This window comes from Streptomyces sp. Xyl84 (assembly GCF_059731885.1).
In genome coordinates, this window is sequence record NZ_AP029182.1 from 3,860,256 (window position 1) to 4,776,837 (window position 916,582).

The following is a 916,582-nucleotide window of genomic DNA, read 5'->3' on the forward strand; positions in this document are numbered from 1 at the left end:
CGGGCGGCACGGCGTACGCGACGGCCGCGCTGCCGCTGGCCGACCTCGTCGAGGCCAACCTCGACTTCGGGCACCTCGCCGCCCTGCTCGCCGCCCCCGACGTCCCGGCCGCGCTGGACGACTCCACGCCGTACGAGGCCGTACGGCGCATTCCGCCGGGGCACGCGCTGATCCTGCGCGCCGGGGCGCGCGAGGTCGCGGGCTACGAGCCGGTCGCCTCCCTCGCCGTGGCCGCGCCCCCGGCGGACCCCGACAGCGCGGTCGGCGCCGTACGGGACGCCCTGGTCGAAGCCGTCCGCGCCCGCCTCTCCGCGCCCCGGCACGTACCGGAGATCGACCCCGGCCCGGTCCCGGGCATGGGCCCCGCCGAGCGCCGCGCGGCCCGTGGCATGCCGGTGCCCGGCATCGGCGCCGACCTGTCCGGCGGACCCGCCTCGGGCACCCTCGCCCTGCTGGCGGCGGGCCTGCCCGGCAACCCCGGCACCCTCCTGGGCCACGGCACCGGCGCCGGCGAGCGCCTGCTGGCCGTCACCTTCAACGACCTCGCCGTCGGCGGGCGCGAGGCCGAGCTGGAGCGGGCCGGAACCCTCGCGGCCAACCCCCGCCTGCACCACGTGGTGGTGGCCGGCGGTGACGAGGTACTGCCCTACGCCGACCTGGAGGGCCCGCTGACCGACGAGCCCGGCCCCTCGCTGGTGACCGCGGCACGGCACCGGGCCCGCCTGGCGTCGGGCAGCGCGGACCACTTCACCGGCCACGGCGCCCGCGAGGTCCTGGACGCGCACCCGGCCCGCCTGGCCGACCTCCTGATGGACCGCAAACGGCGCCACCTCGTCCGGCCGGTCGCCGCGCTCGCCAGGGCCGACGGGTCGGTGATGGTCCCCGCGCGCGTGTACAGCGCGGCGCGGCGGCTCGCGCGCACGCCGTACCGGGCCGGTCTGGAAGAGCTGGCCGAGCGGCTGCTCCAGCGCCGGTTCGAGGAGCCGGGCGGCGCGGTGGGCGCCTCGCTGGCCGCGCTCACCTGGGCCAGACCCGGTCCCGCGGCCCGCTGGCTGACCGGTGAGGCACTGGCTGAAGTATCGGTTCGCCTCCAAGGTGCGACGAACCGCTCGGGGGTCGGTCCCGGGCAGCGGCCGGGCGACTACCGCGCGCGGGCCGCCCTCGCCCGGCACGCCGCGGACCTGCGCGTCCTGGAGCAGGCCGCGGAGATCCGCTCCCAGCGGCTGCACACCCCCTTCCTCGACAACCAGGTCGTACGGGCCTGCCGCGCGCTGCCCGAGGCGCTGCGCGTGCGGCCGGGAGCCCGCGCGGCCATCCTGCGCACCGTCCTGGAGGGCGCCGGGGTGGGCGAGCTGCCCTCCGGCTGGGGCGCGCCCTCGCACGCCCCCGCCGCGTCCGCCGCGCGCGCGGGCCTGCGCGTGGCCGTGGACGACCTGATGGCCCTGTTCGCCACCCCCCTGCTCGCCGAGGCGGGCCTGGTGGAGGCGCGGGTGGTCCGCAAGGCCCTGCGCGCGGCGGCCCAGGGCGAACCGCTGCCCCTGGACGGCCTGGCGGACCTGGTCTCCCTGGAGATGTGGCTGCGCCGCCTGCTGGCCCGCCGCGGCACCTGCTGGACGGGCACCCCCGCCCGCTCGCGCGCGGTACCGGCGGGCATCGTCCCCCAGCGCGGAGCACTGGCGTCCGGGGCGTGAGGCGGCGACCGGGGCGGTGCGGGGCCCGGGTGCGACGCGCGGGTGGTGTCCGTGGGGGTCGGGTGGTGGCCCTGGTGCGTTGTGCGGGTGCGTGCCGTGGTGGTGCGGTGGCCCTGGTGCGTTGTGCGGGTGCGTGCCGTGGTGGTGCGGTGGCCCTGGTGCGTTGTACGGGTGCGTGCCGTGGTGGTGCGGTGGCCCTGGTGCGTTGTGCGGGTGCGCGCAAGGGTGGTGTGGTGGCCGGGGTGCGATGTGCCGGTGTGTGCCGTGGCGGTGCGGTGGGCGGCGGCCGCGGCGCGGGCGGGCTCGGCGGGCAGCCGGTGGTGCCGGGCGCGTAGCCGCCGAGCGCGGCCGGCCGTGCCGGGCCGCCCGGGGACAAACCCGGTGCCCCACTTCCCGCCCCCGGCGACAATGGGCCGGTGCAGTACAGAATTCTCGGTGTCACCCGGGCGGAGGACGGCCGGGGTGTCGCCGTACCCGTGGGCGGTCCCCGGCTGCGGGCCCTGCTCACCGCCCTCGCCCTGCGGCCCGGCCGGGTCACCGGCCCGGACGTCCTGATCGACGAGGTGTGGGGTGAGGCCCCGCCGCAGAACGCCCCCGCCGCGCTCCAGGCCCTGGTGGGCCGCCTGCGCCGCGCCCTCGGCAAGGACGCCGTCCGCTCCGAGCCGGGCGGCTACCGGCTCGCCGTGGCACCGGAGGACGTCGACCTCTTCGCCTTCGAACGGCTCGTACGGCAGGGCACCGCCGCCCTCGCCCGCCACGACGCGTCCGCCGCGGACCGTCACCTGGACGACGCCCTCGCCCTGTGGCACGGCCCCGCCCTGGCCGACCTGCCCGACCGGACGGCCGCCGCCCGCCCGGAGAGCCTGCGCCTGGAGGCGCTGCGGGCCCGCGCGGACGCGCGGCTGCGCCTGGGCCGCGCCGTGGACGTCGTCCCGGAACTCACGGAACTGACCACCGCGCACCCGTACGACGAGACGCTGCACGCCCTTCTCGTCCGCGCCCTGCGCGACAGCGGCCGCGGCGCCGACGCCCTCGCCGCCTACGAGCGGGTCCGCCGCGCCCTCGCCGACGGCCTGGGCACCGATCCGGGGCCTGAACTGCGCGCCCTGCACGCCGATCTGCTCACCCCGGCGACCGCGACCGCCTCCCCCGGCCCGGCGGCAGAACCGTTTCCGGGCCCGCCCCGGATCCCGCCCCAGGAACCGCCCCGAGACGCGCGGCCGGCCCCGTACCACGCCCACCGGCCGCCCGGACGGACCGGCAACCTCCGTCCGCGTCTCACCTCTTTCGTGGGCCGGGAACCCGAACTCGCCGCCATCCGTTCCGATCTGCGCAGGGCCCGCCTCGTCACCCTCACCGGACCGGGCGGCTCCGGCAAGACCCGCCTCGCCGAGGAAGCCGCCGCCGGGCTTCCCCAGGCCTGGCTGGTCGAGCTGGCGCCGCTGGACCGCCCCGAGGCGGTGCCGGGCGCGGTGGTCAGCGCCCTCGGTCTGCGCGAGACCGTACTGATGACCAACGAGCTGGTCACCCCGCAGAGCGACCCGGTGGCCCTGCTCGTCGAGTACTGCGCACCGCGCAGCGAACTCCTGATCCTCGACAACTGCGAACACCTCATCGACGAGACGGCCCGCCTCGTCGAAGTCCTTCTCACCCGCTGTCCCGGGCTCACGGTCCTCGCCACCAGCCGGGAACCGCTGGGTGTGCCGGGCGAGCTGGTGCGTCCGGTCGAGCCCCTGGTCCCCGACCAGGCGCACCGCCTCTTCGCCGAGCGTGCCGCCGCCGCCCGCCCCGACGCGGCCGAGGTGCTCGGCGACAAGGAGGCCGTCGCCGAGATCTGCCGCCGTCTCGACGGCCTGCCCCTGGCCATCGAGCTGGCCGCCGCCCGGCTGCGGATGCTCACCCCCCGGCAGATCGCCGACCGGCTCGACGACCGCTTCCGGCTGCTCACCGCCGGCAGCCGCACAGCCCTGCCCCGCCAGCAGACGCTGCGGGCCGTCGTCGACTGGTCGTGGGACCTGCTCGACGAGGGGGAGCGGACCATGCTGCGCGAGGCGTCCGTCTTCGCGGGCGGCTGGGACCTCGCCGCCGCCGAGGCGGTGTGCGGCGGCCCCGCCGCCGACCTCGTCGGCGCGCTCGTCGACAAGTCCCTGGTCGTCGCCGCCCCGGCCGCCGACGGCGGCATGCGGTACCGGATGCTGGAGACCATCCACGAGTACGCCACCGAGCGTGCCGCGGAGGTGCCCGGCCTGCGTGCGGCCGCCGAGCGGCGGCACGGCGCGTGGGCGCACGCCCTGGTCCGGGCGGCCGAGCCGCAGCTCCGCTCGGCCAGGCAACTGCCCTGGATCGCCCGTCTGGAGACCGAGCTGGACAACATCAGGGCGGCCCTGGACCGCGCGCTCGCCGCCGGGGACGAGCAGCGGGCGGGCGAGATCGCCCTCGGCATGGGCTGGTTCTGGTGGCTGCGCAACTACCGCCGCGAGGCCATGCAGTGGTTCCGCCGCGTGCTGTGCCTGGGCGCCGCCCTCGACGCCGCCGCCCGCCGGGCGGACGGCGGCGGGCAGACCGACGGCACCGCCCCCCCGCCCGGGGCCGACGGCTTCGACCCCTTCGACGCCCTCCTGGCCGCCCCGGACGGTGAGGTGAACCACCCGCTGCACGAGCTGCGCATGGACCTGCGGATGCTCCACCTGTTCCTGGCCTCGGAGACGGAGCCGGGGGACGTGGCGCGCGACGAGCGGACCCTGCGCTACGTCTCCCTGGTCCGTGCCTCCTTCGAGGGCGGCGGACCCCGGGCGGCCCGGATGCCCGGCCTCATCTGGCCGCTGACCGCCTACCTGTACAGCAGTGCCGACGACATCCGCCCCACCATGGACACGGCCGTCGCCAACTGCCGGGCGTACGGCGGTGACTGGGAGGTCGGCGTCGCCCTGATGTTCCGTACGCACATGGTCGTCGACTCGCCCGGCAACCTGCGCGGCGTCGACGAAGACCTGGTGCAGCTGCGGCGGATCAGCCGCAGCGTGGGCGACCGCTGGATGCGGGCGCAGGTGTGCAGCGCGGCCGGGGAGGCGGCCATGGCCCGCGGCCGGCTGCGGGAGGCACACGCCGAGTACGAGGAGGCGCTGCGGCTCGCCCACGAGGTGGGCGCCTACGCCGAGACACCGTTCCTGGTCGCCCGGCTCGCCGAGATCGCCTACCGCTCGGGTGACCGGGCCGGTGCCCTGAAAGCCCTGGACGAGGCGAGCGAGGCGGCCGAGCAGTACCGGGTCGCGGACTCCCAGGCCTTCGTCCTGCTCCTGCGCGCCCATCTCGCCCTGGACGACGGGGACCTGGCCGCCGCGCGGGTCCTGTGCGACGGGGCACGCGAGGAGAGCCGGCGCGGCAGTCCGCCCCCGCAGTTCGAGGCACTGCTGAACGCGATGGACGCTCTCGTCACGGCGGGCGAGCACGGTCCGCGGCACGGGCTTCCGCCGCTGACCGAGGCACTGCGCACAGCCGTCGGGCAGCGCTGTTCGGAGGTGGTGACGGCCGCGCTCGTGTACGGCGCGGCCGACCTGCTCGCCCGGCTCGGCGAGGTGACGTGCGCGATGCGGCTGCTGGCCGCCGCGGACCACTGGCGTGACGGCCATCCCCGTCCGTTGCCCGAGCGCGCGGCGGCGGAGCGCGCCGAGGCCGCCGCCCGAGCGGCGCTGCCCGCCGACCGGCTGGCCGCGGAGCGCGCCCGGGGCGCCTCGCTCACCCCGGACGGTGTCCTGGCCGAACTCGACCGGGCCGTCCGGGCCCACCCGGCTCCTCGTGGGTGAACCGGCTCCTCACGGATGAGCCCGCTACCCGCAGGTGAACCGTGACTCGGCCCAGTCAGCGAGGGTGACCGCGTCGAAGGCGCTGCGCGGCTGGACGACCAGCTGCACGGTCCGCCGTCCGGTGAGACCCACATGGACCGGGACGGCGGTCTCCCCGCCGGCGACCGTGCCGGAGTCCCACAGCCGGACCCCGTCCGCGTACACGGAGAAGGTGACCGCGCCCAGCCCGGCCGCCAGGTCGTCGACCCCGGCCACGGCGTCGTAGGCGGAGCACGCGCGGTTGAGGTCGACGGTGACCGAGGACTCGCCGTGGACGCTCACCCCGTGCGGGTACCGCCTGCCCGCGATCGACACACCGTCGCGCTGCCACACCCAGCTGCTCCGGCCGATCCGCATCTCCGGGCCGGTGCCGTCGCCGGTGAGGTCGTAGTCCAGCTCGCTCCACCGGTAGACGGACGGAGCGGGCGGCGGGGTCGGCGTGGGCGTCGGGGCCGGTGGGGGAGTCGGGGCCGGGGTGGGTTCCGGAGTGGGCCGCGGTGACGGCTCGGGTGTCCGGGTGGGCGTGGGAGTGGGGGACGGCCGGGGGGCGGGACGGGCCGCGGTGGCCCGCACCGGCGGTTTCCGGCTGGGCGTGGGACGGGGCGCCGGCCGCGGTGGTGGGGGCGTCGGCGGCTGCGGTTCGACGACCGGGGCCGGCGGCGGGGCCGCCGCGGGTTTCCCGGCCGGGGCGTCCTGCCCCGTCAGGGCCAAGGCGAGCGCCGCGGCGGCCACGGCGACGACCCCGGCCGCGATGCCGGCCTTCACCGGCGCGCCGAGTCCCTCGGAGACCGCCGCGCCCCCCGCGGCGCCCGCGCTTCCGGCGGAGCCGCCCCCGGCCGCGCCGGCCGACGCGCCTCCCGCGCCCCCGGCGGCCGCGGCCGCCCCCGCGGCACCCGCCGCTCCCGCGCCGCCCGCCAGGAGACCGAGCGCCTTGGCGTACCCGGCGGCGCCGAACCAGCCGATGACGGCGACCGGGACGACCGCGGGGATACCGCTCGCGACCTCCTCGATCTGCACGGCCGCCAGCCGGCACCGGGCACACTCCTCCAGGTGCTTGCGCAGCCCCCGTTCGGCACGGGTACGCAGCTTGCGCCGGGCGTAGCCGCCGAGCTGGTCGGCGTAGCGGGCGCACTCCTCGTCGTCGGTCAGGGCCGTGCTCACATGGGCCTGGAGATAGGCCTGCTTCAGACCCTCGCGGGCCCGGCTGGCCAGGACCCGGGTGCCGTTGGCGTCCAGGCCGAACAGCGTGGCGACCTCGCTCGGCGACTCGTCCTCGACCTCGGTGTGCCACAGCACGGCCTGCCACCGTTCGGGCAGCGAGCGGAAGGCCCGCATGGCCATCGACTGATCGGCCTCCCGCATCGCCCGTACGTCCGCGCCCAGGTCCAGGCCCGCCCCGAAGGAGCCGAGGGAGGCCGGGTCGTCGGACGCCTCGGAGGTCCGGGCCGCCTGCGCGGCGAACACGGCGAAGTCGTCCACCAGCTGCTCGCGCCGGGCCGTCTTCGTCCAGCGCGCGGCGACCCGCCGGACGCTGGTGAGCAGGTAGGCGCGTACGGCGTGTCCGGGCCCGGAGCCGCCGCGCACGGCCTGGAGCATCGCGGCGAACACCTCGGCGGTGAGGTCGTCGGCGGTGTCGGCGTCCCGGCAGCAGGTGCGGGCGTAGCGGCGTACGGCATCGGCGTGGCGCCGGTACAGGTCCTCGTACGCCGTGTCGTCACCCGCGCGCATCCGGGCGATCAGCTCGGCGTCGGACGGCGGCACCTCCCGCGGCGGCGGAAGCACGCTGTCCTCACGCCACTCGCGCTGCGCCGGCACCCCGGTCTCGGCCGCACCCTCCCACAGCCCCGCCGCTCCGCTCCCCACGGCCCGCGGTCCGGCCGGGCCGCCCGCGTCGGCCCGGCCGCCCGCCGGTCCGCCCCCGGCCGGGGCGTCCCGCGGCCCCGCAGCGCCGTCCACGCCCGCCGGATCGTCCGCCTCCTCCGGACCCGCCGAGCCCGCCCCGGACGGCGCCTCGTCACACAGGACGGCATCGGGCAGCGCTCCGTCGGTCAGTACCGCGTCGGCCGGAACCGTCTCGGCCGGAACGCCGTAGGTCGCAGCCCCCTCGGTCGGAGCCCCCTCGGCCGGGAGTCCATCGAACGGAGCCTCCCCGCGCGGACCCTCGCCATCCCGAGCCTCGTCGTACCGGCCCTCACCACCCCGGCCCTCACCACCCCGCGCCTCGCCGCAGCGAACTTCATCGCACGGGACTCCATCCCAGGGGACGTCCTCGCACGGGATGCCGTCGCCCGGGACGTCGGCCGGTCCGCCCTGGCGCGGTACCTGGGGCGGGCGCGGCCCCCCGGCGCCCGCCCCGTCGTCACCGACCGACTCACCACGTCCGTCAACGCCCATCGCCGATAGCCCCCGCCGCCAGCTCAGCCGACCCGATCATCGGGTCAGCGTGCCACAACGGTTCCCCGCCGGGACTCCGCGGAAAGGATCCTCCACCCGTCCGTGGGGACTTGCCGCCACGGGGAATCGGCGTCACTCGTACGGGGCATGCTCCACGGAATCGCCCCGGCGCGCGCCCCGGCTCACGCCGGCCGCGAGCGCAACCCCTCCAGCAGAATGTCCAGCAGCCGCGCCGAGGCCGCCGCCTGCTGCGCCGGGTCCGGGAGCGAGGGCGCCGCCGTGGCGATGACGAGCAGGACGTCCGACACCGACACGTCGGTCCGCAGCTCGCCCGCCGCCCGCGCCCGTTCCACGAGCCGGCCCACGACCTCCAGCAGCTCCGCCGCCCCGGTGTCGTCCACCACCTCCGGTGCGGGCGCGGGAGCCTGGTCGGGCACCAGCCGCAGCTCACCGGCGCCCGGCTCGGTCCGCTGCTGCGGCACCCGCCTGCCGTCCGCCCCGGCCCCGTCCTGCTCCTCGGCGACCCCCACCCGCAGCACCTGCGGCGGCAGCAGCCGCCCGGCGCCGGACGCCACCGACGTCCGCAGGAAGCGGGAGAGCGCCGACCACGGCTCGTCCTCCTGGCCCAGCGCGGCCCGGGCCTGGTCGGTCAGCCGGGACGTCTCCTCCTCGGCTATCCGCCGTACCAGGACGTCCTTGCTCGGGAAGCGCCGGTACACCGTGCCGACCCCGACCCGGGCGCGCCGCGCCACGTCCTCCATCGGCGCGCCGTAGCCCAGCTCGCCGAAGACCTCGCGTGCCGCCCGCAGCACGTGCTCCAGGTTGCGCTGCGCGTCCACCCGCAGCGGTGTGGTCCGCACCGACCGGGACTCCTCCCCGCGCCCGCCGACCGCCGCCGTGCCCGTCGCCCCGCCACCGGCTGCGACGGCGGACGCGGTGGACCAATGAGTGTCCTGAATGTGCATAGCTGATCCCCCGGTGATGACGTCTCCCCCCGGAGACTTTCCCCGCCACTGAATGCGGTGTGCACCCAACGGGGATCGCGCACGACCGAGCCCGCCCTGCGAGATCCGGTGGGACCCGCGGACCCGTTCGACCACATCCCCTACACCCCGTCGACACACGAACATAGTTGAGAGGGAGTCAATTCAGAAGGGGCAGTTCCGCACGGAACGCCCCCCGATCGGAGTACGAGCCCTCCAGGTACGCGCCACGGCCCTCCCCGGGCCCCCGATCATCCCCGCTGACCTGCGTGCCTGCCCTCGCCCCCGGCGATCCGGCCAATCCCGCCCCGCACCGCCCGGCGGTCACACAAATCGCCGGGGCTGTGGACAAACGAGAGTCACGGGTGCGTCATGGGATGGTGAAGGAACGTGCGCGCATTCTCGTTGTCGGCGGCGGCTACGTCGGGATGTACACGGCCCTGCGTCTGCAGCGGCGGATGAAACAGGAGCTGAGGCGCGGCGAGGTGGAGATCACCGTCGTCACCCCCGATCCCTATATGACGTACCAGCCGTTCCTGCCCGAGGCGGCGGCCGGCGCGATCTCCCCGCGACACGTCGTCGTACCGCTGCGCCGCGTCCTGGACCGGTGCCGTGTCATCGCCGGCGAGGTCAAGGCCGTCGACCACGCGCACCGCGCCGTCACCCTCACCACCCTCGCCACCGAGGAGAGCGGCGGCACCGAACGCCTCACCTACGACGAACTCGTCCTCGCGCCCGGCTCCGTCTCGCGCACCCTGCCCATCCCCGGCCTCCTCGACCACGGCATCGGCTTCAAGACCGTCGAGGAGGCCATCGGCCTGCGCAACCACGTCATCGAACAGATGGACATCGCCTCCTCCACCCGCGACCCCGCGATCCGGGACGCCGCCCTGACCTTCGTCTTCGTCGGCGGCGGGTACGCCGGGGTGGAAGCGCTCGGCGAACTGGAGGACATGGCCCGCTACGCCGCCCGCTACTACCACAACATCCGGCCCGAGGACATGAAGTGGATCCTCGTCGAGGCCTCCGACCGGATCCTGCCCGAGGTCGGTGAGGAGATGGGCGGCTACACCGTCACCGAACTGCGCCGCCGCAACATCCAGGTGCTCCTGCGCACCCGCCTGGAGTCGTGCGCCGGCCGCGTCGCGGTCCTCAGCGACGGCCAGCGCTTCCCCACCCGCACGGTCGTGTGGACCGCCGGCGTCAAACCGCACCCCCTGCTGGCCAACACCGACCTGCCGCTAGACGGCCGCGGCCGCCTGAAGTGCACCGCCGAACTGACCGTCGACGGCGTCGCGCACGCCTGGGCCGCCGGAGACGCCGCCGCCGTCCCCGACCTCACCGCCGCCGAACCCGGCAAGGAGACCGCGCCCAACGCCCAGCACGCCGTGCGCCAGGCCAAGGTCCTCGGCGACAACCTCGCCCGCTCCCTGCGCGGCGAACCCCTGCGAACCTACGAGCACGCCTACGCCGGCTCCGTCGCCTCCCTCGGACTGCACAAGGGCGTCGCCCAGGTCTACGGACGCAGACTGAAGGGCTACCCGGCCTGGTTCATGCACCGTGCCTACCACCTCAGCAGGGTCCCCACCTTCAACCGCAAGGCCAAGGTCCTCGCGGAGTGGACCCTGGCCGGACTCTTCAAACGGGAGATCGTCTCCCTCGGCTCGCTGGAACATCCCCGCGCCGAGTTCGAACTCGCGGCCGGTGGAAAGCATCCTCTCGACCCGAACATCAACCCGAAAGGGTCGTCCTGACCGGAGAGGGGAACTCCGCCGGACGCCCCGGCGTCCCACGGATGCCGGTACGCGGCGGCCGCACTGCCAGACTGGTCCACGACCGGAGGCGGACAGCCGCCCGCCCCGGCCGCCGACGACGCCCGGACACCGTGCCGCACCCCGGCACCCGAGGGAAAGGTGCGGCCACCACCGCGCGGCCCCGCACCCCGGCCGGGCCCGGAGCCGGCCCGACACGACTGACACGAGGCAAGGATTCGTGAACTTCACGCGCTGGAGCGCCCGGCTCCCCCCGATCCCCGGAACGCAGCGCCGCGCCGCAGCGCGGACCGACCTCGCGACCGCTGCGGACCGGCGGGGCGACGGCTCCGTCCCCGCCGCCCGCGCCGAACAACTGGCCGACGGCAGGGCGCCCGTACCCGCCGTGGACGCACTCCCCGCCCGCGAGGTCCTCGACCGCGTCCCGGCCCTCGTCGCCCTGGTCCACGGCGGCGACCACCGCCTCGCCTACCTCAACGACGCCTACACCGCGGCCTTCGGCGCCCGCCCGCTCGGCGAACCCGCCCGCGACGCCCTGCCCGAACTGCGCGAACTGGGCCTGCTCCCCCTCCTCGACCAGGTGCTGCGCAGCGGCAGACCCCGCACCCTGAAGTCCCGCAAGGCCCCCGACGGCCGGTCCTACACCTTCACCTGCACCCCGGTCACCGAACCCGAGCGCGGCGAGGCCGCCGCCGGCCAGGGCCGCGCGGGCGTGCTCGTCTTCGCCACCGACGTCACCGACCACGCCGAGGCCGCCGACCGCCTGCGCGCCAGCGAACGCCGCCAGCGCGAGACCGCCGTCACCCTCCAGCGCTCCCTCCTCCCCCAGGTCCTCGAACAACCCGACGACCTGCGCATCGCCGCCACCTACCAGCCCGGCGGCACCGAAGCCGCCGTCGGCGGCGACTGGTACGACGTCATCACCCTCGGCGGCGGACGCACCGCCCTCGTCATCGGCGACGTCATGGGCCGCGGGGTCCGCGCCGCCGCGGTCATGGGCCAGCTCCGCACCGCGGTGCGCGCCTACGCCCGCATGGACCTCCCGCCCCACGAGATCCTCCAGCTCCTCGACGGCCTCGCCGCAGAGATCGACGCCAACCAGATCGCCACCTGCGTGTACGCCGTCCACGACCCCAACGAGGGCCGGCTCGTGTACTCCTCCGCCGGGCACCTGCCGATCCTGGTCCGCGACGAGACGGGCACCGTCGTCCGCGCCGACGAACCCACCGGCCCGCCCCTGGGCACCGGCGGCTGGATGCACGCCTCCGGCTCGGTCCCCCTGACCCCCGGATCCACCGCGGTCCTCTACACCGACGGCCTGGTCGAGCGCCGCGACCAGGACCTCGACGAGGGCATCGCCGCCCTGGAACGCGCCCTGGCCGGAGCCACCGGCACCCCCCAGGTCGTCTGCGACCGCCTGGTCCGCTCCGCCGGCGTCCAGGCCGACCACTACGACGACGTGGCCGTCCTCGTCCTCCAGCACCCCGCCCGCACCGGCCCCGAGGGCGAACTCTTCCGCAACGCCGCCCTGGAACTCCTCGGCGGTGTGGAAGCCGCCCCCCGCGCGCGTGCCTTCGCCTCGGGCGTCCTCACCAGCTGGCGCTTCCCGCCCGAACTGCACGACGCGGGCGTCCTCGCGGCCAGCGAACTCGTCGCCAACTCCCTCCAGCACGGCACACCCCCGATGCGCCTGCGCCTGCGCCGCACCGACCGCCGCCTCATCGTCGAGGTCACCGACGGCGACGACCACCTGCCCAGACGCCGCCGCGCCGAACCCGCCGACGAATCGGGCCGGGGCATCGCCATCGTCGCCACCATCGCCGCCCACTGGGGCGCCCGCCGCACCCCGGACGGCGGAAAGGCCGTCTGGTGCGAGTTCACCCTGCCCCCCGGACGGCCGTAGCCGCACCCCGGCCGTCGACCCGCCGCGGCGCAGCGGTACGACGAGGCGGCCGTCGCCCGAAGACGACGGCCGCCCCGCACCCGGTCACGCCTTGGCGGTCACCGGCTCGTGAGCGGACCCGCCACGCGCCACCACCCGGCTGCGCGCACCCCAGGGATGATCCTGGACGGCGCTGAGCCCACGCCCCAGCCGCAGCGCGAGCACGCTGATCCCCAGCGAGAACAGCAGGAACGTCACCACGTACGGCCCCGGCAGCGACGCCGCCAGCGGACCGCCCACCGCCGGACCGACCGCCAGCGCGAGCTGCTTCACCAGAGCGAAGGCCGAGTTGTACTGCCCCGCCATCCCCTCCGGAGCCAGGTCGGCCACCAGCGGCGCCAGCGTCGGCGACAGCATCGCCTCACCCAGACCGAACAGGGCGTACGTCGACACGAACGCCGCCGTCGCCATGGTCTGGCTGCCGTGCCCGAGGCCCGCGTACGCCGCCGCGGCCCAGGCCACCGCCCAGATCACGCCGACCGCCGCGATCACCCGGGAGCGCCGCCGCCGCTCCACGAACTTCAGCACGGCGAACTGCGCCACCACGATCATCAGCGTGTTCGCCGCCAGCGCCGTGCCCAGAGCAGACGTCGAGATCCCGGCGGCCTCCACGCCGTACGCGCTCAGGCCCGACTCGAACTGCCCGTAGCACGCGAAGAAGAGCACGAAGCCCAGGACGCACAGCTGCACCATCGCCCGGTTGGCGAGCAACTGCCGCCAGCCGCTCCGGCCCGCCGCCGCCCCGGCCGCCTGCCGAGCCCCCGCCACGCGCGGGGCACGCGGCATCCGCACGGTCGCCATCAGCGCGACGAGCAGCAGGAAGACCGCCGCCTCGATCGCGAACAGCAGGGTGAAGGAGGAGACCCGCGAGGTGTCGACGAGGTGCCCGCCTATGAGGCCGCCGACACCGAGCCCCAGGTTCTGCAGGAAGAACTGCATCGCGAAGGCCCGCGACCGCGTCTCCGTCTCCGAGCAGTCCACGATCATCGTCGCCAGCGCGGGCTGCATCACCGCCTGCCCGGCCCCCAGCGCCGCGGCCGACAGCAGGACGGCCGCCGCCCTGCCCGCCAGCCCGAGGCTCAGCGCCCCGAGGGCGGCCGTGACCAGGGCGGCGAGCAGGACCGGCAGCGGGCCGCGCCGCACGATCGCCCGGCCGGCGAACGGCAGCACGATCAGCGCGGCCACGGCGAAGACGGCGAGTACGAGCCCCGCCGTCATGGCCCCCAGACCCCGCACCTGCGCCACATAGACGTACAGGTAGGGGACGGTGAAGCCGAGCCCGAACGCGCTGAGTGCGTTGCCCACGTGGATCCGGCGCATCGCTGCGCCCATCGCCCTGGTCACGTTCACCTCTCTCAAACAGAAGGACGGTCATCGAGTCCTTGAAGCGATCAGTAGTTAGATCTGAAGACTTCGACTCTAAAGTTCGAAGCTAAAGAGTACACCTGGAAGGACTTCAACGCCAAGGCGGTCCGTGCGATACTGCGGACATGGGCGACACCCCCGGCATCGGCAGCGAGCCGACCCTCGAAGAGCAGATCGCCGCCTACCAGCGCGAGTTCCAGGACCTCGACCCCCAGGTCGAGAAGATCGTCTCGGCGCTGTCCCGCCTCAACCGCAGGATGAACGTCGCGTACGGCCGGCAGACCGCTGAGCTGGGTATCAGCAACGCCGAGTGGGAGGTGCTCAAGGCCCTGGTCCTGTCCGGGGCGCCCTACCGCCTGGGCCCGAGCGACCTCGCCAAGCGACTCGGCCTCACCCCGGCCGCGATGACCCACCGGATCGACCGCATGGTCGGTGAGGGCCTGGTCACCCGTGAGCGCGACGAGAACAACAGGGTCCGCGTGATCGTGGAGCTGACACCCGAGGGCCGGGAGAAGTGGATGGAGGCCATGCGCCTCGCCACCGTCTTCGAGGGCGACCTCCTCCAGGACCTCACCCCGGCCGAGCGAGCGGTCCTCGGCGAGGTCCTGACCCGCCTGCTGCGCAGGGTGGAGCACGCCCAGCCGGACGCCGGCGGACGTCTCAGCGACCTCGACTAAAAGATCTTGACAGAGGGTCCTTGACACGCTTCTGCCGGATCCGTAAGGTTCTTCGGGTTGCCACGGAGCCGTGACGGTTCCCCGGCAGCACCTCCGCCGCATCTGCGGCACTCACACCATCAGCACGATCTCCCGTCCGGGTTGATTTCGGCGTGCCCGAATTCAATTCGAATGGAACTCGTCGACTCCCGCCGGATCCGCCAAGGGACCGATTGGGAATCACGACGAGGATCCGCTAAGGTTTGAGACGTCGGAACGGCCCAAGGGCCGGGAAGACGAACCCCGCTGACTGGGGGTCAGGCCGAAAAGGATCTGATAGAGTCGGAACCGCCGGAAAGGGAAACGCGAAGCGAAAGCGGAGCGGGAACCTGGAAAGCACCGAGGAAATCGGATCGGAAAGATCTGATAGAGTCGGAAACGCAAGACCGAAGGGAAGCGCCCGGAGGAAAGCCCGAGAGGGTGAGTACAAAGGAAGCGTCCGTTCCTTGAGAACTCAACAGCGTGCCAAAAGTCAACGCCAGATATGTTGATACCCCGTCCGTCGGAATCATCCGATGGTCGAGGTTCCTTTGAAAAAACACAGCGAGGACGCTGTGAACCGGGAGAACATTCCTTCTCCTGGTTCCGCTCTCGTGGTGTTGCACCGGATTACCGGTAAACATTCACGGAGAGTTTGATCCTGGCTCAGGACGAACGCTGGCGGCGTGCTTAACACATGCAAGTCGAACGATGAACCACTTCGGTGGGGATTAGTGGCGAACGGGTGAGTAACACGTGGGCAATCTGCCCTGCACTCTGGGACAAGCCCTGGAAACGGGGTCTAATACCGGATATGAGTCTCCAAGGCATCTTGGAGGCTGTAAAGCTCCGGCGGTGCAGGATGAGCCCGCGGCCTATCAGCTTGTTGGTGAGGTAACGGCTCACCAAGGCGACGACGGGTAGCCGGCCTGAGAGGGCGACCGGCCACACTGGGACTGAGACACGGCCCAGACTCCTACGGGAGGCAGCAGTGGGGAATATTGCACAATGGGCGAAAGCCTGATGCAGCGACGCCGCGTGAGGGATGACGGCCTTCGGGTTGTAAACCTCTTTCAGCAGGGAAGAAGCGAAAGTGACGGTACCTGCAGAAGAAGCGCCGGCTAACTACGTGCCAGCAGCCGCGGTAATACGTAGGGCGCAAGCGTTGTCCGGAATTATTGGGCGTAAAGAGCTCGTAGGCGGCTTGTCACGTCGGTTGTGAAAGCCCGGGGCTTAACCCCGGGTCTGCAGTCGATACGGGCAGGCTAGAGTTCGGTAGGGGAGATCGGAATTCCTGGTGTAGCGGTGAAATGCGCAGATATCAGGAGGAACACCGGTGGCGAAGGCGGATCTCTGGGCCGATACTGACGCTGAGGAGCGAAAGCGTGGGGAGCGAACAGGATTAGATACCCTGGTAGTCCACGCCGTAAACGGTGGGCACTAGGTGTGGGCGACATTCCACGTCGTCCGTGCCGCAGCTAACGCATTAAGTGCCCCGCCTGGGGAGTACGGCCGCAAGGCTAAAACTCAAAGGAATTGACGGGGGCCCGCACAAGCGGCGGAGCATGTGGCTTAATTCGACGCAACGCGAAGAACCTTACCAAGGCTTGACATACACCGGAAAACCCTGGAGACAGGGTCCCCCTTGTGGTCGGTGTACAGGTGGTGCATGGCTGTCGTCAGCTCGTGTCGTGAGATGTTGGGTTAAGTCCCGCAACGAGCGCAACCCTTGTCCCGTGTTGCCAGCAGGCCCTTGTGGTGCTGGGGACTCACGGGAGACCGCCGGGGTCAACTCGGAGGAAGGTGGGGACGACGTCAAGTCATCATGCCCCTTATGTCTTGGGCTGCACACGTGCTACAATGGCCGGTACAATGAGCTGCGATACCGTGAGGTGGAGCGAATCTCAAAAAGCCGGTCTCAGTTCGGATTGGGGTCTGCAACTCGACCCCATGAAGTCGGAGTCGCTAGTAATCGCAGATCAGCATTGCTGCGGTGAATACGTTCCCGGGCCTTGTACACACCGCCCGTCACGTCACGAAAGTCGGTAACACCCGAAGCCGGTGGCCCAACCCCTTGTGGGAGGGAGCTGTCGAAGGTGGGACTGGCGATTGGGACGAAGTCGTAACAAGGTAGCCGTACCGGAAGGTGCGGCTGGATCACCTCCTTTCTAAGGAGCACTTCTAGGCCGCTTCGGCGGTCCAGGGGCCAGTACATCAGCGAATGTCTGATGCTGGTTGCTCATGGGTGGAACGTTGACTACTCGGCACACTTGATCATCTCTTCTTCCTAGTACTGCTTCGGCGTGGAACGGATCGGGGAGTGGCGAGGGTGTCGGGCACGCTGTTGGGTGTCTGAGGGTGCGAGCGTTGCTCGTCCTTCGGGATGCCGGCCCCAGTGCACTCGGGATGTTGTTCCCGGGGTGATGGGTGGTTGGTCGTTGTTTGAGAACTGCACAGTGGACGCGAGCATCTGTGGCCAAGTTTTTAAGGGCGCACGGTGGATGCCTTGGCACCAGGAACCGATGAAGGACGTGGGAGGCCACGATAGTCCCCGGGGAGTCGTCAACCAGGCTTTGATCCGGGGGTTTCCGAATGGGGAAACCCGGCAGTCGTCATGGGCTGTCACCCGCTGCTGAACACATAGGCAGTGTGGAGGGAACGCGGGGAAGTGAAACATCTCAGTACCCGCAGGAAGAGAAAACAACCGTGATTCCGGGAGTAGTGGCGAGCGAAACCGGATGAGGCCAAACCGTATGCGTGTGAGACCCGGCAGGGGGTGCGTATACGGGGTTGTGGGATCTCTCTTCTGTCGTCTGCCGGCGACAGGACGAGTCAGAAACCGTTGATGTAGGCGAAGGACATGCGAAAGGTCCGGCGTAGAGGGTAAGACCCCCGTAGTCGAAACGTCAGCGGCTCGTTTGAGAGACACCCAAGTAGCACGGGGCCCGAGAAATCCCGTGTGAATCTGGCGGGACCACCCGCTAAGCCTAAATATTCCCTGGTGACCGATAGCGGATAGTACCGTGAGGGAATGGTGAAAAGTACCCCGGGAGGGGAGTGAAATAGTACCTGAAACCGTGTGCCTACAAGCCGTGGGAGCGTCGGAATGTGCTTGCACATTCTCGTGACTGCGTGCCTTTTGAAGAATGAGCCTGCGAGTTTGCGGTGTGTTGCGAGGTTAACCCGGGTGGGGTAGCCGTAGCGAAAGCGAGTCCGAACAGGGCGTTTCAGTAGCACGCTCAAGACCCGAAGCGGAGTGATCTAGCCATGGGCAGGTTGAAGCGGAGGTAAGACTTCGTGGAGGACCGAACCCACCAGGGTTGAAAACCTGGGGGATGACCTGTGGTTAGGGGTGAAAGGCCAATCAAACTCCGTGATAGCTGGTTCTCCCCGAAATGCATTTAGGTGCAGCGTCGTGTGTTTCTTGCCGGAGGTAGAGCACTGGATAGGCGATGGGCCCTACCGGGTTACTGACCTTAGCCAAACTCCGAATGCCGGTAAGTGAGAGCGCGGCAGTGAGACTGTGGGGGATAAGCTCCATGGTCGAGAGGGAAACAGCCCAGAGCATCGACTAAGGCCCCTAAGCGTACGCTAAGTGGGAAAGGATGTGGAGTCGCAGAGACAACCAGGAGGTTGGCTTAGAAGCAGCCACCCTTGAAAGAGTGCGTAATAGCTCACTGGTCTAGTGATTCCGCGCCGACAATGTAGCGGGGCTCAAGCGTACCGCCGAAGTCGTGTCATTGCAGCATATACGCCCAACGGCGGCTGTGATGGGTAGGGGAGCGTCGTCTGCCGGGTGAAGCAGCACCGGAAGGTAGTTGTGGACGGTTGACGAGTGAGAATGCAGGCATGAGTAGCGATTCACACGTGAGAAACGTGTGCGCCGATTGACTAAGGGTTCCTGGGTCAAGCTGATCTGCCCAGGGTAAGTCGGGACCTAAGGCGAGGCCGACAGGCGTAGTCGATGGATAACCGGTTGATATTCCGGTACCCGCTGTGAAGCGTCAAACATCGAGCATCGTGATGCTAAGGCCGTGAAGCCGCCCTGATCTCTTCGGAGTTGAGGGGAGTGGTGGAGCCGCCGGCCCAAGCGGTTAGTAGGTGAGTGATGGGGTGACGCAGGAAGGTAGTCCATCCCGGGCGGTGGTTGTCCCGGGGTAAGGGTGTAGGCCGTGCGATAGGTAAATCCGTCGTACTTGTGGCTGAGACCTGATGCCGAGCCGATTGTGGTGAAGTGGATGATCCTATGCTGTCGAGAAAAGCCTCTAGCGAGTTTCATGGCGGCCCGTACCCTAAACCGACTCAGGTGGTCAGGTAGAGAATACCGAGGCGTTCGGGTGAACTATGGTTAAGGAACTCGGCAAAATGCCCCCGTAACTTCGGGAGAAGGGGGGCCACGCTCGGTGATCGGATTTACTCCGTGAGCTGGGGGTGGCCGCAGAGACCAGCGAGAAGCGACTGTTTACTAAAAACACAGGTCCGTGCGAAGCCGTAAGGCGATGTATACGGACTGACGCCTGCCCGGTGCTGGAACGTTAAGGGGACCGGTTAGCTCCATTTCGGTGGGGCGAAGCTGAGAACTTAAGCGCCAGTAAACGGCGGTGGTAACTATAACCATCCTAAGGTAGCGAAATTCCTTGTCGGGTAAGTTCCGACCTGCACGAATGGCGTAACGACTTCTCGACTGTCTCAACCATAGGCCCGGTGAAATTGCACTACGAGTAAAGATGCTCGTTTCGCGCAGCAGGACGGAAAGACCCCGGGACCTTTACTACAGTTTGATATTGGTGTTCGGTTCGGCTTGTGTAGGATAGCTGGGAGACTTTGAAGCATGCACGCCAGTGTGTGTGGAGTCGTCGTTGAAATACCAGTCTGGTCGTGCTGGATGTCTAACCTGGGTCCGTGATCCGGATCAGGGACAGTGTCTGATGGGTAGTTTAACTGGGGCGGTTGCCTCCTAAAGGGTAACGGAGGCGCCCAAAGGTTCCCTCAGCCTGGTTGGCAATCAGGTGTTGAGTGTAAGTGCACAAGGGAGCTTGACTGTGAGACCGACGGGTCGAGCAGGGACGAAAGTCGGGACTAGTGATCCGGCGGTGGCTTGTGGAAGCGCCGTCGCTCAACGGATAAAAGGTACCCCGGGGATAACAGGCTGATCTTCCCCAAGAGTCCATATCGACGGGATGGTTTGGCACCTCGATGTCGGCTCGTCGCATCCTGGGGCTGGAGTCGGTCCCAAGGGTTGGGCTGTTCGCCCATTAAAGCGGTACGCGAGCTGGGTTTAGAACGTCGTGAGACAGTTCGGTCCCTATCCGCTGTGCGCGTAGGAGTCTTGAGAAGGGCTGTCCCTAGTACGAGAGGACCGGGACGGACGAACCTCTGGTGTGCCAGTTGTTCTGCCAAGGGCATGGCTGGTTGGCTACGTTCGGGAGGGATAACCGCTGAAAGCATCTAAGCGGGAAGCCTGCTTCGAGATGAGGACTCCCACCCACTTGATGGGGTAAGGCTCCCAGTAGACGACTGGGTTGATAGGCCGGATCTGGAAGCACGGTAACGTGTGGAGGTGACCGGTACTAATAGGCCGAGGGCTTGTCCTCAGTTGCTCGCGTCCACTGTGTTGGTTCTGAAACCACGAACAACCCCATGCCAGGTTATGGTGTGGTGCGGTTGACAGTTTCATAGTGTTTCGGTGGTCATAGCGTGAGGGAAACGCCCGGTTACATTCCGAACCCGGAAGCTAAGCCTTACAGCGCCGATGGTACTGCAGGGGGGACCCTGTGGGAGAGTAGGACACCGCCGAACAATCGTTCAGAAAAGGCCCACACCGAAATGGTGTGGGCCTTTTCTTTTGCCTGCATTACCGTAGCCCCCATGAGCAGCCCCGACAGCGTCGCGCAGCACGACGAGAAGTACCTGGTCCGCGCCATACGCGCCGACGAGTGGCCGGCCGTGAAGGCGCTGCGGCTTGAGGCCCTCCAGGACCCGGTCGCCCACCTCGCCTTCCTGGAGACGTATGCGGACGCCGCCGCCCGGCCCGACTCCTTCTGGCAGGACCGGGCGGCCGGCGCCGCCGAAGGATCCACCGAAGTACGGCAGTTCATCGCCGAGGGCCCGGACGGAGAATGGGTCGGGACCGTCACCCTGCTCATGGAGGAAGCCGGTACGACCGACTGGGCCGGATTCCCCGTCGAGCAGCGGCAGGGGCATGTCGTCGGCGTGTACGTGCGGCCCGAGCACCGGGGGTGCGGGCTCACGGAGGTGCTGTTCGACGAGGCCCTGCGATGGGCTTGGGAGAGCGGTGCGGAGCGGGTGCGGCTCATCGTCCACGAGGACAACGGCCGGGCACAGCGCTTCTACCGCCGGGTCGGCTTCCTGCCGAGCGGCCGGACCGTGCCCCTGGCCTCCGCCCCCGGGGCGGACGAACTGGAGTATGTCCTCACACGCCCGTGACGGCGACGGTCAGGCCGGGAGGTCGTCGTGCGGCCAGCGGGCGCGGGCCTGCTCCCGGGAGCGCAGCAGCGCCAGTGTCGGCAGGCCCCAGTCCGCTCCCCCGGCCAGCAGCTCGGGGAGCTGGGGGAGCGGGGCCACGGCCGCCACGTCCTCGAGGACGAGGGTGAGTGGTGGGTCGAGCCGACCGGAGGATGACCGTTCGGCCATGCGCCGGCCGCGCTCGACCACGCTTGCGGCGAGTGCCGTCAGGAGGGGCATCGCGCCCGGGTGGGTGCGGGGATCCTCGATGGATTCCCCCACCACGTAAAGCGTTCCCCCTTCCTCCACGAAGGAATCCAAGGCGACCGCATCATTTCGGTGAGGAGTGCAGGCCTCCCGGATGTTGACCGTGAAGAGGGAGGCCAGTGCGCGGGCCGTCAGTTCCTGCGCGATGTCCCGGCGTTCGGGGTGCGCGGTGAGCGCGGCCTCCAGTTCGCCCGCGGAGCCCGGCGCCGCCTTGGGGTTGGTCCGCAGGGTCCGTACGGCCTCCTGGAGCTGGGTGCCCTGCGACCAGCGGTGGACGTGCCGGATCGTGCGGCCGTCGATCGCCGCGGCGTGCAGGTAGCTGCGCAGGAGCGTCTGCGCGGTGTCGTTCACCGCCTGGTCGATTTTGGCAGCGGGCCGGACGGGGGCGAGCAGGGCGGTGGCTCGGGCCACCGCCGTCTCCTTGTCCGCGCAGCCCGCGACGGGGGACCAGTGCAGCCGGGCCGGTGTGTCGCACAGGTGACCGGGATCGTAGAGGTGGACGGGGCCCAGCTTCGAGCGGGCGTCCTTGGTGTCCTGCCAGAGGGCGGGCTCGGAGGTGACGACGAGCACGGGGCCGGCGGCGTCGAGGACCGCCTGGGCGGCGGTCGTGCGACGGCTCTCCCTGGGGCCGACGACGAGCGTGGGCCGTGGGCTGTCCGTGCCCGGCCGCGGCTCCTGGGGGCCGGCCAGGGCGGTGACGGGGCCTGGGGGCGCGGCCAGGGCGGCCGGGGATTCCCCCTCGGGCACGGGCTGCGACGGTGGCGTGGCGGCGGGCTGCTGCCACGCTGTCCCGGAGGGCGTGCGCTGGCCGGGCACCTCGTGAGGGGCCGGTCCGTCCTGGGGGACGGGGGCTGCCGCCCCGGCCGGGACACCGTGGCCGGCGGGGGGCTGGGGAGAGGCGGGCACGTCGTGGCGGGGTGAGGAGGGTGTGGCCGGCGGCCCGGAGTGCGCGGCGCGGGCCGCCGCGGCCGCCTCCCGCCGCCTGGCCCGGCCCGCGCGCCACCGCGCCGTCGTCCCCATGACGAACACGGTCAGCACGAACAGCACCATCAGCTGGCCGATGAACAGGCCCCAGAACAGCCCGTAGCCGGAGAGGCCGGCCGGCTCGGTGGCGGGCCAGGCGCCCGGGATGTCGTGCGGTTCGGTGATGAGGTGACGCATCGCCAGGGGCGTACGGGTGAAGGTGACGCCGGACGGCCAGGAGCCGTGCGCGAACAGGCCGGCCAGGCCGGTCGCCGTCCACACCAGCACGGTCATGCCGAGGAGGAAGGCGAGCAGGCCGATCAGCAGGCCGTCCGGGATGCCGCCCTGCCCCCGGGCCCTTCCCCGGTCGTGGTCGTCGGGTCGCACCGTGCCCGCCTCTCCTAGGCCACCGTCGACTCGGAGGAGCCGCCCAGGTCGGGGACGTGCTGTTCCACGAAGGCGGCCGCCCGCTGTTCCGCCTCGAGTTCTGCGGCGCGCAGGGCGTCGTCCGCGGCGAGGTGGTCGTGGGAGGACTCGGTCATCGCGCGGTCGGTGAAGACCAGCGGGCGTTCGGTCTCGGTGATGAGGTGCTTGACGACCTGGACGTTGCCGTTGACGTCCCACACGGCGATGCCCGGGGTGAGGGTGGGGATGATCTCCACCGCCCACCGGGGCAGGCCGAGCACACGCCCCGTCGCCCTGGCCTCGTCGGCCTTCTGGGCGTAGATCGTCCTGGTGGAGGCCATCTTCAGGATCGCGGCGGCCTCCTTCGCCGCCGCGCCGTCGACCACGTCCGACAGGTGGTGCACGACGGCGACGAAGGAGAGGCCGAGCCGGCGCCCGAACTTCAGCAGTCGCTGGAACAGCTGTGCGACGAACGGGCTGTTGATGATGTGCCAGGCCTCTTCGACCAGGAAGATGCGCTTCTTGCGGTCGGGGCGGATCCAGGTGTGCTCCAGCCACACGCCGACGATCGCCATGAGGATGGGCATGGCGATGGAGTTGCGGTCGATGTGGGACAGGTCGAAGACGATCAGGGGAGCGTCGAGGTCGATGCCGACCGTGGTGGGGCCGTCGAACATGCCGCGCAGATCGCCGTCGACCAGGCGGTCCAGGACCAGGGCGACGTCCAGGCCCCAGGCGCGGACGTCGTCTATGGCGACGTTCATCGCCTCGGCCGACTCCGGTTCGGGGTGGCGGAGCTGCTCGACGATGTCGGACAGGACCGGCTGGCGCTGGACGATCGTCTCGTTGACGTAGGCGTGCGCGACCTTGAGGGCGAAGCCGGAGCGTTCGTCCAGGCCGTGGCCCATGGCGACTTCGATGATGGTGCGCAGCAGCGCGAGCTGGCCGGTCGTGGTGATCGACGGGTCCAGGGGGTTGAGGCGGATGCCGTGGTTGAGGGCGGCCGTCGGGTCGAGGCGGATGGGAGTTATCCCCAGCTCCTCGGCGATCAGGTTCCACTCGCCGACGCCGTCCTCGCCCTGGGCGTCCAGGACGACGACCTGGCGGTCGCGGAAGCGGAGCTGGCGCAGGACATACGTCTTCTCCAGGGCCGACTTGCCGTTGCCCGACTCGCCGAGGACCAGCCAGTGCGGGGCGGGGAGCTGCTGGCCGTACAGCTGGAAGGGGTCGTAGATGTAGCCCTTCCCGGAGTACACCTCGCGGCCGATGATGACGCCCGAGTCGCCGAGGCCGGGCGCGGCCGTGGGCAGGTAGACCGCCTGGGCCTGGCCCGTGGAGGTGCGCACCGGGAGCCGGGTCGTCTCGACCTTCCCGAAGAGGAAGGACGTGAAGGCGTCCGTGAGTGCGGTCAGCGGGTCCCGCATCAGAGCATCAGCCCCTACCGTCGGATTCCGGTGGCGAACGGGAGCGTGTTCACGAAGGCGCGGTGGTGCTCGCGGTCGCACCACTCCAGTTTCAGGTACGACTTTCCGGCCGAGGCGCGGATGGTGCGCTTGTCGCGGGCCAGGGCCTCGGGGGTGCGGGAGGAGACGGTGATGTAACCGACGAGGTTGACGCCGGCGGCGCCGCTGGCGAGGTCCTCGCCGCGCTGGTCGAGGCGGTGGTGGGCCTGGACGTCGCGGGGGTCCACGGTGCGGTTCATCTTGGCGGCGCGGCTGGCGTCGGCGACGTCGTTGGTCTTCTCGGTCAGCATGCGTTCGATGGCGACCTCGGTGGGTTCGAGGTCCATGGTGACGGCGACCGTGCGGATGACGTCCGGGGTGTGGACGAGGAGCGGCGCCAGGAAGTTGACGCCGACCGGGGTCATCGGCCACTCCTTGACCCAGGCGGTGGCGTGGCACCACGGTTCGCGGGTGGCGGACTCGCGGGTCTTGGCCTGGAGGAACGTCGGCTCCATGGCGTCCAGCTCGGCCGGCCAGGCGTTGCGCTGGGTCATCGCCTGGATGTGGTCGATCGGGTGGTCCGGGTCGTACATGGAGTGGATCAGCGAGGCGAGCCGGCCCTGGCCGAGCGGCTGCCGTACGCGGATGTCGGCCTCCTGGAGGCGGGAGCAGATGTCGGTCAGCTCGCGGGCCATGACGACGGCGAGTCCGGCGTCCCGGTCGAGCTTGCGGCCGGACCGGGGGCGGGCGGCGCGAGCCATCGCGTGCGCCTCGGCGGCCAGTTCGCGGGTGAAGTGCATGCAGGCGACGAGGTAGGCGCGGTGCTGCTCGCTGCTGGTGGACACCATGGACTGGAGCTGGTCGTAGGACTGCTGGAGCCACTGCGGTGCGCGGGTGTCCCCGCGCTGGGCGACGTCCTTGGCGTGGGCGTCGGGGTCCGCGGGCAGCGTGCGGGCGAGCATCTGCAGGCGGGTGACGAAGCCGTCGCCGTTGGCCACGTGTTTGAGCAGGGTGCCGAACCGGTCGACCAGGGCCTCCTGGTCCTCGGAGTCGCGCAGGCCGACGCCGGGTCCCTCGATCTCGATGGCGGCGGTGACGGTCTTGCGGTCGGCGTGCAGCAGGACGGCGATCTCGTCCGGCCCGAACGGCGCGGCCAGCCAGGTGATCCGGCCGATGCCGGGCGGCGGGCCGATCTCGATCTCGCGGCCGTCGGCGCGGGTGCCGGCCTCCATGACGCCGGAGCGGTAGACGGCGCCGCGCTTGACGGTGCGCTTGAAGCTGCGGTTGATCTCGAACCACTTGTAGAACGTCCGGTGCCGGTAGGGCACGTAGACGGCGGCCAGGGCCAGCAGCGGGAAGCCGGCCAGCAGGACGATGCGCAGGGACAGCACGGGGACGAGAAGCCCGCACATCATGCCGATGGCGGCGCCGGCGATGATCAGCGCGATCTCGCCGGTCTCGCGGTTGCGGCCGACGATGGCGTTCGGCCGGGCCCGGCCGATCAGATATGTACGGCGGGGCGTGACCGTGGGGGACACGTGGGACTCGGTCGTCAACGCCCTTCACCTCCCGTGCGGTTGGTACTGCTGTTGCGGGTGCTGCTGGCGTGGGGGGTGTTCACCGGGCTGGGTGCCCGGGGAGCGGGGGCGGCGGAGGGGACGGATCCGCCGCTGTCCGCGGCGCGCGCGCTGTGCGCGGCGACGCCGCCGGAGGCGGGGTTGGCGGGGCGGGGGGCGGAGGCGCCGCCCGCCGAGCCGTTGCTGTCGGCTCGGGTGCTGTGGGTCTTGATGCCCTGGGCGACCAGCGTGGCCGGGGAGCTGATGACGGCCGCGGCCTTGCCCTCGGCGCCCTGCATGATGCGGTTGTTGCGGCCGGCGGCGATCTCGTCGCCGAAGCCGGGCACGAAGCGGTAGATCATGGCGCTGGCGAAGATCGCGAGCAGGATGATGGCGAGGCCGGAGACGACGGCGGCGAGCGCGTCGGGGCCGTCGTCCGAGGAGAGCGCGCTGGCGAGGCCGAGCACGATCACGATCACCGGCTTGACCAGGATCACGGAGATCATGATGCCCGCCCAGCGGCGGACGTGGCCCCACAGGTTCTTGTCGACGAGCCCGGAGTAGACGACGACGCCGAGCAGGGCGCCGACGTAGAGCAGGATCGCCCGGAGGAACAGCTCCAGGTAGAGCACGCCGGCGGCGAGGATCGAGACGAGCGACACCAGGATCAGCATGATCGGGCCGCCGCCGATGTCCGTGCCCTTGTCCAGCGCGCCGGCGAACGTGCCGAAGAACGTGCCGGTCTGGTCGCCGGTGGCCTTGGCGAGGACGTCGCTGACGCTGTCGGTCGCGGAGACGACCGTGTAGAGGATCAGCGGGGTGAAGGCGGAGGCGAGCACCGTCAGCCAGAGGAAGCCGACGGCCTCCGAGAGCGCGGTGGACAGCGGCACGCCGCGCACGGCCCGCTTGGCGACCGCCAGCAGCCACAGCAGGAGGGTGAGGATGGCGGAGGCGGCGAAGACGATGGCGTACTGCTGGAGGAACTTCTGGTTGGTGAAGTCGACCGTGGCGGTCTCCTGCACCGCCTTGCTGAGCTGCTTGACGGTCCAGGAGGCGGCGTCGGCGCAGCCCTTGGCGAGGGAGGAGAGGGGGTCGAGGGTGGAGGTGGGGTCGGTGGGAGCGGCCCCGCCGCTGTTGCTGCTCGCGTTGCCGCGTTCGCAGTACTGCCTGGCCCGCCCGACGATCAGGTCACACCTGCGGTCGTGCGCGGGCTGCGAGGGTGTCGGGCTCGGTGAGGGCGCGGCGGTGGCACGAGCGGCCAGCAGTACGACCGAGGTCTGTACGGCCGCCACGGCTCCGGTGAGCTTGAGCGCGCGCTGCCTGCTACCGGGCATACGTGAACCCTCCGTACTCTTCGATGGCCTTGCGGATCTGGTCGGAGGTGGCGGCCTTGTCATCGCCGGGGACCGGGGCCGGACCGTTCTGCTGCGTGTCGGAGGCGATCTTCCAGTCGCCCTGGTTCCACTGCAGTTCGAACGTCCACGTCTTCCAGGACGAGGTGATCGGGTCCGTCGTGGACTGCCTGGACATGCCGATGAGTCCCACGTACCAGACCGAGACCCGGGCGCTCGTGTCGCTGTACCGCTGGACGGTGGTGCCGACCGGTGCCACGCGGGACACGAAGGTACTGCCTGCCGGCGCGTTGCCGTTGGCGTCCAGGCCCATTCTGGCGAGGAAGTCGGCCGAGTAGGCCTGGTCCATCGGACCCTGGAGCTTGGCCGCGGCTTCCGGGGTGTAGAGGAGACCCACGATGGTGTGACGGCTGTCCTTCTTGAACATGCCGGTCGAGCCCAGCGTCACGGCGTAGTTCGCCGCCGCGCTCTGGGCCCCCTGTTGGTCGTGGGCGAAGCCAGAGGGGAGGCCTGCGGTTCTGGTGGTCACGGGCTGTCTGCCGGTGGGGGCGGTGGCTGCCGCCTTCGCTCCGCCGCTCTTGCCGGGGGAGTCCGCGGCGGAGGAACCGCCGCTGCCGCCGCGGTTCGCGAAGGCGATGGCGGCGATCAGGAGGACGACCACGGCGACGACCGTGACCAGGCCCCGTGAGGAGGAGCGGGCGCCGCGCCGGGCGCCGCCGTAGGGGTCGGGGAGCCGGGTGCGGGTCTGCCCGCCGCCGTAGGCGTCGGTGCCGGAGCGCGCCGGGTCGCCGTGTCCGTGCTCGTCTCCCAGACTCATGCCCGGTACGCCCCCTCGACGTTGACCTCGGCCTCGTGGCGGAACGCGTGGAAGTACGACGGTAGCCGTGCTGGTTCCCGCGTGGGCGCGGTGTGGTGACTCGACATCAGGGAAACGCAACCTCGGCCGGTGGGCACGGTGGACGGGTGGGGGCAGCGGGGGCACCGGCCGCGCCCCTGGGGGCGGGCCGGCGGCGGGGACGGGGCACCGTGCGCGGTGTGCGCGGGGGTGCGCCGGTCACACGGGTCGCACGGTCTACACCGCCATGCCGTACACGATGGTGAACAACGTGCCGAGGGAGCCGATGATGAAGACTCCGGTGAGGCCGGCGATGATCAGGCCCTTGCCCTGTTCCGCGCTGAAGGTGTCGCGCAGGGCGGTCGCGCCGATCCGCTGCTTGGCCGCGCCCCACACGGCGATGCCGAGGCAGAGCAGGATGGCCACCGCCATCACGACCTCGATCATCACCTTCGCCTCGTTGCCCAGGCTGCCGAAGGGGCCCCAGTCCGGAGCGATCCCGCCGATGATGGTGTTGATGTCTCCCTTGTCGGCCGCAAAGAGCATGTAAGTCACCGCCCCTGGTGGGTAGTTCCACGACCCCCGCGGGCACGCGGAGGTCAGGCCTCATTGTCCCTGACAATGCCGCCCGCGGATGTCGACTTGGCGCCATTGGCTGGCGGGTTTCGTACGTTTGGTTACTCTGTGTATCACAGCAGGTCACGCCGGGCAATGAGGTCGGACCGGAACCTGTGGTGCGGTTCCGTCGTTGTCACTTTTCGGCCCCGGTACGGTTCCTGACGGCCAGTCGGGTGAGTGGCCGGTTCGATGGTCTCACGCCGCGCGGGGATTCCTCCTCCGCGGACGCGCGCGTGCACGGAGGGGCGGGCGATGGACCGGCGAGGGGATAAGCCGGGCGATGCGGGGCACAGTGTGCGGTGAACGGGGGTTTCACGGGAAAATCTCAGTGAAGTCAGGATCCTTTTCTCACCTTCTTGGGACACAGTGGGCCGTGATGATGCGCATCCCAGGTACCCCGAGCCCCGCACGTCACGGACGCCCGCGTGCCCGCGCCCGGCACCAGGCGTTGTTCGTCGGCCTGATGCTGATCGCCGTGACCTCTGCCTCCGTGGCGGCCGCCGACGACGGCCCCGGCCCCCTGGGGGTGACCGCTGTCGCCTCCGTGACCCCGCTGAGCGCGCGGGTCGGCGCGCTGTTCGGCGCCGACAAGGCGGACCGGCTCAGCGGCAACCACTTCTGCTCCGCGTCGGTGGTGCACAGCGCCCGGCGCAATCTCATCCTCACCGCGGCCCACTGCCTGGCCGACGACACGGACGTCGTCTTCGTGCCGGGGTACCGGGACGGCAAGGCCCCGTACGGGACGTGGACGGTCAAGAAGCGCTTCCTGCCCGACGGATGGTCCAGGAGCGAGGACGAGGACAGCGACCTGGCCTTCGCCGTGGTCGTCCCGCGGGACGGCACGGGCGGCGGCGACGGGAAGAACGTCGAGGACGTCGTCGGCGGCAACCGCTTCGTGGCGGGGGCGGCGACCGGGGCGACGGCCGTGACGGTCACCGGGTACCCCGACTCCCGGGAGCAGCCCATCAGCTGCACCAACAGACCCAGCTCGCACAGCCGTACCCAGCAGCGCATCGACTGCCCGGAGTTCACCAGCGGCACCAGCGGCAGCCCGTGGGTCAACGGTGACCGGGAGGTCGTCGGGGTGCTCGGCGGTCACGAGATGGGCGGGTCCACGCCGGACACGTCGTACAGCGTCGCCTTCCGTGCCGAGGCCGCCGAGTTGTACAAGGACGCCGCCGCGGAGCCGTGAAGGGCGCGCCGCGGCCCGTGGCCGCTGGGGCGGCCCAGGTAGCGGGCCGGGGCGGCGGCCGCGAAGTGCGGTGGTCCCACGAGGGAGGCCGCTGTCCGCGGAGGGCGGTCCGTGGTCTGTTTTCGGCCTGATTCCGGCGCGTGTGATCACCCCGAGGGCGCGGGGTGCGACCCTAAACTGTCCGAGGTGGACTGCCGGGCGGCGAGGGGTGGTTGACGGTGCGCAGGGCATGGGTCGTGGGGATCGCCGCCATCGGTTCCGGGCTCGCCTTCGTGCTGCTGCTCGTCGTCGGCGTGTACCTGCTCGCCGGGAACCTGGCGGGCGGTGTCGGCAGGGGTGCCGTCGGGCTCGCCAAGGGCGCCGTGCCGGCCGCCTACAGCACGCTCGTGCAGAAGTGGGGCAACCTCTGCCCGGCGATCAACCCGGCGCTGCTGGCCGCCCAGTTGTACCAGGAGAGCGGCTTCAACCCGAACGCGCGGAGCGCGGCGGCGGCCGAGGGGATAGCGCAGTTCATCCCGGGCACCTGGGCCACCCACGGCGTCGACGGCAACGGCGACGGCAAGCGGGACGTCTGGGATCCGAACGACGCGATCCCGTCGGCCGCGTCCTACGACTGCGAACTCGCCCAGTACGTCCGCAGCGTGCCCGGTGACGCCACGCACAACATGCTCGCCGCCTACAACGCGGGCGCGGACGCCGTGATCAGGTACGGGGGCGTACCGCCGTACGCCGAGACGCAGAACTACGTGAAGACGATCACGACGCTGGCGCAGAGCTTCGCCGCGCCCGTCAGCCGGCTCGATCCGTCCAAGCAGGCGGCGGGGGCCATCTCCTACGCGCAGAGCAAGCTCGGCACGCCCTATCTGTGGGGTGGTGAGGGCACCGCCGAGCAGGGCGGGCGGTTCGACTGCTCGGGGCTGACGCAGGCCGCGTACCGCAGTGTGGGGATCACCCTGCCGCGCGTCGCCAACGACCAGTACAACGCCGGGCCGCACCCGCAGCGGGACGAACTGCTCCCGGGCGACCTGGTGTTCTTCTCGCACGACCTCAGCGATTCGCGGGCCATCCACCACGTGGGCATCTACGTCGGCGGCGGCTACATGATCGACGCGCCCTACACCGGGGCAGTGATCCGGTTCGACCCGATCGACGGGTCGGACTACTTCGGTGCGACCCGGGTCACCGAAGATGGCGCGAAAGCGCTCCCCGCGCGGGCGTGAACTGAGCGTGAACCTGCCCCCTGAGCTGCGGTGATGAGTCTCTCTTCGGTAACGTCTGCGTGATCTTTCGGTGGAGTGTGGAACGTATGAAACGGGGCCGTGCGTTCCTGTTGACGTAGCCAAGCGGACGTCGGACGGAGCGCGCGTCGTGCACGCGTGCCGGCAGCGGACCTACGACCACGGGGGTGGCAGGAGCGGCGCACGCAGGGTGCGTCCGCAACGACACGACGAAGGGGCCGCAGCACGATGGCTGGACTCGCCGAATCCGGGTCGAACCCCGACGTCGACCTGCTCTACGACATCAACGGCCTGGCCAGGCAGGCGCCGCACTGGTTCGACCGGCTCATGGAGTTCGTCGGTGAGTACGGGCTGCTGCTCGCCATGGTGCTGCTGGTGGTGTGGTGCTGGTGGTCCGTGCGGCGGCGCGGCGGGGAGGACGCCGCCTCGTCGGTGGCCGCGCTGGTCTGGGCGCCGCTGGCGGCCGGTGTCGCGGTCCTGGTGAACGTGCCGATCCGGGGGTTCGTGGAGCGGCGCAGGCCCTTCCTGGACCACCAGGGCCTGGACGTCCTGGTGCCGGGGAAGACCGACTTCTCCTTCGTGAGCGACCACGCGACGCTCACCATGGCGGTGGCGGCCGCGCTGTTCGTGGCCGACCGGCGGTTCGGGCTCGCGGGGATCGGGCTGGCGCTGCTGGAGGGCTTCTGCCGGGTGTACATGGGGGTGCACTACCCGACCGACGTGGTCGGCGGGTTCGCCCTGGGCACGGCGGTCGCGCTGCTGCTGTCGCCGGTGGCGACGGCGCTGCTCACGCCCGTGCTCCGGGCGGTCGAGGGGACGCGCTGGGGCGGCTGGCTGGTCCGTGACCGGCGGGCCGCCGGGGTGAGCCGGGTGCTGTCGGGCACGCGGGGCGAGGAGCGGGCCTCGGCCGAGGAGCGCGACCTGGCGGCCTGAGCGCGCCGCGGCCGCGGGACCACCGGCCCGGGACGGGAGTCCGGGCACCGGTGGTCGCGGGCAGGGGCCCGGCGCAGGAGGGCAGGGGCAGGGGCGGGGTTCGCCGTCCGTGGCTACACGCCCTGGGGGTAGGAGAAGAACCGCTCCGGGTCGTACTGCTGCTTCACCTTCGCCAGGCGGCCGGCCGCGTCGCCGTAGTAGGCCGTGCGCCAGTCCGTCAGGGTGGCGTCCGTGTAGTTCTGGTACGCCGCTCCGGACGCGTACGGCCGCAGGGCGGCGTGGGCCGTGCTGAGCCAGGACTGGGCCGCCGTGCCCGGGGTGCCGGGGGTCCAGGAGGCGATGTACTGGGCGAGCATGCGTGAGCGGCGGTGGACGAAGGCGGTCGCGGTGGGGGAGACCCGGTTGACCGCGCCGCCGAGCGCGGTGAACGCGATACTGCCGGCGCCGCCGCGCACCGCCCGCAGCTGGGCCAGCAGCGTCTGGACGCCGTCCGGGGGCAGGGAGCGGTCGAAGAAGTCCGAGCGGGCCGCGTAGGTCTCGCGGCCGAGCGCGCCCTGCGGGGAGCGGCCCGGCGTGGCACCGGGCAGGTGGCACTGGGGTTCCGCCGGGAACGACGAGCAGCCCGCGTAGGCCTCCATCGCGCCTTCGTAGGAGTGGCGTTTGAGGGAGACGCTCGACGCGCGGGCCCCGGTCCGTGCGGCCAGCCGGTCCACCGCGTTCTGCAACTCGCCGTAGGTGCCCAGGGAGAAGGCGGCCACGGAGACCCTGGGGGTGCCGCCGGGGGTGTTCTCCAGGTGCAGGGAGGACCAGATCTCGTCGGGCTGGTCCGGGCCCCACTCCTGCCAGGCCGCCACCACCGCCGCCGCCCGTGCCCACGGCCAGGTCAGGTAGGCCGAGACCGCCTGGGGCGCGGGGCGGGTGCGGAAGCGCAGTTCGGTGACGACGCCGAAGTTGCCGTTGCCGGCGCCGCGCAGCGCCCAGAACAGGTCCGCGTTCTCGGTGGCGTTCGCCGTGAGCAGGCGGCCGTCGGCGGTGACGAGGCTGGCCTGGGTCAGGCTGTCGCAGGTCAGGCCGTAGGCGCGGGAGACGACGCCGTGGCCGCCGCCGAGGACCAGGCCGGAGACGCCGACGGTCGGGCAGGAACCCGCGGGTATGGTCACGCCCTTCGCGGCGAGCGCGCGGTAGACGTCGATGAGCTTGGCGCCCGCGCCGACCACAGCGGAGGTGCCGCTCGCCCGGACCGTGGCGAGTGCCGACACGTCGACGATCAGGCGGCCGTCGCCGGAGGACCAGCCCGCGTAGGAGTGGCCGCCGTTGCGGACGGCCACGCGTAGGCGGTGGGCGCGGGCGTAGGAGAGGGCCGTACGGATGTCGTCGGCGTGCGCCACGTAGGCGACGGCGGCGGGCCGCAGGCCGTCGAAGCGGGTGTTGTACAGCCGGCGGGCGGTGGTCCAGTGGGCGTCGCCGGGGCGGAGCAGGGTGCCGTCGAGGGAGCGGGCGAGCGCGGTCCAGTCGGCGGGGGCGGCGGTCCGGGTGCCGGTGGCGGGCGCCGCCGTGCTCCGTCCGGTGCCGCCGGTGCCGGACGCCCGTGTCGCCGTCCCGGGCCCGCCGCCACTGCCGCTGCCGCCGTTGCCGCCGCAGGCCGTGGCGAGGGCCGCGACCGCGACCGTGCCGCCCGCCATGAACGCACGCCGTTCCATGTTCCGCGCCTCCTGTCGCCCCCTTGGACCGAGACGTCGACGGGGCCCGGGGGGTTCCCGCCAGGAAGACGCAATGCCTCCGGGCGCCCGCTGCCCTGCCGTCTGCGCACTGGGGGCCGCCGGCGCGCTCCGCCCCACCGGGTTGCCGCCCCGAGGCCCCCGCCGTCCGCGCGACTCCTGCGGCCAGGGCGGTGGACGGTGGGCGCGGGCGGTGGTCCGGGCCGTGACGAGGGCGGGGCGCGCGTGCCGCTCGGGGCGGGACCCAGACGGCGACCGGGGCCGAACGGTGGCCGCGGGGCGGGCGGAGGGCGGGGGCCGGCGCGTGGCGGTGCCGCGGAGCGGGGGGTTCCGGGATCTCGGCGTGTTCTCCCCGTGAGCATTCCGTGATCTCACCGCACCGACGGCAGGGGTTCACCCCTCGTTCACTTCCGGCCATCGGCGGCTTCACCTGTTCTGCCTAATTTCGGCCTTACCGGTGCTGACGCGCCTCTCGCCGCGTCGGTGCCAGTCACTCTTCGCACGCCGCCGATCAGGACGGCGGCTCCTGGAAGGAACTCCCTCAAGTGAAGCTTCAGCGCAAGAACCGGCGGGCACTCGCTCTCGGCGTCCTCGCCGTCTCCGGCGCCCTGGCCCTCACGGCGTGCGGTTCGGACGACACCGGCAAGGGCGACGCCGGCGGAGGAAGCAGCACGGCGGCCTCGAACAGCTCCGTCAAGTGCGACGGCGCAAAGGGCCAGCTGCTGGCGACCGGCTCTTCCGCCCAGAAGAACGCGATCGACGCCTGGGTCAAGCAGTTCAGCCAGGCCTGCGGCACGCAGATCAACTACAACGGTGCCGGCTCGGGCGCCGGTGTCACGGCGTTCAGCCAGGGCCAGGTCGCCTTCGCCGGTTCCGACTCCGCGCTGAAGCCCGAAGAGGTCGAGGCCTCGAAGAAGGTCTGCACCGGCGGTCAGGGCATCGACCTGCCGATGGTGGGCGGCCCGATCGCGGTCGGTTACAACGTCCCGGGCGTGGAGGACCTCGTCCTGGACGCCCCGACCCTCGCCAAGATCTTCGACAGCAAGATCAAGACCTGGGACGCCCCGGAGATCAAGAAGCTGAACCCCAAGGCGAAGCTGCCCGGCCTGAAGATCCAGGCGTTCCACCGCTCGGACGAGTCCGGCACCACCGACAACTTCACCAAGTACCTGAAGGCCGCCGCGCCCGCCGACTGGAAGTACTCGGGCGGCAAGGCCTGGCAGGCGCAGGGCGGCCAGGCCGCTCCGCAGTCCTCCGGTGTGGCCCAGCAGGTCAAGCAGACCAACGGCGCGATCGGCTACTTCGAGCTGTCGTACGCCAAGGACGTGCACACCGTCGCCATCGACACCGGTGCCTCCGCCCCGGTCAAGGCCACCGTCGAGAACGCCAGCAAGGCCATCGGCGACGCCAAGGTCGTCGGCACCGGCAAGGACCTGTCGCTGCAGCTGAACTACAACACCAAGGCCGAGGGTGCCTACCCGATGGTCCTGGTCACCTACGAGATCGTCTGCGACAAGGGCAACAAGGCCGCCACCCTGCCGGCCACCAAGGCGTTCCTGCGCTACATCGCCAGCGCGGACGGCCAGAACGTCCTCACCCAGAAGGACTACGCGCCGATCCCCGACGCGATCATCAGCAAGGTCCGCACCACCATCGAGGGCCTGAGCTGACCCGCGTGCGGTCCGGTCCCCGCCCCGGGACCGGGCCGCACCGTCCGGTGCACCGCCGCCACGAGCCCTCCACCGCGCAGGGCTCCGCAGACCGGAGAACCCGATGGACATATCCACACAGCAGACAGACGCAGACGCTCCGCCTCTTCCCCCCCGGCCCGTCCCGGCCGAGCACAAACGTGCCGGCCGCGGCGCCACCCGCCCCGGAGACCGGATCTTCCTCGGGCTCTCCCGCGGATCGGGCATCCTGCTCCTCGCGATCATGGCCGCGATCGCGGTCTTCCTGACCTACCGCGCGTCCCTGGCCATCAGCAAGGACCACGGCAACTTCCTGACCGCCTTCGAGTGGAACACCGGCGTTGAGCCGCCGGTCTTCGGCATCGCCGTGCTGGCCTTCGGCACGGTGGTCTCCTCGGTGATCGCGATGGTCGTCGCGGTCCCGGTCGCGGTCGCCATCGCGCTCTTCCTCACGCACTACGCCCCGCGCAGGCTGAGCGGTCCCATCTCGTACGTGATCGACCTGCTCGCCGCCGTGCCGTCCATCGTGTACGGCCTGTGGGGCGCCCTGGTCCTCGTACCGAACCTGGACGGCCTGTTCAGCTGGCTGAACGACTACCTGGGCTGGACCGGCATCTTCTCCTGGGAGGGCGGCGCCCCCCGCTCGATGCTCACCGTGGGCATCCTGCTCGCCATCATGATCCTGCCGATCGTGACCAACGTCAGCCGTGAGGTCTTCCGGCAGGCACCCCGGATGCACGAGGAGGCCGCGCTCGCCCTGGGGGCCACCCGCTGGGAGGTCATCCGCATGGCGGTGCTGCCCTTCGGCCGCTCCGGGGTGATCTCCGCCTCGATGCTCGGCCTCGGACGCGCGCTCGGCGAGACGATCGCCGTCGCCACCGTGCTCTCGCCGACCTTCGACATCAAGGCCAGCCTGCTCGACCCGGGCGGCGGCACCTTCGCCCAGAACATCGCCAGCAAGTTCAGCGAGGCGACCGAGTTCGGCCGTGACGCGCTGATCGCCTCCGGCCTGGTCCTGTTCGTCATCACCCTGCTGGTCAACGGCGCGGCCCGGCTGATCATCGCCCGCCGCAAGGAGTACTCGGGGGCCAACGCATGAGCACCGCAGCCATCGCCGACCAGCGTTCCAGCAGCCTGCGCGGCGCCAGCCTGCCGCGGTGGGCCCCGTGGGCCGTCGCGGCCGGCTCGATCGCCGTCGCCGTCGTCATCGGTCTGGCCTGCGGCCTGCACAGCCGCGTCCAGTGGGGTCTGATCGCCGCGCTCCTCTTCGTGCTGGGCACGTACGGCGTCACCGCCCGGGTGGAGGGCCGCCGCCAGGCCAAGGACCGGGTGGTCACCAGCTTCGTCTGGGTCGCCTTCCTGCTCGCCCTGGTGCCGCTGGTCTCCCTGGTCTGGACGACCGTGCGGCGCGGTGTGAAGGTCCTGGACTTCTACTTCCTGTCCCACTCCATGGGGGTCGTCGCCGACACCGAGCCGGGCGGCGGCATCTACCACGCCATCGTCGGAAGCCTGGAGCAGGTCGGTCTCGCCACCGTGATCGGCGCGCCGATCGGTGTGCTCACCGCGATCTACCTGGTCGAGTACGGGCGCGGCAACCTCGCCCGCGCGGTGACCTTCTTCGTCGACGTGATGACCGGCATCCCCTCGATCGTCGCGGGCCTGTTCATCCTCAGCCTGATGCTGATCTTCAAGATGCAGCCGTTCGGTTTCGCCGGCTCGCTGGCGCTGGCCATCCTGATGATGCCGGTCGTGGTCCGTTCCACCGAGGAGATGCTCAAGCTCGTACCGAACGAGCTGCGGGAGGCGTCGCTCGCCCTCGGTGTGCCGAAGTGGCGCACGATCCTGAAGGTCGTCCTGCCGACCGCGGTCGGCGGCATCACCACCGGCGTCGTGCTGGCCGTCGCCCGGATCGCCGGTGAGACCGCCCCCGTGCTGCTGCTGGTGTTCGGCAACCCGTTCATCAACACCGACCCCTTCGAGGGGGCGCAGTCCTCGCTGCCGCTGTACATCTACCAGCAGTACACGAACAGCTCGGGCTCCGGTGCGGCCTACGACCGTGCGTGGGCGGCCTCGCTCACCCTGATCGCCGCGGTGATGATCCTCAACCTGGCGGCCCGCGGCATCGCCCGCTGGAAGGCCCCTCGTTGACCGGGCCCCTCGTTGCAAACTGCGGCTCCCGCCGCGTGGCCGGTCGCTGGGCGACCCCTCAGCCGACTGAGACGGAAGTGAAGAAGTAGTCATGGCCAAGCGAATCGACGTGAGCGGACTCACCGCCTACTACGGCTCCCACAAGGCGATCGAGGACATCTCGATGACGGTCGAGCCGCGTTCGGTGACGGCCTTCATCGGCCCCTCCGGCTGCGGCAAGTCGACGTTCCTGCGGACCCTGAACCGGATGCACGAGGTCACCCCCGGCGGCCGGGTCGAGGGCAAGGTGATGCTGGACACCGAGGACCTGTACGGCGCGGGGATCGACCCGGTCTCCGTCCGCCGCGAGGTGGGCATGGTCTTCCAGCGGCCCAACCCCTTCCCCACCATGTCGATCTTCGACAACGTGGCGGCGGGCCTGCGGCTGAACGGCAGCTACAAGAAGAGCGAGCTGAACGACGTCGTCGAGAAGTCGCTCAAGGGCGCCAACCTCTGGAACGAGGTCAAGGACCGCCTGAACAAGCCGGGCGCGGGGCTGTCCGGCGGTCAGCAGCAGCGGCTGTGCATCGCCCGCGCCATCGCGGTGGAGCCGAAGGTGCTGCTGATGGACGAGCCCTGCTCCGCGCTGGACCCGATCTCCACCCTCGCCATCGAGGACCTGATCGGCGAGCTGAAGGAACGCTTCACGATCGTCATCGTGACGCACAACATGCAGCAGGCGGCGCGCGTCTCGGACCGTACGGCGTTCTTCAACCTGGCGGGCGTGGGCCAGCCGGGCCGGCTGATCGAGATCGACGACACCGAGCGGATCTTCTCCAACCCGTCGGTGCAGGCCACGGAGGACTACATCTCCGGCCGCTTCGGCTGATCCCCCAAGACCCCTCGCGGTGCTGCATGGCGGTGCCACCGCGAGGACGCAGAAGGGCCCGCCCCCGGCTCACGGGGGCGGGCCCTGTGCGTGTGCACGCGGTGGTGCCTACAGGAACGCGAGGTCGATCAGCCAGAACGCGACGGCCGAGACGATCGCGGCGGCGGGCATGGTGATGAACCAGCCGAGGACGATGTTCTTGGCCACCCCCCAGCGCACCGCGTTGACCCGCTTCGTCGCGCCCACGCCCATGATCGCCGAGGTGATCACGTGGGTGGTGGAGATCGGGGCCTTGAAGAGGAAGGCGGTGCCGAACATGATCGAGGCGCCGGTCGCCTCGGCGGCGAAGCCCTGCGGCGGGTCCAGCTCGATGATCTTGCGGCCCAGGGTGCGCATGATGCGCCAGCCGCCCGCGTAGGTGCCCAGGGACAGCATCAGCGCGGAGACCAGCTTCACCCACACCGGGATCGGGTCGCCGTAGGTCTCGACGCCGCCGATGACCAGCGCCATGACGACGACGCCCATGGTCTTCTGCGCGTCCTGCAGACCGTGGCCGAGGGCCATGCCCGCCGCTGAGACCGTCTGCGCTATCCGGAAGCCGCGCTTGGCCTTGTGCGGGTTGGTCCGGCGGAAGATCCACATGATGGCCGTCATGACCAGGTAGCCGACGATCAGGCCGACCACCGGGGACAGGAACATCGGAGTGACGATCTTGTCCAGCACCCCGGACCAGTACACCGTCGTGCCGCCCGCGAGCGCCGCGCCGACCAGCCCGCCGAACAGGGCGTGCGAGGAGGACGAGGGCAGGCCGAAGTACCAGGTGACCAGGTTCCAGACGATGGCGCCCAGCAGCGCCGAGAAGAGGATCCCCATCCCCTTGCTGCCGGTGGGGGTGTCGATCAGTCCCTCGCTGACCGTCTTGGCGATGCCGCTGCCCAGGAAGGCGCCGGCGAGGTTCATCACCGCGGCCATCGCCAGCGCGGCGCGCGGGGTGAGCGCGCGGGTGGAGACGGAGGTGGCGATGGCGTTGGCGGAGTCGTGGAAGCCGTTGGTGTACGCGAAGCCGAGCGCGACCATGATGGTCAGAACCAGAGCGAAGGTGTCCATGGACGCCTCAGGACTCCTTGACCGCGATGGTCTCCACCGTGTTCGCCACGTGCTCGAAGGCGTCCGCCGCCTCCTCCAGTACGTCCACGATCTGCTTGAGCTTCAGCACCTCGATCGCGTCGTACTTGCCGTTGAACAGGTGGGCGAGCAGCTTGCGGTGGATCTGGTCCGCCTGGTTCTCCAGGCGGTTCACCTCGATCCAGTACTCGGTGAGGTTGTCCATGGTCCGCAGGTGCGGCATGGCCTCGGCGGTCAGCTCGGCGGCCCGCGCCAGGACCTCGATCTGCTGCTCGACGCCCTTGGGCAGTTCCTCGACGTTGTAGAGGACGACCAGGTCGACGGCCTCCTCCATGAAGTCCATGATGTCGTCCAGGGACGACGCGAGGGAGTAGATGTCCTCGCGGTCGAAGGGCGTGATGAACGAGGAGTTCAGCTGGTGGAAGATCGCATGCGTGGCGTCGTCACCTGCGTGTTCCGCGGCCCGCATACGCTCTGCGATCTCGGCCCGGGCGGATGCGTCCGCCCCGAGCAGTTCCATCAGGAGTTTCGAGCCCGTGACGATGTTGTCCGCGGACGCGGCGAACATGTCGTAGAAGCTCGTCTCCCTGGGGGTCAGACGAAAGCGCACAAGGGGTCCTCGGGGTGCATCGGTTTCGGACAGGGTGATGCTAAGCGCATCATCCGGCCACGGCTAAGGGGCCGTCCCCCAGTGTCGCCCATCAGGCACAGTGGTCGGCACGGGGGCGGTCCTGGGCGGTCGAAGGGCCCTTGTACCCGGGGAAATTCGGTAGAGTATACCCGGCAGGGGTATGTCTCCTGGTTTCCGTTTGTTTTCCGTTCCGAGCGGGAGGACGCGATGACGACCACCGAGGCCGGCGCCACGGCGCCCTCCGGGAGCGCCGGGGTGCAGGACACCGCACCGCCCCAGAACGGGGCTGACGGGCACGCCACGTACGGCTACCACCACCAGAAGGACGAGCACCTCAAGCGGCTGCGCCGCATCGAGGGGCAGATCCGCGGGCTGCAGCGCATGGTCGACGAGGACACGTACTGCATCGACATACTCACCCAGGTGTCCGCCTCCACCAAGGCGCTGCAGTCCTTCGCCCTGCAACTGCTGGAGGAGCACCTGCGGCACTGCGTCGCCGACGCGGCCGTCAAGGGCGGCGCGGAGGTCGACGCGAAGGTCGAGGAGGCCACCAAGGCCATCGGGCGGCTGCTGCGCACGTGAGGCGGTGCGCCGGGGATGTGACGGGGATCACCTGCTCGGGGTGGTCCGCCGCTCCTCGGTCACCCTCAGCACCTCGTCGATGTACTCCAGGCTGAGCCGCTCCCGGGCCGCCGAGGCGGCGATGATCAGCTCGCCGCACAGTTCGATCTCGGCGAGGGCCACGTGGTCCTGCACCGCCGTACCGCCGACCGGAGCCACGTGCATCACCTCGTCTCTGCGTCACCGGCTTCGGCGACAACAGACCTAGAGTAGGGAGCCGCCCACGGCCCGCGCATGGCACGGAAGGGCTAGTTCCCCGGTCATTTCGGGCCCCCGGGCCGGCCGTGCCCCCGGGTCACCTCTCGGCCACCCGGCCCGTGTAGATGTCCCGCGCGCGCGGCAGCGTCACGGTCACCGGCGTCCCGAAGGCGTACAGCAGCGTGGTGGAGAACACCTCCACCGTGCCCTTCTGCCGGGCGTTGACGAAGGCGAAGCTCTGCCGGAGCTTGCGGATGCGGCCCTGGTCGTCGAGGTAGGCGTCGAACGGGACGGCGGGCGTGGCGAACCCTTTCGCCGCCGCCCGCAGCGCGCCCCCGCCGGCCGCCGACGCCTCGCCGGCCGCCGACGCCTCGCCGGCCGCCACCGCGAGGTCGGCGGTGCCCCGGTAGTGCCGCACGGCCACACCCGCGACCTGTGTGCGGCCCACGTACGTCGCCGTCCGCGTCCCGCGCAGCACCTCGGCGGCGGCGAACGGGTCGGTGGCCCCGCCGGTGACCAGGTTGCCGTCGGACAGCGTCGCCGTCTCCACCCGCACCCACTTGTCGGCGGGCACGCCCGCGCCCCGGTTCTTCATGAACAGCGCGCCCGGAGCGAGGAGTTCCACGATCGGCGGGTGCTCAAAGTTCCCGGCCGGGTCCTGCGGCAGGATCACGGTCAGCTGCCCGCGCTGCGCCCGGAAGTCGTAGGCGCCCTCGCCGCGGATCGTCACCCGGGTCCCGCCGGCGGCCATCTCCATCGACGTGCGGGTCTGCGAACTGCCCGCCCGCAGCAGGGCGTCCGGGGCCTGCCGCAGGGTGCGCACCGGGTCGTCGGCGGCGCGCGCGTCCTCGGCGGCCACCCCACTGGCGGAGCACCCCGTGGCGCCCGCGCAGAGCAGGAGCCCCACCACGAGCACCGCCGCCCCGCCCGTCTGCCGCCGCTCCGTCATCGCCTGCCTACCCCCAGCTGCCGCGTCCGTACCGGGCCCCTGTCGTCCGGTTAACGACGGGTAGGGGACCCCGTCACGCGCCGGGCCGCCCGGTGGCAAGCCGCCACCGGCCGTTCACCCGGGATGGGTAGCGTGGGCGCCGTGGCGCAGGACGAACCCGGGCAGCGGGAGCATCGCACGACGACCGTCGAACAGGGCCGTTTCTGTCTGGCCCGCTGCACCTGCGGGTGGCGCGGCCCGGCCCGCCGGGCACGCAGCCTGGCCCGTACGGACGCGGAGGCGCACGCGCGGGACGCGTGAGGGGTGCGGTGGGCCTCCTGTCGCGGCGCGAGCCGCAGGCTTCCGGCCGGTCCGTGCCCGGTCTCCTCCGCGACCGCGCGCGGCGCGGCGGCGAGACGGCCCCGCCGTGCGCGGGCCCGGCCCCGGGTCAGGGGCGGCCCCCGTGCCCGGCCGGTGCGCCGGGCGGGGCACTGGCCGGGGGCCGGGCGGGCCGTCGTGCGGCGAGCGGCTCCGCAGGGCGCGGCCGGCCGCCCGGACGGCGGTGACCGCCGCGGAGGTCACCGCGCTCCGCCCCCGCTCGTGCCCCTCCCCGGTCTCGCCGGTCCCGTCCTTCCCGCCGGGCGTGCCCTTCCGGTCCTTGTCACCCTTCCCGGCCGGCGCCCACGGTCTGCTTCAGCCAGGTCTGCTGGAAGGCGAACCTGGCCGCCTCCACCTCGTGCCGCTGGTCGGCGTGGAGCACGCCGAGCGCGTACGCCGTCGCCGGGGCGATGCGGGGGGTACGGGCCGCCGAGGACGCGGCCGCCGCCGCCTCCGAGGCGTCCCGGTGCCGGTCCAGGGCCCGGCCCGCCGCCGGCAGCCGTCCGTCGGCGGCCGTGCGCGGGGCCTCCGGGGTGCCGTGCAGGGCCTCCTGGGCGTAGCGGTGCAGGCGCAGCAGCAGGCGGACCTGGTGCCAGGGGGCGTCCTGCGGGTGCGGGGCCGGGTCCGCGGACAGGCCGTGGATCAGGGCCTCCGCGTTGTAGGGGCTGCCCGCGGTGACCAGCGGCAGGGCGGCGACCGCGTCCGCGAGGCGCTCCTCGGCCGCGGCGGCGAGGGCGCGCAGGTCCGTGGCGTGCGCGGCGGGGGTGAGCGGGACGTCGCTGGCGAGGACGGCGACCTTGTCGGCGACGGCGTGGAAGCGGCTCGACCCCAGGGCCTGCAGGGCGGTGGAGTGGGCGCGGGTGCGGGCCAGGGTGAGCTGGCGGTCCAGCAGGGCGCCCGCCTTGGCGGCCCCCACGGTGAGGTTGCCGCGGTCCGGTGCGGCCGGCCGCGGCAGGTGGCCCGCGGCCCGGCCGCCCGCGACCGCGTGCGCCGGCGCGGGAGAGGCCGCGGGCGCGGGGAAGCCGGCCGCTCCCGAGAGCCTGTTCAGGGCCGCGAGGAGCCGGTCGAGCCGGGCCTGGCAGGCGTGTTCGCGGGCCAGGGTGCCCGAGAGCCAGGCGAGTTCGGGCCGCAGTTCCTCGGCCCAGGCCTCGTCGAGGACGCCCCGGAAGGTGTGCAGGCTGCCGCTGATGCGGCGGGCCGAGCGGCGCAGGGCGCGCGCCGCGTCGGCGGCCTCCTCGCCGGCGCCCGCGGCGGGGCCGGTCTCGCGGTGCAGGCGCAGTGCCCGGAGGAACTCCGTGGCCTGTGCCCGCAGATAGGCCGCGAGGCCGTCCGCGGTGGGCGTGCCGCCCTGCGGGCGGGGTGCGGGGGGCGGCCCGGCGGTGGTGCGGTTCTGCGTCGGGTCAAGGTGTTGCTGTGCCACGCCGGCGCCTCCGGGCGTCTATGAGCGTCTCCTGGATGTTGCGCAGCGGCTGGCCGTCCGCGTCGGTCGCGTGCCGGGTCCACTCGCCGTCCGGGCCGAGGTGCCAGGAGGCTGTGGTGTCGGCCATGCCGGTTTCGAGCAGCCGGTTGAGGGCGGCCCGGTGGGCGGGGTCGGTGACCCGGACCAGGGCCTCGATACGGCGGTCGAGGTTGCGGTGCATCATGTCGGCGCTGCCGATCCACACCTCGGGCTCGCCGCCCCCGCCGAAGGCGAAGACGCGCGAGTGCTCCAGGAAGCGGCCGAGGACGGAGCGGACGCGGATGTTCTCCGACAGGCCCGGTACGCCGGGGCGCAGGGCGCAGATGCCGCGTACCCAGACGTCGACGGGGACGCCCGCCTGGGAGGCGCTGTACAGCGCGTCGACGACGGCCTCGTCCACCATGGAGTTGACCTTGATCCGGATGAACGCGGGCCGTCCGGCGCGGTGGTGCTGGGTCTCCTTGTGGATGCGGGAGACCAGGCCGTCGCGCAGGGACTTGGGGGCGACGAGCAGGCGCCGGTAGGTCTCCCGGCGGGAGTAGCCGGAGAGCCGGTTGAACAGGTCGGAGAGGTCCGCGCCGACCTGCGGGTCGGCGGTGAGCAGTCCGAGGTCCTCGTACAGCCGGGCGGTCTTGGGGTGGTAGTTGCCGGTGCCGACGTGGCTGTAGCGGCGCAGGGTGTCGTCGCCCTCCTGACGGACCACCAGCGACAGCTTGCAGTGGGTCTTCAGGCCGACGAGCCCGTAGACGACGTGGCAGCCGGCCTCTTCGAGCTTGCGGGCCCACTTGATGTTGGCGTGCTCGTCGAAGCGGGCCTTGATCTCGACCAGGACGAGGACCTGTTTGCCGGACTCGGCGGCGTCGATGAGGGCGTCGACTATGGGGGAGTCGCCCGAGGTCCGGTACAGGGTCTGCTTGATGGCGAGGACGTCGGGGTCGGCGGCGGCCTGCTCCAGGAAGGCCTGCACGGAGGTGGAGAACGAGTCGTAGGGGTGGTGCAGGAGCACGTCCCGGCTGCGCAGCGCGGCGAAGATGTCCGGCGGGGAGGCCGACTCGACCTCGGCGAGGTCGCGGTGGGTGCCGGCGACGAACTTGGGGTACTTCAGCTCGGACCGGTCCAGGCTGTGGATGCGGAAGAGGCCGGTGAGGTCGAGCGGGCCGGGCAGCGGGTAGACCTCGGCCTCGCTGATCTTCAGCTCGCGCACCAGCAGGTCGAGCACCTCGCGGTCGATGGACTCCTCGACCTCCAGGCGCACCGGCGGCCCGAAGCGGCGCCGCATCAGTTCCTTCTCCAGAGCCTGGAGGAGGTTCTCGGTGTCGTCCTCCTCCACCTCCAGGTCCTCGTTGCGGGTGAGCCGGAAGGCGTGGTGCTCCAGGACCTCCATGCCCGGGAACAGCTCCTCCAGGTGGGCGGCGATGACGTCCTCCAGGGGGACGTAGCGGCCCGGGGAGCTCTCCAGGAAGCGGTTGAGCAGCGGCGGCACCTTGACGCGGGCGAAGTGGCGGTGGCCGGTGACCGGGTTGCGCACGACGACGGCCAGGTTGAGGGAGAGGCCGGAGATGTACGGGAAGGGGTGCGCGGGGTCGACGGCCAGCGGGGTCAGCACGGGGAAGATGCGCTGCCGGAAGAGGGTGAACAGGCGGGCCTGCTCCTTCTCGGTCAGCTCGCTCCAGCGGACCAGTTCGATGCCCTCCTCCGCGAGGGCGGGGGCGATGTCCTCCTGGTAGCAGGCGGCGTGCCGGGCCATGAGCTCGCGCGAGCGGGCCCAGATCATCTCCAGCACCTCGCGGGGCTGCAGGCCGGAGGCGGAGCGGGTGGCGACGCCGGTGGCGATGCGGCGCTTGAGTCCGGCGACGCGGACCATGAAGAACTCGTCCAGGTTGCTGGCGAAGATCGCGAGGAAGTTGGCGCGCTCCAGCAGGGGCGTGTCCGGGTCCTCGGCCAGTTCCAGGACGCGTTCGTTGAAGGCGAGCCAGCTGCGTTCGCGGTCGAGGAAGCGGCCCTGCGGCAGCTGGTCCTCGCCGTCCCGTGCCTCCTCGTAGGCGTCGAGGTCGGCGTCGAGGTCGGGGTCCAGATCGGAGACGGCCGCGGCCACGGTGTGCGGGCGGTGGGCCGCGAGGGAGCCCACGGAGGGCTGGTGGTGCGGGACCTGCTGCGCTGCTGCCTGGGTGTCTGGCTGGCTCATGAATCCATTCTTCCGCGCGGCGGGGAAGGCAGGCGCGTCGGAAGGCACGGGCGGGAGCGCGGCTGCGGACCCCTCGGGGGGCGGCGAAGGCTCGGGCACGGCGGGTCTCATTGAGCGAGCGTCGCAAGCTTGTCTGAATCACCGGTTACGGAGACATGACGTGCGGGATAGCGGGGGGCGGCTCGCGGGGGGTGCGGGGCGCTCCGCGGCGGGCCCCGGCGGCCGGGCGGGCGGGCGTCTGCCCCTGCCCGCCCCCGCCGTGGTGTTCAGGCCGTGCGGCGGCGCAGGACCGTGAACGCGGTGGCGGTGACCGCGGTGGCGACGGCGAGGACGATGCCGGTCTCCAGCAGGTGCAGCGGCCAGAAGTGGGACCGCGGGTGGTACGTCGCGACGTACCGTTCTCCGTTCCCGCCCTCCCGCAGGAGGTAGGCGTCGCGCGGCAGCACGACCGGGGCCGCCGAGGTCCGGGTGACGGCGGGCCACAGGTGCGGCCGGACGGCCTCCAGGACGAAGTGGAGCAGCCACATCGCGGCGAAGGAGAGGCCGAGGGCGGGCAGGGTGCGGCCGACGAGCAGCGCGGTGAGCGCGCCGACGGCCAGGGCGCACAGGGCGTAGGCCACGGTGGCGGGACCGCGGGCCACGAAGACGTCGGCGTAGGACCAGTTGTCGTGCATCAGGTCGCGGTGGGCCGCCCAGCCCCAGCGGTAGGCCAGGACCAGGGCGCCGGCGCCGAGGGTGAGGGCCGCGGCGGGCACGGCGAGCTTGGCCGTCAGCCAGCGGGTGGGGCTCACGCCCTGGGTCCAGGCGAGGCGGGCGGTGCCCGACTCCAGTTCGCGGCCGACCAGGGAGGCGCCCGCGAACGCGGCCACGGCGAGGAAGCTGTAGCAGACGAACGTGGCGATCCAGCCGGTCGGGTCGCTGTAGTCGAGGGCGGCGAACGGCGAGGCGGAGGCGTGCGCCCGCTCGGCGGTGACCTCGTTCAGCCACACCAGCCAGCCGATCGTGCCGGCCACGAACGCGCCCCACACCAGCAGCGCGGCGCGGTGCACGGTGAGGACCGCGCGGGGCAGTCCCTGGACGAGTGCGGTGCTCACGCGCCGGCCCCCTTGCGGACGGGCGCCGCCAGGCGCGTGCCGCGCCGCAGGACGGTGAACGCGGCCCAGGCGAGCAGGCCGGCGAGGACCAGGAGGAGGGCGCTGGTGGTGAGGTGCAGCGGCCAGAAGTGGGAGAACGGCTGGCTCTGCGTGTAGAAGCCGGTGGCGTGCAGCTTCGCGTAGGTCCCGGCGCACGCGGCCGGGTCCGGGGAGGCGCAGCCGGGGTCGGGGACGTGCGCGCCGGTGGCGGTGACCAGGCCGTGGCCGAGCTGGATCCCGTCGCCGGCGTAGCCCTGCTCCAAGGTGGTGACGCGGGTGACGGCGGGCCACAGGTGGGGCAGGACCAGGCCGGCGACGCCGCGCAGGGCGGCGGCCGCGCACAGGCCGGTGACCAGCGCGGGCAGGGTGCGCCGCCACAGCAGGGCGGCCAGCGCGCCCGCGGCGAGGGCGGCCAGGGCGACGGCGACGGTGGTGGGCCCGTTGGCGTGCAGGGTCCAGGTGTCGGTCCAGCTCGTGGCGGTGTCGACCCGGCCGCGCGCCGCCGACCAGGCCCGGTTGTGCAGCAGCACCAGCAGGCCGGTGCCCACGGCGACCAGTGCGGCCGGGACGGCCAGGCGGGTCGCCAGCCAGCGGGCGGGGGTGACGCCCTGGGCCCAGGCGAGCCGCGCGGTGCCGCTCTCCAGCTCGCGCCCGAACAGCGAGCCGCCGGCCCAGGCGCCGACCAGGAGCGGGAGGGCGTTGAGGGCGAGGGTGGTGTAGTTGTAGACGTCCTTGTAGCGCACGATCGCGTCCTGGTCGTACGAGCAGCGCGGGGACATGCCGCAGGCGTCGTACTGCCGCCAGGCGCTCGCCGAGGCGTCGGCGAGCGGGCCCCACAGCCACAGCAGTCCGGCCGCGAGGACGAGGACGAGCCCGGCCCACACGTACAGCGCGGGGCGGTGCAGGCGCAGCAGCCAGCGCACCAGGTGCGGCCGGCCGGCGCGGGACCCGGCGGGGGCCGGGCCGGTCGGGGCGGTCAGGGTGGTCATGCGCGGGTCTCCTGGGTCGTGCGGTGGTCCTGGGGCGCGGGGCTGTCGCCGGACCCGTCCAGGGCGGGGGCCGAGGGGTTGCGCAGGTGGGCGAGGACGAGTTCCTCCAGGCTGGGCGCGCCGGTGCGCCAGTCCTCGGGGAGGGCGCCCGAGGGCCGGATCAGCGCGGTGACCTGGCGGCCGGTGGTGCGGGACTCGACCACGGTGTGCCGGGCCAGTCCGTCGGTGCCGGCGGGCGCGGTCACGCGGGTGTGGGCGGCCAGCAGGTCGTCGATCTCGCCGGCCAGCCGGATCCGGCCGGCGCCGACGAGCAGCAGGTGGTCGCAGGAGTCCTCCAGCTCGGCCACCACGTGCGAGGACAGCATGATCGTCGTGCCGTGCCGGGCGGCCTCGCCCATCAGGACGCCCATGAGGTCGTGCCGGGCCAGCGGGTCCAGGTCGGCCATCGGCTCGTCGAGCAGCAGCAGTCCGGGCCGCTTGCCCAGGGCGAGGGCGAGGGCGACCCGGGTGCGCTGGCCGCCGGACAGGGCGCGGACGCGGGCCTTCGGGTCGAGGTCGCCGGCGGCCACGATCCGTTCGGCGCCGGCCGCGTCCCAGCGCCCGGGGTTAAGGTCGGCGCCCATGCGCAGGGTCTCGGCGACGGTGAGCTGCGGGTAGAGCGGCTTGTCCTGGGCGACGTAGCCGACGCGGGTGCGGGCGCTCGCCGGGTCGGTGCCGAGGACGGTGACCCGGCCCTCGGTGGGGGCGGCCAGACCGGCGGCGAGGGTGAGCAGGGTGGACTTGCCCGCCCCGTTGGGGCCGACCAGGGCGCAGACGCGGCCGGCGGGCAGCCGGAAGGTGCACTCGCGCAGCGCCCAGCCCTTGGCGCGCCGGGCGTACCGCTTGCCCAGCGCGGCTGCCTCGAGTGCCGTGCCGGTGTCGGTCATGAGGGGTCTCCCTGGAGGTGCTCTTCGCGCGGGGCGAAGTGTCGGTCGAGTACGGCGGTGAAGAGTGCGGCCACGTCGTCGCGGTCCAGGCCGGCCATGCGGGCCCGCGCGGCCCAGCCGTCCAGCTCCGCGCGCAGCGGGGAGTCGTCGGCGGGCGCGGTGCCCAGGGAGCGGCGTACGAAGGTGCCGAGGCCGCGGCGGGCCTCCACCAGTCCTTCGCGTTCCAGCTCGCGGTAGGCCTTGAGTACGGTGTTGGGATTGATGGCGGTGGCCTCGACGACCTCGCGGGCCGTGGGCAGCCGGTCGCCGGGCCGCAGGGCGCCCAGGCGCAGGGCCTGTTTGGTCTGCTGGACGATCTGCATGTAGGTGGCCACCCCGCTGTGCCGGTCGATGCGGTATTCGAGCACCCCCGTGCACCACCCTTTCACTAATTGAGTAGTGAAAGGGTGGTGCAAGATGGCCGGGAAAGTCAAACGCCCCGGCCGGCGGCCCGGCCCGCCCCTGCGCCGGATCCGTGAGCCGGGGCGTGAACCGGATCGCGGGGTCCGTGCGAAGAGGAGACGTGAGCGGAACGAGAAGCGACGGGGACCTGCTGCGGGCGATCGCGGCGGACCGGGACCGGCGCGCCTTCGAAGAGCTGTACCGGCGGTACGCGCCGTGGCTGACCGCGCGGCTGCGCGGCCGCTGCGCCGACCCCGCGATGGTCGACGACATCGTCCAGGAGACCTTCCTCGCCGTCTGGCGCGGCAAGGCCCGCTACCGCGAGGAGGCCGCCGCCCAGGACGCGGCCGGATGGCTGTGGCGGATCGGCTCGCGCCGCCTGATCGACGCCCTGCGCGGCGACGGCGCGCGCGGCCGGCTGCGCCAGGCGCTGGCCCGGCTGCGCCACCGCGACGAGGTGTCCGCCGAGGAGCGCGTGCTCGCGGGGGTCGAGCACGGGGACCTCGCCGGCGCCCTCACCCGGCTCTCACCGGAACTGCGGGCCGTCCTGCAGGCCACCGTCGTCGACGGACTCACCACCCGGGAGGCGGCCGTCCTGCTCGGCATCCCGCCCGGCACGGTCAAGACGCGGGCCCTGCGCGCCCGCAAGCAACTGCGGGAGGCGCTGGCATGAGCGGCGGAACGACACCCCGGAAGACCTGGCACGTCGCCGACGAACACCTGCGTGCCTACGACCGCGGCGAACTCGCCCCGCCGCTGCTGTGGTCCGCCGACACCCACCTCGCCGGCTGCGCCCGGTGCCGGGCCCGGCTCGCCGCGCTCGCCGACCCGCTGGCGCTGGAGGAGGGCTGGGCCCGGCTGGACGCCGAACTGGACGCGCCGCGCCCCGGACCGCTGGAGGCGCTGCTGCTGCGCTGCGGCGTCCCCGGCCACACCGCGCGGCTGCTGGCCGCCACCCCGGTGCTGCGCCGCTCGTGGCTGATCGCGGTCGCCGCGGTGCTGGTGATGACCGCGGCGCTGTCCGACACGGTGCGCGCGCCCGACTCGCCGGTCCTGTTCCTCGCGCTCGCGCCGCTGCTGCCGCTCGCGGGCGTGGCGCTCGCCTACGGACCCGCGTTCGACCCGGCGTACGAGACGGCCGTGGTCGCCCCGCTGCACGGGTTCCGGCTGGTGATGGTGCGCACCGTCGCGGTCCTGGCCACCGGCCTCGTCGTCGACGGCCTCGCCACCCTCGCCCTGCCCGGCTACGGGCTGCGCGCCCTGGGCTGGCTGCTGCCCGCGCTCGCCCTCACCTCGACCGGCCTCGCCCTCACCCCCCGGCTCGGCCCGGTCCTCGCCCCCGCCCTGACCGGCGGCGCCTGGACCGCCCTCCTGCTGGTGGCGCAGGCGACCCGGCACGGGGAGGCGCCCCTGCCGCCGTTCACGGCCGCCGGACAGGGCACGGCCGCCGCCGTCGCCGCCCTCGCCGCCGTCCTCCTCTACCGCCTGCGGGACCGCTTCGACCTGTCCCCGGCGCGCGCCCCGCACGGCGGCCTGCCCTACGGGGACCCGTCGTGACCTGCGTACGGGGACCCGTCGTGACCCCCGTACGGGAGGCCGGCTCCGCCCCCGCCGTGTCCGCCCAGCCCGCCCACGTGAACCGCACCGATCCTTCGCACGGGAGTGCCTCGTGACCGTCACCGTCTCCGCCTCCGGGCTCACCCTCCGCTACGGCGGCACCGCCGTCCTCGACGACGTGTCCCTGCGTCTGGAGGAGGGCATCACCGGGCTGCTCGGCCCCAACGGGGCCGGGAAGACCACGCTGCTGCGGGTGCTCGCCACCGCCGCGCCCGCAGACCGGGGCGCCTTCACCGTGCTCGGCCACGACCCCGGCACCACCGACGGCCGCCTCGCGGTGCGCCGCCTGCTCGGCTACCTGCCGCAGAACCCCGGCTTCCACCCGGACTTCACCGCGTTCGCGTTCGTCGACTACGTCGCGATCCTCAAGGAACTCACCGACCGCGGCGCCCGCCACCAGGAGGTGCGGCGCGTCCTGGAGGAGGCCGGCCTCGGCGACGTCCGCGGCCGGCGCATCAAGAAGCTCTCCGGCGGCATGCGCCAGCGCGTCGCCCTCGCCGCCGCGCTCGTCGGCGGCCCCCGCTTCCTCGTCCTGGACGAACCCACCGTCGGTCTCGACCCCGAGCAGCGGATGCGGTTCAGGGACCTGGTCACCCGCACCGCCGAGGGCCGCACCGTGCTGCTCTCCACCCACCAGACCGAGGACGTCGGGATGCTCTGCAACCGGGTGATCGTCATGGCCGGCGGCCGGATCCGCTTCGAGGGCACCCCCGCCGAACTGACCGCACGGGCCGCGGGCCGGGTGTGGAGCAGCACCGAACGCGATCCGGCCGCCCGCGCCGGATGGCGCACCGGCACCGGCGACTTCCGCAACGTCGGCGACCCGCCCGAGGGCGCCCGCCTGCTCGAACCCACCCTGGAGGACGGCTACTTGCTCACCCTCGACGACTCCGGCACGAAGGCGGCGGCCCGATGACCACCACCACCGCATCCCCACCCGCCGCCTCCGTGGCCGCCGCCGGCGGAGCACCCGGGGCCCCGCGCGCCCGTGCCGTCCTGACCCTGGCCCGCGCCGAGACGCGCCTCCTGGCCCGCCGGCCCTTCGTGCTGCTCTTCTTCGCGGTGTACGTCCTCGCCACCGCCTGGCAGACGTACTCCGGCCACGCCGGCTGGCACGAGCTGACCGGCCGTGAGGGCATGGCCGACCACCCCGCCCTCCAGGACGCCGACCGGGCCACCCAGAGCGGTGCCCTGCTGCTGGGACTCGCCCTGTTCGTCTGCGCCGACCGGGCCGTGCTGCGCTCACGGCACCGGGGCACCGACGAGCACTTCACCACCCTGGTCATGGAACCGTGGCGGCGCACCCTCGCCCACGCCCTGTCCGTCGTCCCGTTCGCGCTGTTCACCGGCCTCGTCGTCGCAGTCCGCTTCACCTGCGACGCGCTCGCGCCGGGCGCGGTCGGCCACGGCTCGGCCGCCGAACTCGCCGTGGCCCCGCTGGTCGTGCTGCTCGCCGGTGTCGCGGGCGTGCTCCTGGCCCGGCTGGTCCCCTCCCCGTTCGCCGCACCGCTCGTCGCCGTCGGCGGCTTCCTGGCCGCCACCCTCTTCACCACGGGCGCGGACGGAACCCACTGGCGGCGATGGCTGTTCCCGGTCGTCACCGAGGAGGGCGCCGACCCGTTCCCGTCCGCCCTGGTGGGCCGCCCGGCCGCCTGGCACGCCCTCTACCTGGCCGGTCTGGCGGGCCTCCTGCTGGGTGCCGCGCTGCTGCGCTCGGGCGGCCGCTCGCCGCGCGTCAACGCGTTCGCCGTCCTCGCGCTCGCGGCCACCGCCGCCGGGATCGCCGGACAGTCCCCGGGCCCGTCCGCCGCGCTCCTGGCGGCCCGCGCCCGGGTGTCCGAGCACCCGGAGACGGTGGAGACCTGCGTGACGCGCGGGGCGACGACGTACTGCGCGCTGCCCGAGTGGGCCGGCCGCACCGGCGACTGGGCGACGGCCGTCGACCGCGTCCGCTCCCTCGCCGGCCCCGGCGCCGCGACCCGGCCGCTGACGGTGCGCCAGCGCGTCGAGGCACGCTACGGCCTGGAGGGCAGCAGCGCCTACGACCCGCTCACCGCACCCGGTACGGCCACGGTCCGCACCCGCTGGGGCGGCAACCGCGTCCCGGAGTTCTCCGTGGGCCTGGCCTCCGTCCTGGTCGCCGGTGACGAACGGGCGGGCGCCGAGGTGTGCGACGGCCGCGTCGTCACCGTCATGTGGCTCGCGCTGGGCGCCTCCGCCGACCCGCTCGAAGCCCTGCGCGACGTCCGGCTCGACGACAGCACCGAGGGCAGCGCCTCCGTGCTGACGCCCACGGGCGGCCTGCGGATGAGTGCCGCCCAGACCACCGTCGTACGGGCGTTGCTGGAGCGCCCGCGCGCGAAGGCGGCCTCGGCCGTGAAGGCGCACTGGGCCGAACTGACCGCGCCCGGCACCTCGACGGCCCGCGTCGCCGACCTGCTGGGTGTGCCCGGCGTGGGCCACGGGAAGGGGGCGGGGAACTCGTGCGAGGAGTGAGGCACGGCGGCGGCACGCCCCGGCCGGCCGGCGCCCCGCCGGCCCGCGGCGGCACCGCCTCGGTGGCCGGCGCCCTGCTGGAGCCGGTGTGGCGGTCCCTGCCCCGGCGGGTGCTCGCCGCGGCGGCCGGACTGGGACTGCTGAGCGCCGGGAGCCTTCGGCTGCTGTCCGGCGCGGGAGAGGGCCCGGCCGAGGGGACGGCGGTGCTGCGCATGGTCGCGCTGGTCGGCGGGCTCGGGCTGGCGTTCCTGCTCGACGACCCCGCCCGCGACACCACCTCGGCGGTCCCGGTACGGCGGCCCGTACGCACCGGGCTGCGCCTGGCGCTCATCGCCCCGCTCGCCGCGCTCTGGTGGGGCGCCGCACTGCTCCTCGTGCCGGAACCCGCCCGCCCGCCGGCCGGCGCCCTCACCCTGGAGGCGGCGGCCGTCGCGGCGGCGGCGCTCGCTCTCGCGGCGCTCTCGGTGCGCTGGTCCGCGCAGCCGGGGCCGGGGGCCGCGACCGCGCTCACCCTGCTCGTCCTCGCGGTCGCCGCGCTGCTGGCACCGCACCGGTGGAGCCTGCTGCCGGACCCGGCCGACCCGAACTGGGCGGTGGCGCACCGCTGGTGGGCGGGTGTCCTGGGCCTGGCGGCGGCGACCTGGGCGGCGTGTCAGCCGGAACCCCTGGCGCGCCGCCGCCGGCGCCGTGACCGGACCGGTCCACCGGCCCGCGGCGCCCTCAGATCTCCGTCCGGTACATGAGGTCCGTCTCGTACGTGGTGAAGCCCAGCCGCTCGTAGACCGCGACCGCCGCCTTGTTGTCGGCGTCGACGTACAGCATCGCGGTCGGCAGGCCCCGCGCGGCCAGGTGGCGCAGGCCGGTCACGGTGAGCGCCTTGCCGAGGCCGCCGCCCTGCGCGCCGGGCCGCACGCCGAGGACGTACACCTCGCCCAGGCCCTCCTCGGCGTGCACCTTGGTCCAGTGGAAGCCGACCAGCCGGCCCGCGCGCTCCGCCAGGAAGAACCCGCTCGGGTCGAACCACGGTTCGGCCTTGCGGGCGTCCAGGTCCCGCTGGGTGAGGGAACCCTGCTCGGGGTGGTGGGCGAACGCCTCCGCGTTCACGGCGAGCCACGCGGCGTCGTCCTGGCCGGGGACGAACGCCCGCACGGTGACGTCCTGCGGGAGCGCCGGCTCGGGCAGCTCGAAACCGGCGAGCGGCCTGCGCATCTGCCGCAGTTCGCGGAAGAGGGTCAGCCCGAGGACCTGCGCCAGGTGCCGGGCGGCGGAGTGCCCGCCGTGCGCCCACACCCGCAGCCGCTTGCCGGAGGCGGCGAGCAGCGCCGAGCCGAGCGCCCGGCCGTGCCCGTGCCCGCGGTGCGCCGGGTGCACGACCAGCTCGGCCGCGGGCGCCTCCACCGGGTCGGTGTCCTCCAGTTGCGCGTAGCCGACCAGGTCGCCGTCGACCCGCAGCAGCAGGTGCGACACGCCCTCGCGGGCACCGCCGCGCAGGTGCAGCCTGCCCTGTTCGGACACCGCCTGCTGACCGTCGTCATGGGCCGCCGCGGACAGCAGGGCGAGCACGGCGTCGGCCTGGTCCGGGGAGAGTTCGCAGAGCGTCTCCAGTGAGCGGGCGATCGGTGCGGTCTCGTCGCTGGTCATGCCTTCGAGAGTACAGAGCGGGCGCCCCGACACGGCGGTGTCGCCCCGGTCCGCTCCCCTGATCGGGACACGTCCTCCGACGGGCGGGCCGTCCGGAGCGACCGGGCTGCCGGATGCCGCGAGCCGGACGCCGCGGCCGTCCGGGCGGTGCCGTGGCCGTCAGCAGGGCAGTTCGGGGGGCGGGGTGGGCGCGCCCGGGAGGCGGACCGTCACCAAGGTGCCGCCGTTCTCGGCCCGGGTCAGGGTCACCTCGCCGCCGGACTGGCGGACCGTGCGGGCGACGATGGACAGGCCGAGGCCCGAGCCGGGCAGGGCGCGGGCGCTGGGGGAGCGCCAGAAGCGGTCGAAGACGTGCGGGAGTTCGTCGGCGGGGATGCCGGGGCCGTGGTCGCGGACCGTGAGGACGCCGTCCGTGAGCCGCACCTCCACGGTGCCGCCCTCGGGACTGAACTTCACCGCGTTGTCCAGGATGTTGACGATCGCGCGTTCCATGGCGGCCGGTTCGGCCCGGACGAACCAGGGCTCGAGGTCCGCCGTGAGGGACAGCTCCGGGCCGCGCAGCCGGGCGCGGCGCAGTGCCGCCTCCACGGTGTCCTGGAGCGCGATCACCTGGATCCGCTCGCCGCGCTGCCCCTCCGAACGGGATAGCTCCTGGAGGTCGCCGATCAGCGCGGCCAACTCCGTCACCTGCGCCTTCACCGACGCCAGCAGCGCCTTGCGGTCCGCCTCGGGCAGCGGGCGGCCGGTCTCCTCGCTGCGGGTGAGCAGTTCGATGTTGGTGCGCAGGGAGGTGAGGGGCGTCCGCAGTTCGTGGCCCGCGTCGGCGATCAGCTGCTGCTGCAGGTCGTGGGAGGACGCCAGGGACGCGGTCATCGAGTTGAAGGAGCGCGAGAGCCGTGCGACCTCGTCCTCGCTGTCGTCCTCGACGGGGATGCGGATGGTCAGGTCCTCGGTGCGGGCCACGTGCTCGACGGCCTCGGTGAGCTTGTCGACCGGACGCAGACCGGCGCGGGCCACCGCGAGCCCGGCGGCACCGGCTCCGACGACTCCTATCCCGGAGACGAGCAGGAGCAGGAGCGCCAGGTCGTTGAGGGTCTTGTCGGTGTCCTTCAGCGGCGTGGCGATCAGGAGCGCGTGCCCGGGGTACAGCTGGGGGCCCGCAGGGGAGGCGATGAGCAGCGGGGAGGTCAGCACGCGTACGGGGTTGCCGTCGGTGTCCGTGCCGTCGTGCAGCCGCTCGATGCCCTGCCCGGCGTTCCGGGCGATCCCGGCGTCCGCGCCGGTGACCCGGACGGTGCCGACGGAGTTGGTGAAGACGCAGGTCCCGCCGGTCGCGCTGATCACCTGGACGTAGTAGTCGGCGGAGCCGGGGCCGCGGTCGTCCGAGGGGCGGGGCGTGGTGGTGCAGTCGGCCAGCAGGTTCGCCACGCTCTGCGAGCTGACCGGCCTGCTGGTCGCCTTCAGGTCCTCGTCGATCTGCTGGATCAGCTTGCCCTGGACGATGAACCAGCACGTCACCGACACCGCGGCCACGCCGAAGGCCACCGCCGCCGCCACCAGCAGGGCGAGCCGGGAGCGGATCGGCAGGGAGCGGAACCGGCGCACCGCCTTGTTCACTCCGCGCCGCCCTGCCGCAGGACGTACCCGACCCCGCGCACGGTGTGCACCAGGCGCGGCTCGCCGCCCGCCTCGGTCTTGCGGCGCAGGTACATCACGTAGACGTCGAGGGAGTTCGACGACGGTTCGAAGTCGAAGCCCCACACCGCCTTGAGGATCTGCTCCCGGGTGAGCACCTGGCGCGGGTGCGCCATGAACATCTCCAGGAGCGTGAACTCGGTCCGGGTCAGCTCCACCTGGCGTCCGGCGCGCGTCACCTCACGGGTCGCGAGGTCCATGCGCAGGTCGGCGAAGGCCAGTACGTCCCCCTCGTCGACCGTGTCGTCCACGGCCGCCGCGTACGAGCTGCGGCGCAGCAGCGCGCGGATCCGGGCGAACAGCTCGTCCAGCTCGAACGGCTTGACGAGGTAGTCGTCCGCCCCGGCGTCCAGGCCGGTCACCCGGTCGCCGACCGTGTCGCGGGCGGTCAGCATGAGGATGGGGGTGGTGTCGCCGGCGCCGCGGATCCGGCGGGCGGCGGTCAGGCCGTCCATGCGGGGCATCTGGATGTCGAGGACGACCAGGTCGGGCCGGTAGGCGCCCGCCTTCTCCAGCGCGTCCGCGCCGTCCACGGCGACCTCGGTGCCGTACCCCTCGAAGGCGAGGCTGCGCTGCAGGGCCTCGCGCACCGCGGGCTCGTCGTCGACGATCAGGATGCGCTGGGCGGCACGGTCGCGGTCGTCACGGTCGCCGTCGGCGGGGCTCATCGGTCGTGGTTCCTCGGGTTCCTCGGGGCCGGCCGGGCCCGGCGGGACGACCTGTGGGTCGCTCTCCAGGCCCGTGAGGGGATGCTCCCAGATTCGCATGTCCGACACCCGCCGTGCGGCGCGCGGCCGCTCAGGCCGCCACGGCCGTCAGCCGTCCCAGGGGCACCTTGTGGCGGTGCGGGCGGGTGGCGGGCATCCGCAGGCCCATCAGGTGGGGGACGGCCGCCGCGGCGGGGGCGGGGGCGGGCCGGGGGGCGCGGCTGACGGGGATGTCCGCGCGGGCGCTCTCGTCGGGGGTGCCGGTCGTCTGGGGCGTGAGCTGCTGGATCATGACGTGCTCCTTGTCGTGGGGGGCGTTCTCGTCCTGCGGGTCCTCTTTCGTCCTGCCGGTCGTCAGGTGGCGTCCGTGGGTTGTCAGTTGCCCGTTGCCGGTCGCCGGACACCCTCGTGGGGCGGGGCGGCCGGGGTGGAGCGGGTCAGTTCTGTGCGCCGGAGCGCAGCTTGGCCAGGTCGGCCTTGACGGTGTTGACCGGGATGGCGAAGCCGAGGCCGACGCTGCCCGCGCTGGACGAGTCCGACGCGGCCGCCGCCGAGTACATCGCCGAGTTGATGCCGATGATGTTGCCGTTGGCGTCGATCAGCGCACCGCCGGAGTTGCCCGGGTTCAGGGACGCGTCCGTCTGGATCGCCTTGTAGGTGGTGGTCGAGGAGCCGGTGTCGCCGTTGAAGTGCCGGCCGCCGAACTCGAACGGCCACTGGCCGTCGCCCTGCTGCTGGCTCTGTCCCTCCTCGGTGGACACGGTCACATCCCGGTTGAGCGAGGAGACGATCCCGCTGGTGACGGTGCCGGTCAGGCCCTCGGGGGACCCGATGGCGACGACCTGGTCGCCGACCGCCACCCCGTCGGAGTTGCCGAGGGCCGCGGGCTTCAGGCCGGAGGCGCCCTCCAGCTTGATCAGCGCGAGGTCCTTGGAGCTGTCGGTGCCGACCACCTTCGCGGTGTACGTGTCACCGTCGCTGGTCCGCGCCTTGACCGTCGAGGCGCCCGCTATCACGTGGTTGTTGGTGACGACCTCGCCGCCGCTGCTGATGACCACACCGGAGCCGGTGGAGGTGCCGTTGTCCAGCGTGGCCGTGATCTCGACGACGCTCGGGCTGACCGCCTTGGCGATCGCCGCGATGCTGCCGCGCTGGCTGGAGGGCACCACGTTGGTGCTGGTGCTGCTGGAGGCGACGGTGTCCTTGCCGGTCAGCTGCTGGAAGGCGTAGGCGGTGCCGCCGCCGACGGCCGCCGCCGCGATGGCCACGGCGGCGAGCAGCGCGAGCGGTCCCCGGGTGCGCTTCCTGGGCCCGGGGGCGGAGCCGGCCGGAGCGGCGGGCAGGAGAGCGGTGCCGCCGTCGTTCCCGCCACCATGCGCGCCGTACGCGCCGTGCATGCCGGGCGCACCGGGAGTTCCGTACGCGTCGTACGCGCCGTGTGCGCCGGGAGTGCCGTACGCGCCCGGCCCGGCGGTGGGGGACTGCGCGGGAGCGTGCGCCGGGGGGTAGGCCGGCGGGGGCGGCCACTCCGGGTTCACGGGCGAGGCGGAGCCGGTCGGGGCCTGTCCGTCACCCTGGGGGTACTCGTGCTCGCCGCTGCGGCGGATGCTCTCGGTCATGTCATTGAGAGTGACCCGCGTTCATGAGAGCTTCCTGAATCCACGCTGAAAAGCCCGACAGAACCTCGTATGCCCGATATAAAGATGCGGGCCGTGAGGGGCGGGCCGCACCGGGTGGCCGCGGCGCGGGGCGCGTCCGGCGCGGGGCGCGGCAGCGCGGCGTGCGGCCCGGAGGTCAGCCGCAGCCGCAGGAACCGCGGACCACCAGCCGCGACGGGAAGACCTTCAGCCGCTCCCGCCGTGACCCGGCGACCCGCAGCCCGTCGTCCAGCACCAGGTCCACGGCCGCGCGGGCCATGGCGGACCGGTCGGACGCGACCGTCGTGAGCGGCGGGTCCGCGAGCGGGGCCTCCTTGATGTCGTCGAACCCGGCCACCGCCAGCTCGCCCGGCACGTCGATGCGCAGCTCCCGCGCGGCCCGCAGCAGACCGATCGCCTGGTCGTCGGTGGAGCAGAAGATCGCCGGCGGGCGGTCGGGACCGGCGAGGATCTCCAGCCCGACCCGGTAGGCGTCGTAGCGGTTGTAGGGCGCCTCGAACAGCCGCCCCTCGGTGGTGAGCCCGGCCTCCGCCATCGCGCGCCGCCAGCCCTCGACGTGGTCGGAGACGGGGTCGCCCACGGCGGGCGTGTCCGCGGTGCCGCCCATGCAGGCGACGTAGTCGTGACCGTGCTCCAGGAGGTGGCGCACGGCGAGCTGGGCGCCGCCCAGGTCGTCGGTGACCACGGCGACGTCGTCGATGGCCTCGGGCCGCTCGTGCAGCAGCACCACGCGGGCGTCCCAGGCGTCGATCTCGGCGGCGGCCAGGTCGTTCAGCGCGTGGGAGACGAGGATGAGTCCCGAGACGCGCATCCCGAGGAAGGCGCGCAGGTAGTGGACCTCGCGCTCGGCGACGTAGTCGGAGTTGCCGACGAGGACCATCTTGCCGCGCTCGGCCGCCGCCCACTCGACCGCGTGCGCCATCTCCCCGAAGAAGGGCTGGCGGGCGTCCGGGACGATCAGGCCTATCAGGTCGGTGCGCCGCGAGGCCATGGCCTGGGCGACCCGGTCGGGGCGGTACCCCAGTTCCTTGATCGCGGCGAGGACACGCTCGCGCGTGGCCGGGGCGACCGGCCGGGGTCCGTTGTTGATGACATAACTGACCACGGCGGTGGAAGTCCCCGCCAGTCTCGCCACGTCGTCCCGAGTCACCTTGGCCACGCGCGGAGTCTACGCGGATGGACACCCCCCGGGCAGGGAGTATCAGTGCGTGGATGCGCGGCCCCGGCGCGCGGCCCGCACGGTGCGCCCGCGGCCCCGTGACCTCCCGCGCCCGCCGGCACCTCCGAGCGCACCTCTCCCAGGGGCCGCTCGCGCCCCGCACGCCTCGCGCGCGAGGCCGCCGCGCTCACACCGCCGCGCGGCCCCTGCGGCGCCCGCTCACGCCTCCTTGCCGCCCGCACGCCCCACGCGCCCGCTCACGCCTCCGCACGCCCCGCGCCCTCACGCGGGCAGCGCGCCGGGCGCCGATGCGCGGGCCGGCGCGCGGGCCTGCCGCGCCCGCTCACGCCTCCGCGCGGGCCGGGGCGCCGGTGGCGGCGCCGTCGCCGGCCTCGCCGGTTCCGCGCCCGGTGCGGCCGGCCGTCCTCGTCCCGCCCTTGTTCTCGTCCGCGGCCCGGTCCGCCTTCTCGGGCTTCTCCGGGGTGACGAACCGGTATCCCACGTTGCGCACGGTGCCGATCAGGGACTCGTGCTCGGGGCCGAGCTTGGCCCGCAGCCGCCGTACGTGCACGTCGACGGTCCGCGTGCCCCCGAAGTAGTCGTAGCCCCAGACCTCCTGGAGCAGCTGGGCACGGGTGAAGACGCGGCCCGGGTGCTGCGCGAGGTACTTGAGCAGCTCGAACTCCTTGAAGGTGAGGTCCAGCACCCGGCCCTTCAGCTTGGCGCTGTAGGTGGCCTCGTCCACGGACAGGTCGCCGTTGCGGATCTCCATGGGCGAGTCGTCGTCGACCATCTGCCGGCGGCCCATCGCCAGCCGGATCCGGGCCTCCACCTCGGCGGGGCCCGCCGTGTCGAGCAGCACGTCGTCGACGCCCCAGTCCGCGGTGACGGCCGCCAGGCCGCCCTCCGTGACGACGAGGAGCAGCGGACAGCCCGGTCCGGTGGAGCGCAGCAGCTGGCACAGGCTGCGCACCTGCGGCAGGTCGCGCCGCCCGTCGATCAGGATGACGTCGGCGCCCGGGGTGTCGACGAGCGCGGGCCCCTCGGCCGGGGCCACCCGCACGTTGTGCAGCAGCAGGCCGAGGGCGGGGAGCACCTCCGCCGACGGCTGGAGTGCGTTGGTCAGGAGCAGCAGGGAACTCATCGCGACCCCCCTGTCCGGGTCGTCGGATGGTCGTGCACGGTTCGCTCGTCCATGGCGTCTGGTTCCTCCTCGGGTCCACTGCGAGGACGTGTGCGGCACTGTTCGTCGCTTCGTCTGTGGTGCGGATCCCGCGCCCCGGGACCCGCCGCGGATCCCGGGCCTTGCACGAACCCAAGAGCCACTGTGCTCCCGAAGGCCCCGTACACCTGCGGTTTCCCGCGTCGTATACAACGCCCGCCGAAAGCACAAAAGGACCCGGGGGCTTCACTGCCCGAGTCCTCTTCGCAGCAGAATAGCCGACATGAGCTCGGATTCGGCAGGTCATGTGGCGCGTTCGACGATCGTCCCGGAGTCCGAGACGGCGCCGCCCGCACGGGTCAGGAGGTTCCTGCGCACGTCGGACGGGGTGGCGGTGGACGCGCTGTACGAGCCGGGGACGGTGGCGGGGGCGGCATCCGGGACACCGCCCGTCGTGTTCGTGATCGCCCACGGATTCACGGGCGACCTGGACCGGCCGCACGTGCGCCGGGTGGCGGAGGCGTTCGCGCACCACGGCGCCGTGGTCACGTTCTCCTTCCGCGGCCACGGCGCCTCCACGGGGCGCTCGACCGTCGGCGACCGGGAGGTGCTCGACCTCGCGGCGGCGGTGGGGTGGGCGCGGAGCCTCGGGCACGCGCGCGTGGTGACCGTCGGCTTCTCCATGGGCGGCTCGGTGGTGCTGCGGCACGCGGCGCTGTACCGGCCGGAGAGCGGCACCGGCTCCGCAGCCAGGACCGGCACCGGAGCCCGCCCCGGCACCGGAGCCCGCCCCGGCACCGGAGCCCGCCCCGGCGCCGCGGCCCGCGCGGGCGCCGAGGGGCGCACGGCGGCGCGCGAAGTGGCGCATCCGGAGCACTCCGAGCATCCGGAGCACCCGGACGCCGTGGTGTCCGTGAGCGCCCCAGCGCGCTGGTACTACCGGGGCACGGCCCCCATGCGCCGGTTGCACTGGATGGTCATGCGCCCCGAGGGCCGCCTGGTCGGCCGGTACGCGTTCCGCACCCGGATCCACCACCGCGACTGGGACCCCGTCCCGCTCTCCCCGGTGGAGGCGGCGGCCCGCATCGCGCCCGCCCCGCTGCTGATCGTGCACGGCGACCGGGACGCGTACTTCCCCCTCGACCACCCCCGGATGCTGGCCGCGGCAGCCGGTGACCAGGGCGAACTCTGGCTGGAGCCCGGCATGGGGCACGCCGAGAACGCCGCCCCCGAGGCCCTCCTGCACCGCATCGCACACTGGGCCATCTCTCGGGAGGGCCTAACCTGACCATGTCCATTACCGAGTGACTCGAGGAACGGCATGGCAAAGGTCACGGTGCGCTACTGGGCGGCGGCGAAGTCCGCGGCCCAGGTCGCCGAGGAGCCGTACGAGGCGGAGACGCTCGCCGGAGCGCTCGACGCGGTGCGCGAGCGGCACCCCGGCGAACTCGTCCGCGTCCTGCGGCGCTGCTCGTTCCTCATCGACGGTGACCCCGTGGGAACGCGCGATCACGAGACGGTACGGCTGACCGAGGGCGGCACGGTCGAGGTGCTCCCCCCGTTCGCAGGAGGGTGAGCATGACCGACCAGCCGTATGAGGGCTCCGGGTACGACGGCTCCGGGCAGGGCGCGTACGAGGGCTACGACCCCTACGCCGCCCAGCACCAGCAGCACCAGGCGCATCACCAGCACCACCCCGGGCAGCCACAGCACCACCAGCCACACCAGCAGCAGTACGGGCAGCAGGCCGCCCACCCGCAGGCGCCCGCCCCCCAGCAGCAGTACCCGCACGCCGAGCCGCAGCAGTACCCGCACGCCCAGCCGCAGCAGTACCCGTACGGCCAGCCGCAGCCCCAGCCCCAGGCCTGGCCCGGCCGGCAGCAGGCGTACGACGATCCGTACGCCGGTCCCGCCCAGCAGTGGCAGGGCCAGACCTGGGACACCCAGACCCACGGGCAGCCGGTCGTCGCGACCCCGGAACCCGCGGCACAGACGGCCTACCTGCCCCAGCTGGACCACCAGCCGCAGCCGCAGGCCCACCCCGCGCCGCACGCCCGGCCGCAGCCGCACCCGGCGGCGGCCCACGCGGCGCCGGCCCCCACCGGCCCCGCCCCCGCGGCCCCCGCGGCCCCCTCCGCCCCGGAGGACCCGGCCTCCGAAGAGCCCGCGTACGGTCCCGCCACCGTCGGCGGCAACACCCGGGTGACCGACGCCCAGCGGGCCCGCGCGGAGGGCCGCTCGCCGATCATCGACCCGGGCATGCAGCCCGCCGCGCTGACGGCGCTGCTCGGGCTGCTGCTGGCCGGTGCGGCCGAGGCCGGGACGTACGCGCTGCTCGTACCGCTGGTGGTGCTCCAGGCGGTGACGGCGGCCGGCTGGTTCCGGCTCAACGGCATGTGGCCCGCCCGGCAGGGCATCGCCCTCGCCTTCGCGGGCGCGCTCGTCAGCGACGCGGCGGTGCTCGGCGCGGGCCGCGAGCACGCGCCCGCGGCGATCCTCGGCACGCTCGGCGTCTGGGTGCTGCTCTCCCTCGTCCTCCAGCTGCGCTCCCACGCCGACCCGGACGAGCGGATGTACGGCCTGATGGCCACCGTCGCCTCGGCGGCGCTGTCGATCCTGGCGACCGGCTATCTGGCGGGCGGTGCGGACGCGGTCGCGGTGGGCGCGGCGGCGGTCGCGGTGGCCGTCCTGGCGCGTGCGCTGCCGCTGCCCGCCGCGGCGTCGGCGGTCGTCGCGCTGCTCGCGGCGGCGGGCGCGGGCATCGCCGTCGGCGGCATGACGGGCCTGGGCGCCAAGGGCGCGCTGCTCGGGGCGTGCGCCGCGGTGTGTGCCCTGATCGGGCACCGTGTGGCCGCCTACGACTACCCCTCCCGCTTCGTGCACTTCACGGCCGGGGTCGCCCTGCCGCTGTCGGCGGCGGCGCCGGTGGTGTGGGTGCTGGGGCGCGCGCTGGGCTGAGCCGTCCGGTGCTGTCACAGGTGATCGACAATCCCGCGGTCCCCCATCCGGGCGGGGTTACGCTCGCGAAGGACGGCCGCCCGGTCGTCGCGGACGGATGAGGTGGGGGAACACCGGATGCGTGCCCTGCGAGTGCTGCTGATCGTCGTCGTGGTCCTGGGCGTGCTGTTCGTGGTGGTCGACCGCGTCGCGGTGCACTTCGCCGAGGGCCAGGTCGCCGACCGGCTGCGCAGCGCGGAGCACCTGGCGAGCAGTCCCGACGTGTCCATCCACGGCTTCCCGTTCCTCACCCAGCTGGCGGGCGGTGAGCTGGACGACGTCGAGGTCGGCATCAAGGACTACGAGGCGGCCACCGGCGAGGGCGACAGGATCCGTATCGACGACCTGAAGGCCGACATGAGGGGCGTGGAGTTCTCCGGCGACTACCGCTCGGCCACCGCCGCCCGCGCCACCGGCACCGCGACCATCGCCTACGACGAGCTGCTGAAGGCCGCCAGGCCGACGCCGACCGACATCGGCTTCGGCCTCAAGGCGCAGGTGGTGGGCCTCTCGGACGGGGGCGGCGGCAAGATCAGGCTGGCCGTGCGGATCGCGTCGTTCCCGGTGGTCCACGTGCTGGGTTCGATCGAGGTCGAGGGCGACAGGATGCGCGTCACGGCCGACGGGATGCCCAAGCTGGCCGGCCTCGCGCTCGCCGAGAGCCGGATGCGGGCCATCACCGACTTCCAGCAGGCGCTGGACCAGCTGCCGGGAGGCATCAGACTCGACTCGGTGCGGGCGGCGAAGGACGGAGTCGAGATCACGGTGAAGGGGTCGCACGTCAAGCTCACGCAGTGACGTCCGAGGAGCGAGACACCCCGTCCGCACCGCAGTCGCACCGCCGGGAACGGGCAGTCCCGGGCGGCCCGGGCCCTGGCCCGTTTCCTCCCGTGTCCCACATCACGGACGATCCCGTCTCATGATGCGACACGCCGGTGACATGGCCGCCTGTCCCTCCCTACGATCGACGGCATGAGGCGACAGGCGGATCTCACGAAGCGGCGGGCAGTGGACCTGTGCCGCGTTGCCGCCATGCTCTGTCGCCCCTTCTGAGCGGAAGCCCTCCCGAGGCTCCGCGTCTCCCAGCCGCCCTGCTCGAAGGGCATCCGTGCGCCGCTCGCACCCCGAGCGCGCAGCCACGCACCCGCACGCCCCGCCGTAACTGCCCCGGAGGAGATTGAGCATGAGCCGTAGTGACGTCCTGGTCGACGCCGACTGGGTCCAGGAGCACCTGGACGACCCGAGCATCGCCATCGTCGAGGTGGACGAGGACACGTCCGCGTACGACAAGAACCACATCAAGAACGCCATCCGGATCGACTGGACCGACGACCTCCAGGACCCGGTCCGCCGTGACTTCATCGACCAGGCCGGCTTCGAGAAGCTGCTGTCGGAGAAGGGCATCTCGAACGACCACACGGTGGTCCTCTACGGCGGCAACAACAACTGGTTCGCCTCCTACGCCTACTGGTACTTCAAGCTCTACGGCCACGACAACGTCAAGCTCCTCGACGGCGGCCGCAAGAAGTGGGAGCTGGACGCCCGCGAGCTGGTCGACGGCACCGACGTGCCCGAGCGCCCGAAGACCGACTACAAGGCCAAGCCGCAGGACACCTCCATCCGCGCCTTCCGCGACGACGTGGTGAAGGCCATCGGCGCGCAGAACCTGGTCGACGTGCGCTCGCCCGACGAGTTCTCCGGCAAGCTGCTCGCCCCGGCCCACCTGCCGCAGGAGCAGTCGCAGCGTCCGGGCCACGTCCCGTCCGCGAAGAACATCCCGTGGTCGAAGAACGCCAACGACGACGGCACCTTCAAGTCGGACGAGGAGCTGAAGGCCCTCTACGCCGACGAGGACGTGGACCTCGCCAAGGACACCATCGCCTACTGCCGCATCGGTGAGCGCTCCGCCCTGACCTGGTTCGTCCTGCACGAGCTGCTGGGCGTGGAGAACGTCAAGAACTACGACGGCTCCTGGACCGAGTACGGCTCCCTGGTGGGCGTGCCGATCGAGCTGGGCTCCGGCAAGTAAGACGGACCCGACCGTACCGACCTCTCAAGACCTCTCTTCAGGAGTACGCCATGTGTGGAGCGAAGGCCGGCGGCCCCGACGCCTCGACGATCAAGCCCGGTGAGACGACGATCCAGGGGCAGGTGACGCGTGACGGCGAGCCGGTGACGGGCTACGTCCGCCTGCTGGACTCGACCGGCGAGTTCACCGCGGAGGTCCCGACCTCCGCCACCGGCCAGTTCCGCTTCTACGCCGCGGAGGGCACCTGGACCGTGCGCGCGCTGGTCCCCGGCGGCAGCGCGGACCGTACGGTGGTCGCCCAGCAGGGCGGGCTCGCGGAGGTCGCGATCGCGGTCTGAGGCCGCCGAGCACGCGGAGGGCCGTACCCCGGGGTTGGACGCCAGGGGTGCGGCCCTCCGGCCTGTCCGCGCACCCGCCGCGCAGGGGGGCGCCGAACTACCCTGAAGGTATGTACGCACGGCGCCGCCACGCCTACTTCGCCATGATGGGCACCTGCATCACGCTGTTCGTCCTGGCGTGGGGGGTCGTGCGCATCTGGTCGGTGCCGGCCGCCGTCGGCATGTGTCTGTTCGCCATGGTCATCCCGCCGGTCGCCGCCATGGTCGCCAACCGGCGCGGCCCGGACGACCGCTGGTGGGACGACCCGTCCGGCGACCCGAAGTCCGACGAGTGGTGGGACGAGCTGGACGGCAAGAAACGCCGGTGACGGCGACCGCCGCGGTACGGCGCGGTGCCGTCGCTCAGTAGACGAGGGCCTGCGCCCCGTCGGCCAGCGCCTCCTGCACGAAGACCTGCGCACCCGCGATCCGCACGCCCTCGACGACGTCCTCCTCCGTGATGTCCCGGCGGGCCGCGCACTGCGTGCACAGGGTGACGCGGCCGGCCGCGAGGATCGAATCGAGCAGATCGGGCAGCGGGGCGGCGTGCGGAAGCTCGAACTCGGCCGCCCGGCCGGGCAGCGCGAACCAGGAGGACTCCCCGGTCAGCCACAGGGACACGTCCACACCGCTGGCCACGGCCACCGCCGCGACCGTGAACGCCTGCGAGCACCGCTCGGGGGAGTCCGCACCGGCCGTCACCTTGATCACGAGCTTCTTCGCCATGCCCGAATCGTAATCAACCCCCTTGCAACTACGGGCCCTGCCCAGGGGTCTCCTGTGCAGCGCGCATACGGAAGGCGCGCTTCATGTTCTGTGGGGGCACGTCTTGGAAGTACCGGAAAGACCGATTTCCGCGCCCGAAGGGGGTGCGGAAGCACAGAAGGGTCCGGAAGCGCAGGGGACTCTGGGGGTTCCGGGGGCGCAGGGGGGTCCGCAAGCACCGCCGAGGCGGTTAGGGCGCACTGCGCTGCTCGTCGCCGCCGCGGCCGTGCTCGGCGTGGTCGCCGGCACCTGCACGGGGTACGTCGTCCAGGCGGACCGCGAGCCCACCCCGCTCCCGCCGCTCTCCCAGCCGGTGGTCGAGCAGGCCGAGGGCGAGGCGGAACCGCTGCCGGCCGCGCAGGACCGCCGGGTGAAGACCGACGGCGACCTGCGCAAACTGCTGGTCGACCGGCCGAAGGGGGCCCGGGACGATCCGTACGGCGCGAACGGCGACGGCTGGATGAGCCTCACGGAGTACGCGCACGAGTTCACCAAACCGGACAAGGCGTTCGGCAACGACCTCTCGGACGATTTCCGGCGGGCGGTCGGCACCAGGTGGGAGACGGGCGACACCCATGAGGTCGAGATCCGTCTCGCGCAGTACCGCCAGGAAGAGGAACTGACCGCCGCGGGCCAGGCCGCCGGCGCGATGTACTGGGCGGAGCGGGAGATCCACGGCCACCACTGGCCGATCCCGGGCACCGGCTCCGGCATGGCGTACACGGCCACCGAGCCCCACCGGAAGCCGGGATACCTGCCGATGTACGAGGCGGAGGCCCACGCCTGGCGCGGCGACATCGTGATGGAGATCTACGTCTACGACACCAAGCCGATCACCAAGAAGGAGATCATGAGTCTGGCCCAGCGGCAGATGGGACGGCTGTGAACGAGAACCAGTCGGACCAGCCGGTCCAGTCGTCCGTGCCGGCCCCCGCTCCCGCTCCCGATTCCGCAGCCGTGCCCGCCCCGCGCCGCCGCTGCTCGGGCGTCGTCGCCGGGTGCGTCGTGCTGCTCGTCGCGCTCGTCGGCGGCACCGGTTACACCGTCACCACCGTGCGCGCCGCCGACCGCGGCCCCGGCTCTCCGATCTGGCGCCTGCCGAAGTCCGCCGCCGAGCAGCATCAGGCCCCGGCCACCGGTCTGAAGGCGATGCTGCTGCCCTACGGGAGCCAGGAATTCGTACGCGGCCCCGACATGGGTGAGTTCGGGAACGACGCCGAGCTGAGCGGCGCGCAGGCCACCCAGCTGCGAAAGGACGCGCTGCGCAACCTGCCCAGCTCCCAGCGGCGGCAGCTGGCGAGGGAGATCGACAAGCAGCACGTCAAGGGCATGGTGATGCGCAGCTACATCAACGACGGTGCCGCGGTCGGCGTCAGTTCCTACGCGGAAAAGGCCTACACCGTCCAGATCGTGCTCTCCCGGATGGGCAGCAGCAGGACCGTGCGTTCCATCGCCGGCTACCAGCAGCAGTTCTTCGAGACGCTGAGGATCTTCCGCGCCGGTCCGAAGATCGAGGGGCACAAGAACGCCCGGTGCTTCCTGCCGCCCGCGGACTCCGAGGAGAAGCTCGACGCGATGATCTGCTCCGGGTACGAGGACGACGTCCTGGTCAGCGCGACCATGCAGGCGGTCAAACCGCTCGACACCGAGGACGCGGCCCGGATGTTCCGCAAGCAGCTCGACCGCATCAAGGGATCGGGGCAGGCGGTATGACCGAGCAGACCACCCAAGCGACCGCCGGGCAGAGCGCGAAGGGCACTCTTCCCGAACCACCGGCCGCGACCCCGCCGCCGGCCACGGACCCCGCGCCCGCGCTCACCGCACCCGCCCCGCCCGCCGGGCGGGACCGCCCCCGGCTGCGCGCACTGCTCCGGTGGACCGCCGCCGTAGTCGTGTTCGCGGTGGCCGGGGCCGGGACGGCGTACGGCATCACCCGCGCGGACCGTACGGACCTCCCCGGTCTCGCCACCGCGTCCGACGGCCGCTGGGACTACCCGCCGATCGTCAGGCCGCCGCTGCCGTCCGGCAGTCTCAGCCGGGACGACTCGAACAACACCGCCGGCGCGCACTACGCCGACCTGCGCGCCCTGGTGCTGCCCGCGCCGCACGGCGCCCGCGAGGACGCGGCGCTGCGGGGCACCGGCGGCTGGCTGGCGCCGAAGGACTTCCTCGCCGCGTACGCGCGTTCGCAGGACCGCGAGAAGTTCGGGCAGCAGCTGACCGACCACGGCCTGCGGCACGTCACCGCCCGCGGCTGGACCACGCCGGACGGCACGCGGACGCGGATCTACCTGCTGCAGTTCGACACCGCGGCCGTCGTGCAGCACCTGTACGACAGCGGGCTCTCCCAGTCCGGCGGCCCCGGGTACGAGCTGGCGGGTGTCGAGCGGTCCGTCTTCGACAACGGTTTCCCGACCGCTTCCCGGGTGGACGGCGTCGACCGCGTCGCCTACGTGGAGACCAAGCCCTACGGCGCCGAGCAGGTCCGGCAGGCCTACCTCCGCGCGGGGGACGTCCTCGCCCTGGTCGTCCAGTCCCGCAAGGGCTCCGCGGCCGCCGTGCCGTTCCAGCAGACGGTGACGCTGCAGAGCGAACTGCTCGGCTGAGCGGGTGAGGGAGCACCTCACCAAGAGGGCCGGGCCCGGGCCGACTAAGCTGGGGCCCGGCCCTGTGTACGTACGTACCGCACCGCGCTCGACAAGGAGCACCCCGTGGAGATCTTCTTCGAAACCCTGCTGGTCCTGGTCTGCGTCGGCGTCCTCGCCTTCGCCTACCTGACCGTGAAGAAGCTGTACCAGGGCCAGCGCTGACGACGTCCGGGAGCCACCGCTCATGATCGAGATCCCGTCCGACCTCCACAAGGACCTGGTCCCCCTCGCCTTCCTGCTCGGCAACTGGGCCGGTGCCGGTGTGCACGACTTCCCCGGCGCGGAGAAGTGCAACTTCGGCCAGGAGGTCACCTTCACCCACGACGGCCGGGACTTCCTGGAGTACCACTCGCACACCTGGGTGCTGGACAACGACGGCAACAAGGTACGGCCGCTGGAGTCCGAGTCCGGCTTCTGGCGGATCGACGGCAGCCGCAAGGTCGAGGTCACGATGGTCCGCGACGACGGCGTCATCGAGGTCTGGTACGGCGAGCTGGCCGACAAGAAGCCGCAGATCGACCTGGCCACGGACACCGTGGCCCGCACCGCCGCCTCCGCCCCCTACTCCGGCGGCAAGCGGCTGTACGGCTACGTCAAGAGCGACCTGATGTGGGTCGGCGAGAAGCAGACCCCCGAGGTCGAGCTGCGCCCCTACATGTCGGCCCACCTGAAGAAGGTCGTCACCCCGGAGGAGGTCGAGCGCTGGGCCAAGGCCCTGCCGGACGACCTGCCCGACGACGGCATCGCCTTCTTCAAGTAGTCCCGGGCACGCCCGGGCGGCCTAGACTCTCCGGTGTGGTGAGCACCGACTGGAAGAGCGATCTCAGGCAGCGCGGCTACCGGCTGACGCCGCAGCGTCAGCTCGTGCTCGAAGCCGTGGACACCCTGGAGCACGCGACCCCCGACGACATCCTCGGCGAGGTGAGGAAGACGGCGTCGGGGGTCAACATCTCCACCGTCTACCGGACGCTGGAGCTGCTGGAGGAGCTGGGCCTGGTCAGCCATGCCCACCTCGGCCACGGCGCCCCCACCTACCACCTGGCCGACCGCCACCACCACCTCCACCTCGTCTGCCGCGACTGCGACAACGTCATCGAGGCCGACGTCGAGGTGGCGGCCGAGTTCACGGCCAAGCTGCGCCGGCAGTTCGGGTTCGACACCGACATGAAGCACTTCGCCATCTTCGGCCGGTGCAAGGACTGTTCCGGCCGGGACCGTTCCCCGGGGAGTACACCGGGCACGTCGTAGGCTTGCCGTATGAAGAGCCCCCTGCTGTCGCTGCCCGGTGCCGTCCCCGGCGAGGGCGTGGACGAAGGCGTCGCCGCACACTACGGCGACCTGTTCCGTGAGCAGCGCGCGCTCGCGGACGGCACCGGTTTCGTCGACCTGTCGCACCGCGGTGTCGTCACCGTCTCCGGCGAGGACCGGCTGAGCTGGCTGCACCTGCTGCTCACTCAGCACGTCAGCGACCTGCCGGCCGGCCGGGCCACCGAGGCGCTGATCCTCTCCGCGAACGGCCACATCGAACACGCGCTCTATCTGGTCGACGACGGTGAGACGGTCTGGGCCCATGTGGAGCCCGGCACCCAGGAGGCGCTGATCGCCTACCTGGAGTCGATGAAGTTCTTCTACCGGGTCGAGGTCGCCGACCGCACCGCCGACGTCGCCGTGGTGCACCTGCCGGCCGGCTCGATCGCCGAGGTGCCCGAGGGCGCCGTCGTCCGCGAGACCGCCTACGGCCGCGACCTGTTCCTGCCCCGCGCCGAGCTGGAGTCGTACGCCGCCCGCAGCGGCCCGCCCGCCGGGCTCCTCGCCCACGAGGCGCTGCGCGTCGAGCAGCACCGGCCGCGGCTCGGCTTCGAGACCGACCACCGCACCATCCCGCACGAGCTGGGCTGGATCGGCACCGCCGTCCACCTGCAGAAGGGCTGCTACCGCGGTCAGGAGACCGTGGCCCGGGTGCAGAACCTGGGCAAGCCGCCGCGCCGCCTGGTCTTCCTGCACCTGGACGGCAGCGAGGTGCACCTGCCGGCGCACGGCACGGAGATCCGCCTCGCCGACGAGGGCCCCGACGGCCGCCGGATCGGCGTGATCACCACGTCCGCACGCCACCACGAACTGGGCCCGGTCGCCCTGGCCCTGGTCAAGCGGAACGTCCCCGTGGACGCCCGGCTCATGGCCGGGGACACGGCGGCGGCGCAGGAAGTGGTCGTGGAGCCGTAGCCGGCCGGCCGCACCCGCGGTTCAGATCTCCAGCAGGACGGTGAACGGGCCGTCGTTCGTCAGCGACACCCGCATCCGCGCGCCGAAACGGCCCGTCTCCACCGTCGCGCCCAGCGAGCGGAGCTGCGCGACCACCTCGTCCACCAGCGGTTCGGCGACCTCGCCGGGCGCGGCGGCGTTCCAGGTGGGACGGCGGCCCTTGCGGGCGTCGCCGTAGAGCGTGAACTGGCTGATCACCAGCAGCGGGGCGCCCGTGTCGCTGCACGACCTCTCGTCCTGCAGCATGCGGATCGTCCACAGCTTGCGGGCGAGCTGCGCCGCCTTCTCCTTGGTGTCCTCGTGGGTGACCCCGACGAGGACGCACAGACCCTCGCCCTCGATGGCCCCCACCGTCCGGTCCTCCACGACGACGCTCGCGCCGTCCACTCTCTGCACCACTGCACGCATGCCGACCATGATGCCGGGCGCCGCCGCGGCCTCCGGACCGACGTCCATATCGTGCTTCTTTATGCTTCGTAACCCCCCATCCGGGGCTGATCGGGGGCACTCGGTCACATACCGGCGACTCAGGGTGGCACGATGCTTCCGTACGCGCCGGTCGAGGGGACGGTTGAGGCGCATGAGCACATCGAGTACCGAGCCGCAACCGCAGCCCGGGGCGGTCCCGCCCCTCGGCACGGCGGTCGCGGAGACCATCGCCCACCGGCCGCCGGTGCAGCGTACCGACAGCCCGCCGTTGCCGTCGGATCCGCCGCCCGCCGCGGACCGGCCCGCGAGCACCGAGGGGCTACCGGAGGCACCCGTGGCGGACCCACTGCTGGCCATGGAGCCGGCCGAGCCCGACCTGACGGTGCTGAGCCTGCCGGAACTGCGCGCCCTGCGCCGCAGGGCCCAACGGGACGAGGCGGACCTGAGTTACGTACGGCGGCTGCTCCAGGGACGGATCGACATCCTGCGCGCGGAGCTGGCCCGGCGGGGCGGCGCGGCGCGGACGGCGTCCGGCGGGGACGGCGCCGGGCCCGCCCCGGCCGTGGAGGACGGCGGGGCGTCCGTCGTCGAACGGCTCGCGGAGATCCTCCGGGACGCGCCCGCCCCCCAGCGTTCCTCGGCCCGGCACCTGACGCTGGGCACCCCGCAGGGCGAGGAGTACCGGCGGCTGTCCGCACAGATGCTCGCCGAAGTGGAGCTGTCGGACCTCGACGCCCGCACCGACCTCGAACTGGGCGCGGCGATGGGCCGGCTCGTCCGGTACGAGCAGCAGGTCTCCCGCCGCCGCCACCAGCTCCAGCACACGGCCGACGGCTGCAGCGCGGAGATCGCCCGCCGCTACCGCGAGGGCGAGGCCCAGGTGGACGACCTCCTCATCTGAAAGGGGCGGCGGCCCGATGGGCCCGATGGGCCCGGGCCGCCATGGCGCGCAGCACCCAGCGGGCCCGCGGGGTTCGCCGAGGCCGGCCGGTTCGGCTGGGCCGGCCGGCCCCACCCGTCGGCCCGACCCGCCGGACCGCCGGGCCCGGCTGGAACCCGCCGAGTGGGGCGGCCCGGGCGGAGGCCACCGGCCGGGCGAGGCGGACCGGGCGGAGGTCACCGGCCGCGTGCCCGGCAGGCGGGGCGCTGCCGGGAAAAGCCCGCGACACGTCCCCCTGGGCCCCCTACCGTCGAGCCATGACCGGCGACCACGACCCCACCGCCACCGACCGCCTCCCCACCGGCACCCGCCCGCACCCCACCGACGGCCACCGGCTCCCCGCCGACCCCGACCGCCACTCCACCGGCATCGACATCCGCCGAGTCGAGGAGGCCGACGTTCCCGACTGGATCCGTGCCCTGAGCACCGGGTTCCTGCGCAGTCCGGTCGTCTCCGACGACGAGGTCGCCGAACGCACTCCGCACTACCTCGCGTCGCGGACGCTCGGCGCCTTCGACCGGGGCCGGTGCGTGGCGACGTTCCGCTCCTTCGACCAGGAACTCACCGCCGTCGGCGGCGCGGCCGTCCCCGCCGACGCCATCTCCGGCGTCACCGTGACCGCCACCCACCGCCGCCGCGGCCTGCTCACCCGCATGATGACGCGGGACCTCGCGGCGGCGAAGGAACGCGGGGACGTCGTCGCCACCCTGGTCGCCGCCGAGTACCCGATCTACGGCCGCTACGGCTTCGGCCCCGCCACCTGGGCCACCGAGTGGACGATCGACGTGCCGCGGGCGGGCCTGGACCCCCGCCGGCCGGTCCCGGACGGCGGGGGCCGGATCGACCTCGTCGACGGCGACGACGTACGCGCGCTCGGCCCCGCACTGCACGAGCGGCTGCGCCGCGTCCAGCCCGGCGCGATCGACCGCCCGGAGCGCTGGTGGCAGGTCAACACGGGAGCGGTGCGCCTGGAGCACAGCCCGTGGACCGAGCCGTTCTACGCCGTGTACCGCGCGGCGGACGGCACGGTCGAGGGCCTGGCCGCCTACGTCTGCGACGACACCTGGACGGACGCCAAGCAGCCGCTGAACACCGCCGCCGTGAAGAACCTGATCGCGGTGTCCCCGGCCGCCGAACGCGCGCTGTGGCTCCATGTGTGCTCGACGGACTGGGTGACGAAGGTGAAGAGCGGCTGGCGGGCCCCGGACGACCTGCTGCCCCTCCTCCTGCCCGATCCGCGCGCGGCCGTGATCACCACACAGGCCGACTGGCTGTGGGTGCGGATCCTGGACGTCGTCCGGGCGCTGGAGGCGCGGACCTACGCCGGGTCCGGGACGCTGGTGCTGGAGGTCGCCGACGAGAGCGGATGGGCGCGCGGCCGCTGGCGGCTGGAGGCCTCACCCACCGGTGCGTCCTGCACACCGACGACGCGGAGCGCCGATCTGACGCTGCACGTCAGGGAGCTGGCGCCGCTGTGGCTGGGGGACGAGTCGGCGGTCCGGCTCGCGGCGCTCGGCCGCGTCCGGGAAGAACGAGCGGGCGCCGCCGAGGTGGCCGACGCCCTGCTGCGTACGTCCAGGCGACCGTGGTGCCCGGACCTGTTCTGAACGCTCCTTCCTGCCGGTGACCGTGACGGGGGTGACGATCCGTAGCGTGCTGTTCTGTTGTGGCTGTGCCATGGGGACGGTCTTCAGTTGTGGCGGTGCTGCGAGACGCTCTTCGGTTGTGGCTGTGCGGTGTCGCCGACCGGGCCCCCGGCTCCCCTCCGGAGGGGAGCGCGGTCCGACGTAACCCCCTGTGTCACCGTGGAACCAACCGGCCAGAGGTTCGACCATGTCCGGCAAGTTGGCCACCAACTTCTCTCTACTTATCTCCGCTTGGAAGCGGCTCATAACCACCTTTCCCTGAACTGCCCAAAGATGGCGAGAAGTTGTACCGTTCAGTGGTGGACCCGGAACACGCCTTGGCCAGTGGGCGGAAGAGGACACGGCGGCCACAGAGGTCACACCACGAGGTGGCCGACGAACTGCGGCAGCGGATCAGGACCGGTGTGCTGCGCCCGGGTGAGCGCATGCCCACGCAGGCCGTGCTGGCCGCCGAGTTCGGCGTCGAGCGCGGGGCCGTCCGGCAGGCCCTGCGCATCCTCCAGTCGGAGCATCTGCTCACTCATGTGACCAAAGGGAGCCCGGCGACCGTGGCGGCCCTCCCGGAACGGGCCCTCACCGGCCCCGCCGCCCCGCCGCTGCCCACCACGGCAGCGCTCGCGCCCCGTATCGCCGCCGCCTTCACCGCCTCCCACGTGGAGATCGACGCGCTGTGCCTGACCGCCGTCTCGCTGACCCTGGCCATGGGCGAGCCGCTGCGGCAGATCCACGCGGGGCGGCTGAAACCGGCCAAGGTCGACGTGCGGGTGCTGCTGCCCAGCCGGGACATCGAACTGGCCTTCCCCGCGCCGGTGGACCCCTCCGCGCGGGACCACCGCCTGCGCACGCGGTGGCTGGCCGTGCGCAACGCGCAGGGCCAGGTGCTGCGGCACAACCTGATGTCGCTGCGCGCCACCCACGGCATCGACGTGCGGGTGACCTTCCGCGCGCTGCCCTTCACCCCGCCGGTCAAGCTCTACCTGCTCAACGGCACGGAGGCGCTGTTCGCGTACTACAGGGTGCGGCGCCGTGAGGAGGAGATCGACCACGAGCCCTTCCAGCTCTACGACGCGCAGGGCACCCGTTCGATGCTCTTCTCCTTCGCGGAGGGCGCCGGGCCGAGCGACACGGCGTTCGTCGAGCAGTCGCACGTCTGGTTCGACGCGCTGTGGGAGACGATCAGCTCGGAGCTGGTGCTCACGAGCTGAGGTGCTCCCCGGCGGGGCCGCTCACAGGGCCGGGCCCGCCACCAGCATCGCCAGGACGACCGCGCCGGCGGAGCTGAGGGCGGGGCTCTTGGCCTTGATGCCGACGGTGAGCAGCAGCAGGCCCACGAGGCCCGTCGCGCCGTACTTCCACTGGACGATCTGCTCGAAGCCGACGACGAAGAGGGCGGACAGGAGGGCGAGGACAGGCACGGCGATTCCCCCTTCTATCGCCAACTCGCTCAAGTTGGCAGCCAACTTATTCTCAGTTGTCCCCACTTGGCGATAGTTCGAAACAGATCTAGAACAACTCCCGCCAAGTGAATCGAAGTTGTAGCGTTTGGTTGTGACCCAAGAGAACCTGGCCGTGGACGGCAGCCGGAGGAACTCTCCGCAGGAGATCGCCGACGCCCTGCGCGAGCGGATCCGCGCGGGCGAGCTGAAACCCGGCGACCGCCTGCCCACCCAGGCCGAACTCGCCGAGGAGTTCGGGGTGGAGCGCGGCACCGTGCGCCAGGCGCTGCGGGCCCTGCAGGGCGACGGGCTGCTCAGCAACGTCAGCAAGGGCAGCCCGCCCAGGATCGCCGACGCCGCCCCCGCGCGGGAGGAACCGCAGCCGACCATGGTCGCGCTCGCCCCCCGGCTGACCGAGGCGTTCACGAACCGCCGGGTGCGCATAGACGTCGTCTCCCACACCGCGGAGACGCTGATGCTGGCCATGGGCGAGCCGCTCCGGCTGATCCACGAGGGCCGCATACGCCCCGAGGTCGTCGACGTCCGGGTCCTGGTGCCGTCCAGGAACATCGCGCTGGCCTTCCCGGTGCCCGTGGCGGGCCGCGGCGAGGACGACGTGGTCCACCAGCGCTGGCTCGCCATGCGCAACGCGCAGGGCCAGGTGCTGCGGCACAACCTGATGTCGCTGCGCGCCACCCACGGCATCGACGTGCGGGTGACCTTCCGCGCGCTGCCCTTCACCCCGCCGGTCAAGCTCTACCTGCTGGGCGAGGAGGAAGCCCTCATGGGCTACTACACGCTCACCCGGCGCGAGGAGGACTGGGGCGACGAGACCCTGGACATGTACGACGTCCTCGGCTCCCAGTCCCTGCTCTTCTCCTTCCTCAAACGGGCCGGACAGCGCGACGCCGCGTTCGTCACCGAATCCCAGAAGTGGTTCGACGCCCTCTGGGAAACCATCACCACGGACCTGACACTCTCCTAGTGACTTCTGACACGACGCAGCCGGGGATGCGGGCGCTGCGGGACCTGGTCTCCCGCACGCAGGTGGTCCTCTGGGACTTCGACGGCCCGATCTGCCGCCTCTTCGCGGGCCACTCCGCGAAGCGGGTGGCGCACGGCCTGCTCGACTGGCTCGGACAGCAGGGCCTGCACGGGCTGCTGAGCGACGACGAGCGGGAGCCGCTGGACCCGCACGCGCTCCTGCGCGCCGTGGACCGCCGGCGCCCGCGCAGCGACCTGGTGACGGAGCTGGAGGAGCGCCTCACCCAGGAGGAGCTGAAGGCGGCGGTCACGGCCATGCCGACCCCGTACGCCGACCCGCTGATCCGCACCTGGACCGCCGTCGGCGCCCGGCCGGCCGTCACCAGCAACAACTCACCGGCCGTGGTGCGCGCCTACCTCCAGGGGCGCGGCCTGCTGCCCTGCTTCCAGCCGCACCTGTACGGCCGGACCGGCGAGCTGCGGCACCTCAAGCCCGACCCGCACTGCCTGCACCGCGCGCTCAGCGCCATGGGGGCGGCCCCCTCCACCGCCCTGATGATCGGGGACACCCCCACCGACCTGGAGGCCGCCCGGCGGGCGGGCGTGCACTTCCTCGGCTACGCCCGCAACGAGCACAAGGCGCGCCTGCTGGAGGAGGCCGGCGCGAGGACGGTCGTACGGTCCCTGAGCGACCTGCTGGCGGCCCTGCGCCCCGCCTGAGACCCCGGCGCACCGTCCCGGCCGTGGTCCCGCGCCGGTGCGACGCGTGGTGAGGCCCGAGAGGTTCGGGTCACCCTCCGTGGCGAGGTGGGAGTAACGTGTTCCCACTTCAGCACCCTTCGGCGGGGTCCGCCCCCGCGGCCGGGTGCGACCCTCCCGGGGGGCTCAAGGCGAAAGAAACGGGCCATGCCGCTCGAACTTGCTTCACTCGGACTGGACGCACCCGAACCCGGTCCGTCCGAACCCGGTCCGTCCGGGACCGGTTCACCCTCACTCGTTCCGCCCGTGCCCGGGTCCCCTCCACCGGCTTCACGCGCCCGGCTGCGTGCCCTCGCGGCGAGCGGTGACCCGAGCCGGGTCGAAGGGCCCCTTCAGGGGTACCACCACGAGACGTACGCCTTCCCGCTGGCGGGCGAGCTGGGCGCGCTGCGTCCGGGGCGGTGGAAGTGCCGGGAGCCGCGCAGCGACCTGCTCTGGTTCGACCGGCGCTGCTTCGCCTCCGAGGAGCAGCTGCTGGCGGCCCTGCGGGGCCGGATCGGCCGGATCCCGGAGCTTCTCGAAGCCGGCGGCATCGGTCTGCAGCGGTTCATCGAGGGCCGCACCCTCGGCGCGCTGTGCGCGTCCGAAAACGCCGTGCCGGGCGGGCTGTTCGGCCAGATCGTCGAACTGTTCGGCCAGCTGATCGCGGTGACGCCCGGCATGCTCACCGTCGAGCGCCGCTGCGAGGCCGCCGACCGGCCGGCCGACGGGGACACCGCCGCGTTCCTCGAACGGCTCGTGCACTTCGCCGAGGAGCGCGTCTACGCCCGCAACCTCGCGGACTTCGGGGAACTCTTCGCGGACCTGGGGATCGACGGCGAGGCGTTCAGACGGCTGCGCAAGCACCTGAAGGGGCTGCGCGAGCGCCCTTTCTGCCTGCTGCACGCCGATCTGCACCGGGAGAACTTCATCGTCGACGCGGAAAGCCGGCTGTGGACGATCGACTGGGAACTGGCCATGCTCGGCGATCCGCTCTACGACCTCGCCACTCACCTCTACCTGATGCGGTACCCGCGGTGGCAGGCGCGCCGGATGACGCAGGCCTGGTGCCGGACCGCGGAGACCGTCCGGCCCGGCAGCTCCCGCGGCTGGGAGCACGACCTGGAACTGCTCGTCGGCTTCAAGAAGGCGCAGTCGGTCTTCACCGACGTCATCCGGACGGCGCTGGCCCTGGGCACGGGTCCCGGGCCCGACCGGCGCACCCTCACCGCGCTGGGCGGGAAGCTGCACCGCGTCCTGGTGGCCGCCGCGCACCCGCTGGCCCTGGAGTCGGTACCCGCCCCGGCCGCCGTCGCGGCCGCCCTCGCCCGCTGGCACCGCATCCACGGCCCCCGGCGGGGCGAACCGGCGGGGCGGGGCGACCCGGCCCCCTGACCCGCCCGTGACCGGGCAGGGGGCCGGACGGGATCCCGTGGGGCGGGACGGGTCAGGCGGTGCCGGCGGCGGCGTCGAGGAGCGGGACCAACTGCTCCTCCTCGCGGTCCAGGTGGGCCTCCAGCTCCTCCGTCAGACGGACCGCCTCGGCGCGGGCACCCTCCGCCGTCCCGCCGGCGGAGACCGCCCGCCGCAGCCGTTCCACCAGGACGGCGATCCGCTCGTGCTCCTCGCGGTGTCTGCTTTCTCTGGGCGGGCTTCTGGCACGGAGCGCGGTGGGCGCTGCGGTGCGTGGGCTGTGCGGAAGGCGCAGAGAAAAAGGCGGGAGTCCGGTGACCTGGACCACGCCCTCGCCGGCGGCAACGTGTGCGCCGTCGCGCAGCGCCGGGGCGTCGCCGCGTTCGTCGCCGACGGCCTGATCCGCGACCTCGCGGAGGTGCGCGCGCTGGGCTTCCCCGTCTTCGCCCGCGGCGTCGTCCCGGTTCCCGGCGGCAAGTCCGCCGTGCGGCCGCTGAACGAGCGGGTGCGCTGCGGCGGGGTCCACGTCGCGGCGCGGGACGTGGTCGTCGCCGACGAGGAGGGCGTGGTGATCGTCCCGGCCGCCCGCGCCGGGGAGATCCTGCCGGCCGCCCGCGCGAAGCTCGCCGAGGAGGCCGCCCGGTCCCTGGACGACTGGGAAGCGGCCCACCGCTCCCGCATCGACGCGATCCTCGAGGAGCAGGGGTACGAGGAGGCGGGACCGGTCGGCTGAGGGCGACACGGGGGCGCACTCTTGCAAGCAGTGTGCTTGCAATTGTTAGCGAAGGTGGTGCATGGTGGAGACATGGCATCGCTCAACGTCGGCAATCTCGGTGAGTACCTGCGCGAGCAGCGGCGCAACGCGCAGTTGTCGCTCAGGCAGCTCGCCGATGCCGCCGGGGTGTCCAATCCGTACCTGAGCCAGATCGAGCGCGGGCTGCGCAAGCCCAGCGCGGAGGTGCTGCAGCAGGTCGCCAAGGCGCTGCGGATCTCCGCCGAGACGCTGTACGTGCGGGCCGGCATCCTCGACGCCGAGCGAGACCGCGACGAAGTCGAGACACGCGCCGTCATCCTGGCCGACCCCACGCTCGACGAGCGGCAGAAGCAGGTGCTGCTCCAGATCTACGAGTCCTTCCGCAAGGAGAACGGGTTCGGGCCCGGCAGGACGGGCAGCAGGGACGAGACCGGCGGCACCGACGGCGCCGGGGACACGGACGGTGCCGGGGATCCAGGCGGTGCCGGCGGCCCCGGTGACGGTCACGGCGGCGACGGCGCCGGCAACGGCACCATACGGTCCGCCGCCGCTCCCGCACGGGACGGCGGCCGCCCCGGCCCCGCCGAGCGCCCCAGCTCCGCGTCCGGCGGCAGCGACACCGGTCCGCGGGAGGCGGCCGGCTGATACCGGGGCCCGCAAGGGCCCGGCGGCCGGTGCACCGCGGCACACCACAACCCTCAGCCGAAAGCGATCCGGGAGGATCATCACCATGGCCATCGCCGACGACCTGCGCAAGACCCTCAGCGACCCCACCCCGCTCTACTTCGCCGCGGGCACCGCGGACCTGGCCCTGCGTCAGGCCAGGAAGGTGCCCGCCCTGGTGGAGCAGCTCGCCGCCGAGGCCCCGGCCCGCATCGACGCCGTGCGCAACACCGACCCGAAGGCCGTCCAGGAGCGGGCCGCCGCCCGCGCCAAGGAGGCCGGCGCCCGCGTCAAGGAGACGCAGGCGACCGTCCAGTCCCGGGTCGGCGAGTTCCTGAACTCGCTCGACTCCGACCTGAAGAAGCTCAGCACGAACTTCGACGCCGACCTGAAGAAGCTCGGTGAGAGCGCCCAGGACCTCGCCCTGCGCGGGGTCGGCGTCGCCGCCGAGTACGCCGTGAAGGCCCGCGAGACCTACGAGAAGGTCGCCGAGCACGGCGAGCACGCGGTACGGACCTGGCGCGGCCAGGCCGCCGAGGGCATCGAGGACATCGCCGAGGACGTCGAGGAACTCGCCGTCGCGGTCGAGCCCAAGGCCGCCCCCCGCAAGGCGCAGCCCAGGACCGAGCCGGTCGTGGTCAGCGAGGAGAAGTCCGCCGGGGCCAAGGCCGCGCCGGCGGCCAGGAAGGCGCCCGTCAAGAAGGCCCCGGCCACGCGCCGGACCACCGCCACCGCCCCCGCGGCCAAGAAGACCACGCCGCCCGCCAAGTGAGGACCGCACGCCGGACGGGCCGGGCACCCTTGGGGTGCCCGGCCCGTTCTCCGGGTACGGTGGCGGCGTAGGCGTCGGAGAGAACGGGCGGTGGACGGCATGCTGATGTTGGGCTTCGCGGGGTTCCTGGGGATCCTCAAGATCCTGCTCATGGTCCTGGCCGCGTTCGGGCTGTGCGACGCCGCGATCCGGCGCGAGGACGCGTTCCGCGCCGCCGACAAGCAGAACAAGGTGTTCTGGCTGATCGTCCTCGGCCTGGCGCTCGTGGTGAGCTACCTGTTCTCGATCCTGTCGTTCCTGCCGATCATCGGCGTGATCGCGAGCATCGTCTACATCGTGGACGTACGGCCCGCGCTCAAGCAGGTCTCCGGTGGCGGTGGCGGCTGGGGCCGTCGTCGCGGCGGCAGCAGCAGCGACGGTCCGTACGGGCCGTACAACGGCGGCCGGTAGCACCCGCCTTCGGCCGCGGCGACCGTATCGCGCGTACGACCGTGGCGCGCGGGAAGCCGGGGTCCGGCGGCCCGCGCCCACGACTGCCTTCGGCGTACGACGCCCACGACCGCTCCCGCGGCCGACGCCCGAGGCTTCCCGGGTGCCCGCCGCTCCTGCCGCTTCCGGGCGCCGCGCCTACGGCTTCCCGGGCGCCCGCCGCCCCTGCTGCTCCCGGGTGAGCGCGCCCGCGATCCCTGGCGGCGCCGTACGGACGCCCGCGCCGTGCCGCTGCTAAGGCTCCCGGTCGAGCAGGACGACCGCGACGTCGTCCGTGAGTTCACCGCCGTTGAGCGCGCGGACCTCGTTGACCGCCTCCCGCAGCAGGTCCTCGCCGCGCAGCCCCTGGCCGAGCTGGCGACGGACCAGTTCCAGCATCCCGTCCTGGCCGAGCCGTTCGCCGTCCTGGCCCGTCCGGCCCTCGATCAGGCCGTCGGTGTAGAGCATCAGGCTCCACTCGGCGCCCAGCTCCACCTGTGTGCGGGGCCAGCGGGCGCCGGGCAGCAGACCGAGCGCGGGGCCGTTGTTGTCGTACGGCAGCAGCCTGGCCGGCAGGCCCGGCGTGATGACCAGCGGCGAGGGGTGGCCCGCCAGGCACAGGCCCGCGCGGCGCCCGTCCGGCGCGATGTCCACCGTGCACAGCGTCGCGAAGATCTCGTCGTCGGCCCGCTCGTGCTCCAGCACCTGCTGGAGCGTGTTCAGCAGCTCGTCGCCGCACAGCCCGGCGAGCGTCAGGGCCCGCCAGGCGATGCGCAGCTCCACGCCGAGCGCCGCCTCGTCCGGGCCGTGCCCGCAGACGTCGCCGATCATGGCGTGCACGGTGCCGTCGGGGGTGCGGACGGCGTCGTAGAAGTCGCCGCCGAGCAGGGCGCGCGAGCGCCCGGGACGGTAGCGGGCGGCGAACCGCAGCGTCGAACCGTCCAGCAGGGGCGTCGGCAGCAGGCCGCGCTCCAGACGGCGGTTCTCCTGCGCGCGCAGCCGGCCCTCGGCGAGCCGGCGCTCGGCCGTGTCGGAGCGCTTGCGCTCGACCGCGTACCGGATGGCCCGGCTCAGCAGCGGCCCGTCCAGCTCGTCGCGGAGCAGGTAGTCCTGGGCGCCGAAGCGCACCGCCTGGGCGCCGCGCTCGGCGTCTCCGGACGCGGTGAGCGCGAGCACGGCGTGCCGGGGCGCGAGCTCCAGCACCTGCTTGAGGACGGCCAGCTCGTCGTCGTCACCGGCCGGTCCGGCGCCGGAACCCGCGCCGGACCGGCCGGGGGCCGGGAGCGCGAGGTCCAGCAGGATGCAGTGGACGTCGTCGGTGAGCAGCCGCGAGGCCTCGGTGAGGTTGCGGGCCGTGCGGACGCGGATCGGCTTGCCGGCCGCGTCGAGCAGTTCGGGCACGATCGGGGAGCCGCCGGGATCGTCCTCGATCAGCAGCAGCGTGAGGTTCGTGCCGTGGGCGGCGTGGCCGGCGGTGCGGTCGTCCTTCTCGACCGTGGTGTCCTTCGCGTTCTCCTCCGGGGCTTTCGTGGCTTTTGCGGCTCGGGTGGCTTCCCCGTGCGGGGCCTGTGCTGCGGAGGGGCCGCCGCCGTGGGTCACGGTCTGCGCCAGGCCGCTCTCCGCGGCCGGTGTCTCTCGCTGCCGCGGTACGGGCACGGGCATCGTTTCGGGTTCCTTCCCTCCCCCCGCGGGCATGGCGGCACGAGGGACCTCGTTCCACCGACGGGGACCATAGCGGTAGTCGGCGCCGCGGGGGAATGGTGTGAGGCGCGTCGCTCGCGCTTCGGCCACTGTCATATGCCGCGATCCGCAACGGAGTTGGGCACCGTGCCGCGCGCTGTGGAATGACGAAGGTCACGTCAGGAGAGGTTTGGCGCCGACCGGGCGTGCGATGGGTCACATGGTCCAGGTCACCGGGCGGACGGAGCGGTCCTCCGCGCGGCGCCCGGGAGGGGGGAGGAGAGTCCTCGGGGCGGCGCCCGGGGTGGGGGAGGAGGCGCATGCGCCCCCTCGGCCGCGTCCGGGCCCAAGGGCGTGGGCCCAGCCCCCTTCGGTCCGTGTCCGCGCGCAGGGACGCGGGCCCCCTCGGGCCGTGTCCGCGCGCAGGGGCGCGGGAGGCCCGTCGCCCTCAGTCCGCGTCCGGCCGTACGACGCCCAGGATGGGCATCGTGCCCGCGCCCGCCAGCGTGACCGTGCGGCCGGGGCGCGGGGCGTGGACGATCCTGCCCTCGCCGACGTACATCGCGACGTGGCTGGCGTCGCCGAAGTAGATGATCAGATCGCCGGGGCGCATGTCCTTCACGGACACGTGCTCGAGCTGCCTCCACTGCTCCTGCGAGGTGCGGGGCACGGGGTGTCCGGCCGCCGCCCAGGCCTGCGAGGTCAGACCGGAGCAGTCGTACGTCCTGGGGCCCTCCGCGCCCCATTCGTACGGCTTGCCGATCTGGGCCGTGGCGTACGCCACCGCCTTCTTGTCCGCCTCGGTCGCGCCGCCGCTGACCTCCTTGAGGATGCCGGTGTCCAGCCATGCCGCCTGAGCCTGCTGGGCGGCCTGCCGTTCCAGCTGCGCCAGCCGCTCCTGCTGCCGCTTCTCCAGCGTGGCCTGGAGCTGCTCCGCCTCCTTGATCCGCTGCTGGATCCGCTTCTTCGCCGCGGCCTTGGCCTTCCGGTTGTCCTCCAGCTTCCGCAGGCGGTCGGCGGCGTCGGAGGCGTACTGCTCCAAGTCCTGCTGGGTGTGGGTCATGTCCTGGAGCAGCCCGCTGGTCGCCCGTTCGCCCTCCAGGAGCCGTCCGGCCCCGTCGAGGAACTGCTGCGGGTCGTTGCTGAGCAGCAGCTGGGCCTGGGGCGGCAGCCCGCCCGTGCGGTACTGGGCGCGGGCGGCGGCGCCGGCCCGGTCCTTCAGCTCGTCCAGCTTCCGCTGCTGCTCGACGATCTTCCGGGACAGGTCGGTGACCTGGGCGGACTGCTGCTCGGCCCGCTCCTCGGCGGCGTTGTACGCGTCGGTGGCCACGGCCGCGTCGTGGTAGAGCTGGTCCAGCTTCGTGCGGACCGCCTCCAGGTCCTTGTCCGGCGGGACCGTGACGGAGGGCGTGGACGAGGGGGAGGAGGACGGGGAGGGGGCGGCGGGCGGCTTCGTCGCGGGGGACGTCGGTTCCCGGTCGGGTCCCGCGCTCGCGAACGCCGTGCCGGACGCCCCCAGCAGGGTGACCGCGCAGACCACGGTCACGGCCGCCGCGAGCACACTGCGCCTGCCCCGTCCCATAACCCCGCCCCCAAGCTGATTTACCGTCAGTAACATGTCTCGTCCGGGGGATACTGCCACGACTGCGCCCGGAACGACAGGGCCCGGCCCCCGGTGCTCCGCCCGCACCGGCCCCCGTCTGTGGGACGTGCGGTCGGCAGAGATCGTTCCCCGCCGGTCCCTCCCGTCAGCCGCGCGGCGCCAACGCCCCCCAGGCCACCGTGACTTCGCCCTGCCGCCAGCGCGCGGGCCCGTCCGTCACCGGCCAGGCCGCCGCCAGGTCGCGCACGGCGCGGATCCACCGCTGCCGGGCCCCGTAGGAGGCGTAGGGCGCGGCGGCCGCCCAGGCGCGGTCGAAGTCGCGCAGGAACGCGTGCACCGGCTCGCCCGGGACGTTGCGGTGGATGAGTGCCTTCGGGAGGCGTTCGGCGAGGTCCGAGGGGCGGTGCAGGGAGCCGAGGCGGGTGGCGAAGGTGACCGTCCGGGGTCCTTCCGGGCCCAGGGCGACCCACACGTGCCGGCGGCCGATCTCGTCGCAGGTGCCCTCCACGAGCAGGCCCCCGCGCGTGTGCCCGTCCGCCGGGGCGAGCCGCGCGCACAGCCGCTCCCAGACGCCCGCGACCTCGGACTCGTCGTACTGCCGCAGCACGTTCGCCGCGCGGATGAGCTGCGGGCGCTGCGGCAGGGGCACCTCGAAGCCGCCGTGCCGGAAGACCAGGCCCTCGCGCTCGTAGGGGAGCGCTGCGGCGACCCGGGCCGGTTCGATCTCGACGCCGACCACGCGCGCGCGGGGAGCCGCGGTGCGCAGCCGCTGGAGCAGTTCGACGGCCGTCCAGGGCGCGGCGCCGTAACCGAGGTCGACGGCCACGGGATCGGCGGCGCGGCGCAGCTCGGCGCCGTGCACGGCCGTGATCCAGCGGTCCATGCGGCGCAGCCGGTTGGGATTGGTCGTCCCGCGCGTCACCGTGCCCACCACGGCGCTCCCGCCGCTCGGGCGGAGCCGGGAGGGCGGGCGGGTCGCTGCGCGGGATGTCATGGATACGAGGGTATGGGGGCACTCGCACTCCGACGGACGCCGCATTCCCCCCGGGCTCTGCGGAGGCTGCCCCGGGATTCCGCAGCATCCCCCGGGAGCCGGGCTTCCGCCGGGCCTTGGGGGGTGGTCCGACGGCGGGCGCCCGCCCGGTACGCACCCCGCCATCGAACGGTTGAGCGAGATTCGGTAATGATTGAGCAAAGAGCCCGGCGGTGGAAATGGCGGCGCCGCTCACGGCGTTGCCCCCTGAAGGGCGCACCGCGTCCCGGGTCCGGCATGCCCGCAGCAAGGAGGAACGCCACGTGAGCCAGTACGTCGGCAGGCTCGGGCGCCGCTCTTCACCGGCTCCCGCGCGGCTGCGGCTGTCCCGCAGGCCCCGGCGCGTCGCGATGCTCTCCGTGCACACCTCGCCGCTCCACCAGCCCGGCACGGGCGACGCGGGCGGCATGAACGTCTACATCGTCGAGCTGGCCCAGCGCCTGGCCGACCAGGGCGTCGAGGTGGAGATCTTCACCCGGGCCACCGCCGGCGGCCTGCCGCCCCGCGTCGACCTCGCGCCCGGAGTCCTCGTCCGCCATGTCGACGCCGGCCCCTACGAGGGCCTGGCCAAGGAGGACCTCCCGGCCCAGCTGTGCGCCTTCACCCACGGCGTGATGCAGGCCTGGGCCGGTCACCGCCCCGGCTACTACGACCTGGTGCACTCGCACTACTGGCTCTCCGGGCACGTCGGCTGGCTCGCCGCCCAGCGCTGGGGCGTGCCCCTGGTGCACGCCATGCACACCATGGCCAAGGTCAAGAACGCCAACCTGGCCGAGGGGGACACGCCCGAGCCCGCCGCCCGGGTCATCGGGGAGACCCAGATCGTCGCGGCCTCCGACCGGCTGATCGCCAACACCGACGACGAGGCCGAGGAACTGGTACGGCACTACACCGCCGACCCGGCCAAGGTCGCCGTGGTCCACCCCGGGGTGAACCTCGACCGTTTCCGCCCCGCCGACGGCCGCGCCGCCGCCCGCGCCCGCCTCGGCCTCCCGCAGGACGCCCTGATCCCGCTCTTCGCCGGCCGCATCCAGCCCCTCAAGGCCCCCGACGTGCTGCTCAGGGCCGTGGGCGTGCTCCTCGGCGAGCGTCCCGACCTGCGCTCGCGCATCGTCGTCCCGATAGTGGGCGGCCCCAGCGGCAGCGGCCTCGCCAAGCCCGAGGGCCTGCAGAAGCTGGCGGCCCGCCTGGGCATCGCCGACGTCGTACGGTTCCGCCCGCCCGTGGGGCAGGAGCAGCTCGCCGACTGGTTCCGGGCCGCCTCCGTGCTGGTCATGCCCTCCTACAGCGAGTCCTTCGGGCTGGTCGCGATAGAGGCGCAGGCGGCCGGCACACCGGTGCTCGCGGCGGCGGTCGGCGGCCTGCCGGTGGCCGTCCGCGACGGCGAGACCGGCTTCCTCGTCCAGGGCCACGACCCCGCGGCCTACGCGCGCGTACTGGGCGACTTCGCCGACCACCCGCACCTCGCGGACCGGATGGGCGCCGCCGCGGCCCGGCACGCGCGGTCCTTCGGCTGGGACGCCTCGGCGGCGGCCACCGCCGACGTGTACACGGCAGCGCTGCAGTCCCACCGCCGTCGCGTACGCTCCCACCATGGGTGACACGGACAAGGCAGGCCAGGCCCGGCAGGTTCTCGAAGCCGTCTTCGAGGACACCGAGCTGGAGTGGGAGTCCCCCGAGCCCGGCAGTTACGTCGTCAAGCTCCCCGGCACCCGCAAACTCTCCACGACCGTCTCCTTCCTGGTCGGCCGTCACTCCCTCTCCCTCAACGCCTTCGTCGTCCGCCACCCCGACGAGAACGAGGCGGGCGTCCACCGCTGGCTCCTGGAACGCAACCTGCGGATGTACGGCGTCAGTTACGCCGTCGACCGGCTCGGCGACGTCTACGTCACCGCCCGCCTCTCCCTCGCCTCCGTCACCGCCGACGAGATCGACCGGCTGCTCGGGCAGGTCCTGGAGGCGGCCGACGGCGCCTTCAACACCCTGCTGGAGCTGGGCTTCGCCTCCGCGATCCGCAAGGAGTACGCGTGGCGGGTCTCGCGCGGCGAGCCGACGCGGAACCTGGAGGCCTTCACGCACCTGATCCAGCGTCCGGCCGACTGAGGACCGGGCCGGCCGGCCGCATGGCGCTCAGCGTGCGCCGCGCCCCCGGTAGCGCCCGGGGGTGACCCCGACCAGCTTCTTGAAGTGCCGGGTGAGGTGCGCCTGGTCGTAGAACCCGGTCACCGACGCCACCTCGCCGGGCGGCAGCCCGTCCAGCAGCAGCCGGCGCGCCCGCCCGACCCGGCGGGACATCAGGTACTGGTGCGGGGCGATGCCGAACGCGCCGCTGAACGCCCTTACCAGGTGCGCGGGATGGGCGTGCAGCAGCCGCGCGGCCTCCTCCAGCGGGACGCCGTCCACCACCCGCGCGTCGAGCAGTTCGCGCAGCCGCCGGGCGAGCGCGGGGTCCGGCCGCTGCCGCTGCCCCGGGTCCGCCGGCCGGCGCCGCAGATGGTCCCGCAGCCGCTCCCCGACCAGCGCGAGCCTGCTCTCCGCCTCCAGTTCGTCACCACGGCGCCCGAGCGCGGAGTGCAGCCGGCCGACGCGCCGCCGCAGTACCGGGTCGCGCAGGTCCGGTCCGTCCACGGCCGCCCCGATCAGTTCCTCGCCCAGGTGGCTGCTGTCGAGGTACACGACCCGCTTGCGGAAGCCGCCGGGGACCGCCGGGGAGCCGTTGTGCGGCACGTGCGGCGGCAGCAGGGAGACCGTGTCGTGCGGGGTGCCGTGCTCGTGCCGGTCCAGGTCGTAGCGCACCGCGCCGTCGTCGACGATCAGCAGCGTCCACGCGTCATGCACGTGCATCGGGTAGGAGTACGCGGGGAAATGGGCGTGGAAGACCTCCACGACGCCCGCGACCCGGGGTCGCCAGGCGGAGACTTCGGCCTGTCCGGCCAGTTCGGCGGCCACGCAAAGAACGTACAAGACCCGGTGCCGGGGTGCCCGGCAGTCTCACTCCATGAACTCCGAGCCGAACCCCGAACCGAACTCCCGGCCGAACCCCTCTGAACCGACGTCCCGGCCGGCCTCCGGGCCTGCGTCCGAGCCGGTACCGGACGCGCCGGTCCGCTTCGACACCAAGATCGCCGTCCTGCTCCGCGAGGACCTGGAGACGTGGCAGCGCCTGAACGTGACCGCCTTCCTGGTCAGCGGCCTCGGCACCACGGTCCCGGAGGTGATCGGGCAGCCGTACCAGGACGCCGACGACGTCTCCTACCAGCCGATGTTCCGCCAGCCCGTGCTGGTCTTCGAGGGCACCAAGGAGACGCTGACGGCAGCCCACGCCAGGACCCTGTCCCGGGCCCTGCCGCGCGCGGTGTTCACCTCGGACCTCTTCGCCACGGGCAACGACCGCGACAACCGCGCGGCGGTACGGGCGGTGCGGACCGCCGGCCTGGACCTGGTGGGACTGGCGGTGTACGGCCCGCGGAACGCGGTCGACAAGGTGCTCAAGGGGGCGCGGATGCACCCGTGAGGCGGGCCGGGCTCAGCGGGCGGCCGCCCCCGGCCCCTGGTTCCTCACGCCGTACTGACCTCGGAGGACCGCTCCCCGGCAGCCGCGCCGGCCCCCGCCGTCCCCTCCGCGAACGCGACGGGTTCCTCCTTCGGCAGGCTCCGCATCAGCGCCCCGTAGCCGACGGCGGCGACCATGCCCACGGCCGCGCACATCCCCCACAGCCACTGCGCGCCGAGCCGGTCGATGACCGCGCCGGACATCAGCGGGGCCACGAGGGCGGCGAGCGACCAGGACAGGGAGTAGACCCCCTGGTAGCGGCCGCGCCCGTGCACGGGGGAGAGGCGGACGACGAGTCCCGTCTGCGTGGGGGCGTTGATCATCTCGCCCAGCGTCCAGACGCACACCGTCAGGGCGAACACGCCGACCGACCCGGCGAAGGCGGTCAGCCCGAACCCGTACCCGGCCAGCAGGGACGAGACGACGAGCAGCCGCTTGGCGTCCCGGTGCTCGATGAACCGGGTGACCGGGATCTGGAGGGCGACGATGAGGATGCCGTTGACGGCGATGGCCACACCGTAGTCGGCGGGCGTGAACCCGGCCCGGCCCATGGCCACCGGCAGACCGACCGACCCCTGCTGGAAGACGAGCGCGACCAGGAAGGACAGCCCGACCACACCCATGAAGCGCCGGTCGCGCAGCACGGCGGCCAGCCCGACGGACGCCTCCGCGCCGTCCTTGCCGCCCTGCGTGCCACCGGCGGGCCGGGACTCGGGCAGCTTCAGGAACACGACGACCGCGCAGGCCATGGTCATCCCGGCCTCGATGAGGAACCCGGCGAGATAGCTGAACTCGGCGATGAAGCCGGCGGCCATGGAGGAGACGGCGAAACCGAGGTTGATCGCCCAGTAGTTCAGGGAGAACGCCCGGACCCGGTCCTCGGGCCGCACGATGTCCGCCATCATCGCCTGCACGGCGGGCCGCGAGGCGTTGGAGGCCATGCCGACGAGGAAGGCGACGGCGGCGATGGCGACCGGATCGTGCACGAAGCCGAGCAGCGCGACGAAGACGGCCGTCGCGGCCTGCGCGACGAGCAGGGTGGGCCGCCGCCCCAGCCGGTCGGCCATCACGCCGCCACCGAGGGAGGAGACGACCCCGCCGAGCCCGTGCAGCGAGGCGACGAGACCGGCGTAGGAGGCGGAGTACCCGCGGTCGAGCGTGAGGTACAGCGCCATGAACGTGGCGACGAAGGCACCGAGCCGGTTGACCAGGGTGCTCGTCCACAGCCACCAGAACTCGCGGGGCAGCCCGGAGACGGTCTCGCGGGCGGCGCGTCTGAGACTGGTGACGGACATGGACGACCCCCGATGTAAGTGCCTGGTGCGGAAAGCGCGACTTACGCGCTGCCGTACGCACAACTTACGAGCACAGCCGGACGGCCAACCAGTCAATTAACAGAAGCAGTCAACTGTCGCCGTACGGCGGTCCGTCCCACCGTCTGCCTCGCGGTGCGTCTGTCCGCCTGCCGGGCGCACGGGCGGCGCGCCGAATGCGTGGATTAGGCTCGGATGCATGGCCGACGCACCGTACAAGCTGATCCTCCTCCGCCACGGCGAGAGCGAGTGGAACGCGAAGAACCTGTTCACCGGCTGGGTGGACGTCAACCTCAACGAGAAGGGCGAGAAGGAGGCGGTCCGCGGCGGTGAGCTGCTCAAGGACGCCGGCCTGCTGCCCGACGTGGTCCACACGTCCGTCCAGAAGCGCGCGATCCGCACGGCCCAGCTCGCCCTGGAGGCCGCCGACCGCCACTGGATCCCCGTCCACCGCTCCTGGCGCCTGAACGAGCGCCACTACGGCGCCCTGCAGGGCAAGGACAAGGCCCAGACCCTGGAGGAGTTCGGCGAGGAGCAGTTCATGCTCTGGCGCCGCTCCTACGACACCCCGCCGCCCCCGCTGGCCCGTGACGCGGAGTTCTCCCAGTTCTCCGACCCGCGCTACTCGACCCTCCCGCCGGAGCTGCGCCCCCAGACGGAGTGCCTGAAGGACGTCGTCGTCCGCATGCTGCCGTACTGGTTCGACAGCATCGTCCCCGACCTCCTCACCGGCCGCACGGTTCTGGTCGCCGCCCACGGCAACAGCCTGCGCGCCCTGGTCAAGCACCTCGACCAGATCTCCGACGCCGACATCGCCGGCCTCAACATCCCCACGGGCATCCCCCTCTCCTACGAACTCGACGCGGACTTCCGCCCCGTCACCCCGGGCGGCACCTACCTCGACCCGGACGCGGCAGCGGCAGCGATCGAGGCCGTGAAGAACCAGGGCAAGAAGAAGTAAGCGCCCACGAGTAAGCCCCCTGCCCGCGGGTTTTCCGCTGGGAGGGGGCTTTTCGCTACCTCTGGGCCGTCGCCGGGCCGTGTTCGGTCACGAGCGAGGCTTCGTGAGGACCTCGGCCTTCACCTGGAAAGCCACCAGGAACGCCGTCGCGGCAGCGGCCGCCACCGGTGCTGCGGACCAGACGCCGAGAGAGCCGATCGCGCCGCCCACGAGGATGAACGGGAGCTCTCGGGGCGCCAGGTAGAGCGCAAGGCCAGGGCGTGACAACATATCCTTCTCCAGTTGTGCGTTTCGGCATCCTGCTACGGATCTTGCAATGCGCCGAAGGAGACGAGAGCCACCCCATGCCCGGGGTGGCTCTCACCATTCGGCAAGCAGGACGCTACCCCCTGTCGAGGGATCTCCACAAATTCCCTGCCAAGGGTCTTCCTTGGGTTTCACTCTGTCCTTCTTCGGGGGTTCGAGGGCCCTTCTCGGGTGGCGCGGCCAGCTTCCTTCCGCGGAAGGGGCAGGTCTTCCGTGGAGGGGTCATCATCCCAGGTCAGCGGGCTAATGCATCAGAATACTGATCACGGGCAACCGGCTCGGCAGCTACTCGTGACGAAGTACTCTCGATGACTTATCTATCTGCCGTGAAAGATAGCTAACGGGCCTGTTATTTTCAGGGCTGACAGCTATCCCGGATAGTTGCTTCGCTAAATGGTGAAGCGGAATTAGAAGCGGACTACGTCTAATCTGACCAGCTTTCGCTGTAGAACGCTCGTGCACGGCGATGACGCCGGCTGCGCCGAGCGCCGGTATCCACGCCTCCCTCGGGCCATCCAACCTGACATCACCAACTGACGTAAGCGAGGTTGGACGCAGACGGCCTTGAGCGACCATGCGCGCCATACCGGTAGGAGCGCGAGGGACCGTATCCCAGTCTGCTGGAGCACCAGCACTTGGTCGAACAGGTGTACGCGCGACGTGATGTACCGACTCGCGCGCACGGAGCCTCCACACCGCTGGCTCTGCGCCCTACCCAGCGATTGCACGGCGCCGCACGCTGGGTGTCGGCCGAGTCTTCGAGCGAACTACCAGAAGGGGCTCGGAGCGGATCGCCAGGATGCGGCGAGTGCGTCGACCAGGAGGAGACCCCGTCCGTGCGGGTCGTCGGTGTCCGGCCGGCGGAGGCGCACGCTCGCCGGGAGTCCCGGATTGTGCACCACCACCCGGAGCGAGGGCCCTGCCCGGAACCACTCGACCCGTACGAGCCACGCCGCGTCGGACCGTCCGTGAAGAACGGCGTCGGTCACCAGCTCCGAGACCATCAGCACGCAGTCGTCGATCGAGCAGAGCGGCCGGTAGGGGGCGATGAACCTCCGGAACCAGCGTCGCGCTCGGGGGGCGGACTCGGGAGTCGGCCGTAAGAGCATCATGCCGAGCCGCGGTGACTCCTCACAGGGAGACCGGTCGATGACAAAGGTCATCCGCACTCACCCCTTGCCGTTGCCGTCGTGACCACGACAGCGCTGTTCCGGCCGTCGAAGCGTCTCGATCGGCACCTACAGATTTCGATGACGGCCCGGCCGCCTCTTGGCGGGTGCAGATGCCGAACGACGGCACGCAGCCCCCTTCGAGCAGAGAGTTCGGACGCGGCATCTCTAGACATCTACCCTCCCAGTATGTGTCTAGAGATGTCAATCGGCGGGCCGGGTGGGACCTTTCAAGGGGCTGGGCCTCGCGGCTGTGATTACGCCCAGCAAGCGATCCCCCGGACCTATGGCCTAGGGTGTCTAGAGAGGCGAGGAGGGTTCCGGAATGGCGACTACCGACGACGACCGTCAGCCCAAGTACCAACGGATCGCGGACTTTCTGCGCGAGGCGATCCGGTCGGGCGAGTACGGTCCCGGTGATCGGCTTCCGGGAGAGAACGACCTCATGACCAGGTACGGGGTGGCTCGCATGACCGCCCGCCAAGCTCTCGGCGTCCTGCGGGACGAAGGCGTCGCCGAAGCCCGCAAGGGCGCCGGCGTGTTCGTCCGGGCCTTCCGCCCGATCCGGCGCCGGAGCATCGACCGGCTGAACCGCGAACAGTGGGGCAGCGGCCGTTCCATCTGGTCAGCGGACATCGACGACCGGGCTCTTGAGGTCGACCAGGTCACCGTGTCCGAGGAGGCGGCGCCCGACCGCATCAGGACAGTCCTGAGCCTCTCCGACGACGCGACGGCATGTGTGAGGCGCCGGCGCTTCGTCCTGGACGACAAGCCCGTCCTGCTGGTGACGAGTTATCTCCCCATGGCGCTGGTGGCCGGATCCGCGATCACCCAGGAGGACACCGGTCCGGGCGGAACCTACGCCAGGCTCGCCGAACTCGGATACGGACCGGTGCACTTCCGCGAAGAGATCCGCTCCCGCATGCCGTCGAAGGACGAGGCCGCGCAGCTGAGCATGTCCACGGGCATCCCGGTCATCCTCATCTGCCGCACCGCCTTCACGGCCGAGGGCGACCCCGTCGAGGTCAACGAGATGATCCTGGACGCGGCCTCGTACGTCCTGGAGTACGACTTCGACGCGACCCCGTGAACTGTCCGTGTAGACGTGCGGAACCCCGCTCGATGCCCGGCGGTTCAGCGTCAGATGATGCTTGACGCCTGACCCGGGCAGCGTGACTTACTGTCTGTCATGGCCGACCGTTTCTCTGAGATCACCTCCGTGGAGGAGTTCATCCGGCTCCGACGCAGCGAGGATCCGGCGGAGTCCAACCGCTCGGCCTGGGCGCCCTTGCCGCCGGCGGTCTGGTGGGATCTGGTGCGCAACCATCCCGACATGCGTTTTTGGGTCGCGCACAACAGGACGGCCCCGCCGGAGATCCTGGCCGAGCTGATCGAGGATGCCGACTGGCGGGTCCGCAACCGGGTGGCGAGCAAGCGCAACTGCCCGTCTGAGCTGTTGGAACGGTTGGCCGGCGATGCGCATGACTCGGTGCGAAGGCTCGTCGCAGGTCATCCCCGCTCACCGCGCTCGGCAGTCGCGCGTCTTGCTGACGACCCGTGGCCGGTCATCGCGCAGGAAGCCCGTGCTCGCCTGGCCGAGTGGCCGCCCGGGGAGTCGCCCGAGCCTTCCTGACTCGGCCGTCGGACGCGCGCAGCCGAGCCGAGGCGAGCGGTCTCCCGTACCAGGCGAAGCCACAAGGCCGAGCAGCAACCCGTTCGAGGCAGCCGGATGACGGCACCGGGCGCGGACCTCAGTGATCGAAGTGGTCGAGGCGGAGACCCTGGATCAGAGCGTCACCGGCAGATCCCGTCTGGGGCTGTCACCCCCGTGAGCAGGGGGTTATCCCCACCGTGGACCGGGCAGGCCGCCGGATGGTTCGGGGGAGGGATACAGCGGAGGCTGGAGGTGTTCACAGCCTCCAGGGAAGGGATCCTTCGTGTTCAGCTTGAAGTGGGCGGCGCGCCGTCGTACCGCGCGGGCCGCCGCTGTCGTCGCTCTCGCCGCCGCGGCGTGTGCCGCCACCATGAACGGCAGTGCCCAGGCGATCGTCAACGGGACGGATTCCACCGAGCGTTACCCGTTCATGGCGACGATCCCGGAGACCGCCCCGTCGGCGGGGCTGGACGACGGCATCTGCGGGGCGTCCCTGATCGACCGGCAGTGGGTGCTGACGGCGGCCCACTGCGTGGCCGAGCCGGAGATCGAGCTGAAGGGGATCGTCCGGATCGGCAGTGCGCACCGTCAGTCCGGCGGCACCGTGCGGAAGATCGGGAAGATCGTGGTGCACCCCGGGTACGTGAACGGCCAGGGAGCGGCACCGAACAAGGACGACGTCGCGTTGATCCGGCTCGACCGGCCGGTCGGTGAGAAGCCCGTCCGGATCGCGGGGCGGGCCGGGGAGCCCGGCACCCCGACCCGGCTCCTGGGCTTCGGCACTGTCAAGGACATCACGCAGCTGCCCGACGCGGTCTTCCCGGACCGGTTGCAGGAACTGGAGACCCGGCTGGGAACCACGGCCGAGTGCGCCCCCGGGTACGCGAACGACTCGCGGCTGTGCACCATCAGCCGGGTCCCGCACGCCATGGCCTGCTTCGGGGACTCCGGCGGGCCGCAGCTCCAGCGTGGCCGGAGCGGGCGCTGGGAACTCGTGGGCGTGACATCGGGTCCCGGTGCCCCGGGCGTCGCCTGCTCCGACGGACCCGGGCTCTACACCAGCGCTCCGGCCTACGCGGACTGGGTGCGGAAGGTCCTCAAGGACAAGGCCTGACCGGGGAAGCGGCCCCGCCGGATCCGCTCAGGCACCCACGTACCGCGCCAGATGCTCCCCCGTCACAGTGGAGCGCGCGGTGACCAGGTCCGCCGGTGTGCCCTCGAAGACGACCCGGCCGCCGTCGTGGCCCGCGCCCGGGCCGAGGTCGATGAGCCAGTCGGCGTGGGCCATGACCGCCTGGTGGTGTTCGACGACGATCACCGACTTGCCGGCGTCGACGAGGCGGTCGAGCAGGCCGAGGAGCTGTTCGACGTCGGCCAGGTGGAGGCCGGCGGTCGGCTCGTCGAGGACGTAGACGCCGCCCTTGTCGCCCATGTGGGTGGCGAGTTTGAGGCGCTGGCGCTCGCCGCCGGACAGGGTGGTGAGGGGCTGGCCGAGGGTGAGGTAGCCGAGGCCCACGTCGGACATCCGCTGGAGGATCCGGTGAGCGGCGGGGGTGCGGGCCTCGCCCGCGGCGAAGAACTCCTCGGCCTCCTCGACCGGCATCGCGAGCACCTCGCTGATGTCACGGCCGCCGAGGCGGTGGCCGAGGACGGACGCCTCGAAGCGCTTGCCCTCGCACTCCTCGCAAGTGGTGGCGACCCCGGCCATCACGGCGAGGTCGGTGTAGATGACGCCGGCGCCGTTGCAGGTGGGGCAGGCACCCTCGGAGTTCGCGCTGAACAGGGCGGGCTTGACGCCGTTGGCCTTGGCGAACGCCTTGCGGATCGGGTCGAGCAGTCCGGTGTACGTCGCCGGGTTGCTGCGGCGCGAGCCGCGGATCGGGGTCTGGTCGACCGAGATCACGCCCGCCCCGGCCGGGATCGATCCGTGCACGAGCGAGCTTTTCCCGGACCCGGCCACGCCGGTGACCACGCAGAGCACACCGAGCGGGATGTCCACGTCGACGTCGCGCAGGTTGTGCGCGTGCGCGCCGCGGATCTCCAGCGTGCCGGTGGGCTCGCGCACCGTCTTCTTCAGCGCGGCCCGGTCGTCGAGGTGGCGTCCGGTGACGGTGCCGGCCGCCCGCAGCCCCTCGACCGAGCCCTCGAAGCAGACCGCACCGCCCGCCGCGCCCGCGCCGGGACCGAGGTCGACGACGTGGTCGGCGATCGCGATCACCTCCGGCTTGTGCTCCACTACCAGCACCGTGTTGCCCTTGTCCCGCAGCCGGAGCAGCAGGTTGTTCATCCGCTGGATGTCGTGCGGGTGCAGGCCGGTGGTGGGCTCGTCGAAGACGTACGTGACGTCGGTGAGCGAGGAGCCGAGGTGGCGGATCATCTTGACGCGCTGGGCCTCACCGCCGGAGAGGGTGCCCGCCGGGCGGTCCAGCGAGAGGTAGCCGAGGCCGATCTCCACGAACGAGTCCAGGGTCTGCCGGAGCGCGGCCAGCAGCGGCGCCACCGTCGGCTCGCTCAGGCCGCGGACCCAGGCGGCCAGGTCGCTGATCTGCATCGCGCAGGCGTCCGCGATGTTCACCCCGGCGATCCGCGAGGAGCGGGCCGCCTCGCTGAGCCGGGTGCCCTCGCACTCGGGGCAGGCGGTGAAGGTGACCGCGCGGTCCACGAACTCCCGGATGTGCGGCTGCATGCCCTCCTTGTCCTTGGCGAGCATCGACTTCTGGATCCGCGGGATCAGACCTTCGTAGGTCATGTTGATGCCCGCGATCTTCATCCTGGTCGGCTCGCGGTGCAGGAAGTCGTGCAGCTCGGTCTCGGTGAAGTCGCGGATCGGCTTGTCGGCGTCGTAGAAGCCCGACTCGCTGTAGAGGCGGTGGTTCCAGCCGCCCGACTTGTAGCCGGGGACGGTGAGCGCGCCGCCGGAGAGCGACTTGGAGTCGTCGTAGAGCTGGGTGAGGTCGAGGTCGGAGACGGTGCCCCGGCCCTCGCAGCGCGGACACATGCCGCCGGTGATGCTGAAGCTGCGGCGCTCCTTCACCGTCTGACCGCCGCGCTGGACGGTGACCGCGCCCGCCCCGCTGATCGAGGCCACGTTGAAGGAGAACGCCTTGGGCGAGCCGAGGTGCGGCTCGCCGAGCCGGCTGAAGAGGATGCGCAGCATGGCGTTGGCGTCCGTCGCGGTGCCGACCGTGGAGCGGGGGTCGGCGCCCATCCGCTGCTGGTCGACGATGATCGCGGTCGTCAGCCCGTCGAGCACGTCGACCTCGGGCCGGGCGAGCGTCGGCATGAAGCCCTGGACGAACGTGCTGTACGTCTCGTTGATGAGGCGCTGCGACTCCGCGGCGATGGTGCCGAACACCAGGGAACTCTTGCCCGACCCGGAGACGCCGGTGAAGACCGTCAGCCGGCGCTTGGGGATCTCGACGCTCACGTCCTTGAGGTTGTTCTCTCGCGCGCCGTGCACGCGGATCAGGTCGTGGCTGTCGGCGGTGTGCGGCGCGGACGGCCGGGCGGAGGGGGCGGACCCGGAGGAGGGGGAGCGCCGGCCGCCGGTGTCGCCGTCCGTCCTCGTGACCGTGCTCATCGTGTCTCCGTCCGTTGCCGTCCGCCGGCGCGTCCCGCCGTGGTGTCCGTCGCCGCCACGGTAACCGCGGGCCGCGCGGGCGCGCTTCTCGATTCCTGACCGGTTGGAGCCGGTCGGGGCCGGTCGGAGACGGCCAGGATCGGTCGGGGTCGGGGTCGGGGTCGGGGTCGGGGCCGGGGGCGGCCGGGCGGTGCGGGCCGTCAGGTGCCGGGTGGGGGCACGGGCCCCGGTGCGGCGGCCCTGGCCCCACCAGGAGGTTCCGCGTGCCCAGGCCGAACGCGGTGCCGGCGTAGAGCGAGGCGGCGCCGAGGACCCCCGTGTGGGTCGTGCGGTCTCCCTGCCAATTCCCCCCGGGTGCCGGACGCGGTCCGCCTCCTTCGCCGCGTTCCCTCGTCCGCCGTTTCCCTTGTGGCGCGTCCGTCTTCCCCGGACCCGCCCCCCGGGTCGCACGGACGCGGAGGAGCCCCCTCTCCGTGCTTCCCGGGTTCCCGGTGGAGGAGAGGGGGCTCAGGACCGGCCGCGTGCCGTCCGGATCAGCGGCGGTGGTCCCCGCGGTGCCGGCCGTCGCGGTGCTGGTCGCCGTGGCGGTCGCCGCCCCAGCTGACGGAGTCGACGAAGCGGTGGTGGTCGTTGCGCAGGGTGGCCGTGTCGCGCCGGTCCCAGACGGAGACGCGGCGGTCCTGGTAGAGGTCACGGCTGGTGTCGTGGCCGTAGCCGGTGTGGACGCGGACCGTGGCGCGGCCGTCGAGACGGTAGTGGCGGAAGGTGTAGGTGTGGCCGTGCTCGTCGGCCAGCGTCCATCCGTCGAGGTCGACGTCGCGGCGGCTGTTGTTGGTGATCTCCACCCACTCCGTGTTCAGCGCACGGGCGAAGTGGTGGGCGCGGTCCCTGTTGTCGAGGTGGACGCCGCTGATCATCACGCCCTGGCGGTGCGTGTGGTGCGGGGCGTGGTCGGCCGCGGACGCGGGCAGTGCCGCCATCCCGATCAAGGCACCGGCCGCGACGGCGGCCGCGGTCAGGCGGCGGGCGGTCCAGGAGACGGAAACGGACACGGACACAGGCTCTCCCTGCTGGTACGAGCACCCGCCGGGCGCGGAACCGGGCCGCGCGGAGCGGTGTGCGGTGTGCGGTGGCGGCCGGGCCGGCCGCGCCCCCACACTTTGTCCGGTCTGCAACGACATGCGGGCAGTGCGCGCACTGTGTTACCGATTGACCATATTTCTGTGACTCTCGGGTGTATTGCCCATCCAGGTGTCCTCTGTTGTTTCTGACGCCCCGACGGGTGCGAAGTCCCCGCGCGCGCCGGGGGCGTCACCCCAAAGTGGGTAACGGAGAGGGGGCCGGGCGCCGCCCCCTCGGGAACGGACCCACACGTGACGCGGGGCCCCGGCGGCATCGCCGGGGCCCCGCGTCGAGTCGTCCTGTCAGCCGCACTGGCAGGGGCCGCCCGACTGGCAGCCGCAGCCGCAGCCCGAGCCGCAGCCGCAGGCTGCGAGGAGCGGGAGGCGCCTGGGCTCGGCGGGCTGCTCGGTCTCACGGTTCCGGGCGGGGTCGGGGGCAGTGCTGGGGGATTCGGCCATGGGTCCTCCTAGAGGCTGGTGCCTTCGCCCATTCCATGCCCGTTCCGCCGGGCGCATCAACGGCGCACAGTGGCTCGTTCCCCCGCCCCCGGACCCTGGCCCCCGGGACCGCGGCTCACCATCCGCCGCCCGGGTCCGCCGGCTGCCCCAGGTCATCGCCCGCCGCCCGGGACCGACGCCGCCCGGGTCCGCCGCCCGCCGCCGGCCGTCCGCTCAGGCCCCGTCGACCTTCGTCACCGGCTGGATGTCCTGCTGGAGATCGTCGGCGTGCTCGCCCGTGACGAGGTAGACCACGCGCTTGGCCACCGCCACCGCGTGGTCGGCGTACCGCTCGTAGTAGCGGCCGAGCAGGGTGACGTCCACGGCGGTCTCGATGCCGTGCTTCCAGCGGTCGTCGATCAGGTGCTGGAAGAGGGTGCGGTGCAGCAGGTCCATCTCGTCGTCGTCCTGCTCCAGCTGGAGGGCCAGGTCGACGTCCTTGGTGACGATCACCTCGGCGGCCTTCGCCATCAGACGCTGGGCGAGCTGCCCCATCTCCAGGATGGTGGCGTGCAGGTCCTGCGGGACCGCCCGCTCCGGGAAGCGCAGCCGCGCCAGCTTCGCCACGTGCTGGGCCAGATCGCCGGAGCGCTCCAGGTCCGCGGACATCCGCAGCGAGGTGACGACGATCCGCAGGTCCGTCGCCACCGGCTGCTGCCGGGCCAGCAGGGCTATGGCCCGGGCCTCCAGGTCGTGGTGGAGTTCGTCGACCTTCTGGTCGGCCTCGATCACGCTCTCGGCCAGCTTCAGATCGGCGTCGAGGATGGCGGTCGTGGCGCGCCCGATGGCCGACCCGACCAGCCGGGCCATCTCCACCAGTCCGTCGCCGATCGAGTCCAGTTCCTCGTGGTACGCGTCCCGCATCGTCGGTTCCCTCTCGTACGTCTTCGTTCGTGCCGGCCAGGGGTGCCAGTCGGGGGTGCGATCCCCACGCTCCCACGTTCCGGCCCGTACGCGTCCGTTTCCGTCACCTCAAGTGAACCGTCGCTGGCTCCAAGGTGAACTCTGGGCGACGAGTGTTCGAGGTCGCACCCGGACGGGTGCGGGCAGGACGTACCCCATGCCTAACCTGGTCGCATGGACGTGAACGCGGCGGTCGCCGCAGCGGCAGCGATCGCCGGAGTGCTCACCGGTGTGATCGCCATGCTGGCGTTCCGCTTCAGTGAACGGGAGCAGAAGCGTCCGACGCGTACCTCGCTGCACACCGACGCGGTGCTGCCGCCCGGCGTGGACACGGTCCTGTCCGTGCTGCGCTCCTCCGCCGTCGTCCTCGACGAGGCCGACGCCGTCGTCAAGGCCAGCTCCGCCGCGTACGCCCTCGGGCTGGTCCGCGGCGGCAAGCTGGCCGTGGAGCCCATGCTCCAGATGGCCCGCGACACCCGGCGGGACGGGGAGATACGGCAGGTCGAACTGGACCTGCCGCGGCGCGGCACCGGGCGCGGCGAGGCCCTCGCGGTCTCCGCCCGCGTGGCGCCGCTGGGGTCGCGTCTGGTGCTGCTGCTCGTCGAGGACCTGACCGAGGCCCGCCGGATCGAGGCCGTACGACGCGACTTCGTCGCCAACGTGAGCCACGAGCTGAAGACGCCCGTCGGCGCGCTCTCCCTCCTCTCCGAGGCCGTCATGGACGCCTCGGACGAGCCCGAGGCCGTGCAGCGCTTCGCCGGACGCATGCAGATCGAGGCGACCCGCCTGACCAACCTGGTCCAGGAGCTGATCGACCTCTCCCGGGTGCAGAACGACGACCCCCTGGAGGACGCCGAGCCGGTCCGCGTCGACGAACTCGTCGCCGAGGCCATCGACCGCTGCCGCCACCAGGCCGGCACCAAGCAGATCACCATGGCCACCGGTGGCACCGCCGACCTGCGGGTCTGGGGCAACCGAGGCCAGCTCGCCGCGGCCCTCGGCAACCTCGTCGAGAACGCCGTCAACTACTCCCCGGCCCGCACCCGCGTCGGCATCGCCGCCCGCAGGATCACCGTGCCGGGCGGGGACCTCGTCGAGATCGCCGTCACCGACCAGGGCATCGGCATCTCCGACAAGGACAAGGAGCGCATCTTCGAGCGCTTCTACCGCGTGGACCCGGCCCGCTCACGGGCGACCGGCGGCACCGGCCTGGGCCTCGCGATCGTCAAACACGTGGTCGCCTCGCACGGCGGGGAGGTCACGGTGTGGAGCGCCGAGGGACAGGGGTCCACCTTCACGCTGCGGCTGCCGGAGGCCGCGGCGGGCCGCCAGGCACGCGACCGGGACCGCGCGCAGGAACACCCGGCTCTCGACGAGGAGGCCGCAACCGGACGGCCCCGCACGGCGTCCTCCCCGTCCTCCCCGTCGTCATCATCACGGTCCTCCCGGACCTCACCGTCCTCCCGGACCGCGCAGTCCGCCCGGACCGCACCGCCGGCACAGCACGCACAGCCCTCGAAGGCGCCGTCAGCGCAGACATCGCCGTCATCACAGTCGTCACCGTACGAACCGTTTACCGCCCCGGAGGTCCTTTCGTGACCCGAGTGCTCGTCGTCGAGGACGAGGAGTCCTTCTCCGACGCCCTGTCGTACATGCTCCGCAAGGAGGGCTTCGAGGTCGCCGTCGCGGCCACCGGGCCCGACGGACTCGACGAGTTCGAGCGCAACGGCGCCGACCTCGTCCTCCTCGACCTGATGCTGCCGGGGCTGCCCGGTACGGAGGTGTGCCGCCAGCTGCGGGGCCGCTCCAACGTCCCGGTGATCATGGTGACCGCCAAGGACAGCGAGATCGACAAGGTCGTCGGCCTGGAGATAGGCGCCGACGACTACGTCACCAAGCCCTTCTCCTCCCGCGAGCTGGTCGCCCGGATCCGCGCGGTGCTGCGCCGGCGCGGCGAGCCGGAGGAGGTCACCCCGGCGGCGCTGGAGGCCGGTCCGGTCCGCATGGACGTGGACCGGCACGTCGTCACCGTCTCCGGCACCAAGGTCGACCTGCCGCTCAAGGAGTTCGACCTGCTGGAGATGCTGCTGCGCAACGCCGGCCGGGTGCTGACCCGGATGCAGCTCATCGACCGGGTCTGGGGCGCCGACTACGTGGGCGACACCAAGACGCTCGACGTGCACGTCAAGCGGCTGCGCGCCAAGATCGAGCCCGACCCGGGCGCCCCGCGTTACCTGGTGACGGTCCGCGGCCTCGGGTACAAGTTCGAGCCGTAAGCCGCGCGCCGTCGACCGTGATCCGTAGGCCGCGGGCCGGCCGCCGCGGTCCGCGGAGGTACGACGAAGGGCGGCACCCCTGCGAGGGGTGCCGCCCTTCGTCGTCTGCCGTGCGGTACCGCGCCAGAGTCACCGACCGGCGACCCGCGACCTGCGGGTGGTGACCGGTGACCGGTGACCAGCGGCCGGGATCGGTTACTGCGCCGAGCCGCCCTGGTTCACCGAGTCGCCCGCGCCGGTGCCCGTACCCGTGCCGGTGCCCGTACCCGTGCCCGCCTCGCCGGTCGAGGCCGAACCCGTCGGCGTACCGCCGGCCGGGGTCTTCGGGCTCTGCGACGTCTTGGGCGACTTCGGCGTCCCGGACGTCCCCGGCTTGCCCGTGGCGGACGCGCTCGGGGCGCCCGGGGCGCCCGGCGCGGCCGGGATGCTGCTCGGGCCCCACTTGTCGAAGTAGCTGGAGGCCGGCACGACGAAGGCCCGCAGGCTCACGTCACCGGCCTTGCTGAAGGAGAAGGTGATCTTCTGGGCGTTGCCGTCCTTGACCACCGGGCCGGGGTCGGCCAGCGCCGCGGAGGCGTTGCCCTTGCCGCCGACGATGACGGAGCCGTGGGGCGGGACGGTCAGCTTGCCCTTGCCCTGGGCGGGGGTGATCTGGGCGGTGCCGCCGCCGTCGACGCGGACCGCGTCCAGCGTCTGGGGCGTGCTGCCGTTGTTGAAGACGGTCACCGAGACGACGGCCGGGCCCTTGGTCTGGAAGCCGGGCTGCGTGATGATCAGCGCGTTCTGGACCTCGATGTCCCCGACGGTGGTGGCCGCGTTGTCCGGCTTCACCTCGAGCGTCTGGGCGTTGTTGCCGGCGCCGCAGGCGGCGAGCGAGGCGATCGAGAACGCGATGGCGGCGGCGGCGAGGGCGCCGCGTCGAAGGCTGCTGCTCACGGCGGCGGCAACTCCTTGAACGTGGGCGGTACAGGACGACTCCCTTATAAAGCCGCCCTAAGTGTCTGTCAGCGGGCTTAGGTTACCGAGCCGTTCCCGGGGCCTCGCACCCGACCCGCCCCTGGACGCCCCCGGGCACCCGGACACCGCTGCCCGTACGGCCGCCGGGAAGCGTTCCCGGCGCCCCCGCCCGGCCCTCTCCGGGCGCTGTCCGCCCGGTCCCGCCGGACGCCCCACGGCGCCCGGCCCGTGACGCCGCCTCTCCTTCACCCGGGCGGCCGCCCGCCGGACGCCTCCCCTTACGACACGCCAGACGCACACCACGCCATACGGGTCAGACGTCACGACGCCCGGGACATGGGCGCGGGCATAGGGGTCGGCAAACGCCCGCATACCCGCCGGCTCACGCCATGGCTTACGCGCCGTCTTACGCCCCCTCTAACCTCCGCGTTTCGCTTCGGGTGGCTGAGCTGGTGTGATGGCCGTGAAATGGGGGTTCTGGTTGTTGGCAGCCGGGCGGGCATGGTCGAGGCCCGACGCGCGGGTCGGGTTCTCCAGGGTTCCTCGGTCGTGGGTGTGCAGGGACGGTGCCGAGGTTCAGGTGGCTGGCCGTGGCAGCGCCGCTAGGCGGGCGAATGCGCTGGTCAGCTCGTTTCGCCAGGGCCAGGTCGCGGCGATCCGCAGGTGCATGCGGCGTCCGCCGCGAGTGATGCGGGCAGCGGCGTGCAGCAGCCGGTAGCGGAGCTTCTTCGGCTCGGCGGCTGCCAGTTCGCCTTCCAGTAGCAGGATGCGTGTCCAGGCGAGCAGGTCGAGGGCGGTCAGGGACAGCTCCAGCCACGCTTGGTTGACCTGGAAGTGTCGGGAGGGGAAGCGGCCGAAGCCGGTGGTCTTGCCGCAGCGGATGCGGTCCTCGACGCGGGCGTGCGCGCGGTGGCGAACTTCCAGGTGCTGCAATGAGCCTTCGCCGTAGGCGGTGTCGGTGAGGAAGACCTGGTGGCGCATGCCCTCGTCGAGATCGAACAGGGAGAGCTGGGCGCCGGGATGCGGGCGCTCGCGGCGGACGATGACCCGAGTGTCCTCGGGCAGGCCCGGCAGGTCGACCAGGCCGGTGAGCTCGGCGACGTGGGCGCCTTGTCGCAGGGTGCCGTCCTGTTCGAGGGCGGGGTGCCAGACCTGGTCGGGCAGCTGGCGTATCGCTCGGCGGACCGGTTCGGTGATGGACCATCCGACGGAGAAGGAGGTGTGGATTCCGCGCGAGCGGAGGCCGCGGATGTGGGCCAGGAACGCTTTGGCGGATCCGGCGCTGTCCGCACGGATGAGGATGTCGGTGCCGTGGCGGTGGACATCGGGGAGCTGGGCGAGCGCGGCGTCGAGCACGGTGATGTGGTCCTCGGCGGTGTTGGCCGCGGCGTTTCCGGGCCGCAGCAGGCCGGCCAGGGCCTCGCCGGTGTTGTCGAGGAAGCACAGCAGCGGGTGGTAGCCGAAGCCGTGTTTGTAGGTCGGCGCCGCGTTCTCCTTCTCGGAGTGGCAGGTGACCAGGGTGGCGTCGATGTCCAGCACCAGGCCCGGCAGTTCGCGGCCGCCTGCGCGGGAGGCCGGTATTGCCTCCCGTCTCTCGCCGGCTTGCAGCCAGGCGGCTTGCAGCCAGGCGACCTCGCGGGCGGTGGCACGGGCCGCGCGCAGAGCGCCGAGTGCGGCCGGATCGATGCCCGCCAGCAGGCGCCATGCGGTGGGATTGGAAGCGACCGGGCCGAACACCTCGGCCTGATCGCGCAGCAGGGCCAGGTCGGCGATCGCCTCGCCGCCGTCGGCCAGCATCACCGCCAAGTCCACGGCGATCCGGCCGGGGGCGTGTCCGGTGCCACGCGGCCGTAGTTGGCGCAGCGCGTCGGTGAAGGCCGTGGTCAGGCCGGTGGCATCGGCGAGATCGGCCAGCAGCCGGGACCCGGCATGACTGACCACCCCGCGCCCGTCGGCTGATACGACGAGCTTGGGACGCGACCCGGTAGTGTGCACGCAGAAAGTGCCTTCCTGCTGTGGTGACAGAAGCCCTAGACAAGCCTCATCATCCCAGCTCAGAAGGCACTTTCGCGTTCCCGCTCAAGATCCGGACGCCACCGCAAGTGAAACGCGGAGGCTAACGCGCCGCCATAGCCACTGCCCGACGCGCCGGATCAACCGGATCTTCACCCCGGATCTTCACCCCGGATCTTCGTGCTGGATCTCCGTCGCGGATCTCCATGCCGGATCTCCGTCGCGGATCTCCGTGCCGGATCTTCATGGCGGATCTTCATGCAGGGATCGAGGTGTCGTCTTCGTGGATTTCCGGCCCCGGAATGCGCGTCGGGGGCTGAAATTGATCACCGGTCGCGGCGGGCGTCGATCGGGGGCCGTGATCAATTCCGGATTCGCCCCGACCGGGCCCCGGCGCACCGAACGGAGTAGCGGAAGTCGTGCATCTGGAACGGGACAAAACGGTCTGTTCGGCCGCTTGGACGGACGGCCGGATGTGTGTAACGTACGCGTTTCACCCCGTGCGAAGAGCCCCTCCGACCTGCGGATACCTGTCCGCCGCCGGCTCGTGCGCCCCTTCCGAAGCACGTCCCGGTTGCTGTTGTCAAGCCCCGAGATATGCCCTGACCTGCGAAAACGCCATTCAGAAGACGCCGTATCCGTGTTACCCTGGATAGCCACGGAAGGGGTACCTGTCACATGACGTTCAAGGTTGGCGACACCGTGGTCTATCCCCATCACGGGGCCGCGCTGATCGAGGCTATCGAAACTCGCCAGATCAAAGGCGTGGACAAGACCTACTTGGTGCTGAAGGTCGCCCAGGGTGACCTGACGGTACGTGTGCCAGCGGACAATGCGGAGTTCGTCGGCGTGCGTGATGTGGTCGGTCAGGACGGGCTGGACCGGGTCTTCGAGGTGCTGCGCGCTCCGTACGCCGAGGAGCCCACGAACTGGTCGCGTCGCTACAAGGCAAACCTGGAGAAGCTCGCCTCCGGCGATGTCATCAAGGTCGCGGAAGTCGTGCGTGACCTGTGGCGTCGTGAGCGCGAGCGCGGACTCTCCGCCGGTGAGAAGCGCATGCTCGCCAAGGCCCGCCAGATCCTGGTGAGCGAGCTGGCGCTCGCGGAGAACACCAACGAGGACAAGGCCGAGGCTCTGCTCGACGAGGTCCTCGCGTCCTGACGCGAGGCTTTCCGGTACGGAGCTTCCTGACCGATACGGACCGGTACGGGACACACCGACATCCTGACGCGAGGCGCCAGCCGCGACGTCCATGTCGCCTCTGTTCGGTTTCAGCACGGTAAGTGACATGCCGCGGCATCCGAGGGCGCGAATCCGCCGCCGGGTGCTGCGGCATGGTCGTACCCGCAGACGGATCCGGGACACGCGCGTACCCGCCTCGCGGCGACGACCCGCGTCCTCACGGGTGCACCCGACGGTGACACCCGTACCCACGACGGCGCGGCACAGTCCTGCCCGCGCGGACACCGTGGCCCCCCGGGGGGAAGATCCCCCGATACTGTGTGCCAGCCCGGGCGGTCGGCTCGACCGAGGTCACGGAAGGGTCCGGTCAAGGCGTCGCGCCCGGCACGGTGTGGCCATACCCACGCCGAGCCGGAACACAAACCTGACAGGAACCGATGTCTGACGAACCGCGACCCGCGCCCGCACAGGCCCGGTCCCAGACCCCCGTCGCCGTCGTGATCCCGGCCGCCGGCCGGGGCGTGCGCCTCGGTCCCGGCGCCCCCAAGGCGCTGCGCACGCTGAACGGCACCCCCATGCTCATCCACGCGGTGCGCGCCATGGCCGCCTCCCGCGCGGTCGCCCTGGTGATCGTGGTCGCCCCGCCCGACGGTGCCGCCGAGGTCACCTCGCTCCTCGACTCCCACGCGCTGCCCGAGCGGACCCGCTTCCTCGTCGTGCCCGGCGGCGAGTCCCGCCAGGAGTCCGTCAGGCTCGGGCTCGACGCGCTGCCGCCCGGCCACGACATCGTCCTCGTGCACGACGCGGCGCGCCCGCTGGTCCCCGTGGACACCGTGGACGCGGTGATCGACGCCGTGCGCGAGGGCGCCGCCGCCGTCGTACCGGCGCTGCCGCTCGCGGACACCGTCAAGGAGGTCGAACCGGCCGCGGCCGCGGGCGACCCGGAGCCGGTGCTGGCGACCCCGGACCGGTCGCGGCTGCGGGCCGTGCAGACCCCGCAGGGCTTCGACCGGGCGACGCTGGTCCGCGCCCACGAGACCGTCACCGACAACGTCACCGACGACGCGAGCATGGTCGAACAGCTCGGCGAGCGGGTCGTGGCCGTGCCCGGCCACGAGGAGGCCTTCAAGGTCACCCGCCCGCTCGACCTCGTGCTCGCCGAAGCGGTCCTGGCCCGCCGGAGGCTCAACGATGGCTTCTGAGACCGCCCCCGCGACCCCCGGGCAGCCGCTGCCCCAGGTCGGCATCGGCACCGACATCCACGCCTTCGAGGACGGCCGTGAGCTGTGGTGCGCCGGCCTGAAGTGGGAGGGGCAGGGCCCCGGGCTGGCCGGGCACTCCGACGCGGACGTCGTCGCGCACGCCGCGTGCAACGCGCTGTTCTCGGCCGCGGGCCTCGGCGACCTCGGGCAGCACTTCGGCACCGGGCGGCCCGAGTGGTCGGGCGCCTCCGGCGTCACGCTGCTGACGGAGGCGGCGCGGATCGTACGGGCGGCCGGCTTCCGGATCGGGAACGTGGCCGTGCAGGTCGTCGGCCCCCGCCCGAAGATCGGCAAGCGCCGCGAGGAGGCCCAGAAGATCCTCTCCGAGGCGGCCGGCGCGCCGGTGTCCGTCTCCGGTGCCACCACCGACGGACTCGGCTTCCCGGGGCGGGACGAGGGACTGATGGCGGTGGCCACGGCGCTCGTGGTGCGGGTGGGCTGAGCGCGTGCGAGGGTACCCGCAGAGTCACCGTCGGGTCAGCACCGAGCCTTCGCTGAGCCGTCCGTGAACCGCCAGTGACCGAGGTCCCGGAGGGTGCCCCCATGTCCGCCGTACTGTCCGACCGTCTCAAGAACCTCCTCGACGGCCCCGTCTTCGTCGTCGTCGGCACCGTCCAGCCCGACGGCAGCCCCCAGCTGTCGCCGGTCTGGGTCAAGCGGGACGGCGACGACCTCCTCGTCTCCACCACCGTCGGCCGCCGCAAGACGAAGAACCTGGAGCGCGACGCCCGCGTCAGCGTCGTCGTCCAGGACCCGGCCTCGCCCTACGAGTACGCCGAGATCCGCGGCACCGCCGAGATGACCACCGAGGGCGGCCGGGACCTCATCGACGAGCTGTCCGTGAAGTACACCGGGAAGAAGTACGCCGAGTTCAACCCGGCCTCCGCCCAGGACTCCGAACGCGTGGTCGTCCGGATCCGGGCGCGCAAGGTCGTCGGCGTCCTGTGACCGCCGCGCACCGGCGCGGCCGTGCCCGGCCACGAAAGGGGCGCCGCTTGCGGGAAGGGGCGTGAGGCACTGCCCCCGGCCCACTACCCTGGAGTGGTGACTATTCGCCTGTACGACACCAGCGCCCGGCAGATCCGTGACTTCACCCCGCTCGAGCAGGGCTGTGTCTCGATCTACCTGTGTGGTGCCACCGTGCAGGCGGCCCCGCACATCGGGCACATCCGCTCGGGGCTGAACTTCGACATCATGCGCCGCTGGTTCACGTACCGCGGCTACGAGGTCACGTTCATCCGCAACGTCACCGACATCGACGACAAGATCATCGCCAAGTCGCACGAGCAGCACCGCCCCTGGTGGTCGATCGGCTACGGCAACGAGCGGGCGTTCAACGACGGTTACACCGCGCTCGGCTGCCTGCCGCCCACCTACGAGCCGCGCGCCACCGGCCACGTGCCGGAGATGATCGAGATGATGCGGACGCTCATCGAGCGCGGGCACGCCTACGCCGCAGACGGCAACGTCTACTTCGACGTGCGCTCCTTCCCCGGCTACCTCCAGCTGTCCCGGCAGGAGCTGGACAACCTGCGCCAGCCCGCCGCCGACAGCGAGACCGGCAAGCGGGACGCGCGGGACTTCGCCATGTGGAAGGCGGCCAAGCCCGGCGAGCCGACCTGGCCCACGCCGTGGGGCGAGGGGCGGCCGGGCTGGCACCTGGAGTGCTCGGCCATGGCGCACAAGTACCTGGGCAGCGCCTTCGACATCCACGGCGGCGGCCTCGACCTGATCTTCCCGCACCACGAGAACGAGATCGCCCAGTCCAAGGCCTACGGCGACGAGTTCGCCCGGTACTGGGTGCACAACGCGTGGGTGACCATGAGCGGCGAGAAGATGTCGAAGTCGCTCGGCAACTCCGTGCTGGTCTCGGAGATGGTCAAGCAGTGGCGGCCGATCGTCCTGCGCTACTACCTGGGCACCCCGCACTACCGCTCGACCATCGAGTACAGCGAGGAGGCCCTGCGCGAGGCCGAGTCCGCGTTCGCGCGGATCGAGGGCTTCATCCAGCGCGTGGTGGAGAAGGCCGGCCCGGTGGAGCCCTCCGCCGAGGTGCCGCCCGCCTTCGCCGAGGCGATGGACGACGACCTCGGCGTCCCGCAGGCGCTGGCCGTCGTCCACACCACCGTCCGGCAGGGCAACAGCGCGCTGGCGGCGGACGACAAGGAGGCCGCCGTGGCCCGGCTCGCCGAGGTGCGGGCCATGCTCGGCGTCCTCGGTCTGGACCCGCTGGACGAGCACTGGGCGGGTGAGGCCGCCGACCGCGGCGAGGACCTGCACGGAGTGGTGGACACCCTGGTCCGGATGGTCCTCGACCAGCGCGAGGCCGCCCGCGCCCGCAAGGACTGGGCCACCGCGGACGCCCTGCGCGACCAGCTCGGCCAGTCCGGCCTGGTCGTCGAGGACAGCCCCCAGGGCCCGCGCTGGAGCCTCGGCCCCCGCTGACCCGCCCCCCGGGCGGCCCGGACGAGACCGCGGTCACCGGGGGCCCGCTGTGCCGTCCGGCCGCCCGGGCGGCACACTGCATAGACGTACCGCACAGACGTACTTCTCGTGGAAGTACCTTCATAGACGCAGGAGACGTACGCGGCAGGCGTACGCCGACGCTCCCGACAGAACAGACAGGTAGGTCATGGCCGCTAACAACCGCCGCATGTCCGGCAAGAAGGGCGCGCAGGTCGGCAGCGGCGGCAAGCGGCGCCGCAGCCTGGAGGGCAAGGGCCCCACGCCCCCCGCCGAGATGCGCAAGGGACACGCCAAGCAGCGCGCCGCGCAGGCGAAGGTGCGCCGCACCCAGGGCCGTCCGCCGCAGCGCCGCGGCTCGGGCCGCTCGGCCTCCGAGATGGTCGTCGGCCGCAACCCGGTCGTCGAGGCGCTGCGCGGGGGCGTGCCCGCCACCACGCTCTACGTCCAGCAGTTCATCGACAACGACGAGCGGGTGCGCGAGGCGCTCCAGCTCGCCGCCGAGCGCGGTGGCATCAACCTCATGGAGGCGCCGCGCCCCGAGCTGGACCGCATGACCAACGGCCTCAACCACCAGGGCCTCGTCCTCCAGGTCCCGCCGTACGAGTACGCGCACCCCGAGGACCTGGCCGACGCCGCCGCCGACGCGGGCGAGGACCCGCTGATCGTCGCGCTCGACGGGGTCACCGACCCGCGCAACCTCGGCGCCGTCGTCCGTTCCGTCTCCGCCTTCGGCGGGCACGGCGTGGTCGTCCCCGAGCGGCGCGCGGCGGGCATGACCGCCGGTGCCTGGAAGACGTCCGCGGGGACGGCCGCCCGTACGCCGGTCGCCCGCGCCACCAACCTGACGCGCGCCCTGGAGTCGTACCAGAAGGCGGGCATCACGGTCGTCGGCCTGGCCGCGGACGGCGAGGTCGAAGTGGGCGAACTGGAGGCCCTGGAAGGGCCGGTCGTCATCGTCGTCGGCAGCGAGGGCAAGGGCCTGTCCCGGCTCGTCGGGGAGACCTGCGACTTCCGGGTGCGGATCCCGATGCCCGGCGGCGCGGAGTCGCTGAACGCCGGTGTCGCGGCCGGGATCGTCCTCTACGAGGCGGCGCGCAGGCGCGGCTGACCGCGGTGCCCGGCCGGGCGGCAGCGCCCGGCCGGGGCCCGCACCCGGACGCCTCCCGGAAACATCCGAACGGGTGTTCGTGCGTACACCCGGCCGGGTAAATCCCCCCATCCGGTGCATGTTTGACGCGGTCCGGACAGATCCGGCGGGTCAAGGCAGTGTCCTAACTCCCCATCACTCGGTTAGATGAGTGTGGACACCAGAACACCCCGCACACCCACGGGGGACCGCTCGTCGGGATACGACGACGCTCCCGCGCTGAGCATGGTGAAGGTGCCGAGCGATCCGGCGCAGGTCATCGTCACTCACGCGAGCTTCCGCGTGCAGTTGGGCGCCGCCTCGCGGCGCACCCTGTCCCCGCGGGTCGCCCGGCACCCGAGCGTCACCGACCCCACCGTCCGCGTCCCCGCCGCCGGCACGGCGGGCCGGGCCGGGGCCGCCCACCGCCGGCCGCTCGTCTGGAGCGGCCGGTCCGCCCCCGACGACACCGGCGCCCACCGCCTCCTCCAGGCCGTCCGCAGCGGCAGCGTGCGCCACACCGAGGAGCCGTCCGGCGACGCCGGAGCGACCCAGGTCATCCCGCGCGTCGACGCCGCCCCGGGGTACCGCCCGGCCGGCTACGACGACCTCGACCGGACCGTCGAGACCCCCGTCGTCGGAGCCCAGCGCGGCCCGGAGCCCGGCGAGACCCGGCTGCTGCCGCAGATGCGCACCGCGGGCAGCGCCTACGAGGAGACCGCGTACGGCGACCCCGGGTACGGCGGCCACCCGCCCTACGGCCACCCCCGGCCGGCCCACGGCTACGGCGGCTACGCCTACGACGACCCCGACGGCCACGCCTACGACGACGACCCGGACGCCCGCGAGGCCACCGCCCCCGGCGCCCGGCGCCGCCGGGGCAGGCGGCACGGCGACGACCCGGCCCGCCACGCCTACTACCCGGGCCGCCGGATGAACCTCGGCGTCGTCCTCCTCCCGCTGCGCATCTTCCTCGGCTTCATCTCCGTCTACGCCGGGATGGGCAAGCTGTGCGACCCGCTCTACTTCGACGGCGGCAAGCGCGGCTCCATGGTCAAGTGGCTCACCGCGCTGCACCCCTGGGAAGTGGCCGAACCGCTGCGCCAGTTCGCCCTCCAGCACCCGGTCGGCTCCGGTCTCGTCATCGCCTTCCTCCAGGTCATCGTCGGTGTCCTGACGGTCCTGGGCTGCTGGCAGCGGGTCGCGGCGGTGGTCGGCGGACTGCTGTCGGCCGCGCTCATCGTCACCGTCAGCTGGCGCACCGTCCCGGTCTACGACGCCCCGGACATCATCTACCTCGCCGCCTGGTCCCCGCTGGTCATCGCCGGCGCCCCCGTCTACTCCGTCGACGGCCGGCTCGCGGCCTCCGCCTGGCGGCGGCTCGGTCCCCGCTCCGACATCTGGGACCTGCGCCGGTACGTGCTGCGGCGCGGCGCGCTGCTCACCGTCGTCGTCACCGGGCTCACCCTGCTCATCGGCTCGCTGCTCGGCGGGGCGGTGCGCGGCGCCGGCAGCGTGGTCGTGCCGGGGCCCGGCGAGGCCCCGCGCAACCAGCTGCCCGGCTCGCCGCTCCCGCAGCGGTCCGGCACCGGCACGGGCACGGGTCCCGCGCACCGCGGGTCCCCGTCGGCCTCCACCTCGCCCAGCCACCACGGCACAGCCGGCCCGACCGGCGGCCCCGCCACCGCGCCGGGCGCCGCCCGTGAGAGCGGCGCGGCCACGGGCGGGTCGCCCAGCCAGACCCAGGGCACGGGCGGCTGGGTCCCGCCGCGCCACTCCGCCCCGGCCCAGCACGCGCCCAGCACCAGCTCGGGACCGGCCTCCGGCGGCTCCGCCACCGGCGGTACGGGCTCGGGCGGCTCGGGCGGCTCCGGCGGCGACACCCAGCCCTCCGGCTCCGCCGGCGGCAGCTCCTCCACCGGTCAGCCCGGCCTGGTGGGGGGCCTGCTGGGCTGAATCCCGGGGCAGCGGCCCCTGTGCTGCCGCGCACAGGGGCCCGCACCACAACGGGACCCGCCTGCGCGCAAGGGCCCCGCACCCGGCACGATCCGTGCACGGTGCGGGGCCCTCGCCGTCCTTCGGCACGTCACCCGCGCCGACGTCACCTGCGCGGCGCGGAAAGCTCCTTGGCGGCCTCGGTGAGGTCCTTGGCGGTGTCGATGGCACGCCAGTAGGCGCCCTGCGGGATCGGGAAGCCGGCCAGCCGCCGCTCGCGGGCCAGCCGGGGGAACGTGGTGCGCTCGTGGTCGCCGCGCTCCGGGAGCAGTGAGGCGAACTCGGGCGAGAAGACGTAGACGCCCGCGTTGATCTCGAAGGTCGACGGGGGAGCCTCGATGAAGTCCGTGATGTGACCGAAGCCGTCCGTCTGCACGGCGCCCCACGGGATGCGCGGCCGGGCCAGCGCGAGGGTCGCGACCGCGTCCCGCTCGGTGTGGAAGTCCGCCATGTCGCGCAGCGAGAAGCGGGTCCAGATGTCGCCGTTGGTGGCGTACCAGGAGCGCTCGGGGTGGGGGAGGTGCGCGGCGGCGAACTTGAGGCCGCCGCCCCGGCCGAGGGGTTCCGACTCCACGACCGTGGTCACCTTGACGGGCAGCTGTGCCGTCTTCAGCCACTCCTGCAGCACTTCGGCGAGGTGGCCGCAGGAGACCACCACGTCGGTGACGCCCTCCTCGGCGAGCCAGGCGAGCTGGTGACCGATGATCGGGGTGCCCGTGCCGGGGATCTCGACCATCGGCTTGGGCCGGTCGTCGGTGTAGGGGCGCAGCCGGGAGCCCTGGCCACCGGCCAGCACGACGGCTTGTGTGGGGCGGGACGCCGCATTCGGATGGGTCATGCCCGAACTGTACGTGGCACCCCGGCGGGGACCGCGCGGCTGCCCCGGCGGGGGCGGGAGTCCTCCCGGACGGCCCGCGGGAGGCGCTGCGCCGGGTCGGCGGGAGGCATGCGCGGAACGGGTGCGAGAGCCTGTGGGAGGTCCGGCGTGAGGCCTGAGCGGGGTCCGCGTGAGGCCCGAGCTGCGTCCGCGCGCCGCGCGAGCCGCGTCCGCGTGAGGCACGGGCGGGCGTCCGGAGGGGGGCTGAGCGCAGTCCGGCCCCCGGCCCGGGAACCCGGGCCTCGGCCTCGGACCTCGGCCCGGGACCTCGGATGTCGGTCCAGGAACCCGGGCCCCGATCCCGGGCCCGGGTCCTCCACCCTCCCGGGCCGGTGCGCTCAGCTGTGGGCGGCGAGGACCCCGGAGGCGTAGGAGGTGTCGCAGACGGGCCGGGCGTAGGACTGGGCGCGGGCGGGCCCGTAGATGCGGACCGCGGCGCGGCCGAGGGTGCGGGCGATCGAGGCGCAGTGCCCGGCCAGCGAGGGGCGTTCGTCGACCGCCTCCTGGAGGTGGGTGAGCGCGACGCCCGGGTCCTTCTCCTGCAACTCCGTCAGCAGGTGGTCCCGGAGGACGTCCTGCGGGGCCCGGGGGTGGGCCGCGGTGCCGGGCGCGGACAGGTCGGACGCGGTGAGCACCGAGTTCGAGGGGTTCCCCGACCAGTTGACTCGGGTGACCGCGAGGGTCCCGGAGAGCACCAGGACGACGGGCAGGACGAGGGCGAGGGAGCGGCCGATCCGGCGGGCGGGGCCCCGGCCGCGTCGCGTGGGTTGCGTGGTGGAGTGCTTCACGCGAGTGAGGGTAGCGCCCGGTGATGATTTGGCGACATTTAGTCACCTGTTCGGGGGACGGTGTGCTGCCCTTCTCCGGGTGGTGTGTTGACGCACACTGCTCGAAACGTCCCCTGTGTCCGGGTGATGCGCGACGGGGCCGGAGACGGCGAGAAGGGCCCCGCAGCAGTTCGCGGGGCCCTTCTCGTCAACTCGGGTGAATCCCCCGGGTCATTCCCGGGGTTTCAGCCGTAAGGCGTCAGTGCGCCGGTGCGTCGTCGCACCGGGCGCGGTGCCTCAGTCCGTCAGGCGGTCGCCGGTCGAGGTGGAGAACACGTGGGTCTCGCCCGGCCGCGGCACGACGTGCACGGTGGCGCCCTTCTCCGGGACCGAACGGCTGCTGACGCGGACGACGAGGTCCTTCTGCTCGCCGCCGACCTCGACGGTGCCGTAGATGTACCCGTCCGCGCCGGTCTCCTCGACCACGTTGACGGAGACGGCGAGACCGGCCGGGGCGTCGGCGCTGTCCTTGGTCAGGGCGGCCGCGGCGCCGCCGTTGTGCTCGACCACGTCGAAGTGCTCGGGGCGCACGCCCACGGTGACCGTACGGTCGCCCTTGTCGGCGGCGGCCTTGAGCGCGTCCCGGTTGACGGGCACGACGCTGTTGCCGAACTTCACACCGCCGTCGGTGATCGGCACCTCGACCAGGTTCATGGCGGGCGAGCCGATGAAGCCGGCGACGAAGAGGTTGGCGGGCTTGTCGTACATGTTGCGCGGCGAGTCGACCTGCTGGAGCAGACCGTCCTTGAGGACCGCGACCCGGTCGCCCATGGTCATGGCCTCGACCTGGTCGTGGGTGACGTAGACGGTGGTGATGCCGAGGCGGCGCTGCAGGGAGGCGATCTGCGTACGGGTGGACACACGCAGCTTGGCGTCCAGGTTGGACAGCGGCTCGTCCATGAGGAACACCTGCGGCTCACGCACGATCGCGCGGCCCATGGCGACACGCTGGCGCTGACCGCCGGAGAGCGCCTTCGGCTTGCGGTCCAGGTACTCGCTCAGGTCGAGGATCTTCGCGGCCTCCTCGACCTTCTGCCGGATCTCCGCCTTGTTGACACCGGCGATCTTGAGCGCGAAGCCCATGTTGTCGGCGACCGTCATGTGCGGGTAGAGGGCGTAGTTCTGGAACACCATGGCGATGTCCCGGTCCTTCGGCGGCAGATGGGTGACGTCACGGTCACCGATGCGGATGGCACCGCCGTTGACGTCCTCGAGCCCCGCGAGCATGCGCAGCGAGGTGGACTTGCCGCAGCCGGACGGGCCGACCAGGACGAGGAACTCGCCGTCCGCGATGTCGATCTCCAGGGCGTCGACGGCGGGCTTCTCGGAACCCGGGTAGATCCGGGTCGCCTTGTCGAACTGCACAGTGGCCATGGTGAATGGGCCCCCTTCTACCGGCAGGAACGTGCCGGACGATCCGAGTAGGAAGGCGGTTGCCACGACGGATGCTCCGGGGAATGCCCCGCCGGATGGTCCGTCCTGGTGCTCGCGTGGTCCACAAGAGTGAACTGGCACAGGACGGTACCTGGCGTTCACCTGCTCTGTCAGTAGGTGGAGGGGTGTGAACTTCGCGGAAATTTTCGAGGGGGCGCGGCGGCGACCTGGGTACACTGCACGGGCACGACCCAGCACGCCTCCTTAGCTCAGCTGGCCAGAGCAACGCACTTGTAATGCGTAGGTCGTCGGTTCGAATCCGACAGGGGGCTCGCGAAAGGCCAGGTCAGACTCTGTCTGACCTGGCCTTTTCCGTGCGGCGTGAGCGGCTGGGGTCAGGTGGTCCGCAGCAGGGCCGCGAGGACCTCCCGGAGCACTCCCTCCGGGTCCGGCACGGGGCCGGGGGCGCGCCAGGCGACGAAACCGTCGGGGCGGACGAGGACGGCGCCGTCGGCGGTGGTGCCGTGCGTGCCGGCCCAGTCGCAGGGCGGGGAGTCCGGGCCGCTCTGCTCGGCACAGGTGAGGTCGGCACCGAAGCGGTAGGAGTTCAGGGGGATCCCGGACTGCGCGATGCGCTGGGCCGCCGTGTGCCAGTCGGTCCTGGACCCGGCGTCGCTGAGCAGCACGAGGGTGCGTTCGTACAGGTCGAGGGTGGAGACGCGGGTGCCGGAGCGGTGCACCCACAGGTGGGGTGCGCGGGTGCCGGGTTCGCCGGTCAGGCGCATCGTGTCGGGGACGGCGTCCTGGCCGGGGTCGGCGCCGACGACGGCGCCGTCGGGGTAGCGGTAGCCGAGGACGACGTTGAGGATGCCGCCGCGTTTGCCGCCGCCGATGCCGGGTGCGGGCGCGAAGCCGGGGTGGCTGTGTTCGACGGAGCGGGCGGAGGCGCGGGCGCTGGTGGCGGTGGCGACGGGCCGGCGTTCGCTGTCGTAGGTGTCCAGCAGGCCGGGCCCGGCCCAGCCCTGCAGGACGGCGGCGAGTTTCCAGGCCAGGTTGTGCGCGTCCTGGATGCCGGTGTTGGAGCCGAAGGCGCCGGTGGGGGACATCTCGTGGGCGGAGTCGCCGGCGAGGAAGACGCGGCCGGCGCCGTAGTGCTCGGCGACGCGTTCGGCGGCGCGCCAGGAGGCCTTGCCGGTGATCTCGACGTCGAGGTCGGGGACGCCGACGGCGCGCCGGATGTGCCGCTGGAGGCGTTCCTCGGTGAACTCGTCGAGGGTCTCGCCGTGCTCGGGGTGCCAGGGGGCGTGGAAGACCCAGTGCTCCTTGTTGTCGACGGGCAGCAGGGCGCCGTCCGCCTCGGGGTCGGTGAGGTAACAGCAGATGAAGCGGCGCTCGCCCACGACGTCGGCGAGGAGTTTGGAGCGGAAGGTGACGCTGACGTTGGCGAAGAGGTCGCCGGGCCCGGACTGGCCGATGCCCAGGTGGCGGCGGACGGGGCTGCGGGGGCCGTCGGCGGCGACGAGGTAGTCGGCGCGGACCGTGTACCGCTCGTCGGTGGCGCGGTCGCGGACGGTGGCGGTGACGCCGTCGGCGTCCTGCCCGAAGGTCTCCATCTCGTGGGAGTAGCGCAGGTCGCCGCCGAGGGCGCGGGCGCCTTCCAGGAGGACGGGTTCGAGGTCGTTCTGGCTGCACAGGCACCAGCCGGTGGGGCTGAACCTCGCCATGCCGCCGCCCGGGTCGATGTGCTTGAAGAGCCATTCGCCGGCGTCGCCGACGAGGGTGGGGGTCTGGAGGATGCCGTGGTTGCCGGCGAGGAGCGCCGCCGCGTCCTTGATGGCGTCCTCGATGCCGGCCACCCGGAACAGCTCCATGGTGCGCACGTTGTTGCCGCGTCCGCGGGGGTGGATGGAGGTGCCGGAGTGCCGCTCGACGAGCAGGTGCGGCACGCCGAGGCGGCCCAGGAACAGCGAGGTGGACAGGCCCACCAGGGAGCCGCCGACGATGAGGACGGGTACCCGGTGGTCGGCTTCTTGGTGCATCGATGCCTCCTGGGGCGGTGTGCGGTGTGGGGGCGCGCGGGGCGCGGGCGGGTCGGTGTCCGTCGGTGTCTCCATGCCCGGCGCGGGGCCGGTCCGCGTGCGTTCGCGGGGGCAATCACCCGTGTGATCACCCGCGTGGTTCATACGAGTCGCGCACTGATCGCGGGCGGCTCAGGATCGAGATCAGGCTGACGTCGTGTCATGCGTGGCAGGCCGTCAGTTCCGCGCACCCCCCTAGAGCCCGTCACCGAGTCCCGTCAAGGAGACGTACGCAGATGACCGCCATCTCTGAGCGTGTTTCAGAACCCACCGAGCAGCAGGCCTCGAAACGTGTCTCCCAGTCCGTGTTCGACGGCTCCCGGCTCCGGGTCGTCCTGCTGGTGGACGTCTACGACGGCGCCCAGCAGCAGTTCCTGGAGGCGTACGAGGAGATGGGCAAGCAGGTCTCGTCCGTTCCCGGGCACGTCAGCGACCAGCTGTGCCAGTCGATCGAGAACCCTTCCCAGTGGCTGATCACGAGCGAGTGGGAGAGCGCGCCGCCGTTCCTCGCGTGGGTGAACAGCGAGGAGCACGTGCGGATGGTGCAGCCGATGCACAGCTGCATCCGGGACACCCGGTCGCTGCGTTTCCACATCGTCCGGGAGACCGGCGGGGAGGCGGCCCGCGCCGTGTCGGGTGAGCGGCAGCTGCAGACGTCGCCGCGGATCGGTGACGGTGTGATCCGGCACGCGCTGACGTTCACGGTGAAGCCGGGCAGCGAGAAGAAGGTCGCCGAGCTGCTGGCGAACTACGAGTCGCCGCAGGCGCGGGTGGACGACACGACCCGGCTGTGCCGTACGTCGCTGTTCATGCACGGCAACCGTGTGGTGCGCGCCATCGAGGTGCGCGGTGACCTGCTGGCGGCGCTCCGGCACGTGGCGCGGCAGCCGGAGATCCGGGCGGTGGAGGAGGCCATCAACCCGTACCTGGAGCAGGAGCGGGACTTCGCCGACCAGGAGTCGGTGCGGGTGTTCTTCACCCGGGCGGCGCTGCCGGCCGTGCACCACGTGACGAGCGGCCAGGACGACGAGCGGGCGCAGCGGCACGCGCTGTACTACCCGGCGCGGCCGGGCATGGGCATGCGCCTGGCGGAGCTGCTGGCCCAGCACGACGAGCGGGCGGCGGACGACCCGGCCAGCCCGGTGCTGCGCAGCACGGTCTTCGAGCGGGACGACGTGGTCGTACGCCTGATCGATGTGCGGGACGGTCTGGACGCGGACCCGGCCTCGGCGCTGGGGCTGGCGGACTCCGCGCAGGTCTCTGAGCTGACGACGCTGCTCGACGAGGGCGCGGCGAAGAAGGACGGCGACCTGGCGCGGCTGCTCGACCTCGCCCGGATGGACCTCGTCACCGACCGCCGGTCCGCGCCGGACGCCTGACGTTTCCCTTCAGCCGACGTACACACCACCGGAGGAACGACGTGATCAAAGCCAGGCCCAAGATCGTGGATCTCAGCGACACCGAGCCCAACACCAGGCGCGGAGGCGATCTGCGCGCCATGCTCACCCCGGCCACGGTGGGCTCCACCAGCGGTTTCATGGGGGTGGCCATCGTGCAGCCCGGTGACCGCATCGGGGAGCACTACCACCCGTACTCCGAGGAGTTCGTGTACGTCGTCTGCGGCGACCTGGAGGTGGACCTGGACGGCGAGCCGCACCCGCTCAGGCCCGAGCAGGGGCTGATGATCCCGGCCTACATGCGCCACCGTTTCCGCAACGTGGGCAAGGTGGAGGCGCGGATCGTCTTCCACCTCGGACCGCTGGCGCCGCGCCCGCAGCTCGGGCACGTGGACACCGAGGGCACGGAGGCGGTGCCGGCCGGGGCCGGGGAGCCGGTGGCGGTGCAGGCCGACGCGGCCGAGGTCCGCTCATGACCAGGCGGGTGGCGGTCACCGGCATAGGCATCGTGGCGCCGGGCGGGATCGGCGCGCCGGCGTTCTGGGACCTGCTGGCCAACGGGCGGACGGCGACGCGGGGCATCACGTTCTTCGACCCGTCCGGCCTGCGGTCGCAGATCGCCGCGGAGTGCGACTTCGACCCGGTGGCCGCGGGGCTGTCCGAGGACCAGGTGGCGCGCTGCGACCGCTACATCCAGTTCGCGCTCGCCGCCGGGCAGGAAGCGGTACGGGACTCCGGACTCGACTTCGCCGCGGAGAACCCGTGGCGGGTCGGGGTCTCGCTGGGCACCGCGGTGGGCGGCACCACCCGGCTGGAGAGCGACTACGTCCTGGTCAGCCATGGCGGTGAGCGCTGGGACGTGGACCACGAGCGGGCGCAGCCGTATCTGGAGCGGGCGTTCACGCCGAGCACGCTGGCCTCGACGGTGGCGGAGCGGTTCGGGGCGCGCGGGCCGGTGCAGACCGTCTCGACGGGCTGCACCTCCGGTCTCGACGCGGTCGGGTACGCGCTGCACACCGTGGAGGAGGGCCGGGCCGACATCTGCATAGCCGGTGCGTCGGACTCGCCGATATCGCCGATCACGATGGCGTGCTTCGACGCGATCAAGGCCACGTCGCCGAACAACGACGACCCGGCGCACGCCTCGCGGCCCTTCGACAACGACCGTGACGGGTTCGTCATGGGCGAGGGCGGCGCGGTGCTGGTCCTGGAGGAGCTGGAGCACGCCCGGGCGCGCGGTGCGCACGTGTACTGCGAGCTGAGCGGCTACGCGACGTTCGGCAACGCGTACCACATGACGGGTCTGACCAGTGAGGGCCTGGAGATGGCGCGGGCCATCGAGACGGCGCTGGACCACGCCCGGCTGGACGCCACCGCGATCGGCTACGTGAACGCGCACGGTTCCGGCACCCGGCAGAACGACCGGCACGAGACGGCCGCGGTGAAGCGGGCGCTGGGCCACCACGCCTACGACACGCCGATGAGTTCCATCAAGTCGATGGTGGGTCACTCGCTGGGCGCGATCGGGGCGATCGAGGTGGTGGCCTGCGTGCTGGCGCTGGCCCACCAGGTGGTCCCGCCGACGGCGAACTACACGACCCCGGACCCCGAGTGCGACCTGGACTACGTCCCGCGGGTCGCCCGGGAACGGAAGCTGGACAGCGTGCTCTCCGTGGGCAGCGGGTTCGGCGGTTTCCAGTCCGCGGTGATCCTGACCCGGCAGAGGGAGAGGACGCTATGAGCGCACCCGCGAAACGGCGGGCGGCCGTCACCGGCATCGGTGTCGTGGCGCCCAACGGAAACAGCACCGAGACCTTCTGGAAGTCCACGCAGGAGGGTGTGAGCGTCCTCGGCCGGGTCACGCGCGAGGGCTGCGAGCGGCTGCCGCTGAAGGTGGCGGGCGAGGTGCGGTCCTTCGACCCGTCGGAGACGGTCGAGGAGCGCTACCTCGTGCAGACCGACCGGTTCACGCACTTCGCGATGGCGGCGGCCGACGCGGCGCTGGAGGACGCCCGGCTGGGCCGGGCCGACACTGACGAGGCGCCGTTCTCGGCGGGCGTGGTGACGGCGGCCGGGTCGGGCGGCGGCGAGTTCGGCCAGCGGGAGCTGCAGAAGCTGTGGGGCAAGGGCAGGCGGTACGTCGGCCCGTGGCAGTCGATCGCCTGGTTCTACGCGGCCAGCACGGGCCAGATCTCCATCCGGCGCGGGTTCAAGGGGCCGTGCTCGGTGGTGGCCGCCGACGAGGCCGGCGGTCTCGACGCCCTCGCGCACGCGGCGCGTGCCGTGCGGCGCGGTACGGACGTGATCGTGGCCGGCTCGACGGAGGCGCCGCTGGCCCCGTACTCGGTGGTGTGCCAGCTCGGCTACCGCGAACTGAGCCCGGTGGCCGATCCGGAGCGGGCGTACCGGCCGTTCACCGAGGCGGCGTGCGGGTTCGTGCCCGCCGAGGGCGGCGCGATGCTCGTCGTGGAGGCGGCGCAGTCGGCCCGGGAGCGGGGCGTGCCGGTACGGGCGACCGTGGCCGGGCACGCGGCCACCTTCACGGGCGCCTCCCGCTGGGAGCTGTCCCGGCAGGGGCTGGCGGAGGCGATCCGTGCGGCCCTGGTGGACGCGGACTGCGCCCCGGAGGAGGTCGACGTGGTCTTCGCGGACGCGCTCGGTGTGCCCGAGGCGGACCGGGCGGAGGCGCTGGCGATCGCCGACGCGCTCGGCGCGCACGGACGGCGGGTGCCGGTGACGGCGCCCAAGACCGGTACCGGACGGGCGTACTGCGCGGCCCCGGTGCTGGACGCGGCGGCGGCGGTGCTCTCGATGGAGCACGGTCTGATCCCGCCCACCCCCAATGTCTTCGACATCTGCCATGACCTCGATCTGGTGACCGGCCGTGCGCGTGCCGCACAGGTGCGCACGGCACTGGTCCTGGGCCGGGGGCTCATGGGCTCGAACTCGGCGCTGGTGCTGCGGCACGGCACCGCCGACGCCCCCTAGGTCCTGACGCCAGGGTCTGGTGGCGCCGGGAGCTTCACGCCGGGAGCAACAAGGAGAGGAACCCGCATGAGTGACCGAATCACCGTGGAAGAACTGTCCGAACTCATGAAGAAGGCCGCCGGCATCACCGTCAGCCCCGAGGAACTGACGGACCGGGCCGACACCGGCTTCGACGAGCTCGGCATCGACTCGCTCGGCCTGCTCGGCATCGTGGGCGAACTGGAGAACCGGCACGGCATGCCGATGCCGGCCGACGCGGAGCGCTGCAAGACGCCCCGGAAGTTCCTCGACCTCGTCAACAGCACCCTTCTGGCAGGAGCCTGAAATGGCGGGACACACGCAGAACGAGATCACCATCGCCGCACCGGTGGACCTGGTGTGGGAGATGACCAACGACGTGGAGAAGTGGCCGCAGCTGTTCAGCGAGTACGCCTCCGCGGAGATCCTGAAGCAGGAGGGCGCCAAGTGCACCTTCCGGCTGACCATGCACCCCGACGAGAACGGCACCGTGTGGAGCTGGGTCTCCGAGCGTGAGCCGGACCGGGCCACGCTCACCGTGAAGGCGCGCCGGGTGGAGACCGGGCCGTTCGCCCACATGGACATCCACTGGGCCTACGAGGAGGTCCCGGGCGGCACCCGGATGGTGTGGACCCAGGACTTCGCGATGAAGCCGGAGGCGCCGGTGGACGACGACTGGATGACCGACAACATCAACAAGAACTCCAAGGTCCAGATGGCGCTCATCCGGGACAAGGTCGAGCAGGCCGCGGCGGCCGGGCGGCGGCCCGAGCCGGTCCTGAGCACCGACTGAGCCGGACCGGACGACAGGAGCGGATCATGCACCAGGCCCTGATCGTGGCCCGGATGGCCCCGGGCTCGGCCCCGGACATCGCCAAGATCTTCGAGGAGTCCGACCGGGGGGAGCTGCCGCACCTCGTGGGCGTCACCCGGCGCAGCCTCTTCCAGTTCGGCGATGTGTACATGCACCTCGTGGAGGCCGACCGGGACCCGGGCCCGGCCATCGCCAAGGTGGCGGGACACCCCGAGTTCCGGGGCATCAGCGAGCGGCTGTCGTCGTACGTGAGCGCGTACGACCCCGAGACGTGGCGTTCGCCGAAGGACGCGATGGCGCGGCGCTTCTACCTCTGGGAGCGCGACGGCCGCGGCTGACGCGGCCGGGACGACACCAGGAGTCCCGTACGGGAGGCCGTACGGGGACGTCGTACGGGAGGCCGTACGGGGACGTCGTGCGACGGACGGACAACGGCCGCCGAGCCCGCGAGGTCGCGGGCCCGGCGGCCGTCGTCGCAGGGGTGCCGGGGTGGGTCAGGCGGGGACGGTGCAGTCGAAGGCGTGCAGGTAGGGGTTGACCGGGCTGATGTCGTCGATGACCAGGCCGGCCGCCTCCAGGCGGGTCACCATGGACCGCGTGGTGTGCTTGGCGCCGCCGACGTTGAGCAGCAGCAGCAGGTCCATGGCGGTGCTGAACCGCATCGAGGGCGTGTCGTCGACGAGGTTCTCGATGACGACGACCCGTGCCTTGGCGCCGCCGGCCTGCATGACGTTGCGCAGGCAGCGGGCGGTGGAGTCGTCGTCCCACTCCAGGATGTTCTTGATGATGTAGACGTCGGCGTGGACCGGGACGGCCTCGCGGCAGTCGCCGGGCACGATGCTCACGCGGTCCGCGAGCGCGCCGCCCTCGCGCAGCCGCGGGTCGGCGTTGTCGACGACGCGCGGCAGGTCCATCAGGGTGCCGTGCATCCGCGGGTACTTCTCCAGCAGGCTGGCCACCACATGGCCCTGGCCGCCGCCGATGTCGGCGACCGAGGCGGCGCCGGACAGGTCGAGGAGTTCGGCGACGTCGCGGGCGGACTGCTTGCTGGAGGTCGTCATGGCCCGGTTGAAGACGTCCGCCGACTCGGGGGCGTCCTCGTTGAGGTAGACGAAGAACTCCTTGCCGTACAGGTCCTCGACGACGTTGCGGCCGGTGCGCACGGCCTCGTCGAGCTTCGGCCAGGCGTCCCAGGTCCACGGTTCGGTGCACCACAGGGAGATGTTGCGCAGGCTGCCCGGGTCGTCCTCGCGCAGCAGCCGGGACATGTCGGTGTGCGCGAAGGTGCCGTCGGGGCGCTCTTCGAAGACGCCGTAGCAGGTCAGGGCTCGCAGCAGGCGGCCCAGCGGCTTGGGTTCGGTCTTCACCGCGGCGGCGAGGTCCTCGGCGGTCAGGGGGGTCTCGCCGAGTGCGTCGGCGACGCCGAGGCGGGCCGCGGCGCGCAGGGCGGCGGCACATGCCGCCCCGAACACGAGCTCCCTGAGCCGCATGGACGGCGGTGGGGCGGTCTGAGCGGTCGTCATGTGCCGCCTTCCTTCCATCGGGGGTGTGCTGGTGGCGCTGGTGGCGTTGGTGGTGCGGATCGGAGTGCGGCGGTTCAGCACAGCCCCGCGGGCCTGGAGGCCCGGCAGGAGTTGCGCTGGAAGGTGTTGCCGCGCTTGGTGCTCTCCTGGTTGACCAGGTCGGCGGGGGCGTTGCCGGTCACCGAATTGCCGGTGATCCGGTTGTCGTCGTTGGTGGCGCCGACGAAGCTCTTGAACAGGACGATGCCGCCGGACAGCGGGGACGTGCCCGAGTTCCCGGTGACCAGGTTCCCGGTGACCTCGCTCTTCTCCGCGCCGGTCAGGACGATGCCGGAGCCCTGCAGGAAGGGCAGCCGGTCGGTCTTGGCGCAGTACTTGTTGTTCCGCAGGACGCGGTTGTCGCGCACGGTCAGCGCGCCGGCCTTCGGCTTGTTCTCGTCGCCGACGACGAAGACGCCCGCGCAGTTGCCGGTGACCTCGTTGGCGGCGACGGTGAGGTTGCGCAGCCGGCGGACGGTGACCCCGATCCGGTTGCCCGCCAGCAGGTTGTGCGCGACCAGCGTCTCCTTGGAGTCGGCGGCGCCCTGTTCGGCGGTGATGGTGTTGGCGAGGAAGATGCCCGCGTCGCCGTTGTCCCGGGCGACGTCCCGCTCGTAGGTGCTGTGCTCGGAGCGTTCCTCGGCGAAGCCCCAGACGCCGTTCCTGTCGGAGGTCACGTGCCGGACGGTCAGTCCGTCGGCGCCCACGGAGACCAGGCCGGCGCGGGAGTAGCCGGTCAGGATCAGGTGGGAGACGGTGACACCCATGAGGCGCTTGGACTTGGTGCCCGCCACGCAGATGCCGTTGCCGCGCTTGCCGCAGTCGTCCGTGGCCTTCGCGGCCGGCTTCAGGACGGTGGAGCGGCCGGTGCCGCGCAGGGTCAGGCCGGGCGTCGTGATCTTGACGCTCTGGTGGTAGGTGCCGGGCATCACCAGCACGGTGTCGCCGGGCCGCGAGGCGTCCACCGCCTTCTGGATCGATTCCCCGGGGTGGACCAGGTGCGTCGCCGGCACCGAGACCGGCGCGGCGGCGGCCACGCCGGAGCCGACGAGTGCCGCGGCGCATACCAGCAGGGAGATGTGGCGTTTCGTCATATTCTGTACGCTATGACCTGATGACCCGCTGGACTGCCCGATGGGCCATCCGGCGGCGTGTCACCCCCGCGCGACGGCGCCCCGCGCCCGCGAACCCCTCCCGCACGTCGCCCGCTCCAGGCACGCAGGGCCTCGCTGGGACCGGCGCCCGCTCCAGGTGCGCAGGGCGTCCGCTCGTCCACGTGCGGGGTGCCCGGCCCGGGGGTGCGGCGCGACCGCTTCCCCGGCGCCCGTCTCAGACGCGCAGCGCCCGGCCGATCTCCAGTTGCGCGGCCTCCAGGGGACGGCCGTCCTCGATCTCCCACAGGCAGTTCTGGAGCACGCGTCCGAGCGTCCAGGCGCGCGCCCGCTCCCTGTCCAGGCCGAGCCGCGCGGTCAGCGCGTCGAAGCGCCACAGGGTCTCGGCGGGGTCGTAGCGGTTGCCGAGCGCGGGCATCAGGTCGAAGCCGGGATCGCCGGCGAGCGGCTTGGGGTCGATGGCGAGCCAGGGCTCGCGGTCGGCGGCGAGCACGTTGTCGTAGTGCAGGTCCCAGTGCAGCAGCCGGTCGCCGGGGGCGCCGGCGACCTCGCGCACGGCCGCCGCGCAGTCGGCGAGCAGCCGCCGGTCGGCGGTGTCCGGCACGCGCGGCAGCGCCCACGGCGCCTGCTCCAGCATCGCCTGCGCGATGTCACCCAGCCGCCGCACTCCCGCCGGGGCGGCCACGGAGGTGAGCCGCGCGAGGAGCGCGCCGATCACCTCGACGGCCGCGCGGCTGTCCGGCAGCGCCGAGAGCATCCGGGATTCGTCCAGCCGTTCGAGGAGCAGGGTGCAGGTGGGCGGGTCGTGTTCCAGCAGCCGTACGGCCCCGTCGCCGTCCCAGGCGCGCAGCGCGACCGGCTCGCCCGCGCTCTCCTCGTCCAGCGGCTGGAGCTTGAGCGCGGCCGGCGTCCCTCCCCCGGGCTCCGGCGAGCAGGGGGTGCCCCCGGCCCGTACCACCGGAAGGACCAGCGCGCACACCCCGTGCATCGGCGGGCCGTCCAGGCGCAGGTCCCAGTGCGCGAGGAAGCGCTCCGCCCGCTCGGGCAGTCCGGCGACGAAGGCCCGGCCCGCCGCGCCGTTGAACTTCTCCTGCGCAGCGGCCAGCTCGGCGGGCACCTCGATCACGGGGCCGACCATACTGGCCGGTGTGAGCGGGGTCATCCGGTTTCGGCGCGGGCTCGGGGCGGTGGCGGCGTACGTGCGCGCCGCCCCGGGGACGTACGTCTGGCTGCTGGTCCTGTTCGTCACCACCGTCGCCCTGCACCGCATGTCGCCGGATTTCGAGGAGGACTTCCTGCGGCAGCGGTCGACGAACATCCACGAGCTGTCGGACAACCCGGTGCGGGTGCTCTTCGCCAGCGCGATGTGGATCCCGAGCGGGCGCTGGCTGCCCTACGCCGCCCTCTACTCGCTCTTCCACGCGCAGGCCGAGCGCTGGCTGGGCACCCTGCGCTGGCTGCTGGTGTGCGTGGCCGCGCACGTGCTGGCCACGCTGATCAGCGAGGGCGCGCTGCTGTGGGCGATCGGCCGCCAGATGGCACCCGCGTCGGCGGTCGACACCCTGGACGTGGGCGTCAGTTACGCGCTCGCCGGGGTGGCCGGCGTGCTGACCTACCGGATCCGCAGGCCCTGGCGGTATCCGTACGCCGCCGCCGTGCTCGTCTTCTTCGGGGTGCCGCTGCTGGCCGGGCGCACCTTCACCGATCTCGGGCATTTCACCGCCGTGCTGATCGGCCTGGGGTGCCGGCCGCTGGCCAAGGGCGCCGGAAAAGCACGGAATCCGAAGGAGACACCGGCGCCCACCAGGCGTTAGCGTCCGGCCATGAGCAGCTCGGCGAGGAATGCCGCTGGCGGCGGCACAGGCAACGGCGGCGTCGTGAACGGCGGCATCTCCTTCTGGTTCGCGGACGACGGCATCCCCGCCGTGCGCGAGCCGCTGACCGGGGACGCGAGCGCCGACGTGGTGATCGTCGGCGGCGGCTACACGGGACTGTGGACGGCGTACTACCTGAAGAAGGCCGATCCGTCCCTGCGGATCACCGTGCTGGAGCAGAAGTTCTGCGGCTACGGCGCCTCCGGGCGCAACGGCGGCTGGCTCTACAACGGCGTCGCCGGCCGCGACCGGTACGCGGCACTGCACGGCCACGAGGCCGCCGTACGGCTCCAGCGGGCGATGAACGACACCGTGGACGAGGTGATCCGCGTCGCCACCGAGGAGGGCATCGCGGCCGACGTCCACAAGGGCGGCGTCCTGGAGGTCGCCCGCACCCCCGCCCAGCTCGCCCGCCTGAAGGCCTTCCACGAGCACGAACTGTCCTACGGCGAGAAGGACCGCGAGCTGTACGGCGCCCGGCAGACGGCCGAGCGGATCCGGGTCGCCGACGCGGTCGGCTCCACCTGGACCCCGCACGGCGCCCGACTGAACCCGGCCAAACTGGTCAAGGGCCTGGCCGCGGTGGTGGAGGCGCTGGGCGTGACGATCCACGAGGCGACGCCGGTCACCGAGATCCTCCCCCGCCGCGCCCTCACCCCGTACGGCACCGTCCGCGCCCCCTACGTGCTGCGCTGCACCGAGGGCTTCACCGCCTCCCTCAAGGGCCAGCGGCGCACCTGGCTGCCGATGAACTCCTCGATGATCGCCACCGAGCCGCTGAGCGAGGCGCAGTGGGCGGCGCTCGGCTGGGACGGCCGCGAGACCCTCGGCGACATGGCGCACGCCTACATGTACGCCCAGCGCACCGCCGACGGCCGTATCGCGCTCGGCGGCCGCGGAGTGCCGTACCGCTTCGGCTCGCGCACCGACAACGACGGCCGCACCCAGCGGGAGACCGTCCGCGACCTGCGCGACATCCTCGTCGGCTTCTTCCCCTCCCTGGCCGGGCTGCGGATCACGCACGCCTGGTCCGGTGTCCTCGGCGTCCCGCGCGACTGGTGCGCTACCGTCACCCTGGACCGCGGCAGCGGCCTCGGCTGGGCGGGCGGCTACGTCGGCTCGGGCGTCGCCACCACCAACCTGGCCGCCCGCACCCTGGCCGACCTGGTCCGGCTCGACTCCGGCGCGGCGGGCGCGACCGCGCTCACCGCACTGCCCTGGGTCGGGCACAAGGTCCGCAGGTGGGAACCGGAGCCGCTGCGCTGGCTGGGCGTGCAGGGCATGTACGCCACCTACCGCACGGCGGACCGCCGCGAGGCCCTCACCCACAGCGCCCGCTCCTCCCGTCTGGCCCGCCTCGCGGACCGGGTGGCGGGACGGCACTGAGGCGCGCCCGCCGCGGGCCCCGCGCCGCACCTCCTCGCGGGCACGCCCCTCGCGGGCACGCGTCCGTCCGGCGAGCGTGCGCAGGAGGAGGGTTCCGGGTGCGAACTCGGAACCCTCCCTGCCCCTCGCGGGTTCATGGGACCACCGACTCCGGTACCGCCTCCGCAGCCGTGGTGTGCTTGGGCGCGCGGGCCGTCACCATCAGGCCGGCGGCCAGCCCGGCCAGGAGCATGACGGCCGCCGCCCACCAGATCGCGACCGTGTAGCCGTGCACGACGCCCTCCGGGACCACCCGGGCCCGGTCCGCCGGGGCGCGCAGGTGCGCGGTGATGTACGCGGTGCTGCTGGAGATGGCGACCGTGTTGAGCAGCGCGGTGCCGATCGAACCGCCCACCTGCTGCGCGGTGTTCACGGTCGCCGAGGTCACGCCCGCGTCCCGCGCGGCGACGCCCGCGGTGGCGGTGGCGAACACCGGCATGAAGGTCAGGCCCATGCCGAGGCCCATCAGCAGCAGCGCGGGCAGCACCTCGCTGGTGTACCGCGAGGCCACCGTGAGCCGGGTCAGCAGCAGCAGGCCGCCGGCCGCCAGCAGCATCCCCGGGACCATGAGCGCACGGGGCGCCACGTGGTGCAGCAGCCGGGCCGAGATCTGGGTGGAGCCGGTGACGATCGCGGCGGTCAGCGGCAGGAAGGCGAGCCCGGTCCGCAGCGGCGAGTAGCCGAGGATCTCCTGCAGGTAGTAGGTCATGAACAGGAACAGCCCGAACATGCCGATCACGGCCAGCAGCATGGTCAGGAAGCAGCCGGCCCGGTTGCGCTCGCGCAGGACGTGCAGCGGCAGCAGCGGCACCGGGGCCCTCGTCTGCCACCACACGAACGCCGCCAGCATCGCCGCGCCCGCCGCGAACAGGGCCAGCACCAGCGCGTCCGTCCAGCCGCGCGGCTGCGCCTCGCTGAAGCCGTAGACGACGGCCACCAGACCGCCGCAGCCCAGCACCGCGCCCGGCACGTCCAGCCGGGCACCGGCGTGCCCCGGCCGCTCGTGCAGCAGCGCGAACGCGCCGAGCACGGCGACGACGGCGATGGGCACGTTGACGTACAGGCACCAGCGCCAGTCCAGGTACTCGGTCAGCAGGCCGCCGAGGATGAAACCGATCGCCGAGCCGCTGCCCGCGAGCGCGCCGTAGATCCCGAACGCCTTCCCCCGCTCGCGCGGATCGGTGAAGGTCGTGGTCAGCAGGGAGAGCGCGGAGGGCGCCAGGACGGCGGCGAAGGCGCCCTGCAGGGCCCGCGCGCCGAAGAGCAGGCCCGAGGACGTGGCCGCGCCGCCGAACGCGGAGGCGGCGGCGAAGCCGACGAGCCCGATGACGAACGTGCGTTTGCGCCCGGCCAGGTCGGCGATGCGTCCGCCCAGCAGGAGCAGCCCGCCGAACGCGAGGGTGTAGGCGGTGATCACCCACTGGCGGTTGGCGTCCGACATGTGCAGGTCGCGCTGGGCGGAGGGCAGGGCGATGTTCACGATGGTCGCGTCCAGCACCACCATCAGCTGCGCGATGGCGATCACCACCAGCGCCCACCAGCGGTGCGCGTCCGAGGGGCGCGCGTGGCGGGGCTGGTGCCGGGGACGGGGGTGCCGGTGCAGGACGGAGGATTCACCTTTTCGGGTGATACTCATCCCGTCAGAACAGCATGAATCGGCACATGTCGCATCCCGGGGTCGGCGGAACCGGCCGGGGCGGGCTCCCCGGTCAGGGGGAGCCGGGGGCCGGGTGCCCGGCCGGGTCAGCGGGCCGAGGGGCCGGGACGCGGCCGGGTCAGCGGGCCGGGGCGGGGCTGGGCCGGCCCAGGGCCAGGGAGACCGCGGTGAGAGCGCTGGTGAAGGACACCTCCGAGAGCACGCCGGGCGCCGCGACCTGGTCGCCGGCCAGGTACACGCCGTCGCCCCGGTCGACGGCGGGCCGGTCGCGCCAGGTGGTGCCGGGCGGGTCCACCGCCCCGGTGCGGCCGCTCGCGACCGCCTCCCGCCGCCAGGTGACCCGCTCGCGCCAGCCGGGGAACCCCAGGTCGAGCAGTTCCCCGGCCCGCGCCGAGCCGTCGGCCCGGGACTCGTGCGGGGCGACCGGGACCTGCCCCTGGATCAGCTGCTCACCGGCGGGCGCCAGGGTGGGGTCGGCCGCGCTGAACCGCTCGATCCAGCCGGGCGCGTCCAGGTCGGACACGGCGAACGCGTCCCCGCGCCGGGTGCGCACCGCCAGGTCGACCAGCACCGTGCGGCCGCTCGGCCAGGTCAGCGAGTCGTCGCCGAGCAGCCGGCGGGCGGCCTCCAGCGAGGTGGCGACGACGACGGGGCCGCCGGCGGGCAGGGTGTCGACCCGTGACAGCGTCTCGATGCGGACGCCGAGGTCCCAGGCGCGCGCCGCCATCCGGTCCACCACGCCCGCCCAGCCGCCGCGCGGGTAGTGCGCCTCGGGCGGCAGCTTGGCGGCACGCCGCAGCCGCTCCTGCACGAACGCGGCGGACAGCGCGCCCGGGTCGTGGTGGAACAGGGCGACGGCCGCGTAGTGCGCGGCGGCACGGGCGCCCTCCTCGCCCGCGATCCCGGTCGCCCAGGTCAGGAAGTCGGTGTCCACCGGGGCCCGTGAGGCGCCGCGCAACAGCAGCCTGAGCATCGCCCGCGGCGGGGTGCGGCGCAGCTTCCCGCGGTGGCGCAGCCGCAGCCGGGCGGCCTCCAGGGGGCGCAGCGGGGCGAGCGGTCCGATCAGGTCGCGCTGCCTGAGCCAGGCCCAGTGCGGGCCGCCGTCGTAGAGCGCGTGCGGGCCCTCGTTGGTGCGGTAGGGGGCGTCCGCCGTCCGGGCCCGTCCGCCGAGTGCGGGGTGGGCCTCGTGCAGGGTGACCTCGGCGCCTGCCTCGGCCGCGGTGACGGCGGCGGCCAGCCCGGCCACCCCGCCGCCGATGACGGTGATGCGGTGCATGGGTACGGCTTCTCCCTCTGTCGTTCCCGGCGCCCCCGTGGTGTCCTCGGGTGGCTTTCCCGGTACGACCGTCCGAGGGCCGCGGTTTGTGACATCGCCGGTGTCCGCGCAGGTCGGGCGGGGTGCGCAGGGCGTTGTCAGTGGCGGGGTGCACGATGGGGGCATGGCGAGGAGAGCGGCGGACGGCACGGGCGGCGGCGGGCGGGTGAAGGCGGCGCGGCGGCCCGAGGTGCGGCTGCCCGCGCTGGAGCGGTACGAGGGCGCGGGCCTGGCCCCGGACGGCGACTACGACGGGCTGGAGTTCCAGGAGACCGACTTCGCCGGACAGGACGGCGCGGGCGCCCGGTTCATGGACTGCGCGCTGCGGGGCTGCGTCCTGGACGACGCGTCGCTGCGCCGCGCGCGCCTGTTCGACACGGTCCTCACCGGCGTACGGGGCGTCGGCACGGACCTCGCCGAGGCGACGCTGCGCGACGTCGAGCTGACCGACGCCCGGCTCGGCGGGGTGCAGTCGCACGGCGCGGTGCTGGAGCGGGTGCGGATCCGCGGCGGCAAGATCGACTACCTGAACCTGCGCAAGGCCAGGCTGCGGGACGTGGTCTTCGAGGGCTGCGTCCTGGTCGAGCCGGACTTCGGGGGAGCCCGGCTGGAGCGGGTCGAGTTCGTGGACTGCGTGCTCAAGGGCGTCGACTTCGGCGGGGCGGCGCTCACCGACGTCGACCTGCGCGGGGCCGCCCGTCTGGAGATCGCGCGGGGCGTGGACCGGCTGGCGGGGGCAGTGATCAGCACGGGGCAACTGCTCGACCTGGCGCCGGTGCTGGCGGCGGAGCTGGGGGTGAGGGTGGAGGACTGAGGGGCGTGGGCGCGGTGCCGGACGGCGGCGCGCCGGGCAGGAGTCCGGCGGCGGGCGGAGGCGCGCCGCCGGGGGCGCGGCGCGCGGGCGGTCGCAACGGCGGGAGCCGCCGGCCGGGCGGTTCACGACGGCCCGGGCCCGCCGGCCGGGCGGTCGCACCGGTGAGGACGGCGACACCGTGGCCCGGGCGGGCGGGGTCAGGGCAGGCGGGGGAAGCGGGCCTGGAGGGTCCACAGCGCGGGGTTCTCCGCGAGGTCCTCGTGCAGATCGCACAGGTCGGCGATCAGGTCGTGCAGGAAGTCGCGTGCCTCCCGGCGCAGTTCGGCGTGGGAGAAGGACAGCGGGGGCTCCTCGGCCGGCATCCAGTCGGCCTCGATGTCCACCCAGCCGAAGCGGCGCTCGAAGAGCATGCGGTCGGTGGACTCGGTGAAGTCCAGTTCGGCCCGCTGGGGGCGGGCCGCCCGGGAACCGGCCGGGTCCCGGTCCACCTGTTCCACGATGTCGCACAGCGCCCACGCGAAGTCGAGCACCGGCACCCAGCCCCAGGCCGTGGCCAGCTCCCGGTCCGACCTGGTGTCCGCCAGATAGACGTCGCCGCAGAACAGGTCGTGGCGCAGGGTGCGGACGTCCGCCCGGCGGTAGTCCGTCTGCGGGGGGTCGGGGAAGCGGTTGGAGAGGGCGTAGCCGATGTCGAGCACGAAGGGATGGTGTCACGGCCGCCGCATAAGATCGCACTCGTGTCCCGAACCGCTCTGTTTGTCCGAGCCACCGGCGCGTTACTGCTGTGCGCCCTCCCGCTGACCGCCTGCGACGGCGGCGTCCACGGCCGGCCGGGCGGGTACGGCCTGCGCGACCCGTACTTCCCGCGGGCGGGCAACGGCGGGTACGACGTGAGCCACTACGGCCTCACGCTCGCCTACGACCCGGACCACCGCCGCCTCACCGGCACGGCTGTGATCACCGCCCGCGCCACCGAGGACCTGTCCGCCTTCGACCTCGATCTCCAGGGGATGGAGGTGGGGAGCGTGACCGTCGAGGGGCGGGGCGCCCGTTTCCACCGGGCGGGGCAGGAACTGACCGTCCGGCCGCACGACGACCTGGCCGAGGGAAAGACCTTCAGCACCACGGTCCGCTACTCCGGCACCCCGCGCACCCTCACCGACCCCGGCGGGTCCAAGGAGGGCTGGCTGCCCACGGCCGACGGCGCCCTCGCCCTCGGACAGCCGGTCGGCTCGATGGCGTGGTTCCCGGGCAACGACCACCCCTCGGACAAGGCCACGTACGACATCTCCGTCAGCGTGCCCGCGGGCCGGAGGCTGACGGCCGTCTCCAACGGTGAACTGAAGAGCACGACGACCGGCGGGGGCCGTACGACGTACCGCTGGCACACCGGCGAGCCGATGGCGACCTATCTCGCCACGGTCGCGATCGGCGACTTCAAGGTGAGCCGGTCCACTCTCGGCAACGGCCTGCCGGTGTACACGGCGGTCGATCCCGCGCTGGCCGCGGCGAGCGAGCCGGTGCTCGCGCAGATCCCCGAGATCATGGACTGGGCGGAGTACAACTTCGGTCCGTACCCCTTCTCCTCCACCGGGGCGATCGTCGACCGCGTCGCCGGTGTCGGCTACGCGCTGGAGACCCAGAACCGTCCCGCCTTTCCCAGCGCCCCCGACACCACCACCCTCGTCCACGAACTCGTCCACCAGTGGTACGGCGATTCCGTCACCCCGAAGAGCTGGCGGGACATGTGGCTCAACGAGTCGTTCGCCACGTACGGGGAGTGGCTGTGGGCGGAGGACCACGACGGCCCCAGCGCGCAGGAGACCTTCGACACCGTCTACCGCGGCGAGGGCGACAACGGCACGGACGTCTGGGCCTATCCGCCCGGCCGGCCGAGCAGCGCCGCGGTCATCTCCGACGCGCCCGTGTACGACCGCGGCGCGATGGTCCTGCACAAGATCCGCCAGACGGTCGGTGACGACGCCTTCTACGGCATCGTCCAGGGCTGGGCCGCCGCCCACCGCCACAGCAACGCCTCCACCGCCGACTTCACGGCGTACGTCGAGAAGAAGGCACCCGGCAAGGACTTCAGCGCGATCTGGCGGGACTGGCTGTACGGCGAGGGCAGGCCCGCACACCCGTGAGTGGCCTGCCGGGTCCGGCGGATCCGGCCCTGCGGGGTGTCGTCCGCGGGGCGCCGCTCCTCAGACCAGTTCCTTGCGCAGCACCGCGCAGGGGCGGCCCCGGTCACGGTCCGCGCGGTGGTCGAGGACGCCGTAGCCGAGGGCGGTCCAGAAGGCGAGGCCGGCCTGGTTGCCGTCGAGGACGGCCAGGCGCACGGCGGTGCGGCCCGCCGCGCGGAAGCGGTCCTCGACCAGGGCCGCCAGCCGTCTGCCGTGGCCCCGGCGGCCGGCCGCCGCGTCCACCATCAGCAGGCCGATCCACGGGTCGGGGTCGGCCGGGTCGGGATGGTGGTCCAGGGTGACGGCGATGCCCACCAGCGTGCCCTCGCTGCGGGCGAGCAGCACCTGCGTGCCCGGGTGGGCCAGCTCGTCCGCGAGTGCGGTGGCGACCTGCTCGGGGCGGATGTCGTCCGGGTCGGGGAAGTCGCCGCTGAGGGCGTGGAAGTCGCGCTGGGAGGCATAGAGCGCGGTGAGTTCGGCCAGCAGCCCGGGCGGCAGGCCGTGGTCGGGAGAGAACGGCAGGGGCTGGAGGATCATGCGCGCAACGTATCGCGGTGCCCGGGGCGTCCGGGGTCTCCCGCGGCACGGGCAGGCGGCGGAGCCCGGAACCGCGACGGCGGGTCCGGGCTCCGGGGCCGGGGTGCGGCGGTCCGTCAGACGTTCACACCGAAGTCCTGGGCGATGCCCACCAGGCCCGAGGCGTAGCCCTGGCCGACCGCGCGGAACTTCCACTCCGCGCCGTTGCGGTACAGCTCGCCGAAGACCATGGCGGTCTCGGTGGCGGCGTCCTCCGACAGGTCGTAGCGGGCGATCTCCGCGCCGCCGGCCTGGTTGACGATGCGGATGTAGGCGTTGCGGACCTGGCCGAAGTTCTGGCTGCGGTTCTCGGCGTCGTAGATGGAGACCGGGAAGACGATCTTGTCGACGTCGGCCGGGAGCCCGGCGAGGTTGACGTTGATCGCCTCGTCGTCGCCCGCGCCCTCGCCGGTGCGGTTGTCACCGGTGTGGACGATGGTGCTGTCCGGGGTCTGCTTGTTGTTGAAGAAGACGAAGTGGGCGTCGGAGTACACCTTGCCCTGCGCGTTGACCGCGATGGCGGAGGCGTCCAGGTCGAAGTCCGTGCCGGTCGTGGTGCGGACGTCCCAGCCGAGGCCCACGGTGACGGCGGTCAGGCCCGGCGCTTCCTTGGTGAGCGAGACGTTGCCGCCCTTGGAGAGGCTTACAGCCATTGTTGGGAGTCCCTTCCCTCGTTGCGTGTGCGGACGAAGCTACCGCCACCTCTAGGAACGCCGAGAGGGGTCCCCATGGTTCCGGATGTCTTTACCTTTTTTACCAAGCCCGGCCCGAACGGCCCGGACCGGCGGCGGGACGGCGCGCCGCGCCGGGTGTCCGGGAAAACCCGGTGACGTGACCCGGACAGGCGCGGGACCATGGAGGGCATGTCCGGTCCCTATGTCATCCGCGGCTCCGTCGCGCTCCCCGAGGCCGAGCTGGCCTGGCGCTTCTCGCGGTCCTCGGGGCCCGGCGGCCAGCACGTCAACACCACCGACAGCCAGGTGGAACTGCGCTTCGACCTGGCGCGCACCGAGGCGCTGCCCGAGGTGTGGAAGGAGCGCGCCCTGCGGCGGCTGGCGGGCCGGCTCGTCGACGGCGTCGTCACCGTCCGCGCCTCCGAGCACCGCTCCCAGTGGCGCAACCGCGAGACCGCCGCGGTCCGCCTCGCCTCCCTCCTGGCCGAGGCCACCGCACCCCCGCCCCAGCCCCGCAGGCCCACCCGCATCCCCCGCGGCATCAACGAGCGCCGCCTGCGCGAGAAGAAACAGCGCTCGCAGACGAAACGGGGGCGGTCGGGGCGGGACTGGGGGTAGGGCGTGTTCCGGCAGTACCGCCGCCGTCCGTCCGGAGGGCGGGGCGGGCGAGGCTCCCGGAACACGCCCTGGGCCAGGCCCGCCTGGCTCCTGCCGTCAGGCGCTCGGCGCGGTGCCGGGTGCTTCCGGATCGGCCGGTTCCCCGGTCAGGTCCAGGACGCCCACCGTCTGGCCGCCGCTCGTCTCGCCGTTCGGGCGGAAGCCGAGCCGCAGGTAGAAGCGCTCCGGGCCGTCCGGGCCCGGGTGCCAGGTGACGTACATCCGGGTGGCGCCCCGGCGGCGGAGCTCGGCGGCGACGGCGTGCACCGCGAACCGGCCGTAACCGCGGCCCTGTTCCCCGGCCGCGATGTTCAGCCGCCACAGGCCGGAGCGGATCACGCTGCCGTCCAGGTGCCAGTCGATGTCGAGGAAGGCCATCAGGAAGCCCACGGGCCGCCCGCCGTCGGTGATCAGCCGCGGCCACGCGGTGCCCGGGTGGACGTAGGCCTCGGCGAGGGACTTCACCACCGGTGCGACCGCGTGCTCCTGAGCCGGGCGGACCCGGATGCCGAGCGCGGCGTCGAGGTTCCCGGGGGTGATCTCCTCCAGGCGGGGCGAGGGCGCGGGGACGGAGGCCGGGGAAGCGGAGGGAGTCGGAGCGGTGGCGGGCGCGGGAGGCGTCGTCATGCGCGCACGGTAGGCGGCCCGCGCGCCGCACGGCCACCGGATTACGGAGGCCCGGCGGCCCGCCTGCCGCACGGCCACCGCAGCACGGGCGTCCGGCGGCCGGTGTCCCGCACGGCCACCGGATCACGGGCCTCCAACGGCCCGCGCCGCGCGCGGTCACCGCGCCCCGCGGCCCCGGTCGCGGCGTCAGCCCAGGTGCCGGTAGCGGCCGCGGAAGTACATCAGCGGGCCGCCCTGTGCGCTCGGCAGCCGGGCGGACAGGACCCGGCCGACGACCAGCGTGTGGTCGCCCGCCGGGACCCGCTGCTCGGTGCGCAGCTCCAGGGTGGCCAGGGCGCCGCCCACCAGCGGGGCGCCGGACACCTCGCCGCGGACGTAGGGGATGTCCGCGAAGAGCAGGCGGTCGCTGATGCGGCCCTTCATGGCGAAGCGGCCGGCGATGTGCCGCTGGCTCTCGGCAAGGACGGACACGGCCCACAGCGGCTGCTCGGCGAGCAGGTCGTCCATGCGGGAGCCCTCGCGCAGGCTGACCAGGGCCAGCGGCGGGTCGAGGGAGACCGACAGGAACGCCGTCGCGGTCATCCCCACGTCCTCCCCGCCCGGCGCCAGCGGGTCCTCCGGGTCGAGCGGCGGCTCCTGCGCGGTCACCAGGACCACGCCCGCGGCCAGGCGGGACATCGCGGCACGGAACTCGTCGTCGGTCACCCCCTCAGCATGCCCGGGGGAGGCGGGGACGAGGGCGCGGGACGGGGCGGGGGAAGTGTTCAGCACACATCAACGCTAATGACCGGCCCGTGCCCCGCGCATCGGCCCCTGGCCCGAACCCGGTCCTAGGTCCGCGGACCCACCGTCCCGCTCGTCGCGGCTCATCGGAACCAGCGATTCCAGCCCGTTCCCGCGATCTCTCGTGCATCATGGCCGCACAGCACAAGTTTGCGTTCAGTGAACACTTCGGAAAAAAGCAGAAACTCCACTCAATTGCTCACGTTCAGTTGTGACTTGAGTCACAAGGGGCGGGAATTGTTGACCCTGTGTACCGAGTGGGCTTCGCGCTGTGATTCAGTGGCGTGGACCGCACGGCACGATACGCCGAAGAGAACCCTTTGATTCACTGCGAGGTCTCGGGGGGAGGGCGAGCATGGAGACCGAGTCGGAGCCCTATGTCCGTCTTGCGACCCTGCGGCAACTGCACCAGGTCATGGCGGACATGAACACCGCGCGCAGCCTGGCCGACACACTGCAGACCGTGGCCGACGGCGTCGTGACCGGCCTCGGCTACGAACTGGCCTGCGTCAACCTCGTACGCCCCGACGGCGACCTCGTCGTGGCCGCCTTCTCCGGCAATCCCGCCGCCGAGGCCCTCATCACCGGCCGGGTCGGCTCCCGTGAGTCCTGGGACCGCCGCCTGGCCATGGGCGAGGCCTGGGGCGACCTGGTCTTCATCCCGCACACCGAGGGCTGGGTCCTCGACGACGACGACGTCCCGCAGTGGTACACCGACGGGCCCGCTCCCCGCTTCGAGGACGAGTGGCACCCCTCCGACCGCCTCTTCGCCCCCATGTACGCGCCCGGCGCACCCGCCGGCTCCCCGGGCGAGCTGCTCGGCGTGCTTTCCGTGGACCGGCCGCGGGGCGGCCGCCGCCCCGGCGCCTGGGGCCGCGAGGCTTTGCAGGTGTACGCGTTCCAGGCGGCCATCGCGATCAGCAACGCCCGGCTGCGCGCCAACATGCAGCGCGCCCTGGTCCGGCTGGAACGCGACCAGCAGGCCCTGCGCGCCAGCGAGGAGAGCTTCCGGCAGGCCTTCGAGTACGCCCCCTCCGGCATGGCCATCGCCGAGATGGGCGGCGACCAGCACGGCCGGATCCTGCGCACCAACGACGCCCTGTGCCGCCTGCTGGGCCGCCCCGCCTCCGCGATGCGCCGCTACTCCTTCTCCGACCTCGTCCACCCCGAGGACATAGGCACCCTGCTGCGCACCTCCGCCGAGGGCGGCCGGGCGGAGCTGCGCCTGGGCCGCCGCGACGGCACCTACGTCTGGGTGTCCCTGCGCAACTCCGTCGTCGCGGACGCCGCCGACGGCCCCCGCTTCCTGCTCACCCACGTCGAGGACATAGAGGAGCGCAAGCGCCGCGAGCTGCACCTCGCCCACCGCGCCTCCCACGACTCCCTCACCGGCCTGCCGAACTCCGCCGAACTGCGCTCCCGGCTCTCCGCGCGCCTGTGCCGCCGCTCGCACTCAGCGCTCCCCGGCGACCTGGAGTCCCTGGACGCCGCGTACGGCCACCCGGCGTACGCCACCGCCGGCGCCGGACACGACCACGGCTTCGACTTCGACGCCGGCCCGCAGGCCTACGACGCCTACGACCACCACGTGCACACCGTCGCCCCCGAGGGCGACCGGGACGACGGCACCAAGGGGCTCGCCGTCCTCTTCTGCGACCTCGACGGTTTCAAGTCGATCAACGACCGGTTCGGGCACAACGCGGGCGACGCCGTCCTCATCGAGGTGGCCCGGCGCCTGTCCAACGGCGTGCGGGACGGCGACACCGTGGCCCGGCTCGGCGGCGACGAGTTCGTGATCCTCGCCGACGGCCTCGGCCGCGCCGACGCCGAGGACCTCGCCGTGCGCCTGCGCAACGAGATCATCCAGCCCATCCGCGCCGAGGGCCGGGCCGTCCGGGTCGGTGCCAGCTTCGGCATCGGATGGGCACATTGCGGGATGACGGCGGACGAAGTGCTGAAGTCCGCGGACGAACGGATGTACGTCGAGAAACGATCTCGTCCCAAACAGCACAGGCGCGCCGGGTAAAGCGCTGGTCAGCGGGAGGGTGCGGGGTGAGTCACCCGTTCGGCCCCAGGGGAGCGGGTAGGCTCGGTCCAATCTCACGACGTACTGCACCCGACCCGCACTGTTGAGGAGACCAAGGGATGACGCCCGGCGAAAACGGCCCGAGCACGCCCGAGGACGACGACCCGTTCGGCTACCTGTACGCCGACGGGCAGGCCAACGGAGCCCAGCCGCCCTCCGGCGGTTACGGCTACCCCGGCTCGGTCAACCGGGTCCGCGCCGTCGGCCAGCGTCAGTACGGCCAGCAGACGCAGCAGACGCCGCAGGCCCCCACGGCGGCCTACGGCCAGGTCCCGCAGCAGGGCGGTTACGGCCAGCCGAACGCCCACTACGCCGCGCCGGAGACCCTGCCGGGCGGCGCGCAGCCGCCCCGGCAGCAGCCGGGCCGGGGCAGCGGCGGTGGCGGTGGCCGCCGGGGTCCCAACACCAAGGGCCTGCTGATCGGCGCCGTCGCGGTGGTCGCCGCCGTCGTCATCGGCATCAGCGTCGCCATGATCGGCGACAAGTCCGACGAGAAGGGCGACGCCACGGCGGGCGGCTCGACCCCCACGGCTGCCCAGAGCAGCGGTCCGGCCCCGTCACCGAGCAGCAGCGTGGCCGCCGACGGCGAACTCCCGAAGATCGACGCGAAGGCCCTGCTGCTGGGCGGCGGCGCGACCACCGCCTCCGACGTCAAGGGCGCCCAGGCGGCCGACGGCGTCTACGTCAACAACTTCGACAAGCCCGGCGCCTCCGTCACCTGGACGGTCAACGGCATACCGGAGGACGGCAAGTACAGCGTTTACATCGGCTACAGCGTGCCCGGCAAGGACGGCAAGGCCACCCTCACGGTCAACGGCACCCCGTCCACCACGGCCGTGAAGCTGAAGAACTGGGCGGGCGCGGGCGACGGGGACTACGAGAAGGGCTGGACGAAGACCTACAACTGGCTCCAGCTCAACAAGGGCACGAACACCCTCAAGATCTCGTGCGAGCAGGGCGACCAGTGCGACGCCTACCTCGACCAGCTGTGGCTGGTGAAGGGCTGGGTCGGGGGCTCCTGAGCCTGGCGGGCGGTCCTCACGCCGCGCTGACCTGCCCCGTCACCGCCACCCGCCCCAGCAGCTTCTCGTAGGCCGCGCGGTCGAACTCGCCGGCCGTCGGGGACAGCACCGTCGCCGCGGACAGGGCGACCGCGCGGGCCAGGCGGTCCGGCCAGGGCAGCTTCTCCACCAGGCCGGAGAGCAGGCCCGCGACCGCCGAGTCGCCCGCGCCGGTCGGGTTGCCGTGGACGCGGGCGGGCGGGGCGGCCCGCCACATGCCCTCGGGGGTGTGCGCGAGCAGGCCCTCGGCGCCGAGGGAGGCGATGACCGTGCGGGCGCCGCGCCTGCGGGCGTCCTGCGTGGCGCGCAGCGGCTCGTGGGAGCCGGTCAGCTCGGCCAGTTCGTCGGCGTTCGGCTTGATGATGTCGGGGCGGGCGGCCAGGCCGCGGCGCAGCGCCTCCCCGCTGGTGTCCAGCAGGACGGGCACGCCCGCCGAGCGCGCGGCGCGCACCAGTCCCGCGTACGCGCCCACCGGCAGTCCCGGCGGCAGGCTGCCGCACAGCGCCACCGCAGCCACGGAGGGCAGCAGGCCCTCGTAGGCGTCCTGGAAGGCGGACCACTCGGCGGCGGTGACGAGCGGGCCCGGCTCGTTGAGCTGGGTGGTGTCGCCGGTGTGCTCGTCGACCACCGCCACCGTGCGCCGGGTCGCGCCGGCCACCGGGACCAGTGCGTCCGTCACCCCGGGCTCGGCAGCGAGCCCGGCGTGCACCTCGCGCCCGGTGGCACCGCCGGCGAAGCCGGTGACCGTCACCTGGTGGCCGAGGGCCGCCAGGACCCGGGCCACGTTGATGCCCTTGCCGCCGGGCCGCTCGGTCACCTCCGACACGCGGTGCGAGGTGTGGGGCCGCAGGGACGGCACCCGGTAGGTGATGTCGAGAGCGGTGTTCAGCGTGACCGTGAGGATCACGTGGGCCGGCCTCCCCCGAGTAAGTGCGCTCGTCACGCACGTGCGCCTGTCACGATGGTCCGGCGGTCCGCCGGAGCTTCGATCATGCCAAACGGACGGCGAACCGCCCACCCCCCGTACGGTCACGGCGTCCGGGGCGGACGGCCGCGTACCGCACGGAGCGCCACGGCGGTGCGGGACGGAGCACCGTACGAGCACCGCGCGCGTGCTGTACGAGCGCCGCGCGAGCGCCGCACGGAGCGCCGCCCCGGGGCCGGGCGGATCAGCCCAGCCGGGGGTCGACCACCCATTCACCGCGCCGCATGACGCCCTTGAGGACGAAGTCCTCGTCGAGCAGCACCAGGTCGGCGTCCTTGCCGGGCTCCAGGGAGCCGACGCGGTCGTCCATGCCGAGCAGCCGGGCCGGGTTGGCGGACAGCGCGGCCACCACGTCCTCGACCGGCAGCCGGTCGACGGTGACCGCGCGCCGCAGCGCCCGGTCCAGGGTGAGCGTGGAGCCCGCGATCGAGCCGCCCTCGACCAGCCGGGCCACGCCGTCGGTGACCTGGACCTCCAGGGGGCCGAGCAGGTAGCGGCCGTCGCCGGAGCCGGCGGCGTCCATGGCGTCGGTGATGAAGGCGACCCGGGCGGCGCCCGCGTGGTGGAAGGCCAGTTCCAGGGCGGCGGGGTGCAGGTGGACGCCGTCGTTGATCAGCTCGACGGTGACCCGCTCGTCCTCCAGCAGAGCGGTGATCGGGCCCGGCGCGCGGTGGCCGAGCGGCGGCATCGCGTTGAACAGGTGGGTGGCGACGGTGGCTCCGGCGTCGATCGCCTCGACCGTCTGCTCGTAGGTGGCGTCGGTGTGCCCGATCGCCGCGATCACGCCGTGCTCGGCGAGCAGCCGGACGGAGTCCAGGCCGCCGGGCAGCTCGGTGGCGAGCGTGACCATCTTGGCGTGGCCGCGGGCCGCGTCGACCAGCTTGCGCACGTCGGCCGGGTCCGGGTGGCGCAGCAGCGCCTCGGAGTGGGCGCCCTTGCGGCACGGGGAGATGAACGGACCCTCGAAGTGGATGCCCGCGATCTCGCCCTGCTCGGCCAGCTCGGACAGGAGCCCGGCCTGGTGGGTGAGCAGGTCCATCTCGTCGGTGACGGTGGAGGCGACGAGGGTGGTGGTGCCGTGCGCGCGGTGGGCGCGGACGGCGGTCATGACGTCCTCGGCCGAACCGGAGAAGGCCGCGCCGCCGCCGCCGTGGTTGTGGAGGTCGACGAAGCCGGGGACCAGCCAGTGGCCGGTGACGTCGACGGTCTCGGCGCCGCGCGGGGCGTCCGCGGCGATCCGCGTGCCGTCGACGACCACACGGCCGCCGTCCGCGATCCCGGTGGGCAGCACCACCCGGGCTCCGTCGAGAACCTTGCTGGGGGCCATCTGGTGGCTACCTCCGGTCAGTCGTGGAAGGGGAAGAGGGGGCCGGCGCGGCGGTGCCGAGGAGGTCCCAGGCGAGCAGGCCCGCGCCCAGGCATCCGGCGGTGTCGCCGAGGGCCGCGGGGACGATGGTGGGGAGTTTCTGGAAGGTGACCCGCTGCCGGACGGCGTCCCGCAGCGGCGCGAAGAGCGTCTCGCCGGCCTCGGCGAGACCGCCGCCGATGATGAGCGTGCGCGGGTCGAGCAGGGTGAGCGCGGTGACCAGGCCGTCGGCGAGCGCGTCCACGGCCTCCTGCCACACCGCGCGGGCCCGCGCGTCGCCGGACTCCACGGCCTTGGCGCAGTCCGCCGCGTCCGCGTCCGGATCGCCGCACGCCGTCGCCCAGGCCAGGCTGACCGCGGAGGCGGAGGCGAACCGCTCCAGGCAGCCGCGCTGGCCGCAGGGGCAGGGGGTGCCGCCGGGCCGGACGACGATGTGCCCGATCTCGCCGGCGAAGCCGTGCGCGCCCGCCTCCACCCGGCCGTCGATGCCGATGGCGCCCGCGATGCCGGTGCCCAGCGGGACGAACAGGAACCGGTCGGCGCCCTTGCCCGCGCCGATCCGGCCCTCGCCGAGGCCGCCGGTGCGCACGTCGTGGCCGAGGGCGACGGGGGTGCCGAGCCGTTCGGCGAGCAGGTCGCGCAGGGGTACGTCGTGCCAGCCGAGGTTGGCCGAGTAGGCGGCGACGCCCCGCACCTCGTCGACGATGCCGGGGACGGCGACGCCCGCCGCGGCGGCCGGCCGGCCGAAACGCTCGGCGCCGAGGGCGCGCAGTTCGGCGGCGAAGCCGAGGATGCCCTCGACGACGGCGTCGGGGCCGCGCTCGCGGCCGGTGGGCCGGCGCGCCTGGTGGAGCAGCCCGCCGTTCTCGTCGACCAGTGCGGCCTTCATGCCGGTGCCGCCCACATCGAGCGCGATGACGTGTCTCACGCGGAACAGTGTGGCCCTTGGACCCGCGAGAGGTCTAGTCCACTGGCCTGGTGTAGACCTATCGTGTCCACATGGTGAACGCGAGACGGTTGGGGCGGGAACGCAGTGCAGCGGCGTAGGGCAGGAATGATCGCGGCGGTGTCCGCGCTGGGCATGACCTCGGTCCTCGGCGGCTGCGGGAGCACCGGATCCTCCGACGTCACCCTCAAGCTGGTCGCCGCCGACTACGGCGACTCCTCGGCCAACGGTTCCCAGAAGTACTGGGACAGGCTGGCCCGTGACTACGAGTCCCAGCACTCCGGGGTGAAGGTCGACGTCAAGGTCTACTCCTGGACCGACGTCGACCGCAAGGTCAAGGAGATGGTCGACGCCGGGGACCCGCCGGACATGGCCCAGATCGGCGCGTACGCCGACTACGCCTCCCAGGACCTGCTCTACAAGGCGGACGACCTGCTCTCCATAGCCGTGCAGGCCGACTTCCTCGACCAGCTCTCCGAGGCCGGGCAGGTGCGCCACCTGCAGTACGGCATCCCGTTCGCCGCCTCCACCCGCGTGCTCTTCTACAACAAGACGCTCTTCTCCCAGGCGGACCTCACCCCGCCCAGGACCTGGGACCAGCTCGCCGCCGACGCCGAGGCGCTGAAGGCCAAGGGCGTGAAGTACCCCTACGCGCTGCCGCTCGGCCCCGAGGAGGCGCAGGCCGAGACGATGCAGTGGCTGCTGAGCGGCGGCGCCGGCTACACCGACGACATCGGCACGTACACCATCAACTCCCCGCAGAACGCCGAGACGTTCACCTGGCTCAAGGACGAACTGGTCGGCAAGGGCCTGACCGGTCCCGTCGCGCCCGGCAAGCTCAACCGCGCCGACGCCTTCGACGCCTTCGCCAAGGGCCAGGTCGGCATGCTCAACGGCCACCCCACGCTGATGAAGAAGGCCACGCAGGCGGGCGTGAAGTTCGGCATGGTGCCGGTGCCGGGCAGGGACGGCACGCCCAAGGCGACCATGGGCGTCACCGACTGGATGATGGCCTTCAAGAAGGGCGGCCACAAGAAGGAGATCGGGGACTTCCTCGACTTCGTCTACAGCGAGAAGAACGTCCTGGACTTCTCCCGCGAGTACGACCTGCTGCCCGTCACCACCTCCGCCTCCGAGGCGATGGCCGCGGCCCCGCAGGACAAGAACCTGTGGCCGTTCCTCCAGGAACTGTCCCTCGCCCAGCTCTACCCGGCGGGCAAGACGTCCTGGGCGCAGGTCAGCGCCGAGGTCAAGAAGCGCATCGGCGGCACGGTCACCCCCGGCGGCGACCCGACGGGCGTCCTCAACCAGCTCCAGACCCTCGCCTCGGAGGCCGAGGCCAGGGAGAACGCGGGCTGAGCCGGCCGGGTCCGGGCTCCGCCCGCCGCGTTGTCGGTGGCCGGGGTTACCGTGCCCGTATGGACGTGGACGACGACGCGGGCGGCGAGCGGGAGCCGGGTCTCGGGCTGCGGGAGCGGGAGATCCTCGCCCTGGAGCGGCGGGGCTTCACCGGCCCCGGCCTGAAGGAGCGCGCGATACGCGAGGAACTCGGGCTCTCCCCGGTCCGCTACTACCAGCTCCTCAACGCCCTGCTCGACGACACGCGCGCCCTGGCGCACGACCCGGTGACCGTCAACCGGCTGCGCCGTGTGCGTCAGGCGCGACGGTCGGAGCGCTGAGCCGCGGCCGCCGAGGAGTGGGCCCGGCCGTGTGTGGATAGGTTCGGCGTATGGGCCACGACACCGACTCGACCAACCCCGCCCCCGACGCCCCCGCCCTGCCGACACCCGTCACGCGGGCCGGACGGGACGGGCTCGCCGCGCTGCTCGCGCGGCCGGAGCGCGCGGTGATCGCGCTCGACTTCGACGGCACGCTCGCACCGATCGTGCCCGACCCGGACCAGGCCAGGGCGCAGCCGGGCGCGGTGCCCGCCCTGGCCGCGCTCGCCCCGAAGGTGGCCGCCGTGGTGGTGGTCACCGGCCGCCCCGCCGGGGTGGCGGTGCGGCACGGCGGCTTCGCCGGCGTCCCCGGCCTGGACCACCTCGTCGTCCTCGGCCACTACGGCGCCGAACGCTGGGACGCGGCCACCGGCACCGTCACCGCCCCGGCCCCGCACCCCGGCGTCGCCGCCGTCCGCGCCGAGCTGCCCGGCTTCCTGGACCGGATCGGTGCCTGGCAGGGCACCTGGGTCGAGGAGAAGGGCCGCTCCCTGGCCGTGCACACCCGCCGCGCCGAGGACCCCCAGGCCGCCTTCGACGCCCTGCGCGAACCCCTCGCCGGCCTGGCCGCCCGCCACGGCCTGATCGTCGAACCCGGCCGGATGGTCCTCGAACTGCGCCCGCCGGGCATGGACAAGGGCGTCGCCCTCCTGGACCTCGTCCGCGGCCTCGGCGCGGGCTCCGTCCTCTACGCCGGGGACGACCTCGGCGACCTGCCCGCCTTCACCGCCCTCGACAAGCTCCGCTCCGACGGTCTGCCGGGCGTCCTGGTGTGCAGCGGCAGCACGGAGGTGACCGAACTGTCCGAGCGGGCCGACCTGGTGGTCCCGGGCCCGGCGGGAGTGGTGGAACTCCTCGGCGCCCTGGCGGCGCACGCCTGAGCCCCGGGGCCGGCGCGGGCGCCCGGGGCGGTGGAGGACCGGGTCAGCCCGCGTTCAGCTCGTGCAGCTGGTCCAGGAACCACTGGGCCGGCGGGAGCGCGGTGGCCGCCGCGGCCAGGCGGCCCGTGCGTTCGGACCGTTCCGTGCCGGGCATGCTCAGCGCCTCGTGCAGCGCCGCCGCCGTGCCCGCCACGTCGTACGGGTTGACCACCAGCGCGTCCTCGCCCAGCTCGGCGTAGGCGCCCGCCTCCCGGGACAGCACCAGCGCGCACCCCGAGTCGGAGATCACCGGGACCTCCTTGGCGACCAGGTTCATCCCGTCCCGGATGGGGTTGACCAGCGCCACGTCCGCGATCCGGTAGGCCGCGAGCGAGCGGGCGAAGTCGTCCTTGACGTGCAGGACGACCGGCGTCCACCCGGGCGTGCCGAACCGCTCGTTGATCTCCTCCGCCAGCCGCCGCACCTCGGCCGTGTACTCCCGGTAGACGGCGAGGTCCTGCCGTGAGGGGTAGGCGAAGGCGACGTGCACCACCCGTTCGCGCCACTCGGGGCGGTCCTGGAGCAGCTGCCGGTACGCCAGCAGCCCGCGCACGATGTTCTTCGACAGCTCGGTGCGGTCCACCCGGACGATCGTCCGGCGGGCCCCGCCGTCCGGGGCGGCGCCGATCTCCTCGCGCAGCGCCGCCATCCGCTCCTTGACGTCGGCCCGGTGCGAGCGTTCGCGCAGGAACTCCGCGTCCGCGCCGAGTCCGTGCACCCCGACGCGGGTGCCGCCGAGCCCGCCGGCCAGTGTCTCGCAGCACTGCGCGAAGGCGTCCGCCCACCGCTGGGTGAGGAAGCCGAGCCGGTCCGCGCCCAGCATGCCGCGCAGCACCTGCTCGGCGATGTCGTCGGGGAGCATCCGGAAGTAGTCCACGGGCGCCCACGGCGTGTGCGAGAAGTGCCCGATCCGCAGATCCGGCCGGAAATCGCGCAGCATGCCCGGGACCAGCGTGAGGTGGTAGTCCTGCACGAGCACGGCCGCGCCCTCGGCGGCCTCCTCGGCCAGCGCCTCGGCGAACGCCCGGTTGTAGGCCTCGTACGAGGCCCACTTGCGCCGGAACTCCGCGTCGAAGACGGGCTCCAGCGGGGTCTGGTAGAGCATGTGGTGGACGAACCACAGCACCGAGTTGGCGATGCCGTTGTAGGCGTCGGAGAAGACGTCCGGGGCGATGTCGAGCATCCGCACCCGCTGGCCGCCGGTGTCCTCGGCCGGCAGCCGCCGGCCGTCCTCGAAGCGCCGTACGGCCTCCCGGTCGGCGTCGCCGAGCGCGGCGCACACCCAGACCGCGCCCGCGTCCGGGCCGATCGCGGAGAGACCGGAGACCAGCCCTCCGCCGCCGCGTTTCGCGTGCAGGGAGCCGTCCTCGCGCAGATCGTACGAAACCGGCCCGCGATTGGACGCGACCAGCACTTCGGCACCGTGCGTTGCAGCCATGGTCCTCAACCTAGCCCGGCTTTCGAACGCTCAAACGTACGCGGCGGCGGCCCGCCCCCGCCGCGGGCCCGGTCCCGGCCACCCGTCCGGTCGCGGCCCGCACCCGGGTCCGGTCACCCGCGCGAAGGCCCGCACCAGGGCCCGGGCACCCGCCCCGCGGCCCCCTCCGGTGAGGCCACCCGTCCGGGGGCCCGGTGCAGGTGCGGACCGCCCGCCCCGCGGCGCGCACCAGGTACCGGCCATCGCCGCACGGCGGTCCTCGGCCCTGGCCCGCTTCGGGTTCAGGTCACCCCGCCCGGCGGCCCGCATCAGCTCCCGGCCGCGTCCGGCGGCCCGGCACCGGGTCCCGCCCCCGTCCGGCGGCCGGGCGCGGGTTCAGGTCACCCGTCCGGCGGCCCGCATCAGCTCCCGGCCGCGTCCGGCGGCCCGGCACCGGGTCCCGCCCCCGTCCGGCGGCCGGGCGCGGGTTCAGGTCACCCGTCCGGCGGCCCGCGCCGGGTCCTGGCGATGCGCCCCCGGCCCGCTTCGGGTCAGGCCACCCGGCGGGCCGCGTACTCCGCGATCTCCGTCATCGGGGGGCGTTCCTCGGTGTCCACCGAGTACGTACGCGGCTCGAAGCCGTCCGCGCCCCGCTCGAACTGCGTGAGCGAGGGGCGGAGCAGGTGGCCGCGGGCCAGGCGGAGCTGGGCGGTGCGGTAGATCGCGGCGGACATCCGGCCGAGCGCCTGCCCGTCCTGGTGGCGGTGGATGCGCTCGCCGACGTCCACCTGGGCGAGCGCGTCCAGGCCGACCAGGTGCAGCGCGTCGACGAGCATGCCCAGCTCGACGCCGTACCCGACGGGGAACGGCAGTTGCTCCAGCAGCGAGCGGCGGGCCGCGTACTCACCGCCGAGCGGCTGCACGAATCCGGCCAGCTGCGGCCAGTGCATGTTGAGCAGCGGCCGGGCCATCAGCTCGGTGACCCGGCCGCCCTGCCCGGCGGCGGTGCCCAGCGGGCGGTCGTACATCGCCTTGACCAGCTGCACCTCCGGATCGGTGAGCAGCGGCCCGACGATGCCGGTGACGAAGTCGGCGGAGAACTCCCGCAGGTCGGCGTCGACGAAGCAGACGACGTCCCCGCGGGTCACCAGCAGCGAGCGCCACAGCACCTCGCCCTTGCCGGGCACCGCGGGGATGCGGGGGAGGATCGCGTCGCGGTGCACCACCCGGGCGCCCGCCGCGGCGGCCACCGCCGAGGTGCGGTCGGTGGAGCCGGAGTCGACCACGACGAGTTCGTCGACCAGCGGGGTCCGCGCCATCAGGTCGCGGCGGATCACGGAGACGATGTCGCCGACCGTCTCCTCCTCGTTCAGCGCGGGCAGCACGACGCTGACCGAGGAGCCGCTCGCGCGTTTGGCGGCCAGCACGCCGTCGAGCGGCCGATCGGCGACGGACCAGGACCGTGTCCTCAGCCAGCGCTCGACTTCTTCCAGCACGGTCGGTGACTCCTCACTCCTGCTCGGCTCGCCGCGGCCCGCTGCCCGGCCCGGATCACATCATCGTGTGATCTGTCTCGCGGTTCGGACGACCGTCTCGCCCCGTCCTGGCCGTCGGTTACAGTCTTGAACAACGCGGACGACGCTCGCATGCCGGGGTCGCCGCGACCTGCCACCGCGTGATCGCGCAGCGGGACACAACAGCAGGACCTCAACCGAATACCGCTCATCCAGAGGGGCAGAGGGACACGGCCCGATGAAGCCCCGGCAACCCTCCAGCCGGTCTCGTACCGACGGATCGCTGTACGTCAGCCGTCCGCTCGCCACCGCGGGGCTCCCGGCTAGGGAAGGTGCCAAATCCGTCTCACGGCGAGATGCGTCGTGAGGAAGATGAGGAGAAAGGGCCTCGCCTCCATGGCTGTGCAGACAGTTGCCACCAGCACCGACACCCCCTCCGTCGACCTCGGCCCCGCCGCGGCGCTCAGCTGCCGCGAGTGCGGTCACCGCGTCCCGCTGGGCCCGGTCTTCGCCTGCGAGGAGTGTTTCGGCCCGCTGGAGATCGCCTACGACTTCTCGGGCTACGACACCGAGGAACTGCGCAAGAGGATCGAGGCCGGTCCGGCGAACATCTGGCGCTACGCCCCGCTGCTGCCCGTCCCCGCCGACGTGGCCGGCAAGCCGAACCTCAACCCCGGCTGGACCAAGCTCGTCCAGGCCGACCACCTCGCCGCCGAACTCGGCGTCGACGCCGGCAAGCTCTTCGTCAAGGACGACTCCGGCAACCCGACGCACTCCTTCAAGGACCGCGTCGTCGCCCAGGCCCTGGAGGCCGCCCGTGCCTTCGGCTTCACCACCCTGTCCTGCTCCTCCACCGGCAACCTGGCCGGTGCCGTCGGCGCCGCCGCCGCCCGCGCCGGCCTGCGCTCGTGCGTGTTCATCCCGCACGACCTGGAGCAGGGCAAGGTCGTCATGGCCGCGGTCTACGGCGGCGAGCTCGTCGGCATCGAGGGCAACTACGATGACGTGAACCGTTTCTGCTCCGAGCTGATCGGCGACCCGGCCGGCGAGGGCTGGGGCTTTGTCAACGTCAACCTGCGGCCGTACTACGCCGAGGGCTCCAAGACGCTGGCGTACGAGATCTGCGAGCAGCTCGGCTGGCGGCTGCCGGACCAGATCGTCGTCCCGATCGCCTCCGGCTCGCAGCTCACCAAGGTCGACAAGGGCCTGCGCGAGCTGATCGCGCTCGGGCTGGTCGAGGACAAGCCGTACAAGATCTTCGGCGCGCAGGCCGAGGGCTGCTCGCCGGTGTCCACCGCCTTCAAGGCCGGGCACGACGTCGTCCGGCCGCAGAAGCCGGACACCATCGCCAAGTCCCTCGCCATCGGCAACCCCGCCGACGGGCCGTACGTGCTGGACATCGCGCGCCGCACCGGCGGAGCGGTGGAGGATGTGACGGACGCGCAGATCGTCGACGCGATCAAGCTGCTCGCCCGCACCGAGGGCATCTTCGCGGAGACCGCGGGCGGTGTGACGGTCGGTGTCACGAAGAAGCTGATCGAGGCCGGCGTCCTCGACCCGACGAAGACCACCGTCGTCCTGAACACGGGTGACGGCCTGAAGACCCTGGACGCGGTGGCCGGCACCGGTCTGACCGCCACCATCCGCCCGACCCTGGACTCCTTCCGAGAGGCTGGCCTCGCATCATGAGCGTGACCGTTCGCATCCCCACCATCCTGCGCACCTACACCGGCGGGCAGGCCGAGGTGAGCGCCGAGGGCGCCACGCTCGCCGATGTCATCTCCGACCTGGAGAAGAACCACACGGGCATCGCCGCGCGCGTGCTGGACGACCAGGGCAAGCTGCGCCGCTTCGTCAACGTCTACGTCAACGACGACGACGTGCGTTTCGAGCAGGGCCTCCAGACGGCGACCCCGGACGGCGCCGGCGTCTCGATCATCCCGGCGGTCGCCGGCGGCTGACCATTACCGTAGGTAATGGCGCTCACCGAGCGTGCCGTGAATTGCCCCCTCCGCGAGAGAAGCGGAGGGGGCAATTCCATGTGATTGAGCGCGGTAGAGTTGGGGAACGCGCCCCTGATCTTCGGGATGAGCGCCTGTTGATTCCTGCCGCCCGCCGATGAGAAGCAGCCAAAATGCGCGGGTATTCTGCGGCATTTGTCGTGCTTTGTGGGGCCCGACTTGCCCGGGGATCGACTGAATTCTCGTCACATTCCGGACCGCTCCCGCCCGGAATTCTCGTCCGATTGACCTGTTGCAGACGGCAGTTGGACAGATACATTCAGCCGCGGTCGACGCGTTCCGGCGCACGCCCCCGATCCACGGGGGGTGAGGTCTGACCCGGATCCGCGAAGTGCGGATCTGTGCAAGGGCCAGTAATAGGGGAGTTAGGCATGGCTCAGGGCACCGTCAAGTGGTTCAACGCGGAGAAGGGGTACGGCTTCATCGCGGTCGACGGTGGTGCGGACGTCTTCGTCCACTACAGCGCGATCCAGATGGACGGCTACCGCACGCTGGAAGAGGGCCAGCGGGTCGAGTTCGAGATCTCGCAGGGTCAGAAGGGCCCGCAGGCCGACATGGTTCGCGTCACCGCCTGAACGTACGTCACACGAAGGGCCCACACCCCCACGGGGGTGTGGGCCCTTCGTCCGTTCCCGCCCGGCCGCCCCGCCCGGCCGCCCCGCCCGACCGGCACGGCCCCCGTTCGTCCCCGGCTGATCCGGTACGCGCGCACCCCCGGCGCGCGCGCCCTCCCGTCACCCGACCACCACCCCTCATCGAGCCCGCTTCGCGGGCGGACCTTGCACTCGGGCATGCCGAGTGCTAATCATTGGCGTTAGCACTCTGAAGGTGAGAGTGACAACGAAGGACCGGGTCGGTGAGGCCCGCAGGCCGTGTGGGGCAAGGAACCACAAGGCCGGCGAGCCGTCCGTCGCGGGCGCGGGCGCGGTCCGAAGGAATCACCCCCAGTCCTGGAGGGACCACTTCACATGGCCAAGATCATCGCGTTCGACGAGGAGGCGCGGCGCGGCCTCGAGCGCGGCATGAACCAGCTCGCGGACGCCGTCAAGGTGACGCTCGGCCCCAAGGGTCGCAACGTCGTCCTCGAGAAGAAGTGGGGCGCGCCCACGATCACCAACGATGGTGTCTCCATCGCCAAGGAGATCGAGCTCGAGGACCCGTACGAGAAGATCGGCGCCGAGCTGGTCAAGGAAGTCGCCAAGAAGACGGACGACGTCGCCGGTGACGGTACGACCACCGCGACCGTGCTCGCCCAGGCCCTGGTCCGCGAGGGCCTGCGCAACGTGGCCGCCGGTGCCAACCCGATGGCCCTGAAGCGCGGTATCGAGAAGGCCGTCGAGGCCGTCTCCGCCGCCCTGCTCGACCAGGCCAAGGAGGTCGAGACCAAGGAGCAGATCGCCTCCACCGCCTCCATCTCCGCTGCCGACACCCAGATCGGCGAGCTGATCGCCGAGGCCATGGACAAGGTCGGCAAGGAAGGCGTCATCACCGTCGAGGAGTCGCAGACCTTCGGTCTGGAGCTCGAGCTCACCGAGGGCATGCGCTTCGACAAGGGCTACATCTCCGCCTACTTCGCGACCGACATGGAGCGCATGGAGGCGGTGCTCGAGGACCCGTACATCCTCATCGCCAACTCCAAGATCTCCTCGGTCAAGGACCTGCTCCCGCTCCTGGAGAAGGTCATGCAGTCGGGCAAGCCGCTGCTGATCATCGCCGAGGACGTCGAGGGCGAGGCCCTGTCGACCCTGGTCGTCAACAAGATCCGCGGCACCTTCAAGTCCGTCGCCGTCAAGGCCCCGGGCTTCGGCGACCGCCGCAAGGCCATGCTCGGCGACATCGCCATCCTCACGGGCGGCGAGGTCATCTCCGAGGAGGTCGGCCTCAAGCTGGAGAACGCCACCCTCGACCTGCTGGGCAAGGCCCGCAAGGTCGTCATCACCAAGGACGAGACCACCATCGTCGACGGTGCCGGCTCCTCGGAGCAGGTGGGCGGCCGTGTCAACCAGATCCGCGCCGAGATCGAGAACAGCGACTCCGACTACGACCGCGAGAAGCTCCAGGAGCGCCTGGCGAAGCTCGCGGGCGGCGTGGCCGTCATCAAGGCCGGTGCCGCCACCGAGGTGGAGCTGAAGGAGCGCAAGCACCGCATCGAGGACGCCGTGCGCAACGCCAAGGCGGCCGTCGAGGAGGGCATCGTCGCCGGTGGTGGCGTGGCCCTGCTGCAGGCCTCCCAGGTGTTCGAGAAGCTGGAGCTGGAGGGCGACGAGGCCACCGGTGCCGCCGCCGTCAAGCTGGCGCTCGAGGCCCCGCTGAAGCAGATCGCCGTCAACGCCGGCCTCGAGGGCGGTGTCGTGGTGGAGAAGGTGCGCAACCTGACCCCGGGCCACGGCCTGAACGCCGCGACCGGCGAGTACGTCGACCTGGTCGCCGAGGGCATCATCGACCCGGCCAAGGTGACGCGCTCCGCGCTGCAGAACGCCGCGTCGATCGCCGCGCTGTTCCTCACCACCGAGGCCGTCATCGCCGACAAGCCGGAGAAGGCCGCCGCGGCCGCTCCGGGCGGCATGCCGGGCGGTGACATGGACTTCTGATCCCGCGCGGATCAGGCTCGTCCTTGCCGAGGGCGGCACTCCCTGGAGACAGGGGGTGCCGCCCTCGGGCGTGTCCGGGGCGGCGGCCCGCCCGGAAGACGGAGGCGGTGACTCCTTCCCATACCATTCGGTATGCATACCGCCCGGTATGCAGCCGGCAGGTCTTCACCGTCCTTCCGAGGAGCCCCCCGTATGACCCCCACCCCCACCCCCACCCCCACCCCCGGCCCCGTCCCCGGACCCACGTCCGCCTCGCGGGCGGCCCGCGTCCTCTCCCGTCCCGTCACCCTGAACGGCCTGACCGTCCCCAACCGGATAGTCATGGCCCCGATGACCCGCCGGTTCTCGCCGGGCGGTGTCCCGGGCGAGGACGTGCACTCCTACTACGCCCGCCGGGCCGCCGCCGGGGTGGGCCTCATCGTCACCGAGGGCACGTACGTCGGGCACCCCTCGGCGGGGGAGAGCAGCAGGGTGCCGCGCTTCCACGGGGAGGAGCAGCTCGCGGCCTGGGAGAAGGTCGCCGGGGCCGTGCACGCGCAGGGCGGCACGATCGTCCCCCAGCTGTGGCACGTCGGCATGGTCCGCCAGGAGGGACGGCCGCCCTTCCCGGACGCGCCCCCGGTCGGCCCGTCCGGGCTGCGTCTGGACGGTACCGAGGGCGGCCGGGCGATGACGCGGTCCGACCTGGACGACGTGATCGGGGCCTTCGCCGAGGCGGCGGGCGCGGCGCAGCGCCTCGGCTTCGACGGCGTGGAGATCCACGGCGCCCACGGCTACCTGCTGGACCAGTTCCTGTGGGCCGGCACCAACCGACGTACGGACGGCTACGGCGGTGATCCGGTGGCCCGGACCAAGTTCGCGGCGGAGGTCGTCGAGGCGGTCCGCGCGGCCGTCTCGCCCGCCTTCCCGGTCCTCTTCCGCTACTCGCAGTGGAAGCAGGAGGCCTACGATGCCCGGCTCGCCGCGACGCCGCAGGAGCTGGAGGCGATCCTGGCCCCGCTGGCGGCGGCCGGGGTGGACGCCTTCCACGCCTCCACCCGCCGGTACTGGCTCCCCGAGTTCGAGGGCTCCGACCTCAACCTGGCGGGCTGGACGAAGAAGCTCACCGGCAGGCCGGTCATCACCGTCGGCTCGGTCGGCCTCCAGGGCGGCGACTTCCTCCGGGGCCTGCGGGGGGAGGGCGCCGCGGTCGGCGGCATCGACAACCTGCTGGACCGGCTGGAGCGCGAAGAGTTCGACATGGTCGCCGTGGGCCGGGCGCTGCTCCAGGACCCCGAGTGGGCCGCGAAGGTGCTCACCGACCGCACCGCGGACCTGAAGCCGTTCGACGCGGCGGCACTGACCACCCTGAGCTGACCCCCGCGGGACCCGTCCCGCCTCCACGGCAGGCCCGGCAGCGGGCCCCCGGGGAGACGGGGCGGGGTCCGGGCGCGCTGCCGGACGGAGGGCGGATTTCGCTTGCTTAAGTCAATCAAATCGAATTATGGTTGCTTGAGTCAAGTACCCCTGCGCTCCCCGGAGACCTCTTCCATGTCCGACGGACCTGCCCGGCCCACCGCGGCCGGGGCCCTGCCCAGACCCAACGCCATCGTGGCCGTCCTGGCCTTCGGCGGCATCGTGGTCTCGCTGATGCAGACCCTGGTGATCCCGATCGTCTCGGAGCTGCCGAAGCTGCTGCACGCCTCCGCGTCGGACGCCGCCTGGGTCGTCACCGCCACCCTGCTCGCCGCCGCCGTCGCCACCCCGGTGACGGGCCGCCTCGGTGACATGTACGGCAAGCGCCGCATGCTGCTGGTCAGCCTGGCCATGCTGGTGACCGGCTCGGTCACCGCCGCGCTCAGCGACTCCCTGGCCCCGATGGTCGTCGGGCGCGCCCTGCAGGGTCTGGCCTCCGGTGTGATCCCGCTCGGCATCAGCATCATGCGCGACGAACTGCCCGCCGAGCGGCTCGGTTCGGCGACCGCGATGATGAGCGCCTCGCTCGGTGTCGGCGGCGCCCTCGGTCTGCCCGCCGCCGCGGTCATCGCCGAGAACTTCGACTGGCACGTCCTGTTCTGGGCCTCGGCGGCCCTGGGCGCCGTCGCGGCGGTCCTCGTGCTGCTGCTCGTACCCGAGTCGCAGGTGCGCTCCGGCGGCCGCTTCGACGCCGTGGGCGCCATCGGCATGGCGGCGGGGCTGATGTGTCTGCTCCTGGGGGTCTCCAAGGGGGCCGACTGGGGCTGGGGCAGCGGCCGGACGCTGGGCCTGTTCGCCGCGGCCGTCGTGATCCTGCTCGCCTGGGGAGCCTTCGAGCTGCGCGTCCCGGCCCCGCTGGTGGACCTGCGCACCACGGCCCGCCGCCAGGTGCTGATGACCAACCTGGCCTCCATCGCGATCGGCTTCGCGATGTTCTCCATGTCCCTGGTCATCCCGCAGCTGCTCCAGCTGCCCGCGCAGACCGGTTACGGCCTCGGCAAGTCGCTGCTCACCACCGGCCTGGTCATGGCCCCGTCCGGGCTGGTGATGATGGCGGTGGCCCCCTTCTCGGCCTCCCTGTCCCGGGCCCGCGGGCCCAAGGTGACCCTGATGACCGGCGCTCTCATCGTGGCCGCCGGGTACGGCCTGAACATCGTCCTCATGGACCAGGTGTGGCACTTCGTGCTGGCGCCCTGCGTCATCAGCGCGGGCATCGGCTTCACCTACGGGGCGATGCCCACGCTCATCATGGGCGCCGTGCCCGCCTCCGAGACGGGCGCGGCCAACAGCCTCAACACGCTGATGCGGTCCATCGGCACGTCGACCGCCAGCGCGGTCGCCGGTGTGGTCCTCGCCCACCTCACCACGCGCTTCGGCCCCTACGCGCTGCCCTCGGAGAACGGTTTCCGCACCGTCCTGGCGCTGGGCGCGGGCGCCGCCCTGCTCGGCTTCCTCATCGCCGCCTTCATCCCGGGCCGGGGCGCGGCCGCGGCGGTGACGCCGGTGGCGGCGGCCGGGGAGTCCAAGGCGTCCGAGGTGAAGGCCTGAACCGGGAGTGAAGCCGGGCGCCGGGGTGAGGGCGCGGGCCGGGAGTGGAGGAGTGGGCCGCCGGACCAGTGTCCAGGCCCGCCCCTCACCCCGCCCCGCGACCTACAGGTTGCCCATCGGCTCGATGTCCGCCCGTACCGGGGTGCCCCAGACGCGTACCACCTCGTAGTCGGTGAACTCGTGCACCAGCCGGTAGGCCGTCGCCGCGCGGGGGGAGCGCTGCTGGGCCGAGAGGAACAGCTCCGCCTCGCGCCGTTCCCGGCGCGGGGTGCCGCACAGCTGCCACTCCCGGCCGTTCCACAGCTCCGGCAGCCAGCGCTGCTGGGCCTGGGGACGGTCCTCGCGCACGCCGTAGCGGGTGGGGGCGCTCTCGCCGGACGCCGAGGCGGCCGATCGGCGGGGGCCGCCCTCGTACTGGGCCCGGCGGGCGGCGCGGCGCCGGGTCTCGCACAGCAGGCACAGGTCGGGCGCGTCCTGGTCGACGGGCCCGCCGGGATGCTCGGCGCACCGGGTGGCGGGCCTGTCCTGCGAGACGCTCTCCTCCAGCAGGTCGAGCGCCCGCCGCAGATCCGCCTTGATCTCGTGCAGCCGGGCGTCCGGGGTCTCGGCGTTCAGCTCCTCGCCGTGCTCCCCGACCACCCGCAGGGCCCGCCCGAGCGCCGTCAGCTGTGCGTGGTTCATACCGGCCAGCGTCGCACACGGCACCGCCCGGGCGGCGGCCCCCCGGGGGTGGTCAGCCCATGCTCTTCGCGCCGTCCAGCGCCTCGCGGACGATGTCGGCGTGACCGGCGTGCTGCGCGGTCTCGGCGATGATGTGCAGCAGCACCCGGCGGGCCGACCAGTGGGTGTCGGGCTCGAACCAGGGGGTCTTGGGCAGCGGCTGCTCGGCGTCCAGGTCGGGCAGGGAGGCGACCAGCTCGTCGGTGATGCGGGCCGCCTCCGCGTAGGCCGCCCGCAGCCCGTCCAGGGTGTCACCGGGCAGCATGCGGAAGTCGTCCGCGCGCCGGGCGAAGTCCTCCTCGGTCATGGCGGAGAAGTCGGGCATCGCGGAGGGACCCTTCACGATGAACGCCGCCCACGCCCGCTCCACCGACGTGACGTGCTTGATCAGGCCGCCCAGGCACAGCTCGCTGGTGGTGGTGCGCCGGCCGGCCTGCTCGTCGGTGAGGTCACGGGTGGTGAAGGTCAGGAAGTGACGCTGCTTGGCCAGCGCCTGCAGCAGGTCCGCGCGCTCACCGGTGACGGCCGGCGCGGCGGGGCTCACGGTGCCGGCGTTCTGCGTCGTCTCGCTCATGGTCTCGGCCTTCCGCCAGAGTGGTGTTCCCTCGGTCGACGACCACGGTACGGACGATCTAGGTCAGGTCGTGTCCTACACCACGCCGGCGCTCCTGCCGTTCTCCGGCCGCGGCTCGGCCGCGCCGGCCGCCAGCGCGGCCCGCAGATGACCGCCCGACCGGGCGAGCAGGCGGGCCGCGGCCGGGCCGTCCACCCCGGAGAGCAGGACCAGGATGGCGTCCTTCACCTCGCCGTCCGTGGCCGTCAGCGCCCGCTCGATCTCCTCGTCCGGCGCGCCCGTGGCCAGGGCGACGATCCGCCGGGAGCGGGCGCGCAGTTTGTCGTTGGAGGCGCGTACGTCGACCATCAGGTTCCCGTACGTCTTGCCCAGGCGGATCATCGTGATCGTCGAGAGCATGTTCAGGACGAGCTTCTGGGCCGTGCCCGCCTTCAGCCGGGTGGAGCCGGTGAGGAGTTCGGGTCCGGTGACGATCTCGATGCCGTGCTCGGCGGCGGCGGCCAGCGCGCTGTGCGCGTTGCAGGCCAGGCCGATGGTCAGCGCGCCCAGCGCGCGGGCGTGCTCGACCGCGCCGATCGCGTACGGGGTGCGGCCGGAGGCCGAGATGCCGACCACCGTGTCGTCGGGGCCGAGACCGAGGGCGTCGAGTGCCTCCACGGCCAGCTCCCGGGAGTCCTCCGCTCCCTCGACGGAGGTCACCATCGCCTCCGGACCGCCCGCGATCAGACCGACGACCTGCCCCGGGTCGGTGTTGAAGGTCGGCGGGCACTCGGAGGCGTCCAGCACCCCGAGCCGCCCGGCGGTGCCCGCGCCCGCGTAGATCAGCCGGCCGCCGCGCGCCATCCGCTCGGCGACCGCGTCGATCGCGGCGGCGATCTGCGGCAGCCGCTCGGCGACGGCGGCGGGCACGGCCGCGTCCTCGGCGTTCATCAGCCGCGCGATCTCCAGCGTGGGCAGCCGGTCGATCTCGGACAGTTCAGGACGGAACGCCTCGGTCGTCAGCGACTCCAGCTCGGCGCGCAGCTGACGGTAGGGGGAGGGGGAGGTCATGGGGGTGGCTCTCTCCGTGCGGTACGGGTGCGGTGGGGCCGGCGGTGCCGGGGCGGGCGGTGGTCACGAACGCTGGGGGCCGCCCCGCGGACTGTGGCGGTGCGCCAGCGCCTCGTACGACGCCGCCAGCGCCGGTGCCGCCGTCTCGTACGTCCGCTGGGCCACCCCGACGAACAGGCAGTCCACGACGAGCAGTTGACTGGTCCGGGAGGACATCGCGGCCGGGCGCAGCTCGCTCTCCCGGGAGGTGGCGGTGGTCAGCACGTGGTCGGCGTACTGGGTGACGGGCGCGTCGGGGCGGCCGGTGATGGCGACGGTGGTCGCGCCGCGCTCGAAGGCCGCCCGCAGCGGTTCGATCACGTCCCCGGTCGAACCCGAGTGGGTGATCGCGATGGCGACGTCGCCCGTGCGCAGTTGCACCGCGTTGGTGACGGCCAGGTGCGGGTCGCTGTGCCCGTGCGCTATCAGCCCTATGCGCAGCAGCTTCTGGGTGAGGTCCTGGGCGACCAGGCCGGAGGCCCCGATGCCGTACACGTCCGTACGGCGGGCGGCGGCCAGGGCGGCGACGGCCGCGCCGAGCTGGACCGTGTCCAGTCCGGCGGCCGTGTCGGCGAGGGTCTGCTGCTCCTCGTAGGCGAGTTTGGCGACGACGTCCGCGATGGGGTCGTCGACGGCGATGTCGGTGGTGATGGCGGGGGCGCGGCCGGACTGCTGCTGGGCGGCGAGGCCCGCGAGCGCGAGGCGCAGGTCGCGGTAGCCGGGGTAGCCGAGCAGCCGGGCGGTCCGTACGACCGTCGCCTCGCTGGTGCCGGTCAGTTCGGCGAGGCCGGTGACGGTCAGGGCCGCGCAGCCGGCCGGGTCGTGGGCCACGGCTTCGGCGACGCGCTGCATGGAGCGGGTCATGGACGGCGCGAGGGTGCGTACCTTGGCCGCGAGGGCGGCGGGAGCGGGAGGCGTGAGGCCTGCGGCGGCGCCCGAACCTGCGAAAATTTCCTTCACGTCCTGGGTCACGTATGAAAGATATTTTCTGTCCGGGTGTGCGGTCAAGGGTGCGCACGCGCGCACCGCGGCGGCCCCGTGCGCACAATGGAGCCATGGAACCCATCAGCCCGCTGGAGCAGGCCCTGCACGCCGCCCGTGCCCTCGTGCTCGCCGATCTCGTCGCCGGCCAGGTCGCCGAGGCGGACGTGGTCTCGCTCGTGGAGGACTCCGTCGTCCAGCGCCGCTGGTGGGTGGAGCAGTGGCCGGACGGGGCGCGGTACGTGGCCGGTCTGGTCGCCCAGGACGTCCAGGACGCCCTGCTGGAGCGGTACGGCCGCTGGCCGCTGTGCCCGGTGTGCGGGTACGGCGACCCGCACGCCCTCGACGTCGAACCCGAACTCGGCCCCGATCCGCACTGGGTGTGCGCGCAGGCGGGTGTGAAGGTCGCGCCGGTGGGCGCGCTGGCGCAGGCGATCGGCGGGAAGACGTCGTCGTGAGCCCCGCGCGTGGCACGGTGGCGCCGTGACCGTCTACATCGACCCGCCGGCCTGGCCCGGGCACGGCCGCCTGTGGTCCCACCTCGTCAGCGACGACTCCTACGACGAACTGCACGGGTTCGCCGCCGCGTTGGGCGTACCGGCGCGGGCCTTCGAACGCGACCACTACGACCTGCCCGCCCACCGCTACCGGGACGCGGTGGCGGCCGGCGCGGTCGAGGTCAGCAGCCGCGAGGTGGTGCGGCTGCTGCACGCGGCGGGGCTGCGCCGCCGCAAACGCCGCCTTCAGGAGCCGAGTTCGTAGGTGAACTGCTCGGCGTCCTCGCCCACCCGGACGTACCCGGCGCGGGTGACCACCCGCTGGGAGGGCACGTTGGCCCGGTCCACCGTCGCCAGCAGCCGCCGTACGTCGTCGCGGGCCAGCGCCCACGCCGACAGGGCGCGCAGCGCTTCGGTGGCGTAACCGTGGCCGCGGGCGGAAGGGGCCAGGTCGTAGCCGACCTCCGCGCACCCGTCCTCGTCGGGCGGGCCGTGGAAGCCCATGCCGCCGACCGCGCGCCCGTCCTCGCGCCGCACCAGCACGAACATCCCGGACTCGGGCCGGTGCGCCCCGCTCTCGTACGCCTTCGCGACCATCCCGGCGGCCGCCCGGGTACCGTCGAACGGCCCGTCCGCCACCCACCGGAGCCCGCCGTCCCCGCCCGCGTGCAGGTCACGTGCCGCGGCCGGCGTGACGCCCTCCAGGACGAGCCGTCCGGCGGGGAGCACGAGCGGGTTGCTCCACCGCCACTCGGTGACCGGCGCCCGGTCGGGCAGATCGCCGCGCCCGGTGGCCCACAGCAGGGTCGGCCAGGCGGCGGCGCCCGGCCGGACGTGCGGGAAGAGCCGCGTCAGCACGTCCTCGCACAGCTCGGCCCGGGGCTCGTAGGCCAGCCCCAGGCCCTGGGCGATGTCGTGCGTGTGCAGCAGCACCTCGGCGACGCCCATCGCGGCGAAGCCCTCGCGGTTCGCGCTGCGGAACGGGTACGGATGGAACGCGCGCACCTCGCGGGGCGTGGTCCGTACGGCCGCGGAGAGCAGCCTGCCGGTCGTCTCGATCACCTCCAGGGCGCCCGTGTTGTCCGTGCCCTCGTCGAGGGTGATCTCGAACGGCACGTACGCGTTCTGCGCCCGGCCCGCCAACTGCCCGGCGTAGGAGATGAGATCGCCCGCGACATGCTCGGCCGTCCGCAGGCAGTTCCACTCCAGGCGCCCGGCCCGCACCCCCTCCCAGTCCCGGTCCGCCGCCGTCCGCAGCACCGCCACGGCGCCCGCGACGGCCTGCTCCACCTCGTCCCCGCCCCATGCCTTCATACGGCGCAGCGTAGGTGCCGCGGCCGTCTCACGACGACAGCATTTCCAGCTCCGAGGAGAGGTTGTAGCGCGCCGTCGCCTCCCAGTGGCGCTGGCCGTAGGGGGTGCGGAACAGCAGGGGCCGGCCGAGCAGCCGGCGCAGGATCTCCGCGCGGCCCTCGCGGAACGCGTCGCCGGGGACGAAGTGGTACTCCGCGCGGACCGCGGCCGTGTAGGCGGCGTACGCCGACGGGGGCGCGGCCAGGATCGCCAGGTCGGCGTCGCACAGGACCTGGCCGTCGCTGTCGTCGCCGGCCGGGTCGTGGCAGACGGTGAGGCGGACCAGCCGGGCCGCCTCGGCCGTCTTGTGCGCCGGGACGCCGGCCTCGGCCAGCGCCCGCTCGGCCAGCCGCGCCGACCGCTCCTCGTTCTCGGAGCGTTCGGGCAGGTAGACGGCGTCGTGGAACCAGGCGGCCAGCCGGACGGTGTCCGGATCGTCGGCGTACTCCTCCAGTACGTCGACGTGGTCGAGGACCGCGGTGAGGTGGGTGAGCGTGTGGTAGTGCCGCTGCGGCTCCCGCCAGCGGCCGAGCAGGTTGTCGGCGTACGGCACCGGGTCCGGTCCGCCACCGGGGCCACGGGCGCCGTCGAGGGCGCGGGTCCATCGGATGCGCAGGGCTTCGATGTCGACGTGATCGGCCATGGCGCCATTGTCCTGCGCGATCGGCCCCGCCGAAGGGGGAGCCGGACATCTTCGGGCGACGGTTCTGCGCCCGGGGGCCCGTTCGGCGTACCCTGATATTGGACTAGACCTGTCAAGCCCCACGGCATCCGAGGAAAGGGGTCCTATGAGCATGCGTGCAGTCCTGGAGGTGATCGCCCTCGACGCCGAGGACGCGGTCGCCGCCCAGGCCGGAGGCGCGGACCGCCTGGAGCTGGTCACCGACATGGCGGCCGACGGGCTGACCCCGCCGGTGGCGACCGTCGCCGCGATCCGCGCCGCCGTCGACATCCCGCTGCGCGTGATGGTGCGGCTCGCGGACGGGTTCGCCGCGGGCGGTGACGGGGGCGTGGACAGGCTGGCAGGGGTCGTGCGCGACATGCGGGCCGCGGGCGCCGAGGAGTTCGTGCTCGGGTTCCTCGGCGCGGACGGCCTGGTGGACATGGCGGCCGTGGAAGCCGTGGTCGGCGCCCTGGACGGATGCCCGTGGACCTTCCACCGGGCGATCGACAACTCCGCCGACCGGGACGCCGTGCGCAAGCAGCTGGACGGGCTGCCGGGCCTGGACACGTACCTGACCGCGGGCGCGGCGGGCGGCGTGGACGCCGGGCTGCCCACCCTGGTCGCCGAGGCGGCCCGCGCCGGCCGGCCCGGCTACGAACAGCGGATCATGGTCGGCGGCGGCCTGCGCCTGGAGCACCTGCCGCCGCTGCGCGCCGCCGGGATCGACGCCTTCCACATCGGCGGCGCGGCCCGGTCCGGCGGGTGGGCCGGTGCGGTGTGCGCGGACGCGGTCGCGCAGTGGCGGCAGGTGCTGGACGGGCAGAACGCCGAGCAACTGGCGGTGTGAGCCCGCCGGGCCGGCGGTGACCCGGCCGGGCGGGTGACCCGGCCGTGCGGCGGGTGCCGTGCCCGGGGTGGCGGGGCCGGGCGTCCGGCGCGGGCGGTGGTGGCCGGGGGCCGGCGTCCGGTCCGGGCGGTGGCGGCTCGGCCGGGCGTCCCGGGCTGCCGGTGGTGTCCGGGGTCGCCGTGCGGCCGGCGGCGCGGGGCGTCGGCCGCCGGCTCGCGGCGGCGCGCCGGCGGTGCCTGCCCGGGGTCCGGACACCGGTGGTGCCTGCCGGGGGTCGGACACCGGTGGTGCCTGCCCGGCGGTCCGGACACCGCCGGCCGGTTCAGGTCAGCTGGGGCGGGAGCGGGGCCGTGTGGGTCACGATCAGGCCCGACACCGCACGGGTGAGGGCCACGTACAGGCGGCGCAGACCGGTCCGTTCGTCAGGTTCGCCGTCGACCACCGCCTGCGGGTCGTCGAGGACCACGTAGTCGTACTCCAGGCCCTTGGCGAGGGAGGCCGGGACCAGGGTCAGCCGGGTCTCGGCCGTCGTCTCCTCGCCGGGGGAGAGGTGGGCCAGGCCCGCCGCGGCCAGGGCGCCGGCCAGGGCCGGGATCCGGGCGTCGGCGGCGATCAGGCCGGTCGAGCCCTCGTGCCGCAGCAGTTCCTCGCAGGCGGCGACCACGTCGGCGTCCCTCTCGGCGGCCCGGATCCGGAAGAAGCCCGGGTTCTCCCGGACCGAGGCGACCGGCGTCAGCCCCGGCGCGATGTGCGGCAGCAGCCGGGAGGCGTAGGTGATGACGTCCGTCGGCACGCGGAAACCGGCGGTCAGCTCCTCGATGACCCCCTCGGACTTGCCCAGGTGGGCCAGCGCCTCCTCCCAGGTGCGGGTCGCCCACGGCGTGGTGCCCTGCGCCAGGTCGCCGAGGACGGTCGCGGAGCCGGTGGTGCAGCGCCGGCCGACCGCGCGGTACTGCATCGGGGACAGGTCCTGCGCCTCGTCCAGGACCACGTGTCCCAGGGAGTGGGTGCGCTCCACCAGGTCGGCGGCCTCGTCGATCAGCACCGTGTCGGCCGCCGACCACTTCGCGGACTTCACCGACCGCACCGGCTTCGCCCACAGGATCGTCTTCTGCTCCTCCTCGCCGAGGATCCCCTCGGCGTGCTCGGCGAGGAAGTCCGCGTCCGTGAGCAGCCGCAGCACCAGCCGGGCCGGGTCGACCGGCGGCCAGACGGCCTTGACGGCGGCCTTCACCGCGGAGTTGCGGGCCACGGTGTCCTGGACCCGGTCGTCGGGGGCCTCGCCCGCCCGCTCCATCTGCACCAGCACGGCGTGCGCGATGCGCTGCGGCAGGGCCTCGCGGGCGGCTCCGTAACGGATCCCGCGCTCCAGCAACTCCCGGACCAGCTCCTCCAGTTCGTACGCGGGGACGCGCCAGCGGCGCGAACCGCGCACCACCACGACCGGCTCGGTGGGCATCGTGACGTGCGAGTACAGCGCCCTGCGCAGCACCTGAGCCATGCGCGCGTCGCCCTTGACCAGCGCCGCCGCCGCGTCGTCCGTGCCGCGCACCTCGGCGTGGGCGACCAGGTCGTCGACGGTCGCCTGCTGCACGGCCAGCTCGCCGAGGGCCGGGAGCACCTGTTCGATGTAGTGCAGGAAGGACCGGTTCGGGCCGATCACGAGGGTGCCGGTGCGGGCCAGGCGCTCGCGGTGGGCGTAGAGGAGGTAGGCGACCCGGTGCAGGCCGACGGCGGTCTTCCCGGTGCCGGGGCCGCCCTGGACGCAGACGGTGCCGCCCAGGCCGGAGCGGACGATCTCGTCCTGCTCGGGCTGGATGGTCGCCACGATGTCGCGCATCGGGCCGACGCGCGGGCGCTCGATCTCCTGCTGGAGCAGCTTGCTGGTGGTGGCCGCCTCGTCCGGGTCGGACAGGTGCTCGTCCTCGTACGCCGTCAGGTCGCCGCCGGTGTAGCCGAAGCGGCGGCGCAGCCCGACGTCCATCGGGTCCTTCTTCGACGCCCGGTAGAACGGCTGGGAGACCGGCGCGCGCCAGTCGATGACCATGGGGTCGCCGTCGGCGTCGTGCACGTGCCGACGCCCGATGTAGAAGCGCTCGCCGTCGGCGCCCTCCGCCCGCTCGGCGCCGGGGGCGCGCAGGTAGTCGAGGCGGCCGAAGAACAGCGGGGTGTCGCTCAGGTCGGCCAGCGCCTTGATGCGCTCGTCGATCTGCCGGGCGAGCACCTCGGCGTTGACCCAGTTCGCGCTGACGTCGCGGATGTCGAGCGACTGGACGTCCTCGCGCATGGCGCGCAGGGCGGCGCGGGAGGCGGCCAGGTGGGAGCGCTCACGGGCGAGCGGGTCGTCGGCGGGGGGCTCGGCGGCCGCTGCCGCGGCCGTCCGGGGTGCCGCGGGACGTGCTTCGGAGTCGGTGGGCGTGGACGACGACAAGAGGGTGCCTCCGGAAGACCTACGGGACAGTCGGCGCGGCGCGGAGCCGCGCGCGGCGGCGGGTGACGCGGTGCCGTGCGGCGCGGGCGCGCGGGAAACTGCCGGCCGGTTTCCGTCCGGTCGGCGGCACTCCGGGGGGAGGCGGGCAGGAGCGGAGATTGTAGAGGGCCGGGGGCGGTGAGGGCCAACCGTTTTCCGGCGGCCGGGCGGGCGGGGCGGTGGCCCGGCGGGGCCGGGCGGACCGGTGACACCCGGCGGCTCGGCGGCTCGGCGGTTGGGCGACCACGTGGTCCGGCGGCTCGGCGGTGGTCCGGCGGCCCGAGGGGCTGGCGGCCTGATGGTGCGGTGGTCCGAGGGCGCGGTGGGCCGGCGGACGGGCGGGGCGGTGGGTCCCGGGGCGGCGGGTGGGCCGGCCGGTGCTGCCGGGGGAGCCGGCCGGGGCGTCCCCTAGGAGAAATCGCCCGGTCGGTGTAGGGGACGGTCTCCCTCCGGAGGGGTACGCGGACGGCGGGAGGATTGGCTCCGCAGACCGATGCCGACCAGGCGTCCCGAGAGCCACCCTTGAGTCATGAGTGCAGCGACCATCCATCCGGCACCCGCCGCTCGCCCGGCCGGTGCCACGGCTGTCAGGGGCAGCCACCACCACCGCCTGGGCGACGCCCTGCACGCCGTCAAGGTGTTCGCGGGTGCGGCGTTCGACGTGATCATCCTCGGGGAGTACGGCGAGGAAGCAGGCATACGCCACAAGTAACCCTTTAGGGTCGGTCCGTGACAGAACGGATGGTGGCCCTCCGGTCACGCGCGGCGGCCCACCCGGCCCTCCTGGCGGTCTCCTTCCTCGCCCTGGGGGCCGTGTTCGCCTCCCTGCGCCTGCCGATGCCCGACGCCCTGGTGTACCGGGCCGAGGGCGCCGCCGTCCTCCACGGCCGTGACCTGTACGGCTTCGAGGTCACGGAGGGCCACCTCCCGGCCACCTACCCCCCGTTCGCGGCAGTGCTGTTCGTGCCGACGGCGCTGCTGCCCGACCCGCTGCTGAAGTCGGCCTTCCTCGCGGGCAACGCGCTCCTGCTCGCCTGGCTCGTCCACCTGTCCGCACGCCTGGCGGGCCGCCCGGCCGGCCTCGCCGCGCTGTGCACCGCGACGGCTCTGGCCCTGTGGTGCGAACCCGTCTTCCAGACGTTCCGGTACGGGCAGATCAACCTCGCCCTGGCCTGCCTGGTGCTGTGGGACCTCACCCGGCCGCCCGGCGCGCGCGGCAGGGGCGCGGCGATCGGTCTCGCGGCCGGCGTCAAGCTCACGCCGGGACTCTTCGCCGTCTACCTGCTGCTGCGCGGGCGCGGACGTGAGGCGGCCACCGCGGCGGCCGCCTTCGCCGGGACCGTCGCCGTGGGCTTGCTCGCCGAGCCGGCGGCGAGCGTCGCGTACTGGACCCGTCACGTCTTCGAGACCGACCGGGTGGGGAAACTGTGGATCGTCGACAACCAGTCCCTCCAGGGCCTGATCGCCCGCGTGCTGCGCGACCCCGGTCCCGGGCTCGCCTGGCTGCTGCCGGACCTCGCGGTCGCCGCCGCCGGCCTCTGGCTGGCCCGCCGGGCGCCCGGCGAGCGGTGGGGCGTCCTGCTGACCGCCTTCACCGCGCTGCTGGTCTCCCCGATCAGCTGGTCCCACCACTGGGTGTGGTGCGTGCCGCTGACCGCCGTGCTCCTGGCCGAGGGCCACCGCGCCTGGGCGGCGCTCACCGCGGCCGTCTTCACCGCCCGCACCCTGTGGCTGGTCCCGCACGCCGGCGACCTGGACCTGCGCCTGCCGTGGTGGCAGGAACCGCTCGCCGCGCCCTACGCCCTGCTGGGCATCGCCCTGCTGGCGGCGAGCGCCCTGGGGTGTGTGGGACGCGGCGGCGACGGCGCGGCCCCGGTCAGCCTTCCCCGGCCAGCAGTTCGTCCGCGTCCATGATCCGGTAGGCGTAACCCTGTTCGGCCAGGAAGCGCTGGCGGTGCGCGGCGAAGTCCTGGTCGATCGTGTCGCGGGCCACCACCGAGTAGAAGTGGGCCTGGTGCCCGTCGGCCTTGGGGCGCAGTACGCGGCCCAGCCGCTGGGCCTCCTCCTGGCGGGAGCCGAAGGTGCCCGAGACCTGGATCGCGACCGTGGCCTCCGGCAGGTCGATGGAGAAGTTCGCCACCTTCGAGACCACGAGCACGTTGATCTCGCCCTCGCGGAAGGCGTCGAAGAGCTTCTCCCGCTGGGCGTTGGACGTCTCACCCTTGATGACCGGGGCGTTCAGGTGCTCGCCGAGCTCGTCGAGCTGGTCGATGTACTGGCCGATCACGAGGATCTGCTGCCCGGCGAAGCGGCGCACGATCGCCTCCGTGACCTTCCGCTTGGTCGCGGTGGTGGCACAGAAGCGGTACTTCTCCTCGGTCTCGGCGGTGGCGTAGGCGAGCCGCTCGGAGTCGGTCAGGTTCACCCGGACCTCGACGCAGTCCGCGGGCGCGATGTAGCCCTGCGCCTCGATCTCCTTCCAGGGCGCGTCGAACCGCTTCGGGCCGATCAGGGAGAACACGTCGGACTCGCGGCCGTCCTCGCGCACCAGCGTCGCGGTCAGCCCGAGCCGCCGCCGGGCCTGGAGATCGGCGGTGAACTTGAAGACCGGCGCGGGCAGCAGGTGCACCTCGTCGTAGACGATCAGCCCCCAGTCCCGGGAGTCGAACAGCTCCAGGTGCGGGTAGACGCCCTTCCGCCGGGTGGTGAGGACCTGGTAGGTGGCGATGGTGACCGGCCGGATCTCCTTGCGGGTCCCGCTGTACTCGCCGATCTCGTCCTCGGTCAGCGAGGTCCGCTTCACCAGCTCGTGCTTCCACTGCCGGGCGGAGACGGTGTTGGTGACGAGGATCAGCGTGGTGGACTTGGCCTGTGCCATCGAACCCGCGCCGACCAGGGTCTTGCCGGCCCCGCAGGGCAGGACGACCACACCGCTGCCGCCGTGCCAGAAGTTCTCCACGGCCTGCTTCTGGTAGGGCCGCAGCGCCCAGCCGTCCTCGGCCAGCTCGATCGGGTGCGCCTCGCCGTCGACGTACCCGGCCAGGTCCTCGGCGGGCCAGCCCAGTTTCAGCAGCGTCTGCTTGATCTGCCCGCGCTCGGAGGGGTGCACGGCCACGGTGTCCGCGTCGATGCGGGTCCCGACCAGCGGGGCGATCCGCTTGGACTTCAGGACCTCCTCCAGCACCGGCCGGTCCGTCGTCGTCAGCACCAGGCCGTGGGCGGGGTGCTTGCTGAGGGTGAGCCGTCCGTACCGGTCCATCGTCTCGGCGATGTCGACGAGCAGCGCGTGCGGCACCGGGTAGCGGCTGTACTGCACGAGGGCGTCCACGACCTGCTCGGCGTCGTGGCCGGCCGCCCGCGCGTTCCACAGGCCCAGCGGGGTCACCCGGTAGGTGTGGATGTGCTCGGGCGCCCGTTCCAGCTCGGCGAAGGGGGCGATGGCGCGGCGGCAGTCGTCGGCCTGCTCGTGGTCGACCTCCAGGAGCAGGGTCTTGTCGGACTGGACGATCAACGGACCATTCACGCGCGGCACCCTTTCGCTGACGCGGCCGGACGGCTCGGCCAAAACTCCAGTGTGCACCACCGGCCGCACGGGCCGGACCCTCACGACGGGCGGGCGGCCGGAGGGAGGGCCGGACCGCAGCCGGACCGTAGCCGGACCCCGGCCGGACCGCAGGCGGAGCGACGACCGACCGCAGGTGGAGCGACGGCCGACCGCAGCCGGAGTGCCGGGCGGGCGCCGGGCGGGCCGCGCCGGGGCCGCGGGAGGTCCTGGCGTCGCTCAGCCGGCGTCCGGCTCCAGCTCGGCCACCCCGGTGATCCGGTGCAGGGGGTAGGTGCGCACCTCGTCCGCCGTGTGGTCGTACGCCGTCACGAAGCCGCCCTCGACCCGGATGGGGGCGATGACGTGCTGGCCGGCGGTGCCCTCGGCGTTGACGTAGCCGATCCACAGGGCCTCGCCGGTGAGGACGGCGGCCTGCATGGTGGCCAGCGTCTCGGCGGAGCCGGTGCGGGGCAGGTCGCCGTCGGCCGCGGCCGACGCGGTCGCCTTGCGCGGCGCGGTGGAGGCCAGGTCGCCCGCCCGGATCGCGCGCACGGCCGCCGACAGCAGCGTGGCGTCGGGGACGGGCGGGCCGTCCGGGACCGGTTCGGGGGCGGTGCGCGGCGGGGTGCGGTGGGAGTCGGCCCGGGCGATCAGGACGTCCCCCTCGGCGGACTCCGCCGCCGGGGCGTACCCCATCGCGCGCAGGCCCTCCAGGAGGGTGGCCGGGTCGGCGGGCGTGGCCAGCACGGTCGGGGCGAGACGGCGCAGGCGCAGTCCGGCCGAGCGCTTGTCGGCGAGGATCTCGTTCAGCAGCGCGTCGTCGTCGCAGCGCACGTAGGCGGACGCGGCGCCCACCCGCAGGTGCCCGTGGCGCCGGGCCACGTCGTCGATCAGGTACGCGAGCGGCTGCGGGACCGGCGTACGGGAGTGCTGGGCGAGGAAGGCGTGCAGGTCGGCGGCGGTGCGGCCGGCGTCCAGGGCGCGCCGCACCGAGGCCGGGGTGAACCGGTAGACCGTCGCGCCGCCCTTGGACTCCACGTTCGCGAGCACGCCCAGCACATCGGCCAGCGGCCGTTGCAGCGGGCCGGGTGCCACCGCCGTCAGGTCCGCCTGGAGCAGGACGTGGTCCAGCGGCTCGGGCAGCAGCGGCGCGAGCAGGCGTGCGGCGGCGGCCGCGGAGGCCGCCTGCTCGGCGGCGGACGGAACAGCGGGGGCGGGGGAGACGGACGGGACGGCGCCCGGGGCGCCGGCCGCACCGGGCCGGTGGTGGTGGACGGGCAGCTTGTCGCCCGGCCCGGCGGGCTCGGCCGCCCGGGCCGGGGCCGCCGCGGGCGGAGCCCCCAGCAGCGCCCTGCCGTGCGCGGACAGCGCGCCCCGCCCGGTGACGCCCAGCAGCTCGGCCTCGGACAGCGTCCACCGGGCGAGGCGCTCCCGCAGGTCGTGGTCGTGGTCGCGCTGCGGCCCGCGCAGCGGACGCTCCCAGCGCAGCCGGGCGAGGACCGACTCGGGGTCCGGGGCGGCGCCCTCGGGCAGACCGGCCAGCAGGGACAGCACGCGGCGCCGTACCTCCGGGGCGGCCGAGCGGTCCAGACCCGGGCCGAGCGCGGACAGCGTGCGGTCCTTCGCGTCCCGCCCGCCGACCACACCCGGCGTCCGCGTCGCCGACAGCCACGCCCCGGCCAGGTGCGCCCAGCGGTCGGCCGGGGGCCGCTCCAGCCACTCGTCGTGGGCGGGGGTCGCCGCGTACCGCTCCTCGACGTCGCCGTCGGAGGCCAGCAGCCCGGCCGCGTAGGCGAGTTCGAGCCAGAATGCGGCGACCGGCTCGGACACGTCCAGCGCGACGGCGGTGCGCTTGAGGTCGCGCACGCTCAGGCCGCCCGCGCGCAGCACGTTCGGACCGCCCTCGTCCCAGTCCTTCAGCAGCTCCTCGACGGTGGCCAGCGCCGTGTACGCCTGCCCGGCCGCCGTCGCGTCCACGATCTGCGGGCGGTGCGTGGCCGCCGCGGTGACGGCGGGCGGCACCGGCTCGGGCGTGCGGTGCGCCCGGCCCGCGCGCAGGTGCAGTGCCGCCTCGCGGGGCAGCACGACCGTGCCGGGCGCCGTGGGCAGCAGCAGCCCGCGGTCCATCAGCAGCCGCAGCCGAGGCGCGGGATCGGCGGTGACCTGCCCGTACGGCGGCCCCCACACGAGGCGGTCGAGGACGTCGAGTGAGTCGTCCGGCACCGTTGCCAGCAGCGCGGCCATCCGCTTCCGGTCGGTGAACAGCGCGGTGAGCGCGGCGACCGCGGAGACGGAGTCGTGGGTGGAGGGCAGCCCGGCGGCGGTCACGATCTCCTGGATGCGGCCCGGCGACATGCCCGCCGTGGCCTCCTGCACCGTCGGCCCGAGCCCGGTGGGGGAGGGGTGCTGCGCGGAGGGGGCGAGCAGTTCGCGGGCGGTGCGCACCAGGCGCAGCCGGTCGTCGCCGCCCCAGACCAGGGCCTGCTCGCGCAGCGTGCCGAGCGCGCGGGGCAGCGCGGCGGCGACGGCGGCGTCCCCTTCGTCCCCGGCCATCAGGCCGAGCAGTTCGCCGTACGTCGCCGGGTCGCCCGCCACGGCCAGCGCCTCCGCCGTCTGGAGGGCGAACCGGTCCAGCCGCTCCAGGGCCCGCACCACCGAGGCGCGGGTGCCGGCGCGGGTGGCGAGCTGGGTGAGGTCGGCGGGGACCGGCGTGATGAGGTCCGGGCGGCTGCGCAGCAGCGCGGTCAGGGAGGCGTCGTCCCGCGCCCGGAGCGCCTCCGCGAGCGAGCGGGGGGCTGCCGCCGGTTTCTCATCGCTGCTCATCCGACCCACGGTAGCGGGTGCCCGCCGCAGCCCGGCAGGCGCGCGGCGGCGACGGGGCCGGCGACGGCACCCGGGCACGCGGGCGGCGGCCTCCCGGGGGTGCGGGCGGGGGCCCGGTGGCGGTCGCCCCGGGGGTGCGGGCGGTGGCGGGCAGCCGGGTGCGGGCGCGACGGCGGGTGCCGGGCGTGCGGGCGTGCACGCGGTGGGCGGGATCCGGCTGTCCGGGTGGCGGCGGGTTCCCGGGCGTGCGGGCGGCGATGCTCCTTGCTGTGCCGACGGTGGCCGAACTCCGGGTGCGCCGGGTGGTGGTGGCTCCCGGGTGTGCCGGCGGCGACCGGCTCCCGGCTGTTCCGGCGGTGGCCGGGTCCCCGGCGTGCGGGCGGCGTCCGGGACCCGGCCGTGCGGTCGCCGCCGGCCACGGTCGCCGGTGGCTACGGCGGGCGCCGCGCACGCGGTACCGTCGTGCCACGGGGTCATCGGCCAGCCGCCCCGGAGGGGTTCGTGGGGATCGAGAGCGACCAGGTCGTCTACGAGTATCTGAGCCGCGTCGGGGACGTCGCGCAGCAGCGCCAGCTGTCCTCGGCCACCCGGATGCGGCTCGTGTCGGAGCTGCGCGACGAGATCGACCGGTGCCGGGCGAAGGCGGCCGTCGACAGTCCCGCCGCCGTCCGCCGCATCCTGGACCGCCTGGGCAGCCCCGACGACATCGTCGCGGCGGCGGGCGGCACCGCCGGTCCGGGCACCCCCGGCGCAGGCGGCTCCGGAACCGTGTGGCCGCAGGGCCCCGCCGTCCCCGTGCAGCGCGAACCGGGCCCCGCCCCCGGCGGACCCGCCGCGGATCCGGAACCGGAGCGGGGCAAGCCGAGGGGGCTGCGCCGGGTCGTGCCCAGGCCGCGTCCGGCCCGCCCGGAGGCGGACCCCGCGCCGCCGGCCGGCGGCTCCGTCCCGCCGCACCTGGCGACCGCGGACGACCTGGCCGCCGCGCTGCCCCGCGACGGCTGGTGGCGCACGCAGGGCAGCCCGTTCGGGCTCGGGGACGACGTCCCGCCCGGTTTCGTCGGCGGTGTGGAGATCCCCGACCTGCTCAAGGCCCCGCCGTCCAAGGAGCCTGCGGCGGCGGAGCCCGCGCCCGCGGCTGTTGCGCCGGAGGACGCGGCGGCCGCACCGGAATCCGTCCCCCGGCGCCGCTTCCTCCTGCTGCTCCGGCGCACGGGCAGGCAGGCGGGCCCCGCCGGGAGGTGGAGCAACCCGCTGCTCCTGCTCGCCGCCGCGCTGCTGGTGGGCGGTGCGGTGACCGGCAACCCGTTCGCGCTGCTGTTCGGCTGGGTCATCGCGTACGGATCCCGGCGGCTGACCCCCACGGAGTCCAAGTGGGCCGTCATGGGCATGCCCGCGCTGGCCCTGGCCGCGGGACTCCTGTGGCTGTGGGGCCGCCAGGACGGCCGCTGGGGCACTCCCATCGCCCAGGGCCAGATGAACGACGCGGTCGCCCACACCTGGCCGTGGGTGGTCCGGGCGGCGGCCGTGCTGTCGGCCCTGTTCCTGCTCTGGCGCTCCCAGCGCCGGCGGTAGCGCCGCCCCGAGGGGGTCCGGGATCCGGTCCGGCCGTACGCCCGCCCGGCCCCCTGGGCACAATGGCCCCCATGGCCCACACCACCTCGCGTCCGCTGACCGTCGGGTTCGACCTCGACATGACCCTCATCGACTCGCGTCCCGGCATCCACGCCTGCTACCTGGAGCTGTCCGCGCGGACCGGGACGCCCGTCGACGCCGACCTGGTGGTCACGCGGCTCGGGCCGCCGCTGGAGGACGAGCTGGTCAACTGGTTCCCGGCCGAGCGGGTGGCGGCCGTGGCGGACCTGTACCGGGAGATCTACCCGGCGACCGCCGTCACGCCCACGCTCGCGATGCCGGGCGCGCGGGAGGCGGTCGCGGCCGTGCGGCGGGCCGGGGGACGGGCGATCGTCGTGACCGCCAAGTACGAGCCGAACGCCAAGCTGCACCTGGAGCACCTGGGCATCGAGCCGGACGCGGTGATCGGCGGCCTGTGGGCCGAGCAGAAGGCGCAGGCACTGCGCGAGTACGGCGCCCGGGTGTACGTCGGCGACCACGTGGGCGACGTGCGCGGAGCCCGCGCGGCCGGCGCCCTGTCGGTGGCGGTGGCCACCGGGCCGTGCGACGCGGAGGAACTGCGCTCGGCCGGCGCGGACGTCGTCCTCACCGACCTGACCGCGTTCCCGGCCTGGCTCTCGGCGTACGCGCAGTCAGGTGAAGGGGCCGCTGAAGAGGCGGGCGCGGGATCCGGCGAAGGGGCCGGCGCGCGGTCCGGCCCGCGTTTTTCGGCCTAGGCACGCGACCGGTTTTTCGGCCTAGGCACGCGCCCGGCGGCCCCGCCTACCCGGCGGCCCCGCCTACCCGGCGTCGCCGCGAGCCTGCCGGCGGCCCGCGGCGATCGACTGGAACACGCCGCCGGCGGCGATCAGGAAGCCGACGGCCATGAGCATGCTCAGCCCGAACATGTAGGTGGGGAAGGGCTTCGCCCCGAAGAACAAAGGCGCCACCGTCACCATGGTGCAGAGCGCGCCGAGGAAGAAGACGAGGGCACCGGCCCTGATGAGCCGGTCGCCGGGGGCGGGATTCGCTGGGGTCTTGTCACGCACCCGCCCAGGGTAGTTCCCCGCGCCCCGGGCCGGGCGGGGGCCGGGGCGCGGGCGGCCTCCCGGTGACGCCCGCGGGCGGCCGCCGGCGTCACCGGGCAGGTGGAGCGGACGCGGTGCCGCGAGCGGTCCGCGCGGCCGTGCGCCTCTTTTGCGCCACCCGGGGCGCGCGGGCTCCCGGCCCCGTCACGGGGCGTGGTTAAGGGCGTGATCGGGTGGGGAGAGCCCCGGTAAGGTGGTTCGTCGGCAGTTCAACGGCGTCCGGGACCGATCGAGGGAGTGTGTGCTTTGCCGACTGGCAAGGTCAAGTGGTTCAACAGCGAGAAGGGCTTCGGCTTCCTCTCCCGCGACGACGGCGGTGACGTCTTCGTCCATTCCTCGGTCCTTCCCGCCGGAGTAGACACGCTCAAGCCGGGACAGCGGGTGGAGTTCGGAGTGGTCGCCGGCCAGCGCGGCGACCAGGCCCTGACCGTGACGCTCCTCGAACCGGCCCCCTCGGTCGCGGCGGCGCAGCGCAAGAAGCCCGACGAACTGCTCTCGATCGTCCAGGACCTGACGACGCTCCTGGAGAGCGTCGGCCAGACCCTGGAGCGCGGGCGCTACCCCGAGAAGGCCTCCGGCAAGAAGGTCGCCGGACTGCTGCGCGCGGTCGCCGACCAGCTGGACGTGTGACCCGGCCGGCCGGTCCGGGTCACGGCTCGGGCCGCGGTGCCGGTGCCGCCGTCGGAGCCGGTCACGGGAAGGACAGCGCGTCCGGGCCGAGGGGCGGTACGAGTCCCTCGGCCGCCGCACGGGTGAGCAGCCCGCGGACCGCCGCGTAGCCGTCCTCGCCCAGGTCGGCGGTGAACTCGTTGACGTACAGCCCGATGTGCTGGTCGGCGACGGCCGGGTCCATCTCCTGGGCGTGCTCCATGACGTACGGCCGCGACGCCTCGGGGTCGTCCCAGGCGGCGCGCACCGAGGCGCGGACCGACTCGGCCAGCCGGTTCAGCGTGTCCGCGCCCAGCGACCGCTTGGCGATGATCGCGCCGAGCGGGATGGGCAGCCCGGTGGTGGCCTCCCAGTGCTCGCCCATGTCGGCGAGCTTGTGCAGACCGTAGTTCTGGTAGGTGAAGCGCGCCTCGTGGATCACCAGACCGGCGTCGACCTTCCCGTCCCGCACGGCCGGCATGATCTCGTGGAACGGCATCACGACGATCTCGCCCACCCCGCCGGGCACGGTGTCCGCCGCCCACAGCCGGAACAGCAGGTACGCCGTCGACTTCTCGCTGGGCACCGCGACCGTGCGCCCCTGGAGGCCGGCTTCCGGCTCGCGGGTCAGCACCAGCGGCCCGCAGCCCCGGCCCAGCGCGCCGCCGCACGGCAGCAGCGCGTACTCGCCCAGCACGTACGGCAGCACCGCGTACGACACCTTCAGCACGTCCAGCTCGCCGCGCTCGGCCATGCCGTTGGTGAGGTCGATGTCGGCGAAGGTGACGTCGAGGGCGGGCGCGTCCGGGACGCGGCCGTGGGCGAGGGCGTCGAAGACGAAGGTGTCGTTGGGGCAGGGCGAGTAGGCGATCTGCAACTGCTCAGGATTCTGCGGGCTCATGTGGCTTCCAACTCTCCAGTACGGGGACGAGCTTCCCGAAGCCCTCGGTCAGGGCCGCGAGCGCGTCGCCGATGCGCCAGGCGGCGCGGTCGCGCGGCCCGACCGGGTTGGAGACCGCGCGCAGCTCCAGGACGGGGACGCCGTGCGCGCCGGCCGCCTCGGCGACGCCGAACCCCTCCATGGCCTCGGCCAGGGCGCGGGGGTGGCGGGCGCGCAGGGCGCCGGCGCGGGCGGCGGTGCCGGTCACCGTCGAGACGGTCAGCACCGTGCCGGTGGCCGCGCCGGTCGCGGCGGCGGCTGCCCGTACGAGTGATCCGGGGGGACGGTGGGTGACGGTGCCGAAACCGAGGTCGGTCACCGGCAGGAATCCGTCACCGGTCTCGGCGCCCAGGTCGGCCGCGGTGATCTCGTCGGCGAGGACGAGCGACCCGACGGGCGCGCCGGCAGCCGCGGCGGGCGGCGCGCCGCCGTCCGTGCCGCGGTCCGTTCCGGTGCGCGCGGCGGTGGTCGTCCGGGGTTCCGCGCCCGGCTCCCGGCCGGGCGTGAAGCCACCCGCGATGCCCGCGGAGACGACCAGGTCGTACGGGGTCCCGCCGAGCGCGGCGGCCGTGAGGGCGGTCGCGGTGGAGGCGGCGGCGAGGGCCGGGCCGACCCCGGCGGCGATCAGGTCGTACCCGCCGAAGCGGTGCACGGTCGTCGCGGGCAGCGGCAGTTCACGCCCCGGTTCCGTGAACGCCCGTGCCACCGCGTCCCGTTCGGCCGGGACGGCGGTGGCGACGAGTACGCGTACGGAGGACGTGTCAGGAGTCCTTCTGCAGCTTGAAGGACCACACGCCCGTCACGTCCTTGTCGCCCTCCTTGATGGCGATCCAGGTGGAGTTCCCGCTGGCGCCGTACTGGGGGTTGAAGAACACGCTGCCCGGAATGGTGGTGTACGTCTTCTTGCTGGTGTCGGTCAGCGGCTGACCGTTCATCAGGACGGCCCAGCCCTTGTCCGCGATGTCCGGGTCGACACCGAGGCGGACGGTCTCGTCGGGGTCGACCTTGATCGTCTTGTCCGACTTCAGGCACTTCGGCAGGTCGGCGGTCTTGATCGCCTTGCCGTCGTTGTAGCAGGTGGCCTCCGAGTGCACCGAGTCGTCGCCGACGGTGATCGTGGCCATCGGCGTCGGCTTGTCGCAGGCCGTCAGGAGAAGCAGTCCGGCGGAAACGGCGCCGGCGGCGGCGACGGCGCGGCGGCGTCGCACAGCGGATTGCAGCGAGGTCATGGCCGAAGGCTATCGGGCGCGTCCAGCCCTGTGGCCACGCGGGGGTACGGCGTGCCGCCCGACCGGCCCGGCAGGCGGGGCCGGGCCCCTCCGGGGCCGCCCCCGACGGGGTCAGGCCGCCCGGGGACGGCCGGTGTCCGCGCCGCGGCGGGCGGAGGCGAGCAGGCCGCGTGCCGTGGGCAGCCAGCCGGCCGCGACGATCGCCGCGCCCACCCACAGGCCCAGTACGCCGTTGAGCGGCAGGACGATGCCGATCGCGCCGCCCAGCACCCAGGCCATCTGCAGCAGCGTCTCGGAGCGGGCGAACGCGGAGGTGCGCACCACCTCCGGCACGTCCCGCTGGATCAGCGCGTCCAGCGACAGCTTGCCCAGCGCCTGACCGAACCCGGCGAACGCGGCCAGGCACGCCACCAGGAACGCGCCGAAGAACACGGCCGCGGTGACCGCCACCCCGAGCACGATCGCCACGACCGTCACGACGATCAGCTCCGGGGCGCGCGAGCGCAGCCACGCGCCGACCGCGGTGCCGAGCGCGTTGCCCGTGCCCGCGGCGACGCCCACTATCCCCAGCGACACCGCCGCGCTCTCGCCGGCCAGCGGGTGCTCGCGCAGCAGGAAGGCGAGGAAGAAGATCAGGAAGCCGGACAGGCAGCGCAGCGCCGCGTTCGCGGCCAGGGCGTGGGTGACGGCCGTGCCGACGCTGCGCAGGCCGGGGCGCTTGGGCGGCCTGCGGCGCGGCCCGTGCGGCCGTTCGGCGTCGGCGGCGAGCAGCGCCCGGTCCTCGCCCTTGGCCGAGTCGACCTTGCGGGGCAGCGAGAAGGAGAGGAACGTTCCCGCGACGAAGATCACAAAGGCGCCGTACAGCGGCCAGCGCGGCCCGACCAGGTGCAGTCCCGCCCCGATGGGCGCGGCCGCGCCGGTGGCGAGCAGCCCGCCCAGCGTCACCCGCGAGTTCGCCTTGACCAGGGAGAACGACGGGGGCAGCAGCCGCGGCACCACGGCACTCCTGACCACGCCGTACGCCTTCGAGGCGACCAGCACGCCGAGGGCCGCGGGGTACAGCTCCAGGCCGCCGCCGGCCGCGGCGCCCGCGATGATCAGGGCGAGCAGCGCGCGGGCCAGCATCGCGGCGGCCATCGCGGCGCGCCGTCCGTGCGGCAGGCGGTCCAGCAGGGGGCCGATGACCGGCGCGAGGACGGTGAACGGCGCCATGGTGATGGCCAGGTAGAGCGCGACCCGGCCGCGCGCCTCGTCGGTGGGGACCGAGAAGAAGACCGTGGAGGCGAGCGCCACGGTGATCATGACGTCGCCGGCGCCGTTCACCGCGTGCAGCTCGATCAGCTTGCCGAGCCCGGACTCGCCGGCGCCGTGCGCGTGCGTGGCGCGGCGGATGCCGCGGACCGTGGCGGTGAACGGCAGGCGCAGGGCACGGCCCACCGCGCGGACGGGCCCGCCGAACCGGCCCGAACCGCTGCCCCGGCTGCTGCCCTCCGCCAACCCCTCGGGCTCACCGAGCCCTGCGGTCTCCGGGGGCGTCCTCGCGGCTGCCACCCCGTCATAGTGCCCCGATACGACCGCCGCTAGCGCCATAACGGCCCGGATCGACGACGGACGGCCCCAACAGCCCCACCCCACCCCGCGCCCCCTACGAGCCCCCACGCACCCCCGCCCGCCCCCGCACGGTTCACGGTTCGGTCCCCGCACGGTTCACGGTTCGGTCCCCGCACGGCTCACCGTTCGGCCCCCGCACGGTTCACGGTTCGGTCCCGGCGCCGGTCCCGGTTCCGGCCCCGGTCCAGATCGCGGCCCCGATCCCGGACCAGCCCCGACGGGTCCGCGTCCGCCCCGGATCGACCTCGTCGGGTGCGACGGCGACCGGTGCGACGGCGATACCCGACGGGCCCGGCGCGGGGCGCGGCCCGTCCCGACCGGCCCCGGCCCGCCCCCGGCCCGCTCGCGGTTCGGTCCCGGGCCGGGTCGCGGGCTTCAAGCCCGGCCCGACCCCGACGGGTCCGCCTCCGCCCGGTGCGACACCGGGCGGTCCGCCCGGCGCGCCAAGGGCCGGGCGCTGCGCGGGTGCGCCTTCCGGCTGTCCGCCGGCCGTGTCCGCGCCCTGATCGGCCCCGACGGAGGTGGGCAAGTCCACGACGATCCCTGACGGGCCGGCGCGGGGCGCGGCCCCTCCCGACCGGCCCCGAGCCGGCCGTGGGGTGACCCCGGACCGTCCCGGCTCTCCCTGCCCGCCCCGGCCCACCGGGCGGGTATCCGGAGGCCCCCAGACCATCCGGGCGTCCCCGGCCGCCCCGGCCCACCGGGCGGGTATCCGAAGGCCCCCCAGACGTTCCAGGCGTCCCCGGCCGCGCCCGGTCCCGCCCCGGCCGTCCCGGGCGCGCCCTTGTGCCGTCCCCGGCCCACCTGGCCGGTGCACGGCGCGTCCCCCGGCGCCCACCGGCGGGTCCGGCCCGACCCCAGCCCTGCCCCGGCCCGCCTCCGGCCTGCCCCCGGCCCGGCCCAGGGCCACCCCGGCGGCTCCGGCCCGACCCCAGCTCGGCCGCGGGCCCCCAAATCCGCTCCGAGGCTGTCCGACCCGGCTTCCCCCTGGCCTGCCCCCCGGCCCCGGCCCAGGGCCGCCCCGGCGGCTCCGGCCCGACCCCAGCCCCGGCCCGGCCGCGGGCCCCCAGATCCGCTCCTGGGCTGTCCGACCCGGCTCCAGCCCCCCGGCCTGCCCCCGGCCCGGCCCAGGGCCACCCCGGCGGGTCCGGCCCGCCCCCGGCCCCCGGCCTGCCCGCGGCCGGGCCCCCAGATCCGTCCCTGGCCTGTCCGGACCGGCCCCGGAACCCGCCGGGGCCGTCCCGGATCGCCCCTTTCCCCTCCGCCCGGACCCCGCCGCGCGGGGTTGAACCCACCGTCGGTGTAGGCCCAGCGGCGGCGAGAAGGTAGCGTGCGTAGCGCGCCGTGGCGAACGTTCTCGGCCGCGCGCCTTACGTGCATACCGCAGAATGGATGACGTAGGTGCGCCCGAGCGCGATCGGGCGCGGACGTCGACGCGGTCCAGGGTCCGCTCCGTCCGCCCCGCCGCCTTCAGGCCGGCGCACCCGAGAGACGGCGTAGGAGAGAAGCGATACCTGTGAGCGCAGCGACCACGCGAAGCCGCACCCCCGACCGCCTGTGCGCCGAGGCGGTCGACCTCGCCCGGGCCGCAGCCGAGGAGGCGGCGGCCCCCGGCGTCGTCGGCGAGCACTCCGGCCTGGTGTCCGAGGGCGACCGCGTCGTCACGCACTTCTTCGAGTGCAAGGAGCCCGGCTACCGCGGCTGGCGCTGGGCGGTGACCGTGGTCCGCGCCTCGCGCGCCAAGATCGTCACCCTGGACGAGGCGGTCCTGCTGCCCGGCCCCGACGCCCTGCTCGCCCCCGAGTGGGTGCCCTGGAGCGAGCGGCTGCGCCCCGGCGACATGGGCCCCGGCGACCTGCTGCCCACCGACGCCGAGGACCTGCGGCTGGAGCCCGGTTTCTCCGGGGAGGACGAGCCCGCGCCGAATTCCGCGGTCTCCGAGGAGATGGCCCAGCTGGCGGAGGCCGAGGACGCCGACGTCACCGCGGGCCCCCCGCGCAATCTGCCCACGGCCCCCTCCCGCGGCTCGATCGCCGCGGTCGCCGAGGAACTGGGCATGCGCCGTGCCCGGGTCCTGTCCCGCTACGGCCTGCATGCCGCCGCCGACCGCTGGGAAGAGGCGTACGGCGCGAAGACCCCGATGGCCCAGGCGGCCCCGGCGTCCTGCGTGAGCTGCGGTTTCCTGACGCCGATCGGCGGCTCGCTGGGCCAGGCGTTCGGTGTCTGCGCCAACGAGTTCTCCCCGGCCGACGGGCGGGTCGTCTCCCTGGCGTACGGGTGCGGCGGCCACTCCGAGGCGGCCGTCATGCCCAAGCCCCCGCAGCCGGCCCCGCCGGTGGTCGACGAGACCCGCGTGGACCCGTTCCCGCTGCGCCCGGCGCGCGACTCGGGCTCGGTGCCGGACGCCTCCGACGAGGACACGGCGGAGCTGGGGCACTCGTAAAGCTGCGGTGGCGGCACGGGGCGGCCCGTGCCGCACAACTCCGGGACGGCTGCCTTCCCCTGGGCGAGCGCTCCGGCCTGGGGGCGGCACGAGGTTCGGCCCGGCTGGTCCTGCGAGGGAAGCGGTTCTGGGCGCCTCCCCCGCGCTTCGTGCGCGCGTTCATGTCACTCATCACTCGGGATCGCCGAGCGCGCTTACTGTGACGAGTGACTGAGTGATTGCGCATCCTGGCTGCCGCTGGGTTGTCCGCTGCTGTCCGGGCCGTCGGCGCGGGCCGCAGGAGCCGCTGGGGCTGCGAGAGCATGCCAGTGGCGGCGCAGTACAGCCGACTTGCCAAGGACGAGCGCCTGCGGCCGGTAGCCCGGGCCGATCAGGGAACGTTCCAGCGCGGGTAGATAGTTCCAGCGCACCGCCGGGTGCGCGGAGTGCGCGAAGTGGTACAGGTCCCCGTACGGCAGCCACGTACCGCGTGCCAGCAGGGCAAGCAGCATGTTGCGCGGGTACAGCCGCAGGCATCGTCCGGCTTCGACGGCCACCGGCGGCCCGATGACCTGCTCCGGATCGAACCAGCGGTGCTCCACCAGCAGCGACATCCAGGCGAGCTGCGGATACAGCAGCAGCCGGGGCAACAGGAAGACGAACAGCGCCGCCTGCCAGCCGAATCCCGCAGCAAGAGCCGCTGTCACTGCCACCGGACCGGCCGCCCGAAGGCGCCCGGCGCCCGGCTCTCGCCACAGATCGGCCAGGCTCCGCACGGTGCCGGATATCCCGGCCGGAGTAAGCGGATGGACCGTGCCGAGGGCGTAACGTGTCATTCCGGCCCCGGTCCGCAGGCCTGCCCGGTGCAGCTCCACCAGGTTGGGGTCGCTCCCGGAGACCGTCGCGTTCGGGTGGTGCTCGCGGACGTGTCGACGGCGGCGTACGGGCACGGGAACGAACCCGAGTGGGACATGGACGGCCGTCTCGGCGAGCAGCGTGTTCAGCCGGCCGGAGCGTGTCAGGACGCCGTGCACCGCGAAATGGCTGACCTCCTGCAGATGGCGGAATTTCACCGCGCTCGCGACTGCGGCGACCGCGCATCCCCACGCACCCCCGTGCACGGCCACCGCACACCATCCGGCGAACTCCAGCCAGTGGCCCAGGAGCAGGAGCACGGGCGTGACGTTGTTGAGCCGCTCACGCTGGAGCGACATCACTGCCCGAAGCGAGTCGGGCCCGCGCCGCCCTCGTGCCGCCCGTACCGGACTGAACCACCACCGGTCCGCCTGCCGCAGCACGATCCCCACCGCGATGACCAGCAGACCAGCCGACAGTGCCCCCACGCCGTTGCCCTCCCCGTCACTCCCGGTCCCGCACTCGGTCGGGGGACCAGCCGAGCAGACGCGGTACCGCGCTCCTCGCCGGCCAGGCCTAGGGAGACGGACGGTGGTCAGATCTCGGTCGGGTGGATTCCGGCCTCGTGCAACACCTTCATGTTTTCCCGGTTGAGCTCCGCGAACGCGCCGATTTCAGCCATGTGCGCGGAGCCCGCGTATCCCACCGGACCATCACCGAGGAGCATGGCCGGGTCCAGCTCGGCCTCGTACACGATGGTGGCGTTGCCCTCCAGAACGGGCTGCCACAGGTCACCGACCGGCTGGAGCATGCTCCGGGCGACTCCACCGGGGTTGCGTACGGTCACCGGCCGCTCGGGCTCCACCAGCCCGAGGCGGGACAGGACTGCGCGGGAGGCCGCGATGCCTGAACCGCATGACGGCGTCAGTCCCGCTCCCCGCTCGTAGGTGTGGATGAACACTTCGTCGTCCGAGAGCGGCAGCACGAAGGACAGATTGGCGCCGATGGGGAACACAGCCGGTGATGCGGCCACCCGCTGCCCCGTCTCGATCAGTTCCGCCTCGTCGTAGTTGTCGATCACCGTGATCAGGTGCGAGTTCGGCACCGCGACCGCCGTCACATGGCGCGACGGGTGGAAGGCGGGCAGCAGCCGGTCCACATATACGCCACCCGCACCCGCTTCCGCCACGATGGGCTGGACAGGGGCGAAGTCGACGGCGGGCAGCTCGACGGAGACCTGCCGCACCCCGTGCGGCGTACGGCCCCGGTCGCGGACGGTGAAGGAGTACGGTCCCTGGTCCACGACGACGGAATCCGCCTGGTGGCGGTCCAGCAGTATGCGGCCGGCGCACCGCATTCCGTTTCCGCACAGCAGTGCCTCGGATCCGTCCGGATTGTAGAACCAAGCCCGCGCGGTGCCGTCGCCATGATCGGCGACGAAGTACACGCCGTCACCACCCAGCCCGCGCTTGCGGTCGCACAGCAGGCCGACGGCCCTGGTGAGCTCGTCCGCTGTGGCGAAGTGATCGAGGGGCGCTCCGTCGACCACGAAGATGTCGTTCCGGGAACCGTGGGCCTTGGTGAGCGAGAGAGTGGACATCAGGTACTTTCCGTCGCGCTGTGACTTCGCGCGGTCCCGCCAGGTCCGGACCGGCTGTCCTTCCATGTTATCGAAGCGCATTCAAGCGATCGGTGTGCGACGGATCGGCGAGCGGCGCTCTGCGGCGCGCCGTGGGCGGCGCATCAGAGCCGCGCCGCCGTTTCCCGCACGATGTCCTCGTTCCACGTTCCGGCGTCGAGCATGGGCCGTGTGGTGGCCTCGTACGACTGGAGGGTGAAGGGCGCCGAGTCCGAGCCGTGACCCCAGACCGACTCAAAGCGCCCGGCCCAGCGCTCGACCTGCTTGAAGTAGACGGAACTGCGACCCCGCCGGTAGTCGGTGTCGCCTTGTTCTTCTTCCAGCAGGACCGCCGCCTTCGATATAACGACGAAGTCCACGGCCTGGTCGGCGCGCAACCGGTCCCGTACGGCGAGCGCGCACTGCACGCCCAGAGAACGGTGGTGGTCGATGAGCGCCAGCAGAGAGCGGGCGAACTCGTGCTTGACCAGATCGTCCTGCCAGCAGATGAACAGCCTCTGCACCGTCCCGCCGCCTTCGATCAGGCGCCGGTTGACGGCCAGGTAGTCCCGTCGCTGTGTCAGCAGGTTCGGATCAGTGGTGAGATCAGCCGCCAGAACACGCTTGGGCTCGGTACCGGAGTCGATGAGTGCCTGAAAGAGCAGCACGGACAGTCGGGGAACCTCGGAGGCATAGACCTGAAGGTGTCCGTCGGCGATCTCCCCGAAGCCCGCAATGAGTTCGCGCTCCAATTGCTGACGAACTAGGGCGAAGTACCGCGCGTCCGCCATGTGCCGGTCGTTGGCGCGACGTAACTGGATGTAGATGCGGCGCAACCACATGTGATTCGCCACCATGAGCAGCAGTAGAACGGTCTCCGCAGCGAGCAGGACGTCGCGTAGCAGACTCTTTTCGACGACCCACGCGGCGACCGGAATGGCGATGCCGGCGATTCCCACGGCCGCGTTCAACACCTGGGAGGACAGGGCTTCGGCCACTCGAGTGCCGAGGTCCTGACGCGGCGCTGTCGTCATGTGTCCGCCCTTTGGTCCGGGAGTCCGCTTGCTCCCTATGGTGCTGTTTCCGTCTGCGCACGAGCAAGTACGCCTTGTGATGAGGGACGACTCCTGGTCACGCGAACTTGATCCGGAGATAGCACGGGATAGCAGGGATTGCTTGATTCCTCCCCCTGGAGCAGCCATGTGAGCTTAGCGTGAAACGTGACCAGTCCTCTGCGCAATGTCACTGTCGGTGGCCTGTCTGGTGCTGTCCGGGCTGTCCGCAGGGTTGGTACGGGTAGGGCGCCGAGATAGGGCGCGAGACTACGGAGGGGCGCGTATGTCGGTGGACGGTGAGGCGGTACGGCTCAAGGACGAGGTGGACGACCCGGGTTGGGAGGTGGATCCGGACGACGAGTGGGGCGTCGCCGTCATCGCCACGGTGGGACGGCAGCTGAAGCTGCGTCGGGAGGCGTCCGGCCTGCGTGCCTCCGAGTTCGGCAAGGTCATTGGCTACGGCGAGGACATGGTCTACAAGGTCGAGGGCGGCAAGCGGATCCCCCGGCGGGACTATCTCGTCATGTCCGACCAGGTGTTGAACGCCGGTGGGCTCGTCACGGCGATGTGGGAGGACGTGAAGAAGGTCCGGTATCCGAAGACGATGCGGGATCTGGCGCGGATGGAGGCACTGGCTGTCGAACTGACTGCGTATGGGACGCACAACCTTCACGGGCTGCTCCAGACGCAGGACTACATGCGCGCGCTGTTCGAGATGCGGCGACCGGCGCATTCGCAGGACCAGGTGGAGCGACTGGTCGGTGCGCGCGTGGCCCGTAAGTCGATCTTCGAGCGCGACTCTGCCCCCGAACTGTGCTTTGTCCAGGAAGAGGCGACGCTCAGACGTCCACTCGGAGGCAAAATGGTGCTGCGACGCCAGTTGGAGCATCTCCTGGAGCTGGGGCAGATGCGGAACCTGGAGATCCAGGTGATGCCGATCGACCGCGCGGTCCATGCCGGTATGGGAGGCGAGATCCAGGTGCTCAAGTTCGCTGACGGTACGGCGGTCGGCCGGGCCGAGGGCGAGTTCGGGAGCCGTCCTGTCTCCGACCCGAAGCATCTCCGGATCATGGAACTGCGGTGTGGCATCATCCGAGCTCAGGCTCTCTCGCCAGAGGAGTCGCTGGCTTTCATCGAGCAGGTACTGGGAGAGACATGATCCGCAAGTCCTCTGCCGCCGACGGCTCGCCGCTGCAGTGGTTCAAGAGCAGTTACAGCGACAGCAGCAACAGCAACGAGTGCGTTGAAGTCGCCACCACGCTTGGCACGGTGCACGTCCGTGACTCCAAGAGCGTGGAAGGAGCCCAGTTGGGGTTTGCCCCGGACACGTGGGCACGGTTCGTGCCGTACGTGTCCGAGGGCTGATCGCGTTGTCTGGTCCGCCTGCTACTCCAGCAGCAGGCGGACCAGCTCGTCGAGCTCCTCGGCGTCCGGGGAGTCGGCGATGACGGAACGGATCACCTGGCGCAGCTTGACGAAGTTCTTGGACTCGTCGAGCTTCAGTGCGGCGATACGCCCGGCTTCTGCTGCACCGAGTTCGGCAAGCCGCTGGTGAATCGGGTTCGCCAGCAACTTGTCCAGGCTGGTCTGCGGTGCGGTGGTCATCCACTCCCCCTTGACGAGACCGCGGGCATCGGAGCGGTGACGCGCGGCGAACTGTGAAGCAGTGCCATTCTGTCGCAGGGCGCTGACAATGCCCTTGGCCAGTGAACCGCGTCACTCCACGGAAAGCCGCTGGATCCTGCTCACCCGGGAGTGGAACGTGACCAGGACCAAGGAGTTCACGCGGTACGACCGCACGGCCCGACCCGCGACTCGGGCTCGGTGCCGGACGCCTCAGACGAGAACACGGCGGAGCTGGGGCACTCGTAGGGCACACCACCGCCTGCCGCTGCCCCGCCGCCCGCCCCGCTCGCCCGCGCGGTACCTTCGTCCTCACCCTCCTCGTGAGGAGAATGAACGACTTGAACCCTCCCCGGCTGACGCAAGGGGCTTCCTGACTCAGGAAGCCCCTCAGGTCTGCGACCTGAGAGGTCTTACTCCCTCAACATCAGCCGGGACGGCACCTGCCCGGTTCGGTGCTGCACAATCGAAGTGGCTCGTGCTTGGTTCTCGCGACGAGCCGTTGCGCTGGCTTGGTTCTCGCTCAGCGTGCTGACCATCTTACTGTAAGTATGCGAGCGAGTGATCGCCGGAGGAACGACGTGAGCATGTTGGTGCAGCCCTCCGCCGGGGGAGACCCGTTCGGGACCGCGCGTCTGCGGCGCGGTGTGCTGGACGCGTGGGCGACCAGCCCGGCCAGGTTCCGTGAGGACGCCAACGCCGAGGAGGACCTGGTCCTCGGCGGCTACCGGGACCGGCTCGTCGTCGAGCTGGCGCAGAACGCCGCCGACGCCGCCGCCCGCGCGGGCGTGCCCGGCCGGCTGCGCCTGACCCTGCGCGACGGCGTCCTGGCCGCCGCCAACACCGGCGCCCCGCTGGACGCGTCCGGCGTGGAGTCGCTGTCCACGCTGCGCGCCTCCGCCAAGCGGGACACCGCGGCCTCGGACCTGCCCTCCGTGGGCCGGTTCGGCGTCGGCTTCGCCGCCGTGCTCGCCGTCACCGACGAGCCCGCCGTCGTCGGCCGGCACGGCGGGGTGCGCTGGTCGCTGGCCGAGGCCCGCGGCCTGGCCGAGGAGACCGCCCGGCACAGCCCCGGCCTCGGCGACGAGATCCGCCGCCGCGACGGCCATGTGCCGCTGCTGCGGCTCCCGTTCGCCGCCGAGGGCACCGCGCCCGACCCCTACGACACGGTCGTCATCCTGCCGCTGCGCGACACGGCCGCCGCCGGCCTCGCCGAACGGCTGCTGCACGCCGTCGACGACGCCCTGCTCCTCGCCCTGCCCGGCCTGGAGGAGGTCGTCGTCGAGATCGGTGACGCCGCCGCGCGCACCCTGCGCCGCCGCACCGAGGGCACGCTGACCGTCGTCGAGGACAGCGCGCACGGCACCACGCGGTGGCGCACGGCCGCCGCGCACGGCCCGCTGACCCCCGAACTCCTGGCCGACCGGCCGGTGGAGGAGCGGCTGCGGCCCCACTGGTCCCTCACCTGGGCCGTCCCCGTCGACGCCGACGGCGCTCCGCTCGCCCCGCGCACCAGCCCGGTCGTGCACGCGCCCACGCCGAGCGACGAACCGCTCGGCGTGCCCGCCCTGCTCATCGCGTCGTTCCCGCTGGACACCACCCGCCGGCACACCGCGCCCGGACCGCTCACCGACTTCCTCGCACAGCGCGCCGCCGACGCCTACGCCGGACTCCTCGCCGACTGGCGGCCGGTGACCGAGGCCCTCATCGCCCTGGTGCCCGGCCCGCTCGGCAAGGGCGAACTGGACGGCACGCTGCGGCAGGCCGTCCTGGAACGCCTGCCGCGCACCTCCTTCCTGCCGCCCGCCGCCGAGCCGGGCCAGGAGCAGGACGCGGACGACCTGCCCGTCTCGCTGCGGCCCCGCGACGCCGAGGTGGTGGAGGGCGCGGGCGCCGAGACCGTGCGGGTGCTCGCCGAGGTGCTGCCCACCCTGCTGCCCGCCGGACTCGAGCGGCGTGCGGAGCTGCGCACCCTGGGCGTGGCCCGGGTGCCGCTGACCGACGCCGTGGACCGGCTGGCCGGTCTGGAGAAGGACCCGCAGTGGTGGCGGCGGCTGTACGACAGCCTGGCCGGTGTCGACCCGGACCGGCTCTCCGGGCTGCCCGTGCCCTTGGCGGACGGCCGCACGACGATCGGGCCCCGGCAGGTGCTGCTGCCGGCCCCGGACGCCGCCGCCCCCGCCGATCCGGAGGTGCTGGCCCGGCTCGGCCTGAAGGTCGCCCACCCGGACGCCGCCCACCCGATCCTGGAGAAGCTGGGCGCGCTGCCCGCCACGCCGCGCGCGGTGCTCACCACCCCGCAGGTGCGGGCCGCGGTCGCCGCCTCCCTCGACGAGGACGCCGGCGCCTGGGACGAGGACACCCCGGACGCCGAGGAACTCGCCGACACCGTCCTCGCCCTGGTCCGTGACGCCCGGCTGGAACCGGGCGACGAGCCGTGGCTCGGCGCGCTCGCCCTGCCCGACGAGGACGGCGAACTCGCCCCGGCCGGCGAACTGGTCTTCCCCGGCGGCCCGTTCGCCGAGGTCATGCGCGAGGGCGAACTCGCCGCGGTGGACGCCGAACTGGCCGCCAGGTGGGGCGAGGAGCCGCTGGCCGCCTGCGGGGTGCTCGTGGACTTCGCGCTCGTCCGCGCCACCGACGTCGTCCTCGACCCGGACGAACTGGAGCCCCGCGAGGGGGACTTCCCCGAGGCCGACGACCCCGGGCTGCTCGACGCGGTCGACGTGTGGTGCGAGGACGTCCTCGACCGTTTCCCCGACTCCCCGGTCCCGCCGGTCGCCACCGAACTCGTCGCCGTGCGCGACCTGGACCTCGTCGATGACGACCAGTGGCCGCGGGCCCTGTCCCTGCTCGCCCGGCCGCCGCTGCGCGACGCGCTCACCCAGCCGGTGCGGATCCTGCTGCCGGACGGCACCCACGAGGTCGTACGCCCCTACACCGCCTGGTGGCTGCGCGGGCACCCGGTGCTCGGCGGACGCCGCCCGGCCGGTCTGCGCGCCGCAGGCTCCGACCCGCTGCTGCGCGGCCTGTACGACGAGGCCGACGCCACCGGCTTCGACGACGAACAGGTGCTGCGCGCGCTGGGCGTGCGCACCTCCGTCGCCGCCCTGCTGGACGAGCCGGGCGGCGCCGCCGAACTCCTCGACCGCCTGGCCGACCCCGAACGCCCGGTGAGCGCCGCCCAGTTGCACGCCCTGTACGGCGCGCTGGCCGAGCTGGACCCGGAGCGGGTGACCCTGCCCGACGAGGTGCGGGCGGTCGTCGACGGCCGGGTCGAGGTCGTCGACGCGGCCGACGCCGTGGTCTGCGACTCCCCGGACCTGCTGCCCTTCACGGCGGGCGTCCCGCTGCTGCCGGTGCGGCCCGCGCTCGCCGCCGGACTGGCCGACCTGTTCCAGGTGCGGCGGCTGAGCGAGTCGGTCCCCGGCTCGGTGGACTCCGAGGGCACCGAGCACGACGTACCGGAGCCGGTGGGCGTCCTGCTCGGTCCCCGTACGCCCGTCACCTACGTCGAGCACGAGGAACTCGTCGTCGACGGCACCGGACTGGACTGGCGCCTGACGCAGGACGGCGTGCTGCACGCGGCCACCCTGGAGGGCGTCGCCGCGGGCCTCGCCTGGGCGGCGGGCCAGTGGCCCCGCCGCTTCGAGGTCGCCGCCCTCCTGGAGGACCCGTCCCGCACGGAGGAACTGGCCCGCGACCGCTGGTTCGACTGACCCCGGGCCGCAGGGCCTACACCGGGAAGCGGCGCCCCACCCACTTCCACAGGAACTCCAGCACCACCGCCGCCACGACGGCGATGCCCACCGCCAGCCAGGGCATCGCCGTCCCCACCAGTCTCAGGGCGAAGAACCGCTGGAGCGCGGGCACGGCCAGCACGACGAGGAACGCCGCGCCCATGGCGGCCACCAGGAGGACCCGCCACCAGGTGTAGGGGCGGGCGATGATCGCCAGCACCCACATGGAGATCAGGAACAGGGTGAGGGTGGCCGCGCTGGTCTCCGCGTCCAGGGCGCTCGGGCCGGTGTAGTGGTGGCGGGCGACCAGGTAGGTCGCGAAGGTCGCGACGGCGGCCAGGATCCCGCCCGGGACGGCGTAGCGCATCACCCGGCGGACGAAGTGCGGCCGGGCCCGTTCCGTGTTGGGGGCGAGGGCGAGGAAGAAGGCGGGCACGCCGATGGTGAGCGTGGACAGCAGGGTCAGGTGCCGGGGCAGGAACGGGTACTCCACCTGCGAGCACACCACCAGCACGGCCAGCAGCACCGAGTAGACCGTCTTGACCAGGAACAGGGTCGCGACCCGCGTGATGTTCCCGATGACCCGCCTGCCCTCCGCGACCACCGAGGGCAGCACGGAGAAGCTGTTGTCCAGCAGGACGATCTGGGCGACCGCCCGGGTGGCCTCCGAGCCGGACCCCATGGCGACACCGATGTCGGCGTCCTTGAGGGCGAGGACGTCGTTGACGCCGTCCCCGGTCATGGCGACGGTGTGCCCGCGGGACTGGAGGGCGCCGACCATGTCCCGTTTCTGCTGCGGGGTGACCCGGCCGAACACGGCCGCCTCGTCCACCGCACCGGCCAGGCCGTCGCGCTCGGCGGGCAGCCGGCGCGCGTCGACGGCGGCGCCGGTGAGCCCGGCCTTGGCGGCCACCGCGCCCACCGAGACCGCGTTGTCCCCGGAGATGACCTTGGCGCGGACGTCCTGGTCGGCGAAGTAGCGCAGGGTGTCGGCGGCGTCGGGCCGCAGCCGCTGCTCCAGGACGACGAGCGCGGCGGGCGTGACGTCGCCGGCCACCTCCGGGTCGTCCAGCTCGCGCCCGGCGCGCGCCAGCAGCAGCACCCGCAGCCCCTGCTCGTTGAGCCGGCCGGTCTCGGCGAGGGCGGGGGAGCCGTCGGGCAGGAGCACGTCCGGGGCGCCCAGCAGCCACGTACTGGACTCGCCGTCACTCTCGCTGAAGCTGGCGCCGCTGTACTTGCGGGCGGAGGAGAAGGGCAGCGACTCCACGCAGCGCCACTCCTCGCTGTCCGGGCAGGCGTCGATGATCGCCTGGAGGGAGGCGTTGGGCCGCGGGTCGGACTCGCCGAGCGCGCCGAGCACCTGGCGGACGTACGGCTCGGCGTGGCCGTTCAGCATCCGCAGCCCGGTGACGTCCATGCCGCCCTCGGTGAGCGTGCCCGTCTTGTCCAGGCACACGGTGTCGACGCGGGCCAGGCCCTCGATGGCGGGCAGCTCCTGCACCAGGCACTGCTTGCGGCCCAGCCGGATGACGCCGATGGCGAAGGCGACCGAGGTGAGCAGCACCAGCCCCTCCGGGACCATCGGCACGATCCCGCCGATGGTCCGCGCGACGGAGTCCTTCAGGTCGTCGTTCTTCGCGACGAGCTGGCTGACGACCAGGCCGACCGCGGTCGGCACCATCATCCACGTGACGTACTTGAGGATCGTGGAGATGCCCGTGCGCAGCTCGGAGTGGACGAGGGTGAAGCGCGAGGCCTCCTCGGCGAGCTGGGCGGCGTAGGCCTCGCGGCCGACCCTGACCGCCTGGAAGGCGCCGCCGCCCGCGACGACGAAGCTGCCGGACATGACCTGGTCGCCGGGGTGCTTGACGACGGGGTCGGCCTCGCCGGTGAGCAGGGACTCGTCGACCTCCAGTCCGTCGGCCTCCACGCAGGTGCCGTCGACGACGACCTTGTCCCCCGGTCCGATCTCGATCACGTCGCCCAGGACGATCTGCGAGGTGCTGATCTCGGTGGCGGTGCCGTCGCGCCGGACGGTGGGCCGGGACTCCCCGATCACGGCGAGCGAGTCCAGGGTCTGCTTGGCCCGCCACTCCTGGATGATGCCGATACCGGTGTTGGCGATGATCACGAAGCCGAACAGGCTGTCCTGGATCGGCGCGACGAACAGGGTGACCAGCCAGAGCACGCCGATGATCGCGTTGAAGCGGGTGAAGACGTTCGCACGGACGATCTCGGCGAGGGAGCGGCTGCTGCGCACCGGTACGTCGTTGACCTCGCCGCGGGCGACGCGTTCGGCGACCTCGGCGCCGGTCAGACCGCTCGTGGCGGCCCGCGGGACGGGTATGGGGTGCACCGGGTCCAGTTCCGCGCCGGCGTCGGTGTGACTCATGCTTCCGACGGTACGTGCGGATGTGCGGCTTCACTCGTCGAGCGGGGCGAAGATCCGACCTGGGGACGAGGGGGCGTGCTGCGCGGGTTGCAGACGGGTGCCGCGGGGGCCGCTGCGCCGCTCCGCTACTCCGCCGATGCCGGGCGGCCCGCGGGGGCCGCCTCGTGGCGCGCCGCCGCGCGCTTGATCGCCGCGTCCCGCTTGCGCACGTACCAGATGCCGACCAGGCCGAGGCCGCCGCCGGCCAGGCAGGTCCACAGCCACCAGGTGTGGCCGTGGTCGTCGAACCAGCCGTAGAAGGGGATCTGGACCAGGAAGAGGACGAACCAGACGATCGTGCCGCCGGTGATGGTGGCGACCACGGGGCCCTCCAGGGGCTCCGGCGCCTCGTGCTTGGGGGTCCACTTCGCCATGGGCTCAGCTTACGGCCCGGCGCCCGCGGTCCGGGGCGCCGGTCGGCGGCCGTCCGCACGGGACCGCACGCCGGGCCCGCTCCCGAGAAGCCCGAGGTCTACGCGCGGTCTACGCGCGGAGATAGCCTTTTCCGCTTCATATGTTCATACTGAAACGGTCTGAGTCTGGCTACTTCTCTTCGTAGGAAACACCAACAGGGCGGCCGGGGGGAGCCTGCTGGTGAGGGAAGCGGCGGGACTCGTCCATGTTTGGTCCCCTTCCCGGCCCGGTACTCACGTACTTCCCGCATCCCACGAGGTCATCCGCATGTCCACCCCGGCCACCGCCAAGGTCCCCGCCCCCCAGAAGCCGGGAACACCGTCCGCCTACGGCGCTCTCGACCGCTACTTCAAGATCTCCGAGCGGGGCAGTTCCCTGGCCCGGGAGGTGCGCGGCGGCTTCGCCACCTTCTTCGCGATGGCCTACATCATCGTGCTGAACCCGATCATCCTGGGCAGCGCGACGGACATGTACGGCCACCACCTGGACCACGGCCAGCTGGTCACGGCCACCGCCCTGACCGCCGCGTTCACCACGCTGCTCATGGGCGTCATCGGCAACGTCCCGATCGCGCTCGCCGCCGGTCTCGGCGTCAACACCGTCGTCGCCCTCCAGCTCGCCCCGCGCATGTCCTGGCCCGACGCCATGGGCATGGTCGTCCTGGCCGGCTTCGTCGTGATGCTGCTGGTCGCGAGCGGGCTGCGCGAGCGCGTGATGGCGGCCGTGCCGTTCGGGCTGCGCAAGGGCATCGCCATCGGCATCGGCCTGTTCATCATGCTGATCGGCCTCGTCGACTCCGGCTTCGTCTCCCGCATTCCGAACGAGGCGCACACCACCGTCCCGCTCCAGCTCGGCGCCGACGGCCACCTCAACGGCTGGCCGGTCCTGGTCTTCGTCCTCGGCGTGCTGCTCACCCTCGCCCTGCTGGTGCGCAAGGTGCCCGGCGCCATCCTGATCTCGATCATCGCGATGACCGTGCTGGCCGTGATCGTCAACCTGGTCGCGCACGTGCCGTCCTGGGGCCTGACCGTCCCGAAGTGGCCCGGCAACCCCGTCGCCACCCCCGACTTCGGCCTGGTCGGCCAGGTCAGCCTGTTCGGCGGGTTCCACAAGGTCGGCGTGCTGAACGGCATCCTGTTCGTCTTCACCGTGCTGCTGTCGTCGTTCTTCGACGCGATGGGCACGATCATGGGCATCGGCGACGAGGCCAAGCTGACCAACGCCGAGGGCCAGATGCCCGGCATCAACAAGGTCCTCTTCGTCGACGGCATCGCCGTCGCGGCCGGCGGCGCGACCTCCTCCTCGGGCACCACCTGCTTCGTCGAGTCCACCGCGGGCGTCGGCGAGGGCGCGCGCACCGGGTTCGCGAACATCGTCACCGGCCTGCTGTTCGCCGCGGCGCTCTTCCTCACCCCGGTCGCCACCATGGTCCCGTCCCAGGCGGCCACCCCGGCGCTGCTCGCGGTCGGCTTCCTGATCCTCTCCGGCTCGATCCGGGAGATCGACTGGTCGGACTACACGATCGCCGTCCCGGCCTTCGTGACGATGCTGATGATGCCGTTCACGTACTCGATCACCAACGGCATCGGCATGGGCTTCATCACCTTCGTGGTGCTGCGCCTGGCCGTCGGCCGGGCCCGCGAGATCCCGGTGGCGATGTACGTGGTCTCGGCGGTCTTCGCCTTCTACTACCTGATGCCGGCCCTTGGCCTGACCTGATCCGCGGGGCCGCCGGCCCACGGCGGGCCCCGGCGGCCGGGGGCGGACGGCCGGGATCCGGTGGCGGGGCTCAGGTGACCCCGTAGAACCGTTCCGTCTCCTCGACGGCGGCCTGGAACCGTTCGTCGAAATCATTTCGGATGAGCGTCCGGACGACATAGTCCTGGACGCTCATTCCTCTTTTCGCGGCGTGGGACCGGAGCCGTTCGAGCAGCTCGCGGTCCATGCGCAGGCTGAGCACGCTGGTCCCCATGGAGACGAGGGTCGCGGCCCGGTTCCGCGCGAGGGGGCACGTTCCCCGCCCGTATCACCCATATGAGTGATACGGGCCTACGGGAGTGGCCGGAGTCACGGCGTGTGTGCGTGTCCCGAGTGGTCTTTAGCGAGAGTAATGACCTATCCTAAAGAACATGCCGGACCTTACCCATGGCGACGACGCGGCCGCCGTGAACTCCCTGCGATCCGCCGTGATGCGCCTGTCCCGTCGGCTCAAGCACCAGCGGGTCGACGAGTCGCTCAGCCCCACCGAGATGTCGGTGCTGGGCACCCTGTCGCGCTGCGGCAGCGCCACCCCCGGCGAGCTGGCCCGCAAGGAGCACGTGCAGCCCCCGTCGATGACCCGCATCGTCGCGCTGCTCGAGGCCAAGGGGCTGGTCCGCCTGGAGCCGCACCCCGAGGACCGGCGCCAGAAGGTCGTCACCCAGACCGAGCAGGCCGAGGCCATGCTCGAGGAGAGCCGCCGCAAGCGGAACGCCTTCCTGGCCCGTCTGGTCGACGGTCTCGACGAGGACGAGTGGGCGAAGCTGCGCGCTGCCGCCCCCGTGCTGGAGAAGCTCGCACATCTGTAACGCACGTCAGCCGCAAGGAGGCGAACCCTTTTGAGTACGGGATCCGGAGCAGCTTCCGCCCCCGCACCGACCGCCCACGACTCCCAGCCCGCCCCCGACACCCCCCGCAAGTCCTCGATGTTCAGCTCCCTGAAGGTCAGGAACTACCGCCTGTTCTTCCTGGGCCAGGTCGTCTCCAACACCGGCACCTGGATGCAGCGCATCGCCCAGGACTGGCTCGTGCTCAGCCTCACCGGCTCCTCCGCGGCCGTCGGCATCACCACGGCCCTGCAGTTCCTGCCGATGCTGCTCTTCGGCCTCTACGGCGGCGTCCTCGTCGACCGGCTGCCCAAGCGGCCCACGCTGCTGTGCACCCAGACCGCGATGGGCCTCACCGGCCTCGCGCTCGCCGCGCTCACGCTCACCGGGCACGTCCAGGTCTGGCACGTCTACGTCGCCGCCTTCGCCATGGGCCTGGCCACGGTCGTCGACAACCCGGCCCGCCAGTCCTTCGTCTCGGAGATGGTCGGACCCCGGCAGCTGCAGAACGCCGTCAGCCTGAACTCGGCGAACTTCCAGTCGGCCCGGCTGGTCGGCCCCGCGGTCGCGGGCGTCATGATCACCGGCGTCGGCACCGGCTGGGCCTTCCTCGCCAACGGCCTGTCTTTCGTCGCGCCCATCGCCGGACTGCTGCTGATGCGCGCCCGCGAGCTGCACGTCGTCGAGCGCGCACCGCGCGGCAAGGGCCAGCTCCGCGAGGGCCTGCGCTACGTCGCCGGCCGCCCCGACCTGATCTGGCCGATCGTCCTGGTCGGCTTCATCGGCACCTTCGGGTTCAACTTCCCGGTGTGGCTGTCGGCCTTCGCCGACGACGTCTTCCACGCGGGCGCCGGCGCCTACAGCCTCTTCAACACCGTCATGGCGGTCGGCTCCCTGGTCGGCGCGCTGCTCGCGGCCCGCCGCGGCACCGCCCGGCTGCGCGTGCTGGTCGGCGCCGCCGCCGTCTTCGGCGTGCTGGAGGTCGTGGCCGCGCTCGCCCCGTCGTACTGGCTGTTCGCGCTGCTGATGGCGCCGATCGGTGTCTTCGGCCTGACCGTCAACGTCACGGCCAACACCGCGGTCCAGATGGCCACCGACCCGGCCATGCGCGGCCGGGTCATGGCGCTGTTCATGATGGTCTTCGTGGGCGGCACCCCGCTCGGCGCGCCCGTGGTCGGCTGGGTCACCGACGCCTACGGCCCCCGGGTCGGCTTCGCCCTCGGCGGCCTGGTCTCGGTCACCGCGGCCGTCACCATCGGCCTGGTCCTGGCCCGGATGGGTGACCTGCGCCTGTCGGTGGGCTGGCACCGGGGCCACCCCCGGGTGGACTTCGTGCCGCGCGAACGCGGGAAGGAACTGGCCCCGGCCGCCTGAACCCCACTCCTGCCCCGGCCCGGAGCCCGGGCGGGGACACTGGCTCCATGAGACTCTTCGCCGCCGTGCTGCCCCCGGACGACGTCATGGACGCGCTGGCGGCCGAGGTGGAGGTGTTGCGGGACCTGCCCGGGGCCGAGCGGCTGCGCTGGACCGGGCGGCCCGGCTGGCACCTGACCCTCGCCTTCTACGGCGAGGTGGGCGAGGAGACCGTACCGGAGCTGGAGGCGCGCCTCGGGAAGGCGGCGCGCCGGACGGAGCCCTTCGCGCTGGCGCTGCGCGGCGGCGGGCAGTTCGGGCGGGGGAAGGCGCTGTGGACGGGCGCGGACGGCGACCTGCGGACGCTGGGGCTGCTCGCTGGGCGTGCCGAGGCGGCCGGGCGCAAGGCGGGTCTGGAGACGGAAGAGCACCGCCGCTACCGTCCCCACCTGACGGTGGCGCGCGGCAGGCAGGCGGTGGACGTGCGGCCGCACGTCGACGCCCTGCGCGCCTTCGGCAGCCGTACCTGGACCGTGGACGGGATCGTCCTCGTCCGCAGCTTCCTGCCGGCGTCGGGCGTACCGGGGGAGCAGCCCCGCTACGAGCCGGTCGGCCGCTGGCCGCTCGGGTCCGCCGGACAGGCTTCGGGCGCGGCCGGTTAGTCTCGAAGGCGTGGACCCGAAAACCCGGAACCGGATCATGGCCGGTGCGCTAGTGCTGATGTTGGCTGTCGTCGCCGTCGCGGCCGCGCTCGGCCGGTGACGGCAGGCGCGGCGGTGAGGACCGCCGCGCCCGCGTTCCCGTACGGCGCCCGCACGCGCTTCCTTCCGGCACCGGAGCCCCCGGTCAGGCCCCGTGGCCCCGATCAGGCACCCTGCGTGCGATCGGGCACTGTGCGTCCGGTCAGGCACCGAGCCATCACGGGCACTGTGCGTCCGGTCAGGCACCGGGCCCTCGGCCAGGGAACCTGCGTCCGGTCAGCCGCCGTGTGGCCGATCAGGCACCGGCACCCGATCAGGCCCCGTGCGGCCGGGCCGGGCAGCGTGCGGCCGGCCCGGTCCCGTTTGCCAGATCGCCCGTTTGCCCGATCACCTGTGACGCCCGATCGTCCGTGACGCCCGATCGGGGGCCGTGTCCCGGTGTTCACCAGGCGAAGGCCTCCGGGGAGGGGCCCGGGCCCGGGAAGATCCCGTCGAGTTCGGCCAGCAGCTCCGCGCCCAGCTCCAGCTCGACGGCGCGCACCGCGGACGCGAGCTGTCCGCGGGTGCGCGGGCCGACGATCGGGCCGGTCACACCGGGCCGGGTGAGCAGCCACGCCAGGGCGGTCTCGCCCGGTTCCAGGCCGTGCTTGTCGAGCAGGTCCTCGTACGCCTGGACCTTGCCGCGCAGCGCCGGGTCGGCGAGGGAGTCCACGGCCCGTCCGCCGGCGCGCCGGCCGCCCTCCGCCTGCTTCCTGAGCACGCCGCCCAGCAGTCCGCCGTGCAGCGGCGACCACGGGATCACGCCGAGCCCGTAGTCCTGCGCGGCCGGGATGACCTCCATCTCGGCGCGCCGCTCGACCAGGTTGTACAGGCACTGCTCGCTGACCAGACCGTACGAGCCCAGCCGGGCCGCCGTCTCGTTGGCCTGGGCGATCTTGTAGCCGGCGAAGTTGGACGAGCCGGCGTACAGGATCTTGCCCTGCCGGACGAGGACGTCCATGGCCTGCCAGATCTCCTCGAAGGGAGTGCTGCGGTCGACGTGGTGGAACTGGTACAGGTCGATGTGGTCGGTCCGCAGCCGCTTGAGGGAGGCGTCGACGGCCCGCCGGATGTTGAGCGCGGAGAGCTTGTCGTGGTTGGGCCAGGCCTCGCCGTCGGCGCCCATGTTGCCGTAGACCTTGGTGGCGAGGACGACCTTGTCCCGGCGGCCGCCGTCCTGGGCGAACCAGTTCCCGATGATCGACTCGGTGCGGCCCTTGTTCTCGCCCCAGCCGTACACGTTCGCGGTGTCGAAGAAGTTGATCCCGGCGTCCAGTGCCGCGTCCATGATCGCGTGACTGTCCGCCTCGTCGGTCTGCGGACCGAAGTTCATCGTGCCGAGGACCAGCCTGCTGACCTTGAGTCCGGTGCGTCCGAGCTGTGTGTACTCCATGGTCTCCAAGCCAACGACTTGGAGTGCGCTCCAGGCAAGGGCGGTGCGGCTCAGTCGCGGGGGAAGGCGTCGGTCTTGAGGGTGAGACCGAGAGGAGTGGTGGTCATGTCGACATCGCTTCCGTACTCGACGCGCAGCTCGCAGGCGTAGCGGTCCTCCTTGGGTTCCGTATACACATGGCACCTGCCCTGGTAGGGGTCCGCGATGAGGTACACCGGTACCCCGGCGAGCGCGTACGCGGCCTTCTTGGGGCCGTAGTCGTTGCGTGCCGCGCCCTTCGAGATGACCTCGGCGACGAACTCCACGTCCTGCCACCGCCAACGGCCTTCGTCGTCCTTGGCGGCGCCCTCGCGCAGCTTGGCCACGTCGGGGCAGAAGCCGTTCTCCGGCCCGGGGAAGTCGATGCGGACGTCCGTGAACATGCGCACGCGGCGCCTTCCGAAATGGTCCTCGAGCGCCCAGAGGATCTCGCGAATGGTTTCCCAGTGGATGTCCCGCTGCGGCGTCATGAAGACACTGCCCCCCACGATCTCTGCCTTGTAACCCTCGGGGACGGGCATCCGCTCCAGGCGCTCGAACCACTGGTCCAGACGCTCGGCGTTCTCGTCAGCCATCTCGATCTCGATCCTGTCGTCCAGGACGGTCATCGTGGCACTCCTCCCCGGCCATCCCATGGATGAGTACAGCCACGCGGTAAAACGATACGCACCGTGACGAGGAGACGCCGGAATCCGGTCAACCTGTTCCAGCCGCGTACGGCTGTCCGATTCCCCACTCCTGGTACATCGCCTCGGCGAACGCGCCCGCGATGGCGTGTTCGCCGCGCGCGTTGGGGTGGGTGCCGTCGTAGGTGTCGCGGTGGATGTCGTAGCCGTCCGGCGGGGCTGCCAGCAGCAGCGGCGAGCGCGGCTCGTCGAGGTCGGCGACGGTCTTGGCCAGCAGCTCGTTGAAGAGGGAGACCTGGGCGGCGAAGGGCGCGTCGGTGGCGGCGCGGACGTTGGGTATGACCGGGAGCAGGACCATCCGGACGCGGGGGTTCGCGGCGCGCGCGGCGGCGAGGAAGGCGCGTACGTTCGCCGCCGTCTGCCCGGCGTCGGTGTAGAAGCCGAGGTCGATCAGGCCGAGGGAGACGAGCAGCACGTCCGCCCGGTGTTCGCGGACCGCCTCGCCGATCAGCGGGGCCATGTGCGTCCAGCCCTCGCCCCAGCCGGCCAGGTGGGCGCGCGGGAAGTCCGGGTCGGCGTACGCGTGGGAGACGGGGGCGTCGGCCGCCTTGTCGTACAGCGTCTCGCGCGGGCCGACGAGGGCGAACGGCCCCCCGTACGTGGCGCGCAGGTGCTGCCAGAGCCGGTAGCGCCATGTGTGTTCGCCCGCGCTCCCGATCGTCATGGAGTCACCGACGGGCATGAACCTGAGCATCCGCTCATGATGGACGACGGGGGCGGCGGACGGTGCACGAGGGGCGGGGAGAGGTGCTGTGACGCCTGCCACCTGACGTGAACGGCCCCGGGGGATGGCAGGCTTGGGGCATGCGCCGACCGTCCGCCCTGCTCGCCGGGGCCCTGCTCGTGGGCGCGTTCGCCGTGCCCGCCGCCGCCCCGCCCGCCTCCGCCGCCGACGGGGACGGCGGGTTCACGATCAAGGACCCGAGGATCAAGGAGTCCAGCGGCCTGGCCGCCTCGCACCTGCACCCCGGCGTCTACTGGACGCACAACGACAGCGACGACGGCCCGTACATCTACGCGGTGGACAGCCGCACCGGCAGGACCGTCGCCACCGTCACCCTCCAGGGCATCGGCCGTCCCCGCGACGTCGAGGCGATCTCCATAGGCCCGGGCAACGAGATCTACGTCGGTGACATCGGCGACAACCTCGACGGCACCTGGCCGCACGTGTGGATCTACAAGCTGCCCGAGCCGAAGGTGCTCAAGGACCAGACGGTCCGGGCCACGCAGTACGTGGTGAAGTACGCGGACGGCGCCCGCAACGCCGAGTCGCTGGTCGTGCACCCGAAGACGGGGCGCGTGTACATCATCGACAAGAAGGAGGACGGCGGCCACCTGTTCGAGGGCCCGGCCCACCTGTCCGCCTCGGGGACCAACGTCTTCAGGCCCGTCACCCCCGTGGACCTGTGGGCCACCGACGCCGCGTTCTCCCCCGACGGCACCCGGCTCGCCGTCCGGGGCTACTTCGGCGGCATCTACTACGACTGGAACGGCGGCAGGATCAAGCGCCTCGGCCGCCTCGACGTACCGCTGCAGCGCCAGGGCGAGTCGGTCACGTACAGCGCCGACGGCACCAAGCTCCTGTACGGCAGCGAGGGCGCCGACAGCCCCGTACAGGCCGAGGACGCGCCCGACGCAGGGGGATCCTCCGCCAAGTCCCCCTCGCAGAAGGGTGGTTCCACCGCTCCGGGGGGAAGCGGCGGAACGTCGGGGAAAGTGACGACGGGTGCGGTGGCGGTCCTCGTGGCGGTCTTGCTGGTGTTCGGTCTGGGGCGGCTGCGGCGGCGCAGGTCCTGAACCGCGCGGCTTTACCCGGACGGGTCCGCGTGATCAGATTCTCCTGCCATGTCCGGACGGCCCTTGGGGAGGGGCCGCGGGGAGGGGAGAGCGGGACTTTCATGCCTGCCGCCGTGGGGGGAACGACCCAGCCGTGCCCGGAATGCGGGGCACAGATCCATGCGGACGACCGGTTCACCGTCTGGTGCGCCGCGTGCGACTGGAACGTCGACCCGAAGGGGCACCAGCAGGAGCGGGAGAAGGAGGAGGAGCGCGGGAGGCAGGGCAAGCGGGCCGGGCAGGACAGGCTGGAGGAGGCCCGGCGCGCGCTGGCCCGGCGGTACGGGGAGAGGCTCCACGCCGAGATGGCGTAAGAAGGCGCCGGACCGCGCGCGCGGTGGGACGGCGCCACGATGCTCGGGTACGCCATCGCCCTCGCCGTGCACGGCGTCACCGCGGCGCTGCTGGCGGCAGGCGTCTTCTGCCTCGTGTGGGGCTGGGGCGGCGGCCTCGTGCTGCTGGGCGCGGTGCTGCTGGCGATGGCCGTCGCGCTGCGGCCGCGGCTGCCCGGACCGTCCGACGACGGGACCGTGCTGCACCGTGCCGACGCGCCGGAGCTGTACGCGCTGGTCGACGAGGTCGCCCGGGTCGTCGGCACCCGCGGGGTGGACAGGATCACGGTCGGCAAGGAGATCAACGCGAGCGTCGTGTCCCAGGGGGTGCGCGGCCGCCGGGTCCTCTCCCTCGGCCTGCCCCTGTGGGAGGTGCTGTCCCCGCAGCAGCGCGTCGCCCTGCTCGGCCACGAGCTGGGCCACTACGGCAACGGCGACACACGGCGCGGCGTGGTGGTGGCCACGGCCCTGCGGTCACTGACCGTGTGGCGCTACTACTTCACGCCGATCGCGCGGCCGACCGCCGGCGAGATGGTCGTGAACGCGGTCTACGCCGTGCCCCTCCTGCTCGTCCAGGGCGTGCTGTCCCTCCTCGACCACCTGACGCTGCGGGCGACCCAGCGCGGCGAGTACCTGGCCGACCGGGAGGCCGCCCGGGCCGGCTCCACCGAGGCCGCGGCGGCCCTCACGGACCAACTCCTGACAGCGGAGTCCATCGACGTCTTCCTGCGGCGCGAGATCAGCAGCGCGGCGCTGACCGGGGCGCGTTCGGCCCGCAGGACCGCGGTGGCCTCCGCGGACACCCAGGACGCCGGGGGCGGCCTGTGGGCGCGGCTGGCCGCGCACATCGCCTCCGTCCCCGAGTACGAGTACGAGCGTCAGCGGCGTGCGGGGGCCCGGCGCGGCCACAGCGTCGACGCCACCCACCCGCCGACCCACCTCAGACGCGCCTGCCTGCTCGCGGCGCCGCCGTCGCAGGCGGCCGTCCTCCTGGACGACGACCGCTCGGGGCGGATCACCGCCGAACTCGCCGGGGCGCGCGCGGAGGTGGCCCGCAGGATCGTCCGCGACGGCATGGGATGAGGACGCGGACGCTCCGTTCAGCCCGTACGCCGGTGCGGCCGGCGGTGGTGCGGCCCGGGACGTCCAGCAGGTGACCGCCCGGGTCCGCCGCGGCATCAGGTTCTGGGGACGGCGGTCTGCGCGGCACGTCGGGCCCTGACGGTGGCGTACGCGCGAAAGGGCGCCCGGCGGAGACGGTGGCGTACTCCGCGGGGCGCCCTTCACCGGCGCGGGCCGGACGGCTACAGCTTCTCGATCACGTAGTCGACGCACTTCGTCAGCGCCTCGACGTCCGCCGGGTCGACCGCCGGGAACATCGCGATGCGCAGCTGGTTGCGGCCGAGCTTGCGGTACGGCTCGGTGTCGACGACGCCGTTGGCGCGCAGGGCCTTGGCGACGGCGGCGGCGTCGATCTCGTCGGCGAAGTCGATCGTGCCGATGACCTGCGAGCGCTTGGCCGGGTCGGTGACGAACGGCGTGGCGTACTTGGACTCCTCCGCCCAGCTGTACAGCCGCGTCGAGGAGTCCTTCGTGCGCGCCGTCGACCAGGCCAGACCGCCCTGGCCGTTGATCCACTCCAACTGCTCGTTCAGAAGGAAGAGGGTGGCCAGCGCCGGGGTGTTGTACGTCTGGTTCTTGCGGGAGTTGTCGATCGCCGTGGGCAGCGAGAAGAACTCCGGGACGTGGCGGCCGGAGGCGTGGACGCGCTCCGCGCGCTCGATCGCCGCCGGGGAGAACACGCCGATCCACAGGCCGCCGTCGGAGGCGAAGGACTTCTGCGGGGCGAAGTAGTAGACGTCGGTCTGCGAGACGTCGACCGGAAGGCCGCCGGCGCCGGACGTGGCGTCGACCAGGACGAGCGCACCCTCGTCGGCGCCCGCGACCCGCTCGATGGGCATGGCGACACCGGTGGAGGTCTCGTTGTGCGTGAAGGCGTAGACGTCGACGCCGGCCTCGGCGCGCGCCTCGGGGTGCGTGCCCGGGTCGGCGGAGACCAGGGTCGGCTCGGCCAGCCACGGCGCGAGCCGGGCGGCCTTGGCGAACTTCGAGCTGAACTCACCGAAGGTGAGGTGCTGCGACTTGTTCTCGATCAGACCGTGGGTCGCGATGTCCCAGAACGCGGTGGAGCCGCCGTTGCCGAGGACGACCTCGTACCCGTCGGGGAGCTGGAACAGCTCGCTGATGCCCTCGCGCACCTTGCCGACCAGGTTCTTGACGGGAGCCTGGCGGTGGGAGGTGCCCATGAGGGACGTACCGGTGGCGGCGAGGGCGTCCAGCGCCTCGGTGCGCACCTTGGAGGGGCCAGCGCCGAAACGTCCGTCGGCGGGCTTGATGTCAGCGGGGATCTGGATGTCGGCCACGAGTCGGAGGGTAGTCGCTGGGCGAAACGGGACGTAACCGTGTCCGTCCGATGAGACGAGATCGGCAAGTGGTGTGATGGTCGGTTCGTACGACGAGATCAGCGCCGCTGTGGACAACTCCCGGTGACGATCGGTGGCCGCATGCATTCTGGACCCATGACGGATCTCACGGCCCTCGAGGCGGAACTGCGGGGTGCCGTCCGGGGCGAGGTCGGCTTCGACGTCACCTCCCGGGCGCTGGTCACCATGGACGCCTCCAACTACCGCCGGGTCCCGCTGGGCGTGGTGGCCCCCCGGGACACCGACGACGTGGCGGCGGTGCTCCAGGTGTGCCGGGAGCGAGGCGTCCCCGTCGTGCCGCGCGGCGGCGGCACGTCCATCGCGGGGCAGGCGACCGGGACGGGAGTGGTCCTGGACTTCACCCGCCACATGAACCGGCTGCTGTCCCTCGACCCGCAGGCACGCACCGCCGTGGTCCAGCCCGGACTGGTGCTCGACCGGCTCCAGGAAGCCGCCGCCCCGCACGGACTGCGCTTCGGACCGGACCCCTCCACCCACAGCAGGTGCACGCTCGGCGGAATGATCGGCAACAACGCGTGCGGCTCCCACTCGGTGGCGTGGGGCACCACCGCGGACAACGTGCGGGAGCTGTCCGTCCTCACCGCACGCGGGCAGCGACTGCGGCCCGGACCGCGGTGGGCCGGTGCACCGGAAGGGCTGCGGGACCTGGCCGCAACCGAACTGGCCCGGCTGCGCACCGGCTTCCCCGACCTGCCCCGCCGCATCTCCGGATACGCGCTGGACGCCCTGCTGCCCGAGCGCGGCGCCGACGTCGCCCGCTCCTTCTGCGGCTCCGAGGGCACCCTCGGCATCCTCACCGAGGCGGTCGTGCGGCTGGTCGAGGCACCCCGCGCCCGAGCACTCGCCGTACTCGGGTACGCCGACGAGAGCGCCGCCGCCCAGGCGGCCGCCGGCCTGCTGCCGCACCGGCCGCTCACGGTGGAGGGCATGGCACGCGACCTCGTGCCCGCCGCGACCACCACCCACCTCCCCCGGGGCGACGCCTGGCTGTTCGTGGAGACCGGCGGCGACACACAGACACAGGCACGCGCGCGTGCCGAGACGATCGCGGGCGCGGCCGACGCCGTGGACACGCTGGTCCTCACCGACCCGGCCGCACAGCGCGCGCTGTGGCGCATCCGGGAGGACGCCGCCGGCACGGCCACCCGGATGCCGGACGGCACCGAGGCCTGGCCGGGCTGGGAGGACTGTGCCGTGCCGCCGGCCCGCCTCGGCGACTACCTCCGGGACTTCCGCACCCTGCTGGCCGCCCACGGGCTGCGCGGCACCCCCTACGGGCACTTCGGGGACGGCTGCATCCACGCCCGCATCGACTTCGACCTGCTGAGCACGGCCGGCGTCAGCCGCTTCCGCCGCTTCTCCGAGGAACTGGCCCACCTCGTCGTGGCCCACGGAGGCTCCCTGTCCGGGGAACACGGCGACGGACAGGCCCGCGCCGAACTGCTGCCGAAGATGTACGGCCCGCAGACCGTCGCCCTGTTCGAACGGGCCAAAGCCGTCTGGGACCCGGACGGCCTGCTCAACCCGGGGATCCTCGTCCGTCCGGCCCCGCTCGACACGAACCTCCGGTTCGCCGTGCTGCCGCGTGAACCCGTGGACGTCGCCTTCGGCTACCCGGCCGACGGCGGCGACTTCGCCGCCGCGGTCCGCAGGTGCGTCGGCGTCGCCGCATGCCGTACGACCCACGCGTCCGGCCCCGCCGTGATGTGCCCCTCGTTCCGGGCGACCGGCGCGGAGGAACATTCCACCCGCGGCCGCGCCCGGCTGCTGCACGAGATGCTCGCCGGCGAGCTGGTCACCGACGGCTGGCGGTCCACCGAGGTACGGGACGCGCTCGACCTGTGCCTGTCCTGCAAGGGCTGCCGCTCCGACTGCCCCGTCGGCGTCGACATGGCCACCTACAAGGCGGAGTTCCTGCACCACCACTACGCCGGCCGGCGCCGCCCCGCCGCCCACTACTCCCTGGGCCTGCTCCCGCTCTGGCTGCGTTGGGCGGCGGCCACCCGCACGGCACCCGCCCTCAACGCGCTCGCCGCCGTGGGCCCGCTCGCCGCCGTGGCGAAACGGCTCGCCGGGATCACACGCCGGCGGCCGATCCCGCGCCTGGCGGCGGAGCCGTTCACCCGCTGGTGGCGCAGACGCCGGCAGCCCGCCGGGGACGGCGGCGAACTGGTCGTCCTGTGGCCCGACACCTTCACCGAACACCTCTCGCCCACCGTGGGCAAGGCAGCCGTACGGGTGCTGGAGGCGGCCGGACTGCGGGTGGCACTGCCGCCGACCCTGCGGCTGCGCAGGCCCCCGGTCGGCGACGGAAGGTCGGTGACGGTGAACCCCGTCGCCGTCCTCCGCGGCCGGGGCCGGGTCTGCTGCGGCCTGACCTACGTCTCCACGGGCCAGCTGGAGCGCGCCCGCGCCGTGCTGCGCCGCACCCTCGACCTGATGGATCCCGTCCTGGAGACGGACGCCCCGGTCGTCGTCCTCGAACCGAGCTGCGCCGCCGCCCTCCGCACCGACCTGCCCGAACTGCTCCCCGACGACCCGCGCGCCCACCGCCTGGCCGGCCGCGTCCTGACCTTCGCCGAGGCACTGGAGCGGCACGCCCCCGGCTGGCGGCCACCCCGACTGGACCGTCCGGTGGCAGGTCAGACCCACTGCCACCAGCACGCCGTCCTCGGCGACGCCCCCGACCGCCGGCTGCGTACGGCGGCCGGCCTGACCGGCGACCTGGCGGGCGGCTGCTGCGGCCTGGCCGGCAACTTCGGCTTCGAGAAGGGCCACTTCGAGGTGTCCGCGGCCTGCGCCGAGGAACAGCTCCTGCCCTCGGTACGCACCGCCCCGGCCGGCACGGTGGTCCTGGCGGACGGCTACTCCTGCCGCACCCAGCTGGACCAACTGGCGGGGACCCGCGCCCGCCACCTGGCAGAAGTCCTGGCGGAGGCGTTGGGGGAGGGGGCGGGATAGGGGAGGGGAGATGGAGGGGGTGGGAGGGCGAGGGGGGGAGGGGGAGGGGCCCCGGAGAGCGGGAGGTGAAGCTGGGAAGCGGACCGGATGCCGGTACGCGCGCGGCGAACACCCCGTCCTCGCCGTCGGGTCCGCGCCCACGATGGGCCCATGCAGCCCACCCAGCCCGCCCAGTCCATGCAGCACGTGCAGTCCATGCAACTGAACCGTGTAGCCGTCCTCTCCGACATCCATGGCGTCCTCCCCGCGCTGGAGGCCGTGCTCGCCGAACCGGAGGTGGCCGCCGCCGACCGCATCGTGCTCACCGGTGACATCACGGCGGGCCCGCAGCCCGCCGAGGTGCTCGACCTGTTGCGTGCCCAGGGCGAGAGGGTGCTGTGGGTGGCGGGCAACGCGGACCGGGAACTGGTCGAGTTCCGGCGGGGGCGGCGGACGGAGATCCCCGACCCGATCGGCCCCTTCGCGGCCGGTGCGCTCCGCGCCGAGCAGGTCGACTTCCTCGCCGGTCTGCCGACGACGCTGACGCTCACCGTGAACGGGCTGGGCCAGGTGCTCTTCTGCCACGCCACACCGCGCGACGACGAGGAGATCGTCCTGGTCGACTCCGGCCCCGCGCGGTGGGCGGAGGTCTTCACCGGCCTGGCCGACGACATCCGCACGGTGGTCTGCGGTCACACCCACATGCCGTACCTGCGCCTCGCGCACGGCCGCCTGGTCGTCAATCCCGGCAGCGTCGGCATGCCCTACGGCCGCCCCGGTGCCCACTGGTGCCTGCTCGGCCCGGGCGTCGATCTGCGGGTCACGCCGTTCGACACCGAGGCGGCGGCCGCCCGGCTGGTCGCGGAGTGCGCCTACGAGGACATCGCCGCCTGGGCCGACTACTTCCTGCACGCCCGGGCGACCGACACGGAGGTGCTGGAGCTGTTCCACGGCCGGATTCCTCCGGAAATGACAGGGACGGGGGCGGGGGCGTAAGTTCCGATAGAGGTTCACACCCCTGACCTGGTCCACTACCGTGGACGTAGCAGTACACCGAGATGAACGAATCCCCGGTCTCGCCCCGAGCGCCCGGGCCCACCCTTGCACCAGCCCCAGGACCGCCCGTGAGCACCCCCGACGCCGCACCCACGACCTCGTCCCCGCCGTCCTCGTCGCCGCCGTCGACCGCGGCGTCCCCGGCGCCGTCGGCCTCGCCCGGCGCTCCCGGCGGTCCGGGCCGCCTCGGCTCGTTCGGTCCCGTGGGTCTGGTGCTCGGCGGATGCATCTCCGTGCAGTTCGGCGGCGCGCTGGCCGTGACACTGATGCCGAGGGCGGGCGCGCTCGGAGTGGTGAGCCTGCGGCTGCTGGTGGCTGCGATCGTGCTGCTGGTGGTGTGCCGGCCCCGGCTGCGCGGCCACTCGCGCGCCGACTGGGGCACGGTCGTCGCCTTCGGCGTCGCCATGGCCGCGATGAACGGCCTCTTCTACCAGGCCGTCGACCGCATCCCCCTCGGTCCCGCCGTCACCCTCGAAGTCCTCGGTCCGCTCGCCCTGTCCGTCGTGGTCTCACGCCGGGCGGTCAACGCCGTCTGGGCGGGCCTCGCCCTGGTCGGTGTCTTCCTCCTCGGCGGAGGGGGCTTCGGCGGTCTCGACGCGGCCGGGGCCGCGTTCGCGCTGGGCGCGGGTGCGATGTGGGCGGCGTACATCGTCTTCAGCGCCCGTACCGGCCGGCGCTTCCCACAGGCCGACGGGCTGGCCCTGGCGATGGCGGTGGGCGCGGTCCTGTTCCTGCCGCTGGGGATCGCCGAGTCGGGTACGAAGCTGGCCGACCCGACGACCTTCGGGCTGGGCGCGGCGGTGGCCGTGCTGTCCTCCGTCCTGCCCTACACCCTCGAACTGCTCGCCCTGCGCCGCCTGCCCGCCTCCACCTTCGCGGTTCTCATGAGCCTGGAACCGGCCATCGCCGTCCTGGCCGGTTTCCTCGTCCTGAGCCAGTCCCTCGCCCCGCTGGAGATCGTCGCGATCGCCCTGGTCATCGCGGCGAGCATGGGCGCGGTACGGACGCAGGTGGGGCGGGGCAAGGCTTCCGTGCCGCCCCGGGTGGACGCCTGACCGTGCGGCCGGACCGCCTTGCGGTGTGAAGGGGCCGGAGGGCACGTCACGTGACTCCGGCCCCTTCGTCCGCCGCCTGGCAGTGGGAAAAAATCATGCAAGCATGCTTGATTGTTTTTTGGGGCGCTGCCATGCTCCCACCCATGCCCGAACCGACACCCGCGTCCGCCGGGTCCCCCGTGCCCGCAGCGTCCGACGTGTTCGACGATCTGCGTGCGGAGAGCGAAGAACTCGACCGGCTGGTCGCCGGGCTGGCCGCCGAGGGGTGGCGTCGGGCGACGCCCGCGCCGGGGTGGAGCATCGCGCACCAGATCGCGCACCTCGCCTGGACCGACCGTTGCGCGCTGCTGGCCCTCACCGACGCGGACCGCTTCCGGGAGCTGGTGGAGGAGGCGCTCGCCGCACCCGGCGCGTTCGTCGACGAAGGGGCGGAGGAAGCGGCCGGTCTGCCGCCCGCCGAGTTGCTGGTCCGGTGGCGGGAGGGCCGGGTACGCCTCGACGCGGTGCTGCGAGCGGCGCCGCCGGGCGCGCGTTTCCCCTGGTACGGGCCGCCCATGCCGGCTCCGTCGATGGCCACCGGGCGGCTGATGGAGACGTGGGCGCACGGGCAGGACGTGGCGGACACGTTGGGTGTGGTGCGCGCACCCACGGACCGGCTTCGGCATGTGGTGCGCATCGGGGTGCGGGCGCGGGACTTCGCGTTCGGGGTGCGGGGGCTGCCCGTGCCGGGGGAGGAGTTCCGGGTGGAGGTCGTGGGCCCCGCCGGGCAGGTGTGGGCGTACGGTCCGGAGGATGCCGCCCAGCGGGTCACCGGCCCGGCCCTCGACTTCTGCCTGCTGGTCACCCAGCGCGCCCACCGCGCCGACCTCGCCGTACGCGCCGAGGGGCCGGACGCCGACCAGTGGCTGGACATCGCCCAGGCGTTCGCCGGGCCCCCCGGCACGGGGCGCGCCCGGAAGACGGGGGAGGAGCCGCCCGCATGACGGCAGCCCCCCGCCCCGAGGGCGGCAACCGCGCGCCCGGCGGCACCCCCGCCCCCCTCCGCATCGGCAACGCCTCCGGTTTCTACGGTGACCGCTTCGACGCCCTGCACGAGATGCTCACCGGCGGTGAGCTGGACGTCGTCACCGGGGACTACCTCGCCGAGCTGACCATGCTGATCCTGGGGCGGGACCGGCTGAAGGACCCGGGCGCCGGGTACGCCCGCACCTTCCTGCGGCAACTGGAGGAGTGCCTGGGGCTCGCGCACGAGCGGGGCGTGCGGATCGTGGCCAACGCGGGCGGCCTGAACCCGGCCGGGCTCGCCGAGCGGGTGCGGGAGCTGGCCGGGCGGCTCGGTCTGCCGGTGCGGGTGGCGCACGTCGAGGGCGACGACCTCACCGCCCGCCGTCCCGGAAGCCTCGCCGCCCATGCCTACCTCGGCGGCTTCGGCATCGCCGAGTGTCTGCGGGCCGGTGCGGACGTCGTCGTCACCGGGCGGGTCACCGACGCGTCCCTGGTCGTCGGGCCGGCCGCCGCGCACTTCGGCTGGCGGCCCGGGGAGTACGACCGGCTCGCGGGTGCCGTGGTCGCCGGGCACGTGCTGGAGTGCGGTGCGCAGGCCACCGGCGGGAACTACGCGTTCTTCACCGATCACGCCCTCGAGCGGCTGAGGCGTCCCGGCTTCCCGCTCGCCGAGGTCCACGCCGACGGAGGCTGCGTCATCACCAAGCACCCCGGTACCGGCGGTGTGGTCGACGTCGGCACGGTGACCGCCCAGCTCCTCTACGAGACCGGCGGTGCCCGTTACGCCGGTCCCGACGTCACCGCGCGGCTGGACACCGTGTGCCTGAGCCAGGACGGGCCGGACCGGGTGCGGGTCGAGGGGGTGCGCGGGGAGGCGCCGCCGCCGACGCTCAAGGTGGGCCTCAACCGGCTGGGCGGCTTCCGCAACGAGGTCACCTTCGTCCTCACGGGACTCGACATCGAACGCAAGGCCGACCTCGTGCGGCGGCAGATGGACGACGCGCTCGGCGCCGCGGAGTCCCGGCCCGCCGAAGTGCGCTGGGACCTCGTGCGCACCGACCGTCCCGATGCCGGCACCGAGGAGACGGCGAGCGCTCTGCTCCGGCTCGTCGTACGCGATACGGACCCGCAGGCGGTGGGGCGGGCGTTCAGCGGGGCCGCCGTGGAGCTTGCGCTCGCCGGGTACCCCGGCTTCCATGTGCTCGCGCCGCCCGGCAAGGGCGCCCCGTACGGCGTCTTCGAGGCCGCGTACGTCCCCCAGGACACCGTGGAGCATGTGGCCGTCCTCCATGACGGCCGGCGTGTGCCCGTGCCGCCGGCCCAGGACACCTGTGCTCTGCGGGAGGTGCCCGAGCCGCCCCTGCCGGAGCCGCTCCCCGCGGGTCCGCTGCGGCGGGCGCCGCTCGGGCTGGTCGCCGGGGCCCGCAGCGGCGACAAGGGCGGGGACGCCAACGTCGGGGTGTGGGTGCGCACGGACGACGCCTGGCGGTGGCTCGCGCACGAGCTGACCGCCGACCGGTTCCGGGAGCTGATCCCCGAGGCCCGCCCGCTGCCCGTCACCCGGCACGTGCTGCCGCGTCTGCGCGCGCTGAACTTCACCGTCGAGGGGATCCTCGGCGAGGGCGTCGCCGCCCGGCAGCGCTTCGATCCGCAGGCCAAGGCGCTCGGGGAATGGCTGCGCTCCCGCCGTCTGGACATACCGGAGGTTCTGCTGTGACCGTCCTGACCTCCGCACTGGACACCTCGTCCGCCGACCACCGGGCCCACCGCGAGGCCATGCTCGCCAAGCTCGCCGACCTGGAGGCCGAGCACGCCAAGGCGCTCGCGGGCGGCGGCCCCAAGTACGTCGAGCGGCACCGGCGGCGCGGCAAGCTGCTCGCCCGCGAACGCGTCGAGCTGCTGCTCGACCCCGACACGCCCTTCCTGGAGCTGTCGCCGCTGGCCGCCTGGGGCAGCGAGTACGCCGTCGGCGGCTCGCTCGTCACCGGGATCGGGGTCGTCGAGGGGGTGGAGTGCCTGATCACCGCGAACGATCCCACCGTGCGCGGCGGGGCCAGCAATCCGTGGAGCCTGAAGAAGGCGCTGCGGGCCAACGACATCGCGCTCGCCAACCGGCTGCCCTGCATCAGCCTGGTCGAGTCGGGCGGTGCCGATCTGCCGTCCCAGAAGGAGATCTTCATCCCGGGGGGCGCCGTCTTCCGTGATCTGACCCGGCTTTCGGCGGCCGGTGTCCCCACCGTCGCCGTCGTCTTCGGCAACTCCACCGCCGGGGGCGCCTACATCCCCGGCATGTCCGACCACGTGATCATGGTCAAGGAGCGGGCCAAGGTGTTCCTCGGCGGGCCGCCGCTGGTGAAGATGGCCACCGGCGAGGAGAGCGACGACGAGTCGCTGGGCGGCGCGGAGATGCACGCGCGCGTGTCAGGTCTCGCCGACCACTTCGCCGTCGACGAGCGGGACGCGATCCGGCAGGCGCGCCGCGTCGTGGCCCGCCTCAACCACCGCAAGGCCCATCCCGATCCCCCCTTCGCCGAGCCGCCCGAATACGACAACGAGGATCTTCTGGGCATCGTTCCCGGCGATCTGAAGGCCCCCTTCGACCCGCGCGAGGTCATCGCCCGGATCGTCGACGCCTCCGACTTCGACGAGTTCAAGCCGCTGTACGGGACGAGCCTGGTCACCGGCTGGGCGGCCCTGCACGGCTATCCCGTGGGCATCCTCGCCAACGCGCGGGGCGTGCTGTTCAGCGAGGAGTCGCAGAAGGCCGCCCAGTTCATCCAGCTCGCCAACCAGCGCGACATCCCGCTGCTGTTCCTGCACAACACCACCGGCTACATGGTGGGCCGCGAGTACGAGCAGGGCGGCATCATCAAACACGGCGCCATGATGATCAACGCCGTCTCCAACTCCCGTGTCCCGCACCTGTCGGTGCTCATGGGGGCCTCCTACGGCGCCGGGCACTACGGCATGTGCGGGCGGGCCTACGACCCGCGCTTCCTGTTCGCCTGGCCCAGCGCCAAGTCCGCCGTCATGGGGCCGCAGCAGCTCGCCGGCGTGCTGTCGATCGTCGCGCGGCAGTCGGCGGCGGCCAAGGGGCAGCCCTACGACGACGAGGCGGACGCCGCGCTGCGGGCGATGGTCGAGCAGCAGATCGAGTCCGAGTCGCTGCCGATGTTCCTGTCCGGGCGGCTGTACGACGACGGCGTCATCGACCCGCGCGACACCCGCACCGTTCTCGGCCTGTGCCTGTCGGCCGTCCACACCGCCCCCTACGAGGGCGCGCGCGGTGGCTTCGGCGTCTTCCGGATGTGAGGTGTGAGGGACCCCGTGATCAAGAACCTGCTCGTCGCCAACCGGGGCGAGATCGCCTGCCGTGTCTTCCGCACCTGCCGCACGCTGGGCATCGGCACGGTCGCCGTGCACTCGGACGCCGACGCGGACGCGCTGCACGCGCGCGTGGCCGACGCCGCCGTACGCCTGCCGGGTGACACGCCCGCCGAGACGTACCTGCGCGGCGACCTGATCGTGAAGGCGGCCGTCGCGGCCGGCGCGGACGCCGTGCACCCCGGTTACGGCTTCCTGTCGGAGAACGCCGGCTTCGCCCGTGCCGTCCTGGACGCGGGCCTGGTGTGGGTCGGCCCGCCGCCCGGCGCCATCGAGGCCATGGCGTCCAAGACCCGCGCCAAGCGGCTCATGGGCATCGCGCCCCTGGAGCACGTCACCGCGGCCGACCTGCCCGTCCTGGTGAAGGCGGCGGCGGGCGGCGGCGGGCGCGGGATGCGGATCGTACGGCGCCTGGAGGACCTGGAGGCCGCACTGGCCGCAGCGCGCGCGGAGGCGGCGAGCGCGTTCGGCGACGGAGAGGTGTTCGTCGAGCCGTACCTGGAGAACGGCCGCCACGTCGAGGTGCAGGTGCTCGCCGACACCCAGGGCACCGTGTGGGCGCTCGGGACCCGGGACTGCTCGCTCCAGCGGCGCCACCAGAAGGTCGTCGAGGAGGCCCCCGCGCCCGGCCTCACGGACGGTCTCGCACGGGAGCTGGCCGAACTGGCGGTGCGGGCGGCGCGCGCCGTCGGCTACACCGGCGCCGGGACCGTGGAGTTCCTGGTGGCCGGCGGCCGGGCGCACTTCCTGGAGATGAACACCCGCCTCCAGGTGGAACACCCGGTGACCGAGGCGGTGTTCGGCATCGACCTGGTCGCCGAGCAGATCCGGGTCGCCGAGGGCCACGCGCTGGAGGGCGGTCCCCCGCGCGCGCGGGGGCACGCGATCGAGGCCCGCCTCTACGCCGAGGACCCGGCGCGCGACTGGGCCCCGCAGACCGGCACCCTGCACCGCCTGGCCGTCCCGGACGGCGTCCGTCTGGACACCGGTTACACCGACGGCGACACCATCGGTGTGCACTACGACCCGATGCTCGCCAAGGTCGTCGCCCACGCCCCCACGCGCGCGGAGGCCGTCCGCAAGCTCGCGGGCGCGCTGGAGCGGGCCGCCGTCCACGGCCCGGTCACCAACCGGGACCTGCTCGTCCGCTCCCTGCGGCACGAGGAGTTCACGCGGGGCCGGATGGACACCGGCTTCTACGGCCGACACCTCGCCGCGCTCACCGAGCCCGCCCGCGACCCCTGCGCACCGCTGGCCGCCGCGCTCGCCGACGCCTGCGGCCGCTCCCGGTTCGGCGGCTGGCGCAACGTTCCCTCGCAGCCGCAGGCCAAGCGGTACCTGATGGCGGGCGAGGAGCACGAGGCGCGCTACCGGCACACCCGCGCGGGGCTCGCCGCCGAGGACGAGGGGGTGCGGGTCGTGCACGCGGACGCGTGCCGGGTCGTCCTGGAGGTGGACGGTGTGCGGCGCACGTACGACGTCGCGCGGTACGGGGACCGGGTGCACGTGGGCGCCATCGCGCTGACCGCCCTGCCCCGCTTCCCCGACCCGGCCCTCCAGCGCGCCCCCGGATCCCTGCTCGCCCCCATGCCCGGAACCGTCGTCCGCCTCGCCGACGCGGTGGCCGAGGGAGCGGCGGTACGGGCCGGCCAGCCCCTGCTGTGGCTGGAGGCCATGAAGATGGAACACAAGATCACCGCGCCCGTCACCGGGACGCTCACGGCCCTGCACGCGACCGCCGGGCAGCAGGTCGAGCCCGGCATGCTGCTGGCGGTGGTGCGACCGGCCCGGGAGCACGGGGAGCAGCGCGAGCAACCACCGTCACCTCGCACCCGGGAGACCCCATGAGCCCCGTCGTCGAATCCGAGGAACACAAGGACCTCCGCGCGGCCGTCGCCGCACTGGGCCGGCGCTACGGCCGCGCCTACCTCACCCGCACCGTCGCCGAAGGCCGCCACCCCACGGAACTGTGGGCGGAGGCCGGCAAGCTCGGCTACCTCGGGGTCAACCTGCCGGAGGAGTACGGCGGCGGGGGCGGCGGCGTCGCCGAACTCTCCATCGTCCTGGAGGAGCTGGGCGCGGCCGGGGCGCCGCTGCTGATGCTCGTCGTCTCGCCCGCCATCTGCGGCACCGTCATCGCCCGCTTCGGCACCGAGGAGCAGAAGCGGACCTGGCTGCCGGGGCTCGCCGACGGCAGCCGCACGATGGCCTTCGGCATCACCGAGCCCGACGCCGGTTCCAACTCCCACCGCATCACCACCACCGCGCGCCGCGACGGCGGGGGAGACTGGCTGCTCACCGGCCGCAAGGTGTTCATCTCCGGGGTGGACATCGCGGACGCGGTGCTGATCGTCGGCCGTACCGAGGACGCCCGCACCGGACGCCTCAAGCCGTGCCTGTTCATCGTCCCGCCGGACGCCGAGGGCTTCCAGCGGCGCCCCATCGACATGGAACTGAACGCGGCCGAGAAGCAGTTCGAGCTGGTCCTGGAGGACGTACGGCTGCCCGCCGGCGCGCTCGTCGGCGACGAGGACGCAGGCCTGCTCCAGCTCTTCGCCGGACTGAACCCCGAACGCGTCATGACGGCCGCCTTCGCGATCGGCATGGGCCGCTACGCGCTGGAGCGGGCCCTGGAGTACGCGCGGGAGCGCTCCGTGTGGAGGACGCCCATCGGCGCCCACCAGGCCATCGCCCACCCGCTCGCCCAGGCCCACATCGACCTCGAACTGGCCCGTCTGATGATGCAGAAGGCGGCCCACCTGTACGACGCCGGGGACGACGCCGGGGCCGGTGAGGCCGCCAACATGGCCAAGTACGCGGCCGGGGAGGCCTGTGTGAAGGCCGTCGACCAGGCCGTGCACACCCTCGGCGGCAACGGCCTCACCCGCGAGTTCGGGCTCGCCTCCCTGATCACGGCCGCGCGCGTGGCCCGTATCGCCCCGGTCAGCCGGGAGATGATCCTCAACTACGTCTCCCACCAGAGCCTGGGTCTGCCCAAGTCGTACTGAGCCGCACCGATCCGCAGCGACCCCGCGCCGGCGGGGCGAGGAGGAACCGTGTTCCGTAGCGCGTACGCAGACGTCCCGGCCGTAGAACTGCCCATCCACGAGGCCGTGCTGGGGCACGCCGCCGACTTCGGCGACACGCCCGCGCTGATCGACGGCACGGACGGCACCACCCTCACCTACGCCCAGGTGGACCGCTTCCACCGGCACCTCGCCGCCGCGCTCGCCGGGGCGGGCGTGCGCAAGGGCGACGTCCTCGCCCTGCACAGCCCGAACACGATCGCCTACCCGGTCGCCTTCTACGCGGCCACCCGCGCGGGCGCGTCGGTCACCACCGTGCACCCGCTCGCCACACCCGAGGAGTTCGCCAGGCAGCTGCGGGACTCGGCGGCCCGCTGGATCGTCACCGTCTCGCCGCTGCTGGAGGCGGCCCGCCGGGCGGCCGCGCTGGCGGGCGGCGTACGGGAGATATTCGTCTGCGACAGCGCACCCGGGCACCGGTCCCTGCTCGACATGCTGGAGAGCACCGCACCCGAACCGGCCGTGGCCGTCGACCCGGCCGAGGACGTCGCCGTGCTGCCGTACTCCTCGGGCACGACCGGCACCCCCAAGGGCGTGATGCTCACCCACCGGCAGATCGCCACCAACCTCGCGCAGCTCGAACCGGCGATCACCGTCGGCCCCGGCGACCGCATCCTCGCCGTGCTGCCGTTCTTCCACATCTACGGGCTCACCGCCCTGATGAACGCGCCGCTGCGCAAGGGCGCCACGGTCGTCGTCCTGCCCCGCTTCGAACTCGACGCCTTCCTCGCCGCCGTGCAGAACCACCGCATCGGCATCCTGTACGCCGCCCCGCCGATCGTGCTCGCCCTCGCCAAGCACCCGGCGGTCGACCACTACGACCTGTCCTCGCTGCGCTACGTCATCAGCGCGGCGGCCCCCCTGGACGCGCGGCTGGCCGAGGCCTGCTCCCGGCGCCTGGGCCTGCCGCCCCTCGGGCAGGCCTACGGCATGACGGAACTGTCCCCGGGCACCCACGTCGTCCCGCCCGCCGCCCTGCACGAGGCACCCGCCGGCACCGTCGGCAGACTCATCGCCGGCACCGAGATGCGGATCGTCGCCCTGGAGGACCCCGGCCGGGACCTCGGCCCCGGCGAGCCCGGCGAGATCCTCATCCGCGGTCCGCAGGTCATGAAGGGCTACCTGGGGCGGCCGGACGCCACCACCGCCCTGATCGACGGCGACGGCTGGCTGCACACCGGGGACGTCGGCCAGGTCGACGACGACGGCTGGCTGTTCGTCGTCGACCGCGTCAAGGAACTCATCAAGTACAAGGGCTTCCAGGTGGCCCCCGCCGAACTGGAGGCCCTGCTGCTCACCCACCCGGGCATCGCCGACGCCGCCGTCGTCGGCGCCCGCGACGACGACGGCAACGAGATCCCGCACGCCCACGTGGTGCGCCAGGCGTCGGCCGCGGACCTCAGCGCCCAAGAGGTCATGACGTACGTCGCCGAGCGCGTCGCCCCCTACAAGCGCGTCCGCCGCGTCACCTTCACCGACACCGTGCCGCGGGCCGCCTCCGGCAAGATCCTGCGGCGACAGCTCAGGGACCGCCCATGACCACCCCCGCCGCCCCGCTGATCGGCCGCGGCCGCACCCGCGGGATCGAGACCCTCAGCCTCGACTCCCCGGGCACCCGCAACGCCCTGTCCGCGGCCCTCGTCGCCGCACTGGCCGCCGCGCTCACCGAGTGCGGCGAGGACCCCGGCGTCCGCGCCGTCGTCCTCACCCACACCGGCAACACCTTCAGCGCGGGCGCCGACCTGCGCGACCCGCCCCCTCCGGACGCGCTGACCGGCCTGCTGCGGCAGGTCGTCGCCCTGCCCAAGCCGGTCCTCGCCCGGGTCACCGGGCACGTCCGCGCGGGCGGCCTCGGGCTGCTCGCGGCCTGCGACATCGCCGTCGCCTCGCACCGGGCGACCTTCGCGTTCACGGAGGTGCGCATCGGGGTGGCGCCCGCCGTCATCTCCCTGCCGCTGCTGCCGCGCACCGACCCGCGCGCCCTGGCCCGCCACTACCTCACCGGCGAACGCTTCGACACGGCCGAGGCGGTGCGCACCGGTCTGCTCACCGCGACCGGGGACGACGCCGACGCCGTCCTCGAACCCATGCTCGACGGCCTGCGCCGGTCGGCCCCCGAAGCCCTGGCCGCGACGAAAGCGCTGCTCACGGCTAAGGTGCTGGAGACCTTCGACCGGGACGCGGCCGGCCTGACCGCGCTCTCGGCCCGGCTGTTCGCCTCCGCCCAGGCCAGGGAGGGGATGACGGCCTTCCTCGAACGACGGGATGCCGAATGGGTGCTGTGAGAGCGGCGGTGAGCACGCCATGGGCGTGACGGCGGCGGACCGCGCCCCCAAACAGGACCGCAGCCGGGCCACCCGGCAGCGTCTCCTGCAGGCGGCCGTCGCCTGCCTCGCGGAACGCGGCTGGGCGGGCTCCACGGTCTCCGTCGTCGCCGAGCGCGCCGGTGTCTCCCGCGGCGCGGCCCAGCACCACTTCCCCACCCGCGAGGACCTGTTCACCGCCGCCGTCGAGTACGTCGCCGAGGAACGCTCCACCGCCCTGCGCGCCCTCTTCCCCGAAGGCGCGCAGGGCGACCGGCGCGCCGTCGTGCGGGCCCTCGTCGACCTCTACACCGGCCCCCTCTTCCGCGCCGCCCTCCACCTGTGGGTCGCCGCCTCCAACGAGGACCAGCTCGGCGCGCGCGTCACCGAGCTGGAGGCCCGCGTCGGCCGCGAGACCCACCGCATCGCCGTGGACCTGCTCGGCGCCGACGAGAGCCGCCCCGGCACCCGCGAGACCGTGCAGGGCTTCCTCGACATGGCCCGCGGCCTGGGCCTGGCCAACCTGCTCACCGACGACGCGGCCCGCCGCGAGCGCGTGGTCGCCCAGTGGGCGGTCGTCCTCGACCGGGCACTGGGCTGAGGGCCGCGGACAAAGGGGGAGCCGGGCGCCCGTTCCGTCCGCGGCTGCGAGGACGACCGCCGCCACGCCGTGTCCCGGAAGCCCCGCCCGCCCCACGGCGCCGGGGCCAGGGCCTCAGTGCGCGATGGCGTCGTACCCCTCGACCTCGCGCGGGCTGCGAGGGCCGGGGCCGATGTAGCGGGCGGAGGGGCGCACCAGGCGGCCGGTCCGCTTCTGCTCCAGGATGTGCGCCGACCAGCCCGCCGTACGCGCGCAGGTGAACATCGACGTGAACATGTGCGCCGGCACCTCGGCGAAGTCCAGCATGATCGCCGCCCAGAACTCGACGTTCGTGGCCAGCACCCGGTCCGGACGGCGGTTGTGCAGCTCCTCCAGCGCGGCCTTCTCCAGCGCCTCGGCCACCTCGTAGCGGGGGGCGCCCAGTTCCCGGGCGGTGCGGCGCAGCACCCGCGCGCGCGGGTCCTCGGCCCGGTAGACCCGGTGGCCGAAGCCCATCAGCCGCTCGCCGCGGTCCAGGGTGCGCTTCACGTACCCGGCCGCGTCCCCGGTCCGCTCGATCTCCTCGATCATGCCGAGCACCCGGGAGGGGGCGCCGCCGTGCAGCGGGCCGGACATCGCGCCCACCGCGCCCGAGAGGGCGGCGGCCACGTCCGCGCCGGTGGAGGCGATGACGCGGGCGGTGAAGGTGGAGGCGTTCATGCCGTGCTCGGCGGCGGAGGACCAGTAGGCGTCCACGGCCGCCACGTGCCGCGGGTCGGGCTCGCCCCGCCAGCGGATCATGAAGCGCTCGGTGATGGAGTTCGCCTTGTCGATCTCGCTCTGCGGGACCATGGGCAGGCCCTGGCCGCGCGCCGACTGGGCGACGTAGGAGAGTGCCATGACGGCCGCTCGCGCGAGGTCCTCACGGGCCTGCCCGGCGTCGATGTCCAGCAGCGGTTTCAGGCCCCACACCGGCGCGAGCATGGCCAGCGCGGACTGGACGTCCACCCGGATGTCACCCGAGTGCACGGGGATGGGGAACGGCTCGGCGGGCGGCAGGCCGGGGTTGAAGGCGCCGTCGACGAGGAGCCCCCAGACGTTGCCGAAGGAGACGTGACCGACGAGGTCCTCGATGTCGACGCCCCGGTACCGCAGCGCGCCGCCCTCCTTGTCGGGTTCGGCGATCTCCGTCTCGAACGCGACGACTCCCTCGAGTCCGGGTACGAAGTCGGACATCAGGCGGCTCCTCGTGGTCTGTGCGACAGATGGTGCGACAAAGACGACGACCAGGTGTCGGAGGTCGGAAGTGGGGCGCCGTACGGATCCGCGGTCGCGTGGCGATGACTCGCGGTCCGGGGCGGTCATCCCTGTCATGCCCCGTGCGGTCCGCGGCCACCCCACCGGGTCGGCAACAGCACGATATCCCTGAGTGCCACCTTTGGGGAGAGAGTGCGGCACTGAGTGCCACGTCGTGACGAAGGACACTTCGCCGGTGCCGGTCACCCATACGGCAAGATGACCGCGTGACCGACCGAGAAGCCGGAGAAACCGCGCCGTTCGACCTCGCCGCCATGCGCAAGCACTACCGCGCCGAGGGACTGACAGAGGCCGACCTGGCCGACACGCCCGTGGCGCAGTTCGCCCGCTGGTTCCGGCAGGCCGCGGCCGAGGGACACCTCTTCGAGCCCAACGCCATGATCGTCTCCACGGCGGACGCCGACGGCCGCCCCAGCTCCCGCACGGTCCTGCTCAAGGGCTTCGACGAACAGGGCTTCGTCTTCTACACCAACTACGACTCCCGCAAGGCCCGCGACCTCGCCGAGAACCCGTACGTCTCCCTGCTGTTCCCCTGGCACCCCATGGCCCGGCAGGTCATCGTCCAGGGCGTCGCCCGCCGCACCGGGCGCGACGAGACCGCCGCCTACTTCCGCACCCGCCCGCACGGCTCCCAGCTCGGCGCCTGGGCCAGCGCCCAGTCCACGGTCATCGCCACCCGGGGCGTCCTCGACGCCTCCTGGGCCGAACTCGCCGCGCGCTACCCGGAGGGCGAGCAGGTCCCCGTCCCGCCCCACTGGGGCGGCTTCCGCGTCGCCCCGCGGTCCGTGGAGTTCTGGCAGGGCCGCGAGAACCGCCTCCACGACCGCCTGCGCTACGTCGCCGAGGCGGACGGCGGGTGGCGGGTGGAGCGGCTGAGTCCCTGAACGCAGGGGGCCGGCGGCCCCGCGACCGGCAGGGCGACGTGCCCGGCGATGCCGTATTGACACCGCTGTGGTTCAGACCTCACCGTGATCCGCGACACGCAGCCACCCCGAAGGGACGGACCTCGCATGAGCGACCGCACGCTGGCAGGCCAGTACTTCGACGCCGCCATCGGCCTCCTCCAGCGGGTCCGCGACGAAGAGGCCGACGCCGTCACGGCCGCCGGCACCCTGCTCGCCGACACGGTGGCCGACGGCGGGCGCCTGTTCGCCTTCGGCGCCGGCCACTCCTCCCTCGCCGCCCAGGACCTCGTCTACCGGGCCGGCGGTCTGGCCCTGGTGAACCTCCTGGCCGTCCCCGGCGCCGTCGGCGTCGACGTCGTGCCCGCCACCCTCGGCTCCGCGCTCGAACGCGTCGACGGCCTCGCCACCGCCGTCCTCGACACCTCCCCGCTGCGCGCGGGCGACGCCCTGGTGATCGTCTCCCTGTCCGGGCGCAACGCCCTCCCCGTCGAGATGGCCCTGCACGCGCGCGCGCTGGGTGTGCGCGTCATCGGCGTCACCTCGGTCGCCTACGCCACCAGGACCACCTCGCGGCACACCTCGGGAACCTTCCTGAAGGACCACTGCGACCTCGTCCTCGACTCCAAGATCGCCGTCGGCGACGCCGAACTCACCCTCGACACCGTCCCGGCGCCCTTCGCCCCCGCCTCCACCGTCGTCACCTCCGCGCTCCTGCAGGCGGTCGTCGCCACCGCCGCCGGCGTCCTCGCCGACCGCGGCGTCGAACCCCCGCTGCTGCGCTCCGGGAACGTCGACGGCGGCCACGAGTGGAACGGCCGGATCTTCGACCGGTACGCGGACCGGATCTTCTACCGGCGCTGACGGCGGCGCCCGACGCGAGGCGGTTGACCCGCGCGCGTGCCCGGCGCCCGGAGCGTGGAGACCGTCGTCCTGGCCGCCGGCGACGACGGCGTACGCTTCGCCGCCGCCCGCGGCTTCACCGAGACCGACCGGTACGTGCTGCCCGGCGAGACGGACGAGCGGGTCACCCTGCGGCTGACACCGGCGCCGGCGCCGTGACCGGCAGGGCCCCGGGATCTCCGCGGTGCAACGATTCCTTCAATCTTCGGGAACATGATGTGTGCTGCATCACGTTCAAGTTGAATGAATGATGGTCAGTGAGCGAACCGACGCGCCGTACGTGCGGACGCAGCCTGCAGGGGGTTCAGGTGAGTGCTTCCCGGCGTAGAGGAACCACCGACGAGCTGGGGCCGGACGAGCCCGAGCCACGCCGGGACGGTCCCGGGGGACAGGACGTCCCCGACGGACCCGACGGCTCGGACCTGCTCGCCGCCCTGCTCGACGGCATGGACGCCGCCCTGTGCGCCTTCGACGCGGAGGGCGTGGTCACCCACTGGAACCGTGAGGCCGAGCGCATCCTCGGCTGGAGCGCCGCCGAGGCCGTCGGCCGGCACGGCTTCGCCGGGTGGGCCGTGCGCAGCGCCGACGCCGAGGAGGTCGAACGGCGCCTCATGTCCGCCATGCACGCCCCCGGCCGGCAGGTCCACGAGTTCGCCCTGCTCACCAAGGACGGCGGCCGTGTCCTCGTCCGCACCCAGTCCGCCGCCGTCCGCGGACCCGACGGATCGCCGGCGGGCCTGTACTGCGCCTTCAGCGAGGTGCACGCGCAGATCGACCTGGAACGCTCCATCGCCCTGAGCGAGGCGCTCTTCGAGGACGCCTCCTGGGGGGTCGTCCTGGTCGACGCCGACCTGCGCCCCGCCATCGTCAACGCGCACGCCGCCCGCGCCCTCGGCACCGGCCGCACCGCCCCGCTCGGCCGCCCCCTGGGCGAACTCCTCTCCCAGGGCGTGGAGGAACTGGAGAGCGTCCTCACCCACGTCCTGGCCGAGGGGGCGCCGCCCGCGCCCGCCGAGATCTGGGTGGGTGTGCGCACCCCGGAGGGCGAGCGGCGGCGCTGCTGGCGCAGCGGGTTCGTGCGGCTCGCCTCGCCCCTCGCCGAGGAACCGGTGCCCCTCGGTGTGGCCTGGCTCTTCGTCGACGTCACCGACTCCCGGCACACCGAGCAGGAGGCCTCGCTGCTGCGGTTCCGCACCAACCAGCTGCACCGCGCGGCCCGCGCCGCCGCGGAGTGCGACAGCCCCCTGGAAGCGGCCACCGTCCACCTCGACTTCGCGCTCGCCGGGTTCGCCGACCACGCCCTCGTCGACCGGGTGTGCCCCCCGGCGGGCGGTGGACCGGCCGGCGCGGGGCAGGAGCCGGCCACCGCGGGCGGGGACGGTCCGCCGGCACCGCTGCGGCTGGTCCGCGTCACCGCCACTCCCACCGCGGGCCCCGGCCCCAGCCTGCCCGCCGCAGGCGCCGGGATCCCCGTCCGCTACGGCGAGGGGCACCCCGCCCTGCAGTGCATGGAGCGGACCGGGTCCGTACGGGCCACCGCCGGCCCGGCACCGGCCGAGCAGGCCCGCGAATGGGCCCTCGCGCGGCAGTGGCCGGCGGACACCGTGCACGCCCTGTGCGCGGTGCTGCGCAGCCGGGGCCGCACCCTGGGCGTGGTCACGTTCCTGCGCTCCCTGGGGCGCGCCCCCTTCGAGCGCGCCGACGCGGCCCACGCCGAGGACGTCGCCGTGCGCATCGCGACCGCGCTGGACCTGGCGGACCTGCTGGAACCGGGGTCCGGGCAGTCCTGAAAAAAAGCGGTTGATCGAGGGCGGGACGGTTCTTAGTGTGTGGGGTACACGAGAAGGGAGGTGGTTCGGCAGATGTATGGAAACCGGACGCGTGAGGTGGCTGCGGGCTAGCGGCCCGTCACCACACCCAGTGCGGTGCCGGATCAGCACGTGAGACGTGTGCGGCCGGCCCAATCCCAAGCAGTCACCCGACCCGCGAGCTGCCGGTACGTCCGGCCGGCTTCTCCGCCGTCAGGCGGAGGGACCCAGCTCGCGGGTCGTCTGCGTGCGGGGGGACGCGCCGCCCCGCTTCCCGTGACGACGGCAGCGGGTCTCCGCTCCGGCGGGGTCCCGCGTGCGCTTCGGCCGAGCCCGGGGGCCGTGCCGGCGGCGCGCCGCGCCCGCTTCGGCGCGGGCCGTCGCGCGGAGCACTCCGGTTGTCAGTGGTATGCGTCAGAATTGAGTTCAGGGCCAGCGCACGCGCCGCGGAGTCGCAGGGCTTCCGGCAGAGGTAATCGAGGGGCACGTATGTCCGGACTGATCGACACCACGGAGATGTATCTCCGCACCATCCTCGAGCTGGAGGAGGAAGGCGTCGTCCCCATGCGCGCCCGGATCGCGGAGCGACTGGACCAGAGCGGGCCGACGGTGAGCCAGACGGTCGCGCGGATGGAGCGCGACGGACTCGTCTCGGTCGCCGCGGACCGGCACCTGGAGCTGACGGACGAGGGCCGCCGGCTGGCCACGCGCGTGATGCGCAAGCACCGGCTGGCCGAGTGTCTGCTCGTCGACGTGATCGGCCTGGAGTGGGAGCAGGTGCACGCCGAGGCGTGCCGCTGGGAGCACGTGATGAGCGAGGCGGTGGAGCGCCGGGTGCTGGAGCTGCTGCGGCATCCCACCGAGTCGCCGTACGGCAATCCGATCCCGGGCCTCGAGGAGCTGGGCGAGAAGGACGGCGCGGACCCGTTCCTGGACGCGGGGCTGGTGTCGCTGGCGGACCTGGATCCGGGTGCCGACGGGAAGACGGTCGTCGTGCGCCGGATCGGTGAGCCGATCCAGACGGACGCCCAGCTGATGTACACGCTGCGCCGGGCGGGTGTGCAGCCCGGCTCGGTGGTGAGCGTGACGGAGTCGGCGGGCGGTGTCCTGGTGGGCAGCGGCGGTGAGGCGGCGGAGCTGGAGTCGGAGGTCGCCTCGCACGTCTTCGTCGCCAAGCGCTGACCCCGGACGGCGGCTGCCCGGCGGCGGACCGGCCGGACGAGGCCGGGCCGGACAGGCGGGACCGGCCTCTGGTGCGCCGGCGGTGGCCGGTTCTCCCCTTGTTCTCTCCCCCGGTCCCCCCGGCGTTTTTCAGCGCGTCGCAGCGGAGCGCTCGCGCGCCGCGCGTGCGACGCTGGGACGGCAGTCCTCCAGGCATATGACGCTCAGGGGTGGGGGAGGATGTGCCGCAGACAGGGAGAGGGCCCCGGCGCCGCACGGCGCCGGGGCCTGTCCTCCCCTGTGCGACCCGGAGCCCCGAGCTCTCAGGGTCGTCCCCCTCGGACCGCTTTTCCCCGAGTGGTCCGCCTCCCGTTGAAGATCTCCCCTCGGCGGCGGCGATCATTCCTTGTGGGGGGTCACTCGAACGAGGGGTGTTCGTGATGCAAGCGGCTTTTTCGAATGAGCATTCGATAATCTGGTGAGCGCCACACGGCTCCGGCAATGGCCGGGAACGGCCGGGAGCAGTGGCTGGGGCGGAGCCAGGTCAGAGCTAGGGGGTGCCGGGATCACATGGCGCGACGCATCGACGTGACCGGGGCGGGCGGCGTACGGCTGGCCGCCTGGGAGTTCGCCGAGCCCCCGAAGGGGCCGCCGTTCGTACCGGCCCAGGCCGGGGCGTACCGGCAGGACCTGCCGCAGCAGCTGCCGGGGCCGCCCGATCCGCCCGCCCCGGCGGACGAGGGCGCGGCCGGGCGGGGTGCCGGGGTGCTCTTACTCCACGGCCTCATGGGCCGGGCCTCGCACTGGGCGCCGACGGCCCGCTGGCTCTCCGAGCGGCACCGGGCCGTCGCCCTCGACCAGCGCGGCCACGGCCAGAGCGAGAAGCCCCCGCGGGCCGCCCACACCCGGCAGGCCTACGTCGAGGACGCCGAGGCGGCCGTGGAACAGCTCGGCCTCGGACCGGTCGTCCTCGTGGGGCACGCCATGGGGGCGCTGACCGCCTGGCAGCTCGCCGCACACCGCCCCGACCTGGTGCGCGGCCTGGTCATCTGCGACATGCGGGCCTCCGCGCTGGGCGCGTCCTCCCAGCGCGAGTGGGAGGACTGGTTCAAGACCTGGCCGACGCCCTTCGCCACCCTCGCCGACGTCCGCAAGTGGTTCGGCGAGGACGATCCGTGGGTGGAGCGGCCGAACCCGGCGCGCGGCGCGTTCTACGCCGAGATCATGCAGGAGTGCGCCGACGGCTGGCGCCCCGTGTGCGAACCGGAGCAGATGCTCGCCTCCCGCGAGACCTGGGTCTACGACGCGCACTGGGAGGAGCTGGCCCAGGTGCGCTGCCCGGCCCTCGTCGTGCGCGGCCTCGACGGCGAACTCGGCCGGGCGGAGGCCCAGGAGATGGTCCGCGTCCTGCCGCACGGCCAGTACGCGGAGGTCGCCGACGCCGGCCACCTCGTCCACTACGACCGGCCCGACGCCTGGCGGGCGGCCGTCACACCCTTCCTGGAGGCGGTCCTCACCCCATGAACACGCCGGCCCCCGCGGCACCGGCCGTCTCCCACGGCCGGGCGCCGGGCGGGCGGTCCGGTCACGAGGCCCGCGCCTTTCGGCAGCCGTCCGGCCGGGCGGCCGGCTGCCGAAGCGGCCGGGTTCTTGGCGCACGGGCGCCCGGGGCGGGTCAGCCCTTGCTGACCGCTGCGAGGATCTCCGGGAGCCGCGTGGCCGCGCGGGGGGCGGCCAGGCGCAGGCCCAGGAGGGTGATCGCGGCGCCGTAGACCGCGCCCACCGGCAGGAGCAGCCAGCCGAGGCCGTCGCCGGTCGCGCTGACGTTCGTCCAGATCGCCAGGGCGATGACGGGGGAGCACAGCAGGGCAGCGGCGAGCATGCCGCCGACGATGGCGGTCCAGGCCAGCCCGGCCTGGCCCGGGGCCACGTTCTTGTAGCCCTCCTGGGGGATGGAGTACGGGAAGCGGACCGATGCCCAGGCCCCGGTCGCCAGCATCGCGCCGAGCAGCGCGAAGGAGAGCCCGAGCACCTCGGGCAGCCGTGCCCAGTCGCCGACCAGCGCGGCCGTCAGCACCGTGACGAGGGTGGCGTAGGGCAGGGTCACGACCAGCAGGGCCAGGGCCCGGCCGCGCAGCTCCATGCAGGCGTCGCGCGGGGAGGAGATCGTCAGCGCGACCATCCAGAACGCGGAGGTGTCCTGGCCGAACTGGTTGTACATCTGGACGCCGAGCATGCCGGCGGCGAAGCACGCCAGGTAGACCGAGCCGGTGCCCTGGAGGGCGTTGAGGACCGGCACGATCAGGCCGATGGCCAGTGACGTCACCCAGGCCGCCTTCGTCTTCGGGTCGCGCAGGACGTAGCGCAGCGAGCGTTCCGCCGCGGTGCCCGTGCGGCCGTCCGGGAACAGCCGGGCCGGGCCGCCGCTCCGGGAGCGTCTCCGGGTGGCGTCGGGGGCCTGGACGGTGGAGGAGTCGGGGGTCGTCATCAGCCGGGTCAGGCTGCGCGACCACAGGCCCACGAGGGCGGCCACAGCGAGGGCCGTCAGGGCGAGCCGGGCGGCGGCGACACCGTAGGACCCCTCGCTCGCCGAGTCCACCGCGCCCACCGCCGACGCGGGCGGCACCCAGCGCAGGACGTCCGTCACCGGGTCGAGCCGGCCGAGCCCCGAGGAACCCAGGTGCTGCGCGCCGAAGTTGACCAACTGGGTCCCGATCGCGACGACGAGTCCGCTGAGCACGGCCAGGTCGCGCCCCTTGCGGCTGGTCAGCAGCCGGGTGTTGGCGGCGGCCACGGCCCGGGCGAGCGCCACGCACACCAGCAGCGCCAGGGCGACGGCGAGGACCGCGACGGCGTACGCCGCCGCGCCGTGCGCCACCGAGATCACGCAGCCCACCAGCAGCAGCGCCGTGAACAGCGGTCCCACGCCGACCAGGGAGGCCGCCAGCAGCCCCCGCACGAGCGGTCGGGGGCGCAGCGGCAGCATGACCAGACGGGTCGGGTCCAGGGTCTCGTCGCCGCTGGGGAAGAACAGGGGCATCACCGCCCAGCCGAGGGCGAGCACGGCCGCGCTCAGCACGGCCACGGAGACGGCGTGCGGGTGGCCGCGCAGCACCGCGAACCCGATCAGCTGCAGGGCGCCGAAGAGCAGCGCGAGGACGGCCGAGGCGAGATACGCCGCGCGCCGCCCGCCGGACTGCCGCAGCCCGTTGCGCAGCAGGGACAGCTTCAGCCGCACCAGGACGGGCGTGAGGCCCTCCGGTGCGCTCTGCCCGCTCATCGGGTACCGCCGCCCAGCCAGTCGAGGTCCGAACCGGTGTCGCGGCCCTGCGCGCCGACGAGTTCGAGGAAGGCCTGCTGGAGGGTCGGTGCGTCGCCGCGCACCTCGGCGAGCGGTCCGTGCGCGCGGATGCGGCCGGCGGCGAGCACGGCCACCCAGTCGCACAGCGACTCGACCAGTTCCATGACGTGCGAGGAGAACACGACGGTCGCGCCGGAGGCGGTGTACCGCTCCAGCACGCCCCGGACGGTCTGCGCGGAGACCGGGTCGACGCCCTCGAACGGCTCGTCCAGGAACAGCACTTCGGGATTGTGCAGCAGCGCCGCGGCGAGCCCGATCTTCTTGCGCATGCCGGTCGAGTAGTCGACGACCAGCTTGTGCTGGGCGCCGGCCAGGTCGAGCACGTCGAGCAGCTGCGTCGCCCGGCGCTCCACCTCCGCGGCGGGCAGCCCGCGCAACCGGCCCGAATAAGAGAGCAGTTCGCGGCCCGAGAGCCGTTCGAAGAGCCGCAGCCCCTCGGGCAGGACACCGATCCGGGCCTTCACGGCGACCGGGTCCCGCCACACGTCGTGCCCGGCGACCTCGACGGTGCCCTGGTCGGGCCGCAGCAGCCCGGTCACCATGGACAGCGTGGTGGTCTTCCCGGCTCCGTTCGGCCCGACGAGTCCGATGAACCGCCCGGCCGGCAACTCCAGATCGATCCCGGCCACGGCGACCTGCTGTCCGAACCGCTTCCACAGTCCCTGAACCCGTACGGCGCTGGTACTCACCACTGCTGCTCCCTCCGTCAGGACGAACCCTATGGGGGAGCGGTGTTCCTTCTCCTGCCGCTACCTGTCCCTGCCGCACGCGTACGCCAGCGCCGACGCCAGCTCCTCCACGTCCGGCAGCCACCGGTTGGCCGGGGTGGGACGGCAGGCCCACTGCACGGCTCCCCGCGATCCGTACCGGGTGGGCGGTGCGGCGATGTAGGCGCCCTCGCCGAGTGCGGTCAGGTCCAGCGAGCCGGGCGACCAGCCCAGCTTGCGCACCAGGTCCGGGAGTTTGGCGCAGGCGCCGGGCAGCACGAGGAACTGCATCCGGCGCTCGGGGGTCAGGGTGACCGGCCCGAGGGTCAGCTCCATCCGTTCCAGCCGGGCCAGGGCGAGGAACCCGGCGGTCTCGGGGACGCAGAGTGCGTCGAAGGCGCGGCCGGTGGGCAGCAGGATCGACGCGGCCGGCTGCTTCTGCCACATACGGCGCGCCACGGTGGCGCTGCCGGTGGCCTGGGCCGCCCAGTCCTCGCGCGCGGGGTGTGCGCCGGGCGCGGAGCAGGCGGCGTCGCCGCAGGAGCAGCGCTGGGTGCCGTCCACGGCTTCCAGCCAGGTGCCGGGGAACACGTCCCAGTGACGCTCCTCGGCGTAGCGAACGGCCGTCTCCAGCAGTGAGTCTCCGCGCTGCTGGGGAATCTGACCGGCAGTCTGTGCGGCTTCGGTGCCCGGGATCGTCTTTTCCACGTTCCACTCAACTTCCGCGCCCACCTGGAGTTACGGGCGCGGCGGCCCGGTCCGCGGCGGCCCCGCGCGCGGGGAGGAGCACCCGGTCCCCGCCCGGGGCGCACGGGTGCATCCACGGGGGCGCGCGGGAGGGGCACCGGCAGGCGCGGGGTAGGGCTGTGTGGGGGGGTGTTCAGCGGGCACTCGCGGCGGGGACGTTCGGCGGGAGCGTCCACCGAGGGCGTCCGCGCGGGGTGTTAGGGCGGGGCGCTGCCGGCGACGCCCGGGCGGGAATGCCCGTGCGGGGACGTTCGTGCCGGGATGTCCTCACGGAAGGTCCGTGCGGAGATCTCCGCACGGTGGTGTCCGTGCGGAACGTCCGTGCGGGGAACGGCCCCGCGGGGGTGTCCGGGAGGGGGGATCGAGGGGGTCCGCTGCGCTTTTCGCTCCGTTATTCCGGCAATCTTCGCATGTCCCGCATTTTCGTTATGTCCGTGGGGCATTGATCTTCACGGCAGGACAACTCCGCCGGAACACGGCGGGATCCGGCCGCGCAGGACACGTCAACGTCGGTGCGTGGGCAGGGCACCGCAGCCACGCGAGCCGCCAGAAAGCAGGGGGTTTACGCCATGGCCGCCAGGCCTCTCGTCGCGCGGCAGCCGAACGAACGGCTGCAGGCGCTCATTCAGGAAGCGGGCTGCTCCAACGCCGGGCTGGCCCGCCGGGTCAACATGTGCGGCGCCGAGCACGGCCTCGACCTGCGGTACGACAAGACCTCCGTGGCGCGCTGGCTGCGCGGGCAGCAGCCGCGGGGGCGGGCCCCGGCGGTCATCGCCGAGGCACTGGGCCGCAAACTCGGCCGTACGGTCACGATCGACGAGATCGGCATGGCCAACGGCAAGAACCTAGCCTCGGGCGTGGGCCTCCAGTTCTCGCCGACGGTGGTGGGGGCCATCGAGCAGGTCTGCGAGCTGTGGCGCAGCGACGTGGGCCGCCGTGACTTCCTGTCCGGCTCCTCCGTCGCCGCCTCGGCGCTGGTGGAGCCGAGCCGCGACTGGCTGATCACCGCGCCGGACGGGCAGGTCGCGCGCTCGGCGGGTCCCCGCGTGGGGCAGTCGGACGTGGCGGCGGTACGGGCCATGACCCAGGCGCTGGTCGACCTGGACCACACATACGGCAGCGGGCACGTGCGCCCGGTGGTGGTGCACTACCTCAACAGCGTCGTCTCCGGCCTGCTGGCCGGGTCCTACCGGGAGGCGGTGGGCCGCGATCTCTTCGCCGCGGTGGCGCGGTTGACGGAGCTGGCCGGCTACATGGCCGTGGACACGGGGCAACCCGGCCTCGCCCAGCGGTACTACATCCAGGCGCTGCGGCTCGCCCAGGCGGCCGGGGACCGCGGTTACGGCGGCTATGTGCTGGCCGCCTCCATGAGTCACCTCGCCGCCCAGCTCGGAAACCCGCGCGAGATCGCCCAGTTGGCGCGGGCGGCGCAGGAGGGGGCGCGCGGGCGTGTGACCCCGCGCGCGGAGGCGATGTTCCACGCCGCGGAGGCGCGCGGGCACGCGCTGCTGGGGGACGCGCGGGCGGCGCAGGTGTCGTCCGGGCGCGCGGTGGGCGCGCTGGAGCGGGCCGCGGCGGACTCCGGGGACGACCCCGCCTGGATCGCGCACTTCGACGAGGCCTACCTGGCCGACGAGTTGGCGCACTGCCACCGGGACCTGGGGCAGGCGGAGACCGCCGCGCGGTACGCGGAACAGGCGCTGGCGAACCATCCGGTGACGCGGGCCAGGCGCCGGGCCATCGGGTACGTGCTCCTCGCCACGGCGCAGGTGCAGCAGCGCGAGATCGAGCAGGCCTGCACCACCGGTCTGAAGGCGGTCGACCTGCTGGAGACGCTGCGGTCGAACCGGGGTGCGGAGTACCTGGAGGACTTCCAGCAGCGCCTCGATCCGTACCGGGACGAGGCGGTCGTCAGGGAGTTCGGGGCCAGGCTGGAGGTGCAGATGGCGGCCTGAGCCGCGTGCGGTGAGCCGGACCACAGCGCGCCGCGGCGGGTTTCGTCACCGGAGGGGCGGGGAAGGAGGTCGCGTCCTGTGCTGCGTAGCACCGGGCTCCAGGGACCCGGTAGCGTGAGCCGACGATTCCGCAAGTCCCCCATTCGTAGGAGTCCCGGTGACGCAGAGTGGACAGGGCGAGGAGCCCTCGGCGCGGCCCGCGCGCGAAGGCATCGTGCTGCCTTCCGACGGTGGGCAGCCCCTGCTGCCGGGCACCACGGGCGGGCCGGGCGGTCTGACACCCGCGCCGCCCGCCGGACAGGGCCCGGCCCACGCGCCCGCCGGTGGCCAGGCCTGGGGCCAGCCGTGGGGTCCGGGTGCGGACCAGGCGCCGCAGCAGCAGCCCGGACAGGACTGGCAGGCGCCGCCCGCCCAGGCCTGGGGCGCCGCCCCGTCCCACCCGCAGACTCCGCCGGCCCGGTGGGACGCCCAGGGACAGCCCGGCGGCCCCGGCGCGGCGGGCGCGGGCCCGCTCCCCCCGGAGGGCGCCCCGGCCCCGGCGTACGGCACCCAGGGGGGCGGCGCTCAGCCGCCGTACCAGCACACCCAGGGGTTCCAGGGGGCGGACCACGGGTTCCCGCCGCAACAGCAGCCGCATCAACCCCATCAGTACCAGCCGCAGCAGCAGGGTGCCGCCGGGCAGGCCGCGCCGCTGCCCCCGGCGGGCCCGGGCCCGTACGGCGCCCCGCAGTCCGGCGGCGCCCCGCTGCCGCCCGCGGGCCCGGCGCCCTACGGTCTTCCGGCCGCCGGACAGGGCGGCCACGGGGCGCCCGCCGACGAGGGCGCGACCCAGTTCCTGCCGCCCGTCGCCGCCGCACCGGCGGACGAGGGGGCCACGCAGTTCCTGCCGCCGGTCGCCGCCGCGCCCGCGGACGAAGGCGCGACGCAGTACATTCCGCCGGTGCCGGCGGGCGCCATGCCGCCGGAGACGTCCGGTGACCCCTCGACCCGGTTCCTGGGCCACGTGCCGCAGGGCGGCGGCGCGCCCGGTGCCGGGCCGGACGCCGAGGCCACCCAGTTCATCGCGCCGGTGGACGCCCAGGCGGGCGGGCCGGCGACGCCGTACGGCGCGGGCCCCGGCGGCCCCGGCGGGCGGCAGACGCCCGCCGAGTTCGACAACCTCTTCCGCGACGGAGCGGGCGGCGGGGCGCCGGCCACCCAGCAGATACCGCGCTTCCAGCAGCCGTACGACGGCCGTCCGGGTCCCGGCGTCCGGGCCGGCACCCCGCCCGTCCAGCCCGGCCCGGGGGGTCCCGGCGGTCCGGGTCAGCCGCAGTTCGCCGGGCAGCCGGCCACCGGGGGCGGGGACGGCGGCGGTCGCCGGACGCGCTCGCGGGTTCCGCTGATCGCGGCCGTCGGCGTCGGCATCATCGCCCTCGGCGTGGGCGCCGGTGCGCTGCTCAGCGGCGGCGGTGGCGGTGACAGCGGCCAGCACACCGACAAGGCCGCCAGCGTCTCCTCGGCCGCTCCCTCCACCGGCGGTGCCAGTTCGGCGCCCGCCGCGGACCCGGCCCGGCAGCAGGCCGCCGCGCTGGACAAGCTGCTGGCCGACAGCGGCAGCAGCCGCGCGTCCGTGATCAAGGCGGTGGCCGACGTCAAGGGGTGCGACAACCTCGGCGGGGCGGCCTCCGACCTGCGCGCCGCCGCCAAGCAGCGCGGCGAGCTGGTGACGCGGCTGGGCTCGCTGCCCGTGGACAAGCTGCCCGACCACGCCGCGCTGACCAGCGCGCTCACCAGCGCCTGGAAGGCGTCCCAGTCGGCCGACCAGCACTACGCGGCCTGGGCCGACCAGACGCACGGCAAGAAGGGGTGCCAGAAGGGCCACGCGCGCATCACCAGCCACGCCAAGGCCGGCAACCAGCAGAGCGGCGTGGCCAGCGCGCAGAAGGCCAAGGCCGCGCGGCTGTGGAACGTCATCGCGAAGAAGTACGGCCTCACCGAACGCCAGCCGACCCAGCTCTGAGCCCGGCCGCGTGCTGGGGCCGGCCCTGCGCCGGGCCCGCACCGACTCCGGTTCCGGCCCGGCGCTGAGCCCGGCCCGGCTGCGGGATCCGGCCCTGCGACGGGCCCGACCTGGCTCCGAGCCCGGCCCGGCTCTGGACCCGGCCGGCCCGGCTCTGGACCCGGCCCGGCTCCGAGCCGGGTGCTGCTCAGCGTCCGGACCGGCCGCGGCGGCTGTTCACCGCTGTTCAGTCCGTGTCCGCGTCCTGGAGGGTCTTCGTCACGTCGACGAACCCCTTGGTGGCCGACACCAGGCGGCCCCGGCGCACCACCTGGAGGGTCACGTCGGCGTTGGCCAGGCGGGCGAAGCCGGTGGAGGCGAAGGGGCCCGACAGGGGCCACCGCAGCCGCGGGGTCAGCCCGCCCGTGCCGACGGCCAGTCCGGAGTCGAGGGTGCGCCGCACGGTGCCGGCGTTCACGGGCCCGGAGCCGATCCGCTCCAGGACGGCGCGCAGGACGGTGTACGCGATCCACGTGGTCTGCACCCCGGCGTCCGCGGGGTCCACCCGGTTGTCACCGAAGGCCTGCGCGTTGATCACCTTCTTCATCGCGTCCCAGCGGGGGTCGTCCGCGACCGGGTACCAGCCGGTGATGGACGCCCCCTCGTAGGGCCCCGCGGCCCCGCCGCTCGCGTCGATCACGGTCTGGTCCACGCTGCCGAGGACGGCGGCGGTGCGTACCGCGGGGTACTCCGGGCGGGCCCGGCGGAAGGAGTCCATGAAGATGTTGGTGCGCTCGCCCAGGGCCGGGACCACGCAGCCCTTCCTCCCCGGCACGGCGGACGCCTGCGCCAGGGCCTTCGCCGCCTCCCCGGAGTACTCGGTGGCGTCCTCGGCGGCCAGTTGGTCGCGGGCCCGGCCGTGGCCGCCGGCCTTCAGCCCGGCGTCGAGCAGGCCGGGCAGCTCGTCGCCCACGATGCTGTCGGGCCGGACCAGGGCGACCGGGCCGCAGCGCGGGGCGAGCACCCGGCCGAGGCCGACCAGCAGGGCGGGCTGCCCGCCGTTGACGGGATAGGACAGGGCGCGGGTGAACTCCGCGGTGGTGACGCCGTACCCGCCGATGTAGGGGATGCCCGCGCTCTCCAGCGGCGGGAAGAAGGAGTCGCTGTACTGGCTGTAGGAGCCGACGACGGCGGCGACGTCCTCCTTGACGGCGAGCCGGGCGCACTTGGCCGCGGCCACGCTGTCGTTGCTGTCGTTGCAGGTCACGACCTTGAGCTTGTGCCCGGCGATGCCGCCCGCGGCGTTGACCCAGCGGGCGTAGGCGCGGGCCATGGCGGGCATGCCGGGTTTGTTGGTCGCCGGGGTGCCGTCCGGCGCCCAGGTCATCACGGTGACGGTGCCGTCCCCGGAGCCCCCCGTGGCACCGGGGACGACGCCGCAGCCGGCGAAGAGCGACGCGCACGCCGCCAGGGCGCCCGCGGTGAGCAGGTGCCGCCTCGGTCCGGCGGTCCGGGCGGGTGCGGGGACGGATGCGTTGCGCCTGAGTCGCCTGCCGGTCATGCAACGGCACGATTCCGGCACATCCCTAACCCGGCAGTGACCCATGGCCGACAATGGGTGACGCGAAGGTGAATTGCGGGGGGCGGCGGGGACGCCGGTGAGGAGAACGTACGATCGATGACCGTGCAAGGTTCGGAGAACTCTTCCCGTCGCGGCCGCCGCTCCTCCACCATGGGCGGCATGCCACTCAACGACATGCCGTGGTGGCGCTGGCGCAGCAATGTGCGCTCCGCGCTGCACATGCTCTCCGACCCGGTGTTCCAGCGGGACGTCTGGCTGGCGGGCGTCGAGGGGTACGGCGACGTCACCGACGCCGTCTACCGCCTGGTCGAGGACACCTGGCTGGACAACTGGTCCGCCGAGAAGTACGTCGGCACGATCTTCCGGGACTCGCAGGAGGCGGCGCTCGTCGACACGGCCGTGCTGCGGGTGCTGCGGATCATGCACCAGGTCGGGCCGGACGCGCCGGTGGCCGCGTACCTGGAACACCACGGCTGGCCCGAGGCGGTGCGGGCGGCGCGCGACGCGCACCTGCGCCTCGCGGCCAGTGACGGCGACGACCCGGACACCCCGCCGCGCAGCCTGGAGGCCCTGCGCATCATGACCCGCGCCGCGTAGCCGGCGCGGCACCCGCGTACGGCGCGGCACCCGCGCCACGCGGCTTTTCGGTCCGCTCGCCGCGCGGGTCTCGTCTCCCGCCGCGCGGTCTTCGGCCCGCTCGTCGCAGGGCGTCCGGCCGGCGCCTCGCACGGCGTCCGGGCCGCTCGGCGCACGGCCGCCGGCCGCCGGGTCGCGTCCGCGGCACCGTCCCGTCCTGCGGACGGGCGTCCGCGGCGGGGCGCCCGTGTGGGACCCTGTCCTGCATGACTGAGCAGTCCCCCCGATCCGCGACGGCCCCGGCCGACCAGTACCTGCTGACCCTTTCCTGCCCGGACAAAAAGGGCATCGTGCACGCCGTGTCGAGCTACCTGTTCATGACCGGCTGCAACATCGTGGACAGCCAGCAGTTCGGTGACCAGGACACGGGACTGTTCTTCATGCGGGTCCACTTCTCCGCCGAGTCCTCGGTGACCCTGGACAAGCTGCGCGCCAGCTTCGCGGCGGTCGGCGACTCCTTCGGCATGGACTGGCAGCTGCACCCGGCCGAGACGAAGATGCGGATCGTGCTGATGGTGAGCAAGTTCGGGCACTGCCTGAACGACCTGCTCTTCCGCGCGCGGACCGGCGCGCTGCCGGTGGAGATCGCCGCGGTGGTGTCGAACCATACGGACTTCGCCGAGCTGGTGGGGTCGTACAACATCCCGTTCCATCACATTCCGGTGACCCGGGACACCAAGGGCGAGGCCGAGGCGCGGCTGCTGGAGATCGTGCGCGAGGAGAACGTCGAACTGGTGGTCCTCGCCCGCTACATGCAGGTCCTCTCCGACGACCTGTGCAAGCAGCTCAGCGGCCGGATCATCAACATCCACCACTCCTTCCTGCCGAGCTTCAAGGGCGCCAAGCCGTACCACCAGGCGCACGCCCGGGGCGTGAAGCTGATCGGCGCGACCGCGCACTACGTCACCGCCGACCTCGACGAGGGCCCGATCATCGAGCAGGAGGTCGAACGGGTCGGCCACGGCGTCACCCCCGACCAGCTCGTCGCGATCGGCCGGGACGTGGAGTGCCAGGCCCTGGCCCGCGCGGTCAAGTGGCACGCCGAGCACCGCATCCTGCTCAACGGCCGGCGCACGGTGGTCTTCGCTTAGAGGATCAGACGCTCTCCAGCGGACAGAAGTGGGCCCCGGCGGGCGCCACCTCTGTCCGCAGCTCTCAGGCCTTGCCCGGCGGATCATGCCGTGGACGTGGGGCCGGTACGCCCGTCCGCGGCGTCGTCCGTCCGGCGCCGTCACAGCCGGCTCAGGGACGCCGCCGCGTGCAGCACGTCGCTGATCGCGTCGGCGTCGCCGACCTGGCCGGCCGCCGCCTCGCGTGGCGCGACGTGGCCGGCCGCCAGCCGGCAGAACTCGACGCCGTCCAGCGCGACATGGGCCACCTGGTGCTCCGCGGAGCCCACCGCGCCCGGTGAGTCGAGCGGGATCAGCCACTCGCCGCCGCCCCTCCCCTCGATCTCCAGCCGCAGGCTGCGCCCCGGCCGGCCCGCCGGCACCAGGTGCCGGGTGCGGGCGGGCGCCGCGAGGCCCGCCCGGCGCCGGGCGGCGAGCATGCCGGGCAGGGTCCGGGCCGCGAGGTCGATCATCGCGTGCAGATGCCGCGGGGCGGGCGGGTCGTACGGATAGTCCACCGCCTCCGCGACGTCCTCCGCGTGGATCCAGCACTCGAAGGCCCGGTCGAGCAGCGCGTCCCGCAACGGCAGCGCGAAACCGCCGCCGTACGGCACCGCGGGCGGCCCGCAGGAAGTCGCGGCCGCGCCCGCCCCGCCGGCCGCGCCCGCCCCCGTGCCCCCTCCGGCGCAGGACGCCGTGCGGACGATCGCGTGGGTCTGGTCCCGCCAGGGTCCGCGGACGGTGCGGGTCGGCGGCGGGTGCGCCGCCCCCCAGTACGCCTCGGTGCGGGCCGAGGGCGTCGGTCCGGCCGCGGGCAGGCCCCCGAGCGGGTCCTCCAGCCCGAGCGCGCCCGCGACGAGCCCGTCGACGCTCATCAGGTGCGCGATGACCCCGGCCACCGTCGTACGGCGGCTCACCGGCCGTCCGCCCTCGAACCACCGCAGCCGCACCGGCGCGTGCCACTCGGCGTCCCCGAAGTCCTGCAGCAGCGCGTCCAGGCGCGCGGTCTCCGCGTCGTAGGGCGCCGCCCACCCGGGGACCGGCACGTGCGCCGGTCTCCGCTCCAGGCAGGCGTCCAGGACCCGGGCGCGCAGCCCGGGATCCAGGTCGAGGCTGTCGGGCCGGTGCAGCAGACCGACCGCGTCCCGCAGCCGCAGCGCCTCGTCCGCGCAGTCGCCGCAGCCGCCCAGGTGCTCCTCGACGGCCGTCGTCTCCTGCGGTGAGCAGGCGGCCAGTGCCCAGGCCCCGAGGAGCGACTTCAGGACGTGATGCTCCGGCACGGCCGGGTCCTTCCGCTCGGCCGGTCCTTCCCGGGCGGACGGCGCCGGCCCGCCGGTCCCGCTCATGCCGCACCCCCGGGCCCGGGCGGTGCGCCGGGGCCGCCGGTGTCGCGCCCGGCGTCGTGGGCGGTGGACAGCAGTTGCAGGCCCAGGCGCAGGCGCCGGCGGGCCTCGTCCTCGCCGACGCCGAGGTCCGCGGCGGTCTGCCGGTAGTCGCGGCGCTGGAAGTAGGCCAGTTCGAGGGCGGCGCGCAGCGGGGCCGGCATGGAGTGGACGATGTAGTCGGCGCGGGCGGCCACGGCGGCCCGGCGCACCTTGTGCTCCAGTTCCTCCGGTGAACCCGTGCCGCCGGCGGCCGGCGCGGCGGTCTCGGTGACGCGCAGGCGCTGTACGGCGAGCCGGTGGGCCAGCGCGGCCACCCAGGAGCGCAGCGGGCCCTGGGCGGGGTCGTAGGCGTCGGGGTGCTGCCAGACCTGTGCGAAGACCTCGCGGGTGATGCTGTCGGCTGCCTGTTCGTCCCCGAGCACGCGGCGGGCGAGCCCGTGCACGAGCGAGGCGAACCGGTCGTACAGCTCGCCGAGTGCGGCGGCCTCTCCGTGCGCCAGCCGCTGCTGCATCCTGCGGTCCCAGCGGGGCGGTGCGTCCGTCCTCGCCATGCGGCCCCCTTCACGCCCGGCCGTGCCGTGCCGCTGCCCCGGCCGGTCCCTGGTCCAGCGTGTCTGCCTGATCTCCTCGAATGTAGTCGGCACGTTCGCCCGCGCACGCCCCTTTGTGGCGATGTGCGCCCCCTGAAGAGCCCCAGGTGGTAAAGGGGCGCGTGGAAGGGGGCACGGGGGGCGCGGACGGGTGGTTAGCCCTTATACCCTTCCGTTTCGGATCAACTCTGATCGAACGCGACGGAAGATGACCGAAACGAGTCCTTCAAGGAACCGCGGTCGTTTGCTGTGCGGTGTTTGGGGGAACGGCCGCTGGGCAGCCGCGCGGAAAGAAGCGTAGGAACTGCTTCCGTTTCCGGGCGGTTCCGGGGAAGATCCGGCGAGCGGAGGGCAGGCCGTGGTGTTGAACGTGACCGGCGACGGGCAGGGCGGGTGGAGCGTGCTCAGGGTCGCGGGCGAACTGGACCTGGTGACCTCCCCGGTGCTGCGGCAGCGCATCCACGCGGTGGTGGCCGAGGGCCGGCACGACCTCGTGCTGGACCTCTCGGACGTCTTCTTCTGCGACTCCAGCGGCGTCGGCGTGCTCATCGCCGCCCGCCGCCTGATCCGTTCCTGTCAGGGCCGGCTGCGGCTGATCCTGCCCGCCGGCGGCGCGGTCGAGGGGTCCCACGTCAACCGGGTGCTCGGCGCCCTCGGCGTCCGCCGCCTCTTCGACGTCTACCCCGACCTGGCGTCCGCCGTCGACGAGGAACCCCTGTCCGCCTGAGCCTCCCGTCGCACGGCCGTGTCCCGGAATTCACCCGGTCCTGGCACAACCGTGGCTTTCCCGTCCCCGGACGGCCGCCCGCGTCGTACGCTCCGTGCCAAGTGCACCCCCAGACGTGAGGCGGCCCGAGAAGACATGGTCAGCAGCGAGTACGAGCGCAGGATCGGGGCCCGGTTCGCCACCTTCGACCAGGACGGCAACGGCTACATCGACCGCGAGGACTTCAGCATGGCGGCCAAGGCGCTGCTCGCCGAGTTCCACACCGCCGCCCGCTCCGACAAGGGCCAGTCCCTCTACGCCGGTGCGGAGGCCTTCTGGCAGGGCATGGCGGGGATCGCCGACCGGGACGGCGACCAGCGCATCACCCGCGAGGAGTTCGTCACCGGCGCGGTCAAACGGCTGCGCGACAACCCCGGGCGGTTCGCGGAGATCGCGCGCCCCTTCCTGCACGCGGCCCTGGCCGTCGCGGACACCGACGGCGACGGCGCCGCGAGCGTCGAGGACACCGTGCGGGTGCTCAGGGCGCTCGGGGTGCCCGAGGAGGTGGCGCGGGCGACCGCCGCCGTGCTCGACACCGACGCCGACGGCCAGGTGCGCGAACAGGAGATCGTGCCCGCGTTCGCCCGCTACTTCACCGTCACCGAGTAGCACCGGGCCGGGGCCGCCCGGGGAGACCCGGCCCCGCCTCCCCGCTGCGCACGGCCGCAGGTGACCGAACGTCCGTGGACCGAGCGTCCGTGGACCGCACGCCCGCAGACCCCACATCCGTGGACCGTACGGCCGTACGGTCGAACCGGCGCCCTGGGTCGCGCGGGTGTGCGAGCGGGGAGGGCAACACGCCCGGCCGCGCGAGGAGTTCGCAGCGGCCCGCGCGGGCTCAGCGGTGGTGCGGCGGGCGTGCGCGGGACCGTGCGCCGGGGTCCGGCGCGGCCCCCGCCGGCGGGTGAGCGCGGCGCGCCGCCCTCGGCGCCGGCGGCCGGACCACCCCGGCGGGAGCCGAGGCGGTCCGTACGGCGCGCGGCGGACCCGCCGGTGCGCCCCGCCCGTTCCCGCTGCGGGGTCACCGCGCCGCTCGCACCGGTCTCACCAGGCAGTCCTCCGCCCCGGCCGCCGCTCCCGGCGGGCGGGGCGGCCGGTCCCGCCCCGGCGCACCCGCCACGCAGAGTGAGGGGCACCCGGAGCCGGTCCCGCTGCCGGGATGCCGCGCGTCTGCGCGCCCACCGTGCCGTGCGGCCGCTCACGTTCCGGTCCTCGCGGACCCGCGGCCCACCTTGATCACGGAGAGTCGCCTCCGGACGGCGGTCCCGGACAGGTCTCGTCACGTCCCGGAGTCGCCGCCCCGCTCGGGTACCTTGTGTGGGATGCGAGTGGTTCCGATGGCCGGTGGTCGCGGTGTTGCCCGAACGGCGACTCCGGATCCGGCGGTGCGTGCCGCTGTTCGCGAGGTCGGGCGGCCCGTCCCGCCCACTTGTGCGACTCCCCGCGGCGGGCGTCGCACAGTATGCCGCACGGGTACTCCTTCGCGCGGGAATATGCCCGAAGCGCTTGTTGCGGTGACGGTACGTCAACCATGCTGGCTCGCAAGGGAGTCACAGTCCGTGACCCTTGCTCTGGCCGTTGTTCTGGCCATGCAGAGAATGGCTGTGATCGTGGCCCCGTCTGGCGCGGGGTCACGGGTCCGCCGGTTCGGATGGTGTGAGCGGTGCAGGTGCTTCAAGTGCAGCTGGAGATCCGGCCCGACCCCGCGGAGGTGGGGCGGGCCCGCGAGTGGGCCCGTTCGCGTCTGGCCCGGTCGGGGATAGCGGCCGACGAGCCGCTCGCCGAGACGCTGGTCCTGCTCGTCTCCGAGCTGGTCACCAACGCGGTGGTGCACACCGGTTGTCCGGCCGTCCTCAGACTGTCGCTGCCCGGCGTGGCGGCCGATGCGGCCACCGTGCGCCTGGAGGTCGCCGACGCCAGCACCTGCGCGCCGCAGCCGCGGTGCGCGGGCGACGAGGCCACGAACGGCCGCGGACTCGCCCTGGTCGACGGGCTGGCCGACCGCTGGGGCTGGAGCGCCGAGGGCGCGGGCAAGCGCATCTGGTGCGAACTGGACCGCTGTCCGCCGCCGCCCCCGGCGGTGACGGCGGTGCCCGCGACGGTGACCGCGGTGCCCGCGGCCTGCGGGGGCCAGGCGCCGGTGTGCGGCGGAACCGGGCTGGAGGCGGCGGCCTACCGGGGCGTGGGCCTCACCGGTCAGCCCGGCACGGGTCTCACCGGCCACTGGGGCATGGGTCTCGTCTGGTTCCTGGGTGAGGGTCTCACCGCCGGTCCGGGCGCGGTCCGCGGAGGGCTGCGGTACGAGGTGGTGTGAGCCCCGGTGCGGACACGGCCGACGGGGACGGTTCCGTCACCGGCCCCGGGCCGGCCGGGAGGCCGTGCGCCGGGGGTGCTTCCGTGCGCGCCCGTTGCGATCCCGGCACAACGGGCAAATCGCCAGACGGCTGTTGACGGGTCGTGTCCGTTTGATCACGCTTGGGGCAGCGATTCGCCGTGAGGGGACGTCGAGGGTGCCCGGAACCGGAGCCCTCGACGAGTGTGAGTCGCGAGGCCGGCGCCGGCCGGTCCCGTCAGGAACGAGGGGGGTGGGGCCGGGGCGCCGGAGCCGGATGGCGGCGCGCGGTGCCGTGCTCGGGGCGGGCATGGGCGCGCCGCCACCCGGAACCCGCCGTCCACAGCCTGTGGACGGCGCACGGCGCACGGCTCGGACCGTACGGCGTCAGTGTCCGGACACCGTCGACGAGACGGCGGCGCGCGCCGTCCGCTGGACCAGGGAGACGCCCTCGCCCATCGAGGCGTTGCCGTCGGAGAGGACCGCCACCAGGTAGCGGTGCCCGTCCACCGTGATGCGGCCGACACTGTTGACGTCCCACAGGCCGGAGGTGCTGCGCTGGAGCCACCCGTTCTTCAGTGCCGTGGCCGACGGCGTCCCGGCCGCCGAGACACCCCAGGCCTGCTCCGGTTCGACCGTGTTCATCAGGGACCGGATGTAGGCGCGGGAGCCGGCGTTCAGTGCACCGCCGGTACCGGCGCGCGCGGCTGTCCCATCGGCGGCGCCCGTGTCGAACACCGCGCGCAGCAGCCGGATCTGGTCGCTGGCCGTCGTCCGGGTCAGGCCCCACTTGGCGCCCGGTCCGCCCTTCGTCGCGGTCAGCCCGAGCCGCTTGTTGGCCGCCTCCAGCCCCGGCGCCCGGCCGATCCGGCGCCACAGCGCGTTCGCCGCCGCGTTGTCGCTGTGCCGGATCATGGGCTCGGCGCAGGCGCGCTCCTGCGCGGTCAGGGTCCGTCCCGCGTCCTGCGCCTGGAGCAGCGCCGTCGCGAGGATGTCGACCTTGATGATGCTGGCGGTGTCGTAGGGGACGTCGTCGCCGTACACGGCGGGTTCGCGTCCGGAGCCGTCCAGGGGGAGCACCGCCGCCGTCACGCGGGACTGGTCCGGGGCCCGGTCCTGCGCCTGCGCCGGTGCGGCGGCGCCCAGGGCGCCGGCGGACACCAGGGCCGCGGCGGAAGCGAGGAGGGCGCCGGTCCGCGAGGGGCGCGGCAGGGAGCGCAAGCGTTTCAGCATGGCCGAAACATAGACAGAACACCCGCCGCCGGTCGGTGACTCCCGTCACCGAAATCCCCTTTTCGCCTGAATTGTGAGAAGGGCCATAGAAGGGGGAGGGGCTAGGCGGGCCGGCCGGTGCCCCGGACCCGGAAGGTGCGCCGGTAGGCGGTCGGGGTCACGCCGAGGGCCGCCTGGAGGTGCTGCCGCATCGACTGCGCCGTACCGAAGCCCGCCTGCTGGGCCACCTGGTCCACGGACAGGTCCGTGGACTCCAGCAGGTGCCGGGCCCGTTCGACGCGCTGCTGGGTGAGCCACTGCCCCGGGCTGATCCCGGTTTCCTCGCGGAAGCGGCGGGTGAAGGTCCGCACCGACATCGCTTCCTGCTCGGCCATGTCGCGCAACTGGATCGGCTCCTGCAGCCGTCCCAGCGCCCAGGCGCGGGCGTTGGTCGTGGTGGCCAGCTGCGGGTCCGGCAGCGGCCGGTGGATGTACTGCGCCTGCCCGCCGTCGCGGTGCGGCGGCACGACCGTGCGGCGGGCCACGTCGTTGGCGACCGCGGTGCCGTGGTCGCGGCGCACCATGTGCAGGCACAGGTCGATCCCGGCGGCGACCCCCGCGGAGGTCAGGACGTCGCCGTCGTCGATGAAGAGCACGTCCGCGTCGACGTCGACGTGCGGGAAGAGCCGCTGGAAGCGCTCGGCGTCGGCCCAGTGGGTGGTCGCGGGGCGGCCGTCCAGGTAGCCGGCGGCGGCCAGCACGTACACGCCGGTGCAGATGGAGGCGAGCCGGGTGCCGGGCCGGATGTGCGCGAGCGCGGCGGCCAGGTCCTCGGGCAGCGTGCCCTGCTCGTAGAGCCGGCCCCGCTCGTAGGAGGCCGGGACGATCACGGTGTCGGCGCCGGCCAGGGCCTCCGGTCCGTGTGCGACGACGATCGAGAAGTCGGCGTCCGTCCGCACCGGGCCGGGCGGCCGGACGGAGCAGGTGACGACCTCGTACAGCGGCCGGCCCGCGGCGTCCTTGGGGCGCCCGAAGATCCGGTGCGGGATCCCCAGCTCGAACGGGAGCAGCCCGTCGAGCGCGAGGACGACCACGCGGTGCGGAGAGAACTGCCCGGACGGAGGGACGGGGGCGGGGGAGGGGGCCGGGCCGGGGGTCGGGGGCGCACCGGCGGAGGGGCTCCCGCCGACGGGCGGCACGGGGGCGGTGTGCTGAGCCGGAGCCGGAGCCGTGTCGGAGTCCATGACCCGATCCTATGGCCCGATCCTAGCGAACGCTGGCCTTCGGGCCACTCGATGCGCGCGGGCCCGCCCGCGAAGCTGAGTGACGTGACCCAGACAACGGAATCTGCCCTCGACACCGAGGCCCGGACACCGCCCCGGCGCCGGGCGCGGGTGCACCGCGCGTGGTTCGTCGCCGCCGTCACCTTCGTGACCATCATCGGAGCGGCGGCGTTCCGGTCGCTGCCCGGACTGCTCATCGACCCGCTGCACCAGGAGTTCGGCTGGTCGCGCGGCACGATCGGGGCCGCCGTCTCGCTCAACCTCGCGCTGTACGGCCTCACCGCTCCCTTCGCCGCCGCCCTGATGGACCGCTTCGGCATCCGCAAGGTGGTCGCCGTCGCGCTGACCGTGATCGCGGTCGGCTCGGGCCTGACGGTGTGGATGACGGCCGCCTGGCAGCTGTGGCTGTGCTGGGGCCTGCTGGTCGGCCTCGGCTCCGGCTCGATGGCGCTGGCCTTCGCGGCCACCGTCACCAACCGCTGGTTCACCGAGCGGCGCGGCCTGGTCAGCGGCATCCTCACCGCCGCCTCCGCCTCCGGTCAGCTGATCTTCCTGCCCGTCCTGTCCTGGACGGTCCAGTCGCACGGCTGGCGTCCGGCGGCCGTGACCGTGGCGCTGGCGGCGCTCGCCGTCGTGCCGTTCGTCTGGCTGCTGCTGCGCGACCACCCGGCGGACGTGGGCGTACGCCCGTACGGCGCAGCGGAGTTCGTACCGAAGCCGGCCCCGGTGCCGGGAGCCGCGCGCCGCACGCTCGGCGTGCTGTCCTCGGCGGTGCGCACCGGGCCCTTCTGGCTGCTGGCCGGCTCCTTCGCGATCTGCGGCGCCTCCACGAACGGCCTGATCCAGACGCACTTCGTGCCCGCCGCCCACGACCACGGGATGCCCGTCACGACGGCGGCGTCGCTGCTCGCGGTCGTCGGCGTGTTCGATGTGGCCGGAACCATCGCCTCGGGCTGGTTCACCGACCGATTCGAGCCACGCCGGCTGCTCGCGGTCTACTACGCGCTGCGCGGTGTCGCCCTGCTCTTCCTGCCCATGCTGCTCGCGCCGGGCGTGCACCCGCCCATGATCTTCTTCATCGTCTTCTACGGCCTCGACTGGGTCGCCACGGTCCCGCCCACCCTGGCTCTGTGCCGGGAGCACTACGGCGAGGACAGCGCGATCGTCTTCGGCTGGGTCCTCGCCTCCCATCAGGTCGGCGCGGCACTCGTCGCCTACCTCGGCGGGGTCGCCCGCGACGTCTTCGGCTCGTACGACGTCGTCTGGTACGCCTCCGGGGCGCTGTGCGCGGCGGCCGCGCTGATGGCCCTGGTGATCCGGCGCCGGCCGCGCGCCCTCGCCGCGGCGGTCGCGTAGGGGGTGCCGGTGTCAGCGGTGGGCGCGGGCGACCGCCTTGGCGATCTTCTCCGCGTCCCGGGCCAGTTCGCGGAGCATGCCGCTGATGGGGTTGGTGAAGCCGGTGAAGTACAGGCCGGGCGCGTCCGGAGCGGTGCGGGCGCCCCGGACGACGGGCCTGCCGTTGGGGGCCAGCACGCCCAGGTGCCCCACCAGGGGCTCCAGGCCGCGTGCGTAGCCGGTGGCCGCGATGACGGCGTCCGGCTCGATGCGGTCGCCGTCGGCGAGGACGACCTTGCCGTCCTCGAAGCCGTCGACGGCCGCCACGATCTCGACCCGGCCGCCGCGCACGGCGTCGACGAGGCCGACGTCCTGGACGGGGATCGCGCCCTCCTTGACCCGTGAGTACAGGCCGGTGTCCGGGCGGGGCAGGCCGTGGGCCGACAGGTCGGGCATGCTCAGCCGCGTCAGCGGCCCGGCGAGCCGGTCGACGAGCGCGACGGGCAGGCGCGGGCACAGGACGCCCGTGTACTGCGAGGGCCACCCGGCGGTCGAGCGGCGCAGGATGTGCGGGACGGTGCGCACGGCCAGCCGTACCCGTGCGGCGCCGCCCTCGACGAGGTCGACGGCTATCTCGGCACCGGTGTTGCCGATGCCGACGACGAGCACGTCCCGGCCGGCGTACGGGCCGGGCGAGCGGTACTCGGCGGCGTGCAGCAGGGTGCCGGGGTAGCCGGCGCGGCCGGGCCAGTCCGGCAGGCGGGGGGTGTGGTTGTAACCGGTGGCCACGACCACGGCGGCGCCCGTCAGCTTGCGGCCGCCGGTGGCGTGCAGCAGCCAGCCGGTGCCGTCCGCGGCGCGCTCGACGCGGGAGACCTCGACGCCGGTCACGATCTCCAGTTCGTGGTGCTCGGCGTACTTCTCCAGGTACCGCACGAGGTCGTCGCGGGCCACCCACCGGCCGAACCGGCGCGGCATCGGCAGGCCGGGCAGCGCGGAGAGCCGGCGGGTGGTGTGCAGGTGCAGGCGGTCGTAGTGCCGCCGCCAGGACGCCCCGACGCGGTCGGACCGTTCCAGCACGACGGCGCGCACGCCCCGTGCGCGCAGCGCGTACGCGGCGGCCAGACCGCCGGGGCCGCCGCCGATGACGTAGACGGGGCGGTCGGTGCGCTCCGGGGCGGGGGCGGGGGCGGACGCGGCGGCGCCGGTGGACGGAGAGTCGGCCATGAGCGCGAGCGTAATCACGCCCCCGCTTGATGGGTCTCGGTCAAGACCGGAATTGGTTGCGGATCGGTCACGCATGACCGCGGCGGGCGTCGCGTCGGGGCCCCGGACGGTCCGGTGCCCCAGGGACGGCGTGCCGGCCCGGCCGGACCCCGACGGCCGGCCCGGCGGTGCGGTGGCCCGTCATTCCGGATGTGGCAGCCCGTGATCCGGATGTGGCGGCCCCGCTCATTCGGCCAGAATGGCCGGGTGGCCGAGATACGTGAGAAGTCCCTTGCCGATCCCGCCCCCGAGCTGCGGGGTCACGGCCTGCGGCTCCGTCTGTGGGACCCGGAGTCCGAGGCCGATCTGGAGAGCTGGCTGCGGGGGCGGTCCGACCCGGAGTTCCGGCGGTGGAACACACCGCTGATCCTGGAGCGGGACCTGGCCGACGCGCGCGAATCGCTCACCGCCCACGTGCAGAGCGCCGTCGACGGCACGGGCGTGCCGTTCTGCGTCACGGACGAGGCGACCGGCGAGAGGCTCGGCCACGTCAGTGTCGCCGTCATCAGCCGTCCCATGCGCTCCGGGCGCGTCGGCTACTGGGTGCTGCCGGAGGCGCGCGGGCGCGGTGTCGCCACGCTCGCCCTGCTCCTCGCCGGCCGCTGGGCCTTCACGGAGTTCGGCCTGCACCGCCTCGAACTGGACCACGCCGTCGGCCACGAGGCGTCCTGCCGCGTCGCCGAGCGCTGCGGCTACCTGTACGAGGGGACCGCGCGCGGCGCGATGTGGGAGGCGGGACGCCACGACGCCTTCCGGGACTGCCACTTGCACGCCCGGCTGGCCACGGACCCCGAGCCCGCGCCGCCCGCGCCGCGCTGACCGGGGCGGCACCGGCGTAATCCGGAGGCGGACCCGACGGCCGGGCGGAATCATGAAGCATGGCTTGCGACGACTGGTACCTCACCCGTGACCTCGACGAATTCCTCGCGCGTGCAGGGGAGTTCCTGCGCTCCCGGCCCGACCGGCACACCGTGCACCTGACCGTGACGGAGAACCTGCGCGCCCGCGGCGGACGCACGTACGGGGACGGCGCCCCCGAGTTCGGCGTGCTGGAAGGCGAGGCGGCGCGGACGGGCACGCGCGGCGTGCGGGCCTCCTTCTTCCGTACGCCCCCGCACCCGCTGGTGCTCACCTCGCTGACCGAGGCGGAGGCCGACGCCCTGGCGGCACACCTGGCCGGACGGGCGCGGGAGGGCACCGCGGGCGCCGGGGGACTCTCCGGTGTCAACGCCGACCAGGACACGGCCGCCGCCTTCGCCGCCGCCTGGCACCGCCACACCGGCGCCCGGACCTCCCTCCAGCGGCGGATGCGGCTGTACCGGCTCGGCGGGCTGACCGTGCCGCGGCCGGCCCCGCCGGGACGGGCGCGGGTGGCGGGCCCGGCGGACCGCGGCCTGCTGGCCCGCTGGTACACCGACTTCTGCGCCGCCGTCGGCGAGTCCGCCGTGCGGGACCCGGGGGACTGGGCCGACGAGCACGCCGGATCCGGCGCCGTGACGTTCTGGGAGACCCCGGACGGCACCCCGGTCTCCATGGCCGGCAGGTCCCCGGTGGTCGCCGGACAGGTGCGGGTGACCGCGGTCCACACCCCGGAGCACCTGCGCGGCCGGGGGTACGCGGGCGCCGTCACGGCGGAGGTGAGCCGCCTCGCCGTGGAGTCCGGAGCGGCCGAGGTGCTGCTCTTCACCGACCTGGCCAACCCCACCAGCAACGGCCTGTACCAGCGGATCGGCTACCGGCCGGTGTCCGACTTCGCGGTGTACGGATTCGAGCCGTCCGCCCCCGCCCCGTGACCACGGACGGGCGGCGCCGCCGTCACGGCCACAGCAGCTCCCTGACCCAGCCCTCCGGGCCCGTCCGCTCCCGTTCGGCACGGCGGTAGCGCAGGCGTACGTGGCGGCGGCGGGCGTCGCCCTGGAAGAACTCGACCTCGTCGGGGCGCAGGCGGTACAGGGTCCAGGACGGGACGTCCGCGTCCGGCTCGCGGCCGGCGCGGGCCCAGGCCGCCTGCGACGCCCGGCTCAGTTCACCGAGGGAGTCCAGGACCCGGCTCTGCGCGCCGGTGAGGGCGGCGGCCAGGGCGCCGGCCGAGCGGACGTGCAGGTCCGACCGGGCCTGCTCGTGGGGTGCGGTCGTGACCGGGCCCCGCACCCGCACCTGGCGTCCGAGGACGGGCCAGTAGAAGACGAGGGCCGCGTACGGGCGGCCGGACAGGTGGCGGCCCTTGCGGCTGTCCGCGTGGGTGGCGAAGGCCCAGCCCTCCGCGTCGGCGCCGTGCAGCATCACGATGCGGACGTCCGGGTCGCCGGCCTCGTCGGCCGTCGCCAGGGACATGGTGTGCGGCTCGCGCTCACCGGCCGCGACCGCCTGCGCGAACCACCGGGTGAACAGGGGGAGCGGGGCGGCGGGCGCCTCCTCCGGGTCGAACGCGGGCAGCTCGGTGACCTCCGGGTCCCACACGCGCAGCGACCTCAGCAGGGCGTCGAGTTCCGTGTTCATGCCCCGAGTATCACCCGGTGCCGTTCCCCCGGCGCCGTCCGGCTGCCCGTCCGCCGGGCGGGACGGGACCGCGCCTCCGCCCCCGCGCCTCCGCCCCCGCGCCTTCGCCCCCGCGCCTTCGCCCCCGCGCCTTCGCCCCCGCGCCTCCGCCCCCGCGCCTTCGCCCCCTCCCGCTCACGCACGCCGGTCACGCCCCCGGCACCGGGGCGTCCCCGCGCGCCCTCACCCCTCGCGCACACCGGGACGTACCCGCGCACCCTCTCCCGGGATGCCCCACAACGCGACAGGCGGCGGTCCACTCGGGTGAACCGCCGCCTGCCTGACAGGACTTGTGGCCTGGAGGTGCCGCACGGGCGCCCGGGGCCGGGGGACCGGCTATCTCGTCGGCTTCTTCCCGGTAACGCCCAGGTACACCAACAGCGCGAGGTTCGGCTTGAGTTCGGCCTGCTTCACACCCCAGGAGGTGAAACCCTTCTGGTGCGAGGCGACCGCGGCGAGCATGGCGACCAGTGAACCGGCGATCGCCGCCGGGTTCACGTCCTTGTCGATCTTGCCCTTGGACTGGAGTTCGGCAACCGAATCCGTGAGGGAGCCGTTCACCGCGTTGAGGATCTTCATACGGAGCTTGTAGAAGCGCTTGTCGCCCTCGGCGGCCCCGAGGTCGACCACGCGCAGGATCGCGTCGTTGCGGCGCCAGAAGTCCAGGAAGCCGTCGACGAGTTCCTGGGCAGTCTGCCAGCCGGCCTTGCCGACCCACGACCTGCCTTCGAGGAGCCCGGTCAAATCGGCGCTCTCGGCGGCCATTTGCTCGGCGATCTCCAGGACGGCGCCTTCGACGTCCGGGAAGTACTGGTAGAAGGTCGCGGGCGAAGTCCCCGCCTTCCGGGCGACATCGATGACTTTGACATCCCGGTAGGGCGAGGAGCTGAGCATCTCGCTGAGGCAGTCGAGCAGCTTCTGCCGGGTCGCCTGCCCTCGCCGGCCGGCCACGCGGCCGTCGACGGTACGCACTTGTCCTGTCATGTCGTCAGCTTACCGAGGGGTGATGGGAGCGCGATTCGGCCGACTGCAAATGGGGTGCGCGGGCGCCGAGAGGCTGGTGTGCCTGGTCTGCGGGCTGCGGGAGTCCCGGCTACTTTGACGGCATGGCCGAAAACAGGGCATCCGCGTACACGGAGGGCGTCCCCTGCTGGGTGGACGCGCAGCTCTCCGACACCGCCGCCGGCCGGCGGTTCTACGGTGAGCTTTTCGGGTGGACCTTCGAGGAGAAGGAGGCGTACGGCGGCTCGGTCCTGGCCCTGCTGGAGGGGCGGCCCGTCGCCGCGCTCGCCCCGAAGTCGGACGGCCGGATGCCCACCGTCTGGACGGTGTACTTCGCGGCCCCGGACATGGGGGCGCTGGCCGCGCGGATCCGGGCGGGCGGGGGGCAGATCGTCGGCGACGCCCGGCAGGTGGGCCACTACGGCACGGCCGCGCTGGCCGCCGACCCCGAGGGCGCCGTCTTCGGCCTGTGGCAGCCGGGCCGGCACGCGGGCTTCGGCGTGCGCCACCAGCCGGGCAGCTTCGACTGGGCCCAGCTCTACACCCGCGACACCGAGACGGCCAACGCCTTCTACGGCGGGCTCTTCCACGAGGCCCTGTTCGGCCGGGACACCCGCCCCGGCTTCGGCCGGGCCCCTGTCACGGACGTCTTCCCGCCCGAGATGCCGCCGCACTTCCTCGTCCACTTCCGGGTCGCGCGGGCCGAGGCCGCCCTCGGCACGGCCGCCCGGCTCGGCGGCCGCGTCCAGGTGCCCCCCTTCGAGACGTCCTACGGCACGGTCGCGGTCGTCGCCGACGACCAGGGCGCGTCCTTCGCCGTCCTGGAGCGGTGAGGAAGGCCGCGCGCGCCGCGGCGCAAGCGCCGCAGGGGCTGGAGCGGGGGTGCCGTACCGGCGGGGGTGCGAGCGTCGTACGAGCCGGCCCGCCGTACCGTCAGGGGCGGAATCCCGTTCGAGCCGGTGCGGAAGCCCGTACGAGCCGGGACGGAAGCCGTCGGTGGCGGCGCGGCCGGCCGGCCCGAAGCGGGGGAGCCGACGCACCCGGCGCGGGGAATGTCGCCGTACGCGAGCCGGTGAAATGGTCACCAGGCGGTCAAATCCGGCCGCTGATGCAGCACAGGCGGCGGGAATCCGCCGTTTTGCGTCGCAAAAGCACCAGAACATCCCGGTTCGTCGCCAGGTTCGCCACCGGTGCCGCGGCCAGGAAGAATCGGAGTGCGTGCCGCCGCGGCGGTGCGGTGGTGAGACGCTGCACGGGGGCCGCGTACACACGGAGGTGGCGCGGCTCGTACGGGGAGGTGGCAGGCAAGTGGTGGATCAGCTGACGCAGCACGATCCGCGGCGGATCGGTCCGTTCGAGGTGCTGGGACGGCTGGGCGCCGGCGGCATGGGGCTGGTCTATCTCGCGCGCTCGGCGTCAGGCCGGCGGGTGGCGATCAAGACGGTCCGCACCGAGCTGGCCGAGGACCAGCTCTTCCGGGTCCGCTTCACGCGCGAGGTCGAGGCCGCGCGGGCGGTCTCCGGCTTCTACACGGCCGCCGTGGTCGACGCCGACCCGCGCGCGGCGGTGCCGTGGCTGGCCACCGCCTACGTCCCCGCGCCCTCCCTCGAGGAGATAGTGACCGAGTGCGGTCCGCTGCCGGTGCAGGCGGTGCGCTGGCTGGCGGCGGGCGTCGCCGAGGCGCTGCAGTCCATCCACGGCGCCGGGCTGGTCCACCGTGACCTCAAGCCGTCCAACGTGCTCGTCGTCGAGGACGGACCGCGGGTGATCGACTTCGGCATCGCCTCCGGCGTTTCGAACACCCGTCTGACGATGACGAACGTCGCCGTCGGCACCCCCGCCTACATGTCACCCGAGCAGGCCAAGGACTCGCGCAGCGTCACGGGGGCCAGCGACGTGTTCTCGCTCGGCTCGATGCTGGTCTTCGCCGCCACCGGGCACCCGCCCTTCCACGGCGCCAACCCGGTCGAGACGGTCTTCATGCTGCTGCGCGAGGGCCCCGACCTCGAAGGCCTCCCCGACGAGCTGCGTCCGCTGATCGAGTCCTGCATGCAGATGGAGGTCGCGGGCCGCCCCACCCCCGCCGACCTCCAGGCCCAGCTCGCCCCGCACCTCTTCGGCTCGGGCACCGACGACAGCGGCACCGCGTCGGCCTGGCTGCCCGAGCAGGCGGTGGGCCTCATCGAGTCCCGGCGCGGCGGACGCCTCGTCCCGCCGCCCACCTCGGCCGGCCCGGTGGGCGGCGCCCGGCCCGCCGTACCGCCGCCGCCCCCGCCCTCCTACGACCCCGTCGTGCCGGCCCCGCCCGCGCCGCCGCTGCCCGCGATGCCCGCGCCGGTCGGCGCCCCCGGCACCGGTCCGGTGCGGCTGGCCGGCGCCCAGGTGCCCATCGGTCCCGGGCCGCGCGTCGCCGACGCCCGCGCCGCCGCCGTGAAGGCGCCGCCGCCGGAGGCGGGCCTGGCCGCCACCTGGTCCAGGTCCCGGCCCGGTGCCGCGCCCGTCGTCCCGGCGGTGACCGGCGTGCCGCCGGAGACCGCGCCCGGCTGGCGCCCCTGGCGCTTCCGCATGTCCAACGACGTGTGGGGCACCCCGTCCGTCGCCGGTGACCTGGTCTACGTCACCTCCTTCGAGGTGCACGCCCTGGACGTGGCCACCGGCCGGCGCCGCTTCAAGACCCGGGACGTCGCCTGGTCCATGGCGGTCGCCGACGGCCGCGTGCACGCCTCCGACGGGCCCACCCTGTTCGCCCTGGACGCCCGGGACGGCGCCGACCTGTGGCGGTTGCAGACCGACGCCTGGGTGTACTCCCTCAAGGCCGAGCGGGGCACCGTCGTCACCGGCACCCGCGGCGGCGGCGTCCAGGCCTGGGAGGCCACCGGCGGCCAGAAGCTGTGGGAGATCACCGGCTGCCAGACCGACTTCGAGTCCCCCGAGGCCGGTCCCGCCCTGCACGACGGCACCGTCTACGTCTGGCAGGACGCGCGCCTGCGCGCCCTGGAGGCCCGCACCGGCGACGAACGCTGGTCCTACCCCATCGGGGACGCGGCCTCCTGCGGCGGCGTGCCGGTCCGCCTCACGGCCGCCCCCGACGGCTACGTGTACGTCTCGGCCGGTACCCGTGTCGTCGCCCTCGACGTGGCGAGCGGCCATGTCCGCTGGCACTTCGAGGCACCGGCCGTCTTCCTCTCCCCGCCGGCCTTCGCCCCCGGCCCGGCGGTCACCGGCGGAGGTGTCTACCTGGCCGACTACCTCGGCACCGTGTACGCCCTGGACGCCACCGACGGCCGCGACCGCTGGCGCATCGCCACCGAGGCGCGGTCCTGCGTCGACCCGGTCCTGGTCGCCGCCGGACACGTGCACGTCGGCAGCGGCAAGGGCCTGTACACCCTGGACGCGGTGACCGGGACGCCCAAGTGGCGCTTCCAGTCCGGCGGGGAGATCGTGGGTTCCCCGGCGGTCGCCGAGGGCCGCATCCACTTCGGCTCCACCGACCACCTCCTGTACACGCTGAAGGCCGACGACGGCCGCCTGCGCTGGAAGCTGGCGACCGGCGGCGAGATCACCGGCTCCCCGGTCGTCCGGGACGGCGTCGTGTACGCGTGCAGCAAGGACCGCTGCGTGTACGCCCTGGACGCCGAGAAGGGCACGGGCACGGCCCGCACCACGGGATAGGGTGCCGCCCATGCGGATACGGGGGCGCGGACTCAGGTTCACTGCGGTACTGGCGGTCGTGGTGCTGGCCCTGACGGGCTTCTCCCGCGGCCACGGGCACGGCGGTCACGGCAGCGGCGGCTCGGGCGGGTGCAGCAGCTCCCGCCAGGACCACGACACCTCGTCGTCCTCGTCGTCCGGGGGCGGTACGTACGGCTCCGGAACCGACGGCACGTACGCCCCGGAGGACGACGACACGTACGGCTCCGGCGGCAGCGGCACGGGCACGACCGGCGGCAGCTCCTCCCACCGCCGTCGCCCCGACCTCGGTCCGACCGCCACCCCGTCCGGCGGCGGCACGGAGACGCGGCTCCAGGACGCGCGGGTGAGGCTGCTGAGCTGCGCCACCGAGAAGAAGCCCTACGCGACGGTCGAACTGACCAACCCCAACGACAGGCGCGGCACGTTCACCGCCACCGTCACCTTCCAGGACGCCCACGGCGGCACGATCCGCTCCGCGCTCCGGGAGACCGACGTGCCCGCGAACGGCAGGCGGACGGTACGCGTGGACGCCGGCGCGCCCGGCGATGGGGTCCGGCCGGCCCACTGCACCGTGGACCCGGCGGCCCCGGCGGCCGGCTGACGGCCCGCACCGGGCGCGCGGCCAGAGCGGCCCCCGGACACACGTCGGCCGCGACGGCTCCCCCTCCGCGCCGCCGCGGCCGATCCCCCGTGCCCCCCGTGTTCCCCCGTCCCCCCGTGATCCCCCCTCTGTGGTCCCCCCGGCTGATCCCCCGTGATCCCCCGTCCGGTCCCCCCGGGTACGCGGGCTTACTTCGTCGGCTTGAAGGGCTCCGACGTGGCGTGCATGTCCTTGACCGTGACAGGCTCGTCCGTGGCGTGCATGTCCTGCGTCGTCACGTCGCCGTCCCCGGGCTGGGCGACGGCTGCCGCGGCCTCGCCGTCCTTCGTGCCGGTGGCGTGCATGTCCTGGGGCTTGATGACCGGCTCGTCGCTCATGCTCTTCGCTCCACTCGGTGTGTTCCTCATCGGGCGCTGGAAGCCCGCCCGGTCACTCCCCCGAGTGTGCCCGGGCGGGCATTCCTGGGCCGCTCACACTAGTTCGCCAGTGCGGGGCCCCTCGCAGTGACCCGTCTGCCCCCCGACGCGACGGATCGACTGGGTCGAGCATGACGGGAGGCGATAAACGTTCGATGAACGCGCCGGTGCCGTCCCGGCGGACCTCACACGGCCTGGGCCGGGCGCAGCAGTTCGCTCACGGCGGCGGCCTCGGGCGCGCCCAGCTCCTCGTAGATGCGCAGGGCGTCGCGCCAGCACACCCGCGCGCGGTCCGTCTGCCCGATGCCCGTCAGGGCGTGGCCCAGAACGGTGAGCACGTTGCCGCGCCGCCACTCGCCGCCGATGCCGCGCAGCACCGTGAGGGCCAGCTCCGCGTTGGCGGCGGCCTGCGCGGGGCGCTGCGCGGCGATGTCCACCTCGGCCAGGCGGAACAGCGTCATTCCCTCCCAGAGCCGCTGCCGGCTGTCCCGGAAGACACCCAGCGCCTCGGTGAGGCTGTCGGCGGCGGCGTCGAGCCGGCCGCTCTGGGTGAGCGCCATGCCCAGGGCGTAGCGGGCGTTGGCGCCCCGCATCGAGTTCCCCATGGCGTCGTAGATGCCGATGCCCTGCTGCGCCAGGGCCACCGCGCTCCTGGTCCGGCCCGTCGCCAGGTGGATGCGGGAGAGGTTGCACAGCGCGCTGGCCTCGCCGGGCCGGTCCTGAAGGATGCGGAAGTGCCGGATGGCTTCGGAGAGATGCTGCTCGCCGTCCTCGTTGCGGCTCTGGTACAGCGCGATGATGCCGCGCGCGTTGCGCGCCCAGCACACCGGCAGGAGGTCGTCGGCGTCCATGGCGCGGCGGATCACCTGTTCCGCCTCCTGGTCGGCCATCTCGAAGCGGCCGGCGTCGACGTGCGCGTGAGCGAGCGTCATCAGTGCCCGCGCCTCCACCTGCGCCACACCGGCCCGCCGGGCCGCGTCGAGCAGTGCCTTCGCGGTGGCCTCGTACTCGCGGGAGTTGGCTCCCGACTCGGAGATGTCGAGCGCGGCCCACAGCAGGTCGGTGGCGCGCCGGAGCGAGGCCGAGCGCTCCGCGCTGCGGCGGGCGAGGGCGAGGAGGCAGTCCGCCTCGGTGTAGAGCCAGTCCCGGGCGGCCTTGCGGTCGGGGAAGACGAGTCCGGGGTACCCGGTGGCGGCGAGGTGGTCCACCAGCCGGTCCCCCGGCCGCTCGGTCGCGTACACGCCCGCCGCCGTGGCCAGGTAGAAGTCCAGCAGGCGCGACATCGCCGCGTCCCGTTCGCCCGGGGTGTGCTCGTCGCGTTCGGCGCAGGACCTGGCGTAGAGGCGGACGAGGTCGTGGAAGCGGTAGCGGCCCGGGGCGGCGGACTCCAGGAGGGAGGTGTCGACGAGGGATTCCAGCAGGTCCTCGGTGTCCTCGGCGGGCAGGTCGAGCACGGCCGCTGCCGCCGCCAGGGAGATGTCCGGACCGTCGGCGAGGCCCAGCAGGCGGAAGGCGCGGGCCTGGGCCGGCTCCAGCTGGCCGTAGCCGAGTTCGAAGGTGGCCTTCACGGCCAGGTCGCCCGCCTGGAGTTCGTCCAGGCGGCGCCGCTCGTCGGCCAGCTTGGCGGCCAGGACGGAGACCGTCCAGGTGCGGCGGGCCGCCAACCGGGAGGCGGCGATGCGGATGGCGAGGGGGAGGAAGCCGCAGGCGGCGACCACGTCGAGCGCCGCCTCCCGCTCCGAGGCGACCCGCTCCTCGCCGACGATCCGGATGAAGAGCTGGAGGGCCTCCTCCGGGCTCATCACGTCCAGGTCGACCAGGTGCGCGCCCGCCAGGTCGACCATCCGCACCCGTGAGGTGACCAGTGCGGCGCAGCCCTCCGTGCCCGGCAGCAGGGGTCTGACCTGGGCGGCGTCGCGCGCGTTGTCCAGCAGCACCAGGATCCGGCGGCCGTCCAGGACCGAGCGGTACAGGGCGGCCCGCTCCTCCAGGGAGTCGGGGATCGCGGACTCCGCCGTGCCGAGGGCGCGCAGGAAGGAGCCGAGGACCGTCTCCGGTTCCGCGGCGCGCTGCCCGGCGCCCTGGAGGTCGACGTAGAGCTGGCCGTCGGGGAAGGCGGCCCGGGCGTGGTGCGCGACGTGCACGGCGAGGGTCGTCTTGCCGACCCCGCCGATCCCGGCCAGCGCCGATACGGCCATCACCCGGCCCTCGGCCGAGGCCAGCATGCCGCTCAGCTCGCTGACGAAGGCCGCGCGACCGGTGAAGTCGGGGACGGTGGCGGGCAGTTGGGCGGGGCGGACCGGGGCCGCGGCGGGTTCCGTGGCGGGGGCGGAGGGCTCGGCGAGGGCCGGGTCGGCGCGGAGGATGCGCTGCTGGAGCGCGCGCAGCTCCGGGCGCGGGTCCACGCCGAGTTCGCCGGCGAGGAGGCGGCGGGTGTCCGCGTAGACGGCGAGCGCCTCCGCCTGCCGGCCGCTGCGGTACAGCGCGAGCATCAGCAGTTCGCGCAGGCGTTCGCGCAGCGGGTGGGCGGCGGTCAGCGCGGTCAGTTCCGAGACGGCCTCGCCGTGGCAGCCCTGCTCCAGGTCCATGTCGAGCCGCGACTCCAGGAGTTGCAGCCGCCACTCCTCCAGGCGCACCCGCTGCGCCTCGGCGTACGGGCCGGGCACCCCCGCCAGGGGCTCGCCGTCCCACAGGCGCAGCGCGCGGCCGAGCAGCGTCCGCGCCCGGTGCAGGTCCCCGGCGGCGCGGGCCTTGTCCGCCTGGGCGGAGAGGTCCTGTGCCGTCCCCGCGTCCAGCGCGCCCTCGCCCAGGCCGCGCACGGCGTACCCGCCGGACTCGCTGACCAGGACCCCAGGGTCCAGGACCTTGCGCAGCCGGGAGGCGTACGTCCGGACCGCCGCCAGCGCCTGCGAGGGCGGCTCCTCGCCCCACAGGGCGTCGATCAGCTCGGACGCCGTCGCCGTGCGCCCCTCGCGCAGCAGCAGCGCGGCGAGCAGGGCGCGCTGCTGGGGCGAGCCGGTGGGCAGCAGCTCCTCGCCGCGCCAGGCGCGCACCGGTCCGAGTACGCAGAAGCGCAGCGCGGCCGACCGCTCGGCACGCCGCTGCTCCGGTACTCGCGGTACACCGTCCATCGCTGCTCCCTGACCGCTGCCGAACTGTCCATCGCCGAGAGGCCAGTTTGCCTTGTTCATGGCAGATGCGTCAGCTCCGGGAGACAGCGATCACAGACCGTGGTGCCCTGTCTCACAAGGCTTGCACAAGCTCTCCCCTTGCGGAGGGCGCTCAGTCGGTGAGATCCACCCGCACCGTCAGCAGGTCCGTCCCGAAGGCCCGTACCGCCGCGCTGTTGAACCGGGGCAGGCGGCGCAGCCGGGCCACGGCGTCGTCGCCGGGCAGGAGGTGGGCGGTGCCGTGGTGCCAGCGGCCCCGGATGCGGACGCGGACGGCCGGGTCGGCCTGGATGTTGCGGACGTACTGGGATCTGAGGCCGAACTCGGAGACGAACCAGAAGGATCCGTCCGTGAGGCGTCCGCCCACGGGGGTGCGGCGGGGCAGCCGGGAGACGCGGCCGGTGGTCTCCAGCAGGGTCTGCGAGGGCAGACGCCGGTTGACCGGATTGGCGACGTACCGCTGGAAGCGGGTCACGATCCGGTGCTTCAGCTCACTGTGGCGGGTCATGGGCCGTCAGCCTAGGGGTGCGCCACCGGAAGCGTGCGCTCACCGGGGGAGCGAGCCGGCCGCCCGCGCCCTGGCCTCGTCCGCCCGCCCGTGTCCCCTCGTACCGCCCGCGCCGCCCCCGCCGGGCGGGGCGCCCGTGCGCGCGTCCCGGCCACGGCCGCCCGTGCTGATCAGCGCGATCGTATGCTCGGAGGATGACGACTTCCGCGACCTCCGGAACCGGCCCCACCGAGAACTCCCTGCGTCGCGCCCTCAAACGTGCGCGGGACGGCGTCGCCCTCGACGTCGCCGAGGCCGCGGTGCTGCTCCAGGCCCGCGGCGAGCACCTGCGGGACCTCGTCGCCTCCGCCGCCCGGGTGCGCGACGCCGGCCTGGAGGCCGCCGGGCGTCCCGGTGTCATCACCTACTCCAAGAGCGTCTTCGTCCCGCTGACCCGGCTGTGCCGGGACAAGTGCCACTACTGCACGTTCGTCACCGTCCCCGGCAAGCTGCGCCGCGCCGGACACGGGATGTTCATGTCCCCCGACGAGGTCCTGGACATCGCCCGCCGCGGTGCCGCACTCGGCTGCAAGGAAGCCCTCATCACCCTCGGCGACAAGCCCGAGGACCGCTGGCCCGAGGCCCGCGAATGGCTCGACGCGCACGGCTACGACGACACCATCGCCTACGTCCGCGCCGTCTCCATCCGCATCCTGGAGGAGACCGGCCTCCTGCCGCACCTCAACCCGGGCGTCCTGAGCTGGACGGACTTCCAGCGGCTCAAGCCCGTCGCGCCGTCCATGGGCATGATGCTGGAGACCACCGCGACCCGCCTGTGGTCCGAGCCCGGCGGCCCGCACCACGGCTCCCCGGACAAGGAACCCGCCGTGCGGCTGCGGGTCCTGGAGGACGCCGGACGTTCCTCCGTCCCCTTCACCTCCGGGATCCTGATCGGCATCGGCGAGACGTTCGAGGAGCGCGCCGAGTCCCTGTTCGCGCTGCGCAAGGTCGCCCGCGCCCACCACGGAATCCAGGAGCTGATCATCCAGAACTTCCGCGCCAAGCCGGACACGGCGATGCGCGGCATGCCGGACGCCGAACTGGACGACCTGGTCGCCACGGTCGCCGTCGCCCGGCACATCATGGGTCCCGCGGCCTGCCTCCAGGCCCCGCCCAACCTCGTCGACGGCGAGTACGAACGGCTCATCGCGGCCGGCATCGACGACTGGGGCGGTGTCTCCCCGCTCACCATCGACCACGTCAACCCCGAGCGCCCCTGGCCGCAGATCGACCAGTTGCGCGAGCGCTCCGCCGCCGCCGGGTTCGAACTGCGCGAACGGCTCTGCGTCTACCCGGAGTTCGTCACCCGGGGCGAGCCGTGGCTCGACCCGCGCCTCCTCCCGCACGTGAGCGCCCTCGCCGACCCGGCCACCGGCCTGGCCCGCGAGGACGCGACCGTCGAGGGCCGCCCCTGGCAGGAGCCGGACGAGGCGTTCACCGCCTCCGGCCGCACCGACCTGCACACCGCGATCGACGCCGAGGGCCGCACCGGGGACCGCCGCGGCGACTTCGACGAGGTCTACGGCGACTGGGACGCCCTGCGCGAGGCGGCGGCGCCCGGCATGGCACCCGAGCGCATCGACACCGACGTCCGCCAGGCCCTGCGCACCGCCGCCGACGACCCGACGCGGCTGACCGACGCCGAGGCGCTGGCGCTGCTGCACGCGGACGGCCCGGCGCTGGACGCCCTCGCCCGGATCGCGGACGACGTCCGCAGGGCGGCGGTCGGCGACGACGTGACGTACATCGTCACCCGCAACATCAACTTCACCAACGTCTGCTACACCGGCTGCCGCTTCTGCGCCTTCGCCCAGCGCCGCACGGACGCCGACGCCTACACCCTCTCCCTGGACCAGGTCGCCGACCGCGCCCAGCAGGCCTGGGAGGTGGGCGCGGTGGAGGTCTGCATGCAGGGCGGCATCCACCCGGACCTGCCCGGCACCGCCTACTTCGACATCGCCAGGGCGGTCAAGGAGCGCGTCCCCGGCATGCACGTGCACGCGTTCTCGCCGATGGAGGTGGTCAACGGCGCGGCCCGCACCAACCTGTCGATCCGCGAATGGCTGACCGCGGCCAAGGAGGCGGGCCTGGACACCATCCCCGGGACGGCCGCGGAGATCCTGGACGACGAGGTCCGCTGGGTCCTGACCAAGGGCAAGCTGCCCACCGCGACCTGGATCGAGGTCGTCAGGACCGCGCACGAGCTGGGCATCCGCTCCTCGTCGACGATGATGTACGGCCATGTCGACCAGCCCCGCCACTGGCTCGGCCACTTCCGCACCCTGGCCCGCATCCAGCAGGAGACCGGCGGCTTCACGGAGTTCGTCACCCTCCCCTTCATCCACACCAACGCCCCGGTCTACCTGGCCGGCATCGCCCGCCCCGGCCCCACGGCCCGCGACAACCGGGCGGTCACCGCCATGGCCCGCCTGCTGCTGCACCCCTGGATCCCCAACATCCAGACGAGCTGGGTCAAACTGGGCACGGACGGCGCCGCCGAGATGCTCCGCTCCGGCGCCAACGACCTGGGCGGCACCCTCATGGAGGAGACCATCTCCCGCATGGCGGGCTCCTCCTACGGCTCCTACAAGTCGGTCAAGGACCTGATCGCGGTCGCCGAGGCGGCGGGCCGCCCCGCCCGGCCGCGCACCACGGTCTACGGCGAGGTCCCCGAGGAGCGGCAGCGCACGGCGACCGCCTCCGACGGTCACCTGCCGCAGCTGCTGCCGGTGCTGGACTGAACCGCGCGCGCGGCGGCCCACAGTACGATGAGCCGACGGTTCCCGGGGCCGAACAGCTGAGTAGCCGAGGAGATGCGTGCCCATGCCTGCCCGAATACCTTCGTGGGCCTGGGTCAGCGGCCTGACCGCCGCGGCGGTCGTCGCGGTCGGGGCGCTGGCGGCCCAGGCGGACCAGGGCGGGCACCCCGTCGCCGCCTCCGCGCGCCCCAGCGCGTCGGCCCCGGCGGGCAGGCACTCCCCGGCGGCGCCCCCCAAGCACACGGCCCCGCCCGCGCCGCCGTCCGACTCCGGCACGGGCCGCCGCGTCGTCTACTCCCTGGGGCAGAAGCGCGTCTGGCTGATGGACGTGCGCGGCATGCCGACCCGCACCTTCGCCGTCTGGCCCGGCACGGTCAGCCCCGACCCGGGCGCCTACGCGATCTCCCAGCGGGTCGCCGACCCCACGAAGGGCTCGGACGGGGTGGAGATCGAGCACATCCTGTACTTCGCGGGCAAGTCCGGTGTCTTCGTCGCCTTCAGCAACGCCGTGGACGGCTCCTCGCCGCCGCCGGTCGCCGAGGGCATCAAGACGGGCGGCGTCCGCACCGGCAAGCAGGACGGCGCGGCCCTGTGGGCGTTCGCGGACAAGGGGACGCGCGTGGTCGTCGTCCCCTAGGGGAAGGACGGCAGAGGCTGGACCGGCCGCCGGCCGGACGAGGTGTTCGCCGGCCTGGACCGGGCGGCCCGCCTCGCCCCGACTCCGGCCCGGTCGCCTCCAGCCGGGTCGCCTCCGGGCGGGGTGACACCTGTCGGATCGCCGGCCGGTTCGAGGAGGCCGCCACCGAGCCGAGCCGGGCCGGGCCGTGGCGCTCGACCCTGCCACGCGTCGCCGCCGGCGAGCCGGGGCGCCGCCCTCGTCGAACCGGGCCGGGCCGAGGAGGCGCCGGCCGGCCTCACCCGGGCCGTGGCACCGGACCCCGTCCACACCTGGGCGCTGGTGCCGCGCTCCCGGGCCCCGCCCCGCCGATCACCCCCTGAACACACCGTTCCCGTTCGACTACAGTGCCGAGCGTCGTACGGACGGACGGTGCCGTGAGGGAGGTCTGGGTGGGTACGACGGCCGGGATCGTCTGGGGGCGTGCCGAGCAGCAGGACTTCCGCGGGCGGGTGCGGGGCACGCTGCTCGGCGTCGCGCTGGGGGACGCGCTCGGCGCGCCGGTGGACGGGCTGGGGTACGAGGCGGTCCGGGAGGCGCACGGGCCGGAGGGCGTCGTGGACCTCGTCGCGGCGCACGGCCGGCGCGGCACCGTCACGCACCTCACCCAGCTCACGCTGTTCTCCGTGGACGGGCTGATCCGGGCGCAGGTGCGGCGGGACACCGGGGCCTGGCACCCGCCGACCGACGTGCACCGGGCGTACCTGCGCTGGGCGGCGACCCAGCGGGACTGGGGGCCCGACGAGCGGCGCGAGGAGGACGGCTGGCTGGCCCGCGAGGAGTGGCTGTACGCCCGGCGGGAGCCGACGCGGGCGCTGCTCGGCGGCTTCGGGGACGAGACGATGGGGACGCTCCAGGCGCCGAAGAACCCGGGCGAGACGGGGCCCGAGGCCGCCGCGCGGTCGGCGCCGTTCGGGCTGCTGGTCGGCTGGGAGCCCCAGTTGGTGGTGCAGCTCGCCGTGGAGTGCGCGGCGCAGAGCCACGGGCATCCCACGGCGTGGCTCGCGGCCGGGGCCTACGCCGTGATCGTGCACGCGCTCGCCCGCGGGGACGGTCTCGACGCCGCCGTCCAGAAGGCGCTGGCGCTGCTCGCCGTACGGCCGGGCCACGAGCCGGTCTCGGACGCGCTGCAGCACGCGCTGGGCGCGGTGCGCCAGGGCATGCCGGGCCCGGCGCGGGTGGAGGAGCTGGCGGGGGAGGGGGCCGCGGAGGGCGTGCTGGCCGTCGCGGTGTACTGCGCGCTGGTCGGCGAGGACGTACGCCACGGGCTGTGCCTGGCGGTGAACCAGAGCGGCCCCTCGGGGGCGTCCGGGGCCCTCACCGGCGGTCTGCTCGGTGCCCTGCACGGCGAGACGGCCCTCCCGCCGGCCTGGCTGGCCGAGCTGGAGGGCCGTCCGACCCTGCTGGTCCTGGCGGACGACTTCGCGATGGAGATGACCCAGGGGCCCGCCCTGCACGGACCCGCCGGGTCGGCCCCGGGCTGGCTGGCCCGCTATCCGAGGGGCGCCTAGCCAGGCGCTGTCGTCACATTCCTGCCTGCCCCGCGATGCCTGGCACGCCCTCTCGCCGCACCGGGCGAGAGCCCGGGTACGCCCGGTACGAGGACTTCCGCCGGGCCCGCCGAGAGCACGCACCGGACGCCGCGGGCCCCGCGGGCGACGACGGGAATGTGGCGGCAGGGCCTGGAGGGGTCGGTCACGAGGAGGGCTGGGTGCCGACCACGTCGTCGCCCGCGCCCGCCGGGGCCGGTACCGCCGCTGCCGCCGCGGTGCCGCCCTCGCCGTCCCCGTCGGTGTTGACCCGCTCGATGATCGCGAGCCGCTCGGGGGTGTCCTCCGGCCTGACGTAACCGATGACGATGTACAGGACCAGGGAGACCGCGAGCGGGATCGACACCTGGTACTGGAGCGGGACGCCGCCGTCGACGTTCCAGTTGACCGGGTAGTTCACCAGCCAGAAGGCCAGCAGGCCCAGGCCCCAGCTGGTGAGCGCGGCCGTCGGGCCCGAGCGGCGGAACGGGCGGAGCAGGCCGAGCATCATCGGGATGGCGATCGGACCCATCAGGCCCGCGACCCACTTGATGACGACCGTGATGATGTCCTTGAACGTCGGTGAGTCGACCTGGGTGGCCACCGCCATGGACAGCCCCAGGAAGACGACGGTCGTCACGCGGGCGGCGACCAGCCCGCTGCGCGCGCCCCACGCCCGCGCCCGCCGCGACAGCACGGGCGCCACGTCCCGGGTGAAGACGGCGGCGATGGCGTTGGCGTCCGAGGAGCACATGGCCATCGTGTGCGAGAAGAAGCCGACGATGACCAGGCCCAGCAGACCGTGCGGCAGGAGCTGTTCGGTCATCAGGGCGTAGGAGTCGGAGCCGTCGGGCTTGTTCGCGTGGACCAGCAGCGGCGACATCCACATGGGGAAGAAGAGGACGACCGGCCAGACGAGCCACAGGACCGCCGACAGCCGCGCCGAGCGCTCGGCCTGGCGGGCGCTGCCCGTGGCCATGTAGCGCTGGGCCTGGTTGAGCATGCCGCCGTTGTACTCGAAGAGCTTGATGAAGAGGAACGCCAGCAGGAACACCGTGCCGTACGGGCCGACCAGCGGCTTTCCGTGGCCGTGCAGGGCGGGCTCGTCCCAGGCGCCGAGGAAGCCGATGCCCTTGTCGTTGAGCTTCAGGACGACGGCCACGAACATCGACACCCCGGCGAGCAACTGGATGACGAACTGCCCCAGTTCGGTGAGCGCGTCCGCCCACAGACCGCCGATCGTGCAGTAGACCGCGGTGATCGCGCCCGTGATCAGGATGCCCTGGTTGAGGCTCATCCCGGTGAAGACGGACAGCAGGGTCGCGATCGCCGCCCACTTCGCGCCCACGTCCACGATCTTCAGCAGCATGCCGGACCAGGCGAGCGCCTGCTGCGTGGAGAGGTTGTAGCGGTTCTTCAGGTACTCCAGCGGGGAGGCCACGTGCAGGCGGGAGCGGAGCCGGTTGATGCGCGGCGCGAACAGCTTCGATCCGATGGCGATGCCCAGGGCGATGGGGAACGACCAGGTGACGAAGGAGGTGACGCCGTAGGTGTAGGAGATGCCCGCGTACCCGGTGAACAGCACCGCGCTGTAGCCGGACATGTGGTGCGAGATGCCGGACAGCCACCAGGGCATCTTGCCGCCGGCGGTGAAGAAGTCGCTGACGTCGCCCACCCGTCTGTGCGACCAGACGCCGATCGCGACCATCACGCCGAAGTAGCCGATGAGCACGGCCCAGTCGAGACTGTTCATGTGCCCCCCTTCCAGGGTCCGCCTTGTGAACTCCGCTCATCCGGTTGGCACTTCGCCTGAGCGGGGTAGGGGCGAGGAAGGCCGCGAAGTGCCCGCTCATCGTGGGATCGGTCACGCGGGCGCGACAAGGAAGCGGAAGGTCAAGAGCGGGCAAAAATGTTCGGCTTACTGACCTTGGTTCACCTACATGAACGAGTGCGGGACAGGTGGCGGGCTGGGAGTGGGCTGGTCGGGAGGCCGGGCGTGCGGGCCGGGGGAGGGCGGGCCGCGTGCGGTGGTGAGACGGCCGGTAGGCAGGGGTGAGGCGGCCGGCAGGCGATGACGAGCCGACGGGCGGTGCGGGGCGGGCACGGCGGAGCCCCCTCGGCAAGGACGGCGAACTGGTCGAGGGGGCTCTGCGTGCGGCGCGCGCGGTCCTGCTGCTCGCGCCTGCGGTACTGCTCTTCAGTTGTGGGGCGGGGCGTCGCGGGAGGACCGGAGGACCTGTCCCTCTCAGGCCTTGACCGACGCCACGAAGGAGTTCCACGCGTCGGCGGGGAAGCCGAGCACCGGGCCCTCGTGGACCTTTGAGTCCCGGACCGCCATGGTGGCGACGACCGGTGACTTGACCTCGACGCACGCGCCGTTGCCCGTGGAGTACGAGGACTTGGTCCACGTCTCCGTGGCGCCCTGACGAATAGCCATTTCTGCTCCGGATTGCGAGTGAGGGGTGGAATTGCGGTCACCGCACGACGCGTTCGGGGAACCCACAGCGCGGTTTGCGCCAACGGTGTTGGTCGATGGCGTGATCGACGCTACCCGCCGGGCCCGACAGGTGAAGCGGCCCTTCACTCGACCGGATGGCATATTCCAACGGCTCTTCCGTCACCAGTGGTCGACGGTGTACCGTGCCCCGCTCTTCAGCGCGCGTAGTCCTTCGCGGCCTTCTCGATGAACTCGCGCGACTGCTCCACGTTCAGCGCCTGCGCCCGCAGGTGCTCGTACATCACGCTGTACTTCTGCACGTCGTTGGCCTTCTCCAGGTACAGGTCGCTGGTCACGCCCTCGATGTAGACGACGCTGGAGTCGGCCGTGTCGGGGAACTCCAGGATGGCGTACTGCCCGTTCAGGCCCGGGTGCGCGCCCATCTCGAAGGGGATCACCTGAACCGTCACGTGCGGCAGTTGCGACTGCTCGACCAGGTGCTCCAGCTGCTCCCGCATCAGCGAGCGGTTGCCGACGGCCCGGCGCAGCGCGGCCTCGTCGAGGACCGTCCACAGGCGCAACGGGTTCTCGGCGGCGGAGATTCGTTCCTGCCGCCGCATCCGCACCTGGACCCGCTTCTCGATGTCCGCGGGCGCGGTCTCCGGCAGCGCCCCGGCGATCAGCGCCTCCGCGTACTGCCGGGTCTGCAGCAGGCCCGGGACGACCTGCGGGTCGTACACCCGCAGACTGGCCGCGTCCGTCTCCAGGCCGATGTAGACGCTGTACGGGATGTCGCCGAAGGAGTGCCACCAGCCCTGCTGGCGCGAGTCCTTGGCCATCTGCATCAGCGAATCGACGACCCGGTGGTCCTCCACCTCGTAGACCCCGCACAGGTCGCGGACGTCGCGCTGGCTGATGCTGCGCCGGCCGTTCTCCAGGCGGCTGATCTTCGACTGCGACACCAGCAGCCGCTCCGCCACCTCCTCGGCCGTCATGCCTTTGAGCTCGCGGAGCCTGCGCAGCTCCTGGCCCAGCCGGCGCCGCCTGACGGTGGGATTGACATTGGACGCCACGGGACGTGCACCTCCGGCTGCATGCCTCTACTTTGCGTATCTGCTGCTGAGCAGATTGCCACCAAGGTGCTTGCCGCCGCTGGGAAACGCCGGATATGCGGCGCGATCCGCGCCGCCCGCGCGCCGGTTCGGTGCCGCGGTGAACGGCCGGGCGGGACACGGGACCTGACGGTCCCGCACCCCGCCCGGACCAGCGGCTCCCGGGCCGGTTCAGGGGACTGCGGTGCGGCGTTCTGAGTGTGTGCGGTGCTTGTGATGCTTGCCGTGCCTGTGATGCGTGCTGGTGCCGGTGTGGTGCTCACGGAGCTTGTGATGTCTGCGACTTGCGGCGTCTGCCGCTTGCGGTGCCCGGGTGTTCACGACTTGTGGTGCTCAGGATGCGGTGCGGTGCGGGACCGGCGTACCGGGCCCTGCGCGATCGTGCCGTGTGACGTTTCTGCCGCCGCGTCCGCCGCCGCGACGGCCCGGTGGCCGCTTCCGGCTCAGTGCGCCACCGCGCGCGCCATGGAGCCCGCGGCCCGCTGCGGCTGCATCGGGACGCCGTGGGCCGGTTCCGGCGCGGGCCTGCCGCCGGCCGTGGCCTGCCGTCCGCCGGCCGAGGCCGGTCCGCGGCGCGGCTGGGCCGCCACCCCGTTCTGCACGTCCATCACGGCGTGCGCCACGAGACCGCCCATCGGATCGTGCCGGATCAGGTCCCGCAGCCGGGAGCGGGACGAACGTCCCTCGTTGCCCGGATACAGGTGCTTGCCGAGACCGACCGCGTGGGCCAGCGCGGCGAGCGCCGCGGTCCGCGGGTCCGGCGGTACGCCGGTGCGGATCGCGGAGTCGAGCCGGGCCCTGATCTCCCGGCTGATCACATTGTCCGTCGCCTGATAGCGAGTCGTCGGCAGCACCCCGCACATCTGGCCGGCCACGGCATGCACCATGCCGCACCTCTCCAGGTGCGAGAGATAGGTCTGGCGGAGCCCGAGACGGGGCCCGCCGATCCAGTGGACGGCCCGTACCGGAGCGCCGCGCCTTCGCAGCAACTCCAACGCGCAGTCCAGAGTCGGATCTCCTGTCGGCCGTGGCACCACCACGGCGATACGATCCCCGTCCGGGGCTATCCGTCCGGCCAGCGCCAGCTCCACTAGCTGCGCTCCGGCCAGACCCAGGTCGAGCGACTGCGGCTGTGCAGTGGTACCCGTGGCCGGGTCCAGTGCCAGCAACAGAAGCTCCTCCGGAAGTGTTCTGCGGCTCCTGCCCATCCATGCCTCCCCGCGTGGATGAATGACAGGGTGACCCCTCTCACATTGGTCTGTCGAGGGTGCGTGACCGGTTCGTAGTGGAACCAGTAGGTATGTCGTTCTCGTCTTCCGCTTGGGTTTGGTCCGCACACAGGACACTGGTACATGGTTCGGACAGCGGTGCGACCGCGTGATACAGGCGGTCGTGGGGCCACTGCTCCGGCCGGTCGGTACGGCTGTCGTGCGGGCGGCGGTTCACGGTTCGTAGCGGCACGCGGGGCGTGCGGCACATGGAGGAGGCATCGGTGGCGGGCGAGTCCCCCGACAGGTCGAAGCAGCGCGAGTCGTCGGCAGAACCGACGTCGGGGAGCGCGGGTCCGGTTCCCGGGGCCAGGAGCGAGGCGCGTGATCCTCGCGATCCTCGCCTCGCGCCGGCGGCGGGGTCCGGGGAGTCCGGTACGACGTCCGGCGCCTCCGGGGAGTCCGGAGGGACCGGTACGGCGAAGAGCCGGGGTGGCGTGGACACGGCCACGCGGGTCCTCTCGATGCGGAACGTCGTCACGGACGCACAGGACGACCCGGAGTCCGAGGAGTCCGAGGAGTCCGGGGAGTCCGGGGCGTCCGGGGACGTGGCGGCGGAGGCGGTCCAGGCGGCCGGGAAGCCCGGGGGCTCCGGCACGGCGGGCTCCGGCGCGGAGGGCGCCGACGAGGACGAGGACGGGAAGGGGCGCGGCGACACGGAGGACGCGGAGAGCGCGGACGGGGCCGGAGGCGACCGTGCCGCCGCCTCGGGCGACGCGCGCCTGCGGGCGGCCGTGGCCGCGTGGGTGGACTCCGACGGAGCCGAGGAAGCCGGGGACCGCAAGGACTCCGCGGACCCCGAGGACTCCGACGACCGGAAGGACTCCGCCGGCCGCGAGGACGCCGGGAAGGCCGCGGAAGCGGACGAGGCGGAGAAGCCCGACGCGTCCGGCTCCAAGGGGGAGGCTGACTCCGAGGCCGAGAACGACGGCGCGGACCCCGAGCCCGAGCCCGCCCCCCAGCAGGCCGCGGACGGCAAGGGCGGCGAAGGCGACAAGGGCGGCAAGGACGACAAGGGCGGCAAGTCGAGCGAGGCCGGCAAGAAGGCAGAGCCCGGGACGCCGTCCAAGACGTCCGACTCCAAGGCGTCCGACTCCAAGGCGTCCGACTCCAAGGCCTCCGACGCCGAGAAGCCTGAGCCCGGAGCGGCGTCCGGGCCCGGGGCCGAGCCCCCCGTCGACACACCCACCGCCGTCTTCAAGGCGCCCAGGCCCGCCGTCGACCAGCCCACCACCATGCTGAAGCTGGGCGGCGCACAGAGGGGCGACGCGAAGGACGCGGCGAAGACCGGCGCGGACAACGCGGCGAGGACCGGCGCGAAGGACGGCACGGCGGCCGGGCGCGCCGCCGAGGGCCCCCGGCCGGCAGACGGCAGGCCCGCCCCGAAGCCCGCCCCCGGGGCCGGTGAGTCCGAGGCCGAGCGCACCAGCAGGTTCGTCGCGCTCAAGCCCCTCGACGACGCCCCGAAGACCGCGCCCACCGTGCCCGCGGCCCCCACCGCGCCCGCGACCCCCACCCCCACGGCCCGCAACCACCGGCCCGGCTTCGAGCCCACCACCCAGCAGCCGCTGCCGCCCAAGCCCCCGCTGGACCTGCTGGCCGAGCTGACGAACACGCCGCCGCCGCCGGAGACCCCGCTGCGCACCACCGTGCGCCGGGTGAAGATCTGGACCCCGCTGGTCCTGCTCCTCCTGGTCGTCTTCGCGATCGTGCAGGCGCTGCGCCCGCTGCCCGCGCCCGGCCTCGCGCTCACCGCGAAGGACAGCTACACCTTCGAGGGCAGCAAGCTGACCCTGCCGTGGCCGGGCGAGGGCCAGGGCTGGATGGACGTCGAGGGCGTCGGCACGATGGACCACTTCGGCGAGCAGACGCCGGCGCCCATCGGATCGGTCGCCAAGACCATGACGGCGTACATCATCCTGCGCGACCACCCGCTGAAGGTGGGCCAGGAGGGTCCGAAGATCAAGATCGACCCGCAGGCGGAGAAGGAGGGCGGCTACGACAAGACCGGTGACGAGTCCACGCTCAACACGGTCAAGGCCGGCCAGACCCTCACCGAGAAGCAGGCGCTGTCCGCCGTCATGATCCCGTCCGCGAACAACATCGCGCGGCTGCTCGCGCGCTGGGACGCGGGCTCCGAGGCGGCGTTCGTCAAGAAGATGAACGCCACCGCCAAGGAGCTGGGGATGGCCAACACGACGTACACCGACCCCTCGGGCCTGACGAAGACCACCGTCTCCACCGCCGAGGACCAGGTGAAGCTCGGCGACCAGGTCGTGAAGAACCCGGCGCTGGTGGCCATCACCAGCGCGGCGAGCTGGACGGACCCGTCCGGCAAGAACTGGCCCAACTGGAACGAACTGCCGTACCGGATGGGTGCTATCGGCATCAAGACCGGCAGCACCACCGCGGCCGGCGGCAACCTGCTCTTCGCCGCCCGCAAGAAGGTCGGCGGCGAGACGGTCACCGTCGTCGGCGCGATCCTGGGGCAGCGCAAGAGCCCGATCCTGACCACCGTCAACCAGGTCAGCAAGACCGCCCTGGAGGCCGCCAAGGGTGCGCTGACCTCGGCGAAGATCCTCAAGAAGGGTGACGTCGTCGGGTACGTCGACGACCGGCTCGGCGGTCACACCCCGGTCGTGGTCACCGAGGACGTCACCGCGGTCGGCTGGGCGGGGTCGAAGGTGAAGGTGTCCTTCGCCCCGGACCAGGTGCCGCACTCGGCGAAGGCCGGCACCAAGGTCGGCACGCTCACCGTCGGCGAAGGCGGCGCGGGCGGTGCGGTCAGGGTCCCGGTCGCCCTGCAGAAGGACCTCGGCGAGCCCGGCTTCACGGACAAGCTGACCCGCCTGGGCTGACGTGCTCCCGGCACCCCGGGTGCCGGGAGTTCCGCGAGCCTGCGCGCACCCCGTCGGGGAGCCCCGCCCGGGCGCTCCCCGGCGGGGTGCGTGCTAGCGTCACGAATCGGGCACGTCACCGGTCGTGGGACGAGGCCGGAACAGAGGACGGGACACGGGGAGTGCCTTCAGGTGGCCACTGCGGAGCCGACACGCGCCGACGACGCCGATCCGGGCCCGGGAGGCCCTCGAATAGGTTCGCACCCGACGGGCACGGACGGTGACCGGACGCGTCCTGACGGTGAGGCGGCCTCCGGTGCCGCCCGGTGGCCGCGCGCCCGGGCCGCCGTCATGGCGCTGCGCGAGCGGATGCTCGAACACCCCGTCCTCTCGATCACCGGCCTGGCCGGTGTGCTGCACATCGTGTGGTTCTTCACGTTCGCCAACAGCGGCGGCGACCTCGCCGCGCAGGACGCCTGGGCCGAGTTCGTCGGCCGGCACCCGGACTCGGCGTACAACCTCGCCTGGTACGGCGGTATGCACGCGGTCTCCTACAGCATGGTGTCGCCGTACCTGATGTCCGTGCTCGGCGTCCGGACGACGATGATGATCGCGGGCACGGTCTCCTCCGGCCTGCTCACCCTGATACTCCTGCGCAGCCGCGTGGTCAGGAACCCGCTGTGGGCGGCGCTGGCCGGGGTCTTCGGACTGCTGTGCAACGCGATCTCGGGCCGGGTGACGTTCGGCCTGGGCACGATGTTCGCGCTCGGCGCGGTCGCCGCCGTGTTCTGCTGGCCGCACCGCTGGCGCCGCAGACGCTGGGCGAAGGCGCTGGTCGCGGCCCCGCTGGCCGCGCTCGCCACCATGGGCTCACCGGTGGCGGGCCTGTTCGTGGGCCTGGTCGCGGTCGCCCTGTTCCTCCAGAAGCGCCGTCCCGGCGCCTGGGCGCTCGGCATCGCGCCGAGTGTCGTGGTGGCCGTCTCGGCGCTGCTGTTCCCCTTCTCCGGCACCCAGCCCATGGGCTTCGGCTCGGCGTCCCTGCCGCTGCTGTACGCCGTCCTCGCCGCCGTCCTCGTCCCGCGGGAGTGGAAGACGGTGCGGATCACCTCCTGGGTGTACGCGCTGTCGGTGGTCGGGGTCTGGGTGATCAGCTCCCAGATCGGTTCCAACATCACCAGGCTGGCGATGCTGTTCGCCGGGACGGCGCTGGTGGCGGCGCTCCCCTTCACGGTGCCGCGCTCGCGCAAGTGGTACACGGCCGTGCTGGCCCTGGTCGGCTTCGGCGTCTGGATCGGCGTCAAGACCGTGGACGACATCGTCCACACCGCGCCCGCCGCCTCCTGGTCGCGCGAGCTGGCACCGCTGGTCAACCAGTTGCAGAAGGCCGGCGCCGAGAAGGGCCGGGTCGAGGTGGTCCCGGCCAGCTCGCACCGTGAGGCCTCCGCGCTCGCGCCCTATGTCAACCTCGCCCGCGGCTGGAACCGCCAGGCCGACATGGAGCGCAACCCGCTCTTCTACGACGACACGCTCAACTCGGCCAACTACCACGAGTGGCTGCAGCGCTGGGCGGTCCACTACGTGGTGCTGCCCAAGGGCGAGCCCGACGGCGACGGCGGGCAGCGCGAGCGGGCGCTGGTGCAGCGGGGCATGCCGTACCTCAGCCAGGTCTGGGGCGACGCCAACTGGCAGCTGTTCAAGGTCACCGACCCGACGCCGCTGGCCGAGCCGAACGCGGTCGTCGACCGCGCCGAGCAGGGCGAGCTGACCATCGAGGTCCGCAAGCCCGGCCGCGTCCTCATCCGCATCCCGTACTCGCCGTGGCTGAGCCTCGTCGACGACCACGGCAAGAGCCTCAAGGCGCCGCAGGAGACCGAGGCGTCCAAGCACCGGACCAAGGGCACGCCGAAGACGTTCGACAACGTCAACGGGTGCCTGGCGGAGACACCGCAGGACGCCAGGGGCGACAAGTGGACGACGCTGCTCGCGCCGAAGACCGGCACGTACCGGCTGGCGGCGCCCTACCAGCTCCCCCGGGGCACCCCGTGCCCGGACGAGCTGAAGCCGGCGAAGTGAGGAGCGGGCCGCGGAGCCGGCACCCGGGCCCGGCCCGGCTCCCCCGGTCCCACCTCACGCGACGGGAAAGGCCGCGTCGCACACGGGGTCCTGCGGCCCCGCCGCGCCCCAGTCCGTGAAGTACACCTCCCGGCAGGGCCCCGCCTGCGTGAGTCCCCGCGCGGCGATCCACTGCTCCACCGCCCCGAAGGCGGCCATGATCTGCGGATAGGCCACCTGGGCCTTGGTGATCCGGGTGTACGCCAGCCGCCGGGCGGGCTCGATGCGCACCGCCGTCTCCCAGGACCGCCCCCCGGCCGCCGCCCAGGCGCGCGCGGCCCGCTCGTCGGCGACCGGCACGCAGCACTCCGCGGGACCGTCGCTCTCCATGGACACCTCGGAGTGGTAGACGACGTACGGCGCCGCCGTGACGCCCCCGCACGCGCGCGCCGCGCCCTCCAGGCGGGTCAGTGACGCCCCGATCCACGCGGGCAGCTCGCTGGCCAGCGTGTGCCGGGTCTCGGTGACCACCACCTGCTCGGGCACGTCGACCGTCTCGACCACGAACCTCCCGTACATGTCGCTGTCCCTCCCGGACAGCCGGGCACGGAGGTACTCGGCGAGGGTCCGCTGCCCGGCCACCCGGCTCTCGACGCCCGCCCAGTACGCGGCGAGCAGACCGGCCGCCCCGGCACCGTCCGTCTCCACCGCAGCGACCACCTCCGCCACCCGGGCCAGCGGCATGTCCAGCCGGCGCAGCTGCGCCACGAGCCGGGCCCGCTCGGTCTGGGCGGCGCGGTAGTAGCGGTAGCCGCTGGCCTCGTCGACGTGCGCCGGTGCCAGCAGCCCGAGGCGGTCGTACAGCCGCAGTGCCTTCGCCGACAGCCGGGAGCGCGCCGCGAACGCGCCGATGGTGAGCAGTTCTTCGTCGTCCCCGTCCACCGTGCCATCCTCCGTCACCGGACGGTCCGTCCCGCCCGGCGACCAGGAGGCCGGACCCTGTCCCAGGGGCGAGGCCGCCCCGGGCTCAGCCGAGCTGGGCCTCGACGGCCGCGACCAGTTCGGGCGCGTCCGGCTCGGTCTGCGGCGAGAACCGGGCGACGACCTCGCCGTCCCGCCCGATCAGGAACTTCTCGAAGTTCCAGCGGACGTCCCCGCTGTGCCCGCCGGCGTCCGCGAAGCCGGTCAGACGCGTGTAGAGCGGGTGCCGCCCCGCCCCGTTGACCTCGATCTTCTCGGTCATCGGGAAGGTGACGCCGTACGTCGCCGAGCAGAACTGCGCGATCTCGTCCGCGCTGCCCGGCTCCTGCCCCATGAACTGGTTGCAGGGCACCCCGAGCACGGTGAATCCCTGGTCCGCGTACCGCTCGTGGAGCTTTTCGAGTCCGGCGTACTGCGGGGTGAGCCCGCACCTGGACGCCACGTTCACGACGAGGACGGCCCGCCCCGCGTACTGCCCGAGGTCCGCGGAACCGCCCTGGAGGGCGCCGATCTCCACCTCGAGGGGAGAACCCTGGGGAGCCGCGCCGCCGTTGCTGCTGTCAGTGGTCATGTCCGGATGCTAAGGCCTCTCGTGACCCCGCTCCCTGACCCGGCCCGATCCGGACGGAAGACCCTGGCGCCGTGACCGGCTCCCCGCCGGACCCGGTGTCCCCGCCGGACCCGGTGTCCTCGGAGGCAGCCGCGAGGAGGACCTGGCCCGCGCCCGTGCGCGAGTACAGCACCGACCGCCCCGCCCGGCGCCGCTCCACCAGCCCCGCGTCCAGCAGCACCCGCAGATGGCGCCCCACGGACCCCAGCGCCTGCCCGGTCACGGCGCTCAGCTGGGTGGTGCTCAGCGGTGAGCCGAGCAGCACCAGCACCCGCGCCCGCGACCCGCCCAGCAGCGCCCCCAGCGCGGCGGGCACGGCCGGGCGCCGCTCGCCCGCACCGGCCGCCAGGACCCCCGCGCACGGGTAGACGACGGCGTACCGGTGCTCGGACTCGTCCCAGGCCACCCAGCCGTGCTGCGGCGTCACCGGCACGAACAGCAGCTGGGCACCGGAGATCTCGCGCGGCGGATACTCGTGCAGGTTGACCTGGAACCGGTTCTCGCCGAGCCAGCGCGTCCCCGGCCGCAGGGCGTCCAGCACGGCCGCCCAGCCGCCCCGGCTCATCTGCGCCGTCCGCGCCACGACATCGGCCTCCAGCACGCGCCGCCGCCGGTCCCAGGAGGGCCGCACGGCCCGGGTCCATACGTACTCCAGCAGCCCGGCCGCGCGCTCGGGCAGGTCGTCCCGCTCCAGTTCCGCCGGGACGGCTCCCGCGAGCGAGGTCCGCAGGTGCGCGCGGGCGGCGGCCGGGTCGGCCGCCCGCACCCGCGCCACCCCCTCGGCGAAGGACTCCCCGTCCCGCGGCGTGGGCGTGAGGAAGTCCGCGATCCACTCCCGGCCCAGCCCCGCCCGCACGAGCAGCGCGGTCACCGGGTCACGGGCCAGCAGCGCCCGGTAGGCGGGCAGGTGGGTCCGCAGCCAGGCCTGCTCGCCGGGGTGCCCGCCGGCGTACCCGCCCGCCCCCTTGTGCAGCAGGATCAGGCTCGCGAAGGCCTCGGCGAGCGGCGAGAGCACGAACCGGCTCCCGGCGAGCGTGTCCGCGTTCACCTTCCACCAGCCCACCTGCCGCCCGCCCTCCCGCCGGGTGCGGAGGTTTCGCACCCGCGCGAAACAATAACGAGCGCCCGCGCGCCCGCCGCAGACTCCGGCGCATGCGCAGTTACCAGGACCTGTTCCGCACCCCCGAGTTCACCCCGCTCTTCCTGTCCGCCGCCGCCCAGACCGCCGCCCAGACGATGAGCGGCCTGGCGCTGGGCACCCTCGTCTACCGGGCCACCGGCTCGCCGCTGCTGTCCGCGGTGAGCATGTTCGGCCAGTCCCTCGCGCAGGTGCTGGGCGCCACCCTGTTCCTGTCCGGCTCGGACCGGCTGCCGCCGCGCCGCGCCCTGACCGCTCTCGCGCTCGCCTTCACGGCCGGCACGGCGCTGCTCGCGCTGCCGGGCCTGCCGCTGGGGGCGCTGTTCGCCGTCGTCCTCGGCCAGGGCCTGGTCGCCTCGCTCGGCGGCGGAGTCCGCTGGGGTCTGCTGAACGAGATCCTCGCGGACGGCGGCGACAGCGGCTACCTGCTGGGGCGTTCGGTGTTCAACATGATGAGCGGCGTCATGCAGATCACCGGCTACGCCGTCGGCGGCGCCCTGGTCACGGTGGTCTCCCCGCGCCTGTCGCTGCTGCTGTCGGCCGCGCTGTACGCGGTGACCGCCGCGACCGTCCGCCTCGGTCTGAGCCGGCGCCCGCCCCGCTCCCAGGGCCGCCCGTCGGTCGCGGCGACCTGGCGCACCAACGCCCGCCTGTGGTCCGGCCGGCCGCGCCGCCTGACCTACCTGGGGCTGTGGCTGCCCAACGGCCTGGTCGTCGGCTGCGAGGCGCTGTACGTCTCCTACGCCCCCGGGTCCGCGGGCACCCTCTTCGCGTGCGCGGCCCTCGGCATGCTGGCCGGTGACCTCACGGTGGGCCGCCTGCTGCCGCCCGCCCCCCGCAGGCGGGCCGCCACGCCCCTGCTGCTGCTCCTGGCCGCCCCGTACCTGCTCTTCGCCCTGCACCCGCCCGTACCGGTGGCCGCCTGCCTGGTGACGGTCGCCTCGGTCGGGTTCGGCGCGAGCCTGGTCCAGCAGGAGCGGCTGATGACCCTGACCCCCGCGGAACTGAGCGGTCACGCCCTCGGGCTGCACTCGGCCGGGATGCTGACCCTGCAGGGCCTGAGCGCGTCCCTGGCGGGCTCGGTGGCCCAGGTCACCTCACCCGCGGCGGCGATGACGGTGCTGGCGGCGGCGTCGGCCGCGGTGACCCTGGCCCTGGCGGCGGCCGCCCGGCACACCCCGGCGACGGCGGAGACCGGGGCGGGGGAGCCCGGCGAGGCCGGTGGGGCGGGTGAGCGGCCCCGGCCGGCCCCGGCCCCCTGAAGGCCGCCGGAGACTCTCCCGACCGCGCGATGGCTCTGCCCGCCGCGGGATAGAGTCGCCTGGTGAACCGGCCGTGGGGGCGACCGGTGATTGCCTGGCTGTACCGGTGTCCTGGGGAGGGGGCCTGCGGAGCATGAGTCGTCGCTCTACTGGTTTGGTCGGTGTCTGGGCCGAGGCGCAGCGGCAGCAGCAGCGCCAGCGGGAGGCCGACGACAGGCGGCGCCGGGAACAGGTCCGGCAGGCGCAGGCCTACCAGCGGCGGGCCGCCCAGGACCACCGGCAGTACCGGCAGGCGGAGGCCCGGCGGCGGACCGAGGAACTGGACGCGCGGGTCGCGGCGTTGCAGGGCCTGCTGGCCGCCGGTGTCGGGGCACCCGCCTTCACGGCCGCCTCCCTGCGGCGCCCGGAAGAGGTGGAGCCGTTCGCGCCGGGGCCGCTCGCCCAGCCCGTGCCCATGCCGCAGCCCCACCAGTACCAGGCGCAGGGCGGCTGGACCGCGGGCCGGCGCGCCCAGGCGGAGGCCGACGCGCGCGCCCGGTTCGAACAGGACTGGTACGCGGCGCAGGCCGCGGAGGCCCGGCGCCGGGAACAACTGGCGGCCTACCGGCGCGAGTACGAGCAGTGGGCCGCCTCCCGGCTCGCCGAGGTGCGCCGGCACAACGCGGGCGTCACCGAGGTGACCGAGGGGGTACGGCGCCGCGACCCGGACTCCGTGGTCGAGTACTTCTCCGCCGCCCTGTACGCGTCGACGGCCTGGCCCGAGGACTTCCCCCGGCAGCTCTCGGCCGCCTACGACGCCCAGGCCGGCCAACTGGTGCTGGACTGGGAACTCCCGGGGTACGACGTCGTCCCCGCCGCCAAGTCCGTCCGCTACGTGGCCGCCTCGGACGAGGACAGGGAGAGCGCCCGTCCGGTGACGCAGTGCCGGGCGCTGTACCGCGAGGTCGTCGCCCAGTGCCTGCTGCTGGTGCTGCACGAACTCTTCGCCGCGGACGGCGCGTTCGGCGCGCTGGAGTCCGTGGCGCTGAACGGCTTCGTGGACGCCCACGACCCGGCGACGGGCCGGCAGGGCCGCATCCCGCTGGCGACCGTGATGGCGCCGCGCTCCACGTTCGGCGGGCTGCACCTGGAGCAGGTGGACCCGGTCAGCTGCCTCACCGACGCGCTCAGGGGCCAGTTGACGGCGAGGCCCGACCAGCTCGCCGCCGTACGCCCCGGCAGGCGACCGGAGGACGTCGGCGACGGCGGCCGGGTCGTCACCCACGGCGGCGAGGGCGACGAGGAGCCGGACCTGTACACGATGGACCCGCTCGTCTTCGAGTCCCTCGTCGCCGACCTCTTCCGCGCGATGGGGATGCAGGCGGTGACGACCCAGCGGTCGGGCGACGGCGGCGTGGACGTGGACGCGCTGGACCCCGCGCCGATCACGGGCGGCAGGATCGTCGTCCAGGTGAAGCGGTACCGCAACACCGTGCCGCCCACGGCCGTACGCGACCTGTACGGCACCGTCCAGGACCAGGGCGCCAACAAGGGTGTCCTGGTGACGACGTCGAAGTTCGGACCGGGCTCGCACACGTTCGCGGACGGCAAGCCGCTGGAACTGGTCTCCGGCACCGAACTCGTCGACCTGCTGCACCGGCACGGCCTGCGCGGCCGGCTGGGCGACCCGCGCCGGACGCCGGCACCGGCGCCGACGCTCCCGTCCGGCACCGCGGCCCCGGCCTGCGACGACTACAACGTCCTGGGCATGTCCTGGTCCGGCGGTGTCGCGCTGGACGTGTGCGCGCTGGTCTGCCGCGGCAACCGGGTCCTGGACGACGACCACTTCGTCTTCTACAACAACCCGCGCACCCCGGACGGCTCCGTCGGCACGGTCGCCGCCACGCCCCCGGACAAGGCGGCCCTGCGGGTCTCCTTCGACGCGCTCCCCGCCCATTCCGACCGGCTGGTCCTCGTCGCCGCCGTCGACCCGGAGGCGGACCCGGACGCCGACCTCTCAGGTTTCACCGACGCCCGCATCCGGCTGCTCGACCCGGCCCTGACGGAACTGGGCCGCCTGGAGGTCTCCGACGGCCGTCCCGGCGAAACCGCCCTGGTCCTGGGCTCCTTCCGCCGCAGGTCCACCAACGACTGGGACTTCGTCCTCGGCGGCAGGGGTTACGCCGGCGGCCTGCTCGAACTGGTCGAGGACCACGGCATAGAGGTGGAGTGACGGAGGCGTTTCCCTGGAGCCCTTCTCCCGGGGCTCCCTTGCCCTGGAGCCCTTCTCCCCGGCGCTCCTCCCCCCTCCCTCGTCTCTTCGGTGCGCCCGCCGGCCGTCCCCCTCTGGCTTGCCCGCCGGCCGTTCGCCCCGGCTTGCTGGCCGGCCGGCCCCGGCTGCTCACTGGCCGGCCCCGGCCTCCGATTCACCCGTCCGGCGGTCTCCCGCTGGTGGGACGCCCCGCCGCCGCGCACGGTGGACGCATCCGACCGCAGGGAGGACGACACCATGACGCAGCAGCCGGCAGCTCCGGGCCCGCACCCCGAGAACCACGCCGCGGACCGGGGCAGAACGAGTCCCTGGGCGGCGGGCGGCACCGTCTTCGCCGGCGTGGTGCTGCTGGTGGTCGGTCTGCTGGACATCCTCAAGGGCATCTCGGCCCTCGCCTCCGACACCATCTACGGGCGCATCGGCGACTACGTCTACCGCTTCGACCTGACGACCTGGGGCTGGGTCCTGCTGATCGTCGGCATCATCGCCGCCGCCACCGGCCTCGGCCTCCTCACGGACGCCCTGTGGGCCCGCGTGATGGGCGTCTTCATGGCCTGCATCAGCCTCATCGCCAACTTCCTCTGGCTGCCGTACCTGCCCCTGTGGGCGATCATCTCCATCGGCCTGGACGCCTGGGTCATCTGGGCCCTGACGGCCCACAGGGCGTCCCGCACCGCCGCGCTGTGAGCCGGCGCCGGACACCGTGAGGAGGAGCCGCCGGCAGGAACGGGAGGTCCGGCACCCCCAGGAGTGGACCGGTGCTTCTGCTCAGTGGCCGGCGGTGAGTTCGCCGCCGAGTCCGCCGTGGAGGCCGGCGCCGGGGCCGTTCAGTCCGATGATCTGGACCGTCTTGCCGGTATGCCCCCGCGCCGGCGGCCGAGGTTCCATGCGATGACGTCCAGAACACGCAGCACGCTCACGTCGTTCGGGGCGCACTCCGTCAGCATCTTCCATGTTCCTGGCTGCTCCACCAGGTCGCGCGCCATGGCTTCGCCGAGAAGTCGGAGGAACTCCGCCCAAGTGCGTCGGGACGACTCTTCGACCGGATACCGAGCACCGGGCCCGCAGTAGCAGGCGTAGACCCGCGTGTCATAGAGCGGCAGGAACAGCGGACGCTTGCGGTGCATGATCTTCATCAGAATCGTTCCGCCTACGCCTCGCAGCGGGGCCGGACCGTCGAGCAGCCCGCCGATACGGCGCAATGGCTCCGCGTGCACGCCGGAGGCGACTGCATCCTGAAGCGTGAGCGTGGGCGGGATCGCAGCGAGCACTGCCTCCAAGTCGGGGCGCACAGACTGGAGGTTCAAAACGGCGTGTGGCTTCGGCGCGACGTTCAGCAGCACCGGCGCCAGCAGGTCCCCGTCGTTGAGTTCGTTCGGCCCGCTTCCCGTGTCCATCCGGTCGTAGACAGGGAACGCGTACGGTTTGCCCTTCGGGGCGACCGCAGCCGCCCGGTTCGCCTCAGCGTCGAAGTACTGCCGTATCCACAGCGTGGCCTGGTCAGTGGCCACACTTCGGCCGCCGACACGCACGGTCGCTCCGTTCATGTCTCCTCCCCCTGCCTCTCGCGCGGCGGGGTGCAAGTTATCAGGCATGGACTCGCGCAAGGGGGGACCACGACATGCCGTCAGAGGACTGTCCCGGGCCCTCCGCGCTCGACCAGCGCGCGGGCGGCGGCGACGACCTCTTCCTTGATCTGCTCCAGCGGAATGTTCCAGTCGGCGTTCCAGTCACCCAGCTGGATGGCACACCCGACGATCGGCTGCAGACGGTCGGGATAGTCGAGTTCCATCGCTGCTTCGACCCAAATGAGGTCGGCGCCGGTCGCCGGGTCCAAGGAACCGTCAACGATCTGAGCGGCCAGCCAGTAGGCCAAGGCCCACCTGGCGGCGACCGGGTCCGCGGGCGCCTCGAAACCCAACCCCAGCTCGTCGACGACGTGGTCGAACAGCTCCTGTGCCTCGTGCTCCTCACGGCGACCCAGGCCGGCCAGGAGGGCGAGCGACGGGGAATCGACATCGGCCAGGAGAGCGTCGAGGCCGGCTCGGATCAGGCGGTCCGAGCCGACGTGACGTCCGAGTGCCCGAGCTCGTGCCAGCTGCCTCAACCGGTCCAGAGCCTCATCTCTCGTCATGCCGGATGCGCTCCGTCTCGTCTCCGCTGATGTCGGAAGGGAGGCCAAAGGCCCCGGACCATGATCGGTCCGGGGCCTTTGCGCTGGTGCCCCCGGCAGGATTCGAACCTGCGACACCCGCTTTAGGAGTTCGATCACCAGGCTTGGAGCTCCTGGCAGCCCGCAAGCGGGTAGGCCACGTACGGTCTCCTGGAGGTGCCCACGTCTGCTTCCGTTGATGTCAGACGTGGATGTCAGTCGGCACCGTCACCAACCCCCACCGAACAGCGGTTGCAACGTAGCGGCTATCCCTGACGTGATCGCCAGGATGCCGCCCACGCTGGCCAGGGTGGTGGTCGCGTTCTGGAACAGCTCCTGCCGGAGCCGTGCCCAGCGAGCGCTCCAGAAGAGCATCTTGAGCTTCTGCCACTTGTGCTGGCGAAGGTGGCAACCCATGAGGGCCCCGTAGCTGTTGTTCCGGCATGAACCGCCTCGACCCTCCGCGCCGCACCAGACGGGCACGTTGAAGAAGAAGTAGAAGGCACTGATCCCGGACAAGACGATGAGTGCGACTGGTCCGAAGTCGAAGGTCAGCCAGCCCGCAACGAGTACAGCGAAGACGATCCAACCCCAGTACTTCCCGAATCCGTTCATGCGAGGTCATGGTTCAGTGGCGTCACGGGCGTTGCAGTGGCGCGACCAGGGGCGCACGGAAGCACGGGGCGGCGCTGGCGGCAGGACCCTCAGCTTGGGAAGCTGGGGTGATCTACGGCCGGTCTCTGGGCTGACCTGCAGTGGAGTGGTGCCGTCGTCAGATCGGAGCGCTCAACTCGTACCCGGTGTTCCCCGTGGTTCCCCGCACGATCTGGCACGTGTCTGGCACGGCCCTCCGTCCCTGGACCCCTCGCTCGCAGACCTGGCCGGCATGCCGGGCCACGTCGCAGGGCGCACCACTGCTCAGGGCTCGCGGGGGGTTCGGGCATGGACGTTATCCCGATGGCGGCGACGTCTGAATAGCCCCAACGCGCTTTCCCACTGTCCGCGCGGCCGTACGGGGGCGTCCATGGGGGTTCGCGCGGCAGGTCAGACGAGGTGCGCGTGCGGGGGCGAACGGTGGCGACCCGTCAGCGCCCCCTTGCGGAAACAGACCCGTCGTGGGCCCCGTCGGCGACGGCCCGCCAAGCTCCACGCCGACAAGGGCTACGACTACGACCACCTGCGCCGATGGCTCCGGTCCCGAAACATCACTCCGCGCATCGCCCGCAAGGGCATCGAGTCCTCTCAGCGTCTGGGCCGCCACCGTTGGACCGTGGAGCGGACAGTTGCGTGGCTGTCCGGGTGTCGCCGCCTGCATCGTCGCTATGAACGCAAAGCGGAACACTTCCTGGCCTTCGCCGGGATCGCCGCGGCGCTCATGTGCTTCCGGCGCCTCTCGCAGCAGGCGTGAGGCAGCGGCACCGCCGCTACGGGACGTTCCAGGCGGCGATGAACGGCTGCCCATCCTCGGTGGCCAGAAAGCTGAGCGTGCCCGGATGCGGATGGCCGAGCAGCCGGCCGGCGGAGGCGTCGAGGCCGAGCCAGCGCACCGTGAGCACGCGGGCCAGATGACCATGCGCGACGACGGCGACATCGCCGTCCTCCAGCAGCGGCCGGATCCGGTCCAGCACCGCGTCCGTGCGCGCTGCCACCTGCTCAAGCTGCTCGCCAGGATGGTCGTCGTCGCCGGGAACGACGCCGTCCCGCCACAGGTCCCAACCCGGCTTCATCTCCTGGATCTGTGCCGCGGTCAGACCCTCGTAGCCGCCGTAGTCCCACTCCAGCAGATCGGGATCGGGCCGGACGCCGGCCAGGCCCGCCAGCTCGGCCGTCCGCATAGCGCGGCTCAGCGGGCTGCTGAAAACCGCCACCAGATGGCGTCGGGCCAGCCTCGGAGCGAGCTTCTTCGCCGCGGCCTCACCCGCGTCAGTCAGCGGAACGTCGGTACGGCCAGCGTGCTGGCCCGACAGGCTCCATTCGGTCTGGCCATGCCTGATCACTATCAGTTCACCCATGGCCGCGCACGATATCTGATCATGCGACACGGCCGACCACTCCCGCCTTCGCCGCCACTGCCAGCACCCTCATCTGCGACGGCTGAATCGCCAACTGAGATGACCTCTGAGGCACGTGCGGTCAGCTCAGCCGGGCATCGGCGTACACGGTCATCGCATCGCGCTGGTAGACGGCGAGACCTTCGGCGATCTTGTCGAAGTTGGCCCGCATCTGCGGGTCGTCGACATAGGTCTGGGCCACTCCCTTGTACGCGGCCGCGGTCGGGGTCCAGAACCGGCAGATCTGCTGGTAGTTGGCGTCCACCTCGGCCTGTACCGCGGGGTCGGAGACCGGCGTTCCGGCCACCATGAACTCCGCCATACGGATCATCTGCGCCGTCACCTCACGCTGCCAGCGCTCCGTGTCCTCGGGGGTCATCGCCTCGACTGCCTGCCGGGACTGCTCCCACGCCTGCGGCCACCGCTCCCGTACTTCGGCCTCGGCCTCGGAGGGGGCCTGGAACCCCTCGAACAGGTTCTCCGGCTTGTTGATCTTCGTCATCTTCCTGTTATCCCTACCTTCTTCCAGTTCGGCGATGGTGCGGCCGACCGTACGGGCCAGCGTCTCCAGCCGGTCCCGTTCCGCGAGTAGCCGTTGGTGGTGCTCGCGGAGCACGGCCACCTGGTCGAGCTGGCTGTCCAGGACTGCCTGGATCTCGCGCAGCCCCAGGTCCAGTTCCCGCATCAGCAGGATCTGCTGCAACCGCAGCAGATCGGCCTCCTCGTAGTAGCGGTGCCCGTTGCTCCCGATCCATGCGGGCGGCAGCAGGCCGATCTCGTCGTAGTGCCGCAGCGTCCGCGATGTCACCTTGGACATCCGCGCCACCTCCGCGATCGACCAGGCCATGCCGGTGCCTCCCTCGCCGGGCCGGTCTCTCCGGCCACACACATGACCGTAGAAGTTGCCGCAACGGAAAGCGCAAGCCCAAACCCTGTTGGACAGACACCACGGCCTGACCCGTCGGACAGGCGCTGCTAGGGGCGCGGACGGTTGGCGCCGGCCAGCGGGGTTGCTGTACTTCGCTGCTGTACTGCACAGCCCAGGACCGTAAGGAACGCCCCGGTCATCTGAGATCAGTTGTGAGTCGACGCTCCGCAGCAGCCGTCAGCTCCTTGAGACTCTGTCGAAGCAGGTTCAGGTCCGGGGAAAAGTCCCCCTGTGCCACCTGGCCCAAGACGGCAACGACTTGCTGATCGAGCCTAGCCATGGCCTGGCGGACCTCGTCACTGTCGATCCCCATGTGGGAAATATCCCAAGTTGTGTGGCAGTCGGTGCTGCGTCTGATTGCTTCATCCTGGATCTCCTGCCGACGCTCAGGTGAGTCAGACACGTTGATCGACTGCGGGAGGCGAGCCACCCAGTCCTTAGCTGCGTACGCACGCTTGAACTGCTTGCGCACGGCTTGTCGCTGAGCTTGCAGCCCCGTTTCCTGGTCCCTGCGACGCTCTCTTCGGATCGTGCACATGTGGTTGGCTGCGGCTCCAAGGAAGGCTCCCCCAAGGGCTCCGCCAAGGCCTACGAGCGCTGTTTCAAGTCCGGTCACACTTCCCAGTGAATGGCTTGCGGCAGTCCGTAAAGCGTTCCACGCCGAACGGATCACCCGTTGTGCCTGTAGGTAGCCACGCGGTCGGTGTAGCGGCTTTGGCCGGGAGCTGCTTTGGCGCGAGTGATCATGGCCCCTTACGCTGGCCCGCGGATCGGGCAGGCTTGTGGACCTGCCCGTTAGTGCCCGATGTGGGGCCATGATCTTCGAGGCTCGCGCCAAAGTGGCTGGCTAAAGCCGCGGAGCCGACCGCACCAGCCACGACGTGTTCTGACCTCATGCTCCGTGTGCCTGCCTTTTGGGCGGGAGTGGGCGGCCGGCGGTGCCGAGCGGGGCGGAGACATGAGCGCGGGCGCCGCCGGCCGCCCGCGCCCGCCCGGAGGAGCGAAGCGACGACGGGTGCTTGAACCAGTAGAGAAAGTTGTAACTCAGTCTCTGGGGCTGGAGTTGTCCGATCCCGGGTGATGCTTGACAGTTCGGTCCCAGCTGATGGTTGACAGTGGCCGTGATCGGCTTTTCTGTGCGCGTCGTTGCGGTGCGTGTGGGGAGGCCGGGATTGGCGCTGGTGGAGTTGTCGGTTGTCGAGCAGAGATACCGGGCTGTCCTGGCCGTGCTGGCGGGTGCGACGGTGACCGAGGTCGCGGCTTCGCTGGGGGTGTCACGGCAGACGGTCAGCGGGTGGAAGTCCCGGTATCAGGCCTCCGGCTTGGCGGGTCTGGCTGATCGTTCGCGTAGGCCGGCGTCGTGTCCGCATCAGGCCTCTGCCGAGGTGGAGACGGCCGTGTGCGAGCTGCGGCGCAAGCATCCGAAGTGGGGTCCGCGGCGGATCGCTCATGTCCTGGAGCGGTCCGGGACGGTGAGCCCGGTGCCGTCGCGGATGACCGTGTATCGGATCCTGGTCCGTCACGGGCTGGTGGAGCCGGGGGTGCGGCGGAGGAAGCGGTCGGATTACCGGCGCTGGCAGCGGGCTCGGCCGATGCAGCTGTGGCAGATGGACATCGTCGGCGGGGTGATGCTGGTCGACCCGGTGACGGGTGAGCTGACCGAGGCCAAGGTCGTGACCGGGGTGGATGACCATTCCCGGTACTGCGTGATCGCGTCGGTGGTCGAGAGGGCGACCGGGAGGGCGGTGTGTGCGGCCTTCGTCCGGGCCTTGCAGGCGTTCGGGGTGCCGGAGGAGGTGCTGACCGACAACGGCAAGCAGTTCACCGACCGGTTCGGGCAGGGCGGTGAGGTGTTGTTCGACCGGATCTGCCGGGAGAACGGGATCGCGCACCGGCTCACCCAGCCGGCATCCCCGACTACGACGGGCAAGGTCGAGCGGTTCCATCAGACGCTGCGGCGTGAACTCCTCGACGACTGCGGAGCGTTCGTGAGCATCGAGGCGGCTCAGGCGGCGCTGGATGCGTGGGTGCAGGAGTACAACTCCATGCGTCCGCATCAGGCGCTGGACATGCAGTCTCCGGGCGACCGGTTCACCCCGGTTCCCGAGCAGGAGCGGGACGTCTTGGGCCTGAAGATCCCCGGAGTGCTCGCGCTGGTGCCGCAACAGCGGACGGCCCCTGCGGTGACGTCGGACCCGGCCGAAGCGTCGCCTGCCCCTGCCCCTCTTCCCGAGGTGGTGCAGGTGGACGAGGGCGGGCCGGTGGAGTTCGAGCGGGTGGTGCCTGCGAGTGGGAATCTGCAGGTCGCGGGCAAGCAGTTCTGGCTCGGCCCGGCCCGCTCAGGCCTGACGGTGACCTTCTGGGCCGACACCTCCGTGATCCATCTGCTGATCGCCGGGACGCGGATCAAGAGTGTGCGTTCGCACCTGTCGGTGGCGGATCTGGGACGGCTGGCCGCCCGGGGCGGACGTCCGGCGGGGCCGGCCCCGCTTCCGGCCGGCGACGGGGCGGCGTTCGAGGTGGACCGGGTCGTGAACAACAGCGGCCTGGTCGGCCTGGGCGGGCACCAGGTGCTGGCGGCGGAGATCCTCGGAGGCCGCCAGGTGGGCATCCGCATCGACGAGGAGACGCTGTCGTTCTTCGATCCGTCCTCGCGGGAACTGCTGCGGGTGCGGCCCAACCCGCTGACCAGCGAGGAAGTCCGCAGGCTGCGGGGCCTGCGTCCGGCCGGGCCACCGCCGCGGCCTGGCGTCGAGCCGGTGCGTGTGCAGCTGCGGGTCAGCGCGGTGGGCACCGTCATGGTCTGCCGGCAGGTCGTCTCCCTTGGTCGGCCGTACGCGGGGCAGACCGTGACCGTGCACGTGTCGGACACGACGATCAGCGTCGAGCTGGATGGCCAGGTCCGGGTGATCCGGCGCACGACCGACGTCCCGGTCCGTAACGTGAAAGCGAACAAGCCCCACGGGGCTCCCTACGTTGTCTAGGCCCACTGTCAGGCATCACCCGGGATAGAAACGTCAGGCATCAGCTGGGATCCGACACTCTGGGGCTGGAGCTTTGATCAGGTTCCGAGCCCCGGGCTTCCGCGATGTGCCGGCCGTGTTCGGCAGCTCGTAGCAGTGACGCGGCGACCCGTTCTGCGTCGTTGGGGTGCAGGTAGATCTCTTGGGTCCAAAGCACGGACAGGCGGACGGTGCCGTTCAGCAGGTTCGTTGCCACGTCCACTTCGACGCCGTTGCCGGTGGCGTCGGTGACCTTCAGGTCCAAGTCGCTGCTGTAGGCACTCATGGTCCCCAGAATGCCTAAGGCCCGACTTCAGGTACGAGGCCGGGCCTTCCGAGTCAGCTGAGAGTGGACACCCTGGGCCTGGGCCTGAACTCGTACGCGCAGGGCGGGAGCTCTGTCCGGTCAGCTAGCGGCAGGTAGGTCACCGGCCGGATGGCCCAAGTGACGCGGGTGCCGGCGTGTGTGACTGACACCGGGCAGGACTCCGACCTCAGTAGGGCTCGTCGGGTCTCCGCGCGGCCGTCGTGCAGCCACTCCCACGCCTCGTCCGAAGCGTCCGGGTCCAAGGCCGGTGAGATGGTGCGCAGTGCGACCGCCACCCATCGGTCGGCCTGTGGCGCCGAGTAGGCATCGAAGGATGCCAGGAGTGCTGGCCTTCGCTGCTCGGTGAGGTCTTCAGTCCAGCACTCGCACCAGAAGCCGCGGCGGGTTTCCTGACTCAGCACGGATGACCTCCCCACAGTGCATCTGCGTAGAGCTCCGCGGTGACCGTGTGGCCCTGGTCGCTGTCGTGCACGACGACCCGGTGGGCGATCGCGCTGACCATGCCCAGTCCGCGGCCGTGCTCGGCGTCCTGGTCCTGGTGCTCGACCTTCGGGGCCGTTGCCGTGCCGCCGTCGTCCGTGACGGACACCGCGACCACCTGAGCCGAGACCGCGACCGCCAGGTGGAAGCTGCCGTACTCCCGGCCGCTGGCCGTGTGGAGGATCGCGTTCGCGCTCAGCTCGCTCACGATCAGTTCGGCGTCTTCGGCTAAGGGAGAGCCGCGCAGGATGTCACGGGTCCAGCGGCGGGCCCGGCTCACTTCTTCGGGGAATCCTGGGCAACTCAGTCCCCAGACCCGGGCTGTACTCATATACTCGTGCATACAAGTCCCTTCGTGCTGGTAGGCCGCCATGTGTAGCGGGTTCGGGCTAGACGAGTTTCACGCCGTCGTGGGCGCGGATGGCCGGCGGGGTCGTCGCGTTGAGTGCGTCCAGGACGCGGATCGCGTAGGCCTCGTCGGCAAGCTCGGTGACCTCTTCGCGGGTGGCCCAGCGCAGTGCGCGGGTCTCGTCACCGGTGGTGGGCACACCGTCGGCGGCTTCACAGCGGAAGACCAGCGAGACGATCAGGCCCTTCATGTTCTTGTAGACGCCGGTCAGGGTCGCCGGAAGGGCGATCTTGATTCCGGTCTCTTCGAGGACTTCGCGCTGGAGGGCTTCCGGAATGGTCTCCTCGCGTTCGAGGACGCCGCCCGGCGGCTCCCACTTGCCGTTGTCCCGGCGCTGGATCAGGAGGGCCCGGCCTTGGTCGTCCACGACGACCCCGGCGACGCTCACGGAGTGCGGGCGTTCAGTGCTCACGTTCCTCGGCCCTCTCGGCTGGCTAGGCTCTCCACCGTAGCAACAACACTCGCCCACTCGTCTAGATACCTAAAGGAGTACTCACGTGAGCCCTCTCCCTTCGGGCCTCCTCGGTGATCTCGACCCCACGAGCGATCGTGCGGTCTTCCGGCAGATCGCCGACCAGCTGCGCGAGGCCATCGACCGTGGGCGATTCCGCGAGGGCGAGAAGCTGCCCTCCGAAGCCGATCTTGTCGACCACTTCGGGGTGTCCCGGATGACGGTCCGCAACGCCTTCTCCATCCTCCAGGGTGAGGGCTTGGTGCACGCCGAACACGGCAGGGGAGTCTTCGTACGACCACGACCGCCCGTGCGGCGGCTCGCCTCCGACCGCTTCGCCCGGCGGCATAGGGAGCAGGGCAAGTCCGCGTTCATCGTGGAGGCCGATGCGGCGGGCAGTCATCCCCAGGTGGACAGCCTTGAGGTCAAGGAGGAGAAGGCCAGTCAGGACGTCTCCGCCCGGCTCGGGTCCGTGCGGCGCGTGCTGGCTCGTCGGCGCCGGTACCTGCTCGACGGGCGGCCGGTCGAGTTCGCCACCTCCTACCTCCCGCTTGACATCGCCCGCGGAACCCCGATCGCGGAACCCAACCCCGGCCCCGGTGGCATCTACGCCCGCCTGGAAGAGCTGGGCCACCGCCTCGACCACTTCGAGGAAGAGATCCGCGCCCGGATGCCCTCGCCCGCCGAGGTCAAGACGCTCCGGCTTGCCGCCGGCGTACCGGTCATCCACCTCATCCGGACCGCCTTCGACACGGAGGGGCGGGCCGTCGAGGTCTGCGACACGGTGATGGCGGCGGACGCCTACGTCCTCTCGTACCAGCTTCCGGCCACGTGATCAGGTGGGCGACGGCACAGCTCTAAGCGGTCTGCTCGTCCTCGCCGTCGGCAGCCAGCGCGAACAGGTGGCCGATGTTGGTCCACATGAAGCCCTCCCGCCAGCCGGGCTTGTCGAGCATCCAGCCGAGGAGAGCCTGCAACACCTTCTCCTGCGACACCGTTCGGGTCTGGTAGTGCTCCGCAGGGACACCGTCGCGGTATTCCAGCTGGTAGGTGTTGTTGTCGCGGAACCAGACCTGGATGTACCAGTCGCCCTCCCGTTCCTCATCCCGGCGCTCAAGGATCAAGTACTCGTTGCCGCGTCTCAGGTTGGCGAGCATGGTTCCTACTGCCGGCTTCGTGGGGCGCTTCAGCTCGTAGCCGCGGCCGTTGGTCGCTATCAACATGGGTGGATTCTGGCGGGTGGGTCTGACATCGGGCGTAGGACGCTTCTCCGAACTCGTACACCCCAACACGCTTACTCGTATAGACGAGTGGGCAAGTTGTGTGGCAAGGTGAGTACGTGATCCCGATCAAGGGACTCGCAGAACCTATCTTGTATAGACGAGTAGATGGGAGTGTGCCTTGCGCACCATCCGCGTGGAGACCTCCGGAGCGACGATCCTCCTCACCGAGGCCCCCGAGCCGAAGGTCCGCGACCGGCAGACCGGCGAGATCGCCAAGGACGCCAACAGCGGTGAGGCGCTGATGACCATCGGCGTCGTCTACATCGAGGACGGCGAGTCCTCGCTGATCAAGGTCACCGTTCCGGAAGGCGGCATCTCCGAGGGGCTGACCCTCGGGGCCCCGGTCTCGCTGCCGGGCCTCGTCGCCCGGCCGTGGGAGTCCGTCTTCAACGGCCAGCAGCGCCACGGCATCGCCTTCCGGGCCGCCGCCGTCACCCCGGCCGCCTTCCCGGCCGCTTCCGGGGCCGCTGCCTGATGTCCGACCTGACGACGCTTATCGAAGTGGGTGGTCCTGTCGCCGCGCTCGGCGGCGGGGCCGCCTACGCCCGGGCCAAGCACCCGGCGGCGTACTGGTCCACGGTCGGACTGCCGATATCCACGGTCCGGCTGCTCGGCTCGTACAGCTCGGTCATGGAGGCCTGCGGGCTGACCGTGGCGCCGTCCCGGCTGCGGATTCTCGCTGTGAAGGCGATGACTCGGCGCGAGGTGCGGCCCGTACCGCCGCGCCGGGGCCTCATCCGGCCCACCACGACCGGACTGCGGCTTCGCCTCCGTCTGGCACCGGGCCAGGAACCCGCCGACGTCGCCGCCTCCGCCGAACGCTTGCGGCACGCCTGGGGCGTTCACGCCGTGTACGTCACCACCATCAAGCCGGGCGTCGTCGAACTGCGGCTCGTCGGCTACGACGTCTTACGGCGGGTCCGCATGCCGCGCAAGGTCGCGGACGGCTTCCTCAAGGTGCCGGTCGCACTGCGAGAGGACGCCACACCCTTCGTACGCGACTACCGCACCATCCCCCACCAACTCACCCTCGGCGCCACCCTGTCCGGCAAGTCCATGTACCTGCGCCACCTCATCGCCGGACTCGCCCCTCAGCCCGTCGCCCTGGTCGGCATCGACTGCAAGCGCGGCGTAGAACTCGCCCCCTTCGCCGCCCGGCTCTCGGCGCTGGCCACCGACCCGGAACAGGCGGCCGAACTGCTGCCCGTGCTGGTCAAGGAAATGGAGGACCGATACGACCTGATCAAGACCCGACAAGGCATCGCCCCGGGCACGCCGGACGAAGAGATCACCTCCGACATCTGGGGCCTGCCCGACCACGAACGGCCGGTGCCCGTCGTGCTGTTCGTGGACGAGGTGGCCGAACTCTTCCTCGTCGCCACGAAGAAGGACGAGGAACGCCGGGACGAGATGGTCACCCAGCTCATCCGGCTCGCCCAGCTCGGCCGCGCCGCCGGCATCTACCTGGAGGTCTGCGGGCAGCGCTTCGGCGCCGAACTCGGCAAGGGCGCCACCATGCTCCGCGCCCAGCTCACCGGCCGCGTCTGCCACCGCGTCAACGACGAAGCCTCCGCAAAGATGGCCCTCGGCGACATCGCACCCGAAGCGGTCATGGCCGCCTGCTCCATAGCCCCCGAACGGCCCGGGCTGGCCGTAGCGGGCGACACCTTCGGCGGCTGGTCGCGCATCCGCACGCCGTACCTCTCCCTCGGGGACGCCGCCGAGACCTGCCGCGAGTCGGCCCACCTGGTGCCCGACCTGCCCGCACTGAAGCCCTTCCGGCCCGACGTGCCGGTACGCCCGGCCGAAAGCGCGGCCCCGGTCGTCCTGCCCCACCCGGTGACCGACTGACCTTCCCCTGCCCGACTCCGGAAGGAGCCGCATCATGCGTGTCCGTCTGGCCCGTGTCGACGCGGTGCTCGTCCAAGCGCTCATCGCTGCCGCGCTGTCTTTCGCCCACCTCCACGACGTCGCCGTGGCCGCCGGACAGGACGGATGGAAGGCGTGGGCCTACCCCGTCTCCGTCGACCTGCTGCTGGTCGCCGCCTGGCGTCGACTGCGCTCCGGGCACGGCAAAGCGGCGGCCTGGTGCTGGTTCGTCATCGCCCTCGCCGCCTCCCTGGGCGCCAACGTCGCCACCGCCGGCCTCCTGGACCTCGGCAACGTTCCTGCCTGGCTGCGCATCCTCGTCGCGGGCTGGCCCGCCATCGCCTTCCTCGGCGGAACCCTCCTCGCTCACACCGCGCCCAAGACGGACTCCGAAGCCGAGGTCATCGAGGACCAGGAGGACGAGCCCGAAACCGCGTCCGAGCCACCCGCCCAACCGGCCATCGAGGCACCACCGCAACCCTCGCCCGTACCCGTCCCGTCCGCCCTGGTCGACCACGCCCGCAAGGTCGCCGCCGAGCACCACGCCCGTGCCGGCGTCCCGATCGACACCCCCACTCTCCGCGCCCGCCTCGGCGTCCCGGCCCCGATGGCCGAAGCCATCGCCGCCCACCTCTGAGAGGAGACCCCGTGTCCGCCAACCGCAGCTTCCGCAACGTCACCCGCATCGGCCCCGTTCAGGTCGGCACCGCTTACGACAGCCGGGGCCGTGAGAAGCACACCGCGGCCTGCACCGCCCCGCGCTGCGGCTTCTCCGCCGACTACGACAGCCGCGCCGCCGCCGAACTGGCCGCCCGCACCCACCGCTGCCCCGTCCGCTGAAAGGACCCGGACAACCGTGACCGTCAGCCTGCCGCTCGTCGTCGTCCTCGGCTTCTTCGCCTGGGGAGCGATCAAGTTCCTCGGCGTCCGTACCTGGATCGTCGTCCTGATCGCCCTGTTCGGCTTCTGGCTCTCGCACACCTTCCTGGCTCCCGCCATCGAGTCCGGCACGCGCTCCGGCGTGAGCGTCGTAAACGGCTCACATGCCTAGACGAGTAGATAAGGAGAGGCCTGCCGTGTTCCTGCCCAAGTACCCGGACAGCCCCACCCCGCCGCCCGCCCACACCCACGCGCCGACCGACCCGGCTCCCCTCCGACGCGGCCTCCCGTCGCTCCCCGTGGATCAGAAGACGGTCGCGACGGTGCTCGTCGCCGGCGTGGTCCTCACCGCGCTCCTGGCCGCCGTCGCCGTCACGGCCATATCCGTGGCCGTCGCCGCTGTCGTCGTGCGCTCCCTGCTCCGCGACCAGTACCGGCGCTGACAAGCCGAACCGCACCCGGGGCGGCCACGACACGGCCAAGCATCCGGCCGCCCCGGGCCATCGCTCCTGACCGATCCAGTCAGAAGGAGATCGCCATCTTCACCCGCACCACCCCGCCCCCGCTCCCGGAACTCGCAAGGCTGGCCGAAGGCGGCACCCTGCCCGGTATCCTCCGGCAGCTCTCCGGGCTCGGCGGCTGCACCAACCCGATCCGCCTCGACGGCCACCGCAACGAGTACGACATCGACACCACCACCGGTGAGATCGGCCGCGTCGTCCACCACCTCGACTCGACCGCCCTCCCGGCCGGCCAACTCCTCGTGCGCTGCAACAACCGCCGCACCACTCGCTGCCCGGCCTGCGCCGAGGTCTACCGCCGCGACACCTTCCACCTGATCACCGCCGGACTGCGCGGCGGCAAAGGCACCCCGGAACACGTCGCCGCACACCCCCGCGTCTTCGCCACCTTCACCGCCCCCGGCTTCGGCCCGGTCCACAACCGCCGCACCGACGGCCGCCCCTGCCGCTGCGGCACCCACCACGACCAGGACGACGACGCCCTTGGCACCCCGCTCGACCCGGACACCTACGACTACGAAGCGGCCGTCCTGTGGAACGCCCACGCCGGGCAGCTCTGGCGGCGCTTCTCCGTCTACCTGCGCCGTGAGGTCGCCAAGCGGGCGGGCCTGTCCCAGCGCCGGTTCCGCGAGCACGCGCGCGTGTCCTTCGCCAAGGTCGCCGAGTACCAAAAGCGCGGAGCCGTCCACTTCCACGCGGTCATCCGCCTCGACGGCCCCAGCGGCGGAGACACCCCGCCCCCGGCCTGGGCAACGGCCGAACTCCTCACCGACGCCATCGAGGCCGCCGCAGGCAAGGTCCACGTCGACGGCCCGGTCATCGACGGCCGCGCCCACACCTTCACCTTCGGCCGCCAGCTCGACGTCCGCACCATCCGCTCCGCCGACTTCAACGACGGCCAGGAGCTGACCGAGCGAGCCGTAGCCGCGTACATCGCCAAGTACGCCACCAAAGGAGCCGAGACCGCGACCGGCGCCCTGGACCGCCCGCTGAAGTTCGCCGCCGAACTCGCCCAGCTCGACATCAGCGACCATGCCCGCCGCCTCATCCGAACCGCCTGGACCCTCGGCGCGCGGAAGGACCTCGAACACCTCCGCCTGCGCGCCTGGGCCCACATGCTCGGCTTCCGCGGCCACTTCTCCACCAAGTCCCGCCGCTACTCCACCACCCTCGGCGCCCTCCGCGACGCACGCGCCGAATGGCGCCGAGCACAGGCGGCAGCACTCAACGGCCCCGAGACCGAGACGACGTACGTCCTCGCCCACTGGGTGTTCGCCGGCACCGGCCTGTCCGACGCCGAAGCCTGGCTTGCCACATCCCTCGAGCCCGCCCCCGGAACGGAAGGAGAGCCGACCTGTGCGTGACGACGAGCTGTTGACGGTGCCGGACGTGATGGAGCGGCTGAAGGTCGGCCGTTCCACGGTCTACGACCTCATCCGCTCCCGGCGTCTTCCCTCGATCACCATCGGCCGCTGCCGTCGCATCCCCGCGCGGGCCGTCCGCGAGTACATCACCAACGAACTGGAGGCGGCCGCCTGATGGCCCAGCAGCGCAAGCGCAACCCGAACGGTGCCGGCACCATCACCAAGCGCAAGGACGGCCGCTTCCAGTGCGCGGTCTACGTGCTGCAGCCGGACGGCACCCGCGCCCGCAAGTTCGCCTACGGCAAGACCTGGGCCGAGTGCGACGCCAAGCGCCGGGAACTGCTCGACAAGGTCGACCAGGGCGTGCCCGTGCCGACCCGTTCGGCCAAGCTCTCCGAGTGGCTGCCGTACTGGCTGGAGAACGTCATCAAGCCCCGCCGCAAGCTCAGCACGTACGACAAGTATGAGGCGCACGTCCGGCTCTACCTGGTGCCGCTCCTCGGAGCGAAGCGGCTCGAATCGCTGGGCGTCGCCGACGTGCGCCGCTTCCTCGTCCGCCTGGAGAACGAGGCGACCGCAGCCACGGCCAAGGAGGCTCACCGCGTACTGCGGTCGGCGTTGTCCTCGGCCTGCCGAGAGGAACTGATCACCCGCAACGTCGCGAAGCTCGTCGAGCCGCCGCGGATCAAGGAGCGGGAGCTGAGCCCCTGGACCCTGGACGAAACCCTCGACTTCCTCACCGCAGCTCGCAAAGACCCGCTCTATGCGGCCTTCGTGCTCGCCATCGCCATGGGTCTCCGCCGGGGCGAGATCGTCGGTCTTCGCTGGTCTGACATCGACCTGGACAACCGGGTTCTCTACGTCCGGCAGCAGACGCAGCGCCGCCGGGGCGTGTTGTACGACGACGACCCCAAGAGCCGCCGTCGCCGTGCCGTCCCGCTGCCCGCCCTCTGCATCGCGCCCCTTCGCTGGCACCGCATGCGGCAGGCAGCTGCCCGCGCGAAGGCGGGGGAGAAGTGGCAGGAGTCCGCGTACGTCTTCACCACCCGGACCGGCCGCCCGGTCGAGCCGCGGAACCTCTACCGCTCCTTCACGCGCGTCGCCCAGTCCGCCGGCCTCCGCGTCATCCGGCTGCACGACGCACGGCACGGCACGGCCACCCTCCTCACGGCGGCCGGGGTCGCGCCACGTGTCGTGATGGAGATCCTCGGCCACTCGCAGATCAGCATCACGATGGACGTGTACACCCACGTCGTCCAGGACACGCAGCGCGAGGCCATGAGCCACATGGACCGGCTGCTCAGGAGGCGCACCGGTCGTCAGTGACCGCCCGCGTTGATGTCAAAAGTGGATGTCAAAGGCCCCGGACCAAGATCGGTCCGGGGCCTTTGCGCTGGTGCCCCCGGCAGGATTCGAACCTGCGACACCCGCTTTAGGAGAGCGGTGCTCTATCCCCTGAGCTACGAAGGCGGATCGTGGTGGTGTGCGCCACTGGCGTCAGCGTACCGGATCAGGGCGCCGGCGGTGGGGTCAGGTCAGGGGGACGTGGGTGAAGCGGGAGGCGGTGCGGAGGTCTGTTTCTATGCGGGACGCGGTGCGGCGGAGGGCGGGGAGGAGGGTCTCGGTGCACTCCTCGCGCGTGTGGCGGGCCGCGTGCATCGCGATGTTGACCGCCGCTACGGGGTGGCCCGCGCGGTCGTGGACGGGGACGGCGATCGCCCGCAGGCCTTCTTCGAGTTCCTCGTCGGCCAGGGCGTAGCCGAGCGGGTCGGGGTCCGTCAGGGCGCGGCCCAGGGCGGTGGCGTGGGCCGGGAGACGGGTGCCGACGGTGAAGTTGACGCTCATGATGCGGTGGGTGGCCGCGTGGGCCGTGTACTGGATCTCGTCGCCGGCCGGGGTCAGGACCGCCAGGGACGCCGACTCGTGCACCTGGGCCGCCAGGTCCTCCAGGTGGGGCTGGGCGATCCGGGGGAGTGAGGTGCGGGACAGGGGCGGGAAGCCGAGGGAGAGGACGCGGGGGGTGAGGGCGAAGGTGCGGTCGGGGCCGGGCGCCACCAGGCCCAGGTGCTCGTAGGTGATGAGGGCCCTGCGGGCCGTGGCCCTGGCCAGGCCGGTCGCCTGCGCCGCCTGCGTGAGGGTCAGCACCGGGGACTCCTCGCCGAAGGCGGTCAGGACCGTCAGGCCGCGGGCCAGGGATTCGATGAACTCCCTGCCCAGTTCCTGCTTCGACGCCGCAGTCCAGGTCGCCAGGCCGGAGACAGGGGCGGCCGGGTTCGCGGGGGGTGGCGCCGTCCGCAGGTCCGCCTCCATCGCCGTGACCGTTTCGCGCAGCCGGGGGAGCAGGGTGGCGCGCAGGCGCTCCGCGGAGTGGCGGCTGGTGTGGCTCACCACGCTCGCCACGCAGGCGATCCGGCCGGTGGCGGGGTCCCGTACCGGTACGGCGACGGCCACCAGACCCGGTTCGATCAACTGGTCGTCCCCTGCCCAGCCCTCCCGGGCCGCCCGGGCGGTGCGCTCCTCGAAGTCGCCTGCCGGGGCGGGGGGCGCCGGCGGGATCGCCGGGAAGGCCCGGTCCTCGGGGTCGGCCGTCCGGCGCTCGTGCCAGTGGTGCCAGTCCTCGGCCGTCCACTCCGTGGCGAAGAGCGGGCCCGGCGCGGTGCGTTCGGCCGGGAGCAGGTCGCCGATGCGGAAGCTCAGCGACATGGCGCGGCGCCGGGTCGCCTGGTGGATGAACCGGATGCCGTCCCGGTCGGCGACCGCCAGCGACACCGACTCGTCCAGCGCGTCGGCGAGGGCGTCCGCCCGCGCGCCCAGGAGCGCGGGCAGACGCAGGGCGGCCAGGTAGGCGTTGCCCAGTTCCATGAGGCGGGGGGTGAGGACGGCGTCCCGGCCGTCGAGGCGTACATACCCCATGCGGGCGAGGGTCGCGGTGATGCGGTCGACCGTGGAACGGGCGAGGCCCGTGGTGCGTTCCAGGGCGCTCGCGCTCAGGGTTCCGCCCGCCTCCGTCAGCGCCCGCAGCACCGCGACGCCCCGCAGCAGCGGCGTGACCGCCTCGGCGGGGACGGCCGGTGTGGTGGGTGTGGCTGATGTGATGCGGGCGACCGCTGTGGTGGTCCGTGCGTGCGTCGCGCCCGCCGCGGTGCCGGGCGCCGCCGTCCCGGGGACGTGCGGTGTCGGGTTCGCGGGCGTCGTCGCGGGCGTCGCGGGCATCGGTCGGTTCTCCCGTGCGGGGCGGTGGTCCCGGCGTGGTCGTGGAAGGGGGGCGGGCGGTGGCTGATGGGTGCGAGTGGGCGGGGGTGGGTGGGGCGTTGCGGGTGCAGGCCTACGGTAGTCCGGTCCGTGGGCGGTGGGGCGGGGCGGTCACGGGGGCGGCTGCGGGAGCGGCCACCCAGCCGGGGGCGGGGGAGGACGGGCCGACTCCTGTCCACACCTGGGCCTCGGGCTGTGCTTGAGGCTGGGCCACCTACCCGTGAACCCGTCCCACGCTCAGGCCCGTGACCCCGGCCCGCGCTCGGGCCAGGACCCCGGGCACGCCTGCGCCGCCTGGGGTGCTCTCACTGGCGCGTCACCCGTACCCGGTAGTTCCCGTCCAGGTCCGCCGCCGCCACGTCGATGCGGATCTTCGACTGGGGGTCCTTGAACGTCTCGCCGGGGGCGAAGGGGGCGTCGGAGAGTTCGGCCTGCACGTTGGGGCTGCGGGTGCAGCCGCCGGAGTTGCGGTGGGCGTCGTAGACGGTGACGGGGCCGCGGCCGGTGTCCACGCCGGCGTTCACCTTGTAGATGAGGATGCCCGGGCGGCACACCGTCTCGTCGTTGCCTTCGCGGGTGCGCAGTTCGAGGGCGTAACCGGTGCTGCCGTCGAGGGGGACGAAGACCAGTTTGGGGCCGCTCGCCCGCTCCAGCGGGGTCAGCGTGTACTCGGCCGAGCCGTGCCTGCTCGCGCAGCTCACCTGGTCGGCGTCCAGCCAGCCCAGCTTCCACTTGTGCCAGCCGAGCAGGTCGTTGTCGGCGCCCCAGTCCTCGCTCATGATGTCCCAGTGGCCGACCGCGCCGCCGCCCTCCTGGGTGTAGAGGTCGGGCAGGCCGAAGACGTGGCCGTTCTCGTGGGGCAGCACCCGGTAGCCGGTGCGGTCGTAGGTGCCGGAGCCGTCGTCCTGGCGGGAGTAGACGAAGGACGCGTTGGCGATGGGGACGCCATCGGCGACCGGTGCGTCCGGGTTGCCCGCGAAGGTGACGGACAGGACGGTGTCCAGGGCCGAGGGGCCGGCGTTCGGGGTCATCAGCACGTTCAGCAGGTCGTAGTCCCGGAAGTTCACCGTCGGGTCGGCCGCCGCCACGATGTCCTGGACGAGTTTGCGGTAGCCCGGGTCGAAGGGGGCGCCGCGCTCGATCCCGTACTCCTTGAACGGCTTCGGCATGCGCAGCCAGTGGGTGATCGGGGTCTCGGGGCGGTAGTCGAGGCGCCCGTAGGAGGCGGTGCGGAACCACTCCTGGGTCTGCGGGAAGAACTCGTGGAAGCGGTCGAGCGCGCTGCCGTCGCCGGGGGCGTCGGAGAAGTCGATCATCAGGGTCAGGGCGTGCACGGTGCCGGTGGAGCGGGCGTACCCGCCCGCGGTGGGGACGCCCTCCGTCATCTGCACGGTGCGGGCGCCGCTGATCAGGCAGGGGGCCAGCGCGGGGACGCGGGACAGGGCGGAAGCCCCGGCTCCGGGCGCCGTGACGCCGGCCGTGAGGTGTGCGGCCCCCGCGGTGCTGACGGCGAGGGTCAGTGCGGTGACGGAGGCGAAGGCGGCGGTACGGCGGGTGAGCCGGGGGCGCGTGCGTATGGGCCAGGCAGGTATGAGCCGGGTACGGGCGAGACGGGTGCGTATGCGACGAGTACGTATGCGGTGAGCGCGTGGGCGGGGAGCACGTATGCAGTTCGCGTCGGTGCGGGGTGCGGGCGTGGGCGTAGGAGCAGGAGCAGTAGGGCCGGACGGCGGGCCGGATATGGGGCTGGTCGTGCGGGGCGGTATGGGGCGGGTTTCGTCCCTGCCGTCCGCTGCGGCCTCCGCTGTGGCCTCCGGGGCGGCGGCGGTGGGCGCGCCCAGCGTACGGTTCGTTCCCCCCGCCGGGCCGGTGCCTGCCCCGCCGGTGCCCGTCCTCGCGGAGCCCGCCTTTGCGGTGCCCGTCCTCGCGCTGCCCGTAGCCGCGGCTGCTCCGGTGCCGGTGCCGGTGTCGCTGCCCGCCGCCGCGACCGCTCCTGTGCCGGGGCCCGCCGCGCCGGCGTTCGTCCCGCCGAGGTCCGCGCCGCGGGGCCGGTGCGTGCGGTCTGTCCGGCGGCGGGGCGGCTGCGGCTGCGGCGGCATGCGTGGACCTTTCGCTCCAGGCAGCCGCCGGTCTCGCGCCGCGCGGCACCGGCTCCGCACCGGTTCGCGCCAGGCGGTCACCGGTCTCGTCTCCGGCTGCACCCTTTCGATCACCCTGTGTCGGGGGCGCGGCGGGCGCGCGCTGGAGCGGGCCGGTCGTGGGACGCGCGGTCCCGTCGTGGGAAAGGACAGGGCCAGTTGGATGTGACCCAGGTCACGAAGAATCTTTTAGGGAGCGGGAAATATCCGGGGACCTCTTCCCCGTTTAGCCCTGTGTACGAGCGAAACGGGGATCCGCTCCCCGGATCGCCCCACTGACACCGACACCGACCACGACCGCCGGATCGACCGATCAGGCGGCCCGAGGACCAGAAGGAGAAGCCGTGCCTGCCGCGACGATCGCGAACCCCGCAGCGCGCAAGGCGACCAGGCCGCGCGCCGACGCCCTGCGCAACCGGGAGCGGATCGTCACCGCCGCCCGCGAGATGTTCGTCGAGGACGGCCCCGAGGTGCCGCTCGACGAGATCGCCCGCCGGGCCGGCGTCGGCAACGCCACGCTGTACCGCAACTTCCCGGACCGCGACGCCCTCGTCCGCGAGGTCGTCTGCTCCGTGATGGACCGTACGGCGGAGGCGGCCGAGCAGGCGCTCGCGGAGACCGGCGACGCCTTCGAGGCGCTGTCGCGCTTCGTGCACGCCGCCGCCGACGAGCGGATCAGCGCGCTCTGCCCGATGGTCTGCAGCACCTTCGACCAGAACCACCCCGATCTGGTGGCCTCGCGCCACCGGGTCGAACACCTCGTCGAGGAGGTCATGGACCGCGCCAAGGCGGCCGGGCAGTTGCGCGCCGATGTGGGCGTCGGTGACCTGATGGTCGCCGCGGCCCAGCTCAGCCGCCCGCCGGCCGGCACCGGCTGTCTCACCCACGACCGCTTCGTCCACCGCCATCTGCAGCTGTTCCTGGACGGGCTGCGGGCTCCCGCCCGTTCCGCCCTGCCGGGTACGCCCTTGACCATGGAGGCTCTCCGCCAGGCCTGACCGACCGGCACCGCCTCGTCCACCGTCCGGACCGGCACCGCCTCGCCCGACCGACCGCCGTTTTGTCCGGGGGCCGGGGACCTGCTCCCTGCCTCCGCCGGGCCTGCCGTTCCCGTTCCCGTTCCTCCGCGCCGCCCGCCGGCCTTCCTTCCTGCTCCCTCTCCTTCTCGCTTCTCCCTCAGAAGTCTGTTCCGTCTTCCTCCGAAGGCCTTCGGACACCCGAAGACCGTCGGTGCGCCTTTCGACACCCTTTTTCCGTCACGAAGTCCTGAAGTGGGTACACCCATGTCCGAAACAGCCGCAAAGGCTCCCGGCGTCCTGGAGAAGTCCGGTGACGCCAACCGCTGGAAGGCGCTCGTCTTCATAGCGCTCGCCCAGCTGATGGTCGTCCTCGACGCCACCATCGTGAACATCGCCCTTCCCTCGGCCCAGAAGGACCTGGGTATCTCCGACGGCAACCGTCAGTGGGTCGTCACGGCCTACGCCCTCGCCTTCGGCGGGCTCCTCCTCTTCGGTGGCCGTATCGCCGACCTGTGGGGCCGCAAGCGCGCCTTCGTGGTCGGTCTGACCGGTTTCGCCGCGGCCTCCGCGCTCGGCGGCGCGGCCACGAGCGGTGCCCTGCTGTTCGGTTCCCGTGCGCTGCAGGGTGCCTTCGGCGCGCTGCTCGCGCCGGCCGCGCTGTCCCTGCTCGCGGTGATGTTCACCGACGCCAAGGAACGCGCCAAGGCGTTCGGCATCTACGGTGCGATCGCCGGCGGTGGCGGTGCCGTCGGCCTGATCCTCGGCGGTTTCCTCACCGAGTACCTGGACTGGCGCTGGACGTTCTTCGTGAACATCCCGTTCGCCGTGGTCGCCGCGGCCGGTGCGTACTTCGTCATCCGTGAGCCGGCCGGCGGCCGCAACCGCTCGCCGCTGGACATCCCCGGTGTGATCCTCTCGACCCTCGGCCTGGTCGCGCTGGTCTACGGGTTCACCCGCGCCGAGTCCGCCGGCTGGAGCGACGCCCTGACCATCTCCATGTTCGTCGGTTCGGCCGTGCTGCTCGTCGCCTTCGTGCTCGTCGAGTCGCGGATGCGGGCCCCGCTGCTGCCGCTGCGCGTGGTCACCGAGCGCAACCGCGGCGGTGTCTACCTCTCGCTGGGCCTGGCGATCATCGGCATGTTCGGCCTGTTCCTCTTCCTGACCTACTACCTGCAGATCGTGAAGGGCTACTCGCCGGTCAAGACCGGTTTCGCCTTCCTCCCGATGATCGCGGGCATGATCACCGGCTCCACGCAGATCGGTGCCCGGCTGATGACCCGGGTCCCGGCCCGGCTCCTGATGGGCCCCGGCTTCCTGGTCGCCGCCGTCGGCATGCTGCTGCTGACCCAGCTGAAGACCGACACCTCCTACCCGGCCCTGCTGCTGCCCGCGATGCTGCTGCTCGGTCTCGGCATGGGTACGGCGTTCATGCCGGCCATGTCGCTGTCCGCCCAGGGCGTACAGCCGCGTGACGCCGGTGTCGCCTCGGCGATGGTCAACACCTCGCAGCAGGTGGGCGGCGCCATCGGTACGGCGCTGCTGAACACGATCGCCTCCTCCGCGACCGCGTCCTACATCAAGGACCACATGGCGGCCGCGGGCACCACCCGGCCGGGGCAGCAGCTGGTGCAGGTGCAGGGTCTGGTGCACGGGTACACCAGCGCCATCTGGTTCGCCGTCGGCATCCTCGTGCTGGCCGCGGTGATCGCGCTGACCTTCGTCAACGCGGGACGACCGGGCACCACCATGGTGACCGGCTCCGGTTCCGCCTCCGGTGAGGGCGCCGAGGAGCACGTGGCGGTGCCGGTCATCGCCCACTGACGCACCACCCCGCCTCCGGGTGCCTGTCCTGGCGCCTCAGCGCAGCCAGGGCAGGTCCGCGCCCGCTTCGTTCGGCTGGAGTCCCTCGGCGACGATCTGCATGATCTCGCCGAGGGACTTCTGCTGTTCGGGGCTGAGCCGCTCGAACAGGGCCTGCCGTACGGCGGCCACGTGGCCGGGGGCGGTGCGCCGCAGCACGTCGGCGCCCTCGTCGGTGAGGACCGCGAACTGGCCGCGCTTGTCGGAGGGACAGTCCTCGCGGCGGACCCAGCCGTTCTTCTCCAGGCGGGCGACGGCGTGCGAGAGGCGGGAACGGGTGATCTTGGCGTTCATGGCCAGCTCGGTCATGCGCAGCCGGCGGCGCGGCGCCTCGGCGAGCTGGACGAGGAGGCCGTAGTAGATGTGCGGCATGCCCGCGTCGCGCTGAAGCTGGCGGTCGAGGTGGTCCTCCAGGAGCGTCGTGGCGTGGAGGTAGGCGCGCCAGACGCGCTGTTCCCCCGCGGTGAGCCAGCGCTGGTCGTGGTCGGAGGCCTCCTGGGCGGAGCAGGGCGCGGAAACGGGTGCCGTGTTCATGTGGTCCACTGTACGAGGCCACTCATTGAAAGTTAAACAAAGTCGGGCGTAGAGTGGGCCGAGAGAGCTTTAAAGTTCAAGGAGTCAGCTTCCGGCTTCGGCGGCCCGGGCCCCTCGAGCCGCCGGCCGGCCCCCCTCCCGTCCGCGTCCGCCGCCACCAGAAAGCCGCCGCCATGACCACCGCCCCGGAGCGCATGCCCGCCCTCTACCTCAGCCACGGCGCCCCGCCGCTCGCCGACGACCCCGTGTGGCCCGGCCAGCTCGCCGCCTGGTCCGCCGCGCTGCCGCGCCCCCGGGCGATCCTCGTCGTCTCCGCCCACTGGGAGGAGGCCCCGCTCGCCCTCGGCGCCGTGGAGACGGTCCCTCTCGTCTACGACTTCTGGGGCTTCCCCGAGCACTACTACCGGGTGCGGTACGCCGCTCCCGGCGCCCCCGGACTCGCCGAACGGGTGCGCAAGCTGCTGCGCGGCCCCGGCCTGCCCGTGCAGGACGTGCCCGACCGGGGCCTGGACCACGGCGCGTACGTCCCGCTCGTCGAGATGTTTCCCGACGCCGACATCCCCGTCCTGCAGGTCTCCATGCCGACCCTCGACCCGGTGAAGCTCATGGACATCGGCCGCAGGCTGGCGCCCCTGCGCGACGAGGGCGTGCTGATCGTCGGCTCCGGCTTCTTCACCCACAACCTCGCCGCCCTGCGGTACACCGGCGAGGGTGTGCCGAGCTGGTCCTCCGAGTTCGACGACTGGGGCAGGCGCGCCCTGGAGGCCCGCGACTGGGACGCCCTGCTGGACTTCCTCGACAAGGCCCCGGCCGGACGGTACGCCCACCCGCGCACCGAGCACTTCGCCCCGCTGTTCGTGACCATGGGCGCGGCGGAGGCCGCGGGAGAGCTGGACGCGCAGCGGTCGGTGATCGACGGCTTCTGGATGGGAATGGCGAAGCGGTCGGTTCAGTTCGGCTGAGGTGTCCGGCCGGTGTCCGGCCGGTCGGGACGTCCGTTCGGTCGGCGTTCCCGCCCGGCAGGGTATCCGCCCGGCGGAGGCGCCCGTCGGGTCAGGGGTTCCGTCCGGCCTGGGTTTCCGTCCGGTCGGGGCGTCGGTCCGTCCGGTCGGGGCTTCCGTCCGGATGAAGTGTCCGCCGGGCCCGGGTGTCAGCCGGGTCCGGGCCGTGGCGGGCGGTGTCCGGGAATCTCCCGAGATCCGGGATTTGCGGCAACCTTCGGGCGGCGCCGCCCGTCCATGAGGGTGGAGGGGCGACCGAGGATGACGCTCTTCCGCTGCGGGGACTGCGATATCCGTGTGACGGGTGTCTCATGCGACGGGCCGCCGACGGGGGGTCGGGCGGTTCGGGGAGGGCGCGACTCCCACCCTGACCTGCGGCTCCGCGACCCCTGCCGCAGCGCGAGACCCGGCGTGGCGGGACAGGGTACTGCATGATCAGAAAAATCGGCGGGCGGGTTGGGAATTCTGTCCGGTTTCAAGTCGTTGTTCCCATCGGATGCGGGGCACCCGAGGAGAGTCCCCCCAGAGAGTGCCGAGCGTCCTGTGGACCACCCGCTGACACACCATCGCAAGGGAGCACGCATGGCAACCCGTGCCGTCGCCCGTCGAAAGTCCGCCACCGGCGAGACGGCCGACGCGGCACGCAGTGTTCGCGTCCATGGCGGCGAGATCGCCGACCGCGACCTGGTCGGCATGTACCTCGACGAGATCGCGCGCACACCGCTGCTCGACGCCGCCAAGGAGGTCGAGCTGTCCCAGGTCATCGAGGCGGGTGTGTTCGCGCGGCAGATCCTCGACGGGTACGAGGAGTCCCCGGCCGACGCCAGTCGTGAGGAGCTGGAGGCCCTGGTCGCCGACGGCGAGCGGGCCAAGGACGTGTTCATCCGCTCCAACCTGCGTCTGGTCGTCGCGGTCGCCCGCCGCTACCCGCGCAGCGGCCTGCCCCTGCTCGACCTGATCCAGGAGGGCAACGCGGGCCTGGTGCGTGCGGTGGAGAAGTTCGACTACCGCAAGGGCTTCAAGTTCTCGACGTACGCCACCTGGTGGATCCGCCAGGCGATCACGCGCTCGATAGCGGACCAGTCGCGCACGATCCGGCTGCCCGTCCACCTGGTGGAGGAGCTGGGCCGCATCCGCCGCGTCCAGCGCGAGTTCAACCGGGAGAACGGCCGCGACCCGGAGCCCGCGGAGATCGCCGCCGAGCTGGGTTCGACGCCCGAGCGCGTCTCGGACGTGCTCGACTGGGCCCGCGACCCGGTCTCGCTGAACATGTCGGTGGACGACGAGGGTGAGACGCAGTTCGGCGACCTGCTGGAGGACACCTCCGCGGTCTCGCCCGAGCAGTCGGTTCTGACCCTGCTGCGCAGCGAGGAGCTGGACGACCTGATCGGCCGCCTCGACCAGCGCACGGCGTCGATCATCAAGATGCGGTACGGCATCGAGGACGGCCGGGAGCGCACGCTGACCGAGGTCGGCAAGGAGCACGGCCTGACGCGCGAGCGCATCCGCCAGATCGAGAAGCACGCACTGCTGGAGCTGAAGAAGCTGGCCCGCGACACGGGCTTCGACGCCGCGGCGTGACACCCGGCCGGACGGGAGTGCCCCCGCGCGGGGCACCCCCGGCCGCGGCGGGAGCCGGGGTATGCCGGGCCCGCCGGGGCGCGTATGCCACCGGCCCACTCAGACCGCGTACGCCTGGTGGCGCAAGCCCGCGCAAACATGGCTGTGGAGCGTCGCTTCAAGGGGCGGCGCGCCGGGAACAACCCTTCCGGGCCCGGAGTCACGGCCCGAGCGGCACTCCACGACACGACATCGCATCGCACCGTGCGGCAGGCCGGGCGGTGCCCGCAGACCACGTCCCGACGCACTCCCCCCGGCGCCGGGACCTTCCCAGAGCCGGGCTTCGGCGCCTTCCCCCGGGCGCCGGAGCCCGGCTCCATTGCCCTCCGGAGGGGGGCCGAGGAAGGCTGGGGGCCGATCCGTACGACGGCGTGCGGCTGTCGTCAGTACGACGGGGCCGTACGGCTGGCTCCCCCGCGGCGGCCTCTGCCGGCCTCTCCCGCGGCGGCCTCTGCCGGCCTCTCCCGCGGCGGCCTCTGCCGGCCTCTCCCGCGGCGGCCTCTCGTACAGCGGCCTCGTGGACGACGGGAACGGCACGGGGTACGGGGTGGCCCGGTGGCCCCCGTACGGCAGCCAGGAAAACTCCCTGCGGAGCCCGGTCGGCGGGGCGTGCCGGGCAGGCCGGGGAGGCGGGGCACCCCGGACCTGAACCCCGGGGTGACCCGCCAGATGGCAGATTCTGCCACACCGGCATAATCTGCCGAGGTGACGAGTCCCACCCCCGCTGACCGCAAGTCCCTTTCCGGGCCCCTTCCCCAGCCTGCCTCCCCGGCCCTTTCGCTGACCGAGCGCCGCAAGGCCGCCACCCGTATGGAGATCGCCCTCGCGGCGGCCCGCCTCTTCATGACCCGGGGACTGCGTGCCACCCGCGCCGAGGACATCGCCCAGGCGGCGGGGGTCGCCCCACGGACCTTCTACCGTTACTTCGCCACCAAGGAAGAGGCCGTGGCGCCCTGTTACGCGGCGGGCGCCGAGCGGTGGAGGGACGCGGTCCGGGCAGCCCCCGCGCAGCTCACGGTCCCGGAGGCGCTGGCCCACGCGGTGCGGCACACCTTCACCCCCGGCTCGGGGGTCTCGGCGATCTCCTGGCAGTGGGCGCGCACGCTCATCCGCCTGGCCGGGAGCAGTCCGGCGGTGCGCAAGGTCTGGGCCGAGGTCTGCCAGGAGTCGGAACGCGAGCTGGCCCGGATCCTCGAACTCCGCTCGGCACCCGAACTCAGTTCGGCACCCGAAGGCCGGTCGGCACCGGAACACCGCACGGCCTCGGAACCTCCCGTCCCCGCGCCCGGACACCAGCCGACGCCGGCAGCGGAACCACCCCTCCCGGCTCCCGAGCCGCTCCTCCCGGCTCCCGGGCTCTCCCTGCCCGGGCCCGACCTCCGCTTCTCGGCGGCCGTGGCGAGTGCCGCCGTGCGCGTGGCCGTGGAAGCCTGGGCGACCGGTGAGGCGCCGCCCACCGGCCCGGACGGCCCGGCCGCTCTGGCCCTGCGCAATCTGGCGGCCCTGCGGGACTTCCCCTGGGGCACCCACCCCTGAGTCGCCCTGAGTGCCCCTGAGTCCGTCCGAGCCCGCCGGCCCCCGGCCCACCCGTCCCGGCCTACGCCCCGCCCTCCGCCGCTCCGCTCTCCGGCCCGGCCCCCGCCGCCCGCGTCATCCGCGCCCCCAACGTCCGTACGCACTCCACGAGTTCCTGTGGCTCGCGCACCGTGAACTCGAAGCCCAGCATGGCCAGCCGCACGGCGAGCCACTCCACCCGGTCGCCGACCGTCGCGCGGAGCCGGCAGCCGCCGTCCGGCAGGGGCTCCGGTGTGCCGAACCAGCCGGGCAGCCGTGCGGCGACCGTCTCGGCGGACTCGGGAAAGGTGACCGCGAAGGTGTACGTCTCCTGCCGCCGCTGCATCGAGCGGCGCAGGTACTCCGCCGCGCTCCCGGTGGGCAGCTCGCGTGGGGCGAAGCGGGCACCGGTGGGGAAGGGCTCGCTGACCCGGTCGACGCGGAACGTCCGCCAGTCGGCCCGGTCCAGGTCGTAGGCGACGAGGTACCAGCGGCGTCCGGTCGACACCAGCCGGTACGGCTCCGTCAGGCGCCGGGTGCCGGTGCCGTCACCGGCGCGGTAGGCGAAGCGCAGCCGCTCCCGCCCGGCGACCGCCGAGGCCATCACGGTCAGCGTCTCGGGCGTGACGGAGGCCCCGTCTCCGCTGGTGAGCGGTGTGGTGGCGGCCTGGAGCGTGGAGACGCGGTGGCGCAGCCGGGCCGGCAGCACCTGCTCCAGTTTCGCCAGCGCCCGCACCGACGCCTCGTCCATCCCCTCGATCGCGTGCCCGGCCCCGGCCCGCAGTCCGACCGCGATGGCCACGGCCTCCTCGTCCTCGAGCACGAGCGGCGGCATCGCCTTGCCCGCGACCAGCCGGTACCCGCCGTCGGAGCCCATGGTCGCCTGCACCGGGTAGCCCAGTTCGCGCAGCCGGTCGACGTCGCGCCGGACGGTCCGCCGGGACACCCCGAGCCGCTCGGCCAGTTCGCCGCCGGGCCACTCGCGGGGGGTCTGGAGCAGGGACAGGAGCTGGAGGAGCCGTGCCGGAGTGTCCGTCGTCATACGTCCGAGGATGCCGCACATCTAGGACACGATCTGACCTATTGTCCGATTAGCTTGTCGGCATGACCTCCAGCGAAACCCTCGTCAGCAGCGCGGTGCGGGCGGCAGACCGCCGCCGCTGGTTCGCGCTGGCGATCGTGATGACCGCGGCCTTCATGGACCTCGTGGACGTCACGATCGTCAACATCGCCATACCGTCCATCCAGAAGGACGCCGGTGCGTCCTTCAGCCAGATCCAGTGGATCACCGCCGGTTACGCCCTCGCCTTCGCGGCCGGGCTGATCACCGGCGGACGGCTCGGGGACATCCACGGCCGCAAGCGGCTGTTCCTCCTCGGCATCGGGGGCTTCACCCTCGCCTCCGCGCTGTGCGGCTTCGCGGTGAACCCCGAGATGCTGGTCGCCTCCCGCATCCTCCAGGGCGCCATGGCGGCGATGATGGTCCCGCAGGTGCTGTCGATCGTGCACGCCACCTTCCCGGCGCACGAACGCGGCAAGGTCTTCGGCCTGTTCGGCGCGATCGTCGGGCTGGGCGCGGTCTCCGGGCCGCTGCTCGGCGCGCTGCTGACGGAGTGGAACCTGTTCGGCCTCGAATGGCGGCCGATCTTCCTGATCAACCTTCCGGTGGGTGTGGCGGCCCTGCTGCTCGGCAGCCGGTTCATCACCGAGTCCAGGGCGCCGCGCGCGCTGAAACTGGACCTCGTCGGCGTCGCCCTCGTGACGCTCGGTCTGCTGATGCTGCTCTACCCGCTGACCCGGGGCCGTGAGCTGGGCTGGCCGCTGTGGGGGTACGCGTCGATGGCGGGCGCGCTGGTGGTGTTCGCGGCGCTCGTGGCGTACGAGCGGCGCAAGGCGGCGCGCGACGGCTCCCCGCTGGTCGAACTGTCGCTGTTCCGGGTGAAGAGCTTCGCGGCGGGCATCGCCGTGCAGACGGTCTTCGGGGTCGCGCTGGGCGTGTTCTTCCTGGTCTGGACGCTGTACATGCAGATCGGCCTGGGCTGGAGCCCGCTGCGGGCGGGGCTGACCGGTGTCCCGTTCTCCCTCGCGGTGTCCGTGGCGGCGGGCATGTCCGTGCAGAAGCTGGTCCCGCGCTTCGGCCGCAAGGTGCTCCAGGCGGGCGCCCTGCTCATGGCCGCCGGCGTGCTGCTCTACATCTGGGAGTCCGGCCGCTACGGCCTGCACATCACCCCCTGGCGGATGGCGCTTCCGCTGGTCGTCATGGGGGTGGGCATGGGCCTGATCGTGGCTCCGCTGACGGACGCGGTCCTCTCCGGCGTGCCGCGGGAGCACGCGGGGTCGGCCTCCGGTCTGATCAACACCGTGCAGCAGATGGGCAACGCGCTGGGGCTCGGTCTGGTGTCGGTCGTGTTCTTCGGCGTGATCGGTGACCGGCTGACCCCGGCGCAGGTGGGCCCGGCCTTCGTCGACGCCTTCCAGCACGCCCTGTGGTGGGTGGCCGCGGTCCTGGGCGTCATCTTCGTCCTCATGGCCGCGCTGCCCGGGCGGCCGGTCCAGCACGTGGAGGGCGCGGCGGGCGCCGAGGGGGCGGACGGGTCCGGCGGCGAGGGCGGCGAGGACCTCGCGTCCGGGACCCGGGAGCGGGAACTCGTCGGCTGAGCGGTGGGACGGTCTGCGGGGTCCGGTACCGGGGAAGGTACCGGGCCCTTCGCCGTACCCGGGAGAACGCGGTGCCCCCAAGGCCGTCCCCCGTGCCGCCCGAACGTGCCCACTTGCGCCCGAACCTGTTTACTTCGCGGACATCCCGGCGTAGCCTCCGAGAGAAACCACAAATTCGGGCATCGGTCGGAGGCAAACGGACATGTACGCAGCGGAGCGGCAGCAGGAGATCCTCCGGCTCGCCCGTGACGGCGGCCGGGTGGACGTCGTCTCGCTCGCCGAGGAGTTCCAGGTGACCGCGGAGACGATCCGCCGCGACCTGAAGGCCCTCGACCGGGCCGGCCTGCTGCGCCGGGTGCACGGCGGAGCCATCCCGGCCGGCCGCCTCGACTTCGAGCCGGACCTCACCGAGCGCGAGTCCACGGCGGCCGACGAGAAGGACCGCATCGCCAAGGCGGCCCTGGCCGAACTCCCCGCCGAGGGCACGCTGATCCTCGACGCCGGTACGACGGTGGCCCGCCTGGCCGCCGCCCTGCCCCTGGAGAGCGACCTCACCGTCGTCACGCACTCCCTGCCCATCGCCGCCCGTCTCGCCGACCACCCCGGCCTCCAGCTCCACCTCGTCGGCGGGCGCGTACGGCACCGTACGCGCGCCGCCGTGGACGCCTGGGCGCTGCGGGCCTACGGCGAGATCCGCGCCGACGTGCTGTTCGTCGCCGCCAACGGCTTCTCCGCCGAACACGGCCTGACCACCCCCGACCTCGCCGAGGCGGCGGTCAAGCGCGCGGCGGTCGCCGCGGCCCGCCGCGTGGTGCTGCTCGCCGACTCCACCAAGCACGGCCAGGAGCACTTCGCCCGCTTCGGCGGTCTGAGCGACGTGGACCTGCTGATCACCGACAGCGGGCTGAGCCCCGAGGACGCGGCCGCCATCGAGGGCGGCGGCACGGAAGTAGTACGCGCATGATCGTCACCGTCACCCCCAACCCGTCCCTGGACCGCACCTACGAGGTCCCCTCCCTGAGCCGCGGCGAGGTCGTCCGGGCCACCGGCGAGCGGGTGGACCCGGGCGGCAAGGGTGTCAACGTCTCGCGCGCCGTCGCCGCCACCGGACGGCGCACGGTCGCCGTCCTGCCCCTCGGTGGTGCGCCCGGCGCACTCGTCGCCGAACTGCTCGACGCACAGGGCATCGAGGTCGCGCCGGTCCCCGTCGCCGGGGCGACCCGTTCCAACATCGCCCTCGCGGAGGCGGACGGCGTCCTGACGAAGATCAACGCGCCCGGCCCCGAACTCACCCGCGCCGAGCAGGAGTCGCTGCTGGAGACCGTACGGGGCCGGTCGCGCGCCGCCGACTGGATCGCCTGCTGCGGCAGCCTGCCGCGGGGGCTCGCGCCCTCCTGGTACGCCGACCTGGTCGCGCGGGCGCACGCCGCCGGTGTACGGATCGCGCTGGACACCTCGGGACCCGCTCTCCTGGCGGCGCTGCGCGAGGGGCCGGACGTGGTCAAGCCCAACGCCGAGGAACTGGCGCAGGCCGTGGGACGTCCGCTGGCCACGGTGGGCGACGCGGTCAAGGCAGCCGAGGAGCTGCGCGGCCTGGGCGCCCGGACCGTACTGGCGAGCCTGGGCGCCGACGGGCAACTGCTCGTCGAGGACGCGGGCGTCTGGTACGGCAGCGCGCGCGTCGCCGCCGTCCGCAGCAACGTCGGTGCGGGCGACTCCTCGCTGGCCGGCTTCCTCATCGCCGGCGGCTCCGGCCCGCGGGCCCTGGCCTCGGCCGTCGCGCACGGCGCCGCCGCCGTCCGGCTGCCCGGCAGTGTGATGCCCGGCCCGGAAGACCTGGACCCGGCGGCGGTCACGGTCACCGCCGAGGTGCCCGTGGACCGCGCCCTCACGGAGCCCGTGTCATGACCGCCGCCACCGTGACCCCCGCTGACCTCGCCCCGCTCACCGCTCCCGCCCCCGGCGGCAGCACGCCCGCCCGCCGCGGCCGCACCCCCGCCCCCGCAGCGGCACCCTCGCCCCCGCCCCCCGTCCCCACCCCCGTCCGCGCCCATCCCGCCGCCCGGGCGATACGCGCGCTAAGGAGCCCGCGATGAGTGACATGATCACCGCGGACCTGGTCGACCTCGACCTGTCCGCCGACACCAAGGAGGCGGCGGCACGCGCCCTCGCCGAACGCATGGTGGCCCAGGGCCGGGTGACCGACCTGGACGGCTTCCTCGCGGACGTCGCCGCCCGCGAGGCGCAGATGCCGACCGGTCTCGACGGCGGCATCGGCATCCCGCACTGCCGCAGCGCGCACGTCACCGAGCCGACGCTCGCCTTCGGACGCAGCGCCTCCGGGATCGACTTCGGCGCACCGGACGGCCCCGCCGACCTGATCTTCCTGATCGCCGCTCCCGCGGGCGCCGACGACGCCCATCTGACCATCCTGTCCTCGCTGGCCCGGCAGCTGATGAACACCGGGTTCACCGACGCGCTGCGGTCGGCGGGCGACGCGGCAGCGGCGGCGGCGCTGATCCGCGGCGACGAGAGCCCGGCGGCCTCCGCCGGGACGGGCGTGAGCGCACGGAGCCGTACGGCTGCCGAGAGCCGTACCACCGACTCGGAGGCCTCGGATAACCCGGAGGTCTCGGAGAAGCCGCAGCCCCCCGGGACCTCCGGGGACACCAGAGACTCCGTCGCGGCGCCGGCGGCGGCCTCCGCCGGCGCCGCGACGGGCACCTCCGCCACCCCGTCCGCCCCCGGGGCCGAACCCGCGTCCCCGTCCGCGCCCGCGTTCCGGATCGTCGCCGTCACCTCCTGCCCCACCGGTATCGCGCACACCTACATGGCGGCCGAGTCGCTGGAGAACGCGGGCCGCGAGGCGGGCGTCGAAGTGGTCGTCGAGACGCAGGGCTCGGCCGGGTTCACCCGGCTCGACCCGGCCGTGATCGCGGCGGCCGACGGCGTGATCTTCGCCCACGACGTCCCCGTACGGGACAAGGACCGCTTCGCCGGGAAGCCGACCGTCGACGTCGGCGTCAAGGCGGGCATCAACCGGCCCGGCGAGCTGATCGGAGAGGTGCGCCGCAAGGCCGCGCGGGGCGAGGTGAGCGCGGCGGCGGCACCCGGCGGCACGCCGGTCGAACGGGCCGGTGAGGCGGGGGAGGGTTACGGCACGAAGCTGCGCAAGTGGCTGATGTCCGGCGTCAGTTACATGGTGCCCTTCGTCGCGGCGGGCGGCCTGCTGATCGCCCTCGGCTTCGCGATCGGCGGGTACCGGATCAACAAGGCGCCGTCGGTCATGGACCACTTCGTCTGGACCCAGGCCGACAGCTGGGCGGCACTGCTGTTCCAGATCGGAGGGGTGGCCTTCGCCTTCCTCGTCCCGGTGCTGGCGGGCTACATCGCCTACGGCATGGCCGACCGGCCCGGACTGGTCCCGGGCTTCGTCGGCGGCTCGATCGCCCTCACGATCAACGCGGGTTTCCTGGGCGGCCTGGCGGCCGGCCTGATCTCGGGCGGCGTGGTGATGGCCATCCAGAAGGTCCGCATCCCGGCGGCGCTGCGCGGCATCATGCCGGTGGTGGTGATCCCGCTGATCTCCTCGGCGGTCGTCGGGTTCCTGATGTTCGTGGTCATCGGCAAACCCATCGCCACCGCGCAGAAGGGCATGACCGACTGGCTGAACGGCCTCACCGGCAGCAACGCCGTCCTGCTCGGCGCGCTGCTTGGCCTGATGATGTGCTTCGACCTCGGCGGTCCCGTCAACAAGGTCGCCTACACCTTCGCCACCGCCGGGATCGCGGTCTCGGATCCGAGCGACTCCGCGATGAAGATCATGGCCGCGGTGATGGCGGCGGGCATGGTGCCGCCGCTGTCGATGGCCCTGGCCACGACCGTGCGCGGCCGGCTCTTCACGCACACCGAACGCGAGAACGGCAAGGCCGCCTGGGTGCTGGGCGCCTCCTTCATCTCCGAGGGCGCCATCCCGTTCGCGGCGGCCGACCCGCTGCGCGTGATCCCCGCCTCGATGGTCGGCGGCGCGCTCACCGGCGCCCTGTCGATGACCTTCGGCGCCACGCTGCGCGCCCCGCACGGCGGCATCTTCGTCGTCCCGCTGATCGGGAACCCGTTCTTCTACCTGATCGCCGTCGCGGCCGGCGTCTGCGCCACCACCGCGCTGGTGGTGGCCCTGAAGACGCTGCGGGCGTCCCGGCAGGGCGGTGCGGACGCGGGCGCGGCGGACGGCGACGAGGGCGGGCGGACCACGCCGGAACACGGCAAGCAGCCGGTGGCGGCCTGACCGCGCCGACCGCATCCTGTCCGTTTGGGGTGCTGTGAGTAGTTCACGTCACCTGCGAGATACGTCACGGTCCGGGGCCAACGTCCCGGACCGTGGTGTTCACTTGAGACATGCCTGAGCACGTCCCGTTCCTGGTCTGGTTCGGTGTGGTCCTGCCCGCCGTGCTGATCCTCCTGTGCGCCGTCGGCCTCGCCGGCTACCGCTTCGGTCTCCGGTTCGAGATCCGCCGCAGACCGCACCCGGCCGCTCTGCGCGCCCTGCCCGCCCAGCGCGCCTCCGGCCCCCACCGGGAGTACGTCGAACTGACCCCGGCGGAGCGGGACGCCTTCGCCGGTCTGGTACGCCGGCTCAGCGACGGCCGCTGACGGCCGCCCACTGCCCACCGGCCGGCGGCGCGGCGCCCAGGGCGACCGCGCCGCCGTCGTGCGCCCGTGCCGGCCGCCCCCGTCGTCCGCGCCGCGACCGCCCGGCGCCGTCGGCCGGGCCGTGCCGCCCGGCCGCTCAGGAGACCTGGGCCGCCCGCCGCTCCATCGCGTCCCGCGCCGCTTTCTGCGTGGTGTACACCTCGCACATGTGGCGGCCGTCGGGCGTCGCCGTGTGCTCCACCTCCCACAGCGAGACCTCCACGCCGTCCCGCAGCAGGAAGGCGTGCTCGTAGAGCGAGTAACCGAGGCCGGTACGTCCCGCGCGGCAAGGCCGGCCGAAGGCCTGCGTGATCCGGTGTCCGCACGCCGTCTCCAGCAGCGCGGCGGTCTCGTCGCCGGGCCGGTCCGCGTTCTCCGCCCGCCGCAGGAGCCGCCGGGCGTGGTCGGCCGCGTCGCCGGGGGCGTACGCGTGGCGGGACGCGGGCAGGGCCGAGAGCTGCACCAGCACCGGCTGCTCGAACCGCGGTGCGTCCGGCGGCAGCGGCAGCCGTCCGGTGGCCGTGCCCAGCTCCTCCTCGTCGAGGTACACCTCGTGCTGCGGCTCGCCGCCGGGGGCGGTGTTGTGCACCAGCTCCCAGAGGGTGAGCGCCGATCCGTCGGCGAGCAGCCAGGTGTGCCGGTACGTCTCGCGGTGCAGGCCCGCGCTGTGGTGCGCGGAGTGCAGCGAGCCGTCGTACGCCAGCGCGCAGTCCAGTGCGCGGATCGTCTCGTCGGGCAGCTCGAAGGAGTTCAGCGCGCGGCCGAGGAGCCGCGCGAGCTGCTCCTCCGGAGACTCGGGCGACCGGTGTGGCTCGTACGCGGTCGTCTCGTACGGAACGCTCAAGGTTTCTCCCGGCGTTGCTGCATGTCACCTTGTGGGTGCATACCGTAGCCCCTCGGCAGGACATCATGTCCGGGAACCGAGAAAACGTACGGCGGAAAAACGGCCGGGCCGCACGAGAAGTTCCCGTGCGGCCCGGCATTTCGTCAAAATCCGCTGCTCAGCGGCCCGTTGGCACACTCGGCGGCACCTTGCCGGACCAGTGTCCGGTGGGCCCTCCGGGGCCGTCACGGGTCGGGAGCGGTCAGGCGGCGCTTCCGGCGGTCCACTCGCTCCACGACATGTTCCAGCCGTTGAGGCCGTTGTCCGGGGCGACCGTCTTGTCGGGGGAGTGCTTCACGATCACGACGTCGCCGATGAGCGAGCTGTCGTAGAACCACTTGGCGGGGGTGTCGCCCTGCGCGCCTCGCGCGTCCCGCAGGCCGACGCAGCCGTGGCTGGTGCCGGAGTTGCCGAAGGGCGGGTTGCCCGGGTTGTACCAGTAGTTGCCGTGGATGAAGGTGCCGGACGTCGTCAGTCGCATCGCGTGCGGCACGTCCGGGATGTCGTACTCGCCGCCCAGGCCGACCGTCTGGCTGTTCATACGGGTCTGGATGAACTTCTCCGAGATCACCATCTGCCCGTTGTACGTGGTGTGCTCGGGGCTGCCCGTGGAGACCGGGATCGACTTGACGGTCTGTCCGTCGCGGACGACCGTCATGGTCTGCGTGTTGACGTCGACCGTGGAGACCTGCGAGCGGCCGACCGTGAAGCTCACGGTCTTCTTCTGCACGCCGTAGACGCCGTTCGCGCCCTGCACGCCGTCCAGGTCGATCTTCATCGTGACCTTGGAGCCGGCCTTCCAGTAGTCCTGGGGGCGGAAGTCGAGCCGCTGGGCACCGAACCAGTGGCCGACCACCTGCTGGCCGCTGCTGGAGGTCACCGTGATGTGCGACTGCACGGTCTTCTTGTCGGTGATCACCTTGTCGAAGTTGAACGACACCGGCATGCCGACGCCCACCGTCGTGCCGTTGTCCGGCGTGTACGTCCCGATGAAGCTGTTCTTCGTGGTGACCGTCGTGAAGATGGAGTTCGCGGCGGCGACGCGGCCGCCGTCGTCCTTCGCCGTCGCCGAGATCCGGTACTTCGTCCCGCGGTCCAACTGCTCCTTCGGCTTCCAGGTGGAGCCGTCGGACGAGATCGACCCCGGCACGTCCTTGCCCGAACCGGCGACGGTCATCTTCACCTCGGTCAGCTTCCCGTCGCTGACCTTCACACCGGTCGCGTTGATCGACGCTCCGGTCGAACCGTCCTTGGCCGAGATGTCGATCTTGGCCGTGGACGTCTTGACGGTGTCCTTGCCGCCGCCGCCCTTGCCGTCGTCGTCGGCCTTGGCGTCGCCGCCGCATCCGGTGAGGGTGAGGGTGCCGACCATCAGGGCGGCACAGGCCCCCAGTATGCGCCGCGCTGCTATGTCCGGCGTTGTCACGGGCTGCTCCAGGTCGTGTGAAGTGAGTGGTTGGCTGCAGTGCGTGGATAGAGAGGCGGCCGACCCCTCGCGGGGTTCCCGCGGGCTCGGCCGAAAGACCGTCACGTGACAGAACCGGGACAATCGACGCCCCCATGAGACCTCCGGCCGGCCCGACGGCCCGCCCGGCAGGCGTGGTTGCCCCGTATGTCCTGCACTGTCCCCCCTGTCGCCGGGCTCGTCTCACCGCGCCCGGATCACTGCCTCCCGTACAACTCCTGGTAGGCCGGCCATGTTCCGCCGGGTCCGTCCACCGACTCGGCGGCGCGTACCGCGCGTACGATCGCGCGGGTCACGACGTCCGCTCCGGCGGCGAGCACGTCGTTCAGGGCGAGGGCCCCTGCGCGGACGAGCGAGCCGGCCGAACCGGGGGCGGACGGGGCGGTGCCGGGCGAGGCGGGTCCGGATGAGCCGGTGCCGGGGCCGGCTGAGTCGCGTTCGGGGGAGCCGGGGTCGGGGGCGAGCGGGCGCGCGCCGGTGGCGAGCGCGAACACCGTGTCCCCGTCGTCGAGCAGGTGCACCGGCCGGACGGCGCGTGCGATGCCGTCGTGCGCGGTGCCGGCGAGTTTCTGCGCCTGGGCCTTCGTCAGGTCGGCGTCGGTCGCGACCACCGCGAGCGTCGTGTTCAGCGGTGGCGGAGCACTGCGGGCGGCGGCTTCGGCGAGCCGCCGACGCGCCGCCTCGTGCACCCGCGCGTCGGGATACTCCGCCCGCCCCTGGAACAACTCGCCGTACAGCACCCCGGTTTCGGGGTCCACGGCCGATCCCGCCGCGTTGGCCACGACGAGCGCCGCCACCGTGACACCCGAGGCGAGCACCGTGCTCGCGCTGCCCACCCCGCCCTTGACCGGCCCCACGGCCGCTCCCGTCCCCGCACCGACGCACCCCTGGGCCACCGGGGCACCCGGCGCGCTCGCGGCGGCGGCCTCGACCGCGGCACGTCCGGTGGCCGCGTCCGGCCGGGCCCGGAAGTCGCCTCCCCGGCCCAGGTCGAACACACAGGCCGCGGGCACCACCGGCACCACGTGGGTGGGGCCGGGCCCCACCCGCACCCCGCGCCCGCGCTCCTCCAGCCAGGCCATCACCCCCGAGGCGGCGTCCAGTCCGTACGCGCTGCCGCCGGTCAGGACGACCGCCTCCACCGTCCGCACCAGGTTGCGGGGGTCCAGGGCGTCGGTCTCCTTGGTGCCGGGTCCGCCGCCGCGCACGTCCACGGCGGCCACGGCACCGCCCTCCGGGGCCAGCACGACCGTCGTCCCGGTGAGCCACCCGCCGCCCGTGCGGGTCGCGTGGCCCACCCGCATCCCGGCGACATCCGTCAAAGCGTCCACTGTCATGCGCGTCAGTCTCCCCGTCGGCCGGCCCGGTCGCGGGCGCGGAACCCCGGGGACCGCCGAGGACGTCAGGCCGCCTGCTGCGCCGTCCGGTCCCCGCCAGAGCCGGCCCCGCCCGGCCCGGCGGCCATCCGCGCGGTCAGGACGACACCGGTCGTCACGGCGAGGGCGGAGACGAGACCTGCCGCGAGCACCGCCCACCGGCCCAGGAAGGTGCAGCAGATCACCAGCAGGGCGGTGGCCGGCAGGACGAGCTGCTGGGCGATGCCCACCTTGAAGTGCCGGGCGTGCAGCGCCCAGACGGCGATCAGGTAGAGCGCGGTCGGCAGGGTCACGGCGGCGGACGCCTCCAGAGCCGACAGGTGGCTCTTGCCGACGGCCTGCTCCACCGTCACCTCCAGCCCCGCGCCGATCGCCGCCGCCGAGGCGAAGATCAGGTAGTGGCCGTACCCCCACAGGAAGGACTCGTGGCTGGAGCGCAGATGGCCGTGGATCGGCACCACGAAGTAGATCCACCAGGCGGAGAAGACGATCAGCAGGCCGCCCGCCGCGATCGGCAGCAGCTCGCCCAGCGCGAAGTGCTCGTCCGCGGCCGACTTCACCGCGACCGTGGCCGCCGCGACCGTCTCGCCCAGCACGATGATCGTGAACAGTCCGTACCGTTCGGCGATGTGGTGGGGATGCCAGGAGGTGGCGTGCACCCTCTCCGCGTACACCGGCACCGACAGCTCCGCGAACACCATCACCAGGAACACCCACGGCCTGTCCGGTTCCGGCAGGAGCACCAGACCCGCCCAGCCGATCTGGCACAGCAGCACGCCGGTCGCGTAGCGGACCGCCATGCGGCGCTCCGCGCCCTCGGCGCACCGGGCCGCGCGCAGCCACTGGGAGGCCATCGCCACCCGCATGATCACGTAGCCGAGCCACATCAGGAAGAAGTCGTGCTGGGCGAAGGCGCGGGAGATGCCCGCCGCCAGCACCAGCACGCCCGCGATCTGCACCAGGGTGACGACCCGGTAGAGCACGTCGTCGTTGTCGTACGCCGAGGCGAACCAGGTGAAGTTCATCCACGCCCACCAGATGGCGAAGAACGCCATCGCGTAGTTCAGGATGCCCTGCCCGGCATGGCCCTCCGCCACGGCGTGGACCAGCTCGACGCCCGCCTGCGCGATCGCCACGACGAAGCACAGGTCGAAGAAGAGCTCGAGCGGTGAGGAGACCCGGTGGGACTCGTGTCGCCCGCGCGCGGTCAGCGGGCGCAGCGGCGGGGGGACGCGGGCGGGCTCCGGGGAGCCGGATTCCCGGGCGGAAGCGGAACTGGACGTCATGGCACCCAGCACACCAGACGGCCGCCGGAAAATCCCGCGGGGGGCGCGTTCGCCGGGGACCGTACCCTGGAGGCATGAGCACTGCCCCCGAGCCGCGTGACCCGAAGAGCGCGCTGGTCTTCGACGATCCGCTGAACCAGCAGTCCACCGACGACACCGACCGGGGCTGGGGCGAGCGTCCGGACGGCGACGCCGCCGCCGACCTCAAGCGCTTCCTCGACGAGAAGCCGCCGCACCACCTGTGACGCTGCGGCCCGCCGCACCGCCCGCGCCCCCGAGGGCCGCCGAACCACCCGAGACCGAGACCCCACCGGCTCCACCGGCCTGGTCGGCCCCGCCGGCCCGGTCCGCTCCGTCGGTGTGGTCCGTCCGACGGGCACGGTCCGTCCCACCGGTCCGGTCCGCCCGTGACCGCTACACCCGCTCGTGCCGGCCGCCGCGCTGCGCGACCAGTTCGTCGCGGATCTCCTTGAGGACCTGCAGTTCGGTCACCTCGACGACCGGCGTCCCCTGCGCGCTGTCCTTGGCCTTCTTCCGGGCCTCCTGGCGGGCCAGGAACTTGGCCATGGGCAGGACCATCAGGAAGTAGACCACCGCCGCGGTGATCACGAACTGCAGGGTGGCGCCGAGGACCGAGCCCCACATGATCTGGATGCCCTGGTCGCCCTTGCAGCTGGAACTCAGGCACGAGCTGTAGTGGTCGAGGTTCTTGGTGCCGATCGCCCCGACGACCGGGTTGATCACGCCCTTCACCACGGAATTGACGATGTTGCTGAAGGCGGCGCCGACGACCACCGCGACTGCCAGATCGACGACGTTCCCGCGCATCAGGAAGGCCTTGAAGCCCTGCCAGACGCTCGGGTCCTTCTCCGTACTCACTTCGGGACTCTCCTCTGCCACGCAGGTTGTACAACAAACAGCTCAGCAACCTATGGCTCACCAGAGGGTCACCGCCAATCGGGCCGTCGCGCCCGCCCCGGCCAGCTGCGCCGCCGTGGAACGCGGCACAGCCAGCGTGACCAGGGCACTGTCCGTGCCGCCTCCGTCGGCGGACCCCCCGCCGGTGCCCGTGGCCGAACCCATGTGCGCGGCCGCGCCGGGGCCGCCGAGGGACTCCGGAGCCCTCCTCACCCGTGCTCCGGAGGCCACCACCCGGGCCCGGCCGCCCGTGGCCGGGTCGGGGACGGCGATCACGTCCACACGGTCGCCGGGCCGCAGCAGCCGGACCGTCGCCGCGTCGGCGACGCGCACGGGCACGGTCACCGTCCGGTCCGTGTCCGTGGGGCGGCCGCCGTGGACGGAGGCGGCCGGCCCGGCCGACGGCCGTGGGTGCCCGCGGGCGGGGGCGCCGCGAGGGGCGTCCGCGTCCGGTGTCAGCCGCGGGCCCGCGGCCACCAGCGCGGCGGCCGTGACCGCCAGACCGGCCGCCACGGCCCGTCCGCGCTGCCGCAGCAGCCGGCGCAGCCGGTACCGGCCGCCCCGCACGCGCACGGGAGCGAAGTGCGGCACCTCGCACGGCTCCGGGGCTTCCGTGCCGGGCGGGTGGGAAGGCAGCGGGCAGGAGGAGAAGCGGTCAGCGGCCGCGAACCGGTCAGCCGTCGCCAACTGGCCGTCGGTCGCCCACCGGTCATCGGTCGCGGGGCGGCCGGCGCCGGGGGACGCGAGGGGGTCCGCTGTGCGGCAGGGGTCCGCTGCCGCAGCGCGGTCCGTGGTCGGCGCGCTGTCCGCGGCTGCCGAAAGGGACGCCGGGAGGGCCGACGAGAGAGACGCGGACGAGGACGGGAGGAACGCGGACGAGGGGCTCGTGGACGAGGACGAGAGGGGCGTGGACGAGAGGGACATGGGAGTCACCACCTGCGCTCGGGGCACCGGCGTGGAACCGGCTTGCGATGCCACGATGAGGCCTCGCGCCGAACGCCGCCGGAGCCCGTGCGTTACTCGCTGGTTGTGGACAACTCCCTCACCCGAAGGAGAGGTTCCGCCTGCTTCGGACGGAAGGCGGCCGTCCGGGCAGGCGCGGTGCGGTGCACGCCTTCGCTACGGCAGCGCGAAGCCCGGGTCCATCCCGCCCAGGGCGTTCGCGCACAGGCAGTCGCGCTCCCCGGCGGGCGGCAGCGCGGCGACCGTGTCGAACAGCACCCCGCGCAGCCGTTCCACATTGGCGGCGAACACGCGCAGCACCTCCTCGTGGGAGACGCCCTCACCGCTCGCCGCGCCCGCGTCGAGGTCCGTGACGAGGGTCAGCGAGGTGTAGCAGAGCTCCAGCTCCCGGGCGAGCGCGGCCTCGGGGTGGCCGGTCATGCCCACCACCGACCAGCCCTGCGCCTGGTGCCACAGCGACTCGGCGCGGGTCGAGAAGCGGGGGCCCTCCACGACGACGAGGGTGCCGCCGTCGACGGCCTCCCAGTTCCGGCCGTGCGCCGCCTTCAGCGCGGCGGCCCGGCCCGCGGGGCAGTAGGGGTCGGCGAGCGAGACGTGCACCACGTTCGGGAGGGTGCCGTCGGGCAGTGGCAGTCCGTCGAAGTAGGTCTGCTCCCGGGACTTCGTACGGTCGGCGAACTGGTCCGGCACGAGGAGCGTGCCCGGACCGTACTCCGGGCGCAGACCGCCCACCGCGCACGGGCCGAGCACCTGGCGCACGCCGACGGAGCGCAGCGCCCACAGGTTGGCCCGGTAGTTGATGCGGTGCGGGGGAAGATGGTGGCTGCGGCCGTGGCGGGGCAGGAAAGCGACCCGCCGGCCGGCGACCTCGCCGAGGAAGAGGGAGTCGCTGGGCGCCCCGTACGGCGTGTCGACGCGGACCTCGGTCACCTCGTCCAGGAACGAGTAGAAGCCGGAACCGCCGATGACACCGATCTCTGCGTTCACCATGCACCGCACACTAGTCGTCCACCCGGAACACCGGCCGCCCCCGGAACCTCAGCCGCCTGCTCGGGACCTCAGCCGTCGGGCCGCGACCTCAGCGGCCCACCTGCTGCCCGGAACACAGACAGCCCGGGCGAAGACGCAGGAGTTCGGCCGCGGCAGCGGGACGGCGGTGGAGACACCGAAGACCCCGCCGTCCGGTGACGGCAGGGTCCTGGAAGCGGTGCGTCAGGCGGCGGAGCTGCCCGCGGAACTCGTGGACGACGAGGACGCCGACGAACCGGAGCCGGACGACGACGAACCCGACGAGGACGAGGACGACGAGTCGGAGGACCCCGAGGACGACGTGGCCGACGACTTCGACGACGACGCGGGGCTGCTGCTCGACGAGGAGCCGCGGCTGTCGTTGCGGTAGAAGCCGGACCCCTTGAAGACAATGCCGACCGCGGAGAACACCTTCTTCAGGCGGCCACCGCAGTTGGGGCACTCGGTGAGTGCGTCGTCGGTGAACTTCTGCACCGCCTCGAGGCCCTCGCCGCACTCGGTGCACTGGTACTGATAGGTGGGCACTGTCTTCCTCCTGGCACTCTCACTCGATGAGTGCTAACGACGATCCATAGTGACGTATTCCTCGGCGTCAGTCCACTGCGACGGGTTCGCGGTGACCGACGCCACGTGCCACCAGGCGGCTGTCGGCCCGCGCGGTGAGCCGCGACCGCAGGGTGAGCAGGGTCAGCAGCGCGAGCACCGTACCGGCCATCGGGACCAGGAATCCGGCGCCGCCCCACAGGCGGTCCTCCAGTTGTCCGGCCACGGTGACCGCGGCGGCCTGGCCGAGCGCGACCGCGCCGGTGAGCCAGGTGAACGCCTCGGTCCTGGCGCCCGCCGGGACCAGGCCCTCGACCAGCGTGTAGCCGGTGATCAGCGCGGGCGCGATGCACATGCCGACCAGCAGGCCGAGCGCGGCGAGCAGCAGCACCGAGTGCGCGGTCCACAGCGCGGACGCGGCCAGCGCCAGGGCGGTGTAGCCGACGAGCAGGCGGCGCTGCGGGGCCATCTTCCAGGCGATGGCGCCGCAGACGATGCCGGAGAGCATGTTGCCGGCGGCGAAGGTCCCGTACAGGACGCCGTTGAGGCCGGGCTCGCCGATCGACTCGGTGAAGGCGGCCAGCGAGACCTGCATGCCGCCGAAGACGGAGCCGATGCCCAGGAAGGTCACGACCAGCACCCGCACACCGGGGACGCTGAGGGCCGGGGCGTGCCGCACGCGCGCGTGCCCGCCGCCGGAGACGGGCGGCTGGGTGCGCTTCTGCGCGGCGAACAGCAGACCGCCGACCAGGGTCAGCGCGGACTCCGTGAACAGACCGGCCGCCGGGGCGAGGGCCGTGCACAGGGCGGTGGCGAGCAGCGGGCCGAAGACGAAGGTCAGCTCGTCGGTGACCGACTCGAAGGCCGCCGCGGTGGTCATCAGCGGTGAGTCCTTGAGCGTCACGCCCCAGCGGGCGCGCACCATGGGCCCGACCTGCGGCACCGAGGCACCGGTCGGCACGGCTGCCACGAACAGCGCCCACAGGGGGGCGTGCGCCAGCGCGAGCGCGGTCAGCGTCAGGCCCGCCACGGCGTGGACCAGTACGCCGGGCAGCAGGACGGCACGCTGCCCGTGACGGTCGGCGAGCCGTCCGCTGTAGGGCGCGAACAGTGCCATGGAGACGCCGGTGACGGCCGCGGTGGCGCCCGCCGCGCCGTAGGAGCCGGTGGTGTGCTGCACGAGCAGCACGATGGAGATGGTGAGCATCGCGAACGGCTGGCGCGCGGCGAAACCGGGGAGCAGGAACGTCCAGGCACCGCGGGTGCGCAGCAGTTGCCCGTATCCGGGTCGGGAGGAAGCCGTCGAGGTCTTCGCGGGGTCGGTGGTGGTGACCGCGGATCCCACGGCCCGTGCCTTTCTGCCGCCTGGTAGCGCGGGCCCTTGGGTACGGGCGCGCCGAGAGCTGTCCTCTTGCGCGGACTGCGGTAGATGCCGGCGCCCACTCGGGAGCGTCCCGACCGCCATACGGTCGCGCCAGCTCTGCGTCAGGCAGAGTTGGTTCGATCAGGGTGCGCCTTCATCGTACAGGGACGGAAGGCTTGTGCCCCTGTGAAAGCGAGCACCAGGGGCGGCCTGCCCTGCGTTCGCACAGGGGGAGGAGTCGGAGGAGGGCCCCCTCACGGACCCGGTCCCCCGACCCCGGCGCGTCACCAGCCTCAGAGTCCAGGAACCCAGGAATCCCAGAGCCCTCACGAACCCTGCGGCCCGCGCACCCCCAGGCCCCTCACGGCCCCCCGCTCGCCGTGGCGCCGTTCGCGCCCAGCCAGCTCGCCAGCTTGCCGCCCCGGCCGACCGCGCGCAGCCGCCGTTCCGCCGCCTCGCGGACCGGGTCGGTGGCGACCACGAGGAGTTCGTCGCCGAGCCGCAGGACGGTCGTCGGCAGCGGGACAAACGATTTTCCCTCGCGGACGACCAGGGTGACCGCGGATCCGGCGGGCAGCCGCAGCTCGGCCACCTCCACGCCGTGCATCCGCGAGCCCTCCGGGATGGCGACGGACAGCAGGTGGCCGCGCAGCCGCTCCAGGGGCGCCGACTCGATGCCGAGGTCGGCGGCCTCCTGGCCCTGGCCGAGCCGGAGCTTGCGGGCCAGCCAGGGCAGCGTCGGGCCCTGCACCAGGGTGTAGACCACGACGAGCACGAAGACGATGTTGAAGATGCGGCCACTGGCGTCGACGCCGTTCACCATGGGGATGGTGGCCAGGATGATGGGGACGGCGCCGCGCAGTCCGGCCCAGGACATCAGGGCCTGCTCCGGCCAGGGCACCCGGAACGGCAGCAGGCTCAGCAGCACGCTCAGCGGCCGCGCGACCATGGTCAGGATCAGGCCGATGAGCAGGGCGGGCACGAAGTCGTCGAGGAGTTCGTGCGGCGTGACCAGCAGGCCGAGCAGGACGAACATGCCGATCTGGGCGATCCAGCCGAGTCCCTCGGCGAAGCCGCGGGTGGCGGGCCAGTGCGGCAGCTTGGCGTTGCCGAGGATCATGGACGCCAGGTAGACGGCGAGGAAGCCGCTGCCGTGGGCCAGCGCTCCGGCGGCGTAGGCGGTGACCGCGATCGCCATCACGGCGATCGGGTAGAGGCCGGAGGCGGGCAGGGCGACGTGCTTGAGCCCCCAGGAGCCGAGCCAGCCCACCGCGAGACCGATCGCGGCGCCGATGGCCAGCTCCAGAGCTATCTCGCCCACCAGGACGTACCAGTGCTCGACGGGGCCGGCCGTGGAGAAGGCGACGACCAGGATGACGACCGGGGCGTCGTTGAAGCCGGACTCGGCCTCCAGCGTGCCCGTCACGCGCGCGGGCAGGGGGACGCGCCGCAGGACGGAGAAGACGGCCGCCGCGTCCGTCGAGGAGACGACCGCACCGATGATGAGGGCCTGGCGCCATTCCAGCCCCGTCAGGTAGTGGGCGCCGGCGGCCGTGACGCCGACGCTGACCGCGACCCCGACCAGCGCCAGCACGGAGGCGGACGGGAGAACCGGCCGGATCTCCTTCCACTTCGTGCCGAGACCGCCCTCGGCGAGGATCACGACGAGGGCCGCGTACCCGATGACCTGGGTCATCTCGGCGTTGCTGAAGTGGACGTGACCGAGGCCGTCCTGCCCCATGAGGATGCCGATCCCCAGGTAGACGAGCAGGCTGGGGAGCCCGCTGCGCGAGGAGATCCGCACCGCCGCGACCGCGACGAGCAGGACGAGGGAGCAGGCGAGCAGGAGCTGGTTGAGGTGCTGGACAGTCAGTGGCGGTTCCTTCCCCGAGTTCTCCGCGTTCTCCGGTTACTTCGTTACCTTACCTAACTCTTGACGCTTTCTTGACGCTTCCGGCGGCCTGATCGAACGCCCGTGCCTGCCTGGACCCGACTCCGCGTCAAGGGGCACAGGGTCCTGCGCCTATGGTTGCTCCAGCACTCCAGTACCGCCTGCCGCTCGCGTTAGGACAGCAAGGACAGCGATGCCCCCCAACACCACCGCCACAACGGGTGACAAGCCCGGCAAGTCCGGCAGGAAGAAGGGGCGAAAAGCCCGACTGATCGTGCTTGTCCTGGTGCTGGCCATCATCGGAGGCATCGCCTACGGGGCCTACTGGTCCGTCAGCACCGTCCGCGCCTCCTTCCCGCAGACCAAGGGTTCGGTCACGCTCCAGGGCCTGTCGGGCCCCGTCGACGTGAAGCGGGACGGCTACGGCATCCCGCAGGTCTACGCCTCGTCCCCGCAGGACCTCTTCATGGCGCAGGGCTACGTCCAGGCGCAGGACCGGTTCTACGAGATGGACGTGCGCCGGCACATGACCTCCGGGCGCCTGTCGGAGATGTTCGGCAAGGGGCAGGTCCAGAACGACGAGTTCCTGCGCACCCTGGGCTGGGACCGGGTCGCCGGGCAGGAGTACGACAAGAAGCTGTCGGCCACCACCAAGAAGTACCTCCAGGCCTACGCCCAGGGTGTCAACGCCTACCTCAAGGGCCGCGACGCCAAGGACATCTCCCTGGAGTACGCGGCGCTCGGCTTCACCAACGACTACAAGCCCGCTCCGTGGACCCCCGTCGACTCGGTCTCCTGGCTGAAGGCGATGGCCTGGGACCTGCGCGGCAACATGCAGGACGAGATCGACCGCGCCCTGATGACCAGCCGTCTGGGTCCCAAGCAGATCAAGGACCTGTACCCGGACTACCCGTACGGCCGGAACAAGCCGATCGTCACGCAGGGCCAGTACGACGAACTCGCGCAGGCGTTCGAAGGCGGCGCGAGCGGGTCCGGCGGCTCCGGCGCGTCCGGCGGCTCCGGCAGCCCGCTCGGCGGCTCCGGCACCTCGGGGATCAGCGGCAGCGGAACCGGCACGGGCACCGGCACAGGGACGGGCACGGGCACCGGCACCGGCACCGGCACGTCGAGCGGTCTCACCGCCGGCACCACCGCGGGCGGCGGCTCGGACGGCGCCTCCGGCGGGTCGGGCGTGCAGAGCCAGCTCATGGGCCTGCGCGACGTCATGCAGAACCTGCCGGCGGCCGTCGGCGTGAACGGCGACGGCATCGGCTCCAACTCCTGGGTCGTGGCCGGGAAGTACACCATCACCGGCAAGCCGCTGCTCGCCAACGACCCGCACCTGGGCGCCTCGCTGCCGTCCGTCTGGTACCAGATGGGCCTGCACTGCCGCGCCGTGTCCGGCAAGTGCCCCTACGACGTCACCGGCTACACCTTCGCGGGCATGCCCGGCGTCGTCATCGGCCACAACCAGGACATCGCCTGGGGCATGACCAACTCCGGCGTCGACGTCACCGACCTCTACCTGGAGAAGCTCAGCGGCGACGGCTACCTGCGCGACGACAAGACGGTGCCGTTCCGGACCCGGCAGGAGACCATCAAGGTCGCCGGGGGCGCCTCCAAGACGATCGTCGTGCGCGAGACCGAGAACGGGCCGCTGCTGTCCGACCGCGACGACGAGCTGGTGCAGGTGGGCAAGAAGGCCCAGGTCACCACCGCCGCACCGGACCGTGGTGACGGGTACGCCATCGCCCTGCGGTGGACCGCGCTGGACGCGGGCACCACCATGGACGCCGTCTTCGCCCTCGACAAGGCCAAGGACTGGAGCGACTTCCGCTCGGCCGCCGCGCTGTTCGACGTGCCCTCGCAGAACCTGGTCTACGCCGACACCGACAACAACATCGGCTATACGCTGCCGGGCCGCATCCCCGAGCGCGCGAAGAACGACGACGGTTCGGTGCCCGCGCCCGGCTGGGACTCGAAGTACGACTGGAAGGGCTACCTCAAGCAGGCCGAGCTGCCCTACGAGTACAACCCGAAGCGGGGCTACATCGTCACCGCCAACCAGGCCGTGGTCTCCCCGGACAAGTACCCGTACACGCTCACCACGGACTGGGGGTACGGCACGCGCAGCCAGCGCATCGCCGACCTGATCCAGTCGAAGATCGACGGCGGCGGCAAGATCTCCACCGACGACATGCGCCAGATGCAGATGGACAACAGCAGCGAGATCGCCAAGCTGCTCGTGCCCATGCTGCTGAAGATCGACATCCGCGACAAGGACGTCCGGCAGGCGCAGAAGCTGCTGGAGGGCTGGGACTACACCCAGGACGCCGACTCGGCGGCGGCCGCGTACTTCAACGCGGTGTGGCGCAACATCCTCAAGCTGGCCTTCGGCAACAAGCTGCCCAAGGAGCTGCGGGTCAAGGGCCAGTGCCTGTGGGTGGAGCCGACCGGCAACACCGGGCCGGTCGACGAGACCACCAAGGTCCGCGAGTGCGGCGAGCGGTCGGCCGACCAGGCCCAGCCGGACGGCGGCGACCGCTGGTTCGAGGTGGTCCGCACCCTCGTGAACCAGCCGAACAGCGACTGGTGGAAGACGCCGGCCTCCGGCACCCGTCCCAAGGCCGGCAACCGCGACCAGCTCTTCGAGCGGGCCCTGATCGACGCCCGCTGGGAGCTGACCTCGAAGCTCGGCAAGGACATCGACACCTGGAACTGGGGCCGGCTGCACCGCCTGTTCCTGAAGAACCAGACCCTGGGCACCGAGGGACCCGGCTTCCTGAAGTACGTCCTCAACCGGGGCCCCTGGAAGCTCAGCGGCGGCGAGGCCGCGGTCAACGCCTCCGGGTGGAACGCCGCCGGCGGCTACGGGGTGGTGTGGGTGCCGTCCATGCGGATGGTGGTCAACCTCGCCGACCTCGACAAGTCGAAGTGGATCAACCTCACCGGCGCCTCCGGGCACGCCTTCAGCGCCCACTACACCGACCAGACGGACAAGTGGGCCAAGGGCGAGCTGCTGCCCTGGTCCTACTCGGCCGGCGCCGTCGACAAGAGCACGAGCGACACCCTGGTGCTCAAGCCGTGAGCCGCTGACCGGCGGCACGGCACCGCACCGGGCGACGGCCCTCCACGCGCGCGCGTGGAGGGCCGTCGCCGTACCCGGACTCTTTCGAGGGAAGGCGGGGCAGGTCAGGTGAAGCGCCGGACCGCCGACGGCGTGACCACCGCCTGCACCGGCCGGTCGTGCGGTTCGGCCGGGACGTGCTCGACGACCTCGCGGTCGTAGAGCAGGACGACGAGCGCGGGGTGCGCGTCCGCCCGCTCCAGACGCGCCAGGACGCGGTCGTAGGAACCGCCGCCGCGCCCCAGCCGCATCCCGCGCGCGTCGGCGGCCAGGCCGGGCAGCAGGACGACGTCGGCGGCCGTCACGGCGTCCGGGCCGAGCCGCCGGCCGACCGGTTCGAACAGCGTCATCCGCCCGCCGTGCCGCACGCGCGCGAGGGAGCCCTCACCGGCGTAGGCGCCCCAGTCCAGGTCGTTGTCCGGGAGCAGTACGGGCAGCAGGACCCGTGCACCCCGCGCGCGCAGCGCGTCGAGCAGCGCGAGGGTGCCCGGCTCGGCGCCCACGGAGACGTACGCGGCCACCGTGCGCGCCCCCGCCAGCTCGGGCAGCTCCAGCGCGCGCCGGGCCAGCGCGTCGGCGGCCTCCCGCACGTCGTCCACGGTCAGCCGGTCGCGCGCGGCGAGAACCTCCCGCCGCAGGGTCTGCTTGCCGGGCCCCGCTGTCCGTCCGATGTGACTCAAGGTCGCTCCCGTGCCCTTCCTCGAACAGTAAATGTGCTCATATGCGATCTAATGAACCGGAGGCGCGGACCCCCGCAAACGCAGCGGTTAAGGTGGCCGCCATGAGTCACGCGCACCCCAGGATCAGCAAGGCTGTCATTCCCGCGGCAGGCCTCGGCACCCGGTTCCTGCCGGCCACCAAGGCCACTCCCAAGGAGATGCTGCCGGTCGTGGACAAGCCGGCGATCCAGTACGTGGTCGAGGAGGCCGTCTCCGCCGGTCTCGACGACGTCCTCATGGTGACGGGCCGCAACAAGCGCCCGCTGGAGGACCACTTCGACCGCAACTACGAGCTGGAGTCGGCCCTGGAGAAGAAGGGCGACAGCGAACGGCTCGCCAAGGTGCAGGAGTCCAGCGACCTGGCGATGATCCACTACGTCCGCCAGGGCGACCCGAAGGGCCTGGGGCACGCGGTGCTCTGCGCGGCCCCGCACGTGGGCGAGGAGCCCTTCGCGGTGCTGCTCGGTGACGACCTGATCGACCCCCGCGACCCGCTGCTGCAGCGGATGATCGAGGTCCAGGCGCAGTACGGCGGCAGCGTCGTCGCCCTCATGGAGGTCGCGCCCGAGCAGATCCACCTCTACGGGTGCGCCGCCGTCGAGGCCACCGGCGACAGCGACGTCGTCCAGGTGACCGGCCTGGTCGAGAAGCCCGAGCCGGCCGACGCCCCGTCCAACTACGCGATCATCGGCCGCTACGTCCTCGACCCGCACATCTTCGAGATACTGCGCAAGACGGAGCCCGGCCGCGGCGGCGAGATCCAGCTCACCGACGCCCTGCAGCGCCTCGCCCAGGAGGAGACCGTCGGCGGCCCGGTGCACGGCGTGGTCTTCAAGGGCCGCCGCTATGACACCGGCGACCGCGGCGACTACCTCCGTGCCATTGTCAGACTCGCGTGCGAACGTGAAGACCTGGGCCCCGACTTCAGGACCTGGCTTCAGCGGTACGTAGCCGAGGAGATGTAACGACGTTGAGCAGCGCCGCGCACCACAACGCAGACCCGGACCGCCTGTGGTCGGTGGACGAGCACCTGGAGGACGTCCTCACCACCGTCCGCCCGCTCGAACCCATCGAGCTGCAACTGCTCGACGCCCAGGGGTGCGTCCTCGTCGAGGACGTCATGGTGCCGCTGTCGCTGCCCCCGTTCGACAACAGCTCCATGGACGGGTACGCGGTCCGGGTCGCGGACGTCGCCGGCGCGAGCGAGGAGTTCCCGGCCGCCCTGGAGGTCGTCGGGGACGTCGCCGCGGGCGCGGCCGACCCGGTGCGGGTCGGCCCCGGCCAGGCCGCCCGGATCATGACCGGCGCCCCGCTGCCGCCCGGCGCCGAGACCGTCGTCCCCGTGGAGTGGACCGACGGCGGGCTCGGTGAGGGACCGGTGAGCGGGATGCGCGCCCGCAGCCTGGCGCCGGAGGGCGCCGCCGGGCAGGTGCGCGTGTACCGGCCCGCGCAGGCACGCGCGCACGTGCGCGCGCGGGGCAGCGACGTGCAGGCGGGCGAGTGCGCCCTGAAGGCCGGTACGGTCCTCGGTCCGCCGCAGATCGGGCTGCTCGCCGCGATCGGCCGCGGCACGGTACGGGTGCGCCCGCGCCCGCGCGTGGTGGTGCTCTCCACCGGCAGTGAACTCGTCCAGCCCGGCGAACAGCTGGGGGGCGGCCAGATCCACGACTCCAACAGCTTCGCGCTGACCGCAGCGGCCCGGGACGCCGGCGCCATCGGCTACCGGGTGGGCGCCGTCGCCGACGACGCCGACACCCTGCGCTCCACCATCGAGGACCAGCTCGTCCGCGCCGACCTGATGGTCACCACCGGCGGGGTGAGCGTCGGCGCGTACGACGTGGTCAAGGAGGCTCTGTCGCACGTCGGGGACGAGGACGAGCCGGGCGGCGGCGTGGAGTTCCGCAAGCTGGCCATGCAGCCCGGCAAGCCCCAGGGCTTCGGCACCGTCGGCCCCGACCACGTCCCGCTGCTGGCGCTGCCCGGCAACCCGGTCTCGTCCTACGTCTCCTTCGAGCTGTTCGTCCGCCCGGCGATCCGCACCCTCATGGGCCTGGCGGACGTGCACCGGCCGACGGCCCGCGCGAAGCTGGCGGCGGACAAGGCGCTGACGTCGCCCCGCGGCCGCAGGCAGTTCCTGCGCGGGACGTACGCCGACGGCGAGGTGACCCCCGTCGGCGGCGCCGGTTCGCATCTGATCGCGGCGCTCGCGCAGGCCGACGCCCTGATCGTCGTCCCCGAGGACACCGAGTCCGTCGAGCCCGGCACCGAGGTCGAGGTGGTCCTGCTCGGCTGACCGCCCCCGGTTGGCGTAGCGTGTCGCGCACAGCAGGCCCGCGCGCCGCACCGCGCCGGGCCCGGACCGGGAGCGCCACAGAGCATGACCACACCTTCCCGGGGGGAGACCCCCGGACCCGTGCAGGACCGAGTGCAGGACGCGCAGCACCCGCAGCACCCGCAGGACAGCGCGCAGGACCGGCTGACCCACCTCGACGACGCGGGCGCCGCCCGGATGGTCGACGTGTCCGGCAAGGACGTGACCGCGCGCACCGCCCGCGCCAGCGGCCGCGTCCTCGTCTCGCCCCGCGTGGTGGAGCTGCTGCGCGGCGAGGGAGTGCCCAAGGGCGACGCCCTCGCCACCGCGCGGATCGCCGGGATCATGGGCGCCAAGCGCACCCCGGACCTCGTCCCGCTGTGCCACCCGTTGTCGGTGTCGGGTGTGAAACTGGACCTGTCGGTCGCGGACGACGCCGTGGAGATCACGGCCACCGTGAAGACGACGGACCGCACGGGCGTGGAGATGGAGGCGCTCACCGCGGTCTCCGTCGCCGCGCTCACCGTGATCGACATGGTCAAGGCTGTCGACAAGGGGGCGGTCATCACGGACGTCAGGGTCGAGGAGAAGACGGGCGGCAAGTCCGGCGACTGGAGCCGGGCATGACCTCCGGGGCGCCGGCCGGCGGCGCCCCGGCCGCGCCGTACCGCGCGCTCGTGGTCACCGCCTCCAACCGGGCCGCCGCCGGGGTCTACGAGGACAGGGGCGGCCCGCTGATCGCCGACGGCCTGGAGCGGTTCGGTTTCGCCGTCGACGGGCCGCGGGTCGTCCCCGACGGAGACCCGGTCCGGGCCGCGCTGCGCGCCGCCGTCGAGGCCGGGTACGACGTCGTGGTCACCACCGGCGGCACCGGCATCTCGCCCACCGACCGCACCCCCGAGGCGACCCGCGAGGTGATCGACCACGAGGTGCCCGGCATCGCGGAGGCCATCCGGGCGTACGGCCGGGAGAAGGTGCCGACCGCGGTGCTCTCGCGGGGACTGGCCGGGGTGGCCGGCCGCACCCTGATCGTCAACCTGCCGGGTTCCACCGGCGGGGTGAAGGACGGACTGGCCGTCCTGGAGCCCCTGTTGACGCACGCCGTTGACCAGCTGCGCGGCGGTGACCACCCCAGAGCAGCGGCAGGCCCCGGGGGTGCGAGCTGAACACCGCCTCCTGGCCCGTGGTGCTCGCGGAGGGCGATGTCGTCCTGCGGCCGATAAAGCTGCGCGACCAGCGGCTCTGGCGCGAGGTGAACCGGCGCAACCGGAACTGGCTCAGGCCCTGGGAGGCGACCATCCCGCCGCCCACGCCCAGCGGCCCGGTCACCCACCGGCCGACCTACCGCCAGATGGTGCGGCACCTGCGCGCGGAGGCCAGGGCGGGCCGGATGCTGCCGTTCGTCATCGAGTACCAGGGGCGGCTGGTGGGGCAGTTGACGGTGGCCGGGATCACCTGGGGTTCGATGTGCTCGGGCCACGTCGGCTACTGGGTGGACGAGGCGGTGGCGGGCCGCGGGGTGATGCCGACGGCCGTGGCGCTCGTCACGGACCACTGTTTCCGCACCGTGGGCCTGCACCGCCTGGAGGTCTGCATTCGCCCCGAGAACGGCCCGAGCCGCCGGGTCGTGGAGAAACTCGGATTCCGCGAGGAGGGGCTGCGGCCGCGATATCTGCACATCGACGGGGCCTGGCGCGATCACCTGGTCTTCGCGCTGACCGCGGAAGAGGTGCCCGACGGGCTGCTGAACCGCTGGCGGCGCACCCGCGCCGGCCGCACCGCCAAGGGAAACCCGGCCTGACCCTCCTGCCACTGCCCCGGCCCCTGCCCCGCCCTCGGTGCCGCGCCTGCCCCCTGCACGTCCTCGCCGCCGCGCCCCTGCGCCCGCCGCCTCGTTCCGCCGCACCGGGGCGAGTGATCGCGGTTAATTGAATAAGTGTTCGAATTTATTCAGGAACTGATCACTCTTCGACCGGCTCGTGCCGGGGAATTCCCCGGCTTGATGGTCCTCTGATCGCATCGGTCGCAAAAAAAGTTCGAAATATCAGCCAGATCGTGCGACACACCGGCCCAATTGGCCGATGGCCTCACGCGAACCCCTCTACGGTGTGAGGCGTGAGCAGCAGCGGCCTCATCTACGCAGTCATTGTCGGGGCCTGGGCCGCCTACTTGGTGCCTATGTGGCTCCGTAGGCAGGACGAGCTGAACGAGGCCCGTCCGACGGAACGCTTCAGCACCGCCATCCGGCTGCTGTCCGGACGGGCGGGCATGGAACGCCGTTACGCCAGGGACCTCCGGGCGCGCTCCGCCGACGAGGGGGAGTCCGGCGCCGTGGAACCGGACGTCGTCACCGACTCGGTGGACGTCCGGTCCTTCGCCCTGCCCCCGGACCGTGCGGAGGTTCCCGCGCCCGGAGCCGAGGCCGGGCGGACCGCCCGCCCCGCGGCATCGCCGGCGCCCCCGGCGCGGACGACGGCACCGGTGGTGCAGTCCACGCCGGAAGCCGGCCCCGAGCCGGAGGCCGCCCGTACGGACGAGACCGCCCCCGCGCGGGGACGGATCCCCGCGGCGCGGCGCGCGCCCGGCGCGGAGGCGGCGGCAGCACGCGCACGGCGCACGAAGGTGCTCGCACGTCGCAGGCGCACCACCGTCGTGCTCTTCCTCGCCTTCACCCTGGGCGCGATCGTCGCCGCCGTCGGCGGGCTCGCCTTCCTGTGGGCGCCCGCCGTGCCCGCCGTGCTGCTCAGCGCGTACATCGCCTATCTGCGCACCCAGGAGCGACGCCGCTTCGCCTACCAGATGGACCGCCGCCGCGCCGAGGCCGCGGCGCAGCGGCTGCGGGAGAGCCGCCGCCAGCCGCGCCGGCGCGCGGCCCTGGGCGGGGCCGGGGCGGCGGACACGGAGGAGCCCGACGCGGGCCCCGAGCCGGAGACGGACCCCGGCCTGTCGGCGCTCGCCGCGGACCGGCGCGCCCTGGTGGAGCAGACGGACCACGCGGAGTGGCTGGACCAGCAGCAGCGTGAGCGCCGGCGGCGCCCCGGCCGCGGGGACAGCTGGGACCCGGTGCCCGTGCCGCTGCCGACGTACGTGACCGCGCCGGTCGCCCCGCGGGCCACCTCCGACGTGGATCTGGGCGCCCCGGACACCTGGAGTTCGGCGCGTTCGTCCGCCGCCGTGCCCGAGCAGGAGGCCGCCCCCGCGGCCGAGGAGCCGCAGGCTCCCGCGACGGACGCGGAGGACCGTCCCGCCGACGGCCGCAGCGACGCCCGCCGCGCCGCCTCGGCCCGCCGGTCCCGCGAGCGGGGCCGTACTCCGCTCTTCGACCAGTACGAGGACGGCGACCGGCCGCGCGCGGCCAACGAGTAGCCCGCGAGCCGGGTGGTCCGGCGCGGCGTGACACCGCCTCAGACGCCGTGCGGGACCGCCGCCGCTGACCAGCCCGGGAACGGATTTCCAACCACCCGGATGAGGATGCTAGAGTTTCACTCGTTGCAAGGGCCTGTGGCGCAGTCCGGTAGCGCACCTCGTTCGCATCGAGGGGGCCAGGGGTTCAAATCCCCTCAGGTCCACGCAGCACGAGATCCCGATCAGACGGTCACCGTCGGATCGGGATCTCGTCGTTTCCGGGGCCGGTCCTTCATCCGGTGAGCCGCTGATTCGTTGCTCCAGTGATCCGGAGATCCGGAGACTCTGAGATATCCGGAGGCTCTGGGATCCGCGGATCCCTTCAGGGCGTAGCGGGAGGGAAGCGGCGCGGCTCCCTCCCGCCGGGGCGCCCCGCCGTCACCGCAGGGGCTTGGCGTAGCACAGGCTCGACTCGTACTCCCGGTAGTAGCCGAACTTGGCGCACGGCTCGTAGCCGCTGGAGGTGTACAGGGCGATGGCCTCCGGCTGCTGGTCGCCGGTCTCCAGGACCATGCGGACACGGCCGGCGGCGCGGGCGTCGTCCTCCAGGGCGGCGAGGATGCGGCGGGCCAGGCCCCGGCCGCGCATCGACTCGATGACGAACATCCGCTTCAGTTCCGCGTCGCCGTCCTCGTTGCCCTCCTCGTTCTTGTCCTGGCTGCGCCAGCCGCCCGTGGCGACGGGGGTGCCGTCCTCGTCGTAGGCGATGAGGTACACCCCGTTCGGCGGCCGGAAGTCGGCCGGGTCGAGGTGGGTGGCGTCGCCGCCGTCGCCGTAGCGCACGTGGTACTCGGCCTGGACCTCGTCGTTGAGCTTCACGGCGTCGGGGTGGTCGAAGGCAACCGGACGAATAAGCATGTTGTGTACCGTATATCAATGCAGTGAGAACGGAGAGGCTGGACCGGGTCTCTTGCGGGACCCCGTCCAGTGTGCCGGTAAAGTGCCCGGGTGCTCACTGTGACCTCCGCCAACGTCAACGGACTGCGTGCCGCCGCCAGGAAGGGCTTCGTCGAGTGGCTCGCCGGGACCGGTGCCGATGTGCTGTGCCTCCAGGAGGTGCGCGCCGAGCCGCAGCAGCTGCCCGAGCACGTGCGCACGCCGGACGGCTGGCACGCCGTGCACGCGCCCGCCGCCGCCAAAGGCCGCGCCGGCGTCTCCCTTTACACCCGCCGGGAGCCGGACCGGGTCCGCGTCGGCTTCGGGTCGGCGGAGTTCGACGGCAGCGGACGGTACGTCGAGGCCGACCTGCCGGGCGTGACGGTCGCCTCCCTCTACCTCCCCTCCGGAGAGGTCGGCACCGGGCGGCAGGACGAGAAGCTCCGCTTCATGGGCGAGTTCCACGCCTATCTGAAGGAGCTGCGCGAGCGCGCCGCCGCCGACGGGCGCGAGGTCCTGGTCTGCGGCGACTGGAACATCGCCCACCGCGAGGTTGACCTGAAGAACTGGCGCGCCAACCAGAAGAACTCCGGCTTCCTGCCCGAGGAGCGGGAGTGGCTGAGCCGGGTCCTGGACGCGGCGGACGGCGGGTACGTCGACGTCGTGCGCGCCCTGCACCCGGACACCGAGGGGCCGTACAGCTGGTGGTCCTACCGGGGGCGGGCCTTCGACAACGACTCCGGCTGGCGCATCGACTACCACGTGGCCACGCCCGGGCTCGCGGACCGGGCCGTCAAGGGTTTCGTGGAGCGCGCGGCCACGCACGCCGAGCGCTGGTCGGACCACGCGCCCGTGACGGTCGTGTACGACCTCTAGAGGCAACGCCGTTCAGTTAAGGGCGGAGGCTGTTCGTCAAGGCCGGTGAACGAGGCAGCGGAGCTGCTGTAGAAGAGGTTTGTCCTCCAAGACATCCTCACCACAGGAGCTCCGCTGTTGGAACAGGCTGCCATAACCAGGACGGTCGGGGTAGCGGCCGGGGTGTTCGCGCCGGGGCATATCGGTGAGCTGACCCGGATCATCCCGTTCGAGATGGTCGACGAGGTGCTGGCGGCGACCGGAACGGTCCAGCGCAGGATCCGTCTGCTGCCGGCGCGGGTCACGGTCTACCTGCTGCTGGCCGGAGCGCTCTTCAGCGGGCTGGGCTACCGGCAGGTCTTCGACCGGTTGCGTGCCGGGCTGTCGGGCCTGGCAACGGTTCGGCCCAGCGGCAGCGCTCTTCGCCAAGCGCGGCAGCGGCTGGGCCCGGCACCGATGAAGGCACTGTTTGACCTGGTGAGGGGACCCGCGGCCACGACCGCTGCCGCCGGGCGGTGGCGGGGTCTGAGAATCGTCGCGGTCGACGGCACCCTGCTGCCGGTCCCGGACTGTCCCGCCAGCCTTGCGGTGTTCGCCCGCCAGCGGCTCGGCAACGGGACCTCGGGCTATCCGCAACTGCGTCTGGCCGCGCTGGTGGCCTGCGGGACACGCTCGGTGACCGGGGCCGTATTCGGTTCAGCCGCGACCGGCGAGCTGGAGTACGCCCGCCGGCTGGCAGTGGACCTTCGGGCCGGGATGCTGCTGCTGGGTGACCGGAACTTCGCCGCCGCCGCACTGCTGAACCAGATGGCCGCCACCGGCGCCGATCTGCTCGTGCGCTGCAAGGCCAACCGGCGCCTGCCAACGGTGGCCCGCTGCCGCGACGGCTCGACACTGACCCGCATCGGAACACTGACCATGCGTGTCATCAACACCGAGATCACCATCCGCACCGCTCAGGGCACACGCACCGGCCACTACCGGCTCCTGACCACCCTCACCGACCCCGCCACCCACCCGGCCGGCGAACTCGTCCGGCTCTACCACGAGCGCTGGGAGATCGAGACGGCCTACGCGGAGCTGAAGTCCACGATCCTGGGCGGGCGGGTCCTGCGGGCCCGCACCCCGGCCGGTGTCGAGCAGGAGGTCTGGGCACTGCTGGTGGCCTACCAGGCACTGCGGACCGCGATGACGGACGCCACCGACAGCGTCCCGGGCACCGACCCGGACCGGGCCGGGTTCACCACCGCCCTCGCCGCCGCACGCGACCAACTCGTCCTGGCCGCCGGTGTGATCACCGACACCGTGACCGACCTGGTCGGAGCCATCGGCCGCCACGTGCTGACCCACCTCCTGCCCGCCCGGCGGATCCGCACCAAAGACCGCATCGTCAAACGAGCGATCTCCAAGTACAACGCACGCGGACCCGCCATCGACCGGACCACCTACAAGGCCACCATCAGCATCAACATGCTCACAACCGACCCTTGACACGGCCCAGACCGCCCTAACTGAACGGCGTTGCCTCTAGAGGGGGGCCGGCAGGTCTTTCCGGCCCTGGCGGCCGGCCGGGTCTACGGCTCCTTGCGCAGCCGCCGGTCCAGTGCCATCGACAGCTCCGCGTCCACCACGCTCTTGGCCAGCGGGCGCAGCCGCTGGAGGTCCTCCTCGGAGGCGTGGCGGGTGATCAGGTCGGTGAACAGGCCGGCCAGCGCCTCGGCGTGCCGGCGGACGCGGTGGCCGGCGTCCAGCACCTCGGCGAGCGGGATGCCCTCGCGGACCAGTGCGGCGGAGACGTCCAGCAGCCGGCGGCTGATGTGGACGATCTCGTCGCCGTCGGTGCCGAGGTAGCCCAGTTCCATGGCGGCGGCCAGGTTCTCGGCCGTGACCTCGCCCGCGAAGTGGTCGGCGAGTTCCTCCGGGGTGAGGCGGACCGGGGTCTCCTCGGTGGGGGCGCCCAGGCCCAGCAGGTCACCCACGTCGCGGCCGTGGTCGAAGGCCTCGGCGAGTTCGGCGATGCCGCTGAGCGTGTGGCCGCGTTCGAGGAGGGCCGAGATGGTGCGCAGGCGCGAGAGGTGGTGGTCGTCGTACCAGGCGATCCGGCCCTCGCGGCGGGGCGGCGGTATCAGCTTGCGCTCGCGGTAGAAGCGCAGGGTGCGCACGGTGATGCCGGCCAGCCGGGCCAGCTCCTCCATGCGGTACTCGCGCGGGCCGCCGCCCCGTCCGTCCTGCCGTCCAGCGTCTTCTGCCACACCGGAAGCCTATGTCGTACCGCCGGTAACTTTCGTCGGCGTACCCCTACCGATCGGTACGTCTCTCCTCTACCCTCCCGATTGTGCCAGTGTTCACTGGCGCAGTTGTTGGCGAGTCATGGAGGGGCGCTCAATGGCCGAGCACGAGTACGAGCACGTGCGGGTGGCGGTGATCGGGTCCGGGTTCGGCGGACTGGGCGCCGCGGTGCGACTGCGCCGGGAGGGGATCACCGACTTCGTCGTGCTGGAGCGCGCCGACAGCGTCGGCGGCACCTGGCGCGACAACAGCTACCCGGGGTGCGCCTGCGACGTGCCCTCCCACCTCTACTCCTTCTCCTTCGCCCCGAACCCCCTGTGGCCGCGCACCTTCTCCGGCCAGCGGCACATCCGCGCCTACCTGGAGCACGTCGCCGACACCTTCGGCCTGCGCCCGCACCTGCGCTTCGGCTCCGAGGTGAAGAAGGCGGCCTGGAACACCGAGCGGCTGTGCTGGGACATCGAGACCAGCGGCGGGAACCTCTCCGCCGACGTCGTGGTCTCCGCGACCGGCCCGCTGTCCGATCCCAAGATCCCCGACATCCCGGGCCTGGACGGCTTTCCCGGCAAGGTCTTCCACTCCGCCCGCTGGGACCACGACTACGACCTGGCGGGCAAGCGGGTCGCCATGATCGGCACCGGCGCCTCGGCCATCCAGATCGTGCCCGCCATCCAGCCCGAGGTGGCCCGCCTCACCCTCTTCCAGCGCACCCCGCCCTGGGTGATGCCCCGCGTCGACCGCGCCATCAGCGGCCTGGAGCGCTCCGTGCACCGGGCGGTGCCGGTGACCACCCGGCTGCGCCGCGGACTGCTGTGGGGCATCCGCGAACTCCAGGTGCAGGCGTTCACCAAACGGCCCGACGAACTCGGCTTCGTCGAGCAGATCGCCAAGCGCAACATGGCCCGCTCCGTCAAGGACCCGGCGCTGCGCGCCAGGCTCACCCCCGACTACCGCATCGGCTGCAAGCGGATCCTGCTGTCCAGCACCTATTACCCGGCGCTCGCGCAGGACAACGTGGACGTGGTGGCCGGCGGCCTCAGCGAGATCCGCGGCGCCACCCTGGTCGCCGCCGACGGCACCGAGGCCGAGGCCGACGCGATCATCTTCGGCACCGGCTTCCACGTCACCGACATGCCGATCGCCGAGCGCGTCGTCGGGGCGGACGGCCGCACCCTCGCCGAGACCTGGAAGGACGGCATGGCCGCGCTGCGCGGCGCCACCGCCGCCGGTTTCCCGAACTGGATGACGATCATCGGGCCCAACACCGGCCTCGGCAACTCCTCGATGATCCTCATGATCGAGTCCCAGCTGAACTACATGGCCGACTACCTGCGCCAGCTCGACGTCCTCGGAGGCAGGGCCGCCCTGGACGCCCGGCAGAGCGCGGTGGACGCCTGGAACCGCACGGTGCAGGAGCGCATGAAGCGCACCGTGTGGAACACCGGCGGGTGCACCAGCTGGTACCTGGACGCCCAGGGCCGCAACACCACGGTCTGGCCGGGCACGACCACCGAGTTCCGGCGCGCCACGCGGCGCGTGGACCTCGCGGAGTACGAGGTCGTCCGGCGGCCCCGGCCCGCGGCCGCCCCCGCGGCTGCCGCGTCCCGGCCCGCGGAGGTGGACGCGTGAGCCGTCCCGCGCGCACCCCCTTCCCCCTGTACGCCCCGCCCGCCCCCGACCGCGAACTCACCGTCGTCTCCGCCGACGGCGCCCGGCTGCACGTCGAGGTGCACGGGCCCGAGGGCGCCCCCGCGGTCGTCCTCGCCCACGGCTGGACCTGTTCCACCGCCTTCTGGGCCGCCCAGATCCGCGAACTCGCCACCGCTCACCGGGTCGTCACCTACGACCAGCGCGGCCACGGACGCAGCCCGGCGAGCCCGGTGTGCACCACGCGGGCGCTCGCCGACGATCTGGAGGCCGTGCTCGCCGCCACCCTCGCACCCGGTGAGAAGGCCGTGGTCGCGGGCCACTCCATGGGCGGGATGACGGTCATGGCGGCGGCCGGCCGGCCCGGATTCCGGGAGCACGCCGCCGCCGTCGTGCTGTGCAGCACCGGCAGTTCACGGCTGGTCGAGGAGGCGACCGTCGTCCCGGTCCGGCCGGGCCGGCTGCGCACCCGGCTGACCCGGGGGGTCCTCGGCTCCCGCGCCCCGCTCGGCCCCGTCACGCCGCTCGCCCTGCGGATCCTCAAGTACGGGACGCTCGGCCCCGGTTCGGCGGCCCACGTGACCGAGGCGTGCGCGCGGATCGTGCACGCCTGCCCGGCCCGGGTGCGCCACGCCTGGTCGCGGATCTTCGACGGGCTCGATCTCGGCGAGGGCGTGCGGCAGTTGAGGGTGCCGGCCGCGGTCGTCGTGGGCACGGCCGACCGGCTGACGCCGCCGGTGCACGCGCGGGCGCTGGCCGCCGCGCTGCCGCGGTGCGCGGGCCTGACCGAACTGCCCGGCATCGGGCACATGACCCCCATGGAAGCGCCCGAGCAGGTCACCGGGGCGATCCGGGACCTGGTGGACACGTACCTGCGCGCACACGGGCACGACAACGACAACGACGCCGCACGGATCGGAGAGGGCGCATGAGCAAGGTCAGCCTGGAGGGACAGGTCGCGGTCGTCACGGGCGCCGCACGGGGCGTCGGTGAACTGCTCGCCCGCAAGCTGTCCGCGCGCGGCGCGAAGGTCGCGCTCGTCGGACTGGAACCGGACGCGCTCAAGCAGGTGGCGGAGCGGCTGCACGGCGAGAGCGCCCACTGGTACGCCGACGTCACCGACCACGAGGCGATGGCCCGGGTCGCGGCCGAGGTGAAGGAACGGTTCGGCCGGGTCGACGTCGCGGTCGCCAACGCCGGTGTGGCGACCGGCGGTCCGTTCGCCGACTCCGACCCGGAGTCCTGGCGCCGCGTGATCGAGGTCAACCTCGTCGGATCGGCGGTCACCGGGCGGGCGTTCCTGCCGGCGCTGACCGAGAGCCGGGGCTATCTGCTCCAGATCGCCTCGCTCGCCGCGATCACCCCGGCGCCGATGATGACGGCGTACTGCGCCTCCAAGTCCGGTGTGGAGGCGTACGCGCACAGCCTGCGCGCCGAAGTCGGCCACCGGGGCGTGCGCGTGGGCGTGGCGTACCTGTCGTGGACCGACACCGACATGGTGCGCGGCGCCGACCAGGACGACGTCATGCGGGAGTTGAGGCAGCGGCTGCCGTGGCCGTCGAACAAGACGTATCCGCTGGGTCCGGCCGTGGACCGGATCGTGGACGGCATCGAGCGGCGCTCCAGCCACGTGTACGGGCAGTGGTGGCTGCGCGGGATGCAGGGGGTGCGCGGGTACCTGCCCGGGGTCATCGGGACCGTGGGGCAGCGGGAGATGCGGCGGTTCGCGGACCGGCTGACGGGCATGCGGACCGGGCTGGTCGGGGCGGGCGGAGCGGCCGACGAACAGCACCGGACGACCTCGGTCACGTCCCGTCACTGATCGACATGCACAGGGTCACCGCCCGTGTGAATCTGGTCGAGGCCGATCCCCTCACCCACTTGGGGATCCCCCTCACACGGGAGTGAAACAGCATGGGTATGAAGGACAAGTTCCAGGAGCAGTCCGAGCAGTGGAAGCAGCAGGGCAAGGAGCGCATGCAGGAGGGCCGCGAGAAGGCCGGCCAGCGTGCGGGCCAGCAGCGTGAGCAGGGCCGTCAGGGCGGTGAGCGTGGGCGTCAGGGCATCGAGGACGCGCACGACGAGATGGAGGACCGCCTCAACGAGGACTACGACCGGTAGCCGACGGGCCGCCAAGAGCTGTTGCTGAGACGTGGGGTGCCCTGTGTGCCGGGGCACCCCACGTCGACGGACGGACCGCCCCGGGGGTACGTCAGCCGGGGCGCGGGGGCAGCTTCGGGCGGGCCAGGTCGGGGACGCCGCCGTAGTCGGGCGGGGTCGCGGCCGGGTGGGAGTCCAGGAGCCGCAGGGCCAGTTCGATGGCGTCGTCCATCCCGACGTGCCGGCCCTCGGCCCAGTCCAGCGGGGTGCGCAGGGCCTCGACGTCGGGAGTGACGCCGCGGTTCTCCACGGACCAGCCGTACGCGTCGAACCAGGCCGCGTTCATCGGCACCGTGATGACCGTGCCGTCACCGAGGCGGTGCCTGCCGGTCATGCCGACCACGCCGCCCCAGGTGCGCTGGCCCACCACCGGTCCGAGCCCGAGCAGTTTGAAGGCGGCGGTGATCATGTCGCCGTCGGAGGAGGTCGCCTCGTCGGCGAGGGCCACGATGGGGCCCCGCGGCGCGTTGGAGGTGTACGACACCGGCTCGGCGTCCCGCGTCAGGTCCCAGCCCAGGATGGTCCGGGTCAGCTTCTCGATGACCAGTTCGCTGATGTTGCCGCCCGCGTTGCCGCGCACGTCGACGATGAGCGCGGGCCGGGACATCTCCATGCGCACGTCCCGGTTGAACTGCGCCCAGCCGGAGCCGCCCAGGTCCGGGATGTGCAGGTAGCCGCACTTGCCGTCGCTCAGCTCGCGGGTGACGGCACGGCGTTTGGCCACCCAGTCCTGGTAGCGCAGCGGCCGGTCGTCGATCAGCGGGACGAGCGCGACCCGGCGCGCGGGGCCCGTGCCCTGCGCGGGCGCGAAGGTCAGCTCCACGGTCGTGCCGCCGGACCCGGCCAGCAGCGGGTAGGGCCCGGCCACCGGGTCGACCGGGCGGCCGTCCACGTGGGTCAGCACGGAGCCCTCGCGGATGCCGGTGCCGGCCAGCGGCGAGCGGGCGCGCGAGTCGGAGGAGTCGCCGGGCAGGATCCGCCGGAGCACCCAGCCGGCGTCGCGGCGCACCAGGTCGGCGCCGAGCAGCCCCTGCCAGCGCTGGTAGTGCGCGGGGCCCTCGTTGCGGCGGGCGGCGGCGACGTAGGCGTGGGAGGTGCCCAGCTCGCCGAGGACCTCGCGCAGCAGGTCGGCGAACTCGTCGGGCGAGGCGACCCGTTCGACCAGCGGGCGGTACTGGGCGAGGACGCCGTCCCAGTCGATGCCGCACATCCGCGGCTCCCAGAAGTAGGCGCGGATCAGCCGCCCCGCCTCCTCGTACGCCTGGCGCCATTCCGCGCCCGGGTCGACGACGTGCATGATCCGGCGTACGTCGATCCAGGTGGTGGTGTCGCTGTCGCCCAGCTCGGTGGAGGGGACGGCGCGCAGGTCGCCCTCGTCGACGACGACGAGCCGGGTGCCGTCGCCGCTGACCGCGAACCAGTCGAGGTGGCCGACGAGTTCGGACTTCTTCGCCTTGCTGATGGTGAAGTACTCCAGGGTGGGCCTGCCCGTCATGTCGTCCGGGTTGGCGAACGTCTCCCCGAGCGCGCCGGAGATCGGCCAGCGCAGCCAGACCAGGCCGCCGCCGGCGACCGGGGCGAGCGCCGAGTACTTGGAGGCGATGACCGGGAAGGGCGTGACCCGGTTCTCCAGGCCCGCCACCTCCACCGTGACGGCGCCGGGCTCACCGCCCTCCTCGTCCTCCACCGGGTCCAGGCCGCCCGCGGCCGGCCGTCCCTCGGGGTTGAGCGCGAAGGGGGAGGGGGTCGCGGAGGAGAGCGGGACCAGGTAGGGCTTGCAGCCCAGCGGGAAGGACAGGTCGCCGGTGTGCACGTCGTACACCGGGTCGAAGCCGCGCCAGGACAGGAACGCCAGGTAGCGGCCGTCCCGGGTGAAGACCGGGTTCTCGTCCTCGAAACGGCCGTTGGTGACGTCGACGACCAGCCGGTCCTTGATCCGGGCCATCTTGATCTGCCGCAGCGTCCGGCCGATCCCGGGATGGGACCAGGTCAGCCAGGCGCCGTCCGGCGAGAAGGCCAGGTCGCGCACGGGTCCGTTGGCGGACCGCACGAGTTCGGTGACCGGCCCGGCCACGGACCCGGGACCGTCGGTGCCCGCGGGCGCCCCCGCGCCCCCGGCGGCGCTGCCGGCCTCCGGGGTGCCGGCCTCCGGGGTGCCGGCCTCCGGGGTTCCGGCATCTGCGCTCCCGGCCTCCGGGGTTCCGGCATCAGGGGTCCCGGCCGTTGGCGTCCTGCCGTCCGCCGTCCCGGCCGTTGGCGTCCCGGTCTCTGGCGTCCCGGTCTCCGGGATCCCGGCCGTCGGGGTTCCGGCCTCCGCGGTCCCGGCATCGGGGGTTCCGGCTGTTGGAGCCCCGGCCTCCGCTGTTCCGCCGTCCGTCGTCCCGGCCGTCGGGGGCCCGCCCTCCACGGTCCCGGGTTCCGCGGTTCCGGCTTCCGGGGTTCCGGCCTCCCGGGTGGCTTCTCCCGGAGGTCCGCCGGTGGCCGGTTCGGTCTGCTCCGCCGTCGTCGCGGGCGGCTCCTCGGATCCGTCCTCCTCCCGGACGTCGAGCAGCAGCAGCCGGCCGTCGTGCGAGGCCAGGGCGAGCCGTTCGCCGTCGGGGTCGGAGACCATCTCCAGCACCCGGCCCAGTTCACCGGAGGCGAGCCGGCGGGGCGGGCGGGCGCCGGAGGCACGGGGCAGGTGGGCGATCTCCACCGCGTCGGCGCCGTCGGCGTCGGTGACGTAGGCGATCCGGCCGCTCTCGCCGAGCATCTCCGGGAGCCGCACGCGGACCCCGGGGGTGTCGGTGAGGGTGCGCGCGGGGCCGTCGCGGTGGGTGAGCCAGTACAGCGAGCCGCGGACGACGACCGCGCTGGCCCGCCCGGTCTCGTCGACCGAGAGGCCGTCCAGGTTCTGGGCGGCGGGCACCGGGTAGCGGCGGCGGCCCGCGCGCGGCCCGCTGAGCCGCACGTCGAGCCGGTGCGGGACCGAGTCCGGGGACAGGTCGTCCACCATCCACAGGTCGCCCGCGCACTGGTACACCACCCGGGCACCGTCGCTGGAGGCGTGGCGGGCGTAGAAGGCGTCGTGGTCGGTGTGCCGGCGCAGGCCGGAGCCGTCGTAGGCGCAGGAGTACAGGTTGCCCACGCCCTCGTGGTCGGAGAGGAAGGCGATGCGGTCGCCGACGAACATGGGGCAGGCCAGGTGGCCGCCGATGTCGGGGAGCAGCCGCTGCCCGTGCAGCCAGAGCCGGCCCGTGGCACCGCCCCGGTAGCGCTTCCAGGAGGCGGGCTCGTGCGGCGGGGTGCCGGTCAGCAGCAGGCTCCTGCGCTCGCCGTCGATCTCACGGGCCTGGAGGTCGGAGACCGGGCCCCAGGGCAGTTTGCGGCCCGGGGAGCCGTCGGTGGCGACCTTGTAGGCCCAGGTGAAGTAGGAGAACGGTTCGCCGTGCGAGGTGACGGCGAGGATCTCGCTGTGTCCGTCCTCCTCCGGCGGCGTCCAGCCGCACACCTGCGTGTCGGAGCTGCCCCAGTACGTCAGCTGGCGGCCCGGTCCGCCGTCCACCGGGACGAGGTGGATCTCCGGGGCGAGGCTGCGCCAGCTGGTGCAGGCGATGTGGCGGCCGTCGGGGGAGAAGCGCGGGTGGCCGGTCTTGGTGCGGTCCACGGTGAGCCGCCAGGCCCGGCCCGCTCCGTCGAGCGGTGCCAGCCAGAGGTCGTCCTCGGCCACGAAGCACAGCAGATCGCCGCTGAGGTGCGGCAGGCGCAGATAGCTCACCTCCTCAATGCTTCGCCCGGGGACCGGCCCCAGCAACCGGAGCACCTGAGAGCCGCGGACAAAGGCTCTTATGCGGACCCGACAGGAGTGACCGAGCGCACGTACGAAACCGTTTCGTTTCGATGCGGGGTGCGCTACATTCGTGTCGTGCGAGAACGACAGCGGGACCGCGTCGTGCGGATCGGGAGGCGGACGGGATGACCGAGGCGGCCAAGGGTGCGGCGGCAGCCGCTCCTCCGGAACCGGTGCCTGCACCGGGGCGCCGCAGCCGGATCACACCCGAACGCGAGGCCGAGCTGTACGCGGCCGTGCTCGACCTGCTTCGCGAGGTCGGTTACGACGCCCTCACCATGGACGCCGTGGCCGCCCGCACCCGCTCCAGCAAGGCCACGCTCTACCGCCAGTGGGGCGGCAAGGCCGAACTGGTCGTCCGGGCCGTCCGGCACGGCAAACCCGGGAAACTGGAGGGCACCGACACCGGATCGCTCCGCGGCGACCTGCACGAACTGATGAGCCGCGAGGACGACTGCACCATGGAGCAGAACTCCGCGCTGATGCGCGGCCTGGCCATGGCGGTGCACTCCAACCCCGACCTCAGACAGGCCTTCCGGGAACAGCTCGTCGAACCGGAGATGGCCGAGTTCCGCAAGCTGGTGCAGCGCGCCGTCGACCGGGGCGAGATCCGCCCGGACTGCCCGGCGCTCGACTTCGTCGTGCACATGCTGGCCGGCGGCTTCGTCGTCCGGGCACTGATCGAGAACCAGCCGCCGACCCAGGCCTTCCTGCGTTCGTACATCGACGCCGTGGTGCTCCCCGCCCTCGGCGCGCCCACCACCTCCTGACACCCCTTCCCCGCGCCCGCCTCCCCGGCGGGCCCGTTGTCCCCAGCAAGCCCACCCTCTGACGTCACCGCTCACGTCGTCGGGCTGATGACCCCTGCCCTGATCCACCCCACGACCTGACCGGGAGTACGCCCACGTGGCCACGTTCCTGTACAAACTAGGACGCCTCGCCTTCAGGCGACGGCACTTCGTCGCGCTGATATGGGTGGCGCTCCTGACACTCGCCGGTGTCGGCGCCGCCTCCGCGCCCCCCGCGGGCAACACCTCCTTCTCCATTCCGGGCACCGAGGCCCAGAAGGCCTTCGACCTGCTGGAAAAGCGCTTCCCCGGCGCGAGCGCCGACGGGGCGACCGCGCGGGTGGTCTTCAAGGCGCCCGGCGGGCAGAAGATGACGCAGGCCGCGAACAAGGCGACCGTCGAGAAGACCGTCAAGGAGCTGTCCGACGGCTCCGAGGTCGCCTCCGTCGCCGACCCCTACACCGGCCACGCCGTCAGCAAGGACGGCACCGTCGCCTACACGTCGGTGAAGTACAAGGTCTCCGGCATGGAGCTGGAGGACTCCTCGCGCACCGCCCTGGAGGACGCGGCGCAGCACGCGCGGGACGCCGGGCTGACCGTGGAGATCGGCGGTGACGCGCTCAACGCCGCTCCCGAGACCGGTGCCACCGAGGTCATCGGCATCGCCATCGCCGCCGTCGTCCTCGTCATCACCTTCGGCTCGCTGCTGGCCGCCGGCCTGCCGCTGCTGACCGCGATCATCGGCGTCGGCATCGGTGTCTCCACCGTGACCGCGCTCGCCAGCGCCCTCGACCTGGGCACCACCACCTCCACCCTGGCCTCGATGATCGGCCTCGCCGTCGGCATCGACTACGCGCTGTTCATCGTCTCCCGCTACCGGGGTGAACTGGCCGAGGGCCACTCCCGTGAGGAGGCGGCGGGCCGGGCCACCGGCACCGCGGGCTCCGCGGTGGTCTTCGCCGGACTCACCGTCGTGATCGCCCTGGTCGGTCTGTCCGTCGTCAACATCCCGATGCTGACGAAGATGGGCGTCGCCGCGGCCGGCACGGTCGTCATCGCCGTCCTCATCGCCCTGACCATGATCCCCGCGCTGCTCGGCTACGCCGGCCGCAGGGTGAAGCCGGCCGGGGAGAAGAGCCGGCTGCTGGGCGGCGGGCGGGCCGCGAAGAAGCCGGCCCGGGCGAACATGGGCACCCGCTGGGCGAGCTTCGTGGTCCGCCGTCCCGTCGCCGTGCTGCTGCTCGGCGTGGTCGGGCTCGGCGCCGCCGCCGTACCGGCCGCCTCCCTCGAACTGGGCCTCCCGGACGACGGCTCCCAGCCCGTCTCCACCACCCAGCGCCGCGCCTACGACCTCCTCTCGGAGGGCTTCGGCCCCGGCTTCAACGGCCCGCTGATGGTCGTCGTCGACGCCAAGGGCAGCCACGACGCGAAGGCCGCCTTCACCGAGGTGACCGACGAGATCAAGGGTCTCAAGGACGTCGTGACGGTCACCCCGGCCCAGCCCAACAAGGCCGGTGACACCGCGACCATCACCGTCATCCCGAACTCCAAGCCGTCCTCCACCACCACCGAGGACCTGGTGCACGCCATCCGCGACGCGGGCAGCGGCATCAAGGACAAGACGGACGCCGAGGTGCTCGTCACCGGCTCCACGGCGATGAACATCGACGTCTCGCAGAAGCTGAACGACGCCCTGTTCCCCTACCTGGCGCTGGTCGTCGGCCTGGCCTTCCTCCTGCTGATCGTGGTGTTCCGCTCGGTCCTGGTCCCGCTGAAGGCGGCGCTCGGCTTCCTGCTGTCGGTGATGGCGGCGCTCGGCGCGGTCGTCGCGGTCTTCCAGTGGGGCTGGCTGTCCGGCCTGATGGGCGTGGAGGAGACCGGCCCGGTCATGTCGATGATGCCGATCTTCATGGTGGGCGTCGTCTTCGGCCTCGCGATGGACTACGAGGTGTTCCTGGTGACCCGGATGCGTGAGGCGTACGTCCACGGCGAGAAGCCGAGCCAGGCCGTCGTCACGGGCTTCCGGCACGGCGCACGGGTCGTCACCGCCGCCGCGGTCATCATGATCGCCGTCTTCTCCGGGTTCATCGGCTCCAGCGAGTCGATGATCAAGATGATCGGCTTCGGGCTGGCGATCGCGGTGTTCTTCGACGCGTTCGTCGTGCGCATGGCCATCGTGCCGGCCGTCCTCGCCCTGCTGGGCCGCAGGGCCTGGTGGCTGCCGAGGTGGCTGGACCGCGCCCTGCCCAACGTCGACGTGGAGGGCGAGGGCCTGCGCGCCCACGACTCCCGGCGCACGGACCCGGACGAGGACCGGGAACCGGCCCTGGCCTGACCGGGCGGCTCCCGGCCGGGAGCGGGCCGCCGGCCGGTGAGGGTCCCGTGGGGACGGCGCACCCTCACCGGCCTTCCCTCTCCGGTCACCAGGACGGCCGAGAGCCGGGGAAAACCCGGTGAGCGGGCGCGGGCCATGTCGTAGCGTGCTCGTCATGACGACGACAGCCGGCACCGACGGCGCCGGGCGACCGGCCGCCCACCCCCGCTTCGCCGAGGCCCTGCGGCAACTGGGGCTCGGCGAGCTGGTGACCGGGATCCGCCGGTTCCCCGACGCCACCCGGACCGCCGCCGAGGCGGCCGCCGCCGTCGGCTGCGAGCTGAGCCAGATCTGCAAGTCGCTGATCTTCGAGGCCTGGGGGTCCCCCCTCCTCGGACCCGGCCGGGAGCCTGGGGCGGGCACCCCGGTGCTCGTGCTGGTGGACGGGGCCTCCAGGGTCGACGTGGAGCGGGTCCGGCAGGAACTGGGCGCGGACAAGGTCACCCGCGCGAAGGCCGGCGTCGTACGGGAGACCACCGGGTACGCCATCGGCGGGGTCCCGCCCTTCGGGCACCGCACGCGGACCCGGGTCCTGGCCGACCGTTCGCTGCTGGAGCACGACGTCGTCTGGGCCGCCGCAGGCACCCCGTACACCGTCTTCCCGATGGAGCCCGGGGCGCTGGTGGCGCGGGCCGGGGCCGTCCTCGTGGACGTGCGCGAGCGCACTTCGTGACCCCGCTGGTCACCGCGGCCGTCCTGCTGGCCGCCGTCACCCACGCCTGCTGGAACGCGCTCGCGCACCGCATCCCCGACAAGCTCGTCGGCTTCACCCTGATCTCCGGCGGCGGGCTGCTCATCGGCGCCGCGCTCGCGCCGTTCACCGCCGTACCGGCGGCGGCCGCCTGGCCGTACCTCGGCGTGTCGGCGGCCCTGCACATCGTCTACTACGCGCTGCTGATGACGTCCTTCCGGCTCGGTGACTTCAGCCAGGTCTACCCCCTCGCGCGGGGCACCGCACCGCTCGTCGTCACGGTCCTGGCCGCCGTCTTCGCCCACGAGGTGCCCGGCCTGTGGGGGAGCGCGGGCATCGCGCTGTCCTGCGCGGGCCTGACCGGCGTCGCGCTGTGGGGGCTGCGCGGGCGCCGCCCGGACCGGACGGCGGTCGGCGCCGCGCTGGCGACCGGCCTGTCCATCGCCGCGTACACGGTCGTCGACGGCCTGGGCGTACGGGCCTCCGGGTCCTCCCTCGGCTACATCGCCTGGCTCATGATGATCCAGGGCGTGGTGATCCCGGCGTACGCCGTCACCCGCCGGCGCCGCCGGACCGCCGCCCTGCTGCGCCCCCACGCCGCCCTCGGCCTGCTCGGCGCCGCCCTGTCCGTCACGGCGTACGGCCTGGTCCTGTGGGCGCAGACCCGTGCCGACCTGGCGCCCGTCTCGGCGCTGCGCGAGTCCTCGATCCTGGTCGGCGCGGCCATCGGCGCCGTCTTCTTCAAGGAGCGCTTCGGCGCGCCGCGGATCGCCGCGGCCGGTCTGCTGGTCGTGGGCATCGGCCTGATGCTGCACGCCGGTTAGGCCCTGGCCCCGCGGGGACTGTGCTGCACGCCGGTCGGGAAGGGAGCACCCTGGAAGGAGGTGTTCGTGGAGGTGATGGTCATGATGAAGACGGCCGTGGGATGGCACGTGGAGCTGGAGTTCGAGGAGGACGGCCAGCACACGCGGGCGGTGGCGCTGGTCCGTCTGCCCGACGGCAGCGAGGTCCGGGCGCACGGCCGGGCCAGCCGGCACCGCACCGACTCCGACCAGCCGCGCGTGGGCGAGGAGATCGCCGGAGCCCGCGCCCTCAACGAGCTCGCCATGGAACTGCTCACCAAGGCGCACGAAGAGATCGACAGCGCGTCGGGCCGCACGTCCTCGCCCATCCACGTCTGAGCGGTGCCGGACGCCGGGACTGCCGGCCGGGCGCGGGGCGGTCAGGCCGGGCGCGCCGTCGCCGTCCGCACCGCCCGTACCAGTGCCTGGGCCCGGGGATCCGCCGTCACGCTCGTACGGAAGCCGTTGGTGACGTAGCCGAAGGCGATGCCCGTGTCCGGGTCGGCGAAGCCGAGGGCGCCGCCGCGGCCGGGGTGGCCGAAGGAGCCGGGGCCGAGCAGCGGGTACGCGCTGCCGTGCAGCATGTACCCGAGGCCGAACCGGGTGCCCACGACCAGCACCCGGTCGGGGCCCGCCGACCGTTCGGCGCGGGCCAGTTCGGTCGTCTCCGGTGCGAACAGGCGCCTGCCGCCGTCCACCTCGCCGATCAGCGCCGCGTAGAAGCGGGCCAGGCCGTCGGCGGTGGCGATGCCGTTGGAGGCGGGCAGCAGCGCCGCGCGGAAGGCTTCGCCGTTCTCGTCGGGCAGCGGGGTGATCGCCGCGAAGGCGCGGCGGGTCAGCGACCCGGGATCGGCGTACGCCTCGGCCACCGCCGGCTTGGGCCGCAGCCGCGGCCCGCCCGCGGCCTCGGGGGCCTCGACCGGTCCGACCCGGCCCACGCGTGCGGCCTCGTGCCCGGGCAGCCCGACCCACAGCCGCGCACCCGCCGGTGCGGCGATCTCGCGCGCTATCCACGCGCCGATCGGTTCGCCCGTCACCCGCCGCACCAGTTCACCGGTCAGCCAGCTGTACGTCTGCGCGTGGTAGCCGTGGTCCGTCCCCGGCTCCCACGCCGGTGCCTGGGCCGCCACCGCACGGGCGCCGAGCGCCGGGTCGGCGGCCTCGGCGGGCGTGAGCGGGCGGTCCAGGACCGGTACGCCCGCCCGGTGGGCGAGCAGGTGCCACACCAGCGTGTGCTCCTTGCCCGCCGCCTTGAACTCGGGCCAGTACGCCCCGACCGGCGCGTCGAGGTCCAGCTCCCCGCGCTGGTGCAGCAGCAGGAGCACGGCCGCGGCGATGCCCTTGGTGGCGGAGCGCACGACCTGCGCGGTGCCCTGCTCCCAGGGCGCGGGGGACTCCTCCGCACCGGGCGCGGCGTCGACGTCCCGGGTCCCGGCCCACAGGTCGACGACCTTGTGCCCGTCCCGGTACACCGCGAGGGCCGCACCCCGCTCGCCGCGTGCGGTGAAGTTCTCGGCGAAGGCCCGCCTGACCGGCTCGAAGCCCTCGGCCACCGCGCCGCTCACGTCCACGCCCACGTCCGCACTCCCGTCACTCATCACTCGTATCCGCCGACCGCCTGCGACAGTGAGTGGAACACGGGCGCTGCGCCTGCGATTCCTCGGGGTCAGGCGTCCGTCGTCACCGAGCGCGGGTCGAATCCGAAGGGGAGCTCCAGGCGGTGGGCGCGCATCAGCGCCTCGTCGCGGAGCAGGGTGCCGGTCGCGTCGTCCGCCGCGATCACCCCGTCGCTGAGGACGAGCGCGCGCGGGCACAGTTCGAGGGCGTACGGCAGGTCGTGCGTGACCATGAGGACGGTGACGTCCAACGAGCGCAGCACGTCGGCCAGTTCACGGCGGGAGGCCGGGTCGAGGTTGGAGGACGGCTCGTCCAGGACCAGGATCTCCGGCTCCATGGCGAGCACCGTCGCCACGGCGACCCGGCGGCGCTGGCCGAAGGAGAGGTGGTGCGGGGGGCGGTCGGCGAAGCCGGCCATGCCGACCCGTTCCAGGGCCGTGCGCACCCGCTGCTCCAGCGCGGGCCCCTTCAGCCCGGCCGCCGCCGGACCGAACGCCACGTCCTCGCGCACGGTCGGCATGAACAGCTGGTCGTCCGGGTCCTGGAAGACGATCCCGACCTTCTGCCGGATCTCGGCCATGTGCTTCTTGCCGACGGGCAGCCCGGCCACCTTCACCGAGCCGGTGCCGCCGCCCAGGATGCCGTTGAGGTGCAGCACGAGGGTCGTCTTGCCGGCGCCGTTCGGGCCGAGCAGGGCCACCCGCTCCCCGCGCGCGATCGAGAAGTCCACGCCGAACAGGGCCTGGTGTCCGTCGGGGTAGGCGAAGGCGAGGCCGGAGACCTCGAGGGAGGGCGCGGCCGGGGAAGCCGGGGAAGTCACAGTCACGGCGTCCATCTCACACCATCCATCCCAGCAGGCAGACGACGAGGGCCGCCGCGGGCAGGGCCAGCGCGGACGACCACTGGGCCCGGGAGGCGGTCACCTCGTCGATGACCGGCATGGAGCCGGTGTAGCCGCGGCTCACCATGGCGAGGTGGACGCGCTCGCCGCGCTCGTAGGAGCGGATGAACAGGGCGCCCGCGGACTTGGCGAGCACGCCCCAGTGCCGCACGCCGCGCGCCTCGAAGCCGCGGGAGGCGCGGGCGATGCGCATGCGCCGCATCTCGTCGGTGATCACGTCGCCGTAGCGGATCATGAAGGAGGCGATCTGCACCAGCAGCGGCGGGAGCTTGAGGCGCTGCAGGCCCAGCAGCAGTTCCCGCAGCTCCGTCGTGCTCGCCAGCAGTACGGACGCGGCGACGCCGAGGGTGCCCTTGGCGAGCACGTTCCAGGCGCCCCACAGGCCGTTCACGCTCAGCGAGAGCCCGAGGACGTGCACCCGCTCGCCCTCGGCCACGAACGGCATCAGCACCGCGAACGCGACGAACGGGACCTCGATCAGCAGCCGGCCGAGCAGGAAGCCGGCGGGCACGCGGGCCACGGCGGCGGTGGCGCCGAGCAGCACGGCGTACAGGGCGAACGCCCACAGGGCCTCGCGCGGGGTCGACACCACGACGACCACGAACGCGAAGGCGGCGGCGAGCTTGGTGTGCGGCGGCAGGGCGTGCACCGGCGAGTTCCCCGGCCGGTGGAGCCGGTGGGCGTGTCCGGCGCCCATGTCAGGCCGCGGCCCGTGAGGAGGGCTCGGCGTCCGCCGTACGGCGCCTGCGGACGACCCAGAAGACGCCGCTGCCGACGGCGACGGTGACGCCGACGCCGATCACGCCCGCGAGGCCGCCGGACAGCCGGGCGTCGGAGACGTCCTTGACGCCGTAGTCGGCGAGCGGGGAGTCGGCGGAGGCGTGCTGCTCCTCCTTCTTGTCGATGCCCTTGTCGTGGGCGACCTTCTCCAGGCCGTCGGGGCTGGCGGAGGCGTAGAAGCTGACGAACCCGGCCAGGACCAGCGAGGTGACCAGGCCGGTGATCCACAGCTTGCGGTGGGACCCCGAGGCGGCGGGGGCCGGGACCGGTGCGGCGGCCGGGGCGTCGACCAGCTCGCCGTTCACCCGCAGCTTCAGGCGCTGCTCCAGGCCGCGCGCCCCGTACACCAGGTCCGGGCGTACGGCGATGACGGCGCCGACGGTGAGCGCGGTGATCGCGGCCTCGCCGATGCCGATGAGGACGTGCACGCCGATCATCGCGGTGGCGACCTTGCCGATCGCCACGTCGGTGGTGCCGCCCACGGCGTAGATCAGGGTGAAGGCGACGGCGGCGGCCGGGACCGAGACCAGCGCGGCCACGAAGGAGGCGACGGTGACGGTGCGGCGCCGGCGCGGCAGCACCTTCACCAGGCCGCGGAAGACGGCGTACGCCACGACCGTGGTGACGATGGCCATGTCGGTGATGTTGACGCCGAGCGCGGTCAGCCCGCCGTCGGCGAAGAGGATGCCCTGCATGAGCAGGACCACCGAGACGCACAGGACCCCGGTGAAGGGCCCCACGAGGATCGCCGCGAGCGCTCCGCCGAGCAGGTGGCCGCTGGTGCCGGCCGCGACCGGGAAGTTGAGCATCTGCACCGCGAAGATGAACGCGGCGACCAGGCCCGCCAGCGGCGCGGTCCGCTCGTCGAGTTCCCGGCGGGCGCCCCGCAGGCTGACCGCGACGGCGCCGGCGGCGATCACCCCCGTGACGGCGGAGGTGGGAGCGTTGATGAATCCGTCAGGCACATGCACCGTTCGATGATAGTGGCCTGTTGCGAACCTCTTGCAAGAGCGAGGCGCTGTGCATCTGCGGGCGTGGAGCGACGCATCGGACCAACAGGAATAAATCGACATATATGGGACATTGGTAAGAAAACCGAAAAGTGCCTCCTGGTGAGGTCACTGAGTGTGAGGGGCCGTCCGATGGCTGTAGTCGAACAGTACGCGCGAGCCCGCATCGTCACCGAGGGCGACGAGTCCGAGGACCACTGTGCCGTCCCGGTCGTCCTGCGCTACGACCCGCGGGACGACCCGCGCGCGGTCCGGATCGCACTGCCCGGCGGGCGTGAGTGGACGTTCCCCCGGTCGCTGCTCGAACAGGGACTGCGCGCGCCGACGGGCACCGGTGAGGTGCGGGTGTGGCCGTGCGGCCGGGTGCAGGCCGTGGTCGAGTTCCACTCGGCGCGCGGCGTCTCGGTGGTGCAGTTCGAGACGAAGACGCTGATCAGGTTCCTGCGGCGGACCTACAGCGCGGCGGCGACGGAGATGGTCCACCGGTAGGGTCCGCGGCCGCCGCGGCGGTCAGCCGCCCTTCTTCAGCAGGGCCGCCACGATCGGGCCCGCGGTGTCGCCGCCGTGGCCGCCCGCCTGCACGACGCCCGCCGCCGCGAGATCACCGCGGTAGGCGGTGAACCAGCCGTTCGGCTTCTTCTGCCCGTCGACCTCGGCGGAGCCCGTCTTCGCGCCGTAGTCCGGGCCGAGCCCGGCCATGGCCTGGGCGGCGGTGCCCGAGGAGGCCGTGTACGCCATCAGTTCCCGCAGCTGGGCCAGCGTGGACGCGGACAGCGTGCGCGAGGCCGTGGCCCGCTTGCGGTGGTCGACGTCCGGGGAGACCAGGTACGGCTGGCGGAAGGTGCCCGAACGGACCGTCGCGGCCACCGACGCCATGTTCAGCGGGTTCATCCGGACCCCGCCCTGGCCGATGAGCGAGGCCGCCTTCTGGGCGGCCGACTGCACCGGCACCGCGCCGTCGAAGGACGGCACCCCGATCGCCCAGTCGTCCCGCGCCAGGCCGAACACGTCCTGGGCCTGCCGGGTCAGGTCGTCGTCCTTCAGCTTGCCCGCCTGGCTGATGAAGGCGGTGTTGCAGGAGCGGGCGAAGCTCGCCTTGAACGTGCCGCCCTTGATCTCGAAGTCGTCGTCGTTGTGGAACTTCCAGCCGCCGTAGGTGAACGTCTTGGGGCACGGGTGTTCCTTGTCCGCGGACGCCAGCCCCTTGTCGATCAGCAGCGAGGCGGTGATGACCTTCATCGTGGAGCCGGGTGCCAGCGAGCCCTGCAGCGCGGTGTCGAAGCCGTGGCCGCTGTTGGCCGCGGCGAGGATCTCCCCGGTGGAGGGGCGCACCACCACGACGGAGGCGCGGTCGCGCCGGGACACCTCCCGCTCGGCGGCCGACTGGAGCGACGGGCTCAGCGTCGTGCGCACCGTGCCCGGGGTGCCCTCGCTCAGTTCGGCGAGGGTCTTGTCCGAGAGCCCGGCCTTCTTCGACGCCTTGCCGCGCACCACCCGCAGCTCGACGCCCGCCCTGCCGCCGGCCGTCCTGCCGTACTTCTCGCGCAGCCCGTCCAGGACCGAGCCCAGCGACGGGTAGGCCGCGGTGGTGATCGCGCCGCCGTCCCGGTCGAGCGCCTTGACCGGCGGGGTGCCCGACTCGCCGGTGACCAGGGTGTCGCCGTCCTTCAGGTCGGGGTGGACGACCGCCGCGTGCCAGTCGACGACCGGGGCGCCGTCGGCCGCGCGGCGCACGACGGTCAGCGCGCTGTCGTACCTCAGCGGCTTGCTCACGCCCTTGTACGCGACCGTCGCCTTCACGGAGAAGGGGACCTTGCCGCCGCTCGGGGTGCCCTGGGTGAGCGTGACGTTCTCCAGGTGCGCGTCCTTGGCGTAGCCGGCCAGCAGCGCGCCGGCCGCCGCGGCGTCGCTGGTGGCGGCCGCGGCCCGGGCCGGCTCGCCCTGCTGCCAGGCCGTCAGGAACCGCCCGGCGGTGGTCTGCGTCTCCAGGGCCGTCACCGGACCGGTCTTCACCTTCTTGTGCGCGCCGGCCGCGGTCCGGCCCTCGGCCTCGGCGCCGCCGCCGGACAGCGTGTAGGCGCCGACCGCGACACCGCCCACGACCACGGCGATCACCCCGCCGACCACGGCGGGACCCGTCCTCCGTCGCTCGGCGACGCGCCTTCTCTTGCCCACTGCCGTCCGTCCTCCGCGATCCCGGGCCCCCGGAGCCCCGCTGCCGTCGTCCTCGTCCGCCCCGGCGTCCCGCGCGCTCCCGCACGGCCCTTGTGCCGCGCGGACGCACGACGTCCACCACCCTAGGGTCCCGTCCCCGGGAGACGGCCGCCGCGAGCCGTCCGTAGCCAACCTGCGACAAACGGCGCGACGGCGCACGCCCGGCGGGGCCGGGTGGCTCACGGAAGGGCGCGGCAGCGGACACGCGCCGGACGCGCCGGCCGGCGCAGAACGCGCTCGCCTCGTCGCCTCCGCGCCCGGCCCACCCCCCCCCGTGCCTGCCCGCGCGGCGCGCTCAGCCGGCCGCGCGCAGTACCGCCGCCACGATCGGGCCGGCCGCGTCGCCGCCGTGGCCGCCCTCCTGGGTCATGGCCGCCGCCGCCACGTCGTTGCGGTACCCGGTGAACCAGCTGTTGGACTTGGCCTGCCCGTCCACCTCGGCGGAGCCGGTCTTCGCGCCGATGCTGCCGCTCAGCCCGGACATGGCGGCGGCCGCGGTGCCGGTCGTGGCGGTGCGGTGCATCATCTGGCGCAACTGGGCGACGGTGCCGGCCGGCAGGCCCTTGGCCGTCGCCAGGGTGCGGTCGTCGAGGCCGGCCGGGACGAGGACGGGCTGCCGGAAGCCGCCCGTCATCGCGGTCGCCGTCACCGAGGCCATGTTCAGCGGGCTCATCTGCACCTGTCCCTGGCCGATCAGGTTGGCGGCGGTGTCCGGGCCGCCGGACGCGGGGACCGAGCCGTCGAAGGACGGGATGCCGGTCTTCCAGTTGTCCCGGCCCAGCCCGAACCGGTCCTGGGCCTCCTCGGTGAGGGAGTCCACCTTGACCTCGTCGGCGTACTTCACGAACGCCGTGTTGCACGAGCGCGCGAAGCTCTCGGAGAGGGTGGCGTGTTCGTTCGGCGTCATGCCCTGGAGGTTGTGGAACGTCTGGCTCTGCCAGACCGCCTTGTCGGGGCAGGGCGCCGGCCCGGAGGCGGTGGTGATGCCGTTGTCGATGAGCGTCGCGGCGCTGATGATCTTCATCGTGGACCCCGGCGCCAGCCTGCCCAGGAACGCCGCGTTGAAGGCGTCGTCGCGGTGGTTGGCGACCGCCAGCACCTCGCCGGTGGAGGCCTTGACGGCCACCACGGAGGACTCGGCGAACTTGGTCACCGCCTTCTCGGCCGCCGCCTGCGCGCCCGCGCTGAGGGTCGTACGGAGCTTGCCGGGGCGGCCCTTGGCGAGGGTGAGGAGCGGGGTCTCGGCGGCCTCCGTGTCCGCGTGGTGGATGCTCAGCTCGAGGGACGGGGTGCCGCCCGCCTTGTCGCCGTACTTGTCGCGCAGTTCGTCCAGGATCGGGCCGAGGGAGGGGTACTTGTCCTTGGTCAGGACGGTGCCGTGCCGGTCCACGGCCTCGATCGGCGGGGCGGCCGAGTCGCCGGTGACGAGCGTGTCGCCCTTCTTCAGCCGCGGGTGCACGAGGGCCGGCTTCCAGTCGACGAGCGCCCGGTGGCTGGTCTCCCCGCGCACCACGGTCAGCGTGCTGCTGTAGGCGAGCGGCGCGGACTTGCCGTCGTAGGAGACGGTCGCCCTGACCGAGAAGGGCACGGTGGTGCCGGAGGCGGCCCCGGGGGAGATCTTCACCCCGGTGATGTGCGCCTCGTGCCCGTAGGAGGACAGCAACTGCTGGGCGTCCTGCGGGAAGTTCGTGTACGTCGCGGCCTTCGCCGCGTCCCCCTGCTCCCAGGCCGCGAAGAACTTCGACGTCGTCTCCTCGACCTCGTCCCGGCTCGGCGGCCCGGTCCTGGCCGGCGCCGGCGCACCGGTGGCCGTGTCCCCCTCCAGCGCGGAGACGAAGTTGTACCCGCCGTACACCGCTCCGCCGGCCAGCACGACGACGACCCCGCCCACGACGGCGGCCTTGGTGCCCTTGCGCATCAGCGCGCTCCTCCCCGGTCCCTCCCTGGTGCCTTCGCCCGCGCGGGTTCGTTGAACGCGTTCAAAGACGCTGCGTGTCTCGCACTGTAGGCGAAACCGGGGCGCCGGTGGCGGCTGTTGCCGGATGGTGTCCGAAGAGAGATCGGCCGATCCGTGTCAGACCCACGTATCCAGCCACATACGGGCCCGCCAGTCGTCGATGGGGATCGCGGTGCCGGTGTAGAGGGGCCAGAAGTAGATGAAGTTCCAGACGACCAGGAGGACCAGGACGCCCGCGCCGGTGGCGCCGGCCACGCGGCGGGTGTCCGGGGCGTCGGGTGGTCCGAGCAGGGCGCCGGCCAGCATGGTGACGGCCAGGCAGAGGAACGGCACGAAGACGACGGCGTAGAAGAAGAAGATCGTGCGCTCCTGGTACAGGAACCAGGGCAGGTAGCCGGCCGCGACGCCGCAGGCGATGGCGCCCGCCCGCCAGTCGCGGCGGAAGAACCAGCGCCACAGCACGTACACGAGAGCGGCGCACGCCGCCCACCACAGCACCGGAGTGCCCAGCGCGAGCACCTCGCGGGCGCACTTGTCACCGGCGCCGGACGGACAGCCCGCCGTACCGGGCGAGGGCGACTCGTAGAAGTACGACACCGGGCGGCCGTCGACGATCCAGCTCCACGGGTTGGACTGGTAGGTGTGCGGCGAGGACAGGCCGACGTGGAACTTGTAGACCTCCGACTCGTAGTGCCACAGGCTGCGCCACCAGTCCGGGAAGAGCCACGACCAGGAGCTGCCGCGGCCGTCCGTCGCCGCCCAGTTGCGGAAGTAGCCGCCGGTGCCGTCGGTGGGGGAGAAGATCCAGCCGGCCCACGACCAGACGTAGGTGACGACGGCGACCGGGACCGTGGCCAGGAACGCCCAGCCCAGGTCGTGGCGGATCACCGCCAGGTACGGGCGCCGGGCACCGGCGGTCCGGCGGGCGCCGACGTCCCACAGCACCGTCATCACGCAGAACGCGACCAGGATGTACAGGCCGTTCCACTTGGTGCCGATCGCCAGGCCCATCATCAGGCCGGCCGCCCAGCGCCAGGGGCGCAGGCCCAGGCGCAGGGTGTCCGCCGTGTGCGCGTCGGGCCGGATCCGGCCGTCCGCGCCGGCGGGCAGGGCGGCGGCGAGTCTTGCTCTGGCCCGGTCGCGGTCGGCCAGCAGGCAGCCGAAGGCCGCAAGGACGAAGAACATCAGCACCCCGTCGAGCAGCGAGGTGCGGCTCATCACGAAGTGCAGGCCGTCCACCGCCATCAGCGTGCCCGCCAGGCAGCCGAGGAAGGTGGACCGGAAGAGCCTGCGGCCGATCCGGCACAGCAGCAGGACCGAGAGCGTGCCCAGCAGCGCGGTCATGAAGCGCCAGCCGAACGGGTCGAACCCGAACATCAGCTCGCCCAGGCCGATCACGTACTTGCCGACCGGCGGGTGCACGACGTACGAGGCGTCGGTGGGCACGGCGACGTGGCCGCCGGTGCTGAGGATCAGGTCGTTGGCGTTCTTGTCCCAGTTGACCTCGAAACCGCGGTGGACGATCGCCCAGGCGTCCTTGGCGTAGTACGTCTCGTCGAATATCACCGCCTTCGGGCTGCCCAGGTGCCAGAACCGCAGCACGCCCGCGAACAGCGTCACCAGCAGCGGGCCGCCCCAGTCCGACCAGCGGGCCAGGCGCGCGCCGAAGGCCGGCGAAAGGCCCAGGGCCGCCCACAGCCGCGGGCCCGGCCGCGAGAACGGCGGCACCAGGCGCTCGCGCACGTCGGCCGCGGGCCCCGCGGGTCGCACGGTGTGGCCGAAACGGCGCAGCCGCTGCTGCCACGCCGGCCGCCGGTCGTGCGGGGCCGGGTCCTGCCGGGAGTCCGTGGAGGACGCGGTACTGGTCACCGCGCCATCGTAGGGAACGGCGCTGTGCGAGTCCCGTGCATGGGCGTGACCGGGTGGGGACGCGTCCGCCGCCGCCCGTGCTTGAGAGGATGGGGGACGTGACAGGAACCCTTGTTCTGGCAGGTACTCCCATCGGCGACGTCCAGGACGCGCCGCCCCGGCTCGCCGCCGAGCTGGCGGACGCGGACGTGATCGCCGCCGAGGACACCCGGCGGCTGCGCCGCCTCACGCAGGCGCTCGGCGTCACCCCGCGCGGGCGCGTCGTGTCCTACTTCGAGGGCAACGAGTCCGCCCGCACCCCGGAGCTGGTCGAGGAGCTGGTGGGCGGGGCGCGGGTGCTGCTGGTCACGGACGCGGGCATGCCGTCCGTGTCCGACCCCGGCTACCGGCTGGTCGCCGCGGCCGTCGAGAAGGACGTGCGGGTCACCGCCGTCCCCGGGCCGTCCGCCGTGCTGACCGCGCTGGCGCTGTCCGGGCTGCCGGTGGACCGGTTCTGCTTCGAGGGGTTCCTGCCGCGCAAGACCGGCGAGCGGCTCGCGCGGCTGCGGGAGGTCGAGGGCGAGCGGCGCACGCTCGTCTTCTTCGAGTCCACGCACCGCATCGAGGAGACGCTCGCGGCGATGGCGTCGGTGTTCGGCGCCGACCGGCGGGCCGCCGTGTGCCGCGAGCTGACCAAGACCTACGAGGAGGTCAGGCGCGGCGGGCTCGGCGAACTGGCCGCGTGGGCGGAGGCGAGCGGGGTGCGCGGCGAGATCACCGTCGTGGTCGAGGGCGCCCCGGACAAGGGGCCCGAGGAGATCGGCGCCGAGGAGCTGGTGCGGCGGGTGCGCGTCCGGGAGGAGGCGGGCGAGCGGCGCAAGGAGGCCATCGCGGCGGTCGCCGCCGAGGCCGGGCTGCCCAAGCGCGAGGTGTTCGACGCGGTGGTGGCGGCCAAGCACTCCGGATGACCCGCCACCCGGCCCGCCGGGCACGCCTGCGCCCCCACGCCGGGCGCGCTCGCGCCTCCAAGCCGGACACGCCGGGCAGCCGGGCGCGCTCGCACCCCCACCCCGGGCGCGCCGGGCGCGCTCGTGCCTCCAAGCCGGACACGCTCGCGCGCCCTCACGCCAGGCACCCCGGGCACACCCGCGCCCCACGCGGCGCGTCCGGCACGCCCGTGCTCACCCGGCCCGGCGGTGACGCTCTCGCCCCCGCCGCGGCGACGCGGCCCCCCCGCACTCCGGGTGAAGCCGTCGGTACGCGCCTTGACGGACGGCGGGCCGCGCGGCGCCGGGAGAGCTCGCTCACACCCCCGCTGAGCAGGGCGTATCTCTCATGAGCGCGCGCCCCATGCGGGAGTAAAGCGACGTTTCGGGAAAGCAAAGCGACACCTGCCGTTCAGGGGACGCTTGGGCAAGCGCCGCCCAAATCGGGTCCAACACTCGGCAGGACCGGTGCGTTCACGCCGGTGGAGGCGTCCACTGGACGGAGGGACGCACCCGTCCCTTCGTCCAGCGGACACGAGGAGCTGGCATGAGTGAGATCGCAGGGCGGGCCGCCCTCCGCGGTTCGGCCACCGCCGTCGTCAACGAGTCGTACTCCTTCGCCTGCATGCGCTGCGGGCACGGATGGGAGCAGTCCTACGAGATAGAGCACCACACGGACGCCGACGGCAACGAGTTCGTGCTGTACGTGGCGGACGGCCGCATCGTGCCGTCGCCGCTGTCGAGGCCCAGCTGCAAGAACTGCGACGGCCACGTCGTCCGCATCATGCGGGCCGGCCGGGTCTCCTCCGCGCAGAGCCATCTGCACGAGCACGAGCAGGCGCGCCACCGGCAGCAGGCGCCCGCGGGACCCGTGACGGGCCCGCTGTCCGAGTCCGCGCCCGGGGAGGAGGCGGCGGCCCGGAAGCCGGAGGAGCACCACTGGCACCTGTCCGACCTGTTGCACCCGTTCCACCGCAAGGAGGGGTGACGGCGCCGGGAGCCTGGCGCCGGGGAACCTGCCGGACCCGGCCGGGCATGCCCCTTCCGTAGGATCGGGGCATGCCCTCGAACGCCGACAAGGCCGACAAGAACGCGGCGCCCCCGCTCCCCGAGCCGCTGCGGATACCGGTCGCCGACTCCCACACCCACCTCGACATGCAGTCCGGCACGGTGGAGGAGGGCCTCGCCAAGGCCGCCTCGGTGGGCGTGACCACGGTCGTCCAGGTCGGCTGCGACGTGCGCGGTTCGCAGTGGGCCGCCGAGACGGCCGCCGCCCACGACAGCGTCCACGCGGCGGTCGCCCTGCACCCCAACGAGGCGCCGCGCATCGTCCTCGGGGACCCCGACGGCTGGTCGCGGCAGGGCGCGCGGCAGCCGGGCGGGGACGCGGCCCTCGACGACGCGCTCGCCGAGATCGACCGCCTGGCCGCCCTGGACCACGTCAAGGGAGTGGGCGAGACCGGCCTCGACCGCTTCCGCACCGGGCCGGAGGGCATGGCGGCCCAGGAGCGGTCCTTCCGCGCCCACATCGAGATCGCCAAACGGCACGGCAAGGCGCTCGTCATCCACGACCGCGACGCCCACGCCGACGTGCTGCGCGTCCTCAAGGAGGAGGGCGCGCCCGAGCGGACGGTGTTCCACTGCTACTCCGGCGACGCGGAGATGGCCGAGGTGTGCGCCCGGGCGGGCTACTTCATGTCCTTCGCCGGCAACGTCACCTTCAAGAACGCCCAGAACCTGCGGGACGCGCTCGCGGTGGCCCCGCTGGAGCTGGTCCTGGTGGAGACCGACGCCCCCTTCCTCACCCCGGCGCCCTACCGCGGACGGCCCAACGCCCCCTATCTCGTGCCGGTGACGGTGCGCGCGATGGCCGCGGTGCGGGGCATCGGCGAGGACGCGCTGGCCACGGCCCTCGCCGCCAACACCGCACGCGCCTTCGGCTACTGACACCGCAGGCGTCCGGCCCGCCTGGACACGGAGCGTAGCGGCGCCGCTTTGGAGAGTGACCATTGCTCCGCTAGGTTCTGGGGACCCTGATCTCGGTCCCAGGAGTGTGTCGGTTGAGCAGCACGCCGTACGAGACGTACGAGGCGTACGAACGCCGCGGCGCGTATGAGCGGCCCACGCCGTACGAACGCTACGCACCGTCTCCGCCGTACCCGCCGCAGGGACCCCACGGGACGGCGTACGAGCCGCAGGGACCGGCGTACCGGACGCGCGAGGCCCGCGAGGCCGAGGCGCGGGGGGCCGGTGAGGCGGCAGGGGCCTACGAGACGTCCGCCCGGGTGCACGAGCCGCCGTCCGGGCACCCCGTGGATCCGCACCCCGCGCCGGCCCCTCCCTACCAGGACACCTACCGGCCCGCCTACGAAGCCGCCGCCCGGTCCTCCGCCGTCCGGCCGTCCGCGGCCGCCCCGGCCGGGCCGCCCGTCGCCGCCCCGGTGGTGCCGCGGCAGACGGGCGGCCGGGGCGGGCGCCGGCGTGCGCGGCGGCGCGGTCCGCGTCCCGCGTACCTGCCGGAGGCGGGCGTGCGGCGGCTGCTGCCGCAGGCCCTGGTGGTCGCCTTCCTGGCGGGCGGCACCACCGCGTTCGTCGCCGACGACAAGGCGGTCGACCTCAGCGTCGACGGCAGTCCGCGCAGCCTGCACACCTTCGCCGACGACGTCTCGGAACTGCTCGCCGACGAGGGCGTGCGCATCGGGGAGCACGACACGGTGGTTCCGGCCCCGGGCGCGGCGCTCACCAGCGGCGAGGAGGTCGTGGTGCGCTACGGGCGTCCGGTCCGGCTCACGCTCGACGGACACCGGCGCGAGGTGTGGACGACGGCGCGCACGGTGGAGGGAGCGCTCAGGGAGTGGGGAGTGCGCGCGGAGGGCGCGTATCTCTCGACCGCGCGCTCCCGGCCCATCGGACGCGCCGGACTCACGCTCGACGTCCGCACCGAGCGCGCCGTCACGATCATGGCGGACGGCCGTCCGCGCACCGTCCGCACCAACGCGGCGACCGTGCGGGAGGCGGTCGAGCAGGCCGGGGTCACCCTGCGGGGCCAGGACACCACCTCCGTCCCGCCGGACAGCTTCCCGCGCGACGGGCAGACGGTCACCGTGCTGCGGATCACCGGCGGCCGCGAGGTGCGCGAGGAGGCGATCCCGTTCCTCACCCGGCGCACCGCCGATCCCACCCTGTTCCGCGGAACCGAGGTCGTCGAGCAGACCGGACGGCCCGGGGTGCGCCGGGTCACGTACTCCCTGCGCACCGTCAACGGCGTGCGGGAGCGGCCGCGGCGCGTGGACTCCGTGGTGGTGCGCGTGCCCCGCACGCAGATCGTGAAGGTCGGCACCCGGCCGCACCCGCCGTCGGTGCGCGGCGCCGACCACCTCAACTGGCAGGGGCTGGCGCAGTGCGAGTCCGGGGGCAGGCCCGACGCCCAGGACCCGTCCGGCACCTACGGCGGCCTCTACCAGTTCGACCAGGGCACCTGGCACAGCCTCGGCGGCACCGGCCGCCCCCAGGACGCCCCGGCCGAGGAGCAGACGTACCGGGCGAAGAAGCTCTACGTCCGCCGGGGCGCCGCACCTTGGCCGCACTGCGGCGACCGCCTGCACTCCTAGGAAAGGCGACCGCCCGCACCCCTGGGAAGGCGTCCGCCCGTGCTCGGGGAAAGAGGAAGGCCCCGCCTGCGGGCCGGGCGGCAGGACCTGCCCGCAGGGGCGGGCCGCACGGCATGCTCGGGCGGGGCGGGCGCCGGCGCCCCGTACCCTGGTGCGGTGAGCAGCCCCATCCCCGACGCCCTGCTGGGCCCCGCCGACGTCCGCGAGCTGGCGGCGGCCCTCGGCGTCCGCCCCACCAAACAGCGCGGCCAGAACTTCGTGATCGACGCGAACACGGTCCGCCGTATCGTCCGCACCGCCGACGTCACCCCCGAGGACGTGGTCGTCGAGGTCGGGCCGGGGCTCGGCTCCCTCACCCTCGCCCTGCTGGAGGCCGCCGACCGGGTCACCGCCGTGGAGATCGACGACGTGCTGGCCGCCGCGCTGCCCGCCACGATCGCCGCGCGCATGCCCGGGCGCGCCGACCGGTTCGCGCTGGTCCACTCCGACGCCCTGCACGTCACCGAACTGCCGGGCCCCGCCCCGACCGCGCTGGTGGCGAACCTGCCGTACAACGTCGCCGTCCCGGTGCTGCTGCACATGCTCGAGACCTTCCCGAGCATCGAGCGCACCCTCGTCATGGTGCAGGCGGAGGTCGCCGACCGGCTGGCCGCCGCCCCCGGCTCGAAGGTGTACGGCGTCCCGTCGGTCAAGGCGAACTGGTACGCCGAGGTCAAGCGCGCCGGAGCCATCGGCCGCAACGTGTTCTGGCCCGCCCCGAACGTCGACAGCGGCCTGGTGTCCCTGGTCCGCCGCAGCGAGCCGCTGAAGACCACCGCGACCAGGCGCGAGGTCTTCGCGGTGGTCGACGCGGCCTTCGCCCAGCGCCGCAAGACCCTGCGGGCCGCACTGTCCGGCTGGGCCGGATCGGCGGCGGCGGCCGAGGCGGCGCTGGTGGCCGCCGGCGTCTCGCCGCAGGCGCGCGGCGAGTCGCTGACCGTGGAAGAGTTCGCGCGGATCGCCGAGCACCGCGCCGCCTGACCCGAGGAGCCCGAAGCCCAGTGAGCGTCACCGTCCGCGTCCCCGCCAAGGTCAACGTCCAGCTCGCGGTGGGCGCCGCCCGCCCCGACGGCTTCCACGACCTGGCCAACGTCTTCCTCGCCGTCGGCCTGTACGACGAGGTCACCGTCACCGAGGCCGACGAGCTGCGCGTCACCTGCGAGGGCCCGGACGCCGCCGAGGTCCCCCTGGACCGTACGAACCTCGCCGCCCGCGCGGTCCTCGCGCTCGCCGGGCGCCACGGCCGCGCCCCCGCCGTGCACGTCCACATCGCCAAGGACATCCCCGTCGCCGGCGGCATGGCGGGCGGCAGCGCGGACGGCGCGGGCGCGCTGGTGGCCTGCGACGCGCTGTGGGGGACCGGGGCGTCCCGTGACGAACTGCTGGAGATCTGCGCCGGACTGGGCAGCGACGTGCCGTTCTCCCTGGTGGGCGGTGCCGCGCTGGGCACCGGACGCGGCGAGAGGCTGACGCCGCTGGAGGTGGGCGGCACCTTCCACTGGGTGTTCGCGGTCGCCGACGGCGGGCTGTCCACGCCCGCGGTGTACGGCGAGTTCGACCGGCTGGCGCGGGGAAGGGAGATTCCCGCACCGGTGGCCTCGGCGGAGCTGCTGGCCGCCCTGGCGAAGGGCGACGCCCACGCGCTGGCCGCCACCCTCACCAACGACCTCCAGTCCGCCGCCCTGTCCCTGCGCCCGTCCCTGGCGGACACCCTCGCGGCGGGGCGTGCGGCGGGCGCGCTGGCGGGGCTGGTCTCGGGGTCGGGGCCGACGACGGCGTTCCTGGTTCCCGACGAGGAGACGGGCGCGCGGGTGGCGAAGGCACTGCTGGCCTCGGGGACGTGCCGGGCCGTCCGGATCGCCGGGTCTCCGGCGGCCGGGGCGACGGTCGTCTGAGGAAACCGCGATCAGAGAAGGCCGATCTCCGTCAGGTCGATGTCGATGCCGAAGGGGATCCTGCGACCTGCGTTCCCACCGTAGCGGCCGAATCCCGATCACGTCATCACAAAGAGTGATGACACTCCCACGCCCGGACCCCCCTCCCGCAGGCCCTACGCTTGAAAGCCGATCCATCCCCCCGGGCAGGAGTGAAATGGCCGTCAACCTGGTCAATGTCGAGAACGTCAGCAAGGTGTACGGCACGCGTGCCCTGCTCGACGGTGTGTCGCTCGGCGTGTCCGAGGGTGACCGGATCGGTGTCGTCGGGCGCAACGGCGACGGCAAGACGACCCTGATCCGGATGCTGGCCAAGGCGGAGGAGGCCGACAGCGGGCGGGTCACCCACTCGGGCGGCCTGCGGCTCGGCGTGCTCACCCAGCACGACTCGCTCGACCCGGAGGCGACCGTCCGCCACGAGGTCATCGGTGACCTCGCCGACCACGAGTGGGCGGGCAACGCCAAGATCCGCGACGTGCTGACCGGGCTGTTCGGCGGACTCGACCTGCCGGGCTTCCCCAAGGGCCTGGACACTGTGATCGGCCCGCTCTCCGGCGGCGAGCGGCGCCGCATCGCGCTGGCCAAGCTGCTCATCGAGGAGCAGGACCTGCTCGTCCTGGACGAGCCCACCAACCACCTCGACGTCGAGGGCATCGCCTGGCTCGCCGGGCACCTGCGCGAGCGCCGCTCCGCGCTCGTCTGCGTCACCCACGACCGCTGGTTCCTCGACCAGGTCTGCACCCGCATGTGGGACGTGCAGCGCGGCACCGTCTACGAGTACGAGGGCGGCTACTCCGACTACGTCTTCGCCCGCGCCGAACGCGAGCGCATCGCCGCCACCGAGGAGACCAAGCGGCAGAACCTGGTCCGTAAGGAGCTGGCCTGGCTGCGCCGCGGCGCCCCCGCCCGGACCTCCAAGCCCCGCTTCCGCATCGAGGCCGCCAACGAGCTGATCGCCGACGTCCCCCCGCCCCGCGACAGGAGCGAGCTGATGAAGTTCGCCTCCTCGCGGCTGGGCCGGACCGTCTTCGACCTGGAGAACGTGACCGTGCAGGCCGGGCCCAAGGTGCTGCTGGAGCACGTCACCTGGCAGCTCGGCCCCGGCGACCGCATCGGCCTGGTCGGGGTCAACGGTGCGGGCAAGACCTCCCTGCTGCGGGCCATGGAGCAGGCGGCGCGCACCGGGGGCGAGACGCAGCCCGCGGGCGGCCGGATCGCCGTCGGCAGGACCGTCAAGCTGGCCTACCTGTCCCAGGAGGTCGCCGAACTCGACCCCACCTGGCGGGTCCTGGAGGCCGTGCAGCGGGTGCGCGAGCGCGTCGACCTCGGCAAGGGCCGGGAGATGACCGCCGGACAGCTGTGCGAGACGTTCGGCTTCGGCAAGGAGAAGCAGTGGACGCCGGTCGGCGACCTGTCCGGCGGTGAGCGCCGGCGGCTGCAACTGCTGCGCCTGCTGATGGACGAGCCCAACGTCCTCTTCCTCGACGAGCCCACCAACGACCTCGACATCGAGACCCTGACCCAGCTGGAGGACCTGCTCGACGGCTGGCCCGGCTCGATGATCGTCATCTCCCACGACCGGTTCTTCATCGAGCGCACCACCGACACGGTGCAGGCGCTGCTCGGTGACGGCACCCTGCGGATGCTGCCGCGCGGCATCGACGAGTACCTGGAGCGGCGCCGGCGCATGGAGGAGCAGGCGGCGGCCGGCGCCGCGGCCGCGGCGCCGGCCGCGGAGAACTCCGCGCCCGACAAGAGCGCCGCCGAACTGCGCGCGGCGAAGAAGGAACTCCAGAAGATCGAACGGCAGTTGGACCGGATCTCCGACAAGGAGGGCGTCCTGCACGCCCGGATCGCGGAGAACGCCACCGATTTCGCGAAGGTGGCCGAACTCGACGCCGAACTGCGGGACCTGGCCGCGGAGCGCGAGGAACTGGAGCTGCGCTGGCTCGAACTCGCCGAGGACGCGTAGCGGGGGTCGCGGCGCGCACCGACGGGGCGCGCCGTGTGGAAGACGCGTGAAGGTCTGGACGGGCGCGCGTAACGAGGCCATCACGGGCCGGTTCTCCCTTGGGAACAGGGGCGGTCGGGGCGCGGTGACTGGCCCGCGGCCAGTGATAGAAAGGGCCGTCCGGGCCCTGTCCGCAACCGTCCGCGTACGACTCCGCGTCCACCACGGATCTCAGGGCGTGGCTAAAAATCAGTGAACGAGGGGGGAACGCGCTGATGACTCAGCCGCCCAGTCAGCCGCCGCAGGGTGGCTTCGGAGCACCGCCACCGCAGGACGGGCCTTCGCAGCCGCAACCAGCGCAGCCGGGCGCGTTCGGCGCCCCCGGGGACCCCCGGCAGGCGCCGCCCCCGCCCCCGGCCCAGCCGCCCCAGGACGCTCCGCCGCCCCCGCCGTCCGGCCCGCCGCAGCCCCAGCCCGGGTACGGCTACCCGCAGCAGCCGCAGCCGGGTTACGGCTTCCCGCAGCAGCCCGGCCCCCACGGTCAGCCCGGACCGTACGCCCAGCAGCCGGGACCGTACGCCCAGCCGGGCCCCTACGGCACTCCCGCACCCGGTGCCCCCGGCCCCTACGGGCCGCCCCAGCAGCCGGGGCCGTACGGGCAGCAGCCCGGATACGGCCACCCCCAGCCGCAGTTCCCCGGCGCGCCCGGCACCCCGCCGGCCGGCGGCGGCTCGCGCAACCCCTTCAAGGGCAGGCCCGCCGTCGTCATCGGCGCGGCGGTGGCCGCGCTGCTCGTGGTCGGCGGCACCGTGTGGGCCGTCACCGGCCGCGACGGCGGCGACAAGAAGCCGGTCGCGGAGAAGAGCGGCGACGCCAAGGCGTCGGGCTCGGCGGGCGCCGCGTCCGACGCGCCGGTCAACCCGGGTGACGGCAGCGGCGACGGCGGCAAGGGCTCCAGTGACCTCAACGCGGGCCGCAAGCCCGGCGAGGCCCGGGTGCTCTGGTACAAGGAGGCCCCGGACGCCCCCGGCAGCGGCGCCGACGCCCCCGGGATGTGGATCACCGGCAGGACCGCGGTGAAGGCCGCCTACAAGCAGCTCTTCGCGTACGACGTCGGTGACGGCAGGCCCACCTGGGCGCCGGTCGCCTTTCCGCAGAAGATCTGCGCGGTGACCGAGCAGAAGACGGCCGACGACAAGGTCGTCGTGGCGTACATGAGCGGCACCAGCGACCGCGCCAAGTGCAACCAGCTCCAGCAGGTCGACCTGAACACCGGCAAGAAGGGCTGGACGGCGACGGTCGCCGACGGCGCGCTCTTCGACAGCGCGCTCACCGTCGAACTGTCCCTCACCGGCAAGACGCTGATGGTGGGCCGCTCGCAGTCCGGGGTCGCGTACGACGTCGGCACCGGCGCCAAGATGTACGAGAAGACGCGGTACGGCCAGGCCTGCTTCCCGACCGCGTTCGCGGGCGGCGCCCGGCTCGTCCTGGTCGCCTCCTGCGGGGCGGGCGGCGCCAACGCCCACGACGAGGTGCAGGAACTCGACCCCGCCACCGGCAGGGCCAGGTGGACCCGGAAGATCCCCAAGGGCTGGTCGGTCCAGCGCACCTACTCCGTCGACCCGCTGGTGCTGTACTCCACCGACGAGGACAAGAAGCACTGGAACCTGTCGACGCTGAACAGCGACGGTTCCGTGCGCTCGCAGGCCGACGTCAAGGGCACGTTCGCCCCTGACTGCGGCTGGGCCATCCTCAACCGCGACCTCCAGGGCTGCCAGGGCGTGGCGGCCGCCGCCGACACCCTCTACCTGCCCACCAAGCAGACCACCGGACCGAACGAGATCGTCGCGGTCGACCTCTCCACCGGCAAGGAGAAGTGGCGGGTCAAGTCCCCCTCGGACACCTCGATGATGCCGCTGAAGGTGGAGAACGGGCAGCTCATCGCGTACGTCGAGCCGTCGTACGACCAGGGCGGCCGGATCGTGGCTCTGGCGACGGGGGGCGCGAACCACACGCCGGTGAAGCTGCTCCAGAACCCGCAGGGCACCGCGGAGATCGAGAACGGCTTCTTCTCCCGGGACGTCGACTGGGTCGACGGACGGTTCTACATCTCCACCAGCCGGCTGAACGGCAACGACAAGTCGAAGGAGAAGCTGATGCTCGCCTTCGGCAAGTGAGGCGGCCCGGCCACCGGCAGGACGGTCCGGGCGCCACGGCGCCGCCCCCGGCCTGTCGGCTTCATCTCCTTCACCGTCCTTTCCCGTCCCCGGCCCCCGGTCCCCTCCCCGGTCCCGTGTCCGGCCCCGGTTGCGTCCCGGGGCCCGTGTCCGAACCCGGCCCCGGAGCCGTTCCCGTCGCCCAGAGGTGCATCCGCCCATGACCCAGCCGCCGCCCCCGCCGCCCCAGCAGCCGCCGCACCAGGGCGGGTTCGGCCCGCCCCCCGGCGGGCAGCCCCAGGACCAGCAGCCCGCACAGCCCGGCGTGCCGCCGCAGGCACCGCCCCCGCAGCCGGCACCGGGGTACGGCCCCCCGCAGCCCCCTCAGCAGCCCCAGCCCGGCTACGGCTACCCCCAGGCCCCTCAAGCACCCCAGCCGCCCGCGGGCTACGGTCATCCCGGCGGGCCGCAGGCCCCCGCCCCGAGCCCGTACGGCGCCCAGCCGGGCTACGGTCAGCCGGGCCACCCGGGCCAGCCTGCCCAGCCGGGCTACGGTCAGCCGGGCCAGCCGGGCTACGGTCAGCCGGGCCAGCCGGGTTACGGTCAGCCCGCTCAGCCGGGTTACGGTCACCCGGGACTGCCCGGGTACGGCTACCCCGGGCAGCCCCCGACCCCGGCGCAGCCGCACACCGGTGTGCCGGGCGGCGGTCCGGGCCGCAGGGACAACAAGCAACTGCTGATCATCGTGGCGGCCGTCGCCGCCATCGCGCTGATCATCGGCGGCGGCGTCTGGTACGCGAGTTCGCCCGGTGACAGCGGCAAGAAGGACACCGCGTCCTCCGGCGGCGCGACCGGCGGCGAGTCCGGTTCCGGCGGCACCTCGACGGGCGGCGAGGAGAAGGCGCCCTCCGACCCCGCCGCCAAGGTCCTCTACCAGCTCCCGATGCCCGCCGTCGACGACACGACGGCCACCACCGGCTCCTGGCTCACCGACAAGGTGTACGCCAAGACCGGCAACGCCGAGATCGGCGGCTACGACCCGGCCAAGGGCACCAGGCTGTGGACGCTCAAGCTGCCCGGCCCGGTCTGCCAGGCCACCCGCCACGTCACGGCGGACGGCCGGACGGCGATCCTGTACGAACCGGCCATGCCCACCAAGGCCAAGCCCTCGCACGGCTGCAGCCAGGTCGCGGTGATCGACCTCACGGCGGGCAGGAAGCTGTGGACCCGGGTGGTCAAGGCCGGCGACGAGACGGTCAACCTGAACAACGTCACCATCGGCCGCAACACCGTCGCCGTCGGCGGCACCGCGGGCGGCGCCGCCTTCAGCGTCGCGGACGGCAAGCCGCTGTGGAGCCCCAAGCCCGGCGACACCTGCTACGACGCCGGGTACGGCGGCGGCGAGAAGCTGGTCGCGGTGCGCAAGTGCGGCGCGTACGGCCGGCGCCAGCTGCTCGTCCAGACCATCGACCCGGCCTCCGGGAAGGTGCTCTCGGAGTACAAGCTGGCCAAGGGCATCGAGTACGCGGGGATCGTCTCGACCGACCCGCTGGTCGTGGCGGCCGACCTCGGCGGCGACCACGGCATCTCCGACTTCTTCGCCGTCGACAGCGCGACCGGCAAGCTGCGCTCCCACATCAGCGCGCCCGGCGAGCAGTACGCGGGCCGCTGCGACGCGATCACCCGGATCGAGTACTGCGCGGGCATCGTGACCGGCAACGACCGGCTGTACCTGGCGACCGAGCAGCACGACGGCAGCGGCGAGCACGGCCAGACCAACGAGATCGTCGCGTTCGACCTGGCCACCGGCCGGCAGACCGGCCAGCGCGGGGACGCGGGCGACGGCTACCAGATCTACCCGCTGCGCATGGACGGCGGGAACCTGCTCGCCTACAAGCGTCCGCCCTACGACAAGGGCGGCCAGGTGGTGAGCATCGACGGCAACAGCTTCAAGGAGACCGTGCTGCTGGAGAACCCGGCCACGCGCGACGTACGGGCCGCGGAGACCGGCATGTCCCCGGACTACGCGGAGTTCCTCTACGGGCAGGGCCGCCTCTACATGTCGGCGGTCTACGCCCACAAGCAGCGGTCGTCGGCCTTCGGCAAGGAGTACCTGGCGCTGGTCTTCGGCGCGGGCGGCTGACCCGCCCGCAGCACCGCCGCACCGGCGACGGCCCCGTCCCCGCGTCCCGCGCGGGGGCGGGGCCGTCGCGCGTCGCGGTGCCGGGTGCTTCCGCGCGCCGGGTGTTTTCGGCGATCCGGGGCACTTCTCGCCGGGAGGGGCAGCGCTCCACCTGGTGAGCGTGTAGCTTCCGGGAGGGAACTGGGGGGTTGCCGATGGGAGTCCGGCTCATGGTGGTCGACGACCACCGACTGCTCGCCGAGGCGCTGGCCTCGGCGCTGAAGCTGCGGGGCCACCGGGTGCTGGCCGCGGCGGCGCCGGCGGCGGGCGCGGCGGAGCTGGTGATCAGCCGTGCGCCGGAGGTGTGCCTGCTGGGCACGGCGGCACCGGCCGGGCCGGGCGCGTTCGACCCGGTGGCGCGGATCAAGCAGGAACGCCCGCAGGTGGCGGTGGTCGTGCTGGGGCCGGTGCCCTCCCCGCGGGGCATCGCGGCGGCGTTCGCCGCGGGTGCCTCGGGCTATGTGCGGCACGACGAGCGCATAGAGGGCGTGGAGCGGGCGATCCTGAAGGCGCGCGCGGGGGAGGCGGCGGTGGCTCCGCAACTGCTCCAGGAGGCGTTCGGTGAGCTGCTGAACCCGGCCGCCCAGCCGGACGACGAGGGCCAGCGGCTGCTGCGGCTGCTCACCCCCCGGGAGGTCGAGGTCCTGGTGCGGGTGGCCGAGGGGGAGGACACGCGGCTGATCGCGGCCGGGATGGGGATCGCCCCGAGCACCGCCCGCACCCATGTGCAGCGGGTCCTGATGAAACTGGGCGTGAGCTCGCGCCTGGAGGCGGCGGCCCTGGCGGCCCGCACGGGTCTGCTGGCCCGCGCGGGCCGCACGTAGCAGCCGGGGCAGCCGGGTGGCCGTGGCGGCCGGGGCCGTCCGGGCCGTCGCGTCCGGGCCGTCGCCGGCGGGGCCTACTCGGCCTCCGGCTCCTCCGTCGCGGGCACCGGGGGCGCGGCCGGCCGGAGCTTGAGCCACACCAGGAAGAACACGCCGAGGGCCAGCATGCCGATCCCGGTCCACAGGTTGATGTTGACGCCCTGCGCCTTGTCGATGGCGGCCTGCGAGTCGGTGATCCCGGTGATCGTGACGATGACGCCGTAGAGGACGAACAGCCCGCCGATGATGCGCCGCAGGTCGAAGATGCGCGCGGCGGTCGCGGACTTGCCCTCCAGGTCGGTGACCTCGCGCTGCACGTCCTGCTCGGAGTATCCGGAGTGCGGGTCCGGGTGCTCGGACCGGCCGGGGTTCTCAGACTGTGACATGGTCTCTCAATCCTCCCGCGATCAGAACGAGAACGGGATGTAGCAGGCGGCGGCGAGGACGACGGCGCCCCAGCCGAGCAGCGCGGGCTTGCGGTACCAGGCCTCGTCGCCGGGGGCAGGCGCTTCCGCCATGCCCGGGGACCGGGTGCCGTAGACGAGTCCCTGCAGGGCGGCTTCCGGCTTGGGCTTGGTGAAGAGGGTTACGGCCACCATGACCACCGCGCCGGCGACGAACCCGGCGATGGCGGAGACGAAGTTGGCGCCCTGGTCGGTGGGGATGTGGATGATGTCCTTCTTGTAGAGGACGAAGTAGTTCACCATCGCCGCGGTGGTGCCCGCGAGCAGGCCCCAGAAGCCGGACTTCACGGACGCGCGCTTCCAGAACATGCCGACGATGAACACCACGAACATCGGCACGTTGAAGAAGGAGAACAGCGTCTGCAGGTAGCTCATGATGTTCGAGAACGAGGACGCCAGGAACGCGGTGCCGACCGAGGCGAACACGCCGATGGCGGTGATGAGCCGGCCGAACCGCACGTAGTAGGAGTCCTCGCGGCCCTTGACGACGTACTTGGCCCAGATGTCGTTGGTGAACACGGTGTTGAAGGACGACACGTTGGCGGCCATGCCGGCCATGAAGGCGGCGAGCAGGCCGGTGACCGCGATGCCGAGGACGCCGTTGGGGAGCAGTTCCTGCATCAGGTAGGGGATCGCGTCGTTGTACTGGAGCCCGGAGGCGGAGGTGCCGATCTTCGGGACGACGGCGGCGGCGACCAGGCCCGGGATCATCACCAGGAAGACGATGAAGATCTTCGGGAACGCGGCGATCAGCGGGGTGCGCTGCGCGGCGGAGAGGTTCTTCGCGGACAGGGCGCGCTGCACCTCGGCGAAGTTGGTCGTCCAGTAGCCGAAGGAGAGCACGAAGCCGAGGCCGAGGACGATGGTCAGCCAGTTGGCGCCGAGCGGGTTGGCGTGGCCGATGCCGGTGCCGCCCCAGGCGGTGGTGAAGTTCGCGCCGTGCGTCTCGGTGAGCTTGTGGGTCAGGCCGTCCCACCCGCCGACCTTCTTCAGGCTGAGGACCACGAGCGGGATGAGGGCCGCGAGGATCACGAAGAACTGCAGCACCTCGTTGTAGATCGCGGAGGACAGTCCGCCGAGGGTGATGTAGGCGAGGACGAAGAAGCCGGCGACGACGATCGCGACCCACTGCGGCCAGCCGAGCAGCGCCTCGACGACGATCGCGAGGGCGTAGAGGTTGACGCCGGCGATCAGGATGGCGGCGAAGGCGAACAGGATCGAACTGAGCAGGTGGGCGCCCTTGTCGAAGCGCAGCAGCAGGAACTCGGGGACCGAGCGCACCTTGGAGCCGTAGTAGAAGGGCATCATCACCAGGCCGAGGAAGACCATGGCGGGAATGGCGCCGATCCAGTACCAGTGCACGGTGTAGGCGCCGTACTGGGCGCTGTTGGCGGCCATGCCGAGGATCTCGGTCGCGGCCAGGTTGGCGGAGATGAACGCCAGACCGGTGATCCACGCGGGCAGGGAGCGTCCGGAGAGGAAGAAGTCGAGGCTGGTCTTGACCGAGCGCCGGGCGGCGAAGCCGATGCCGAGGACCACGACGAAGTAGATGGCGAGGATCGTGTAGTCGAGGGCGTTGGTCGGCAGCCGTAGCTCCGCCGCCAGATACGCGGGTGCGTAGCCGGGGGATGTGGGGGTTTGCATAAGTACTCGCTTCGTTGCACGAACGGATCCAGCGGGGAACCTACGCCTTCGCGTTCATGAATTGAACACTTTTGTTGGTTGTCTTTGTTTGATTGTGATGTGCGGGCCGTGGCGCCTCCTTGCGGGCTGCCGGTAGCCTCACGTGGTGAGTTGTGATGTGTTATGTTCGATTGTGTTGGGTGACACAGTGATCGGGTGCGGCCCGGGCCTGGACGAACAGGGAGTCCGCAGTGAAGAAGACCTCGACCCGGCTGGCCGACGGTCGTGAGCTGATCTACTACGACCTGCGGGACGACACCGTGCGGGAAGCCGTCGACCGGCGCCCGCTGGAGCCGACCGTCACCACCTCGGAGATCCGCCCGGACGTGCTGCTCGGCGACGCGGTCGCCGTGGCCTCCCACCGCCAGGGCCGCACCTACCATCCGCCGGCCGACGAGTGCCCGCTGTGCCCGACCCGCGGTGACAAGCTCACCGAGATCCCGGACTCCGCCTACGACGTGGTGGTCTTCGAGAACCGCTTCCCGTCGCTGGCCGGCGACTCGGGCCGCTGCGAGGTCGTCTGCTTCACCTCCGACCACGACGCGTCCTTCGCCGCGCTGGGCGAGGAGCAGGCACGGCTCGTCCTGGAGGCCTGGACCGACCGCACCTCCGAGCTGTCGCACCTGCCCTCGGTGGAGCAGGTGTTCTGCTTCGAGAACCGCGGCGCCGAGATCGGCGTGACACTGGGCCACCCGCACGGGCAGATCTACGCCTATCCCTTCACCACCCCGCGCACCGCGCTGATGCTGCGCTCGCTGGCCGCCCACAAGGACGCCACCGGCGGCGAGAACCTCTTCGACGCCGTACTGGAGCGGGAACTGGCCGGTGAGCGGGTCGTCCTGGAGACCGGTCACTGGGCGGCCTTCGTGCCCTACGCCGCGCACTGGCCCTACGAGGTCCACCTCTACCCCAAGCGCCGCGTCCCCGACCTGCTCGCGCTCGACGAGGCGGCCCGCACAGAGTTCCCCCAGGTCTATCTGGAACTCTTGAGGCGCTTCGACCGGATCTTCGGGGAAGGTGAACCGCCGACGCCGTACATCGCGGCCTGGCACCAGGCGCCGTTCGGCGCGCTGGAGGAGTTCGACGGGGTCGTCCGCGAGGACTTCGCCCTCCACCTCGAGCTTTTCACCATCCGCCGTACTTCCGGCAAGCTGAAGTTCCTCGCGGGCTCCGAGTCCGGCATGAACGTCTTCATCAACGACGTGCCCCCGGAGCGCGCGGCCCAGCGATTGCGAGAGGTAGCGAGTTCATGAGCGGGAAGTACCTGGTGACGGGCGGCGCGGGTTACGTCGGGAGCGTGGTCGCCCAGCATCTGCTGGAGGCCGGCCACGAGGTCGTCGTGCTCGACAACCTCTCGACGGGCTTCCGCGAGGGCGTGCCCGCCGGCGCCTCCTTCGTCGAGGGCGACATCCGCGACGCCGCCAAGTGGCTGGACCCCTCCTTCGACGCGGTGCTGCACTTCGCCGCGTTCTCGCAGGTCGGCGAGTCGGTGGTGAAGCCGGAGAAGTACTGGGAGAACAACGTCGGCGGCACCATGGCGCTGCTCGCCGCGATGCGCGAGGCCGGGGTGCGCAAGCTGGTCTTCTCCTCCACCGCGGCGACGTACGGCGAGCCGGAGCGGACGCCGATCGTCGAGACGGCCCCGACGAAGCCCACCAACCCCTACGGCGCCTCCAAGCTCGCCGTCGACCACATGATCACCGGCGAGGCGGCGGCCTACGGCCTGGGCGCGGTCTCCCTGCGCTACTTCAACGTGGCCGGCGCCTACGGCGCGTACGGCGAGCGCCACGACCCCGAGTCGCACCTGATCCCGCTGGTGCTCCAGGTCGCCCAGGGCCGCCGCGAGGCGATCAGCGTCTTCGGCGACGACTACCCGACGCCGGACGGCACCTGCGTGCGCGACTACATCCACGTGGCGGACCTGGCCGACGCCCACCTGCTCGCGCTGGACGCCGCCACCGCCGGCGAACACCTGATCTGCAACCTCGGCAACGGCAACGGCTTCTCGGTGCGCGAGGTGATCGAGACGGTCCGGCAGGTCACCGGCCACCCGATCCCGGAGGTCGTGGCCCCGCGCCGGGCCGGCGACCCGGCCGTCCTGGTCGCCTCGGCCGGCACCGCCCGCGAGAAGCTCGGCTGGAACCCGTCCCGCGCGGACCTCGCGGGGATCGTCGCGGACGCCTGGGAGTTCGCGCAGCACACCACGAGGGAGCAGTAGTGGGGGCACAGCAGGTCCGGGACGGTTTCTCCGCGCTGTACGGCACCGGCCCGCAGGGAGTGTGGGCGGCACCCGGCCGCGTCAACCTCATCGGTGAGCACACCGACTACAACGACGGTTTCGTGATGCCCTTCGCCCTGCCGCACGACACGATCGCGGCGGTCTCCCGCCGCGGCGACGGTGTCCTGCGGCTGCACTCGGCGGACGTACCGGGCGACCCCGTCGAACTGCGCGTGGCCGACCTGGCGCCCGGGTCCGACAAGGACTGGACCGCCTACCCGGCGGGCGTGGTCTGGGCGCTGCGCGAGGCCGGCCACGAGGTGCGGGGCGCGGACGTGCACCTGACGTCGACGGTGCCCTCGGGCGCGGGCCTGTCCTCGTCCGCGGCCCTGGAGGTCGTCGTCGCCCTGGCCCTGAACGACCTGTACGGACTGGGCCTGAAGCCCTGGCAGCTGGCCCGCCTGTGCCAGCGCGCCGAGAACGTCTACGTCGGCGCCCCCACCGGCATCATGGACCAGACGGCCTCGGCCTGCTGCACGGAGGGCCACGCCCTTTTCCTCGACACCCGCGACCTGTCCCAGCGTCAGGTCCCCTTCGACCTGGCACGCCAGGGACTGCGCCTGCTCGTCGTCGACACCCGCGTCAAGCACGCGCACAGCGACGGCGAGTACGGCAAGCGCCGGGCCGGCTGCGAGAAGGGCGCGGCCCTGCTCGGCGTCGACGCCCTGCGGGACGTGCCTCACGACGGTCTGGACGCGGCCCTGGAACGGCTCGGCGACGAGGAGGAGATCCGCCGCCTGGTGCGCCACGTGGTGACGGAGGACGCCCGCGTGGAACGCGTCATCGCCCTCCTCGAATCCTCCGGCGCCCGCGCGATCGGCCCGGTCCTGACCGAGGGCCACGTCTCGCTGCGCGACGACTTCCGCATCTCCTGCCCGGAGCTGGACCTGGTCGTCGACACGGCCCTGGCCGCCGGCGCGCTGGGCGCCCGCATGACGGGCGGCGGCTTCGGCGGCTCGGCGATCGTCCTCGCCGAGGAGACCGACGTCCCCTCGGTCACCAAGGCGGTCGAGGAGGCCTTCGCGGGGGCCGGCTTCACCTCCCCGCGCGTCTTCGAGGCGGTGCCCTCGGCGGGGGCGCGGCGCCTGATCTGACGCGGCGCCCCGGCGGACGGACGCGGCGGCACGGGGCGCGACTCCCCGCGCCGCCGTGCGCGAGGCGGACGGCGTGAGCGGGCCGGGGCCGACCGGACCCTGCACCGCGGGCACGCCCCGCAAGAGCGCGCAGCGGGGCAGTCCGGCCACGGGCGCGCGAGGTGAGGCCGGGGGCCGCCCGCGCGAGGCGAGGCCGGGCCGCCCCCGCGCAAGGCCAGGACCGGGGCTGCCCGCGCGTGAAATGAGGGCCGGGACTGCCTGTGCGTGAAGCGGGGTCTGGGGCTGTCCGTGCGTGAGGCGAGACCGGGGGTTGCCTGCGCGTGAGGCGGGGGCCGGGCCTGCCCGCGCGCCAGGCGAGGCCGGGGGCCGCCCCCGCGCAAGGCCAGGCCCGGGGCCGTCCCGTCCGTGCGTGAGGCGAGGCCGGGGTTGCCTGCGCGTGAGGCGGGGTCCGGGCCTGCCCGCGCGCCAGGCGAGGCCGGGGGCCGCCCGCCCGCCAGGTGAGGTCGGGAGCCGCCCGCCCGCCAGGCGAGGTCGGAGGCCGTCCGCGCCCGGGTCGGCCGGCTCCCGCGGTCACGCTCCCGCGTACGATCGGCCGGTTCCCCCACCGCAAGGAGCCACCCCCGGTGACCACCGCCCACCCGGCGTCCGCGCCCGCCGCCCCCACCGCCGGCCCGTGCGCGGCGCGCCTGCTGACCCGCACCGAGGACGGCGAGCGGCTGCACGCGCTGCTGTGGCGGGCGGGCCCGGGGTGGCGGATGGTCAGCAGCGCGGTGCTCGGCGGCGGCGTCGGTCCGCGCGGCTGGGTCCTCAACGCCCAGGTGGCGCACGGCTACCGGCGCACCGACCCGGACCGCCACCTGGCGGAACTGGCCGCCGGCGCCGGACTGAGGGGAGAGGGCGTCGGCCTGATGACGGCGGCCGACGTCTCCCGCCACGCCAGCGCGGCGGACGCCGGCGCGCAGGCGCTGGTCACGGCGGGCATCGACGTACGCGGCTGGGCCGCCTCCCCCGCCGAGGGCACCGCCCTGCCCGCCCAGCCGGGCACCATCAACATCATCGCCGCCCTCCCCGTGGCCCTGACCGACGCCGCCCTGGTCAACGCCGTCGCGACCGCCACCGAGGCCAAGGTCCAGGCCCTCCTGGAAACCGGCCACGACTGCTCCGGCACCCCCACGGACGCGGTCTGCATCGCCGCCCGCACCCCGGCCCCCGGCGAGGATCCCCAGTCCTTCGCGGGCCCCCGCTCACTGTGGGGCGCCCGACTGGCCCGGGCGGTGCACCGGGCGGTGGGGGAGGCCGTGTCGGCGGGGTGACGTCGGGCCGCCCCCGCCCCGTCGATCCCGAACGGCCCGCTCGTCTCCGGTACTTGGCGGGCGCCGGTAGGCTCCATGACTGTCGCCGAGTGACCGACGGTACGTGAACGGATACGGGGGGAGTCGCGCATGGCGTGGGAAGAGTGGGAGCAGATGAAGGCCCGGGCCGCTGACCGGCAGGCCTCACGCATGCATCTCGACCAGTACCCGGGGGATCAGGGAGGTGACGGCTCTGAGGGGGATCTCGTCGTGGGGCACGCGGACCTCCAGGCGGTCGGCAGGGCGGCCCATGACCTGTTCGACGACTTCACGACCTGCAGCGGGCACGCCCGCCCGGCCTCCGAGGCGGCCGCGAGCGGCCTGAAGGGCGAGGGATTCGCCCTGGGCGGTGCGCTGGAGCACGTGACACAGCGCTGGAGCGAGCAGTCGAAGACGTTGCTGGACGCCTGTGCGCACATCTCCAACCACCTGCGGTACACCAGGAACCGGCATGCGGCTCAAGAGTCCTGCATCGTCGGCGCGGTCAGCAGCATCGCGGTACTCGACGAGGGCTTCGACACCAGGAAGGGCCATTGAAGCCGATGGACCTCGATGCGCTGCGCCACGGCAACTTCGCCAAGCTCGGTGAAGCGGTCACCGACTGGGAACAGATGACGAAGAAGCTGGCCGCCCTGAAGAAGGACGCCGAGGACAACCTGAAGGCGAAGGCCGACAAGGCGAACTGGGCGGGGATCAACGCCACCGTCACCCGTGAGTTCATCGCCAAGACCGCCGCCGAATTCGCCGACGCGCACACCCAGGCCGAATCGATCACCAGGATCCTCAGCGACACACGCGCAGAACTCGTCAGTTATCGCACCCAGCTGAACGAGGCGATCGAGCGAGCCTCGGAGCAGCACGTCACGGTGATCGACACCGGCGGGGGCACGTTCACCGTAGCCGGCAACACCCGGCCCGACTGGGCATCGGATCCCAGCGGCAACACCGGCGCGACGGACCCGAAGGTCGTGACCGCCTTTCGCGAGGAGATCGAGGGCATCCTGACGAAGGCGACGCAGAGCGACACCTCTGCCGCACAGGCCCTGCTTCTCCTCGCAGACCAGGCCGAGTACGGCTTCGCGGACGCTTCCTATGCCGATCGAGACGAGGCGGTGGAGGCCGTCGCGGCTGCGGAGAAGCTGGCGAAGATGGCCAGGAGTCCGATCGCGATGACACTCGACGACATCGCCGCCTTCGACCGGACGATGGCGGCGTACCATGACGACCCCTTGTTCGCGGAGCAGTTCGCGAAGTGTCTGGGCGCCAAGGGGACGCTCCAGTTCTGGACGGAGATGGCCCAGGCTCACGCCGGTGCCAGGGGCGCGGAACTCGATGCGATGAAAAGCCTCCAGACCAACATGGGGCTCACTCTGGCCACGGCGACCTTTTCGGACTCGGACGCCATGCAGGACTGGAAGAGGAATCTGATCGCCGAACGCAACACCGCATTCCACGCCACGTTTTCCTCCGGTGCTACCGGCGCCCTCGGTGCCCAGGTGATCAGCAGCCTCATGAGCCGGGGCCGGTTCGACACCGAATTCCTCGACGACTACCGGGAGAAGATCTTCAAGGCGGACAAGGCGGCAGGGGAATCGGGCACGCACGACCTGTGGGTCAAGGGCTACGACGCGCTGGACCTCGTCTTCGGCGACGGCAACGGCCGCGATCCGCTGAAGGGACTGTTCGACGGCCTCTCGCACAATCCCGAAGCCGCCGAGCACGCTTTCGAGTCCAAAGCGGACCTGGACCACATGCTCGGCACCACCCGGTACACGGACCGGGGAGAATCCCTCGGGCACGCCCTGGAGAGCGCGGTCACCGGGGTCGCGGCCGGCGACACCGGCGCGTCGGCCCCACCGCACAGTTCCGCACAAGTGGAGATCATGTCGAACGTGATGGAGGCGGTGGCACAGCCCGGCAGCGGTGCGGGACTCGTGGGCAAGGGTCTGGGAAGCAGCTTCGGGAACATGGCTGCTTCTTATATGCCTGAAATCAGCCAGACGTTGGCCGGGCACGGCGCTGAACCGATCTTTCTCACCAACAGTGCCGATTCCGACGGCCTGGGGAAAGTACCGAATGTGGTGCGTTTCCTCTCCGCTGTGTCCGCAGACCCGTCGGGAAGAGCGGGGATCGTCCTGGGGGAGAGCATCTACAGCAGCGGGCTCATCGAGTCCCATCTGGCGGATCCGTCCTTGTTCGACGGCAGCCGTACGCAGGTTCTTCAAGAGATCGGCAAGAACGCCGGCACCATCGAAGGCATCGTCGCTCACTCGGTCGCCGACGACGAAGTACGCGCTTCTGTGAAGTCCGAGACGGAGTACAACGACGCCTTGAAGTCGAAGGGGGACATCGCCAAGACCTGGATCACGGTCGGCAGTACCTTCGTGGAATTCTCCGACGCGCACGGGGGTGCGACGATGGGGGCTGTGGTCGGCGGGGGGATCGGCGCTGTCGCGGGAGCCGCGGTCGACCGCCTGCTCGAGGGTCAGAAGATGGACGGCTCACGTGACGAAGCCCTGTACCGCAGCGCGATGGACCTTTACGACTCGCGGGACTCGGTGAGCCGGCAGACGCAGTGGGCGGCTCAGGAGACCATCGGCCGTCATCGGCTCGACATGCCCCGGGCCGGTACCGACAACGTGCTCCGTGATGCCGTGGCCGTCGGCTGGGACGCCGCGAGCGAGTTTCTGAGCGGAACGAGGGAGCGTCCGAATGCATGAGAGCGGACGGCGGGCCCTGTCCCAGTACACGGGTAAGGCCTTTGTCTTCTCCCTGGCGGGCCTCTGCCTCGCGGGTCTCGGTGTCTGGTTCGGGTATCAGCAGTTCTTCACCAAGGGGCTTGAACGCCTGCCGTCGAAGGTCTGTGAGAAGACCGTCCAGCGGGACATGGTGACCCGGGTCCTGCCAGAGGCGCGATCGGCGCAGGAAGGGTCCAGGCGGGAGAAAGCGGGCAGCGATCTCACGTTCTCCTGCCACGTGGTGACGAGCGACGACGCCTCGCTCCTGGGCAAGGCGGAGGTGAGGCCCGTCTCCAGGACGGCGTGGCTCAAGAGTTACCGGGGAGCCGGCGGCGAGAAGCGGCTCGTCCGCGTGTCCGCCGACGGCGTCGAGGCCCTGGCCCGCGTCGGTGACGAAGATCCCGTCTCGGCGGTGTACGTGCCCTGCACGCCCCCCACTGTGCCTCCGTACAACGCCTCCGAGGAGTACGCGGTCGCCACCGAGGTGACCGTGAGCACCTATGGAAAGGCCGCGGCCGTCACTGGCGCGGCACTGCGGCAGACCCTGACCGACATCGCCTACCGGCTCACCGAACACGCCTACAGACTGGCCGAGTGCAAGGCGCCGCGCGATTTTCCCGAGGAACTGCCTCGCTATGCGGAGCGGTGACACAGAACGAGGAGATGCGGTGCCGCCTCGACGGGCGGGGGGCCGCAGGCCGATGCCGGCCGGAGCGCCGAGTTCCCGTCCCGGCGGTCCCAAGGCTGCCGCGGCTCCGACGGACAATCGACAGCGCGGCGTTCACCCCAGCGGCTTGATCAGCGTGTACTCCGTGGTTCCCGGGGGATAGTCGGGGATCGCGCAGACCACCTTGTAGCCGTGTCTGCGGTAGAACTCCGGGGCTTGGAAGTCCCAGGTCTCCAGGCGGGCGCCGTGGCAGTCGCGTTGGGTGCGGGCCATGCGTTCGGCGCGGGTCAGCAGGCGGGAGCCGAGGCCCGCGCCGCGGTGGCGGCCGTCGACCCACAGGTACGCGACGTGCAGCCAGGTCGCCCAGGTGTGCCCCACCAGGCCGCCGGCCAGCGCGCCCGACTCGTCCAGCGCCCACACGTGCAGGGGGATCTCTCGTTCGGCGGGGGTCCCGCGCAGGGCGGCCAGGACGGGGGAGGCCGCCGTGTTGGTGTCACGGAGGCGGGAGCGGAGCAGATCTCGACGCTCTTTGTCTACTTTCGCCTCGATACGAAACATGCGGCACACCCTAGGCCCTGTCGTCGAATTCCCGCCTGCATCGCGACGCCATGCACGCACTCTCGCCGCACCGGGCCCAGACCCGAGTACGTCCGGTACGAGGGTCAGGGCCCGGCACGCCGAGAGCACGCACCTGACGCCGCGAGGCCCGCCCTCCGGGCGGACGACGGGAATGTGACGACAGGACCTAGACGCGCTCGTCGGCCAGTTCTGTGAAATTCCTTCCCCTCCCGGCCCCCGGTCGTACTCTGAGGAGCGGTACCGGTGGGGGCCGGTGCCGATCAGGGGGCGAGACAGCCGGGTACGGCGCCCGAAGTGGGGGTAGCACTTCCGCATGGCGGCGGCCGTGCGGTCCAGCGGCCCCGGGCGCCGTGCCCGCGCCGCCGGCCTCCTCGGCAGGGTCGGCCGTCGTCTTCGGTGACGGGAATCCCCTGCTTCGTGAAGGAGCCCGGGGAAGGGGGTTTCAGTGGTTCGAGTCCGCGTCCTGGTCGTCGACGACCACCGTATTTTCGCCGAGTCCCTGGCCGCCGCCCTGGCCGCCGAGCCGGACGTCGACGTGTTCGCGGCCGGCTCCGGACCGGCCGCCCTGCGCAGCCTGGAGCGGGCCGCCGCCGAGGGCCGCCGCTTCGACGTGCTGCTCGTCGACGCGGACCTCGGCGGCAACGTGCCCGGCGGGCGCGCGCCCGTCCCCGTGCAGGAGGGCGACGCCGACGGCCTGGTGGACGGGATCTCCCTGGTGGCCGGGGTGCGCGGCACCCAGCCCGGCGTACGGACCGTCGTCCTCGCCGAGAAGGACGACCCGCGGCGGGCGGCGCTCGCCCTGCAGGCCGGCGCCTGCGGCTGGGTCGCCAAGGACTGCTCGCTGTCGCGGCTGCTCACCGTCATCCGCGGGGTGCTGCGCGACGAGACGCACCTGCCGCCCGCCCTGCTCACCGGCGTGCTGCGGGAGCTGACCGCCGCCCGCAAGCACCGCACCGAGAGCGAACGCCTGGTGGAGTCGCTGACCCCGCGCGAGCGGGAGGTGCTGCGCTGCATGGTCGCCGGGCTCGGACGCAAGGCCGTCGCCGAACGGCTCTACCTGTCCCCGCACACCGTCCGCACCCACATGCAGAACGTGCTGGGCAAGCTCGGTGTGCACTCCACCCTGGCCGCCGTCGCACTGGCCCGCCGGGCCGGTGTGGGTCCCGCGGATCTGGGATCAGCCGGGGATGTTGTCGAACGGGGCGGTCAACTGGCGTAGCAGAGCGGCCAGTTCGGAGCGCTGGGCGGCGGACAGCTCGCCGAGGATCGCGCGCTCCTGGTCCAGCAGGCCGGCCAGGGACTGGTCGGCGCGGTCGCGGCCCTCGTCCGTGAGGCGGACCAGGACGCCCCGCCGGTCGCTGGGGTCGGGCAGACGCTCGACCAGGCCCTTCTTCGCGAGCCGGTCGATGCGGTTGGTCATCGTGCCCGAGGTGACCAGGGTCTGGGTGAGCAGCTGTCCGGGCGAGAGCTGGTACGGCGCGCCCGCGCGGCGCAGCGCGGTCAGCACGTCGAACTCCCAGGGCTCCAGACTGTGCTCGGAGAAGGCCAGCCGGCGGGCGCGGTCCAGGTGCCGGGCCAGCCTGCTCACGCGGCTCAGCACCTCGAGCGGTTCCACGTCGAGGTCCGGGCGCTCCCGGCGCCACGCTGCGACCAGCCGATCGACCTCGTCCTCCATGCGATCAGTGTAGTGGTTGTGTCGATGTGAAGTCTCTTGATATCAACTATCTTGGCATCAAGAGAGATTCCGCCGTGCGGACCACGGGACTCCGGCTCCCGTGACGTCAAGGAGGCCGCCATGCCCGCCGACCACGCCCACGACATCCACAGCCCCACCTGGGACCCCGCCCAGTACCTGCGCCACGCCGACCACCGCGCCCGCCCCTTCACCGACCTGCTCGCCCGGATCCCGGCCCTGCCCGCGCGGCCGCCGGGGGACGCCCCCCGCATCGCCGACCTCGGCTGCGGCCCCGGCAACGTCACCGTGCTCCTCGCCGCCCGCTGGCCCACCGCCCGCATCACCGGCTACGACAACGCGCCCGAGATGCTGGACAGGGCGACGGTGGAACACGCGGGCCCCACCCCGGGCGGGGGCCTGCTCGACTTCGCCCGCGCCGACGCCCGGACCTGGACGCCCCGGGAACCCTTCGACCTGATCGTCAGCAACGCCACCCTCCAGTGGGTGCCCGGCCACACCGGCCGCTTCGCCGACTGGATCGCCGCACTGCGTCCCGGCGGCACCTTCGCCTTCCAGGTCCCCGGCAACTTCTCGGCCCCCAGCCACCGGCTGATGCGCGCCCTCGCCCACGCGCCCCGCTGGCGCGACCGCCTCGGCGACGTCCTGCGGCACGAGGACGCCGTGCGAGAACCCGCCGCGTACCTGGAGGAGCTGATCGGCCTCGGCTGCACGGCGGACGTGTGGGAGACGACGTACCTGCACCTGCTGCACGGGCCGGACCCGGTCCTGGACTGGGTGAAGGGGACCGGACTGCGCCCCGTCCTCACCGCGCTCGCCGACGACCCCGGGGCCCGCGACGCCTTCCTCGACGAGTACCGGACCGCCCTGCGCGAGGCCTACCCGGCCGGTGCGCACGGCACCCCGTTCCCCTTCCGCCGCATCTTCGCCGTCGCCACCAAGGAGGCGTGAACCGTGCTCGCCGCGATCGACCACGTCCAGCTCGCCGCCCCGCCCGGCCACGAGGACGCACTGCGGGCGTACTACGCCGGTGTCCTCGGCATGACCGAGATCCCCAAGCCGCCCGTCCTGGCCGCCCGGGGCGGCTGCTGGTTCCAGGCCGGGACCGTCCAGCTCCACCTGGGCGTCGAAGAGGACTTCAGGCCCGCGAAGAAGGCCCACCCGGGCCTGCGGGTCACGGACATCGAGGCGTACGCCGCCCGCCTGGCCGCCCGCGGCGCCCCGGTCACCTGGGACGCCGGCCTGCCGGGCCACCGGCGCTTCTACTCCGAGGACCCGGTGGGCAACCGGCTGGAGTTCCTGGAACCGGCCGGCTGAGCGCCGGCGCCCCGCGGTCCCGGCACCCGCCGGCGACGGGCCGGCCGCCGGCTCAGCTCTTGCGGTGCCCTATCAGCCGCGGCTTCGGCTCCAGGCCGTCCAGCCCGTGCCAGGCCAGGTTCACCAGGTGGGCGGCGACCTCCGCCTTCTTCGGGCGGCGCACGTCCAGCCACCACTGGCCGGTCAGCGCGACCATGCCGACCAGGGCCTGCGCGTACAGCGGCGCCAGCTTCGGGTCGAAGCCGCGGGACTTGAACTCCCGGCCCAGGATGTCCTCCACCTGGGTGGCGATGTCCGAGATGAGGGACGCGAAGGAACCCGTGGACTGCGGGATGGGCGAGTCACGGACGAGGATGCGGAAGCCGTCCGTGTACTCCTCGATGTAGTCCAGGAGGGCGAAGGCCGCCTGCTCGCACAGCTCCCGCGGGTGGCCGGCCGTCAGCGAGCCGGTCACCATGTCCAGCAGCCGCCGCATCTCGCGGTCCACCACCACCGCGTACAGGCCCTCCTTGCCGCCGAAGTGCTCGTACACCACCGGCTTGGACACCCCGGCCTTCGCCGCGATCTCCTCCACCGACGTGCCCTCGAAGCCCTTCGCCGCGAACAGGGTGCGACCGATCTCCAGCAGCTGCTGGCGGCGCTCGGCACCGGTCATCCGGGTGCGACGCGCACGCCGCGGCTTGTCATTGCTGGGGGTGCTGGAGTCGGTCGCCACGGCGTCAATCATGCCGCCTCGGCGGTTTCCCTCCGGCGCCGGGAGCCGTCTTCGCCGGTGTTGCGCCGGGAATCGATACGCGAGCGTGACGGCCAGCGCACGTCGTACGCCCAGCCCAGTCGCTCGCACCAGCGGATGATCCGCGCCGAGGAGTCGAGCTGGCCGCGCTCCACGCCGTGCCGGGCGGAGGTCGGGTCGGCGTGGTGCAGGTTGTGCCAGGACTCGCCGCACGACAGGATCGCCAGCCACCACACGTTGCCCGAGCGGTCCCGCGACTTGAACGGCCGCTTGCCCACCGCGTGGCAGATCGAGTTGATCGACCACGTCACGTGGTGCAGCAGGGCCACCCGGACGAGTGAACCCCAGAAGAGCCCGGTGAACGCGCCCCACCACGACATCGTCACCACACCGCCGATCAGCGGCGGCAGCCCCAGCGACACGACCGTCCACAGCACGAACTGGCGGGAGATCCGCCGCATCGCCGGGTCCTTGACCAGATCCGGCGCGTACTTCTCCTGCGGCGTCTGCTCCTCGTCGAACATCCAGCCCACGTGAGCCCACCACAGGCCCTTCATCAGCGCCGGGACCGTCTCCCCGTACCGCCACGGCGAATGCGGGTCGCCCTCGTGGTCGGAGAACTTGTGGTGCCTGCGGTGGTCGGCCACCCACCGCACCAGCGGGCCCTCCACCGCCATCGAGCCGGCGATGGCCAGCGCGATCTTCAACGGCCGCTTGGCCTTGAAGGACCCGTGCGTGAAGTGCCGGTGGAAGCCGATCGTGATGCCGTGGCAGCCGAGGAAGTAGAAGAAGACCAGCAGACCGAGGTCCAGCCAGCTCACCCCCCACCCCCACGCCAGCGGCACGGCCGCCAGCAGCGCGAGGAACGGGACGGTGATGAACAGCAGCAGCGTGATCTGCTCGATCGAACGCTTCTGCTCGCCTCCCAGGGTGGCGGAGCGCGGCGCGCCGGCGGCCGCCTCCGGGGCGTCGTCGATCACATCGGAGGAGCTTGAGGTCATGGGCGTCCCCTGTGGGGTCGAGGGTCGAGACAGGTGCCGGGGGCTTCGCAACCGTTCAGCTCCCTACGGTTCCGTAACCTACGGCGACGTAAGTATGGCAGTGCGTCGCCGCGCGGCAAGAGCCCCTGGCCTGCGCGTCCCACCCGGCACCTAGACTTGGTCCCGGTCGGACAGCGCGGTCCGCTGAAGAAGATTCCTTCCCGGATGCCCGGCCCGTATGCGGCACCCGCCGCGCGGCACCCGTCCGGGTTCCCTCTCAGAAGAGCTTCCACACTGCAAGGAGCCGCACCTGTGAGCAGTGCCGACGACCAGACGACGACCAGCAGCGAGCTGCGCGCCGACATCCGCCGACTGGGTGACCTCCTCGGGGAGACCCTGGTGAGGCAGGAGGGCCCCGAGCTTCTCGACCTCGTGGAGAAGGTGCGCCGCCTCACCCGTGAGGACGGCGAAGCCGCCGCCGAGCTGCTGCGCGGCACCGAACTGGAGACCGCGGCCAAGCTGGTCCGCGCCTTCTCCACCTACTTCCACCTCGCCAACGTCACCGAGCAGGTGCACCGCGGCCGCGAGCTGCGCGCCCGCCGCGCCGCCGAGGGCGGCCTGCTGGCCCGAACCGCCGACCAGCTCAAGGACGCCGACCCCGAGCACCTGCGCCAGACCGTCCAGCACCTCAACGTCCGGCCGGTGTTCACCGCCCACCCCACCGAGGCGGCCCGCCGCTCGGTCCTCAACAAGCTCCGGCGCATCGGCGCCCTCCTGGAGACCCCGGTCGTCGAGTCCGACCGCCGCCGCCTGGACACCCGCCTCGCCGAGAACATCGACCTCGTCTGGCAGACCGACGAACTGCGCGTCGTACGCCCCGAACCCACCGACGAGGCCCGCAACGCCATCTACTACCTGGACGAACTCCACGCCGGCGCCGTCGGCGACGTCCTGGAGGACCTCACCGCCGAACTGGAGCGCGTCGGCGTCAAGCTCCCCGACGAGACCCGCCCCCTCTCCTTCGGCACCTGGATCGGCGGCGACCGCGACGGCAACCCCAACGTCACCCCCGCCGTCACCTGGGACGTGCTGATCCTCCAGCACGAGCACGGCATCAACGACGCCCTCGACACCATCGACGAGCTGCGCGCCTTCCTGTCCAACTCCATCCGCTACAGCGGCGCCACCGAGGAACTGCTCCAGTCCCTCCAGGCGGACCTGGAGAACCTGCCCGAGATCAGCCCCCGCTACAAGCGGCTCAACGCCGAGGAGCCCTACCGGCTCAAGGCCACCTGCATCCGGCAGAAGCTCGTCAACACCAAGCAGCGCCTGGCCAAGGGCACCCCGCACGTCGCGGGCCGCGACTACCTCGGCACCGCCGAACTCCTCGCCGACCTGCGCCTCATCCAGGACTCGCTGCGCGAGCACCGCGGCGCCCTCTTCGCCGACGGCCGCCTCGGCCGCACCATCCGCACCCTGGCCGCCTTCGGCCTCCAGCTCGCCACCATGGACGTCCGCGAACACGCCGACGCCCACCACCACGCCCTCGGCCAGCTCTTCGACCGGCTCGGCGAGGAGTCCTGGCGCTACGCCGACATGCCCCGCGAGTACCGCACCAAGCTGCTCGCCAAGGAACTCAGGTCCAGAAGGCCGCTCGCCCCCACCCCCGCCCCCGTCGACGAGGCCGGCGCCAAGACCCTCGGCGTGTTCGAGACGGTCAAGCGCGCCCTGGACGTCTTCGGCCCCGAGGTCGTCGAGTCCTACATCATCTCCATGTGCCAGGGCGCCGACGACGTCTTCGCCGCCGCCGTCCTCGCCCGCGAGGCCGGCCTGCTCGACCTGCACGCCGGCTGGGCCAAGATCGGCATCGTGCCGCTCCTGGAGACCACCGACGAGCTGAAGGCCGCCGACACCATCCTGGAGGACATGCTCTCCGACCCGTCCTACCGGCGCCTGGTCGCGCTGCGCGGCGACGTCCAGGAGGTCATGCTCGGCTACTCCGACTCCTCCAAGTTCGGCGGCATCACCACCAGCCAGTGGGAGATCCACCGGGCCCAGCGCCGGCTGCGCGACGTCGCCCACCGCTACGGCGTACGGCTGCGCCTCTTCCACGGCCGCGGCGGCACCGTCGGCCGCGGCGGCGGCCCCACCCACGACGCCATCCTCGCCCAGCCCTGGGGCACCCTGGAGGGCGAGATCAAGGTCACCGAGCAGGGCGAGGTCATCTCCGACAAGTACCTCATCCCCTCGCTGGCCCGGGAGAACCTGGAACTGACCGTCGCGGCCAGCCTCCAGGCCTCCGCCCTGCACACCGCCCCCCGCCAGTCCGACGAGGCCCTCGCCCGCTGGGACGCGGCCATGGACGTCGTCTCCGACGCCGCCCACGCCGCCTACCGCAGGCTCGTCGAGGACCCCGACCTGCCCGCCTACTTCTTCGCCTCCACCCCCGTGGACCAGCTCGCCGACCTGCACATCGGCTCCCGGCCCTCACGCCGCCCCGACTCCGGAGCCGGACTGGACGGCCTGCGCGCCATCCCGTGGGTGTTCGGCTGGACCCAGTCCCGGCAGATCGTCCCCGGCTGGTTCGGCGTCGGCTCCGGCCTGAAGGCGCTGCGCGAGGCGGGCGTACGGCAGGAGGGCGAGAGCGTCCTGGAGGAGATGCACGAGCGCTGGCACTTCTTCCGCAACTTCATCTCCAACGTCGAGATGACGCTCGCCAAGACCGACCTGCGCATCGCCCAGCACTACGTCGACACCCTCGTCCCCGACGAGCTGAAGCACGTCTTCGACGTCATCAGGGCCGAGCACGAACTCACCGTGGCCGAGGTCCTGCGCGTCACCGGCGAGCGTGAACTCCTCGACGCCCAGCCCGTCCTGAAGCAGACCTTCGCCATCCGCGACGCCTACCTCGACCCGATCTCCTACCTCCAGGTCGCCCTGCTCAAGCGGCAGCGCGACGCGGCGGCGGCGGACCAGGACGCCGACCCGCTGCTCTCGCGGGCCCTGCTCCTGACGGTCAACGGCGTGGCGGCCGGCCTGCGCAACACCGGCTGACCGCCCCGCACCCGACAGTGCCCCCGGCCCGCACGGACCGGGGGCACCCCCACGTCCTCACGGCCCGCGGCTCACAGCGCCACGAACGCCGCCGTCAGCAGGGCGATCCCCGCCCCCGCCAGCACCCACGCGGCCCGCACCCGGCGCAGCCCGCCGGCCACCACCACCGAGGCCAGCAGAAGAGCCCCGCCCAGCGGCGCCCACGCGTACAGGACCCCCGCCGCACCCGAGCGCAGCACCTCGTCCGTGCCCGGCTTCACGACGACGTCGTACGTCTGTCCCCTGCGCACCGCCACCGTGTGCGCGATCTCCACCCGGCGGGCCGCCGACCCCGCCGAGGCGGGCGTGTACGGGCCGCTGCACATGTCGTCCCCGCACCGCGTGACCTCGACCCTCCCCCGCTCCCGCCCCTTGGTCAGCATCACGTACGGCGCACTGCTCCAGGACGCCCACACGCCGGCCACCAGGATCAGCACCGCGACCGCCCCCATCGAGGCCACCCGCCCGAAGCGCAGCGCGGCCCGGGAGGCCTGACGGGCCTGGCGCGAGGCGCGGGCCTGACGGGAACGAGGGGCACTGGCGGCGGCAGGCATGGCCGGGATCATTGGCCATGTGCCCGCGCGCGGTCAACTCCCGTGCCCGCGGGCGCGGGACAAGTCAGGAGTTGTACGCGCTTTGCGCCCGCTCCAGACCCTCCGCCAGCAGACACTCCACCGAGTCCGCCGCCCGGTCCACGAAGTAGTCCAGCTCCTTGCGCTCCGCCGACGCGAAGTCCTTCAGCACGTAGTCCGCCACCTGCATCCGGCCCGGCGGACGACCGATCCCGAACCGCACCCGGTGGTAGTCCGCGCCCATCGCCTTCGTCATCGACTTCAGACCGTTGTGCCCGTTGTCGCCGCCGCCCAGCTTCAGCCGCAGCGTGCCGTAGTCGATGTCCAGCTCGTCGTGGACCGCCACGATGTTGCCGAGCGGCACCTTGTAGAAGTCCCGCAGCGCGTTCACCGGACCGCCCGACAGGTTCATGAAGGACATCGGCTTCACCAGGACCACCCGGCGGCTGCCCGGCCCCGGCGGACCGATCCGCCCCTCCACCACCTGCGCCTGCGCCTTGCTCGCCCGCTTGAACCGGCCACCGATGCGGCCGGCCAGCAGATCCACCACCATGAAACCGACGTTGTGCCGGTTCATGGCGTACTCCGGTCCGGGATTGCCGAGGCCCACGATCAGCCAGGGCGCGCTCGCGGAAGTCGCCGGGGTGGTCACGTCCATCTCTCCTTGATACGCGCCGGCCGCCGCCCCCAGAAGGAAGCGGCGGCCGGCGAACTGCGCGGGGGGTGAGGGATCAGGCCTCCGCGGCCTCTTCGCCCGCTTCCTCGCCCTCGGCGGACTCCTCGGCCTGCGCGGCCAGGACCTGGAGGACGACGGCGTCCTCCTCGACGGCCAGGGTCACGCCGTTCGGCAGCGCGATGTCCTTGGCGTGGACGGAGGCACCGGCCTCCAGGCCCTCGACGGACACGGTGACCTGCTCCGGGATGTGCGTGGCCTCGGCCTCGACCGGCAGCGCGGACAGGACGTGCTCCAGCAGGTTGCCGCCCGGGGCCAGCTCGCCCTCGGTGTGCACCGGGATCTCGACCGTGACCTTCTCGCCGCGCTTGACCAGCAGCAGGTCGACGTGCTCCAGGAAGCCCTTCAGCGGGTCGCGCTGCACGGCCTTCGGGATCGCCAGCTCGTTGGTCTTGCCGTCGATGTCCAGCGAGATCAGGACGTTCGGCGTACGCAGGGCGAGCAGCAGCTCGTGGCCCGGCAGCGTCAGGTGCAGCGGCTCGGTACCGTGGCCGTACAGCACACCGGGAACCTTGTTCTCACGGCGGACACGGCGGGCGGCACCCTTGCCGAACTCGCTGCGGGTCTCGGCGGAGATCTTCACCTCGGACATGCTCTTCACTCCTCGTAGAAGTAGGGGACAGTGGTCACCCGGCCACACGAACGGCCTGCTACGAAGAGCGCGTCGATAACGGACCGCCGTATCCGTCCGAGAACGGCTACGGCCTCCCTCGCCGAGCAACTTGAGCAGTCTACTCGGCAGGGGAGGCCGAACCCAAAACGATCTCCAGCGGTCGGCGGAACCGACAGAATGATCGTTACTGCGCGGTATTCACGGCACGGTGAACGTCACGGCACCGTGAGCGTCACCGCGCGACGAGCATCACTGCTCGTCGAACAGGCTCGTCACCGAACCGTCCTCGAACACCTCACGCACCGCACTCGCGATCGTCGGCGCGATCGACAGCACCGTGATCTTGTCCAGCTCCAGCTCACTCGGCGTCGGCAGCGTGTTCGTGAACACGAACTCGCTCACCTTGGAGTTCTTCAGCCGGTCCGCCGCCGGACCCGACAGCACACCGTGCGTCGCCGTCACGATGACGTCCTCCGCGCCGTGCGCGAACAACGCGTCCGCCGCGGCACAGATCGTGCCACCGGTGTCGATCATGTCGTCCACCAGAACACAGATCCGGCCCTTCACATCACCCACCACCTCGTGCACGGTGACCTGATTCGCCACATCCTTGTCCCGGCGCTTGTGCACGATCGCCAGCGGCGCGCCCAGCCGGTCGCACCAGCGGTCCGCAACCCGCACCCGCCCGGCGTCCGGCGAGACCACCGTCAGCTTGTTGCGGTCCACCTTGCTGCCCACGTAGTCCGCCAGCAGCGGCAGCGCGAACAGATGGTCCACCGGACCGTCGAAGAAGCCCTGGATCTGGTCCGTGTGCAGATCCACCGCGAGGATCCGGTCCGCACCCGCGGTCTTCATCAGGTCCGCCACCAGACGCGCCGAGATCGGTTCACGCCCGCGGTGCTTCTTGTCCTGCCGCGCGTAACCGTAGAACGGCACGATGACCGTGATCGAACGGGCCGACGCACGCTTCAGCGCGTCGATCATGATGAGCTGCTCCATGATCCACTTGTTGATCGGAGCGGTGTGGCTCTGGATCAGGAAGCAGTCCGCGCCACGGGCCGACTCCTGGTAGCGGACGTAGATCTCACCGTTCGCGAAATCGAACGCCTTGGTCGGGACGACCCCGATCCCCAGCTGGTGGGCGATTTCCTCGGCAAGCTCGGGGTGGGCGCGGCCGGAGAAGAACATCATCTTCTTCTCGCCGGTCGTCTTGATCCCGGTCACAGCACTGTCTCCTCAGAGGGTGTACGCAGCTGGGTGTCGAGAAGACCTCGTCAAACCGTGCAACCGTGCGCGAGAGGCCGTCTCAGCTGGTGGGGTGCGGGTGTGCACTTATCACGGTACGCCGTGTTCGGCGCGCCTGTTTCCGGTCAGTCTTCGCTCTCCGTCTTCGGCGAGGCCGCCTCGGCCGCCTTCGCGGCCGCGCTCCCGGGCCGCTTGCGCGCCACCCAACCCTCGATATTCCGCTGCTGGCCACGGGCCACGGCCAGCGAACCGGGCGGCACGTCCCGCGTGATCACCGAGCCGGCAGCCGTGTAGGCACCGTCCCCGATCGTGACAGGAGCCACAAACATGTTGTCCGAACCCGTACGGCAGTGGGAACCCACCGTGGTGTGGTGCTTGTCCTGGCCGTCGTAGTTCACGAACACGCTCGCCGCACCGATGTTCGAGTGCTCGCCGATCGTCGCGTCCCCCACATACGACAGGTGCGGCACCTTCGTACCCTCACCGATCCGCGCGTTCTTCGTCTCCACATACGTACCCACCTTGGACTTCAGCCCCAGGCGCGTCCCCGGCCGCAGATACGCGTACGGACCCACCGTCGCCTCCGGACCCACCACGGCCCCCACCGACACCGTGTTGTCCACCCGCGCCCCCGCACCCACCCGGGTGTCGGTCAGCCGGCTGTTCGGCCCGACCTCCGAACCCTCGGCCAGATGCGTCGCCCCGTGCAGCTGCGTCCCCGGATGCACCACCACGTCCTGCTCGAACGTCACCGTCACATCGACCCACGTCGTCGCCGGGTCCACCACGGTCACCCCCGACAGCATCGCGGCCGTCAGCAACCGCTCGTTCAGGATCCGCCGCGCCTCGGCGAGCTGCACCCGGTTGTTGATTCCCGCGATCTCCCGGTGATCACCGGCCACACACGCACCGACCCGGTGACCGGCCGCCCGCAGGATCCCGAGCACGTCCGTCAGGTACTCCTCGCCCTGGCTGTTGTCCGTGCGCACCTGACCCAGCGCCTCGGCGAGCAGCCGCCCGTCGAACGCGAACACCCCGGAGTTGATCTCCCGGATCGCCCGCTGCTCCTCGCTCGCGTCCTTGTGCTCCACGATCGCGGTCACCGCGCCGCCGCCGTCGCGCACGATCCGGCCGTAGCCGGTGGCGTCCGGGACCTCGGCGCTCAGCACGGTCACGGCGTTGCCGTCCGCGGTGTGCGCGGCGGCCAGGCTCGCGAGGGTGTCCCCGGTCAGCAGCGGGGTGTCCCCGCAGACCACGATCACGGTCCCCTCGACGGGACCGCCCAGCTCCTCCAGGCCCATCCGGACCGCGTGCCCGGTGCCCTTCTGCTTCTCCTGCACGGCGGTACGCGCCTGGGCGTCGGCCTCGGCGAGGTGCGCGGTCACCTTCTCGCGCGCGTGGCCGACCACGACGACCAGGTTCTCCGGCTTCAACTCACGCGCGGCGGCCAGCACATGACCGACCAGGGAACGGCCGCAGATCTCATGCAGGACCTTCGGTGTGGCCGACTTCATACGGGTGCCCTCACCCGCTGCGAGGACGACGACGGCTGCCGGGCGAATGGCGCTCACGGGATGCCCTTCGGCTCTTGGGTGGGGTGGACATCCGCAGGATACCGGGGCCGTTGAGGGGGGAGACGAGAGCGGGTCCCGGCTGGTGCAGCCAGGACCCGAACCGAGTGTGCTCCCCTGCCAGGACTCGAACCTGGAACAAATCATCCAAAGTGACCCGTGTTGCCCATTACACCACAGGGGAGTGTAAAGCTCCCTAAAACGGACATTTCACTGTTCCGTTGAGGTCGCCGCATCTACTATGCCGTACCACGAGCCCTCGATGCGACGGTACAGCTCGGCGCCCTTGAGGACTTTGATCACCAAGCAGCCCCGGTATGCGTCACCGATGTTCTTTCGGACCGTCTTGGGGTTGTGCTTCTTGAGCGTGGTCTTGGTGAACGACGAGTGGTCGGCGCCGACGAGCTCCGCCCAGAACCGTTCGGCTCCGGTCACGTCCGCGGACTCGTGGATCATCACCGCGAAGCGGAGGCGCCCGCGCTCGACGCCGAGCAGGTCGAGCCATGCGAGGAAGAGCCTGACCACCCCCGGGTCGCTGTTGACGAACGCGACGGACTCGCGGCGGGCATAAGGTTTGTCCTTCGTGCCCTCGGCCCAGTAGAGCCCTACGCCCACGAGGAACAACTCGCGGACGGTCAGGTCGCCGACGGCCTGCCTGGCCGTCTCCTTCGTGTGCCGCCGCTTCTCGTCGCGTACCGCCAGCTCGTGCTCCCAGCGCTTCCGTGCCGCCAGCTTCGCCTGCTCGGTCGGGTCGCGCCGCTCCGGCTTCGGCAGGTCCCGTACCCACAGTGAGATCGAGCTCTTCGAGCACCCCAGCTCCGTCTGGATCTGGTCGTACGTCCAGCCCTGGAGGCGTAGTCCCCGTGCCCTCTCCCGCAGGTCGTCCTTCGCGTTGGGGCGTTTCGTCCATTCCGGGGCCGGTTCGCCCTGGAGGAGGCGGTTGAGGATGTCGTTGTTGTCGACGTGCAGCCGATCGCGGATCTGCCGTCGGCTGAGTCCCGCCCGCCGCAGCGCGACAGCCTGCTTCCGCAGGCCCTCGAAGTCGGCGTATTTGCCGTGTGGATGTGCCATGTGCATACCGTCCGGCCGGAATGCCGCGTTCCGCGCTCGAACGATCGATGTTCACCAGTTCGAGGGAAATCGCCTTGTTTCGATACTCTTCGGTCACCGTTCGTGATCAAGGCCTGTAGGCGAAACTCGCCGGAAAAGCCCCGACGGGCGCCCGTAGGCTGGACGCATGACCACGACGGGGGAAGCGCGCGCCACGGCTGTGACCGGGCCGTGGTGGTGGGCGCGGTGGCGCGGTGCGCTGTTCGACGGGAGTCTGGCGCTGGCGTCGGCGGCCGAGTGTGCGGCGGAGGGGGTGCCGTTCGCGCGGGACGCCGGGATCCCGGTGGCCGCCGGTGTCGTCTTCGGGCTGCTGTGCGGGACGGTGCTGCTGGTGCGGCGGCGGTGGCCGATCGCGGTCGTGCTGGTCGCGATCGCGGTCACGCCGGCGCAGATGGGCTTCCTGATGGGGATCGTCGGGCTCTACACGCTCGCCACCTGTGAGCTGCCGCGCCGGATCATCGGGGCGTTGGCCGGGATGTCGCTGGTCGGCACGATGATCGTGACGTTCGTGCGGGTGCGGCAGGACATGGCGCGGGGTGATTTCACCCTGGGTGACTGGTTCGTTCCGTTCGCCGCGGTGACCACGTCGCTCGGGCTCACCGCGCCTCCGCTGCTGCTCGGTCTCTATGTCGGTGCCCGGCGGCGGCTGATGGAGTCGTTGCGGGAGCGGGCGGACAGTCTGGAGCGGGAGTTGCAGCTGCTCGCGGAGCGGGCGGAGGAGCGTGCCGAGTGGGCGCGCGGTGAGGAACGCACCCGGATCGCCCGTGAGATGCACGACGTCGTCGCGCACCGGGTGAGTCTGATGGTGGTGCATGCGGCGGCGTTGCAGGCGGTGGCCCGCAAGGATCCCGAGAAGGCCGTGAAGAACGCGGCGCTGGTCGGGGACATGGGGCGCCAGGCGTTGACGGAGCTGCGGGAGATGCTGGGTGTGCTGCGCAGCGGGGAGGGGCCGGGGCCCGTGCCGCCGGCGCGTGGGCCGGCCGCCGTGCCGCTGGTCGCGGTGGGGGTCGCGGCGGCCGCGGCGGCGTCCCGTGCGGTGGATGAGCCGGGGGCCGGTGCGGAGGGGCCGTGTCTGGCGGAGCTGGAGGAGCTGGTCGGGCAGTCGGCCGCGGCGGGCATGGTGGTGGAGCTGTCGGTCGAGGGTGAGGCGCGTGCGTACGGGGCGGAGATCGAGCAGACCGCGTACCGGGTGGTGCAGGAGGCGCTGACGAACGTCCATAAGCACGCGGCGGGTGCGAAGACGCGGGTGCGGCTCGCGCACCGGGGGTCGGAGATCGCGATGCAGGTGGAGAACGGGCCGCCGCCGGAGCCGGGTTCGGCGGCGGCGGCGCGGCTGCCGTCCGGCGGCAACGGTCTGGTCGGCATGAAGGAGCGGGTCGTGGCGCTGGGGGGTGTGTTCGTGTCGGGGCCGACGGAGGCGGGGGGTTTCCGGGTGTCGGCGGTGATTCCGGCGTAAGGGGGCTGGGGGTGCCTGCCCATCGGCCGGTGCCGCCCCGTCGCGGCTGCCGGCCGGTGCCGCCCCCCTCGCGGGTCCCGCCTGCCGGCCGGTGCCGTCCCGGTGGCTGTCGCCTGTTGGTGGGTGTCGTCGGGCGAGCCGCGCGGTCGCCTGGTGCCCGGCGCCCTGCGGGTTCGTCCGCCGACCGGTCGTCGGCCGCCCGGTGTGTGCCGCCTGCCGCTCGCTGCGTACGGCCCCCCTCTCCCGCCCGTGTGCGTCGCGGCGGTGCCGTCCCGGTGGCCGGGGGGTGGGGTCAGCCGGCGGTCAGGCGTACCGGTGCCAGGCCGGAGAGCAGGGCCGACAGGGCGTGGTCGATGTCCGGGCCGAGGTACCAGTCGCCGGTGTGGTCGAGGGCGTAGACGCGGCCCGCGGTGTCGATGGCGAGCAGGGTCTGGGTGTCGCTCTCGGCGCCGAGGGGGCACACGTCGGTGTCGAGGGCGCGGCCGAGGTCGCCGAGGGTGCGGGCCATGTGGAGGCCGTGCAGCGGGTCGAGGTCGAGTGTGGCCGGGGCGATCTGGCGGCCGGGGCCCGTGGGGGTGATCTGCAGGCCGCCGAATTCGGCCCAGGCCTCGACGGCGGCGGGGAAGACGGTGTGCCGGTGGCCGGCCGGGGAGGCGTGGTCGCGCAGGGTGTCGGCCCAGATCTCCGCCTGCTTTATGTCCCAGCGCCCGGGCTGCCAGCCGGCGGCGCGCAGGGCGGCGTCGACGGGGGCGGCGAAGCGGGCGGGGGGTCCCTCGGGTCCGGCCGGGGGTGCGGGCTTGGCGGAGGGGTTGGCGGAGCGCTTGGCAAAGGCGCGGCGGTCGGCTTGCATCGGCCCTTCGTTCGTCCTGTCGTCTCGTGCGGGTGTCGGGGTGCGGCCACGGAGTGGGCGTCCGTCAGGCCTTGCCGCCGGCGGGGTCGACGATGTAGACGCCGAAGTGGGCGCTGAGTGCGGTGCAGGCGCGGCACGGGGCGGCGAAGCTGCCGTGCAGGGGGTCGCCGTCCTCGCGGATGCGGCGGGCGGTGAGTTTGGCCTGTTTGAGGGCTTTGCGGGCTTCGCCGTTGGTCATGGGTTTGCGGGAGGCGCGTTTGCTGCGGGTGGCGTCGACGGCGCTGATGTGCCGGGAGATGAGGATGGTCTCGGCGCAGCGGCCGGTGAAGCGGTCGCGCTGGGCGCTGGTGAGGGTGTCGAGGAAGTCCTGGACGAGCGGGTGCAGGGCGGGGGGTTCCTCGCTGCGCGCGGCGGTGCCGGTGAGGGTGGCGCCGCGTACGGAGAGGGCGGCGGCGATGGTGGGGAGTATGCCGTCGCGGCGGTGACGGAGGACCGGCGCGTGCGGCGCCTCGCTGCTGCTCCAGCCGATCCGCGGGTCGCCGGAAGCGCTGGTGTGCGGTCCCGTCTGCGTCGCGTTCATGATCATCGTCCCCTCCCGAGCATCCCCCCGAAGGACACAGAGTGCCAAATCGCGTGGCCCGTGGGGAAGCTGGGGCGGTGCGACACGCCCGGTTCTGGGCGGTGTGTCACCGCGGGGTGACGTCCGGTCACGGTCACGGGTGAACCGGTGGCCGGGCACGGGCAGGGCCGGGTGCGGGCGGTGGGCGGTGGCCCGGTGACCGGTGTCGTCGTACCGCATAGGCTGTCGGCACGCCGCGCTCGCGCGGCCGACGCGTTGGAGAGAAGTAGTCGATACGGGCCTCGGTGAGCGGAGCAGGCAGCCGCCGGCCGCGGGCCGTACAGAGTGCCGCAGGGGGCAACCGCCATGACGACAGGTCGGCTCGGGCTGGGGGTACCACCCGGCCGCCAGGCCGGAGGGCAGGCCGCACCGCCGAACGCGGCCTACGCCGGGCAGACCGTGCACTTCCCGGACCCGGTCCGGGCGGCCCGTCACCCCAGGGGTGTGCGGGTCGACGAGCGCGGTCACCCCGACTTCTCGCCGTACGCGCGGGCGGCGGCGCAGATCGCGGACCCGCCGGAGGGTTTCGGCGTGGACGAACTGCGGCTGACGGATTACGTGTCGGCGAACGCGGCGCTGGCGGCGGCCGGCCACGACCTGTGGGACACGGTGCCGAGCGTGGCGACGCCGCACGGCTGGACGTGGCACCACGTGGCGGGCACGCGGCGCCTGGAACTGGTCCCGGTGGAGGTGAAGGCGCTGCTGCGCCACCACGGCGGGATCGCGACCGCGAACGTCGACCAGGCCAAGCGCGGCACCCGTCCGTTGCAGGAGACCCGGCCGGCTCATTTCGGACTGCCCAAGTCGGGGCCGGCGGTGACGGAGCAGCAGGTGCAGGGTGTCGAGGAGGACCTGGGTTACCGGCTGCCGGGCGCCTACCGTTCCTTCCTGAAGGCGGCGGGCGGCTGTGCCCCGGTGGGCACGGCGCTCGACGCGGAGCTGGGGCTCCTGGTCGACCAGCCCTTCTTCACGGTGCGTGAGGAGGCGGCGGTCAACGATCTCGTCTACGTCAACAAGTGCCTGCGCGACCACCTCACCAAGGACTACCTGGGCGTCGGTTTCGTGCAGGGCGGTCTGCTCGCGGTGAAGGTGAAGGGCGACCGGCTGGGCTCGGTCTGGTTCTGCGCGTACGACGACGTGCGGGACGTGGATCCGGCGTGGCCGCAGGCGGAGCGCGTGGAGCGGCTGCTGCTGCCGTGCGGTGAGGACTTCGACGCGTTCCTGTCCCGGCTGGCGGGTTCGCCGCCGGAGCTGGAGACGGTGGCGAACCTGATGGTGGACGGCGGGTTCGCGCAGGCCGTCCCGGTGTCTTCCGCGTCTGCGGTGGGGGAGTGAATCCGGCGATGGTGACGTTCGCGCAGGCGCAGGAGCGCGCCGAAGAGTGGATCAACGGTGACGTGCCGGCGTACCAGCACCGGGAGGTGCGGGTACGGGAGTTCGAACTCGGTTTCGTGGTGTGGGCCGAGGACCGTGCGGAGGGTCCGCGTTCGGACGGGGGCAGGCAGCGGCTGGTCCTCGCCCGGGACAGCGGCGAGGCCACGTTGTGGCCCGCGTTGCCGGTGGGTGAGGTGATCCGCCGGTACGAGGAGGAGTACGGCCGTCCGGAGCCGGCCGCGGACGCGGACGCGGCGGCGCCGCCGGCCCGGGTGGACCTGAATCAGACGTCGTTCCTGCTCAGTCCGCCGGAGTGGCTGCAGGAGGCGGCGGACCGGATGGGTATCCCGGACCGTCGCGGCCAGGGCGGCGGCACGGCGGGGGGCGCCGCGGGTGCCACGGGCGCCGGTGCGGGTACGGCGAGCGGCGCGGGTGCCGGCGTGGCGGCCGGTGGTGCCGGCGTTGCGGGTGCGGGTTTCGCGGGTGGGCCCGGTGCGGGTGCCGCCGGTGGGTCCGGTGCCGGTCCGCAGCGCGACGGGTCGCTGCCTGCGACGCGGGCCGGGGTGCCGGTGAGCGGGGCGGGTGCGTCCGGTGCGCCGAGTACGCCCGTGGGGGCGACCCCGTGGGCCGGGACCGACACCAACGCGGACGTGGGGGAGGACCGTTCCGTACCGCTTCCCGCGACGGTGTTCGCGCCGCCGCTCGGTGAGTCCGACGACGGCACGCCGCCGGCCACCGCGCCGGATGCCAAGACCGCGCTGATGGCGGGCGGCAGCCGTCTTCCCCGTACGGCGGTGGCACCGGCGCTCGACGGGACCGCCGCCCCCGGCACGCCCGCCCCGGCGGGCGCTCCCGGTGTGCCCCAGGGCGGCACGCCCGCGCCCCCGCCCGGTGCGACGCCGCCGCCCGCACCGGGCAGCGTCCCGCCTCCGCCGGCCGGCACACCGGCTCCGGGCACTCCGCCCCCGCCCCCGACCGGGGCGCCGTACGGCTACCCGCAGGCACCCGGTGCCCAGGGCGGCCCCGCTCCGTCCCCCGGTGGCGTGCCGGGTGCGCCGTACCCGCCCGTCCCCGGCGGCCCGGCCGGTTCCGGGCAGCCGCTTCCCCCGCACGCGGGGGACATCGCCGACGCCGCGACGAGCAAGGCGCCGCCTCCGCCGAACCGTGGGCGGGGCGCCGCGCCCATGCCCCCGCCGCCGGGCGCGCCCGGCACCCCGGGAGCACGGCCGGCCCCCGCGGCCGCGCCGCCCGCCGCGCCGGGTGGCGCGGGCGGGTACGTGCCGACGCAGCTCGTCTCCTCGCTGGGCCCGGACGGCCCCGAGGGCGCCGGTGTTCCGCAGGCCCCCGGAACACCCCCTGCCCCGGCGGCCCCTGGCGCTCCGGGCACTCCCGGCGGTACGCCTCCGGGCGGTGTCCACCACGCGGCCACGATGCTCGCCGACCCCGGGCGGGCGGGTGGCGCTCCGCCGCCGCCGGGACCGCCCGGAGCCCCGGGCGGCACCCCTGGCGTTCCCGGCCCGCCGCAGCCGCCCGGCGCTCCCGGTGCCCCGGGCGCTCCGGGTGCTCCGGGTGCGGGGCAGGGCGGCGTGCACCAGGCGGCGACCGTGCTGGCCCCGCCCCCGTCCGGCGGTCCCGGCGTGCCTTCGCCGCCCGCCCCGCCCGGCGTCCCGCAGCCGCCGCCCCCGCCTCCCGGCGCGATGCCGCCGCCTCCGGGTGCGATGCCTCCGCCGCCTCCGGGTGCGATGCCGCCCCCGGCCCCCGGCGCGATGCCGCCCCCGGCCCCCGGCGCGATGCCGCCGCCCCCGCCCGGCGCGATGCCGCCGCCCGTTGCGGGGCAGCCCGTGCCCGGTCAGCAGCCGCCCGCCTACGGTTACCCGCCGCAGGCGCGGCCGACGGTCGGTCCGGGCTACCAGGCCGTGCTGCGCTACCGCGCGCAGGACGGCTCCGAGCAGCAGCTGATCCGGCGTTCGGCGCCGGGCACGCCGCATCCGGAGTGGCAGATCTTCCACGAGCTGCGTGCGATGAACGTGCCGCCGGACCAGGTGCTGGAGCTGCACACGGAGCTGGAGTCGTGCCAGTTGCCGGGCGCGTACTGCGCGCGGATGATCCGGGAGCAGTGGCCGCAGGCGCGGATCACGTCGATCGCGCCGTACGGCACCGACCACGCGAGCCGTCAGCAGGGCATGGCGCAACTCCTGGCGCACCAGGGCGAGCTGCACCAGGTGGCCGACGGGCCCGCCCGTCCGGCGCCGGTGCGTGCGCCGCTGCCGCCGGTGCAGCCCGTGCCGCCCCTTCCGCCGGAGGGCATCGCCCAGGAGCTGGCGGGGGCCTTCGGGCCCGGCGTGTTCCGGTTCGAGCAGGTGGCGGTCTCCCGCCAGGGTGTGCCGCCGGTCGTGGCGCACACGCTGGTGGCGGCGGGCCTGCCGCTGGACATGGGCCCGTTCTTCTGGGCGCAGGCCCAGCCGGGCCGCCCGGTGCCGACGCTGGCGGAGCTGGCGGCCGAGCGCGGGGTGCAGCCGGCGCCGGACGCGGGCTCGTACCTCGTCATGGGCAGCGACTTCGGCAAGGCGCTCTGCGTGCAGTACGGCACGGCGAACATCGTGGCCGTGCCGGTGGAGGCGGGCCCCGGCGGTACGTCGGTGCCGCCGCAGTTCGTGAACACCGGTCTGCCGGAGTTCGCGCGCTGCCTGGCCCTGCTCGGCCGGATGTGGCGGCTGCGCTACGGCCTGAACCAGGAGCAGGCGGGCCGCTGGACCGTCGACTTCCAGGCCCAGCTCGCCTCGCTCGACCCGGCGGCGCTCGGCTCTCCGGAGAGCTGGTGGTCGGTGCTGCTGGAGCAGATGTGGGACGGACTGCTGTGACGCGGTGAGCGTCCGGCGCAGGGAGGCCGGGCCCGGTCGAGTGACCGGGCCCGGCCTCTTTCTGTCCCCTCTTCCGTGCACCGTCGGCCGGATGTGCATCCGGAGTGTCGCGTTATGAACATTTCGTCCCTATAGCTGAGGATGTGCCCGCAGTCATCGTGTCGCATCCATTCGGCGGTGTCCGGCGGTGCACGACGGAGAGGGGTTCAGGATGGGCAGCACGGCGTCATCGGTCTCGCTCCACCGCTTCGAGGTCGTCCGGGGGCGCGGCTACCGGCCCGAACAGGTGGACGCCTGCGCGGCCGCGCTCTTCGCGGACCGGGACGCGGCCTGGGAGCGGGCCGCGCGGCTGACCGTGCTGGCCAAGAACATGGAGGCGGAGCTGGCGGTCCTGCGGGAGACCGTCGCGGCCCTCGGCGAGCAGACCTACGAGTCGCTGGGCGAGGGCGCGCGACGGCTGTACGAGCAGGGGCGGCGGGAGGCGGGCGCGGTGCGCGAGCGGGCGCGCCAGGAGGCGCACGCGACGGTGGAGTCGGCACGCGCCTACGCGGACGGACTGCTGCGTGAGGCGCGGGCGTACGCGCAGGCGGTGCGCGCCGAGGCCGACGAACGGGCCGGGCAGCGGCTCCTGGCGGCGCGCGCGGAGGCCGACGCGCTGCGGATCGCGGTCCGCCGCGAGGTGAAGGCGCGCCGCGGCGAGGCACTGGCCGCGCTGCGCGAGGTGCGCCGGCGCACCTGCGGGATGCTCACCGGGCAGTCCCGCGAGCACGCCGCCCGGCTGGCCGCGGCGGAGCGGGAGGAGCGGGCGCGGCTGGCCGCGCTGGAGGCGGACCACGCCCGGCGGCTGTCGGCCGCCGAGGGGGCGCTGGCCGCCGCGGAGCAGGCGCTCGCGCAGGCGCAGGAGGCGGCGCGCAGGGTGCCGGAGGAGGCGCGGGCGTACGCCGCGGAGGTGCTGGCCGGGGCGCGGCTGCGGGCGGAGCGGATCGCCCGGGAGACGGAGCAGGTGCTGGTGGAACACGGTGAACTCTGGGACGACGTACGGGCGCAGATGGACACCGTGCAGAGCGACATCACGGCGCTGACGGGGCGTGCGCGGGCGCAGTAGTGCGCGGTCCGGTGTCGCATTCCGGGCCCGCCCGCCCTCTTGTCCGTGGGTCCGCCGCAGCCGCGCGGACAGGACAGGGGAGGCCCCCCGTGGACAGCAGCGGGAACACGGAAGAGATGAACATCGTCGTCTTCGGCGCGAACGGCCCGGCCGGGCGGCTGGTCGTCGCCCAGGCGGCCGCGGCGGGGCACCGCGTCAGTGCCGTCACCCGGCACCCCGGGACCTTCCCCGTCCGGGCGAGCGGCCTGGACTGGACGGTGCTGCGTCCCGCGGGACTCTTCGACGCGCCGGACGTCGGTGACTACCGGATCGGGACGACCCGCCTGCCCGGCCGGTACACGGCGCGCCCCGATCTGGTCCGGGAGCTGCTGCGGCAGGCCGGCGACCACCGCCACGCGGGCGCGTTCGTCGATGTGCGCACCACCGTGGGCACGCCCACGCCGGGCGAACTGCTGCGCGAGGAGGCGCTGGGCAGGCGGTGCCGGCGGCCTTCGGCTTGACCTTGACGCGACGGAAGGGTGGAGGCTCGGTGGGCCGGTGGGTGGAGACAACCCTGAGACGGAGTCCACCTGTCGGCGGACAGCCCCTAGGGGGAGGTCCGTACTTGAGGTCGGGGAGGGTTCGTACTGGCGGAGGACGAGACGGCCGCGCGCCGTCCTTAGTCTGGCTTTACGCCGCTGGGGGGCGGTGGGCCGCACCGACGGGGGTGGGGTTTTCCCCAGCGGAAGACTGCGCTGAGCACCAGCGCGCCGGGGGGCACGCGCACAGCAGACTCGTCGTCGTGACGGGAGCATCGCTCCGGCACGGCGCACCCGCGGACACCCGCGGCGCGCGGACACACGCAGTACGCGCTACGCGCACACCGTGCGCCGCGCACGGCGGGGGCCGTCCCCGCACCCTGTTCACCCGACCACCGCCCCGCATCCCGCTCGAAGCATGACCGACATAGGAGACGTACCGTGACATCGGCTGTGACCATTCCCAGGCACGGGGGTACTGGAAATCCCACGGCCGTGGCCGCGCGGGCGCGGCAGGTCGTGAAGGCGTACGGATCCGGGGAGACCCGGGTCGTCGCCCTCGACCACGTCGACGTGGACATCGCCCGCGGCCAGTTCACCGCGATCATGGGCCCCTCGGGGTCCGGCAAGTCCACGCTGATGCACTGCCTCGCCGGACTCGACACGGTGACGGGCGGTCAGATCTACCTGGACGACACCGAGATCACCGGCCTGAAGGACAAGAAGCTCACGCAGCTGCGCCGGGACCGGATCGGCTTCATCTTCCAGGCGTTCAACCTGCTGCCGACGCTGAGCGCGATCGAGAACATCACCCTGCCCATGGACATCGCCGGCCGCAAGCCGGACCGCGCCTGGCTGGAGAGGGTGGTCGAGACGGTCGGTCTGGCCGGGCGGCTCAAGCACCGGCCCAACCAGCTCTCCGGCGGCCAGCAGCAGCGCGTCGCCGTGGCCCGCGCCCTGGCCGCCCGGCCGGAGATCATCTTCGGGGACGAGCCGACCGGCAACCTCGACTCGCGGGCCGGCGCCGAGGTGCTGGGCTTCCTGCGCCGCTCCGTGGACGAGCTGGGCCAGACCATAGTGATGGTGACGCACGACCCGGTGGCCGCCTCCTACGCCGACCGGGTGCTGTACCTCGCCGACGGCCGGATCGTCGACGAGATGTACGAGCCGACGGCCGACCAGGTCCTGGACCGCATGAAGGACTTCGACGCCCGGGGGCGTACGTCATGACCGTGCTGAGAACCTCCCTGCGCAACTTCTTCGCGCACAAGGGACGCATGGCGCTCTCCGCGGTCGCCGTGCTGCTGTCGGTGGCGTTCGTGTGCGGCACGCTGGTGTTCACCGACACCATGAACACGACGTTCGACAAGCTGTTCGCGGTGACGGCGGCCGACGTGACCGTCTCGCCGAAGGACGCGAAGAACGACGGCAGCCCGCAGAGCGGTGTGCCCGAGACGCTGCCGGCCGCCACGCTGGACCGCGTCCGGCACGCCGAGGGCGTCAAGTCGGTGCAGGGCGGGGTCAGTTCGGCGAACGTGACGGTCGTCGACAGCCACAACAAGAACATGGGCTCCTCCAACGGCGCTCCGACGATCGCCGGCAACTGGGGCCCGGGCGAACTGAAGTCGATGGAGATCACCTCCGGTCACGCCCCGCACGGTGCGGGCGAGGTGATGGTCGACGCCGACACCGCCGACAAGCACGGCCTGAAGCTCGGCGACGAGCTGCGCACCATCGCGCAGAGCGGTGATCTCAGGGCCCGGATCGTCGGCATCGCCGCCTTCAAGGTGACCAACCCGGGCGCCTCCGTCGTCTACTTCGACACCGCCACCGCCCAGCGCGGCCTGCTCGGCGCGACCGGCCGGTTCACCCAGGTCGCGGTCACCGCGGCCCCCGGTGTGCCGGACGAGCAGCTGAAGCGGAACGTGGCGCGGACCCTGGACGGCGCCGGGACCCGGGCCACCGCGTACAAGATCCAGACGGCCGAGGAGAACGCCGACGAGAACCGCAAGAGCGTCGGTTCGTTCATGGACGTCATCAAGTACGCCATGCTCGGCTTCGCCGGGATCGCCTTCCTGGTCGGCATCTTCCTGATCATCAACACCTTCAGCATGCTGGTCGCCCAGCGCACCCGGGAGATCGGCCTGATGCGGGCGATCGGCTCCTCCCGCAAGCAGGTCAACCGGTCGGTGCTGGTCGAGGCGCTGCTGCTGGGCTTCGTCGGTTCCGTCCTCGGGGTCGGCGCGGGCGTCGGCATCGCGATCGGCCTGATGAAGCTGATGAGCGCGGCGGGCATGGACCTTTCCACCGACGACCTGACGATCAAGGCGACCACCCCGGTGGCCGGTGTGGTCCTCGGCGTCGTCGTCACCGTCCTGGCCGCCTACCTCCCGGCCCGCCGGGCCGGCAAGGTCTCCCCGATGGCCGCGCTGCGCGACGCCGGTACGCCGGCCGACGGCAGGGCGGGCTGGGTGCGGGCCCTGATCGGCCTGGTCCTCACCGGCGCGGGCACGGCCGCCCTGTACGCGGCGGCCACCGCCGACAAGGCGAGCGACGGCTCGGCGGTCCTCGGCCTCGGCGTGGTGCTGACCCTGATCGGGTTCGTCGTCATCGGTCCGCTGCTGGCGGGCGGGGTGGTCCGGGTGATCAGCGCGGTGCTGCTGCGGGCCTTCGGTCCGGTGGGCCGCATGGCCGAGCGCAACGCGCTGCGCAACCCGCGCCGCACCGGCGCCACCGGCGCGGCGCTGATGATCGGCCTCGCCCTGGTCGCCTGCCTGTCGGTGGTCGGCTCCTCGATGGTGGCCTCGGCCACCGACGAGCTGGACCGGACGGTCGGCGCGGACTTCATCGTCCAGGGCAACCAGCGCATCGTCCCGCAGGCCGAGCAGGCCATGCGGCAGACGCCGGGCCTGGACCACACCACCCGCTACAAGGTGCTCGACGCGACCCTGACCTCCCCGGACGGCAAGCGCGTCGACGACAACGTCACCGCCGCCGACCCGTCCTACGCCGACGACGTGCGCCGCACGGTCACCGAGGGCTCGCTGAAGGACGCCTACGGCCCCGACGCCATGTCGGTGGGCGCCGACTACGCCAAGGAGCACGGGATCCACGCCGGCGACACCCTCACCGTCGCCTTCAAGGGCGGCAGGACGGCCCGTCTGAAGGTCGCCGCCGTCACCAGCGACGACACGGCCATCGACAAGGGCGCCCGCTACCTGTCCATCACCACCATGGAGAAGTACGTCCCGCAGGACCGCGTCCCGCCGAACATGATCATGTTCGCCAAGGCGAAGGACGGTCAGGAGAAGCAGGCGTACGCGGCCCTGAAGAAGTCCCTGGAGCAGTACCCGCAGTACCAGGTGCGTGACCAGACCGACTACAAGCAGGAACTGAGGGACCAGGTCGGCCAGCTCCTGAACATGGTCTACGGCCTGCTCGCCCTCGCGATCATCGTGGCGGTGCTCGGCGTGGTGAACACGCTGGCCCTCTCGGTGGTCGAGCGGACCCGGGAGATCGGCCTGATGCGGGCGATCGGCCTGTCCCGCCGGCAGCTGCGGCGCATGATCCGCATGGAGTCCGTGGTGATCGCCCTGTTCGGCGCGCTGCTCGGCCTGGGACTGGGCATGGGCTGGGGCGCCACCGCCCAGAAGCTCCTCGCCCTGGAGGGCCTGGGTGTCCTGGACATCCCGTGGCCGACGATCACCGCCGTCTTCGTCGGCTCGGCCTTCGTGGGCCTGTTCGCCGCGCTGGTCCCGGCCTTCCGCGCCGGCCGGATGAACGTACTGAACGCGATCGCGACGGACTAGCGACGCGACGGACCCCTCGTGAACGGGGGTCACGGGGAAATCCGCCCGGGGGCGGGAAGCCATGGGGGCTTCCCGCCCCCGGGTGCGTGTGTCCGGGCCGTCCAGGGGAGCGCCCAGGGGCGGGACGGGGGCGGGACGGGGAGGGGGGCCCGGGGGCGGACACCCCCGGGGGGCCGGCCGCCCGGCATCGGGCACGCGTTCGATGCTCCCGTGTTGTCCACAGGCCCGACCGCTCCCGCCCCGGCGTCGTACGCTGAAGGAACCCCCGGCCCGCACTCCGAGCCGGGCCCTTCGCGTTGCCCACCTCCGGACGGAAGCCCCCTCCATGAGCCTGCACGGTCTGCTCGACGCCGTCGTCAAGGACCCCGCCCTCGCGGAAGCGATCACCGCGGCCACGGACGGCAATCGGATGCACGTCGACCTCGTCGGCCCGCCCGCCGCCCGTCCCTTCGCGATCGCCGCCCTGGCCCGCGAGGCCGCCCGCCCGGTGCTCGCGGTGACGGCGACCGGCCGAGAGGCCGAGGACCTGGCGGCCGCCCTGCGCTCGCTGCTGCCGCAGGAGGGCGTCGTGGAGTACCCCTCCTGGGAGACGCTCCCGCACGAGCGGCTCAGCCCGCGCAGCGACACCGTGGGCCGCCGCCTCGCCGTCCTGCGCCGCCTGGCCCACCCCAGGCCCGACGACCCGGAGACCGGCCCCGTCTCCGTCGTCGTCGCTCCCATCCGTTCGGTGCTCCAGCCGCAGGTCAAGGGCCTGGGCGACCTGGAGCCCGTCGCCCTGCGCACCGGGCAGACCGCCGATCTCAACGGCATCGTCGAAGCCCTGGCGGCCGCCGCCTACTCGCGCGTGGAGCTGGTGGAGAAGCGCGGCGAGTTCGCCGTGCGCGGCGGCATCCTCGACGTGTTCCCGCCCACCGAGGAACACCCCCTGCGCATCGAGTTCTGGGGCGACGACGTCGAGGAGATCCGCTACTTCAAGGTGGCCGACCAGCGCTCCCTGGAGGTCGCCGAGCACGGCCTGTGGGCGCCGCCCTGCCGTGAGCTGCTGCTCACCGAGGACGTCCGCACGCGCGCCCGTGCCCTGGCCGAGCAGCACCCGGAGCTGGGCGAACTGCTGGGCAAGATCGCCGAGGGCATCGCGGTGGAGGGCATGGAGTCCCTGGCCCCGGTCCTCGTCGACGACATGGAGCTGCTCCTCGACGTGCTGCCCAAGGGTGCGATGGCCGTGGTGTGCGACCCGGAGCGGGTGCGCACGCGCGCGTCCGACCTGGTGGCCACCTCCCAGGAGTTCCTCCAGGCGTCCTGGGCCGCGACCGCGGGCGGCGGCGAGGCGCCCATCGACGTCGGCGCGGCCTCCCTGTGGTCGATCGCGGACGTGCGGGAGCGGGCGCGCGAGCTGGACATGATGTGGTGGTCGGTGTCGCCGTTCGCCGCCGACGAGGCGGCCGAGGACACCGACACCCTCAAGCTGGGCATGCACGCCCCCGAGACGTACCGCGGCGACACCGCCAAGGCGCTCGCCGACACCAAGGGCTGGCTCGCCGACGGCTGGCGCACGGTCTACGTCACCGAGGGCCACGGCCCGGCCGCCCGCACCGTCGAGGTGCTGGGCGGCGAGGGCATCGCGGCCCGCCTGGACGCGGACCTCGGTGAGGTCTCCCCGTCGGTGGTGCACGTGGCGTGCGGCTGCATCGACAACGGCTTCGTCGACGCGGCCCTGAAGCTGGCCGTGCTCACCGAGACCGACCTGTCCGGCCAGCGCACCGCGAGCCGGGACGGCGCCCGCATGCCGGCCCGCCGCCGCAAGACCATCGACCCGCTCACCCTGGAGGCGGGCGACTACATCGTCCACGAGCAGCACGGCGTGGGCCGCTACATCGAGATGGTGCAGCGCACCGTGCAGGGCGCGACCCGCGAGTACCTGGTGGTGGAGTACGCCCCGGCCAAGCGCGGCCAGCCCGGCGACCGCCTGTACATCCCCACCGACCAGCTGGAGCAGATCACCAAGTACGTCGGCGGCGAGGCGCCCACCCTGCACCGCCTCGGCGGCGCCGACTGGACCAAGACCAAGGCGCGCGCGAAGAAGGCGGTCAAGGAGATCGCCGCCGACCTGATCAAGCTGTACTCGGCGCGGATGGCGGCCCCCGGGCACTCCTTCGGCGCCGACACGCCCTGGCAGCGCGAGCTGGAGGACGCGTTCCCCTACGCGGAGACCCCGGACCAGCTGACCACGATCGCCGAGGTCAAGGAGGACATGGAGAAGACGGTCCCGATGGACCGCCTGATCTGCGGCGACGTGGGGTACGGCAAGACGGAGATCGCGGTGCGCGCCGCCTTCAAGGCCGTCCAGGACGGCAAGCAGGTCGCGGTCCTGGTCCCGACGACGCTGCTGGTGCAGCAGCACTTCGGCACGTTCTCCGAGCGCTACGCGCAGTTCCCGGTGAAGGTGAAGGCGCTCTCCCGCTTCCAGACCGACACCGAGGCGAAGGCCGTCCTCGAAGGGCTGCGCGAGGGCTCGGTGGACGTCGTCATCGGCACCCACCGGCTGTTCTCCTCCGAGACGAAGTTCAAGGACCTGGGCCTGGTCATCGTCGACGAGGAGCAGCGCTTCGGCGTCGAGCACAAGGAGCAGCTGAAGAAGCTGCGCGCCAACGTCGACGTGCTGACGATGTCCGCGACCCCGATCCCGCGCACCCTGGAGATGGCCGTCACGGGCATCCGCGAGATGTCCACGATCACCACCCCGCCCGAGGAGCGCCACCCGGTGCTCACCTTCGTCGGGCCGTACGAGGAGAAGCAGATCGGCGCGGCGGTCCGCCGTGAGCTGCTGCGCGAGGGCCAGGTCTTCTACATCCACAACCGGGTGGAGTCCATCGACCGGGCGGCGGCCCGGCTGCGCGAGATCGTCCCCGAGGCGCGCATCGCCACCGCCCACGGCCAGATGTCCGAGCAGGCCCTGGAGCAGGTCGTCGTGGACTTCTGGGAGAAGAAGTTCGACGTGCTGGTCTCCACGACGATCGTCGAGTCCGGCATCGACATCTCCAACGCCAACACCCTCATCGTGGAGCGCGGCGACAACTTCGGCCTCTCCCAGCTGCACCAGCTGCGCGGCCGGGTCGGCCGGGGCCGCGAGCGCGGCTACGCCTACTTCCTCTACCCGCCGGAGAAGCCGCTCACGGAGACCGCCCACGAGCGCCTGGCCACCATCGCCCAGCACACCGAGATGGGCGCGGGCATGTACGTGGCGATGAAGGACCTGGAGATCCGCGGCGCCGGAAACCTGCTGGGCGGCGAGCAGTCCGGCCACATCGCGGGCGTCGGTTTCGACCTGTACGTCCGCATGGTCGGCGAGGCGGTCGCGGACTACCGGCGGCAGCTGGAGACCGGCGGGGCCGAGGAGGAGCCGCCGCTGGAGGTCAAGATCGAGCTGCCCGTCGACGCGCACGTCCCGCACGACTACGCGCCCGGCGAGCGGCTGCGCCTGCAGGCGTACCGCTCCATCGCCTCCGCCAACAGCGAGGAGGACGTCAAGGCGGTCCGCGAGGAACTGACCGACCGTTACGGCAAGTTGCCCGAGCCGGTGGAGAACCTGCTGCTGGTGGCCGGGCTGCGCATGCTCGCCCGCGCCTGCGGGGTCGGGGAGATCGTGCTCCAGGGCACCAACATCCGCTTCGCCCCGGTGGAACTGCGCGAGTCCCAGGAGCTGCGCCTCAAGCGCCTCTACCCGGGCTCGCTGCTCAAGCCGGCCACCCACCAGGTGCTCGTCCCCCGCCCGAAGACCGCGAAGGTCGGCGGCAAGCCGCTGGTCGGCCGCGAACTGCTGGGCTGGGTCGGCGAGTTCCTGGCCTCGGTGCTCGGGTCGTAACACTCGATACGCCCTTTTCGCTCCTTTTGCCTCTGTGCGCCCCCAAGTGGGGCGCGCACCTTCCTGGTTACCGTGGGCACAGGTAAGACAGGCCCGCACGCACCAGGCGCGGGCCACGCACGGCAAGGCAAGGGGAGGGCTCATGGGCGTGGAGATCTACCGGGAAGCCGGGGAGCTGGGGCCGGGGCGCGCGGTGCGGCGTCCGCTCGTACGCGGTGGTGCGGCGGTGTGCGTCATGGCGGCCCTCGCCCTCGTCGCGGGATGCAAGGGCGACGACGTCCACGGCGCCGGGCCCGCCACGCGCAGCGGCGCACCGGCCCCGTCCTCCGACGGACACTCCGTCAGTCCGCTGGCCAACCCGGACGGGACGAAGCCGGGTCTGGCGCCGCTGACCGGCGAGTCGGACCGGGCGGCGGCCCGCAAGCTCATAGGCACGGTGGCCACGAAGGGCCGCGGCCCCAAGACGGGGTACAAGCGGGACCAGTTCGGCTACGCGTGGATGGACTCCGTGAACGGCGTGCCCTTCGCGCACAACGGCTGCGACACCCGCGACGACGTGCTCAAGCGCGACGGGCAGGACGTCAGCTTCCGCAAGGGCTCCAACTGCGTGCTCGTGGCGATGACCCTGCACGACCCGTACACCGGCAGGACGATCCAGTGGACCAAGGCGCACGCGGCCACCGTGCAGATCGACCACGTGATGCCGCTGTCCTACGACTGGCAGATGGGCGCCGCGCACTGGCCCAAGGAGAAGCGCGAGCAGATCGCCAACGACCCCCTGAACCTGCTGCCGGTCGACGGCCCCGCCAACTCCGCCAAGAGCGATTCAGGACCGGCGACCTGGCTGCCGCCGAACAAGGGCATCCGGTGCGCGTACAGCGTGCGGTTCGCCCAGGTCTCGCTCAAGTACAAGCTGCCGGTGACGACGGCGGACAAGCAGGCGATGCTGCGGCAGTGCGGCGGCTGACACCGCCGGCCCGGCTCAGCGCGCCGCCCGCTTGAGAGCGCCGAGGAAGGCGCCGAAGGCGGGGGCGGGGAAGGTGAGGACGGCCCGGGCGGGGGCTTTGGAGTCGCGGACGGCGGTGTGGGTAGGGGAGGTTGCGATCTCGACGCAGGCGTTGCCGTCGCCCTCGCCGGAGTACGACGACTTTCGCCAGTTGTCGTGAGCGGCCATGGATGCCTCACAGCTCCTTCGTCAGCCCGTGGATGAAGTCGCGGGATCGCTCGGGGTCGAGTGATACATCCTTCACTTTACGGAAACGCTTTCGATAGGCGTCCAGTTGGGCTTCGGAGTCGATGAAAACCGAGCCGTGGGGAGCGTCGCGTACCACCGTGTCCAGCTTGGGCACCGGGCCACCTGCGTACGTCATGGTGCTTGAGGCCCTGGAGAAGCCGTCCAGATCGAAAGGGATGACCCGCAGGGTGACGTGGTCCGCTTGGGAGAGATCGAGGAGCCGGTTGAGCTGGGCCTTCGAAGTGGCACGGTCTCTTACTCTGATGCGCAGCGCGGCCTCATGGACGATCACCTCGTAGGGCGTGCTGATCGCCTGGCGCGCCATGCGGTAACGGACACGCAGCTCAAGTTCCTCGGGCGTGAGTTCCGGCACCCGGGAGGAGAAGACCGCGCGTGCGTAGTCCTCTGTCTGCAAGAGACCAGGCACGAACAGGATGGACACCTCGCACAGAAACGAGCTGTAGTGATCCAGCTCGGAAAGGTCCAGGAACGCGGTGGGCAGCAGTCCCCGGTACTCCTCCCACCAGCCGCGTGTGCGGTCCGTGGCCATCGCCACCAGCGCGTCGATGAACTCGGTGTCCGTGCAGGCGTAGTGGGACGCCATGCGACGGATCCGCTGCTCGCTGACGCCCGCGAGCGCGGACTCGATGTGAGTGATCTGGGCGGGGGCCACCCCGAGCAGGGCGGCCGCTTGACGGGCGTTGAGACCCGCCGCTTCGCGGAGCCTGCGCAGTTCGGTGGCCAGTCGCAACTGACGCGCTGTCGGCTCGCGCCTCTTCACCATGGACCGGCCCCTTCAACGTGCCTCGCGGCATGACTCGTTCGGGGGTCAGATTACGCGACCCGCTTGCAGCGTCCCTAGATTTAGACCTACCGTCGGTGACGCGACGCACACCCTGCGAAACCCCGGGGCACCGGAAGCGCACCGCTCCGTCCTGCCATGACGGCTGCGGCAAGGCCACCGCCCGGACACCGCAGCGCAATCCAGGAACCGCACCCCTCACTCGACGGACGGAGTCCCCCCATGCCCGAAAACAGCCATGCCCCCGCCGATCCCTGGGAGTACTGCCTCTACCTCCCCAACGACCTCCGCGCCGTCACCGTCAGCCGCCGCACCCTCCGCCTCATCCTGACCATGCACGGCCTGATCCGGCTGGTGGACATGGCCGAGCTGCTGGCGACCGAGCTGGTCTCCAACGCCGTACGGCACACGAAGGGGCCGGCCGCCCTGCGGGTGCGCTGGGCGGCGGGCGTGCTGCGGATCGGTGCCTGGGACGCGGACCCCGCCCCGCCGGAGCCGCCGGTGCCGCTGGAGAAGGTCGCCGAGTCGGAGGAGGGGCGCGGGCTGGCGCTGGTCAAGGCCTGCGCGGACCTGTGGGGGTGGCAGCCGCTGGCCAGGGAGGGCAACCGCGGCAAGGTCGTCTGGTGCGAACTGAACGCGGCCTAACGCCCGTACGGATACCCGTACGACCCCGGCGCCGTGGCCCGCGGGGGCCCGTACGCGGGCGCAGCCCCCTGCGGCGACCGCTTGTCGAACAGGGCGAACAGCAGCACCAGCGCGGCCGCGAGCATGCAGCCGATGATGACGAAGCCGAACAGCAGGTCGTCCTGCCCCTCGTCGGGCATGAGGGCGATCCAGGTCACCGTCACGCACTCGTAGAGCAGGAACGAGGCGAACGCCCCCCAGTCCGAGCCCCGCCCCCGGCGGATCGCCACGTACAGGAAGGGCACCCACATGAGCATGCCCAGCGAGCCCCAGGCGAGGATCACCCAGGCGATCCGCTGGAACCAGCCGGCTTCGAGGCGTTTCTCCACGTCGATCTCATCCCCCCCACACGGCCCGCCCCGGTCGGGCGCGGACACAGCAGGGGGCAAGATTAAGCCACCAGGCGAGGGGGCGGGCCCCGTCCGCCCCGGCGGTCAGGAAGCCGTCTTCAGGGACGCGACGATCCGCCGCGCCAGCTTCTTCGCCGTGGCCGCGCCGTTGTCGTGGCCGTCGGTGGAGAGCACGGTGACGACATCGGTGCCCTGGCGGGCGGCGATCAGGGTGGTGCCGTTCTCCCACGCGCTGTCGGTCAGCGTGATGGTGTAGGCCCCGTCACCGAGTCCCGGCGTGGTGCTGCCCGCGGCCTTCACCGTGCTGTGGGTGCCGGAGTCGGTGAAGGACACGCAGGAGGCGGCGGTCTTCCGGACGGCCTCCAGCACGCTCGCGGCGGCGGTGCCCCGGTAGGCGTCGATCTCCTGGGAGATCTCCTGGGACGTGTCCTTGTCGACGTAGTCGCCCTGCGCGAACGACACCCCGGTGATCCCGGTGACGTCGACCCAGCCCGTGCCGTCCAGGTGTGTGCAGTCGGGCTTCGCCGGGCTCTTGGTGGCCGGCGGTGTGAACGTGTCTCCGGTGTCCCGCGTGCTCGACGGGTCGGAGCTGAAACCGGACGGGAAGAAGGACGCCGGGGCGAGGGCCTTCTTCAACTGCGTGCCGGTGAGCAGTCCGGCGTCGGGGTCCTTGGCCGAGGACGCCGGGGAGGCGGCCGGCGTGTCCTGCGAGGACGACGTGGCCTTGGTGTCCCCGGAGGAGCCGCAGGCGGCCAGGACCAGGGGGAGCGCGGCCACCGTCAGAACGCGGGCGGCGCGGGAGGGGAGGTGCATCAAGATCCTTCGGAACGAGCCATGGGGGTGGCCACCGGACCCTATGACGCCCTTCGGACCAGGAGATCATGGACAGGTCAGAAGCGGGCCAACACTCGGTCAAGACCGGCGAGTCGGCTGGAGGCCCCCGCCCGCCGCACCGGCGACGCGGCCGATTTTGCCGTCGCTTGGGGAAAACGTGTGACGCCGGAGGGGAACTGTTTCCCGTTCGCACAAGCGGCGTCGGCTACCGTGCGATCCGCTTCAGGCGCGGGAACGCGGCGGCGCGCCGACCGTGCGCGCCATGCCGGGGGACCTGAAGACACTTCCAGCGGACGTACGTCGTGTGACCACCGCCGTACGCGCTCCAGCACACACGTGCGCCTGCAGGACACGCGCACGCACCGGAACATAGGGGTGGGGATGGCCGAACACCGGCAGTCCAGGAAGCGCAGGTACATCACCTGGGCGGTGGCAGGGGCCGCGGTCGTCGCGGGCGGCGGGATCGCCGCGCAGACCTCGATGGCCGCCACGTCCTGGCCCGCGCAGAAGACCTTCACCGGCCGTGCCTTCGACACCTGCACCGCGCCCTCGCTCGGCGCCATGAAGGCCTGGCGCGCCGACGGCTACTACGGCGGCGCCGCCGTCTACATCGGCGGCCGCAACCGCGGCTGCGCCCAGCCCAACCTCACCGCCTCCTGGGTGAAGTCGGTCAGCTCCCTCGGCTGGAAGCTCGTCCCGCTCTACGTCGGCGCCCAGCCGCCCTGCCAGAAGAGCGCCAGCCCGGAGAAGCTCACCGCCGCGACCGCCGCGTCCCTGGGCAGCAGCGACGCCAAGGACGCCGTGGCCAAGGCGTCCGCGCTCGGCATGAAGGCCGGCAGCCCCGTCTACCTCGACATGGAGCCGTACGCCGTCACGGACAAGGCGTGCAACGACGCCGTACTGGCCTACGTCCGCGCCTTCGACAAGCAACTGCGCGCCAAGACCTACCGCGCGGGCTTCTACGGCTTCACCAGCTCCAGCGCCAAGGCCGTCGCCACCGCGAGCAACAGGACCGACCTGCCCGGCAACCTCTGGTACGCGCTGTGGGACAAGAAGGACACCACCACCACGGACTGGCCCTTCGGCCGGACCCAGTACACCGACCACAGCCGTGCCCACCAGTACCAGGTGAACAGCAAGGAGACGCGCCGCGGCTACACCCTCACCGTCGACCGTGACGCGTGGGACGCCCCGGTGGCGATCACCGGCTGACTCCGGCGGGGCGGCGAGCGGCGGTCCCGGTCACCGCGGAGGGTGACGCGGCGGTGCCCGAAGCCGCGGCGAATCGTTGGTCCAATGGCTTGGCCGGAGCACGGCCGCTGCCTACCATCGATCACCGCAAGACTTTGTGCGCCCGCCCGTCGCCCGACCACCGCCCCCGGCGGGGGCGCTGCGCGCCGCACCTGTTGTTGCAATCTCCAACGGGAGGTTCCCTTGCACCGCCGCCGTCGCACCGTGCTCGTCCTGTCCGCCGCGATCGTCGCGGCGGCCCCCGTCCTCACCGCCTGCGGAAGCGATGCGCACCCCGGCGCCGCGGCCGTCGTGGGCGGGGAGCGGATCACCGTCGCGCAGGTACAGAGCCGGGTCGACGAGGTGCGCCAGGCGCAGCGGGCGGCGGTGGCCGACGAGACGCAGTACCAGCAGGTCGTCGCCCGGACCGGCACGCTGAACCGGGACACCCTGCACCAGATGGTGCTCGACCGGGTGCTGGACCGGGCGGCCGGGGACGCGGGCGTCACCGTCACCCGCCGCGAGGTGCAGACCGCACGCTCCGGTCTCGAACAGCGGGCGGGCGGCGCCAAGGCGCTGGAGACCGGCTGGCTCCAGCAGTACGGGGTGGCGCCGCAGCGCCTGGACGACAGCCTCCGCCTGCAGATCGAGGCGCAGAAGCTCGCGGCGAAGCTGAACACGGACACGAGCAGGCCGGCCTTCTGGAACGCCCTGTCCGCCGCATCCGGCGCGCTCCACGTCGACCTGAACCCGCGTTACGGGAGCTGGGACGTGCAGAAGGGCGGGGTCGCGGCGAAGACGCCGTGGCTGCGGGACGTGTCGGCGCCCGCCACCCAGCAGACGGCCTGACACCCGGCGGCCTGACGCAGACGGCCTGACGCCAGGTGGCCTGACGCCCCGCAGCCGGGGCGGTCCGGCCGGGGCGGGCCGGCCCCCGGCGGCCCGCTCGGCGTCGGACCGGCCCTCGGCGGGCCGGGCGGGAGCGGGTGCACGGTGACGCAGGCCGGGGGTCTCCCCGGCCTGCGGACAACTCCCCGGCGTGTCCCTGGCGTGCGTTACGTTCGAAGGGTGAACACGACCTCCGCCCGCACCGCCGAGACGGCCCCCGCCGGCCGCATCGTCCTGCTCACCACCAGCCACCGGGTCGCCCCCGGCCTGCTGTCCTGGCCCGCCTGGCAGGCGCTGCGCACGGCCGACCGGGTGCTGTGCGCGGACGGCACGCATCCGCAGCTGCCGTACCTGCGCGAGGCGGGCGTCACCGTGGCCGAGGCGTCCCCGACTGCGGAGGACCTGGTCGGTGCCTGCGCCGGCGGCCGCACGGTCGTGGTCGTGGCCACGGGTGAGGGCGAACCGGCGCTCACCGACGGCCTCGCCCGGCTCGCCGGCTCCGGCCGCCTCGCCATGCCGGAGCTGGAGCTGCTCCCCGCCTCCTACGACCTGCCCGGCGCCCGCCTGCTCGACCTGGTGCAGGTCATGGACCGCATCCGCGCCGAATGCCCCTGGTCGTCCCGGCAGACGCACCAGGGCCTGGCGAAGTACGGCATCGAGGAGGCGTACGAGCTGGTCGAGGCGATCGAGGACGGCGACCGGCACGAGCTGCGCGAGGAGCTGGGGGACGTCCTGCTCCAGGTCGTCTTCCACTCCCGTATCGCCGAGGAGGACCCCGAGGAACCCTTCTCGATCGACGACGTGGCGGGCGGCATCGTCGCCAAGCTGATCCACCGCCATCCGCACGTCTTCGGTGAGGAGAGCGCCGAGACACCCGAGGACGTCAAGGAGCACTGGCTGCGCACCAAGGCGGAGGAGAAGCAGCGCGCCTCCGTCACGGACGGCGTCCCCGTCCACCAGCCCGGCCTCGCCCTCGCGGCGAAACTCGCCTCGCGGGCACGCACGGCGGGCCTCCGGGTGCCCCTGCCCCGGGGCGAGGGCATCGGCTACGAACTCCTGGCCCTGGCCGCCCGCGCCGAGACCGAGGGGGTCGACCCGGAGGCGGCGCTGCGGGCGGCGGCCCGCGCGTACAGGGACGCGATCAGGAAGACGGAGGGCGCCTGAGAGCACCGGGAAAGGGGGGCGGACCCGAGGTGTCCGCCCGCCCCGCCCCGCCGCCCTCCGCCCCGGCGACTACTGTCGCCCCATGCACGACCAGCCGGACACCTCCTCCTCCGCCCCCGCCCCGCCCCCGCTCTTCACCTGGGAATTCGCCAGCGACCCCTACCCCGCGTACGCCTGGCTGCGCGAGCACGCCCCCGTGCACCGGACACGGCTGCCCAGCGGTGTGGAGGCCTGGCTGGTCACCCGGTACGCCGACGCCCGGCAGGCCCTCGCCGACTCCCGGCTGTCCAAGAACCCGGCCCACCACGACGAGCCCGCGCACGCCCGCGGCAGGACCGGCATCCCCGGCGAGCGCCAGGCCGACCTGATGACGCATCTGCTGAACATCGACCCGCCGGACCACACCCGGCTGCGCCGGCTGGTCAGCAAGGCGTTCACGCCCCGCCGGGTCGCCGAGTTCGCGCCGCGCGTGCAGGAACTGGCCGACGGCCTCATCGCCTCCTTCGCCGCGCGCGGCACCGCCGACCTCATCCACGAGTTCGCCTTCCCGCTGCCCATCTACGCCATCTGCGACCTGCTCGGCGTCCCCCGCGAGGACCAGGACGACTTCCGGGACTGGGCGGGCATGATGATCCGGCACGGCAAGGGCCCCCGGGGCGGTGTGGCCCGTTCGGTGAAGAAGATGCGCGGCTACCTGGCCGAGCTGATCCACCGCAAGCGCGAGGCGCTGCCCGCCGAACCCGCCCCGGGCGAGGACCTCATCTCCGGTCTCATCCGCGCCTTCGACCACGGCGAGCACCTCACCGAGAACGAGGCCGCCGCGATGGCCTTCATCCTCCTGTTCGCCGGTTTCGAGACGACCGTCAACCTCATCGGCAACGGCATGTACGCCCTGCTCACCCACCCCGGCGAGCGGGAACGGCTGCAGTGTTCCCTCGCCGGCGGCGACCGGGGACTGCTGGAGACCGGGGTGGAGGAACTGCTGCGTTTCGACGGGCCGGTGGAGCTGGCCACCTGGCGGTTCGCCACCCGGCCGCTCACCCTGGGCGGGCAGGACATCGCCGCCGGCGACCCGGTCCTGGTGGTCCTCGCCGCCGCCGACCGCGACCCGGAGCGGTTCGCCCACCCCGACACCCTCGACCTCGGCCGCCGCGACAACCAGCACCTCGGGTACGGGCACGGCATCCACTACTGCCTGGGCGCCCCGCTCGCGCGCCTGGAGGGACAGACCGCGCTGGCCACCCTCCTCACCAGCCTGCCCGACCTGCGGCTCGACGCCGACCCGGCGGACCTGCGCTGGCGCGGCGGACTCATCATGCGCGGGCTGCGGACCCTGCCCGTGCGCTTCGGGGCTGTACACCCCGGCGCTGACGGCGGCGAAGGTGACACGCGCTCAACTAAGTGATCGTCACGTGATCTGTGCGGCATTAACTTGTGACAAGTGATCGACACCGGCTACTTTCACCCATCAGTGTGACGCCGGGGCCTCCCAGCCTCCCGCCACGCCGGTCACTGCTGTCGTGCGAAAGGTCTCCGCATGCTCTCCGGGAACGGTCGTCACCGTCGCCCCCGTCAGGCTCCGGCCCTCATCGTCGCCGCCGGAGTGACCGGATCGGCCATCGCCATCCCCCTGGTCGCCGCCTCCGGCGCGAGCGCGGCCGACGGCACCACCTGGGACAAGGTGGCACAGTGCGAGACCGGCGGCTCCTGGAGCGCCGACAACGGCAACGGCTACTACGGCGGCCTGCTGCTGACCCAGGACGACTGGGAGAAGTACGGCGGTCTCTCCTACGCGGCCAGCGCCGACCAGGCCAGCCGCTCCCAGCAGATAGCCGTGGCCGAGAAGATCCTCGCCGACCGCGGACCCGGTGCCTGGCACACCTGCGGGCTGCTCTCCGGACTCACCAGGAGTTCCGGTGCGGCGGACGTCGACACGGGCGTGGGCGGTGACTCGTCGTCCTCGAAGTCCGGCTCGGACGGGACCCCGGGCTCCTCCGGCTCGGCCGGGTCCTCGGGCACCTCGGGCTCTTCCGGTTCCTCCGGGTCCTCGCACTCCTCCGGATCGTCCGGTTCCGCCGACGGTGCCGACGACTCCGAGGGGCGGAGCGGGACGGGCGGTTCGGGGCCGTCCGGCGTGAACGACCCCGGTCTGCCCGACGACACGCAGAGCGGTACGGGCGACTCGTCCGGTTCGTCCGGCTCTTCGGCGGACACCCCCAAGGGGGCCGGCTCCGCCCACGGGACCGGCACACCGGGCGACTCCTCCACGAAGCCCTCCACTTCGCCCTCTTCGCCCACGAAGACGGGCAACCCGCCCAAGTCCGGCACCTCTCACGGCCCGGACGCGTCCGACGCCACCCCGTGGGCGGACGGCGCCGGCGACGGGGGCGACTCCGGCGACTTGGACAACTACGGTCAGAGCGTCGGCTCTTCGGCCCTCGTCGACACCGGTGCGCTCGGTGGCGGCCGCCACCGCGGCGGCAGCGCCGACGAAGGGGCCGCCGAGGGTCGTACGGGCGCGACGGGCGGCCGGCACGCCTCGCGTGAGGGCGGCGCCGTCCACGCCTCGTCCGCCGCCTCCTACACCGTCCGCACCGGCGACTCCCTCACGTCCATCGCCGACTCCCTTGACGTCCACGGCGGATGGCACGCGCTGTACGACGCGAACAAGGGCTCCATCGGCGCCGACCCCGACCACATCGTCGCCGGTCAGAGCCTGGATGTCCCCGCTGAAAACGCCCGAAACTAGGCGGAGTTCACGTCACGCTTCGCGTCGAATGTCCCATTCGGTGAAAGTGTGGGATGAGTCTCAGAAGCCCTGATCGTCTTTGAAATCCGGCCGATCACCTGTCTACGGTCATGACCGCTCGCCACCGCGAGCCCCGGCTGCCGCAACGCCGAATCCTGCCAGCGGCCGTACGGGAACAGTCGTCGCTTCGAGCGCCGAAGGCAGGAGCGGGGGACCCAAGGTAAGTTGCCGCGCCGGTCAGACGACCGGAGCGGCTGGGGGTGAAGCCGTGCCTCCCCAAAGGCACGGCCGGGCAACTCAACCGGCCCGAACCCGACAGCTCACCTCGCAGGCGTCGGTGAGGGGATCCTTCCATGCTGTTTTCCGGCAAGGGCAAGCATCGTCGTCCGTCCAAGGCCACCCGCGCCATCGCACTCGCCGGTGTCGCCGGTGTCGCCGTCGCCGGCCCGCTGATGGCGGCCGGCAACGCCTCCGCCGCCACCACCTCCGAGTGGGACGCGGTCGCCCAGTGCGAGTCCGGTGGCAACTGGTCCATCAACACCGGCAACGGCTTCTACGGCGGCCTGCAGTTCACCAACTCCACCTGGGCCGCGTACGGCGGCACCGCCTACGCCTCGCGCGCCGACCTGGCGAGCAAGTCGCAGCAGATAGCCGTCGCCGAGAAGGTGCTCGCGGGTCAGGGCAAGGGTGCCTGGCCGGTCTGCGGCAAGGGCCTGTCCGGCGCCTCCTCCAGCGGCGGCAGCAGCTCCTCGTCGTCCTCTTCCTCGTCCTCCTCCTCTTCTTCCTCCTCCTCGTCGTCCTCGTCGAGCAGCAGCTCCAGCAGCTCCAAGAGCAGCACCTCGACCCGTTCGACCGAGCAGCGGGCCGCCGACCGCTCCGCGACGCGTCCGGCCCCGAAGAAGACCGTCACCACCCCGACCGGCAAGAAGGTCAAGAAGGGCGACGGCGAGTACAAGGTGGCCGCCGGCGACACCCTCAGCTCCATCGCCACCGAGCACGGCGTGCGCGGCGGCTGGGAGAAGCTGTTCCAGCTGAACAAGGACATCGTCGACGACGCCGACCTCATCTACCCGGGCCAGCAGCTCCACCTGAAGTGACAGGGCCTAGCCCGGCCCCAGGCCCTCCCCAGGCGCGGCCTCCACGACGGAGGCCGCGTGGGGCCGCCCCCGTCCCCACGGGCTCCCCGCCCCGGTGCGTGTTCCCCCGTACGCACCGGGGCGGGGCTTTTTCACTTCCCGTTCGCGTCCCCGCCCCTTCGCCCTTTGTTCCGTGCTGGAACAATGTGTACCGTCACCCTGTCCACGGGACGGTCGGTCGATCGGTCGGCGGCCCGGGACGGTTAGGCTCTAGTCGCAAGGCACAGCCGCAAGGCAGACCGCCCCGCACTTTCAGCGTCACATCCACGAAGGAGATGCTCGTGCCGTCCATCGACGTCGTCGTAGCCCGGGAAATCCTGGACTCCCGAGGCAACCCCACGGTCGAGGTCGAGGTCGGCCTCGACGACGGCAGCACGGGTCGTGCCGCCGTTCCGTCCGGCGCCTCCACCGGCGCCTTCGAGGCCATCGAGCTGCGCGACGGCGACCCGAACCGCTACCAGGGCAAGGGTGTCGAGAAGGCCGTCCTGGCCGTCATCGAGCAGATCGGCCCGGAGCTGGTCGGCTACGACGCCACCGAGCAGCGCCTGATCGACCAGGCCATGTTCGACCTGGACGCCACCGACAACAAGGGCTCGCTCGGCGCCAACGCCATCCTCGGCGTCTCCCTCGCCGTCGCCCACGCCGCCTCCGAGGCCAGCGACCTCCCGCTCTTCCGCTACCTGGGCGGCCCCAACGCGCACCTGCTGCCGGTGCCGATGATGAACATCCTGAACGGCGGCTCGCACGCCGACTCCAACGTGGACATCCAGGAGTTCATGATCGCCCCGATCGGCGCGGAGTCCTTCTCCGAGGCCCTGCGCTGGGGCGCCGAGGTCTACCACACCCTCAAGAAGGTCCTGAAGAGCAAGGGCCTGGCCACCGGCCTCGGCGACGAGGGCGGCTTCGCCCCGAACCTCGGCTCCAACCGCGACGCCCTCGACCTCATCCTCGAGGCCATCAAGGAAGCCGGCTACGCGCCCGGCGAGCAGATCGCCCTGGCCCTCGACGTCGCCGCCTCCGAGTTCTACAAGGACGGCAAGTACCTCTTCGAGGGCAAGGAGCGCTCCGCCGCCGAGATGACGGAGTACTACGAGGAGCTGGTGGCGGCCTACCCGCTGGTCTCCATCGAGGACCCGCTGTTCGAGGACGACTGGGCCGGCTGGAAGATCATCACCGACAAGCTCGGCGAGAAGGTCCAGCTCGTCGGTGACGACCTGTTCGTCACCAACCCCGAGCGCCTGGCCCGCGGCATCGAGGAGGGCGCCGCCAACGCCCTGCTGGTGAAGGTGAACCAGATCGGTTCGCTCACCGAGACCCTGGACGCCGTCGAGCTGGCCCAGCGCAGCGGCTTCAAGTGCATGATGTCGCACCGCTCCGGCGAGACCGAGGACGTCACCATCGCCGACCTCGCCGTCGCCACCAACTGCGGCCAGATCAAGACCGGCGCCCCGGCCCGCTCCGAGCGCGTCGCCAAGTACAACCAGCTGCTGCGCATCGAGGAGATCCTCGACGACGCCGCGGTCTACGCCGGCCGCAGCGCCTTCCCGCGCTTCAAGGGCTGAGCAGCGGCTCAAGGGCTGAACAGCCGCTTCGAGGGCTGAACCGCACCACGGCCGAGCCGGGCCGCGAAGAGTGAGGCTCAGCCAGTCGCCCGTACGTCCCCGTACCCGGTCCCGTACCGTGTCCGGGGACGTACGCGCGTGTGCGGCGCGTACGAGACGACCGACGGGAGGCGGGACGATGGCCGTGAAGGACCGGGACCGGTTCTCCACCGCGACCAGGCTCAGGCTGCTCGGCGAGCAGACCGCGGCCCGTGTCTACCGCTCCCAGACCCGGCGTCAGGCCCGCCGCTCCCGGCTCACCGGGCGCGCCGCGCTGCTCGCGCTCGTCGTGTGCTCGATGGTGGTCGCCCTCGCCTACCCGATGCGGCAGTACGTCGCCCAGCGCGCCGACATCGCCGACCTCCAGCGGCAGAAGGCGCAGGCGCAGCAGCGGGTCGAGCAGTTGCGCGACCTGAAGGCGCGCTGGCAGGACGACGCCTACGCCCGGCAGCAGATCCGGCGCAGGCTGCACTACGTACTGCCCGGCGAGACCGGTTACACCGTGGTCGACCCGGGATCGGTCAAGCAGTCCCGCGCCGAGCAGGGGACGGCCCGCCGCCCCTGGTACACCAACGTCTGGTACGGCGTCGACAAGTCCGACGCCGCCCGCCAGTGAACCGACAGAGAGACATCCCGACAGGCATGGAAACGCCACCGCCGCCCACCCCGCGCACCGCACCGACCGACGCGGACGTCGAGGCCTTCAAGCAGCAGCTCGGCCGCCCGCCGCGCGGGCTGCGCGCGATCGCGCACCGCTGCCCGTGCGGGCAGCCGGACGTCGTGGAGACGGCCCCGCGGCTGCCCGACGGCACGCCCTTCCCGACGCTGTACTACCTGACGTGCCCGCGGGCCTCCTCCGCGATCGGCACGCTGGAGGCCGACGGCGTGATGAAGGAGATGACCGAGCGGCTGGCCACCGACCCGGAACTGGCGGCGGCCTACCGGGCCGCGCACGAGGACTACATCCGGCGCCGGGACGAGATCGAGGAACTGACGGGCTTTCCGAGCGCGGGCGGCATGCCGGACCGGGTCAAGTGCCTGCACGTCCTGGTGGCGCACTCGCTGGCCGCCGGCCCAGGGGTGAACCCGCTGGGCGACGAGGCGATCGCGATGCTGCCCGAGTGGTGGCGCAAGGGTCCGTGCGTGACGGTGCCCGAGGACCATGAGGAGGGTGACCGGTGACGCGGGTCGCGGCCATCGACTGCGGTACGAACTCCATCCGTCTGCTCGTCGCGGACGCGAATCCGGAAACGGGCGAACTGGTCGACCTGGACCGGCGCATGACGATCGTGCGGCTCGGCCAGGGCGTCGACCGCACCGGCCGGCTCGCGCCCGAGGCGCTGGAGCGCACGTTCGCGGCCTGCCGCGAGTACGCGCAGGTCATCAAGGAGTACGGCGCCGAGCGGCTGCGCTTCGTGGCGACCTCCGCGTCCCGGGACGCGGAGAACCGGGACGAGTTCGTGCGCGGCGTGGTGGACATCCTCGGGGTCGAGCCGGAGGTGATCTCGGGTGATCAGGAGGCCGAGTTCTCCTTCACGGGTGCGACGAAGGAACTGACGGGGCGTGACGACCTCGCCAAGCCGTTCCTGGTGGTGGACATCGGCGGCGGCTCCACGGAGTTCGTCGTGGGCGAGGAGCACGTGCGGGCGGCGCGTTCGGTGGACGTGGGCTGCGTCCGGATGACCGAGCGTCACCTGGTCCGTGAAGGCGCGGTGAGCGACCCGCCCACCGAGGAGCAGATCGCGGCGATAAGGGCCGACGTCGAGGCGGCCCTCGACCTCGCCGAGGAGACGGTCCCGCTGCGCGAGGCACACACGCTGGTGGGTCTGGCCGGGTCGGTGACGACGGTGTCGGCCATCGCGCAGGAGCTGCCCGAGTACGACTCGACGCGCATCCACCACTCCCGCGTCTCCCGTGACCGGGTCCGCGAGATCACCACGTCCCTGCTGCACTCCACGCACGCCGAGCGCGCGACGATCCCGTCGATGCACCCCGGCCGGGTCGACGTCATCGGCGCGGGCGCCCTGGTGCTGCTCGCCGTGATGGAACGCGTCGGAGCCCAGGAGGTCGTGGTCAGCGAGCACGACATCCTGGACGGGATCGCCTGGTCTTTGGCCTGACCGCCTACAGGTTGCGGTACACGTCCCGCCGGTCGCCCACCTTGACGACGAGAACGACGAGTTCACCGTCGTTGATCTGGTAGGCGACCCGGTAGCTTCCGACCCGGAGCCGGTAGAGCCCGGACGGGCCGGTGAGCTTCTTGACGTCGGCGTCCTGGCGGTACGGGTCGTCACCGAGTGCGGTCAGCGCGGTCAGGATGCGCATGGCGTCGGGCCGGCTGATGGCCCGGAGCTGCCGTTGCGCCGCCGCGGTGAACCGGAAGGCGTACTTCACGCCGCCTCGCCGTCCTGTTCGGTGAACAGGTCTGCCAGCAGTTCCGCCATCGCCACTGTGGGACCGCCCTCGGCCAGGACCGCTTCGGCTTCGCGAGCCAGCATGACGTCGGCCGCTTCCTCCAGAGCTTCGAAGTCCGCGATCGGGACTACGGCGGCCACCGGAGCGCCGTTGCGCGTGATGACGGTCGGAACGCCTTCCTCGGCCCGGTTGATGTGGTCGGCGAGGTGCGCGCGGGCTTCCCGTACGGTCACGGTGTTCTCAGTCATGATGTTAGTGTACGCACTCGTGTGTACACATGCCCGGTTCGAAGAGTCGCGTTCGTGAGCGATCCTCGACGGGATCGCCTGGTCGGTGGCGTAGCCGGCCGGCGGCGCGAGCCCTTGCGCGGCCGGCGGCGCGAGCCCCTGGGCGGCCGGTGGCGGAGCCCCTCGCCCGCCCCCTGCCCGCACCCCTTCCGCCCGCCCGCCGGCGGCTCCGGCCGAGCAGGCCGGACGGCGTACGAGCGGCGGGGAAGGGCCCGGCGGACCCCCCGGTGACACCTTGTCGGAAAACTTCGTGAAGTTCTTCACAAGGAATTGCCCCGTGCACCCTCACCGGAGGGGTGCGGTCGGACCCCAGGGGGGCTCAGCGGGGAGGTGAGGGTGCTCAGGGGAGCGGTCCGGGGAAGCCGTGGACGGTCGGCGGGAGGCTGCTTCGCCGGGCCGCCGACGGGCCGGAGCGGCAGCTCACGCGCCCTTGACAACGGTTCGAACCGGATCCTGGTTCCCTCGCGCCACCATGATCTCGGTCACGCGGGCCGCGCAGTTTAGCACAGGCACTTGCGAACCTTGTGAAGGGGCGCACGAGGTACCCCCCGCCGACGGGTGGATACTCGATGCCATGAGCACCACGGAGCGTCCCAGGATCCTCGTAGTAGGCGGTGGGTACGTAGGCCTGTACGCAGCTCGGCGCATTCTCAAGAAGATGCGCTACGGCGAGGCGACCGTCACGGTCGTCGACCCCCGGTCGTACATGACCTACCAGCCCTTCCTCCCCGAAGCCGCCGCCGGCAGCATCTCCCCGCGTCACGTCGTCGTCCCGCTGCGACGCGTGCTCCCCAAGGCGGAGGTCCTCACCGGTCGGGTCACCACCATCGACCAGGACCGCAAGGTCGCCACGATCGCCCCGCTGGTCGGCGAGGCGTACGAGCTGCCCTTCGACTACCTGGTCATCGCCATGGGCGCGGTCTCCCGCACCTTCCCGATCCCCGGCCTCGCCGAGCAGGGCATCGGCATGAAGGGCATCGAGGAGTCCATCGGTCTGCGCAACCACGTCCTCGAGCAGCTCGACAAGGCCGACTCGACCACCGACGAGGAGATCCGCCGCAAGGCGCTCACCTTCGTCTTCGTCGGCGGTGGCTTCGCCGGCGCGGAGACCATCGGTGAGGTCGAGGACATGGCCCGGGACGCGGCCAAGTACTACACCAACGTGTCCCGCGAGGACATGCGCTTCATCCTGGTCGACGCCGCCGACAAGATCCTCCCCGAGGTCGGCCCCAAGCTCGGCCAGTACGGCAAGGAGCACCTGGAGAGCCGCGGTGTGGAGATCTACCTCTCCACGTCCATGGACTCCTGCGTCGACGGCCACGTCGTGCTGAAGAACGGCCTGGAGGTCGACTCCAACACCATCGTGTGGACGGCCGGCGTCAAGCCCAACCCGGTGCTCTCCCGCTTCGGCCTGCCGCTGGGCCCGCGCGGTCACGTCGACTGCGCGCCCACCCTCCAGGTGCAGGGCACCGACTACATCTGGGCCGCGGGCGACAACGCCCAGGTCCCGGACCTCGTCGGCCGCAAGGCGGGCAACGAGAACGCCTGGTGCCCGCCCAACGCCCAGCACGCGCTGCGCCAGGCCAGGGTCCTCGGCGACAACGTGGTCTCCGGCATGCGGGGCTTCCCGCAGAAGGACTACAGCCACGCGAACAAGGGCGCGGTCGCGGGTCTCGGCCTGCACAAGGGCGTCGCGATGATCGTCATGGGCAAGATGAAGATCAAGCTCAAGGGCCGTCTCGCCTGGTACATGCACCGCGGCTACCACGGCATGGCCATGCCGACCTGGAACCGCAAGATCCGCGTCTTCGCGGACTGGACCCTCGGCATGTTCCTCAAGCGCGAGGTCGTCTCGCTGGGCGCCATGGAGAACCCCCGCGAGGAGTTCTACGAGGCCGCCAAGCCCGCCCCGGTCGCCGCCGCGCCGAAGACCGAGGAGAAGGCCAAGGCGTCCTGACGCCGGGCCGACGCAGTCCCCTGAGCCGTCCTCGGCGAGTCACCCGTCCGGGGTGCCGAGTCCCACCTCGTGCCCCCGGGCCCGGCTCCTGAGCCGCGCTCCCCGAAGGGGCCGCCCGCCATCCGTGGTGCGGGCGGCCCCTTCGGCGTTCCCGGACGTGGGCGCGGCCCGGGCGCGCGTGCCGGGTGCCGTGCGGGGGAAGCCGTGCCCGGGGGCGGCGCGCGGGCGCCGCACTCCGGATGCCGGACTCGGCACACCGAAATACGTGGCTGCTGCATCTACTTTGCCCAGTCGTAACCCGCTTGCGGGACTGCGCGGTGGCCCTCGTGGTGTTTACGTGGTGGATGACATCCGGCGTTCGCCGTCACGGAGGTGTGCACCATGCCCGACGCCGCGCTGCGGCTCACGAGACTGCTCGAACAGGTGCTGGGAACACCGCTCCCGGTGCGCATCCGCGCCTGGGACGGTACGGAGGCGGGGCCGCCCGCAGCGCCCGTTCTCGTCGTACGCAACCGCCGCGCGCTGCGCCGGTTGCTCTTCAAACCCGGGGAGTTGGGCCTGGCCCGCGCCTGGGTCTCCGGCGACCTGACCGTGGAGGGAGACCTCTACACCGCCCTCGGCCTGCTCTCCGGTCTGATCTGGGAGCGCGGTGAGGACGCCCGCGGCCTCGCCCAGGCGCTGCGCGACCCGTCGGTGCGCTCCGCGGTGGCGGGCCTGGTGAGGATGGCCGGCCTCCCGCTGCCGCCCGCCCCGCCCGCCGAGGAGGTCCGCCGCCCCGGCCACCTGCACACCAGGCGCAGCGACAAGCAGGCCATCAGCCACCACTACGACGTCGGCAACGACTTCTACGAGATCGTCCTCGGCCCGTCCATGGTGTACTCCTGCGCCTACTGGCCGGCCCCCGAGCCCGGCGCCACCCTGGAGGAGGCGCAGCGCGACAAGCTCGAACTCGTCAGCCGCAAGCTGGACCTGAAGCCCGGCCGGCGCCTGCTGGACGTGGGCTGCGGCTGGGGCTCCATGGCCATCCACGCGGCCCGCGAGCACGGCGTGAGCGTCGTCGGCGTCACCCTCTCCCAGGAGCAGGCGGCGTACGCCAGGAAGCGGGTGGCCGACGAAGGTCTGACCGACCGGGTGGAGATCCGCGTCCAGGACTACCGGGACGTGACCGACGGGCCGTACGACGCCATCTCCTCCATCGGGATGGCCGAGCACGTCGGCGCCGCCCGCTACCTGGAGTACACCACCGACCTGTACGCCCTCCTCAAGCCCGGCGGACGGCTCCTGAACCACCAGATCGGCCGCCGCCCCCAGCGCGACGAGTCGGCCTACCGGGTGGACGAGTTCATCGACGCCTACGTCTTCCCGGACGGCGAACTCGCCCCGATCGGCACCACGGTCACCCAGTTGGAGCGCGCCGGGTTCGAGGTGCGCGACGTGGAGGCGATCCGCGAGCACTACGCGCTCACCCTGCGCCGCTGGGTCGCCAACCTGGAGGCGGACTGGGACCGCGCCGTACGGCTCACCAGCCCCGGCCGCGCCCGCGTCTGGCGGCTGTACATGGCGGCCTCCGCGCTCGCCTTCGAACGCAACCGCATCGGCGTCAACCAGGTGCTCGTGGTGAAGACCCCCGAATCCGGTGACTCGGGGATGCCGCTGCGGGCCCGCACGTGGGGGGCGCCGGACGCGCCGTAGCCGCCGCGACACGCCGAGGGGCCCGTTCCGGGCGGAACGGGCCCCTCGGCGTGTGGTGCGCGCCGGATCACTCCGACTTGATGGCCTGCAGCATGTTCAGTCGGGCCGCGCGGCGGGCCGGCCACAGGGCCGCGAGGACGCCGACCGCCGCCGCCAGCAGCAGGAAGACGGCCATCCGCCCCCAGGGCAGGATCAGTTCGTACGTCGCCATCTTGCTGCCGATCAGCTCACCGGCCGCCCAGCCGAAGAAGACGCCCAGGCCGATCCCGAGGACCCCGCCGAACAGGGCGATCACCAGGGACTCCAGGCGGACCATCCGCTTGATGCCCCTGCGGTCCAGGCCGATCGCGCGGAGCATCCCGATCTCCTGCGAGCGTTCGAAGACCGACATCGCCAGGGTGTTGATGACGCCGAGGACCGCCACGATCACCGCCATCGCGAGCAGGCCGTAGAGCATGTTCAGCATCAGCGTGAAGGTCTTGGCGATGTCGTTGGAGATGTCCTTCTTGCTCTGGACCTGGATCGCCGGGTTGGAGCCGAGCGCCTTGACCAGCTTGTCCTTGGCCGCGTCGGAGGCGCCGTCGGCGGTCTTGACCATGACCTGCAGGTCGGTCGCGTCGCTCTGGTGCGGGGCGAGCACGGCGTTGTCGAGCATGATGCCGCTGATCATGTCGTTGCCCTCGTAGACCCCGGCGACCGTGAGCTTCTGCTGCTTGCCGTCCTCGTAGTGGACGGTGAAGCCGGAGCCCGCCGTCCAGTGGTGGTCCTTCGCGGTCCTGTCGTCGACCACGACCCGGCTGCCGCCGACCGTGAAGGAGCCGTCCCGCACCTTCAGCTCGGTCAGCTTGCCGATGGCGGCGCCGTTGACACCGGTCAGGTACTCGGTCTCGCCGCCGATGCGGGAGGGCGCGTTGCGCAGCGGGCTGGTGGCGGTGACGCCCGCCGCGCCGCTCAGCTTCCTGTCGACGTCCGGGGAGAGGCCGTTGCCGTTGGCCATCGACACCACGTAGTCGGCGCGGATCGCGGACGACGCCATCTTGTCGATCGCGTGCTGGAGACTGCCCGCCATCACCGTCATGCCGGTGATCAGGGTCAGCCCGATCATCAGCGCGGACGCGGTGGCCGCCGTGCGGCGCGGGTTGCGCACCGAGTTCTGCCGGGCCAGCTTGCCGGAGACACCGAAGACGCGCAGCACCGGCGCCGCGGCGGCGATCAGCGGACGGGACAGCAGCGGCGTCAGGATGAAGACGCCGATGATCAGCAGCACGGCGCCGAGTCCCATGGGGGCCTGGGCCGAGTCGGAGTCCATCGTGGTCGCGGCGAGGACCACCGCAACGCCGGCCGCGGTGAACAGGGCGCCCAGGGTGTTGCGCAGCACCAGCGACTTGGTGGTGGCCTGGGCGTGCAGGCTGCTCATCGCCGCCACCGGCGGGATCTTCGCGGCGCGGCGGCCGGGCAGCCACGCGGCCAGCATGGTCACGAGGATGCCGACGGCGAGGGCCGCGACGACCGTGCCGGGCGTGACGACCAGCGGTCCGTCGGGCACGGTCGCGCCGAACGACCCGAGCAGCGACTTCAGCCCGGCGCCGATGCCGATACCGGCCAGCAGACCGGTCACGGCGGCCACCGCGCCCACCACGAACGCCTCGATCAGCACGGACCGGGTGACCTGGCGGCGGGAGGCGCCCACCGCGCGCAGCAGCGCCAGCTCCTTGGTGCGCTGGGCGACCAGCATGGTGAAGGTGTTGGCGATGATGAAGGTGCCGACGAAGAGCGCGATACCGGCGAAGACCAGCAGGCCCTGCTTCATGCTGCTCATCGACGAGGAGATCATCTCCGCCTGGTCGTCGGCGAGCTTGCGGGCGGTGGTGGTCTCCGTCCTGCCCTTGGGCAGCGCCGCGTCCAGCTGGGCCTTGAGCGCCGTCTGGCTGACGCCCTGCTTCGCCTTCACGTCGATCTCGTCGTACGTGCCCGGCTTGCCGAACAGCTTCTGGGCGGTGGCCGTGTCGAACAGGGCGAGGCTGCCGCCCGCGGTGACGTTGCCGTCGTCGGTGGTGAAGACGCCGCTGACGGTGGGGGTCAGGACGGGGCCGTCGACGGAGATGCGCACGGTGTCGCCGACCTTGTAGCCGGCCCGGCGGGCGGTCTCGGAGTCGATGAGCACCTGGTCCTTGCCGTGCGGGGCGGTGCCGGAGGCCAGCGGGTACCGGGGGTCCTTCGCGCCCCAGTAGTTGCCCCCCTCGGACTGGAAGCCGCTGCCGATCAGCTTGCCGTCCTTGTCGGCGATCGCGGTGAAGCCCTTGACCACGCCGAGCGCCGAGGCCGCGCCGGGCACCCGGGCGCTCTTCTCCAGCACCGCCTGGGTGAGGTCGGGCGTCGTGCCGACCCGGTCGCCCCTGCTGTCCTGGTGCTTGGGCTCGACGGCCACGTCGACGTGGTCGAAGCCCTTGGCGGAGCTGTTCTGGAAGGCGTCGGAGATGGTGTTGGTGAAGACCAGGGTCCCCGACACGAAGGCGACGCCGAGCATCACGGCGAGCACGGTCATGAGGAGCCGGGCCTTGTGCGCGAGAACGTTGCGCAAGGCGGTGCGGAACATGGGTTGTCTCAGTCCAGGTCTACGAGGTGGGGGGTGCGGCGGGGGCGGTCGGCGCCGGGCGCCGTGTCAGCTGGTGCGGCCCTTGGCGTCGAACTGCTTCATGCGGTCCAGGACGGCGTCCGCCGTCGGCCCGTACACCTCGTCCACGATCCTGCCGTCCGCGAGGAACACCACCCGGTCCGCGTACGCCGCCGCCACCGGGTCGTGGGTCACCATCACCACCGTCTGGCCCAGCTGGCGCACCGAGTTGCGCAGGAAGCCCAGCACCTCGGCGCCCGAGCGCGAGTCGAGGTTCCCGGTGGGCTCGTCACCGAAGATGATGTCCGGCCTGGAGGCCAGCGCCCGCGCGACGGCGACCCGCTGCTGCTGGCCGCCGGAGAGCTGCGAGGGCCGGTGGCCCAGGCGCCCGGACAGACCCACCATGTCGATGACCGAGTCCAGCCACTGCTTGTCCGGCCGGCGGCCCGCGATGTCCATCGGCAGCGTGATGTTCTCCAGGGCCGTCAGCGTCGGCAGCAGGTTGAACGCCTGGAAGATGAACCCGATCTTGTCCCGGCGCAACTTGGTGAGCTGCTTGTCCTTCAGGGAGCCCAGTTCGGTGTCGCCGATGCGCACCGAACCGGAGGAGAAGGTGTCCAGGCCCGCCACGCAGTGCATCAGCGTGGACTTGCCGGACCCGGAGGGGCCCATGATCGCGGTGAACTCGGCCTGCGCGAAGTCGACGGAGACCCGGTCGAGGGCGACCACCTGGGTCTCGCCCTGTCCGTAGATCTTCGACAGATCCGTGGCGCGCGCGGCCACGGCGGTGGCGCGTCCGGCGATGGAAGAGGTGGTCACGGGTGGGTGCTCCTGTCGGGACGACGGTGTTCTCGGGACGTTCTCCATCGTCCCCGCCGATCCCGTCCGTGAAGTCAGCCGCTGTTCCGGTTCCGGGGGGCGACTGCGGTCGGACCGCGGGCGTCCGTGTCATACCTGGGGATGACATCGGCCCCTGAGAACGCCGCGGAGGCTCCCACCCGCGAAGAGGGAGGTCAGGAACAGGTGGAGCGTCCTTGTTCGTACGGTGAAATTCCGTCATTCCGCATACAAGGCCGCCCGTCGACCGCAAGGCTGTTGGCAAGTGCCGATGGCCTCTTCCGAGTGCTGATGCACCCTCAGACGCCAATAAAATAAGACAACATCGGTCCGCCTGCCCGGTGTCCGAAGGACGCCTCCCGATAGGCTCGGGATCTCAGCGCGGAGCCCATGGCCTGCCCGGATGGTGGAATGCAGACACGGCGAGCTTAAACCTCGCTGCCCCTCGCGGGCGTACCGGTTCAAGTCCGGTTCCGGGCACAATCTCCTCAACGGCGCCTTTGCGCACGTGATGTCTCGAAGGCGCCGTTTTCTCCGCGCCGCCTCCGTCCGCTCCGCCAGTGCCCGCGGGCTGGGGGACTCCCGTGGAGGTGCCGGCTCCGGCGGACGCCCCGGCTCCGGCGCACGGGAACGCGTCCGTGCGCCTGGTTCCCCCCTTCAGCCCTCTTTCTCCCTCTTCCTTCCGCAGGGGCCGCACCCTCGCCGCCCGATCGCGTCCGCGGCCATTGACATCGGGCGGGTCCGGGCGGAAACTCGGGCAACTTCGTGAAGGAAAGTTCACCTCACGAACGAGCCGAAAGGAACGCCCGATGCGCACCACCGTCGGCATCATCGGAGCCGGTCCGGCCGGCCTGCTCCTGGCCCGGCTGCTCCACGGCGCCGGCATCGACTCGGTCGTCCTGGAGAGCCGTGACCGCGCCTACGTCGAGCAGCGCCAGCGCGCCGGGATCCTGGAGCAGGGCACCGCGGACGTGCTGCGCGCGGCCGGGGCGGGGGAGCGGATGGACCGGGAGGGGCTGCGGCACGACGGCATCGAGCTGCGGTTCGCCGGGCGCCGCCACCGCGTCGACTTCCCCGGTCTGACCGGCGGGCGGTCGGTGATGGTGTACGCCCAGACGGAGGTCTGCAAGGACCTCATAGCCCTCCAGCTCGCCGAGGGCGGCCCGCTGCTGTTCGAGGCGGAGGCGCTGGCCGTGGAGGGCGCGCAGAGCGACCGTCCCGTGGTCCGCTTCCGGCACGAGGGACGCGAGGACGTCCTGGAGTGCGACTACGTCGTCGGCTGCGACGGCCATTGGGGGGTGGCGCGCAAGGCCGTGCCCGCCGCGCTCTCCCAGGTGTTCGAGCGGACGTACCCCTTCGGCTGGCTCGGCATCCTCGCCGACGTCGCCCCCTCCCACGACGAACTCGTCTACGCCCGCCACGAGCGCGGTTTCGCCCTGCTGTCCATGCGGTCCCCCGCCGTCTCCCGCCTCTACCTCCAGGTGCCCGCCGGCACCGACGCCGGGGCCTGGCCGGACGAGGAGATCTGGGACGAGCTGGAGCGCCGGTTCGAGACCCGTGACGGCTGGCGGCTGGCCCGCGGACCGGTCACCCAGAAGTCGGTGACCCCCATGCGGTCCTACGTCCACGAACCCATGCGCCACGGCCGGCTCTTCCTCGCCGGGGACGCCGCCCACATCGTCCCGCCGACCGGCGCGAAGGGGCTGAACCTCGCCGTCGGCGACGTCGTCACCTTCGCGCGGGCGCTGGCGCACGAGCGGGAGACCGGCTCCGCCGAACTGCTGGACGCCTACTCGCAGACCTGCCTGCGGCGGGTCTGGCAGGCCGAGCGGTTCAGCTACGACATGACGGCCATGCTGCACCGCTCGCCGCAGGCCACCGCCTTCGAGGAGCGCCTGCAACTGGCGCGGCTGGAGCGGATCGCCTCCTGCCGCGCGGCCGGGACGGACCTCGCCGAGGGCTACACCGGCTTCCCCCTCGGCTGACCCCGGCCGCCGCCGGGTCCCCCGTCCGGGGGAAGCTGATCTCCGGCTGGTTCCGGACAGGTCGCAGGTCGGTCATGAATGGCCCCGGCCGTCGCCGGGAATCACCCGCCCGCGTAGCGTGTTCCGCAGCAGAACGAGGGAAAGATCCTTCCCAGGTAGTAGGGTCGATCCTTTGCCGTTCCATTACTCTTGAGCCAAGGCCGCGACGTGCGGCCATGGAGGAGTGAGATGAGGAGCAGAAACCCGGTCTTCTCGCGACGGGGGTTCAGCCGCGACAACGGCTACGCGGGCTTCAACACCGCGCCGCAGGCCGGGGGCCCCGCAGTCGGCACGCAGGGCGGCCCGTCCCCGCAGGGCGATCCGTACGCCCCGCAGGGCGGCAACCCCTACGCGCAGAACCCTTACGCTCAGAACCCCTACGCCCAGCAGGACCTGCAGTACGGTGCGCCGCCGCAGGCCCCGTCCGCCGCCGGCCGCATGACGATGGACGACGTCGTCACCCGTACGGCGTCCACCCTCGGCGTGCTGGTCGTCACGGCCGCGCTCGCCTGGGCGCTGCTGCCGGTCGACGACGCGCACATCAGCCGTTCCTACGGCCTCGGGGTCGGCGCCGCGCTGATCGCGATGGTGCTGGGCTTCGTCCAGTCCTTCAAGCGCAAGGCCTCGCCCGCGCTGATCCTGAGCTACGCGGCCTTCGAGGGCGTCTTCCTCGGCGTGGTCTCCAGCGTCGTCGACAACCGCATCGCCAGCGGCGCCGCCATGCAGGCCGTGATCGGCACGATGGCGGTCTTCGCCGCCGTCCTGGTCGCCTACAAGGCGGGCTGGATCCGCGTCAACCGCCGGTTCTACGGCTTCGTGATGGCCGCCGCGCTCGGCTTCGTGCTGCTGATGGTGGTCAACACCCTGTTCGCCGTGTTCGGCGGCGGCGACGGCCTCGGCTTCCGCAGCGGCGCCCTCGGTGTCGTCTTCGGCGTCATCGGCGTCCTGCTCGGCGCCTGCTTCCTCGCCCTGGACTTCAAGCAGGTCGAGGACGGGGTCGCCTACGGCGCCCCGCGCGAGGAGGCCTGGCTCGCGGCCTTCGGCCTCACCCTGACGCTGGTGTGGATCTACATGGAGTTCCTGCGGCTCATCGCGATCCTCAACAGCAACGACTAGCCCCTCACCCGCCGCGCGGCGGGGAGACGGTACGGGCAAGGGCCCCGGCTTCGGCCGGGGCCCTCGCGCGTGTACGGGCGCACCGCCTGCGCGTCCACCCGTCAGAGCAGTTTGCGCGCAGCCCTTCTCAGATCGAACTCGTGGATGATCGCCTTCGCGTGGCCGTACGCGAGGTTGTGCTCCTGGCGGAGCCAGCTGAGCCGCTCCTCGAAGCAGAGGGCGGGGCCTTCTTCGACGGTGCGCAGCCAGTCGGAGACCTCACGACCGGTGCACTGGGGGATGCGGGCGAGCAGATTGCGGTGGGTCTCTTCGGAGAAGACTTGGGACATCGGCGCCTCCGGACGCTTTCGAAGCCGGTCCTTCACGTCACCGTGCCTGAGCGGCGCCGCGTTGGCAACAGTCCGGGTGCGGCGCGTAGTCTCGCGGCGTGGTGGACACGACATCTCTGACCCGGGCAGTGGATCACTTCGCCGACCGTCTGAGGGCGGCTCCGCAGAGCCGGCTCCAGCGCGCGGGCGCCGCCGAGGCTCTGGGGCTGGCCAGGGAGTTCGCCCGGCGGGCGCAACTGCTGGAGGATCCCGGGGCCGAGCCGCGCGAGATGCCCGACGCCGGGATGTTCGCGGCGGCGGACCAGGTGACCGTCGCCGGACACGATCTGGCGCTCCTGCTCACCAGCGAGGCCGAGGTCGAGGAGGCGGTACGGCTGGTGGAGGAGGCACAGAAACGCGCGGGCGTGTGACCGCCCGCGCGACGAGGACACCGCAACCGCCGGTCAGAGCGAGGCGATGACCCGGTCCGCCAGGATGTACACGTTCTCCTCGCCGCAGGCGAAGGTGAGGGTGTAGGCGCCCGACACGCCCGAGCCGCCCAGCAGCACCGGGGACTCGCCCGCCTGCAGCGCCGCGGCCAGCCGCTCCGCGGTCTCGCGGTGGCCCGGGGTCATGCACAGCGTCGTGCCGTCGGCGAAGACGTACACATCGAGGGTGCCCAGCGGACCCGGGCGGACGTCGGTCAGCGCCACCCGCGCGTCGGCCAGCTCCTCCAGTGTGGCGACAGTGCGCTCGTGGTCGCCCACGACCGGGGAGGGGTGCGGGGTGAAGTCCGGATGCGAGGGGTGGCGGCGGCGGGCCGCGGCCAGCTCCGGGGAGTCGCCCGCGGTGCCGGCGGCCGGGTCCTTGCCGGACAGACCGGAGAACTCGTCGGCCTCCGCGCCGGACTCGGTCACCGGCTCCAGGTACTCCAGGCCGGCCAGGTCGGCCTGGCGCGGCAGGAACAGCTCGCTGTCGGGCAGCCCGAGCAGGGAAGGGGTGTCGGCGGCGTCCCGGGCCTCCTGGGCGGCCCAGAAGGCGCGCGCCTCGGCGAGTTCCCGCTCCCGTTCCTCCGCGAGCGCCTGGACCACGGCGGTGCGTATCTGCTCGGTGTCCGCGTGCCCGCGGGCGGCGGGCAGCAGGGCGCGTGCGGTGACGGCGTGGTTCTCGGCGAGCTGGTCCTGCAGGGCCGTGACCTGGCGGCGCAGGGCGAAGAGGGTGCGCAGGACGGCGACACCCACGGCGCCGGTGGCGGCCGTGGTGACCAGCAGGGCGATGGGCATGGCGCTCACTGACGTACTCCCGGGTTCATGGTCGACCCCCGACTTCCTACATCAGCTTGAAGGGTGGACTATCAAGCTGTCAGTGCGTAACGTCACGAAACGGACAGGAATGTGGCGCGCGGGACGCTTGAGCCGCCTGGGGGGCCATCGCTGACCTGCAGAGATCTCCTCCCCGAGGGAGATAGGTCACACTCTGGGGGAGATTGGATCACAGAACGGCCCGGAATCCGGGAGTTTTCCGGATTCCGGGCCGCTCGTTCACGGTGGGTGCTATGGCGGCCACTGACGGTGCATCAAGTGGCCGTGCGGGTGGGGCGGGAGGGTCAGCTGAGGCGCTCGACGACCATCGCCATGCCCTGGCCTCCGCCGACGCACATCGTCTCCAGACCGAACTGCTTGTCGTGCCACTGCAGGGAGTTGATCAGCGTGCCGGTGATGCGGGCGCCGGTCATGCCGAAGGGGTGGCCGACCGCGATGGCGCCGCCGTTGACGTTGAGCTTGTCGAGGTCGATGCCGAGCTCGCGGTAGGAGGGGATCACCTGGGCGGCGAACGCCTCGTTGATCTCCACCAGGTCGATGTCGCCGATGGTCAGGCCGGCCCGCTGCAGCGCCTGCTTGCTGGCCTCGACCGGGCCGAGGCCCATGATCTCCGGGGACAGGCCGGAGACGCCGGTGGAGACGATCCGGGCGAGCGGGGTCAGGCCCAGCTCGCGGGCCTTGGTGTCGGACATGATGACGAGCGCGGCGGCCCCGTCGTTGAGCGGGCAGCAGTTCCCGGCGGTGACCAGGCCGTCGGGGCGGAAGACCGGCTTGAGCCCGGCCACGCCCTCCATGGTCACGCCGGCGCGCGGGCCGTCGTCCTTGCCGACGACCGTGCCGTCGGGCAGCGACACCGGGGTGATCTCCCGCTCCCAGAAGCCGTTCTTGATGGCCTGCTCGGCCAGGTTCTGCGAGCGGACGCCGAACTCGTCCATGTCCTGGCGGGTGACGCCCTTGAGCCGGGCCAGGTTCTCGGCGGTCTGGCCCATCGCGATGTAGGCGTCCGGGACCAGGCCGTCCTCGCGCGGGTCGTGCCAGGTCGTGCCCTCCTGCTCGGCGACGGCGGCGGTACGGGCCTCCGCCTCGGCGAAGAACGGGTTGTGCGTGTCCGGCAGGCTGTCGGAGTTGCCCTTGGTGAAGCGGGAGACCATCTCGACGCCGGCCGAGATGAACACGTCGCCCTCGCCCGCCTTGATGGCGTGCAGCGCCATGCGGGAGGTCTGCAGGGATGAGGAGCAGTAGCGGGTGATCGTGCAGCCGGGCAGGTGGTCCATGCCCATCTGCACGGCGACGATCCGGCCGAGGTTGTTGCCCTGCTCGCCGCCGGGCAGACCGCAGCCGAGCATCAGGTCGTCGATGTCCCGCGGGTCCAGCTCGGGGACCTTGGCGAGCGCGGCCTGGATGATCGTGGCGGTGAGGTCGTCCGGGCGCAGGTCCTTGAGGGAGCCCTTGAAGGCGCGGCCGATGGGCGAGCGGGCGGTCGAGACGATGACGGCTTCGGGCATCACGGCTCCACGGGAGGGGGAGAGGACGGGCAGGGCTGGATGGGAAGTTACCCGTACGTATGGTCCTGGTCACGGGGATGGCGGTGTGACCCTGACCGCAGTTTTCTAAGCGCTTGCTTTGCTGCGCGGCGGACGATCGGCGCGACGGTGCCGCGCCGCCGGCCGCAGGTCCACGGCGGCGCGCTCACGCCGAGGGGGTGACCTGGGCCGGGCCGGGTTCCGTGACCCGCCGGCGCCGGCGGCGTTTGAGGAGAGCCCAGGGGCCGCGCGGGCCGGTCGGCATCGCGGCCGTGACCTCCGTGCCCGCCTCGGACGCCGCCTCCGCCGCCGCCCGCGCCACCGGCAGGAAGCCCTCGCGCCGCGACACGTCCGGCCGTTCCTCCTCCGCCGGCCACAGGCCGAGCGCCGCGCACACCGTCGGCAGCACCGCCATCGCCGCCGTGGCGTACCCCTCGGCGGACGGGTGGTAGTTGTCGGGGCCGAACAGCTCGCGCGGGTTGGCCGCGAACTCCGGGCCCAGCAGGTCGCCCAGCGACACGGTGCGGCCGCCCTGCTCCACCACCCCGATCGTCTGCGCCGCCGCCAGTTGCCGTGAGGCGCGCCGGGCCAGGTAGCGCAGCGGCTGCTGCACCGGCTCGATCGTGCCCAGGTCGGGGCAGGTGCCGACCACCACTTCCGCCCCGGCCGTGCGCAGCCGCCGTACCGCCGCCGACAGATGGCGCACCGAACGCGTCGGCGGCATCCGGTGGGTGACGTCGTTCGCGCCGATCATGATCACGCAGACGTCCGGCACCTGGTCCGGGCCGGCCAGCACCAGGGCCACCTGGCGGTCCAGGTCGTCGGAGCGGGCGCCGGGCACCGCGACGTTGCGCAGCCGCACCGGACGCTCGGCCACCGCCGCCAGCCCGGACGCCAGCAGCGCGCCCGGGGTCTGCCCGGCCCGGTGGACGCCCTGCCCGGCGGCCGTGGAGTCACCGAGCATGGTCAGCCGCAGCGGCGCTGCGCCGGGGGTGTCGTAGACCTGGCCGTACAGACCGGCGGCGACCGGTACGTGGTTGTCCGTGCCGTTGCCCACATGGCGTCTGGCCATCTGCACCTCGGCCACCAGCAGCCCCACGGCGGCGGCCCCGACCAGCCCCAGCCCGCCGCCCCCGTACGCCGCGCCGGCCGCGATCCGCCGGGCCGCCCGCGCCCTCGACATGCTCGTCATGCCGCCGCCACCTCCCGCATAGCCGTCCACCCAGTCCTTGCCCCGTACCGACCGTCGCCCAATCTCGACAGGGAGTGAACAGCCGCCCCGGGCGGAGTCCCAGCCTTTAGGCTGGCCGAACCACCACGACCACACCTTTTGCAGCGACCGGAGACAACGGTGCGATTCCACGACTCGATGATCAGCCTCGTCGGCAACACCCCGCTGGTACGGCTCAACAGCGTCACCAAGGGCATCAAGGCGACCGTCCTGGCCAAGGTCGAGTACTTCAACCCGGGCGGCTCCGTGAAGGACCGCATCGCCCTGCGCATGATCGAGGCGGCCGAGAAGAGCGGCGAGCTGCGGCCGGGCGGCACCATCGTCGAGCCGACCAGCGGGAACACCGGGGTCGGCCTGGCCATCGTGGCCCAGCAGAAGGGCTACAAGTGCATCTTCGTCTGCCCGGACAAGGTCTCCACCGACAAGATCAACGTGCTGCGCGCCTACGGGGCGGAGGTCGTGGTGTGCCCGACGGCCGTGGCGCCCGAGCACCCGGACTCCTACTACAACGTCTCCGACCGCCTCGTGCGTGAGACCCCCGGCGCCTGGAAGCCCGACCAGTACTCCAACCCCCACAACCCGCTCTCGCACTATCACTCCACCGGCCCCGAGCTGTGGGAGCAGACCGAGGGGAGGATCACCCACTTCGTGGCGGGCGTCGGCACCGGCGGCACCATCTCCGGCACCGGCCGCTACCTCAAGGACGTCAGCGACGGCCGGGTCAAGGTGGTCGGCGCCGACCCCGAGGGCTCGGTGTACTCCGGCGGCTCCGGGCGGCCGTACCTCGTCGAGGGCGTCGGCGAGGACTTCTGGCCCACCGCCTACGACCGGGACGTGGCCGACGAGATCGTCGCCGTCTCCGACAAGGACTCCTTCCAGATGACCCGCCGCCTGGCCAAGGAGGAGGGCCTGCTGGTCGGCGGCTCCTGCGGCATGGCGGTCGTCGCGGCGCTTGAGGTGGCCGAGCGGCTCGGCCCGGACGACGTCGTCGTGGTGCTGCTGCCGGACAGCGGACGCGGGTACCTCTCGAAGATCTTCAACGACGAGTGGATGGCCGACTACGGCTTCCTGGAGGACGAGGGCCCGAGCGCCCGCGTCGGCGACGTGCTCAGCGACAAGGAGGGCGGCTCCATCCCCTCCCTCGTCCACATGCACCCGGACGAGACGGTCGGTCAGGCCATCGAGGTGCTGCGGGAGTACGGCGTCTCGCAGATGCCCATCGTGAAGCCCGGCGCCGGTCACCCCGACGTCATGGCCGCCGAGGTGGTCGGCTCCGTCGTCGAACGCGAGCTGCTGGACGCCCTGTTCACCAAGCGGGCCTCGCTGGAGGACCCGCTGGAGAAGCACCTGTGCGCCCCGCTGCCGCAGGTCGGCTCGGGCGAGCCGGTCGCCGACCTCATGACGGTGCTCGGCACCGCGGACGCGGCGATCGTCCTGGTGGAGGGCAAGCCGACCGGTGTGGTCAGCCGTCAGGACCTGCTGGCCTTCCTCGCCAAGGGCGGCAAGCAGTAGCGGACGCCCGGCGCGAGCAGGGGCGGACGCCCGGTGAACGGGGGCGGTCCGGCCCAGGGGAACGCGCGGTGACCTGCGGCCGAGGGGCGGTCGCGCAAGCGCTACGCGCGTGTCACGTGCCCGCAGCACCCGCTTAACACGCGTCCGGCACAGTGGTGGTTGTCGGCAGGGAGGCGGGGCCACCGCCCGGGCGTCACAACACGCTCCGGGAAGGCGCTTCCTCCGGGCCGGCGACCCGATACGGCGTCAAGGACAACCGGAGCGGCTCCCGGACCTCCATGGACGCCCCGGACGCAGGGCCCGGCCTGACCCGGCCCGCGTCCCCCGCGGGGACCGCCGTCGTCCCGCCCCCCAGTGCTGGGGGTGCGGCGGTCCCCGCGCACCTCTCCCGCGGCGGTCCCGCGCACCTTCCCCAGCGGCGCCGCGCGGGCCGGCCGCGCGCCCTGCCTGGTGTCAGCCGTCCGCAGTGCCTGTTTGCCCGGTGCCGGTTGCCCGCCGTGGCCGCCTGCCCGGTGTCGGCCGACCGCCGCGCCGCCCGCCCGGTGCCGGCCGGCCGCCGTGCCTGCCCGGCGTCAGTCGTCCCAGTCGTCGTTCCCGGAGGGGCGGCGGCGCCGGCCGAAGAGGCCCGGGTTCGTCCGGGCGGCCTGGACGGCGTTGACGCCGACGATCCCGGCCCAGGCGACGATCAGACCGGGCAGGTGGGCGGTGCCGGCACCGATGGCGGAGAGCGGCACGGCCAGCACCAGGGAGACGATGCCGAAGCCGAAACGCTCGCCGAAGGAGTCGGTGGCCCGGGGCGAGCGGGCGCCGCGGGTCGCCGTCATCTGCTGCTCGGCGAGGTGACGTCGCAGGCGGCGCTCCACGGCGCCGTCGATGCGCTGGTCGACCTTCTCCAGGAACGAGTCGACCAGCGCGGACTCGTACTCGGCGCCCAGTTCCCCGCGGGCCTGCAGGGTGGCGTTGAGGTCCCTCTTCAGATCGGTGTCCCGCGTGTCCATTCCGGTCATGCCGACCAGGCTAGGGAGCGCGGCGGCCCGGCGCACTGGGGCTAGCCCCCCTGCTCGCCGGGGGCCGGCCGCCGTCGGCGTCACCCGGACTGCGGCTGCGGCGGGCACGCCGACGGCGGTGGCCGTCGCAACGGCCCCGGGTCGGGGCCGGTCCGCGGGCGCAGGGGTCGCGCGCACCGCGTCCGTCCACGATTAGCACGCGCACGGTCACCCACCGCGGTGACCGGGCGACACTTGGTGGTTCCCTTGCCCGGCCTGTATGACTTCATGCAGAGTTCTTGGTGTCTGAATACCAACTGGTCGGGGAGTACTCTCCCGGGGCGTCGACGACTTCTGGAGGGGGAGCACGTCATGAGCGTGACCGACAGCCCTGCCGCACGGCTGCAGGCGCTCTTCGAGGGGCACCGGCTCACGCCGACCCAGCGGCGCATCGCGCACAGCATGGTCCGGCGCGCCGCCGAGGTGCCGTTCCTGTCCAGCGTCGAGCTGGCCGAACTCGCCGGGGTCAGCCAGCCGTCGGTCACCCGCTTCGCGGTCGCCCTCGGCTTCGACGGCTACCCGGCGCTGCGCCGGCACCTGCGCGAGGTGGCGCCCGCCGAACCGGCGGACCGCCCCGCCTCGGCCAACGAGTACCAGCAGGCCGTCGAGGCGGAGATCGAGAACCTCCGCCACCTGGCCGAGGCCCTGGCCGACCCGGGGCCGGTGCAGGAGGCGGGCCGCCTCCTGGCCGCCTCGCGCCCGCTGCCGGTCCTGGGCCTGCGGGCCGCCGCCTCCCAGGCGTACGGCTTCGCGTACTTCGCCGCCAAGGTGCACCCGGACGTACGGCTGCTCGACGAGGGCGGCACGATGATCCAGGACCGCATCGACGGCGCCGTCCGGGCCGGTGCGTCGGCGCTGCTGTGCTTCGCGCTGCCGCGCCACCCGCGCGAGGTGGTGGAGACCCTCGCCTACGCCCGGCAGGCCGGTCTGGCCGTCGTCACCGTCGCCGACTCGGCGTTCGCGCCGGTCGCCCGCCACTCCGACCTGCTGCTGCCCGCGGCCGTCGGCACCGGACTCGCCTTCGACACCGCCTGCGCGCCCATGCTGCTGGGCCGGGTGCTCCTGGAGGCCATGTGCGACGACCTGCCCGACGCGCAGGCACGGCTGGAGGAGTTCGACGCGAAGGCGGCGGCCCGCGGACTGTTCGAGGACTGAACGGCCCGGGATGGGCCGGGCGATGGACGGAGCGGTGGGCCGGGCGGTGGACGGGTCGGCGCCGGCGGTGCCGCGCCCGGCCCGCGAGGTGCGCGCGCGCTCTGATCTCTCGGTTCGCGGGCTCGTGCTCTCAGACTCGTCTCACGAACGCTCGCTAGCCTCCCGCCCGGACCGACCGGAGGGTGCCGGGGAGAGAAGGAGGCAGCACGTGGCACGCGGAACGCGCGGGGACCGTGGGGGCCGAGGAGAGGGTGGAGACCGTGGCGGACGGGGGCTGGCCCGGGTGGCCGTCGTCGTCCGGGCCGGGGCGGCACCTATGTGGTGGCTGGGGGTGGTCGCGGCGGGGGCCGGAGCGCTGCCGCCGGGGCTGACCGGGCGGCGGATCGGGGTGCTGTCGGGGGCCGCGCTGTTCCTGGTGGCCGCGGCCGTCGTGGCCTGCGCGCGGCGCCGCCGCTACCTCGCGCTCGCCCGGGGTGCCGCCCGAGCCGGACGGCACGACGTGCTCCAGGACCGCGCGGTCAGCGTCCGCGCCTGGCGCCGGGGGCACCGCTGGTGGCTGCTGCTGGCGTTCGCGGCCGCGCTGGGCAGTTCCTTCGCCCTGCCGGCGGCCGGCGGCATGCTCCTGGCGGGCGCCGGGACCGGGCTGTGGCTCAAGGCCGCCTGGCTCGGACGGCGCGAACGGGCCGGGGACGCGCTGCTGTGGGTGCGCGTGGACTGGCTCGGCCGGGACGGCGGGCGCCCGGCGGGCAAGGCGGTCAGGGCCTACCGCAGCACGGGCATCGCGGCGGGCGACGCGGCCCCCGGAGGGACCCGCCGCCGCACCGCGGCACTCGTCTAGTACGGCCTCGCCCCGAGCCGGCGGCCTGCTCCGCTACGGCCTCTCGGCACACCGGCGGCCCGTACGGCCCGGGACGGGGGAGACTCCGAGCCGTCCGGCTCGGGGCTGCGGTCCGGCTCGGGGCTGCCGCCTGGCTCGGGGCTGCGGTCCGGCTCGGGGCTGCCGCCTGGCTCGGGGCTGCGGTCCGGCTCGGGCGCGCCGTCCGGCTCGTGCCCGCCGTCCGGCTCGTGCCCGCCATCCGGCTCGGGTCCGGTCTGCCGCGGCTCAGACCTCCAGGTCCTCCTCGATGCGCTTGAGCTGGTGGCGGGCCATCGCCAGGTTGGCCCGCTTCGCGTCCAGCACGAGGTAGAGGAAGAGCCCGTTGCCGCCGCGCCCGCTGATCAGGCGGATCACGTGGTACTGGTCGGACAGGGTGATCAGGATGTCCTCGATCTGCCCCTTGAGGCCGAGGTGCTCCATGGTGCGCATCTTGGCCCGTACGACATCGGTGTTGCCGGCGGCGGCGACGTTCAGGTCGAAGGTCTTGCTGCCGCCCATCGTGCCCAGCGCCATACCGGTGGTGTAGTCGACGAGCGCTACTCCGGTGGCGCCCTCGATGGAGGCGAGCGCTTCCTTCAGGCAGGTCTCGGTGTTGGCCATGGCCGTCTCTCCTTTTTCCTTCGTCAGCTTTCGGTGGTGGCGGTGCCGGCGGGCGCGTGAGTGCCCGGCGGGGTGCCTGGGGTGTCTGGGGTGGCGGGACCGCCGGGGGTGGCGTCCGGTCCCGCGTCGGTTGCGGCGCCTGGTGCGGCGCCCGCGGTGGGTGAGGCCGGTTCCGTGGGTTCGGTGGTCGCGGCAGCCGGGGTGGTGCGGGGCGCGCGCGGGATCCTCGTCCGCAGGGGGGCGGGGCGCGCGGGCGGTTTCGCCGGCCTGGCCGGGGCCCTGCCGGGGACGGCCGCCGCCGCCCCGGCGTCGACCAGTTCGCCGATACGGGCCCCGGCCCGGCGGCCCTCCAGGTGGAGGCGGCCGACGTTGACGCGGTCCTCGGCGAGCAGTGTCAGCACGGCGCCGTGTCCCGCCGCGTAGGTGGCGACGTAGCCGTGCGCGCCCCGTACCAGCAGTTCTCGCAGCCCGCCCCGGCCGGTCACGTCCGCCAGGCGGACCGCCACACCCAGCGCGGTCGCGGTCAGGGCCGCCACGCCCTCCGGTTCCACGCCCGGGGTGTCGTGGGCCAGGACCAGGCCGTCGACGCTCGCCGCGAGCGCGCCGGTGAGCTGGGGCACGCGCGCCCTCAGCCGCCGCAGTTCCTCCAGGATCTCGGGCTCGGCTGCCATCCGGTGTCTCCTCTCAAAGGGCCTCCAGCGCATCCCTGAGCCTCTTCAGCAGCGTGATGTGGGGGTCGGTGCCCGGCGCCGGCTGCGTGAGCCAGGGGTCAGCGGGACCGGCGGGCGACGGCAGGGCGGCCGTGGGCCCGGTGTCCCCCGGTCCGGTGTCCGGGGGGCCGGTGTCCGTGAGCCGGGTGTCCGGGGTGCCGGGGGAGGCGGGCATCGGCGCCGCGTACGGGTCCGGCGGGCCGGGCGGCCCGGGCGGTGGGTCCGGCCGCCGCTGTGGTGCGAGGAGGCCCGCGGCGGCCAGGCGCCGCACGTCCACCAGGGTGTGGAACGCCTGCCGCCCCAGGTCCCGGGCCAGGTCGGCGGCGGTCCGGGTGCCGTCGACCAGGTCCAGCAGGGCCCGCTGACGGGCGGTCAGGCGCGGGGCGGCGGTGGCGGAGGTCCGCAGCAGCGGGGCGCTGTCCGGCCGCGCGTCGGGCCAGATGCGGTCCAGCAGCGCGCGCCGGCGCAGGGTCGCGCGCTCCAGGGCGTCGACCGGGACCGTCGGGACGGTGCCGGGCCGGTGGGCGGGCCCGTAGCGGAAGCGGCCCGGGGTGCTGCTCGGGGCGAGGACGAAGTAGGCGGCGTCGTAGAGGGTGCCGAGGTGGCACAGGTGCAGGGCGCCCTCGGTGAGGTGGCCGTCGGCCAGCAGGACCTGCGCCGCGCCCGGCGGGCCGCCGGCCCGGGAGACGGCGTCCCGCCAGACCTCGGGGCGCAGCGTGCCGTGGGTGGTGAGGAGTATGTCCAGTCCGGGGGCCAGCGGGCTCTCGGCGTGTGCCACGCGGCCCTCGTCGAGGTGGAGCGTGCCGCGTTCGCGGACGAGGAGGCCGGTGGCCCGCTCGGCCGCCAGGCGGGTCAGCATCGGTGAGACGCCGCCCCAGGCCCGCTCGCTGTCCGCCCTGTCCCGCACCGGCAGCGGGGGAGGAGTGTCGACCACGGTCATCCCAGCACCAGCCGCTCCGCCAGCTCACCCAGGCGTATGCGGGCGAGGGCGAGGTTGCCCTCCGCGCGGGTCAGCCACAGGTGCAGGAACACACTGCTGTCGAAGGTGGTGTCCACGAAGCGCAGCAGGTGGTAGCTGTCGCGGTTGCTGACGATCAGGTCCTCGACCGGCGGGCGGTCACCTCCTCCGGGGTCGTCGGCGGCGGCGAACGCGCCGTGTTCCGCGGCCAGCCGGGCCAGTTCCGCGGCTTCCGCCGCGGTGGTCTCGTGGTCGCCGCCCGGGGGTTCCCCGACGGCGCCCAGGGCCAGCCCGCTCGTCCAGTCGACCAGCGCGGCACCCCGCGCTCCGGGCAACCGCATGGCTTCCAGCAGGCACTCGTCGATTCCGGGCACGGTCGTTCCCCTCCCGCCTGGGGTTTCGGCTGAGTGAGGAAGACGCTACGCAGGGTGTGCGGGGGCGGTGGGGGTTACGGCATTTTCCAGTGGAACATGCGCCCGAGGAACTAACGTGGGTCGGCTGACCCCGGCAACACGCCCCCTGCACACGGCAGTACGCCCCTCGCGGCAGCGGGCCACCCCCTGTCGGCCTGCCCTCCCTCGGCGGCAGGCCCCCCGGCAGGCCCCCCGGCAGGCCACCCCCCCCGGCAGTACGCCCCCACGTGGCAGTACGCCCCCCCGGCGGCACGCCTTCCCCCGGCAGCAGGCCTCCCGGCAGCCCGCCCACCCCTGCCCGCCGCTCTCGCCGCAGGCCCTGGGCCGTCCTCCCGGACGGCGCCCCCACCTGGGCCAACCGGCCCCGCGCCCACGGGCCCCCTGCTGGCCCCCCGGCCCCCTCCACGCCTCGTCCGCCCCGCGCCCCCTCGCGCCGCGATCCGCCCGGACCCCGCAGGGCGCGCCCCCGTGTCGCCCCCGTGATGTATTGACTAGTTCTATTCAACGGGTCAGGATGTGAATAGAAGCCGTAACAGTCCCTCGGGAGCAACCGCCAGGAGGCAGACCATGTCAGGACCCCGCCCCGTTCGAGCACCGCGCGGCACGGAACTGAGCGCCCTGGGATGGCAGCAGGAGGCCGCCCTGCGGATGCTGCAGAACAACCTCGACCCCGAGGTCGCCGAGCACCCCGACAAGCTCGTCGTCTACGGCGGCACCGGCAAGGCCGCCCGCGACTGGCGCTCCTTCGACGCCATGGTCCGCACCATGAAGACCCTCAAGGCCGACGAGACCATGCTCGTGCAGTCCGGCCGCCCCGTCGGCGTCATGCAGACCCACGAGTGGGCCCCGCGCGTCCTGATCGCCAACTCCAACCTCGTCGGCGACTGGGCCAACTGGGAGGAGTTCCGCCGCCTGGAGGCCCTCGGCCTGACCATGTACGGGCAGATGACCGCCGGCTCCTGGATCTACATCGGCACCCAGGGCATCCTCCAGGGCACCTACGAGACCTTCGCCGCCGTCGCCGCCAAGAAGTTCGGCGGCACGCTCGCCGGGACCATCACCCTCACCGCCGGCCTCGGCGGCATGGGCGGCGCCCAGCCGCTCGCCGTGACGATGAACGACGGTGTCGCCATCTGCATCGACTGCGACCCGCGCGCCATCGACCGCCGTATCGAGCACCGCTACCTCGACGTGCGGGCCGACAGCCTGGAGCACGCCCTCCAGCTCGCCACCGAGGCCCGCGACCAGCGCAGGCCGCTGTCCATCGGCGTCCTCGGCAACGCCGCCGAACTGGTCCCGCAGCTCCTCGCCATGAGCGCGCCCATCGACATCGTCACCGACCAGACCAGCGCCCACGACCCGCTGGCCTACCTGCCCGTCGGCGTCGCCTTCGAGGACATGGCCGACGCCGCCGCCAAGGATCCGGCCGGCTTCACCACCCGCGCCCGCGAGTCGATGGCCAGGCACGTCGAGGCCATGGTCGGCTTCCAGGACGCCGGGGCCGAGGTCTTCGACTACGGCAACTCCATCCGCGGTGAGGCGCAACTGGCCGGGTACGAGCGGGCGTTCGCCTTCCCCGGCTTCGTCCCCGCCTACATCCGCCCGCTGTTCTGCGAGGGCAAGGGCCCCTTCCGCTGGGCCGCCCTGTCCGGCGACCCCGCCGACATCGCCAAGACCGACAAGGCGATCCTGGACCTCTTCCCGGAGAACGAGTCCCTGGCCCGCTGGATCAAGATGGCCGGCGAGCGCGTCCACTTCCAGGGACTGCCCGCCCGTATCTGCTGGCTCGGCTACGGCGAGCGCGACAAGGCCGGCGAGCGCTTCAACGACATGGTCGCGAGCGGTGAGCTGGCCGCGCCGATCGTCATCGGCCGCGACCACCTCGACTGCGGCTCCGTCGCCTCCCCGTACCGCGAGACCGAGGCCATGCTCGACGGCTCCGACGCCATCGCCGACTGGCCGCTGCTGAACGCCATGGTCAACGTGGCCTCCGGCGCCTCCTGGGTGTCCATCCACCACGGCGGCGGCGTCGGCATGGGCCGCTCGATCCACGCCGGCCAGGTGACGGTCGCCGACGGCACGAAGCTCGCGGGGGAGAAGATCCGCCGCGTCCTCACCAACGACCCCGGCATGGGCGTCATCCGGCACGTGGACGCCGGGTACGACATCGCCGACTCCGTCGCCGCCGAGCGCGGCGTGCGCGTGCCGATGCGTGAGGGTGAGGGCGCGTGACCGTGCGGGACGGCGGGCGCGAGGGCGGCCGGCCGGCGGTACCCGGAACCCGGCCCCCGGGCGCGGGTCCCGCCGCGTCCGCCCTCCCCGCCGGGCCTGCGGCGAGCGCCGGCCCGGCGGGGACCCCGGGCGCGGCGCGGAACGACTCCGCTCCGCGCGCAGGGGGCGCCGGCGCGTCCTTCCACGAGATGTGGCGCGACCTCGCCCCCATCGGGCGGCACGCCGGGTCCGGCGGCTACCGGCGCTTCGCCTGGACCGGGGCCGACGCCGAGTGCCGGGCCTGGTTCGAGGAGCAGGCCCGTTCGCGCGGACTGGCCTACGAGGTGGACCGCAACGGGAACCAGTGGGCCTGGCTCGGTGACCCGGCCGCCGGGGACGCCGTCGTGGCCGGGTCACACCTGGACTCCGTACCCGACGGCGGGGCCTTCGACGGGCCCCTCGGGGTGGTGTCGGCGTTCGCCGCGCTCGACGAACTGCGCCGCAGGGGAGCACAGTTCGGCAAGCCGCTGGCCCTCGTCAACTTCGGTGACGAGGAGGGCGCCCGGTTCGGGCTCGCCTGTGTCGGCTCGCGGCTGACCGCGGGGCAGCTCACCGTCGAGCAGGCGCACCGGCTCACCGACGGCGACGGGACCACGCTGCCCCGCGCCATGGAGGCCGCCGGCTACGACCCGGACGCCATCGGCCCGGACCCGGAACGCCTCTCCCGCATCGGCGCCTTCGTCGAACTCCACGTCGAACAGGGCCGGTCCCTGGACCTGACCGGCGACCCGGTCGGCGTGGCCAGCGCGATCTGGCCGCACGGGCGGTGGCGGTTCGACTTCCGCGGCGAGGCCAACCACGCCGGCACCACCCGGCTGGCCGACCGGCGCGATCCGATGCTGTCGTACGCAGAGACGGTGCTCGCCGCCCGCCGCGAGGCCGAACTCGCCGGTGCGGTGGCCACCTTCGGCAAGATCGCCGTGGAGCCGAACGGTGTCAACGCGATCCCGTCCCTGGTGCGCGGCTGGCTCGACTCCCGCGCCGCCGACCAGGCCACCCTGGACACGGTCGTCGCCGGCGTGGAGGAGGCGGCCCGCGCCTGCGCGGCGGCGCACGGCGTCGACCTCGACGTGGTCCGCGAGTCCTTCACGCCCGTCGTCGAGTTCGACCACGCCCTGCGCGACGAACTCGCCCGCATTCTCGGTCACCGCACCGGCCTGAAGGTGCCCGTCCTCGGCACCGGGGCCGGACACGACGCCGGAATCCTGTCCGGGAGCATCCCGACCGCCATGCTGTTCGTGCGCAACCCCACCGGTGTCTCGCACTCCCCGGCCGAGTTCGCCGCCGAGGACGACTGCGTGGCCGGGGTGCGTGCCCTGGCCGACGTACTGGAAGGACTGGCCTGCACGTGACCACCACCGAGCGGACACGGACGTACTGGCTGGAGCACGCCTGGCTCGGCACGCACGTCGAGCCGGACGTGGCGCTCGACGTGCGCGACGGCCGCATCGCGGCCGTCCGCACGGGGGTCGCCGCCCCGCCGCCGGGCGCCGAACCCCTGCGGGGCCTCACGCTCCCCGGCCTGGCCAACGCGCACAGCCACGCCTTCCACCGGGCCCTGCGCGGCACCGTCCAGGTCGGCTCCGGCACCTTCTGGACCTGGCGCGAGGTCATGTACGCCACCGCCGACCGGCTCACCCCGGACACCTACCGGGCCCTGGCCCGCGCGGTGTACGCCGAGATGGCGCTCGCCGGGATCACCGCCGTCGGCGAGTTCCACTACGTCCACCACGCCCCGGGCGGCGCCCGCTACGCCGACCCGAACGCGATGGGCGAGGCCCTGGTCGAGGCCGCCGCCGAAGCCGGCATCCGCATCACCCTCCTCGACACCTGCTATCTCTCCGCCGGCTTCGGGCAGCCGCCCGACGGGCACCAGGCCCGCTTCTCCGACGGGACGGCCGAGGCCTGGGCCGAACGCTGTTCAGTTCTCAAGGAACGGGATCACGCGCGGATCGGTGCCGCCGTCCACTCGGTGCGGGCGGTGCCCGCGCGGGAACTGGCCACGGTGGCGCGCTGGGCCGAGGAACGGCGGGCCCCGCTCCACGTCCACCTCTCCGAGCAGACCGCGGAGAACGACGCCTGCCTGCACGCCCACGGATGCACCCCCACCCGGCTGCTGGCCGACCACGGTGTCCTCGGCCCGCGCACCACCGGCGTGCACAACACCCACCTCACCGAGGACGACATCGCCCTGCTCGGCACCACCGGCACCGGCACCTGCATGTGCCCGACCACCGAACGGGACCTCGCCGACGGCATCGGCCCGGCCCCCGCCCTCCAGCGCGCCGGCTCCCCCCTCAGCCTCGGCTCCGACAGCCACGCCGTCATCGACCTGTTCGAAGAGGCCCGCGCGATGGAGCTGAACGAGCGCCTGCGCAGCCGCACCCGCGGCCACTGGACGGCCGCCGCCCTGCTGCGCGCGGCCACCGGGGACGGTCACGCCGCCCTCGGCTGGGACGACGCGGGCAGCCTCACCGCCGGCGCCCTCGCCGACTTCACGACGATCGCGCTGGACTCGGTCAGGACAGCGGGGCCGCTGCCACGGCTGGGCGCCGAGACGGCCGTATTCGCCGCGAGCGCGGCGGACGTGCGCCATACGGTCGTGGGCGGGCGCCATGTCGTACGCGACGGGGCGCACGCCCTGGTCCCCGACGTGCCGTCAGAGCTGGCCGCCGCGGTCGAAGCCCTGCGCGGCTGAACCCCACCGTCATCCCCGAGGACACCATGAGCAGCAGGAACGCCGGCAGCAGCACCGGCACCAGCACCGTCATCACCAACATCGCCACGCTCGTCACCAACGACCCCTCCCTCGGCGACACGCCGTCCCCCCTCGGCCTGGTCCGGGACGCGGCCGTCGTCATCGAGGGCGACCGCATCGCGTGGACCGGTGAATCAAGCAAAGCACCCGCCACTGACAACCGGGTCGACGCGGGCGGCCGGGCGGTGCTGCCGGGCTTCGTGGACTCCCACTCCCACCTGGTCTTCGCGGGCGACCGCACCGAGGAGTTCAACGCCCGGATGTCCGGCCGGGCCTACAGCGCCGGCGGCATCCGCACCACGGTCGCCGCCACCCGCGCCGCCGGCGACGGGGAACTGGAGGCCAACCTCACCCGTCATCTCGCCGAGGCCCTGCGGCAGGGCACGACCACGTTCGAGACGAAGTCCGGCTACGGCCTGACCGTCGCCGACGAGTCCCGCGCCCTGCGCATCGCCGCCGCGCACACCGACGAGGTCACCTACCTCGGCGCCCACATCGTCCCCCCGGACTACGCCGAGGACCCGGCGGCCTACGTGGAGCTGGTCACCGGCGAGATGCTGGAGGCGTGCGCGCCGCACGCCCGCTGGATCGACGTCTTCTGCGAGAAGGGCGCCTTCGACGGCGACCAGGCCCGTGCGATCCTCACCGCCGGCCGGGCGAAGGGACTGCACCCGCGCATCCACGCCAACCAGCTGTCCTACGGCCCTGGTGTGCAGCTCGCCGTGGAGCTGGACGCGGCCAGCGCCGACCACTGCACCCACCTGACGGACGCGGACGTCGACGCCCTGGCGCACAGCGACACCGTCGCCACGCTGCTGCCCGGCGCCGAGTTCTCCACCCGCGCCCAGTGGCCCGACGCCCGCCGTCTGCTGGACGCGGGGGCCACGGTCGCCCTGTCCACCGACTGCAACCCGGGCTCGTCGTACACCTCGTCGGTGCCGTTCTGCATCGCGCTCGCCGTACGGGACATGGGCATGACGCCCGACGAGGCGGTGTGGTCGGCGACGGCGGGCGGGGCGGCGGCCCTGCGCCGCACCGACGTCGGCCGCCTCGCGCCCGGCGCCCGCGCCGACCTGCTCGTCCTGGACGCCCCGAGCCACGTCCACCTGGCCTACCGTCCGGGCGTGCCCCTGGTGAGCCAGGTGTGGCGACGCGGCGTGCGCGAGGTCTGAACCGGGAACCGGCCCCCCCCGGGCGGGAGGCCGGACCGGCGCTCACTCCTCGACCGTCAGCGCCTTGCGCAGCCGTACCAGCGTCCGCGACAGCAGCCGTGAGACGTGCATCTGGGAGATGCCCAGCTCCTCGCCGATCTCCGACTGGGTCATGTTGGCGACGAACCGCAGCGAGAGGATCTTCCGGTCCCGCGCGGGCAGTTCGGCGATCAGCGGCTTGAGCGACTCGACGTACTCGATGCCCTCGATCCCGTGGTCCTCGTAGCCGATACGGTCCGCGAGGGTTCCCTCGGAGTCGTCGTCGTCCGGCTGCGCGTCCAGCGACGAGGCGGTGTAGGCGTTGGACGCGGCCATGCCCTCCACCACCTCGTCCTCGGTCAGACCGAGGTGGTGGGCCAGCTCCGCCACCGTGGGGGCGCGGTCGAGGCGCTGGGCCAGTTCGTCACCGGCCTTGGCCAGGTCGAGCCGCAGCTCCTGCAGCCGGCGCGGCACGCGCACGGACCACGAGGTGTCCCGGAAGAAGCGCTTGATCTCGCCGATGATGGTAGGCATCGCGAAGGTGGGGAACTCGACGCCGCGGGAGAGTTCGAAGCGGTCGATCGCCTTGATCAGGCCGATGGTGCCGACCTGGATGATGTCCTCCATCGGCTCGCTGCGGGAGCGGAAGCGGGAGGCGGCGAACTTGACCAGCGCCAGGTTGAGTTCGACGAGGGTGTTGCGGACGTACGCGTACGCGTGCGTGCCTTCCTCGAGGGACTCCAGCCGCTCGAAGAGGGTCTTGGACAGGGCCCGCGCGTCGTCCGGGGCCACTTCGTCGTACGGGGGGATGTCAGGGAGCCCGGCCAGTGCGGCGGGCGGCTCTCCTGCCGGTGCGGCGGCGGGGCCGCTGCGCCCGGCGCGTACGCCGTCGTCGGGGGCGATGGGATCGAGGGGGTCCGGAGGGAGTGTCGACGTCGCCGTCTGGGTATGCGAGGCGTCGAGCCGGGGTGACATGATGTCCTCCATCGTTCTCGGCATATGGCTGCCGAAGCCAGTTCGTGCACTGCGGTGTGCGGCGCCTCCAAAGCCGGCCGTGTCGGTTACGTGTCCCTACTAGCCCTACCCGCTTTCCCGACACGACCGCAAGTGCGTTCTGTGGACATATGTCCGTTTGTGTGCGGTTGTTCGGGTGTCGGAGCGGTCAGGGAAGGCGTAGTGTTCGAGGGCGTCAGTCAGCAGCCAAGACTCCGGGAGTGAGAGACGGCATGGACCGCGGGACGGTCGGCAGTGCACAGTCGGGCCGGCTTCTGGTGGAAGTGCGGCAAGAGGGCTCCAGCGCCGTGGTGACACCGGCGGGCGAACTGGACCATCACACGGCGGACCTGCTGCGTGAGCCGCTCGAGGCGTGCGTCGACAAGGGGCGCTCGCGCCTGGTGGTGGACTGCTCCCGGCTGGAGTTCTGTGATTCCACGGGACTGAACGTGCTGCTGGGGGCGCGCCTGAAGGCGGAGGCGGCCGGGGGAGGTGTGCACCTGGCGGGCATGCTGCCGGTGGTGGCGCGGGTGTTCGAGATCACAGGGGCGGACGCGGTCTTCACCGTGCACGACACGCTGGAGGACGCCTTGGCCGACGACACCGGCCCGGTCAGCGGAACCGGCTGAAACCGACGGCGGTGCCGTCATCGTCTCCTCTTCCGTGCTCTTGCTCCTTCCTGCTCCTTCCGCGCGGCTTCGCAGGCCGCCCGGAACCCCTCCGGCCGGCCCGCCGGACCTGATCCGCACCGGGCGCCGCAAAACAGGTGGTGTTCCGAGGGATCGGTCGGGCAGGAGCATCGTGAAACGGATCGACCGGTGGCGTACCGGCCATGTACGAACGTGGTGACTTTTGAATCGTGAACTGGTGAATCGGTGAGGTGAAGCGCTGATGAGCACCACCCGGCCTTGTTCGCCGGGCGACCGTGGCCCGGAGCCCAGCGGCGCTTCCGGGGCGTCCGAGGGGGACGTGCCGGCCGACGACGCCTCCGCAGCAGGGGGTGCGACGGCCGTGCCGGCGACCCCGTCGGGGGGCCGCCAGGTCCGCAGACTGAGCTTCGACGGCGCGAGCGGCGTCGTACCGCTGGCCCGTGACTTCGCCCGTCAGGCGCTGTACGCGTGGGGGTGGCTGCCCGCCGCGTCCGCCGACCGGCGCGCCGCCGCCGAGGACGTGCTCCTCGTCGTCTCCGAACTGGTCACCAACGCCTGCCTGCACGCCGAGGGTCCGGAACGGCTGGAGATCGCCTGCGACAACAAGGTGATCCACATCGAGGTGTCGGACCGCGGTTCGGGTCAGCCCGCGCCGCGCACCCCGCACCGGGCCGGCCGCCCCGGCGGCCACGGCATGTTCATCGTCCAGCGCCTGTGCCTGGACTGGGGCGTGATCCGCGTCCCGGGCACGGCGGGCAAGAAGGTGTGGGCGGAGCTGGGCGCACCGGCGTAGGTCCAGGACAGGACCTGGCCGCGCGCCCGCCCGCGCGAACCCCCTGGGGGCTCGCGCGGGGGCGCCTGCCCCCGGGGCCGCGCCGTCGTAGTGCCGCCCCTGACCGCCGTACGGCCCCTTCTGCCTCCGCCCGGCCACCCGGCCCGCCCCGCTGCATCCACCGTCGGCCCGGAGCCCGTTCCCGCCCCACTGCCACGGCACCCCCCGATCCCGTACACGGGAGCCCCTGCGCGCGAACCCCGTACGCGCACCTCCGCACGCGTACCCCCTCACGTGCATCGCCCCACGGAAACCGAAAAGAGCCGCCGCACCCCTGCGGATGCGGCGGCTCCCGGTGAACCAGGTGGGCCGGTGTCAGCGCACGTCGCCCATGAGTTCCTTGACCCGCTTGCGGTACATCCACACCGCGAATCCGGCGACGACCGCGAGGGCGGCCTCCAGCGCGACGATGCCCGTCTTGTCGAGGTTGACGTTGGCGATGGAGAGCAGACCGGTCGTGGCGTCACCGGCGCTGACGGCCAGGAACCAGACGCCCATCATCTGCGAGGCGTACTTGGCGGGCGCCATCTTCGTGGTGACCGACAGGCCGACCGGGGAGAGGGTCAGTTCACCGACGGTCTGGACGAAGTAGATCGCCACCAGCCACAGCGCCGCCGCCTTGTGCCCGCCGTCGGCGATGCCCAGCGGGGCGAGGAAGAGGAAGAAGGACGCGCCGATCAGCACGAGGCCCATCGAGAACTTGACCGCGGTGCTCGGCTCCTTGCCGCGCCGGGCCAGCGCCAGCCACGCCCAGGCGAAGACCGGCGCCAGCGCCATGATCATGACCGGGTTGACCGACTGGTACCAGGAGACCGGGAACTGCCAGCCGAAGACGCTGTTCTCGGCCGACTTCTCGGCGAACAGCGACACGGTCGAGCCGCCCTGGTCGTAGATCATCCAGAAGACGGCCGCGGCGACGAAGAACCAGATGTACGCGCTCATCTTCGACTGCTCGGCCCGGTCCAGTTCCTTGTCCCGCTTGATGCGGGCGATGACCAGGACGGGGATGATCACGCCGGCGAGCGTGAGCGGGACCATCAGCCAGTTCAGGGTGTAGACCCCCGAGAAGCCGACGATCGCGTAGAAGACGACCGCGACGGCCGCCCACACGGCTGCCTTGGTCAGCGTGGACCTCTTCTCCTCGGCGGTCATCGGCGTGGGGACGATGTCCGAGCGGGAGCTGAGGTGGCGTGAGCCGAGCAGGAACTGGGCCAGGCCCAGCGCCATGCCGAGCGCGGCGAGCACGAAGCCGAAGTGCCAGTTGACCTTCTCGCCGATGGTGCCGATCGACAGCGGGGCGAAGAAGGCGCCCAGGTTGATGCCGATGTAGAAGAGCGTGAAGCCACCGTCGCGGCGCGGGTCGTCGGCACCCTTGTAGAGGTGGCCGACCATCGTGGAGATGTTGGACTTCAGCAGGCCCGAACCGATGGCGACGAGACCGAGTCCGGCGAAGAACGTGCCGCTGAAGGGCAGCGCCAGGGTCACGTGTCCCAGCATGATGACGGCGCCGGCCACCGCGACGGTCCTGCGGGGGCCGAGGATCCGGTCGGCGACCCAGCCGCCCGGCATCGCGAGCAGGTACACCAGGGACAGGTAGACCGAGTAGATCGCGGTCGCGGTGGCCGCGTTCATGTGCAGGCCGCCCGGTGCCACCAGGTACAGCGGGAGCAGGGCCTTCATGCCGTAGTAGGAGAAACGCTCCCACATCTCGGTCATGAAGAGAGTGGCCAGGCCGCGGGGGTGGCCGAGGAAGGTTTTCTCGGAACCGGGGGTGCCCGGGCGGACCGAGTCCTTCGTCAGGCTGGACGCCATGGTCGTTCCTTGCTGGTCGGGACGCGCCGCGGCGAGCCGGTACGCGCCCGGTGGGGGGCTGGCCGGCACCGGCGGGCCTGTCGTCCACCCCACGCCCAGGGGAGTTCGCCCCGGATCGCGGGGTGAGGGACGGCGGCCACCGGGATCCACGCCTCGCGACGCGACGATGCGTCCGGTGAGGCCCGGCCCTAGGTCGTTCCTTTCGAGGCCGGGGAGAACCGGCCCGCACGCAAAAGGGACCCTCAGCGTCGAACGAGCGCCAAAGGTCCGCTGCGTGCTACAGGCGTTCAACTCACCATACGGCAGGACAGTGCCGGATATGAAAGGACTTGAGACAGGGATCACAGGAAATGAGGGAACCGCGCAGGCCCTCTTGAGGGTTTTCTCAAGGATGGCGTCCCAGGTCAGCGGTCTGGCACGGACGAGGTGAAAGGTCCGTGACCATGACGCTGGGGCGGGCGCGACCATAGCGCCGGAAGGTAAGAGCACCGGACGCCGATCACACCGCGGGCCACCCCGGCGGGCGCCGCGGGCGGACTACCATCACCCCATGACCCGTGTACTGCTCGCCGAGGACGACGCGTCCATCTCGGAGCCGCTGGCCCGCGCACTGCGCCGGGAAGGTTACGAGGTCGAGGTGCGTGAGGACGGACCCACCGCGCTCGACGCCGGAATGCAGGGCGGTGTCGACCTGGTCGTGCTGGACCTCGGTCTGCCCGGCATGGACGGCCTGGAGGTCGCCCGCCGGCTGCGTGCCGAGGGCCACACCGTGCCCATCCTGATCCTGACCGCGCGCGCCGACGAGGTCGACACGGTCGTCGGCCTGGACGCGGGCGCCGACGACTACGTCACCAAGCCGTTCCGGCTTGCCGAACTCCTCGCCCGGGTCCGGGCCCTGCTGCGCCGCGGCGCCGCCGAGCCGCAGCAGCCGCCCGCCACCCACGGCGTGCGCATCGACGTGGAGTCGCACCGCGCCTGGATGGGCGACGAGGAACTCCAGCTCACCGCCAAGGAGTTCGACCTGCTGCGGGTGCTGGTGCGGGACGCCGGCCGGGTCGTCACCCGCGACCAGCTGATGCGCGAGGTCTGGGACACCACCTGGTGGTCGTCGACCAAGACCCTCGACATGCACATCTCCTGGCTGCGCAAGAAGCTCGGCGACGACGCGGCCAACCCCCGCTACATCGCCACCGTGCGGGGCGTGGGCTTCCGCTTCGAGAAGAGCTGAGTCCGCCGTGCGGGTCCCCCCGGGTCCGGGCACCGTCAGGTAAGAGGTCATGCGCCGCCGACTGATCCAGTCCACGCTCGCCGTGGTGCTCGTCGTGATCGCCGTCTTCGGCGTCTCCCTGGTGATCGTGGAGACCCGCACGATCAGCAACAGCGCGCAGGAGCGGGTCGACTCCGAGGCGCTGCGGCTGGCCAGCATCGTCGACAGCAGACTGCTCGGGGACGAGACCGTCAACGCCGGGATCCTGGCCGAACAGGTGGCCGCGGGCCAGTACGCGGTGATCGGCCTGCCCGGGCACCCGCCGATCGAGGTCGGGACCAAGCCCTCCGGTGACGTCATCCACTCCACCGCCACGGGCGAGCAGGGCGAGACCGTGCGGATGGAGGAGCCGCGTTCCTCCGTCACCCGCGAGGTCGGCCGGACCCTGCTGATCATCGGGCTGGTGGCGCTGCTCGCGGTGGTGGCCGCGGTGCTGCTCGCCATCCGCCAGGCCAACCGGCTCGCCTCCCCGCTGACCGACCTCGCGGAGACCGCCGAGCGGCTCGGCTCCGGCGACCCGCGGCCCCGGCACAAGCGCTACGGCGTCCCCGAGCTGGACCGGGTGGCCGATGTGCTGGACGGCTCCGCCGAACGCATCGCCCGGATGCTGACCGCCGAGCGGCGCCTGGCCGCCGACGCCTCCCACCAACTGCGCACCCCGCTGACCGCGCTGTCCATGCGGCTGGAGGAGATCACCCTCACCGACGACCCGGACACGGTGAAGGAGGAGGCGAACGTCGCGCTGACCCAGGTCGAGCGGCTGACGGACGTGGTGGAGCGGCTGCTGACGAACTCCCGTGACCCGCGCACCGGCTCCGCCGTCTCCTTCGACCTGGACGAGGTCATCCAGCAGCAGACCGCCGAGTGGCGTCCCGCCTACCGCAGCGCGGGCCGGGCGATCGTCAGTTCCGGCAAGCGGCACCTGCAGGCCGTGGGCACGCCGGGCGCGGTCGCACAGGTGCTGGCGGCACTGATCGAGAACTCGCTCATGCACGGCGGCGGCACGGTGGCGCTGCGCACCCGCGTGACCGGGAACCAGGCGGTCGTCGAGGTCACCGACGAGGGCCCCGGCGTCCCCGCCGACCTGGGCGCCCGCATTTTCGAGCGCACCATCAGCGGCCGCAACTCCACCGGCATCGGCCTCGCCGTCGCCCGTGACCTGGCCGAGGCCGACGGCGGCCGCCTCGAACTGCTCCAGGCCCAGCCCCCGGTCTTCGGCCTGTTCCTCTCCCGCACGCCCCCGCCGAAGAGGTCGGCGGAGGACGAGCCGACGGTGCGGTAGCGCGCTCCCGGAGCGGCGGTGGCCCGCCCGGCGCGGCGGCGGCCCGCGTGGCCGGCTGCCGGCCGTGTCGCTGCGGTCGGGCTCAGCGGAAGGCGTCGGTGCGGCTCAGCGGAGGGCGCCTGTGCGGCTCAACGGAAGGCGTCGCTGCGGGTCTTCTTCGTCTCCGCCCGGTGACCCGCCTGCGTCCGGCTCGTGCGCGGGGCCGCCTCACCGGCCGCCGGCAGGGCGCGGAAGACCCAGGAGCGGTACGACCAGAAGCGGAACAGGGTCGCGATGCCGATGCCGAGGAACTTGAAGACGTTGCTCTGCAGCGGGCTGTCCCAGCCGAAGCCGTACGTGGCCAGGTAGAGGACGCCGTTCTCGATCACCAGGCCGATCGCGCTGAACAGCAGGAACAGGGTCAGTTCCTTGGTGCGCCCGCCCTTGTCGCGGTCCCGGTAGGTGAAGTAGCGGAAGCCGATGTAGTTGAAGACGATCGACACGATGGTGGCGATGACACTCGCCCGCACCACCTGGAGGTCGGTCGTGTGCCGCACCAGGTTGAACACGAGCAGGTTGACCAGCAGCCCCGCCCCGCCCACCGCGCCGAACTTGGCGACCTCCCGCCACAGCCGCCCGACGCGGCCCAGCACCGGGTTCGGGGGCGCCGGTGGCGCCGGTCGGTGCCCCGAGGAACCACGTCCCATGGTCGTGCAGGCCCCCGTCCGGGTCGGTGTCGTCAGCCCGCCCATGCTATCCAGCGCGGGCGGGTGCCGCCCGCGCACCGGGCCAGGGCGGAGAAACGGGTCGCGCCGGCCGGCCGAGAACGGGCCGGAGCGGCGGTAGCGGGGCGCGGAATCCGGCCGCACCGGCGCGGCCGATACGCTAGGGGCGTGACGTTCCCGGTAGTCGGCATGGTCGGCGGTGGCCAGCTCGCTCGTATGACACACGAGGCGGGCATCCCGCTGGGCATCAGGTTCAAGCTTCTCAGTGACACCCCCCAGGACTCGGCGGCCCAGGTCGTGAGCGATGTCGTCGTCGGCGACTACCGCGATCTGGAGACGCTGCGTGCCTTCGCGCGGGGCTGCGACGTGATCACCTTCGATCACGAACACGTACCCACCGAACACCTGCGCGCCCTGGAGGCGGACGGCATCCCCGTCCGGCCCGGGCCCGACGCGCTGGTGCACGCCCAGGACAAGGGGGTGATGCGCGCGCGGCTCGACGCGCTCGGCGTGCCCTGCCCCCGGCACCGGATCGTGACCGATCCGGCCGACGTGGCGGCCTTCGCGGCCGAGGGGGACGGCTTCCCCGTCGTCCTCAAGACCGTCCGCGGCGGGTACGACGGCAAGGGCGTGTGGGTGGTGGACTCCGCCGAGGAGGCCGCCGACCCCTTCCGCGCCGGCGTTCCCGTCCTCGCCGAGGAGAAGGTCGACTTCGTCCGCGAGCTGGCCGCCAACGTCGTGCGCTCCCCGCACGGCCAGGCCGTGGCCTACCCGGTGGTGGAGTCCCGGCAGGTCGGCGGCGTCTGCGACACCGTGATCGCCCCGGCACCCGGCCTGGACGAGGACCTGGCGCTGCGGGCCGAGGAGATGGCCCTGCGCATCGCCAAGGAGCTGGGCGTCGTCGGCCACCTCGCCGTCGAGCTGTTCCAGACCCGCGACGGCCGCATCCTCGTCAACGAGCTGGCGATGCGCCCGCACAACTCCGGCCACTGGTCGATGGACGGCGCGGTCACCTCGCAGTTCGCCAACCACGTCCGCGCGGTCCTGGACCTGCCGCTGGGCGACCCGCGCCCGCGCGCGCCGTGGACGGTCATGGTCAACGTCCTCGGCGGCGACTACCCGGACATGTACTCGGCGTACCTGCACTGCATGGCCCGCGACCCCCAGCTCAAGATCCACATGTACGGCAAGGACGTGAAGCCCGGCCGGAAGGTCGGACACGTCAACACCTACGGCGAGGACCTGGACGACGTGCTGGAGCGCGCCCGTCACGCAGCCGGCTACCTGAGAGGCACGATCACCGAATGAGCCCAGTTGTTGGCATCGTCATGGGGTCGGACTCCGACTGGCCCGTCATGGAGGCCGCCGCGAAGGCGCTCGACGAGTTCGAGATCGCCTACGAGGTCGACGTCGTCTCCGCGCACCGGATGCCGCGCGAGATGATCACCTACGGCGAGCAGGCCGCCGAACGCGGGCTCAAGGCGATCATCGCGGGCGCGGGCGGCGCCGCCCACCTGCCCGGCATGCTCGCCTCCGTGACCCCGCTGCCGGTGATCGGCGTGCCGGTGCCGCTGAAGTACCTGGACGGCATGGACTCGCTGCTGTCGATCGTGCAGATGCCGGCCGGGGTGCCGGTCGCCACGGTGTCGGTCGGCGGCGCGCGCAACGCGGGCCTGCTCGCCGCGCGCATCCTCGCCGCGCACGACGAGGACCTGCTGGCCCGGATGCGTGAGTTCCAGCAGGACCTCAACGACCAGGCCACCGAGAAGGGCAAGCGGCTGCGCTCCAAGGTCGAGGGCTCGGCCGGCTTCGGCTTCGGCACGGGGAAGTGAGCACGGTGAGCCGGCTGGAGGAGGCCCGGGAGCTCCTGCGCGAGTTCCCGGTCGTCGACGGCCACAACGACCTGCCCTGGGCGCTGCGCGAACAGGTCCGCTACGACCTCGGCGCCCGCGACATCGCCGGCCGTCAGGACGCCCACCTGCACACCGACATCCCCCGCCTGCGCGCCGGCGGCGTCGGCGCGCAGTACTGGTCGGTGTACGTCCGCTCGGACCTGCCCGACGCCGTCCCGGCGACGCTGGAGCAGATCGACTGCGTACGGCAGCTGATCGCCCGCTACCCGGCGGACCTGGCCCCGGCCCTGACCGCCGCCGACATGGAGGCGGCCCGCGGGCAGGGCCGTATCGCCTCCCTGATGGGCGCCGAGGGCGGCCACTCCATCGCGGACTCCCTGGGCACGCTCAGGGGCCTGTACGCGCTCGGGGTGCGCTACATGACGCTCACCCACAACGACAACGTGGCGTGGGCGGACTCGGCGACGGACGAGCCCGGCGTGGGCGGCCTGTCGGCGTTCGGCCGCGAGGTGGTCCGCGAGATGAACCGCCTGGGCATGCTGGTCGACCTGTCCCACGTGGCCGCGACCACCATGCGGCACGCGCTGGACACCTCGGCGGCACCGGTGATCTTCTCGCACTCCTCCGCCCGGGCGGTCTGCGACCACCCGCGCAACATCCCGGACGACGTGCTCGAACGCCTGCCCGCCAACGGCGGCATGGCGATGGTGACGTTCGTGCCGAAGTTCGTGCTCCAGGCCGCCGTCGACTGGACGGCCGCCGCGGACGAGAACATGCGCGCGCACGGCCTGCACCACCTCGACACCACCGAGGAGGGCATGAAGGTCCACCGGGCCTTCGAGGAGTCGAACCCGCGCCCGGTCGCGACCGTGGCCACGGTGGCCGACCACCTCGACCACATGCGCGAGGTGGCCGGCGTCGACCACCTCGGCATCGGCGGCGACTACGACGGCACGGCCTTCACCCCGGACGGCCTGGACGACGTCTCCGGCTACCCCCGCCTGGTCGCCGAGCTGCTCGACCGGGGCTGGTCGAAGACCGACCTGGCCAAGCTGACCTGGCAGAACGCGGTCCGCGTGCTGGGCGCGGCCGAGGACGTGGCCCGCGACCTCCAGGCGAGTCGGGCACCGTCGAACGCGACGATCGCGGAACTGGACGGCTGAGGAGCGGTGCCGGAAGGCAGTGCCTGGGCGGCACTGCCTTCCGGCACCGGTGACGCGTGAGGGAGGGGCGGCGGGCAGGTGACCACAAGAGGAAGCGCAGATCCTCAAGGCCCCCAACCCCCTCCAGCGGCCGACCGGAGCCGGTCAGTTGGCGCAGAGGCAGAACGGGTGCCCGGCCGGGTCCGCGTAGACCCGGAAGTTCTTGGCGCCCCGGTGGGCCAGCGGTTCGGCGCCGAGCGCGAGGACGCCCTTCTCGGCCGCGTCCAGGTCCTCGACGTCCAGGTCCAGGTGGAACTGCTGCGAGGCGTCGGCGGAGGGCCATTTCGGCGGCACGAACCCGGGCGCCTTCTGGAAGGCGAGCGCCACACCGCCCGGCACCTTCAGGTCCACCCAGTCACCCTCCCCCTCGACGGTCCCGCCCAGTACCTCGGCGTAGAAACCGGCGAGCGCGCGCGGGTCGGGACAGTCCAGTACGACGACACCCAGCTTGGCGAGAGCCATGACTTCCTCCCAGTGTTCGGGGTCACCCCTGTGGTTACCCGTAGGGCCGGGTGACCAGTAACCGTTACCGCATGCTCGCCGGTTGCGGGTAACGACGCAATCGTCCTGCGAGGTACCGTCGCTGACATGAGTGACAGATCGCCCGCACCCGGCGGCCTGGCGCTGGTCGAGTCCCTGGTCAACACCCTGGACATCGAGGCGGCCGCCGACTCGCTCGACACGGCGGCCGGCCGCGCGCGCCTCGGGATCGGCGAGGCGGAACTGCCGCAGGCGCGCGAGCTGCGGGAGTCCCTGCGGGCGGCGCTCCTCGCGCACGCCGGCCACCCCCCGCACCGCCCGGTGACACCGCTGGGCGACCTGCTGGCGCGGGCCCCGCTGCTGGTCGCCGTCGACGACCGGGACGGCAGCGCCACCCTCGCCCCCGCCGACGGCGGGCCGCTGCTCTCCCGGGTCGCCGCCGCCGTCGCCGAGGCGCTGGTCGCGGGCACCTGGACCCGTCTGAAGGCCTGCGAGGCAGGCACCTGCCACTGGGCGTACTACGACCGCAGCCCGGCCGGCCGCCGCCGCTGGTGCTCGATGCAGGTGTGCGGGGCGCGCGCGAAGATGCGCCGGTACCGCGCCAGGGAGCCCTGATCACCGGCGCGGTGGTGCAAGAATGCGGGAAGACGCCGGTTCGGCCGACTGAGCCTCGGCCGAACCGGCGTCGCCCGTACGGGCCCGCCGCGCTAAGAGCTGCGGACAAAAGTGGGCCCCGGCGGCCGGCGCCCGGCACGCGTCCTCGCCGCGTTGCCGGAAGGCCCTGGTAGCTCCGCTACAAGGACCTTCCGGCGCCTTGCGATCGCACGCACCGGACACCGCCCGCTGATCGGAACCCACTTTTGTTCGCAGCTCTAAGCCGTCGGGCGTCCCATCGCCCGGTACGTCCACCCGGCCCGCCGCCACAGCTCCCCGTCGAGCGCGTTGCGCCCGTCGAGGACCAGCCGGGCCGCTACGGCCTCGCCCAGCTCCGCCGGGTCCAGCTCGCGGAACTCCTGCCACTCGGTGAGGTGCAGGACCGCGTCGGCGCCCCGGACCGCCTCCAGCGCCGAGCCGGCGTAGCCGAGCGTCGGGAAGAGGCGGCGCGCGTTGTCCATGCCCTTGGGGTCGTAGACGGTCACTTGACCGCCCTGGAGGTGGATCTGCCCGGCCACGTTGAGCGCGGGGGAGTCGCGTACGTCGTCCGAGTCGGGCTTGAACGTGGCGCCCAGCACCGCGATCCGCTTGCCGAGGAACGGCCCGCCGCCCAGCGCCTGCCGGGTCAGCTCGACCATCCGCCCGCGCTGGCGCATGTTGATCGAGTCGATCTCGCGCAGGAACGTCAGCGCCTGGTCGGCGCCCAGCTCACCGGCGCGCGCCATGAAGGCGCGGATGTCCTTGGGCAGGCAGCCGCCGCCGAAGCCGATCCCGGCGCGCAGGAACTTCCGGCCGATCCGGTCGTCGTAGCCGATCGCCTCCGCGAGCTTGGCGACGTCGCCGTCCGCGGCCTCGCACACCTCGGCCATGGCGTTGATGAAGGAGATCTTCGTGGCCAGGAAGGAGTTCGCGGAGGTCTTCACCAGCTCGGCGGTGGGGAAGTCGGTGACGACGAAGGGGGAGCCCTCGGCGACCGGCGCCGCGTACACCTCCCGCAGCAGCTTCTCGGCCCGCTCGCTGCGTACGCCGACCACGATGCGGTCCGGGTGCAGCGTGTCGCGGACGGCGAAGCCCTCCCGCAGGAACTCGGGGTTCCAGGCCAGCTCGGCGTCCTCGCCCGCGGGCGCCAGGGCGGCGAGCGTCCGGGCCAGCCGGTCCGCGGAGCCGACGGGCACCGTGGACTTGCCGACGACGAGGGCGGGCCCGGCCAGGTGCGGTGCGAGCGAGGCGACCGCCGAGTCGACGTAGGACATGTCACAGGCGTACTCGCCGTGCTTCTGCGGGGTGTTCACGCAGAGGAAGTGGACGTCGCCGAAGGCGCCCACCTCCGCCCAGTCCTGGGTGAAGCGCAGCCGCCCGGTGGAGCCCTCCAGTCCGGCCACGTGCCGGCGCAGCAGGTCCTCGAGACCGGGCTCGTACATGGGGACCTCGCCCCGCCGCAGCATCTCGATCTTCTCCGGGACGACGTCCAGGCCCAGCACCTCGAAGCCCATCTCGGCCATGGCCGCGGCGTGGGTCGCGCCGAGATAGCCGGTGCCGATCACGGTGATCTTCAGGCTCATGGATGCTCCAGGAGGGATGATGGCAATGCGCTGCCCGAGCATATCGGGGGCGTGCGCGTAGCCCGTGCCGGGCAATGTCCCACCTGTCACCCGCTGTCGCCAAGCTCACGTACCGCTCACGTGAGCAGGCCCCTAAAATTCGAGTTACTTAACGGTAATTAGCATCACCGCAACACGGCACCACCGCTCGTCATCACCTGACACACCTGTCATCACCTGTCATCACTGGTCGTCTTTGGAGCGTGAGAGACCTTGGCCGGATCGGCTGACTTCGACCTGTACCGCCCGTCCGAGGAGCACGACATGCTCCGCGACGCCGTCCGCTCGCTGGCCGAGGCGAAGATCGCGCCGTACGCCGCCCAGGTGGACGAGGAGGCCCGCTTCCCGCAGGAGGCCCTCGACGCGCTGGTCGCGAACGACCTGCACGCCGTGCACGTCCCGGAGAGCTACGGCGGCGGGGGCGCGGACGCCCTCGCGACCGTCATCGTCATCGAGGAGGTGGCCCGCGTCTGCGCCTCCTCCTCCCTGATCCCCGCCGTGAACAAGCTGGGCTCGCTCCCGGTGATCCTCTCCGGCTCCGAGGAGCTGAAGAAGAAGTACCTGGGCCCGCTCGCCAAGGGCGACGCGATGTTCTCGTACTGCCTCTCCGAGCCGGACGCCGGCTCGGACGCGGCCGGCATGAAGACCAGGGCCGTCCGCGACGGCGACCACTGGGTCCTCAACGGCGTCAAGCGCTGGATCACCAACGCGGGCGTGTCCGAGTTCTACACGGTGATGGCCGTCACCGACCCGGAGAAGCGTTCCAAGGGCATCTCCGCCTTCGTCGTCGAGAAGTCCGACCCGGGCGTCTCCTTCGGCGCCCCGGAGAAGAAGCTCGGCATCAAGGGCTCTCCGACCCGCGAGGTCTACCTCGACAACGTGCGCATCCCCGCCGACCGCATGATCGGCGCCGAGGGCACCGGCTTCGCCACCGCGATGAAGACCCTCGACCACACCCGCATCACCATCGCCGCCCAGGCCCTCGGCATCGCCCAGGGCGCCCTCGACTACGCCAAGGGCTACGTCAAGGAGCGCAAGCAGTTCGGCAAGCCGATCGCCGACTTCCAGGGCATCCAGTTCATGCTCGCCGACATGGCCATGAAGGTCTCCGCCGCCCGCGCCCTGACCTACCAGGCCGCCGCCGCCTCCGAGCGGGGCGACGCCGACCTCACCTACCAGGGCGCCGCCGCGAAGTGCTTCGCCTCGGACATCGCCATGGAGGTCACCACGGACGCCGTCCAGCTCCTCGGCGGCTACGGCTACACCCGCGACTACCCGGTGGAGCGCATGATGCGCGACGCGAAGATCACGCAGATTTATGAGGGTACGAACCAAGTCCAGCGGATCGTGATGGCCCGCAACCTCCCGTAAGGGGCCCGCGACCGGCCCCGGTGCGCAGCCGGCCGGCGCTCCGCCCCCGGGCCGTCCCCGCTCGCCCGCGGGCGTCCGCCGTCCCGCGCCCCGTCCCGCGCCGCCTTTCCGCGCCGTCGCCCTCCGTCCGCTCCGGACGGAGGGCGACGGCGTTCTGAGGTGGGCGCGGTCGGCGGCCCGGGCTCCGCCGCCCCTCGCACCACCCGAACGGACGCGGCGAACCGGAACCTCCGTCGAATGGCGGACCGGGGTGGGCGGGCGTACGACGGAAGGGCACGGGGCCCGCCCCGGGGCCCCTCCGGCCTCCAGGAGAAGCCATGACCCACACCCAGCCCGGAGCCATGACCGCCATGAGCAAGGAGATGCAGGACTGCGTCGACGCCTGCATGACCTGCCACAACATCTGCGAGGAGGCCATGAGCTCCTGCATGCAGATGGGCGGCCAGGCGCAGATGCAGATCATGCGCGCACTCATGGACTGCTCCGAGACGACCCGGATGTGCGCGGACATGATGATGCGCCGCTCGCCCATGTCGTCCGAGATGTGCGCGATGTGCGCCAAGGCCTGCGACATGTGCGCCGAGGCGTGCATGTCCATGCCCGACGACCAGATGATGATGCGCTGCGCGGAGGCGTGTCGCCGCTGCGCGGAGATGTGCCGGTCGATGGCGGGCGCCAGGATGTGATCCGTCCCCCGGTACGGCGACGGGGCCCCGCGGGCATGTGCCGCGGGGCCCCGCTGCCGGCGCCGTCCGGCCGGGCGTGTCCGGCCGGTCGTGCGTGTCCGGCCGGTCGTGCGTGTCCGGCCGGTCGTGCGTCCGTCCGGCCGGTCGTGCCGGCTCGCCCGGCGGTCCGGTCAGTTGCCGGAGACGGTCACCTTCTGGTCGTTCTTCAGCTCGTCCACCAGGGTCTTGACCTTCGCCTGGTCCCAGCGGACGTTTCCGCCGATGAAACCGGCGACGGGCATGTTCATGGAGGTGCCGTCACCGCCGCTGACGCCCTTCATCGCCCAGAACATGGACGCCAGGTCCCACAGGCTCATGTCCTTGTCGACGATGAGGGAGTCCAGGCCCGCGCCCATCGTCGGGTAGAACTTGAACGGGTTCAGGACCGTCGTCGGGGTGGCGACCTCGTGGGCCAGCGCGGAGAGGAACTTCTGCTGGTTCTTGGTGCGCTGCAGGTCGGAGGCGGCGAAGGCGTGCCGGGTGCGGACGAAGGCCAGGGCCTGCTCGCCGTTCAGCGTCTGCTTGCCCGCCTTGAAGTCGGCGCCGGACCACTTGTCCTTGAAGGGCTTGTCGATGGTCATCTCGACGCCGCCGACCGAGTCCACGATGTTGGCGAAACCGGCGAAGCCTATCTCCACGTAGTGGTCGATGTGCAGACCGGTGTTGTACTCGATGGTGCGCACCAGCAGGGTCGGGCCGTCGTAGGCGTAGGCCGCGTTGAGCTTGTTCTGCCCGAGGGGGCCCTTGATCTTGCCGGACTCCGAACCGCGGAACTGCGGGATCGTGACGTTGGAGTCACGCGGCAGCGAGATCAGCGTGTCCCCGTTGTCCCCGACGTGCAGGATCATCATGGAGTCGGTGCGCTTGCCCTCGGCGGAGCCGGTGTGCAGCTTCTTCTTGTCCGCGGCGGAGAGGCCGTCGCGGCTGTCCGAGCCGACGATCAGGTAGTTCGTGCCCTTGCCGGTCTCCGGCCGGTCGATGACCTTCGACAGGTCGACGTCGCGGTTGAGCTTGGAGTCGGCCCAGAAGTAGGTGCCCACCGAGGTGACCACGAGGAGGGTGACGAGCGTGATCGCGGTCCACTTGATGCGGCGGCGCCAGTTCGGCGCGGGCCGCGGCCCGCGGGTGCGGCCCGCGCCCGGACCGGCCGGCCCGCCGGGCCCGCCCGGACCGCCGCCCGGCCTGCCGTAGACGTGTCCGGTGTTGTAGCCGCTGTCGTAGCCCTGGCCGTCGTCGTAGCCGGGGCCCTCGCCGCCGTCGACGTACGACGGCTGCTGCGGGACGCCGTACGGCGGCGCCGCGGGGCCCTGACCGCCGGGGCCGCCGCGCCGCTGCCCGGGCGGAACCGCCGGACCGCCGCGCCGCACCTGGCGCATCACCCGCGCGCCCTCCGGCTGCGCGCCGGCGCTGCCGCGTCCGTAACCGGGTCCGCGGTTGTCGTCGGACCACCCCTCGGGCCAATCATTCATGTGGCCCAGTGTGCCGGGCCGCGGGGTGTGCCTTACAAGGGCCGTCGGAAAATAAGGTCACGGCTGTTGCCAAGCTGACACAAATTCCCCGGATGCCGGCGCGGCATAAGGTGGAGCCCATGACAGATCAGGCCACCGTCGCGCAATCCGGAACTCCGGAGATACCGGGCAAGCCGACCTCGGCGTCCCGGACCACCCTCAGCCACATCATGACCCACAGCGACACCAACCTGCTGGGCACGGTGCACGGCGGGGTGATCATGAAGCTGGTCGACGACGCCGCGGGTGCGGTGGCCGGGCGGCACAGCGGCGGGCCCGCCGTCACCGCCTCCATGGACGAGATGGCGTTCCTCGAACCGGTCCGCGTCGGTGACCTGGTCCACGTGAAGGCCCAGGTCAACTGGACCGGCAGGACCTCCATGGAGGTGGGCGTCCGGGTGCTGGCCGAACGCTGGAACGAGTCCGCCCCGGCCACCCAGGTCGGCTCCGCCTACCTCGTCTTCGCCGCCGTGGACGCGGACGGCAAGCCCCGCGCGGTGCCGCCGGTGCTGCCCGAGACCGAGCGGGACAAGCGGCGCTACCAGGAGGCCCAGATCCGCCGCACCCACCGCCTGGCCCGCCGCCGCGCGATCAAGGAGCTGCGGGAGCAGCGGGCGGCGGACGGCATCGAGGACTGAGGCACCGCCCCGGCCCTGACGCACCCGGCCGGACTCCGCGGCGCCACCGTGACGACCGTCCCGCAGGCACCGCCGCGACACCGCAGGTCCCGCACCGGTTCCTGGCCCCGCCGGTCCCGCTGACCCGCACCGGTCCCGGCCCCAGCCGGTGTCAGAGGCCCCGGCGTCCCGCCCGGCGGCGGACGGGGTCCCGGAAGCTCCGCCCCGGCCCGGCGCCCCGCGGTCCGGCAGGCACACCGCCCCGGCCCCGGCGCCCCGCGCGTCTCAGTCGCACGCCACCTGGTCGCCCCGCACCACCTCGTTGGCGTCCTGGACCGTGGTCCGCACGCGCACCTTCCGCACCTCGCGGAAGCCGCTCCCGGCGATCACCCGCAGCGTGGCGCCCTGCCCCGGCACGGGCCGCAGCTCGCTGCCCGGCAACGCCGCGGCGAGCGACCTGGCCGAGCGGTCCCACCGGGGGTCGTAGAGCACGACGGTCCGCTCGACCCCGCGTTCCTTCGCGTCGACGGGCGCCCTGGTGGTGCTGAACCCGGCCCCGGCCAGCGCGGTGTCCACCCGCCGGGCGAGTCCCGCCGTCCCGGTGCCGTTCTCCACCTGGACCCGGATCCGCTGCGGCGGGACCTCCACGGCGGCGGTGCCGTCCGGCGTGCGGGCCGGTCTGCGCACGGCCAGCGGACGGTCGTCGCGCAGCGCCCGGAAGAGCCGGTCCGCCTGCGCCTGGTCCCACTTCACGGTGGAGCCGAGCCCCTTGACCGGGAAGGACGTCTGGGCGACCGGGACGGTGGTGAACTCGGACGAGGACGGCGAGAAGTTGCGCATCGCCCGCCCGAGGTCGAGCAGCTCGTCGGTGTGGAAACCCTGGTCGGCGCGGACCGAGCCGAGCACGGCCCGGGTCACGTCCCGGAACTTCATGGGGTTCAGCAGCACCCGCGAGGAGGTCGCCCGGTCGATCAGCGCGGCCAGGAAGAGCTGCTGGCGCTTCATCCTGCCGAAGTCGCTGGCCCCGTCGACGTGCCGGGAGCGGACGTACTGCAGCGCCTGGCCTCCGGTGAGGGTGTGGACGCCCGCGGGCAGGTCCAGCCCGGTGTAGGTGTCCCTCATCGGCAGCGCGGTGCAGATCTCGACGCCGCCGAGGACGTCCACGGTCCGCATGAAGGTGGTGAAGTCCACCTCGAGGTAGTGGTCGATCTTCAGGTGGGTCATGCTCTCGACCGTGCGCACGGTGAGGCTCGGGCCGCCCTCCGCGTACGCCGCGTTCAGCTTGACGGGGTGCGGCGGGTGCTGCTTGCCGGTGTTCCGGTCGAGGTGGGCGGGCAGGTCGACGTAGGAGTCCCGGGGCAGGCTGACGACGCTGGCCCGCTCCCGGTCCTGGGAGAGGTGCACGATCATCATCGTGTCGGTGCAGTGGCAGGGCTGGCCGCCGAGCCGGTAGCGCTGCCGCTCCTGTTCGCTGATCTTGTCGCGGCCGTCGGTGCCGACCAGCAGGACGTTCATGCCGTGGCCCGTCGGCGGCCGGTTCTTCATGTCCTTGAAGGGGTCGATCCGCGTGATGTCGGCGTCCAGGCTGGAGACCACCGCGTGCCCGATCCCGGCGGAGGCGAGGACCACCACGGAGACCGTGGTCGCCGCCCGCATGGCCCAGCGCGGCCTGCGGCGCGGCGGGGGCGCGTACGGCATGCGGGCCGCCCGCGAAGGTGCGGCGGGCTGCCGCGGTCCGCGCCGCGGAGGGGCGGGCGGCCGGGGCGGCCGGGGCGACGTGGTGGACATGGGGGACACCTCCGCATAGGGCGTGGGTGGACACCGTGAGCACCGTAGGCCCATACGATCTGCTGCCCGGCCAGGCGGACCCCGCGGCGCGCACCGGTGTCCCCCGTTCGCGGTAACGTGAGCACCGATGAACGCCAACTCCGACGTGCGGTTCCCCGCCGTTTCTGTGATCATGCCCGTCCTCGACGAGGAGCGGCATCTGCGCGGGGCCGTCGAAGCGATCCTCGCGCAGGAGTACGACGGCGAGATGGAGGTCGTGATCGCCCTGGGTCCGTCCACGGACCGCACGGACGAGATCGCCGCCCAGCTCGTCCGTGACGACCCGCGCGTGCACACGGTCCCGAACCCCACCGGCCGCACCCCCGCCGCGCTCAACGCCGCGATCAAGGCCTCCCGCCATCCGATCGTGGTCCGCGTCGACGGCCACGGGATGCTCTCGCCGAACTACATCGCCACGGCGGTACGGCTCCTGGAGGAGACCGGCGCGCAGAACGTGGGCGGCATCATGCACGCCGAGGGCGAGAACGCGTGGGAGCACGCGGTCGCCGCCGCCATGACGTCGAAGATCGGTGTCGGCAACGCGGCCTTCCACACCGGTGGTCAGGCGGGCCCGGCCGAGACGGTCTACCTGGGTGTGTTCCGCCGTGAGGCGCTGGAGCAACAGGGCGGCTACAACGAGGAGTTCATCCGCGCCCAGGACTGGGAGCTGAACTTCCGCATCCGTGAGGCGGGCGGCCTGATCTGGTTCTCGCCCGAGCTGCGGGTCTCCTACCGGCCCCGGCCGAACGTGAAGGCGCTCGCCAAGCAGTACAAGGACTACGGCCGCTGGCGGCACGTCGTCGCCCGGTACCACGAGGGCTCCATCAACCTGCGCTACCTCGCCCCGCCGACCGCCGTGTGCGCCATCGCCGCCGGGATCGTGGTGGGGGCCGCGGTGACCCCCTGGGCCCTCGTCGTCCCCGGCGGCTACCTGGCGGCCATCGTCGCCGGTTCCCTGCCGGCCGGGAAGGGCCTGCCCCTGGCGGCGCGCCTGCGCATCCCGGTGGCCCTGGCCACCATGCACATGTCCTGGGGCTGGGGCTTCCTGACCAGCCCCAAGTCCCTGGCGAAGCGAGTCATCGCCTCCCGGCGGCCGGCGGTCGTCACCACCGGCTGAACAGCCGTCCCCACCATGCCGAGGGGCCCCTCACCGCGCCGCGGTGAGGGGCCCCTCGGCATACGGACCCGCGCCTACCACCGGTAGGGCGCGTACACGTCCATGCACTGCGTGGTGTCCGCGCCGTTGATGGCGTCGGAGTTCTCCGGGATGTCGCCGGCCTTGGGGGCCTCCTGCCGGGGGTAGCTGCCGCCCTTGCGCCAGTCCGCGCCGACGACGACGGTGACGCCGGAGACGTCCGTCGACCTCTCCACCGAGGTCGTCGGGATGCCCAGGGCGGTGGCGACCCGTTCGGCGTCGCCCTTCAGCTCGGCGCTCGGGTAGCGCACGACCGTCTCGGACGCGGACGGGGTCACCGAGCTGTCCGCCGCCGCCTTGGCGAAGCCCTTCTGCGCCAGCTCCTGGCTGATGGCGGTCGCCCGGTGCGGGACGGCGGCGAGGGTGGAGGTGCCGGTGCCGTTCTGCACCGCGACGCCGATCTGCCCGTCCGGGTGAGCCGGTTGCGTGGCGGGCGGGGTCTTGTCACCGCTCTTGCCGGCGTTCTTCTTCGCGTCCTCGGGCCTGCCGTGGGAGTCGAAGGCCACGTCGTCCCGGATCAGCTTCCAGATCTTCTGGGCGTTGGCGCCGTCGGGGACGACGTGGTCGCGGTTCTGCGGGTCCTGGACGTTGGGCATCGTCGTCATCGTGATGCGGTCGGTGGGGACCGTCTTGAGCTGCATGGCGAGGTCGTACAGCTTCTTGCCGGTGCCGATCTCCTCGGAGACCTGCAGCGACTTCGTGGCCGCCTCGGCCAGATCCAGCAGCCGGCCGGTGTCGGTGAAGATGCTCTGGCTCTTGAGCGTGCGGATCATCGAGTTCAGGTACATGTGCTGGGCCCGGGCCCGCAGCAGGTCACTGCCCCAGGCGTGCCGGGTGCGCAGCCACTGGAGGGCCTGCACGCCCTTGACCTTGTGGGTGCCGGCCGTCAGTTTCAGACCGGAGCCGCCGTGCGCGGCGGCTGTCGAGCGGTCCCACACGTTCTGCTTCACGCAGACGTCCACGCCGCCGATGGCGTCCGCCATCTTCACCACGCCCGCGAAGTCGATCGTCATCCAGTGGTCGATGTACACACCGGTGAGGTTCTGCCAGGTGGCGAGGGTGCAGCCGGCGCCGCCACGGGCCAGGGACTCGTTGATGATGGCGTTGGTCGCCGGGTACTTCGTGCCCGTCTTCGGGTCCCTGCACGCGGGGATGTCCACCCGGGTGTCGCGCGGGATGCTCACCACCTCCGCGCTCTTGCGGTCCGCGGACAGGTGGATCAGCATCTGCACGTCGCCCAGCGGCGGGCTGCCGCGGTTCTCCCGGCTGCCGCCGAGCGCGACGTTGGCGTCGGAGTTGCGGCTGTCGGAGCCGATCAGCAGGATGTTCACGGGCGTCTGGCCGTCGGCGTTGGCCTTCGTCTTCTGGGCCTTTGAGTCGCCGCTGTCGCGCTCGCCCTTGCGTATGTTGCCGTTGAGGTGTTCGTAGTAGAGGTATCCGGCGCCGGCCGTGCCCAGTATGACCACCGCGAGCACCGTGGCCGACCAGCGCAGCACGCGCCGTCTGGGTCCTCTGCCGCCGGTGCCCCGGCCGCCGTTGCCCCGTCCGTGTCCGCTTCCGCCCCGACGGCTGTGTCCGCCTCCGGCGCTCTTCTCGTGCTGCGCCAGAGGCATCGTGTCCTCGACCGCGGGCCCCTCCCCGCGCAGACCGCTCTGCGTCAACTCCCCATCCTCCCCGCCCTCATGTCATCGAACAGGCCTGTCGTACGCCGTGTTAGACGTACGACAGGCCCGTCAGGTCACACGGTGCGCTCAACTGGCGCACTGAACCTTGTCCGCCGTGTGCTGCCCCTCCACCGTGGGCGCCTTCTGGGGTGCGGTGAGTGACACCCCCGCGCCCTTGTAGTCCTTGCCCAGGGTCAGCGTCATCGCGGGCAGGCCCTGGGAGTTGGTCACGCTCTCACCCGGCTTCAGCGCGGATCCCGGCAGCCCCATGAGCGCGGCGAGTTCACGGGCCTGGGCGGCCTGGTCGGGCGCGTACTCCAGCGTGGTCCTGGCCAGCTTCTCGGGCGCGTTGCTGCCGTTCTCCGACTTGAGCACGCCCTGCTGGTTCTGGAGCCAGGTGAGGGTCTCCTGCGCGGCGCCGGCCTTGGCCCCGCCGTTGAGGATGCGCACCCGCACCTCGGAGGCGGCCGACCGGGTGCCCTTGAGCCGGGCCGCCTGCGCGTCCTTCGCCTGCTGCTCCTTCTTCTTCACCTCGGTGAAGGAGACGTCGCTGCCGATGGCGTCGAAGACCTGGGGCGCCTGGGCCTGATTGACGATGACCGTCTTGTGCACCGGGCCGTCGTCCGGGTTGTCCAGCACCGGCACGGTCAGGAAGGTGATGTTCTTCGTCGGCACCTTCTTCAGTTCCAGTGCCACGTCCTTGAGCGTGCTCGCCTTGCCGATGCCGGTGTCGACGGTCAGCGACTTGGTGGCCGCGTCCGCGAGGCTGTACAGCTTGACCGGGTTGGTGAGGGTGTCGCTGGAGGCCATCTTGCGCATCAGCGAACTGAGGAACTGCTGCTGTACCTTGATCCGGTCCAGGTCGCCGTGGTTGCCGAAGCTGTGCCGGGTGCGGACGAACGCCAGCGCCTGCTCGCCCTCGATCTTGGACGAACCGGCGGGCAGGTTCAGGTGCGAGTCCTTGTCGCTGACGGCGTGCTTGAGACACACCTCGACGCCGCCCACCGCCGACGTCAGGGTCTTCACCGCGTTGAAGTCGGCCATCATGAAGTGGTCCGGGGCGATGCCGGTGATCTCCTTGACCGTGCGCATCGTGCAGCCCGGGTCGCGGCCGTCCTGGCCGAGACTCTCGTTGAACCGGACCTTCGACGAGCCCGGGACGACCTTGGTGCTGCCGTCGGGCTGCTTGGTCGGGCAGTCGGGGATGTCGACGATCAGGTCGCGGGGGATGCTCAGCGCGGTCGCGTTCGTACGGTCCTTGGCGACGTGCAGCAGGATGTTGGTGTCCGCGTGGCCGACGCTGCCCTTGTCGCCGTAGCCCTCGTTGCCCGCGCCGGTCCGCTTGTCGGTGCCGATGATGAGGATGTTGAAGGCCTCGTCCTTGCTGAAGCCGTCCTTGGCCGCGCTGCCCACGTCGGTGGTGGTGACGTTGCCCTCGAGGTGCTTGAAGATCAGGTAGCCCGCGGTGCCGACGCCGACCAGGACGAACGCCATGGTGCCGCCGGTCCACATCAGGACCTTCTTGGTCCTCGACTTCTTCTTTTCCGGGCGGCGTCCCCGCCGGCCGGGCGGCTGCGGCTCCTCCGCGGGCGCGCCGCGGCGGCGGCGCGGACCGGGCACGGTGGGCGCCGGGGCCGTCTCGTGCGTCTGCTCCCTGCCGGCCGGGACACCGCGCCGGCCCGCAGCGGCGCCCTGCGCCCCGGGGGCGGAGGATCTGCGCGGCCCCGGGACCGCCGACTGCGGAGGGGAAGGATTCAGTCGCAGTTCGTATTCACCGGTGGCCGGATTGAGTACCCACTGGTCTGCGGGATCGATGTTGTCCGCCCGCCCACGGCCTTGCGCGTCCACGGTTGTCCGAACCCTCCGTCGGGGCCACGCGGCGCCTTCCCCCCAGGCGCTCAGGTCTGGTTCACAGTGCACGACCCCAGGGTGACCTCGCGGCCGGTAGCACCGGATCGCTCACACTATCCGGCCTGTTGAGGCCTGAGCGACGTCGGTGACGAATTCCACGCCCCTACAACTGGGCAATCCGCCCATTTCCCTGGACAAAAGTTCGCCCTTGGCCGCAGTTTTACCCGCAGGGTTCCTGAGCGGCGCTATTCCGGTGCGGGCAGGAGCGGATGAGGGCGTCACGCCAGGGGCGCGGACCGGGCCGATCGCGCCCCCGGGCCCCCGTGGGAAAAGCACTGAACGTAGTCGTACGGCTGCGGAGGCGAATCCCCGGCCGGGGTTCTCCGGCCCGGAAAGCGGGAACGCGAGCGGGTCCGGAGGCCGGCCCGGAAGCCGGCCCCGAAGGGCAATCCGCACAGCTGAATTACCGTTGTTCGCGCCGTAATCCGGTCAGACCTCCCCGGCCGCCTCCGCCGGTCGGCCCCGGGCGGCTTCCGGGCCGCGGGTCCGCGGTACCCGACTCCGGTCGGTCGGGCGGTGGTTGACGTCCCCATGACTGACGGGCGGTCACGCGGACGTGCGGGCCCGCGGAACGGAGGTCACCGCGCGGTCGCCGTGATCCGTTCGCTCTCGATGCGCTTGGCCAGGCCGGCCTCGTCCAGCCGGTCCAGGTTCCGGCACAGGACGACGGATCCGCCGGCCGCGAGCGGCGCGTACAGGCCCGCGCTCAGCCCCTCCCAGGTGTCGTACGGCAGCCCCGACAGCAGCCGGGAACCCGGTCCCGTCAGGTCCAGTCCGGGCGCGTCCGCGCGGGCCCGTTCCACGACCTCGGCCGCCGTGTACTCGGCACCGGCCACGATCAGTGCGGGCGCCTCCGGGTCCACGGGCGCGAACGGCGCGAACCGGTCGCCCTGCCCCGGCACCTCGACGGCGTAGTCCGCGAAACCCGCGGGCGGCTGCGGGAACCGCCCGCCCAGCGGCCTCAGCGCCAGCGCGATCCGCTCGCCCGTGCAGGCGCGCGCCGCCTCCAGCGTGTCCGGCCCGCTGACGACGACATCGGCGGCCGCCGGGTCCCCGCCGGCGTCCGCGACCACGCCCACCGACGCGCACGCCAGCAGCCACACCGCCGTCTGCCAGTGCGCGGGCAGCAGCAGCGCGACCCGGTCGCCGGGTCCCGCGGCGAGGTCCCCCTGGAGGAGGTTCGCCGTCTTGGCCACCCAATTGCCGAAGGTGGCCACGGACAATTCGACGCGTTCGCCCGTCGCGTCGTCGTAGAAGGTCACCAGGGGGCGTCCCGGGTCCGCGGCGAGCGCGGAACGCAGCAGGTCGGCAGGGGTGCGTTCGGTGGCGTTCACCCGCGCAAGCGTACGCGGCGGCGCGCGCCCGCACCCGGGGACGGCGGCCACCGGTGGCCCGTGGGGCCACCGGTTCGGGGGAACGACACCCGACGCACCGTCAGTTCGTAGATGGACATATATGTCTGACTATGTCCAAGATCAGGGGCATGCGTCGATACGGATTCCTTGCGTCCTCGATCGGTGTCACCTGCGTGGCCGGCCTGGCTCTCGCGCCCGGTCTGCCCGCGGCCGCCGCGACGGCCACGGCGGCGGGAGCGGCGGTGCCGCGGGCGGCGGCCCACCTCGCCCCGGCCGGCGTCCCGGCCGCCGTGCTGGCGGCCGTCCCCGGCAGCACCCAGTCCCTGCCCCTCACCCCGCGCACCGAGGGCCGCGTCCGCGGCCGGGCCCGTGGGGCGGCCCTCGGCGCCGCCCCCGAACAGGGTCTGTACCGTGCGGACGTCCGCCACTTCTCCCTGGTCGGCGTCGTCTGGGACAACCCCGGCACCGAGCTCCACGGCACCGTCCAGATCCGCACCCGCTCCGCCGCCACCGGCACCTGGTCCGACTGGCAGGACGTCGACACCCACAACGCGGACCACGGCGCCGACCCGGGCACCGCCGAGCGCGCCGCCGGGCACGTCCGCGGCGGCACCGCCCCGCTGTGGGTGGGCGACAGCGACGGCGTCGACGTCCGCGTCCGCGCGGACACCGGCGACCGGGAGACCGGCGCCCCGGCCGATCCGCCCGCCCCGCTGCCCTCGGGCCTGCGCCTGGAACTCGTCGACCCCGGCGACACGTCCGCGGCGGACTCCCAGGCCGACCAGCCGCGCACCGGCGAGCCGACCGAGGCGGCGACCGCCGCCTCCGCCGCCAACACCGGGCTCGCCGCCCTCGGCGCCACCGAGATCCCGGCGCTGAACCGCGCGGACACCGAACGCGAACTGCTCGAACTGCGCGGCGACGAACTGACCGACGCCCAGCGGTCCGAGCCGCACATCGGCGCGCGCCCGCGCATCGTCACCCGCCGCGGCTGGGGCGCGGACGAGTCGCTGCGCTCCCGTGGGTTCGTCTACACGAAGAAGGTGAAGGCGGCGTTCGTCCACCACACCGCGACCGGCAACAAGTACCGCTGTTCACAGACGCCCTCGGTCATCCGCAGCATCTACCGCTACCACGTCAAGAGCATGGGCTGGCGGGACATCGGCTACAACTTCCTGGTCGACAAGTGCGGCACCGTCTACGAGGGCCGCGCCGGGGGCGTGGCGAAGCCGGTGCTGGGCGCCCACACCATGGGCTTCAACAGCAACAGCGTGGGGATCGCCGTCATCGGCACCTACAGCAAGTCCAAGCCCTCCTCGGCCGCCGTCAAGGCCGTCGCCAAGCTCACCGCCTGGAAGCTGGGCCTCTACGGGATGAATCCGCGCGGAAAGACATATCTGAAGTCCGGCGGTGGCAACCTCTATCAAAAGGGAAAGAACGTACACCTGAACGTGATCTCCGGCCACCGGGACGGCTTCGCCACCGACTGCCCCGGACGGAAGCTCTACGGCAAGCTCGGCACGATCCGCTCGACCGCGGCGCGCTATCAGGGCCGCTGAGACCGGTCTGCATACACTGGCCGGCCGAAAGACAGCTCGGCCGGTCCCGGCAGGAAGCGGAGACGACAGGTGACAGAAGCGATCCTCCTGGTCGGCGGCAAGGGCACCCGGCTGCGCCCGCTCACGGTGCACACTCCCAAGCCCATGGTGCGGGCGGCCGGCGTGCCGTTCCTCACCCACCAGCTGGCGCGGGCCAGGGCGGCGGGCGTCGAGCACATCGTGCTCGCCACCTCCTACCTGGCCGAGGTCTTCGAGCCGTACTTCGGTGACGGTTCCGCCCTCGGACTCCACCTGGAGTACGTGACGGAGGAGGAACCGCTCGGCACCGGCGGCGCCCTGCGCAACGTCGCCCCGCGGCTGCACTCCGGCCCCGACGAGCCGGTCCTCGTCTTCAACGGCGACATCCTGACCGGCCTGGACATCCGCGCCCTGGTGCGCACGCACGAGGAGACCGGCGCGGACGTCTCCCTGCACCTGACGAAGGTGGCGGACCCGCGTGCGTACGGCCTGGTCCCGACGGACGGCACCGGCCGGGTCCTCGCCTTCCTGGAGAAGCCGCAGACGCCGCAGGAGATCGTCACCGACCAGATCAACGCGGGGGCGTACGTCTTCAACCGCTCGGTCCTCGACACGATCCCGTCGGGGCGCCCGGTGTCCGTGGAGCGCGAGACCTTCCCCGGTCTGCTGTCGGCCGGGGCCCGTCTGCAGGGCATGGTGGACTCCACCTACTGGCTGGACCTCGGCACCCCGGCCGCCTTCGTCCGCGGCTCGGCCGACCTGGTCCTGGGCCGCGCCCCCTCCCCGGCGGTCCCCGGCCGGTGCGGCGACCGCCTCGTCCTGCCCACGGCCGTGGTCGCGCCCGACGCCAAGCTGACCGGGGGCACGGTGGTCGGGGAGGGCGCGTTCGTCGCCGAGGGGGCGCGCGTGTCCGGCAGTACGATCCTGCCCGGCGCCGTCATCGAGCCCGGCGCCGTCGTCACCGACTCCCTCATCGGCGCCCGCGCCCGCGTCGGCACCCGCTCCGTGCTCACCGGCACGGTGATCGGTGACGGCGCGGTCGTCGGCGCCGACAACGAACTGCGGGACGGCGTACGGGTGTGGTGCGACGCCCGGATCCCGGCAGGCGCGGTCCGCTTCTCCTCGGACCAGTGACGCCCAACAGCCCCGATCACCCACCGCCGGACCGCCTTGGCCCGGGCCTGGTGGCCTCGGCGGTGCATCCGGGCCCACCGGTCTCAGCGGATCGGGCCGGCCGAGCCGGGCCGAAGGCCGGAGCCGGGACCGTGTCTCACAAACGGCCCATGTCCCGCACCGGCATCCGTGGGGCCCGCCGCGGCGGCACGCGCCCGCTCAGCAGGATCAGCCGGGCCGCCCGGTGCCGCTGTCCGGCGTACGGCTCCAGCAGCCGCAGCATCCGAGCGTCGTCCGCCTCGCGGTCCCCGGCCAGCGCGAAGCCCACGATCCCCGGCAGGTGCAGATCCCCGACCGTCACCGCGTCCGCCGCGCCATGACTGCGCTGCACGGTCTCCGCCGACGTCCACGGTCCGATCCCCGGTACGACCTCCAGCCGTTCCCGCGCCGCCCCCGCGGGCATCCGCAGCGTCTCCTCCAGCCGCGCGGCCACCCGCACCGCCCGCAGCACCGTCGACGCCCGCTTGTCGTCGACCCCGGCGCGGTGCCAGTCCCACGAGGGGATCAGCGCCCAGGTACGCGGCTCGGGCATCACGTGCATCTGTACGGGCACGGGTCCGGGCGCCGGCTCCCCGTACGCGCGCACCAGCGTCCGCCACGCCGCGTACGCCTCGACCGTGGTGACCTTCTGTTCCAGGACCGACGGGATCAGCGACTCCAGCACCAGCCCGGTCCGCGTCAGCCGCAGCCCCGGCCGGCGGTGCCGGGTCAGCGCGAGCAGCCGGTGCCGGGGCACGAACTCCGACGGGTCGTCGGCCGCCCCGAGCAGATCGGGCAACCGCTCCAGCAGCCATTCGGCGCCCGGTCCCCAGGCCTGCCCGCACACCTCGCCGCCGCGCGCGGACACCCGGAGCGTCCCCGGCCCCGCCGGGGTACGGCTGGCCCGCCACACGGATCCGTCGGGCATCGCGCGGAACGTGGGATCGCCCGGACCGCGCCGCAGCGGTCCGAGCACCAGCCCGAGATCCAGCGGTCCGTCCGGCACCCAGGTCCGTACCCGCGCGGGGGCAGCCGCCTGGTGCGGCACGGCCCCGGGGCGGGCCGCCGCGGTGGGCACGCCGGCATGGCCGCCGCGCACGGAGGTGCGCGCGGGCCGTGGTCGCGGGGCGAAGCGTCCTGCCACGAATCAGATCCCAAGGGGTCGCCGGTGGTGCGCCAAGAGCTGCGGACACCATGGGCGCCCGGCTCACGATGCCCGGCACGCACGCTCGCGGCGTTGCCGAAAGAGCCTGTAGCTCCGCTACGAGAACCTTCCGGCGCCTTGCGATCGCACGCGCCGGACGCCGCGAGCCGATCGGACTCCCCTGGTGTTCGCCGCTCTGAAGAGCCTAAGCGGTCACCCGCGCCGGCCGGGACGCCGCACCGCCCGCCGCCTCACCGCCTCTCGATGAACGTCCCGGCGTCCCGCTCCGCGCGGGGCTTCGGCGGCTCGGCCGGGTGCCCGACCGCCACCGCGCCCATCGGGTCCCAGTCCGCGGGCAGCTCCAGCACCTCGCGCACCACGTCCCGGCAGAACATCGTCGAGGACACCCATGCCGAGCCGAGGCGCTCCCCGGCCAGGGCGACCAGGAAGTTCTGCACGCCGGCGCCCGCGGCGACCACGAACATCTCCCGCTCGGCCCCGTCGCGCCGCGCGTCGCCGTAGGTGTGCGAGCCGTCCATGACCAGGCACGGGACCACCAGGTACGGGGCCCGGCGCAGGACGTCCCCGCGGCGCACCCGCTTGGCGATCGACTCCTCGCTCTTGCCGTCCCGCCGCAGGTCGGCGATCCAGGCGTCGCGCATCGCGTCCAGCAGCCGGATCCGCGCCCCCTCGGACTCCAGCAGCACGAACCGCCACGGCGTGGTGTGGTGCGGTGCGGGCGCGGTCACCGCCGCGGCCACCGCCCGCCGTACCGCACCGGGGTCGACGGGCTCGTCGGTGAAGGACCGCACGGTACGCCGCTGGGTCACCGCCTCCCGTACGGCCTCGGAGGTGCCCAGCCGGAACATGTCGTCGCGCGCCTCGCGCACCAGGGCGCGCGCGCCCGGTCCGTCGCCGTCCGTCATGAGCGTGTGCCCCAGGCCGCGCACCACGGCGACGGGCAGTCCGGCGGCCTTGCCCTTGACCAGGTCCCCGGCGGCGGCCAGTTCGTCGGCGGTGGCGACGACGGTGGCACTGAGCGGGTTGCCGTGGGCGTCGGTGCCGCCGCGCAGGTCGTCCAGGACGCGCAGACCGGCGGCGCCGATGGCGACGTCCGTGAGCCCGGCCCGCCAGGGGCGGCCGAAGGTGTCGGTGACGACGACCGCGACATCGACACCGAGGACGGCGCGCAGGCCGTCGCGGATCGACCGCGCGGAGGCGTCCGGGTCCTCGGGCAGCAGCAGCACCGTGCCCGACGGGGTGTTGGAGGCGTCCACCCCCGCTGCCGCCATGACGAGGCCCTGGCGGTTCTCCACGATGCGCAGGGGCCCGCGGCGCGCCACGACCCGGACGGTCTCGGCGTCGATCGCGGCCTCCCGGTCGGCGGCCTCGACGACGCGTCCCTCCGCCTTGGAGACGATCTTCGAGGTGACCAGGAGCACGTCCCCGTCGGCCAGGGCGGGCTCGGCGGCGGCGATCAGCTTGGCCAGGTCGTCCCCCGGGGCCACCTCGGGGATCCCGGGCACGGCCCACACCCGGAAGGCGGGCGCCGCCGCACCTCCGGGGACGTCCGCCGGCGGCGTCGCGCTCATGCTCCCCGCACCTCCTCGGCGAGCGCCAGCGCCTCCCGTGCCATCTGCGCGGTGGCCTCGGCGTCGGTCATCATCAGCGGCACCGCGCGGCAGCGGATCCCGGCCGTCTCGATCCGCTCCACCGCGCCCGCGTCGACGGTGTCGACGAGCCAGCCGTCGAGCAGCCCCGAACCGTAGTGCTCGGCGACCGCCGCGGCGGTGGACTCCACACCGACGGCGGCGAGGACCTTGTCGGCCATCCCGCGCACGGGCGCGTCCCCGACGATGGGGGACAGGCCGACCACCGGCACCCCGGCGTCGGCGATCGCCTCCCGGATGCCGGGGACGGCGAGGATGGTGCCGACGGAGACGACGGGGTTGGACGGCGGGAAGAGGATCACGTCCGCCTCGGCGATCGCCTCCAGGACACCCGGCGCGGGCTTGGCCTGCTCGGCGCCGACCGGCACGACCGCCTCGGCCGGGACCGACGCCCGCAGCCGCACCCAGTACTCCTGGAAGTGGACCGCCTTGCGCTCGCCGTCGATCTCCACCGCGACGTGCGTCTCCACCCGGTCGTCGGACATGGGGATCAGCCGCACGCCGGGCTTCCACCGGTCGCACAGGGCCTCGGTCACCGCGCTGAGCGGATAGCCCGCGCCCAGCATCTGGGTCCGCACGATGTGCGTGGCGAAGTCCCGGTCGCCGAGCCCGAACCACTCCGGCCCGACGCCGTAGGCCGCGAGTTCCTCCTTGAGGTGGAAGGTCTCCTCCGCCCGGCCCCAGCCCTGTTCCTCGTTGATGCCGCCACCGAGCGTGTACATCACCGTGTCGAGATCCGGGCAGACCCTCAGCCCGAAGAGGTGGATGTCGTCGCCGGTGTTGCCGATGACCGTGACGTCCGCGTCCGGCACGGCCCGCTTCAGACCGCGCAGGAACCGGGCACCACCGATGCCGCCTGCCAGAACCACAATGCGCATGGGGCAAGTCTGGCAGGCGGGTACGACAGCGGGGGACGCGGTGGGCGCAGAAAGGCTCAGGCGTCGGCGGCGTCCGCCGCCTGCCGGCCGGCGGGGGCGGCGGCGCACCGGGCGGCGGTGGGCGCCGGGTGCGCGGAGTGCATGGGCATCTCGGTCAGCCCAGGGAAGTAGACGTGCAGGCTGACGGCGGGTTCGAGCGTGTCGTTGACGACGTCGTGCGCGTACCCCGGTGCGAAGACGTGCTGCCGGCCGGCCCGCAGCGTGCGCGTGCCCTTGCGGGTGTGCTCGGTCAGGGTGCCGTCCAGGACGGTCAGGACGCCGGAGGAGCGGCCGTGGTCGTGCGGTCCGGTGCCCTGCCCGGGGACCCAGGACAGCAGCCACACCTCGTAGCCGGTCGGGGTCCGTCCCGGCCGGGCGGCGCCGTGCGCCTGGGGGACGGCGCGCAGCCGGTGGTACCAGCGGGTCGTCGCGTCGTAGCGGACGAGGTGCTCCCACTGGGCGCGGTCGGCCGCGATGGACCTGGCCAGCCCGGCGAACTCGGCCACGGTGACCGGGTGCTCGCGCGGAGCCTGGAGGAGGTGGGGGACCTCGAGGAGGTCGCCGGCGATCTGGAGGTCGCTGTCGCTGTTCATGAGGTGCGGTGGTTCCTCGGAGGGGGTCGGAGAAGACCGGGGGAGGGGGCGGAGACCGAAGCGGGCCGGCGGCGTCGGCGCGGACCGGGGAGTCCGGTGATCCGCCGGGAGGGGCGGGGTGCCGGGCCGCGCAGGGGCCCGGACGGCGGCTGGAGCGGGCGCCCGGAGGCGCGGGGCTCAACAGCCGCAGCAGCGACAGCTACAGCGAGCGCGGGCAGCACCGTGGGACCCGGCGGTGCGGGTCGAGGTGAGTACCGAGTTCGCGAGCATGCCCACAAGGACACCGGTTCACACCAACGCTGTCAACTCGATGCCCGGAATGTGGGACATGGTTCACCTCATCCGGTTCATCTCGCAGGTGAAAGGTTTGCTCAGCGGGAGTCCGGGACACATGGCGCACATGCCGGGCGCGCAAGCCCCGTTGCGATCCCGTGATCCGAATGTGATCCGGTTCGCTTCGGCGGGCGATCCGGAACGGGATCGAAGGCCTGGGCGTCCTTCCTTCTGTGGGCCCCGGCGGGGGCCCGCGCGGGGCGGGAGGTCTTCGGGCCCCCCGCTGTGTGTCAAGGTTTATGCCGATTTGAACACTTTCCGCATGGCCTTGGTTCCGCAGAGTGAATAAGGGGCTCAATAGCAGATCTCGGCTTGACTCGCCCGGAGCAGCACACTTGTAATTTCACTCGTGTCGTTCAGCCGGTATCGGTAACGGCTACATCACGGGGACGCGAAGACAGACGAGGGGCGCACATGACCGAGCTGGTGCAGCAACTGCTGGTCGACGACGCGGACGAGGAACTCGGCTGGCAGGAGCGCGCGCTGTGCGCCCAGACCGACCCCGAGTCCTTCTTCCCCGAGAAGGGCGGCTCCACCCGCGAGGCCAAGAAGGTCTGTCTCGCCTGCGAGGTCCGCTCCGAATGCCTCGAGTACGCCCTCGCCAACGACGAACGCTTCGGCATCTGGGGCGGCCTGTCCGAGAGGGAGCGGCGCCGCCTGAAGAAGGCCGCGGTCTGACGCCGCCCGTCCGGCCGCCGGGCACCGCACCTCCCCGCAGAATCCTCACGAACGGCCCGTCGCAGGTGGGTTATCCACAGGCGGCGGGCCGCCGTCATGGCCAGCCAGTAGTGTGGTCGCTCGTCCGAGACGCCCCGCTGCCCGAGGGGCACAGGCGTCCACCGCATCCACCGAACCGGGGCCGTGTATCTCGATGTCCGTGCACAGCCGTACGGCAGCCCATTACGACGCCGCAGCGCCGTCGGACCCCCCGCGCGCCATGCCGTTCGCCCCCGCGCAGTCCGACCCCGAGCGCCCGCCGGAGTTCCCGCGGCACGTGGTGACCGCCGTCCTCGTCTCCCATGACGGCGCCCGCTGGCTGCCCGACGCCCTCGCCGGGCTCCTCGGCCAGGAACGCCCGGTGCAGTACGCCGTCGCGGCCGACACGGGCAGCGCGGACACCTCCGCCCAGGTGCTCGGCGAAGCCCTCGGCGACGACCGCGTGCTCCACCTCGCCCGCCGCACCGGCTTCGGCCAGGCCGTCGAAGAGGCCACCCGCACCGCCCCGTACCTCACCCCGGACGAACTGCCCTACCTCAAGCGCCCCAGCGGCTGGGACCCCGTCGGCCGCACCTGGCGCGACGACGCCTACGACCTGCCCGACCTGCCGCACGGAGAACCGGTGCAGTGGCTCTGGCTGCTGCACGACGACTGCGCCCCCGAACCCGACGCCCTCGCCCAGCTGTTGCGGGTCGTCGACAACGAGTACGAACTCGGCCGCGACGACGTGGCGGTCGTCGGCCCCAAACTCCGCGGCTGGTACGACCGCCGCCAACTCCTCGAAGTCGGCGTCAGCATCGCCAACTCCGGCCGCCGCTGGACCGGCCTGGACCGCCGCGAACAGGACCAGGGACAGCACGACCACGTCCGGCCGGTCCTGTCGGTGTCCACCGCCGGAATGCTGATCCGGCGTGACATCTTCGAACAGCTCGGCGGATTCGACCGCAGGCTGCCCCTGATGCGCGACGACGTCGACCTGTGCTGGCGCGCCCACGCCGCAGGCCACCGCGTCCTCATCGCCCCCGACGCCGTCGTACGACACGCCGAGGCGGCCTCCCGCGAGCGCCGCACCGTCGACTGCGTGGGCCGCACGGCGGCCTCCCCGCACAAGGTCGACAAGGCCGGCGCCGTCTACACCCTGCTGGTCAACACCCGCACGGCCGCGCTGCCCTGGGTGCTCGCCCGCATCGTCCTGGGCACCGTGCTGCGCACCGTCGCCTACCTCGTCGGCAAGGTCCCGGGACAGGCCCTCGACGAGATCCGCGGCCTGGCCGGCACCCTGCTGCGCCCCGAGCGGATCATCGCCGGCCGGCGCGCGCGCGGTGCCTCCCGGATCGACAAGGGCGAGCTGCGCGCCCTGTTCCCGCCGCCCGGCGCCACCGTCCGCGCCACCGTCGAACAGGTCGCGGGCAACCTCGTGGGCAGCTCCGACCCCGAGGCCTCGGCCGCGGGCCGGCACGGCGGCGCCGTCGAGTCGGGGCCCGGCGGAGAGGACGCCGACTACCTGGAGATCGAGCAGTTCGCCCGCCTCAAGCGCATCGCCCGCAAACCGGGCCCGGTGCTCTTCCTGGTCCTGCTGCTCGTCTCCCTGATCGCCTGCCGGAGCCTGCTCGGCGGCGGCGCGCTCGCGGGCGGCGCCCTGCTGCCCGCCCCCGCCGACTCCGGCGACCTGTGGTCGCGCTACCTCGACGCCTGGCACCCGGTCGGCGCCGGCGGCACCCCGTCCGCGCCGCCCTACCTGGCGCTCGTGGCGATGCTGGCCTCCCTGCTGCTCGGTTCCACGGGCCTCGCCGTCACCGTGCTGCTCGTCGGTTCGGTGCCGCTGGCCGGATTCACCGCGTACTTCGCCTCCCGTCCCCTCGTCCCCTCGCGCCTGCTGCGCGCCTGGGCGGCCGTCGTCTACGCCTTCCTGCCCGCGACCACCGGCGCCCTGGCCGGCGGCCGCATCGGCACCGCCGTGCTCGCCGTCCTGCTGCCGCTGATCGCCCGCGCGGGCATCGCGGCGAGCGGCCTCACCGCACCCCCCGGCGCACGCGGCAGCTGGCGCGCCACCTGGGCCTACGCGCTGCTGCTGACCGTCACCACCGCCTTCACCCCCATCGTCTGGCCCATCGCGCTCGTCCTCGGCATCGCCGTGCTGGCCGTGCGCCGCCGCGACCTCGTGGCCCACCTGCCCCGCTTCCTGGCCCAGTTGCTCACCCCCCTGCTGCTGCTCGCCCCCTGGTCGCTGACGCTGCTGCCGTCCGGCTTCTTCAAGGAGGCCGGTCTCGAGTACGGCTCCTCGGCGGCCTCCGCCCTGGACCTGCTCGGCGCCACCCCGGGCGGCCCCGGCACGGTGCACGGGCTGATGCTCATCGGCATCGTCCTGGCCGCGCTCGCCGCCCTGCTGCGCGCGCAGCGCCAGTTCGCCGTCTGGGCCGCCTGGTCCGTCGCCCTGGTGGCGCTCGTCTTCGCCGTCCTGTCCAACGGCTCGACCTGGGCCGGCCCCGCCACCCTCGTCTACGGCCTGGCCCTGCTGGCCGCGGCCCTGCTCGGCGCCGACGGAGCACGCTCGCGCGTGGCCGAACAGAGCTTCGGCTGGCGCCAGCCGGTGGCCGCGCTGATTGCCTTCGCCTCGGCCGCCGGCCCGCTGCTCGTCGTCGCGGGCTGGATGATCCGCGGCGCCGACGGCCCGCTGGAGCGGCGCGATGCGGTGCAGGTGCCCGCCTTCGTCGCCGAGGAGAGCAGCACCCGCGACCAGGCCCGCACCCTGGTCCTCGACAGCGACTCCCCGGCCCACGTCGGCTACATGCTCGTCCGCGGCTCCGGCGTCCGCATGGGCGACGCCGAACTGGCGGCCGACGGCGGGAACAGCAGACTCGACAAGGTCGTCGCCAACCTGGTCGCCGGCTCCGGCGCCGACCAGGCCGGCCAGCTCGGCGGCTTCGCCGTGCGCTACGTCCTCGTCCACAAGGGCGCGCCCCGCGAGATCAGCCGCGTGCTGGACGCCACCCCGGGCCTCTCCCGGCTCAGCCAGCAGGACGGCAGCGCCCTGTGGCGGGTGGACCAGGAGGTGTCCCGCGCCGCCATCCTGCCCGCGCCGGACACCGCCGCGAAACCGGGCGGCGCCTCCGGCTCGGGCACCGCCGCCGCGCAGCCCGTCGCGGCCGGCCCGGTCGAGGTCCACACCACCGTCCCTGCGGGCTCCGCGGGCCGCGTGCTGCGGCTGGCCGACTCCGCCGCCGCGGGCTGGACCGCCACCCTGGACGGCAAGCCGCTCACCCGCACCACCGTCGACGGCTGGGCCCAGGGCTTCCAGCTCCCCGCCTCCGGCGGCAGGCTCGACGTCACCTTCGACGCCCCGCTCGCCCGCACCGCCTGGCTGTGGGTCCAGGGCGCCCTCGCCGTCGTCCTGGTGGTGCTCGCCCTGCCCGGCCGCCGCCGCGACGTCGACGACGACCTGCCCGAGGAGCAGCCCGTGCCCGCGCAGGCCGTGACCGGCGAGGGCCGCCGGGCCCGCAGGCTGCGCGCCCAGGCCGAGGCGGAGGCCGAGGCCGACGAGCAGGACCGGCAGACCCCGCCGCAGGAGCCGGGCGGCGTGCCGCCCGTCCCGGAGCCCGCCCCGGCCGCCGTACCGCACCAGCAGTCCTACGGCGAGTGGGACACCACCGCCTACGCGGGCACCGGCGCGGAAACCGGCTACGGCGCCTACGGCGACCAGCAGTACCAGGCGGCCGCCCCGCCCCAGCAGTACCCGGCGGGCACGTACGACCAGGCGTACCAGGGCGGCCAGGCCGACCCGTACCAGAGCGGTCCCTACGACCCGTACGCGTACGGCGCCGGCCAGGTCCCGGCCGACTCCTACGGCCAGACCTACCACCAGGGGTACGAGGAGCAGCCGTACGACCCCGCGCAGCACCACCCGCACGGCAACGGCAGTGAGCGCCCCGACGGGAGCCAGCAGTGAACCGCACGACCCTGTCCCTGATCGCCGGTGTGGCCGCGCTCGCCGCCGTCACCGGATTCGCCGCGCTGGAGAGCCCGGACGCGGCAGGCGCCGGCACCGCGAAGGCCGCCGCGCGGCTGCCGGTCGAGCGCACCACCCTGGTCTGCCCGGCGCCGAGCAGCTCCGACATAGCCGACACCTCGTACACGTCCTTCACCCCCGTGACCGCGGGGACGGGCAGCGGCGGCAAGGCCGAACTCCGGTCCGCCACCGAGGAGTCCGACTCCGCCACCGGTGGTTCCGCGGGCAGGGGGAAGGGCAAGGACGGCGGCAAGAAGGCCGACCAGCCCGCGCTGCAGCCCAAGGCGCCCGGTACGCCGGTCACCGGGGACACCTCGGGCGGGGACACGCCCGCGCTGATCGGCACCGCCGAGGGCAAGTTCGCGCCCGGCTGGACCATGCAGCAGACCACCGAGGTCGCGGCGGGCGCCGGACGCGGCCTGCTGGGTGTGGACTGCACGGCCCCGGACACCGAGTTCTGGTTCCCCGGCGCGAGCACCGCCTCCGGCCGCTCGGACTACGTCCACCTGACCAACCCGGACGACTCCGCCGCGGTCGTCGACATCGAGCTGTACGGCAAGGACGGCGCCGTGAAGTCGACCGCGGGGGAGGGCATCACCGTCGCCCCGCACTCCAGCGAACCCGTCCTGCTGTCCACGCTCGGCGACACGCCGCAGGAGGACCTCACGGTGCACGTGAACGTGCGCAGCGGCAGGGTCGGCGCGGCGGTGCAGGCACTCGACGACAAGGACGGCGGGGACTGGCTGGCGGCCGCCGCGGACCCCGCGACCAGTCTGGTGCTGCCGGGCATCCCCAAGGACGCCGCCTCCGTGCGGCTGATCGCCTTCACGGCCGCCGACGCCGACACCGACCTGAAGGTGAGACTGGCCTCGCCGACCGGGCTGATCACCCCCGCGGGGCACGAGACCGTGCATGTGAAGGGCGGCACGACGACCGCCGTCGACCTGGGCGACCTCACGCGCGGGGAGGCCGGCTCGCTGGTGCTCACCCAGGCCTCGTCACCCGTGCCGGTGGTCGCCGCGCTGCGGGTGACCAGGGGCAAGGGAAGCAAGCGGGAGACGGCGTTCATCCCGGCGTCCGCCCCGGTCGGGGCACGGGCGACGTCCGCCGACAACAGCGCGAAGGGCTCGACCCTGTCGCTGACCGCCCCCACCGCCACCGCGCAGGTCAAGGTCACCGCGTCGGCGGGCACCGAGGGCGGCACCCAGGCGTCGCGGACGTACACGATCAAGGCGGGCACCACGCAGGACATCGCCCCGCCCAGCCCGTCCGGCCTGAAGGGCAGTTACGCCCTCACGGTGGAGTGCCTGTCCGGCGGCCCGGTCTACGGCGCCCGTACGCTCACCGCGTCGGTGGAGGACACTCCGGGCTTCACGATCCAGACCCTGCCGGACGACCGGGGGACGGTGTCGGTCCCGCACGCCGACGAGGACATCTCGGTACTCCAGGAGAAGTGACCGCGGGCCGGGGCCGGGGAGCAGCGTCAGGGCCGGAGCGGGACCCGGCCCTGACAGGGCGCGCCGCCCGCACCGGAGCACGCCGCGCCCTCTCGGCGCCCGGGCGCACCCCGCCCGGCGTGCGCGCCCCGGGCCGGGCGGGGGCTCGCCAGGAAGCAGCCCAGCCTGCCCAGCCCGCTCAGTCCTCCCCGTAACGGGGGTCCACCGTCTCCGGTGTCAGGCCCAGCAGTTCGGCCACCTGCTCGACCACGATCTCGTGCACCAGCGCGGCCCGCTCGTCGCGGCCCTTGCTGCGGATCTCCACCGGCCGCCGGTAGACCACGACCCGCGCCCGCCGCCCCTCATCGGCGGGCACCGTGCCGCCGAGCGGCACCGGCTCGTCGCTCCAGGTCTGCCCGGCCCCGGCCGACGGCGGCACCTCCAGCACGACGAAGTCGACGTCGGCCAGCTGCGGCCACCGCCGCTCCAGACGGTCCACGGAATCCTGCACCAGGTCCGCGAACACCTCGGCGCGGCTCGCGGCGAGCGGCACCTGCGGCGGTGCGATCGGGCCGCGCATGCCCCGGCCGTGGCGATCACGTCGGCGGGGCCCGGGGCCTGCGGCACGGGGCGGTACACGGTTGTCCATCACTGGTGAAGGGTAGTCCCCGGCCCCCTCGCGCGCCTCGTCGCGGACGCCGTGCCCGCCGTCGTGCCGCCCCAGCGGGGACCGGTCACTTGATGCCGGTTCCGGCCAAGCTCGGACTCGATTCCGTATCTCTCCGAGACCGCCGATCTCAAGGCAATTGACGGTTTTTGTACCCAATCGTGACCGGAACAAGGGGTGTTCGAGATCCCGGCGAGCGCCGTCTGCGCAGGTCAGTAAGGTGTGCCCGAAGGGGTGTGTGGGGTGATTCACAGCACGACACGGGGGAGTGACCTGGTGGAGAGTCGTCGCGGCCCGCTCAAGAGTGCGGTACCGTCCAACGTCGTGAGCCCTGTACGTCGCTGTTCGCGCACCGCTTGCGGCCGTCCCGCCGTAGCGACGCTGACGTACGTCTACGCCGACTCGACCGCCGTCCTCGGCCCGCTCGCCACCTACGCCGAGCCGCACTGCTACGACCTGTGCGCCGAGCACTCCGAGCGCCTCACCGCCCCGCGCGGCTGGGAGGTCGTCCGGCTCCTCGACGGTTCGGCCCCCGCCCGGCCCAGCGGCGACGACCTGGAGGCGCTCGCCAACGCCGTGCGCGAGGCGGCCCGCCCGCAGGAGCGGGCGGCGGAGGCCGGCGGCGGCGCCCGCGGGGCCGACCCGATGGAGGTCGCGCGCCGCGGCCATCTGCGGGTCCTGCGGTCACCGGACAACTGACAAAACCGTTCACCACGGCCCGAGTCGGGTCCGGCGCCCCCTGTCGTCCCCTGCGCCCTCGCTTGCTCCGCGCCCCCGGCGCCGTGTGCCGCGCCGGGCGGCGCGCGTTCCCCGCCCCGCTCGTGCGTCGGCCGCGCTGCCCGGGACGGGTAGTTTGTGGGGACCGATTGGGACTCCAGAAGGGCTGGCCGTGGCTGCTGATCTGTCGCAGATCGTCAAGGCGTACGACGTGCGCGGGGTGGTCCCGGACCAGTGGGACGAGTCGCTCGCCGAGCTGTTCGGCGCGGCGTTCGCCGAGGTGACCGGGGCGGACGCCCTCGTGACCGGGCACGACATGCGGCCCTCGTCACCCGGCCTGGCCCGCGCCTTCGCACGCGGCGCGGCACGGCGCGGCGTCGACGTCACCGAGATCGGCCTCTGCTCCACGGACCAGCTGTACTACGCCTCCGGCGCGCTCCACCTGCCCGGCGCGATGTTCACGGCCTCGCACAACCCGGCCCAGTACAACGGCATCAAGATGTGCCGTGCGGGCGCCGCCCCCGTCGGCCAGGACACGGGACTGGCCGAGATCCGCGAACTGGCCGAGCGCTGGCGCGCGTCGGGCGCCCCCGAACCGGCCGCGCGCGCGGGAACCGTCACGCGGCGCGACACGCTGGAGGACTACGCGGCGCACCTGCGCTCGCTCGTGGACGTGACCTCCATCCGGCCCCTGAAGGTCGTCGTCGACGCGGGCAACGGCATGGGCGGCCACACCGTCCCCACGGTCCTGGCCGGCCTGCCCGTCGACCTCGTCCCGATGTACTTCGAACTGGACGGCACCTTCCCCAACCACGAGGCCAACCCGCTCGACCCGGCCAACCTCGTCGACCTGCGCGAGCGGGTCCGCGCGGAGGGCGCCGACCTCGGCCTCGCCTTCGACGGCGACGCCGACCGCTGCTTCGTCGTCGACGAACGCGGCGAGCCGGTCTCCCCGTCCGCGGTCACCGCCCTGGTCGCCGCCCGCGAACTGGCCCGGCACGGCGGCCACGGCGTGATCATCCACAACCTCATCACCTCCTGGTCCGTCCCCGAGGTGGTGAAGGAGAACGGCGGCACGCCGGTGCGCACCCGCGTCGGCCACTCCTTCATCAAGGCCGAGATGGCGAGGACCGGCGCGATCTTCGGCGGCGAGCACTCCGCGCACTACTACTTCAAGGATTTCTGGAACGCCGACACGGGCATGCTGGCCGCCCTGCACGTCCTCGCGGCGCTCGGCGGCCAGGACGGCCCCCTGTCGGCCCTGGTCGCCCAGTACGACCGCTACACCGGCTCCGGCGAGATCAACTCCACGGTCGCCGACCAGGCCGCCCGTCTCACCGCGCTCAGGACCGCCTACGCCGGCCGCGACGACGTCACCCTGGACGAACTCGACGGCCTCACGGTCACCGCCGCCGACTGGTGGTTCAACGTGCGCCCCTCCAACACCGAACCGCTGCTGCGGCTCAACGCGGAGGCGCGCGAGCCGGCGACGATGGCCAAGGTGCGCGACGAGGTCCTGGCGATCATCCGCGGCTGAAGCCGGTCCCGGTCGCGTGAGGACCTGTCCCGCTCGCGCCGGAGCCGGCCCGACGAGCGCTCCACCGGGGGCCGGACAGGCCCTGACCGGCCCCGCCACCGGGGCCCCGACCGGCGGTACGCTGACCAGGCACGTCCTACAACCACAGACGGTCCGGACAGCCACGCACGGTCCGTACCACCACACACGCACCCCGCGTCCCGAAGGGAAACCCCATGCCGCTCGAAGCCGGCCTCCTGGAGATCCTCGCCTGCCCGGCCTGCCACGCTCCCCTCGAGGAGCAGGACACCGAGCTGATCTGCACCGGTCAGGACTGCGGCCTGGCCTACCCGGTCCGCGACGGCATCCCCGTCCTGCTCGTCGACGAGGCCCGCCGCCCCGCCTGACGCCGGCGGCCGGCCCGCCGCCCGGCGGCGCGAAGCCCGTCCGGGCAGCACCCGGCACGGCCAGGCAGGCGCCCCGAAGCTCCGACACCCGGAGTACGGGTACTTGAAGCCCAGGTACCTGAAGTCCGGGCACCCGGAGCCCGGGCACGCAAGCCGGGTCACCGAGGCCCAACCGCCGAAGGCCCGGCGACGCAAGGCCGGACGTCTTCCCGTCCGGCGGCCCGCCCGCCGGCAACCGGCGGCCCCGGCCCGCACCCCCCAGCCACCACCGCCCCGCAGACCCCACGCCCCGCAGTCCAGACGCCCGCCGTCCCGACCACCCGACGTTCCGACGCCCCGAGGCCCGGCGTTCGGCACCCGATCGGAGGCTGCCGCCCATGCTCGACGAATCGCTGCTCGACGCCCCGGAGGCACTCGCCGCCGCCGACCACCGCGGACTGCTGCGCGGCGCGGCCGAGGCCGGCGCCCGCGTCCGCACCGCTGCCCGGCACGCCGCCGAGGCGGGCGTGGGCGACCTGAAACCTGACGGCCGCCCCCGCGCCGTGCTGATCGCCGGTCCCGGCGCCGCCGCCACCCACGCCGCCGACCTCCTCGGCACGCTCGCCGGCGCGGGCAGCCCCGTCACCCGGCTGGCCCCGACCGGCGTCGCCTCCGCGTCCGGCGCCCTGCGCTGGGAGCTGCCCGGCTGGGCCGGCTCCGTCGACCTGCTGCTCATCGCCACCCCCGACGGCACCGAACCGAGCCTCGCCCTGCTCGCCGAACAGGCCTACCGCCGCGGCTGCACCGTCGTCGCCGTGGCCCCGGCCGGCACCCCCCTCGCGGAGTCCGTCGCGGGCGCCCACGGCCTGTTCGTCCCCATGGCGACGGCCCCCTACGACCACGACGAGCCCCTCGCCGGATCCGCCCCCGGCGTGCTGTGGGCGCTGCTGACCCCGCTGCTCGCGCTCCTGGACCGCGTCGGTCTGCTCACCGCCCCGCCCGACGCCCTGGAGGCGGCCGCCGACCGGCTCGACCAGATCGCCGAGCGCTGCGGGCCCGCCATCGTCACGTACAGCAACCCGGCCAAGACCCTCGCCGCGGAACTCGCCGACTCCCTGCCGGTGATCTGGACCGAGGGAGTCGCCGCCGGCCCCGCGGGACGCCGGTTCGCCGCCGGACTCGCCGAACTGTCCGGCATCCCCGCCGCCGTCGCCGAGCTCCCCGAGGCACTCGCCGCGCACCACGCCCTGCTGGCCGGTCCGCTGGCCGCCAGCGCCGACCCGGACGACTTCTTCCGCGACCGCGTCGACGAGCCGCCCGCCCTGCACGCGCGCGTGGTGCTCCTGCGCGACCGCCCGCTCGGCGGCCTCACCGCCGCCCCCGCCGCCCGTGAACTGGCCCTCAGCCACGACACGCCGATCAGCGAGCTGGAACCCGAGCCCGGCGGCGAGATCGAGAGCCTCGCGGAACTCATCGCCGTCACGGACTTCGCCGCCGTCTACCTGTCGCTCGCCTCCAGGGCCTGACGCGGGACGAGCCGGGCCGGGACGACGCGTCCGACACGGCCCGCCCGGCACGGCCCGCCCTCCCACACGACCCGAACCGACCTGGACGCCCGGATCGCCGTACGACGGGGTGCGGTGCCGTGACCAGAACTGCAGAGAGAAGCGCATGGACCGCCTGGACAACACCATCCGCCCCTACGCCTGGGGTTCCACCACCGCCATCCCGCACCTCCTCGGCGTAGCACCGAGCGGCGAACCGCAGGCGGAGATGTGGATGGGCGCCCACCCGGGCGCGCCCTCGCGCACCGCACGCGGCACGCTCGCCGAGGTCATCGACACCGACCCGGAGCGCGAACTGGGTGCCGAGACCGTGGCGAAGTTCGGCCCCCGCCTGCCCTTCCTGCTCAAGATCCTCGCCGCCGGAGCACCCCTGTCCCTCCAGGTCCACCCCGACCTGAGCCAGGCCAAGGAGGGCTACGCCGACGAGGAGCGCCGCGGCGTCCCCGTCGACGCCCCGCACCGCAACTACAAGGACGCCAACCACAAGCCGGAACTCATCTGCGCGCTCACCGAGTTCGACGGCCTGTGCGGCTTCCGCGCCCCCGACGAGGCCGCGGACCTGCTCGCCGCCCTCGACGTGGACTCCCTCAAGCCCTACGCCGACCTGCTGCGCGCCCGTCCCCAGGAGGCGGCCCTGCGCGAGGTGCTCACCGCGCTCCTCACCGCCGACCCCGAGGAGATGGCCCAGACGGTCGGCGAGGCCGCGGCCGCCTGCGCCCGCCTCGGCGGCGACCATGCCCCGTACGCGGGCATCGCCCACCACTACCCCGGTGACCCGGGCGTCCTGGCCGCGATGCTCCTCAACCACGTCCGCCTCCAGCCCGGCGAGGCCCTCTTCCTCGGCGCCGGCATCCCGCACGCCTACCTCAGCGGGCTGGGCGTGGAGATCATGGCCAACTCCGACAACGTCCTGCGCTGCGGCCTGACCCCCAAGCACGTCGACGTCCCCGAACTCCTGCGCATCGTCCGCTTCGAGGCGCGTGACGCCGGCGTGCTGCGCCCCGAGGCCGCCCCGGACGGCGAGGAGGTCTACGAGACCCCCATCGACGAGTTCCGGCTCTCCCGGTACGTCCTCCCCGGGGGCGCCCCGGCCCACGACCTCACCCTGCGCACCCCGCAGATCCTGCTCTGCACGGCAGGCTCCGTACGGGCCGGCGAGCAGGAACTCACCCCCGGCCAGTCCGTGTTCGTCCCGGCCGGCGAGAAGGCCGAGGTCCTCGGGGCGGGCACCGTCTTCCGCGCCACGGTCGTCGTGTGACCCGCGCCACCTGACCGCCCGCACCCCTGCCGGACGGGGCTGCAACAATGGCCCCCCGGCAAAGGGCGGGCAAAGGCCCGGGCCGGGGACGGACGCGTACGGCACAACGGACGCGTGCGCCCTCCCCGGGCACGCACCGCCCCGTGCGGCACCCCCGCGCACGCGCACATGCCCTGTGCGCGCACGCGTACGAAGGCGATACGAAGGCGAAGGGACACCCCGGACAACATGAGCGCGTCAGGCGGCACCAGGGCGATCGTGGCGGCACTCGGCGCCAACCTCGCGATCGCGGTAACGAAGTTCGTGGCCTTCGCCTTCAGCGGCTCCTCGTCGATGCTCGCCGAGGGCGTGCACTCGGTCGCCGACTCGGGCAACCAGTTCCTGCTGCTGATCGGCGGCAAGAAGGCCCAGCGCGAGGCGACCGAACAGCACCCGTTCGGCTACGGCCGCGAGCGCTACATCTACGCCTTCCTCGTCTCCATCGTGCTGTTCTCCATCGGCGGCATGTTCGCCATCTACGAGGGCTACGAGAAGATCAGCCACCCGCACGAACTGGAGAACTGGTACTGGCCGGTGGCCGTCCTCGCCTTCGCGATCTGCGCCGAGGGCTTCTCCTTCCGCACGGCCATCAAGGAGTCCAGCGAACTGCGTGGCAAGCTCTCCTGGGCGCAGTTCATCCGCCGCGCCAAGGCACCCGAGCTGCCCGTCGTCCTCCTGGAGGACTTCGGCGCCCTGATCGGTCTCGTCCTCGCCCTGGGCGGCGTCGGACTCGCCCTGCTCACCGGCAACGGCGTCTGGGACGGCATCGGCACCGTCTGCATCGGTGTGCTGCTCGTCCTGATCGCCCTCGTGCTGGCCGCCGAGACCAAGTCCCTGCTGCTCGGTGAGTCCGCAGGCGCCGACGTCGTCGAGGAGATCAAGACCGCCACCGTCGACGGCGACACCGTCACCGGGATCATCCACATGCGCACCCTCCACCTCGGTCCCGAGGAACTGCTCGTCGCCGCCAAGATCGCCGTGCGGCACGACGACACCGCCGCCGAGGTCGCCGCCGCCATCGACGCCGCCGAGGCCCGCATCCGCACCGCCGTCCCCATCGCTCGCGTCATCTACCTCGAACCCGACATCTACAGCGAGGCCGAGGCCGCCAAGGGCCCGGATCCGGAGGCCACCCCGGGCGGCCCGAACCCCCACACCGGCGGCGGACACTGACCCCACGAACGGCCCGATCCGTGCGGAGGCGGACTGGGTCCGCCCGCATCCGCGGTGTAGCTTGGGACGGAGCCAGACGTCGCTGCTGATGGCGGTCGGGCGGCCCGAGGACGGGCCGGCCGAGGGAGAGAGGGCCTCCGACGGACTGCGCTGCGCGCACGCGGGCATGCCTGTGTCCTCCTCGGGCACTCCTGTGTCCGCCGCCGCGCAGGTCAGCCGTACCCACCTCGACCCGATCCCGAGGAGCAGCCCGTAATGACGACTGTCGACAGCCGACAGGACTTCAAGGTCGCCGACCTGTCCCTGGCCGAGTTCGGCCGCAAGGAGATCACCCTCGCCGAGCACGAGATGCCCGGCCTGATGGCGATCCGCAAGGAGTACGCGGAGACGCAGCCCCTGCAGGGCGCCCGCATCACCGGCTCCCTGCACATGACCGTGCAGACGGCCGTGCTGATCGAGACCCTGGTGGCGCTGGGCGCCCGTGTCCGCTGGGCGTCGTGCAACATCTTCTCCACCCAGGACCACGCCGCCGCCGCCATCGCGGTCGGCCCGCACGGCACCCCGGAGAACCCCCAGGGCGTTCCGGTCTTCGCCTGGAAGGGCGAGAGCCTGGAGGAGTACTGGTGGTGCACGGAGCAGGCGCTCACCTGGCCCGACGCCGCCACCGGCGGCCCGAACATGATCCTGGACGACGGCGGTGACGCCACCCTCCTGGTCCACAAGGGCGTCGAGTACGAGAAGGACGGCAAGGTCCCCTCGGTCGACACCGCCGAGTCCGACGAGCACCGCGTCATCCTCCAGCTGCTGACCCGCACCCTGGGCGAGAACCCCCGGAAGTGGACCCAGCTGGCCTCCGAGATCCGCGGCGTGACGGAGGAGACCACCACCGGCGTGCACCGGCTGTACGAGATGCAGCGCGAGGGCACCCTCCTCTTCCCGGCGATCAACGTCAACGACGCCGTGACGAAGTCGAAGTTCGACAACAAGTACGGCTGCCGGCACTCCCTGGTCGACGGCATCAACCGTGCCACCGATGTCCTGATCGGCGGCAAGACCGCCGTCGTCTGCGGCTACGGCGACGTGGGCAAGGGCTGCGCGGAGTCGCTGCGCGGCCAGGGCGCCCGCGTGATCATCACCGAGATCGACCCGATCTGCGCCCTGCAGGCGGCGATGGACGGCTACCAGGTCACCACCCTGGACGAGGTCGTCGAGACCGCTGACATCTTCGTCACCACCACCGGCAACAAGGACATCATCCTCGCCTCCGACATGGCGAAGATGAAGCACCAGGCGATCGTCGGCAACATCGGCCACTTCGACAACGAGATCGACATGGCCGGCCTGGCGAAGATCCCCGGCATCGTCAAGGACGAGGTCAAGCCGCAGGTCCACACCTGGACCTTCCCGGACGGCAAGGTCATCATCGTGCTGTCCGAGGGCCGCCTGCTCAACCTGGGCAACGCCACCGGTCACCCGTCGTTCGTGATGTCCAACTCCTTCGCCGACCAGACCCTGGCCCAGATCGAGCTGTTCACCAAGCCCGACGAGTACCCGACCGGCGTCTACGTGCTGCCCAAGCACCTCGACGAGAAGGTCGCCCGCCTCCACCTGGACGCGCTCGGCGTCAAGCTGACCCGGCTGCGCCCGGAGCAGGCGGCGTACATCGGTGTGGAGGTCGACGGCCCGTACAAGGCGGACCACTACCGCTACTGACCGACCCCACGGACCGAACCCCAGGACCGGTCCGCGAGCCGCACCCGGCTCGCCCGGTTCCCCGGTTCCTCCGAGGCAGGCCCCCGCACCCCCGTGCCGGGGGCCTGCCCCGTTGGCCGCCCGTCGACCGGACCGGCCCGGCCCCGTCAAGCCCCAGGAACCCCATGCCCCGCGGCCGCTATTCGCTCCACGATCCGCACGATCACACCCCCCTCGCGGAAGAACACTTCCAGTGCGCCCCGGGCCCTTCGGGCTGGCGCTACGTCTCCCAGGTCACCACCCCCTCGGGCGATCACCGCGGCTCGGTCGACCTCGCACTCGACGAACTCGGCCGCCCGCTCCGCCTCGAGCTCCACGCGGGCGGATGGCAGGTGCGCGGCGCCGCCCTCGACGGCGTCACCTGGGTGCGCACCGCCCCCACCGGAACCGACGCCGCCGAAGGCAATGTGCGCGCCCACGCCTTCACCGGGACGTCCCCCGCGTTCCTCGTCGCCACCGCTCGTCGCCTGCGCCTCACCCCCTCGGCCTCCGCCACCCGCGTACGCCTCGTCGCCTTCACGGATCCGGTCCTCGCCCCCCGCACCGTGGACCAGTCCTGGGCCCTGGTGGACAGAGAAGCACACGCCACTGACAACGGCCCCCTGATCGTGGACGAATACCAGGTCACAGCCCTGGACACGGGAGAGCGGCACACCGTGCACCTGGCCGGCGACGTGGTCCTGGCCGCCCCCGGCATCGAGCTGGAGGACCTCCAGACACCGCCGTCCGTCTTCGCCCCCTGACCGGTCACGCGGGAGGCACGAACCCCGTGGCGGGCGGCTCAGCAGCGCCCGCGTCCCGGAGCGGGCCGGCCGCCGACGGCGGCACGACCGGCACCTGCGGGACCTCCGGTGCCTGCGGAACCCCCGGCGCCTGCGGAACCTGCGCCGAAGGCAAGCCGGCCGCGGGGAAGCCGCCCGCCGGAAAGCCGCCCGCCGAGAAGCCGGCCGACGCGGAGGCGGCCGGCGGAAAGCCCGCGGAAGGATCACCGGGAGAGCCGCCGAAGGCCCGCCGGGCCTCCCGGACCTGCCGCTCCTGCAACACCGCCGCCAGATACATCGCCGGCGGAACCCCGTCCGGCGCGGGAGTCCCGGTGCGGGCGGCGAGGTCCCCGGCGAGACGCTGCCCCATGCCCCAGGCGATCTCCGGATCCATCTGCTGCATCCGCGTCAGGAACTGGCGCACCGCCAGCCACAGCCCGTCCGGCACCGCCGACAGGTCGAGCGCCGAGAACCGTCCGGCCAGCCACGGCGGTGGAGGCGGTACGAGGGCGGCCCGGCCGGCCGGAACCCGCTCCCGTACGACGAGCGTCCCCGCGAACACGTCGCCCAGCCGCCGCCCCCGCGCCGACACCAGCGAAGCGATGCAGGCGACGACACCGAACGTCATCAGGATCTCCACCACGCCGATCGCGCCCCGCACCAGCGCATGCCGGAACCGGATCGGCCCGCCGTCGTCCCGGACGACGCGCAGTCCGCACGCCAGCTTTCCGAGACTTCGCCCGTGACTGAGCGTCTCGACCGCGATCGGCCCGCCCACCAGCACGAGAACGAAGGCGGCGATCGACACCGCGACGCCGGCCGCCTCGTCCAGTGAGGCCGTGGCGGCCAGCAGCCCCACGCTCACCGCGACATAGACGGCCAGGGTCACGACGAGGTCGAGCAGCACGGCCAGCGCCCTGCTGGGCAGCCTCGCCGGACGCAGCTCCAGCGCCACCGCCTCACCCGTCACCAGCTCACTCACGCCCCGCCACCCTTCCCTGGCCTGCCCCCGAAGACCGCCAGTCTGCCAAGCTGAGGGCCGCCCCGTCGCAGTAGGACAAGTTGACAGAACCGACGGGCCGCCGACCGACCAGCCGAGGAGCAGGCAGACACGATGGACCTGGACGTCTTCGTCTCCGCCCACCGAGCCGAGTGGGACCGCCTGGAAGTCCTGCTGGGCCGCCGACGCCGTCTCACCGGCGCGGAGGCCGACGAACTGATCGTCCTCTACCAGCGTGCGGCCACCCACCTGTCGCTGATCCGGTCCGGCGCCCCCGACCCGCTGCTCACCGGCCGCCTCAGCCAGCTCGTCGCCCGCGCGCGCGGGACCGTGACCGGCACCCGCCGGGCCTCGTGGCGCGACGTCACCCGGTTCCTGCTGGAGGGCTTCCCGGCGGCGGTCTACCGAGCGCGTCACTGGTGGGTGCCCACGGCACTGCTCTCCACCGCAGTCGCCGCACTCCTCGGCTGGTGGATCGGCGCCCACCCGGCGGTACAGGCAGCCATCGCGGCCCCCAATGAGCTACGGCAGCTCACCCGCCCCGGCGGCGAGTACGAGACCTACTACTCGGATCACCCCGCGACCGCCTTCGCCGCCCAGGTGTGGACGAACAACGCCCAGGCCGCCGCCATGTGCCTGGTCCTGGGCGTCTTCCTGGGGCTGCCCGTCCTGTGGATCCTCTTCGAGAACATGCTCAACCTGGGTGTCGGCATCGGGCTGATGTCCTCGGCAGGCCGGCTCGACACTTTCCTCGGCCTGGTCCTGCCGCACGGCCTGCTCGAACTGACGGCGGTCTTCGTGGCCGCCGGTACGGGACTGCGCCTCGGCTGGACCCTCATCGACCCCGGCCCGCGCACGCGCCGCGCCGCTCTGGCGGAAGAGGGGCGGGCAGCCGTGGGCATGGCCGTCGGGCTGGCCCTCGTCCTGTTCGTCTCCGGCGCCATCGAAGGCTTCGTCACCCCTTCCGGCCTTCCCACCTGGGCCCGTATCGCCATCGGAATCGCCGCCGAACTGGCCTTTCTGACGTACGTCTACGTCCTGGGCGGCCGTGCAGCGCGCGCCGGCGGCACGGGCGACGTGGCGCCGACCGAGCGAAGCGCCAGCGTGCCGACGGCTGCCTGATGTGCGTTTCGGCCCGCTGAGCTGCTAGTCTCCTCTTCGCCCCACCGGAGCCGTTGACACGGAGCGGGTGGGGAGGTAGATTCGAACAGTTGCCTGGAGCTGGACCTAGCGTCCAGATGGGTGACGGTGAACATCTATCTGCTTCCGGAGTCGATATCGATTTCGATGAAGCCCCCGATGAATCGGAAAACGAAGCCCGGTCAGACCGGCTGAGAACTTCTGATAAAGTCGGAACCGCCGGAAAGGGAAACGCGACGCGAAAGCGGAGCGGCAACCTGGAAAGCACCGAGGAAATCGGATCGGAAAGATCTGATAGAGTCGGAAACGCAAGACCGAAGGGAAGCGCCCGGAGGAAAGCCCGAGAGGGTGAGTACAAAGGAAGCGTCCGTTCCTTGAGAACTCAACAGCGTGCCAAAAGTCAACGCCAGATATGTTGATACCCCGTCCGTCGGAATCATCCGATGGTCGAGGTTCCTTTGAAAAAACACAGCGAGGACGCTGTGAATCGGGAGAACATTCCTTCTTCTGGTTCCGCTCTCGTGGTGTTGCACCGGATTACCGGTAAACATTCACGGAGAGTTTGATCCTGGCTCAGGACGAACGCTGGCGGCGTGCTTAACACATGCAAGTCGAACGATGAACCACTTCGGTGGGGATTAGTGGCGAACGGGTGAGTAACACGTGGGCAATCTGCCCTGCACTCTGGGACAAGCCCTGGAAACGGGGTCTAATACCGGATATGAGTCTCCAAGGCATCTTGGAGGCTGTAAAGCTCCGGCGGTGCAGGATGAGCCCGCGGCCTATCAGCTTGTTGGTGAGGTAACGGCTCACCAAGGCGACGACGGGTAGCCGGCCTGAGAGGGCGACCGGCCACACTGGGACTGAGACACGGCCCAGACTCCTACGGGAGGCAGCAGTGGGGAATATTGCACAATGGGCGAAAGCCTGATGCAGCGACGCCGCGTGAGGGATGACGGCCTTCGGGTTGTAAACCTCTTTCAGCAGGGAAGAAGCGAAAGTGACGGTACCTGCAGAAGAAGCGCCGGCTAACTACGTGCCAGCAGCCGCGGTAATACGTAGGGCGCAAGCGTTGTCCGGAATTATTGGGCGTAAAGAGCTCGTAGGCGGCTTGTCACGTCGGTTGTGAAAGCCCGGGGCTTAACCCCGGGTCTGCAGTCGATACGGGCAGGCTAGAGTTCGGTAGGGGAGATCGGAATTCCTGGTGTAGCGGTGAAATGCGCAGATATCAGGAGGAACACCGGTGGCGAAGGCGGATCTCTGGGCCGATACTGACGCTGAGGAGCGAAAGCGTGGGGAGCGAACAGGATTAGATACCCTGGTAGTCCACGCCGTAAACGGTGGGCACTAGGTGTGGGCGACATTCCACGTCGTCCGTGCCGCAGCTAACGCATTAAGTGCCCCGCCTGGGGAGTACGGCCGCAAGGCTAAAACTCAAAGGAATTGACGGGGGCCCGCACAAGCGGCGGAGCATGTGGCTTAATTCGACGCAACGCGAAGAACCTTACCAAGGCTTGACATACACCGGAAAACCCTGGAGACAGGGTCCCCCTTGTGGTCGGTGTACAGGTGGTGCATGGCTGTCGTCAGCTCGTGTCGTGAGATGTTGGGTTAAGTCCCGCAACGAGCGCAACCCTTGTCCCGTGTTGCCAGCAGGCCCTTGTGGTGCTGGGGACTCACGGGAGACCGCCGGGGTCAACTCGGAGGAAGGTGGGGACGACGTCAAGTCATCATGCCCCTTATGTCTTGGGCTGCACACGTGCTACAATGGCCGGTACAATGAGCTGCGATACCGTGAGGTGGAGCGAATCTCAAAAAGCCGGTCTCAGTTCGGATTGGGGTCTGCAACTCGACCCCATGAAGTCGGAGTCGCTAGTAATCGCAGATCAGCATTGCTGCGGTGAATACGTTCCCGGGCCTTGTACACACCGCCCGTCACGTCACGAAAGTCGGTAACACCCGAAGCCGGTGGCCCAACCCCTTGTGGGAGGGAGCTGTCGAAGGTGGGACTGGCGATTGGGACGAAGTCGTAACAAGGTAGCCGTACCGGAAGGTGCGGCTGGATCACCTCCTTTCTAAGGAGCACTTCTAGGCCGCTTCGGCGGTCCAGGGGCCAGTACATCAGCGAATGTCTGATGCTGGTTGCTCATGGGTGGAACGTTGACTACTCGGCACGGTCCAGGATGGGCCAGGCGCTAGTACTGCTCTTCGGAGTGTGGAACGCTGATCTGGACGGCTGGTCGTGTCGGGCACGCTGTTGGGTGTCTGAGGGTGCGAGCGTTGCTCGTCCTTCGGGATGCCGGCCCCAGTGCACTCGGGATGTTGTTCCCGGGGTGATGGGTGGTTGGTCGTTGTTTGAGAACTGCACAGTGGACGCGAGCATCTGTGGCCAAGTTTTTAAGGGCGCACGGTGGATGCCTTGGCACCAGGAACCGATGAAGGACGTGGGAGGCCACGATAGTCCCCGGGGAGTCGTCAACCAGGCTTTGATCCGGGGGTTTCCGAATGGGGAAACCCGGCAGTCGTCATGGGCTGTCACCCGCTGCTGAACACATAGGCAGTGTGGAGGGAACGCGGGGAAGTGAAACATCTCAGTACCCGCAGGAAGAGAAAACAACCGTGATTCCGGGAGTAGTGGCGAGCGAAACCGGATGAGGCCAAACCGTATGCGTGTGAGACCCGGCAGGGGTTGCGTATACGGGGTTGTGGGATCTCTCTTCTGTCGTCTGCCGGCGACAGGACGAGTCAGAAACCGTTGATGTAGGCGAAGGACATGCGAAAGGTCCGGCGTAGAGGGTAAGACCCCCGTAGTCGAAACGTCAGCGGCTCGTTTGAGAGACACCCAAGTAGCACGGGGCCCGAGAAATCCCGTGTGAATCTGGCGGGACCACCCGCTAAGCCTAAATATTCCCTGGTGACCGATAGCGGATAGTACCGTGAGGGAATGGTGAAAAGTACCCCGGGAGGGGAGTGAAATAGTACCTGAAACCGTGTGCCTACAAGCCGTGGGAGCGTCGGAATGTGCTTGCACATTCTCGTGACTGCGTGCCTTTTGAAGAATGAGCCTGCGAGTTTGCGGTGTGTTGCGAGGTTAACCCGGGTGGGGTAGCCGTAGCGAAAGCGAGTCCGAACAGGGCGTTTCAGTAGCACGCTCAAGACCCGAAGCGGAGTGATCTAGCCATGGGCAGGTTGAAGCGGAGGTAAGACTTCGTGGAGGACCGAACCCACCAGGGTTGAAAACCTGGGGGATGACCTGTGGTTAGGGGTGAAAGGCCAATCAAACTCCGTGATAGCTGGTTCTCCCCGAAATGCATTTAGGTGCAGCGTCGTGTGTTTCTTGCCGGAGGTAGAGCACTGGATAGGCGATGGGCCCTACCGGGTTACTGACCTTAGCCAAACTCCGAATGCCGGTAAGTGAGAGCGCGGCAGTGAGACTGTGGGGGATAAGCTCCATGGTCGAGAGGGAAACAGCCCAGAGCATCGACTAAGGCCCCTAAGCGTACGCTAAGTGGGAAAGGATGTGGAGTCGCAGAGACAACCAGGAGGTTGGCTTAGAAGCAGCCACCCTTGAAAGAGTGCGTAATAGCTCACTGGTCTAGTGATTCCGCGCCGACAATGTAGCGGGGCTCAAGCGTACCGCCGAAGTCGTGTCATTGCAGCATATACGCCCAACGGCGGCTGTGATGGGTAGGGGAGCGTCGTCTGCCGGGTGAAGCAGCACCGGAAGGTAGTTGTGGACGGTTGACGAGTGAGAATGCAGGCATGAGTAGCGATTCACACGTGAGAAACGTGTGCGCCGATTGACTAAGGGTTCCTGGGTCAAGCTGATCTGCCCAGGGTAAGTCGGGACCTAAGGCGAGGCCGACAGGCGTAGTCGATGGATAACCGGTTGATATTCCGGTACCCGCTGTGAAGCGTCAAACATCGAGCATCGTGATGCTAAGGCCGTGAAGCCGCCCTGATCTCTTCGGAGTTGAGGGGAGTGGTGGAGCCGCCGGCCCAAGCGGTTAGTAGGTGAGTGATGGGGTGACGCAGGAAGGTAGTCCATCCCGGGCGGTGGTTGTCCCGGGGTAAGGGTGTAGGCCGTGCGATAGGTAAATCCGTCGCACTTGTGGCTGAGACCTGATGCCGAGCCGATTGTGGTGAAGTGGATGATCCTATGCTGTCGAGAAAAGCCTCTAGCGAGTTTCATGGCGGCCCGTACCCTAAACCGACTCAGGTGGTCAGGTAGAGAATACCGAGGCGTTCGGGTGAACTATGGTTAAGGAACTCGGCAAAATGCCCCCGTAACTTCGGGAGAAGGGGGGCCACGCTCGGTGATCGGATTTACTCCGTGAGCTGGGGGTGGCCGCAGAGACCAGCGAGAAGCGACTGTTTACTAAAAACACAGGTCCGTGCGAAGCCGTAAGGCGATGTATACGGACTGACGCCTGCCCGGTGCTGGAACGTTAAGGGGACCGGTTAGCTCCATTTCGGTGGGGCGAAGCTGAGAACTTAAGCGCCAGTAAACGGCGGTGGTAACTATAACCATCCTAAGGTAGCGAAATTCCTTGTCGGGTAAGTTCCGACCTGCACGAATGGCGTAACGACTTCTCGACTGTCTCAACCATAGGCCCGGTGAAATTGCACTACGAGTAAAGATGCTCGTTTCGCGCAGCAGGACGGAAAGACCCCGGGACCTTTACTACAGTTTGATATTGGTGTTCGGTTCGGCTTGTGTAGGATAGCTGGGAGACTTTGAAGCATGCACGCCAGTGTGTGTGGAGTCGTCGTTGAAATACCAGTCTGGTCGTGCTGGATGTCTAACCTGGGTCCGTGATCCGGATCAGGGACAGTGTCTGATGGGTAGTTTAACTGGGGCGGTTGCCTCCTAAAGGGTAACGGAGGCGCCCAAAGGTTCCCTCAGCCTGGTTGGCAATCAGGTGTTGAGTGTAAGTGCACAAGGGAGCTTGACTGTGAGACCGACGGGTCGAGCAGGGACGAAAGTCGGGACTAGTGATCCGGCGGTGGCTTGTGGAAGCGCCGTCGCTCAACGGATAAAAGGTACCCCGGGGATAACAGGCTGATCTTCCCCAAGAGTCCATATCGACGGGATGGTTTGGCACCTCGATGTCGGCTCGTCGCATCCTGGGGCTGGAGTCGGTCCCAAGGGTTGGGCTGTTCGCCCATTAAAGCGGTACGCGAGCTGGGTTTAGAACGTCGTGAGACAGTTCGGTCCCTATCCGCTGTGCGCGTAGGAGTCTTGAGAAGGGCTGTCCCTAGTACGAGAGGACCGGGACGGACGAACCTCTGGTGTGCCAGTTGTTCTGCCAAGGGCATGGCTGGTTGGCTACGTTCGGGAGGGATAACCGCTGAAAGCATCTAAGCGGGAAGCCTGCTTCGAGATGAGGACTCCCACCCACTTGATGGGGTAAGGCTCCCAGTAGACGACTGGGTTGATAGGCCGGATCTGGAAGCACGGTAACGTGTGGAGGTGACCGGTACTAATAGGCCGAGGGCTTGTCCTCAGTTGCTCGCGTCCACTGTGTTGGTTCTGAAACCACGAACAACCCCATGCCAGGTCACGGTGTGGTGCGGTTGACAGTTTCATAGTGTTTCGGTGGTCATAGCGTGAGGGAAACGCCCGGTTACATTCCGAACCCGGAAGCTAAGCCTTACAGCGCCGATGGTACTGCAGGGGGGACCCTGTGGGAGAGTAGGACACCGCCGAACAAATTTTAGGGAAAACCCCGCACCTCACGGTGCGGGGTTTTCTGCGTTTTCAGGGGTTTTTCAGGGCGGTCGGCCCGCGTCCGTACGCCCCTGCTTCCCGTCAGAGCCGCCCCGCCGATTTCAGGGCCAGATATGCGTCCGCCAATGCCGGTGCCAGGTCCTCCGGGGTGGCGTCCACGACCGTGACGCCCTGCCGACGGAGTTGTTCCGCGGTGCGCCGGCGTTCGCCCTGCGACTGGGCCGCTGCCGCGGCCTCGTACACCGCCTCGGTGCTTCCGCGGGCCGCTGCCATCCGGGCCACGTACGGGTCCGCGACCGACGCGACCAGCACCGTGTGCCGTCGGGTGAGCTGGGGGAGGACGGGCAGCAGGCCCTCTTCGACCGGTGCCGCGTCCAGGCCGGTGAGCAGGACGATCAGAGAACGGCGGGACGTCGTGCGGAGCGCTGTCGCCACGAGGCCTCGCGCGTCGGTCTCGACGAGTTCCGGTTCCACCGTCGCCATGGCGTCGACCAGGGACGGGAGGAGCAGGCCCGCGGCGCGGCCCTGGACGAGGGCGCGGACCCGGCGGTCGTAGGCCAGGAGGTCGACGCGGTCGCCCGCCCGGGATGCGAGGGCTGCCAGGAGCAGGGCGGCGTCCATGGCGGCGTCCAAGCGGGGTGCGTCGCCCACACGGCCGGCGGAGGTGCGGCCCGTGTCGAGGACCAGCAGGACGTGCCGGTCGCGTTCGGGGCGCCAGGTGCGTACGGCGACCGCGGACTGCCGGGCTGTGGCACGCCAGTCGATGGAACGGGTGTCGTCGCCGGGGACGTACTCGCGCAGGCTGTCGAATTCGGTGCCTTCGCCGCGGGTGAGGACGCTGGTGCGGCCGTCCAGTTCCCGCAGCCGGGCCAGTTTCGAGGGCAGGTGCTTTCGGCTGGTGAACGGGGGCAGGACGCGGACGGTCCAGGGGACCTTGTGCGTGCCCTGACGGGCGAACAGGCCGAGGGGGCCGTAGGAGCGGATGGTGACGCGGTCGGCCTGGCGGTCGCCGCGGCGGGCGGGGCGCAGACGGGCCGTGACGCGGCGGCGTTCACCGGCCGGGATCACCACTCGGTGACGTGATGCCCCGGTCTCCGCGCCGGGCTGCCAGCTGCTGGGCGGCCAGGCGTCGCGGAGCCGGGCCCGCAGCGGGCGGCCCGAGGGATTGGTGACGGTGAGGGTGACGTCGGCGGTCTCGCCCAGGCGTACGGAAGTGTCGCCGGTGCGGGTCAGGCCGAGGCGGCGTACCGGTGCGGCGAGGGCGTAGTCGCAGACGCAGGCGACGGCCAGGGGTGCGTTGACGGCGAGGATGCCCGTCCAGCCGGGGCCCCAGATGCCGACGGGCAGGGAGCCGATGGCCGCGAGGAGGGCGGCGCGTCCGGTGAGGGCCATCAGCGGGGGACCGGGACGTGGGTGAGGATCGTCGTGATCACCGAGTCCGCGGTGACGCCTTCCATCTCCGCCTCGGGGCGCAGTTGGACGCGGTGGCGCAGGGTGGGCAGGGCGAGTGCTTTGACGTCGTCCGGGATGACGTAGTCGCGGCCGGTCAGCCAGGCCCAGGCGCGGGCGGTCGACAGCAGGGCCGTGGCACCGCGCGGGGAGACGCCGAGGGTGAGGGACGGCGATTCGCGGGTGGCGCGGCAGATGTCGACGACGTAGGCGGCGATCTCCGGGGAGACGGTGGTCTTGGCGATGGCGGAGCGGGCCGCGTCGAGGTCGGCGGGGCCCGCCACGGGGCGTACGCCGGCGGCGCGCAGGTCGCGCGGGTTGAAGCCGGCGGCGTGCCGGGTGAGGACGTCGATCTCGTCCTGCCGGGAGGGCAGGGGGATGGTCAGTTTGAGGAGGAAACGGTCCAGCTGTGCTTCGGGCAGGGGGTAGGTGCCCTCGTACTCGACCGGGTTCTGGGTGGCGATGACGAGGAAGGGCTCGGGCAGCGGGCGCGGGGTGCCGTCGACGGTGACCTGGCGCTCCTCCATCGCTTCCAGCAGGGAGGACTGGGTCTTCGGCGGGGTGCGGTTGATCTCGTCGGCGAGGACGAGGTTGGTGAAGACCGGACCGGGCTGGAAGGAGAACCGGGTGGTGCGGGCGTCGTAGACGAGGGAGCCGGTGACGTCGCTGGGCATGAGGTCGGGGGTGAACTGGACGCGCTTGGTGTCGAGTTCGAGGGCGGCGGCCAGGGTACGGACGAGGAGGGTCTTGGCGACCCCGGGGACGCCTTCGAGCAGGACGTGGCCGCGGCAGAGCAGGGCGACGACGAGGCCGGTCACGGCGGGGTCCTGGCCGACCACGGCCTTCGCGATCTCGGCGCGCAGGGCTTCCAGGGAGGACCGGGCGGCGGTCGCGTCCCCGGTGTGCCCGGCGTTGTCAGTGGTCGGGTCCATCATGGACGGCGTACCTCTCTTTCGAGGGCGTCGAGTCGGTCGGCGAGGGAGACGAGGGCCGCGTCGTCGCCGGGCGGCGGGCCGAAGAGGAGGTCGTGCAGGGGCTGTCCGTCACCGTGGAGGCGGTGGGACAGGGCGGGGAGCAGGGTCTCGGGCGTGTGCGCCTGGGTGGCGGGGATACCGACGAGGGGGGCGAGGCGGGTGCGGGTGGCGGAGCGGAGAGCGGCGGCGGCGCGGTCGCGTGCGCTGACCTTGGCGTAGAGGCGGGCGCGGCCTTCGGTGGTTTCGGAGGCGCGGATCGCGACGGGGAGTTTTTCGGGCACGAGGGGGCCGAACCGGCGTGCCCGCCACAGGGCGGCCAGGGCGGCGGCGATGAAGAGCTGGAGGGTGGCCCAGAGCCAGCCGGAGGGCAGCAGGTCGAAGAAGCCGCGCCGGCCGGTGGCGGGGGCCGAGTCGTCGGTGAGCGACGGGAGGTACCAGACCAGATGGGGGCGGGAGCCGAGGAGCTGCAGGGCGAGCGAGGCGTTGCCCTGCTGGTCGAGGCGGGTGTTGTAGAGGATGTCGGGTGCGCCGAGGAGGACGGTGTCGCCGCCGGCGGTCTGCGGGATGCGCAGGAGGGTGGGCAGGCCGTCGCTGGGGTAGCAGGTGTCGGCGGTGCGCAGGGTGGTGGAGTAGCGGATGCCGTCGCCCAGTTCGGCGGAGCCTGCGCTGCGGGCGGCGGGCAGGGCGCAGCCGGGTTCGAGGGCGGTGTCGAAGCCGGGTGCGGGGTCGGCCGTGACGCCGGGGGCCAGGCGGCCCAGGGACGGGGTGTCGGGGGCGACGAGGACGGTGCGTCCGCCCGAGGGGGTGGTCGCGGCGTGCAGCCGGGTCTGCTGGTCGTGGGTCAGCAGGTCGGGGACGGCGACGAGCAGGGTGGTGCGGGGACCGGCCGCGGCGCGTGCCTGGTCGAGGGTGGTGACGACGCGTGTGGTGACCGCGTGGTCGGCGAGGAGGGCGGCGACGGCGTGGCTGCCGTGGGGGTCGGCGGAGCGCGGGTCGAGCCGGCCGTGCTGGTCGCCGGAGCGGAGGGCGGCGATGGCGAAGGCCGCGGCGAGGAGGAGGACGAGGGCGAGCAGGAGGCCGCGCGCGCGGGTCCACGTCTGGCGGGCGGTGGGGGAGACAGAGGTGGCCGGGGGCGGGGCCGCGGTGGTGGCCTCGGGGGTCATCCGGCGGCTCCCTGGCGGGTCTGGTCGGTTCCCTGGGGGGTGGTCGGGGTGGTGCTCCGTGTGCTGGGGGCGAGCTGGGGCCGGGTCTGTTCCAGGTCGTGGTCGAGTGCGGCGATGCGTTGGTACGACTGTTCGGTCGCTTGCCGGCCGCCGTACGTGACGTCGTCGAAGTCCCGGGCGGCGGTGCGCAGCCGGTCGCTGTGGGCGGGCAGGGTGCGGCCGGCCTCGGCCGCGGCCTCGTCGGCGGTGCGGCCGGGGCGCGCGTCGAGGAGGGCGCGTTCCTCCAGGGAGCGGACGAGGGCGCGCATGCGTTCCTGGACGGCCTGGTTCCAGTGGCCCTGGGCCGCGTGTGCCTCGGCGGCGGCGCGGTGTTCGGCGGCGGTGCGGGGGCGGTCGTCGAACAGGGCGGGGGCCGTGGCGGGTTCGCGGCGGGGTGCGCCCAGGCGCCACCACAGGGCGCCGAGCACGGCGAGGACGGCGAGGATGACGACGACGAGGCCGACGGGTCCGCCGGGGGTGGTGGCGGAGGCGGAGTCGAAGAGCCCGCCGACCCAGTCCCAGAAATGGTCGAGGGCGCGCCGCAGCAGGCCGGGATCGTTCTCGTGGTACATCCGCTTGGACAGTTCGCGGCGGGCGGCCTCCCGCGCGGGGTCGCGTGGGACGGTCACCGGCGGTTCGCCGCCCGGGCCCGTGGAGGCCAGGGCGGCGGTGTGGCCGGCGTGCAGCAGGGCACGCAGGGGTCCGTCGGCGTGGTCCGCGGCGTGCGGGAGCGCGGGTGGCGCTGTGAGAACTCCCCCCGGCAGGCTCACGGCATCAGCTCCCCGAGGCGGGTGCGCCCGAGCCGTGCGCCTGGACGCCTGCGACGCGGGCCAGTTCGAGGTCGAGGGCCTCGCGGCGGATGCGCTGGTCGATGTAGAGGAGCACGGTGACACCGGCCGTGATCGGGAACTTGATCATGGAGCCGATCACCGATCCGACCCCGGTGATGACCAGGTACGTCCAGCCGAGCTGGGTGCTGCCGTCCAGGAGCCCGGAGAGGCCGCCGTCGCTGAACGCGGAGGCGATGAGGCTGAAGGGGATGACGATGATCGCGGAGATGATGTTCACGATGAGCGCGGTCAGCAGCTGGATGCCGAACATCCGCCACCAGGAGCCGCGGACCAGCTTGGCGGAGCGGCCCATCGCCTTCTTGACGCCCTGCTTCTCGAGCATCAGAGCGGGCGAGGCGAGGCAGTAGCGGACCGCGAGCCAGATGGCGACCACGCCGGCGCCCAGGGCGCCGAGGACGGCGATCGCGGTGCCCCCGGCGGGGGATCCGCCGACGGCGACGAGGATGCCGGGGACGGTGCCCACGGCGAAGACGCCGAGGCAGATGACCAGCAGCAGGAGGACCAGGCCGAGCAGCCGGGGGATCTGGGGGCGGGCGTCGTGCCAGGCTTCGCGGACGGTCACGGGCTTGCCGAGGACCGCGCGGCTGGTGACGGTGGTGAGCAGGGCGGTGGCGAGGACGGTACCGACGATGCCGACCACGAAGAGGATGCCGGATCCGAGCAGGCCGTCGCCCATGGCGCGCAGCAGTTCGCCGGGACTTGCGTCCGGGTCGTCGAGCGCCGCGCTGTCGACGATGCCGTTCAGGGCCAGACGCTGGACCAGGATGACGGCGATCTCGGTGACGACCGCGATGACCAGGGAGATGCCGAGCACGGGGCGCCAGTGGGTGCGCATGGTGGACACGGCGCCGTCGAGGATCTCGCCGAGGCCGAGCGGGCGCAGCGGGATCACACCGGGTTTGGCCGCGGGCGGGGGGCCGCCCCAGCCGGCACCCCAGGCGCCGTATCCTCCGGGACCGCCGTAACCGCCGGGGCCTCCGTATCCCCCGGGCCCCCGGTAGCCGCCGTAGCCGCCGCCCGGACCGCCGTAGCCGCCGCCCGCGGGGGGCTGGGTGCCCCAGCCGGGGCCGGGAGGAGGGGGCGGCGGGGTCTGGCCGGGTGCGGGGGCGGCGGGGCCTCCCGTGGGTGCGGACCACTGGCCTGCCGGTGGCTGCTCCTTGGACCACTTCACGCCAGGGCCCTGCGGCTGCGCGCCCGGCCGGTCCGCTGGCTGGGCGGGCTCGGCCGGCGGTGCGGCGTCGGGGCGGCCGGCGGCGTCGGCAGGGCCGGACGCGCCGGGCTCCTGCCCGTCGGACGGGGCGGATCCGGGCGAGGCCCAGCCCGGAGTGTCGTTCATCGTCGCTCCTTCATGGTGCCCGTCCGCGGGCGCGGCGGCAGGTTGGCTGCCATCGTGCCATGGGGCGGTGTTCGGGTGACCTGCCGCGGTGCGGGCTGCGCGCCTTCCATTGTCCGAGGGATACGGGGAACACTGACGGCATGGCTGATCAGTACGCGCAGACCCGCGAGGACAACCGGCCGCCGGGGATTCCCGCCATCCGCTGGGAGGAGCCCCCCGAGGGCCCCGTCCTGGTCCTCCTGGACCAGACGAGGCTGCCCGCCGAGGAGGTCGAGCTGGTGTGCACGGACGCGCCCGCTCTGGTGGAGGCGATCCGGTCGCTGGCCGTGCGCGGGGCGCCGCTGCTGGGCATCGCCGGTGCGTACGGCGTCGCGCTGGCCGCCGCGCGCGGTTTCGACGTGGACGACGCCGCCGACGCGCTCGCCGCGGCGCGTCCCACCGCGGTGAACCTCTCCCTGGGCGTGCACCGGGCGCGGTGCGCGTACCACTCGGCCCTGGCCGAGACGGGTGATCCGCTGCTGGCCGCCCCTGCGGCGCTGGCCGCGGCGCAGCGGCTGCACCAGGAGGACGCGCGGGCGAGCGCGCGGATGGCCGAGCACGGGCTGGCGTTGCTGGACGAGCTGCTGCCGGCCGGTGGGCACCGGGTCCTCACGCACTGCAACACCGGGTCGCTGGTGTCGGGCGGGGAGGGGACGGCGTTCGCGGTGGCGCTGGCGGCCCACCGGGAGGGCCGGCTGCGCCGGCTGTGGGTGGACGAGACCCGTCCGCTGCTGCAGGGCGCGCGTCTGACGGCGTACGAGGCGGCCCGCCACGGTCTGGCGTACACGCTGCTCACGGACAACGCGGCCGGTTCGCTGTTCGCGGCGGGTGAGGTGGACGCGGTGCTGATCGGCGCGGACCGCATCGCGGCGGACGGGTCGGTGGCGAACAAGGTGGGGAGTTATCCGCTCGCGGTGCTCGCCCGCTACCACCACGTGCCGTTCATCGTGGTCGCCCCGGTGACGACGGTGGACGAGAAGACGGCGGACGGGGGGTCCATCGAGGTCGAGCAGCGTCCCGGGTACGAGGTGACGGAGCTGATCGCCCCGCAGATCCCGGTGACGGGGGCGGCCGGCGGCATCCCCGTGGCGCCGCTCGGCACGCAGGCGTACAACCCGGCGTTCGACGTGACGCCGCCGGAGCTGGTGACCGCGATCGTCACCGAGGAGGGCACGGTGTCGCCGGTGACCGCCGAGGGGCTGGCCGAGCTGTGCGCGAGGTCGCGGCGGGGGGCGGCGGGGTAGCCGGCCGGCTCCGCTGCGGGGCCGTTCGCGGGCGAGGGCAGACAGTAGTGACTCCGTACGACTATCGTCACAGGCCAGTGAGCTGTCTCACCTGGATCTTCGCCACCGTTACAAGAATGGGATGATGTCGTTCATGAAGGGACGAGTCCTTGTCGTCGACGACGACACCGCACTGGCCGAGATGCTCGGAATCGTGCTGCGTGGTGAGGGTTTCGAGCCGTCTTTCGTAGCCGACGGCGACAAGGCGCTGGCCGCTTTCCGGGAGAGCAAGCCCGATCTGGTGCTGCTCGACCTGATGCTGCCCGGCCGCGACGGCATCGAGGTCTGCCGCCTGATCAGGGCGGAGTCCGGGGTGCCGATCGTGATGCTGACCGCCAAGAGCGACACCGTGGACGTGGTCGTGGGCCTGGAGTCGGGGGCGGACGACTACATCGTCAAGCCGTTCAAGCCGAAGGAGCTGGTCGCCCGGATCCGGGCGAGGCTGCGCAGGTCGGAGGAGCCGGCCCCGGAGCAGCTGGCCATCGGTGACCTGGTCATCGACGTGGCCGGCCATTCGGTGAAGCGGGACGGGCAGTCGATCGCGCTGACGCCGCTGGAGTTCGACCTGCTGGTCGCGCTCGCCCGCAAGCCGTGGCAGGTGTTCACCCGCGAGGTGCTCCTGGAGCAGGTGTGGGGCTACCGCCACGCGGCGGACACCCGCCTGGTCAACGTGCATGTCCAGCGGCTGCGTTCCAAGGTCGAGAAGGACCCGGAGAAGCCGGAGATCGTGGTGACCGTCCGTGGTGTCGGCTACAAGGCCGGACCGAGCTGACGTGTCCGGGGACAGTGCCGCTTCGGCACCCGGACGCTCCGGGTCCCGCGCCGGGCGGCCTGTCGGCCGGAAGAGCGCGGGGTCCCGCTGGGGCCACCTCCTGGAGGGCGGACTGCTGCACGGCGGCGTGCAGGGCAGTCCGGTCCTGCGGCTGCTGCTGCGCTGGGTGCGCCGGCCGCTGCTGCCCGTCATGCGGCTGTGGCGGCGCAACATCCAGCTGAAGGTCGTCGCGACCACGCTGCTGATGTCGCTGGGCGTCGTGCTGCTGCTGGGCGTCGTCGTCATCGGCCAGGTGCGCAACGGGCTGCTGGAGGCCAAGGTCAAGGCGTCGCAGAGCCAGGCCACCGGCGGGTTCGCGGTGGCCAAGCAGCGGGCCGACGAGGCGGCGAGCGGCACCGGCGACGACGCCGCGGGCACCCCCGCGGACGGGCACTCCTCGCAGAACGTCATCTCGTGGATGAGTGAGCTGGTCTCGTCGCTCTCCAGCGGCGGCCAGGGCGCCTTCGACGTGGTCACGCTGCCCGCGGGCGACGACGGCGCCGGGGGGCGCGGTCCGCGCGCCTCCGGGCAGGTGGATCCGACCGTGAGCGTCCCCGAGGACCTGCGGGCGCGGATCAACGGCAGCATGACCGCCGCCCAGAGCTACACGCGCATCGTCTACAAGGACACCGACAAGGAGCCCCAGCCCGCCCTCGTCATCGGCAAGCAGGTCAACGATCCCAACGGGCACCCGTACCAGCTGTACTACCTCTTCCCGCTCACCCAGGAGGAGAAGTCGCTCAGCCTGGTGAAGGGGACGCTGGCCACGGCCGGCCTCTTCGTCGTCGTGCTGCTGGGGGCGATCGCCTGGCTGGTGGTGCGCCAGGTGGTCACACCGGTGCGGATGGCTGCGGGGATCGCCGAGCGGCTGTCGGCCGGGCGGCTGCAGGAGCGGATGAAGGTCACCGGCGAGGACGACATCGCGCGCCTGGGCGAGGCCTTCAACAAGATGGCGCAGAACCTCCAGCTGAAGATCAACCAGCTGGAGGACCTGTCGCGGATGCAGCGCCGGTTCGTCTCCGACGTCTCGCACGAGCTGCGGACGCCGCTGACGACCGTACGGATGGCCGCCGACGTCATCCATGAGGCCCGGGAGGACTTCGACCCGGTCACCGCGCGGTCGGCGGAGCTGCTCTTGGACCAGGTGGACCGGTTCGAGTCGCTGCTGTCTGACCTCCTGGAGATCAGCCGCTTCGACGCGGGTGCGGCGGCGCTGGAGGCCGAGCCGGTGGACCTGCGGGAGGTGGTGCGGCGGGTGGTCAGCGGTGCCGAGCCGCTCGCGGAGCGCAAGGGCACGCGCATACGCGTCGTCGGTGACCAGCAGCCCGTGGTCGCCGAGGTCGACGCCCGGCGGGTGGAGCGGGTCTTGCGCAACCTCGTCGTCAACGCCGTCGAGCACGGCGACGGGCGGGACGTCGTCGTCAAGCTCGCCGCGGCGGGCGGCGCGGTCGCGGTCGCGGTGCGCGACTACGGCGTCGGGCTCAAGCCGGGGGAGGCGACCCGGGTCTTCAGCCGTTTCTGGCGGGCCGACCCGGCACGCGCGCGTACCACCGGCGGGACGGGGCTGGGGCTGTCGATCGCCCTGGAGGACGCCCGGCTGCACGGCGGCTGGCTGCAGGCGTGGGGCGAGCCGGGCGGCGGTTCGCAGTTCCGGCTGACGATCCCGAGGACGGCGGACGAGCCGCTGCGCGGATCGCCGATACCGCTGGAGCCCAAGGACTCGCGGCGCAACCGGGGGCTCGGCGAGGCCGGTGCGGTGCGCGGCGGCAAGCGGGCCACCGTGCCCGTGCAGCCCTCCGGTGACCGCGGCGCGGTGCAGGGCAGGGACCCGATAGCCGCCCGGCCGCCCGCGGTGGTCCCCACCGCCGATCCGACGGCGCTGCCCGGCAGCGGCGCGCGGGTGGTGCCCCGGCCGGGGCCGGGCGCCCGGTGGCAGGACAGCACGCCGGCCGCGGAGCCGGCGCCCGCTCAGGAGCGTGCGGGCGGGGCCGCGGGCCCGGGGGACGCCGGGGCACAGGGCGTGAAGGAGCAAGGGGAGGCATTTCGTGGGCGCTGACCGCGAGGGGGGCGCGCGGCGTCGGCCGATGCGCGCGGTGGCCTGCGCCGCCTGGGGGATCCTGCTGCTGGCGGGGTGCGCCTCGATGCCCGACAGCGGGGACCTGCGGGATGTGGAGTCCACTCCCCGCCAGGACACCGAGGTACGGGTGTTCGCCATGCCGCCCCGGGAGAACGCCCCGCCCGCGGAGATCGTGCAGGGCTTCCTGGAGGCGCTGACCAGCGACGACCCGCAGTACGCCACGGCCCGCCAGTATCTGACGCCGACCGCGTCCCGGCAGTGGCGGCCGGAGTCGTCCACGACCGTGCTCGCCGACGGGTGGGACATCGAGGTCGACCGTGCCACCGCGCACGAGGACAGCGGCGACTACGCCTTCACGCTGACCGGCAGCAAGGTCGCCCGGGTGGACGAGCAGCAGTCGTACACGCCGCTCGACGGCCGCTACAGCCAGTCGGTGCACCTGGCGCGCGACAAGAAGTCCGGGCAGTGGCGCATCGACACACCGCCGCAGGGCGTCCTCATGGGCCGCTCCGACTTCCAGCGCAACTACATGCCCGTCAACAAGTACTACTTCGCCTCGAACACGGCGGGCGGGAACGGCAGGCCGGCGACGGCGGTCGCCGACCCGGTGTACGTACGGCAGCGGGTCGACGCCATGACGCGGGTGGTCCGCTCGGTCATCAGCGGGCCGACGCGGTGGCTGGACCGGGTGGTCAGGTCGAGCTTCCCGACCGGGACGGCGCTGCGCCGCGACGTCACAGCGCTGGCGCCCGACGACCAGAACAGACTGACGGTGCCGCTCAACGAGAAGGCGTCCGGGGTCGGCAGCGAGCGGTGCTGGGAGATGGCCGCCCAGGTGCTGTTCACGGTGCAGAACCTGACGCCGACCGTGGAGACGGTGGCGTTGCAGCGGGCCGACGGCAGCACGCTGTGCACGCTCGGCGCGGACCGGGCGCGCACGGTCGCCACCCGCGGACCCGTCAAGCGGCCCGAGTACCTGTACTTCCTCGACGACAGGCGCAGGCTGGTGCGGATCCTCGGCGGCACTGCCGGGACGAGCGTGGAGCCGGTGCCGGGAGGCCTGGGCGAGGGCCTGCAGCGGCTCAGCTCGGCCGCGGTGGCCTGGGACGAGCGCACCGCCGCGGGCGTGAGCAACGACCGCAAGGACCTGTACGTCGGGACGCTGGTGCAGGGGGGAACGCTCGGGAACGCGGTGCTGCGCAGCGACGGCAGGACCGAGGACGACCGGCTGACGGCGCCGAGCTGGGACGCGCGGGGCGACCTGTGGGTGGCCGACCGGGATCCGGCCCGGCCGCGGCTGATGGTGCTGGAGCAGGGGAAGGGCCGGCCGATCGAGGTGACGGTGCCCGGTCTGGACGGGCGCGTCGACGCGGTGCGGGTGGCCGCCGACGGCGTGCGGGTGGCGCTGCTCGTGCAGCACAAGGACGGCACCGAGTCCCTGCTCGTCGGACGGATCGAACGGGACGGCAGGAACGGGGAGCGGACCGCGGTGTCCGTGCTCGGGCTGCGCCCGGCCGCGCCCGACATGGAGGACGTCACCGCCATGTCGTGGGCGGGTGACAGCCGGCTGGTGGTCGCCGGACGCGAGCAGGGGGGCGTGCAGACGATGCGGTACGTCCAGGTCGACGGTTCGACACCGGACGTTCCGGCGCCCGCCGCGCTCACCGGGGTGAAGTCGATCGCCGCGTCCGAGGACGAGCGGCTGCCGCTGGTGGCGTACTCGGAGGCGGACGGGCTCGTGCGGATGTCGTCCGTGGCCCAGTGGCAGAAGGTGGTCAAGGAGGGGGCGGCGCCCGTCTACCCGGGGTGAGTCACGGCTTTTGGGCCTGCCGCCTCCTGCTCCGCCCGTGCGCTCGCCGGCTCGTACGGGTGAGGCTCTGAGCGTCGGGGGACGCGTTGTCCACAGGGGGCCGCGGTCCGTTGTCCACAGGGGTGGCGGGGGCGGCGGGGCGTCGGCACAGTGGAGTCATGCGCGGATGGTGGCAGGACTTCACCGACCTGGTCCTGCCGGCCGAGTGCGGAGGCTGCGGCAGGCCGCGCACGGTGCTCTGCCCCCGGTGCCGTGCCGTCCTCGGCGGGGCCGCACCGCGCCGGGTGCGTCCGGTGCCGGAGCCGCCCGGCCTGCCGGCCGTGCACGCGGCGGCCCGGTACGCCGACGAGGTCAGGGCGGCGCTCCTCGCCCACAAGGAGCGCGGCGCGCTGGCCCTCGCCGGCCCGCTGGGAACAGCACTGGCGGGTGCTGTACGGGCGGGACTGCCGCACGAGGGTTCGGCGGGTCCGGTGCTGCTGGTGCCCGTGCCGTCGGCGCGCGGTGCCGTGCGGGCCAGGGGGCACGATCCGGTGCGGCGGATGGCGCTCGCGGCGGCCGGTGAGCTGCGCCGGTCGGGCCTGCCGGCCCGGGCCCTGGCCGTGCTGCGGCAGCGGCGGGCCGTGGCCGACCAGTCGACGCTGGGTTCCCGGCAGCGGCTGGAGAACCTGGCGGGTGCGCTTCAGGTGGCCGCGGGCGGTGCGCGGTTGCTGCGGGAGGGGCCCGTCGTGCTGGTCGACGACCTGATGACGACGGGGGCCTCCCTGGCGGAGGCGGCGCGTGCGGTGAGGTCGGCCGTGTACGCGGCGCGGGTCCGGGAAGGGATGGGGGAACGCAAGCCGGTATCACGGCGCAAGGAGGGGAACCCGGTGTACGGCACAGGGGAATTGGCGGGAGCCGGTGGTGCAGGTGACGTGATCGGTGCGGCCGTCGTCGCCGCTTCTCCGGATTCCTTCGAAATAAACCGGAACTGACAGTGGACATGCGTCGTTGCAGGTAATGAGGGAGATAATTCACCTGGATGGAGGTACGCCGCGGTAGAGGGTGACGCCGTCCCGCCTGGCGAGATATGTTCGGGTGGTGAGGGAAAGGTGCAGGCCGTTCCCGTCATAACCGAATGCCGTGCCGCGGGTTTGCAGGTTTTACGCAATCTCCGTACCGGCAGGGTGGAGATCTCGCCCGCGGGGAAGGGGAGGTGGACGTCACCGAGTCCGAGGTTCCGGACTGACCGGAACCGGGTGCGAAAGGGAGATGCTCCGCCGCCGAAGCGGAGCGATCCGGGAACGGAGTTCTGCGTGGACATCGTCGTCAAGGGCCGCAAGACAGAGGTGCCCGAGCGGTTCCGCAAGCACGTGGCCGAGAAGCTGAACCTGGAGAAGATCCAGAAGCTCGACGGCAAGGTGATCAGCCTCGACGTCGAGGTGTCCAAGGAGCCCAACCCCCGGCAGGCCGACCGCTGCGACCGAGTGGAGATCACGCTCCGCTCCCGCGGTCCGGTGATCCGGGCGGAGGCAGCGGCCAGCGATCCGTACGCGGCACTCGACCTCGCCGCGGAGAAGCTGGGGGCCCGGCTGCGCAAGCAGCACGACAAGCGATTCTCGCGCCGGGGCGCGCGCCGCATCTCGGCGGCCGAGGTTCCCGACCACGTCCCGGGCGCGGCCACGCTGAACGGCCACGGGCTGACAGCCGCGGAAGAAGCCGGCCAGGTGCCCACGAAGAAGGTCGGCTCGCTGGAGGTGCAGGGGGACGGCCCCCTCGTCGTCCGCGAGAAGACCCACGTCGCCTCTCCGATGACCCTCGACCAGGCTCTCTACGAGATGGAGCTGGTCGGGCACGACTTCTACCTGTTCGTGGACTCCGAGACGAAGGAACCCAGCGTCGTCTACCGGCGGCACGCCTACGACTACGGCGTGATCCACCTCCGGACGGACACGATGGTGACCCAGGAGCACTCTCCCGAGGCGGGCGGCACCCTGGGCGGCTGACGGCCCGCCCGGCGGCCGGCGGCCGAGCCGGTGCCCCCGGAGTGCGCGGGTGCGCCCCCGGGGGCACCGGTGTGCGACCCCTTCGCGCACCGCTTGGTCACCTCGGTGGCTGCCGGACATGGAATCATGGCCGCAACGGCCCAACGGCTGGGCAGTTGCCTCGGGTTGGCCTCGTCACCGCACGCCGGGCCACAGCCTCAGAGGGGGAGGAACAACGATGACGGACAGCTTCGGCCCGTTGCGGGACCCTGACGTCGGCCACGGTGTCACCGGCCTGGGCCCGGATGCGGGCGTGACCCGCGCGGAGCCGATCAGAGTCCTGGTCGTGGACGACCACGCCCTCTTCCGCCGCGGCCTGGAGATCGTGCTCGCCGCCGAGGAGGACATCCAGGTCGTCGGCGAGGCCGGAGACGGCGCCGAGGCCGTTGACAAGGCCGCCGACCTGCTGCCCGACATCGTGCTGATGGACGTACGGATGCCGAGGCGCGGCGGTATCGAGGCGTGCACCTCCATCAAGGAGGTCGCCCCCAGCGCGAAGATCATCATGCTGACGATCAGCGACGAGGAGGCCGACCTCTACGACGCGATCAAGGCGGGGGCGACCGGTTACCTCCTCAAGGAGATCTCCACGGACGAGGTGTCCACCGCCATCCGGGCCGTGGCCGACGGCCAGTCGCAGATCAGCCCCTCCATGGCGTCGAAGCTGCTCACCGAGTTCAAGTCGATGATCCAGCGCACCGACGAGCGCCGCCTGGTTCCCGCCCCCCGGCTGACCGACCGGGAGCTGGAGGTCCTCAAGCTCGTCGCCACGGGCATGAACAACCGGGACATCGCCAAGGAGTTGTTCATCTCCGAGAACACCGTGAAGAACCACGTCCGCAACATCCTGGAGAAGCTGCAGCTGCACTCCAGGATGGAAGCGGTGGTGTACGCGATGCGGGAGAAGATCCTCGAGATCCGCTGAGCCGGCTCAGCGCGGCGCGGCCGCCGCCGCCCCGCTCACCTCCCGGGTGAGCGCATCGCGCAGCTCCGCGGGCTCGACGCGCTCCACCCGCACCTCCGTGGCCTCCACCCAGCTCGCCGCCTCGGCCAGGGCCTGGGCCACCGCCGGGACCGCCTTCGCATCCTTCAGGGTGACCTGCTTGGCCACCAGCGTGCTCCCCTGCCGGGCCGGGTCCACCCGGCCGACCAGCCGGCCGCCCGCCAGCACCGGCATCGCGAAGTAGCCGTGGATCCGCTTGGGCCGGGGGACGTAGGCCTCCAGGCGGTGGGTGAAGCCGAAGATCCGCTCGGTGCGGGCCCGGTCCCAGATCAGGGAGTCGAACGGGGACAGCAGCGTGGTGCGGTGGCGCCCGCGCGGGACCGTCTCCAGGGCCGCCGGGTCCGCCCAGGCGGGCTTCCCCCAGCCCTCCACGGTGACCGGGACCAGCCCGGAGTCGGCGATCACCGCCTCGACCTGCTCGCCCTTGAGGCGGTGGTAGTCGGCGATGTCCGCGCGAGTGCCCACGCCGAGTGCCTGGCCGGCCAGCCGGACCAGGCGGCGCAGGCACTCGGCGTCGTCCAGCTCGTCGTGCAGCAGCGACGGGGGGACGGCGCGCTCGGCCAGGTCGTACACCCGCTTCCAGCCGCGGCGCTCGACGCAGACCACCTCCCCGTACATCAGGGCGCGCTCGACGGCGACCTTGGTCCCGGACCAGTCCCACCACTCGCTGGTCCGCTTGGCGCCGCCCAACTCCGTCGCCGTCAGCGGGCCTTCGGTGGTCAGCTGCTTGATCACCTGGTCGTAGGTGCCCTCGGGGAGCTGGTGGTTCCAGTGCGGGCGGTTGCGGTACGCGCGGCGGCGGAAGGCGAAGTGGGGCCACTCCTCGATGGGCAGGAGGCAGGCGGCGTGCGACCAGTACTCGAAGGCGTGCGTGCCGCTCCAGTAGGCCTGCTCGACGCTGTGGCGGCCGACCGCGCCGAGACGGGCGTAGGGGATGAGTTCGTGCGAGCGGGCGAGGACCGAGATGGTGTCCAGCTGGACCGCGCCGAGGTGGCGCAGCACGCCGCGCACACCGGACCTGCGGTCGGGGGCGCCGAGAAGGCCTTGGGCACGCAGGGCGATGCGGCGGGCTTCGTCCGCCGACAGGTCGGTGGTGGGGCGCGGCACGGTCGTCATGGTCGGCACGATAGAGGCCGGCACTGACAGCACGGCCCGACCTGCGGGTTCGAGGGCAGGGGTCAGGAGCGGGCGGGCAGGTAGGGGGCCGTGGAGGCCAGTTCGAGGTCGGAGGGGAGCAGGGATCCCACCCAGCAGTCCCGTCGTACCCCCTTGTTGTTCAGGGCGGAGCGCAGGGTGCCTTCGACGGTGAAGCCCACCCGTTCGGCGACCGCGCGGGAGGCGGTGTTGCCGACCTCGGCCCGCCACTCCAGCCGGTCCACGGCGAGGTGGGTGAAGGCCCAGCGGGCGGCGGCACGGGACGCCTCGGTGACGTAGCCGTGGCCGCGGTGCTCCTTCGTGGCCCAGAAGCCGATCTCGGCCTCCCCCAGGGAGCGCCGGGTGAGGCCCAGCATGCCCACGAGGTCGTGCGCGGGTGCGGACAGGAAGAGCCCGAAGGTGAACATCGAGCCGTCGCGCCAGCCGTCGGGCACCATCTGCTCGGTGAAGCCGCGCGCGTGCTCGTACAGATAAGGGGAGGGGATGGTGGTCCAGCGCTGGATGTCGGGGTCCTGCGCGGCCGCGTACACCGCGTCGGTGTCCTTCGGGCCGACGGTGCGCAGGACGAGGCGGCCGGTGGTGAGCGTCACGGGTTCCATCGGCCGATTCTGCTCGTCGGCCGCGCGGGACGCCATCGTGTTTCCCTGGGTGAGCGCACGGTCACGATTCGCGCAATTCCCGGGAAGAACGCGGCACCATCCGCGCCCGCCGTCCGTTGTCCTCTTCGAAGGCGACGCGAATCGCAGTGCGGGAGTGCCCTCGCGGCAGGCACTCCCGGCTGGGCGGGGTCCTCGCATACGATGGCCGTTGCTCAGCCAAGCCAAATGGAAACCCGACCGTCCCAGGCCCGACCGGCAAGGAGACCAACCCCCGTGTCCGTCCTCTCGAAGATCATGCGTGCAGGCGAAGGCAAGATCCTGCGCAAGCTGCACCGCATCGCGGGCCAGGTCAACTCCATCGAAGAGGACTTCGTCGACCTCTCCGACGCCGAGCTGCGGGCCCTCACCGATGAGTACAAGCAGCGGTACGCCGATGGCGAGAGCCTGGACGACCTGCTGCCCGAGGCGTTCGCCACCGTTCGCGAGGCGGCCAAGCGCGTCCTGGGCCAGCGGCACTACGACGTGCAGCTGATGGGCGGCGCCGCCCTGCACATGGGGTACGTCGCCGAGATGAAGACCGGTGAGGGCAAGACGCTCGTCGGCACCCTGCCCGCCTACCTCAACGCCCTCTCCGGTGACGGCGTCCACATCGTCACGGTCAACGACTACCTGGCCGAGCGCGACTCCGAGATGATGGGCCGCGTCCACAAGTTCCTGGGCCTGGACGTCGGCTGCATCCTCGCCAACATGACGCCGGCCCAGCGCCGCGAGCAGTACGCCTGCGACATCACCTACGGCACGAACAACGAGTTCGGCTTCGACTACCTGCGCGACAACATGGCCTGGTCGAAGGACGAACTGGTCCAGCGCGGCCACAACTTCGCCATCGTCGACGAGGTCGACTCCATCCTCGTCGACGAGGCCCGTACGCCGCTGATCATCTCGGGCCCGGCCGACCAGGCCACGAAGTGGTACGGCGACTTCGCCAAACTCGTCACCCGCCTGAAGAAGGGCGAGGCGGGCAACCCGCTCAAGGGCCTCGAGGAGACCGGCGACTACGACGTCGACGAGAAGAAGCGCACGGTCGCCATCCACGAGGCCGGCGTCTCCAAGGTCGAGGACTGGCTGGGCATCGACAACCTCTACGAGTCGGTGAACACCCCGCTCGTCGGTTACCTGAACAACGCCATCAAGGCGAAGGAACTGTTCAAGAAGGACAAGGACTACGTCGTCATCGACGGCGAGGTCATGATCGTCGACGAGCACACCGGCCGTATCCTCGCCGGCCGCCGTTACAACGAGGGCATGCACCAGGCGATCGAGGCGAAGGAAGGGGTGGACATCAAGGACGAGAACCAGACGCTCGCCACGATCACCCTGCAGAACTTCTTCCGCCTGTACAACAAGCTCTCCGGCATGACCGGTACGGCGATGACCGAGGCCGCCGAGTTCCACCAGATCTACAAGCTCGGCGTGGTCCCGATCCCGACGAACAGGCCGATGGTCCGCAAGGACCAGTCGGACCTGATCTACCGCACCGAGATCGCCAAGTTCGAGGCGGTCGTCGACGACATCGCGGAGAAGCACGAGAAGGGCCAGCCGATCCTGGTCGGCACCACCTCGGTGGAGAAGTCCGAGTACCTCTCGCAGCAGCTCAGCAAGCGCGGCATCCAGCACGAGGTGCTCAACGCCAAGCACCACGAGCGTGAGGCGTCGATCGTCGCCCAGGCCGGCCGCAAGGGCGCCGTGACGGTCGCGACGAACATGGCCGGCCGTGGTACGGACATCAAGCTCGGCGGCAACCCCGAGGACCTCGCCGAGGCGGAGCTGCGCCAGCGCGGCCTCGACCCCGAGGAGCACATCGAGGAGTGGGCGGCGGCCCTGCCCGCCGCGCTGGAGAAGGCCGAGCAGGCCGTCAAGGCGGAGAAGGACGAGGTCGAGAAGCTCGGCGGCCTCTACGTGCTGGGCACCGAGCGGCACGAGTCGCGCCGGATCGACAACCAGCTGCGCGGCCGCTCCGGCCGTCAGGGCGACCCCGGCGAGTCCCGTTTCTACCTCTCGCTGGGCGACGACCTGATGCGCCTGTTCAAGGCCCAGATGGTCGAGCGCGTGATGTCCATGGCGAACGTGCCGGACGACGTGCCCATCGAGAACAAGATGGTCACCCGCGCGATCGCCTCCGCCCAGTCGCAGGTCGAGCAGCAGAACTTCGAGACCCGTAAGAACGTCCTGAAGTACGACGAGGTCCTCAACCGCCAGCGCGAGGTCATCTACGGCGAGCGGCGCCGCGTCCTGGAGGGCGAGGACCTGCACGAGCAGGTGCAGCACTTCATGGACGACACGATCGACGCCTACGTCCAGGCGGAGACCGCGGAGGGCTTCCCGGAGGACTGGGACCTCGACCGGCTGTGGGGTGCCTTCAAGCAGCTCTACCCGGTGAAGGTCACCGTGGAGGAGCTGGAGGAGGCCGCCGGGGACCGTGCGGGTCTGACGGCCGAGTTCATCGGTGACTCCATCAAGGACGACATCCGCGAGCAGTACGAGGCGCGTGAGACGCAGCTCGGCTCGGAGATCATGCGTGAGCTGGAGCGCCGGGTGGTGCTGTCCGTGCTCGACCGCAAGTGGCGCGAGCACCTCTACGAGATGGACTACCTCCAGGAGGGCATCGGCCTGCGCGCGATGGCGCAGAAGGACCCGCTGGTCGAGTACCAGCGCGAGGGCTTCGACATGTTCTCCGCGATGATGGACGGCATCAAGGAGGAGTCCGTCGGCTACCTGTTCAACCTGGAGGTCCAGGTCGAGCAGCAGGTCGAGGAGGTCCCCGTCGAGGAGGCGGCGCCGTCCCTGGAGAAGGCGCCGCAGGACGCGGTGCCCGCGCAGGCGGGCGCGCGTCCGGAGATCCGCGCGAAGGGTCTGGACGCGCCGCAGCGGCGTGACCTGCACTTCTCGGCGCCGACCGTGGACGGGGAGGGCGGTGTCGTCGAGGGCGAGTTCGCCAGCGACGACGAGCCGGTGCGCTCCGAGTCCGACGGCCTCACGCGCGCGGAGCGCCGCAAGCAGGCGAAGGGCGGCCGCCGCCGCAAGAAGTGAGGGCGGCTCCTGACGGAGCGGCACCACGCAGCAGGGCCGGGCACCGGAAGGGTGCCTGGCCCTTTGCTTTGCCGGCTGGGTTTCGGCGGGCGGGGGGAGGGCCGGTCCTTGGTGTGGGGTGGGCCTTGGTTTGCAGGTGAGCCTTGGTGTGGGTTGGTCGGAGGCTGGGCTTTTGACTCAGGTCGGGGCTTGCCTGGGGTGGGCTCGCTCGGGCAGCCAGCTCGGCTGCGGAGCGGGCAGACGCCTGTTGGGCGGTCCGGCAGTCCCGGTCGGTCCGGGTGGTCTGGGCAGTCCGGTCGGTCCGGTGGCCGTGACCGGGCTCCCCACCCCGACGAACAGGTACCCAGCACCCCACGCCCCGTCCACCGCCTGGCGCCGGCCGGCAGACGCACCGGCAGGCCCGGCTGCGGGTCGACAGACCTTACGGCAGCCTCGGGCCGCCCCTCAGCGGCCGGACGGGACCCGAGCCGGTGGTGAGGGCCCGGCACCGGCCGACAGGCCGGTGAACGGCCCAGCAGCCCCGCCCTCGCCCCCAGACCGCCCGGCCCACCCCGGCCCGCCCAGACCGCCCGGACAGGCCTGCCCGGCCTCGCCCCGGCCTGCGAGCCGGGGCGGGGGCCCTTCGGTGTCTGTGCGGTCCGGCTTCCCTGCCACCCGGTCGCCGGTCCAGTGGTGCTGGGCCGGCGCTCCGCTTGCCGGGGGACGGTTCCCGGGCTCCGGGCCGGTCCGACGGGCGCCGAGGGGCCGTCGGACCGCCCGGAGGACTCTCGGCCGGCGGGCCGGTCACCGGCCCGCCGGCCGGGCGGCCGGGCAGGTGGCCGGCGGCCTGTCGCTCGGTCGGCCACCTGTCGTGCGAAGCTCACGCCTCCTGGGGGTGGGGAAAGCGGGGAATTCCCAGCTCCACCGCCGTGCAGCGCCAGCGCCGGTCCCTGCCACGTTCCAGGCGGAACGCCATGGCGCGCAACTGCCGGCCCGCGCCGATGCGGGCGAAGACCTCCAGGGCGCCGGGGCGGGGCTCGTAGTAGCCGATGTCGCGGACGACGGGGCGGACACCGCGGGTCCGCAGCGGGCCGCGTTCGGCGAGGCGGGCGAGTTCGTCGTACGCCTCTCCCGCCGTGTGCCGGAGCATCCAGTGGACGGGCCGCTGACCGCTCAGTACGGCCAGGAGCCGGTCGGCGAAGAGGTCGGTGGCGGCGGGCGGCGGGGCGGCGACCGCGGAGGCGGCGACCGCCGAGGCGGCACGGCCCTGAGCGCCGCCCGGGTCTGCGAGGCCGCTCCTGGCAGGGTCGTACGCGCGGGCCGGGCCCGCGGTCGCGGCGCGTCGGCGGCCCGGTGCCGTGGGCGGGCGGTTGTCCGTGGGGCCGGTGCGGGCGGGGCCGGTGCCCCGGGCTGAGCCCGGCGGGCGGCCGCCGCTGGTGATGCGTTCCGGGCTGCCGCCCGGTGTGCGCGGCGGGGCGCCGCCGGGGCGGCGGGTGTCGCGGCGTCCGGGCGGGCGGGTGCCGGGGCGGCGCTGCGCCCTGGTCATGACCTTGTTCATGCGTCCCCGTTCTCGGTGTGGTCTGGCTTGCGCCGTGGACGTGCGGGCCGCCGGTCGGTGCGGGCCGCAGTACCGAGCAGTAACTTCCTGCTGGGGACCTTGTACGGGACCCGGCTCGGGGGAGGCAAGGAAGGCACCGGCCGGGTCGGCGGCCGGGCGGATTCACCTATCCGGGTGATCCTGGAAACCCGCGCCCCCGGAACTGCGGGCCGGAACAGGGGTGCACCGGGTGAAGCGAGGGGCGTGCGGTGGACGCCTGCGGAGGTGCGGCCGGGGACACGAAAGGGGACCCCCGCACGTATCCTGAAGGCCGTCCGGGTGGCCTCCCCAGTGCCTCCCGGAGCCCCGTCGGAGCCCTCCGACCACGCACTCCCGTGAACACCCACCACGAAAGCGGCCGGCCATGCGCGTCTACGTCCCCCTGACCCTCCCCGGGCTCGCCGAGGCCTACGAGGCGGGGCAGTTGGGGGCGGAGCCGCTCGTCGCCTACGCCGTCACGCCCGCGCTGCGCGAGTGGTACCTCTCCGACGACCTGGAGGAACTGGAGTACGCCGCGCTGAACCGGGCCGCGCTGGCCTCGCTGCGGCTGCTGGCCGCGGACCCGGGCGCGCCGCGCCGCCGGGTCGTCGTGGCCGTGGACGTCCCCGACACCACGGTGAGCGGCGACCCCGGCCGCGGCCTGGACCCCGGGGCGCTCGGCGAGGTCCGGGTGACCGGGACGGTCCGGCTGGCCAAGGCGGCCGCGGTGCACGTCGACGCGGACGACGCGGAGGCGGACGTGACCGCGGCGGCGCAGGCGCTGACCGCGGCGGACGCGGGGGACGACGACGCGCAGTTCGTCGTGGACGGGGCCGAGGACCACGAGCTGCTGTGGTTCGCCACCCAGGAGGTCCCGAACCTGATCGGACCGGCCGACGGCACGTCCTGACGACGCCAGGACCGGCCTGCCCGGTCCGTCGGCGCCGCCCCGGTCCGTCCCACCCCGGCCCCTTCCCGGTCCGGTTGTCAGTGGCTGCGGGTACGTTCTCCGGTATGGGGATGCAGTCAGGTGCGCACATCGTCTGGGACTGGAACGGCACGCTGTTCCACGACAACGACGCGATCATCGGCGCGACGAACGCCGCCTTCGCCGAACTGGGCCTGGAACCGATCACGCTGGAGCGGTACCGCGCGCTGTACTGCGTGCCCGTGCCGAAGTTCTACGAGCGGCTGATGGGACGGCTGCCCACGGACGCCGAGTGGCGGCTGATGGACGACGCCTTCCACCGGCACTACACCGTGCACCGGACCCGCTGCGGGCTCACCGAGGGCGCGGTGGAGCTGCTCACCGGGTGGACGTCGGCCGGGCACAGCCAGTCCATCCTCAGCATGTACGGCCATGAGGAGCTGGTCCCGCTGGTGCGGGGCTTCGGGATCGAGGCGCACTTCATACGCGTCGACGGGCGGACCGGGCCCTCCGGGGGCAGCAAGTCCGAGCACATGGTGCGCCACCTGGGCGCGCTGGCCGAGGCGGTCGACCCGGCGCGCACGGTGGTGATAGGGGACGCGGCCGACGACGCGCTGGCCGCGCGGCACGCGGGGGCGCGGGCGGTGCTGTACACCGGCGGGTCGCACAGCCGGGCCAGTCTGGAGGGCGCCGGCGCTCCGGTGGTGGACACGCTCCGGGAGGCGGTCACCGAGGCGCAGCGCCTCGCGGCGGCGGCGTGACGCGTCGGGTGTGACCACCGTGACAGTCGGGCCCGCGGCCGGCGGTCCCCGCACCACGCCCCGCCCACAAGACGCACCGGCCCCGCAGGCCGCAGCAGCCCCTCGACGTCCCCGGCCCGGCGCCGCCCCACAGGCCGCAACCGTCCCGCAAGGCACCCCACGGCGCCCCACCACCACCCCACCCCGCCGCACCCTGTGCAGAACGTCAAAGTTCCACCCCCGGTTTTGTACACATACGGCTCATGACGGGGCACCCGTGAAGAGCGATAGCCTGGTGGCGTGATCAGCGCGATAGTTCGCGGGGGCGCGCTCGCCTCCGCTCTGCGCCCGGTGTGCACGGACCACATCCGTGACCGGGCGGCGGTCGCTGGTCCTCCCGGGCGGGACGGGGTCGCCAGGACCACCCCCAGGGCCTCCAGGACGCCGGGCCGGTTCCCGGCGGCGCCACCGAGAGCAGGGTCACACCCCTCGGATGCGTCGAAGATGGCCGATAACCCCCCGCTCATCTCACCTCACGGCATAGCGTCGGTAAGGGCCGGACACCCCGGACCGCCACGGCACGCCGGAAGGGCAGAGACCGTACTTCCTTCAACGTCACGCAACGGCGCGCGACAGGAGTCAGAGGACAATGCAGACCAAGCTGGACGAAGCCAAGGCCGAGTTGCTCGAAAGGGCCGTTCGGGTAGCTGAGAACAGTCCGGCCGGGGGGCACCTCCCGGCCGGTATGGCGGGCGAGGGCACCCCGGACCGGGACTCCGTACTCGCCTTCCTCCAGCGCTACTACCTGCACACCGCCCCGGAGGACCTCGCCGACCGTGACCCGGTCGACGTCTTCGGAGCCGCCTTCTCGCACTACCGGCTGGCCGAGAACCGCCCGCAGGGCACGGCCAACGTGCGGGTGCACACCCCGACCGTCGAGGAGAACGGCTGGACGTGCAGCCACTCCGTCGTCGAGGTCGTCACCGACGACATGCCCTTCCTCGTGGACTCGGTCACCAACGAGCTGACCCGGCAGGGGCGCGGCATCCACGTCGTCGTCCACCCGCAGTTCGTCGTCCGCCGTGACCTGACCGGCAAGCTCCTGGACGTGCTGCCCGCCGGACCGGCCGGCGAACCGCTGCCGCACGACGCCCACGTCGAGTCCTGGATCCACGTCGAGGTCGACCGCGAGACCGACCGGTCCGACCTCAAGCAGATCACCGCCGACCTGCTGCGCGTGCTCTCCGACGTCCGCGAGGCCGTCGAGGACTGGGAGAAGATGCGCGACGCGGCCACCCGCATCGCCGAGGGCCTGCCCGACGAGCCGGTCCCCGCCGACCTGCCCGGGCCGCAGGTCGAGGAGGCGCGCGAGCTGCTGCGCTGGCTCTCCTCCGACCACTTCACCTTCCTCGGCTACCGCGAGTACCAGCTGCGGGAGGACGACACGCTGGCCGCCGTCCCCGGCACCGGTCTGGGCATACTGCGCTCGGACCCGCAGCACGCCGGCGAGGACGCCCACCCGGTCAGCCCGTCCTTCGAGCGGCTGCCCGCCGACGCCCGCGCCAAGGCGCGCGAGCACAAGCTGCTCGTGCTGACCAAGGCGAACAGCCGGGCCACCGTGCACCGGCCGTCCTACCTGGACTACATCGGCGTCAAGAAGTTCAACGACCAGGGCGAGGTGATCGGGGAGCGCCGCTTCCTCGGCCTGTTCTCGTCGGCGGCGTACACCGAGTCGGTGCGCCGGGTCCCGGTCGTCCGCCGCAAGGTCGACGAGGTGCTGGCGCTCGCCGGCTTCTCGCCCAACAGCCACGACGGGCGCGACCTGCTCCAGATCCTGGAGACCTACCCGCGCGACGAGCTGTTCCAGACCCCGGCCGCCGAGCTGCAGTCGATCGCCACCTCGGTGCTGTACCTCCAGGAGCGCCGCCGGCTGCGCCTGTACCTGCGCCAGGACGAGTACGGCCGCTACTACTCGGCCCTCGTCTACCTGCCGCGCGACCGCTACACCACGGGTGTGCGCCTGCGGATCATCGACATCCTGAAGGAGGAGCTGGGCGGCACCAGCGTCGACTTCACGGCCTGGAACACCGAGTCGATCCTCTCCCGGCTGCACTTCGTCGTCCGCGTCCCGCAGGGCACCGAGCTGCCCGAGCTGTCCGACGCCGACAAGGAGCGCATCGAGGCCCGCCTGGTCGAGGCCGCCCGCTCCTGGGCCGACGCCTTCTCCGAGGCGCTCACCGCCGAGCTGGGCGAGGAGCGCGCCGCCGAGCTGATGCGCCGCTACGCCGCCGCGTTCCCCGAGGGCTACAAGGCCGACCACACGCCGCGCGCCGCGGTCGCCGACCTGGTCAACCTGGAGCAGCTGGACGAGGACAAGACGTTCGCGCTCAGCCTGTACGAGCCGGTGGGCGCCGCCCCCGAGGAACGCCGCTTCAAGATCTACCAGAAGGGCGGCTCGGTCTCCCTCTCGCAGGTCCTGCCGGTGCTCAGCCGTCTCGGCGTGGAGGTCACCGACGAGCGGCCCTACGAGCTGCGCTGCGCGGACCGTACGACGGCGTGGATCTACGACTTCGGTCTGCGCATGCCCAAGGCGGTCGCCGGCGCCGGTGACTACCTCGCCGACGACGCCCGTGAGCGGTTCCAGGACGCCTTCGCCGCCGCCTGGACCGGCAAAGCGGAGAACGACGGGTTCAACGCGCTGGTGCTGAGCGCCGGGCTGAGCTGGCGCCAGGCGATGGTGCTGCGCGCCTACGCCAAGTACCTGCGCCAGGCGGGCTCCACGTTCAGCCAGGACTACATGGAGGACACCCTCCGCAACAACGTCCACACCACCCGTCTGCTCGTCTCCCTGTTCGAGGCGCGGATGGCGCCCGAGCGGCAGCGCGCCGGGCACGAGCTGGTCGACGCCCTGCTCGAAGAGGTCGACGCGGCCCTGGACCAGGTGGCCTCGCTGGACGAGGACCGGATCCTGCGCTCCTTCCTCACCGTCGTCAAGGCGACGCTGCGCACCAACTTCTTCCAGGAGACCGAGGCCGGCCGGCCGCACGACTACGTCTCCATGAAGTTCGACCCGCAGGCCATCCCCGACCTGCCGGCGCCGCGTCCGGCGTACGAGATCTGGGTGTACTCGCCGCGCGTGGAAGGCGTGCACCTGCGCTTCGGCAAGGTCGCCCGCGGCGGTCTGCGCTGGTCCGACCGGCGCGAGGACTTCCGCACCGAGATCCTGGGCCTGGTCAAGGCGCAGATGGTGAAGAACACGGTCATCGTGCCGGTGGGAGCCAAGGGCGGCTTCGTCGCCAAGCAGCTGCCCGACCCGGCCGTGGACCGGGACGCCTGGCTCGCCGAGGGCATCGCCAGCTACAAGACGTTCATCTCGGCGCTGCTCGACATCACCGACAACATGGTGGCGGGCGAGGTCGTCCCGCCGCGGGACGTGGTGCGCCACGACGGCGACGACACCTACCTGGTGGTCGCGGCCGACAAGGGCACGGCGACGTTCTCGGACATCGCCAACGAGGTCGCCGAGTCCTACGACTTCTGGCTCGGCGACGCGTTCGCCTCCGGCGGCTCGGCGGGCTACGACCACAAGGGCATGGGCATCACCGCCCGCGGTGCCTGGGAGTCGGTCAAGCGGCACTTCCGTGAGCTGGACGTCGACACCCAGTCGCAGGACTTCACGGTCGTCGGCATCGGTGACATGTCCGGTGACGTGTTCGGCAACGGCATGCTGCTGAGCGAGCACATCCGCCTGGTGGCCGCCTTCGACCACCGGCACATCTTCATCGACCCGAACCCGGACGCGGCCACCGGCTACGCCGAGCGGCGCCGCCTGTTCGACCTGCCGCGCTCCAGCTGGGCCGACTACAACACCGAGCTGCTGTCGGCAGGCGGCGGGATCTTCCCGCGCAACCTGAAGTCGATCCCGGTCAACGCGCACATCCGCGAGGCCCTCGGCATCGACTCCAAGGTCACCAAGCTGACCCCGGCGGACCTGATGCGGGCCATCCTCCAGGCCCCGGTGGACCTGCTGTGGAACGGCGGTATCGGCACCTACGTCAAGGCGTCCACCGAGACCAACGGCGACGTCGGCGACAAGGCCAACGACGCGATCCGGGTCGACGGCAAGGACCTGCGGGTCCGCGTCGTCGGCGAAGGCGGCAACCTGGGCTGCACCCAGCTGGGCCGGATCGAGTTCGCGCAGGCCGGCGGCAGGGTCAACACCGACGCCATCGACAACAGCGCGGGCGTGGACACCTCCGACCACGAGGTGAACATCAAGGTCCTGCTCAACGGGCTGGTCACGGACGGCGACATGACCGTCAAGCAGCGCAACAAGCTGCTCGCCGAGATGACCGACGAGGTCGGCGCGCTGGTGCTGCGCAACAACTACGCGCAGAACACGGCGATCGCCAACGCCCTCGCCCAGTCCAAGGACATGGTCCACGCCCAGCAGCGCTTCATGAAGCACCTGGTGCGCGAGGGTCATCTGGACCGGGCGCTGGAGTTCCTGCCCACCGACCGCCAGATCCGCGAGCGGCTGAACGCGGGGAACGGCCTGACCGGTCCGGAGACGGCCGTCCTGCTGGCGTACACGAAGATCACGGTCGCCGAGGAACTGCTGAGCACCTCGCTGCCGGACGACCCGTATCTGCGCGGGCTGCTGCACGCCTACTTCCCGACGCAGCTGCGCGAGCGGTTCGCGGAGCAGATCGACAACCACCCGCTGAACCGCGAGATCACCACGACCGTCCTGGTCAACGACACGGTCAACACCGGCGGTACGACGTATCTGCACCGGCTGCGGGAGGAGACCGGGGCGTCCCTGGAGGAGATCGTCCGGGCGCAGACCGTGGCCCGCGCGATCTTCCGCTCGGCGCCGGTGTGGGACGCGGTGGAGGCCCTGGACAACAAGGTCGAGGCCGACGTCCAGACCCGGATCCGGCTGCACTCGCGCCGGCTGGTGGAGCGCGGTACGCGCTGGCTGCTGAACAACCGGCCGCAGCCGCTGCAGCTCGGCGAGACGGTCGAGTTCTTCTCCGAGCGGGTCGAGCAGGTGTGGGCCCAGCTGCCCAAGCTGATCAAGGGCGCGGACCTGGAGTGGTACCAGCAGGTCTACGACGAGCTGTCCGCGGCCGGTGTCCCGGACGAGCTGGCCACCCGCGTGGCCGGGTTCTCCTCGGCCTTCCCGGCGCTCGACATCGTCTCGGTGGCCGACCGCATGGGCAAGGACGCGATGGACGTCGCCGAGGTGTACTACGACCTGGCCGACCGGCTCGCCATCACCCAGCTGATGGACCGCATCATCGAGCTGCCGCGCGCCGACCGCTGGCAGTCCATGGCGCGCGCGGCGATCCGTGAGGACCTGTACGCGGCGCACGCGGCCCTGACCGCGGACGTCCTCGCGGTGGGCAACGGCACGTCCACGCCGGAGGAGCGCTTCAAGGTGTGGGAGACGAAGAACGCGCCGATCCTCTCCCGGGCCCGTATCACGCTGGAGGAGATCCGCGGTTCGGACGCGTTCGACCTGGCCAACCTCTCGGTGGCCATGCGGACGATGCGGACGCTGCTGGGGTCGCACGGCTAGCACCCCCGCACAGCCGACGAGGGCGCCCCGGGCCGTCAAAAGCCCGGGGCGCCCTCATGCTGATTTCTTGCGGTCGTTTAGGAAACGACGCACGGTGAATTTACCTTTTCCTGTTATTCGAGATCATTCGGATAAAGTGTCGCGCGTGACTGTGCACCTCGCCGGGGACCGTCCGGCCGGAAATACAGCGAAGAGTCTGACGCAGGGAATTCCGGCACGATGATGCGCGCCGCGCCGCCCGAGGTACGTCCCGCCGGCCGTGCGATGTCCCGGCCGCCGGTCTTCGTGAAACGTTCCGCCGCTCCCCGGACGGCCGCCGCGCTGCTCGTCGTGCTGCTGCTCCTGGTGATCGTCAGACTGCCCTGGGCCGGTGACCTCGGCATGCACGCGGCCACCATCGAACGCCTGCGCCACAGCCTGCTGCACCCGGGCAACCCGCTCGTCGACACCGACACCCCGAGCCCCTACTACTCGCCGTGGATGCTGCTGCTCGGCTCCGTCGCCCGTCTGAGCGGCTGGTCCGTCTTCGTCGTGCTGCGGCTGGCCGCGCTCGCCGGACTGACGCTGCTGGTCACGGGCGTGCGCCGGTACGTGCGGACGCTGAGCGCGCACCCGGCCGCGCCCGCCCTGGCCGCGCTGAGCCTGGTGCTGCTGTGGGGGACCGCCCTCATCAACTGGAGCGGCTTCGTCTCCCTCAACTCGCTCGCGCTGACGGTCTCGTACCCCAGTGTGTTCGCGCTCGGCCTGGCCTTCCACCACTGGGCGTGGCTCACCCGGTCCCTGCGCGCGCCGGCCGGGTGGGAGGTGTGGCTCGGCCTGGGGGCGCTGTGGGCGGTGATCCTGCTCTGCCACCAGTTCACGGGGATCGTCGACACGCTGGGCGCGCTCGCCCTGGTGATCGCCGCCCGGCCGCCGCGCGCGCAGTGGCCCAGGATCGCCGCGTCGGCCGCGCTGGGGCTGCTGGTGCTGTGGCTGTGGCCGTACTACGACTTCTTCGCGCTGTTCGCCGCCGGGCGCGACCTGGAGGGCGTGCACCGCGCGCTGTACACGGACTTCGCGGGCCGGTACTGGCTGGTGCTGCTCGGGGTGGCCGCGCTGGCCGTGCGGTGGCGGCGCGACCGGTGGGATCCGCTGGCGCTTTTCTTCGCGCTGGGCGCGCTGGTGTGCGCGGCGGGCTTCGTCAGCGGCCACTACTCCTGGGGCCGCGCCCTGCCCGCCGCGATCGTCCCGGCGCAGCTCGCCGTCGCGCTGGAGGTGGTCGGCCGGGGCCGGAAGGCGGTGCGCACCGGGTGGGCCTGGGCCCTGGCCGGCGCGCTCGCCCTGGGCGCGTGGACGCAGGCGGGTGTGCTCGGTTACGTCGTGGGCCGGGCGGCGCTGCCGGCGGCGCTCGCCGTGCACTACACGGCCCCGTGGGCGGGGTACCACTGGATCACACCGCACGTGAGGTACGGGGACGTGGTCATGGCCCGCGACGTCCCGTCCCGGCTGATCCCGGCCTACGGCGCCTACACCGTCGTCCCCGGCTACCCGGAGTTCTTCCTGCCGGACGAGGCGCGGCGGGCGCGGGCCGTGCAGCGCTACTTCGCGCGCGGCACCCCGCGGGGGGCGCGCCGGGACATCCTGCGGGCGTACCGCGTGCGCTGGGTGGTCGACGGCAGGCAACCGCGCCGGGACCCCGGCCTGCGGCCGGTGGCCCACGGGCCGGGCGGACAGGTGCTGTACGCCGTGGTGCCGTGAGCCCGGCCCGCGCGCGCCCCGGTCCCGGCGCGAGGTGCCGGGGCGCGCGGGGGCCGTCCGTCCCTAGGCCCTGTCGTCAAGTTCCCGCCTGCCTCGCGACGCCATGCACGCACTCTCGCCGCACCGGGCCCGGACCCGAGTACGTCCAGTACGAGGGTCAGGGCCCGGCACGCCGAGAGCACGCACCTGACGCCGCGAGGCCCGCCCTCCGGGCGGACGACGGGAATGTGACGACAGGACCTAGGACTTCCCGCTGGTGAAGGCCTCGTAGGCCTTGAGGACCTCGTCGGTGGGGCCGTCCATGCGCAGGACCCCGCGCTCCAGCCACAGCACGCGCTCGCAGGTGTCGCGGATCGAGTTGTTGTTGTGGCTGACCAGGAAGACCGTGCCCGCCTGCTTGCGCAGTTCGCGGATGCGTTCCTCCGAGCGCTTCTGGAACTTGCGGTCGCCGGTGGCCAGCGCCTCGTCGATGAGGAGGACGTCGTGGTCCTTGGCGGCGGCGATGGAGAAGCGCAGCCGCGCCGCCATGCCGGAGGAGTACGTCCGCATCGGCAGCGTGATGAAGTCGCCCTTCTCGTTGATGCCGGAGAAGTCGACGATCTCCTGGTAGCGCGCCTTGACCTGCTCGCGGGACATCCCCATGGCCAGGCCGCCGAGGTGGACGTTGCGCTCGCCGGTGAGGTCGTTCATCAGGGCCGCGTTGACCCCGAGCAGGGACGGCTGGCCGTCGGTGTAGATCTTGCCGCTCTCCACCGGCAGCAGGCCCGCGATGGCCTTGAGCAGGGTGGACTTGCCGGAGCCGTTGGTGCCGATGAGGCCGATCGCCTCGCCCTTGTACGCGACGAACGAGGCCTTCTTCACCGCGTGCACCCGGCGCACGCCCGCGGCCTTCTCCGCCCTGCCGGGGCGCACGATGCGGTGGAGCGCGGCGGTCGCGGAGCCGCGCCCGGCGCCCGTGCCGTGCACCCGGTAGACGATGTCCACCTGGTCGGCGACGACGGTGGGGACCTTCTCGCTGGTCTGCTCAGCCACGTCCGTACCTCTCCTCGGCCTTCCAGAAGTAGACGAACCCGCCGACGCCGGCGAGCAGCGCCCAGCCCACGGCGTACGCCCACACGTGGTGCGGGAGCTGGTGGGCCTTGAAGCTGTCGATGAGCGCGAAGCGCGTCAGGTCGATGTAGACGGCGGCCGGGTTGATCTCCAGCAGCGTCTTGACGATGTGCGGCATGCTGCTGTGCTTGAGGGTCGCGTCGATGCTCCACATGACACCGGAGACGTACATCCAGGTGCGCAGCAGGAACGGCATCAGCTGGGCGATGTCCGGGGTCTTCGCGCCCATCCGGGCCACGACCATGGACACGCCCGCGTTGAAGACGAACTGGAGCACCAGCACCGGCACGGCCAGCGCCCAGGAGGCGGCGGGCATCACGCCGAAGCAGAGCAGGATCACCACGAGGGCGGCCATCGAGAACAGCAGCTGCTGGAGCTGCTGGAGCGCGAAGGAGATCGGCAGCGCGGCCCGCGGGAAGTGCAGGGCCCGTACGAGGCCCAGGTTGCCGGAGATCGCCCGGGTGCCCGCCATGATCGAACTCTGCGTGAACGTCCAGATGAACACGCCGGTGACCAGGAACGGGATGTAGTCCGAGACGCCCCGGCTGGTGCCGAGCAGGACGCCGAAGATGAAGTAGTAGACCGCCGCGTTCAGCAGCGGGGTGGCGACCTGCCAGACCTGGCCCAGCTTCGCCTGGCTGTACTGGGCGGTGAGCTTGGCGGTGGCGAAGGCGGTGATGAAGTGGCGCCGCGCCCACAGTTCGCGCACGTAGGCGGGCAGGGTGGGGCGGGCGCCGCTGACGGACAGGCCGTGGCGGGCGGCGAGCGCCCCCAGGTCGTCCTCGGCCTGGGCCGGGGCGGGGGGCGGTGTGTGGAGGACCTGGCTCACATCCGCTGCTTTCGCTCGGGGGGAGGGGGCGCGGGAGCGGGCTCCGTGTCCACCACCCGTTTCCTTACGGTTCTCTTCACGTTCTCTTACGTCGGAACGGAACCGTATCGTCGCAACGTGAGCGTAGGCCCAAGTGACGTCGCAACGCAACCGTTTCGTCGTCACGCCCTATGCTGGAGCCCATGACGACGAACGCCGGCGGTTCCCAGACGTCCCAGCGCCGCCGTGCTCCCGCGGGGGCGGCCGTGCTGAGGGAGGACGTGACGGAGGCGATCCGGGCCGCCGTCTTCGGGGAACTGGCGGCCGTCGGCTACGCGCGCATGTCCATCGAGGGCATCGCGCGGCGCGCGGGCGTCGGCAAGACCGCGGTGTACCGCCGCTGGCGCTCCAAACTGCACCTGGTGCTCGACGTCGTCTCCGCGCTCGCCGTCCAGGGCCTGCCCGCACCCGACACCGGGTCCCTGGAGACGGACCTGCGCCTGCTGTACGAGGTGACCTCGCGCGCCCTGCGCCACCCCGTGGCCTCGCAGATCCTTCCCGACCTCCAGGCCGAGGCGGCCCGCAACCCCGACCTCGCCGAAGCCGTGCAGAAGGCCCTGCGCGACGGCCAGGAGGGCGTCGCCAGCAGCATCCTCGCGGCGGCCGAGGAGCGCGGCGAGGTCCGCGCCGGACTCGACCGCGACCTGGCCCTCGACCTGATCTCCGGGCCGCTGTACTGGCGCGCCGTCGTCATCCGCAGCCCGAAGCTCCCCAAGGGGTATCTCGGCGGCCTGGCCCGGGGGACGGCTCAGGCGCTCAAGGCGCTGTGACGGCCGCCGGGCACCGCCCCGGCGCGGTCAGCCCGGGTGAGCGCGGCTCCCGGCCGCCCCAGCCGGGCAGCGGCACGTGCAGCGCGTCGGTCCACCGGGCCGGGACGGCACCGGCGTCGTGGACGGCACCGGGCAGGCCGCCGCTGACGGCCGCCACGGTGTCCGCGCCGCCGCCGAGGCCGGCGGCGGCGTGCACGGCGTCCTCGCTGGAGGCGGTGGTGCGCAGCGCCCGGACGGCGAGGCCGGGGCACGGCCGGCCGGCTCCGTCGAACCGTGCGGGAAGCGGCGGGTGAGAGCGCGCTCGGGGCCGGACTCGAAGGGGGCTCCGAGGGCGTCGCCGACGGCGGAGCCGAGCAGGGCGCCCACGGCGCGTCCGGTCCGGGCGGGGCCGGTCACGGCGGCAGGCCGGCGGGTGTCAGTCGCGGGCCGCCTCCGGGTGGTGGCGCAGCCAGCCCTCCCAGGCGGAGGTGATCATGTCGTGGACGTCGTGCTTGGCCTTCCAGCCGAGTTCGGTGGCGATGCGGTCGGCGGAGGCCACGACGCGGGCCGGGTCGCCGGGGCGGCGCGGGGTGACCGTCGGCGGGCGGTGGTGCCCGGTGACGGCGCTGATCGTGTCGATCATCTCGCGCACCGACACGCCCTCGCCGCGGCCGATGTTCAGGGTCAGTTCGAGTCCGGGCGTGGCGCGCAGCGCGCGGGCCGTGGCCACGTGGGCCTCCGCGAGGTCCACCACGTGGATGTAGTCGCGGACGCAGGTGCCGTCCGGGGTGGCGTAGTCGTCGCCGAAGATGCGCGGCGCCGCGTTCTCGGTCAGCTTCTCGAAGACCATGGGGACGAGGTTGCAGACCCCGGTGTCCGCCAGGTCCGGGGCCGCCGCGCCCGCCACGTTGAAGTAGCGCAGGGAGGCCGTGGACAGGCCCGCGGCCCGGCCCGTGGCCCGGACCAGCCACTCACCGGCCAGCTTCGTCTCCCCGTACGGAGACATGGGCACGCACGGGGTCTCCTCGGTGACCAGGTCCACGTCCGGCATGCCGTAGACGGCCGCCGAGGAGGAGAACACGAAGGCGCCGACGCCGGCGGCCGTCACCGCCTCCAGCAGGACGCGCAGGCCCTCCACGTTCTCCCGGTAGTACTGCAGGGGCAGGTCCACCGACTCGCCGACCTGCTTCTTCGCCGCGAGGTGGACGACGCCGGTGATCCCGTGCCCGGTGAGGGTCCGCGCCACCCGGTCGGCGTCCAGGGTGGAGCCCACCACCAGCGGGACCCCGTCGGGGACGCGCTCCGCGATGCCCGTGGACAGGTCGTCGTAGACGACGGCCTGCTCGCCCGCTTCGGTCATCGCACGGACGACGTGCGCTCCGATGTAGCCGGCGCCGCCGGTGATCAGCCAGGTCATTGCGGGCGTCTCCTCATCAGTTGGCCCAGGTGGTGCTGTGGTGCAGGTGGTGCTGTGGTGCAAGTGGTGTAGGCGGTGCAGGTGGTGCGGTGGTGCTCGTCAGCTGGGATGCGTGCAGGCCGTCATCCGGTTCCGGTTCCCCGGCCCAGCAGGCGGCGGAGCCTGCCGCGCAGGACCGTGGTGGCGCCGCGCCAGCCGGTGGCCAGGCGCAGGGCCAGGGCGCCGGAGTGCGTGGCGTAGGGCTGGACGAGCAGGACGCCGAACCGCAGGCTCGGCACGACGCTGCGGCGCAGCAGTCCGGTGTCCGCCCAGGCGTGAGCGGTCACCTCGCGGCAGGTGCCGTCGGCGAAGAGCACCCGCAGGCGCAGGTCCCACGTCCCGGCGCCCAGGGCCGCCAGGTCCACGACCGTGTCGGCCCGCCAGGTGTCACCGGCGTCCGGCCGCAGCGCCACGGTGGCGCGCTGCGCGACGCGGCCCGCCTCGCGGTGCAGCCACTCCACCTCCAGCGTGCGCGGCTTCGCGGCCGCGACCCTGCCGTACATCTCGTGCAGGCGCAGCCGCAGCAGGGTGGCGCCCCGCGCGCGGGGGCGCAGGGCCGCGTCCACGGTGAGCGGCAGCCGGTGCGCCGGCCAGGACAGGTAGGGCTCCAGGGTCAGCTCGGTCAGGTCGTCCGACCAGACGGGGACGCCGTCCGCGTCCCGCGCGTAGGGCGGGCACAGCCGGGCTGGCCGGGCGGCCAGTTCCTTCAGCCGGGGCAGGTCGCGCGGCTCGGGCGAGGCCAGCACGACCCGGGCGATGAGATGGCCGGGCGCGGTCGGCTCGGCCGTCCAGTCCCCGGCGTCGTATCCCTGGAGGTAGGTGCGGGTGTGGGACCACCAGGCGCGGCGGTACTTCGCGTCGCGCAGGGTCAGCTCGCGCGCGTACATGCGCAGCTCGTGCTCCAGGAACTTGGCGCGGGCCGAGCGCGCCAGTTCCTTCTGCCCGGCGTTCAGCAGGATCTCGTACGCCTGCCGGTTCGCCTCGGTGCGGGCCTGCCAGTTCTCGACGTGGGCCCGGTCCAGGGAGATGGACAGCTGTTCGGCGGAGCGGCGTACGTTCCACACGTACACCTGGTCCGGGACGAAGGCCATGCGCGGCGCTGCGGCCAGGACCCGTGCGGTGAACACGATGTCCTCGTAGGGGAAGCGGCCCTCGGGGAAGCGGATGCCGTGCTCACGGAGGAAGGCGGTGCGGTACAGCTTGTTGACGCACAGCGTGTCGTGCACGATCCCGGGCTGCTGCACGGGGTGCGCGAGGACGGTGGTGTCCGCGTACAGCTCGCCCTGCCAGGGCACCTCGCGCCCCGAGGGCAGCTCGCGGCGCACGCACAGTCCGCCGGCGACCTGCGCGTCCTCCTGGTCGGCGGTGGTGAGCAGCGCGTCGACCGCGCCCGGCGGCAGCACGTCGTCGCTGTCGAGGAACATCAGGTACGGCGACGTCACCGCGTCGATGCCGGTGTTGCGCGGGCTGCCGCAGCCGCCGCTGTTGGTCTCGCGCCGGATCACCCGCAGCCGCGGCTCGTCCTCGGCGAGGTGTCTGAGCAGTTCGTGGGTGCCGTCGGTGGAGCAGTCGTCGACGGCGACGACCTCGCGGACCATGGGGCCCTGGACGAGCGCGGAACGTACCGCGTGCGCTATGCGGTCGACATCGTTGAAGCCGATGACGACGACGCTGACGTGCGGGTTCTGCTGCGGGTGCAGGTGCATGGAGTCCACGGCCGAATATCGTAGGTGTGGTCGGTAATCTCCCGTTAAGTGGAACTCAGTGTCCCGGACGGAAGACGGTGCGGGTCCTGCTCGGGTTGTCTGCGGGGCACCACGGGTCTCGTCGAGCGCCACAGCCGGACGAACGAGACTACCGTGGCCACGGCCAGCAGGCCGTTGCGGGTCAGCATCAACACACAACCCGTCCACGTGCAGTCCGCCACCTGACTGTAGAGCGTCGGGTAGGCGATCGCGCTGACCAGGCAGGCGCAGGCGATCATCGTGGCCACCGGGCGCTGGGTGGTCTGCCGTGAGGTCAGACACACCGCGGCGAGTCCCAGCAGCCAGACCATGTACTGCGGGCTGATCACCCTGCTGGTCACGGTGAACAGCAGGACGGCGCTCAGCGCGGCGTCGCAGGGCGTGGCCGGGGTCCAGTGCCGTGCCCGCACCCGCCACAGGAGCAGCAGGGCGAAGGCCGCCGCGGACAGGGCCAGTGAGACATGTGCCACGGTGGTGACGTGCGGTCCGGTGAACTCCAGCGCCCCGTACTGGTAGCGCACGGCGCCCGGCCAGCCCGCGTGGGTGGCGAAGGCGAGCACCGTGCCGCCGAAGGACTCGATCTGCACGCCCCGGCCGCCCTGCTGGCGCACGAAGGCCAGCGGGTTGCGGAAGGTCCCGGCGAGGACCAGCGCGCCCGCGGCCCCGGTCCCGGCCGCCCAGATCCAGGCGGAGCGTGTCGTGCGTCCCCGGGGGGTGCCCAGCAGCACCAGGGCCGGCCACACCTTCACCAGCGCGCCCAGCGCGGCGAGCGTGCCGCAGGCGCGCGGCGAGCGGCGCAGCGCCAGCAGGGACAGCACGGCGAAGGCGGTGACCTGGATGTCGTAGCGGGCCAGCGGGACGTGCAGCAGCAGCGGCAGGCCCAGCGTCCAGTAGCCGGCGCCGCGCAGGCTGCGGCCCGGCCGGGTGCCCGCGCGGGCCAGTGCGAGGGTGATCACCGCGTCGGCGGCCAGGGTGAGGGCGACGAACGCCTGGAAGTACGTCAGCCAGGGGAGCAGCGCCGGCGACAGCAGGACCGGTCCGGCGCCCGGCGGGTACTGCCACAGCGTGTCGTGCGCCGGGAAGGCGCCGTGGGAGAGGACGAGGTACCAGTGGTGGTACAGCTTCCACACCTCGCGCGCCACCGCGCCCCCGCCCAGGCCGGGCAGCGTGTCGTGGGCGAGCAGCCACAGCGTCAGGGCGCGGGTGAGGAGCCAGGCGGCCGTCAGGGTGAGGAGGCGGTGTTCCGCCGAGAGGCGGATCAGGGCACGCGGCACGCTCCGGAAGGCACTCATCACGGCGGATCGTAATGCGTGCGAATGCCGTGCCCCAGTCGATACGCGGGCAAATCACCGGTAAGAGGTCGCCGAGCGTGCCTGATCGGGCATACCGGGTCGGTGCCGTGCCGTGCCGTGCCGGTGCCGGTGCCCGTGCGGGTGTCGGTGCGGGCGGGTACCGGCGGGTGTCGGCGTGGGTGCGGGTGCGGGTGCGGGAGGGTCAGCCGGGGAGGCCGGCCGCCGCCGTGTCCAGGGCCTCGGTGAGCCGGGCGAGGCGCAGGTGCAGGTCCGCCGCCTCCTCGGCGGAGAGGCCGGTCGCGGTCATGATCGCGTGCGGCACCCGGGCCGCCCGCTCGCGCAGGGCGGTGCCCTGGCCGGTCAGCCGCACCTGGACCGACCGCTCGTCGCGCGCGCTGCGCTCCCGGGTCACCAGGCCCGCTGCCTCAAGGCGCTTGAGCAGCGGGGAGAGGGTCCCGGAGTCCAGGCGCAGGCGCTCGCCCAGCCGTTTGACGGGGGTCTCGCCCTGCTCCCACAGCACCAGCATCACCAGGTACTGCGGGTAGGTGAGGTTCAGCTCCTTGAGGAGGCCGCGGTAGACGCCGGTGAAGGCGCGCGAGGCGGCGTGCAGCGCGAAGCAGACCTGGTGGTCCAGGTGGAGCCACTCCTCGTCGGGGGCGGGGGTCCGCGGTGCCTCGGTCGTCATGCGCCCAGGGTACCTCTGGCGTAATTCAGTTGTGTACAACTTAATTGTGTGCTCTACTCATGGTCGTCCGGACCGGGCGCCCCAGGCGCCCGCGGACGGCACACGCTCCTCGACGCAATGACAGGGATGGTTCTCCATGGACGCGCTCTACACCGCCGTCGCCACCGCCACCCACGGCCGTGACGGCCGCGCCTTCAGCTCCGACGGCAAGCTGGACGTGCAGCTCGCCCCGCCCGCCGAACTCGGCGGCGACGGACAGGGCACCAACCCGGAGCAGCTCTTCGCCGCCGGGTACGCGGCCTGCTTCGCCAGCGCCCTCGCCCTCGTCGGCCGCAAGGCCAAGGCGGACGTGAGCGACGCCGCCGTCACCGGTGAGGTCGGCCTCAGCAAGCAGGGGGAGGGCTTCGCCCTCGCGGTCACCCTGCGCATCGAACTGCCCGACACCGTGGACGCGGCCACCGGCCGCGAGCTGGTCGAGCAGGCCCACCAGGTCTGCCCCTACTCCAACGCCACCCGCGGCAACATCCCGGTCGAACTCGTCATCGAGTGACGGTCCCCTCCGGGCTGCGCTCCTCGCCGGCCGCGCTGCGCGCGCGGGGTCCCGGGATGCCCGCCGGCCGGGGCGCCCCCGGGGCCGGCGCGTGCAGCAGCAGCGGCAGCCCCAGCACCGGCAGCAGCCAGGCCAGCACGATCAGCCGCTCGCCCCACACGGTGATGTCGGGATGCGCGGCCTGGTTGAGGAACCCGGTGCACGCGGCCGCCACGACGAAGGCGCCGAAGGCCCGCTCCCGCGTGGGACCGGCACGTCGGCGGGCTCCGAGGGAACCCCAGGCGCCGGCGGCGAGCAGTGCCGCGAACAGCGGCTGCCACAGCTGACGGCGCAGCCACTCCCGCCAGAAGTCCAGCTCCAGGTGCAGCAGCTCGGACCACGGGCGGGCCCGGTCGGGCCGGGCGTAGTGGCCGGTGAGCAGGTCCTGGAGGCTGTCGTACTCGGACGGGTAGTGCAGCGCCCGCGCCACCAGCAGGGTGCCGGCGACCGCGCAGCACGCCACCGCCGTGACCGCCGCGACCGCGCGCCGGGCCGGTCCGGGCCGCGCCCGCCGGCGCAGGACGGTCAGCGCGCCCGCGGCGGCCAGGCACAGCCCGAGGAAGAGCGCCTGGGAGTGCTTCACCGTGAACAGCGCGAGCAGGGCGCCCGCCACCACGGCCGGCCCCAGCCGGGCGCGCCCGTCCAGAGCCAGCGCGCAGCCCCACAGCGCCGCCAGGGTCAGCGCCGTCATCAGGCCCTCGGTCATCGGCCGCATGGCGGTGGTGCCGCACGGCAGGACGTAGTACAGGGCCTGGCCGGTCAGCGCCAGGGGCACCGGCACCCGGCGGCGGCGCAGCAGCAGGTACACGAGGACGCCGCCCGCCACCGTCACGGTCACGCCCGCCGCCCACAGGCCCCAGGTCGCCCCGAGGACGGTGACGAAGGGGACCAGGAACACCGGGTAGCCGGGGCGTACCTCGAAGATCCGCATGAAGCGCACCGGCATGAACGGCAGGGTGTGCCCGCCCCGCTGCCCGGCCCGCAGCCGCGCGTCCACGGTGCGCCACAGCCCGTCCCGGCACTCCTTCGCCACCCGGGCGGCCGGGCTCGGCGTGCGGAAGCGCAGTACGTCCACACGGTGTTCGCGGCGGGCGCGGGCGGCCCGTCCCGCACAGGCGTAGTCGATCGTGACGGCCGCCGTCTCCCGCTTGTCCGCGCCGCCGAGGCTCAGGGCGTAGGACAGGTAGTTCTTGGTGTCGGGCGTGTCCCGGCCGGTGACGGTGCCGAGCTGGAGCAGCGCGAACACCGCGGCGAACAGCAGGACCCAGCCGCGCGGCCCGCGCAGACGGGCCGCCGCCTCCCGCGCCCGGGCGCGTGCCCTCATGACGGGGCGAGCCGGCCGTGGCCGGAGAGCTGGGCGGGCACCTGGGCGGCGGCGGGCGGCGCGGCCGCGGCGACCGTGCCGGACGCGGCGGGGCCGGGCGGGGTCCAGTCCCGCTCGCCGAGGATCAGCGTGCGCACCACCCGTTCCGCCGCCCACCCGTCGTCGAACGCGCAGTAACGGGCCCGGAAGGCCGCGCGCAGACGTGCCGACTCCGCGTCCCGCCAGCTCCCCGACGCCAGCAGCCAGGCCAGTTCCCGGTAGGAGCGCGCCACGTGGCCCGGCGGCTCGGCGGTGATGTCGACGTACAGGCCGCGGCTCGCCGTGTACGCGCCGAGGTCGTCGGCGTGCAGCACGATCGGCCGGTCCAGGGCGGCGTAGTCGAACATCAGGGCGGAGTAGTCGGTGACCAGGACGTCGGAGGCGAGCATCACCTCCTCGACGAACGGTTCGTCCGTCGCGTCCACCAGCACACCGCGCCGGTGCAGCTCGGCCAGGCCCAGGCCGCGCGCGGGGCCGTTCGCCAGCGACGGGTGCAGCCGGACGACGAGGGTGTGCCCCTCGCCCAGGTCCGCGGCGAGCCGCGCCGCCTCGAAGCGCTCGGCGTACCCGCCGCGCCGGTACTCGCGCGGCGTCGGCGCGTACAGCACCACCGTGTGGTCCGCCGGGATGCCGAGCCGGGCGCGCACCGCGGCCCCCGGCTCGCCGCCCTGCCCCGCACGGGCCCGCACGAGGACGTCGTTGCGCGGGCTCCCGGTACGCGCGGAGGCGAAACGGCACGGGTAGGCCCGCTCCCAGACCAGCTCGGAGTGGAGGTTGGCGACCAGGCTGTGGTCCCAGCGGTCGGCGCGGCGCAGCATGCCCGGGACGTCCAGGCCGTGCCGGGCGCCCGGCTTGGCCAGCAGGTCGGCGCCCATGAACTTCAGCGGGGTTCCCTGATGGGTGTGGATGTGGACGCTGCCGGGACGCTTGGCGGGCACGTCGGGCCAGTTGACGTTGTTGACGAAGTACCCGGCCCGCGCCGCGAGTTCACGGAAGCGCAGGGTGCCCGGCAGCACGTACTCGACGCCGGGCGGCAGCAGTCCGGCCCGCCGCGCCTGCTCCGCGTCGCGCACCACCCACACCCCGCGCAGGTGCGGGGCGATCTCCTTCGCCCTGCGGTGCACGGCCGCCGGGTCACCGAGCACCCCGCGGTGCGAGAACGCCGAGTACAGGACGAGGTCCTCGTCCAGCGGCCGGCGGGTGTGCAGCGCGGCCCAGCCGCCCTTCACCCCGCGCGCCGCCACCCGGCGGCCCTGCCGCGCCCGCCGGCCCAGCTCCCGTCCGGCCCGCGCGGCCTGCCGTCGCAGCCGGTAGGCGGCCCAGCTGCCCTCCAGTGCGGCGACCGTGCCGTCCACGGGCGCGTCCGCGGGCCGGTGCGCGCGGAACAGTTCGGCCGTCCGGCGGAAGAACTCGGCCTTGTCCGCGGGCGGCAGCCGGTCCGGCTTGGCCAGGATGTCCAGGCAGTGCTCGCCCATCTTGCGGTGCAGGTACGGCCGCCAGGAGGCCAGCTCCGGGTGCGCGTCCACGTACGCGAAGACCCGCTCGTACTGGTCGTGGACGTCGAAGTGCTTGCGGCTGGTGGTGGACAGGATGTTGCCCTGCCGGCGCTGCCGGTACAGCAGGCAGATCCGGTCCAGCACGGCGATCCGGCCGGCGGTGAGCAGGACCGGGAAGGTCCAGGGGGTGTCCTCGTAGTAGCCGGGCGGGAAGGTGAAGCCGTGCGCCTCGACGAAGTCGCGCCGGTACAGCTTGTTCCACACCACCATGAGCAGGTCCAGGATCTCCGGCCGCTCGGCCGCCGCGAACGTCCCCTCGCCCGCCTCGGCCAGGACCCTCGCCAGGGCGTTGCGCCGCGTCCCGCCCCACCAGAAGGTGCGCGCGTAGTCGAAGACCAGCACGTCGGGGTCGCGGGTCTCGGCCAGCCGGTCGGCCATGGCGCGCAGCGCGCCCGGGGTGAGGGTGTCGTCGCTGTCGAGGAAGAAGAGGAAGTCGCCGGTGGCCGACGGCATCCCGGCGTTGCGGGCGCGGCCGAGCCCGACGTTCTCCGGCAGGTGCAGCACGCGCACGCGCGGGTCGCGTTCGGCGTACTCGTCGAGGATCGCGCCCGAGCCGTCGGGTGAGCGGTCGTCGACGGCGATCACCTCGATGTCCCGGAAGGACTGCCCGAGGACCGAGTCGAGGCACTCGCGCAGGAAACCCTGCACGTTGAAGCAGGGAACGATGACGCTGAAGCGGGGCACTGCTCTCGTCAGCTCCTCACGAAGGGGGCGGCGGACCGTACGGCGGGCACGCCGGTCCTGGTGAAGGGCACGGCCGCCGGGGCCGGGACACGGGCGGCGAGGGGGATCACCGGCGGCAGCGCCGCCTCGGGCTCACCGAGGAACACCCGGCGCACGACGCGTTCGGCGGCCCGGCCGTCGTCGAACTGGCAGAACCGCTCCCGGAACGCCGCCCGCAGCGCCGCCGAACGGGCCCCCGCGAAGGAGCCGTCGCGGAAGAGGGCCGCCAGTTCCCCGGGCGTGTGCGCCACCGGGCCCGGCGGGCTCGCGAGCAGGTCGAAACAGACGCCCCGCGTCTGGCGGTACACGTCCCAGTCGTCGGCGTACACGACGATCGGGCGGTCCAGGTTGGCGTAGTCGAACATGATCGACGAGTAGTCGGTGACCAGCGCGTCGGCGGCCAGGCACACCTCCTCGGTGGAGCGGTGCGCGGTCACGTCGATGACCCGCCCGCTGCCGGCGCGGCCGCCCCGGTCGTAGAAGTAGTGGGCGCGCAGCAGTACGACGACGTCGTCGCCGGCCGCCGCGCAGAACTCTTCCAGGTCCAGGCCGGGTTCGAAACCGGTGTGGTGGTCACGGTGGGTGGGGGCGTACAGGACGGCCGTCGCCCCCTCGGGCACGCCCAGCGCGCGGCGGACGCGGGCCACGTCCTCGGCACCGGCCGTCAGCAGGAGGTCGTTGCGCGGATAGCCGTACTCCAGGGTCTCGTACGCGCCGGGGAAGGCCCGCTCCCACACCTCGGTGGAGTGCCGGTTGGAGGAGAGGTTGTGGTCCCAGCGGTCCACGCGCCGCAGCAGCTTGGTGAAGCTGCCCGACTGCGCCGCGACGACCGGGTACGTCGACTGGTCGCAGCCCATCGTCTTCAGCGGGGTGCCGTGCTGGGTCTGCACGTGCACGCTGCCGGGCCGCTTGACGACGGCGTCGGGGAAGTTCGCGTTGTTCACCAGGTACTTGGCGCGGGCCAGCACCTTCCAGGCGCGGGGGCTGCCGATCAGCGCGTGGTCGACGCCCTCGGGCAGGGTGTGCTCGTGGCCGGGTTCGACCAGGAACACCGCCCGCAGGTGCGGGGCGAGTTCCAGGGCCCTGGCGTGCAGGGCGGCCGGGTTGCAGGCGTAACCGCGGCCCCAGTACGCGCAGTACACGACGAGGCCGTCGTCGAGTGGCCGGCGCAGGTGCCACCGGTAGGCGAGGCGCGTGCGCACGGCGCGCAGGCCGGACGCGGCGCCGGCGCCCGCCCGCACGGCCCGCCCGGCGGCCCCGGCGGCGGCAGCGCGCACACGGAAGACCGGGTGGGCCAGGGGCGCGGGCAGCCGGGGCGGCGGAGCGGGGTGGCCGGCGGGCGGGCGGAACCCGGCCGGGCGGTGGTGGCGGTCCAGCAGACGGGCCCGGTCGAAGAAGGCGCGGCGGCGGCCCGCGGGCACCCGCGCCGGGTGCCGGGCCGTCTCCGTCACGACCTCCATGACCTGGGCGAACAGCGCCGCGAACCGTTCCGCGGACAGACCCTGTTCGCTGGCCCGGACGAGCACCCGTTCCGACTGGTCGAGGAGGTCGAACTGGTGCTCGCCCGGGAGTTCGAGCCGGCTGCCCTGCCGGCGCAGCAGATGCCGTACGACGACCCGGCGCAGGACCGCGATCCGCTCGGCGGCCAGCACCACCTGACCGCCCCAGGCGAGGTCGGTGTGGTGCCCGGGCGGGAAGGCGAGCCGGTGGCCGGTCACGAAGGCACGGCGGTAGGCGGCGCTCCACGCGGGCAGCCGCACACCGGTCAGCCGGGGGGCGCCGGCGGGCGCGAAGGCCTGCTCGGGCAGCGGGTCGGGAAGACCGGCGGGCAGGCCGGCGGGGAGGGCCCCGGGCGGGTCCGCGGGCCGGGGCAGCCCCTCCCACCAGGGCATCCGCTCGTGCTCGAAGTACAGCGCGTCGACGTCGCCGGTCTGCGCCAGACGCCCGGCCAGCGCGGTCAGCGCGCCCGGCGTGAGCACGTCGTCGCCGTCCAGGAACAGCAGGTAGGCGCCGGTCGCGGCGGCCGTCCCCGCGTTGCGCGCGCCGCCCAGCCCGGCGGACGGCGGCGAGTGCACGGGCCGCACCCGTGAGTCCCGCCGGGCGTGCGCGGCGGCCACGTCGGCGGCCGGGGCGCCGGGGCCGTCGCAGACCGGGATCAGCTCGAAGTCGCCGTAGGACTGGGCGAGGACGGAGTCCAGCGCCAGGGACAGCCGGCCCGCCACACCGTGGGACGGGACGATGATGCTGAAGCGCGGCATGCGGCTCTTCCTTCGGGGGCTCTTGGTCGGTGACTCGTGTCGCGGCCGGTGACCGCGGACTCTCGTCGCGGGCTCTCGCCGGTCAGTGCTTCTCGGTGACGCTCTGCGGGCCCGCGGGCGGGGGCACGGTGGCCAGCCGGGAAGGGGCCTGGGCCGTGGCGGCCCGCGACGGCACCGGGCGGCGCCCGGCGAGCGGCACGACGGGCGGCAGCCCGGACGCCTGGTCGGTCTGGCCGAGCACCACGTGGCGCACCACCCGTTCGGCGGCGCGTCCGTCGTCGTGGGGGCAGAACCGCTCGCGGAAGGCGGCCCGCGACCGGGCGGAGCGGGAGTCGCGCCAGTGGCCGCCGGTGAGGATGCCGGCCAGTTCGTCCGGGGTGCGGGCGACGGCGCCGGGCGGGTGGGCGCGGACGTCGAAGTAGGTGCCGCGGGCCGCCTCGTACGCCTCCCAGTCGTCGGCGTACACGACGATCGGGCGGTCCAGGCCGGCGTAGTCGAACATGATCGACGAGTAGTCGGTGAGCAGGACGTCGGAGGCCAGGCACAGGGACTCGACGCTCGGGTGCGCGCTGACGTCGATGACCCGGCCGCCCGGTGCGGGCGCGGCCTGTGCGTCCTGGGCAGGAGCGTCCGGAGCGCCCGGAGCGCCCGGGGCGGGACCGTCCGGCACGGGACCGCCGTGCGCGGGGGTGAGCGGGCCGTCCTGGAAGTAGTGGGCGCGGGCCAGGACTACGAAGCGCGGACCGAGCCGCCGGGCGAGGCGCTCCAGGTCCAGAGCGGGGCGCTGGGTGCGGCGGTAGTCGCGGTGGGTCGGCGCGTACAGCAGCGCGACCACGTCGTCCGGGACGCCCAGCGACGCGCGCAGCGCCGTCACGTCCTGCTCGGTCGCCCGCTGGAGGACGTCGTTGCGCGGGTAGCCGTACTCCAGCGTGGTGTAGCGGCCGGGGTAGACGCGTTCCCAGGTCAGGGTGGTGTGCCGGTTGGCCGACAGGACGTAGTCCCACTTGTCGACGCCCCGCAGCAGTTCCGCGAAGTCCATGCCGCGGGCCGCCGCGGGCCGCTCCTGGAGGTCCAGGCCCATGTGCTTGAGCGGCGTGCCGTGCTGGGTCTGCACGAAGACCTGGCCGCGCCGCTTGACCAGGCGGCGGTCGAAGTTGACGTTGTTCACCAGGTACTTGGAGCGGGCCAGCGCCGTCCAGTACGCCGCCGAGCCCCAGGTCAGCGGGCGGGTGCCGGGCGGGAGGGTGCCGTGGTGGCCCGGGCGGGCGGCCCACGCCGTGCGGATGTGCGGCGCGAACTCGCGGAACGCCGCCTCCAGCGCGCCGGGGTTGCAGCCGTACCCGCGCCCCCAGTACGCGGCGAACACCGCCCGGTCCTCGCGCAGCGGCAGGCACAGCTGGATCCGGTAGTGCGCCCGGAGCAGGGCGGCCCGCAGCGCCAGCAGCGCGGTGAGGGCGGTTTTCGCGGCCCGGCGGCGCAGGGTCATCACCAGCCGCAGCAGGCGGAACGTGCGGTGCAGGCCGAGCCGGACCAGGGCGTGCCGCAGCCGGGGGCGCGGACCCGGCCGGGCACCCGGGCAGCGGTAGCGGCGGTAGTACGTGCGGGCCCGGCGCAGGAACTCGGCGCGGCAGCCGCGCGGCAGCCGGCCGGGGCGGGTGAAGACGGTGGTGAAGTGGTCGATCATGCGGCGGAACAGCACCGGCCGCCAGCAGGCCAGTTCGGGCCGCCGGTCCAGGAACGCGAACACCCGGTCGTACTGCGCGAAGACGTCGAAGTGCCGGCGGGTGGTGGTGCCCAGGATGCTGCCCCGCCGCCGCTGCCGGTAGTGCACGCACACCCGGTCCAGGGTGGCGATCGATCCGGCGGCCAGCAGCGCCGGGTACGTCCAGGGCGTGTCCTCGTAGTAGCCGTCCGGGAAGGCGAGGCCCTCGCGCCGCACGAAGTCCCGGCGGTACGCCTTGTTCCAGGCCACCATCAGCACCCTGAGCAGCCCGGGGCGGTCGGCCAGCCGGAAGGGGGCCGGGCCGTCCTGGCGCAGCGGGCCGGTGACGTCGTCGCGGACGGCCCGGCCGGTCCAGTCGGTGCGGGCGAAGCCGTAGACCAGGAGGTCGGGGTCGCCGGTCTCCTTCAGCCGGGCGGCGATCGCCCACAGCGCGTCCGGAGTGAGGGTGTCGTCGCTGTCCAGGAAGAGCAGGTACTCGCCACTGGCCTGTGCCATCCCGGCGTTGCGGGCGGCGCCCAGACCCCGGTTCTCGCTCAGGTGGACGGCGCGCACGCGCGGGTCGCGGGCCGCGAACTCGTCGATGATCTCCCCGCAGGCGTCCGGTGAGCAGTCGTCGACGGCCACCAGTTCGAGGTCCATGAAGGACTGGGTGAGCACCGACTCCAGGCACTCGTGCAGATACGCCTGAACGCGGTACACGGGGACGATGACACTGAACCTGGGCAACGGGACATCCAAGGGTCGCGCGGGCGGTCGGTGCTGCCGTGCCCGGAAACGGCCGATGGGGTGAATTGGTTACGGTTCGCTACGGCATATGGGGGATCGTGGGTGAACGGAAAGGGGCGGACCGGTGTCGGTCCGCCCCCTGAAGGGTCGTGCGGGAGGCCCGCCGCGTGCGCGGCGGCTACTTGACGGCGCCTGCCATCACGCCGGAGACGAACTGCCGCTGGAACGCGAAGAACACGGCCAGCGGGATCACCATCGAGATGAACGCGCCCGGCGCCAGGACGTCGACGTTGTTGCCGAACTGCCGTACCTGGGTCTGCAGGGCCACCGTGATCGGCTGGGTGCCGGACTTGGTGAACACCAGCGCGACCAGCATGTCGTTCCACACCCACAGGAACTGGAAGATGCCCAGGCTCGCGATGGCGGGTCCGCCCAGCGGCATCACCACCCGCGCGAACAGGCGCAGTTCACCGGCGCCGTCGAGGCGGGCGGCCTCCAGCAGCTCGCGCGGGATCTCCGCGAAGAAGTTCCGCAGCAGGAACACCGCGAACGGCAGGCCGTAGCCGGTGTGGAAGAGGATCACGCCGAAGATGGTGCCGAACAGGCCGATCCTGCCGAACAGTTCGGCGATGGGGATGAGGGCCACCTGCACGGGCACGACCAGCAGGCCGACCACGGCCAGGAACCACCAGTCGCGGCCCGGGAACTCCATCCACGCGAAGGCGTAGGCCGCCAGCGAGCCGACCACCACGACGAGCACCGTCGCGGGGACCGTGATCAGGACGGTGTTCAGCAGGGAGTTGGTGATGTCGCTGTTCTCCAGCAGCTTCTGGTAGCTGTCGAAGGTGAGCTGCGAGGGCTTGGTGAACACCGTCCACCAGCCGCCGGTGCTCATGTCCTGCGGTGAGCGCAGCGACGACAGCAGCAGGCCGATCGTCGGCACCAGCCAGAACAGGCCCACCAGGATCAGGAACACCCGGACCAGGCCCCCGCCGGCGATCTCCGCGAGCCGCGAGCCGAGCGGCTGCCGGGCCCCGGCGGGCCGCGCGGCGGGCACCGCCCGCGCCTTCGTGACGGCCTCGGTCGTCATCGCCGCACCTCCCGCCGCAGCCGCCTCATGTTGAACACCATCACCGGGATCACCAGCAGCAGGAGGAACACCGAGATCGCGCTGGCCACGCCCGGGCGGCCCTCCGAGAAGCCCTTGCGGTACAGCTCCAGGGCGAGCACGTTGGCGTCGTCCTGCGAGGAGCCGGGGGCGATGATGAAGACCAGGTCGAAGATCTTCAGCACGTTGATCATCAGGGTGACCGCGACGACCGCGAGCACGGGGGCGAGCAGCGGCACGGTGATCCTGCGGAACACCTGCCACTCGCTCGCGCCGTCCACGCGGGCCGCCTCCAGCAGCTCGCGCGGCACGCCCGCGAGCCCCGCCGCGATCAGCACCATCGCGAACCCGGCCCACATCCACACGTACGCGCCGATGATGGCCGGGGTGACCAGCGAGGGGCCGAGCCAGTCGATGCCGTTGTACGGTTCCTCGAAGTTGCCGGCGGGCAGCCGCAGCAGCGCCCCGTCGGCCTGCGCGGGCAGCGTGAACGTGCCGTCGGAGGCGGCCTTCGTGCCGGCCACCACCTTGCCGTCCTTGACCGCCTCGATCCGCATCCCGGCATAGCCCAGCTCGGACGGGTCCACCGCGCCGAGCCGGCCGACGCCCTTGCCGCGCGTGAAGTCCTGCCAGGTGGTGCCGGTGACCTTCCCCGGCTCGGCCGGTGCGGGGGCGGCCTTCTTCGCGCCGTCCGGCATCTGGTCGGGGGCGACGCCGACCAGCGGCAGCGCCACCGGCCGGCCCGTGTGCACCGGGCTCGTGGTCACGAAGCCCCCGTGGTCGGGCTTCAGCGGCGAGTCGCGGCCCGGGTGGGCCTTCGGGAACGCCGACGACTGCGCGAAGGTGTCGTGGACGCCGACCCACACCGCGTTGGCGACGCCCTTGTCCGGGTCCTGGTCGTACACCAGCCGGAAGATGATCCCGGCCGCCAGCATCGAGATCGCCATCGGCATGAAGACGACCAGCTTGAACGCCGTGCCCCAGCGCACCCGTTCGGTCAGCACCGCGAAGACCAGGCCGAGCGCGGTGGCGACCGCGGGCGCGACCACCACCCAGATGACGTTGTTCTTCAGCGCGGTGCGGATGCCGTCGTCGGTGAACAGGGCCTTGTAGTTGTCGAACCCGGTGAAACCGTGGCCGGAGGAGTCGTAGAAGCTGCGGACGAGCGAGTACCCGATCGGGTAGACCACGAGCGCGCCGAGCAGCACCAGGGCGGGCAGCAGGAAGAGGGCCGCCACGGTCCTGCGGGTGCCGGTCACGCTCTTGCGCGGGGAAGGGGCGGAGGGCGGCGCCGTCCGTGCGGCGGCACCCTCCGCGGCTGCCGGCGTCATCGCCGGGTCAGCTTCCGCCGCCGTAGGCCGCCGCGGCGTCCTTCTCCAGCTTCGCCTGGGTGCCCGCGACGTCCGAGGGGTTCTTCAGGAAGTCCTGGAGGTCCTTCCACTCGCCCTTGCCGGGGGTGCCGCCGAAGGCCTGCGGGGCCTGGTCGGACATGTCGAAGCGGAAGTTGTCGCCGGACTCGATCAGCGCCTTGGCGATCTTGCGCTGCACCTCGTTCGGGTACGCCGACTCCGGGACGTTCTTGTTCGGCGACAGGTAGCCGCCGAGCTTCGCCTGGATCGTCGCCGCGTCCGGCGAGGCCAGGAACGTCACCAGGGCCTGCGCCGCCTTGGAGTCCTTGAGGACCACCGCCGCGTCGCCGCCGGAGACCACCGGCGCACTCGCGCCCACGGCCGGGAACGGGAACACCTTCGCGTCGGTGCCCACCTTCGCCTTGGTCTCACCGATGTTGACCTGCGCGAAGTCGCCCTCGTAGACCATGGCGGCCTTCGGCTGGTCGCCTCCGGTGAAGGTCTGGGTGACGGAGGCCGGGAACTCGACCTGGAGCGCGCCGCTCTGCCCGCCCGCGATGTAGTCCTTCTTGGACCAGATCTGCGCGAGCGTGGTGAGCGCCTGCCTGACGGACGGGTCCGTCCACTTGATCTTGTGCTGGGCGAGCTGGTCGTACTTCTGGGGGCCCGCCTGGGACAGGTAGACGTTCTCGAACCAGTCGGTGAGGGTCCAGCCGTCCGCGCCGCCCACCGAGAACGGGGTGACCCCGGAGTCGTAGACCGCCTGCGCGGTGGTCAGCAGGTCCTTCCACGTCTTGGGCTCGCTCGCCCCGGCGCCCTCGAGGACTTTGGCGTTGTACCAGATCAGCGACTTGTTGGCGGCCTTGTAGTAGGTGCCGTACTGCTTGCCGCCGACCTTGCCGATGTCCTGCCAGCCCTGCGAGTAGTTCTTGGCGAGCTGCGCCTGCGCCTCTGGGCCGAGCGGCTTGGCCCACTTCTTGTCCACGGCCTGCTTGATGGCGCCCGGCTGGGGGAGCAGCGCCACGTCCGGCGGCTGGCCGCCCGCGATCTTCGAACCGAGGAAGTTGATGATCGGGTCCTGCGCGGGCACGAAGGTGACCTTGGCGCCGGTGCGCCGGGTGAACTCCGCGAGGACCTTCTTGAAGTTGGCCTGCTCGGCACCCGTCCAGACGGCGGCGACCTCCAGGGACGCGCCGTCCAGTCTGGGCAGGGTCACGGCCGGGCCGCCGGCCGCGTCCCCGCCGGCCGCGCTGCTGCTCGGGCCGCCGGCCTTCTTGCCGTCGCCGGAACCGCCGCACGCGGTCAGCGAGAGAGCCAGTGCGCCGACGGCGAGGACCGCCGCCGCCCTGGCCGCACGGCCGGCCCCGGCGGACCGCGCGGGTCTGCCGGCTCCCGCCGGGCTGATGGGCCTGTCTGTCCGGATGGTGCTGCGCCTGCTGTGCATCACTGCCCCGTTCTTCGTACTCGTCGAACGTCCGAGCGCTGTCCCGTGCGCACTGTCCTACGCCGGGGCCCGGATGTCGGCAAGAGCGCCCACCACCTCAACCCCGGGATCGTGATCAGGTCGTGACGGTGTGTCAGGGCCGCGGTCCGGGTGCGGGCCGCGCACGGCTCGGCGCGGCACCGGACCGCACCGCGGCGGCCCTCAGATCAGGGACGGCACCCGGGCCGCGGCCACCTCCCGCGCCGCCCGCTCCAATGCGCTCGCCAGCAGGGCCAGATCCGTCGGGCCGTTGCCCAGCTCGCGCACCGAACGGCGGGTGGGCGGGTCGCCCATGCGCTGCCACTCCAGCGGCACCACCGTGGGGCGCTGGGTCGCCGTCCGCGGGATGCGGCCCGTGACCCGGCCGCCCTGGAACGGCGTCACCCGGCCGTCAGCGGCGGTCAGCCGGCCCCGTCCCGGCGCCGGCCGGCCGCCGGCCCCGCCCGACCGCTCCAGCGGCCCGGCCGCCGCGGGGCCGGACTCCGGCGGGTCGAGGACGACGCGCAGCGCGGCCCGGCGGACCGGTTCGGTCTGCGCCGTACGGCCTCCCGGAGCGGTGGCCGCCACCAGGTGGACGCCGAGCCGCTCGCCGTCCCGGGCCACCGCCTCCAGCGCGCGCACCACGGACCCGGCGGCGGGCCGGCCGGGCGAACCCAGCGCCGGGGAGACCAGGGCGTCCAGGTCGTCCACGACCACGACGAGCCGGGGCAGCGGGGGTGCCGCCTCGGCCCGGGCCCGCGCCGCCGCGGGCCGCAGCCGCAGTGTGGAGCTGGGCGGGGTGTCGAGATCGTCCGCGCCCGCTCCCGCCGCCGGGCCGCTCCCCGGGCCCGGCGGCCCGGAGCGCTGGGCGACGACCCGGCCGGACAGCCCCCGCCGCCCGTGCCACTCGGCGAAGTCCGCCAGCCCCAGCAGCTCGGCCCGCCGCTTCAGCTCGGCGCTCAGCGACTGGGCGAACTCCCGCATCCGCACCGGGTCGTTGGCGGTGAGGTGCGTCGTCACGTGCGGTACGTCCGTACACACCCGCAGGCCCTCCCCGGGCCCGCCGGCGGTGCCGGTGCCGTCCCGGCCGTCCACCAGGACGATGCCCAGGCGGTCCGGGCGCTCGGCGGCGGCCAGCGACGCCACCACCGCACGCAGCAGCTCCGTACGGCCGCTGCCCGCCGGTCCCTCGACCAGCAGGTGCGGCCCGTCGGCCACGAGGTCGGCGCAGACCGGTCCGCGCGGACCGGCCCCGAGTATCGCCCAGGCCCGGCCGCCGAGGGCCGTGGCGTCGTCGGCCGCGTCCGCCCAGCGGGCCTGCAACGAGGCCGGGGTGGCGCGGGCCAGCCCCAGTTCGTCCAGCAGCCGCGCCGACAGCGGCAGCGGCGCCGACACCCGCGCCGGCCGGTTCCCGGCCGCTGTCTCCGCCGACCGCAGCGGCGCCAGCGCCCGCGCGAACCGCTCCGCCCACGCCGGGGACACGGCGTCGACGACGGCCACGGTGCCCGGGGCCACGGGCCCCCGCGCCCGGCCGCCGGAGCGGGCGACGCGCATCAGCCGCAGCGCGGTCGCCACGTCACCGCCGAGCAGCGCGACGGCCCCGCACTCCCGGAACACCGGCGAGGCCGCGCACGCCGCCTCGTACGCCTCCTCGTAGGCCCCTCGGTACGGCTCTCCGTGCGCCCCTGAGTGCGGCCGCTCGCCGTGCGCGGCCTCGTAGGGCTCCTCGTACGGCCTCTCGTACGGCCCCTGGTGCGCCCGCGGCAGCGCGGGCGCGGTGGCGGCCGCCGCCTCCGCCAGGCAGATCACGTGGATCCCCGCGCGGGGACCCTCCTGCGCCAGCCGGGCCACCGCGTCGCGCACGGCGGCACCGCCGGGATCGCCGTCGACGACGACCACGGTGTACGGACCCGCGAAGCCGCCGGCCGGACCGGACGCCGTCTCCTGACGCGCCCAGGAGGGGCGGTGGGCGGCCGCGGGGCCGGCCTCGGCGGGGTGCGGTGCGGCCGGCCCGTCGCCGCCGGCGCCCGGTGCGGCGCCTTCGGGGTGGTCCGCGCGGATCGCCGCGGGCGCCGGGGTGCGGGTGTCCGCCAGGTGGTCCTCCAGGCGGCGCAGGAGTTCGTCGGTGCGGGCCGCGGCCTGCTCGAGGTCGTAGGCCAGGAGCAGCCGGCAGTCCTGGCCGTGGCCCGGCCGCAGATGGGGGAGCCAGCCGAGCCAGGACCACTCCGCCGCCCGCTCCTGTGCCGGACGGGCGCGGTCCGTGCTGAGCAGCACGATCTCCAGGGCGTCGGGGGAGTGCAGCGCGGCGAGCTGGGCCAGCACCGCGCGGGCCAGCCCGGACAGGCGGGCGCGCGGTCCGGCCAGGCCCAGCGCCCCCACCTCGCGCAGGTCCGCCGTCACCGGGACCGCGGGCAGCAGCCGTCCGGAGCCGTCGGGCGCGGGGCGGTCGGCGGTGCCCAGGCGCACCGTCAGCGCCTCGGAGTGTCCCGGGCCGCGCTCCCACAGCCGGGGGCCGGGACCCAGCGCGGTCAGCAGCAGCGCCGCCGGGTCCGGCCAGGTCTCCGGCGACCGGGGCGTCGCCCAGGGGCCGGGCGCGGTCCCGTCCGGCGCGTCCGCCGCCGTGTCGTCGTACGCCTCGCCACGGGCCGCCGCCTCGCCGCGCCCGCCGGCCAGCCGCCGCGCCCACGCGCCGAGCCCGCCGCGCCTGCGCAGTCCCTGGGGCACGTCGGTCCCCCGCACGGGCGTGCCCTTGCGCCCGCCGCCGTCGAAGGAGCCGTCCGGGCCCGGGGCGGCACCGGGGTACCCGGCGACCCCGCCCCGGCCCGCGTGGGTGTCACCGCCCCGGCTCTCGATCCGCGGTGCGCGGCCCTGCGGGGGTACGGCGGGGGCGCCGGCCGGGCCGCGCTCCCAGGTGTGCGGGGCCGCCGCGCCCGGCGCCTGTCCGGAGGACCAGGCGGCGGTGCCGGTGCCCGCCACGGTCGCCGCGCCCGGACCGGAGCCCGGACCCGCGCCGGGTCCCGCGTCCCGGAAGGCTTCCGCCCCCGGGTGGTGGAGGGATTCCGCTTCCGTACGGTCCCAGGGGCCCGTTACCGGACGGTGGTCGCCGGTCCGCGCGTCCGTGGGGGCGGGGCCCGCGACCCGGGCGTGGCCCTCGCCGTCCGGGGCCGTCTCCCTGCGGGCCGCCGGGCCCGCGGACGGGGTCAGGCGCAGCACGGACTCGCCGATGCGCAGCAGCGCGCCGGGGGCGAAGCGGACCGGGCGGTCCACGGGCCGGCCGTCCAGCGCCGTGCCGTTGGTGGAGCCGAGGTCGGCGACCGAGACCCGGCCGTCGGGGGCGACGGTGACCGCGCAGTGCACGCGGGAGACGTCGGGGTCGTCGAGCGGGACGTCGGCGTCGGCGGAACGGCCGACCGTGATCTGTCCGCCGTGCAGCAGGTGGACACCGCCCGCGTCCGGGCCCGCGATCACGTGCAGCTGGGTCGGGGCCTCGTCCAGCTCGGGGTGCGCCTCGGGCTGGGCGGGGGCGCCCAGGGACAGCACCGCGCCGTCCAGCAGCGGGGGCTCGCCGAGCGTGCAGCGCTGGGCGTCCAGCCGCTCCGCGCCCGCGTACAGCACCACCGGGCCGGCGCCGGGCTCCCGGCCGGGCCGCTCGGCGGCACCGGCACCGCGCTCCCGGCCGGCCCGCTCGGCGGCCCCGGCCTCCCCGGCGACCGCGGCGGCGAGGGCGGAGGCCACCGCGGCGAGGGCCGTCCCCGCGGGCGCCGTGACCAGTACGTCACGGCTCGCGGCGCGGCCCCGGGCCGTGGGGGAGGGCGGGCCCAGCGGGTCTACGACGGTCAGCCGGATCTGCATCGCCGTCAGCGGTCCCTTCTGCGCGGGCGCCCGCGAAGCCGGAGGGGACGATGCCGCTCCGCGGCCCCCCAACCGCGGACATTCCCCCCACCGCCGCACGGGCACGTCGGCCAGTACTGCAGGCATCCTCGCACCTGCCGCTGACACCGTGCCCGCCACCCACCGGCAAGTGATCTTGAATGGTCGGCTCTGCCCCCAAAAGTGCCTGGCCGACGCTGTGCGGATGACCGGTTGAGATCGGTCACGTCCGGTTCCGGCAACCTGCCGGTCCGGATCGAGCGTCTTCCCTTCGAACGGAGACGTGGCCCGGCCCGGGAAGGCGGTCCCCGGGGGAGGGGAACTTCGACCGGCCGGTGCCGGGCGGACCGGCACTACAGTGTGTCGGAACGTAGGCAAGCGACAGGGAGCGCATGACGTGCGGCCGGTAGGCAGCAAATACCTCCTGGAGGAACCGCTCGGACGCGGTGCCACCGGGACCGTCTGGCGAGCCCGCCAGCACCAGCGGGCGGGAGCCGAGGCGGCCGTGCCCGGCCAGCCCGGCGAGACCGTCGCGATCAAGGTGCTCAAGGAGGAGCTGGCGAACGACGCGGACGTCGTGATGCGGTTCCTGCGGGAGCGGTCCGTCCTGCTCCGCCTCACCCATCCGAACATCGTCCGGGTGCGCGACCTGGTCGTCGAGGGCGACCTGCTGGCGCTGGTCATGGACCTCGTCGACGGGCCCGACCTGCACCGCTACCTGCGCGAGAACGGCCCGCTCACCCCGGTCGCCGCGGCACTGCTCACCGCGCAGATCGCCGACGCGCTCGCCGCGAGCCACGCCGACGGGGTGGTCCACCGCGATCTGAAACCGGCCAACGTGCTGCTGAAGCAGGACGACGGGCAGATGCACCCGATGCTGACCGACTTCGGCATCGCCCGGCTGGCCGACTCGCCCGGTCTCACCCGTACCCACGAGTTCGTCGGCACGCCCGCCTACGTGGCGCCCGAGTCCGCCGAGGGCCGCCCGCAGACCTCCGCCGTCGACATCTACGGCGCCGGCATCCTGCTGTACGAGCTGGTCACCGGGCGGCCGCCGTTCTCCGGCGGCTCCGCCCTGGAGGTCCTGCACCAGCACCTGAGCGCCGAACCGCGCCGCCCCTCCACGGTCCCCGACCCGCTGTGGACGGTGATCGAGCGCTGCCTGCGCAAGAACCCGGACGAGCGGCCGAGCGCGGAGAACCTGGCGCGCGCCCTGCGCGTGGTCGCCGAGGGCGTCGGCGTGCACGCGAACGCCGCGCAGATCGCCGCCGCGGAGGGTGTCGGCGCGCTGCTGGCCCCCGATCCGGCGCCCGCGCCCGTGCCCGCGCCGGACGGCGTGCCCGGCGCCGCCGACCCCACCCAGGTGCTGCCGCACGGCACACCGGCGTACGACCCGAACGGCGCGACCAGCGTCCTGCCGCACACCGGCGCCCCGCAGGGGCCGGACGGCCCGCCGGGCGCCGCCGACCCGACCACCGTGATGCCCCACGGCGCCGCCGGTCCCACGAGCGTGATGCCGCCCGTGCCGCCCGGGCAGGAGCCGGACCAGCCGCACCCCTGGCAGTCCCAGCTGCGTGCGGCCCGCGACCGCAACGAGCAGACGCAGGTCCAGTACCTCGACCCGACCGAGGACCCGCTGCGCCGCCGCCCCCAGCGGCAGGTCGCCCGGCCCCAGCAGCAGCCCCGGCAGGGCCACCCGCCGCAGCCGCAGCCCGGCTACGGCTACCCCCAGCAGCAGCCGCCGCAGCAGCCCCGGTACGCGACCCCGCAGCCCCAGCCGCAGCAGTACGCCCCGGCGCCGCAGCGGCCCGAGCCCCAGCGCTACGCGCCGCCGCCCGCCGCCGAGCCGCAGCGCCCGGCGCGTGAGCCGAGGCCGCCGCGGCAGCGCGGCGCGAACCCGATGAAGATCCCCGGACTCGGCTGCCTGAAGGGCTGTCTGTTCACGATCGTCATCCTGTTCGTCGCGGGCTGGCTGGTGTGGGAGCTGAGCCCGTTGCAGGACTGGATCGGCACCGGCCGGGGCTACTGGTCCCAGCTGACCCACTGGTTCGACCAGGCGGCCGGCTGGGTCAAGAAGCTCGGCGGCTGATCCGCGGACGCCCGCCCCCTGGGCGGGCGTCCGCCTGTCCGGCCGCGCCCTCGCGAGTTTGGATATTTGTCGACACCTGGCGGGTGATTTCCGTCTCCGCGGTGAAGGTTGCCTCGTCGGACGCGTAGTTTTGTCGGCAACACGCGTCTGTAGGAGCAGTCTTGGCACGGAAGATCGGCAGCCGGTACACCGCGAACCAGATCCTTGGGCGGGGCAGCGCCGGCACGGTGTGGCTGGGCGAGGGACCGGAGGGGCCCGTCGCCATCAAGCTGCTGCGTGAGGACCTCGCGTCCGACCAGGAGCTGGTGGGCCGCTTCGTGCAGGAGCGGACGGCCCTGCTGGGCCTGGAGCATCCGCACGTGGTCTCCGTACGCGACCTGGTGGTCGACGGCAACGACCTCGCCCTCGTCATGGACCTGGTCCGCGGCACCGACCTGCGCACCCGCCTGGAGCGCGAGCGCCGGCTCTCCCCCGAGGCCGCCGTCGCGATCGTGGCCGACGTGGCGGACGGGCTGGCCGCGGCGCACGCCGCCGGGGTCGTGCACCGGGACGTCAAGCCGGAGAACGTCCTGCTCGACATGCAGGGTCCCCTCGGTCCCGGCGGCGCCCACCCCGCGCTGCTGACCGACTTCGGTGTCGCCAAGCTCATCGACTCGCCCAGGCGCACCCGCGCGACGAAGATCATCGGCACCCCGGACTACCTCGCGCCGGAGATCGTGGAGGGGCTGCCCCCGCGCGCGGCGGTGGACATCTACGCCCTGGCGACGGTGCTCTACGAGCTGCTGGCCGGCTTCACCCCGTTCGGCGGCGGCCACCCCGGCGCGGTCCTGCGCCGCCACGTCACCGAGAGCGTCGTCCCGCTGCCCGGCATCCCCGACGAGCTGTGGCAGCTGATCGTGCAGTGCCTGGCGAAGGGGCCGGCGTCCCGGCTGCGGGCGTCGGAGCTGGCGGCACGGCTGCGGGAACTGCTGCCGATGCTGGCGGGCATGCCGCCCCTGGACGTGGACGAACCGGACACGGACCCGGCCCGGGAGAACGGCGAGGAGGCCCCCGAGGAGGCCGCGGCACCGGTGGCCGACCGGTCCCGCCGCCGGGGCGCGGTCCCGCTGGTGCCCGGCGCGCAGCCGGACTCCAACCGGGACACCCACACCTCGATGCGGGTGCCCGCGCCGGACGAGCTGGCCGGCGGCGCCCTCGGCACGGCCCGCGCGCCCCGTACGCCCGGCGCCCCCCGTCCCGGCTCGGCCCGGCACCGCACCGCGGCCCGCCGCCGCCGGATCACGCTGAGCGTGGCCGGGCTGGTGCTCGTCGCCGCGGTGGGCGCGGGTGCCTGGTGGGCGTCCTCGGGCGACGAGGGCACGGCCCCCGCCCAGGACCCGAAGCACTCGGCCCCCTCCTCGCCCTGACCCGCGACCCGGCCCCGCGGCCGGGTCCCGCGCCCGGCGCCCGCCCGTGTCCGATGCTCCCGTCCGGCGCTGGCCGCCTGGCGGAGCCGTTACGCTGGAGGCGTGGCAGTCGTCGATGTATCCGAAGAGCTGAAGTCCCTCTCCTCGACCATGGAGTCGATCGAGGCCGTTCTGGACCTCGACAGGATGAGGGCAGACATCGCCGTGCTCGAGGAGCAGGCGGCCGCGCCGTCCCTGTGGGACAACCCGGACGAGGCGCAGAAGATCACCAGCCGGCTCTCCCACCTCCAGGCGGAGGTCCGGAAGGCCGAGGCGCTGCGCGGCCGGATCGACGATCTCGCCGTGCTGTTCGAGATGGCCGAGGAGGAGGACGACCCGGACACCCGTGCCGAGGCCGAGTCCGAGCTGGCCTCGGTGCGCAAGGCGCTGGACGAGATGGAGGTCCGTACGCTCCTGTCCGGCGAGTACGACTCGCGGGAAGCCCTCGTCAACATCCGTGCGGAGGCCGGTGGCGTGGACGCCGCCGACTTCGCCGAGCGGCTCCAGCGCATGTACCTGCGCTGGGCCGAGCAGCACGGCTACAAGACCGAGGTCTACGAGACGTCGTACGCCGAAGAGGCCGGCATCAAGTCGACCACCTTCGCCGTCCAGGTGCCCTACGCCTACGGCACGCTCTCGGTGGAGCAGGGCACGCACCGGCTCGTGCGCATCTCGCCCTTCGACAACCAGGGGCGCCGGCAGACCTCCTTCGCCGGTGTGGAGATCCTCCCCGTCGTCGAGCAGTCCGACCACGTCGAGATCGACGAGAGCGAACTGCGCATCGACGTCTACCGGTCCTCCGGCCCCGGCGGCCAGGGCGTGAACACGACCGACTCCGCGGTCCGCATCACCCACCTGCCCACCGGCATCGTCGTCTCCTGCCAGAACGAGCGCTCGCAGATCCAGAACAAGGCCACGGCGATGAACGTCCTCCAGGCCAAGCTGCTGGAGCGGCGCCGCCAGGAGGAGCAGGCCAAGATGGACGCCCTCAAGGGCGACGGCGGCAACTCCTGGGGCAACCAGATGCGTTCGTACGTCCTGCACCCGTACCAGATGGTGAAGGACCTGCGCACCGAGTTCGAGGTCGGCAACCCCGAGGCCGTGTTCAACGGCGAGATCGACGGGTTCCTGGAGGCCGGAATTCGCTGGCGCAAGCAGCAGGAACAGCAGAGCAAGTAAAAAACGGACGCTTTGTCGACAAGGCAACTGCTGCCCTCGGGGCGGCAGTTGCCTTTTCCGTACCCGATGTCTGGGTTTTGCGTCACACTCACATCGCTCTTCGTCCGGCAAAGAGCGCGTACCCGGACATCGCGGTCGCAACGGCCTTGACGTTGCTTTGAAATATGGGAAGGGTGAGGCGCGGCATGCGTATCCAACGGGGCGCATGTGAACCGGGGGGCTTCATCTTTCAGCTTTCTCCGTCGATCACTGCCCCGAGCGCGGCCTCATTGACGATCGGCTACTGGGGGTAGCGAACATATGACGAAGAAGACGCGGGTCCGGGTCGCGCGCATAGCCGCGGGCGCCGTGATCGCCGCGGGCGCCTCGCTGACCGCCGCGGGTGCGGCTTCCGCGCTGGACGCGAACGTGCAGGTCGGTCCGGTCAGCCTCGGCCTGAAGGCGGGAGAGGGCGACCCCTGCGACATCGTCGTCGACCCTAGCTGCGGCGAGGGCAACAACGGTGGCTCGGGTGACAACGGCGGGTCCGGTGACAACGGCGGGTCCGGCGACAATGGTGGCTCGGGCGACAACGGCGGGTCCGGTGACAACGGCGGCTCGGGCGACAACGGCGGGTCCGGTGACAACGGCGGCTCGGGCGACAACGGCGGGTCCGGTGACAACGGCGGCTCCGGTGACAACGGCGGGTCCGGTGACAACGGCGGGTCGGGCGACAACGGTGGCTCCGGTGACAACGGCGGGTCGGGCGACAACGGCGGGTCGGGCGACAACGGTGGCTCCGGTGACAACGGCGGGTCCGGTGACAACGGCGGCTCCGGTGACAACGGTGGCTCCGGTGACAACGGCGGGTCCGGTGACAACGGCGGCTCCGGCAACAACGGCGGCTCCGGCGACAACGGCGGGTCGGGCAACAACGGCGGGTCCGGCGACAACGGTGGCAACGGCAACGGCAACGGCAACGGTGGCGGCACCGGCGGCAACGGTGGCAACGGCGGTGGCGACACCACCGGCGGCACCACCCCCGACGGTGGCAGCAGCAACAACACCGTTCCGCAGGAGCAGGGCTCCTCGGCCCTGACCGACACCGGCTCGGACACCACCGCCGACACGTCGAACGCCGCGCCCCAGGGCAGCGGCAAGGCGCTGGCCGAGACCGGTGCGGGCCAGACCGCGTTCCTGCTGATCGGCGCCGCGACGATGATCGCCGGCGGCATCGGCTTCCGCGTGCTGCCGCGCGTGATGGCGGGCCGCGGCGGCGCCGCCGCCTGAGCGTGCCCACAGCCCCACGGGGCGTGACCGACGCACGGTGAGGGGCCCGGAGCGAACCGCTCCGGGCCCCTTCGCCCTGTCCGACTCGAGGACCGCGGCTACGCGGTCTGGTGCGCCAGCAGCGCCACCCCGGCGATCAGCACCGCCAGCAGCGCGACCAGCGCCATCGGGTTCAGCCCGGCGAGGAAGTTGTTCTCCTGCTGCAGCCGCTCGCGGTTCGCGCGGCACACCGGGCACCGGCCCTCGCTCACGGGCGCCGCGCAGTTCGCGCACACCAGCCGGTCGTACGTCATGCGCTCGCCCTCCTCGCACCGATTACATCCCGACAACGTCCGCGGCCCCGCGAACGTTCCCCTCTCCACCATGCCAGGTTCCCCGGATTTCAGCGCGGGGTCCTCCGGGATCCCGCCGGGAGGAACGTACGGCGGGGACAAGAAGACAAAACGCACAACTGTCCCCAACCCCGACCGGTGACTGCGCTCGCACACCCGACTCGCGTATGGTCACGCTCATCTACCCCCGGCGACCCGTGGTGCATCCGTGATCCGATTCGACAATGTCTCCAAGGTCTACCCCAAGCAGACCCGCCCCGCTCTCAGGGATGTCTCCCTGGAAGTCGAGAAGGGTGAGTTCGTGTTCCTCGTGGGGTCCTCCGGCTCCGGAAAGTCCACCTTCCTGCGGCTGATCCTCCGCGAGGAGCGGTGCAGCCACGGACAGGTGCACGTCCTGGGCAAGGACCTCGCGCGGCTGTCCAACTGGAAGGTGCCGCAGATGCGCCGCCAGCTGGGCACCGTGTTCCAGGATTTCCGCCTGCTGCCGAACAAGACGGTCGCGGAGAACGTGGCCTTCGCGCAGGAGGTCATCGGCAAGTCGAAGGGCGAGATCCGCAAGTCCGTGCCGCAGGTGCTCGACCTCGTCGGGCTCGGCGGCAAGGAGGACCGCAGGCCGGGCGAGTTGTCCGGCGGTGAGCAGCAGCGCGTCGCCATCGCGCGGGCGTTCGTGAACCGGCCCAAGCTGCTGATCGCCGACGAGCCCACCGGCAACCTCGACCCGCAGACCTCCGTAGGCATCATGAAGCTGCTCGACCGGATCAACCGGACGGGCACCACCGTGGTGATGGCGACCCACGACCAGAACATCGTGGACCAGATGCGCAAGCGCGTCATCGAGCTGGAGAAGGGCCGCCTCGTCCGCGACCAGGCGCGCGGCGTCTACGGCTACCAGCACTGAGAAGTCCACGACGGAAAGGCTTGACCAGACGCCATGCGCGCCCAGTTCGTCCTGTCGGAGATCGGTGTCGGTCTCCGCCGCAACCTGACGATGACGTTCGCCGTCATCGTCTCCGTGGCCCTGTCCCTGGCCCTGTTCGGCGGCTCGCTGCTGCTGAGCGACCAGGTGACCAAGATGAAGGGCTACTGGTACGACAAAGTCAACGTGTCGATCTTCCTCTGCAACAAGAGCAACGCCGAGTCCGACGCCAACTGCGCCAAGGGCGCGGTCACCGAGGACCAGAAGAAGGCGATCCTCGCCGACCTGCAGAAGATGCCGGTCGTGGAGAAGGTCACGTACGAGTCCCAGGACGAGGCGTACAAGCACTACAAGGAGCAGTTCGGACACTCCCCGCTGGCGGCCTCGATCACGCCGGACCAGATGCAGGAGTCGTACCGGATCAAGCTGAAGAACCCGGAGCAGTACCAGGTCATCGCCAGCGCCTTCAACGGCCGTGACGGCGTGCAGTCCGTGCAGGACCAGAAGAGCATCCTGGACAACCTCTTCACCCTGCTCGGCTATCTGAACTGGGCGGCCCGGGGTGTGATGGCGGTGATGCTCACGGTGGCGACGCTGCTGATCGTCAACACCGTGCGGGTCTCCGCGTTCAGCCGCCGCCGGGAGACCGGGATCATGCGGCTGGTCGGCGCCTCCGGCTTCTACATCCAGGCGCCGTTCATCATGGAGGCCGCCGTCTCCGGGCTGATCGGCGGCCTGCTGGCCTCCTCGTTCCTGGTGACCGTGCAGTACTTCGTGATCGACCACGGAGTGGCGCTGTCCTCCAAGCTTCAGCTGATCAACTTCGTGGGCTGGGACGCGGTCCTCACCAAGCTCCCGCTCATCCTCGCCGCGAGTTTCCTGATCCCCGCGCTCGCCGGGTTCCTCGCGCTGCGCAAGTATCTGAAGGTGTGACACACGCCAACGGGGCCGCACCGCCGAGCGCGCGTGCGGCCCCGTCGCGTTGTCCTAGACTCACCGCCATGTCAGGCCGTGACCCGTTCTGCCCGCCCCGCCGCAGCCGCTCCGGGGCAAGTCTGACGTTGGTGTTCGTGGGGGTCCTCGTGGCCGGGGCGGCGACCGGTTCGCTGCCGGGGCACGAGCGCAAGTCCGCGGCGGCGGCAGGCCGTTCGGCCCCGTCCGGGTACGCGGCCGGGCCGTCGTACGGATCCTCTTCCTCCTCCGGCCCGCCGGCCGCCGCGGACGGCCACGAGCAGGTGGCGCGGGCCGCCGCCGAGGCCATGGCCGCGGGCAAGTCCCCGATGGAGGCCGCCGAGCACGCCGTCAGCCGCAGCGGCGACCGCTGGGGTGCCGTCTACTCCCCGGGCGACTTCGCGCAGTTCCAGGATTCCCTGGCCGGCCGGTACACCGGCGTGGGCCTGTGGGCGCGGCGCGAGCGGGACGGCCGGATCGACGTGATGAAGGTGCAGGCCGGCTCGCCGGCCGCCGACGCGGGGATCCGGGCCGGTGACCGGCTGCGGAGTGTGGACGGCGAGAAGGTGGACGGGCTGCCCGTCACCGACGTCGTCTCCTTACTGCGCGGTGACGCCGAGGACGCGGCCGCCGGCACCTCGGTCACCCTGGGGCTCGAGCGCGGCACGCGCACCTGGACGCGGACGCTGCGGCGGGCCCGGCTGTCCACGGATCCGGTCACCGTGCGGCGGCTCGCCGACGGGACGACGGTCATCAGGATCAGCGCCTTCACCCGGGGCGTCGGCGACAAGGTCCGTACGGCCGTACGCACCGCGCGGCCCGGCTCCGGGATCATCCTGGACCTGCGCGGCAACTCCGGCGGCCTGGTCACCGAGGCGGTCACCACCGCCTCCGCCTTCCTCGACGGCGGCCTGGTCGCCACCTACGACGTCGACGGCGAGCAGCGCGCCCTGCACGCCGAGCCCGGCGGCGACACGTCCAGGCCGCTGGTCGCGCTCGTCGACGGCGGCACGATGAGCGCGGCCGAGATGCTCACCGGGGCGCTCCAGGACCGCGGCCGGGCCGTCGTCGTCGGCTCCCGGACCTTCGGCAAGGGCTCGGTGCAGATGCCGACGCGGCTGCCCGACGGATCGGTCGCCGAGCTGACCGTCGGCCACTACCGCACCCCGGGCGGGCGCGGCGTGGACGGCCGCGGCATCACCCCCGACCTGGACGCGGGGGGCGACCCGGTGGACCGGGCCCGTACGGTCCTGACCGGACTGGGCGACCCGTCCTGACCCGGCGGCCCGCCGGCCGGTCCGGGGGAGCGGTGGGGGACGGTGGGGGCCCCGCGGAAATGGACTTTCCGCACACCCCCTGTGTGGTGCCAAAATGGTCGGCACTATGGCTAAGGAAAAAGGGCGCAAGCTGATCGCGCAGAACAAGAAGGCGCGGCACGACTACCACATCCTCGACACCTACGAGGCCGGTCTGGTCCTCACCGGCACCGAGGTGAAGTCGCTGCGCCAGGGGCGGGCCTCGCTGGTCGACGGCTTCGTGCAACTGGACGATCACGAGGCGTGGCTCCACAACGTGCACGTGCCGGAGTACAGCCAGGGCACGTGGACCAACCACAGCGCCCGGCGCAAGCGGAAGCTGCTGCTGCACCGCGAGGAGATCGAGAAGCTGGAGTCGAAGTCCCAGGAGACGGGCCACACCATCGTGCCCCTCGCCCTGTACTTCAAGGACGGCCGCGCCAAGATCGAGATCGCGCTGGCGAAGGGCAAGAAGGAGTACGACAAGCGGCAGACCCTGCGGGAGAAGCAGGACCGGCGCGAGGCGGAGCGGGTGATCTCGGCGGTGCGGCGCAAGGAGCGGGCGTAGCGGGCGCCCGGCGGACGCGGGCGGGCCAGGACGCCAGGGCGCCGGGAATAAGCTGGCAAGGACCCGCGTTGGTCACGTACGATGGCAACGCACCGCACAGCCGGTGCAGGCTCCCTTCTCCGGAAGGGTCCCTCTCCGGAGGGTTTGAAAAATCAACATGGGGATGATCGGTTTCGACAGCGGCTGTCGAAGCAGGGGAAGCGTGTCGAGGAAGCGGCCATGATCTCGTAAACCACAGGCCGAAAAAAATAATCGCCAATACCAAGCGCGATTCCTCCCAGCAGGCCTTCGCCCTCGCTGCCTGATCTCAGGTAGCGACCGCGAGCCTCCTATAAGGGAGTGTCAGCCCGGGGCTGTTCCCGACCCGGATCCTGGCATCAGCTAGGGGACTAAACCTTGATCCCGGTCACGGGGTGAAGAGGGAAACCAAACAGTGACTGAGCCCGTCGGAGACTTGTCCGCGTGATCTCCGGGGCCGAGAAAATCGAAGCGGACTGCACACGGAGAAGCCCTGGTTCCGCACCGTTGGACGCGGGTTCGATTCCCGCCATCTCCACTCGCCCGCACCCGCGGGTACCCCATGTGAGACAAGGCCCTGCCGCTTTTGAGCGGCGGGGCCTTCGTCGTGCGGGCGGTGGGGTCGGGCCGGGGAGGCGGTACGGTGAATGCCATGGCGCCCTGCATCCTTCGCACCCTTCCGGAGGACCGATGACGACAGCAGCCTCGCACCCCACACCCGGCGTCCCGCCCATGCCGGACAGGAACCCGAAAGCCCTGCGGGCCGCCATCGCGCAGCACGCTCCGCAGCTGCTCCCTGGTTTCGACGCCCACTGGAAGCGGTACGTCGCGGACGCCTACGACGTCACCACCGTCCCCGCCTTCATGGCCCGCTGGTGGGGCGAGTACGCCATCGCCCGGGACCCGCACCTCGACGCCTACGTCACCGCTCTCGAACACCGGGCTGCGTACGAATGCGACGACGCCGCCGAGGCCGGAGCGCTCCTGGAGGAAGCCTCCAACCTCCGGCATCTGGCGGCCCGGACGGAGCCCGGGCAGTGACGGACGCCGGGTTCATGGGCCCGCCCTGGCAGATGGACTGGACGCTCAAGGCGCAAGCCGCGCGTGACGCGCTTCCCGAGCACGTCCGCAAGGCGCTCGATGCGGCACGTGCCGAGTTGGTCACGGCGGCGGACCCGTATTTCCGTGGCGTCGAGACCGACGCCGGTCTGCCTGCGAGCATGAGTGTCGAGCCCGCCAGGTCCAGCGACCCGAAAGGGCCTCGTGTTCTGTATTTCGACAACGGGCACGGGTGGCTGAGGTACGTCTTCATGCAGAGGATCGAGGATCCCCAGATCGTGGTCGAAGAGGTCTTCTGGCAGTAGAGCGGGGCACGCCGGGCTCACAGGGCCCCCGCCTCAGTTGCTGCGTCCAGCTCGAACCAGACCGTCTTGCCGATCCCGCCGGGCCGGGGTTCCGCTCCCCAGTCGTCCGCCAGTTCGGCCACCAAGGCCAGGCCCCGGCCGGACTCGTCCTCCCATGACGCCTCGCGGGGCACCGGCAGGCTCTCGTTCGCGTCGGTGACCGTCACGCGCAGCCGGCCCGTGTCGTCCAGCACGCAGCGGGCCCAGATCTCGCGCCCCGGCGCCGTCCTCGCATGCCGGTACGCGTTCGTCATCAGCTCGCTCAGCAGCAGTACGGCCGTCTCCGTCACCTCCTGCGGAACCTTCCACGAAGCCATCTGCTCCCGCAGGTACGTCCGCGCCCGCCCCACGCTGCGGGCGTGGCGCGGCATGCGCCACTCGATGTCACGGGGCAGCGCGCCGGGCGAGCGGCGGGGCGTGGTGCTGGGGGAGGGCGTCGTCGGCATGGGCGTGGGGTTCCTCGCGTGGGGTACGTGTGGGCTCCGTCGTTCGGCGGCACCAGGCTGCGGGCCGCCGCGCCGTCCCGGGAGTGGCCGCGGCGGTACGCGGCGCGGCTGTACACGGACGGTGCGTGCACGGCGGCCCGCGATGAGATCATGAGGGCTCAGCAACTACACCGCTGTAGAGGAACGCACGCACATGTTCGAACAGCTCAAGAACCTGAAGAACCTCAAGGACAAGGTCGAGGACATCGCCGAGACCCACGGCGACAAGATCTCCGCCGGTCTGGAGAAGGCCGGCGACTTCATCGACGGCAAGACCGGCGGCAAGCACCACGACAAGATCGACTCCGCCGTCGACAAGGCCCAGGACTACATCGGGAAGCTGGCGGAGAAGGACGAGAAGGGTCCGGAGAAGGACTCCGGGAAGACGGACTGAGCCGTCGGCCGCGCGCCCTTGCGGGTGTAACCCGGCCGAACCGCGGAAACGCCCCGTGGCCGGTGGCTAGCCTCATGGTGGCGAGTCGGGTACACAGCGTGTACGTACGCGCTGTGTCGGCGGGAGGCGGGTGAGGGCGCGTGGCCGCGGGGGAGTCCCAGCAGGCGCAGCAGAACTGGCGGTACTGCGGCGGTCAGATCAAGCTGTGGCGCGAGGAGGCCCAGGTCAGCCGCCAGGCCCTGGCGGAGGAGGCCGGGTACGACTACGAGTACGTCAAGTCGATGGAGTGCGGGCGGCGTCGGCCGACGTTGCGGTTGTTGCAGATCGCGGATCAGTTGTGCGGGGCGCGGGGGAAGTTGCTGGCGGGGCACGAGTTTCTGAAACCGGAGCGGTACCTCTCGTACGCCGAGGACTACGTCCAGTACGAGGCCGAGGCGGTTGTGCTCAGTTCCTATCAGCCTCTGCTGATCCCGGGTCTACTCCAGACCGAGGAGACCATCAGGGCTTACCTCAACACCCACTTCCCTCCGTTGGATGACGAGACGATCGAAGAGCGGCTCACAGGCCGCTTGGAGCGTCAATCGCTGCTCGAGCAGCGCACCAAAGCCTTCAATTTCGTCATCGGAGAGCTGGCTCTGCGTAACCAGGTGGGTGGAACCGACGCGCATGGAAGGCAACTGCGCAGGCTAAACGAGGCGGGCGAGTCCCGCAACGTAACCATCCAGGTGCTGACCTTCGACGGCGCAGGCCCCGAACTCGACGGACCCTTCGTGCTGTTGGAGACGGCCGAGCATGAAGCGTTGGTCTACGAGGAAGGGCAAGCGACCGCAAGGCTGTACGCCGACCTCGATAAGGTGAGTACGGTCGCCCAACGTCATGCGATGATCCTTCGGAAGGCGCTCAGCCCTGACGAGTCGGCGCGTTTCATCGGAAAGTTGGCGGAGGAGCTATGTCCACCGAGCTGATGTGGTTCAAGTCCAGCTACAGCAGCACCGGCGGCGGCGAATGCCTCGAACTCGCCTACGCCTGGCGCAAATCCAGCTACAGCGACTCGGAGGGCAGCGCCTGCCTCGAAGTCGCCGCCACCCCCCACACCATCCACATCCGCGACTCGAAGCTCGGGGCTCGAAGCCCCCGTTTCTCCGTGGCCGCCGATGCCTGGTCGGCCTTCCTCACGCTCGCTGCCGGCGACGGAGCCTGAGCCCCGGTCTCCGGGCCGCGAGACCCGAGCCGCTTCTTGAAGGAATGGGCGGTAGGCCTCAACCCACCCTCCCGCCCTCCCCGTTCCCGCCATGCTGACTTTTCGTGAGCGATTTGCGACGCACGGTCGCGACCCTCTAGCGTTCGCAGCAACAAACGACCCCGGTCGGGTGCTACCAACACCCGCCGGGGTCTCACCCCCAGATCGAATGAGAGTCGATCCGTGGCTGACGGAAACCTTATCGCTGCCCTGCCCGCACGCGCAGCGCATCCCCTGGCCAAGCCTGGTTACGGCAAGCGGTCCGCCCCGGACCAGGCGCCGCCCCGCGCGGGCGACTTCGACCGGCTTCCCGCCCGCGCGGCGTACCTCGCGAACTTGATCGACCGGCTCGACGAGAACGCGGCGATGGACGCGAAGACCCTCGCCAAGGCCCAACCGCTCTACGGCCAGCAGGCGGTGCGCTCGGCGCTCAACGAGCTGAGCGCGGCGGGGCACTTGCGGCGCGTACGGCGGCGGGTCGCCCCGGTCGGTCCGCAGGCACCCTCCGTGCCTCCCGCGCTCATGGAGTGCACGGACTGCCGCGTCCCCGGCCGCCCGGAAGCCCTGCGGGGTGGCCTCTGCCGGGCCTGCCGGGACGGGAGCGGGGCCGCGCCCCCGGTGTCGCGGGCCCCGGTCCGCGCACAGGCCCTCGCAGCGGCCCCCGCCCCGGGCCACCTGCCACCGCATACCGTGCGGGCCCGGGCCGCCGCCGCACGCGCGGCCATCCGCCGCAAGAAGCCTGAAACCTGCGGAAAGAACTTGCTCACCTGACGCGCGGGGGGCGGCCCTGATGGCGGGCCTGACGGCCCCGCCGTGCCGCGGGCAGCGGGCGAGTCCCTGTGCGAACCCTTTACGCCCCCGTCCCGCCTGAGTAATCTCCCCGCAGAAACTTGCAGCGCCTTTCGCAAGGTTCTGCGGTCGAGTGGCGTGTCTCGGCCCTCAGTTCAGCCACCCGCTCAGCCGTTCCGCCGCTCGCACAGCTCCCCCCGTGGCCGTACGGGAGCTTCGTGCTGCCCGGCGGACCCGTCCGAGGAGCCCTCGATGGAGAGAACCCGACCCCGACCACCGCTGTTCAGACCCTTGCGCAGGACGACGCGGCGGAGCGCAGCCACCGCCCTGGCCTCCGTGGCCGCCCTGGCCGCGGGCCTGCTCGCCGCCGGGACGCCCGCCTCCGGCGCCACGGGCGACACCACCGCCACAACCACCGGCACCACCACCGCGACCGTCTTCTACTACACCAAGACCCGCAACTGGTCCTCGTACTACCTGCACTGGGCGCCGGACGGCGGCAGCTGGACCACCGTGCCGGGCGTGCGGATGGAGGCCGCCTGTACGGACTGGGTGAAGCAGACCGTCGACCTGGGATCCGCGGCCGGGCTCCAGGCCACCTTCAACAACGGCACCGGCACCTGGGACAACAACGGCGGCAAGAACTATGACCTGGGCAGCGGCACCGTCACCGTCAAGGACGGCGTCGTCGCGCACAGCGACCCGTGCGGCGGCGACAACGGAGGGCAGGGCGGTGGCAGCGGCGCGCAGAGCGCCACCGTCTTCTACGCCACGACCGGCACCGGCTGGTCCACCGTCAACCTGCACTGGGCACCGAACGGCGGCGCCTGGACCACGGTCCCCGGCGTCGCCATGGACGCGGCCTGCACCGGCTGGGTGAAGAAGACCGTCGACCTGGGCACGGCGACGGGCTGGCAGGCCACCTTCAACAACGGCAACGGCACCTGGGACAACAACAACGGCGCCGACTACGCGCTGACCGGCGGCCTCAGCACCGTCAAGGCGGGCAAGGTCACCAAGGACGCGAAGGACCCCTGCGCGGCCACCGTCCCCGACACCACGGCGCCCACCGCGCCCGCCTCCCCGAAGGCCTCCGCGACCGGTACCTCCGTCGTGCTGACCTGGGAGCCCTCGACCGACGACACCGCCGTCACCGGCTACCAGGTCACCCGCACGGGCGGGAGCAAGGGCACGGCGGTGGTCAGCACCGGCTCCACCGTCTACTCCGACACCGGGCTCGAAGCGGACACCACGTACACGTACACGGTCCAGGCGGTCGACGCGGCGGGCAACACCTCCGCCGCCTCCGCGCCGGCGAACGCGACGACCGGCCAGGCACCGCCCCCGGCCCAGCAGGGCACCATGCTCGGCGGGGACCCGCGCAAGGACCCCATCTACTTCGTGCTGACCGCCCGCTTCTACGACGGCGACAGCGGCAACGACCGCGGCGGCAGCCAGGACGTCACCTCCGGCAACGCGGCAAACCACGACCCCATGTTCCGCGGCGACTTCAAGGGCCTGGTCGAGAAACTCGACTACATCAAGGCCCTCGGCTTCTCGGCGGTCTGGATCACCCCCGTGGTCCTCAACCGCTCCGACTACGACTACCACGGCTACCACGGCTGGGACTTCTACAAGGTGGACCCGCGCCTGGAGTCGGCGGGCGCCTCCTACCAGGACCTCATCAACGCGGCCCACGCCAAGGGCATGAAGATCTACCAGGACGTCGTCTACAACCACAGCTCCCGCTGGGGCGCCAAGGGCCTGTTCGTGCCGACCGTGTACGGCGTGCGCGACTCCCAGTGGTCCTGGTACTACGACGAGAAGCAGCCGGGCTTCGAGTACGACGGGCTGACCGTCGAGCCCAAGTCGGGCAAGTCCTACTACAACGGCGACCTGTGGTCGACCGCGGAACCCTCCGGCAACACCTGCCTGAACTGGGGCCGGCCCACCGGCCAGAAGAGCCCGGAGGGCTACACGCTCCACAACTGCCAGTGGCCCAGCCCCACCAGCGGCATGTTCCCCTCGAAGTACTACCACCAGTGCTGGATCGGCAACTGGGAGGGCGAGGACTCCCGCTCCTGCTGGCTCGCCGACGACCTCGCCGACTTCAACACCGAGAACCCCGAGGTGCAGAACTACCTCATCGGCGCCTACGACAAGTACATCGACATGGGCGTCGACGGCTTCCGCCTCGACACCGCCGTGCACATCCCCCGCGTCACCTGGAACCGCCGCTTCCTGCCCGCCATCCAGCAGCGCGTCGCGCAGGACTGGGGGCCGGACAAGGCACAGGACTTCTTCGTCTTCGGCGAGGTCGGCGCGTTCGTCAACGACAAGTGGAACCGCGGCTCGGTCAACCACTCCGCGCAGTTCTACACCTGGAAGGAACGCAAGGAGTACACCGCCGACGACACCCGGGCCGCGCTCGACCAGTACACCTACGAGGAGCAGCTGGGCACCGGTCAGCAGCCCACCTCCACCAACGCCTTCCTGGACGGCAACAGCTACCACACGCCCGACCACTCGAAGTTCTCCGGCATGAACATCATCGACATGCGCATGCACATGAACTTCGGTGACGCGCACAACGCCTTCTCCAACGGCAAGGACTCCGACGACTCCACCAACGACGCCACGTACAACGTCGTCTACGTCGACAGCCACGACTACGGACCCAACAAGTCCAGCGTGCGCTACGACGGAGGGCAGGACGCCTGGGCCGAAAACATGGCCCTGATGTGGACCTTCCGCGGCATCCCGACCCTCTACTACGGCTCGGAGATCCAGTTCCAGGCCGGGAAGACCATCGACTGCGGCCCGCGCTGCCCGCTGGCCACCACCGGCCGCGCGTACTACGGCGACCACCTCGAAGGCACCGTCACCGCCTCCCGGTTCTCCCAGGCCGACAGCGCGAGCGGGGCCGTCGCCACCACCCTGGCCCAGCCGCTGGTCAAGCACCTCCAGCGGCTGAACCAGATCCGGCGCGCCGTGCCCGCGCTCCAGACGGGCCAGTACTCCACCGAGGGCGTCTCGGGCGGCGGCATGAACTTCAAGCGCCGCTACACCGACGCGGCCACCGGCGTGGACAGTTTCGCGCTGGTCGCCGTCACCGACGGTGCCACCTACACCGGCATCCCGAACGGCACGTACAAGGACGCCGTCACCGGGGACGTCCGGCAGGTCACCGCCGGCACCCTGACCGTCGCCGCCCCGGGCAAGGGCGACCTGCGGGTCTACGTGCTCGACCTGGGCGGCAAGAACGCGGCGCCCGGCAAGGTCGGCACCGACGGGCCGTACCTGAAGTAGGAGCGACTGAAGGGGCCCGAGAGCCGGAACGGGTCTGAAGGGGGCCCGAAGGAGCCCGAAGGGCACCGCCCCTGCCGGAAAGACCGGACGGAGACACGGCGACCGAAACCAGATGGTTTCCAGCCAACGGCGAATCGGTCAATTCCGTTCACCATTGATCTTTCACGGTGGGGGCGTCCCCGCGGGCGTACGTTCATGACCGCCGAGCACGGTGTGACAAGGGGGGCGCTCGGGCAGGTGGGGGCCTGTTCCGGCGACGCGGGCTCGGGGTCGTAGGCGCGCCCGGAACACTCCCGTGGGGGAAAGAACGTGCGCGTGAAAAAGGGGCTGGAACAAGCCCAACCCGTATGGCCCGAAGCCGCGTCGACGGCTGGATCGGCGCCTGCCGCCGAAGGCGGTGCGCCGGATGCGCGAAGCGCTGAGGGGGACGACGGCGCCCAGAGATTCCCCAAGACCGGTGCCGTGCCCGCGCTGCGGGTCGAGGACCCGTGGCAGGAGCCCCGGCCCTGCGGCCCCGTTCCGGACGAGCTGACCGTCCGGCTCGACCCCGCCGGACGCACAGGAAGTGCCGGGGAGGAACCGGACGGCCGCAGCGGGAAGCGGGGGCCCGGCGGCTGTGAGGGGCCGGTCTTCGTCGACGCGTCCGGCCGCCGCAGCCGCCGGGTCCGCCGGATCGGGATGGCGGCCGGGTTGAGCTGCGCGGTCTACGCCGCCGTCATCGTCGTCACCCTCGCGTCCGGCAACTCGGCCGCACCCTGGCTGCCCGTGCCGGGCCAGGCGGACGACCGGCCCGCGAGCAAGGTCGACAGCTCGGCGGAGCCGTCGGACCCGGCCGGTGCGCCCGGTGCCGGAGTGGGGGTGGGCGTCGCCGCACCGGGTGCGCCGGGCACGTCCGGGCTGCCGGGGGTGCCCGGCGTGTCCGCACCGGCCGCCGGCGGCGCCGGGCCGACGCCGGGCGCCACCGGTGCCGCGGCCGGTCCGTCCGCCGGGCCGCACCGGCCGGGAGCCTCGGCGCCCCCGCGGCCGGCCACCTCGGGAACCGCCGGGGCCCGGTCGCCGGGTCCGGGCACGGGCGGCGGCCCGGTCACCGAGCCGAGCCCGCCACCGGTCACCACCTCGACCGAACCGGGGACACCGGGCCCCGGAGACGGCGGCTCACCCAGCCCCGACCCGTCGGCCTCGGCGGGTGACGCGGGCGGAGCCGGCGGCGGGGGCGGAAGCGGCGGCGGGAGCGGGGTGGGCAGCGGTGCCGGTGGCGCCGGTGGTTCCGGCGCGCCGGGAACGGTCGCGGACGGTCCCGGCACCCCGGTGCCGGTGACGTCGGCGCCCGGCCCCACCGGAGCCCCCGGCCCCACCACCGCCCCCGGCCCGACCACGGCCCCGGGCCCCACCACCGGTACGCCCGCGGCCCCCGGATCCCCGGAGCACCTCGCCTGATGGCCACCCGCATCCGCCGCAGGCGCCCCCCGAGGCCCGCCGACCCGCACCACCCGTCCGACGGCGGCCCGCACCACCCGTCCGACGGAGACCCGGCCCGCACGACCGACGGCGACCCGGCCCGCGCGACTTGTGGCGGTCCGGCCCGTGCGACGGACGGCGGCTCAGCCCGTACGGCCGACAGCGGCCCCTACCGCGGTACCGGCACCCACCGCGCCCGTGACACCCACCGTGTCACCGACTCCGACTCCGACTCCGGCCCCGGCCGCCCCGCCGCCCCCGGCGTCCCGCACCGCCGGTCCGCCGTCCGCTCCGGCGCACGTCCCCGTTCCCGCCGCGCGCCCGCCCGCCGGCGGCTCCGCCTCCCGCTCCGGCTGCTCGTGCCCGTCCTCCTCCTCGCCGCGCTGACGGCGATGCTGGTGCTGCGCGGGTACGTGCACAGCGAGGTCCTGGCCGACCACCGCGTCCGGCCCGAGGCGGCCACCGACCGGGTGCCCGACCGGATCCTCGCAGGCGGCCCGGTCATCGACACCCGGCACGGGCGGGCGACCAGCCTGCGCGTGCCCGGCCACCGGCTCGTCCTCACCTTCGACGACGGCCCCGACCCGACCTGGACGCCGCAGGTGCTGGACGTGCTCAAGAAGCATCACGCGCACGCGGTCTTCTTCGTCACCGGCACGATGACCTCGCGCTACCCGGGCCTCGTCCGGCGCATGGTCGCCGAGGGGCACGAGGTGGGACTGCACACCTTCAACCACCCCGACCTGTCCTACCAGTCCAAGCAGCGCATCGACTGGGAGCTGTCGCAGAACCAGCTCGCCATCACCGGCGCGGCCGGGGTGCGCACCTCGCTGTTCCGGCCGCCGTACTCCTCCTTCACCAACGCCATGGACGACCGTTCCTGGCCGGTGACCGAGTACATCGGCAGCCGCGGCTACCTCACCGTCGTCAACACCCTCGACAGCGAGGACTGGCAGAAGCCCGGCCCGGCGGAGATCGTCCGGCGGGCCACCCCGAAGGGCGGCGAGGGCGCGGTCGTCCTCATGCACGACTCCGGCGGCGACCGCCACCAGACCGTGCGGGCACTCGACCGCTACCTGCCGGAACTCCAGGCGCGCGGCTACCGGTTCGACAACCTCACCGAGGCGCTCGGCGCCCCCAGCGCGCTCACCCCGGTCACCGGCGCCGGGCTGTGGGCGGGCAAGGCCTGGATCTTCCTGGTCCAGGCCTCCGACGACCTCAGCGACGGGCTGGGCGTGTGCCTGGCCCTGGTCGGCGCCCTGGTCATCGCCCGGTTCGCGCTGATGCTGCTGCTCTCCGCCGCGCACGCGCGCCGGGTGCGCCGCCCGGGCTTCCGCTGGGGCCCGCCGGTCACCGAACCGGTGTCCGTGCTGGTCCCGGCGTACAACGAGGCCAAGTGCATCGAGAACACGGTGCGTTCCCTGACGGCGGGCGAACACCCCGTGGAGATCGTCGTCGTGGACGACGGCTCGGCCGACGGCACGGCGGACCTCGTCGAGGCCATGGACCTGCCCGGCGTACGGGTGGTGCGCCAGCGCAACGCGGGCAAGCCCGCCGCCCTCAACCGCGGTATCGCGCACGCCTCCCACGACCTGATCGTCATGATGGACGGCGACACCGTCTTCGAGCCCGCCACCGTCCGCGAACTCGTCCAGCCGTTCGGCGACCCGGAGGTCGGCGCGGTGGCGGGCAATGCCAAGGTGGGCAACCGGGACACCCTCATCGGCGCCTGGCAGCACATCGAGTACGTGATGGGCTTCAACCTCGACCGCCGCATGTACGACGTCCTGCGCTGCATGCCGACGATCCCCGGCGCGGTCGGCGCGTTCCGTCGCAGCGCCCTGGAACAGGTCGGCGGCATGAGCGAGGACACGCTCGCCGAGGACACCGACATCACCATGGCGCTGCACCGCGCCGGCTGGCGCGTCGTCTACGCCGGGAACGCCCGCGCCTGGACCGAGGCCCCCGAGTCCGTCCAGCAGCTGTGGTCCCAGCGCTACCGCTGGTCCTACGGCACCATGCAGGCGATCTGGAAGCACCGCGGCGCGCTGCTGGAGCGCGGCCCCTCCGGCCGTTTCGGCCGCGTGGGCCTGCCGCTGGTCTCCCTGTTCACGGTGGTCGCCCCGCTGCTGGCCCCGCTGATCGACCTGTTCCTCCTCTACGGCGTGATCTTCGGCCCGACCGCGAGGACGGTCGCCACCTGGCTGGGCGTGCTCGCGATCCAGGCGTTCTGCGCGGCCTACGCCTTCCGGCTGGACCGCGAACGCATGACGCACCTGGTATCGCTGCCGCTCCAGCAGATCCTCTACCGCCAGCTCATGTACGTCGTCCTGCTCCAGTCCTGGATCACCGCCGTGACCGGCGGCCGGCTGCGCTGGCAGAAGCTGCGCCGCACCGGCGTGGTGGAGGCCCCGGGCGGCCCCGCGTCCCGGGACGCCGGCGGCCCGCCGAGCACCCCGACCGCCCGGAGGCCGGTGGCATGACCCGGACCCTCGTCCCGAAGCCCGCCGCCGGCCCGCGCGGCCCGGCCGGCCGTGACCGCTACCTGGACCTGCTGCGCGCCCTCGCCCTGTTCCGTGTGGTCCTCTACCACCTGTTCGGCTGGGCCTGGCTGACCGTGCTCTTCCCGTCGATGGGCGTGATGTTCGCACTGGCGGGGTCCCTGATGGCACGGTCCCTGGACCGCCCGGCGCCGAGCGTGGTCAGGGGCAGGCTGCGCAGGCTCCTGCCCCCGCTGTGGGCGTTCGGCGCGGTGCTGCTCCCGCTGATGCTGCTGGGCGGCTGGAATCCGCTGAAGGACCCCGACCTCGGCGGCACCCTCGGGCCGGCCAGGCTGCTCGACTACGTCGTCCCGCTCGGCGCCCCGCCCTACCCGGCGCACCTGGGCTCCGACTCCGGCCTGCTGGAGGCGGCCTGGCCGGACGACGCGGCGGGCCCGCTGTGGTACCTGCGCGCCTACCTCTGGTTCGTCGTGGCCTCCCCGCTGCTGCTGCGCGCCTTCCGCCGGGCGCCCTGGCCGGCCCTGCTCGCCCCCCTCGCCCTCACCGCGGTGCTCGCCACGGGCCTGCTGCGGATCCCCGGTGAGACGGGTGAGGCGGTGACGGACTTCGCCGTGTACGGCGGCTGCTGGATCCTGGGCTTCGCCCGCCACGAGGGCTACCTGGCGCGGATCCCGCGCTACCTGGCCGTCTCCGCCGCCGCCCTGCTGATGGCGCTGGGCCTGTGGTGGGCCGCCGGTCACCAGGGCCCCGACGGCTGGGACCTGAACGACATCCCGCCCGCCCAGGCGGCCTGGTCCTTCGGCGCCGTCGTGATCCTGCTCCAGTACGCCCCGGCCTGGCGGGAGTTCCCGGCCCGGCTGCGCCGCTGGCGCAGGCTCATCACCCTCGCCAACAACCGGGCCGTCACCGTCTACCTCTGGCACAACCTCCTCATCACCGCCACGGTCCCGCTCCTCGACCAGGCCTACGGCCTGCCGTTCCTGCGGAGCGAGGGCGCCGCGTCGCTGCTCGACCAGACGTACGGCCTGTGGATGTTCGTGCTGGTGTGGCCGCTGATCGCCGCCGTGGTCCTCGCCTTCGGCTGGATCGAGGACCTGGCGGCACGGCGCAGGCCACGGCTCTGGCCGGCCGGGCCGGAGCACCGCCGTCCGGCCGAGCCCGCCCTCTCACCGCCGCACCCCGCGGCGTGAGACCGACGTTCCCTGGAGGTCACCCACCGCCACAGTGCCGAAACGCCGTCTTCCTACCTTCGGGAGCCAGGCACTCGGCACACGTGGAGGCGGGATGGCGGGCAGGCGTTGGATCGAGGAGTGGGACCCCGAGGACAGGGCCTTCTGGGAGGCGCGGGGCAGGCGGACCGCCCACCGGAACCTGTTCTTCTCCGTGCTCAGCGAACACATCGGGTTCTCGGTGTGGACCCTGTGGTCCGTGCTCGTGCTGTTCATGGGGCCCGAGTACGGGCTGTCGGCGGCCGACAAGTTCCTGCTCACCTCCGTGGTGACCCTGGTGGGCGCCGTGGCACGGGTGCCGTACACCTTCGCCGTGGCGCTCTTCGGCGGCCGGAACTGGACGATCGTCTCCGCGAGCCTGCTGCTCGTGCCGACGGTGGCCGCCTTCGTGGTCATGCACCCCGGCACCTCCTTCGCCGGCTTCCTGTGGGTCGGGCTCCTCGCCGGGATCGGCGGCGGCAACTTCGCCTCCTCCATGACCAACATCAACGCCTTCTTCCCGATGCACCGGAAGGGATGGGCGCTCGGGCTCAACGCCGGGGGCGGCAACATCGGCGTGCCCGTCATCCAGCTCGCCGCCCTCGCCGTCATCGGGGCGGGCGGCGGACCGCGCCTGCTGCTCGGGATCTACATCCCGCTGATCGTCGTCGCCGCCGTCCTGGCCGCGCTGTTCATGGACAACCTGGCCTCCGTGCGCAACGACACCGGCGCCGCCGTGGACGCCGCCAAGGACGCCCACACCTGGATCATGTCCTTCCTGTACGTGGGGACCTTCGGGTCGTTCATCGGCTACAGCTTCGCCTTCGGGCAGGTGCTGACCAGCCAGTTCGGCCGCACCCCGCTCCAGGCCGCCTACCTCACCTTCATCGGGCCGCTGCTCGGCTCCCTGATCCGGCCCGTCGGCGGCAGGCTCGCCGACCGGTTCGGCGGGGCGCGCATCACCCTGTGGAACTTCGTCGCCATGGCCGCCGCCACCGGCGCCCTCGTCGCCGCCGGGCTGCACAGGTCGCTGCCGCTGTTCGTGGCCGTCTTCGTCGTCCTGTTCGTGCTCAGCGGGCTCGGCAACGGGTCGACGTACAAGATGATCCCCGGGATCTTCCGGGCCAAGGCCCTCGCCCGGGGCCTCGCCGGGGAGGAGGCGGCGGCGTACGCGCGGCGGCTGTCGGGCGCCTCCATGGGGCTCATCGGGGCCGTGGGCGCCCTCGGCGGGGTCGGCATCAACCTCGCCTTCCGCCAGTCGTTCCTCTCCTACGGCTCCGGCACCGGCGCGTTCGTCGCCTTCCTGGCCTTCTACGCCGTCGCCTTCGCGGTCACCTGGGCCGTATACCTGCGCCGGCCGGACGGCGACCGGGCCCCGGCGGCCACCGACACCACCGGGACGCAGCCTCAGCTCGGCTACGCCGAGGTGTGACGCCGCCCGGCCGGAGGTGCGACGCCGACCGGCCGGGCCGGGACGTAACACTGGTGACATGCCGGTGAACCGAGCCCGTCACGCGCGGTTGACAGGCTCTTGCGGCAGGACGGTACGGAACAGCGGGACGAGTCGAGCGCGGGACGATGAACCATGGGCGAGGTCGAAGAACAGCAGCGGAGCGGAAACGGGCAGGCCGGGCCCCTGGCCGGGTTCACCGTGGGGGTGACGGCGGCCCGCCGCGCCGACGAACTGGGCGCCCTGCTCCAGCGGCGCGGCGCCTCGGTCGTGCACGCGCCCGCGCTGCGCATCGTCCCGCTCGCCGACGACGGTGAACTCCTCGCGGCCACCAAGGAGATCATCGGGCAGGCGCCCGACGTCGTGATCGCCACCACCGCGATCGGTTTCCGCGGGTGGGTGGAGGCGGCCGACGGCTGGGGGCTGGGCGAGGTGCTGCTCGGCCGGCTGCGGGAGGTCGAACTGCTGGCCCGCGGGCCCAAGGTCAAGGGCGCGATCCGGGCCGCCGGGCTCACCGAGGAGTGGTCGCCGTCCTCGGAGTCCCTGGCCGAGGTGCTCGACCGGCTGCTGGAACAGGGCGTGGACGGGCGCCGGGTCGCCGTCCAGTTGCACGGGGAACCGCTGCCCGGCTTCGTGGAGGCGCTGCGGGCCGGCGGGGCGGAGGTCGTACCGGTGCCGGTGTACCGGTGGCTGCCGCCGGAGGACCCCGGACCGCTGGACCGGCTGCTGGACGCCGCCGTCTCCGGCGGGCTCGACGCGCTCACCTTCACCAGCGCCCCGGCGGCCGCCTCCCTGCTGTCCCGGGCGCAGGAACGGGGGCTGCTGGGCGCGCTGCTGGCCGCGCTCGCCCATGACGTGCTGCCCGCGTGCGTCGGGCCGGTGACCGCCGTGCCGTTGCAGGCGCACGGCGTGGAGACCGTGCAGCCGGAGCGGTTCCGGCTGGGGCCGCTGGTGCAGGTGCTGTGCCAGGAACTGCCGGGGCGCGCGAGGACGTTGCCCGTCGCCGGGCACCGGGTGCAGATCCGCGGGCACGCGGTGCTGGTGGACGGCGACCTGAAGCCCGTACCGCCCGCCGGGATGGCGCTGCTGCGGGCGCTCGCGCGGCGTCCCGGCTGGGTGGTCTCCCGCGCCGACCTGCTGCGCGCCCTGCCCGGCGCGGGCCGGGACGAGCACGCGGTGGAGACCGCCATGGCCCGCCTGCGCACGGCGCTCGGCCTGCCCAAGCTGATCCAGACGGTGGTCAAGCGCGGCTACCGGCTGGCACTGGATCCGGCGTCGGACGCGAAGTACGCGGACGGGTAGCGCCGCGCGGCGGCAGCGGCGGCGGCGCCCGGACAGCGGTGACGGCAACGGAAGCGGTGACGGCAACGGAAGCGGCGGTGCCCGGGCCGGGGCAGGCCGGGGCCGCGGTCACCGGGCGTCCGTCGCCGTCCGCGCACGTCCGTCGCCGTCCGCGCACGGCCGGACGCGGGGGAACGCGGGGGACGCGGGGCGGCCGGGCGCGGGGCACGCGTGGCGGTCGGGGGGCTTCCGGCCGTGGGGGCGGGCGGGCACTGTGGGAGGGAACGGTTCCCCAGCCCTGACGAGCACCCCGCCGCCCGGTCCCCGCGACCGGCACGGGGTGTCGCCCCCTAGGCGGTGACAGGCACATGGCACTGGGTACGGCCACGCGGACAGCCACGGAGACGGCCACGCGGACGGTCACGGACGCGGTCCTCCAGGAACTGCGCTTCGACGCCGGGCGGATCTGTCTGGACCTCCTTTCCACCACCCACCCCGAGGAACGGCTCGACTCCCTCCCGCCGCTGCGCGCCTGGATCACGGGCGCGGGCCTGGTCCCGCCGGGCACCGCCCTGGGCCACGCCGACCCCGTCTGGCTCGCGGCCTTCCGCGAACTGCGTTCCTGCATCGGTCAGTTGGTCCGCGGGCACCTCGACGGACCCCCGTGGCCCGAACCCCGCGCCCGCGACCTCGCCCTGGCCCGGGTCAACGAGGCCGCCCGTGCCGCCCCGCCCGCCCCGCGCGCCGTTCGCGGTGCGGACGGCACCCTGCTGCGGGCCCTGGCCGCGCCGCCCGGGTGCGCCGCCGTGCTCGCGGCCGTCGCCCGCGACGCCCTCGACCTGCTCACCGATCCCGTCGCCCGGGTGGCCCTGCGCCGCTGCGCGGGCGACAACTGCCCGATCGTCTACCTGGACACCTCCCGGGGACGCAGGCGGCGCTGGTGCTCCAGCGAGGTCTGCGGCAACCGCGAACGGGTGGCCCGCCACCGCCGCCGCGCGGCCCTCGCCCGCGCCTGAGCGCCCCCGCGCCCGGACGGAGAACCCCCTGGGCCCTGAACGCCGCGCCCCCCGCGTCCGTACTCGTGCACGAGAGACCGACCGGGGGATGCCCCGGACACCGGAGGTGGGCGTGCGCAAGGATGCGGCCGTGGCCGACGAGCGGGGACCGAGGGCCCGGCCTCGCCTGCCCGCGCAGCCCTCGGGACCCGACGAGGAGCTGGTGCGCGCGCTGTACCGCGAGCACGCCGGCCCCCTGCTCGCCTACGTGCTGCGCCTGGTGGCCGGCGACCGGCAGCGCGCCGAGGACGTGGTGCAGGAGACGCTCATCCGTGCCTGGAAGAACGCCGGTCAGCTCGACCGGGCGGCCGGTTCGGTACGCCCCTGGCTGGTGACGGTCGCCCGGCGCATCGTCATCGACCACCACCGCAGCCGGCAGGCCCGGCCGCAGGAGGTCGATCCGTCGCCGCTGGAGGCCGTCCCCGCGGAGGACGAGATCGACAAGGCGCTGTGGCTGATGACGCTGGCGGACGCGCTCGACGACCTGACCCCGGCCCACCGGGAGGTACTGGTCGAGACGTACTTCAAAGGACGTACCGTCAACGAGGCGGCCGAGACGCTCGGCATACCCAGCGGCACCGTGCGCTCCCGGGTCTTCTACGCCCTTCGGTCGATGAAGCTGGCTCTGGAGGAGCGGGGGGTGACGGCGTGATGAGCGGGTCCGGGGAGGATCAGGGATTCGGCACGGGCGGTCCGGGTGTGCCGGGCCCCGTGCAGGGACCGCCGGCACCGGACGAGCACGAGACCGTCGGCGCCTACGCCCTCGGCATCCTGGACGACGCGGAGGCCACCGCGTTCGAGGCGCACCTGGCGGCCTGCGAGCGGTGCGCGCGCCGGCTCCAGGAACTGGCCGGATTGGAACCCGTGCTGGCGGCCCTCGCCGGCCTGCCCGCTTCCGGTACGGCCGCGACCGGTGAGTCCCTCCCGGCCGGCCCGGGACCGCGGCCGGTGGACCGGCTCGTCGGCGAGGTGGTCCGGCAGCGCGCCCGCAGGCGCCGGCGGAACCTCTTCCTGTCGGCGGCAGCGGCGGTGCTCGTCGTCGGCGGCCCGCTGACCCTCCACGCGGTGGGCGGCGCGGACGGCGGCGGCAGCGCGGCGGTGGCCGTGAGCCCCGCGCAGGCGGCCTTCCGTTCGATGCCGGACAAGGTGACGGCGACGGATCCGGCCACGCACGTCACGGCGACGGTCGCCCTGGAGAGGAAGGACTGGGGCACGAACGCCGTGCTCCGGCTGCGGAACGTGACAGGACCGGAGCGCTGTTCGCTCGTCGCCGTCGGCCGGAACGGCGAGCGCCAGACGGTCACCTCCTGGTCCGTCCCCGGCCGGGGGTACGGCGTGCCGGGCGCCGGCACGCCGGTGGCCGGGAAGCCCCTCTACGTCAGCGGCGGCGCGGCCTTCGAGCCGGACCAGATCGACCACTTCGAGGTCATGACCTTCGACGGGCACAAGCTGGTCCAGGTGGAGGCGTAGCGCCGCTCGGGGCGGAGGCGGGGGACCCGGTCCCGGCCCGGCGCGGGGATACGGCCGGGTCCGGCTTCCGCCAGTGGGTTCCCTTCGCGTACGGTTGACGGCTGCCCAGCACGTCAGAAGGGGGCCCGGTGGCCGCTCAGGCTCAACAGGATTCCGCGGTCGGATCGGTTCACGAGGCCACGCGCGAGGCCGCGCGCGCCGCGGAGGCCGACTCGGTCCGTGACCGGGAGATCAGCAGGGAGCAGGAACACCTGGACCGGGTGTACCGGCGCCTCGAGGTGAAGATCCACGAGGCCGAGTTCCTGATGCGGGACGCGGCCCAGCGCGGCCAGGTCGGCACGCCCGGCGCGCTGGCCGAGCGCGACGCGCAGGTGTTCCGGGCGGGCATCCACCTCAACCGGCTGAACAACGAGTTCGAGGACTTCCTCTTCGGCCGGATCGACCTGCTGCTCGGCAAGGACGGCAAGAAGGGCCCCGACGGGGCCTACACCGCCGTCGAGCCGGCCGAGGGCGCGGTGCGCGAGGACAACACCGCCGACATCGCCGAGACCCTGCACATCGGCCGCATCGGGGTCCTCGACGAGGAGTACGCCCCGCTGGTCATCGACTGGCGCGCGCCCGCCGCCGCCCCGTTCTACCGCTCCACCCCGGTCGACCCCGGCCGGGTGGTGCGCCGCCGGGTGATCCGCTCCAAGGGGCGGCGGGTGCTCGGTGTCGAGGACGACCTGATGCGTCCCGAGCTGACGGCCTACCTGGAGGGCGAGGAGCTGCCCGCGATCGGTGACGGCGCGCTGATGGCGGCGCTCGGCCGGGCCCGCAGCCACAGCATGCGGGACATCGTCGCCTCCATCCAGGCCGAGCAGGACCTCGTCATCCGCGCCCCCGCCGCCTCGGTGGCCTACGTCGAGGGCGGTCCCGGCACGGGCAAGACGGCGGTGGCGCTGCACCGCGCGGCCTACCTGCTCTACCAGGACCGCCGCCGGTACGCGGGCGGCATCCTCATCGTCTCGCCGACGCCGCTGCTCGTGGCGTACACCGAGGGCGTGCTGCCCTCCCTCGGCGAGGAGGGCCAGGTCGCCATCCGGGCGATCGGCTCGCTCGTCGACGGCGTCGAGGCCACGCTGTACGACAGCCCGGCCGTGGCCCGCGCCAAGGGTTCGTACCGGATGCTGAAGGTGCTGCGGAAGGCCGCCCGGGGCGCACTGGAACTCGGTCCCGGCGCCCGGCAGGGCGCAGGCGCCCCCGCCGGGCAGCTCACCCTCGGCGACGACACGGACGCGGAGCCGGAGCCGCCGGCCCCCGCGGGGCCGCCGACCCGGCTGCGGGTGGTCGCCTTCGGCCGCCGCCTCGAACTGGAGGCCGCGGAACTGGACCGCATCCGGCGCGCCGCCCTCGGCGGCACCGCACCGGTCAACCTGCTGCGCCCGCGCGCCCGCAAACTGCTCCTGGACGCCCTGTGGGAGCAGTCGGGGGCCGCCGGCCGGCACACCGACCCCGAGCTGGCCGCCGAGCTGCGCTCGTCCTTCGACGACGACGTGACGGGCGAGGACTCCTTCGGCGCGTTCCTCGACGCCTGGTGGCCCGAGCTGACCCCCCGCGCGGTGCTCGCCGCCATGGCCGACGAACGGCGCCTGGGGCGCTGGGCCCGCCGGGTCCTCAACCCCGGGGAGGTGCGCAAGGTCGCCCGTTCGCTGCGCCGGGACGGCTGCTCCGTGCACGACATCGCGATGCTCGACGAGCTCCAGGCGCTGCTCGGCACCCCGGCCCGGCCCAGGAAGAAGCGCGAACTGGACCCGCTGGACCAGCTCACCGGCCTGGAGGAGCTGATGCCGGTGCGCGAGGAGACGCAGCGCGAGCGCGCCGAGCGGCTGGCCGAGGAGCGCACCGAGTACGCCCACGTCATCGTCGACGAGGCGCAGGACCTCACGCCGCTGCAGTGGCGCATGGTGGGCCGCCGCGGCCGGCACGCCACCTGGACGGTCGTGGGCGACCCGGCCCAGTCCTCGTGGTCGGACCCGGACGAGGCGGCCGAGGCCCGCGACGAGGCGCTGGGCACCCGCCCGCGCCGCCGTTTCGAGCTGACGGTGAACTACCGCAACCCGGCCGAGATCGCCGAGCTGGCCGCGAAGGTGCTGGCCCTGGCCATGCCGGGCTCCCGGTCGCCCTCCGCGGTCCGCTCCACCGGCGTCCAGCCGCGCTTCGCGGTCGTGGGGGAGTCCCTGGGCGCCACGGTGCGGGCGGAGGCCGAACGGCTGCTGGAACGGGTGGACGGCACGGTCGGCGTGGTCGTCGCGATGAACCGGCGCGAGGAGGCCCGCCGCTGGCTGGCCGGGCTCGGCGACCGGGTGGTGGCGCTGGGCAGCCTGGAGGCCAAGGGCCTGGAGTACGACGCGACCCTCGTCGCCTCGCCCGCGGAGATCGCCGACGAGTCCCCGGCCGGTCTGCGGGTGCTCTACGTGGCCCTGACCCGGGCGACCCAGCAGCTCACGGTGGTCTCCGGGGAGCGCGACGAGCCGGACGAGGCGGGGGTGCCGGACCTGCTGCGGGACTGACGGAACGAGGAGACGGAAAAGGATCCGCGCAGGGGGAATGGCCTTACCGGATCCGTTTGTTAGCCTTGGTGTGGCACCGGCCCGATCCAAGCCCCCGGGCCCAACCTTCGTCGCTACGAGCGACCACTTGCCGCGAGGCGAGCATGGCGGGTCGGTGTCACAAGCCTCCGAGAGGCCCACGTCACGAGGAATGTGACGTGGGCCTCTTTTGTTGCGCGGGCACCTTCCGCGTCACCGGGATCTCTCGTATGGTGGAAGTCACTTTCCGAAAACAGCACCTGCGGGTGGAGCGCTCCCGGTGAACACAAAGTCCGCAATCCGGGGCGGCTACCACGTACTCAGGGGTAGGTGCGACGATCGGACGGCACAACTTCGCGACACGGTGAAAGCAGAGGAAGTCGGCCATGGCAACGGCGCCCAGCGTCTCCTACTCGATGACCATCCGGCTGGAGGTGCCCGCGAGCGGAACCGCCGTCTCGCAGCTCACCACCGCTGTGGAGTCCTCCGGAGGCTCGGTGACCGGCCTCGACGTCACCGCGTCCGGCCACGAGAAGCTCCGGATCGACGTCACCATCGCGGCCACCTCGACCGCGCACGCCGACGAGATCGTCGAGAAACTGCGCGGCATCGAGGGCGTCACGCTCGGCAAGGTCTCCGACCGTACGTTCCTGATGCACCTCGGCGGCAAGATCGAGATGGCGTCCAAGCACCCCATCCGCAACCGTGACGACCTCTCCATGGTCTACACGCCGGGTGTGGCCCGCGTCTGCATGGCGATCGCCGAGAACCCCGAGGACGCCCGCCGCCTGACCATCAAGCGCAACTCCGTTGCGGTCGTGACGGACGGTTCCGCGGTGCTGGGCCTGGGCAACATCGGCCCCAAGGCCGCGCTGCCCGTCATGGAGGGCAAGGCGGCCCTCTTCAAGCGGTTCGCCGGCATCGACGCCTGGCCGATCTGCCTGGACACCCAGGACACCGACGCCATCGTCGAGATCGTCAAGGCGATCGCCCCCGGGTTCGCCGGCATCAACCTGGAGGACATCTCCGCCCCCCGCTGCTTCGAGATCGAGGCCCGGCTGCGCGAGGCGCTGGACATCCCCGTCTTCCACGACGACCAGCACGGCACCGCCATCGTCGTGCTCGCCGCCCTCACCAACGCCCTGCGCGTGGTGGACAAGCCCATCGAGAACGTCCGGGTCGTGATGTCCGGCGCCGGCGCGGCCGGCACCGCCATCCTCAAGCTGCTGCTCGCCGCCGGCGTGAAGAACGCGGTGGTCGCCGACATCCACGGCGTGGTGCACACCGGCCGCGAGGACCTGGTCGACGCCGCCCCCGAGTCGGCGCTGCGCTGGATCGCCGACAACACCAACCCCGAGAACCTCACCGGCACCCTGAAGGAGGCCGTGCGCGGCGCGGACGTCTTCATCGGCGTCTCGGCGCCCAACGTGCTCGACGGCGACGACGTGGCCGCCATGGCGGACGGCGCGATCGTGTTCGCGCTCGCGAACCCCGACCCCGAGGTCGACCCGGCCGTCGCCCGTCAGACGGCGGCGGTCGTGGCCACCGGCCGCTCCGACTTCCCGAACCAGATCAACAACGTGCTGGTCTTCCCGGGCGTCTTCCGCGGCCTGCTGGACGCGCAGTCGCGCACCGTCAACACCGAGATGATGCTGGCCGCCGCGCAGGCCCTGGCCGACGTGGTGACCGAGGGCGAGCTGAACCCGAACTACATCATCCCCTCCGTCTTCAACGACAAGGTCGCCGGTGCCGTCGCCGGCGCGGTCCGCGAAGCCGCCAAGGCGGCCGGTGCGAGCGCCGTGACCAGCAGCACCAGCGGCATCTGAAAAGCAGGACGAACCAGTCGCAAAGGGCGCCCGGGCGGCACCCCCGGGCGTGATGATCGCCACGACGCGCCGCGGACCGGCGCGTCGCGGCGGCGCTGTCACCGCCGAGCCCTATCGTGGCTGGTCACGGTCTGTCGTCTGCGGCTCCGCCCAGACCCGGACCCCGGGGCGCAGGCCCTCTTTTCGTGTGACTCCCAAGGGTGTTCTCACGACTCCTACGGGTGCCGGATTGGCTTTCCCGCCGCAGGTGGGGGCAGGATGCCTCCCTGGGCGCGAGGGTCTGACGAGGGACCCGGGTCCGGGGACCCCCGAGGACCCTGGCAGCATCGGCTTGGCTGGCCCAACATGCGGCTTCGCCGCGTGGCACGCCTCAACGGCAAGAAGAACACGGGAGTAACAACATGAACCGCAGTGAGCTGGTGGCCGCGCTGGCCGACCGCGCCGAGGTGACCCGCAAGGACGCCGACGCCGTGCTGGCCGCGTTCGCCGACGTCGTCGGCGACATCGTCTCCAAGGGGGACGAGAAGGTCACCATCCCTGGTTTCCTCAACTTCGAGCGCACCCACCGTGCCGCTCGCACCGCTCGCAACCCGCAGACCGGCGAGCCGATCCAGATCCCGGCCGGCTACAGCGTGAAGGTCTCCGCGGGCAGCAAGCTCAAGGAAGCCGCCAAGGGCAAGTGACCTTGCCGCCGTACGCCACGGGACGGCGTACGGGGCCCGGCAGGGCCGAAAAACGCCTATGGGGCGGCCCCCTCACCGGGGGGCCGCCCCATCGCCGTACAGGCCCTCGGACGACCGGCCACCGGTCCGCCGCCCCCTCGGGCGGCCGCCCGGCAGGGGCCCGGGGCGGCCGGGCGCGCTCAGCCGGGCCGCCGGCCGGGCCCGGGCGGCCCGGGGGCTTCGGCCGGGCCCCTCACCGGGGCCGGCACGCCCGCGGCGTTCAGCCGAGCGCCTGGCCCGGCAGTTCGACCTTCGCGCCCAGCTCGACCAGCTTCTCCATGAAGTTCTCGTAGCCGCGGTTGATCAGGTCGATGCCGTGGACGCGCGAGGTGCCCTGGGCCGCCAGCGCGGCGATCAGGTAGGAGAAGCCGCCGCGCAGGTCCGGGATGACCAGGTCGGCGCCCTGGAGCCGGGTCGGGCCCGACACCACCGCGGAGTGCAGGAAGTTGCGCTGGCCGAAGCGGCAGTCGGAGCCGCCCAGGCACTCGCGGTAGAGCTGGATGTGCGCGCCCATCTGGTTCAGCGCGGAGGTGAAGCCGAGCCGGGACTCGTAGACCGTCTCGTGGATGATCGACAGGCCGGTCGCCTGGGTCAGCGCGACCACCAGCGGCTGCTGCCAGTCGGTCTGGAAACCGGGGTGCACGTCCGTCTCCAGCGCGATGGACTTCAACTGCCCGCCGGGGTGCCAGAAACGGATGCCCTCGTCTTCGATCTTGAACGCCCCGCCCACCTTCCGGTAGGTGTTCAGGAACGTCATCATCGACCGCTGCTGGGCGCCGCGGACGTAGATGTCGCCCTCGGTGGCCAGCGCCGCCGAGGCCCAGGACGCCGCCTCCAGACGGTCGGCCAGCGCGCGGTGGGTGTAGCCGCCGAGCTTGTCCACACCGGTGATGCGGATCGTGCGGTCGGTGTCCATCGCGATGATCGCGCCCATCTTCTGCAGCACGCAGATGAGGTCCTCGATCTCCGGCTCCACGGCCGCGTTGGACAGCTCGGTGACGCCCTCGGCGAGCACCGCCGTCAGCAGCACCTGCTCGGTCGCGCCGACGGACGGGTAGGGCAGCCGGATCTTCGTGCCGCGCAGCCGCTGCGGCGCCTCCAGGTACTGGCCGTCCGCCCGCTTCTCGATCGTCGCGCCGAACTGCCGCAGCACGTCGAAGTGGAAGTCGATGGGCCGGCCGCCGATGTCGCAGCCGCCGAGGCCGGGGATGAAGGCGTGGCCCAGCCGGTGCAGCAGCGGGCCGCAGAACAGGATCGGGATGCGGCTGGAACCCGCGTGGGCATCGATGTCAGCCACGTTGGCGCTCTCCACCCGGGTCGGGTCGAGCACCAGCTCGCCCGGCTCCTCACCCGGGCGGACCGTCACCCCGTGCAGTTGCAGCAGGCCGCGTACGACCCGCACGTCACGGATGTCCGGCACATTGCGCAGCCGGCTCGGTTCGCTGCCCAGCAGAGCGGCGACCATGGCCTTCGGTACGAGGTTCTTCGCACCCCGGACACGGATCTCGCCCTCCAGCGGGGTTCCGCCGTGGACAAGCAGTACGTCATCAGTGCCGTTGACGGTCATGTATCTCGCGTTCCGATGAGGTGGGCAGGGGAGCGGCCGGTCACTTCGGGCCGGGGGCCGGAGAGGACAGCGTAATCGCCGGGCGGCCCCCGGAAGTAAGCCCGTGCGCCGCCCGCTGCGTCATGGCTGTGTCACAACACGATGCGTCGGGGAACGGGCACGTGCGGTCACCGGTGTGGCCGTGCGCCCGCCGCGCCCCCGTACCCCGTGCGCGCCCTCACCCCGGTAGCCGGATTGGCTCCCCACGCCGGGGGAAGATGCGGGATCATGTCAGGCATGACCGAGGTGTCCTCGCTCACAGGGCGGCTGCTCGTGGCAACGCCCGCCCTGGCGGACCCGAACTTCGACCGTGCGGTGGTGCTCCTTCTCGACCACGACGAGGAGGGCTCCCTCGGTGTCGTCCTCAACCGCCCCACCCCCGTGGACGTGGGCGACATCCTGGAGGGCTGGGCGGCCCTCGCCGGGGAGCCCGGCGTCGTCTTCCAGGGCGGCCCGGTCTCGCTGGACTCGGCACTCGGCGTCGCCGTCATCCCGGGCGGCGGCGCGGGCGAGCGCGCCCCGCTGGGCTGGCGGCGGGTGCACGGGGCGATCGGTCTCGTCGACCTGGAGGCCCCGCCCGAGCTGCTCGCCTCCGCCCTCGGCTCGCTGCGGATCTTCGCCGGGTACGCGGGATGGGGCCCCGGCCAGCTGGAGGACGAGCTGGGGGAGGGGGCCTGGTACGTCGTCGAGTCGGAGCCCGGCGACGTCTCCTCGCCGTCGCCGGAACGGCTGTGGCGCGAGGTGCTGCGCCGCCAGCGCAGCGAACTGGCGATGGTCGCCACCTACCCGGACGACCCGTCGCTCAACTGAAGTCCGTGCGCTTCAGTACCCTTGCCGTATGAGCACTCTCGAGCCCGAGCGCGGCACTGGTACGGGAACCCTCGTAGAGCCGACGCCGCAGGTGTCCCACGGAGACGGCGACCACGAGCGCTTCGCCCACTATGTCCAGAAGGACAAGATCATGGCGAGCGCCCTGGACGGGACGCCCGTCGTCGCGCTGTGCGGCAAGGTGTGGGTGCCGGGCCGCGACCCGAAGAAGTACCCCGTGTGCCCGCTGTGCAAGGAGATCTACGAGTCCATGAGCGGCGGCGGCGACCAGGGCAAGGGCGGCGACAAGAAGTAGGCCCCCGGCTCCCGCCGCCCGTCCGGGCCCCCGGGCCGACCTGGGCCCCCGAGTGCGTTTCGCGCACTTCGGGGGCCTTTGTGCTGCCCGGCGTTGCACAGGGTGCGTCCGGCGGTCACAGAGTGGTTGAGACCTCTTGTGGGCCCGTTCACCGAGTCCCTAGCCTCCGGGGTGTTGTGCAGAGCAAAACTGCCATTGCATATGTTGCAACACCCTGACCGGAGGATCGCTCCATGAAGCTCTCCGCAAGAATCCCCGGCCGGCTCGCCGTACTGCTGGCAGCGGCCGCCGTGACCGCCACCGCCTGCGCCCCGCAGACGTCCGGCAACTCCTCCCCGGACAAGGACGAGAAGACCGGCACGCTGCGCCTGTGGCTCTTCCAGGAGGTCGGCAACAAGCCGAAGGAACAGGTGGTCGAGCAGGTCCTCGCCGGTTTCCGCAAGGCCCACGCGGACACGAAGGTCACCGTCGAGTACATCCCCGTGGAGACCCGCGCCCAGCGGATCAAGGCCGCCTTCAACGACCCGAAGAGCGCCCCCGACGTCATCGAGTACGGCAACACCGACACCGCCGGCTACGTGAAGGACGGCGGACTCGCCGACGTCACCGCGGAGTTCGGCGCCTGGGACGAGGCCAAGGACACCGACCCGACCGCCCGCCGGTCGGTCACGGTGGACGGCAAGGTCTACGGCGCCCCCTACTTCGTCGGCGTCCGCGCCCTGTACTACCGCACCGACGTCTTCAGGGAACTGCACCTCAAGCCGCCCACGACCCTGTCCGAACTGGCCGCCACCGCCCGCCGGGCACGGGCCGCCCGGCCCGGCCTGTACGGCCTGGCCGTCGGCGGCGCCTACACCTACGGCGCCCTGCCCTTCGTCTGGGCCGACGGCGGCCGGATCGCCACCGAGAAGTCCGGCTCCTACACCTCCGCCATCGACAGCCCCGCGGCCCGCAAGGGCATCGAGGCGTACACGTCCCTGTTCGGCGACGACAACTGCCCCGCCGCCAAGTGCGCCGGCATGACCGGCAACGACACCATCACCGCCTTCGCCGCCGGCAAGGCCGCCATGGCGATCGGCGGCGACTTCAGCCACCAGGCCGTCGAAGCCGGCCAGGTCAAGGGCAAGTACGCGGTCGTGCCGCTGCCGGGCGTCCGTCCCGGCTCCGTCGCACCGGCGTTCGCGGGCGGCAACAACATCGGCGTGCTCAGGAGCACCGCGCACCGCACCCTCGCCGTGGACCTGATGAAGCGGCTCACCTCGAAGAAGACCCAGGGCGAGATGTTCGACGCGATGGGCTTCCTGCCCACCTTCAAGGACGTGCGCGACCGGGCCGCCGCGAAGGAGCCGTTCGTCAAGCCGTTCGTCGACACCCTCGCCGCCGGCACCGAGTTCGTCCCGGCCACACCCGCGTGGTCCCAGATCGACTCCTCGATGGTGGTGCCGACCATGCTCCAGGAGATCGTCAGCGGCAAGAAGGACGTCGAGGCCGCCGCCGGGGACGCGGCGAAGAAGATGAACGACGCGTTCGGCGCCGCCGGATGACCGCTCCGCCCATGAGCCCGGGAACCGCGCCGCGGTCGCGGATGCCGGCGCGCCGCGGCTCCCCGCCCCGCACCCGCCGCCCCCTGAAGGGCACCGCCGTCCCCTGGCTGTACCTCGCGCCCGCCCTCGTCGTCCTCGGCGGACTGCTCGTCTACCCCGTCTACCAGCTCGGCCTGATCTCCTTCCTGCGCTACACCCAGGCCCAGGTCAGCGGCGGCGAGCCGACCGCCTTCCGGGGCCTGGGCAACTACGCCGACCTCCTGCGGGACGACCAGTTCTGGCGGGTCCTGCTGGCCACCGTGGTGTTCGCCGCGGCCTGCGTGCTCTGCACCCTCGCCGTCGGCTGCGCGCTCGCCGTGCTCCTCACCCGGGTGCGCGCCGTGCCCCGCCTCGCGCTGATGCTCGCCGCCCTCGGCGCCTGGGCCACCCCGGCGGTCACCGGTTCCACGGTCTGGCTGCTGCTCTTCGACGCCGACTTCGGGCCCGTCAACCGGATCCTCGGGCTCGGCGACCACTCCTGGACGTACGGGCGCTCCAGCGCCTTCCTCCTCGTCCTGCTCGAAGTGGTCTGGTGCTCCTTCCCGTTCGTCATGGTCACCGTCTACGCCGGCATCCGCGCCGTGCCCGCCGAAGTGCTGGAGGCCGCCGCGCTGGACGGCGCCTCCCAGTGGCGGATCTGGCGCTCGGTGCTGGCCCCGATGCTGCGGCCGATCCTGGTCGTGGTCACCATCCAGTCCGTCATCTGGGACTTCAAGGTGTTCACCCAGATCTACGTCATGACCAATGGCGGCGGCATCGCGGGCCAGAACCTCGTCCTGAACGTCTACGCCTACCAGAAGGCGTTCGCGTCCTCGCAGTACGGCCTCGGCTCCGCGATCGGCGTGGTGATGCTGCTGGTCCTGCTCGCCGTAACCCTGGTCTACCTGCGGCTGCTGCGCCGCCAGGGGGAGGAGCTGTGAACCTCGCGCGCGCGTGGGTGCGCCGTCCGGGACGGCTCGCGGCCGAGGCGTCGGCACTGGTCGTCGCGGTCGTGGTCGCCTTCCCGCTGTACTGGATGGTGCTCAGCGCCTTCAAACCGGCCGGGGAGATCGAGTCGACGAGGCCGCGCCCCTGGACGACGTCCCCCTCGCTGGACTCCTTCCGACGCGTCTTCCAGCAGCAGGAGTTCGGCCGCTACTTCCTCAACAGCCTGATCGTCGCGGCCACCGTCGTGATCGCCTCCGCGCTGATCGCGTTTCTCGCGGCGACCGCCGTCACCCGCTTCCGCTTCAGGTTCCGCACCACCTTGCTGATCCTGTTCCTGGTGGCCCAGATGGTGCCCGTGGAGGCGCTCACCATCCCGCTGTTCTTCCTGATGCGGGACTTCGGCCAGCTCAACACCCTGGGATCGCTGATCCTGCCCCACATCGCCTTCTCGCTGCCGTTCGCGGTCTGGATGCTCAGGGGGTTCGTGAAAGCCGTACCGGAAGCCCTGGAGGAGGCCGCCTTCATCGACGGCGCGAGCCGGGCGCGGTTCCTGTGGCAGATCCTCTTCCCGCTGGTCTTCCCGGGGCTGGTGGCCACCAGCGTGTTCTCCTTCATCTCGACCTGGAACGACTTCCTGTTCGCGAAGTCGTTCATCATCAGCGACACCTCCCAGTCGACGCTGCCGATGGCGCTGCTGGTCTTCTACAAGCCGGACGACCCCGACTGGGGCGGCGTGATGGCCGCCTCCACGGTGATGACGATCCCGGTCCTGGTCTTCTTCGTACTCGTGCAACGACGACTCGTCTCCGGCCTCGGCGGAGCGGTGAAGGACTGACGTGACTGACGTGACTGACGTGAATGACGTGACCCCGGTGACCGAGGTGACCGACGAGGTGGCGGCCCTGATCCCCCGGCCGGGCCGCATGACGACCGACGAGGAACGGTTCTTCGAACTGGGCCCGGACACCACGGTGTCGGCGGGCGAGGGCACCGCCCGCACCGAACGCTGGCTGCGCGCCACCCTCGGCGCCGCCACCGGACTGCCGCTCGCCCCCGCGCCGGCCGGCGCCGGCGCCCTGCGGCTGCGCCTGGACGAGGCCGTCACGCGCGACCTCGGCGCCGAGGGCTACCGGCTGACGGTCACCGCGCAGGGCGTCGACCTCGCCGGCGGCGGCCCCGCCGGTCTCTTCTGGGGCGCCCAGACGCTGCGTCAGCTGCTCGGCCCGGCCGCCTTCCGGCGCGCCCCGCTGCCCGGCGCGCGGTGGAGGCTGCCGCTGACCGGGATCGAGGACACCCCGCGCTTCCGCTGGCGCGGCCTGATGCTGGACGTCGCCCGGCACTTCATGCCCAAGGACGGCGTCCTGCGGTACCTCGACCTGATGGCCGCCCACAAACTCAACGTGCTGCACTTCCACCTGACGGACGACCAGGGCTGGCGCGTCGAGATCAAGCGGTACCCGAAGCTGACCGGGACCGGCTCCTGGCGCCCGCGGACGAAGTTCGGCCACCGTGCCTCCCCGCTGTGGGAGGACAAACCGCACGGCGGCCACTACACCCAGGACGACATCCGCGAGATCGTCGCCTACGCCGCCGAGCGGCACATCACCGTGGTCCCCGAGGTGGACGTGCCCGGGCACTCGCAGGCCGCCATCGCCGCCTACCCGGAACTCGGCAACACCGACGTCGTCGACACCACCGCCCTCGGCGTCTGGGACGACTGGGGCGTCAGCAAGAACGTCCTCGCGCCCACCGACGGCACCCTCCGCTTCTACGAGGGCGTCTTCGAAGAACTGCTCGAACTCTTCCCCGCCGACGCCGCCCCGTTCTCCGGCTTCTTCCACATCGGCGGCGACGAGTGCCCCAAGGAGCAGTGGCGCGCCTCGGCCACCGCGCAGGCCCGGATCAAGGAACTCGGACTGGACGGCGAGGACGGACTCCAGTCCTGGTTCATCCGCCACTTCGACACGTGGCTCACCGCGCGCGGGCGCCGGCTCATCGGCTGGGACGAGATCCTGGAGGGCGGTCTCGCCGAGGGCGCCGCCGTCGCCTCCTGGCGCGGCTACGCGGGCGGGATCGCCGCCGCACGCGCCGGTCACGACGTCGTCATGTGCCCCGAGCAGCACGTGTACCTGGACCACCGGCAGGACGCGGGCGCCGACGAACCCGTGCCGATCGGCTTCGTCCGCACCCTGGAGGACGTCTACCGGTTCGAGCCGGTTCCGCCCGGCCTGGAGGCCGCCCACGTCCCCCATGTCCTGGGCACCCAGGCCAACGTGTGGACCGAGGTGATGGAGAACCCCGCGCGCGTGGACTACCAGACCTTCCCCCGGCTGGCCGCCTTCGCCGAGGTCGCCTGGAGCGACCTGCCCCCCTCGCCGGAACGGGACTTCGCCGGCTTCGAGCGGCGGATGACCGCCCACTACCGGCGCCTGGACGCCCTGGGCGTCGGCTACCGCCCGCCCGCCGGACCGCACCCCTGGCAGCGCAGGCCCGGCGTGCTGGGACGCCCCATCGACGGCCCGCCGCCGGTGAGGTAACGGCGCGGGGTCCGTACGGGCCGCGGGGAGGCGGGCGGCGGGGTCCGCGCCCGCGGCCCGCCGTCCTGCGCGGTCACCCGCGGCCGGACCGGGCCGGTCACCGGCCGCCCGCCGGACCGGGCCGGTGCCCCGCGTTCCGGTCCGGTCCGCTCGCCCGCCGCCCGGCCCGGTCCGCGTGCTGTCTCGAACTGGTAGCGGAAAAAGCCCGCAAGAGTCAGCGAACGGCGCTAATTCGCTCGCACCGGTGATCCCGTGTCAAAAGGGACCATGTCCCCGATGAGGTGGGCGAATGCCTCCCGGCGGACCCGTGTCCGCGAGCCCTGCGAAGATGTGCCAGAGTTGCCACGTCCGCCCTGTCAGGCCGTACCGTACGGCAGCACGGGTGGGACCAGTGGGGCAGCGGGAAGGGGCAGCCGGTTTGACCACGCACGCACCACAGGCGGCGCAGGCCGTCACGCTGCCCACGACGCTGGACGAGGCGGTGGCGGCACTCACCGCCATGCCCGCCGCCGTGCCCGTGGCGGGCGGCACCGACCTCATGGCCGCCGTCAACTCCGGGCAGCTCAGGCCCGCCGCGCTGGTCGGCCTCGGCCGGATCAGCGAGATCCGCGGCTGGCAGTACCAGGACGGGCACGCACTGCTCGGCGCGGGCCTCACGCACGCGCGCATGGGCCGCCCCGACTTCGCCGCCCTGATCCCGGCGCTGGCCGCCGCCGCGCGCGCCGCCGGTCCGCCGCACATCCGCAACGCCGGGACCCTGGGCGGCAACATCGCCTCGGCCGCCCCCACCGGGGACGCGCTGCCGGTGCTGGCCGCGCTGGAGGCCACCCTGATCGTCGCGGGCCCGGGCGGGGCCCGCCGCGAGGTCCCGGTCTCCCACCTGCTGGCCGGCGTGGAGATGCTCCGCGGCGGCGAACTCATCGGCTACGTGCGGCTGCCGCTGCTGCACGCCCCCCAGGTCTTCCTGAAGGCGACCGGCCGCACCGGACCCGGCCGCGCGGTCGCCTCCGTGGCGCTCGTCCTCGACCCGGCCCGGCGCGGCGTGCGCTGCGCGGTCGGTGCCATAGCGCCGATGCCGCTCAGGCCGCTGGACGCCGAGCAGTGGGTGGCCCAGCTCATCGACTGGGACAACAACCGCGCGATCGTCCCCGAGGCGCTGGACGCCTTCGGCGAGTACGTGGCCGCGGCCTGCATCCCCGACCCCGTCCCGGCGGAGGACGGCTCGGTGCAGCAGCTTCCGCCCGCCGTACTGCACCTGCGGCGCACCGTCGCCGCGCTGGCCCGACGAGCACTGGGGAGGGCGCTGTCGTGACCGACGACCAGCACGGACAGGGCGCGCCCCACGGCGGCGGCCGCTGGGACCCGTTGCCGCAGGGCGACTACGACGACGGCGCGACCGCGTTCGTGAAGCTGCCCGAGGGCGGCATCGACGCCCTCCTCGCCGCCGACAGCCCGCTCGCCGCGCCGGGACACGGCTACGTGCCGCCGCAGATAACGGTCACGTCCGCCCCGGCCGAGGCCACCGACCCGGCGGCCACGGGCAGCTGGGCCGTGCCCGCGCAGGGCGCCGGGTGGCCGGACCCGAACGCGGTGCCGCGGCGGGGCGACGAGGGGACCGGGACGGGCGCGGACGAGGCGTTCACCTACCGGCCCGAGGCGACCCAGCAGTGGAACTTCCAGGAGGTGCAGGGGCATCAGGAGGCCCCTGGGCACCAGGCGGCCCCGGCTCATCAGGGTTTCCCCGGGCACCAGCAGATCCCCGGCCACCAGGAGATCCCCGGCCACCAGGAGATCCCCGGACATGGGGAGATCGACGGGCACCAGGAGGTCCCCGGGCATCCCGGGGGCCGGCCCGGCGGGGCCGCGACCGGGCACGACGTGACCGGGCAGTGGTCGATTCCGGTCGCCGGCGGTGACATCCCGGACGAGTCCGGCGAGTTCACCACCTCGTCCCTGATCGAGCAGTGGGGCGGCACGCCGCCGGCCACCCTTCCCGGCGGCGCCCCCGCCCCGTGGGCCACGGAGACCTCCGGGCACGCGTGGGGCCGGCCGGCGCAGGAGCCCGCCCCGGGCGCGTACGGGAGCGACCCGTCCGGCCGGTCGTACGGTGCCGGACTGCCCGCACCGGCCCCCGGACACCCGGCGCCGGAGCACCCGGCTCCCGAGCACCCGGCCTCGCAGCATCCGGCTCCCCACCCCGCCCCCGAACACCCCGCCCCCGAACACCCGGCCGCCGGGCACCCGGTGGACGTCCCCGGGCACCACACGGAGGCCGGGCCCGCGCCCGCGTCGCGGACGGCACCGCAGGCGCCCCCCGGCACGCCCGAGGAGGCACCGGCGCCCGAGGCGCCCGCCGCGGTCCGGGAACCGTCCGAGCACCAGGAGCCGTCCGGCCACCAGGAGCCCTCCGAGGACCAGGTGCCTGCCGCGCCCGAGGCGCCCACCGGGCTCGTGACGGACCCGGACCCGGCGCCGCACGCCCCGGGCACCGCGCCCGCCGCCGGGCACCAGCCGGAGGAGGACCCGCGGGAGCGGCCCGCCGACGCACCGGAGGCCGGCGGAGAGCACGCGGAGGCCGGCGGAGAGCACGCGGAGACCGGCGGAGGGCGGACGGAGGCCGACGGAGGGCCCGTGGCGGCCGCCGGCGGCTCCGCTGAGCCGCCCGCCGCTCCCGCCCCGGCCGAGGACGCCGCCGCGGAACCCCGGGCCGCCCAGGAGCCCGCCACGGCCCCGGAGGCCGGCGCAGGGCCCGCGGAGACCGACGGCGGACCCGGCCCGGCCCCCGACGCGGACGCGGCGGCGGACGCGGACGCCGGTCCGCAGGAGCCGCCCGCCCGGCCGGACACGTCGGCCGAACCGGACCCGCAGGGCCCGCCCGCCGCGCCGCCGCAGGACGAACACCCCCTCGCCTCCTACGTGCTGCGCGTCAACGGCGTCGACCGGCCCGTCACCGACGCCTGGATCGGCGAGTCGCTGCTGTACGTGCTGCGCGAGCGGCTCGGCCTCGCGGGCGCCAAGGACGGCTGCTCGCAGGGCGAGTGCGGCGCCTGCAACGTGCAGGTGGACGGCCGCCTCGTCGCCTCGTGCCTGGTACCCGCCGTCACCACCGCGGGCAGCGAGGTCCGTACGGTCGAGGGCCTGGCCGCCGACGGGCAGCCCTCGGACGTGCAGCGGGCGCTGGCGCGCTGCGGCGCCGTGCAGTGCGGTTTCTGCGTGCCCGGCATGGCGATGACCGTGCACGACCTGCTGGAGGGCAACCCGGCGCCGACCGAGCGGGAGACCCGGCAGGCCCTGTGCGGCAACCTGTGCCGCTGCTCGGGCTACCAGGGCGTCCTGCGGGCGGTCGGGGAGGTCGTCGCCGAGCGCGAGGCGTCCGCCGCCGAGCACCTGGAGACCGAGCACGGCGGGGCCGGGCAGACCGAGCACAGCGGGGCGGAGCACGGGGAGGCGGGTGCCGGCGAGCCCCGCATCCCGCACCAGGCGGGCCCCGGCGCGGGCGGCGTCCACCCGTCCGCCTTCGACACGCCCGATCCGCACGCCCCCCACGAGCCCCCGCACGCCCCCCACGAGCCCCCGCACGCTCCCCACGAACCACCGCACCACCCGCACGACCCCTACGGCCAGGACGGAGGCCAGGCGTGAGCAACGAAGCCGCCACCGCCGCCACCGCTTCCGCTGCGGAGACCGCGCCCGCGTCACCGGAACCGCTGCCGCACGGCATCGGCTCCTCGCTGCCGCCCGCCGACGCCCGCGCCAAGACGGAGGGCACCTTCCCCTACGCCGCCGACCTGTGGGCCGAGGGCCTGCTGTGGGCGGCCGTGCTGCGCTCGCCGCACCCGCACGCGCGCATCGTGTCCATCGACACCTCCCACGCGCGCGAGATGCCCGGTGTCCGCGCGGTCGTCACCCACGAGGACGTGCCCGGCCGCCCCGTGTACGGCCGGGGCGTGGCCGACCGGCCGGTGTTCGCCTCCGACGTCGTACGCCACCACGGCGAGCCCATCGCCGCCGTCGCCGCCGACCACCCGGACACCGCGCGGATGGCCGCCGCCGCCGTCATCGTCGAGTACGAGGTGCTCGACCCGGTGACCGACCCGGAGCACGCCTTCGAGGCCGAACCCCTGCACCCCGACGGCAACCTGATCCGGCACATCCCGCTGCGCCACGGCGACCCGGAGGCGGCCGGCGAGGTCGTCGTCGAGGGCCTGTACCGCATCGGCCGCCAGGACCCGGCACCCATCGGCGCGGAGGCCGGGCTCGCGGTCCCCCGCCCCGACGGCGGCGTCGAGCTGTACGTGGCCTCCACCGACCCGCACGCCGACCGCGACACCCTCGCCGCCTGCTACGGCCTGGCCCCCGAGCGCGTGAAGATCGTCGTCACCGGTGTGCCGGGCGCGACGGCCGACCGCGAGGACCAGGGCTTCCAGCTCCCGCTGGGCCTGCTGGCGCTGCGCACCGGCTGCCCGGTGAAGCTGACGGCGACCCGCGAGGAGTCGTTCCTGGGCCACGTGCACCGCCACCCGACCCTCCTGCGCTACCGCCACCACGCGGACGCCGAGGGCAGGCTGGTGAAGGTCGAGGCGCAGATCCTGCTGGACGCGGGCGCCTACGCCGACACCTCCGGCGAGGCCCTGGCCGCCGCCGTGTCCTTCGCCTGCGGCCCCTACGTCGTCCCGCACGCGTTCATCGAGGGCTGGGCGGTACGCACCAACAACCCGCCCTCGGGCCACGTGCGCGGCGAGGGCGCCCTCCAGGTGTGCGCCGCCTACGAGGCGCAGATGGACAAACTGGCCAGGAAACTCGGCGTCGACCCGGCCGAACTGCGCCTGCGCAACGTGCTGGCGACCGGCGACGTCCTGCCCACCGGGCAGACGGTGACCTGCCCGGCCCCGGTGGCGGAACTGCTCCAGGCCGTCCGGGACCACCCCCTGCCGCCGCTGCCCAAGGACACCCCCGAGGACGAGTGGCTGCTGCCCGGCGGCCCCGAGGGCGCGGGCGACCCGGGCGCGGTGCGCCGGGGCGTGGGCTACGGCCTGGGCATGGTGCACATGCTGGGCGCGGAGGGCGCCGACGAGGTCTCCACGGCCACCGTGAAGGTCCACGACGGCGTCGCGACCGTGCTGTGCGCGGCCGTCGAGACCGGCCAGGGCTTCACCACGCTCGCCCGGCAGATCGTCCAGGAGACGCTGGGCGTCGACGAGGTCCACGTGGCCCCCGTCGACACCGACCAGCCCCCGGCCGGCGCGGGCTGCCGCGGCCGGCACACGTGGGTGTCGGGCGGTGCCGTGGAGCGGGCGGCGAAGATGGTCCGCACCCAGCTCCTGCAGCCCCTGGCGCACAAGTTCGGCATGTCCACCGAACTGCTCCAGATCACCGACGGCAAGATCACCTCCTACGACGGCGTGCTGTCGACCACGGTCACCGAGGCCATGGAGGGCAAGGAGCTGTGGGCGACGGCACAGTGCCGCCCGCACCCCACGGAGCCGCTGGACGAGGCCGGCCAGGGCGACGCCTTCGTGGGCCTCGCCTTCTGCGCCGTCCGCGCGGTGGTGGACGTGGACATCGAACTGGGCTCGGTACGGGTGGTGGAGCTGGCGGTGGCCCAGGACGTGGGCCGGATCCTCAACCCCGCGCAGCTCGCCGCGCGCATCGAGGCGGGCGTCACGCAGGGCGTGGGCATCGCCCTCACGGAGAACCTGCGCACCCCGCGCGGCCTGCTCCGCCACCCCGACCTCACCGGCTACGCGCTGCCGACGGCCCTGGACGCGCCCGACATCCGGATCGTGAAACTGGTCGAGGAACGCGACGTCGTGGCCCCCTTCGGCGCCAAGGCGGTCAGCGCGGTCCCGGTGGTCACCTCGCCGGCGGCGATCGCCTCGGCGGTGCGCGCCGCCACCGGCCGCCCGGTCAACCGGCTGCCGATCCGCCCGCAGGCCGCGGTCGTCACCGGCAGGTGACCCCCCGTTCCCCGGGCGTTCGCGCAGGCCGGGGGCGTTGTCAGTGGGGCGGCGTAGTGTGCTGGGCAGTGGGGACGACGGTGCCCGCCCGCCGCGTGCGGGCCCGGCCGCGCCCCGCCCCGGACCGTGCCCCGCCCGCGTCCGGGAACCGTTCGGCACGGGGGACACGGGGGACAGATGAGCACGACCGGCACCGCCACCGCGGTGATCGCCTTGCCCGAGGCGGGCCTCGGCCCCTGCGCGGGCCTCGAACCGACTGCCGGTCTTGAGCCGTACGCCGGTCTCGGACCCCACGCCGCCCTCGGACCGCGCGCAGGTCTTGAGCCGTGCGTCGGCCCCGTACCGCGTGCCGGTCTCGGACCGCACGCCGGTACCAGACCGCACGCCGGCCGCGGCCGGTTCGGCCCGGATGCGGTCGCCGAGGCGTCCCGCAGGCTCCTCACGGTGTCCTGTGCGGGTACGGGCGGCGGCGAGGCACCGCCGTTGCGGCAGACCGCCGCCCCGATCCGCCGCCCGGCCCTGATCGCCGGTCCCGGCACGCGCTCGGGCCTCACCCTCGACCTGCCCGCCCGCCTCCTCGAGGAAGAGTTCGGGCGCGGCCGCGTCGCCCGCTTCGAGGACGTCGACTTCCCCGCCACGCTCACCCACGAGCCGACCCGCCGCTTCCTGCGCGAGACGGGCCTGCCCGAGGACGGCCTCCTCTTCCGCCTGGACACCGACATCCCGCTGCCCACCCTCGCCGAGTACTACGCCGACAAGGAGTCAGCGGGCCTCCCGCCGACCGGACTCCCGCTCCCGGCCGACCGGTTGATACGCCTGGGCCGTCTCGCCGAGGACAACACCCTGGTGCTGGACGGCGGTACGGGCGCGGTGTGGAACCGGAGCGAGCCCGAGGCCGCGCTCCGCCCACTCGACACGGACGTCTCCGTCCTCGCCTTCACCCTCTGGCTGCTGCACCGCAAGAGGCGGACCGGTTTCCAGACCGAAGCGGGCGGAGCGCCCTGAAGCACACCGCCCGCCGCATCCCCCGAGGCATCACGGCCCGGGGGCCGCACCAGGAGGCCGTGGCGGGAATCGAACCCGCGTAAGTCGCTTTGCAGGCGACTCCCTGAACCACTCGGGCACACGGCCGTGTTCGCGACGCCGACTGCTCGTCCCGGACTCGGTTCACCGACCGTAGGGCGGGCGCGGGCGGTGACTCAAGGAGAAAGCGGGCGCCGCAACGGGACTGCCACACGCCGTTCATGAAAGGGACGGGGAAGGAGGACGCCGTGCGTCCGGTCGTACGACCAAGGTCCCGGGCCGGGACCGACTCCCGACAGGGGTCAAAGCCGCTTGCGGACCTTACCCTGACGACCATGACCGCCCTCGAACCACGCGACACCGACGTCGCAGGCATCCCTGAGCCACGCAAGACGCCCGCCTCACCGGAGGTCGCGGCCGAGGACACCGGCTCGGTGCTCGGCCGCGCCCACCGGGCACTGAGCATCGGCATCGTCTCCGTCGTCCTGCTGATCGCCTTCGAGGCGACCGCCGTCGGCACCGCGATGCCGGTCGCGGCGCGCGAGCTGGACGGGGTGTCGCTGTACGCCTTCGCGTTCTCGGGGTACTTCACGACCAGCCTGTTCGGGATGGTGCTCGCCGGACAGTGGTCGGACCGGCGCGGCCCGCTGGGCGCGCTCACCGCCGGCATCGGCGCGTTCGCCGCCGGTCTGCTGCTGGCCGGGACGGCGGGCACGATGTGGGTGTTCATCCTGGGCCGGGCCGTTCAGGGACTCGGCGGCGGACTGGTCATCGTCGCCCTGTACGTCGTCGTCGGACGCGCCTACCCCGAGCGGCTGCGCCCGGCGATCATGGCGGCGTTCGCGGCGGCCTGGGTGGTCCCCTCCATCGTCGGGCCGCTCGCCTCCGGCGCGGTCACCGAGCACCTGGGCTGGCGCTGGGTGTTCATCGGCATCCCCGTGCTGGTGGTCCTCCCGCTGGCGATGGCCCTGCCGCAGATACGGCGGCGGGCGTCCGGCCCGGTGGCGGAGGGCGGCGAGGACGCGCCGCCGCCCTCCGCCCGGCGGCGCATCCGGCTCGCCCTCGCCATCTCGCTCGGCGCGGGACTCCTCCAGTACGCGGCCCAGGACCTGCGGTGGGCGGCGCTGCTCCCCGCGGCGGCGGGCGCCGCACTGCTGGTGCCGGCCGTGCGCGGGCTGCTGCCGCCCGGCACGTACCGGGCGGCGCGCGGACTGCCGTCCGTGGTGCTGCTGCGGGGCGTCGCCGCCGGTTCCTTCATCGCCGCCGAGTCCTTCGTTCCGCTGATGCTCGTCACCCAGCGCGGGCTGTCCCCGACCCTGGCCGGGTTCTCGCTGGCCGCCGGCGGCGGCACCTGGGCCCTGGGCTCGTGGGTGCAGGCCCGGCCGCGCGTGGCACCGTACCGGGAGCGGCTGATGACGCTCGGGATGGTGCTGGTCGCCGCGGCCATCGCCACCGCGCCGAGCGTGCTGATCCACTCCGTGCCGGTGTGGACGGTCGCCGTCGCCTGGGGCTTCGGCTGCTTCGGCATGGGCCTGGTCATCTCCTCCACCAGCGTGCTCCTGCTGCGCCTGTCCGCCCCCGAGGAGGCCGGGGCCAACTCGGCGGCCCTCCAGATGTCCGACGCCCTCTCCAACGTCCTCCTGCTGGCCGCGGGCGGCGCCGCCTTCGCCGCGCTGGGCGGCGGCACGGTGTCCCACGCGACGACGACGGCCGCGACGGGCGGTTCCGGCGCCCACCCGGCCGCGTTCGCGGCGGTGTTCCTGCCGATGGCGTGCGTGGCGCTGGCGGGGGTGTGGGTCACCGGCCGGCTGCGGACCGGCGAGGGGGACGAGCGGTGACGCGGAGCCCGCGCGGCCGGTGAAGGGGGGCGGCGTGGCGGGTGACGCCCGCAGGCCGTGGGGCGCCCCGCGGCCCGGATCGCGCGGGCCGGACGCCGACGGCCGGTACCGGTGATCTGTGACCCGCGTCGCACCCGTGCCGGGTGGAGTGTCGTCGGCTCCGGTGACGGGTGAGGACACCGGTAGGGTGGCCCGGTTGTCATACGTAGCCGAGACCGACCCGCACCACGAACCCGGAGACCGTGACTACCGCCCGCCCGTCGCCCGCCACCACCCTCAACGGAGGGCCCTCCGGGCCCACACCCATGTCTGCCAACTCCTCGCACTCGCACCACCTCTCGCCCGCCTTCCCCGGCCGTGCCCCGTGGGGAACCGCCAGCAAGCTGCGTGCCTGGCAGCAGGGCGCCATGGAGAAGTACATCCAGGAGCAGCCGCGCGACTTCCTCGCGGTCGCCACCCCGGGCGCCGGGAAGACCACCTTCGCGCTGACCCTCGCCTCCTGGCTGCTGCACCACCACGTGGTCCAGCAGGTGACCGTGGTCGCACCCACCGAGCACCTGAAGAAGCAGTGGGCCGAGGCCGCCGCGCGCATAGGCATCAAGCTGGACCCCGACTACAGCGCGGGCCCGCTCGGCCGGGAGTACCACGGCGTCGCCGTGACGTACGCGGGCGTCGGCGTGCGCCCCATGCTGCACCGCAACCGCGTCGAGCAGCGCAAGACCCTCGTCATCCTCGACGAGATCCACCACGCCGGTGACTCCAAGTCGTGGGGCGAGGCCTGCCTGGAGGCGTTCGAGCCCGCCACCCGCCGGCTCGCGCTGACCGGTACGCCGTTCCGCTCGGACACCAACCCCATCCCGTTCGTCACGTACGAGGAGGGCAACGACGGCATCCGCCGCTCGGCCGCCGACTACACCTACGGCTACGGCTCCGCCCTGAGCGACGGCGTCGTCCGCCCGGTCATCTTCCTCTCCTACAGCGGCAACATGCGCTGGCGCACCAAGGCCGGCGACGAGATCGAGGCCAGGCTCGGCGAGCCGATGACCAAGGACGCGGTCAGCCAGGCCTGGCGCACCGCGCTCGACCCGCGCGGCGAGTGGATGCCGTCCGTGCTGCGCGCCGCCGACCAGCGGCTCACCGAGGTCCGCAAGGCCATCCCGGACGCCGGCGCCCTGGTCATCGCCTCCGACCAGGACTCCGCCCGCGCCTACGCCAAACTGATCCGCGAGATCACCGGCCGCGGCGCCACCGTCGTGCTGTCCGACGACACCGGCGCCTCGAAGAAGATCGACGAGTTCAGCGACGGCGACGACCGCTGGATGGTCGCGGTCCGCATGGTCTCCGAGGGCGTCGACGTCCCCCGCCTCGCGGTCGGGGTGTACGCGACGACGATCTCCACCCCGCTGTTCTTCGCGCAGGCCGTCGGCCGTTTCGTACGGTCCAGGCGGCGCGGCGAGACCGCCTCCGTCTTCCTGCCGACCATCCCCGACCTGCTCACCTTCGCCAACGAGATGGAGGTCGAGCGCGACCACGCCCTCGACAAGCCGAAGAAGGAGGGCGAGGAGGACCCCTACGCCGAGTCCGAGAAGGAGATGGACGAGGCGAACAAGGAGCAGGACGAGGACACCGGCGAGCAGGACATGCTGCCCTTCGAGGCGCTGGAGTCCGACGCCGTCTTCGACCGGGTCCTCTACGACGGCGCCGAGTTCGGCATGCAGGCCCACCCCGGCAGCGAGGAGGAACAGGACTACCTCGGCATCCCCGGCCTGCTGGAGCCCGAGCAGGTGCAGCTGCTGCTCCAGAAACGGCAGGCGCGGCAGATCGCGCACAGCCGCAGGAAGCCGGACGACGAGGCGGACCTGCTCGAACTGCCCGCCGAGCGGCGGCCGGTGGTCACCCACAAGGAGCTGATGGAGCTGCGCAAGCAGCTCAACACCATGGTCGGTGCCTACGTCCACCAGAGCGGCAAGCCGCACGGCGTGATCCACACCGAGCTGCGCCGCGTGTGCGGCGGCCCGCCGAGCGCGGAGGCCACGGCCGGGCAACTGCGCCAGCGCATCGCCAAGGTGCAGGAGTGGGCGACCCGGATGCGCTGAGGGGCGCAGCAGCGCAGTCCCCGGTGTTCCGGGACGTGTGAGGACCTTGTGCAGAGGTGTGCGGTACGTATCGGGACGTACGCGAACAGTTCCCGTCGGGCACTGCCCGGATTCTGGACGGAGCCTTCCGCTCAGCGAACCGGCTTCGCTACTGTCCCGCTACGCACACGCCCCGTGGCAGCGCCGCCGCGGAGCGCAGCCGTGAAGCGACTGAGTCCGGGAGCGCCCCGGACCGCCGGCCGATCGGCGGCCTCTGTCGCGCGTCACTGACGGGACTCGGTGACGCATCCGCCGCGAGGAGCGCCGCCGACCTCACCACTGAAGGAGTGGGCGTCGTGACCGCGGAGACATCCCAGACGCTCGACCGGGGACTGAGGGTCCTCAAACTGCTGGCCGACACGGACCACGGGCTGACCGTCACCGAGCTGTCCCAGAGACTGGGCGTGAACCGGACCGTCGTCTACCGGCTCCTGGCCACCCTCGAACAGCACGCGCTGGTCCGCCGCGACCTGGGCGGACGCGCCCGCGTCGGACTCGGGGTGCTGCGCCTGGGCCGCCAGGTGCACCCCCTGGTGCGCGAGGCGGCGCTGCCCGCGCTGCGCTCCCTGGCCGAGGACATAGGCGCGACGGCGCACCTGACCCTGGTCGACGGCGCGGAGGCGCTCGCGGTCGCCGTCGTCGAACCCACCTGGACCGACTACCACGTGGCCTACCGGGCGGGTTTCCGGCACTCCCTGGACCGGGGCGCGGCGGGCAAGGCGATCCTCACGGCCCGCCGCCAGCCGGCCGCCGAACCCGGCTACACCCTCACCCACGGCGAACTGGAGGCCGGCGCCTGCGGGGCGGCGGCGCCGCTGCTCGGCGTGAGCGGGGTCGAGGGCAGTGTCGGCGTGGTGATGCTCGCGGACGCCGTGCCCGACCGGGTGGGGCCGAGAGTGGTGGACGCCGCCCGTGAGGTGGCCGAGGCACTCAGGTGACCGTGACACACCGTCGCGTAGATTGAACCCGTGCTCTCTCGCCTCACACGCCCCCAGGCCCTCACCGTCTGCGCGCTGCCCGTCGTGGCTCTGATCGCCACGGCGGTGTTCGCGCCGCTGCCGTTCTCGGTGGCGCAGCCGGGGTCGACGGCGAACGTGCTGGGCACCTTCAAGGGCAACCAGGTGATCACGATCTCGGGTGCGCCCGTCCGGAACACCTCGGGCCAGCTGCGGATGGTGACCATCGAGGCGACCGGTCCGGACGCGCACATCTCGCTGGGCGACGTGATCGACGGCTGGTTCGCCACCGACCGTGCCGTCATGCCGCGCGACGCCGTCTACCCGAGCGGTGACAACGTCCGGCAGATCGAGCAGCACAACGCGGCGCAGATGAAGCAGTCGCAGGACGCGGCGACCCAGGCCGCGCTGAAGTACCTCGGCAAGTCCGGCCAGAAGATCGACGTGAAGCTCGACCTCGCCAACGTCGGCGGCCCGAGCGCGGGCCTGCTGCTCTCCCTCGGCATCATCGACAAGCTGCACGGCGACGGCGCCGGCTCGGACCTCACGGGCGGCCGCACGATCGCGGGCACCGGCACGATCAGTCCCGACGGGACGGTGGGCGCGGTCGGCGGTGTCGCCCTCAAGACGCAGGCCGCGCGGCGGGACGGCGCCACGGTCTTCCTCGTCCCGAAGGACGAGTGCAAGGACGCCGGAGCGGAACTCCCCAAGGGCCTCCGACTGGTCCCGGTGACCACCCTGAAGGGCGCGCTCGGAGCCCTGACCGCCCTGCGCGAGGGCAAGGAGTCGGCCGTACCGAGCTGCTAGGTGTGCTGTCCCGGGACGCCTGGCACGCCCTCTCGCCGCACCGGACGAAAGCCCGAGTGGTGCCGGGGCCGGACGAGGCGGGCCGGTGAGCCTTTCCGGCGCTAGGCGGTCACGGCCTTCACGGCGGCGGGGGAGGCGGTGGCCAGGCGCAGGCCGACCTCGACGAGGGTCCAGCCGAGCCGGCCCCGCAGGTCGCGCGGCCCGCGCCGGCGCTGCTGTCGGCGTACGCCGTCGGCCAGACGGTCGGCCGCGGCCTCGGCGTGGAGTTCGGCGGCGAGGACGTGGTGCAGGACGAGGTGGGTCTCGGGATGCATCGGGCTGCCCTTCAGGCCGTGCGGGTGGGGAAGAGGTGGGTGTGCACGCGGACCTGCTCGCGCTCCGGGGTGCCCTCGGCCGGGGCCAGGGCCCGGTAGCTCTCGACCAGCGCGTGCATCTTCTCGATGAGGTCGAGGGCGAGGGCGGGCGTGAGGTGCAGGGTCCAGTCGCTCATGTCGGAGGCGCTGGTCCACGCCTCGGACCAGGTGTTCTTGCCGGCGATCCAGGTCGCCAGTTCCCGGGTGTGCTGGTTGGCGATCTCGTGCAGGAAGAGGTCCGCGGCGCCGCGGACCGCCGGGTCGGGGTCCTTGAGCAGTTCCTCGTCGAAGCTCACGCCCCCGTCCGCCGCCTGCCACCAGCGTTCCCTGCCCTTGCCGTGTCCCGGCGCGTCCTCGACGAAGCCGTGGGCGGCGAGCTGGCGCAGGTGGTAGCTGGTGGCACCGCTGGACTCGCCGAGTTTCTCGGCCAGCCGGGAGGCGGTGGCGGGGCCGCCGTGGCGCAGCGCGGTGAGCAGCTGCATCCGCAGCGGATGGGCCAGTCCCCGCAGGGAGCGGGCGTCGAGTCGGCGGACGGCGGGCTGCTGGGGCTCGGTCATGGATGCAAAGATAGCCTTGCAAAGAACTCCTTGCAACTAGTTCTTTGCAACCGGTCCTCTGCGTGATGCGCTACTCCTCCGCCGCCTGCTCCACCAGCGGGATGATCCGCAGCGGCACCGGGTTCTCCATCACGATCGCCGTGGACGCGCGGACGATGCCCTCGATCCCGACCACCCGGTCGATCACACGCTGGAGGTCGGCGTTGGAGCGGGCCACCAGCCGGCACAGCATGTCGCCGGTGCCGGTGGTGGTGTGCAGTTCCAGCACCTCCGGCACGGTCGCCAGGTGGGCGCGCACGCCCGCGCCCTGCCCCTGCCGGATCTGCAGCGTGGCGAAGGCCGTGACCGGATAGCCGAGCGCGGCCGGGTCCACCTCCGGGCCGAAGCCGCGGATGACCCCGCCCGAACGGAGCCGGTCCAGGCGGGCCTGGACCGTCCCGCGCGCCACCCCCAGCCGCCGGGACATCTCCAGCACGCCGATGCGCGGCTCACGCGCCAGCAGCACGATGATGCGGCCGTCCAGATGATCGATCGCCATGAGCCCCGCCTCCCAGGTGGTCATCCTGTACAGACAGCCCGCCGGTGCCGGGCTTTCACTGCTCACTTTGCCCAGTGAATACGCGAACTATTGCGCACCTTGCGGACCCGGGTGACGCTTCCGCCATGACGCAGACCACACAGCACACTCCCGACGAGACCGCTCGGCAGGCCGACCCCTTCCCGGTCAAGGGAATGGACGCGGTCGTCTTCGCCGTGGGCAACGCCAAGCAGGCGGCGCACTACTACTCCACCGCCTTCGGCATGCAGCTGGTCGCCTACTCCGGACCGGAGAACGGCAGCCGCGAGACCGCGAGCTACGTCCTGGAGAGCGGCTCCGCCCGCTTCGTGTTCACCTCGGTGATCAAGCCCGCCACCGCCTGGGGCCACTTCCTCGCCCAGCACGTGGCCGAGCACGGCGACGGCGTCGTCGACCTCGCCATCGAGGTCCCGGACGCGCGCGCCGCGTACGCCTACGCCGTCGAGCACGGCGCCCGCTCCGTGGCCGAGCCGTACGAGCTGAAGGACGAGCACGGCACCGTCGTCCTCGCCGCGATCGCCACCTACGGCGAGACCCGTCACACCCTGGTCGAGCGCACCGGCTACGACGGCCCGTACCTGCCGGGCTTCACGGCCGCCGCCCCCATGGTCGAGCCGCCCGCCCAGCGCTCCTTCCAGGCGGTCGACCACTGCGTCGGCAACGTCGAACTCGGCCGCATGAACGAGTGGGTGGAGTTCTACAACAAGGTCATGGGCTTCACGAACATGAAGGAGTTCGTGGGCGACGACATCGCGACCGAGTACAGCGCCCTGATGTCGAAGGTCGTGGCCGACGGCACCCTCAAGGTGAAGTTCCCGATCAACGAGCCCGCGATCGCCAAGAAGAAGTCCCAGATCGACGAGTACCTGGAGTTCTACGGCGGCGCCGGCGTCCAGCACATCGCGCTCAACACCAACGACATCGTGCACACGGTCCGCCAGATGAGTGCCGCCGGCGTCCAGTTCCTGGACACCCCGGACTCGTACTACGACACCCTCGGCGAGTGGGTCGGCGACACCCGGGTGCCCATCGACACCCTGCGCGAGCTGAAGATCCTCGCCGACCGCGACGAGGACGGCTACCTGCTGCAGATCTTCACCAAGCCGGTCCAGGACCGCCCGACGGTGTTCTTCGAGATCATCGAGCGACACGGCTCCATGGGCTTCGGCAAGGGCAACTTCAAGGCCCTGTTCGAGGCGATCGAGCGCGAGCAGGAGCGCCGCGGCAACCTCTGATCAGCGCTCCCGCCGGGACGGGCCGCCCGTCAGGCCGTAGGCTGCCGCCCATGGCCAGGATCAACGACGTGGGCGGCACGGTCGGCTTCGGCCCGGTCGACACCACCGACGACCCCGCGCCCTTCCACGCGGACTGGGAGGCGCGGGTCGTCGGCCTCCTCAACGCCCTGCGCGCGGAAGGGCTGTTCAACACCAACGAGTTCCGGGACGCCATCGAGTCGATGCCGCCCACCGAGTACCTCACCACCTCGTACTACGAGCGCTGGTTCGAGGCCATCCGCATCCTGCTGGAACGCAAGGGTGTGCTGAGCCCGGGAGAACTCGATGCCGTCTGACCGCTTCGCCCCCGGCACCCGGGTGCGCACCTTCCCGCACGACCCGCCGCACCACACCCGCCTGCCGCGCTACGCCCGCGGCAAACAGGGCGTCGTGGTCGAACCGGAAGGCCGGGCCCCGCTCGCCGACGTCAGCGCGCAGGGCCGCGCGGACGCGCCCGTCGAGCAGGTCTACGCCGTCCGCTTCGCCGCCCGCGACCTGTGGGGCGAGGGCGACCACCACGTCGTCCTGGATCTGTGGGAGAGCTACCTGAGCGGTGCGGAGGAGCAGCACGATGAGCGGTGACCACGCCGACGCGGCGATCGCCCGGCGGGTACGGCGCCTGGAGGCCCTGCTGGAGGAGAAGGGGGTGCTCTCCGGCGCCCGCCTCGACGAGATCATCGACGCCTCCCTCACCGGCGCCTGTCCCGCGAACGGCGCCCGCGTCGTGGCCCGCGCCTGGACCGACCCGGCCTACAGGGCGAGGCTGCTGGCCGACGGCACCGCCGCCGTCCGCGAACTCGGCTACATGGAAGGCTCCTACCAGCGGCTGAGGGTGGTGGAGAACACCGGGACGACCCACAACGTCATCGTCTGCACCCTCTGCTCCTGCTATCCGCTGCGGCTGCTCGGGCCGTCCCCGAGCTGGTACAAGTCGGAGGCCTACCGCTCCCGGGTGGTGCGGGAACCGCGGGCCGTGCTGGCCGAGTTCGGCACGGAACTGCCGGACGGCACGGACATCACCGTGTGGGACTCCAGCGCGGAGACCCGGTACATGGTGCTGCCCCGGCGGCCCGCCGGCACGGAAGGCCTCGACGAGGAGCAACTGGCGGCCCTGGTCACCCGCAACGCCCTCATCGGGACCGCGACGCTGTGAGCCGGGTCCCCGCCGCGGCCTGCGGGGACCGGGCCCCGGCCCCCGGAGACCGTCCCCCGGCCCACGGGACCGGGCCGCGATCCACGGGGAACGGGCCGTAGCCTGCGGGGGCAGGGCCGTGGGCCTCTGGCGCCGTGTCGCCGCCTGCCGGGAGCGCGGCGCCGCCCACGGACACCGCGTCGCCGTCTACTGAGGCCGCGTCGCGGGCTCCTGGGAGCGCGAGGCGGTGAACTCCGCCGCCACGCTCACCCCCTCCGGCGCCTCGGCGGGCACCGGCTCGCCCAGCTCGTCCAGGGCCTCGGCGGCGTCCGGGGCCCACAGCGGCGAGAACCAGGGGTTGGTGCGCAGCGCCTGCGCCAGCTGCCGGCGCGCGGACCCGGACAGCCCGAGGTCCTGCTCGACCATCGCGCGGTGGTACTCGTACAGCGCGTTGCGCACCCCGCCGCCCTGCTTCTCGTCCGTCGCCGCCGTGGCGAACTCCAGCGCGTCCTGGTCCTGCCCGTCGCGGTGCAGCGCCCAGCCCAGCGCGTCGGCCACGGCGGTCGAGGGCTGGCGCTGCCACTCGGCGCGCAGCCGCCGCACCGCCTCGCCGGGGTCGCCGTGGTCCGCCTCCAGCCGGCCGAGGACCAGGTCGTCGTCGATCCCGGCCGCCGCGTCCTGGGCGGCCCGCTCGCGCACCCGGCCGTACTGGGCCTGCGCCTGCTCCTGCCGCCCCAGCGACTCGTACAGCTCACCGAGTTCCAGCAGGTGCTCCGGGCGCGGCCGGGAGCCGAGCGCCAGGCCGTAGGCCCGTACGGCCTCCTCGGGCCGGCCCAGCGAGGCCAGCGTGCGGGCCTGCCCGGCGCGGGCGTCGCGCAGCGCGGGATCCAGGCGCAGGGCCGCCGCGAAGTGGCGCAGCGCCTCGTCCAGGGCGCCGCGCTCCCAGGCGTAGCGCCCGGCCTGCTCCAGGTACGCGGCCCGCTCCGCGGGCGCCGTCGCGGCCGCCGCCGCGTCCGCCACCTGCGCCTCGGCGTCCTCACGCCAGCCGCGGTCCCGGTAGACGGCCGCCGCCCCGGCCCGCGCGGCGGGGGAGTGGTCCAGCTTCAGCAGCTCGTCCAGGGAGTGCGCGACCGCCTTGTGGTCGCCGGTCCCCGTACAGGCCTCGATCAGCAGGACGTACGCCGTCGCCCGCTTCGGCGCCAGTTTCACCGCCGCCTCGGCCCAGGTGCGCGCCGTGGGGAAGTCCCGCCGCCGGACGGCCAGCGCCGCGAGCGCGGCCGACGCGTCCGCGCCTCGCTCCGGGCTCAGCCGTAGCGAGGTCCGCAGCGCCCGGTCGGCGGCCGGGAGGTCCGCCGGGTCCGCCGTGCGCCGCCCCCGCTCGACGTACGCCGCCCCCAGCACCGCCCACGCCCGCGCGTCCCGCGGATGCGCCCGCACCCAGCGCTCCCGGTCGGCGATCAGCTCCGTCAGGCCGGGCAGCGCCGCCGGCACCCCGGCCGTCACGGCGCGCAGCGCCACCGCCTTCCCGGGTGGCCCGGGAGCGGCCGGGACCCGGGGCACGGCCGGCCTCGCCGGCTGCCCACGGCCCGGCAGCGCCGGCCAGACCGCGCCGAGCACGCCGCCCAGCACGACCAGCGCGACGAGCAGCCCCAGCAGGACCCGCCGCGGTGGGCGGCGCCGCGGCGCGGGTGCCGTCTCGGGCTGCGGGGACGTGGCCGGACACCGCACAGGCTTCTCCATGGCGCACACTGTGCGCCGCCGCACCGGCCCGGCCCGCGCACGACCCGGCGCCCGCGCCCCACCGCCACCCACCGGACGGAACCGATCCCCACCGGGCGGGCGACACCCGGCGGAGGCTCCGCCCGTGCCGGGCCGCCGGGCCTGCGTGCCCGCCCGCTTGGCCGCCGTGCGCGCCCGCCCGGCCGGACGGCCCCGTGCGCCCGGACCCGGTCCGCTCCGGCAACCCGGCGGAGCCTCCGGTTGCCGGATCCGGTCCGTGCCGGGGCCGGCGGCCGGGACCGACGCCCATCAGTGGCCGCGGGGCGGAACCCGGCGGCCGAAGCCGCTCGGCACCGCCCGCCGGACCCGGCCTCCCCCGCCCGCCGGGGCGTACCACCCGGCAGGCGCAGGGATGCCGGTCACGGGGTTCCCACCGGCCGCCGCGGGTGCGACGCTGTGATCGTGAGCCGTATCCAAGCCGCACCCGACGCAGCCGAGGCCAACCTCACCGACCGGCTCCTCGCGGGCCTGCCGGCCGAGGCGGTCCTCACCGATCCCGACGTCACGGCCTCCTACGCCCACGACATGGCGAGCTTCTGCCCGTCCGGCGCTCCGGCCGTCGTCGTCCTGCCGCGCACCGTGGAACAGGTCCAGCACGTCATGCGGATCGCCACCGAACTGCGCGTCCCGGTCGTCCCGCAGGGCGCCCGCACCGGCCTGTCCGGCGCGGCCAACGCCTCCGAGGACTGCATCGTCCTCTCCCTGACGAAGATGGACCGGATCCTCGAGATCAACCCCGTCGACCGCATCGCGATCCTCGAGCCGGGCGTCGTCAACGCCGCACTCTCCCGCGCGGTGAACGAGCACGGTCTGTACTACCCGCCGGACCCCTCCAGCTGGGAGATGTGCACCATCGGCGGCAACATCGGCACCGCCTCCGGGGGCCTGTGCTGCGTGAAGTACGGCGTCACCGCCGAGTACGTCCTCGGCCTCGACGTCGTCCTCGCCGACGGCCGCCTGATGTCCACCGGCCGCCGCACCGCCAAGGGCGTCGCCGGATACGACCTCACCCGCCTCTTCGTCGGCTCCGAGGGTTCCCTCGGCATCGTCGTCCGGGCCGTCCTCGCACTGAAGCCGCGGCCGCCGCAGCAGCTCGTGCTCGCTGCCGAGTTCGCCTCCGCGGCCGCCGCCTGCGACGCGGTGTGCCGGATCATGGAGGGCGGCCACGTGCCGTCGCTCCTCGAACTCATGGACCGTACGACGGTCAAGGCCGTCAACGCCCTCGCCCACATGGGCCTGCCCGAGACCACCGAGGCACTGCTGCTCGCCGCGTTCGACACGCCCGACCCCGCCGCCGACCTCGCCGCCGTCGGCGCGCTGTGCCAGGCGGCCGGGGCCACCCAGGTCGTCCCCGCCGAGGACGCCGCCGAGTCCGAACTGCTGCTCCAGGCGAGACGGATGGCGCTGACCGCACTGGAGGCGGTCACGGGCACGACGATGATCGACGACGTGTGCGTCCCGCGCTCCCGGCTCGGCGAGATGCTCGACGGCGTCGAACAGATCGCCGAGAAGTACCAGCTCACCATCGGCGTCTGCGCGCACGCGGGCGACGGCAACACCCACCCCACCGTCTGCTTCGACGCCCAGGACCCCGACGAGTCCCGGCGCGCCCGCGAGTCCTTCGACGAGATCATGGCCCTGGGCCTGCGGCTCGGCGGCACCATCACCGGCGAGCACGGCGTGGGCGTCCTGAAGAAGGAGTGGCTGGCGCGCGAGATCGGCCCGGTCGGGGTCGAGATGCAGCGGGCCGTCAAACAGGTCTTCGACCCGCTGGGCATCCTCAACCCCGGCAAACTGTTCTGAGCCCCCGCCCTCACCGGGCGAGCAGCCCCGCCAGCCCGGCGTCGATGCCGAGCCGCTCGCCCTCCGTGCCCGGCGGCACCACCCGCAGGGTGCGCTCCAGCCACGACGACACCTGCGCGGACGGCGCCTCCAGCAGGGCCGTCCCGGACGGCGAGCTGAGCGCCATCAGCACGACGCTGCGGCCCTCCGCCTTCGACGGCCACACCCGCACGTCGCCGTGCCCGCACGGCCGGAACACCCCCTCCACGAGCAGGTCCCGCGCGAACGCCCAGTGCACCGGCTGCCCGGAGTCGACGTGGAAGTCGATGTGCACGGCGTACGGGTCGTCGGTGCGGTAGGCCAGCCGCGCCGGTACGGGGATCCCCCGCTCGGGCGACAGGACCATCCTCAGCTCCAGTTCGCGCTCCACCACCGTGTGCCGCATGGTTCTCGTCCTCTCCGCTCGTGCCGCGTGCCGCGTGCCGCGTACGGGCCCGGAACGGACCCGCACCGGTCCAGAGGCGGGCCGGCGCCGGGCATTACGCGGGTCCGCGGAGGTTTTTCCCGCCCGCCCCGCCGTTTCCCCCGCGCTCCCGCGAAAGGTGGAGCACCTGTGCGAGGTTGCCCGGAAAGGAGTGGGTCCGGCGGGACGGGCCGTGCCGGGTGCCCCGGTCTGATAGATGTGGAGGCCCCCAAGACGACCCCCGAGCAGATACGGGACGACGGACATGAGCGCCCCAACCCCCGCACCAGGCGATGACAGGCCCCGCGAGGGGTACTACCCGGACCCGTCCATCCCCGGATACGTCCGGTACTGGAACGGTGCCTCCTGGGTCCCGGGCACCAGCCGGCCGGCACCGGCCGACGGCGAGCCGCTCAGCCCGCCGCCCGGTGTACGGCCCGCCCGGCCCGCGGTACCGGAGGTCGAGGCGACCGGTCCGCACTTCTTCGACGAGGACCCGCCCGCCGGCCCCGCCCCGGCAGGGGGGCCCTCGGCCGCGCCCGCCCCGGCCGGCCCGGCGCCCGCCGGACAGACCCGGCCGACCGCGCCGTGGACCGCCGACGCCGGCCGGCCCGGCACCGGCGGCGACCAGGGCCGCGGCGGGTCCTGGAGCGCCCCGGCCGGGCCCGACCCCCGGCTCGCCCCCGCCGGCGCGCCCGCGGGCACGGGCCCGGCAGGCCCCGCCGCCCGCGCGGAGAGCACGGCGGAGGAGCAGGAGCAGGGTGGCGGCGAGCCCGGGAGCACGTTCGTGTTCCGGCGCCCGACGGCGGCCGACGGCGCGCCCGGCACACCGGCGGGCGGTGCGTCCGGCACACCGGCCGCTCCGGCCGCGCCCGGTGTCCCCGGACCGGGCGGTCCCGTGGACGCCGGCACCATGACCTTCCGTCCCGTCCCCCGCCCCGACGGCCGCACGGGTCCGGCCCCGGCGGCGTCCGGGCCCGCGGTGCCCGCTCAGGGCCAGGCCGCGCCGGGAGCGGCCGGCGGTCCGGGCTTCGGCTCCGGGAAGGCGCCGGCCGCCCGCGCCTCGGCCGCCCAGCCCCAGGGCCCGGTGCGGGCCCAGGGCCCCGCGCAGATCCAGCCCCCGGCGGGCGCGGCCCCCGCCACCCCCGCCGTGCCCGCGCCCGCCCACGGCGTCCCCGCGCCCGCTTCTCCCGCAGCGCCGCTGCCTCCGCAGTCCGCTGTGCATCAGCAGTCCGCTGTGCCTCCGCAGGCCGCCGGGCCCCGGCCCGCCGCCGGAATGCCCGGCTCCGCGCCCACCCCGGTGACCAGCGGTCCCGGCGGCGGCCAGGGCTCGTGGGCCCAGCAGGTGCACCAGCTCGCCGGAGCCGGAGCCGGCGCGGGGGCCGGTCCGGTCCCGGCGGCCGAGGAGCAGCCCGTCGCGCCCTGGAAGCCACCGGTCGAGGACCTCTTCCAGGCCGCGGCCCGGCGGCAGGCGGCGGCGCGCCCCGCCGGTCTGGGCAAGCGGCTCGCCGCCCGCCTGGTCGACACCGTGGTCCTCGCGGGCGTCACCGCCGTGGCCGCCGTCCCGCTCGGCGCCAAGGCGGCCGACCACGTGGACGAGAAGATCGACGCGGCCAAGCTCTCCGGCCGTACGGTCACCGTCTGGCTGCTGGACGGCACGACGGCGGCGTACCTCGGCATCGTCCTCGCCGTCCTCCTGCTCTTCGGGGTGCTCTACGAGGTGCTGCCCACCGCCAAGTGGGGCCGCACGCTGGGCAAGAAGCTGTGCGGTCTGCAGGTGCGGGACATCGAGGGCCACGAGCCCCCGTCGTTCGCTCCCGCACTGCGCCGCTGGCTGGTGTACAGCGTGCCGGGGCTGCTGTGCGTGGGGGTCGTGGGCGTCCTGTGGTGCGTGTTCGACCGGCCCTGGCGCCAGTGCTGGCACGACAAGGCGGCGCACACGTTCGTGGCGGGGTGACCGGCACGGCGGCGCAGGACACCCCGCGCCGCCGCCCACCGGCCCGGCGGCCCGTTCCGCCCGTGGGCCCGCCGCCCCACCGGCCCGTCCTCCCATGGGCCCGTCGCCCTGTCGTCCCGTGGTCGCCTCGCCCTGCCGTCACCACGCCCGCCGGCCCCGCCGTCATTCCGGCGGGTGCCCGATGTCCTCCGTACGGAGGCTCGCCGGATGCGGCTCCGTCCCGTTCGAGATGCACTCGGCGCATGAGCAGCGAACCGCCCCCCGGCTCCGAACCGCCCGCCGGCTCCGGACCCCCGCCCCCGCCCGGCGGCCGGCCGCCGCGGCCGGGCGACGGCGCGCAGGGCGGGGACCCGCACCCCGAGGACCCGCACTCCGGTGCCCCGCGCTCCGATGCCCCGCGCCCCGGTGACCCGTACGCGAGCGGCCCCTCCGAAAGCGGCGGCAGCCCGAACAGCGGCGGCGACCCGTACGGCGGAGGTCCCCACCAGGGCGGCAGCCCCTACGGCGGCGGCGACCCGAAGGCGAGCGGCCCCTCCGAAAGCGGCGGCAATCCGTACGGCGGCGGCAGCCCGTACAGCGGCGGCGGCGACCCGTACGGCGGCGGCCCCCACCAAGGCGGCGGCAGTCCGTACGGCGGCGGCCCCCACGAGGGCGGCGGCCCGTACGGCGGCGGCTCCTACGGTGGTGGCCCGTACGGGGACGGCCCCTACGGCGGTGGTCCCTACGGCGGGGGCCCGCCCCCCGGCGGACCCCTCGCCGGCATGCCCCCGCTGGCGGAGAGCGGCAGGCGCACCCTGGCCCGGATCATCGACCTGATCCTGGTGGGCATCGTGGTCTGGGTGGTCACCTGGGCGCTGCGCGTCAACGAGTCGACGATGAACGCCGACCAGGTCGAGGTGGGCACGTCCATCTGGCAGTCGGTGGTCGGTGTCGTGCTCTACCTGGCCTACGACACCTTCATGACCGCCAGGTCGGGGCAGACGCTGGGCAAGAAGTGGCTGGGCATGCGCGTGGCCGACCTGAGTGACGGATCGACACCGTCCGCCGCCACCGCTCTGGGACGCGCCGCGGTCCTCTGGGTCCCGTTCTGGTTCTGCTGCGCCTGTCTGTGGCTCGCGGTCTGCGGCGGCTGGAGCTACTTCGACCGGCCCTACAAGCAGGGCCTGCACGACAAGGCGGCCAAGACGGTGGTGGTCAGCACGGGCACCGGCCGGTGAGCCGGCGCCGCGTCAGGCGGCCGTCGCCGGGCCCTGGCCCGGCTCCGCACCGGCGGAGACGGTCTCCCGCCGCGCCGCCGCCCGCGCCTGCCCGCCGGCCGGCGCCGCGGGAGCCGTGACGGCGGCCGCGGAAGCCCCGCTCGCCGCGGCGGCCGACGCGCGCGCCTTCGGCAGCGGTACCGTCATGGCGACCAGGAGCCCCAGCGCGAGGGCCGCGAGGGCGATGACAGCGATCCCGATGCCCGAACTCGTCTGCGACAGCAGCAGCATGGCGAGCGTCGAGCAGATCACGGTGCAGGAACCGTAGGCGAGCTGTGCGGCGGTCGGACGAGGCATGGCAATCGTGTCCTCGGAAGATTTCGGGGGTGCGACAGCGGGCCGGCCTGGCTTTCCGCCGGCTTCCGGGCGGCGTGCCAATCGACTGTAATCCCCTGGATGCCCGGGAGGAACGGCCGGTAAGCGTGACCTAACCCACGGTGCCGGTGCACGGGGGGCGCACGGAGTCACGGCCGCGGCGTGCCGGCCCGCCCCGGCCCCCGTCCGTCCGCAAAGCGAACGCCGTCTCCGCATAGTGCACTTGAACTGTCCAAGTCAAGGTCTGTCTTTTCTCGTAAACCTCTAGTCAAATGTCGTCACTTGACTAACACGCGTTGATCGCGCGCGGACTTTCTCGTGCCTCAGAGACCCCCCTTCCGCGCGTACGGGCGCGTCAGGGGAGGACAGCAAGTGACCAGTAGACCCTGGACGTTCAGAGCGGCCGCGATCGGTGTCGCGCTCGCGGCGGCCACCGCCACGTTCTCGACGTTCGCCGTCGCCGAGGCCGCCACCACGGCCGGTTCCGCCACCGTGGACCGGCACGACCCGCAGGCGCCCGGACAGCACGAGCACAACCTCGACGGTCCGCTGAGCAAGACCCAGGAGGCCCAGCGCCAGGAGGCCCTCAGCCAGGTCATTTCCGGCAAGGCCAGGATCCAGGACCGCAACGGTTCGAAGGTCGTCGGCCTCAAGGGCAAGAAGGGCGACACCAAGTACGTCGAGATGGGCCGGGAGAAGACCGACAAGATCTTCACCATCCTGGTCGAGTTCGGCGACAAGACGGACCCGAAGTACGGCGGCACCCCCGGACCGCTGCACAACCAGATAGCCGCGCCGGACCGTCAGAAGGACAACTCGACGGCCTGGCAGAAGGACTACGACCAGAAGCACTTCCAGGACCTGTACTTCGGCACCGGCAAGAACACCGAGTCGGTCAAGAAGTACTACGAGAAGCAGTCCTCGGGCCGCTACTCGGTGGACGGCGAGGTCTCGGACTGGGTCAAGGTCCCCTACAACGAGGCCCGTTACGGCTCGAACTACTGCGGCTCCACCAACTGCTCCAGCGTGTGGAACGTCGTCAGCGACGGCGTCAACGCCTGGGTGGCGCAGCAGAAGGCGGCCGGCAAGTCGGACGCCGCGATCAAGGCGGACCTGGCCAAGTACGACCAGTGGGACCGCTACGACTACGACGGCGACGGCAACTTCAACGAGCCGGACGGCTACATCGACCACTTCCAGATCGTGCACGCGGGCGAGGACGAGTCCGCGGGCGGCGGCGTCCAGGGCACCGACGCGATCTGGGCGCACCGCTGGTACGCCTACGGCACCGACGCCGGCTCCACCGGCCCCTCGGACAACAAGCTCGGCGGCGCGCAGATCGGTGACACCGGCATCTGGGTCGGCGACTACACCATCCAGCCGGAGAACGGCGGACTCGGCGTCTACGCGCACGAGTACGGCCACGACCTCGGCCTGCCCGACGAGTACGACACCGCGGGCGGCGAGAACTCCACCGGCTTCTGGACGCTGATGTCCTCCGGTTCCTGGCTCGGCCGCGGCGAGGACGCCATCGGCGACCTGCCCGGTGACATGAACGCCTGGGACAAGATGCAGCTCGGCTGGCTGAACTTCGACACCGCCAAGGCGGGCGTGAAGTCCTGGCACAAGCTGGGCGTGTCCGAGTACAACACCAAGTACCGGCAGGCCGTGGTGGTCTCGCTGCCCGACAAGGCGGTCACCACCGAGGTCGTCAAGCCCGCGCAGGGCGCCACCCAGTGGTGGAGCGGCAGCGGCGACGACCTGAAGAACACCCTGACCCGCTCCGTCGACCTCACCGGCAAGAAGTCGGCCGCCCTCTCCCTCGACGGGTGGTACGACATCGAGGCCAACTACGACTTCCTCTACACCGAGGTCTCGACCGACGGCGGCGCCAACTGGACCGCGCTGGACGGCACGGTGGACGGCCAGGCCATCCCGCGCGACGGCAGCGACAAGCCGGCCCTGACCGGTTCGGTCGACGCCTACAAGAAGCTGTCGTACCCGCTGGACGCCTACGCGGGCCAGAAGATCCAGCTCCGCTTCCGCTACCAGACGGACGGCGGCGCGGCGCTCAAGGGCTTCGCGGCCGACGGCATCACGCTGACCGCCGACGGCGCGGCGCTCTTCTCGGACGACGCCGAGACCGCCGACCCGGCCTGGACGGCGAAGGGCTTCTCCCGCATCGGCGCGTCCTTCACCAAGGACTACGAGCAGTACTACATCGCGGAGAACCGCCAGTACGTCTCGTACGACACCACGCTCAAGACCGGCCCGTACAACTTCGGTTCGGCCAAGCGCCCCGACTGGGTCGAGCACTACCCGTACCAGAACGGCCTGCTGATCTGGAAGTACGACACCTCCCAGGCGGACAACAACACCAGCGTCCACCCGGGCACCGGTCTGATCCTCCCGGTCGACTCGCACCCGACCGCCCTGAAGTGGTCCGACGGCACCCTGATGCGCAACCGCGTCCAGGCCTACGACTCGCCGTTCAGCCGCTTCCGCACCGACGGCATCACCCTGCACAAGGCGGACGTCACCACCCGGATCAGCTCGTCGAAGGGCGTGCCGGTCTTCAACGACCACACCAGCACGTACTACGACCCGGCGAACCCGGCCGGCGGTGTCAAGATCACTGACACCAACACCCGGATCGAGATCACCAAGGAGGCCCACGACGGCTCCACGATCGAGCTCGAAGTCGGCCGTGCGGTGAAGTAAAGGTAAAAAACGCAGGTCAAACGCGTATCGGCGGCAACCCCCTGGCGGGTTGCCGCCGATCGTGTTTAGGTGCCTGCTGTGGCTCTCTTATTGACACCGACCGGAACGGGGAAGTGACCGCATGGCCGCAGGAGGTTTCAGCAAGCTGCCGAACGGCACCGTCGTGGTGGCCCTCAACCTGCCCAGCCCCGCCCCCGACGGCCTCGGCGGCGTCCGCGTGCTCGTCCACGCGCACAACCGCGCCCGGGCCCTGACCCGGCTGCGCAACCTCGGCCTGCGCGCCGTCTACCTGCGGGGCAACACCGCCCCGCCCAGCCCCGACGAGATCACCGCGGTCCTGCACCACCCCGACGGCCTCGTCTGGCGCACCTCCCCCGACAACGCTGTCGGCGGCGCTCCCGTCGGCCCGCCGGAGCTGTGGCACCCCATCCGGGCCCTGCTGCGCCGCCGCACGCCCGCCCAGGCGTGAGCCGGACCCGCGCGCGGGTCAGGCGACGACGGGCTTGCCCGTCAGCTCGATGCCCGCCCGCCGCAGCTCCTCCAGGGCCCGCTCGGTGCTCTGCGCGGACACCCCGGCGGTGAGGTCCAGCAGGACCTGGGTGCGGAAACCCTCCCGCGCCGCGTCCAGCGCGGTGGCCCGCACACAGTGGTCGGTGGCGATCCCCACCACGTCGACCTCGTCGATCTCCCTGGCCCGCAGCCACTCGGCCAGCGGCACGCCGTTCTCGTCGGCGCCCTCGAAGCCGCTGTACGCGGCCGAGTACGCGCCCTTGTCGAAGACGGCGTCGATCGCGCCGGAGGCGACGGCGGGCGCGAAGTTGGGGTGGAAGCCCACGCCCTCCGTGCCCGCCACGCAGTGCGCGGGCCAGGAGCGGACGTAGTCGGGGTCGTCGGCGAAGTGCCCGCCGGGGGCGATGTGGTGGTCGCGGGTGGCCACCACGTGCCGGTAGCCGGCCGGGGCCTGTCCGATCAGCTCGGTGATCGCGGCGGCCACGTCGGCACCGCCGGCCACCGCGAGGCTGCCCCCCTCGCAGAAGTCGTTCTGCACATCGACGACGATCAAGGCGCGGCGCATGGTGGGTGTCCTTCGGCTGTCGGCGGTCGGGTCGGTCGGTCGTGGGGACGGGGGCGTAGGGGGGCGGGCGCGGGCACGCGCTTCAGAGCTGCGGTCGAAAGGGGAGTCCGGTCAGCTCGCGGTGTCCGGTGCGTGCGACGCAAGGCGCCGGAAGGTCCTTGTAGCGGAGCTACCAGGGCCTTTCGGCAACGCCGCGAGCGTGCGTGCCGGGCGGCGCGAGCCGGGCGCCCCTTTCGTTCGCAGCTCTTAGTTACCCGAGCCCCCGGTGACGTACTCCGTCGGGAGGACGGGTTCCCCGCGCGAGAGCTGGGTGGCCGACAGCGGCAGCCCGGCGCGGGCCGCGACGTGCCGGTCCCGTACGAGGTCCAGCGGCTCGCGGCCGACGACCTCGCCGCCCTTGACCAGCTCGACCTGCAACTGCCGGTCGGCCAGGTCGGTGGGCACCTCGCCGGTGCCCACCACCTCGGTCTCCGCGATCCCGTACGCGTCCAGGCGGCGCGCCGCCCACTTGCGGCCGCCGATGGAGGTCTTGCCGCCGCTGGACTTCTTCGCCACCGGCGTCAGCGGGGCGTGCGGGTCGGCGGACTCGGCGCGGGCGACCAGCTTGTAGACCATGGAGCAGGTCGGGTGCCCGGACCCGGTGACCAGCTGGGTGCCGACGCCGTACGCGTCCACGGGCGCCGCGGCGAGCGAGGCGATGGCGTACTCGTCGAGGTCGGAGGTCACGACGATCTTCGTGTCCCGGGCGCCCAGCTCGTCCAGCTGCTGCCGCACCCGGTGCGCGACCAGCAGCAGGTCTCCGGAGTCGATGCGCACCGCGCCCAGCTCGGGCCCGGCCACCTCCACGGCCGTCCGCACGGCCTCGGCGACGTCGTAGGTGTCCACCAGCAGCGTCGTGTCCCGGCCCAGCGAGTCCACCTGGGCCTGGAAGGCGTCGCGCTCGTTGTCGTGCAGCAGGGTGAAGGCGTGCGCCGAGGTGCCGACGGTGGGGATGTTGTAGCGGAAGCCGGCGGCCAGGTCGGAGGTGGTGGCGAAGCCGCCGACGTAGGCGGCGCGGGAGGCGGCCACGGCGGCCAGCTCGTGGGTGCGGCGGGCGCCCATCTCGATCAGCGGGCGCTCCCCGGCGGCCGAGGCCATCCGGGAGGCGGCGGCGGCGATGGCGGAGTCGTGGTTGAGGATCGACAGGATCACGGTCTCCAGCAGCACGCACTCGCCGAAGGAGCCCTCCACCCGCAGCACCGGCGAGCCGGGGAAGTAGACCTCGCCCTCGGGGTAGCCCCAGATGTCACCGCGGAACCGGTAGCCGGCCAGCCACTCCAGCGTCGCCTCGTCCACGACCCGCCGCTCGCGCAGGAAGCCGAGGACGTCGGCGTCGAAGCGGAAGTTCTCCACCGCGTCCAGCACCCGTCCGGTTCCGGCCACGACGCCGTAGCGGCGGCCTTCGGGCAGGCGCCTGGTGAAGACCTCGAAGACACTGCGCCGCTCGGCGGTCCCGGCCCGCAGGGCGGCCTGCAGCATCGTCAGCTCGTAGTGGTCGGTGAAGAGCGCCGTCGAGGGAACGTCCACCGGCAGCCCAAGGTCCGCTGTGTTCATGACCGAGAATCGTACTCCCATTTCGTCAGTCTGACGATTTACGGATGCGGCCTGCTCATTTGTGCTCCCACCCCCCTGTGGTGGCAGCATGGGCCATGTGACGGCAGCCGCACCCATCGAGATCGAGAAGACCGAGTCGGCGGAGGAGGTCTTCGCCGTACCCGAGCCCGACGTCCCCTGGGTGACGATCGTCCACAACGATCCCGTCAATCTGATGAGCTACGTCACCTATGTCTTCCAGACGTACTTCGGGTACTCGAAGGACAAGGCCACCAAGCTCATGCTCGACGTCCACCACAAGGGCCGGGCGGTCGTCTCCAGCGGCAGCCGCGAGGAGATGGAACGGGACGTCCAGGCCATGCACGGCTACGGCCTGTGGGCCACTCTCCAGCAGGACCGCAAGTAGCCACGTGCACGTGCGGCGCGCCCGGCGCCGACGACGAGCCCGGACCGGAAGCAGCGAACCCCCTCCATGCCTGGACACTTCGAACCGCTCCCCGGCGGCGGCGCGGCCGTCGCCCTCGACGACGTCGAGATCTCCATCATCCGCTCGCTGGCCGTGCAGCTCCTGGAGCTGATCGGCCCCGGTCCGGCCGAGGACGAGAAACCCGCCGACCCGCTGGCCGAGCTGTTCGCCGAGGGCCCGAGCGAGCCGCCGGCCGACCCGGTGCTCAGGCGGCTCTTCCCGGACGCCTACGGCGATCCGGAGCAGCCGCCCGCCAGTGCGGAGGAGGCCGCCGAGCAGCGCGCGCACGCCTCGGAGTTCCGCCGCTACACCGAGAACGACCTGCGCGCGGGCAAGCGCGAGAACGCCCTCGCGGTGATCCACTCGCTCAACGAGCTGTCGGCCGCCGGTGCGGGCGGCGCGGTGCTGAAGCTGTCGCAGGAGGAGTCCCGGCACTGGCTGGGCGCCCTCAACGACCTGCGCCTGGCCATCGCCTCCCGGCTGGAGATCGGCGACGAGGACGAAGCGGACGACCTCTACCGGCTGCCGGACGAGGACCCGCGCAAGCCGATGGTGATGGCGTACCTGTGGCTGGGCGGCCTCCAGGAGACCCTCGTCTCCACCCTCATGCCCTGATTCCACCGATCCGCACGGATTGCCTGTCCGCTCAGAGGACGCTCAAATCCGCATAACGATCGCGTCAATACGGTCCGACGATATGGGCCGTTCGAGTGGTTTTTGTCCGCTTCTTGTTGTGCCGTGTGCCACAAGTCACCCTGCGATCTTTGTTGCGGCCGTGATAAATCTTCACGACCGCCCGGCGAACACCACCCACGTTCGCCCGGGTGCGCCACCGAGCCGGCAACCGCCGGCCAGGCATGAACGAGTCCGGTGAGGCCGGGCCCGCTCACTCCATTTCAGTCCGGGGGGATCGAGACCCGATCCGCGGCCGACGAACGGCCCGGGTCGGCATGGAGAAAGGCGCACGACACATGACCTCAGCGCAGGTCGAGCAAGACCACGGCGGCAAAGAGGCCGTGCAGGACGGCGAGGGGTACCAGCGCGGGCTCGGCGCCCGGCAGATCCAGATGATCGCCATCGGCGGCGCCATCGGCACCGGCCTGTTCCTCGGTGCGGGCAAGGGCATCTCCAAGGCCGGCCCCAGCCTGATCCTCGCCTACGCGGTGGCCGGCTTCGTCATCTTCCTCATCATGCGGGCGCTCGGCGAGCTGCTGATGTACCGCCCGGTCTCCGGTTCCTTCTCCGAGTACGCCCGCGAGTTCATCGGCCCCTTCGCGGGCTTCGTGACCGGCTGGACGTACTGGCTCTTCTGGGTCGTCACCGGCATCACCGAGGTCACCGCCGCGGCGGCCTACATGACGTTCTGGTTCGACATCCCGCAATGGGTGTCGGCCCTGGTCTTCACCGTCGTCCTCTACGGCGCCAACCTGATCTCCGTGAAGCTCTTCGGCGAGCTGGAGTTCTGGTTCTCCATGGTCAAGGTCACCGCCATCATCGGCATGATCCTGATCTGCGCGGGCATCCTGACGATCGGCTTCTCCGACGCCGGCGACACCGCCACCGTGGCGCACCTGTGGAACCAGGGCGGCTTCTTCCCGCACGGCGTCGGCAGCACCCTGATGACCCTCCAGATGGTCATGTTCGCCTTCCTCGCCGTCGAGCTGGTCGGTGTGACGGCGGGCGAGTCGAAGAACCCCCGGACCGTGCTGCCGCGGGCGATCAACACCGTGCCGTGGCGCATCGCCGTGTTCTACGTCGGCGCGCTGATCATGATCCTCTCGGTCGTGCCGTGGACGAGCTTCCACGCCGGCGCGAGCCCCTTCGTGGTCGCCTTCCAGAAGATGGGCCTGCCCGCCGGCGCCGGCATCGTCAACTTCGTCGTCCTCACCGCCGCCCTGTCCTCCTGCAACTCGGGCATGTACTCCACCGGCCGCATGCTGCGCGACCTCGCGCTCAACAGCCAGGGCCCGCAGTTCTTCACCAAGCTGACCCGCAGCGGCACCCCGCTCGTCGGGACCACCTTCTCCGCCGCGCTGATGCTGGTCGGGGTGTGGATCAACTACCAGTGGCCGGGCAAGGCGTTCGACTACGTCGTCTCCTTCGCCACCATCTCCGGCATGTGGGCCTGGATCGTCATCCTGGTCTGCCAGATCCGCTACCGCGCCAGGTCCGACCGCGGCGAGCTGCCCAAGTCGGAGTTCCGCGCCCCCGGCGCGCCGCTGGCCAGCTGGTTCGCGCTCGCCTTCATCGGCATGGTGATCGTGCTGATGGGCATCGACAAGGACGCCCGCGTCTCGCTGTACTGCGCGCCGCTGTGGGGCCTGGTCCTCGCCGTCGCCTACCTGGTGCTCAAGCGCCGCAACCCGGAGGCCGCCGCCTTCCGCAGGCGCTGACCGGCACCGGAACCCGGACGTCCGGCCGGAGCGGATTCTCGTGGGACCCGCTCCGGCCGCCGCTCAGGACGTCCGTCATGTGGGCCGTTCCGTACCACTCCCCGGTACGGGGCGGCCCTCTGTCTATCCTTTGGCCCATGCTGACCATCACCCAGGCGCTCTACGACCAGATCGTCGCCCACGCCCGCGCCGACCACCCCGACGAGGCGTGCGGCGTGGTCGCGGGACCCGTCGGCGCCGGCCGCCCCGAGCGGTTCATCCCCATGCTGAACGCGGCCCGCTCGCCCACCTTCTACGAGTTCGACTCGCAGGACCTGCTCAAGCTCTACCGCGAGATGGACGACCGCGACGAGGAGCCGGTGATCATCTACCACTCCCACACGGCGACCGAGGCCCACCCCTCCCGCACCGACATCTCCTACGCCAACGAGCCCGGCGCCCACTACGTCCTGGTGTCCACCGCCGACACCGACGGCGCGGGCGAGTTCCAGTTCCGCTCGTTCCGCATCGTGGAGGGCGAGGTCAGCGAGGAGGAGGTCAAGGTCGTCGAGGCGTACTGAACGGGCTGCTGTCTCGCAGGGCGGATGGATTCCGTCCGAAGGATGAGATCACACTCCGGGGACCGGACCGGGAATCGATACGATGAGCCCATGGTTCTTCACGACGTGAGCGACGACATCCCGGGCACGCTGCTCGTGGCGCGGCTGCACGTCGACCTGTGCAGGTTGAACAGCGCCATCTGTTGACGTTCCCTGCCGCCGCCGTACGGCCGTGAGCCGCGGCGCTCCCCCAGGGGCGAACGCCTGGGGGCCTCACGACGCGCGCCCCCCGATCCGACGACACCTTCCTGACAGGAGCCCGCAACCATGGCCATCGAGGTCCGCATCCCGACCATCCTCCGCACCTACACCGACGGGCAGAAGGCGGTGGAGGGCAACGGGGAGACCCTCGCCGCGCTCTTCGCCGACCTCGAGGCCCGGCACCCGGGCATCCAGGCGCGCATCGTGGACGGTGAGCAGCTGCGCCGCTTCGTCAACGTGTACCTGAACGACGAGGACGTCCGCTTCCTGGACGGCATCAACACCAAGCTCGCCGACGGCGACAACGTGACGATCCTGCCGGCCGTCGCCGGCGGCATGCGCTGAGGCCGCTGAGCAGCGATGCGCTACGACTCCCCGCTGGCCGCGGTGGGCAACACCCCTCTGGTGCGCCTGCCGCGGCTGTCGCCGTCCGCCGACGTCCGCATCTGGGCGAAGCTGGAGGACCGCAACCCGACCGGCTCGGTCAAGGACCGCCCCGCCCTGCACATGATCGAGCAGGCGGAGAAGGACGGCCGTCTCACCCCGGGCTGCACGATCCTCGAACCGACCAGCGGCAACACCGGCATCTCGCTCGCCATGGCGGCCAAGCTCAAGGGCTACCGCATGGTGTGCGTGATGCCCGAGAACACCTCCCAGGAGCGCCGTGACCTGCTCGGCATGTGGGGGGCTCAGATCATCTCCTCCCCGGCCGCGGGCGGCTCCAACACCGCCGTGCGGGTCGCCAAGGAGCTGTCCGCCGAACACCCCGACTGGGTGATGCTCTACCAGTACGGCAACCCGGACAACGCCGGCGCCCACTACGCGACGACCGGTCCGGAGATCCTCGCCGACCTGCCCTCCGTCACGCACTTCGTGGCGGGCCTGGGCACCACCGGCACGCTGATGGGCGTAGGGCGCTATCTGCGCGAGCACAAGCCGGACGTGAGGATCGTCGCCGCCGAACCGCGCTACGACGACCTGGTGTACGGCCTGCGCAACCTCGACGAGGGCTTCGTCCCCGAGCTGTACGACGCCTCCGTGCTCACCACCCGCTTCTCGGTCGGCTCCGCCGACGCGGTCACCCGCACCCGTGAACTCCTGCAGCAGGAGGGCATCTTCGCGGGCGTCTCCACCGGCGCCGCGCTGCACGCCGCGATCGGCGTCGGCCGCAAGGCCGTCACGGCGGGGGAGAGCGCCGACATCGTCTTCGTCGTCGCCGACGGCGGCTGGAAGTACCTGTCCACCGGGGTCTACACGGCGGCCACCACCGAGGAGGCCATCGCGACGCTCCAGGGCCAGCTCTGGGCCTGACGTTGGCCCGGGACCCCTCCCGCGGAGGGGTCCGGCCCGTCTCAAGCACGCCCCAGCCCCCTCCCACGAGGGGGCCAATCTCATCCTATGGAGGGGCAAAGAATTCCCTCCGGTACTGCCGCGTCCCGGCGGCCCGGGGCTACGTTCCTGGCGCACCCTGACATGTCACGAACACGTGAGATCCCGGGGTGTCAGGTGTCATGCTCATGACTGCGCGGTCGCCGCCGCTACGCGCGTCACGGGCTGCCCGACCAGTGCGCATCCCCACGTCAACGGAGGCAGTACCGTCATGCGTGAGTCACGCCCGAGCAGCCGGAGACGGAGTCTGCGCAGACTCCTCGCCGTCGCCTTCCCCGCCCTCGCCCTCACGGTCACCGGGTTCGTCGCGGCACCGACCGCCGGTGCGGCCCAGCCCGCCGCCGCCCACCCCCACACCACGAGGGCCGCCCAGAACGCGCGGGCCCTCACGGCCCCCGAGCGGCAGACCTTCCACACCACCGGCAGGGCCGGCCAGAAGGTCCCCACCACCCGGCTGTGCGCCGACGCCCGGCCCGGCGAGGCCTCCTGCTTCGCCCAGCGCCGCACCGACATCAAGCAGCGGCTGGCCTCCGCGCTCGCCGCCGCGGCGCCCTCCGGCCTCTCCCCGGCCAACCTGCACAGCGCCTACAACCTGCCCAGCACGGGCGGCTCCGGCCTGACGGTCGCCGTGGTCGACGCCTACAACGACCCCAACGCCGAGTCCGACCTGGCCACCTACCGCTCGACGTACGGCCTGTCGGCCTGCACCAAGGCCAACGGCTGCTTCAAGCAGGTCAGCCAGACCGGCTCCACCACCTCCCTGCCGACCAACGACAGCGGCTGGGCCGGTGAGGAAGCGCTCGACATCGACATGGTCAGCGCGGTCTGCCCGAACTGCAGCATCATCCTGGTCGAGGCGAACTCCGCCAACGACACCGACCTCGGCATCGCCGAGAACGAGGCCGTCGCCCTCGGCGCCAAGTTCGTCTCCAACAGCTGGGGCGGCTCCGAGGCGTCCTCGCAGACCACCGAGGACACCCAGTACTTCAAGCACCCGGGCGTCGCGATCACCGTCTCCGCCGGCGACTCCGGATACGGCGCCGAGTACCCGGCGACCTCCCAGTACGTGACGGCCGTCGGCGGCACCGCCCTCACCGCCTCCTCCACCTCCCGGGGCTGGAGCGAGTCGGTGTGGAACACCAACTCCACCGAGGGCACCGGCTCCGGCTGCTCGGCCTACGACCCCAAGCCGAGCTGGCAGACCGACACCGGCTGCACCAAGCGCATGGAGGCCGACGTCTCCGCGGTCGCCGACCCGGCCACCGGCGTCGCCGTCTACGACACCTACGGCGGCTCCGGCTGGGCGGTCTACGGCGGCACCAGCGCCTCCGCCCCGATCATCGCCGGTGTCTACGCCCTCGCGGGCACCCCGGGCGCGAGCGACTACCCGGCGAAGTACCCCTACACCCACACCGGCAACCTGTACGACGTGACCAGCGGCTCCAACGGCTCCTGCTCCACCGCGTACTTCTGCAAGGCGGCCACCGGCTACGACGGCCCGACCGGCTGGGGCACCCCGAACGGCACGACCGCCTTCACGTCCGGTGGCGGCGGCACCGGCAACACGGTGACCGTCACCAACCCCGGCAGCCAGTCGACCACCACCGGCGGCTCGGTCAGCCTCCAGATCAAGGCCACCGACAGCGCGGGCGCGGCCCTGACCTACCGCGCCACCGGCCTGCCCACCGGCCTGTCCGTCAACAGCTCCACCGGCCTGATCACCGGCACCGCCTCCACCGCCGGCACCTACCAGGTCACCGTCACCGCGACCGACTCCACCGGCGCGTCCGGCTCCACCTCGTTCACCTGGACGGTCGGCACCGGCGGGGGCGGCACCTGCACCGCGTCCCAGCTGCTGGCCAACCCGGGCTTCGAGTCCGGCACCGCCTCCTGGACCGCATCCAGCGGCGTCATCACCACCGACAGCGGCGAGCCCGCCCACAGCGGCTCCTACAAGGCGTGGCTCGACGGCTACGGCACCTCGCACACCGACTCCCTGTCCCAGGCGGTGACGATCCCGGCCGGCTGCAAGGCCGTCCTCACCTTCTACCTGCACGTCGACACCGCTGAGAGCGGCAGCACCGCCTACGACAAGCTGACGGTGACCGCGGGCTCGAAGACGCTGGCGACGTACTCCAACGCCGACGCGGCCTCCGGCTACGTCCAGAAGTCCCTCGACCTGTCCTCCCTGGCGGGCTCCACGGTCACGCTGAAGTTCAGCGGCACGGAGGACGCCTCCCTGCAGACCAGCTTCGTCGTCGACGACACGGCGCTGAGCACCAGCTGAGCCACCGGACGCAGCGGGGGAGGGGCCCCGGCCGGTGATCCGGCCGGGGCCCCGGCGTGCGCGTGCGCGGGGATCCTGATGTGCTGGAGGAACGTCACATCGGCACCAGGGCACCGGGTTCCCGGCCCACCGGGCACCCGGAACGGGACTGCAGAAAGGCGGACGCCCCATGCGCCGTACGACGCTCCACCGCACCACCGCCGCGACCGCCGCCGCGGCGGCAGCCGCCCTGCTCCTCGCCGGCTGCGGCACCCAGCAGGACGGCAAGGGCACAGGAGGACCGGCGAGTGCCACGGCCACCGGGAGCGGCGGCGCGTCCCCCTCCGCCGCCCAGCCGCCCGCGCCAGGCTGCACCGCCCACGCCGACCTCACCGCCGCCGACTCCGGCCGCACCCTCTGCCTCACCGTCGGCGGCTACCTGCGCCTGACCCTGGACGGCACCAGGGAACGCCCCTGGACCCCGGTCAAGGCCACCGGCACCGTCCTCAAGGGCGCCGACGCCGGCATCGTGATCCTGCCCGGCGACGCCCTCGCCGCCTACACCGCCACGGCCCCCGGCACCGCCCGCCTCACCGCCTCCCGCCCGCTGTGCGCCACCGCCCCCGGCAGGATCTCCTGCCAGGGCATCCAGGAGTGGACGGTCACCGTGAAGGTGACGAAGCCATGAGAGACGCAGGGGCGGTTCGCGGTGCAGGGGAGGTCCGCGGCGTGCGGTCGGTCCGCGGCGGGTGCGGGAGATGCACGGCGTACGGGCGGTCACCGCCGGCCGCCTCACACGCCTCACCCGGCCAGGTAGCGCACCTGGTCCCAGAGCACCGGGTCCACGACCCCCACCCGGCGCCGGAAGTCCCACACGGGCACCTCCCGCACCTCGTCGGTCTCCAGGAAGCTCGTCCGCCCCTGCGCGTCCCCCACCGAGCCGGGCGGCAGCGGGATCACCCCCGCCCGCTCGTCGCGGTACCTGCTGGTGATCTTCGCGACCCGGGCGCGCTTGCCGTGCACGGACAGCACCAGGCAGGGCCGGTCCTTCGACCCGGGTCCCTCCTCGTAGGGCACGTTCGCCCACCAGATCTCCGCGGGCCGCGGACGCGCCACGGCGCCCCGGCCCTCCGGACGCCCCGGCGGACGGGACCTGCGTCCCGCGGGACGGCGGCCCCGGCCCCACCCGTCGACGAGCGTGGCGACGAGCGCCAGCAGTACCACCGCCGCGAGCGCCAGCCACCAGGACGTGTCCATAAGGACGACGTTACCGGCGCGCAGGGGTCCATGCGCGCCCTCTTCCGCACCTCATGCGCCCCACGTCCAGCCGAACCGGTGACACCACAGGTGAGTTCGCCCACAACCGACCTTGCCGAAGGAGCGACCCGCCCTCGCGCGCCTTACGCTCGACGGACCGCACGACCCCCGTCACCTTCTGTATCTTTCCCGCCAGCGGAGGTTTCTGCTCCATGAAGCTCACCGTCGTCGGCTGCTCGGGGTCGTTCCCGTCCGCGGAATCGGCCTGCTCGAGCTACCTCGTAGAGGCCGACGGCTTCCGGCTGCTCCTCGACATGGGCAACGGCGCCCTCGGCGAGCTGCAGCGCCACTGCGGTCTCTACGACCTCGACGCGATCTTCCTGAGCCACCTGCACGCCGACCACTGCATCGACATGTGCGCCTACTTCGTCGCGCGCTACTACCGGCACGAGGGCGGACGCTGCGCCCCCCTCCCGGTCCACGGACCCGAGGGCACCGAGCACCGGCTGACCACGGCCTACGCCGACACGCCCACCGCCTCCTCGATGAGCGAGGTCTTCGACTTCCACACGGTCAAGCCGGGCACCTTCGAGATCGGCCCCTTCACCGTGCACACCGAGCGGGTGGCCCACCCCGTGGAGGCGTACGCCATCCGGCTCGAACACGGCGGCCGGACGCTGACGTACTCCGGCGACACCGGCACCAGCGAAGCGCTGGAGGAACTCGCCCGGGACGCCGACCTGTTCCTGTGCGAGGCGGCCTTCACGGACGGCAAGGAGAACATCCCCGACCTGCACCTCAACGGCCGCGAGGCCGGCGAGGCGGCCGCCCGCGCCCGCGCCCGCCGCCTGGTCCTCACCCACATCCCCCCGTGGACCGACCCCCAGATCAACCTCACCGACGCCCGCGCGGTCTACGACGGCCCGGTCGAACTGGCGGCGCCCGGGGCGACGTACGAGATCTGAGGCGGGCGGCCGTCCGCCGGCGCACGACGAGGCCCCCCGAGCAAGCAGCGGCTCGGGGGGCCTCGTCACGTTCCGGGGAGGCTCACGCCTTGGTGAGGTCCTCCACCTCCTCCTCGGGCTCGCGGCCCGGGGTCTTGAGGTTGAACTTGACGATCGCGAAGCGGAAGACGAAGTAGTAGATCGCCGCGAAGACCAGACCGATCGGAATGATCAGCCAGGGCCGGGTATCGAGCTTCCAGTACAGGAGGTAGTCGATCAGCCCGCCGGAGAAGTTGAAGCCGGCGTGGACCCCCAGACCCCAGGTCACCGCGAGCGACACGGCCGCGAGCACCGCGTGGACCACGTACAGGATCGGCGCGATGAACATGAACGAGAACTCGATGGGCTCGGTGACACCGGTGACGAACGAGGTCAGAGCCAGCGAGGTCATCATGCCGAGCACGGCCTTGCGGCGCTCCGGGCGAGCGGTGTGGGCCATGGCGAGCGCGGCGGCGGGAAGGCCGAACATCATGATCGGGAAGAAGCCCGACATGAACATGCCGGCGGTCGGGTCACCGGCCAGGAAGCGGCCGTAGTCGCCGTGCACGATCTGCCCGGCGGAGTCCTTGAAGTCGCCCAGCTGGAACCATGCGACGGTGTTCACGAACTGGTGCATACCGACCGGGATCAGGCCGCGGTTGATCAGGCCGAAGAGGGCGGCACCGGCGGAACCGAGACCGGTCATCCACTCGCCGAAGTTGCTGATGCCCTCACCGATGGGCTTCCAGACCAGGCCGAAGAAGACGCCGACGACGATGCCGACGAAGGCCATGATGATCGGCACCAGGCGGCGGCCGTTGAAGAAGCCGAGCCAGTCGACGAGCTTGGTGCGGTGGAACCGCTGCCAGAGCACGGCGGCGAGCAGACCCATGATGATGCCGCCGAGGACACCGGGGTCGTTGTACGTCGCGGCGATGTCCGCGCCGTTCTGGATCTTGGCTTCGGTCACCGGGAAGGACTGAAGAACCTTGCTGTAGACCAGGAAGCCCACGAGAGCGGCGAGCGCGGTGGAACCGTCCGCTTTCTTGGCGAAACCGATGGCGACGCCGATGCAGAAGAGCACCGGCAGGCTGCCGGTGATGGCGCTGCCCGCGTTGGCGAAGACGGACGCGACTTTGTCCCAGCCCAGACCGTCGGCTCCGAAGACATCCGGCTGACCGAGCCGGACCATCAGGCCTGCCGCCGGCAGCACGGCGATCGGAAGCTGCAGGCTTCGGCCGACCTTCTGCAGGCCCTGGAACAGGCCTGATCCCCGCTTCTTTGCGGGTGCCGCCGTCGACTCGGCGGTGGCGGTGCTCATAACGTCCGTCCTCCATCGGGTGGTGGTCTACACCACTCAGTGGTGTAGACCTGTTGTAGCACGATGAAGGTGGCGTAAGGAACCCGCGAAAATGCGACCGAACCACTACACGCCGTGCGGGCTCCCGAGGGGCCTCCCGCGCCGCTTTCGCGCCGGTTTGACCCGTCAGGCCTTCGTGGTGTCCTCGACCTCGTCCTCGGGCTCCCGACCAGGAGTCTTCAGATCGAACTTCGTGATGGCAAATCGGAAGACCCCGTAATACACCACGGCGAAGCACAGCCCGATCGGGACGATCGCCCACGGCCGGGTCGCCAGGTTCCAGTTGATGACGTAGTCGATCAGCCCCGCCGAGAAGCTGAACCCGTCGTGCACGCCCAGCGCCCACGTCACCGCCATCGACACCCCCGTCAGCACCGCGTGCACCGCGTACAGCACCGGGGCGATGAACAGGAACGAGTACTCCAGCGGCTCGGTGATCCCCGTGACGAACGACGTCAGCGCCACCGAGAGCATCAGCCCGCCGACCTCCTTGCGCCGGCCCGGGCGCGCGGTGTGCGTGATCGCCAGCGCCGCCGCCGGCAGCGCGAACATCATGATCGGGAAGAAACCCGAGGTGAACTGCCCCGCGTGCGGGTCTCCCGCCAGGAACATGTTGATGTCGCCGTGCACCACCGTCCCGTCCGGCTCGGTGTAACTGCCGAACTGGAACCAGATCGGCACGTTCAGGAACTGGTGCAGACCGATCACCAGCAACGCCCGGTTCGCCAGCCCGAAGACACCCGCGCCCCACGCCCCGGCGGCGCTCAGCCAGTCACTGAAACTCTCCAGGCCCCGGCCGACCGGCGGCCACACCCACAGGCACAGGGCGGCGAACAGGATCGCCACGAACGCCATGATGATCGGCACCAGTCGTCGCCCGTTGAAGAAACCGAGCCAGTCCACCAGCTTCGTACGGTGGAAACGCCGCCAGAAGAAAGCGGACAGCAGCCCCATCACGATCCCGCCGAAGATTCCCGGATTCTGGAACGTGAACGCCGTCACCGTCCCGTCCGCCGCCTGGCACCCCGTCGCGATCACCCGCGCCCCCGCCGGACACGTCGTCGGGAACTGGTGCAGCACGTTGTAGTAGACGAGGAAGCCCGCCACCGCCGCCAGCGCCGTCGAACCGTCCGACTTCTTCGCCATCCCGATCGCCACACCGACGCAGAACAGCATCGGCAGACCCAGCTGCCCGTCGAGCAGCGCGCCGCCCGCCCCCGCCATCACCTTCGAGACGTCGACCCAGCCCAGCCCGTCCTTGCCGAACACGTCCGGCTGCCCCAGCCGGTTCAGGATCCCCGCGGCCGGCAGCACCGCGATCGGCAACTGGAGGCTGCGGCCCATCTTCTGCAAGCCCTGGAACAAGGCGTTCCAGCGCTCCCGCACAGGAGAGGCCCCGACGTCCGCACCGTCCGCGCTGCCGGCACTCATGACGCCCTCCCGAGGCTCCGCTCCACGGCGCGGCACCGCGTTTGGCCAGCGCGCCAACGGTGGTGTAGACCAGTTGACGGACGGTTCCGCTGTCGTGAACGCCATCATTGGGCACCCACGGCACGACCGCTCGCGAAGATGGGCCAACTGTGGGTTACTGCGACAAAGCGGTTCGGATCAGGGAGACAGAACATGGCCAGCAAGGCTGAGAAGATCGTTGCCGGGCTCGGCGGCATCGAGAACATCGAAGAGGTCGAGGGCTGCATCACCCGCCTCCGCACCGAAGTCGTCGACCCGAGCAAGGTCGACGAGGCCGCCCTCAAGGCCGCCGGCGCCCACGGCGTCGTCAAGATGGGCACCGCCATCCAGGTCGTCATCGGCACCGACGCCGACCCGATCGCCGCGGACATCGAAGACATGATGTGAACCCCACGGGTCCCGGACGAGGACCCGACGGTTCACCCTCAAGGGGCTCTTCCCGACGCGGGAAGAGCCCCTTGCGTGCGGGGTACTAGGCTCGGCCCATGTCTCGAACCGACGGCCGCACCGCCGACCAGCTCCGCCCCGTCACCATCGAACGCGGCTGGAGCAAGCACGCCGAAGGCTCCGTCCTCGTCTCCTTCGGCGACACCAGGGTCCTCTGCACCGCCTCCGTCACCGAAGGCGTCCCGCGCTGGCGCAAGGGCAGCGGCGAGGGCTGGGTCACCGCCGAGTACGCCATGCTGCCCCGCGCCACCAACACCCGCGGCGACCGCGAATCCGTCAAGGGCCGCATCGGCGGCCGCACCCACGAGATCAGCCGCCTCATCGGCCGCTCGCTGCGCGCCGTCATCGACTACAAGGCCCTCGGCGAGAACACCGTCGTCCTCGACTGCGACGTCCTCCAGGCCGACGGCGGCACCCGCACCGCCGCCATCACCGGCGCCTACGTGGCACTCGCCGACGCCGTCGCCTGGGCCCAGGGCAAGAAGCTGATCAAGGCCGGGCGCCAGCCGCTGGCCGGGACCGTCAGCGCCGTCTCCGTCGGCATCGTCGGCGGCGTCCCCATGCTGGACCTCTGCTACGAGGAGGACGTGCGCGCCGACACCGACATGAACGTCGTCTGCACCGGCGACGGCCGCTTCGTCGAGGTCCAGGGCACCGCCGAGGCCGAACCCTTCGCCCGCGACGAACTGAACGCCCTGCTCGACCTCGCCGTGGCCGGCTGCACCGACCTCGCCGCGATCCAGCGGGCGGCGCTCGAGAAGTAGCGCGCGAGCGCCCCGGGAACAGCGCGGCGGGCCCGCGCCCCCGGGAGCCCCGGAGAGTAAAGGGAACATCAAGAAAGGGAGCCGTGCGGACGCAACCCGCCTTCCGCGCCCGGCGTCCCTAACGGTACGGGCGTACGGCACCGCAGCCGTACGCCCGGCCACCGAAACGGGGAGGGGACCCAGCCATGGCCACGAGCCGGTACCGACGTCCGGGCCGCACCACCGCCGTCGCCGCCACCGCGGCCGCCGTCGCGCTCACCGTCACCGCCCTCACCGGCTGCGACGCGGTCGGCAAGGCCCTGGACTGCGTACAGACCGCCGACTCCATCGCCGACAGCGTCACCGACCTCCAGCAGGCCGTGCGGAACGCCGCCGACGACCCGGCGAAGACCGACGACGCGCTCCGCGCCATAGAGAACAACCTCGAGAAAATCGGCGACAAGACGGACAACACGGACGTCAACAAGGCCGTCGACGACCTCGACAAGGCGGTCGGGAACGTCCGCACCGCCCTCAAGAACGGCGACGACACTCCCGACCTGACCCCCGTCACCGACGCCGCCGGCGAACTGACCAAGGTCTGCACACCCTGACCGGCACCCGATACTGGTGGGCATGACCCGCTTGATCCTCGCCACCCGCAACCCCGGAAAGATCACCGAACTCAGGGCGATCCTCACCGAGGCAGGACTGCCCCACGAACTGGTCGGCACCGACGCCTACCCGGAGGTCCCCGACGTCAAGGAGACCGGCGTCACCTTCGCCGAGAACGCGCTGCTGAAGGCCCACGCGCTGGCCCAGGCCACCGGCCTCCCGGCGGTCGCCGACGACTCCGGCCTGTGCGTCGACGTCCTCGGCGGCGCCCCCGGCATCTTCTCCGCCCGCTGGGCCGGCCGCCACGGCGACGACAAGGCCAACCTCGACCTGCTGCTGGCCCAGCTCTCGGACATCGCGGACGGCCACCGCGCCGCCCACTTCGCCTGCGCGGCGGCCCTCGCCCTGCCCGACGGCACGGAACGGGTGGTCGAAGGCCAACTGCGCGGCACCCTGCGCCACACCCCGGCCGGCGAGCACGGCTTCGGCTACGACCCGATCCTCCAGCCGGACGGCGAGACCCGCACCTGCGCGGAACTGTCCCCGGCGGAGAAGAACGCGATCAGCCACCGCGGCAAGGCCTTCCGGGCGCTGGTGCCGGTGGTGCGGGAGTTGGTGGGCTGAAGCTGCGAAGGGTCCCGCACCTTTGAATCAAAGGTGCGGGACCCTTACTGGCATGTGCGCCCGGTCGGATTCGAACCGACAAACACGACCACCTAAAGATCGCCGCTCGGCCGTTGGCGTACGGGCGCGCGAGTCGGGGTTACTCTACTGCGCTCCGTCGTTCGGCGTCCGCCCCGGCGCCAGGTGCTGGTGAACGCAGGGCAGTTGGGGCACGGCAGCCGCAAGTTCTCCTCAGATGCCCAGGTCCTTGATGATCTTGGCTACGTGGCCGGTGGCCTTGACGTTGTACAGGGCCCGTTCGACCTTGCCCCACTCGTCGACGATCACCGTGGAGCGGATGACTCCGGTGACCGTCTTGCCGTAGAGCTTCTTCTCGCCGTAGGCGCCGTAGGCCTCCAGGACCTTCTTGTCGGGGTCGGCGAGGAGGGTGACCTTCAGGGACTCGGTCTCGCGGAACTTCGCGAGCTTCTCCGGCTTGTCGGGGGAGATGCCGATGACGTCGTATCCCGCGCCGGCCAGCAGGTCGAGGTTGTCGGTGAAGTCGCAGGCCTGCTTGGTGCAGCCGGGCGTGAGGGCGGCCGGGTAGAAGTAGACGATGACCTTGCGGCCCTTGCGGTCGGCCAGCGACACCTCGTTGCCGTCGGCGTCGGGGAGGGTGAAGGCGGGGGCCGCGTCGCCGGGCTGGAGTCGCTCGCTCATCGAAGGTCTTCTCCTCGTGCGTGTCCTCGTAGGTGCCAATACCGTGTGGGTCCGAGGGTAACCGGGGGTGCCGACAGTGCGGTCGCGGCGAGAGCTGACAGACTGTGCTGAACACGCATCAGTTGACTTCGGAGGCGCTACGGTGGCGGACACGGCGGACACCAGAACCCCGGCTGAGATCGAGGCGGACATCAGGCGTCGCCGCGAGACGCTGGCCGAGACCCTCGACGAGATCGGGGTGCGCGTGCACCCGAAGACCATCGTCGGCGATGCCCGGGCCAAGGTCGCCTCCCACGTCGACCACACTCTCGGACGGGCGTACGTGCAGGTCAACCGGGTGGTGAGCGAGGTGCGCGGGCAGTTCACGGACGAGGCGGGCGCACCCCGGCTGGAGCGGATCGTGCCGGTCGCGCTCCTCGCCGTGGGGGTCGTCGGCCTGCTCGCCGTCGGCGGGCGCAAGCGCCGCGGCTGACCCCCTCCTTACGGACATGGCCCGAACAGGTAGGTTTCAGGCGTGAGCGCCAACAGAAACGAGCACAGCCCCCACGAGGACAAGCTGCCCATCCGGATGCTGCACGACCGGGTGCTCGTCCGCCAGGACACGAGCGAGGGCGAGCGCCGGTCGGGCGGCGGAATCCTGATTCCCGCGACGGCGGCGGTGGGCCGCCGCCTCGCCTGGGCGGAGGTCGTGGCGGTCGGTCAGAACGTGCGGACCGTGGAGCCGGGCGACCGGGTGCTGTTCGACCCGGAGGACCGGGCGGAGGTCGAGGTGCGGGGCACCGCGTACGTGCTGATGCGCGAGCGGGATCTGCACGCGGTGGCCGCGGACCGTTTCGAGGGGTCGGAGGACTCCACCGGTCTGTACCTCTGACAGGACGGCTCGAAGGGAACCAAAGGGGCCGGTGACCCTTGTCACCGGTCCCTTTGTCGTTCCTTTGCTAACCTCGGAAGGGAGCCCGACGAGACGCGCCGTACCGGGTCGAAGGCAAAGACGACGCACCTGATGTCCGTCGTGACGCCCGGTCGAGCACCCGGCGTCGCCGTCTTCGCGGAGGTGCCCGTCGTGGCCTGGGTTCTGCTTGTCGTCGCCGGTCTGCTGGAAGTGGGCTGGTCGATCGGGATGAAGTACAGCGAGGGGTTCACGCGGCCGGTGCCCAGCGTCCTGACCGGCGCGGGGATCGTCGCGAGCATGCTGTTGCTGTCCTACGCCGCCCGTTCGCTGCCCATCGGTACCGCCTACGGCGTGTGGGTGGGCATCGGGGCGGCCGGTGCGGCGGTGCTCGGCATGGTGGTGCTGGGGGAGCCGGTGACCGCCGCCCGGATCTTCTTCGTCTGTCTGCTGCTGGTGGCCGTGGTGGGTCTGAAGGCCACGTCGGGTCACTGAGGACGCGTGACCGGCCCGGTGTCCCCGCCGGGCTCAGGCCTTCTGGCCCGGGCCCCGCGGGGACCCCGCGGGCGGGCTACTGCCCCCGCGCGGCGGTGACGTGCTGGCCGTGGCCGGTGCCCGTCGTCGTGCCGGTGTCCGTGCCGGTGCCGCCCGCGCCCGGGCCCGTGCTGGTCCCGGTCCCGGAGCCGCCGTCGCCGCCCGCGCCGCCGCCTCCCGTGGGGTCCCCGGTGGTCGGCGTTCCGCCGCCGGAGCCGCCGGGGGTGCCGCCGCCCTGGGTGTCCCCGCCGGTGGGCGGAGTGCCGCCGGTGCCGTCCGTGGTGCCGGTGTCGCCGCCGGGGCCGCCCTGGGTGTCGCCGGTGCCGCCGCCGTCGGTGGGTGTTCCGCCGCCGTCGGTGGGCGTGCCGCCGGTCTGTCCCCGGTCCTGGCCCTGGGTGCTCTGGCCCTGCGTGTTCTGGCCGGGGCTGGCCGAGCCGGCCGTGTCACCGCCGCCGTCGGTGCCGGTGCCGGGGCTGGTCTGCGCCGGGTCGCTCGGCGGTGCCTGGGTCCGGTCGGCGCCGGGCTGGAGCTGGAGGTCGAAGTCGCTGACCGGGGTGCCCTTGAGGGCGTCGCCCATGAACTGCGCCCAGATACTGCCGGGCGGGCCGCTGCCGTTGACGCGGGCGAGGCCGAGGGCGCCGTAGAGCGGTTTGTGCGCGGCGGTCTCCGGGTCCTGGCCCATGACGGAGACGACGGTGGCGAGGTCGGGTGTGTAGCCGGCGAACCAGGCCGCCTGGTCGTTCTCGGCGGTGCCCGTCTTGGCGGCGGCCGGGCGGCCGATCGCCTGGGCGGGCGCACCGGTGCCGTTCTGGACGACGCTCTGCAGCACGGCGGTGGTGGTGTCGGCGGCCTCGCGGCTGACGGCCTGCGAGACGGTGCTGTCGTGGGCCGGCAGGGCCACCGCGTCGGCGCCGTCCTTGGTGATCTTCTTGATGATCGTGTACGTGCCGTGCTTGCCGTGGTTGGCGAGGGTCGCGTACGCCTCGGCCATGTCCACGACGCTGGCCTGGGCCACGCCGAGCGCGATGGACGGGGAGCCGATCAGCTCCGGGGTGTCGGAGGGGAGGCCGAGGGCGAGCGCGGTGTCCTTGACCTTGTCGGAGCCGACGTCGACGGCCATCTGCGCGTACACCGCGTTGACGGACTTGTCGGTGGCCTCGCGGACGGTGATGTCGCCGTAGGACTGCTGGTCCTCGTTCTCCGGGGCGTAGTGGCCGCCGTTCCAGCCCTGTACGGGCCGCTTGTCGGTGCCGTCGTAGAGCGTGTTGGGGGTGATGGGGCGTGAGTCCTGGGTGGTGGACTCGTTCTGCACGGCGGAGGTGAGGACGAACGGCTTGAAGGTGGAGCCGACCTGGAAGTCCCGCCGGGTGGCGTTGTTGGTGTACTGCTTGACGTAGTCGATGCCGCCGTACATCGCCACGACCTGCCCGGTCTTCGGGTCGACCGCGGCGCCGCCGGCGCGGACGTAGGTGTCGGTCTTGTTGTTCTTCTTGTCCAGCTTGTTCATCAGCTGGTCGTCGACCGCCTTGACGAAGGCGTCCTGCTTCTTCTTCTGCAGGGTGGTGGTGATGCGGTAGCCGCCGGCCGCCAGTTCGTCCTCGTCGAGGATCTTGTTCTTGGCCAGGTAGTCCTTCACCGCGCGCACGAGGTAGCCGCGCTGCCCGGCCATGTTCGTCGGGACGGTGGCGGACTTGGGCTCCGGGAACTTCAGGCCGGCCCGTTCGGAGGGGCTGAGCCAGCCCTTCTTGACCATGCCGTCCAGGACGTAGTTCCAGCGGGCGACGGCGGCCTGCTTGTTCTCCGGGTGGGCGGAGACGTCGTACTCGCTGGGGGCGTTGACCAGCGCGGCGAGGTAGGCGGCCCGGGCCGGGTCGAGGTCCTTGGCCTTCACGCCGTAGTACGCCTGGGCGGCGGCCTGGATGCCGTACGCGTTGCGGCCGAAGAAGCTGGTGTTGAGGTAGCCCTCGAAGATCTCGTCCTTGGACTTGTTGCGGTCCAGCTTGATCGAGATGAAGAACTCCTTCACCTTGCGGGTGACGGTCTGTTCCTGGCCCAGGTAGTAGTTCTTGACGTACTGCTGGGTGATCGTGGAGCCGGACTGCTTGCCCTTGCCGGTGACGGTGTTCCAGCCGCCGCGGACGATGGCCTTGGGGTCGATGGCGGACTCGCTGTAGAAGTCGCGGTCCTCGGCGGCGAGCACGGCGTGCTGGGCGGCCTTGGAGACCTGGTCCAGCGGGACGCTCTCGCGGTTGACCTCGCCGTCGCGGGCGATCTCGGTGCCGTCGGCGTAGAGGTAGACGTTGGCCTGCTTGACCGCGAGGGCGTTGGCGGACGGGATCTTGACCAGCGAGTAGCCGAGGAAGAAGGCGCCGAAGCCGAGCAGGACGAGGGTGAGGAACGCGCCGAGCGTCATGCGCCAGGTGGGGAAGACCCGCCGCCAGCCGGTGCGCCGGCGCTTGGGGCGTTTGCCCTTGCCGCCCTCGCCGCCGGGGCCCGAGGTGCCGCCGCCGCCCGCGCCCGCGTTGCCGCCGCCGGCGACGGAGGCGTGGGCCGCGGTGGCCACGGCGGCGGGGGAGGAGGCGGGTGAGGCGGCCGGTGCCCTGCGTCCGCCGGCACCGGCTCCGGTCGCGGCCCAGGCGGGAGGTGCCGTACGACGTCGCGGCGCGCCCTGCGGCTCCCGCTCCCGGCCGGACTCCTGCACGGGTTCGCGCCCTGCCTCCGGTGCCGAGAGCGGTGCCGGGTCCGGCACCGGAGCGGCGCCCGGACGACCGGCGTCACCGGCGCCGGGCCGCGAACCGGCTCCCGCACCGCCCGCGCCCGACCGCGGGCCCGCACCGGGGCTCTTGGCGGCACCGGAGGCGGATCCCGCAGCGGAGGCGGATCCCGTGCCGGAGGCAGACCCCGTGCCGGAGTCGGACCCCGGACCAGAGCCGGACCCCGCGCCGGAGGCCGGCTCCGCACCACGGGCGGGCCCCGTGCCGAAGTCCCGTCCCGCTCCGGGGCCCTGACGCTCTGCCCCGGCCTCCGGTCGTGGGCCGGGCCGTTCCTGCGGCTCCCGGCCGGGCCGCGACGGCGGTCGCCCTCCCGGCTGCGGCTGCGCGCCGGTCCCTGGCTGCTGCGCCCCGGCCTTCGGCTGCGGCTCGTCGCTCATCTCGTGCACGGACTCCTGTTTCGCCTCGTACGTTCCCGTACGTCCTCATGCGTCTTCTGCGCCCCCGGATGAAGACTCTCGTACCTCGCGTTCCGTTCCCGCGCTCCGGAACTTCCGGCGCGCGGAAAATGCGTGGCACGTCACGTTCCGCGCGCACTAGGCTCCTGCGCTTCGGTGTCGGCGGAGCTTGGAGGGCGTGACGTGGGCGCTGGACGGTTGTACGCGGCCGTCGCGGCGGGCGGATTCAGACGGTACGCGACGTATCGGGCGGCCACGGCGGCCGGGGTGTTCACGAACACGGTCTTCGGCCTGATCCTCGTGTACACCTACCTCGCGCTGTGGGACGCCCGTCCGCATCTGGGAGGGTACGACCACTCCCAGGCGGTGACGTACGTGTGGCTGGGCCAGGCGTTCCTGGCGACGCTCGCGATCGGCGGGGGCGGGGTCGAGGACGAGCTGATGGAGCGCATCCGTACGGGGGACATCGCCACGGACCTCCACCGCCCGGCCGACCTCCAGCTGTGGTGGCTCGCGGCGGACCTGGGCCGGGCGGTGTTCCAGCTGATGGGCCGCGGGGTGGTGCCCTTCGTGTTCGGGGCGCTGGTCTTCCCGGCCATGCTGCCCACCGACCCGGTGACCTGGGCGGCGTTCCTCGGCGCGGTGCCGCTGGCGATGCTGGTGAGCTTCGGGATCCGGTTCCTGGTGGCGCTGAGCGCGTTCTGGCTGCTCGACGGCGCGGGGGTCGTGCAGATCGCGTGGCTGGCGGGGCTCTTCTGCTCGGGGATGCTGCTGCCGCTGAACGTCTTCCCGGGCGCCCTCGGCGAGGTCGTACGGGTCCTGCCGTGGTCGTCGCTTCTCCAGGCCCCGGCCGACGTCCTGCTGGGACACGCGGATCCGCTGCGCACGTACGCCTTCCAGGGCGCGTGGGCGGTGGCGCTGCTGGGGGCGGGGCGGCTGCTGCAGACGGTGGCGACGCGCCGGGTGGTGGTCCAGGGTGGCTGACCTCACCGGCGACACGCCGGACGCCGTACCGGCCGCCCCGGGCTCCGTTCCGGCCGACCCGGACGTCGTACCGCCCGCCGCCGCCCCCGCCCCGCCCGCCACGGACCCCGCGTCCCGGTCTGCGTCCCCGTCCCGCGGGCGACTCGCCGACGGTCTGCGCGCCTACCGCATGATCGCCGCGATGTGGCTGCGTTCCACGATGGCCTACCGGGCCTCCTTCGTGATGACCACCTTCGGGAACTTCGCGGCGACCGCGCTCGACTTCGTGGCGATCCTGCTGATGTTCTCCCGCGTGGACGCGCTGGGCGGCTACTCGCTGCCCGAGATCGCCTTCCTCTACGGGCTGTCCGGCACGTCCTTCGGGCTGGCCGACCTCGCGATCGGCTCGATGGACCGGCTGGGGCGGAGGGTGCGCGACGGCACCCTGGACACGCTGCTGGTCCGCCCGGCGCCGGTCCTCGCGCAGGTCGCCGCGGACCGGTTCGCGCTGCGCCGGCTGGGCCGGGTCACGCAGGGGCTCCTGGTGCTGGGGTACGCCCTGGGCACGCTGGACCTGCACTGGACGGCGGCCAAGGTGCTGCTGATGCCGGTGATGGTGCTGAGCGGCTGCGCCATCTTCTGCGCGGTCTTCGTGGCGGGCGCGGCCTTCCAGTTCGTGGCGCAGGACGCCTCCGAGGTGCAGAACGCGTTCACCTACGGCGGCACCACGCTGCTGGAGTACCCGCCGACGGTGTTCGGCAGGGAGCTGGTGCGGGGAGTGACGTTCGTCCTGCCGCTGGCCTTCGTCAACTGGGTCCCCGCGGCCTATGTGCTCGAACGCCCCTACCCGCTGGGGCTGCCGTGGTGGACGGCGTTCACCCCGCCGCTGGTGGCGGTGGCGTGCTGCGCGCTTGCGGGGCTGGCCTGGCGCGGGGGACTGCGGTCGTACCGGAGTACGGGAAGCTGAAGCCGGAGGGAGACAGGACATGGACAGGGGAGCGGACGGCGCGCTCGACAGCGCCCCCGAGCGGACGGCCGACGGGGCCTTCATCGAACTCGACCGGGTCGAGAAGGTCTTCGACGTGCGCAAGAAGACCGGCTTCCTGAAGCGGGAACGGCGGCGGGTGCGGGCGGTCGACTCGATCTCCTTCACCGTGGCGCGCGGCGAGATGGTCGGCTACATCGGCCCGAACGGTGCGGGCAAGTCGACGACGATCAAGATGCTGACCGGCATCCTCACTCCGAGCGGCGGCCGGCTGCGGGTCGCCGGCATCGACCCCTCGCGCGAGCGGACGCGGCTCGCGCGGCGCATCGGGGTGGTGTTCGGGCAGCGGACGACCCTGTGGTGGGACCTGCCGCTGATCGACTCCTACCGGCTGATGCACCGCATGTACCGCATCCCCGACGCCCGTTACCGCGAGAACCTCGACCGCTGCGTGGAACTCCTGGAACTGTCCGGCCTGCTGGACGTCCCGGTACGGCAGCTCTCCCTCGGGCAGCGGATGCGCGGCGACATCGCGGCGGCCCTGCTGCACGACCCGGAGGTGCTGTACCTGGACGAGCCGACCATCGGCCTGGACGTGGTCAGCAAGTCCAGGGTCCGTGAGTTCCTGCGCGACCTGAACGCCGAGCGCGCCACGACGGTCCTGCTGACCACCCACGACCTCCAGGACATCGAGCAGTTGTGCTCGCGGGTGATGGTGATCGACCACGGCCGGCTGATGTACGACGGGCCGCTGACCGGCCTGCACGAGGCGGGGGAGGGCGAACGCACCCTGGTGGTGGACCTGGAGCGGGAACTGCCGCCGGTCGACGTGCCCGGCGCGCGCGTAGTCCGCGTCGAGGGGCCGCGGCAGTGGCTGGCGTTCCCGGCGGGCGAGTCGGCGGCGCCGCTGGTGGCCCGGGTCGCGGACCGCTACCCGCTGGTGGACCTGTCGGTGCGCGAGCCGGACATCGAGGCCGTGATCGCCAAGATGTACGAGACCGGAGCGCAACGCGTGGGCTCGTAGCCTCCCGCGCGGCGAACTCGTAGGCTGCTGCCCATGACCGACGCCGTGCCGCCCCCAGGAGAGACGCCCGCCGGGCACCCCGTCCCCGAACTGCGCGCCTCCGACGCCGACCGTGAACGAGTCGCCGAGGTCCTGCGGGACGCCCTCGCCGAAGGACGCCTGGACATGGCGGAGTTCGAGGAGCGGCTGGAGGCGACGTACCAGGCGCGCACGTACGGCGAGCTGGCGCCGATCACCCGTGACCTGCCGGTCGGGCAGGGCGCGGTCCCCCTCGCCCCGGTCGTCTCCCTCAGCAAGGAGCCCGCGGCGGACGGGAGTTGGGCGGGACGGATCACGGGCGGCGAGGGATCGTCGTCGTGGGCCGTCGCCGTCATGTCCGGCTTCCAGCGCAAGGGCCGGTGGACGGTCCCCAAGCGCTTCACCTGCTTCTCCTTCTGGGGCGGCGGCGAGATCGACCTGCGCGAGGCGAACTTCGCCGACCGCGAGGTCGAGATCAACTGCATCGCGATCATGGGCGGCGCGCAGGTGATCGTGCCGCCCGGTGTCGAGGTGGTCGTGCGCGGCATCGGCATCATGGGCGGCTTCGACCACCGCGAGGAGGGCGTGCCGGGCGAGCCGGGCGCCCCGCGCGTGATCGTCACGGGCTTCGCCTTCTGGGGCGGTGTCGGGGTCGAGCGCAAGCTGACCAGGGCCGAGCGCCAGCGGCAGAAGGAGGAGCGCCGCCAGGAGAAGCTGGACCGCAGGGCCGAGCGCCGCGAGCTGCAGGCGGGCCGCCGCGACGAGCGTCAGGAGCGCTGGGAGCGGCAGTGGGAACGCCACGAGGAGCGGCTGGAACAGCACCGCGAGCGGCACGAGGAGCGCTGGGAGCGGCACCGCGAACGCCGGCAGCAGCGCCGGGACGGCCGGGGGCACCGGGACTTCTAGGCTCTGTCGTCGAATTCCCGCCTGCCTCGCGACGCCATGCACGCACTCTCGCCGCACCGGGCCCAGACCCGAGTACGTCCAGTACGAGGGTCAGGGCCCGGTACGCCGAGAGCACGCACCTGACGCCGCGAGGCCCGCCCTCCGGGCGGACGACGGGAATGTGACGACAGGACCTAGGCCCGCTCGCCCCTTCCTCCGGTTCTCCCTGCTCCTCCTGCCCCTCGTTCTCCCCCTGCCCCGCAGGCCCTCGCCGCCGCCACGCCTCGCAGGCCCGCTCCGCCGCGCCGCCGTCGCTCCCCGCGCCCTCGCCCCTTCCGGGTGAGGCCGGGAACTCCTGTTCCGTCCCGGGAGTAGGTCAGGAGGGGGCAATCGTGCGCGGGGCGGGTGCGGGAACACGGAACGGGTGGAGCGGATGGAACGAACGACGACGGCGGTGCCACAGGCGGACGCGGAAGCGGCGGACGCCGCGGCGGCCCCCCGCCGCGCGATGACCGTGTTCAGTCCCGCCGACGAGGAGCGCCGGCGCGGTGTGCGCCGGATGAAGCTCACCGCGACGGGGCTGCTGCTGTTCGTGGCGGTGGTGTACGTCCTGGCCAAGTGGGCCGAGCACACCGGTGCCGGTGCCTGGGCGGGGTACGTCGCCGCGGCCAGTGAGGCGGGCATGGTCGGTGCGCTCGCCGACTGGTTCGCGGTCACCGCCCTCTTCCGGCACCCGCTCGGGCTGCCCATCCCGCACACCGCGATCATCCCCACCAAGAAGGACCAGCTCGGCGTCTCGCTGGGCGAGTTCGTCGGGGAGAACTTCCTCTCCGAGGACGTCGTACGGCAGCGGCTGCGCGCCGTCGGCATCGGCGGCCGGCTGGGCGCCTGGCTCGCCCGTCCGGAGCACGCCGACCGGGTGACCGCCGAGCTGGCCACCGCGCTGCGCGGCGCGCTGACGGTGCTGCGCGACTCCGACGTGCAGGCGGTGGTCGGTGAGGCGATCACGCGCCGGGCGGCGGTGCAGGAGATCGCGCCCGGGCTCGGCAAGATGCTGGAGAAGATCGTCGCCGACGGCGGGCACCGGCGCGTCGTCGACCTGGTCGTCAACCGGGCGCACGACTGGCTGGTGCTGCACGGCGACTCCGTGATGGACGCCGTGCAGGGCGGGGCGCCCGGCTGGACCCCGAAGTTCGTCGACCGGAAGGTCGGTGAGCGCGTCTACAAGGAGCTGCTGCGCTTCGTCACCGAGATGCGGGACATGCCGAGCCATCCCGCGCGCGGCGCCCTGGACCGCTTCCTCACCGACTTCGCCTCCGACCTCCAGTCCGACAGCGACACCCGGGCCCGGGTCGAACGCCTCAAGAGCGAGGTGCTGGGCCGCGGCGAGGTCCAGGACCTGATCGCCTCGGCCTGGTCCGCCGTACGGTCGATGATCGTCTCCGCGGCGGAGGACGAGCGCAGCGAACTGCGGATGCGGGTGCGGGCCTCCCTGCTCTCCCTGGGCAACCGGATGGCCGAGGACCCCAAGGCCCGGGGGAAGGTGGACCGCTGGGTGGAGGGTGCCGCGGTGTACGTGGTGACGACGTACCGCAAGGAGATCACCTCCCTGATCACCGACACCGTGGCGGGCTGGGACGCCGAGCACACCACGCGCAAGATCGAGGCGCACATCGGCCGTGACCTGCAGTTCATCCGGATCAACGGCACGGTGGTGGGGTCGCTGGCGGGACTGCTGATCTACACGGTGTCGCGCGTCCTCGGAGCGTAGGCGGCCGGTGCCAGGGCGTGATCCCATGGGTTCGGGGGCACCCGGAGTGAGGTCCGCTCGACGAGGAGGGAGCCCATGGCCACCGCAGACGCCGCAAGCGCCGCAGGGTCGGCAGGTGACGGCACCGGCCGCACCGTGACCACCGACATCCCCGCCAGACTCGACCGTCTTCCGTGGTCGCGCTGGCACTGGACCATCGTGGTGGGCCTGGGCACGGTGTGGATCCTGGACGGGCTGGAAGTCACCGTCGTCGGCAACATCGCCAGCCGCCTGTCGGAGCCGGGCAGCGGTCTGGCGATCAGCTCCGGGCAGGTCACCGGCGTGGCCGCCGCGCTGTACGTGGCCGGGGCCTGCGTGGGCGCCCTGTTCTGGGGACGGCTGACCGACCGCTACGGCCGCCGGAAGCTGTTCATGATCACCCTGGCGGTCTATCTCGCGGCCACCGCCCTGACCGCCGTCTCCTTCCACGCCTGGTGGTTCTTCCTCTTCCGCTTCCTGACCGGGTTCGGCATCGGCGGCGAGTACGCGGCCATCAACTCCGCGATCGACGAGCTGATCCCCGCGAACTACCGCGGCCGGGTCGACCTGATCATCAACGGCAGTTTCTGGGTGGGCGCGGTCGGCGGTTCGCTGCTGTCCATCCTCGCGCTGAACACCCACTTCCTCGCCGCCGACGTGGGCTGGCGGCTGACGTTCGCGCTCGGCGCCGTCCTCGCCCTGGTGATCCTGCTCGTACGGCGGCACGTGCCGGAGAGCCCGCGCTGGCTGCTGATCCACGGCAAGGACGGCGAGGCCGAGGAGGTGGTGAGCGGGATCGAACAGCGGATCGAGTCGGAGACGGGCGGCCCGCTGCCGGAGCCGCACGGCGAGATCACCATCCACCAGCGCCGCACCGTGTCCTTCCTGGAGATCGGCCGCACGGTCTTCGCCCACTACCCCAAGCGGGCCGTCCTCGGCTTCTCCCTCTTCATCGGCCAGGCCTTCCTCTACAACGCCATCACCTTCGGCTTCGGCGCCATCCTGACCAAGTTCTTCGACGTCCCCTCCGACCGCACCGGCTACTACTTCGCCGTCATCGCGGTCGGCAACTTCCTCGGCCCGCTGCTGCTCGGCAAGCTCTTCGACACGGTCGGCCGCCGGGTGATGATCTCCTCCAGCTACCTGCTGTCCGGCCTGCTGCTGTTCGGCACGGCCTGGCTGTTCGACCGCGGCGCGCTCGACGCGACCACCCTGACCGCCTGCTGGTGCGCCGTGCTGTTCTTCGCCTCGGCCGGCGCCTCCAGCGCGTACCTGACGGTCTCGGAGATCTTCCCGATGGAGACCCGGGCGATGTCCATCGCGTTCTTCTACGCCCTCGGCACCGCCGCCGGCGGTATCAGCGGCCCGGTGCTCTTCGCGGACCTCACGGGCACCGGCAAGGTCGGCGACACGGTCCTCGCCTTCTCGATCGGCGCGGCGCTGATGTGCGCGGCGGGCCTGGTGGCCGCCTTCCTCGCGGTCGACGCCGAGCGCCGTTCCCTGGAGGACATCGCCACGCCGCTGACCGCCGTCCCGGCGAAGACCGGACCGTCCGCGGGCAACGGCCGCCCCGACGTCACGCCCCCGTCGTCGAGCCCGGCCTGACGATCATCAGGACGGTGACGGTGGCCCACAGCAGGTTGAACAGGCCGGTGAACATGGCCAGTCGGGCGGTGGCGCGGGCGGTGGCGCGATCGGCGCCGGTGCCGCCGCCCCCGCCCGTGCCTTCGCCGGTGGCCCCGGTGCCGCTCACGACGACGAGGGTTGCCGAGGCGGGGCTTGCTGCGGTGAGGCGTTCCACGGCGGGGCGTTCTGCGGTGAGGCTCTCCTCGGTCAGGTTCTCCGTGGTGAGGGTCTCCGAGGTGAGGCTTTCGACGAGGGCCGCCTGGCGGGGCAGGACCAGCGCGGCGAGCACCAGCGCGGCGAGCGCGGTCAGCGCGATGGACACGAGGAGCCACGTGTCGCCCAGCACGCCCATGTTCCGCGCCGTGGCGAACCCGAACACGGGCACGACGACGCCGACGACGGCGTAGACCTGGCAGATCCGCAGCAGCAGTCGTACGGTCTCCACCGCCCGGGGATCACCGGGCGAGGACAGCGCGCGGCGGACGGCGGGCGGGAACATGCTGGCGGCGACGGTGACGGGCCCGATGGCGACGATCGCGGCCAGGACGTGCACGGCGAGGAGGAACTTGGTCACGCGCCGACGCTAGACGGGCCGGTGAGCCGGAAGAAGCGGCAGGAATGCCAGGTACCGACGGATTCCCGCCAGGACACCCGGACGGGAGCCGGTGCGGGGGCGGGGGAGGCGGACGGGAGGGGGCCGGGCCCGGCGGGACACCGGCTACCCCCAGTGCCCGCCCTCGGTGCGCCCGCCTACGCTCCCGGCATGCACACCGTGGCCGTCCTGGCGCTGGACCAGGTGATCCCGTTCGACCTCTCCGCCCCCGTCGACACCTTCGGCTGGGCCAGACAGCCCGACGGCCGGGCCCTCTACGAGACCCGGGTCTGCTCGGTGGAACGGGAGGTGCGGGCGGCCGGCGGCGCGTTCACCGTCCGGGCGCCGTACGGCCTGAGCACCCTCGCCGAGGCGGACACGATCGTCGTGCCCGGGGTCGCCGACCCCACCGCCCCGCTCCCGCCGGGCGTCGCGGACGCGCTGCGCGCCGCGGCGGCGAACGGCACGCGCATCGCCTCGGTCTGCGTCGGCGCCTTCCTCCTCGCGGCCACCGGCCTGCTGGACGGCCTGCGCGCGACGACCCACTGGACCGCGGCGCGGGCGCTGGCTCAGCGGTACCCGCTGGTGACCGTCGACCCGAACGTCCTCTACGTCGACAACGGCCGGCTCCTGACCTCGGCGGGCGCCGCCGCGGCCCTGGACATGTGCCTGCACATGATCCGCATGGACCACGGCTCGGCGATCGCCGCGCACGCCGCCCGCCTGTCGGTGATGCCGCTGGAACGGGAGGGCGGCCAGGCGCAGTTCATCGTCCACGACCTGCCGCCCGCCCCCGCCGGCGCCACCCTGGAGCCGGTGCTGCGCTGGCTGGAGCAGCACTGCGGCCGCGATCTCGCCCTGGAGGAGATCGCGGCCCGGGCCGGCATGAGCACCCGCACCCTCAACCGCCGCTTCCGCGAGCAGACCGGCACGACGCCGTTGCAGTGGCTGCACCGCGCGCGGGTGCGGCGCGCCCAGCACCTGCTGGAGACCACGCCGGACCCCGTGGAACGCATCGCCGAACAGGCCGGTTTCGGCTCGCCCACGGCCTTCCGCGAGCGCTTCCGCAGGGTGGTGGGCACCAGCCCGAGGGCGTACCGGAAGGCGTTCCGGGCGACGCGGGGCTGAGCCGGTCACAGCCCTGGCAGGCGGCGCGGGGGCGCGTGTCCCTTACGAACCGCGCCGGTCGGCCACGGCCCAGGAGGCGGCGGCGACCGCCCCGGCGACCCCGAACACGGCGGGCCAGGCGCCCACCTTCTTGGCCAGCGGGTGCGACCCGGCGAACGCGGCGACGTAGGCGGCGGTGAGCGCGCCCGCCGCCTTCCCGCCCGCCCGCTGCCGCCACTGCTGCGCGGCGGCGGCCCCGGCGACGGCCAGCACGGCCCCGCCCAGCTGCCGCTTCTTGGTCCAGCGGGCCACGCCGTAGCCGCCGACGAGCCCGGTCGCGGCGACCGCTGCCGTAGGAATCCTCGCCATCACTGTCTCCCTGTCTCCCCCGACTCCCGCACGTGCCGTGACTGCCGCACGCGTCGAACGCCCCGAGGCTAACCCCCGTCCCGGCTGGCGGGCGGACCGGCCCCGAGCAGGTCAGAGTGAGACCCAGGTCACACCATCAGGATCCGCGGGCCTGTCACACACCGCGCCCCGGATCCGTCGTATCACTGCAACCGCATGACGACGAGCAACGATGACCAAGGAGCCCACGATGGAAGCCCGCCTGAACCTCTTCGAGAACCCCGTCGCCGGCAAGTTCTTCCGCTACATCAACTCCGCGGGCAAGGTCCTGTCGGACTCGACGCTCCCGGCCGCGACGCAGGAGCTGGTGAAGATCCGCGCCAGCCAGATCAACGGCTGCGGTTTCTGCACGGACATGCACACCAAGGACGCCGCGCACGCCGGTGAGACGGCACAGCGCCTCCACCTGGTCGCCGCGTGGAGGGAGGCCACGGTCTTCACGGAGGCCGAGCGCGCCGCCCTGGAACTGGCCGAGCAGGGCACCCGCATCGCGGACGCGGCCGGCGGTGTCAGCGACGAGGTCTGGGAGAACGCCACCAAGCACTACGACGAGGACCAGCTCGCCGCCCTCGTCGGCCTCATCGCCCTGATCAACGCGTACAACCGCCTGAACGTCGTCATCCAGCAGCCGGCGGGCGACTACCAGCCGGGCATGTTCGGCTGACCCGGGGCCGACGGCCCCCTTCGGCACGGTCCCGCCGCGGAAGGCCCCCCGGCGTGCCGCCCGTACGGCGGGCCGCCGGGGCCGGGGCCGGGCGCGCCACTCGGTCCCTGCCCCGGCGGCGCGTCACCGCGCAGGAGTGCGCCCGCCTCACAGGTGCTGGTCGGAGATGAGCTTGCGCAGCCAGGGCCAGGACGAGGGGCCCGGCATGCCGTCCACGGTCACCTGGTGGCCGTACCAGTCGTTGATGTCCTCCTGCGCGTTGCGCATGGCGGCCTGCGACCGGGCACCGAATATGCCGTCGACCGTGCCGGCGCCGTAGTTCTTGAGCAGGCACTGGGCCTCTGCACCCGCCTGCGACACCGAGGTCCTCGTCGGCACGACGGTGTTGCCGCTGTAGTGCCCCGCGTACGCCCTGCCGCCCGAGTAGGACATGTGACAGGTGTACGCCTGCGCGGAGGAGGAGGCGGCGTGGGCGGCGGGCGTGACGGCCGTGACCGCGCCGAGCAGTGCCGTGGTGGCGAGGGCGCTCGCGAGGATCGAGCGCGACGGACGAAAGAACACGGTGTTCCCCCTCTGTTTCCGATCCGATGACATCCCGGTGTGCGTGCGGGGCCGTTGCCCAGGTCCGTGACCTCACGGGCGGTGGTGCCCCCCGTCGGCCCCGCCGCCGACCGGACCCGACCGTACTGTCCGGCCCCTACCGGCGGCGTCCCGCACAGGGTTGAACCTCCTGCAACCACAGCGGTAGCCGCGCCTCATCCGTGCAACCCAGGTGGTAGGGCCGGACGACGACCCGCCGGGGCCGGTGCCCGCTCCCAGGACCGCGGGGTTCCCGTGTGGGAGGCGGTCACCTGCCCCGCGCTGGTCGTCAGGGGCGCCGACGGCACGATGCGCGAGGTGGAGTTCACCGAGATGCACGCCCGCCGCCCGCACGGCACCACACCGCTGACGGTCCCCGGCGCGGGCCACGACGTCCACCTGGACCAGCCGGAACGCCTGTACGAAGCGGTGAGGGCGTTCCTGACCTGAGTCGAGGCTTGTCAACTTTAGTCCGGCGAGTTATATAAAGAGGCGTAGGGCATCGCACCCAGTGCCACAGGAAAGGAGTGACCTGTGATGCTCATGCGCTCGGATCCCTTCCGCGAATTCGACCGACTCGCGCAGCAGGTCTTCGGCCCCGCCCGTCCCGGCACCATGGCCATGGACGCCTACCGGTCGGGGGACGACTTCATCGTCCACTTCGACCTCCCCGGGGTCGACCCCGAGACCATCGACCTCGACGTCGAACGGAACGTGCTCAACGTCCACGCCGAGCGGAAGTCCCCGGCCGCCGACGGCGCGGAGATGATCGTCGCCGAACGCCCCACGGGCACCTTCACCCGCCAGCTGTTCCTCGGCGAGACCCTCGACACGGAACGCATCGACGCGTCGTACGAGGCCGGCGTCCTCACGCTGCGCATCCCGGTGGCCGAGCAGGCCAAGCCGCGCAAGATCCAGATCACCGGCGGCAGCGAACGCCGCCAGCTGAGCGGCTGAGGAGCCGCTCTCGGCCCGGCCCGCCCCGGCCACCCCGGCCGGACGGACCCTGTGAGAAAAGCGTCCCGTGAGCCCGTGTCCCGCTCACGGGACGCGGCCACGCACCACCCCGGCGAGCCAACCCACGCGGAGGAGGCCCCACACGATGACCGCGCCGGCGGCACCCATCCGGACCCTGACGACCCCGACGGAGGCGGACTCCGCCACCACGTCCCGCACCTGGCAGACCCTGACCGACCGCGTACGCGAGGCGGGCGGATACACGACGAGAGCGCAGGCGGAACGCGTCACCCGCACCGTCCTGTCCGCCCTCGGCACCCATGTGACAGGCGACGAACGCGTCGCCCTGGCCCGCGCCCTGCCCGAGGAGGCGGCCAGGGTGATCGCCGCCCAGATCCCGGTCGTCCGCCCCCTGACGGCCCGCGAGTTCGTCGAGTCGGTGGCGTCCCGCCTCGACAACTCCACCCCCGCGACGGCCCGCTGGGACACGGGCACGGTCCTCACTGTCCTGGCGGACCTCCTGCCCCCACCCGTCCTGACGGACGTCCTCGCCCAGCTCCCCCCGGGCTACGCCCTGCTGTTCGGCCGCGCGGAACTGCGCGGCCCGCGTCCGCCGGCGCCCCGGAGGGGGTGATCCGGCCGGCGGGGCGAGAGCGTCGGCAACCGTGACCTGGCCATCGCCTCGCGAACCCGGCGCGAGGCGGCCGAGGTCCGCCCGCCCGCCGGGGCGGAAGCTGCGACGTGACCCTCGACGCCCGCCGTGCCATGCTCGGTCCCCGAGCGGCCCGCCGAGACGGAGGACCGCCGCGCGAGGGGGGACTGACAGCATGACGCGGAACGACCCTGCCCGGCCTGCGGCCGCACCGGCCGGCCTGCGCCCCTGGTACGCGGCCAACGAACTCCTGGCCTTCCTCCTCGAACTGGCCGCCCTGGCGGCCCTGGCCTGGTGGGGCTTCCGCACCGGCGAGGGCGCGACGCCCTTCCTCCTGGGCCTCGGCACCCCCGCCCTCGCCATCACCCTGTGGTCCCTCTTCGCCGCCCCCAAGGCCCGCCTGCGCCCCGGCCTCCCCCTGGTCCTCCTCGTCAAGACCCTGGTCCTCGGCGGCGGCGCGGCGGCGGTGTACGGCGCGGGCCACCCGGCGGCGGCCGTCGCGATGGCGGTCCTGGTCATCGCGAACACTGCGACGGCGGAGACGTTCCGGCGCCCCCGGACCACTGCCGGCAGGCCACCGGGTCCGAACCCTTCGCCGGGCCGCTGAACGACCGGGTCCCGCGGCGAACCGGGGTCGCCTCGACCCGCTGCTTGAATCAAAGGCGCTCGGACCACCCTCGGCGCAGCGCAACCGTGAAGGCTCCCCACGCCGAAGCCCCGACGGCCGCGACGTGGGAGGCGCCGAGCTTGGTGTCGCGGAGGAGTACCCGGTCACCGTGACGAGCACACTCGAGGCATTCGCCCCCCGCGCCGTTGCTGTAGGACGACTTGGTCCATGAGCGCAGATTTGCGGCGTCACCACGGGTGAGGCTCATCGCGCGTACTCCTTCACAGCGTTCTTGATGAACTGGGTCGTCCGTCGTGGACTCAGGGCCGCTGCCCGCAACTCGTCGAAGGCACGCGTGTACTCGCGGACATGCGGCTCACCCTCCAAGTACATCGCATCGGTGATTCCGTCCCGGTACACGACGTCCGGGTCCTCCGGGTCGGGGAAGCCCAACATGGTGAAGGATCCCGTGGTCGGGCTCGTGCCGGCGTCGAAGGGAAGCACCTGCAGCGTCACGCTGGGCTGCTCCACGGCCTCCAGAACGCGTTCCAACTGCGCACGCATCACCTGCCGGTCACCGATGACTCGGCGCACGGCCGCTTCGCTCACGACGAACCAGCAGTCAGGGGCGCCTGTGCTCGCCAGCATGGCCTGTCGCTCCAACCGCACGCGCACGGCACGGTCGATGTCCTCGGGGGACAGGTACGAGCCGCACGTGTGCAGTTCGCGCACATAGGGCTCGATCTGCATGAGTCCGGGCAGCACCTCGCACTGGTACTGCCGCAGTGTGGAGGCGTCCTGTTCGAGACCGATGTAGATGGAGAACCACTCCGGGACGCCGGAGCCGTGCACCTGCCACCAACCGCGCGTCTTGGCCTGTCGTGCCAGGGACTTCAAGAACTCCCGCAGTTCGTCGCCGGTGTCGTAGAAGCGACACAGCGCATCGATGTCGGAGGGCTGGATCCGCCCGCTGCCGGTCTCCATCCGATTGACCTTGGAGCCGCTCCAGTCGAGAGCGGCGCCCACCTGTGCGCAGGTCAACGCGTTCTTCTCCCGCAGCTTCTTCAGCTCGATGGAGAGACGACGGCGACGTGCCGTCGGTGATCCGGCCATCTGACCCCCTTCGTGTCGAACAGCCCTCAGTCTCCGGGGCATCGCTGACGGCCACCAGTCACTCGATGGTGGGATTCTCCCCGTGCACATTGCACCGCGGGATGCGCGCCGGCCATTCTGGCGGAGGAGGACGGCCGCTGCGGGACCGGTTCTCGGCTCGGCGTCCGTACGGACCGGAAGGCGTTGGAGGGTTCGGAAGTGATCCCAGAAACATGCATGGTGCGAACGCCCTGGATCGTGGAGTTCATGGCGCTGGAAGCGGAGGTGGCGGCTCTGCGACGCCAGGTGCGGGACCACCTCGGGACGTGGGGGTTGCAGGCCTTGGCGGACGAGGTGCAGCTCTGTGTGAGTGAACTCGTGGCCAACGTCATCGGTCACGTGGGCGCCGGCACCCCGACGACCCTCGCGGTACTGATGAACGGCACGTTCCTGCGCATCGAGGTCCACGATCCCGACAGCCGCGCCCTGCCCACCCTCGTCGACGCGGACGCCGAGTCGGAAGGCGGCCGGGGCATGGCGCTCGTCGCGGCGATCAGCGACCGCTGGGGCGTCCGCCTCCTCGCTGACCGGAAAGTGACCTGGTGCGAACTGGCGACGGTCCTGCTGCCCTCGGGAGGTCACGACGGAGGTGCCCGGGTGAGCCGGGCCGAGGCCGTGATCGACCTCTACGGTGCCTCGGGCCCGCGGACTCGCTCGCGCACGGGGAGGTTGAGCGTCGCCGAGGGGGAGGAGGCGGCGATCTTCATCATCACCGACCTCCTCCACTGGCTCCGGACGCGTGGTCATGACGCGGACGACGTGCTGGACCGCGCCCAGATGCGGTTCGAGACCCAGATGGCCGAGGTCGGCTCGTGACCCGGGTCGGTGGCCGTCAGGGAGCGAGGGCGGCCTCGAAGAACCCCAGAGAGGGGTCCTCGGGCGTCCCCACCAGCAGCGCACGGTCGAGCAGGATGTTGTTGTGCTCGCAGCTCGTCTCGGGGAGCATCACGCAGGCGTGACAGGCGGCGAGATTGGTGCCTTCAGTGCCGGAGACCGTGGTCTCCATGCAAAGAGGATCGGAGGAACACCACTCGGCACGACGGACGGCGGAACGGATCGTCCGGTCGAGGTTGTCCGGTTCGCCCTGCGCCACAAGGCCACCGAGGCTGCCCGCCGAGTCGCTCGTCGCCGTGTAGACGAGGACACCGGCCATGTCATCGGCGGCGTACAGGCGCTCGCGCAAGGAGGCGGACGGGTAGCCCGCATCCAGGCTCCACTCGTTGATGAGGACATGGGCCAAGGTGTGCAACAGCACCATGCGGGGCGTCGCCGGGGACGGCACGGCCCGACTCGGGTCGTCGGCCCGCTGATCGAGCACCCGCTGGTGAGCGGTACGCATGCGCTCGACCCGGGCCGCCACCGCCGTCGCCTTCTCCCAGGCGTCCAGTCGGTCCTCGTCCAGGCGCAGGAAGACTCCCTCGCCCTGGACCTCCATGGCCGGCAGCCAGCGCAAGGGCTTCTCGGAGAGCGCCATCTCCTTCGCGTCCGTCGTCGACTCGGCGTCGACGAGTCGGGTGAACGCCTTCAGGGCCCGCACCTCGCGGAGCTTCTTGACCAGCATCGGGCCGGTGATCCCGAGCGGCCGGAGCACGTTCTGGTCACCGAGCGGTGTCTCGCAGACGAACTGCTCGTCACGGGAGTGCTCGCTCTCGTCGTTGCCTTGGCGCAGACGCTCGTACTCCTTGTCGCGCAGGGCGCGGTAGCGGTGGTCGAAGCTCGGCTCCGCCTCGCCCTCCGGGTCCTCCTCGCGTTCCGCGTCGAGCAGGGCCATGACCTCGTCCAGCGGGATCGGACAAGCGCCCTGGAAAGCGCCCTTGAGGTAGATCCCGATGTGTTCGCGGTTGTCGAACTGGCGGAGAGCGTCCCAGTGTCCCGCGAGCGGATCCGCACGGCCGGTGCTCCACGGAGGGATGGAGAGCGCCGACTTCAGCACCGGCTGCCACACGGACGAGGAACCGCGCTGCAGGGTGCGCAAGGGGAGTCCGCAACCCGCCGGGTCCGTGGCGGAGCTGCCGAGCCACGGGCGGGCACCTCGGCAGGTGAGGCGCAGGTCCTTGAGCGCGTTCCTGCGGAAGGAACCCTCCATCGAGACCTCGGGCACCTGGCCGCAGGTGCAGGAGATGACGATGGAGCGGAGCGAGGAGGTGCGTCCGGTCGTGCGCATCCTGAGCTTGCCGCCGCACATCCCGAGCCTCGTGGCATCCCGGTCGGGCGAGCGGTGCACCCACTGCCAGTAGGGGAACTCGTCGAGGTGCCCGGCCTCGCAGGCCACGACGAAGCGGGAGGGGACCAGGTCCATCTCGCACGTGCCGCAGACGCTTCGACCGGCCGGGGGCGAGAAATCGCGGTGCGGCTGCAGTTCGTCGCACCCGGGGCACGAGTGCATGAGGGGGAAGCGGCGGACCCGGAGGCCGTCCTTGCTGGTGTCCTCGGATGCCGGCGGCAACCGGAAGTGGTCGACGTCGAGCAGACGGGCCAGTCGTCGCTCATGGACGACGCGCGACTCGTCCTTGCTCCAGCTCCGGTCGGCCTCGTCCAGTCCGGAGACGACGAAGGACTCGTGGTCGACGGCGATGAGCGACCCGACGCCGTACGTGGTGATCACCTGGGCGCGGCGGACCGTGCCGCGGCGGGGGAGGTTGTGGGCCGGGGCGGTGCCGGTCACCGCGGTCCGACGGCGGCGGGCGGGGGGCGGGGTCATCGGTTTCCCTCCATGAACAGGGCGGACTCGGCGTCGACGTCGCGCAGGCTCCACAGGGTGGACCACGCCTCGCGGTCCTCGGACTCGTCGTCGTACGACTTCAGGAGCGAAGGGGCACGGCTGCCCCGCCTGGGTTCGAAGAGCAACTCACTGTGGATGTCGGCCTCCTCGCGCCACCAATCGACGAACTCGTCGAAACTTCTCTCCACGGTCCCGGTCTCCGAGGGAGTGATCGCGTGGACGCGGTCCAGGACCAGGGACCTGATGCGCCCCTGCAGGACGTCCGCGTAGGCCTCGACCTGACCGGCGCCCTCGTTCGGGCGGGCGGCCGGGATCAGGATGCGGGCGAGAGCGACGATCACCGCGTGCAGTCCCCGTTCACGCGCGCGGGCGGAGAACGGGGTCACGGAGGTGGATTCGACTTCGCGGTAGAGGGCGGAGTGGTAGTGCTGGAAGCTCTCGTAGTGCGAGCGGTCCCGGGCACGCGCCGCGTTGAGCATGACGGCGACCAGGCCGGGGTGGGCACGGCCGACGCGGCTCGTGGCCTGGATGTACTCGGCCGTCGTCTGGGGCTGGCCCATCACGGCCATCAACCCGAGCCGGTCCACGTCCACGCCCACCGCGATCATGTTGGTGGCGAGCAGGACGTCCACGGCGTCCTCGTCGGGGAGCCTCTTCTCGATCCCCTTGAGGCGCGTGGGGATCTCGCTGGCGTCGATCCGGCTGGTCAGCTCCGAGTAGTTGGCCACCGAGCGCACGGCCACCCCCTCGCGTCCGGCGAGCAGTTCCAGGTACGCCACCACGTCGTCGTGGACCTGGAGTTCGGCGGCGGAGAGCAGCCGCAGGCTGTTGAAGTAGCCGACGAGGCTCCAGTACGCGTCGCGCACCTTGTCGTCGGTGTCCGCGTGCATGGCTCGGTGCAGCAGCGTGGCGTACGTGCGGATCAACAGCGTGGACTGGCTGGTGCCGGGAGCCAGGAGGCCGACGTAGCGGCGGCTCGCCTTCTCCTCACGCGGGGTCTCGACGGCGAACCACGAGTCGCGGGAGTCCAGGCCGGCGGGCGGGAACTGGCGCACCTCGCGGGCGAAGAGGTGGCGGCCCTGGTCGGCCGCGCGGCGGATGGTCGCCGTGGAGGCGATCACCTTCGGGTGGTCGGCCAGCGCGTCCACGGCGGTCTCGTAGAGGCCGGTCAGTGTCCCCAAGGGGCCGGAGATCAGGTGGAGCTCGTCCTGGACGATCAGCTCCGGGGGAGGTGTGCCGTCGGCCGGGTCGTCCCGGTTGAAGAGCGCGGAGGTCGCCGGACGCCAGGGCATCGACGCGAACTTGTCGACGGTGGCGATCACCAGCGTCGGGCGCGCGTCGTACACCGCCTCGTCGATCAGGTGGACGGGAAGACCGCCGGAGAAGTCGCACTCCGCACCGGGGCAGCGGATGTGCATCCGCTTGGCGTCCTCGTCGGCCTCGTAGTCCCGGGCATCGAGTCGGGTGCCGCACCAGGGACAGGCGTGCAGTTGGACGGGGTTCTCGGTGGCGAGACGCTTGTCGAGGTCGGCACGCAGCTCGTCGAGCCTGGCGGCGGCCTCCGCCAGCGTGTTGGGGGTGGCCGAGCGTCCCACCCACATGCCGACGGAGAACGGTTCGTCGCCCAGCTCAGGCGTGCGGCGCCGCATGTCTTCCATGGCGCAGAGCAGGATGGCCGCACGTTCGAACTGCTGCAGGGTGAGCAACCGGAGCGTGTAACGCATGAGGACGGTGACACCACCGCCGTCCGCGCCCCTGCGGATGCGACGCAGGAAGGACGTCAGGGCGATCAACCCGAGGTAGGCCTCGGTCTTGCCACCACCGGTCGGGAACCAGAGCAGGTCGGAGATCTGCCGGTCCTGGTGCGCGGGATCGTCGATGCCGGCCATGCAGAGCAGTACGAAGGCGATCTGGAAAGGCCGCCAGCGTCCGGCGGACGGGTCGGGGTCGCCGACGCGTCCGTCCTTCACCCAGGCGCTACGGGCGCGCTGGTCGGCCATGGCACGGTTGGCGAGCCGGAACGCCCGCATCAGGTCGGGCTTGGTCCGCAGCAGTTCGATGCCCTCGCGGATCCGGCCGAGCGCCTCGCGACAGGCGTCCACCTGGTCCCGCGCGGGCCGCTCGTGAGGGCCGCCCGCCAGGGATTCGGCCTCGGCCGACTTACGGGCGATCCAGTCCTCGTACCCGGTGGCCAGCGCCTCCAGGGCGGCCAGAAGCTCCGCGTCCGGCTTCTCGGCCAGCCCGAGCATCGACAACGACGAGCTGTCGATCTCCGGGTTGGAGTCGGTCAGCAGCACCTCCACGCTGGGTACGAACTCGCTGCGTACCTCGGGGACGGCGGCCGGGATGCTGTCGTTCACGCCGATCGGTGACGGGTTCCAGTCCCAGGCGGCGGCACAGCCGTGGCCGACGGCGAAGGTCGGGGCGTGGCGGTGCAGCAGCCGGCTGGTGGCGATCTCGGGGTCGTGTGCGGCGCCCGGAGCGGGGCGCTCGACGAAGGCGCTGGAACCGTCGGCGGCCCAGATCGTCAAGCCGCACTGGAACAGGGCGAAGGCGTCCTGGAGGTCCCGCTCACCGACTTTCTGCCGGTTGATCAGCGTGACCGTGACGGTGACCGTGCCGGTCAGGGGATCGGGTCGGCGGACGATGACGTGCAGAGCGACCTTGTCCGGCACGAGGTCCATCAGCTCGCCCGGGGTGGGGGCGGTCACGTCGATGGTCTTCTCGGGGAGCCGGAGTTCCTTGCGCCGCCACCGCTCCCGCTGTTCCGCGACGGTCCTGGCCTCGGCGCGGCGGGCCGGGACCGGATTGCCGTCCGCGTCGGTGGGCTCGTAGACCGCCGCGCGCGCCGAGACCACGATCGTGTCGCTTATGGCCGGGTCGATCGCGAAGGTCAGGCCCATGGAGGACGGGCGCTTGTCGCCCGAGACACCGGTTTCCTGCGCGGCGCCGGACTCCTCGGCGTCCTCCCGGGGGAGAACGGGCGCGGAGTCCAGGCCGTCCTGCTCGGCGGCGTTCTCGATCCTCCGCTCGTGCGAGGCGCGGGGATACAGCACACCGGTCAGATAGCGGTCGATCGGCGCGTCCTGGGAGAGTTCTTCGGCTCGCTCCTGCTGGTCGGACTCCTCGGTGGGACCGAAGAGTTCCCTGCGCAGCCCCAGGAGAAGCTCCTCGTCCCGCACTCGATAGTGCTCGGAGTGCCGACCTGCCACCTGCGTCATGCGCCCTGCTCCTCTTCGTCGTCAGCCCGTCGAAACATGCCGATGCCGGTGATCCGCGGCGCGACCCACACACCCCGGTCGCCCAGGCCTGCGTTGGCGCTCGCCGCCGTGCTGCCCGTCACCGTCTCCAAGGTGTCGATCCGCAGACCGTGGATCTCGTCGGGCCACCACGGGTCCCAGGCCCGGTTCACCTTCTGCACCCCGAACAGCTCCCGCAGGAACCGCTCCGACGCCTCGCCTATCTCCCGCCCCCGATGCAACAGGACGTACGGCGGACTCTGGCCCTCGCCCGCCGGCAGGTCGTGGCGCTTGCGCAGCAGGACCTCCTGACCGGGGCCGACCTCCCGCAGGAGATAGGACTGGGTCGCCATGGCGTCGGTGGCGTGACCGGGAGGGTTGTCCCGGCAGACGTCACCGGTCTCCGTCACCACGCCGAACCGGTCGTACGACCGCCATCCGCCGACGTACCGCCGACCGTTCTTGCGGTTCCCCGCCCTCTTGATGATCGGCAGGTCGGGGGAGTGGACGTGGTAGAGGTCCTGCCGGGCGCGGGTCATCGCCACGTACAGGGCGCGGGCCTCCGCGGGGAGGTCGGCCTCGTCGCCGTACTGTTTGTGGAGTTCGGCGACGGTCGGCGGAGTCAGGACGATCACTCGGTCGAACTCCAACCCCTTGGCCCGGTGCACGGTGGAGACGACGATCCGTGCGGTCTCCGGGTCGGCCGCCTCGTCGGGGAACCGGCCGTCGGCGACCAGACGGCGCAGCCGGTCCAGGTCGAGCGCGGTGCGCCCGGGCGAGCGGGTCGCGCGTCGCAGCACCGTCCACAGGACCTCCGCGTCCGGTTCGTGGGGCAGCGAGATCTGTTCCAGCAGGGAGCGGAACCGCTCCTCGGACAGGCCGGTCGCCTCGGTACGGCGCAGCAGCTCGGCCACCCAGTGGGGCACCGGGCGCTCCTCGAGGGGCCGGCGCAGCCGGTGCCCGATGCCGTTCTCGTGGAGCAGCCGGGAGACGACCAACGCCTGCCGGTTGTCTCGGGTGAGGACGGCACACGTGTCGTCGAGGTCCCGCAGACCCTGCAGCGTGTACTCGTCGGTGAGGTCGCCCAGTGCGTTCGCCGGGTCCAGGAGCAGGTCGCGCAGCTCTTCGTAGAGGGTGGCGGCCTCGTCCGCGTCACGCACCCGCTGGAGCCGGGGGCCGTGCGACAGCGCGACTCGTGCCTCCGGGGTGACGGCCCGGAAGTTCTCGGTGAGGTGCAGCTCGACCAGGTCGTCGGGGAACGAACGGCGCAACCACTCGAAGAACCGGCCGGTCTCGTCGTTGCGTTCGGCCGGGTCATCGATCTGGAAGCCGTACACGGACTGGGCGGCGTCACCGACCACGGTGAAACCACAGCTGTCCTGGTAGCGGTCGAGCAAGGACTCCACCAGCTCCCGGCGGTCGCCCAGCAGGTCCTGCACCTCGTCGATCACCACATGGGACGGCGGGACCGAGTCGCCGGCCTCCAGCGCGCCGTCCTCGACGGCTTCCGCCGCGGCCCTGATCCGGTCGTCGAAGGAAGCCGCGGCCCAGTCCCGGTCCGGGTACGCCTGGACGAGCGTCCCGTACGCCCAGGCGTCGAACGTCTGGGCGCGTACCCGTCGGGCCCGGTCCCCGTGCCGGGTGATGCGCTCACGCAACTCGCGGGCGGCCGCCCGGGAGAACGTGAGCACGAGGATGTCGCCTGCCTCCAGCGCCTCCTCCGGGTCCTCGTGACCGCACAGCGCGTCGAGTCGGCGCACCAGGGTGTGCGTCTTGCCGGCGCCGGCCCCGGCGGTGACCAGGACCCGGGCGTCCCAGGGCTGCTCGACGACGGCCCGCTGCTCCGCGGTGAGCGGTGGACTGTCGAGGTAGACGTCGGTCACTTACGGCTCCAGAGGTGCTCGAACTGGGTGAAGGCCAGCCGGGTGTCGAAGTTGGCGATGTTGTCGTCGACGTTCAGGATCAGGCAGGTGTCCTTGCCACCGTTCTTGGGGCCGCGCAGGCCGCGCCCGATCATCTGCTGGTACACGTTGGTGCTGTAGACCGGTCGCGCCACCACCACGACCCGCGTCGCGGGCGCGTCGAAGCCCTGGGTCAGGACACCGTAGTTGGTGAGCACCCGGAGGCGGCCGTTCCTGAAGTTCTCGATCCGCGTCCTGCGGTCCTGCGCGCTGGTCGTCGAGTCCACGGCGGCGGACGGGACGTCTCGGTCGTTGAGCATGGCCGCCAGATACTTGGCGTGGTCGACGGAGGTGGCGAAGAGCAGCGTCGGCCAGTCCGGCGGCAGGGCGGCCACCGAGTCGACGATGCGCAGGCTGCGCGCGTGGTCGTCGGCGAGCCGTTGCTCGGCGGCGCGGGAGAGCATCGCCATACGTTCGGCGTGCGTCTTCTCGTCCTGGCTCAGCTCGATCCGACCGCCCTCCAGGGTGCGGTGCTCGACCTGGGCGAGCATGCCCCACCCCTGCAGGTCGCGGTACGGGTCCCCGGAGGGGAACACGCCTTCGTCGAGTCGGCGGTTGCCGAAGCGGGTGATGAGCCGGCGGGTCTCGTCCTCGTTGGTGTTGCGGAACGGGGTGGCGGTCAGACCGAGCAGATGCCGCCGCGTCTCGTACTGGGTCAGGCCCAACTGGCCGAGGATGTCCGTGTACCGCTTGGAGATGGCGGTGTGCGCCTCGTCCACGATCACGAGCGCGGGCTCGCGCAACCACGCGTACTGGTCGGTGCCCAGGCATCGCTCGAGTTTCGCGTCCGTGGCGACCACCAGGTGGGGGTGGTCGACGACATTGCCGACCTCGTTGCTGCTCCACAGCCGGCTCATGGTCAACGGTCGCTCGGCGCCGACCTTGTTCCAGACGAACTTCCAGCTCTGCACGGCCTGCTCGCACAGTTCCTCGGTCTGCGCGATCCACAGCAAGGGACCCTTGAGGTCGCCGACCCGCTTCACCCAGCGGATCACGGCCTCGGCGGTGACCCGTGTCTTGCCGGCGCCGGTGGGCAGGGACAGCATGCCGCGCTGCGGGGCGAGCCGGTCGAGCAGGGTGGAGATGTTCCGGACCAGGTCCTCCTGGTAGTCGTGGAGCCTCGGGAAGTCCCGGGGCCCGTCGACGGTCTCGAAGGGAGGCGGCGACGGAGTCCTGGAACCGGCGAACGTGACAGGCAGGCGCAGATCGGAGACGAAGGCGATGGCCGCCGACGAGCCGCCGTACGCCACCGGGGCGTTGGGGAAACGGGCCTGGATGTCCCGGGCGTGCTGCTGGAGCACCCCGTCACCGTGCGCGTTGAACGCCATCTGCGCGACGCGGCGTCCGGACGGCTCCACGCCGCCGGTCGCCTGCAGCTCGGCGTCCATGAGTCCTTCGGGCAGGCCGGCCCTGAGCGCGTCGGCACCTATCAGCAGTTCGAGCTTGGTCACGACGTCCTCGGCGTCGCGCACGGCTTTCTGCGCCGCCTTCAGAGCGCTGTCCCTGGCCATGCGGTCCTGGTGCTCCAGCACCGCACGGCAGCCGGCCGCGCCGAGGCCGAGGCCGAGTTCTCGGTCGATCAGCCGCAGCATGGGCTCCGGATCCACCGGCACGCGGATCTTGACCGTGCTGTCCTGACGCACGGCGTCCAGGGGAGAGGCGTGCGTCCCGTTGGGCGTGCGCGTGACCTCCTCCAACTCGGCGCACCGCTGCACCGTGCTGTTCCGGTTGCCGCTGTTCAGGCGCTGCCGCAGGGCGGGGAACAGCTCGACGAGGGGGACGGGGTCGCCCTCGGGCACCTCGCGGGTCTCCCGACTGATCACATCGGCGTAGCGGAGCATGCCCCACTTCGCGATCATCAGTTCGGCGTCCTCGGTGGTCGGTACGAGCAGGGCGGGGAGCTGCTCGGCGCGCAGGGCCCGGTACTCGGCGGTGCCGACGGCGAGGGTGATCTCGTCGTCAGGGCGGGTGCCCCAGGTGTCGCCGATCCTGCAACGGGTCAGCGAGTCCTCGGGGAAGTCGGCCCCGAACCGGGTCAGCATGACGTAGGTGGCACCGACGAAGGCGTCGTCCTCGCTGCGGGACACCTCGTCGAGGAGCGCGTCCCAGCGGTCGGCGGGGACCTCCTCCACGGTGAGGGGCAGCCGCAGCTTGCGGGCCTTCTCGGGGGAGATGTCGGCGACCGGCAGCACGTCGCGGTAGGCGGCGAGCTGGGGGCCGACGGCCTCCGAGAGCGGCTTGATCCCCTGAGAGGTGGCGACCCTGCCGTGCTTGCGCAGCATCCATCGGATCGGGGACATCACCGCCTGCCGAGTGCCGGTCTGAGCGCCGAACTGACGCGTCCAGTTGTCCACCACGGCCTCGTCGGGCAGCGCCTTCAGGAAGGCGGCGCGGGACGCCTCGGACAGGTCGCGGAAGAGATGGAGTGGACCACCGATCGCGGCGCCCTCGACCTTCATCCGGTTCAGTGAGGGCCGCGGGGCGCGGCTGTCCAGGGAGCGCAGGTAGGAAGCGTGGACGGCCGCTCGGTACTCCTCGAACCAGGCCTCGTCCGCTTGCGGTTGCACGCCGGCGGCCGGTCGGTCCCGCAGGCCGATCAGGGAGAAGAAGTACGTGTCGTCGGAGTGGAACGTCATGTCGACGGCGACGCCGGGATCGCGCTCGGCGTCGACCACGACACCGGGCAGCATGCAGTCCGCGACCGGTCGGAAGTGCTTGTCGGCGGTCCGCACCCGGAGCGTCGAGTGCGGATCGGGCACCCGCTCCAGGACCTTGTGGGCCAGCCGGCGGATTCCGGCCTGGCGGAACAGCTCCCAGAAGCGCTCCCAGTCGGACTCCCCGTAGTGGTCGAAGCCCTGGTCGAGGACGCTGACGAATCGCCCTTCGGCGTCGGCCTCGCGGATGCCGAGGACGCTGAGCGCGTGCGCCAGCGACGGGTCATGGGCGAGCGCGTCGACGACGTAGACCGTGGACTCGCGCAGTCCGTCCTGGTGTTCGGCCCGACGGAACACCTTGCCGTGGACCGGGGCGACCAGCCCGTGCTCCTCGGTCAGCACGACGCGGGCCTTGCGGGCCTCGTCGGCGAAGGAGGAACCCTTCTCGATCATGTCGGCCAGGATGCGGACGGCCACCGCCGACGCCTCGACGGTGCCGTTCGCGACGAGGGCCTCCAACCAGTCGCGCACCCCGGCCCGCTCGTGACCGGCGGCAGCGAGGACGTGTTCGACCTTGCCGGAGCGCAGGACGTCCGCCTCGACGCTCGGGTGCAGCCAGTCCGAGGGCCGCCCGGGGCACTCGTGCCACATCCGCAGCCACCGCGTCAGTTGCTTCAGGTCCTTGTCCAGCCGCGGGTGGATGCGCAGTCGCCCGGGGGGGCGCAGGACGCCGTCCTGGTCGGGCAGCGAGGGACACGTGGCGGTGCGGGCCCAGATCTCCCGGGTCAGGAACTCGTCGGCCCAGCTGATCGACTCCCTGACCCGACCGGGCAGCAGGGGGAGGTACGCGGCCGGGTCCTCGGCCGGGGCCAGCCCGGGGAGGGAGTCGACGACGAGCTTCGCCGACACCCTGATCATCTCCTGGTTGAAGGGGGAGGAGTCGAGGAGGTTCTGCCGGTCCTCGTTGGTCTTCCACGCTCCGTTGAGGATGCCGCTCAGGGACATCTCGTACTTGGTGGGGAAGAAGGACCAGAACTTTCCGCGACCACGAGAGCGGGGGCTGACGTACAGGCCGCTGTCGGCGTCCCGTTCCAGGGCGGGGACTGCCCAGGACAGGTCGAGCGCGACTCGGTCGTGCAGCTCTCCGGCGTCCGCGCGGGCCGCGGGACCCGGCTCGTGCGTGGTGGTGAACACGCGCCACCGCTCCGTGGAGAGAGCCTTCCCCGTGCGCTCCTCGGTCACGGTGTGCAGGTCGTCGGACTGCTGGGCGGTCAGCGTCCGGCGCGCCATGGGCCTGGGGCGGTGGTCCTCCAGCACGACCTTGGCGACGTGCGGCGAGAAGAGCTGGAACCCGACCGGGAACTCCTCGCGGGGTTCGCCGTGGTCCTTGCCACGATTGCCGTGCATGTCCTTGCCCAGCCGGTCGTCGGCCTTCGACAACAGCGGGAGTCGGACGACCGTGGTCGCCCAGGCCAACAGCTTGTCCAGCACGGGGTCGGAGGCTCGCTCGGCCTGCATGTCGAGCGGGCGGGCCATCCGCAGGACGGGGGCGTCGAACTCCGGTCCGTAGCGCTCCGTCACCCCGGGCACGGCCTTGATCTGCGCGTAGGACCAGGCGCGGTCGAATCCGAAACTCCCGGTACGGCTGAAGAATTCCGGAGCGTCGGTCACCACGAGGACCGACTTCACCCCGACCCCGAACCGTCCGATCTGACCGCCGCGCTTCTTCGACATGCTCATTCGAAGAATGGTCTCGGCCCCCTCCGGAGTGACCGGATCTCCCTCGTTGGCGCAGTACAGATGGGTATCCGTGAGAACCACGTGGACGCGTCCACCGGGTTCGCCGGCGATTTCGTCGGCCGCGTTCTGGACGAGCTCGAAAAGCTGGCGGTCGCCGTATCCGCCCTGTGTGATGCGGCGCTCGCCATTGGCGTGCTCGGCCACGAGGCCGGGGTCCACGGCATAGGTCTGAAGAACGCGGGCGGACTGTTCGAGGACGGTTTCGATCACCGCTGAGGACGAGGACGGCACGGTCGCTGCGCTCCTGACATCGAAGGTGGGAGAAAGTCTGGGACATGGGCCGGCTCGCCGACTGTGCGAGCCGGCCCATGGTTCATCGCGCACCGGCGGTCGGAACGTCCTTCCGATGGGCGAGTGCGCAGGTCACACGGGTCAAGTGCGAGAGGTCAGGCGACATGACGGCTCGCGTCCGGCGGTACCGGAACACCATGGGTCGCGTCGGGAGATCCTCCGAGGAGATCTTCGTCGGAATACAGTTCATGGCGGTTCGAGAAGTCCGCTTCTTCGGTCTCGCTCGCCCCCAGGTGAATACCCAGCTCGATGGTGCTGCGCTCCCGCTGGGAGAGCAGTAACGGAAAGCAGTCGTCCTCGTTCATCGATTCCCACCCCTGTCGAGTGATGTCCTGTGATTCGCGCAGGGGTGTAATCGGGTAACGCCCCCGTGAAGCGAATGGTTTCTGTCGCGGGATTCACTCCCGCCGATCACGGTAGCGGCTGGATCCCCCCGGCTGTCAGAACTTTCCAAAAACGTTTCCCCATGCGTTCGTTGAGCGCGTGCGGGCACACTTCTGGCCAGCCGCCCGGTCCCCGGGCAAACCGGTTCGTGAGCGAGTTGGCTTTTCCAACCTCACGAACCTATCGGGGTTTTGAGGTGTCGGCAAGCCTCAACGTCGGTTCACCTAAAAGGAGTTGAGGTCCTCCGCTTGTGCAGGGTGGACATAAGGTCATATAGGCGGCGAGCCGGGCTATTCGGGCAGGGTGAGTGAACCTGGCGAGGTCTGTGCGCGGTTAACTTTTGGTTGACGTGATCGCGATCGTCAAATTAGCCTCCTTCTACGCCCTAGGAAGAGACAGGTGACGCGTGGAGACAGGTGAGGAGTTCGGGCCGTGGCTGTCCCGGCAGCTCAGGCTCGCGGGGAAGACGCAGGCCGAACTGGCCAAGGAGTTGGGGCTGACCCGAGCCGCCGTCTCCGCATGGATCGCCGGACGGTCGACGCCGCGCCCGACGGTGATGACCGACATCGCCAAGGCACTGGGTACTGACGTCGGCACGGTGCACACCCGCACCACCGACACCCAGGCCGGCCTCCCGGTCACCTGGTACCACCGACCCGGCTACCCCGACGGCGGCCGTGACCTGGGCAACGCTGCCGCCTTCGCCTTCGACGCCGATGTCCAGGTCCTCGCGCGCGAAACGTGCCAGAACAGCCTCGACGAGCGCCTGGCGGACAACGGCCGCCCGGTCCGGGTCCGCTACACGCTGCACGAGCTGACCGGCGAACACCTGGAAGCCTTCCGGGACGCGATCCTCTGGAACGATCTCTTCCCGCACTACTCCGCCGTCTCCGAGCTCGCCGGTAACCAGAAGGTGGGCCGGGTCGTCGACGCCGGTGTGCGGGACATGTACGAGAAGGGCCGCCTGATCCTTCTACGGGTCGACGACTACAACGCCTCCGGACTCACCGGCGACGACTACGAGGACGGCAAGTTCGCCGCCGTCGTCCGACGGCAGCTCGAGAGCCTGAAGTCCGGCCCCGCCGCCGGTGGTTCGTACGGCCTGGGCAAGGCCACGCTGTGGGCCACCAGTGCCCTCGGCCTCGTGCTCATCAACTCCACTCTGTCCGTGCCGCACGAGGGGCGTACCGAGCGACGGGTGATCGGCCGCCTCGAACTGCCCTGGCGCGAAGTCGACGGACACGCTTTCGCGGGCCCCGCGTGGTTCGGGCGCCCCGACCCCGACACACCGGGCGCCGAGGTGGCCCGTTCCTGGTGGGCGGACGAGGAGACCGTGGCCCGCCTGCATCTGAGCCGGGACAGCGACGAGCCCGGTACGTCCTTCCTCATCGTGGGCGCACACGACGTGGCCAGCCTCGAAGGGGAGGCCGACGACCAGGACGGGAAGCCGCGGGCCGAGGAGGGTCCCGAGGACACACGCGACATCGGCAGAATGCACGGCCGCCTGGTCGAGGCGTTGGGTCGCGACTTCTGGGCGGCCATGATCGGCGGGGGCGGGCGACTTCCGCTGCTGGAAGTCTCGGTGCGTGCCCTGCGCAACGGTGAGGAGGTCGTACCGGAGACGAAGGTGGACCCGTCCGTCGAGCAGCCCTCTCGGACCCGCGCCCTGCGGGCCCACTACGAGGGCACCGCGGTGGATCGACTCACCGAGGCCGGACAGGTCGCGACCAGGAACGTTCCGCTGAAGCTGCCGCTGGCCGGAGGCGCCCGCGGGACTCTCGGCACCCACCAGGCGGTCCTGCTGGTCACCGAGGCTGCCGGTGACAAGGACACACCCAAGAACCAGGTGCACTCGCTGCGCGGCAACCGTATGACGGTCAAGAAGGCCACGGTTCCCAACCTGCCGATCGGCACCAACCCCTTCCAGGCCGTTCTCCTGGTGGGCGAGGCCGCCGGGGAGTCGGCCCCCTTCGCGAAGGAGGCCGAGGAGTTCCTGCGGGCGGCCGAACCGCCCGAGCACGACCGCTGGGGGCAGACGGAGGAACTGATCCTGCGCTGGTCCCCTTCCGCGTATCGGCGGATCAACAACCTGACCACCGAAGTCAACAGCGCGGTCAGGGAACTCGTCGCCCGCCCGAAGCGCGGCCGAGGCGAAGGCGGCGAGGCACTGCGCAAGGCGCTGACCGTCAAGAGCCGGCCCAAGGCCAAGGTGCCCTCGGGCCCGGTCGTCCCGGTGCTGGACGGGCTCGAGGCGACCATCGGTGACCAGGGGGAGTGGCTGATCACGGGCGAGGTGAAGATCCCACGCGGTGACGAGATCGTTCCGATGGTGCCGGTCGCCCAGTTGGACGTCCGTTCCGGGGGACGCCCGCGCCTCGACTGGGCGGAACTCGTCGCCGTGGAGGGGTGCGAGGTGGAGAACGGGACGCTGCGTTTCCCGCCCGGCACGCGCCGCGCGAAGTTCCGAGGAGCCACTGACGTCTCCAGCCACCCGGTGAGGACCACGCTCACCCGTCTCGTCGTCGAACTGCGTACCGGCAAGGGGGCGTGACGCGTGAAGATCTACCCCTACAAGCGACTCGGCCGCCCGCTCGCGCTCAGGGTGACGTCGGTCTCCCTCAAGCTGTCCGACGGCACTCGTGATCCACTCGACACCAGCGCCTACTCGGTCCAGGAGCAGGCAGTCGCCCTCGGTGTCGCGGGCCACACGGACTGGGTGAGCGCCACCATCGGTGTCTCGGCCACGCTGCCGCCCGGCGCCGACGCTCCGGACGCGGCCTGGTCCGATCTGAGTGTCCTCGCTGTGTTGACCGACGGGGAGACCAACGTCCGCACCTCGACGGCCCTCACCCGTGACACCGAGGACAGCCGCGACTGGTCGGGCTCCCTGGAGTTGCTCCGCGACGACCACCTGGGACGAGCCTCCCTCAGCGCGTACGCCGTCGGGACGGTCGACGGAGTGCGGGGGCGGTCGATCACCGAAACCGACCGGAGCTGGGCTGTCGACACCGTCTCGGACGAACCGGTCAGAGGCTTGCGGCTGGATGTCCAGAAGGCGTCGTTCAGCAAGAGCGCCAGGGACTGGTTGCGTGCCTACGCCGACGCGCCTTGGCTGGTGGACACCACGGCGAGGGTCCCCACCGTCTACGTCAACACCGACATCGACGGGATCGTCGGGCTGTTGGACGGCAACGGCTCCGGCGTGGAGAGCAAGGTGCGTGACCTCCTCGTCGCCCAGATGGCCACCGACGTCTGGACGGCGGTGTTCCACGGCGCCATCGGCGACCTCGAGGTGGAACCGGGCGGCAGCCCGGTCTTCCCGACCGACTGGCAGGGCGAGGTGCTGCGGGAGATGCTCCCGGACGTCGTCCCCGGGGTGCACGTCGAGGAGGCACTGCGCCAGGTCCACCGCCGGCGTACGGGCGAGTCGGGTTGGGGCGAGCTGCAGACACGCATCCATTACGCGGCGGTCCGGCGCGCCGAGGCCGCCAAAGCGGTGGGCTACGTCATCCGCGGTCTGGAACGGACGAACAGGGAGAGCGAGTCGTGATCACCCAGCCCCACCACGTACCGGAGCGCCTGGCGCTGCTCTCCGGCTCGGCCGTCGACACCTTCCTCACCGAGGGACTGCTCAGGGGCGAAGAGGTCCACAGTGGCATCGACCTCGCCAAGGCCGTCGAGCCTCTCCCCGAGGACGACACCAGGTGGTGGGTCGAGCCGATCCGCGGCCTGGTCGAGGACGCCATGTTCGAGTTCGGCAAGGAGCACACGAAAGCCGACGCCTGGCTCGCGCCTCGGCTCCACGCCACGCTGCGTCTGGCACGGCGGGAGGCAGCGGACAAGCGTCTGTGGAACCACCTGGCTCTGGCCGTAGCTCCGGACTATGTCGTGTGGCGGCATTTCTCGGAGCGCAAGGGACGCGTCGCCGCGGAGCGCTTCCAGGGCCCCTCGGATCGGCAGTGCTTCTCCCGTCTGTGGTGGGCGGCCGAACTCTTCCGAAACGGGTCGGACTACGGGCCGGTCGAGGTCGCCTGTGGCAACCAGGACCTCATCCACACCGTTCTCCGGAAGGACCTGCTCGACCACCGTCCCACCGCTCAGGCCCTGGTCCGCCTTCTCAAGGACGGGAAGGTCACCACCGGGCGGGAGATCGAAGGTCTGAGCGCTGCCGTGAACGCGGCGGGAGCGACCTTGATCTACGACATCCTCGCACCGGACGAGCCCCGGGATCCCGCCCGTCTGCGGGACTGGATCGAGGAGGCGCAGACGGCCCCACCGGTCTCGCGTCACGTCCTTCCGGAAGGCCCTGACGAGGACCCCGTCCCGGAGGAGTCCGTGACGGCGCTCACCGACTACTTCGCCGAGCTGTTCGAGACCGCCCCGGTCAGGGGCCGGAAGAGCGAGAACTGATACGGCGGCGTCCGGCTACTCGGGGCGTGGGCAGCGGGCGGTGCAGTCGTCCGCCGCCCCGCAACCGTGGCTCCGCAGCTTGGCCCGCTGTTCCTCCGTCGCGGGCACCCACGGCTTGCGCATCTCCTCCGGGGTGGGCGCGGGAAGACCGAGCGCGGCGCTCAGGAGATGTGCCCCGAAGAGGGGCGGCACGGCGTTGCCCACCTGCTGGGCCTGGGCCGTACCCGACCACGGGTAGTCCGACGGGAAACTCTGGAGCATCCCCGCCTCGTTCATGCTGAACCTCGGACCTTCCCGGACGATGTCGGGGTGGTGGTCGCCGACGGGTTCGAAGACCACGAAGCGGGAGATACGACCGGTGACAGTGGTGGCGGGCTGGCGGTCGGTCCGTACGCCGCGCCGTCCGGGAACTCCGGAGCTGCCGTAGTTCGACCGGACCAGGAAGGGCGTCCTGCGTCCCGGGTGCGTGCCGACCGGCTCGGCGAGGGCATCGCCCATCGACGTCCAGGGTTCCAGGTCGCCGTCCTCTTCGGGGCGCGGGCGGGGATCGAGGGCTTCCGCGTCGCAGAGGGTCGGTTGAGTCGCCGGCGCCGCGATGCCGCCGTTCCTGCGGTTCCACTCCTTCGCCTCGTAGGCGCGGTGGGTCGCTCCGGGCAGCGAGGGCTCGCCGAGTCCTGCCCGACGGGCGATCAGCACGGCACGGGACCGCGTCTGCGGTACTCCGTAGGTCTCGGTGTCCAGGACGTCGACAACGACCTTGTACTTGGTTCCGTCAGGGAGGCCGATCTCCTGCAGGACTTCGGCGTAGCGGTCCCAGAGCGCCCTCACGGCGGGGACCTGCTCCACGACGATGACGTCGTACGGTCGGCACCCCCGATTCGCGCTCCGGGTCGCCTGGATCGCGTACCGGAGCGGCTCGAGCACCAACGCGGTGCGCGGGTCGCTGAGGTTCCCCAGTTCCTTGTCGATCTCCTCGTCCGGATCGCCCGCCATGAGACGGTCGATGAACTGCTTGACCTCTTCCAGAGCCTTGCGTCCCGCACCCTTCCCGGCCACCGAGTACGTCTGGCACGGAGGGCCGCCGGCGAGCACGTTGATCTCCGGCGGGAGCGACTCGAAGGCCTCCCTGCGGACCGCGCTCACGTCGGCATGGAGGGTGTCCAGGCCGGCCGCGTAGCGCGTCAGGCACGCGCTCCTGTCCCACTCGATCCCGAGGCTCGGGACACCCAGCCTGTGGCAGGCGACGTCCAGCCCGCCGGGCCCTGCGAAGAGGTCCAGGACAAAGGGCTTGTCGAGGATGGACGGGTGGGGCGGCGTGCTGGTCATGTGGCGGAAGTCTAGCCGGCGGCGGGGGCCACCGGCTCCCCGCGCAGAGCTTCGGCGACGACCCGGCCCAGCGCCTGGCCGACGGGCGGCGGTGTCGCGTGTCCGATCTGGCGGTACCGGGCGGTCTTCAGGCCCTTGACCTCCCACGACCCGGGGAACCCCTGAAGGAGGGCCGCCTGCTCGACTGTGATTTTCACCATGTTGTCCCTGCCGAGCTGAGGGTCCCACACGAAGTCGGGGCCTGGAACCTCGTTGCCCACCGTGTGGGCGTTGACGCCCATGGTCGCCCACTTCCGCTTGGCGCCGGTCGGCCCCAGGTCGGCACCGCCTCGGTTCTTCGAGCCTCCGACCAGGGTGGGAGCCGGCTGATCGGCCTGGGCCGCCCACCGGGCGGCGTCTCGCCAACCGCGTGCGGCCATGGACGCGCCCAGGGCGGCACCGACCGTTCGCGGTTCCCCCACCGTGGGCGCCGGCGGCCGGAAGGCCTCGGCCCACTGCCGTTCTACGGCCACCAGGACGCCCTGTCTGCGATTCTGCGGCACCCCGAAGTCGATGGCGTTCACGACGAACCAACTGAACTCGTAACCCAGGTGAGCCAGTTCGGCGCGCGCGAAGTCACGGAATCGGCCGTACCTGTCCGAATGGGCGAGATCGGGAACGTTCTCGATGATCACCGCTCGCGGTCTGACGGCGTGGGCCAGGTAGACCGTGGCCTCCAACAGGCGCTCCTCCGACCCTGTCTCGGCCCGGCGGGCGGTCGCACTCGACTTCACCCGCGGCAACCCCGCCGAGAGGAGATCCACGTCGTAGGTCTCGGGATGCTCGGCCGGGTCGAAGTCGAGCAGATCGGTGCGGAGCACGTTCCAGTGCGGTCGATTGGCCCGCAGCGTCGCGACGGCGTCTTCGTCGTCGTCCAGGAGCAGACGCGGTTCGAATCCCGCTGCTTCCAGGCCGAGCGCGAGTCCACCCGCTCCGGAGCACACGTCCACGAAGGTCAGTCCCCCCACGTGCCACACCTTCCCGCCCGTTCGGCCAGACGTCGTTCCACAGCCGCTCTCACCCGAGCGGCCACCTCTTCCGGATCCTCATGCTCCCAGAACCGCAACACCGTCCAGCCCGCCGAGGCCAGATGCTCCGTCGTCTCCCGATCGCGAGCCATGTTCCGGTCCAGCTTCGTGCGCCACCACTCGGCGTTGGCCTTTGGCTGCGTAGCGTGTTCCGGGCAACCGTGCCAGAAGCAGCCGTCGATCAGTACGGCGACCTTGGCCCGTGTGAAGGCCACGTCGATGCGCCGCCGTGCCATGCCCGGCACCGGGTACTCCACGCGATAGCGCAGGCCGGCCGCGTGCAGCAGGCGTCGGACCGTCAGTTCGGCGGCCGTGTCCTTGCTGGCCTGCCTGCTCATGCGCGCCGAGACGGCGGCCGACGACGGCTTCATTGTGCTCAAGACGGCAGTGCCTCACGATCCTGACTCGGTCCCGAGGTCGATTCCATCACGGGGACGAGCACGTCCGCATCGCGTTCGGCCGGTGACCGAGAGCGGGTGCGACCGGCCTCGCTCGCACCTCGCGGTGCGCCGAGCCCCCTTCCCCCTTCATGGTCACCCCCACCGCTCTGTCCTTGCGACCCTCAGAGCAGCGCCAGCGCCCCCGAGGCCGGGCCCGTCGCGCAGAAGCAGGTGCACCAGATGAGGTTGGCCGTGGGGGAGAGGGACGTGCGGGTGCGGAGCACCACCACACGGCGCGGGTCCGACGGGTCGTGACGGACGTGGACGGTCGCGCCGCGGTGCAGGGCGTTGGGGCGTTGGCGTTCAGGGGGACCTGGCGGTAGATGCGGTCGGCGGGGGCGTGCGGGCGGCCGGGGGGGGAGAACGCGGGGCCGGCGTCCGGCTCAGGACGCCCGGCCGTGGCACTCCCCGTACGCCCGGCCCGAGCCGCACCAGCACTCCGCCGCCCGCTGCGGCGGCCAGGCCACCGCACGTCCCCGGGCCGCGAGGGTCGTCGCGTACTGGGGGAGCAGGGCCGTGTCGGACGGGGAGGAGCCCTCCGAGGCGGCGAAGGCCTCGTAGGAGGGGACCGTGCCCGTGACGATGCCGAGGTTCGCGGTGCCGGAGGCGGACAGTTCGCGCAGGGAGCGCTCTATCGTCGCGAGGTGGGTCTCGTGCGACGGGTACTCCGCGGCGAGGTCGGCGTAGGCCGCGACCAGTTCCTCCAGTTCGCCGGCCGGCCAGTGCAGGACCGCCACCGGGAAGGGACGGGAGAGGGCTTCGCGGTAGGCGCCCAGTTCCGCGCGGAGACGGACCAGTTCCGCCTGGAGTTCGGCCGGGTTCTCCGAGCCGAGGGACCAGACCCGCTTGGGGTCGTGCAGTTCGTCCAGGGAGACCGGCAGGGAGTGCAGGGTGTCGGCGAGGGCGTCCCACTCGTCGTGGGAGGCGCCGAGCATGCGGCGCACCCGGTGGCGGCCGAAGAGGAGGGGGTGGGTGGCGTACGGGGGTTCGGGGACGTCGGTCAGCAGGAGCGTGACCGCCTCCGTGAACGTCTTGTGCGCGGCCTCCAGTTCGTCGTGCGACTCCAGCGACTCCGCGACGATCACCCAGGGGGCCGGGTCGCGCGGCGCGGCCGCGCGGACGCCGTCGATGATCGCCCGGGCCTCGGCCTCGTGGTCGTACTCCCAGAGGTTGGCCGCCTTCAGGGCGCGCACCAGTGTGGCGTTCTCCAGGGCGGCGGGGGAGGCCAGCAGGCGGTCGTAGAGCGCTGTCGCGGCGGGGCGGTCCCCGGCCAGCTCCAGGTGGGCGGCGGCCCGCAGCAGGAGGGCTTCGGCGTCCTCCGGGTACAGGCCCGCGGTCCGCTCCAGGCGGGCCGCTTCGGCGGTGTGGTCGACGGTCTCGGCGTTTTCGGCGTTTTCTGCGGGCGTGTCGGGGCGCATGGGGGACACCGTACTGCCGGGCGGTGGCAAAGATGAGGTACCCGCGGGCAGGCCGCCCGGCCCTCGTGGAGGACGTACGCTCCGTGCCCTGCGGCCCCCGCGGCTCGCGTGACCGAGGTCTCCGCGCTCCGCGGCCCGCGTGACCGGTGCCTCCGCGCCCTGCGGCCTTCGCGCTCCGCGTGACCGCTGCCTCCGCGCCCTGCGGCCTTCGCGCTCCGCGTGACCGGTGCCGCCGCGCTCCGGGGCCCGCGTGACCTCGGCCCGCGTGCCCGCGGTGCACAGGGAACCCTTGCGGCTCTTCCGGGGCGGTCCTGTATAACCGTAGGAACCAGTGAATACGAGTGATACCCAGGTGCGGGACCGAGGGAGCGGGGAGGGCCGGTCGTGATCCGTCGAGTTCGTCACCGGCTCGGTGCGCCGCTCGCCCCCGTTCTGGGGTCCCTGCTCGTGCTGGCCCTCCTGGTCCTCCAGCTCTCGCTGCTCGACACGGGCAGCCTCTCCGTGACCGTCGCCGCCGGTGCCGCGTTCGTCGCGTGCGCGCTGCTCGGCTCGCGGTGCGCGCCCGCCGTGGCGCCCACGCGGGTGCGCACCGCGATGAGGGAACGGGACCGGCGTACGGCGTTCCTGCCGCAGCGCGATCCCGATGCCGCGGGCCGGCGACGGCCCCGGGCACCCGGACGGGCCCTTCCGGCGACCGCCGCCGCGTAGGGCACCTCGCGTCACACCTGTTCGGACCCCCTGTCCGATGCGTGTTCCTGCGCCGCGGGTCGTCATGCCGCCCTGTCTTCTTTCCCGGCACGACGAGACCCCCGGAGGGCTCCTCACCCATGTCCGTCATCCCCGCGTCCGTCTTCTCCGCCTTCGCCGGTGGCGTCGAACACCTCGCCGGCCTGCTGGAGCCGGTGTTCCACGCCTCCGCCGCTGCCGCCGCGATCGTCCTGGTCACCGCGCTCGTACGGCTCCTCGTCCACCCGCTCTCCCGGGCGGCCGCGCGCGGGCAGAAGGCGCGCACCGCGCTCCAGCCGCGCATCGCCGAGCTGCGCACGAAGTACCGCAAGGATCCGGAGCGGCTGCAGAAGGCGGTGCTCGCGCTGCACGCCGAGGAGAAGGTGTCGCCGCTGTCGGGCTGCCTGCCCGGCCTGCTCCAGATGCCGGCCTTCTTCCTGCTCTACCACCTGTTCTCCAGCACGACGATCGGCGGGGACGCCAACGGGCTGCTCGGCCACCGGCTGCTGGCCGCGCCGCTGGGCGGGCGGTGGAGCGACGCCCTGGCCGACGACGGTCCCTTCGGGGCGGCCGGGCTCGTCTACGCCGGGCTGTTCGCGGTCGTGGCCGTCGTCGCCTCCTTCAACTTCCTGCGGGCCCGGCGGGCGTCGGCCGGTCTCGGTGACGGCACGGGCCCCGCGGGCGGCACGGGCGGCGCGGGCGGGGAAGAGCGGGTTCCCGGGCTCGCCGCCGTGGGCAGGGTGATGCCGTTCATGTCGTTCGCCACGCTGGTCACCGTGGCCGTCGTACCGCTGGCCGCCGCGCTGTACGTGGTGACCAGCACCACCTGGAGCGCCGTGGAGCGGGCGGTGCTCTACCGCTGAGCGCGGCCGGGCGGCCGGGAGGTGCCCCACGGGCCGGGCCCGGCCCCTGGGGGGCCTTCGGTCCGGCTTGGCCCCCGGGAGGGGTCCATGGGTCCGGCCCGGCCGCCGGGCGGGCGGCCTACGGTCCAGTACGTGAACGGGGTATTGCGGAGTGGAACGCGACCTTGGAGGATCGAACAGTCCTCCGACGACTGCGCCCGCCGCACTCAGGTCGCGTCGCTCGGCCGGGCTGCCCGCGATCGAGGGAGTTGGGGAACATGAAGCTGCTGCGAGTCGGTACGGCCGGGGCCGAGAGGCCCGCGCTGCTGGACGCCGAGGGCACCTTGCGCGACCTGTCCGGCATCGTCCCGGACATCGACGGCCCGCTGCTGGCCGACGCCGCCGCGCTCGGCCGGATCCGCGGCGCCGCCGACGCCGGGACACTGCCCGCGCTGGACGCGGACGGACTGCGGATCGGTCCGCCGCTCGCCCGGATCGGCAAGGTCGTGTGCATCGGGCTGAACTACCACGACCACGCCCGCGAGACCGGCGCCGAACCGCCCGCCGAGCCCGTCGTCTTCTTCAAGGCGGCGGACACCGTGGTCGGGCCGTACGACACCGTGCTCGTACCGCGCGGCTCCGCCAAGACCGACTGGGAGGTGGAGCTGGCCGTCGTCATCGGCCGTACCGCCCGCTACCTGGAGACGGACGAGGAGGCCCTCGCCCACGTCGCCGGGTACGCGGTGGCGCACGACGTGTCCGAGCGGGAGTTCCAGATCGAGCGGGGCGGCACCTGGGACAAGGGGAAGAACTGCGAGACGTTCAACCCGCTCGGGCCCTGGCTCGTCACCGCCGACGAGGTGCCCGACCCGCAGGACCTCTCCCTGAAGCTGTGGGTCAACGGCGAGCTGAAGCAGGACGGGACGACCGCCGAGCAGATCTTCCCGGTCGCCGAAGTGGTGCGCTACGTCAGCCACTTCATGACCCTCTACCCCGGTGACGTCATCAACACCGGTACGCCGGCCGGCGTGGCCATGGGGCAGCCCGAGCCGAAGCCGTACCTGCGCTCCGGTGACGTGGTCGAGCTGGAGATCGAGGGGCTGGGGCGGCAGCGGCAGGAACTGAAGGACGCGTAGGCGATCCGCCGGGGTGCGGGGAAGCCGGTGCCTTCGCGTCCGCGGCGCCGCGCGGGCCTCCCGCGCCCGCGCGGCGGAGCCGCACACCGGCACCGCCCCGCACTCCCTTCGAGGCGGGCCTCAGCCGAGCAGTGCGGCCAGGCGGCGCCACTCCTGCCTCGGCAGGTCGTCGCGGTCCGTGGTGCCGGTGACGACCTGGAGGGCCAGGTGGTCGGCGCCGGCCGCCTGGAACTCCTCCACACGGGCGCGGATGCGGCTGTCGTCGCCCCACGCGTACACCGCGTCGATCAGGCGGTCGCTGCCGCCGTCGCGGACGTCGTCCTCGGTGAAGCCCAGACGGAGGAAGTTGTTGGTGTAGTTGGGGAGCTGGAGGTACATCGCGAGGTAGTCGCGGGCGGTCGCGCGGGCGCGCTCGGGGTCCTCGTCGAGGACGACCTTCAGCTCGGGGGCGAGCAGCGGGCCGTCGCCCAGGATCTCGCGGGCCTTCGCGGTGTGCTCCGCCGTGACCAGGTACGGGATGGCGCCCGCCGCACGGTCCCGGGACAGTTCGAGGGTCCTGGGGCCGAGCGCGGCCAGCACCCGGCGCTCGGCGGGCACCTCGGCGGCGTCCAGCTCGTCCAGGTAGGCGACCAGCGCCGAGTACGGCCGCCGGTACTGCTCTGCCAGCTTGGCGTGGCTCACGCCGATGCCCAGCACGAAGCGGCCGGGGTGGGCCGCCTCCAGCTCGGCGAAGCCGGCGGCGCTCGCCGGGGCGTCGTGCTGCCAGATGCTCTGGATGCTGGTGCCGACGGCGAGGGCCGACGTGGCGTCGAGCAGGGGGCGGGCGTTGGCCGGGGCGCTGCTGCCGCCGAGCCACGCGGTGCCGTAGCCCAGCTCCTCCAGCTCGGCGGCGGCCTCGGCGATCGCACCGCGCAGGGCCGGGTTCTCCGAGCGGAGTCCGACGCTCCAGACGCCGTACCGTCCGACCGTCTCCTTCAGTGGGGCTGCCGTGTCGCTCATCGGTTCCGATCCCTCCGGGCGCGTGCCGCGATCAGGTGCGTGCGCGGTCAGTTGCCTGACCGGCGATGCGTACAGCCAACCCCAACCGCGCGCACGGCGCCCGTCATTCCCCGGCCCGGGCGAGTCCGGCCCGGGGGTGTCCGGGCCGGGGGGGGCTGCCGGGCCCGGCGTCATCCGAACGGGGGGGCGCGGGACCTAGCTAGTGGCCGAGGTACGTCTCCAGGGCCTCGACCACCAGCCGGTGGTCCTCCACCTGGGGCAGGCCCGACACCGTGACGGCGCCGATCACGCCCACGCCCTCCACGGTGATCGGGAAGGAGCCGCCGTGCGCGGCGTAGGTGCCGGGGTCCAGCCGGGAGGAGGCCTCGAAGGTCGTGCCCTTGGCGCGGAAACGGGCACCGACCAGGTACGAGGCCGCGCCGTAGCGCTCCACGACCCTGCGTTTGCGGGCGATCCAGGCGTCGTTGTCGGGCGTGGAGCCGGGCAGGGCCGCGTGGAACAGCTGCTGGCCGGCGCGGTGGATGTCGACGGCGACCGGGGCCTGCCGCGCCCGCGCCAGCTCGACCAGCAGCGAGCCGAGCGCCCAGGCGTCCTCGTACGTGAACCGGGTGAAGACCAGGCGGCGTTCCTGCGCCTCCAGTTCCTCGATCCCGGGGACCGCCGGACCCGCGGCCGCGGGCTGCGCGGGCTGCGCGGTCTGGGGGGTCTGGGGGGTCTTCGGAGGCCGGGGGGAGCGCGACGGCTGCGGAGGCGCTGCGGGCTGCGGCGGCTTCGCGGGCTGCGGGGGCTTCGGGGGCTGCGGTGCGCTCGTCACAGTCGCACCGCCACGCCGTCGCGGGCCGAGCGGCGGGCCGCCTCCAGGACGTCCAGCGCGGCGGCGGCCTCGTGGGCGGTCACCGGGTTCGGGGCGCCCTCGCGCAGCGCGGCGGCCACGGCGGCGTAGTACGCCGGGTAGTCGCCGGGCAGGGTCGGTACGGGGCTGCCGCCGCCGGACACCGGGGACTCTCCCGCGCCGATACGGCCCCACAGGGACTCCTCCTCGACGCCCCAGCCGTCCGGGCCCGGACGCGCGCCCTCCCGCAGCGCGGCCTCCTGCGGGTCGAGCCCGTACTTGACGTAACCGGCCCGCGAGCCCAGCACCCGCAGGCGCGGGCCGAGCTGGGCGGCCGTCGAGGAGACGTACAGGTGGGAGCGGACGCCGTTCGCGTGGGTGAGCGCGAGGAAGGTGTCGTCGTCGGCCTCGGCACCCGGCCGGCGCACGACCGACTCGGCGTACACCTGCGTGGCCGGACCGAAGAGCACCAGCGCCTGGTCGACCACGTGGCTCCCGAGGTCGTAGAGCAGACCTCCGATCTCTGCGGGGTCGCCGGACTCGCGCCAGCCGCCCTTCGGCTTCGGGCGCCAGCGCTCGAAGCGGGACTCGAAGCGCCATACGTCGCCCAGTTCACCCCGCTCGACCAGTGCGCGCAGGGTCAGGAAGTCGTTGTCCCAGCGGCGGTTCTGGAAGACGGACAGCAGGAGTCCGCGCTCCTCGGCGAGGGCGGCGAGGCCGCGCGCCTCGGCCGCCGTGCCGGCGACCGGCTTGTCCACCACCACCGGCAGCCCGGCCTCCAGCGCCGCCGTGGCGAGCGGCACGTGCGTCTTGTTCGGGGAGGCGACGACGACCAGGTCCAGCTCGCCGGCGCGGGCGAACAGTTCGCCGGCGTCCGCGGCGAGGCGGACGTCCGGGAACTCCTCGCGGGCCTGCGTCTGCCGTTCCTCGTTCGAGGTGACGACCGTGTCGAGGGTCAGGCCCTCGGTGGCGGCGATCAGCGGGGCGTGGAAGACGGAACCGGCGAGGCCGTAGCCGATGAGGCCCACGCGGAGGTCGCGGAGGGGGGTGCTAGTCATGCCTCCTACTTTCGCAACGCTGTTGCCTAAGTGCAAGCGCGGGGGAGAATGGGGGCGGACGGTGCCGCGGAGGCAAGCGGCCGGACGCGGAGGAGGACGCCCACCGCGCCCAGTGGCGGAAACGGGCCGCGCGAGCGGTGGGCGGGCGGGAGCGGGAACGGTGGAAGTGCACGGTGACGACGACGGTGAGGCCACGGGGACGGCCCGGGCTGCCGGTGCGCCGGGAGCGGCCCAAGTGAGCGGTGCGGCCGGTGCCCACGGTGGGCTCACGCCCGCTGGGCCTGAAGCGGCGGGCGTTTCCGCAGCTGTGGAGGCTTCCGGGGAGGCCGGGACTTCTGGAGGGGCCGGTGGGCCTGGAGGGGCCGGCGCGCCCGCTGGGCCTGATGCGCACGCCGAGCCCGGTGCGGTCGCGGGTTCCGCCGTGGTGACCGGGGAGGCGGCGCGGAGCGCGAGGGTGCGGGGTGCGGGCGGCGGGGCCAACCTGCTCGCCCTGCGCAGCCACAACACCGCCCTCGTGCTCGATCTGCTGCGCGGGGCGGGGGCCGCCGGGATCAGCAGGCTGGAGCTGGCCGAGCGGACCGGCCTCACCCCGCAGGCCGTCAGCAAGATCACCGCACGGCTGCGGGAACGCGGACTGGCGGCCGAGGCGGGACGCCGGGCCTCCACCGGGGGCAAGCCGCGGACCGTGCTCCGGCTGGTCCCGGAGGCCGGGCACGCGGTGGGCGTGCACGTCGAGCGGGACGAGGTGCGGGCGGTCCTGGCCGACCTGAACGGCACCGTCACCGGCGAGCGGCGCCGGCCGCTGGACCTCGGGACGCAGGCCGGCGCCGTCGTGGAGGCGGTGGCGGAGCAGGTCGAGGCGCTGGTCACGGAGGCGTTCGGGGCCGGCGCGCGGAAGGCGTCCGCCGCCTCGCTCCTCGGGGCCGGGGTGGCGCTGCCCGGGCCGCTCGACCACGGGCGCGGGGTGCTGCACCGCGTCACCGGGTTCCCCCAGTGGGACGGGTTCCCGCTGCGGGACGCGCTGGAGCGGCGGCTCGGCGTGCCCGTCATCGTCGACAAGGACACCAACGCGGCGGCGCTCGGAATCGCCGTCACCGGTGAGGGCGGCGGCTCCTTCGCCTACCTCCACCTCGGGACGGGGCTCGGGGCCGGGCTGGTCATCGGCGGGACCGTGCACCGGGGGGCGCGTACCGGGGCGGGCGAGTTCGGGCACCAGGTGATCCAGCTGGACGGGCCCCCGTGCGCCTGCGGGGACCGGGGGTGCGTGGAGGCGCTGTGCCTGGCCGCGGTCGCGCGCGGGGACACGCGGGAGGCGGCACGCGTGCTGGGCGCGGCGGCCGCGAACCTCGTCGGGCTGCTGGACATCGACCTGGTGCTGCTCGGGGGGCGCACGGTCGCCGAGCGGCCGGAGGCGTTCGTGAGCGGGGTGGGGGCGGTGGTCGCCGCGCGGGCCCGGCGGGGCGGGCTGCCGGGCGCGGCGGTGCCGGTCCGGCAGGCGCCGGCCGGGGCGCGCGGGGTCGCGGAGGGCGCGGCGCAGTTGCTGCTGGCGCCGTTGTTCGGGCGGGAGGAGGGGTAGGCCCCGCGCTCCTGCGCACCCGCCCTCGGCACGGGCCGCCCCGGCTGGTCCGTGTCGACCCCCCACCCGTACGACGGGCCCGCGGCACGCCGTACAGCGGGCTCGCGTCACCTCCGTACGGCAGGGCCCGCGTCACCTCCGTAGGACGGGTTCCCGGCCGTCCGTAGGACGCGCTCCCGGCCGCCACCCTGTCGCTCCGGGCCGCCGCCCCGCTGCTCGCCGCCGCCAGGGCGGGCGTGGGCGGTGCCCTGACCCGGAGGCGGCGCCGAGCGCGCGCCCCGGGTCTGCGACGATCCCTGCGTGGACTATCCGAACGACCAGGCCCCCGGCGCCCCGGTGCGCTCCGGCATCCCGGAGCACGGCCGGATCCCCAAGTACTACGCGGTGAAGGCGAGGATCGACCGCCTCGTCGGGGAACTGGGCGAGGACCGGCCGATCCCCACCGAGCGCGATCTGTCCGAGGAGTACGGGGTCGCCCGCGAGACCGTGCGGCAGGCGCTGCGCGAGCTGGTCCTGGAGGGCAAGCTCAGGCGCCGCGGCCGGGGCACGGTCGTGGCGGGACCCAAGCTGGAGCAGCCGCTCTCGCTGGCCAGCTACACGGAGGGCGTGCGGCGCCAGGGCCGTACGCCGGGGCGCACGCTGGTCGGCCTGGAGCGGTTCCCGTGCCCGGACGCGCTCGCCGCCGAGACCGGACTCAGCCGCGGCGAGCCCGTCTGGCACCTGGAGCGGGTGCTGCTCGCGGACGAGGAACGGGTCGGCCTGGAGAGCACCTACGTGGCGGTGGCGCGCGTCCCGCGCCTGGACACCGACTTCGACCCGGACTCGTCCTTCTACGCCTACCTCCAGAGCCTGGACCTGGCCTTCGGGGACGCCGACGAGCGCATCGAGACCGTGCTCGCCACCCCGCGCGAGGCGCTGCTCATCGGCACCCCGCCCGCGCTGCCCATGCTGCTGATCCACCGCGTCTCGCGGGACGCGCAGGGACGGCCGCTGGAGCGGGTGCGCAGCCTCTACCGCGGGGACCGCTTCTCCTTCACCGCCCACCTGAACGGCTGACGCGCCGGCCGTGGCACGCCGGCCGCGGGACGCCCCCACCACCCCCCGCACGACAGTAACGAAAAGATAACGGGTCTAGCCCAATCGTGATGCCTCGTTCAGGCTCTCGTTGTCAGCCGGACTCTTCCGGTTCTCCCTCCGAGAGGAACGTCGTCGTCGTGAAAGTGACAGTCGTCGGAGCCGGCGTGGTGGGCACCATGCACGCCTGGCAGGCAGTGGAACGCGGCCACGAGGTCGTGCAGATCGAGCGCGAGGCCGAGGCCCGCGGCGCCTCGCTGCGCAACTTCGGGCAGATCTGGGTGAGCGGCCGCGCGAGCGGCGAGGAGCTGGAGACGGCCCTGCGCGCCCGTGAGCTGTGGGAGGAGATCGGCGGCCGGGTACCGGCCCTCGGCTTCCGGGCCAACGGCTCCCTCACCCCCGTGCGCGGCGCCCTGGAACACGCCGTGGCCGAGACCGCCGCGGCCGCGCCCGACGCCGCCGCCCGCGGACACAAGCTGCTGACCCCCGCCGAGGCCCGCGCCCTCAACCCCGCCCTGCGCGGGGACTTCGACGCGGCCCTGTACTGCGAACGGGACGCGGCCGTCGAGCCGCGCACCGCCCAGCGCGCCCTGCGCGCCGAACTGCTCAAGCACCCGAGGTACACCTTCCTGCCGGGCCGCGAGGTCCGCGAGGTCGTCGGCGCGGGCGCCGTCCGCGACGACCACGGCGACGTGCACACCGCCGACGTGGTGGTCCTCGCCACCGGCGCCTGGCTCGGCGGCCTCGTCCGGGAACTGGCCGGTCCCGGCCTGCCCGTGCGCCGCGTCCGGCTCCAGATGATGCAGACCGACCCGCTCGGTGAGGAGCTGCCCACCTCGGTCGCCGACGCCGACAGCTTCCGCTACTACCCGGCGTACGCCGGCGCGGCCCTGGACGCGCTCAACGCGGGCCGGCCGCAGCCCCGGACCGCCGCCGAGCACCGGATGCAGCTGCTCATGGTGCAGCGCGCCGACGGCGGACTGACCATCGGCGACACCCACGAGTACGAGCACCCCTTCGCGTTCGACACCGTCGAGGACCCCTACGAGCACCTCACCGCCGTCGTCGAGTCCCTGCTGGGCCGCCCGCTGCCGAAGATCCGCCGGCGCTGGGCCGGGGTGTACGCCCAGTGCACCGACCCCGGCCGGGTCGTCCACCGCCAGCAGGTCCGTGACGGCGTCTGGCTGGTCACCGGGCCCGGCGGGCGCGGCATGACCTGCTCCCCGGCGATCGCCGAACGCACCGCGAACGAACTGGGCTGGTGAGAGAACCCATGACCGAAATCCACACGAACACCGCGCACCCCGCGGACATCCGGCTCGTCGTCCTCGACATGGCCGGCACCACCGTCGCCGACGGCGGCCTGGTCGAGCGGGCCTTCGCCGCTGCCGCCGCCGAACTGGGCGTCGCACCCGGCTCGGCCGACCACGCCGACAAGCTCGCCTACGTCCGCGCCACCATGGGCGAGTCGAAGATCTCCGTCTTCCGGCACCTGTTCGGCACGGAGGAGGCCGCCCAGCGGGCCAACACCGCCTTCGAGAAGGCGTACGGCGACCTCGTCGACGGCGGGCTCGTCACCCCCGTGCCCGGCGCCCGCGAGGCCGTCGAGGAACTCCGGGCCGACGGCCGCACCGTCGTCCTGACCACCGGCTTCGCCCGCGTCACCCAGGACGCCGTCCTCGACGCGCTCGGCTGGCGCGGCCTGGTGCCGCTCACCCTGTGCCCGGCCGACGCGGGCGGGCGCGGGCGGCCGTACCCGGACATGGTCCTGGAGGCCTTCCTGCGCACCAAGGCCGCCGAGGACGTGCGCCAGGTGGCCGTCGTCGGTGACACCTCCTACGACGTGCTCAGCGGCGTCCGCGCCGGGGCGGGCCTGGTCGCCGGCGTGCGCACCGGGGCGCACGGCGACGCCGAGTTCCGCGCCGCGGGCGCCACGCACGTCCTCGACTCGGTCGGAGCCCTGCCCGCCCTGCTCCGGGGAGAACGGTGAGATGAGCATCCGCTTCGACTCCGTCACGGTCGCCTACGACGGCAACGTCGTCCTCGACTCGCTCGACCTCACCGTCGCGCCCGGCGAGGTGATGGCGCTGCTCGGGCCGTCCGGGTCCGGCAAGACCACCGCGCTGCGGGCGGTCGCCGGGTTCGTCCGGCCCGTGTCGGGGCGGGTGCTCCTGGGGGAGCGGGACGTGACGGACCTGCCTCCCCACCGGCGGGGCATCGGCATGGTCGTGCAGCAGTACGCCCTCTTCCCGCACCTGCGGGTCGAGGACAACGTGGCCTTCGGCCTGAAGGCCCGCCGGGCCGGCCGGGCCGAGATCCGCGCACGGGTCGGCGAGGCCCTGGAGATGACCGGGATGGCCGCCTACGCGCGCCGCCACCCCCGGGAGCTGTCCGGCGGCCAGCAGCAGCGCGTGGCCATCGCCCGCGCGCTCGCCATCCGCCCCGCCGTCCTGCTGCTCGACGAACCGCTGTCCGCGCTGGACGCCCGGCTGCGCTCCGGCATGCTCGCCGAACTGGCGCGCCTGCACCGGGAACTGCCCGACGTGTCCATCCTGTACGTCACCCACGACCAGATCGAGGCGCTGACCCTGGCCGACCGGATCGCGGTGATGGACAAGGCGCGGCTGCGTGCCTGCGGCACGCCCCGGGAGCTGTACCGGGCCCCGGCCGACGAGTTCACCGCGTCCTTCGTCGGCAACGCCAACCTGCTGCCGGTCACCGTGACGCCCCGGGGCGCCGCCCTCGGCGACGCCGAGCTGACCCTCGACACGGCGGGCGCGGCGGCCGGGACGCGGGGCACCCTGTGCGTACGCCCGCACCTGGTCGGCCTCGGTGACGGCCCCAACCGGCTCACCGGCACGGTCAGCGAGGTCCAGTGGCGCGGCTCGACGCACCGGCTCTACGTCGACGTCGCCGGCCACCCCGTGATGGCGGACGTGCCCGAGCTGCGGCGGCCCCCCGCCCACGGCGACACCGTCAGCCTGCACTTCGCCGCCGAGGACGCGGTGCTGCTCGCCGCGGGGGTGAGCGGCGATGAGCACTGAGCCGCTCACCACCGCGGCGCCCGCCCAGGTGCCCGGCCCGGGCACCGCCGCCCCGGCGCCCTCCGCCGCGGTGCCCGCCCCCCGCGGCGCCCGGCGCCTGCTGTGGGCGCTGCCCCCGGTCGCGCTGCTCGCCGTCTTCTTCCTCTACCCGCTGGTCCTCGTGGTCCAGCAGTCCCTGAGCCCCCAGGACGGCGGAACCTCCGTCCGGCCCTACGCCGACGTCTTCGCCTCCGACGGCTTCCGCGAGGCGCTGTGGACCACCGTGTGGCTGGCGCTCGCCTCGACCGCCGGATGCCTGGTGCTGGGCTTCCTGCTGGCGCTGGTCATCGCGTTCGTACCGTTCCCCGGGGCGAAGGCGGTCGCCCGGTTCATCGACGTCTTCCTCTCCTTCCCGTCCTTCCTCATCACGCTGGCCCTGCTGTTCGTCTACGGCCGCACCGGCCTCGCCAACGGCCTGTGGGCGCAGGCCGGTGGCACACCGGACGGCCCCTTCCAGTTCCTGACCACGCCCTGGGGCGTGCTCCTGGCGGAGATCACCTACTTCACGCCGTTCGTGATGCGCCCGCTGCTCGCCGCCTTCACCCAGCTGGACACCGCCCAGCTGGAGGCGGCCAGTTCCCTGGGCGCCCGCGCCCCGCGCATCGTCCGGCAGGTGATCCTGCCCGAGGCGCTGCCCGCGCTCGGCGCCGGCGGCTCCCTGGTGCTCGTGCTGTGCCTCAACGAGTTCGGCATCGTGCTCTTCACCGGCGCCAAGGGCGTCACCACCCTGCCGATGCTCGTCTACGGCAAGGCGATCCTGGAGTCCGACTACCCGGGCGCGTGCGTGGTCGCCGTCGTCAACGTCCTGATCTCCGTGGGCCTCTACGGCCTCTACCGGGTGGTGAGCCGTCGTGCTGGTGCATAGCCGGGGGGCCCGCTGGGCCACGTGGACGGTGTTCCTCGTCCTCTTCCTGCCGCTGTTCGCGCTGCCCCTCCTCGTCGTCCTCGGCGCCTCCTTCGCCACCCACTGGTCCGGTGTCCTGCCCTCGGGCCTCACCACCGGCAACTACCGCGCCGCCACCCGCGGCGAGGCCCTCCAGGCACTGACCACCAGCCTCGTCACCGCCACCGCCGCGAGCCTGCTCGCGCTGGCCGTGGGCACCTGGGCCGCGCTGGCCGGGGCCGCCCTGAAGAAGGCACACCGGCGGGTGCTGGACGCGCTGTTCGTCCTGCCGGTCGCGGTGCCGTCGGTGGTGGTCGGACTGTCGGTCCTGGTGGCGTTCTCCAAGCCGCCGGTGCTCCTCAACGGGACCCGCTGGATCGTGCTCCTCGCCCACACCGTGCTGGTCACCGCCTTCGCGTACCAGTCCGTCTCGGCCGCGGTCCGCCGCCTCGACCCGGCCTACGAGCAGGCCGCGGCCTCGCTCGGCGCCCGGCCCGCGTACGTGCTGTGGCGGGTGCGGCTGCCGCTGCTGCTGCCCTCGCTCACGGCCGCCGCCGGCCTCTGCTTCGCCCTGTCCATGGGGGAGCTGAGCGCCACGATGATGCTCTACCCGCCCGACTGGACGCCGCTGCCCGTGCTGGTCTTCGCGGCCACCGACCGGGGTGCGCTCTTCACCGGTTCCGCCGTCGCCGTGGTGCTGATGGCCCTCACGCTGCTGGTCCTGCTGGCCGTCTCCCGCGTCCGCACCCGGGCGGCCTACCGCTGACCCGCACCCGTTTGCCTTCCCTTCCTCCCTCCCTCTCCTTCCCCCGTCTCTGCCGTCCGCCGCCGCAAGGAGTCCGCCCCGCCATGCCCAGGAACACCCTCAAGCCCGCCGTCGCGCTCGCCCTGCTCGCCACCCCCCTGCTGTCCGCCTGCGGCGGCTCCTCCTCCGCCGACGACAAGTCCGTCACCGTCTACAGCGCCGACGGCCTCAAGGGCGAGAACGGCGACGGCTGGTACGACCGGGTCTTCCAGGACTTCGAGAAGCAGACCGGCATCAAGGTCAAGTACGTCGAGGGCGGCTCGGGCGAGATGGTGCAGCGCGCCGTGCGCGAGAAGGCCAACCCGCAGGCCGACGTGCTGGTCACCCTGCCCCCGTTCATCCAGCAGGCCGACGGCAGGGGACTGCTGCAGAAGTACGCCCCGAAGGGCGCCGACCAGGTGGGCCCCGCCGACAAGGCGGCCGACGGCACCTGGACCTCCGTCGTCAACAACTACTTCGGGTTCGTCTACGACAAGAAGGAGCTGAAGCCCGCCCCCACCACCTGGGAGCAGCTCCTGGACCCGAAGTTCAAGAACCGGCTCCAGTACTCCACGCCCGGCGTCGCCGGTGACGGCACCGCCGTGCTCGTCAAGGCCATGCACGACTTCGGCGGCAAGGACGCGGCCCTGGCGTACCTGAAGAAGCTCCAGTCCAACAACGTCGGCCCGTCCGCCTCCACCGGCAAGCTCGCCCCCAAGGTGGACAAGGGCGAACTCCTCGTCGCCAACGGCGACGTCCAGATGAACCACGCCCAGTCCAGGACCCTGCCCCATCTCGGCATCTGGTTCCCGGCCCGGCAGGGCGGCAGGCCCACCACCTTCGCGCTGCCCTACGCCGCCGGGCTCGTCACCAGGGCCCCGCACTCCGAGAACGGCAGGAAGCTCCTCGACTTCATGCTCACCCGGCAGGCCCAGCAGCAGGTCAGTGAGATCGGCGGCGGCTTCAGCGCCCGCCAGGACGTCCACGCCACCGACGCGAACGCCACCGCGCTGGCCGCCCTGATGAAGGGCGTGGAGGTCTTCCGGCCCGACTGGTCCGACATCGACGAGAACCTGACCGCGTACGTCGAGGACTGGAAGCGGGCCACCGGCAGCTGACCGCCCGGCCGGGCCCCGGTCCCTCCGGAACAGCGCAGCGCTGAAGCGTTCCGGCAAGATCCGGTCACTGGTTAGGCTGGGGCCCACGCAGGCCCGCGTACGGCAGGAGAGCGAAACCCATGGCAGACCGCAAGCCCATCGAGTCGTGGCTCACCGACATGGACGGTGTCCTGATCCACGAGGGTGTTCCGATCCCCGGCGCCGACGCCTTCCTGAAGACGCTGCGTGATTCCGGCCGGCCGTTCCTGGTGCTGACCAACAACTCGATCTACACCCAGCGCGACCTGCACGCCCGGCTGCGCCGCATGGGCCTGGACGTGCCGGAGGAGAACATCTGGACCTCCGCGCTGGCGACCGCCCAGTTCCTCGACGACCAGCGGCCCCGCGGCAGCGCCTACGTCATCGGCGAGGCCGGCCTGACGACCGCGCTGCACGACATCGGCTACGTCCTCACCGACCACGACCCCGACTTCGTGATCCTCGGCGAGACCCGGACGTACTCCTTCGAGGCCCTGACGAAGGCCGTGCGGCTGATCAACGACGGGGCCCGGTTCATCGCCACCAACCCCGACAACGTCGGCCCCTCCGTGGAGGGCGACCTGCCCGCCACCGGCTCGGTCGCCGCCCTGATCACCGCGGCGACGGGCAAGAAGCCGTACTTCGTGGGCAAGCCCAACCCGCTGATGATGCGGGCCGGGCTGAACGCGATCGGCGCCCACTCCGAGACCTCCGCCATGATCGGCGACCGGATGGACACCGACGTGCTCGCCGGTCTGGAGGCCGGGATGCGCACCTTCCTCGTGCTGACCGGCGTGACGCAGCCCAAGGACGTCGACCGCTACCCGTTCCGCCCGTCCGAGGTCATCGACTCCATCGCCGACCTCGTGGAACGCGTCTGACACCGGCCCCGGGCGGCCCCTGACCCGCCGGTCACCCGTACGGAGCAGTACCGGCCGGTCGCGGATGCGGTCCCGGGGTCCGTGACGTCTCCTGGTACCGGAGGTGTCACGATGGGTTCGCTGCGCCTGACTCTGTGCACAGGACTGCTGGTGGCCGGTGCCTTCGCCCCGGCCATGGCCCCCGCCACCACCTCCGGCAGCATCCAGGGAGCGGCCGGGGCCGGTGGCGGCCGTGCCCCGGCGTCCGCGCCGCCCGCCCCCGGTGACGCCGTCGCCGTCGTCCCCGCGCAGGCGCGCCCGGCCCGCTCCGCCCCCGCGGACCCGCACGCCGTCGCGGCCGCGCCCGGCATGGCGCACGCGGTGACCGGACTGGTCCTCGCGGGCGCCGCGGCGGCGGCCGTCGTCCTCCTTCCCCGGGCACGCGGCGCACGCGGTGCACGCGGCGCGGCCCGCCCCGGGGACGACGGCGAGGACCCGCACGGCCGCCGGCGGACCGAGGACTGAAGGACGGGATCACGATGTCCGACACCGATCTCCCGCGCGTCAGCGAACGCCTGCGCGTCACCGATCTCCCGCGGGTCACCGATCTCCCGGGCGTCACCGAACGCCCGCGCGTCCCCGCACGGCCCGACGTGACCGAACGTCCGTGCGCCACCGCACGGCCCGGCGGCACCACCGGTCTCCCGCGCGTCACCGACCGTCTCCGTGGCCTCGGCCGGCTCGTCGCCGGGCTGGTCTGGGTGGTGCTGCTGCTGGCGCTGTGGCAGTGGGGCGGCGCGTCGGCCGAGGCAGGGCGCCGGCCGGCCGCGCCGACGACCGGCGACATGGCCGCCGTCGGCCGTCCCGCCCAGGACCACCCCGCCCGGCGCCCCGAACTCCCCGGCCCCGCCGTCTCGGTGTACCTGCCCCGAAGCGGCCCGTGAGCGTGCCGCCGCCTGGCAGCATGGAACGCGCGGAATGCGGGAGATGCGGCCGTACGGCCCGGTGCACCGAGGGGGAGTCGTATGCACGGCACAAGGGGTGCGCACTCGCACGCCCCCGCGGCGCGGACCCGGGCGTGCGCGGTGCTGCTGGGTGCGGCGCTGCTGGTCACCGGGTGTTCCGCCGGGGGCGGGGGAGGAGACGGGGCGGGCGGGGCCGGCGGTGCGGGGGCCGCGGTCACCCAGCGGCCCCGGGCGGCCGGCCCGTTCTGGGTCGACCCGGACAGCCGGGCCGCCCGCCAGGTCGCCGCCTACGCCGAGGCCGGCCGGAAGGCCGACGCCGAGCAGATCCGCAAGATCGCCGGACAGCCGACCGGTGAGTGGATCGGACCGGAGAACCCCGAGCAGGAGGCGCGCGGCTTCACCGAGGCCGCCGCCCGGGCGGGCCGTACCGCCCTGCTCGTCCTCTACGACATCCCGCACCGCGACTGCGGCCGGTACTCGCGCGGCGGCGCCGCCGACGGCGACGCCTACCGGGCCTGGGTCGACGGCGTCGCCCGCGGCATCGGCGACCGCGCGGCCACCGTGGTCCTGGAGCCGGACGCGGTGCTGCACCTGGTGGACGGCTGCACCCCGCAGCAGTACCAGGAGGAGCGCTACGACCTCCTCAAGGGTGCCGTCGCCACGCTCAAGACGCTCAAGAACACCAGGGTCTACCTGGACGCGGGCAACGCCGGCTGGGGCCGGCCCGAGCAGATCTTCGAGCCGCTCCGGCGGGCGGGCGTGGACCGGGCCGACGGCTTCGCCGTCAACGTCTCCAACTTCTACTCCACCGGTGCCTCGCTCGCCTACGGCAAGCACCTCTCCGCGAAGGTCGGCGGCAAGCACTTCGTCATCGACACCAGCCGCAACGGCAACGGCCCCTACACGCAGGGCGATCCCGGCGAACGCTGGTGCAACCCGCCGGGCCGCGCCCTCGGCGAGGCCCCCACCACGAAGACCGCCGACCCCCTGGCGGACGCCTATCTGTGGGTCAAGCGCCCCGGTGAGTCCGACGGCACCTGCAAGGGCGGGCCGGCGGCGGGCGACTGGTGGGACACGTACGCGCTCGGGCTGGCGCGGGCGAGCGGGTAGCCGCGCGGCGCGGACCCCCGGGGTGCCCCGCGCGAGGGAGGAGACCCCGGGAGCCGGGCGGGGCCTAGGGGACCTTCACCCACAGCGCCTTGCTGGGCGTGCCCCGGTCGTCGTCCACGAACAGCATGTACCAGCCCGACTGCACCAGGTTCCGGTTCCGCGGGACCGTCACCGTGACCTTGTCGCCGGACGCGTGGAAGTCCAGCGCGATCGAGCGCTGGTCCACGTCCGTGACGTGGGTGGAGGCGCTCGGCCGGATCAGCCGGGCCTTCCTGATCACGGTGGCGTGCCGCGAGGTGAACGTGCCCGACGTGCCCCGCGCGAGGGTCCGCGGCCCGCCCGACAGCGAGGGCCGCGCGCCCCGGTACAGGTAGGGCGGTGTGTAGATCTCGATGCGCTGCTCGAACGTGCCCGGCCTGGTGCCGGCCTTGTCGCCGTAGAGCGGGTCGGAGCCGAAGAACATCACCCGGCCGTCGGGCAGCAGGATCGAGCCCGCGTGGTAGTCACGCCCCACCAGCGGGTCGGCGACCCGGCGGAAGGCGTTGGTCCGCGGGTCGTAGAGGCGGGCCTGGAGGATGTCCGAGTCGCCGCGGCCCCGGTAGTCCCTGGAGCCGCCGGAGACCAGCACGGTGTCGTCGGGCAGGACCGAGGCCTGCGGGTAGCGGGTGCCCTCGTCCAGCGCGGGACCGTCGGTGAAGTGCGGGTTCTTCGCCTTCAGGCCGATGAGCCGGGTCTTCCTGCTGGACAGCCGGGACTCGCCGACCCCGCCGCCGCCGATGACCAGGAACCTCTCGTCCTGGGCGGGCGGCAGCAGCACCGTGCCGGACGTCTCCAGCATGTTCGCGTCGCCCATCCCGGGCAGCTCGGTGAACGCGTTGCTCGCCACGTTCCAGATCCCCGGCCTGCGGCCGACGTCGTCGGGACCGTACCCCGCGTTCGAACCGGAGTAGAAGATCCTGCCGTCCTGCATCAGGAACAGCGCCGGGTAGGTCGGGAACTGACGGGTTTTCGGGGTGTACGTCCACTTTCGCGTGCCCGGGTCGAAGATCTCGTTCTTGCCGGGGACCAGCTGGCCGATGTCGTCGAGGCCGGAGACGCCGAGGATCCTGCCGTCGCCGAGCGTGGTGAGCGTCGGGTACCAGCGGGCCTCGTGCATCGGGTCGGCCTTGAGGTACTTCTCGGCGACCGGGTCGAACTCGTAGGTGTCCCGGATCCCCTGGAAATCCTTCTTGTCCAGGGCGAGCTTCTGCGCGATGCCGTAGGTGTTGCGGGCGTCGGCGCCGGACAGGCCATGGATCCGGTAGTTGTCCTGGGTGCCGGTCTCGTAGCGGGCGCCGCTCTTCTGCGCCTCGACGTAGATCCGGCCGAGCCCCGCGGTGGTGCCGAGGAACTTCCCCGTCCCGCGGTCGAAGTTCTTCCGTGCGCGCGGCACGAGCACCGGGTCCCTGGAGACGAACGTCCTGCCGTTCGCCTTCCCGGTGAACCGCGTCCCGGCGGGCAGCGTGACCGGCTTGTCCGGGTTCTCGTTGTGGACGATCATCAGGCCGCCGGCCTTGGTGACGTCGCCCTTGAGCTTCTCGTACCGCTTGGTGCCGCCCGCGACCAGGATGCTGCCGTCGGCCAGCTGGGTGTGGCCGGTGCAGAACAGGTCGTTCGGCGTGGGCACCTTCCTGACGGTGCCCCTGACCGGGTCCCACACGCGCGAGTCGAACTTCCTGGCGTCGAAGTTCGCCTGGTCGTTGCCCGAACCGGCGACCAGCAGGACCTTGCCGGTGTGCAGCAGCACGGCGTGGATGGTGTCCTGCCGGTACTCCCGGGGGAACTCGACGATGTCCCAGTGCCCGTTGGCCGCCTTGTACCCGGGCTCGTCGATCTTGTACTGGTGGTAGCGCTCCGTGCCGAAGCGGTACAGCCACGGCCCGTTCGTCCCGGCCAGGGCGAGCACCACCACCGCCCCGATCCCGATCCGGCGGGCCCGGCGGAGGCCGGCCTGGTCCCTCATGCGATCCGTCCTCCCGCTCCGTGCCCCGCGTACGCCGGTGGCACGGCGTCCTGCGGGACGTCCTCCGGTTCTGCCGCCCCGGGCACCGGAGCCGCCCCCGCCGGGGCGGGCGCCGGGGCGCGCCGGGTACGCCGCAGCGACCAGCACCGGGCGGCCACGGGCGAGACGGTGATGAGCAGGGCGAGCGCGGCCCAGGTGAGCATCGCGGGGTGGGCGTGGCCGCGGGCGAGACCGGCCGCGATCGAGCCGCCGAAGACCAGGACGAAGAACCAGTGGACGCGGAACGTGCCGAACAGGGTGTCGGGGCTCGCCGACTCGCCCTTCGGTGTCACCACGAACCCGCTCCGGCGGCGCAGCACCGCGTCCATCAGCGAGCGGGCGTACACCGGCGCCGACAGCGCGGACATCACCATGCCGGCCACCCCGCCCGACCCCTCGGGCTCGTGCGGGGAGACGTTGTGCCGCCGGTTCCAGACGTACAGACCGATCTGGAGCGCGGACGCGTTGCCGTACAGCATGAGCCACACGGCCGGGTCGATGTTCACGCCGGAGGCGCCCAGGCCCAGGAAGAGCGCGCAGCTCAGCGCGGCCAGGATCCAGTTCAGCGCGGACATCGGATAGAAGATGACCAACGTGGTGTAGTGGAGGAGCCGGCCCGGCGGCAGCGAGCCGAAGCCCTTCCAGTACTGCTTGAGGATCGTCTCGTACGTCCCCCGGGACCAGCGCAGTTGCTGGGTGAAGAAGTCCGTCCAGGAGTTCGGCCCCTCGCCGACCGCGAGCACGTCCGGGGTGTAGACGGACCTCCACCGGCGGCCGGTGGCCGGGTTCTTCGCGCGGTGCATCTCGAACCCGGTCGCCATGTCCTCGGTGATCGAGTCGTACAGGCCGCCGATCTGCTTGAGGGCGCTGATCCGCACGGCGTTGGAGGTGCCGACGAACATGGGCGTGCCGTAGCGGTTGCCGGCCCGCTGGATCAGCGCGTGGAAGAGGAACTGCTGCGACTCGGCGGCCTTGGTGACGAAGGTGTCGTAGTTGCCGTAGACCTGCGGGCCGATGACGAAGCCGACGTCCGGGTCGCGGAAGTAGCCGAGCATCCGCTCCAGGTAGTTGGGCAGCGGCACGTGGTCGGTGTCGACGGAGGCGAAGAAGTCGTACTCGTCCCCGTGCGCCTGGAGCCAGGCGTTGTAGTTGCCGTGCTTGGTCCTCGCGCGGTGCGGGCCGCTCGGCCGGTTCCAGCGCTCGACGCCCTTGCGGGTGAAGTGGTGCACGCCCAGGCGCGCGCAGACCGCCTTCACCTCGGCGTCGTCGCCCTCGTCGAGCAGCCACACGTGCATGACGCCCCGGTGCCGCAGCCGGACGGCCGCCCGCAGGGTCCGCGCGACCATCTCCAGCGGTTCCTTGCCGGGTACGAAGGTGGTGAGGAAGGCGACGCGGGTACCGGCCTCCGGCACCACCGGGACCGGGTCGCGGGCGACCAGGGTGGCGTGCGCGTTGGACAGCACGTTCAGGCAGCGGAACAACTCGATCAGACCGATCGAGACGAGCATGACCCCGTCGAGGACCGGCAGGAAGCCGTAGGCCGGGTGGTCCCGCTCGGTCCAGTGCCGCGGCTGCATCAGCCAGGCCAGCAGGACCAGGGAGAGCAGCGGCGCGGCGGCCGGCATCAGCGCGGCCCGCAGCCGGTGCGGCTCCTGCGAGAGCAGCGAGCGGTACTGCACCTGGTAGGGCCGGTCCGGGGCGGGCCGGGTGAGCGGTCCGGCCAGGCGGCTGTAGTGCTCGTAGTCGTATCTCGGCAGGGTGCTCCTGATCCTGCGGAAGGCGCCGGTGGTGCTGCCGGTGCGGCGCGCCGGCCCCCGCGGCCGGGTCGTCTCGGACGCATCCTGCTGGTGCCGGGCGCCCGACGGCGTCGACGTCATGACTCATCCCCCCACACGCCGGTCAGCGCGTGTTGATCCGGTTTCGTACCGGTTGCATGGCTGCCCGCCTCCGCTGCCGTCGACGCAACGGGACCCCTTTTCCCACGCATCGGGCACCTGGTTCAAACGATCTTTCGAAAAACCCGCGCGCCCCCCGCACCGCCCCCGCGGGCCCCCCGTCGCCTCCCGCAGCGCCCCGCGGTCCCCAACTGCCGCTGGAGGACGGGATGGTGGCGGCAAGGGCTCTAGGGTTCAGCGCGATCGCAAAATGCCAAAAGCGGAGTTAACGGCTCATATGCACGCAAGAGGCGCGGGCGCACAGGAGTGCGAGCGGGCGAGGGCGGGGTGAGCGCCGGGCCGGCGAGGGGGCCCTGCGGGGCGCGGTGTGGGCGCGCACAAAAGAAGACGGCGGTCATGCTCGCGTCTTCCGCGAACACGACCGCCGTCGTCACCGTGCGCCGCCAGGGACTCGAACCCCGGACCCGCTGATTAAGAGTCAGCTGCTCTAACCAACTGAGCTAGCGGCGCCTGCTGACGTGGACAACTTTACAGGACGCGGTGAGGTGCCCGTGACCACGGCCGGGGCGGCGGACCTGCTCCGGAAGGCGTCGTTTCCATCATTCGGACCGTCAGGCATGCGTATTTCCGGGCCGATTGTGACACTGATCAACGTGCACAGATCCGGACAAGTCCGTATGGAGTGTGACGTGGATCGCATGGAGCTTCCGGCTGACCGGCCGAATCGTTCCTTCCCCCGGCTCATCCAGAACGAGGCGACCACCGAGATCCCTCTCCACCTGCTCTTCCGGGACGATCCCGGCCCCGGCGGGCTCGACCGCGACCCTCCCGCGGCCGCGCTCCGGCCCGCCGTGGTGGGCAGCAGGCGCGGCACCGGCGAGCAGCCGCGCCAGCGCCGCCGGGTGCCCGCCCCGGCCGGCCCGGCGCCCGCCGCCGATCCCGGGCTGGTGGAGCGGCCGGCCCGGGTGCTGCCGGGGGCCGCCGGTGTCCTCGTCGGTGCGTGCGGGACGGCGGGCTGCGTGCTCACCTCCTGGTGGGCGGGGGTGCTGCCGCCGCTCGCGGCCCACGCGCTGCGGCTGCCGGCCGGCGCGGGCGCGGGGCTCGGCCTGCCGCAGTGGGCCGCGTACGCCGGGGCCGGGGCGCTCGCCCTGTTCGGCTTCGGCGGGCTGACCCGGGGGCGGTCCGGGCGGGCGTGGGTGCTCGGGCTGTTCGGCCGCTACCGCGGGACCGTCCGGCGTGCCGGGCTGCTGTGGATCAATCCGCTCGTGCCGCGCCGCGGTGTCGACGTGCGGTTGCGGCACTGGCGCAGCGAGCCGATGCCGGCCGCCGACGCGGACGGGATCGCGCTGCGGGTGGCGGTGCTCGTGGTCTGGCGGGTGCGGGACACCGCGCGGGCCGTGCTCGGGGTCGACGACCACGAGGCGTACCTGCGCGCGTGCGTGGAGGCGGCGCTGGCGCGGGTGACGGTGCGCGGCGCCGGGGGCGTGCGGGGCGCGGTGGAGGCGGCCGGGGAGGCGCTGACCCGGTGGGTGGCGCGGGAGGCGGAGCCGGTCGGCCTGGAGGTGTTCTCCGTCCGCCCGGCGTGTGTCGAGTACGCCCCGGAGGTCGCCGGCGCCATGCACCGGCGCGGTGTGGCCGCCCTCGACGCCCGCGACCGGGCCAGTGCCCTGACCTCGGTGGTGGACTCGGTCGAGGACACGGTGACCCGGCTGACCATGCGCGGGCTGGTCGATCTGGACGACGGCGAGCGCAAGGTGCTGGTGCGGGACCTGACGGTGGCGTTCTGCGCCGGACGCCGGGAAACCATCCCGTGATTGGTATGGACATGTTCAAGTAGTCGCCATAGCCTGGTTCTTGGTCTAGACCAACGCACACAGTCCTGCTCAGCGAACTTCCCCACACGTTCACCAGGAGCGACTTCATGCGCACCAAGGCCAAGCTGTACGCGGCCGTGCTGGGCCTGACCACCGCCGGAGCCCTCGTGCTCTCCGCCGGCGGCGCCAGCGGCCACGGCTACACCGACCTCCCCATCAGCAGGCAGCTGCTCTGCGCCGACGGCACGGTGCGGGGCTGCGGCGAGATCCAGTGGGAGCCGCAGAGCGTCGAGGGCCCCAAGGGCTTCCCGGCGCGCGGCCCGGCGGACGGCCACCTGTGCTCGGGCGGCCTGGACCGGTTCGGGCAGCTCGACGGCGCCCGCACCCCCCAGGGTGCCGCCTGGCCCACCACCAAGGTCACCGGCGGCCAGAGCTACACCTTCCGCTGGCAGTTCGAGGCACGGCACGCCACGACCGACTTCAAGTACTACGTCACCCGGCAGGGCTGGAACCAGGACCACGCCCTGACCCGCGCGGACCTCGACACGACCCCGTTCCTGACGATCCCCTACGGCGGCAAGCAGCCCCCGGCCACCCTCAGCCACAGCGGCACCCTGCCCAGCGGCCTGAGCGGCCACCACGTCATCCTCGCTGTCTGGACGATCGCCGACACGGGCAACGCGTTCTACGCCTGCTCGGACGTCACGTTCTGACCCCCCGGCCCGGCCCCGGGGTCCGCCGGGAGCCCGCCCGGGAGCGGCCCGGCGGTTCTCAGAGCTTTCCTTGAGCGACCGGCGCGGCCGGCGTGGGTAGCCTCCCGCCCACGCCGGCCGATCACGGCCGCGCACGGCGCTCGGGGGGCTCCATGGAAACGCTCTTCTACATCGTCCCGGCACTCATGGCGGGCGGTGCGGTCTGCGCACTGGTCGTCGTCGCCCGGCAGGCGAGCCGCCTGCGCCAGGCCTGGCGCAGCGGCCTCACCGCTCAGGCCCGGTGCCTGCGGGCGTACCCGGCCGCCAGCGGCGGCGGCACGTCCGAGAGCATCCGGATGCACCACGTGTACGAGTTCACCACGCCCGAGGGGCGCGCCGTGCGGTTCGCGGAGAGCGGCGGCCCGGCGACGGTCGTCGAGGGCGACGTCGTCACCGTGCGCCACCCGGCCGGGCGGCCGGAGCGCGCCACGGCGCACGCCCCGGCGCCGGGTCTGCTCGCGGCCGGTCAGGGCTGCGTCTGCGTCTTCCTCGGGGTGTTCATCGCCGGGTGCCTCGCGTTCATGGCCGTCGTCCACGTGGTCTTCTCGGTGTCCGGCGGCCTCCTGCCGTGAGCGGCGGGTGTGCGAAAAGCGGTGAGGCCGGTTCACGTCGTGTGAACCGGCCTCACCGTTGCGTGCGCCGCCAGGGACTCGAACCCCGGACCCGCTGATTAAGAGTCAGCTGCTCTAACCAACTGAGCTAGCGGCGCATGACTCCCGCCGTCCGCTTCCCGCGGCCGGCGACGAAGAAAATACTACCCGGTCCCCGGGGGTGCTCGTGACCACCACCGGGGACCACCGGGAGGGGGAGCGGGACCGGGTCCGGCCCCGCCGGCCCGCACGCCGGCCCGCGGACCGGCCGCGGACGTGGGCGCGGGTGCGGGAATGCCACGGAGGCAGACCCGCCGGGCCCCCGCGGCCAGGTCACAGCACCGCGCTGAGGAACTCCCGCGTCCGCTCCTGCTCCGGATCCCCGAATATCTGTTCCGGCGGCCCGGCCTCCACCACCCGCCCCGAGTCGAACATCAGCACCTGGTCGGAGATGTCCCGGGCGAAGCCCATCTCGTGGGTCACGCACAGCATCGTGATGTCCGTGGAGCGGGCGATGTCCCGCAGCACGTCCAGGACGCCCGCGACCAGCTCCGGGTCGAGCGCGGAGGTCACCTCGTCCAGCAGCAGCACCTGCGGCCGCATCGCCAGCGCCCGGGCGATGGCCACCCGCTGCTGCTGGCCGCCGGACAGCTGCGCGGGCCGCGCGTCGCACTTCTCGGCCAGCCCCACCAGCTCCAGCAGCTCCCGCGCGCGGACCTCCGCCTCGTCCCTGGACAGGCCGAGCACCGTGACGGGGGCCTCGGTGACGTTCCGCAGCACCGACATGTTCGGGAACAGGTTGAAGTGCTGGAAGACCATGCCGATCTTCTTGCGGATCTCCCGGACCCGCTTCTCGGGCGCCGGGAAGAGCTGCTCGCCGTCGACCATGATGGTGCCCTCGTCCGGCCTGGTCAGCGTCATCAGCAGCCGCAGGATGGTCGTCTTGCCCGACCCGGAGGGGCCGATCAGCGTGACGTGCTTGCCGGCGTCCACGCGGAAGTCCAGGCCGTCGAGGACCGTGTGGCCGCCGAACCGCTTGGTCACGTTCTCCAGCCGGACCAGTTCGCCCCGCCCGGTCAGGGCGGCGGCCCGTTGCTGCCGGGCCCGGTGCACGGAGCCCTCCGGTTTCCCGGCGTTCTCGGGGGTCTCGGGATTCTTCGTGGCGTCAACGGACAAGACGTCGCTCCAGTGCTCGCAGGAGGAGGGAGGCCAGATAGGAAACGAGGACGAAGGCCACGCCGATCACGGTCAGCGGCTCGGTGAACTGGAAGTGCTGCTGCGAGAACAGGCGCGCCTGCCCGAGCATCTCCAGCACCGTGATGGCCATCAGCAGCGGTGTGTCCTTGAGCATCGAGATGACGTAGTTGCCGAGCGCCGGGACCACGCGGCGCACCGCCTGCGGCAGGATCACCGCCGTCCAGGTCCGCCGCCGCGGCAGGTTCAGCGCCGTCGCCGCCTCCCACTGGCCGGCGGGCACCGCCTCGATACCGGCCCGGTAGACCTGCATCGTGTACGTCGAGTAGTGCAGCCCGATCGCGAGGACGCCGGTGGTCAGCGCCGAGAACGTCAGGCCCCACTCGGGCAGCACGTAGAAGAGGAAGAACAGCTGCACCAGCAGCGGGGTGTCCCGGACGAACTCCGTGACCACCCCCACCGGCCAGCGCACCCACCGGGTCGGCGCCCGCATGAGCAGCGCCCACACCAGCCCCAGCACGAACGAGATCACCGAGCCGAGGACCAGCGCCTGCAGCGTGACGAGCAGACCGTCCCACAAGTGCGGCAGGAAGTCGCGTACGGCGCCCCAGTCCCAGTTCACGCCGCACCACCCCCGACCGGCGTGCCCACCGGTTCGGGCGGCGTCACGGCCCCGTCCCGCACCGCCTTGCCGGCGCCCCGCTTCAGCCGCTTCTCCAGCCCGCGCATCAGCCGGGTCAGCGCAAACGCGATCACGAAGTAGATGAGCAGGACGTACGTGTAGATGTGGGCGCTCTCCTGGAGCGCGAGCCGCACCAGGTTCCCGCTGAACGCCAGGTCGCCCATGCCCATCACCGACACCAGCGAGGTGCCCTTGAGCAGTTCGATCAGCAGGTTGCTGAACGGCGGGATCATCTCCGGCACCGCCTGTGGCAGCAGGATCAGCCGCATCCGCTGCCAGGGCGTGAAGCTGAGCGCGACGCCGCCCTCACGCTGCGCCGGGTCGACGGAGTTCAGCGCGCCGCGCACGATCTCCGAGCCGTAGGCCCCGTAGGTCAGCCCCAGCGCGAGCGTGCCCGCCCACATCGGCACCAGCTGCCAGCCGAAGGCGGGCGGCAGCACGAAGAACACCCAGAAGATCATCACCAGTGCGGAGGTCCCGCGGAACACCTCGGTGTAGAAGCCCGCCAGGAAGCGGACGATCCACAGCCGGTGGGTGCGGGCGACACCCACCACGAAGGAGACGGCGCAGGCCAGCAGCGCGCTGAAGAACAGCAGCTGGAGGGTGATCCACACGCCCTGGAGCACGAGTTCCCACAGTCCTGTCGTCATCCGCCGCACAGCTCCTTCGCGGTCAGATCGGTCATCTCGTCCCGCGAGAACCCGAAGGGCTTCAGGATCCGGAACAGCTCGCCGCTCTTCTTCAGCCGGTGCAGCTCGGCGTTGAAGGCGTCCCGCAGCTTCGTCTCGGTCGGCCGGAAGGCGAAACCGCCGCCGTCGACGTGCGGCCTGCCCTTCACCAGCGGCGCGAACGGCTTGGTGGCCTCGGCCTTGGAGGACTTCCTCACCACCTCGCGGGTGGTGAGCGCGGTACCGGCGAAGACGTCCACCCGCCCGGCCTCGACGGCGTTCAGCCCCGCCACCTGGTCGGGCACGATCAGGATGTCGCTCTGCCGGTACCCGGCCTCGACCGCGTACCGGATCTCCGCGTAGCCGGTCCCGGTGGCGAACCTGGCCTTCTTCGCCACGACGTCCCTGTAGTCGTGCAGCCCCTTCGGGTTGCCCTTGCGGACGATGAACGAGTCGAGCATCCGGTAGTCGGGATCGGCGAACAGGACCTGCTCGCAGCGGTCCGCGTTGATGTACATCCCGGCGGCCACGACGTCGAACTGCTGGGAGTTCAGGCCCGGGATCAGCGAGCCGAACTCCGTGGGCACGGGCTGCACCCGGTCCACCCCGAGCCGCTTGAAGATCACCTTGGCCAGTTCCGGCGCCTCGCCCGTCACCTTCCCGTCCTTGCCGATGTACCCGAACGGGATCTCGCCCGCGATGCCGAGCCGTACGACCCCCTGGGCCCTGAGCCGGTCCAGGAGGTCACCGCCGCCCGCGGCGGACGCCGTGGCCACGCGACTGCACCCGGCCGCGCCGAGCGCGCCGGCCGCCGCGACCCCCGCGAGCAGCGACCGGCGGCTGGGCCGCCCGGGCGTCCGTCTGCCTCTTCCAAGTCCATGTGGTGGAGCCATGAGCGCGCCGCTACCCAACCGAACCGAAGTCATGCGAAGCAAAATCGGCGCTTCGCTGGGTACCCGCACCGCGACGGCTCCCGGCCACCGCCCCACGGCGGCCCCCCACGGCGGGTCCCCACGGCAGCGCGACCGCACCAGGAAGGCAGGACATGACCGCACTCGGATTCCTCTACCCGGGCCATTTCGCCGAGGACGACTATCCGCGCATCGAGCAGCTCCTGGGCAGTGACATCCGGGTCGATCTCGTCCACACCGGGATCGGTGAGGACGCGTACCGGCTGGAGGCGCTGCGCGGGACCGGCGCGGTCGACCAGGTCGCGCGCAGCGTCGAGGGGCTGCGGCTGTCCGGCGCCGAGGCGGTGGTCTGGGCCAGCACCAGCGGCAGCTTCGTGCACGGCTGGGACGGCGCCCACCAGCAGGTGCGCGCCCTGGCCCGGGCGGTCGGCATGCCGGCCTCGGCGACCTCCTTCGGCTTCGTGTACGCGGTGCGCGAGATCGGGGTGCGGCGGGTAGCGGTCGCGGCGACCTACCCGCAGGACGTGACGGCCCTGTTCACCGAGTTCCTGCGCGCCGGGCAGGTGGAGGTGGTCGCCGCGCACAGTGCCGGGGTCGCCGGCGCGGCGCAGGCGGCGGCCTGGGACGAGGCGGAGATCCTCGCCCTGGCGCGCGCGGCCGACACCCCGGACGCCGAGGCGGTCCTCCTGCCGGACACCGCCCTGCACACCGCCTCCCACATCGCGGTCCTGGAGAAGGACCTGGGCAAGCCCGTCCTCACCGCGAACCAGGTGACCGTCTGGGAGGCGCTGCGGCTCACCGACCGCCGCGTCAACGCCCCCGGACTGGGCGCCCTGTTCACCCGGGAACCGATCGTCCAGGTATGAGGTTCGTATGACCTTCGCGTGAGGTCCGCGGGAGACCGGTGCGAGGCCGGGACGGCGCCCGCGCCGGGCGCCGGGCGCGCTTGCGGGCGCCCTCGCACAGGCGTTACCTGGAGATGTCCGGCGGTGCGGCGAGAACGCCCCCGGGCCCGGCCCGGGCACGCACCGGCACGCCGGCGGTACCCGCCGGCCCGTGATCACGCCCGCGTGGCCCCGTGTCCCGCGCCCGTGTCCCGCCCGGGTGGCGGACCGTCGTCGCCGCGGTCGTGGAGCGATGACGCGGAGGTGACCGAAGGTGAAAGCCGTCGTCTACGAAAAGCCCTTCAACGTGACGGTGCGTGATGTCGACGATCCGCGGATCCAGCATCCCAACGACGTGATCGTCCGGGTGACGTCGAGCGCGATCTGCGGCTCCGACCTGCACATGTACGAGGGCCGCACGGCCGCCGAGGCGGGCATCGTCTTCGGCCACGAGAACCTCGGCATCGTGGAGGAGGCCGGCAGCGGGGTGACCTCCCTGGCCGAGGGCGACCGGGTCGTCATGCCGTTCAACGTCGCGTGCGGGTTCTGCAAGAACTGCCTCGCCGGAAAGACAGGGTTCTGCCTGACGGTCAACCCGGGATTCGCCGGCGGCGCCTACGGATACGTCGCGATGGGCCCCTACACCGGTGGCCAGGCCGAGCGCCTGCGCGTGCCCTTCGCCGACTTCAACTGCCTGAAACTGCCGCCGGGAGAGGAGTTCGAGACCGACTTCGTCCTGCTCGCCGACATCTTCCCGACCGGCTACCACGGCTGTGAACTCGCCCAGGTCATCCCCGGCGAGTCCGTGGCCGTCTTCGGTGCGGGACCGGTGGGGCTGATGGCCGCGTACTCGGCGCTGCTGCGCGGCGCGTCGAAGGTGTTCTCGGTGGACCGGGTGCCCGAGCGCCTGGCCAAGGCGGAGGAGATCGGGGCCATCCCCATCGACTTCACCCAGGGCGACCCGGCCGGGCAGATCAAGGAACAGACGGGAGGCGAGGGCACCGACAAGGGCGTGGACGCCGTCGGCTACCAGGCCCAGTCGCACAAGGACGCGAGCCACGAGGAGCCCGCCGTCGTCCTCAACACGCTCGTCGAGACGGTACGGCCCACCGGCATGCTCGGCATACCGGGCCTGTACGTCCCGTCCGACCCGGGCGGGCCCGACGAGCACGCCAAGCACGGCCAGCTCCTGGTCTCCATCGGCAGGATGTTCGAAAAAGGCCAGCAGATGGGCACCGGCCAGTGCAACGTCAAGCGGTACAACCGCCAGCTGCGTGACCTGATCATCGCCGGGCGGGCCAAGCCCAGCTTCGTGGTCTCGCACGAACTGCCGCTCGACCAGGCTCCGCAGGCCTACGAGAAGTTCGACAAGCGGATCGAGGGCTACACCAAGGTCGTCCTCCACCCGGGACACGCCCTGGCGGCGTGAGGAGCCCACCCGGTACCCAAGGCGCCCTCCCGCGAGGGCGCGCAGGCCCAGGAAGAGGAGGCGTACGGAGACGCAGGGAACGCAGGATGTGAGGAGCGCCGCGGAATAAACGGGGACTGTCTCCTGTTGTCGCCGGGAAGAACGAGCACGGCCAACCAGCAGGAGGCACCCCGTGGCGGCAGACGAGATCCGAGGCGAGGGACACGGCACCGCACCCGTACCCCTCTCCGTCCTGGACCTGGTGACGGTGGGCGCCGGGCACACCGCCGGTGAGGCCCTGCGCACCAGCGTCGAGCTGTCCCGCCTCGCCGAGCGCCGCGGCTACCACCGGTACTGGGTCGCCGAGCACCACTCCATGCCCGGCGTCGCCTCCTCCTCACCGGCCGTGATCCTCGCCCACCTCGCCGCCCACACCGACCGCATCCGCCTCGGCTCGGGCGGCGTCATGCTGCCCAACCACGCCCCGCTGGTCATCGCCGAGCAGTTCGGCACCCTGGAGGCCATGGCCCCCGGCCGGATCGACCTCGGCCTCGGCCGCGCCCCCGGCACCGACGGCGCCACCGCCGCCGCCCTGCGCCGCACGGACCACCTCAACGAGGGCGCCGACGACTTCCCCCAGCAGCTCGCCGAGCTGACCCGCTTCCTCGACGACGACTTCCCCGACGGCCACCCCTACCGCCGTATCCACGCCGTCCCCGGCCCCGTCCAGGCCACCTCCCCGGGCGGCGTCCAGTCCCCGCACCGCCCGCCGCTGTGGCTGCTCGGCTCCTCCGGCTTCAGCGCCCGGCTGGCCGGCATGCTCGGCCTCCCCTTCGCCTTCGCCCACCACTTCTCCGCGCAGAACACGATCCCGGCGCTCGACCTCTACCGGGAGTCCTTCCGGCCCAGCGCGGTCCTCGACGCCCCCTACGCCCTCATCGGCGTCGCCGCCCTCGCCACCGACGAGGAGTGCGAGGCCCGGCGCCAGGTCCTGGCCGCCGCGCTCAACATGGTCCGGCTGCGCACCGGGCGCCCCGGACTCGTCCCCACGCCCGAGGAGGCGGAGGCGTACGAGTTCAGCCCGATGGAACGGGACTTCATCACCTCCTGGAACGCCAACGTCATCCACGGCACGCCCGACGAGGTCCGTTCCGGCCTCGACGACCTCCAGAAGCGCACCGGCGCCGACGAGTTGATGATCACCAGCAACGCGCACAGCGGCGACGTACGCGTCCGTTCCTACGAACTCATCGCCGACGCCTACGGGTTGCCCACCGCCTAGCTGGGACTTGTCATGGGGCGGGGAGCCGGAGGCGCCCGCTGAGGCGGCGGTGGCGGGACGCTGGGGTGCGCCTCCCGGATGGCCGGCAGGAGGTGATCATGCGGCGGGTCCGGCAGGTGAACGCGGACGTCGGAGGGGCCTGCCCGGGGTGTCCCCCGGGCAGGCCCCTGCGCCGGCTTCCGCACTCTGCTACTGGCGTGCCGTTCCCAGCGTTGCCGGCCGGGTCCGCAGCAGTGCGCGCACCGGCAGGCCCACCGCGCCGAGGCAGAGCAGCACGGTGCCGACGGCCAGTGGCAGGGCGAGCATCGGCGGCACGTGGGGGGCGGAGCCGGTCACGCCCCGGGCGACGGGTACCAGCGTGAGCCCGGCGATCGACGCGCCGACCGCGAGCCCGGTCACGGCCACCAGCAGCGCCTCCCAGCGCATCATGTGGCGCACCTGGCGCCGGGTGGTGCCGGCCAGCCGCAGCAGCGCAACCTCGCGGCGCCGGTCGATCACCGTCATGACCAGGGTGTTGGCGGCGCTGACGGCGGCGAACCCGCCGAGCACGGCCGCCATCACGGTGTTGGCCCAGCCGCTGATTTCCAGGTCCTTGTCCGCCTGGGCGACGAACCCGGCCCGGTCGGTCACGGCCGTCCCGGGCAGCGCGCCCAGGCCGGCGGCCAGGGCCGCGCGGTCGGCGCCCGGCGCGGCGGCGACCAGCACCTGGCTGTCGTAGGCGGCGGTGACGTGCGATGCGACCGCGGCCCGGGGCAGCAGCGCCTGGCCGACGCCGAGCCCTCGCTCGTACACCGCGACCACCGCGGGCCGGACCGCGGTGCCGTCGCCGAGCCACAGCGGCACCCGGTCGCCGACCTTCGCGCCGAGCGCGCTGGACAGGGTTGTGCTCAGCGCGATCGTGTCAGGGGCGCGGCCGAGGTCGGCGAGGGCACCTGTGCGCACGTCGAGGTCGAGCACCTTCGGCAGCCGGGCCGGGTCGCCGCCCACGCCGAGGACGGGGGCGGAGCTCAGCATGTCGCCGCTCTCGTAGACCACGCCGGTGCGCAGCAGGCCGATGGCGGTGTCCACACCGGGCACCCGGGCGGCCGTCTCCGCGGTTCCGGCGGGCAGGCCGGGGCCGGTGGTGGCGATCACGTGGTCGGCGGTGACGCCGGCCTTGACGTTCTCGCCGGTGGTGTGGCGCACGGTGCTCTGGAGGATCAGCAGGGTGCCGCAGAAGGCGGTGACCAAAACGATGGGGGTGATCGCGGAGGCCAGTCTGCGGGCGTTGGCGCGGGCGTTGTCGGCGGCGAGCGAGCCGGGCGCGCCGCCGGCCCGCAGCGGGGCGCCGAGCAGAGCGGCGGCTGCTGCGGCGAGCCGGGGACCGAGCAGGGCGACGGTCATCATGAAGCACATCACCACGCCGAGTGCGGTCTGGGCGGCTTTCTCGCCGTCCAGGGCGTTGGCAACGACGGCGGCCGTGCAGCCGCCGGCGGCGAAGAGCACGCCGAGGACGGTGCGCACCTTGCCGGGGCGGGGTGTTTCGACGGCGGCGTCACCGAGTGCCTGGGCGGCCCGCATCCGGGAGGGGCGGCGGGCGGCCAGGAAGCCGGCGGTCAGCGCGGCGAGGGTGCACAGGAGCACGGCGGCGAGCATCGGCAGCGGGCCGATGTCGAGACGGACGTCTGCGGGTACGGCGCCACGGTCGGCCAGCTGGCCGAACCACCAGTGGGCGAGGGCCAGTCCGGGCAGGACGCCGAGCGCGGCGGCGAGGGGCGCTACCAGCATCGCCTCGGTGGCGATGGTGCGGCGGATCTGGCGTGGGGTGGCGCCGATGGCGCGCAGCAGCGCGAATTCGCGGGCGCGCTGGCCCGTGGCGAGGGCGATGGTGCTCATCACCACGAACACGGCGGTCATGGTGGCGTAGCCGCCGAAGGTGCCGCCGAGGGCCGTCAGCATGCTGCGGGCACTGCTGAGGGCGGGGTGTTCGACGGTGCCCCGGTCGTCCCCGGTGAAGGTCCTGGCGTCGCCGCCGAGGGCCCGGCGGACCTGGGCCGCCAGTTCGGTGGTGGGAACGCCTTCGCGGGGTTGCACCGCGATGGCGTCGATGCGGCCGGGGTGGCCGGAGAGGCGGTCGGCGGTGGTGTCGGCGAACCAGGCGGTGGGGCCGCTCCGCTGGGCGGCGGCCAGACCGGAGATCCGGTAGTGCGCGGTGCCGACGGGCGCGGTGAGCGCGAGGCTCGCGCCGGGAGCGAGATGGGCGGCACGCGCCGTGTCGGTGTCCAGCACGATCTCGTTCGCGCCGGGTGCGCGGCCCTCGACCAGCTTGTCGCCGGGTCCGGCGATCCCGAGTGCGGCGAAGCCCCGGCCGGTCATGGCCGGTGTCCTCTTCCCGGCGGGCAGCGGGATGGCCGTGTCGGGGCGGGCCGCCGCGACCGCGGGCAGGGCGGTCAGCCGGCCGACCAGTGCGGCGTCCGTGCGGGCCCGTTCCGGGGTGGCCTGCTCCTGGGTTTCGGTCTCCCCACCGGTCTTGTGCTCGATCCTGACCGCCTGGTCGGCTGCGACCACCACGGGGGCAGCGGCGTACCGTTCGGGCTTCAGGCTCGCGGTCAGGCCGGTCTGCAGCAGCGTGCCGCAGGCCACCACCACGGCGGCGCCCAGCAGCAGGGCGACCAGGGTTCCCACGAAGGACCCGGGCCGGAAGCGCACCGAGGCGCGGGCGAGTCCGTTCGTCATGCCGCCGCTCCCACCGGGTGGGCGGTCAGCGCGATCATCCGGTCCGCGACGGTCTGCGGGGTCGGGTACGGCAGGTCGTCCGCGATCGCGCCGCCGGCCAGGAACAGCACCCGGTCGGCGAAGGAGGCGGCCACCGGGTCGTGGGTCACCATGACCACGGTCGCGCCGAGCGAGTCCACGGCCTGCCGCAGCAGGTCCAACACCTCGTGCGCGGTGGTGGTGTCCAGCGCGCCGGTCGGCTCGTCGGCGAACACCACGTCCGGGTGAGTGATCAGCGCGCGGGCGATCGCCACCCGCTGCTGCTGGCCGCCGGACAGCTGTCCCGGGCGCCGCGACGCGTGCTCGCCCAGGCCCACCCGCGTGAGCAGTTCCCGCGCCCTGGCCCGGTCCTGGCGCTTCCCGGCGAGGCGCTGCGGGAGCAGCACGTTCTGCTCGACGCTCAGCGAGGGCAGCAGGTTGAAGGACTGGAAGACGAAGCCGATGCGGGAGCGGCGCAGCTTGGTGAGCCGGTCCTCGCTCAGTGTGGTGATGTCCTCGCCGCCGAGCCGGACCTGTCCCTCGTCCGGGCGGTCCAGGCCCGCCGCGCACTGCAGGAAGGTGGACTTGCCGGAGCCGGAGGGGCCCATGACGGCGGTGAAGCTGCCGCGGGCGAGCGCCAGGTCGATCCCGCGCAGCGCGTGCACCGTCGCCGCGCCGCTTCCGTAGATCCGGCGCACACCGCGCAGTTCGATCGCGGGCTCCGCGGACGGGGCCCCGAGGTGCGGGGCCGAGCCGTACGGGTGCGCGGTGAAGGGGGCTGCGGTGTTCGGGGCCCTTCCGGGCCCGTCGGTCCTGTGGTCTCGGTGGCGTGCCATGGAGGGGTCTTCCTTCGGTTCTGCGGCGCTCGTGGTCAACGTCCTCAAACCTAGGAGGCACGGGCCGCGCGGACCATGCGGGCCACCGGCGGAACGGAGGTGGGGTTATCCCCCCACTCCCCGGCGGGAAACCGCAGGTGGGAGGCCCGGCGCTAGGCCCTGTCGTCACATTCCCGCCTGCCTCGCGACGCCATGCACGCACTCTCGCCGCACCGGGCCCAGACCCGAGTACGTCCAGTACGAGGGTCAGGGCCCGGCACGCCGAGAGCACGCACCTGACGCCGCGAGGCCCGCCCTCCGGGCGGACGACGGGAATGTGACGACAGGACCTAGGAGAGGACGGGTACGCGAAGCCGGACCGTCCACGGCTGCCGACGGTCGCGGTCGGTGTCCGCTTCGCCGCGAACGTGGTGGCGAAGCGGCTGCCGACCGCTGCACGACCCGCAAAGAGCCTTCTGCCGCAGGCCGGTGCAGGGCAAAGAAGGAGAAGCAGCGGGTCGGCAGCCGGGCCCAGTGCGCCGGCGGCGACAGCTGAGAACCCGGTCCTCTTGAACGCGCCCGGCCCGAACACCGGCCACGCCCACCGTCCGACCATGGCGGCCGAGGACGGCCCAGCCGGTCCATGAGGCGGCCACCGCAGCGAAAAGCTGACGACCGACCAGGCACGCTGCGTCGGCGTCTCGACGAACCACCGGCGGATGAAGGCCTGCCGGCCGGGCCGCCCTTGCAGGCCGCTGCACCAAGGGCCCTTCTGCGCCGCGTACGGCCGCGCGGCCCCGGAGCCGCTCGAACACCGCCCATCCCTCCTCTCCCACCACCGGCTCGCAGTCCAGCCCCGTTCCCGCCGGCACTGGTCCCGAGCCGCCTGCTCGATCCCGGGGAAGGCCGCCGTGAGGCCGGCGCCGCAGCGCGAGCGCAGTGACACCCGGTCTCGGGACTGTGCGCCAGGGCCGACTCTGCCACCTGCGACTACGTCGTCGACCTGCGCACCGCCCCCCACCGCGGCCCGCGCCTGGCTCGCCGAACCCCACACCGTCAAGAACATCGGCGCCACCTACCCCGGCATCGCCGACGCCCCCCAGATCCGCCTCACCCAGACCCACGACGTCCTCATCCACGTCCATCAGGTCCAGGCCGCCCACATGCTCAACTAGGACTTGTCCGCCCACGCCCGTCGCACTCCCGCCGGGGCCCGGCCCCGCGCGGAGGCCGGTGGCGCCTGCGGGGCCCGGCGGTGCTCGCCGAGGCTCAGTGGCGCCCGCAGGCGTGGCCGTCCAGCAGTTCGGAGATGCGGTCCGGTGACACCGGGCGGGAGTACAGCCAGCCCTGCCCGGTGTCGCAGCCGATGCGGCGCAGCCGGCTGGCCTGGTCGGAGGTCTCCACGCACTCGGCGGTGACGGTGAGCCCCAGCCGGTGGGCGAGCTGGATCATCGCCTCGACGATCACCTCGTCCGCGGGGCTCGGCGCCTGGGCCGTCTCCTGGGCCGTCCCCTCGCACGGCTGCCCGTACTGGAAGCCCCGGACGAACGAGCCGTCCAGCTTCAGGACCGACACCGGCAGCCGGCTGAGGTAGGCGAGGTTGGAGTAGCCGGTGCCGAAGTCGTCGATGGCGATGTGCACGCCCATGTCGCTCAGCGCCCGCAGCGCTTCCAGCGGCCGTCCCGCCGAGCCCATCACCGCGGACTCGGTCAGCTCCAGTTGCAGCAGACCCGGCGCCAGCCCCGTCTCCGCCAGCACCTGGGCGACGTCCTCGACCAGGTCCGAGTCCCACACCTGGCGGACCGCGACGTTGACGCTGACGAAGATCGGCGGCTCGTCCGGGTGGTCCAGCTGCCAGCGCCGGGCCTGCCGGCAGGCGGTGGCCAGGATCCAGCGGCCCAGCGGCACGATCGAACCGTCCTCCTCCGCCAGTGTGATGAACCGATTTGGCGTCAGGACACCGAACTGCGGGTGCCGCCAGCGCACCAGTGCCTCCACCCCGCGCAGCCGCCCGTCCTCCATGGCGACCAGCGGCTGGTACTCCAGTGTGAACTCGCCCCGCTCCACGGCGGCGCGCAGCGTGGAGACGAGCGCCTGGCGGGTCATGCGGTGCGCGTTGCGCTCCGGGTCGAACAGGGTCCAGCGGGCCCTGCCGTCGGCCTTCGCCCAGTACAGGGTCGTATCGGCCGCCTGCATCAGGGCGGTGGCCGACGTCCCCGCCGCCTGCCGCTCGACCACGCCGATCGACGCCGACACCGACAGCCGCCGGCCGGAGATCTCGAACGGCGCCTGGAGGGCGGTGAGCGCCGACTCGGCCAGGTCGGCCAGTTGTTCGGTGCCGGTGGAGTCCTCCACGAGCAGCGCGAACTCGTCGCCGCCGAGCCGGGCCACCAGCGGCGTGCTGCCGCGCCCGTGACCGGCCTCGTCCGCGCAGCCGGTCAGCCGCCGCGCCACCGCCGCGAGCAGCCGGTCGCCGACCCGGTGCCCCAGGGTGTCGTTGACCGCCTTGAACCCGTCCAGGTCCAGGTAGCACAGGCCGATCCGGCCGGTTCCGCCGCGCTCGTACGCCTCCGCCTCCAGGGCGGCCGACAGCCGCTCGAAGAACAGGGTGCGGTTGGGCAGCCGGGTCACCGGGTCGTGCATCCGCAAGTGCCGCAGCCGGGCCTGGAGTTCACGGCGCGCGCTGACGTCGGCGACGGACAGGAGCAGGACGCCGGGGGCGTGGGGCGCGAGTCCGCCGGGGGTTCCGGGCGCGGGCTCGCGGGTGTCCGGGTGCCCGGCGGGGTTCTCCGGCGGCAGCGGCGCGACCGTGACCTGGGCCCACAGCGAGCGGCCGTCGGGCTGCTTGAGGCGGCGGGTGCAGCGCAGCCGGGCCTGCCGGCCGCGCAGCACCTCGCGGTAGGCCTGCCAGGTGCGGGCGTCGGAAGCGAGGCCGACCAGGTCGGCGGCCACCTGCCCGGCGAGTTCCTCCGGAGACGCGCCGACCAGCACGCCGAAGGTGTCGTTCGCGCTGACGACCAGGCCCTCGCGGTCGACGACCGCCATCGCGAGCGGGGCGGCGTCGAAGACCGACCGGAAGGGCTGCGGGACCGGGGCGGAGGCGGAGGGGAAAGTCTCCGGGGAGTGGGCCGTACCGGTGAAGTACGGCCGCGAGGGCCCGGGTTCCGCCATTGGAGTGAATCCGGGCTCCGGGCCGCGGACCGGGCTGAGCACCGGCGCACGCTCCGGGGCGTGCTCGGAGGTGTGTCCCGACGCTGGTTCCGTGACGACACACTCGCCGACGCCGGTCACGGGCGGTTCGGCACCCCTAGCCGTCGTAAGATCACTCTGTGTGACTTTCGGCTGCATGCAGTCTGCCGTGGGCGTCGGCCCTTCGGACGTTCCGCTCACCGCTCGCTCCCGCAGTGCACTCGGTCTTCGTATCGGTCTCGTCGGGTGGCCGGCCGAAGGGGAACGGCCGCCCGGCCCGTGTCCGCGCAGGAAAGTGCCAGGAAAGTGTGCCGATCATAGAGGCTGGCACGGTGCCCCTTCCAGCCGTTCACCGTTTCCGCCCGGCGTGCGCCCCTCCTGCCAGATCGTTTCTGCCCACACCTGGACGGGTTCCGCAGGGGCGCGACCACTTGTGACGTTCCGTGAGCGGGCCGGGGGGTGCCGCTCCCGTCGGGACGGTGCGGCGCCACGGCTCCACAGGCCGTGAACGCATGCCTCGTGCGCGTCCGGTCACCCTTGCGATCACCCTTCCGGTGCAGACAAACAGGGCGTACTCCTCCAAACTCCCACAGGCTGGGTGCGGTGTCCCCGCGAACCGCACCCGGAGGTCCCTGTGCCGCGTCAGCTCCCCCTGAAAGCGCTCGGCCGTGACGCTTTCCAGGCGCTGAGCCGTGCGCGCACCCGCCCCCGACTGCGGAGCACGGCCGCGGTGTTCACCACCCTCTCGGCGGTCGCCGCCACCTCGATCCTCAGCGGCCCCTCGGTCGCCGAGCCCTTCTCGACCACACCCTGCGCGCTCCGCAGGACCGACGCCCACCACTCCGAGGGCGTCGACACCTGGAACCCCTCCTACGTCCGTCCGGCCAGGACGCTCGACGCCGTGATGATCTTCCTGTCCTTCCCGGACGCCGCCCCGCTCACCACCCCGGCCGAACTGGCCGCCGACCACTTCCCGGCCACCAGCCGGTTCTACCGCCAGGCCTCCTACGGCAGGTTCACGCTGCGCCCGCACCCGCTGCGGCACTGGATCCGGATGCCGCGGCCGTCCACGGCGTACGCCATGCACCGCGACTGGGACGCCGAGGACCGGGCGGCCTACCTGCGGGACGCGGTCGCCGTCGCGGACCCGGAGGTCGACTTCTCCCGCTACGACATCGTCTACCTCGTGGCCGACCCGGACGCCCCCGGCGTCGACTCCGACGCCACGAAGGTCATCAACCTGAACACCCCGCTGCGGGCCGACGGTACGGACATCCGGCGGGTGGTCACGGTGTTCGAACGGCACCCGCCGGACCGGCTGGTGCTCGCCCACGAGACGGGGCACGTCTTCGACCTGCCGGACCTGTACCACCGGCCGGCCGACGACAAGGGCGACTGGGACACGTACGTGGGCGACTGGGACCTGATGGGCAGCCAGTTCGCCCTCTCTCCCGACCTGTTGGCCTGGCACAAGTGGAAGCTCGGCTGGCTCGACCCCCGCCAGGTGACCTGCGTGCGCGGCAGCGGGCCGACCCGGCTGACGCTGGAGCCCGTCGAGGCGGGGCCGCCCGGCACGGAGGCGCCGGGACCGGGGGAGGCGGCGGGGGAGGCCGGCCCGGGCGCGGCCGGGGTTCCGCTGTTCGGGCTGGGCGGCGGCACGAAACTCGCGGTGGTGCGGACCGGGAGCGACCGGGTGCTGGCCGTGGAGGCGCGGGCCCCGGTGGGCAACGACGTCACCGGGTGCCGGCCGGGCGTGCTGGTGTACCGGGTGCGCGGTGACGCGGAGTCGGGGGGCGGAGCCGTACAGGTGCTCGACGCCCATCCGCACACCAGCGCCTGCGCGGACAGCTCCGTCTACCCGCCGCTCGCCGACGCGCCCGTCGACGTGGGGGAGAGCTACACCGTGCCGGGGGACGGTGTCCGCGTGGAGGTCGAGGACCGTACGGCCTCGGGGGCGTACACCGTGAGGATCACACCGGGCTGAGGGGCCGGGCGAAGGCGGGGACCACACCGGCGAGGGGACGCACCGGGGCCGGGGGGAGAACGAGGAAGGCGATACGTGCTCGCTCTCGCGAACCCGTATCGCCTTCGTCATCGTGCGCCGCCAGGGACTCGAACCCCGGACCCGCTGATTAAGAGTCAGCTGCTCTAACCAACTGAGCTAGCGGCGCCTGCTGACGTCGTAGACATTAGCATCCTGATCGGCGGGAGGAAAAATCGAAATCCGCACGGCCGACCGCGCCGCCCGTACGGCCGCCCACACCATGATCTCGGGGCCCGGCAGCCACGGGTGACGGGTGTCCGGCGCGACCAGCCAGCGGGAGGCGGAGCGCACGGCGGCGCTGGAGCCGACGGGCGCCGGGACGGTCACGGCGTCGCCGTTGCCGTGGCACAGCAGCGGAGGCACGCCGCCGGCGCGGCCGCCGCCGTCCTCCCGGTCCCGGGAGCCCCACTCCTCCCACTCCAGCAGCGAGGACAGCCGGTGCGCGGTGCCCGGCGAGGCGAACAGCAGCATCCGTCCCCGGTGGACGGCGACCGGTCCCGAGCCGGGCCCCTCGTCCCAGAGCCGGTCCAGCATGCGGCGGCCGAAGATCGCGGGCACGTTGACCACGTCGAAGACCGAGCCGCAGGGCAGCACGACCGGGGCGTCGGGGCGCTCGCGCCAGTGGGCGAGCGTGCTGCGGGGGTACGTCCCGGCGGAGGCGAGCCATGCGGCGCCGTCCGCGGTGACACCGGTGACCTTGGTGACGCCTGTGATGCCGGTGACATCTGTGGGGGTCGTGACCTCGGTGGCGCCGACGGGGGTGGCTGCGGGGGTGCGGGCCCCCGCGGGGGCGCACCGGCTGCCGGTCGCGAGGTCGGGGTGGGCGGGGGAGGGGCGTGTCCCTGTGCGGCTCATGACTGTTACGTCTACCGACCGTGAGGGCCCGCTTCCACACGGTTGCGGGAAATCGGGACACGGAAGGGCCGAAGGGAGTATCTTGCCCCGCTGGCATATGCCAGCAGGCAGGGCGAAGGCGCCGCGGGGAGCCGGGGCCGTCAGACGGGGTCGGCGGGGTTGGCGTGCGCGCTGCCCTCGGCGCCGCGCAGCAGGTCCCGTCCGAACTCGACCATCTTCTTGGCGTAGTCCTCGGTCCACTCCGCCCGCTCGGCGATGGCCGCCGGGCTCAGCCGGTCGAAGCGGCGCGGGTCGGCGAGCTGGGCCGCGGCGACCGCCTGGAACTCCACGGCGCGGTCGGCCGCCGCGCGGAACGCCAGCGTCAGCTCGGTCGCGCGCTCCAGCAGCGCCCGCGGATCGTCGATCGACTCAAGGTCGAAGAAGTGCTCGGGGTCGGCGGCGGCCGCGGCGGGCTCGAAGAGCAGGGGCGCGGGGCGTAGCCGCGGTTCGTTCCGACGCGGCGTGGGCTCCGCCATGTCTTCTCCTCCTCGTACGGTTTCCGGTGGCGCCCTCCTCTGGAAGGCCACCGTCCATTGTCTCGCGCATGCGCAAGGGGCCGGGCGGTCCCTGCCCATCCCCGGACCTTCTCAAGCCCACGCGCCCGTGGGATGTTCCCGCGCGCCCCCGGGACCGGGGTCAGGGTCCGGTCCCCGCCGGGTGGTCGCCGGCCGTCGTCGGGCAGACGGCCGGCCGGGCGGCTCCGTGTCGGGGCCGGCTCGTGGGTCAGGGTCGCCAGGTGATCCGGTGTTCGTGCAGGCGGGCGAGGACGGCGTGATTGGCCTCCCAGCCGTCCGGGCTGTGCCGGTCGCCCGCCTCCGGCGGGGCGCCGGACGCCGTCCGGCGGGGAGGGGTGGCAGTCGGCGCCCGGTTTCCGCCAGGTGGTCGCCGGTCGTCGTCGGGCAGACGGCCGGCCGGGCGGCTCCGCGTCGGGGCCGGCTCGTGGGTCAGGGTCGCCAGGCGATCCGGTGTTCGTGCAGGCGGGCGAGGACCGCGTGATTGGCCTCCCAGCCGTCCGGGAACTTCACCGTGACACCGAGCTGGACCGGTTCCGTGGACGGGTGGTCGTCCAGGAGTTCGCTCACACCCGCGCGGCAGACCACGATGCAGGCGTGCCGGTGGCGGGAGGCCAGGACGCACAGGCGGCCGGTCTCCAGGTGGAAGGCCGTGGCGTCGGGGCGGCCCGAGAGCGGGTGCAGGACGACGGTGACGTCGAACTCCCGGCCCTGGAGCCGGTTGGCCGTGTCCACGGTGACATCCGTGACACCGAGCTCGGCGAGGGCCGCGCGGACGGCCGCCGCCTGGTCGCGGTGGGCCGTGCCGACGGCGATCCGGTCGGCGGTCAGCGGCGCCGGGTCCGGGTCCCGCTCCGAGACGGCCGCACCGCCCCGCTCCAGCAGCCGGGCCACGACCGCCGCGAGCGCCCGTACCGCCTCCGGGTCGGTGCGCGGAGTGTGCCGGGCGGGCAGCTCCAGCAGGCCCCAGCCGGACGCGGCGGCCTCGTCGATCACCCGGTCGGGGCCCGAGCCGTCCGAGGGCACCGCGAACGTGAGCCGCCGGTCCCCGGCCGCCGTGCCGCTGCGGAACGGCGTGTACGGGTAGAACGCGTCCGAGACCAGCGGCGCGGCCGACGCGGGCAGCCGCCACGACACCGGCAGCCGGTGCTGGGGCAGCTCCGGGTTGTGCGCCAGCAGCGTCGTCACCGCCGAGGCCGACGGGTCGTACGACAGCCCCGCCCACTGGTCGCCGCCCACGATCGAGAACGGGTCGAGCTGGCCGGGATCGCCCACGAACAGCGCCCGCTCGAACAGCCCGGCCACGGCCAGCAGCGCGTCCGAGCGCATCTGGTACGCCTCGTCGACGATCGCGTGCCGCCATGGTTCGTCGACCTTCACGTGCGCCCACTTCGCGGCGGTGGACAGCACGACGTCGAGCCCGGCGAGGTCGGCGGCCTTCGCCGACGTACGGACGTTCGGCAGGGCGTCGAGCGCCTTGTCGTACGCGTCGGCGTCGCTGCTGTGCAGCCGGCCGACGGGCAGGTCGGGGTTCTTCTGAGCCAGCCGCAGGACCAGGTCGTCGACCTGCGCGTTGGTCTGCGCGACCACCATCAGCGGCCGCCCGGCGTCGGCCAGCTCCAGCGCGGCACGGACGACGAGCGTCGACTTGCCGGCCCCCGGAGGGGAGTCGACGACGACACCGCGGTGCGCGCCGCGCAGGGTGTCGGAGAGGATCGCCTCGGTGGCGCGGGCGGCCGCCGCACCGGGGTCGAAGCCGCCCCCGGGCGCGCCGCGGCCGGCGGTGGTCTCCTCGGCGGGGGCGGTCACAGCAGGTCCTCCTCGGTCACCGGGTCCGGGGCCTCCGGCGCGTTCTCCTCGCCCGGCGGGCCGCCGTGCGTCCACGGGGTGTTCTCCGGGTCGGGCAGCTTCGCCCCGCCGCGCTGCTCGTGCTCGAAGAGCGTGAAGCAGACCCGGTCGCCCTTCTCCGGCACGGAACCGGCCTCGGGCTCCTTGCCGCGGCCCATCTTGTCGAGGATCCGCAGCACGATCAGCGTGCCGTCCTCCTCGCGGGCGACGACCTGCGCCGACTGCGGCCTGCCGTCCAGCGAGCGGTACACCTTCACCCGCTCGCCCAGGTGCGGCCGGTCGTCGGTGCGGACGGTGACCAGCGGGCGCGGGCCGGGGCGCCTGCCCTCGCTGTACGCCATGGTCACGTCCGTGACCTCGCCCGCGAACGCCTCCCCGGCCAGCCGCCGCCCGGCCATGACCAGCGGGTCGTCCAGCGCCTGCTGGGCGTCCAGCCGGGCCTGCTCCCGCTCGCGCGCGGCCAGCTTGTTCGCCGCGGTGACCGCGTCGTCCCGGCGCGGCTGCGGCGGCTCCCCGGCGAGCACCCGGTCGCGGTGGCCGGTGAACGACCAGCGGTCGCGGGTCCACCGCTCCTGCACGCGCGCGCCCTCGGGCAGGGCCCGCAGCAGGTCGAGGCCCTCCCAGACCTTCTCCCAGGTGGGCAGGGCGCAGCGGCGGACGAGGTCGCGGATGTGCTGCTCGGCCTCGGTGAGGGCGCCCAGCCGCTCGTCGGCCTCCAGTCCGTCCTCGGCGGCGGCCAGCGCGCCGCGCGCGCGGTCGTAGCGCTCGATGGCCGGGGCGAGGAGCTTGTTGTCGAAGGCGGGGTCGGTGGCCGGGCCCGCGGGCGGGCAGAGCAACTGCCCGGCCGCGTCCCGCTCCCGCTCCGCCCGCAGGGCCGCCTCGGCGCCCGAGAGGCCGGCCGGCGGGGCGATCCACGCCAGCAGCGCGCCCAGGTGCTGGTCCTCCAGGGCGGACTGGCCGGTGGTCCAGTGCAGGGCCAGGACGTCGGTCAGGGCCAGCAGCAGCGAGGAGCCGGGCACCCGGGCGCGCTCCCCGAAGTGGGTCAGCCACCGCCCGAGCAGCGGCACACGCGGCGGCGCCGGGTGCGGAGTCTCCGGATCCTGCTCGGCGGTGCGCCTGAACCGCATCGAACGTCCGAGCAGGCGTACGAAATCGATGCCCGCGCGGCTGGGCACGATCAACTGGGGCGCGTCCGCGCACAGCTCGACCTCGACCTTGACCCGCTTGCCCGTCTCCGGGTCGGTCTCGCTGCGCTCGGCTGCCTCGACCGCCTCCGCGCAGGAGTCGACGTACGGCAGGACGACGTCGGCCAGCTCGGCGAGGAACGCGAACCGCAGATCCCGGTCGCGCGGCTGCGGCACCACCAGCAGCCGTGGCGCGTCCCGGTCGGTGCCGACGAGCGCGCCGAGCGGGGCGCCCGCCTCGCCCGCGGTGGTGAGCGGCACGCACACCAGGGGCCGCTCGGACAGGTGCCGGTGCCGGACGGTCGCGGCGGGCTCGGCCCGCCCGGACCGCACGGCCTCCAGGCGGGCGAGGGTGGTGATCAGCGACATGCGGCCTCCCGCCGGCCGGCGGCCTGCGCGGCGTCCTGCCGGCCGGACGCGGCCCGCGGGTGGCCGCTCAGCGCCTCCGCCCGCAGCACCGCCGCCCGGCGCAGCGCGGCCACCGCCGGATCGTCCGGGTCGCCCGCCTCGCCGTGGGCCGCGGCCAGCACGTCCTCGACGGTCGTCAGGCCGCCCAGTTCGGCACGGGCCGAGCGGCCCAGCGCGGTCACCGCGCCCCCGGCGCGCGACCGGGCCCGGCAGTGGAAGGCCAGCTCGCAGGTGGACAGGCACTCGGGGGCGTAGGCGGCGGGGACCGCCTCGACCGCCGCCGCCAGCTCCTCGCGGGGCAGCTCGGGGGAGAAGCACACGCCCTCGGGGAGCAGGTCGGCGATGTCCTGCAGCCGGGTCAGCCGGGTGAGCTGGCGGGCGGTCACCGCGCGCTGCTTGCGCACGTCGACGGCGCGGGCGGTGGGCAGGTTGGAGAAGTCCTTGGGGCACACCAGCAGGACCCGGGGGCGCACGCGCGGGGCGGGCGCCGTCTCCTGGCCGAGCCGCGCGGCGACGTCCTCCAGGGCCAGGACGTACACCGCGGCCTGGCGGGCCGCGGCGCCGACCTTCGCCGGGTCCGCGGAGCCGTCCAGCATCGGGAAGGACTTGATCTCCACGACCGTCCACGTGCCGTCCGGGTGGACGACCACCGCGTCCGGCTCCAGGAAGGCGGGGGAGCCCGCCACGTCCAGGGCGAGCAGCGGATGGTCCAGCAGCGTCCAGGCGCGCGCCTCGGTGGCCTCGCGCAGCGCCAGCGCGGTGCGCGCCGCGCGTCCCTCGGGACCGACGGCGGTCAGGTCGGGGACGTCCGCCTCGCGCGGCGGCTCCGCCGCGGGGTCCAGCCGCCCGTGCACCAGCCGCAGCAGCTCCGCGCCGCCGTCCGCCTTGACCCGGGCCTCGAACGCGTTGCCCCGGGTGAGGGCGAACTGGGACTGGCCGAACGCGGACGGCGCGCCCAGCGCGCCCGCGAGCGCCGTCTTGTCCACGCCCGCGCCGTCCAGGATCGCGCGCCGTCTGCAGCCCGGGTTGGCGGCGAGGGCCGCCAGCGCGCGGGCGTCCAGCGCACGCGCCGGTACGCCGCTGCCGCGCAGCTCAGCGAGCTGGTGCCGGAGCGCCGTCCTCCGCGTCCTGGGAGGAGGCACCCGGCTCGGCCGGGGAACCGAGCCGTGTTTCGCGCTGCCGTGGAATTCGCTCACCCGCCGAAGTCTGGCACCCGCCACTGACAATCGGTGAGATCTCGCCGTCCGGGCGGCCGGCGAGGGCCGGGACGCGCACGGCCAGGACCGCCCGGGCCCGGTCCACGGAGCGGGTCACGACCGGGCCGAGCAGCAGTCCGACGCCCATCACGGCGACACCCGCGACCGCGTCGAGGAAGTAGTGGTTGGCCGTGCCCATGACCACGAGGGTGGTCAGCAGCGGGTAGGCGACACCGGCCGCCTTCGTCCAGCGGGTGCCGCCGTGCCGCCAGAGCATCACCCCGCACCACAGCGCCCACCCCACGTGCAGGCTGGGCATGGCCGCGTACTGGTTGGTCATCCCGCCCATGCCGCGCGGCGCGCTGGCGTCACCGCCCCACCAGCCGTACGAGCTGTAGTGGGCCATGGTGTCCACGAAGCCGTGGTCCGGCGAGAGCAGGCGGGGCGGGCAGGTCGGCAGCAGCGTGAAGCCGATCAGGCCGATGAACGTGGAGGTCATCAGCCAGGTGCGGGCCGTGCGGTAGATGGCGGTGCGGCTGCGGAAGAGCCACACCAGGACGACCGGTGTCACCACGTAGTGCAGTGACGCGTACCAGAAGTCGGCCGGGACGCCGAGCCAGGGTTCCCGGGTGAACAACCGGTTGAGCGGGTGTTCGAAGTTGAGCCGGAGCACCTTCTCCAGGCGCAGGATCGACAGCCCGTGGTCGACGGCGCCCGAGACGTCACCGCGGACCAGCAGCCGGCCGGCCGTGTAGCAGCCGTAGACAAGCAGGATCAGCGGCACTTCGGTCCACCAGCGAAGCCGGGTCCGCGGGGCCGCCTCGGTACGCGGTGCAGGTGCCGGTGCCTCGGTCTGCGGCATCCGATGCCCCTCCCCCTTCAGGTCGCTCTACTACTCGTCGCTGCGGCGCCCGGCGACGTGGGACGGTCCCCGGCCGGTCGTGACACTTTACGGTCTCCGCGCCCGCCCGCGCGGGGCGCCCCGGCCCTCGAAGACGCGAACACCGCCCCCCGGGTTGCTCCCGCACAGGGTGCGCGATGATGGGAAGGTCCCGCCCGAAGATCTCACTTTTTCCCGGAAAGGCTGCTCATGGCACCGCGCATCCTGCTGGCCCGGCACGGACAGACCCAGTGGTCGCTGTCCGGCAAGCACACCGGCAGGACGGACGTGCCCCTCCTGGCGGAGGGCCGGCGGGGCGCCGAACTGCTCGGCGAGCGCCTGCGCCGGGCCCCCTTCGACGGCCTGCCCGGTGTCGAGGTCCGCACCAGTCCGCTGGCACGCGCGCGCGAGACGTGCGAACTGGCCGGCTTCGGCGAGCGCGCGATGTGCTGGGACACCCTCATGGAGTGGGACTACGGCGCCTACGAGGGCATGACGCCCGAGCAGATCCAGGCGGAGAATCCCGGCTGGCTCATCTGGCGCGACGGCGTCCCGCGCGGGGAGACCCTCGCCGAGGTGACGGCCCGGGCCGACGAGGTGGTGGCCTGGGCACGGGCCGAGGACCGCGACGTGCTGGTCTTCGCCCACGGGCACATCCTGCGGTCGATAGGTGCCCGGTGGCTCGGCCTGCCGCTCGACTTCGCCGCGCGCGTCCGCCTCAACCCCACGTCGCTGTCGGTGCTCGGCTGGGCGTACGGCGAACCCGCCCTGGAGAGCTGGAACGACGTCGGGCACCTGGCCGCGTAGGGCGCCTCACACGGTCCTGGGCGTGCTCGCGTGCCGCTCCAGGAACGCCGACACGCCGCTCGCCCGGCGGTGCGGGGACAGCACCCGCGCCGTCCCCGCCAGCATCATGCGGATGCGCGAGGACTGGACCTGGTCCAGCAGGTCCAGGACCCGCATCCCGGCCGCCGCCGCCTCGTCGGGACGGCCCCCGCGCGCGAGGTCGTCGGCGAGTTCCGCCGTGTACAGCGCGATGTTCCGGCTGAAGTGCGGGTCCTGGAGCCGGGCCGCCCGCCCCGCGTGCTGCGCCGCCCGCGGCCAGTCGCCCAGCATCGACCAGCACTGGGCCTCGAGCCCCTCCAGCTCGGCCTCGCCGTAGAAGCTCATCCACTCCGGGTCGGCCTCCGAGGGGCCCCGCCCGAACAGCACCTGCGCGCGCGTGAGGGCCTGCGCGCAGCCGGTGCGGTCGGCGAGCCCCGCCCAGCCCCCGGCCTCCCGCAGCGCGAGCAGCGACATCAGCCGGGCCGAGCCCAGCCCGCGGGCGGCACGCTGCGCCGCCTGCGCCGCCCGTACCGCCTCACGGGGCCGCCCGGCGTCGCGCGCGAGGAACGCCGTGTTGCAGAACGCGTGCGCCTCCACGGCGGCGTCTCCGGTCATCCGGGCGGTGGCCAGCGCCTCCGCGTAATGCGAGCGCGCGTCGTCGAAGCGGCCCGAGTCGTGGGCCAGCCAGCCCACCGAGATGGCGAGTTCGCCGGCGCCCGCGTGCAGCCGTTCGGCCGTGGCCTGCCGGGTCGCGCCGGCGTCGAGCAGGGCGTACGCGGCGCGCAGCGGAGCCGCCGCACGCCGGTAGAGGCCGTCCGCGCCGTGCCGGTCGTCGAGCAGCCGGATCCTGCGGACGGCCTCTTCCAGGGCGCCCGCGTCGCTCGCGCCGGCGCGGCGGACGGCGCGGTCCGCGGCCGCCGCGTCGACGGCGAGCCCCAGGGGGCCCAGCGAGGCGGCGGCCACCGTGGCGCCCCCGCGGGTCATGAATGCGCGACGCAGCACGTCGCTCTCCTCGTGGTCCTCGTGCGGGTGGTACAGGTCTTGCCCGTCGTACAGGTCGTGCCGGTCGTGCGGGTGGTGCTCGTCCCACGGGTGGTGCCGGTCGCCGTCCGTGCGCGCGGGAGGCACGACGGCGGGCGCTTCGGCGCTCCCGGGGGCGCGCGACGCCCGCCCGCGCACGGACGAACGGGGCGCGAACCCCAGGTCGGCCAGGGTGCGGCCGGGGAACATGTGCAGGAACACACGTTCGTAGGCATAGTTGGGGCAGCGGATCTCGCCCGCCTCCACCCGGCCGATGTAGCGCGCGTCGCAGCTGACCCGCTCGCCGATCTCGCGGGCGGCACGCCGCACCGCCGCGGCGAACTCGGCCGGCGAGCGCTGTCCGCGCAGGTGCCGGAAGGCGAGGTTCGGCCGCGGTGGCCGGGGGGACGGGGACGAGGTCACCGTTGACGACGCCATGGCCGGGCCCTCTCGTGCGAACCGTCGAACCATGCCGGATTCGAGGTGAGTTACCCGGGTTGCCCCGGTGACACCCTGTTTCCGACGAGCAAGAACGTACCGGTTGTGTCCGCTCCGCCACGCAGGGTTTAGCTACAAACCGGATATCTCATCCACGATCTGCCATGAACTGCCATCCTTTGTGGCTGACTTCGGCCGTAGCCGTTGACGCGCCCCCGCGTTGAACCGTGCGAACCGGGAGCCGCCCGACTCCCGACCCGCTCGCGCACGAGGAGGGGTACCCGTGGTGGAGTCCGGGACGCAGGCTCACGGGAGCGCCGACCGCTGTCGGCCGCCGGAGCCGGAAACCGGCTGCGACCTGGTGACGGTGCCGGCCCGGCAGGGCCTGGAGGCGGTCGACATCCTGCGCCGTGAGGCCGGCGACGCGGTGGGTCCCGTCCTGCACGACGACGGCGGTGACACGCTGGGGTTCGTGGTCCCGGCGGGCACGGCCGCGGCATGGGACCTGCCGGGCAGCACGTGCACGCGGACGGACGGCCGGGGCCTGCGGATGGCGCCCCAGCCCCCCGTCGAGGGCTCGGACTGGCTGCTCCCGCCCGGGGAGGCCGACCGCGCGACGGACCCCGCGGTGCTGCGCCGCGCGCTGGGCGAGGCGGCCCGGATGATCGAGGCCGCGGACAGCTGCTGCTGAGGGTTCCGGCGGGCCTGGGACAATGGCGGGATGGGAAGGTCCAGAAGCTCCCGCCGAGAGCGCGGGTCCGAGCAGGCCGTCGCCGAGCAGGTGGACGGCGGGCTCGCGCAGCTCGTCCCCGACCGGGAACGGGCGCGGGCCTGGACGCTGCTGATCGACGGGGCACCGCAGTCGCACGTCGACCTGGACGACCCGGCGTACCTCTCCTTCGAGTACCAGCGCAGGCTCGGCCACGTCATCGACCTCGCCGCACCTCCCGGGAAGCCGGTCCAGGCCGTCCACCTCGGCGGCGGCGCCTTCACGCTCGCCCGGTACGTCGCCGCCACCCGCCCCCGCTCCACCCAGCAGGTCGTCGAGCGGGACGCCGCCCTGGTGCGGCTGGTGCGCCGCGAGCTTCCGCTGGACGCGAACGCCCGGATCCGGGTGCGGTCCACCGACGCCCGCGAAGGGCTCGCGAAGGTGCCCGACGGCTGGGCCGACCTCGTCGTCGCGGACGTGTTCAGCGGTGCACGCACCCCCGCGCACCTCACCTCGGTGGAGTTCCTGGACGAGGTCCGCAGGGTCCTGAAGCCGGGTGCCGTCTACGCCGCGAACCTCGCCGACGGGCCGCCGCTCGCCCACCTGCGCGGCCAGATCGCCACCGCCGCGGCCCGCTTCGCCGAACTGGCCCTGGTCGCCGATCCGGCGGTGCTGCGCGGCAAGCGCTTCGGCAACGCGGTCCTCGTCGCCCGTGACCTGCCGCTGCCGGTCGCGGAGCTGACCCGTCGGGCCGCCTCCGACCCGCACCCCGCCCGGGTCGAACACGGCCGTGCGCTCATCGACTTCACGGGCGGGGCCGTCCCCGTGACGGACGCGGCGGCAGTGGCCTCCCCGGCCCCGCCTCCCTCCGTCTTCCACTGACCCCGCAAGCCGGCGGCGCGACCCGGGCGACCGCGGGACCGAGCCGAGCGCGGCCGGAACCTGGTGACAGGACCTAGTAGGGCTTGGTCATCTTCACTCGTGCATGCGTGTCTACTGCTCGCGAGCGTCGTTGGAATGGTGTGACACCTGAGGAGATGGCCGGGGTCCGGGAGGATCTGGAGGCGTTCGCGGCGGAGTTGTTCGACGGGTTCTTCCGTGCGGATCAGCGGCGGTGGGGGCAGGCGTATGTGCGGGGACTGCTGTTGGACGGCCGGCGTAAGTCGGTGGAGCCGATGGCGGCACGTCTGGGTGAGGACGGCAACCGTCAGGCGCTGGCGCACTTCATCACCTCCAGCCCGTGGGATCCGGCCCATGTCCGGGCCCGGCTGGCCTGGCGGATGACCGAGGCGATCGGTCCGGAGGCATTGATCGTCGACGACACCGGCTTTTTGAAGGACGGGGACGCCTCGGCGTGTGTGTCGCGGCAGTACACCGGCACCGCGGGCAAGGTCACCAAATGCCAGGTCGGGGTGTCGTTGCACCTGGCCCGGGATCACGCCTCGGCCGCGGTGAACTGGCGACTGTTCCTGCCCGCTTCGTGGGATCCCGACTCGCCGGAGGCCGATGCGGTCAAGGTCGCCCGCCGCAGTCGCTGCGGCATCCCCGACCAGGTGGGGCACGTGGAGAAGTGGCAGCTGGCCCTGGACATGATCGACGAGAGCAGGTCGTGGGGCATCGACATTCCCCTGGTCGTCGCGGACGCCGGATACGGCGATGCCGCCGCCTTCCGCCACGGCCTGGAAGAACGCAACCTGCCCTACGCGGTGGGCATTTCCTGCCGTCACACCGCCCACCCGGCCGACGCCCGGCCCGTCCAGCCCGCCTACGCCGGCACCGGCCGGCCACCGCAGTTGCAGTATCCCGAGCCTGCGCAGACCGTCAAAGACCTGGTCATCGCGGCCGGCAGGACGGCCGCGAGACCGGTGTCCTGGCGAGAAGGCTCGCGCCCTGGCAAAGGAATCAGCGGCTTCAAACGCATCTGCTCGCGGTTCGTGGCTCTGCGCATCCGCCCGGCCGGACGCGGTGTCCGCCAGGCCACCGACGGTCCTGAGCTGCCCGAACGCTGGCTGCTGGCCGAATGGCCGGCCACTGAAGCCGAACCCGTGCAGTTCTGGCTCTCCAGCCTGCCCTCCGGCATGCCGCTGGCGACCCTGGTCCGGCTGGTCAAGCTGCGCTGGCGCATCGAACACGACTACCGGGAGATGAAACAGGCTCTGGGCCTGGCCCATTTCGAAGGCCGCACCTGGGGTGGCTGGCATCACCACGTCACCCTCGTATCGGCCGCCCATGCCTTTTGCACGCTGCAACGACTGGCACGAGACCCAAAAGACGCGGCGCAGGCCTGAGCCTCTACCAAGTCGTCCGAGAACTCCAAACACTCCTCGCCACCTGGGCCGGCGCCTGCCCCACCTGCCACCGCGACATACCCACACTGATACGGACCTGACCAAGCACTACTAGTAGTCGCCCACTTCCACCCGCGGCGGGCCGTCGTGCCAGGTGCAGATGACCGACACCCGGTCCGTGCCCGACGTGAACTCGACGCGGATCCAGGTCGCCGTCTTCCACACCTGCATCGACCAGCCCGTGCCGGGTGTCGCCGAGACGAGGGTCGCGGAGGCCGTGCCCAGGTCGAAGACCACCCGCCCGCCCGCGGTGTCGTAGCTCTTCACCTGTCCGGAGGCGCCGGAGCCGCCAGACGAACCGGCCGAACCGGCGGAACCCGCCGACCCGGTGGATGAACCGCCGTCGCCGGCCGGCGCCGTGGTCCTCGCGGTGCCGGAGTCCGCGGAACCACCGGAAGCACCCCGGGCGTTCGAGGAAGACGGGGCCGGGGTGCGGGCCGGAGCGGCCGGCGGGGCGGACGGGCTCTTCGACGGTGCCGGGCGGTGCGCGGAGGGGCCCGGCGTCTCGGACCGCCGCGCGTCGGCACCGGCCGCCGTGACGGGCAGGGCACGCGGCGGGTCGTAGGCGGTGCCCGCCATCACCGTGTGGACGCCCCACCACGACAGCGTGACCGCGGCGCTCGTCGCCAGCGACCACGCCAGTACGTGAACGACTCCTCTGTACATCGGGGCCATCCTGCCGCACGCGCCCCGCCGGCGTCGCGGGAGAGCGGCCGGGGAGGGGCCGACGAGGGGCCGGGGAGAGCGAGTTGTCCACAGGCGGTGGGGTCCGCGCCGGCGTCGTCCACAGGCTCGCACCGCGTCCGCCCGTATGGCGTACGGTGCGGCGCATGGCAAGTGTGCTCGTGGTCGAGGACGACCAGTTCGTACGCTCGGCGCTCATCCGTCACCTGACCGACGCCTCGCACACCGTGCGCAGCGTCGGTACGGCGCTGGAGGCGCTGCGCGAGGTCGCCCACCTCCGTTTCGACGTGGTCGTCCTGGACCTCGGACTGCCCGACCTGGACGGCGCCGAGGCCCTGAAGATGCTGCGCGGCATCACCGACGTGCCCGTCATCGTCGCCACCGCGCGGGACGACGAGGCGGAGATCGTCCGGCTGCTCAACGACGGGGCGGACGACTACCTGACCAAGCCGTTCTCGGTCGAGCACCTCTCGGCGCGGATGGCCGCCGTGCTGCGGCGCGTCCGCTCCGGCCCCGCCGGGACCGCGCCGTCCACCGCCCTCCGCGTCGGCGGGCTGACCGTCGACCCGCTGCGCCGCCAGGCCGAACTGGACGGCGTACGACTCGACCTGACCCGCCGCGAGTTCGACCTGCTCGCCTACCTCGCCGGGCGGCCCGGCGTCGTCGTGGCCCGCAGAGAACTGCTCGCGCAGGTGTGGCAGCAGTCCTACGGCGACGACCAGACCATCGACGTCCACCTGTCCTGGCTGCGGCGCAAGCTGGGCGAGACCGCCGCGCGACCCCGCTACCTGCACACCCTGCGGGGCGTGGGCGTGAAGCTGGAGCCACCCGGAGCGGAGCCGGGGCGATGAGGTGGGCGCTGGTCAAGGTCTGCCTGGCGGTCACCACCATGGTGGTCGTCGCCTTCGCGGTCCCGCTGGGACTCGTCGTCGAGGAGATGGCCCGCGACCGCGCCTTCTCCAACGCCGAGCGGCAGGCCGCCGCCGTCGCGCCCGCCCTGTCCATCACCACCGAACGCGACCAGCTGGAACGGGTCGTCGCCTCGGCGGGTACGGACGGCCGGATGGCCGTGCACATCCCGGCGACCGAGGGCGGCGGGGCCGTCGACATCGGCCGGCACCGGGCCGCCGGGGCGGACATCGCGACCGTCCGGCGGATGGGCCGCGCCTCCACCACCGCGGTGTCCGGCGGATCCGCGCTGCTCCAGCCGGTCGCGCTCGGTTCCGGTGCCATCGCGGTCGTCGAGGTCTACGTCCCCCGGAGCGAGGTAAGCAACGGCGTGGGCACGGCCTGGGCGGTGCTCGCCGGTGTCGGGGCCGCCCTCGTCGTCGGCTCGGTCGCCGTCGCCGACCGGCTCGGTGTGCGGATGGTGCGGCCCGCGCGGCGGCTCGCCGAGGGCGCGCACGAACTGGGGGAGGGCAAGCTGGGCGCACGGGTGCCCGAGGAGGGACCGGCCGAACTGCGCCGGGCGGCGGTCGCGTTCAACTCCATGGCCGACCAGGTCGTCCAGCTCCTCGCGGGCGAGCGGGAGCTGGCCGCCGACCTCTCCCACCGGCTGCGCACACCGCTGACCGTGCTGCGGCTCAACGCGGCGTCGCTGGGCGACGGGCCGGCCGCCGAGCAGACCCGGTCCGCCGTCGCCCAGCTGGAGCGTGAGGTGGACACCATCATCCGCACGGCCCGGCAGGCCAAGCCGCGCACGGCGGCCGCGGGACCGGGCGCGGGCTGCGACGTGGCCGAGGCCGTCCGGGAACGGATGGAGTTCTGGTCCGCGCTCGCCGAGGACGAGGGCCGCACGTGGCGGCTGGCCGGGGTCGAGCGGCCGGCGCGCGCACCGGTGGCCCGCGCCGACCTCGCGGCTGCGCTGGACGCTCTGCTGGGCAACGTCTTCCGGCACACCCCCGAGGGCACGGCGTTCGCCGTCGACGTGCACCACGCCGAGGACGCGGTGATCGTGCTCGTCTCCGACGCGGGCCCCGGCATACCCGACCCGGCCGCGGCCATGCTGCGCGGCCGGGGGTCGGGAAGCGACGGATCCACCGGGCTCGGCCTGGACATCGTGCGCCGCCTCGCGGAGTCGACCGGCGGCGACGTGCGCATCGGCTCCTCCGTCCTCGGCGGCACGGAGGTACGCGTCTGGATCCAGCTGGACGGCCGCCGGCCGGAACGCAGGGGCCACCGGGGCACGGTCCGCCGCCGTCGGCGCGCGACGGCGGGCCGGGCCGGTGCCGGTGGCGGCCGGGGAAACCGCGCGGAGGACCCGGCCGGCGCGGACCTTTAACCGGCCCCGATGGCTTCCTTAAGCGCACCCTAAGATCCTCGACCGCCGTCCGGATCACGCTGATTGCCCGGTTCCGGATCGCTAGCGTGCTGCCGCACCGCACCCCTCCGAGGCCCCCAAGCCCCCGGAGCCCCGTGAACAGCGAAGGCAGGCAGGGACGATGAGCACGCACCGGCGCAGGATCAGCGGCAGGAACAGGGCGGCAGGCGGCCTGGTGGCGGCGGCCGTGGTCGGCGGCGGGGTGTTCGTGTTCACCGCCACCGCCCAGGCCGCCGGGACCGGGGCCGCGTACACGAGGACCAGTGACTGGTCGACGGGCTACACCGCGCAGTACGTGGTCACCAACAACAGCGGCGGGACCCAGAAAGACTGGACCCTGGAGTTCGACCTCCCGGCGGGCACGAAGCTGGGCTCGCTGTGGAACGGGGAGGCGGGCGTCAGCGGGCAGCACGTCACCGTGAAGCCCGCCAAGTGGGACACCGCCGGGCTCGCCCCCGGCAGGTCGGTCACCGTCGGCTTCGTCGTCGACGGCACCGGCGACCCGACCGGCTGCCGGATCGACGGCGCCGCGTGCTCCGCGGACGGCGGCGCCACCCCGCAGCCCAGCGGCCGCCCCACCCAGTCCACGAGCCCGGCCCCGACGTCCGGCCCCACCGCCACCCCCACGAAGACCGCGACGCCGACCGCGAACCCCACCCCGTCCCAGAGCACCGGCACCGGCACCACCGCGGGCGCCGGCTTCGCGCCCTACGTCGACACCTCCCTCTACCCCGCCTTCGACCTGACGGCGAGCGCCGACGCCACCGGCGTCAAGAACTACAACCTCGCCTTCGTCACCGACGGCGGCGGCTGCACCCCCAAGTGGGGCGGCGTCACCGACCTCGGCGGCGACGCCGTAGCCGCCCAGATCGGCGCGCTGCGCGCCAAGGGCGGCGACGTGCGTGTCTCCTTCGGCGGCGCCAACGGGTCCGAGCTGGCGACGACCTGCTCCTCGGCGGACGCGCTGGCGGCGGCGTACGGCAAGGCCGTCGACCGGTTCGGGCTCACCAAGGTCGACTTCGACATCGAGGGCGGCGCGCTGCCGGACACCGCCGCCAACACCCGCCGCGCACAGGCCATCGCCAGGCTCCAGCAGCAGCACCCCGGCCTGGACGTCTCCTTCACCCTCCCCGTCATGCCCGAGGGCCTGACCCAGGACGGCGTCGACCTGCTGGCGGGAGCCAAGTCCGGCGGCGTGAAGATCTCCACCGTCAACATCATGGCGATGGACTACGGCGCCTCGTACAACGGCGACATGGGCACCTACGCCGAGCAGGCCGCCACCGCCACCCAGGCCCAGGTCAAGGGCGTCCTCGGCCTGTCCGACAGCGCTGCCTGGAAGGCGGTCGCCGTCACCCCGATGATCGGCGTCAACGACGTCTCCACCGAGGTGTTCAAGGTCGACGACGCCACCCAGCTGGCCGGCTTCGCCAAGGCGAAGGGGCTCGGCGGGCTGTCCATGTGGTCGGCCACCCGCGACAAGCAGTGCGCCGGCGGCCCCAAGCCCACCGCCGACGCCACGTGCAGTTCGATCACCCAGGAACCGTTCGCCTTCAGCAAGGCGTTCGGCGCCTACAAGTGACCGGTGGGCGCGGCACACCCCTCGACTCCCGTGTGCCGCGCCCCGCCGGCCCCCCGCCCGCCCCCCGTGCGGCCGGTGGAACGAGGGCCGTCCGTCACACGGCGTCCACCGGCGGCAGCTGGCCGGTCCGCGCCGCCCTGCCGTACCAGTGGGCGCTGGACTTCGGCGTCCGGGCCAGCGTCGCGTAGTCCACGTGGACGGCCCCGAACCGCTTGGCGTAGCCGTAGGCCCACTCGAAGTTGTCCATCAGGGACCACAGGTAGTACCCGCGCACGTCGGCGCCGTCCGCGTTGGCCCGGTGGACGGCCGACAGGTGGCCGTGCAGGTAGGCGATGCGCTCCGGGTCGTGCACCCGGCCGTCGGCGCCGACCTTGTCGGGGTAGGCCGCGCCGTTCTCCGTGACGTAGAGGGGGACCCCGGGGGCCTCACGGGTGTAGCGCATGATCAGTTCGTGCAGGCCGCCGGGATCGATCGTCCAGCCCATCTCGGTCTGCTCGCCCGGTGCCTGGTGGAAGGCCACGTCCTCCGAGCCCGGCCACGGCGAGTGCGTGCTCGACCCGTGCCCGTCGGCGCGCGGACCCTCGGGGGCCGTGTCCGCCGACGACACCAGGGCGGTCGTGTAGTAGTTGAGGCCGAGCGCGTCCAGCGGCTGCCGGACGGCGCGCAGGTCACCGTCGAGGACGTACGACCAGTCGGTGAGCGAGGAGGTCGCCTCCAGCAGCGTGGCCGGGTACGCGCCGTGCAGGATCGGGCCGTGGAAGACACCGCAGGCCAGGTCGTCGATGCGCTGGGCCGCGGCCAGGTCGGCCGGGTGCTGCGACAGCGGGCGGATCACCTGGGAGTTGAGGCTGACCGCGACCGAGGCACCGGCCGGGAGCACCGAGCGCAGCGCCTGGGTGCCCAGGCCGTGCGCCAGGTTCAGGTGGTGCGCGGCGCGCAGCGCGCCCAGGGGTTCGGTGCGGCCGGGCGCGTGCACCCCTGAGCCGTAGCCCAGGAAGGCGCTGCACCAGGGCTCGTTGAGCGTGATCCACTGCTCCACCCGGTCGCCGAGTGCCTCGCCGACGAGCTGCGCGTACTCCGCGAAGCGCAGCGCGGTCTCGCGCTCGGGCCAGCCGCCCGCGTCCTCCAGCTCCTGCGGCAGGTCCCAGTGGTAGAGGGTGACGGCGGGCCTGATGCCGTGGGCCAGCAGTTCGTCGACCAGGCGCCGGTAGAAGTCCAGGCCGGCCTGCGCGGCGGGGCCCCGGCCGGTGGGCTGCACGCGCGGCCAGGAGACCGAGAAGCGGTAGGCGTTCAGGCCGAGTTCGGCCATCAGGGCGACGTCGTCGCGGTAGCGGTGGTAGTGGTCGACGGCGACGTCGCCGGTGTCGCCGCCGGCCGTCGCGCCCGGTGTACGGCTGAAGGTGTCCCAGATCGAGGGCGTACGGCCGCCCTCCCGCACGGCTCCCTCGATCTGGTACGCGGAGGTCGCCGCGCCCCACAGGAAGGCGGGAGGAAACGACACGGGCTTCGGTTCGGGCATGGAATCGCTCCCACGAGTCGGGTGGGCCCCATTATGCATGGGAGCGCTCCCACAGTAAAAGAGGGAACCGCCCGGCCGGCCACGCCGCGCACCGCGCGGGGTGATGCCCGCACGCCCGCACCGCACGCCCGCACCGCCCGCCCCGGGACCCGCGCCGGCCGTTCGGGCCGACGCCGGCACCGCTCGCCCGGAGGCCTGCACCGGCCGGAGGCCTGCACCGGCCGCTCGCCCCACGCTCGCCCCAGCCGCTCGCCCCGAGCGTCCGGCCGTTCAGGGTGACGTCCGTACCGCCCGCCCCAGAGACCCACACCGGCCGTTCAGGCCGACGCCCGCACCACCAGTTCCGTCGGCAGCACCACCTCGCGGTGGCCGGTGCCGCGGTGGGCGATCTCGTCCATCAGGAGGTCGGCCATGGTGCGGCCCATCTCCTCCAGCGGCTGACGGACGCTGGTCAGCGGCGGGTCGATGTGCCGCGCGACGATCGAGTCGTCGAAACCGACCAGGGCGACGTCGTGCGGCACCCGCAGCCCCGAGGCGCGCAGTTCCAGTACCGCGCCCGAGGCCATGACGTCGGAGGCGGCGAAGACGGCGTCGAGACCGGGCCGCCGGCGCAGCAGCTCCCGCATGGCGGCGCGCCCGCCCTCCTCCGTGAAGTCGCCCCGCGCGATGAGGTCCTCGTCGGCGGGCAGACCCGCCTCCTCCAGGGCCGCGCGGTAGCCGTCGAGCCGGGCCTGGGCCGCGTCCATGTCCAGCGGCCCCGTGATGGTGCCGATGCTCCGCCGCCCGCCCGCCACCAGGTGCCGCACCGCCGCCCGCGCGCCCCCGCTGTTGTCCGCGCGGACGTGCCCCAGCCGTTCCCGGTCGCTGCGCCGCCCGGCCAGCACGGTCGGCACCGCCAGCTCCTCCAGCCGGTCGGGGAGCGTGTCGTCGCTGTGGACCGCCATCATCAGGACGCCGTCCACGCGTTGCGCGGACAGGTACGTGGCGAGGCGGGCGTACTCCTTCTCGTCCCGCGCCAGCACCAGCAGCAACTGCATGCCCGCGCTGGCCAGTCCGGTCGACACGCCCCGGATGATCCCCGAGAAGTACGGCTCGGAGAAGAGCCGGGTCTCCGCCTCCGGGACGACCAGGGCCACCGAGTCGGTGCGCCGGGTGACCAGGGAGCGGGCGGCGCGGTTGGGGACGTAGCCGAGTTCGGCGATGGCCTGTTCCACGGCCGCCCGCGAGCGGTCGCTCACCTTCGGGGAGCCGTTGATCACCCGGGAGACCGTGCCCCGGCCGACCCCGGCGCGGGCGGCCACGGCGTTCAGCGTGGGGCGCCGGACGTCCGCTGGCCTCGGGGGCGGTTCGGCGGGGCTCATCGTTCACCTTCCGGCGGTTGCGGTGGGGGCCCGCTCATTCTGACCCAGAAATTCCGGACACCGCCCCGGCCGACCGCACCGCGGGCGCCCTCCGCTCGCCAACCCCTGTGTGACCTGCGTGAATCCGGCGCGAGACGGTTCGATGACCGGCCGGTTACGGGCGGGGGCGTGACACGTTCACGTGACGTGCGGAACACGCTTGCGCAACAACGCCGTTTTCAACTCTTGACACCTGGCCCGGCAGCAAGGAGTCTTCCGGCATGCCGCGTGGGAGCGGTCCCACGGAGCATCGGGACTCCCTCCCGTGCGGACCCCAGTACCAACGGCCCTTCCCTCTACCTCGCATGGCACACCGTTGACCAGCACCTTCGCACCGCACGCCGCGTGCTGTGGGCTGGCCGCTGCTCGAACCGAGAGGGCAGGTCCGAACCGCCGGAGCCCCGGCGGCCTGATTCCTTTGAGGCCCCGTTCCCCCTGGAACAAGGAGTAGTGGAATGCGCATCACCCGTACCGGCGGCGGTCGAGGCCGCAGAGCAGCGGCCTTGACCACGACGGTCCTGACGGCCTCGGCCCTCCTGCTGACCGGCTGCAGCAGCGACAGCGACTCGGACAGCTCGGACGCCAACGGGAAGATCACCCTCAAGGTGGCCGACTACGGGCAGTTCGGCTACAAGGAGGCCGGCCTGTTCGCCCAGTACCAGAAGCTGCACCCGAACATCACGGTGAAGGAAGAGACCACCGCGAACGAGCAGGACTACTACCCGAAGCTGCTTCAGCAGCTGAACGCGGGCAACGGTCTGGCGGACGTCACGGGTATCGAGGTCGGGCGCATCAAGGAGGTCGTCGACACCCAGTCGGGCAAGTTCGCCGACCTGAGCAAGTCGATCAACGTCGCCGACTGGGTGTCCTGGAAGGAGAAGCAGGCCACCGCCAAGGACGGCTCGGTCATCGGCGCCGGCACCGACATCGGCCCCATGTCGCTGTGTTACCGCCGGGACCTCTTCCAGCAGGCGGGCCTGCCCAGCGACCGCGAGGCCGTCGCCAAGGCCGTCGCGGGCGGCTGGGAGGACTACCTCAAGCTCGGCGAGCAGTACAAGAAGAAGGCGCCGTCCGGCACTTACTTCATGGACTCCGCGAGCGCCATGTACAACGCGGTCGTCAGCTCGTCCCCGAAGCAGTACTACGACGCCGACGGCAAGGCGGTCTACAAGGACAGCGAGTCCGTCAAGCAGGGCTGGAACCTGGCCGCCGAGGCCGCCGCGAAGAAGCTGAGCCAGGGCGTGCCGCAGTTCCAGGACCCGTGGCAGGCCGCGCTGCGCAAGGGCACCATCGCCTCCATGGCGTGCCCGGCCTGGATGGCCGCCCAGATCACGACCTACTCCGGTGACAACTACAAGGGCAAGTGGGACATCGCCCGTGCGCCCGGTTCGGCCGCGGCCAACTGGGGCGGCTCCTTCCTCGCGGTGCCCAAGAGCGGCAAGCACGTCAAGGAGGCCACCGACCTGGTCAAGTGGCTGACCGCTCCCGAGCAGCAGGCCGCCGTGTTCAAGGCGGTCGGTGTCTTCCCGTCGAACAAGGGCGCCTACGAGCTGGCCAGCGTGAAGAACGCGACCCTGCCGTACTTCAACAACGCCCCGGTCGGCCAGATCTACGCCGAAGAGGCCAAGTCCATCCCCGAGGCGGTGCTCGGCCCGAAGGACGCCGCGATCAAGGACACGATCTCCACGCAGATCAACAACATGGAGCAGCGGGGCACTTCGCCCGACAAGGCGTGGGACGCCGCGACCGAATCGATCGACAAGGCGATCGGCTGACACCCGCCGGTGCGGGCGGTCCCCGGGCCGCCCGCACCGGCCGCGCACCCGGCGCCGCGCAGCGGCCGCCGGCGCGGCACGGGAACGCCCGCACCAGGCCCGGCCGCCGCAGGCTGGGCCGCAGCGGTGTTTCCGGTGAGCGGGCCGGCGGTGGCGAGCGGGCCGGCGGTGGCCGGGCGGCGGCGAGCGGCCCGGCGAGGGCAGGATCCGGTGGCCCGGCCTGGTGCCGGGCCACCCGGCCCGGCGGCGGGCTCCGGTGACGAGGGCCGCCGGCCGGCCCGGGTGCCGCGCCCACCGGCGGGCCGGGGCGGCCGAACTCCGCGGCAGGCCCCGGTGACCGTCCCGTCCCGTGTCCGTCCACGTGCCGCCGCGGGCCTGACGCGGCCCGCCCGGCACCCAGGCGAACGGGCCCGCAGCGCCCCTGCCGCCGGCCTGCCGGCCCCTCCCGATGCCCTACCGATCCCGTACCGATCCGCGCAGGGAGCGGCGGGGACGCGGCGGACCCGGCGCCGGTGCCCGCGCACCCGACCTCCGCTCCGCCCCCGCCCCCTACCCGGCCGAAACCTCCCAGGGAAGGACTCCCTCCGTGGCAACGACAACCCCCGCACGGGGCGCCTACACCCCGCCACCCGGCGGCAGCGGCGCCGCGCCGAACGGACGCGCCAAGTGGCGCAGCCGGCTGTGGCGCCTGGACGACAAGGTCTCGCCGTACGCGTACATCGCCCCCTTCTTCCTCGTCTTCGGTGCCTTCGGGCTCTACCCGCTCCTCTACACCGGCTGGATCGCCCTGCACCGCGTGGAGCTGACGGGCCTCGACCAGTCGCAGTGGGTCGGCTTCGACAACTTCTCGAAGATCCTCCAGGACTCCGAGTTCTGGACGGCCGTCACCAACACCTTCATCATCGGTGTCATCTCGACCGTCCCCCAGCTGCTCGTGGCGCTGGGCCTCGCCCACCTGCTCAACTACAAGCTGCGCGCCAGCACGTTCTGGCGGACGGTGATCCTCACCCCGTACGCCACCTCGGTGGCCACCGCCGCCCTGGTCTTCGCTCTCGTCTTCCGCGCCGACGGCGGCTTCCTCAACTGGGTGCTGCACTTCTTCGGCGCCGGCAACACCGACTGGGGCAACGGGGAGTGGACGTCCAAGATCGCCATCTCGGTCATCGTGATCTGGCGCTGGACCGGCTACAACGCCCTGATCTACCTCGCGGCCATGCAGGCGGTGCCGACCGACCTGTACGAGGCGGCGTCGATCGACGGAGCCACGCGCTGGCAGCAGTTCCGCAAGGTGACCATCCCCTCGCTGCGGCCGACGATCCTGTTCACCATCGTCATCTCGACGATCGGCTCCATGCAGCTCTTCGGTGAGCCCCTGCTGCTCCAGGGCGGCACACTCGGTGCCGTCGGAGGCAGCGAGCACCAGTACGAGACCCTCAGCATCTACCTCTACAACTACGGCTGGAAGCTGCAGCACCTGGGCCCGGCCGCCGCCGTGGCCTGGGCGATGCTCGTCCTGCTGCTGCTCATCGCACTGATCAACTGGATCGTCGGCCGGCTCGTGCGCAAGAGCGCGGCCTGACGGGAGCGATATCGATGACCACGACTCATCCCGAAAAGAGCGCTCCGGCCCTCGCCCCGGCATCGCTGCCCGCCTCCCCGCAGCGGGGCCGCGGCCGTTTCAGGATCGGCGCCGGACAGCAGCTCAAGGGCGGCCCGTTCACCTACATCGCCCTGGTCGTCGTCGGCCTGGGCTCGATCTTCCCGCTGTACTGGACGCTGGTGGCCGCCTCCCACGACCAGCAGCGGGTCCTGGACAGCCCCCCGCCGCTGATCCCCGGCGGCAAGCTGTGGCACAACCTCCAGGCGGCCTGGGAGCAGGCCAACCTCGGCAAGGCCATCGTCAACAGCGTCATCGTGGCCGGCTCCATCACCGTGGCCACGCTGTTCTTCTGCACGCTCGCCGGGTACGCCTTCGCCAAGATGCGCTTCCGGGGCCGCGGCGCGCTGATGACCGCGGTCATCGCCACCCTGACGATCCCGCCGCAGCTCAGCGTCGTCCCGCTGTTCATGCTGATGGCGGACATCGGGTGGGGCAACAAGCTGGAGTCGGTGATCTTCCCGACCCTGGTCGGCGCCTTCGGTGTCTTCTTCATGCGCCAGTACCTGCTGGAGGCCCTGCCCTACGAGCTGATCGAGGCCGCGAAGGTGGACGGCGCGAGCAACATCCGCATCGTGTGGAGCGTCGTGCTGCCCGCGGCCCGCCCGGCGATGATGGTGCTCGGCATGCTCACCTTCGTCCAGGCGTGGAACGACTTCTTCTGGCCCTTCCTCGCGCTGAACCAGGAGAACCCCACGCTCCAGGTGGCGCTCGGCCAGCTCAGCGCCTCCTACACCCCGGACCAGAGCATCGTCATGGCCGGAGCACTGATCAGCACGCTGCCGCTGCTGGTGGTCTTCATCGTCTTCGGCAAGCAGATCGTCGGCGGCATCATGGCGGGCGCGGTCAAGGGCTGACCCGCCCGCACCCGCCCCGCACCGGCAGACCCGCCCGCACCGGCTCACCTGCCCCCCGTCCCACCCCGCACCACCGTCAACCGCACCCCTGCACCGTCTCGTCCGCGGGCCGGGCGCGTACCCCCGCGCCCGCCCGCATCCCCCACCGGGCCCCGGTCGGGGCCCTTTCCGCACGCCACTCCTGGGAGCGCTCTCACGATGACCGCCGTACGACCCGAGACCACTGCCCGGCAGACCTCCGCCACCGCCTTCCCCACCGGCTTCGTCTGGGGCGCCGCCACCGCCGCCTACCAGGTGGAGGGCGCCGCCGCCGAGGACGGCCGCACGCCCTCCATCTGGGACACCTTCAGCCACACCCCCGGCAAGGTCCTCAACGGCGACACCGGCGACATCGCCGCCGACCACTACCACCGCTACCGCGACGACGTGGCGCTGATGAAGGACCTCGGCCTGAAGGCGTACCGGTTCTCCGTCTCCTGGTCCCGGGTCCAGCCCACCGGCCGGGGGCCCGCCGTCGAGCGGGGCCTGGACTTCTACCGCCGCCTCACCGACGAACTGCTGGCGGCGGGCATCACCCCCGTCGCCACCCTCTACCACTGGGACCTGCCCCAGGAACTGGAGGACGCCGGCGGCTGGCCGCACCGCGACACCGCGCACCGCTTCGCCGAGTACGCCGAGATGACCGCCCGCGCCCTCGGTGACCGCGTCGGCGTGTGGACCACCCTCAACGAGCCCTGGTGCAGCGCCTTCCTCGGCTACGGCTCCGGCGTGCACGCCCCGGGCCGCACGGACCCGGCCGCCACCCTGCGCGCCGCGCACCACCTCAACCTGGCGCACGGCCAGGCGGTCGGGGCGCTGCGCTCGGTGCTGCCGGCGTCCGCGCAGACCTCCATCACCCTCAACCTGCACCAGGTGCGCCCGCTCACCGGCAGCCCCGAGGACGCCGAGGCCGCCCGCCGCATCGACGCGGTCGGCAACCGGATCTTCACCGGCCCGATCCTGGACGGCGCCTACCCCGAGGACCTGCTCGCCGACACCGCGCACCTCGTCGACTGGGGACAGCTGGTGCACGACGGCGACCTGGCCGAGATCTCCCGCCCGATCGACGTCCTCGGCGTCAACTACTACGCGCCGACCGTGGTCTCCCACTCCGCCGGCGGCGCCGCCACGAAGAACGACGGCCACGGCGCCAGCGACCACTCCCCGTGGACCGGATCCGACCACGTCGCCTTCCACCTCGCCAACGACCAGCTCACCGCGATGAACTGGGCCATCGACGCCGAGGGCCTGCACACCCTGCTGACCGGCCTGGCCGCCACGCACCCCGGTCTGCCGCTGATGGTCACCGAGAACGGCGCCGCCTTCGACGACTACATCTCGCCCGAGGGCCGGGTCAACGACCCGCAGCGCATCGCGTACCTCCACTCCCACCTGGACGCCGTGCTCCGGGCCGTCGCGGACGGCGCGGACGTGCGCGGCTACTTCCTGTGGTCCCTGCTGGACAACTTCGAATGGTCCTACGGCTACTCGAAGCGCTTCGGCGCCGTCTACGTCGACTACGGCACCCAGCGCCGCATCCCCAAGCAGAGCGCGCACTGGTACGCGGGCGTGATCCGGGACAACGCGCTGCCCTCGGCCGGCTGAGCCCGGACGGCGACAGCAGGGCGGCCGGGGGAGGGGAGAAGGAGGCCGGGAGGAAGGCGGCGCGCGGGCCCGGGGGCGGGACCACGGGGGCGGGCCCGCGCGGGACCATGGGACCAGAGGGCTCCGGGCCCGGCTGTTACATTCCTGACCTGGATTCCTGGCCTGACGGCCGCGGACGGAAGGCGGCGACTATGGCGGTCAACGGTGGGCGGGGCCGGGGTGGCGGCCGGCCGACCCTGGAGGAGGTCGCCGCCCGGGCCGGTGTGGGCCGCGGCACGGTCTCCCGCGTGATCAACGGTTCGCCGCGGGTCAGCGACGCCACCCGCGCGGCGGTCCAGGCGGCGGTCGCGGAACTCGGCTACGTCCCCAACACCGCCGCCCGCGCGCTGGCCGCCAACCGCACCGACGCGATCGCCCTGGTGGTCCCCGAGCCTGAGACGCGGTTCTTCGCGGAGCCGTACTTCTCCGACATGCTGCGCGGGGTCGGCGCCGAACTCACCGACACGGAGATGCAGTTGCTGCTGATCTTCGCGGGCGGCGACCGCGAACGCCGGCGGCTCGCCCAGTACCTGGCCGCGCACCGGGTGGACGGCGTGCTGCTGGTGTCCGTGCACGCGGACGATCCGCTGCCCGACCTGGTGGCGCAGTTGGAGATCCCCGCGGTGATCAGCGGCCCGCGGTCCGCGGCGGAGGCGCTGACCTCGGTGGACTCCGACAACTACGGCGGCGCCCGCTCGGCGGTGGAGCACCTGCTCTCCCGCGGCCGCCGCCGCATCGCGCACATCACCGGTCACATGGACGTCTACGGCGCCCAGCGGCGCGTGGACGGCTACCGCGACGCGCTCGCCGACGCGGGTCTCGGTGCCGACGAAATCCTCCTGGAAGAAGGCGACTTCACGGAGGAGGGCGGGCGCCGGGCGATGACGCGCCTGCTGGAGCGGGCGCCCGGGCTGGACGCCGTCTTCGCCGGTTCCGACGTCACCGCGGCGGGCGCCCGCCAGGTGCTGCGCGCCTCGGGCCGCCGCATCCCGGACGACGTGGCCCTGGTCGGCTACGACGACTCGGCCATCGCCCGCCACATGGACCCGCCGCTGACCAGCGTCCGCCAGCCCATCGAGGAGATGGGACGCGCGATGATCGACCTGCTCCTGACGGAGATCGCCGGCCGCCGCCCGGCGGGCGCCGCCGCACCGGAACGGCGGCACGCCGTGCTGCCCACGGAACTGGTCGTCCGCACGTCGTCGTGAGGCAGGAGGCCGGAGCAGCGCCTTCCCCGCGCCGGCCCGAAGACGCGCCGTCACGGGGCCGGCCCGGGTAAACACCGTCACCGTGCCGGTCCGGGAAAGCACCGTCACCGTGCCGGTCCGCGGCAGCGCCTTCACCGTGCCGGTTCCGCGGCCCGGACGTCACCGTCGAGGAGCCGGGGCGCACGGGTGCGCGCCGCGTCGTCACCGCCCCGGTGCCGGCGCCCGCCACACGGTCTCGCCGTCCCGGCTCTCGTCGGTCGGCGCGAGCCCGGCGGCCGCGGCGACGGCGGCGGAGGCGCGGTGGCCGGGGTGGATGTACGCGACGACGCTGCCCACGCCCGCCCGCCCGAGCAGCCCGACCAGCGCGTGGGCCGCCTCCGAGGCGAACCCGCGCCCCTGCCAGGCCGTCCCCACCACCCAGGCGATCTCGGCCGTCTCCCGCCCGTGCACGGTGGCCTGTACGGTCCCCACCAGCGGGCCGTCCGCCCGCTCACCGGGGCCGCCCCCCTGGCCGTGCGCGCGCAGCCGCAGCACCCAGTTGCACCAGGAGACGTCCGGGTCGCCGGATCCGGCCACGAGCCGTTCGTAGCGCGCCCGCAGTTCGTCGGCGCCGAGCGGCGCACCGCCGATGAAGGTGTGCAGCGCGGGGTCGGACAGCACGGCGGTCATCTCCCCGGCATGCCCGGCCCGCAGCGGGACCAGATCGAGGCGGTCGGTACGGACGGGCTCGGCACGCACAGAAGACTCCCGGAAACGACATCGGCCGGTGATCGCGACATCTGTCGCGGCCACCGGCCGATTCCACAGGGTGAGTGACGGGACTCGAACCCGCGGCATCCTGGACCACAACCAGGTGCTCTACCAGCTGAGCTACACCCACCATGACCGGTGGCGGTGAATCTGTCGTTTCCCCGACCGGCCGAGAAAAAGTGTACAGGGTCCGAAGGGGTGCTCGCGCACGTGTTTCGCGGCGCCCCTTCCCGGGCCTCTTCTAACCCTGCTGAGCAGGCAGGACGTACTTCGCGGCGATCGCCTTGGCGGTGTCGGAGTCGGGGCCGGGCTGCGGGACGAAGACGGCCTCGCGGTAGTAGCGCAACTCCGCGATGGACTCGCGGATGTCGGCGAGGGCGCGGTGGTTGCCGTTCTTCTCCGGGCTGTTGAAGTACGCCCTCGGGTACCAGCGGCGGGCCAGTTCCTTGATGGAGGAGACGTCGACGATGCGGTAGTGGAGGTAGCCCTCCAGGTCCGGCATGTCGCGCAGCAGGAAGCCGCGGTCGGTGCCGACCGAGTTCCCGCACAGGGGCGCCTTGCCGGGCTCCTTCACGTGCTCGCGGACGTAGGCGAGGACCTGCTCCTCGGCGTCCTTCAGCGTCGTGCCGCCGGCCAGCTCCGCGAGCAGGCCGGACGCGGTGTGCATCTGACGCACCACTTCCGGCATCGTCTCCAGCGCCGCGTCCGGCGGGCGGATGACGATGTCGACCCCCTCGCCGAGTACGTTCAGCTCGGAGTCGGTGACGAGGGCGGCCACCTCGATGAGAGCGTCGTCGGACAGCGAGAGACCGGTCATCTCGCAGTCGATCCACACCATGCGATCGTTCATGTGTCTCACCTTACGGCGCGCCGCGGCGCGCCGGACCGACCGTGCGGAACCTCGCACCGGACGGCGGGGGGAGCGCGGTCACCGCGCTCCCCCCGCCGTCCGGTGCCTCAGTTACCGCTGCGCTGGCCCGGCAGGCTCGCCGACAGGGCCGCCGGGGTGCGCCGCCCCGGGTGGGCCGGCGGGCCGTCGGGGTGCAGCGACGGGGGAACCGGCCCCGACGGCTGCGGGACCCCCAGGAGGGGGCCCGGGCCGGTTCCCGGCCCCGCCGCGCCCAGCGGCGCCTCCGCCTCGGCCGGCCGCTCGCCCTGCGGACGCCGCGCCCGGTACGCCGCCCGGTAGGCGGCCGGGGACGAGCCCAGCTGCCGCCGGAAGTGGCCGCGCAGCGCCACGGGGGAGCGGAAGCCGCAGCGGCCCGCGACCTCGTCCACCGAGTAGTCCGACGTCTCCAGCAGCCGCTGCGCCTGGAGCACCCGCTGGGTGATCAGCCACTGCAGCGGCGCGCTGCCGGTGAGCGAGCGGAAGCGGCGGTCGAACGTACGCCGGCTCATGTAGGCGCGCGCGGCCAGCGTCTCCACGTCGAACTGCTCGTGGAGGTGTTCCAGCGCCCAGGCGACGACCTCGGCGAGCGGGTCGGCGCCGATCTCCTCGGGTAAAGACCTGTCCAGGTAACGCTCCTGGCCTCCGCTGCGGCGCGGCGGCACGACCAGGCGGCGGGCCAGCGCGCCGGCCGCCTCGTTGCCGTGGTCGGTGCGCACGATGTGCAGGCACAGGTCGATACCGGCCGCCGTGCCCGCCGACGTCAGCACGTCGCCGTCGTCGACGAACAGCTCGCGCGGATCGACGTGCACCGACGGGTAGCGCTTGGCCAGCGTCGGCGCGTACATCCAGTGGGTGGTGGCGGGACGGCCGTCCAGCAGGCCGGCGGCGGCCAGGACGAAGGCCCCGGTGCACAGGCCCACGATGCGGGCGCCCTCCTCGTGCGCCCGGCGCAGCGCGTCGAGCGCCTCTTCCGGCGGTGGCGCGGTGATCGAACGCCAGGCGGGCACGACGACGGTGCCCGCCCGGGAGATCGCCTCCAGGCCATGCGGCGCGGTGAGTTCCAGGCCCCCTGTAGTCCGCAGCGGGCCTTCCTCACCGGCCGCCACCAGCAGGCGGTAGCGCGGTACTCCGGCGTCCTGGCGGTCGATCCCGAACACCGACAGCGGTATGGAACTCTCGAAGATGGGGCCGCCGCTGAACAGCAGCACCGCGACGATCTCCTTGCGGCGGCGCCCGGACAGTTTCCGGGCCGCGTTTTCCGGCGCGGCAGTGGAGTCGTGGCTCATACTGCTAAGCCCCCCTCGGTGGTCGCGGCTCCTCGGTTGTGTCGCTCCTGCACGTTTCCCCTCGGTCCTGCACGAGTCCCCCGCCGTAAGACAGTCAAGATCGAATCTACTGCGTCCCGCCGTGCCGCGGTGACCAGTTCGACACCCGGCACATTGTCGACATGGCAACTTGGCGTGAAGCATTCGATCACGAAGCGTTGCACTCCCACGGCGTGCAGGGAAGTGCGCCTCGTGGCGGTGGCCAATCCACGTAGGGTGCGCGGTGTTCCCGGGACCCTTTCCGTGCAGGTCAAACGCGGGTTGAGGGGGTGGGGGACAGGGGGATGCGCGGGTTCAGGAAGTTGGCTGAAAAGATGCGGTCGCGTGCATGGAAACCGGTCAGTTGACCGGTGTCGTTCCCCCCGGGTGCCGGCCGCCCCGGTGCGCGCCCGTGCCCGTCCGCTGGTGCCGGCCGCGGTGCGGGGCGCGCTCCTCGGCGCGCAGCCGGGCCGCCCCCCGCTCCGACTGCCGCAGCAGGACGCGGCAGGCCCCGGTGACGGCCGCCAGGCCCAGCGCGGTCCCGACGGCGCCGGCCGGCGACGTGCCGTGCCAGAGCAGGACCACCGGGACGAGGACGCAGCTGAACAGGGCCCAGCGGACCACGTCGCCCGCACTGTCGCCGGCGGCCCGCGCCCGCCCCGCCGGCCGCTCGCCGGACGCGTCGGGCACCGGCCCGGGTGCGGGCGGCGGGGAGTGCCTTCCGGGGGCGGTACGGGGTCCGGACACGGCGTGCTCCCTCTCGGTGCTCCCTCGGCGACGGCTCACCGGGTTCAACGCGCGTTCGATCCACCGGTCACTGTACGGAGCCGAAGGACACCGGTAGGGCGGCGCCCGGCCCGGTGGCGGGGCGCCGCCGTACCGGGCCGCCGTCCGGCCGGGGCAAGTGAATCCCGTGTAAACCGCCTGTACGGGGCAGCAACCATTGCGTTACGGGCGGCTGTCGTGCATGCTCCGGTGAACCGCCACGGAGCGTGTGCGGGATCTGGGCCAAGGAGGAGTGCGGCCGTACCCTTGCGGGTATGGGGACGGGAAGACGATTCCCGGACACAGCTCCGCCGCAGATTGCCGTCCCCGACAAAGGATCACATCGCCGAGACAGCCATGGCCGGTCACGAATTCTTCGAACACGCGGACCGCAAGCGGCCGGTCGCCGACCCCACGGCGGCCGAACCCCTGGCGGCACAAGAGCTACGCCATCCCTGCGATCCGGCGTTCAAGCACGGCGTCGTCGTCGGCTTCGACGGATCGGACTCCAGCGAGCGAGCCCTCGCCTACGCGATCGGGATGGCGCACCGCACCCGGTCCGGTCTGATCATCGTGCATGTGGCCAACCGGTTGCCCACCACGGTCTGGGCGGGCTGCGAACCGCCGGTCTTCGTGGACGTGCCCGACCACCGCACCGAGGTCCTCGGCCTGGAGCTGGCGTGCGCGGAGTACCTCGCCGAGGTGCCCTGGATCCTGGTCGAGCGCGGCGGCGACATCTGCCACGAACTGGAAGAGGTCGGCAAGGAGTACGCGGCGGACGCCATCGTGGTCGGCTCCACGCACGGCATCGTGGGCCGCGTCTTCGGATCGGTCGCGGGCCGGCTCGCCAAGCGGGCGCAGCGGCCGGTCGTCGTCATCCCCTGACGCCGGACGCCACAGCGGCCGTGGCCATCTCCTGACGTCACGGAGGCCGGTCCGGGTCATCCCCTGGCGGCCTGCGGGCGGCGCCCTCCGCTCCCTCGTCCTCCGCCCCTCTACTCCCGCCGCCCGAGGTCCACATCACTCGTGCGCGACAGCGTTCGTGCCTGCCGGGAAGGGCTTCGTCCGGCCTCCGCGGGTGGGTGCGGGGCCGGTCGCGTCCGCGCGGCGGAGCCGCACACCGGCCCCGCCGCGTCCCTGGAGGGCGCCCCGCGGGGCGCCCTCGTGGGTGTCAGGTGTCCTACTCCACCGTCACCGACTTGGCGAGGTTCCTGGGCTTGTCGATGTCCCGGCCCAGCGCCAGGGCCGTGTGGTAGGAGAGGAGCTGGAGCGGGATGCCCATGAGGATCGGGTCCAGCTCGTCCTCGTTCTTCGGCACGACGATCGTCTGGTCGGCCTTCTCCTGCTCCTGGTGGGCCACGGCGAGGATCTTGCCGCTGCGGGCCTTGATCTCCTCCATGGCCGCCCGGTTCTTCTCCAGCAGGTCGTCGTCGGGCACGATCGCCACCGTGGGCAGCGCGGGCTCGATCAGGGCCAGCGGGCCGTGCTTCAGCTCGGAGGCCGGGTAGGCCTCGGCGTGGATGTAGGAGACCTCCTTGAGCTTCAGGGAGGCCTCGCGGGCCACCGGGTAGCCCCGGACGCGGCCGATGAAGAGCATCGAGCGGGCGTCGGCGTAGCCCTTGGCGAGCTCCTCGATCTCCGCCTCCTGCTTCATGATCTGGGAGATCTGCTCCGGCAGCTTGCGCAGGCCCTCGATGATCCGCTTGCCGTCGCGCACCGACAGGTCGCGGATGCGGCCCAGGTGCAGGGCGAGCAGCGCGAAGGCGACGCAGGTGTTGGTGAAGCACTTGGTGGAGACGACGCAGACCTCGGGCCCGGCGTGCACGTAGATGCCGCCGTCGGCCTCGCGGGCGATCGCCGAACCGACCACGTTGACCACACCGAGGACCCGCGCGCCCTTGCGCTTCAGCTCCTGCACGGCCGCCAGCACGTCGTAGGTCTCACCGGACTGCGAGACCGCGATGTACAGGGTGTCGGGGTCCACGACCGCGTTGCGGTAGCGGAACTCGGAGGCCGGCTCCGCGTCGGCGGGGATGCGGGCCAGCTCCTCGATCATCTGGGCGCCGATCATGCCCGCGTGGTACGAGGTGCCGCAGCCCAGGATCTTCACCCGGCGCACCGCGCGCGCCTCGCGGGCGTCCAGGTTGATGCCGCCCAGGTGCACGGTGGCGAACCGGTCGTCGATCCGGCCGCGCAGCACCCGGTCCACGGCCTCGGCCTGCTCGTGGATCTCCTTGTGCATGTACGTGTCGTGGCCGCCCATGTCGTACGACTCGGCCTCCCACTCCACGGTGGTCGGCTCGGCGGTCGTCCGGGTGCCCTCGGTGGTGTACGTGCGGAAGTCGTCGGCCTTGAGGGTGGCCATCTCGCCGTCGTCGAGGGTGACTATCTGCCGGGTGTGGGCGACCAGCGCGGCGACGTCGGAGGCGACGAACATCTCCTTCTCGCCGATGCCGAGGACGACCGGGGAGCCGTTGCGGGCCACCACGATGCGGTCGGGGAAGTCGGCGTGCATGACGGCGATGCCGTAGGTGCCCTCGATCAGACGCAGGGTCTCGCGGACCCGGTCCTCCAGCTTGCCGGCCTCCGAACGCGCGATGAGGTGGACGAGCACCTCGGTGTCGGTCTCGGAGAGGAACTCCACGCCGTCCGCCTCCAGCTTGCGGCGCAGGTCGGCGGCGTTGTCGATGATGCCGTTGTGCACGACGGCGACCTTGTTGTCGCCGGACATGTGCGGGTGGGCGTTCACGTCGGACGGGGCGCCGTGGGTGGCCCAGCGGGTGTGGGCGATGCCGGTGGTGCCCTTGAAGCGCGCCGGGACCTTCGCCTCCAGGTCGCGGACCCGGCCCTTGGCCTTGACCATCCGCAGGCCGGGCGTCTTCGGCGAGGTGACGACGATGCCCGCGGAGTCGTAGCCGCGGTACTCCAGGCGCTGCAGGCCCTCCAGGAGCAGCGGGGCGACGTCACGCTTCCCGATGTATCCGACGATTCCGCACATACAAGTCCCGTCCCTTTTTCTCGAGTTGGTGCTGCTGCTGTGGGCTGCTGGTGTTGCTGCCGCTGCCTTGCCGCTGCACGGTGGTCCCGACGTCGGTGCGCGCGGCGCGCGGTCAGCCGTAGACGATGCGCCGCAGCTGCCGCAGCGACAGCTCCGGCGGCGCCACCGCGCGGTACTTCAAATCCGCCGCGATCCGTTCGAAGATCTCCGCGTTCACCAGGCCCTGGGCCTGCAGCTCGCGGTGGCGGCGACGGACGAACGCCTCGGTCGTCTCGTCGAAGTAGGCGAGCACGTCCTGGACCACACGCAGCGCCTCGCCCCGGTTCAGGGGCGTGGACCGCGTCAGATGATCAACCAGTTCGTCGTGCACCCGGTAGATCCTGGGGTACCGCGATCACTTTCGCAAGAATCCTGCCCGATTTCGGGCAGATGCCTGTTCATGCGCCGGTGAGGTGCTGTTCGTGCGCCGTCCATCCGCCGTCCCGTCCGCCGCCGTTCCGGTCGGCCATTTTCAGACGCCATGGACATTCCTCGCATGGGCGTACCCGAGAAGCTGGCCGAGCGCATGAGCATGGCCGAGCAGCACGAGTACCTGCGTTCCAAGTTCTCGCGGCGCACGATGATCCGGGGCGGCGCGGTCACCCTCGGCGCCGTCGCGGGTGGCGCGTTCGTGACGGGCACCGCCGCACAGGCCGCCGTGCCCGCGCAGCGCACCGCCACCACGGCCCCCGCCTCCCCGGCTGACTCCGTCGACGGCGCCCTGGTCGCCCCCTTCGGCCGCCACCTCGCCTTCGGCAACGACCCGCGCACCGAGATCACCGTCTCCTGGCAGGTCCCGGTCGCCGTCAGGAAGCCGTTCATCCGGGTCGGCGCGCACCCCTGGGACCTGTCGCGGAAGATACCCGCCGAGATCCGCACCCTGTACACCCCGGCCGGTGTCGGCGCGAGCGGCGACCGCACCCAGTACTACCTGCACGCCAAGCTCACCCACCTGCGCCCCGGCCGCACCTACTACTACGGCGTCGGCCACCAGGGCTTCGACCCGGCCGAGCGCCACCTGACCGGCACCCTCGGCACCTTCACCACCGCCCCCGCGGACAAGGCGCCGTTCACCTTCACCGCCTTCGGCGACCAGGGCGTCAGCTACCACGGCCTGGCCAACGACGCCCTGATCCTCGGCCAGGACCCGGCCTTCCACCTGCACGCCGGCGACATCGCCTACGGCGACCCGGCCGGACAGGGCAGGACGAGCGACAGCGGCTTCGACTCCCGCGTCTGGGACCAGTTCCTGTACCAGACCGAGTCCGTCGCCAAGCAGGTCCCGTGGATGGTCTCGTACGGCAACCACGACATGGAGGCCTGGTACTCGCCCAACGGCTACGGCGGCGAGGAGGCCCGCTGGACGCTCCCGGACAACGGCCCCGACGCCGAGAACCTGCCGGGCGTCTACTCCTTCGTCTACGGCAACACCGCCGTCATCTCGCTGGACGCCAACGACATCTCCTTCGAGATCCCGGCCAACCTCGGCATCTCCGGCGGCACCCAGACCCGGTGGCTGGAGGCCCAGCTCAAGAAGTACCGGGCGAGCCGGGACGTCGACTTCGTCGTCGTCTTCTTCCACCACTGCGCCTACTGCACCTCCACCGCGCACGCGTCGGAGGGGGGCGTGCGCCAGGAGTGGGTGCCGCTGTTCGAGAAGTACACCGTGGACTTGGTCATCAACGGTCACAACCACGTCTACGAGCGCACCGACGTGATCAAGGGCGGCCAGGTCGCCAAGAAGCTCCCGATCGGCGGCACCGCCTACCCCGAGACCGACGGCGTCGTCTACGTCACGGCGGGCGCGGCCGGCAAGAGCCTGTACGCCTTCAGCGCCGACCAGACCTACGAGGGCCACGAGAAGCAGGTGGACGCCGTCTCGTCGTTCGTCTGCCTCAAGGACGGCGCCCGGCAGAAGGAGACCGTCGACTGGTCGCGCGTGCGCTACCTCGACTACTCCTTCCTGCGCGTGGACGTCACCCCGGCCGCCCGGGGCCGCCAGGCCACGCTGACGGTGCGCGGCATCGCCGAGACCGGCGCGCAGGTCGACCACTTCACGGTGGCCCGCCGCGCCAAGTAGCGCCGGGCCGGCGCGCACCCACCGCGCGCCCGGCGGCACCCGGCCCGGCAGCGGCCCCGCGGGCGGTCCTCACATGCGGTCGAGGACCGCCTGCTTGGCCCGCGTGAACTCCTCGTCGGTGAGCACGCCCGAGCGGTGCAGCTCGCCCAGCTCCCGCAGCCGCCGCAGCAGCGCGTCGTGCTCGTCCTCGGCGGCGGACGGTGCGGGCCGCGCGGGCGGGACCGCGGGTTCCTCCGGCGCGTCGCCCGCCACCGGGGCGGACGGGTGCGGCAGCCGTGCCTGCACCGCCGCCGCGACCAGCGCCATCAGCGGGTCCTTCTTGAAGCCCCACAGCTCGACGGCGTTCGGGTCGTACTTCGGCGGCGCCGAGGACGGCGCGCCCCGCACGGTCAGCCGCAGGTGACCGTTCTCCAGGCCGGCGGCGGGCACCCACTCCACGCCGGTGATGTCCGCCAGTTCCAGGGTGCGCACGCCGGTGGCGGCCTTGGCGTCCTCCGTCTTCCAGTTCCACTCCAGGCGGACCCGTTCGCCGTCGAAGCTCGCCGTGCCGTCCCCGGCGGACACCGACAGCGGCACGGACGGGCCGGGCAGCAGGTACTCCTTCACCGGGCCGGCCGGGACCTCTTCGAGCAGCAGGGCGCCGCGCACCTCGTCGACGACGTACTCGGCGACGCCGTAGCGGTCCGGCTCCACGAGGAGCTGGTAGGGGTCGTGGGGTTCGGTCAGCCGGCCGCCGGTGGCGTGCAGCAGGGGGTCGGCGCCCTCGCGCAGCCGCAGCCTGAGCCGCCCCGCCCGCTTGCCCTGCTCGAACGAGATGCCCGCCAACGCCCGCAGCGGCACCCGGAGTTCACCCAGGGTCCGCCGCAGCACACTGATGTTCCGGTCCCGCCCCGGGGTCAGCCGGAGGGCGTCGCCGTCGAAGGCCCAGGTGCCGTCCTTCTGGAGGATTTCCGCCATGGGGTGATTGTTTCACCGGTTCTGCGGGAGAGTGGTCTATACCCTCGGGGTACCTCCGGGCCTCCCGGGCCCCCGCCCCAGTGTGAAGGGAGCGCATGTGAGACGGCACCGCAGCACGACTCCCCGCAAGTCCCTCACCGCCCGCACCGCTATCCGGACCGGCCGGCCGGACCGGCCCGCCCCGTCCGACCGCACCGCCCCCCGCCCCGCCCGCGCTCCGCGGGTCCTGGGCGCCCTGCTGCTGGTGGCGGCGGCCGGGGCCTTCGCGGTCGGCGCCGCACCCGCCGGGCAGGCCGCCACCGTCCGGACGGGCGCGGTGACCCCGCTGAGCCAGGTGATCCCCGCCCCGGCCTCCGTCACGGCGGGTGGATCCCCGTACCGGATCACGCCCGGCACCCGCATCGGCGTCGACGGCTCCCGCGAGACCCGCCGGGTCGGCGCCTACCTGGCGGACCTCCTGCGCCCCGCCACCGGCTACCGCCTGCCGCTGACCACGCACGGCGCGGCGGGCATCCGGCTCCGCCTGGGCAAGGGCCCGTACGGCGCCGAGGGTTACCGCCTCGACAGCGGCCCCCGGGGCGTGACGATCACCGCCGGGAAGCCGGCCGGTCTCTTCCACGGCGTGCAGACGCTGCGTCAGCTGCTGCCCGCGGCCGTCGAGAAGAAGTCCGTGCAGCGCGGCCCCTGGCTGGTCGCGGGCGGCACCGTCCAGGACAGCCCGCGCTACGCCTACCGGGGCGCCATGCTCGACGTCTCCCGGCACTTCTTCACCGTCGGCCAGGTCGAGCGCTACATCGACGAACTCGCCCTCTACAAGATCAACGAGCTGCACCTGCACCTCAGCGACGACCAGGGCTGGCGCATCGCCGTGGACTCCTGGCCGCGTCTGGCCGCCTACGGCGGTTCCACCCAGGTCGGCGGCGGACCGGGCGGGTTCTACACCAAGGCCGACTACCGCGAGATCGTCCGCTACGCAGCCTCCCGCTACCTGGAGGTCGTGCCCGAGATCGACATGCCGGGCCACACCAACGCGGCCCTCGCCTCCTACGCCGAGCTGAACTGCGACGGCGTGGCGCCCCCGCTCTACACCGGCACCAAGGTCGGCTTCAGCTCGCTGTGCGCGCCCAAGGAGAGGACGTACGACTTCGCCGACGACGTGATCCGCGAGCTGGCCGCGCTCACCCCCGGCCGCTATCTGCACATCGGCGGCGACGAGGCGCACTCCACCAGCCACGAGGACTACGTCACCTTCATGAACCGGGTGCAGCCGATCGTCGCCAAGTACGGCAAGACGGTCATCGGCTGGCACCAGCTGACCGGCGCCACACCCGCCGAGGGCGCCCTCGCCCAGTACTGGGGCATGGACTCCACCAGCGCCGCCGAGAAGGCCCAGGTCGCCCAGGCCGCGCAGCACGGCACCGGGCTGATCCTGTCCCCGGCCGACCGGGTCTACCTCGACATGAAGTACACCAAGGACACCCCGCTCGGCCTGTCCTGGGCCGGGTACGTGGAGGTGCGGCGCTCCTACGACTGGGACCCCGCCGCCTATCTGCCGGGGGCGCCCGCGTCCGCGGTGCGGGGCGTCGAGGCGCCGTTGTGGTCGGAGACGCTGTCCACCTCGGCCCAGCTCGACACGATGGCCTTCCCGCGGCTGCCGGGCGCCGCAGAGCTCGGCTGGTCGCCCGCGGCCACGCACGACTGGGACACCTACAAGGTCCGGCTCGCCGCGCAGGCACCGCGCTGGGACGCCCTGGGCATCGGCTACTACCGCTCGCCGCAGGTGCCCTGGACGAACGGCTGACCGGCACGGACATGCCGGCGGGCGCCCCGGAGGACCGTACTCCGGGGCGCCCGCACGTCTTCGGTGGCCCGCCGGACTACAGCCCGGCCAGGGGGTTGCGCAGGGTGCCCGCCAGCTGCAGCGCGCCCGACGGGTCGGCCAGGTCCACCATCTGCCGGTTGTTCCGCAACTGGAGCCGGTTGAGGCAGGACAGCGCGAACTCGGGTGCGAACAGGTCGTACCGGCGGAACCGGTCGGCGAGGGAGGGCACCGACTCCTGGTAGGCGCGGACGACCTCGGCGACCGTCGCCCAGAAACCGTCCTCCTCCAGCACGCCCTCCTCGGCGAGGATCGCCGCCAGGAAGCGGAAGAAGCAGTCGAAGACGTCGGTGAAGAGGGACAGCAGCCTGTGGTCCTCCGGGACCTCCACCCGGATCCGGCGCACCTCGGGCGGCAGCGCCGCGTCCGGGTCCAGCACCGCGATCTCCTCGGCGATGTCCTTGAACACCGCCCGGCGCACCGCCCCGTCCTCCAGGACGAGGATCACGTTCTCGCCGTGCGGCATGAACACCAGGTCGTAGGCGTAGAAGCTGTGCAGCAGCGGCACCAGGTAGGCGCGCAGGTAATCGCGCAGCCACTGCCGGGGCGGCAGTCCGGAACGGGCGATCAGCGCGCCCGCGAAGGAGGCGCCCTCGTGGTCGACGTGCAGCAGCGAGGCCATCGTCGCCAGGGACTCCCCGCCGCGCAGCGAGGGCACCGGGCTCTCCCGCCACAGCGCGGCCAGCATCTTGCGGTACGGCGAGTGGCGGTCCGTGGCGGCCTCGTACTCCAGGTGCCGGTAGCCGACCGCCGCCCGCTCCCGGATGATGCTCAGGCCCGTGCCCTTGAGGACCGGGTCGCCCGCGATCAGCCGGGCCAGCCAGTCGTTGATGGCCGGGGTGGCCTCCATGTAGGCGGCGGACAGGCCGCGCATGAAGCCCATGTTGAGGACGGACAGGGCCGTCTTCACATAGTGCTTCCCGGGGTGGGAGGTGTTGAAGAAGGTCCGCACGGACTGCTGGGCCAGGTACTCGTCGTCGCCCTCGCCCAGGCACACCAGGTGGCGGCGGGCGATCTCGGCGGCGAAGGTGACGGAGAGTTTGTTCCACCACTGCCAGGGGTGGACGGGGAGGAAGAGGTAGTCGGCCGGGTCCAGGCCCTGGGAGGTGAGCACGCCGTGGAAGCGGCGGATCGTCTCCTCGCCCAGTTCGGCGCGCAGGAACGTCTCGTACTCGACGCCGGTGCCGGCGGTGAACGCCGCCCGTGAGCGGTGCGCGGCCAGCCACACCAGCCGCAGCGGGCTCGCGGTCTCGGGCGCGTACGACAGGTACTCGTGCACGCCGAAGCCGAGCCGTCCGTTGTTGGCGACGAAGCACGGGTGGCCCTCGGTCATGCCGGTCTCGATGTCCTGGAAGGAGCCCTTCGCCAGTTCGGCGGAGGTGACCTGGGGCTTGGAGAGCTTGTAGCAGGTGCTGGAGAGGGTGGAGGAGATCTCCTCCAGGTAGACCGGCAGGATGTCCTCGCTCAGGCCGAGGGTCTTCCTCAGCTCGACGAAGAAGTCCAGCGCCGCGAGCGGTACCTCCGTGCCGTCGCGGTGGCGGGTGAGCGAGTCCGGGTCGACCTGCCAGTGGTCCAGCGCGCGGCGGGTGGCGGTGAAGCGGTAGCGGGTCAGCCCGTCGTCGCTGCGCACCGCGTAGCCGTCGCCGTCCGGCTCGGGCGTGAGCAGCCGCTCGTGGGCGAACTCGGCGAGCGCCTTGCGGATCAGCAGGCGGTTGGCCCGTTCCCAGTGGGCGGGGGAGAGGTGGGAGACGGCGTCGGCGAGGCTCACGCGGCCACCGCCTTCTCGAACCGCTCCCGGGTGCAGAAGCTCAGCAGCGCCTTCTTCTCCGGCTTGTGGATCTCCCGTTCCGGGACGAACCCGACGGCCTCGTTCAGGGCGTGCACGGCGGTGTTGCGTATGTCCGGCTCGACCACGATCCGCCGGACGGCCGGGTCCTCGAACAGGTACCGCAGCACGGCGGTGATCACGTCCCGGGTGAAGCCGTGCACGGGTGTGTCGGTGGGCGCGACCAGGAAGTGCATGCCGACGTCGCCCGGCTCGGCCTCGTACAGCCCGGTCAGCTCGCGGTGGGCGGGGTCGTAGCGCTCCATCAGGAAGACGGGTTCGCCGTCGTGGAGGCCGAGGAAGGCGTCGTGGTGCTCGTCGGCCGCGATCTCCATGTAGGCGCGTTCGACGTCCTGGAGCCTCGCGTCCTGCATCATCCAGAACACCGCCTTGGGGTGGGTGACCCAGCCGTGCAGCAGCTCGGCGTCCTTCAGCGGGTCGAGCGGGCGGATCGTGAAGGTCATACGGCGAACTCCTGGAATGCGATCGACTTCTCGACGGGGTAGTACTCGGTGCCGAGCAGCTCGCGGATGATGCAGCTGTTGCGGTAGGCACCCATGCCCAGGTCGGGGCTGGTGATGCTGTGGGCGTGCACGCCCGCGTTCTGGAGGAAGACGCCCCGGCCGGTCACGTCGATGGCGTAGTTGCGGCCGATGGCGTGATTGCCGTGCGTGTCGTGGCGCAGCCGGTGGCGGACGGGCGCGAGGAATTCCGGTTCGGTGTAGCGGTAGCCGGTGGCCAGGACCAGGCCCTCGCTGCGCAGCTCGAAGTCCTTGCCCTGCTCCTCCTGGCGGAAGCCGAGGGTGTAGGAGCCGCTGCCGGGGTCGTAGGAGGCGCTGTGCAGGGCGGAGTTGGTGAGCAGGCGGGTGGGGACGGGGCCGCTGAGGTTCTTCCGGTAGAGCAGGTCGAAGATCTCGTCGATCAGGTCGCCGTCGATGCCCTTGAACAGGCCCTTGTGCTGCTCGGTGAGGCGGTAGCGGGTGGCTTCGGGCAGCGCGTGGTAGTAGTCGACGTACTCCGGTGAGGTCATCTCCAGGGTGAGTTTGGTGTATTCGAGGGGGAAGAAGCGCGGGGAGCGGGTGACCCAGTTCAGCCGGTAGCCGTGGACGTCGATCTCGCCGAGCAGGTCGAGGTAGATCTCGGCGGCGGACTGGCCGCTGCCGACCAGTGTGATCGACTTCTTGCGCTGGAGGTCCGCCTTGTGCTCCAGGTAGCGGGAGTTGTGCAGGAAGTCGCCGCCGAGGCCGTGGCAGGCGTCGGGCAGGTGCGGCGGGGTGCCGGTGCCGAGGACCAGCCGGGGCGCCCGGTACGCGGCCCCGGTGTCCGTCCGGACCGTGTACAGCCCGTCGTCCTCGTCGTACGTCACCTCGGTGACCGTCGTGCCGAAGCGGACGCTGCTCAGCCGGTTCGCCGCCCAGCGGCAGTAGTCGTCGTACTCGACGCGCAGCGGGTAGAAGTTCTCCCTGATGTAGAAGGAGTACAGCCGTCCTTTCTCCTTCAGGTAGTTGAGGAAGGAGTACGGGGACGTGGGGTCGGCCAGGGTGACCAGGTCCGACATGAACGGGGTCTGCAGGTGGGCGCCGTCCAGGAACATGCCCGGGTGCCAGCTGAAGTCGGGCTTGGACTCCAGGAAGACCCCGTCGAGCCCGTCGATCGGCTCGGTGAGGCAGGCGAGGCCGAGGTTGAAGGGGCCGAGCCCGATCCCCACGAAGTCGTGGGTCGTGGCGGCGGATGCGGCTTCAGGACGCGCGGTCAAGGGACTCTCCCAGGTACTGCTCGGCGTGGCCGGCGATCAGGTCGAGGACGGCGGCGAGGTCGTCCCTCGTCGTCTCCGGGTTGAGCAGGGTGAACTTCAGGTAGTGGCGGCCGCCCGCCTTGGTGCCCGCGACCACGGCCTCGCCGGAGGCGAACAGCGCCTTGCGGGCGTACAGGTTGGCGCGGTCGGCGGCGGCCGGGTCGGTCACGGCGGCGGGGACGTAGCGGAAGACCAGGGTGGACAGCGCCGGTTCGACGACGACCTCGTAGCGGGGGTCGGCGGTGAGCATCCGCCAGCCCTCGGCGGCCAGCGCGCAGACCTCGTCGAAGAGCCGGCCGACGCCGTCGGCGCCCATCACGCGCAGCGTCGTCCACAGCTTGAGCGCGTCGAAGCGGCGGGTGGTCTGCAGGGACTTGTCGACCTGGTTGGGGATGCGTTCGGCGAGAGTGCGGCGGGGGTTGAGGTACTCGGCGTGGAAGGTGGCGTGCCGCAGGGTCGCCGCGTCGCGCACCAGCAGGGCCGACGAACTCACCGGCTGGAAGAAGGACTTGTGGAAGTCGACGGTGACCGAGTCGGCGCGTTCGATGCCGGCGAGCAGGTGGCGCCGGGTGGGGGAGACCAGCAGGCCGCAGCCGTAGGCGGCGTCCACGTGCAGCCAGGTGCCGAAGCGCGCGCACAGCTCGGCGGTCTCGGGCAGCGGGTCGATGGAGCCGTAGTCGGTGGTGCCGGCCGTGGCGACCACGGCCATGGGCAGCAGGCCCTCCGCGCGGCAGCGCTCCAGTTCACGGGCGAGCGCGACCGTCCGCATCCGCTTGTCGCGGTCGACGGGGACGGGGATCACCGCGTCGGGGCCGAGGCCGAGCAGTTTCGCCGATTTCTGGACGCTGAAGTGGCCTGCCTCGGAGGCGAGGACGCGCAGCCGGGCCGGGTCGTCGGTCTTGGCCTCCTCGCGGGCCAGCAGCAGCGCCTGGAGGTTGGACTGGGAGCCGCCGGAGGTGAACACGCCGTCGGCGGCGGGGCCCAGGCCGATCCGGGCGGCGGTCCAGCCGACGAGCTTGCGCTCGATGAGGGTGGCGCCGGCCGACTGGTCCCAGGTGTCCAGGGAGGAGTTGACGGCGGACAGGACCGCCTCGCCGAGCACCGCCGGGATGACGACCGGGCAGTTGAGGTGGGCGACGTAGCGGGGGTGGTGGAAGTAGACCGCGTCCCGCAGGTAGACCTCGTCGAGTTCGTCGAGGACGGCGGCGGTGTCGCCCAGCGGCCGGTCGAGGTCGATCCCGTCGATGCGGGGGGCGAGGGCGCCGGGGGTGACACCGGTGAACGGACGGTCGGTGGCGGCGATCCGGGCGGCCACCCGCTCGACTCCTTCGGTCACGGAACGGCGGTAGTGCTCCGCGGTGAGGTCATTGAGCAGGTGCGAGCGCATGGGGGTCCTCCGGGGGTGGGGACGGTCCGGGGCAGGACGTGACGAAGGGCGGAGCCTCACGATCAACTTAGGTAAGCCTAACCTAACTTTGTATCGCTCAAACTCCGCCCTTGCGTGACCGGCGTCACTGCTGTGCCGTGTCACCGCGAGCCGGTGTGCCGCACGCGGCGGCCGGTCTCAGAGCTGCGGACAGAAGTGGGCCCGGCGGAACCCGCTTCTGTCCGCGGCTCTCACTCCTGGGCGCGCAACTGCTCCTCCGTCAGGCCGCGCCGCCAGTAGCCGACGAAGGTGACGCGCCGCTTGTCGATCCCGCGCTCGCCGACGCAGTGCCGGCGCAGCGCCCGCACGCAGCCGGACTCGCCGGCGAGCCAGACGTAGGGGCGTTCGGCCGCGGGGAGGCGGGCGGCGCGCAGCGCGCCGAGGGCCATGGGGGAGCCCTCGGCGCCGCTGCCGTCGTTCACCAGCCAGGTGATCTCGGCGTCGGCGCCGCACGCCACGTCCTGGACGTCCCCGGCGTGGCGCACCTCCAGCCAGGCGCGTACCCGGGTGCCGGCCGGCAGGGACTCCAGGATCGCGGTCGCGGCCGGTACGGCCGTCTCGTCGCCCCACATCACCACGAGGTCGGTGTCCTCGGGCGGGCGGAAGCGGATCGCCCGGTTGTCCGCGACGGCTGGGCCGAGCAGCAGGACGCGGTCGCCGGGCCGGGCGCGGGCGGCCCAGCGCGAGGCGGGTCCGGCGGGGGCGGCCGTGCCGGGCTCCGTGCCGTGCAGGGCGAAGTCGATGTCGATGCCGGTGGTGCGGCCGGCGGCGTCCCGGTGCCGCGCGCGCAGGGTGTACGAGCGCATCACCGCCCGTACGTCGTCGGGCAGTTCGCGCCAGCCCTGCCACCAGCCATCGCCCAGCTCCAGCGGCACGGCGGGCTCGTCCTGGCCGGGGTGCGGCAGGAACAGGGAGAGGGACTGGTCGCGCCCGTGGGAGGCGAAGGCGTGCAGGTCAGGGCCGGCGAAGCCGATCCGGACGAGCGACGGGCCGAGCCGCCTCGTCCCGGTGACTTGGAGGGAGAAGAACCGGAACGGGGCGGCCACGGCCGTCGTCATGAGTGCTCCTGAGTCGTCGTCAGTTCGTCGTCAGGGGGCGGAGAGGGGCTGGGTGGTCAGGAGACCTTCTTCGCCGTCTCGACGGCCTTCGCCAGGTCGTCGAGGAGCGGCACGCACTTGTCGTAGGACAGGATCGGCTCGGGGTTGCGCGCGATGACCTGGCCGGCCTTGACGGCGGGCAGCTTCTTCCAGGTGGCCTGGGTGATCGCGGCGGGCTGGATGGCCGAGGTGCGGTTGTCCATCATGATGATGTCGGCCGGGTACTTGTCGATGTTCTCCCAGCTCAGCGACTCGTACCAGCCACCGCCCTGCTTCTTGGCGCTCTCCGGGGGCTCGACGAAGTTCACGCCGAGCGCCTTGAAGTACTCCAGGTCGACGGAGAGGTTGGTGCCGGAGACGTAGAACAGGTCCTGGCTGGCGGAGCCGACCATCACCTTGATGCCGGGCCTGGCCTTGGCGGCGGCGCGCAGCCGGGCGGCGGCGTCCTGGAAGCGCTTCTTGGCCTGCGTGACCTTGTCGCCGGTCACGTCACCGCCGAGCGACCTGGCGAGCGCGAGCATGCGCTCCAGCGGCCGGGTCAGCTGCCGGTCGTAGACGGAGACGCCGACGGTCGGGGCGCCCACGCCGAGGATCTTCTTCTTCTGCTCCTCCGGGACGTACCAGAGGGTGCCGGCGGCGTCGAACATCGTGGAGACGAGGAGGTCGGGGGCGAGGGCCGCGTACTTCTCGATGTTGAACTGGCCCCACTCGTTGCCGAGGCTCGTCACCTTGGTGACGTCCAGGTCGCCGGCCTGCACGTCGGGCTTGCCGTCCTTGGTGGTCGTCGGGCCGAAGACGCCCTTGACCGGGACACCGTAGTCGTGGAGGGCTGCGGCCACGCCGACGAACGCGACGATCGCCGAGGGGGTCTTGCCGGCCTTGACCGTCTGCCCGCGGTCGTCCTCGAACGTCCACGGGCCGGACCCGGCCCCCGTCGCGCGGCTGCCCTGCCCGCCGGATTTCCCGTCGTCGGTGCCGCAGGCCGCGAGCACGGCCCCGAGACCGAGGGCGCCGCCCGCGGTCAGGATGCCGCGGCGGGAGAGGGTGGTGGCACGGGCGTTGGACATGGGTGTGGCTGCTTTCGAACGGGGCGGAGCACCGCCGGACAGGTTCGAAGGTAGGTTAGCCTAACCTCAGTCGCTGTCCAGGGGGCGGGGCGCGACCGCGGCGTCCAGCGCGGGAGCGACCACGGCGAACGCCCTGTCGAGCAGGCCCGCGGCGTCCTCGGTGCCGTCGCTGTCGCTCCACCGCCGCAGCGCGGTGTTGAAGGCTGTGAGCGCCATGCCCGCGGCCAGATGGGGGTAGAGGTCCGCGTCGGCGTCCTGCCCCTGACGCTGCGCCAGTTCCTCCGCCAGATCCCGGCGCCACTGCTCCTGGCGCTCCAGGAAACGCGCCAGCAGTGGCGGGGTGCGCAGGATCAGCTGGACCACGCGCAGTGTCCTGGCGGCGTGGTCGGGCCGGTCCGGCCGGTCGGCGCAGGCGGCCATCGCGGCCCGGGCGGTGTGCAGCAGTGCGGTGGCGGGCGGCTCCGCCGCGGGCCGGGCCGCGAGTTCCGCCCGCATGCCGAGGCCCAGGTCCGTCAGGAACCGGACCACCACGTCCTCCTTGGACGCGAAGTAGCGGAAGAACGTCCGCTTGGACACGCCCGCGGCGGCGGCGATCTCGTCCACCGTGACCCCGTCGAACCCCTTGCGGGCCAGGAGTTGCAGGGCGGCCTCGGCCAGTTCCCCCGCGACGAGCTGTCGTTTGCGTTCGGCCATGGTCAGTTCGGGGCGTCGGGTCACCCCTGGATCGTAACGGGACGCGTGCCGCGCATGGCACTCGGCAGCGCTGTGGCACGGAGTTCTATGGTTGACACCGAGTGTCATGCGGGGCAATGTGTGCCACATGACGAAGCGTCAACACTGGACCGCCGACCACATCCCGGACCAGACCGGCAGGGTGTGCGTCGTCACCGGGGCCACCGGCGGCCTCGGCCTCGCGACCACCCGGGCACTGGCCCGCAAGGGCGCGCACGTGATCCTCGCCGTACGGGACGCGGACAGGGGGCACCGGGCCGCCGCGGCCGTCACCGCCGAGCAGCCGGACGCCGCCCTGGAGGTGTGCCGCCTGGACCTGGCCGACCTCGACTCCGTCCGCGCCTTCGCCGAGCGGCTGCGCACCGGCCGGCGCCGGCTGGACGTGCTCGTCAACAACGCCGGGGTGATGGCCCCGCCCCGCACGCTGAGCCCGCAGGGTCACGAGTCGCAGTTCGCCTGCAACCACCTCGGCCACTTCGCGCTCACCGGGCTGCTGCTCGAACTGCTGGCCGCCGGCCGTGACCCCCGGGTCGTCACCGTCACCTCCCTCAACCACCGCAGGGGCCGCATCCACTACGACGACCTCACCGGCGAGCGGCACTACGCGCCCATGGCCTTCTACGACCAGTCGAAGTTCGCCGGCGCCGTCTTCGGACACGAACTCCACCGGCGGCTGGCCGGGGCCGGCAGCCCCGTGCGCAGCGTGCTCGCCCACCCCGGCTACACCGCCACCCGCCTCCAGACCGACGGCCCCGTCGGCCTGCCCAAACTGCTGTTCGGTCGCGTGCTGCGCCCGCTCGCCCAGCCCGTCGGCCGGGGAGCCCTGCCCCAGCTGTACGCGGCGACCGCCCCGGACGTGGGCGGCGGCGAGTTCCTCGGCCCGGACGGCCCCGGAGAGCTGCGCGGCGCGCCCGCCCGGGTGGCCCTGTCCCCGGCCGCCACCGATCCGGCGACGGGCCGCCGCCTGTGGGACCTGTCGGAACAGCTCACGGGGGTGCGATTCGCCTTGCCGGCGACCGCGTAGCCCGCGACGGCGCCCGACACCGCCCCCGACGCCGGCCCCGACGCCGGCGCGAGGTGCGCCCGGCCGCCGCCGCGCCCGGCGGGAGCCCCGGCCCCGGTCGACGTGTGCGGACCACGCGCCCGGTGCGGGCGCACCGGGCGCCGGGCGGCCGGGACGCTGGCGCGGGGGGAAGCCGGAGCCTTAGATGAGACACCATGAACTCGAACAGGAACGTCCGGCCCAGCCGCCGCTCCCTCCTCGCCCTGGGCGGTGCCGGTGCGCTCACCGCCGCGACCGCGTCCGTCGGCGCGGGGACGGCCTTCGCCGCCACCTCACCCGCGCCGGGCTCGGCCCTGCTGGTGCCCTCCCCGAGACTCGACCTGAACAGCGCGTCGGCCAACTGGATACGCGGGAAGGCCACCAAGGACTCCACCATCATCCAGTCGTTCGGATACGACAACGTCAACAGGCACATCTACCTGGCGCAGGTGACGCAGGCGGGGCTGAGACTGACCGGTGAGTCCGCTCCGGTCAGCAGTGCGGACCGCAACCTGCACGGCGACCTGACGATCACCAAATGGGACATGGCCGGAAACATCCTCGGCCACATGTACCTGCGGGGGTTCGGTCACGGGATGAGTTTCGGTGTCGAACCGGTCGGCCCCACGGCCTGTCTGTGGACGGAGGTCGATGCCGTAGCGCTGAGCGACGGCACCAGCCGCGGCTCGCGCCTGGCCCGTTTCCCCTTCACCGACGGCCAGGTGCTCGACGCCACCTCTCCCGGTCTCGTCACCTACACGCCGGTGCCCGGTTCCAAGGTCAACACGGCCAGCGTCGATCCGGTGTACGGCCGACTCGTCGTCCGTTACCAGGACACGGACGGCCGCAAGAAATACCAGGTGCACGATCTCGACCTGGCGCGCCTCGGCATCTGGAGCGAGCCGCTCGCGGCCATCGAGGAGCCGGACATCACCGCGGTCGCCGGGTGGCCTCTCGCCACCTACGGCCACCCGTCCCTCCAGGGTTACGTCGCCGTCGGCCGGTACCTCTACATGCTGCACGGCGATCCCTACGACTCGACCGAGAAGATCGGCGACCAGGACGTGGTGATCTCCCAGCCGGGCGTCGGCAACACGTTCATCAGCTCGGTGGATCTCACCACGGGCGCCTTCTCCCCGGCCCCGCCGTCCCCTTTCAACGTCAACGTCAATCCCTGCCACACCGCTGCCGCGTACACGTTGGACTACCGCGAACCCGAAGGTCTCGGCGTCTACGTCCCGGACCTCGCCGAGCCCGGCGTCTTCAGCATCGGCATGGGATTCGCCTCGGGCGCGAAAGGCGCGCGCCTGGCCAGCATCTACGGCAAGTCCGGTCTCATCCAGCCCTCTTGACGGGTACGGGAAGAGCCTGATGCAGCCGCCGCAAGCGGCGCAGGGTCCGTCCCAGCTCATCGTTCGCCACGCTGCCACGGTACGCCGCACCGCCTGGCGGAGAGGGGTGTTGGACGCCTGCCTCGGGTGGTTCGCTGATGGGGGCATGGACCTCCAGCGCTCGTTGTGGACCGCTGGCAGCAGGCTCGTTGCCGTCCCGGCCCGTCAACTCCGGGGGGCGAGGGTGCCGGAGTGATGGCGGACCATCCCCGGCACACCCGCGGCCTCACCGGAGCGGCACCGCCTCAGCTCGTCAGCCCCAGCTCGCGGGCGATCAGCATGCGCTGGACCTCGCTCGTGCCCTCGCCGATCTCCAGGATCTTGGAGTCGCGCCACATGCGGGCGACCGGGTACTCGTTCATGAAGCCGTAGCCGCCGTGGATCTGGGTGGCGTCGCGGGCGTTGTCGACGGCGATCGTGGAGGAGTACAGCTTGGCGAGGGCCGCCTCCTTCTTGAAGGGCTCGCCCGCGACCAGGCGGTAGGCCGCGTCCCGCCACGCCAGGCGCGAGGTGTGGGCCTTCATCTCCATGTCGGCGATCTTGAACTGGATCGCCTGGTTGGCGCCGATCGGACGGCCGAAGGAGTGGCGTTCCTTCGCGTACTTCACCGACTCGTCCACACAGCCCTGGGCCAGGCCGGTGGCCAGCGCCGCGATGGCGATGCGGCCCTCGTCGAGGATCCGCAGGAACTGCGCGTAGCCCCGGCCCTCCTGGCCGAGCAGGTTGGCGGCCGGGACCCGGACGTCCTGGAAGGACAGCTCACGGGTGTCCGAGGCGTTCCAGCCGACCTTGGAGTAGGCGGGGGCGACGGTGAAGCCGGGCGTGCCGGACGGGACGATGATCGCGGAGATGAGCGGCTTGCCGTCGGGCTTGTGGCCGGTCACCGCCGTGACCGTCACCAGGCCGGTGATGTCCGTGCCCGAGTTGGTGATGAAGCACTTGCTGCCGTTGATCACCCACTCGTCGGTGGCCGCGTCCAGGCGGGCCGTCGTCCGGGTCGCGCCCGCGTCCGAGCCGCCGTCCGGCTCCGTCAGGCCGAAGGCGCCCAGGATCTCGCCCGCGCACAGGCGCGGCAGCCACTCGCGCTTCTGCTCCTCGGTGCCGAACAGGTGCAGCGGCATGGCGCCCAGGGAGACTCCGGCCTCCAGGGTGATGGCGACCGAGGAGTCCACCCGGGCCAGCTCCTCCAGGGCGATGCCGAGCGCCAGGTAGTCGCCGCCCATGCCGCCGTACTCCTCCGGGAACGGCAGCCCGAACAGCCCCATGCGGCCCATCTCGCGCACGATCTCGTACGGGAACTCGTGCCGCTCGTAGAAGTCGCCGATCTTCGGCGCGACGACGTCGTGCGCGAACTGCTCCACGGTGCGGCGCAGTTCCTCCAGCTCGGGGGTGAGGTGGTGGTTCATCGTCGATCACTGCTCCTTGTGGGAGAGGGCGCGGAGGGTTCGGGAGGGGCTGGGGCGGCCCAGGTGCGCGGCCATCCACTCGCTCGTGGCGACGAGGCGGCCGAGGTCCACTCCGGTGTCGATGCCGAGGCCCCGCAGCATCCACACCAGGTCCTCGGTGGCGAGGTTGCCGGTGGCGGACCTGGCGTAGGGGCAGCCGCCCAGGCCGCCCGCGGAGGCGTCGACGGTGGTGACGCCGTGCTGGAGGGCGGCCAGGGTGTTGGCGAGCGCCTGGCCGTAGGTGTCGTGGAAGTGCACGCCGAGCGCCGAGACCGGCACCCGCTGCTCGCCGAGCGCGGACAGCAGCTCCAGGACGTGCCCGGGGGTGGCGACGCCGATCGTGTCGCCGAGGCTCAGCTCGTCGCAGCCCATGTCCAGCAGGGCGCGGCAGACCCGGACCACCTGGTGGACGGGGACCGCGCCCTCCCACGGGTCGCCGAAGCACATCGACAGGTAGCCGCGCACGTGCGCGCCCGCGTCCTTCGCGCGCCGCACCACCGGCTCGAACATGGCCAGTGCCTCGTCGACCGTCCGGTTGAGATTGGCCTTGGCGAAGGACTCGGTGGCACTGGCGAAGACGGCGACGCGGTCGGCGTGCAGGGCCAGCGCGCGGTCCAGGCCGCGCTCGTTCGGCACCAGAACCGGGAGGTCCACCGGGAGGTCGCTGACGAGGGGGAACAGGTCTTCCGCGTCGGCGAGCTGCGGCACCCACTGGGGATGGACGAAGCTGGTGGCCTCGATCGTCGTCAGGCCCGCCTCGGCCAGGCGGCGGATGAACTTCGCCTTGATCTCGGTCGGGACCGCCGCCTTCTCGTTCTGCAGGCCGTCGCGCGGGCCGACCTCGTGGATCCGGACCCGGGCGGGCAGGTCGGGGGCCGGGACGGTCATGGGCAGGGCTTCGGGGGTCATGGCCGCGCCGTCCCTTCCTCGTCGTGCGGTGCGACGACCGCGAGAACCTGGTCCATGGCGACCGTCGTGCCGGGGGTGACGTCCAGCTCGGTGACCGTGCCGGCGTGCGGGGCGGAGATGACGTGCTCCATCTTCATCGCCTCGACCACCAGCAGGCTCTCGCCCGCGCTCACCTCGTCGCCGACGGCGACCTTCACCACCGTGACCGTGCCGGGCATGGGGGCGGTGAGCGAGTCGGCGCCGGAGTGGGCCGACCGGGTGAGGGAGGCGGCCACCGGGTCGTGGTCGCGCACGTGCCAGGCGTCGCCGTCGCGGCCCAGCCAGTCGGCGGCGCGGTGGAAGGTGTGGCGGACGCCGTCGAGGGTGACGGCGACCGTGTCCTCGGTGACGGTGTGCGTGCCGCGCGGGGTGTACTCCACGGGGTCGGTCACCCGCAGCGGGAAGGCCACCGGCCTCGGCTCGCCGCCCAGCCGCCAGCCGCTCGGCACGGAGAACGGGTCCGTCCAGCCCTCCGCCTTCGGGCGCAGCGCGTCCAGGCGGAGGGCCGCCGCGGCCTCGTAGACCTCCTCCGGCACGTCGGCGGGGACCAGCTCGTCCACCACCCGCTCCACCAGACCGGTGTCCAGGTCACCCGCCACGACGGCCGGGTGGGCCAGCAGCCGGCGCAGGAACCCGGCGTTGGTCTGCACGCCCAGCGTGACCGTCCCGGCCAGGGCCGCGCGCAGCTTGCGCAGCGCGGTCGCGCGGTCGGGGCCGTAGGCGATGACCTTGGACAGCATGGGGTCGTAGAGGCTGCCGACCTCGGTGCCCTCGCTGAGTCCGGAGTCGGTGCGCACCCCCTCGCCCCGCGGCTCGCGCAGCCTGAGCACGGTGCCGCCGGAGGGCAGGAACCCGCGCGCGGGGTCCTCGGCGCACAGCCGGGCCTCCACCGCGTGACCGGTGAGGGTGACGTCCTCCTGCGCGTAGGGCAGGTGCTCGCCCGCCGCGACCCGCAGCTGCCACTCCACCAGGTCCACTCCGGTGACCAGTTCGGTGACCGGGTGCTCCACCTGGAGACGGGTGTTCATCTCCATGAAGTAGTACGACGACGGGTCGCCGCCGGGGACGATGAACTCCACCGTGCCCGCGCCCCGGTAGCCGCAGGAGCGGGCCGCCTGCACCGCGGCCTCGCCCATCGCGGCCCGGATCTCCTCGTCGAGGAGCACGCTGGGCGCCTCCTCGATGATCTTCTGGTGGCGGCGCTGCAGGGAGCACTCTCGCTCGCCGAGGTGGATCACGTGGCCGTGGCCGTCGGCCAGGACCTGGATCTCGATGTGCCGGAGGGTGTCCACCCAGCGCTCGACCAGCAGGGTGTCGTCGCCGAAGGAGGCGCGGGCCTCGCGGCGGGCGGCGGCGATCTCGTCCGCGAGCGCCTCCTGCGCGCGCACCAGCCGCATGCCCTTGCCGCCGCCGCCCGCCGACGGCTTGAGCAGCACCGGCATGCCGATGGCGCGGGCGGCCTCGGCGAGCTGCTCGTCGCTCAGGCCGGAGCCGCTGGAGCCGGGGACGACCGGCACCCCGGCCGCCGCGACCGTCTCCTTGGCGCGGATCTTGTCGCCCATGAGGGCGATCGCGTCCGCCGGGGGGCCGATGAAGACCAGGCCGGCCGCCTCGCAGGCGCGTGCGAAGTCCGCGTTCTCGGCGAGGAAGCCGTACCCGGGGTGGACGGCCTGCGCGCCGGTGCGGGCGGCGGCTTCGAGCAGCCGGTCGGCGGACAGGTAGCTCTCGGCCGCGGGCGCCGGGCCGATCCGTACCGCCGCGTCGGCCTCCCGGACGTGGCGGGCGTCCGCGTCGGCGTCGGAGAAGACCGCCACCGAGCGCACGCCCAGCGCGCGCAGCGTGCGGATGACGCGGACGGCGATCTCGCCGCGGTTGGCCACCAGAACTGTGTCGAACATGTTTACGAAGTCCCCCTCACATCCGGAAAACGCCGAACTGGGGGTCACCCAGCGGAGCGTTGGCGCACGCGGTCAGGGCCAGGCCCAGCACCTGCCGGGTCTCCAGCGGGTCGATCACCCCGTCGTCCCACAGCCGTGCGGTGGCGTAGTAGGCGCTGCCCTGGCGCTCGTACTGCGCGCGGACCGGGGCCTTGAAGGACTCCTCGTCCTCCACGGACCACTCCTCGCCGCGCGCCTCGAGCTGGTCGCGCTTGACGGTGGCGAGCACGGAGGCGGCCTGTTCGCCGCCCATGACGGAGATCTTCGCGTTGGGCCACATCCACAGGAAGCGGGGGGAGTAGGCCCGGCCGCACATCGAGTAGTTGCCCGCGCCGTAGGAGCCGCCGACGACGACCGTCAGCTTGGGCACGCGCGTGCAGGCGACGGCCGTGACCATCTTCGCGCCGTGCTTGGCGATGCCGCCCGCCTCGTAGTCGCGGCCCACCATGAAGCCGGAGATGTTCTGCAGGAACAGCAGCGGGATGCCGCGCTGGTCGCACAGCTCGATGAAGTGGGCGCCCTTCTGGGCGGACTCGGAGAACAGGATGCCGTTGTTGCCGACGATCCCCACCGGGTGGCCGTGGATCCGGGCGAAGCCGGTGACCAGGGTCTGCCCGAACTCCGCCTTGAACTCGGCGAAGCGGGAGCCGTCCACCACGCGCGCGATGATCTCCCGCACGTCGTAGGGGGTGCGGGAGTCCACCGGCACCGCGCCGTACAGCCCGTAGGGGTCGACCTTCGGTTCCACGGCCGCGGTGACGTCCCAGGGCAGGGTCCCGCGCGCGGGGAGGGTGGAGACGATGGTGCGCACGATCCGCAGCGCGTGCGCGTCGTCCTCGGCGAGGTGGTCGGTGACGCCGGAGGTGCGGGAGTGCACCTCGCCGCCGCCCAGCTCCTCGGCGGTCACGACCTCCCCGGTGGCCGCCTTCACCAGCGGCGGACCGCCCAGGAAGATCGTGCCCTGGTTCCGGACGATCACCGCCTCGTCGCTCATCGCCGGGACGTACGCCCCGCCCGCCGTGCACGAGCCGAGCACCGCGGCGATCTGCGGGATCCCGGCGCCGGACATGCGGGCCTGGTTGTAGAAGATCCGGCCGAAGTGCTCCCGGTCGGGGAAGACCTCGTCCTGCATCGGCAGGAACGCGCCGCCCGAGTCGACCAGGTACAGGCACGGCAGCCGGTTCTCCAGGGCCACCTCCTGGGCCCTCAAGTGCTTCTTCACCGTCATCGGGTAGTACGTGCCGCCCTTGACGGTGGCGTCGTTGGCGACGATCACGCACTCGCGCCCGCTCACCCGCCCGATCCCCGCGATCACCCCGGCGGCCGGGGCCTGCCCGTCGTACATCCCCTCGGCGGCCAGCGGGGCCAGCTCCAGGAACGGCGAGCCCGCGTCGAGAAGGGTGTCCACGCGCTCGCGCGGCAGCAGCTTCCCGCGCGCGGTGTGGCGGGCCCGTGCCCGCTCACCGCCGCCGAGCCGGGCGGCGGCCAGCTTGCCGCGCAGCTCCTCGACGAGCGCCCGGTGCGCCTGTTCGTTGGCCTTCCAGGCCTCCGACGCGGGGTCGGCCGCGCTCGTCAGCTCCGGTGCCTCCTGCATCCTCGCGGTCCCCTCACCCAGTGGTCCACTGTTAATGAGCGTTAACCCATCTCCTCCAGGTTAACGAGCGCTAACGCCGCTGTCTAGAATTGTTCTCATGGCCACGCGAACCGACGCCCCCACCCGCCGCGAGCAGATCCTCAAGGAAGCCGCGCGGCTCTTCGCCGAACGCGGCTTCCACGGCGTCGGCGTCGACGAGATAGGCGCCGCCGTGGGCATCAGCGGACCGGGCCTGTACCGGCACTTCCCCGGCAAGGACGCCATGCTCGCGGAGCTGCTGGTCGGCATCAGCGGCCGGCTGCTGACCGGGGCGAAGCGGCGCCTGGCGGAGGCGGACGGGACGGCGGGTCCGGACGCGGTCCTCGACTCGCTCATCGAGGGGCACATCGACTTCGCGCTCGACGACCGGTCCCTCATCACCTTGCACGACCGCGAGCTGGACCGCCTGCGGGACAGCGACCGCAAGCTCGTGCGGCAGCTCCAGCGGCAGTACGTCGAACTGTGGGTGGACGTGGTCCGCCAAGTGCACCCGGAGCTGGCCGAGCCGGCCGCGCGGTCGGCGGTGCACTCGGTGTTCGGGCTGCTGAACTCGACGCCCCACCTGGGGCGGCGCGGGGTCCTGCCGGGGCGGGGGGCCACGGCGGAGCTGCTGCACCGGATGGCCCGGGGGGCGTTCGCCTCGGCGGGGGCGCCTGCGGCGGGCTGAGCGGGGAGGGGCTGGGGCTGCGCCCCGACCCCCGGTCGCCCACCGGGCGGGTTGGGCTGATTTCGCGGGGCGGGCGCGGGTGCGGGTGCGTCGTGGCCGGTCGCGCCCCTGCGGCGGAGCCGCATTTCGACGCAGTCCCGCGCCCCTGAGTGGGCGGGCTTCGCCCTGCCCCCTTTGTGGGGCGGCGTGGCGGGTGGGGGGTCGGTCGCCCCCCTGCGGCGGAGCCGCATTTCGACGCAGTCCCGCGTCTCCGGAGGCGGGCTTCGCCCTGTCCGGGCCTCCTTCACGTGACCAGCGTTACCGGCTCTCCTCTTTACTGGCCCCGTACTCGCCGGTACGTTTGTATGAGCAAGCGCTTAGACATTCGAGGTCGCGGAGGTGGGCGGCGTGCGCCGTACGGTGTTCAACGAGGATCACGAGGCGTTCCGGGAGACCCTTCGCGCCTTCATCGAGGCCGAGGTCGTACCCGTGTACGACGAGTGGTTCGCGGCCGGCCAGGCCCCGCGCGACTTCTACTACAAGCTTGGTGAGCTGGGCATCTTCGGCATCAACGTGCCCGAGGAGTTCGGCGGCGCCGGCCTGGACAGCCACAAGTTCGAGGCCGTCCTGTACGAGGAGACCGCCCGCGCGGGCGTCAGCTTCGGCGGCTCCGGCGTGCACGTGCTGCTCGCCCTGCCGTACATCAAGATGCTGGCCACCGACGAGCAGAAGAAGCGCTACCTGCCGAAGTTCGTCACCGGCGAGGAGATGTGGGCCATCGCGATGACGGAGCCGGGCACCGGTTCCGACCTCGCGGGCATGAAGTCCACCGCCAAGCTCTCCGAGGACGGCACGCACTACGTCCTCAACGGCGCCAAGACCTTCATCACCGGCGGCGTCCACGCCGACCGCGTCATCGTCTGCGCCCGCACCGCCGCGCCGACCGCCGAGGACCGCCGCCACGGCATCTCCCTGTTCGCCGTGGACACCAAGTCCGAGGGCTACTCCATCGGCCGCAAGCTCGACAAGCTGGGCCTGCGCACCTCCGACACCGCCGAGCTGGCCTTCGTCGACGTCAAGGTCCCGGTCGAGGACCTGCTCGGCGAGGAGAACAAGGGCTTCTCCTACCTCGGCCACAACCTCGCCTCCGAGCGCTGGGGCATCGCCTTCGGCGCCTACGCGCAGGCCAAGGCCGCCGTCCGGTTCGCCAAGCAGTACGTCCAGGAGCGCACCGTCTTCGGCAAGCCGGTCGCCCACTTCCAGAACACCAAGTTCGAGCTGGCCGCCTGCCAGGCCGAGGTCGACGCCGCCGAGGCCGTCGCCGACCGCGCCACCGAGGCCCTGGACGCCGGCGAGCTGACCCCCGCCGAGGCCGCCTCCGCCAAGCTGTTCTGCACCGAGGTCGCGCACCGCGTCATCGACCGCTGCCTCCAGCTGCACGGCGGCTACGGCTACATGAACGAGTACCCGATCGCCCGTCTGTACGCCGACAACCGTGTGAACCGCATCTACGGCGGCACCAGCGAGATCATGAAGACGATCATCGCCAAGAACATGGGCCTGTAGGACCCGTGAGCACGGCACTGGAGTCCCTGCTCGATCTGCTCGACCTGGAGCGGATCGAGCGGGACATCTTCCGCGGCCGGTCCCGCTCCGCCGTCGTCCCGCGCGTCTTCGGCGGGCAGGTCGCGGCGCAGGCGATGGTCGCCGCCGGGCGCACGGTCCCCGCCGACCGGCACGCGCACTCGCTGCACGCGTACTTCCTGCGCCCCGGCGACCCCGGCGCGCCCATCGTCTACACGGTGGACCGCATCCGCGACGGCCGCTCCTTCACCACCCGCCGGGTCGTCGCCGTCCAGCACGGGCAGCCGGTCTTCCACCTCTCGGCGTCCTTCCAGACGTACGAGGAGGGCCTGGACCACCAGGTGCCCATGCCGCCCGCGCCGGACCCGGAGACCCTGCCCACCTCCGCCGAACGGCTGCGCGGCTACGGCCACCTGGCGCCCGAGGTGGTCGAGCGGTTCCTGGAGACCCGCGAGGCCGTCGACCTGCGCTACGTCGGCGAGCCCCCGTACGGGGAGTTCGGCGCCCCCCGCGAGCCGCACTCCCAGGTCTGGTTCCGCACCAACGGCAAGCTCGACGGCGCCGTCGACGAGCCCCTCCTGCACGTCGTCCTCGCCACCTACGTCTCCGACATGACCCTGCTCGACTCGGTGCTGCTCGCGCACGGGCGCGGCGGCTGGGCGGTCGGGGACGTCGTCGGCGCCTCCCTGGACCACGCCATGTGGTTCCACCGGCCCTTCCGCGCCGACGAGTGGCTGCTGTACGACCAGGAGTCGCCCTCGGCGTCCGGCGGGCGCGGTCTCGGGCAGGCCCGCATCCACACGCGGGACGGCCGGCTGGCCGTCACGGTGATCCAGGAAGGCGTGGTCCGCGTTCCCCGGGAACACTGAGGGGCATGGCGGACACGGCAGGAGAGTCGACAGCACAGCGGTCAGGCGGCGGCGAGAGCACCTTCACGGTGATCGTCGCCGCCCTGGCCAACCTCGGCATCGCGCTGGCCAAGGCGGTGGCCGGGGTGATCAGCGGGTCCAGCGCGATGCTCTCGGAGGCCGCGCACTCGGTGGCCGACACGGTCACCGAGGTCCTGCTGCTCACCGCGCTCAAACGAAGCGAGCGCCCCGCCGACGAGGACCACCCGCTCGGCTACGGCCCCGAGCGCTACATCTGGGCGCTGCTCGCCGCCGTCGCCACCTTCGTCGGCGGCGCGGTCTTCTCCCTCTACGACGGCATCCACACCCTCCTGTCGGGGGAGGAACTCGGCGACCCGCTGGCGTCGTACATCGTGCTCGCCGTGGCCTTCCTGCTGGAGGGCTTCTCGCTGCGCACGGGGCTGCGCCAGGCCCGCGGTGAGGCCGCCCGCCTGAAGGTGCCCTTCCGCCGCTACTTCCGGCGGACCGCCGACACCGCCGTCAAGGCCGTGGTCATGGAGGACTCCGCCGCCCTGGTCGGCCTGCTGCTCGCCGCCGGCGGCCTGCTCGGCGGGCAGCTCACCGGGTCCGGCGTCTGGGACGGCATCGCCTCGCTGTGCATCGGCGCGCTGCTCCTGTACGTGGCCTGGGTGCTGGGCCGCTCGAACGTGGAACTGCTCATCGGCCGCCCGCTGCCCCGCGCCACCCGGGAGCGGATCCGGGCGGAACTGCTGGCGGTGGAGCACATCGAGGCCGTACTGGAGCTGACGACGCTCGTGCAGGGGCCCAGGGAGGCCCTGGTGGCGGCGAAGGTCGACTTCCGGGACGTGTCGAGCGCGGCCCAGATCGAGTGGGCCTGCGAGCAGGCCGAGCAGCGGCTGCGCGAGGCGCTCCCCGTCGTCAGCCGGGTCTACCTGGACCCGACGCCGGGATTCGCGCAGCGCCGCTCGGAGGGGCTCAACCCGTGGCCCTGAGGGGTGCCATGGGTCCGGGTGCGGTCAGGAGGACAGGCCCGCCCGGTCGAGCAGGTACGCGGTCATCGGGTCGTAGAAGCGGGGGCTGACCACGTGGTCGTCGAGGGGGACCGCCACCTGGAGGGTGCCCTCGGCCTCGGCGAGGAAGAGGGCCGGGTCGTTGCAGTCGGCGTAGCCCACGGAGTCCACGCCGAGCTGTCCGGCGCACCCCGCCCAGCCGTGGTCGGCGACGACGAGGTCGGGCAGCGGGCGGCCCGCGCTGTCCAGGCCGGTGAGGATGGCGCGCATCGGCTCGCCGGAGTGGGTGTGCCACAGCGTGGCGCCGTGTTCGAGGACCGCCACGTCCGCGAACTGCATGACGTACCCCTCGTCCGTCCGCAGTCCCTCCGGGATGACGACGATCTCGCAGCCGGCGGCGCGCAGCGCGGCGGCGGTCGCGCGGTGCACGTCCAGCAGGCCGCCGGGGTGGCCGGTGGCGAACAGCACCCGCTGCCTGCCCGCGGCCGCCTTGCGCAGCCGGCCGGCCAGCCGCTCCAGGCCGTCGACGGTCAGCTCCGGGTCGATGGTGTCCTGGCCCTGCCGGTACTCGGGGTCGTCGTTGACGCCGACCCGTTCGGCCATCACCGCGAGCACGTCCTGCTCGTCGCTCCAGCGGTCGCCGAGTTCCAGACCGAGCCAGAAGTTGCGGTCGCCGTTGGCCAGCTTGCGGTAGTGCGAGAGGTTGTTCTCGCGGGGCGTGGCGACGTCCCCGGCGATACGGGTCCTCACGAGGTGGTCGACGAGTTCGGCGCGGCTGGGTGTCCCGGGTATCGGCATGGCTCCCATTGTGGGGCAGCGCGCCGCGCGAGTCCGCCGCGAGCCACGGGCTGGGACGCGGGTCACCCGCCGTGTCGCAGCGCGAACCACAGTTCCATGCGGACGTCCGGGTCGTCGAGGTCGGCCGCCAGCAGGGCGGCGCAGCGGGCGATCCGCTGCCGCACGGTGTTGCGGTGCACGGCCAGCGCCACCGCGGTCCGGTCCCAGCTGCCGTGCAGGGAGAGCCAGGCGCGCAGGGTCTCGGTGAGCGCGGGGTACGCGGCGAGGGGGGCGAGGACGGCGCGGGCGTGGGCGGCGGCCTCCTCGGCCGGGACCAGGTCGCCGAGGCCGGGCCGGTCGCCGTGGCGGACCAGCGGGGCCCGGGTGGCGCGGGCGCGGGCCAGGGCGCGCGCCGCCTGCGTGTCGGCGGCCGGCCACTCCCGGGGTGGGACGGCCGCGCTGACCCCGAGGGTCCAGCCCGGCTGCCGTACCGCTTCCCGCTCGGCGGGCAGCAGCACCCGTACGGTCCCGGAACCGGCGGTCAGGTCGACCAGCGCCGAGCCCAGGGCGGCGCCCAGCGCGGAGGCGGCGACGGCGTCCGCCGGCCGGTGCTCGGGGCGCGCGTGCACGACGGTCCACGGCCCCTGTCCGAGCAGCGCTGCCACGTCCTCGGCGGACGCCCCCAGCAGCATCCGGACCAGCGCGGCGGAGCGGGCCGCCGAGGTGCCGCTCTGGTGCTCGCCGGTCAGCAGGGACAGCAGCACGGCGGCGACGGAGGCGATGGTGTGGTCCCCCGGCTCGCGCCGCGGGCAGGCCACTGCGAGGACGAAGCCCTGGCCGGCGCCGAGCGCGTAGGCGGCGAGGTGGCTGCCGGCGACGGTGTCGGCGGCCGAACTGGGCGCGTACGGCCCCCCGGCCCCCGCCCCCGCCCCCGCCCCCGCCCCGGGGCCCGGCGGTGCCCCTGCCCCCGTGCGTCCCCCGGGAACCGTCCGCCCCCCGGATCCCGGCCGCACCACCGCCGCCAGGCCGGCCAGGGCCGTTCCCACCTCCTGGGCGGGCTCCCGGCCCGCGGCGGCGACGCGGGTGCCGTCGGGGCCGTAGAGGACGGCCAGGCCGGTCAGCCGCTGGGCGAGCTGGCGCAGCACCGAGGGGACGGGGTCGGGGCGGGACGCGGCGGCGGCCAGGCTCTGCTGGGCCTCGGTGACCCGGCGCAGCTCGGCCGTCCGGGACTGGGCGACCAGTTGCCACACGGCCCGGGCGACCTTGGCGAACGTCGTCCGCGGCGGCACCTCCAGCAGCGGCAGCCCCCGGGCGTCGCAGGCGGCGGTCAGCGCGGGCGGGACCGTGTCGTGCAGGGGCGCCACACCGAATCCGAGGGCCGCGCCGCCCGCCGCGACGATCCGCGCGACGTAGTCGTCGAAGTAACCGGCCGGCGCGTTCGGCGGGATGTGCACGCCCGCCGTCAGCAGCAGCTCGCCGCCCAGCAGGTACGGGTAGGGGTCGGCCATCTCCGAGGCGTGCGCCCACTGGATGACGACGTCCGGGCCGGCGGGCCCGGCGAGCTGGCGCAGGGCGAGGTCGTCGCGGGCCATGAGCGCGGCCAGCGGGACCGGTGGGGTCGGCGGGACCACCCGGGCGACGGGGCCAGGCGGGGCAGGCGTGTCCGGCATGGTGTGCGTTTCCTCCATCCCCGCCCCCTCGAATGGATGAAAAGTACACTTCGCAGTCGCTTTCCGGCCACCTAATGTCGTTCCAGACCCGGCGGCCGCGGGTACGGGCGGATGTCCCCGCGTGCCACTGCCGGCGCCCCCTTTCCGGGGGACCCCAGGAAATCCACACGTCTCTGCACGACCCGCCACCGGACAGTGCGCGAAGGAGGGCCCCACATGGCCGTCGACTACACGGTGATCGTTCTCTATCTGGCCGGCATGCTGGCCATGGGCTGGTGGGGCATGCGCCGCGCCAAGTCCAAGAGCGAGTTCCTGGTGGCGGGCCGCCGCCTGGGGCCCGCGATGTACTCCGGCACCATGGCGGCGATCGTCCTCGGCGGCGCGTCCACCATCGGCGGTGTCGGCCTCGGCTACAAGTACGGCCTGTCCGGCGCGTGGATGGTCTTCACCATCGGCCTCGGCATCCTCGCCCTCTCCGTCTTCTTCTCCGCCCGCATCGCCCGGCTGAAGGTCTACACCGTCTCCGAGATGCTCGACCTGCGCTACGGCGGCAGGGCGGGCATCATCTCCGGCGTGGTCATGTGGGCGTACACCCTCATGCTCGCCGTGACCTCGACCATCGCCTACGCCACGATCTTCGACGTGCTGTTCGACCTGAACCGCACGGTCGCGATCGTCATCGGCGGTGCGATCGTCGTCGCGTACTCCACCCTCGGCGGCATGTGGTCCATCACGCTCACCGACATGGTGCAGTTCGTCGTCAAGACGATCGGCGTGCTGCTCCTGCTGCTGCCCATCGCCGTGGTCAAGGCGGGCGGCTTCGGCGCGATGCGGGCCAAGCTGCCGACCTCGTACTTCGACCCGCTGGGCATCGGCGGCGAGACGATCTTCACGTACGTGCTGATCTACACCTTCGGCATGCTCATCGGGCAGGACATCTGGCAGCGCGTGTTCACCGCCCGCAGCGACAGGGTCGCCCGCCACGGCGGCACCGTCGCCGGCACCTACTGCCTGGTCTACGCCCTGGCGGGCGCCGTCATCGGCACCGCCGCCAAGGTCCTCTACCCGCACCTGGGCAGCGCGGACGACGCGTTCGCCACCATCGTCAAGGACGAACTGCCCGTCGGCGTGCGCGGCCTGGTCCTGGCCGCCGCGCTGGCCGCCGTGATGTCGACCTCCTCCGGCGCGCTGATCGCCTGCGCCACCGTCGCCAACAACGACATCTGGTCCCGGCTGCGCGGCGCGGTGCGCCGCGGCGGCGAGGCGCAGGGCGACGGCCACGGCGAGGCGCACGACGAGGTCAAGGGCAACCGGGCCTTCATCCTCATCATGGGCGTCGGCGTCATCGGGACCGCGATCGCGCTGAACAACGTCGTCGAGGCGCTGACCGTGGCCTACAACCTGCTCGTCGGCGGCCTGCTGGTGCCGATCCTCGGCGGACTGCTGTGGAAGCGCGGCACCGCGCCCGGCGCCCTCGCCTCCGTGATCGTCGGCGGCCTCGCGGTCATCGGCCTGATGGCGGGCTTCGGCATCCTCGCCAACGAGCCCGTCTACTACGGCCTGCTGTCCTCCCTGGTCGCCTACGTCGCCGTGTCCCTGGCCACCCGGCCCACCGACGAGTCCGTCCTCGCCGTCTGGCGCGAACGCCTCGCCGGCCGCACCCCCGAACCCGCGTCCGAACCGGTCCCGGCGCACCCGTAGAGTCGCCAGGGAAGCAGTACATGCGCGACGAAGCGCAGGAAAGAAGGCATTTCATCATGAGCAGCACCGAGACGCCCCGCGGCCCCGTCGACTCCTCCCGCGTCCCGCGCTACGCCGGTCCCGCCACCTTCGCCCGGCTGCCCCGCCTCGACGAGGTCGGCCGCGCCGACGTCGCCGTCGTGGGCGTGCCGTTCGACTCCGGCGTCTCCTACCGGCCGGGCGCCCGCTTCGGCGGCAACGCCATCCGCGAGGCGTCCCGGCTGCTGCGCCCCTACAACCCCGCGCAGGACGCCTCCCCGTTCGCCCTCGCCCAGGTCGCCGACGGCGGCGACATCGCGGTCAACCCGTTCCACATCAACGAGGCCGTCGACACGATCGAGGCCGCCGCGGACGACCTCCTCGGCACCGGCGCCCGCCTGATGACCCTCGGCGGCGACCACACCATCGCCCTGCCGCTGCTCAGGTCCGTCGCCAAGAAGCACGGCCCGGTCGCCCTGCTCCACTTCGACGCCCACCTCGACACCTGGGACACCTACTTCGGCGCCGAGTACACCCACGGCACCCCCTTCCGGCGCGCCGTCGAGGAGGGCATCCTCGACACCTCCGCCCTCTCCCACGTCGGCACCCGCGGCCCGCTGTACGGCAAGCAGGACCTCACCGACGACGAGAAGATGGGCTTCGGCATCGTCACCTCCGCGGACGTCTACCGCCGCGGCGCCGACGAGGTGGCCGACCAGCTGCGCCAGCGCATCGGCGACCGCCCGCTGTACATCTCCATCGACATCGACTGCCTCGACCCGGCTCACGCCCCCGGCACCGGCACCCCCGAGGCGGGCGGCATGACCTCCCGCGAACTGCTGGAGATCCTGCGCGGTCTGGCCTCCTGCAACCTGGTCTCCGCCGACGTCGTCGAGGTCGCCCCCGCCTACGACCACGCCGAGATCACCTCGGTCGCCGCCTCCCACACGGCGTACGAACTGACCACCATCATGAGCCGCCAGATCGCGGCGGCCCGCACCGCATGACGCGCTGAGGAGACCGAGCCCAAGTGACGCACGACCACGACCTGGTACTCCGCCCGACGCCCGCCCAGACGGAGGCCGCCCTGAACCCTCCCCCCGGCCGCAACGGCGGAGACCTGGTCGTGGAGACCCTGGCCGGGCTCGGCGCGACCACCGTCTTCGGCCTGCCCGGCCAGCACGCCCTCGGCGTGTTCGACGCGCTGCGCCGCTCCGACCTGCGCTACGTCGGCCTGCGGGTGGAGAACAACGCGGGCTTCGCCGCCGATGCCTACGGCCGTGTCACCGGCGAGGCCGCCCCGCTGCTCCTGTCGACCGGCCCGGGAGCCCTCACCTCCCTGGCCGCCCTCCAGGAGGCGGCGGCGGCCTCCGCGCCCGTCCTCGCGATCAGCAGCCAGGTCCCCACCGCCGGGCTCGGCGGCGGCCGCCACGGCTACCTGCACGAACTGCCCGACCAGGCGGCGTCGTTCCGGGGCGTGGTGAAGTCCGTGCACACGGTCCGCACCCCCTCCCAGATCCCGTCCGCGATCGCCGCGGCCTGGCAGTCGGCGCTCACCGCCCCGCACGGCCCGGTCTGGGTGGAGATCCCGCAGGACGTACTGCTGGCACAGACCTCCCTGCCGGTGGTGACCGCGATGGACGCGACCCCGCAGGACCTGGTGCCGCGCCCCGAACTCACCGCCGTCGCCGCCCACTTGCTGTCCACGGCGGTCCGCCCGGCGATCATCGCGGGCGGCGGCGTGGTCCGCGCGGACGCCTCCGGGAAGCTGCGGGCGCTGGCGGAGAGGCTGGACGCCCCCGTCGTCACCACCTTCGGCGGCAAGGGCGTCTTCCCCTGGAACCACCCGCTCTCCCTCCAGTCGTGGCTGGAGGACCGGCACACCACCGACTTCCTGGAGGACGCCGACGTCCTGCTCGTCGTCGGCTCCGGCCTCGGTGAACTCTCCTCGAACTACCACACGTTCGCCCCGCGCGGCCGGGTGATCCAGATCGAGGCCGACCCCGGCAAGCTGGAGGCCAACCACCCCGCCCTCGGCATCCACGCCGACGCCCGGCTCGCCCTCCAGGCCCTCCTGGAGACGGTGGACGAGCGGCGGGACGACACCGCGGCCGGCCGCGTACGGGACCTGCTGGCCAAGGTCCGCGACCGCATCGCCGCCCAGGACCTCACCCTGGAGCAGGACGTCCTGGCGTCGGTGCGCCGCGCCCTGCCCGCCGGATCGCCGTCCTTCTGGGACATGACGATCCTGGCGTACTGGGCCTGGTCGGCCTTCGACGCCCAGGCCCCCAACACCATGCACTCCGCCCAGGGCGCCGGCGGCCTCGGCTACGGCTTCCCGGCGGCGCTCGGCGCGGCGGTGGCCGACCCGACCCGGCCGGTGCTCGCGGTGTCCGGCGACGGCGGCGCCCTGTACTCGATCGCCGAACTGGCCACGGCCCGCCAGTACGGCCTGGACGTCACCTGGCTCATCGTCGACGACGGCGGCTACGGCATCCTGCGCGAGTACATGACCGACGCCTTCGGCCGGGCCACGGCCACGGAACTCACCCGCCCCGACTACGTGGCCCTGGCCGAGTCCTTCGGCGTCCCCGGTGTCCGTACGTCCCCCGGCACGCTGGAGGCCGACCTGGCACGGGCGCTGGCGACACCCGGCCCGTCGGTGGTGGTCCTCCCGGCGGTGCTGCGGATGTTCGCGCCCACGCACCTGGACTGACCGCCCACCGCAGTCAGCCGGGCCGGGAAACACCGTGGTCCCGGCCCTGCCCCGGCTCCCGCGCGCTCTCCCACTCCTCCGCCTCGGACCGCGGCACGTCGGCGAACCCGCCGGCGTCTGCGTCAACTCCTCGTCCAGGCGGGGGAGCACGGCCCCCCAGGCGTCCGCGACCGCGGCGGCCCGCGCGGCCGCCGGCGCCGAGACGTCCGCCGGCCCTCCCTCACCCCTCCACGAGCCGCCCGTACTTCTCCGCGTACGCGGCGCGCTGTTCGGCGTAGCCGGCCGCGAAGGCGCGCTGTTCGGCAGGGCTCATGTTGTCGGCCAGGACACGCCGGGGCGGCAGGAGGTCCGGTACGTCCCGGAAGACCTCCGCGGCCGCGTCCCAGTGGCCGCCCCCGCGGCACTTGGCCGCCAGGACGTGAACCGACAGCGCCGCCAGCTCCTTGTCCAGGAAGTGCAGCGGCCTCTGCTTCACCTCGAGGTCGTCCCGCCGCGGGGCCGGCCCCGCCTTCCCGGCCAGCAGGCGTATCGTCCACAGCGCCGCGAGCAGGCGTCCGGACAAGTGGTGCTCGTTCGGCTTCTGTTCTGCCACGCGCTCTTCCTACCCACCGCGGTGACGCTCACCCGGCGCCGGCGGGAGGCGTGATCCGGTCACCCGTGCGGAAGTTGCCGCGTTCGTACAACCATTCCCGCGAATCCGTGCGTCCACTGGGTATGACTCACTGGATATCACGACGCGTCAGGGTGCTCGCGGCGATCGGCGCGGGCGCCGGGATGCTCGTTCCCTGCGTGGCCGCCGCGACGCCCGCGGCGGCCGCCGCACCGAAGGTCAGCTGCACCTCCGGCAGGGCGGGCCTGGCCGCCAAGCTGCAGAAGGACATCACCGCCGCCATGGCGGGCCGCAAGGGCTCCATCGCCGTCGGCGTACGCGACCGCGGCACCAACACCACCTGCACCTTCCGGGAGTCGAGCGCCTACGACTCGGCGAGCGTCGTCAAGGTGACCGTCCTCGCCACGCTGCTGTGGGACGCGAAGAAGACGAACCGGACCCTCACCGACCGCGAGGCCTCCCTCGCCAAGGCGATGATCACCCAGTCCGACAACGACTCCACGTCCGCCCTGTGGAAGCAGCTCGGCGTGACCAAGGTCAAGGGCTTCCTGAGCGCCGCCGGCATGACCCAGACCAAGCCGGGCGCCGACGGCTACTGGGGCCTGACCCAGATCACCGTGCGCGACGAGCAGAAGCTGCTCGCCCTCGTCACGGGGAAGAACTCCGTCCTGAGCGACAACTCCCGCGCCTACATCCTCAAGCTGATGGGCCAGGTCGTCTCCTCCCAGCGCTGGGGCACCCCCGCCGGCGCGCCCTCCAACGTCGCCTGGCACGTCAAGAACGGCTGGCTGCAGCGCGCCACCCACGGCTGGCGGGTGCACAGCGTCGGCACCTTCAACGGCGGCGGCCACGACTACACCATCACGGTGCTCACCCAGGACAACAGCACCATGGACTACGGCGTCACCACCATCCAGAACATCGCCCGGGCCGTCCACAAGGACCTCGCCCCCACCGCGCGGTGGGTCAAGCGCGTGGAGCCCGCGCCCCGGCCCACGGAGGCGACCGTCCCGGTGCCGCCGACCGGCTGACGCTTCACGGCGCGGTGGCCCGCCCGTCACCCGGGAGCCCTACGGTGACGGTCATGCGTCTGAGAACCGTACTCGCGACCGTCACCGCCGGACTGGCGGCGGCCACCTGCCTGGCCGCCGGTCCGGCCGCCGCCTCGCCCGCCCCCGTGGTCCGGGACCACGCCTGCTCCCCGTCCGTCTCCCTGGACCGCTTCACCGACGCGCTCGACAAGACGACCTACCAGGGCTCCTACGCCGGCAACTTCTCCGCGCTCGCGCGCGACCGGCACGGCGACCTGGCCGCGCTCTCCGACCGCTCCGAGCTGTTCACCCTGGACCGGCGCACGCTGAAGCCGACGGGCGTGGTCCGGCTCGCCGACGAGAGCGGCGCGCCCCTCGACTCCGAGGGCCTGGCCGTCGACCGGGACGGCACCCGCCTGGTCACCTCGGAGACCGAGCCGTCCGTACGCCGCTACTCCCGCGACGGCCGCGTCCTGGACCGGCTGCCGGTGCCCGCCGCGCTGCGCGTGGCCCCCGCCGGCCGGGCCACCGCCAACCAGACCTTCGAGGGCCTGACCCTGCTGCCCGGCGGCCGCACCCTGCTCGCCTCCATGGAGTACGCGCTCAGCGGTGACGACGCCCGCACCGTCCGCTTCCAGACCTGGCGGCGCACCGGCGACGGCCCCTTCCGGCTCGCCGCGCAGTACGCCTACCGCACCGACGACGCGAGCCTCGGCGTCCCGGAGGTCCAGGCCGTCCCCGACGGCCGGCTGCTCGTCCTGGAGCGCGGCTTCACCGCCGGCGTGGGCAACACCGTCCGCCTCTACCTCGCCGACCCGCGCGGCGCCACCGACACCACCGGCACCGAGAAGCTGACCGGGCAGCCCGGAGTACGCCTGATCAGGAAGACCCTCCTCACCGACATCGCCTCCTGCCCCACCCTCGGCGCCACCGCCAGGCAGCCGCAGCCCAACCCGCTCCTGGACAACATCGAGGGCATGACCGTCACCGGCCACGACACCCGGGGCAGCCTCCGCGTCCTCCTGGTCAGCGACGACAACGCGAACCCGGCGCAGACGACCCGCTTCTACTCCCTGCGCGTCCGGCTGTGACCGCCCGCTGACCGCCCGCCGGCGGCTTCCGACCGCCCGTCGGCCCGAACACGCAGTGTCCCCGCCGCGCCGCCGAATGTTGCGGAGGGATGAAATCCGCCGCCGTCCTTGTTGGTGCCTTCCGGAAGATCAGGCCGTCAGGGAGGCATCGACGTGGCAGCGCAACCGGGGGAGACACGAGGGTGGGTGCGCAGGCTCGCCTCGTACGCGTGGCGCCACCCCAGGGACGTCGTCCTCGCTCTCGGCTCCTCCCTCGCCGGGATGGCGGTCATGGCCGTCGTCCCGCTGATCACCAAGGTCATCATCGACGACGTGATCGGTGACCACAGCCGCGCCATGGCCCCCTGGGCGGGCGCCCTGATCGGCGCCGCGCTCCTCGTGTACGCCGCCACCTACGTCCGCCGCTACTACGGCGGCCGGCTCGCGCTCGACGTCCAGCACGACCTGCGCACCGAGATGTACGGGTCGATCACCGAGCTGGACGGCCGCCGCCAGGACGACCTGTCCACCGGACAGGTCATCGGCCGCGCCACCAGCGACCTCCAGCTCATCCAGGGCCTGCTCTTCATGCTGCCGATGACCATCGGCAACATCCTGCTCTTCGTGATCTCCCTGGTGATCATGGCCTGGCTGTCGCTGCCGCTGACCCTGGTCGCCCTGGCCGTCGCCCCCGCGCTCGGCTGGATCGCCAGACGCAGCCGCAGCCGACTGCACCCCGCCACCTGGTACGCACAGGCCCAGGCGGCGGCCGTCGCCGGTGTGGTGGACGGCGCGGTCAGCGGCGTGCGCGTGGTGAAGGGCTTCGGGCAGGAGGAGCAGGAGACCGCCAAGCTGCGCGCGGTCGGCCGCCGGCTGTTCGCGGGGCGGCTGCGCACGATCCGGCTGAACGCGAAGTTCACCCCGGCCCTCCAGTCGGTCCCCGCGCTCGGCCAGGTCGCCATGCTGGCGCTCGGCGGCTGGCTGGCCGTGAAGGGGCACATCACCCTCGGCACGTTCGTCGCCTTCTCCACCTACCTCGCCCAGCTCGTCGGCCCGGTCCGCATGCTCGCGGTGGTCCTCACGGTCGGCCAGCAGGCCCGCGCCGGCACCGAACGCGTCCTGGAACTGATCGACACCGAGCCGACGCTCACCGAGGGCACCAGGGAACTGCCGGCCGACGCCCCCGCCACCGTCGAGTTCGACGACGTGTCCTTCGGCTACACCGACGGCCGCCCCGTCCTCAAGGGCCTGTCCTTCGAGATCCGCCCCGGCGAGACCCTCGCCGTCGTCGGCTCCTCCGGCTCCGGCAAGTCCACCGTCTCCCTGCTCCTGCCGCGCTTCTACGACGTCACGCACGGCGCCGTCCTGATCGGCGGCCACGACGTGCGCGAGCTGACGCTCGACTCGCTCAGGGCCGCGATCGGCCTGGTCCCCGAGGACTCCTTCCTCTTCTCCGACACCGTCCGCGCCAACATCGCCTACGGCCGCCCCGACGCCACCGACGAGGAGATCACCGCCGCCGCGCGCGCCGCCCAGGCGGACCGCTTCATCGCCGAGCTGCCCGACGGCTACGACACCAAGGTCGGCGAGCAGGGCCTGACCCTCTCCGGCGGCCAGCGCCAGCGCGTCGCCCTGGCCCGCGCCATCCTCACCGACCCGCGCCTGCTCGTCCTGGACGACGCCACCTCCGCCGTCGACGCCCGCGTCGAGCATGAGATCCACGAGGCGCTCGGCCAGGTCATGCGGGGCCGCACCACCCTGCTCATCGCGCACCGCCGCTCCACCCTCGGCCTCGCCGACCGCATCGCCGTCCTCGACGGCGGCCGGCTCGCCGACATCGGCACCCACGACGAACTCCAGGAACGCTGCGCGCTCTACCGGCGCCTGCTCACCGACCCCGACGAACTCGGCGGCGTCTCCCCGGGCCACGCCCTGCCCGCAGCTCCCCCGGAGGACACCTCGGTCCGCGAGGAACTGGACGCCGAGTTCGACGCCGAGCGGGGCATCACCCCGGCCCTGTGGGCGGGCGAGCGCGAGCCGCGCGACGCGGCGACGGCCGGCATGCCCGCCACCCCGGAGCTGCTCGCCCAGGTGGAGGCCCTGCCGCCGGCCACCGACACCCCGGACGTCGACGAGGCCCGCGCCGTGCGCCCCGAGGCCTCCTACGGCCTGCGCCGCCTGCTGCACGGCTTCGGGCTGCCCCTGCTGGCCAGCCTCGGCCTCGTCGCCGTGGACGCCGGGATGGGCCTGCTGCTGCCCGTCCTGATCCGGCACGGCATCGACCAGGGCGTCACCCGGATGGCGCTCGGCGCCGTCTGGACCGCCTCCCTGCTCGGCCTGCTCGCGGTGCTCGTGCAGTGGGCGGCGCAGACCGGCGAGACCCGGATGACCGGCCGCACCGGCGAGCGCGTCCTGTACACGCTGCGCCTGAAGATCTTCGCCCAGCTCCAGCGGCTCGGCCTCGACTACTACGAGCGCGAGCTGACCGGCCGGATCATGACGCGGATGACGACGGACGTCGACGCCCTGTCGACGTTCCTGCAGACCGGCCTCGTCACGGCCTTCGTCTCCGTGGTCACCTTCTTCGGGATCATGGTCGCCCTGCTGGTGATCGACGTCGAACTGGCGCTGGTCGTCTTCGCGACCCTGCCCCCGCTGATCGTCGCCACGTTCTTCTTCCGCCGGGCCAGCGTCAAGGCCTACCAGCTCGCCCGCGAGCGGGTCTCGGTGGTCAACGCCGACCTCCAGGAGTCGGTGGCCGGGCTGCGCATCGTGCAGGCGTTCCGGCGCGAGGAGGACGGCGCACGGCGGTTCACCGAGCGCAGCGACAGCTACCGCCGGGCCCGCATACGCGGCCAGTGGCTGATCTCCGTCTACTTCCCCTTCGTCCAGCTCCTGTCCTCGGTCGCGGCGGCCTCCGTGCTGATCGCGGGCGCGGGCCGGGTGGAGGCGGCGACGCTGACCACGGGCGCCCTGGTGGCGTACCTGCTCTACATCGACCTGTTCTTCGCGCCCGTCCAGCAGCTCTCCCAGGTCTTCGACGGCTACCAGCAGGCCACGGTCTCCCTCGGCCGGATCCAGGAACTGCTCCAGGAGCCGGCGTCCACCGAGCCCGCCGCCGAGCCCCGCGAGGTGCCCGCGCTGCGCGGCGAGATCGCCTTCGAGGACGTGCGCTTCGCCTACGGCGACGAGGAGGAGGCCCTGACCGGGATCGACCTGCGCATCCCCGCCGGACAGACCGTCGCGTTCGTCGGCGAGACCGGCGCGGGCAAGTCGACCCTGGTCAAGCTGGTCGCCCGGTTCTACGACCCGACCGGCGGCCGGGTCACCGTCGACGGCACCGACCTGCGCGAGCTGGACATCACGGCCTACCGCCACCGGCTCGGCGTCGTCCCGCAGGAGGCGTACCTCTTCCCGGGCACCGTCCGCGACGCCATCGCCTACGGACGGCCGGACGCGACCGACGCCGAGGTGGAGGCCGCGGCCCGCGCGGTCGGCGCGCACGAGATGATCGCCACCCTGGAGGGCGGCTACCTGCACGAGGTCGCCGAGCGCGGCCGCAACCTGTCGGCCGGGCAGCGCCAGCTCATCGCGCTGGCCCGCGCCGAACTCGTCGACCCGGACGTCCTGCTGCTCGACGAGGCCACCGCCGCCCTGGACCTGGCCACCGAGGCCCAGGTGAACCAGGCCACCGACCGGCTGGCGGGCCGCCGCACCACGCTCGTGGTCGCCCACCGGCTGACCACGGCCGCCCGCGCGGACCGCGTGGTCGTCATGGACCACGGCCGCGTCGTCGAGGACGGCACGCACGACGAACTCCTGGCCCGCGACGGCCGGTACGCGAGCCTGTGGCGCACCTTCATCGGTGCGGGCGAGCCCGAGCAGCCCGTCAGCGCGTCCCGGTGAGGCGGCGGGGGCGACCATCCGGGGTACCGGTGAGGCGGCGGGGGCAACCATCCGGGGTACGTTCGGCGTCCGTACACCTGTACGTCGATGTGCCTGCCGCAAGGGGAGGGGTGACCGTGGACCGCGCTGCGCTGCGCCGCCGGCTGGCCCTCGGCCTGGCCGTGCTGACCGGATCCGGGCTGCTGTCGCTGGCGATGCCCGGCGCCGCCCAGGCGGCCTCGTCCTCGTGCCGGGGCCGCGAGGTCCGCACGCTGTCGTTCGCCACCGGCTCCGTGCACGTCTACAAGCGCGACGGCTACGTCTGCGCGGTCACGGTCGCCGACCGCCCCGGCCGCGTGCAGACGATGTCGGTGACCGTGCAGGCGCGCGGCAACCGCCCGGTCACCGACAAGGGCCGCTACTCCTACCGGGCCGGCCCGGTCACCGTGCACGCCGGACACCGCTGCGTGCGCGTCGGCGGCTCGGTCGGCTCCCGGTCGGCCGGCAGCGGCTGGATCCTGTGCTGACGGCTGACGGCTGACGGCTGACGGCTGACGGCTGACGGCTGACGGCTGACGGGCTGCCCCCGCCCCGCCGAGCCGACGACGGCCCCGGCAAGGCCGATTCGCCGACTCCCCTGGTGTGCACCCGAGTTGCTCCGATAGCTTCCGGCGCACATCTGTCTCACAGGGGAGTGTGCATGCGCAAGGCGCTCAGATGGCTGCTGGCGCTGGTGGTGCTCGTCGGCACCGCCAGTACGGCCGGGGCGGCCACCGCCGCCCAGACCCGGGCCACCGGCACCGACATCAAGGACCGGCTGCTGTCCATACCGGGCATGAGCCTGATCGAGGAGAAGCCCTACTCCGGCTACCGCTTCTTCGTCCTGAACTACACCCAGCCGGTCGACCACCGGCACCCGTCCAAGGGCACCTTCCAGCAGCGGATCACCGTGCTCCACAAGGGAGTCGACCGCCCCACGGTGTTCTACACCGGCGGCTACAACGTCTCCACCACCCCGAGCCGCCGTGAGCCGACCCAGATCGTGGACGGCAACCAGGTCTCCCTGGAGTACCGCTTCTTCACCCCGTCCCGGCCCGCACCGGCCGACTGGTCCAAGCTCGACATCTGGCAGGCGGCCAGCGACCAGCACCGTCTGTTCACGGCCCTCAAGCAGGTCTACTCGCACCGCTGGATCGCCACCGGCGGCTCCAAGGGCGGCATGACGGCCACCTACTACGAGCGGTTCTACCCGCGCGACATGGACGGCGTCGTCGCCTACGTCGCCCCCAACGACGTCGTCAACGACGAGGACTCCGCCTACGACCGCTTCTTCGAGACCGTCGGCACCAAGGAGTGCCGCGACCGGCTCGGCGCCGTACAGCGCGAGGCACTGGTGCGCCGCGAGCCGCTGGAGGAGAAGTACGCCCAGTACGCCGCGGACAACCACTACAGCTTCACCACCATCGGCAGCCTGGACCGGGCCTACGAGGCGGTCGTCCTCGACTACGTGTGGGGCTTTTGGCAGTACAGCCTGCTGAAGGACTGCGACACGATCCCCGCCGACGCCCGCATCGCCACCGACCAGCAGATCTGGGACTCGGTCGACACCATCTCCGGCTTCTCCGCCTACACCGACCAGGGCCTGGAGACCTACACGCCGTACTACTACCAGGCGGGCACGCAGCTGGGCGCGCCCACGATCCGCTTCCCGCACATCGAGAAGAAGCTGATCCGCTACGGCTACCAGCCGCCGCGCAACTTCGTGCCCCGCTCCATCCCGATGCGCTTCGAGCCGTGGGCCATGCGTGACGTCGACACCTGGGTGCGCCACCACGCGGACCGGATGATGTTCGTCTACGGACAGAACGACCCCTGGGGCTCGGAGCGGTTCCGCCTCGGCCACGGCGCCCGGGACTCGTACGTCTTCACGGCACCGGGCATGAACCACGGCGCGAACGTCGCGGGCCTCGTGCCCGAGCAGAAGGCGCTCGCCACCGCCAGGATCCTCGACTGGGCGGGCGTGGCCCCCGCCGAGGTGCGGGAGAACCCGTCGGCGGCCCGGCCGCTGGCCCGCCCCGACGCGAAGCTGGACGTGCGGGACGTGGAACGCGAGCCCGCGCTCAGGCCGTAGGAGCCCCACCCGGCACCCACGGTGAACCGCGCCCGGGGACACGCTCCCCGGGCGCGGCCCGCCGGCCGGTCAGTACGACAGGCCGTACCCGATGGGGTACAGCACCCGCGAGGGGTCGTCCGCCCGCTGCACCGGCACCGGCAGCTTCCCGCGCGGCCGCACCCGGCCGGCGATGACGCGGGCGGCGGCGCGCAGTTCCACGTCGGTCCAGGAGTACGACGCCAGGTACGCCGGTACGGACGGGAGCTGGGCGACGTCGTAGGGGTTGCGGACGGCGAGGGCGACCACCGGGCGCCCGGTCGCCGTCAGCCGCTCCACCAGCGTGCGCTGCGCGCTGCCCGCCGTGACGTTGTACGTCGCGACGACCACCGCGTCCGCGTCGCCTGCCGCCGCGACCGCCCGGTCGATGACGGCCGCCGAGGGGGCGGTGCCGGTGGACAAGGCGGTGGCCGTGAAGCCCAGTTCGGTGAGGGCGGCGGCGAGCACCCCGGTGGGCGGCCCCGTGGTGCCCGACGGCGAGGCCGGGTCGGCGCCCACCACGAGGAGGGTGCGGTGGCTGCGGCGCGACAGCGGCAGCAGCCGGCCCTCGTTGACCAGCAGGGTCGTCGTCCGCTCGGCGATGCGGTCGGCCTCCGCCAGGTGCTCGGGGGTGCCGACCCGGTGCGCCACCTGGCGCTCGGAGACGTACGGGTCCTCGAACAGGCCCCGGCGGGCCTTCATCCGCAGAATGCGCAGGATCGATTCATCGAGCCGGGCCTCGGTCAGCTCGCCGCCGCGCACGGCGTCCAGGACCGCGTGCCAGGCGACGTCCAGGTCGGGCGGGTTGAGCAGCTGGTCCACGCCCGCTTTCAGCGCGAGCACCGGCACCCGGTCGTCGCCGTACTTGGTGCGCACCCCTTGCATGCCGAGCGAGTCGGTGATCACCACCCCGTCGTAGCCCAGCTCGCCGCGCAGGATGCCGGTGAGGATCGGGTGGGACAGCGTGGCCGGGTCGCCGGAGTCGTCGAGCGCCGGGAACTGGATGTGCGCCGTCATGATCGAGTCGATCCCGGCCCTGATCGCCGCCCGGAACGGAACGGCGTCCAGCTTCTCCCACACCTCCCGGCTGTGCGTGATGACCGGGAAGCCGTAGTGGCTGTCCACCGCGGTGTCGCCGTGCCCGGGGAAGTGCTTGGCCGTCGCCGCGACCCGCGCGCCCTGATAGCCCCTCACCTCGGCCGCCACCAGCCGGGCCACCGCGTCGGGGTCGGCGCCGAAGGAGCGGACGCCGATGACCGGGTTGGCCGGGTTGACGTTCACGTCGGCGTCGGGGGAGTAGTCCTGGTTGATGCCCATCGCGCGCAGCTCGGTGCCCGAGATCTGGCCGAGGGCGCGGGCGTCGGGGACGGAACCGGAGGCACCGACGGCCATCGCGCCCGGGAAGAGCGTGGCGGGCTTGCCGACCCGGCAGACGATGCCGTGCTCCTGGTCGGTGGCGACCAGCACGGGCAGGCCGCGCGGCTGCTGGAGCGAGGCCCGCTGGATGCCGTTGGACAGGGCGGCGATCTGCTGCGGGTCGCGGGTGTTGTGGGCCCAGGTGAAGTAGATGATGCCGCCGACGCGGTACTTCGCGACCAGCTCGGCGGCGGTGCGGACGCCGATCTCCGCGAGGTTGGCGTCGATGTCGGCCTGGTCGGGGTCGGTGGCCGAGTGGCCGTAGACCCGCATCACGAACAGCTGCCCGACCTTCTCCTCGAGCGTCATCCGCGAGAGAAGGGCGCGCAGCCGCCCCTCGTCGGGACGGGCGGCGGCCTCGGCCGTGCCGGCGCCGGCACCGACGGCGAGGGCGGCCGTGAGGGTGGCGGTGGCGGCGAGGACGCCGCGTCTGGAGGGGCGGGGGGAGGAGGGGGTGGAGGGGCGTGTGGTGTCGTGCACGTGCGCTCCTTCCGGAGGGGTTCCACTGAAGGAAACTTCCGAGGAGTCACCAATATCCGGGAAGTTTCTGCCAGTCAAGGGAACGCACGCACCGGACCGACGGACGCGGCGGCCACCCCCACGACCCGCCGACCGGGGCCACCGTGCCCCGCGGCGGCCCGCGCAGGGCGCACGCGGCCGTGCGCGGCGACGGACCGCGTACGGCTCGTTCCGTACGTCTCACCCGGCCGTCCGCGGCGTGTGCGCCGATGCGGCCGGCCAGTGTGTGCGCAGCGTGCGCACCGTCTCGGCGATGGCCGGCCGACGGGCCGCCCCCGCCCGCCACAGCGCGTACAGGTGCCGTACGGGCACCGGATCCAGCGGGACCTCGACCACCCCCTCGGGCAGCGGCCCGCGGCCCAGGCGCGGGATCAGCGCCACGCCGAGACCGGCGGCGACCAGCGCGACCAGCGTCGGGTTCTCGTCGGCCTGGTGGACGACGTCCGGCTCATGGCCGGCGGCGCGCAGGGTGCGCAGCAGCCAGTCGTGGCAGACCCGCCCCGGCGGCTGGCAGATCCACCGTTCGCCGCCCAGCTCGGAGCGCCGCACCGCGGCCCGCCCGGCGAACGGGTGCCCGGCCGGCACCAGCAGGTCGCACAGGTCGTCGCCGATGGCCGCCTGTTCCACCCCGGCCGGCGCGGGCAGCGGCGCGATGTCCCAGTCGTGCGCGACCGCGAGGTCGACGGCGCCCTTGGCGACCAGGTCCACCGACAGGTGCGGGTCGACCTCGCTGAGCCGGGCGTCCAGTGCGGGGTGACGCCGGGCCAGGTCGGCCAGCACGCCCGGCAGCAGCCCGCGTGCCGCCGAGGCGAACGCGGCGACGGTCAGCCGTCCGGCGGGCACCCCGCGCCGCTCCTCCAGCTCGGTCTCCGCTCGCTCCACGATCGCCAGCAACTCCTGTGCGGTCGCCACGAGTTGGTGTGCCTCGTCGGTGAGCCGCACCCCGCGTCCCGCGCGCTCCAGGAGGACGGTCCTGGTCTCCCGTTCCAGCTTGGCGATCTGCTGGGACACCGCCGACGAGGTGTAGCCGAGCGCGGTGGCCGCCGCGCCGACGGTGCCGTGCACGGAGACGGCGTGCAGGGCGCGCAGCCGCTGCAGATCGAGCACGGTTCCTCCAGGGGCGGGGCGGGCGAGGCAGGAACGATTAGCGTTGCTGCATCCGACAGTGCAGCAATCATCGCTGGTGCTACACGGTTGGAGCGAGTGATCCTCGACGCATGCGACCCACCCATGTCCTGATCGCCGTCCTCGTCGCCGCCGTCTGGGGCGTCAACTTCACCGTCATCGAGGTCGGCCTCGGTCACTTCCCGCCGCTGCTCTTCTCCGCCCTGCGCTTCCTGGCCGCCGCGCTGCCCGCCGTCCTCCTCGTGGGCCGGCCCAAGGTGGCCTGGAAGTGGATCGTGGCGGTGGGACTGGTCCTCGGGGTCGCCAAGTTCGGCTTGCTGTTCGTGGGCATGGACCACGGGATGCCGGCCGGGCTGTCCTCCCTGGTGCTCCAGATCCAGGCGGTGTTCACGGCCTTGTTCGCCTTCGCGGCCCTCGGTGAACGCCTCACCCGGCTGCGGCTGGCGGGCATGGGCGTGGCGCTCGCCGGGATCGCCGTCGCCGCCGCGGACGAGGGCACCACGGGCCCGCTCGGCGCCTTCGCGCTGGTCGTCGTCGCGGCGGCCTGCTGGGGCGTGTCCAACGTCCTGACCCGCAAGGCGGCCCCGCCGGACGCCCTGAACTTCATGGTCTGGGTCAGCACCGTCCCGGTCCTGCCGCTCCTCGCCCTGTCCCTGCTGACCGAAGGCCCCTCCCGGGACCTGGCCGCGCTGCGCGGCCTCGACTGGCAGGGCGCGGGCACGGTCCTCTACGTCGCCTGGGTCACCACGGTCTTCGGCTTCGGCGCCTGGGGCTGGCTGCTGCGCCGCCACCCCGCCTCCACCGTGGCGCCCTTCTCCCTGCTGGTCCCGGTCTTCGGCATGTCGGCGGCGGCGCTCTTCCTGCACGAGTCGGTGACCGGGCTGCGCTGGTGCGCGGGGGCGCTGCTGGTGGGCGGGGTGGCGCTGACGTCACTGGCCCCGGCGAGGACCGGGGCGAAGACCCGCGCCGGGGCCCCGGCGGCGAGCCCGGCGCACACCCCCGTACGCGACCGGGTCGCAGTGCCCGCCCGGCGGCCGGACTGAATCCGGCCGCCCGGTCCCCGGCGGCGGCCCGGCCGAAACGGGGTCGACGCGGCCGGGGCCGTACGTCAGACTCCCGGCGTGACGATCACCATGGAGGGGCCCGTCCTGGAGGGCGGCCTCGTACGTCTGGAACCGCTGGCACACCGGCACGCCGCCGACCTCGCGGTGGCGGCGGAGGAGGACCGGGACTCGTACGCCTACACGTGGGTGCCCCGGGCCGGTGAGACCGAGGCCTACGTCGACGCCCAGCTCGCCCGCGCGGCCACCGGCCGCCTCGCCCCCTACGCCCAGATCTCCCTCGCCACCGGACGGGCGGTCGGCGCCACCTCGTACTGGGAGCCGCGCTCCTGGCGCGCGGAGGACCGGCTGGACGCCGTCGAGGTGGGCTTCACCTGGCTGGCCCGGTCCGCCCAGGGCACCGGCATCAACGCCGAGGCCAAGTACCTGCTCTTCCGGCACGCCTTCGAGGTGTGGCAGGTCTCCCGCGTCGACCTGAAGACCGACGCCCGCAACAGCCGCTCACGCGCCGCGATCGAGAGCGTCGGCGCCCGTTTCGAGGGCATCCTGCGCAACTGGTCCCGCTCCTGGGCGCCGGGTGAGGACGGCCGGCTGCGGGACTCCGCGATCTACTCGATCACGGCCGAGGAGTGGCCCGAGCGCCGCCCGGCGCTGGAGGCACGGGTGCGCAGGGCGGCCGGGCGGGGAGACCGGCAGGGGCCGGGGGCCTGAACGGACAGGCCAGGCAGGCCGGCCCGGCCCGGCAGGTCAGGCAGGCCGGGTGGCCCGGTCGGCCGGGAGGACCGGCGGGAGGGCCGGCGGAAGGACCGGGAGGAAGACGCGGACTACGCCGATTCGCTGAGCAGCCGGGTCAGGTACTCCCGTCCCGGGCCGAGGAGCCCGGGCAGCGGCTGTGCCGCCTCGTACCACCGCTTCTCGTACTCCCAGCACAGCCAGCCGTCCCAGCTCGCGCGGGCGAGGACGTCGACGCACTCGGTGAGCGGCAGGACACCTGCGCCCAGCGCGAGGGGGACGGTGTCCTCGGCCGAGGCGATGTCCTTGACCTGCACGTACCCGAGGTGCGGGGCGAGCGCCGCGTACGTCTGCGACGGCTGCTCACCGCCCAGCCAGGTGTGCATCACGTCCCACAGCGCGCCCACCTGTCCATGCCCGACCGGCCCGAGGACGCGGATGGCGTCGGCGCCGGTGCGGTGCGAGTCGTGGGTCTCCAGCAGGACACGGACCCCGAGCGCGGCGGCGTCCTCGGCGGCGACGCCCAGACGCCGGGCGGCGGTGGCGTCGGACTCCTCGCGGGGACGGCCGGTGTCGGCGCCGGGGAAGACCCGGACGAACGGGGCTCCCAGGTCGTGCGCCAGGCGCAGCAGCCCGCGGATCTCGTCCAGGACGGGGCCGTCGTCGCCGGGCGCGGCGACGCGCGCGTACCCGGCCACACCCAGCACCTCGACCCCGGCCGCCTCGAACAGGGCGGCCGTCTCCGCGCGTTCGGCGGGGGAGAGGCCGGGGTGCACCGGTTCCTCGGGGTGCGCGCGCAGTTCTACGCCGTGGTAGCCGTGCGCGGTCGCGAGTGCCAGGACCTCCGGGATCGGCAGGCCAGGGACACCGAGAGTGGAGAACGCGAGCTTCATGGGATTCCTCCGTGGATACTCCGCCCTTCAGGACGGAGAGGAAACGGGCCCCTGCGGAGCAGGGCAAGGAGCGGGGTTCCGCCCCCAGGGCGAAAGACCTTGCTCTGAGCAGCAGGTTTCATCTTTACCCGTCATGACACCGGTTTGTGAGCATGACCACGGCGCCGGTGAAGCCGGCGTTCACGTACCGCTTCCGTCCCACGGACGAGCAGGCAGAACCGCCCGGTGCCTACTCGTGCCCGGCGGGACGGAACACGTTGAGCTGCGCCCCGGTCTTCGCGGTCTGCGACGACACCAGCCGCCAGGTCCGCTTCACCCCGTCCGTCGGGAAGACCGACTTGCCGCCGCCGAGGAGCACCGGCATGACGGCGAGCCGCAGCTCGTCCACCAGGTCCGCGGCCAGCAGCGCCCGCACCAGCGTGGGGCTGCCCATCATCGCGAGGTCGCCGCCGCCGGCCACCCGCAGTTCGCGTACCTTCGCGAGCGCCTCGGCGCCGGGCACGCGCACGGTGTTCTCCCAGGTCAGCGCGGAGTCGTCGAGCGTGTCCGAGACGACGTACTTGCGCAGGGAGTTGATCCGGTCGGCGAAGGGGTCACCGGCCCGCTCGGGCCAGGCCGCGGCCATCGTCAGGTAGGTGCGGCGGCCGTAGAGCAGCGCCTCGGCCTGCTCCAGGCCGGCGGCGAACGCTCCGCCGAGCACCTCGGGGTCGAAGAACGGGTGCGACCAGCCGCCGTGGGCGAAGCCGCCGTCGGTGTCCTCCTCGGGACCGCCGGGCGCCTGCACGACTCCGTCGAGGCTGATGAACTCGGTGACGACGACACGCATGGGAATGCCTTCCGTTTCCTGGCCGATCGGTACGGAAGAGGAGACCGCGAGCGGCGCCGGAACTCATCGGTGCCCGCACCGGCCCGGGGGCCCGCGTCCGCACCCGAACCGTACGGCAGCAGCCCGGCCCCTGCGGCCGGACGCCGCACGACCGACCGTCCCGCACGGCACGGCCAACCCTCCGGCGCGCCGCCCGGCCATTCGCTGAATGCGGATCAACCACCCCCGGTGCGCGGTACAGCCAACCCTCCGGCGCGCCGCCCAGCCCCCGGTCTCACCCGCGCGGCACTCCCGTCGACCCCCGCACCATCAGCTCTCCCCGGACCGTGGCGATGCCCCCGGGCGGGGGCTCCTCGCGGCCCGTCGCGATGCGGCCGGCCCGTGCGCCGGCCTCCGCGAGGGGCAGGCGGACCGTCGTGAGGGAGGGCACCGCGTCGACACTGAAGGGCAGGTCGTCGAAGCCCGCCACCGAGACGTCCCCCGGGATGCGCAGCCCGGACTCGCGCAGCGCCGCGCAGGCGCCCAGCGCCACGGAGTCGTTGGCGGCGACGACCGCCGTGAGCGCGGGGTCGCGGCGCAGCAGCTCCAGCGTGGCCTCGTAACCGGACCGGCGGTCGAACCGCCCGTGCACGGTCCGGTCCGGGTCGTCCTCGACGCCCGCCGCCGCCAGGGCCTCGCGGTGCCCTTCGAGGCGGTGCCGGGTGGTGGTGCGTTCCGGCGGGCCCGCGATGTAGCCGAGCCGCCGGTGTCCCAGGCCCGTCAGGTGCTCGGTCAGCTGCCGCGCGCCCCCGCGGTTGTCGAAGGCCAGCGCGACCGCCTCGGTGTCCGGCACCGGCGGCCGTCCGCACAGCACCACCCGGGTCCCGGCCTCCGCCAGCCGGCGCAGTTTCGCCGCGACCGCCGCCGCGTGCGGCGCGCTCTCCACCGCACCGCCGGTGAGCACGACCGCGGCGGCCCGCTGCCGCTGGAGCAGCGTCAGGTAGGTCAGTTCCCGTTCCGGCGAGCCGCCGGTGTTGCAGACCACCGCCAGCCGTTCGCCGCCGGCCCGCCCGCCCGGGCCGCCGATCTCCGACTGGATCGCGCTCGCCATGATCCCGAAGAACGGGTCGGCGATGTCGTTCACGAGGATGCCGACCAGGTCGGAGGTGGCGGCGGCGAGCGCGCTCGCGGGGCCGTTGAGCACGTAGTCCAGCTCGTCGACGGCCTTCAGGACCCGCTCCCGGGTGGAGGCGGCCACCGGGTAGTTCCCGTTCAGCACGCGCGACACCGTCGCGGGCGAGACCTGGGCGCGGGCCGCCACGTCCGCCAGGGTCACCGTCATCTCGTCGTCCTCCGGTCGCGCGTGTCGTCGTAGCTGAGCAGGCACCGTCCGGGCGGCTGCCGCGGGCCGTGGTGCCGTGCAGACCTTACGGCCATTCGCCCCCTTGTTCGCCTGCTCGAACGCCACGGTGCCCGTCCGCCGGGACACCGCGGTGTCCGTCCGCCCGGACAACACGATCCGCGCCCGCTCTTGTCCGGACCGCTGTCCAGAGGCTAGCTTCTCCTGACGTAGAAAGCGCTTGCTGTCCTTGCTCGCCGCACCCGCGGCCGCACGGGCGCCGCGACGAGCGGCCGTACGCGCGACCGCGACGAGCGGCGAGGGCAGAGGACCGCGACGAGCGGCCGCGGGAGAGCGGGCGCGAGCGGCCGTACGAAAGGACTGGGACCGACGTGACACGCAAGACGGTGCGGATCGCCATGAACGGCGTGACCGGACGCATGGGCTACCGCCAGCACCTGGTCCGCTCGATCCTCGCCCTGCGCGAGCAGGGCGGACTCGACCTCGGCGACGGCACCGTGCTGTGGCCGGAACCCGTGCTGGTCGGCCGGCGCGAGCACGCGCTGAAGGCGCTTGCCGGCCGGCACGGCCTGGAGCACGTCTCCACCGACCTGGACGCGGTCCTCGCCGACCCGGCCGTGGACATCTACTTCGACGCCCAGGTCACCTCCGCCCGCGAGGAGGCGATCAAGAAGGCGATCGCCGCGGGCAAGCACGTCTACACCGAGAAGCCCACCGCCACCGGCCTCGACGGCGCCCTGGAACTGGCCCGCCTCGCCCACGCGGCCGGCATCAGGCACGGCGTCGTCCAGGACAAGATCTTCCTGCCGGGCCTGCTGAAGCTGAAGCGGCTGATCGACGGCGGCTTCTTCGGCCGCATCCTGTCCGTGCGCGGCGAGTTCGGCTACTGGGTCTTCGAGGGCGACTGGCAGGAGGCCCAGCGCCCGTCGTGGAACTACCGCGCCGAGGACGGCGGCGGCATCGTCGTCGACATGTTCCCGCACTGGGAGTACGTGCTGCACGAGCTGTTCGGCCGCGTCACCTCCGTCCAGGCCCTCACCGCCACCCACATCCCCCAGCGCTGGGACGAGAACGGCAAGCCGTACGACGCCACCGCCGACGACGCCGCCTACGGCATCTTCGAACTGGAGGGCGGCGCGGTCGCCCAGATCAACTCCTCCTGGGCGGTGCGCGTCAACCGCGACGAACTCGTCGAGTTCCAGGTCGACGGCACGGAGGGCTCCGCCGTGGCGGGCCTGCGCCGCTGCCGCGCCCAGCACCGCTCCGCCACCCCCAAGCCGGTCTGGAACCCCGACGTCCCGGCCACCGAGGTCTTCCGCGACCAGTGGCAGGAAGTGCCCGACAACACCGACTTCGACAACGGCTTCAAGGCCCAGTGGGAGCTGTTCCTGCGCCACGTCTACGCCGACGCCCCCTACCACTGGGACCTGCTCGCCGGCGCCCGCGGCGTCCAGCTCGCCGAACTGGGCCTGAAGTCCTCCGCCGAGGGCCGCCGCATCGCCGTGCCGGAGATCGCGCTGTGACCCTCCACCTGCCGGACGCCGACGGCACGCTGCGGGCCTACGAGCCGCGCACCGAGCCCTTCGCCGCCGCCCCGGGCGCCCCCTTCGCCTCCCGTACGGTCTTCTCCGCCGCCCACGTCGTCGCCGACCCGTTCGCCGACGTCTCGCCCGACTCGCCCGCAGCCGTCGACTGGGACGCCACCCTCGCCTTCCGCCGCCACCTGTGGTCGCACGGGCTGGGCGTCGCCGAGGCCATGGACACCGCCCAGCGCGGCATGGGCCTGGACTGGGCGGGCGCGGCCGAGCTGATCCGCCGCTCGGCCGCGGAGGCGAAGTCGGTGGGCGGCAGGATCGCCTGCGGCGTGGGCACCGACCAGATCACCGGCGGCACGCTCGCGGGCATCCGCGCCGCCTACGAGGAGCAGCTCGCCGTCGTCGAGGAGTCCGGCGCCCAGGCGATCCTCATGGCCTCCCGCGCCCTCGCCGCCACCGCACGCGGCCCGGAGGACTACCTGGAGGTCTACGGCCACCTGCTGCGCCAGGCCGCCGAACCGGTGATCCTGCACTGGCTCGGCCCCATGTTCGACCCGGCGCTGGAGGGCTACTGGGGCTCCGCGGACCTCGACGCGGCCACCGGCACCTTCCTGGACGTCATCGCCGCCCACCCCGACAAGGTCGACGGAGTGAAGATCTCCCTGCTGGACGCCCAGCGCGAGATCGACCTGCGCCGCCGCCTGCCCCGGGGCGTGCGCTGCTACACCGGCGACGACTTCCACTACCCGGAGCTGATCGCCGGCGACGACCAGGGGTTCAGCCACGCCCTGCTCGGCATCTTCGACCCGCTGGGCCCGCTGGCCGCCGAGGCGGTACGCGTCCTGGACACCGGCGACACGGCCGGCTTCCGCGCCCTCCTCGACCCCACCGTCGCCCTCTCCCGCCATCTGTTCCAGGCCCCCACCCGCTTCTACAAGACGGGTGTCGTCCTGCTCGCCTGGCTGGCCGGGCACCAGTCGCACTTCACGATGGTCGGCGGCCTGCAGTCGGCCCGTTCCCTGCCGCACCTGGCCCGCGCCTACGAACTCGCCGACGGCCTGGGTCTGTTCCCGGACCCCGCGCTCGCCGAGGAACGGATGCGCGGCCTGCTCCTCCTCCACGGGGTGAACCGATGACCCACGACGACCTGAGCCGCTTCTCCGTCAACCAGATGACCGTCAAGCAGCTCCCCCTGCCCGAACTCGTCGACGCCTGCGCGGAACTGGGCGTCGGCGGCATCGGCCTGTGGCGCGAACCGGTGCGGGCCTACGGGCCGGAGGCCGCCGCCAAGCTCGTCCGGGACGCGGGCCTGACCGTCACCACCCTGTGCCGCGGCGGCTTCCTCACCGCGGCCGACCCCGTCGAACGCGCGGAGGCGCTGGGCGACAACCACGCGGCCGTCGACGAGGCCGCCGCGCTCGGCACGGACACCCTGGTCCTCGTCTCCGGCGGACTCCCCGCCGGGGACAAGGACCTGCACGGCGCCCGCGAACGCGTCGCCGACGCCCTCGCCGTCCTCGGCCCCTACGCGGCCGAACGCGGCGTACGCCTGGCCATCGAGCCGCTGCACCCCATGTTCGCCGCCGACCGCTGCGTGGTCTCCACCCTCACGCAGGCCCTGGACCTGGCCGAACGCTTCCCCGCCGAGCAGGTCGGCGTGGCCGTGGACACGTACCACATCTGGTGGGACGACCGGGCGCCCGCCGAGATCGCCCGGGCGGGCGCGTCCGGCCGCATCCACACCTTCCAGCTCGCCGACTGGACCACCCCGCTGCCGGAGGGCGTCCTCAACGGCCGCGGCCAGATCGGCGACGGCGCCATCGACATGCGCGAGTGGAAGGCGTACGTGGAGGCCGCCGGCTACACCGGCCTCATCGAGGTCGAACTGTTCAACGACGGTCTGTGGGCGCGCGACGGCCGGGAGGTGCTGGAGGAGACGGCGGCGCGGTTCGTGGAACACGTCGTGCGCTGACCGCCGGGCGGGACCGTCGGCGTTCCCGCCCGCCGGGAAATACCGCGAAGAATATCGCCGCGCAGTGCAACCCTTCCCGCGCGCGGCATGTCGTATCTGTCGTCGGAACCCCCGGTGGGGGCCCGGGGAGACCCGGGGAGGCTCGGGGGGAGCCACGGGTTCCGGTGCAGGAGGGGAAGAGCCGAGGGGGCCGGGTCGACGACCGGGCCCCCTCGAAGCTGTCCGGGACCGGCCGGACGATCCCGGAGCGAAAGCCATTCGGGACCGAAGCCGTCCCTGGGCCGCAAGGCCGTCCGGGACCGATGCGGCCCCGGAGCGAGAACCGTCCGGGACCGAAGCCGCCCCGGGGGCGAAAGCCGTCCGGGTCCGGGCCGGACGATCCCGGTCCGGACCCGGTCCGGTCCCGTGCTCCGGCTGGGCGGCCGGCCGCTCGGCCGGGCGGGCGGTCTCCTAGAAGAACACCCCGCAGCGCAGCAGCACGTTGGCGTACGGCCGCGCCTCCCCGGTCCGTACGACCAGACGCGCACCCGCCGACAGCTCCTTGAGCCGCTCGTGCGGGACCAGGACGAGCCCGGGGAAGCGGCCGTCCAGCAGCGCGGCAGCCGCCGGATTGGCCCCGCGCACCTCGGCCGCCGCCGTCGCGCCCTCCACCACCAGCTCCGCCAGCAGCCCGTCCAGCACCTCGGCGAAGGACGGCACCCCGGCGCGGAACGCCAGGTCGACCACCCGCGGCCCGGCCGGTATCGGCATGCCCGCGTCGCACACCAGCACCTCGTCGGTGTGCCCCAACTCCGCCAGAGCGCCGGACAGATGCCGGTTCAGGATGCCCGCCTTCTTCACCGTGAGCCGCCTCGCGCCGGGTCGCCGGACGTGCCTTCCCCGTCCCGGGCGGGGGCCCCGGGGCCGTCCTCCGGGACCGCACAGGACAGGGCGTCGACCTCCGCCGCCGTCGGGTACGACTCCTGCGCACCCCGCTTCGTCACGGCCGCCGCGCCCACCCGGGCCGCGTACGCCGCCGCCTCCGGCAGGGAGGCGCCCGCGCCGAGCCGCCAGGCCAGCGCCGCGGTGAACGCGTCACCCGCCCCCGTGGTGTCCACGGCGTCCACCTTCACGGACGGCACCCGGACCACCCCCTCGGCGGACGCCACCAGCGCGCCCTCGCCGCCCAGGGTGACGACCACCGAGCGCGGGCCGCGCGCGAGCAGCGCCCGCGCCCAGTCCTCCGGGTCGGCACCGGCGTCCGCCCCGCCCAGGATGACCTTCGCCTCGTGCTCGTTGACGATCAGCGGGTCGCAGGCCTCCAGGAGCTGGGGCGGCAGCGGGCGCGGCGGCGACGGGTTGAGCACGAACCGGCTCCCCGCGGCCAGGTGCCGTACGGTCTCCACGACCGTCTCCAGCGGGACCTCCAACTGCGCGGACACCACCCGCGCGGACCCGACGAGAGCCGCCGCGGCACGGACGTCCCCGGGGGTCAGCCGGCCGTTGGCACCCGGCGAGACCACGATCGAGTTGTCCCCCGACGGGTCCACCGTGATCAGCGCGACCCCGGTCGGAGCACCGCCGACCAGCACGCCCGCCGGGTCGACCCCGGCTGCCCGCTGCGCGTCCAGCAGCAGCCGCCCGTGCGCGTCGTCACCGACCCGGGCCAGCAGGGCCGTGCGGGCCCCCAGCCGGGCCGCGGCGACCGCCTGGTTGGCGCCCTTGCCACCGGGGTGGACGGCCAGGTCGGAGCCGAGGACCGTCTCCCCGGCCGCGGGACGGCGCTCGACGCCGATCACCAGGTCGGCGTTGGCCGACCCCACGACCAGCAGGTCGTAGTCGTACATGCGCAGTGTCTCCTTACGGGAACGGGTCGCCGGTCAGCCGCTGAACCCGGCCACGTTCTCCTTCGTTACCACCTTGACCGGCACCTTCACCGTCGGCGCGACCTTCTTGCCCTGGACCGCCTTGAGCGCGTTGTCCACGGCGATCCGGCCGAGCTGGCTCGGCTGCTGCGCGACCGAGGCGTACAGCGTGCCGTTCTTGACGGCGGTCAGGCCGTCCGGGGTGCCGTCGAAGCCGACGACCTGCACGGACCTGCCGGCCTTGGAGCCGAGCGCCTTGACCGCGCCGAGTGCCATCTCGTCGTTGGCGGCGATCACGCCCTGCACGTCGGGGTGGGCCTGGAGCAGGTTCGACATCACGTCGAGGCCCTTGGTGCGGTCGAAGTCGGCGGGCTGCTGGGCGAGCACCTGGATGCCCGGGTAGGCCTTGAGGCCCTGGGCGAAACCGGCGGCGCGCTCGCGGGCGGCGGAGGTGCCCGCCTGCCCCTGGAGGATCACGATCTTCCCGTGACCGCCCAGCTTCTCGGCGATGGTCTTGGCGGCCAGTTCGCCGCCGGCCACGTTGTCGGAGGCGACCAGCGCGGCCGTCTTCGCGTTGTTGACGCCGCGGTCCACGGCGATGACGGGGATGTCCGCCTTGCCCGCGGCCTTCACGGAGTTGCTGGCCGCGTCGGAGTCCACCGGGTTGACGATGATCGCGCCCAGGCTCGAACTGGTGAAGTTCTGGAGCTGGTTGGCCTGCTGCGAGGCGTCGTTCTGCGCGTCGGTGACGGTCAGGTCCAGGCCCAGCTTCTTCGCCTCGGCCTGCGCGCCCGACTTGATCTGCACGAAGAACGGGTTGTTGAGGGTGGACAGCGACAGACCCATCTTCGGGGTCGTCGAAGCGGAACCGGTGTGCAGCAGCGAGGTCGCGGCCACCAGCGCCACGGTCACCACCGCCGCCAGCCCGTACGTCGCCGCCTGCTTGCCCTTGCCGCCGCCGCTGCCGGTGCCCGCGGCCTGCGGGGTCGCCCCGGCCTTGCGGCGCACGGTGTCGAGCAGCACCGCCAGCGCGATCACGACACCGATGACGACCTGCTGCCAGAACGCCGACACCGACAGCAGGTTGAGGCCGTTCCTGAGCACGGCGAGGATCAGCGCGCCGATCAGCGTCCCGGACGCCTTGCCCGTGCCGCCCGCCAGCGAGGCGCCGCCGATGACGACCGCCGCGATCGCGTCCAGCTCGTAGCCGTTGGCGGCCTGCGGCTGCGCGGAGGAGAGCCGGGCGGCGAGCACGATGCCCGCCGCGGCGGCGAACAGACCCGACAGAGCGTAGATCGCGAGCTTCTGCCGCTTCACGCGCAGCCCCGAGAGCCGGGCCGCCTCCTCGTTGCCGCCGATCGCGTACATCGAACGCCCGATGTACGTACGTCCCAGCACGAACGCCGTGATCAGGCCCATGACGACCATGACGAGCACGGGCACCGGCAGCCAGCCGCCGAGCGTGTCGCCCAGGTGCGAGACCGAGTCCGGCAGGGCGATCGGGGAGCCCTGCGAGATGACCAGCGACAGACCGCGGCCCACCGACAGCATGGCCAGCGTCGCGATGAACGGCGGCAGCTTGCCGTAGGAGATCAGGAAACCGTTGACCAGGCCCGCCGCGATGCCCGTGGCGATGGCGAGGACCACGGCGAGGACCACCGGCACCCCGTGCGAGGTCGCGCTCCAGGCGAGCACGGTCGCCGACAGCGCCGCCACCGAACCGACCGACAGGTCGATGCCCGCCGCGACGATGACGAAGGTGACACCGAAGGCCAGGATGGCGGTCACCGCCGCCTGGACACCGATGTTCAGCAGGTTGTCCGTCGTCAGGAAGTCCCCGGAGAGCGCGGACAGCGCGATGACGAGGACGATCAGCGCGGTCAGCGCGCCGTTGTCGAGCAGCAGGCGGCGCAGGCCGCCGGAGGCGCCACCCGCGCCCGCCTTGCTCTTGAGCGTGTCAGTGGCCACGGGGGGCCTCCACTTCGGTCGTTCCGTTCGTAGGAGTGCTGACGGCGAGCGCCATCACGGCGTCCTGGGTCGCCTGGTCGGCCGGGAGTTCCCCGGCGATCCGGCCCTGCGCCATCACCAGCACCCGGTCGCTCATGCCGAGCACCTCGGGCAGGTCGCTGGAGATCATCAGGACGGCGGCGCCGGCGGCCGTCAGTTCGTTGATGAGCTGGTAGATCTCGACCTTGGCGCCGACGTCGATGCCCCGCGTGGGCTCGTCGAGGATGAGGACCTTGGTGTCGGCCAGCAGCCACTTGCCGATGACGACCTTCTGCTGGTTGCCGCCCGACAGGGTCCGCACGTGCTGGCCGAGACCGGCCATCCGCACGCCGAGCTGCCCGGCGATCCGCTCGGCCTCCCGGTGCTGCCCCTTGAGGTCCACGAGCCCGCCGCGCGAGGCCGACCGCAGGGTCACCAGACCGAGGTTCTCCTCCACCGAGGCGTCGAGGACGAGCCCCTGGCCCTTGCGGTCCTCGGGCACCAGCCCGATCCCGGCGGCCATGGCCGCGTTCACGTCGTGCCGCCGCAGCCGGGCACCGGCGACGCGGACGTCACCCCGGTCGTAGGGGTCCGCGCCGAACACGGCCCGCACGACCTCCGTACGTCCCGCGCCCACCAGCCCCGCGATGCCGACGACCTCACCGGCGTGCACCTGGAAGCTGACGTCGTGGAAGACACCGTCCCGGGTGAGCCCCTCGACGGCGAGCAGCGGCTCGCCCCGCTCGGCCCGCTCCCTGGGGTACTGCTGCTCGATGGAGCGCCCCACCATGAGCCGGACCAGCTCGTCCTCGGGCGTCGAGGCGGGCACCTGGCCCACGCTGCGCCCGTCCCGGATGACCGTGACCCGGTCGCCCAGGGCGGCGATCTCCTCCAGGTGGTGCGTGATGAACACGATCCCGACGCCGTCGGCGCGCAGCGCGCGCACGATCGAGAACAGCTTCTCGACCTCCTCGGAGGTGAGCACGGCGGTCGGCTCGTCCATGATCAGGACCCGCGCGTCCAGGCTCAGCGCCTTGGCGATCTCGACCATCTGGAGCCGGGCGATGCCCAGTTCGCGCACCCGCGCGCGGGGCGACACGCTGACACCCACCCGTTCGAGCAGGGCGGCGGCCTCGGCCTCCATCCGCTTCCGGTCGATCATCCCGAAGCGGCGCGGCTGACGGCCCAGGAAGATGTTCTCCGCGACCGTCAGATCGGGTACGAGGTTGAACTCCTGGTAGATCGTGGCGATCCCGAGCCGCTCGGAGTCCTGCGCACCATGGATGCGCACCTCCTCGCCACCGGCCAGGATCCGCCCGGCGTCGGGGGTGTAGGCACCGGAGAGCATCTTGATGAGCGTGCTCTTGCCGGCGCCGTTCTCACCGAGCAGCACGTGCACCTCGCCCCGGCGCAGGTCGAAGTCGACGCTGTCCAGCGCCACCACGCCCGGGAAGGTCTTCCGGATGCCCTCGATGCGCAGCAACTCCTCCGGGTCGCTCACGGCATGCTCCTGTTCGTTGCGACGGACTCGGGGACGGTGGGGGTGCCGGCGGCCGGGGGACCGGCTGCCTGGCTCCCGGCCGGGACGCCGGCGGCGGGGACGACGGTCTTAGCCCCGTCCGCGGTGGCGGGCGCGGGAGCCGGCCCGGCGGCGGCCTCGCCGCACGAGCGGCGGACGACGAGCCGGGCGGGCAGGGTCACCGACTCCGGCCCCCGGCCCTCGATACGGTCCACCAGCGCCCGTACGGCCGCCCGCCCCAGCTCGCCCGTGGGCTGGGCGACGGCGGTGATCGGCGGATCGGTGTGCACGAACCACGGGATGTCGTCGAACGCCGCCAGCGCGATGTCGTCCGGCACCCGCAGCCCGCGCGCCCGGATCGCGTCCAGCGCGCCGAGCGCCATCAGGTTGTCGGCCGCGAAGACCACCTCGGGCGGCTCGGGCAGGTCGAGGAACCCCTCGGTGACACGCCGCCCGCTCTCGGCCTGGAAGTCGCCCTGCCCGGTGTAGGCCTCGGGGAGGTCGAGCCCGTAGGCGGCCAGCGCCTCCCGGAAGGCCCGCACCCGCTCACTGCCGGTCGTGGTGGCGGCGGGGCCCGCGATGATCGCGAGCCGCCGGTGCCCGAGCCCGTACAGGTGCGCGACGAGGTCCCGCACCGCCTGCTGCCCGTCGGCCCGCACCACGGGCACGTCCACGCCCTTGATCCACCGGTCGACGAACACCATCGGCGTCCCCGAGCGCGCGGCCTCCAGCATCAGCGGGGAGCCACCGTCGGTCGGGGAGACGAGCAGGCCGTCGATCCGCCGGTCCAGCAGGGTCCGCACGTGGTGGTCCTGGAGATCGGGCCGCTCGTCGGCGTTCCCGATGATCACGCTGTACCCGAGCGCGCGGGCCTCCTCCTCGACGGAACGGGCCAGCTCGGTGAAGTACGGGTTGAGCACGTCGCTGATGACGAGACCCAGGGTGCGGGTCTGGTCCGTGCGCAGCGAACGGGCGACGGCGTTCGGCCGGTAGCCCAGCGCCTCGACGGCGGCCAGCACACGTGCCCGTGCCTCGGCGCTGACCGACGGATGGTCGTTCAGGACGCGCGAGACCGTGGCGACGGACACGCCCGCCCCGGCAGCGACATCCTTGATGCTCGCCATCGCCGCTCCACCTCCTCGTGGAATCGATTACACGAGGGATTGGAATCGATTACACGAGGCGTGACAAGAGGGGGTTACCGAATCGTTACGCGTCGTGTGGAACGCCGCGATCTGTGGATGTGGCAACCGCGGGACGCGGCTGTGCCAGGGCTGTGACGCAAGACGGTTGCGAGTGTGATCGCCGGTGGTGACCATAGTGGGGCAGAAACGTTCACCGAGGGCTGGCGGCCTTGAGCCTCGCCGCCAACCCTTCGATGGGGGAGGCGAGTTCGGCGTGAAGTTCGACATGGGTGCGCAGACGTTGTCGACGTTGATGCGTGATTCGCGGGGGTCGAGTGATGATCTGGGGTCGTTGATCCGGCAGTTGGTGCAGGCGGTGGAGCCGTTGGAGGGGAAGTTCAATGGTGCGGGCCGTCGGATGTTCGATGAGTTCAAGGGTCGTGCGGATGGGATCGCGCGTGAGTTGAATGCGTCGTTGGGGGCGATTTTGGGTGGTCAGTCGGGGATGGAGGGTGCGTTTTCCTCGGGTGATCAGGAGCAGGGTGAGAATGCGCGGCAGCAGATGGGTGCGGCGAATTTCGATGCGGCGCGTTTCCGCTGAGGTGTTGTTCTGTTCCGGGTTTTCTGCCGGGTTGGTTGTCGGGTTGGTTGGTTGTTTCACGGGGAGTGGTGTGTGATGGCGGGTTCGGGTTCGGATCGTCGGTCGTATGACGTGGGTGCGTCGGGGGATGTGCAGGGGAGTCTGCAGGGGGTGGTGGCGCGGTTGGAGGAGGTGATCGCGCAGCGGGATCGTCAGGTGAAGGCGGCGATGGCTGATTTCACGGCTGATGGGGTGGCGGATGAGTATCACGGTAAGGAGCAGCGGTGGAACCGGGCTTCGCATGAGGTGCGGAACATCATCGGTCTGGTGAAGTCGACGTTGGAGAAGAATGACGCGACGGCGCATTCGACGTTGGCGAAGGCGAAGTCGGCGGTGGACGGCATCGGCTGAGCGGCTGGTGGCCCGGCGGGTCGGCCGGGTTCGCTCGCTGCTCGCTTTTCGCTGCTTGCTGTTGGCTGTGCGCGGTCTGCGGTCTGCTGTTCGCTGCGCGCTGTCTGCGGTCTGCGGTCTGCTGTTCGCTGCGCGCTGTCTGCTGTTGGCTGTTTGTTGTTGGTGGTGTGTTCGGGGGTTGTTGGGTGTCTGGCTGGGATTTGAAGCCGCAGGGTATTTCGGGTGTGCTGAAGTCGGTGGGTGAGTCGGCTTCTCGTCTGCAGTCGTGTGCGACGGCGTTCGGGGAGCATTTGACGTTGGCGGCGTCGTCTGCGGGGACGGTCTCGGCGGATGCGGGTGCTGCCGGTGGCGGTGGTGGGGGTAAGGCGCAGGGGGGTCTGGTGGCGTTGGCGTTGTCGCAGTATGCGGAGCATGCGTCGAAGGATCTTCAGTTCGTGGGTGCGCGGGCGGGTAAGTCGTTGCAGGGTGTGGTGGATGCGACGACGGCGTATTTGAAGGGTGATGAGGAGATGGCGGCGCGGGCGCAGCATGCTGCGTTGGGGGCGCCGCGGCTGGATGCGCCCGGGGTGGGCGGGAAGTGATCGAGCCGGGGGAGATTCCGCAGTTCACGGGTGATCTGGGGCTGCTGGAGAAGGCGTGTGGGGATCTGAAGGCGGACGCGGGTGGTGTCCGGGATGCGGGTGGGGAGGTTCATTCCCGGTTTCAGGGGTTGTCGGCGTATTACCGGGCTCCGGAGGCGGAGCAGTTGTTCGCGTCGACGAGGCCGGTGAAGGAGCGTGCGGACTCGTTCGCGACGGGTCTGGAGTCGGTGTCGGGTGCTCTGTCGGGGTATGCGGCGGAGATTCGTCCGCTGGTGAAGAAGCTGGCTGATCTGAAGGAGGAGGCGACGGCGTTCGTCGCTTCGGTGAAGGGTGATGACGACTGGGAGTACGACGGGGGGAAGGTCGCGCATCACAACCGGATCCGGGATGAGGTCACGCGGGCGGTGGCGGCGTTCTGGGCGGCGGAGCGTACGTGTCACAACAAGATCACCGCGTTGTTCCACGGGACGCAGATGGTGGCGGGGGACGGGTCGGACCGCAAGGACCAGTACGGGTTCGACGCGGAGGATCTGAAGAACGCGAAGCTTCCCTGGGGTGACCCGGTGGAGGAGAAGCACCACTGGTATGAGGTGGGGCACTGGATCAAGTCGTTCGTGTGGGACGGGTTGATCGTCGATGGTGTGTGGGGGACGGTCAAGGGTCTGGGCACGCTGGTGGGTTTCGGCGGCTGGGAGGCGATGGGCCAGGCGTGGAAGGGTCTGGCGCAGTTGGCGACCGGTCTGGTGATCTCGTCGCTGCCGGGGGTGGGGACGCTGTTCTGGGCGTTGCCGGACGACAAGCTGCCGTCCTGGTTCCGTGATTCGCGCAGGGCGATGAAGGAGACGGGCAAGGCGCTGGTGGCGTGGGACGAGTGGGGGAAGAACCCGGCGCGTGCGGCGGGTGCGGTGACGTTCAATGTGGTGACGACGGTGTTCACCGGTGGTGCGGGTGGTGCGGCGTCGGGTGCGGGGAAGGCGGGTGCGGTCGCGAAGGCGTTGTCGGTGGCGGGGAAGGCGGGCAGGGTCATCGATCCGATGACGTATGTCGCCAAGGGTGCCGGCGCGGGGTTGTCGAAGATCGGGGACATCTCCAAGGCCCTGAAGGGCATGGGCAAGATCGACATCCCCGAACTCCCGGAGAACGCGATCACCCTGCCCAAGGGCACGGTGAAACTCCCCGACGGCTCCTTCCGCCTCCCCGACGGCGCCCCCGTCCCCCCGGGAGCGACCAGACTGCCCAGCGGCAGCTTCGAACTCCCCGACGACGTCCCCGTCGTCCACGACGGCGCGCACCCCCTGCACACCCCCGACGGCACCGGACAGGTCTACGGCCATCCGGACGGCCACATCGTCGACGGCAACGGCAACATCCTCATCCACGCCGACGAACTGCAAACGCCCCCAGCAGCAGGAACCGACCTGCCCCACACCCCGGCCCCGGTCAAGGAGCCCGTCCTGGCCGGCGCAGCCACCCACACCGCCAGCGACACAGTCGACACTGCTGGCCATGTGGGTGACCACGCGACTGGCCACAGTGGTGATGCCGGGTCCACACATCACGGCGGAGAATCGCATTCCGGGCCGCACACGAATGACGGTCATGGTTCCGACGGGCACGGTTACGGCTCGGCAGACTCCCACGGCTCTGATCACCATGCTGACGCCGGTACTCATGACACGGACGCAGTCGACCACGGTGGTCATGGCGAAGATGCTCACACGACGCAAGACCCTGAGACATCGGCGTCTGACCACTTGCCTGATGGCGAAGCCGTACCCGGCCAGTCTGGCGGTGCCGTTCGACCCCCGGATGACGGCAGCGTTCGCAGCTTCATGAAGAATGAGGAGTGGGCGGGAGAAGCGTACGATGCCATTCGAGCGGCAGATGATGTCGATGCGATGGCTTCGCATCTTTCCGACGTTCCACGGTTGGACGGAAATACGGGATTCACTCGTGATGAAATTCAAGCGATTAAGGAGCATGTGTTCACCGAGGAGCACCCGCTGGAATCCGTCGATGGTGGGATAGTGCATGCTCGCTACGATCCCAACCCCGATATGGCGGAGGCATGGATCCGGTTGAGGTCGGGGACTCATACGGATGCAGATTTGCTCCTACTCGAACATGAGCTTGCTGAACATCGGTACTATCAGGATCATCCTGGATCGACGTACGCGGAAGCCCATGCCGCAGCCACTAAGATCGCGGATTGGGCGAGCAATATGGAAGCGCCTCGACGTGAGAACTATACCTGGGAGGACTGAACGATGGCTCTGTACGCACGTGTCGAAAAGGTCGAAGAAGACGATCGGCAGGTTCGCTATAAATACACGGATATCGCCGGCCGTGAGCGGTATCTGCTGCTGAACAAGGAAACTGAGACGACCTCTGCCGAAGATGGTGGGGAAGACATGCTTTATCGGGCGGTAGCCAGGAAGGTCGCTGTGGCTTGGGTCCAGGACGGCGCAGCTCCGGGGAAGCTGCTGGTGCAGTCCTGAGACAAGCCGTTCACGCGGAACGGTCTGATCGGCAACGGTGTGGGGGCATGATCAAGGGCCTGGGCGCGCGCCGGGGTCTCGGTGGCTGAGAGGCGATGGGCCGGACGCGGAAGGGCTTCGCCCTGCTCGAGACCGGTCTGGTCATCTCCTTCCGCCGCTGGGCTGGTCCCCGTTCTGGGCGCTCCCGGACGACAGGCTGCCGTCCTGGTTCCGTGATTCGCGTACCGCGATTACGCGCACGAGCTTGAACCCATCCACCAGCACGGTCCTGCGGGGCGGACCTCCTTTCACCCCCATCCTTGGCGCTCCGCGCTCGAGCTGAGTCGACTCAAGGAACGACATCGCCGTGGATTCGCAACAGGTCCCTGAAGTGCGCAGCTGGCTCATGGAGAACGGCTGGTACCCAGGCCGCGACCTGGGCGAGGAGGCTGATGCCTTGATCAGGGTGCGCATGGACGACGCCGAGCGGCAGGGAATCCCGCTGGTGCCCGTCCAGCCGGCTATTGATGTCATCCACGCGTATGGGGGGCTCACTCTGCCGCAGCCGAAAACTCCTGGCGTTGCCTGGGCCATGAAGCCCACGGTCGGGTACGACGGGGATGTCGCTGCGATCAGTGAGCTGGCTGCGGGGCTTGGGGCGAGGGTTTTTCCAGTCGGGTATGAAAAGTCAGAATTCGGGATACTGTTGGTGGATGAGAAAGGTCGATTCTTTGGTCTTCATCACACTGGTGGTTACTATCTTGGCTCCAGTGAAATCGACGCCTTCTCTCGTTTCTTGATGGGGGTGCTGGATCCCGATGCGGAGGATTATTTTGTCTGATGCAGTCCTGCTGGTTTCCTTTTCTGTCCTTCATTGATGACTTGCCCGCGACGGGCCAGGTGTACCTTGCGAAGCGATGAGCTGAATCGGTCCTGGTCTACAATAGTGCTTTATGAGGGGTATTACGCATGATGTATATATTCCTCGCCAAAGGTGATGCGGTACCGGAAAAACTGCCGAAAGTTCTGGCCGAAGCGTTCCGTGTGCAGACCGACGATATTGACGTGTCTGACATCTCGGAGCTGGAGGACAGGAACTGGGACGCTTCGGTCTCATGCGAATACGAGGTCCTCGAAGGGGACCTGCAGTGGTCGCTGACGGTCTACGCGTCGGAAGCCGTGCAACATCAACCGTCGGAAGACCAGTTGTCTCTTGCTTTTGCACGCCGACTCGGAACTCCAGTGTTCTCGGAATGGGACGGGGGCGTCCCGTGGGTCCGGAAGGTGGCGCTACCCGGCGGGGGATTCACTCTCGCGCGAGTGGTCGAATCCGACCAAGGGGAAGCAGGAGTCTCTGTTGTGGCTGCCGAGGCCCCCATCGATGGGTTGCCGAACGTGCAGGTGACTCATATTCCGGAGGTTGTGCGCGCGTGCGAGATCGCGACTCCGGTGACTGACGAGGTGCTTCCCCCGGGCGTGACAGGAGCGGAGCGCAAGCTTCGTGGGCTGTTGGTCAACTGGGAACGCCTGTGCGTGCGCATGAGAAGCGGCTGGCCACCTAGCGGCTGGTATTCGGCTGCCATGTACAAAGAGGACCTGGAATATCGTGACGCGCTCGATACATCCTTGAAAGATCTTGATCAGGAAGGGGGCAAAATCAAGGCGGCGGTGAAAAGGATCGATTCCGATTTCCGCGCGTTGACAATCGATGACGACGGTCGATCGATTTCTGCTCCTGGCGACACCGGAAGTTCCAGCCAGAGTGCTCGTTCCTGGTACTGGCAGCGTCGCCCGAAGGCGGCACCGTGGGTGGCGGGCTGATCTCTCCCGCTGAAGGGAAGGAACGTACGTTCCCACCACCTCATCCATCAGCTGATCAAAGAAATGTGAGCCGCAGACATGAGCCCCCGCATCCCGTGGAAGAATTCGTCCTTCTCTGGCGGCGGCGACGGCAACAACTGCGTCGAAGTCGCAAGCCTCCCCACCCGCACACTCGCACGGGACTCGAAGACCCTGGCCAGAGCAACCCTCTCCTTCTCGACCGGCGTCTTCACCGTCTTCGTCGATTCCCTGAAGGCCGCTGAGGATCCGTGTCCGCGCTGATGCGCGCCCCGAGTGAGTGCGCGACCTGGGTCTGGGACCTGGAGGACTTCGCGCCGCCGGGGCTCCGGTCAGCGCTCGGTACGGCTGCTCGAATGGCCGCTGTACTGCGGGAACATGACCTCTTGATGCCGCAGCATCTCGAATTTCCCTGGCTCATCCCGGGCGCAGGCGTCGCCCCGGCATGGAACCGCCTGCAGCTCTTCAGGCCGCTTGACGACGAGCGGTTTCTCCAGTGGATCCAGGACCTGCGCCTCGTCGGTTTCCCCGAAGCCGTCACGGGTGCCCTTCTGGTGGCGGGCGATGGTACCTGGTTCGGTGAGGACGGTGCGCGCCACCGCGAGTACCGCCTCGTGGAGCTGACCGTTTCCACGGAGCCCCTGGGCCTCTCGGCGGATGTGTCCGTCCATCACGACATCTGGGGCCCGTACGACTTCCGCGGTATGCCGCACCCCGAAGTCCACCGGCAGAACGCTCCGCGTCTCGCGGCGGCCCTGAAGGAGCTGGACGACATGCTGGGAGTCGCTGCGGAACCGGGGGAGGCCACGTACTTCGGGGTCGCGGAGGGGTACGGAGTCGCGGACCCGGAGGTGACCGACGGACGTGGCCCCGACCTGACCAGCCAGCTGTGACCCGCAGGAAAACACGTCGACGGGCCGCCGAAGTGCGGTGACATACTCCGCCCATGAGCACCGAGACGACAGCGAAGACCACCGCCTGGGCCCTGCGTCCCGCGGTGACGGCCGACGTCGAGCCGATCGCTGAGTTGCGGGCCGCGGTCATGCGCGCCGACCTGGAACGCCTCGGGCGTTACGACGAACACCGGGTGCGGCAGCGGCTGCGGGACGCCTTCTCCACCCGGTACACGTCCGTCATCGTGGCCGACGGCGAACTCGCCGGTTGCGTGACGTTCCGGCCGGTCGACGGCAGGCAGTGGCTGGAGCACTTCTACCTCGCCCCGCGGCACCAGGGCCGGGGCCTCGGCTCCGCCGTGCTGCGCACGCTGCTGGGACGGGCCGACGCGGAAGGCACGGCCGTCGCGCTGCACGTCCTCCAGGGCAGCCCCGCCCGCCGGCTCTACGAGCGCCACGGGTTCGTCCAGGAAGCGGAGGACCCGGTCGACGTCCTCATGGTCCGCCCGCCGGCAGGGCTTCCGCACAGGGCCGCGATCCCCGGTTCGCAGCCCTGCGAGGCCGAGGCCGGGTAGCCCACAGTCGTAGCCGGTAGCCGTAGTCGGTCCCCCGGTGGTCAGCAGCCGAGCAGAGCCAGGGGCCGAGGGAGCCCCGCCGGCGTTGTGCCGCAGCCCGGAGGCGCCAGTCACCGTCCCCCTCGCATCACCGCCCCGCGCGCCCCCGCCCGCGCAGCTCACGGCATGGCCCCCCGCGCCCCCGCCCGCGACACTCACGTCACCGCCCCGGCGCCCGTGGTGGACGCGCGCCCGGGACCGGTGCGGCGGTCTCCGTCCCGTCAGCCTCGGTGGCTGCGGAGCGTTCCCCGTGGTCGCGGCAACCGCCGCCTTCCAGTAGGCGGTTGGCCAGAGCGAAGGCGTCCTCCGTCTTGGGGTGGGACTTGCCCAGACGGGTGTTCAGGATCAGTGCGCCCCTGCGTGCGAGGGCCGCTGCGGCCGGGTCGCCCAGCGCGTGCACGGCCCGGGCCTTGAGCAGCAGGGCGTACCCGATGTACAGGTGGTCCGGCGCGTAACTGGCCTCGCGGATCCGTAACGCCCGGGAGATCAGCGGCACGGCCACGGCGTGGTCGTCCAGGCTGAGGTGGACGCCGGCCAGGGCTATCAGGTCGAAGCTCACGTAGGGGTCGTCCGGCCCGTACGCCGCCTCGTCGATCCGCAGCGCCCGCTCGGCCAGGGGCACCGCCGCCTCGTGATCACCGAGGAGGTGGTGGATCCGGGCCAGGGTGGCCAGGTCCGTCGCGATGGCGGGACTGTCCGCCGGCAGACGGGACTCGTGCAGGGCCAGCGCACGTTCCGCCAGCGGACGCGCCCGCTCCGGAGCGCCGCGGTCGCGGTGGATCTGCGCCAGGGTGATCAGGTCGAAGCCGATCTCCGCGTCCCGCTGTCCGAGCGATTCGTCGATCGCGAGTGCCCGCTCGCACAGGGGCAGTGCCACCGAGTGGTCCCCGATTGAGAGGAGGAACGCCGACGCCAGCCGCAGCAGCGTCGCCGCCTGGGCGGCGCACTCGGCCGGCGGCTCGTCCTTGGTCACCGCGAGTGCGTGCGGGAGCAGTTCCTGCCATCGCGACCGCGCCTGCGGGTCACCGTGGATGTCGTGCGGCACGGCCGCGAGCAGCGCCCGGCACAGCCGCGTGCGCGCGTCGGTGCGCACGTCGTCCGGCATCGCGGCGCGGATGGCGGCCTGCACCAGGCGGTGCAGCACCAGGGAGGAGGCGCCGCGCCGGGCGAGCCCCAGGCCGGCCAGAGCGCCGACCGTCGTGTCCCACGCCACCGGGTCGGCCGCCGCCGCGATCAGCGGTTCCTTGCCGTCACCGAACAGGTCCAGCGGGATCGGTTCCGGGGCCAGCAGCGCACACAGCTCCAGCAGCCGCATGGCCTGCGGCCGCTGGCTCTGCAGCTTGCGCACGCTGAGCTGCCACAGGGTCGCGACCACCACCGCCGGCCGGTCAGTCAGTTCGCCCAGCGCGATCATGTCCTCCAGTCGCGACGCCAGCAGAGCCAGGTACTCCGCGGGCGGGGTGTGGTGGTAGTCCATGTACCCGGCCGCCTGCTCCAGTGCCAGCGGCAGGTCCCCCAGGTGCTCGGCGATCCGGTCCGCCACCGCTGCGGTCATGCCGCACACCCGCCGGGTCAGCAGCTCCACCGCCTCCCGCCTGGAGAAGACGTCCAGGTCGACGACGCCGGCTCTGCCCGACCAGCCGCGCAGCCTGGTCGTGACGATGAGGTGGCCGCCGCTGCCCAGATCACCCGACGGCAGCGCGTCCAGGAGCGTGCCCGGTCTCTCGCCGTTGTCGAAGATGATCAGCCAGGGCCGGTGGTCCCGCAGTGCGCCGTACACCCGGGACACGACCTGATCGGAGTTCACCTCCGCCAGTCCCAGTTCCCGGCCCAGCGAAGCGAACTGCGAGGGCACCAGGTCCGGGTCCTCGGCGTCCACGAACGCCACGAACCGGTATTTCGACCGGTAGAGGTAGGCGTACTCGACCGCGAGCTGTGTCTTGCCGACGCCGCCCAGCCCGTGCACGACCTGCATCGCGCCCTCGCCGCCGGAGGCCAGGCGCTGCCGTAACTCGCGCAGGGTGGCGTCGCGGCCGGTGAAGTGGGTGTTGCGCGGCGGCAGCCGGTAGGTCGCCGGGCGGGGCCGCGGGCCCGGAAGGCGGGCCGCCGCCGGCGCGCGGACCCTTCCGGCAGCGGTCTCGAACAGGTCCGTGAGCGTGGCGTGGTCGCTCCGCAGCCGCGCGAGTTCCTCCTCGCAGGAGAGGTCGATCCGGCCGGCGTGCGCGGCGCGGACGCATGCGGTCACGTAGGCCGCGACCCGCTCCCACGGGGGCGGTTTGCTGAACTTGCCCGCCAGCAGGTCCGACAGCGACGACCGGGTGAGGACCTTGTGCTCGTCGTGGGCCAGCAACTGCGCCTGGGCCGGTGAGCCCGCGGACGTGCGCAACCGCTGCAACCGGTTGACGAACCAGCTTTGTGGTGAGCCAGGTCCCCTCATGTACGCGGCTTTCCCCCGCTCCGCTCTCCGGAACCGTCCGGACTCCGGAGCCCGCGGACGCGGCGCGTCCAGCGGGGGAGCCCAGCGGATCCGGGCTCCTCCGGGACCGCCGCACCCGCGCGGCGCCACCCGGCACCGTGGACGGCGGCACAGACGCAACGCCGATGACCTGAACTCGACGAGGGGATCAACCATGGAACTCAAGGCAAGCCTCACCCGACTCGCCGGCGCGGGCGCGGCGCTCGCATGCGGTTCGGCGCTGCTGGTCGGCGGCGCGACCTCGGCCCAGGCGGCGGCGGTGAACTACCAGGTGATCAACGGCAACAGCAGCAACTCCTGCCTCCAGGTGAACATCTCGGGGGGCAAGGGCAACCTGGTCCTCGGCACCTGCGACCGCAGCGCGAAGCAGGTGTGGCAGATCAGCGGCGGTGTCTTCAGGAACCCGGCGTCGGGCCACTGCCTCGACGGGAACGGCACGGACGTCTACACGTTCCCCTGCAACGGCGGCGCGTACCAGAAGTGGACGACCACGTCCGGCAGCCCGAAGTCCATCCGGCACGACCAGAGCGGCAAGTACTTGGACGCGAACGGAAAGGTGGGGGCCACGGTGGTCTTCCAGCCCACCATCAGCACGGCGTCCCGCTGGGTGATCGACCCGGTGTGACCCGTCGGCCGGCACCGTGAGCCGGGCGGGCCGCCCTCACCGGCGGCCCGCCGCGCCGCAACCTCCACGCAGCGCCCGGAATCCCGTGCTCTCACGGCCTTCTCCCCGGAGCCGGCTCGCAAAGGCCCCCCATGCCTGCGAAGAGCGGCCTTCATGGGCCGCCCTTCATCCCCGGTCAGCGGCTCCGCGAGGTCGCCCTCGCGGAACCCCACCGGGCCGGGCAGGTGCCGACGGCCTCACTCCTCGTCCCCGGCGAACACCTCCCGCGCATCGGTCGCCTGCACAGCCCGCTGGGCCCACGTCTCGAGCCGGTCCAGGTCCGTGCAGGTGTTCACCCGCTCGCGGACGGCGTCCGGTACCGGGATGCCCCGCCATTGGAGGATGCGCAGGGTCATCTCCCGGCGGTCCTGAAGGCGGCCCTGCTCCACACCTTCCTCCCGCACCTGCTCGGCCAGGGGATGCCGCCAGAAGTACTGCGTCGCCGTCATCAGTTCCCTCCACATCTGTTGTGCCTGGGGGTCGGCCAGGCACGAGTCGACGAACTAAACGAAGACCGCGGCGTTGTCGGGGTCGGACGAGCCGACCATCAGCTCTCCTTTCCGTACGAAAGGATCAACGAGCCGCAAGGGCGGAAGTCGCGCCCGGGGCGGCCGCCCCTCCCCGCCCGCCCCTGCCCGTCCACCCCTGTCACCCCCCACCGGTACCGTCGGCACCATGGTGCAACAGGCGGGGACCCACACCGGGGAGCGGCGGCTTGCCGTGGTCGAAGGGGTGCTGGAGCGGATCACGTACGCGAACGAGGAGAACGGGTACACGGTCGCGCGGGTCGACACCGGCAGGGGTGCCGGGGACCTGCTCACCGTCGTCGGGGCGCTGCTCGGTGCGCAGGTGGGGGAGTCGCTGCGGATGGAGGGGCGGTGGGGGTCCCATCCGCAGTACGGGAAGCAGTTCCACGTCGAGAACTACACGACCGTGCTGCCGGCCACGGTCCAGGGCATCCGGCGCTACCTCGGCTCCGGACTGGTCAAGGGGATCGGGCCGGTCTTCGCCGACCGGATCACGCAGCACTTCGGGGTGGACACGCTCCGGGTCATCGAGGAGGAGCCCAAGCGGCTCATCGAGGTGCCCGGGCTCGGGCCCAAGCGGACCAGGAAGATCGCCGACGCCTGGGAGGAGCAGAAGGCGATCAAGGAGGTCATGCTCTTCCTCCAGACCGTGGAGGTGTCGACCTCCGTCGCCGTGCGCATCTACAAGAAGTACGGTGACGCCTCGATCTCCGTGGTGAAGAACCAGCCGTACCGGCTCGCCGCCGACGTCTGGGGCATCGGGTTCCTGACCGCCGACAAGATCGCCCGGTCCGTCGGCATCCCGCACGACAGTCCGGAGCGGGTCAAGGCGGGACTCCAGTACGCGCTGTCGCAGTCCGCCGACCAGGGGCACTGCTACCTGCCCGAGGAGCGGCTGATCGCCGACGCCGTGAAGCTGCTCCAGGTCGACACCGGGCTCGTCATCGAGTGCCTGGCCGCCCTCGCGGAGCCGGACGAGGACGGCGGCGACCCCGGCGTCGTACGGGAGAGGGTGCCCGCGGCCGAGGGGGACACGGAGGAGTCCGTCAGCGCCGTCTACCTCGTGCCCTTCCACCGGGCCGAACTCTCCCTCTCCGCCCAGTTGCTGCGGCTGCTGCGGACCGGGCAGGACCGGATGCCGGGGTTCCGGGACGTGGCCTGGGACAAGGCGCTCGGATGGCTCAAGGGGCGCACGGGGGCCGACCTCGCGCCCGAGCAGGAGGCAGCCGTCAAGCTGGCGCTGACCGAGAAGGTGGCGGTGCTGACCGGCGGCCCCGGGTGCGGGAAGTCGTTCACCGTGCGGTCGGTCGTGGAGCTGGCCCGTGCGAAGAAGGCCAAGGTGGTGCTGGCCGCGCCGACCGGCCGGGCCGCCAAGCGGCTCGCCGAGCTGACCGGCGCCGAGGCCTCCACCGTCCACCGGCTGCTGGAGCTGAAGCCCGGCGGCGACGCGGCGTACGACCGGGACCGGCCGCTGGACGCCGACCTCGTCGTCGTGGACGAGGCGTCCATGCTGGACCTGCTGCTCGCCAACAAGCTGGTCAAGGCCGTACCGCCGGGCGCTCACCTGCTGTTCGTGGGGGACGTGGACCAGTTGCCCAGCGTGGGCGCGGGCGAGGTGCTCCGGGACCTGCTGGCCGACGGCAGCCCGATCCCGGCGGTGCGGCTCACTCGTGTCTTCCGCCAGGCCCAGCAGTCCGGCGTGGTGACCAACGCGCACCGGATCAACTCCGGGCAGCATCCGCTCACCGACGGCATGAAGGACTTCTTCCTCTTCGTCGAGGACGACACCGAGGAGGCGGGCCGGCTCACCGTGGACGTCGTCGCGCGCCGGATCCCGGCCCGCTTCGGGCTGGACCCACGCCGGGACGTGCAGGTGCTCGCCCCCATGCACCGGGGGCCGGCGGGTGCGGGCGCGCTGAACGGGCTGCTCCAGCAGGCCGTCACCCCGGGCCGCCCCGACCTGCCGGAGAAGCGGCTGGGCGGCCGGGTCTTCCGGGTCGGCGACAAGGTCACCCAGATCCGCAACAACTACGAGAAGGGGGCCAACGGCGTCTTCAACGGCACCGTGGGCGTGGTCACCTCGCTCGACCCGGTCGACCAGCGCCTGACGGTGCTGACGGACGAGGACGAGGAGGTGCCCTACGACTTCGACGAACTGGACGAACTCGCGCACGCCTACGCGGTGACCATCCACCGCTCGCAGGGCAGCGAGTATCCGGCCGTCGTCATCCCGGTGACCACCGGTGCCTGGATGATGCTTCAGCGGAACCTGCTCTACACGGCGGTGACCCGGGCCAAGAAGCTGGTCGTCCTGGTCGGTTCGCGCAAGGCGATCGGCCAGGCGGTGCGTACGGTGTCGGCGGGACGCCGGTGCACGGCGCTGGATTTCCGGCTCAAGGGCCGATGAAGGCGTAAAAAAGCTCCAGAAGAGCCCCAGGGGCCACAAAAATGCACGAACGGGCCGCAGCGGACCCCTGCCGCCCCGGCGGTCACCCCCGCATCACAAAAAATGATCGATCAAACGAGTCGCAAAGGTCACAGAGCACTTCCCGTCGCCCGGTCGAGGGGGCAGGATGAGCAGGTTGGCGGCACTGAGTGCCGCCAATAGGCCCAATGGTCGACCCCGAGTGCACTCTCCTGAGCCAAATGGGGGATGGTAGAGACAGTCAGGGCACCTCGAAGATGAGGCACTACGTCGGTGAGGGAAGACGTGAGCGACAACTCTGTAGTACTGCGGTACGACGGCGGCGAGTACACCTACCCGGTGGTCGACAGCACCGTCGGCGACAAGGGCTTCGACATCGGGAAGCTCCGCGCCCAGACCGGTCTGGTGACTCTGGACAGCGGCTACGGCAACACGGCAGCGTACAAATCCGCCGTCACCTACCTCGACGGCGAGCAGGGCATTCTCCGGTACCGCGGCTACCCCATCGAGCAGTTGGCGGAGCGCTCCACCTTCCTGGAGGTGGCCTACCTGCTCATCAACGGTGAGCTGCCGACCGTCGACGAGCTCTCCACCTTCAAGAACGAGATCACGCGGCACACCCTGCTGCACGAGGACGTCAAGAACTTCTACAAGGGCTTCCCGCGCGACGCCCACCCGATGGCGATGCTGTCCTCGGTCGTCTCGGCGCTGTCCACCTTCTACCAGGACAGCCACAACCCGTTCGACGAGAAGCAGCGCGACCTGTCCACGGTCCGCCTGCTCGCCAAGCTCCCGACGATCGCGGCGTACGCGTACAAGAAGTCGATCGGTCACCCGTTCGTCTACCCGCGCAACGACCTCTCCTACGTCGAGAACTTCCTGCGGATGACCTTCTCGGTCCCCGCCGACGAGTACGAGCTGGACCCCGTCGTCGTCTCCGCGCTGGACAAGCTGCTGATCCTGCACGCGGACCACGAGCAGAACTGCTCGACCTCCACCGTCCGCCTGGTCGGCTCCTCGCAGGCCAACATGTTCGCGTCCATCTCGGCCGGCATCAACGCGCTGTGGGGCCCGCTGCACGGCGGCGCCAACCAGTCCGTGCTGGAGATGCTCGAAGGCATCCGTGACTCCGGCTCCGACGTCGACACCTTCATCCGCAAGGTGAAGAACAAGGAGGACGGCGTCCGCCTGATGGGCTTCGGCCACCGGGTCTACAAGAACTTCGACCCGCGCGCCAAGATCATCAAGGCCGCCGCGCACGACGTGCTCTCGGCGCTCGGCAAGTCCGACGAGCTGCTCGACATCGCCCTCAAGCTGGAGGAGCACGCGCTCTCCGACGACTACTTCGTCGAGCGCAAGCTCTACCCGAACGTCGACTTCTACACCGGTCTGATCTACCGGGCCATGGGCTTCCCGACCGAGATGTTCACGGTCCTGTTCGCGCTCGGCCGGCTGCCGGGCTGGATCGCCCAGTGGCAGGAAATGATCAAGGAGCCGGGTTCGCGCATCGGCCGCCCGCGCCAGATCTACACGGGCGTCGTCGAGCGCGACTTCGTCCCGGTCGAGGAGCGCTGAGGCACCCCGCCTCCCGGGCCCCGAGCCCTGGGCCCCGCATCCGCCGGCCGGCGGATGCGGGGCCTTCGCGCGCGTCAGGGGCAGGGGACGGCAGTCCCGAGGCGAGGGGCGGTCGTGGTCCCGCCGGGCGGCAGGGCCGAGCACGGTCGCGGTATCGACGGGCGGCAGAGCCGAGCACGGGTCTCCGGCCCCGGAGCCCCGGAGGCGACCGAACCGCGAAAAGGAGAAGGCGCCCCGACGCCAGTCCCCCCACGGGCCGGCGACCAGGGCGCCTTCCCATGTCCCGGTAACGGATTCCCCCCACGGGATCCGGCCGGGCGTCTGTGGAGACCAGCGCCTGAACCGCTGTCTTGCCGTACTGCCGTACTGCCGCAGCGCCGTGATGCCGTACTACTGCACCACTGCCGCACCGCGTTACCGCACCACTGCGCTCTGCCGGGACAGCGCACGCCCGGGAGGGCCGCTCAAAGCTTCCCGAAGTACGTGCCCCGGCAACGCAGTTCCAGGGAAGTCCCCCAAGACATCCCCAGACGTCAGTCGGCGCCCCCCAAGACGCTTCCTGACATCGCCAAACTTAGACCTTCGAACCCCTTCGATGGTTACGTTCACGTCACTGTGACGTGCGTCTCTTGCATATGTCCCATAGGTGCGCAAGAGCCCTGATATGGCGATCGAGGCCCAAGCGTAAGGAAGATGCGCGAGCCTTGTGAAGAGCTTATGTGAGGCGCGCGCCGGACTCCAGGGGGTCCGGCACTTTGCCCCGGCCGGCCCTCTAGGCCCTGTCGTCAAATTCCCGCCTGCCTCGCGACGCCATGCACGCACTCTCGCCGCACCGGGCCCAGACCCGAGTACGTCCAGTACGAGGGTCAGGGCCCGGCACGCCGAGAGCACGCACCCGACGCCGCGAGGCCCGCCCTCCGGGCGGACGACGGGAATGTGACGACAGGACCTAGGGGTGTCCGGCCGGGGCCGGCTCAGCGGAACGTGCGCAGCCGGAGGCTGTTCGTCACGACGAACACCGAGGAGAACGCCATCGCCGCGCCCGCGATCATCGGGTTGAGCAGACCGGCGGCGGCCAGCGGCAGCGCGGCCACGTTGTAGCCGAAGGCCCACACGAGGTTGCCCTTGATCGTGGCCAGCGTCCGCCGCGACAGCCGGATCGCGTCCCCGGCCACCCGCAGGTCGCCGCGCACCAGCGTCAGGTCGCCGGCCTCGATGGCGGCGTCGGTGCCGGTGCCCATCGCCAGGCCCAGGTCGGCGGTGGCGAGCGCGGCGGCGTCGTTGACCCCGTCGCCGACCATGGCCACGGTCCGCCCCTCGGCCTGCAGGCGCCGTACGGCCTCGACCTTGTCCTCCGGGAGCACCTCGGCGATCACGTCGCCGGCGTCGATGCCGACGGCCCGCGCCACCGACTCGGCGACCGGCCGGTTGTCACCGGTCAGCAGCACCGGCCGCAGCCCCAGCGCGCGCAGCTGCCGCACGGCCTCCGCGCTGCTCTCCTTGACCGCGTCCGCCACGGCGACGACACCCCGTGCCGTGCCGTCCCAGCCGACCACGACGGCCGTGCGCCCGCTCGCCTCGGCCTCGCGCCGCGCCCGGTCCACCTCGTCGGGCAGGTCCGGGAAGAGCCGCCCCACGGCGACCTCGTGGCCCTCCACGCGCCCGCGCACGCCCCGCCCCGGTACGTTCTCGAAGTGCTCGGCCGCCGGCAGCGGTCCTCCGCGCTCCTCGGCGCCGGCCGCGACCGCCCGGGCCACGGGGTGTTCGGAGGCGTGCTCCAGGGCGCCCGCGAGCCGCAGGAGCTGCTTCTCGTCGGTGCCCTCGGCCGCGTACACCTCCTGGAGGGTCATCCGGCCGGTGGTCACCGTGCCCGTCTTGTCCAGGACGACCGTGTCGACGCGGCGGGTGGATTCCAGCACCTCGGGACCCTTGATGAGGATGCCGAGCTGGGCGCCGCGTCCGGTGCCGACCATCAGCGCGGTCGGCGTGGCCAGACCCAGCGCGCACGGGCAGGCGATGATCAGCACGGCGACCGCCGCGGTGAACGAGGCGGTGACGTCGCCGGTGGCCGTCAGCCAGGCCAGCAGGGTGCCGACGGCGATGAGGAGGACGACGGGCACGAAGACCGCCGAGATCCGGTCGGCCAGCCGCTGCACCTGCGCCTTGCCGTTCTGCGCGTCCTCGACCAGCTTCGCCATCCGGGCGAGCTGGGTGTCGCTGCCGACCCGGGTGGCCTCGACGACCAGCCGGCCGCCCGCGTTGACCGTGGCGCCCGTGACCGCGTCGCCCACGCCCACGTCGACCGGGACGGACTCGCCGGTCAGCATGGAGGCGTCCACCGCCGAGGCGCCCTCGACGACCGTGCCGTCGGTGGCGACCTTCTCACCGGGCCGTACGACGAACCGGTCGCCCACGGCCAGCGCGGAGACCGGCACGCGGACCTCGCGGCCCTCCCGCAGCACGGAGACGTCCTTGGCGCCCAGCTCCAGCAGCGCGCGCAGCGCGGCACCCGCCCGCCGCTTGGAGCGGGCCTCCAGGTAGCGGCCGAGCAGGATGAACGCCACGACCCCGGAGGCGACCTCCAGGTAGATCGTCGAGCCGGCGTCCATCCGGGAGACGGTGAGGCGGAACTCGTCGTGCATGCCGGGCATGCCCGCGTCACCGAGGAACAGTGCCCACAGTGACCAGCCGAACGCGGCGAGCGTGCCGACCGAGACCAGGGTGTCCATGGTGGCGGCACCGTGCCGGGCGTTGGTGAGCGCGGCGCGGTGGAAGGGCAGGGCGCCCCAGACCACGACCGGCGCGGCCAGGGTCAGCGCCAGCCACTGCCAGTTGTCGAACTGGAGGGCGGGGACCATGGAGAGCAGGACGACCGGGACGGCGAGCAGCGCGGAAACGGTCAGGCGCTGCCGCAGGGAGGTCAGCTCGGGGTCGGCGGCGGGCGCGGCCTGCGGGTCCTGCGAGGCGGGCTCCGGCTCCGGCGGCGGCGGTTCCTCGGCCGTGTACCCCGTCTTCACCACGGTCGCGACGAGGTCGGACACCGCTACCCCCGGGGGGTAGGTCACCCGCGCCTTCTCGGTGGCGAAGTTGACCGTGGCGTTCACGCCCTCCATGCGGTTGAGCTTCTTCTCCACGCGGGCCGCGCAGGAGGCGCAGGTCATCCCGCCGATGAGCAGCTCGACCTCGGAGGTGCCGGCGGCTCGGGAACTCCCGGTGGCCGCGGGGCCGCCGGGGGCGCCGGCGGTGGTGCCGGGGGGCGCCGGTGTCCCGGCGGGCGTCGCTGCCTGGGTGGTGGTGCTGGTCATGTCCGTACTCCAGAGAACGGACCGGGCCGTACAGAACCAGTATCAGCTGGTCGATACGGCCCGGTGTCGAGAGATACGTGAGTGGTGCGCCCGCTGCTCAGGCGCGGCCGACGAGCTCGAAGCCCGCCTCGTCCACCGCGGCGCGCACGGCCGCCTCGTCCAGCGGGGCGGCGGAGACCACGGTGACCTCGCCGGTCGAGGCGACGGCCTTGACGGAGGTGACGCCCGGCAGTCCGGAGATCTCGGTGGAGACGGAGCCCTCGCAGTGTCCACAGCTCATGCCGCTCACCTGGTAGACGGCGGTGACGGTGTCCGGGGTCTCGGTCTGGGCGGTCATGTCGCTCTCCTCGTCGTGGTGTGCGGGATGGGAGTGGCCCGGAGGGGCTCACTGCATTCGACACTATACCCCTAGGGGGTATTTATCAAAGGAGCGGCGCGGTGCGCCCGGCGGCGTTTTCCGCGAGTGTTTCCCCGAGCGGTTTCCTGGACGAAGGCGAGGGCGGTCGATGCGGGCGGTGGTGTTCGAACGGTTCGGGGAACCGGCCGAGGTGCGTGAGGTCGCCGACCCGCACCCGGCGGAGCACGGAGTCGTGGTGCGCGTCGAGGCGACCGGCCTGTGCCGCAGCGACTGGCACGGCTGGCAGGGGCACGATCCCGGCATCGCGCTGCCGCACGTGCCCGGCCACGAGCTGGCCGGCGTGGTCGAGGCGGCGGGGCCGCGGGTGGCCCGGTGGCGGCCGGGGGACCGGGTGACGGTCCCCTTCGTGTGCGCCTGCGGCGGCTGCGCCTCCTGCGCGGCGGGCGACCAGCAGGTCTGCGAGCACCAGACCCAGCCGGGGTTCACCCACTGGGGCTCCTTCGCCCGGTACGTGGCCCTCGACCACGCCGACGTGAACCTCGTGGCCGTGCCCGGGGAACTGTCGTCCGCGACCGCCGCCTCGCTCGGCTGCCGCTTCGCCACCGCCTACCGCGCGGTGGTCCAGCAGGGCCGGGCCGCCGCCGGTGAGTGGGTCGCCGTGCACGGCTGCGGCGGTGTGGGGCTGTCCGCGGTGATGATCGCGGCGGCGTGCGGGGCGCGCGTGATCGCGGTGGACGTGTCACCGCGCGCCCTGGAGCTGGCGCGGAGCTTCGGTGCCGCCGAGGCGGTGGACGCCTCTGCCGTCCCGGACCCGGCCGCGGCGGTCCGCGAGCTGAGCGGCGGCGGTGCCCACCTCTCCCTGGACGCGCTCGGCTCACCCGCCACCTGCGCCGCCTCCGTCGACGGCCTGCGCCGCCGGGGCCGCCACGTCCAGGTCGGCCTGCTGCCGTCCGCGGACGGCACGGCCCCGGTCCCCATGGCCCGCGTGATCGCGCTGGAGCTGGAGATCCTCGGCAGCCACGGCATGGCCGCGCACGCCTACCCGGAACTGCTGCGGCTCGTGGCGGCGGGAACCGTGCGCCCCGACCTGCTGGTGACCTCGGTCATCGGCCTGGCGGCCGCCCCGGACGCGCTCGCGGCGATGGGGTCGGCCCCGGGCGCCGGGGTCACGGTGATCGACCCCTGGCGCTGAGCGGGATGTCCGGGCCGTCCGGGGCGGGCGTCAGTCCGCGGCCCTGCGGCCCCGGTTGCCGGGCCGGGCGGCCGCCCAGGCGCGGACCGTGTCGGCGTACCAGTACGGCCGGCCGCCCTCCACGCGGTCGGGCGGGGGCAGCAGACCGTGTTTGCGGTAGGACCGCACGGTGTCCGGCTGCACCCGGATGTGTGCCGCGATCTCCCTGTACGACCAGAGCTTCCGGTCGGTCATGACGTGCACCTCCCCACGCGCGCCGCGGAGGCGGCCGGGAGGCCGCCGGGGGAGCCGGGCGTGCGCCGGTGATCAACTGAGCCTGTGCCGCGTGAACGACGCGCGGGCGGCGGCGGAACGGGCCTGTCGGACGGATGTGACCGGCAGGAGACGGACCTGGGACATGTGTGACGAAGAAGTTGCTTTGTGACGGACCCGGGCCGTGCGGGCGGAAGCGGACCCGCCGGGCGGAAGCAGTTCCTCCGGGTGACACCCCGTTCTTCTCTCGTCCGAATGTCCGGACAAAGCGTTGACAGGCCTCCGTCCTCCGCACTACAACCGGGGGAGCCGACGCGAAGGGAAACCGATCGTGTACGACGTGATCACCATGGGGCGGATCGGGGTGGACCTCTATCCCCTCCAGACGGGCGTTCCGCTGGCCCGCGTGTCCGCCTTCGGGAAGTTCCTGGGCGGCTCGGCGACGAACGTCGCGGTCGCCGCGGCCCGCCTCGGCCGGCGTACGGCGGTGATCACCCGGACCGGCGACGACCCGTTCGGCGTCTACCTCCACGAGGCGCTGCGCGGCTTCGGCGTGGACGACCGCTACGTCACGGCGGTGCCGGGACTGCCCACCCCGGTCACCTTCTGCGAGGTGTTCCCGCCGGACGACTTCCCGCTCTACTTCTACCGGCAGCCGAAGGCGCCCGACCTGGAGATCGAGGCGGGCGACCTCGACCTGGCCGCGATCGGCGCGGCGCGGGTCTTCTGGGTGACCGGCACCGGGCTGAGCGAGGAGCCCAGCCGCACGGCGACGCTCGCCGCCCTCGCCCACCGGGCGAAGTCCGGCCCGACCGTCTTCGACCTCGACTGGCGGCCCGTGTTCTGGCGCGACCCGGCCGCCGCCCGCCCCTTCTACGCAGAGGCCCTGCGGTACGCCACCGTCGCCGTCGGCAACCTCGACGAGGTGGAGGTCGCCACCGGTCTGCGTGACCCGCACGCCGCCGCCCGCGCCCTGCTGGACGCGGGAGTCGGCCTGGCGGTCGTGAAACAGGGCCCCAAGGGCGTCCTGGCGCTCGCCCGCACGGGCGAGACGGCCGAGGTGCCGCCGCTGCCGGTCGAGGTCCTCAACGGCCTCGGCGCGGGGGACGCCTTCGGCGGCTCGCTGTGCCACGGGCTGCTCGCGGGCTGGGACCTGGAGCGCGTCGTGCGCCACGCCAACGCCGCGGGCGCCATCGTCGCCTCCCGCCTCGAATGCTCCTCCGCGATGCCCACCGCCGCCGAGGTGGAGTCGGCCCTGGCGGCCGGCGCGGTGCGGTGAGGGCGGCGGCCGGCCGCCCGCCCGGAACCGGCCGCCCGTCCGGATCCGTACGGGCGGCGGAACCCGTACGTGCGCCCGGCTGCGCGTGCGCCGGACGCCGGACACGCGACGGTTGTACGGTGCAGTTGTCCGCCGGTCCGGCGCGAGCGGATTTCCAAACCCCGGGCACCAGGCGTGCGTTGGGTGCGGGCAGCCGTGCGCCGCGTGCCGCCCGGCCACCGATCGCCTCCGGCGCGGGAGGCCGCTTCGCCCTGGCAGGAGCGAAGTGCGAGCGACGACTCCCCGCCCGCTACGGCCCCGCGCCGGAGGTCCCCCGCCCGCCACGGCCCGTGGCGCGGGCGGCGGACACTCCCACATGTGTCTACACGGACCGGCGAACCGCAGACACAGTGTCGGGCGCGGTCCGGGCGCGTTGCTGGTGGGATGGTCTGGTGACGGCGACCGCACCCCGGACCGGCGGCCCCGGCCCCTGCCGGGACCGCCCCCCGGTTCCGGTCCCGGCACACGAGCCCCACGAACGGCACGTCTCGACCCGACGCCGCCCTCTGCGAAGGAGTAACCCGGAATGACGAAGATCGTCAACCACTGGATCGGCGGCAAGTCCGTCGAAGGCGCCTCGGGGTCGTACGGGCCGGTCACGGACCCGGCGACCGGCGCGGTCACCACGAAGGTGGCGTTCGCGTCCGTGGAGGAGGTGGACGCGGCCGTGGCCGCCGCCAAGGACGCGTACGTGACCTGGGGCCAGTCCTCGCTGGCCCAGCGCACCACGATCCTGTTCCGCTTCCGCGCCCTGCTGGACGCGCACCGTGACGAGATCGCCGAGCTGATCACCGCCGAGCACGGCAAGGTGCACTCCGACGCGCTCGGCGAGGTCGCGCGCGGCCTGGAGATCGTGGACCTGGCCTGCGGCATCAACGTGCAGCTCAAGGGCGAGCTGTCGACGCAGGTCGCCACGCGGGTGGACGTGTCCTCGATCCGGCAGCCGCTGGGCGTGGTCGCGGGCATCACGCCGTTCAACTTCCCGGCGATGGTCCCGATGTGGATGTTCCCGATCGCCATCGCCTGCGGCAACACCTTCGTGCTGAAGCCGAGCGAGAAGGACCCGTCGGCCTCCCTGAAGATCGCCGAGCTGCTGTCGGAGGCCGGGCTGCCCGACGGCGTGTTCAACGTCGTCCAGGGCGACAAGACGGCCGTGGACCGTCTCCTGGAGCACCCGGACGTCAAGGCGGTCTCCTTCGTCGGCTCCACCCCGATCGCCCGCCACATCCACACCACGGCCGCCGCCCACGGCAAGCGCGTGCAGGCGCTGGGCGGGGCCAAGAACCACATGCTGGTCCTGCCGGACGCCGACCTGGACGCGGCTGCGGACGCGGCGGTCTCGGCGGCGTACGGCTCGGCCGGCGAGCGCTGCATGGCGATCTCGGCCGTCGTCGCGGTCGGCTCGATCGCCGACGAACTGGTCGACAAGATCCGCGAGCGCGCCGAGAAGATCAAGATCGGTCCGGGCAACGACCCGGCGTCCGAGATGGGCCCGCTGATCACCGCCGCCCAGCGCGACAAGGTCGCCTCCTACGTCGAGGGTGCCGCGGCCGAGGGCTGCGAGGTCGTCCTGGACGGCACCGGCTACAGCGTGGAGGGCTTCGAGGACGGCCACTGGATCGGCCTGTCGCTGCTCGACCGCGTGCCGACGACCGCGAAGGCGTACCAGGACGAGATCTTCGGCCCGGTGCTGTGCGTGCTGCGCGTGGACACCTACGAGGAGGGCGTGTCCCTGATCAACGCCTCGCCGTTCGGCAACGGCACCGCGATCTTCACCCGGGACGGCGGCGCCGCCCGCCGCTTCCAGCTGGAGATCGAGGCCGGCATGGTCGGCGTGAACGTGCCGATCCCGGTGCCGGTGGGCTACCACTCCTTCGGTGGCTGGAAGGACTCGCTCTTCGGCGACCACCACATCTACGGCAACGACGGCACGCACTTCTACACCCGCGGGAAGGTCGTCACGACCCGCTGGCCCGACCCGTCCGAGGCCCCGGCCGGTGTCGACCTCGGGTTCCCGCGCAACCACTGAGCGTGACCCCAGTCCCCCTCGCGGCCGTCCGTTATCCGGACGGCCGCGATTTTTTTTGCGCCGTGCCCTGCGATTCCCGTGCGCGCGGGAGGAAACGGATGGCAGAGGCGGATCGGTACTGGCGCCTTGGAAAGCAAGGTCACAATTTGTTGAGGCTTGATGAATGCGCTGTTGCGGCCGTGCAACCTGTGAAACCGAGCCGCCACCCGCCCGGCCCCGAGTGCGGATTCCGAAGGTGAACAGCCATTGACGTGACGGTTTTCGTCGGGATTCCATGCTGGCGCCGGGAGCGGACGAGATGACGAGAACGTACGACCGAAGCCGCCGGAGGCGATAGCGCTCCCGAGCCCCCATCACCTGTTGCACGAGTCGATCGGAACCGCCGCATGACCGACACGCTCCCCCCTGCCGACACCGCCACCCCCACGGCGGCCGGCAGCCCCACCGGGACGACGGACAGCCCCCAGCAGCTCAAGCGCTCCATCGGGGTCGTCGGCGGCACCCTCCTCACCCTCTCGTGCGTCACACCCGCCTCCACGCTCTTCGTGGTCGTGCCCGACCTGTTCGGCTCGCTCGGCACCGCCACCGCCCTCACCATCGCCATCGGCTCCCTGCTCTGCATCGCCGTGGCGTTCTGCTACTCCGAGCTGGGCACCCTCATCCCCAGCGCGGGCGGCGAGTACGCCATGGTCTCCACGATGGCCGGACGGCTGGCGGGCTGGCTGGTGTTCGTGCTGTCCCTGCTGGTCGTCATGATCGTGCCGCCCGTGATCGCCATGGGCACCGCCGACTACCTGGCGCCGATCGTCCACCTCGACCCGGCGATGACCGGCGCCGGGGTCATGCTGCTCGCCACCCTCGCCGGCCTGCTCGACCTGCGCGCCAACGCCTGGATCACCGGCATCTTCCTGGTCCTGGAGGTCATCGCCGCGGGCGTGGTCGCCGTCCTGGGCTTCGCCCACAGCCACCGGGGCGCCGGCAGCCTGGTCTCGATGCAGGTGGCCGGGGCGGGCGGGCACACCGACACCGTGACCGCCATGCTCGTGGTCTCCGGACTCGCCATCGCCCTGTTCATCACCCAGGGCTTCTCCACCGCCGTCTACCTCTCCGAGGAACTGGAGCACCCGCGCCGCAACGTGGCCCGCACCGTGCTCGCCACCCTCGCCATCTCCACCGTGATCATCCTGGTGCCGGTCGTCGCCATCACCATGGGCGCCTCCGACATCAAGGAGCTGACCGGCGGCGACCTCAGCTCGATGGTGACCGCCTGGTCCAACACCGCCGTCGGCACCTTCGTCAGCCTCTGCGTCGCCCTCGCGATCATCAACGCCGGCATCGTCATGGTCATCCAGAACTCCCGCGTGCTGTTCGCCTCCGCCCGCGACAAGGCCTGGCCCGGACCGGTCAACACCGTCTTCGCCAAGCTCGGCCGGTTCGGCTCCCCCTGGGTCGCCACGCTCGCCGTCGGCGTCCCCGGCGCGGTCCTGTGCTTCGTCAACCTGGACACCCTCTACGGCGTCACCGGTGTCTCCGTGACCGGCATGTACCTGCTCGTCGCCGTCGCCGCCCTGCTGGCCCGCCGCGGCTCCCACAAGCACACGTCCGCCTGGCGCATGCCGCTGTGGCCCGCCGTGCCCGTCCTGCTGATCGCGGTCCTCGCGTACATCCTCACCCAGCAGGAGGCCACCTACCTGCTGTGGACCGGCGGCATCATGGCCGTGGCCACCCTGTATTGGGCCTTCTACCTGCGCCCGCGCCGCGACACCCGCTGGCTGGTGTCGATCCCCGAGGACGCCCAGGGCTGACCCGCCGCCCGCCGCATCCCCCCTCGGACCCCCGCCCTCCCCGGACCCGTACCACGGCCGCGGTACACCGCGGCCGTGCCGTACTCCCCACGGAGGGGCCGAGGTTCGCTCCGGCGGTGGCATCGGCCGCCGGTGGCGGCCCGTACCGTGGTCGCCATGGATCTCCGACTGCCCGGACCGCGAGGGCTGCTGCGCGGGCCCCGGCGGTGGCTCGCCGCCGGGGCCGCGCTCGTGGTGCTCGCCGGGGCCGGCACCTGGACCGCGGTCGCCTCCGCCGACGACCCGCCCGCCGTGCACCGCGCCGACCGTGTGATCAGCACGGCCGGCGGCGTGCGCCTCGACACGTCCTACTTCACCCCGGCCGGGCCCGGCCGCCACCCCGCCGTCCTGCTGGGACACGGCTTCGGCGGCAGCAAGGACGACGTACGGCGGCAGGCCGAGGACCTCGCCGCCGGCGGATACGCGGTCCTGACCTGGTCGGCGCGCGGCTTCGGCCGGTCCACCGGCAGGATCGGGCTGAACGATCCCAAGGGCGAGGTCGCCGACGTCAGCAGGCTCATCGACTGGCTGGCCCGGCAGCCGCAGGTCCGCCTCGACGGACCCGGCGACCCGCGCGTCGGCCTCGCCGGGGCCTCCTACGGCGGCGCGGTCTCCCTGCTCGCCGCCGGGTACGACCACCGGGTGGACGCCATCGCCCCCGAGATCACCTACTGGAACCTCGCGGACGCCCTCTTCCCGAACGGCGTCTTCAAGAAGCTCTGGGCGGGGGTCTTCTTCAACTCCGGCGGCGGCTGCGCCCGCTTCGAGGCGGCGCTGTGCCGGATGTACGAGCGGGTCGCCGAGGCGGGGAAGCCGGACGCCGAGGCGCGCCGCATCCTCCAGGACCGCTCCCCGTCCGCCGTCGCCGACCGGATCGAGGTGCCCACCCTGCTGGTGCAGGGCCAGACCGACTCGCTCTTCCCGCTCGGCCAGGCCGACGCCGCGCAGAAGGCGATCCGGGCCAACGGCGCCCCCGTGGCCGTGGACTGGATCGCGGGCGGCCACGACGGAGGCGACCTGGAGAGCGACCGGATCCAGGCACGCGTGACCGCCTGGTTCGACCGCTACCTCAAGCAGGACGGCGGCGCGAGCACCGGCCCCGCCTTCCGCGTCACCCGCACCGGCGGGATCGACTCCACCGACGGCGCGGCCCTGCAGCGCGGCGCGAGCGCGAGCACGTACCCGGGGCTGGAGAGCGGAGCACGCGCCGTGGCCCTGACCGGGCGCGAGCAGCGGTTCCAGAACCCGCCGGGCGCCAACCCGCCCGCCGTCTCCGCGCTGCCCGGCCTCGGCGGCGCGGGCGGCGGACTCGGCCGGCTCTCCGCGCTGGGCCTCGGCGTCTCCCTGGACTTCCCCGGCCAGTACGCGCGCTTCGAGTCGGCGCCCCTGGGCGGCGACCTGCGCATCACCGGATCGCCCACGGTCACCGTCCACGTCACCTCCAGCAGCGACGACGCCGTGCTCTTCGCCAAGGTGTACGACGTCGGACCCGGCTCGTCCCGGCCCGTGCTGCCCGCCCAGCTCGTCGACCCCGTGCGCGTCGAGGGCGCGCGGCACGGCAAGGACGTCGTCCTCACCCTCCCGGCCGTCGACCACGAGGTGCAGAAGGGCCACCGGCTCCGCCTGGTCCTCGCCTCCACCGACCTCGGCTACGCCTCCCCGGCCGCCCCGGCGACGTACACCGTCTCCCTGAAGAGCGGCCTGTCGGTGCCCACCGCGCCCGGCGTGCGGACCGCGGCGGCCCCGCTGCCGGCCTGGGTGTGGTGGCTGCCCGCCGCGGCCGCGCTGGCCGCGCTCGCGCTGCTGCTCACCGCCCGCCGCCACAGCACCGCCCCGGCCCCCGACCCGGCGCTGTCCGGCGTCCCCCTCCAGATCACCGGCCTCGGCAAGCGCTACGCCCGCTCCGCCGACCGGTACGCGGTACGCGACCTGTCCTTCCGCGTCGAGCGGGGCCAGGTGCTCGGCCTGCTCGGACCCAACGGGGCGGGCAAGACGACCACGCTGCGCATGCTGATGGGCCTGATCCGGCCCGACGACGGCGAGATCCGCGTCTTCGGCCACGCGATCCGGCCCGGCGCGCCCGTGCTCTCCCGGGTCGGCGCCTTCGTCGAGGGCGCCGGGTTCCTGCCGCACCTGTCCGGCCGGGAGAACCTGGAACTGTACTGGCGGGCCACCGGCCGCCCGCCCGGGGACGCCCACCTGGAAGAAGCCCTGGAGATCGCCGGCCTCGGCGACGCCCTGGCCCGCGCGGTGCGCACCTACTCCCAGGGCATGCGCCAGCGCCTGGCCATCGCCCAGGCCATGCTGGGCCTGCCCGACCTGCTCATCCTCGACGAACCGACCAACGGCCTGGACCCGCCGCAGATCCGCGAGATGCGCGAGGTGATGATCCGGTACGCGGCCGGCGGACGCACCGTCATCGTCTCCAGCCACCTGCTCGCCGAGGTGGAGCAGTCCTGCACGCACCTGGTCGTCATGGACCGGGGCCGGCTGGTGCAGGCCGGCCCGGTCGGCGAGATCACCGGCTCCGGGGACACCCTGCTGGTCGGCACCGCGGCACCCGTGGACGAGCCGGTGGCCGGGAAGGTGGCCGCGCTGCCGGGCGTCGCCTCCGCGACCCGCACCGACGACGGCCTGCTGGTCCGGCTGGAGTCCGGCGCCACGGCCGAGGGCCTGGTGGCGGAGCTGGTGCGGCTGGAGGTGCCCGTCGCCTCGGTCGGCCCGCACCGCCGTCTGGAGGACGCCTTCCTCACCCTGATCGGAGGTTCCGCATGAGCACGCTCACCGAGACCGCGGAGGTCGCCCCCGGCTACCACCCCGGGCGCACCCTGCCGCTGCGGGTGGAGCTGGCCCGGCAGCTGAAGCGGCGCCGCACCCTGATCATGGGCGGCATCCTGGCCGCCCTGCCGTTCGTGCTCGTCGTGGCCTTCGCGATCGGCGGCGACCCCGGCGGCCGCAACGACCAGGTGACCCTGATGGACACCGCCACCGCCTCGGGCGCCAACTTCGCCGCGGTGAACCTGTTCGTGTCGGCCGGCTTCCTGCTGGTGATCCCGGTGGCGCTGTTCTGCGGGGACACCGTCGCCTCCGAGGCGAGCTGGTCCTCGCTGCGCTACCTGCTGGCCGCGCCCGTGCCCCGGGCCCGGCTGCTGTGGTCCAAGCTCGTCGTCGGACTCGGCCTGAGCCTGGCCGCCATGGTGCTCCTGCCCGTGGTCGCGCTCGCCGTCGGCACCGCCGCATACGGCTGGGGCCCGCTGGAGATCCCCACCGGCGGCGCGCTCGCCGCGGGCACCGCCGCCCAGCGGCTGGTGGTGATCGTGGCGTACGTCTTCGTCTCCCAGCTGGTCACCGCGGGGCTGGCGTTCTGGCTGTCCACGCGGACGGACGCGCCGCTGGGCGCCGTGGGCGGCGCGGTCGGCCTGACCATCGTCGGCAACGTCCTGGACGCGGTCACCGCGCTGGGCCACTGGCGCGACTTCCTGCCCGCGCACTGGCAGTTCGCCTGGGCCGACGCCGTGCAGCCGCGCCCCGAGTGGTCCGGGATGATCCAGGGCACGGCCGTCTCCGTCGCCTACGCGCTGGTGCTCTTCGCCCTGGCCTTCCGCTCCTTCGCCCGCAAGGACGTGGTGTCCTAGGGCGACGCACACGGGAGCGGGCCGCCGAGGAACTCGGCGGCCCGCTCCCGTCGGCCGTGCCGTGGGCTCAGCGCTCGCTGTTCTGCGACAGGATCGACACGTCCTCCAGCAGGTGCGCCAGCGCGCCGTCGCGCTTGGCCTGCGTGGAGTTCTCGGTGCACTGCTGGTTCTGCCGGTCCGACAGGATCGGGATGTCCTGGACGTTGACGACCTGGAGCACCCCGACCGGCAGCTCGCCCACGGCGATGCACGGCTTGTTGAACGACCCCTGGATGAGCGCCATCTGCGGGCTCATGTTCCCGTACGTGGTCGAGTTGCCGTAGCTCTGCCACGCACCGTTGCCGTTCAAGGCCGTCGGGCCGCTGTCGTTGCCGATCGCCAGGGCCTGCGGAGCAGCGGCGGCGGTGGCGCCGAACGCGGAGGCGGCGATGGCCGCGGTGGCGACAAACTTCTTGATCACTGGGCGGTCCTTTCTGAGGGAACCCCGTCACTGGAGCGTTCTGGTCAACTGCCCGGGGCCACCGTGGTTTCTCCCGTTCACTCCCACGGCGGACCCCGCGAAGTGTTTGTGTGCTTTCCGGACTCCATGATTGTCGGGCGTTTTCAAATGCCGTGCGGGCCAACCGGGTGAACCCCCGCAACCAAACACCCCCCACCGTGTTGATGAGGCCGTAGGACCTACGAGGAAAGGAACGCGCAGTGCTCAAGAAGGCAATGGTCGCCGCTGCGGCCGCCGTATCTGTCGTCGGTGGGTCGGTGGCGGCTGCTCCCGCGGCGCTTGCCATCGGGAACGACAACGGCCCGTCCATCGCGAACGGCAACGACGCGACGTCGTCGTTCGGCAACTCGGCGACCAAGGGCGACATGAGCCCGCAGCTCTCGCTGATCGAGGGCACGCTCAACAAGCCGTGCCTGGGGCTCAACGAGACCAACGTCGGCGTGCTGCAGATCGTGAACGTCCAGGACATTCCGATCCTGTCGGACCGGCAGAACCAGCAGTGCTCGGACAACTCCACCCAGGCCAAGCGGGACGGCGCCCTGTCGCACATCCTGGAGGACCTGTCGGTCCTCTCGGCCAACGGCGAAAGCTGAGCCGTTCTCGGCCGGCCCGGGTCGTCCGCTGCTCCGTCCGCGGGCGCCCGGGCTGTTTTCGCTGAATTCTTTTCGCCCGAGCAAGCCGAGGGCGAGGCGTATGGTGCGCGGGGCAGTCGAGTGAATTGTCGGGCGATTTACGTTCCGCAGTTTTCCATTACGTCTATTCCTCGTTCAGTGCCGCGACCGTGAGGTCGTGCTCACTCGGTTTCTCGCCGTCATCGGGGCCTGGCCCCGAGAAGGGAACTTCCATGAAGAAGAGCGTCGCTGTCGTGACCGGCGCCATCCTGGCTCTGGGCATGGCCGCCCCCGCCTTCGCCGACGCAGGCGCCGAGGGTGCGGCCGTCGGTTCGCCGGGTGTGATCTCCGGCAACACCATCCAGATCCCGGTGCACGTCCCGATCAACCTGTGCGGCAACACCATCGACATCATCGCGCTGCTGAACCCCGCGTTCGGCAACACCTGCGTCAATCACTGACCGCACGGGCGCACCGGCCGTCCCGGCCGGGTCAGGGCCGGCCTCGGACGTCGAACTCGCGACCCGGGGCCGGCCCTCCCACATCTGAACGTTCCTCAAGCCGCCGCGAGCGGCTTCGAGCAGGAAGACCACTAGATTGCGACAGACCCTGAGCAGGGGAGTGTTCGCGGCGGCCGCCGCGACGAGCGTGCTGTCCCTGTACGGCAGTGCCGCCTTCGCCGACTCGACGACGGACGGAGTCAGCGCGGGTTCACCCGGCCTGCTGTCCGGCAACACCGTCCAGGCGCCGGTCGAGGTACCGGTGAACGCCTGCGGCAACACCGTCGACGCCGCGGCGGCGCTGAACCCGGCGTTCGGCAACAAGTGCGCCAACGTCTCGGAGAAGACGCCGCCGCCCCCGTCGCACGGCCCCGACTGCGACGACCGGGGGGGCTACGGCGAGCAGCCCTCCTCCGGCGCGTACGGCGAGCAGCCCTCCCCGGGCGAGTGCACGACCCCGCCGCCGAGCACCCCGCCGCCCACGCACCACACGAGCCCGCCGCCCACGCACCACACCACCCCTCCGCCCACGCACCAGGCGACGCCGCCCCCGGCCGAGCACACCCCGCCGCAGATGGCCGAGACCGGCAGCGGCAACACCGGGGCGCTGCTGGCAGCCTCGGCCGCCAGTGCCGCGCTGATCGCCGGCGGCACGGTCCTGTACCGCCGCGGCCGGTCCTCGGGCGCCCACCGGTAGACCGTCCGCGGGTTTGGCGCCACGCCGCCGCGACCGAGCCGCCACGGCGGCCGGTCGCGGCGGCGGCTGTCTTTCCGGGCACTGTCACCCGGGCGGACGCGCGGCACACCCGAAGGCCGTACCGGCGGTGGCGGTCCTGCTCCTTCCGTGCCTGACTTCATAGGGCGAGGGCGAGCTGACGGCTCGTCAGCACGCCCGCCGGGGCGTGCGGGAAGGAGCGGGCATGGCTGCACAGCGAGGCCGGATCCGGCGGCTGACCGTCGTCGCGGCGGCGGCCGCCACCTCGGCCGCCCTGGCCTGCGGGGCCGCCACGGGGGCGGGAGACCCACCGCCGGCCCCGCCGACCCCATCGACCGCGCCGGCGGCCCCCCAGGCCCCACCGGCTTCCCCGGTGCCACCGGCCACGTCCCCGAGCACACCGCTCGCTCCGACCGCGTCACCGAGCCCGCCCGCCGTGTCATCGGCTCCGCCGGCGGGGCCGGTGAGTCCGCCCGCGGTCTCCGCGAGTCCGTCCGCGGATCCCGTGATCCCGCCGGTGGCGGTGGCGCCCACGACTGCTCCGCCGGTGTCCCTGGGTCCGTCCGCCGTGCCCGCGAATCCCGCCTTCGGGGCCTTCCTGGAGTCGGACGCGCGGGGTGTGGCGCGGATGGCGCAGCTCAGCAGCTGGCTGGGCGGTGCCGAACTGCGCGTGGGCCACACCTATCTGCCCGGTGACCGCTGGCGGGACATCGAGGGCGCCCCGGGCTTCCTCGACGTCTGGGCGCACTGGCGTGAGCAGCGGTCCGACCGGATGCTCGTCCTCAACGTCCCGATGCAGGAACGCAACGAGGAGCACCTCTCCGACGACGAGGTCCGCGGGCTGCTGCGGCAGGGTGCGGCCGGGCAGTTCGACCACCACTTCGCCGCCCTGGCCCGGCGGCTGGTCGGCGCGGGCGCGCCGGACACGGTGATCGTGCTCGGCTGGGAGATGAACGGCACCACCTACACCCACCGCTGCGGGCCGGATCCGCAGGCGTGGAAGAGCTACTGGCGGCGCATCGTCACCGCGATGCGCTCCGTCGCGGGCCAGAGGTTCCGGTTCGACTTCGCGCCGAACCGGGGCCGGGACGCCGTTCCCTGGACGGAGTGCTACCCGGGGGACGACACGGTCGACATCGTCGGCATGGACTCCTACGACCAGCCGGCCGGCCTGACCTTCGATCAGCAGGTGGGCGAACCGTACGGGCTCCAGGCGCACGTGGACTTCGCCAGGGCCCACGGCAAGCCCGTCTCCTACCCGGAATGGGGGCTGTTCCGCAACGGCGACAACGCCGAGTACATGCGGCGCATGCTCGCCTGGTTCGACCGGTACCGGCCGCTCTACAACACGCTGACCGACTACTGCCCGCACGGTGTCTGGCAGTGCGGGGCCAACCCAGCCGCCGCACGCGTCTACCGCACGGCCCTCTTCGGCCGGGCCGACCCGGCCACCCCCGTCACCGCACCGTCCCCCTCCGCCGGCGCTCCGGCCCCGGCGCCCACCGTGCCACCCCCGCCCGGCTGTTCCCGGCGGGGCCTGGGTGCCTGGCTGGAGCGCTGGCTCGGCGGCAGGCTGTGCCCGGGCCCCGGCGGTACGGCCTAGGTCCTGTCGTCAAATTCCCGTCGTCCGCCCGGAGGGCGTGCCAGGTGTCGCGGGGCAGGCGGGAATGTGACGACTGGGCCCAGGGGAGCCGTCCGGCAGCCGCCTACGGCGAGGGCGGGCGCCGGCGCAGCAGTTGACCGGCCCGTCGGCGCAGGGCCGCCTCGCCGGCCGCCGCGGTCAGCAGCGGGGCGGTGCGCCGCCGGGCCAGCAGCAGCCGTTCGTTGACGACCGGGCGGGGGCGCCAGTGGTGTTTGTAGGGCTCGTCGCCGCGCAGAAGGCTCAGCGTGTCCGGCGCGCCCTCGCCGGTGTGCGCGGTGCACGCCTCCAGCAGCATCACCGCCACGTCGGCCTTGCGTTCCCGCAGCAGCGGATGGGCACCGTAGAGGTAACCGCCCATCAGCCGCCGGGACAGCAGGGTCAGGTCCACGGCCACCACCTCGCCGTCGAGCCGGAACTCGGTGACCACCGCCTCCCCGTCGCGCACCATCGGGCCCGCCGCCCGCACCAGGTGCTCACCGAAACGCGACCGCAGGTGCTCGGCGGTGACGCCCCGGCCCTGCCACTGCACACGGTGCAGCGCGAGCAGCCGCCGCAGCGCCGCCTCCACCTCCTCGGGGCGTACGACGTGCCGTTCCACGCCGAGCGCGCGCAGCTTGCGCTGTTTGGCGCGCACCCGCTGCGCCCTGGCCGCGGGCAGCCGGGTGACCAGCTCGTCCAGGGGCAGGGCGGGCAGCTCCAGGCAGAGCGAGTCGGGTGCGCGGTGCCGCGGCCCGCGCCAGCGGTCGTAGACCTGTTCGACGGCGCTGCCCGGCCGGACCTCGCGGAAGTCGATCAGCGCCGTCCGCGCCGCCTCGCCGAGCGCCCCGGCGAGCGCGGTGGCCGCAGGCCGGCTGCGCCCGTCGTCGATGAGGACGTCGGCGTAGTCGGAGATCGCCCCGCCGAGCGGCATCAGCGCGGGCACGGGCGTGCGGCGCAGCATCAGCGGGGCGGCGGCGACCAGTTCGCCGCCCTCGCGCACCAGCAGCAGCCGCAGCCGCCCCGGGGTGCCGTAGGACTGCCACCAGGAGTGCAGCCAGGCGTGGCTCTGGAACGGGGTCGCCGCGCCGCACCTGGCGAACAGCCGTCCCCACTGCGGCGCGAGGGCGGCGAAGGCGCGGGCGTCGGTGACGAGTTCCGTCGTGTAGGCCGGACGGGCCGGGCGCGCCGGTGGCGCGAGGCTGGTGGCGGTCACAGCCGGCCGTGGACGTCGGCGGCCGGGGCCGGGCCGGGGACCGGGGCGGCGGGCGCGGGGGCGCCGGGTTCGTCCCGCCGTGGCCGCACGAGCAGGGCCAGCCCGCCGAGCAGCCCGCCCGCGCTCGCGCCGACCAGGGCGGTCACCGCCGGTGAGGCGGACGAGGGGTCGGTGGGGCGCACCGCGCGGGCGAAGCGGACGAGCGAGACGTGGGTGCTGTCCGCGGTGTCCCCGGCGTGCCGGGTCAGTGCGTCGGAGACGGCGTCGGCCATGCCGGCGGCCAGCGCGGGCCGGGTGGAGGAGGCGGACACGGCGATCATCGGCGCGTCCGGCGAGGTCGCCGTGCGCACACTGCGGCGCAGCGTGCGCACCGGCACGCCCGCCTGCCGCTGGGCGTCGCCGAGGACGGCGAGCTGGGTGGCGACCCGCCCGTAGGCCTGGGCGAGGCCGAGCGCGGCGGCGGGGTCGGTCTTCTGGGCGGGGACGGCGACGACGTAGCTGGTGGCCGTGTAGACGGGGGGTTCCAGCAGGCCGTAGGCGCCGCCGAGCAGGCCGCCGGCGGCGGTGCCGGCCACCACCAGCGACCAGCGGGGAAGCCGCCGCAGGCGGGCGGGGGAGAACCGGCGGGGCCGGGTGGGGCGGTCGGTCATGCGGAAGTCGCTCCCTGGGGTGGGACGGAGGGGGTCGGGCGTTCCGGGGCCGGCGTGGTGGTCCGGACCGCGGCGGTGTACACGTCCATGAGCCGGGCGGCGGTGCGGGCGATGCTGTAGTGGCGGGCCGCCCCCGGGGGCGTGCGCGGGTGCGGGCCACCGGCGCGTACTTCGGTGATCGCGCGGGCGTACGCCTCCGGGCCGCCCTGGACGCGCCGGGCACCGGCGGCGGCGTGCGCGGGCAGGTCCTCCACGGCCGGGCAGGAGGCGTACAGCACGGGCAGTCCGGCCGCCAGTGCCTCCACCACGGCCAGGCCGAACGCCTCCTGCCGCGACGGAGAGGCGAGCACGTCCATCGCGGCGGTCAGCGAGGGCAGGTCGGGGCCGGGTGAGCCGTCGGGCGCGCAGGGACGTTCGCCGGTGAACAGCACCCGGTCGGCCACCCCGGCCTCGTGGGCGGTGCGGCGCAGCACGCTCTCCTCGGGGCCGCCGCCCACCAGGAGCAGCCAGTGGTCGCGGGGCAGGCGGGCCAGGGCGCGGACGACGACGTCGAACCGTTTGCCCGCCGTCAGCCGGCCGATGCCGCCGACCACGTACGCGTCCTCGGGCAGGCCCAGCCGGCGCCGGGTCCGCGCGCGCCGCCCGGCGTCGAAGCGGAACCGGTCCAGGTCGATGCCGTTGGGGACGACCGCGATGCGCGGCGCGGGCACGCCCCAGCGCTGGAGCCGGCCGGCCACCGTGGCCGAGACGGCGACCGTGGTGGAGCCGAGCCGTTCACCGGCCAGGTACAGCGCGCGCACCCCCGCCGTCAGCGGGCGGCCCTCCATCTGCCCGTCCCCGAGGGAGTGTTCGGTGGCGACGACGGCGCGGACCCCGGCGAGGCGCGCGGCGAGGCGGCCGTACAGGCAGGCCCGGTACAGATGCGTGTGGACGAGGTCGTAGCGGCCCGCCCGGATCACCCGGACCAGGCGCGGCAGCGCGGACAGGTCGCGGTTGCCGGCCATGCCGAGGTGCACGACGCGGACGCCGTCGGCGGCCAGGCCCTCGGCGACCGGGCCGGGCCGGGTGAGCGTCACCACGTCGCAGTCGACGGGCAGGTGACGCAGCAGCAGGCGAAGCTGCTGCTCGGCGCCGCCCACGCCGAGGCCGGTGATGATGTGCAGGACCCGCATCTCACACGCCCTTCACGGGGCGGCGGCGCAGCCGGTGCAGCTCGTGTTTGAGGTGCAGCCGCCAGGCCGTGTCCCGCTGCCCGAGGTGCAGCCGGGGCAGCGCGTGCGGGCCGGTGAGCGGGCCGGGGTCGACGGCGCAGGCGTAGGAGTACCCGGCCTCCCGCACGGCCGCCCGCACCCGGTCGTCGACCGCGCCGTAGGGGTAGCAGAAGCCGTCCACGGGGGCTCCGGTCAGCTCCTCCAGGAGGGCGCGGCTCCTGGTGACCTCGGCGGTCAGGGCGCGGTCGTCGGCCCGGGTGAGGTCGGTGTGGGTCAGCCCGTGCGAGCCGATCTCCACGCCCTCGGCCGCCGCGTGCCGGATGCCCTCGGCGGCCAGCAGCGGCTTGCGCGGACCGCGCGGGTCCCACACGTTGTCGCCGCCGAGCCGGCCGGGCAGCACGAACAGCGTGGCGCCGCAGGCGTGCCGGTGCAGCAGGGGCAGCGCGGCGGTGACGAAGTCGGCGTACCCGTCGTCGAAGGTGAGCCCGACCAGGCCCTTGCCGCCGCCCTCGGCGCGGGCGGCCAGCAGCTCGCGCACGGACACCCCGCGCAGCCCGCGCCGCCGCAGCCACCGGAGCTGACCGGCGAGCCGCTCGGGCGTCACGGTGATGCGGTACGGATCGTCCGAGCGGTCGCCCACCGAGTGGTACATCGCCACCCAGGGGAAGGGCGCGGTGGGCTCGCCGGCGTCGGCGGGCGGGGCGGTTTCAGCGGGAGAGGCCATGCCGGAGCCTTCGTGTGACGGAGCGTACGGAGCGGAGGACGGGTTCGACGCCCTGGGCGCCGAGCGCGCGGGCGAGCAGGACGTGGACGGCGGTGACGGTCAGCGCGCCGGCCGCCAGGCCCGCGGCGGGGGAGTGGGGCAGGCTCGCCGCGAACACCCCGGCCGCGGTGGCGACGACCGCTGCGCGCAGCGGCCTGCTCGCCTCGGCCAGCACCCGCCGCACGCGCAGCGGTACCCCGCACCGGCCCGTCCCGGCCAGCAGCAGCGCGGCCGTCACGGTGATGCCGGCCGCGTTGGCGGCGGCGATGCCCGCCACGCCCCAGGGGCCGACCGCGGCGGCGCCGGTCCAGGAGGTCGCCACCAGGCCCGCGGTCATCGCGGCGAGCGGGTACCAGGCGGGACGGCCGCCCGCGACGTAGCAGCGGACCAGGGCGCCCACCAGGGCCTGGCCGAGCAGCCCGAGGGCGTACACGCGCATCACGGCGGCCGTCGCCGCCGTGTCGTCCGGGGTGAAGGCGCCGCGCTGGAACAGCAGGCCGATGAGCTGCGGGGCGCAGGCGATCACCAGGGCCGCGCCCAGCAGCACCAGGCAGGAGACCAGCGCCAGGTCCCGCTCCACGCGGTCGCGGGCCCGCTCGGTGTCACCGTCCGCGAGCGCCCGCGCCACCACCGGGAAGGTGACCGTGCACAGCATCAGCGACAGCGTCATCGGGATCTGCGCCACCTTCTGCGCGTAGTTCAGGTGCGAGATGGCCCCCGCGGGCAGCGGCGAGGCCAGGAACCGCTCGATGAGGACCTGCGACTGGCGGCACAGCGCGAACAGCAGCACCGAGGCGACGAGCGCGAGATCCATGGGCCGGGCCGCCGCGCCGCCGGTGCCGGCCGGCGGGCGCACCCCCGTGCGCAGTTGCTTCCACAGCGCGGGCACCTGGACCGCCACCATGAGGCAGCCGCCCGCCGCGACACCCGCCGCCGCCGAGCGCACCCCCCAGGCGCCGCCCAGCCAGAACATCGAGGCGACGACGCCCGCGTTGTAGGCGATGTAGATGGCCGCGGGCGCCACGTAGCGGCCGTGCGCGCGCAGCACGGCACTGCAGTAGCCCGCGAGCCCGAAGGTCAGCACGCAGGTGGCCGTCAGCCGGGTGCAGTCGGCGGCCAGACGCGGGTCGGGCAGACCCGGCGCCAGCACCTGGACGAGCTGCGGGGCCGCGCCGACGGCCAGCGCGCACACCGCGGCGAACGCGAAGGCCAGCCGGGGCAGCGTCCCGGTGACCAGGGAGCGCACCGGGTCGCCCGCGGCGCCCCGCGCCCGCCGGGCCAGCGCCGCGCTGAACGCCGGGACCAGCGCGAACGCCAGCCCGTCCTCGATGAGCAGCGTGGCGGCGAACTCCGGTACGGTCCAGGCCACCAGGAAGGCGTCCGTGTCGCTGCCCGCGCCGAACAGCCGCGCCAGCGCCTGGTCCCGGACCAGGCCGAGCAGCGACCCGGCCACCGACAGCACGGCCGTGACCAGGGTGGCCCTGGCCAGGAACCCGCGGGAGCCCGACGCCGCCCGCAGGGCACCGCCGGCGCCGGTGGCGGTGCGTGCCGCGGGGACGGTCGCCGTGCCGTCGCCGCCGGGGCCGCCGGAGCGGGGCAGGGGAGGAGGGGTCACGGTCATCGCGCCACGGCTCCCTCGGCTCGCCCGTCCGCGCCGGGACCGGGGTGCCGGGCCACCGCCCACCACGCCGCCAGCCCGAAGGACACGGCGGTCAGCACGGTCGAGGGACCGCCGATGTCCCCGTAGACGAAGTCGGTGAGCTGCCAGACCAGCAGGCCGCAGGCGACCAGCGCGCAGTCGAGCCCGCCCGCCGCGGACGGCGGCCTGCGCCGCTCGCGCAGCAGCCGGCGCACCCCGCACACCAGCAGCGCCAGCCAGCTCCCGGCGACGGCCACCAGACCGCTCAGCCCCTGCTCGCTCAGCACCAGCAGATACATGTCGTGCGGCGACAGCAGCGGCTGCCTGCGGAACGCGGCGCCCGCGCCCTCGGTGTCGCTCGCCGCGGACAGCGCCATCGGGGCGTGTCCGTCGCGGTACTCCGGGAAGTTCTTCAAACCCACTCCCGTCAGCGGATGTTCGCGCCAGATGCCGAGCGCGGCCGTCCAGAGCGCGTAGCGGTCGCGGACCGACTGGTCCGGGGCGCCCGCGACCTGCGTGATGCTGTCGAACCGCTGCTCCAGCAGCGCCGTTCCCACGCCCAGCCCGCCCACCAGGACCACGCCCGCCGCGGCCACCGCCAGCCCCGCCTTCAGGGCGCGCCGCACCCCGGCCAGCAGCAGCTGCGCCGCGCACGTCACGGCCGTCGCGATCCACGCCCCCCGGCTGAAGGACAGCGCCAGCGGCACCAGCAGCGCCGCCGCGCACCCGGCGGCCACCGCCCGCCGCCGGGCGCCGCCGGAACGGTCCAGCGCGAGCCCCACCGCGCACACCACGCCCAGCGCGACCGCCGTCGCCATGCCCATCACGTCGCCCGGCCCGAAGGTGCCCACGGCACGGATCTGCGCACCCTGGTAGGAGGCCCCCGTCCCGGTGAGGTACTGGTGGGTGCCCACCGCGCCCTGCCACAGCCCGAGACCTGTGAACGCCCAGGCCACCAGCCGGAAGTCGGCGCGGTCCCGGATCAGCAGCAGCACGGCCGCCGGGACGAGGACGAAGACCTGGAGGTACCGGCCGAGCCCCGCGAACGCGGCCGCCGGGGAGGACGCGGCCAGGGCGGCCAGGGCGAAGCCCGTCACCGGCAGCCCCAGCACCACTGCGGCCACCGGTGTGAGCGGCCGCCGCCGCGCGCGCAGCAGCCGCACCGCGCAGTACAGCACCACGATCCCGGAGACCACGTCCGCGGGTCCCGCGCCGCCCCCCGGCGCGAGCGGCAGGGCGAGGGCCGCCAGGACCGCCGCCACGGGCAGGACCGGGCCGTGCGGCACGGCCCGGGACACCGGCCGGAGCGTCCCGCCGGACCGGCGCGGCGGCCGGGCGGGCACGGCGAGCCGGTGCGGCGGCTCGGGCAGCGCGGCGTGGGTCACGTCCTCAGCTCCCCGTCGGCCGCACCAGCGCGGCCGCGGTGCGCAGCAGGATGCAGACGTCCTGCCACAGCGACCAGTTGTCGATGTAGGCGTTGTCGAAGCGGGCCCGGTCCTCGATCGAGGTGTCCCCGCGCAGCCCCTGGACCTGGGCCAGCCCGGTGATCCCGGACCGCATCCGGTGGCGCGCCGCGTAACCGGGGTGCTCCTGGCTGAACCGGGCGGCGAAATAAGGGCGTTCGGGGCGCGGGCCGACCAGGCTCATGTCCCCGCGCAGTACGTTCCACAGCTGCGGCAGCTCGTCCAGCGAGGTGCGCCGCAGCATGCGGCACAGCGGCCGCATCTCCTGCTCGCCCGCCACGCTCCACCGCGTCGCCGCCTCGTGCGCGTCGGCCGGGCGGTGCGTACGGAACTTCAGCAGCGTGAAGGGCCTGCCGTCCCGGCCGATGCGCTCCTGGCGGAACAGCACACCCGGCCCGTCGGTGAGCCGCAGCAGCGCCGCGCAGCCCAGCAGCAGCGGCCCGGCCAGCAGCAGGAGGGCACCGCAGACCAGGACGTCCAGCACCCGCTTGCCCGCACTGCCGCGCCGCGCACCCGACATCAGCAGGCGCCGGCAGGAGAACCCGGCCAGCCGCTGCTTCGTCGCGTACGACGGTGAGTCCGCGTCGATCTCCCACACCGCGCAGCCCGACTCGGCCAGCGCCCGCAGCAGCGGCCCCTGTCCGGTCCGTACGGAGGGGTGGACGGCGAGCACCGCCCGCACCCCGTTCTGCACGACCGCACGCTCCACCTCCGCCCCGCGGGTCAGCACCGGCAGCCCGCCCGTGCGGCCGACCGGCCGGTCGGCGACGACCCCGACCGGCCGGATCCCGCAGCGCGGATGCCGCAGCAGGGCCGCGGCCACCCGCTGGGCCGTCTCGGCCGGGCCGACGACGAGGGCGGCGCGCGGCCGGCGCAGCAGGTCCGCGCGCCGCCGGGCGTGCACGGCGCCGCGCAGCACGCAGCTCGCCGCGGCGTGCAGCGCGAACCCGGCCAGCAGGGTGCGGCCGGTCAGCGCGTGCCCCGGCCGGTACGCCGCCACCAGCGTCGCCAGGACCAGCCAGGACACCGCGATCCGGCCGCACACGGCGGGCAGTTCGTCCAGGACCGACGGCACGGGCTGCCCGGAGTGCTGCGCCCGCAGCAGCAGGGCCGCGGTCACGAGCAGGGCGACCAGCAGCGGGCGGTGCTCGGCCTCGGTGAACGCGGGGGCGCCCAGCAGGGCGGCGGCGCCGTCCGCGACGATCAGCGGCAGCGCGGCGGCCGGCCGCGGCGGGGGTCCCTGCCGCCGGACCGGAAAGCGGAAACCGGAGGCCCCGCGGCGCGGCCGGAGAACCGGGACGGCCGTGGATCCGTGGTCCCGTGGCGGCCGGCCGGGGGCCAGACCGGGCGAGGGGACGGTGCTTTCCGCGCTCACGGGTGGCTGGACTCCCTGTACTCGCTGGGTTCGCCGTACTCGCTGTGGTCGCCGGGCGCGCTGGGTCGGCGGTGCGCGCTGAGTTCGTGGTGCGTGCTGGGTTCGTGGTGTGTGCCGGGTTCGCTGTGCGCGCTGAGTTCGCGGTGCGTGCCGGGTTTGCCGTGCGCGCTGGGTCGGCTGCGCCCGCTCCGGTTGCTGTGCTCGCTCCGGTGGCCGGGGGCGGTGGGACGGCTGGGCTCCGTGGACCCGGTGGGCCCGGTGGACCTGGCGGACCCGTTGGGCTCGGCGGGTTCGCGGGGCGTGCGCGGGGCGGGCGCGGGCCTGGCGGGGGGCGCGGCCAGCAGCTCGCCGTAGAGGGCCGTCACCGCCGCGGCACCGCGCCGGACGTCGTGCGAGGACAGGACGTGGGCGCGTCCGAGGCGGCCGAGGGACGCGCGCAGCGGCGGGTCGAGCAGCAGGGCCAGGACCGCCTCGGCCAGGGCGGCCGGGTCCTCCGCCGGGACCAGGCACCGCGCGGCGAGTGCGGGCGGCAGGCTCTCCCGGGCGCCGTCGACGTCCGTGACCACCACGGCCCGGCCGCACGCCATCGCCTCCAGCGGGGCCAGGGCCATGCCCTCCCACCGCGAGGGCAGCACGACGAGGTCGGCCGCCCGGTACCAGGGCACGGGGTCGGCGACGGCACCGGCGAACCGGACCGACGCCGGGGCGAGCCGCCGCAGCCGGTCGCGGTCGGGGCCGTCCCCGACGAGCACGAGCCGCGCCCCCGGTACCCGCTCCGCGACCGCGTCCCAGGCCCGCAGCAGCACGTCCTGCCCCTTCTGCCGGCACAGCCGCCCCACACAGACGACGACGGGCGCGGTGGCCGGGACGCCGGCAGCCGTGCACTCGGTGGTCGTGGCGGTCGGGGTCGTCGCGGCGGCCGCGGTGCTCATGGCGCTCGTGGTGGCCATGACGGGTGCGGGGAAGCGGTGCGGGTCGATGCCGTTCGGCACGATGTGCCAGCGCGCGCTGATCCCCGCACGCACGCCGGTCGCGCGCTCCCCCTCACTGACGCACACCACCCGCGCGGCCCACCGCGCCCCCCACCGCTCCCAGGCCCGCGCGAGCACCGCCGTGCCCCCGCCGACCGCCTCGAACGACCAGGCGTGCGGCTGGAAGACGGTCGGGATCCGGCCGCGTACGGCCAGGCGGCCGGCGAGCCCGGCCTTGGCGCTGTGCGCGTGCACCAGATCCGGCCGTACGTCGTCGATCACGCGTACGAGCTGCCGTACCTCGCGCAGGAGTGAACGCCCCGGCGCGCGCGCCGCGTTCCAGGGGCGCACATCCACGCCGAGCGCCCGGAGGTGGTCGCCGAGGGCGCCGTCGGGGCAGGCCACGGTCACGTCGAAGCCGTCCGCGAGTTGTGCCCGCACCAGGTCCGTCACGACGCGCGCGACCCCGCCGTCCACGGGCTGGGTGAGGTGCAGGACCCGCGGCCGATGAGGAAGCCGCATGACCGTCGTTGCCTCTTTCGGGTGTCCGTCGAAGGGGTGGGTCGAGAGGTCCGCAACTCTAGTGCCGAACGGGACTAATGCGACGAAACCGGGCAAGTGTGTCGGAACTGTGAAGCCCGTCCGATCCGTAGATCACTCTTTCGGCGGCACAACCCCGGCGAGAGCCGCGCGTTGACACAGCGCCGGGCGTCCCTGCCCGGGTGTTTGTGTGTCAACTGCAAGGAGTTCCTTTCCATGTCGCGTATCGCCAAGGGCCTGGTCCTTACCTCCGCCGCCGCCGCGGCTGTCGCCGGCGGTGCCGGCATCGCCGCCGCCGACAGCGGTGCGAACGGTGTCGCCGCCCACTCCCCGGGCGTCATCTCGGGCAACGTCATCCAGGTCCCGATCCACGTGCCGGTCAACGTCTGCGGCAACACCATCGACATCATCGGTCTGCTGAACCCGGCGTTCGGCAACACCTGCGTCAACGGCTGACGCGGGCACGACGCCCTTCCGGCGGCCGCCCTCCCCGGTCACGGGCCCCGCGCACCGCGCGGCGGTGCCCCGCGGGGAGGGCGGCCGCTGCCGTTCCCCCGAACGGGCGGCGCGTTGCGAGCGTGCCTCTGAATCGTGTCCCACCAGGTCGGAAGGCGCGGCGACCTGAATACCCGTCACACGACGGGCGCATGATCGGTTGCGGAGCGCGACGGTCGCTTTCACGGTGGGCACCAGATCCGGTGCTCATCGAAAGGAACTCCCATGCGAGGTCTGTCAGCGCGGCGTGTCGCGTCCACCGCACTCTGCGCCGCCTTCCTGGTCGGGGCCGGCAGCCCGGCCGTCATGGCGGCCGACGCGGCCCGCGAGAACGGTCCTGCGGTGGCGTCCGATTCACCCGCCCAGGACGCCGGCGCGCTGCTCGCCCAGGTCCAGAGACTCGGTGGCCTCGGCGGCGTGCTCGCCCCGGTCCGCGATCTGGTGACCGCCGTCCTCACCCCGGACCAGAACGCCACGTCCGCCCCCGACGTCCAGAAGCTCGGTGACGCGGCGAAGGACGCCCTGGCCAAGGCGGACGCGGTACTCGCGGCCGCCTCGGCCACCCGGACCGCGGCCGCCGGGACCGGCGCTCCCGCCGTCCCCTTCGCGCTCGCTCCGGCCGCACCGGCGGCGGCCACGGGGGTGCTGCTGCCCGCGGCCGGCACCCGCGCGGCCTCACCGCGTGCCGCCGACCCGGCGAGCGACGCGCTGGCCGCCGTGCAGAAGGCGGTGGACGGCCTGCTGAAGGCGGTCACCTCGGGCGATGTCGGCCAGGTGCTCCCGGCGGTCGACGGGCTGGTGAAGAACCTCACCGGCCTGGTCACCTCCGGGCTGTCCGGCAGCGGCCTGGCGGCGATGCCGAACACCTCGGCGGCGACCCCGACGGCCCCCGCCACCTCGACGACACCGGCGGCGGCCCAGCCGTCGACCCTGCCGGCCCTCACCGACCCCGCCGCCGTCCCCGAGATCAACGTCCCGGAGATCAACGTCCCCGACATCAAGGTGCCTGACATCACCGTCCCCGAGGTCGCGGCTCCGGCGGCCACAGGCTCGTAAGCCGCATCCGGCCACCCGCCGCGGGACCCGTTCACAGGGCCCGCCGCGGGGACCCCCCAGCCGCCGTGCCGCCCCCCCCGCAGGAGCCGGCACGGCGGCTGTCGCGTGCGGGCGGCCGGCGGCCCCCGCGGCGGCGGCCGGTGTCATATGCGGAAGATCTCGTATGCGGAAGATCTTGTATGCGGAAGGTCTCGTATGAGGACTCGGCAATCTCCCGCACCGTGGTTTCCGGCCCGCCCGGGGCTCGTTAGGCAGGGCGACCCCGTCCCCTCCGGTGACGCCCCGTCGCCGCGGAAAGGAACACGATGAAGTCGCTCAAGGCCGCCGCCGTCCTCGCCGGATCCCTGGTCGCCGCCGGTGCCGCCGCGCCCGCCTTCGCCCACGACGCCGCCGAAGTGACGCCCACCAGCCTCAACGGCGCCGTGAACTCGCTCACCAGGGACCCCATCGACGTCATGCCGGTCAGGCACCAGTCCGACGCGCTCGACACCGAGAAGAAGGGCTCGCTGCTCCACTCGGTGAACGGCGCCACCAAGACCCTGAACACCGCGACCCCGCTGCTCGGCGGGCTGCCGCTGCAGAGCTGAGACCGCGCCGCGCCGCGCCGAGGACCGCGGACGCCGGCACCGCTCCGCCGGCCGGCTCCCGGTCCGCCGGGGCTCGACACCGTCCGCCGTACGAGTCCGCCGTACGCCCGCTCGACGCCCTCCACGCCGCCCGCCGTACGCGGTCCGGGCCGAAGGCCCTGCCGCCCCGCCCGCCCGTCCCCGCCTGCCCGCCGCCGCGCGGTGCTCCCGTCGTTCCGTCCCACCGTCGTACTACTGCGGCATGCGGGGGAATCTTGCGCTGGTCGCGAGGCCGGGATCGTTGACCGGTGCGGACCACCCCGAACCCGACCTGAAAGGGACCGTGCCTGCCATGAAGTCGACCACCCGAGGAACCCTTGCCGCCCTCGTCGCGGGCGCGGCGGCGGCCGTCGGCGCCGCCGCGGCCCCCGCCGCCGCGGCCGGCACCGCCCCCCTCCCCGTTCCGCTGGGTGGTGCCGAGACCGCGCTCGGCATGGAACTGCCCAGTGTGCGCGGGGAGCTTCCGCTGCCCGCGCCGGGCAGTCCGGAAGGGCCCCGCTTCACCGAGGGCAGGCTCCTGCCGGAGCGCGCGGTGCCGCGGCTCCCCGTCGAGGGCGGGCTGCCCGGCCTGGACGTCCGGGCCCCGCTGGCGCACGTCCTCGGTGACGGCTTCGACCACGTCGGCGTCGGGACGGCCCCCTCCGGCCTGCGGGCCGTCTCGCCGGGGCTGACCGTGGACGGCCCGCTGACCGGGCCCGGGGCCGGCCGCGCCGGTCTCCCGGGGCTGACCCTGCCGGAGCTGGGCGTCCTCACCCCCGCGCTGCAGACCGTGCCGGGGGCCGGCCTGGCGACGGGTTCCGGCCTCTGACGGCGGCCCGGCCCGCCCTCCCGGTCCGCCGTCCGGCCGTGTCCCCGCTCACCGTCCGGCCGTACGGCGGTGACCGTCCGGGGTCCTCGGCGGTTACGGCTGCGGAGAACCGAACCGGACGAGGAGTGAGCCATGGGCGTCGGCAACGGCAGCGGCGGCGGGGACAGCGGCAGGGCCACGGGCGGGACCCGCACCGGCACGGGAGGTGGCGCGGGCACCGCACGGGACCCGGGCGCGGCGGTGGACCCGGGCACGGCGCGGGACGCGGGCGGAACGCGGCGGGAGGCGACGCGGCGGCGGCTGCTCGCCTGCGCCGCCGTCGTCGCGATGGCCCCGGTGACCGCCGCCTCCCGGCCCCTGCTCCCCGGGACCGGCCCCCACGGCGGCCCCTGGAGCGGGCCGGGCGGCAGCGCCTTCGAGGAGACCTACCGGGGCCGCCGGATCCGCGGCGTGTGGACCCCGCGGCGCAGCGCCGAGGGGACCGGCCTGTGGTACGTCACCGTGGACGGCCGTCCGCTGCACCTGATGCGCCGCGCCGACGGCACCTGGCTGAGCATGGTCGACCACTACAGCTCCTACCGCACACCCCTGGAGGCGGCCCGCGGCGCCGTCGACGAGATGGGCCCCGGGCGGCGGCTGCGCGACCTGGCCCCCGGGCCCGTCGGCGGCCCGTCCGCGGATCCGGCCACCGGGGGTGAGCACGGTGGCGTACACGCGTAAGAACGTCACCCGGCTCACCCGCACGGAGAAGCGGCGCTTCGTGGACGCGCTGCTGGAGGTCAAGCGGCGCGGCGAGTACGACGAGTTCGTGCGCACGCACGTCGCCCACTTCACCGCCGACGGCGAACGGGGGCTGCGGCCGGCCCACATGGCGCCCTCCTTCCTGCCCTGGCACCGCAAGTTCCTGCTGGAGCTGGAACGGGCGCTGCGCCGGGTGGACTCCTCGGTGACGGTGCCCTACTGGGACTGGACGCGTCAGCGCACCACCACCTCGGTGCCCTGGACCGCGGACCTCATGGGCGGCGACGGGCGGCCGTCCGACCGCCGCGTGACGACCGGACCGTTCGCGTACGCGCACGGCGGCTGGACGCTCAAGGAGGGGGTCACCGACGGGCGGTTCCTCACCCGGGACCTGGGCCGCTCCCGCGATCCGATCCAACTGCCCACCAGCAGCGAGCTGGAGTGGGCGCTGAAGGATCCCGTCTACGACGTCGCGCCCTGGGACTCGACGGTCACCAGGGGCTTCCGCAACAAGCTGGAGGGGTGGGGCACCGGCCGGGGCAGCGTTTCCTGGCGCAACCACAACCGGGTGCACCGCTGGGTCGGCGGGGCGATGCTCGGCGCCGCCTCCGTCAACGACCCGGTCTTCTGGCTCCACCACGCCTTCCTCGACCTGCTGTGGTCGCGCTGGCAGAGCCGCCACCGGGGCGCGCGCTACCTGCCCGCGTCCCCGCCGGGGCCGGGCGACGCGCAGTACGGCCGGATCGTCGCCCGGCACCAGAAGATGCCGCCCTGGGACGTCACCCCGGACTCACTGGAGGACGTGAGCCGCATCTACCGGTACGCCTGACCCGGGCACCGGGGGTGCCCCCGGGCGCGGGCGGCCGGTGCGCCCGGCTCCCGGCGCACGGGGGATCCCCGGCGCCCCGGCCCCGGGCACACGGGAGAGCCCCGGCGCTCGAGGTGCCGGGGCTTCCCTGTGGAGCCTGCGCGGACGGCGTGCCCTGCGGGGACGACCTCCGACGCGGTGACTGCCGAGACGTCAGCCGCCGTAGTTGCCCGGCTTGTCGTCGTGCTTGCCGAGGTGACCGACGTTGGCGCAGGTGTTGCCGAACGCGGGGTTGAGGATGCCGATCACGTCGATGGTGTTTCCGCACAGGTTGACCGGGATGCTGACCGGAACCTGGATGGTGTTGCCGGACACGACGCCGGGCGAGCCGACGGCCGCGCCCTGGGCGCCGGCGTCCGCCATGGCGAGACCGGCTCCGCTGATCACCACGGCACCCGTACCGAGGGCGACGGCAGCCGCTTTCGCGATGCGAGACATCACGTTCTCCTAACTTGCTCGGTGAGTGCGGCAGCAGGTCGCGCGACCGCACTCACGGTTCAACGTCCCCCTTGCGCCCGGGTCACGGCGTATCTCCTGGGATCACCCCTTTTGGACATCTGGTAGAGACCAATTGGACGGCTGTTGCGTCAACCCGATTGACGGGGCGGTGGCCGCTCCCCTGTGCTGTCCGGTAGCGGGAGGCGAAGTCCGGTGTCACACGGCTGGAGGCGCGAGCCTCGTCCGGGAGGGGCCATGTCCGTCGAAGCGGCTCGGGAGTGGGGGGAGTTCGGGCGGCGGTTGAGGTCCCGGCGAAGACAGGCCGGGCTCACCCAGCTCCAGCTCGGTCTGCGGGTGGGTTACCACCACACCCTCATCAGCAAGCTGGAGAGCGGCCTCAGAGAGCCGCCCGCGGGTCTGGTGCGCCGCCTCGACGCCGTCCTGGAGACCGGGGGAGAGCTGGCCGCCGTCGTCGCGGCGCCGCGCGGCGTGCCGTCCGCGCGGACCCCGCCTCCGCTGGACCGGAAGCTGTTCGGCGCCATGCCCGGGGCGGACACGGCCGGGGACCGGGAGGCGTGGGACCCGCGGCTTTGGCCCAGGGAACTGCCCGCCGAGGGGCTCGCGTGCCCGCTCCACGGCACGACGGGCTGCGCGGTGCCCGAGCAGGCCGGGTTACCGGCCCTCCTGGCGGGGCTGCCCGGCCTGCCCGGCCTGCCAGGAGGGACCACCGGCGCGATCCCGTCGGCCGCGGTGCTCCCGCCGCTCCCGGTGCCCCCGGCGGGCGGCGCGGACGCGGGCCCCGAGGGCGGCCCGGGTGCCGAGACGGAGCTGCTGCACGCCCTCACGGCCGTGCTGGCCTGTCTGATCCGCGAGGCGTTCGACCACACCACCGCGGGCGGGGTGGCGACCGTGGAGCGGCTGCTGCGGGCCGTGGTGCGCTGGGCCGAGGCGGTCAACGCCACCGGCCGGCTGCCGTACGGGCAACTGCGCCTGGCCGCCCAGTACGCCCAGGTCGCCGGGCGCCTGCGGATGCAGCGGGGGCAGAGCAGCATCGGCATGGCGTGGTTCGGCAACGGCCTGGGCTGGGCGGACGCCGTCCACGACGCCCCGGCCCGGGCGACCCTGCTCAGCGACATGTGCACCCTGGTGCGGCTCGACGACGACCCCGGTTCGACGCTCGCGTACGCGCGGGCCATCGGGGCGGTGGACGGCCGGCGGCGCTGGGTCGCCACCCTCTCGTACCTGTACCAGGCCCGCGGCTACGCACTCGGTCACGACGCGGCCGAGTGCCGCCGGCACATCACCCTGGCCCGCCGCGGGTTCGCCCGCCTCGGGCGGCGGGACCTGCTGGAGGCGCCCTGGATGGCCGGTGCCGAGGGGGAGATGCGGGTGGAGTCGGCGATCGGCGGCGCGCTGCGCGACCTCGCCGCGGTGACCGGGCACCGGGGGACGGCCCGGCGCGCCGTCGAGGCCACCGAGCGCTCGCGCGCCCTGCTGCCCGCGGTGATGCGGTCCACCCGGCTGCTGCTCACCCTGCGGCTCGCCGACGGCTGGGCGTGCGCCGGCGACCCCGGGGCGGCGGTGGCGCTGGCCGGTCCGGTGCTGGGCGAGGCGCTGGGCTCGCGCGAGCTGATGATCGACGCCGAGCTGCGCGGCCTGCACGCCCGGCTCCTGGCGGACTGGGGCGACGTCCCGGAGGTCAGGCAGTACCGCGAGCGGCTGCTGGCCGCGTCCGGGGCGGTCGGGACGGGGGAAGCGGCGAAGGCGCGCCCGTGAGGGTCTCGGGCGCGGGGCGCGCCGAGAGGATCTCCCGGCGCGGGCGGGCGCCGGCACCGGGCCCCCGCTTGCCGGATTTTGACAGGTCCGGACCGCGCCCCGGAAACCGTTGACCCGGGCGCGGGCCGGTGTGAGGGTTCGGCCGGTCCAGACCATGTCATGTCAGCGTCACCTCCCTGCCCGCCGCGGGCCGCGCGGAGACACCGGGGCGCCCCTGGGTCCAGGGGTTGACGTGTTCATGATCTGGCTCGCGTACGGCCGGACGGGCCGCACACCTCTCACAAGGAGCCGCGATGCTGAGAAAGATGGCAGTGGCCGGGATATCCCTGGCCGTGACCCTCGGGGGACTGGCGGTGTCGGCCTCGTCGGCCGCGGCGGCGCCGGCCTCCGCGCCGCAGGCGGACGGGCCGCGGCCGACCCCCGCCGCGAAGGCCGTGGCCGCCGCCGACCGGGCCGTGCGCAGCGGCCTGGACGCGCTGGCCAGGGGCCCGCACGAGCAGTACGACCGCCACCAGGTCACCCCCTGGGTCAAGGGGCTGTACTCGGTCGCCTACCAGCGCACCTACGAGGGCCTGCCCGTCGTGGGCGGCGACGCCGTCGTCCTCGCCGACGGCGACGGCGGGGTCCGGGCCGTCCAGTCGGCCACCACCGCCCGGATCTCGGTCCCCACCGAGCCCACGGTCACCGCGGCGCGGGCGGCCAGGACCAGCCGCGCCCGGCTCGCCCGGGTCGAGAAGGCCGCCCCGGGCCGCCTGGTGGTCCGGGTCAGGAACGACACCGCCACGCTCGCCTGGGAGACGGTGCTGACCGGACGCACCGGCGCGGACGCGCCCAGCAGGCTGCACGTCTTCGTCGACGCCCGCACCGGAAAGGTCGTCGACTCCTACGACGAGGTCCGCGCGGGCTCCGGCACCAGCAAGTGGAACGGCCCCAGTCCGCTGACCATCGACACCTCCCGCTCGGGCAGCAGCTACGTGCTGCGCGACACCACCCGCCCCGGCCTGCAGTGCTCGGACTACAGCGGCGGCGTGTTCACCAAGTCCACCGACAACTGGGGCACCGGCAACCCCACCAGCAAGGAGACCGGCTGCGTCGACGCGATGTTCGCGGCGCAGAAGGAGTCGGACATGCTCAAGAACTGGCTCGGCCGCAACGGCCACGACGGCAACGGCGGCAGCTGGCCGGTCCGCGTCGGCCTGAACGACCTGAACGCCTACTGGGACGGCTCCACCATCACCATCGGCCACAACAGCGCGAACGAGTGGATCGCCGGGATCGACGTCGTCGGCCACGAGTTCGGCCACGGCCTCGACACCTACACCCCCGGCGGCGACAACCACGAGAGCGGCCTCGGCGAGGCGACCGGCGACATCATGGGCGCCCTGACCGAGGCGTACGCCGACGAGCCGGCGCCGTACGACACCCCCGACTACACCGTCGGCGAGATGATCGACCTCCAGGGCCGCGGCCCGATCCGCAACATGTACGACCCGAGCCGGGTCAACAACGACCCCCGCTGCTACTCGGCCTCGATCCCCTCCACCGAGGAGCACGCCGCGGCCGGTCCGCTCAACCACTGGTTCTACCTGCTGGCCGAGGGCTCCAGCCCCGGCGGCGGCAAGCCCTCCAGCCCCACCTGCAACAACTCCACCGTCACGGGCGTCGGCATCCAGACGGCGGGCAAGATCTTCTACGGCGGCATGCTGCTCAAGACCAGCGGCATGACCTACAAGCGCTACCGCACCGCCACGCTGACCTCGGCGAAGAACCTCGACGCGAGCTGCGGCCTGTACAACGCCACCAAGGCGGCCTGGGACGCGATCAGCGTCCCCGCCCAGTCCGGTGACCCGACGTGCACCGGCCAGCAGTCCGACTTCTCGCTGGCCCTCGACCCGGCCGCGGGCACCGTCGACGCCGGCGCCTCCGCGCGGGCCACGGTCGGCACCACCACCGTCACCGGCAGCGCCCAGCAGGTCTCGCTGACCGCCTCCGGCGCACCGGCGGGCGTGACCGTCTCCTTCAGCCCGGCGACGGTCACCTCCGGCGGCAGCTCCACGATGACGGTCTCCACCTCGGCCGCCACGTCCGCCGGGACGTACGCCGTCACCGTCACGGGCAGCGGCGGCGGCAAGACCCACACCGCCCGGTACACGCTCACCGTCGGCGGGGGCGGCACCGGCCCGGGCACCCCGCCCGACGTCGACGTCGCCAAGGTGCAGGCGCACCTGGCCCAGCTGAACACCATCGCCACGCAGAACGGCGGCAACCGCCGCTCCACCACGGCCGGTTACCGGGCCTCGCTCGCCTACGTCAAGGGCAAGCTCCAGGCCGCCGGTTACACGGTCACCGAGCAGAGCTGCACCTCCGGCTGCACCCCGGGCGCGGGCAACAACCTGATCGCCGAGTGGCCGCAGGGCGACGCGAACAGCGTTTACATGTTCGGCGCCCACCTCGACAGCGTCTCCGCGGGCCCCGGCATCAACGACAACGGCTCCGGCTCCGCCACGCTCCTGGAGACGGCGCTGACGCTGGCCCAGGCGAACCCCGCCATGAAGAACCGGGTCCGGTTCGCCTGGTGGACCGACGAGGAGCAGGGCCTGAACGGCTCCGGCTTCTACGCCCGTTCGCTCTCCGGCACCGACCGCGCCCGGATCAAGGCGTACTACAACTTCGACATGGTCGCCTCGGCCAACGCCGGCTACTTCGTCAACAACCTGAACTCGGCGGCCGCCGCCCCGATGAAGGCGTACTGGGACTCCCTGGGCCTGGCCCCGCAGGAGAACGTGGAGGGCCAGGGCCGCTCCGACGACTACTCCTTCCAGCAGGTCGGCATCCCCACCTCCGGTTACGCCACCGGGGCCGACGCGGTGAAGTCCGCCTCCGAGGCGGCCAAGTGGGGCGGCACCGCGGGCCGCTCCTACGACTCCTGCTACCACTCGGCGTGCGACACCACGAGCAACATCAACGCCACCGCCCTCAACCGCAGCGCCGACGGGGTCGCGTACACGGTCTGGAAGACCGCCGTCGGGGACGCACCCGTGCCCGGCGACGACTTCTCGATCTCAGCGAACCCGGCCGCCGGGACGGCCCGGCCCGGCTCCTCCGCCACGGTGACCGTCTCCACGGCCACCACCGGCGGTGCCGCGCAGAACGTGCGCCTGTCGGCGTCGGGCGCCCCGTCCGGGGTCAGCGTGAGCTTCAGCCCGGCCTCGGTGACCTCCGGCCAGTCCTCCACCGCCACCCTCCAGGTCGCGGCGGACGCGGCCGGCGGCACGTACACGCTGACGATCACCGGCACCGGCACGGCCACCCACACCACCACCTACACCCTGACGGTGTCCGGCGGGGGCGGCCAGACCAGCTGGCAGGCGGGCGCCACCTACGCGCCCGGGGACGTCGTGACGTACGACGGCGTGAGCTACCGGTGCATCCAGGGTCACACCGCGTACCCGGGCTGGGAGCCGCCGAACGTCCCGGCCCTGTGGCAGCGGATCTGACGCGGGGCGGTCCGGATCCGGCGGTGGTCCGAGCCGGGTCCGGGGCGGTCCGGGCCGGGCGGTGACCAGCGGACCGCCGGCCCTCCGGGAGCGGGCGGTGACCACCTGGCCGCCGCCCGCTCCGGGTGCCGCGTCCCGGCCGGCCCCTGGCCGTGGTCATAGGGCCGGCCGGGGCAGGCACGGCCCCCGGTTTCCCGGTCCGTCACGGGCTCGCCTTCCGCCCGCGGCCGTCCTGGCGTGCGTTTGCCGAGCGCGTCCGTCACCCGCACGGTGGAGGTATGGGAGCGCAGGAAGGCCCCACACTGATCGCCTCCGTGCAGCGGGCGTTCCGGCTGATGGAGGCGGTCGGGGCCCATGAGGGCGGCGCGCCGGCCAAGCAGCTGGCGCGGGAGACGGGCCTGGCCCTGGCCACCACGTACCACCTGCTGCGGACGCTGGTGCACGACGGCTACGTGCGCAAACTGGAGGACGGCTCCTTCGTCCTCGGCGAGCGGCTGGACGCCCTGCACGACGCCGGCGGCGCGCAGACACGGCTCACCCGGATCCGCCCGACGCTGGGATCCCTGCGGGACGACCTGTCGGCCGCCGCCTACCTCACGTTCTACGAGGACGGTGAGATCCGCGTGGCGGAGATCGTCGACGGGCCCCGCGCCCCGCGCGCCGAGCTGTGGGTGGGGTTCGAGGACGCCGGCCACGCCACCGCGCTGGGCAAGTGCGTCCTGCGCGAGCTGGACGACGAGGCACGCCAGGAGTACCTCTCGCGGCACCGCCTGGAGGACCTCACGCCCCGGACGATCACCCACCGCACGGAGCTGCTGCGGCGGCTGGACGCATCCCCCGGCGCGCCGGCGGTCACCGACCTGGAGGAGTACTCCCTCGGGACCGTCTGCGTCGCCGTCCCCGTGTTCCGGGGCGACACGCTGGGCTCGCTCGGTGTCTCCCTGCGCGCGGACGGTGACCGGGCGCGCGCGATCGAGAGGGCGGGCGAGCGGCTGCTCGCGGCGGCGGACCGGGTGACGAGAGGACTCTCGCTCACCATCTGAAAATCGCACTCTTGTGGCGCGGGGAGCGGAAACCGTCTACTGGATGAAGCGCCACATACACGGCATGCACGACATCTCCCGCATGTGCTGAATGGGTGGCGCGCGTCATGGAGGACGGCGAGAGAGGCGGAGAGCGAAGAGTGCGGACGGTCCCACAGCCCACCCCGGAGAACGGCATCCTCGATCGGTCCACCGCCCAGGACGGCGTCGCCCGGCCCGCCCCGGAGGGCGGCGCCGGCCGGCGCCCCGTGGAGGACGGCGTCCTCGCGCGGCGCGCGGACAACGGGTGGACCGTCGTCACCGTGACCGGCGAGGTCGACGTCTGCTCGTCGCCCGGGATCCGGGAGGCCGTCGTCCGGCTCATCGACGAGGGGCACCGGCACGTCGTCCTGGACCTGTGCCGGGTGACGTTCCTGGACTCGATGGGCCTGGGCCTGATCGTGGCGCTCACCAAGCGCCTGCGCGCGCAGGCGGGCTCCCTGGTCCTCGCCTGCGGTGATCCGCGCATCCTCAAGGTGTTCAAGACCGGCGGCCTGCACGCCGTCTACGCCTTCCACGCCTCCGTCGCCGAGGCGACGCGCCGCGCCCCCGAGGGCAGCGGCCTGGCCGGCTGGCCGCACCACCGCCCCTGAACGCGGCCCGGCCGTGCCACCCAGGGGTGAGTTCCGGACGTTCCCCCGGCGGTGCGGCGCGCGCTTACGCCGGTGCTACGCCGCACTCGCTACTGTGCTGCCGAGCAGCAAGAACGCCCTCCCGGAGGGAGGGCGTGAGCACCGCAAGAGCGGAGCGCCCCCGGCAGGACTCGAACCTGCGGCCAAGCGCTTAGAAGGCGCCTGCTCTATCCACTGAGCTACGGGGGCCTGGTGTGGTGGCCTCTGTCGTGGTGCCGCCCCGGTGCGGGCCGTCCCGTGACGTCGCCGGGGACAAGGATAGGGCTCCCGCGTCCTTGCCCCTGCTGCTTCGCCTCCGTGGCTCGATGTGGAGGTTCAGTGAAGCGGTCCTGATAATCGCAGGCAGGTACGAATCGTGCACCGCTTTTGGTGCCTCCGGCACCGGGTGTTGTGCACTCGTTATGCCTGGACCGCGCCCTCGTCCCACTCGTCCGTTCCATCCCTTGTGTTCCGTCGGCGCGCAGACATGCTCATATGCTTCAGAATTCCCCTAAAATTGGGCATTCTTCACATGTGGTGACCTTGGACGTACGGCCTCAGCTGCTCGAAGCACTCTCCGCCCTGCGCGACCGCGTCGCCGCCGCACGCTTCCCGCTGCCCCTCCCGGGCGCCCCCCGCGCGCGGTCCAACCGCGACGAACTGCTCGCCCAGCTCGACGACTACCTGGTGCCCCGGCTCAAGGAGCCCGACGCGCCGCTGCTGGCCGTCGTCGGAGGATCCACCGGGGCGGGCAAGTCCACACTCGTCAACTCCCTTGTCGGGAGACGGGTCAGCGAGGCGGGAGTCCTGCGGCCGATGACCAGGACCCCCGTACTGGTGTGTCATCCGGAGGACCACCACTGGTTCAGCGGCATGCGCGTCCTGCCCGACCTCGCGCGCGTGTGGGTGCCCCGCCAGGACCCCGGAGCCGGACCGGTCGTCGACGAACTGCCGGAGCCGCCGGGACCCGAGGACGAACCCGCGCGCGTGCTGCGCGTCGAGACGGTGGAGACCGTGCCCCCCGGACTCGCCCTGCTCGACGCGCCGGACATCGACTCCCTGATCGCCGAGAACCGGGCCCTGGCCGCCGAGCTGATCTGCGCCGCCGACATCTGGGTCATGGTCACCACGGCCGCGCGCTACGCGGACGCCGTCCCCTGGCACCTGCTGCGCACCGCCAAGGAGTACGACGCCACCCTCGTGACCGTGCTGGACCGGGTGCCGCACCAGGTCGTCTCCGAGGTCTCCCGGCAGTACGGGGCCCTGCTCGCCAAGGCCGGGCTCGGCGACGTGCCCCGGTTCACGGTGCCCGAACTGCCCGAGTCGGCCTGGGGCGGCGGACTGCTGCCCGCCACCGCCGTGGCACCGCTGCGCACCTGGCTCGTCCACCAGGCCCAGGATCCCGCGGCCCGCCAGTACGCGATGGCCCGCACCGCCCACGGCCTGCTCGACTCGCTCAAGTCCCGGATGCCGGAGCTGGCCGGCGCCGCCGCCGCACAGCACTCGGCCGCCCTGCGGCTCATCTCCGCCGTGGACAGCGCCTACGACGGCGAGTACGCCCGACTGCGGGGCCGGCTCCAGGCGGGCGCCGTGCTCGCCGGGGACGCCCTCAAACGCTGGCGCGCCTACCCGCTGGACTGCACCGCGGGCGAACTGCTCGACGCGCTCGTGGAGAGCCTCGGCGCCCTGCTGCTGTGCGCGGTGACCGCCGCCGACGAGCGCATCGACGACGCCTGGCGGCGCGAACCGGCCGCGGCCGCACCGGGCCTGGCCGACCACCCCCCCGCCGCCGAGAGCGCGGAGCACCGCATCGGACTGGCCGTACGGCGCTGGCGGCGGGAGCTGGAGGAGTACGCCGAGGACGAGGTGCGCGAACTGGACCGCAGCGTCGCACCGGACCCCGAGGTCGTCGCCGCGCTGGCCGCCACCGGGCTGCTGGGGGGCCGCCGGGGGCGGGCCGCGGGCGAGGGGCTCGCCGAGCGGATCGGCGCGCACGGCGCCCTGCGGCTGCGCGACCGCGCCGGGCGGCTGCTCGCCGACTACCTGGACCGGGTGATGCACGCCGAACGGGAGCGCCGGCTGGCCCCGCTCGACGCCCTGGAGGTGCATCCCGAGCCGCAGGCCGAACTCATCGCCGCGCTGTCCGTACTGCTGAAGGAGAGGTGACCGGTGACCGCCGTCACTGACCAGGACCGAACGGAACACACCGAACGCACCGCACGTACGGAGCGCGCGGACCACACGGAGGGCACGGTCTCCGCCGACGGACACGGGATGCGGGACGCGGGGAGCCCGGCCCCCGGGCGCTTCCAGGGCTCCCGCGAGAGAGCGGAGGGCTCGGACAGGGTGGACGGCAACGTCATGAGAGACGCGGGCGAGCGGAGGGGCGGCGGGGACGACCGAGACGGGAGAGGTCTCAGAGGGGCCGGGGACGGCAGGGGCGGTGCGCCGGCGCCGGGTGCCGCACTCCTCAAGCACGCCGACGGACCCGGGACGCGAGAGGCCGGCACACCCGGCATCCGGTACGCGGACGGGCGGGAGGGCGGGGCCGCGCACGGGTATGCGGAACGGCGCGAGGGCGGGTACTCGCCCGGACACGCGGAGGTGCGGGGGGACGGGCACCCGGCGGGCCACGCGGACCGGTACGCCGACCGGTCCGCGGAGCGACCCGACCGGCACGCGCGCGTGAAGGACGACGACGCACCGGGCCGTACCGGAGCCGACGGCGCCTGGGACGACGGTCTCATCGCCCGCCGCGTCACCGAGACCGGCACGAGCGCCGCCGACCTCGTCCCCGTCGAGCCGCGCCCCGCCCGGCCGCTGCCCGTGCCCCCGCTGGCCTACGACGGACCGCTGAGGTCGCGGCTGGACGCGCTGCGCGAACTCGTCGGCCTGTCCCGCACCCGCTTGGACAACCGCACCCTCGCCGAAGCGGGACGGGTCCTCGACGAGGCGGCCGCGCGCCGCCGGCTGTCCGGACAGCACACCGTCGTCGCCATCGCGGGCGCCACCGGCAGCGGCAAGTCGCAGCTGTTCAACGCCCTCGCGGGCGTGCCGATCTCGGAGACCGGCGTCCGCCGGCCGACCACCGCCGCACCCATCGCGTGCAGCTGGAGCGACGGCGCGGCCAGCCTCATCGACCGGCTCGGCATCCCCGGCCGGCTGCGCAGACGCCCCGTCCAGGGCCCCGACGCCGATCCGCAGCTGCGCGGGCTCGTCCTGGTCGACCTGCCCGACCACGACTCGGCCGCCGTGCAGCACAGGGAGCACGTGGACCGCATCCTCGGGCTGGTCGACGCGGTCATCTGGGTGGTCGATCCGGAGAAGTACGCGGACGCCGTCCTGCACGAGCGCTACCTGCGTCCCCTGGCGGGCCACGCCGAGGTCATGTTCGTCGTCCTCAACCAGATCGACCGGCTGCCTGGCGAGGCCGCCGACCAGGTCCTCGACGACCTGCGGCGGCTGCTCGACGAGGACGGCATCGCCCTCGGCGAGTACGGCGAACCGGGCGCGACCGTCCTCGCGCTCTCCGCGCTCACCGGCGACGGCATCGGCGAACTGAGGGAATCGCTCGGCCAGTTCGTGGCCGAACGGGGTGCCGCGGCCCGGCGCATCGCCGCCGACGTCGACGCGGCGGCGGCCCACCTGCGGCCCGTGTACGCCACCGGGCGGCGGGCCGGGCTCAGCGAGGAGGCGCGGGAGGAGTTCGCGGCCCGCCTCGCGGACGCGGTGGGCGCCACCGCGGCGGGCGAGGCGGCCGAACGCGCCTGGCTGCGCAACGCGGGCCGGGCGTGCGGCACCCCGTGGCTGCGGCTGTGGCGCTGGTACCAGGACCGGCGCGAACCCCCCACCGGGCGGCTGCCGGTGCGTGCGCAGCCGGACGAGGAGGCCACGGCGCGCCAGCGCGTCGAACAGGCCGTGCGCACGGTGGCCGAACGGGCGGCGGCCGGGCTCCCGGCGCCGTGGGCGCAGGCGGTCCGCGAGGCCGCGGTGCGCGGGGCCCAGGGACTGCCCGAGGCACTGGACGAACTGGCGGCGCGGGCCGGACTGCCCCCGGGCCGGCCGCCCCGGCCGGGCTGGTGGCCGGCCGCCGTCCTGGCCCAGGCGTCGATGACGATCCTCCAGGTCGTCGGCGGTCTGTGGCTGGTCGGCCAGATCGCCGGTGTCCTGTCGCCGAACCTCGGTGTGCCGGTGCTGCTGATGATCGCCGGGATCGTCGGCGGGCCGCTCGTGGAGTGGAGCTGCCGTATCGCGGCCCGCGGCCCGGCCAGACGGTACGGGCAGGAGGCGGAGCGCCGGTTGCGGGAGGCGGCCGGGGGGTGCGGGCGGGCCCGGGTACTGGATCCGGTGGCGGCGGAACTCCTGCGCTACCGGGAGGTGCGCGAGCAGTACTCCCGGGTGACCGGGGCGGGAGTGGCCGCGGGAGTGGTGCCGGGGGCGCGGTGAGGCGGGGGCGCCGTGCGCGGTGAGGCCGAGAGGTCAGGCAGACGGGTGAGGCCGACGGGTGAGGCCGAGACAGGCGGTGGGGGCTCGCGGGCGGGGAGCGTGAGCCACCGCCCGGACAGCCCGGGCAGGGCCTTTCACCTGTCCGGGTGAGGGAGTTGTCCACAGGCGGGCGGTGGTCCACAGGTCTCTGCGGGCCCGTCCCGGCGGCGGCAGTCTGGTGCCGCGGCGATCGCGACGGACGCGGTCGGCGCGGCAGACGCAGCCGTACGGGACGGGCCCGTACGCGTGTCCGCCCGGTCGGACGGGCCGGGCGAGGGAGGGGAAGACGATGAACGAGACGACGGTCTGCGTGGTCGGGAACGTGGCGACGCAGCCGGTGTACCGGGAGCCGGCGTCGGGCGCGTCGGCGCGCTTCCGGCTGGCGGTCACCTCGCGCTACTGGGACCGGGAGAAGAGCGCCTGGACCGACGGGCACACCAACTTCTTCACGGTCTGGGCCAACCGCCAGCTCGCCACGAACGCGATGGCGTCGCTGAACGTGGGCGACCCCGTGCTCGTGCAGGGCCGGCTGAAGGTGCGTACGGAGACCCGCGACGGCACCAGCCGCACATCGGCCGACATCGACGCCGTGGCGATCGGGCACGACCTGGCGCGGGGGACGGCGGCGTTCCGGCGGACCACGGGCAGGCCGGAGCCCGGCACGGCCGGCGCCCCGGCACCCCATGACCCGGCGCAGCCCGAACCGTCCTGGGAGACCCCGGGGCCGGCCCCGGCCGGACCACCGGCGGAGCAGGCGGCCCGGCCGGAGCGCGCACCGGCCGCGGTGACGTGACGACGCGGGGCGGCCGGTCCGGGGCTCCGCGGCCGGCCGCCCCGCGCCTCCCCATCGCCCCGCGCGCCCACCGCCGTTGCGGCACCCGCCCGACAAAGCAGGTCGGGACGGATTTGTCGATACCGGCTGTTCACCGGGGCGGCGGGCGGCGATAACGATTCCGATTCGGATCAGCCACCTGACGACCTGACAGCAAGTGCCGGAGTGAGGGGTCCATAGGATGCCGAGGTAGCTCTCTGGGCTTGGAGATTCTGCTGGTGGGACCGCACCCCCACATGAACGGGTCCTGCTCGAAGGGGAATTCTGTGTGTGCTTCGTACTCCGCGCGGTCCGTGCGCGGGCGACGGGCGGCCGGTCTCGCCGCCGTGGCCCTGACGTCCGGACTCGTCGCCGCCGGTGTCCTGGCCGCCGCCGGCCCGGCCGCCGCCGACGGGAGGCCGCAGAGCCAGGGCGGGGCCACCGCCACCATGAGCGGCCTGAAGACGTACGGCGCCGCCGTCCTGCACGACGAGGGCGGTGACCACCAGATCTCCGCGGGGCTGTTCGAAATGGCCGTGGACGGCGGCGGCATGCTGCAGACGTACTGCGTCGACATCCACAACCCCACGCAGAAGGACGCCAAGTACCAGGAGACGCCCTGGAGCGGCACCTCGCTCGGCGCGAACAAGAACGCCGGGAAGATCCGCTGGATCCTGAACCACTCCTACCCCCAGGTGAACGACCTGGCGGCACTCGCCGCGAAGGCAGGGGTCAAGAACCTCACCGAGCAGGACGCGGCGACGGGCACCCAGGTGGCGATCTGGCGCTACTCCGACGGCGCGCACGTGGACGCCGTCGACGCCCGGGCCGAGAAACTCGCGGACTACCTGCACAGCAGCGCGCGCGACCAGGCCGAGCCGAAGGCCTCGCTCAGCCTCGACCCGCCCGCCGTCTCCGGCCACCCCGGGCGGCGGCTGGGCCCGGTGACCGTCCGCACCGACGCGAGCAGCGTGACGGTGGTGCCCCCGGTGGACGCCGGCGGCGTGCGGATCGTCGGCAAGAACGGCAAGCCGGTCACCTCGGCGAAGAACGGCAGCAGGCTCTACTTCGACGTGCCGAGGACTTCCGCCGCCGGAGCCGACGGCGCCTCCCCGGCACCGGGCGACGCGGCGGGCTCGGCGGAGCTGACCGTCCAGGCGTCCACCACCGTGCCGGTCGGCCGCGCCTTCACCTCCGACAGCCGCAGCCAGACGCAGATCCTGGCCGGTTCCAGCGAGTCGACGGTCTCCGCGACCGCCGTCGCCACCTGGGCCGACAAGGGCGCCATACCGGCCCTGTCGGCGCAGAAGGACTGCGCCGAGGGCGCCCTGGACATCAAGGTGACGAACAAGGGCGACCAGCCGTACACCTTCGAGCTGATGGGCACCGGCCACAGCGTCCCCGCGGGCAGGACCCGTACGATCGCGGTCCCGCTGCAGGAGGACCAGGCCTACGACTTCACGCTCACCGGCCCGGACGGCCGGGGACAGCGCTTCACCGGCGTCCTCGACTGCAAGACGCAGGGCGCCGCGATCGGCACGAAGACCCAGACGCTCGGCGAACCCGTCCCGGCGCCGGCCAAGGCGGGCGCGGTCCCCGACGGCACGAACCTGGCCGAGACCGGCGGCACCGACACGACCCCCCTGATCGCCGCCGTCGGCCTCAGCCTCCTGGTCCTCGGCGCCACCGCCCTGAGCATCGTCCGCAAGAAGAAGTCCACCGGCCACTGACGAACCCGCCCGCACCGGCCTCCACGGCCAGGCACCTTTCCAAGCCGGCAGAGAGCGCCGGGCGGCCCGGCGCCGTACCGAGGAGCCGGGCCACCGGCTCCGTGGCCGGCGCGCGTCAGACCTGGGGAGGTGCCGACGACCACCAGGTGATGAGGCGGGCAGCCATGCCGTCGACGTCGTAGGGGCGGCTCAGGCCGAAGTGGTCCGTCAGCTCGTGGGACAGGAACGTCCGCAGCTCCGTCCGGTCGGCTCCACGCCTCAGACGCTCAAGGAGCGGGGGGATGAGGCAGTCGTATTCGTCCTGGACAGGATCCTCGTCCTGTCCGAGATCGACCACGCCGATCGGGTCCCACTCGTTGAGCAGGTGCCGTAGGCCGGCCTGTGCTTCCGCTGCTGTCATGGCGCGACGATGCCATGCCGCCGCGTGACCGGACACCGGGGCTTCCCGGCGGCCCCCGGACCGGGTGAGGGTGCCCGTGGGCGGTCGGGGGTGAGCGGCAGCGAGGGGCGAGGCGCGGTCGGCGGCGGAGAAACCGCGATGCGTGCCGGGTCAGCCGTCAGGCCACCGGGCCGGCGAGCACATACGGAAGCACCGGCGGGAACGGTGCCCGGACGGGGAGGACCGTGAGCAGGAGACGCTACGTGGCGCGGGGTGTGCCGGGTGGGTACCGGATCTGGGACAACCGAGGACGTCGATGGTGGGGAGATCTCTACGAGTTGTGTCCCGACGATCTCCTCGCCGAGCTGAACGGCCCGGCGGACCAGGCACGGATCACTGCGCTGATGAAGCGCTACAGGGCGCAGAAACGGTAGGACCACTCAAACGAGCCGTCCCTGCCCGGCATCCGGAAGCCGCGCTCGCCCCCCCCCGGCATCCGGCAGACCTGCCGCGGCGACCGAGGACGGCCCGACGGGACAGCGGACATCGCCGTGCCCGCCACTCACCGCGGGCGTCTGCGCGATTTCACCGACTCGATCCGGTCCGCCGCCGCGCATTCCTACACCTCGGTGTCAGTCCCGGCCGCCGACGAGCAGCCGGTCAGCCGGTGCCCGGCGCCCGCACAGCGAGCCAGTCGCCGGGCACCGAGAAGCCGACTTTCTGGACCGTCTCTGGGGGCGTACGAGGGTACCCGGGGTCACCGGGCGGCGATCGTCAGTGACAGACGACCCTTCGTCGGCCTCACGGAACCCCAGCTCAGAGCCCCGCCGCCCTACTGGTTTCCATCCAGGGGTGGCGGTCAGGCAAGATGGGGTGTATCTGCCCACTGCCAGATTCAAGCTGCCGGACGGTTTCTCTTGGCTGAGTTCATTTACACCATGCGCAAGGCGCGCAAGGCGCACGGCGACAAGGTGATCCTCGACGACGTCACCCTGAATTTCCTTCCGGGTGCCAAGATCGGCGTCGTCGGCCCGAACGGTGCCGGTAAGTCGACCGTGCTGAAGATCATGGCGGGGCTCGAGCAGCCCTCCAACGGTGACGCGTTCCTGTCGCCCGGTTACAGCGTCGGCATCCTGCTCCAGGAGCCCCCGCTGAACGAGGAGAAGACGGTCCTGGAGAACGTCCAGGAGGGCGTCGCCGAGGTCAAGGGCAAGCTCGACCGGTTCAACGAGATCGCCGAGCAGATGGCGACCGACTACTCGGACGCGCTGCTCGAGGAGATGGGCAAGCTCCAGGAGGAGCTGGACCACGCCAACGCCTGGGACCTCGACGCCCAGCTGGAGCAGGCCATGGACGCCCTGGGCTGCCCGCCCGGCGACTGGCCCGTGGTCAACCTCTCCGGTGGCGAGAAGCGCCGCGTGGCGCTGTGTAAGCTGCTGCTGGAGGCCCCCGACCTGCTGCTGCTCGACGAGCCCACCAACCACCTCGACGCCGAGTCGGTGAACTGGCTGGAGCAGCACCTCGCCAAGTACGAGGGCACCGTCGTCGCCGTCACCCACGACCGGTACTTCCTGGACAACGTCGCCGGGTGGATCTGCGAGGTCGACCGCGGCCGCCTGCACGGCTACGAGGGCAACTACTCCAAGTACCTGGAGACCAAGGCCGCCCGCCTCAAGGTCGAGGGCCAGAAGGACGCCAAGCGGCAGAAGCGGCTCAAGGAAGAGCTGGAGTGGGTGCGGTCGAACGCCAAGGGGCGGCAGGCCAAGTCCAAGGCGCGTCTGGCGCGCTACGAGGAGATGGCCGCCGAGGCGGACAAGATGCGCAAGCTGGACTTCGAGGAGATCCAGATCCCGCCGGGCCCCCGCCTGGGCAACGTGGTCGTCGAGGTGAACGACCTGCACAAGGGCTTCGGCGACAAGGTCCTCGTCGACGGCCTGTCCTTCACCCTCCCGCGCAACGGCATCGTGGGTGTCATCGGCCCGAACGGCGCCGGCAAGACCACCCTGTTCAAGATGATCCAGGGCCTGGAGACGCCGGACACCGGCGACATCAAGGTCGGCGAGACCGTCAAGATCTCCTACGTCGACCAGACCCGCGCCAACATCGACCCGAAGAAGACGCTGTGGGAGGTCGTGTCCGACGGGCTCGACTACATCAACGTCGGCCAGGTCGAGATGCCCTCGCGGGCGTACGTCTCCGCGTTCGGCTTCAAGGGCCCGGACCAGCAGAAGCCGGCCGGCGTCCTCTCCGGCGGTGAGCGCAACCGCCTCAACCTCGCGCTCACCCTCAAGCAGGGCGGCAACCTGCTGCTCCTCGACGAGCCCACCAACGACCTCGACGTCGAGACCCTCTCCAGCCTGGAGAACGCGCTGCTCGAGTTCCCCGGCTGCGCCGTCGTCGTCTCCCACGACCGGTGGTTCCTCGACCGCGTGGCGACGCACATCCTCGCCTACGAGGGCGACTCCAAGTGGTTCTGGTTCGAGGGCAACTTCGAGTCGTACGAGAAGAACAAGATCGAGCGGCTCGGCCCGGACGCCGCCCGCCCGCACCGGGCCACCTACAAGAAGCTGACCCGGGGCTGAGCCGGCAGATGCGCCACACATACCGCTGCCCCCTGCGCTGGGCGGACATGGACGCGTACGGCCACGTCAACAACGTGGTCTTCCTCCGCTACCTGGAGGAGGCCCGTATCGACTTCCTGTTCCGCCCGGACAAGCAGTTCAAGCAGGGGTCCGTGGTGGCGCGCCACGAGATCGACTACAAGCGGCAGCTCGTCCACCGGCACGAGCCGGTGGACATCGAGCTGTGGGTCACCGAGATCAGGGCCGCCTCCTTCACCCTCGGTTACGAGGTGAAGGACGGCGACCAGGTCTACGTCCGGGCCTCCACGGTGATCGTGCCGTTCGACTTCGAGGCGCAGCGGCCCCGCAGGCTCACCGAGGAGGAGCGCGAGTTCCTGCGCGAGTACCGGGACACGGACGAGGAGGAGGCCGTCGCCGCATGACGGTGCTCCACCTCGCCGACGAGACGGAGGCGGCCGACCTCGCCGCCTTCCTCTCCCGGCTGCTCCACTACGACCGCGCCGCCGCCGTCCGCCTCCAGGCGGCCGGGACGGCCCTGGCGGTGTTCGGGCGGCCGGCCTCCTTCGAGGTGCTGGCGGTACGCGCGGTCGCTCTGGCCAAGCCCTACGAGGACGGGCTCGACGTCACCCTCGACGTGACCGTCTCCGCCGGGGAACTCCTGGAGTCCGTCGACGAGGAGGCGGCCACGGCCGCCGTCCCGGCCGCGGTGACCGGGCCGCCGTGGGCGGGCGTGCTGCCCCCGCGCGGCGGCTGGCGGGCGGAGCCGGGGCTCCCCCCGGCCGACGCCCTGCACGCCCTGGTCTCCGGGGCCGTCGCCGAATTCCGCGCCCGTACCGGGGAACTGGCGCCCGAGGCGCGTACCCGGGGTGAACTCGACCGGATCGGGCGGGAGATCTGGTCCCGGACGGTCGCGCAGACCGGGCTGCCCGTGCGGGCCGTGCACGCGGCGCAGTCCCTCGGCTTCCTGCGACCCGCCGCGCCCGCCGGCCCGGCCGCCGCGCCGGACGGCCTCGCGCTGTTCTCGTCGGGCGCCTGGCTCCGGCTGCGCACCCCCTACGGGTCGATAGCCGTACGGCGGGCCGGCCTCGGCACGCTGGGCGTCAGCGTCCGCTGAGACGGCGCCGCCCGGCCCGCAGGGCAGCCACCGCCCGCCGGTCGATTCCGCTCAGTCGGCCTGGCGGCCTCGCGCCGTCAGGCAGCCACTGCCCGCCGGGCAGTACCGCCCAGTCCGCCGGGAGTCCTGCCCAGCCCGCCGGGCAGTGCCGCCACGCGCTGGCGGTTCAGTCCCGTTCGCTGTCGTCCGGCCACACCGCGATGTGGTCCGGTTCCAGTTCCAGGGCCACGCGGTCGCGCATCCCGAGGGCCTGGGTGTAGTCGGCCGGCAGCTGGAGGCGTCCGGCGCGGTCCAGCATGGCGTACTCGCGGCTGACCAGCCGCTCGTCGCCCGTCGCCTCGTCCACCTCGCTGCGGCGCAGCACCTCCGTGGAGGTGCGGCCGTCGCGGATGGCGACCGTGCGGCGGACCTCGGTGGCCACCGCCTGGTCGTGGGTGACGATGACGATGGTGGTGCCCAGGCGTTCGTTGGCGGTGCGGAAGGCGGCGAAGACCTGCTCGCCGGTGTGGGAGTCGAGTTCACCGGTGGGTTCGTCGGCGAGCAGCACGGCGGGGTTGTTGGCGAGGGCCACCGCGATGGCGACGCGCTGCTGCTGGCCGCCGGACATCTGGTGCGGGCGCCGGTCGCGGCACTCGCCGACCTCCAGCATCTCCAGCAGTTCGAGCGCGCGTTCGGCCTTGGCGCGGCGGGTGCGGCCGCGGGAGCCGGCCAGCTGCATGGGCAGCGCCACGTTCTGCGCGGCGGTCAGATAGGGCAGCAGGTTGCGGGAGGTCTGCTGCCAGACGAAACCGACGACCTCGCGGCGGTAGCGCAGCCGGTCCTTCGCGGTCATGGCGAGCAGGTCGTGGTCCCCGACCCGGGCCGCGCCCGCCGTGGGCGTGTCAAGGCCGGCGAGGATGTTCATGAGGGTGGACTTGCCGCTGCCGGACGCGCCGACCAGAGCCATCAGCTCCCCTTGGCGCACCAGCAGGTCGAGCCCCTGCAGGGCCTGCACCTCCACGCCGTCGGTGGAGAAGATGCGCACCAGCCGGTCGCAGGTGATCAGGGCGTCGTGGCCGTAGGCCGGGCGGGTGCGGTCCTCGGTGGCGCGCCGGGCCAGGTCGGCAAGGGTGGGGTTCGTCGTCATCGCAAGACTCCTGCACGGCGGCTGAGACGGCTACGTCGGCTACGGCGGTTACGAGGGTCTCGTCCACGGCGGTTGCTGGTGCCGGGACCGCTGCTGGGGCGTGTTTCGAAAGTGGCGCTGTCCGCCCGAAGTGCGGCCCCCGCGGCGTCTGGTGCGTGTGATCGCAAGGCGGAGGGTCGTCCTCGTACCGGGCGTACGTGGACGGTCCCGGCAACGCGGCGAGCGCGCGTGCCAGGCGTCGCGGGGCAGGCGGGACTTTCGCAACACGCCCTACGGCTGAGGCAGTTGCTGGTGCCGCTGCCCCTGGTCCGGCCACGGCGGTTCCCGCTGCCGCGACCGCCGGCACGGTTCGGGCCGTGGCGGTTCGCGCCGCTGCCGCCGTCGTCGCTGCCACGGCCAGGGCGGCCGGCGGGACCGGCTGCGCGGCCGGGCGTCGGGCACGGGTTCATCGCGCGTCCCCCGCCCGCAGTTCCCGTACGGAGCCCCTGCGGCCCGTCCACCACGCCTGCCCGACGGCGACGGCGACCGCCAGCACCAGGACCCCCGCCGCCGGCAGGGCCAGCGACAGCGGGTCGGTGCGCAGCACGTTCCCGCCGGCCGAGGCGGCGCTGGAGGGCAGGGCGATGGTCGTCAGGTCGATCCCGGGCGACAGCAGTCGGATGGTCGCCCAGCCCGTCAGCGCGCCGCCCGCCGCGGCGAGCACCGCCTGCGGGAGGGACTCCAGGACGAGCAGGCGGCGGCCCTGGGCGCGGGTGAGGCCCATGGTGCGCAGCCGGGCGAGCAGCGCGGTGCGCTCGGGCGCGGCCCGCAGCAGGGCCAGCAGCAGGGCCAGCACCGCGTAGCCGGTGCCGGCCGCCACCGCCGCCGTGTAGATGTGCTCGGCGCCGGACTGGAGGGGCGAGTCGACGTACCGGGCCCGTTCGGCGGAGCGCAGCTGCACTCCTACGGACGTCCCCGCCGCCCGGCGCAGCGCGCCCGCGTCCAGGTGGTCGCCGGTCAGCAGCAGCGTGCTGGTGCGGGCGGCCTGGCGGCTCAGCCCGGCCCGGTCCACGACCAGGAAGCGGGTGCCGATCACGGCCGGTGTCCGGTCCCGGACGACGGCGATCCGGACGGTGACCGTGGTCCCGTCGTCCAGCCGGACCGGGAAGGGCCGGGTGCCGTAGGCCTGGGCGGCCGACGGGGAGGCCAGCGCGGGCAGCGGCGCCTTCGGGCCGCCGGCCGGCCGCCGCAGTTCCTCCGGGGGGAACGCGCCGAGTCCGGTGCGGCGGGCCAGGGCCGCGTAGTCGGCGGGGGCCACGGCCGCCAGGGTGGTCTGCGTCAGGTTGTCGCCCGCCTTGGCCTCGTAGTTGACGCCCGCCTCGGTCACCGCCCGCACGCCGGGCACCTTGCGCACCCGGTCGGTCAGCGCGGCCGGCAGCACCCCGGTGCCCTCGACGCGGCCGTCGGCGCCGACGGCGATGAGCGCGGCGTGGTCGCGCGCGTCGGACACCCCCGTCAGGACGGAGCCGCCGAACGCGGCGGTGGTCAGCGCGGTCAGCAGGGCGAGCAGGGGCAGCACCGCGGACACGGACGTACGGCCCGCGCGGGCCAGGGAGAGATGACCGACCGCCCCGCGCAGCCGCCCGGCGGGGCCCGTCAGCCAGCGCAGCGGCAGCGGGTACAGCCGGACCAGGACGAGGGCCGCGATCACCCCCACCAGCACCGGCGCCAGCGAGACCAGCTGGTTCCCGGAGGCGTCCGAGGCGCCGGAGACCCCGCGCCGGCGCAGGGCCTCCACCGCGGCGGCGGCGATCACCAGCAGCGTCAGCTCGGCGACCGTACGGCGCCGGGAGGGACGTACGGAGACCGTGTCCTCGCGCGGGCCGTGCAGCCGGACCACCCGGTGCGCCGCCGCCGCGCGCAACGGCAGTGCGAGGCAGGCGACGGCCGTGACGGCGACGGCCGCCAGGAGCGCCGGGAGGCGGCGGCCCTCGGGGACGGCGACCAGCGCCGCGCCCAGTCCGAGCGCCCCGGCGGGCAGGGCGACCACCGCGGTCTCGGCCAGCAGCCGTCCGGTCAGGCCGCGCAGCGAGGCGCCGCGGGCACGCAGCAGGGTGAGTTCGGCGCGGCGGCGGTCGGCGGCCAGGCCGCCCGCCATCATCAGGACCACCGCGGCGACGGTCGCGCTGCCGAACGCGGCGACCGCGACCAGCGGGCCGATGCCCGCGGCCAGGCGGTCGTAGGAGGTGAGGACGTCGTCGAGGTCGGTGCTCGCCTGCGCGGCCGGGTCGGTGGCCGCGCGCATCTGCCCGAGACCCGGACCGGCCTCCAGGGTGGCGACCGCCGACTTCAGCCGGCCGAGGTCGTGGGCGTGCAGGGAGCCGCCGTCGGGGGCGATCTGCCAGTAGCGGACCGGTTTGCCGTTGGTGGCCAGCAGGGCCGGGGCCGCCTCCGGCGGGAGCAGCACGGCGCCGAGCCAGTAGTACAACGGGTCGTTGCTGCCGGGCACCCGCATCAGGGCGGGGGAGCGCAGCAGCGACTCGGTCGCCCAGTAGGCGCCGTCGGGCACGCGCGGCGTGACGATGCCGGTGACGCGGACGGCGAGCGGGGCGCGGGAGACGGCGGGCAGGTGGAGGACCGAACCCACCTCGATGTGCAGGCTGCGGGCCGTCTCGGCGGTGACCGCGGCCTCCACCTCGGCGGTCTCGGCGGTGACCGGGCCGTTCGCGCGGGGCAGCCGCCCGGTGCGCACGGAGGAGTGCGCGGCGAGTCCGTTCTGCGCGAGGAGGCGGATCTGCGCCGGGATGCCGTTGGGCCGTGGGATCCACGCGTCCGGCACTTCCAGGTCGACGGTGTTCTGCACGCCGTACGACGACTGGTCGCGGTCGACGGGGAGCGGTCCGGGGACGGCGTCGACGATCCCTGCGAACTGGCGCCCGAGGGCCTGCGGCAGCAGCGCCCGTTCCCGCTCGGCGGCCGGGAGCTGGAGGCCGGGCTGCGGGGCGCTCACCGTCAGCGTGGTGCGTTTCGGTGTCGCCTGCTCGACGGCCCGGCCCAGGCCCGCGTCCTCGTAGTGGTCCAGGGCGCGCGGGAAGGCGGCGGCCAGGCACGCGGTCAGCGCGACGAGCAGGGCGAGGGCGGCGGCGGCGCCCGGCGCGGTGCGCAGCCGTACCCGGACCCAGGCCGGAGCGACGGTGTTCACCTCACTCACCTCCGCGGTCTCGAAGGGACACCGCCGGGTCGGCCCGGCGCAGGGTCAGCACCGCCGTGACGACGAGCGGCGCGGCGGCGACGGCGGCCAGCAGCAGCGCCACCTGGCCCACCGGCAGTTCGACCAGCACCGCCGGTACCGGTTTCGTGGCCTGCCCGGTCAGCACGATCAGCGGGATCACGGCCCGGGTCAGCACCGCGCCCAGCGCCACGCCGACCACCAGGCCCAGGGCCACCAGCACGCCCTGTTCGGCGGCGAGCATCCGGGCGAGCTGGCGGCGCGGGGCGCCCAGGGCGCGCAGCACGGCGAACTCGGCGTCCCTCTCGCGCAGCGCCCCGGCCGCGCTGACCGCGAAGCCGAGCGCGGCCAGCGCCGCCGCCACGGCCGCGGCCGCGGTGAACGCGGCGGCCGGTCCGGCCCCGAAGGGGTCGTCGCGCAGCCCGTCGGCGATCTCCTCGCGCACCACCACACGCGCCGGGTCGATGTCGGGCAGGGAGCGCAGGTCGGCGGCGACGGCGCTCGCGTACCGCGGGCCGGTGCGCAGCCACCACTCGGTGGGCTCGGCGTTCTCCCCGTAGCGGGTCTGGAGCATCCGGTTGACCGCCCGCAGGTCGACGAGGAGGCCGCCGCCGTCGTGCGCCGCGTCCGGCGAGGCGCTCTGCGCCGCCCCGGCGGTGGTCGGCAGCTCCCGCACCGCGCGCACGATCCGCACCGGGAGGTTGCGGCCGGCGAACGTCACGTCCATGCGCTGGCCCGCGTGGGCGCCGGCGGCGGTCAGGAAGCGGTCGGTGGCCACGGCCGCGATCTCCTCCTGCGCGGGCTGGGTGACCTGGAGCCGTACGGTGACGGCCGAGCCCACCGCCCAGATGTCCTGGTGCGGCACGTAGCCGGTGCCGTAGGTGACCGTCAGCGGGCGGCCGGCGGCCACCTCGGCGGCGCCCGGGGTGTTCCTGCCGTCGGGGAGGGGGTCCGAGCCGCCGGAGGTCACCGCGGTCCAGGCGGTGGGCAGGGTCAGCTTCGTCGCCGTCCCGCCGCTGCCGACGGCCTCGGCGGCCCCGACGGTCAGGCGGTGCCGCGCGGCCCGGTCGACGGGCTGGGGCACGCTCAGGTCGAGACCGGTGAGCGTCAGGGGCCCTGCCGCGGGCGGCAGGTCCACGTCGAGGGGGCGGGCGCGGCCGTCGGCGGGCAGCGAGGGCAGCGCCTTGCGGTACGGGACGCCGTAGCGGTCCTCCAGGGTGACCGCCAGGTCCACCGTGGCGGCCGGGTGCCCGGCCGGGGAACTGCGCACGGCCGTCGTCAGCCGCAGCCGGGCCGTGCCCGCGGGCAGCTTCACCCCCGCCGCCGCCCCGTGGGGGGCGAGTCCCTTCAGCAGCGGACCCACCGGCTGGGAGGACAGGTCGTGGCGCATCAGCACGGTGCCCGCCGCGCCGGCGGTGTCCAGCGCGAGCACGGTCCCGGTCCGGTCGGCGGACATCGGCAGCGAGGCGCGCACGGCGGGGGCCGCGGAGTCGACGTGCGGGACGGACGCGTACTGCTCGCTGCGGCCCAGGCCCCCCTCCCCGGCGTCCAGGACGCGCACCGGCGCACCGGCGAGGAAGTCGGCCTGGTCGTCCTGCGAACGGTTCCAGGAGGCGCCCTGCCCGATCGCCAGCATGCCCAGCGCGATGGCCAGCACCAGCAGCAGCACCGGACCGGCACCGCGCGTCGGGCGGCGGCTGAACTGCCAGCCCGCCAGCGCCGCCGGCAGCCCGCGCCCGCCGGCCGCCCGGCGCTCGGCGAGCCGGGCCACCGGCGGCAGCAGCCGCAGCGTCAGCACGGTCCCGGCCAGCAGGGCGAGCGCGGGCGCGGTGACGAGCAGCGGGTCGATGCCGAGGCCGCCCGTACCGCTGTCGCCGACCGCGCCGGAGGACTGACGGTTCAGCTGCCAGTACGCCACCGCGGCCACCGCCAGCAGACCCACGTCCGCGCCGGCCCGCAGCGGCGCGGGCAGCGCGCGGGCCCGCCGGCCGGGCGCGAGGGACGAGGTCAGGGCGGGCAGCGTCACCGCCAGCGCACAGCCCAGCGCCACCCCGGCCGCCACCAGCCACACCCCGGGCCCGCCCGTCACCGGGACGTCCGGGTGCAGCCCGATCCGGGCCAGGGCACCGCGCCCGGCCAGCAGCCGGGTCAGCGGACCGGCCAGCAGGGGCGCGCACACCACGGCCGGCAGCGCGAGCAGCAGCGCCTCCGTGGCGGCCAGGCCCGCCAGCCGGGCCCGGGAACCGCCGCGGGCCCGCAGCAGCCGGGTCTCGCCGGCGCGCTCGCTGCTCAGCAGCCGGGCCACCAGCAGCAGCGCGTACCCGGCCAGCAGGGCCAGCTGGAGCGCCGCGATCAAGAGGGTCGAGCGGGCCACCAGCAGGGAGCGGTCGATCCGGTCCAGGACGTCGGGCAGCGAGGTGGTGACGGTCGGCTCGCCGCCGGCCGCGCTTGTCCTCTTCAGGGCGGCCGCGCCCGAGCGGACGGCGTCGCGCAGCGCGCCGGTCCGGCCGGTGGTCAGCGTGGAGAAGTCCGCCGAGGCCTGCCACGCGGTCTGCCCCGCGCTCACCCGGCCCCCGGCGAGGACACCGGCGTCGGCGAGGAGCGGGCCGTACGTCGTGAAGTCGACCTTGCGGATGCCGCGCCCGCCCAGGTCGTCCAGCTGCCAGTACGGCGCGTCGGCCGAGGCGGGCCGGTACAGGCCGGTGATCCGCACGCGGGCCGTGTGGTCACCGAGCCGGTCGTCGAGGGTCAGCCGGGCGCCGGGCTTCAGGCCCAGGCGCCGCGCCGCCGCCTGCGGCAGCGCGGCCTCCAGGTCGCCGCCGGCCGTGGTGCGCGGCAGGCGCCCGGAGACGAGCCGCACCTGGGCGGCGTCGAGGGCGGCGAAGTACGTCAGGTCCGGGTCGCCGGAGCGGGCGGCGGGCGCCTGGAGCGAACGCGGGAGGGCGTAGGGGCCGGACCGGGCCAGGGACCGCACGGTCACCGGCAGTCCGTCGAAGGCGCCGCGGGCGCCCTCGCGTACGGCCGCGCCGGCGGCGGCGCGGGACTCCGGCGGTACGTCGGCCTTGACGACCAGGGTGGCAGCGGCCGCGTTGCGCGGGTCCCGCAACGAGTGGCGCAGCGAGGCGTCCCCGATCGCGCCGGAGTAGGCGGTGAGCGTCGCCAGCACCGCCGTGGTCAGCAGGACCGAGAGCACGGCGGCGGCCAGGAGCAGCCGGTGCGCGCGCGCCCGCGACAGGACGAATCCCGTGAATCCCCCCACCCGGCTCCCCCAGAAGTTGTCCAGACCTGCGGGTGATGCTGTCAGAGGAGACGGGACTCGGGTAAGCGCTTGTGAACCTAGCTTGATCGGATTGTGACCGGAATACGGCGATGAACGACCGGAATGCGGGACTCCGTGCGGTCGGTCCGCCCGGCGGTGGTGGGTGCACCGGACGGAAGGGAACGGATCGGCCGGAGCCCCCCGCGGGAGGGGAACGGGCCGGCCGGCGGTCCGTACGGGGAGCGGCGCCGGCCCGCGTCGCGTCCGCTCAGTCCGGGGTGTTGACCATCGAGGCCGCCGCGTACGTCAGGTAGTTCCACAGCGTCCGCTCGTGCTCCTCGGACAGGCCCAGCTCGTCCACGGCGACGCGCATGTGCCGCAGCCACGCGTCGTGCGCCGCGCGGTCCACCGTGAAGGGCGCGTGCCGCATCCGCAGGCGCGGGTGGCCGCGCCGCTCGCTGTACGTCGTCGGGCCGCCCCAGTACTGCATCAGGAACAGCCGCAGCCGCTCCTCGGCGGGACCGAGGTCCTCCTCCGGGTACATCGCCCGCAGCTCGGGATCGTCCGCGACCCCCTCGTAGAAACGGTGGACGAGCCGGCGGAAGGTCTCCTCCCCACCGACCTGCTCGTAGAAGGTCTGCTCCTGAAGCGTGCCGCGCCGAATCTCATTCACCCGTTCATCGTCTCAGACGGCCGGACGGAGGACCGCGGACTCAGGACCGGGACCGAGGACGGGGACCGGGGGCCGTGGGCCGCGAGGAGCCCTTCGGTCCGTCGCGGACGCTCGCCCCGCGGTGGATCGGGCCGCACAGTGGAGCCATGGGCGCGCACGCCGTCGACACCGACGACAGGGACTGGGCCGGCCTCGCCGCTACGGCGCGGGCCGCGCTGGTGCGGGAGATCGAGGAGAGCGGGGCCTGGGCCCGCGACCCCGTGTGGCGGGAGGCGTTCGAAGAGGTGCCGCGGCACCTCTTCGTGCCGTACTACTACGTCACCGGCCCCCGCGGCTACGAACGGCGGTGGGGCGAGAGCCCGGACGCCGCGGAACGGGAGCGGTGGCTGCGGGGCGCCTACGCCGACGTACCGCTGGCCACGCGGCTGCGCGACGGGGAACTGGTCTCCTCCAGCAGCCAGCCCTCGCTGATGGCGCAGATGCTGGCCGAACTGCGGGTGAGCGACGGCGACCGGGTCCTGGAGATCGGCGCCGGCACCGGCTACAACGCGGCCCTGCTCGCCCACCGGCTCGGGGACGACGGCCTCGTCACCACCGTCGACCTGGAACCGGAGATCACCGAGTCGGCGCGGTGCCACCTGGCCGCCGCCGGCCACCACCCGGTCGTGGTCACCGGCGACGGGGCCCGCGGGGTCCCCGAACGCGCCCCCTTCGACCGGATCATCGCCACCTGCGCGCTGCCCACCGTCCCGCCCGCCTGGCTCGCCCAGTGCGCCCCCGGCGCCCGGATCCTGCTCCCGATCGCCACCGGCCTGGCCGCGCTGACCGTGCGCGACGCCACGCACGCCGAAGGACCGTTCCTCGGCACGCCCGCCTACTTCGTACCGCTGCGCGGCGGCGGGAGCGGACCGGACGCACCGCTCCCACCGCTGGAGGGCGTGCCCGCCCGGGCCCGCGAGGACGAGCTGTTCCGTTTCCTGCTGGCCCTGGTCCGCGGGCGCACCGGTGCCCGCGAGGCCTACGACCTGTGGGAGCGCGCCGGACGGCCGCCGCGGGAGCGCTACGGGGTCACGGTGAGCGGCGCGCGCGCCTGGGCGTGGCTGGACCACCCGCAGGGGCCGCACACCTGGCCCCTGCCGGGTTGATCCGTACGCACACCGGTCAGCCGCGCCGCACGGTGATCGTCGTCCACGCGCCGACGTGCACCCGGTCGCCGTCCTGCAGCGGCACCGGCACGAAGGGCTGGATCGGCTCCTCGGAGCCGTTGACCGTGGTGCCGTTCGTCGAGTTCTGGTCGACGACCGCCCAGTTGCCGTCGGGCTGCTGGACGAGCACCGCGTGCTGGTGCGAGACGCCCGGGTCCTCCGGCGGCACCGACAGGTCGATGTCCGGGGTGTCACCCGTGGAGTGCCGGCGGCGGCCGATGGTGATCTGGTTGCCGGTGAGCGTGCGCTGCTGCTCCGGCGAGTACGCGGGCAGGTTCAGCCCCGCGGCCTCGGGGCCCGAGCGGTGCATCATCGCCATGAAGTACTCGCGGTCCGGACCGATCGTCGCCGTCCAGGTGGCGGGCTGCTGCGGCTGGGGCGGCTGCTGCGGCTGGGACTGCTGCGGGAAGCCGGGGCCGGGCGGCGGGGCCTGGGTGGCGCCGGGCTGCGGGTAGCCGTAACCGCCGGCGGGACCGCCGCCCTGGCCGGGCGGGGCCTGCCGGGCGCCGGGCTGCGGGTAGCCGTAGCCCCCGCCGGGACCGCCGGCCGGGCTGCCGGGACCTGCCGGGCCGCCCTGTCCGGTGGACGACGGCGGGGAGATCACCCAGTCGTCCTCGCCACCGCCGAAGGACGGCCCCCCGGGCTGCGGTCTGTTCGTCTCCTGCGGGAACGGGGGCGGCGCGGGCGGGCCGGGGCGGTGGAAGGCCTGCGGGGCACCGCCGGGGCCGCCGGGGCCCGTGGGCCCGTTGGGCGCGCCGGGGCCGCCGGGACCGGCGGGCGGGGTCGGGCCGGGGGGCGGCGGGACCGGTCGTGAGGGGTCGCCGCCGAAGCCCGAGGGGCCGCCGGGTGCTCCGGGCGGCGGTCCGGCCGGCCGGGGAGCGCCGCCGAAGCCCGAAGGACCGGCGGCGCCGGGGCCGCCGGGACCTGCCGGACGGCCCGTGGGGTCGGCGCCGAAGGGCGGACCCGGCGGGATGGGCTCGGCCGGCCGGTTCACCTGGGAGGGCCGGGAGCCCTGGTAGCCGAAGGCGTCACCGCCACTGCCGTAGGAAGGGGCGGGCGCCTGCGGGAAGCGCGGTCCGGTACCGCCGCCGGGGCCACCGGGAGCACCGGGGCCGGCCGGACCGGCGGGACCCGCACCGGGGCCGCCGGCCGGGCCGGGACCCGGCGCCGGCGGGCGCGGGGCGGCCGGGGTGTACGAGGTGGCGGTGTTCGTCAGGAAGTTCCACCGGCACTCCTCGCAGAACGGCGCACCGCCCTCACGGGGCGTGCGGCACTGCGGGCAGAGTTCCGGCTGGGAACCGGGGCCCCCGGCCTGGTACGGGAACCCGCCGGCCGCTCCAGGACCGCCGGGGCCGGTGGGGGCTCCGGGGTGGCCGGGGCCTCCCGGACCACCCGGGCCCGGGGCGGGCGGGAAGCCGTAGCCGCCGACCGGGGGCGGCGGCGGAGGAGGTGGTGGTGGTACGGCACCGGCCATGCGGTGACCGCAGACCTCGCACCAGTCGTCGGAACCCGACTGGTGTCCGTTCGGGCAGGTCGGCATGTCGGCGCTTCCCCCTCTCCTGTTCCGGCCGCGTCGACCGGATTTCTCCCACCCCGAGGGGCCGGGCTCGCTGTCTGGCAGATCACTTCTTTACACGAACAGTCTTTGTGGACCGGGTCTCGAGAGTCATCTCGTCGGCCTCCTCGACCTTCGCCTTCAGTCGCACAGTACCCGTCGCGGCGTCGACCACGTCCACCACCTTGGCGAGCAGCTTCGCCGTACCGGCGTTGCCCGAGGCGTTCGCGAGCTGAACCGCGCGCCCCAGTTTGGTGGTTGCTCCATCGGAATCACCCGCTTTGCGAAGGTCGAGCCCCTCTTGGATGACCTGTGCCAGTTCGGCCTGGCCGGTGTAGTGGGCGACCTGCGGACTGATCGCGGTGGAGGCCGCCAGGTCGTCGGTCCACACGGCCCTCACGAGCCCCTGGGCCCCGAGGTTCTCGGTGCTCCCGTCCGGTTGCGGCACCACCAGGGAGACCCGTGCCGCCAGCATCTCCTGGCCGATGTCCGCGCCGGGGACCTCGACGCAGAGGTGGTAGTCGCGGGACTCGTCGCCCCAGGACCCGGTCGGGTAGTCCCCTGCGCGCGGCCCGGCTTCGCTGCGCCGGCCGGTCAACTCCTCGACCGTCGGCGCGACTTGCTTGACGAAGCGGATGCCGGCGCCCACCGGTGTCCACACCCGCAGGGCGACGTCGGCGACCTCCTTGCCCATCGCCGTCTCCATCATCCCGGTGAAGTCGGCGGCCAGGCCCGCCGGATCGGCGACGATGTCGGCGGTGCCGAGCAGCGCGGAGGCGATCCCTGTGACTTCTTTCACTTCCCAGTCGGTGCCCACGCCACGGGCGTCACAGGTGAAGCGCCCGGCGCACGCGTCGAGCGTCGCGGCGAGGTCGTCGGGCGACTCGTGCTCGTTGCGGCCGTCGGTGAGCAGGATGCCGTGCCGGATGGCGACGTCCTGCGAGGCGAGCAGCCGGCCGGCGAGCCGCAGCCAGGTGCCGATGGCGGTGCCGCCGCCCGCGCCGAGCTTGCGCAGCGCCGTCCTGGCCTGCTCGCGGGTGGTGGCGTCGGCGACGGCGAGCCGGCCGCCGCCGGGGTAGACCTCCGTGGCCACGTGCGTCCCGGCGACCACCGCGAACCGCACGCCGTCGCGCAGGGTGGCGATCGCGGCGGCCGTGGCCTGACGGGCGTGGTGCATCTTGGCCGGCGGGTAGTCCATCGAACCCGAGCAGTCGACCATGACGACCACCGCCGCGGACGGCCCCGCGCCCGACGCGTACAGGTGCGGGGCGGTGA

At 72.9% G+C, this 916,582-nt stretch carries 771 protein-coding genes, 12 tRNA genes, 6 rRNA genes, 1 other RNA gene, 7 pseudogenes and 3 riboswitches (2 of these 800 only partly in view); of the genes and pseudogenes, 468 read left to right on the top strand and 329 right to left on the bottom strand.

Annotated elements, in window-relative coordinates; translation table 11 throughout:
* Together AC6I72_RS16780 and AC6I72_RS16785 are read left to right on the top strand one after the other, a co-directional pair.
* Positions 1-1,691, top strand: the 3' portion of a protein-coding gene (locus AC6I72_RS16780) for an asparagine synthase-related protein (RefSeq protein ID WP_498001646.1). Its footprint begins 388 nt before the window's first position; the window shows 1,691 of its 2,079 coding nt (coding positions 389-2,079); the start codon falls outside the window, past its left edge; the stop codon is at positions 1,689-1,691.
* 416 nt (positions 1,692-2,107) lie between these two features.
* Positions 2,108-5,494 (top strand): AfsR/SARP family transcriptional regulator, encoded by a 3,387-nt coding sequence (locus AC6I72_RS16785; RefSeq protein WP_498001647.1) that lies wholly within the window; start codon positions 2,108-2,110, stop codon positions 5,492-5,494.
* A 24-nt stretch (positions 5,495-5,518) separates the two neighbouring features.
* On the opposite strand, the gene AC6I72_RS16790 is transcribed toward AC6I72_RS16785, so the two are convergent.
* Together AC6I72_RS16790 and AC6I72_RS16795 are read right to left on the bottom strand one after the other, a co-directional pair.
* Positions 5,519-7,489, bottom strand: coding sequence for a sigma-70 family RNA polymerase sigma factor (locus AC6I72_RS16790; RefSeq protein ID WP_498001649.1), 1,971 nt, complete (start codon positions 7,487-7,489; stop codon positions 5,519-5,521).
* Between the two features lie 620 nt (positions 7,490-8,109).
* Positions 8,110-8,892: a TetR/AcrR family transcriptional regulator gene (locus AC6I72_RS16795; RefSeq protein WP_498001650.1), complete on the bottom strand. Its 783-nt coding sequence runs from the start codon at positions 8,890-8,892 to the stop codon at positions 8,110-8,112.
* Between the two features lie 395 nt (positions 8,893-9,287).
* On the opposite strand from AC6I72_RS16795, the gene AC6I72_RS16800 reads away from it, so the two are divergent.
* Together AC6I72_RS16800 and AC6I72_RS16805 are read left to right on the top strand one after the other, a co-directional pair.
* The gene (locus AC6I72_RS16800; protein ID WP_498001651.1) at positions 9,288-10,664 is read left to right on the top strand and encodes an NAD(P)/FAD-dependent oxidoreductase; all 1,377 of its coding nucleotides are present in this window, start codon (positions 9,288-9,290) and stop codon (positions 10,662-10,664) included.
* Positions 10,665-10,902: 238 nt separating this feature from the next.
* Positions 10,903-12,585 carry an ATP-binding SpoIIE family protein phosphatase gene (locus AC6I72_RS16805; protein WP_498001652.1) on the top strand — a complete coding sequence of 561 codons (1,683 nt, stop codon included), beginning with the start codon at positions 10,903-10,905 and terminating at the stop codon, positions 12,583-12,585.
* Positions 12,586-12,669: 84 nt separating this feature from the next.
* Here AC6I72_RS16805 and AC6I72_RS16810 read toward each other — a convergent pair whose 3' ends face one another.
* Positions 12,670-13,956, bottom strand: a complete 1,287-nt coding sequence (locus AC6I72_RS16810) for an MFS transporter (RefSeq protein WP_498004715.1) — start codon at positions 13,954-13,956, stop codon at positions 12,670-12,672.
* 158 nt (positions 13,957-14,114) lie between these two features.
* On the opposite strand from AC6I72_RS16810, the gene AC6I72_RS16815 reads away from it, so the two are divergent.
* From AC6I72_RS16815 to AC6I72_RS16835, 5 genes are all read left to right on the top strand, one after another.
* Positions 14,115-14,666 (top strand): MarR family winged helix-turn-helix transcriptional regulator, encoded by a 552-nt coding sequence (locus AC6I72_RS16815; protein ID WP_037864485.1) that lies wholly within the window; start codon positions 14,115-14,117, stop codon positions 14,664-14,666.
* Between the two features lie 661 nt (positions 14,667-15,327).
* Positions 15,328-16,852: ribosomal RNA gene (locus tag AC6I72_RS16820) — 16S ribosomal RNA — on the top strand.
* Positions 16,853-17,158: 306 nt separating this feature from the next.
* A 23S ribosomal RNA gene (locus AC6I72_RS16825) occupies positions 17,159-20,278 on the top strand.
* An 88-nt stretch (positions 20,279-20,366) separates the two neighbouring features.
* Positions 20,367-20,483 (top strand): 5S ribosomal RNA (gene rrf, locus AC6I72_RS16830).
* The 16S, 23S and 5S rRNA genes sit together here, the layout of an rRNA operon.
* 69 nt (positions 20,484-20,552) lie before the next feature.
* A complete protein-coding gene (locus AC6I72_RS16835; protein WP_498001654.1) occupies positions 20,553-21,131 on the top strand; it encodes a GNAT family N-acetyltransferase in 579 nt (192 codons plus the stop codon).
* 9 nt (positions 21,132-21,140) lie between these two features.
* Here AC6I72_RS16835 and AC6I72_RS16840 read toward each other — a convergent pair whose 3' ends face one another.
* From AC6I72_RS16840 to AC6I72_RS16865, 6 genes are all read right to left on the bottom strand, one after another.
* Positions 21,141-22,766 carry a type VI secretion protein gene (locus AC6I72_RS16840; protein ID WP_498001655.1) on the bottom strand — a complete coding sequence of 542 codons (1,626 nt, stop codon included), beginning with the start codon at positions 22,764-22,766 and terminating at the stop codon, positions 21,141-21,143.
* A 14-nt stretch (positions 22,767-22,780) separates the two neighbouring features.
* Positions 22,781-24,208, bottom strand: a complete 1,428-nt coding sequence (locus AC6I72_RS16845; protein WP_498001656.1) for an ATP-binding protein — start codon at positions 24,206-24,208, stop codon at positions 22,781-22,783.
* A 14-nt stretch (positions 24,209-24,222) separates the two neighbouring features.
* Positions 24,223-25,782 (bottom strand): SCO6880 family protein, encoded by a 1,560-nt coding sequence (locus AC6I72_RS16850; protein ID WP_498001657.1) that lies wholly within the window; start codon positions 25,780-25,782, stop codon positions 24,223-24,225.
* Entirely contained in the window at positions 25,779-27,116 is a 1,338-nt protein-coding gene (locus AC6I72_RS16855; protein ID WP_498001658.1) for a hypothetical protein, read from the bottom strand. Before AC6I72_RS16855 ends, AC6I72_RS16850 begins: the two co-directional genes overlap by 4 nt.
* The gene (locus AC6I72_RS16860) at positions 27,106-27,951 is read right to left on the bottom strand and encodes a DUF8175 domain-containg protein (protein ID WP_498001659.1); all 846 of its coding nucleotides are present in this window, start codon (positions 27,949-27,951) and stop codon (positions 27,106-27,108) included. The genes AC6I72_RS16855 and AC6I72_RS16860 overlap by 11 nt, the downstream gene beginning before the upstream one ends.
* A gap of 255 nt (positions 27,952-28,206) precedes the next feature.
* Entirely contained in the window at positions 28,207-28,515 is a 309-nt protein-coding gene (locus AC6I72_RS16865) for a DUF8827 family protein (protein ID WP_014673544.1), read from the bottom strand.
* Positions 28,516-28,963: 448 nt separating this feature from the next.
* Here AC6I72_RS16865 and AC6I72_RS16870 point away from each other — a divergent pair, with 448 nt between their 5' ends.
* The 3 genes from AC6I72_RS16870 (at position 28,964) to AC6I72_RS16880 (ending at position 31,950) form a co-directional block, all read left to right on the top strand.
* Positions 28,964-29,779, top strand: a complete 816-nt coding sequence (locus AC6I72_RS16870) for a trypsin-like serine peptidase (protein ID WP_498001660.1) — start codon at positions 28,964-28,966, stop codon at positions 29,777-29,779.
* 212 nt (positions 29,780-29,991) lie between these two features.
* The gene (locus AC6I72_RS16875; RefSeq protein ID WP_498001661.1) at positions 29,992-30,999 is read left to right on the top strand and encodes a C40 family peptidase; all 1,008 of its coding nucleotides are present in this window, start codon (positions 29,992-29,994) and stop codon (positions 30,997-30,999) included.
* Between the two features lie 246 nt (positions 31,000-31,245).
* The gene (locus tag AC6I72_RS16880) at positions 31,246-31,950 is read left to right on the top strand and encodes a phosphatase PAP2 family protein (protein ID WP_498001662.1); all 705 of its coding nucleotides are present in this window, start codon (positions 31,246-31,248) and stop codon (positions 31,948-31,950) included.
* Positions 31,951-32,063: 113 nt separating this feature from the next.
* On the opposite strand, the gene AC6I72_RS16885 is transcribed toward AC6I72_RS16880, so the two are convergent.
* Positions 32,064-33,650, bottom strand: a complete 1,587-nt coding sequence (locus AC6I72_RS16885; protein ID WP_498001664.1) for an FAD-binding oxidoreductase — start codon at positions 33,648-33,650, stop codon at positions 32,064-32,066.
* A 563-nt stretch (positions 33,651-34,213) separates the two neighbouring features.
* On the opposite strand from AC6I72_RS16885, the gene pstS reads away from it, so the two are divergent.
* From pstS to pstB, 4 genes are all read left to right on the top strand, one after another.
* A complete protein-coding gene (gene pstS / locus AC6I72_RS16890; RefSeq protein ID WP_498001666.1) occupies positions 34,214-35,338 on the top strand; it encodes a phosphate ABC transporter substrate-binding protein PstS in 1,125 nt (374 codons plus the stop codon).
* Positions 35,339-35,441: 103 nt separating this feature from the next.
* Complete coding sequence (gene pstC / locus AC6I72_RS16895) at positions 35,442-36,455, top strand: phosphate ABC transporter permease subunit PstC (RefSeq protein WP_498001668.1); 1,014 nt, start codon at positions 35,442-35,444, stop codon at positions 36,453-36,455.
* On the top strand, positions 36,452-37,504 hold the full coding sequence (gene pstA / locus AC6I72_RS16900; protein WP_498001669.1) for a phosphate ABC transporter permease PstA: 1,053 nt from the start codon (positions 36,452-36,454) through the stop codon (positions 37,502-37,504). The genes pstC and pstA overlap by 4 nt, the downstream gene beginning before the upstream one ends.
* Positions 37,505-37,595: 91 nt before the next feature.
* Positions 37,596-38,372 carry a phosphate ABC transporter ATP-binding protein PstB gene (gene pstB / locus AC6I72_RS16905; protein WP_498001670.1) on the top strand — a complete coding sequence of 259 codons (777 nt, stop codon included), beginning with the start codon at positions 37,596-37,598 and terminating at the stop codon, positions 38,370-38,372.
* A 108-nt stretch (positions 38,373-38,480) separates the two neighbouring features.
* Here pstB and AC6I72_RS16910 read toward each other — a convergent pair whose 3' ends face one another.
* Positions 38,481-39,479 carry an inorganic phosphate transporter gene (locus tag AC6I72_RS16910; RefSeq protein WP_498001672.1) on the bottom strand — a complete coding sequence of 333 codons (999 nt, stop codon included), beginning with the start codon at positions 39,477-39,479 and terminating at the stop codon, positions 38,481-38,483.
* A gap of 7 nt (positions 39,480-39,486) precedes the next feature.
* Entirely contained in the window at positions 39,487-40,107 is a 621-nt protein-coding gene (locus AC6I72_RS16915) for a DUF47 domain-containing protein (RefSeq protein ID WP_026252685.1), read from the bottom strand.
* A gap of 228 nt (positions 40,108-40,335) precedes the next feature.
* Here AC6I72_RS16915 and AC6I72_RS16920 point away from each other — a divergent pair, with 228 nt between their 5' ends.
* The gene (locus AC6I72_RS16920; RefSeq protein ID WP_498001674.1) at positions 40,336-40,710 is read left to right on the top strand and encodes a metal-sensitive transcriptional regulator; all 375 of its coding nucleotides are present in this window, start codon (positions 40,336-40,338) and stop codon (positions 40,708-40,710) included.
* Positions 40,711-40,737: 27 nt separating this feature from the next.
* On the opposite strand, the gene AC6I72_RS16925 is transcribed toward AC6I72_RS16920, so the two are convergent.
* Positions 40,738-40,908 (bottom strand): hypothetical protein, encoded by a 171-nt coding sequence (locus AC6I72_RS16925; RefSeq protein ID WP_199811613.1) that lies wholly within the window; start codon positions 40,906-40,908, stop codon positions 40,738-40,740.
* 136 nt (positions 40,909-41,044) lie between these two features.
* Entirely contained in the window at positions 41,045-41,896 is an 852-nt protein-coding gene (locus AC6I72_RS16930; RefSeq protein WP_498001676.1) for an SCO4651 family lipoprotein, read from the bottom strand.
* A 141-nt stretch (positions 41,897-42,037) separates the two neighbouring features.
* Between AC6I72_RS16930 and AC6I72_RS16935 the strand changes: the two genes are divergently transcribed.
* Positions 42,038-42,196 carry a hypothetical protein gene (locus tag AC6I72_RS16935; RefSeq protein ID WP_199811612.1) on the top strand — a complete coding sequence of 53 codons (159 nt, stop codon included), beginning with the start codon at positions 42,038-42,040 and terminating at the stop codon, positions 42,194-42,196.
* Positions 42,197-42,536: 340 nt separating this feature from the next.
* Here the strand turns inward: AC6I72_RS16935 and AC6I72_RS16940 are convergent, their stop codons facing one another.
* The 6 genes from AC6I72_RS16940 to AC6I72_RS16965 all read right to left on the bottom strand — a co-directional run bounded on the left by AC6I72_RS16940 (position 42,537) and on the right by AC6I72_RS16965 (position 49,352).
* Positions 42,537-43,673, bottom strand: coding sequence for a CHAD domain-containing protein (locus AC6I72_RS16940; RefSeq protein ID WP_498001678.1), 1,137 nt, complete (start codon positions 43,671-43,673; stop codon positions 42,537-42,539).
* Positions 43,654-46,008 carry an RNA degradosome polyphosphate kinase gene (locus tag AC6I72_RS16945; RefSeq protein WP_498001680.1) on the bottom strand — a complete coding sequence of 785 codons (2,355 nt, stop codon included), beginning with the start codon at positions 46,006-46,008 and terminating at the stop codon, positions 43,654-43,656. Before AC6I72_RS16945 ends, AC6I72_RS16940 begins: the two co-directional genes overlap by 20 nt.
* Positions 46,009-46,163: 155 nt before the next feature.
* The gene (locus AC6I72_RS16950; RefSeq protein WP_498001682.1) at positions 46,164-46,991 is read right to left on the bottom strand and encodes an ABC-2 membrane transporter-related protein; all 828 of its coding nucleotides are present in this window, start codon (positions 46,989-46,991) and stop codon (positions 46,164-46,166) included.
* Positions 46,988-48,019 carry an ABC-2 membrane transporter-related protein gene (locus AC6I72_RS16955; RefSeq protein ID WP_498001684.1) on the bottom strand — a complete coding sequence of 344 codons (1,032 nt, stop codon included), beginning with the start codon at positions 48,017-48,019 and terminating at the stop codon, positions 46,988-46,990. The genes AC6I72_RS16950 and AC6I72_RS16955 overlap by 4 nt, the downstream gene beginning before the upstream one ends.
* Positions 48,016-48,945 (bottom strand): ABC transporter ATP-binding protein, encoded by a 930-nt coding sequence (locus AC6I72_RS16960; protein WP_498001685.1) that lies wholly within the window; start codon positions 48,943-48,945, stop codon positions 48,016-48,018. Before AC6I72_RS16960 ends, AC6I72_RS16955 begins: the two co-directional genes overlap by 4 nt.
* Positions 48,942-49,352, bottom strand: a complete 411-nt coding sequence (locus AC6I72_RS16965; RefSeq protein ID WP_498001686.1) for a GntR family transcriptional regulator — start codon at positions 49,350-49,352, stop codon at positions 48,942-48,944. The genes AC6I72_RS16960 and AC6I72_RS16965 overlap by 4 nt, the downstream gene beginning before the upstream one ends.
* 155 nt (positions 49,353-49,507) lie before the next feature.
* Here AC6I72_RS16965 and AC6I72_RS16970 point away from each other — a divergent pair, with 155 nt between their 5' ends.
* From AC6I72_RS16970 to AC6I72_RS16990, 5 genes are all read left to right on the top strand, one after another.
* Positions 49,508-50,059: an RNA polymerase sigma factor gene (locus tag AC6I72_RS16970; protein WP_498001687.1), complete on the top strand. Its 552-nt coding sequence runs from the start codon at positions 49,508-49,510 to the stop codon at positions 50,057-50,059.
* Positions 50,056-50,943: a zf-HC2 domain-containing protein gene (locus AC6I72_RS16975; RefSeq protein ID WP_498001688.1), complete on the top strand. Its 888-nt coding sequence runs from the start codon at positions 50,056-50,058 to the stop codon at positions 50,941-50,943. Before AC6I72_RS16970 ends, AC6I72_RS16975 begins: the two co-directional genes overlap by 4 nt.
* A 112-nt stretch (positions 50,944-51,055) precedes the next feature.
* Positions 51,056-51,919: an ABC transporter ATP-binding protein gene (locus AC6I72_RS16980; protein WP_498001689.1), complete on the top strand. Its 864-nt coding sequence runs from the start codon at positions 51,056-51,058 to the stop codon at positions 51,917-51,919.
* On the top strand, positions 51,916-53,499 hold the full coding sequence (locus AC6I72_RS16985; RefSeq protein ID WP_498001691.1) for an ABC transporter permease: 1,584 nt from the start codon (positions 51,916-51,918) through the stop codon (positions 53,497-53,499). The genes AC6I72_RS16980 and AC6I72_RS16985 overlap by 4 nt, the downstream gene beginning before the upstream one ends.
* Complete coding sequence (locus AC6I72_RS16990; protein ID WP_498001693.1) at positions 53,487-54,242, top strand: ABC transporter; 756 nt, start codon at positions 53,487-53,489, stop codon at positions 54,240-54,242. The genes AC6I72_RS16985 and AC6I72_RS16990 overlap by 13 nt, the downstream gene beginning before the upstream one ends.
* On the opposite strand, the gene mshD is transcribed toward AC6I72_RS16990, so the two are convergent.
* The 7 genes from mshD to AC6I72_RS17025 all read right to left on the bottom strand — a co-directional run bounded on the left by mshD (position 54,220) and on the right by AC6I72_RS17025 (position 61,503).
* On the bottom strand, positions 54,220-55,140 hold the full coding sequence (gene mshD / locus AC6I72_RS16995; RefSeq protein ID WP_498001695.1) for a mycothiol synthase: 921 nt from the start codon (positions 55,138-55,140) through the stop codon (positions 54,220-54,222). The two genes, AC6I72_RS16990 and mshD, sit on opposite strands and share 23 nt — an antisense overlap.
* A gap of 159 nt (positions 55,141-55,299) precedes the next feature.
* Positions 55,300-56,757, bottom strand: a complete 1,458-nt coding sequence (locus tag AC6I72_RS17000; RefSeq protein WP_498001696.1) for a HAMP domain-containing sensor histidine kinase — start codon at positions 56,755-56,757, stop codon at positions 55,300-55,302.
* Entirely contained in the window at positions 56,754-57,503 is a 750-nt protein-coding gene (locus tag AC6I72_RS17005; RefSeq protein ID WP_498004716.1) for a response regulator transcription factor, read from the bottom strand. Before AC6I72_RS17005 ends, AC6I72_RS17000 begins: the two co-directional genes overlap by 4 nt.
* A gap of 130 nt (positions 57,504-57,633) precedes the next feature.
* Complete coding sequence (locus AC6I72_RS17010) at positions 57,634-57,834, bottom strand: hypothetical protein (RefSeq protein ID WP_498001697.1); 201 nt, start codon at positions 57,832-57,834, stop codon at positions 57,634-57,636.
* A 145-nt stretch (positions 57,835-57,979) separates the two neighbouring features.
* Entirely contained in the window at positions 57,980-59,161 is a 1,182-nt protein-coding gene (locus tag AC6I72_RS17015) for a S1C family serine protease (RefSeq protein WP_498001698.1), read from the bottom strand.
* A 175-nt stretch (positions 59,162-59,336) separates the two neighbouring features.
* Positions 59,337-60,359, bottom strand: coding sequence for a LacI family DNA-binding transcriptional regulator (locus AC6I72_RS17020; RefSeq protein WP_078884063.1), 1,023 nt, complete (start codon positions 60,357-60,359; stop codon positions 59,337-59,339).
* Positions 60,360-60,702: 343 nt separating this feature from the next.
* A complete protein-coding gene (locus tag AC6I72_RS17025; RefSeq protein ID WP_498001700.1) occupies positions 60,703-61,503 on the bottom strand; it encodes a response regulator transcription factor in 801 nt (266 codons plus the stop codon).
* A gap of 301 nt (positions 61,504-61,804) precedes the next feature.
* On the opposite strand from AC6I72_RS17025, the gene AC6I72_RS17030 reads away from it, so the two are divergent.
* From AC6I72_RS17030 to AC6I72_RS17065, 8 genes are all read left to right on the top strand, one after another.
* The gene (locus tag AC6I72_RS17030) at positions 61,805-62,809 is read left to right on the top strand and encodes an alpha/beta hydrolase (RefSeq protein ID WP_498001701.1); all 1,005 of its coding nucleotides are present in this window, start codon (positions 61,805-61,807) and stop codon (positions 62,807-62,809) included.
* A 33-nt stretch (positions 62,810-62,842) separates the two neighbouring features.
* Positions 62,843-63,097, top strand: coding sequence for a MoaD/ThiS family protein (locus AC6I72_RS17035; RefSeq protein WP_498001703.1), 255 nt, complete (start codon positions 62,843-62,845; stop codon positions 63,095-63,097).
* Positions 63,098-63,099: 2 nt separating this feature from the next.
* Entirely contained in the window at positions 63,100-64,479 is a 1,380-nt protein-coding gene (locus AC6I72_RS17040) for a hypothetical protein (RefSeq protein ID WP_498001705.1), read from the top strand.
* Positions 64,480-64,596: 117 nt separating this feature from the next.
* Positions 64,597-65,316: an LmeA family phospholipid-binding protein gene (locus AC6I72_RS17045; protein ID WP_498001706.1), complete on the top strand. Its 720-nt coding sequence runs from the start codon at positions 64,597-64,599 to the stop codon at positions 65,314-65,316.
* A gap of 174 nt (positions 65,317-65,490) precedes the next feature.
* Positions 65,491-65,571, top strand: a complete 81-nt coding sequence (locus tag AC6I72_RS17050; RefSeq protein WP_351055874.1) for an Ms5788A family Cys-rich leader peptide — start codon at positions 65,491-65,493, stop codon at positions 65,569-65,571.
* A gap of 130 nt (positions 65,572-65,701) precedes the next feature.
* Complete coding sequence (locus tag AC6I72_RS17055) at positions 65,702-66,547, top strand: sulfurtransferase (RefSeq protein ID WP_498001707.1); 846 nt, start codon at positions 65,702-65,704, stop codon at positions 66,545-66,547.
* A 50-nt stretch (positions 66,548-66,597) separates the two neighbouring features.
* Positions 66,598-66,885, top strand: coding sequence for a DUF1416 domain-containing protein (locus AC6I72_RS17060; protein ID WP_006139129.1), 288 nt, complete (start codon positions 66,598-66,600; stop codon positions 66,883-66,885).
* A gap of 110 nt (positions 66,886-66,995) precedes the next feature.
* On the top strand, positions 66,996-67,253 hold the full coding sequence (locus AC6I72_RS17065; RefSeq protein ID WP_037857147.1) for a DUF3099 domain-containing protein: 258 nt from the start codon (positions 66,996-66,998) through the stop codon (positions 67,251-67,253).
* 34 nt (positions 67,254-67,287) lie between these two features.
* Here AC6I72_RS17065 and AC6I72_RS17070 read toward each other — a convergent pair whose 3' ends face one another.
* Complete coding sequence (locus AC6I72_RS17070) at positions 67,288-67,650, bottom strand: DsrE family protein (protein WP_498001708.1); 363 nt, start codon at positions 67,648-67,650, stop codon at positions 67,288-67,290.
* A gap of 274 nt (positions 67,651-67,924) precedes the next feature.
* Here AC6I72_RS17070 and AC6I72_RS17075 point away from each other — a divergent pair, with 274 nt between their 5' ends.
* The 6 genes from AC6I72_RS17075 to ygfZ all read left to right on the top strand — a co-directional run bounded on the left by AC6I72_RS17075 (position 67,925) and on the right by ygfZ (position 72,560).
* Entirely contained in the window at positions 67,925-68,575 is a 651-nt protein-coding gene (locus tag AC6I72_RS17075) for a hypothetical protein (protein ID WP_498001709.1), read from the top strand.
* Positions 68,572-69,402 carry a hypothetical protein gene (locus AC6I72_RS17080; RefSeq protein WP_498001711.1) on the top strand — a complete coding sequence of 277 codons (831 nt, stop codon included), beginning with the start codon at positions 68,572-68,574 and terminating at the stop codon, positions 69,400-69,402. Before AC6I72_RS17075 ends, AC6I72_RS17080 begins: the two co-directional genes overlap by 4 nt.
* Complete coding sequence (locus AC6I72_RS17085; RefSeq protein WP_498001712.1) at positions 69,399-70,295, top strand: hypothetical protein; 897 nt, start codon at positions 69,399-69,401, stop codon at positions 70,293-70,295. Before AC6I72_RS17080 ends, AC6I72_RS17085 begins: the two co-directional genes overlap by 4 nt.
* A gap of 226 nt (positions 70,296-70,521) precedes the next feature.
* Positions 70,522-71,097, top strand: coding sequence for a heme-binding beta-barrel domain-containing protein (locus AC6I72_RS17090; protein ID WP_498001713.1), 576 nt, complete (start codon positions 70,522-70,524; stop codon positions 71,095-71,097).
* A gap of 35 nt (positions 71,098-71,132) precedes the next feature.
* Positions 71,133-71,585 carry a Fur family transcriptional regulator gene (locus AC6I72_RS17095; RefSeq protein WP_498001714.1) on the top strand — a complete coding sequence of 151 codons (453 nt, stop codon included), beginning with the start codon at positions 71,133-71,135 and terminating at the stop codon, positions 71,583-71,585.
* Positions 71,586-71,594: 9 nt separating this feature from the next.
* Positions 71,595-72,560, top strand: a complete 966-nt coding sequence (ygfZ, locus tag AC6I72_RS17100; RefSeq protein WP_498001715.1) for a CAF17-like 4Fe-4S cluster assembly/insertion protein YgfZ — start codon at positions 71,595-71,597, stop codon at positions 72,558-72,560.
* 21 nt (positions 72,561-72,581) lie between these two features.
* Here the strand turns inward: ygfZ and dtd are convergent, their stop codons facing one another.
* Positions 72,582-73,007, bottom strand: coding sequence for a D-aminoacyl-tRNA deacylase (dtd, locus tag AC6I72_RS17105; protein ID WP_037857295.1), 426 nt, complete (start codon positions 73,005-73,007; stop codon positions 72,582-72,584).
* A gap of 172 nt (positions 73,008-73,179) precedes the next feature.
* Here dtd and AC6I72_RS17110 point away from each other — a divergent pair, with 172 nt between their 5' ends.
* The 3 genes from AC6I72_RS17110 to AC6I72_RS17120 all read left to right on the top strand — a co-directional run bounded on the left by AC6I72_RS17110 (position 73,180) and on the right by AC6I72_RS17120 (position 76,819).
* Positions 73,180-73,929: an RsiG family protein gene (locus tag AC6I72_RS17110; protein ID WP_498001716.1), complete on the top strand. Its 750-nt coding sequence runs from the start codon at positions 73,180-73,182 to the stop codon at positions 73,927-73,929.
* 296 nt (positions 73,930-74,225) lie between these two features.
* Positions 74,226-75,575 carry a GNAT family N-acetyltransferase gene (locus AC6I72_RS17115; protein ID WP_498001717.1) on the top strand — a complete coding sequence of 450 codons (1,350 nt, stop codon included), beginning with the start codon at positions 74,226-74,228 and terminating at the stop codon, positions 75,573-75,575.
* Between the two features lie 323 nt (positions 75,576-75,898).
* Positions 75,899-76,819 carry a FadR/GntR family transcriptional regulator gene (locus tag AC6I72_RS17120; RefSeq protein ID WP_498001718.1) on the top strand — a complete coding sequence of 307 codons (921 nt, stop codon included), beginning with the start codon at positions 75,899-75,901 and terminating at the stop codon, positions 76,817-76,819.
* Positions 76,820-76,840: 21 nt separating this feature from the next.
* On the opposite strand, the gene AC6I72_RS17125 is transcribed toward AC6I72_RS17120, so the two are convergent.
* Entirely contained in the window at positions 76,841-77,029 is a 189-nt protein-coding gene (locus tag AC6I72_RS17125) for a hypothetical protein (protein ID WP_037857129.1), read from the bottom strand.
* Positions 77,030-77,156: 127 nt separating this feature from the next.
* Here AC6I72_RS17125 and AC6I72_RS17130 point away from each other — a divergent pair, with 127 nt between their 5' ends.
* The 3 genes from AC6I72_RS17130 to AC6I72_RS17140 all read left to right on the top strand — a co-directional run bounded on the left by AC6I72_RS17130 (position 77,157) and on the right by AC6I72_RS17140 (position 80,167).
* Positions 77,157-78,035 carry a GntR family transcriptional regulator gene (locus AC6I72_RS17130; RefSeq protein ID WP_498001719.1) on the top strand — a complete coding sequence of 293 codons (879 nt, stop codon included), beginning with the start codon at positions 77,157-77,159 and terminating at the stop codon, positions 78,033-78,035.
* On the top strand, positions 77,984-78,754 hold the full coding sequence (locus tag AC6I72_RS17135; protein ID WP_498001721.1) for an HAD family hydrolase: 771 nt from the start codon (positions 77,984-77,986) through the stop codon (positions 78,752-78,754). Before AC6I72_RS17130 ends, AC6I72_RS17135 begins: the two co-directional genes overlap by 52 nt.
* Positions 78,755-79,039: 285 nt before the next feature.
* On the top strand, positions 79,040-80,167 hold the full coding sequence (locus AC6I72_RS17140; RefSeq protein ID WP_498001722.1) for a phosphotransferase: 1,128 nt from the start codon (positions 79,040-79,042) through the stop codon (positions 80,165-80,167).
* A gap of 52 nt (positions 80,168-80,219) precedes the next feature.
* Here AC6I72_RS17140 and AC6I72_RS17145 read toward each other — a convergent pair whose 3' ends face one another.
* Positions 80,220-80,513, bottom strand: a complete 294-nt coding sequence (locus AC6I72_RS17145) for a hemerythrin domain-containing protein (RefSeq protein ID WP_498001724.1) — start codon at positions 80,511-80,513, stop codon at positions 80,220-80,222.
* Here AC6I72_RS17145 and AC6I72_RS17150 point away from each other — a divergent pair.
* From AC6I72_RS17150 to AC6I72_RS17165, 4 genes and pseudogenes are all read left to right on the top strand, one after another.
* A pseudogene (locus AC6I72_RS17150) lies at positions 80,493-80,918 on the top strand (RraA family protein); the annotation flags it as partial. The gene AC6I72_RS17145 and the pseudogene AC6I72_RS17150 sit on opposite strands and share 21 nt — an antisense overlap.
* A 72-nt stretch (positions 80,919-80,990) precedes the next feature.
* A complete protein-coding gene (locus AC6I72_RS17155; protein ID WP_498001726.1) occupies positions 80,991-81,584 on the top strand; it encodes a helix-turn-helix domain-containing protein in 594 nt (197 codons plus the stop codon).
* Between the two features lie 85 nt (positions 81,585-81,669).
* On the top strand, positions 81,670-82,374 hold the full coding sequence (locus AC6I72_RS17160) for a hypothetical protein (RefSeq protein ID WP_498001728.1): 705 nt from the start codon (positions 81,670-81,672) through the stop codon (positions 82,372-82,374).
* 99 nt (positions 82,375-82,473) lie between these two features.
* Complete coding sequence (locus AC6I72_RS17165; RefSeq protein WP_498001729.1) at positions 82,474-82,824, top strand: DUF2516 family protein; 351 nt, start codon at positions 82,474-82,476, stop codon at positions 82,822-82,824.
* A gap of 273 nt (positions 82,825-83,097) precedes the next feature.
* Here AC6I72_RS17165 and AC6I72_RS17170 read toward each other — a convergent pair whose 3' ends face one another.
* The 3 genes from AC6I72_RS17170 to AC6I72_RS17180 all read right to left on the bottom strand — a co-directional run bounded on the left by AC6I72_RS17170 (position 83,098) and on the right by AC6I72_RS17180 (position 87,119).
* Positions 83,098-84,504: a PP2C family protein-serine/threonine phosphatase gene (locus tag AC6I72_RS17170; protein WP_498001731.1), complete on the bottom strand. Its 1,407-nt coding sequence runs from the start codon at positions 84,502-84,504 to the stop codon at positions 83,098-83,100.
* 466 nt (positions 84,505-84,970) lie between these two features.
* The gene (locus AC6I72_RS17175; RefSeq protein WP_498001733.1) at positions 84,971-86,104 is read right to left on the bottom strand and encodes a C40 family peptidase; all 1,134 of its coding nucleotides are present in this window, start codon (positions 86,102-86,104) and stop codon (positions 84,971-84,973) included.
* A 166-nt stretch (positions 86,105-86,270) separates the two neighbouring features.
* Positions 86,271-87,119, bottom strand: coding sequence for a class I SAM-dependent methyltransferase (locus tag AC6I72_RS17180; RefSeq protein WP_498001735.1), 849 nt, complete (start codon positions 87,117-87,119; stop codon positions 86,271-86,273).
* A gap of 302 nt (positions 87,120-87,421) precedes the next feature.
* On the opposite strand from AC6I72_RS17180, the gene mshA reads away from it, so the two are divergent.
* Positions 87,422-88,759, top strand: a complete 1,338-nt coding sequence (gene mshA / locus AC6I72_RS17185; RefSeq protein ID WP_037857120.1) for a D-inositol-3-phosphate glycosyltransferase — start codon at positions 87,422-87,424, stop codon at positions 88,757-88,759.
* On the top strand, positions 88,752-89,261 hold the full coding sequence (locus AC6I72_RS17190) for a type III secretion system chaperone family protein (RefSeq protein WP_498001736.1): 510 nt from the start codon (positions 88,752-88,754) through the stop codon (positions 89,259-89,261). Before mshA ends, AC6I72_RS17190 begins: the two co-directional genes overlap by 8 nt.
* Positions 89,262-89,288: 27 nt before the next feature.
* On the opposite strand, the gene AC6I72_RS17195 is transcribed toward AC6I72_RS17190, so the two are convergent.
* The gene (locus AC6I72_RS17195) at positions 89,289-90,107 is read right to left on the bottom strand and encodes a helix-turn-helix transcriptional regulator (RefSeq protein WP_498001738.1); all 819 of its coding nucleotides are present in this window, start codon (positions 90,105-90,107) and stop codon (positions 89,289-89,291) included.
* 49 nt (positions 90,108-90,156) lie between these two features.
* Here AC6I72_RS17195 and AC6I72_RS17200 point away from each other — a divergent pair, with 49 nt between their 5' ends.
* Complete coding sequence (locus tag AC6I72_RS17200) at positions 90,157-90,672, top strand: DUF2000 family protein (RefSeq protein WP_498001739.1); 516 nt, start codon at positions 90,157-90,159, stop codon at positions 90,670-90,672.
* 44 nt (positions 90,673-90,716) lie between these two features.
* Here AC6I72_RS17200 and AC6I72_RS17205 read toward each other — a convergent pair whose 3' ends face one another.
* Positions 90,717-92,006: an MDR family MFS transporter gene (locus tag AC6I72_RS17205; RefSeq protein ID WP_498001740.1), complete on the bottom strand. Its 1,290-nt coding sequence runs from the start codon at positions 92,004-92,006 to the stop codon at positions 90,717-90,719.
* A 217-nt stretch (positions 92,007-92,223) separates the two neighbouring features.
* On the opposite strand from AC6I72_RS17205, the gene AC6I72_RS17210 reads away from it, so the two are divergent.
* Complete coding sequence (locus AC6I72_RS17210) at positions 92,224-92,985, top strand: phosphoglyceromutase (protein WP_498001741.1); 762 nt, start codon at positions 92,224-92,226, stop codon at positions 92,983-92,985.
* A gap of 1,073 nt (positions 92,986-94,058) precedes the next feature.
* Here AC6I72_RS17210 and AC6I72_RS17215 read toward each other — a convergent pair.
* The gene (locus AC6I72_RS17215) at positions 94,059-94,454 is read right to left on the bottom strand and encodes an ATP-binding protein (RefSeq protein ID WP_498001743.1); all 396 of its coding nucleotides are present in this window, start codon (positions 94,452-94,454) and stop codon (positions 94,059-94,061) included.
* Between the two features lie 331 nt (positions 94,455-94,785).
* On the opposite strand from AC6I72_RS17215, the gene AC6I72_RS17220 reads away from it, so the two are divergent.
* From AC6I72_RS17220 to AC6I72_RS17230, 3 genes are all read left to right on the top strand, one after another.
* Positions 94,786-95,550 (top strand): GntR family transcriptional regulator, encoded by a 765-nt coding sequence (locus AC6I72_RS17220; protein ID WP_498001745.1) that lies wholly within the window; start codon positions 94,786-94,788, stop codon positions 95,548-95,550.
* A 99-nt stretch (positions 95,551-95,649) separates the two neighbouring features.
* Positions 95,650-96,093, top strand: coding sequence for a hypothetical protein (locus tag AC6I72_RS17225; protein ID WP_498001746.1), 444 nt, complete (start codon positions 95,650-95,652; stop codon positions 96,091-96,093).
* Between the two features lie 304 nt (positions 96,094-96,397).
* Positions 96,398-97,228, top strand: coding sequence for a S1 family peptidase (locus tag AC6I72_RS17230; RefSeq protein ID WP_498001748.1), 831 nt, complete (start codon positions 96,398-96,400; stop codon positions 97,226-97,228).
* A gap of 27 nt (positions 97,229-97,255) precedes the next feature.
* On the opposite strand, the gene AC6I72_RS17235 is transcribed toward AC6I72_RS17230, so the two are convergent.
* The 3 genes from AC6I72_RS17235 to phoU form a co-directional block, all read right to left on the bottom strand.
* The gene (locus AC6I72_RS17235; RefSeq protein ID WP_498001750.1) at positions 97,256-99,694 is read right to left on the bottom strand and encodes an ATP-binding cassette domain-containing protein; all 2,439 of its coding nucleotides are present in this window, start codon (positions 99,692-99,694) and stop codon (positions 97,256-97,258) included.
* A gap of 533 nt (positions 99,695-100,227) precedes the next feature.
* Positions 100,228-100,746: a lamin tail domain-containing protein gene (locus tag AC6I72_RS17240; protein ID WP_498001751.1), complete on the bottom strand. Its 519-nt coding sequence runs from the start codon at positions 100,744-100,746 to the stop codon at positions 100,228-100,230.
* 741 nt (positions 100,747-101,487) lie between these two features.
* On the bottom strand, positions 101,488-102,177 hold the full coding sequence (gene phoU, locus AC6I72_RS17245) for a phosphate signaling complex protein PhoU (RefSeq protein ID WP_498001752.1): 690 nt from the start codon (positions 102,175-102,177) through the stop codon (positions 101,488-101,490).
* 213 nt (positions 102,178-102,390) lie between these two features.
* On the opposite strand from phoU, the gene AC6I72_RS17250 reads away from it, so the two are divergent.
* Both AC6I72_RS17250 and phoP read left to right on the top strand, forming a co-directional pair.
* Complete coding sequence (locus AC6I72_RS17250) at positions 102,391-103,815, top strand: sensor histidine kinase (RefSeq protein WP_498001753.1); 1,425 nt, start codon at positions 102,391-102,393, stop codon at positions 103,813-103,815.
* 5 nt (positions 103,816-103,820) lie between these two features.
* Positions 103,821-104,492 carry a two-component system response regulator PhoP gene (gene phoP, locus AC6I72_RS17255; protein WP_498004717.1) on the top strand — a complete coding sequence of 224 codons (672 nt, stop codon included), beginning with the start codon at positions 103,821-103,823 and terminating at the stop codon, positions 104,490-104,492.
* A 195-nt stretch (positions 104,493-104,687) separates the two neighbouring features.
* On the opposite strand, the gene AC6I72_RS17260 is transcribed toward phoP, so the two are convergent.
* Complete coding sequence (locus AC6I72_RS17260) at positions 104,688-105,428, bottom strand: copper chaperone PCu(A)C domain-containing protein (protein ID WP_498001754.1); 741 nt, start codon at positions 105,426-105,428, stop codon at positions 104,688-104,690.
* A gap of 597 nt (positions 105,429-106,025) precedes the next feature.
* Positions 106,026-107,444 carry an IS1380 family transposase gene (locus tag AC6I72_RS17265; RefSeq protein WP_498001755.1) on the bottom strand — a complete coding sequence of 473 codons (1,419 nt, stop codon included), beginning with the start codon at positions 107,442-107,444 and terminating at the stop codon, positions 106,026-106,028.
* 696 nt (positions 107,445-108,140) lie between these two features.
* Between AC6I72_RS17265 and AC6I72_RS17270 the strand changes: the two genes are divergently transcribed.
* The 7 genes from AC6I72_RS17270 to AC6I72_RS17300 all read left to right on the top strand — a co-directional run bounded on the left by AC6I72_RS17270 (position 108,141) and on the right by AC6I72_RS17300 (position 115,454).
* Positions 108,141-108,623: a CarD family transcriptional regulator gene (locus AC6I72_RS17270; protein WP_003953493.1), complete on the top strand. Its 483-nt coding sequence runs from the start codon at positions 108,141-108,143 to the stop codon at positions 108,621-108,623.
* A 458-nt stretch (positions 108,624-109,081) separates the two neighbouring features.
* Entirely contained in the window at positions 109,082-109,846 is a 765-nt protein-coding gene (gene ispD, locus AC6I72_RS17275; protein ID WP_498001757.1) for a 2-C-methyl-D-erythritol 4-phosphate cytidylyltransferase, read from the top strand.
* Positions 109,836-110,348 (top strand): 2-C-methyl-D-erythritol 2,4-cyclodiphosphate synthase, encoded by a 513-nt coding sequence (ispF, locus tag AC6I72_RS17280; RefSeq protein ID WP_037857091.1) that lies wholly within the window; start codon positions 109,836-109,838, stop codon positions 110,346-110,348. Before ispD ends, ispF begins: the two co-directional genes overlap by 11 nt.
* Positions 110,349-110,449: 101 nt before the next feature.
* Complete coding sequence (locus AC6I72_RS17285; protein ID WP_498001760.1) at positions 110,450-110,854, top strand: PPOX class F420-dependent oxidoreductase; 405 nt, start codon at positions 110,450-110,452, stop codon at positions 110,852-110,854.
* A gap of 96 nt (positions 110,855-110,950) precedes the next feature.
* A complete protein-coding gene (gene cysS, locus AC6I72_RS17290; RefSeq protein WP_498001761.1) occupies positions 110,951-112,351 on the top strand; it encodes a cysteine--tRNA ligase in 1,401 nt (466 codons plus the stop codon).
* Between the two features lie 187 nt (positions 112,352-112,538).
* Positions 112,539-113,480, top strand: a complete 942-nt coding sequence (gene rlmB, locus AC6I72_RS17295; RefSeq protein WP_498001762.1) for a 23S rRNA (guanosine(2251)-2'-O)-methyltransferase RlmB — start codon at positions 112,539-112,541, stop codon at positions 113,478-113,480.
* A 186-nt stretch (positions 113,481-113,666) separates the two neighbouring features.
* On the top strand, positions 113,667-115,454 hold the full coding sequence (locus AC6I72_RS17300) for a DoxX family protein (RefSeq protein ID WP_498001763.1): 1,788 nt from the start codon (positions 113,667-113,669) through the stop codon (positions 115,452-115,454).
* Between the two features lie 145 nt (positions 115,455-115,599).
* On the opposite strand, the gene AC6I72_RS17305 is transcribed toward AC6I72_RS17300, so the two are convergent.
* The 3 genes from AC6I72_RS17305 to msiK all read right to left on the bottom strand — a co-directional run bounded on the left by AC6I72_RS17305 (position 115,600) and on the right by msiK (position 118,571).
* Complete coding sequence (locus AC6I72_RS17305; protein ID WP_498001764.1) at positions 115,600-116,331, bottom strand: nucleotidyltransferase family protein; 732 nt, start codon at positions 116,329-116,331, stop codon at positions 115,600-115,602.
* A gap of 377 nt (positions 116,332-116,708) precedes the next feature.
* Complete coding sequence (locus tag AC6I72_RS17310; RefSeq protein ID WP_037857076.1) at positions 116,709-117,158, bottom strand: hypothetical protein; 450 nt, start codon at positions 117,156-117,158, stop codon at positions 116,709-116,711.
* Positions 117,159-117,434: 276 nt separating this feature from the next.
* Positions 117,435-118,571, bottom strand: coding sequence for a diacetylchitobiose ABC transporter ATP-binding protein MsiK (gene msiK / locus AC6I72_RS17315; RefSeq protein ID WP_037857073.1), 1,137 nt, complete (start codon positions 118,569-118,571; stop codon positions 117,435-117,437).
* A gap of 258 nt (positions 118,572-118,829) precedes the next feature.
* On the opposite strand from msiK, the gene AC6I72_RS17320 reads away from it, so the two are divergent.
* Positions 118,830-118,903: transfer RNA gene (locus tag AC6I72_RS17320), tRNA-Thr, on the top strand.
* 63 nt (positions 118,904-118,966) lie between these two features.
* Here AC6I72_RS17320 and AC6I72_RS17325 read toward each other — a convergent pair.
* The gene (locus AC6I72_RS17325) at positions 118,967-120,610 is read right to left on the bottom strand and encodes an FAD-dependent oxidoreductase (RefSeq protein WP_498001765.1); all 1,644 of its coding nucleotides are present in this window, start codon (positions 120,608-120,610) and stop codon (positions 118,967-118,969) included.
* Between the two features lie 275 nt (positions 120,611-120,885).
* Between AC6I72_RS17325 and AC6I72_RS17330 the strand changes: the two genes are divergently transcribed.
* The 7 genes from AC6I72_RS17330 to AC6I72_RS17360 all read left to right on the top strand — a co-directional run bounded on the left by AC6I72_RS17330 (position 120,886) and on the right by AC6I72_RS17360 (position 126,204).
* Positions 120,886-122,028 carry a SchA/CurD-like domain-containing protein gene (locus AC6I72_RS17330; protein WP_366723926.1) on the top strand — a complete coding sequence of 381 codons (1,143 nt, stop codon included), beginning with the start codon at positions 120,886-120,888 and terminating at the stop codon, positions 122,026-122,028.
* A 41-nt stretch (positions 122,029-122,069) separates the two neighbouring features.
* Positions 122,070-122,522 carry a cupin domain-containing protein gene (locus AC6I72_RS17335; protein WP_498001766.1) on the top strand — a complete coding sequence of 151 codons (453 nt, stop codon included), beginning with the start codon at positions 122,070-122,072 and terminating at the stop codon, positions 122,520-122,522.
* Positions 122,519-123,787: a beta-ketoacyl-[acyl-carrier-protein] synthase family protein gene (locus tag AC6I72_RS17340; RefSeq protein WP_037857064.1), complete on the top strand. Its 1,269-nt coding sequence runs from the start codon at positions 122,519-122,521 to the stop codon at positions 123,785-123,787. Before AC6I72_RS17335 ends, AC6I72_RS17340 begins: the two co-directional genes overlap by 4 nt.
* Positions 123,784-125,034 (top strand): ketosynthase chain-length factor, encoded by a 1,251-nt coding sequence (locus AC6I72_RS17345; protein ID WP_498001767.1) that lies wholly within the window; start codon positions 123,784-123,786, stop codon positions 125,032-125,034. Before AC6I72_RS17340 ends, AC6I72_RS17345 begins: the two co-directional genes overlap by 4 nt.
* 66 nt (positions 125,035-125,100) lie before the next feature.
* On the top strand, positions 125,101-125,358 hold the full coding sequence (locus AC6I72_RS17350; protein WP_037857059.1) for an acyl carrier protein: 258 nt from the start codon (positions 125,101-125,103) through the stop codon (positions 125,356-125,358).
* 1 nt (position 125,359) lies between these two features.
* Entirely contained in the window at positions 125,360-125,845 is a 486-nt protein-coding gene (locus AC6I72_RS17355; RefSeq protein WP_498001768.1) for an SRPBCC family protein, read from the top strand.
* Between the two features lie 26 nt (positions 125,846-125,871).
* The gene (locus AC6I72_RS17360; protein ID WP_360967339.1) at positions 125,872-126,204 is read left to right on the top strand and encodes a TcmI family type II polyketide cyclase; all 333 of its coding nucleotides are present in this window, start codon (positions 125,872-125,874) and stop codon (positions 126,202-126,204) included.
* Positions 126,205-126,360: 156 nt separating this feature from the next.
* Here the strand turns inward: AC6I72_RS17360 and AC6I72_RS17365 are convergent, their stop codons facing one another.
* The 3 genes from AC6I72_RS17365 to AC6I72_RS17375 form a co-directional block, all read right to left on the bottom strand.
* Positions 126,361-127,389, bottom strand: a complete 1,029-nt coding sequence (locus tag AC6I72_RS17365) for a methyltransferase (protein ID WP_498001769.1) — start codon at positions 127,387-127,389, stop codon at positions 126,361-126,363.
* Positions 127,390-127,463: 74 nt separating this feature from the next.
* On the bottom strand, positions 127,464-128,522 hold the full coding sequence (locus AC6I72_RS17370) for a right-handed parallel beta-helix repeat-containing protein (protein ID WP_498001770.1): 1,059 nt from the start codon (positions 128,520-128,522) through the stop codon (positions 127,464-127,466).
* Between the two features lie 235 nt (positions 128,523-128,757).
* Positions 128,758-129,678, bottom strand: a complete 921-nt coding sequence (locus AC6I72_RS17375; protein ID WP_498001771.1) for an aminoglycoside phosphotransferase family protein — start codon at positions 129,676-129,678, stop codon at positions 128,758-128,760.
* Positions 129,679-129,688: 10 nt separating this feature from the next.
* Between AC6I72_RS17375 and AC6I72_RS17380 the strand changes: the two genes are divergently transcribed.
* Together AC6I72_RS17380 and AC6I72_RS17385 are read left to right on the top strand one after the other, a co-directional pair.
* Positions 129,689-130,354 (top strand): rhomboid-like protein, encoded by a 666-nt coding sequence (locus tag AC6I72_RS17380; protein WP_498001772.1) that lies wholly within the window; start codon positions 129,689-129,691, stop codon positions 130,352-130,354.
* Positions 130,355-130,363: 9 nt separating this feature from the next.
* Positions 130,364-131,800: an NAD(P)/FAD-dependent oxidoreductase gene (locus AC6I72_RS17385; protein WP_498001773.1), complete on the top strand. Its 1,437-nt coding sequence runs from the start codon at positions 130,364-130,366 to the stop codon at positions 131,798-131,800.
* A gap of 133 nt (positions 131,801-131,933) precedes the next feature.
* Here the strand turns inward: AC6I72_RS17385 and AC6I72_RS17390 are convergent, their stop codons facing one another.
* Positions 131,934-133,475, bottom strand: coding sequence for an MFS transporter (locus AC6I72_RS17390; protein WP_498001774.1), 1,542 nt, complete (start codon positions 133,473-133,475; stop codon positions 131,934-131,936).
* 139 nt (positions 133,476-133,614) lie between these two features.
* On the bottom strand, positions 133,615-134,937 hold the full coding sequence (locus AC6I72_RS17395) for an NAD(P)-binding protein (RefSeq protein ID WP_498001775.1): 1,323 nt from the start codon (positions 134,935-134,937) through the stop codon (positions 133,615-133,617).
* On the opposite strand from AC6I72_RS17395, the gene AC6I72_RS17400 reads away from it, so the two are divergent.
* On the top strand, positions 134,936-135,625 hold the full coding sequence (locus tag AC6I72_RS17400; RefSeq protein ID WP_498001776.1) for a pentapeptide repeat-containing protein: 690 nt from the start codon (positions 134,936-134,938) through the stop codon (positions 135,623-135,625). The two genes, AC6I72_RS17395 and AC6I72_RS17400, sit on opposite strands and share 2 nt — an antisense overlap.
* A 197-nt stretch (positions 135,626-135,822) precedes the next feature.
* On the opposite strand, the gene AC6I72_RS17405 is transcribed toward AC6I72_RS17400, so the two are convergent.
* Entirely contained in the window at positions 135,823-136,323 is a 501-nt protein-coding gene (locus AC6I72_RS17405; RefSeq protein ID WP_498001777.1) for a hypothetical protein, read from the bottom strand.
* A 6-nt stretch (positions 136,324-136,329) separates the two neighbouring features.
* Between AC6I72_RS17405 and AC6I72_RS17410 the strand changes: the two genes are divergently transcribed.
* On the top strand, positions 136,330-137,769 hold the full coding sequence (locus AC6I72_RS17410) for a M1 family metallopeptidase (protein WP_498001778.1): 1,440 nt from the start codon (positions 136,330-136,332) through the stop codon (positions 137,767-137,769).
* Positions 137,770-137,829: 60 nt separating this feature from the next.
* Here AC6I72_RS17410 and AC6I72_RS17415 read toward each other — a convergent pair whose 3' ends face one another.
* Entirely contained in the window at positions 137,830-138,345 is a 516-nt protein-coding gene (locus AC6I72_RS17415) for a GNAT family N-acetyltransferase (protein WP_498001779.1), read from the bottom strand.
* A 116-nt stretch (positions 138,346-138,461) separates the two neighbouring features.
* Complete coding sequence (locus AC6I72_RS17420) at positions 138,462-139,037, bottom strand: TerD family protein (RefSeq protein ID WP_366723911.1); 576 nt, start codon at positions 139,035-139,037, stop codon at positions 138,462-138,464.
* Between the two features lie 201 nt (positions 139,038-139,238).
* Between AC6I72_RS17420 and arfB the strand changes: the two genes are divergently transcribed.
* Positions 139,239-139,676 carry an alternative ribosome rescue aminoacyl-tRNA hydrolase ArfB gene (gene arfB / locus AC6I72_RS17425; protein WP_498001780.1) on the top strand — a complete coding sequence of 146 codons (438 nt, stop codon included), beginning with the start codon at positions 139,239-139,241 and terminating at the stop codon, positions 139,674-139,676.
* Between the two features lie 96 nt (positions 139,677-139,772).
* Here the strand turns inward: arfB and AC6I72_RS17430 are convergent, their stop codons facing one another.
* A complete protein-coding gene (locus AC6I72_RS17430; protein WP_498001781.1) occupies positions 139,773-140,342 on the bottom strand; it encodes a GNAT family N-acetyltransferase in 570 nt (189 codons plus the stop codon).
* Between the two features lie 186 nt (positions 140,343-140,528).
* Positions 140,529-141,113, bottom strand: coding sequence for a flavin reductase family protein (locus AC6I72_RS17435; protein ID WP_498001782.1), 585 nt, complete (start codon positions 141,111-141,113; stop codon positions 140,529-140,531).
* Between the two features lie 367 nt (positions 141,114-141,480).
* Here AC6I72_RS17435 and cdgB point away from each other — a divergent pair, with 367 nt between their 5' ends.
* Together cdgB and AC6I72_RS17445 are read left to right on the top strand one after the other, a co-directional pair.
* Positions 141,481-143,151: a diguanylate cyclase CdgB gene (cdgB, locus tag AC6I72_RS17440; protein ID WP_498001783.1), complete on the top strand. Its 1,671-nt coding sequence runs from the start codon at positions 141,481-141,483 to the stop codon at positions 143,149-143,151.
* Between the two features lie 119 nt (positions 143,152-143,270).
* The gene (locus tag AC6I72_RS17445) at positions 143,271-144,233 is read left to right on the top strand and encodes a carbohydrate-binding protein (RefSeq protein ID WP_498001785.1); all 963 of its coding nucleotides are present in this window, start codon (positions 143,271-143,273) and stop codon (positions 144,231-144,233) included.
* Between the two features lie 16 nt (positions 144,234-144,249).
* Here the strand turns inward: AC6I72_RS17445 and AC6I72_RS17450 are convergent, their stop codons facing one another.
* The 3 genes from AC6I72_RS17450 to AC6I72_RS17460 all read right to left on the bottom strand — a co-directional run bounded on the left by AC6I72_RS17450 (position 144,250) and on the right by AC6I72_RS17460 (position 147,551).
* Complete coding sequence (locus AC6I72_RS17450) at positions 144,250-145,179, bottom strand: 1-phosphofructokinase family hexose kinase (RefSeq protein ID WP_498001786.1); 930 nt, start codon at positions 145,177-145,179, stop codon at positions 144,250-144,252.
* 262 nt (positions 145,180-145,441) lie between these two features.
* The gene (nagA, locus tag AC6I72_RS17455; RefSeq protein WP_498001788.1) at positions 145,442-146,584 is read right to left on the bottom strand and encodes an N-acetylglucosamine-6-phosphate deacetylase; all 1,143 of its coding nucleotides are present in this window, start codon (positions 146,582-146,584) and stop codon (positions 145,442-145,444) included.
* Between the two features lie 7 nt (positions 146,585-146,591).
* Positions 146,592-147,551, bottom strand: a complete 960-nt coding sequence (locus AC6I72_RS17460) for an ROK family protein (RefSeq protein WP_498001790.1) — start codon at positions 147,549-147,551, stop codon at positions 146,592-146,594.
* A 105-nt stretch (positions 147,552-147,656) separates the two neighbouring features.
* Here AC6I72_RS17460 and AC6I72_RS17465 point away from each other — a divergent pair, with 105 nt between their 5' ends.
* From AC6I72_RS17465 to otsB, 3 genes are read left to right on the top strand one after another with little or no spacing between them, the layout of a single operon-like run.
* Positions 147,657-148,928 carry an ABC transporter substrate-binding protein gene (locus tag AC6I72_RS17465; RefSeq protein WP_498001791.1) on the top strand — a complete coding sequence of 424 codons (1,272 nt, stop codon included), beginning with the start codon at positions 147,657-147,659 and terminating at the stop codon, positions 148,926-148,928.
* 59 nt (positions 148,929-148,987) lie between these two features.
* Positions 148,988-149,248 (top strand): DUF3263 domain-containing protein, encoded by a 261-nt coding sequence (locus tag AC6I72_RS17470; protein ID WP_037857011.1) that lies wholly within the window; start codon positions 148,988-148,990, stop codon positions 149,246-149,248.
* A gap of 50 nt (positions 149,249-149,298) precedes the next feature.
* Positions 149,299-150,168: a trehalose-phosphatase gene (otsB, locus tag AC6I72_RS17475; protein WP_498001793.1), complete on the top strand. Its 870-nt coding sequence runs from the start codon at positions 149,299-149,301 to the stop codon at positions 150,166-150,168.
* 43 nt (positions 150,169-150,211) lie between these two features.
* Here otsB and AC6I72_RS17480 read toward each other — a convergent pair whose 3' ends face one another.
* Together AC6I72_RS17480 and AC6I72_RS17485 are read right to left on the bottom strand one after the other, a co-directional pair.
* Complete coding sequence (locus AC6I72_RS17480) at positions 150,212-151,645, bottom strand: alpha,alpha-trehalose-phosphate synthase (UDP-forming) (RefSeq protein WP_498001794.1); 1,434 nt, start codon at positions 151,643-151,645, stop codon at positions 150,212-150,214.
* A 530-nt stretch (positions 151,646-152,175) separates the two neighbouring features.
* The gene (locus tag AC6I72_RS17485; RefSeq protein ID WP_498001796.1) at positions 152,176-153,120 is read right to left on the bottom strand and encodes a glucosyl-3-phosphoglycerate synthase; all 945 of its coding nucleotides are present in this window, start codon (positions 153,118-153,120) and stop codon (positions 152,176-152,178) included.
* A gap of 223 nt (positions 153,121-153,343) precedes the next feature.
* Positions 153,344-153,517, top strand: a riboswitch (SAM riboswitch).
* Positions 153,518-153,534: 17 nt separating this feature from the next.
* On the opposite strand from AC6I72_RS17485, the gene thrC reads away from it, so the two are divergent.
* From thrC to AC6I72_RS17515, 6 genes are all read left to right on the top strand, one after another.
* Positions 153,535-154,827 carry a threonine synthase gene (gene thrC / locus AC6I72_RS17490; protein ID WP_498001798.1) on the top strand — a complete coding sequence of 431 codons (1,293 nt, stop codon included), beginning with the start codon at positions 153,535-153,537 and terminating at the stop codon, positions 154,825-154,827.
* The gene (locus AC6I72_RS17495) at positions 154,824-155,099 is read left to right on the top strand and encodes a MoaD/ThiS family protein (protein WP_498001799.1); all 276 of its coding nucleotides are present in this window, start codon (positions 154,824-154,826) and stop codon (positions 155,097-155,099) included. The genes thrC and AC6I72_RS17495 overlap by 4 nt, the downstream gene beginning before the upstream one ends.
* 431 nt (positions 155,100-155,530) lie before the next feature.
* Positions 155,531-155,734 (top strand): cold-shock protein, encoded by a 204-nt coding sequence (locus AC6I72_RS17500; RefSeq protein ID WP_004986573.1) that lies wholly within the window; start codon positions 155,531-155,533, stop codon positions 155,732-155,734.
* Between the two features lie 393 nt (positions 155,735-156,127).
* Positions 156,128-157,750 (top strand): chaperonin GroEL, encoded by a 1,623-nt coding sequence (groL, locus tag AC6I72_RS17505; RefSeq protein ID WP_037856993.1) that lies wholly within the window; start codon positions 156,128-156,130, stop codon positions 157,748-157,750.
* Between the two features lie 192 nt (positions 157,751-157,942).
* Complete coding sequence (locus tag AC6I72_RS17510; RefSeq protein WP_498001801.1) at positions 157,943-159,106, top strand: NADH:flavin oxidoreductase; 1,164 nt, start codon at positions 157,943-157,945, stop codon at positions 159,104-159,106.
* A 174-nt stretch (positions 159,107-159,280) separates the two neighbouring features.
* Positions 159,281-160,753 carry an MFS transporter gene (locus AC6I72_RS17515; RefSeq protein ID WP_498004718.1) on the top strand — a complete coding sequence of 491 codons (1,473 nt, stop codon included), beginning with the start codon at positions 159,281-159,283 and terminating at the stop codon, positions 160,751-160,753.
* A 102-nt stretch (positions 160,754-160,855) separates the two neighbouring features.
* Here the strand turns inward: AC6I72_RS17515 and AC6I72_RS17520 are convergent, their stop codons facing one another.
* From AC6I72_RS17520 to AC6I72_RS17535, 4 genes are all read right to left on the bottom strand, one after another.
* Entirely contained in the window at positions 160,856-161,434 is a 579-nt protein-coding gene (locus AC6I72_RS17520) for a hypothetical protein (RefSeq protein WP_498001803.1), read from the bottom strand.
* A 52-nt stretch (positions 161,435-161,486) separates the two neighbouring features.
* Positions 161,487-162,047, bottom strand: coding sequence for a DinB family protein (locus AC6I72_RS17525; RefSeq protein WP_498001804.1), 561 nt, complete (start codon positions 162,045-162,047; stop codon positions 161,487-161,489).
* Between the two features lie 75 nt (positions 162,048-162,122).
* Entirely contained in the window at positions 162,123-163,097 is a 975-nt protein-coding gene (gene murQ / locus AC6I72_RS17530) for an N-acetylmuramic acid 6-phosphate etherase (RefSeq protein WP_498001805.1), read from the bottom strand.
* A gap of 63 nt (positions 163,098-163,160) precedes the next feature.
* Positions 163,161-164,108, bottom strand: a complete 948-nt coding sequence (locus AC6I72_RS17535) for a MurR/RpiR family transcriptional regulator (RefSeq protein WP_498001806.1) — start codon at positions 164,106-164,108, stop codon at positions 163,161-163,163.
* 83 nt (positions 164,109-164,191) lie between these two features.
* Here AC6I72_RS17535 and AC6I72_RS17540 point away from each other — a divergent pair, with 83 nt between their 5' ends.
* Both AC6I72_RS17540 and AC6I72_RS17545 read left to right on the top strand, forming a co-directional pair.
* Entirely contained in the window at positions 164,192-164,575 is a 384-nt protein-coding gene (locus AC6I72_RS17540) for a DUF8819 family protein (protein WP_366723892.1), read from the top strand.
* A gap of 25 nt (positions 164,576-164,600) precedes the next feature.
* Positions 164,601-164,879 carry a DUF4031 domain-containing protein gene (locus AC6I72_RS17545; RefSeq protein WP_498001807.1) on the top strand — a complete coding sequence of 93 codons (279 nt, stop codon included), beginning with the start codon at positions 164,601-164,603 and terminating at the stop codon, positions 164,877-164,879.
* Here AC6I72_RS17545 and AC6I72_RS17550 read toward each other — a convergent pair.
* Positions 164,861-165,928, bottom strand: a complete 1,068-nt coding sequence (locus AC6I72_RS17550) for a GNAT family N-acetyltransferase (protein ID WP_498001809.1) — start codon at positions 165,926-165,928, stop codon at positions 164,861-164,863. The genes AC6I72_RS17545 and AC6I72_RS17550 overlap by 19 nt on opposite strands.
* A gap of 28 nt (positions 165,929-165,956) precedes the next feature.
* Positions 165,957-166,610, bottom strand: coding sequence for an HD domain-containing protein (locus AC6I72_RS17555; RefSeq protein WP_498001810.1), 654 nt, complete (start codon positions 166,608-166,610; stop codon positions 165,957-165,959).
* Between the two features lie 145 nt (positions 166,611-166,755).
* On the opposite strand from AC6I72_RS17555, the gene AC6I72_RS17560 reads away from it, so the two are divergent.
* Complete coding sequence (locus AC6I72_RS17560; protein WP_498001812.1) at positions 166,756-167,478, top strand: copper homeostasis protein CutC; 723 nt, start codon at positions 166,756-166,758, stop codon at positions 167,476-167,478.
* A 322-nt stretch (positions 167,479-167,800) separates the two neighbouring features.
* Here AC6I72_RS17560 and AC6I72_RS17565 read toward each other — a convergent pair whose 3' ends face one another.
* On the bottom strand, positions 167,801-169,909 hold the full coding sequence (locus AC6I72_RS17565; protein ID WP_498001813.1) for a HelD family protein: 2,109 nt from the start codon (positions 169,907-169,909) through the stop codon (positions 167,801-167,803).
* Positions 169,910-170,477: 568 nt separating this feature from the next.
* Here AC6I72_RS17565 and AC6I72_RS17570 point away from each other — a divergent pair.
* Positions 170,478-170,660: a hypothetical protein gene (locus AC6I72_RS17570; protein WP_037856963.1), complete on the top strand. Its 183-nt coding sequence runs from the start codon at positions 170,478-170,480 to the stop codon at positions 170,658-170,660.
* A gap of 17 nt (positions 170,661-170,677) precedes the next feature.
* On the top strand, positions 170,678-171,862 hold the full coding sequence (locus AC6I72_RS17575; protein ID WP_498001815.1) for a glycosyltransferase 87 family protein: 1,185 nt from the start codon (positions 170,678-170,680) through the stop codon (positions 171,860-171,862).
* Here the strand turns inward: AC6I72_RS17575 and AC6I72_RS17580 are convergent.
* The gene (locus tag AC6I72_RS17580; RefSeq protein WP_498001816.1) at positions 171,825-173,471 is read right to left on the bottom strand and encodes a DNA repair helicase XPB; all 1,647 of its coding nucleotides are present in this window, start codon (positions 173,469-173,471) and stop codon (positions 171,825-171,827) included. The genes AC6I72_RS17575 and AC6I72_RS17580 overlap by 38 nt on opposite strands.
* A 258-nt stretch (positions 173,472-173,729) precedes the next feature.
* A complete protein-coding gene (locus tag AC6I72_RS17585; protein ID WP_498001817.1) occupies positions 173,730-176,315 on the bottom strand; it encodes a helicase-associated domain-containing protein in 2,586 nt (861 codons plus the stop codon).
* A 501-nt stretch (positions 176,316-176,816) separates the two neighbouring features.
* Here AC6I72_RS17585 and AC6I72_RS17590 point away from each other — a divergent pair.
* Together AC6I72_RS17590 and AC6I72_RS17595 are read left to right on the top strand one after the other, a co-directional pair.
* Positions 176,817-177,887 carry a hypothetical protein gene (locus tag AC6I72_RS17590; protein WP_498001818.1) on the top strand — a complete coding sequence of 357 codons (1,071 nt, stop codon included), beginning with the start codon at positions 176,817-176,819 and terminating at the stop codon, positions 177,885-177,887.
* Positions 177,888-177,958: 71 nt separating this feature from the next.
* Positions 177,959-178,663, top strand: coding sequence for an HAD family hydrolase (locus tag AC6I72_RS17595; protein ID WP_498001819.1), 705 nt, complete (start codon positions 177,959-177,961; stop codon positions 178,661-178,663).
* Positions 178,664-178,726: 63 nt separating this feature from the next.
* On the opposite strand, the gene AC6I72_RS17600 is transcribed toward AC6I72_RS17595, so the two are convergent.
* Positions 178,727-178,975 carry a hypothetical protein gene (locus tag AC6I72_RS17600; protein ID WP_366723883.1) on the bottom strand — a complete coding sequence of 83 codons (249 nt, stop codon included), beginning with the start codon at positions 178,973-178,975 and terminating at the stop codon, positions 178,727-178,729.
* A 285-nt stretch (positions 178,976-179,260) separates the two neighbouring features.
* Between AC6I72_RS17600 and AC6I72_RS17605 the strand changes: the two genes are divergently transcribed.
* On the top strand, positions 179,261-179,644 hold the full coding sequence (locus AC6I72_RS17605) for a cold-shock protein (protein WP_037856949.1): 384 nt from the start codon (positions 179,261-179,263) through the stop codon (positions 179,642-179,644).
* A 61-nt stretch (positions 179,645-179,705) separates the two neighbouring features.
* Here AC6I72_RS17605 and AC6I72_RS17610 read toward each other — a convergent pair whose 3' ends face one another.
* The 4 genes from AC6I72_RS17610 to AC6I72_RS17625 all read right to left on the bottom strand — a co-directional run bounded on the left by AC6I72_RS17610 (position 179,706) and on the right by AC6I72_RS17625 (position 183,382).
* Entirely contained in the window at positions 179,706-180,563 is an 858-nt protein-coding gene (locus AC6I72_RS17610; protein ID WP_498001822.1) for a 1,4-dihydroxy-6-naphtoate synthase, read from the bottom strand.
* Positions 180,544-181,308, bottom strand: a complete 765-nt coding sequence (locus AC6I72_RS17615) for a futalosine hydrolase (RefSeq protein WP_498001823.1) — start codon at positions 181,306-181,308, stop codon at positions 180,544-180,546. Before AC6I72_RS17615 ends, AC6I72_RS17610 begins: the two co-directional genes overlap by 20 nt.
* A gap of 55 nt (positions 181,309-181,363) precedes the next feature.
* The gene (locus AC6I72_RS17620; RefSeq protein WP_037856939.1) at positions 181,364-181,831 is read right to left on the bottom strand and encodes a hypothetical protein; all 468 of its coding nucleotides are present in this window, start codon (positions 181,829-181,831) and stop codon (positions 181,364-181,366) included.
* Positions 181,832-181,942: 111 nt separating this feature from the next.
* Positions 181,943-183,382, bottom strand: coding sequence for an MFS transporter (locus AC6I72_RS17625; protein WP_498001825.1), 1,440 nt, complete (start codon positions 183,380-183,382; stop codon positions 181,943-181,945).
* A 1,576-nt stretch (positions 183,383-184,958) separates the two neighbouring features.
* Between AC6I72_RS17625 and AC6I72_RS17630 the strand changes: the two genes are divergently transcribed.
* The gene (locus AC6I72_RS17630) at positions 184,959-185,885 is read left to right on the top strand and encodes a DUF3027 domain-containing protein (RefSeq protein ID WP_498001827.1); all 927 of its coding nucleotides are present in this window, start codon (positions 184,959-184,961) and stop codon (positions 185,883-185,885) included.
* 194 nt (positions 185,886-186,079) lie between these two features.
* On the opposite strand, the gene AC6I72_RS17635 is transcribed toward AC6I72_RS17630, so the two are convergent.
* From AC6I72_RS17635 to AC6I72_RS17645, 3 genes are all read right to left on the bottom strand, one after another.
* Positions 186,080-187,207, bottom strand: a complete 1,128-nt coding sequence (locus tag AC6I72_RS17635) for a fatty acid desaturase (protein WP_498001829.1) — start codon at positions 187,205-187,207, stop codon at positions 186,080-186,082.
* A gap of 107 nt (positions 187,208-187,314) precedes the next feature.
* Positions 187,315-188,319, bottom strand: coding sequence for a diaminopimelate epimerase (dapF, locus tag AC6I72_RS17640; protein ID WP_498001830.1), 1,005 nt, complete (start codon positions 188,317-188,319; stop codon positions 187,315-187,317).
* 143 nt (positions 188,320-188,462) lie between these two features.
* Positions 188,463-189,371, bottom strand: a complete 909-nt coding sequence (locus AC6I72_RS17645) for a hypothetical protein (protein ID WP_498001832.1) — start codon at positions 189,369-189,371, stop codon at positions 188,463-188,465.
* 304 nt (positions 189,372-189,675) lie between these two features.
* On the opposite strand from AC6I72_RS17645, the gene AC6I72_RS17650 reads away from it, so the two are divergent.
* Complete coding sequence (locus tag AC6I72_RS17650; protein ID WP_498001834.1) at positions 189,676-190,551, top strand: helix-turn-helix domain-containing protein; 876 nt, start codon at positions 189,676-189,678, stop codon at positions 190,549-190,551.
* Positions 190,548-190,757: a DUF397 domain-containing protein gene (locus AC6I72_RS17655; protein ID WP_498001836.1), complete on the top strand. Its 210-nt coding sequence runs from the start codon at positions 190,548-190,550 to the stop codon at positions 190,755-190,757. The genes AC6I72_RS17650 and AC6I72_RS17655 overlap by 4 nt, the downstream gene beginning before the upstream one ends.
* A gap of 21 nt (positions 190,758-190,778) precedes the next feature.
* Here the strand turns inward: AC6I72_RS17655 and AC6I72_RS17660 are convergent, their stop codons facing one another.
* On the bottom strand, positions 190,779-190,997 hold the full coding sequence (locus tag AC6I72_RS17660) for a hypothetical protein (protein WP_498001838.1): 219 nt from the start codon (positions 190,995-190,997) through the stop codon (positions 190,779-190,781).
* Positions 190,998-191,596: 599 nt separating this feature from the next.
* Here AC6I72_RS17660 and AC6I72_RS17665 point away from each other — a divergent pair.
* Entirely contained in the window at positions 191,597-194,734 is a 3,138-nt protein-coding gene (locus tag AC6I72_RS17665; RefSeq protein WP_498001840.1) for a sacsin N-terminal ATP-binding-like domain-containing protein, read from the top strand.
* Between the two features lie 16 nt (positions 194,735-194,750).
* Here AC6I72_RS17665 and AC6I72_RS17670 read toward each other — a convergent pair whose 3' ends face one another.
* Together AC6I72_RS17670 and AC6I72_RS17675 are read right to left on the bottom strand one after the other, a co-directional pair.
* Positions 194,751-197,147, bottom strand: a complete 2,397-nt coding sequence (locus AC6I72_RS17670; RefSeq protein ID WP_498001842.1) for an HAD-IC family P-type ATPase — start codon at positions 197,145-197,147, stop codon at positions 194,751-194,753.
* A 125-nt stretch (positions 197,148-197,272) separates the two neighbouring features.
* A complete protein-coding gene (locus AC6I72_RS17675) occupies positions 197,273-197,560 on the bottom strand; it encodes a DUF2530 domain-containing protein (RefSeq protein WP_498001844.1) in 288 nt (95 codons plus the stop codon).
* Positions 197,561-197,867: 307 nt separating this feature from the next.
* Between AC6I72_RS17675 and AC6I72_RS17680 the strand changes: the two genes are divergently transcribed.
* Positions 197,868-199,319 (top strand): NCS2 family permease, encoded by a 1,452-nt coding sequence (locus AC6I72_RS17680; protein WP_498001846.1) that lies wholly within the window; start codon positions 197,868-197,870, stop codon positions 199,317-199,319.
* 70 nt (positions 199,320-199,389) lie between these two features.
* On the opposite strand, the gene AC6I72_RS17685 is transcribed toward AC6I72_RS17680, so the two are convergent.
* The gene (locus AC6I72_RS17685) at positions 199,390-199,572 is read right to left on the bottom strand and encodes a ribbon-helix-helix protein, CopG family (protein ID WP_037856908.1); all 183 of its coding nucleotides are present in this window, start codon (positions 199,570-199,572) and stop codon (positions 199,390-199,392) included.
* Positions 199,573-199,729: 157 nt separating this feature from the next.
* Between AC6I72_RS17685 and AC6I72_RS17690 the strand changes: the two genes are divergently transcribed.
* The 3 genes from AC6I72_RS17690 to thpR are packed head-to-tail and all read left to right on the top strand — an operon-like array spanning position 199,730 to position 202,200.
* Entirely contained in the window at positions 199,730-200,167 is a 438-nt protein-coding gene (locus AC6I72_RS17690; RefSeq protein ID WP_037856907.1) for a MarR family winged helix-turn-helix transcriptional regulator, read from the top strand.
* A gap of 30 nt (positions 200,168-200,197) precedes the next feature.
* On the top strand, positions 200,198-201,559 hold the full coding sequence (locus AC6I72_RS17695; RefSeq protein WP_498001848.1) for an MFS transporter: 1,362 nt from the start codon (positions 200,198-200,200) through the stop codon (positions 201,557-201,559).
* A 47-nt stretch (positions 201,560-201,606) separates the two neighbouring features.
* A complete protein-coding gene (gene thpR / locus AC6I72_RS17700; protein ID WP_498001849.1) occupies positions 201,607-202,200 on the top strand; it encodes an RNA 2',3'-cyclic phosphodiesterase in 594 nt (197 codons plus the stop codon).
* Between the two features lie 481 nt (positions 202,201-202,681).
* On the opposite strand, the gene AC6I72_RS17705 is transcribed toward thpR, so the two are convergent.
* The 3 genes from AC6I72_RS17705 to AC6I72_RS17715 all read right to left on the bottom strand — a co-directional run bounded on the left by AC6I72_RS17705 (position 202,682) and on the right by AC6I72_RS17715 (position 205,090).
* Positions 202,682-203,671 carry an aldo/keto reductase gene (locus tag AC6I72_RS17705; protein ID WP_498001850.1) on the bottom strand — a complete coding sequence of 330 codons (990 nt, stop codon included), beginning with the start codon at positions 203,669-203,671 and terminating at the stop codon, positions 202,682-202,684.
* Between the two features lie 50 nt (positions 203,672-203,721).
* Positions 203,722-204,318 carry a Uma2 family endonuclease gene (locus AC6I72_RS17710; protein ID WP_498001851.1) on the bottom strand — a complete coding sequence of 199 codons (597 nt, stop codon included), beginning with the start codon at positions 204,316-204,318 and terminating at the stop codon, positions 203,722-203,724.
* Between the two features lie 88 nt (positions 204,319-204,406).
* Positions 204,407-205,090, bottom strand: coding sequence for a GDSL-type esterase/lipase family protein (locus AC6I72_RS17715; protein WP_498001852.1), 684 nt, complete (start codon positions 205,088-205,090; stop codon positions 204,407-204,409).
* Positions 205,091-205,200: 110 nt separating this feature from the next.
* Between AC6I72_RS17715 and AC6I72_RS17720 the strand changes: the two genes are divergently transcribed.
* The 3 genes from AC6I72_RS17720 to AC6I72_RS17730 all read left to right on the top strand — a co-directional run bounded on the left by AC6I72_RS17720 (position 205,201) and on the right by AC6I72_RS17730 (position 207,647).
* The gene (locus tag AC6I72_RS17720; protein ID WP_498001853.1) at positions 205,201-206,193 is read left to right on the top strand and encodes a TolB-like translocation protein; all 993 of its coding nucleotides are present in this window, start codon (positions 205,201-205,203) and stop codon (positions 206,191-206,193) included.
* A gap of 101 nt (positions 206,194-206,294) precedes the next feature.
* On the top strand, positions 206,295-206,546 hold the full coding sequence (locus tag AC6I72_RS17725) for a hypothetical protein (RefSeq protein ID WP_498001854.1): 252 nt from the start codon (positions 206,295-206,297) through the stop codon (positions 206,544-206,546).
* A 39-nt stretch (positions 206,547-206,585) separates the two neighbouring features.
* Positions 206,586-207,647 carry a M48 family metallopeptidase gene (locus AC6I72_RS17730; protein WP_498001855.1) on the top strand — a complete coding sequence of 354 codons (1,062 nt, stop codon included), beginning with the start codon at positions 206,586-206,588 and terminating at the stop codon, positions 207,645-207,647.
* Positions 207,648-207,868: 221 nt separating this feature from the next.
* Here AC6I72_RS17730 and serC read toward each other — a convergent pair whose 3' ends face one another.
* Entirely contained in the window at positions 207,869-208,987 is a 1,119-nt protein-coding gene (gene serC, locus AC6I72_RS17735; RefSeq protein ID WP_498001856.1) for a phosphoserine transaminase, read from the bottom strand.
* A 156-nt stretch (positions 208,988-209,143) separates the two neighbouring features.
* Here serC and AC6I72_RS17740 point away from each other — a divergent pair, with 156 nt between their 5' ends.
* From AC6I72_RS17740 to AC6I72_RS17790, 11 genes are all read left to right on the top strand, one after another.
* Positions 209,144-212,029, top strand: coding sequence for an FAD-binding and (Fe-S)-binding domain-containing protein (locus AC6I72_RS17740; RefSeq protein WP_498001857.1), 2,886 nt, complete (start codon positions 209,144-209,146; stop codon positions 212,027-212,029).
* A gap of 150 nt (positions 212,030-212,179) precedes the next feature.
* Complete coding sequence (locus AC6I72_RS17745; protein WP_498001859.1) at positions 212,180-213,004, top strand: metallophosphoesterase family protein; 825 nt, start codon at positions 212,180-212,182, stop codon at positions 213,002-213,004.
* 128 nt (positions 213,005-213,132) lie between these two features.
* Complete coding sequence (locus AC6I72_RS17750; RefSeq protein ID WP_498001861.1) at positions 213,133-214,119, top strand: EamA family transporter; 987 nt, start codon at positions 213,133-213,135, stop codon at positions 214,117-214,119.
* A 143-nt stretch (positions 214,120-214,262) separates the two neighbouring features.
* The gene (locus tag AC6I72_RS17755; protein ID WP_498001863.1) at positions 214,263-215,102 is read left to right on the top strand and encodes a TIGR03084 family metal-binding protein; all 840 of its coding nucleotides are present in this window, start codon (positions 214,263-214,265) and stop codon (positions 215,100-215,102) included.
* Positions 215,099-216,841, top strand: coding sequence for an acyclic terpene utilization AtuA family protein (locus AC6I72_RS17760; protein WP_498001865.1), 1,743 nt, complete (start codon positions 215,099-215,101; stop codon positions 216,839-216,841). The genes AC6I72_RS17755 and AC6I72_RS17760 overlap by 4 nt, the downstream gene beginning before the upstream one ends.
* Positions 216,838-218,436 (top strand): acyl-CoA carboxylase subunit beta, encoded by a 1,599-nt coding sequence (locus AC6I72_RS17765; RefSeq protein WP_498001867.1) that lies wholly within the window; start codon positions 216,838-216,840, stop codon positions 218,434-218,436. Before AC6I72_RS17760 ends, AC6I72_RS17765 begins: the two co-directional genes overlap by 4 nt.
* A 15-nt stretch (positions 218,437-218,451) precedes the next feature.
* Positions 218,452-220,356 (top strand): acetyl/propionyl/methylcrotonyl-CoA carboxylase subunit alpha, encoded by a 1,905-nt coding sequence (locus AC6I72_RS17770; RefSeq protein ID WP_498001869.1) that lies wholly within the window; start codon positions 218,452-218,454, stop codon positions 220,354-220,356.
* Positions 220,353-221,516, top strand: a complete 1,164-nt coding sequence (locus tag AC6I72_RS17775; RefSeq protein ID WP_498001871.1) for an acyl-CoA dehydrogenase family protein — start codon at positions 220,353-220,355, stop codon at positions 221,514-221,516. Before AC6I72_RS17770 ends, AC6I72_RS17775 begins: the two co-directional genes overlap by 4 nt.
* A gap of 48 nt (positions 221,517-221,564) precedes the next feature.
* Positions 221,565-223,133, top strand: a complete 1,569-nt coding sequence (locus tag AC6I72_RS17780; RefSeq protein ID WP_498001873.1) for a 4-coumarate--CoA ligase family protein — start codon at positions 221,565-221,567, stop codon at positions 223,131-223,133.
* Positions 223,130-223,879 carry an enoyl-CoA hydratase family protein gene (locus AC6I72_RS17785; protein WP_498001875.1) on the top strand — a complete coding sequence of 250 codons (750 nt, stop codon included), beginning with the start codon at positions 223,130-223,132 and terminating at the stop codon, positions 223,877-223,879. The genes AC6I72_RS17780 and AC6I72_RS17785 overlap by 4 nt, the downstream gene beginning before the upstream one ends.
* A 19-nt stretch (positions 223,880-223,898) precedes the next feature.
* Positions 223,899-224,498: a TetR/AcrR family transcriptional regulator gene (locus tag AC6I72_RS17790; RefSeq protein ID WP_498001877.1), complete on the top strand. Its 600-nt coding sequence runs from the start codon at positions 223,899-223,901 to the stop codon at positions 224,496-224,498.
* Positions 224,499-224,612: 114 nt separating this feature from the next.
* Here AC6I72_RS17790 and AC6I72_RS17795 read toward each other — a convergent pair whose 3' ends face one another.
* On the bottom strand, positions 224,613-225,713 hold the full coding sequence (locus AC6I72_RS17795; protein WP_498001879.1) for a citrate synthase 2: 1,101 nt from the start codon (positions 225,711-225,713) through the stop codon (positions 224,613-224,615).
* A gap of 287 nt (positions 225,714-226,000) precedes the next feature.
* Here AC6I72_RS17795 and pdxH point away from each other — a divergent pair, with 287 nt between their 5' ends.
* From pdxH to AC6I72_RS17825, 6 genes are all read left to right on the top strand, one after another.
* A complete protein-coding gene (gene pdxH, locus AC6I72_RS17800) occupies positions 226,001-226,678 on the top strand; it encodes a pyridoxamine 5'-phosphate oxidase (protein WP_498001880.1) in 678 nt (225 codons plus the stop codon).
* 126 nt (positions 226,679-226,804) lie between these two features.
* Positions 226,805-227,560 (top strand): SIS domain-containing protein, encoded by a 756-nt coding sequence (locus tag AC6I72_RS17805; RefSeq protein WP_498001881.1) that lies wholly within the window; start codon positions 226,805-226,807, stop codon positions 227,558-227,560.
* Between the two features lie 36 nt (positions 227,561-227,596).
* On the top strand, positions 227,597-227,758 hold the full coding sequence (locus AC6I72_RS17810; protein WP_498001882.1) for a hypothetical protein: 162 nt from the start codon (positions 227,597-227,599) through the stop codon (positions 227,756-227,758).
* Positions 227,759-227,907: 149 nt separating this feature from the next.
* On the top strand, positions 227,908-229,389 hold the full coding sequence (locus AC6I72_RS17815; protein WP_498001883.1) for a PAS domain-containing protein: 1,482 nt from the start codon (positions 227,908-227,910) through the stop codon (positions 229,387-229,389).
* Between the two features lie 507 nt (positions 229,390-229,896).
* Positions 229,897-230,589 carry an iron-dependent transcriptional repressor DtxR gene (locus AC6I72_RS17820; RefSeq protein WP_366723851.1) on the top strand — a complete coding sequence of 231 codons (693 nt, stop codon included), beginning with the start codon at positions 229,897-229,899 and terminating at the stop codon, positions 230,587-230,589.
* A 549-nt stretch (positions 230,590-231,138) separates the two neighbouring features.
* On the top strand, positions 231,139-232,092 hold the full coding sequence (locus tag AC6I72_RS17825) for an alpha/beta fold hydrolase (protein ID WP_498001884.1): 954 nt from the start codon (positions 231,139-231,141) through the stop codon (positions 232,090-232,092).
* A gap of 151 nt (positions 232,093-232,243) precedes the next feature.
* On the opposite strand, the gene AC6I72_RS17830 is transcribed toward AC6I72_RS17825, so the two are convergent.
* From AC6I72_RS17830 to AC6I72_RS17840, 3 genes are read right to left on the bottom strand one after another with little or no spacing between them, the layout of a single operon-like run.
* Positions 232,244-233,848: a transporter gene (locus AC6I72_RS17830; RefSeq protein ID WP_498001886.1), complete on the bottom strand. Its 1,605-nt coding sequence runs from the start codon at positions 233,846-233,848 to the stop codon at positions 232,244-232,246.
* The gene (locus AC6I72_RS17835) at positions 233,845-234,639 is read right to left on the bottom strand and encodes an ABC transporter ATP-binding protein (RefSeq protein WP_498004719.1); all 795 of its coding nucleotides are present in this window, start codon (positions 234,637-234,639) and stop codon (positions 233,845-233,847) included. The genes AC6I72_RS17830 and AC6I72_RS17835 overlap by 4 nt, the downstream gene beginning before the upstream one ends.
* Before the next feature lie 39 nt (positions 234,640-234,678).
* Complete coding sequence (locus AC6I72_RS17840) at positions 234,679-235,344, bottom strand: bifunctional DNA primase/polymerase (protein WP_498001887.1); 666 nt, start codon at positions 235,342-235,344, stop codon at positions 234,679-234,681.
* 608 nt (positions 235,345-235,952) lie between these two features.
* On the opposite strand from AC6I72_RS17840, the gene AC6I72_RS17845 reads away from it, so the two are divergent.
* Together AC6I72_RS17845 and AC6I72_RS17850 are read left to right on the top strand one after the other, a co-directional pair.
* Positions 235,953-237,338, top strand: a complete 1,386-nt coding sequence (locus AC6I72_RS17845) for an NsdA family TPR-like regulatory protein (protein ID WP_498001888.1) — start codon at positions 235,953-235,955, stop codon at positions 237,336-237,338.
* Between the two features lie 157 nt (positions 237,339-237,495).
* Positions 237,496-239,340, top strand: coding sequence for a hypothetical protein (locus AC6I72_RS17850; RefSeq protein WP_498001890.1), 1,845 nt, complete (start codon positions 237,496-237,498; stop codon positions 239,338-239,340).
* A gap of 226 nt (positions 239,341-239,566) precedes the next feature.
* Here AC6I72_RS17850 and AC6I72_RS17855 read toward each other — a convergent pair whose 3' ends face one another.
* Complete coding sequence (locus AC6I72_RS17855; protein WP_498001891.1) at positions 239,567-240,880, bottom strand: ABC transporter substrate-binding protein; 1,314 nt, start codon at positions 240,878-240,880, stop codon at positions 239,567-239,569.
* Positions 240,881-240,997: 117 nt separating this feature from the next.
* On the opposite strand from AC6I72_RS17855, the gene AC6I72_RS17860 reads away from it, so the two are divergent.
* Both AC6I72_RS17860 and purU read left to right on the top strand, forming a co-directional pair.
* Positions 240,998-241,498, top strand: coding sequence for an SCO4402 family protein (locus AC6I72_RS17860; RefSeq protein WP_498001892.1), 501 nt, complete (start codon positions 240,998-241,000; stop codon positions 241,496-241,498).
* Positions 241,499-241,743: 245 nt separating this feature from the next.
* On the top strand, positions 241,744-242,628 hold the full coding sequence (purU, locus tag AC6I72_RS17865; protein ID WP_498001893.1) for a formyltetrahydrofolate deformylase: 885 nt from the start codon (positions 241,744-241,746) through the stop codon (positions 242,626-242,628).
* Between the two features lie 140 nt (positions 242,629-242,768).
* Here the strand turns inward: purU and AC6I72_RS17870 are convergent, their stop codons facing one another.
* Both AC6I72_RS17870 and AC6I72_RS17875 read right to left on the bottom strand, forming a co-directional pair.
* Complete coding sequence (locus AC6I72_RS17870) at positions 242,769-243,992, bottom strand: zf-HC2 domain-containing protein (protein ID WP_498001894.1); 1,224 nt, start codon at positions 243,990-243,992, stop codon at positions 242,769-242,771.
* On the bottom strand, positions 243,989-244,582 hold the full coding sequence (locus AC6I72_RS17875; protein ID WP_498001895.1) for a sigma-70 family RNA polymerase sigma factor: 594 nt from the start codon (positions 244,580-244,582) through the stop codon (positions 243,989-243,991). The genes AC6I72_RS17870 and AC6I72_RS17875 overlap by 4 nt, the downstream gene beginning before the upstream one ends.
* Positions 244,583-244,979: 397 nt before the next feature.
* On the opposite strand from AC6I72_RS17875, the gene AC6I72_RS17880 reads away from it, so the two are divergent.
* The 3 genes from AC6I72_RS17880 (at position 244,980) to AC6I72_RS17890 (ending at position 247,701) form a co-directional block, all read left to right on the top strand.
* Positions 244,980-245,348: an STAS domain-containing protein gene (locus AC6I72_RS17880; RefSeq protein ID WP_037859345.1), complete on the top strand. Its 369-nt coding sequence runs from the start codon at positions 244,980-244,982 to the stop codon at positions 245,346-245,348.
* A gap of 135 nt (positions 245,349-245,483) precedes the next feature.
* On the top strand, positions 245,484-245,996 hold the full coding sequence (locus AC6I72_RS17885) for an EF-hand domain-containing protein (protein ID WP_498001897.1): 513 nt from the start codon (positions 245,484-245,486) through the stop codon (positions 245,994-245,996).
* A gap of 1,069 nt (positions 245,997-247,065) precedes the next feature.
* The gene (locus AC6I72_RS17890) at positions 247,066-247,701 is read left to right on the top strand and encodes an ATP-binding protein (RefSeq protein ID WP_498004720.1); all 636 of its coding nucleotides are present in this window, start codon (positions 247,066-247,068) and stop codon (positions 247,699-247,701) included.
* A gap of 405 nt (positions 247,702-248,106) precedes the next feature.
* Here the strand turns inward: AC6I72_RS17890 and AC6I72_RS17895 are convergent, their stop codons facing one another.
* Both AC6I72_RS17895 and AC6I72_RS17900 read right to left on the bottom strand, forming a co-directional pair.
* The gene (locus AC6I72_RS17895) at positions 248,107-248,952 is read right to left on the bottom strand and encodes a serine hydrolase (RefSeq protein WP_498001898.1); all 846 of its coding nucleotides are present in this window, start codon (positions 248,950-248,952) and stop codon (positions 248,107-248,109) included.
* Positions 248,953-249,053: 101 nt separating this feature from the next.
* On the bottom strand, positions 249,054-250,175 hold the full coding sequence (locus AC6I72_RS17900; RefSeq protein WP_498001900.1) for a GlxA family transcriptional regulator: 1,122 nt from the start codon (positions 250,173-250,175) through the stop codon (positions 249,054-249,056).
* An 84-nt stretch (positions 250,176-250,259) separates the two neighbouring features.
* Here AC6I72_RS17900 and AC6I72_RS17905 point away from each other — a divergent pair, with 84 nt between their 5' ends.
* Complete coding sequence (locus AC6I72_RS17905) at positions 250,260-251,570, top strand: MFS transporter (RefSeq protein ID WP_498001902.1); 1,311 nt, start codon at positions 250,260-250,262, stop codon at positions 251,568-251,570.
* Positions 251,571-251,582: 12 nt separating this feature from the next.
* Here the strand turns inward: AC6I72_RS17905 and AC6I72_RS17910 are convergent, their stop codons facing one another.
* Positions 251,583-252,776 carry a flavin-containing monooxygenase gene (locus AC6I72_RS17910; RefSeq protein ID WP_498001903.1) on the bottom strand — a complete coding sequence of 398 codons (1,194 nt, stop codon included), beginning with the start codon at positions 252,774-252,776 and terminating at the stop codon, positions 251,583-251,585.
* A gap of 246 nt (positions 252,777-253,022) precedes the next feature.
* On the opposite strand from AC6I72_RS17910, the gene AC6I72_RS17915 reads away from it, so the two are divergent.
* Both AC6I72_RS17915 and AC6I72_RS17920 read left to right on the top strand, forming a co-directional pair.
* The gene (locus AC6I72_RS17915) at positions 253,023-253,634 is read left to right on the top strand and encodes a GNAT family N-acetyltransferase (protein WP_498001904.1); all 612 of its coding nucleotides are present in this window, start codon (positions 253,023-253,025) and stop codon (positions 253,632-253,634) included.
* 59 nt (positions 253,635-253,693) lie between these two features.
* Positions 253,694-254,608 (top strand): GNAT family N-acetyltransferase, encoded by a 915-nt coding sequence (locus AC6I72_RS17920; RefSeq protein ID WP_498001906.1) that lies wholly within the window; start codon positions 253,694-253,696, stop codon positions 254,606-254,608.
* A 22-nt stretch (positions 254,609-254,630) separates the two neighbouring features.
* On the opposite strand, the gene AC6I72_RS17925 is transcribed toward AC6I72_RS17920, so the two are convergent.
* Both AC6I72_RS17925 and AC6I72_RS17930 read right to left on the bottom strand, forming a co-directional pair.
* On the bottom strand, positions 254,631-255,314 hold the full coding sequence (locus tag AC6I72_RS17925; protein ID WP_498001907.1) for a pyridoxine/pyridoxamine 5'-phosphate oxidase: 684 nt from the start codon (positions 255,312-255,314) through the stop codon (positions 254,631-254,633).
* 375 nt (positions 255,315-255,689) lie between these two features.
* Positions 255,690-256,325 (bottom strand): TetR family transcriptional regulator, encoded by a 636-nt coding sequence (locus AC6I72_RS17930; protein WP_498004721.1) that lies wholly within the window; start codon positions 256,323-256,325, stop codon positions 255,690-255,692.
* A gap of 134 nt (positions 256,326-256,459) precedes the next feature.
* Between AC6I72_RS17930 and kbpA the strand changes: the two genes are divergently transcribed.
* The 3 genes from kbpA to AC6I72_RS17945 all read left to right on the top strand — a co-directional run bounded on the left by kbpA (position 256,460) and on the right by AC6I72_RS17945 (position 260,649).
* Positions 256,460-257,188, top strand: coding sequence for an AfsK-binding protein KbpA (gene kbpA, locus AC6I72_RS17935; protein ID WP_498001909.1), 729 nt, complete (start codon positions 256,460-256,462; stop codon positions 257,186-257,188).
* A 475-nt stretch (positions 257,189-257,663) separates the two neighbouring features.
* Complete coding sequence (gene afsK, locus AC6I72_RS17940; protein ID WP_498001910.1) at positions 257,664-260,027, top strand: protein serine/threonine kinase AfsK; 2,364 nt, start codon at positions 257,664-257,666, stop codon at positions 260,025-260,027.
* A gap of 10 nt (positions 260,028-260,037) precedes the next feature.
* Positions 260,038-260,649: a hypothetical protein gene (locus AC6I72_RS17945; protein ID WP_498001911.1), complete on the top strand. Its 612-nt coding sequence runs from the start codon at positions 260,038-260,040 to the stop codon at positions 260,647-260,649.
* A 188-nt stretch (positions 260,650-260,837) separates the two neighbouring features.
* Here the strand turns inward: AC6I72_RS17945 and AC6I72_RS17950 are convergent, their stop codons facing one another.
* The 3 genes from AC6I72_RS17950 to AC6I72_RS17960 form a co-directional block, all read right to left on the bottom strand.
* Entirely contained in the window at positions 260,838-261,026 is a 189-nt protein-coding gene (locus AC6I72_RS17950; RefSeq protein ID WP_498001912.1) for a hypothetical protein, read from the bottom strand.
* 224 nt (positions 261,027-261,250) lie between these two features.
* Positions 261,251-264,196, bottom strand: coding sequence for an SARP-family global regulator AfsR (gene afsR / locus AC6I72_RS17955; RefSeq protein WP_498001914.1), 2,946 nt, complete (start codon positions 264,194-264,196; stop codon positions 261,251-261,253).
* A 151-nt stretch (positions 264,197-264,347) separates the two neighbouring features.
* On the bottom strand, positions 264,348-264,743 hold the full coding sequence (locus AC6I72_RS17960) for a nitroreductase/quinone reductase family protein (protein ID WP_498001916.1): 396 nt from the start codon (positions 264,741-264,743) through the stop codon (positions 264,348-264,350).
* 194 nt (positions 264,744-264,937) lie between these two features.
* Here AC6I72_RS17960 and AC6I72_RS17965 point away from each other — a divergent pair, with 194 nt between their 5' ends.
* The 3 genes from AC6I72_RS17965 (at position 264,938) to AC6I72_RS17975 (ending at position 269,728) form a co-directional block, all read left to right on the top strand.
* Positions 264,938-267,523, top strand: a complete 2,586-nt coding sequence (locus tag AC6I72_RS17965) for a bifunctional FO biosynthesis protein CofGH (protein WP_498001917.1) — start codon at positions 264,938-264,940, stop codon at positions 267,521-267,523.
* An 82-nt stretch (positions 267,524-267,605) separates the two neighbouring features.
* The gene (locus tag AC6I72_RS17970) at positions 267,606-268,178 is read left to right on the top strand and encodes a hypothetical protein (protein WP_498001919.1); all 573 of its coding nucleotides are present in this window, start codon (positions 267,606-267,608) and stop codon (positions 268,176-268,178) included.
* Between the two features lie 431 nt (positions 268,179-268,609).
* Complete coding sequence (locus tag AC6I72_RS17975) at positions 268,610-269,728, top strand: ADP-ribosylglycohydrolase family protein (RefSeq protein ID WP_498001921.1); 1,119 nt, start codon at positions 268,610-268,612, stop codon at positions 269,726-269,728.
* A gap of 184 nt (positions 269,729-269,912) precedes the next feature.
* Here AC6I72_RS17975 and AC6I72_RS17980 read toward each other — a convergent pair whose 3' ends face one another.
* From AC6I72_RS17980 to AC6I72_RS17995, 4 genes are all read right to left on the bottom strand, one after another.
* The gene (locus AC6I72_RS17980) at positions 269,913-271,499 is read right to left on the bottom strand and encodes a sodium:solute symporter family protein (RefSeq protein WP_498001922.1); all 1,587 of its coding nucleotides are present in this window, start codon (positions 271,497-271,499) and stop codon (positions 269,913-269,915) included.
* Positions 271,500-271,991: 492 nt separating this feature from the next.
* Positions 271,992-272,183, bottom strand: coding sequence for a DUF397 domain-containing protein (locus tag AC6I72_RS17985; RefSeq protein WP_366723820.1), 192 nt, complete (start codon positions 272,181-272,183; stop codon positions 271,992-271,994).
* 215 nt (positions 272,184-272,398) lie between these two features.
* The gene (locus AC6I72_RS17990; RefSeq protein ID WP_037859385.1) at positions 272,399-273,256 is read right to left on the bottom strand and encodes a helix-turn-helix domain-containing protein; all 858 of its coding nucleotides are present in this window, start codon (positions 273,254-273,256) and stop codon (positions 272,399-272,401) included.
* Positions 273,257-273,738: 482 nt separating this feature from the next.
* Positions 273,739-274,503: a GOLPH3/VPS74 family protein gene (locus AC6I72_RS17995; protein WP_037859387.1), complete on the bottom strand. Its 765-nt coding sequence runs from the start codon at positions 274,501-274,503 to the stop codon at positions 273,739-273,741.
* A 497-nt stretch (positions 274,504-275,000) separates the two neighbouring features.
* Here AC6I72_RS17995 and AC6I72_RS18000 point away from each other — a divergent pair, with 497 nt between their 5' ends.
* Together AC6I72_RS18000 and AC6I72_RS18005 are read left to right on the top strand one after the other, a co-directional pair.
* Positions 275,001-277,421 (top strand): D-alanyl-D-alanine carboxypeptidase, encoded by a 2,421-nt coding sequence (locus AC6I72_RS18000; protein ID WP_498001925.1) that lies wholly within the window; start codon positions 275,001-275,003, stop codon positions 277,419-277,421.
* A 171-nt stretch (positions 277,422-277,592) separates the two neighbouring features.
* Positions 277,593-279,473, top strand: coding sequence for a DUF8823 domain-containing protein (locus tag AC6I72_RS18005; protein WP_498001927.1), 1,881 nt, complete (start codon positions 277,593-277,595; stop codon positions 279,471-279,473).
* Positions 279,474-279,527: 54 nt separating this feature from the next.
* On the opposite strand, the gene AC6I72_RS18010 is transcribed toward AC6I72_RS18005, so the two are convergent.
* From AC6I72_RS18010 to AC6I72_RS18020, 3 genes are all read right to left on the bottom strand, one after another.
* Entirely contained in the window at positions 279,528-280,412 is an 885-nt protein-coding gene (locus AC6I72_RS18010; RefSeq protein WP_498001929.1) for a MerR family transcriptional regulator, read from the bottom strand.
* A gap of 67 nt (positions 280,413-280,479) precedes the next feature.
* Positions 280,480-281,004 (bottom strand): glutathione peroxidase, encoded by a 525-nt coding sequence (locus AC6I72_RS18015; protein ID WP_498001931.1) that lies wholly within the window; start codon positions 281,002-281,004, stop codon positions 280,480-280,482.
* Positions 280,994-282,106, bottom strand: coding sequence for an ArsR/SmtB family transcription factor (locus tag AC6I72_RS18020; protein ID WP_498004722.1), 1,113 nt, complete (start codon positions 282,104-282,106; stop codon positions 280,994-280,996). The genes AC6I72_RS18015 and AC6I72_RS18020 overlap by 11 nt, the downstream gene beginning before the upstream one ends.
* Positions 282,107-282,195: 89 nt before the next feature.
* Here AC6I72_RS18020 and AC6I72_RS18025 point away from each other — a divergent pair, with 89 nt between their 5' ends.
* The 3 genes from AC6I72_RS18025 to AC6I72_RS18035 all read left to right on the top strand — a co-directional run bounded on the left by AC6I72_RS18025 (position 282,196) and on the right by AC6I72_RS18035 (position 286,381).
* Entirely contained in the window at positions 282,196-283,443 is a 1,248-nt protein-coding gene (locus tag AC6I72_RS18025) for an MFS transporter (RefSeq protein WP_498001932.1), read from the top strand.
* Between the two features lie 133 nt (positions 283,444-283,576).
* Positions 283,577-285,655 (top strand): restriction endonuclease, encoded by a 2,079-nt coding sequence (locus tag AC6I72_RS18030; RefSeq protein WP_498001934.1) that lies wholly within the window; start codon positions 283,577-283,579, stop codon positions 285,653-285,655.
* A 276-nt stretch (positions 285,656-285,931) separates the two neighbouring features.
* Positions 285,932-286,381, top strand: coding sequence for a DUF7144 family membrane protein (locus AC6I72_RS18035; RefSeq protein WP_498001936.1), 450 nt, complete (start codon positions 285,932-285,934; stop codon positions 286,379-286,381).
* 140 nt (positions 286,382-286,521) lie between these two features.
* On the opposite strand, the gene AC6I72_RS18040 is transcribed toward AC6I72_RS18035, so the two are convergent.
* The 3 genes from AC6I72_RS18040 to AC6I72_RS18050 all read right to left on the bottom strand — a co-directional run bounded on the left by AC6I72_RS18040 (position 286,522) and on the right by AC6I72_RS18050 (position 288,461).
* A complete protein-coding gene (locus AC6I72_RS18040; RefSeq protein ID WP_498001938.1) occupies positions 286,522-287,241 on the bottom strand; it encodes a DUF6308 family protein in 720 nt (239 codons plus the stop codon).
* A gap of 80 nt (positions 287,242-287,321) precedes the next feature.
* On the bottom strand, positions 287,322-287,828 hold the full coding sequence (locus AC6I72_RS18045; protein ID WP_498001940.1) for a hypothetical protein: 507 nt from the start codon (positions 287,826-287,828) through the stop codon (positions 287,322-287,324).
* A gap of 246 nt (positions 287,829-288,074) precedes the next feature.
* Positions 288,075-288,461 (bottom strand): hypothetical protein, encoded by a 387-nt coding sequence (locus AC6I72_RS18050; protein WP_498001942.1) that lies wholly within the window; start codon positions 288,459-288,461, stop codon positions 288,075-288,077.
* A 496-nt stretch (positions 288,462-288,957) separates the two neighbouring features.
* Between AC6I72_RS18050 and AC6I72_RS18055 the strand changes: the two are divergent.
* Positions 288,958-289,254: pseudogene (locus AC6I72_RS18055) on the top strand (transposase); the annotation flags it as partial.
* A gap of 16 nt (positions 289,255-289,270) precedes the next feature.
* On the opposite strand, the gene AC6I72_RS18060 reads toward AC6I72_RS18055, so the two are convergent.
* The 3 genes from AC6I72_RS18060 to AC6I72_RS18070 form a co-directional block, all read right to left on the bottom strand.
* Positions 289,271-289,858, bottom strand: a complete 588-nt coding sequence (locus AC6I72_RS18060) for a histidine phosphatase family protein (protein ID WP_498001943.1) — start codon at positions 289,856-289,858, stop codon at positions 289,271-289,273.
* Positions 289,859-289,979: 121 nt separating this feature from the next.
* Entirely contained in the window at positions 289,980-290,744 is a 765-nt protein-coding gene (locus tag AC6I72_RS18065; RefSeq protein WP_450801464.1) for a MerR family transcriptional regulator, read from the bottom strand.
* 217 nt (positions 290,745-290,961) lie between these two features.
* Positions 290,962-291,297, bottom strand: coding sequence for a hypothetical protein (locus AC6I72_RS18070; protein WP_498001946.1), 336 nt, complete (start codon positions 291,295-291,297; stop codon positions 290,962-290,964).
* A gap of 715 nt (positions 291,298-292,012) precedes the next feature.
* On the opposite strand from AC6I72_RS18070, the gene AC6I72_RS18075 reads away from it, so the two are divergent.
* On the top strand, positions 292,013-293,809 hold the full coding sequence (locus tag AC6I72_RS18075; RefSeq protein WP_498004723.1) for an IS481 family transposase: 1,797 nt from the start codon (positions 292,013-292,015) through the stop codon (positions 293,807-293,809).
* A 40-nt stretch (positions 293,810-293,849) separates the two neighbouring features.
* Here the strand turns inward: AC6I72_RS18075 and AC6I72_RS18080 are convergent, their stop codons facing one another.
* From AC6I72_RS18080 to AC6I72_RS18095, 4 genes are read right to left on the bottom strand one after another with little or no spacing between them, the layout of a single operon-like run.
* Complete coding sequence (locus AC6I72_RS18080) at positions 293,850-294,113, bottom strand: hypothetical protein (protein WP_498001948.1); 264 nt, start codon at positions 294,111-294,113, stop codon at positions 293,850-293,852.
* 53 nt (positions 294,114-294,166) lie between these two features.
* On the bottom strand, positions 294,167-294,556 hold the full coding sequence (locus AC6I72_RS18085; protein ID WP_498001950.1) for a hypothetical protein: 390 nt from the start codon (positions 294,554-294,556) through the stop codon (positions 294,167-294,169).
* Positions 294,550-294,978, bottom strand: coding sequence for an ATP-binding protein (locus AC6I72_RS18090; protein WP_498001952.1), 429 nt, complete (start codon positions 294,976-294,978; stop codon positions 294,550-294,552). The genes AC6I72_RS18085 and AC6I72_RS18090 overlap by 7 nt, the downstream gene beginning before the upstream one ends.
* A 46-nt stretch (positions 294,979-295,024) precedes the next feature.
* Positions 295,025-295,432: an NUDIX hydrolase gene (locus tag AC6I72_RS18095; protein ID WP_498004724.1), complete on the bottom strand. Its 408-nt coding sequence runs from the start codon at positions 295,430-295,432 to the stop codon at positions 295,025-295,027.
* A 109-nt stretch (positions 295,433-295,541) separates the two neighbouring features.
* On the opposite strand from AC6I72_RS18095, the gene AC6I72_RS18100 reads away from it, so the two are divergent.
* Positions 295,542-296,330: a GntR family transcriptional regulator gene (locus tag AC6I72_RS18100; RefSeq protein WP_028421051.1), complete on the top strand. Its 789-nt coding sequence runs from the start codon at positions 295,542-295,544 to the stop codon at positions 296,328-296,330.
* Positions 296,331-296,352: 22 nt separating this feature from the next.
* On the opposite strand, the gene AC6I72_RS18105 is transcribed toward AC6I72_RS18100, so the two are convergent.
* A complete protein-coding gene (locus tag AC6I72_RS18105; RefSeq protein ID WP_498001953.1) occupies positions 296,353-296,718 on the bottom strand; it encodes a hypothetical protein in 366 nt (121 codons plus the stop codon).
* Between the two features lie 178 nt (positions 296,719-296,896).
* Here AC6I72_RS18105 and AC6I72_RS18110 point away from each other — a divergent pair, with 178 nt between their 5' ends.
* The 9 genes from AC6I72_RS18110 to AC6I72_RS18150 all read left to right on the top strand — a co-directional run bounded on the left by AC6I72_RS18110 (position 296,897) and on the right by AC6I72_RS18150 (position 302,737).
* Complete coding sequence (locus AC6I72_RS18110; protein WP_403620603.1) at positions 296,897-297,253, top strand: SCO3933 family regulatory protein; 357 nt, start codon at positions 296,897-296,899, stop codon at positions 297,251-297,253.
* Positions 297,253-298,629 (top strand): FtsK/SpoIIIE domain-containing protein, encoded by a 1,377-nt coding sequence (locus AC6I72_RS18115; RefSeq protein ID WP_498001954.1) that lies wholly within the window; start codon positions 297,253-297,255, stop codon positions 298,627-298,629. The genes AC6I72_RS18110 and AC6I72_RS18115 overlap by 1 nt, the downstream gene beginning before the upstream one ends.
* A gap of 34 nt (positions 298,630-298,663) precedes the next feature.
* On the top strand, positions 298,664-299,284 hold the full coding sequence (locus AC6I72_RS18120) for a DUF2637 domain-containing protein (protein WP_498001956.1): 621 nt from the start codon (positions 298,664-298,666) through the stop codon (positions 299,282-299,284).
* 11 nt (positions 299,285-299,295) lie between these two features.
* Positions 299,296-299,487, top strand: a complete 192-nt coding sequence (locus tag AC6I72_RS18125) for a mobile element transfer protein (protein ID WP_103809705.1) — start codon at positions 299,296-299,298, stop codon at positions 299,485-299,487.
* 16 nt (positions 299,488-299,503) lie between these two features.
* The gene (locus AC6I72_RS18130; RefSeq protein ID WP_184965503.1) at positions 299,504-299,698 is read left to right on the top strand and encodes a hypothetical protein; all 195 of its coding nucleotides are present in this window, start codon (positions 299,504-299,506) and stop codon (positions 299,696-299,698) included.
* A gap of 25 nt (positions 299,699-299,723) precedes the next feature.
* On the top strand, positions 299,724-299,969 hold the full coding sequence (locus tag AC6I72_RS18135; protein ID WP_498001959.1) for a SpdD protein: 246 nt from the start codon (positions 299,724-299,726) through the stop codon (positions 299,967-299,969).
* Positions 299,970-300,109: 140 nt separating this feature from the next.
* The gene (locus AC6I72_RS18140; protein WP_498004725.1) at positions 300,110-301,411 is read left to right on the top strand and encodes a replication initiator; all 1,302 of its coding nucleotides are present in this window, start codon (positions 300,110-300,112) and stop codon (positions 301,409-301,411) included.
* The gene (locus tag AC6I72_RS18145) at positions 301,404-301,586 is read left to right on the top strand and encodes a helix-turn-helix domain-containing protein (RefSeq protein ID WP_030642747.1); all 183 of its coding nucleotides are present in this window, start codon (positions 301,404-301,406) and stop codon (positions 301,584-301,586) included. The genes AC6I72_RS18140 and AC6I72_RS18145 overlap by 8 nt, the downstream gene beginning before the upstream one ends.
* Positions 301,586-302,737: a tyrosine-type recombinase/integrase gene (locus AC6I72_RS18150; protein WP_498001960.1), complete on the top strand. Its 1,152-nt coding sequence runs from the start codon at positions 301,586-301,588 to the stop codon at positions 302,735-302,737. The genes AC6I72_RS18145 and AC6I72_RS18150 overlap by 1 nt, the downstream gene beginning before the upstream one ends.
* Before the next feature lie 68 nt (positions 302,738-302,805).
* Here the strand turns inward: AC6I72_RS18150 and AC6I72_RS18155 are convergent.
* The 3 genes from AC6I72_RS18155 to AC6I72_RS18165 all read right to left on the bottom strand — a co-directional run bounded on the left by AC6I72_RS18155 (position 302,806) and on the right by AC6I72_RS18165 (position 306,255).
* Positions 302,806-302,881: transfer RNA gene (locus AC6I72_RS18155), tRNA-Arg, on the bottom strand.
* Positions 302,882-302,941: 60 nt separating this feature from the next.
* On the bottom strand, positions 302,942-304,624 hold the full coding sequence (locus tag AC6I72_RS18160; RefSeq protein WP_498001962.1) for an IclR family transcriptional regulator domain-containing protein: 1,683 nt from the start codon (positions 304,622-304,624) through the stop codon (positions 302,942-302,944).
* Positions 304,625-304,968: 344 nt separating this feature from the next.
* The gene (locus AC6I72_RS18165) at positions 304,969-306,255 is read right to left on the bottom strand and encodes a M6 family metalloprotease domain-containing protein (RefSeq protein WP_498004727.1); all 1,287 of its coding nucleotides are present in this window, start codon (positions 306,253-306,255) and stop codon (positions 304,969-304,971) included.
* 890 nt (positions 306,256-307,145) lie between these two features.
* Here AC6I72_RS18165 and AC6I72_RS18170 point away from each other — a divergent pair.
* Both AC6I72_RS18170 and AC6I72_RS18175 read left to right on the top strand, forming a co-directional pair.
* The gene (locus AC6I72_RS18170) at positions 307,146-307,799 is read left to right on the top strand and encodes a TetR/AcrR family transcriptional regulator (protein ID WP_498001963.1); all 654 of its coding nucleotides are present in this window, start codon (positions 307,146-307,148) and stop codon (positions 307,797-307,799) included.
* 285 nt (positions 307,800-308,084) lie between these two features.
* Positions 308,085-309,641, top strand: coding sequence for an MFS transporter (locus AC6I72_RS18175; RefSeq protein WP_498001965.1), 1,557 nt, complete (start codon positions 308,085-308,087; stop codon positions 309,639-309,641).
* A gap of 36 nt (positions 309,642-309,677) precedes the next feature.
* Here the strand turns inward: AC6I72_RS18175 and AC6I72_RS18180 are convergent, their stop codons facing one another.
* The gene (locus AC6I72_RS18180; RefSeq protein WP_498001967.1) at positions 309,678-310,214 is read right to left on the bottom strand and encodes a MarR family winged helix-turn-helix transcriptional regulator; all 537 of its coding nucleotides are present in this window, start codon (positions 310,212-310,214) and stop codon (positions 309,678-309,680) included.
* A 173-nt stretch (positions 310,215-310,387) separates the two neighbouring features.
* Here AC6I72_RS18180 and AC6I72_RS18185 point away from each other — a divergent pair, with 173 nt between their 5' ends.
* The 3 genes from AC6I72_RS18185 (at position 310,388) to AC6I72_RS18195 (ending at position 314,371) form a co-directional block, all read left to right on the top strand.
* Positions 310,388-311,176 carry a dioxygenase family protein gene (locus tag AC6I72_RS18185; protein WP_498001969.1) on the top strand — a complete coding sequence of 263 codons (789 nt, stop codon included), beginning with the start codon at positions 310,388-310,390 and terminating at the stop codon, positions 311,174-311,176.
* Between the two features lie 621 nt (positions 311,177-311,797).
* The gene (locus AC6I72_RS18190) at positions 311,798-312,796 is read left to right on the top strand and encodes a sigma-70 family RNA polymerase sigma factor (RefSeq protein ID WP_498001971.1); all 999 of its coding nucleotides are present in this window, start codon (positions 311,798-311,800) and stop codon (positions 312,794-312,796) included.
* A gap of 849 nt (positions 312,797-313,645) precedes the next feature.
* On the top strand, positions 313,646-314,371 hold the full coding sequence (locus AC6I72_RS18195) for a TetR/AcrR family transcriptional regulator (protein ID WP_498004728.1): 726 nt from the start codon (positions 313,646-313,648) through the stop codon (positions 314,369-314,371).
* A gap of 61 nt (positions 314,372-314,432) precedes the next feature.
* Here the strand turns inward: AC6I72_RS18195 and AC6I72_RS18200 are convergent, their stop codons facing one another.
* The gene (locus AC6I72_RS18200; RefSeq protein ID WP_498001973.1) at positions 314,433-315,431 is read right to left on the bottom strand and encodes a helix-turn-helix transcriptional regulator; all 999 of its coding nucleotides are present in this window, start codon (positions 315,429-315,431) and stop codon (positions 314,433-314,435) included.
* A 62-nt stretch (positions 315,432-315,493) separates the two neighbouring features.
* Between AC6I72_RS18200 and AC6I72_RS18205 the strand changes: the two genes are divergently transcribed.
* The 5 genes from AC6I72_RS18205 to AC6I72_RS18225 all read left to right on the top strand — a co-directional run bounded on the left by AC6I72_RS18205 (position 315,494) and on the right by AC6I72_RS18225 (position 321,700).
* Positions 315,494-317,047, top strand: a complete 1,554-nt coding sequence (locus AC6I72_RS18205) for an MFS transporter (RefSeq protein WP_498001974.1) — start codon at positions 315,494-315,496, stop codon at positions 317,045-317,047.
* Between the two features lie 202 nt (positions 317,048-317,249).
* Positions 317,250-318,011, top strand: coding sequence for a DeoR/GlpR family DNA-binding transcription regulator (locus AC6I72_RS18210; RefSeq protein ID WP_498001976.1), 762 nt, complete (start codon positions 317,250-317,252; stop codon positions 318,009-318,011).
* Positions 318,008-318,955 (top strand): 1-phosphofructokinase, encoded by a 948-nt coding sequence (gene pfkB / locus AC6I72_RS18215; RefSeq protein WP_498001978.1) that lies wholly within the window; start codon positions 318,008-318,010, stop codon positions 318,953-318,955. Before AC6I72_RS18210 ends, pfkB begins: the two co-directional genes overlap by 4 nt.
* Positions 318,956-319,139: 184 nt before the next feature.
* Positions 319,140-321,335 (top strand): PTS fructose transporter subunit IIABC, encoded by a 2,196-nt coding sequence (locus tag AC6I72_RS18220; protein WP_498001980.1) that lies wholly within the window; start codon positions 319,140-319,142, stop codon positions 321,333-321,335.
* 110 nt (positions 321,336-321,445) lie between these two features.
* Complete coding sequence (locus AC6I72_RS18225; RefSeq protein ID WP_037852679.1) at positions 321,446-321,700, top strand: hypothetical protein; 255 nt, start codon at positions 321,446-321,448, stop codon at positions 321,698-321,700.
* A gap of 136 nt (positions 321,701-321,836) precedes the next feature.
* On the opposite strand, the gene AC6I72_RS18230 is transcribed toward AC6I72_RS18225, so the two are convergent.
* From AC6I72_RS18230 to AC6I72_RS18245, 4 genes are all read right to left on the bottom strand, one after another.
* Complete coding sequence (locus AC6I72_RS18230) at positions 321,837-322,583, bottom strand: DUF6227 family protein (RefSeq protein ID WP_498001982.1); 747 nt, start codon at positions 322,581-322,583, stop codon at positions 321,837-321,839.
* Positions 322,584-322,824: 241 nt separating this feature from the next.
* Positions 322,825-324,048 carry a L,D-transpeptidase gene (locus AC6I72_RS18235; protein WP_498001983.1) on the bottom strand — a complete coding sequence of 408 codons (1,224 nt, stop codon included), beginning with the start codon at positions 324,046-324,048 and terminating at the stop codon, positions 322,825-322,827.
* Between the two features lie 236 nt (positions 324,049-324,284).
* The gene (locus AC6I72_RS18240; RefSeq protein ID WP_498001985.1) at positions 324,285-325,424 is read right to left on the bottom strand and encodes a P1 family peptidase; all 1,140 of its coding nucleotides are present in this window, start codon (positions 325,422-325,424) and stop codon (positions 324,285-324,287) included.
* A gap of 65 nt (positions 325,425-325,489) precedes the next feature.
* On the bottom strand, positions 325,490-326,749 hold the full coding sequence (locus AC6I72_RS18245; protein WP_498001986.1) for a low temperature requirement protein A: 1,260 nt from the start codon (positions 326,747-326,749) through the stop codon (positions 325,490-325,492).
* A 74-nt stretch (positions 326,750-326,823) separates the two neighbouring features.
* On the opposite strand from AC6I72_RS18245, the gene AC6I72_RS18250 reads away from it, so the two are divergent.
* Complete coding sequence (locus tag AC6I72_RS18250) at positions 326,824-326,994, top strand: hypothetical protein (RefSeq protein WP_366723772.1); 171 nt, start codon at positions 326,824-326,826, stop codon at positions 326,992-326,994.
* Between the two features lie 169 nt (positions 326,995-327,163).
* Here the strand turns inward: AC6I72_RS18250 and mscL are convergent, their stop codons facing one another.
* The 6 genes from mscL to AC6I72_RS18280 form a co-directional block, all read right to left on the bottom strand.
* Positions 327,164-327,628: a large conductance mechanosensitive channel protein MscL gene (mscL, locus tag AC6I72_RS18255; RefSeq protein ID WP_498001987.1), complete on the bottom strand. Its 465-nt coding sequence runs from the start codon at positions 327,626-327,628 to the stop codon at positions 327,164-327,166.
* Positions 327,629-327,685: 57 nt separating this feature from the next.
* Positions 327,686-328,354, bottom strand: a complete 669-nt coding sequence (locus tag AC6I72_RS18260; protein WP_498001988.1) for a hypothetical protein — start codon at positions 328,352-328,354, stop codon at positions 327,686-327,688.
* Positions 328,355-328,786: 432 nt separating this feature from the next.
* A complete protein-coding gene (locus AC6I72_RS18265) occupies positions 328,787-329,620 on the bottom strand; it encodes an S-methyl-5'-thioadenosine phosphorylase (protein WP_498001989.1) in 834 nt (277 codons plus the stop codon).
* Between the two features lie 222 nt (positions 329,621-329,842).
* Positions 329,843-330,184 (bottom strand): FmdB family zinc ribbon protein, encoded by a 342-nt coding sequence (locus AC6I72_RS18270; protein WP_078883815.1) that lies wholly within the window; start codon positions 330,182-330,184, stop codon positions 329,843-329,845.
* Positions 330,185-330,251: 67 nt separating this feature from the next.
* Positions 330,252-331,547, bottom strand: a complete 1,296-nt coding sequence (locus AC6I72_RS18275; protein WP_498001992.1) for an MFS transporter — start codon at positions 331,545-331,547, stop codon at positions 330,252-330,254.
* A gap of 379 nt (positions 331,548-331,926) precedes the next feature.
* Positions 331,927-333,438, bottom strand: a complete 1,512-nt coding sequence (locus AC6I72_RS18280; RefSeq protein ID WP_498004729.1) for a potassium/proton antiporter — start codon at positions 333,436-333,438, stop codon at positions 331,927-331,929.
* A 211-nt stretch (positions 333,439-333,649) separates the two neighbouring features.
* Here AC6I72_RS18280 and AC6I72_RS18285 point away from each other — a divergent pair, with 211 nt between their 5' ends.
* Positions 333,650-336,544 (top strand): penicillin acylase family protein, encoded by a 2,895-nt coding sequence (locus tag AC6I72_RS18285; RefSeq protein ID WP_498001993.1) that lies wholly within the window; start codon positions 333,650-333,652, stop codon positions 336,542-336,544.
* A gap of 104 nt (positions 336,545-336,648) precedes the next feature.
* Here AC6I72_RS18285 and AC6I72_RS18290 read toward each other — a convergent pair whose 3' ends face one another.
* Complete coding sequence (locus AC6I72_RS18290) at positions 336,649-337,263, bottom strand: 5-formyltetrahydrofolate cyclo-ligase (protein WP_498001994.1); 615 nt, start codon at positions 337,261-337,263, stop codon at positions 336,649-336,651.
* A gap of 101 nt (positions 337,264-337,364) precedes the next feature.
* On the opposite strand from AC6I72_RS18290, the gene galU reads away from it, so the two are divergent.
* The 7 genes from galU (at position 337,365) to AC6I72_RS18325 (ending at position 343,182) form a co-directional block, all read left to right on the top strand.
* Entirely contained in the window at positions 337,365-338,267 is a 903-nt protein-coding gene (galU, locus tag AC6I72_RS18295) for a UTP--glucose-1-phosphate uridylyltransferase GalU (protein WP_498001995.1), read from the top strand.
* A gap of 5 nt (positions 338,268-338,272) precedes the next feature.
* Complete coding sequence (gene glp, locus AC6I72_RS18300) at positions 338,273-339,595, top strand: molybdotransferase-like divisome protein Glp (RefSeq protein WP_498001996.1); 1,323 nt, start codon at positions 338,273-338,275, stop codon at positions 339,593-339,595.
* Positions 339,596-339,679: 84 nt separating this feature from the next.
* Positions 339,680-340,240: a cyclic pyranopterin monophosphate synthase MoaC gene (moaC, locus tag AC6I72_RS18305; protein WP_498001998.1), complete on the top strand. Its 561-nt coding sequence runs from the start codon at positions 339,680-339,682 to the stop codon at positions 340,238-340,240.
* Entirely contained in the window at positions 340,237-340,779 is a 543-nt protein-coding gene (locus tag AC6I72_RS18310) for a MogA/MoaB family molybdenum cofactor biosynthesis protein (protein WP_498001999.1), read from the top strand. Before moaC ends, AC6I72_RS18310 begins: the two co-directional genes overlap by 4 nt.
* Positions 340,780-340,796: 17 nt before the next feature.
* Positions 340,797-341,414 (top strand): GNAT family N-acetyltransferase, encoded by a 618-nt coding sequence (locus AC6I72_RS18315; RefSeq protein WP_498002001.1) that lies wholly within the window; start codon positions 340,797-340,799, stop codon positions 341,412-341,414.
* 314 nt (positions 341,415-341,728) lie between these two features.
* Positions 341,729-342,979, top strand: coding sequence for a divisome protein SepX/GlpR (sepX, locus tag AC6I72_RS18320; protein WP_498002003.1), 1,251 nt, complete (start codon positions 341,729-341,731; stop codon positions 342,977-342,979).
* A 129-nt stretch (positions 342,980-343,108) separates the two neighbouring features.
* A tRNA-Ala gene (locus tag AC6I72_RS18325) sits at positions 343,109-343,182 on the top strand.
* A 214-nt stretch (positions 343,183-343,396) separates the two neighbouring features.
* On the opposite strand, the gene AC6I72_RS18330 is transcribed toward AC6I72_RS18325, so the two are convergent.
* Positions 343,397-343,876: a GNAT family N-acetyltransferase gene (locus AC6I72_RS18330; protein WP_498002005.1), complete on the bottom strand. Its 480-nt coding sequence runs from the start codon at positions 343,874-343,876 to the stop codon at positions 343,397-343,399.
* Positions 343,877-343,966: 90 nt separating this feature from the next.
* Between AC6I72_RS18330 and AC6I72_RS18335 the strand changes: the two genes are divergently transcribed.
* Positions 343,967-344,770, top strand: coding sequence for an exodeoxyribonuclease III (locus AC6I72_RS18335; RefSeq protein ID WP_498002007.1), 804 nt, complete (start codon positions 343,967-343,969; stop codon positions 344,768-344,770).
* A 117-nt stretch (positions 344,771-344,887) separates the two neighbouring features.
* On the top strand, positions 344,888-346,240 hold the full coding sequence (locus AC6I72_RS18340) for an IS4 family transposase (RefSeq protein WP_498002009.1): 1,353 nt from the start codon (positions 344,888-344,890) through the stop codon (positions 346,238-346,240).
* 83 nt (positions 346,241-346,323) lie between these two features.
* Here AC6I72_RS18340 and AC6I72_RS18345 read toward each other — a convergent pair whose 3' ends face one another.
* Positions 346,324-346,944 carry a MerR family transcriptional regulator gene (locus AC6I72_RS18345; RefSeq protein ID WP_498004730.1) on the bottom strand — a complete coding sequence of 207 codons (621 nt, stop codon included), beginning with the start codon at positions 346,942-346,944 and terminating at the stop codon, positions 346,324-346,326.
* A 190-nt stretch (positions 346,945-347,134) separates the two neighbouring features.
* On the opposite strand from AC6I72_RS18345, the gene AC6I72_RS18350 reads away from it, so the two are divergent.
* The 4 genes from AC6I72_RS18350 to AC6I72_RS18365 all read left to right on the top strand — a co-directional run bounded on the left by AC6I72_RS18350 (position 347,135) and on the right by AC6I72_RS18365 (position 350,806).
* On the top strand, positions 347,135-348,667 hold the full coding sequence (locus AC6I72_RS18350; protein ID WP_498002010.1) for a flavin-containing monooxygenase: 1,533 nt from the start codon (positions 347,135-347,137) through the stop codon (positions 348,665-348,667).
* Complete coding sequence (locus AC6I72_RS18355) at positions 348,664-349,617, top strand: alpha/beta fold hydrolase (RefSeq protein ID WP_498002011.1); 954 nt, start codon at positions 348,664-348,666, stop codon at positions 349,615-349,617. The genes AC6I72_RS18350 and AC6I72_RS18355 overlap by 4 nt, the downstream gene beginning before the upstream one ends.
* On the top strand, positions 349,614-350,507 hold the full coding sequence (locus AC6I72_RS18360) for an SDR family oxidoreductase (RefSeq protein WP_498002013.1): 894 nt from the start codon (positions 349,614-349,616) through the stop codon (positions 350,505-350,507). Before AC6I72_RS18355 ends, AC6I72_RS18360 begins: the two co-directional genes overlap by 4 nt.
* A gap of 92 nt (positions 350,508-350,599) precedes the next feature.
* On the top strand, positions 350,600-350,806 hold the full coding sequence (locus tag AC6I72_RS18365) for a hypothetical protein (RefSeq protein ID WP_498002014.1): 207 nt from the start codon (positions 350,600-350,602) through the stop codon (positions 350,804-350,806).
* Between the two features lie 91 nt (positions 350,807-350,897).
* Here AC6I72_RS18365 and AC6I72_RS18370 read toward each other — a convergent pair whose 3' ends face one another.
* A complete protein-coding gene (locus tag AC6I72_RS18370; protein WP_498002016.1) occupies positions 350,898-354,602 on the bottom strand; it encodes a S41 family peptidase in 3,705 nt (1,234 codons plus the stop codon).
* A gap of 197 nt (positions 354,603-354,799) precedes the next feature.
* Between AC6I72_RS18370 and AC6I72_RS18375 the strand changes: the two genes are divergently transcribed.
* The 5 genes from AC6I72_RS18375 (at position 354,800) to AC6I72_RS18395 (ending at position 359,708) form a co-directional block, all read left to right on the top strand.
* Positions 354,800-355,444 carry a TetR/AcrR family transcriptional regulator gene (locus tag AC6I72_RS18375; protein WP_498002017.1) on the top strand — a complete coding sequence of 215 codons (645 nt, stop codon included), beginning with the start codon at positions 354,800-354,802 and terminating at the stop codon, positions 355,442-355,444.
* Positions 355,445-355,580: 136 nt separating this feature from the next.
* Positions 355,581-357,797 carry an MMPL family transporter gene (locus AC6I72_RS18380; protein WP_498002019.1) on the top strand — a complete coding sequence of 739 codons (2,217 nt, stop codon included), beginning with the start codon at positions 355,581-355,583 and terminating at the stop codon, positions 357,795-357,797.
* A gap of 154 nt (positions 357,798-357,951) precedes the next feature.
* A complete protein-coding gene (locus tag AC6I72_RS18385; RefSeq protein WP_498002020.1) occupies positions 357,952-358,509 on the top strand; it encodes a YbaK/EbsC family protein in 558 nt (185 codons plus the stop codon).
* A complete protein-coding gene (locus AC6I72_RS18390) occupies positions 358,506-359,351 on the top strand; it encodes an EamA family transporter (protein WP_498002022.1) in 846 nt (281 codons plus the stop codon). Before AC6I72_RS18385 ends, AC6I72_RS18390 begins: the two co-directional genes overlap by 4 nt.
* A gap of 81 nt (positions 359,352-359,432) precedes the next feature.
* Positions 359,433-359,708 carry a DUF1876 domain-containing protein gene (locus AC6I72_RS18395; RefSeq protein WP_498004731.1) on the top strand — a complete coding sequence of 92 codons (276 nt, stop codon included), beginning with the start codon at positions 359,433-359,435 and terminating at the stop codon, positions 359,706-359,708.
* 41 nt (positions 359,709-359,749) lie between these two features.
* On the opposite strand, the gene AC6I72_RS18400 is transcribed toward AC6I72_RS18395, so the two are convergent.
* The 4 genes from AC6I72_RS18400 to AC6I72_RS18415 form a co-directional block, all read right to left on the bottom strand.
* On the bottom strand, positions 359,750-360,967 hold the full coding sequence (locus tag AC6I72_RS18400) for a serine hydrolase domain-containing protein (RefSeq protein ID WP_498002024.1): 1,218 nt from the start codon (positions 360,965-360,967) through the stop codon (positions 359,750-359,752).
* 68 nt (positions 360,968-361,035) lie between these two features.
* Positions 361,036-361,821 (bottom strand): energy-coupling factor ABC transporter ATP-binding protein, encoded by a 786-nt coding sequence (locus AC6I72_RS18405; protein ID WP_498002025.1) that lies wholly within the window; start codon positions 361,819-361,821, stop codon positions 361,036-361,038.
* 1 nt (position 361,822) lies between these two features.
* Complete coding sequence (gene cbiQ / locus AC6I72_RS18410) at positions 361,823-362,584, bottom strand: cobalt ECF transporter T component CbiQ (RefSeq protein WP_498002027.1); 762 nt, start codon at positions 362,582-362,584, stop codon at positions 361,823-361,825.
* 1 nt (position 362,585) lies between these two features.
* On the bottom strand, positions 362,586-363,638 hold the full coding sequence (locus AC6I72_RS18415; protein WP_498002028.1) for an energy-coupling factor ABC transporter permease: 1,053 nt from the start codon (positions 363,636-363,638) through the stop codon (positions 362,586-362,588).
* Positions 363,639-363,809: 171 nt separating this feature from the next.
* Here AC6I72_RS18415 and AC6I72_RS18420 point away from each other — a divergent pair, with 171 nt between their 5' ends.
* A complete protein-coding gene (locus AC6I72_RS18420) occupies positions 363,810-364,166 on the top strand; it encodes an SsgA family sporulation/cell division regulator (RefSeq protein ID WP_498002030.1) in 357 nt (118 codons plus the stop codon).
* Positions 364,167-364,187: 21 nt separating this feature from the next.
* Here the strand turns inward: AC6I72_RS18420 and AC6I72_RS18425 are convergent, their stop codons facing one another.
* The 3 genes from AC6I72_RS18425 to AC6I72_RS18435 form a co-directional block, all read right to left on the bottom strand.
* A complete protein-coding gene (locus AC6I72_RS18425; protein ID WP_498002032.1) occupies positions 364,188-365,852 on the bottom strand; it encodes a penicillin-binding transpeptidase domain-containing protein in 1,665 nt (554 codons plus the stop codon).
* A 334-nt stretch (positions 365,853-366,186) separates the two neighbouring features.
* The gene (locus tag AC6I72_RS18430) at positions 366,187-367,809 is read right to left on the bottom strand and encodes a penicillin-binding transpeptidase domain-containing protein (RefSeq protein WP_498002034.1); all 1,623 of its coding nucleotides are present in this window, start codon (positions 367,807-367,809) and stop codon (positions 366,187-366,189) included.
* Between the two features lie 156 nt (positions 367,810-367,965).
* On the bottom strand, positions 367,966-369,717 hold the full coding sequence (locus AC6I72_RS18435; protein WP_498002035.1) for a dolichyl-phosphate-mannose--protein mannosyltransferase: 1,752 nt from the start codon (positions 369,715-369,717) through the stop codon (positions 367,966-367,968).
* Positions 369,718-369,815: 98 nt separating this feature from the next.
* On the opposite strand from AC6I72_RS18435, the gene rsmI reads away from it, so the two are divergent.
* The 10 genes from rsmI (at position 369,816) to AC6I72_RS18485 (ending at position 383,379) form a co-directional block, all read left to right on the top strand.
* The gene (rsmI, locus tag AC6I72_RS18440; RefSeq protein ID WP_498002036.1) at positions 369,816-370,664 is read left to right on the top strand and encodes a 16S rRNA (cytidine(1402)-2'-O)-methyltransferase; all 849 of its coding nucleotides are present in this window, start codon (positions 369,816-369,818) and stop codon (positions 370,662-370,664) included.
* Between the two features lie 565 nt (positions 370,665-371,229).
* Positions 371,230-371,670, top strand: a complete 441-nt coding sequence (locus tag AC6I72_RS18445; protein ID WP_498002037.1) for a hypothetical protein — start codon at positions 371,230-371,232, stop codon at positions 371,668-371,670.
* Positions 371,671-371,741: 71 nt separating this feature from the next.
* The gene (locus AC6I72_RS18450) at positions 371,742-372,629 is read left to right on the top strand and encodes a TatD family hydrolase (RefSeq protein WP_498002038.1); all 888 of its coding nucleotides are present in this window, start codon (positions 371,742-371,744) and stop codon (positions 372,627-372,629) included.
* Positions 372,630-372,742: 113 nt separating this feature from the next.
* Complete coding sequence (locus AC6I72_RS18455) at positions 372,743-374,293, top strand: resuscitation-promoting factor (protein WP_498002040.1); 1,551 nt, start codon at positions 372,743-372,745, stop codon at positions 374,291-374,293.
* Positions 374,294-374,449: 156 nt separating this feature from the next.
* Complete coding sequence (gene rsmA / locus AC6I72_RS18460) at positions 374,450-375,313, top strand: 16S rRNA (adenine(1518)-N(6)/adenine(1519)-N(6))-dimethyltransferase RsmA (RefSeq protein ID WP_498002041.1); 864 nt, start codon at positions 374,450-374,452, stop codon at positions 375,311-375,313.
* 20 nt (positions 375,314-375,333) lie between these two features.
* Positions 375,334-376,227 (top strand): 4-(cytidine 5'-diphospho)-2-C-methyl-D-erythritol kinase, encoded by an 894-nt coding sequence (locus AC6I72_RS18465; RefSeq protein WP_498002043.1) that lies wholly within the window; start codon positions 375,334-375,336, stop codon positions 376,225-376,227.
* 196 nt (positions 376,228-376,423) lie between these two features.
* Positions 376,424-378,238, top strand: a complete 1,815-nt coding sequence (locus tag AC6I72_RS18470) for an ABC-F family ATP-binding cassette domain-containing protein (RefSeq protein ID WP_498002044.1) — start codon at positions 376,424-376,426, stop codon at positions 378,236-378,238.
* Positions 378,239-378,492: 254 nt separating this feature from the next.
* Positions 378,493-380,394, top strand: a complete 1,902-nt coding sequence (locus AC6I72_RS18475) for an outer membrane protein assembly factor BamB family protein (protein WP_498002045.1) — start codon at positions 378,493-378,495, stop codon at positions 380,392-380,394.
* A 199-nt stretch (positions 380,395-380,593) separates the two neighbouring features.
* Complete coding sequence (locus AC6I72_RS18480) at positions 380,594-382,516, top strand: outer membrane protein assembly factor BamB family protein (RefSeq protein WP_498002046.1); 1,923 nt, start codon at positions 380,594-380,596, stop codon at positions 382,514-382,516.
* Positions 382,517-382,710: 194 nt separating this feature from the next.
* Complete coding sequence (locus AC6I72_RS18485; RefSeq protein WP_498002047.1) at positions 382,711-383,379, top strand: response regulator transcription factor; 669 nt, start codon at positions 382,711-382,713, stop codon at positions 383,377-383,379.
* A gap of 74 nt (positions 383,380-383,453) precedes the next feature.
* Here AC6I72_RS18485 and AC6I72_RS18490 read toward each other — a convergent pair whose 3' ends face one another.
* Entirely contained in the window at positions 383,454-383,804 is a 351-nt protein-coding gene (locus tag AC6I72_RS18490) for a hypothetical protein (RefSeq protein WP_498002048.1), read from the bottom strand.
* 21 nt (positions 383,805-383,825) lie between these two features.
* Complete coding sequence (locus tag AC6I72_RS18495) at positions 383,826-385,526, bottom strand: sodium:solute symporter family protein (RefSeq protein WP_498002050.1); 1,701 nt, start codon at positions 385,524-385,526, stop codon at positions 383,826-383,828.
* A 230-nt stretch (positions 385,527-385,756) separates the two neighbouring features.
* Between AC6I72_RS18495 and galT the strand changes: the two genes are divergently transcribed.
* From galT to AC6I72_RS18530, 7 genes are all read left to right on the top strand, one after another.
* On the top strand, positions 385,757-386,818 hold the full coding sequence (gene galT / locus AC6I72_RS18500) for a galactose-1-phosphate uridylyltransferase (protein ID WP_498002052.1): 1,062 nt from the start codon (positions 385,757-385,759) through the stop codon (positions 386,816-386,818).
* Complete coding sequence (gene galE, locus AC6I72_RS18505) at positions 386,815-387,783, top strand: UDP-glucose 4-epimerase GalE (RefSeq protein WP_498002054.1); 969 nt, start codon at positions 386,815-386,817, stop codon at positions 387,781-387,783. The genes galT and galE (AC6I72_RS18505) overlap by 4 nt, the downstream gene beginning before the upstream one ends.
* Positions 387,783-388,937, top strand: a complete 1,155-nt coding sequence (gene galK / locus AC6I72_RS18510) for a galactokinase (RefSeq protein ID WP_498002055.1) — start codon at positions 387,783-387,785, stop codon at positions 388,935-388,937. Before galE (AC6I72_RS18505) ends, galK begins: the two co-directional genes overlap by 1 nt.
* Before the next feature lie 623 nt (positions 388,938-389,560).
* Positions 389,561-390,250, top strand: a complete 690-nt coding sequence (locus tag AC6I72_RS18515) for an adenosylcobinamide amidohydrolase (RefSeq protein WP_498002056.1) — start codon at positions 389,561-389,563, stop codon at positions 390,248-390,250.
* Between the two features lie 129 nt (positions 390,251-390,379).
* Positions 390,380-390,826, top strand: coding sequence for a hypothetical protein (locus AC6I72_RS18520; protein WP_498002057.1), 447 nt, complete (start codon positions 390,380-390,382; stop codon positions 390,824-390,826).
* A gap of 5 nt (positions 390,827-390,831) precedes the next feature.
* Positions 390,832-393,009, top strand: coding sequence for a hypothetical protein (locus AC6I72_RS18525; RefSeq protein WP_498004732.1), 2,178 nt, complete (start codon positions 390,832-390,834; stop codon positions 393,007-393,009).
* Positions 393,002-393,676 carry a hypothetical protein gene (locus tag AC6I72_RS18530; protein WP_498002059.1) on the top strand — a complete coding sequence of 225 codons (675 nt, stop codon included), beginning with the start codon at positions 393,002-393,004 and terminating at the stop codon, positions 393,674-393,676. Before AC6I72_RS18525 ends, AC6I72_RS18530 begins: the two co-directional genes overlap by 8 nt.
* Positions 393,677-393,808: 132 nt before the next feature.
* Here AC6I72_RS18530 and AC6I72_RS18535 read toward each other — a convergent pair whose 3' ends face one another.
* A complete protein-coding gene (locus AC6I72_RS18535) occupies positions 393,809-394,252 on the bottom strand; it encodes a GNAT family N-acetyltransferase (protein WP_498002060.1) in 444 nt (147 codons plus the stop codon).
* 466 nt (positions 394,253-394,718) lie between these two features.
* Between AC6I72_RS18535 and AC6I72_RS18540 the strand changes: the two genes are divergently transcribed.
* Positions 394,719-395,492: a LuxR C-terminal-related transcriptional regulator gene (locus tag AC6I72_RS18540; protein ID WP_498002061.1), complete on the top strand. Its 774-nt coding sequence runs from the start codon at positions 394,719-394,721 to the stop codon at positions 395,490-395,492.
* Here AC6I72_RS18540 and tamR read toward each other — a convergent pair.
* A complete protein-coding gene (gene tamR / locus AC6I72_RS18545) occupies positions 395,451-395,948 on the bottom strand; it encodes a MarR family transcriptional regulator TamR (RefSeq protein WP_037852775.1) in 498 nt (165 codons plus the stop codon). The genes AC6I72_RS18540 and tamR overlap by 42 nt on opposite strands.
* A 120-nt stretch (positions 395,949-396,068) precedes the next feature.
* Between tamR and AC6I72_RS18550 the strand changes: the two genes are divergently transcribed.
* Complete coding sequence (locus AC6I72_RS18550) at positions 396,069-396,917, top strand: trans-aconitate 2-methyltransferase (protein ID WP_498002062.1); 849 nt, start codon at positions 396,069-396,071, stop codon at positions 396,915-396,917.
* A gap of 3 nt (positions 396,918-396,920) precedes the next feature.
* Positions 396,921-397,283, top strand: coding sequence for a VOC family protein (locus AC6I72_RS18555; protein ID WP_498002063.1), 363 nt, complete (start codon positions 396,921-396,923; stop codon positions 397,281-397,283).
* Positions 397,284-397,335: 52 nt separating this feature from the next.
* On the opposite strand, the gene AC6I72_RS18560 is transcribed toward AC6I72_RS18555, so the two are convergent.
* Complete coding sequence (locus AC6I72_RS18560; RefSeq protein ID WP_037852782.1) at positions 397,336-398,010, bottom strand: TetR/AcrR family transcriptional regulator; 675 nt, start codon at positions 398,008-398,010, stop codon at positions 397,336-397,338.
* Positions 398,007-399,017, bottom strand: coding sequence for an acyl-CoA desaturase (locus AC6I72_RS18565; RefSeq protein WP_498002064.1), 1,011 nt, complete (start codon positions 399,015-399,017; stop codon positions 398,007-398,009). The genes AC6I72_RS18560 and AC6I72_RS18565 overlap by 4 nt, the downstream gene beginning before the upstream one ends.
* Positions 399,018-399,308: 291 nt before the next feature.
* Here AC6I72_RS18565 and ppc point away from each other — a divergent pair, with 291 nt between their 5' ends.
* Positions 399,309-402,050 carry a phosphoenolpyruvate carboxylase gene (ppc, locus tag AC6I72_RS18570; RefSeq protein WP_498002065.1) on the top strand — a complete coding sequence of 914 codons (2,742 nt, stop codon included), beginning with the start codon at positions 399,309-399,311 and terminating at the stop codon, positions 402,048-402,050.
* 71 nt (positions 402,051-402,121) lie between these two features.
* Here ppc and AC6I72_RS18575 read toward each other — a convergent pair whose 3' ends face one another.
* The 7 genes from AC6I72_RS18575 to AC6I72_RS18605 all read right to left on the bottom strand — a co-directional run bounded on the left by AC6I72_RS18575 (position 402,122) and on the right by AC6I72_RS18605 (position 407,894).
* Complete coding sequence (locus AC6I72_RS18575) at positions 402,122-402,655, bottom strand: hypothetical protein (protein WP_498002067.1); 534 nt, start codon at positions 402,653-402,655, stop codon at positions 402,122-402,124.
* 52 nt (positions 402,656-402,707) lie between these two features.
* On the bottom strand, positions 402,708-403,319 hold the full coding sequence (pth, locus tag AC6I72_RS18580; RefSeq protein ID WP_366726633.1) for an aminoacyl-tRNA hydrolase: 612 nt from the start codon (positions 403,317-403,319) through the stop codon (positions 402,708-402,710).
* 73 nt (positions 403,320-403,392) lie between these two features.
* A complete protein-coding gene (locus tag AC6I72_RS18585; RefSeq protein WP_498002069.1) occupies positions 403,393-403,986 on the bottom strand; it encodes a 50S ribosomal protein L25/general stress protein Ctc in 594 nt (197 codons plus the stop codon).
* A 270-nt stretch (positions 403,987-404,256) separates the two neighbouring features.
* Positions 404,257-405,231, bottom strand: a complete 975-nt coding sequence (locus AC6I72_RS18590; RefSeq protein ID WP_037852794.1) for a ribose-phosphate diphosphokinase — start codon at positions 405,229-405,231, stop codon at positions 404,257-404,259.
* A gap of 146 nt (positions 405,232-405,377) precedes the next feature.
* Entirely contained in the window at positions 405,378-406,823 is a 1,446-nt protein-coding gene (gene glmU, locus AC6I72_RS18595; protein ID WP_498002071.1) for a bifunctional UDP-N-acetylglucosamine diphosphorylase/glucosamine-1-phosphate N-acetyltransferase GlmU, read from the bottom strand.
* A gap of 112 nt (positions 406,824-406,935) precedes the next feature.
* Positions 406,936-407,007, bottom strand: a tRNA-Gln gene (locus AC6I72_RS18600).
* A 26-nt stretch (positions 407,008-407,033) separates the two neighbouring features.
* Positions 407,034-407,894: a hypothetical protein gene (locus AC6I72_RS18605; RefSeq protein ID WP_498002073.1), complete on the bottom strand. Its 861-nt coding sequence runs from the start codon at positions 407,892-407,894 to the stop codon at positions 407,034-407,036.
* Positions 407,895-408,060: 166 nt separating this feature from the next.
* Here AC6I72_RS18605 and AC6I72_RS18610 point away from each other — a divergent pair, with 166 nt between their 5' ends.
* Complete coding sequence (locus AC6I72_RS18610; protein ID WP_498002075.1) at positions 408,061-409,389, top strand: sensor histidine kinase; 1,329 nt, start codon at positions 408,061-408,063, stop codon at positions 409,387-409,389.
* Between the two features lie 292 nt (positions 409,390-409,681).
* On the opposite strand, the gene AC6I72_RS18615 is transcribed toward AC6I72_RS18610, so the two are convergent.
* A complete protein-coding gene (locus AC6I72_RS18615; RefSeq protein ID WP_498002077.1) occupies positions 409,682-410,239 on the bottom strand; it encodes an SUKH-3 domain-containing protein in 558 nt (185 codons plus the stop codon).
* A 64-nt stretch (positions 410,240-410,303) separates the two neighbouring features.
* Positions 410,304-410,819: a YwqJ-related putative deaminase gene (locus tag AC6I72_RS18620; protein ID WP_199811517.1), complete on the bottom strand. Its 516-nt coding sequence runs from the start codon at positions 410,817-410,819 to the stop codon at positions 410,304-410,306.
* A gap of 345 nt (positions 410,820-411,164) precedes the next feature.
* Between AC6I72_RS18620 and AC6I72_RS18625 the strand changes: the two genes are divergently transcribed.
* From AC6I72_RS18625 to AC6I72_RS18660, 8 genes are all read left to right on the top strand, one after another.
* Positions 411,165-412,193 carry an SMI1/KNR4 family protein gene (locus tag AC6I72_RS18625; RefSeq protein WP_498002080.1) on the top strand — a complete coding sequence of 343 codons (1,029 nt, stop codon included), beginning with the start codon at positions 411,165-411,167 and terminating at the stop codon, positions 412,191-412,193.
* A gap of 8 nt (positions 412,194-412,201) precedes the next feature.
* The gene (locus AC6I72_RS18630; RefSeq protein WP_498002082.1) at positions 412,202-415,093 is read left to right on the top strand and encodes an SUKH-4 family immunity protein; all 2,892 of its coding nucleotides are present in this window, start codon (positions 412,202-412,204) and stop codon (positions 415,091-415,093) included.
* Between the two features lie 211 nt (positions 415,094-415,304).
* A complete protein-coding gene (locus tag AC6I72_RS18635; RefSeq protein ID WP_498002084.1) occupies positions 415,305-416,198 on the top strand; it encodes a cellulose-binding protein in 894 nt (297 codons plus the stop codon).
* Between the two features lie 89 nt (positions 416,199-416,287).
* Positions 416,288-416,698, top strand: a complete 411-nt coding sequence (locus AC6I72_RS18640; RefSeq protein ID WP_498002085.1) for an NAD(P)-dependent oxidoreductase — start codon at positions 416,288-416,290, stop codon at positions 416,696-416,698.
* Between the two features lie 459 nt (positions 416,699-417,157).
* On the top strand, positions 417,158-417,946 hold the full coding sequence (locus AC6I72_RS18645; protein WP_498002087.1) for an ABC transporter ATP-binding protein: 789 nt from the start codon (positions 417,158-417,160) through the stop codon (positions 417,944-417,946).
* Positions 417,943-420,525, top strand: a complete 2,583-nt coding sequence (locus AC6I72_RS18650; protein WP_498002088.1) for an ABC transporter permease — start codon at positions 417,943-417,945, stop codon at positions 420,523-420,525. The genes AC6I72_RS18645 and AC6I72_RS18650 overlap by 4 nt, the downstream gene beginning before the upstream one ends.
* Positions 420,526-420,850: 325 nt before the next feature.
* Positions 420,851-424,387: a transcription-repair coupling factor gene (gene mfd, locus AC6I72_RS18655; RefSeq protein ID WP_498002089.1), complete on the top strand. Its 3,537-nt coding sequence runs from the start codon at positions 420,851-420,853 to the stop codon at positions 424,385-424,387.
* 235 nt (positions 424,388-424,622) lie between these two features.
* Entirely contained in the window at positions 424,623-425,354 is a 732-nt protein-coding gene (locus AC6I72_RS18660; RefSeq protein ID WP_498004733.1) for an HNH endonuclease family protein, read from the top strand.
* Between the two features lie 15 nt (positions 425,355-425,369).
* Here AC6I72_RS18660 and AC6I72_RS18665 read toward each other — a convergent pair whose 3' ends face one another.
* Together AC6I72_RS18665 and AC6I72_RS18670 are read right to left on the bottom strand one after the other, a co-directional pair.
* Positions 425,370-425,561 (bottom strand): DUF397 domain-containing protein, encoded by a 192-nt coding sequence (locus tag AC6I72_RS18665; protein WP_498002091.1) that lies wholly within the window; start codon positions 425,559-425,561, stop codon positions 425,370-425,372.
* Between the two features lie 7 nt (positions 425,562-425,568).
* Entirely contained in the window at positions 425,569-426,405 is an 837-nt protein-coding gene (locus AC6I72_RS18670; protein WP_498002092.1) for a helix-turn-helix domain-containing protein, read from the bottom strand.
* Between the two features lie 240 nt (positions 426,406-426,645).
* On the opposite strand from AC6I72_RS18670, the gene AC6I72_RS18675 reads away from it, so the two are divergent.
* On the top strand, positions 426,646-427,068 hold the full coding sequence (locus AC6I72_RS18675) for an ATP-binding protein (RefSeq protein ID WP_498002093.1): 423 nt from the start codon (positions 426,646-426,648) through the stop codon (positions 427,066-427,068).
* Here the strand turns inward: AC6I72_RS18675 and AC6I72_RS18680 are convergent.
* Both AC6I72_RS18680 and AC6I72_RS18685 read right to left on the bottom strand, forming a co-directional pair.
* On the bottom strand, positions 427,065-427,436 hold the full coding sequence (locus AC6I72_RS18680) for a hypothetical protein (protein WP_498002095.1): 372 nt from the start codon (positions 427,434-427,436) through the stop codon (positions 427,065-427,067). The genes AC6I72_RS18675 and AC6I72_RS18680 overlap by 4 nt on opposite strands.
* A gap of 105 nt (positions 427,437-427,541) precedes the next feature.
* A complete protein-coding gene (locus AC6I72_RS18685) occupies positions 427,542-428,270 on the bottom strand; it encodes a hypothetical protein (RefSeq protein WP_498002096.1) in 729 nt (242 codons plus the stop codon).
* Positions 428,271-428,672: 402 nt separating this feature from the next.
* Here AC6I72_RS18685 and AC6I72_RS18690 point away from each other — a divergent pair, with 402 nt between their 5' ends.
* From AC6I72_RS18690 to AC6I72_RS18735, 10 genes are all read left to right on the top strand, one after another.
* The gene (locus AC6I72_RS18690) at positions 428,673-429,503 is read left to right on the top strand and encodes a glycoside hydrolase domain-containing protein (RefSeq protein WP_498002097.1); all 831 of its coding nucleotides are present in this window, start codon (positions 428,673-428,675) and stop codon (positions 429,501-429,503) included.
* 222 nt (positions 429,504-429,725) lie between these two features.
* The gene (locus AC6I72_RS18695) at positions 429,726-430,370 is read left to right on the top strand and encodes a SurA N-terminal domain-containing protein (RefSeq protein ID WP_498002098.1); all 645 of its coding nucleotides are present in this window, start codon (positions 429,726-429,728) and stop codon (positions 430,368-430,370) included.
* A gap of 219 nt (positions 430,371-430,589) precedes the next feature.
* Positions 430,590-431,573: a nucleoside triphosphate pyrophosphohydrolase gene (locus AC6I72_RS18700; RefSeq protein WP_498002099.1), complete on the top strand. Its 984-nt coding sequence runs from the start codon at positions 430,590-430,592 to the stop codon at positions 431,571-431,573.
* 82 nt (positions 431,574-431,655) lie between these two features.
* The gene (locus tag AC6I72_RS18705; protein WP_498002101.1) at positions 431,656-432,978 is read left to right on the top strand and encodes a cytochrome P450 family protein; all 1,323 of its coding nucleotides are present in this window, start codon (positions 431,656-431,658) and stop codon (positions 432,976-432,978) included.
* Between the two features lie 132 nt (positions 432,979-433,110).
* Positions 433,111-434,322 (top strand): transglycosylase family protein, encoded by a 1,212-nt coding sequence (locus AC6I72_RS18710; RefSeq protein WP_498002103.1) that lies wholly within the window; start codon positions 433,111-433,113, stop codon positions 434,320-434,322.
* 182 nt (positions 434,323-434,504) lie between these two features.
* Positions 434,505-434,671, top strand: a riboswitch (cyclic di-AMP (ydaO/yuaA leader).
* Between the two features lie 4 nt (positions 434,672-434,675).
* Positions 434,676-435,419, top strand: coding sequence for a transglycosylase family protein (locus AC6I72_RS18715; RefSeq protein ID WP_498002104.1), 744 nt, complete (start codon positions 434,676-434,678; stop codon positions 435,417-435,419).
* Positions 435,420-435,733: 314 nt separating this feature from the next.
* Positions 435,734-437,020, top strand: a complete 1,287-nt coding sequence (gene eno, locus AC6I72_RS18720) for a phosphopyruvate hydratase (protein WP_498002105.1) — start codon at positions 435,734-435,736, stop codon at positions 437,018-437,020.
* Positions 437,021-437,198: 178 nt separating this feature from the next.
* The gene (locus tag AC6I72_RS18725; RefSeq protein ID WP_498002106.1) at positions 437,199-437,675 is read left to right on the top strand and encodes an FtsB family cell division protein; all 477 of its coding nucleotides are present in this window, start codon (positions 437,199-437,201) and stop codon (positions 437,673-437,675) included.
* 26 nt (positions 437,676-437,701) lie between these two features.
* Positions 437,702-438,241 (top strand): DUF501 domain-containing protein, encoded by a 540-nt coding sequence (locus AC6I72_RS18730; protein WP_366726606.1) that lies wholly within the window; start codon positions 437,702-437,704, stop codon positions 438,239-438,241.
* The gene (locus tag AC6I72_RS18735; RefSeq protein ID WP_498002108.1) at positions 438,238-439,179 is read left to right on the top strand and encodes a Ppx/GppA phosphatase family protein; all 942 of its coding nucleotides are present in this window, start codon (positions 438,238-438,240) and stop codon (positions 439,177-439,179) included. Before AC6I72_RS18730 ends, AC6I72_RS18735 begins: the two co-directional genes overlap by 4 nt.
* 4 nt (positions 439,180-439,183) lie before the next feature.
* Here AC6I72_RS18735 and AC6I72_RS18740 read toward each other — a convergent pair whose 3' ends face one another.
* Together AC6I72_RS18740 and AC6I72_RS18745 are read right to left on the bottom strand one after the other, a co-directional pair.
* Entirely contained in the window at positions 439,184-439,453 is a 270-nt protein-coding gene (locus tag AC6I72_RS18740) for a type II toxin-antitoxin system RelE family toxin (protein ID WP_062774287.1), read from the bottom strand.
* Complete coding sequence (locus tag AC6I72_RS18745) at positions 439,450-439,722, bottom strand: type II toxin-antitoxin system Phd/YefM family antitoxin (RefSeq protein ID WP_498002111.1); 273 nt, start codon at positions 439,720-439,722, stop codon at positions 439,450-439,452. The genes AC6I72_RS18740 and AC6I72_RS18745 overlap by 4 nt, the downstream gene beginning before the upstream one ends.
* 613 nt (positions 439,723-440,335) lie before the next feature.
* On the opposite strand from AC6I72_RS18745, the gene AC6I72_RS18750 reads away from it, so the two are divergent.
* Entirely contained in the window at positions 440,336-441,718 is a 1,383-nt protein-coding gene (locus AC6I72_RS18750; RefSeq protein ID WP_366726602.1) for an NAD(P)/FAD-dependent oxidoreductase, read from the top strand.
* Between the two features lie 381 nt (positions 441,719-442,099).
* Positions 442,100-443,410 carry a class I SAM-dependent methyltransferase gene (locus AC6I72_RS18755; RefSeq protein ID WP_498002112.1) on the top strand — a complete coding sequence of 437 codons (1,311 nt, stop codon included), beginning with the start codon at positions 442,100-442,102 and terminating at the stop codon, positions 443,408-443,410.
* A gap of 67 nt (positions 443,411-443,477) precedes the next feature.
* Here AC6I72_RS18755 and AC6I72_RS18760 read toward each other — a convergent pair whose 3' ends face one another.
* The gene (locus tag AC6I72_RS18760; protein ID WP_498002114.1) at positions 443,478-446,006 is read right to left on the bottom strand and encodes an ABC transporter permease; all 2,529 of its coding nucleotides are present in this window, start codon (positions 446,004-446,006) and stop codon (positions 443,478-443,480) included.
* A 66-nt stretch (positions 446,007-446,072) separates the two neighbouring features.
* Positions 446,073-446,843, bottom strand: a complete 771-nt coding sequence (locus tag AC6I72_RS18765) for an ABC transporter ATP-binding protein (RefSeq protein ID WP_498002116.1) — start codon at positions 446,841-446,843, stop codon at positions 446,073-446,075.
* 415 nt (positions 446,844-447,258) lie between these two features.
* Between AC6I72_RS18765 and AC6I72_RS18770 the strand changes: the two genes are divergently transcribed.
* The 3 genes from AC6I72_RS18770 (at position 447,259) to AC6I72_RS18780 (ending at position 450,001) form a co-directional block, all read left to right on the top strand.
* Positions 447,259-447,341: transfer RNA gene (locus AC6I72_RS18770), tRNA-Leu, on the top strand.
* Between the two features lie 329 nt (positions 447,342-447,670).
* Positions 447,671-448,846, top strand: coding sequence for a 4-hydroxybenzoate 3-monooxygenase (locus AC6I72_RS18775; RefSeq protein ID WP_498002118.1), 1,176 nt, complete (start codon positions 447,671-447,673; stop codon positions 448,844-448,846).
* Positions 448,847-449,074: 228 nt separating this feature from the next.
* Complete coding sequence (locus AC6I72_RS18780) at positions 449,075-450,001, top strand: Bax inhibitor-1/YccA family protein (protein WP_498002120.1); 927 nt, start codon at positions 449,075-449,077, stop codon at positions 449,999-450,001.
* Positions 450,002-450,102: 101 nt separating this feature from the next.
* On the opposite strand, the gene AC6I72_RS18785 is transcribed toward AC6I72_RS18780, so the two are convergent.
* A complete protein-coding gene (locus tag AC6I72_RS18785; RefSeq protein WP_498002121.1) occupies positions 450,103-450,330 on the bottom strand; it encodes a DUF4287 domain-containing protein in 228 nt (75 codons plus the stop codon).
* Positions 450,331-450,428: 98 nt separating this feature from the next.
* Here AC6I72_RS18785 and AC6I72_RS18790 point away from each other — a divergent pair, with 98 nt between their 5' ends.
* Positions 450,429-450,740 carry a hypothetical protein gene (locus tag AC6I72_RS18790; RefSeq protein ID WP_234438407.1) on the top strand — a complete coding sequence of 104 codons (312 nt, stop codon included), beginning with the start codon at positions 450,429-450,431 and terminating at the stop codon, positions 450,738-450,740.
* A 33-nt stretch (positions 450,741-450,773) separates the two neighbouring features.
* Here the strand turns inward: AC6I72_RS18790 and AC6I72_RS18795 are convergent, their stop codons facing one another.
* From AC6I72_RS18795 to AC6I72_RS18805, 3 genes are all read right to left on the bottom strand, one after another.
* Entirely contained in the window at positions 450,774-451,601 is an 828-nt protein-coding gene (locus AC6I72_RS18795) for a hypothetical protein (protein WP_498002123.1), read from the bottom strand.
* A gap of 314 nt (positions 451,602-451,915) precedes the next feature.
* Positions 451,916-453,136: an acetyl-CoA C-acetyltransferase gene (locus AC6I72_RS18800; protein WP_498002125.1), complete on the bottom strand. Its 1,221-nt coding sequence runs from the start codon at positions 453,134-453,136 to the stop codon at positions 451,916-451,918.
* Positions 453,137-453,320: 184 nt separating this feature from the next.
* Positions 453,321-454,346: an SGNH/GDSL hydrolase family protein gene (locus AC6I72_RS18805; RefSeq protein WP_498002127.1), complete on the bottom strand. Its 1,026-nt coding sequence runs from the start codon at positions 454,344-454,346 to the stop codon at positions 453,321-453,323.
* A gap of 159 nt (positions 454,347-454,505) precedes the next feature.
* Between AC6I72_RS18805 and AC6I72_RS18810 the strand changes: the two genes are divergently transcribed.
* Complete coding sequence (locus AC6I72_RS18810; protein ID WP_498002129.1) at positions 454,506-455,897, top strand: cystathionine beta-synthase; 1,392 nt, start codon at positions 454,506-454,508, stop codon at positions 455,895-455,897.
* A 572-nt stretch (positions 455,898-456,469) separates the two neighbouring features.
* Here AC6I72_RS18810 and AC6I72_RS18815 read toward each other — a convergent pair.
* Positions 456,470-456,895: a hypothetical protein gene (locus AC6I72_RS18815; protein WP_498004734.1), complete on the bottom strand. Its 426-nt coding sequence runs from the start codon at positions 456,893-456,895 to the stop codon at positions 456,470-456,472.
* A gap of 360 nt (positions 456,896-457,255) precedes the next feature.
* Between AC6I72_RS18815 and AC6I72_RS18820 the strand changes: the two genes are divergently transcribed.
* Both AC6I72_RS18820 and AC6I72_RS18825 read left to right on the top strand, forming a co-directional pair.
* Entirely contained in the window at positions 457,256-458,098 is an 843-nt protein-coding gene (locus AC6I72_RS18820; protein WP_366728064.1) for a MurR/RpiR family transcriptional regulator, read from the top strand.
* 316 nt (positions 458,099-458,414) lie between these two features.
* Positions 458,415-458,936 (top strand): hypothetical protein, encoded by a 522-nt coding sequence (locus tag AC6I72_RS18825; RefSeq protein ID WP_498004735.1) that lies wholly within the window; start codon positions 458,415-458,417, stop codon positions 458,934-458,936.
* Positions 458,937-459,200: 264 nt separating this feature from the next.
* Here AC6I72_RS18825 and AC6I72_RS18830 read toward each other — a convergent pair whose 3' ends face one another.
* The 4 genes from AC6I72_RS18830 to AC6I72_RS18845 are packed head-to-tail and all read right to left on the bottom strand — an operon-like array spanning position 459,201 to position 461,617.
* Complete coding sequence (locus tag AC6I72_RS18830; protein ID WP_037852885.1) at positions 459,201-459,575, bottom strand: roadblock/LC7 domain-containing protein; 375 nt, start codon at positions 459,573-459,575, stop codon at positions 459,201-459,203.
* 23 nt (positions 459,576-459,598) lie between these two features.
* Positions 459,599-460,246, bottom strand: coding sequence for a roadblock/LC7 domain-containing protein (locus AC6I72_RS18835; protein ID WP_498002130.1), 648 nt, complete (start codon positions 460,244-460,246; stop codon positions 459,599-459,601).
* Positions 460,247-460,259: 13 nt separating this feature from the next.
* Complete coding sequence (locus tag AC6I72_RS18840; protein WP_498002131.1) at positions 460,260-461,225, bottom strand: hypothetical protein; 966 nt, start codon at positions 461,223-461,225, stop codon at positions 460,260-460,262.
* Positions 461,222-461,617 (bottom strand): hypothetical protein, encoded by a 396-nt coding sequence (locus AC6I72_RS18845; RefSeq protein WP_498002132.1) that lies wholly within the window; start codon positions 461,615-461,617, stop codon positions 461,222-461,224. Before AC6I72_RS18845 ends, AC6I72_RS18840 begins: the two co-directional genes overlap by 4 nt.
* 606 nt (positions 461,618-462,223) lie before the next feature.
* Here AC6I72_RS18845 and hutU point away from each other — a divergent pair.
* From hutU to hutI, 4 genes are read left to right on the top strand one after another with little or no spacing between them, the layout of a single operon-like run.
* A complete protein-coding gene (gene hutU / locus AC6I72_RS18850) occupies positions 462,224-463,888 on the top strand; it encodes a urocanate hydratase (protein ID WP_498002134.1) in 1,665 nt (554 codons plus the stop codon).
* Positions 463,885-465,279 carry an allantoate amidohydrolase gene (locus AC6I72_RS18855; RefSeq protein WP_498002136.1) on the top strand — a complete coding sequence of 465 codons (1,395 nt, stop codon included), beginning with the start codon at positions 463,885-463,887 and terminating at the stop codon, positions 465,277-465,279. Before hutU ends, AC6I72_RS18855 begins: the two co-directional genes overlap by 4 nt.
* Positions 465,276-466,625, top strand: a complete 1,350-nt coding sequence (locus AC6I72_RS18860; protein ID WP_498002138.1) for a formimidoylglutamate deiminase — start codon at positions 465,276-465,278, stop codon at positions 466,623-466,625. The genes AC6I72_RS18855 and AC6I72_RS18860 overlap by 4 nt, the downstream gene beginning before the upstream one ends.
* Before the next feature lie 26 nt (positions 466,626-466,651).
* Entirely contained in the window at positions 466,652-467,857 is a 1,206-nt protein-coding gene (gene hutI, locus AC6I72_RS18865) for an imidazolonepropionase (protein WP_037852893.1), read from the top strand.
* Between the two features lie 42 nt (positions 467,858-467,899).
* On the opposite strand, the gene AC6I72_RS18870 is transcribed toward hutI, so the two are convergent.
* The gene (locus AC6I72_RS18870; protein ID WP_498002140.1) at positions 467,900-468,862 is read right to left on the bottom strand and encodes an RNA polymerase sigma factor SigF; all 963 of its coding nucleotides are present in this window, start codon (positions 468,860-468,862) and stop codon (positions 467,900-467,902) included.
* Positions 468,863-469,101: 239 nt separating this feature from the next.
* Between AC6I72_RS18870 and AC6I72_RS18875 the strand changes: the two genes are divergently transcribed.
* The gene (locus tag AC6I72_RS18875; protein WP_498002142.1) at positions 469,102-469,497 is read left to right on the top strand and encodes an STAS domain-containing protein; all 396 of its coding nucleotides are present in this window, start codon (positions 469,102-469,104) and stop codon (positions 469,495-469,497) included.
* 262 nt (positions 469,498-469,759) lie between these two features.
* A complete protein-coding gene (locus AC6I72_RS18880) occupies positions 469,760-470,311 on the top strand; it encodes an ATP-binding protein (RefSeq protein WP_498002143.1) in 552 nt (183 codons plus the stop codon).
* A gap of 354 nt (positions 470,312-470,665) precedes the next feature.
* Here the strand turns inward: AC6I72_RS18880 and AC6I72_RS18885 are convergent, their stop codons facing one another.
* The gene (locus AC6I72_RS18885) at positions 470,666-472,162 is read right to left on the bottom strand and encodes an oligopeptide:H+ symporter (RefSeq protein ID WP_498002145.1); all 1,497 of its coding nucleotides are present in this window, start codon (positions 472,160-472,162) and stop codon (positions 470,666-470,668) included.
* A gap of 550 nt (positions 472,163-472,712) precedes the next feature.
* On the opposite strand from AC6I72_RS18885, the gene AC6I72_RS18890 reads away from it, so the two are divergent.
* Both AC6I72_RS18890 and AC6I72_RS18895 read left to right on the top strand, forming a co-directional pair.
* Positions 472,713-473,390, top strand: coding sequence for a response regulator transcription factor (locus tag AC6I72_RS18890; RefSeq protein WP_018566970.1), 678 nt, complete (start codon positions 472,713-472,715; stop codon positions 473,388-473,390).
* A 49-nt stretch (positions 473,391-473,439) separates the two neighbouring features.
* The gene (locus AC6I72_RS18895) at positions 473,440-474,711 is read left to right on the top strand and encodes a sensor histidine kinase (protein WP_498002148.1); all 1,272 of its coding nucleotides are present in this window, start codon (positions 473,440-473,442) and stop codon (positions 474,709-474,711) included.
* 128 nt (positions 474,712-474,839) lie between these two features.
* On the opposite strand, the gene AC6I72_RS18900 is transcribed toward AC6I72_RS18895, so the two are convergent.
* A complete protein-coding gene (locus AC6I72_RS18900) occupies positions 474,840-475,397 on the bottom strand; it encodes a GtrA family protein (protein WP_498002149.1) in 558 nt (185 codons plus the stop codon).
* Between the two features lie 186 nt (positions 475,398-475,583).
* Here AC6I72_RS18900 and AC6I72_RS18905 point away from each other — a divergent pair, with 186 nt between their 5' ends.
* From AC6I72_RS18905 to AC6I72_RS18915, 3 genes are read left to right on the top strand one after another with little or no spacing between them, the layout of a single operon-like run.
* A complete protein-coding gene (locus tag AC6I72_RS18905; RefSeq protein ID WP_498002150.1) occupies positions 475,584-476,723 on the top strand; it encodes a 5-(carboxyamino)imidazole ribonucleotide synthase in 1,140 nt (379 codons plus the stop codon).
* Positions 476,720-477,247: a 5-(carboxyamino)imidazole ribonucleotide mutase gene (gene purE, locus AC6I72_RS18910; protein WP_498002152.1), complete on the top strand. Its 528-nt coding sequence runs from the start codon at positions 476,720-476,722 to the stop codon at positions 477,245-477,247. The genes AC6I72_RS18905 and purE overlap by 4 nt, the downstream gene beginning before the upstream one ends.
* A gap of 5 nt (positions 477,248-477,252) precedes the next feature.
* Positions 477,253-478,431, top strand: coding sequence for a dipeptidase (locus tag AC6I72_RS18915; protein ID WP_498004736.1), 1,179 nt, complete (start codon positions 477,253-477,255; stop codon positions 478,429-478,431).
* A 144-nt stretch (positions 478,432-478,575) separates the two neighbouring features.
* Here the strand turns inward: AC6I72_RS18915 and AC6I72_RS18920 are convergent, their stop codons facing one another.
* Complete coding sequence (locus tag AC6I72_RS18920; protein WP_498002153.1) at positions 478,576-478,932, bottom strand: VOC family protein; 357 nt, start codon at positions 478,930-478,932, stop codon at positions 478,576-478,578.
* A gap of 126 nt (positions 478,933-479,058) precedes the next feature.
* Here AC6I72_RS18920 and AC6I72_RS18925 point away from each other — a divergent pair, with 126 nt between their 5' ends.
* Complete coding sequence (locus tag AC6I72_RS18925) at positions 479,059-479,565, top strand: CGNR zinc finger domain-containing protein (protein ID WP_498002154.1); 507 nt, start codon at positions 479,059-479,061, stop codon at positions 479,563-479,565.
* Positions 479,566-479,822: 257 nt separating this feature from the next.
* Here the strand turns inward: AC6I72_RS18925 and AC6I72_RS18930 are convergent, their stop codons facing one another.
* A complete protein-coding gene (locus AC6I72_RS18930; RefSeq protein WP_498002156.1) occupies positions 479,823-481,166 on the bottom strand; it encodes a UDP-glucose dehydrogenase family protein in 1,344 nt (447 codons plus the stop codon).
* 252 nt (positions 481,167-481,418) lie between these two features.
* Here AC6I72_RS18930 and AC6I72_RS18935 point away from each other — a divergent pair, with 252 nt between their 5' ends.
* Positions 481,419-482,576: an acyl-CoA dehydrogenase gene (locus AC6I72_RS18935; RefSeq protein WP_037852918.1), complete on the top strand. Its 1,158-nt coding sequence runs from the start codon at positions 481,419-481,421 to the stop codon at positions 482,574-482,576.
* A 317-nt stretch (positions 482,577-482,893) separates the two neighbouring features.
* Entirely contained in the window at positions 482,894-483,262 is a 369-nt protein-coding gene (locus tag AC6I72_RS18940) for a four-helix bundle copper-binding protein (RefSeq protein WP_498002158.1), read from the top strand.
* A 170-nt stretch (positions 483,263-483,432) separates the two neighbouring features.
* Here the strand turns inward: AC6I72_RS18940 and AC6I72_RS18945 are convergent, their stop codons facing one another.
* Positions 483,433-484,770 (bottom strand): LCP family protein, encoded by a 1,338-nt coding sequence (locus tag AC6I72_RS18945; protein WP_498002160.1) that lies wholly within the window; start codon positions 484,768-484,770, stop codon positions 483,433-483,435.
* Positions 484,771-484,889: 119 nt separating this feature from the next.
* Between AC6I72_RS18945 and AC6I72_RS18950 the strand changes: the two genes are divergently transcribed.
* Positions 484,890-485,447: an acyl-CoA thioesterase gene (locus tag AC6I72_RS18950; protein WP_498002162.1), complete on the top strand. Its 558-nt coding sequence runs from the start codon at positions 484,890-484,892 to the stop codon at positions 485,445-485,447.
* 264 nt (positions 485,448-485,711) lie between these two features.
* Here AC6I72_RS18950 and AC6I72_RS18955 read toward each other — a convergent pair whose 3' ends face one another.
* A complete protein-coding gene (locus tag AC6I72_RS18955; RefSeq protein ID WP_498002163.1) occupies positions 485,712-487,214 on the bottom strand; it encodes an LCP family protein in 1,503 nt (500 codons plus the stop codon).
* 127 nt (positions 487,215-487,341) lie between these two features.
* Here AC6I72_RS18955 and AC6I72_RS18960 point away from each other — a divergent pair, with 127 nt between their 5' ends.
* Entirely contained in the window at positions 487,342-488,370 is a 1,029-nt protein-coding gene (locus tag AC6I72_RS18960; protein ID WP_498002165.1) for a glycosyltransferase family 2 protein, read from the top strand.
* Positions 488,371-488,444: 74 nt separating this feature from the next.
* Here the strand turns inward: AC6I72_RS18960 and AC6I72_RS18965 are convergent, their stop codons facing one another.
* The 3 genes from AC6I72_RS18965 to AC6I72_RS18975 all read right to left on the bottom strand — a co-directional run bounded on the left by AC6I72_RS18965 (position 488,445) and on the right by AC6I72_RS18975 (position 493,357).
* A complete protein-coding gene (locus tag AC6I72_RS18965; RefSeq protein ID WP_498004737.1) occupies positions 488,445-490,061 on the bottom strand; it encodes an LCP family protein in 1,617 nt (538 codons plus the stop codon).
* Positions 490,062-490,199: 138 nt separating this feature from the next.
* Positions 490,200-491,960 (bottom strand): LCP family protein, encoded by a 1,761-nt coding sequence (locus tag AC6I72_RS18970; RefSeq protein WP_498002166.1) that lies wholly within the window; start codon positions 491,958-491,960, stop codon positions 490,200-490,202.
* A 641-nt stretch (positions 491,961-492,601) separates the two neighbouring features.
* Complete coding sequence (locus AC6I72_RS18975) at positions 492,602-493,357, bottom strand: TIGR03089 family protein (protein WP_498002167.1); 756 nt, start codon at positions 493,355-493,357, stop codon at positions 492,602-492,604.
* 131 nt (positions 493,358-493,488) lie between these two features.
* On the opposite strand from AC6I72_RS18975, the gene AC6I72_RS18980 reads away from it, so the two are divergent.
* Together AC6I72_RS18980 and manB are read left to right on the top strand one after the other, a co-directional pair.
* Entirely contained in the window at positions 493,489-494,937 is a 1,449-nt protein-coding gene (locus AC6I72_RS18980; RefSeq protein ID WP_498002168.1) for a peptidoglycan recognition protein family protein, read from the top strand.
* A gap of 69 nt (positions 494,938-495,006) precedes the next feature.
* The gene (manB, locus tag AC6I72_RS18985) at positions 495,007-496,089 is read left to right on the top strand and encodes a mannose-1-phosphate guanylyltransferase (RefSeq protein ID WP_498002169.1); all 1,083 of its coding nucleotides are present in this window, start codon (positions 495,007-495,009) and stop codon (positions 496,087-496,089) included.
* 136 nt (positions 496,090-496,225) lie between these two features.
* On the opposite strand, the gene AC6I72_RS18990 is transcribed toward manB, so the two are convergent.
* From AC6I72_RS18990 to AC6I72_RS19005, 4 genes are all read right to left on the bottom strand, one after another.
* Positions 496,226-497,251 (bottom strand): DNA-3-methyladenine glycosylase family protein, encoded by a 1,026-nt coding sequence (locus tag AC6I72_RS18990; protein ID WP_498002170.1) that lies wholly within the window; start codon positions 497,249-497,251, stop codon positions 496,226-496,228.
* Positions 497,252-497,502: 251 nt separating this feature from the next.
* Positions 497,503-498,843 carry a coenzyme F420-0:L-glutamate ligase gene (locus tag AC6I72_RS18995; protein WP_498002171.1) on the bottom strand — a complete coding sequence of 447 codons (1,341 nt, stop codon included), beginning with the start codon at positions 498,841-498,843 and terminating at the stop codon, positions 497,503-497,505.
* Positions 498,840-499,799, bottom strand: a complete 960-nt coding sequence (cofD, locus tag AC6I72_RS19000; RefSeq protein WP_498002172.1) for a 2-phospho-L-lactate transferase — start codon at positions 499,797-499,799, stop codon at positions 498,840-498,842. Before cofD ends, AC6I72_RS18995 begins: the two co-directional genes overlap by 4 nt.
* Before the next feature lie 56 nt (positions 499,800-499,855).
* On the bottom strand, positions 499,856-500,431 hold the full coding sequence (locus AC6I72_RS19005; protein WP_498002174.1) for a cysteine dioxygenase: 576 nt from the start codon (positions 500,429-500,431) through the stop codon (positions 499,856-499,858).
* Positions 500,432-501,178: 747 nt separating this feature from the next.
* Here AC6I72_RS19005 and AC6I72_RS19010 point away from each other — a divergent pair.
* The 3 genes from AC6I72_RS19010 (at position 501,179) to AC6I72_RS19020 (ending at position 506,944) form a co-directional block, all read left to right on the top strand.
* Positions 501,179-501,442: a WhiB family transcriptional regulator gene (locus AC6I72_RS19010; protein ID WP_003975777.1), complete on the top strand. Its 264-nt coding sequence runs from the start codon at positions 501,179-501,181 to the stop codon at positions 501,440-501,442.
* A gap of 193 nt (positions 501,443-501,635) precedes the next feature.
* Positions 501,636-505,427 (top strand): glycosyltransferase family 2 protein, encoded by a 3,792-nt coding sequence (locus tag AC6I72_RS19015; protein ID WP_498002176.1) that lies wholly within the window; start codon positions 501,636-501,638, stop codon positions 505,425-505,427.
* Positions 505,424-506,944 carry a DUF5719 family protein gene (locus AC6I72_RS19020; RefSeq protein WP_498002178.1) on the top strand — a complete coding sequence of 507 codons (1,521 nt, stop codon included), beginning with the start codon at positions 505,424-505,426 and terminating at the stop codon, positions 506,942-506,944. Before AC6I72_RS19015 ends, AC6I72_RS19020 begins: the two co-directional genes overlap by 4 nt.
* A 178-nt stretch (positions 506,945-507,122) precedes the next feature.
* On the opposite strand, the gene AC6I72_RS19025 is transcribed toward AC6I72_RS19020, so the two are convergent.
* Entirely contained in the window at positions 507,123-507,572 is a 450-nt protein-coding gene (locus tag AC6I72_RS19025; RefSeq protein ID WP_498004738.1) for a metallopeptidase family protein, read from the bottom strand.
* A 294-nt stretch (positions 507,573-507,866) separates the two neighbouring features.
* On the opposite strand from AC6I72_RS19025, the gene AC6I72_RS19030 reads away from it, so the two are divergent.
* From AC6I72_RS19030 to AC6I72_RS19065, 8 genes are all read left to right on the top strand, one after another.
* A complete protein-coding gene (locus AC6I72_RS19030) occupies positions 507,867-508,289 on the top strand; it encodes a DUF3499 domain-containing protein (protein WP_026252400.1) in 423 nt (140 codons plus the stop codon).
* A gap of 190 nt (positions 508,290-508,479) precedes the next feature.
* The gene (locus AC6I72_RS19035) at positions 508,480-509,844 is read left to right on the top strand and encodes a phosphomannomutase/phosphoglucomutase (RefSeq protein WP_498002180.1); all 1,365 of its coding nucleotides are present in this window, start codon (positions 508,480-508,482) and stop codon (positions 509,842-509,844) included.
* A gap of 215 nt (positions 509,845-510,059) precedes the next feature.
* Positions 510,060-510,230, top strand: a complete 171-nt coding sequence (locus AC6I72_RS19040; protein WP_078936097.1) for a Trm112 family protein — start codon at positions 510,060-510,062, stop codon at positions 510,228-510,230.
* 377 nt (positions 510,231-510,607) lie between these two features.
* The gene (locus AC6I72_RS19045) at positions 510,608-511,735 is read left to right on the top strand and encodes an SIS domain-containing protein (protein ID WP_498002182.1); all 1,128 of its coding nucleotides are present in this window, start codon (positions 510,608-510,610) and stop codon (positions 511,733-511,735) included.
* A 145-nt stretch (positions 511,736-511,880) separates the two neighbouring features.
* Complete coding sequence (gene manA, locus AC6I72_RS19050; RefSeq protein WP_498002183.1) at positions 511,881-513,032, top strand: mannose-6-phosphate isomerase, class I; 1,152 nt, start codon at positions 511,881-511,883, stop codon at positions 513,030-513,032.
* 228 nt (positions 513,033-513,260) lie between these two features.
* Positions 513,261-514,244, top strand: coding sequence for a cation diffusion facilitator family transporter (locus AC6I72_RS19055; RefSeq protein ID WP_498002185.1), 984 nt, complete (start codon positions 513,261-513,263; stop codon positions 514,242-514,244).
* Positions 514,245-514,499: 255 nt separating this feature from the next.
* Complete coding sequence (ahcY, locus tag AC6I72_RS19060; RefSeq protein WP_498002187.1) at positions 514,500-515,957, top strand: adenosylhomocysteinase; 1,458 nt, start codon at positions 514,500-514,502, stop codon at positions 515,955-515,957.
* Between the two features lie 164 nt (positions 515,958-516,121).
* The gene (locus tag AC6I72_RS19065; protein ID WP_498002189.1) at positions 516,122-516,739 is read left to right on the top strand and encodes a hypothetical protein; all 618 of its coding nucleotides are present in this window, start codon (positions 516,122-516,124) and stop codon (positions 516,737-516,739) included.
* 4 nt (positions 516,740-516,743) lie between these two features.
* On the opposite strand, the gene AC6I72_RS19070 is transcribed toward AC6I72_RS19065, so the two are convergent.
* Positions 516,744-517,739: an RDD family protein gene (locus AC6I72_RS19070; protein WP_498002191.1), complete on the bottom strand. Its 996-nt coding sequence runs from the start codon at positions 517,737-517,739 to the stop codon at positions 516,744-516,746.
* A gap of 132 nt (positions 517,740-517,871) precedes the next feature.
* Between AC6I72_RS19070 and AC6I72_RS19075 the strand changes: the two genes are divergently transcribed.
* The 4 genes from AC6I72_RS19075 (at position 517,872) to rrf (AC6I72_RS19090) (ending at position 524,609) form a co-directional block, all read left to right on the top strand.
* A complete protein-coding gene (locus tag AC6I72_RS19075) occupies positions 517,872-518,879 on the top strand; it encodes a stage II sporulation protein M (protein WP_498002193.1) in 1,008 nt (335 codons plus the stop codon).
* Positions 518,880-519,447: 568 nt separating this feature from the next.
* A 16S ribosomal RNA gene (locus AC6I72_RS19080) occupies positions 519,448-520,972 on the top strand.
* 312 nt (positions 520,973-521,284) lie between these two features.
* Positions 521,285-524,404: ribosomal RNA gene (locus AC6I72_RS19085) — 23S ribosomal RNA — on the top strand.
* A gap of 88 nt (positions 524,405-524,492) precedes the next feature.
* Positions 524,493-524,609, top strand: a 5S ribosomal RNA gene (rrf, locus tag AC6I72_RS19090).
* 100 nt (positions 524,610-524,709) lie between these two features.
* Here the strand turns inward: rrf (AC6I72_RS19090) and AC6I72_RS19095 are convergent.
* Genes AC6I72_RS19095 through AC6I72_RS19115 form a run of 5 tightly spaced genes read right to left on the bottom strand, consistent with a single transcriptional unit; the run spans position 524,710 to position 530,440 of the window.
* The gene (locus tag AC6I72_RS19095; RefSeq protein ID WP_498002195.1) at positions 524,710-526,020 is read right to left on the bottom strand and encodes a DUF58 domain-containing protein; all 1,311 of its coding nucleotides are present in this window, start codon (positions 526,018-526,020) and stop codon (positions 524,710-524,712) included.
* The gene (locus tag AC6I72_RS19100) at positions 526,020-527,009 is read right to left on the bottom strand and encodes an AAA family ATPase (protein ID WP_498004739.1); all 990 of its coding nucleotides are present in this window, start codon (positions 527,007-527,009) and stop codon (positions 526,020-526,022) included. The genes AC6I72_RS19095 and AC6I72_RS19100 overlap by 1 nt, the downstream gene beginning before the upstream one ends.
* A complete protein-coding gene (locus tag AC6I72_RS19105; protein WP_498002197.1) occupies positions 527,009-528,214 on the bottom strand; it encodes a DUF4350 domain-containing protein in 1,206 nt (401 codons plus the stop codon). The genes AC6I72_RS19100 and AC6I72_RS19105 overlap by 1 nt, the downstream gene beginning before the upstream one ends.
* Complete coding sequence (locus AC6I72_RS19110; protein ID WP_498002199.1) at positions 528,211-529,023, bottom strand: DUF4129 domain-containing protein; 813 nt, start codon at positions 529,021-529,023, stop codon at positions 528,211-528,213. Before AC6I72_RS19110 ends, AC6I72_RS19105 begins: the two co-directional genes overlap by 4 nt.
* Positions 529,024-529,027: 4 nt before the next feature.
* The gene (locus AC6I72_RS19115) at positions 529,028-530,440 is read right to left on the bottom strand and encodes a DUF7847 domain-containing protein (RefSeq protein ID WP_498002201.1); all 1,413 of its coding nucleotides are present in this window, start codon (positions 530,438-530,440) and stop codon (positions 529,028-529,030) included.
* A 140-nt stretch (positions 530,441-530,580) separates the two neighbouring features.
* On the opposite strand from AC6I72_RS19115, the gene mtnA reads away from it, so the two are divergent.
* From mtnA to AC6I72_RS19150, 7 genes are all read left to right on the top strand, one after another.
* The gene (mtnA, locus tag AC6I72_RS19120) at positions 530,581-531,723 is read left to right on the top strand and encodes an S-methyl-5-thioribose-1-phosphate isomerase (RefSeq protein ID WP_498002203.1); all 1,143 of its coding nucleotides are present in this window, start codon (positions 530,581-530,583) and stop codon (positions 531,721-531,723) included.
* A gap of 121 nt (positions 531,724-531,844) precedes the next feature.
* Positions 531,845-532,534: a two-component system response regulator MtrA gene (mtrA, locus tag AC6I72_RS19125; protein ID WP_003990656.1), complete on the top strand. Its 690-nt coding sequence runs from the start codon at positions 531,845-531,847 to the stop codon at positions 532,532-532,534.
* Position 532,535: 1 nt separating this feature from the next.
* A complete protein-coding gene (gene mtrB / locus AC6I72_RS19130; protein WP_498002207.1) occupies positions 532,536-534,629 on the top strand; it encodes an MtrAB system histidine kinase MtrB in 2,094 nt (697 codons plus the stop codon).
* A complete protein-coding gene (locus AC6I72_RS19135; protein ID WP_498002209.1) occupies positions 534,619-536,460 on the top strand; it encodes an LpqB family beta-propeller domain-containing protein in 1,842 nt (613 codons plus the stop codon). Before mtrB ends, AC6I72_RS19135 begins: the two co-directional genes overlap by 11 nt.
* Before the next feature lie 158 nt (positions 536,461-536,618).
* Positions 536,619-537,431, top strand: a complete 813-nt coding sequence (locus AC6I72_RS19140; protein ID WP_498002211.1) for a ComF family protein — start codon at positions 536,619-536,621, stop codon at positions 537,429-537,431.
* Positions 537,432-537,752: 321 nt separating this feature from the next.
* On the top strand, positions 537,753-538,442 hold the full coding sequence (hpf, locus tag AC6I72_RS19145) for a ribosome hibernation-promoting factor, HPF/YfiA family (RefSeq protein WP_498002213.1): 690 nt from the start codon (positions 537,753-537,755) through the stop codon (positions 538,440-538,442).
* A 217-nt stretch (positions 538,443-538,659) separates the two neighbouring features.
* Positions 538,660-539,406, top strand: a complete 747-nt coding sequence (locus AC6I72_RS19150) for a response regulator (RefSeq protein ID WP_498002215.1) — start codon at positions 538,660-538,662, stop codon at positions 539,404-539,406.
* A 6-nt stretch (positions 539,407-539,412) separates the two neighbouring features.
* On the opposite strand, the gene AC6I72_RS19155 is transcribed toward AC6I72_RS19150, so the two are convergent.
* Positions 539,413-540,600, bottom strand: coding sequence for a winged helix-turn-helix domain-containing protein (locus AC6I72_RS19155; RefSeq protein ID WP_498002217.1), 1,188 nt, complete (start codon positions 540,598-540,600; stop codon positions 539,413-539,415).
* Positions 540,601-540,662: 62 nt separating this feature from the next.
* Positions 540,663-541,238 carry a GNAT family N-acetyltransferase gene (locus AC6I72_RS19160; RefSeq protein WP_498002219.1) on the bottom strand — a complete coding sequence of 192 codons (576 nt, stop codon included), beginning with the start codon at positions 541,236-541,238 and terminating at the stop codon, positions 540,663-540,665.
* Positions 541,239-541,511: 273 nt separating this feature from the next.
* Between AC6I72_RS19160 and secA the strand changes: the two genes are divergently transcribed.
* Positions 541,512-544,328: a preprotein translocase subunit SecA gene (gene secA / locus AC6I72_RS19165; protein ID WP_498002221.1), complete on the top strand. Its 2,817-nt coding sequence runs from the start codon at positions 541,512-541,514 to the stop codon at positions 544,326-544,328.
* Between the two features lie 859 nt (positions 544,329-545,187).
* Here the strand turns inward: secA and AC6I72_RS19170 are convergent.
* Positions 545,188-545,865 carry an Rv3235 family protein gene (locus AC6I72_RS19170; RefSeq protein ID WP_498002222.1) on the bottom strand — a complete coding sequence of 226 codons (678 nt, stop codon included), beginning with the start codon at positions 545,863-545,865 and terminating at the stop codon, positions 545,188-545,190.
* 403 nt (positions 545,866-546,268) lie between these two features.
* Here AC6I72_RS19170 and AC6I72_RS19175 point away from each other — a divergent pair, with 403 nt between their 5' ends.
* The 4 genes from AC6I72_RS19175 (at position 546,269) to AC6I72_RS19190 (ending at position 554,872) form a co-directional block, all read left to right on the top strand.
* The gene (locus AC6I72_RS19175; protein ID WP_498002224.1) at positions 546,269-546,793 is read left to right on the top strand and encodes a DUF6912 family protein; all 525 of its coding nucleotides are present in this window, start codon (positions 546,269-546,271) and stop codon (positions 546,791-546,793) included.
* 104 nt (positions 546,794-546,897) lie between these two features.
* A complete protein-coding gene (locus tag AC6I72_RS19180) occupies positions 546,898-547,572 on the top strand; it encodes an HAD family hydrolase (protein WP_498002226.1) in 675 nt (224 codons plus the stop codon).
* 628 nt (positions 547,573-548,200) lie between these two features.
* On the top strand, positions 548,201-553,135 hold the full coding sequence (locus AC6I72_RS19185; RefSeq protein ID WP_498002228.1) for an NAD-glutamate dehydrogenase: 4,935 nt from the start codon (positions 548,201-548,203) through the stop codon (positions 553,133-553,135).
* A 222-nt stretch (positions 553,136-553,357) separates the two neighbouring features.
* Positions 553,358-554,872, top strand: coding sequence for a hypothetical protein (locus tag AC6I72_RS19190; RefSeq protein WP_498004740.1), 1,515 nt, complete (start codon positions 553,358-553,360; stop codon positions 554,870-554,872).
* Positions 554,873-555,112: 240 nt separating this feature from the next.
* Here AC6I72_RS19190 and AC6I72_RS19195 read toward each other — a convergent pair whose 3' ends face one another.
* Complete coding sequence (locus tag AC6I72_RS19195) at positions 555,113-555,904, bottom strand: ABC transporter ATP-binding protein (protein WP_498002230.1); 792 nt, start codon at positions 555,902-555,904, stop codon at positions 555,113-555,115.
* Positions 555,897-556,811 carry an ABC transporter permease gene (locus AC6I72_RS19200; protein ID WP_498002233.1) on the bottom strand — a complete coding sequence of 305 codons (915 nt, stop codon included), beginning with the start codon at positions 556,809-556,811 and terminating at the stop codon, positions 555,897-555,899. The genes AC6I72_RS19195 and AC6I72_RS19200 overlap by 8 nt, the downstream gene beginning before the upstream one ends.
* A gap of 182 nt (positions 556,812-556,993) precedes the next feature.
* On the opposite strand from AC6I72_RS19200, the gene AC6I72_RS19205 reads away from it, so the two are divergent.
* The gene (locus AC6I72_RS19205) at positions 556,994-557,620 is read left to right on the top strand and encodes a TetR/AcrR family transcriptional regulator (RefSeq protein WP_498002235.1); all 627 of its coding nucleotides are present in this window, start codon (positions 556,994-556,996) and stop codon (positions 557,618-557,620) included.
* On the opposite strand, the pseudogene AC6I72_RS19210 reads toward AC6I72_RS19205, so the two are convergent.
* From AC6I72_RS19210 to AC6I72_RS19235, 6 genes and pseudogenes are all read right to left on the bottom strand, one after another.
* Positions 557,607-557,852, bottom strand: a pseudogene (locus AC6I72_RS19210) (ADP-ribosylglycohydrolase family protein); the annotation flags it as partial. The gene AC6I72_RS19205 and the pseudogene AC6I72_RS19210 overlap by 14 nt on opposite strands.
* An 86-nt stretch (positions 557,853-557,938) precedes the next feature.
* A pseudogene (locus AC6I72_RS19215) lies at positions 557,939-558,016 on the bottom strand (ADP-ribosylglycohydrolase family protein); the annotation flags it as partial.
* A gap of 19 nt (positions 558,017-558,035) precedes the next feature.
* Positions 558,036-559,016: a UDP-glucose 4-epimerase GalE gene (gene galE, locus AC6I72_RS19220; protein WP_498002237.1), complete on the bottom strand. Its 981-nt coding sequence runs from the start codon at positions 559,014-559,016 to the stop codon at positions 558,036-558,038.
* Positions 559,017-559,138: 122 nt separating this feature from the next.
* Positions 559,139-560,761 carry a glycosyltransferase family 2 protein gene (locus AC6I72_RS19225; RefSeq protein WP_498004741.1) on the bottom strand — a complete coding sequence of 541 codons (1,623 nt, stop codon included), beginning with the start codon at positions 560,759-560,761 and terminating at the stop codon, positions 559,139-559,141.
* Positions 560,762-560,805: 44 nt separating this feature from the next.
* Entirely contained in the window at positions 560,806-562,092 is a 1,287-nt protein-coding gene (locus AC6I72_RS19230) for a glycosyltransferase 87 family protein (protein WP_498002238.1), read from the bottom strand.
* A gap of 202 nt (positions 562,093-562,294) precedes the next feature.
* On the bottom strand, positions 562,295-562,777 hold the full coding sequence (locus tag AC6I72_RS19235; RefSeq protein ID WP_498002240.1) for a MarR family winged helix-turn-helix transcriptional regulator: 483 nt from the start codon (positions 562,775-562,777) through the stop codon (positions 562,295-562,297).
* Positions 562,778-562,913: 136 nt separating this feature from the next.
* Here AC6I72_RS19235 and AC6I72_RS19240 point away from each other — a divergent pair, with 136 nt between their 5' ends.
* Complete coding sequence (locus AC6I72_RS19240; protein ID WP_037862593.1) at positions 562,914-563,327, top strand: organic hydroperoxide resistance protein; 414 nt, start codon at positions 562,914-562,916, stop codon at positions 563,325-563,327.
* Here the strand turns inward: AC6I72_RS19240 and AC6I72_RS19245 are convergent.
* The 8 genes from AC6I72_RS19245 to AC6I72_RS19280 all read right to left on the bottom strand — a co-directional run bounded on the left by AC6I72_RS19245 (position 563,317) and on the right by AC6I72_RS19280 (position 579,486).
* Positions 563,317-564,690 (bottom strand): hypothetical protein, encoded by a 1,374-nt coding sequence (locus tag AC6I72_RS19245; RefSeq protein WP_498002242.1) that lies wholly within the window; start codon positions 564,688-564,690, stop codon positions 563,317-563,319. The genes AC6I72_RS19240 and AC6I72_RS19245 overlap by 11 nt on opposite strands.
* A complete protein-coding gene (locus AC6I72_RS19250; protein WP_498002243.1) occupies positions 564,687-566,969 on the bottom strand; it encodes a bifunctional glycosyltransferase/CDP-glycerol:glycerophosphate glycerophosphotransferase in 2,283 nt (760 codons plus the stop codon). The genes AC6I72_RS19245 and AC6I72_RS19250 overlap by 4 nt, the downstream gene beginning before the upstream one ends.
* 8 nt (positions 566,970-566,977) lie before the next feature.
* Positions 566,978-569,266, bottom strand: coding sequence for a CDP-glycerol glycerophosphotransferase family protein (locus tag AC6I72_RS19255; protein ID WP_498002244.1), 2,289 nt, complete (start codon positions 569,264-569,266; stop codon positions 566,978-566,980).
* 82 nt (positions 569,267-569,348) lie between these two features.
* Positions 569,349-571,715 (bottom strand): bifunctional glycosyltransferase/CDP-glycerol:glycerophosphate glycerophosphotransferase, encoded by a 2,367-nt coding sequence (locus AC6I72_RS19260; RefSeq protein WP_498002245.1) that lies wholly within the window; start codon positions 571,713-571,715, stop codon positions 569,349-569,351.
* Between the two features lie 178 nt (positions 571,716-571,893).
* Positions 571,894-572,805, bottom strand: a complete 912-nt coding sequence (locus AC6I72_RS19265; RefSeq protein WP_498002246.1) for a carbohydrate ABC transporter permease — start codon at positions 572,803-572,805, stop codon at positions 571,894-571,896.
* Positions 572,802-574,154 (bottom strand): carbohydrate ABC transporter permease, encoded by a 1,353-nt coding sequence (locus AC6I72_RS19270; RefSeq protein WP_498002248.1) that lies wholly within the window; start codon positions 574,152-574,154, stop codon positions 572,802-572,804. Before AC6I72_RS19270 ends, AC6I72_RS19265 begins: the two co-directional genes overlap by 4 nt.
* Before the next feature lie 7 nt (positions 574,155-574,161).
* The gene (locus AC6I72_RS19275) at positions 574,162-575,616 is read right to left on the bottom strand and encodes an ABC transporter substrate-binding protein (protein WP_498002250.1); all 1,455 of its coding nucleotides are present in this window, start codon (positions 575,614-575,616) and stop codon (positions 574,162-574,164) included.
* Positions 575,617-575,817: 201 nt separating this feature from the next.
* Complete coding sequence (locus AC6I72_RS19280; RefSeq protein ID WP_498002251.1) at positions 575,818-579,486, bottom strand: FHA domain-containing protein; 3,669 nt, start codon at positions 579,484-579,486, stop codon at positions 575,818-575,820.
* A 415-nt stretch (positions 579,487-579,901) separates the two neighbouring features.
* Here AC6I72_RS19280 and AC6I72_RS19285 point away from each other — a divergent pair, with 415 nt between their 5' ends.
* The 4 genes from AC6I72_RS19285 (at position 579,902) to AC6I72_RS19300 (ending at position 585,486) form a co-directional block, all read left to right on the top strand.
* Positions 579,902-581,593, top strand: a complete 1,692-nt coding sequence (locus AC6I72_RS19285; RefSeq protein WP_498002252.1) for a serine/threonine-protein kinase — start codon at positions 579,902-579,904, stop codon at positions 581,591-581,593.
* 161 nt (positions 581,594-581,754) lie between these two features.
* On the top strand, positions 581,755-582,999 hold the full coding sequence (locus AC6I72_RS19290) for a serine/threonine-protein kinase (protein ID WP_498002254.1): 1,245 nt from the start codon (positions 581,755-581,757) through the stop codon (positions 582,997-582,999).
* Between the two features lie 102 nt (positions 583,000-583,101).
* A complete protein-coding gene (gene prfB / locus AC6I72_RS19295) occupies positions 583,102-584,217 on the top strand; it encodes a peptide chain release factor 2 (RefSeq protein ID WP_498002255.1) in 1,116 nt (371 codons plus the stop codon).
* Positions 584,218-584,517: 300 nt separating this feature from the next.
* Entirely contained in the window at positions 584,518-585,486 is a 969-nt protein-coding gene (locus AC6I72_RS19300) for a hypothetical protein (RefSeq protein WP_498002257.1), read from the top strand.
* A gap of 98 nt (positions 585,487-585,584) precedes the next feature.
* Here the strand turns inward: AC6I72_RS19300 and AC6I72_RS19305 are convergent, their stop codons facing one another.
* The gene (locus tag AC6I72_RS19305) at positions 585,585-585,779 is read right to left on the bottom strand and encodes a hypothetical protein (protein ID WP_037862579.1); all 195 of its coding nucleotides are present in this window, start codon (positions 585,777-585,779) and stop codon (positions 585,585-585,587) included.
* Positions 585,780-586,026: 247 nt separating this feature from the next.
* Here AC6I72_RS19305 and ftsE point away from each other — a divergent pair, with 247 nt between their 5' ends.
* The 7 genes from ftsE (at position 586,027) to AC6I72_RS19340 (ending at position 590,930) form a co-directional block, all read left to right on the top strand.
* Positions 586,027-586,716, top strand: a complete 690-nt coding sequence (gene ftsE / locus AC6I72_RS19310) for a cell division ATP-binding protein FtsE (RefSeq protein ID WP_037862576.1) — start codon at positions 586,027-586,029, stop codon at positions 586,714-586,716.
* Positions 586,717-586,749: 33 nt separating this feature from the next.
* Positions 586,750-587,667: a permease-like cell division protein FtsX gene (gene ftsX, locus AC6I72_RS19315; RefSeq protein ID WP_037862573.1), complete on the top strand. Its 918-nt coding sequence runs from the start codon at positions 586,750-586,752 to the stop codon at positions 587,665-587,667.
* Between the two features lie 68 nt (positions 587,668-587,735).
* On the top strand, positions 587,736-588,962 hold the full coding sequence (locus AC6I72_RS19320; RefSeq protein ID WP_498002259.1) for a S41 family peptidase: 1,227 nt from the start codon (positions 587,736-587,738) through the stop codon (positions 588,960-588,962).
* Positions 588,963-589,068: 106 nt separating this feature from the next.
* The gene (smpB, locus tag AC6I72_RS19325; protein WP_360972513.1) at positions 589,069-589,548 is read left to right on the top strand and encodes an SsrA-binding protein SmpB; all 480 of its coding nucleotides are present in this window, start codon (positions 589,069-589,071) and stop codon (positions 589,546-589,548) included.
* A 159-nt stretch (positions 589,549-589,707) separates the two neighbouring features.
* Positions 589,708-590,107, top strand: a transfer-messenger RNA (tmRNA) gene (gene ssrA / locus AC6I72_RS19330).
* Positions 590,108-590,256: 149 nt separating this feature from the next.
* Entirely contained in the window at positions 590,257-590,607 is a 351-nt protein-coding gene (locus tag AC6I72_RS19335; RefSeq protein ID WP_360972511.1) for a hypothetical protein, read from the top strand.
* Entirely contained in the window at positions 590,604-590,930 is a 327-nt protein-coding gene (locus AC6I72_RS19340; protein WP_498002262.1) for a hypothetical protein, read from the top strand. Before AC6I72_RS19335 ends, AC6I72_RS19340 begins: the two co-directional genes overlap by 4 nt.
* Positions 590,931-590,947: 17 nt before the next feature.
* On the opposite strand, the gene AC6I72_RS19345 is transcribed toward AC6I72_RS19340, so the two are convergent.
* Positions 590,948-591,415, bottom strand: coding sequence for an ATP-binding protein (locus AC6I72_RS19345; protein ID WP_498002263.1), 468 nt, complete (start codon positions 591,413-591,415; stop codon positions 590,948-590,950).
* Positions 591,416-591,608: 193 nt separating this feature from the next.
* On the opposite strand from AC6I72_RS19345, the gene AC6I72_RS19350 reads away from it, so the two are divergent.
* The 16 genes from AC6I72_RS19350 to AC6I72_RS19425 all read left to right on the top strand — a co-directional run bounded on the left by AC6I72_RS19350 (position 591,609) and on the right by AC6I72_RS19425 (position 612,688).
* A complete protein-coding gene (locus AC6I72_RS19350; protein WP_498002265.1) occupies positions 591,609-591,848 on the top strand; it encodes an antitoxin in 240 nt (79 codons plus the stop codon).
* A gap of 140 nt (positions 591,849-591,988) precedes the next feature.
* Entirely contained in the window at positions 591,989-592,813 is an 825-nt protein-coding gene (locus tag AC6I72_RS19355) for a helix-turn-helix domain-containing protein (RefSeq protein ID WP_498002266.1), read from the top strand.
* Positions 592,798-593,049 carry a DUF397 domain-containing protein gene (locus tag AC6I72_RS19360; RefSeq protein ID WP_498002268.1) on the top strand — a complete coding sequence of 84 codons (252 nt, stop codon included), beginning with the start codon at positions 592,798-592,800 and terminating at the stop codon, positions 593,047-593,049. Before AC6I72_RS19355 ends, AC6I72_RS19360 begins: the two co-directional genes overlap by 16 nt.
* Positions 593,050-593,271: 222 nt before the next feature.
* Entirely contained in the window at positions 593,272-593,859 is a 588-nt protein-coding gene (locus tag AC6I72_RS19365; protein ID WP_498002270.1) for a hypothetical protein, read from the top strand.
* Between the two features lie 309 nt (positions 593,860-594,168).
* On the top strand, positions 594,169-597,186 hold the full coding sequence (locus AC6I72_RS19370) for a carbohydrate binding domain-containing protein (RefSeq protein ID WP_498002272.1): 3,018 nt from the start codon (positions 594,169-594,171) through the stop codon (positions 597,184-597,186).
* 462 nt (positions 597,187-597,648) lie between these two features.
* A complete protein-coding gene (locus AC6I72_RS19375) occupies positions 597,649-598,623 on the top strand; it encodes a translation initiation factor IF-2 (protein WP_498002273.1) in 975 nt (324 codons plus the stop codon).
* A 413-nt stretch (positions 598,624-599,036) separates the two neighbouring features.
* Positions 599,037-601,127 carry a bifunctional polysaccharide deacetylase/glycosyltransferase family 2 protein gene (locus AC6I72_RS19380; RefSeq protein ID WP_498004742.1) on the top strand — a complete coding sequence of 697 codons (2,091 nt, stop codon included), beginning with the start codon at positions 599,037-599,039 and terminating at the stop codon, positions 601,125-601,127.
* Positions 601,124-602,335 carry an acyltransferase family protein gene (locus AC6I72_RS19385; protein WP_498002274.1) on the top strand — a complete coding sequence of 404 codons (1,212 nt, stop codon included), beginning with the start codon at positions 601,124-601,126 and terminating at the stop codon, positions 602,333-602,335. Before AC6I72_RS19380 ends, AC6I72_RS19385 begins: the two co-directional genes overlap by 4 nt.
* A gap of 94 nt (positions 602,336-602,429) precedes the next feature.
* Positions 602,430-603,785 (top strand): nitrate/nitrite transporter, encoded by a 1,356-nt coding sequence (locus tag AC6I72_RS19390; protein WP_498002275.1) that lies wholly within the window; start codon positions 602,430-602,432, stop codon positions 603,783-603,785.
* Positions 603,786-603,938: 153 nt separating this feature from the next.
* A complete protein-coding gene (locus tag AC6I72_RS19395; protein ID WP_498002277.1) occupies positions 603,939-605,105 on the top strand; it encodes a uroporphyrinogen-III synthase in 1,167 nt (388 codons plus the stop codon).
* 347 nt (positions 605,106-605,452) lie between these two features.
* Positions 605,453-606,100, top strand: coding sequence for a CGNR zinc finger domain-containing protein (locus AC6I72_RS19400; protein ID WP_498002279.1), 648 nt, complete (start codon positions 605,453-605,455; stop codon positions 606,098-606,100).
* 106 nt (positions 606,101-606,206) lie between these two features.
* A complete protein-coding gene (locus AC6I72_RS19405; RefSeq protein WP_498004743.1) occupies positions 606,207-606,791 on the top strand; it encodes a sigma-70 family RNA polymerase sigma factor in 585 nt (194 codons plus the stop codon).
* The gene (locus AC6I72_RS19410) at positions 606,791-607,609 is read left to right on the top strand and encodes an anti-sigma factor family protein (RefSeq protein WP_498002280.1); all 819 of its coding nucleotides are present in this window, start codon (positions 606,791-606,793) and stop codon (positions 607,607-607,609) included. The genes AC6I72_RS19405 and AC6I72_RS19410 overlap by 1 nt, the downstream gene beginning before the upstream one ends.
* A gap of 128 nt (positions 607,610-607,737) precedes the next feature.
* Positions 607,738-610,161: a HelD family protein gene (locus AC6I72_RS19415; protein ID WP_498002282.1), complete on the top strand. Its 2,424-nt coding sequence runs from the start codon at positions 607,738-607,740 to the stop codon at positions 610,159-610,161.
* 404 nt (positions 610,162-610,565) lie between these two features.
* Positions 610,566-612,005, top strand: coding sequence for an NAD-dependent malic enzyme (locus AC6I72_RS19420; protein WP_498002283.1), 1,440 nt, complete (start codon positions 610,566-610,568; stop codon positions 612,003-612,005).
* 401 nt (positions 612,006-612,406) lie between these two features.
* Entirely contained in the window at positions 612,407-612,688 is a 282-nt protein-coding gene (locus tag AC6I72_RS19425; RefSeq protein WP_037862537.1) for an HU family DNA-binding protein, read from the top strand.
* 259 nt (positions 612,689-612,947) lie between these two features.
* Here the strand turns inward: AC6I72_RS19425 and murA are convergent, their stop codons facing one another.
* Positions 612,948-614,294, bottom strand: coding sequence for a UDP-N-acetylglucosamine 1-carboxyvinyltransferase (gene murA / locus AC6I72_RS19430; RefSeq protein ID WP_498002284.1), 1,347 nt, complete (start codon positions 614,292-614,294; stop codon positions 612,948-612,950).
* A gap of 276 nt (positions 614,295-614,570) precedes the next feature.
* Between murA and AC6I72_RS19435 the strand changes: the two genes are divergently transcribed.
* From AC6I72_RS19435 to AC6I72_RS19480, 10 genes and pseudogenes are all read left to right on the top strand, one after another.
* Positions 614,571-615,143, top strand: a complete 573-nt coding sequence (locus tag AC6I72_RS19435) for a YqgE/AlgH family protein (protein ID WP_366727458.1) — start codon at positions 614,571-614,573, stop codon at positions 615,141-615,143.
* Positions 615,144-615,171: 28 nt separating this feature from the next.
* The gene (locus AC6I72_RS19440; RefSeq protein ID WP_026252153.1) at positions 615,172-615,456 is read left to right on the top strand and encodes a DUF3039 domain-containing protein; all 285 of its coding nucleotides are present in this window, start codon (positions 615,172-615,174) and stop codon (positions 615,454-615,456) included.
* Positions 615,457-615,689: 233 nt separating this feature from the next.
* Positions 615,690-617,000 (top strand): extracellular solute-binding protein, encoded by a 1,311-nt coding sequence (locus AC6I72_RS19445; protein WP_498002286.1) that lies wholly within the window; start codon positions 615,690-615,692, stop codon positions 616,998-617,000.
* On the top strand, positions 616,997-617,959 hold the full coding sequence (locus AC6I72_RS19450; RefSeq protein ID WP_498002288.1) for a carbohydrate ABC transporter permease: 963 nt from the start codon (positions 616,997-616,999) through the stop codon (positions 617,957-617,959). Before AC6I72_RS19445 ends, AC6I72_RS19450 begins: the two co-directional genes overlap by 4 nt.
* Positions 617,956-618,801: a carbohydrate ABC transporter permease gene (locus tag AC6I72_RS19455; protein ID WP_498002289.1), complete on the top strand. Its 846-nt coding sequence runs from the start codon at positions 617,956-617,958 to the stop codon at positions 618,799-618,801. Before AC6I72_RS19450 ends, AC6I72_RS19455 begins: the two co-directional genes overlap by 4 nt.
* Before the next feature lie 10 nt (positions 618,802-618,811).
* On the top strand, positions 618,812-620,503 hold the full coding sequence (locus AC6I72_RS19460; RefSeq protein WP_498002291.1) for a beta-N-acetylhexosaminidase: 1,692 nt from the start codon (positions 618,812-618,814) through the stop codon (positions 620,501-620,503).
* A gap of 418 nt (positions 620,504-620,921) precedes the next feature.
* Positions 620,922-621,815, top strand: coding sequence for an FAD binding domain-containing protein (locus tag AC6I72_RS19465; protein ID WP_498002293.1), 894 nt, complete (start codon positions 620,922-620,924; stop codon positions 621,813-621,815).
* The gene (locus tag AC6I72_RS19470; RefSeq protein WP_498002295.1) at positions 621,812-624,145 is read left to right on the top strand and encodes a 2Fe-2S iron-sulfur cluster-binding protein; all 2,334 of its coding nucleotides are present in this window, start codon (positions 621,812-621,814) and stop codon (positions 624,143-624,145) included. The genes AC6I72_RS19465 and AC6I72_RS19470 overlap by 4 nt, the downstream gene beginning before the upstream one ends.
* Positions 624,142-626,460, top strand: coding sequence for a xanthine dehydrogenase family protein molybdopterin-binding subunit (locus tag AC6I72_RS19475; protein ID WP_498002297.1), 2,319 nt, complete (start codon positions 624,142-624,144; stop codon positions 626,458-626,460). Before AC6I72_RS19470 ends, AC6I72_RS19475 begins: the two co-directional genes overlap by 4 nt.
* A 393-nt stretch (positions 626,461-626,853) precedes the next feature.
* Positions 626,854-627,426, top strand: a pseudogene (locus AC6I72_RS19480) (SUKH-4 family immunity protein); the annotation flags it as partial.
* Between the two features lie 93 nt (positions 627,427-627,519).
* On the opposite strand, the gene AC6I72_RS19485 reads toward AC6I72_RS19480, so the two are convergent.
* Positions 627,520-627,591: transfer RNA gene (locus tag AC6I72_RS19485), tRNA-Cys, on the bottom strand.
* 227 nt (positions 627,592-627,818) lie between these two features.
* On the opposite strand from AC6I72_RS19485, the gene AC6I72_RS19490 reads away from it, so the two are divergent.
* The 4 genes from AC6I72_RS19490 (at position 627,819) to AC6I72_RS19505 (ending at position 633,219) form a co-directional block, all read left to right on the top strand.
* Entirely contained in the window at positions 627,819-629,321 is a 1,503-nt protein-coding gene (locus AC6I72_RS19490) for an MFS transporter (protein ID WP_498002299.1), read from the top strand.
* Positions 629,322-629,626: 305 nt separating this feature from the next.
* Positions 629,627-631,417: a DEAD/DEAH box helicase gene (locus AC6I72_RS19495; protein ID WP_498002301.1), complete on the top strand. Its 1,791-nt coding sequence runs from the start codon at positions 629,627-629,629 to the stop codon at positions 631,415-631,417.
* A 335-nt stretch (positions 631,418-631,752) separates the two neighbouring features.
* Positions 631,753-632,394 carry an IclR family transcriptional regulator gene (locus AC6I72_RS19500; RefSeq protein ID WP_037862647.1) on the top strand — a complete coding sequence of 214 codons (642 nt, stop codon included), beginning with the start codon at positions 631,753-631,755 and terminating at the stop codon, positions 632,392-632,394.
* A 30-nt stretch (positions 632,395-632,424) separates the two neighbouring features.
* Positions 632,425-633,219 (top strand): S16 family serine protease, encoded by a 795-nt coding sequence (locus AC6I72_RS19505; protein ID WP_498002303.1) that lies wholly within the window; start codon positions 632,425-632,427, stop codon positions 633,217-633,219.
* Between the two features lie 101 nt (positions 633,220-633,320).
* Here AC6I72_RS19505 and AC6I72_RS19510 read toward each other — a convergent pair whose 3' ends face one another.
* The 3 genes from AC6I72_RS19510 to AC6I72_RS19520 all read right to left on the bottom strand — a co-directional run bounded on the left by AC6I72_RS19510 (position 633,321) and on the right by AC6I72_RS19520 (position 634,667).
* Positions 633,321-633,533, bottom strand: coding sequence for a hypothetical protein (locus AC6I72_RS19510; RefSeq protein ID WP_498002304.1), 213 nt, complete (start codon positions 633,531-633,533; stop codon positions 633,321-633,323).
* 11 nt (positions 633,534-633,544) lie between these two features.
* Complete coding sequence (locus AC6I72_RS19515) at positions 633,545-634,129, bottom strand: helix-turn-helix domain-containing protein (protein WP_498002305.1); 585 nt, start codon at positions 634,127-634,129, stop codon at positions 633,545-633,547.
* Positions 634,130-634,199: 70 nt separating this feature from the next.
* Positions 634,200-634,667 carry an Lrp/AsnC family transcriptional regulator gene (locus AC6I72_RS19520; RefSeq protein ID WP_037862645.1) on the bottom strand — a complete coding sequence of 156 codons (468 nt, stop codon included), beginning with the start codon at positions 634,665-634,667 and terminating at the stop codon, positions 634,200-634,202.
* A 125-nt stretch (positions 634,668-634,792) separates the two neighbouring features.
* On the opposite strand from AC6I72_RS19520, the gene hppD reads away from it, so the two are divergent.
* Genes hppD through nthA form a run of 4 tightly spaced genes read left to right on the top strand, consistent with a single transcriptional unit; the run spans position 634,793 to position 637,133 of the window.
* Positions 634,793-635,941, top strand: coding sequence for a 4-hydroxyphenylpyruvate dioxygenase (hppD, locus tag AC6I72_RS19525; RefSeq protein ID WP_498002307.1), 1,149 nt, complete (start codon positions 634,793-634,795; stop codon positions 635,939-635,941).
* 50 nt (positions 635,942-635,991) lie between these two features.
* Positions 635,992-636,276: an SH3-like domain-containing protein gene (locus tag AC6I72_RS19530; protein ID WP_037862498.1), complete on the top strand. Its 285-nt coding sequence runs from the start codon at positions 635,992-635,994 to the stop codon at positions 636,274-636,276.
* The gene (locus tag AC6I72_RS19535) at positions 636,266-636,562 is read left to right on the top strand and encodes an SH3-like domain-containing protein (RefSeq protein ID WP_366727443.1); all 297 of its coding nucleotides are present in this window, start codon (positions 636,266-636,268) and stop codon (positions 636,560-636,562) included. The genes AC6I72_RS19530 and AC6I72_RS19535 overlap by 11 nt, the downstream gene beginning before the upstream one ends.
* Positions 636,552-637,133 carry a nitrile hydratase subunit alpha gene (gene nthA / locus AC6I72_RS19540; RefSeq protein WP_498002309.1) on the top strand — a complete coding sequence of 194 codons (582 nt, stop codon included), beginning with the start codon at positions 636,552-636,554 and terminating at the stop codon, positions 637,131-637,133. Before AC6I72_RS19535 ends, nthA begins: the two co-directional genes overlap by 11 nt.
* Before the next feature lie 186 nt (positions 637,134-637,319).
* Here nthA and AC6I72_RS19545 read toward each other — a convergent pair whose 3' ends face one another.
* Positions 637,320-638,852 carry a tetratricopeptide repeat protein gene (locus AC6I72_RS19545; protein ID WP_498002311.1) on the bottom strand — a complete coding sequence of 511 codons (1,533 nt, stop codon included), beginning with the start codon at positions 638,850-638,852 and terminating at the stop codon, positions 637,320-637,322.
* A 435-nt stretch (positions 638,853-639,287) separates the two neighbouring features.
* Between AC6I72_RS19545 and AC6I72_RS19550 the strand changes: the two genes are divergently transcribed.
* Complete coding sequence (locus tag AC6I72_RS19550; RefSeq protein ID WP_498002312.1) at positions 639,288-640,694, top strand: FAD-binding oxidoreductase; 1,407 nt, start codon at positions 639,288-639,290, stop codon at positions 640,692-640,694.
* A gap of 10 nt (positions 640,695-640,704) precedes the next feature.
* Here the strand turns inward: AC6I72_RS19550 and AC6I72_RS19555 are convergent, their stop codons facing one another.
* The gene (locus AC6I72_RS19555; RefSeq protein WP_498002314.1) at positions 640,705-641,118 is read right to left on the bottom strand and encodes an SsgA family sporulation/cell division regulator; all 414 of its coding nucleotides are present in this window, start codon (positions 641,116-641,118) and stop codon (positions 640,705-640,707) included.
* 283 nt (positions 641,119-641,401) lie between these two features.
* On the opposite strand from AC6I72_RS19555, the gene AC6I72_RS19560 reads away from it, so the two are divergent.
* Together AC6I72_RS19560 and AC6I72_RS19565 are read left to right on the top strand one after the other, a co-directional pair.
* Entirely contained in the window at positions 641,402-643,093 is a 1,692-nt protein-coding gene (locus AC6I72_RS19560) for an RDD family protein (RefSeq protein WP_498002316.1), read from the top strand.
* 242 nt (positions 643,094-643,335) lie between these two features.
* Positions 643,336-644,310, top strand: coding sequence for an RDD family protein (locus AC6I72_RS19565; RefSeq protein ID WP_498002318.1), 975 nt, complete (start codon positions 643,336-643,338; stop codon positions 644,308-644,310).
* Positions 644,311-644,322: 12 nt separating this feature from the next.
* Here the strand turns inward: AC6I72_RS19565 and AC6I72_RS19570 are convergent, their stop codons facing one another.
* Entirely contained in the window at positions 644,323-644,646 is a 324-nt protein-coding gene (locus AC6I72_RS19570) for a hypothetical protein (protein ID WP_498002319.1), read from the bottom strand.
* 390 nt (positions 644,647-645,036) lie between these two features.
* Here AC6I72_RS19570 and AC6I72_RS19575 point away from each other — a divergent pair, with 390 nt between their 5' ends.
* Entirely contained in the window at positions 645,037-647,385 is a 2,349-nt protein-coding gene (locus AC6I72_RS19575) for an immune inhibitor A domain-containing protein (protein ID WP_498002320.1), read from the top strand.
* A gap of 121 nt (positions 647,386-647,506) precedes the next feature.
* Positions 647,507-647,854 carry a hypothetical protein gene (locus AC6I72_RS19580; protein WP_498002322.1) on the top strand — a complete coding sequence of 116 codons (348 nt, stop codon included), beginning with the start codon at positions 647,507-647,509 and terminating at the stop codon, positions 647,852-647,854.
* 18 nt (positions 647,855-647,872) lie between these two features.
* Here AC6I72_RS19580 and AC6I72_RS19585 read toward each other — a convergent pair whose 3' ends face one another.
* A complete protein-coding gene (locus tag AC6I72_RS19585) occupies positions 647,873-648,460 on the bottom strand; it encodes an isochorismatase family protein (protein WP_498002324.1) in 588 nt (195 codons plus the stop codon).
* 246 nt (positions 648,461-648,706) lie between these two features.
* Positions 648,707-650,053 (bottom strand): nicotinate phosphoribosyltransferase, encoded by a 1,347-nt coding sequence (locus AC6I72_RS19590; protein WP_498002325.1) that lies wholly within the window; start codon positions 650,051-650,053, stop codon positions 648,707-648,709.
* An 88-nt stretch (positions 650,054-650,141) separates the two neighbouring features.
* On the opposite strand from AC6I72_RS19590, the gene clpS reads away from it, so the two are divergent.
* From clpS to AC6I72_RS19635, 9 genes are all read left to right on the top strand, one after another.
* Entirely contained in the window at positions 650,142-650,459 is a 318-nt protein-coding gene (clpS, locus tag AC6I72_RS19595) for an ATP-dependent Clp protease adapter ClpS (protein WP_498002326.1), read from the top strand.
* Positions 650,460-650,525: 66 nt separating this feature from the next.
* Complete coding sequence (locus AC6I72_RS19600) at positions 650,526-651,134, top strand: DUF2017 domain-containing protein (protein ID WP_498002327.1); 609 nt, start codon at positions 650,526-650,528, stop codon at positions 651,132-651,134.
* Between the two features lie 356 nt (positions 651,135-651,490).
* Positions 651,491-652,912: an amino acid permease gene (locus tag AC6I72_RS19605; protein WP_498002328.1), complete on the top strand. Its 1,422-nt coding sequence runs from the start codon at positions 651,491-651,493 to the stop codon at positions 652,910-652,912.
* Positions 652,913-653,049: 137 nt separating this feature from the next.
* Positions 653,050-653,472 (top strand): M67 family metallopeptidase, encoded by a 423-nt coding sequence (locus AC6I72_RS19610; protein WP_037853305.1) that lies wholly within the window; start codon positions 653,050-653,052, stop codon positions 653,470-653,472.
* A 90-nt stretch (positions 653,473-653,562) separates the two neighbouring features.
* Complete coding sequence (locus AC6I72_RS19615) at positions 653,563-653,658, top strand: putative leader peptide (protein ID WP_324609559.1); 96 nt, start codon at positions 653,563-653,565, stop codon at positions 653,656-653,658.
* Positions 653,659-653,778: 120 nt separating this feature from the next.
* Positions 653,779-654,057, top strand: coding sequence for a MoaD/ThiS family protein (locus tag AC6I72_RS19620; RefSeq protein WP_366725111.1), 279 nt, complete (start codon positions 653,779-653,781; stop codon positions 654,055-654,057).
* Between the two features lie 15 nt (positions 654,058-654,072).
* Entirely contained in the window at positions 654,073-655,023 is a 951-nt protein-coding gene (locus AC6I72_RS19625) for a PLP-dependent cysteine synthase family protein (protein ID WP_498002330.1), read from the top strand.
* Positions 655,024-655,312: 289 nt separating this feature from the next.
* Positions 655,313-657,388 carry a putative Ig domain-containing protein gene (locus AC6I72_RS19630; protein ID WP_498002331.1) on the top strand — a complete coding sequence of 692 codons (2,076 nt, stop codon included), beginning with the start codon at positions 655,313-655,315 and terminating at the stop codon, positions 657,386-657,388.
* Positions 657,389-657,557: 169 nt separating this feature from the next.
* Positions 657,558-658,055 carry a hypothetical protein gene (locus AC6I72_RS19635; protein WP_498002332.1) on the top strand — a complete coding sequence of 166 codons (498 nt, stop codon included), beginning with the start codon at positions 657,558-657,560 and terminating at the stop codon, positions 658,053-658,055.
* A gap of 113 nt (positions 658,056-658,168) precedes the next feature.
* Here the strand turns inward: AC6I72_RS19635 and AC6I72_RS19640 are convergent, their stop codons facing one another.
* Positions 658,169-658,624 (bottom strand): type II toxin-antitoxin system PemK/MazF family toxin, encoded by a 456-nt coding sequence (locus AC6I72_RS19640; RefSeq protein WP_498002333.1) that lies wholly within the window; start codon positions 658,622-658,624, stop codon positions 658,169-658,171.
* Positions 658,625-658,836: 212 nt separating this feature from the next.
* Between AC6I72_RS19640 and AC6I72_RS19645 the strand changes: the two genes are divergently transcribed.
* The gene (locus AC6I72_RS19645; protein WP_498002335.1) at positions 658,837-659,589 is read left to right on the top strand and encodes an MBL fold metallo-hydrolase; all 753 of its coding nucleotides are present in this window, start codon (positions 658,837-658,839) and stop codon (positions 659,587-659,589) included.
* Positions 659,590-659,671: 82 nt separating this feature from the next.
* Here the strand turns inward: AC6I72_RS19645 and AC6I72_RS19650 are convergent, their stop codons facing one another.
* Positions 659,672-660,928, bottom strand: a complete 1,257-nt coding sequence (locus AC6I72_RS19650) for a PTS transporter subunit EIIC (RefSeq protein ID WP_498002337.1) — start codon at positions 660,926-660,928, stop codon at positions 659,672-659,674.
* Positions 660,929-661,093: 165 nt separating this feature from the next.
* Positions 661,094-662,398 carry a PTS transporter subunit EIIC gene (locus AC6I72_RS19655; RefSeq protein WP_498002339.1) on the bottom strand — a complete coding sequence of 435 codons (1,305 nt, stop codon included), beginning with the start codon at positions 662,396-662,398 and terminating at the stop codon, positions 661,094-661,096.
* 192 nt (positions 662,399-662,590) lie between these two features.
* Here AC6I72_RS19655 and AC6I72_RS19660 point away from each other — a divergent pair, with 192 nt between their 5' ends.
* The 4 genes from AC6I72_RS19660 to rdgB all read left to right on the top strand — a co-directional run bounded on the left by AC6I72_RS19660 (position 662,591) and on the right by rdgB (position 664,866).
* Entirely contained in the window at positions 662,591-662,824 is a 234-nt protein-coding gene (locus AC6I72_RS19660) for a PTS sugar transporter subunit IIB (protein WP_018105617.1), read from the top strand.
* A 98-nt stretch (positions 662,825-662,922) separates the two neighbouring features.
* The gene (gene rph / locus AC6I72_RS19665) at positions 662,923-663,648 is read left to right on the top strand and encodes a ribonuclease PH (RefSeq protein WP_498002341.1); all 726 of its coding nucleotides are present in this window, start codon (positions 662,923-662,925) and stop codon (positions 663,646-663,648) included.
* 185 nt (positions 663,649-663,833) lie between these two features.
* Complete coding sequence (locus tag AC6I72_RS19670) at positions 663,834-664,241, top strand: hypothetical protein (RefSeq protein WP_498002342.1); 408 nt, start codon at positions 663,834-663,836, stop codon at positions 664,239-664,241.
* A gap of 22 nt (positions 664,242-664,263) precedes the next feature.
* Positions 664,264-664,866 carry an RdgB/HAM1 family non-canonical purine NTP pyrophosphatase gene (rdgB, locus tag AC6I72_RS19675; protein ID WP_498002344.1) on the top strand — a complete coding sequence of 201 codons (603 nt, stop codon included), beginning with the start codon at positions 664,264-664,266 and terminating at the stop codon, positions 664,864-664,866.
* Positions 664,867-664,921: 55 nt separating this feature from the next.
* On the opposite strand, the gene AC6I72_RS19680 is transcribed toward rdgB, so the two are convergent.
* Positions 664,922-664,994 (bottom strand) — tRNA-Leu (locus AC6I72_RS19680).
* 103 nt (positions 664,995-665,097) lie between these two features.
* Positions 665,098-665,565: a thioredoxin-dependent thiol peroxidase gene (bcp, locus tag AC6I72_RS19685; protein ID WP_498002346.1), complete on the bottom strand. Its 468-nt coding sequence runs from the start codon at positions 665,563-665,565 to the stop codon at positions 665,098-665,100.
* Positions 665,566-665,707: 142 nt separating this feature from the next.
* Between bcp and AC6I72_RS19690 the strand changes: the two genes are divergently transcribed.
* The 3 genes from AC6I72_RS19690 to AC6I72_RS19700 all read left to right on the top strand — a co-directional run bounded on the left by AC6I72_RS19690 (position 665,708) and on the right by AC6I72_RS19700 (position 666,949).
* Entirely contained in the window at positions 665,708-666,037 is a 330-nt protein-coding gene (locus AC6I72_RS19690) for a DUF3618 domain-containing protein (protein ID WP_498002348.1), read from the top strand.
* A 42-nt stretch (positions 666,038-666,079) separates the two neighbouring features.
* Complete coding sequence (locus tag AC6I72_RS19695) at positions 666,080-666,436, top strand: GroES family chaperonin (RefSeq protein WP_037853273.1); 357 nt, start codon at positions 666,080-666,082, stop codon at positions 666,434-666,436.
* Between the two features lie 66 nt (positions 666,437-666,502).
* A riboswitch (guanidine-III (ykkC-III) riboswitch) is annotated at positions 666,503-666,566 on the top strand.
* A gap of 62 nt (positions 666,567-666,628) precedes the next feature.
* Positions 666,629-666,949: a DMT family transporter gene (locus tag AC6I72_RS19700; protein WP_360972607.1), complete on the top strand. Its 321-nt coding sequence runs from the start codon at positions 666,629-666,631 to the stop codon at positions 666,947-666,949.
* Between the two features lie 76 nt (positions 666,950-667,025).
* Here AC6I72_RS19700 and AC6I72_RS19705 read toward each other — a convergent pair whose 3' ends face one another.
* Positions 667,026-669,689 carry a transglycosylase domain-containing protein gene (locus AC6I72_RS19705; RefSeq protein WP_498002350.1) on the bottom strand — a complete coding sequence of 888 codons (2,664 nt, stop codon included), beginning with the start codon at positions 669,687-669,689 and terminating at the stop codon, positions 667,026-667,028.
* A gap of 651 nt (positions 669,690-670,340) precedes the next feature.
* On the opposite strand from AC6I72_RS19705, the gene AC6I72_RS19710 reads away from it, so the two are divergent.
* The 6 genes from AC6I72_RS19710 to AC6I72_RS19735 all read left to right on the top strand — a co-directional run bounded on the left by AC6I72_RS19710 (position 670,341) and on the right by AC6I72_RS19735 (position 677,426).
* The gene (locus tag AC6I72_RS19710; RefSeq protein ID WP_498002352.1) at positions 670,341-671,141 is read left to right on the top strand and encodes an ABC transporter permease; all 801 of its coding nucleotides are present in this window, start codon (positions 670,341-670,343) and stop codon (positions 671,139-671,141) included.
* Between the two features lie 154 nt (positions 671,142-671,295).
* Complete coding sequence (locus tag AC6I72_RS19715) at positions 671,296-672,087, top strand: ABC transporter permease (protein WP_498004744.1); 792 nt, start codon at positions 671,296-671,298, stop codon at positions 672,085-672,087.
* Between the two features lie 19 nt (positions 672,088-672,106).
* Positions 672,107-673,129: an ABC transporter ATP-binding protein gene (locus AC6I72_RS19720; protein WP_498002353.1), complete on the top strand. Its 1,023-nt coding sequence runs from the start codon at positions 672,107-672,109 to the stop codon at positions 673,127-673,129.
* Between the two features lie 33 nt (positions 673,130-673,162).
* A complete protein-coding gene (locus tag AC6I72_RS19725; RefSeq protein WP_498002354.1) occupies positions 673,163-674,053 on the top strand; it encodes a DUF1707 SHOCT-like domain-containing protein in 891 nt (296 codons plus the stop codon).
* A gap of 412 nt (positions 674,054-674,465) precedes the next feature.
* Positions 674,466-675,803 (top strand): DUF445 domain-containing protein, encoded by a 1,338-nt coding sequence (locus AC6I72_RS19730; RefSeq protein ID WP_498002355.1) that lies wholly within the window; start codon positions 674,466-674,468, stop codon positions 675,801-675,803.
* 75 nt (positions 675,804-675,878) lie between these two features.
* On the top strand, positions 675,879-677,426 hold the full coding sequence (locus tag AC6I72_RS19735) for an MFS transporter (RefSeq protein WP_498002357.1): 1,548 nt from the start codon (positions 675,879-675,881) through the stop codon (positions 677,424-677,426).
* On the opposite strand, the gene AC6I72_RS19740 is transcribed toward AC6I72_RS19735, so the two are convergent.
* Complete coding sequence (locus AC6I72_RS19740; RefSeq protein ID WP_498002359.1) at positions 677,398-678,021, bottom strand: protease; 624 nt, start codon at positions 678,019-678,021, stop codon at positions 677,398-677,400. The two genes, AC6I72_RS19735 and AC6I72_RS19740, sit on opposite strands and share 29 nt — an antisense overlap.
* A gap of 189 nt (positions 678,022-678,210) precedes the next feature.
* Here AC6I72_RS19740 and AC6I72_RS19745 point away from each other — a divergent pair, with 189 nt between their 5' ends.
* Positions 678,211-679,167 (top strand): GlxA family transcriptional regulator, encoded by a 957-nt coding sequence (locus AC6I72_RS19745; protein ID WP_498002360.1) that lies wholly within the window; start codon positions 678,211-678,213, stop codon positions 679,165-679,167.
* Between the two features lie 42 nt (positions 679,168-679,209).
* On the opposite strand, the gene AC6I72_RS19750 is transcribed toward AC6I72_RS19745, so the two are convergent.
* Positions 679,210-679,515 carry a hypothetical protein gene (locus tag AC6I72_RS19750; protein ID WP_037853258.1) on the bottom strand — a complete coding sequence of 102 codons (306 nt, stop codon included), beginning with the start codon at positions 679,513-679,515 and terminating at the stop codon, positions 679,210-679,212.
* A 229-nt stretch (positions 679,516-679,744) separates the two neighbouring features.
* On the opposite strand from AC6I72_RS19750, the gene AC6I72_RS19755 reads away from it, so the two are divergent.
* The gene (locus tag AC6I72_RS19755; protein WP_037853255.1) at positions 679,745-680,218 is read left to right on the top strand and encodes a carboxymuconolactone decarboxylase family protein; all 474 of its coding nucleotides are present in this window, start codon (positions 679,745-679,747) and stop codon (positions 680,216-680,218) included.
* 147 nt (positions 680,219-680,365) lie between these two features.
* Here the strand turns inward: AC6I72_RS19755 and AC6I72_RS19760 are convergent, their stop codons facing one another.
* Positions 680,366-680,779 carry a peptidoglycan-binding domain-containing protein gene (locus tag AC6I72_RS19760; RefSeq protein ID WP_498002363.1) on the bottom strand — a complete coding sequence of 138 codons (414 nt, stop codon included), beginning with the start codon at positions 680,777-680,779 and terminating at the stop codon, positions 680,366-680,368.
* 84 nt (positions 680,780-680,863) lie between these two features.
* Here AC6I72_RS19760 and AC6I72_RS19765 point away from each other — a divergent pair, with 84 nt between their 5' ends.
* The 4 genes from AC6I72_RS19765 to AC6I72_RS19780 all read left to right on the top strand — a co-directional run bounded on the left by AC6I72_RS19765 (position 680,864) and on the right by AC6I72_RS19780 (position 683,013).
* Complete coding sequence (locus AC6I72_RS19765) at positions 680,864-681,247, top strand: alpha/beta fold hydrolase (RefSeq protein ID WP_498004745.1); 384 nt, start codon at positions 680,864-680,866, stop codon at positions 681,245-681,247.
* Between the two features lie 87 nt (positions 681,248-681,334).
* Positions 681,335-681,754 (top strand): Hsp20/alpha crystallin family protein, encoded by a 420-nt coding sequence (locus AC6I72_RS19770; RefSeq protein WP_498002365.1) that lies wholly within the window; start codon positions 681,335-681,337, stop codon positions 681,752-681,754.
* 145 nt (positions 681,755-681,899) lie between these two features.
* Positions 681,900-682,388: a DUF2267 domain-containing protein gene (locus tag AC6I72_RS19775; RefSeq protein WP_498002367.1), complete on the top strand. Its 489-nt coding sequence runs from the start codon at positions 681,900-681,902 to the stop codon at positions 682,386-682,388.
* Between the two features lie 193 nt (positions 682,389-682,581).
* On the top strand, positions 682,582-683,013 hold the full coding sequence (locus AC6I72_RS19780) for a YrdB family protein (RefSeq protein ID WP_498002369.1): 432 nt from the start codon (positions 682,582-682,584) through the stop codon (positions 683,011-683,013).
* A 49-nt stretch (positions 683,014-683,062) separates the two neighbouring features.
* Here the strand turns inward: AC6I72_RS19780 and AC6I72_RS19785 are convergent, their stop codons facing one another.
* On the bottom strand, positions 683,063-683,281 hold the full coding sequence (locus AC6I72_RS19785) for a DUF397 domain-containing protein (protein ID WP_498002371.1): 219 nt from the start codon (positions 683,279-683,281) through the stop codon (positions 683,063-683,065).
* The gene (locus AC6I72_RS19790; protein ID WP_498002372.1) at positions 683,278-684,126 is read right to left on the bottom strand and encodes a helix-turn-helix domain-containing protein; all 849 of its coding nucleotides are present in this window, start codon (positions 684,124-684,126) and stop codon (positions 683,278-683,280) included. Before AC6I72_RS19790 ends, AC6I72_RS19785 begins: the two co-directional genes overlap by 4 nt.
* 216 nt (positions 684,127-684,342) lie before the next feature.
* Between AC6I72_RS19790 and AC6I72_RS19795 the strand changes: the two genes are divergently transcribed.
* Positions 684,343-684,981: an ATP-binding protein gene (locus AC6I72_RS19795; protein WP_498002374.1), complete on the top strand. Its 639-nt coding sequence runs from the start codon at positions 684,343-684,345 to the stop codon at positions 684,979-684,981.
* Between the two features lie 16 nt (positions 684,982-684,997).
* Here the strand turns inward: AC6I72_RS19795 and drmB are convergent, their stop codons facing one another.
* From drmB to AC6I72_RS19820, 5 genes are all read right to left on the bottom strand, one after another.
* Complete coding sequence (gene drmB / locus AC6I72_RS19800) at positions 684,998-686,866, bottom strand: DrmB family protein (protein WP_498002376.1); 1,869 nt, start codon at positions 686,864-686,866, stop codon at positions 684,998-685,000.
* Entirely contained in the window at positions 686,863-690,108 is a 3,246-nt protein-coding gene (locus tag AC6I72_RS19805) for a helicase-related protein (RefSeq protein ID WP_498002377.1), read from the bottom strand. The genes drmB and AC6I72_RS19805 overlap by 4 nt, the downstream gene beginning before the upstream one ends.
* Positions 690,105-692,009, bottom strand: coding sequence for a UvrD-helicase domain-containing protein (locus tag AC6I72_RS19810; protein WP_498002378.1), 1,905 nt, complete (start codon positions 692,007-692,009; stop codon positions 690,105-690,107). The genes AC6I72_RS19805 and AC6I72_RS19810 overlap by 4 nt, the downstream gene beginning before the upstream one ends.
* Positions 692,006-696,772, bottom strand: coding sequence for a DEAD/DEAH box helicase (locus tag AC6I72_RS19815; protein WP_498002379.1), 4,767 nt, complete (start codon positions 696,770-696,772; stop codon positions 692,006-692,008). The genes AC6I72_RS19810 and AC6I72_RS19815 overlap by 4 nt, the downstream gene beginning before the upstream one ends.
* A gap of 155 nt (positions 696,773-696,927) precedes the next feature.
* A complete protein-coding gene (locus AC6I72_RS19820) occupies positions 696,928-697,137 on the bottom strand; it encodes a hypothetical protein (protein WP_498002381.1) in 210 nt (69 codons plus the stop codon).
* A 485-nt stretch (positions 697,138-697,622) separates the two neighbouring features.
* Between AC6I72_RS19820 and AC6I72_RS19825 the strand changes: the two genes are divergently transcribed.
* From AC6I72_RS19825 to AC6I72_RS19835, 3 genes are read left to right on the top strand one after another with little or no spacing between them, the layout of a single operon-like run.
* A complete protein-coding gene (locus AC6I72_RS19825; RefSeq protein WP_498002382.1) occupies positions 697,623-699,767 on the top strand; it encodes a helix-turn-helix transcriptional regulator in 2,145 nt (714 codons plus the stop codon).
* Between the two features lie 3 nt (positions 699,768-699,770).
* The gene (locus AC6I72_RS19830) at positions 699,771-700,766 is read left to right on the top strand and encodes a hypothetical protein (RefSeq protein ID WP_498002383.1); all 996 of its coding nucleotides are present in this window, start codon (positions 699,771-699,773) and stop codon (positions 700,764-700,766) included.
* On the top strand, positions 700,763-701,626 hold the full coding sequence (locus tag AC6I72_RS19835; protein WP_498002385.1) for a DUF6339 family protein: 864 nt from the start codon (positions 700,763-700,765) through the stop codon (positions 701,624-701,626). Before AC6I72_RS19830 ends, AC6I72_RS19835 begins: the two co-directional genes overlap by 4 nt.
* Before the next feature lie 15 nt (positions 701,627-701,641).
* Here AC6I72_RS19835 and AC6I72_RS19840 read toward each other — a convergent pair whose 3' ends face one another.
* From AC6I72_RS19840 to AC6I72_RS19855, 4 genes are all read right to left on the bottom strand, one after another.
* Positions 701,642-702,952, bottom strand: a complete 1,311-nt coding sequence (locus AC6I72_RS19840; RefSeq protein WP_366725150.1) for a DNA cytosine methyltransferase — start codon at positions 702,950-702,952, stop codon at positions 701,642-701,644.
* Positions 702,953-702,963: 11 nt separating this feature from the next.
* Positions 702,964-703,959 carry a DNA cytosine methyltransferase gene (locus tag AC6I72_RS19845; RefSeq protein ID WP_498002386.1) on the bottom strand — a complete coding sequence of 332 codons (996 nt, stop codon included), beginning with the start codon at positions 703,957-703,959 and terminating at the stop codon, positions 702,964-702,966.
* The gene (locus AC6I72_RS19850; protein ID WP_498004746.1) at positions 703,947-704,390 is read right to left on the bottom strand and encodes a very short patch repair endonuclease; all 444 of its coding nucleotides are present in this window, start codon (positions 704,388-704,390) and stop codon (positions 703,947-703,949) included. The genes AC6I72_RS19845 and AC6I72_RS19850 overlap by 13 nt, the downstream gene beginning before the upstream one ends.
* A 452-nt stretch (positions 704,391-704,842) precedes the next feature.
* Complete coding sequence (locus AC6I72_RS19855; protein WP_498002388.1) at positions 704,843-705,877, bottom strand: SEC-C metal-binding domain-containing protein; 1,035 nt, start codon at positions 705,875-705,877, stop codon at positions 704,843-704,845.
* Between the two features lie 387 nt (positions 705,878-706,264).
* Between AC6I72_RS19855 and AC6I72_RS19860 the strand changes: the two genes are divergently transcribed.
* The 3 genes from AC6I72_RS19860 to AC6I72_RS19870 all read left to right on the top strand — a co-directional run bounded on the left by AC6I72_RS19860 (position 706,265) and on the right by AC6I72_RS19870 (position 708,581).
* Positions 706,265-706,585, top strand: coding sequence for a DUF6412 domain-containing protein (locus AC6I72_RS19860; protein ID WP_051812453.1), 321 nt, complete (start codon positions 706,265-706,267; stop codon positions 706,583-706,585).
* 119 nt (positions 706,586-706,704) lie between these two features.
* The gene (locus tag AC6I72_RS19865) at positions 706,705-707,466 is read left to right on the top strand and encodes a YidC/Oxa1 family membrane protein insertase (RefSeq protein WP_498002389.1); all 762 of its coding nucleotides are present in this window, start codon (positions 706,705-706,707) and stop codon (positions 707,464-707,466) included.
* Between the two features lie 257 nt (positions 707,467-707,723).
* Positions 707,724-708,581, top strand: a complete 858-nt coding sequence (locus AC6I72_RS19870; RefSeq protein WP_498002391.1) for a fumarylacetoacetate hydrolase family protein — start codon at positions 707,724-707,726, stop codon at positions 708,579-708,581.
* A gap of 120 nt (positions 708,582-708,701) precedes the next feature.
* On the opposite strand, the gene AC6I72_RS19875 is transcribed toward AC6I72_RS19870, so the two are convergent.
* From AC6I72_RS19875 to AC6I72_RS19885, 3 genes are all read right to left on the bottom strand, one after another.
* Positions 708,702-709,580 (bottom strand): LLM class F420-dependent oxidoreductase, encoded by an 879-nt coding sequence (locus AC6I72_RS19875; RefSeq protein ID WP_498002392.1) that lies wholly within the window; start codon positions 709,578-709,580, stop codon positions 708,702-708,704.
* A 199-nt stretch (positions 709,581-709,779) separates the two neighbouring features.
* On the bottom strand, positions 709,780-710,229 hold the full coding sequence (locus AC6I72_RS19880) for a heme-degrading domain-containing protein (RefSeq protein WP_498004747.1): 450 nt from the start codon (positions 710,227-710,229) through the stop codon (positions 709,780-709,782).
* A 161-nt stretch (positions 710,230-710,390) separates the two neighbouring features.
* The gene (locus AC6I72_RS19885) at positions 710,391-711,470 is read right to left on the bottom strand and encodes a Gfo/Idh/MocA family oxidoreductase (RefSeq protein WP_498002394.1); all 1,080 of its coding nucleotides are present in this window, start codon (positions 711,468-711,470) and stop codon (positions 710,391-710,393) included.
* A gap of 454 nt (positions 711,471-711,924) precedes the next feature.
* Between AC6I72_RS19885 and AC6I72_RS19890 the strand changes: the two genes are divergently transcribed.
* The 12 genes from AC6I72_RS19890 (at position 711,925) to AC6I72_RS19945 (ending at position 722,941) form a co-directional block, all read left to right on the top strand.
* The gene (locus tag AC6I72_RS19890; RefSeq protein WP_498002395.1) at positions 711,925-713,046 is read left to right on the top strand and encodes an ROK family transcriptional regulator; all 1,122 of its coding nucleotides are present in this window, start codon (positions 711,925-711,927) and stop codon (positions 713,044-713,046) included.
* A 300-nt stretch (positions 713,047-713,346) separates the two neighbouring features.
* Complete coding sequence (locus AC6I72_RS19895; RefSeq protein ID WP_366725159.1) at positions 713,347-714,102, top strand: GntR family transcriptional regulator; 756 nt, start codon at positions 713,347-713,349, stop codon at positions 714,100-714,102.
* A gap of 158 nt (positions 714,103-714,260) precedes the next feature.
* The gene (locus AC6I72_RS19900) at positions 714,261-715,385 is read left to right on the top strand and encodes a TIGR03364 family FAD-dependent oxidoreductase (protein WP_498002396.1); all 1,125 of its coding nucleotides are present in this window, start codon (positions 714,261-714,263) and stop codon (positions 715,383-715,385) included.
* A gap of 8 nt (positions 715,386-715,393) precedes the next feature.
* On the top strand, positions 715,394-716,110 hold the full coding sequence (locus tag AC6I72_RS19905; protein ID WP_498002397.1) for a phosphonatase-like hydrolase: 717 nt from the start codon (positions 715,394-715,396) through the stop codon (positions 716,108-716,110).
* 1 nt (position 716,111) lies between these two features.
* Positions 716,112-717,164 carry an ABC transporter ATP-binding protein gene (locus tag AC6I72_RS19910; RefSeq protein ID WP_498002398.1) on the top strand — a complete coding sequence of 351 codons (1,053 nt, stop codon included), beginning with the start codon at positions 716,112-716,114 and terminating at the stop codon, positions 717,162-717,164.
* On the top strand, positions 717,154-718,068 hold the full coding sequence (locus AC6I72_RS19915) for a 2-aminoethylphosphonate ABC transporter permease subunit (RefSeq protein ID WP_498002400.1): 915 nt from the start codon (positions 717,154-717,156) through the stop codon (positions 718,066-718,068). The genes AC6I72_RS19910 and AC6I72_RS19915 overlap by 11 nt, the downstream gene beginning before the upstream one ends.
* Entirely contained in the window at positions 718,055-718,852 is a 798-nt protein-coding gene (locus AC6I72_RS19920) for an ABC transporter permease (RefSeq protein ID WP_498002401.1), read from the top strand. The genes AC6I72_RS19915 and AC6I72_RS19920 overlap by 14 nt, the downstream gene beginning before the upstream one ends.
* Positions 718,853-718,935: 83 nt before the next feature.
* Positions 718,936-719,988, top strand: a complete 1,053-nt coding sequence (locus AC6I72_RS19925) for a 2-aminoethylphosphonate ABC transporter substrate-binding protein (RefSeq protein WP_498002403.1) — start codon at positions 718,936-718,938, stop codon at positions 719,986-719,988.
* Between the two features lie 119 nt (positions 719,989-720,107).
* The gene (locus AC6I72_RS19930) at positions 720,108-720,887 is read left to right on the top strand and encodes an HAD-IIA family hydrolase (RefSeq protein WP_498002404.1); all 780 of its coding nucleotides are present in this window, start codon (positions 720,108-720,110) and stop codon (positions 720,885-720,887) included.
* Positions 720,888-720,998: 111 nt separating this feature from the next.
* Positions 720,999-721,391 carry a hypothetical protein gene (locus tag AC6I72_RS19935; RefSeq protein ID WP_498002406.1) on the top strand — a complete coding sequence of 131 codons (393 nt, stop codon included), beginning with the start codon at positions 720,999-721,001 and terminating at the stop codon, positions 721,389-721,391.
* Positions 721,392-721,405: 14 nt separating this feature from the next.
* Complete coding sequence (locus tag AC6I72_RS19940) at positions 721,406-721,810, top strand: hypothetical protein (RefSeq protein WP_498002407.1); 405 nt, start codon at positions 721,406-721,408, stop codon at positions 721,808-721,810.
* Between the two features lie 81 nt (positions 721,811-721,891).
* The gene (locus AC6I72_RS19945; RefSeq protein WP_498002408.1) at positions 721,892-722,941 is read left to right on the top strand and encodes a glycoside hydrolase family 6 protein; all 1,050 of its coding nucleotides are present in this window, start codon (positions 721,892-721,894) and stop codon (positions 722,939-722,941) included.
* 64 nt (positions 722,942-723,005) lie between these two features.
* Here the strand turns inward: AC6I72_RS19945 and glxA are convergent, their stop codons facing one another.
* The 3 genes from glxA to AC6I72_RS19960 form a co-directional block, all read right to left on the bottom strand.
* Positions 723,006-724,943 carry a radical copper oxidase GlxA gene (gene glxA / locus AC6I72_RS19950; RefSeq protein WP_498002410.1) on the bottom strand — a complete coding sequence of 646 codons (1,938 nt, stop codon included), beginning with the start codon at positions 724,941-724,943 and terminating at the stop codon, positions 723,006-723,008.
* Positions 724,940-726,859, bottom strand: coding sequence for a glycosyltransferase family 2 protein (locus AC6I72_RS19955; RefSeq protein WP_498002411.1), 1,920 nt, complete (start codon positions 726,857-726,859; stop codon positions 724,940-724,942). Before AC6I72_RS19955 ends, glxA begins: the two co-directional genes overlap by 4 nt.
* 454 nt (positions 726,860-727,313) lie before the next feature.
* Positions 727,314-727,387 (bottom strand) — tRNA-Lys (locus tag AC6I72_RS19960).
* A gap of 188 nt (positions 727,388-727,575) precedes the next feature.
* Between AC6I72_RS19960 and AC6I72_RS19965 the strand changes: the two genes are divergently transcribed.
* The 3 genes from AC6I72_RS19965 (at position 727,576) to AC6I72_RS19975 (ending at position 730,015) form a co-directional block, all read left to right on the top strand.
* Entirely contained in the window at positions 727,576-728,691 is a 1,116-nt protein-coding gene (locus AC6I72_RS19965) for an SPFH domain-containing protein (protein ID WP_498002413.1), read from the top strand.
* 107 nt (positions 728,692-728,798) lie between these two features.
* On the top strand, positions 728,799-729,404 hold the full coding sequence (locus AC6I72_RS19970; RefSeq protein WP_037853197.1) for a lytic polysaccharide monooxygenase auxiliary activity family 9 protein: 606 nt from the start codon (positions 728,799-728,801) through the stop codon (positions 729,402-729,404).
* Between the two features lie 152 nt (positions 729,405-729,556).
* A complete protein-coding gene (locus AC6I72_RS19975; protein ID WP_498002415.1) occupies positions 729,557-730,015 on the top strand; it encodes a DUF3592 domain-containing protein in 459 nt (152 codons plus the stop codon).
* Positions 730,016-730,078: 63 nt separating this feature from the next.
* Here the strand turns inward: AC6I72_RS19975 and AC6I72_RS19980 are convergent.
* From AC6I72_RS19980 to ehuB, 5 genes are all read right to left on the bottom strand, one after another.
* A tRNA-Lys gene (locus AC6I72_RS19980) sits at positions 730,079-730,152 on the bottom strand.
* A gap of 214 nt (positions 730,153-730,366) precedes the next feature.
* Positions 730,367-731,146, bottom strand: a complete 780-nt coding sequence (gene ehuA, locus AC6I72_RS19985; protein WP_498004748.1) for an ectoine/hydroxyectoine ABC transporter ATP-binding protein EhuA — start codon at positions 731,144-731,146, stop codon at positions 730,367-730,369.
* Positions 731,147-731,198: 52 nt separating this feature from the next.
* Complete coding sequence (ehuD, locus tag AC6I72_RS19990) at positions 731,199-731,849, bottom strand: ectoine/hydroxyectoine ABC transporter permease subunit EhuD (RefSeq protein ID WP_498002417.1); 651 nt, start codon at positions 731,847-731,849, stop codon at positions 731,199-731,201.
* Complete coding sequence (gene ehuC, locus AC6I72_RS19995) at positions 731,846-732,559, bottom strand: ectoine/hydroxyectoine ABC transporter permease subunit EhuC (protein WP_498002418.1); 714 nt, start codon at positions 732,557-732,559, stop codon at positions 731,846-731,848. The genes ehuD and ehuC overlap by 4 nt, the downstream gene beginning before the upstream one ends.
* The gene (ehuB, locus tag AC6I72_RS20000; RefSeq protein WP_498002419.1) at positions 732,556-733,470 is read right to left on the bottom strand and encodes an ectoine/hydroxyectoine ABC transporter substrate-binding protein EhuB; all 915 of its coding nucleotides are present in this window, start codon (positions 733,468-733,470) and stop codon (positions 732,556-732,558) included. The genes ehuC and ehuB overlap by 4 nt, the downstream gene beginning before the upstream one ends.
* A gap of 152 nt (positions 733,471-733,622) precedes the next feature.
* Here ehuB and AC6I72_RS20005 point away from each other — a divergent pair, with 152 nt between their 5' ends.
* The 3 genes from AC6I72_RS20005 to AC6I72_RS20015 all read left to right on the top strand — a co-directional run bounded on the left by AC6I72_RS20005 (position 733,623) and on the right by AC6I72_RS20015 (position 737,062).
* Complete coding sequence (locus AC6I72_RS20005; RefSeq protein ID WP_498002421.1) at positions 733,623-734,354, top strand: maleate cis-trans isomerase family protein; 732 nt, start codon at positions 733,623-733,625, stop codon at positions 734,352-734,354.
* A 292-nt stretch (positions 734,355-734,646) separates the two neighbouring features.
* On the top strand, positions 734,647-735,801 hold the full coding sequence (locus AC6I72_RS20010; protein WP_498002422.1) for a glutathione-independent formaldehyde dehydrogenase: 1,155 nt from the start codon (positions 734,647-734,649) through the stop codon (positions 735,799-735,801).
* Positions 735,802-735,973: 172 nt separating this feature from the next.
* On the top strand, positions 735,974-737,062 hold the full coding sequence (locus AC6I72_RS20015; RefSeq protein ID WP_498002424.1) for an LLM class flavin-dependent oxidoreductase: 1,089 nt from the start codon (positions 735,974-735,976) through the stop codon (positions 737,060-737,062).
* Between the two features lie 189 nt (positions 737,063-737,251).
* Here the strand turns inward: AC6I72_RS20015 and AC6I72_RS20020 are convergent, their stop codons facing one another.
* Both AC6I72_RS20020 and AC6I72_RS20025 read right to left on the bottom strand, forming a co-directional pair.
* Positions 737,252-739,777, bottom strand: a complete 2,526-nt coding sequence (locus tag AC6I72_RS20020; RefSeq protein WP_498002425.1) for an ABC transporter permease — start codon at positions 739,775-739,777, stop codon at positions 737,252-737,254.
* Positions 739,774-740,631, bottom strand: coding sequence for an ABC transporter ATP-binding protein (locus AC6I72_RS20025; RefSeq protein ID WP_498002426.1), 858 nt, complete (start codon positions 740,629-740,631; stop codon positions 739,774-739,776). The genes AC6I72_RS20020 and AC6I72_RS20025 overlap by 4 nt, the downstream gene beginning before the upstream one ends.
* A gap of 890 nt (positions 740,632-741,521) precedes the next feature.
* Between AC6I72_RS20025 and AC6I72_RS20030 the strand changes: the two genes are divergently transcribed.
* Positions 741,522-741,785: a hypothetical protein gene (locus AC6I72_RS20030; protein WP_498002428.1), complete on the top strand. Its 264-nt coding sequence runs from the start codon at positions 741,522-741,524 to the stop codon at positions 741,783-741,785.
* Positions 741,786-741,879: 94 nt separating this feature from the next.
* On the opposite strand, the gene AC6I72_RS20035 is transcribed toward AC6I72_RS20030, so the two are convergent.
* Positions 741,880-744,000, bottom strand: coding sequence for a putative bifunctional diguanylate cyclase/phosphodiesterase (locus AC6I72_RS20035; protein WP_498002429.1), 2,121 nt, complete (start codon positions 743,998-744,000; stop codon positions 741,880-741,882).
* Between the two features lie 433 nt (positions 744,001-744,433).
* Here AC6I72_RS20035 and AC6I72_RS20040 point away from each other — a divergent pair, with 433 nt between their 5' ends.
* Positions 744,434-745,783, top strand: a complete 1,350-nt coding sequence (locus AC6I72_RS20040) for a M6 family metalloprotease domain-containing protein (RefSeq protein WP_498002431.1) — start codon at positions 744,434-744,436, stop codon at positions 745,781-745,783.
* A 113-nt stretch (positions 745,784-745,896) separates the two neighbouring features.
* Here AC6I72_RS20040 and AC6I72_RS20045 read toward each other — a convergent pair.
* From AC6I72_RS20045 to AC6I72_RS20075, 7 genes are all read right to left on the bottom strand, one after another.
* Positions 745,897-745,970, bottom strand: a tRNA-Lys gene (locus AC6I72_RS20045).
* Positions 745,961-746,698 (bottom strand): bifunctional DNA primase/polymerase, encoded by a 738-nt coding sequence (locus tag AC6I72_RS20050; RefSeq protein WP_498002433.1) that lies wholly within the window; start codon positions 746,696-746,698, stop codon positions 745,961-745,963. Before AC6I72_RS20050 ends, AC6I72_RS20045 begins: the two co-directional genes overlap by 10 nt.
* A gap of 140 nt (positions 746,699-746,838) precedes the next feature.
* The gene (locus tag AC6I72_RS20055; protein ID WP_498002435.1) at positions 746,839-747,213 is read right to left on the bottom strand and encodes a DUF8844 domain-containing protein; all 375 of its coding nucleotides are present in this window, start codon (positions 747,211-747,213) and stop codon (positions 746,839-746,841) included.
* A gap of 468 nt (positions 747,214-747,681) precedes the next feature.
* Positions 747,682-749,058 carry an AAA domain-containing protein gene (locus AC6I72_RS20060; RefSeq protein ID WP_498002436.1) on the bottom strand — a complete coding sequence of 459 codons (1,377 nt, stop codon included), beginning with the start codon at positions 749,056-749,058 and terminating at the stop codon, positions 747,682-747,684.
* On the bottom strand, positions 749,055-750,650 hold the full coding sequence (locus AC6I72_RS20065) for a hypothetical protein (protein WP_498002437.1): 1,596 nt from the start codon (positions 750,648-750,650) through the stop codon (positions 749,055-749,057). The genes AC6I72_RS20060 and AC6I72_RS20065 overlap by 4 nt, the downstream gene beginning before the upstream one ends.
* Positions 750,641-751,831 carry a hypothetical protein gene (locus AC6I72_RS20070; protein ID WP_498004749.1) on the bottom strand — a complete coding sequence of 397 codons (1,191 nt, stop codon included), beginning with the start codon at positions 751,829-751,831 and terminating at the stop codon, positions 750,641-750,643. The genes AC6I72_RS20065 and AC6I72_RS20070 overlap by 10 nt, the downstream gene beginning before the upstream one ends.
* Positions 751,782-752,747: a phosphatase PAP2 family protein gene (locus AC6I72_RS20075; protein WP_498002438.1), complete on the bottom strand. Its 966-nt coding sequence runs from the start codon at positions 752,745-752,747 to the stop codon at positions 751,782-751,784. The genes AC6I72_RS20070 and AC6I72_RS20075 overlap by 50 nt, the downstream gene beginning before the upstream one ends.
* A gap of 228 nt (positions 752,748-752,975) precedes the next feature.
* On the opposite strand from AC6I72_RS20075, the gene AC6I72_RS20080 reads away from it, so the two are divergent.
* Complete coding sequence (locus AC6I72_RS20080; RefSeq protein WP_498002439.1) at positions 752,976-753,572, top strand: histidine phosphatase family protein; 597 nt, start codon at positions 752,976-752,978, stop codon at positions 753,570-753,572.
* Between the two features lie 6 nt (positions 753,573-753,578).
* Here the strand turns inward: AC6I72_RS20080 and AC6I72_RS20085 are convergent, their stop codons facing one another.
* Positions 753,579-755,048, bottom strand: coding sequence for an NsdA family TPR-like regulatory protein (locus AC6I72_RS20085; RefSeq protein ID WP_498002440.1), 1,470 nt, complete (start codon positions 755,046-755,048; stop codon positions 753,579-753,581).
* A 283-nt stretch (positions 755,049-755,331) separates the two neighbouring features.
* Here AC6I72_RS20085 and AC6I72_RS20090 point away from each other — a divergent pair, with 283 nt between their 5' ends.
* The 3 genes from AC6I72_RS20090 to AC6I72_RS20100 all read left to right on the top strand — a co-directional run bounded on the left by AC6I72_RS20090 (position 755,332) and on the right by AC6I72_RS20100 (position 758,045).
* A complete protein-coding gene (locus AC6I72_RS20090; protein ID WP_498002442.1) occupies positions 755,332-755,739 on the top strand; it encodes a hypothetical protein in 408 nt (135 codons plus the stop codon).
* Between the two features lie 30 nt (positions 755,740-755,769).
* A complete protein-coding gene (locus AC6I72_RS20095; RefSeq protein WP_498002443.1) occupies positions 755,770-756,639 on the top strand; it encodes a spermidine synthase in 870 nt (289 codons plus the stop codon).
* A gap of 155 nt (positions 756,640-756,794) precedes the next feature.
* Positions 756,795-758,045 (top strand): IS701 family transposase, encoded by a 1,251-nt coding sequence (locus AC6I72_RS20100; protein WP_498004750.1) that lies wholly within the window; start codon positions 756,795-756,797, stop codon positions 758,043-758,045.
* A 111-nt stretch (positions 758,046-758,156) separates the two neighbouring features.
* On the opposite strand, the gene AC6I72_RS20105 is transcribed toward AC6I72_RS20100, so the two are convergent.
* Positions 758,157-758,771, bottom strand: coding sequence for a hypothetical protein (locus tag AC6I72_RS20105; protein ID WP_498002445.1), 615 nt, complete (start codon positions 758,769-758,771; stop codon positions 758,157-758,159).
* Between the two features lie 164 nt (positions 758,772-758,935).
* Between AC6I72_RS20105 and AC6I72_RS20110 the strand changes: the two genes are divergently transcribed.
* The 3 genes from AC6I72_RS20110 to AC6I72_RS20120 all read left to right on the top strand — a co-directional run bounded on the left by AC6I72_RS20110 (position 758,936) and on the right by AC6I72_RS20120 (position 762,691).
* On the top strand, positions 758,936-759,640 hold the full coding sequence (locus AC6I72_RS20110) for a response regulator transcription factor (protein WP_498002446.1): 705 nt from the start codon (positions 758,936-758,938) through the stop codon (positions 759,638-759,640).
* Entirely contained in the window at positions 759,637-761,070 is a 1,434-nt protein-coding gene (locus AC6I72_RS20115) for a sensor histidine kinase (protein ID WP_498002448.1), read from the top strand. The genes AC6I72_RS20110 and AC6I72_RS20115 overlap by 4 nt, the downstream gene beginning before the upstream one ends.
* Positions 761,071-761,230: 160 nt before the next feature.
* Positions 761,231-762,691: a glycoside hydrolase family 18 protein gene (locus AC6I72_RS20120; RefSeq protein ID WP_498002450.1), complete on the top strand. Its 1,461-nt coding sequence runs from the start codon at positions 761,231-761,233 to the stop codon at positions 762,689-762,691.
* A 94-nt stretch (positions 762,692-762,785) separates the two neighbouring features.
* Here the strand turns inward: AC6I72_RS20120 and AC6I72_RS20125 are convergent, their stop codons facing one another.
* Positions 762,786-764,210: a GH1 family beta-glucosidase gene (locus AC6I72_RS20125; RefSeq protein WP_498002452.1), complete on the bottom strand. Its 1,425-nt coding sequence runs from the start codon at positions 764,208-764,210 to the stop codon at positions 762,786-762,788.
* Between the two features lie 317 nt (positions 764,211-764,527).
* On the bottom strand, positions 764,528-765,571 hold the full coding sequence (locus AC6I72_RS20130; protein ID WP_498002454.1) for a LacI family DNA-binding transcriptional regulator: 1,044 nt from the start codon (positions 765,569-765,571) through the stop codon (positions 764,528-764,530).
* Between the two features lie 494 nt (positions 765,572-766,065).
* On the opposite strand from AC6I72_RS20130, the gene AC6I72_RS20135 reads away from it, so the two are divergent.
* The 5 genes from AC6I72_RS20135 (at position 766,066) to AC6I72_RS20155 (ending at position 772,790) form a co-directional block, all read left to right on the top strand.
* On the top strand, positions 766,066-767,385 hold the full coding sequence (locus tag AC6I72_RS20135; protein ID WP_498002456.1) for an ABC transporter substrate-binding protein: 1,320 nt from the start codon (positions 766,066-766,068) through the stop codon (positions 767,383-767,385).
* A 586-nt stretch (positions 767,386-767,971) separates the two neighbouring features.
* Complete coding sequence (locus AC6I72_RS20140; protein WP_498002458.1) at positions 767,972-768,964, top strand: carbohydrate ABC transporter permease; 993 nt, start codon at positions 767,972-767,974, stop codon at positions 768,962-768,964.
* Between the two features lie 14 nt (positions 768,965-768,978).
* A complete protein-coding gene (locus AC6I72_RS20145) occupies positions 768,979-769,899 on the top strand; it encodes a carbohydrate ABC transporter permease (protein WP_037853099.1) in 921 nt (306 codons plus the stop codon).
* A 198-nt stretch (positions 769,900-770,097) separates the two neighbouring features.
* A complete protein-coding gene (locus AC6I72_RS20150) occupies positions 770,098-771,543 on the top strand; it encodes a GH1 family beta-glucosidase (protein ID WP_498002459.1) in 1,446 nt (481 codons plus the stop codon).
* Between the two features lie 191 nt (positions 771,544-771,734).
* On the top strand, positions 771,735-772,790 hold the full coding sequence (locus tag AC6I72_RS20155; RefSeq protein ID WP_498002461.1) for a LacI family DNA-binding transcriptional regulator: 1,056 nt from the start codon (positions 771,735-771,737) through the stop codon (positions 772,788-772,790).
* A gap of 201 nt (positions 772,791-772,991) precedes the next feature.
* On the opposite strand, the gene AC6I72_RS20160 is transcribed toward AC6I72_RS20155, so the two are convergent.
* From AC6I72_RS20160 to AC6I72_RS20180, 5 genes are all read right to left on the bottom strand, one after another.
* Entirely contained in the window at positions 772,992-773,528 is a 537-nt protein-coding gene (locus tag AC6I72_RS20160; protein ID WP_498002462.1) for a GNAT family N-acetyltransferase, read from the bottom strand.
* Between the two features lie 69 nt (positions 773,529-773,597).
* Positions 773,598-773,670 (bottom strand) — tRNA-His (locus AC6I72_RS20165).
* A 111-nt stretch (positions 773,671-773,781) separates the two neighbouring features.
* Positions 773,782-774,390 (bottom strand): oligoribonuclease, encoded by a 609-nt coding sequence (gene orn, locus AC6I72_RS20170; protein WP_498002463.1) that lies wholly within the window; start codon positions 774,388-774,390, stop codon positions 773,782-773,784.
* 107 nt (positions 774,391-774,497) lie between these two features.
* A complete protein-coding gene (locus AC6I72_RS20175; protein WP_498002465.1) occupies positions 774,498-775,715 on the bottom strand; it encodes a helix-turn-helix domain-containing protein in 1,218 nt (405 codons plus the stop codon).
* Positions 775,716-776,093: 378 nt separating this feature from the next.
* Entirely contained in the window at positions 776,094-776,423 is a 330-nt protein-coding gene (locus tag AC6I72_RS20180) for a hypothetical protein (RefSeq protein ID WP_498004751.1), read from the bottom strand.
* A gap of 432 nt (positions 776,424-776,855) precedes the next feature.
* Between AC6I72_RS20180 and AC6I72_RS20185 the strand changes: the two genes are divergently transcribed.
* Positions 776,856-777,383, top strand: coding sequence for a universal stress protein (locus tag AC6I72_RS20185; RefSeq protein WP_037853088.1), 528 nt, complete (start codon positions 776,856-776,858; stop codon positions 777,381-777,383).
* Between the two features lie 295 nt (positions 777,384-777,678).
* On the opposite strand, the gene glmS is transcribed toward AC6I72_RS20185, so the two are convergent.
* Positions 777,679-779,496, bottom strand: coding sequence for a glutamine--fructose-6-phosphate transaminase (isomerizing) (gene glmS / locus AC6I72_RS20190; RefSeq protein WP_498002466.1), 1,818 nt, complete (start codon positions 779,494-779,496; stop codon positions 777,679-777,681).
* A 112-nt stretch (positions 779,497-779,608) separates the two neighbouring features.
* Complete coding sequence (locus AC6I72_RS20195; RefSeq protein ID WP_498002468.1) at positions 779,609-779,866, bottom strand: hypothetical protein; 258 nt, start codon at positions 779,864-779,866, stop codon at positions 779,609-779,611.
* Between the two features lie 165 nt (positions 779,867-780,031).
* Here AC6I72_RS20195 and AC6I72_RS20200 point away from each other — a divergent pair, with 165 nt between their 5' ends.
* A complete protein-coding gene (locus tag AC6I72_RS20200; protein ID WP_498002469.1) occupies positions 780,032-781,615 on the top strand; it encodes a purple acid phosphatase family protein in 1,584 nt (527 codons plus the stop codon).
* 69 nt (positions 781,616-781,684) lie between these two features.
* On the opposite strand, the gene AC6I72_RS20205 is transcribed toward AC6I72_RS20200, so the two are convergent.
* A complete protein-coding gene (locus AC6I72_RS20205; protein WP_498002471.1) occupies positions 781,685-782,572 on the bottom strand; it encodes a DUF4429 domain-containing protein in 888 nt (295 codons plus the stop codon).
* A gap of 97 nt (positions 782,573-782,669) precedes the next feature.
* On the opposite strand from AC6I72_RS20205, the gene AC6I72_RS20210 reads away from it, so the two are divergent.
* Positions 782,670-784,373 carry a beta-N-acetylhexosaminidase gene (locus tag AC6I72_RS20210; RefSeq protein ID WP_498002473.1) on the top strand — a complete coding sequence of 568 codons (1,704 nt, stop codon included), beginning with the start codon at positions 782,670-782,672 and terminating at the stop codon, positions 784,371-784,373.
* A 76-nt stretch (positions 784,374-784,449) separates the two neighbouring features.
* Here AC6I72_RS20210 and AC6I72_RS20215 read toward each other — a convergent pair whose 3' ends face one another.
* The 7 genes from AC6I72_RS20215 to AC6I72_RS20245 all read right to left on the bottom strand — a co-directional run bounded on the left by AC6I72_RS20215 (position 784,450) and on the right by AC6I72_RS20245 (position 792,354).
* Positions 784,450-786,219, bottom strand: coding sequence for an IucA/IucC family protein (locus AC6I72_RS20215; RefSeq protein WP_498002475.1), 1,770 nt, complete (start codon positions 786,217-786,219; stop codon positions 784,450-784,452).
* On the bottom strand, positions 786,216-786,740 hold the full coding sequence (locus tag AC6I72_RS20220) for a GNAT family N-acetyltransferase (protein ID WP_498002476.1): 525 nt from the start codon (positions 786,738-786,740) through the stop codon (positions 786,216-786,218). Before AC6I72_RS20220 ends, AC6I72_RS20215 begins: the two co-directional genes overlap by 4 nt.
* Positions 786,737-788,032 (bottom strand): lysine N(6)-hydroxylase/L-ornithine N(5)-oxygenase family protein, encoded by a 1,296-nt coding sequence (locus AC6I72_RS20225; protein ID WP_498002478.1) that lies wholly within the window; start codon positions 788,030-788,032, stop codon positions 786,737-786,739. Before AC6I72_RS20225 ends, AC6I72_RS20220 begins: the two co-directional genes overlap by 4 nt.
* Positions 788,016-789,458, bottom strand: coding sequence for a pyridoxal phosphate-dependent decarboxylase family protein (locus AC6I72_RS20230; protein ID WP_498002480.1), 1,443 nt, complete (start codon positions 789,456-789,458; stop codon positions 788,016-788,018). Before AC6I72_RS20230 ends, AC6I72_RS20225 begins: the two co-directional genes overlap by 17 nt.
* A 230-nt stretch (positions 789,459-789,688) precedes the next feature.
* Positions 789,689-790,555 (bottom strand): siderophore-interacting protein, encoded by an 867-nt coding sequence (locus AC6I72_RS20235; protein WP_498002481.1) that lies wholly within the window; start codon positions 790,553-790,555, stop codon positions 789,689-789,691.
* Positions 790,556-790,611: 56 nt separating this feature from the next.
* Complete coding sequence (locus tag AC6I72_RS20240; RefSeq protein ID WP_498002483.1) at positions 790,612-791,661, bottom strand: ABC transporter substrate-binding protein; 1,050 nt, start codon at positions 791,659-791,661, stop codon at positions 790,612-790,614.
* Between the two features lie 66 nt (positions 791,662-791,727).
* A complete protein-coding gene (locus tag AC6I72_RS20245; protein ID WP_498004752.1) occupies positions 791,728-792,354 on the bottom strand; it encodes an acyl-CoA-like ligand-binding transcription factor in 627 nt (208 codons plus the stop codon).
* A 127-nt stretch (positions 792,355-792,481) separates the two neighbouring features.
* On the opposite strand from AC6I72_RS20245, the gene AC6I72_RS20250 reads away from it, so the two are divergent.
* Entirely contained in the window at positions 792,482-793,417 is a 936-nt protein-coding gene (locus AC6I72_RS20250; protein WP_498002485.1) for an oxidoreductase, read from the top strand.
* 194 nt (positions 793,418-793,611) lie between these two features.
* Positions 793,612-794,787: a phage baseplate protein gene (locus AC6I72_RS20255; RefSeq protein WP_498002487.1), complete on the top strand. Its 1,176-nt coding sequence runs from the start codon at positions 793,612-793,614 to the stop codon at positions 794,785-794,787.
* Between the two features lie 284 nt (positions 794,788-795,071).
* Here the strand turns inward: AC6I72_RS20255 and AC6I72_RS20260 are convergent, their stop codons facing one another.
* From AC6I72_RS20260 to AC6I72_RS20275, 4 genes are read right to left on the bottom strand one after another with little or no spacing between them, the layout of a single operon-like run.
* Entirely contained in the window at positions 795,072-796,232 is a 1,161-nt protein-coding gene (locus AC6I72_RS20260; RefSeq protein WP_498002488.1) for an acyl-CoA dehydrogenase family protein, read from the bottom strand.
* Positions 796,233-796,238: 6 nt separating this feature from the next.
* Positions 796,239-797,180 carry a hydroxymethylglutaryl-CoA lyase gene (locus AC6I72_RS20265; protein WP_498002490.1) on the bottom strand — a complete coding sequence of 314 codons (942 nt, stop codon included), beginning with the start codon at positions 797,178-797,180 and terminating at the stop codon, positions 796,239-796,241.
* Complete coding sequence (locus tag AC6I72_RS20270; RefSeq protein WP_498002492.1) at positions 797,177-799,117, bottom strand: acetyl/propionyl/methylcrotonyl-CoA carboxylase subunit alpha; 1,941 nt, start codon at positions 799,115-799,117, stop codon at positions 797,177-797,179. Before AC6I72_RS20270 ends, AC6I72_RS20265 begins: the two co-directional genes overlap by 4 nt.
* A gap of 16 nt (positions 799,118-799,133) precedes the next feature.
* Positions 799,134-800,750 carry a carboxyl transferase domain-containing protein gene (locus AC6I72_RS20275; RefSeq protein ID WP_498002493.1) on the bottom strand — a complete coding sequence of 539 codons (1,617 nt, stop codon included), beginning with the start codon at positions 800,748-800,750 and terminating at the stop codon, positions 799,134-799,136.
* A gap of 97 nt (positions 800,751-800,847) precedes the next feature.
* On the opposite strand from AC6I72_RS20275, the gene AC6I72_RS20280 reads away from it, so the two are divergent.
* The 4 genes from AC6I72_RS20280 (at position 800,848) to AC6I72_RS20295 (ending at position 804,880) form a co-directional block, all read left to right on the top strand.
* Positions 800,848-801,456, top strand: a complete 609-nt coding sequence (locus AC6I72_RS20280) for an SACE_7040 family transcriptional regulator (RefSeq protein WP_498002495.1) — start codon at positions 800,848-800,850, stop codon at positions 801,454-801,456.
* A gap of 387 nt (positions 801,457-801,843) precedes the next feature.
* A complete protein-coding gene (locus AC6I72_RS20285) occupies positions 801,844-803,001 on the top strand; it encodes an acyl-CoA dehydrogenase family protein (protein WP_037853353.1) in 1,158 nt (385 codons plus the stop codon).
* Between the two features lie 5 nt (positions 803,002-803,006).
* Positions 803,007-803,888: an acyl-CoA thioesterase gene (locus tag AC6I72_RS20290; RefSeq protein ID WP_037853064.1), complete on the top strand. Its 882-nt coding sequence runs from the start codon at positions 803,007-803,009 to the stop codon at positions 803,886-803,888.
* A gap of 5 nt (positions 803,889-803,893) precedes the next feature.
* Complete coding sequence (locus AC6I72_RS20295) at positions 803,894-804,880, top strand: cation diffusion facilitator family transporter (RefSeq protein ID WP_498002497.1); 987 nt, start codon at positions 803,894-803,896, stop codon at positions 804,878-804,880.
* A 24-nt stretch (positions 804,881-804,904) separates the two neighbouring features.
* Here AC6I72_RS20295 and AC6I72_RS20300 read toward each other — a convergent pair whose 3' ends face one another.
* Both AC6I72_RS20300 and AC6I72_RS20305 read right to left on the bottom strand, forming a co-directional pair.
* Entirely contained in the window at positions 804,905-805,696 is a 792-nt protein-coding gene (locus AC6I72_RS20300; protein WP_498002499.1) for a phosphatase, read from the bottom strand.
* A gap of 62 nt (positions 805,697-805,758) precedes the next feature.
* Positions 805,759-807,345, bottom strand: coding sequence for a PucR family transcriptional regulator (locus tag AC6I72_RS20305; protein ID WP_498002500.1), 1,587 nt, complete (start codon positions 807,343-807,345; stop codon positions 805,759-805,761).
* A gap of 216 nt (positions 807,346-807,561) precedes the next feature.
* On the opposite strand from AC6I72_RS20305, the gene AC6I72_RS20310 reads away from it, so the two are divergent.
* The 3 genes from AC6I72_RS20310 to AC6I72_RS20320 are packed head-to-tail and all read left to right on the top strand — an operon-like array spanning position 807,562 to position 811,780.
* On the top strand, positions 807,562-809,046 hold the full coding sequence (locus tag AC6I72_RS20310; RefSeq protein ID WP_498002501.1) for a sodium:solute symporter family protein: 1,485 nt from the start codon (positions 807,562-807,564) through the stop codon (positions 809,044-809,046).
* 56 nt (positions 809,047-809,102) lie between these two features.
* Positions 809,103-810,071, top strand: a complete 969-nt coding sequence (gene speB, locus AC6I72_RS20315) for an agmatinase (protein ID WP_498002502.1) — start codon at positions 809,103-809,105, stop codon at positions 810,069-810,071.
* Between the two features lie 23 nt (positions 810,072-810,094).
* Positions 810,095-811,780 (top strand): thiamine pyrophosphate-binding protein, encoded by a 1,686-nt coding sequence (locus AC6I72_RS20320; protein WP_498002503.1) that lies wholly within the window; start codon positions 810,095-810,097, stop codon positions 811,778-811,780.
* A gap of 220 nt (positions 811,781-812,000) precedes the next feature.
* Here the strand turns inward: AC6I72_RS20320 and AC6I72_RS20325 are convergent, their stop codons facing one another.
* Positions 812,001-812,372 carry a hypothetical protein gene (locus AC6I72_RS20325; RefSeq protein WP_498002505.1) on the bottom strand — a complete coding sequence of 124 codons (372 nt, stop codon included), beginning with the start codon at positions 812,370-812,372 and terminating at the stop codon, positions 812,001-812,003.
* A 122-nt stretch (positions 812,373-812,494) separates the two neighbouring features.
* On the opposite strand from AC6I72_RS20325, the gene AC6I72_RS20330 reads away from it, so the two are divergent.
* The 5 genes from AC6I72_RS20330 to AC6I72_RS20350 all read left to right on the top strand — a co-directional run bounded on the left by AC6I72_RS20330 (position 812,495) and on the right by AC6I72_RS20350 (position 820,507).
* On the top strand, positions 812,495-813,421 hold the full coding sequence (locus AC6I72_RS20330) for a serine hydrolase (protein ID WP_498002507.1): 927 nt from the start codon (positions 812,495-812,497) through the stop codon (positions 813,419-813,421).
* A 53-nt stretch (positions 813,422-813,474) separates the two neighbouring features.
* On the top strand, positions 813,475-814,512 hold the full coding sequence (locus tag AC6I72_RS20335; RefSeq protein WP_498002508.1) for an esterase-like activity of phytase family protein: 1,038 nt from the start codon (positions 813,475-813,477) through the stop codon (positions 814,510-814,512).
* A 153-nt stretch (positions 814,513-814,665) separates the two neighbouring features.
* Entirely contained in the window at positions 814,666-818,397 is a 3,732-nt protein-coding gene (locus tag AC6I72_RS20340; protein WP_498002510.1) for an ABC transporter ATP-binding protein, read from the top strand.
* Positions 818,398-818,513: 116 nt separating this feature from the next.
* The gene (locus AC6I72_RS20345) at positions 818,514-818,903 is read left to right on the top strand and encodes a hypothetical protein (RefSeq protein WP_498002512.1); all 390 of its coding nucleotides are present in this window, start codon (positions 818,514-818,516) and stop codon (positions 818,901-818,903) included.
* A gap of 173 nt (positions 818,904-819,076) precedes the next feature.
* Complete coding sequence (locus AC6I72_RS20350; RefSeq protein WP_498002514.1) at positions 819,077-820,507, top strand: S28 family serine protease; 1,431 nt, start codon at positions 819,077-819,079, stop codon at positions 820,505-820,507.
* Between the two features lie 69 nt (positions 820,508-820,576).
* On the opposite strand, the gene AC6I72_RS20355 is transcribed toward AC6I72_RS20350, so the two are convergent.
* A complete protein-coding gene (locus AC6I72_RS20355; protein ID WP_498002516.1) occupies positions 820,577-822,421 on the bottom strand; it encodes a glycoside hydrolase family 3 protein in 1,845 nt (614 codons plus the stop codon).
* Between the two features lie 219 nt (positions 822,422-822,640).
* Positions 822,641-823,567: a LysR family transcriptional regulator gene (locus tag AC6I72_RS20360; protein WP_498002518.1), complete on the bottom strand. Its 927-nt coding sequence runs from the start codon at positions 823,565-823,567 to the stop codon at positions 822,641-822,643.
* A 110-nt stretch (positions 823,568-823,677) separates the two neighbouring features.
* Here AC6I72_RS20360 and AC6I72_RS20365 point away from each other — a divergent pair, with 110 nt between their 5' ends.
* Positions 823,678-824,628: an EamA family transporter gene (locus AC6I72_RS20365; RefSeq protein WP_498002520.1), complete on the top strand. Its 951-nt coding sequence runs from the start codon at positions 823,678-823,680 to the stop codon at positions 824,626-824,628.
* 90 nt (positions 824,629-824,718) lie between these two features.
* A complete protein-coding gene (locus tag AC6I72_RS20370; RefSeq protein ID WP_498004753.1) occupies positions 824,719-825,357 on the top strand; it encodes a GNAT family N-acetyltransferase in 639 nt (212 codons plus the stop codon).
* Between the two features lie 113 nt (positions 825,358-825,470).
* Here AC6I72_RS20370 and AC6I72_RS20375 read toward each other — a convergent pair whose 3' ends face one another.
* The 3 genes from AC6I72_RS20375 to AC6I72_RS20385 form a co-directional block, all read right to left on the bottom strand.
* A complete protein-coding gene (locus AC6I72_RS20375; RefSeq protein ID WP_498002522.1) occupies positions 825,471-826,271 on the bottom strand; it encodes a sugar phosphate isomerase/epimerase family protein in 801 nt (266 codons plus the stop codon).
* Between the two features lie 229 nt (positions 826,272-826,500).
* Positions 826,501-827,097 (bottom strand): dihydrofolate reductase family protein, encoded by a 597-nt coding sequence (locus AC6I72_RS20380; RefSeq protein WP_498002523.1) that lies wholly within the window; start codon positions 827,095-827,097, stop codon positions 826,501-826,503.
* Between the two features lie 274 nt (positions 827,098-827,371).
* Positions 827,372-828,418 (bottom strand): LacI family DNA-binding transcriptional regulator, encoded by a 1,047-nt coding sequence (locus AC6I72_RS20385; protein WP_498002524.1) that lies wholly within the window; start codon positions 828,416-828,418, stop codon positions 827,372-827,374.
* Between the two features lie 389 nt (positions 828,419-828,807).
* Between AC6I72_RS20385 and AC6I72_RS20390 the strand changes: the two genes are divergently transcribed.
* From AC6I72_RS20390 to AC6I72_RS20400, 3 genes are read left to right on the top strand one after another with little or no spacing between them, the layout of a single operon-like run.
* Complete coding sequence (locus AC6I72_RS20390) at positions 828,808-829,959, top strand: Gfo/Idh/MocA family protein (protein ID WP_498002526.1); 1,152 nt, start codon at positions 828,808-828,810, stop codon at positions 829,957-829,959.
* Positions 829,956-831,107: a dihydrodipicolinate synthase family protein gene (locus tag AC6I72_RS20395; RefSeq protein WP_498002527.1), complete on the top strand. Its 1,152-nt coding sequence runs from the start codon at positions 829,956-829,958 to the stop codon at positions 831,105-831,107. Before AC6I72_RS20390 ends, AC6I72_RS20395 begins: the two co-directional genes overlap by 4 nt.
* On the top strand, positions 831,104-831,943 hold the full coding sequence (locus AC6I72_RS20400; protein WP_498002528.1) for a sugar phosphate isomerase/epimerase family protein: 840 nt from the start codon (positions 831,104-831,106) through the stop codon (positions 831,941-831,943). Before AC6I72_RS20395 ends, AC6I72_RS20400 begins: the two co-directional genes overlap by 4 nt.
* Before the next feature lie 450 nt (positions 831,944-832,393).
* Here AC6I72_RS20400 and rbsD read toward each other — a convergent pair whose 3' ends face one another.
* The 5 genes from rbsD to AC6I72_RS20425 are packed head-to-tail and all read right to left on the bottom strand — an operon-like array spanning position 832,394 to position 838,416.
* A complete protein-coding gene (gene rbsD / locus AC6I72_RS20405) occupies positions 832,394-832,783 on the bottom strand; it encodes a D-ribose pyranase (protein ID WP_366725239.1) in 390 nt (129 codons plus the stop codon).
* Positions 832,780-833,769: a ribokinase gene (locus AC6I72_RS20410; RefSeq protein ID WP_498002529.1), complete on the bottom strand. Its 990-nt coding sequence runs from the start codon at positions 833,767-833,769 to the stop codon at positions 832,780-832,782. Before AC6I72_RS20410 ends, rbsD begins: the two co-directional genes overlap by 4 nt.
* A gap of 33 nt (positions 833,770-833,802) precedes the next feature.
* Complete coding sequence (locus AC6I72_RS20415; RefSeq protein ID WP_498002530.1) at positions 833,803-835,755, bottom strand: ABC transporter permease/substrate-binding protein; 1,953 nt, start codon at positions 835,753-835,755, stop codon at positions 833,803-833,805.
* A complete protein-coding gene (locus AC6I72_RS20420; protein ID WP_498002531.1) occupies positions 835,745-837,274 on the bottom strand; it encodes a sugar ABC transporter ATP-binding protein in 1,530 nt (509 codons plus the stop codon). Before AC6I72_RS20420 ends, AC6I72_RS20415 begins: the two co-directional genes overlap by 11 nt.
* Positions 837,271-838,416, bottom strand: coding sequence for a LacI family DNA-binding transcriptional regulator (locus AC6I72_RS20425; protein ID WP_498002532.1), 1,146 nt, complete (start codon positions 838,414-838,416; stop codon positions 837,271-837,273). The genes AC6I72_RS20420 and AC6I72_RS20425 overlap by 4 nt, the downstream gene beginning before the upstream one ends.
* Positions 838,417-838,690: 274 nt before the next feature.
* Here AC6I72_RS20425 and AC6I72_RS20430 point away from each other — a divergent pair, with 274 nt between their 5' ends.
* From AC6I72_RS20430 to AC6I72_RS20475, 10 genes are all read left to right on the top strand, one after another.
* Complete coding sequence (locus AC6I72_RS20430; RefSeq protein WP_498002534.1) at positions 838,691-839,017, top strand: hypothetical protein; 327 nt, start codon at positions 838,691-838,693, stop codon at positions 839,015-839,017.
* Positions 839,018-839,092: 75 nt separating this feature from the next.
* A complete protein-coding gene (locus AC6I72_RS20435) occupies positions 839,093-839,407 on the top strand; it encodes a pore-forming ESAT-6 family protein (RefSeq protein WP_498004754.1) in 315 nt (104 codons plus the stop codon).
* 185 nt (positions 839,408-839,592) lie between these two features.
* Positions 839,593-839,988 carry a DUF6507 family protein gene (locus tag AC6I72_RS20440; RefSeq protein WP_498002535.1) on the top strand — a complete coding sequence of 132 codons (396 nt, stop codon included), beginning with the start codon at positions 839,593-839,595 and terminating at the stop codon, positions 839,986-839,988.
* The gene (locus AC6I72_RS20445; RefSeq protein WP_498002536.1) at positions 839,985-842,252 is read left to right on the top strand and encodes a hypothetical protein; all 2,268 of its coding nucleotides are present in this window, start codon (positions 839,985-839,987) and stop codon (positions 842,250-842,252) included. The genes AC6I72_RS20440 and AC6I72_RS20445 overlap by 4 nt, the downstream gene beginning before the upstream one ends.
* 3 nt (positions 842,253-842,255) lie before the next feature.
* A complete protein-coding gene (locus tag AC6I72_RS20450) occupies positions 842,256-842,486 on the top strand; it encodes a hypothetical protein (RefSeq protein WP_498002537.1) in 231 nt (76 codons plus the stop codon).
* Positions 842,487-842,832: 346 nt separating this feature from the next.
* Positions 842,833-843,306: an SUKH-3 domain-containing protein gene (locus AC6I72_RS20455; RefSeq protein WP_498002538.1), complete on the top strand. Its 474-nt coding sequence runs from the start codon at positions 842,833-842,835 to the stop codon at positions 843,304-843,306.
* Between the two features lie 128 nt (positions 843,307-843,434).
* On the top strand, positions 843,435-844,286 hold the full coding sequence (locus AC6I72_RS20460) for a hypothetical protein (RefSeq protein ID WP_498002539.1): 852 nt from the start codon (positions 843,435-843,437) through the stop codon (positions 844,284-844,286).
* A 78-nt stretch (positions 844,287-844,364) separates the two neighbouring features.
* On the top strand, positions 844,365-844,568 hold the full coding sequence (locus AC6I72_RS20465) for a DUF397 domain-containing protein (RefSeq protein ID WP_498002541.1): 204 nt from the start codon (positions 844,365-844,367) through the stop codon (positions 844,566-844,568).
* A complete protein-coding gene (locus tag AC6I72_RS20470; RefSeq protein WP_498002542.1) occupies positions 844,556-845,197 on the top strand; it encodes a hypothetical protein in 642 nt (213 codons plus the stop codon). The genes AC6I72_RS20465 and AC6I72_RS20470 overlap by 13 nt, the downstream gene beginning before the upstream one ends.
* Before the next feature lie 53 nt (positions 845,198-845,250).
* Positions 845,251-845,772, top strand: coding sequence for a GNAT family N-acetyltransferase (locus tag AC6I72_RS20475; RefSeq protein WP_498002544.1), 522 nt, complete (start codon positions 845,251-845,253; stop codon positions 845,770-845,772).
* A gap of 199 nt (positions 845,773-845,971) precedes the next feature.
* Here the strand turns inward: AC6I72_RS20475 and fxsT are convergent, their stop codons facing one another.
* Positions 845,972-848,248, bottom strand: coding sequence for an FxSxx-COOH system tetratricopeptide repeat protein (gene fxsT, locus AC6I72_RS20480; RefSeq protein ID WP_498002545.1), 2,277 nt, complete (start codon positions 848,246-848,248; stop codon positions 845,972-845,974).
* A 193-nt stretch (positions 848,249-848,441) separates the two neighbouring features.
* On the opposite strand from fxsT, the gene AC6I72_RS20485 reads away from it, so the two are divergent.
* Complete coding sequence (locus AC6I72_RS20485) at positions 848,442-848,912, top strand: RICIN domain-containing protein (RefSeq protein ID WP_498002547.1); 471 nt, start codon at positions 848,442-848,444, stop codon at positions 848,910-848,912.
* A 236-nt stretch (positions 848,913-849,148) separates the two neighbouring features.
* On the opposite strand, the gene AC6I72_RS20490 is transcribed toward AC6I72_RS20485, so the two are convergent.
* On the bottom strand, positions 849,149-849,400 hold the full coding sequence (locus AC6I72_RS20490) for a hypothetical protein (RefSeq protein WP_498002548.1): 252 nt from the start codon (positions 849,398-849,400) through the stop codon (positions 849,149-849,151).
* 226 nt (positions 849,401-849,626) lie between these two features.
* Here AC6I72_RS20490 and recD2 point away from each other — a divergent pair, with 226 nt between their 5' ends.
* Positions 849,627-851,885 carry an SF1B family DNA helicase RecD2 gene (recD2, locus tag AC6I72_RS20495; protein ID WP_498002549.1) on the top strand — a complete coding sequence of 753 codons (2,259 nt, stop codon included), beginning with the start codon at positions 849,627-849,629 and terminating at the stop codon, positions 851,883-851,885.
* Positions 851,886-852,188: 303 nt separating this feature from the next.
* A complete protein-coding gene (locus tag AC6I72_RS20500; RefSeq protein WP_037864438.1) occupies positions 852,189-853,478 on the top strand; it encodes a citrate synthase in 1,290 nt (429 codons plus the stop codon).
* Positions 853,479-854,452: 974 nt separating this feature from the next.
* Here the strand turns inward: AC6I72_RS20500 and AC6I72_RS20505 are convergent.
* Together AC6I72_RS20505 and AC6I72_RS20510 are read right to left on the bottom strand one after the other, a co-directional pair.
* Positions 854,453-856,783, bottom strand: coding sequence for a heavy metal translocating P-type ATPase (locus AC6I72_RS20505; RefSeq protein WP_498002550.1), 2,331 nt, complete (start codon positions 856,781-856,783; stop codon positions 854,453-854,455).
* Between the two features lie 97 nt (positions 856,784-856,880).
* Positions 856,881-857,120: a heavy-metal-associated domain-containing protein gene (locus AC6I72_RS20510; RefSeq protein ID WP_498002552.1), complete on the bottom strand. Its 240-nt coding sequence runs from the start codon at positions 857,118-857,120 to the stop codon at positions 856,881-856,883.
* Between the two features lie 169 nt (positions 857,121-857,289).
* On the opposite strand from AC6I72_RS20510, the gene AC6I72_RS20515 reads away from it, so the two are divergent.
* Complete coding sequence (locus AC6I72_RS20515; RefSeq protein WP_498002554.1) at positions 857,290-858,333, top strand: zinc-dependent alcohol dehydrogenase family protein; 1,044 nt, start codon at positions 857,290-857,292, stop codon at positions 858,331-858,333.
* 30 nt (positions 858,334-858,363) lie between these two features.
* Here AC6I72_RS20515 and AC6I72_RS20520 read toward each other — a convergent pair whose 3' ends face one another.
* A complete protein-coding gene (locus AC6I72_RS20520) occupies positions 858,364-858,567 on the bottom strand; it encodes a helix-turn-helix transcriptional regulator (protein ID WP_037864446.1) in 204 nt (67 codons plus the stop codon).
* Positions 858,568-858,913: 346 nt separating this feature from the next.
* On the opposite strand from AC6I72_RS20520, the gene iolC reads away from it, so the two are divergent.
* The 7 genes and pseudogenes from iolC (at position 858,914) to AC6I72_RS20555 (ending at position 867,411) form a co-directional block, all read left to right on the top strand.
* A complete protein-coding gene (gene iolC, locus AC6I72_RS20525; RefSeq protein WP_498004755.1) occupies positions 858,914-859,864 on the top strand; it encodes a 5-dehydro-2-deoxygluconokinase in 951 nt (316 codons plus the stop codon).
* A 197-nt stretch (positions 859,865-860,061) separates the two neighbouring features.
* Positions 860,062-860,178, top strand: a pseudogene (locus tag AC6I72_RS20530) (5-deoxy-glucuronate isomerase); the annotation flags it as partial.
* A gap of 18 nt (positions 860,179-860,196) precedes the next feature.
* A pseudogene (locus AC6I72_RS20535) lies at positions 860,197-860,433 on the top strand (hypothetical protein); the annotation flags it as partial.
* On the top strand, positions 860,430-861,932 hold the full coding sequence (gene mmsA, locus AC6I72_RS20540) for a CoA-acylating methylmalonate-semialdehyde dehydrogenase (protein WP_498002556.1): 1,503 nt from the start codon (positions 860,430-860,432) through the stop codon (positions 861,930-861,932). The pseudogene AC6I72_RS20535 and the gene mmsA, both read left to right, overlap by 4 nt.
* A 386-nt stretch (positions 861,933-862,318) precedes the next feature.
* A complete protein-coding gene (locus AC6I72_RS20545) occupies positions 862,319-863,737 on the top strand; it encodes an APC family permease (RefSeq protein WP_498002557.1) in 1,419 nt (472 codons plus the stop codon).
* A gap of 156 nt (positions 863,738-863,893) precedes the next feature.
* Positions 863,894-866,551: a CocE/NonD family hydrolase gene (locus AC6I72_RS20550; RefSeq protein ID WP_498002558.1), complete on the top strand. Its 2,658-nt coding sequence runs from the start codon at positions 863,894-863,896 to the stop codon at positions 866,549-866,551.
* On the top strand, positions 866,548-867,411 hold the full coding sequence (locus tag AC6I72_RS20555) for an ABC transporter permease (protein ID WP_366727219.1): 864 nt from the start codon (positions 866,548-866,550) through the stop codon (positions 867,409-867,411). The genes AC6I72_RS20550 and AC6I72_RS20555 overlap by 4 nt, the downstream gene beginning before the upstream one ends.
* 67 nt (positions 867,412-867,478) lie before the next feature.
* Here the strand turns inward: AC6I72_RS20555 and AC6I72_RS20560 are convergent, their stop codons facing one another.
* Entirely contained in the window at positions 867,479-867,871 is a 393-nt protein-coding gene (locus AC6I72_RS20560; RefSeq protein WP_498002559.1) for a rodlin, read from the bottom strand.
* 239 nt (positions 867,872-868,110) lie between these two features.
* Between AC6I72_RS20560 and AC6I72_RS20565 the strand changes: the two genes are divergently transcribed.
* The 4 genes from AC6I72_RS20565 to AC6I72_RS20580 all read left to right on the top strand — a co-directional run bounded on the left by AC6I72_RS20565 (position 868,111) and on the right by AC6I72_RS20580 (position 871,339).
* A complete protein-coding gene (locus AC6I72_RS20565) occupies positions 868,111-868,503 on the top strand; it encodes a rodlin (protein ID WP_037864459.1) in 393 nt (130 codons plus the stop codon).
* Positions 868,504-868,754: 251 nt separating this feature from the next.
* Positions 868,755-868,982 carry a chaplin gene (locus tag AC6I72_RS20570; protein WP_498002560.1) on the top strand — a complete coding sequence of 76 codons (228 nt, stop codon included), beginning with the start codon at positions 868,755-868,757 and terminating at the stop codon, positions 868,980-868,982.
* A 136-nt stretch (positions 868,983-869,118) separates the two neighbouring features.
* The gene (locus AC6I72_RS20575; RefSeq protein WP_498002561.1) at positions 869,119-869,718 is read left to right on the top strand and encodes a chaplin; all 600 of its coding nucleotides are present in this window, start codon (positions 869,119-869,121) and stop codon (positions 869,716-869,718) included.
* Between the two features lie 223 nt (positions 869,719-869,941).
* Positions 869,942-871,339, top strand: a complete 1,398-nt coding sequence (locus AC6I72_RS20580) for a glycoside hydrolase family 26 protein (RefSeq protein ID WP_498002563.1) — start codon at positions 869,942-869,944, stop codon at positions 871,337-871,339.
* A gap of 103 nt (positions 871,340-871,442) precedes the next feature.
* Here the strand turns inward: AC6I72_RS20580 and AC6I72_RS20585 are convergent, their stop codons facing one another.
* From AC6I72_RS20585 to AC6I72_RS20620, 8 genes are read right to left on the bottom strand one after another with little or no spacing between them, the layout of a single operon-like run.
* Positions 871,443-872,570 (bottom strand): GNAT family N-acetyltransferase, encoded by a 1,128-nt coding sequence (locus tag AC6I72_RS20585; protein ID WP_498002564.1) that lies wholly within the window; start codon positions 872,568-872,570, stop codon positions 871,443-871,445.
* Positions 872,567-873,220 carry a YveK family protein gene (locus AC6I72_RS20590; protein ID WP_498002565.1) on the bottom strand — a complete coding sequence of 218 codons (654 nt, stop codon included), beginning with the start codon at positions 873,218-873,220 and terminating at the stop codon, positions 872,567-872,569. The genes AC6I72_RS20585 and AC6I72_RS20590 overlap by 4 nt, the downstream gene beginning before the upstream one ends.
* Positions 873,217-874,392 (bottom strand): glycosyltransferase, encoded by a 1,176-nt coding sequence (locus AC6I72_RS20595; protein WP_498002566.1) that lies wholly within the window; start codon positions 874,390-874,392, stop codon positions 873,217-873,219. Before AC6I72_RS20595 ends, AC6I72_RS20590 begins: the two co-directional genes overlap by 4 nt.
* Position 874,393: 1 nt before the next feature.
* Positions 874,394-875,155 (bottom strand): polysaccharide deacetylase family protein, encoded by a 762-nt coding sequence (locus tag AC6I72_RS20600; protein WP_498002567.1) that lies wholly within the window; start codon positions 875,153-875,155, stop codon positions 874,394-874,396.
* Positions 875,139-876,815, bottom strand: coding sequence for a murein biosynthesis integral membrane protein MurJ (murJ, locus tag AC6I72_RS20605; RefSeq protein WP_498002568.1), 1,677 nt, complete (start codon positions 876,813-876,815; stop codon positions 875,139-875,141). The genes AC6I72_RS20600 and murJ overlap by 17 nt, the downstream gene beginning before the upstream one ends.
* Positions 876,812-878,218 carry an O-antigen ligase family protein gene (locus AC6I72_RS20610; RefSeq protein ID WP_498002569.1) on the bottom strand — a complete coding sequence of 469 codons (1,407 nt, stop codon included), beginning with the start codon at positions 878,216-878,218 and terminating at the stop codon, positions 876,812-876,814. Before AC6I72_RS20610 ends, murJ begins: the two co-directional genes overlap by 4 nt.
* Positions 878,219-878,222: 4 nt before the next feature.
* Positions 878,223-879,671: an exopolysaccharide biosynthesis polyprenyl glycosylphosphotransferase gene (locus AC6I72_RS20615; protein ID WP_498002571.1), complete on the bottom strand. Its 1,449-nt coding sequence runs from the start codon at positions 879,669-879,671 to the stop codon at positions 878,223-878,225.
* Positions 879,668-881,164: a glycosyltransferase gene (locus tag AC6I72_RS20620; protein ID WP_498002573.1), complete on the bottom strand. Its 1,497-nt coding sequence runs from the start codon at positions 881,162-881,164 to the stop codon at positions 879,668-879,670. The genes AC6I72_RS20615 and AC6I72_RS20620 overlap by 4 nt, the downstream gene beginning before the upstream one ends.
* Positions 881,165-881,398: 234 nt before the next feature.
* Here AC6I72_RS20620 and AC6I72_RS20625 point away from each other — a divergent pair, with 234 nt between their 5' ends.
* The 6 genes from AC6I72_RS20625 (at position 881,399) to AC6I72_RS20650 (ending at position 885,737) form a co-directional block, all read left to right on the top strand.
* Positions 881,399-881,638 (top strand): chaplin, encoded by a 240-nt coding sequence (locus AC6I72_RS20625; RefSeq protein ID WP_498002574.1) that lies wholly within the window; start codon positions 881,399-881,401, stop codon positions 881,636-881,638.
* A gap of 264 nt (positions 881,639-881,902) precedes the next feature.
* Positions 881,903-882,733: a hypothetical protein gene (locus AC6I72_RS20630; RefSeq protein ID WP_498002575.1), complete on the top strand. Its 831-nt coding sequence runs from the start codon at positions 881,903-881,905 to the stop codon at positions 882,731-882,733.
* Between the two features lie 305 nt (positions 882,734-883,038).
* Positions 883,039-883,320: a hypothetical protein gene (locus tag AC6I72_RS20635; protein WP_498002576.1), complete on the top strand. Its 282-nt coding sequence runs from the start codon at positions 883,039-883,041 to the stop codon at positions 883,318-883,320.
* 331 nt (positions 883,321-883,651) lie between these two features.
* On the top strand, positions 883,652-884,167 hold the full coding sequence (locus AC6I72_RS20640; protein WP_498002577.1) for a hypothetical protein: 516 nt from the start codon (positions 883,652-883,654) through the stop codon (positions 884,165-884,167).
* A gap of 132 nt (positions 884,168-884,299) precedes the next feature.
* Positions 884,300-884,887 carry a tyrosinase family oxidase copper chaperone gene (locus tag AC6I72_RS20645; RefSeq protein WP_498002579.1) on the top strand — a complete coding sequence of 196 codons (588 nt, stop codon included), beginning with the start codon at positions 884,300-884,302 and terminating at the stop codon, positions 884,885-884,887.
* Positions 884,871-885,737, top strand: a complete 867-nt coding sequence (locus tag AC6I72_RS20650) for a tyrosinase family protein (protein WP_498002580.1) — start codon at positions 884,871-884,873, stop codon at positions 885,735-885,737. The genes AC6I72_RS20645 and AC6I72_RS20650 overlap by 17 nt, the downstream gene beginning before the upstream one ends.
* Positions 885,738-885,929: 192 nt before the next feature.
* Here AC6I72_RS20650 and AC6I72_RS20655 read toward each other — a convergent pair whose 3' ends face one another.
* A complete protein-coding gene (locus AC6I72_RS20655; RefSeq protein ID WP_498002582.1) occupies positions 885,930-886,214 on the bottom strand; it encodes a chaplin in 285 nt (94 codons plus the stop codon).
* A gap of 255 nt (positions 886,215-886,469) precedes the next feature.
* Between AC6I72_RS20655 and AC6I72_RS20660 the strand changes: the two genes are divergently transcribed.
* The 4 genes from AC6I72_RS20660 to AC6I72_RS20675 all read left to right on the top strand — a co-directional run bounded on the left by AC6I72_RS20660 (position 886,470) and on the right by AC6I72_RS20675 (position 893,162).
* Positions 886,470-887,990 (top strand): helix-turn-helix domain-containing protein, encoded by a 1,521-nt coding sequence (locus tag AC6I72_RS20660; RefSeq protein WP_498002584.1) that lies wholly within the window; start codon positions 886,470-886,472, stop codon positions 887,988-887,990.
* A 293-nt stretch (positions 887,991-888,283) separates the two neighbouring features.
* Positions 888,284-891,487 carry a M28 family peptidase gene (locus AC6I72_RS20665; protein ID WP_498002585.1) on the top strand — a complete coding sequence of 1,068 codons (3,204 nt, stop codon included), beginning with the start codon at positions 888,284-888,286 and terminating at the stop codon, positions 891,485-891,487.
* Positions 891,488-891,765: 278 nt separating this feature from the next.
* Positions 891,766-892,530, top strand: coding sequence for an IclR family transcriptional regulator (locus tag AC6I72_RS20670; RefSeq protein WP_498002586.1), 765 nt, complete (start codon positions 891,766-891,768; stop codon positions 892,528-892,530).
* Between the two features lie 140 nt (positions 892,531-892,670).
* Positions 892,671-893,162 (top strand): STAS domain-containing protein, encoded by a 492-nt coding sequence (locus AC6I72_RS20675; RefSeq protein WP_498002587.1) that lies wholly within the window; start codon positions 892,671-892,673, stop codon positions 893,160-893,162.
* A gap of 155 nt (positions 893,163-893,317) precedes the next feature.
* On the opposite strand, the gene AC6I72_RS20680 is transcribed toward AC6I72_RS20675, so the two are convergent.
* Positions 893,318-893,390: transfer RNA gene (locus tag AC6I72_RS20680), tRNA-Arg, on the bottom strand.
* A 324-nt stretch (positions 893,391-893,714) separates the two neighbouring features.
* Between AC6I72_RS20680 and AC6I72_RS20685 the strand changes: the two genes are divergently transcribed.
* The 4 genes from AC6I72_RS20685 (at position 893,715) to AC6I72_RS20700 (ending at position 900,206) form a co-directional block, all read left to right on the top strand.
* Positions 893,715-895,346, top strand: coding sequence for a dynamin family protein (locus AC6I72_RS20685; protein ID WP_498002588.1), 1,632 nt, complete (start codon positions 893,715-893,717; stop codon positions 895,344-895,346).
* 3 nt (positions 895,347-895,349) lie between these two features.
* A complete protein-coding gene (locus AC6I72_RS20690; RefSeq protein WP_498002590.1) occupies positions 895,350-897,626 on the top strand; it encodes a GTPase in 2,277 nt (758 codons plus the stop codon).
* Between the two features lie 328 nt (positions 897,627-897,954).
* On the top strand, positions 897,955-898,458 hold the full coding sequence (locus AC6I72_RS20695; protein WP_498002591.1) for a single-stranded DNA-binding protein: 504 nt from the start codon (positions 897,955-897,957) through the stop codon (positions 898,456-898,458).
* Positions 898,459-898,790: 332 nt separating this feature from the next.
* Positions 898,791-900,206: a Cys-Gln thioester bond-forming surface protein gene (locus tag AC6I72_RS20700; protein WP_498002593.1), complete on the top strand. Its 1,416-nt coding sequence runs from the start codon at positions 898,791-898,793 to the stop codon at positions 900,204-900,206.
* A gap of 115 nt (positions 900,207-900,321) precedes the next feature.
* Here AC6I72_RS20700 and AC6I72_RS20705 read toward each other — a convergent pair whose 3' ends face one another.
* Positions 900,322-900,606, bottom strand: coding sequence for a hypothetical protein (locus AC6I72_RS20705; protein ID WP_498002594.1), 285 nt, complete (start codon positions 900,604-900,606; stop codon positions 900,322-900,324).
* 224 nt (positions 900,607-900,830) lie between these two features.
* Between AC6I72_RS20705 and AC6I72_RS20710 the strand changes: the two genes are divergently transcribed.
* From AC6I72_RS20710 to AC6I72_RS20725, 4 genes are all read left to right on the top strand, one after another.
* Complete coding sequence (locus AC6I72_RS20710; protein WP_498002596.1) at positions 900,831-901,019, top strand: hypothetical protein; 189 nt, start codon at positions 900,831-900,833, stop codon at positions 901,017-901,019.
* Between the two features lie 483 nt (positions 901,020-901,502).
* On the top strand, positions 901,503-903,167 hold the full coding sequence (gene ettA / locus AC6I72_RS20715; RefSeq protein ID WP_037859740.1) for an energy-dependent translational throttle protein EttA: 1,665 nt from the start codon (positions 901,503-901,505) through the stop codon (positions 903,165-903,167).
* An 8-nt stretch (positions 903,168-903,175) separates the two neighbouring features.
* Positions 903,176-903,589: an acyl-CoA thioesterase gene (locus AC6I72_RS20720; RefSeq protein WP_037859742.1), complete on the top strand. Its 414-nt coding sequence runs from the start codon at positions 903,176-903,178 to the stop codon at positions 903,587-903,589.
* Positions 903,586-904,281, top strand: a complete 696-nt coding sequence (locus tag AC6I72_RS20725) for a DUF8185 domain-containing protein (protein WP_498002598.1) — start codon at positions 903,586-903,588, stop codon at positions 904,279-904,281. Before AC6I72_RS20720 ends, AC6I72_RS20725 begins: the two co-directional genes overlap by 4 nt.
* A 166-nt stretch (positions 904,282-904,447) precedes the next feature.
* Here AC6I72_RS20725 and AC6I72_RS20730 read toward each other — a convergent pair whose 3' ends face one another.
* The 4 genes from AC6I72_RS20730 to AC6I72_RS20745 all read right to left on the bottom strand — a co-directional run bounded on the left by AC6I72_RS20730 (position 904,448) and on the right by AC6I72_RS20745 (position 912,547).
* Positions 904,448-905,407 (bottom strand): ABC transporter ATP-binding protein, encoded by a 960-nt coding sequence (locus tag AC6I72_RS20730; protein ID WP_498002600.1) that lies wholly within the window; start codon positions 905,405-905,407, stop codon positions 904,448-904,450.
* A 445-nt stretch (positions 905,408-905,852) separates the two neighbouring features.
* Positions 905,853-908,588, bottom strand: coding sequence for an FtsX-like permease family protein (locus AC6I72_RS20735; RefSeq protein ID WP_498002601.1), 2,736 nt, complete (start codon positions 908,586-908,588; stop codon positions 905,853-905,855).
* Position 908,589: 1 nt separating this feature from the next.
* The gene (locus AC6I72_RS20740; protein WP_498002603.1) at positions 908,590-911,874 is read right to left on the bottom strand and encodes an FtsX-like permease family protein; all 3,285 of its coding nucleotides are present in this window, start codon (positions 911,872-911,874) and stop codon (positions 908,590-908,592) included.
* A 268-nt stretch (positions 911,875-912,142) separates the two neighbouring features.
* A complete protein-coding gene (locus AC6I72_RS20745; RefSeq protein WP_037859758.1) occupies positions 912,143-912,547 on the bottom strand; it encodes a globin in 405 nt (134 codons plus the stop codon).
* Between the two features lie 146 nt (positions 912,548-912,693).
* On the opposite strand from AC6I72_RS20745, the gene AC6I72_RS20750 reads away from it, so the two are divergent.
* The gene (locus AC6I72_RS20750) at positions 912,694-913,692 is read left to right on the top strand and encodes a methyltransferase domain-containing protein (protein ID WP_498002604.1); all 999 of its coding nucleotides are present in this window, start codon (positions 912,694-912,696) and stop codon (positions 913,690-913,692) included.
* Positions 913,693-913,708: 16 nt separating this feature from the next.
* Here AC6I72_RS20750 and AC6I72_RS20755 read toward each other — a convergent pair whose 3' ends face one another.
* Together AC6I72_RS20755 and AC6I72_RS20760 are read right to left on the bottom strand one after the other, a co-directional pair.
* Positions 913,709-915,292, bottom strand: coding sequence for an FHA domain-containing protein (locus AC6I72_RS20755; protein WP_498002606.1), 1,584 nt, complete (start codon positions 915,290-915,292; stop codon positions 913,709-913,711).
* 82 nt (positions 915,293-915,374) lie between these two features.
* Positions 915,375-916,582 carry the 3' portion of a vWA domain-containing protein gene (locus tag AC6I72_RS20760; RefSeq protein WP_498002607.1) on the bottom strand. It continues 139 nt past the right edge of the window, so the window shows 1,208 of its 1,347 coding nt (coding positions 140-1,347); its start codon lies beyond the right edge, outside the window; its stop codon occupies positions 915,375-915,377.

What these genes read in the sequence shown, in the direction of transcription:
- otsB (WP_498001793.1), top strand. Translation starts at nt 149,299, where the DNA reads ATGGGCCACGACACCGACTCGACCAACCCCGCCCCCGACGCCCCCGCC.
- AC6I72_RS17675 (WP_498001844.1), bottom strand. Translation starts at nt 197,560, where the DNA reads ATGGCGAAGTGGACCCCCAAGCACGAGGCGCCGGAGCCCCTGGAGGGC.
- AC6I72_RS17680 (WP_498001846.1), top strand. Translation starts at nt 197,868, where the DNA reads ATGTCCACCCCGGCCACCGCCAAGGTCCCCGCCCCCCAGAAGCCGGGA.
- AC6I72_RS20620 (WP_498002573.1), bottom strand. Translation starts at nt 881,164, where the DNA reads ATGCGGCTTCCTCATCGGCCGCGGGTCCTGCACCTCACCCAGCCCGTG.
- AC6I72_RS18535 (WP_498002060.1), bottom strand. Translation starts at nt 394,252, where the DNA reads ATGTTTCGTATCGAGGCGAAAGTAGACAAAGAGCGTCGAGATCTGCTC.
- AC6I72_RS19240 (WP_037862593.1), top strand. Translation starts at nt 562,914, where the DNA reads ATGGACGCGCTCTACACCGCCGTCGCCACCGCCACCCACGGCCGTGAC.
- purU (WP_498001893.1), top strand. Translation starts at nt 241,744, where the DNA reads ATGACTGAGCAGTCCCCCCGATCCGCGACGGCCCCGGCCGACCAGTAC.
- AC6I72_RS18225 (WP_037852679.1), top strand. Translation starts at nt 321,446, where the DNA reads ATGCCTGAGCACGTCCCGTTCCTGGTCTGGTTCGGTGTGGTCCTGCCC.
- AC6I72_RS19265 (WP_498002246.1), bottom strand. Translation starts at nt 572,805, where the DNA reads ATGACGACCGAGGCCGTCACGAAGGCGCGGGCGGTGCCCGCCGCGCGG.
- fxsT (WP_498002545.1), bottom strand. Translation starts at nt 848,248, where the DNA reads ATGAGGGGACCTGGCTCACCACAAAGCTGGTTCGTCAACCGGTTGCAG.
- AC6I72_RS17235 (WP_498001750.1), bottom strand. Translation starts at nt 99,694, where the DNA reads ATGAGCACGGTCACGAGGACGGACGGCGACACCGGCGGCCGGCGCTCC.
- AC6I72_RS20545 (WP_498002557.1), top strand. Translation starts at nt 862,319, where the DNA reads ATGACCGACACGCTCCCCCCTGCCGACACCGCCACCCCCACGGCGGCC.
- AC6I72_RS19855 (WP_498002388.1), bottom strand. Translation starts at nt 705,877, where the DNA reads ATGCGCCCCGACACGCCCGCAGAAAACGCCGAAAACGCCGAGACCGTC.
- AC6I72_RS17340 (WP_037857064.1), top strand. Translation starts at nt 122,519, where the DNA reads ATGACCAGGCGGGTGGCGGTCACCGGCATAGGCATCGTGGCGCCGGGC.
- pfkB (WP_498001978.1), top strand. Translation starts at nt 318,008, where the DNA reads ATGATCGTCACCGTCACCCCCAACCCGTCCCTGGACCGCACCTACGAG.
- AC6I72_RS17010 (WP_498001697.1), bottom strand. Translation starts at nt 57,834, where the DNA reads ATGATCCAGCAGCTCACGCCCCAGACGACCGGCACCCCCGACGAGAGC.
- AC6I72_RS19400 (WP_498002279.1), top strand. Translation starts at nt 605,453, where the DNA reads ATGGCACTGGGTACGGCCACGCGGACAGCCACGGAGACGGCCACGCGG.
- AC6I72_RS20105 (WP_498002445.1), bottom strand. Translation starts at nt 758,771, where the DNA reads ATGTACAGAGGAGTCGTTCACGTACTGGCGTGGTCGCTGGCGACGAGC.
- AC6I72_RS17305 (WP_498001764.1), bottom strand. Translation starts at nt 116,331, where the DNA reads ATGACCCATCCGAATGCGGCGTCCCGCCCCACACAAGCCGTCGTGCTG.
- AC6I72_RS19535 (WP_366727443.1), top strand. Translation starts at nt 636,266, where the DNA reads ATGCCGTCTGACCGCTTCGCCCCCGGCACCCGGGTGCGCACCTTCCCG.
- AC6I72_RS17830 (WP_498001886.1), bottom strand. Translation starts at nt 233,848, where the DNA reads ATGAGCGGGCAGAGCGCACCGGAGGGCCTCACGCCCGTCCTGGTGCGG.
- AC6I72_RS17715 (WP_498001852.1), bottom strand. Translation starts at nt 205,090, where the DNA reads ATGCTCAGGTTCATGCCCGTCGGTGACTCCATGACGATCGGGAGCGCG.
- AC6I72_RS17170 (WP_498001731.1), bottom strand. Translation starts at nt 84,504, where the DNA reads ATGCCCGTGCCCGTACCGCGGCAGCGAGAGACACCGGCCGCGGAGAGC.
- AC6I72_RS20460 (WP_498002539.1), top strand. Translation starts at nt 843,435, where the DNA reads ATGATGTATATATTCCTCGCCAAAGGTGATGCGGTACCGGAAAAACTG.
- clpS (WP_498002326.1), top strand. Translation starts at nt 650,142, where the DNA reads ATGGGCCATGTGACGGCAGCCGCACCCATCGAGATCGAGAAGACCGAG.
- AC6I72_RS20100 (WP_498004750.1), top strand. Translation starts at nt 756,795, where the DNA reads ATGGCCGGGGTCCGGGAGGATCTGGAGGCGTTCGCGGCGGAGTTGTTC.
- AC6I72_RS19590 (WP_498002325.1), bottom strand. Translation starts at nt 650,053, where the DNA reads ATGAACACAGCGGACCTTGGGCTGCCGGTGGACGTTCCCTCGACGGCG.
- AC6I72_RS17825 (WP_498001884.1), top strand. Translation starts at nt 231,139, where the DNA reads ATGGCGCGACGCATCGACGTGACCGGGGCGGGCGGCGTACGGCTGGCC.
- AC6I72_RS19450 (WP_498002288.1), top strand. Translation starts at nt 616,997, where the DNA reads ATGACCGCTCCGCCCATGAGCCCGGGAACCGCGCCGCGGTCGCGGATG.
- AC6I72_RS18330 (WP_498002005.1), bottom strand. Translation starts at nt 343,876, where the DNA reads ATGCTTATTCGTCCGGTTGCCTTCGACCACCCCGACGCCGTGAAGCTC.
- AC6I72_RS19095 (WP_498002195.1), bottom strand. Translation starts at nt 526,020, where the DNA reads ATGGCCCTCACCGGACGCGCCGCCCTCCTCGCGGCCATCGGCTCCCTG.
- AC6I72_RS20300 (WP_498002499.1), bottom strand. Translation starts at nt 805,696, where the DNA reads ATGCCGATACCCGGGACACCCAGCCGCGCCGAACTCGTCGACCACCTC.
- pstC (WP_498001668.1), top strand. Translation starts at nt 35,442, where the DNA reads ATGGACATATCCACACAGCAGACAGACGCAGACGCTCCGCCTCTTCCC.
- AC6I72_RS19660 (WP_018105617.1), top strand. Translation starts at nt 662,591, where the DNA reads ATGGCCAGCAAGGCTGAGAAGATCGTTGCCGGGCTCGGCGGCATCGAG.
- AC6I72_RS17285 (WP_498001760.1), top strand. Translation starts at nt 110,450, where the DNA reads ATGTCCGCCGTACTGTCCGACCGTCTCAAGAACCTCCTCGACGGCCCC.
- AC6I72_RS18050 (WP_498001942.1), bottom strand. Translation starts at nt 288,461, where the DNA reads ATGAACGGATTCGGGAAGTACTGGGGTTGGATCGTCTTCGCTGTACTC.
- glmS (WP_498002466.1), bottom strand. Translation starts at nt 779,496, where the DNA reads ATGTGCGGAATCGTCGGATACATCGGGAAGCGTGACGTCGCCCCGCTG.
- AC6I72_RS19775 (WP_498002367.1), top strand. Translation starts at nt 681,900, where the DNA reads ATGACCGCGCCGGCGGCACCCATCCGGACCCTGACGACCCCGACGGAG.
- AC6I72_RS18530 (WP_498002059.1), top strand. Translation starts at nt 393,002, where the DNA reads ATGCATGAGAGCGGACGGCGGGCCCTGTCCCAGTACACGGGTAAGGCC.
- AC6I72_RS19870 (WP_498002391.1), top strand. Translation starts at nt 707,724, where the DNA reads ATGAAGCTGCTGCGAGTCGGTACGGCCGGGGCCGAGAGGCCCGCGCTG.
- AC6I72_RS19155 (WP_498002217.1), bottom strand. Translation starts at nt 540,600, where the DNA reads ATGACGACCGTGCCGCGCCCCACCACCGACCTGTCGGCGGACGAAGCC.
- AC6I72_RS19360 (WP_498002268.1), top strand. Translation starts at nt 592,798, where the DNA reads ATGTCCACCGAGCTGATGTGGTTCAAGTCCAGCTACAGCAGCACCGGC.
- AC6I72_RS19865 (WP_498002389.1), top strand. Translation starts at nt 706,705, where the DNA reads ATGTCCGTCATCCCCGCGTCCGTCTTCTCCGCCTTCGCCGGTGGCGTC.
- mfd (WP_498002089.1), top strand. Translation starts at nt 420,851, where the DNA reads ATGAGCCTGCACGGTCTGCTCGACGCCGTCGTCAAGGACCCCGCCCTC.
- AC6I72_RS20660 (WP_498002584.1), top strand. Translation starts at nt 886,470, where the DNA reads ATGTCCGTCGAAGCGGCTCGGGAGTGGGGGGAGTTCGGGCGGCGGTTG.
- eno (WP_498002105.1), top strand. Translation starts at nt 435,734, where the DNA reads ATGCTCGTGCCGTCCATCGACGTCGTCGTAGCCCGGGAAATCCTGGAC.
- AC6I72_RS19115 (WP_498002201.1), bottom strand. Translation starts at nt 530,440, where the DNA reads ATGAACGACACTCCGGGCTGGGCCTCGCCCGGATCCGCCCCGTCCGAC.
- ehuC (WP_498002418.1), bottom strand. Translation starts at nt 732,559, where the DNA reads ATGACGACAGGACTGTGGGAACTCGTGCTCCAGGGCGTGTGGATCACC.
- AC6I72_RS18310 (WP_498001999.1), top strand. Translation starts at nt 340,237, where the DNA reads ATGACCTCCGGGGCGCCGGCCGGCGGCGCCCCGGCCGCGCCGTACCGC.
- AC6I72_RS18825 (WP_498004735.1), top strand. Translation starts at nt 458,415, where the DNA reads ATGTGGTGGCTGGGGGTGGTCGCGGCGGGGGCCGGAGCGCTGCCGCCG.
- AC6I72_RS19650 (WP_498002337.1), bottom strand. Translation starts at nt 660,928, where the DNA reads ATGAGCACCGCCACCGCCGAGTCGACGGCGGCACCCGCAAAGAAGCGG.
- AC6I72_RS17370 (WP_498001770.1), bottom strand. Translation starts at nt 128,522, where the DNA reads ATGACGAAACGCCACATCTCCCTGCTGGTATGCGCCGCGGCACTCGTC.
- AC6I72_RS20135 (WP_498002456.1), top strand. Translation starts at nt 766,066, where the DNA reads ATGCGCATCACCCGTACCGGCGGCGGTCGAGGCCGCAGAGCAGCGGCC.
- AC6I72_RS20370 (WP_498004753.1), top strand. Translation starts at nt 824,719, where the DNA reads ATGGAGGGGCCCGTCCTGGAGGGCGGCCTCGTACGTCTGGAACCGCTG.
- AC6I72_RS18785 (WP_498002121.1), bottom strand. Translation starts at nt 450,330, where the DNA reads ATGTCCCAAGTCTTCTCCGAAGAGACCCACCGCAATCTGCTCGCCCGC.
- thrC (WP_498001798.1), top strand. Translation starts at nt 153,535, where the DNA reads ATGGCTGTGCAGACAGTTGCCACCAGCACCGACACCCCCTCCGTCGAC.
- AC6I72_RS17970 (WP_498001919.1), top strand. Translation starts at nt 267,606, where the DNA reads ATGCCTGCCCGAATACCTTCGTGGGCCTGGGTCAGCGGCCTGACCGCC.
- AC6I72_RS19180 (WP_498002226.1), top strand. Translation starts at nt 546,898, where the DNA reads ATGGGGATGCAGTCAGGTGCGCACATCGTCTGGGACTGGAACGGCACG.
- AC6I72_RS19910 (WP_498002398.1), top strand. Translation starts at nt 716,112, where the DNA reads ATGAGCATCCGCTTCGACTCCGTCACGGTCGCCTACGACGGCAACGTC.
- AC6I72_RS16880 (WP_498001662.1), top strand. Translation starts at nt 31,246, where the DNA reads ATGGCTGGACTCGCCGAATCCGGGTCGAACCCCGACGTCGACCTGCTC.
- AC6I72_RS17025 (WP_498001700.1), bottom strand. Translation starts at nt 61,503, where the DNA reads ATGAGTTCCCTGCTGCTCCTGACCAACGCACTCCAGCCGTCGGCGGAG.
- AC6I72_RS16920 (WP_498001674.1), top strand. Translation starts at nt 40,336, where the DNA reads ATGACGACCACCGAGGCCGGCGCCACGGCGCCCTCCGGGAGCGCCGGG.
- AC6I72_RS19425 (WP_037862537.1), top strand. Translation starts at nt 612,407, where the DNA reads ATGAACCGCAGTGAGCTGGTGGCCGCGCTGGCCGACCGCGCCGAGGTG.
- AC6I72_RS20750 (WP_498002604.1), top strand. Translation starts at nt 912,694, where the DNA reads ATGGGCGCGCACGCCGTCGACACCGACGACAGGGACTGGGCCGGCCTC.
- AC6I72_RS17620 (WP_037856939.1), bottom strand. Translation starts at nt 181,831, where the DNA reads ATGACCTCGCTGCAATCCGCTGTGCGACGCCGCCGCGCCGTCGCCGCC.
- AC6I72_RS18760 (WP_498002114.1), bottom strand. Translation starts at nt 446,006, where the DNA reads ATGTTCCGCACCGCCTTGCGCAACGTTCTCGCGCACAAGGCCCGGCTC.
- AC6I72_RS18635 (WP_498002084.1), top strand. Translation starts at nt 415,305, where the DNA reads ATGGGCAGCACGGCGTCATCGGTCTCGCTCCACCGCTTCGAGGTCGTC.
- groL (WP_037856993.1), top strand. Translation starts at nt 156,128, where the DNA reads ATGGCCAAGATCATCGCGTTCGACGAGGAGGCGCGGCGCGGCCTCGAG.
- AC6I72_RS19495 (WP_498002301.1), top strand. Translation starts at nt 629,627, where the DNA reads ATGTCTGCCAACTCCTCGCACTCGCACCACCTCTCGCCCGCCTTCCCC.
- AC6I72_RS17345 (WP_498001767.1), top strand. Translation starts at nt 123,784, where the DNA reads ATGAGCGCACCCGCGAAACGGCGGGCGGCCGTCACCGGCATCGGTGTC.
- AC6I72_RS18265 (WP_498001989.1), bottom strand. Translation starts at nt 329,620, where the DNA reads ATGGTGAACGCAGAGATCGGTGTCATCGGCGGTTCCGGCTTCTACTCG.
- AC6I72_RS17925 (WP_498001907.1), bottom strand. Translation starts at nt 255,314, where the DNA reads ATGAACACGGAACTCGACGCCCTGCTGAGGTCGCTGCGCGTGTGGGAC.
- AC6I72_RS16810 (WP_498004715.1), bottom strand. Translation starts at nt 13,956, where the DNA reads ATGGGCGCAGCGATGCGCCGGATCCACGTGGGCAACGCACTCAGCGCG.
- AC6I72_RS17690 (WP_037856907.1), top strand. Translation starts at nt 199,730, where the DNA reads ATGCCGGACCTTACCCATGGCGACGACGCGGCCGCCGTGAACTCCCTG.
- AC6I72_RS19545 (WP_498002311.1), bottom strand. Translation starts at nt 638,852, where the DNA reads ATGGAGAAGCCTGTGCGGTGTCCGGCCACGTCCCCGCAGCCCGAGACG.
- AC6I72_RS16885 (WP_498001664.1), bottom strand. Translation starts at nt 33,650, where the DNA reads ATGGAACGGCGTGCGTTCATGGCGGGCGGCACGGTCGCGGTCGCGGCC.
- AC6I72_RS17875 (WP_498001895.1), bottom strand. Translation starts at nt 244,582, where the DNA reads ATGGCGAGGACGGACGCACCGCCCCGCTGGGACCGCAGGATGCAGCAG.
- speB (WP_498002502.1), top strand. Translation starts at nt 809,103, where the DNA reads ATGAGCAGCACCGAGACGCCCCGCGGCCCCGTCGACTCCTCCCGCGTC.
- murA (WP_498002284.1), bottom strand. Translation starts at nt 614,294, where the DNA reads ATGACCGTCAACGGCACTGATGACGTACTGCTTGTCCACGGCGGAACC.
- AC6I72_RS18900 (WP_498002149.1), bottom strand. Translation starts at nt 475,397, where the DNA reads ATGGGACGTGGTTCCTCGGGGCACCGACCGGCGCCACCGGCGCCCCCG.
- AC6I72_RS17515 (WP_498004718.1), top strand. Translation starts at nt 159,281, where the DNA reads ATGTCCGACGGACCTGCCCGGCCCACCGCGGCCGGGGCCCTGCCCAGA.
- AC6I72_RS17585 (WP_498001817.1), bottom strand. Translation starts at nt 176,315, where the DNA reads ATGAGCAGCGATGAGAAACCGGCGGCAGCCCCCCGCTCGCTCGCGGAG.
- AC6I72_RS20465 (WP_498002541.1), top strand. Translation starts at nt 844,365, where the DNA reads ATGAGCCCCCGCATCCCGTGGAAGAATTCGTCCTTCTCTGGCGGCGGC.
- AC6I72_RS17300 (WP_498001763.1), top strand. Translation starts at nt 113,667, where the DNA reads ATGAGTGTGGACACCAGAACACCCCGCACACCCACGGGGGACCGCTCG.
- mshD (WP_498001695.1), bottom strand. Translation starts at nt 55,140, where the DNA reads ATGACCAGCGACGAGACCGCACCGATCGCCCGCTCACTGGAGACGCTC.
- AC6I72_RS17510 (WP_498001801.1), top strand. Translation starts at nt 157,943, where the DNA reads ATGACCCCCACCCCCACCCCCACCCCCACCCCCGGCCCCGTCCCCGGA.
- AC6I72_RS17500 (WP_004986573.1), top strand. Translation starts at nt 155,531, where the DNA reads ATGGCTCAGGGCACCGTCAAGTGGTTCAACGCGGAGAAGGGGTACGGC.
- AC6I72_RS18890 (WP_018566970.1), top strand. Translation starts at nt 472,713, where the DNA reads ATGACCCGTGTACTGCTCGCCGAGGACGACGCGTCCATCTCGGAGCCG.
- AC6I72_RS19840 (WP_366725150.1), bottom strand. Translation starts at nt 702,952, where the DNA reads ATGACCAGCACGCCGCCCCACCCGTCCATCCTCGACAAGCCCTTTGTC.
- AC6I72_RS17740 (WP_498001857.1), top strand. Translation starts at nt 209,144, where the DNA reads ATGACGGATCTCACGGCCCTCGAGGCGGAACTGCGGGGTGCCGTCCGG.
- AC6I72_RS19105 (WP_498002197.1), bottom strand. Translation starts at nt 528,214, where the DNA reads ATGACCCCCGAGGCCACCACCGCGGCCCCGCCCCCGGCCACCTCTGTC.
- hppD (WP_498002307.1), top strand. Translation starts at nt 634,793, where the DNA reads ATGACGCAGACCACACAGCACACTCCCGACGAGACCGCTCGGCAGGCC.
- AC6I72_RS20260 (WP_498002488.1), bottom strand. Translation starts at nt 796,232, where the DNA reads ATGAACCACCACCTCACCCCCGAGCTGGAGGAACTGCGCCGCACCGTG.
- AC6I72_RS18820 (WP_366728064.1), top strand. Translation starts at nt 457,256, where the DNA reads ATGAGCGTGACCGACAGCCCTGCCGCACGGCTGCAGGCGCTCTTCGAG.
- AC6I72_RS19720 (WP_498002353.1), top strand. Translation starts at nt 672,107, where the DNA reads ATGGACAGGGGAGCGGACGGCGCGCTCGACAGCGCCCCCGAGCGGACG.
- AC6I72_RS17555 (WP_498001810.1), bottom strand. Translation starts at nt 166,610, where the DNA reads ATGGCCGATCACGTCGACATCGAAGCCCTGCGCATCCGATGGACCCGC.
- AC6I72_RS20120 (WP_498002450.1), top strand. Translation starts at nt 761,231, where the DNA reads ATGAGCACGCACCGGCGCAGGATCAGCGGCAGGAACAGGGCGGCAGGC.
- AC6I72_RS20175 (WP_498002465.1), bottom strand. Translation starts at nt 775,715, where the DNA reads ATGAGCCACGACTCCACTGCCGCGCCGGAAAACGCGGCCCGGAAACTG.
- AC6I72_RS19795 (WP_498002374.1), top strand. Translation starts at nt 684,343, where the DNA reads ATGGTGCGAACGCCCTGGATCGTGGAGTTCATGGCGCTGGAAGCGGAG.
- AC6I72_RS17495 (WP_498001799.1), top strand. Translation starts at nt 154,824, where the DNA reads ATGAGCGTGACCGTTCGCATCCCCACCATCCTGCGCACCTACACCGGC.
- AC6I72_RS19610 (WP_037853305.1), top strand. Translation starts at nt 653,050, where the DNA reads ATGCTGACCATCACCCAGGCGCTCTACGACCAGATCGTCGCCCACGCC.
- AC6I72_RS20640 (WP_498002577.1), top strand. Translation starts at nt 883,652, where the DNA reads ATGAAGTCGACCACCCGAGGAACCCTTGCCGCCCTCGTCGCGGGCGCG.
- dapF (WP_498001830.1), bottom strand. Translation starts at nt 188,319, where the DNA reads ATGTCCACTCTCTCGCTCACCAAGGCCCACGGTTCCCGGAACGACATC.
- AC6I72_RS19770 (WP_498002365.1), top strand. Translation starts at nt 681,335, where the DNA reads ATGCTCATGCGCTCGGATCCCTTCCGCGAATTCGACCGACTCGCGCAG.
- AC6I72_RS19005 (WP_498002174.1), bottom strand. Translation starts at nt 500,431, where the DNA reads ATGAACAGCGACAGCGACCTCCAGATCGCCGGCGACCTCCTCGAGGTC.
- AC6I72_RS17175 (WP_498001733.1), bottom strand. Translation starts at nt 86,104, where the DNA reads ATGGGACGGGGCAGGCGCAGTGTGCTCGCGGCGGCCGTGACCGTGGTC.
- AC6I72_RS18090 (WP_498001952.1), bottom strand. Translation starts at nt 294,978, where the DNA reads ATGCACGAGTATATGAGTACAGCCCGGGTCTGGGGACTGAGTTGCCCA.
- AC6I72_RS19065 (WP_498002189.1), top strand. Translation starts at nt 516,122, where the DNA reads ATGCCCCGCGGCCGCTATTCGCTCCACGATCCGCACGATCACACCCCC.
- AC6I72_RS20705 (WP_498002594.1), bottom strand. Translation starts at nt 900,606, where the DNA reads ATGACAGCAGCGGAAGCACAGGCCGGCCTACGGCACCTGCTCAACGAG.
- AC6I72_RS18015 (WP_498001931.1), bottom strand. Translation starts at nt 281,004, where the DNA reads ATGACCACTGACAGCAGCAACGGCGGCGCGGCTCCCCAGGGTTCTCCC.
- AC6I72_RS16815 (WP_037864485.1), top strand. Translation starts at nt 14,115, where the DNA reads ATGGGCGACACCCCCGGCATCGGCAGCGAGCCGACCCTCGAAGAGCAG.
- AC6I72_RS20085 (WP_498002440.1), bottom strand. Translation starts at nt 755,048, where the DNA reads ATGGCGTCGTCAACGGTGACCTCGTCCCCGTCCCCCCGGCCACCGCGG.
- AC6I72_RS20235 (WP_498002481.1), bottom strand. Translation starts at nt 790,555, where the DNA reads ATGACGACGGCCGTGGCCGCCCCGTTCCGGTTCTTCTCCCTCCAAGTC.
- AC6I72_RS17720 (WP_498001853.1), top strand. Translation starts at nt 205,201, where the DNA reads ATGCGCCGACCGTCCGCCCTGCTCGCCGGGGCCCTGCTCGTGGGCGCG.
- AC6I72_RS18960 (WP_498002165.1), top strand. Translation starts at nt 487,342, where the DNA reads ATGAACGCCAACTCCGACGTGCGGTTCCCCGCCGTTTCTGTGATCATG.
- AC6I72_RS16855 (WP_498001658.1), bottom strand. Translation starts at nt 27,116, where the DNA reads ATGCCCGGTAGCAGGCAGCGCGCGCTCAAGCTCACCGGAGCCGTGGCG.
- pth (WP_366726633.1), bottom strand. Translation starts at nt 403,319, where the DNA reads ATGGACGTGACCACCCCGGCGACTTCCGCGAGCGCGCCCTGGCTGATC.
- cdgB (WP_498001783.1), top strand. Translation starts at nt 141,481, where the DNA reads ATGGAGACCGAGTCGGAGCCCTATGTCCGTCTTGCGACCCTGCGGCAA.
- AC6I72_RS19320 (WP_498002259.1), top strand. Translation starts at nt 587,736, where the DNA reads ATGTCAGGCCGTGACCCGTTCTGCCCGCCCCGCCGCAGCCGCTCCGGG.
- AC6I72_RS18210 (WP_498001976.1), top strand. Translation starts at nt 317,250, where the DNA reads ATGTACGCAGCGGAGCGGCAGCAGGAGATCCTCCGGCTCGCCCGTGAC.
- AC6I72_RS18045 (WP_498001940.1), bottom strand. Translation starts at nt 287,828, where the DNA reads ATGACGAGAGATGAGGCTCTGGACCGGTTGAGGCAGCTGGCACGAGCT.
- AC6I72_RS20670 (WP_498002586.1), top strand. Translation starts at nt 891,766, where the DNA reads ATGGGAGCGCAGGAAGGCCCCACACTGATCGCCTCCGTGCAGCGGGCG.
- nagA (WP_498001788.1), bottom strand. Translation starts at nt 146,584, where the DNA reads ATGGCCCCCAGCAAGGTTCTCGACGGAGCCCGGGTGGTGCTGCCCACC.
- AC6I72_RS20150 (WP_498002459.1), top strand. Translation starts at nt 770,098, where the DNA reads ATGACCGCCGTACGACCCGAGACCACTGCCCGGCAGACCTCCGCCACC.
- galE (WP_498002237.1), bottom strand. Translation starts at nt 559,016, where the DNA reads ATGACCTGGCTGATCACCGGCGGCGCCGGCTACATCGGAGCGCACGTC.
- AC6I72_RS18560 (WP_037852782.1), bottom strand. Translation starts at nt 398,010, where the DNA reads ATGATTGACGCCGTGGCGACCGACTCCAGCACCCCCAGCAATGACAAG.
- AC6I72_RS17250 (WP_498001753.1), top strand. Translation starts at nt 102,391, where the DNA reads ATGGACGTGAACGCGGCGGTCGCCGCAGCGGCAGCGATCGCCGGAGTG.
- AC6I72_RS18895 (WP_498002148.1), top strand. Translation starts at nt 473,440, where the DNA reads ATGCGCCGCCGACTGATCCAGTCCACGCTCGCCGTGGTGCTCGTCGTG.
- AC6I72_RS18480 (WP_498002046.1), top strand. Translation starts at nt 380,594, where the DNA reads ATGACCCAGCCGCCGCCCCCGCCGCCCCAGCAGCCGCCGCACCAGGGC.
- AC6I72_RS20095 (WP_498002443.1), top strand. Translation starts at nt 755,770, where the DNA reads ATGGGAAGGTCCAGAAGCTCCCGCCGAGAGCGCGGGTCCGAGCAGGCC.
- AC6I72_RS17820 (WP_366723851.1), top strand. Translation starts at nt 229,897, where the DNA reads ATGTCCGGACTGATCGACACCACGGAGATGTATCTCCGCACCATCCTC.
- AC6I72_RS18180 (WP_498001967.1), bottom strand. Translation starts at nt 310,214, where the DNA reads ATGAACACGGCACCCGTTTCCGCGCCCTGCTCCGCCCAGGAGGCCTCC.
- AC6I72_RS18160 (WP_498001962.1), bottom strand. Translation starts at nt 304,624, where the DNA reads ATGCCCGCGACGCCCGCGACGACGCCCGCGAACCCGACACCGCACGTC.
- AC6I72_RS17960 (WP_498001916.1), bottom strand. Translation starts at nt 264,743, where the DNA reads ATGACCCGCCACAGTGAGCTGAAGCACCGGATCGTGACCCGCTTCCAG.
- AC6I72_RS18665 (WP_498002091.1), bottom strand. Translation starts at nt 425,561, where the DNA reads ATGGCCGCTCACGACAACTGGCGAAAGTCGTCGTACTCCGGCGAGGGC.
- AC6I72_RS18780 (WP_498002120.1), top strand. Translation starts at nt 449,075, where the DNA reads ATGAGGAGCAGAAACCCGGTCTTCTCGCGACGGGGGTTCAGCCGCGAC.
- AC6I72_RS19730 (WP_498002355.1), top strand. Translation starts at nt 674,466, where the DNA reads ATGGAACGAACGACGACGGCGGTGCCACAGGCGGACGCGGAAGCGGCG.
- AC6I72_RS20695 (WP_498002591.1), top strand. Translation starts at nt 897,955, where the DNA reads ATGAACGAGACGACGGTCTGCGTGGTCGGGAACGTGGCGACGCAGCCG.
- AC6I72_RS19245 (WP_498002242.1), bottom strand. Translation starts at nt 564,690, where the DNA reads ATGAGGGCACGCGCCCGGGCGCGGGAGGCGGCGGCCCGTCTGCGCGGG.
- AC6I72_RS18150 (WP_498001960.1), top strand. Translation starts at nt 301,586, where the DNA reads ATGGCCCAGCAGCGCAAGCGCAACCCGAACGGTGCCGGCACCATCACC.
- AC6I72_RS18750 (WP_366726602.1), top strand. Translation starts at nt 440,336, where the DNA reads ATGAGCACCACGGAGCGTCCCAGGATCCTCGTAGTAGGCGGTGGGTAC.
- AC6I72_RS19585 (WP_498002324.1), bottom strand. Translation starts at nt 648,460, where the DNA reads ATGCGCCGCGCCTTGATCGTCGTCGATGTGCAGAACGACTTCTGCGAG.
- AC6I72_RS19755 (WP_037853255.1), top strand. Translation starts at nt 679,745, where the DNA reads ATGGAAGCCCGCCTGAACCTCTTCGAGAACCCCGTCGCCGGCAAGTTC.
- AC6I72_RS20230 (WP_498002480.1), bottom strand. Translation starts at nt 789,458, where the DNA reads ATGCGCTCGCACCTGCTCAATGACCTCACCGCGGAGCACTACCGCCGT.
- tamR (WP_037852775.1), bottom strand. Translation starts at nt 395,948, where the DNA reads ATGGAGGACGAGGTCGATCGGCTGGTCGCAGCGTGGCGCCGGGAGCGC.
- AC6I72_RS18980 (WP_498002168.1), top strand. Translation starts at nt 493,489, where the DNA reads ATGTCCAAGATCAGGGGCATGCGTCGATACGGATTCCTTGCGTCCTCG.
- AC6I72_RS19530 (WP_037862498.1), top strand. Translation starts at nt 635,992, where the DNA reads ATGGCCAGGATCAACGACGTGGGCGGCACGGTCGGCTTCGGCCCGGTC.
- AC6I72_RS18385 (WP_498002020.1), top strand. Translation starts at nt 357,952, where the DNA reads ATGACGACGACAGCCGGCACCGACGGCGCCGGGCGACCGGCCGCCCAC.
- AC6I72_RS19965 (WP_498002413.1), top strand. Translation starts at nt 727,576, where the DNA reads ATGGAGCTTCCGGCTGACCGGCCGAATCGTTCCTTCCCCCGGCTCATC.
- AC6I72_RS17705 (WP_498001850.1), bottom strand. Translation starts at nt 203,671, where the DNA reads ATGGAGTACACACAGCTCGGACGCACCGGACTCAAGGTCAGCAGGCTG.
- AC6I72_RS17090 (WP_498001713.1), top strand. Translation starts at nt 70,522, where the DNA reads ATGATCGAGATCCCGTCCGACCTCCACAAGGACCTGGTCCCCCTCGCC.
- AC6I72_RS20055 (WP_498002435.1), bottom strand. Translation starts at nt 747,213, where the DNA reads ATGGCGGAGCCCACGCCGCGTCGGAACGAACCGCGGCTACGCCCCGCG.
- AC6I72_RS18870 (WP_498002140.1), bottom strand. Translation starts at nt 468,862, where the DNA reads ATGGAGGACATCATGTCACCCCGGCTCGACGCCTCGCATACCCAGACG.
- AC6I72_RS19625 (WP_498002330.1), top strand. Translation starts at nt 654,073, where the DNA reads ATGCGCTACGACTCCCCGCTGGCCGCGGTGGGCAACACCCCTCTGGTG.
- AC6I72_RS20330 (WP_498002507.1), top strand. Translation starts at nt 812,495, where the DNA reads ATGACTCACTGGATATCACGACGCGTCAGGGTGCTCGCGGCGATCGGC.
- AC6I72_RS20600 (WP_498002567.1), bottom strand. Translation starts at nt 875,155, where the DNA reads ATGGCCTCTCCCGCTGAAACCGCCCCGCCCGCCGACGCCGGCGAGCCC.
- AC6I72_RS20240 (WP_498002483.1), bottom strand. Translation starts at nt 791,661, where the DNA reads ATGTCCAACGCCCGTGCCACCACCCTCTCCCGCCGCGGCATCCTGACC.
- AC6I72_RS18445 (WP_498002037.1), top strand. Translation starts at nt 371,230, where the DNA reads ATGAGTGAGATCGCAGGGCGGGCCGCCCTCCGCGGTTCGGCCACCGCC.
- AC6I72_RS18745 (WP_498002111.1), bottom strand. Translation starts at nt 439,722, where the DNA reads ATGACTGAGAACACCGTGACCGTACGGGAAGCCCGCGCGCACCTCGCC.
- AC6I72_RS18805 (WP_498002127.1), bottom strand. Translation starts at nt 454,346, where the DNA reads ATGACGAGCATGTCGAGGGCGCGGGCGGCCCGGCGGATCGCGGCCGGC.
- AC6I72_RS18955 (WP_498002163.1), bottom strand. Translation starts at nt 487,214, where the DNA reads ATGTCCACCACGTCGCCCCGGCCGCCCCGGCCGCCCGCCCCTCCGCGG.
- AC6I72_RS18585 (WP_498002069.1), bottom strand. Translation starts at nt 403,986, where the DNA reads ATGTCCGAGGTGAAGATCTCCGCCGAGACCCGCAGCGAGTTCGGCAAG.
- rlmB (WP_498001762.1), top strand. Translation starts at nt 112,539, where the DNA reads ATGGCCGCTAACAACCGCCGCATGTCCGGCAAGAAGGGCGCGCAGGTC.
- AC6I72_RS19230 (WP_498002238.1), bottom strand. Translation starts at nt 562,092, where the DNA reads ATGAGTGCCTTCCGGAGCGTGCCGCGTGCCCTGATCCGCCTCTCGGCG.
- mmsA (WP_498002556.1), top strand. Translation starts at nt 860,430, where the DNA reads ATGACGAAGATCGTCAACCACTGGATCGGCGGCAAGTCCGTCGAAGGC.
- AC6I72_RS18950 (WP_498002162.1), top strand. Translation starts at nt 484,890, where the DNA reads ATGACAGATCAGGCCACCGTCGCGCAATCCGGAACTCCGGAGATACCG.
- AC6I72_RS19805 (WP_498002377.1), bottom strand. Translation starts at nt 690,108, where the DNA reads ATGACGCAGGTGGCAGGTCGGCACTCCGAGCACTATCGAGTGCGGGAC.
- AC6I72_RS20450 (WP_498002537.1), top strand. Translation starts at nt 842,256, where the DNA reads ATGGCTCTGTACGCACGTGTCGAAAAGGTCGAAGAAGACGATCGGCAG.
- glxA (WP_498002410.1), bottom strand. Translation starts at nt 724,943, where the DNA reads ATGAGGGACCAGGCCGGCCTCCGCCGGGCCCGCCGGATCGGGATCGGG.
- AC6I72_RS18030 (WP_498001934.1), top strand. Translation starts at nt 283,577, where the DNA reads ATGAGTCGTCGCTCTACTGGTTTGGTCGGTGTCTGGGCCGAGGCGCAG.
- AC6I72_RS18550 (WP_498002062.1), top strand. Translation starts at nt 396,069, where the DNA reads ATGCCCGCCGACCACGCCCACGACATCCACAGCCCCACCTGGGACCCC.
- murQ (WP_498001805.1), bottom strand. Translation starts at nt 163,097, where the DNA reads ATGACCTCCCCCTCCCCCTACCGTCAGCTGCGCGCCGAGCTGGAGTCG.
- AC6I72_RS18080 (WP_498001948.1), bottom strand. Translation starts at nt 294,113, where the DNA reads ATGAGTGCCTACAGCAGCGACTTGGACCTGAAGGTCACCGACGCCACC.
- AC6I72_RS16835 (WP_498001654.1), top strand. Translation starts at nt 20,553, where the DNA reads ATGAGCAGCCCCGACAGCGTCGCGCAGCACGACGAGAAGTACCTGGTC.
- AC6I72_RS20050 (WP_498002433.1), bottom strand. Translation starts at nt 746,698, where the DNA reads ATGAGCCGCACAGGGACACGCCCCTCCCCCGCCCACCCCGACCTCGCG.
- AC6I72_RS19255 (WP_498002244.1), bottom strand. Translation starts at nt 569,266, where the DNA reads ATGCCGCGCTTCAGCATCATCGTCCCGTCCCACGGTGTGGCGGGCCGG.
- AC6I72_RS20270 (WP_498002492.1), bottom strand. Translation starts at nt 799,117, where the DNA reads ATGTTCGACACAGTTCTGGTGGCCAACCGCGGCGAGATCGCCGTCCGC.
- AC6I72_RS17400 (WP_498001776.1), top strand. Translation starts at nt 134,936, where the DNA reads ATGGCGAGGAGAGCGGCGGACGGCACGGGCGGCGGCGGGCGGGTGAAG.
- AC6I72_RS18670 (WP_498002092.1), bottom strand. Translation starts at nt 426,405, where the DNA reads ATGGTGAAGAGGCGCGAGCCGACAGCGCGTCAGTTGCGACTGGCCACC.
- AC6I72_RS16930 (WP_498001676.1), bottom strand. Translation starts at nt 41,896, where the DNA reads ATGACGGAGCGGCGGCAGACGGGCGGGGCGGCGGTGCTCGTGGTGGGG.
- AC6I72_RS17670 (WP_498001842.1), bottom strand. Translation starts at nt 197,147, where the DNA reads ATGAGTCACACCGACGCCGGCGCGGAACTGGACCCGGTGCACCCCATA.
- AC6I72_RS16845 (WP_498001656.1), bottom strand. Translation starts at nt 24,208, where the DNA reads ATGCGGGACCCGCTGACCGCACTCACGGACGCCTTCACGTCCTTCCTC.
- AC6I72_RS18685 (WP_498002096.1), bottom strand. Translation starts at nt 428,270, where the DNA reads ATGCACCTCCCCTCCCGCGCCGCCCGCGTTCTGACGGTGGCCGCGCTC.
- AC6I72_RS17085 (WP_498001712.1), top strand. Translation starts at nt 69,399, where the DNA reads ATGACCGAGCAGACCACCCAAGCGACCGCCGGGCAGAGCGCGAAGGGC.
- AC6I72_RS19750 (WP_037853258.1), bottom strand. Translation starts at nt 679,515, where the DNA reads ATGGCGAGGATTCCTACGGCAGCGGTCGCCGCGACCGGGCTCGTCGGC.
- AC6I72_RS19565 (WP_498002318.1), top strand. Translation starts at nt 643,336, where the DNA reads ATGAGCAGCGAACCGCCCCCCGGCTCCGAACCGCCCGCCGGCTCCGGA.
- AC6I72_RS17745 (WP_498001859.1), top strand. Translation starts at nt 212,180, where the DNA reads ATGCAGCCCACCCAGCCCGCCCAGTCCATGCAGCACGTGCAGTCCATG.
- AC6I72_RS18475 (WP_498002045.1), top strand. Translation starts at nt 378,493, where the DNA reads ATGACTCAGCCGCCCAGTCAGCCGCCGCAGGGTGGCTTCGGAGCACCG.
- AC6I72_RS19915 (WP_498002400.1), top strand. Translation starts at nt 717,154, where the DNA reads ATGAGCACTGAGCCGCTCACCACCGCGGCGCCCGCCCAGGTGCCCGGC.
- AC6I72_RS20515 (WP_498002554.1), top strand. Translation starts at nt 857,290, where the DNA reads ATGCGGGCGGTGGTGTTCGAACGGTTCGGGGAACCGGCCGAGGTGCGT.
- AC6I72_RS18945 (WP_498002160.1), bottom strand. Translation starts at nt 484,770, where the DNA reads ATGAATGATTGGCCCGAGGGGTGGTCCGACGACAACCGCGGACCCGGT.
- AC6I72_RS18995 (WP_498002171.1), bottom strand. Translation starts at nt 498,843, where the DNA reads ATGAGCGCGACGCCGCCGGCGGACGTCCCCGGAGGTGCGGCGGCGCCC.
- AC6I72_RS20510 (WP_498002552.1), bottom strand. Translation starts at nt 857,120, where the DNA reads ATGACCGCCCAGACCGAGACCCCGGACACCGTCACCGCCGTCTACCAG.
- AC6I72_RS20730 (WP_498002600.1), bottom strand. Translation starts at nt 905,407, where the DNA reads ATGACGACGAACCCCACCCTTGCCGACCTGGCCCGGCGCGCCACCGAG.
- AC6I72_RS19440 (WP_026252153.1), top strand. Translation starts at nt 615,172, where the DNA reads ATGAGCACTCTCGAGCCCGAGCGCGGCACTGGTACGGGAACCCTCGTA.
- drmB (WP_498002376.1), bottom strand. Translation starts at nt 686,866, where the DNA reads ATGACCCCGCCCCCCGCCCGCCGCCGTCGGACCGCGGTGACCGGCACC.
- AC6I72_RS18120 (WP_498001956.1), top strand. Translation starts at nt 298,664, where the DNA reads ATGCGTGTCCGTCTGGCCCGTGTCGACGCGGTGCTCGTCCAAGCGCTC.
- AC6I72_RS17895 (WP_498001898.1), bottom strand. Translation starts at nt 248,952, where the DNA reads ATGCTGAAACGCTTGCGCTCCCTGCCGCGCCCCTCGCGGACCGGCGCC.
- AC6I72_RS20280 (WP_498002495.1), top strand. Translation starts at nt 800,848, where the DNA reads ATGGCCACGCGAACCGACGCCCCCACCCGCCGCGAGCAGATCCTCAAG.
- AC6I72_RS17390 (WP_498001774.1), bottom strand. Translation starts at nt 133,475, where the DNA reads ATGAGTATCACCCGAAAAGGTGAATCCTCCGTCCTGCACCGGCACCCC.
- AC6I72_RS18375 (WP_498002017.1), top strand. Translation starts at nt 354,800, where the DNA reads ATGACCGAGGCGGCCAAGGGTGCGGCGGCAGCCGCTCCTCCGGAACCG.
- AC6I72_RS18220 (WP_498001980.1), top strand. Translation starts at nt 319,140, where the DNA reads ATGAGTGACATGATCACCGCGGACCTGGTCGACCTCGACCTGTCCGCC.
- AC6I72_RS17730 (WP_498001855.1), top strand. Translation starts at nt 206,586, where the DNA reads ATGCTCGGGTACGCCATCGCCCTCGCCGTGCACGGCGTCACCGCGGCG.
- AC6I72_RS17805 (WP_498001881.1), top strand. Translation starts at nt 226,805, where the DNA reads ATGAGCGACCGCACGCTGGCAGGCCAGTACTTCGACGCCGCCATCGGC.
- AC6I72_RS16985 (WP_498001691.1), top strand. Translation starts at nt 51,916, where the DNA reads ATGACCACCACCACCGCATCCCCACCCGCCGCCTCCGTGGCCGCCGCC.
- AC6I72_RS19410 (WP_498002280.1), top strand. Translation starts at nt 606,791, where the DNA reads ATGAGCGGGTCCGGGGAGGATCAGGGATTCGGCACGGGCGGTCCGGGT.
- AC6I72_RS18725 (WP_498002106.1), top strand. Translation starts at nt 437,199, where the DNA reads ATGGCCGTGAAGGACCGGGACCGGTTCTCCACCGCGACCAGGCTCAGG.
- AC6I72_RS17445 (WP_498001785.1), top strand. Translation starts at nt 143,271, where the DNA reads ATGACGCCCGGCGAAAACGGCCCGAGCACGCCCGAGGACGACGACCCG.
- AC6I72_RS19640 (WP_498002333.1), bottom strand. Translation starts at nt 658,624, where the DNA reads ATGGACACGTCCTGGTGGCTGGCGCTCGCGGCGGTGGTACTGCTGGCG.
- AC6I72_RS18965 (WP_498004737.1), bottom strand. Translation starts at nt 490,061, where the DNA reads ATGCCTCTGGCGCAGCACGAGAAGAGCGCCGGAGGCGGACACAGCCGT.
- AC6I72_RS17385 (WP_498001773.1), top strand. Translation starts at nt 130,364, where the DNA reads ATGAGCAGCTCGGCGAGGAATGCCGCTGGCGGCGGCACAGGCAACGGC.
- nthA (WP_498002309.1), top strand. Translation starts at nt 636,552, where the DNA reads ATGAGCGGTGACCACGCCGACGCGGCGATCGCCCGGCGGGTACGGCGC.
- AC6I72_RS17225 (WP_498001746.1), top strand. Translation starts at nt 95,650, where the DNA reads ATGGCCGACCGTTTCTCTGAGATCACCTCCGTGGAGGAGTTCATCCGG.
- AC6I72_RS17070 (WP_498001708.1), bottom strand. Translation starts at nt 67,650, where the DNA reads ATGGCGAAGAAGCTCGTGATCAAGGTGACGGCCGGTGCGGACTCCCCC.
- smpB (WP_360972513.1), top strand. Translation starts at nt 589,069, where the DNA reads ATGGCTAAGGAAAAAGGGCGCAAGCTGATCGCGCAGAACAAGAAGGCG.
- AC6I72_RS17980 (WP_498001922.1), bottom strand. Translation starts at nt 271,499, where the DNA reads ATGAACAGTCTCGACTGGGCCGTGCTCATCGGCTACTTCGGCGTGATG.
- AC6I72_RS19635 (WP_498002332.1), top strand. Translation starts at nt 657,558, where the DNA reads ATGCGCCGTACGACGCTCCACCGCACCACCGCCGCGACCGCCGCCGCG.
- AC6I72_RS19380 (WP_498004742.1), top strand. Translation starts at nt 599,037, where the DNA reads ATGCTGGTGCTGCGCGGGTACGTGCACAGCGAGGTCCTGGCCGACCAC.
- AC6I72_RS17945 (WP_498001911.1), top strand. Translation starts at nt 260,038, where the DNA reads ATGCGGATACGGGGGCGCGGACTCAGGTTCACTGCGGTACTGGCGGTC.
- AC6I72_RS17595 (WP_498001819.1), top strand. Translation starts at nt 177,959, where the DNA reads ATGGCCCACACCACCTCGCGTCCGCTGACCGTCGGGTTCGACCTCGAC.
- AC6I72_RS16795 (WP_498001650.1), bottom strand. Translation starts at nt 8,892, where the DNA reads ATGCACATTCAGGACACTCATTGGTCCACCGCGTCCGCCGTCGCAGCC.
- AC6I72_RS17855 (WP_498001891.1), bottom strand. Translation starts at nt 240,880, where the DNA reads ATGACCGGCAGGCGACTCAGGCGCAACGCATCCGTCCCCGCACCCGCC.
- AC6I72_RS19075 (WP_498002193.1), top strand. Translation starts at nt 517,872, where the DNA reads ATGGACCTGGACGTCTTCGTCTCCGCCCACCGAGCCGAGTGGGACCGC.
- AC6I72_RS20570 (WP_498002560.1), top strand. Translation starts at nt 868,755, where the DNA reads ATGAAGAAGAGCGTCGCTGTCGTGACCGGCGCCATCCTGGCTCTGGGC.
- AC6I72_RS20550 (WP_498002558.1), top strand. Translation starts at nt 863,894, where the DNA reads ATGGATCTCCGACTGCCCGGACCGCGAGGGCTGCTGCGCGGGCCCCGG.
- AC6I72_RS16945 (WP_498001680.1), bottom strand. Translation starts at nt 46,008, where the DNA reads ATGAGACCCGCCGTGCCCGAGCCTTCGCCGCCCCCCGAGGGGTCCGCA.
- galE (WP_498002054.1), top strand. Translation starts at nt 386,815, where the DNA reads ATGAGCGGGAAGTACCTGGTGACGGGCGGCGCGGGTTACGTCGGGAGC.
- hutU (WP_498002134.1), top strand. Translation starts at nt 462,224, where the DNA reads ATGTCAGGACCCCGCCCCGTTCGAGCACCGCGCGGCACGGAACTGAGC.
- AC6I72_RS19435 (WP_366727458.1), top strand. Translation starts at nt 614,571, where the DNA reads ATGACCGAGGTGTCCTCGCTCACAGGGCGGCTGCTCGTGGCAACGCCC.
- AC6I72_RS20075 (WP_498002438.1), bottom strand. Translation starts at nt 752,747, where the DNA reads ATGCCGCAGACCGAGGCACCGGCACCTGCACCGCGTACCGAGGCGGCC.
- AC6I72_RS18200 (WP_498001973.1), bottom strand. Translation starts at nt 315,431, where the DNA reads ATGACGACGGACACTCCGGCACGGCTCCTCCAGCTCCTGTCCCTGCTC.
- AC6I72_RS19385 (WP_498002274.1), top strand. Translation starts at nt 601,124, where the DNA reads ATGACCCGGACCCTCGTCCCGAAGCCCGCCGCCGGCCCGCGCGGCCCG.
- AC6I72_RS18925 (WP_498002154.1), top strand. Translation starts at nt 479,059, where the DNA reads ATGAGTGACAGATCGCCCGCACCCGGCGGCCTGGCGCTGGTCGAGTCC.
- pstB (WP_498001670.1), top strand. Translation starts at nt 37,596, where the DNA reads ATGGCCAAGCGAATCGACGTGAGCGGACTCACCGCCTACTACGGCTCC.
- AC6I72_RS20125 (WP_498002452.1), bottom strand. Translation starts at nt 764,210, where the DNA reads ATGCCCGAACCGAAGCCCGTGTCGTTTCCTCCCGCCTTCCTGTGGGGC.
- AC6I72_RS18800 (WP_498002125.1), bottom strand. Translation starts at nt 453,136, where the DNA reads ATGCCCGAAGCCGTCATCGTCTCGACCGCCCGCTCGCCCATCGGCCGC.
- AC6I72_RS18620 (WP_199811517.1), bottom strand. Translation starts at nt 410,819, where the DNA reads ATGAACGCGACGCAGACGGGACCGCACACCAGCGCTTCCGGCGACCCG.
- AC6I72_RS17050 (WP_351055874.1), top strand. Translation starts at nt 65,491, where the DNA reads ATGAGGCGACAGGCGGATCTCACGAAGCGGCGGGCAGTGGACCTGTGC.
- dtd (WP_037857295.1), bottom strand. Translation starts at nt 73,007, where the DNA reads ATGCGTGCAGTGGTGCAGAGAGTGGACGGCGCGAGCGTCGTCGTGGAG.
- AC6I72_RS18185 (WP_498001969.1), top strand. Translation starts at nt 310,388, where the DNA reads ATGACCACCGCCCCGGAGCGCATGCCCGCCCTCTACCTCAGCCACGGC.
- AC6I72_RS20020 (WP_498002425.1), bottom strand. Translation starts at nt 739,777, where the DNA reads ATGACGAACGGACTCGCCCGCGCCTCGGTGCGCTTCCGGCCCGGGTCC.
- AC6I72_RS20410 (WP_498002529.1), bottom strand. Translation starts at nt 833,769, where the DNA reads ATGTACGACTACGACCTGCTGGTCGTGGGGTCGGCCAACGCCGACCTG.
- recD2 (WP_498002549.1), top strand. Translation starts at nt 849,627, where the DNA reads ATGGTGCAACAGGCGGGGACCCACACCGGGGAGCGGCGGCTTGCCGTG.
- ygfZ (WP_498001715.1), top strand. Translation starts at nt 71,595, where the DNA reads ATGAAGAGCCCCCTGCTGTCGCTGCCCGGTGCCGTCCCCGGCGAGGGC.
- AC6I72_RS20200 (WP_498002469.1), top strand. Translation starts at nt 780,032, where the DNA reads ATGGGCGTACCCGAGAAGCTGGCCGAGCGCATGAGCATGGCCGAGCAG.
- AC6I72_RS16865 (WP_014673544.1), bottom strand. Translation starts at nt 28,515, where the DNA reads ATGCTCTTTGCGGCCGACAAGGGAGACATCAACACCATCATCGGCGGG.
- AC6I72_RS17110 (WP_498001716.1), top strand. Translation starts at nt 73,180, where the DNA reads ATGAGCACATCGAGTACCGAGCCGCAACCGCAGCCCGGGGCGGTCCCG.
- bcp (WP_498002346.1), bottom strand. Translation starts at nt 665,565, where the DNA reads ATGAGCGAGCGACTCCAGCCCGGCGACGCGGCCCCCGCCTTCACCCTC.
- AC6I72_RS17355 (WP_498001768.1), top strand. Translation starts at nt 125,360, where the DNA reads ATGGCGGGACACACGCAGAACGAGATCACCATCGCCGCACCGGTGGAC.
- AC6I72_RS19390 (WP_498002275.1), top strand. Translation starts at nt 602,430, where the DNA reads ATGGCGGGCAGGCGTTGGATCGAGGAGTGGGACCCCGAGGACAGGGCC.
- AC6I72_RS18880 (WP_498002143.1), top strand. Translation starts at nt 469,760, where the DNA reads ATGAGCACCACCCGGCCTTGTTCGCCGGGCGACCGTGGCCCGGAGCCC.
- AC6I72_RS17540 (WP_366723892.1), top strand. Translation starts at nt 164,192, where the DNA reads ATGGAACCCATCAGCCCGCTGGAGCAGGCCCTGCACGCCGCCCGTGCC.
- arfB (WP_498001780.1), top strand. Translation starts at nt 139,239, where the DNA reads ATGGAGGGCATGTCCGGTCCCTATGTCATCCGCGGCTCCGTCGCGCTC.
- AC6I72_RS17470 (WP_037857011.1), top strand. Translation starts at nt 148,988, where the DNA reads ATGGACGTGGACGACGACGCGGGCGGCGAGCGGGAGCCGGGTCTCGGG.
- AC6I72_RS16955 (WP_498001684.1), bottom strand. Translation starts at nt 48,019, where the DNA reads ATGACCACCCTGACCGCCCCGACCGGCCCGGCCCCCGCCGGGTCCCGC.
- AC6I72_RS19140 (WP_498002211.1), top strand. Translation starts at nt 536,619, where the DNA reads ATGCGCGGATGGTGGCAGGACTTCACCGACCTGGTCCTGCCGGCCGAG.
- purE (WP_498002152.1), top strand. Translation starts at nt 476,720, where the DNA reads ATGAGCCCAGTTGTTGGCATCGTCATGGGGTCGGACTCCGACTGGCCC.
- manA (WP_498002183.1), top strand. Translation starts at nt 511,881, where the DNA reads ATGGACCGCCTGGACAACACCATCCGCCCCTACGCCTGGGGTTCCACC.
- AC6I72_RS18940 (WP_498002158.1), top strand. Translation starts at nt 482,894, where the DNA reads ATGACCCACACCCAGCCCGGAGCCATGACCGCCATGAGCAAGGAGATG.
- AC6I72_RS18575 (WP_498002067.1), bottom strand. Translation starts at nt 402,655, where the DNA reads ATGATCCCGGCCATGCCTGCCGCCGCCAGTGCCCCTCGTTCCCGTCAG.
- AC6I72_RS20630 (WP_498002575.1), top strand. Translation starts at nt 881,903, where the DNA reads ATGCGAGGTCTGTCAGCGCGGCGTGTCGCGTCCACCGCACTCTGCGCC.
- AC6I72_RS18630 (WP_498002082.1), top strand. Translation starts at nt 412,202, where the DNA reads ATGGTGACGTTCGCGCAGGCGCAGGAGCGCGCCGAAGAGTGGATCAAC.
- AC6I72_RS18365 (WP_498002014.1), top strand. Translation starts at nt 350,600, where the DNA reads ATGGGTATGAAGGACAAGTTCCAGGAGCAGTCCGAGCAGTGGAAGCAG.
- AC6I72_RS17190 (WP_498001736.1), top strand. Translation starts at nt 88,752, where the DNA reads ATGGGTGACACGGACAAGGCAGGCCAGGCCCGGCAGGTTCTCGAAGCC.
- AC6I72_RS19970 (WP_037853197.1), top strand. Translation starts at nt 728,799, where the DNA reads ATGCGCACCAAGGCCAAGCTGTACGCGGCCGTGCTGGGCCTGACCACC.
- AC6I72_RS16860 (WP_498001659.1), bottom strand. Translation starts at nt 27,951, where the DNA reads ATGAGTCTGGGAGACGAGCACGGACACGGCGACCCGGCGCGCTCCGGC.
- AC6I72_RS20025 (WP_498002426.1), bottom strand. Translation starts at nt 740,631, where the DNA reads ATGGCACGCCACCGAGACCACAGGACCGACGGGCCCGGAAGGGCCCCG.
- AC6I72_RS18175 (WP_498001965.1), top strand. Translation starts at nt 308,085, where the DNA reads ATGTCCGAAACAGCCGCAAAGGCTCCCGGCGTCCTGGAGAAGTCCGGT.
- AC6I72_RS17985 (WP_366723820.1), bottom strand. Translation starts at nt 272,183, where the DNA reads ATGGCTATTCGTCAGGGCGCCACGGAGACGTGGACCAAGTCCTCGTAC.
- AC6I72_RS19445 (WP_498002286.1), top strand. Translation starts at nt 615,690, where the DNA reads ATGAAGCTCTCCGCAAGAATCCCCGGCCGGCTCGCCGTACTGCTGGCA.
- ehuB (WP_498002419.1), bottom strand. Translation starts at nt 733,470, where the DNA reads ATGGCTCCACCACATGGACTTGGAAGAGGCAGACGGACGCCCGGGCGG.
- AC6I72_RS17420 (WP_366723911.1), bottom strand. Translation starts at nt 139,037, where the DNA reads ATGGCTGTAAGCCTCTCCAAGGGCGGCAACGTCTCGCTCACCAAGGAA.
- AC6I72_RS17965 (WP_498001917.1), top strand. Translation starts at nt 264,938, where the DNA reads ATGACGACTTCCGCGACCTCCGGAACCGGCCCCACCGAGAACTCCCTG.
- AC6I72_RS19790 (WP_498002372.1), bottom strand. Translation starts at nt 684,126, where the DNA reads ATGGCCGGATCACCGACGGCACGTCGCCGTCGTCTCTCCATCGAGCTG.
- AC6I72_RS19235 (WP_498002240.1), bottom strand. Translation starts at nt 562,777, where the DNA reads ATGACGACCGAGGCACCGCGGACCCCCGCCCCCGACGAGGAGTGGCTC.
- AC6I72_RS19175 (WP_498002224.1), top strand. Translation starts at nt 546,269, where the DNA reads ATGCGCGTCTACGTCCCCCTGACCCTCCCCGGGCTCGCCGAGGCCTAC.
- AC6I72_RS17205 (WP_498001740.1), bottom strand. Translation starts at nt 92,006, where the DNA reads ATGTCCGTCACCAGTCTCAGACGCGCCGCCCGCGAGACCGTCTCCGGG.
- murJ (WP_498002568.1), bottom strand. Translation starts at nt 876,815, where the DNA reads ATGACCGTGACCCCTCCTCCCCTGCCCCGCTCCGGCGGCCCCGGCGGC.
- AC6I72_RS20475 (WP_498002544.1), top strand. Translation starts at nt 845,251, where the DNA reads ATGAGCACCGAGACGACAGCGAAGACCACCGCCTGGGCCCTGCGTCCC.
- AC6I72_RS20505 (WP_498002550.1), bottom strand. Translation starts at nt 856,783, where the DNA reads ATGACCAGCACCACCACCCAGGCAGCGACGCCCGCCGGGACACCGGCG.
- AC6I72_RS19600 (WP_498002327.1), top strand. Translation starts at nt 650,526, where the DNA reads ATGCCTGGACACTTCGAACCGCTCCCCGGCGGCGGCGCGGCCGTCGCC.
- AC6I72_RS19935 (WP_498002406.1), top strand. Translation starts at nt 720,999, where the DNA reads ATGGGTTCGCTGCGCCTGACTCTGTGCACAGGACTGCTGGTGGCCGGT.
- AC6I72_RS19940 (WP_498002407.1), top strand. Translation starts at nt 721,406, where the DNA reads ATGTCCGACACCGATCTCCCGCGCGTCAGCGAACGCCTGCGCGTCACC.
- AC6I72_RS17795 (WP_498001879.1), bottom strand. Translation starts at nt 225,713, where the DNA reads ATGTCCGACTTCGTACCCGGACTCGAGGGAGTCGTCGCGTTCGAGACG.
- kbpA (WP_498001909.1), top strand. Translation starts at nt 256,460, where the DNA reads ATGGCCGAAAACAGGGCATCCGCGTACACGGAGGGCGTCCCCTGCTGG.
- AC6I72_RS18930 (WP_498002156.1), bottom strand. Translation starts at nt 481,166, where the DNA reads ATGAGCCTGAAGATCACCGTGATCGGCACCGGCTATCTCGGCGCGACC.
- AC6I72_RS19170 (WP_498002222.1), bottom strand. Translation starts at nt 545,865, where the DNA reads ATGAACAAGGTCATGACCAGGGCGCAGCGCCGCCCCGGCACCCGCCCG.
- AC6I72_RS20625 (WP_498002574.1), top strand. Translation starts at nt 881,399, where the DNA reads ATGTCGCGTATCGCCAAGGGCCTGGTCCTTACCTCCGCCGCCGCCGCG.
- AC6I72_RS20220 (WP_498002476.1), bottom strand. Translation starts at nt 786,740, where the DNA reads ATGACCTTCACGATCCGCCCGCTCGACCCGCTGAAGGACGCCGAGCTG.
- AC6I72_RS19615 (WP_324609559.1), top strand. Translation starts at nt 653,563, where the DNA reads ATGGTTCTTCACGACGTGAGCGACGACATCCCGGGCACGCTGCTCGTG.
- AC6I72_RS19885 (WP_498002394.1), bottom strand. Translation starts at nt 711,470, where the DNA reads ATGACTAGCACCCCCCTCCGCGACCTCCGCGTGGGCCTCATCGGCTAC.
- ftsX (WP_037862573.1), top strand. Translation starts at nt 586,750, where the DNA reads ATGCGCGCCCAGTTCGTCCTGTCGGAGATCGGTGTCGGTCTCCGCCGC.
- AC6I72_RS20005 (WP_498002421.1), top strand. Translation starts at nt 733,623, where the DNA reads ATGACCGCACTCGGATTCCTCTACCCGGGCCATTTCGCCGAGGACGAC.
- AC6I72_RS17180 (WP_498001735.1), bottom strand. Translation starts at nt 87,119, where the DNA reads ATGACATCCCGCGCAGCGACCCGCCCGCCCTCCCGGCTCCGCCCGAGC.
- AC6I72_RS20305 (WP_498002500.1), bottom strand. Translation starts at nt 807,345, where the DNA reads ATGCCGGACACGCCTGCCCCGCCTGGCCCCGTCGCCCGGGTGGTCCCG.
- AC6I72_RS17430 (WP_498001781.1), bottom strand. Translation starts at nt 140,342, where the DNA reads ATGACGACGCCTCCCGCGCCCGCCACCGCTCCGACTCCCTCCGCTTCC.
- AC6I72_RS17570 (WP_037856963.1), top strand. Translation starts at nt 170,478, where the DNA reads ATGAGTGCAGCGACCATCCATCCGGCACCCGCCGCTCGCCCGGCCGGT.
- AC6I72_RS18065 (WP_450801464.1), bottom strand. Translation starts at nt 290,744, where the DNA reads ATGGCCTGGTCGATCGCGGAGGTGGCGCGGATGTCCAAGGTGACATCG.
- AC6I72_RS17160 (WP_498001728.1), top strand. Translation starts at nt 81,670, where the DNA reads ATGGCCATCGCCGACGACCTGCGCAAGACCCTCAGCGACCCCACCCCG.
- AC6I72_RS20365 (WP_498002520.1), top strand. Translation starts at nt 823,678, where the DNA reads ATGCGACCCACCCATGTCCTGATCGCCGTCCTCGTCGCCGCCGTCTGG.
- AC6I72_RS17325 (WP_498001765.1), bottom strand. Translation starts at nt 120,610, where the DNA reads ATGCACCAAGAAGCCGACCACCGGGTACCCGTCCTCATCGTCGGCGGC.
- AC6I72_RS17910 (WP_498001903.1), bottom strand. Translation starts at nt 252,776, where the DNA reads ATGGCCGACTCTCCGTCCACCGGCGCCGCCGCGTCCGCCCCCGCCCCC.
- AC6I72_RS19555 (WP_498002314.1), bottom strand. Translation starts at nt 641,118, where the DNA reads ATGCGGCACACGGTGGTGGAGCGCGAACTGGAGCTGAGGATGGTCCTG.
- AC6I72_RS19975 (WP_498002415.1), top strand. Translation starts at nt 729,557, where the DNA reads ATGGAAACGCTCTTCTACATCGTCCCGGCACTCATGGCGGGCGGTGCG.
- AC6I72_RS17550 (WP_498001809.1), bottom strand. Translation starts at nt 165,928, where the DNA reads ATGAAGGCATGGGGCGGGGACGAGGTGGAGCAGGCCGTCGCGGGCGCC.
- AC6I72_RS19055 (WP_498002185.1), top strand. Translation starts at nt 513,261, where the DNA reads ATGAGCGCGTCAGGCGGCACCAGGGCGATCGTGGCGGCACTCGGCGCC.
- AC6I72_RS17035 (WP_498001703.1), top strand. Translation starts at nt 62,843, where the DNA reads ATGGCAAAGGTCACGGTGCGCTACTGGGCGGCGGCGAAGTCCGCGGCC.
- AC6I72_RS18035 (WP_498001936.1), top strand. Translation starts at nt 285,932, where the DNA reads ATGACGCAGCAGCCGGCAGCTCCGGGCCCGCACCCCGAGAACCACGCC.
- AC6I72_RS17885 (WP_498001897.1), top strand. Translation starts at nt 245,484, where the DNA reads ATGGTCAGCAGCGAGTACGAGCGCAGGATCGGGGCCCGGTTCGCCACC.
- AC6I72_RS20310 (WP_498002501.1), top strand. Translation starts at nt 807,562, where the DNA reads ATGGCCGTCGACTACACGGTGATCGTTCTCTATCTGGCCGGCATGCTG.
- AC6I72_RS20110 (WP_498002446.1), top strand. Translation starts at nt 758,936, where the DNA reads ATGGCAAGTGTGCTCGTGGTCGAGGACGACCAGTTCGTACGCTCGGCG.
- AC6I72_RS20725 (WP_498002598.1), top strand. Translation starts at nt 903,586, where the DNA reads ATGACGGTGCTCCACCTCGCCGACGAGACGGAGGCGGCCGACCTCGCC.
- AC6I72_RS20400 (WP_498002528.1), top strand. Translation starts at nt 831,104, where the DNA reads ATGACCCACGACGACCTGAGCCGCTTCTCCGTCAACCAGATGACCGTC.
- AC6I72_RS18660 (WP_498004733.1), top strand. Translation starts at nt 424,623, where the DNA reads ATGGCGGCCCTCGCCCTCGTCGCGGGATGCAAGGGCGACGACGTCCAC.
- phoU (WP_498001752.1), bottom strand. Translation starts at nt 102,177, where the DNA reads ATGCGGGACGCGTACCACGAGGAACTGGACTCGATCGGCGACGGACTG.
- AC6I72_RS17655 (WP_498001836.1), top strand. Translation starts at nt 190,548, where the DNA reads ATGATCCGCAAGTCCTCTGCCGCCGACGGCTCGCCGCTGCAGTGGTTC.
- AC6I72_RS17920 (WP_498001906.1), top strand. Translation starts at nt 253,694, where the DNA reads ATGGCTTGCGACGACTGGTACCTCACCCGTGACCTCGACGAATTCCTC.
- AC6I72_RS18060 (WP_498001943.1), bottom strand. Translation starts at nt 289,858, where the DNA reads ATGGGTGAACTGATAGTGATCAGGCATGGCCAGACCGAATGGAGCCTG.
- AC6I72_RS18605 (WP_498002073.1), bottom strand. Translation starts at nt 407,894, where the DNA reads ATGGCACATCCACACGGCAAATACGCCGACTTCGAGGGCCTGCGGAAG.
- AC6I72_RS17775 (WP_498001871.1), top strand. Translation starts at nt 220,353, where the DNA reads ATGAGCCCCGTCGTCGAATCCGAGGAACACAAGGACCTCCGCGCGGCC.
- AC6I72_RS20245 (WP_498004752.1), bottom strand. Translation starts at nt 792,354, where the DNA reads ATGGCCGAACGCAAACGACAGCTCGTCGCGGGGGAACTGGCCGAGGCC.
- AC6I72_RS17560 (WP_498001812.1), top strand. Translation starts at nt 166,756, where the DNA reads ATGAGCATGCGTGCAGTCCTGGAGGTGATCGCCCTCGACGCCGAGGAC.
- cofD (WP_498002172.1), bottom strand. Translation starts at nt 499,799, where the DNA reads ATGCGCATTGTGGTTCTGGCAGGCGGCATCGGTGGTGCCCGGTTCCTG.
- AC6I72_RS18675 (WP_498002093.1), top strand. Translation starts at nt 426,646, where the DNA reads ATGCCCGAAAACAGCCATGCCCCCGCCGATCCCTGGGAGTACTGCCTC.
- AC6I72_RS20635 (WP_498002576.1), top strand. Translation starts at nt 883,039, where the DNA reads ATGAAGTCGCTCAAGGCCGCCGCCGTCCTCGCCGGATCCCTGGTCGCC.
- AC6I72_RS20080 (WP_498002439.1), top strand. Translation starts at nt 752,976, where the DNA reads ATGGCACCGCGCATCCTGCTGGCCCGGCACGGACAGACCCAGTGGTCG.
- AC6I72_RS19045 (WP_498002182.1), top strand. Translation starts at nt 510,608, where the DNA reads ATGCTCGACGAATCGCTGCTCGACGCCCCGGAGGCACTCGCCGCCGCC.
- AC6I72_RS17005 (WP_498004716.1), bottom strand. Translation starts at nt 57,503, where the DNA reads ATGAGCCCCGCCGACGGCGACCGTGACGACCGCGACCGTGCCGCCCAG.
- AC6I72_RS17725 (WP_498001854.1), top strand. Translation starts at nt 206,295, where the DNA reads ATGCCTGCCGCCGTGGGGGGAACGACCCAGCCGTGCCCGGAATGCGGG.
- AC6I72_RS17060 (WP_006139129.1), top strand. Translation starts at nt 66,598, where the DNA reads ATGTGTGGAGCGAAGGCCGGCGGCCCCGACGCCTCGACGATCAAGCCC.
- galU (WP_498001995.1), top strand. Translation starts at nt 337,365, where the DNA reads ATGAGTCACGCGCACCCCAGGATCAGCAAGGCTGTCATTCCCGCGGCA.
- AC6I72_RS20655 (WP_498002582.1), bottom strand. Translation starts at nt 886,214, where the DNA reads ATGTCTCGCATCGCGAAAGCGGCTGCCGTCGCCCTCGGTACGGGTGCC.
- AC6I72_RS17220 (WP_498001745.1), top strand. Translation starts at nt 94,786, where the DNA reads ATGGCGACTACCGACGACGACCGTCAGCCCAAGTACCAACGGATCGCG.
- AC6I72_RS19305 (WP_037862579.1), bottom strand. Translation starts at nt 585,779, where the DNA reads ATGACGTACGACCGGCTGGTGTGCGCGAACTGCGCGGCGCCCGTGAGC.
- AC6I72_RS18285 (WP_498001993.1), top strand. Translation starts at nt 333,650, where the DNA reads ATGCCCCCCAACACCACCGCCACAACGGGTGACAAGCCCGGCAAGTCC.
- mtnA (WP_498002203.1), top strand. Translation starts at nt 530,581, where the DNA reads ATGGCTGATCAGTACGCGCAGACCCGCGAGGACAACCGGCCGCCGGGG.
- AC6I72_RS19270 (WP_498002248.1), bottom strand. Translation starts at nt 574,154, where the DNA reads ATGACGCCGGCAGCCGCGGAGGGTGCCGCCGCACGGACGGCGCCGCCC.
- AC6I72_RS17055 (WP_498001707.1), top strand. Translation starts at nt 65,702, where the DNA reads ATGAGCCGTAGTGACGTCCTGGTCGACGCCGACTGGGTCCAGGAGCAC.
- AC6I72_RS17365 (WP_498001769.1), bottom strand. Translation starts at nt 127,389, where the DNA reads ATGACGACCGCTCAGACCGCCCCACCGCCGTCCATGCGGCTCAGGGAG.
- AC6I72_RS17410 (WP_498001778.1), top strand. Translation starts at nt 136,330, where the DNA reads ATGGTGTCACGGCCGCCGCATAAGATCGCACTCGTGTCCCGAACCGCT.
- AC6I72_RS18815 (WP_498004734.1), bottom strand. Translation starts at nt 456,895, where the DNA reads ATGGACACGCGGGACACCGATCTGAAGAGGGACCTCAACGCCACCCTG.
- AC6I72_RS18840 (WP_498002131.1), bottom strand. Translation starts at nt 461,225, where the DNA reads ATGACCGTGGTCGACACTCCTCCCCCGCTGCCGGTGCGGGACAGGGCG.
- AC6I72_RS17375 (WP_498001771.1), bottom strand. Translation starts at nt 129,678, where the DNA reads ATGGTCGGCCCCGTGATCGAGGTGCCCGCCGAGCTGGCCGCTGCGCAG.
- AC6I72_RS20350 (WP_498002514.1), top strand. Translation starts at nt 819,077, where the DNA reads ATGCGCAAGGCGCTCAGATGGCTGCTGGCGCTGGTGGTGCTCGTCGGC.
- AC6I72_RS17845 (WP_498001888.1), top strand. Translation starts at nt 235,953, where the DNA reads ATGGCCGCCAGGCCTCTCGTCGCGCGGCAGCCGAACGAACGGCTGCAG.
- AC6I72_RS17350 (WP_037857059.1), top strand. Translation starts at nt 125,101, where the DNA reads ATGAGTGACCGAATCACCGTGGAAGAACTGTCCGAACTCATGAAGAAG.
- AC6I72_RS18835 (WP_498002130.1), bottom strand. Translation starts at nt 460,246, where the DNA reads ATGGCAGCCGAGCCCGAGATCCTGGAGGAACTGCGGCGGCTGAGGGCG.
- cbiQ (WP_498002027.1), bottom strand. Translation starts at nt 362,584, where the DNA reads ATGGGCGCCGGACACGCCCACCGGCTCCACCGGCCGGGGAACTCGCCG.
- AC6I72_RS17525 (WP_498001804.1), bottom strand. Translation starts at nt 162,047, where the DNA reads ATGAGCGAGACGACGCAGAACGCCGGCACCGTGAGCCCCGCCGCGCCG.
- AC6I72_RS17760 (WP_498001865.1), top strand. Translation starts at nt 215,099, where the DNA reads ATGACGGCAGCCCCCCGCCCCGAGGGCGGCAACCGCGCGCCCGGCGGC.
- AC6I72_RS20665 (WP_498002585.1), top strand. Translation starts at nt 888,284, where the DNA reads ATGCTGAGAAAGATGGCAGTGGCCGGGATATCCCTGGCCGTGACCCTC.
- AC6I72_RS17900 (WP_498001900.1), bottom strand. Translation starts at nt 250,175, where the DNA reads ATGGACTCCGACACGGCTCCGGCTCCGGCTCAGCACACCGCCCCCGTG.
- AC6I72_RS18775 (WP_498002118.1), top strand. Translation starts at nt 447,671, where the DNA reads ATGCGCACCACCGTCGGCATCATCGGAGCCGGTCCGGCCGGCCTGCTC.
- AC6I72_RS20645 (WP_498002579.1), top strand. Translation starts at nt 884,300, where the DNA reads ATGGGCGTCGGCAACGGCAGCGGCGGCGGGGACAGCGGCAGGGCCACG.
- AC6I72_RS17155 (WP_498001726.1), top strand. Translation starts at nt 80,991, where the DNA reads ATGGCATCGCTCAACGTCGGCAATCTCGGTGAGTACCTGCGCGAGCAG.
- AC6I72_RS19905 (WP_498002397.1), top strand. Translation starts at nt 715,394, where the DNA reads ATGACCGAAATCCACACGAACACCGCGCACCCCGCGGACATCCGGCTC.
- AC6I72_RS18250 (WP_366723772.1), top strand. Translation starts at nt 326,824, where the DNA reads ATGAGCACTGCCCCCGAGCCGCGTGACCCGAAGAGCGCGCTGGTCTTC.
- AC6I72_RS19185 (WP_498002228.1), top strand. Translation starts at nt 548,201, where the DNA reads ATGCAGACCAAGCTGGACGAAGCCAAGGCCGAGTTGCTCGAAAGGGCC.
- afsR (WP_498001914.1), bottom strand. Translation starts at nt 264,196, where the DNA reads ATGGACGGTGTACCGCGAGTACCGGAGCAGCGGCGTGCCGAGCGGTCG.
- AC6I72_RS18420 (WP_498002030.1), top strand. Translation starts at nt 363,810, where the DNA reads ATGGCTGTAGTCGAACAGTACGCGCGAGCCCGCATCGTCACCGAGGGC.
- AC6I72_RS17210 (WP_498001741.1), top strand. Translation starts at nt 92,224, where the DNA reads ATGGCCGACGCACCGTACAAGCTGATCCTCCTCCGCCACGGCGAGAGC.
- AC6I72_RS16960 (WP_498001685.1), bottom strand. Translation starts at nt 48,945, where the DNA reads ATGACCGACACCGGCACGGCACTCGAGGCAGCCGCGCTGGGCAAGCGG.
- AC6I72_RS20250 (WP_498002485.1), top strand. Translation starts at nt 792,482, where the DNA reads ATGACGAAGCGTCAACACTGGACCGCCGACCACATCCCGGACCAGACC.
- AC6I72_RS18040 (WP_498001938.1), bottom strand. Translation starts at nt 287,241, where the DNA reads ATGAACGGAGCGACCGTGCGTGTCGGCGGCCGAAGTGTGGCCACTGAC.
- AC6I72_RS18430 (WP_498002034.1), bottom strand. Translation starts at nt 367,809, where the DNA reads ATGCGCAAGGGCACCAAGGCCGCCGTCGTGGGCGGGGTCGTCGTCGTG.
- AC6I72_RS19645 (WP_498002335.1), top strand. Translation starts at nt 658,837, where the DNA reads ATGAAGCTCACCGTCGTCGGCTGCTCGGGGTCGTTCCCGTCCGCGGAA.
- AC6I72_RS19015 (WP_498002176.1), top strand. Translation starts at nt 501,636, where the DNA reads ATGTCCGTGCACAGCCGTACGGCAGCCCATTACGACGCCGCAGCGCCG.
- AC6I72_RS20435 (WP_498004754.1), top strand. Translation starts at nt 839,093, where the DNA reads ATGGCGGGTTCGGGTTCGGATCGTCGGTCGTATGACGTGGGTGCGTCG.
- AC6I72_RS19025 (WP_498004738.1), bottom strand. Translation starts at nt 507,572, where the DNA reads ATGGACAACCGTGTACCGCCCCGTGCCGCAGGCCCCGGGCCCCGCCGA.
- AC6I72_RS18470 (WP_498002044.1), top strand. Translation starts at nt 376,424, where the DNA reads ATGGCCGTCAACCTGGTCAATGTCGAGAACGTCAGCAAGGTGTACGGC.
- AC6I72_RS18360 (WP_498002013.1), top strand. Translation starts at nt 349,614, where the DNA reads ATGAGCAAGGTCAGCCTGGAGGGACAGGTCGCGGTCGTCACGGGCGCC.
- AC6I72_RS20065 (WP_498002437.1), bottom strand. Translation starts at nt 750,650, where the DNA reads ATGTCGCTGATCACCACCCTCGCCCGCCTGGAGGCCGTGCGGTCCGGG.
- AC6I72_RS20755 (WP_498002606.1), bottom strand. Translation starts at nt 915,292, where the DNA reads ATGCCGACCTGCCCGAACGGACACCAGTCGGGTTCCGACGACTGGTGC.
- AC6I72_RS18565 (WP_498002064.1), bottom strand. Translation starts at nt 399,017, where the DNA reads ATGACCTCAAGCTCCTCCGATGTGATCGACGACGCCCCGGAGGCGGCC.
- AC6I72_RS20335 (WP_498002508.1), top strand. Translation starts at nt 813,475, where the DNA reads ATGCGTCTGAGAACCGTACTCGCGACCGTCACCGCCGGACTGGCGGCG.
- thpR (WP_498001849.1), top strand. Translation starts at nt 201,607, where the DNA reads ATGAGACTCTTCGCCGCCGTGCTGCCCCCGGACGACGTCATGGACGCG.
- AC6I72_RS20590 (WP_498002565.1), bottom strand. Translation starts at nt 873,220, where the DNA reads ATGACCGACCGCCCCACCCGGCCCCGCCGGTTCTCCCCCGCCCGCCTG.
- rph (WP_498002341.1), top strand. Translation starts at nt 662,923, where the DNA reads ATGTCTCGAACCGACGGCCGCACCGCCGACCAGCTCCGCCCCGTCACC.
- AC6I72_RS20385 (WP_498002524.1), bottom strand. Translation starts at nt 828,418, where the DNA reads ATGACGGTGACCCTGGCGGACGTGGCGGCCCGCGCCCAGGTCTCGCCC.
- AC6I72_RS18690 (WP_498002097.1), top strand. Translation starts at nt 428,673, where the DNA reads ATGGCCGAACACCGGCAGTCCAGGAAGCGCAGGTACATCACCTGGGCG.
- AC6I72_RS18245 (WP_498001986.1), bottom strand. Translation starts at nt 326,749, where the DNA reads ATGACGTCCAGTTCCGCTTCCGCCCGGGAATCCGGCTCCCCGGAGCCC.
- AC6I72_RS17860 (WP_498001892.1), top strand. Translation starts at nt 240,998, where the DNA reads ATGACCGTGCAAGGTTCGGAGAACTCTTCCCGTCGCGGCCGCCGCTCC.
- AC6I72_RS20145 (WP_037853099.1), top strand. Translation starts at nt 768,979, where the DNA reads ATGACCACGACTCATCCCGAAAAGAGCGCTCCGGCCCTCGCCCCGGCA.
- AC6I72_RS18525 (WP_498004732.1), top strand. Translation starts at nt 390,832, where the DNA reads ATGGACCTCGATGCGCTGCGCCACGGCAACTTCGCCAAGCTCGGTGAA.
- AC6I72_RS18625 (WP_498002080.1), top strand. Translation starts at nt 411,165, where the DNA reads ATGACGACAGGTCGGCTCGGGCTGGGGGTACCACCCGGCCGCCAGGCC.
- AC6I72_RS17660 (WP_498001838.1), bottom strand. Translation starts at nt 190,997, where the DNA reads ATGACCACCGCACCGCAGACCAGCCTGGACAAGTTGCTGGCGAACCCG.
- AC6I72_RS18730 (WP_366726606.1), top strand. Translation starts at nt 437,702, where the DNA reads ATGGAAACGCCACCGCCGCCCACCCCGCGCACCGCACCGACCGACGCG.
- AC6I72_RS20485 (WP_498002547.1), top strand. Translation starts at nt 848,442, where the DNA reads ATGGAACTCAAGGCAAGCCTCACCCGACTCGCCGGCGCGGGCGCGGCG.
- AC6I72_RS20265 (WP_498002490.1), bottom strand. Translation starts at nt 797,180, where the DNA reads ATGACCCCCGAAGCCCTGCCCATGACCGTCCCGGCCCCCGACCTGCCC.
- AC6I72_RS16975 (WP_498001688.1), top strand. Translation starts at nt 50,056, where the DNA reads ATGAGCGGCGGAACGACACCCCGGAAGACCTGGCACGTCGCCGACGAA.
- AC6I72_RS17950 (WP_498001912.1), bottom strand. Translation starts at nt 261,026, where the DNA reads ATGAGCGACGAGCCGGTCATCAAGCCCCAGGACATGCACGCCACCGGC.
- AC6I72_RS18755 (WP_498002112.1), top strand. Translation starts at nt 442,100, where the DNA reads ATGCCCGACGCCGCGCTGCGGCTCACGAGACTGCTCGAACAGGTGCTG.
- AC6I72_RS18350 (WP_498002010.1), top strand. Translation starts at nt 347,135, where the DNA reads ATGGCCGAGCACGAGTACGAGCACGTGCGGGTGGCGGTGATCGGGTCC.
- AC6I72_RS18485 (WP_498002047.1), top strand. Translation starts at nt 382,711, where the DNA reads ATGGGAGTCCGGCTCATGGTGGTCGACGACCACCGACTGCTCGCCGAG.
- AC6I72_RS17480 (WP_498001794.1), bottom strand. Translation starts at nt 151,645, where the DNA reads ATGGCTGCAACGCACGGTGCCGAAGTGCTGGTCGCGTCCAATCGCGGG.
- AC6I72_RS19420 (WP_498002283.1), top strand. Translation starts at nt 610,566, where the DNA reads ATGGCAACGGCGCCCAGCGTCTCCTACTCGATGACCATCCGGCTGGAG.
- AC6I72_RS20185 (WP_037853088.1), top strand. Translation starts at nt 776,856, where the DNA reads ATGGCCGGTCACGAATTCTTCGAACACGCGGACCGCAAGCGGCCGGTC.
- AC6I72_RS17330 (WP_366723926.1), top strand. Translation starts at nt 120,886, where the DNA reads ATGACCGCCATCTCTGAGCGTGTTTCAGAACCCACCGAGCAGCAGGCC.
- AC6I72_RS17645 (WP_498001832.1), bottom strand. Translation starts at nt 189,371, where the DNA reads ATGACGACAGCGCCGCGTCAGGACCTCGGCACTCGAGTGGCCGAAGCC.
- AC6I72_RS18345 (WP_498004730.1), bottom strand. Translation starts at nt 346,944, where the DNA reads ATGGAGGAGCTGGCCCGGCTGGCCGGCATCACCGTGCGCACCCTGCGC.
- AC6I72_RS17165 (WP_498001729.1), top strand. Translation starts at nt 82,474, where the DNA reads ATGCTGATGTTGGGCTTCGCGGGGTTCCTGGGGATCCTCAAGATCCTG.
- AC6I72_RS18610 (WP_498002075.1), top strand. Translation starts at nt 408,061, where the DNA reads ATGACCACGACGGGGGAAGCGCGCGCCACGGCTGTGACCGGGCCGTGG.
- AC6I72_RS17015 (WP_498001698.1), bottom strand. Translation starts at nt 59,161, where the DNA reads ATGACCGAGAGCATCCGCCGCAGCGGCGAGCACGAGTACCCCCAGGGT.
- AC6I72_RS19780 (WP_498002369.1), top strand. Translation starts at nt 682,582, where the DNA reads ATGACGCGGAACGACCCTGCCCGGCCTGCGGCCGCACCGGCCGGCCTG.
- AC6I72_RS19925 (WP_498002403.1), top strand. Translation starts at nt 718,936, where the DNA reads ATGCCCAGGAACACCCTCAAGCCCGCCGTCGCGCTCGCCCTGCTCGCC.
- AC6I72_RS18710 (WP_498002103.1), top strand. Translation starts at nt 433,111, where the DNA reads ATGCTCTCCGGGAACGGTCGTCACCGTCGCCCCCGTCAGGCTCCGGCC.
- orn (WP_498002463.1), bottom strand. Translation starts at nt 774,390, where the DNA reads ATGAACGATCGCATGGTGTGGATCGACTGCGAGATGACCGGTCTCTCG.
- AC6I72_RS20380 (WP_498002523.1), bottom strand. Translation starts at nt 827,097, where the DNA reads ATGCGTGTCGTCGTCACCGAGTTCATCAGCCTCGACGGAGTCGTGCAG.
- AC6I72_RS19280 (WP_498002251.1), bottom strand. Translation starts at nt 579,486, where the DNA reads ATGCAGATCCGGCTGACCGTCGTAGACCCGCTGGGCCCGCCCTCCCCC.
- rdgB (WP_498002344.1), top strand. Translation starts at nt 664,264, where the DNA reads ATGACCCGCTTGATCCTCGCCACCCGCAACCCCGGAAAGATCACCGAA.
- AC6I72_RS19785 (WP_498002371.1), bottom strand. Translation starts at nt 683,281, where the DNA reads ATGAGCCTCACCCGTGGTGACGCCGCAAATCTGCGCTCATGGACCAAG.
- mtrA (WP_003990656.1), top strand. Translation starts at nt 531,845, where the DNA reads ATGATGTCGTTCATGAAGGGACGAGTCCTTGTCGTCGACGACGACACC.
- AC6I72_RS20255 (WP_498002487.1), top strand. Translation starts at nt 793,612, where the DNA reads ATGAACTCGAACAGGAACGTCCGGCCCAGCCGCCGCTCCCTCCTCGCC.
- AC6I72_RS17650 (WP_498001834.1), top strand. Translation starts at nt 189,676, where the DNA reads ATGTCGGTGGACGGTGAGGCGGTACGGCTCAAGGACGAGGTGGACGAC.
- AC6I72_RS20295 (WP_498002497.1), top strand. Translation starts at nt 803,894, where the DNA reads ATGGCGGACACGGCAGGAGAGTCGACAGCACAGCGGTCAGGCGGCGGC.
- AC6I72_RS19955 (WP_498002411.1), bottom strand. Translation starts at nt 726,859, where the DNA reads ATGACGTCGACGCCGTCGGGCGCCCGGCACCAGCAGGATGCGTCCGAG.
- AC6I72_RS17685 (WP_037856908.1), bottom strand. Translation starts at nt 199,572, where the DNA reads ATGGGGACCAGCGTGCTCAGCCTGCGCATGGACCGCGAGCTGCTCGAA.
- AC6I72_RS17520 (WP_498001803.1), bottom strand. Translation starts at nt 161,434, where the DNA reads ATGAACCACGCACAGCTGACGGCGCTCGGGCGGGCCCTGCGGGTGGTC.
- AC6I72_RS19300 (WP_498002257.1), top strand. Translation starts at nt 584,518, where the DNA reads ATGACGAAGAAGACGCGGGTCCGGGTCGCGCGCATAGCCGCGGGCGCC.
- AC6I72_RS19010 (WP_003975777.1), top strand. Translation starts at nt 501,179, where the DNA reads ATGACCGAGCTGGTGCAGCAACTGCTGGTCGACGACGCGGACGAGGAA.
- AC6I72_RS19745 (WP_498002360.1), top strand. Translation starts at nt 678,211, where the DNA reads ATGCACACCGTGGCCGTCCTGGCGCTGGACCAGGTGATCCCGTTCGAC.
- AC6I72_RS16870 (WP_498001660.1), top strand. Translation starts at nt 28,964, where the DNA reads ATGATGCGCATCCCAGGTACCCCGAGCCCCGCACGTCACGGACGCCCG.
- AC6I72_RS18705 (WP_498002101.1), top strand. Translation starts at nt 431,656, where the DNA reads ATGCACGACCAGCCGGACACCTCCTCCTCCGCCCCCGCCCCGCCCCCG.
- AC6I72_RS19630 (WP_498002331.1), top strand. Translation starts at nt 655,313, where the DNA reads ATGCGTGAGTCACGCCCGAGCAGCCGGAGACGGAGTCTGCGCAGACTC.
- AC6I72_RS17710 (WP_498001851.1), bottom strand. Translation starts at nt 204,318, where the DNA reads ATGACCGTCCTGGACGACAGGATCGAGATCGAGATGGCTGACGAGAAC.
- AC6I72_RS16910 (WP_498001672.1), bottom strand. Translation starts at nt 39,479, where the DNA reads ATGGACACCTTCGCTCTGGTTCTGACCATCATGGTCGCGCTCGGCTTC.
- AC6I72_RS18400 (WP_498002024.1), bottom strand. Translation starts at nt 360,967, where the DNA reads ATGAGTGACGGGAGTGCGGACGTGGGCGTGGACGTGAGCGGCGCGGTG.
- AC6I72_RS17415 (WP_498001779.1), bottom strand. Translation starts at nt 138,345, where the DNA reads ATGATCCTCCAGCCCCTGCCGTTCTCTCCCGACCACGGCCTGCCGCCC.
- AC6I72_RS18105 (WP_498001953.1), bottom strand. Translation starts at nt 296,718, where the DNA reads ATGTTGATAGCGACCAACGGCCGCGGCTACGAGCTGAAGCGCCCCACG.
- AC6I72_RS19725 (WP_498002354.1), top strand. Translation starts at nt 673,163, where the DNA reads ATGACCGACGCCGTGCCGCCCCCAGGAGAGACGCCCGCCGGGCACCCC.
- AC6I72_RS17610 (WP_498001822.1), bottom strand. Translation starts at nt 180,563, where the DNA reads ATGAGCCCGCAGAATCCTGAGCAGTTGCAGATCGCCTACTCGCCCTGC.
- AC6I72_RS18405 (WP_498002025.1), bottom strand. Translation starts at nt 361,821, where the DNA reads ATGGACGCCGTGACTGTGACTTCCCCGGCTTCCCCGGCCGCGCCCTCC.
- AC6I72_RS20595 (WP_498002566.1), bottom strand. Translation starts at nt 874,392, where the DNA reads ATGCGGGTCCTGCACATCATCACCGGCCTCGGCGTGGGCGGCGCCGAG.
- AC6I72_RS19735 (WP_498002357.1), top strand. Translation starts at nt 675,879, where the DNA reads ATGGCCACCGCAGACGCCGCAAGCGCCGCAGGGTCGGCAGGTGACGGC.
- AC6I72_RS18025 (WP_498001932.1), top strand. Translation starts at nt 282,196, where the DNA reads ATGCGCAGTTACCAGGACCTGTTCCGCACCCCCGAGTTCACCCCGCTC.
- AC6I72_RS18875 (WP_498002142.1), top strand. Translation starts at nt 469,102, where the DNA reads ATGGACCGCGGGACGGTCGGCAGTGCACAGTCGGGCCGGCTTCTGGTG.
- AC6I72_RS19205 (WP_498002235.1), top strand. Translation starts at nt 556,994, where the DNA reads ATGACGACGAACGCCGGCGGTTCCCAGACGTCCCAGCGCCGCCGTGCT.
- AC6I72_RS19350 (WP_498002265.1), top strand. Translation starts at nt 591,609, where the DNA reads ATGTTCGAACAGCTCAAGAACCTGAAGAACCTCAAGGACAAGGTCGAG.
- AC6I72_RS19620 (WP_366725111.1), top strand. Translation starts at nt 653,779, where the DNA reads ATGGCCATCGAGGTCCGCATCCCGACCATCCTCCGCACCTACACCGAC.
- AC6I72_RS19190 (WP_498004740.1), top strand. Translation starts at nt 553,358, where the DNA reads ATGCGCGCCGCGCCGCCCGAGGTACGTCCCGCCGGCCGTGCGATGTCC.
- AC6I72_RS17785 (WP_498001875.1), top strand. Translation starts at nt 223,130, where the DNA reads ATGACCACCCCCGCCGCCCCGCTGATCGGCCGCGGCCGCACCCGCGGG.
- AC6I72_RS18195 (WP_498004728.1), top strand. Translation starts at nt 313,646, where the DNA reads ATGGAGATCGCCCTCGCGGCGGCCCGCCTCTTCATGACCCGGGGACTG.
- ispF (WP_037857091.1), top strand. Translation starts at nt 109,836, where the DNA reads ATGGCTTCTGAGACCGCCCCCGCGACCCCCGGGCAGCCGCTGCCCCAG.
- AC6I72_RS18830 (WP_037852885.1), bottom strand. Translation starts at nt 459,575, where the DNA reads ATGGCCAACACCGAGACCTGCCTGAAGGAAGCGCTCGCCTCCATCGAG.
- AC6I72_RS19875 (WP_498002392.1), bottom strand. Translation starts at nt 709,580, where the DNA reads ATGAGCGACACGGCAGCCCCACTGAAGGAGACGGTCGGACGGTACGGC.
- AC6I72_RS20720 (WP_037859742.1), top strand. Translation starts at nt 903,176, where the DNA reads ATGCGCCACACATACCGCTGCCCCCTGCGCTGGGCGGACATGGACGCG.
- AC6I72_RS18885 (WP_498002145.1), bottom strand. Translation starts at nt 472,162, where the DNA reads ATGGCGTCCAGCCTGACGAAGGACTCGGTCCGCCCGGGCACCCCCGGT.
- AC6I72_RS19580 (WP_498002322.1), top strand. Translation starts at nt 647,507, where the DNA reads ATGGCCGCAGGAGGTTTCAGCAAGCTGCCGAACGGCACCGTCGTGGTG.
- AC6I72_RS17870 (WP_498001894.1), bottom strand. Translation starts at nt 243,992, where the DNA reads ATGAGCGGGACCGGCGGGCCGGCGCCGTCCGCCCGGGAAGGACCGGCC.
- AC6I72_RS17200 (WP_498001739.1), top strand. Translation starts at nt 90,157, where the DNA reads ATGAACTCCGAGCCGAACCCCGAACCGAACTCCCGGCCGAACCCCTCT.
- AC6I72_RS19520 (WP_037862645.1), bottom strand. Translation starts at nt 634,667, where the DNA reads ATGGCGATCGATCATCTGGACGGCCGCATCATCGTGCTGCTGGCGCGT.
- AC6I72_RS17360 (WP_360967339.1), top strand. Translation starts at nt 125,872, where the DNA reads ATGCACCAGGCCCTGATCGTGGCCCGGATGGCCCCGGGCTCGGCCCCG.
- AC6I72_RS19820 (WP_498002381.1), bottom strand. Translation starts at nt 697,137, where the DNA reads ATGAACGAGGACGACTGCTTTCCGTTACTGCTCTCCCAGCGGGAGCGC.
- AC6I72_RS17215 (WP_498001743.1), bottom strand. Translation starts at nt 94,454, where the DNA reads ATGACCTTTGTCATCGACCGGTCTCCCTGTGAGGAGTCACCGCGGCTC.
- AC6I72_RS18190 (WP_498001971.1), top strand. Translation starts at nt 311,798, where the DNA reads ATGGCAACCCGTGCCGTCGCCCGTCGAAAGTCCGCCACCGGCGAGACG.
- AC6I72_RS17270 (WP_003953493.1), top strand. Translation starts at nt 108,141, where the DNA reads ATGACGTTCAAGGTTGGCGACACCGTGGTCTATCCCCATCACGGGGCC.
- AC6I72_RS19930 (WP_498002404.1), top strand. Translation starts at nt 720,108, where the DNA reads ATGGCAGACCGCAAGCCCATCGAGTCGTGGCTCACCGACATGGACGGT.
- AC6I72_RS19395 (WP_498002277.1), top strand. Translation starts at nt 603,939, where the DNA reads ATGGGCGAGGTCGAAGAACAGCAGCGGAGCGGAAACGGGCAGGCCGGG.
- AC6I72_RS19225 (WP_498004741.1), bottom strand. Translation starts at nt 560,761, where the DNA reads ATGCACCTGCACCCGCAGCAGAACCCGCACGTCAGCGTCGTCGTCATC.
- AC6I72_RS16800 (WP_498001651.1), top strand. Translation starts at nt 9,288, where the DNA reads ATGGTGAAGGAACGTGCGCGCATTCTCGTTGTCGGCGGCGGCTACGTC.
- AC6I72_RS17065 (WP_037857147.1), top strand. Translation starts at nt 66,996, where the DNA reads ATGTACGCACGGCGCCGCCACGCCTACTTCGCCATGATGGGCACCTGC.
- AC6I72_RS20205 (WP_498002471.1), bottom strand. Translation starts at nt 782,572, where the DNA reads ATGGCGGAAATCCTCCAGAAGGACGGCACCTGGGCCTTCGACGGCGAC.
- AC6I72_RS20555 (WP_366727219.1), top strand. Translation starts at nt 866,548, where the DNA reads ATGAGCACGCTCACCGAGACCGCGGAGGTCGCCCCCGGCTACCACCCC.
- AC6I72_RS19160 (WP_498002219.1), bottom strand. Translation starts at nt 541,238, where the DNA reads ATGGAACCCGTGACGCTCACCACCGGCCGCCTCGTCCTGCGCACCGTC.
- AC6I72_RS19945 (WP_498002408.1), top strand. Translation starts at nt 721,892, where the DNA reads ATGCACGGCACAAGGGGTGCGCACTCGCACGCCCCCGCGGCGCGGACC.
- AC6I72_RS18395 (WP_498004731.1), top strand. Translation starts at nt 359,433, where the DNA reads ATGATGAAGACGGCCGTGGGATGGCACGTGGAGCTGGAGTTCGAGGAG.
- AC6I72_RS20425 (WP_498002532.1), bottom strand. Translation starts at nt 838,416, where the DNA reads ATGGCGAGCATCAAGGATGTCGCTGCCGGGGCGGGCGTGTCCGTCGCC.
- msiK (WP_037857073.1), bottom strand. Translation starts at nt 118,571, where the DNA reads ATGGCCACTGTGCAGTTCGACAAGGCGACCCGGATCTACCCGGGTTCC.
- AC6I72_RS18115 (WP_498001954.1), top strand. Translation starts at nt 297,253, where the DNA reads ATGTCCGACCTGACGACGCTTATCGAAGTGGGTGGTCCTGTCGCCGCG.
- AC6I72_RS19850 (WP_498004746.1), bottom strand. Translation starts at nt 704,390, where the DNA reads ATGAAGCCGTCGTCGGCCGCCGTCTCGGCGCGCATGAGCAGGCAGGCC.
- AC6I72_RS18715 (WP_498002104.1), top strand. Translation starts at nt 434,676, where the DNA reads ATGCTGTTTTCCGGCAAGGGCAAGCATCGTCGTCCGTCCAAGGCCACC.
- AC6I72_RS17045 (WP_498001706.1), top strand. Translation starts at nt 64,597, where the DNA reads ATGCGTGCCCTGCGAGTGCTGCTGATCGTCGTCGTGGTCCTGGGCGTG.
- AC6I72_RS19335 (WP_360972511.1), top strand. Translation starts at nt 590,257, where the DNA reads ATGACGACAGCAGCCTCGCACCCCACACCCGGCGTCCCGCCCATGCCG.
- AC6I72_RS19100 (WP_498004739.1), bottom strand. Translation starts at nt 527,009, where the DNA reads ATGGACCCGACCACTGACAACGCCGGGCACACCGGGGACGCGACCGCC.
- AC6I72_RS17030 (WP_498001701.1), top strand. Translation starts at nt 61,805, where the DNA reads ATGAGCTCGGATTCGGCAGGTCATGTGGCGCGTTCGACGATCGTCCCG.
- AC6I72_RS18205 (WP_498001974.1), top strand. Translation starts at nt 315,494, where the DNA reads ATGACCTCCAGCGAAACCCTCGTCAGCAGCGCGGTGCGGGCGGCAGAC.
- AC6I72_RS17395 (WP_498001775.1), bottom strand. Translation starts at nt 134,937, where the DNA reads ATGCCCCCATCGTGCACCCCGCCACTGACAACGCCCTGCGCACCCCGC.
- moaC (WP_498001998.1), top strand. Translation starts at nt 339,680, where the DNA reads ATGACCACACCTTCCCGGGGGGAGACCCCCGGACCCGTGCAGGACCGA.
- AC6I72_RS17755 (WP_498001863.1), top strand. Translation starts at nt 214,263, where the DNA reads ATGCCCGAACCGACACCCGCGTCCGCCGGGTCCCCCGTGCCCGCAGCG.
- AC6I72_RS20490 (WP_498002548.1), bottom strand. Translation starts at nt 849,400, where the DNA reads ATGACGGCGACGCAGTACTTCTGGCGGCATCCCCTGGCCGAGCAGGTG.
- AC6I72_RS19515 (WP_498002305.1), bottom strand. Translation starts at nt 634,129, where the DNA reads ATGACCGAGCCCCAGCAGCCCGCCGTCCGCCGACTCGACGCCCGCTCC.
- AC6I72_RS19275 (WP_498002250.1), bottom strand. Translation starts at nt 575,616, where the DNA reads ATGCACAGCAGGCGCAGCACCATCCGGACAGACAGGCCCATCAGCCCG.
- AC6I72_RS20275 (WP_498002493.1), bottom strand. Translation starts at nt 800,750, where the DNA reads ATGCAGGAGGCACCGGAGCTGACGAGCGCGGCCGACCCCGCGTCGGAG.
- AC6I72_RS19345 (WP_498002263.1), bottom strand. Translation starts at nt 591,415, where the DNA reads ATGCCGACGACGCCCTCCCCCAGCACCACGCCCCGCCGCTCGCCCGGC.
- AC6I72_RS19560 (WP_498002316.1), top strand. Translation starts at nt 641,402, where the DNA reads ATGAGCGCCCCAACCCCCGCACCAGGCGATGACAGGCCCCGCGAGGGG.
- AC6I72_RS18495 (WP_498002050.1), bottom strand. Translation starts at nt 385,526, where the DNA reads ATGCAAACCCCCACATCCCCCGGCTACGCACCCGCGTATCTGGCGGCG.
- AC6I72_RS19605 (WP_498002328.1), top strand. Translation starts at nt 651,491, where the DNA reads ATGACCTCAGCGCAGGTCGAGCAAGACCACGGCGGCAAAGAGGCCGTG.
- AC6I72_RS20155 (WP_498002461.1), top strand. Translation starts at nt 771,735, where the DNA reads ATGGCGGTCAACGGTGGGCGGGGCCGGGGTGGCGGCCGGCCGACCCTG.
- ahcY (WP_498002187.1), top strand. Translation starts at nt 514,500, where the DNA reads ATGACGACTGTCGACAGCCGACAGGACTTCAAGGTCGCCGACCTGTCC.
- AC6I72_RS19570 (WP_498002319.1), bottom strand. Translation starts at nt 644,646, where the DNA reads ATGCCTCGTCCGACCGCCGCACAGCTCGCCTACGGTTCCTGCACCGTG.
- AC6I72_RS18450 (WP_498002038.1), top strand. Translation starts at nt 371,742, where the DNA reads ATGCCCTCGAACGCCGACAAGGCCGACAAGAACGCGGCGCCCCCGCTC.
- AC6I72_RS19670 (WP_498002342.1), top strand. Translation starts at nt 663,834, where the DNA reads ATGGCCACGAGCCGGTACCGACGTCCGGGCCGCACCACCGCCGTCGCC.
- AC6I72_RS19510 (WP_498002304.1), bottom strand. Translation starts at nt 633,533, where the DNA reads ATGCATCCCGAGACCCACCTCGTCCTGCACCACGTCCTCGCCGCCGAA.
- AC6I72_RS18615 (WP_498002077.1), bottom strand. Translation starts at nt 410,239, where the DNA reads ATGCAAGCCGACCGCCGCGCCTTTGCCAAGCGCTCCGCCAACCCCTCC.
- AC6I72_RS18490 (WP_498002048.1), bottom strand. Translation starts at nt 383,804, where the DNA reads ATGTCACAGTCTGAGAACCCCGGCCGGTCCGAGCACCCGGACCCGCAC.
- AC6I72_RS20520 (WP_037864446.1), bottom strand. Translation starts at nt 858,567, where the DNA reads ATGACCGACCGGAAGCTCTGGTCGTACAGGGAGATCGCGGCACACATC.
- AC6I72_RS20375 (WP_498002522.1), bottom strand. Translation starts at nt 826,271, where the DNA reads ATGAAGCTCGCGTTCTCCACTCTCGGTGTCCCTGGCCTGCCGATCCCG.
- AC6I72_RS20130 (WP_498002454.1), bottom strand. Translation starts at nt 765,571, where the DNA reads ATGAGCCCCGCCGAACCGCCCCCGAGGCCAGCGGACGTCCGGCGCCCC.
- pstA (WP_498001669.1), top strand. Translation starts at nt 36,452, where the DNA reads ATGAGCACCGCAGCCATCGCCGACCAGCGTTCCAGCAGCCTGCGCGGC.
- AC6I72_RS19655 (WP_498002339.1), bottom strand. Translation starts at nt 662,398, where the DNA reads ATGAGTGCCGGCAGCGCGGACGGTGCGGACGTCGGGGCCTCTCCTGTG.
- hutI (WP_037852893.1), top strand. Translation starts at nt 466,652, where the DNA reads ATGAGCAGCAGGAACGCCGGCAGCAGCACCGGCACCAGCACCGTCATC.
- AC6I72_RS19490 (WP_498002299.1), top strand. Translation starts at nt 627,819, where the DNA reads ATGACCGCCCTCGAACCACGCGACACCGACGTCGCAGGCATCCCTGAG.
- AC6I72_RS17040 (WP_498001705.1), top strand. Translation starts at nt 63,100, where the DNA reads ATGACCGACCAGCCGTATGAGGGCTCCGGGTACGACGGCTCCGGGCAG.
- AC6I72_RS17115 (WP_498001717.1), top strand. Translation starts at nt 74,226, where the DNA reads ATGACCGGCGACCACGACCCCACCGCCACCGACCGCCTCCCCACCGGC.
- AC6I72_RS19040 (WP_078936097.1), top strand. Translation starts at nt 510,060, where the DNA reads ATGCCGCTCGAAGCCGGCCTCCTGGAGATCCTCGCCTGCCCGGCCTGC.
- AC6I72_RS18920 (WP_498002153.1), bottom strand. Translation starts at nt 478,932, where the DNA reads ATGGCTCTCGCCAAGCTGGGTGTCGTCGTACTGGACTGTCCCGACCCG.
- ispD (WP_498001757.1), top strand. Translation starts at nt 109,082, where the DNA reads ATGTCTGACGAACCGCGACCCGCGCCCGCACAGGCCCGGTCCCAGACC.
- AC6I72_RS18650 (WP_498002088.1), top strand. Translation starts at nt 417,943, where the DNA reads ATGACCGTGCTGAGAACCTCCCTGCGCAACTTCTTCGCGCACAAGGGA.
- AC6I72_RS19150 (WP_498002215.1), top strand. Translation starts at nt 538,660, where the DNA reads ATGACGGACAGCTTCGGCCCGTTGCGGGACCCTGACGTCGGCCACGGT.
- AC6I72_RS18520 (WP_498002057.1), top strand. Translation starts at nt 390,380, where the DNA reads ATGGCGTGGGAAGAGTGGGAGCAGATGAAGGCCCGGGCCGCTGACCGG.
- AC6I72_RS20115 (WP_498002448.1), top strand. Translation starts at nt 759,637, where the DNA reads ATGAGGTGGGCGCTGGTCAAGGTCTGCCTGGCGGTCACCACCATGGTG.
- AC6I72_RS17995 (WP_037859387.1), bottom strand. Translation starts at nt 274,503, where the DNA reads ATGGGCAGGAGCCGCAGAACACTTCCGGAGGAGCTTCTGTTGCTGGCA.
- AC6I72_RS17790 (WP_498001877.1), top strand. Translation starts at nt 223,899, where the DNA reads ATGGGCGTGACGGCGGCGGACCGCGCCCCCAAACAGGACCGCAGCCGG.
- AC6I72_RS18240 (WP_498001985.1), bottom strand. Translation starts at nt 325,424, where the DNA reads ATGACAGTGGACGCTTTGACGGATGTCGCCGGGATGCGGGTGGGCCAC.
- AC6I72_RS20580 (WP_498002563.1), top strand. Translation starts at nt 869,942, where the DNA reads ATGGCTGCACAGCGAGGCCGGATCCGGCGGCTGACCGTCGTCGCGGCG.